This is a genomic window from Bythopirellula superficialaquae (genome assembly GCF_059632245.1).
Map to the genome: position 1 here is coordinate 691,535 of NZ_CP197426.1, position 922,746 is coordinate 1,614,280.

General features: G+C 54.7%; 737 protein-coding genes, 7 tRNA genes, 2 rRNA genes, 5 pseudogenes and 1 CRISPR repeat array (1 of these 752 running past the window's edge). Of the genes and pseudogenes, 367 read left to right on the plus strand and 384 right to left on the minus strand.

The window, feature by feature from the left end; translation table 11 throughout:
• Positions 1 to 529: 529 nt before the first annotated feature.
• Complete coding sequence (locus tag SH678x_RS02885; RefSeq protein WP_496920314.1) at positions 530 to 721, plus strand: integrase core domain-containing protein; 192 nt, start codon at positions 530 to 532, stop codon at positions 719 to 721.
• A 1,123-nt stretch (positions 722 to 1,844) separates the two neighbouring features.
• Here SH678x_RS02885 and SH678x_RS02890 read toward each other — a convergent pair.
• The 5 genes and pseudogenes from SH678x_RS02890 to cas4 all read right to left on the minus strand — a co-directional run.
• Complete coding sequence (locus SH678x_RS02890) at positions 1,845 to 2,681, minus strand: hypothetical protein (protein WP_496921379.1); 837 nt, start codon at positions 2,679 to 2,681, stop codon at positions 1,845 to 1,847.
• 397 nt (positions 2,682 to 3,078) lie between these two features.
• Positions 3,079 to 3,683: a CRISPR direct-repeat array (repeat unit 36 nt; unit sequence GTGTCGGCAAATCATTGATGTCGGAACTGATTCGAC).
• Positions 3,684 to 4,044: 361 nt separating this feature from the next.
• Positions 4,045 to 8,316, minus strand: coding sequence for a type V CRISPR-associated protein Cas12b (gene cas12b, locus SH678x_RS02895; protein ID WP_496921380.1), 4,272 nt, complete (start codon positions 8,314 to 8,316; stop codon positions 4,045 to 4,047).
• Between the two features lie 222 nt (positions 8,317 to 8,538).
• The gene (cas2, locus tag SH678x_RS02900) at positions 8,539 to 8,829 is read right to left on the minus strand and encodes a CRISPR-associated endonuclease Cas2 (RefSeq protein WP_496921381.1); all 291 of its coding nucleotides are present in this window, start codon (positions 8,827 to 8,829) and stop codon (positions 8,539 to 8,541) included.
• 40 nt (positions 8,830 to 8,869) lie between these two features.
• Positions 8,870 to 9,811: a CRISPR-associated endonuclease Cas1 gene (gene cas1, locus SH678x_RS02905; RefSeq protein ID WP_496921382.1), complete on the minus strand. Its 942-nt coding sequence runs from the start codon at positions 9,809 to 9,811 to the stop codon at positions 8,870 to 8,872.
• 134 nt (positions 9,812 to 9,945) lie between these two features.
• A pseudogene (gene cas4 / locus SH678x_RS02910) lies at positions 9,946 to 10,572 on the minus strand (CRISPR-associated protein Cas4); the annotation flags it as partial.
• A gap of 177 nt (positions 10,573 to 10,749) precedes the next feature.
• Between cas4 and SH678x_RS02915 the strand changes: the two are divergent.
• The 4 genes from SH678x_RS02915 to SH678x_RS02930 all read left to right on the plus strand — a co-directional run bounded on the left by SH678x_RS02915 (position 10,750) and on the right by SH678x_RS02930 (position 13,959).
• Positions 10,750 to 11,733, plus strand: a complete 984-nt coding sequence (locus SH678x_RS02915) for a DUF932 domain-containing protein (protein WP_496921383.1) — start codon at positions 10,750 to 10,752, stop codon at positions 11,731 to 11,733.
• An 80-nt stretch (positions 11,734 to 11,813) separates the two neighbouring features.
• Entirely contained in the window at positions 11,814 to 12,317 is a 504-nt protein-coding gene (locus tag SH678x_RS02920; RefSeq protein WP_496921384.1) for a hypothetical protein, read from the plus strand.
• A 32-nt stretch (positions 12,318 to 12,349) separates the two neighbouring features.
• A complete protein-coding gene (locus tag SH678x_RS02925) occupies positions 12,350 to 13,195 on the plus strand; it encodes a RecB family exonuclease (RefSeq protein WP_496921385.1) in 846 nt (281 codons plus the stop codon).
• A gap of 107 nt (positions 13,196 to 13,302) precedes the next feature.
• A complete protein-coding gene (locus SH678x_RS02930; protein WP_496921386.1) occupies positions 13,303 to 13,959 on the plus strand; it encodes a hypothetical protein in 657 nt (218 codons plus the stop codon).
• A 106-nt stretch (positions 13,960 to 14,065) separates the two neighbouring features.
• On the opposite strand, the gene SH678x_RS02935 is transcribed toward SH678x_RS02930, so the two are convergent.
• Positions 14,066 to 15,643 (minus strand): sodium:solute symporter family transporter, encoded by a 1,578-nt coding sequence (locus tag SH678x_RS02935; protein WP_496921387.1) that lies wholly within the window; start codon positions 15,641 to 15,643, stop codon positions 14,066 to 14,068.
• A gap of 179 nt (positions 15,644 to 15,822) precedes the next feature.
• Between SH678x_RS02935 and SH678x_RS02940 the strand changes: the two genes are divergently transcribed.
• The 5 genes from SH678x_RS02940 (at position 15,823) to SH678x_RS02960 (ending at position 19,953) form a co-directional block, all read left to right on the plus strand.
• Positions 15,823 to 16,065: a hypothetical protein gene (locus tag SH678x_RS02940; RefSeq protein WP_496921388.1), complete on the plus strand. Its 243-nt coding sequence runs from the start codon at positions 15,823 to 15,825 to the stop codon at positions 16,063 to 16,065.
• Between the two features lie 223 nt (positions 16,066 to 16,288).
• Entirely contained in the window at positions 16,289 to 17,254 is a 966-nt protein-coding gene (locus SH678x_RS02945; RefSeq protein ID WP_496921389.1) for a helix-turn-helix transcriptional regulator, read from the plus strand.
• Between the two features lie 300 nt (positions 17,255 to 17,554).
• A complete protein-coding gene (locus SH678x_RS02950) occupies positions 17,555 to 17,947 on the plus strand; it encodes a hypothetical protein (RefSeq protein ID WP_496921390.1) in 393 nt (130 codons plus the stop codon).
• A 96-nt stretch (positions 17,948 to 18,043) separates the two neighbouring features.
• A complete protein-coding gene (locus SH678x_RS02955) occupies positions 18,044 to 18,262 on the plus strand; it encodes a hypothetical protein (RefSeq protein ID WP_496921391.1) in 219 nt (72 codons plus the stop codon).
• A gap of 386 nt (positions 18,263 to 18,648) precedes the next feature.
• Positions 18,649 to 19,953, plus strand: a complete 1,305-nt coding sequence (locus SH678x_RS02960; RefSeq protein WP_496921392.1) for an MBL fold metallo-hydrolase — start codon at positions 18,649 to 18,651, stop codon at positions 19,951 to 19,953.
• A gap of 16 nt (positions 19,954 to 19,969) precedes the next feature.
• Here SH678x_RS02960 and SH678x_RS02965 read toward each other — a convergent pair whose 3' ends face one another.
• A complete protein-coding gene (locus SH678x_RS02965) occupies positions 19,970 to 20,770 on the minus strand; it encodes a hypothetical protein (RefSeq protein ID WP_496921393.1) in 801 nt (266 codons plus the stop codon).
• Between the two features lie 261 nt (positions 20,771 to 21,031).
• Here SH678x_RS02965 and SH678x_RS02970 point away from each other — a divergent pair, with 261 nt between their 5' ends.
• The gene (locus tag SH678x_RS02970; RefSeq protein WP_496921394.1) at positions 21,032 to 21,424 is read left to right on the plus strand and encodes a hypothetical protein; all 393 of its coding nucleotides are present in this window, start codon (positions 21,032 to 21,034) and stop codon (positions 21,422 to 21,424) included.
• Between the two features lie 319 nt (positions 21,425 to 21,743).
• Positions 21,744 to 22,157, plus strand: coding sequence for a helix-turn-helix domain-containing protein (locus tag SH678x_RS02975; RefSeq protein WP_496923053.1), 414 nt, complete (start codon positions 21,744 to 21,746; stop codon positions 22,155 to 22,157).
• 26 nt (positions 22,158 to 22,183) lie between these two features.
• Here SH678x_RS02975 and SH678x_RS02980 read toward each other — a convergent pair whose 3' ends face one another.
• Positions 22,184 to 23,230 (minus strand): tyrosine-type recombinase/integrase, encoded by a 1,047-nt coding sequence (locus SH678x_RS02980; protein WP_496921395.1) that lies wholly within the window; start codon positions 23,228 to 23,230, stop codon positions 22,184 to 22,186.
• A 188-nt stretch (positions 23,231 to 23,418) separates the two neighbouring features.
• A tRNA-Arg gene (locus SH678x_RS02985) sits at positions 23,419 to 23,492 on the minus strand.
• A 192-nt stretch (positions 23,493 to 23,684) separates the two neighbouring features.
• Between SH678x_RS02985 and SH678x_RS02990 the strand changes: the two genes are divergently transcribed.
• The gene (locus tag SH678x_RS02990) at positions 23,685 to 24,404 is read left to right on the plus strand and encodes a uracil-DNA glycosylase family protein (protein WP_496921396.1); all 720 of its coding nucleotides are present in this window, start codon (positions 23,685 to 23,687) and stop codon (positions 24,402 to 24,404) included.
• A gap of 54 nt (positions 24,405 to 24,458) precedes the next feature.
• On the opposite strand, the gene SH678x_RS02995 is transcribed toward SH678x_RS02990, so the two are convergent.
• Positions 24,459 to 24,803 carry a histidine triad nucleotide-binding protein gene (locus SH678x_RS02995; protein WP_496921397.1) on the minus strand — a complete coding sequence of 115 codons (345 nt, stop codon included), beginning with the start codon at positions 24,801 to 24,803 and terminating at the stop codon, positions 24,459 to 24,461.
• On the minus strand, positions 24,800 to 25,075 hold the full coding sequence (locus tag SH678x_RS03000; protein WP_496921398.1) for a Trm112 family protein: 276 nt from the start codon (positions 25,073 to 25,075) through the stop codon (positions 24,800 to 24,802). Before SH678x_RS03000 ends, SH678x_RS02995 begins: the two co-directional genes overlap by 4 nt.
• Positions 25,076 to 25,339: 264 nt before the next feature.
• On the opposite strand from SH678x_RS03000, the gene SH678x_RS03005 reads away from it, so the two are divergent.
• Complete coding sequence (locus tag SH678x_RS03005) at positions 25,340 to 26,185, plus strand: hypothetical protein (protein WP_496921399.1); 846 nt, start codon at positions 25,340 to 25,342, stop codon at positions 26,183 to 26,185.
• A gap of 148 nt (positions 26,186 to 26,333) precedes the next feature.
• Here SH678x_RS03005 and SH678x_RS03010 read toward each other — a convergent pair whose 3' ends face one another.
• On the minus strand, positions 26,334 to 26,630 hold the full coding sequence (locus tag SH678x_RS03010) for a hypothetical protein (RefSeq protein WP_496921400.1): 297 nt from the start codon (positions 26,628 to 26,630) through the stop codon (positions 26,334 to 26,336).
• Between the two features lie 345 nt (positions 26,631 to 26,975).
• On the opposite strand from SH678x_RS03010, the gene SH678x_RS03015 reads away from it, so the two are divergent.
• From SH678x_RS03015 to SH678x_RS03025, 3 genes are all read left to right on the plus strand, one after another.
• Positions 26,976 to 27,058: transfer RNA gene (locus SH678x_RS03015), tRNA-Ser, on the plus strand.
• Entirely contained in the window at positions 27,049 to 27,567 is a 519-nt protein-coding gene (gene rpiB, locus SH678x_RS03020) for a ribose 5-phosphate isomerase B (protein ID WP_496921401.1), read from the plus strand. The genes SH678x_RS03015 and rpiB overlap by 10 nt, the downstream gene beginning before the upstream one ends.
• A 6-nt stretch (positions 27,568 to 27,573) precedes the next feature.
• Complete coding sequence (locus tag SH678x_RS03025; RefSeq protein WP_496921402.1) at positions 27,574 to 28,188, plus strand: HAD family hydrolase; 615 nt, start codon at positions 27,574 to 27,576, stop codon at positions 28,186 to 28,188.
• Between the two features lie 61 nt (positions 28,189 to 28,249).
• Here the strand turns inward: SH678x_RS03025 and SH678x_RS03030 are convergent, their stop codons facing one another.
• The 3 genes from SH678x_RS03030 to SH678x_RS03040 form a co-directional block, all read right to left on the minus strand.
• Complete coding sequence (locus tag SH678x_RS03030) at positions 28,250 to 28,759, minus strand: methylated-DNA--[protein]-cysteine S-methyltransferase (protein ID WP_496921403.1); 510 nt, start codon at positions 28,757 to 28,759, stop codon at positions 28,250 to 28,252.
• Between the two features lie 18 nt (positions 28,760 to 28,777).
• Complete coding sequence (locus SH678x_RS03035; RefSeq protein WP_496921404.1) at positions 28,778 to 29,461, minus strand: 3-keto-disaccharide hydrolase; 684 nt, start codon at positions 29,459 to 29,461, stop codon at positions 28,778 to 28,780.
• Positions 29,462 to 29,538: 77 nt separating this feature from the next.
• A complete protein-coding gene (locus SH678x_RS03040) occupies positions 29,539 to 29,880 on the minus strand; it encodes a nuclear transport factor 2 family protein (protein WP_496921405.1) in 342 nt (113 codons plus the stop codon).
• 150 nt (positions 29,881 to 30,030) lie between these two features.
• On the opposite strand from SH678x_RS03040, the gene SH678x_RS03045 reads away from it, so the two are divergent.
• From SH678x_RS03045 to SH678x_RS03065, 5 genes are all read left to right on the plus strand, one after another.
• Entirely contained in the window at positions 30,031 to 30,384 is a 354-nt protein-coding gene (locus SH678x_RS03045) for a winged helix-turn-helix transcriptional regulator (protein WP_496921406.1), read from the plus strand.
• A gap of 118 nt (positions 30,385 to 30,502) precedes the next feature.
• Complete coding sequence (locus SH678x_RS03050) at positions 30,503 to 33,217, plus strand: PAS domain-containing protein (protein ID WP_496921407.1); 2,715 nt, start codon at positions 30,503 to 30,505, stop codon at positions 33,215 to 33,217.
• A gap of 126 nt (positions 33,218 to 33,343) precedes the next feature.
• Positions 33,344 to 34,243: a potassium channel family protein gene (locus SH678x_RS03055; protein WP_496921408.1), complete on the plus strand. Its 900-nt coding sequence runs from the start codon at positions 33,344 to 33,346 to the stop codon at positions 34,241 to 34,243.
• 505 nt (positions 34,244 to 34,748) lie between these two features.
• Complete coding sequence (locus SH678x_RS03060; protein WP_496921409.1) at positions 34,749 to 35,666, plus strand: cation diffusion facilitator family transporter; 918 nt, start codon at positions 34,749 to 34,751, stop codon at positions 35,664 to 35,666.
• Complete coding sequence (locus SH678x_RS03065; RefSeq protein ID WP_496921410.1) at positions 35,663 to 36,418, plus strand: LssY C-terminal domain-containing protein; 756 nt, start codon at positions 35,663 to 35,665, stop codon at positions 36,416 to 36,418. Before SH678x_RS03060 ends, SH678x_RS03065 begins: the two co-directional genes overlap by 4 nt.
• A gap of 10 nt (positions 36,419 to 36,428) precedes the next feature.
• On the opposite strand, the gene SH678x_RS03070 is transcribed toward SH678x_RS03065, so the two are convergent.
• Positions 36,429 to 36,896 (minus strand): hypothetical protein, encoded by a 468-nt coding sequence (locus tag SH678x_RS03070; protein WP_496921411.1) that lies wholly within the window; start codon positions 36,894 to 36,896, stop codon positions 36,429 to 36,431.
• A 195-nt stretch (positions 36,897 to 37,091) separates the two neighbouring features.
• Between SH678x_RS03070 and SH678x_RS03075 the strand changes: the two genes are divergently transcribed.
• Together SH678x_RS03075 and SH678x_RS03080 are read left to right on the plus strand one after the other, a co-directional pair.
• Complete coding sequence (locus SH678x_RS03075; protein WP_496921412.1) at positions 37,092 to 37,439, plus strand: phage holin family protein; 348 nt, start codon at positions 37,092 to 37,094, stop codon at positions 37,437 to 37,439.
• Positions 37,440 to 37,836: 397 nt separating this feature from the next.
• Positions 37,837 to 38,652 carry a hypothetical protein gene (locus tag SH678x_RS03080; protein ID WP_496921413.1) on the plus strand — a complete coding sequence of 272 codons (816 nt, stop codon included), beginning with the start codon at positions 37,837 to 37,839 and terminating at the stop codon, positions 38,650 to 38,652.
• Here the strand turns inward: SH678x_RS03080 and SH678x_RS03085 are convergent.
• From SH678x_RS03085 to SH678x_RS03095, 3 genes are all read right to left on the minus strand, one after another.
• Positions 38,649 to 40,250 (minus strand): hypothetical protein, encoded by a 1,602-nt coding sequence (locus SH678x_RS03085; protein ID WP_496921414.1) that lies wholly within the window; start codon positions 40,248 to 40,250, stop codon positions 38,649 to 38,651. The genes SH678x_RS03080 and SH678x_RS03085 overlap by 4 nt on opposite strands.
• A 79-nt stretch (positions 40,251 to 40,329) precedes the next feature.
• The gene (locus SH678x_RS03090; RefSeq protein ID WP_496921415.1) at positions 40,330 to 43,068 is read right to left on the minus strand and encodes a serine/threonine protein kinase; all 2,739 of its coding nucleotides are present in this window, start codon (positions 43,066 to 43,068) and stop codon (positions 40,330 to 40,332) included.
• Between the two features lies 1 nt (position 43,069).
• Positions 43,070 to 43,642 carry an ECF-type sigma factor gene (locus SH678x_RS03095; RefSeq protein WP_496921416.1) on the minus strand — a complete coding sequence of 191 codons (573 nt, stop codon included), beginning with the start codon at positions 43,640 to 43,642 and terminating at the stop codon, positions 43,070 to 43,072.
• A gap of 1,087 nt (positions 43,643 to 44,729) precedes the next feature.
• On the opposite strand from SH678x_RS03095, the gene SH678x_RS03100 reads away from it, so the two are divergent.
• Positions 44,730 to 47,048 carry an arylsulfatase gene (locus SH678x_RS03100; protein ID WP_496921417.1) on the plus strand — a complete coding sequence of 773 codons (2,319 nt, stop codon included), beginning with the start codon at positions 44,730 to 44,732 and terminating at the stop codon, positions 47,046 to 47,048.
• A 14-nt stretch (positions 47,049 to 47,062) separates the two neighbouring features.
• On the opposite strand, the gene glpQ is transcribed toward SH678x_RS03100, so the two are convergent.
• Complete coding sequence (gene glpQ, locus SH678x_RS03105; RefSeq protein ID WP_496921418.1) at positions 47,063 to 48,154, minus strand: glycerophosphodiester phosphodiesterase; 1,092 nt, start codon at positions 48,152 to 48,154, stop codon at positions 47,063 to 47,065.
• Positions 48,155 to 48,505: 351 nt separating this feature from the next.
• Between glpQ and SH678x_RS03110 the strand changes: the two genes are divergently transcribed.
• Positions 48,506 to 49,342 (plus strand): hypothetical protein, encoded by an 837-nt coding sequence (locus SH678x_RS03110; RefSeq protein ID WP_496921419.1) that lies wholly within the window; start codon positions 48,506 to 48,508, stop codon positions 49,340 to 49,342.
• Between the two features lie 43 nt (positions 49,343 to 49,385).
• Here the strand turns inward: SH678x_RS03110 and SH678x_RS03115 are convergent, their stop codons facing one another.
• The 4 genes from SH678x_RS03115 to SH678x_RS03130 all read right to left on the minus strand — a co-directional run bounded on the left by SH678x_RS03115 (position 49,386) and on the right by SH678x_RS03130 (position 53,959).
• The gene (locus SH678x_RS03115; protein WP_496921420.1) at positions 49,386 to 49,898 is read right to left on the minus strand and encodes a MarR family winged helix-turn-helix transcriptional regulator; all 513 of its coding nucleotides are present in this window, start codon (positions 49,896 to 49,898) and stop codon (positions 49,386 to 49,388) included.
• A gap of 175 nt (positions 49,899 to 50,073) precedes the next feature.
• On the minus strand, positions 50,074 to 51,000 hold the full coding sequence (locus SH678x_RS03120) for a DNA integrity scanning protein DisA nucleotide-binding domain protein (RefSeq protein ID WP_496921421.1): 927 nt from the start codon (positions 50,998 to 51,000) through the stop codon (positions 50,074 to 50,076).
• A 143-nt stretch (positions 51,001 to 51,143) separates the two neighbouring features.
• Positions 51,144 to 52,895 (minus strand): hypothetical protein, encoded by a 1,752-nt coding sequence (locus SH678x_RS03125; RefSeq protein ID WP_496921422.1) that lies wholly within the window; start codon positions 52,893 to 52,895, stop codon positions 51,144 to 51,146.
• 398 nt (positions 52,896 to 53,293) lie between these two features.
• Entirely contained in the window at positions 53,294 to 53,959 is a 666-nt protein-coding gene (locus tag SH678x_RS03130) for a HEAT repeat domain-containing protein (RefSeq protein WP_496921423.1), read from the minus strand.
• Between the two features lie 175 nt (positions 53,960 to 54,134).
• Here SH678x_RS03130 and SH678x_RS03135 point away from each other — a divergent pair, with 175 nt between their 5' ends.
• Together SH678x_RS03135 and SH678x_RS03140 are read left to right on the plus strand one after the other, a co-directional pair.
• Positions 54,135 to 56,648 carry a hypothetical protein gene (locus SH678x_RS03135; RefSeq protein WP_496921424.1) on the plus strand — a complete coding sequence of 838 codons (2,514 nt, stop codon included), beginning with the start codon at positions 54,135 to 54,137 and terminating at the stop codon, positions 56,646 to 56,648.
• The gene (locus SH678x_RS03140) at positions 56,645 to 57,571 is read left to right on the plus strand and encodes an ABC transporter ATP-binding protein (RefSeq protein WP_496921425.1); all 927 of its coding nucleotides are present in this window, start codon (positions 56,645 to 56,647) and stop codon (positions 57,569 to 57,571) included. Before SH678x_RS03135 ends, SH678x_RS03140 begins: the two co-directional genes overlap by 4 nt.
• Before the next feature lie 273 nt (positions 57,572 to 57,844).
• Here SH678x_RS03140 and SH678x_RS03145 read toward each other — a convergent pair whose 3' ends face one another.
• From SH678x_RS03145 to trpB, 3 genes are all read right to left on the minus strand, one after another.
• Positions 57,845 to 58,381 carry a hypothetical protein gene (locus tag SH678x_RS03145; RefSeq protein WP_496921426.1) on the minus strand — a complete coding sequence of 179 codons (537 nt, stop codon included), beginning with the start codon at positions 58,379 to 58,381 and terminating at the stop codon, positions 57,845 to 57,847.
• Positions 58,382 to 58,574: 193 nt separating this feature from the next.
• Positions 58,575 to 59,378 carry a tryptophan synthase subunit alpha gene (trpA, locus tag SH678x_RS03150; protein WP_496921427.1) on the minus strand — a complete coding sequence of 268 codons (804 nt, stop codon included), beginning with the start codon at positions 59,376 to 59,378 and terminating at the stop codon, positions 58,575 to 58,577.
• Between the two features lie 79 nt (positions 59,379 to 59,457).
• Complete coding sequence (trpB, locus tag SH678x_RS03155; protein ID WP_496921428.1) at positions 59,458 to 60,678, minus strand: tryptophan synthase subunit beta; 1,221 nt, start codon at positions 60,676 to 60,678, stop codon at positions 59,458 to 59,460.
• Positions 60,679 to 60,823: 145 nt separating this feature from the next.
• Between trpB and mutM the strand changes: the two genes are divergently transcribed.
• On the plus strand, positions 60,824 to 61,657 hold the full coding sequence (mutM, locus tag SH678x_RS03160; protein ID WP_496921429.1) for a bifunctional DNA-formamidopyrimidine glycosylase/DNA-(apurinic or apyrimidinic site) lyase: 834 nt from the start codon (positions 60,824 to 60,826) through the stop codon (positions 61,655 to 61,657).
• Between the two features lie 125 nt (positions 61,658 to 61,782).
• Here the strand turns inward: mutM and SH678x_RS03165 are convergent, their stop codons facing one another.
• From SH678x_RS03165 to SH678x_RS03185, 5 genes are all read right to left on the minus strand, one after another.
• Positions 61,783 to 64,821, minus strand: coding sequence for a carbohydrate-binding protein (locus tag SH678x_RS03165; protein ID WP_496921430.1), 3,039 nt, complete (start codon positions 64,819 to 64,821; stop codon positions 61,783 to 61,785).
• A 228-nt stretch (positions 64,822 to 65,049) separates the two neighbouring features.
• Complete coding sequence (locus SH678x_RS03170) at positions 65,050 to 65,592, minus strand: hypothetical protein (protein WP_496921431.1); 543 nt, start codon at positions 65,590 to 65,592, stop codon at positions 65,050 to 65,052.
• 106 nt (positions 65,593 to 65,698) lie between these two features.
• Positions 65,699 to 66,766: an Lpg1974 family pore-forming outer membrane protein gene (locus tag SH678x_RS03175; protein ID WP_496921432.1), complete on the minus strand. Its 1,068-nt coding sequence runs from the start codon at positions 66,764 to 66,766 to the stop codon at positions 65,699 to 65,701.
• A 263-nt stretch (positions 66,767 to 67,029) separates the two neighbouring features.
• Positions 67,030 to 68,025: a serine/threonine protein kinase gene (locus tag SH678x_RS03180; RefSeq protein WP_496921433.1), complete on the minus strand. Its 996-nt coding sequence runs from the start codon at positions 68,023 to 68,025 to the stop codon at positions 67,030 to 67,032.
• 151 nt (positions 68,026 to 68,176) lie between these two features.
• Positions 68,177 to 69,130, minus strand: a complete 954-nt coding sequence (locus SH678x_RS03185) for an HD-GYP domain-containing protein (protein WP_496921434.1) — start codon at positions 69,128 to 69,130, stop codon at positions 68,177 to 68,179.
• Between the two features lie 319 nt (positions 69,131 to 69,449).
• Between SH678x_RS03185 and SH678x_RS03190 the strand changes: the two genes are divergently transcribed.
• Both SH678x_RS03190 and SH678x_RS03195 read left to right on the plus strand, forming a co-directional pair.
• Complete coding sequence (locus SH678x_RS03190; protein WP_496921435.1) at positions 69,450 to 70,505, plus strand: DUF3500 domain-containing protein; 1,056 nt, start codon at positions 69,450 to 69,452, stop codon at positions 70,503 to 70,505.
• A 95-nt stretch (positions 70,506 to 70,600) separates the two neighbouring features.
• Positions 70,601 to 71,857, plus strand: coding sequence for a serine hydrolase domain-containing protein (locus SH678x_RS03195; RefSeq protein WP_496921436.1), 1,257 nt, complete (start codon positions 70,601 to 70,603; stop codon positions 71,855 to 71,857).
• On the opposite strand, the gene SH678x_RS03200 is transcribed toward SH678x_RS03195, so the two are convergent.
• From SH678x_RS03200 to SH678x_RS03215, 4 genes are all read right to left on the minus strand, one after another.
• On the minus strand, positions 71,820 to 74,450 hold the full coding sequence (locus tag SH678x_RS03200; protein ID WP_496921437.1) for a [protein-PII] uridylyltransferase family protein: 2,631 nt from the start codon (positions 74,448 to 74,450) through the stop codon (positions 71,820 to 71,822). The two genes, SH678x_RS03195 and SH678x_RS03200, sit on opposite strands and share 38 nt — an antisense overlap.
• An 81-nt stretch (positions 74,451 to 74,531) precedes the next feature.
• A complete protein-coding gene (locus tag SH678x_RS03205; protein ID WP_496921438.1) occupies positions 74,532 to 74,870 on the minus strand; it encodes a P-II family nitrogen regulator in 339 nt (112 codons plus the stop codon).
• Positions 74,871 to 74,948: 78 nt separating this feature from the next.
• The gene (locus SH678x_RS03210; RefSeq protein ID WP_496921439.1) at positions 74,949 to 76,352 is read right to left on the minus strand and encodes an ammonium transporter; all 1,404 of its coding nucleotides are present in this window, start codon (positions 76,350 to 76,352) and stop codon (positions 74,949 to 74,951) included.
• Between the two features lie 197 nt (positions 76,353 to 76,549).
• Positions 76,550 to 77,101 (minus strand): cob(I)yrinic acid a,c-diamide adenosyltransferase, encoded by a 552-nt coding sequence (locus SH678x_RS03215; protein WP_496921440.1) that lies wholly within the window; start codon positions 77,099 to 77,101, stop codon positions 76,550 to 76,552.
• Positions 77,102 to 77,406: 305 nt separating this feature from the next.
• Here SH678x_RS03215 and SH678x_RS03220 point away from each other — a divergent pair, with 305 nt between their 5' ends.
• Positions 77,407 to 79,215, plus strand: coding sequence for an efflux RND transporter periplasmic adaptor subunit (locus SH678x_RS03220; protein ID WP_496921441.1), 1,809 nt, complete (start codon positions 77,407 to 77,409; stop codon positions 79,213 to 79,215).
• An 87-nt stretch (positions 79,216 to 79,302) separates the two neighbouring features.
• Positions 79,303 to 80,646: a prenyltransferase/squalene oxidase repeat-containing protein gene (locus SH678x_RS03225; protein ID WP_496921442.1), complete on the plus strand. Its 1,344-nt coding sequence runs from the start codon at positions 79,303 to 79,305 to the stop codon at positions 80,644 to 80,646.
• Between the two features lie 16 nt (positions 80,647 to 80,662).
• Here SH678x_RS03225 and SH678x_RS03230 read toward each other — a convergent pair whose 3' ends face one another.
• The 4 genes from SH678x_RS03230 to SH678x_RS03245 all read right to left on the minus strand — a co-directional run bounded on the left by SH678x_RS03230 (position 80,663) and on the right by SH678x_RS03245 (position 85,050).
• Positions 80,663 to 81,943, minus strand: coding sequence for a tetratricopeptide repeat protein (locus tag SH678x_RS03230; RefSeq protein WP_496921443.1), 1,281 nt, complete (start codon positions 81,941 to 81,943; stop codon positions 80,663 to 80,665).
• A gap of 226 nt (positions 81,944 to 82,169) precedes the next feature.
• A complete protein-coding gene (locus tag SH678x_RS03235) occupies positions 82,170 to 83,585 on the minus strand; it encodes a class II fumarate hydratase (RefSeq protein ID WP_496921444.1) in 1,416 nt (471 codons plus the stop codon).
• Positions 83,586 to 83,646: 61 nt separating this feature from the next.
• Positions 83,647 to 84,024, minus strand: a complete 378-nt coding sequence (locus SH678x_RS03240) for a cupin domain-containing protein (protein ID WP_496921445.1) — start codon at positions 84,022 to 84,024, stop codon at positions 83,647 to 83,649.
• Between the two features lie 87 nt (positions 84,025 to 84,111).
• Positions 84,112 to 85,050, minus strand: coding sequence for a mechanosensitive ion channel family protein (locus SH678x_RS03245; protein ID WP_496921446.1), 939 nt, complete (start codon positions 85,048 to 85,050; stop codon positions 84,112 to 84,114).
• Between the two features lie 162 nt (positions 85,051 to 85,212).
• On the opposite strand from SH678x_RS03245, the gene scpB reads away from it, so the two are divergent.
• From scpB to SH678x_RS03270, 5 genes are all read left to right on the plus strand, one after another.
• A complete protein-coding gene (gene scpB / locus SH678x_RS03250; RefSeq protein ID WP_496921447.1) occupies positions 85,213 to 85,914 on the plus strand; it encodes an SMC-Scp complex subunit ScpB in 702 nt (233 codons plus the stop codon).
• A gap of 234 nt (positions 85,915 to 86,148) precedes the next feature.
• Positions 86,149 to 86,838 carry a ribulose-phosphate 3-epimerase gene (rpe, locus tag SH678x_RS03255; RefSeq protein ID WP_496921448.1) on the plus strand — a complete coding sequence of 230 codons (690 nt, stop codon included), beginning with the start codon at positions 86,149 to 86,151 and terminating at the stop codon, positions 86,836 to 86,838.
• Between the two features lie 40 nt (positions 86,839 to 86,878).
• Complete coding sequence (locus SH678x_RS03260; RefSeq protein WP_496921449.1) at positions 86,879 to 87,580, plus strand: histidine phosphatase family protein; 702 nt, start codon at positions 86,879 to 86,881, stop codon at positions 87,578 to 87,580.
• A gap of 185 nt (positions 87,581 to 87,765) precedes the next feature.
• Positions 87,766 to 88,596: an acetyl-CoA carboxylase, carboxyltransferase subunit beta gene (gene accD / locus SH678x_RS03265; protein ID WP_496923054.1), complete on the plus strand. Its 831-nt coding sequence runs from the start codon at positions 87,766 to 87,768 to the stop codon at positions 88,594 to 88,596.
• Positions 88,597 to 88,758: 162 nt separating this feature from the next.
• A complete protein-coding gene (locus tag SH678x_RS03270) occupies positions 88,759 to 90,435 on the plus strand; it encodes a DUF7453 family protein (protein ID WP_496921450.1) in 1,677 nt (558 codons plus the stop codon).
• Between the two features lie 142 nt (positions 90,436 to 90,577).
• Here the strand turns inward: SH678x_RS03270 and SH678x_RS03275 are convergent, their stop codons facing one another.
• Together SH678x_RS03275 and SH678x_RS03280 are read right to left on the minus strand one after the other, a co-directional pair.
• Positions 90,578 to 91,249, minus strand: coding sequence for a DOMON domain-containing protein (locus tag SH678x_RS03275; protein WP_496921451.1), 672 nt, complete (start codon positions 91,247 to 91,249; stop codon positions 90,578 to 90,580).
• A 41-nt stretch (positions 91,250 to 91,290) separates the two neighbouring features.
• Entirely contained in the window at positions 91,291 to 92,247 is a 957-nt protein-coding gene (locus tag SH678x_RS03280; protein ID WP_496921452.1) for a CAAX prenyl protease-related protein, read from the minus strand.
• A 420-nt stretch (positions 92,248 to 92,667) separates the two neighbouring features.
• Here SH678x_RS03280 and fusA point away from each other — a divergent pair, with 420 nt between their 5' ends.
• The 4 genes from fusA to SH678x_RS03300 all read left to right on the plus strand — a co-directional run bounded on the left by fusA (position 92,668) and on the right by SH678x_RS03300 (position 97,784).
• Positions 92,668 to 94,767 (plus strand): elongation factor G, encoded by a 2,100-nt coding sequence (gene fusA / locus SH678x_RS03285; protein ID WP_496921453.1) that lies wholly within the window; start codon positions 92,668 to 92,670, stop codon positions 94,765 to 94,767.
• A gap of 549 nt (positions 94,768 to 95,316) precedes the next feature.
• Positions 95,317 to 96,006, plus strand: a complete 690-nt coding sequence (locus SH678x_RS03290) for a hypothetical protein (protein WP_496921454.1) — start codon at positions 95,317 to 95,319, stop codon at positions 96,004 to 96,006.
• 323 nt (positions 96,007 to 96,329) lie between these two features.
• Positions 96,330 to 97,304 (plus strand): hypothetical protein, encoded by a 975-nt coding sequence (locus SH678x_RS03295; protein WP_496921455.1) that lies wholly within the window; start codon positions 96,330 to 96,332, stop codon positions 97,302 to 97,304.
• Positions 97,305 to 97,493: 189 nt separating this feature from the next.
• Positions 97,494 to 97,784 (plus strand): YrhK family protein, encoded by a 291-nt coding sequence (locus tag SH678x_RS03300; protein WP_496921456.1) that lies wholly within the window; start codon positions 97,494 to 97,496, stop codon positions 97,782 to 97,784.
• Here the strand turns inward: SH678x_RS03300 and SH678x_RS03305 are convergent.
• Both SH678x_RS03305 and SH678x_RS03310 read right to left on the minus strand, forming a co-directional pair.
• Entirely contained in the window at positions 97,765 to 98,445 is a 681-nt protein-coding gene (locus tag SH678x_RS03305) for a DUF421 domain-containing protein (protein ID WP_496921457.1), read from the minus strand. The two genes, SH678x_RS03300 and SH678x_RS03305, sit on opposite strands and share 20 nt — an antisense overlap.
• A gap of 84 nt (positions 98,446 to 98,529) precedes the next feature.
• Positions 98,530 to 99,423, minus strand: coding sequence for an SDR family oxidoreductase (locus SH678x_RS03310; protein ID WP_496921458.1), 894 nt, complete (start codon positions 99,421 to 99,423; stop codon positions 98,530 to 98,532).
• Positions 99,424 to 99,829: 406 nt separating this feature from the next.
• On the opposite strand from SH678x_RS03310, the gene SH678x_RS03315 reads away from it, so the two are divergent.
• A complete protein-coding gene (locus tag SH678x_RS03315) occupies positions 99,830 to 100,540 on the plus strand; it encodes a hypothetical protein (RefSeq protein ID WP_496921459.1) in 711 nt (236 codons plus the stop codon).
• 63 nt (positions 100,541 to 100,603) lie between these two features.
• Here SH678x_RS03315 and SH678x_RS03320 read toward each other — a convergent pair whose 3' ends face one another.
• The gene (locus SH678x_RS03320; RefSeq protein WP_496921460.1) at positions 100,604 to 101,413 is read right to left on the minus strand and encodes a sensor histidine kinase; all 810 of its coding nucleotides are present in this window, start codon (positions 101,411 to 101,413) and stop codon (positions 100,604 to 100,606) included.
• 205 nt (positions 101,414 to 101,618) lie between these two features.
• Between SH678x_RS03320 and SH678x_RS03325 the strand changes: the two genes are divergently transcribed.
• Positions 101,619 to 101,879, plus strand: a complete 261-nt coding sequence (locus SH678x_RS03325; RefSeq protein ID WP_496921461.1) for a hypothetical protein — start codon at positions 101,619 to 101,621, stop codon at positions 101,877 to 101,879.
• 16 nt (positions 101,880 to 101,895) lie between these two features.
• Positions 101,896 to 102,084, plus strand: coding sequence for a hypothetical protein (locus tag SH678x_RS03330; protein ID WP_496921462.1), 189 nt, complete (start codon positions 101,896 to 101,898; stop codon positions 102,082 to 102,084).
• A 19-nt stretch (positions 102,085 to 102,103) separates the two neighbouring features.
• Here SH678x_RS03330 and nadD read toward each other — a convergent pair whose 3' ends face one another.
• Positions 102,104 to 102,709: a nicotinate-nucleotide adenylyltransferase gene (gene nadD, locus SH678x_RS03335; protein ID WP_496921463.1), complete on the minus strand. Its 606-nt coding sequence runs from the start codon at positions 102,707 to 102,709 to the stop codon at positions 102,104 to 102,106.
• 116 nt (positions 102,710 to 102,825) lie between these two features.
• On the opposite strand from nadD, the gene priA reads away from it, so the two are divergent.
• From priA to SH678x_RS03370, 7 genes are all read left to right on the plus strand, one after another.
• Positions 102,826 to 105,126 (plus strand): replication restart helicase PriA, encoded by a 2,301-nt coding sequence (priA, locus tag SH678x_RS03340; protein WP_496921464.1) that lies wholly within the window; start codon positions 102,826 to 102,828, stop codon positions 105,124 to 105,126.
• A gap of 159 nt (positions 105,127 to 105,285) precedes the next feature.
• Positions 105,286 to 107,064: a sensor histidine kinase gene (locus SH678x_RS03345; protein ID WP_496921465.1), complete on the plus strand. Its 1,779-nt coding sequence runs from the start codon at positions 105,286 to 105,288 to the stop codon at positions 107,062 to 107,064.
• Between the two features lie 25 nt (positions 107,065 to 107,089).
• Positions 107,090 to 107,551 (plus strand): ribonuclease HI, encoded by a 462-nt coding sequence (gene rnhA / locus SH678x_RS03350; protein ID WP_496921466.1) that lies wholly within the window; start codon positions 107,090 to 107,092, stop codon positions 107,549 to 107,551.
• Between the two features lie 78 nt (positions 107,552 to 107,629).
• Positions 107,630 to 109,729: an ATP-dependent DNA helicase RecG gene (gene recG, locus SH678x_RS03355; protein WP_496921467.1), complete on the plus strand. Its 2,100-nt coding sequence runs from the start codon at positions 107,630 to 107,632 to the stop codon at positions 109,727 to 109,729.
• A 524-nt stretch (positions 109,730 to 110,253) separates the two neighbouring features.
• Entirely contained in the window at positions 110,254 to 110,928 is a 675-nt protein-coding gene (locus SH678x_RS03360) for a hypothetical protein (protein ID WP_496921468.1), read from the plus strand.
• Positions 110,929 to 111,047: 119 nt separating this feature from the next.
• Positions 111,048 to 112,127 (plus strand): winged helix DNA-binding domain-containing protein, encoded by a 1,080-nt coding sequence (locus tag SH678x_RS03365; RefSeq protein ID WP_496921469.1) that lies wholly within the window; start codon positions 111,048 to 111,050, stop codon positions 112,125 to 112,127.
• A 310-nt stretch (positions 112,128 to 112,437) separates the two neighbouring features.
• A complete protein-coding gene (locus tag SH678x_RS03370; protein ID WP_496921470.1) occupies positions 112,438 to 114,129 on the plus strand; it encodes a potassium channel family protein in 1,692 nt (563 codons plus the stop codon).
• 108 nt (positions 114,130 to 114,237) lie between these two features.
• Here the strand turns inward: SH678x_RS03370 and SH678x_RS03375 are convergent, their stop codons facing one another.
• From SH678x_RS03375 to SH678x_RS03385, 3 genes are all read right to left on the minus strand, one after another.
• On the minus strand, positions 114,238 to 116,715 hold the full coding sequence (locus SH678x_RS03375) for a vWA domain-containing protein (protein ID WP_496921471.1): 2,478 nt from the start codon (positions 116,713 to 116,715) through the stop codon (positions 114,238 to 114,240).
• Positions 116,716 to 116,749: 34 nt separating this feature from the next.
• The gene (locus tag SH678x_RS03380) at positions 116,750 to 117,283 is read right to left on the minus strand and encodes an RNA polymerase sigma factor (protein ID WP_496921472.1); all 534 of its coding nucleotides are present in this window, start codon (positions 117,281 to 117,283) and stop codon (positions 116,750 to 116,752) included.
• 141 nt (positions 117,284 to 117,424) lie between these two features.
• Positions 117,425 to 118,015 (minus strand): sigma-70 family RNA polymerase sigma factor, encoded by a 591-nt coding sequence (locus tag SH678x_RS03385; protein ID WP_496921473.1) that lies wholly within the window; start codon positions 118,013 to 118,015, stop codon positions 117,425 to 117,427.
• A gap of 157 nt (positions 118,016 to 118,172) precedes the next feature.
• Here SH678x_RS03385 and SH678x_RS03390 point away from each other — a divergent pair, with 157 nt between their 5' ends.
• Positions 118,173 to 120,518, plus strand: a complete 2,346-nt coding sequence (locus tag SH678x_RS03390; protein ID WP_496921474.1) for a serine/threonine-protein kinase — start codon at positions 118,173 to 118,175, stop codon at positions 120,516 to 120,518.
• 22 nt (positions 120,519 to 120,540) lie between these two features.
• On the opposite strand, the gene SH678x_RS03395 is transcribed toward SH678x_RS03390, so the two are convergent.
• Positions 120,541 to 121,542 carry a TIGR03032 family protein gene (locus tag SH678x_RS03395; protein WP_496921475.1) on the minus strand — a complete coding sequence of 334 codons (1,002 nt, stop codon included), beginning with the start codon at positions 121,540 to 121,542 and terminating at the stop codon, positions 120,541 to 120,543.
• 149 nt (positions 121,543 to 121,691) lie between these two features.
• Here SH678x_RS03395 and galE point away from each other — a divergent pair, with 149 nt between their 5' ends.
• Together galE and SH678x_RS03405 are read left to right on the plus strand one after the other, a co-directional pair.
• The gene (gene galE, locus SH678x_RS03400; protein WP_496921476.1) at positions 121,692 to 122,681 is read left to right on the plus strand and encodes a UDP-glucose 4-epimerase GalE; all 990 of its coding nucleotides are present in this window, start codon (positions 121,692 to 121,694) and stop codon (positions 122,679 to 122,681) included.
• A 28-nt stretch (positions 122,682 to 122,709) separates the two neighbouring features.
• Positions 122,710 to 123,063 carry a hypothetical protein gene (locus SH678x_RS03405; protein ID WP_496921477.1) on the plus strand — a complete coding sequence of 118 codons (354 nt, stop codon included), beginning with the start codon at positions 122,710 to 122,712 and terminating at the stop codon, positions 123,061 to 123,063.
• Positions 123,064 to 123,179: 116 nt separating this feature from the next.
• Here the strand turns inward: SH678x_RS03405 and SH678x_RS03410 are convergent, their stop codons facing one another.
• The 3 genes from SH678x_RS03410 to SH678x_RS03420 all read right to left on the minus strand — a co-directional run bounded on the left by SH678x_RS03410 (position 123,180) and on the right by SH678x_RS03420 (position 125,702).
• Positions 123,180 to 123,419 (minus strand): YlcI/YnfO family protein, encoded by a 240-nt coding sequence (locus SH678x_RS03410; protein WP_496921478.1) that lies wholly within the window; start codon positions 123,417 to 123,419, stop codon positions 123,180 to 123,182.
• A 178-nt stretch (positions 123,420 to 123,597) separates the two neighbouring features.
• Positions 123,598 to 124,134: a cation transporter gene (locus SH678x_RS03415; RefSeq protein ID WP_496921479.1), complete on the minus strand. Its 537-nt coding sequence runs from the start codon at positions 124,132 to 124,134 to the stop codon at positions 123,598 to 123,600.
• A 95-nt stretch (positions 124,135 to 124,229) separates the two neighbouring features.
• On the minus strand, positions 124,230 to 125,702 hold the full coding sequence (locus tag SH678x_RS03420; protein WP_496921480.1) for an MATE family efflux transporter: 1,473 nt from the start codon (positions 125,700 to 125,702) through the stop codon (positions 124,230 to 124,232).
• Positions 125,703 to 126,131: 429 nt separating this feature from the next.
• On the opposite strand from SH678x_RS03420, the gene SH678x_RS03425 reads away from it, so the two are divergent.
• Together SH678x_RS03425 and SH678x_RS03430 are read left to right on the plus strand one after the other, a co-directional pair.
• Positions 126,132 to 129,098: an FAD-binding and (Fe-S)-binding domain-containing protein gene (locus tag SH678x_RS03425; protein ID WP_496921481.1), complete on the plus strand. Its 2,967-nt coding sequence runs from the start codon at positions 126,132 to 126,134 to the stop codon at positions 129,096 to 129,098.
• A 25-nt stretch (positions 129,099 to 129,123) separates the two neighbouring features.
• Positions 129,124 to 130,119, plus strand: coding sequence for an aldo/keto reductase (locus tag SH678x_RS03430; protein WP_496921482.1), 996 nt, complete (start codon positions 129,124 to 129,126; stop codon positions 130,117 to 130,119).
• Positions 130,120 to 130,132: 13 nt separating this feature from the next.
• Here SH678x_RS03430 and SH678x_RS03435 read toward each other — a convergent pair whose 3' ends face one another.
• The 3 genes from SH678x_RS03435 to SH678x_RS03445 are packed head-to-tail and all read right to left on the minus strand — an operon-like array spanning position 130,133 to position 133,159.
• Positions 130,133 to 130,477 (minus strand): DMT family protein, encoded by a 345-nt coding sequence (locus SH678x_RS03435; RefSeq protein WP_496921483.1) that lies wholly within the window; start codon positions 130,475 to 130,477, stop codon positions 130,133 to 130,135.
• A gap of 4 nt (positions 130,478 to 130,481) precedes the next feature.
• A complete protein-coding gene (locus SH678x_RS03440) occupies positions 130,482 to 132,239 on the minus strand; it encodes an OPT family oligopeptide transporter (protein ID WP_496921484.1) in 1,758 nt (585 codons plus the stop codon).
• A 14-nt stretch (positions 132,240 to 132,253) separates the two neighbouring features.
• On the minus strand, positions 132,254 to 133,159 hold the full coding sequence (locus tag SH678x_RS03445; RefSeq protein WP_496921485.1) for a cation diffusion facilitator family transporter: 906 nt from the start codon (positions 133,157 to 133,159) through the stop codon (positions 132,254 to 132,256).
• A gap of 257 nt (positions 133,160 to 133,416) precedes the next feature.
• Between SH678x_RS03445 and SH678x_RS03450 the strand changes: the two genes are divergently transcribed.
• From SH678x_RS03450 to SH678x_RS03460, 3 genes are all read left to right on the plus strand, one after another.
• Positions 133,417 to 136,524 carry a DUF1553 domain-containing protein gene (locus SH678x_RS03450; RefSeq protein ID WP_496921486.1) on the plus strand — a complete coding sequence of 1,036 codons (3,108 nt, stop codon included), beginning with the start codon at positions 133,417 to 133,419 and terminating at the stop codon, positions 136,522 to 136,524.
• A complete protein-coding gene (locus tag SH678x_RS03455; protein WP_496921487.1) occupies positions 136,521 to 137,984 on the plus strand; it encodes a DUF1501 domain-containing protein in 1,464 nt (487 codons plus the stop codon). Before SH678x_RS03450 ends, SH678x_RS03455 begins: the two co-directional genes overlap by 4 nt.
• A 389-nt stretch (positions 137,985 to 138,373) precedes the next feature.
• Positions 138,374 to 142,783 (plus strand): G8 domain-containing protein, encoded by a 4,410-nt coding sequence (locus tag SH678x_RS03460; protein WP_496921488.1) that lies wholly within the window; start codon positions 138,374 to 138,376, stop codon positions 142,781 to 142,783.
• Between the two features lie 130 nt (positions 142,784 to 142,913).
• Here SH678x_RS03460 and SH678x_RS03465 read toward each other — a convergent pair whose 3' ends face one another.
• Positions 142,914 to 144,059, minus strand: coding sequence for a response regulator (locus SH678x_RS03465; protein WP_496921489.1), 1,146 nt, complete (start codon positions 144,057 to 144,059; stop codon positions 142,914 to 142,916).
• A gap of 890 nt (positions 144,060 to 144,949) precedes the next feature.
• Positions 144,950 to 145,699 (minus strand): glucose 1-dehydrogenase, encoded by a 750-nt coding sequence (locus tag SH678x_RS03470; protein ID WP_496921490.1) that lies wholly within the window; start codon positions 145,697 to 145,699, stop codon positions 144,950 to 144,952.
• A 149-nt stretch (positions 145,700 to 145,848) separates the two neighbouring features.
• Here SH678x_RS03470 and SH678x_RS03475 point away from each other — a divergent pair, with 149 nt between their 5' ends.
• Positions 145,849 to 146,439, plus strand: coding sequence for a TetR/AcrR family transcriptional regulator (locus tag SH678x_RS03475; protein ID WP_496921491.1), 591 nt, complete (start codon positions 145,849 to 145,851; stop codon positions 146,437 to 146,439).
• A 222-nt stretch (positions 146,440 to 146,661) separates the two neighbouring features.
• A complete protein-coding gene (locus SH678x_RS03480; RefSeq protein ID WP_496921492.1) occupies positions 146,662 to 146,868 on the plus strand; it encodes a hypothetical protein in 207 nt (68 codons plus the stop codon).
• Positions 146,869 to 147,000: 132 nt separating this feature from the next.
• Here the strand turns inward: SH678x_RS03480 and SH678x_RS03485 are convergent, their stop codons facing one another.
• From SH678x_RS03485 to SH678x_RS03495, 3 genes are all read right to left on the minus strand, one after another.
• Complete coding sequence (locus tag SH678x_RS03485) at positions 147,001 to 147,468, minus strand: universal stress protein (RefSeq protein WP_496921493.1); 468 nt, start codon at positions 147,466 to 147,468, stop codon at positions 147,001 to 147,003.
• A 159-nt stretch (positions 147,469 to 147,627) separates the two neighbouring features.
• Entirely contained in the window at positions 147,628 to 149,100 is a 1,473-nt protein-coding gene (locus SH678x_RS03490; RefSeq protein WP_496921494.1) for a vitamin K epoxide reductase family protein, read from the minus strand.
• A gap of 738 nt (positions 149,101 to 149,838) precedes the next feature.
• Positions 149,839 to 150,258 (minus strand): DUF7670 domain-containing protein, encoded by a 420-nt coding sequence (locus SH678x_RS03495; protein ID WP_496921495.1) that lies wholly within the window; start codon positions 150,256 to 150,258, stop codon positions 149,839 to 149,841.
• A 241-nt stretch (positions 150,259 to 150,499) separates the two neighbouring features.
• On the opposite strand from SH678x_RS03495, the gene SH678x_RS03500 reads away from it, so the two are divergent.
• From SH678x_RS03500 to SH678x_RS03515, 4 genes are all read left to right on the plus strand, one after another.
• Positions 150,500 to 150,973: a DUF2975 domain-containing protein gene (locus SH678x_RS03500; protein ID WP_496921496.1), complete on the plus strand. Its 474-nt coding sequence runs from the start codon at positions 150,500 to 150,502 to the stop codon at positions 150,971 to 150,973.
• 10 nt (positions 150,974 to 150,983) lie between these two features.
• On the plus strand, positions 150,984 to 151,184 hold the full coding sequence (locus tag SH678x_RS03505; RefSeq protein WP_496921497.1) for a helix-turn-helix domain-containing protein: 201 nt from the start codon (positions 150,984 to 150,986) through the stop codon (positions 151,182 to 151,184).
• Positions 151,185 to 151,488: 304 nt separating this feature from the next.
• Positions 151,489 to 153,105 (plus strand): hypothetical protein, encoded by a 1,617-nt coding sequence (locus SH678x_RS03510; RefSeq protein WP_496921498.1) that lies wholly within the window; start codon positions 151,489 to 151,491, stop codon positions 153,103 to 153,105.
• Positions 153,106 to 153,259: 154 nt separating this feature from the next.
• A complete protein-coding gene (locus tag SH678x_RS03515) occupies positions 153,260 to 154,054 on the plus strand; it encodes an SAM-dependent methyltransferase (protein WP_496921499.1) in 795 nt (264 codons plus the stop codon).
• Between the two features lie 121 nt (positions 154,055 to 154,175).
• On the opposite strand, the gene SH678x_RS03520 is transcribed toward SH678x_RS03515, so the two are convergent.
• From SH678x_RS03520 to SH678x_RS03550, 7 genes are all read right to left on the minus strand, one after another.
• The gene (locus SH678x_RS03520) at positions 154,176 to 155,225 is read right to left on the minus strand and encodes a GDSL-type esterase/lipase family protein (RefSeq protein WP_496921500.1); all 1,050 of its coding nucleotides are present in this window, start codon (positions 155,223 to 155,225) and stop codon (positions 154,176 to 154,178) included.
• Positions 155,226 to 155,273: 48 nt separating this feature from the next.
• On the minus strand, positions 155,274 to 155,465 hold the full coding sequence (locus tag SH678x_RS03525; protein ID WP_496921501.1) for a hypothetical protein: 192 nt from the start codon (positions 155,463 to 155,465) through the stop codon (positions 155,274 to 155,276).
• Positions 155,466 to 155,565: 100 nt separating this feature from the next.
• A complete protein-coding gene (locus SH678x_RS03530; protein ID WP_496921502.1) occupies positions 155,566 to 155,721 on the minus strand; it encodes a hypothetical protein in 156 nt (51 codons plus the stop codon).
• A gap of 175 nt (positions 155,722 to 155,896) precedes the next feature.
• The gene (gene rsgA, locus SH678x_RS03535; protein WP_496921503.1) at positions 155,897 to 156,880 is read right to left on the minus strand and encodes a ribosome small subunit-dependent GTPase A; all 984 of its coding nucleotides are present in this window, start codon (positions 156,878 to 156,880) and stop codon (positions 155,897 to 155,899) included.
• A 139-nt stretch (positions 156,881 to 157,019) separates the two neighbouring features.
• Positions 157,020 to 157,673, minus strand: a complete 654-nt coding sequence (locus SH678x_RS03540; RefSeq protein ID WP_496921504.1) for a pyridoxamine 5'-phosphate oxidase family protein — start codon at positions 157,671 to 157,673, stop codon at positions 157,020 to 157,022.
• An 18-nt stretch (positions 157,674 to 157,691) separates the two neighbouring features.
• Positions 157,692 to 158,672: an alpha/beta fold hydrolase gene (locus tag SH678x_RS03545; protein WP_496921505.1), complete on the minus strand. Its 981-nt coding sequence runs from the start codon at positions 158,670 to 158,672 to the stop codon at positions 157,692 to 157,694.
• A 197-nt stretch (positions 158,673 to 158,869) separates the two neighbouring features.
• Entirely contained in the window at positions 158,870 to 159,535 is a 666-nt protein-coding gene (locus SH678x_RS03550) for a DNA alkylation repair protein (RefSeq protein WP_496921506.1), read from the minus strand.
• Between the two features lie 111 nt (positions 159,536 to 159,646).
• Here SH678x_RS03550 and SH678x_RS03555 point away from each other — a divergent pair, with 111 nt between their 5' ends.
• The 3 genes from SH678x_RS03555 (at position 159,647) to SH678x_RS03565 (ending at position 163,962) form a co-directional block, all read left to right on the plus strand.
• Entirely contained in the window at positions 159,647 to 161,311 is a 1,665-nt protein-coding gene (locus SH678x_RS03555) for an alpha/beta hydrolase (RefSeq protein WP_496921507.1), read from the plus strand.
• A 64-nt stretch (positions 161,312 to 161,375) separates the two neighbouring features.
• A complete protein-coding gene (gene treZ, locus SH678x_RS03560) occupies positions 161,376 to 163,244 on the plus strand; it encodes a malto-oligosyltrehalose trehalohydrolase (RefSeq protein WP_496921508.1) in 1,869 nt (622 codons plus the stop codon).
• Between the two features lie 106 nt (positions 163,245 to 163,350).
• Positions 163,351 to 163,962 carry an HXXEE domain-containing protein gene (locus SH678x_RS03565; protein ID WP_496921509.1) on the plus strand — a complete coding sequence of 204 codons (612 nt, stop codon included), beginning with the start codon at positions 163,351 to 163,353 and terminating at the stop codon, positions 163,960 to 163,962.
• An 11-nt stretch (positions 163,963 to 163,973) separates the two neighbouring features.
• On the opposite strand, the gene SH678x_RS03570 is transcribed toward SH678x_RS03565, so the two are convergent.
• On the minus strand, positions 163,974 to 164,537 hold the full coding sequence (locus tag SH678x_RS03570) for a TetR/AcrR family transcriptional regulator (RefSeq protein WP_496921510.1): 564 nt from the start codon (positions 164,535 to 164,537) through the stop codon (positions 163,974 to 163,976).
• A gap of 168 nt (positions 164,538 to 164,705) precedes the next feature.
• Between SH678x_RS03570 and SH678x_RS03575 the strand changes: the two genes are divergently transcribed.
• The 7 genes from SH678x_RS03575 (at position 164,706) to SH678x_RS03605 (ending at position 174,999) form a co-directional block, all read left to right on the plus strand.
• A complete protein-coding gene (locus SH678x_RS03575; RefSeq protein WP_496921511.1) occupies positions 164,706 to 166,478 on the plus strand; it encodes an outer membrane protein assembly factor BamB family protein in 1,773 nt (590 codons plus the stop codon).
• 303 nt (positions 166,479 to 166,781) lie between these two features.
• Positions 166,782 to 166,874, plus strand: coding sequence for a potassium-transporting ATPase subunit F (locus SH678x_RS03580; RefSeq protein ID WP_496921512.1), 93 nt, complete (start codon positions 166,782 to 166,784; stop codon positions 166,872 to 166,874).
• The gene (kdpA, locus tag SH678x_RS03585; protein ID WP_496921513.1) at positions 166,871 to 168,637 is read left to right on the plus strand and encodes a potassium-transporting ATPase subunit KdpA; all 1,767 of its coding nucleotides are present in this window, start codon (positions 166,871 to 166,873) and stop codon (positions 168,635 to 168,637) included. Before SH678x_RS03580 ends, kdpA begins: the two co-directional genes overlap by 4 nt.
• 27 nt (positions 168,638 to 168,664) lie before the next feature.
• A complete protein-coding gene (gene kdpB / locus SH678x_RS03590) occupies positions 168,665 to 170,755 on the plus strand; it encodes a potassium-transporting ATPase subunit KdpB (RefSeq protein WP_496921514.1) in 2,091 nt (696 codons plus the stop codon).
• Positions 170,752 to 171,312 carry a potassium-transporting ATPase subunit KdpC gene (gene kdpC / locus SH678x_RS03595; protein WP_496921515.1) on the plus strand — a complete coding sequence of 187 codons (561 nt, stop codon included), beginning with the start codon at positions 170,752 to 170,754 and terminating at the stop codon, positions 171,310 to 171,312. The genes kdpB and kdpC overlap by 4 nt, the downstream gene beginning before the upstream one ends.
• 259 nt (positions 171,313 to 171,571) lie before the next feature.
• On the plus strand, positions 171,572 to 174,283 hold the full coding sequence (locus tag SH678x_RS03600; RefSeq protein ID WP_496921516.1) for a DUF4118 domain-containing protein: 2,712 nt from the start codon (positions 171,572 to 171,574) through the stop codon (positions 174,281 to 174,283).
• Positions 174,280 to 174,999, plus strand: a complete 720-nt coding sequence (locus tag SH678x_RS03605; RefSeq protein WP_496921517.1) for a response regulator — start codon at positions 174,280 to 174,282, stop codon at positions 174,997 to 174,999. Before SH678x_RS03600 ends, SH678x_RS03605 begins: the two co-directional genes overlap by 4 nt.
• Positions 175,000 to 175,020: 21 nt before the next feature.
• On the opposite strand, the gene SH678x_RS03610 is transcribed toward SH678x_RS03605, so the two are convergent.
• Both SH678x_RS03610 and SH678x_RS03615 read right to left on the minus strand, forming a co-directional pair.
• Complete coding sequence (locus SH678x_RS03610) at positions 175,021 to 177,780, minus strand: serine/threonine protein kinase (RefSeq protein ID WP_496921518.1); 2,760 nt, start codon at positions 177,778 to 177,780, stop codon at positions 175,021 to 175,023.
• Between the two features lie 32 nt (positions 177,781 to 177,812).
• Positions 177,813 to 178,943: an FHA domain-containing protein gene (locus SH678x_RS03615; protein WP_496921519.1), complete on the minus strand. Its 1,131-nt coding sequence runs from the start codon at positions 178,941 to 178,943 to the stop codon at positions 177,813 to 177,815.
• A 236-nt stretch (positions 178,944 to 179,179) separates the two neighbouring features.
• Between SH678x_RS03615 and SH678x_RS03620 the strand changes: the two genes are divergently transcribed.
• Positions 179,180 to 180,568, plus strand: coding sequence for a diguanylate cyclase domain-containing protein (locus SH678x_RS03620; protein WP_496921520.1), 1,389 nt, complete (start codon positions 179,180 to 179,182; stop codon positions 180,566 to 180,568).
• A 69-nt stretch (positions 180,569 to 180,637) separates the two neighbouring features.
• Here the strand turns inward: SH678x_RS03620 and SH678x_RS03625 are convergent, their stop codons facing one another.
• Together SH678x_RS03625 and SH678x_RS03630 are read right to left on the minus strand one after the other, a co-directional pair.
• Positions 180,638 to 181,990, minus strand: a complete 1,353-nt coding sequence (locus SH678x_RS03625) for a DUF8689 domain-containing protein (protein WP_496921521.1) — start codon at positions 181,988 to 181,990, stop codon at positions 180,638 to 180,640.
• Between the two features lie 30 nt (positions 181,991 to 182,020).
• Positions 182,021 to 182,338, minus strand: coding sequence for a hypothetical protein (locus SH678x_RS03630; protein ID WP_496921522.1), 318 nt, complete (start codon positions 182,336 to 182,338; stop codon positions 182,021 to 182,023).
• A gap of 147 nt (positions 182,339 to 182,485) precedes the next feature.
• Between SH678x_RS03630 and SH678x_RS03635 the strand changes: the two genes are divergently transcribed.
• From SH678x_RS03635 to SH678x_RS03650, 4 genes are all read left to right on the plus strand, one after another.
• Positions 182,486 to 184,045 (plus strand): class I adenylate-forming enzyme family protein, encoded by a 1,560-nt coding sequence (locus SH678x_RS03635; protein WP_496921523.1) that lies wholly within the window; start codon positions 182,486 to 182,488, stop codon positions 184,043 to 184,045.
• Positions 184,046 to 184,083: 38 nt separating this feature from the next.
• On the plus strand, positions 184,084 to 184,656 hold the full coding sequence (locus SH678x_RS03640; RefSeq protein ID WP_496921524.1) for a DUF4256 domain-containing protein: 573 nt from the start codon (positions 184,084 to 184,086) through the stop codon (positions 184,654 to 184,656).
• A 670-nt stretch (positions 184,657 to 185,326) separates the two neighbouring features.
• The gene (locus tag SH678x_RS03645) at positions 185,327 to 186,058 is read left to right on the plus strand and encodes a PEP-CTERM sorting domain-containing protein (protein WP_496921525.1); all 732 of its coding nucleotides are present in this window, start codon (positions 185,327 to 185,329) and stop codon (positions 186,056 to 186,058) included.
• Positions 186,059 to 186,399: 341 nt separating this feature from the next.
• A complete protein-coding gene (locus tag SH678x_RS03650) occupies positions 186,400 to 186,738 on the plus strand; it encodes a DUF4256 domain-containing protein (RefSeq protein ID WP_496921526.1) in 339 nt (112 codons plus the stop codon).
• Positions 186,739 to 186,926: 188 nt separating this feature from the next.
• Here SH678x_RS03650 and SH678x_RS03655 read toward each other — a convergent pair whose 3' ends face one another.
• Positions 186,927 to 187,157: a hypothetical protein gene (locus tag SH678x_RS03655; protein ID WP_496921527.1), complete on the minus strand. Its 231-nt coding sequence runs from the start codon at positions 187,155 to 187,157 to the stop codon at positions 186,927 to 186,929.
• Positions 187,158 to 187,409: 252 nt separating this feature from the next.
• Between SH678x_RS03655 and SH678x_RS03660 the strand changes: the two genes are divergently transcribed.
• The 3 genes from SH678x_RS03660 to SH678x_RS03670 all read left to right on the plus strand — a co-directional run bounded on the left by SH678x_RS03660 (position 187,410) and on the right by SH678x_RS03670 (position 191,986).
• Positions 187,410 to 189,440, plus strand: a complete 2,031-nt coding sequence (locus tag SH678x_RS03660) for an endo-1,4-beta-xylanase (protein ID WP_496921528.1) — start codon at positions 187,410 to 187,412, stop codon at positions 189,438 to 189,440.
• A gap of 74 nt (positions 189,441 to 189,514) precedes the next feature.
• Entirely contained in the window at positions 189,515 to 190,942 is a 1,428-nt protein-coding gene (locus SH678x_RS03665) for a DUF7453 family protein (RefSeq protein ID WP_496921529.1), read from the plus strand.
• Between the two features lie 24 nt (positions 190,943 to 190,966).
• The gene (locus tag SH678x_RS03670; protein WP_496921530.1) at positions 190,967 to 191,986 is read left to right on the plus strand and encodes a hypothetical protein; all 1,020 of its coding nucleotides are present in this window, start codon (positions 190,967 to 190,969) and stop codon (positions 191,984 to 191,986) included.
• Positions 191,987 to 192,122: 136 nt separating this feature from the next.
• Here the strand turns inward: SH678x_RS03670 and SH678x_RS03675 are convergent, their stop codons facing one another.
• The 5 genes from SH678x_RS03675 to SH678x_RS03695 form a co-directional block, all read right to left on the minus strand.
• Entirely contained in the window at positions 192,123 to 193,778 is a 1,656-nt protein-coding gene (locus SH678x_RS03675) for a LamG-like jellyroll fold domain-containing protein (RefSeq protein WP_496921531.1), read from the minus strand.
• Between the two features lie 15 nt (positions 193,779 to 193,793).
• Entirely contained in the window at positions 193,794 to 194,405 is a 612-nt protein-coding gene (locus tag SH678x_RS03680; RefSeq protein ID WP_496921532.1) for a sigma-70 family RNA polymerase sigma factor, read from the minus strand.
• An 86-nt stretch (positions 194,406 to 194,491) separates the two neighbouring features.
• Positions 194,492 to 196,309, minus strand: coding sequence for an alpha/beta hydrolase family protein (locus SH678x_RS03685; RefSeq protein ID WP_496921533.1), 1,818 nt, complete (start codon positions 196,307 to 196,309; stop codon positions 194,492 to 194,494).
• Positions 196,310 to 196,361: 52 nt separating this feature from the next.
• Complete coding sequence (locus SH678x_RS03690) at positions 196,362 to 197,759, minus strand: dicarboxylate/amino acid:cation symporter (protein ID WP_496921534.1); 1,398 nt, start codon at positions 197,757 to 197,759, stop codon at positions 196,362 to 196,364.
• A gap of 31 nt (positions 197,760 to 197,790) precedes the next feature.
• The gene (locus SH678x_RS03695) at positions 197,791 to 198,597 is read right to left on the minus strand and encodes a hypothetical protein (protein ID WP_496921535.1); all 807 of its coding nucleotides are present in this window, start codon (positions 198,595 to 198,597) and stop codon (positions 197,791 to 197,793) included.
• A 429-nt stretch (positions 198,598 to 199,026) separates the two neighbouring features.
• On the opposite strand from SH678x_RS03695, the gene SH678x_RS03700 reads away from it, so the two are divergent.
• The 6 genes from SH678x_RS03700 to SH678x_RS03725 all read left to right on the plus strand — a co-directional run bounded on the left by SH678x_RS03700 (position 199,027) and on the right by SH678x_RS03725 (position 207,020).
• On the plus strand, positions 199,027 to 200,208 hold the full coding sequence (locus SH678x_RS03700) for a DUF1559 family PulG-like putative transporter (RefSeq protein ID WP_496921536.1): 1,182 nt from the start codon (positions 199,027 to 199,029) through the stop codon (positions 200,206 to 200,208).
• A 286-nt stretch (positions 200,209 to 200,494) separates the two neighbouring features.
• Positions 200,495 to 201,457 (plus strand): hypothetical protein, encoded by a 963-nt coding sequence (locus SH678x_RS03705; RefSeq protein ID WP_496921537.1) that lies wholly within the window; start codon positions 200,495 to 200,497, stop codon positions 201,455 to 201,457.
• Between the two features lie 225 nt (positions 201,458 to 201,682).
• Positions 201,683 to 202,660, plus strand: a complete 978-nt coding sequence (locus tag SH678x_RS03710) for a hypothetical protein (protein ID WP_496921538.1) — start codon at positions 201,683 to 201,685, stop codon at positions 202,658 to 202,660.
• Between the two features lie 63 nt (positions 202,661 to 202,723).
• Positions 202,724 to 205,357: a PEP-CTERM sorting domain-containing protein gene (locus SH678x_RS03715; RefSeq protein ID WP_496921539.1), complete on the plus strand. Its 2,634-nt coding sequence runs from the start codon at positions 202,724 to 202,726 to the stop codon at positions 205,355 to 205,357.
• An 85-nt stretch (positions 205,358 to 205,442) separates the two neighbouring features.
• A complete protein-coding gene (locus tag SH678x_RS03720) occupies positions 205,443 to 206,531 on the plus strand; it encodes a DUF1559 family PulG-like putative transporter (RefSeq protein WP_496921540.1) in 1,089 nt (362 codons plus the stop codon).
• A 33-nt stretch (positions 206,532 to 206,564) separates the two neighbouring features.
• On the plus strand, positions 206,565 to 207,020 hold the full coding sequence (locus SH678x_RS03725; protein WP_496921541.1) for a hypothetical protein: 456 nt from the start codon (positions 206,565 to 206,567) through the stop codon (positions 207,018 to 207,020).
• Positions 207,021 to 207,162: 142 nt separating this feature from the next.
• Here SH678x_RS03725 and SH678x_RS03730 read toward each other — a convergent pair whose 3' ends face one another.
• Together SH678x_RS03730 and SH678x_RS03735 are read right to left on the minus strand one after the other, a co-directional pair.
• Positions 207,163 to 207,465, minus strand: a complete 303-nt coding sequence (locus SH678x_RS03730; RefSeq protein WP_496921542.1) for a hypothetical protein — start codon at positions 207,463 to 207,465, stop codon at positions 207,163 to 207,165.
• Between the two features lie 120 nt (positions 207,466 to 207,585).
• Positions 207,586 to 207,659 (minus strand) — tRNA-Pro (locus SH678x_RS03735).
• A 305-nt stretch (positions 207,660 to 207,964) separates the two neighbouring features.
• Here SH678x_RS03735 and SH678x_RS03740 point away from each other — a divergent pair.
• The 3 genes from SH678x_RS03740 (at position 207,965) to SH678x_RS03750 (ending at position 211,527) form a co-directional block, all read left to right on the plus strand.
• Entirely contained in the window at positions 207,965 to 209,824 is a 1,860-nt protein-coding gene (locus SH678x_RS03740; RefSeq protein ID WP_496921543.1) for a sigma 54-interacting transcriptional regulator, read from the plus strand.
• A gap of 18 nt (positions 209,825 to 209,842) precedes the next feature.
• Positions 209,843 to 211,129: a phenylacetate--CoA ligase family protein gene (locus SH678x_RS03745; protein WP_496921544.1), complete on the plus strand. Its 1,287-nt coding sequence runs from the start codon at positions 209,843 to 209,845 to the stop codon at positions 211,127 to 211,129.
• 83 nt (positions 211,130 to 211,212) lie between these two features.
• Entirely contained in the window at positions 211,213 to 211,527 is a 315-nt protein-coding gene (locus SH678x_RS03750) for a DUF971 domain-containing protein (RefSeq protein WP_496921545.1), read from the plus strand.
• A 43-nt stretch (positions 211,528 to 211,570) separates the two neighbouring features.
• Here the strand turns inward: SH678x_RS03750 and SH678x_RS03755 are convergent, their stop codons facing one another.
• The 7 genes from SH678x_RS03755 to SH678x_RS03785 all read right to left on the minus strand — a co-directional run bounded on the left by SH678x_RS03755 (position 211,571) and on the right by SH678x_RS03785 (position 223,276).
• Positions 211,571 to 213,349 (minus strand): DUF4340 domain-containing protein, encoded by a 1,779-nt coding sequence (locus tag SH678x_RS03755; RefSeq protein ID WP_496921546.1) that lies wholly within the window; start codon positions 213,347 to 213,349, stop codon positions 211,571 to 211,573.
• 89 nt (positions 213,350 to 213,438) lie between these two features.
• The gene (locus tag SH678x_RS03760; RefSeq protein ID WP_496921547.1) at positions 213,439 to 216,267 is read right to left on the minus strand and encodes a Gldg family protein; all 2,829 of its coding nucleotides are present in this window, start codon (positions 216,265 to 216,267) and stop codon (positions 213,439 to 213,441) included.
• Positions 216,268 to 216,331: 64 nt separating this feature from the next.
• Entirely contained in the window at positions 216,332 to 217,099 is a 768-nt protein-coding gene (locus tag SH678x_RS03765; protein WP_496921548.1) for an ABC transporter ATP-binding protein, read from the minus strand.
• Positions 217,100 to 217,433: 334 nt separating this feature from the next.
• Positions 217,434 to 219,047, minus strand: a complete 1,614-nt coding sequence (gene nadB, locus SH678x_RS03770) for an L-aspartate oxidase (RefSeq protein ID WP_496921549.1) — start codon at positions 219,045 to 219,047, stop codon at positions 217,434 to 217,436.
• Between the two features lie 7 nt (positions 219,048 to 219,054).
• Positions 219,055 to 219,444 (minus strand): type II toxin-antitoxin system VapC family toxin, encoded by a 390-nt coding sequence (locus SH678x_RS03775; RefSeq protein WP_496921550.1) that lies wholly within the window; start codon positions 219,442 to 219,444, stop codon positions 219,055 to 219,057.
• On the minus strand, positions 219,441 to 219,656 hold the full coding sequence (locus SH678x_RS03780) for a hypothetical protein (RefSeq protein WP_496921551.1): 216 nt from the start codon (positions 219,654 to 219,656) through the stop codon (positions 219,441 to 219,443). Before SH678x_RS03780 ends, SH678x_RS03775 begins: the two co-directional genes overlap by 4 nt.
• A gap of 74 nt (positions 219,657 to 219,730) precedes the next feature.
• Positions 219,731 to 223,276 (minus strand): putative sodium/potassium/calcium exchanger, encoded by a 3,546-nt coding sequence (locus tag SH678x_RS03785; protein WP_496921552.1) that lies wholly within the window; start codon positions 223,274 to 223,276, stop codon positions 219,731 to 219,733.
• 126 nt (positions 223,277 to 223,402) lie between these two features.
• On the opposite strand from SH678x_RS03785, the gene lpxK reads away from it, so the two are divergent.
• Genes lpxK through SH678x_RS03800 form a run of 3 tightly spaced genes read left to right on the plus strand, consistent with a single transcriptional unit; the run spans position 223,403 to position 225,110 of the window.
• On the plus strand, positions 223,403 to 224,467 hold the full coding sequence (lpxK, locus tag SH678x_RS03790; RefSeq protein WP_496921553.1) for a tetraacyldisaccharide 4'-kinase: 1,065 nt from the start codon (positions 223,403 to 223,405) through the stop codon (positions 224,465 to 224,467).
• A gap of 43 nt (positions 224,468 to 224,510) precedes the next feature.
• Positions 224,511 to 224,792, plus strand: a complete 282-nt coding sequence (locus SH678x_RS03795; RefSeq protein WP_496921554.1) for a type II toxin-antitoxin system RelE/ParE family toxin — start codon at positions 224,511 to 224,513, stop codon at positions 224,790 to 224,792.
• A gap of 9 nt (positions 224,793 to 224,801) precedes the next feature.
• A complete protein-coding gene (locus SH678x_RS03800) occupies positions 224,802 to 225,110 on the plus strand; it encodes a HigA family addiction module antitoxin (protein WP_496921555.1) in 309 nt (102 codons plus the stop codon).
• On the opposite strand, the gene SH678x_RS03805 is transcribed toward SH678x_RS03800, so the two are convergent.
• The 4 genes from SH678x_RS03805 to glgP form a co-directional block, all read right to left on the minus strand.
• Entirely contained in the window at positions 225,111 to 225,458 is a 348-nt protein-coding gene (locus SH678x_RS03805; RefSeq protein ID WP_496921556.1) for a hypothetical protein, read from the minus strand.
• Between the two features lie 144 nt (positions 225,459 to 225,602).
• Positions 225,603 to 226,259: an adenylyl-sulfate kinase gene (gene cysC, locus SH678x_RS03810; protein WP_496921557.1), complete on the minus strand. Its 657-nt coding sequence runs from the start codon at positions 226,257 to 226,259 to the stop codon at positions 225,603 to 225,605.
• Between the two features lie 22 nt (positions 226,260 to 226,281).
• Entirely contained in the window at positions 226,282 to 227,373 is a 1,092-nt protein-coding gene (locus SH678x_RS03815; RefSeq protein ID WP_496921558.1) for an acyl-CoA dehydrogenase family protein, read from the minus strand.
• 90 nt (positions 227,374 to 227,463) lie between these two features.
• Positions 227,464 to 229,671, minus strand: coding sequence for an alpha-glucan family phosphorylase (glgP, locus tag SH678x_RS03820; RefSeq protein ID WP_496921559.1), 2,208 nt, complete (start codon positions 229,669 to 229,671; stop codon positions 227,464 to 227,466).
• 597 nt (positions 229,672 to 230,268) lie between these two features.
• Here glgP and metF point away from each other — a divergent pair.
• From metF to SH678x_RS03840, 4 genes are all read left to right on the plus strand, one after another.
• Complete coding sequence (metF, locus tag SH678x_RS03825; RefSeq protein WP_496921560.1) at positions 230,269 to 231,144, plus strand: methylenetetrahydrofolate reductase [NAD(P)H]; 876 nt, start codon at positions 230,269 to 230,271, stop codon at positions 231,142 to 231,144.
• Positions 231,145 to 231,194: 50 nt separating this feature from the next.
• Positions 231,195 to 232,697: a serine/threonine-protein kinase gene (locus SH678x_RS03830; protein ID WP_496921561.1), complete on the plus strand. Its 1,503-nt coding sequence runs from the start codon at positions 231,195 to 231,197 to the stop codon at positions 232,695 to 232,697.
• Positions 232,698 to 232,869: 172 nt separating this feature from the next.
• Positions 232,870 to 233,058, plus strand: a complete 189-nt coding sequence (locus SH678x_RS03835) for a hypothetical protein (RefSeq protein ID WP_496921562.1) — start codon at positions 232,870 to 232,872, stop codon at positions 233,056 to 233,058.
• Positions 233,046 to 233,351, plus strand: coding sequence for a hypothetical protein (locus SH678x_RS03840; RefSeq protein WP_496921563.1), 306 nt, complete (start codon positions 233,046 to 233,048; stop codon positions 233,349 to 233,351). The genes SH678x_RS03835 and SH678x_RS03840 overlap by 13 nt, the downstream gene beginning before the upstream one ends.
• Before the next feature lie 7 nt (positions 233,352 to 233,358).
• Here the strand turns inward: SH678x_RS03840 and SH678x_RS03845 are convergent, their stop codons facing one another.
• On the minus strand, positions 233,359 to 234,093 hold the full coding sequence (locus SH678x_RS03845) for a hypothetical protein (protein ID WP_496921564.1): 735 nt from the start codon (positions 234,091 to 234,093) through the stop codon (positions 233,359 to 233,361).
• Positions 234,094 to 234,268: 175 nt separating this feature from the next.
• On the opposite strand from SH678x_RS03845, the gene SH678x_RS03850 reads away from it, so the two are divergent.
• The gene (locus SH678x_RS03850) at positions 234,269 to 235,510 is read left to right on the plus strand and encodes a glycosyltransferase (protein WP_496921565.1); all 1,242 of its coding nucleotides are present in this window, start codon (positions 234,269 to 234,271) and stop codon (positions 235,508 to 235,510) included.
• A 24-nt stretch (positions 235,511 to 235,534) separates the two neighbouring features.
• Here SH678x_RS03850 and SH678x_RS03855 read toward each other — a convergent pair whose 3' ends face one another.
• On the minus strand, positions 235,535 to 236,449 hold the full coding sequence (locus tag SH678x_RS03855; protein WP_496921566.1) for a tetratricopeptide repeat protein: 915 nt from the start codon (positions 236,447 to 236,449) through the stop codon (positions 235,535 to 235,537).
• 183 nt (positions 236,450 to 236,632) lie between these two features.
• Between SH678x_RS03855 and SH678x_RS03860 the strand changes: the two genes are divergently transcribed.
• The gene (locus SH678x_RS03860) at positions 236,633 to 237,130 is read left to right on the plus strand and encodes a hypothetical protein (protein WP_496921567.1); all 498 of its coding nucleotides are present in this window, start codon (positions 236,633 to 236,635) and stop codon (positions 237,128 to 237,130) included.
• Positions 237,131 to 237,260: 130 nt separating this feature from the next.
• Here SH678x_RS03860 and SH678x_RS03865 read toward each other — a convergent pair whose 3' ends face one another.
• From SH678x_RS03865 to SH678x_RS03910, 10 genes are all read right to left on the minus strand, one after another.
• Positions 237,261 to 237,539: a hypothetical protein gene (locus SH678x_RS03865; RefSeq protein ID WP_496921568.1), complete on the minus strand. Its 279-nt coding sequence runs from the start codon at positions 237,537 to 237,539 to the stop codon at positions 237,261 to 237,263.
• A gap of 143 nt (positions 237,540 to 237,682) precedes the next feature.
• On the minus strand, positions 237,683 to 238,363 hold the full coding sequence (locus tag SH678x_RS03870; RefSeq protein WP_496921569.1) for an FHA domain-containing protein: 681 nt from the start codon (positions 238,361 to 238,363) through the stop codon (positions 237,683 to 237,685).
• A 384-nt stretch (positions 238,364 to 238,747) separates the two neighbouring features.
• Complete coding sequence (locus tag SH678x_RS03875) at positions 238,748 to 239,476, minus strand: lipoyl protein ligase domain-containing protein (RefSeq protein ID WP_496921570.1); 729 nt, start codon at positions 239,474 to 239,476, stop codon at positions 238,748 to 238,750.
• 166 nt (positions 239,477 to 239,642) lie between these two features.
• Positions 239,643 to 241,103 carry an aminomethyl-transferring glycine dehydrogenase subunit GcvPB gene (gene gcvPB, locus SH678x_RS03880; protein ID WP_496921571.1) on the minus strand — a complete coding sequence of 487 codons (1,461 nt, stop codon included), beginning with the start codon at positions 241,101 to 241,103 and terminating at the stop codon, positions 239,643 to 239,645.
• Between the two features lie 76 nt (positions 241,104 to 241,179).
• Positions 241,180 to 242,559 (minus strand): aminomethyl-transferring glycine dehydrogenase subunit GcvPA, encoded by a 1,380-nt coding sequence (gcvPA, locus tag SH678x_RS03885; RefSeq protein ID WP_496921572.1) that lies wholly within the window; start codon positions 242,557 to 242,559, stop codon positions 241,180 to 241,182.
• Between the two features lie 106 nt (positions 242,560 to 242,665).
• A complete protein-coding gene (gcvH, locus tag SH678x_RS03890; protein WP_496921573.1) occupies positions 242,666 to 243,061 on the minus strand; it encodes a glycine cleavage system protein GcvH in 396 nt (131 codons plus the stop codon).
• A 60-nt stretch (positions 243,062 to 243,121) separates the two neighbouring features.
• Entirely contained in the window at positions 243,122 to 244,243 is a 1,122-nt protein-coding gene (gene gcvT, locus SH678x_RS03895; RefSeq protein WP_496921574.1) for a glycine cleavage system aminomethyltransferase GcvT, read from the minus strand.
• Positions 244,244 to 244,366: 123 nt separating this feature from the next.
• Positions 244,367 to 246,652 carry a ribonuclease R gene (gene rnr, locus SH678x_RS03900; protein WP_496921575.1) on the minus strand — a complete coding sequence of 762 codons (2,286 nt, stop codon included), beginning with the start codon at positions 246,650 to 246,652 and terminating at the stop codon, positions 244,367 to 244,369.
• Positions 246,653 to 246,836: 184 nt separating this feature from the next.
• Entirely contained in the window at positions 246,837 to 247,292 is a 456-nt protein-coding gene (locus SH678x_RS03905; RefSeq protein ID WP_496921576.1) for a nucleotidyltransferase, read from the minus strand.
• A 209-nt stretch (positions 247,293 to 247,501) separates the two neighbouring features.
• Positions 247,502 to 248,548 carry a 3'-5' exoribonuclease YhaM family protein gene (locus SH678x_RS03910; RefSeq protein WP_496921577.1) on the minus strand — a complete coding sequence of 349 codons (1,047 nt, stop codon included), beginning with the start codon at positions 248,546 to 248,548 and terminating at the stop codon, positions 247,502 to 247,504.
• Positions 248,549 to 248,686: 138 nt separating this feature from the next.
• Between SH678x_RS03910 and proS the strand changes: the two genes are divergently transcribed.
• The 4 genes from proS to SH678x_RS03930 all read left to right on the plus strand — a co-directional run bounded on the left by proS (position 248,687) and on the right by SH678x_RS03930 (position 253,773).
• On the plus strand, positions 248,687 to 250,186 hold the full coding sequence (gene proS, locus SH678x_RS03915; protein WP_496921578.1) for a proline--tRNA ligase: 1,500 nt from the start codon (positions 248,687 to 248,689) through the stop codon (positions 250,184 to 250,186).
• 51 nt (positions 250,187 to 250,237) lie between these two features.
• The gene (locus SH678x_RS03920; RefSeq protein ID WP_496921579.1) at positions 250,238 to 250,762 is read left to right on the plus strand and encodes a DUF4416 family protein; all 525 of its coding nucleotides are present in this window, start codon (positions 250,238 to 250,240) and stop codon (positions 250,760 to 250,762) included.
• 151 nt (positions 250,763 to 250,913) lie between these two features.
• Positions 250,914 to 252,080 carry a DUF1573 domain-containing protein gene (locus tag SH678x_RS03925; protein WP_496921580.1) on the plus strand — a complete coding sequence of 389 codons (1,167 nt, stop codon included), beginning with the start codon at positions 250,914 to 250,916 and terminating at the stop codon, positions 252,078 to 252,080.
• Between the two features lie 196 nt (positions 252,081 to 252,276).
• Positions 252,277 to 253,773, plus strand: a complete 1,497-nt coding sequence (locus SH678x_RS03930; RefSeq protein WP_496921581.1) for a multiheme c-type cytochrome — start codon at positions 252,277 to 252,279, stop codon at positions 253,771 to 253,773.
• Positions 253,774 to 253,802: 29 nt separating this feature from the next.
• Here SH678x_RS03930 and SH678x_RS03935 read toward each other — a convergent pair whose 3' ends face one another.
• The 11 genes from SH678x_RS03935 to SH678x_RS03985 all read right to left on the minus strand — a co-directional run bounded on the left by SH678x_RS03935 (position 253,803) and on the right by SH678x_RS03985 (position 273,002).
• The gene (locus SH678x_RS03935; RefSeq protein ID WP_496921582.1) at positions 253,803 to 254,552 is read right to left on the minus strand and encodes a YebC/PmpR family DNA-binding transcriptional regulator; all 750 of its coding nucleotides are present in this window, start codon (positions 254,550 to 254,552) and stop codon (positions 253,803 to 253,805) included.
• Positions 254,553 to 254,720: 168 nt separating this feature from the next.
• Positions 254,721 to 255,683, minus strand: coding sequence for a hypothetical protein (locus SH678x_RS03940; RefSeq protein ID WP_496921583.1), 963 nt, complete (start codon positions 255,681 to 255,683; stop codon positions 254,721 to 254,723).
• Positions 255,684 to 255,756: 73 nt separating this feature from the next.
• A complete protein-coding gene (rbfA, locus tag SH678x_RS03945) occupies positions 255,757 to 256,197 on the minus strand; it encodes a 30S ribosome-binding factor RbfA (RefSeq protein WP_496921584.1) in 441 nt (146 codons plus the stop codon).
• A gap of 8 nt (positions 256,198 to 256,205) precedes the next feature.
• Positions 256,206 to 258,989: a translation initiation factor IF-2 gene (gene infB, locus SH678x_RS03950; RefSeq protein ID WP_496921585.1), complete on the minus strand. Its 2,784-nt coding sequence runs from the start codon at positions 258,987 to 258,989 to the stop codon at positions 256,206 to 256,208.
• Between the two features lie 128 nt (positions 258,990 to 259,117).
• The gene (gene nusA, locus SH678x_RS03955) at positions 259,118 to 260,419 is read right to left on the minus strand and encodes a transcription termination factor NusA (RefSeq protein WP_496921586.1); all 1,302 of its coding nucleotides are present in this window, start codon (positions 260,417 to 260,419) and stop codon (positions 259,118 to 259,120) included.
• 340 nt (positions 260,420 to 260,759) lie between these two features.
• A complete protein-coding gene (locus SH678x_RS03960; protein ID WP_496921587.1) occupies positions 260,760 to 261,329 on the minus strand; it encodes a CARDB domain-containing protein in 570 nt (189 codons plus the stop codon).
• A 107-nt stretch (positions 261,330 to 261,436) separates the two neighbouring features.
• A complete protein-coding gene (locus SH678x_RS03965; protein ID WP_496921588.1) occupies positions 261,437 to 263,089 on the minus strand; it encodes a DUF7453 family protein in 1,653 nt (550 codons plus the stop codon).
• A gap of 199 nt (positions 263,090 to 263,288) precedes the next feature.
• Entirely contained in the window at positions 263,289 to 264,605 is a 1,317-nt protein-coding gene (locus SH678x_RS03970) for a beta-ketoacyl-[acyl-carrier-protein] synthase family protein (protein WP_496921589.1), read from the minus strand.
• A gap of 152 nt (positions 264,606 to 264,757) precedes the next feature.
• Positions 264,758 to 265,993: a hypothetical protein gene (locus SH678x_RS03975; protein ID WP_496921590.1), complete on the minus strand. Its 1,236-nt coding sequence runs from the start codon at positions 265,991 to 265,993 to the stop codon at positions 264,758 to 264,760.
• Positions 265,994 to 266,226: 233 nt separating this feature from the next.
• The gene (locus SH678x_RS03980) at positions 266,227 to 268,779 is read right to left on the minus strand and encodes a choice-of-anchor Q domain-containing protein (protein ID WP_496921591.1); all 2,553 of its coding nucleotides are present in this window, start codon (positions 268,777 to 268,779) and stop codon (positions 266,227 to 266,229) included.
• A 287-nt stretch (positions 268,780 to 269,066) separates the two neighbouring features.
• Positions 269,067 to 273,002: a choice-of-anchor Q domain-containing protein gene (locus tag SH678x_RS03985; RefSeq protein WP_496921592.1), complete on the minus strand. Its 3,936-nt coding sequence runs from the start codon at positions 273,000 to 273,002 to the stop codon at positions 269,067 to 269,069.
• A 765-nt stretch (positions 273,003 to 273,767) separates the two neighbouring features.
• On the opposite strand from SH678x_RS03985, the gene SH678x_RS03990 reads away from it, so the two are divergent.
• The gene (locus SH678x_RS03990; RefSeq protein ID WP_496921593.1) at positions 273,768 to 274,988 is read left to right on the plus strand and encodes a GNAT family N-acetyltransferase; all 1,221 of its coding nucleotides are present in this window, start codon (positions 273,768 to 273,770) and stop codon (positions 274,986 to 274,988) included.
• On the opposite strand, the gene fabF is transcribed toward SH678x_RS03990, so the two are convergent.
• The 8 genes from fabF to SH678x_RS04030 all read right to left on the minus strand — a co-directional run bounded on the left by fabF (position 274,977) and on the right by SH678x_RS04030 (position 283,705).
• Positions 274,977 to 276,218, minus strand: a complete 1,242-nt coding sequence (fabF, locus tag SH678x_RS03995) for a beta-ketoacyl-ACP synthase II (RefSeq protein ID WP_496921594.1) — start codon at positions 276,216 to 276,218, stop codon at positions 274,977 to 274,979. The two genes, SH678x_RS03990 and fabF, sit on opposite strands and share 12 nt — an antisense overlap.
• A 140-nt stretch (positions 276,219 to 276,358) precedes the next feature.
• The gene (locus SH678x_RS04000) at positions 276,359 to 276,592 is read right to left on the minus strand and encodes an acyl carrier protein (protein ID WP_496921595.1); all 234 of its coding nucleotides are present in this window, start codon (positions 276,590 to 276,592) and stop codon (positions 276,359 to 276,361) included.
• 288 nt (positions 276,593 to 276,880) lie between these two features.
• Positions 276,881 to 277,672: a 3-oxoacyl-[acyl-carrier-protein] reductase gene (gene fabG, locus SH678x_RS04005; protein ID WP_496921596.1), complete on the minus strand. Its 792-nt coding sequence runs from the start codon at positions 277,670 to 277,672 to the stop codon at positions 276,881 to 276,883.
• Positions 277,673 to 277,828: 156 nt separating this feature from the next.
• Positions 277,829 to 278,740, minus strand: a complete 912-nt coding sequence (gene fabD, locus SH678x_RS04010) for an ACP S-malonyltransferase (protein ID WP_496921597.1) — start codon at positions 278,738 to 278,740, stop codon at positions 277,829 to 277,831.
• 59 nt (positions 278,741 to 278,799) lie between these two features.
• Positions 278,800 to 278,979, minus strand: coding sequence for a 50S ribosomal protein L32 (gene rpmF / locus SH678x_RS04015; RefSeq protein ID WP_496921598.1), 180 nt, complete (start codon positions 278,977 to 278,979; stop codon positions 278,800 to 278,802).
• Between the two features lie 180 nt (positions 278,980 to 279,159).
• Complete coding sequence (locus tag SH678x_RS04020; RefSeq protein WP_496921599.1) at positions 279,160 to 282,351, minus strand: hypothetical protein; 3,192 nt, start codon at positions 282,349 to 282,351, stop codon at positions 279,160 to 279,162.
• Complete coding sequence (locus tag SH678x_RS04025; protein ID WP_496921600.1) at positions 282,348 to 283,313, minus strand: ABC transporter ATP-binding protein; 966 nt, start codon at positions 283,311 to 283,313, stop codon at positions 282,348 to 282,350. Before SH678x_RS04025 ends, SH678x_RS04020 begins: the two co-directional genes overlap by 4 nt.
• Positions 283,310 to 283,705, minus strand: a complete 396-nt coding sequence (locus SH678x_RS04030; protein ID WP_496921601.1) for a GntR family transcriptional regulator — start codon at positions 283,703 to 283,705, stop codon at positions 283,310 to 283,312. Before SH678x_RS04030 ends, SH678x_RS04025 begins: the two co-directional genes overlap by 4 nt.
• 396 nt (positions 283,706 to 284,101) lie before the next feature.
• Between SH678x_RS04030 and SH678x_RS04035 the strand changes: the two genes are divergently transcribed.
• Entirely contained in the window at positions 284,102 to 285,073 is a 972-nt protein-coding gene (locus tag SH678x_RS04035; RefSeq protein WP_496921602.1) for a DUF1559 family PulG-like putative transporter, read from the plus strand.
• A gap of 103 nt (positions 285,074 to 285,176) precedes the next feature.
• Here SH678x_RS04035 and ruvB read toward each other — a convergent pair whose 3' ends face one another.
• Entirely contained in the window at positions 285,177 to 286,259 is a 1,083-nt protein-coding gene (gene ruvB / locus SH678x_RS04040) for a Holliday junction branch migration DNA helicase RuvB (protein ID WP_496921603.1), read from the minus strand.
• Between the two features lie 153 nt (positions 286,260 to 286,412).
• Here ruvB and SH678x_RS04045 point away from each other — a divergent pair, with 153 nt between their 5' ends.
• Positions 286,413 to 287,522 carry a PrsW family glutamic-type intramembrane protease gene (locus SH678x_RS04045; protein WP_496921604.1) on the plus strand — a complete coding sequence of 370 codons (1,110 nt, stop codon included), beginning with the start codon at positions 286,413 to 286,415 and terminating at the stop codon, positions 287,520 to 287,522.
• 75 nt (positions 287,523 to 287,597) lie between these two features.
• On the opposite strand, the gene SH678x_RS04050 is transcribed toward SH678x_RS04045, so the two are convergent.
• A complete protein-coding gene (locus SH678x_RS04050; protein ID WP_496921605.1) occupies positions 287,598 to 288,368 on the minus strand; it encodes an alpha/beta hydrolase in 771 nt (256 codons plus the stop codon).
• Positions 288,369 to 288,636: 268 nt separating this feature from the next.
• On the opposite strand from SH678x_RS04050, the gene SH678x_RS04055 reads away from it, so the two are divergent.
• Entirely contained in the window at positions 288,637 to 289,209 is a 573-nt protein-coding gene (locus SH678x_RS04055) for a hypothetical protein (protein WP_496921606.1), read from the plus strand.
• Positions 289,210 to 289,360: 151 nt separating this feature from the next.
• Here the strand turns inward: SH678x_RS04055 and ruvA are convergent, their stop codons facing one another.
• The 6 genes from ruvA to metK all read right to left on the minus strand — a co-directional run bounded on the left by ruvA (position 289,361) and on the right by metK (position 295,102).
• Positions 289,361 to 289,984, minus strand: coding sequence for a Holliday junction branch migration protein RuvA (gene ruvA / locus SH678x_RS04060; protein WP_496921607.1), 624 nt, complete (start codon positions 289,982 to 289,984; stop codon positions 289,361 to 289,363).
• A gap of 79 nt (positions 289,985 to 290,063) precedes the next feature.
• Positions 290,064 to 290,561, minus strand: coding sequence for a crossover junction endodeoxyribonuclease RuvC (gene ruvC / locus SH678x_RS04065; protein ID WP_496921608.1), 498 nt, complete (start codon positions 290,559 to 290,561; stop codon positions 290,064 to 290,066).
• Between the two features lie 114 nt (positions 290,562 to 290,675).
• Positions 290,676 to 292,454, minus strand: coding sequence for a cysteine--tRNA ligase (cysS, locus tag SH678x_RS04070; RefSeq protein ID WP_496921609.1), 1,779 nt, complete (start codon positions 292,452 to 292,454; stop codon positions 290,676 to 290,678).
• A gap of 1 nt (position 292,455) precedes the next feature.
• Positions 292,456 to 292,944 (minus strand): 2-C-methyl-D-erythritol 2,4-cyclodiphosphate synthase, encoded by a 489-nt coding sequence (gene ispF / locus SH678x_RS04075; RefSeq protein ID WP_496921610.1) that lies wholly within the window; start codon positions 292,942 to 292,944, stop codon positions 292,456 to 292,458.
• Positions 292,945 to 293,043: 99 nt separating this feature from the next.
• Positions 293,044 to 293,796: a hypothetical protein gene (locus SH678x_RS04080; RefSeq protein WP_496921611.1), complete on the minus strand. Its 753-nt coding sequence runs from the start codon at positions 293,794 to 293,796 to the stop codon at positions 293,044 to 293,046.
• A 121-nt stretch (positions 293,797 to 293,917) separates the two neighbouring features.
• Complete coding sequence (metK, locus tag SH678x_RS04085) at positions 293,918 to 295,102, minus strand: methionine adenosyltransferase (RefSeq protein ID WP_496921612.1); 1,185 nt, start codon at positions 295,100 to 295,102, stop codon at positions 293,918 to 293,920.
• A 324-nt stretch (positions 295,103 to 295,426) separates the two neighbouring features.
• Between metK and SH678x_RS04090 the strand changes: the two genes are divergently transcribed.
• Complete coding sequence (locus tag SH678x_RS04090) at positions 295,427 to 296,833, plus strand: UTP--glucose-1-phosphate uridylyltransferase (RefSeq protein WP_496921613.1); 1,407 nt, start codon at positions 295,427 to 295,429, stop codon at positions 296,831 to 296,833.
• Positions 296,834 to 296,864: 31 nt separating this feature from the next.
• Positions 296,865 to 297,422: a class IV adenylate cyclase gene (gene cyaB, locus SH678x_RS04095; RefSeq protein ID WP_496921614.1), complete on the plus strand. Its 558-nt coding sequence runs from the start codon at positions 296,865 to 296,867 to the stop codon at positions 297,420 to 297,422.
• Positions 297,423 to 297,516: 94 nt separating this feature from the next.
• On the opposite strand, the gene SH678x_RS04100 is transcribed toward cyaB, so the two are convergent.
• Positions 297,517 to 298,188 carry a PEP-CTERM sorting domain-containing protein gene (locus SH678x_RS04100; RefSeq protein ID WP_496921615.1) on the minus strand — a complete coding sequence of 224 codons (672 nt, stop codon included), beginning with the start codon at positions 298,186 to 298,188 and terminating at the stop codon, positions 297,517 to 297,519.
• 518 nt (positions 298,189 to 298,706) lie between these two features.
• Here SH678x_RS04100 and lpxB point away from each other — a divergent pair.
• The 4 genes from lpxB to SH678x_RS04120 all read left to right on the plus strand — a co-directional run bounded on the left by lpxB (position 298,707) and on the right by SH678x_RS04120 (position 302,153).
• Positions 298,707 to 299,930: a lipid-A-disaccharide synthase gene (lpxB, locus tag SH678x_RS04105; RefSeq protein WP_496921616.1), complete on the plus strand. Its 1,224-nt coding sequence runs from the start codon at positions 298,707 to 298,709 to the stop codon at positions 299,928 to 299,930.
• A gap of 11 nt (positions 299,931 to 299,941) precedes the next feature.
• On the plus strand, positions 299,942 to 300,724 hold the full coding sequence (locus tag SH678x_RS04110; protein WP_496921617.1) for a site-2 protease family protein: 783 nt from the start codon (positions 299,942 to 299,944) through the stop codon (positions 300,722 to 300,724).
• Positions 300,725 to 300,877: 153 nt separating this feature from the next.
• Positions 300,878 to 301,609, plus strand: coding sequence for a CBS domain-containing protein (locus SH678x_RS04115; protein ID WP_496921618.1), 732 nt, complete (start codon positions 300,878 to 300,880; stop codon positions 301,607 to 301,609).
• 421 nt (positions 301,610 to 302,030) lie between these two features.
• Positions 302,031 to 302,153, plus strand: a complete 123-nt coding sequence (locus SH678x_RS04120; protein ID WP_496923108.1) for a hypothetical protein — start codon at positions 302,031 to 302,033, stop codon at positions 302,151 to 302,153.
• Between the two features lie 242 nt (positions 302,154 to 302,395).
• On the opposite strand, the gene SH678x_RS04125 is transcribed toward SH678x_RS04120, so the two are convergent.
• Positions 302,396 to 303,469, minus strand: a complete 1,074-nt coding sequence (locus SH678x_RS04125) for an Mrp/NBP35 family ATP-binding protein (protein WP_496921619.1) — start codon at positions 303,467 to 303,469, stop codon at positions 302,396 to 302,398.
• Between the two features lie 510 nt (positions 303,470 to 303,979).
• Here SH678x_RS04125 and SH678x_RS04130 point away from each other — a divergent pair.
• The 3 genes from SH678x_RS04130 to SH678x_RS04140 all read left to right on the plus strand — a co-directional run bounded on the left by SH678x_RS04130 (position 303,980) and on the right by SH678x_RS04140 (position 308,044).
• Positions 303,980 to 305,206, plus strand: coding sequence for a M20/M25/M40 family metallo-hydrolase (locus tag SH678x_RS04130; protein WP_496921620.1), 1,227 nt, complete (start codon positions 303,980 to 303,982; stop codon positions 305,204 to 305,206).
• Between the two features lie 169 nt (positions 305,207 to 305,375).
• Entirely contained in the window at positions 305,376 to 306,536 is a 1,161-nt protein-coding gene (locus SH678x_RS04135; protein ID WP_496921621.1) for a hypothetical protein, read from the plus strand.
• Positions 306,533 to 308,044, plus strand: a complete 1,512-nt coding sequence (locus tag SH678x_RS04140) for a M14 family zinc carboxypeptidase (RefSeq protein ID WP_496921622.1) — start codon at positions 306,533 to 306,535, stop codon at positions 308,042 to 308,044. Before SH678x_RS04135 ends, SH678x_RS04140 begins: the two co-directional genes overlap by 4 nt.
• 67 nt (positions 308,045 to 308,111) lie before the next feature.
• Here SH678x_RS04140 and SH678x_RS04145 read toward each other — a convergent pair whose 3' ends face one another.
• The 5 genes from SH678x_RS04145 to SH678x_RS04165 all read right to left on the minus strand — a co-directional run bounded on the left by SH678x_RS04145 (position 308,112) and on the right by SH678x_RS04165 (position 312,232).
• The gene (locus tag SH678x_RS04145; protein ID WP_496921623.1) at positions 308,112 to 308,441 is read right to left on the minus strand and encodes a calmodulin-binding protein; all 330 of its coding nucleotides are present in this window, start codon (positions 308,439 to 308,441) and stop codon (positions 308,112 to 308,114) included.
• Between the two features lie 183 nt (positions 308,442 to 308,624).
• Positions 308,625 to 309,407, minus strand: a complete 783-nt coding sequence (locus SH678x_RS04150) for an MBL fold metallo-hydrolase (RefSeq protein ID WP_496921624.1) — start codon at positions 309,405 to 309,407, stop codon at positions 308,625 to 308,627.
• 183 nt (positions 309,408 to 309,590) lie between these two features.
• Positions 309,591 to 310,502, minus strand: coding sequence for an NAD-dependent epimerase/dehydratase family protein (locus tag SH678x_RS04155; RefSeq protein ID WP_496921625.1), 912 nt, complete (start codon positions 310,500 to 310,502; stop codon positions 309,591 to 309,593).
• A gap of 32 nt (positions 310,503 to 310,534) precedes the next feature.
• Positions 310,535 to 310,987: a Holliday junction resolvase RuvX gene (gene ruvX / locus SH678x_RS04160; protein ID WP_496921626.1), complete on the minus strand. Its 453-nt coding sequence runs from the start codon at positions 310,985 to 310,987 to the stop codon at positions 310,535 to 310,537.
• Between the two features lie 162 nt (positions 310,988 to 311,149).
• Positions 311,150 to 312,232: a mannose-1-phosphate guanylyltransferase gene (locus SH678x_RS04165; protein WP_496921627.1), complete on the minus strand. Its 1,083-nt coding sequence runs from the start codon at positions 312,230 to 312,232 to the stop codon at positions 311,150 to 311,152.
• A 207-nt stretch (positions 312,233 to 312,439) separates the two neighbouring features.
• Here SH678x_RS04165 and SH678x_RS04170 point away from each other — a divergent pair, with 207 nt between their 5' ends.
• Positions 312,440 to 313,135, plus strand: a complete 696-nt coding sequence (locus SH678x_RS04170) for a hypothetical protein (protein ID WP_496921628.1) — start codon at positions 312,440 to 312,442, stop codon at positions 313,133 to 313,135.
• Positions 313,136 to 313,168: 33 nt separating this feature from the next.
• Here SH678x_RS04170 and SH678x_RS04175 read toward each other — a convergent pair whose 3' ends face one another.
• Positions 313,169 to 314,338, minus strand: a complete 1,170-nt coding sequence (locus SH678x_RS04175; RefSeq protein ID WP_496921629.1) for a thiamine phosphate synthase — start codon at positions 314,336 to 314,338, stop codon at positions 313,169 to 313,171.
• A 223-nt stretch (positions 314,339 to 314,561) separates the two neighbouring features.
• Here SH678x_RS04175 and SH678x_RS04180 point away from each other — a divergent pair, with 223 nt between their 5' ends.
• From SH678x_RS04180 to thpR, 3 genes are all read left to right on the plus strand, one after another.
• The gene (locus SH678x_RS04180; protein WP_496921630.1) at positions 314,562 to 315,260 is read left to right on the plus strand and encodes a tetratricopeptide repeat protein; all 699 of its coding nucleotides are present in this window, start codon (positions 314,562 to 314,564) and stop codon (positions 315,258 to 315,260) included.
• A gap of 60 nt (positions 315,261 to 315,320) precedes the next feature.
• Complete coding sequence (locus tag SH678x_RS04185) at positions 315,321 to 317,882, plus strand: ATP-dependent Clp protease ATP-binding subunit (protein WP_496921631.1); 2,562 nt, start codon at positions 315,321 to 315,323, stop codon at positions 317,880 to 317,882.
• Positions 317,883 to 318,013: 131 nt separating this feature from the next.
• Positions 318,014 to 318,583, plus strand: coding sequence for an RNA 2',3'-cyclic phosphodiesterase (gene thpR / locus SH678x_RS04190; RefSeq protein ID WP_496921632.1), 570 nt, complete (start codon positions 318,014 to 318,016; stop codon positions 318,581 to 318,583).
• Between the two features lie 37 nt (positions 318,584 to 318,620).
• Here thpR and SH678x_RS04195 read toward each other — a convergent pair whose 3' ends face one another.
• Complete coding sequence (locus tag SH678x_RS04195; protein WP_496921633.1) at positions 318,621 to 320,429, minus strand: hypothetical protein; 1,809 nt, start codon at positions 320,427 to 320,429, stop codon at positions 318,621 to 318,623.
• Between the two features lie 500 nt (positions 320,430 to 320,929).
• Here SH678x_RS04195 and recA point away from each other — a divergent pair, with 500 nt between their 5' ends.
• The gene (gene recA, locus SH678x_RS04200) at positions 320,930 to 322,048 is read left to right on the plus strand and encodes a recombinase RecA (protein ID WP_496921634.1); all 1,119 of its coding nucleotides are present in this window, start codon (positions 320,930 to 320,932) and stop codon (positions 322,046 to 322,048) included.
• A gap of 103 nt (positions 322,049 to 322,151) precedes the next feature.
• Here recA and SH678x_RS04205 read toward each other — a convergent pair whose 3' ends face one another.
• Complete coding sequence (locus tag SH678x_RS04205; protein ID WP_496921635.1) at positions 322,152 to 322,838, minus strand: metallophosphoesterase; 687 nt, start codon at positions 322,836 to 322,838, stop codon at positions 322,152 to 322,154.
• 274 nt (positions 322,839 to 323,112) lie between these two features.
• Between SH678x_RS04205 and thiC the strand changes: the two genes are divergently transcribed.
• Both thiC and SH678x_RS04215 read left to right on the plus strand, forming a co-directional pair.
• Positions 323,113 to 324,459 (plus strand): phosphomethylpyrimidine synthase ThiC, encoded by a 1,347-nt coding sequence (gene thiC, locus SH678x_RS04210; RefSeq protein WP_496923055.1) that lies wholly within the window; start codon positions 323,113 to 323,115, stop codon positions 324,457 to 324,459.
• A gap of 32 nt (positions 324,460 to 324,491) precedes the next feature.
• Complete coding sequence (locus SH678x_RS04215) at positions 324,492 to 324,905, plus strand: heavy-metal-associated domain-containing protein (protein WP_496921636.1); 414 nt, start codon at positions 324,492 to 324,494, stop codon at positions 324,903 to 324,905.
• A gap of 8 nt (positions 324,906 to 324,913) precedes the next feature.
• Here SH678x_RS04215 and SH678x_RS04220 read toward each other — a convergent pair whose 3' ends face one another.
• From SH678x_RS04220 to thrC, 4 genes are all read right to left on the minus strand, one after another.
• The gene (locus tag SH678x_RS04220) at positions 324,914 to 326,374 is read right to left on the minus strand and encodes an MFS transporter (protein WP_496921637.1); all 1,461 of its coding nucleotides are present in this window, start codon (positions 326,372 to 326,374) and stop codon (positions 324,914 to 324,916) included.
• 63 nt (positions 326,375 to 326,437) lie between these two features.
• Positions 326,438 to 326,815 carry a hypothetical protein gene (locus SH678x_RS04225; protein WP_496921638.1) on the minus strand — a complete coding sequence of 126 codons (378 nt, stop codon included), beginning with the start codon at positions 326,813 to 326,815 and terminating at the stop codon, positions 326,438 to 326,440.
• A 60-nt stretch (positions 326,816 to 326,875) separates the two neighbouring features.
• A complete protein-coding gene (gene dapB, locus SH678x_RS04230; protein ID WP_496921639.1) occupies positions 326,876 to 327,664 on the minus strand; it encodes a 4-hydroxy-tetrahydrodipicolinate reductase in 789 nt (262 codons plus the stop codon).
• A gap of 25 nt (positions 327,665 to 327,689) precedes the next feature.
• Positions 327,690 to 329,105: a threonine synthase gene (thrC, locus tag SH678x_RS04235; protein WP_496921640.1), complete on the minus strand. Its 1,416-nt coding sequence runs from the start codon at positions 329,103 to 329,105 to the stop codon at positions 327,690 to 327,692.
• Positions 329,106 to 329,611: 506 nt separating this feature from the next.
• Here thrC and SH678x_RS04240 point away from each other — a divergent pair.
• The 3 genes from SH678x_RS04240 to SH678x_RS04250 all read left to right on the plus strand — a co-directional run bounded on the left by SH678x_RS04240 (position 329,612) and on the right by SH678x_RS04250 (position 331,470).
• On the plus strand, positions 329,612 to 329,983 hold the full coding sequence (locus SH678x_RS04240) for a TraR/DksA family transcriptional regulator (RefSeq protein ID WP_496921641.1): 372 nt from the start codon (positions 329,612 to 329,614) through the stop codon (positions 329,981 to 329,983).
• A gap of 123 nt (positions 329,984 to 330,106) precedes the next feature.
• Positions 330,107 to 330,697, plus strand: coding sequence for a signal peptidase II (locus tag SH678x_RS04245; RefSeq protein WP_496921642.1), 591 nt, complete (start codon positions 330,107 to 330,109; stop codon positions 330,695 to 330,697).
• 353 nt (positions 330,698 to 331,050) lie between these two features.
• Positions 331,051 to 331,470, plus strand: coding sequence for an RrF2 family transcriptional regulator (locus SH678x_RS04250; protein WP_496921643.1), 420 nt, complete (start codon positions 331,051 to 331,053; stop codon positions 331,468 to 331,470).
• Here SH678x_RS04250 and SH678x_RS04255 read toward each other — a convergent pair whose 3' ends face one another.
• Genes SH678x_RS04255 through SH678x_RS04265 form a run of 3 tightly spaced genes read right to left on the minus strand, consistent with a single transcriptional unit; the run spans position 331,471 to position 336,106 of the window.
• Positions 331,471 to 332,544: a hypothetical protein gene (locus tag SH678x_RS04255; protein ID WP_496921644.1), complete on the minus strand. Its 1,074-nt coding sequence runs from the start codon at positions 332,542 to 332,544 to the stop codon at positions 331,471 to 331,473. It lies immediately after the preceding gene.
• Entirely contained in the window at positions 332,541 to 334,547 is a 2,007-nt protein-coding gene (locus SH678x_RS04260) for a hypothetical protein (protein WP_496921645.1), read from the minus strand. The genes SH678x_RS04255 and SH678x_RS04260 overlap by 4 nt, the downstream gene beginning before the upstream one ends.
• A complete protein-coding gene (locus SH678x_RS04265) occupies positions 334,544 to 336,106 on the minus strand; it encodes a MotA/TolQ/ExbB proton channel family protein (protein WP_496921646.1) in 1,563 nt (520 codons plus the stop codon). Before SH678x_RS04265 ends, SH678x_RS04260 begins: the two co-directional genes overlap by 4 nt.
• Before the next feature lie 521 nt (positions 336,107 to 336,627).
• Here SH678x_RS04265 and SH678x_RS04270 point away from each other — a divergent pair.
• Complete coding sequence (locus tag SH678x_RS04270; protein WP_496921647.1) at positions 336,628 to 338,676, plus strand: S46 family peptidase; 2,049 nt, start codon at positions 336,628 to 336,630, stop codon at positions 338,674 to 338,676.
• A gap of 9 nt (positions 338,677 to 338,685) precedes the next feature.
• Here SH678x_RS04270 and SH678x_RS04275 read toward each other — a convergent pair whose 3' ends face one another.
• The 3 genes from SH678x_RS04275 to SH678x_RS04285 form a co-directional block, all read right to left on the minus strand.
• Entirely contained in the window at positions 338,686 to 339,771 is a 1,086-nt protein-coding gene (locus tag SH678x_RS04275) for a hypothetical protein (RefSeq protein WP_496921648.1), read from the minus strand.
• Positions 339,772 to 339,943: 172 nt separating this feature from the next.
• The gene (locus SH678x_RS04280; protein ID WP_496921649.1) at positions 339,944 to 343,357 is read right to left on the minus strand and encodes an ABC transporter permease; all 3,414 of its coding nucleotides are present in this window, start codon (positions 343,355 to 343,357) and stop codon (positions 339,944 to 339,946) included.
• 38 nt (positions 343,358 to 343,395) lie between these two features.
• Complete coding sequence (locus SH678x_RS04285; RefSeq protein ID WP_496921650.1) at positions 343,396 to 344,607, minus strand: 1-acyl-sn-glycerol-3-phosphate acyltransferase; 1,212 nt, start codon at positions 344,605 to 344,607, stop codon at positions 343,396 to 343,398.
• Positions 344,608 to 344,789: 182 nt separating this feature from the next.
• Here SH678x_RS04285 and xerD point away from each other — a divergent pair, with 182 nt between their 5' ends.
• The gene (gene xerD / locus SH678x_RS04290; protein ID WP_496921651.1) at positions 344,790 to 345,728 is read left to right on the plus strand and encodes a site-specific tyrosine recombinase XerD; all 939 of its coding nucleotides are present in this window, start codon (positions 344,790 to 344,792) and stop codon (positions 345,726 to 345,728) included.
• 154 nt (positions 345,729 to 345,882) lie between these two features.
• Here the strand turns inward: xerD and SH678x_RS04295 are convergent, their stop codons facing one another.
• The 8 genes from SH678x_RS04295 to SH678x_RS04330 form a co-directional block, all read right to left on the minus strand.
• Positions 345,883 to 346,860: an alpha/beta fold hydrolase gene (locus SH678x_RS04295; RefSeq protein ID WP_496921652.1), complete on the minus strand. Its 978-nt coding sequence runs from the start codon at positions 346,858 to 346,860 to the stop codon at positions 345,883 to 345,885.
• Positions 346,861 to 346,995: 135 nt separating this feature from the next.
• On the minus strand, positions 346,996 to 348,792 hold the full coding sequence (locus SH678x_RS04300; RefSeq protein ID WP_496921653.1) for a DUF7453 family protein: 1,797 nt from the start codon (positions 348,790 to 348,792) through the stop codon (positions 346,996 to 346,998).
• A 108-nt stretch (positions 348,793 to 348,900) separates the two neighbouring features.
• Positions 348,901 to 350,370, minus strand: a complete 1,470-nt coding sequence (gene cls, locus SH678x_RS04305; protein WP_496921654.1) for a cardiolipin synthase — start codon at positions 350,368 to 350,370, stop codon at positions 348,901 to 348,903.
• 46 nt (positions 350,371 to 350,416) lie between these two features.
• The gene (locus SH678x_RS04310) at positions 350,417 to 351,145 is read right to left on the minus strand and encodes an endonuclease/exonuclease/phosphatase family protein (RefSeq protein WP_496921655.1); all 729 of its coding nucleotides are present in this window, start codon (positions 351,143 to 351,145) and stop codon (positions 350,417 to 350,419) included.
• Between the two features lies 1 nt (position 351,146).
• On the minus strand, positions 351,147 to 351,563 hold the full coding sequence (locus tag SH678x_RS04315) for a putative toxin-antitoxin system toxin component, PIN family (RefSeq protein WP_496921656.1): 417 nt from the start codon (positions 351,561 to 351,563) through the stop codon (positions 351,147 to 351,149).
• Positions 351,556 to 351,786 carry a hypothetical protein gene (locus tag SH678x_RS04320; protein ID WP_496921657.1) on the minus strand — a complete coding sequence of 77 codons (231 nt, stop codon included), beginning with the start codon at positions 351,784 to 351,786 and terminating at the stop codon, positions 351,556 to 351,558. Before SH678x_RS04320 ends, SH678x_RS04315 begins: the two co-directional genes overlap by 8 nt.
• A 77-nt stretch (positions 351,787 to 351,863) precedes the next feature.
• Positions 351,864 to 352,712, minus strand: coding sequence for an SDR family NAD(P)-dependent oxidoreductase (locus SH678x_RS04325; RefSeq protein ID WP_496921658.1), 849 nt, complete (start codon positions 352,710 to 352,712; stop codon positions 351,864 to 351,866).
• Between the two features lie 38 nt (positions 352,713 to 352,750).
• Positions 352,751 to 353,854, minus strand: a complete 1,104-nt coding sequence (locus tag SH678x_RS04330; RefSeq protein WP_496921659.1) for a phytanoyl-CoA dioxygenase family protein — start codon at positions 353,852 to 353,854, stop codon at positions 352,751 to 352,753.
• Between the two features lie 301 nt (positions 353,855 to 354,155).
• Here SH678x_RS04330 and SH678x_RS04335 point away from each other — a divergent pair, with 301 nt between their 5' ends.
• From SH678x_RS04335 to SH678x_RS04355, 5 genes are all read left to right on the plus strand, one after another.
• Positions 354,156 to 355,418: a vWA domain-containing protein gene (locus tag SH678x_RS04335; protein WP_496921660.1), complete on the plus strand. Its 1,263-nt coding sequence runs from the start codon at positions 354,156 to 354,158 to the stop codon at positions 355,416 to 355,418.
• 663 nt (positions 355,419 to 356,081) lie between these two features.
• Positions 356,082 to 356,927, plus strand: a complete 846-nt coding sequence (gene kdsA / locus SH678x_RS04340) for a 3-deoxy-8-phosphooctulonate synthase (RefSeq protein WP_496921661.1) — start codon at positions 356,082 to 356,084, stop codon at positions 356,925 to 356,927.
• Complete coding sequence (locus SH678x_RS04345) at positions 356,920 to 358,941, plus strand: tetratricopeptide repeat protein (protein WP_496921662.1); 2,022 nt, start codon at positions 356,920 to 356,922, stop codon at positions 358,939 to 358,941. Before kdsA ends, SH678x_RS04345 begins: the two co-directional genes overlap by 8 nt.
• Positions 358,942 to 358,952: 11 nt before the next feature.
• On the plus strand, positions 358,953 to 359,933 hold the full coding sequence (locus SH678x_RS04350) for a bile acid:sodium symporter family protein (RefSeq protein ID WP_496921663.1): 981 nt from the start codon (positions 358,953 to 358,955) through the stop codon (positions 359,931 to 359,933).
• Between the two features lie 248 nt (positions 359,934 to 360,181).
• Entirely contained in the window at positions 360,182 to 363,532 is a 3,351-nt protein-coding gene (locus tag SH678x_RS04355; protein ID WP_496921664.1) for a CotH kinase family protein, read from the plus strand.
• Between the two features lie 17 nt (positions 363,533 to 363,549).
• Here the strand turns inward: SH678x_RS04355 and SH678x_RS04360 are convergent, their stop codons facing one another.
• Complete coding sequence (locus SH678x_RS04360) at positions 363,550 to 364,335, minus strand: lysophospholipid acyltransferase family protein (RefSeq protein ID WP_496921665.1); 786 nt, start codon at positions 364,333 to 364,335, stop codon at positions 363,550 to 363,552.
• Positions 364,336 to 364,501: 166 nt separating this feature from the next.
• Positions 364,502 to 364,849 carry an SdpI family protein gene (locus SH678x_RS04365; protein ID WP_496921666.1) on the minus strand — a complete coding sequence of 116 codons (348 nt, stop codon included), beginning with the start codon at positions 364,847 to 364,849 and terminating at the stop codon, positions 364,502 to 364,504.
• A 160-nt stretch (positions 364,850 to 365,009) separates the two neighbouring features.
• Here SH678x_RS04365 and SH678x_RS04370 point away from each other — a divergent pair, with 160 nt between their 5' ends.
• Entirely contained in the window at positions 365,010 to 366,815 is a 1,806-nt protein-coding gene (locus SH678x_RS04370; RefSeq protein WP_496921667.1) for a DUF7453 family protein, read from the plus strand.
• Here SH678x_RS04370 and hemP read toward each other — a convergent pair.
• On the minus strand, positions 366,800 to 366,988 hold the full coding sequence (gene hemP / locus SH678x_RS04375) for a hemin uptake protein HemP (protein WP_496921668.1): 189 nt from the start codon (positions 366,986 to 366,988) through the stop codon (positions 366,800 to 366,802). The two genes, SH678x_RS04370 and hemP, sit on opposite strands and share 16 nt — an antisense overlap.
• A gap of 319 nt (positions 366,989 to 367,307) precedes the next feature.
• On the opposite strand from hemP, the gene rpmE reads away from it, so the two are divergent.
• From rpmE to SH678x_RS04410, 7 genes are all read left to right on the plus strand, one after another.
• The gene (gene rpmE, locus SH678x_RS04380) at positions 367,308 to 367,553 is read left to right on the plus strand and encodes a 50S ribosomal protein L31 (RefSeq protein ID WP_496921669.1); all 246 of its coding nucleotides are present in this window, start codon (positions 367,308 to 367,310) and stop codon (positions 367,551 to 367,553) included.
• A 78-nt stretch (positions 367,554 to 367,631) separates the two neighbouring features.
• The gene (prfA, locus tag SH678x_RS04385; protein WP_496921670.1) at positions 367,632 to 368,705 is read left to right on the plus strand and encodes a peptide chain release factor 1; all 1,074 of its coding nucleotides are present in this window, start codon (positions 367,632 to 367,634) and stop codon (positions 368,703 to 368,705) included.
• A gap of 132 nt (positions 368,706 to 368,837) precedes the next feature.
• Complete coding sequence (prmC, locus tag SH678x_RS04390; RefSeq protein ID WP_496921671.1) at positions 368,838 to 369,725, plus strand: peptide chain release factor N(5)-glutamine methyltransferase; 888 nt, start codon at positions 368,838 to 368,840, stop codon at positions 369,723 to 369,725.
• Between the two features lie 2 nt (positions 369,726 to 369,727).
• Positions 369,728 to 370,498 (plus strand): DUF4261 domain-containing protein, encoded by a 771-nt coding sequence (locus SH678x_RS04395; RefSeq protein WP_496921672.1) that lies wholly within the window; start codon positions 369,728 to 369,730, stop codon positions 370,496 to 370,498.
• A gap of 326 nt (positions 370,499 to 370,824) precedes the next feature.
• A complete protein-coding gene (locus SH678x_RS04400) occupies positions 370,825 to 371,223 on the plus strand; it encodes a BlaI/MecI/CopY family transcriptional regulator (protein ID WP_496921673.1) in 399 nt (132 codons plus the stop codon).
• Positions 371,220 to 374,486 (plus strand): M56 family metallopeptidase, encoded by a 3,267-nt coding sequence (locus SH678x_RS04405; protein WP_496921674.1) that lies wholly within the window; start codon positions 371,220 to 371,222, stop codon positions 374,484 to 374,486. Before SH678x_RS04400 ends, SH678x_RS04405 begins: the two co-directional genes overlap by 4 nt.
• Positions 374,487 to 375,003: 517 nt before the next feature.
• Positions 375,004 to 376,593, plus strand: coding sequence for an IS607 family transposase (locus tag SH678x_RS04410; protein WP_496921675.1), 1,590 nt, complete (start codon positions 375,004 to 375,006; stop codon positions 376,591 to 376,593).
• A gap of 22 nt (positions 376,594 to 376,615) precedes the next feature.
• Here SH678x_RS04410 and SH678x_RS04415 read toward each other — a convergent pair whose 3' ends face one another.
• The 6 genes from SH678x_RS04415 to SH678x_RS04440 form a co-directional block, all read right to left on the minus strand.
• Positions 376,616 to 377,659, minus strand: coding sequence for a 3'-5' exoribonuclease YhaM family protein (locus tag SH678x_RS04415; protein ID WP_496921676.1), 1,044 nt, complete (start codon positions 377,657 to 377,659; stop codon positions 376,616 to 376,618).
• Positions 377,660 to 377,734: 75 nt separating this feature from the next.
• The gene (locus tag SH678x_RS04420; protein ID WP_496921677.1) at positions 377,735 to 378,226 is read right to left on the minus strand and encodes an ExbD/TolR family protein; all 492 of its coding nucleotides are present in this window, start codon (positions 378,224 to 378,226) and stop codon (positions 377,735 to 377,737) included.
• 54 nt (positions 378,227 to 378,280) lie between these two features.
• Positions 378,281 to 378,745 carry an ExbD/TolR family protein gene (locus SH678x_RS04425; protein ID WP_496921678.1) on the minus strand — a complete coding sequence of 155 codons (465 nt, stop codon included), beginning with the start codon at positions 378,743 to 378,745 and terminating at the stop codon, positions 378,281 to 378,283.
• A 24-nt stretch (positions 378,746 to 378,769) separates the two neighbouring features.
• Positions 378,770 to 379,546 (minus strand): MotA/TolQ/ExbB proton channel family protein, encoded by a 777-nt coding sequence (locus tag SH678x_RS04430; RefSeq protein ID WP_496921679.1) that lies wholly within the window; start codon positions 379,544 to 379,546, stop codon positions 378,770 to 378,772.
• Positions 379,547 to 379,692: 146 nt separating this feature from the next.
• The gene (locus SH678x_RS04435; RefSeq protein WP_496921680.1) at positions 379,693 to 380,724 is read right to left on the minus strand and encodes a tetratricopeptide repeat protein; all 1,032 of its coding nucleotides are present in this window, start codon (positions 380,722 to 380,724) and stop codon (positions 379,693 to 379,695) included.
• Positions 380,721 to 383,879 carry a tetratricopeptide repeat protein gene (locus SH678x_RS04440; RefSeq protein WP_496921681.1) on the minus strand — a complete coding sequence of 1,053 codons (3,159 nt, stop codon included), beginning with the start codon at positions 383,877 to 383,879 and terminating at the stop codon, positions 380,721 to 380,723. The genes SH678x_RS04435 and SH678x_RS04440 overlap by 4 nt, the downstream gene beginning before the upstream one ends.
• A gap of 265 nt (positions 383,880 to 384,144) precedes the next feature.
• Here SH678x_RS04440 and SH678x_RS04445 point away from each other — a divergent pair, with 265 nt between their 5' ends.
• Genes SH678x_RS04445 through SH678x_RS04455 form a run of 3 tightly spaced genes read left to right on the plus strand, consistent with a single transcriptional unit; the run spans position 384,145 to position 387,557 of the window.
• Entirely contained in the window at positions 384,145 to 385,050 is a 906-nt protein-coding gene (locus SH678x_RS04445) for a hypothetical protein (RefSeq protein ID WP_496921682.1), read from the plus strand.
• Positions 385,047 to 386,402, plus strand: a complete 1,356-nt coding sequence (locus tag SH678x_RS04450; RefSeq protein WP_496921683.1) for a hypothetical protein — start codon at positions 385,047 to 385,049, stop codon at positions 386,400 to 386,402. The genes SH678x_RS04445 and SH678x_RS04450 overlap by 4 nt, the downstream gene beginning before the upstream one ends.
• A gap of 6 nt (positions 386,403 to 386,408) precedes the next feature.
• Complete coding sequence (locus tag SH678x_RS04455) at positions 386,409 to 387,557, plus strand: sulfotransferase family protein (protein WP_496921684.1); 1,149 nt, start codon at positions 386,409 to 386,411, stop codon at positions 387,555 to 387,557.
• Positions 387,558 to 388,541: 984 nt separating this feature from the next.
• Here the strand turns inward: SH678x_RS04455 and SH678x_RS04460 are convergent.
• The 29 genes and pseudogenes from SH678x_RS04460 to SH678x_RS04600 form a co-directional block, all read right to left on the minus strand.
• A pseudogene (locus tag SH678x_RS04460) lies at positions 388,542 to 389,180 on the minus strand (IS607 family transposase); the annotation flags it as partial.
• Between the two features lie 640 nt (positions 389,181 to 389,820).
• Complete coding sequence (locus SH678x_RS04465; RefSeq protein ID WP_496921685.1) at positions 389,821 to 390,906, minus strand: EscU/YscU/HrcU family type III secretion system export apparatus switch protein; 1,086 nt, start codon at positions 390,904 to 390,906, stop codon at positions 389,821 to 389,823.
• A gap of 17 nt (positions 390,907 to 390,923) precedes the next feature.
• Entirely contained in the window at positions 390,924 to 391,715 is a 792-nt protein-coding gene (gene fliR, locus SH678x_RS04470) for a flagellar biosynthetic protein FliR (RefSeq protein ID WP_496921686.1), read from the minus strand.
• A gap of 23 nt (positions 391,716 to 391,738) precedes the next feature.
• A complete protein-coding gene (fliQ, locus tag SH678x_RS04475; protein WP_496921687.1) occupies positions 391,739 to 392,005 on the minus strand; it encodes a flagellar biosynthesis protein FliQ in 267 nt (88 codons plus the stop codon).
• Positions 392,006 to 392,011: 6 nt separating this feature from the next.
• Complete coding sequence (gene fliP / locus SH678x_RS04480) at positions 392,012 to 392,866, minus strand: flagellar type III secretion system pore protein FliP (protein ID WP_496921688.1); 855 nt, start codon at positions 392,864 to 392,866, stop codon at positions 392,012 to 392,014.
• A 10-nt stretch (positions 392,867 to 392,876) separates the two neighbouring features.
• A complete protein-coding gene (locus SH678x_RS04485; RefSeq protein ID WP_496921689.1) occupies positions 392,877 to 393,674 on the minus strand; it encodes a flagellar biosynthetic protein FliO in 798 nt (265 codons plus the stop codon).
• 197 nt (positions 393,675 to 393,871) lie between these two features.
• A complete protein-coding gene (gene fliN, locus SH678x_RS04490; protein ID WP_496921690.1) occupies positions 393,872 to 394,453 on the minus strand; it encodes a flagellar motor switch protein FliN in 582 nt (193 codons plus the stop codon).
• Between the two features lie 97 nt (positions 394,454 to 394,550).
• On the minus strand, positions 394,551 to 395,162 hold the full coding sequence (locus tag SH678x_RS04495) for a hypothetical protein (protein WP_496921691.1): 612 nt from the start codon (positions 395,160 to 395,162) through the stop codon (positions 394,551 to 394,553).
• 87 nt (positions 395,163 to 395,249) lie between these two features.
• Entirely contained in the window at positions 395,250 to 395,879 is a 630-nt protein-coding gene (locus SH678x_RS04500) for an OmpA/MotB family protein (protein WP_496921692.1), read from the minus strand.
• Positions 395,880 to 395,895: 16 nt separating this feature from the next.
• On the minus strand, positions 395,896 to 396,705 hold the full coding sequence (locus SH678x_RS04505; protein WP_496921693.1) for a motility protein A: 810 nt from the start codon (positions 396,703 to 396,705) through the stop codon (positions 395,896 to 395,898).
• 42 nt (positions 396,706 to 396,747) lie between these two features.
• The gene (locus SH678x_RS04510; protein WP_496921694.1) at positions 396,748 to 399,141 is read right to left on the minus strand and encodes a flagellar hook-basal body complex protein; all 2,394 of its coding nucleotides are present in this window, start codon (positions 399,139 to 399,141) and stop codon (positions 396,748 to 396,750) included.
• A gap of 106 nt (positions 399,142 to 399,247) precedes the next feature.
• Positions 399,248 to 400,090 carry a flagellar hook assembly protein FlgD gene (locus SH678x_RS04515; protein WP_496921695.1) on the minus strand — a complete coding sequence of 281 codons (843 nt, stop codon included), beginning with the start codon at positions 400,088 to 400,090 and terminating at the stop codon, positions 399,248 to 399,250.
• Positions 400,091 to 400,129: 39 nt separating this feature from the next.
• Entirely contained in the window at positions 400,130 to 401,584 is a 1,455-nt protein-coding gene (locus tag SH678x_RS04520; RefSeq protein WP_496921696.1) for a flagellar hook-length control protein FliK, read from the minus strand.
• A gap of 19 nt (positions 401,585 to 401,603) precedes the next feature.
• Positions 401,604 to 402,305 (minus strand): hypothetical protein, encoded by a 702-nt coding sequence (locus SH678x_RS04525; RefSeq protein ID WP_496921697.1) that lies wholly within the window; start codon positions 402,303 to 402,305, stop codon positions 401,604 to 401,606.
• On the minus strand, positions 402,293 to 402,751 hold the full coding sequence (gene fliJ / locus SH678x_RS04530; RefSeq protein WP_496921698.1) for a flagellar export protein FliJ: 459 nt from the start codon (positions 402,749 to 402,751) through the stop codon (positions 402,293 to 402,295). Before fliJ ends, SH678x_RS04525 begins: the two co-directional genes overlap by 13 nt.
• Positions 402,752 to 402,763: 12 nt before the next feature.
• Complete coding sequence (locus SH678x_RS04535; protein WP_496921699.1) at positions 402,764 to 404,110, minus strand: FliI/YscN family ATPase; 1,347 nt, start codon at positions 404,108 to 404,110, stop codon at positions 402,764 to 402,766.
• 18 nt (positions 404,111 to 404,128) lie between these two features.
• Positions 404,129 to 404,794, minus strand: coding sequence for a FliH/SctL family protein (locus SH678x_RS04540; RefSeq protein ID WP_496921700.1), 666 nt, complete (start codon positions 404,792 to 404,794; stop codon positions 404,129 to 404,131).
• 5 nt (positions 404,795 to 404,799) lie between these two features.
• A complete protein-coding gene (locus SH678x_RS04545) occupies positions 404,800 to 405,858 on the minus strand; it encodes a FliG C-terminal domain-containing protein (RefSeq protein ID WP_496921701.1) in 1,059 nt (352 codons plus the stop codon).
• Positions 405,859 to 405,874: 16 nt separating this feature from the next.
• Complete coding sequence (locus SH678x_RS04550) at positions 405,875 to 407,551, minus strand: hypothetical protein (protein WP_496921702.1); 1,677 nt, start codon at positions 407,549 to 407,551, stop codon at positions 405,875 to 405,877.
• A gap of 60 nt (positions 407,552 to 407,611) precedes the next feature.
• Complete coding sequence (fliE, locus tag SH678x_RS04555) at positions 407,612 to 407,917, minus strand: flagellar hook-basal body complex protein FliE (protein ID WP_496921703.1); 306 nt, start codon at positions 407,915 to 407,917, stop codon at positions 407,612 to 407,614.
• Positions 407,918 to 408,010: 93 nt separating this feature from the next.
• Complete coding sequence (gene flgC, locus SH678x_RS04560; protein ID WP_496921704.1) at positions 408,011 to 408,421, minus strand: flagellar basal body rod protein FlgC; 411 nt, start codon at positions 408,419 to 408,421, stop codon at positions 408,011 to 408,013.
• A gap of 36 nt (positions 408,422 to 408,457) precedes the next feature.
• Complete coding sequence (flgB, locus tag SH678x_RS04565; protein ID WP_496921705.1) at positions 408,458 to 408,892, minus strand: flagellar basal body rod protein FlgB; 435 nt, start codon at positions 408,890 to 408,892, stop codon at positions 408,458 to 408,460.
• A 167-nt stretch (positions 408,893 to 409,059) separates the two neighbouring features.
• A complete protein-coding gene (locus tag SH678x_RS04570; RefSeq protein WP_496921706.1) occupies positions 409,060 to 410,529 on the minus strand; it encodes a sigma-54-dependent transcriptional regulator in 1,470 nt (489 codons plus the stop codon).
• A complete protein-coding gene (locus tag SH678x_RS04575; protein ID WP_496921707.1) occupies positions 410,529 to 411,440 on the minus strand; it encodes a sensor histidine kinase in 912 nt (303 codons plus the stop codon). The genes SH678x_RS04570 and SH678x_RS04575 overlap by 1 nt, the downstream gene beginning before the upstream one ends.
• 19 nt (positions 411,441 to 411,459) lie before the next feature.
• On the minus strand, positions 411,460 to 411,951 hold the full coding sequence (locus tag SH678x_RS04580) for a hypothetical protein (protein WP_496921708.1): 492 nt from the start codon (positions 411,949 to 411,951) through the stop codon (positions 411,460 to 411,462).
• Positions 411,945 to 413,132 carry a tetratricopeptide repeat protein gene (locus SH678x_RS04585; RefSeq protein ID WP_496923056.1) on the minus strand — a complete coding sequence of 396 codons (1,188 nt, stop codon included), beginning with the start codon at positions 413,130 to 413,132 and terminating at the stop codon, positions 411,945 to 411,947. The genes SH678x_RS04580 and SH678x_RS04585 overlap by 7 nt, the downstream gene beginning before the upstream one ends.
• A 1,391-nt stretch (positions 413,133 to 414,523) precedes the next feature.
• Positions 414,524 to 415,270, minus strand: coding sequence for an alpha/beta hydrolase (locus SH678x_RS04590; protein ID WP_496921709.1), 747 nt, complete (start codon positions 415,268 to 415,270; stop codon positions 414,524 to 414,526).
• Between the two features lie 383 nt (positions 415,271 to 415,653).
• Complete coding sequence (gene mdh / locus SH678x_RS04595) at positions 415,654 to 416,595, minus strand: malate dehydrogenase (RefSeq protein WP_496921710.1); 942 nt, start codon at positions 416,593 to 416,595, stop codon at positions 415,654 to 415,656.
• Between the two features lie 115 nt (positions 416,596 to 416,710).
• Positions 416,711 to 417,226, minus strand: a complete 516-nt coding sequence (locus SH678x_RS04600) for a thioredoxin domain-containing protein (RefSeq protein ID WP_496921711.1) — start codon at positions 417,224 to 417,226, stop codon at positions 416,711 to 416,713.
• Positions 417,227 to 417,418: 192 nt separating this feature from the next.
• On the opposite strand from SH678x_RS04600, the gene flhA reads away from it, so the two are divergent.
• The 7 genes from flhA to SH678x_RS04635 all read left to right on the plus strand — a co-directional run bounded on the left by flhA (position 417,419) and on the right by SH678x_RS04635 (position 425,371).
• The gene (flhA, locus tag SH678x_RS04605) at positions 417,419 to 419,500 is read left to right on the plus strand and encodes a flagellar biosynthesis protein FlhA (protein ID WP_496921712.1); all 2,082 of its coding nucleotides are present in this window, start codon (positions 417,419 to 417,421) and stop codon (positions 419,498 to 419,500) included.
• 11 nt (positions 419,501 to 419,511) lie between these two features.
• On the plus strand, positions 419,512 to 420,660 hold the full coding sequence (gene flhF, locus SH678x_RS04610) for a flagellar biosynthesis GTPase FlhF (RefSeq protein WP_496921713.1): 1,149 nt from the start codon (positions 419,512 to 419,514) through the stop codon (positions 420,658 to 420,660).
• Between the two features lie 39 nt (positions 420,661 to 420,699).
• Positions 420,700 to 421,566: a MinD/ParA family ATP-binding protein gene (locus tag SH678x_RS04615; protein WP_496921714.1), complete on the plus strand. Its 867-nt coding sequence runs from the start codon at positions 420,700 to 420,702 to the stop codon at positions 421,564 to 421,566.
• A 138-nt stretch (positions 421,567 to 421,704) separates the two neighbouring features.
• Positions 421,705 to 421,953, plus strand: a complete 249-nt coding sequence (locus SH678x_RS04620) for a hypothetical protein (RefSeq protein WP_496921715.1) — start codon at positions 421,705 to 421,707, stop codon at positions 421,951 to 421,953.
• 152 nt (positions 421,954 to 422,105) lie between these two features.
• Positions 422,106 to 422,861, plus strand: a complete 756-nt coding sequence (locus tag SH678x_RS04625; RefSeq protein ID WP_496923057.1) for a FliA/WhiG family RNA polymerase sigma factor — start codon at positions 422,106 to 422,108, stop codon at positions 422,859 to 422,861.
• 362 nt (positions 422,862 to 423,223) lie between these two features.
• Positions 423,224 to 424,492, plus strand: coding sequence for a M4 family metallopeptidase (locus SH678x_RS04630; RefSeq protein ID WP_496921716.1), 1,269 nt, complete (start codon positions 423,224 to 423,226; stop codon positions 424,490 to 424,492).
• Positions 424,493 to 425,050: 558 nt separating this feature from the next.
• Positions 425,051 to 425,371, plus strand: coding sequence for a polyhydroxyalkanoic acid system family protein (locus SH678x_RS04635; RefSeq protein WP_496921717.1), 321 nt, complete (start codon positions 425,051 to 425,053; stop codon positions 425,369 to 425,371).
• Positions 425,372 to 425,544: 173 nt separating this feature from the next.
• Here SH678x_RS04635 and SH678x_RS04640 read toward each other — a convergent pair whose 3' ends face one another.
• Positions 425,545 to 427,575 carry a GGDEF/EAL domain-containing response regulator gene (locus SH678x_RS04640; protein ID WP_496921718.1) on the minus strand — a complete coding sequence of 677 codons (2,031 nt, stop codon included), beginning with the start codon at positions 427,573 to 427,575 and terminating at the stop codon, positions 425,545 to 425,547.
• Positions 427,576 to 428,045: 470 nt separating this feature from the next.
• On the opposite strand from SH678x_RS04640, the gene SH678x_RS04645 reads away from it, so the two are divergent.
• Complete coding sequence (locus SH678x_RS04645; RefSeq protein WP_496921719.1) at positions 428,046 to 431,624, plus strand: PQQ-dependent sugar dehydrogenase; 3,579 nt, start codon at positions 428,046 to 428,048, stop codon at positions 431,622 to 431,624.
• Between the two features lie 76 nt (positions 431,625 to 431,700).
• On the opposite strand, the gene SH678x_RS04650 is transcribed toward SH678x_RS04645, so the two are convergent.
• On the minus strand, positions 431,701 to 432,528 hold the full coding sequence (locus SH678x_RS04650; protein ID WP_496921720.1) for an SDR family NAD(P)-dependent oxidoreductase: 828 nt from the start codon (positions 432,526 to 432,528) through the stop codon (positions 431,701 to 431,703).
• 200 nt (positions 432,529 to 432,728) lie between these two features.
• On the opposite strand from SH678x_RS04650, the gene pyk reads away from it, so the two are divergent.
• The 3 genes from pyk (at position 432,729) to SH678x_RS04665 (ending at position 435,391) form a co-directional block, all read left to right on the plus strand.
• A complete protein-coding gene (gene pyk, locus SH678x_RS04655) occupies positions 432,729 to 434,312 on the plus strand; it encodes a pyruvate kinase (protein ID WP_496921721.1) in 1,584 nt (527 codons plus the stop codon).
• Positions 434,313 to 434,623: 311 nt separating this feature from the next.
• On the plus strand, positions 434,624 to 434,992 hold the full coding sequence (locus tag SH678x_RS04660) for a hypothetical protein (protein ID WP_496921722.1): 369 nt from the start codon (positions 434,624 to 434,626) through the stop codon (positions 434,990 to 434,992).
• A 24-nt stretch (positions 434,993 to 435,016) separates the two neighbouring features.
• Positions 435,017 to 435,391, plus strand: coding sequence for a hypothetical protein (locus tag SH678x_RS04665; RefSeq protein ID WP_496921723.1), 375 nt, complete (start codon positions 435,017 to 435,019; stop codon positions 435,389 to 435,391).
• Here the strand turns inward: SH678x_RS04665 and SH678x_RS04670 are convergent, their stop codons facing one another.
• From SH678x_RS04670 to tilS, 11 genes are all read right to left on the minus strand, one after another.
• Positions 435,392 to 436,261 (minus strand): hypothetical protein, encoded by an 870-nt coding sequence (locus tag SH678x_RS04670; RefSeq protein ID WP_496921724.1) that lies wholly within the window; start codon positions 436,259 to 436,261, stop codon positions 435,392 to 435,394. It abuts the gene before it with no gap.
• A gap of 33 nt (positions 436,262 to 436,294) precedes the next feature.
• Positions 436,295 to 437,161, minus strand: a complete 867-nt coding sequence (locus tag SH678x_RS04675) for an NAD(+)/NADH kinase (protein ID WP_496921725.1) — start codon at positions 437,159 to 437,161, stop codon at positions 436,295 to 436,297.
• A 153-nt stretch (positions 437,162 to 437,314) separates the two neighbouring features.
• The gene (locus SH678x_RS04680; protein WP_496921726.1) at positions 437,315 to 437,767 is read right to left on the minus strand and encodes a transposase; all 453 of its coding nucleotides are present in this window, start codon (positions 437,765 to 437,767) and stop codon (positions 437,315 to 437,317) included.
• Between the two features lie 202 nt (positions 437,768 to 437,969).
• Entirely contained in the window at positions 437,970 to 439,868 is a 1,899-nt protein-coding gene (gene dxs / locus SH678x_RS04685) for a 1-deoxy-D-xylulose-5-phosphate synthase (protein WP_496921727.1), read from the minus strand.
• A complete protein-coding gene (locus SH678x_RS04690; RefSeq protein ID WP_496921728.1) occupies positions 439,865 to 440,749 on the minus strand; it encodes a polyprenyl synthetase family protein in 885 nt (294 codons plus the stop codon). The genes dxs and SH678x_RS04690 overlap by 4 nt, the downstream gene beginning before the upstream one ends.
• A gap of 9 nt (positions 440,750 to 440,758) precedes the next feature.
• The gene (xseB, locus tag SH678x_RS04695; RefSeq protein ID WP_496921729.1) at positions 440,759 to 441,130 is read right to left on the minus strand and encodes an exodeoxyribonuclease VII small subunit; all 372 of its coding nucleotides are present in this window, start codon (positions 441,128 to 441,130) and stop codon (positions 440,759 to 440,761) included.
• Between the two features lie 46 nt (positions 441,131 to 441,176).
• Entirely contained in the window at positions 441,177 to 442,412 is a 1,236-nt protein-coding gene (xseA, locus tag SH678x_RS04700) for an exodeoxyribonuclease VII large subunit (RefSeq protein ID WP_496921730.1), read from the minus strand.
• Positions 442,413 to 442,467: 55 nt separating this feature from the next.
• Complete coding sequence (locus tag SH678x_RS04705; RefSeq protein WP_496921731.1) at positions 442,468 to 443,232, minus strand: lysophospholipid acyltransferase family protein; 765 nt, start codon at positions 443,230 to 443,232, stop codon at positions 442,468 to 442,470.
• Between the two features lie 101 nt (positions 443,233 to 443,333).
• Positions 443,334 to 443,660: a hypothetical protein gene (locus tag SH678x_RS04710; protein ID WP_496921732.1), complete on the minus strand. Its 327-nt coding sequence runs from the start codon at positions 443,658 to 443,660 to the stop codon at positions 443,334 to 443,336.
• Positions 443,661 to 443,737: 77 nt separating this feature from the next.
• A complete protein-coding gene (locus SH678x_RS04715) occupies positions 443,738 to 447,004 on the minus strand; it encodes a hypothetical protein (protein ID WP_496921733.1) in 3,267 nt (1,088 codons plus the stop codon).
• 138 nt (positions 447,005 to 447,142) lie between these two features.
• Positions 447,143 to 448,150 (minus strand): tRNA lysidine(34) synthetase TilS, encoded by a 1,008-nt coding sequence (tilS, locus tag SH678x_RS04720; RefSeq protein WP_496921734.1) that lies wholly within the window; start codon positions 448,148 to 448,150, stop codon positions 447,143 to 447,145.
• Between the two features lie 927 nt (positions 448,151 to 449,077).
• On the opposite strand from tilS, the gene rny reads away from it, so the two are divergent.
• The 4 genes from rny to SH678x_RS04740 all read left to right on the plus strand — a co-directional run bounded on the left by rny (position 449,078) and on the right by SH678x_RS04740 (position 453,400).
• Positions 449,078 to 450,664: a ribonuclease Y gene (gene rny, locus SH678x_RS04725; protein ID WP_496921735.1), complete on the plus strand. Its 1,587-nt coding sequence runs from the start codon at positions 449,078 to 449,080 to the stop codon at positions 450,662 to 450,664.
• A 135-nt stretch (positions 450,665 to 450,799) separates the two neighbouring features.
• Complete coding sequence (locus SH678x_RS04730) at positions 450,800 to 451,585, plus strand: TIGR00282 family metallophosphoesterase (protein WP_496921736.1); 786 nt, start codon at positions 450,800 to 450,802, stop codon at positions 451,583 to 451,585.
• A 75-nt stretch (positions 451,586 to 451,660) separates the two neighbouring features.
• Positions 451,661 to 452,521: a transglutaminase-like domain-containing protein gene (locus SH678x_RS04735; RefSeq protein ID WP_496921737.1), complete on the plus strand. Its 861-nt coding sequence runs from the start codon at positions 451,661 to 451,663 to the stop codon at positions 452,519 to 452,521.
• Between the two features lie 12 nt (positions 452,522 to 452,533).
• Entirely contained in the window at positions 452,534 to 453,400 is an 867-nt protein-coding gene (locus SH678x_RS04740; RefSeq protein ID WP_496921738.1) for a transglutaminase family protein, read from the plus strand.
• Between the two features lie 48 nt (positions 453,401 to 453,448).
• Here the strand turns inward: SH678x_RS04740 and SH678x_RS04745 are convergent, their stop codons facing one another.
• From SH678x_RS04745 to purD, 4 genes are all read right to left on the minus strand, one after another.
• Entirely contained in the window at positions 453,449 to 454,078 is a 630-nt protein-coding gene (locus SH678x_RS04745) for a hypothetical protein (protein WP_496921739.1), read from the minus strand.
• Positions 454,079 to 454,310: 232 nt separating this feature from the next.
• On the minus strand, positions 454,311 to 454,535 hold the full coding sequence (locus SH678x_RS04750; RefSeq protein WP_496921740.1) for a hypothetical protein: 225 nt from the start codon (positions 454,533 to 454,535) through the stop codon (positions 454,311 to 454,313).
• A 130-nt stretch (positions 454,536 to 454,665) separates the two neighbouring features.
• Complete coding sequence (locus SH678x_RS04755) at positions 454,666 to 455,097, minus strand: hypothetical protein (RefSeq protein WP_496921741.1); 432 nt, start codon at positions 455,095 to 455,097, stop codon at positions 454,666 to 454,668.
• Positions 455,098 to 455,173: 76 nt separating this feature from the next.
• Positions 455,174 to 456,460: a phosphoribosylamine--glycine ligase gene (gene purD / locus SH678x_RS04760; protein ID WP_496921742.1), complete on the minus strand. Its 1,287-nt coding sequence runs from the start codon at positions 456,458 to 456,460 to the stop codon at positions 455,174 to 455,176.
• 1,358 nt (positions 456,461 to 457,818) lie between these two features.
• Between purD and SH678x_RS04765 the strand changes: the two genes are divergently transcribed.
• From SH678x_RS04765 to SH678x_RS04850, 18 genes are all read left to right on the plus strand, one after another.
• The gene (locus SH678x_RS04765; RefSeq protein ID WP_496921743.1) at positions 457,819 to 458,904 is read left to right on the plus strand and encodes a QcrA and Rieske domain-containing protein; all 1,086 of its coding nucleotides are present in this window, start codon (positions 457,819 to 457,821) and stop codon (positions 458,902 to 458,904) included.
• A 31-nt stretch (positions 458,905 to 458,935) separates the two neighbouring features.
• Positions 458,936 to 459,712 (plus strand): cytochrome b N-terminal domain-containing protein, encoded by a 777-nt coding sequence (locus tag SH678x_RS04770; protein ID WP_496921744.1) that lies wholly within the window; start codon positions 458,936 to 458,938, stop codon positions 459,710 to 459,712.
• A 114-nt stretch (positions 459,713 to 459,826) separates the two neighbouring features.
• The gene (locus SH678x_RS04775; protein WP_496921745.1) at positions 459,827 to 461,218 is read left to right on the plus strand and encodes a cytochrome b family protein; all 1,392 of its coding nucleotides are present in this window, start codon (positions 459,827 to 459,829) and stop codon (positions 461,216 to 461,218) included.
• Between the two features lie 93 nt (positions 461,219 to 461,311).
• Positions 461,312 to 465,958, plus strand: a complete 4,647-nt coding sequence (locus tag SH678x_RS04780; protein WP_496921746.1) for a PDZ domain-containing protein — start codon at positions 461,312 to 461,314, stop codon at positions 465,956 to 465,958.
• Positions 465,951 to 466,775, plus strand: a complete 825-nt coding sequence (locus SH678x_RS04785; protein WP_496921747.1) for a cupredoxin domain-containing protein — start codon at positions 465,951 to 465,953, stop codon at positions 466,773 to 466,775. Before SH678x_RS04780 ends, SH678x_RS04785 begins: the two co-directional genes overlap by 8 nt.
• A gap of 30 nt (positions 466,776 to 466,805) precedes the next feature.
• Positions 466,806 to 467,726: a cupredoxin domain-containing protein gene (locus tag SH678x_RS04790; protein WP_496921748.1), complete on the plus strand. Its 921-nt coding sequence runs from the start codon at positions 466,806 to 466,808 to the stop codon at positions 467,724 to 467,726.
• Between the two features lie 34 nt (positions 467,727 to 467,760).
• The gene (locus tag SH678x_RS04795) at positions 467,761 to 469,056 is read left to right on the plus strand and encodes a cytochrome c (RefSeq protein WP_496921749.1); all 1,296 of its coding nucleotides are present in this window, start codon (positions 467,761 to 467,763) and stop codon (positions 469,054 to 469,056) included.
• Between the two features lie 70 nt (positions 469,057 to 469,126).
• Complete coding sequence (gene coxB / locus SH678x_RS04800; protein ID WP_496921750.1) at positions 469,127 to 469,900, plus strand: cytochrome c oxidase subunit II; 774 nt, start codon at positions 469,127 to 469,129, stop codon at positions 469,898 to 469,900.
• Between the two features lie 74 nt (positions 469,901 to 469,974).
• Positions 469,975 to 471,768, plus strand: a complete 1,794-nt coding sequence (locus SH678x_RS04805; protein WP_496921751.1) for a cytochrome c oxidase subunit I — start codon at positions 469,975 to 469,977, stop codon at positions 471,766 to 471,768.
• A gap of 5 nt (positions 471,769 to 471,773) precedes the next feature.
• The gene (locus SH678x_RS04810; RefSeq protein WP_496921752.1) at positions 471,774 to 472,781 is read left to right on the plus strand and encodes a COX15/CtaA family protein; all 1,008 of its coding nucleotides are present in this window, start codon (positions 471,774 to 471,776) and stop codon (positions 472,779 to 472,781) included.
• Positions 472,778 to 473,686 (plus strand): heme o synthase, encoded by a 909-nt coding sequence (gene cyoE, locus SH678x_RS04815; RefSeq protein ID WP_496921753.1) that lies wholly within the window; start codon positions 472,778 to 472,780, stop codon positions 473,684 to 473,686. Before SH678x_RS04810 ends, cyoE begins: the two co-directional genes overlap by 4 nt.
• A gap of 126 nt (positions 473,687 to 473,812) precedes the next feature.
• On the plus strand, positions 473,813 to 474,835 hold the full coding sequence (locus SH678x_RS04820; RefSeq protein ID WP_496921754.1) for a cytochrome c oxidase subunit 3: 1,023 nt from the start codon (positions 473,813 to 473,815) through the stop codon (positions 474,833 to 474,835).
• Between the two features lie 37 nt (positions 474,836 to 474,872).
• Positions 474,873 to 475,340, plus strand: coding sequence for a cytochrome C oxidase subunit IV family protein (locus SH678x_RS04825; protein ID WP_496921755.1), 468 nt, complete (start codon positions 474,873 to 474,875; stop codon positions 475,338 to 475,340).
• 56 nt (positions 475,341 to 475,396) lie between these two features.
• Positions 475,397 to 476,341, plus strand: coding sequence for an ABC transporter ATP-binding protein (locus tag SH678x_RS04830; protein WP_496921756.1), 945 nt, complete (start codon positions 475,397 to 475,399; stop codon positions 476,339 to 476,341).
• Positions 476,331 to 477,119: an ABC transporter permease gene (locus SH678x_RS04835; RefSeq protein ID WP_496921757.1), complete on the plus strand. Its 789-nt coding sequence runs from the start codon at positions 476,331 to 476,333 to the stop codon at positions 477,117 to 477,119. The genes SH678x_RS04830 and SH678x_RS04835 overlap by 11 nt, the downstream gene beginning before the upstream one ends.
• Positions 477,116 to 477,754 (plus strand): SCO family protein, encoded by a 639-nt coding sequence (locus SH678x_RS04840; protein ID WP_496921758.1) that lies wholly within the window; start codon positions 477,116 to 477,118, stop codon positions 477,752 to 477,754. Before SH678x_RS04835 ends, SH678x_RS04840 begins: the two co-directional genes overlap by 4 nt.
• Position 477,755: 1 nt before the next feature.
• Positions 477,756 to 478,256 carry a DUF420 domain-containing protein gene (locus tag SH678x_RS04845; RefSeq protein WP_496921759.1) on the plus strand — a complete coding sequence of 167 codons (501 nt, stop codon included), beginning with the start codon at positions 477,756 to 477,758 and terminating at the stop codon, positions 478,254 to 478,256.
• A gap of 15 nt (positions 478,257 to 478,271) precedes the next feature.
• Positions 478,272 to 478,568, plus strand: coding sequence for a hypothetical protein (locus SH678x_RS04850; protein WP_496921760.1), 297 nt, complete (start codon positions 478,272 to 478,274; stop codon positions 478,566 to 478,568).
• Here the strand turns inward: SH678x_RS04850 and SH678x_RS04855 are convergent.
• On the minus strand, positions 478,532 to 478,969 hold the full coding sequence (locus tag SH678x_RS04855) for a DUF983 domain-containing protein (RefSeq protein ID WP_496921761.1): 438 nt from the start codon (positions 478,967 to 478,969) through the stop codon (positions 478,532 to 478,534). The two genes, SH678x_RS04850 and SH678x_RS04855, sit on opposite strands and share 37 nt — an antisense overlap.
• 100 nt (positions 478,970 to 479,069) lie before the next feature.
• Between SH678x_RS04855 and SH678x_RS04860 the strand changes: the two genes are divergently transcribed.
• Positions 479,070 to 479,237 carry a hypothetical protein gene (locus tag SH678x_RS04860; protein WP_496921762.1) on the plus strand — a complete coding sequence of 56 codons (168 nt, stop codon included), beginning with the start codon at positions 479,070 to 479,072 and terminating at the stop codon, positions 479,235 to 479,237.
• An 18-nt stretch (positions 479,238 to 479,255) separates the two neighbouring features.
• Here SH678x_RS04860 and SH678x_RS04865 read toward each other — a convergent pair whose 3' ends face one another.
• On the minus strand, positions 479,256 to 480,623 hold the full coding sequence (locus tag SH678x_RS04865) for an HD-GYP domain-containing protein (RefSeq protein WP_496921763.1): 1,368 nt from the start codon (positions 480,621 to 480,623) through the stop codon (positions 479,256 to 479,258).
• Positions 480,624 to 481,187: 564 nt separating this feature from the next.
• Here SH678x_RS04865 and SH678x_RS04870 point away from each other — a divergent pair.
• The 6 genes and pseudogenes from SH678x_RS04870 to SH678x_RS04895 form a co-directional block, all read left to right on the plus strand.
• Positions 481,188 to 482,414 (plus strand): annotated as a pseudogene (locus SH678x_RS04870) (preprotein translocase subunit SecA); the annotation flags it as partial.
• An 81-nt stretch (positions 482,415 to 482,495) separates the two neighbouring features.
• Positions 482,496 to 483,236, plus strand: a pseudogene (locus SH678x_RS04875) (preprotein translocase subunit SecA); the annotation flags it as partial.
• Entirely contained in the window at positions 483,237 to 484,868 is a 1,632-nt protein-coding gene (locus tag SH678x_RS04880) for an SEC-C metal-binding domain-containing protein (protein WP_496923058.1), read from the plus strand. It abuts the pseudogene before it with no gap.
• A 16-nt stretch (positions 484,869 to 484,884) separates the two neighbouring features.
• Positions 484,885 to 485,085, plus strand: coding sequence for a hypothetical protein (locus SH678x_RS04885; protein WP_496921764.1), 201 nt, complete (start codon positions 484,885 to 484,887; stop codon positions 485,083 to 485,085).
• Entirely contained in the window at positions 485,073 to 485,372 is a 300-nt protein-coding gene (locus SH678x_RS04890; RefSeq protein ID WP_496921765.1) for a type II toxin-antitoxin system RelE/ParE family toxin, read from the plus strand. The genes SH678x_RS04885 and SH678x_RS04890 overlap by 13 nt, the downstream gene beginning before the upstream one ends.
• 34 nt (positions 485,373 to 485,406) lie before the next feature.
• On the plus strand, positions 485,407 to 486,750 hold the full coding sequence (locus SH678x_RS04895; RefSeq protein WP_496921766.1) for a 3-deoxy-D-manno-octulosonic acid transferase: 1,344 nt from the start codon (positions 485,407 to 485,409) through the stop codon (positions 486,748 to 486,750).
• Positions 486,751 to 486,950: 200 nt separating this feature from the next.
• Here SH678x_RS04895 and SH678x_RS04900 read toward each other — a convergent pair whose 3' ends face one another.
• On the minus strand, positions 486,951 to 487,817 hold the full coding sequence (locus SH678x_RS04900; RefSeq protein ID WP_496921767.1) for a hypothetical protein: 867 nt from the start codon (positions 487,815 to 487,817) through the stop codon (positions 486,951 to 486,953).
• 179 nt (positions 487,818 to 487,996) lie between these two features.
• On the opposite strand from SH678x_RS04900, the gene SH678x_RS04905 reads away from it, so the two are divergent.
• The 5 genes from SH678x_RS04905 to SH678x_RS04925 all read left to right on the plus strand — a co-directional run bounded on the left by SH678x_RS04905 (position 487,997) and on the right by SH678x_RS04925 (position 493,611).
• Positions 487,997 to 489,019, plus strand: coding sequence for an ABC transporter ATP-binding protein (locus SH678x_RS04905; RefSeq protein WP_496921768.1), 1,023 nt, complete (start codon positions 487,997 to 487,999; stop codon positions 489,017 to 489,019).
• A gap of 53 nt (positions 489,020 to 489,072) precedes the next feature.
• On the plus strand, positions 489,073 to 489,888 hold the full coding sequence (locus tag SH678x_RS04910) for an ABC transporter permease (protein WP_496921769.1): 816 nt from the start codon (positions 489,073 to 489,075) through the stop codon (positions 489,886 to 489,888).
• 4 nt (positions 489,889 to 489,892) lie between these two features.
• On the plus strand, positions 489,893 to 490,714 hold the full coding sequence (locus tag SH678x_RS04915) for an ABC transporter permease (protein ID WP_496921770.1): 822 nt from the start codon (positions 489,893 to 489,895) through the stop codon (positions 490,712 to 490,714).
• Positions 490,715 to 490,722: 8 nt separating this feature from the next.
• Positions 490,723 to 491,385 carry an NAD-binding protein gene (locus tag SH678x_RS04920; protein ID WP_496921771.1) on the plus strand — a complete coding sequence of 221 codons (663 nt, stop codon included), beginning with the start codon at positions 490,723 to 490,725 and terminating at the stop codon, positions 491,383 to 491,385.
• A gap of 87 nt (positions 491,386 to 491,472) precedes the next feature.
• Positions 491,473 to 493,611: a prolyl oligopeptidase family serine peptidase gene (locus SH678x_RS04925; RefSeq protein ID WP_496921772.1), complete on the plus strand. Its 2,139-nt coding sequence runs from the start codon at positions 491,473 to 491,475 to the stop codon at positions 493,609 to 493,611.
• A gap of 224 nt (positions 493,612 to 493,835) precedes the next feature.
• Here the strand turns inward: SH678x_RS04925 and SH678x_RS04930 are convergent, their stop codons facing one another.
• From SH678x_RS04930 to SH678x_RS04940, 3 genes are all read right to left on the minus strand, one after another.
• Positions 493,836 to 495,203, minus strand: coding sequence for a purple acid phosphatase family protein (locus SH678x_RS04930; RefSeq protein ID WP_496921773.1), 1,368 nt, complete (start codon positions 495,201 to 495,203; stop codon positions 493,836 to 493,838).
• Between the two features lie 293 nt (positions 495,204 to 495,496).
• On the minus strand, positions 495,497 to 496,417 hold the full coding sequence (locus SH678x_RS04935; RefSeq protein ID WP_496921774.1) for a PEP-CTERM sorting domain-containing protein: 921 nt from the start codon (positions 496,415 to 496,417) through the stop codon (positions 495,497 to 495,499).
• A gap of 56 nt (positions 496,418 to 496,473) precedes the next feature.
• Complete coding sequence (locus SH678x_RS04940) at positions 496,474 to 497,853, minus strand: PEP-CTERM sorting domain-containing protein (protein WP_496921775.1); 1,380 nt, start codon at positions 497,851 to 497,853, stop codon at positions 496,474 to 496,476.
• Between the two features lie 230 nt (positions 497,854 to 498,083).
• On the opposite strand from SH678x_RS04940, the gene SH678x_RS04945 reads away from it, so the two are divergent.
• The 5 genes from SH678x_RS04945 to SH678x_RS04965 all read left to right on the plus strand — a co-directional run bounded on the left by SH678x_RS04945 (position 498,084) and on the right by SH678x_RS04965 (position 502,286).
• The gene (locus SH678x_RS04945) at positions 498,084 to 499,316 is read left to right on the plus strand and encodes a right-handed parallel beta-helix repeat-containing protein (RefSeq protein WP_496921776.1); all 1,233 of its coding nucleotides are present in this window, start codon (positions 498,084 to 498,086) and stop codon (positions 499,314 to 499,316) included.
• Positions 499,317 to 499,346: 30 nt separating this feature from the next.
• Positions 499,347 to 500,339: a DUF1559 family PulG-like putative transporter gene (locus tag SH678x_RS04950; RefSeq protein WP_496921777.1), complete on the plus strand. Its 993-nt coding sequence runs from the start codon at positions 499,347 to 499,349 to the stop codon at positions 500,337 to 500,339.
• Positions 500,340 to 500,350: 11 nt separating this feature from the next.
• Positions 500,351 to 500,761, plus strand: coding sequence for a hypothetical protein (locus tag SH678x_RS04955; RefSeq protein ID WP_496921778.1), 411 nt, complete (start codon positions 500,351 to 500,353; stop codon positions 500,759 to 500,761).
• A 133-nt stretch (positions 500,762 to 500,894) separates the two neighbouring features.
• Positions 500,895 to 501,791 carry a hypothetical protein gene (locus SH678x_RS04960; protein ID WP_496921779.1) on the plus strand — a complete coding sequence of 299 codons (897 nt, stop codon included), beginning with the start codon at positions 500,895 to 500,897 and terminating at the stop codon, positions 501,789 to 501,791.
• Between the two features lie 69 nt (positions 501,792 to 501,860).
• A complete protein-coding gene (locus tag SH678x_RS04965) occupies positions 501,861 to 502,286 on the plus strand; it encodes an OsmC family protein (protein WP_496921780.1) in 426 nt (141 codons plus the stop codon).
• Positions 502,287 to 502,436: 150 nt separating this feature from the next.
• Here the strand turns inward: SH678x_RS04965 and ispH are convergent, their stop codons facing one another.
• Complete coding sequence (gene ispH, locus SH678x_RS04970) at positions 502,437 to 503,372, minus strand: 4-hydroxy-3-methylbut-2-enyl diphosphate reductase (RefSeq protein WP_496921781.1); 936 nt, start codon at positions 503,370 to 503,372, stop codon at positions 502,437 to 502,439.
• Between the two features lie 359 nt (positions 503,373 to 503,731).
• Here ispH and SH678x_RS04975 point away from each other — a divergent pair, with 359 nt between their 5' ends.
• Positions 503,732 to 504,112, plus strand: coding sequence for a BlaI/MecI/CopY family transcriptional regulator (locus SH678x_RS04975; protein WP_496921782.1), 381 nt, complete (start codon positions 503,732 to 503,734; stop codon positions 504,110 to 504,112).
• Positions 504,109 to 506,238, plus strand: coding sequence for a M56 family metallopeptidase (locus tag SH678x_RS04980; protein ID WP_496921783.1), 2,130 nt, complete (start codon positions 504,109 to 504,111; stop codon positions 506,236 to 506,238). Before SH678x_RS04975 ends, SH678x_RS04980 begins: the two co-directional genes overlap by 4 nt.
• Positions 506,239 to 506,298: 60 nt before the next feature.
• On the opposite strand, the gene SH678x_RS04985 is transcribed toward SH678x_RS04980, so the two are convergent.
• Together SH678x_RS04985 and SH678x_RS04990 are read right to left on the minus strand one after the other, a co-directional pair.
• Positions 506,299 to 506,514: a hypothetical protein gene (locus SH678x_RS04985; protein WP_496921784.1), complete on the minus strand. Its 216-nt coding sequence runs from the start codon at positions 506,512 to 506,514 to the stop codon at positions 506,299 to 506,301.
• A gap of 223 nt (positions 506,515 to 506,737) precedes the next feature.
• Positions 506,738 to 507,808, minus strand: coding sequence for an EF-hand domain-containing protein (locus SH678x_RS04990; protein WP_496921785.1), 1,071 nt, complete (start codon positions 507,806 to 507,808; stop codon positions 506,738 to 506,740).
• Between the two features lie 653 nt (positions 507,809 to 508,461).
• Between SH678x_RS04990 and SH678x_RS04995 the strand changes: the two genes are divergently transcribed.
• Entirely contained in the window at positions 508,462 to 508,740 is a 279-nt protein-coding gene (locus SH678x_RS04995; RefSeq protein WP_496921786.1) for a flagellar biosynthesis anti-sigma factor FlgM, read from the plus strand.
• Positions 508,741 to 508,947: 207 nt separating this feature from the next.
• Entirely contained in the window at positions 508,948 to 509,451 is a 504-nt protein-coding gene (locus SH678x_RS05000; protein ID WP_496921787.1) for a Fur family transcriptional regulator, read from the plus strand.
• Here SH678x_RS05000 and purB read toward each other — a convergent pair.
• From purB to SH678x_RS05015, 3 genes are all read right to left on the minus strand, one after another.
• On the minus strand, positions 509,448 to 510,875 hold the full coding sequence (gene purB / locus SH678x_RS05005; protein WP_496921788.1) for an adenylosuccinate lyase: 1,428 nt from the start codon (positions 510,873 to 510,875) through the stop codon (positions 509,448 to 509,450). The genes SH678x_RS05000 and purB overlap by 4 nt on opposite strands.
• 126 nt (positions 510,876 to 511,001) lie before the next feature.
• Positions 511,002 to 512,399: an HD domain-containing protein gene (locus SH678x_RS05010; protein WP_496921789.1), complete on the minus strand. Its 1,398-nt coding sequence runs from the start codon at positions 512,397 to 512,399 to the stop codon at positions 511,002 to 511,004.
• A 62-nt stretch (positions 512,400 to 512,461) separates the two neighbouring features.
• Positions 512,462 to 512,692 (minus strand): hypothetical protein, encoded by a 231-nt coding sequence (locus tag SH678x_RS05015; protein WP_496921790.1) that lies wholly within the window; start codon positions 512,690 to 512,692, stop codon positions 512,462 to 512,464.
• Positions 512,693 to 512,957: 265 nt separating this feature from the next.
• On the opposite strand from SH678x_RS05015, the gene SH678x_RS05020 reads away from it, so the two are divergent.
• Positions 512,958 to 515,342 (plus strand): carboxylesterase family protein, encoded by a 2,385-nt coding sequence (locus tag SH678x_RS05020; RefSeq protein ID WP_496921791.1) that lies wholly within the window; start codon positions 512,958 to 512,960, stop codon positions 515,340 to 515,342.
• Positions 515,343 to 515,421: 79 nt separating this feature from the next.
• On the opposite strand, the gene SH678x_RS05025 is transcribed toward SH678x_RS05020, so the two are convergent.
• From SH678x_RS05025 to SH678x_RS05050, 6 genes are all read right to left on the minus strand, one after another.
• Positions 515,422 to 516,309: a DUF4394 domain-containing protein gene (locus SH678x_RS05025; protein ID WP_496921792.1), complete on the minus strand. Its 888-nt coding sequence runs from the start codon at positions 516,307 to 516,309 to the stop codon at positions 515,422 to 515,424.
• 59 nt (positions 516,310 to 516,368) lie between these two features.
• On the minus strand, positions 516,369 to 517,271 hold the full coding sequence (locus SH678x_RS05030; protein WP_496921793.1) for a PEP-CTERM sorting domain-containing protein: 903 nt from the start codon (positions 517,269 to 517,271) through the stop codon (positions 516,369 to 516,371).
• Between the two features lie 289 nt (positions 517,272 to 517,560).
• Complete coding sequence (locus SH678x_RS05035; RefSeq protein WP_496921794.1) at positions 517,561 to 519,426, minus strand: hypothetical protein; 1,866 nt, start codon at positions 519,424 to 519,426, stop codon at positions 517,561 to 517,563.
• 450 nt (positions 519,427 to 519,876) lie between these two features.
• A complete protein-coding gene (locus SH678x_RS05040) occupies positions 519,877 to 521,592 on the minus strand; it encodes a vWA domain-containing protein (protein ID WP_496921795.1) in 1,716 nt (571 codons plus the stop codon).
• 86 nt (positions 521,593 to 521,678) lie between these two features.
• Entirely contained in the window at positions 521,679 to 523,442 is a 1,764-nt protein-coding gene (locus tag SH678x_RS05045; RefSeq protein WP_496921796.1) for an ABC transporter permease, read from the minus strand.
• An 88-nt stretch (positions 523,443 to 523,530) separates the two neighbouring features.
• Complete coding sequence (locus tag SH678x_RS05050) at positions 523,531 to 524,490, minus strand: serine O-acetyltransferase (protein ID WP_496921797.1); 960 nt, start codon at positions 524,488 to 524,490, stop codon at positions 523,531 to 523,533.
• Between the two features lie 436 nt (positions 524,491 to 524,926).
• On the opposite strand from SH678x_RS05050, the gene SH678x_RS05055 reads away from it, so the two are divergent.
• Positions 524,927 to 525,304, plus strand: a complete 378-nt coding sequence (locus SH678x_RS05055) for a hypothetical protein (protein ID WP_496921798.1) — start codon at positions 524,927 to 524,929, stop codon at positions 525,302 to 525,304.
• Positions 525,305 to 526,405: 1,101 nt separating this feature from the next.
• Positions 526,406 to 530,740 (plus strand): choice-of-anchor Q domain-containing protein, encoded by a 4,335-nt coding sequence (locus SH678x_RS05060; RefSeq protein ID WP_496921799.1) that lies wholly within the window; start codon positions 526,406 to 526,408, stop codon positions 530,738 to 530,740.
• Positions 530,741 to 530,767: 27 nt separating this feature from the next.
• Here the strand turns inward: SH678x_RS05060 and SH678x_RS05065 are convergent, their stop codons facing one another.
• From SH678x_RS05065 to holA, 8 genes are all read right to left on the minus strand, one after another.
• Positions 530,768 to 531,040: a hypothetical protein gene (locus SH678x_RS05065; RefSeq protein WP_496921800.1), complete on the minus strand. Its 273-nt coding sequence runs from the start codon at positions 531,038 to 531,040 to the stop codon at positions 530,768 to 530,770.
• Between the two features lie 107 nt (positions 531,041 to 531,147).
• Positions 531,148 to 532,323: an ABC transporter permease gene (locus SH678x_RS05070; RefSeq protein ID WP_496921801.1), complete on the minus strand. Its 1,176-nt coding sequence runs from the start codon at positions 532,321 to 532,323 to the stop codon at positions 531,148 to 531,150.
• Positions 532,324 to 532,370: 47 nt separating this feature from the next.
• Positions 532,371 to 533,531, minus strand: a complete 1,161-nt coding sequence (locus SH678x_RS05075; protein ID WP_496921802.1) for an ABC transporter permease — start codon at positions 533,529 to 533,531, stop codon at positions 532,371 to 532,373.
• Entirely contained in the window at positions 533,528 to 534,247 is a 720-nt protein-coding gene (locus SH678x_RS05080; RefSeq protein WP_496921803.1) for an ABC transporter ATP-binding protein, read from the minus strand. Before SH678x_RS05080 ends, SH678x_RS05075 begins: the two co-directional genes overlap by 4 nt.
• Positions 534,248 to 534,405: 158 nt before the next feature.
• Positions 534,406 to 535,686 (minus strand): efflux RND transporter periplasmic adaptor subunit, encoded by a 1,281-nt coding sequence (locus SH678x_RS05085; protein ID WP_496921804.1) that lies wholly within the window; start codon positions 535,684 to 535,686, stop codon positions 534,406 to 534,408.
• A gap of 149 nt (positions 535,687 to 535,835) precedes the next feature.
• The gene (locus SH678x_RS05090) at positions 535,836 to 537,311 is read right to left on the minus strand and encodes a Gfo/Idh/MocA family protein (RefSeq protein WP_496921805.1); all 1,476 of its coding nucleotides are present in this window, start codon (positions 537,309 to 537,311) and stop codon (positions 535,836 to 535,838) included.
• 146 nt (positions 537,312 to 537,457) lie between these two features.
• Complete coding sequence (locus SH678x_RS05095) at positions 537,458 to 538,876, minus strand: hypothetical protein (protein WP_496921806.1); 1,419 nt, start codon at positions 538,874 to 538,876, stop codon at positions 537,458 to 537,460.
• Between the two features lie 106 nt (positions 538,877 to 538,982).
• On the minus strand, positions 538,983 to 540,080 hold the full coding sequence (gene holA / locus SH678x_RS05100) for a DNA polymerase III subunit delta (RefSeq protein WP_496921807.1): 1,098 nt from the start codon (positions 540,078 to 540,080) through the stop codon (positions 538,983 to 538,985).
• Positions 540,081 to 540,511: 431 nt separating this feature from the next.
• On the opposite strand from holA, the gene SH678x_RS05105 reads away from it, so the two are divergent.
• Positions 540,512 to 541,861, plus strand: coding sequence for a matrixin family metalloprotease (locus SH678x_RS05105; protein ID WP_496921808.1), 1,350 nt, complete (start codon positions 540,512 to 540,514; stop codon positions 541,859 to 541,861).
• Here the strand turns inward: SH678x_RS05105 and SH678x_RS05110 are convergent.
• The 3 genes from SH678x_RS05110 to SH678x_RS05120 form a co-directional block, all read right to left on the minus strand.
• The gene (locus SH678x_RS05110) at positions 541,854 to 542,216 is read right to left on the minus strand and encodes a hypothetical protein (protein WP_496921809.1); all 363 of its coding nucleotides are present in this window, start codon (positions 542,214 to 542,216) and stop codon (positions 541,854 to 541,856) included. The two genes, SH678x_RS05105 and SH678x_RS05110, sit on opposite strands and share 8 nt — an antisense overlap.
• Positions 542,213 to 542,392, minus strand: a complete 180-nt coding sequence (locus SH678x_RS05115; protein ID WP_496921810.1) for a hypothetical protein — start codon at positions 542,390 to 542,392, stop codon at positions 542,213 to 542,215. Before SH678x_RS05115 ends, SH678x_RS05110 begins: the two co-directional genes overlap by 4 nt.
• Positions 542,393 to 542,773: 381 nt before the next feature.
• Entirely contained in the window at positions 542,774 to 544,495 is a 1,722-nt protein-coding gene (locus SH678x_RS05120; protein ID WP_496921811.1) for a hypothetical protein, read from the minus strand.
• Positions 544,496 to 544,794: 299 nt separating this feature from the next.
• Between SH678x_RS05120 and SH678x_RS05125 the strand changes: the two genes are divergently transcribed.
• From SH678x_RS05125 to SH678x_RS05140, 4 genes are all read left to right on the plus strand, one after another.
• Positions 544,795 to 545,097: a hypothetical protein gene (locus SH678x_RS05125; RefSeq protein WP_496921812.1), complete on the plus strand. Its 303-nt coding sequence runs from the start codon at positions 544,795 to 544,797 to the stop codon at positions 545,095 to 545,097.
• Positions 545,098 to 545,507: 410 nt separating this feature from the next.
• Positions 545,508 to 546,785, plus strand: a complete 1,278-nt coding sequence (gene clpX / locus SH678x_RS05130; protein WP_496921813.1) for an ATP-dependent Clp protease ATP-binding subunit ClpX — start codon at positions 545,508 to 545,510, stop codon at positions 546,783 to 546,785.
• Positions 546,786 to 546,996: 211 nt separating this feature from the next.
• Entirely contained in the window at positions 546,997 to 547,212 is a 216-nt protein-coding gene (locus SH678x_RS05135; RefSeq protein WP_496921814.1) for an antitoxin family protein, read from the plus strand.
• Between the two features lie 2 nt (positions 547,213 to 547,214).
• Positions 547,215 to 547,577: a type II toxin-antitoxin system PemK/MazF family toxin gene (locus SH678x_RS05140; protein ID WP_496921815.1), complete on the plus strand. Its 363-nt coding sequence runs from the start codon at positions 547,215 to 547,217 to the stop codon at positions 547,575 to 547,577.
• A 14-nt stretch (positions 547,578 to 547,591) separates the two neighbouring features.
• On the opposite strand, the gene SH678x_RS05145 is transcribed toward SH678x_RS05140, so the two are convergent.
• Together SH678x_RS05145 and SH678x_RS05150 are read right to left on the minus strand one after the other, a co-directional pair.
• Complete coding sequence (locus SH678x_RS05145; protein WP_496921816.1) at positions 547,592 to 548,206, minus strand: hypothetical protein; 615 nt, start codon at positions 548,204 to 548,206, stop codon at positions 547,592 to 547,594.
• 113 nt (positions 548,207 to 548,319) lie between these two features.
• Positions 548,320 to 549,963 (minus strand): NAD-dependent malic enzyme, encoded by a 1,644-nt coding sequence (locus SH678x_RS05150; RefSeq protein WP_496921817.1) that lies wholly within the window; start codon positions 549,961 to 549,963, stop codon positions 548,320 to 548,322.
• Positions 549,964 to 550,244: 281 nt separating this feature from the next.
• On the opposite strand from SH678x_RS05150, the gene SH678x_RS05155 reads away from it, so the two are divergent.
• Complete coding sequence (locus tag SH678x_RS05155; RefSeq protein WP_496921818.1) at positions 550,245 to 551,540, plus strand: adenylate/guanylate cyclase domain-containing protein; 1,296 nt, start codon at positions 550,245 to 550,247, stop codon at positions 551,538 to 551,540.
• Positions 551,541 to 551,544: 4 nt separating this feature from the next.
• Here the strand turns inward: SH678x_RS05155 and SH678x_RS05160 are convergent, their stop codons facing one another.
• Positions 551,545 to 552,135: a DUF1559 family PulG-like putative transporter gene (locus tag SH678x_RS05160; protein WP_496921819.1), complete on the minus strand. Its 591-nt coding sequence runs from the start codon at positions 552,133 to 552,135 to the stop codon at positions 551,545 to 551,547.
• Positions 552,136 to 552,306: 171 nt separating this feature from the next.
• Between SH678x_RS05160 and SH678x_RS05165 the strand changes: the two genes are divergently transcribed.
• The 5 genes from SH678x_RS05165 (at position 552,307) to rrf (ending at position 559,568) form a co-directional block, all read left to right on the plus strand.
• Positions 552,307 to 553,404, plus strand: coding sequence for a hypothetical protein (locus tag SH678x_RS05165; RefSeq protein WP_496921820.1), 1,098 nt, complete (start codon positions 552,307 to 552,309; stop codon positions 553,402 to 553,404).
• A gap of 318 nt (positions 553,405 to 553,722) precedes the next feature.
• Positions 553,723 to 555,174: a diguanylate cyclase domain-containing protein gene (locus SH678x_RS05170; protein ID WP_496921821.1), complete on the plus strand. Its 1,452-nt coding sequence runs from the start codon at positions 553,723 to 553,725 to the stop codon at positions 555,172 to 555,174.
• Between the two features lie 94 nt (positions 555,175 to 555,268).
• Positions 555,269 to 555,679: a hypothetical protein gene (locus tag SH678x_RS05175; protein ID WP_496921822.1), complete on the plus strand. Its 411-nt coding sequence runs from the start codon at positions 555,269 to 555,271 to the stop codon at positions 555,677 to 555,679.
• Between the two features lie 663 nt (positions 555,680 to 556,342).
• Positions 556,343 to 559,265: ribosomal RNA gene (locus tag SH678x_RS05180) — 23S ribosomal RNA — on the plus strand.
• Between the two features lie 192 nt (positions 559,266 to 559,457).
• Positions 559,458 to 559,568, plus strand: a 5S ribosomal RNA gene (rrf, locus tag SH678x_RS05185).
• Between the two features lie 102 nt (positions 559,569 to 559,670).
• Here rrf and SH678x_RS05190 read toward each other — a convergent pair.
• A complete protein-coding gene (locus SH678x_RS05190; protein WP_496921823.1) occupies positions 559,671 to 560,861 on the minus strand; it encodes a hypothetical protein in 1,191 nt (396 codons plus the stop codon).
• A 208-nt stretch (positions 560,862 to 561,069) separates the two neighbouring features.
• On the opposite strand from SH678x_RS05190, the gene SH678x_RS05195 reads away from it, so the two are divergent.
• From SH678x_RS05195 to SH678x_RS05235, 9 genes are all read left to right on the plus strand, one after another.
• Positions 561,070 to 562,119, plus strand: coding sequence for a zinc-dependent alcohol dehydrogenase family protein (locus SH678x_RS05195; RefSeq protein WP_496921824.1), 1,050 nt, complete (start codon positions 561,070 to 561,072; stop codon positions 562,117 to 562,119).
• Positions 562,120 to 562,647: 528 nt separating this feature from the next.
• A protein-coding gene (locus SH678x_RS05200; RefSeq protein WP_496918735.1) for an IS3 family transposase occupies positions 562,648 to 563,831 on the plus strand; the annotation gives its coding sequence in 2 pieces (ribosomal slippage) (positions 562,648 to 562,915 and positions 562,915 to 563,831; 1,185 coding nt in all).
• Between the two features lie 34 nt (positions 563,832 to 563,865).
• Complete coding sequence (locus SH678x_RS05205; RefSeq protein WP_496921825.1) at positions 563,866 to 564,540, plus strand: hypothetical protein; 675 nt, start codon at positions 563,866 to 563,868, stop codon at positions 564,538 to 564,540.
• A gap of 189 nt (positions 564,541 to 564,729) precedes the next feature.
• The gene (locus tag SH678x_RS05210; protein ID WP_496921826.1) at positions 564,730 to 565,470 is read left to right on the plus strand and encodes a hypothetical protein; all 741 of its coding nucleotides are present in this window, start codon (positions 564,730 to 564,732) and stop codon (positions 565,468 to 565,470) included.
• A 166-nt stretch (positions 565,471 to 565,636) separates the two neighbouring features.
• Complete coding sequence (locus tag SH678x_RS05215) at positions 565,637 to 566,122, plus strand: SET domain-containing protein (protein WP_496921827.1); 486 nt, start codon at positions 565,637 to 565,639, stop codon at positions 566,120 to 566,122.
• Between the two features lie 93 nt (positions 566,123 to 566,215).
• Positions 566,216 to 567,028 carry a hypothetical protein gene (locus SH678x_RS05220; RefSeq protein ID WP_496921828.1) on the plus strand — a complete coding sequence of 271 codons (813 nt, stop codon included), beginning with the start codon at positions 566,216 to 566,218 and terminating at the stop codon, positions 567,026 to 567,028.
• A gap of 185 nt (positions 567,029 to 567,213) precedes the next feature.
• Positions 567,214 to 568,494, plus strand: coding sequence for an MgtC/SapB family protein (locus tag SH678x_RS05225; protein WP_496921829.1), 1,281 nt, complete (start codon positions 567,214 to 567,216; stop codon positions 568,492 to 568,494).
• Positions 568,495 to 568,610: 116 nt separating this feature from the next.
• A complete protein-coding gene (locus tag SH678x_RS05230; protein WP_496921830.1) occupies positions 568,611 to 568,886 on the plus strand; it encodes a hypothetical protein in 276 nt (91 codons plus the stop codon).
• Positions 568,887 to 569,175: 289 nt separating this feature from the next.
• Positions 569,176 to 569,787 (plus strand): ATP-dependent zinc protease family protein, encoded by a 612-nt coding sequence (locus SH678x_RS05235; protein ID WP_496921831.1) that lies wholly within the window; start codon positions 569,176 to 569,178, stop codon positions 569,785 to 569,787.
• A gap of 58 nt (positions 569,788 to 569,845) precedes the next feature.
• On the opposite strand, the gene SH678x_RS05240 is transcribed toward SH678x_RS05235, so the two are convergent.
• The gene (locus tag SH678x_RS05240; protein WP_496921832.1) at positions 569,846 to 570,025 is read right to left on the minus strand and encodes a hypothetical protein; all 180 of its coding nucleotides are present in this window, start codon (positions 570,023 to 570,025) and stop codon (positions 569,846 to 569,848) included.
• Positions 570,026 to 570,344: 319 nt separating this feature from the next.
• Here SH678x_RS05240 and SH678x_RS05245 point away from each other — a divergent pair, with 319 nt between their 5' ends.
• Entirely contained in the window at positions 570,345 to 572,396 is a 2,052-nt protein-coding gene (locus SH678x_RS05245) for a thioredoxin domain-containing protein (RefSeq protein WP_496921833.1), read from the plus strand.
• Here the strand turns inward: SH678x_RS05245 and SH678x_RS05250 are convergent, their stop codons facing one another.
• The 5 genes from SH678x_RS05250 to SH678x_RS05270 form a co-directional block, all read right to left on the minus strand.
• On the minus strand, positions 572,397 to 573,068 hold the full coding sequence (locus SH678x_RS05250) for a 3-keto-disaccharide hydrolase (RefSeq protein WP_496921834.1): 672 nt from the start codon (positions 573,066 to 573,068) through the stop codon (positions 572,397 to 572,399). It abuts the gene before it with no gap.
• A 65-nt stretch (positions 573,069 to 573,133) separates the two neighbouring features.
• Positions 573,134 to 576,298: an efflux RND transporter permease subunit gene (locus tag SH678x_RS05255; protein ID WP_496921835.1), complete on the minus strand. Its 3,165-nt coding sequence runs from the start codon at positions 576,296 to 576,298 to the stop codon at positions 573,134 to 573,136.
• 54 nt (positions 576,299 to 576,352) lie between these two features.
• Positions 576,353 to 577,822 carry an efflux RND transporter periplasmic adaptor subunit gene (locus SH678x_RS05260; RefSeq protein ID WP_496921836.1) on the minus strand — a complete coding sequence of 490 codons (1,470 nt, stop codon included), beginning with the start codon at positions 577,820 to 577,822 and terminating at the stop codon, positions 576,353 to 576,355.
• 94 nt (positions 577,823 to 577,916) lie between these two features.
• Complete coding sequence (locus SH678x_RS05265) at positions 577,917 to 578,300, minus strand: hypothetical protein (protein ID WP_496921837.1); 384 nt, start codon at positions 578,298 to 578,300, stop codon at positions 577,917 to 577,919.
• Between the two features lie 37 nt (positions 578,301 to 578,337).
• The gene (locus tag SH678x_RS05270) at positions 578,338 to 578,496 is read right to left on the minus strand and encodes a hypothetical protein (RefSeq protein ID WP_496921838.1); all 159 of its coding nucleotides are present in this window, start codon (positions 578,494 to 578,496) and stop codon (positions 578,338 to 578,340) included.
• A 256-nt stretch (positions 578,497 to 578,752) separates the two neighbouring features.
• Between SH678x_RS05270 and SH678x_RS05275 the strand changes: the two genes are divergently transcribed.
• The 5 genes from SH678x_RS05275 to SH678x_RS05295 all read left to right on the plus strand — a co-directional run bounded on the left by SH678x_RS05275 (position 578,753) and on the right by SH678x_RS05295 (position 583,556).
• Positions 578,753 to 579,265: an SRPBCC family protein gene (locus SH678x_RS05275; protein ID WP_496921839.1), complete on the plus strand. Its 513-nt coding sequence runs from the start codon at positions 578,753 to 578,755 to the stop codon at positions 579,263 to 579,265.
• A gap of 22 nt (positions 579,266 to 579,287) precedes the next feature.
• Positions 579,288 to 580,586: an NAD(P)/FAD-dependent oxidoreductase gene (locus SH678x_RS05280; protein ID WP_496921840.1), complete on the plus strand. Its 1,299-nt coding sequence runs from the start codon at positions 579,288 to 579,290 to the stop codon at positions 580,584 to 580,586.
• Positions 580,532 to 581,299, plus strand: coding sequence for a DUF1365 domain-containing protein (locus SH678x_RS05285; RefSeq protein ID WP_496921841.1), 768 nt, complete (start codon positions 580,532 to 580,534; stop codon positions 581,297 to 581,299). The genes SH678x_RS05280 and SH678x_RS05285 overlap by 55 nt, the downstream gene beginning before the upstream one ends.
• A gap of 98 nt (positions 581,300 to 581,397) precedes the next feature.
• Positions 581,398 to 582,516 carry a class I SAM-dependent methyltransferase gene (locus SH678x_RS05290; RefSeq protein ID WP_496921842.1) on the plus strand — a complete coding sequence of 373 codons (1,119 nt, stop codon included), beginning with the start codon at positions 581,398 to 581,400 and terminating at the stop codon, positions 582,514 to 582,516.
• Positions 582,517 to 582,518: 2 nt separating this feature from the next.
• Positions 582,519 to 583,556: an SAM-dependent methyltransferase gene (locus tag SH678x_RS05295; protein WP_496921843.1), complete on the plus strand. Its 1,038-nt coding sequence runs from the start codon at positions 582,519 to 582,521 to the stop codon at positions 583,554 to 583,556.
• A gap of 2 nt (positions 583,557 to 583,558) precedes the next feature.
• Here SH678x_RS05295 and SH678x_RS05300 read toward each other — a convergent pair whose 3' ends face one another.
• Both SH678x_RS05300 and SH678x_RS05305 read right to left on the minus strand, forming a co-directional pair.
• Positions 583,559 to 584,335 (minus strand): DUF1295 domain-containing protein, encoded by a 777-nt coding sequence (locus tag SH678x_RS05300; protein ID WP_496921844.1) that lies wholly within the window; start codon positions 584,333 to 584,335, stop codon positions 583,559 to 583,561.
• 3 nt (positions 584,336 to 584,338) lie between these two features.
• Positions 584,339 to 585,838: a cryptochrome/DNA photolyase family protein gene (locus SH678x_RS05305; protein WP_496921845.1), complete on the minus strand. Its 1,500-nt coding sequence runs from the start codon at positions 585,836 to 585,838 to the stop codon at positions 584,339 to 584,341.
• 275 nt (positions 585,839 to 586,113) lie between these two features.
• Here SH678x_RS05305 and SH678x_RS05310 point away from each other — a divergent pair, with 275 nt between their 5' ends.
• From SH678x_RS05310 to SH678x_RS05320, 3 genes are all read left to right on the plus strand, one after another.
• On the plus strand, positions 586,114 to 586,590 hold the full coding sequence (locus SH678x_RS05310; RefSeq protein ID WP_496921846.1) for a CBS domain-containing protein: 477 nt from the start codon (positions 586,114 to 586,116) through the stop codon (positions 586,588 to 586,590).
• Between the two features lie 23 nt (positions 586,591 to 586,613).
• Complete coding sequence (locus SH678x_RS05315; protein WP_496921847.1) at positions 586,614 to 586,829, plus strand: hypothetical protein; 216 nt, start codon at positions 586,614 to 586,616, stop codon at positions 586,827 to 586,829.
• Positions 586,830 to 586,897: 68 nt separating this feature from the next.
• Positions 586,898 to 587,644, plus strand: coding sequence for a hypothetical protein (locus SH678x_RS05320; RefSeq protein ID WP_496921848.1), 747 nt, complete (start codon positions 586,898 to 586,900; stop codon positions 587,642 to 587,644).
• Here the strand turns inward: SH678x_RS05320 and SH678x_RS05325 are convergent.
• The 3 genes from SH678x_RS05325 to SH678x_RS05335 all read right to left on the minus strand — a co-directional run bounded on the left by SH678x_RS05325 (position 587,641) and on the right by SH678x_RS05335 (position 589,893).
• On the minus strand, positions 587,641 to 588,294 hold the full coding sequence (locus SH678x_RS05325) for a bifunctional 4-hydroxy-2-oxoglutarate aldolase/2-dehydro-3-deoxy-phosphogluconate aldolase (protein ID WP_496921849.1): 654 nt from the start codon (positions 588,292 to 588,294) through the stop codon (positions 587,641 to 587,643). The genes SH678x_RS05320 and SH678x_RS05325 overlap by 4 nt on opposite strands.
• An 18-nt stretch (positions 588,295 to 588,312) precedes the next feature.
• Positions 588,313 to 589,716 (minus strand): glucuronate isomerase, encoded by a 1,404-nt coding sequence (gene uxaC, locus SH678x_RS05330; protein ID WP_496921850.1) that lies wholly within the window; start codon positions 589,714 to 589,716, stop codon positions 588,313 to 588,315.
• A gap of 105 nt (positions 589,717 to 589,821) precedes the next feature.
• A tRNA-Cys gene (locus SH678x_RS05335) sits at positions 589,822 to 589,893 on the minus strand.
• Between the two features lie 325 nt (positions 589,894 to 590,218).
• Here SH678x_RS05335 and SH678x_RS05340 point away from each other — a divergent pair.
• Positions 590,219 to 590,551, plus strand: a complete 333-nt coding sequence (locus SH678x_RS05340) for a hypothetical protein (RefSeq protein ID WP_496921851.1) — start codon at positions 590,219 to 590,221, stop codon at positions 590,549 to 590,551.
• Positions 590,552 to 590,568: 17 nt separating this feature from the next.
• Positions 590,569 to 590,904, plus strand: a complete 336-nt coding sequence (locus SH678x_RS05345) for a hypothetical protein (RefSeq protein WP_496921852.1) — start codon at positions 590,569 to 590,571, stop codon at positions 590,902 to 590,904.
• 154 nt (positions 590,905 to 591,058) lie between these two features.
• Here the strand turns inward: SH678x_RS05345 and SH678x_RS05350 are convergent, their stop codons facing one another.
• The 3 genes from SH678x_RS05350 to uvrB form a co-directional block, all read right to left on the minus strand.
• Complete coding sequence (locus SH678x_RS05350; RefSeq protein ID WP_496921853.1) at positions 591,059 to 591,457, minus strand: hypothetical protein; 399 nt, start codon at positions 591,455 to 591,457, stop codon at positions 591,059 to 591,061.
• Between the two features lie 157 nt (positions 591,458 to 591,614).
• Positions 591,615 to 592,451 carry a hypothetical protein gene (locus SH678x_RS05355; RefSeq protein ID WP_496921854.1) on the minus strand — a complete coding sequence of 279 codons (837 nt, stop codon included), beginning with the start codon at positions 592,449 to 592,451 and terminating at the stop codon, positions 591,615 to 591,617.
• A gap of 33 nt (positions 592,452 to 592,484) precedes the next feature.
• Complete coding sequence (gene uvrB, locus SH678x_RS05360; RefSeq protein WP_496921855.1) at positions 592,485 to 594,557, minus strand: excinuclease ABC subunit UvrB; 2,073 nt, start codon at positions 594,555 to 594,557, stop codon at positions 592,485 to 592,487.
• A 106-nt stretch (positions 594,558 to 594,663) separates the two neighbouring features.
• Here uvrB and SH678x_RS05365 point away from each other — a divergent pair, with 106 nt between their 5' ends.
• The 3 genes from SH678x_RS05365 to SH678x_RS05375 are packed head-to-tail and all read left to right on the plus strand — an operon-like array spanning position 594,664 to position 598,999.
• The gene (locus tag SH678x_RS05365; protein ID WP_496921856.1) at positions 594,664 to 595,374 is read left to right on the plus strand and encodes an RNA polymerase sigma factor; all 711 of its coding nucleotides are present in this window, start codon (positions 594,664 to 594,666) and stop codon (positions 595,372 to 595,374) included.
• Positions 595,361 to 597,577, plus strand: a complete 2,217-nt coding sequence (locus SH678x_RS05370; RefSeq protein WP_496921857.1) for a serine hydrolase — start codon at positions 595,361 to 595,363, stop codon at positions 597,575 to 597,577. The genes SH678x_RS05365 and SH678x_RS05370 overlap by 14 nt, the downstream gene beginning before the upstream one ends.
• Positions 597,578 to 597,616: 39 nt before the next feature.
• On the plus strand, positions 597,617 to 598,999 hold the full coding sequence (locus tag SH678x_RS05375) for a serine hydrolase (protein WP_496921858.1): 1,383 nt from the start codon (positions 597,617 to 597,619) through the stop codon (positions 598,997 to 598,999).
• A gap of 27 nt (positions 599,000 to 599,026) precedes the next feature.
• Here SH678x_RS05375 and SH678x_RS05380 read toward each other — a convergent pair whose 3' ends face one another.
• Entirely contained in the window at positions 599,027 to 599,434 is a 408-nt protein-coding gene (locus tag SH678x_RS05380; RefSeq protein WP_496921859.1) for a GNAT family N-acetyltransferase, read from the minus strand.
• Between the two features lie 5 nt (positions 599,435 to 599,439).
• Entirely contained in the window at positions 599,440 to 600,879 is a 1,440-nt protein-coding gene (locus tag SH678x_RS05385; protein WP_496921860.1) for a magnesium chelatase, read from the minus strand.
• A 213-nt stretch (positions 600,880 to 601,092) separates the two neighbouring features.
• Between SH678x_RS05385 and SH678x_RS05390 the strand changes: the two genes are divergently transcribed.
• Positions 601,093 to 603,732: a cation:proton antiporter domain-containing protein gene (locus tag SH678x_RS05390; protein ID WP_496921861.1), complete on the plus strand. Its 2,640-nt coding sequence runs from the start codon at positions 601,093 to 601,095 to the stop codon at positions 603,730 to 603,732.
• Between the two features lie 74 nt (positions 603,733 to 603,806).
• Here the strand turns inward: SH678x_RS05390 and ilvD are convergent, their stop codons facing one another.
• Positions 603,807 to 605,498 carry a dihydroxy-acid dehydratase gene (gene ilvD / locus SH678x_RS05395; protein WP_496921862.1) on the minus strand — a complete coding sequence of 564 codons (1,692 nt, stop codon included), beginning with the start codon at positions 605,496 to 605,498 and terminating at the stop codon, positions 603,807 to 603,809.
• A gap of 263 nt (positions 605,499 to 605,761) precedes the next feature.
• On the opposite strand from ilvD, the gene SH678x_RS05400 reads away from it, so the two are divergent.
• From SH678x_RS05400 to SH678x_RS05415, 4 genes are all read left to right on the plus strand, one after another.
• Positions 605,762 to 606,724 carry a class I SAM-dependent methyltransferase gene (locus tag SH678x_RS05400; RefSeq protein ID WP_496921863.1) on the plus strand — a complete coding sequence of 321 codons (963 nt, stop codon included), beginning with the start codon at positions 605,762 to 605,764 and terminating at the stop codon, positions 606,722 to 606,724.
• 493 nt (positions 606,725 to 607,217) lie between these two features.
• Positions 607,218 to 609,470 (plus strand): ATP-binding protein, encoded by a 2,253-nt coding sequence (locus SH678x_RS05405; RefSeq protein ID WP_496921864.1) that lies wholly within the window; start codon positions 607,218 to 607,220, stop codon positions 609,468 to 609,470.
• Positions 609,471 to 609,496: 26 nt separating this feature from the next.
• On the plus strand, positions 609,497 to 610,018 hold the full coding sequence (locus tag SH678x_RS05410) for a hypothetical protein (RefSeq protein ID WP_496921865.1): 522 nt from the start codon (positions 609,497 to 609,499) through the stop codon (positions 610,016 to 610,018).
• A gap of 164 nt (positions 610,019 to 610,182) precedes the next feature.
• Entirely contained in the window at positions 610,183 to 612,282 is a 2,100-nt protein-coding gene (locus tag SH678x_RS05415; protein WP_496921866.1) for an AMP-binding protein, read from the plus strand.
• A gap of 12 nt (positions 612,283 to 612,294) precedes the next feature.
• On the opposite strand, the gene SH678x_RS05420 is transcribed toward SH678x_RS05415, so the two are convergent.
• A complete protein-coding gene (locus SH678x_RS05420) occupies positions 612,295 to 614,457 on the minus strand; it encodes a TolC family protein (protein ID WP_496921867.1) in 2,163 nt (720 codons plus the stop codon).
• Positions 614,458 to 614,747: 290 nt separating this feature from the next.
• Between SH678x_RS05420 and SH678x_RS05425 the strand changes: the two genes are divergently transcribed.
• From SH678x_RS05425 to SH678x_RS05435, 3 genes are all read left to right on the plus strand, one after another.
• The gene (locus tag SH678x_RS05425; RefSeq protein ID WP_496921868.1) at positions 614,748 to 616,745 is read left to right on the plus strand and encodes an efflux RND transporter periplasmic adaptor subunit; all 1,998 of its coding nucleotides are present in this window, start codon (positions 614,748 to 614,750) and stop codon (positions 616,743 to 616,745) included.
• Positions 616,746 to 616,825: 80 nt separating this feature from the next.
• Positions 616,826 to 617,605 (plus strand): efflux RND transporter periplasmic adaptor subunit, encoded by a 780-nt coding sequence (locus SH678x_RS05430; RefSeq protein ID WP_496921869.1) that lies wholly within the window; start codon positions 616,826 to 616,828, stop codon positions 617,603 to 617,605.
• Between the two features lie 9 nt (positions 617,606 to 617,614).
• Positions 617,615 to 619,792: a hypothetical protein gene (locus SH678x_RS05435; RefSeq protein ID WP_496921870.1), complete on the plus strand. Its 2,178-nt coding sequence runs from the start codon at positions 617,615 to 617,617 to the stop codon at positions 619,790 to 619,792.
• A gap of 5 nt (positions 619,793 to 619,797) precedes the next feature.
• Here SH678x_RS05435 and SH678x_RS05440 read toward each other — a convergent pair whose 3' ends face one another.
• Positions 619,798 to 620,673 (minus strand): hypothetical protein, encoded by an 876-nt coding sequence (locus SH678x_RS05440; protein ID WP_496921871.1) that lies wholly within the window; start codon positions 620,671 to 620,673, stop codon positions 619,798 to 619,800.
• Positions 620,674 to 621,040: 367 nt separating this feature from the next.
• On the opposite strand from SH678x_RS05440, the gene SH678x_RS05445 reads away from it, so the two are divergent.
• The 5 genes from SH678x_RS05445 to SH678x_RS05465 all read left to right on the plus strand — a co-directional run bounded on the left by SH678x_RS05445 (position 621,041) and on the right by SH678x_RS05465 (position 635,836).
• Complete coding sequence (locus SH678x_RS05445; RefSeq protein ID WP_496921872.1) at positions 621,041 to 625,801, plus strand: hypothetical protein; 4,761 nt, start codon at positions 621,041 to 621,043, stop codon at positions 625,799 to 625,801.
• A gap of 148 nt (positions 625,802 to 625,949) precedes the next feature.
• Positions 625,950 to 630,785, plus strand: a complete 4,836-nt coding sequence (locus SH678x_RS05450; RefSeq protein WP_496921873.1) for a WD40 domain-containing protein — start codon at positions 625,950 to 625,952, stop codon at positions 630,783 to 630,785.
• 849 nt (positions 630,786 to 631,634) lie between these two features.
• Positions 631,635 to 633,257, plus strand: coding sequence for an arylsulfatase (locus SH678x_RS05455; RefSeq protein WP_496921874.1), 1,623 nt, complete (start codon positions 631,635 to 631,637; stop codon positions 633,255 to 633,257).
• Between the two features lie 19 nt (positions 633,258 to 633,276).
• Complete coding sequence (locus SH678x_RS05460; RefSeq protein ID WP_496921875.1) at positions 633,277 to 635,640, plus strand: arylsulfatase; 2,364 nt, start codon at positions 633,277 to 633,279, stop codon at positions 635,638 to 635,640.
• A 10-nt stretch (positions 635,641 to 635,650) separates the two neighbouring features.
• On the plus strand, positions 635,651 to 635,836 hold the full coding sequence (locus SH678x_RS05465) for a hypothetical protein (RefSeq protein ID WP_496921876.1): 186 nt from the start codon (positions 635,651 to 635,653) through the stop codon (positions 635,834 to 635,836).
• A 367-nt stretch (positions 635,837 to 636,203) separates the two neighbouring features.
• Here SH678x_RS05465 and SH678x_RS05470 read toward each other — a convergent pair whose 3' ends face one another.
• The 4 genes from SH678x_RS05470 to SH678x_RS05485 form a co-directional block, all read right to left on the minus strand.
• Positions 636,204 to 636,746, minus strand: a complete 543-nt coding sequence (locus tag SH678x_RS05470; RefSeq protein ID WP_496921877.1) for a hypothetical protein — start codon at positions 636,744 to 636,746, stop codon at positions 636,204 to 636,206.
• 269 nt (positions 636,747 to 637,015) lie between these two features.
• A complete protein-coding gene (locus tag SH678x_RS05475) occupies positions 637,016 to 638,635 on the minus strand; it encodes an N-acyl-D-amino-acid deacylase family protein (protein WP_496921878.1) in 1,620 nt (539 codons plus the stop codon).
• 84 nt (positions 638,636 to 638,719) lie between these two features.
• Positions 638,720 to 640,678 (minus strand): hypothetical protein, encoded by a 1,959-nt coding sequence (locus SH678x_RS05480; RefSeq protein WP_496921879.1) that lies wholly within the window; start codon positions 640,676 to 640,678, stop codon positions 638,720 to 638,722.
• Between the two features lie 64 nt (positions 640,679 to 640,742).
• Positions 640,743 to 643,193: a multiheme c-type cytochrome gene (locus SH678x_RS05485; RefSeq protein ID WP_496921880.1), complete on the minus strand. Its 2,451-nt coding sequence runs from the start codon at positions 643,191 to 643,193 to the stop codon at positions 640,743 to 640,745.
• A gap of 319 nt (positions 643,194 to 643,512) precedes the next feature.
• On the opposite strand from SH678x_RS05485, the gene SH678x_RS05490 reads away from it, so the two are divergent.
• From SH678x_RS05490 to SH678x_RS05510, 5 genes are all read left to right on the plus strand, one after another.
• Entirely contained in the window at positions 643,513 to 645,882 is a 2,370-nt protein-coding gene (locus SH678x_RS05490) for a PSD1 and planctomycete cytochrome C domain-containing protein (protein WP_496921881.1), read from the plus strand.
• A gap of 2 nt (positions 645,883 to 645,884) precedes the next feature.
• Positions 645,885 to 647,327, plus strand: coding sequence for a DUF1501 domain-containing protein (locus tag SH678x_RS05495; RefSeq protein WP_496921882.1), 1,443 nt, complete (start codon positions 645,885 to 645,887; stop codon positions 647,325 to 647,327).
• A gap of 9 nt (positions 647,328 to 647,336) precedes the next feature.
• Positions 647,337 to 648,485 carry a c-type cytochrome domain-containing protein gene (locus SH678x_RS05500; RefSeq protein WP_496921883.1) on the plus strand — a complete coding sequence of 383 codons (1,149 nt, stop codon included), beginning with the start codon at positions 647,337 to 647,339 and terminating at the stop codon, positions 648,483 to 648,485.
• A gap of 402 nt (positions 648,486 to 648,887) precedes the next feature.
• On the plus strand, positions 648,888 to 651,695 hold the full coding sequence (locus SH678x_RS05505; protein ID WP_496921884.1) for an efflux RND transporter permease subunit: 2,808 nt from the start codon (positions 648,888 to 648,890) through the stop codon (positions 651,693 to 651,695).
• 44 nt (positions 651,696 to 651,739) lie between these two features.
• The gene (locus SH678x_RS05510; RefSeq protein WP_496921885.1) at positions 651,740 to 653,776 is read left to right on the plus strand and encodes an APC family permease; all 2,037 of its coding nucleotides are present in this window, start codon (positions 651,740 to 651,742) and stop codon (positions 653,774 to 653,776) included.
• A 25-nt stretch (positions 653,777 to 653,801) separates the two neighbouring features.
• On the opposite strand, the gene SH678x_RS05515 is transcribed toward SH678x_RS05510, so the two are convergent.
• The gene (locus tag SH678x_RS05515) at positions 653,802 to 654,488 is read right to left on the minus strand and encodes an OmpA/MotB family protein (protein ID WP_496921886.1); all 687 of its coding nucleotides are present in this window, start codon (positions 654,486 to 654,488) and stop codon (positions 653,802 to 653,804) included.
• A 38-nt stretch (positions 654,489 to 654,526) separates the two neighbouring features.
• Positions 654,527 to 655,387: a flagellar motor stator protein MotA gene (gene motA / locus SH678x_RS05520; protein ID WP_496921887.1), complete on the minus strand. Its 861-nt coding sequence runs from the start codon at positions 655,385 to 655,387 to the stop codon at positions 654,527 to 654,529.
• An 844-nt stretch (positions 655,388 to 656,231) separates the two neighbouring features.
• On the opposite strand from motA, the gene SH678x_RS05525 reads away from it, so the two are divergent.
• From SH678x_RS05525 to SH678x_RS05560, 8 genes are all read left to right on the plus strand, one after another.
• On the plus strand, positions 656,232 to 656,489 hold the full coding sequence (locus SH678x_RS05525; RefSeq protein ID WP_496921888.1) for a type II toxin-antitoxin system HicA family toxin: 258 nt from the start codon (positions 656,232 to 656,234) through the stop codon (positions 656,487 to 656,489).
• The gene (locus SH678x_RS05530) at positions 656,486 to 656,704 is read left to right on the plus strand and encodes a type II toxin-antitoxin system HicB family antitoxin (protein WP_496921889.1); all 219 of its coding nucleotides are present in this window, start codon (positions 656,486 to 656,488) and stop codon (positions 656,702 to 656,704) included. The genes SH678x_RS05525 and SH678x_RS05530 overlap by 4 nt, the downstream gene beginning before the upstream one ends.
• 313 nt (positions 656,705 to 657,017) lie before the next feature.
• The gene (locus SH678x_RS05535) at positions 657,018 to 658,355 is read left to right on the plus strand and encodes an MFS transporter (RefSeq protein ID WP_496921890.1); all 1,338 of its coding nucleotides are present in this window, start codon (positions 657,018 to 657,020) and stop codon (positions 658,353 to 658,355) included.
• A gap of 125 nt (positions 658,356 to 658,480) precedes the next feature.
• Complete coding sequence (locus SH678x_RS05540; RefSeq protein ID WP_496921891.1) at positions 658,481 to 659,830, plus strand: MFS transporter; 1,350 nt, start codon at positions 658,481 to 658,483, stop codon at positions 659,828 to 659,830.
• Positions 659,831 to 659,915: 85 nt separating this feature from the next.
• The gene (locus SH678x_RS05545; protein ID WP_496921892.1) at positions 659,916 to 661,232 is read left to right on the plus strand and encodes an NAD(P)/FAD-dependent oxidoreductase; all 1,317 of its coding nucleotides are present in this window, start codon (positions 659,916 to 659,918) and stop codon (positions 661,230 to 661,232) included.
• 109 nt (positions 661,233 to 661,341) lie between these two features.
• Positions 661,342 to 662,802 (plus strand): sensor histidine kinase, encoded by a 1,461-nt coding sequence (locus SH678x_RS05550; protein WP_496921893.1) that lies wholly within the window; start codon positions 661,342 to 661,344, stop codon positions 662,800 to 662,802.
• The gene (locus SH678x_RS05555; protein WP_496921894.1) at positions 662,795 to 664,255 is read left to right on the plus strand and encodes a sigma-54-dependent transcriptional regulator; all 1,461 of its coding nucleotides are present in this window, start codon (positions 662,795 to 662,797) and stop codon (positions 664,253 to 664,255) included. The genes SH678x_RS05550 and SH678x_RS05555 overlap by 8 nt, the downstream gene beginning before the upstream one ends.
• Positions 664,256 to 664,427: 172 nt before the next feature.
• The gene (locus SH678x_RS05560) at positions 664,428 to 664,649 is read left to right on the plus strand and encodes a carbon storage regulator (protein ID WP_496921895.1); all 222 of its coding nucleotides are present in this window, start codon (positions 664,428 to 664,430) and stop codon (positions 664,647 to 664,649) included.
• On the opposite strand, the gene SH678x_RS05565 is transcribed toward SH678x_RS05560, so the two are convergent.
• From SH678x_RS05565 to hisD, 4 genes are all read right to left on the minus strand, one after another.
• Positions 664,646 to 665,935 (minus strand): hypothetical protein, encoded by a 1,290-nt coding sequence (locus SH678x_RS05565; RefSeq protein WP_496921896.1) that lies wholly within the window; start codon positions 665,933 to 665,935, stop codon positions 664,646 to 664,648. The two genes, SH678x_RS05560 and SH678x_RS05565, sit on opposite strands and share 4 nt — an antisense overlap.
• A 134-nt stretch (positions 665,936 to 666,069) precedes the next feature.
• The gene (locus tag SH678x_RS05570; protein ID WP_496921897.1) at positions 666,070 to 666,888 is read right to left on the minus strand and encodes a TerC family protein; all 819 of its coding nucleotides are present in this window, start codon (positions 666,886 to 666,888) and stop codon (positions 666,070 to 666,072) included.
• Positions 666,889 to 666,915: 27 nt separating this feature from the next.
• A complete protein-coding gene (hisC, locus tag SH678x_RS05575; protein WP_496921898.1) occupies positions 666,916 to 667,986 on the minus strand; it encodes a histidinol-phosphate transaminase in 1,071 nt (356 codons plus the stop codon).
• 133 nt (positions 667,987 to 668,119) lie between these two features.
• Complete coding sequence (hisD, locus tag SH678x_RS05580) at positions 668,120 to 669,490, minus strand: histidinol dehydrogenase (RefSeq protein ID WP_496921899.1); 1,371 nt, start codon at positions 669,488 to 669,490, stop codon at positions 668,120 to 668,122.
• Between the two features lie 127 nt (positions 669,491 to 669,617).
• On the opposite strand from hisD, the gene SH678x_RS05585 reads away from it, so the two are divergent.
• The 3 genes from SH678x_RS05585 to SH678x_RS05595 all read left to right on the plus strand — a co-directional run bounded on the left by SH678x_RS05585 (position 669,618) and on the right by SH678x_RS05595 (position 673,157).
• Positions 669,618 to 670,664, plus strand: a complete 1,047-nt coding sequence (locus SH678x_RS05585; RefSeq protein WP_496921900.1) for a threonine aldolase family protein — start codon at positions 669,618 to 669,620, stop codon at positions 670,662 to 670,664.
• Positions 670,665 to 670,734: 70 nt separating this feature from the next.
• Positions 670,735 to 671,454 carry a hypothetical protein gene (locus SH678x_RS05590; RefSeq protein WP_496921901.1) on the plus strand — a complete coding sequence of 240 codons (720 nt, stop codon included), beginning with the start codon at positions 670,735 to 670,737 and terminating at the stop codon, positions 671,452 to 671,454.
• Between the two features lie 428 nt (positions 671,455 to 671,882).
• A complete protein-coding gene (locus SH678x_RS05595) occupies positions 671,883 to 673,157 on the plus strand; it encodes an outer membrane beta-barrel protein (RefSeq protein ID WP_496921902.1) in 1,275 nt (424 codons plus the stop codon).
• 92 nt (positions 673,158 to 673,249) lie between these two features.
• Here the strand turns inward: SH678x_RS05595 and SH678x_RS05600 are convergent, their stop codons facing one another.
• On the minus strand, positions 673,250 to 673,954 hold the full coding sequence (locus SH678x_RS05600) for a J domain-containing protein (protein ID WP_496921903.1): 705 nt from the start codon (positions 673,952 to 673,954) through the stop codon (positions 673,250 to 673,252).
• Positions 673,955 to 674,077: 123 nt separating this feature from the next.
• Between SH678x_RS05600 and SH678x_RS05605 the strand changes: the two genes are divergently transcribed.
• From SH678x_RS05605 to SH678x_RS05645, 9 genes are all read left to right on the plus strand, one after another.
• Complete coding sequence (locus SH678x_RS05605; RefSeq protein WP_496921904.1) at positions 674,078 to 675,376, plus strand: hypothetical protein; 1,299 nt, start codon at positions 674,078 to 674,080, stop codon at positions 675,374 to 675,376.
• A gap of 177 nt (positions 675,377 to 675,553) precedes the next feature.
• Entirely contained in the window at positions 675,554 to 677,035 is a 1,482-nt protein-coding gene (gene guaB / locus SH678x_RS05610) for an IMP dehydrogenase (RefSeq protein WP_496921905.1), read from the plus strand.
• A gap of 100 nt (positions 677,036 to 677,135) precedes the next feature.
• Positions 677,136 to 678,305, plus strand: a complete 1,170-nt coding sequence (locus SH678x_RS05615) for a hypothetical protein (protein WP_496921906.1) — start codon at positions 677,136 to 677,138, stop codon at positions 678,303 to 678,305.
• 32 nt (positions 678,306 to 678,337) lie between these two features.
• Positions 678,338 to 679,006, plus strand: coding sequence for an NAD(P)H-hydrate epimerase (locus SH678x_RS05620; RefSeq protein WP_496921907.1), 669 nt, complete (start codon positions 678,338 to 678,340; stop codon positions 679,004 to 679,006).
• A complete protein-coding gene (locus SH678x_RS05625; RefSeq protein WP_496921908.1) occupies positions 679,003 to 679,374 on the plus strand; it encodes a YbaN family protein in 372 nt (123 codons plus the stop codon). The genes SH678x_RS05620 and SH678x_RS05625 overlap by 4 nt, the downstream gene beginning before the upstream one ends.
• Before the next feature lie 86 nt (positions 679,375 to 679,460).
• A complete protein-coding gene (locus SH678x_RS05630) occupies positions 679,461 to 680,054 on the plus strand; it encodes a hypothetical protein (protein ID WP_496921909.1) in 594 nt (197 codons plus the stop codon).
• A gap of 213 nt (positions 680,055 to 680,267) precedes the next feature.
• Positions 680,268 to 680,441, plus strand: a complete 174-nt coding sequence (locus SH678x_RS05635) for a hypothetical protein (RefSeq protein WP_496921910.1) — start codon at positions 680,268 to 680,270, stop codon at positions 680,439 to 680,441.
• 150 nt (positions 680,442 to 680,591) lie between these two features.
• A complete protein-coding gene (locus SH678x_RS05640) occupies positions 680,592 to 681,734 on the plus strand; it encodes an NAD-dependent epimerase/dehydratase family protein (RefSeq protein ID WP_496921911.1) in 1,143 nt (380 codons plus the stop codon).
• A 6-nt stretch (positions 681,735 to 681,740) separates the two neighbouring features.
• Entirely contained in the window at positions 681,741 to 683,072 is a 1,332-nt protein-coding gene (locus SH678x_RS05645; RefSeq protein ID WP_496921912.1) for a vitamin K epoxide reductase family protein, read from the plus strand.
• On the opposite strand, the gene SH678x_RS05650 is transcribed toward SH678x_RS05645, so the two are convergent.
• Both SH678x_RS05650 and SH678x_RS05655 read right to left on the minus strand, forming a co-directional pair.
• On the minus strand, positions 683,073 to 683,804 hold the full coding sequence (locus SH678x_RS05650; protein WP_496921913.1) for a hypothetical protein: 732 nt from the start codon (positions 683,802 to 683,804) through the stop codon (positions 683,073 to 683,075). It lies immediately after the preceding gene.
• Positions 683,805 to 683,849: 45 nt separating this feature from the next.
• On the minus strand, positions 683,850 to 684,608 hold the full coding sequence (locus SH678x_RS05655; RefSeq protein ID WP_496921914.1) for a hypothetical protein: 759 nt from the start codon (positions 684,606 to 684,608) through the stop codon (positions 683,850 to 683,852).
• 292 nt (positions 684,609 to 684,900) lie between these two features.
• Between SH678x_RS05655 and SH678x_RS05660 the strand changes: the two genes are divergently transcribed.
• A complete protein-coding gene (locus tag SH678x_RS05660) occupies positions 684,901 to 685,965 on the plus strand; it encodes a YheT family hydrolase (protein WP_496921915.1) in 1,065 nt (354 codons plus the stop codon).
• A 133-nt stretch (positions 685,966 to 686,098) separates the two neighbouring features.
• Here SH678x_RS05660 and SH678x_RS05665 read toward each other — a convergent pair whose 3' ends face one another.
• A complete protein-coding gene (locus SH678x_RS05665) occupies positions 686,099 to 686,551 on the minus strand; it encodes a hypothetical protein (RefSeq protein ID WP_496921916.1) in 453 nt (150 codons plus the stop codon).
• Between the two features lie 408 nt (positions 686,552 to 686,959).
• Here SH678x_RS05665 and SH678x_RS05670 point away from each other — a divergent pair, with 408 nt between their 5' ends.
• Together SH678x_RS05670 and SH678x_RS05675 are read left to right on the plus strand one after the other, a co-directional pair.
• Positions 686,960 to 688,066 carry an ATP dependent DNA ligase gene (locus SH678x_RS05670; protein WP_496921917.1) on the plus strand — a complete coding sequence of 369 codons (1,107 nt, stop codon included), beginning with the start codon at positions 686,960 to 686,962 and terminating at the stop codon, positions 688,064 to 688,066.
• 86 nt (positions 688,067 to 688,152) lie between these two features.
• Positions 688,153 to 689,526 (plus strand): SLC13 family permease, encoded by a 1,374-nt coding sequence (locus SH678x_RS05675; RefSeq protein ID WP_496921918.1) that lies wholly within the window; start codon positions 688,153 to 688,155, stop codon positions 689,524 to 689,526.
• A gap of 78 nt (positions 689,527 to 689,604) precedes the next feature.
• Here SH678x_RS05675 and SH678x_RS05680 read toward each other — a convergent pair whose 3' ends face one another.
• A complete protein-coding gene (locus SH678x_RS05680) occupies positions 689,605 to 690,489 on the minus strand; it encodes a ZIP family metal transporter (protein ID WP_496921919.1) in 885 nt (294 codons plus the stop codon).
• Between the two features lie 98 nt (positions 690,490 to 690,587).
• Here SH678x_RS05680 and dtd point away from each other — a divergent pair, with 98 nt between their 5' ends.
• Positions 690,588 to 691,037 carry a D-aminoacyl-tRNA deacylase gene (gene dtd, locus SH678x_RS05685; protein WP_496921920.1) on the plus strand — a complete coding sequence of 150 codons (450 nt, stop codon included), beginning with the start codon at positions 690,588 to 690,590 and terminating at the stop codon, positions 691,035 to 691,037.
• Positions 691,038 to 691,097: 60 nt separating this feature from the next.
• Here dtd and SH678x_RS05690 read toward each other — a convergent pair whose 3' ends face one another.
• Positions 691,098 to 691,994 carry a metal-dependent hydrolase gene (locus SH678x_RS05690; protein WP_496921921.1) on the minus strand — a complete coding sequence of 299 codons (897 nt, stop codon included), beginning with the start codon at positions 691,992 to 691,994 and terminating at the stop codon, positions 691,098 to 691,100.
• A gap of 215 nt (positions 691,995 to 692,209) precedes the next feature.
• Between SH678x_RS05690 and SH678x_RS05695 the strand changes: the two genes are divergently transcribed.
• Positions 692,210 to 692,884 (plus strand): CvpA family protein, encoded by a 675-nt coding sequence (locus tag SH678x_RS05695; protein ID WP_496921922.1) that lies wholly within the window; start codon positions 692,210 to 692,212, stop codon positions 692,882 to 692,884.
• Positions 692,885 to 693,152: 268 nt separating this feature from the next.
• Here SH678x_RS05695 and SH678x_RS05700 read toward each other — a convergent pair whose 3' ends face one another.
• The 4 genes from SH678x_RS05700 to SH678x_RS05715 form a co-directional block, all read right to left on the minus strand.
• The gene (locus tag SH678x_RS05700) at positions 693,153 to 694,124 is read right to left on the minus strand and encodes an acetyl-CoA carboxylase carboxyltransferase subunit alpha (protein ID WP_496921923.1); all 972 of its coding nucleotides are present in this window, start codon (positions 694,122 to 694,124) and stop codon (positions 693,153 to 693,155) included.
• A 173-nt stretch (positions 694,125 to 694,297) separates the two neighbouring features.
• A complete protein-coding gene (locus SH678x_RS05705; RefSeq protein ID WP_496921924.1) occupies positions 694,298 to 695,188 on the minus strand; it encodes a serine/threonine protein kinase in 891 nt (296 codons plus the stop codon).
• Positions 695,189 to 695,309: 121 nt separating this feature from the next.
• Positions 695,310 to 696,056, minus strand: a complete 747-nt coding sequence (truA, locus tag SH678x_RS05710) for a tRNA pseudouridine(38-40) synthase TruA (RefSeq protein ID WP_496921925.1) — start codon at positions 696,054 to 696,056, stop codon at positions 695,310 to 695,312.
• A gap of 212 nt (positions 696,057 to 696,268) precedes the next feature.
• Positions 696,269 to 697,282, minus strand: a complete 1,014-nt coding sequence (locus SH678x_RS05715; RefSeq protein ID WP_496921926.1) for an aspartate-semialdehyde dehydrogenase — start codon at positions 697,280 to 697,282, stop codon at positions 696,269 to 696,271.
• Positions 697,283 to 697,459: 177 nt separating this feature from the next.
• Here SH678x_RS05715 and SH678x_RS05720 point away from each other — a divergent pair, with 177 nt between their 5' ends.
• On the plus strand, positions 697,460 to 698,077 hold the full coding sequence (locus tag SH678x_RS05720; RefSeq protein ID WP_496921927.1) for a GNAT family N-acetyltransferase: 618 nt from the start codon (positions 697,460 to 697,462) through the stop codon (positions 698,075 to 698,077).
• Between the two features lie 12 nt (positions 698,078 to 698,089).
• Here the strand turns inward: SH678x_RS05720 and SH678x_RS05725 are convergent, their stop codons facing one another.
• Positions 698,090 to 699,043 (minus strand): pectinesterase family protein, encoded by a 954-nt coding sequence (locus tag SH678x_RS05725; protein ID WP_496921928.1) that lies wholly within the window; start codon positions 699,041 to 699,043, stop codon positions 698,090 to 698,092.
• 111 nt (positions 699,044 to 699,154) lie between these two features.
• Entirely contained in the window at positions 699,155 to 700,231 is a 1,077-nt protein-coding gene (locus SH678x_RS05730) for a class I SAM-dependent methyltransferase (RefSeq protein WP_496921929.1), read from the minus strand.
• Between the two features lie 156 nt (positions 700,232 to 700,387).
• Between SH678x_RS05730 and SH678x_RS05735 the strand changes: the two genes are divergently transcribed.
• Positions 700,388 to 701,644 carry a PQQ-dependent sugar dehydrogenase gene (locus tag SH678x_RS05735; protein WP_496921930.1) on the plus strand — a complete coding sequence of 419 codons (1,257 nt, stop codon included), beginning with the start codon at positions 700,388 to 700,390 and terminating at the stop codon, positions 701,642 to 701,644.
• A 187-nt stretch (positions 701,645 to 701,831) separates the two neighbouring features.
• Positions 701,832 to 702,014 carry a hypothetical protein gene (locus SH678x_RS05740; RefSeq protein WP_496921931.1) on the plus strand — a complete coding sequence of 61 codons (183 nt, stop codon included), beginning with the start codon at positions 701,832 to 701,834 and terminating at the stop codon, positions 702,012 to 702,014.
• Between the two features lie 17 nt (positions 702,015 to 702,031).
• Here the strand turns inward: SH678x_RS05740 and SH678x_RS05745 are convergent, their stop codons facing one another.
• The 4 genes from SH678x_RS05745 to SH678x_RS05760 form a co-directional block, all read right to left on the minus strand.
• Positions 702,032 to 702,889 carry an EcsC family protein gene (locus tag SH678x_RS05745; RefSeq protein WP_496921932.1) on the minus strand — a complete coding sequence of 286 codons (858 nt, stop codon included), beginning with the start codon at positions 702,887 to 702,889 and terminating at the stop codon, positions 702,032 to 702,034.
• A gap of 63 nt (positions 702,890 to 702,952) precedes the next feature.
• A complete protein-coding gene (locus tag SH678x_RS05750) occupies positions 702,953 to 703,135 on the minus strand; it encodes a hypothetical protein (RefSeq protein ID WP_496921933.1) in 183 nt (60 codons plus the stop codon).
• A gap of 189 nt (positions 703,136 to 703,324) precedes the next feature.
• Positions 703,325 to 705,565, minus strand: coding sequence for a catalase/peroxidase HPI (gene katG, locus SH678x_RS05755; RefSeq protein WP_496921934.1), 2,241 nt, complete (start codon positions 705,563 to 705,565; stop codon positions 703,325 to 703,327).
• A gap of 205 nt (positions 705,566 to 705,770) precedes the next feature.
• Positions 705,771 to 706,196, minus strand: a complete 426-nt coding sequence (locus SH678x_RS05760; RefSeq protein WP_496921935.1) for a Fur family transcriptional regulator — start codon at positions 706,194 to 706,196, stop codon at positions 705,771 to 705,773.
• A 236-nt stretch (positions 706,197 to 706,432) separates the two neighbouring features.
• On the opposite strand from SH678x_RS05760, the gene SH678x_RS05765 reads away from it, so the two are divergent.
• Positions 706,433 to 707,482, plus strand: a complete 1,050-nt coding sequence (locus SH678x_RS05765) for a phospholipase D-like domain-containing protein (protein ID WP_496921936.1) — start codon at positions 706,433 to 706,435, stop codon at positions 707,480 to 707,482.
• Positions 707,483 to 708,016: 534 nt separating this feature from the next.
• Here SH678x_RS05765 and SH678x_RS05770 read toward each other — a convergent pair.
• The gene (locus tag SH678x_RS05770; protein ID WP_496921937.1) at positions 708,017 to 709,222 is read right to left on the minus strand and encodes a 2,3-bisphosphoglycerate-independent phosphoglycerate mutase; all 1,206 of its coding nucleotides are present in this window, start codon (positions 709,220 to 709,222) and stop codon (positions 708,017 to 708,019) included.
• Between the two features lie 364 nt (positions 709,223 to 709,586).
• Between SH678x_RS05770 and SH678x_RS05775 the strand changes: the two genes are divergently transcribed.
• The 3 genes from SH678x_RS05775 to SH678x_RS05785 all read left to right on the plus strand — a co-directional run bounded on the left by SH678x_RS05775 (position 709,587) and on the right by SH678x_RS05785 (position 712,620).
• Positions 709,587 to 711,005: a phosphoglucose isomerase-related protein gene (locus tag SH678x_RS05775; RefSeq protein WP_496921938.1), complete on the plus strand. Its 1,419-nt coding sequence runs from the start codon at positions 709,587 to 709,589 to the stop codon at positions 711,003 to 711,005.
• A gap of 95 nt (positions 711,006 to 711,100) precedes the next feature.
• Positions 711,101 to 711,700, plus strand: coding sequence for a transposase (locus SH678x_RS05780; protein ID WP_496921939.1), 600 nt, complete (start codon positions 711,101 to 711,103; stop codon positions 711,698 to 711,700).
• Positions 711,701 to 711,702: 2 nt separating this feature from the next.
• Positions 711,703 to 712,620: a DUF6263 family protein gene (locus SH678x_RS05785; RefSeq protein ID WP_496921940.1), complete on the plus strand. Its 918-nt coding sequence runs from the start codon at positions 711,703 to 711,705 to the stop codon at positions 712,618 to 712,620.
• Positions 712,621 to 712,623: 3 nt separating this feature from the next.
• Here SH678x_RS05785 and SH678x_RS05790 read toward each other — a convergent pair whose 3' ends face one another.
• Complete coding sequence (locus SH678x_RS05790) at positions 712,624 to 712,959, minus strand: Rieske (2Fe-2S) protein (RefSeq protein WP_496921941.1); 336 nt, start codon at positions 712,957 to 712,959, stop codon at positions 712,624 to 712,626.
• 154 nt (positions 712,960 to 713,113) lie between these two features.
• Here SH678x_RS05790 and SH678x_RS05795 point away from each other — a divergent pair, with 154 nt between their 5' ends.
• The 4 genes from SH678x_RS05795 (at position 713,114) to SH678x_RS05810 (ending at position 716,813) form a co-directional block, all read left to right on the plus strand.
• Positions 713,114 to 713,434 (plus strand): MazG nucleotide pyrophosphohydrolase domain-containing protein, encoded by a 321-nt coding sequence (locus tag SH678x_RS05795; RefSeq protein WP_496921942.1) that lies wholly within the window; start codon positions 713,114 to 713,116, stop codon positions 713,432 to 713,434.
• Positions 713,410 to 715,659 (plus strand): DUF8726 domain-containing protein, encoded by a 2,250-nt coding sequence (locus SH678x_RS05800; RefSeq protein WP_496921943.1) that lies wholly within the window; start codon positions 713,410 to 713,412, stop codon positions 715,657 to 715,659. Before SH678x_RS05795 ends, SH678x_RS05800 begins: the two co-directional genes overlap by 25 nt.
• A 45-nt stretch (positions 715,660 to 715,704) precedes the next feature.
• Entirely contained in the window at positions 715,705 to 716,631 is a 927-nt protein-coding gene (locus tag SH678x_RS05805; RefSeq protein WP_496921944.1) for an ABC transporter ATP-binding protein, read from the plus strand.
• A gap of 109 nt (positions 716,632 to 716,740) precedes the next feature.
• A tRNA-Glu gene (locus tag SH678x_RS05810) sits at positions 716,741 to 716,813 on the plus strand.
• On the opposite strand, the gene SH678x_RS05815 is transcribed toward SH678x_RS05810, so the two are convergent.
• The 6 genes from SH678x_RS05815 to SH678x_RS05840 all read right to left on the minus strand — a co-directional run bounded on the left by SH678x_RS05815 (position 716,776) and on the right by SH678x_RS05840 (position 722,037).
• Positions 716,776 to 718,134, minus strand: coding sequence for a tyrosine-type recombinase/integrase (locus tag SH678x_RS05815; protein ID WP_496923059.1), 1,359 nt, complete (start codon positions 718,132 to 718,134; stop codon positions 716,776 to 716,778). The two genes, SH678x_RS05810 and SH678x_RS05815, sit on opposite strands and share 38 nt — an antisense overlap.
• A gap of 7 nt (positions 718,135 to 718,141) precedes the next feature.
• Positions 718,142 to 718,384 carry a helix-turn-helix domain-containing protein gene (locus tag SH678x_RS05820; protein ID WP_496921945.1) on the minus strand — a complete coding sequence of 81 codons (243 nt, stop codon included), beginning with the start codon at positions 718,382 to 718,384 and terminating at the stop codon, positions 718,142 to 718,144.
• 14 nt (positions 718,385 to 718,398) lie between these two features.
• Positions 718,399 to 718,761, minus strand: a complete 363-nt coding sequence (locus SH678x_RS05825; RefSeq protein ID WP_496921946.1) for a TubC N-terminal docking domain-related protein — start codon at positions 718,759 to 718,761, stop codon at positions 718,399 to 718,401.
• A complete protein-coding gene (locus SH678x_RS05830; RefSeq protein WP_496921947.1) occupies positions 718,758 to 721,130 on the minus strand; it encodes a YfjI family protein in 2,373 nt (790 codons plus the stop codon). The genes SH678x_RS05825 and SH678x_RS05830 overlap by 4 nt, the downstream gene beginning before the upstream one ends.
• The gene (locus tag SH678x_RS05835) at positions 721,117 to 721,338 is read right to left on the minus strand and encodes a helix-turn-helix domain-containing protein (RefSeq protein WP_496921948.1); all 222 of its coding nucleotides are present in this window, start codon (positions 721,336 to 721,338) and stop codon (positions 721,117 to 721,119) included. Before SH678x_RS05835 ends, SH678x_RS05830 begins: the two co-directional genes overlap by 14 nt.
• Before the next feature lie 192 nt (positions 721,339 to 721,530).
• Positions 721,531 to 722,037, minus strand: a complete 507-nt coding sequence (locus SH678x_RS05840) for a hypothetical protein (protein ID WP_496921949.1) — start codon at positions 722,035 to 722,037, stop codon at positions 721,531 to 721,533.
• 1,518 nt (positions 722,038 to 723,555) lie between these two features.
• Here SH678x_RS05840 and SH678x_RS05845 point away from each other — a divergent pair.
• The 26 genes and pseudogenes from SH678x_RS05845 (at position 723,556) to SH678x_RS05970 (ending at position 756,924) form a co-directional block, all read left to right on the plus strand.
• Positions 723,556 to 724,615 (plus strand): annotated as a pseudogene (locus SH678x_RS05845) (IS110 family RNA-guided transposase).
• Between the two features lie 1,012 nt (positions 724,616 to 725,627).
• Positions 725,628 to 726,392, plus strand: coding sequence for a PEP-CTERM sorting domain-containing protein (locus tag SH678x_RS05850; protein WP_496921950.1), 765 nt, complete (start codon positions 725,628 to 725,630; stop codon positions 726,390 to 726,392).
• Positions 726,393 to 726,577: 185 nt separating this feature from the next.
• Positions 726,578 to 727,570, plus strand: coding sequence for a hypothetical protein (locus tag SH678x_RS05855; protein ID WP_496921951.1), 993 nt, complete (start codon positions 726,578 to 726,580; stop codon positions 727,568 to 727,570).
• A gap of 125 nt (positions 727,571 to 727,695) precedes the next feature.
• Positions 727,696 to 729,600, plus strand: coding sequence for a hypothetical protein (locus tag SH678x_RS05860; protein ID WP_496921952.1), 1,905 nt, complete (start codon positions 727,696 to 727,698; stop codon positions 729,598 to 729,600).
• Positions 729,601 to 729,616: 16 nt separating this feature from the next.
• Positions 729,617 to 730,618, plus strand: coding sequence for a DUF1559 family PulG-like putative transporter (locus SH678x_RS05865; protein WP_496921953.1), 1,002 nt, complete (start codon positions 729,617 to 729,619; stop codon positions 730,616 to 730,618).
• Between the two features lie 124 nt (positions 730,619 to 730,742).
• Positions 730,743 to 731,780 carry a substrate-binding domain-containing protein gene (locus SH678x_RS05870; RefSeq protein WP_496921954.1) on the plus strand — a complete coding sequence of 346 codons (1,038 nt, stop codon included), beginning with the start codon at positions 730,743 to 730,745 and terminating at the stop codon, positions 731,778 to 731,780.
• 35 nt (positions 731,781 to 731,815) lie between these two features.
• Complete coding sequence (locus SH678x_RS05875) at positions 731,816 to 732,361, plus strand: sigma-70 family RNA polymerase sigma factor (protein WP_496921955.1); 546 nt, start codon at positions 731,816 to 731,818, stop codon at positions 732,359 to 732,361.
• Between the two features lie 162 nt (positions 732,362 to 732,523).
• The gene (locus SH678x_RS05880) at positions 732,524 to 734,866 is read left to right on the plus strand and encodes a FecR domain-containing protein (protein WP_496921956.1); all 2,343 of its coding nucleotides are present in this window, start codon (positions 732,524 to 732,526) and stop codon (positions 734,864 to 734,866) included.
• A gap of 43 nt (positions 734,867 to 734,909) precedes the next feature.
• Positions 734,910 to 736,808, plus strand: a complete 1,899-nt coding sequence (locus SH678x_RS05885; RefSeq protein ID WP_496921957.1) for a glycoside hydrolase family 30 beta sandwich domain-containing protein — start codon at positions 734,910 to 734,912, stop codon at positions 736,806 to 736,808.
• 227 nt (positions 736,809 to 737,035) lie between these two features.
• Positions 737,036 to 739,042, plus strand: a complete 2,007-nt coding sequence (locus SH678x_RS05890; RefSeq protein WP_496921958.1) for a carbohydrate-binding protein — start codon at positions 737,036 to 737,038, stop codon at positions 739,040 to 739,042.
• Positions 739,043 to 739,951: 909 nt separating this feature from the next.
• Positions 739,952 to 740,347, plus strand: a complete 396-nt coding sequence (locus tag SH678x_RS05895) for a hypothetical protein (RefSeq protein ID WP_496921959.1) — start codon at positions 739,952 to 739,954, stop codon at positions 740,345 to 740,347.
• 253 nt (positions 740,348 to 740,600) lie between these two features.
• Positions 740,601 to 742,013: a D-alanyl-D-alanine carboxypeptidase/D-alanyl-D-alanine endopeptidase gene (gene dacB, locus SH678x_RS05900; protein WP_496921960.1), complete on the plus strand. Its 1,413-nt coding sequence runs from the start codon at positions 740,601 to 740,603 to the stop codon at positions 742,011 to 742,013.
• 284 nt (positions 742,014 to 742,297) lie between these two features.
• Positions 742,298 to 742,693, plus strand: a complete 396-nt coding sequence (locus SH678x_RS05905) for an NADH-quinone oxidoreductase subunit A (RefSeq protein WP_496921961.1) — start codon at positions 742,298 to 742,300, stop codon at positions 742,691 to 742,693.
• Positions 742,684 to 743,274 carry an NADH-quinone oxidoreductase subunit B gene (locus tag SH678x_RS05910; protein WP_496921962.1) on the plus strand — a complete coding sequence of 197 codons (591 nt, stop codon included), beginning with the start codon at positions 742,684 to 742,686 and terminating at the stop codon, positions 743,272 to 743,274. The genes SH678x_RS05905 and SH678x_RS05910 overlap by 10 nt, the downstream gene beginning before the upstream one ends.
• An 81-nt stretch (positions 743,275 to 743,355) precedes the next feature.
• Positions 743,356 to 743,856, plus strand: coding sequence for an NADH-quinone oxidoreductase subunit C (locus SH678x_RS05915; protein ID WP_496921963.1), 501 nt, complete (start codon positions 743,356 to 743,358; stop codon positions 743,854 to 743,856).
• Positions 743,857 to 743,900: 44 nt separating this feature from the next.
• On the plus strand, positions 743,901 to 745,124 hold the full coding sequence (nuoD, locus tag SH678x_RS05920) for an NADH dehydrogenase (quinone) subunit D (protein WP_496921964.1): 1,224 nt from the start codon (positions 743,901 to 743,903) through the stop codon (positions 745,122 to 745,124).
• Entirely contained in the window at positions 745,121 to 745,642 is a 522-nt protein-coding gene (locus SH678x_RS05925; RefSeq protein ID WP_496921965.1) for an NADH-quinone oxidoreductase subunit NuoE family protein, read from the plus strand. The genes nuoD and SH678x_RS05925 overlap by 4 nt, the downstream gene beginning before the upstream one ends.
• Positions 745,635 to 746,969 carry an NADH-quinone oxidoreductase subunit NuoF gene (gene nuoF, locus SH678x_RS05930; RefSeq protein ID WP_496921966.1) on the plus strand — a complete coding sequence of 445 codons (1,335 nt, stop codon included), beginning with the start codon at positions 745,635 to 745,637 and terminating at the stop codon, positions 746,967 to 746,969. Before SH678x_RS05925 ends, nuoF begins: the two co-directional genes overlap by 8 nt.
• An 8-nt stretch (positions 746,970 to 746,977) precedes the next feature.
• Positions 746,978 to 748,672: an NADH-quinone oxidoreductase subunit G gene (locus SH678x_RS05935; RefSeq protein WP_496921967.1), complete on the plus strand. Its 1,695-nt coding sequence runs from the start codon at positions 746,978 to 746,980 to the stop codon at positions 748,670 to 748,672.
• Complete coding sequence (gene nuoH, locus SH678x_RS05940; protein WP_496921968.1) at positions 748,669 to 749,832, plus strand: NADH-quinone oxidoreductase subunit NuoH; 1,164 nt, start codon at positions 748,669 to 748,671, stop codon at positions 749,830 to 749,832. The genes SH678x_RS05935 and nuoH overlap by 4 nt, the downstream gene beginning before the upstream one ends.
• A gap of 13 nt (positions 749,833 to 749,845) precedes the next feature.
• Entirely contained in the window at positions 749,846 to 750,448 is a 603-nt protein-coding gene (locus SH678x_RS05945) for a NuoI/complex I 23 kDa subunit family protein (protein ID WP_496921969.1), read from the plus strand.
• Positions 750,449 to 750,502: 54 nt separating this feature from the next.
• Positions 750,503 to 751,237 carry an NADH-quinone oxidoreductase subunit J family protein gene (locus SH678x_RS05950; protein WP_496921970.1) on the plus strand — a complete coding sequence of 245 codons (735 nt, stop codon included), beginning with the start codon at positions 750,503 to 750,505 and terminating at the stop codon, positions 751,235 to 751,237.
• Complete coding sequence (gene nuoK / locus SH678x_RS05955; protein ID WP_496921971.1) at positions 751,234 to 751,698, plus strand: NADH-quinone oxidoreductase subunit NuoK; 465 nt, start codon at positions 751,234 to 751,236, stop codon at positions 751,696 to 751,698. The genes SH678x_RS05950 and nuoK overlap by 4 nt, the downstream gene beginning before the upstream one ends.
• The gene (gene nuoL, locus SH678x_RS05960; RefSeq protein WP_496921972.1) at positions 751,691 to 753,652 is read left to right on the plus strand and encodes an NADH-quinone oxidoreductase subunit L; all 1,962 of its coding nucleotides are present in this window, start codon (positions 751,691 to 751,693) and stop codon (positions 753,650 to 753,652) included. Before nuoK ends, nuoL begins: the two co-directional genes overlap by 8 nt.
• 72 nt (positions 753,653 to 753,724) lie before the next feature.
• Positions 753,725 to 755,404 (plus strand): complex I subunit 4 family protein, encoded by a 1,680-nt coding sequence (locus SH678x_RS05965; protein WP_496921973.1) that lies wholly within the window; start codon positions 753,725 to 753,727, stop codon positions 755,402 to 755,404.
• Positions 755,401 to 756,924: an NADH-quinone oxidoreductase subunit N gene (locus tag SH678x_RS05970; protein WP_496921974.1), complete on the plus strand. Its 1,524-nt coding sequence runs from the start codon at positions 755,401 to 755,403 to the stop codon at positions 756,922 to 756,924. Before SH678x_RS05965 ends, SH678x_RS05970 begins: the two co-directional genes overlap by 4 nt.
• Here the strand turns inward: SH678x_RS05970 and SH678x_RS05975 are convergent.
• The 3 genes from SH678x_RS05975 to SH678x_RS05985 are packed head-to-tail and all read right to left on the minus strand — an operon-like array spanning position 756,921 to position 759,718.
• The gene (locus SH678x_RS05975) at positions 756,921 to 757,739 is read right to left on the minus strand and encodes an ExeA family protein (protein WP_496921975.1); all 819 of its coding nucleotides are present in this window, start codon (positions 757,737 to 757,739) and stop codon (positions 756,921 to 756,923) included. The two genes, SH678x_RS05970 and SH678x_RS05975, sit on opposite strands and share 4 nt — an antisense overlap.
• Positions 757,740 to 757,751: 12 nt before the next feature.
• A complete protein-coding gene (locus SH678x_RS05980) occupies positions 757,752 to 758,786 on the minus strand; it encodes a cellulose synthase operon protein YhjQ/BcsQ (protein ID WP_496921976.1) in 1,035 nt (344 codons plus the stop codon).
• 17 nt (positions 758,787 to 758,803) lie between these two features.
• Complete coding sequence (locus SH678x_RS05985; protein WP_496921977.1) at positions 758,804 to 759,718, minus strand: hypothetical protein; 915 nt, start codon at positions 759,716 to 759,718, stop codon at positions 758,804 to 758,806.
• A 207-nt stretch (positions 759,719 to 759,925) separates the two neighbouring features.
• On the opposite strand from SH678x_RS05985, the gene SH678x_RS05990 reads away from it, so the two are divergent.
• Both SH678x_RS05990 and SH678x_RS05995 read left to right on the plus strand, forming a co-directional pair.
• Positions 759,926 to 760,957, plus strand: coding sequence for a galactitol-1-phosphate 5-dehydrogenase (locus SH678x_RS05990; protein ID WP_496921978.1), 1,032 nt, complete (start codon positions 759,926 to 759,928; stop codon positions 760,955 to 760,957).
• Positions 760,954 to 761,754, plus strand: coding sequence for an SDR family NAD(P)-dependent oxidoreductase (locus SH678x_RS05995; RefSeq protein WP_496921979.1), 801 nt, complete (start codon positions 760,954 to 760,956; stop codon positions 761,752 to 761,754). The genes SH678x_RS05990 and SH678x_RS05995 overlap by 4 nt, the downstream gene beginning before the upstream one ends.
• A gap of 4 nt (positions 761,755 to 761,758) precedes the next feature.
• Here SH678x_RS05995 and SH678x_RS06000 read toward each other — a convergent pair whose 3' ends face one another.
• From SH678x_RS06000 to SH678x_RS06020, 5 genes are all read right to left on the minus strand, one after another.
• Entirely contained in the window at positions 761,759 to 763,717 is a 1,959-nt protein-coding gene (locus SH678x_RS06000; protein WP_496921980.1) for a hypothetical protein, read from the minus strand.
• On the minus strand, positions 763,714 to 764,538 hold the full coding sequence (locus SH678x_RS06005) for a hypothetical protein (RefSeq protein ID WP_496921981.1): 825 nt from the start codon (positions 764,536 to 764,538) through the stop codon (positions 763,714 to 763,716). Before SH678x_RS06005 ends, SH678x_RS06000 begins: the two co-directional genes overlap by 4 nt.
• A 96-nt stretch (positions 764,539 to 764,634) precedes the next feature.
• Positions 764,635 to 766,368 (minus strand): cyclic nucleotide-binding domain-containing protein, encoded by a 1,734-nt coding sequence (locus tag SH678x_RS06010; protein ID WP_496921982.1) that lies wholly within the window; start codon positions 766,366 to 766,368, stop codon positions 764,635 to 764,637.
• Positions 766,369 to 766,376: 8 nt separating this feature from the next.
• Entirely contained in the window at positions 766,377 to 767,396 is a 1,020-nt protein-coding gene (locus tag SH678x_RS06015) for a cytochrome c family protein (protein WP_496921983.1), read from the minus strand.
• Between the two features lie 4 nt (positions 767,397 to 767,400).
• A complete protein-coding gene (locus tag SH678x_RS06020; RefSeq protein WP_496921984.1) occupies positions 767,401 to 768,648 on the minus strand; it encodes a 2Fe-2S iron-sulfur cluster-binding protein in 1,248 nt (415 codons plus the stop codon).
• Between the two features lie 162 nt (positions 768,649 to 768,810).
• Between SH678x_RS06020 and SH678x_RS06025 the strand changes: the two genes are divergently transcribed.
• Positions 768,811 to 770,337 (plus strand): adenylate/guanylate cyclase domain-containing protein, encoded by a 1,527-nt coding sequence (locus SH678x_RS06025; protein ID WP_496921985.1) that lies wholly within the window; start codon positions 768,811 to 768,813, stop codon positions 770,335 to 770,337.
• A 7-nt stretch (positions 770,338 to 770,344) separates the two neighbouring features.
• On the opposite strand, the gene SH678x_RS06030 is transcribed toward SH678x_RS06025, so the two are convergent.
• The 3 genes from SH678x_RS06030 to SH678x_RS06040 all read right to left on the minus strand — a co-directional run bounded on the left by SH678x_RS06030 (position 770,345) and on the right by SH678x_RS06040 (position 773,802).
• Positions 770,345 to 771,556, minus strand: coding sequence for a hypothetical protein (locus tag SH678x_RS06030; protein WP_496921986.1), 1,212 nt, complete (start codon positions 771,554 to 771,556; stop codon positions 770,345 to 770,347).
• A gap of 56 nt (positions 771,557 to 771,612) precedes the next feature.
• Complete coding sequence (gene aroC, locus SH678x_RS06035) at positions 771,613 to 772,752, minus strand: chorismate synthase (RefSeq protein WP_496921987.1); 1,140 nt, start codon at positions 772,750 to 772,752, stop codon at positions 771,613 to 771,615.
• A 156-nt stretch (positions 772,753 to 772,908) separates the two neighbouring features.
• Positions 772,909 to 773,802 (minus strand): phosphoribosylaminoimidazolesuccinocarboxamide synthase, encoded by an 894-nt coding sequence (locus tag SH678x_RS06040; protein ID WP_496921988.1) that lies wholly within the window; start codon positions 773,800 to 773,802, stop codon positions 772,909 to 772,911.
• A 247-nt stretch (positions 773,803 to 774,049) separates the two neighbouring features.
• On the opposite strand from SH678x_RS06040, the gene SH678x_RS06045 reads away from it, so the two are divergent.
• From SH678x_RS06045 to SH678x_RS06055, 3 genes are all read left to right on the plus strand, one after another.
• Positions 774,050 to 775,531, plus strand: coding sequence for an endo-1,4-beta-xylanase (locus SH678x_RS06045; protein WP_496921989.1), 1,482 nt, complete (start codon positions 774,050 to 774,052; stop codon positions 775,529 to 775,531).
• Between the two features lie 34 nt (positions 775,532 to 775,565).
• Complete coding sequence (locus SH678x_RS06050) at positions 775,566 to 776,279, plus strand: class I SAM-dependent methyltransferase (protein WP_496921990.1); 714 nt, start codon at positions 775,566 to 775,568, stop codon at positions 776,277 to 776,279.
• 580 nt (positions 776,280 to 776,859) lie between these two features.
• Positions 776,860 to 777,435 carry a DUF1559 family PulG-like putative transporter gene (locus SH678x_RS06055; protein WP_496921991.1) on the plus strand — a complete coding sequence of 192 codons (576 nt, stop codon included), beginning with the start codon at positions 776,860 to 776,862 and terminating at the stop codon, positions 777,433 to 777,435.
• A gap of 176 nt (positions 777,436 to 777,611) precedes the next feature.
• Here SH678x_RS06055 and SH678x_RS06060 read toward each other — a convergent pair whose 3' ends face one another.
• The 7 genes from SH678x_RS06060 to SH678x_RS06090 form a co-directional block, all read right to left on the minus strand.
• On the minus strand, positions 777,612 to 779,081 hold the full coding sequence (locus SH678x_RS06060; RefSeq protein ID WP_496921992.1) for a Gfo/Idh/MocA family protein: 1,470 nt from the start codon (positions 779,079 to 779,081) through the stop codon (positions 777,612 to 777,614).
• Between the two features lie 24 nt (positions 779,082 to 779,105).
• Positions 779,106 to 780,794, minus strand: a complete 1,689-nt coding sequence (locus tag SH678x_RS06065) for a family 10 glycosylhydrolase (protein ID WP_496921993.1) — start codon at positions 780,792 to 780,794, stop codon at positions 779,106 to 779,108.
• A gap of 27 nt (positions 780,795 to 780,821) precedes the next feature.
• Positions 780,822 to 782,528 (minus strand): FAD-dependent oxidoreductase, encoded by a 1,707-nt coding sequence (locus tag SH678x_RS06070; protein WP_496921994.1) that lies wholly within the window; start codon positions 782,526 to 782,528, stop codon positions 780,822 to 780,824.
• A gap of 44 nt (positions 782,529 to 782,572) precedes the next feature.
• The gene (locus tag SH678x_RS06075) at positions 782,573 to 784,327 is read right to left on the minus strand and encodes a sodium:solute symporter family transporter (protein ID WP_496921995.1); all 1,755 of its coding nucleotides are present in this window, start codon (positions 784,325 to 784,327) and stop codon (positions 782,573 to 782,575) included.
• A 123-nt stretch (positions 784,328 to 784,450) separates the two neighbouring features.
• Positions 784,451 to 785,509, minus strand: coding sequence for a Gfo/Idh/MocA family protein (locus tag SH678x_RS06080; protein WP_496921996.1), 1,059 nt, complete (start codon positions 785,507 to 785,509; stop codon positions 784,451 to 784,453).
• A 1-nt stretch (position 785,510) separates the two neighbouring features.
• A complete protein-coding gene (locus tag SH678x_RS06085) occupies positions 785,511 to 786,443 on the minus strand; it encodes a Gfo/Idh/MocA family oxidoreductase (protein ID WP_496921997.1) in 933 nt (310 codons plus the stop codon).
• Positions 786,444 to 786,451: 8 nt separating this feature from the next.
• A complete protein-coding gene (locus SH678x_RS06090; protein ID WP_496921998.1) occupies positions 786,452 to 787,540 on the minus strand; it encodes an anhydro-N-acetylmuramic acid kinase in 1,089 nt (362 codons plus the stop codon).
• 177 nt (positions 787,541 to 787,717) lie between these two features.
• Between SH678x_RS06090 and SH678x_RS06095 the strand changes: the two genes are divergently transcribed.
• From SH678x_RS06095 to SH678x_RS06120, 6 genes are all read left to right on the plus strand, one after another.
• Positions 787,718 to 788,890, plus strand: a complete 1,173-nt coding sequence (locus SH678x_RS06095; protein ID WP_496921999.1) for a XylR family transcriptional regulator — start codon at positions 787,718 to 787,720, stop codon at positions 788,888 to 788,890.
• A gap of 182 nt (positions 788,891 to 789,072) precedes the next feature.
• On the plus strand, positions 789,073 to 790,209 hold the full coding sequence (locus SH678x_RS06100; RefSeq protein ID WP_496922000.1) for a hypothetical protein: 1,137 nt from the start codon (positions 789,073 to 789,075) through the stop codon (positions 790,207 to 790,209).
• A 246-nt stretch (positions 790,210 to 790,455) separates the two neighbouring features.
• Positions 790,456 to 791,784, plus strand: coding sequence for a hypothetical protein (locus tag SH678x_RS06105; RefSeq protein ID WP_496922001.1), 1,329 nt, complete (start codon positions 790,456 to 790,458; stop codon positions 791,782 to 791,784).
• A gap of 145 nt (positions 791,785 to 791,929) precedes the next feature.
• Entirely contained in the window at positions 791,930 to 792,919 is a 990-nt protein-coding gene (locus SH678x_RS06110; RefSeq protein ID WP_496922002.1) for a DUF1559 family PulG-like putative transporter, read from the plus strand.
• 13 nt (positions 792,920 to 792,932) lie between these two features.
• Positions 792,933 to 793,382 carry a hypothetical protein gene (locus SH678x_RS06115; RefSeq protein ID WP_496922003.1) on the plus strand — a complete coding sequence of 150 codons (450 nt, stop codon included), beginning with the start codon at positions 792,933 to 792,935 and terminating at the stop codon, positions 793,380 to 793,382.
• 22 nt (positions 793,383 to 793,404) lie between these two features.
• Complete coding sequence (locus SH678x_RS06120) at positions 793,405 to 794,514, plus strand: glycoside hydrolase family 10-like protein (protein ID WP_496922004.1); 1,110 nt, start codon at positions 793,405 to 793,407, stop codon at positions 794,512 to 794,514.
• 95 nt (positions 794,515 to 794,609) lie between these two features.
• On the opposite strand, the gene SH678x_RS06125 is transcribed toward SH678x_RS06120, so the two are convergent.
• The gene (locus tag SH678x_RS06125) at positions 794,610 to 794,948 is read right to left on the minus strand and encodes an STAS domain-containing protein (RefSeq protein WP_496922005.1); all 339 of its coding nucleotides are present in this window, start codon (positions 794,946 to 794,948) and stop codon (positions 794,610 to 794,612) included.
• Between the two features lie 457 nt (positions 794,949 to 795,405).
• Between SH678x_RS06125 and msrA the strand changes: the two genes are divergently transcribed.
• Positions 795,406 to 796,572, plus strand: coding sequence for a peptide-methionine (S)-S-oxide reductase MsrA (gene msrA, locus SH678x_RS06130; RefSeq protein ID WP_496922006.1), 1,167 nt, complete (start codon positions 795,406 to 795,408; stop codon positions 796,570 to 796,572).
• Here msrA and SH678x_RS06135 read toward each other — a convergent pair whose 3' ends face one another.
• Positions 796,573 to 797,145 carry a TetR/AcrR family transcriptional regulator gene (locus SH678x_RS06135; protein WP_496922007.1) on the minus strand — a complete coding sequence of 191 codons (573 nt, stop codon included), beginning with the start codon at positions 797,143 to 797,145 and terminating at the stop codon, positions 796,573 to 796,575.
• 307 nt (positions 797,146 to 797,452) lie between these two features.
• Complete coding sequence (gene metH, locus SH678x_RS06140) at positions 797,453 to 801,151, minus strand: methionine synthase (protein ID WP_496922008.1); 3,699 nt, start codon at positions 801,149 to 801,151, stop codon at positions 797,453 to 797,455.
• 212 nt (positions 801,152 to 801,363) lie between these two features.
• On the opposite strand from metH, the gene SH678x_RS06145 reads away from it, so the two are divergent.
• The 3 genes from SH678x_RS06145 to SH678x_RS06155 all read left to right on the plus strand — a co-directional run bounded on the left by SH678x_RS06145 (position 801,364) and on the right by SH678x_RS06155 (position 805,788).
• Positions 801,364 to 802,590 carry an endonuclease/exonuclease/phosphatase family protein gene (locus tag SH678x_RS06145; RefSeq protein ID WP_496922009.1) on the plus strand — a complete coding sequence of 409 codons (1,227 nt, stop codon included), beginning with the start codon at positions 801,364 to 801,366 and terminating at the stop codon, positions 802,588 to 802,590.
• Between the two features lie 133 nt (positions 802,591 to 802,723).
• Positions 802,724 to 803,113 (plus strand): BlaI/MecI/CopY family transcriptional regulator, encoded by a 390-nt coding sequence (locus SH678x_RS06150; protein WP_496922010.1) that lies wholly within the window; start codon positions 802,724 to 802,726, stop codon positions 803,111 to 803,113.
• A 134-nt stretch (positions 803,114 to 803,247) separates the two neighbouring features.
• Complete coding sequence (locus tag SH678x_RS06155) at positions 803,248 to 805,788, plus strand: M56 family metallopeptidase (RefSeq protein WP_496922011.1); 2,541 nt, start codon at positions 803,248 to 803,250, stop codon at positions 805,786 to 805,788.
• A 91-nt stretch (positions 805,789 to 805,879) separates the two neighbouring features.
• On the opposite strand, the gene SH678x_RS06160 is transcribed toward SH678x_RS06155, so the two are convergent.
• The 5 genes from SH678x_RS06160 to SH678x_RS06180 form a co-directional block, all read right to left on the minus strand.
• Positions 805,880 to 806,473, minus strand: coding sequence for a hypothetical protein (locus SH678x_RS06160; RefSeq protein ID WP_496922012.1), 594 nt, complete (start codon positions 806,471 to 806,473; stop codon positions 805,880 to 805,882).
• A gap of 16 nt (positions 806,474 to 806,489) precedes the next feature.
• Positions 806,490 to 807,311 (minus strand): hypothetical protein, encoded by an 822-nt coding sequence (locus SH678x_RS06165; RefSeq protein WP_496922013.1) that lies wholly within the window; start codon positions 807,309 to 807,311, stop codon positions 806,490 to 806,492.
• A gap of 98 nt (positions 807,312 to 807,409) precedes the next feature.
• Positions 807,410 to 807,883, minus strand: a complete 474-nt coding sequence (locus tag SH678x_RS06170) for a hypothetical protein (protein WP_496922014.1) — start codon at positions 807,881 to 807,883, stop codon at positions 807,410 to 807,412.
• Positions 807,870 to 808,088: a hypothetical protein gene (locus SH678x_RS06175; RefSeq protein WP_496922015.1), complete on the minus strand. Its 219-nt coding sequence runs from the start codon at positions 808,086 to 808,088 to the stop codon at positions 807,870 to 807,872. The genes SH678x_RS06170 and SH678x_RS06175 overlap by 14 nt, the downstream gene beginning before the upstream one ends.
• A gap of 25 nt (positions 808,089 to 808,113) precedes the next feature.
• Positions 808,114 to 809,475, minus strand: a complete 1,362-nt coding sequence (locus tag SH678x_RS06180; RefSeq protein WP_496922016.1) for an outer membrane protein assembly factor BamB family protein — start codon at positions 809,473 to 809,475, stop codon at positions 808,114 to 808,116.
• 251 nt (positions 809,476 to 809,726) lie between these two features.
• On the opposite strand from SH678x_RS06180, the gene SH678x_RS06185 reads away from it, so the two are divergent.
• The 11 genes from SH678x_RS06185 to SH678x_RS06235 all read left to right on the plus strand — a co-directional run bounded on the left by SH678x_RS06185 (position 809,727) and on the right by SH678x_RS06235 (position 823,105).
• Positions 809,727 to 811,772: a sodium:solute symporter family transporter gene (locus SH678x_RS06185; protein WP_496922017.1), complete on the plus strand. Its 2,046-nt coding sequence runs from the start codon at positions 809,727 to 809,729 to the stop codon at positions 811,770 to 811,772.
• A gap of 180 nt (positions 811,773 to 811,952) precedes the next feature.
• Complete coding sequence (locus SH678x_RS06190) at positions 811,953 to 813,926, plus strand: hypothetical protein (protein WP_496922018.1); 1,974 nt, start codon at positions 811,953 to 811,955, stop codon at positions 813,924 to 813,926.
• Positions 813,927 to 814,085: 159 nt separating this feature from the next.
• On the plus strand, positions 814,086 to 815,774 hold the full coding sequence (locus SH678x_RS06195; RefSeq protein ID WP_496922019.1) for a polyprenyl synthetase family protein: 1,689 nt from the start codon (positions 814,086 to 814,088) through the stop codon (positions 815,772 to 815,774).
• Between the two features lie 107 nt (positions 815,775 to 815,881).
• A complete protein-coding gene (locus SH678x_RS06200) occupies positions 815,882 to 816,397 on the plus strand; it encodes a hypothetical protein (protein ID WP_496923060.1) in 516 nt (171 codons plus the stop codon).
• Between the two features lie 26 nt (positions 816,398 to 816,423).
• Positions 816,424 to 817,740 (plus strand): glycosyltransferase family 4 protein, encoded by a 1,317-nt coding sequence (locus tag SH678x_RS06205; RefSeq protein ID WP_496922020.1) that lies wholly within the window; start codon positions 816,424 to 816,426, stop codon positions 817,738 to 817,740.
• A gap of 74 nt (positions 817,741 to 817,814) precedes the next feature.
• Positions 817,815 to 819,818, plus strand: coding sequence for a PAS domain S-box protein (locus SH678x_RS06210; protein WP_496922021.1), 2,004 nt, complete (start codon positions 817,815 to 817,817; stop codon positions 819,816 to 819,818).
• 11 nt (positions 819,819 to 819,829) lie between these two features.
• Positions 819,830 to 820,468, plus strand: coding sequence for a response regulator transcription factor (locus SH678x_RS06215; RefSeq protein WP_496922022.1), 639 nt, complete (start codon positions 819,830 to 819,832; stop codon positions 820,466 to 820,468).
• 211 nt (positions 820,469 to 820,679) lie between these two features.
• Positions 820,680 to 821,456: a response regulator transcription factor gene (locus SH678x_RS06220; RefSeq protein ID WP_496922023.1), complete on the plus strand. Its 777-nt coding sequence runs from the start codon at positions 820,680 to 820,682 to the stop codon at positions 821,454 to 821,456.
• A gap of 159 nt (positions 821,457 to 821,615) precedes the next feature.
• The gene (gene rpsR / locus SH678x_RS06225; RefSeq protein ID WP_496922024.1) at positions 821,616 to 821,879 is read left to right on the plus strand and encodes a 30S ribosomal protein S18; all 264 of its coding nucleotides are present in this window, start codon (positions 821,616 to 821,618) and stop codon (positions 821,877 to 821,879) included.
• A gap of 89 nt (positions 821,880 to 821,968) precedes the next feature.
• Positions 821,969 to 822,388 (plus strand): acyl-CoA thioesterase, encoded by a 420-nt coding sequence (locus SH678x_RS06230; protein WP_496922025.1) that lies wholly within the window; start codon positions 821,969 to 821,971, stop codon positions 822,386 to 822,388.
• Positions 822,389 to 822,433: 45 nt separating this feature from the next.
• On the plus strand, positions 822,434 to 823,105 hold the full coding sequence (locus tag SH678x_RS06235) for an ABC transporter ATP-binding protein (RefSeq protein ID WP_496922026.1): 672 nt from the start codon (positions 822,434 to 822,436) through the stop codon (positions 823,103 to 823,105).
• Here SH678x_RS06235 and SH678x_RS06240 read toward each other — a convergent pair.
• A complete protein-coding gene (locus SH678x_RS06240; RefSeq protein ID WP_496922027.1) occupies positions 823,097 to 824,674 on the minus strand; it encodes a choice-of-anchor I family protein in 1,578 nt (525 codons plus the stop codon). The two genes, SH678x_RS06235 and SH678x_RS06240, sit on opposite strands and share 9 nt — an antisense overlap.
• A 350-nt stretch (positions 824,675 to 825,024) precedes the next feature.
• Between SH678x_RS06240 and SH678x_RS06245 the strand changes: the two genes are divergently transcribed.
• Together SH678x_RS06245 and SH678x_RS06250 are read left to right on the plus strand one after the other, a co-directional pair.
• Entirely contained in the window at positions 825,025 to 826,215 is a 1,191-nt protein-coding gene (locus SH678x_RS06245) for a PEP-CTERM sorting domain-containing protein (protein ID WP_496922028.1), read from the plus strand.
• 60 nt (positions 826,216 to 826,275) lie between these two features.
• Positions 826,276 to 827,355: a DUF1559 family PulG-like putative transporter gene (locus SH678x_RS06250; protein ID WP_496922029.1), complete on the plus strand. Its 1,080-nt coding sequence runs from the start codon at positions 826,276 to 826,278 to the stop codon at positions 827,353 to 827,355.
• 65 nt (positions 827,356 to 827,420) lie between these two features.
• Here SH678x_RS06250 and SH678x_RS06255 read toward each other — a convergent pair whose 3' ends face one another.
• Both SH678x_RS06255 and SH678x_RS06260 read right to left on the minus strand, forming a co-directional pair.
• Entirely contained in the window at positions 827,421 to 828,167 is a 747-nt protein-coding gene (locus tag SH678x_RS06255) for a hypothetical protein (protein WP_496922030.1), read from the minus strand.
• Between the two features lie 84 nt (positions 828,168 to 828,251).
• Positions 828,252 to 828,881, minus strand: coding sequence for a lamin tail domain-containing protein (locus tag SH678x_RS06260; RefSeq protein ID WP_496922031.1), 630 nt, complete (start codon positions 828,879 to 828,881; stop codon positions 828,252 to 828,254).
• A 520-nt stretch (positions 828,882 to 829,401) separates the two neighbouring features.
• Between SH678x_RS06260 and SH678x_RS06265 the strand changes: the two genes are divergently transcribed.
• Together SH678x_RS06265 and SH678x_RS06270 are read left to right on the plus strand one after the other, a co-directional pair.
• The gene (locus SH678x_RS06265) at positions 829,402 to 829,812 is read left to right on the plus strand and encodes a hypothetical protein (protein ID WP_496922032.1); all 411 of its coding nucleotides are present in this window, start codon (positions 829,402 to 829,404) and stop codon (positions 829,810 to 829,812) included.
• A gap of 29 nt (positions 829,813 to 829,841) precedes the next feature.
• Positions 829,842 to 830,300, plus strand: a complete 459-nt coding sequence (locus tag SH678x_RS06270; RefSeq protein ID WP_496922033.1) for a hypothetical protein — start codon at positions 829,842 to 829,844, stop codon at positions 830,298 to 830,300.
• 91 nt (positions 830,301 to 830,391) lie between these two features.
• Here SH678x_RS06270 and SH678x_RS06275 read toward each other — a convergent pair whose 3' ends face one another.
• The 4 genes from SH678x_RS06275 to SH678x_RS06290 all read right to left on the minus strand — a co-directional run bounded on the left by SH678x_RS06275 (position 830,392) and on the right by SH678x_RS06290 (position 834,160).
• Positions 830,392 to 831,213, minus strand: a complete 822-nt coding sequence (locus tag SH678x_RS06275) for a Rieske (2Fe-2S) protein (RefSeq protein ID WP_496922034.1) — start codon at positions 831,211 to 831,213, stop codon at positions 830,392 to 830,394.
• Positions 831,214 to 831,348: 135 nt separating this feature from the next.
• On the minus strand, positions 831,349 to 832,335 hold the full coding sequence (locus tag SH678x_RS06280; RefSeq protein WP_496922035.1) for an LLM class flavin-dependent oxidoreductase: 987 nt from the start codon (positions 832,333 to 832,335) through the stop codon (positions 831,349 to 831,351).
• A gap of 94 nt (positions 832,336 to 832,429) precedes the next feature.
• Positions 832,430 to 833,593 carry an NADH:flavin oxidoreductase/NADH oxidase gene (locus SH678x_RS06285; RefSeq protein ID WP_496922036.1) on the minus strand — a complete coding sequence of 388 codons (1,164 nt, stop codon included), beginning with the start codon at positions 833,591 to 833,593 and terminating at the stop codon, positions 832,430 to 832,432.
• Between the two features lie 39 nt (positions 833,594 to 833,632).
• Positions 833,633 to 834,160, minus strand: coding sequence for a GNAT family N-acetyltransferase (locus SH678x_RS06290; RefSeq protein ID WP_496922037.1), 528 nt, complete (start codon positions 834,158 to 834,160; stop codon positions 833,633 to 833,635).
• A gap of 134 nt (positions 834,161 to 834,294) precedes the next feature.
• Between SH678x_RS06290 and SH678x_RS06295 the strand changes: the two genes are divergently transcribed.
• Positions 834,295 to 835,593 (plus strand): amylo-alpha-1,6-glucosidase, encoded by a 1,299-nt coding sequence (locus SH678x_RS06295; protein ID WP_496922038.1) that lies wholly within the window; start codon positions 834,295 to 834,297, stop codon positions 835,591 to 835,593.
• Here the strand turns inward: SH678x_RS06295 and SH678x_RS06300 are convergent.
• The 3 genes from SH678x_RS06300 to SH678x_RS06310 form a co-directional block, all read right to left on the minus strand.
• Complete coding sequence (locus tag SH678x_RS06300) at positions 835,580 to 836,341, minus strand: HAD family hydrolase (protein ID WP_496922039.1); 762 nt, start codon at positions 836,339 to 836,341, stop codon at positions 835,580 to 835,582. The genes SH678x_RS06295 and SH678x_RS06300 overlap by 14 nt on opposite strands.
• Before the next feature lies 1 nt (position 836,342).
• On the minus strand, positions 836,343 to 837,668 hold the full coding sequence (locus tag SH678x_RS06305; RefSeq protein WP_496922040.1) for a glycosyltransferase: 1,326 nt from the start codon (positions 837,666 to 837,668) through the stop codon (positions 836,343 to 836,345).
• A gap of 138 nt (positions 837,669 to 837,806) precedes the next feature.
• Positions 837,807 to 838,613, minus strand: a complete 807-nt coding sequence (locus tag SH678x_RS06310) for a M90 family metallopeptidase (RefSeq protein ID WP_496922041.1) — start codon at positions 838,611 to 838,613, stop codon at positions 837,807 to 837,809.
• A 198-nt stretch (positions 838,614 to 838,811) separates the two neighbouring features.
• Between SH678x_RS06310 and SH678x_RS06315 the strand changes: the two genes are divergently transcribed.
• Complete coding sequence (locus SH678x_RS06315) at positions 838,812 to 839,174, plus strand: STAS domain-containing protein (RefSeq protein ID WP_496922042.1); 363 nt, start codon at positions 838,812 to 838,814, stop codon at positions 839,172 to 839,174.
• Between the two features lie 201 nt (positions 839,175 to 839,375).
• Positions 839,376 to 839,753 (plus strand): winged helix-turn-helix domain-containing protein, encoded by a 378-nt coding sequence (locus SH678x_RS06320; RefSeq protein ID WP_496922043.1) that lies wholly within the window; start codon positions 839,376 to 839,378, stop codon positions 839,751 to 839,753.
• A gap of 89 nt (positions 839,754 to 839,842) precedes the next feature.
• On the opposite strand, the gene SH678x_RS06325 is transcribed toward SH678x_RS06320, so the two are convergent.
• Entirely contained in the window at positions 839,843 to 840,502 is a 660-nt protein-coding gene (locus SH678x_RS06325; RefSeq protein WP_496922044.1) for a PEP-CTERM sorting domain-containing protein, read from the minus strand.
• 191 nt (positions 840,503 to 840,693) lie between these two features.
• Between SH678x_RS06325 and SH678x_RS06330 the strand changes: the two genes are divergently transcribed.
• A complete protein-coding gene (locus SH678x_RS06330) occupies positions 840,694 to 841,146 on the plus strand; it encodes a hypothetical protein (protein WP_496922045.1) in 453 nt (150 codons plus the stop codon).
• 264 nt (positions 841,147 to 841,410) lie between these two features.
• Here the strand turns inward: SH678x_RS06330 and SH678x_RS06335 are convergent, their stop codons facing one another.
• Positions 841,411 to 841,962, minus strand: coding sequence for a cysteine hydrolase family protein (locus SH678x_RS06335; protein ID WP_496922046.1), 552 nt, complete (start codon positions 841,960 to 841,962; stop codon positions 841,411 to 841,413).
• Positions 841,963 to 842,106: 144 nt separating this feature from the next.
• The gene (locus tag SH678x_RS06340; protein ID WP_496922047.1) at positions 842,107 to 842,907 is read right to left on the minus strand and encodes a hypothetical protein; all 801 of its coding nucleotides are present in this window, start codon (positions 842,905 to 842,907) and stop codon (positions 842,107 to 842,109) included.
• Between the two features lie 890 nt (positions 842,908 to 843,797).
• On the opposite strand from SH678x_RS06340, the gene SH678x_RS06345 reads away from it, so the two are divergent.
• On the plus strand, positions 843,798 to 845,207 hold the full coding sequence (locus SH678x_RS06345; RefSeq protein WP_496922048.1) for an IS607 family transposase: 1,410 nt from the start codon (positions 843,798 to 843,800) through the stop codon (positions 845,205 to 845,207).
• A 225-nt stretch (positions 845,208 to 845,432) separates the two neighbouring features.
• Here SH678x_RS06345 and SH678x_RS06350 read toward each other — a convergent pair whose 3' ends face one another.
• The 3 genes from SH678x_RS06350 to serC form a co-directional block, all read right to left on the minus strand.
• Complete coding sequence (locus SH678x_RS06350) at positions 845,433 to 845,651, minus strand: BON domain-containing protein (protein ID WP_496922049.1); 219 nt, start codon at positions 845,649 to 845,651, stop codon at positions 845,433 to 845,435.
• Positions 845,652 to 846,034: 383 nt separating this feature from the next.
• Positions 846,035 to 847,657 (minus strand): phosphoglycerate dehydrogenase, encoded by a 1,623-nt coding sequence (gene serA, locus SH678x_RS06355; RefSeq protein WP_496922050.1) that lies wholly within the window; start codon positions 847,655 to 847,657, stop codon positions 846,035 to 846,037.
• Positions 847,658 to 847,719: 62 nt separating this feature from the next.
• The gene (gene serC / locus SH678x_RS06360) at positions 847,720 to 848,817 is read right to left on the minus strand and encodes a 3-phosphoserine/phosphohydroxythreonine transaminase (protein WP_496922051.1); all 1,098 of its coding nucleotides are present in this window, start codon (positions 848,815 to 848,817) and stop codon (positions 847,720 to 847,722) included.
• A 265-nt stretch (positions 848,818 to 849,082) separates the two neighbouring features.
• On the opposite strand from serC, the gene SH678x_RS06365 reads away from it, so the two are divergent.
• Positions 849,083 to 850,900, plus strand: coding sequence for a chloride channel protein (locus SH678x_RS06365; RefSeq protein ID WP_496922052.1), 1,818 nt, complete (start codon positions 849,083 to 849,085; stop codon positions 850,898 to 850,900).
• A gap of 15 nt (positions 850,901 to 850,915) precedes the next feature.
• Here SH678x_RS06365 and SH678x_RS06370 read toward each other — a convergent pair whose 3' ends face one another.
• Positions 850,916 to 852,283, minus strand: a complete 1,368-nt coding sequence (locus tag SH678x_RS06370; RefSeq protein WP_496922053.1) for an Nramp family divalent metal transporter — start codon at positions 852,281 to 852,283, stop codon at positions 850,916 to 850,918.
• A gap of 206 nt (positions 852,284 to 852,489) precedes the next feature.
• Here SH678x_RS06370 and acnA point away from each other — a divergent pair, with 206 nt between their 5' ends.
• A complete protein-coding gene (gene acnA / locus SH678x_RS06375) occupies positions 852,490 to 855,321 on the plus strand; it encodes an aconitate hydratase AcnA (RefSeq protein WP_496922054.1) in 2,832 nt (943 codons plus the stop codon).
• 35 nt (positions 855,322 to 855,356) lie between these two features.
• Here acnA and SH678x_RS06380 read toward each other — a convergent pair whose 3' ends face one another.
• Positions 855,357 to 857,045, minus strand: a complete 1,689-nt coding sequence (locus tag SH678x_RS06380; RefSeq protein WP_496922055.1) for a SpoIIE family protein phosphatase — start codon at positions 857,043 to 857,045, stop codon at positions 855,357 to 855,359.
• Between the two features lie 919 nt (positions 857,046 to 857,964).
• Between SH678x_RS06380 and SH678x_RS06385 the strand changes: the two genes are divergently transcribed.
• Entirely contained in the window at positions 857,965 to 858,522 is a 558-nt protein-coding gene (locus SH678x_RS06385) for an REP-associated tyrosine transposase (protein WP_496922056.1), read from the plus strand.
• 48 nt (positions 858,523 to 858,570) lie between these two features.
• On the opposite strand, the gene SH678x_RS06390 is transcribed toward SH678x_RS06385, so the two are convergent.
• Positions 858,571 to 859,179 carry a sugar O-acetyltransferase gene (locus tag SH678x_RS06390; RefSeq protein WP_496922057.1) on the minus strand — a complete coding sequence of 203 codons (609 nt, stop codon included), beginning with the start codon at positions 859,177 to 859,179 and terminating at the stop codon, positions 858,571 to 858,573.
• Positions 859,180 to 859,408: 229 nt separating this feature from the next.
• On the opposite strand from SH678x_RS06390, the gene SH678x_RS06395 reads away from it, so the two are divergent.
• A tRNA-Gln gene (locus SH678x_RS06395) sits at positions 859,409 to 859,479 on the plus strand.
• Between the two features lie 191 nt (positions 859,480 to 859,670).
• On the opposite strand, the gene SH678x_RS06400 is transcribed toward SH678x_RS06395, so the two are convergent.
• The 4 genes from SH678x_RS06400 to SH678x_RS06415 all read right to left on the minus strand — a co-directional run bounded on the left by SH678x_RS06400 (position 859,671) and on the right by SH678x_RS06415 (position 865,062).
• On the minus strand, positions 859,671 to 860,204 hold the full coding sequence (locus SH678x_RS06400; protein WP_496922058.1) for a hypothetical protein: 534 nt from the start codon (positions 860,202 to 860,204) through the stop codon (positions 859,671 to 859,673).
• A gap of 10 nt (positions 860,205 to 860,214) precedes the next feature.
• Positions 860,215 to 861,741, minus strand: a complete 1,527-nt coding sequence (locus SH678x_RS06405) for an OprO/OprP family phosphate-selective porin (RefSeq protein ID WP_496922059.1) — start codon at positions 861,739 to 861,741, stop codon at positions 860,215 to 860,217.
• A gap of 217 nt (positions 861,742 to 861,958) precedes the next feature.
• The gene (locus tag SH678x_RS06410; RefSeq protein WP_496922060.1) at positions 861,959 to 863,398 is read right to left on the minus strand and encodes an aldehyde dehydrogenase family protein; all 1,440 of its coding nucleotides are present in this window, start codon (positions 863,396 to 863,398) and stop codon (positions 861,959 to 861,961) included.
• Between the two features lie 8 nt (positions 863,399 to 863,406).
• Positions 863,407 to 865,062 (minus strand): acetolactate synthase large subunit, encoded by a 1,656-nt coding sequence (locus tag SH678x_RS06415; protein ID WP_496922061.1) that lies wholly within the window; start codon positions 865,060 to 865,062, stop codon positions 863,407 to 863,409.
• Between the two features lie 211 nt (positions 865,063 to 865,273).
• Here SH678x_RS06415 and SH678x_RS06420 point away from each other — a divergent pair, with 211 nt between their 5' ends.
• Positions 865,274 to 866,404: an ABC transporter ATP-binding protein gene (locus tag SH678x_RS06420; protein ID WP_496922062.1), complete on the plus strand. Its 1,131-nt coding sequence runs from the start codon at positions 865,274 to 865,276 to the stop codon at positions 866,402 to 866,404.
• A 117-nt stretch (positions 866,405 to 866,521) separates the two neighbouring features.
• Here SH678x_RS06420 and SH678x_RS06425 read toward each other — a convergent pair whose 3' ends face one another.
• Positions 866,522 to 868,495 (minus strand): peptide MFS transporter, encoded by a 1,974-nt coding sequence (locus SH678x_RS06425; RefSeq protein ID WP_496922063.1) that lies wholly within the window; start codon positions 868,493 to 868,495, stop codon positions 866,522 to 866,524.
• Positions 868,496 to 868,856: 361 nt separating this feature from the next.
• On the opposite strand from SH678x_RS06425, the gene SH678x_RS06430 reads away from it, so the two are divergent.
• A complete protein-coding gene (locus SH678x_RS06430) occupies positions 868,857 to 870,482 on the plus strand; it encodes a DUF7453 family protein (protein ID WP_496922064.1) in 1,626 nt (541 codons plus the stop codon).
• Here the strand turns inward: SH678x_RS06430 and SH678x_RS06435 are convergent.
• Complete coding sequence (locus tag SH678x_RS06435; protein WP_496922065.1) at positions 870,479 to 871,342, minus strand: sulfurtransferase; 864 nt, start codon at positions 871,340 to 871,342, stop codon at positions 870,479 to 870,481. The genes SH678x_RS06430 and SH678x_RS06435 overlap by 4 nt on opposite strands.
• An 89-nt stretch (positions 871,343 to 871,431) precedes the next feature.
• On the opposite strand from SH678x_RS06435, the gene SH678x_RS06440 reads away from it, so the two are divergent.
• From SH678x_RS06440 to SH678x_RS06450, 3 genes are all read left to right on the plus strand, one after another.
• Positions 871,432 to 872,415, plus strand: a complete 984-nt coding sequence (locus tag SH678x_RS06440; RefSeq protein WP_496922066.1) for a Gfo/Idh/MocA family protein — start codon at positions 871,432 to 871,434, stop codon at positions 872,413 to 872,415.
• Between the two features lie 13 nt (positions 872,416 to 872,428).
• Positions 872,429 to 873,865, plus strand: a complete 1,437-nt coding sequence (locus tag SH678x_RS06445; protein ID WP_496922067.1) for an L-serine ammonia-lyase — start codon at positions 872,429 to 872,431, stop codon at positions 873,863 to 873,865.
• Positions 873,866 to 873,959: 94 nt separating this feature from the next.
• Positions 873,960 to 874,042: transfer RNA gene (locus SH678x_RS06450), tRNA-Leu, on the plus strand.
• A 650-nt stretch (positions 874,043 to 874,692) separates the two neighbouring features.
• On the opposite strand, the gene SH678x_RS06455 is transcribed toward SH678x_RS06450, so the two are convergent.
• Together SH678x_RS06455 and SH678x_RS06460 are read right to left on the minus strand one after the other, a co-directional pair.
• Positions 874,693 to 874,968 (minus strand): helix-turn-helix domain-containing protein, encoded by a 276-nt coding sequence (locus SH678x_RS06455; RefSeq protein WP_496922068.1) that lies wholly within the window; start codon positions 874,966 to 874,968, stop codon positions 874,693 to 874,695.
• A gap of 494 nt (positions 874,969 to 875,462) precedes the next feature.
• Positions 875,463 to 875,858, minus strand: coding sequence for an HTH domain-containing protein (locus SH678x_RS06460; RefSeq protein ID WP_496922069.1), 396 nt, complete (start codon positions 875,856 to 875,858; stop codon positions 875,463 to 875,465).
• Between the two features lie 252 nt (positions 875,859 to 876,110).
• On the opposite strand from SH678x_RS06460, the gene SH678x_RS06465 reads away from it, so the two are divergent.
• Positions 876,111 to 876,863, plus strand: coding sequence for a hypothetical protein (locus tag SH678x_RS06465; RefSeq protein WP_496922070.1), 753 nt, complete (start codon positions 876,111 to 876,113; stop codon positions 876,861 to 876,863).
• A gap of 5 nt (positions 876,864 to 876,868) precedes the next feature.
• On the opposite strand, the gene SH678x_RS06470 is transcribed toward SH678x_RS06465, so the two are convergent.
• The 22 genes from SH678x_RS06470 to SH678x_RS06575 all read right to left on the minus strand — a co-directional run bounded on the left by SH678x_RS06470 (position 876,869) and on the right by SH678x_RS06575 (position 905,167).
• Positions 876,869 to 878,176, minus strand: a complete 1,308-nt coding sequence (locus SH678x_RS06470; protein ID WP_496922071.1) for an MBL fold metallo-hydrolase — start codon at positions 878,174 to 878,176, stop codon at positions 876,869 to 876,871.
• A gap of 247 nt (positions 878,177 to 878,423) precedes the next feature.
• Positions 878,424 to 878,846 (minus strand): hypothetical protein, encoded by a 423-nt coding sequence (locus tag SH678x_RS06475; RefSeq protein ID WP_496922072.1) that lies wholly within the window; start codon positions 878,844 to 878,846, stop codon positions 878,424 to 878,426.
• 13 nt (positions 878,847 to 878,859) lie between these two features.
• Positions 878,860 to 879,243 carry a hypothetical protein gene (locus SH678x_RS06480; RefSeq protein WP_496922073.1) on the minus strand — a complete coding sequence of 128 codons (384 nt, stop codon included), beginning with the start codon at positions 879,241 to 879,243 and terminating at the stop codon, positions 878,860 to 878,862.
• A 177-nt stretch (positions 879,244 to 879,420) separates the two neighbouring features.
• Entirely contained in the window at positions 879,421 to 880,425 is a 1,005-nt protein-coding gene (locus SH678x_RS06485) for a helix-turn-helix transcriptional regulator (protein ID WP_496923061.1), read from the minus strand.
• A gap of 153 nt (positions 880,426 to 880,578) precedes the next feature.
• Entirely contained in the window at positions 880,579 to 880,818 is a 240-nt protein-coding gene (locus tag SH678x_RS06490) for a hypothetical protein (RefSeq protein ID WP_496922074.1), read from the minus strand.
• A 506-nt stretch (positions 880,819 to 881,324) separates the two neighbouring features.
• Positions 881,325 to 882,896 carry a DUF1961 family protein gene (locus SH678x_RS06495; RefSeq protein ID WP_496922075.1) on the minus strand — a complete coding sequence of 524 codons (1,572 nt, stop codon included), beginning with the start codon at positions 882,894 to 882,896 and terminating at the stop codon, positions 881,325 to 881,327.
• Between the two features lie 23 nt (positions 882,897 to 882,919).
• Entirely contained in the window at positions 882,920 to 885,196 is a 2,277-nt protein-coding gene (locus SH678x_RS06500) for a heparinase II/III family protein (protein ID WP_496922076.1), read from the minus strand.
• 42 nt (positions 885,197 to 885,238) lie between these two features.
• Complete coding sequence (locus SH678x_RS06505) at positions 885,239 to 886,228, minus strand: mannonate dehydratase (protein WP_496922077.1); 990 nt, start codon at positions 886,226 to 886,228, stop codon at positions 885,239 to 885,241.
• A gap of 146 nt (positions 886,229 to 886,374) precedes the next feature.
• Positions 886,375 to 887,130: an SDR family NAD(P)-dependent oxidoreductase gene (locus tag SH678x_RS06510; protein WP_496922078.1), complete on the minus strand. Its 756-nt coding sequence runs from the start codon at positions 887,128 to 887,130 to the stop codon at positions 886,375 to 886,377.
• Positions 887,131 to 887,362: 232 nt separating this feature from the next.
• A complete protein-coding gene (locus SH678x_RS06515) occupies positions 887,363 to 888,985 on the minus strand; it encodes a PEP-CTERM sorting domain-containing protein (protein ID WP_496922079.1) in 1,623 nt (540 codons plus the stop codon).
• Between the two features lie 553 nt (positions 888,986 to 889,538).
• The gene (locus tag SH678x_RS06520; protein ID WP_496922080.1) at positions 889,539 to 891,764 is read right to left on the minus strand and encodes an alpha/beta hydrolase; all 2,226 of its coding nucleotides are present in this window, start codon (positions 891,762 to 891,764) and stop codon (positions 889,539 to 889,541) included.
• Positions 891,765 to 891,834: 70 nt separating this feature from the next.
• Positions 891,835 to 892,287 carry a hypothetical protein gene (locus SH678x_RS06525; protein WP_496922081.1) on the minus strand — a complete coding sequence of 151 codons (453 nt, stop codon included), beginning with the start codon at positions 892,285 to 892,287 and terminating at the stop codon, positions 891,835 to 891,837.
• Between the two features lie 8 nt (positions 892,288 to 892,295).
• Positions 892,296 to 893,246, minus strand: a complete 951-nt coding sequence (locus tag SH678x_RS06530) for a DUF1559 family PulG-like putative transporter (RefSeq protein WP_496922082.1) — start codon at positions 893,244 to 893,246, stop codon at positions 892,296 to 892,298.
• Between the two features lie 322 nt (positions 893,247 to 893,568).
• A complete protein-coding gene (locus SH678x_RS06535) occupies positions 893,569 to 894,318 on the minus strand; it encodes a discoidin domain-containing protein (protein WP_496922083.1) in 750 nt (249 codons plus the stop codon).
• Positions 894,319 to 894,730: 412 nt separating this feature from the next.
• A complete protein-coding gene (locus SH678x_RS06540) occupies positions 894,731 to 895,561 on the minus strand; it encodes a sugar phosphate isomerase/epimerase family protein (RefSeq protein ID WP_496922084.1) in 831 nt (276 codons plus the stop codon).
• 19 nt (positions 895,562 to 895,580) lie between these two features.
• The gene (locus SH678x_RS06545; protein ID WP_496922085.1) at positions 895,581 to 896,687 is read right to left on the minus strand and encodes a Gfo/Idh/MocA family protein; all 1,107 of its coding nucleotides are present in this window, start codon (positions 896,685 to 896,687) and stop codon (positions 895,581 to 895,583) included.
• Between the two features lie 46 nt (positions 896,688 to 896,733).
• Positions 896,734 to 897,651: an amidohydrolase family protein gene (locus tag SH678x_RS06550; RefSeq protein ID WP_496922086.1), complete on the minus strand. Its 918-nt coding sequence runs from the start codon at positions 897,649 to 897,651 to the stop codon at positions 896,734 to 896,736.
• Positions 897,648 to 898,799: an extracellular solute-binding protein gene (locus tag SH678x_RS06555; protein WP_496922087.1), complete on the minus strand. Its 1,152-nt coding sequence runs from the start codon at positions 898,797 to 898,799 to the stop codon at positions 897,648 to 897,650. Before SH678x_RS06555 ends, SH678x_RS06550 begins: the two co-directional genes overlap by 4 nt.
• A 49-nt stretch (positions 898,800 to 898,848) precedes the next feature.
• Positions 898,849 to 899,604 carry an SDR family NAD(P)-dependent oxidoreductase gene (locus SH678x_RS06560; RefSeq protein ID WP_496922088.1) on the minus strand — a complete coding sequence of 252 codons (756 nt, stop codon included), beginning with the start codon at positions 899,602 to 899,604 and terminating at the stop codon, positions 898,849 to 898,851.
• A complete protein-coding gene (locus SH678x_RS06565; RefSeq protein ID WP_496922089.1) occupies positions 899,601 to 900,749 on the minus strand; it encodes a mandelate racemase/muconate lactonizing enzyme family protein in 1,149 nt (382 codons plus the stop codon). Before SH678x_RS06565 ends, SH678x_RS06560 begins: the two co-directional genes overlap by 4 nt.
• A gap of 39 nt (positions 900,750 to 900,788) precedes the next feature.
• A complete protein-coding gene (locus SH678x_RS06570; RefSeq protein ID WP_496922090.1) occupies positions 900,789 to 903,005 on the minus strand; it encodes a sodium:solute symporter family protein in 2,217 nt (738 codons plus the stop codon).
• Positions 903,006 to 903,052: 47 nt separating this feature from the next.
• Positions 903,053 to 905,167 (minus strand): right-handed parallel beta-helix repeat-containing protein, encoded by a 2,115-nt coding sequence (locus tag SH678x_RS06575; protein ID WP_496922091.1) that lies wholly within the window; start codon positions 905,165 to 905,167, stop codon positions 903,053 to 903,055.
• Between the two features lie 711 nt (positions 905,168 to 905,878).
• Between SH678x_RS06575 and SH678x_RS06580 the strand changes: the two genes are divergently transcribed.
• Positions 905,879 to 908,155, plus strand: coding sequence for a DUF5703 domain-containing protein (locus SH678x_RS06580; protein ID WP_496922092.1), 2,277 nt, complete (start codon positions 905,879 to 905,881; stop codon positions 908,153 to 908,155).
• 458 nt (positions 908,156 to 908,613) lie between these two features.
• On the opposite strand, the gene SH678x_RS06585 is transcribed toward SH678x_RS06580, so the two are convergent.
• From SH678x_RS06585 to SH678x_RS06625, 9 genes are all read right to left on the minus strand, one after another.
• Positions 908,614 to 909,813, minus strand: coding sequence for a C45 family autoproteolytic acyltransferase/hydrolase (locus SH678x_RS06585; protein ID WP_496922093.1), 1,200 nt, complete (start codon positions 909,811 to 909,813; stop codon positions 908,614 to 908,616).
• A 219-nt stretch (positions 909,814 to 910,032) separates the two neighbouring features.
• Entirely contained in the window at positions 910,033 to 910,731 is a 699-nt protein-coding gene (locus SH678x_RS06590; protein WP_496922094.1) for a phytanoyl-CoA dioxygenase family protein, read from the minus strand.
• An 89-nt stretch (positions 910,732 to 910,820) separates the two neighbouring features.
• Entirely contained in the window at positions 910,821 to 911,993 is a 1,173-nt protein-coding gene (locus SH678x_RS06595; RefSeq protein ID WP_496922095.1) for a DNA-binding transcriptional regulator, read from the minus strand.
• Between the two features lie 51 nt (positions 911,994 to 912,044).
• Positions 912,045 to 912,956 (minus strand): dihydrodipicolinate synthase family protein, encoded by a 912-nt coding sequence (locus SH678x_RS06600; protein ID WP_496922096.1) that lies wholly within the window; start codon positions 912,954 to 912,956, stop codon positions 912,045 to 912,047.
• Positions 912,957 to 913,011: 55 nt separating this feature from the next.
• Positions 913,012 to 914,109, minus strand: a complete 1,098-nt coding sequence (locus SH678x_RS06605; protein WP_496922097.1) for an enolase-like domain-containing protein — start codon at positions 914,107 to 914,109, stop codon at positions 913,012 to 913,014.
• Between the two features lie 370 nt (positions 914,110 to 914,479).
• On the minus strand, positions 914,480 to 915,493 hold the full coding sequence (locus tag SH678x_RS06610; RefSeq protein ID WP_496922098.1) for a uroporphyrinogen decarboxylase/cobalamine-independent methonine synthase family protein: 1,014 nt from the start codon (positions 915,491 to 915,493) through the stop codon (positions 914,480 to 914,482).
• 646 nt (positions 915,494 to 916,139) lie between these two features.
• On the minus strand, positions 916,140 to 916,865 hold the full coding sequence (locus SH678x_RS06615) for a phytanoyl-CoA dioxygenase family protein (protein ID WP_496922099.1): 726 nt from the start codon (positions 916,863 to 916,865) through the stop codon (positions 916,140 to 916,142).
• A gap of 94 nt (positions 916,866 to 916,959) precedes the next feature.
• Entirely contained in the window at positions 916,960 to 919,227 is a 2,268-nt protein-coding gene (locus tag SH678x_RS06620; protein ID WP_496922100.1) for a right-handed parallel beta-helix repeat-containing protein, read from the minus strand.
• A 41-nt stretch (positions 919,228 to 919,268) separates the two neighbouring features.
• Positions 919,269 to 920,393, minus strand: a complete 1,125-nt coding sequence (locus tag SH678x_RS06625) for a DUF4432 family protein (RefSeq protein ID WP_496922101.1) — start codon at positions 920,391 to 920,393, stop codon at positions 919,269 to 919,271.
• A gap of 782 nt (positions 920,394 to 921,175) precedes the next feature.
• On the opposite strand from SH678x_RS06625, the gene SH678x_RS06630 reads away from it, so the two are divergent.
• Together SH678x_RS06630 and SH678x_RS06635 are read left to right on the plus strand one after the other, a co-directional pair.
• On the plus strand, positions 921,176 to 921,865 hold the full coding sequence (locus tag SH678x_RS06630) for a sialate O-acetylesterase (protein WP_496922102.1): 690 nt from the start codon (positions 921,176 to 921,178) through the stop codon (positions 921,863 to 921,865).
• A 21-nt stretch (positions 921,866 to 921,886) separates the two neighbouring features.
• Positions 921,887 to 922,746 carry the start of a heparinase II/III domain-containing protein gene (locus SH678x_RS06635; RefSeq protein WP_496922103.1) on the plus strand. It continues 1,615 nt past the right edge of the window, so the window shows 860 of its 2,475 coding nt (coding positions 1-860); the start codon lies at positions 921,887 to 921,889; its stop codon lies off the right edge, out of view.

The following is a 922,746-nucleotide window of genomic DNA, read 5'->3' on the forward strand; positions in this document are numbered from 1 at the left end:
ATGGTTATCGTCTCTGAAGTGGACCCCAATTATTGGACCACGGGCGAGCGATTCTTAGAGAGAGGGGATCGTTCGCTTTGAGCGTTTGGGACGGTAGACGGCCCAAGGGGTTTGTCGGTCCAGCGCCTGATGGCGGCGCTCGTGGCCATAGTAGTCGAAGTACGTCCCAAGCCCTTTCTTACAATCGGTTCCGGTCACGTATTCGTTGCGCTGCTGCAGCACTGTTGCATTCGTAACATGGCTCTTGAAATTCCTGGATGTTCGCGTAGATGAGTTGGTTCTGGCATGTTGTGATTTAGCGATTCGATTAATTTGCAGTCAATAGGCTCATGATGCAAATGAGGGCGTGTCATTTGGCATGAAAGACAGCAAGTGAAGCTTCTGGCGTTACCGCCGCGAACTGCTCGCTCATAACAACGCTGTCAGGGCAAAAAGCCTTAGAAAATCGGTGAGCGCCAGAAAGTAGACCACCCTCGAAACCGGTTCGAAATGCCACGGCCAGTCGTGCCAACTCCCGCCGCGATAGCGATTGAGTGGAACCGCCAAGGCGATGGCCACGATCAGCAGTTGGGAGAATGGTTACATCGAGAGCTTTAACGGTAAGCTCCGCAACGAGCTGTTGGCCCGTGAACAGTTCGATACATTACTTGAAGCCAAGTTGCTCATCGAGCGTTGGCGGAATCATTATAACACCGTGAGGCCACACAGCAGCCTCGGCTAGCCCCCTCAAATACCGCACGGCTTTCCCTCATTGGCAGTACACGGCCTGCCGCGTGTGTTCTCAAAGTTTCGGCAACCCGAATTGTATCGCACGTTCGAGTTGGTGTTGAGCCAGTAGTTTATTGCAGGCTTTGGTTCTGCGGTTGTTGTTTCGCCTCGCGGTGTGAAGGCCGATACCCCGAAGCCGAGTTCATCACCGGCCTCAGCAGGAACGTCGTACGTACCCTGCGCAGAGGCATCTTGACAGGTTCGGATAAAGAGATTATCTTAATAAATAGCTTGCGGATTGTGTGGCATGCGTTGCCTATGGCACGAGAGGTGAACCGGTTAGGCCGCGAGCAGTAAAGCTAACTCGGTTCGTCTCCAAATTTGGTGCATCACTCCTCGTTGTGAGTGGTGCTACGTCCCCATTTTTGGAGGATTTATGATGCAATCTGACTGTTCTGAAACGATCGTACTTACCGGTCCCTGCCCGACTTTCTTTCGTACTTGTTGCTTTGAGGCCTCGCAAGGAAACGCGCACGGAATCCGCGTGGGATACGATCACCCGGGCTACCAATTGACGATTGGCATTGAAGGCGAGCAACCTTATGAGACTGAAGATGCAGAATGGGAATCGGCTATCGAATCTTTAATCTGCAAAATCCAGGAGGCTGACGATGATGCAGTTATCAAGTGGTTCGCGCGATGGCTGCCACGATGTATAGCACTCGTGCCCCGCAGACGCCGCACCATGTTCGTAAGGGGCGTCTACAAAGCTGCTGTTGCCAACGGCTGGATTATAGCCGACATCCAGCCCACGAGTACTAGCTATAACTCTTACGCTCCTCGTGGGCTGGCTCTATTTGAACTCACGGCTAACGCTTCTGTTTGGCGAATATGACGATCTCGTGAGGTGGTGTCAGCGACACCCGATAAGGCGCATTTCCAAACTCTTGTACATCTTTTTGAGAATGGCCAGAAGTTGCTTTCATCCTAGAAAGCAAGTGATTTTCGGTGCATTGGGGATTCGTTTTTATGTTCGTGGCAAGCTGAGCGAGGTGAAATTGTATTCTCGCGGCACACGCTACGGAAGCGGTTCCGGACTGCGTGCAAAGTCCTTGGTCAGGAAAGAGTGAAGACGCTCACCATTCATCATGGCCAGCATTGGAGAGCCTGTTCAAGATCTCCAACTTGGCGAAAAGTATGGCGAATAGATAGTGCGGTAAGAGGTCCGAGTATCTGCCGGAAATTTCCGCGACCTGAAAGCAATGGTTGATTTTCATGAAATGATTGTTGGCGAGGGCCGCCACGACATGCAAGAACGCATTGTTCAGTAGTACATGACGAAAGTATTTTGCCTCGACTTTAGCCAGCTCGACTTGCCGCTCAGCAGGTGTCAGTTCCTGATTCGAGAGAATGCGGTCGCGATAAGTGCCCGGCTGGAGCATGCTGATGGCGAATTCGGGGTCGTCGTCGACAGTCGCAGGCAAGACTAGGCAGAGAGCATTCCAGAACCACATGTCTCCAACATCCGCACGCTCGAACCATCGCCGCACGGCTCTCCGAGATTGCTCCACCCCTCCGACACTTTCAGGACGATACTCAACCGGCAGGTAACCAGACACTCCTTCCTCCCACCTGACGGAAGCGAAGATCGAGAGTCGCCAATGCAGGATGCCCTTCTCGATGACATAATCGCCACCAGCCTGTCCGCCCCTCATGAACGGACGTAAGTGGCTCAGTTCCGTGGCTAACGCTGTGTCGTCCGGATGACTTTTCAGGAGGCCACTCAAGTGAGCAGCCGCTTCCTGCCAGTCAGAGAGCGTATGACGAGGGCCGTGGTACTCAGGGTTGTCGCCCTGGAACTCACCAAAAGAGACGGGGTCACGCTTCGCCAAGGTGGGTAAGAGGCGTACCCTGAACTCCTCAAGCTCTGCCAAAACGGTGTTTGTCATCTCGTTCAAATGTGATCCCATCATGGTAACATACCGAAATATGACATCCAAAGAATAGAGCTTGAACAATAGTCTCAGCCAAGTCTTGAGGTTTCGCTGTGACCGTCAGAATGATGACGTTTCCACCCATTTTTTGGTTCGTCCGGGCGGCAAGAATTTCCAGAATCTTGCCGTTGGAACGAGGGACCGCAGCTTTTTTAAATCTGCGGCGGCTTGTCATCAACAATAACCAAGGCAAGGACTACAACCTGAAATTGTTCATCTCGATAATTCCAAGATTGGACCAGCAATAGGCAGAGGTCATTGGCAAACGGACGAAATTAATACGCTATGACACCCTTTACTGAGGTCCAGCCCACACTGCAGAATTACTGGCGGTCAATTATTTTGTTTAGCCGCAACGTAGTGTCATACAAATTTGCTCTCGGCAAATCATTGATGTCGGAACTGATTCGACTCCCGTGCGTGTGGTTGTAGGGCTGATCGATTAGCTGGTGTCGGCAAATCATTAATGTCGGAACTGATTCGACAACGTCGTCAAACAGCAAAGCGGCTCGGTTGTACGTGTCGGCAAATCATTGATGTCGGAACTGATTCGACATCGTCGGCCAGTTGCTCGCGGTTCCTGAGATCCGGGTGTCGGCAAATCATTGATGTCGGAACTGATTCGACAGGGGGATTTAAGGAAACGAACTGTGAGCGAAGGTGTCGGCAAATCATTGATGTCGGAACTGATTCGACTGCGGCCTTGCCCACAACCCTAGCTGTGCCAACTAGTGTCGGCAAATCATTGATGTCGGAACTGATTCGACGTCATCTTTTCGGATGTGATACGCTCCAGCGAACGGTGTCGGCAAATCATTGATGTCGGAACTGATTCGACTCGATGCTGACGAGAGAGTCTGGCTTGATCGTTCAGTGTCGGCAAATCATTGATGTCGGAACTGATTCGACGCTCCCTACACCCCGAACATCGACGAGGCTTTCGTCGTGTCGGCAAATCATTGATGTCGGAACTGATTCGACGGCCAGGGTCCTAAACTCCAATTGCGCAACATGTTGCGAAACATCCTGCGAGAGTGGCCTTCGCCAAGTTCAATTCGAATTGGTTGTGGCTTCCAATTCATGACATAACTCCATGGCAAGCCTATAGTTCGAGCGTGCCCGGCATCCCCCGACACCACCGGCGCACTCGCCGACATTTGCGAGCGCACCGGCTGATCAGCCGGCTCAGTCATTTGGGTTGTCAAAGACCAGTTGTTCGTCCGACAAAAATGATTAACCCTGCGGTAAAAAATGCCAATAAAGGCAGAGACACAGCCGCAGTTACGCTTGCCTATAGCAAGCACCTCTAATGTAAAAAACCGTGCGAATAAGTCAATAACTATTAAGAGGTTTTATTTAACTCGATACGTTGAGCGTCGGCCAATTTTTGTAATACCCGTTTCTCAACCCATTTCCAGTAAGCGGGAGTATGTAGCCAGAAAGATTTCTCTGCTAACGACTTACCGGTAAGATCGCGCCAAGCATTGATTCTATCGCCTTTTGTCCGTTTCTCATCTTCATATTCGATTTCATCTCCTTCTAATAATTTCAGCGGTAATTCAAACAACGGACACGAAGGAAAATCTTTCGGATCAGTTTTGCCATCTACATACTTCACCGGAATGTACCACCAAGCTCCCGGCCAATCGGGATCTAGAAGGGCCTTGAGACCAATATTTGCTGCCGCATTCAGGTCCGCTTGAATGACGCCGCTCGATTGCTGGTCAGACGATACGAATAAATCACCACCACCCTGTGTAATACGTACAATCGGATTGCATGAGTTGTTTTCATACTTTGTAAACAAGGCATCAATTATCAAATCTCTTGTATCTACACCCTTCTTTTTCACGCGCTCTCGCGCTTTCCTGAAATCATTACGGCTAAGAAGTTTCTGCACGTTTGCTTCTGTGCAGCGCACTCCTGGCAAACCCGTACGCGAGTCCTGACGCGACGTATAACGCGGATCGACCTCTATGAAATGCAGGCCGTGCAATTGACAACCTTCCATAACCAGCTTGCGGACGTTCCGAGCGCACCAATCGCGGAGACGTTTATTCTCGCTACGGAGTCGCGTTTGCTCCGGGCGATAGTTATCCAGATCTTCACCCACGATGACATGACAAGGGGGAAATACTTGGTGCTGGGGCCGTTTTCTGCCTCTTTCCCAATGTTTTTTGCTCTCACTGCCTACACCTAAAGCTGCTTCTACTAGGCGACTGGCAAGCTGTTTAATCCGGTTCTGTCGCAGATACTCCAGCGCATCAATAATTCGCTGCCCAAAGCGGTCACCATTCTCGGATCCTTTTTCCAGTCGATCGATTCCGGCTCGGGTGTTGTCGGGCTCTGGCCGAGAATAGAATGCCCGCTGTATCTGATAAAGCTTTGTGATCGTGGCAAGTCGCTCAATTCTAAGACCACCTACGTGACGAATTTCTCTTAGACGCTCCTTCCAAATCTTGAACTCTTTGGAATCACTGAGGGGCTTAATTCCAATGCGTGGCAGAACTAACCGCCTTAACCAACGCAAATGGCCCTCTTCGCCAAGCCAAGCAGCATCTTCATCCTGCCATATCTTGGTAAATTCAGTAGCTAATTTGCTGCGCAGCGATTTGTCTTTCGCAATTTGTGCTGCTACCAGCTCAAGCGTTTTTCCAAGCCGTTTGATGCGTGCTTTTCGTTCAAAGGGAGACTCGTCCTCCGGCAAAACTTCAATCGCATCGTTCTCAAGCAATGGCACGACATGCTTCTTCCACAATTCGTGTGTTTGTGAGTTTTGCCACTGCCCTCCGCTCAATTCGCGCCACATAACAAGGGCATCGACCAAGAACTGCTGATAGTTCTCAGCTCGCTTCTCTGGTGAATCATCATGTACGCCTGTGTTAGGCTCGAAAAAGTTATACGTTTTGCCACCCGCGAGGTGCTTAATGCCAGTCTGGAATGCGTTGGCGATGCGTGCGATATCCCCGTGGCGTCGTAATGCCCGTTTGAGTGTATCTGCGGACGTGGTCATTAGGTCATCAATTCGCTTATTCTCGACCAGATCTTGAGCATCGACGCGACCGAGTGCGGTGGCATGGTCGATAAACGCTTCAATTTCTTTTTGCGTAGCGAGTCGTGCAGAATGATCTTCGCCCTGAAGTTTGATCACGAATTGACGCTCAAGACATGCCCACATATCAGGACCAATACGACGATAGATAGTTTTCCACGACTTTCCGTCGTCTGATTCGTGTTGGGTATGCACGTATAAGTCTTTTGCAGAAATCCCACCAGCCACAATCTTTCGATCAGCGATCGTTTTTTTCAGTTGCTTTTCAGTGAGAGTTAGCCACACCGCACACGCTGCCGCGTATCGGTGACCTAAGTCAAAAGAAAGAATTCTTAAGCCCGGCATACGTGACAATAGTAGTCTGCCGCGGCCCTTTCGTCCTTCATTGGCTGGATGCTGAAAATAATATCCACTACGCCCTTTCACATATTTCCATCCGCTTTCTTGAAACTCTTTTGACTTGAGGAGTTCATCAAACAGCGGACCGGCGGGGAGCAGCTTTGCCGAATAGGAAAGTAGCCAGCGCAAACCTTGCAGGCGTTTAGCAGCCTTATGATCAAGCTTGCGACTGAAAACTTGGTATTGGGGCTCACTTTTCTTGCTATAAACAAGGTCGGCCAAGCGATCGAGTTCTCCACGGTTGGCTTGCAATCGACCGCTCCAATCGTTTTGCTCAAAGACTTCCGCAACGGTTACTGCCTCACCGTTGACACCCGCGACGGCTCGACCCAAACGATCTGCTCGACTCACAGAGGTTCCCTCTTTGTGGAGATCGGGCAGAGCCAGATTGCCGCTAAGCCGTTTGCTCCGCCATTGAAGCGGTATGGGCGTCACGGCCTCACTGCACCACAAACCGAGTGAAACCTGTTTGAGGTTCTTCTCCAAAATTTCCGCCAACTCAGCTTCAATTTTTTTCTTAGCTGCTTCAGTCTTGGCGGTTTTTAACTTTTCTATCAAGCTCTTACGTTTGCGTACCGTTTCGAGGGCCGAATAGCTGATCCCCCAACGTGAGTTGCCAAAATCCGTCCAAACCGGATTCCGCAGCGGGTCAGGATGACGATAAGCGGGAACTTTAAAGCGACGCTGATCGTACTGAGCAGTGCGCGCCTCCGCATATTTCTTAAGAACATCAGTGTGCGCTTTATTTTTCTCATTACGCCATACACATATGTAGTTTTCGGCGGCTAAAGTTTCGAAAAGTTGTGCATCACCAAATTTTTCAATCTCCCCCTGCATCTCCCGAACCGCTTGTATTCTATGCTCGGAGGTTTCGCATTTTTTAGTTCCCCACTTAGCGACAACTTTGTCCCAACCTTCGAGTGCTCGTTTGCGAATCAGATACTCCTCAGCTGCGCCACTCGCGGTGGAGCGATCTTCACAATATTTATCCAACAGACGGCAAACATCTTGCGGTATCAATGCAATCTGTTCCGCGGCTTCCTTGAACTTCGAGCGTTGCACCTCGGCTCGTTTGATCCAAGAATGTGCCGAAGAGAGTCGTCGCAAAGCATGGTCGAGCATCACAGCATATTCCCAAATATGATCCTTTGAAGTTCGGAAGGGCATGCCGATACGATCTTCGATCTGCTCACGCAACTTCGGCATCCAAACGGGTGCCTTGCCCGAGTTTTTAAGCTTTACCGATTGAGCGGCAATATCTTCTTGAATCTTGCCACATGTCGATTCCCAAAGCTTGGCATCGACCTCGTTGACCTCAACCATTTTCTCAAGTGCCACTGCACCTTTCGAGGAACGGCCTTTCCAACCAATGGCTTGCTTGAGTTGCTTCAATAATTTGTCAGGGTCAGACTCGTCAGACTCTTGTCCAAGTTCCTCCAATATCCTGCTAATTGATTTGATCCCTGATTTTCCAACGATGCTCCGTTTCGGAGAAGCACACAGCTTCTCCAAGGCATCGACAATCTTGCCAGCTTCGCTTTTCTTGCCCGATCCCCAGTTCCGACTCAACCAGTTGCCCGCTTTGATCACAAAGTCTTTGGCCTCGGATGATGCTGCACCATCAATATCGGGCATGGCGAAATAATCTTTTTCACCACCAATCAAATCCAGGAACGTGGTTGAGGCCCAATCGACAGTGAACTTGCTGCCAAGCTCTTGTTGAAGGTCTTTGAAACAAGCCGTCCGATCGACCCACACCGCATCGGGGCGAATGCGGGCCGATAGAGCTGGTTCACATGCTGCAAGCCATTCTTCCCGTTGAGTTGCTTTCTTTTCCTTAAGAATCTGGGCAAAATGTGCTTTGATTTTCTCGATTCGCTTTTTGGGATCATCGTCACCACGGGCAACGACGTGATCTTTAGGACACAACGACTCGGGGCTTTCAACCGATAGCCAGGAAAGGGCAAGCATGATTCGCCGTTCGGGATGCTCGCCGGCCAGCGAAGCGGGCAAGCTCCCTCGCAGACTCAACAACCAATCGCCCCAGGTCCAGACTCCACGATTGACTGTCAGGTGCGTGGTCCAAACATGAACGCGCCAATTAGCATCGGTGGCTTTGTCGAGTCGGACCGTGTACGCGCGAGTAGTAGGTTCAGGTGTCATAGTTCATTGCCCCGCTCGAAACTGACGAAGTTGATGAGAAAACCCAATCTACCAACTTCACATAGCAGATGCGAGAACCTCTCAGCCAACCTTCCCATAGCTGCAGAAATAATGAGGACACAAGAACCCAGTTTTCCGCTCGTACGGGAATGATGTTTTAAATTTCCGGACGATTATGTTGGTAGCCAGCCAACACTATGAGAATTATGCTAAGAACTAGCATTATATTACCACCATCCCCTCCAGCGGTTCGTCGAGGCTTTGCCCCAGTGTGACCGCGGCGGTGCGGGCTGTGCCTTCGTTTTGTCCCAGGTCAATCATCAACACTTGATCTTCCTTCAAATTCAAGACTTCTTCTAACTCCGTCTGAAGTCGCACGCGATCGATCGGTTTGAGCACACAGAAGAAAATCGAGAACTGCCACGATTCGCCAAAGCCTTTGCAGATTTTGTGGACGCGACGGAGTCGCTTAGGATGGCGAATGTCGTAGCAGACGAGGTAGCAGCGGCGCATGGTTGAAGAGAGGTGAGGGGACAGGGGTCGGGGATCAAGGCTAACGAGTGGTGAGGAATGACAAGTTAGGGATCTCGCCATTGATCCAGGCGGCGATCATTCGGGCATGCAAAATCAACATTCTGCGATAACTGAGTTTGTAACCGAACACAGGGTGCGTGATCTCTTCGCTCATGCGCCGGCCGTAGATTCCGAAAAAGGCTTTACGCCCGTCATCGGTGAGCAAGCATCCCGCTGCGGTTCGTCGAAAGTGACCTTCGCGCAATTCACCACGGTTAAACGCCGCGATGGTGAGAGAATCAGCAATCAGTGGACGGAACGGTTCCATAAGATCGAGCGCCAGGGCAGGGCGGCCGGGTCGTGATACATGAAACGCCCCGATGGACGGCTCCAAACGAGCCGTTCGCAACGCGGCGACACATTCATGGGTGAGCATAGAATAAGCGAGTGAAAGACAAGCATTGATAGGATCAGGAGGAGGGCGGCGTTGCCGGCCATTCTCGTCGAACTCACGGCCAGTGTCGCCCTTGAGCATGCCGGCAAAGTGAGCAAAGTAAAGTGCCGCAGCTTGGCCCTCGTGGCCGCGTAGTGAATCGATGGATGCCGCCTTCTCGGCAGCACTGGCTTGACCCGCCAATTGCGAAGCGAAAAGCGTGGGCAGGGAACTAAAGTTCCGCATGAGCAGTGTGCGCTGATTGCGAATCTTGGCCGTGACAAGTGCTCGGGTGAGTTCCGTACATTTCTCTGGCTGATCGGACACACGAACTTGATTGCGGCGGGTGTCGGCACTCACCGAATCGAGCGGGTCGATCATGGCCACCAGACGTCCCGCGGCAGAAAGTAGGGCGACCGGCACGCCACGATCCGCGAAGGTGTGCAACGCTTGTGTTGAAATCTGCACGGAACCCAACAATGAAAGACTCTCGACGCTGGCCAGTGGTATGTCTTTACCCTTCGAGCCGTTGGCTTCAGTGATTTGCATCGCTGATCCACACCGATACGCGTGCCGCTGGATTGCACCACAAGATGAATGCCATCGTCGCGGGGAGGCCAAAGCTTACGGGGCGAGAGATCGACTTGCTCACGTTCGACATTGATTTCGTCAGGGAGGCAGATCGATTGGAGCGAACAGCGTGGGCAACGGGGATCGTTGACCAAGGGCAGTGGACGAGTACCCGCCGCACAGTTTTTAGCATCTGACAAAACCGCTAACGCTTCAGCCCGCAATGCATCGTCGACCACCACATCCAACCGTTGCTTGCTAGAGGCATAATACAGGACGGCGTTGCGAACAACGTAACCCGCCTCTTCCAAAAGAATTGTTTGCAAGCCAACTTGCACTCGATCCGTCGGCCAGGGTTCATATTCAGCAGGGTGAGATTTACCGTTGCCGTTGGCCTCGGCATAGAGCGCATGAGGACGGCCCTTGCGATATTCGACGGGCACTGCTTCGCTGCCATTCTTTTCGGCAAGGTCAAGCGTGGCGGTCAAACCTAGCGATCGTGAAGTGAGCGTGAGGCTGCGAACGGTTTGAGGCTCGTCGTCATCAGAGTCATTTGAATTGCTGGGAGCATCAACACGACGATGTACACGCTGCCCTTCTTCCGTGTCGTCGCTTTTGAGATGAATTCCTTCGACCTCCATGTAGTAAAAGAGGCGAGGGCAGTAAGCATATTCCGCGATATTACGTGTAGGCCAAAGATATTCGTCCACAATGGCTTCCTCAAAGTAAGGAAAAGCCATCCTTGGTATCAAATCGAATCCCTAGCAAATAGGGTAAACAAGTTCATGGCTAATTGCCACAAAATTCTTGGACCCGCTCAAGATGCTGCTCAACATACCGCCAATGCCTCAAAAACGTGGTTCTTTTGGGTATATCTTAGTAATCAACAGTACTGGTTTCACACTTGAGAACTAAGTATGCCCCACGAACTTGCGACAACCAACGGCCGAACGGCCATGATGTATTTTGGTGACACACCCTGGCACGGTCTTGGCACCCAACTGAACGAACCAGCCACCGCCGCCGAAGCCATCGGCAAAGCCGGGCTCAATTTTGGCGTGACTTTGAAGCCGCTCCAAACTTTCGAGGGCATCAAAGTCCCTCAACGACAAGCCGTTGTGAGAACCGATACTAATGCTGTCTTGGGCGTGGTCGGCAATAGCTACCAGCCAGTTCAGAATCATCAATGCTTTGGATTTCTGGATGCCATCGTAGCCGACGGCGAACTGAGATACCACACGGCGGGAGCTCTGGGCCGAGGAGAAAGAATCTGGATGCTCGCCAAACTCCCCGGTGAAATCCGCATCAAAGACTCCGAAGATGTGACCGAGAAGTTTCTCTTGCTCCACAACAGTCACGACGGAACTTCTTCGCTCAGAGTTTTCTTCACACCGATTCGTGTGGTCTGTGCGAATACCTTAGCGATGGCGGAAACACGTAGCCGTGGTAGTGGTGTCTCCATCGCCCATAAAGGGAATTTGACCAGCAAGATCGCCGAAGCTCAGGAAATTCTCGGTTTCGCCAAACGGTTCTACGATGATGCCGAAGAGAAGATCAACCGACTAGCCAGCTTTTATCCCTCTCGACTACTGTTGGAAGACTATTTTTATAGTCTCTACCCAGATTCCGATGATGCCAATCGGCTACGAGCACGAAACATTCGTAGAGAATTATTTCGCCTGTTCGAGTACGGTCGTGGCCAAGAAATCTCTGAAACCAAACTCACCGCTTGGTCGGCCTTCAATGCGGTGACCGAGTTCGTCGACCATCACCGCCAAACTCGTGGTAAATCTTATTACGATCGGGCTAGTGCTCGCCTGAAATCGGCCTGGTTTGGCTCCGGGGCCAAGCTCAAGGGCGAGGCCTGGAAAAACGCCTTGGCGATGAGCTCTTTAAATTGACGCACACCAGCGTCATCGCCTGTTCCTACGAGTATTTGTAGGAGACATCCAACCTCCATCCATTCACGGAAAAAATTACCATGCTCAAAATCAATATCGGTCTCAGCCGCAAACTCTCCGAGAATTTCAATTCCCATGGCTTTAGCCTCAACTTGGAAGGAGAAGTCGGCGTCGACCTCAGGGATACCGACACCGTCATCGAACGCATCCAGGAATATTACGACCTGGCTGATGAAGCCCTGAATCGGCAGATCGAACGATATGAAAGCGAGACGGCCATCGCCACTCATGACGAAGACCCCATCCCCGCCAAAAAACCAGCGGCCGAGTTGCCAGCTCCACGTCGAGCCCCGGTCAACCGGTTGCCCGCGAATGGGAGTACGACCGGCGAACCGGCCACCAACAAGCAAATTCAGTTCTTGTTAAATCTCAGCAAGCGACAAGGTCTCTCCAAAGTCGAACTTGAAGGACGCATCGCCGAGCAATTCGGCCGTAAGTTGAATGTCTACGACCTCACCAAGAAGGAAGCAGGCCTGGTGCTCGACTCGCTCATGGCCGATGCCACGACCGGAACGCGGTCCTAGTTCGTCACTCAAGTCACCTGCAGGGAGGAACTATGGCTATCGATCGCTTCCACTGGAGTTTTTCGGCGATCAATCAGTATTTGCGGTGCCCGCTGCAATACTATTTTGAAAGAGTGTTGCGGCTGCCTCAACTGCGGGTATCAAGCGATCTGGTGCTGGGAAGTGCGATCCACGAAGCGTTGGCATTTTATCATCGCAAAGTTCAGCTGAAGGGGGCCACAAATCTCAGAGAACTTGAAAGCCTGTTGGAGGCAGCTTGGCGTACTCGGGAGGCACGCCAGGGGTTGCTCTTCAAGCGAGGTCAATCACGCGAATCGCAACTCGCCCTGGGCAAAGCACTATTGGCGACCTATCTGCGGCATCCCGCCCCGGAGAACATCGTCGCCGTGGAACGAACGTTTCTCGTGCCGCTCCAGAATCAACAGGGCGAGTATCTCGAAACTCCCTTGGTGGCGGTCATCGATTTGTTGACGGAAACTGAAGGAAGTCTCGTCGTCCACGAATTTAAGACCGCGAGTCGATCCTATTCTCAAGGCGAGGTCGACAGTTCGCTCCAAGCCACCTGCTACAGTCAGGCGATCAGCGAAGAGTTTGGCACTAGTCCCCAAGTCGAATATGCGATCCTCGTGAAAACGAAAATGCCGCGACTAAAGCAGATTTCGACGGTACGAACGGAGGCGGAACGAAGAAGATTAGGAGACTTGGTGGCGGTCGTCGAACAAGGTGTCACCCATAAAGTTTTCTATCCCATCGAGTCTCCGCTCAATTGCACGAACTGCTCTTATCGCAGTGAGTGTCGGCAGTGGCAGGCACCGAAGCCGGCTATGGAAAGTCCCATCCACCAACTCAATGGAAATGGTCGATGCTTACCGAACTAGGGGGGAAGGGGGGACGGGTTTGTCAGCCCGCCTTGGATGGGACCCTGCGATGTCCGCTCATTATTCGTCCCAACAGCGAAGATGCGATTACCGGGAATTTATTCGGCGTGTTGCAAGCGATTGCGCCGAGGTATTGGTTGCCTCAGCTTTTAAATGCCGGATTGGGAACCCAAAGATATCGGACACAGGTTTATCGCAATCTCCGGATCGAACTGTGGCAACGTCAGCCACAGATGCCGAAGCATCTCTTGCCCTGGACAGAAGGCTCGACGGAAGTCGATGTGGTGATCAAATGGGAGAATCCGCCGACAACAATCTTTCTGGAAATGAAATACCGCTCCGAACTCTCGGAGACCACGACTCACAATGTTGGTAGCAAAGGCTATCCGTCCGACCAATTGATTCGCAATATTCGAGTTGGTCTGTACCAATCTGGTTGGTATGACGAACACAAACTGTTTGAGATGTCGAAGCGGGATTTTGTGGTGCTGTTGGTGAGTCCGCAACCGCAGAAGGAAATCGTCGAAAAATATCGACACCCGCAACAATTAAAAGACTCTATTCCGCATGGTGAATTGCTCACCGAACTGCCCAGAAGACCGTTTGTGGGGCAGCTGAGTTATCAGCAGATCCTCGATGTTCTTCATGAGCAATCCCTAAGCATGAATTGGAATGAGAGGAAGTTGGTTGAGCAGCTAGAAAAATACTTGAAATTCAAGCTTATAAATCCTGTTATCACGAACCTCTCGTCATGCGATAGATAAACCTCCGTGTTCTGCTTCCCAATGTGGACGCGGGTGATGCGGGCAGGTCAGCCAGCCCCACGCTTCACACAAGGCTACCAGTTCAATGAATTCAGTGTGAATCGAATTAGGTTTCAACACGGTGACGCCCGGCAAGTAGCCGTGCGCAGGCGAGCCCAACCACAAACACGACCAGTGTGGCCACAACCGTGATCATGTTGGCATGGAGTGATAATCGCAGACCAGCAGGGAGTGCCAGCCAGTCGGGGAACGACAGCCCGGCGGTCACCAAGATTCCCGCCAACACCCCAATGGCCGCCGCCAACTGTGGCAAACCGTGCGCGATCAGGCTCAACAAGAACAAGCCCAAGAGTCCGCCCGAGAACGCGCCGGTCAGCACCCAGTAGGCATCGAGGATGCTTTTCACGCCGATCATGGCGAGCGCCACCCCCACGCCGGCGCAGCCCATCAGCCAAGTGCCGGCGTGCAACACAATCATGGCTTCGCGTTCGCCGCAGGCAGGTCGCAAGTGGCGTTTGTAAATGTCCAGATAAATGACCGTCGCCGAGCTATTGAGCGAAGTATCGATGCTGCTCATCGCGGCGGCGAAAATCGCCGCCACCAGCAACCCCGTCATGCCATCGGGAAGTTTACGTAAAATAAAGTGTGGTACCACGCGATCGCCGATTTCAGTTTGCTCCAGTTCAGTCACCACGGCGGCGAGACTGTCGGGGGTAATTTCCTGACCTTGGCTTACCAACCGCTCCGTGGCCATTTGCGTTTGCAAGTCGCTGAGCAGCGCGGGATGGGTTTGATAGTAGGCATACGAGGCCGTGCCGATAGCGAGAAACACGAGCGAAAGCGGCACATAAACAAGCGACCCCAGCCAGAGGCTACGCACGGCGTCGCGCGTGCTGCTGGCGGCTTGGTAACGTTGCACGTAACCTTGGTCGATGCCAAAATTCTTCGTGTTCTCGCACAGCCCATACAAGAGCGGTATCCACAGGGCGGTGCTGCCCAGCGCCAAATCGAACTCGGTGCCGCCTAGCGAAAACTTCTCTGCTTGGCTCGCCAGCGAGATCGCTTCGGCCGGACCGCCAGGCATGTCAAGCAACATAAAAAGTAGCATCAGGATGGCCCCGGCAATGAGCACGATGCACTGGACCACGTCTGTCCAAATAACAGCCTCAATGCCACCCAAGGCCGTGTACAGTGTCACGGCCACGCCCGATCCCACAATGATTTGCCATTGCGACCAACCCGTGAGAGTAACCATAACCAACGAGATGGCGGCATAGATGGCCCCCGTGCGGGCAAGCTGAGTGAGCAAGTAGCAGATCACGCCGTAGGTTCGCGCCCAAGATCCAAAACGATCTTCGAGACGTTGATAGGCCGAGCCACCTTGCTGATTGCGGTACATCGGCACGAAGTAACGGGCGGCGATCCCGGCGGCCAAGAGCAGAGTCAGCGAGAACCACAGATAGTCCCAATTGCTGGCGTACGCCCGCGCGGGAACCAGAATAAAGGTGTTGCTCGACAGGTACGTGCCAAGAATGGAGAGCCCAATGGCCCACGCCGGCAGCGTACCGCCGGCGGTCATGAAGTCGGTGGACGTGAGACTGGACCGCACAAACCAACAGCCAAGCCCCACAACCCCCACGAAGTAGGCCGCGATCACGACAAGATCAAGTGTGGCAAGTTGCATCGGCCCAATTCGGCTAACAGACAGGCGCTGTTTTGGGGATCAAACCGCCGAGAGCCATCAGAATTAACTGACGTTCTCCCCATTTCTTGGTCCATGCGGGCAGGTGAAGGGGGCAGGTCAGATTTAAGTTTTACTTGGGTAATTAGTGAGTACAAATTGACACCCACAAGGAGCCACGCATGCCCACCAAACAAACCAAGTCCAAAGCCGCCCCTGTTCACGAAGTCCGCATCGGCGGCATCAAAGCCGCGATCTGGGAAAATGAAACCTCAGTCGGCACTCGTCACAATGTCACCGTCACCCGCCTCTACAAGGACGCCGACGAATGGAAGCAGACCGAAAGTTTCGGACGAGATGATCTCTTAAATCTCGCCAAAGTCGTGGATCAGGCTCATTCCTGGATTTTTGAGCAAGCTGCCTGACCCACAGCTGTCAGTAGCGGTTGTCACACTCAGAGTGCCCTTAACGAACGGTCGTTGGGGGCATTTTTTAGTTCCGCTGAATCGAGCTTGAGAAATCCATTTGGCCAAGAAATCCAAGGCAACGAAGGCAACCAAGCGATCGATTCCACCCGGACGGTCAACACCCGTGCCGAGTCGACCCGACCGCGATCGTCGAGCGAGGCAACATGCTCGGATCGCCAGGGTGTTACAAATCTTGAGTCTCATTCAGTCACGCGGACGTTGGAATAGTCGAGCGATTGCCCAAGAACTTGAATGTTCCGAAAGAACCGTGTATCGAGATTTGGAAGTCTTGGAATTTGCCGGAGTGCCATGGTATTTCGACGATACCGATCAGTGTTATCGAGTCCGGCCTGATTTTCGGTTTCCAACCTTGAGTCTCACTGAGGAAGAAGCGGCCGGGCAAGCTGTCGCCACGACCCTCTCAACAGCTGCCGGACTCAGTTCCTCGCAAGGTGCGGCAGCCACCACACGCAAGCTTACATCCTCTGCTTCAGCCGCCGTCCAACAAACACTCACCGATGCGATGCGGCTCATCGAAATCTTTGACCTAAAACTTGTCGATCACAGCCGCCATCAAGAGATCATCAAGACGGCTCAAAACGCCCTGTTGCACGGGCGACAACTGATCGGCAACTATGAGAGTCCGTACGAAGAACGATCCCAACGGATTCAACTGCATCCCTATCGCTTGTGCCTCATCAAGAATGCGTGGTACCTGATCGGTCATCGCTCAGGTGAAACGGAACCGAGAACATTCCGCATCGCCCGCTTTCAAACGCTGCGGTACCTCGACGAACCAGCCCAGGTGCCGGTCGATTTCAATCTCCAAGAGTATTTGGGAAATGCTTGGGCCGTCTATCGAGGCGAGCAAACGTACGAAATCGAACTCAGGTTCAAGCCCGAGGCGGCCAAGATCGTCACGGAAACCCAGTGGCACCACACACAGCGGGTCACCAAACATCGTGATGGGAGCGTCACGCTGGAATTCACGGTCGATGGTCTCGCAGAAATCCTGAATTGGCTACTCACCTGGACGGGGCGAGTCCAAATCAAGCAGCCAGCCGAATTGAAAATCCTCTTCCGCGAAAAACTGCAAGCGGGTCTCAAAGATTGCGAAGAAATGGAATCAGGGAAAGCGAGAAACTAAAAACTGTCAATCGATTCAAGCTGATCAATCCTGCCAAGAAATGAAAGCCGAGCCAATCATGGAACTTCTCATCCCCTTTGTGATCTTCAACGCGTGCCTTGTTCTTATCCAACTGCTCCGACGTAACAAGTAGCCCCGCTGAGTTTCCCATAGGAGCTAATCCCAGCTCTTAGGGGCGTCGTTGGCCCGCCCTTTCTTCTGGCGACTGACCCGCCTCTGTCAAAGAGAGGGGTTAGACTTTCCCTCAGGGTATTGAAAGAGCCGCCAGCCAATTCAAATCAGGAGTCTTCCCCCAACGCCATGGAATCTGAACCAACAATCACCGAGCCATCCCAGGAAATTATTCCCACTGAGAACACTTCGGTAAAAGTGTTAGCCCCCGAAGATATTCAGGTCGGCGATGTCGTGGCCGTGCTCTACGCCTCACGCGAGGTTCGCCAGCTGGAGTGGAATTGGATCCCAAATGCTAAATCGATGAGAGTCTCGCATATCCCCTGTGACGGAGGCACACCACAGCGGGTGGAAGCCATTTGTCTCCCCTTCGTGTTGGTCAAACATCCGAATGGACATGTGCGATCACTGGATGTGCGGATTTGTCAGATTGCTCGACTGAGTCCCACGTATGCCGACATCGCCTGGAGGGCTCATAAACGTAGGTTCAGACAGCGACGACCAGACTCCGTTCCGGAGTAGTAAATCTCGTATTGCACCGCTTTCAAGCGCTGCAGCGCGTGCGATGAGGCAGCTCACCCAGCAATATTCCAACCACAATTCCCCCTGGATGTTTCCATGAACTCTAAGACGACTCAAGCGCCATTTACACTCGTTTGCTTGGAATGTGACTCCGGCCTAGACATCCGCAGCGAGGAACAAGCGAAGGCCGCAGGCTGGACTCAGATCGATTACGCGCCGAAGCTGCCAATGGCCAACTTCGTCGGACTCTGCGCGGACTGCCAAGAGAAATATAACAATTGGCCGACGAGCGAAGAAACGATTCGTAAGGAATGAAACACATCGAATTCGAAAGTCAATGGTTCTAACTCCGCTAGCAATGGTCCAACGCTTCAATCTCACCTGGAACCCGCATGAAAAGCAATGGTTTGTCGATATTGTCTTCTGAAACTTGCCTCAAGGGAATAAGTCTTCCTTTTTCGCGCGAGCACTGACCCACCTTTGGCAATTGTAGTTGTCACAATAGTAAAAGCCTCCGAGAGACGCAGGTCCCGCTAAGGGATGGCGAGTCGGTACTATCCCGTTGGCACAGGGCCGCGAGTCATCGCCAAGCTCTGCCGACCAACAATGAAAAGGGGTCACGGCCGACATGAAGCCTAGAACCAATCTCTGCTCTCGGAGGCATTTTTCATTCTGTCACTCAAACTAACACCAGAGTCTGCATGCAACTGACAATCCATCGTGGAACCCAAGAGATTGGGGGAACCTGCATTGAGATTTCCAGTGGCAATTCGCGGATCTTGCTCGATGTCGGCTTACCGCTCTGTGACGCTCAGCGGCAACTGCTCGACTCACGGCCTTTTCAATCTTTATCAACGGAAGAACTGATTAGTGCGGGGATCATGCCGACCGTTGAAGGATTAACCGGCGGCGAACGACTTCCCGATGCTATTCTCCTGTCGCATGCCCATCTTGATCATTGTGGTCTCCTCGACCGTACGAGTCCTCAGATTCCCGTTTATGCGACCTCTGGCACCCGCAAAATGATGAAGGCCGGCAGCGTTTTTGCAAGGCAAGTCGAACTTCCCCGTGAGCGATTTTGCAAGCTTATACCTGGACAGCCCACTCAAATTGGCAATTTTCAAGTGACCGCCTACTCGGTCGATCATTCAATCTTCGGAGCCGTGGCAATTCTGGTTGAGGCGGATGGGCAATCATTGCTGTACTCGGGAGACCTAAGACTTCATGGTCGCAAGACCGGCATGGCGAAGAAACTGATCCAGGCATTCAAGAAGAAAAAACTTGATGTCCTGCTCATGGAAGGGACTCATTTAGGAAGCGACAGTAGCCAGCAAACAACCGAATATGATCTTGAGGACGAGATAACTGACCACGTGCGAAATGCACCCAGCTTGGTACTGGCAAGTTTTTCGCCCCAGCATGTCGACCGTTTGGTTGCATTTATCCGTGCCGCCATGAAAACTGGTCGAACATTCGTGGTGGATGTCTACACGGCGTTCGTGTTGCATTTAATTGTCAGCGAAACTAAGGTCCCGATCCCCGGCGGTGAAGAAAATTGGCCGGTGTTTGTCCCAGCAATACTGTGGGCAAACGAATCCAAGCAAAGAATGATCAAGGGAAAGTTTCCGCAATTTCTCCGAGCCAGAATTGAAATCGACGAAATTCTCGCCAATCCCGCCAAATATGTGATGATTTTCCGACCATCGATGTTGGAGAGCGACTTCGGTGGTAAGTTGCCAACTGGAGTCGTGTGTTTGCATTCGCGATGGGAGGGTTACTTGGATAAACCCGATGCCATGGAAATGAAGCAAGCGATCGAAGTGGCCGAGGGCCAGTTGATGCAAGTTCACGTTTCGGGGCATATTAGGTCTGAAGATAGTCTGGAGTTAATCCGAAAACTCAATCCAGGAACGGTAACTCCTGTCCACACGTTTTCACCGGAGAAACTGGCAGAACATATTCCCAATGTGCGACTTATGAAAGATCGAGAGATTTTGCAACTCTGACCTGTGGCAGTAAAAATCAACTTGCCTGGGAATAACAGCATTCCGGAAAATTGATGCTTTCCGCTTCTAGTTCTTGAGGATTTCTAAAATCACCACTAATGCTGACAAATGAAACGGGATAGTGCAAATCGCGTAACGCATCGAGAAGTTTGCGAAAAGATTGACCGGTGCAAATCAACTGTTCTATTGAAAGGCCTCGTAGACAATTTTTCCAGAAGCACTCTGGAGCTGCTGCTACAAGATGAATATCATCAAGCTTCTCCTGAAATTTGATTGTCTTGCCACCTTGCTGAATAGAACTCAGTTCACTTTTAATGAGGGGCCAGTTTTTCCGCACGGCAATTGCGTAGGCAAGTGCTTCGAGAACCATCCGAAGTGGTGTCTCGGCGGAATCGCCACCCTTTAATTCTATGACGACTGGTGTCCCATCAACTCGACAACCTAGCAAGTCTATTGGACCCCAACCATCCTTGGCTTGCTTGCTGTAGGTGGGCACTTGGTAGGCACACAAACGATACCATCCAATCTCTAAGTCCAGTTCGCCGACTTGCTCGCTACGAATGTCCCACCTTGCGAGCATTGCTCGCTCCCACAATCGCTCTCGCGATTTTTCCGAGAACTCTCTGTGTGTCCGAGACTGAATGTAAGAGGTCCGGTGTGGTACTCGATTCGCAGTGGCATTGATTGCGTCCACAAGGCAACTGCCTTCGCATAGTTGTTCAGAGTATGCTCCCATTGATGTTTTCGCTGCTCTGAGAGCTTGTTGCATAAAGAAGTGAACGTCTTTGCAGCCTATGGTTGCAGGAATATCAGACATCGCGTTAGTGCCAGGCTTGATTAAGGGATCAAAGGTCGCCTAGAAGCGTAGACTGATGCGACGCCAATAGTAGGTCGCCCTTCAATTTGGCAATCGATAGAAAGACTTGAGCCGTTGAATACGGCCTACGCCATTGCGGACCGCCGCTCACGATTACCGCCGAGGCGTTGTCAGCTCTAGGTCCATATGCTGACCCACTGTTGGCGGAGCAAGGTGTTAGAGTTCTGCAATTAGAGAACTATCTGCCAGAACCTAACTGCCATGGCCAAGAAAAAACCTCAAGCTGAAAAGCCACGGACCGACGCCGAAAGGCGGGCGAGACAGTGTGAACGCATTAGTCGTGCCTTGCGAGTGCTGCAATGCATCGCGGGACCGGGTCGCTGGGATGTGCAGGCGTTGGCAGAAGAAATAGAGTGTTCACCCCGGACGGTGCAAAGGGTGCTGCAAGTGCTGGGTTCAGCGGGAGTTCCTTACAAATTCGATCCAGAGTCGAGGGCCTACCGTGTGCCAGCGAATTTCCGATTTCCCGGCTTAGGCGACCGCAGCGAGAACCCCGGTGACCGCAATGTTCTGCCTCACGTCAGCCGCATGGTTCGAGAAACCGAAAAATTCTTGAAGGCTCTCCAGGAATTCTCCAAGTTACTTGAAGAATAGCAGCTGATTGACGAACCGGGAAACTGGGTAATCTTCCGACAGCTGTTTTTTTACTTGACACCCATTTTCAATTGCGTACGATTTGATTAACGAGCAATGATTCGTTCCGCCGAGGCCAGCCATGTTGATTCTGGCCGGAAAATTCGAGAAGTAGAGCTACGGTAGCGGAACAGTAAATTTGCCGCCTGCTGGTAATGGCAGGAGCTCTGAGTGTTGAGGCCGGCTCTCATCCTCTTAGCACACCATCAATTTGATTAAGTTCAAATTTCTAGGGTGTGCTATTTCCATGTCCAGCAATAATAAGCCTCCGTCTATTTCTATGTCTCCACTTAATCAGATCTCGAAATCCAGCCAAACCGCGGCCTCAACTTCGGCGGTGCCGACGATTTCAGAGCTTCTTACAGTCAAGGAAGCTGCCCAGGAATTGAAGCTAAGTGACAGCTGGGTTCGCCATGCGTGTAGGGATGGCACCTTGGAAGGTGCAGAGCAGTTTGGAGGTCCCAACGGCCCTTACCGAATCCCGTTGGACGCGATCCATCGCTTCAGGGAAAAATCACGAATAATTCCTCGTTCGTCACGGTCCCCACAACAGAAGCCAAAGCAACTTCGAATGTCGCGGCACTTCGACTTGTCGCGATGTCTAAATGACGAGCCAAAAGAAGGTCCGATGGCCCGCAGGGAGGGCGAGCCAAAAAAAGGTCCGAAGCCCCCAAAGGAGGCCTCGGACCAATGATCCCTCGCCAACAACCAACGAGTCGCTCATGCACTTCGACGTGGTCCACGACGCCGGTTGATTTCATTGATCGATTTGGACAGATGCTCGCGTTGTTCACGCAGGTGACCGTAAACGCGACTCACCATCGTCGTGTCTGCATGTCCCATCAGCTCGGCCACCGTCGCGGTATTGTGTCCCTCAGAGAGAGCGTGGGCAGCAAATGCATGTCGCAGCGCGTACACATACACCCTCTCTGCTATCTGCAGCTCATTACGAAGTTGGTTCAGTCGTTTCTGCACTTTATTGCCATTCCATGGACGTCCCGCTGGATCCACAAACACGTATTCCGAACTCGATCGATGATGCTCCAGGAGCTCGATCAACTTGATCATGTGCTTGCACAGGTAGATTGTTCGCGGGCGAAGCGTAGTCCCCTGGGTTTTGTGCTCGCGGATAAAAAAGCTGTCGCGACGCACCTGCTCCCATTTGAGCTGGTAAAGTTCGCTTGGTCGGGCTCCCGTCCGCTTCAACGCATAAAGCAAACACCTCAGCTCCGAGCCGGCGGCCCGACGAACCTTGAGATAGGTCGAGTCCGACATGAATTCGGCCCGCGATTCAGGACGGCCCAACTTCATGGCAGCCAAGGGGTTTTTGGCCAGGATCTGCTGTTCGACTCCCCAGTTGAGGACTCGTTTGACGATACGCCGAGCGTTGTAGAGCGTCGTCTTGCCCCAGGTTTTCTTGGTACCAAGCCATTCCGTGATGTGAATGGTTTTGAGTTCGCTCAAGAGACGCCTGCCACAATAATCGACAAGACTCTGCAGATACCACTTATGACCCTTGTAGGTTCTCAACTTCAGATTTTGGTCGGCCCAATCGAGATAGGCTTCGCAGAGCGAAGCGACGTCGGCGTCCGGCGAATCCGGGGCTTGAACCGTCGCAAGCATGAGTTCGTGATGCTTCTGCCGAGCCACCTTCTTGTTCTTGGAGTTTTCCTCAGCCTTGAGGAGTTTGAATTGCTTACCAGCAAGTGTGCACATGTAGCAACCAGTGCTACGACGATACCAAGGACCTTCTGTTGTACGACCCATGAGAAAACGACCCTCCAACCAAATCCCAAAGTGATGAAAAAACCACACACGGGCGGGTTGATCGAAAGGTCGCTCGCAGCCTGCCGTTCGTTCGAGCGGACGGTAGGCCTTTTGATTCAGTGCATAATTCAGTGCACGTCCAAAAAAGTCAAGCAAACAAAACGACGTAAGTCGTTGTGCTGCTTAAGTATCCCCGAGTGGGTTCGAACCACTAACCTTCGGCTTCGGAGGCCGACGCGCTATCCAATTGCGCCACGGGGACATTCGTTCTAAATTGTAAGGAGGGCCTTGGAGAAAAGCTGCCGCGCCCTACAATCCTACGTTTTGGCAATCCTTCATTTCAGAGTTCGTCGCGCCCTGCGAGGTTCGCGGCGTTGCTTGGCCTAGCATTGTACCGCTCGACGGCTTGGCTCGCAATCAAAGGCTACACAAGGCGATAACTCATAAGAATCGAATGACAGCGATCAACAAAGCCATTTCCGCCGCGAAACGGTTGGCCAAAGAAGTCGACGCACTCCGCTTCATCCCACCGGTGACCCATGTTTATAATCCGCTCGATTATGCATGGCGGGCCCACAAGCAGTATCTGGAAATGATGAACCCCGCTGGGGCCGAAGTCGTTTTCTTGGGAATGAACCCGGGGCCGTGGGGGATGGCGCAAACGGGCGTGCCGTTCGGACATGTCCCCACGGTGCGTGATTGGCTTGGCATCGACGCCAAGATCGATCAGCCCGAGAACATGCATCCCAAGCGACCCATCGAAGGCTTAGCGTGTGCGCGGGCGGAAGTTTCGGGTGAGCGCTTGTGGGGATTGTTTCGTGAACGGTTCAAATCGCCGCAGAAGTTTTTCCAGCGCCACTTCGTCACCAATCATTGCCCACTCGTGTTCATGGAAGAAAGCGGCCGCAATCGCACCCCCGACAAATTGAAGCCCGCTGAACGCGCAGCGATTCAAGCCATTTGCGATCGGCACTTGGCGGCATTGATTAAGGCCGTGCAACCCAAGATAGCGGTGGGTGTCGGCGCGTATGCCGAGCAAGCATTTCAACGCGTCATTGATGATGAATCAATTCAAGTGACCCGCATCTTGCACCCGAGCCCCGCGAGCCCCGCCGCAAATAAGAATTGGGCGGGGACGGTTACCAAGCAACTTGTCGAAGCGGGCGTGTGGTAGTAGTCAGTTCGCCACGCTATGCCCGGATTGCTTTGCCCTCCGGCTAGAACATGTTCAACCCGGTGGCCAATCCAACTGCCGTCCACCCAGGATATGAAAGTGCAAGTGATCGACTGATTGTCCGCCGTCCTTGCCGCAGTTGACGACAACGCGATAGCCACCCTCGGCCACGCCCAGTTCGCGGGCGACTTTCGGAATTACCATCCACATATGGCCGAGCAACGCTTCGTCTTTTTCAGAGAGTTGTTCCAGCGAGGGAATCGGCTCTCGGGGAATCACCAGCACGTGCGTGGGGGCCTTGGGCGAAACGTCGCGAAAGGCTACACACTTGTCATCTTCATAGACGATGTCCGCAGGTATTTCGTGATCGGCGATTTTTTGAAAGATCGTTTTGCTCATACGGCACCGTTGGTCTCGCGAAAGCGCGTGATATCGATGGCCTCATCGGCGAGCATCACGGGAATGCCGCCGACGATCGGATACATCAGGTCGCCCGCCGCGCGGACCATGCCGCCATCGAGCGACTTCTTGAGTTGTTGACCGCCGACGGTCGTCAAACTCCCCGTCTTAATCTCACCATTGAGGCGGGTGATCAAGGCCGAGTCGGCGAGTTTCAATTCCGAGTGATCCTGCGGGCAGCGCAAGATTTGAAGAGTCAGGGGATCGATCAACGTTGTCTCTCGTTCGCAGGCAGCAGGTGTTTGATGGCAACAGTCCCTCCATTCTAAATTTTGGCAGAGCGCCCTGCTAGCAGGCAGGAAGCGTGTTTTCCGGGAGTTTTTTGCCACTGCTAGCGAAACAGCATTTCATCGCGCGATGTCGGCTGATGAAGGCCGCCCCTTGAGGCCGATAACTTTTGCAGGAATAGCTTTCCACAAACGAGACAGGGATCGTCTCGCCGCTGTTCCTCAGGAAGTGCTCACCAGGGATGTGACATGCTTGTTCGCCGACGATTCTACGTCGCTGCTCTTATGGCGGTTTGTTGCTGCGCGTCCGCGCACGCTCAACTCACGCCGGCTCAGCCCGTGACGCCGACTCCGGGTGGACCGCAAGTCACCGAAGAAATGATCAACGGCGTGAAGCATCAGGTCACGCGCCACGTTGTCAAAACTCAGATGCCAGTGACCGTGATGCAGGATCGCCAGCAAACGGTTCACACGCCCAAAGTCAGCACCGAGACGATCACGCACAAGCAAGTTTACAGCGTGCCGGTCACTCAATACGAAGTCGTACCGGTCTTGCAGAATCGCTGGAACCCGTTTGAAGAGCCATATTACACTTACGAAACACAGCTCGTCACGCGTTATCAAGAGCAAGTGGTCGACGTGCAAATACCGGTGAGTAAAACCGAATGGGTCACCGAAACCAAAACCGTGCAGGTTCCTGTCACGGAATATCGTATGGGCGAACGCGAGATCGTCACCCGAGTGGCTTTGACCGGTGGTGAAACAGGCAAGACGTTCGCATCGACGCAACCCACGACCGCGGCCCCGGCCAGCCTCCAGCCGCTCACGCAATCGAACAACGCTATTGCCAGCCAACAACCGGCCGCGAATTATCCTGTTCAAGCTACGCAACTGCCGAATTACCCGCCAACACAACCGAGCACCGGCTACGGCCAGCAGGCCTACACCATGCCTGCCGCTTCCGTGGCGACACGACCAGCGAATGATTGGTCCGGTGGGCAGCCCAGCTACGGTGGCCAAATGTTGCAAGCCGATCCACCCAAGCAAAGTTCCGGTTGGTCGAATCTGCCAAACAACGGTTCAGGATACCGTTAAAAAGTCGTGGTGGCTTCCAGCCGCCAAAGAGATCCGAGCAACGGCTGGAAGCCATCGTTACGAAAAAAGGAGCCAATCCCGGGGGGGCTTGGCTCCTTAATTTTTTGTGCGTTCGATTGCGAGACTCAGTGAGGATTTCCGGTGCGGGTCATTCGGCGGTCGATCGACGTCGTGAACGTCTGCCCGACGTAGTGGAACTCCATTCCTTGGTCAAAGTTTCAAAGACTTCAGGCGATTCGTAGCGAACCACTCCCTTGCTTTCCGGCATCGGGCCAATCAGTCCCCGAAAAACCGGCATACCCCGCAAACTCAAGTCCGTGCTGCAATCGTCGATGCCAATCTGGGTGTGCATTTTCAGCACGGCGTCTTCGTGGCTGTAGTCGCGGGTCCGCAGTTCACCATTCTTGCCGCGTGTGATAATGCGGAAAGTTTTTTCAACCGCCATAAGTTTTCTCAATCGAAAGCTGGAGGGAATCAGGATAGTGCTGTTATCGACTTGGCGTGCTAGCAGCTGCGTTTTTTTGTCACCCCCGTGCATTCCTGGCATAGGGGGCGAAACCCGCATAACTGGACCAGCAGGAGACACCCGCAGAGTCACCGAGTGATCTACCACGAAGACACAAAGGACACGAACGATAAATGACGAAAGAGAGGCTTCGAGCGCGAGTTTCTCTTAGTGCCCTTTGTGACATTGTGGTTCAAACCCCGAGATTTTCAGTACGAATTGGATTTGACCGATCATTGCCCGAACGGCCCAGAATCAGTAAATTAATATGTTCCGTATCACGCTGGAGGGTAAGCGAATTGGCCAGCGGCTTGACTCGAAATCAAGTGTCCAGTAATGGATTGTGGGTTCGAATCCCATGCCCTCCGCTATTTCTTCTTTTGCCCGGCCAGAGCGACCGGGCAGTCTCGATGCCCGTGGGATAGCCATGCGAGTCGTTTTGGGATCAGACCACGCGGCCTTTGCTCTTAAGAGGTTGCTCGTTCCCTTTGTTGCTGAGTTGGGCCACGAAGTCGAAGACGTCGGCACCTGCGACGAATCGCCGGTGGACTATCCCGACATTGCCGATGCACTATGCCAGGCCGTGCTCGATGGCCGGGCTGAACGGGGCATCCTGCTCTGCGGCAGCGGTGTTGGCGCGTCAGTCGCCGCGAACAAAATTCCCGGCATTCGCGCCGGCCTTTGTCACGACACCTATTCCGCCCATCAAGGTGTCGAGCACGACGATGCGAATGTGCTCGTGCTGGGCGCAAGAATCATCGGCAGCGAACTCGCGCGCGAACTCATTAAAGCTTTCCTGGCAGCGAGCTTCACCAACGAAGAACGTCATCGCCGGCGGCTTGGCAAAGTCTTGGCCATCGAATCTCGTCACAAGTGAGCTGCGATGACAAAAATCTCAACTCTCTTTTGGGACGTCGGCGGCGTGCTGCTAACCAATGGCTGGGATCACGAAATACGTAACCGTGCGGCCCAACAGTTCGACTTGAACTGGGATGAGTTTCGCGAACGCCACGATCTGATCTTTCACGCGTTTGAAACGGGTCGTGTGACGCTTGATAGTTATCTCGACTGCACGGTTTTTTATCGCGAGCGAGATTTCTTACGCGACGACTTCAAAGCTTTTATGTTTAACGGCTCCGAAGTTTTGCCGGGCGGTGCATTAGAGATCTTGCGCCAGCTCGCCCAAAGTGGCCGCTATTTGATGGCCGCGCTCAATAATGAAGCCCTGGAGTTGAATGTTTATCGCATCGAACAATTTCACCTGCGCGATTATTTCAGCTTCTTTGCCAGTTCCTGCGTCGTCGGTTTGCGAAAGCCCGAGGTGGCGATTTATCGACTCGCGTTGAACCTCAGTCAGCGCAGCCCCAGCGAATGCGTGTTTATCGATGATCGGGCGCTCAACGTCGAGCGCGCCGCGGAACTGGGGATCAACGCGATTCAATTCCAATCGCCCGAACAGTTGACCGCCGATCTCGCCGCCCTCGGTGTCACGATTTAAACCGGTTGGTCATGGTTTTCCGAGGCGTCCCGACCGGGAATCTATGGTGTTCCGCTCAAAATCAAACCAACACCGCGCAGCCCTCGTGCTCGAGCAGCCATTGTTTCCGCGCCAGCCCGCCGCCATAACCCGTGAGCGCACCGCCGGCGCCGATCACGCGATGACACGGAACAACAATCCCAATCGGATTCGCTCCATTGGCCGCACCAACGGCACGACTTGCTTGCGGACGGCCGATCTCAGCGGCGAGTTGTCCATAACTCTTCGTGGTCCCCGGCGGAATCGTGCGCAGTGCTTTCCAAACGGCACGTTGAAACGGCGTCCCACCCGTGGCAACGCGAATCGAATTAAGGGCTTGGAAATCGCCAGCAAAATAAGCGTCAAGCGACATAACGATGTCGGGCAGGGCGGAACCTTGCTGCAACTCATACTTTCCGTAGTGATTGCTGAGCAACTGATGCATCCGCGATTCATAGTCAGCGAAATCAAGCGCGCGGAGTGCGCCGTCGTTATCGGTGACCAGAAGAATTTCGCCTACCGGCGACTGATAAGCACCAAGTTTGAAATGCATGGCGATTCTTCTTTCTTACTATAACTCCGTCAACTCAATCTTGCTGAACTCGACTTCCGTCCCCTCAGCTTGGATCGCGATCTGACCTTTGCTCGCCGTGCAGTCGGTCCCATCGTTCACAAGTTCGTCGTTCATGAAGACTTTGATCGTGTCGCCTTGGCATTCGATGATCATGCTGTTCCATTCCCCAACGGGATTTTCGGCATCGTCGGTCAGATTTTTGATTCGCCGCAGCTTGTCGCCGTCGGTTCCCCAGTTTTCCTTAGGCCCGCGGCGTAGCTCCATGTTGTCGACGGTGATGTCCTCGCGAATGCACCAGAAGTCGCCGGCATCGCCCGAGGCCATTTGCACTTCGAGCGATTGCGGAAACATGTCGTACAGCGCGCGGGGTTTCGATGAATGCACCAGCACGCCACAATTCCCCGGCTTGTCGACAAAGCGGTAATCGATTTCCAAGCGATAGTTTTTGTACTCCTTGTCGGTGATCAGATGGCCCCCCGGCGTGCCGAGGCTCACCAGCATCCCATCCCGCACAATGAACGGGTTCTTGGCCTGCGGGTCCTTGTCCATCTCCGGAACATCAATATGCCAGCCCGTGAGATCCTTGCCATTGAACAAACTCATCGTGCCCGAGTCCTCGGCTACGGCGATATTCATTGGCAACAACAGCAACACGGCAACTTGCAAGTAACGGCGAGTCATGATGAAGTCCTTTCCGACAAGAATGGAAAATCAGAATGGACCTATCTTACCTTAGTAATATCCTGCTCGTCATTCCCCTATCCGAGTCGGCAAGTCAGCGACGCGATTTTGTCATTCGCGATACGAAACGTATGGACGATGATCACGGGATCAGGCAAGCCCGTGCGGTCGAAATCGCCATCGACCTTCGCCGTCAGCACGATTTCGCCCGCGTCAGCCGATTTGTCGAGCACTTCCAAACTCACATTCAAGGCAAAGATGTCGGTGGTACTCCACTGACTAATCGCGTCGAGGCCACGGATTTCTCGACCTGCATCACTGACCACCGCGTCGTCGGCAAAGAGTGCCAAAAATCCTTCAGGATCAGATTCGTTAACGGTTTGGACATAGCGATCCGCCAGGGAACTTGTCTGTAACATGTGTTTAGTTACCTTTCTGATGTTAGCCGGCATCGTCCCGATGCCGTGAAACGAGAATTGTTGCCTTGAATAACCACTTTCAAAAATAAGCACGTTGATTTACAAAATAAAGTAGGTTCTTAATGGAAACCGAGTGAGCCGAGAGAAAGCATGGCAAAACGCAGCAGTCGAAAAGCGAATCCCGTTGACAACTCCCACGAGCCCCTGGCCAAATTGCTGGCGACCTTGGGAAGTCCGTGGACATTGTTGTTGCTCCACCGCTTGCACATGGAAGGCCCCAAACGCTTTGGCGAACTCAGGCGTCGGTTGGGTAAGATATCCACGAAGACCCTCACCGATCGCTTGCGAATGCTTGAAGCTGAAGGATGGATTCATCGCCACTACGAACCGACAGTCCCGCCGCAGGTGACCTATTCACTTGCCAAGCGTGTCTTGGAGCTCGATCCCGTGATGATCGAACTCGATCGCATCGCCGAACGTTGGTATAGCGGAAAGAAAAAGTAGTTCACCGCAGGATTGATAGGGATTGGCCGTTGGACGAGCAATCCCTCACCTTTGAAGCATACGGCCAGACGACTACAATACGGCGTTCAGGTGGCTCTTCGCAATCGCGAGTTTTACGTTGGCTGACATTCCGAATAATTTTGGCATCCGCACGCTGCCTCCCTCATCGGTGAAGGGGTATGCCCTTACGGTCGCCATCATGGCGGCAACGACTCTGATCCGTTGGGCGCTCGATCCTTGGTTGGGAGCGAGTGCCCCGTTCACTTTGTTTATCCTCGCCGTTATCGGCGCGACGTGGTATGGCGGTGCTCGTGCGGGATTCTTAGCCACCGTCGTCGGCTTTCTTTTGGGCTGGTGGTTTTTCCTACCCATCCGCAATTCGTTTGAAATCACCGAAGTCAGCAGCCTCATCAGCTTGATTGCCTTCTTACTGATCGGATTCTCGATCGCCGGTGTCGGGGGCGCGATGTGGATCGCCGAGCAACGCGCGATCGATGCTGAACATTACTCAAATCAACAAGCCGAGAATTTCAAAACCTTGGCCAATGGCATGCCACAGATGGCGTTTATGGCGCATCCCGACGGCGATGTCTTTTGGTACAACCAACGCTGGTACGACTACAGCGGCACGACGCTCGAACAAATGCAAGGCTGGGGCTGGCAGTCGATTCACGATCCCCAAGAGTTGCCCAAAGTCATGGAACACTGGAAGAGTTCGATTCTCACGGGCAAACCGTTCGATATGGTATTTCCACTCAAAAGTAAGGATGGCATCTTCCGGCCGTTCCTCACGCGAATATTGCCACTAGTTGATAACAAAGGCAAGGTGACACGCTGGTTTGGCACGAGCACGGATATCAGCGAAGCGAAACGTGCCGAAGAAGTCGTTCGCGAAGCTCGCTCGCGATTGGAATCAACACTCGCGGCTGGCGAGATTGGCACGTGGGAATTCGACGTCGTCAACAATGTCGTTCGTAGCGACCGTAATCTCGCTCGCATGTATGGAGTTTCGGATGAAGAAGCTGCTGGTGGTCCGCTCGAAGCCTATTCGCGCGCGATTCATGCCGATGATCGTCAGCGATTGACTGAAGCGATTAGTGCCGCGTTAGAATCGGGCAACGACTTGCAACTGGAATACCGCCTGATCGATCCCGATGGGAATATGCGTTGGGTGATTGCTCGTGGTCGCGTGGAACGTGATTCAGAAGGCAAGGCCTTGCGACTTCCTGGCGTGGTGGTCGATATCACCGAGCAACGCGAAGCCGAGCAAGCCTTGCGTGCCAGCGAAGATCAACGTCGTTTGGCGTTGGAAGCAGGTGAATTAGGTGCATGGAATATCGATCCAGTGGCCAATGTCCTAACCACGGATGAGCGTTTTCGCGCGATCTTCGGGCTTCCGGATGTAAATATCTCGTACGAGCAAGCATTTGCAATTATTCATCCCGACGACCGCGATAGAATTCGCAGAGCCGTGGAAGCAAGCACTCAACCAGAAAATCCCGTTCCGTACGTTGCGGAGTACCGCGTCATTCATCCCGATGGAGCCATCCGCTGGGTTTTTGCCAAAGGCCGTGCTAATTTTGGGTCGGTGGCATCAGGACGCAAGCTCGTAAGTTTCGATGGTACGGTTGCTGATATTACGGAACGTCACCAACTCGAAGATAATTTGCGGCAGTTGGCTTCAGACCTGTCAGATGCCAACCGCCAGAAAGATGAATTCCTGGCCACGCTGGCCCACGAGTTGCGCAATCCGCTGGCGCCGATTCGTAACAGCCTGCAAATCTTGAAAGTTGCCGAAGGCGATCCCGCGACCACGGCCGAAGCCCGCGAGATCATGGAGCGGCAAGTCGTTCACATGGTCCGCCTTGTCGACGACTTACTGGATGTCAGCCGCATCACCCGCGGCAAAGTCGATTTGCGCTTGGAGCTTGTCGATCTCGCGACGGTCATTCAACAAGCCGTTGAAACGAGTCGACCCGCGATCGAAGCCGCGCGGCAGCAGCTTACGGTCAATGTTCCCGCCGAGCCGGTGTTCGTGAACGGCGACAATGTGCGGCTCGCGCAAGTGTTCAGCAACCTGATCAACAATGCGTGCAAGTACAGTCAGTCCGGCGGCAGCATCATTGTGACCGTTGCGCGGCAAGGAAACTCGGCGGAGATTTCCTGCAAGGATACGGGGGTCGGGATTTCTGCCGAGATGCTTCCCAAAGTCTTCGACATGTTCATTCAGGGCGACAGTTCGCTCGAACGTGCCACGGGAGGCTTGGGCATCGGTTTAACTCTGGTCAAACGCCTTGTCGAATTGCACAACGGCATGGTCCGAGCAACAAGTGCCGGGCCAGGGCAGGGGAGTGAATTCATCGTTAGCCTGCCCGTGGTTGAAGCCGTGACTGTCTCGCCCGCGAAAACACCAACCAACGGTGCCGACAAACAATCAGCAGCTCAGCGAATCTTGGTCGTTGACGACAACAAAGATTCCGCACTCACACTTGCGATGCTCCTCAAAAAGCTGGGGCACGAAATTCAAACCGCGCATGATGGCCTCGCCGCCTATGAAGCCGCCGAAACTTTTCAGCCCGCGGTGGTGCTGCTCGACATTGGGCTACCGCATCTCAACGGATATGAAGTCGCCCGTAAGATTCGCCAACATCCCTGGGGCGAGTCGATGATTCTCATCGCGCTCACAGGTTGGGGACAAGACGACGACCGCCAGAAATCCGCCTCGGCAGGTTTCAATGCCCATTTGGTAAAGCCCGTCGAATTCGCGACGCTCAAAAGTTTGCTCAGCGATTTGCTCGCCGCGCACACCGAAGAATCGGCTGCGAAGAATTGAGCGAACGGCCTTGCTATTTGACCGGCACCATCTCGACGTCTTCGCTCAACATGCTCTCGCTCTTTGGCCTGTTCCTGACGCCAGCCTTCTACGTGGTGCTGCGTGGCCTACGGGCGAAGAAGCATCATGACGCAATCCATGATCAAGTTTGAGAAAATATCGTCAAAAAAACATCTGGCGCCGGGGGAACTTGAAAGTCCTGCTTTCAACACACCCGGGGCAATTCCCGTTCATCACCAACTCTCCTTGCATCATCCGGCAATCTACGCCACCATTGTGGTTTTCATCACCACGATTTACCGGCAAGGATTGTCCCCTGTGAAAGCCAATCGCCATTTCTCCGTCGCCAACTTTTTGATTGCTCTGGTCTTACTGATCCTGCTGACTCCGTTTGTCGTGGAGTTGTCTTACGGCAAGGCGATCGAAGCCCTACTCTTGACCGGTGTGCTGCTGACGGCCGTCCCCGCGGTCGGCGCACGGCGGCGCTCGTTCGGCATGGCGATCGCGCTGGTGGTGCCAGCCCTCTTAGGAACATGGCTGCATCGCGGCCAGCCGGAAACTGTCACGCGCACGATGGCTCTCGTCCCCGCGATTGCGTTTGCCATTTTCGTGATCTATCACCTCTTTGCTTTCATCATGCGATCCCCGCGGGTCAATTCCGAAGTCCTCTGCGCCGCGGTGGCAACTTATCTTATGTTGGGTATCGTGTGGTCAATGGCCTACGAGCTTGTGTGGGAACTGTCGCCCGAGTCGTTCATCGTCACTCCGCTAGAAAAGGGGGGAGATAGGGCGATCAGCGAGTTCGAGGCGCTCTACTTCAGTTTCGGCACGCTCGCGCCGATCAACGACAACGACATCACGCCGAAGTCAAACTTAGCGCGCGTACTCGTGATGACCGAAGCAATTGCTGGCATGTTGTTTATGGGTATGTTGATCGCGCGGCTCGTAGGGATCTACTCAAGCGAAGAAGCCGCCGAAGAACGCCTCGCCGAAGCGAAGAACGACGCTGCGATGAGTGACGAATAGCGTCAACATCTTTTTTTGGCCACGTTAGCCGCGAGGCGCAGCGCGTCGCAGACGAGCGCGCAGCGTAAGTGGCCAAATTTCGAGAATGAAATCGCCGCGCGGATGTGATATGGTTTTATCTGGCGAGCCTCCCGCGTAAGCGGGGGGAATTTATCGCAGCGCGCGTTCCTTTCCCATTTCAACTTGTTCATTCCACAGGCCTGAGCAAGTTGCAAAAGTTGATCAAGATGACAAAGTTCAGAGGCCGGGGGACTGTAAGACTGTAGGCGATAGACAAACTCCTCAGGCCATCGTCCACAGTCCTCCCTCACCAGCTTTGCAACATTTAGAGACTCGCAAACCACGCAAACCTGGCCAACCTCGCAAACCTGAGTGCGAGAAGATATTTTGATCTCCAGTTAATTCCGCATTCCGAACTCAAATACACTATCTATAGTACAAGTATCCTTCCCAACCACGGCATAGTGACACGCTTCACAAACGTAATCCCAACCAGTAAGGAATCATGGAGAATCTCGCTCGCGGCATAAAGGCAGCTCAAACAGGGATGCTCGTGAATACCGTGCTCGTGCTGGTGAAGCTCATTTCCGGCATCGTGGGCCATTCCTATGCGCTGATTGCCGACGCGATCGAGTCGTCGACCGACATTTTTTCGTCGCTGATCGTCTGGGGCGGTTTGCGAGTGGCGGCGAGACCCGCTGATGATTCGCATCCCTACGGCCACGGCAAAGCGGAATCGCTCGCATCGGCGGCGGTGGCGATGATGCTGCTCGGAGCGGCGGTGAGTATCGTGGTCGTTGCCGCCCGCGAGATTATCACTCCCCACCATGCGCCGATGCCGTTTACGCTCGCCGTAGTGGCAGGCGTGGTTGTTGTGAAAGAGCTATTGTTTCGCACGGTTCTCAAGGTCGGCGACGACATAGGCAGCACGTCGGTGAAGACCGACGCCTGGCATCACCGCAGCGATGCGATCACTTCGGCGGCCGCGTTCATCGGCATTGGACTGGCGATTTGGGGCGGACCGGGATGGGAATCGGCGGACGATTGGGCAGCGATTGTGGCAGCGGTCGTGATCACGGCCAACGGTTTGCGATTTATGTCGATGGCGATCAATGAACTGATGGATCGTTCGCCCGATTTGCATGTTATGGAGAAAGTGATTGACGCGGCACATTCAGTCGCCGGAGTTTTGGCGACCGAAAAAGTTCGGGTCCGCAAATTTGGCGTCGATTATTTGATCGATTTGCATGTGCAGGCCGATCCCGAGTTATCCTTGCATGATGCGCACGTGCTGAGTGGCAAGGTGAAATCAGCAATTTTGGTTGCCTTGCCCGCGGCGAGCGAAGTACTGATTCACATGGAACCGTTTGAGCCGGCAAAAAATCATCAAGCAACACAAGCAGTGGTGGCAAGAGGTGAATGATGGACGACAAGCCAGAAGACAAAGAATTGACAATCGAACCGGAACACGAACGACGCCGTCATCGCCTTCGACGTTGGATCCTGGGCTCCATTGTGGTTTGGCTGGTGGCCGCGTATTTGCTCATTCCCATGGGTTGGGAGTATTACGCGTCGTTACATCCTTCGTTTGATGACAACCCGAGGATCACAGAGACCGGCGATAAGCACCCCGGTGATCCGCTCAACGTGGCGTTGATTGGCAGCGAGGAGCAGGTCAAGGAGATTATGAAAGCGGCTAAGTGGTATCCCGCCGCGGCTTTGGGATTGGAAAGCGACCTCCGCATTGGGGCCGATACGATCCTGTCGCGGCCCGATAAAGAAGCGCCTGTGAGCAGTCTCTATTTGTTTGGTCGCAAGGAAGATTTGGCTTTTGAGCAACCCGTGGGCGACAACCCGCGGCATCGGCATCACGTGCGTTTATGGAAAACGCCAGAGCCCAACGGCGATGGACGCACCAAATGGATCGGATCGGCCGTGTATGACGAGAAGGTCGGTTTCAGCCGCACGACGGGGCAGATCACGCATGTAACGTCGCCCAGCGTCGATAAAGAACGCGATTATTTATTTAAGTGTTTAGACGGCACAAAAATGTTGTCGGAAGAATATGTTGTCAAAGACTTTCACAAGAAAGATTCGGGATACAACGGCGGCGGCGATCCTTGGAAGACGGACGGTGCTTTGTACGTGGGTGTGATCGCCGAGACCGTTGAGTAAAAAGAAGTCCTTAGACGGCTTTCAATTTTTTGGCGGTGAGCACGCCGAGATAGAGAAACGCCAGCAGAACCAGGATTTGCGTGATGCCGAACGGGGGTTCGGATTGGGTTGGTGCCAATTCGTGCAGGGCCGGCAAGCGGAGGAAGAGTTGGGCCACCAGAACAAAGGCATTGAAATATAAGGCAGCCACGGCGGTGATCACGTAAACAAGTTGCCACTTGCCAGCAAGCTTTTTTACGTACAAAGCATAGACGGCAATCGCCAGGAGTAACAACGAAAGGATCGCAACGCCATGCGAGGGCAGGAACTTTTCAAAAGGAAAACCAAAGCCCGTGACATTCGTGGCGATGGTTGTTGCCAGAAAGAGCGCCGTCCAACCACGAAATAGCCTTCCCGTGAGCATCCCGCCAACAACGACAAAACCACTTGCCAGAGCGACAAGGCTAATAATGACATGCACAAGTGTGAAAGTGGCCACCGCAAGATTCTCCGCAGTCCGACGAATACTTAAGAGTGTGAACTTTGACGCTTGGTCAACAAGCAGTCAAGTTCAGCAGTGGATTTAACGGGCGGGATTGCAATAGCGGACAAGATAAGCTGAGATATCAAACACAGTACGACAAAGTTGCGTGCGATCTCCTGATCAATATCAATAAACAAGATTGGAACAGTCATGGAATTTCTATTAGCTTGGCTTGTGCTCGCGCTGGGCGTTTTCGCTGCCGCTAAGATGATCCCGGGTGTGTCTGTTCCCGACTTTTGGGATGCTGTTGTTGTCGCAGCTATTTTTGGGGTACTGAATTTCTTCCTCGGATGGCTGCTCTATGTTTTCTTGGGACTGGCAACGCTTGGAATTGGCTTTTTGCTGGGGTTCATAACTCGGCTGATCGTGAACGCGATATTGCTGAAATTCACCGACGCCCTGACCGACCGAATGACGATCAAGGGCTTCGGTAACGCTGTGCTGGCATCTCTTGTGATCAGTGTGGTGGGAATCCTAGCGGACTTATTAATCGATTAATGTTGCAATTTTTCCGGGTATTACGCCCCATTCAGGTGGGAAACGAAAAAAGTCGTTCAAAATGATTGACAGGGGGAAGGATGTGGCTTACGATAACCCGCATCAGGCCAAGTTTTACGGCCTTTATTCGCCCGAAGAGCGTGGTGAAAACGCGTTCTTAATGTGCTAATGCTTCAACTTGGTGCGGTTTCTGCCTTTTGCGAGGCGTAACTCTCTTTACCGCACTACCCCGATCGCGCGATGTGTTCGCTCGTCGTTCCATGCGCCATTTTTCGTTGCCAGATAGTTAGTCCATCTTTCGCAGCAACATTAGCTCGCGGCCAATCAGGCTCCCCGTACGCGCACACCCGCGCGCTGGGCCCAGGGAGTTCAAAGATTGTCGCCTCAGGGGATCATCATGAATGCCTACAAATCGACCATCCAACGTGCAGCGATAATTATATTGATCGCTACCTTAAGCAGTACTAGAGCAAACGCAATTGAAATCACCAAGGAGATCAAGTTTACGACGAGCTCGAATGAAGGTGATCTCGTTTCGATCCACGGATCGCTCAATACACTTGCGCAAGGCTTGAACACCGTGCCATTCGGGAGCACTACCACGATCGTACAAGGAGAATTGACGGCCAGAGTCACGTTCGATGTGGGGCAAGGACCAAACGATGTAGAAATCGTTGGCTTCAATATCCTGGAGAGTTCGTTCGTCCAGCAGAATCTCTCGCTTTCGTATCAGGTTGCCAACACAACCAGAACGGTGCAATTTCTGACCAACAATATTGGCTTCTCGGTGAATACGGCCTCGACGAACCAACAATTGCTGCAAACGGGTGGCGTCAGCTTGCCTGCCAACTCGTTTCAAATTCAACAATCAAACGGCACGGCCCAAATCGACATCACCAATCGTCCTTCGAAGCAACAGAACTTAATTCAGCAAAGCGTCTTGAGTTCTTACTTTGAAGTCGAACCCAACGTGAGCCAATTTGCCGCTGGGGTGACACCCATCAACCAAAATTTTGATGGCTTTGTTGTGGACATCAATCTTCCACTAACAAATCAACAATTGATTTACGCCGGAGTGGGACTGCCGGTGACCCTGGATTATTCGGGTAACCTAAGGCTAGTAGGTAGCTTTGCTATCCCCGAGCCATCATCTGTCGCTCTAGCAACTTGTGCAGTGATGACGTTCCTATTCAGACGCAGAAGAGCCACTTAGAAGAACCGGTTGAGAAACACGCGTGCTTCGCCGTCGAAAATTCGATCATCCGAGGTGAGCGGCACCGAATAACCCGTTGTTAACGAGTAGTTCTGGAAGCGGAAGTTCGCACCGAACACACCGTTTAACAGCGAGAGGTCCTGCCCGGGGTTCCCCAATTGGAATGGGCCGTTTCTGATGATGTCTGCGTCGTTGACCGTCGCGGTGTAATGGAATTCGCTGATTAACGAGATCGCTTGCAGATTGGCGTTACGTGAATAGTTTTGGTAGATGTATCTGCCGATGGCTGCACTGCCGGTGAGGTAGGTTTGGTCGTTCCAGTCGCCAATGTTTTCAAGCCCGCTGGCACCCATGTTGCCGATGACGGGATTACCGTTAGCATCGACGTCAACCGTAATAAACGATTGCACGAAGTAATTGCTGCGCTCTGGCGTATAGAGGAATGCAAGAAAAGGGATCAGATGCACCGAATCGTTCTCGATTTCCAGAATTTTATCGCCGTTGATTCCATAAAGCTCGTAGTTATCAGCCGTGGGCAACGCAACGGCCATACCAGCGGCCAGTGCGCAAGTATCATTCGATGTGAGCAGGAATTTGGAAATCAGGGCGAGATCGCCGAATTCCCCTTTATTGGCATCCGGGCCAGCGGCTAGGGATTGAGTCGTATTAAAAGTCACGGCCATTGGGACACGGACTTCCAGCGATGCCATGCCGCTCCAGAACGTCTTTTCCACGCCTGGCGTGAAACGATTGACATCTATGCCATTGGCCGTGAATGGCACATTGTGGAAATAGTTGTAATCGAAGAAGACACGATCGCGGGGCAATGTACTGTTATTGTCTTGAACTCTCACGCGACCAGCGACATCGCCGACGTTTGGTCCTGGAACATGTATCTCGGTAACCTGAAAAACTTGGTAAATCGGTGCATCAGTAATCGTGACAGGCCCATTGGGGTCGTCGTAAACGTTGACCTCCTCACCATTAAGAACGGCAGTGTAAAAAATGTTAGGATCGCCACTATCAAGCGTCAGACCCGTTTGTGGGTTTTGAATTTGACTAGGTGGAATCGAAGGCAGGAAGAATGTCCCCGGCGTAACGCCGCCAGGACCACCGATAAACACTGTGTTTCCTGTGCCCGGATCAACTGTAATTAGTGAAATGTTATCGTCTGCAAACGACGAGCCCGATTGAACCGTTTGGTGCACAGCCAACCCATTTGTGGAACCATTACCGGTGAAAAGTTCACCAACAATAGCCGTCTGGCCTGGATCCCCAAAGAAGTCGCCCATCATGTTGGGAGTATTGGCCAGTCGCAACTGAGATATTTGTACGTTGCGTTGGCCGCCGCCAGTTTGCCCGGCCAATCGAGTTGACGTCCGCGAAGTCTGAGCACTACCGCGAGATCTAGCTTGGAATTGAGCAGGAATGACCTCGTCAGTGAGATCAGAGTCCTGCCAGAGCTGCTGATCGCTGCTCAAATAAGCATCCGAGACGATGACAACGTCGTCCTCAGCCTTGGCGATGCCAATTTCTAACATTCCGTGAAGCACGAGCGCCAGCACGGCGGAACCAATCAAATATTTACGACAGACCATCCTAATTCCCCCCCGAGAATCCGAACAGAACACTGTCTTCTCTATCGGCTGGGTAAGCCGTAGGGGTCAATCAATTATTTCATGTTGAGTAAAATATGCCTATTCTCCGGAAAATAAGCCCTCTCCGAAAGAATGCGGTCGGGTCGGATTCGTTGCTGTTTTCGCGAATGGCTTTGATTTCCTCGTCAAGTTTTTCGATGGCAGCTTCAATGATAGCAGGATCGGCCGCGCCGGGTTTGGCTTCGCTAAGAAACGTCTTTGCTTGTTCAAGGCAACCAACAGCTTCTGGGAAGTAATCTCTACCAGCAATTAATGAGGCAATGCTTTGGGAATATCCAACTAATAAATCGATGGCATCACGATTTCGGGGGTCAACGATCAAGGCGTTGACCAAAGTCTTTTGAAAGTCGGCAACGTAGTCGAGCCCCAGATTGTCTTTCTGCACAAGATAGAGTTGTGCCAAGTTGTACTGAGCGTCTGCGACCCCCTTGCGATACTTATAAACACCAGGATTGCTCAGTAGCAACGGATTGAGAGTTATTCCCATCTTTTCGTAGAATTCGATGGCCGGTTCGTACTCCTCGACAAGGGCATGAAAATTTCCACATTGTTGGTAGCAAGTCGCAAGATCGTACTTGGTGTCCGTGGTTGTCGATTTGGGCGGGAGTTGCTCAAGAATTTCGGCGGCTTGGCGGCGAAGTTCCATAGCCTGTTTGGAATGACTCTCCCGCTCAGATGCTTCGAGGCTCAGTTGCGCGAGGGTGGATTGTAGTTCTGCCTGAGATATGTAGCCCTTCGCCAAATCAGGTAAGACTTTTGTTTTGACAGCTTCATCATCGAGCAGTTTTTTTCGAATCGCTTGCGATTCCTCGAGCAAGGCATCGGCGGCTGCGAAGGTGAATTGGTTTGACTTCGATTTCTGCTGTTCACTCTCGGCGTTGCCAAGTCCCATTTTTGCATTGGCTAGCAAACGGGCTGTTTCGGGATTGTCTGGTGCAAGCTCAAGGGCCTTCGTGCGCCAATCGTGGCATTCCTTTTCATGTTCCAAATACATCGCAAGACCTTCTTGGGATGTTGTGTTTGGGTTTTGGAGGTCGCGTTCATTCCATAACTTTTCACCCAGCTTGCCATACTCATGGTGAGTCAGGGCGACTGCCAAAGTTGCATCTGCATCGTTTGGATTGTCAACGGCGAGTTTTTCTTGCATGGCCAGAACTGTGTCAAACGATTTCTTCGCGTCGTCATATTGCCCCAACGATGCCTGCAACCGTCCTAGCGGAAAAGCCGCTCTCGCCAGAACGTCTTGGGAGACCTGCTGCGTGGAACTCAACTCTTCGTAATAGCGCTGGGCCGTGGTGAGTAACTTCTGACGAGCAAATTGAGTTCCTGGCATTTCGGCAAGATCGCTTTCGCTCATCGTGATCAACACTTCATCCAAAATATCTTCGATCAATCGGACGTTATCTTCAGCTCGAAGTTGAGCGGCTCGCGCTTGCACTGCAAAGCCAATCGAAACAACCGTGGCGATCACCAGTGTGGCAGCGATTGCTCCGAGGAGCGTGGCGATCAGCGGATTGCGCTGGCACCAACGCTGCAATCGTGTCCAGGGACCCACCGCACGGGCCAAAATCGGAAAGCCGTGCAAGAAACGCTGCAACTCATCCGCCAGTGCTCCGGCGGATTCATAGCGATCTTCAGGCCGCTTAGCCAGACACTTTTCGCAAATCGTCCACAAATCCAAAGGAACTTGCGACCCCCGATAGTAAAGTGTCTCTGGGGGTGCGCTTTCCACCTTCTTGAGCGTGTCGAGCAGGTTCTTGCCTTCGATGGGAGGCTTGCCACGGAGCAGTGCGTACAGCGTGCCACCTAGCGAATAGACGTCGGTTCGTGTGGAGATCAAATCCAGCTGACCTCGCGCCTGCTCGGGCGCCATGTAATTAGGCGTTCCCATCGTCTGGCCGGTTTGCGTGAAGCCGTTTTCGTTACCAATCAACTTGGCGAGCCCGAAGTCGGCCAGCAGCGGCTGACCTGATTTGTCTAGCATGATGTTGGCGGGCTTGATGTCGCGATGGATCACCGCGTGATCGTGGGCATACTGCACAGCCCGGCAGACTTCTTCCATCAGCCGCGCGGCTTCTTTGGGTTTTAATTGTGGCTTGCCCGCCCCCACATAACTTGCCAGATTTTCGCCTTCGATGTAGGCCATCGAGAAGTAATGATTGCCTCCGTGCTCACCCGCGTCGTAAACTGCCACGATACCCGGATGATTTAAGCGGCCTGCTGCGGAGGCTTCATCACGAAAGCGAGCAATGTCTTCGGGCGAGCTCAAACTTCCCGCAGCGATGACTTTGAGCGCCACCATGCGGCCGATGCTTTTTTGATAAGCCTTATAAACAACCCCCATGCCACCACGGCCGATTTGCTCGATCAGCTGGTAATCGCCGATGACGCCAATCGAGTTCTCCTCGGAAATCTCCGCTGCCTGACGCAGCGTGATATATTCGCTCTTGTCTTGCAGCGAATTGAGATCGACCGTGGGCATGTTCAAATTATCGACGGTCGCCTTCATATCGAGCGTCGGCAACATGTGGGCGATGGTTTCCGCCAAATCGGCTTCGGTCTTTTTGCCGATTTGGATGCTGGCCATGAAGTCGTCGTCATCAGCCTGCGAATGCTGAGCGAGCAGGTCGGCCACTTCATGATGCAACTGCGTCGATTCCGTCGAAAGCTGTTTGAGATACAGCTCGCGTTCCTTGACCGACAGCGATAGCGCCGCGTTGAACTTCTCTTTGACTTCGTCCCAACCGTGCTCTGCCATGTTAGCTCCGTGATAGCTCGCGGTAGAGCCAAGCCTTGGCTGCCGCGAACTCCTGCTTAACCGTGCTAGGCGACACGTTCAAGAGGTCCGCCGTTTCTTCCACCGAATACCCTCCAAAATAACGCATTTCAACAATTTCTGCTTGCCGGGGATCAATTTCTGTAAGTCGTTTTAGGGCTTCATGAACCGCCAACACGTCGGTCTTTTCGCTCCGTCCTGCCACGGTCTCAACCTGCACGTTCGAGCGCTTCCAATGCGGCCCACCCCGCTTTAGCGCCCGGCGACTGCGGGCCCGATCGATGAGTATCCGCCGCATGACCTTCGCCGCGAGAATATAGAAATGTTTGCGGTCGCTCAGATCGATATCGCTGTTGGATCCAACCAGCTGCAAGTAGGCGTCGTGAACCAGGACCGTGGCTTGCAACGAAATGCCATCCTGCTCATGGGATAACTTTTTCTCGGCCATCAGATGGAGCTTCTGATAGACCAGATTCAAAAGCTGCGGCGCAGCCTCGGCATCGCCCGCCTGCGCGCGGCGGAGAAGCAGGGTCACTTCCGAGGGGCTTTCACTCATCTCACGACTTTCAGGAATCCGACCGTATGTTAGCCTAAATTCCCCTCTTAGTTCCTTTTGGCCATCATAACTGGCGTATTCTGTGCTGGGCAGGCGGTTTCGCCTGATTTGCTTAAAATTTGCATGCGCGATGCATGTCTGTATGTAGTGGAGGGGGTTGAGTTCTGTACTACTCATAGCGTAATCGGCGCGCAAAACGGGCAGAAAATTTTGGGAAATCCTGGAATTATTTGTTCCTTGTGAGCCGCTAGCCCGATCAAAATCTTCTCACTCAGGTTTGCGAGGTTGGCCAGGTTTGCGTGGTTTGCGGGTCACTTAATGTTGCCAAGCAGTGTAGGGACTGGGAGCTTTGGGATGGGGGATGGGTATGATAGGACCGAAGACTTTTTTATCCCTAGCACTTGCCTCCAACCTCTAGCACCCCTCTTCGAACTTTGTCATCTTGATCAACTTTTGCAACTTGCTCAGGCCTGTGGAATGAGCAAGTTGGAATGGGAAAGCTATGTAGGCCGGAACAAGCGGTGCGCAGTTCCGGCATGAAGCGGAACACGCTCGACGGAGATGACGGTTTCATCGCCGGAACTCGCATTACTCGGTCCGGCCTATAAAGCGCCAAACATACCACATCCGCGCGGCCAAATCAGTAAGAAAGTTTGGGAGGGGTATGCTCGCGCTCGTCTGCGACGCGCTTTGCCTTGCGGCTAACAAGAGTCTTACGGTTAAAAATTTTGCACTGTTTTACAATAATTTTTGGCCGGTTGCGCAGGATTGAGAAAGCTTGAAATGCTTTACGGAATCGATGGCATTGGGCATCGCGCGGCAGTAGAATCGGTCGCAGTTCACCGTTCTCTTCTTAACTGTTTGCGGCGTCCTATTCCGCTCTGGAGTTTGTGTCATGGTCCGCTTGATCTCATTGAGGGTTTTCTCTAGCTGGTTTGGACGACCCTCTCTGGCAATGTATTTGTTACCTTTGTCGACGACATGCGATATGGGGACCCCGGCTGCTACAGGGGGGAACAAAAAGTATCGACTCAAGAATCAATATGTGTCTTTAGCTCGGCGGTGATTTATTTAACCGAGGATGAATATGAAACTTACTCTGTGTCTCGCCACTCTAATGTTCTCGCTTGTTGATCCGTGTTTTTCCCAAACGCGGCTTCCCCATCCCGATCCCAAATTTACAGGTCAAATCGGCGAGACGTACAAAGAATCGAAGCCCGACTATCCCCGGCCCGTGAGAGCTCCCGAGGGGGCTCCCAATGTGTTGATTATCTTGCTCGATGACGTGGGTTTTGGCATGTGCGGAACCTTTGGCGGGCCGGTGCCCACGCCCAATCTTGATAAGCTGGCGGCCAACGGTTTGAAGTACAACCGTTTTCACACGACGGCGCTTTGCTCGCCCTCACGAGCGGCATTGCTGACCGGGCGCAATCACCATAGTTGTGGGACCGGTGTGATCATCGAGATGGGTACCGGTTATCCAGGTTACACCGGCATCGTGCCGTTAAGCACCGCGCTCGTTTCTAAAACTCTCAATGACAATGGTTTCTCGACGGCGATGTTCGGTAAATGGCATAACACGCCGGAGATGGAAATCAGTCCCGCGGGACCGTTCGACCGTTGGCCGACCGGTTTAGGGTTTGAGTATTTCTATGGATTCAACCAAGGTGAAGCGGATCAATATCATCCGACGTTGTATCGCAACACGACTCCAGTCAGTGCACCGAAAACGTATGAAGAGGGGTATCACTTTACGGAGGATATGACCGACGAGACGATCGATTGGATTCAGAATGTGCGTGCCGCCGATCCCAATAAGCCGTGGTTTGTGTATTTCTCCACGGGTGCGGTGCATGCCCCCCATCAGGTGCCAGCCGAGTGGCGGGAGAAGTTCACTGGCCAGTTCGACCATGGGTGGGATCAGCAGCGTGAGCTCACTTTTGCTAAACAGAAGGAACTGGGAGTCATTCCCGCTGATGCCGAGCTCACCCCGCGGCCCCAGGAAATCCCGGCTTGGGAGGACCAGCCCGAGGATGCTAAGCAGGTGTATGAACGGCTCATGGAAAACTACGCCGGATATATGGCGCACACGGATTACCATGTCGGCCGATTGATTGAAAGTTTGGAGAAGTCCGGCGAACTCGACAACACGCTCATCTTCTACATCATCGGCGACAATGGCGCGAGTGCCGAAGGAGGTCTTGAAGGGACGTTTAGCGAGATAGCAAGCTTGATGGGCGTTCAGCTGGGTCTGCAGAGCAGCATTAAGCGAATTGACGAGATTGGTGGACCGGCCAGCGAGCCGCATGTGCCAGTGGGTTGGGCGTGGGCGATGTGCGCGCCGTTTCAATGGACGAAGCAAGTGGCCAGTCACTTGGGAGGAACGCGTAATCCCTTGGTGGTGCATTGGCCCAAGGGGATCAAGGCCCAAGGGGAAATTCGCGATCAGTTTCATCACGTCATCGACGTCGTGCCGACCATTCTCGAGGCTTGTAAGATCACCGTTCCCGATCAGGTTGATGGGATCGAGCAAAAGCCGATCGAGGGGGTGAGCATGCTTTACACTTTCGACGGCGCGGATGCCAAGGATAAGCGGACTGCGCAGTATTTTGAAATGATGACCAATCGGGCTATCTATCGGGATGGCTGGATCGCTTGCAGCCGTTTTGGCCTGCCATGGACAACCGCGGGCAAAGAAGGAGATTTTCTGGCTGCCCCGTGGGAACTTTACAATATCGAGGAAGACTTTGCCCAGGCGAATGACCTAGCCACGGAAGAGCCGGAGAAACTTAAGGAATTGCAGGAGCACTTTCTCGTGGAAGCCAAAAAGTATGATGTGCTGCCACTTGATCCACGCATGGCTGAGCGGATGGACCCACGGAATCGAATCAGTGGTCCACCACGAACATCTTGGACCTATTACGGCAACAAAGTGAGATTGCCGGAACCGGTTAGCCCGCTGATTTTTCCTTCCTCGAACACGATCACTGCCAACATCGATGTGCCCGAGGAGGGTGCTGAAGGGGTGGTTGCCTGCTGTGGTGGATACTCGTGTGGTTGGACGCTGTATATCAAAGATGGCAAACCTCATTTTCGCTACACGTTTTTCGACGTGGCAAATTCGCAAATCGACGGAACAGTCGAACTTCCTCAGGGCAAAGTCACGCTCAGAACGGAATATGAGGCGGTCGGGCCGATGGAGCAGGGGGGCATTTTGCGATTATTCGTCAACGATAAGCCAGCCGGCGAAGGCGAAATCAAGCGGGTTGGTTTTCGTAGTGGGGGACTTGAACCGTTTGAAGTGGGGCGCGATTCGATCACATCCATCGCCCCCGACTACAAAAACCAAGGGGACTTTGCTTTTACGGGAACGATCGAGGAAGTGAAATTCGAGATCAAGAAATAAGCACTGACCTCGAATTACTTCACCTGTGCCGGGAGATGCACGCGGACTTGATCGGGGAAGTCGGTGATCAAGCCGTCGGCGCCAGCGTTGGCGAAGGTTTCCACGAGCTCGCCAAAGCTGGCGAATTGGGGTGGGACGGTCTCGGTGCGGAATGTGTAGCAGTAGATCGTCAGGCCTGCGTCGTGAGCGAGATCGATGAAGTTTGTGACTTTTGATTCTTCTGGCAGACGAGTTCTCGAAAGTACCATTTCCAATGATGGGGCTGCACCGTCGGCATAGCTCGCCAGATTTTCTAGCGCCGCGCTGAGTTGTTCCTCGGTGGCATCGGCGGGGAGTTTGAGCGTTTGATCGTTCATCAATTGCACAAGTCGCAAGTCGGTGTGCAGTTCTTTACGGAGCCGCTCGACTTCGGACGCGTCGAAAGTTTGGATAATCGCGTTGTCCTCACGCGAGGTGTAACCATACTTGGCGAGCGTGTCGAGCACGATGCGGCTCATGTCGCCTCCTTGTTCGCGATGCCAGGTGGGGTTTTTGAGCTCGACGAGTAAGCCGACGTTACGGCCGGTGGAGCGATTCAATCCTTGAATCAATTCGATGTGCTCGGCGAGTGTGGCAATCTCGAAGGGAACTCCGCCGACGGGGAAACGGTCGGCATAAGCGAGCTTATCGGTGTGGCCATTGGTCCGTTCATGCGCGCTCAGCTGACGAAGTTCGGTGAGGGTGAAATCAGCAACATGGTAGTGGCCGTCATTACGCTTGCGGTTCGGAAAGACGTCAGCCACGTTGGCGACATAATCCAGAATGCGGTCATGAATGACGATTGGTTCGAGATCCTTGGAGAGAACGATGTCTTGTTCGATTAGGTCTGCGCCGAGGGCATGGGCGTAGGCGACGCTGGGAAGGGAATGTTCGGGGAGATAGCCACTAGCACCGCGATGGGCGATCACGATGGGGACAGCACTGCTGGGCAAGCCAGCAGTGGCACCCGAAGATGGGTCAGCAGTGGCACGCGTTGCGGCTGGTTCTTTGGCGTGCAGCGCTAGGTTGGGGATCTGAATGAAGAACAGCATAAGAAGTAGGGCGACGAGCGGGCGTGAATGTTTCACTGCTAGATTTGCCAGCAGAGGTCGGAGATCGGTGGAGTGGGACATGGCCTGATGAATTGTTCGCGGTGTCTAGGGAGAAAGAGAATAGCGGGTTCCTGCGTTTATGGTAAACGGTGAGGGGGGAGGGTGTGAGGGGCGGCACCTGGGGAAGCCCCCCGGTGTGCCGTTGGCGGGACCAACGGATCACCGGGGGCTAAATGCAGATGGAGTGGCGCGGGGGTGTGAATTTCGGCCTGAATTTGGAGGTGAGAGAATTTTTTGAGAATTTTCTGTCCGTTTCGCAGGCGGCTTTCGCTTCTATGGGTGAGTCGCCAATCAGTCTTTCTCACCCTCACACAGGAGACCCAAGCCATGCGAAGCAGCCTCCCCATGCTCGCCCCCGTCGTCGGTCGTATCATTTTTACAAGTTGCGTGGCCGCCGCGGCCGCGTTGAGCCTGGCCAGCTGCCTGCTGGCGGTGAAAGCGCACGCCGTGGAATACAGATTCTCAGAGTCTCCGGAATGGATCGATCGCGATCCACAGGCCTCTTTTGCACTGTCACCTCCTGAAGCACCCCACTTCCATTCGTCAACCTATCAGGAAGGCGTTTTGCGAGGGCTGGCCGTCTTAACTCGGGCCGAGGGAGACAGAAATTTGCTGGATGCTCAAGCGAATATCTTGTGGGAACAGGTCTACGCCATGCGTATTCGCAATTTCCTCTACAAAGGACAAGCCCATTTTGAGTGGAAGGAAATGATGTCGGAATCGCGCCATCGGGCACGCATCAACGATATTTTACGGACGGAAGAATTGCACCGAGCCAAGCAATTAGTGGAATCACGGCGCGAACTTGAAAAGGCGTTGGAATATCCCTTGAGCGAGTTTGACGTCGACTTCCGCACGGGCACGGTTTATTGGCCAGCCCTAGTAGCGGGACCACGCTATGTGAAGTATCGCGTGGAGCTTAACGACTTGATGGCCGACATCATGCAAAACGGTTCGTTCACGTCGCCTACGAGCCGCGAACGCTTGGTTGAGCTGTGCAATCAGTTCCGCCGTCAGTTGAAGGCTGATCTATACGCCGACATTGATCGCGATGCAGCTACGCTGCAAGCTCAGTACGACGCGGTGCAGCGATTGCTAAAAGGTTTGCGTTACACGCCGGTGGTGATGGCGCAAGCCTCGATCAATACTCTTTCGATGAATTGAGTGCGGTCCATTTTCGAGACGGAAAGAAGAGCTGGGCGCGAGGTCACGTCGGGACGACGTGATCTCGCGTTTTTTTGTGATCGGCCAATTGATCGGCGGTCGGCGAAGTGGATTCGTAAACTTGGGATTGAGTGAAGTTGGCGCGGACTTTGTAGAGCAATGTCTTGAGCGTCGCGATCTCTTCGTGGGTCATCCCTTCGATGGCCTGCATGCGGACGCGTGCAGCGCATTCGCCGATTTGCTCCCAAGCTTTCTCGGCGGCGGGCAGTGGGTGAATCATATTCTTGCGACGATCTTCGGCGCAGACTTTTCGCTCTAGCAGACCACTCGCCTCCATACGGTCGAGCGTGCCGACCAAACTGGGAGGTTCGATCATCATGCGGCTAGCGAGCTCGGCCTGCGAAAGTGGCCCCGCCAGAGCCAGCCAGCCTAAGATATCCATCTGCCGATGGGTAATGTTGTGGGGAGCGAGTTGATCTCGCAATTCCGACATAAAAGAGTGATAGGTGGTACACAGCCAGTGTCCTACCGTTTCTTCGTGTTCATATTTCAGCACGTCACTTAACTCCGATTGGTGGTATTTGTTAGCGCTTTAATAATTATTGCTTGCGGGTTAGGAATACGCTAGGGAAGTTGAACTATCTTCGAGAGATTTAACTGGAATAGAGCAAGCATGTGGACTATGCCGATTGGGATCGGTGAAATCCACTGGCTACATTCCGATCATAGCTTCAATCGCCCGAGCCGGGGGGATCGTACTCAAAATCTTTCCACTTCATGGCCCGGCGGAAGGGTTCGATGCGAAGCATGACCTCGCCGTTTTGGAAGAGCCGCACCGTGCCGTTGGACTCGCTCACGGTAATGGCGACCGCGCCGGTGGCGCGGCTGATCGCAGCGGCGGCCCAGTGGCGGGCTCCCAAGCCTTTGCTCAGAGTGATTTCGGCGGCGGGGGCCGAGATGTACTGGCAGGCTGACACGATGGTGCCGTCGGATGAGACAACGAACGCACCGTCGAGTTGGGCAATCTCCTTCACGGACTCGCGAACCTTGGAATCCTCCAGGCGGCGCTCTTCGACGCTGTAGCCGCGAACTGGGTCAAATCCCAGCGGATGGCAATGCTTGAGTACCTTGCGATGATCGCCCACGACGAACAACGTGCCAACCGGCTTACCCTCGCGGCCTTCGCGGCCAATATCAACGGCTAGGTCGACAGTCGTCTTGAGCGTGTCGAGCGGCACGCGAGTTTCGAGTTGACGGAGGTCATGGACCGTTAGCCGCCCCAGGTGCTCATCAAGATTGATGACGCTCACCGAATCGATCGTGTCGACCTCGAAGCCGCTATAGAGGGCAACAACACAGGCCCCAGGGGTGAGCAGGTCGTCGGCCACGCTTTCCAGGAGCGCCTGGGTCAATCGCTCATAGACGGGGCTGTCGGGGATGTTGAGCAGAACGGTGTCGAAATCGAAATCATCGGCACCTACCAAGTGTTCCTGGTGATCGCTGGCCAAGAGCACTTGTTGATCGCCGGTGATCTCGCGCAGCTTTTGCCAGTCGAGAGCGGATTCGAGCAAGAAGAGCAGGGCGTCGGCCTCTTCGTGTTTGGCGAGGCGGATGGCAATTTCACAAAATGCCTGGAGTTGTTCGGAGATTTTCGACAACGGTGCCATCCACAATTAGCAAGCTGTTACGCGAGTAATACCTTGCCCCACCCAAGTATGTGAGAGAAAACGCCGGCCAACAACGGCGAGACTCTGCAATTTAGAGCAAAAACAGAGGTTCTTCAATGGAAGAAACGGGGCGCTCAACGGATGCCTCGTGAGCCGGTAATGGTCGTGTCGCGGATTGCCATCGGCATATCGCCGGGAGCATCGTATTTGGAGAACATCAGGCGATCGTAGACCACCAGGGCGTGGATTGCATGGCCCAGAGGCCCGGCTTCCCAGTCGCGATAACGGTTCTGATACATCAGATTCGTCAAGAAATATACGGCTTTGGTGGTGCGTGGGTTGTTGAGCTCACGGTCGGTCGACGAATACAGCAACCATTCGAGCATGTGGCCCGTGGTCTTGAGCTTGCGATCAATATCAGGTTCGTCCTCACGGCCTTGGAACCAGTTGGTGCTGAAGCTGCCATCTGGATTCTGGGTGCGGAACGTATACTGCTGATGTTGAGCGACAAATCGTTTGGCTTGGGCGTATTCGCCGTTGACCGCCTCACCGCGGGCCTCACGAGTTTTGTAAGCCAAAGTCAGGCCCGACAGACGATGCGTGCCACCGCACGCGGCGCCACGAATGGGCTGTTTGATTTCCTCGGTGACCAGCTTGCGCATGTTCCATTGCATGCCCTGGTCGTTCATCCACTGAGTTTCGCTGTCGAGATAATGCATCAAGCCGATGAGCTTGAAGGTGAGCTCGGTACGTGGATAGCAGGTTTCCATCTCGGCCTTGATCAGATCCTTGATCTTGAACTCGTGACCATCGACGAGCATCGGGTACTCGCTGCTGACTTTCGCCTGGGCGAGAATCGCGAGCAATTGGCCACGATGACCTTGTAGCGCCGGACCGACTTTGACGTTGAGTTCGCCCTCATCATCGACGTGCATCAGCTTCATGCGGCGGCAGGACTGATTGAAGCAGAGCCAACCCACGGCTGAAACTGGTTTGCCTTGTGGTCCCCCTTGCAGCATGCGGCTGTGAACTTCATAAGAAAGCGCACAGTGCATCACTTCCCAGGGACTGCGGTCGCGGGTGTTCATCGGACGTTCATAGTAGTAACGCAAGACGCGACGGACATGCTCACGGAGCGCTTTTTGATTACGGGTGAGCGGCGGCAGCTTTTCTTGAACGGTTTCCAACGTGCTGTCGTCGGATTCTGCCTCGGGCGCAGGGTAGTTATTAAGCGGCGTGGCGTTGAGCTCTTCCTCGGTTTCATCACCGATTGGCATGCGCTCTTGATCGAGCACTTCGCCGATGCGGCGGCTCGTAGTAGTACGCTGCGGTTGGCGAGTAATCATGGGACGGCGAGCCACTTCGGGCACGGTCGCGCGATTTCGTGCTTCGTGTTCAGCCGGTTGATCGTCGATCACAGTTGGCGCACTGAGTTGTGGCCCGCGAGAGTCGCTTGGCTCGTTGAGCGGTGTGGGCGTAATATCGGCCGACGGGATCGCCCGAGGGCGACCACCCGAGGAACGTGGCGAAATCCATTTGCTGAACGGCGAAGAGGATATCTTGCCGGCAGAAGAAGTTTGTGTGGGCGTCGTCTGCGGCCGATCGGCGATTTGCACGGGCCGAGATTCTACGGGCGTCGGAGTGACGTTTTTGGCACTCTGTTGCCCTGGACGAGCATCCTTGATGAACCCTTTGACAGTCGACTGCCACATGAGATTCTGCTGTGGCACGTGCGAATCGAGCGTGGACGACGTATCGAACGGATCGCTCTCGATGGAAAAGTCTTGGGCCAGCAGCAACTGCGCATTGGCAGCCACAACCGCACCCAACAGAATCAGGCGCAAACTCTGGCGAATCCGCGCGTACTCTGGCAACCGACGTTGCATCGAGTCACTCCCCCCTGAACTACGAACCGACTGCCACGGATGTGGCACTCCCGACTTAACTGTGGTGCGAGAACCCGATAAGTGGGCAAGGACTTCCTCCGCTTGAAGTCGCGCTCACCCAAACGGTTCTCAGCACCCAAACAACGAACAGCGCGAAACTGTCCGCAGGAGTTGGTATCGGGTGAGGGGCGGTGAGAATTGACACCAAAAAAAGTGTTAATGTCCGCGGGTTTTACGGAAACGGAAGGTGGGAGATTTACGGGAGCAAAGCAAACGTGAAGAGTCTGCTAGCTGCTGGCGTGAGGTGAAGCGGAGTCGAAATTTCGACGCCAGTGCAAGTTGTTCCAGCACCGGAGGGCGAGGTGGGCAGTGGCACCCGTATTCAGGAATCAAAAAGCTTAGAATGGAGAATACTGGCGGACTTTGTCGGCGAGCGAAGCTTTGGGCTGAATGACGGCGTCGCCTTGCTCGGTGAACTGCTGCCAGGCTTTGACGTCGTTGCCCAGGTCTTGGCCGCTTAAGTTTTTGAGCGCTTCGACGCCGGCATATTGCAGGGCCGGATCGCGGTCTTTAACGGCGACGGATAACGCTTCGATAGCCTCGGGGGTGTTGATCTGCCCCAGGGCATCGGTCGCCGCAAGACGAAGGTCCAAATTATCGGACGCTTGCAAAACTTCGCGAAGCGCGGCAACCGACTCCGGCTCGGCACGTTCGCCCAGCTTGCGGCAGCAAGTCATCTGGACCTCGGGGTTGTCGTCTTTGAGGCCAGCGATCAGCACATCACGGGCGAGTGGAACCTGGTATTCGGCGATGGATTCCTGAATCGCGCGGCGGACCAAGGGATCGCGCTCCGTGCGAATCTGAGCGACCATTTCATCGACCGAGCGTTGCTGCTCCGTCGAGTCGGCATCCCGGGCCCGGGCGGCCCCTTCGCGAATCGCGGCGATGCGCATGGCGGGGGTGATGATCGAGGTACGTTCATTTTCCTGCCACGGCAGGCTGGTGCAGCCCGCCGAAGCGAGGAGGATCGTAAGGCAGATGAAGCGCGAAAATGCGGAAACCATGAGCGACATTGACGCTGGTGAGCACGGACATGATTAGCAAGGAGGGGTGAAATAACAAAAACTTCAGGGCCTCGCCATGCCAAAAGTCGCGATTGCTAGCGGGCTGTGTCGGCACGGGGCGTGGAGTAGAATGACAGCACGTTTTCCGGCTCGCGGTGAGAGGCGTTTCTCGACCATGCAGATTTTATCCCCACGACTTCGAAAGACGGTTTGGCAGTTAAGTTGGCGTTTGGGACTATTGGCATGGTTCCACTTGCTAGCAACAGGGCCGATGGCGATTGCCCAGGACTCTCCCGAGCAGGAAACCACGGAGGAAGCTGCCGCCGAGGGAGACGATGCCAAAGAGGACGACGAAAAAGAGGAAGAACGCCGCAAGCCGCCGCTGGAGATCGGGCCGTTGCGACCGCAGTTCGGCGAAGTCGTCGTCGATCCTGGTGTGCAAGATGGGCCAACCATCGCACTCAAGCCGGGGCATTGGACCGCGATGGTTCAAACGATGCAGGCGAACTACAACGACTTCGTGGGTAGGTTCTCCGCCGAGATTTTGGACGAAAATCAACGACAGGTGGCGCTCGAGCATTCGCGGTTTGGGTTACAAGTGACTCGTGGGGTCACGCTCGTGAATGGCAAAGAGCGCGACATCCAAGGAGAGTTGTTTCTGCCGCAGAGGACCGAAGGGACGCGATTGCTTGCAGAGTTGGTGGATCGCGATTCGGGGGCGGGAGTTTTTCTTTACCAGCCAAAGATTGCATGGATCCCCGCGTATCAATACAACATCGTCGTTGTGGCCAAGGAGCCCGCGAAGTATGCGTTTCTCAAGGTGACGAACTCCGTGCGAGCTCCGTGGGAAGAAGAGTTCACCGAAGGCTCGCAGGCATACTATCAAGTTTCGTTATTAAAGGCAGGGGCGACGATTCCTTTGCCGGAGAATCCGCTCACGTGGACAAGCGTGGCATTCCTGGTGTGGGACGAAGTCGATCCCACGCGGCTGTCAGTGGCGCAACAGGACGCGCTATTGGATTGGGTGCATTGGGGGGGGCGGCTGATTATCAATGGGCCTGATTCGCTGGCCTCGCTGCAAGGAAGTTTCCTTGATGAGTATCTGCCAGCGGATGACGGAGGTCCCCGGGAGTTTAAAACAGCGGACCTGGAACCGTTGTCGACACATTGGGGAGCACGAGAGAGTGGCGGAGCGATTGCGGCGCTCGCACCACGGCAACCGTTCTCGGGTATCGTGCTGAAGAAACGTGACGGCAGCCGGTCGCTCGCGGGCACGGACAATTTGTTTGTCACGCACGACGTGGGGCGCGGCGTGATTATGGTGTCCGCTTTTCAGTTGGCCGAGCGCGAGTTTATCAATTGGTCGGGGTTTGACAGCTTTTTGAATGGTGCTTTGTTCGGGCGGCCACGGCGGATTTTTTCGTCGGGGCCGTATGGTGCGCTGCAAGCGGATTGGGTCGATCACCATAATCGTCGGCTGGACGCGCACTTCACGACGCCGCTGCGGCTGTTTGCCCGCGATGCGCAAAGCGCTGCCAACACATCGCCGCCCAAAGAAGTTGAAGTCAATCAATTCGGTGGTTCCGTAGAGATTCCCCAGATGGTGGTTGATCGCCCGGGTGGGGTTGGCTCTTGGGATGAATTTTCACCGACGGCGGACATAGCGCGGGAACTCTTGCTGGTGGCGGCTGGTGTGCAAGTTCCTGGGGCAGGATTCATCATTGCCTGCTTGGCATTGTATTTGATGGTGCTTGTTCCCGTGAATTGGTTGATCTTTCACACCATCCAGCGGGTGGAATGGGCGTGGATTGCCGTGCCGTTTGTAGCGATGTTGGGAACTTGGGCCGTGGTCAAGCAAGCGCAACTCGACATCGGATTTGTTCGCGCGCAGACGGAAGTCGGCGTATTGGAACTGTTCGGTTCGCATGACCGCGGCGTGTTGTCGCGATTCACGGCGATGTATTCGTCGCTGTCCACGACGTATGAAATCGAGTTTCCCGATCAGGAAGCGGCATTGGTGCTGCCGTTTCCGGCGAACAAAAAAGATCCGACAGCCTGGGAGGCTTCGGTGGTGTTCGACGAGAGCAGTTCGCCGCGGCTGGAAGGGTTGACTGTGGCATCGTCGGCGACGCGCTTAGTACACGCCGAGCAGATTCAGCCGCTTGATGGGCCGCTGCGGTTGGGGAAGTCATCGCGTGGGCTAGCGCAGGTGGAGAATCGTTCTCAATTTAAAATTCGTGATGCAGTAGTGATCCGCCGGACCTTTGATCGCAATGGCAAGCCGCGTTACGAAGGTTGCTGGTTAGGTGAAATCAAAGCGGGACGCTCGGCCGTGTTGGGGATGCGGACCTTGATTTGGGATCCTAAGGGTTTGCCGTTTGCTAACGAACGTGTGACCGCGGCGGCGGGACGATTGATTCCAAGCATGAATGTTGATGCACTTGTGAAGCTGGCCTGCCAGTTTGAAGATAAGCACGATAGGTCGGCCACTCAAAGAATGGAAACGCGATTGGTTGGAGTGATCGACGAAGGTCTGCCAGGGATGGAAGTGGCTCCTGAAGCTTCGCAGCGCAAGGGGGCAACGGTAGTGATTGCCCATTTGGAATACGGTCCCTTGGCTGCATCGCGGCCCGACGTGAATAGCCCGGCCGATGTTGTTACGCAAACCGAGAACGACGAGTCGCCATGATCGAGATTACCAATTTTGGCAAGCACTATGGCGACTTTGTGGCCGTGGCGAATTTGAATTTGAAAATCCCTGCGGGCGAGATGTTTGGGTTCATTGGACCAAACGGCGCGGGGAAGAGCACGACGATTCGCTTTTTGGCGACGTTGTTGCAGGCCACCCACGGCGAGGGTACGGTCAACGGGCATAGCGTGACGCGCGACCCGATTGCCGTGAGGCGAAGCATTGGTTACATGCCCGACAATTTTGGCGTTTACGACGGCATGAAGGTGTGGGAGTTCTTGGATTTCTTTGCCGTGGCTTATCAAGTTCCCGCCGCGCGGCGTAAGGAAGTTCTATCCGACGTATTGGAACTATTGGATCTGACGCACAAACGAGATGATTACGTCAACGGCTTGTCGCGCGGCATGAAGCAGCGGTTGTGCCTGGCGAAAACGTTGGTGCATGATCCGCCGGTGTTGATTCTCGACGAACCTGCGAGTGGGCTTGATCCGCGTGCGCGGCTGGAAGTGAAGGCACTGTTGAAAGAGCTACGGAAGATGGGGAAGACAATTCTCATCTCGAGCCACATTCTCACGGAGCTGGCCGATTGCTGCACGAGCATCGGCATTATCGAGCGAGGGCAACTCTTGCTGCACGGACCGATCGATAAGGTTTACCGCCAGATCAATAAGAATCGGCACATTGAAGTTCGTTTCACGGGGAGTCCCGAGGCGGGGATCGGCTTGATTCAGAGCGATCCCAACGTGAAGCGGGTCGACGTTAACGCGCGGACTTGCGTGTTTGAGATGGTGGGCCAAGACGCAGACGTGCAGCGCTTGATGCGTCAGTTGGTCGCCGCGGATTGCGGGCTGATCTCCTTCGCCGAGCGCGAGCCGACGCTCGAGGACGTGTTTATGATGGTGACGAAGGGATTGGTGACGTGACGTTACACCGGGCAACCCACTTCGATATGTGCCAAATGGAAGCCTGCTTTTTGAATGGCGTGAGCCGCAGTTGTGATGGCATCTTCCAGAGAAGATGGCTCGCGTGAAAAACAAAAGAATGCGGTGCCGTCACGACTCACAATCGTGCCGTCATCACAGCCTGCAGCGTACAAAGCATCCCCTCGTCATCAGACAATTGTGAGACGCCGTTGGGTATTACGTTGAATTCGTAAGTTTTCACAGTGTTTGGCTTTCGTGCTTGGAAAGAACATTCTACCCCAGCAGAATCGGCTTGTCGCCTTCGCGTTGTTCCCATTCGCGGCGGACTTCGCCCAGGCCGTACACACATAACTCGAAGCAATCGCTCAAGCGTTCAAGTACGTCGTCAGGGGCGGAGCTTTCGTCGGTGGGGAGTCGGCTGGCCAAGAGATAGTTGCGTTTGCCTTGATCGCGATAGTTGATCAGGCTGTCTTTGGTTTGCTTGCGGCGGTTCTCGGCGGTCTCGGGATAAATTCCCAACCAGAACAGCGTGAAGTCGCCGATGTGGCGATGCACGCGGCGGCGGGCTGGGCCTTGGCGGCATTGGGCTTCTTCGAGCATGTCGACGACAGCCACGAGACGCTGGCCGGTGGGAGTTCGCATACCATAGATCGCATCGGTGCGAACGAAGTGCGTCAGCAGGGCGGTCAGATAGTCAACGAGAGGGGGATCGGCCACGCCGAGTTGTGTGGTGAATGTGTACTCGGTGATCCCGGCAAAAAAGCGGTGCAGCATTTCGCTGCGGCCAGGGCGGGGGGAACCGGCAGTCATAGGCGACCTCCATCGGTGGGGGAAGGGGTCGGTTGCGTCGCACGCCTGTCGGCTTGTACCAGCAGCACATAAAGCCGACCGATGAACCGTAACCCTTTTAATTTTAACTTGCCGATTTTGACAAGGTCAAATTTTTTAGAAGGTGGATTTCAGTCGGGGTCGTATCGGGGTCGGGACGACCTGGCTCGCTGGATTAGGAATCGAGTGCCGACAATAAGCTCTGGAGATAATCTCCGACTTCTTTGATAGTGGCGTCGCGGCCTTTGCTGTCGGCCTCGGCCACGCGGCGCACGATGGCGGAACCCACGATCAAGCCGTCGGCCACGGGGGCTAAGAGCCGCACGTGCTCGGGTTGGCTGATGCCGAAACCAATGCAAACGGGGAGCGGAGTTTGTGAGCGGAGCCAGGTCACGCGTTCGAGTAAATCAGGCGGAAGTTGGGTGCGTTCCCCGGTGATGCCAGCCACGGAGACGTAGTAAATGAAGCCGCTCGAAGTTTCGGCAATGCGCAGAGCACGTTCTTTCGGAGTGAGCGGTGTGACCAACTGAATGAGGCTCAGATCGCGGTCGGCGCAAATCTTGGCGAGTGCCGGCGATTCATCGACGGGCAGATCGGGGACAATCATGCCCGCAATGCCGCGCTCGACGAGATCGTCGGCGTATTTTTCTGCTCCGTGGCGATAGATAATCGCATAGCTGACCATTGTCACGAGTGGCGTGGACACTTGGGGGGACACTTTGCCGAGCATGTCGAGAATGCCCGCCAGTTTGACTTTCTTCTGAAGCGCGCGAGTGTACGAAGCTTGGATCACGGGCCCATCGGCTATGGGGTCGCTGTAAGGGATGCCGACTTCGCACATCGATGCGCCGCGCTTGGCGAGCTCTTGAATCACTTGGGCGGTGAAGTCGAGATCGGGATCGCCCGCCGTGATGAAGGGCATCAAGGCCTTACGGTTGGTTTGGCGAAGCTCGGCGAAGAGTTTGTCGATTGCGGACATAGTGTTTTACTTATTTAGCCGCGGGATTTATCCCGTGCTACGAGTAATACCCGCCACAAGTGGCGGGACTAAATAGAAATTAACCGAATTTGACGCCCTTGAGCCGTGCGAGTTCGGAGGCGTCTTTATCTCCGCGGCCTGAAAGGCAGACGACGATACGTTCTTTCTTGTCGCGTTCGGCGGCGAGTCGCATCGCTTCGGCGATGGCGTGCGATGATTCGAGCGCGGGGAGGATGCCTTCCAAACTCGCCAGGGCATCGAACGCCGCCATCGCGGCTTCGTCGGTGCAGCTGGTGTACTTCACTCGGCCGGAATCTTTCCAGTAGCTGTGCTCGGGACCGACACCGGGATAATCAAGTCCCGCCGACATGGAATGCACGTCGCACGTTTGACCGTCTTCGTCTTGCATCACGTAGCTGAAACTGCCGTGCAAAACGCCAGGGCTGCCGTAGGTCAGTGGCGAGGCATGATCTCCGGGTTTGTTGCTGCGACCCCCGGCTTCGACGCCAACCATTTCGACGTCTTTCAAATTCACAAACGGGTAGAACATGCCCGCGGCGTTGCTGCCGCCGCCGACGCAAGCGACCACGACGTTGGGAAGGTCAACAAACTGGGCGCGAGATTGTTCGATGGCTTCGCGGCCTATGACTGATTGGAAGTCGCGAACAATCTGGGGAAAAGGATGCGGACCGACGACCGAGCCGAGGATGTAATGCGTGGTTTCGACGCTTGCCATCCAGTCGCGCATCGCTTCGTTGATGGCATCGCGCAAGGTGCGAGAACCGCTACTCACGGGTCGCACTTCTGCACCGAGGAGCTTCATGCTGAAAACATTGGGAGACTGGCGGCGGATATCTTCTTCGCCCATGTAGACGACGCAATCGAGACCGAAATGGGCACAGGCGGTTGCCGTGGCGACGCCATGTTGGCCGGCCCCTGTTTCGGCGATCACTCGCTTTTTGCCCATCCGCAAGGTGAGCAGCGCTTGCCCCAGCGTGTTGTTGATCTTGTGGGCGCCGGTGTGATTGAGGTCTTCGCGCTTGAGCCAAATTTCGGCCCCGCCACATTTTTCGGTGAGGCGCTTCGCAAAATAGAGGGGCGAGGGGCGGCCCACATAGTTTTTCAACAGGTCGTCGAGTTCGGCCTGGAACGTAGGGTCCGTTTTCGCGGCTTCGTAGTCTTTGGTGAGCTGATCGAGAGCGAACACCAAAGTTTCGGGCACGTAGCGTCCGCCGAACGCTCCATAGCGACCAGCGGCATCGGGAACGTTCACAGTAGCTGGGGTGGGAGATGTTGCCATGTCGCAGTCCTGGGTAAACAGTCGATTCTCGATAGCCCGTTGATGAGGGTCAAGGGCAGGGAATCTGAAATATGAGATGCTCGATTGGTGAATTCAGCGAAATAAGAGATTTGCCTTTTCCCATTTCAGATTTACCATTGCTTCCATGCCTGAATTGCCTGAAGTGGAAACGATGCGGCGGGGGATTTTAGCCGCGGTGGGGAGTCAAATCGCCGCCGTGGAGAAAGTGCGCTGCCAGCGGTTGCCGATCACGATCCAGCCCGCGCCGGCTTTGTTTCGACGCCGTGTGGTGGGGTCGACGATTTCCACGATCGGCCGCGTGGGGAAGCGGGTGGTAATCTGGTTGGATGAAGAGCAAGCGATTGTCATTGAGCCACGCATGACGGGTTTGGTGCTGGTCGACGAGGCCCCGACCAAGGAACATTTGCGTTGGCGATTGGAATTACGGGGCGGTCCACTCGCGGAGATCTTTTATTGGGACCGCCGGGGGCTGGGAAGTGTTCGCTTGTTTTCAGCAAAAGAATTTGCAATTCAATTCGGGCCGGAAAAGTTAGGGCCGGATGCGCTGGAAATTTCTGGGGACTTATATCGAGCGCGGCTTGCCCATTCGCAGCGGGAGGTCAAGGTCGCCTTACTCGATCAACGGGCTGTGGCGGGGATTGGAAATTTGTACGCTGCCGAGATATTGCATTTGGCACGTATTCATCCGCGCAAGCGTTGTAGCGAAATCACGAAGCGTGAGTGGCAGCGAATTGCGGAGGCCACGCATGCGGTCCTGAACTTGGCGATTCAGTACGAAGGCTCAACGCTGAGCGATGGTACTTATCGCAACGCGCTCAATAAGCAGGGGGGCTATCAGAATGCCCACCGCGTGTACGACCGCGCAGGGCAAGCTTGCCCTCGTTGTCGACAGGGAACGATCGAAAGGATCGTGCAAGCGCAGCGTTCGACGTTTTTTTGTGGGACGTGCCAGAAGTGAAGGCTGTAACCCTCCTGTTCAAGAGAGTTATCAAATTCCGAATGGAATGGAAGTTGAACTTGGATTTGGCAAGATCTAAGAGATAGAGCGTGGTGTCATGTATGGCTGCAGCACACCATGCAATGTTAAGCTTTGCGATTTACGTTGCGCACACGACTTCCACTTGAGGCAATTGCAATAGAGACCAAGAGCCAACCACAGCTTGGTTCAGGAACGGGGAGATTAGTGGCGGCGGTAAGTTCGCCACTGGAATTGCTGTGCAGTGTGGCGATCTGCGTGCTGACGCCGCTGCCGAACTGCCTTTGCCATTCCAGGAAATCTCGGCCATCGGTATCTCCATCGTCATCTGTATCACCAAGGTCGTTAAGACTAAACGACTCATGCCAGATTTCTAGATCCGCGCCGTCGACATCGCCGTCATTGTCAAAGTCGGCCGTGTAAGGAGTCGAAAGTTGCAGAAGGATATACTCGCCAGGGTTGATATTGCCGTTGCCATCGAGAGAAGCGGGTACTTGCTGGCTGCTCACGAGCATTCCCCCATCTTGCGATTGATAAAGACCCACAGCAAGGTAAATCTGGTCGGGAGTCACACCGAATTCCTCAGCGAGATTGATTGTCCCTTCTAAGAATCCCAAACCGTTGCCGGAGGCCACTTCGTTCGAGCCCACGGCATCAAACCAACTGGCAAAATTGTTGTTGTTTTCGTCGGCTAAAAAAGCATCCCATCCTGCGATCTGGCCGCTTTTGGCCCAATTGGCGGGTTGCATCGTACCTGGCACATCAGCCAAATAAATGAAGACATCATTCCCTTCGCCGGCATCTTGAGTTGCTAGATAGAGAATGTCACCTTCCACAGCTGCATACAAACCACGGGTTCCATTGGAGGCGATGAGCTGGGCTTCGGCGTCAAGGAGTCCATCCATCTCAAATTCGGGAGGTGCCAGCGCACCTTCGACCGCGAATTGCCAATCCTGCCCGTTGTTATTATCCCAGATGTTCGAGCCGTTGTTGAATACCATATCGAGCACGTTGGCGGACATACTTACCGGGATGGTAGCATCCCATTTTTCGGAGTTGGCATTCCAGGTCATCGCTAAGTCTGGTGAAGGGACAGTTTCCCAGTCATTGAAGCCGTAATGCAAGTAAACCTGCGAAGCACTGGCCAAGGGCCCCCCGCTTGGATCATAGGATATGGTGACTGGTTGACCTGCTTGAGCCGGATTGGGGTTGATCGTAACGATGCTCGAAGGTGTGATTGTCGAGGAACCGACAAAAACGTGCTGAATATCGGTCCGTGCGGTATTGCCCAGAAGGTCGATCGCCTCGACATAGTAGTCCACCAACGAGTTCTCGATGCCGGTGACCATTCCTCCATAGCGTAAGGCTCGGTATGTAGGAGCGAGAATATTGGCTGGTGGTGCCAGGTCGCTGGAAGTCATCGGGATGCTCATCCAGGAGCCAACTTCGGATCCACCCGCGTAGGTTTCATTATGAAACGAGTCGAGCGGATTGAATCCGTCACTGTCGATGCGATATTTGAGTGTCACGCTGGACAACCCACTGACGTCGTAGGCAAAGGTCCAGACCTCAAACTCGCTTGGCTCGGGTGATGTACTCCACTCGAATCCCCCAGGATTATATGATTCGCGCTGAGGGAGAAAGACACTCGGAGCGGTTGTCTCGACGCCCGAAAAATTGTTCAAGACCTGATTGGCCTGGGCGACTGCCAGATTGCTGCCGCGTGTAACGTTGCTGTCCCAAATCTCGGTGCCGTCCCAATACCAGTGGTCCGAGGCTTCGGCCTGCAGCAGATAATGCCATGCCCGTTCGGTGGGGGTTCCCGTTCCGGTGTAGATTCCTTGCATGTTCGTCGCGGGGGCGATATCGTCCGCGGTGAACACTCGATTCTTGGCGGCGGTCAGCACGGCCCATGAATTACGATCGGGACTCCAACCGGAGGAGTTTGGGTCGCCGAGCCATTTTTTGAATTCGGGGTCACCATTGTCGGCTCCCGCCCATGAACCCGGCTCGATGTGGACAACGTCGTTCGGATCGACAGGGAAGCGGTCGAGATAATCCTGCACGGTGGTCACATCGTAGTTTGGCGTACTGGAAACCCAGTTCACCATGTTCTGGAAATTGCCATGATAGTAGCTCTCCGAGCCACCACCAAAGTTATCGCCGTCGTGATGCAGCAGGACGAACATCGGGTGATCGGGGTCGGTGTTAAACTGACGACACTGCTCCATCACGGCCTCATATTGCAGCGCGCCGTAGCCTCCTCGGCCGTCTTCGTTTCCCTCGTAGCGAGCACCTGGAACGGCCACAATTTTGCTGGCCAAACCCGTGTTGGGATCGACATACTGCACGTGGTGGGGTTGATACGAAAAGGGAGCACTGACACGGCTGGGGGCCCATAAATTATTCAGTTGTACCCAGGCCCCACCATTGGCCGCCGGGTCAGGATTGATCTGATCGGCGCGATTCGGAGCGTATAGGTTGGAGGCGTTGGTATGGGGATAGTTTTGCGTCGCCCGATCCAGGTGGATGCTGTCGACAATCGCCCATTCAAGCCCTTCGGCCAAAAGTGCTGGAATCATCCGGGTTGAGAAGGCGGTTTCCGCGGGAAAGATTCCTTTGGAGTAAGGCACATCCGTGCCGAAGGTTTGCTGTATGACATGCTTGTGCAATTTGATTTGCATCCGCATGTCGCGCTCGTCCAACAGCGGCATCAACGGATGATGTGCGCCGAAGCCCACGATATCGAGTCGTGGATTTCCCTCGGCCGTGGTCCAAGCCTGAGCTGTGTTGTACGAAGACTCCCAATTGTTCCACATTCCACCGTTTGTGCCCACCGATTCCAGGTTGTTAAGGTTCTGCACGAGGGAACCTGAAAAAGAAACCTGAGCCCCAAGGTGCGGTTGGCTGAGTCCCAGCTGAAGCGCGTCTTTCGGCCAACTGGTGTAAGGTCCAAAGCGTTGATTATGGATGTCGTAGAGATTGAATGAAAACCGTCCAGCCGCCTGGGTCTGGAGAATGGTTTCCCCAGGGTAGTAAATCGGCTGGTGCATGTGCCAGAGGAAACCGATGTTGATCGGTTCGACCGCGGAGAGTACCCCGCCCAAAGCAAACCAGACAGCTACCGCTGCAAGAGCGAGCCTCATCGCTCCTCCCCGATTATGAATGACTCAAGATAAGTGTGGCGAACTAATTTAAGAGGCGCCAAATCATGGAAATTGGTATCAGAAAGTTCGAGAAAATCAGATTTTGCGGCGATTTGTCGTGTTTTTCGGCCCCGGCTGGGTTATTGGCGCCCCGAATGCTGGTTGCTTGAGCCGTTGATTTGCAACGGCAATGAACGTCCTCGGCGGAAGCGATATGCAAGAGTCCAACTATCGCTTATCACGTTCTGCCAAGCGTGCTTCCGCTTCGACACTGCCCAGTTTGGCCGCGCGGCGGTAGAAGACCTTGGCGACTTCCAGTTGGCCTGTGGCTTCGGCATCGCGGGCGCGGCGTAAATAAACTTGGGCATCCACGCGATCTGGGGCTTGGTCGAGTGGTGCCACGGGTCGCCCTAACACGTCGAAGGTAGCGCCACGTCGGCGGGCCGCCTCGGCGAGCACGGCGCGATCGAGTTCTTCGTTGTCGATCACAGTTACACCCATTTGTAGGCCCACCGATTCGCGGGTGATGCCGTATGATGGTCCAACTCTATCGAACGGCGTGGCCACAATGCCGCCGTAGGTGACTCCGCCAAGTGGAATCGTGCCGTGGGTGGGGACGACGACCGTGGTTGAGACACCGAAGTAGTGGAACGTGGGAAGCTGGATGGTTTGCTGTTGGATCACCTGTCCGTGGGCGGCAAGTGGGAAAAGCACAACAACGGCCAGGGGTAACCAGCGTGGCATGATGTTCTGATAATTCGAGTCAACCATCGCGGCATCGGAACGATACCGGCTAAAATGTTGAATTGTAGGAATAAACAAACGGGCGGTCGAGAAAGTTCTCGCCGCCCGTGAATATTCGAAGTTGACTCTTAGTTTACCATTTGAAACCGGTTGCTAGCGACAGGCCCACGGCTTTGGCATCGCCCAACCCTGCCGAAGCGAAGGAGTTTGTTGTCAGGTCGCCGATCGTACCGCCAAAGCCAGCACCACCTGTGGGTGGTCCGTTGATGTCCCAATATTGGTACTCGAACGCAGCGCGGAAGAACGCCGAGGCGGGAAGATTGCGAAGGGCGAAATCAAATTGACCGCCGAGTTGGAGTTCATTGATAATCATAAAGCTCTCGGCATTGTTGCGTGTCACTGTTGCTGCACCCGAGAGTGGTGTGCTGGGATTACTAACGATCGTGCCGGCCGAGCGACCGAAGGAATCGGTATGGCCCCACAATTCGGACCAGCGGCCACCTAGGAAGACATGGAATGGTCCGTCACCGATTTGCCGACGGGCAACTAAACCGGTGACCACACCCGTGCCATCGAAATCGCAGCCGTTGGAGAGATTAAGATTGGCAAAGTTGCCCGTTGTGATGACGCCGAACGCATGAAACAGCGACTGGGCATCATAAGCAGCGTGACGGGCACCTACTGAGACGTCGATTTTGGTTTTGCCTGGATTGAAACTTCGAATGAGTTCGATATCAATCAAATCCATGTTGGTCGTGTCAGTTTCGGTGTAAGTACCAAAAGTTGGGAGTGGTGTTGTGCCTGGAGTGAGTGTGGGGAAGCGAGTCTCATTGTCGCTCAAATGAAAATAGCGGGTCGCGATGCCCCAGTTTTCATTAAGTTGACGGCCTAATACCACGCGTGGTGCATAGGCGAAATCGTCCAGACCTGTTCCAGTGTTAAAACTGATCTCCGTTCCTGGCGTGGTATTGTCGTTGAACGACGCGGTGATTCGACCCCCGGTTGTATTATCAACGTCGAGAAACAGTATTTCAGCACCCGCAAACCAGAACGAACTGTTGCAATCACTCGTGTGAGAATGAAACACAACCGGCTGAACTCCGGGATCGTCGGTGGCAACTGCCTGTTCGACGAAACTCGGCTCAATCAACGTGTCGGCGTGAGAAGGTGCAATAAAGAGAAGCGACAGTAGAACTGCCATACACCAAACCAATCCCTTGGTCTTCATGCGATGACTTTCTGAAATTTGAAAGAGCGATTCAAGATGCAGGCGCGCGATCGAAGCGCAAGTTGGAATCGCATTATGTGGGGCGAGAGCTCCAAGCTCTAAGTAAGCAATCGGAGGTTAATCTCGGCCATCACTAGCAAATGCAAACGAAACGCGTCAGATTGTCTTTGTAATAAAGATTGCGCAAACGGAATAATCTAACAATATGCGTATTAAATGCGAAAAAATGGCTTTGGTTAATGCTTGGTCAGTGACTGCAAGGCTCGGCTGCGGAAGTCGCGCAGGGCTTCGATCAATTCCTGCATGCTTTGGTATCGCATGGTCGGCTCTTTTTCCAGAGCGCGCATGGTGATGGCGGAGAGCAGTTTGGGGACTTGCCGTTTGGGATTGCGCTCGTGGGCAGGCACTGTGCTTTCTTTGAGAATCATCTCGAAGGTCTCGTTGATGTTCTCGCCGCGGTGGGGCTCCTTGAGCGTGAGAATTTCATACAACACGGCTCCTATGCCATAAACGTCGGTGCGGGCATCGATGTTGTCGCCGCCGCCGCGAATTTGCTCGGGGGACATGTAGAGCGGCGTACCGGGGCGCTGGCCGGGATCGGTAAGAATCTCGTGCTCGACTTCCTCCTTGAGCTCCGAGTCGTCGTTGGCCCAGACCTTGGCGACTCCCCAGTCAAGGAGGACAACCTGGCCGTACGATCCGATCAAAATGTTTTCGGGCTTCACGTCGCGATGGACCACGCCATGGACATGGGCATAGGACAGAGCGTTGGCCACCTGAATGATAGTTCCCAACATGCGTTCGAGATTGTAGGTGGCGAGTGCATCAGGATCGCCCAGACTTTGCTTATCGAGGATCTCTCGCAGGGTTTCGCCTTCGACCTTTTTCATGGTGAAGTAGAGCCGACCTTCGACGTCGTGGCCGAGTTCATAAACGGGAACGGTGGCGGGATGTTGGAGTTGAGCGGTGACGCGGGCCTCGCGGAGAAAGCGGGCTTTCATGTATTCGCTTTGTGCGAGATGCGGGTGTAAGGTCTTCATGACCACGGTGCGACCTAGATTGCTATCGCGGCAGGTCTGCAAAACGGCCGATCCCCCTTTGGCAAGCGGCTTGAAATCGGTATAGCGCAGGAAACTATTTGAATAGTACTGCGACAGCTCGCGGTCAGTATCTTTGGCGTCGATGTGCGGATAATTGTCGTCCGCTGTGAATTCGTGGTGGTCTTCGGACATGACGGGCCTGCGATTAAGGGGTCGAACTCTCGCCTTGGCTAAAGTGTAGCGCGAGAAGGCCGACATGACGAGGGCGCAAAGCAGATCGCTGCGCGATTCGCACGGATCAAGCATGCCAGTTTGCGAAAAATTACTGGACAGGAAGAGGAGCTTAGCTTTGTTGCATGGCCGAGACCCAGCAACGCACCATTTCAGGCTCGAAGTGCGTGTTGGCTTGGCGTTGCAAGTATTCCAAGCCTTCGCTGAGTTTGAGCGGCGTGCGATAAGGGCGGGCGCTGGTGATCGCGTCGAACACGTCGACAACCGCGAGAAGCCGGGCCCAAGGGTGAATTTCGTTGCCCACCATGCCGACGGGATAGCCCGTGCCGTTGAGCCACTCGTGATGTGAGTAAACCATCATGAGCTGGCCGTCATTTATATCGTCACGTTCGCAAAGATCTTCGTAGCCGCGTTGGGGATGGCTTTTTATAAGCTCCCATTCTTTGTCGGAGAGATCGCCCTTTTTGCAGAGTAACGAGGCGGGAATAAATCGCTTGCCGATATCGTGCAGCAGCGCGCCGGCGGTGATTTGCTCTTTGATCGCGGGGTCCGTAAATCCAAGCTTGTCGGCGAGAAGATTGGCGAAACCGGCCACGTTGGTCACGTGTGTGAATGTGTAAAAATCGTGCTGCACCATCGCGAACAATTTGCGCGGGACGATGGTGTTCCCTTCAAGGAGTTTGACGATCTGTTTGGCCATTCCTTGAGCCAGGCCTACCGCGCGATCGCATTTGATTATGTTGAAGGCAGCGTTCATTTCCACGGCGGCGGCCGATTGCAGGAATGAGAAACGCTCTTCGGGTGTGATCGATTCGTCTTCGATGGCGTCATGGAGCGACTCGGCAAGCGCATTGCCAAAGGCAATGAAATCGGCCGAGGAAACATACAAGGCACGGTGACCGCGATTTCTCAAGTCGACGATATCGTCGTCGGTGATCGGTATCGAGGAGCTGCGATAAAGCACGGGCGTGCTCTGGTCGTCGAGTTGGCAATAGAGATTTACCGCGACGGATCGTTGAATACGAAACAACGACAGGGGAATGCAAGTAAACTCTCCATGGCCCATTCTATGAGTATTTGACGGAGATCGAGATAATGTCGAAGCAGGGGGCATGATGAGTCCAGTGGGGCAATAAAACTATGGTCAATTTTAGATCAGTTTTTCGCTCCTGGATTATTACAATGTGGCAATTGCTAAGCCTGACGATTGTAACGGTCGACCCGGCGAAACGGCTTTGTTGTTGGAGCCAAGCGTACATGGGGCTTGCATGATTTGATGAATTGCGGAATTTCATCGAAATTTGCGAAGTTGTCGCCACTCTGGTCTAATCAAGGTTCAAGCGAATAATGAGCGCAGCTTTTCCATAGACAGAGGGAGGTTGGTGATGGATCCTTGGGGACCTTGTTGTGTACCGAGTGCCGACGGCGGAATGAATCGTCGCAAATTTCTGGGGCAGACGGGGGCAACGCTCTTAGCTACGGGTGTGGCTGTTGCCCAATCGCCGCTGTTGCTGCGTGCGGCCGAGCAAACCGTTGCGCCACCGAAATCGGCCGAATCTCTGGTGAAGTTGCTTTACGAGGCACTCACTCCTGGCCAGCGGGAGAAGGTTTGCTTTGCGTGGGATCACACTGATTCCGAGCGAGGACTCTTGCGGACTCGCGTTGCCAACAATTGGGACATTACCGATTACTACGTGAATGATGAGTTCTTCACGGGGGATCAACGCGCGCTGATTCGTGGGATCTTCGAGAATCTTTACAGCCCCGAATGGGTAGCGAAGATCGATCGCCAACTTGACGACGACTCAGGCGGCTTTGGCGAGCAAAACAGCATCGCCATCTTTGGTGAACCGGGAAGCGACAAGTTTGAGTTTGTGTTGACCGGTCGCCACATGACTGTGCGCTGCGATGGGAACACGACCGAGCACGTAGCGTTTGGCGGGCCGATTTTCTATGGCCATGCTGCGGAATCGTTTGACGAAGAAGCCGACCATCCCAACAACGTCTTCTGGCCGCAGGCCGTTGAGGCGAATAAGCTGTATCAAGCGTTAAGTGGCAAGCAGCAGCAACTGGCGTTGGTGAAGCGAGGCTTACCTCGCGAAGAGCGAGCGGGATTTCAGGGCGCCGGCGGCCGGTTTCAAGGAATTCCGCTGACCGAACTTTCCAGCGATCAACGCGAAAGGGTGCAGGAAGTTTTGCGGAAACTCGTCGAGCCGTATCGCCAAAACGACCGAGACGAAGTGATCGCTTGCCTCAATGCGCAGGGAGGACTCGATAAGTGTCACCTGGCCTTCTACGAGCAGGGCGACATCGGGCGCGACAAGGTATGGGACAATTGGCGGATCGAGGGGCCATCGTTTGTGTGGCACTTCCGCGGTTCGCCGCACGTGCACGTGTGGGTGAACGTGGCGGATGATCCGAGCGTAAAGTTGAATGCGTGAGGCAATATTCACGGCATCGGGACGATGCCGGCTAACGGGCGGAACTTTGGCTGATACATGGGGTTTTAATTTTGAAACCTGTGTCGAGGACTAATATGCCCCCTCGTTATGTCACCTGTTGCTTACTCGTGCTGGGCGTATGCTTGCCATCGCTTGAGGCTTACGATTTCACGGAGCTGACGGCACTTGCCGAGGGAGCACTCGTAGGTCAGAACGTCGGCCAAGCGGTGCCGGGGTTTGAGATCCGGCTACTGCAGAATGGTGAATTGCTTTATCACCAAGCGTTTGGTGCTTGGTCGATTGATCGCCCTGCCAATGTGGATAGCACTTCAAAGACGATCAGCGGAGCGCTGATGATGTCGCTTGCCGAAACCGGTGAGATGGGCTTTTCATTGGACAGCCGGCTAAGCGACTTTCTGCCTGAATACAATAAGCCGGGTTACAATGAGATCACGATTCGGCAGGCGTTTTCACATTCGTCGGGATTGCCGGGCGAAGATGTGTCGTCGCCGATTTTGCTCAGTTCCTTGATCACGCTGCGGCAAGCGGCGTTTTTGATCAGCGAACAACCGCTTCAGAATGGACCACCGGGATCGACCTTTGCGTATGCCGGATTGTCGATGCAGGCGGCAGGGGCGGCGGCCGAAGTGGCCACCGGCGAGCGCTACATCGATCTGTTTGCGGAGCGGATCACCGGTCCGCTCGGCATGACGAATACGAGTTTTGTCATCGCGAGTGACTCCAATCCACGCGTGGCGGGTGGCGTGGAATCGACCGCTACCGATTTCGCACGGTTTACAGACATGCTGCTCAACGATGGCGTGGACCGAGTCAGCGGCACGCAAGTTTTGTCGGCCGAATCGGTGGCCGAGATGTTCACGCGGCAAACCAGCGACGATCAGGTCATCGCGAATTCACCGGCTGGGAACAACCGCTATGGTATTGGCGTGTGGCTCGATCAATTGGAACAAGCGGGACCGACCGTGGATGCGCTCGCGGCGGGGGCTCGAGGTTTTCACAGTTGGATCGATGAAGATTATGGCTTGGTCTTCACGTTCGCCACGGAGCGGACCGTTTTTAGTAATGTGGAAGAACTTTCGTCGATGATGCACCTTGCCATTTTGCAAGAGGTGGGCTTGCCGGGGGATTTTGATTTCGACGGTGTGGTGACGGGGCGAGATTTTTTGGCGTGGCAGCGAAATCCAGACCTGGGAGATTTGGCGGAGTGGCAAGATGCTTATGGTGTAAGCACGCCCGCTGAAGCGGGCTCGCCGGTTCCGGAGCCTGGCACTTGGCAATTGATAGGCTTCTTGCTTACTGCCCTTCGGCGGCGTGGTACATTTCGTGCTTGATGTGGTTGAGATAACCCTCGTCGAAGATCTTCTGGCCATTCTCGCGGGCGAGCACATAGAACACGTCGACAACTTGATCGAGGTACGTGCCGATTTTGGCATGGCGAATCACGAGGCCGATGTCGTGCAGCTTACGGGCGAGCGCATACAGCAAGCCGGTGCGGTCGAAGGTGAAGACTTCGACAATCGTGTAGTTTTCGGAGAGATTGTTGTCGATGCGAACTTCGGTGCTTTGGGGGCTAAGTTTACGTGAGGCTTCGATTTTGTCTTGGCCCCAGACACGACGGAACTGCGGGGATTGCTCAGAATCGATCGAAGCCACCATTTTTTGTTCGAATTCTTTGAGCCGCTGTTTCGTGGGAGGTTTGGACGATTGGGAGTCGGTCGCGGTGTAGCGGACGAGCACCAGTTCGTCGGCCAGCACGTCGATGTCGGCGGAAAGGATCTGTAGGCCTTCGCTGCTCAGCACGCCAGCCATACTGGAAAAGACTCCTCGGCCAACGCCACGACTAATCCCACCCGAACATACGATCGTTTTGGTCGAAGCTTGATAATGGCACCATGCGGTGGCTTCGTTCTCCCGAAGCAATTTGAGCCGGGAAAAGATTTCGACAATTTCAGGTGCGTCGCGACTCGTGAGATGGCTCGTCGGGAGGGCTTCGAGTTGTTTGACGAACCATTCGTCGGCTCGTTGGGCGGGGCTGAGTTCCTTGAGCACGGCCGCGGATTTCGCCGTGAGTTTCGCACGGAAGTCGGTCGTGTCGTCGTCTTCCAGAAAACCGACGGTGCGCGAGTAGACTTCGGCCAGCACGTCGCGCTTCCAGGCCGTGAGAACGTCGGGACCTACCGCCGCGAGGTCGGCGCAAGTGACAACGAATAGCATCTTGAGGCGTTCGACGGTGCCCGCTTGGCGAGCGAATCCTTCCAGTAGGCGTGCGTCGGATGTGTCGCGGCGGAAGGTGAGATGCGACATCGCCAAATGCTTGTGAACCAGGAACACCAAATCGTCCGTGGAGCGTTCGTCGAGCTGAAAGAGTTTAGCCGTTTCTTCGGCGATGCGTTTGCCGACTTCGCTGTGATCTTCTTCGTAACCTTTGCCCAAATCGTGAAGTAGCAGTGCCAGATGGAGAACCCGTTTGTCGGCCACTTCGCGATAGGCGTTGCCCAGGCGGTCCTCGCGGGAAGCAAAGCTCGCGGCTTCACTCACGGCGCGCAAGGAATGTTCGTCGACCGTGTATTTGTGGTATTGATTGAATTGGAGCAAGCAGCGCACGTGCCGCATGCCGGGGACGATCTTTTCAAGATAACCCAGCTCGTGCAGTAAACCGAGGACACCGCCGACGATGTGGGGTGTGGCGAGTATGTTGTAGAAATGGCGGCGTACTTCGTCGGTCGCTTCCTCGGGAAAGTCGGGAGCGGCCAAAAGCAGGGCGGAATACGTCTGTTGATCGAGCGGCTTTTTTTCCTCGGCGGCCAGTTCCACTAGCCGCAGGATTTCAATCATATCTTGTTTGATTTTGGCCAAACCTGTGGTCGTGACGCCGACCGTGTTGATCGTGACGCGGAAGTCGGCACCGACACTGCGACTAAAAATCGGCTCAAGCACACGTGACACAGCACCGCCAGCCAGAAGGCTCGCCTCGCGGCGGCGAACCAACTGCCAAACATGATTGGTATGGCGGAAATAGTCGCGCATGAATTGCTCGACGGGAAGCAAACCGCTGCGGTGCTGAAGGCCGAGCCATTCAGCCACGCGGAGTTGTTCGGCGCGGTCGAGCAGATCGGCGCACGAACCGGCGTGGAAGTGCATCTCGTTGCGGAGCCGCAGCAGATATTCGGTCGCGGATTGCAGGCGATGGTGATCGAACTTGGAGATCGCCCCCAGGAGATGCAAACGGTCGGGGTCCGCGGCGCCGAATTCGGCAAAGCCGAGCCAACGCAGGAGATGAATATCCCGCAAACCGCCGCGCGAGCGTTTAACGTGAGGTTCAAGGAGGTAGACGCTTTCGCCGTATTGATTGCGTTCTTGGGTCCGCGCTTCAAGAAAGGTGCGGCAGAGCGATTTACTATTACGGCGGACCATTTTCTCGAAGCTCGTGCGAAAATCTTCGAATAGCGTTTGACTTCCTAGCAGCAACCGCGCGTCGATCAGTGACGTGCAGATCACGGCGTCGTCGCGAGCAAGTTGGATCGCTTCGTTGGGTTTGCGAATGCTGGAACCCAATTGCAAGCCGATGTCGAACACACCCTGAGTGAGAGGTCGCAGTATTTCGGCGACTTCTTCGCTCCGTAGGTTCTGATAAACAAACATGAGATCGACGTCGGAATACGGCGAGCATTGGCGACGGCCGTGGCTGCCTAAACAGACGACGGCGAGATTCGCCCGAAGTTTGTCGGCTTTGGCAGTGGGAGCAATGGCCAGCGATGCTTCGAAGAGACGCATGAGGATCGTGTCGAGCATCGAGCCAAGCTTGGCGGAGACTTGCGCACCGGCAAGTCCGCGATCGTGGCTGGCCTGAATCTCGGCGCGACGGGTCTGCAACTCGGTGCGGAGTTGTTGCAGCGTGTCGGTGATTTGCAGACTGGCGGGCATCCTGAGTTTTCGATTCCGAATGACAAAAAAACAGCCGCGGCTTTTTGGGCCGCGGCTGGGGAGCAAGCGTTGCCAATTCTATTATAGCGCACCATTGCCGGTTTCGCCGGTGCGGATGCGAATCGTTTCGACCAGATCGGAGACAAAGATCTTGCCGTCGCCGATTTGGCCCGTTTGCGAGGCTTTGATAATGGTGTCGATCACCGATTGGGACTTTTCCTCGGACACGGCAATTTCTATTTTGACCTTAGGGACAAAATCCACGGCATACTCCGTGCCGCGATAGGTTTCGGTATGTCCCTTCTGGCGGCCAAAGCCGCGGACCTCGGTGATGGTCATGCCCGCGATGCCGAGTTCGCTCAAGGCGTTCTTGACGTCTTCGAGTTTGAAGTGACGCACGATAGCTTCGATTTTCTTCATCACGTAACTCCGTGAGTTTTTAATTTAAGAGCAAGCCGGGCCCGCCCTTTAAGTTTACTGGTAAAAGTTCGCCTTGGCCTAGAAGAAAATGTAACCTTCTTCGCCATGGTCGGTAATATCGAGGCCGCGGGTTTCGCCCTCGGGGCTGATACGCAGGCCCATGGCGATGTCGATCACCTTAAGAATAATCAGCGTGGCGACAATGCTGAACACAATCGTAACGGCCACGGCGGCAATCTGGCCCACGAAAACCTTGCTGCCCCCTTCGATCAATCCCAAGGGATTTCCGCCGTCGATATTCCAGCAGGCCCGCGTAGCGAAGACGCCCGTGAGGATCGCCCCCAGCGTGCCACCCACGCCATGGACGCCGAAGGCGTCGAGCGAATCATCATAACCGAAGGCAGGCTTGAGCTTACCGCAGGCGAGGGCACAGACGATGCCTGCGACAAAACCCATGAGCAAGGCAGGCATGGGATTCACAAAACCTGCTGCGGGAGTAATGCAGACCAAACCGGCGACGGCACCCGACGCGGCACCCAACACGCTGGGCTTGCCGTTGTGGAACCATTCATAAATTGACCAACCCAGCACACCCGCTGCGGCAGAAAAATGGGTCACCACGAACGCGCTGCTGGCGAGATGATCGCTGAGGAGTTCACTACCGGCGTTGAAGCCGAACCACCCGACCCACAACATTCCCGCTCCGAGCACGGTGTAGGTAAGGTTGTGGGGTCGCATGTCTTCGCTGCCGAAGCCTTTGCGCTTGCCGATGACCAACGCGCACATGAGGGCTGAAATGCCTGAACTGATATGCACAACGGTTCCCCCGGCGAAGTCGAGCGCACCGCCGGCAATGGCATGGGGTGAATTGAACGCCAGGATGCCACCGTCCCATACCCAGTGGCAAAGCGGGCAGTAAACCAGCGTGCCCCACAAGATGCTGAACACGACCATCGCGCTGAATTTCATCCGCTCGGCAAACGCACCGCAAATGAGCGCGGGGGTAATAATGAAGAACATTCCCTGAAACACCATGTGGCAATACAGCGGGAGCGGCGTATCGAGATAAAACAGCTCGACGGGGGATTCGGTGTCGGCATCCCAGGTGCGTTGCACGTTGTTCATGAAGAGATACTCACCATTGCCGACGTAGGGCCCGTCGCCGCCGAAGGAGAGGCTGTAACCGTAAAGAGCCCAAATGACGGTCATCAGTCCCATCAGAAAGACGCACTGCATCATCACGCTGAGCACGTTTTTCTTGCGCACCAAACCGCCGTAGAACATGGCCAGGCCAGGGGCCGTCATGAAGAGCACTAAGGCACTGGAAGTGAGCATCCAAGCGGTGTTGCCAGCGACAGCTGCGGCTTGTGCCTTTTCGTCAACGGATTCCAGCGTGAGTTCCTGCGCCGACAAGGAACTGCCGAAAACGGATGCAAGAAGAAGGGGCAGGACAAAACATCCGCCGGGCCATACTCGGTGCATATCACCTCTCCAATTGAATAAGGAACTTGTTAGCCGAGCCACCCATGTTCGCCGCTGAACAGCAAGCAGCATTGTTACACGATGCGAGGCCAAGCCAGCCATCCGATTCTCAACGGACAGGGTTTGGCAGAATGGTAGGATATGAAGCCTATTGGTTGCAGTAAAGTAGGCAGCGTGGAGAATTAGGATTTGCGATGCTAAACCGTGGTTGTCTTTTGCCAGGGTACGTCGGCGTGGCCCAGTTCTTGATTCACTGCGCGGGCCATGACGAACAGCAGATCGCCTACGCGATTGAGATAGTGGATCACTATTTCTCGCACGGGAGACGTTTGCGCGAGAGCGACCACACGACGTTCCGCGCGGCGGCAAATGCAGCGGGCCAAATGCAACGCGGCAGCGGCGGGCGTGCCTCCGGGAAGAATGAACGTTTGCAGAGCGGGGAGCGGCGCTTCCAATTCATCAATCCAGCTTTCGACGCGGGCGACATCGGCTTCTTGCAAATAAGCTGTGCCATGTTCGACGGCTTGGGGAGTAGCCAACTCGGCTCCGATGTCGAACATGCGATTTTGCAGCAATGAGAGAATCGCATCGCAATTCACCGGTAATTCAACGGTACGGACGACGCCGAGCTGGGCGTTCAGTTCGTCGACCACGCCAAAGGCGTCGATTCGCAAGTCGCATTTGGAGACACGTCCCCCGCCGTAAAGACCTGTGGAGCCGTCATCGCCAGTGCGGGTGTAGATTTTCATGGGAGTGAGCCGTGGAGGATTGTGACGATTATGGATTTTATGCGGGTGATGATTGAATGTGTCTCTCCAAACATCGTGCCTTCACGCAACTGTCGGCCAGTGATTGGTGCAGGGAGAGGGGTGTTCCGTGTGATTTTCCTGCTGCAAGTAGGTTTTAGCGGGTGTGAGAGCTAGAATCTAGCGACCGTAAATTTTTCCCAACTTGCCGGAACGGGTGAATTCGTCCATTGTGAAATCATGAGCGATTCATGCCGCCTCAACTAATTTTGCGGAATAAGTCCGCGTCCCGCCGCAAGGAGCCCTCCATGTCTGTGTTGAATCGTTGCCCGCTAGTGTTGATGGGCGCGACACTTGTCTGTTTGGCCATGTTGCGGGCGCCGCTGGTGGCTCGGGATGTAAATTTGGTTTTGACGACCGCGGTAGCTGCTGCGGACAAGCCAGATCAGGAACCCGATCCGGCTGATGAGTCAGAGGATTCCGACAAAGAAGCCGACAAGAAGTCCGACGACTCGAAGAGCAAGGACGAAAAGAAGTCGGCCGACGCGCATGATGCCGACGACAAGGAGGCTGATGACGAAGACGCTGAGAAAAAAGACAAGAAACCGGCCAAAAAAGAAATTGGCGACAAGAAAGATAAAGAATCAAAATCAGAGAAAGCTGACGCTAAGGAGAAGGCCGAGTCGACCGAGAAGGATGAAGAGAAATCCGAGGCCGAGGAGAAGCCGAAGGCGAAACCCTTCACGGTGAAGAAGAAGCCGCTGAAGATCGAGCAAAAACTCGACGGAGTCTTTGTCGCGGAGAATATGGAAGAAGTCGCGTTGCGGCCGGATACGTGGGCCCGCTATGTGGTCAAGGAAGCGGTCGAGCATGGAACGGAAGTCAAGAAGGGTGACGTACTCGTGCGGTTCGACGATGAGCAAATTGAAGAAAAGCTTGCCGATGAAACAATCGATCAGCGACTGAGTGAATTGGCACTCATGCAGGCGGAGGAACAAGCTCCGCGAACCGACAAGCTATTAAAGCTCGCCTACGAAGCGGCGAAGCGGTCTCACGATCAGCTAGTTGAAGACCACAAATATTATGTGGATACGGACCGCCCATTTGCCGAGCGGATTGCCAAGTATCGCTACGAGTCGTCGAAGGAAGATCTCGCTTCGCAAGAAGAAGAACTCGAACAGCTCAAAAAGATGTACGAGGCCGACGAGATCACCGAAGAGACCGAAAAGATTGTTTTGCGTCGGCAAGAATTTGAAGTCTCGACTGCCAAGTTGATGTTGGAGCTTCAAGAAGCGAATCGCGATTACACACTCAATGTGTCGTTGCCGCGGAACGATTTGTTCTACACGACGGCTTTGAACGAGGCGAAACTCGCGCTGGAACAAGCCAAAGCGGCGATGGAACTGGGAACTACCCAAGGCAAGTATGATCTCGAAAAGAAGCGGGCTGCGCGATCCAAGAGCTTGCAAGCCAATGCGAAATTGCTCAAAGATCGTGATCTCATGGTGATTAAGGCTCCGACCGACGGCACGGTTTACTATGGCCGCTGCGTGAGCGGGCAGTGGGCGGAGATCGGCTCGATCATGGCGAAGCTTGTGCCGTATAGCATGATTCCGCCGAACACGGTGTTGATGACAATCGTCAAGCAAAGGCCGCTTTATGTTGTCACGAACATCGGCGAAAAAGACTTGCCGGAATTTAAGACTGGGATGAAGGCCACGACGACTCCCACGGCGGATACCGACGATGAACTGGCGGCCAAAGTGACCAAGCTGGCGGGAATTCCTGGGGGCGGCAAGAAGTTTGAAATGCGGCTCGATCTGGATAAGGAAGATTTGCCCGATTGGCTCGTGGCGGGGATGAGTTGCAGCGTGGAAGTGACGACCTACGACAAGAAAGATGCCCTGATGGTGCCAGCGGATTTGATCAATACCGATGAGGACGATGATAAGATCAAGTATGTGATGCTATTCAAGGGAGACGACCGTGAGCCGGTGCGCCGTGAGGTGAAAGTCGGCAAGACGAAGGATAAAGAGGTTGAAATTCTGTCTGGATTGAAGGTGGGAGATAAAATTGTCAAGGAAGACAAGAAGAAGGATGAAGAAGAGGAAGAGTAGGATTTGTAACCACGAATAGACACGAAATACACGAATAGTTCTGTTGCCGGAACTCGCGTTGCTCGTTCCGGCCTAGTCTGAGATTCAATGTCTAACTATCTTCAGAATTTGTCAGTGCGGTTTTTGTTTGCGCTGATGGTGTGGAGTTTCTGTGCGTCGCTTGGTCTGGCGAGTGAAGATGACGTGGCGAGCGTTGCCACCGATAAAAAGCCTGTCTATCCGTTGTCGGTGGAAGGGCCCAAGCCGCAGCCGACGAGGTCACCGAGTCGGGCTGAGATTAAACGGTCGATCCAGCGCGGCGTCGATTTTCTAATCGAAACGCAGCTCAAGTCGGGGGCTTGGGGGCGTTCGGAGAACGGGAAGTATTACAAGATTTGGGCTCCCGTGCCGGGGGCTCATCATGCCTATCGGATGGGCACAACGGCACTAGCGATTGAAGCCCTGGTGGCCGCGAGCCCTTTGTTTGATGGCAAAGAACACGAAAAGATCGAAGCGGCCATTGATCGCTCGCAGGATTGGTTGTTGGGTGAAGGGGGCGACCTGCGGCGGAGCGCCCCGGATATGTACGACGACTACTTTGGCCACGCGCTCTACAATGTGTGGGGGCATGCCTACGGCGTTCAGACGGCCGTCGCATTATATGATCGAGCTGAAGGCAATGCCGAGTTGCAAGCCCGGTTACGCAAGTTCATTGAATATCACATTCGCCGCTTGGAGCAGGATTCGTTCATTAATGGCGGCTGGGGATATTACGATGATCCCTTCACCGACAAGTATGGCAACGCGATTCAGCCGCGGCGGGCTAAGCAGGAGCGTCCTACGGGAAGTTCGATCAGTTTCACCACGGCGACCGTGTTGATCGCGCTCAAGAAAGCGGAAGGTTTGGGCTTTAAGATCCCCGAATCGCTCACAAAGCCGGCCGTTGATTCGATTTTGCGGCAGCGTTACCCCGATTTTGCTTACGCCTACGGCGAGTATTTGAAATACGCGCCGCGGATGGATATCAATCGCCCGGCGGGGAGTTTAGGCCGTTCGCAGGTTTGCAATCTGGCGCTACGGATGTATGGCGACAAAATAGTGACCGACGAAGTCATCGAAACATGGCTCGACCGGCTGATCGTGCGAAACGGTTGGCTCAGCATGAGCCGTAAACGCAACTATCCGGCGCAGTCGCCGCACTTCGCGGATTTTGGCGTGGCGGGTTATTTTTATTACTACGGCCACTATTACGCAGCGATGTGCATCGACGAACTTCCTGCGGACCAGCGACCGTTCTATCAGGATCACTTGGCCAAGATTCTGATGCCGCTGCAAGAAAAAGACGGCAGTTGGTGGGACTACATTTTGTACGATTATCACCAGCAGTACGGCACGGCGATGGCCGTGTCGGCGCTCGTGCGTTGTCTGCACGACGATTTGCCCGCGAAATAGTCGCGGCTAGCGATTGCTATTCGGCGTCGATCTCTTCATAGACCGCTTGTGAAATGTCGGCGACGGGTTGCGTGCGGAAGGGCTGGCCCTCTTCGTAGAGTTTCACACGGGCAACGTATTCAGCACGAACCGTGGATGGTGCCAATTCGATCGCTTCTTCGAGCGTGGCGATGGCTTCGTCGAATTCGCCGGCACTCGCCAAGGCCGCCGCGAGAGTGTCGAGGGCAACGTGGCGTTCGCCGTATTCACATTCCAAGGCTTGCTTGGCACCGAGAATGGCATTTTCCGGATCGCGGAATTGTTCGTCGGGGCACGTAGCCAACAGCCAAGCTCCATTTCGATAAGCATGACCAAAGCTTGGTTTGACTTCGATGGCCATCGCATAGCTGGCCAAGGCGTCGGCATACTGACCCATGTCGGAAAGCAGATCCCCACGGCTGCAGAGGATGCCTGGATTCTCGGGATCGAGCTTCGCGGCGGCGGTGAAGTGCTCGAGGGCTTCATCCCAGCGACCACCGGAGTGGCAAACACGCGCGAGACCCAAGCGAGCCGACGCGAGCTTGCCATCCAACTTGCAAGCGGATTGATAATCTTTTTCGGCGCTTTCCAGATCACCAGCTTGCACGAACAGGGTCGCTCGGTTGGTATAGGCCTTCGCAAATTTAGGGTTGGTCTTGATGACCGTGTTGAAGTCATCGAACGCTTCGGCGAATTTTCCCGACTCAGCAAACGAGACGCCCCGATTGTGGAGGGCGCGCCAGTTGTTGGGATCAAAATTCAGAGCTTCTTCAAAATCGGAGTCCGCGAGCTCCGAGTTACCGGCGTCGGCATAAACTTGCCCGCGACGGTTGAGCGACCACGAAATCAACGTAGTGGCAAACTGTTTGTTCTCGCCCTTGATGTTCAAACGAAGCGCGGCGATGCACTTGTCGATCACTTCGGTGAGTTCGGTTTCGGTTTTGGCCGTGGTGGATGCCGTGTGTGCTTCGATGAGCAGTTGACCCGCTTCGTCGAGCCGAGGAACCTCGGCGACGTGGCGGACAATATTCTTGGATGTCGTGTTCTTGGGTGCTGCGCTGCGCAGTGGAGCAGATTTGGATTGCGTCTGCTTTCTTGTTGGCGCGGATTGCTGGTCAATCACGACAAACGAGCCGCTGCCAGCATTCACGACGGGTGGAGCATCGTTGGTGTCCTCGACAAAGACGACCGAACCGGTGTCGGCGGCCTTGAGGCTTGACGAACACAGGAGTCCAATGCCAAGGAGATAGACGAGTCGGCGAGCAAACGAAACTTCCATGATCTTCGATCCGCAAGCGAGACTTTGCAGGATAAACAATACACGCGGCGGAGAGATTTCCCGCCTCGGTCGTTGTATCGTCCGCGCCGGCAAAGTTGCTGCAATCGAACAAGCTAAAACGATTGGAAAAGTTTTGCCAATTCCCCCAATGTGTGTGCTGGCAATACATGCGGTGCAAGCACCGGCGCACTGAGTTCGTTGAGCGCGGTGCAAGCACCGGCGCTAATTACGCGCTGGGGTGGGTCATCGACATGGGGTCGAGCGCTTTGTCGAGTTCTTCCGCGGGGAGAATCTTGCGGTCGAGGCACAACTGGCGAATGGTTGTGTTGAGCTTGAACGCATCTTTGGCCAACGTGGCGGATTGTTCGTAACCCACCAGCGGGGCAAGCGAAGTGACCATCATCAACGACTGGTCGATGAGCTCTTTGCAGCGTTCTTCGTTGACTTCCAATCCGGTGAGTAGCTTGTCGACGAACACATTCGAAGAATTCGCCAGCAGTTTGACCGACTCAAGAAACGCGTCGATCATCACCGGCATGGCGACGTTCAACTCAAACAGCGAGCCGATGCCGCCCAAGCCGGCGGTGGTTACGGTTGTGTCGTTACCGATCACGCGGCAGGCGACTTGGATGACCGATTCGCAGATCACCGGGTTGACCTTGCCGGGCATGATCGAGGAACCCGGCTGAGTGGCGGGGAGCGAAAGCTCGAAAATGCTGCAACGCGGACCGGAACCCAACAAGCGGATGTCGTTGGCGATTTTGGTGAGGGCCACGGCGATGGTTTTTAGTTCCCCGTGGGCTTCAACGAACGAATCCTTGGCGGCTTGGGCTTCGGGGTGATTGGCCGCTTCGTGGAATTCGTGGCCGAGCCGCTTGCTAAGCGAAGTGCAAACTTCACCGGCGAATTTGGGATGGGTGTTGATGCCTGTGCCGACGGCCGTGCCACCGATGGGCATGTTTTCGAGCAAGCGAGCGAGCGCACGCCCCGCGCGGATTTCGCTGTAGCGGGCTTGGGCCGCGTAACCGCCAAACACCTGACCCACGCGGATCGGCGTGGCATCCATCAGGTGCGTGCGACCGATTTTGACGATGTGATCCCAGGCTTTCGCTTTTTCTTCCAGCGCTTCGGCCAAGCGGCCAAGCGCAGGGAGCAGATCTCGCGTGAGGGCGGTCACTCCGGCGATGTGCATCGCGGCGGGGAATGTGTCGTTGGAGGATTGCCCCATGTTGACGTGATCGTTGGGGTGGACTGCGCCTTCTTTACCTTTGGCGCCGACGCCGAAGCCCAGCCGTTCGTTGGCTAGATTGGCGATCACTTCGTTGGCATTCATATTGGTCGACGTGCCTGAGCCCGTCTGATAGATGTCGACCGGGAAATGAACGTCGTACTTACCGGCCGCGACATCGTTCGAGGCAGCGACGATGACATCGCCGCGCTTCGCGTCGAGCTTGCTGAGATTCATGTTGGCTTCGGCACAGGCGGCTTTCAATTGGCCAAAGGCATGAATCATCGCAGCGGGAACGGGCTCGTGGGCAATCGGAAAATTGTCGACGGCTCGCGCGGTCGAGGCTCCGTAAAGGGCATCGGCGGGAACTTGCATCTCGCCCATCGTGTCGCGTTCGGTACGGTATTGGGTCATGATTGTGAGTTCTGTCAGTGTGGTTGGTTGTTATAAAGCCCGGTCGTCTCGCCCGGGTGAATCAGCAGGTGGGCCAATCGTTCACCATGACGGTGTCCTCATGTTCGTAGGCTGGAGCACAACAGCAGAGGAACCGCAATGTTTCGTCGCCGATGTTGGTGATTTGATGCCGTTTGCCAGGGGGGATCGCAATTGCATCGCCAGGTGCCACGCTGCGGATTTCATTTTCAATCTGCATCCGGCCGCGCCCTGCGAGCAAATAATAAATTTCCTCGCAGAGTGGATGATAGTGCGGTGCCGTGCTTCCTCCGACGGGCAGTCGCGCTTCGGCCAAACTTTGGTTCGTGATGCACGAATTGCGGTGAGCCAGCAACTCGCGAATCTCCGACCCGTCTTTGGTCGTAAACGCGGGGACTTCGGCCAAGTTAAAAATGTCCACGGAACCTATTCCTGCAACACGCGGCAAGTAATTAGCAGCGGTTTAGGCTACCGCCGATTGTGCAGTCCGACAAGCTACTGGTTGTCGCTAAGCGGCGAGCGGCTGTTTGTCCGTTTGGAAGAGGTGTACGTCCAGTTGCGGGAAAGGAATGCCGATGCCGGCTTGGTCGAGTTCGATTTTCACGGCACGGATGAGGGCCTGTTTGGCCGTGGAATTGTCTTTTTGAGTGGCCCAGACTCGGGCGGTCCAGTTGACGGCGGAATCGCCAAGCCCCACGAGTACCACATCGGGGGCCGGATCGCGGACCGCTTGGGTAACCATCGTGAGGGCTCGTTCCAACGCTCGCCGGGTGGCGTCGATGTCGGCGTCGTAGGCCACGCCCACGGGGACATCGACTCGCCGCAGGCGATGGTAGGTGACGTTTTCGATGACCGATCCATAGATCGAGCTGTTGGGAATAATGACCCGCCGACCATCAAAAGTATCGACCTCGGTAGTGAACAGGGCGATCTCCGCGACCGTGCCTTGGTAGTTGCCGCTGGTGATCGTGTCGCCCACTTTGTAGGGACGGAAGATGAGCAGCATCGCCCCGGCGGCGAAGTTGGAAAGCGTCCCCTGGAACGCGAGGCCGATGGCCAAGCCCGCGGCACCGATCAGGGCGGCGAAACTTGTGGTTTCGATGCCGAAGTAACTAAGACACGTCAGCGCCGTGAGAAATAAGATGCCCCAGCGAACGAGCCGTGCGAGAAACAGGGTGAGTGTTTCGTCGAATTTGATTCTCGTCAGCGCCTTCTGCACGATCGAGGATGTCCAACTGGAAAGCGTCCAAGCGAGGATCATCAGCACGACGACGAACATCGCCCGTAGGCCGTAGTATTCTCCTAGGTGCAACCAATGTTGTTGATCGAGTTGGCTAAAGTTGAGAGAACGGACTAAACGCAGTGTCTCGGCATGGAGCTTGGCATTCGCTTCAGCTTCGGGACTTATCGGGGGTACGACAGCTAGCGCAAGGAGATAGTTAGTCATAAAAAATGCTTATAGGCCAAATGATCTGGGAGATTGCGGTATCTATCCCGTGCTTGGCCGTTTGTCGAGATCAGCAAGTGTCCTCGGGGGGCATGGCTAGCAGCTAGCAATCGCTGGGGAGCGCTCTTGTAGCTGGCGGAACGCGCGACGTATGATCCGCGCGTGGCTCAATCATCAAATAATCAAGAAACGAATGAGGGTGGCGGGCGGTTTTCGCTGCATCGGCTCTCGGCGGCGTTCGCGCGTTTGACGGGAACCGTCGAAACGCCGGAACCAACTGCAGCGGAAGTCACACGGTCGCATGATGAAGTACAAACCACGACGCTTGCCAATGACCGCCAGATTCTGTCGCCGAGAATGATCATTGAAGGAATGCTGTTTGTGGGGCTGGCCGATGGTAAGCCGCTCACGAATCGATCCATGGCCGCGCATATACGTGATGTTTCGCCGCAGGAAGTCGATGCGCTGGTGACCGAGTTGAATGAAATCTATGAGCAGAATGGCTGCTGCTATCACATCGTCGGGGAAGGCGCCGGTTACCAGATGCATCTCCGGCCCGAACACGAAATCGTGCGGCAACGATTGAGTGGGCGCAGCAAGCAGGTGAAACTCACGCCGCAAGCGATCGAAGTGTTGTCGGTGGTGGCCTATCGGCAACCGGTAAGTGCTGAAGATGTGACTCGTGCACGAGGGTCGCGGAGCGATGCGCTGCTGAATCAATTGATTCGCCGGGGACTGTTGCAACTCGAAAGAGTAGGCGAGGCACCGAAACCGGTTTACCGCACGACGGATCGCTTCAATCAGTTGCTCAACATCAAGTCTCCGGCGGAATTGCCGAGAAGCGAAGACCTGGACGATAATTGAGCAGGTCGCAAGTGATTGTATAGCAACACTTAACGGCGTTGCCCGAGTCCACACCCTAGCGATTCCTCGTAAGACTGCTAGAATTTCGCCCCGTTGCGATCACGATGAAAAAATGAGGCCCTACCCATCCTCTCTAGCGTTACAGGCTAAGACTCGCGAATATCATTCCTTGCGAATTCCCGTCGAGCCGGTGGCTCGTCTTCCATGAGCACAGCTCTTTGCCAATCTTCCGTTATGTCCGAAGGTTCCAAGTTCTCCGAACTGCGTGCCGACTCGCCGGTTATATTGCCGTCGATGTTGCTCTGCGACTTTGGACATTTGGAACGAGAGATCCGCGCGGTGGAAGAAGCAGGTGCACAGGTTTTGCATCTCGACATCATGGATGGCCACTTCGTACCGAACATCACCTACGGTTTCACGATCGTGGAAGCGTGTCGCAAGCTCACGCCGTTGGCGTTGGACGTGCATTTGATGATTTCCAATCCAGAACGCTACGCTGTGCAATTCGTGGAAGCCGGAGCAACGCTCGTTTCGATTCATGCTGAGGCGACTGATAATCCGCGACCCATTTTGGAAGCGATTCGCGCCGCAGGGGGGGCAGCCGGTTTGGCATTTAATCCTCCCACACCGGTTTCGGCGGTGGAGCCCGTGCTTGATGCGTGCGACTATGTGCTCGCGATGACGGTGATGCCCGGCTACGGCGGGCAAAAGTTCACGGCGAGCGTGATGGATAAGGTACGCCAGTTGCGAGAGTTGCTTCACGACAAAGCAATGATCGAAGTCGACGGCGGAATCAATGATGACACAATAGCTATGGCGGCTGCCGCGGGAGCGGAGATGTTTGTCGTGGGATCGGGGATTTTCAAAACTCCCGACTACGCGGCAAGCATGACAACGCTCAGGCAGTTGGCCCAGCGAACTTGAGACCCTTAGAGGAGTCGCGATTGAAACGCACTTCGCATCTATGAACAACATTTTGTTAATTCGTACCGGTAAGACGGACTACGATTGCCAGCACCGCATCCAAGGCACGCTTGATTTGCCGTTGAGTGAAGAAGGCTGGCAGAAAGTCGCCACGCTTGCTGAAGAATTGCATCAGCACGAGGTCGAAGCGATATATTCCGCGCCCGATCAAGCCAGCCAGCAAACGGCCGAATTGGTCTCGGTAAGCCTGCAACAAAAAGTCAAAACCAACAAAGACCTGTATAACCTGGATCTCGGTTTGTGGCAGGGCATGCTGATCGAAGACGTGAAGCAGAAGCAGCCCAAGGTTTACAAGCAGTGGATCGAACATCCTGAGACGGTGTGCCCCCCCGAAGGGGAACCTGTCGCCGCAGCGCAGGAGCGCCTACAGGGTGCGATTGATAAGCTTTCCAAGAAGCACAAGTCGGGGACCGTGGCCTTGGTCCTGGCCGAGCCTTTGGCGAGTTTGCTGTGCAATCTTGTTCGTGAAGATGATTTGGGGAATCTGTGGACCACTTGCTGCAAGTCGCGGCCTGCGTGGGAATTGCTCACGCACGGCGTTGAGCAGACGGTCGTCCTCAATGGTTCGGCCGATGTGAACGGCGTGGCCCACACCAACGGACATGTCGAGACCAATGGGCACGCCGAGAGGGATGGCGAGGCCTATTTGGCTGCGGAGCTTGCCCCGCGTTTAGAAACCTGAGGCTTGGGCGTTTTTCGACCCCTTTCCACCGCAAGCGATGGCGAAATAACGCGGCATGGCTGGCATGTTTCTCCGCTGATATACTAGAGGTGGACGTTTTCTGAACTCTCCTGCTTATGATCACGATCCCCAACAAGCCCATGGCATCCAGCCAGACCGATATTACGAGCGAGCAAGCGAAACCGATGCGGGACGACGAAGCCAAACCCACCCGGGAAAAGCGCGGCGTGCCGAGCGGGCTTTGGCTCAGCTGCGAAGATTGCGGAGCGATGATCTTCCGCAAGGAATTCGAGCGGATCTTCAACGTCTGCCCCGAATGCGGCTTCCACATGTATTTGAGCGCTCGAGATCGCATCAAGAGCGTACTCGACGACGGTACGTTCGAGGAATGGGATGCGAATCTCTCGCCCACCGATCCGCTGGGCTTCGAGGACAAGAAAAAGTACAGCGAACGGATCGTCGCTGAGCAAGCTCGGACGGGCTTGAAGGATGCTGTGCTGACGGGCACGGGAATGATTCGCGCTCGACGCGTGGCGTTCGGCGTCACCGATTCCGCGTTCATCATGGGAAGCATGGGTTCTGTTGTCGGCGAGAAGCTCACCCGGCTGATCGAACGTGCGACCGAACAACGCTTGCCGCTGATCATCATAAGCGGTTCGGGCGGTGGTGCTCGGATGCACGAAGGCATCTTTTCGCTGATGCAGATGGCGAAGGTTTCGGCTGCACTGGCTCGCTACGACGAGGCGCAGGGTTTGTTTATCTCCGTGCTCACCAACCCGACGATGGGTGGCGTGGCCGCGAGTTTTGCGTCGCTAGGCGATATCATTTTTGCCGAGCCGAAGGCCTTGATCGGCTTTGCTGGCCCGCGGACAATCAAAGCGACGATCCGCATTGAGTTGCCTAAGGGATTTCAGACGAGCGAATTTCTGCTCGCCCACGGCTACATCGACCGCATCGTCGAGCGGGCCGACATGAAGAGCGAAATCGCCAAGATCATCGACTACTGCGGCAAGTAGGCGAGCAGCTTGATCGCCGTTTCTGCGGTTCGGAGTACTGCGGCTATTTGAGAACGACCGCGTGAAATAATCCACGCCATTCTTTTGTAAAAAATTGTGCTCGGCCTTCTACTAGAGTAATCTTACAGATTGACTCCTAAAGTTTCCTCAGGAACCTAGCACTTGAAAAAAACCTCATTTGCCATGTTCACGGCGCTAGCGGCGACGGTGCTGTTTAGCGCCGGGACGGCGACCGCCCAAATAATTCGCACGGTCGCACTCAGAGGTCAGGCGGCCCCCGGTACTCCGACCGGCGTGAACTACTACACTTTCAGCACCGCCGTGCTCAATGACGTTGGCCAAACGGCATTTGTAGCCACTCTCAGAGGTAGTGGTGTGACGGGTGAGAACGAAAAAGGCATCTGGTCGGAGGGAATGGGCAGTTTGGCCTTGATCGCCCGCGCGGGAAATCCGGCCCCAGGCACATTTAGCGGCGTGAAATATAGCGACTTCAACTTACCCGTGCTCAATGACCTCGGCCAGACTGCTTTTCGTGCCGAACTCAGCGGTGACGGCGTCACTAGCGCGAACAATAGCGGCATCTGGTCGGAGGGAATGGGCAGTTTGGCCTTGATTGCCCGCGAGGGAAACCCGGCCCCAGGCACATTTAGCGGCGTCAAGTACACCGGCTTTGACTCGCCAGTGTTCAACGACGCCGGCCAGACGGCGTTTCGTGCCTTTCTCACTGTCAGTAATGTCATGGACACGGATGGCGTTGGTATCTGGTCGGAGGGATCGGGCAGCCTAGTGCTTATAGCCCGAGGGGGAAATCCGGCACCAGGCACAGTCAGCGGGGCGAACTACAGCAGCTTTTTCGGGTTGCCTGTGCTAAATAACGCCGGTCAGACGGCGTTTGCCGCCAGGCTGGCAGGCAGCGGTGTTACGACTGCTAACGCCACAGGCATCTGGTCGGAGGGATCGGGCAGTCTGGCGTTGGTTACCCGCGCGGGCGTTCCTGCCCCCGGGACGCCTAACGGCGTGAACTACAGCGGCTTCTTCTACTCGCCGGTGCTCAATGGCGCTGGACAGACTGCATTTCGCGCCGACCTCACCGGCAGTGGCATCACGGCCTCAAATAGCTTAGGCATCTGGTCGGAGGGATCGGGCAGCTTGACAATGGTCGCCCGCGCAGGCAATCCTGCCCCTGGCACACCCAGCGGAGTGAACTTCAGTGGTTTCGGCTTGGGTATCTCAGATTTGCCTGTGCTAAATGAAGCCGGGCAGACCGCATTTCGCGGCTTCCTCATCGGCAGCGGCGTCACGACCGCCAACAACAATGGCATCTGGTCGGAGGGCTCAGGCAGCCTAGCGCTCGTTGCCCGTGAGGGCGATCCGGCTCCAGGCACGTCCGCCGGTGTGAACGACAGCTTCCTCACCTTCAGCGGGCCAGCGCTCAATGGTGCCGGCCAAACGGCGTTTGCTGCCGACCTGACCGGCAACGGCATCACGGATGCTAACGACCGTGGCATTTGGGCGACCGACGCCAACAACATGTTGCAGCTCATTGTCCTAGAGGGTGACTCGCTGGAAGTGGCACCCGGTGACGTTCGAATCGTGAGTTCTGTAAGTTTCATGAACAACACCGGTAACGGCGATGGCCGCCCCAGCGGCTTCAACGACCGAGGCCAGCTCGTTTTTTCCGCTATCTTCACCGACGGATCAAGTGGCGTTTTCGTCTCGAACCGCGTAGCCATTCCAGAACCGGGCGCGCTGACCCTGGCGATTTATTCTAGTATTTTCGCATTAACATCGCGGCTTCGGCCGCGATTATACTTGATCGTCGGTGCCCGCAATTCGTAGAACCGCGGTGTCATCGCGTGAATCGATGTAGCCAAGATTTTTTCTGCTGCGGCAAGTAGGCGAGCGGGGGACGTTAGTCCCCGGCATAGCGAAGCACAATCACAGCGCAACATTTGCGCGAGGCTTACGCCTCCCACTCTCCTTAGGGCACTAACAGAACCTCGGCCCAGCAGCTTGGGTCTTCTTCGTAGGGGAATCCCGTGCCCAGCGAAAAGGTTTGCAAGCCTTGTTCGCGGTCGAGCAGCGCATAGGTGAATCCCAGCTTGGGCGAACCTTCGGGATCGTAGCCGTAGAGCGACATCGCCGTGGCTAAGCAGGAAAGCTCGTAGCCGTTCTTGGTGACCTTGGCCTTTGCCTGCAATTCGCGTGGCCGTACGGGACGGGCATTTTCACGAGCCCGATTGATGAGTAACTGGTCGGCAACGGGCTCTTCAGCAGAATGCCCGCCACCTCGTGGCAAGTAGGCAAAGCGATGGCAGAACTGACTCGCACGGTGGATGTTGGTCGTTGCCCGGGTGTCGACCCAAATTTGCAGGCCGTCGCTGTCTTCAAGGCGCGAATCACGGCACCAGGGGAGCTGGGCCTTGCCTTCGACTTTGACCCACCAAGCCAAGCCTTGCGGGCTCCAGGCCATGCGGACATCGGCGATTTGTCGTTCGCTGTCGAGCTCGGCGAGCCGCGGAAGGCGGTACTTTTCGTCGAGTGTGATGCCTTGCGCGGTCCAGATGGGATCGCAACGGTGAACTTCGACCGCAAAGCGGAACAGGAACCGTGGCGGGACGAGTGAGCTGTCGGGGGTGGTGATTTCGGACATTATGTATCAGGCCCGGTCGGGACAACCGGGTTATATAGAATTTACATGAGTTGCCATTGGTTGAACGTTACGACGTACACGCCAAGTAAAAAGTTCGTCACGCCGTGGGCGACGACGCAGTCCCAAATGTTCTTGTTGCGGACCATCAACCAACTGACCAAACTGAACCAAACGAACGCGGCCAACAGTTCGCTGGGGTGCATCAGCATAGGTACCGCCGTGCCGGTGATCAGTGCCGCGCGGGTCGCGGTGCCGAAGGGAACTTGCCACCACTGTTCATGCACGACGAATCGCATCAGAAAGCCGCGGAGGAAAAATTCTTCGATGATCGGCACGACGAGCGCGAGTCCGATGAATCGAACCACTAGGAACGCCCAAGCCAGTCCCGGTTGGTCAGCTAGGTAAACAAAGGGATTGTAGGCACTGCGTTCGCCGGTTCCCAGCATCGCCATCAGGCCGATCGTGGGGGGATCAGGGTGATCGATCCCTGGCAACACGTTGCGAACGGCTCCGAGTGTGCGATCAATGGGGCCAATGATTTTCGGTTCGAGACGGATGTGGCAGAGGACAATCCACAGAACGACCCCCACGACGCCGACGACGATGCTCAGGAAGCTCACCCGCCAGGGGAATGTGCGGTACCCGGGCCAGACGGCGATCATTGTGAGAATTACGAGGGCGAGCTTGGCCGTGTAAATCCACGGATAATCTTGGTAGGAGAACTTGGGGAGGAGACCTGAGCTGGTGGATTCTAAGGCTTCGGCCCGTTCAAGCTGGGCACGAAGCTCGGTGATGTTCTCGGCATCGCTGGGTTTGAAATTCCGCGGCGGAGTGGGCTCAAAGCTTCCAAGCAGCATGAACGCGGCCATGGGCAAGATGAACGTGGCCCAAGGATAGCGCGAGAGCCAACCATCGGGCAGCTTGGCGGCAACGGGGCGTGGCTCGTTGGAGGCCGTGTCAGTGGCCATGCCAGCATTCGGCGAGGATGAATCGGTCATATTGCGTATCTAATGGCAGGAAAAGCACTTATTGGCCGCGGACGTATCGACTCGGACGACGTGGCGCACGAAATCTTCATACGCAAGTTTGCAAACGGCGCGTAAAATAGAAATCGCTATTTGCGGAAATTGGTCCGCTGCCTACGCTGGTGCGAATTGAATGTGGAATGTCCATTGATATTCAAGGCGGTTTTCCCGGAGGAAATCGCATTTGCACTAGCTATCAGCGGCCAGCGAAGGCACAATACCAGTTTACCCCGCCTTGCGACAGGGTGACAGGAAGTCACTCGTACGGTAATTCTGCATCGCCGGGAAAGCGATTCGCCTTCCGGCAATCCCCAGTTAGCTACCACCGCGTGTGCGATACACGACGGCGTCGATACATTTGTTGAGTGATGAAGGGTTTGTTGAGGTTGATATATGGATCTGCGTAAAGTTCGAAACATTGGTATTTCAGCGCACATTGACTCGGGTAAAACGACCTTGAGCGAGCGCATTTTGTACTACGCCGGGCGTATTCACAAAATTGAAGACGTTCGCGGTGGCGGTGATGGTGCGACCATGGACCACATGGAGCTCGAAAAAGAGCGTGGCATTACCATCACCAGCGCGGCCACGACAGTTCAATGGCAGGGCAACACGATCAATTTGATCGATACCCCGGGTCACGTCGACTTCACGGTCGAGGTGGAGCGCAGCTTGCGCGTCCTCGACGGTGCGGTGCTCGTGCTTTGTTCGGTCAGCGGCGTCCAGTCGCAATCGATGACGGTCGACCGTCAGATGAAGCGCTACAACGTGCCCCGCTTGGCCTACATCAACAAAATGGACCGCACGGGTGCTAATCCGATTTCGGTGGTGAAGCAAGTCCGCGAAAAGCTCGGCGCCGATGCCGTGGCGATGCAGCTTCCCATTGGTAAGGAAGATAACTTCAAGGGCGTGATCGACCTGTTGACTATGAAGGCGATCTACAACGATGGTTCCAATGGCGAAACCGTCCGCGAAGAAGAAATTCCCGCCGAGTTGCTCGAAGAAGCCAAAGCCGGTCGTCATCATCTGCTCGAATCGTTGTCGATGTACAGTGATGAGCTGATGGAGCTTTTGCTTTCCGAGGAAGAAGTCCCGATGCCGTTGATCCACAAGATCATCCGCAATGCGACGATCAACCAAGGTTTCACTCCCGTTTACATGGGCTCGGCCTTCAAGAACAAGGCGGTCCAGCCGCTGTTGGACGCAGTCAATCGCTACCTGCCTTCGCCGCTCGATCGCGAGTTCTATGCCCTTGATCCCAAGGAAGAGGGCAAGAAGGTGCCACTGACTAGCGATCCCAATGATCCGTTCGTGGGGATGGCATTCAAGATCGTCGACGACGAATATGGCCAGTTAACCTACACGCGTATTTATCAAGGCTCGATTTCCAAGGGTGAAGCTTACTTCAATCAGCGCACCGGCAAGAAAGAACGCTTTAGCCGCATCGTCAAGATGCACAGCGACAAGCGTGAAGAAATCGACAAAGCCGAGGCGGGCGATATCGTGGCCATTATGGGCCTCGATTGCGCGAGCGGTGATACCTATTGCTCGCAGCCTAGTTACTGCACGCTCGAAAGCATGTTCGTGGCCGCGCCGGTGATCAAGATGTCGATCAATCCGCTTTCACGCGACAATGCCGACAAGTTAGGCAAGGCCCTGCAGCGCTTCCGCAAGGAAGACCCCACGTTCCAGGTGGCCACCGACGAAGAGACGGGTGAGACCGTCATCGCCGGCATGGGCGAGTTGCATCTTGAGATTTACGTCGAACGTATCAAGCGTGAATACGGCGTCGAAGTCGAGGTGGGTGCTCCCAAGGTCAGCTACCGGGAGAGTGGCACCGCGCCCTACGCTTACGATCACAAACGCAAGAAGCAAACTGGCGGTTCTGGCCAGTACGGCCATATCAAGGGCGAAATGCGGCCGATGTCTGCCGAGGATCGCGAAGAAGCCGCTGGCAGCGAATTGCTATTTGTCGATAAAATCACTGGCGGCAAGATCCCCAAGAACTTTATCCCCGCGATCGAAAAGGGTTTCCGTCAAATGTTGACCAAGGGGCCGTTGGCCGGTTATCCGGTGGTGGGTCTCACGGTGGAAGTCAACGATGGTTCGTACCACGACGTCGACTCGTCGGATATGGCGTTCATGCTGACCGCCCAGGAGTGCTTCCGTGAAAACTTCCAACGTATGAAGCCAGTTTTGCTGGAGCCGATCATGCTCGTTGAAATCGAATGCCCTGAGGCCTTCCAAGGCCCGGTCGTCGGTCAGATTTCCAGCAAGCGTGGCATGGTGGTGTCGACCGACACGGCTAACAAGATTACGAAGATCATCGCCGAAGTGCCGCTGGCCGAGACGTTTGGTTATTCAACCGATCTGCGAAGCCAGACTCAGGGTCAGGGAACCTTCACGATGGAATTGAGCAAGTACGCACCGGTGCCGGGCAATATCCAAACCGATATTATCGCCGATCGGAAGCGTGAACTTCAGCCTGCGTAAGTAGTGCTTAAAAATGTACCAACGACAACGCCCAGGGATTGCCAATCCTTGGGCGTTTTTTTGCGCGCTTGCGGAGTGTTGTGTTGCCTACGGGCAACGTGTTCTGGTCGTGCGTTTGCGTGAATCAACCTGACGGTGGGGTTGGCGCGAAAGTGTCGTTCGTTGTTTGAGAAGACAGGGGAATGTCCGCAAACGAGAGCACAAATTTTTGCCTCTAAGGCGAATATCGAATTGTGTTGAGCTACGTTTAGCTATCTCGCCCGAAGAGAGCCCACGAGGGCCACCATCGGGCGAAAAACGAGTGCCAACGACGGATTGTGGCGGTTGTAACGGGCCTGGATTCCCGGGAAAAATTCGTGCCTTGTAGGGGAAAACCAACCGCCAGCGTGACCTAGATTTGAGTATCCAGTGGCGCTCGGAAAGCTGCCGCGGAAACCGACGAGTGAGACCCCCTCAACCACGCAGAGTTATGCGTGGAACACGCTCCTGGCAACTTTCCTTGCAACTTACCTACATCAATTGACTGCCTGACCAGCAAAGAGTTCGCCGATGGGCTTCCTAAAGAAATTTTTTCGTAACGTCTTCCACGAAGACCTTGTCGCACAAGGCACGAGCAGCTTCGAAACATTGCGCGAGGACGAGCTAGAAGCGCACATGAAGGTGAGCCGCTACGGTAGCTTTATTCTGACTGAAGCTGTGCGGCCTTCCTATGGTTTGGAAGTGGTTCCTTCCGCTGGCTTCCGCCACGACACCTACCGCGATGAGTCCTCGAAACAGGACGTACCAGTCGTGATGGCCGCGGCTTCGCGGGAACGGTTATTTGAAACATTTATGGAATTGTTAGATCCTCTGGGGCCGGTGGTCGACGTGGTGTTGGAGAGCAGTCACCATTATCCGACTTCCGGCAATCAGGATCTTTATCGAGAACATATCGATATGCCAATCCTGCAGAGCATTTTGTGGGAATATGAAGATATGCTGGTGAACGACGGTTGCACGGGGATCGCGGTGCTGAATCCCAGCACGCCTCAAGAAGTGCAATTCGACGAACACAAACTGTTGATCGTCTACGGCAAGAAGCTCACGCCATTTGAAAGCGCATTGATCGACGCCGGATTGAACTGCCGGGAAGAGATGCGGTTCATTACCGAGGCCGAACACGTGCATTCGACCAATGACGATTACATCGCCCAATTTGAAGAACTCAAAATGCGACTGGGGATTGATTCCGGCTATTAAGCCGTAAGAGATAACTAGCGCGTAGCCAATCCACTTTGGCCGCGGCTTTGCAACCGCCAGGCCGGTGATTCGCAAGAATCACCGGCCTGACTTTTTTGGTGACGATTTTTCAAAGCTTCTGTTCTCTGACGCCCATTTGGACCGGTCACTGACCGATGCGGTTAGGTAATGACCAAGTGACTCGTCATTGGCTAATTTTTTGCAGGCAGTTTCGCCGTGTCGACGCTATCTCGGACTGGTATGGAATGTGCAACCCCGCTTAATCAAGGTACGTAAAAAAATGTGCCAGCAACCAACTCACTTATTAAGAAACGAGTCTTGTCATGAGAATGTTAATCAACAGTGGGGTAATCGGGGTATTAACAGCATTCCTTGCTGCCCCTCTTTTCGCGCAGCCAGCCGAGGTACACACCAATGTTAAAAAGCGAGCTTCCACAGAACAGGGAAGTCAGGTTAAAGCTCGAGGGGAAAGCAGTATTTATCCCGATGATGAATCACCTTGGTTTAGTTCCGAAAATTTGCGGAATGAACTAAAACTCGATGATGATCAGATGGAACGACTTAATAGAGCCTATGGCGATACATGGCGACAATTGAGGGGTAACCAGAACAACAATGGTGGCGAACTCGATGCACAAGCGCGTAGTCAGCGCTTGAATGAATACCGCGATCGATTTGACAATGAATTCACTCGTAGCTCGCGTGATGTTTTTCGAAATCCTGAGCAGCAAGCTCGCTTCAATCAACTTCAATTGCAATACCAGGGGTATGGCGCTTTTCAGAACCCACGTCTGCAGCGAGAATTGAATCTTAACGACAACCAAAGTCGTCAATTGCAAGAACTTTATAACGACTGGAACTCTGAAATCAGTGGGTTGAGGGAAGGCTATGCTAGTAATCGCGATGATGCTACGAATCGATTTAATGAGTTGCGTTCACGCTCCAACGAGCGATTTCAAGGCATACTTAATGATCAACAACGTCAATCTTACAACGAGATGACTGGCCAACAATTTGATTTCGGTGCCGACAACTATTTGAACAATCAAGGGAATCAGGCCAATCAAGGATCTAATCAGAATCGTGAAGCCTCACCCGGCTTTAACACGGGACAATCTCCGGGATTTAATACTGGCCTCAACCCCACTGGTGAGACGACAGGAACTGGCGCAGGCACGCCAGCCGGTGCAGGGACAGGTACCGGCAGCACCGGAACTGGAGGCACAGGTACGGGAACAAGTGGCACTGGGGGAACAGGATCGGGAAGTGGAGCGGGTGGTAGTGGCTCGGGAAGTTAACGAGGTTTTTCGACGGAGACGACCGCACGAAGATCAGGTGCGTCAGGTTGTCGTGGTTTGTTGTAACCCTATGAAGGCTAAGGTTTTCGCATCTTCTCTAGTCCGAGGGGACGTCGGGATCATGAGATCTCCGGTCAATGACACGATATTCGCGGTCGTCTCCGCCGTTTTTCTATAGGGTCAACGGAAATGGTTGAGGCCGTCACCTCTGTCAGGAAAAGAGTTAATCCTGGCCGCGAAGAGCGGTCGGCTAGTCGACGCAGTAATGAAAAAACAAAACGATTTTTTGATCGCTATGAATGGTGGTTTGTTGTTTTAGGTTTATTAGGCAATGCGTTGTTCTTTGTAGGGAGTATCTGTTTTTTCTTCAAACATTTAGAAACATTTGCTATTAGCCTTTTCGTCGCTGGCTCATGTTTCATGCTTGTGAGCTCGACAGCAAGTTCATTATCTGAGTACTCTAACAATCAGCTAGAGTAGCCGGTTGCCACTGGTGATCGCCACAGCGAATGCATTGTTTTTCTTGCTGATTGGCGAGGCAACCGCATTTTTTACAACAAAGAATCGGTTCGTCAGTCGATTCGCACAGCCGTTTGCCGTCGGGAAGAACTGAAAGTCCTGGTAGGGTTTCAGTTCGTTTGATCGTGCTAAGTTTTCCTGAGGGTTCGAGATAGGCCACGGCCACTTGCCCGAGTTGATAGATGCCGTCGGCTCGCAGGCTCTCAAACAGCTCGTCGCGTGACAATGTTTCTTCGTGCAGTTTGTCGAGCAGTATGACGCCATTTTCCACAATGAGTGTGGGTTCGCTTTCAATGATTTTCTCAAGCGTTTTGTTGTTCTCGGTTAGCAAGGCGACGGCACGTTCAATTCCGAGCACGAGCCCAACAACCGCGAATGAATGCAATAAAGGTACGTCGTCAAAGATCATGCCGTCCCCTACCGCCGATCCGAGCGCAATAATGATAGCAAAGTCGAAAAAAGTGATGTCACCCATGGTACGTTTTCCGCTCCAGCGCAGAAAAATAAGCGTGACTGCATAGACAAGAAATACCCGTAGAGCGATTTCAAAAAAGTAGGTGACGGGATGCTCGCCGAGAAAGATGCGGTGGAGATCGAAGGAGTAATCTTGTTGATTATCCATAGCGTGGTCCTAGAAAGAGTGTTTTGAACAAGTGCTGAAGACCCTCCCATAGTACCTCTCTGGAGTACCAAGCAAGGGGGAGTATTAACCGTTGACGATTTCGCCGCCGTTTGGATGGAGCACTTGGCCGGTCATGTACTGCGAATCGAGGGATGCCAGGAATAAAAAGCAGGTGGCACATTCCCATGGTTCACCCGCCCGGCCCAATGGCGTGTCGCTGCCGAACTTGGCCACCTTTTCGCCAGGAAATGTTGCAGGGATGAGCGGAGTCCAAATCGGTCCTGGTGCAACTGCGTTCACGCGAATGCCTTCTTTGGCGAGCATTCCAGAGAGTGAGCGGGTGAAACTGACGATCGCACCTTTTGTGGCGGAATAGTCCAGTAGACCTGGACTACCACGATAAGCAGTGACCGATGTCGTGTTGATAATCGTTGAGCCTTGATGCTTCTTGAGATGCGGCAGGGCGGCTTTCGACAAAAACACCATTGAATAAATGTTCGTCCGAAATGTGGCATCGAGCTGCTTTTCGGTGATGTCCTCTAGCGATTTCTGAGGATGCTGTTCGGCGGCATTGTTCACAAGGATATCGAGTCGCCCAAATTTCTTTACCGTTTTCTCAACGGCTTGATTGCAAAACGCTTCGCGACCGATATCGCCTTTAATTAACAGGCCTTCCGAACCTTCCTCCTCCACTAGCCGCAGAGTTTCCTCGGCATCGGTTTGTTCTTCGAGATAAACGATGGCAACCTTTGCCCCTTCACGTGCAAATAGCACGGCCGTTGCGCGACCAATACCGCTATCCCCACCAGTGATCAGGGCAACTCGGTCAGCGAGTTTCTCACTGCCGCGTAGCTCCGGCACGATTGTCACCGGCTCGGGCCGCATCTTAGTTTGACGACCTGGCTGGCGCGATTGAGTTTGCGCAGGGCGTTGCTGCTTTTTGCTCGACTTGCCTTCTTGCTTGGAGCTGTTGGCCATCGGTTCCTCGGTGGTTAAAAGTCGCAGCCGCGATAAAACAACAAGATAAGAACGATAGGCAGTGGCAGGCCGATCAACCAAGCTAAAATGCCGTATTTGACTTTGCCTGCACGATTGGCGACGCGAGTGTTCATAATTTCCTCTCCTAAGAATGATGTGAAACTGACAAATCGCTCAATCGCAAGAAGTGTGCCGCTTTGGAAAAAGCCTTTATTTCCAGTGTTTTTAAAGTTGGGCTTGAAGGGGGAGCAAAGTCAACGAAAGGACTGGTCGTTTGGCGATCAGGTCGTTGAATTGCCTGGCAGTCTGCTAGCAATTGTGATCGCCCTTGCGGTGCTGGCATCGTTTGACGATTATTCGCCGCCCTCATGCGCTCACATCGATGCGTTGGGCTGAAGGTCTGTGAATGCGCCGTTACTTCATAATCCTGACAATGCTGATTGCCGCGGGTTGCCACTCGTTTCGTAACGAGCCGCCCGCGCTGCAATCGCCAACCGTGGCCGCAGGGGGAGCAACGTTTGTTGCGCCGGGAAGTGGAGGCAATCCTTTATTTCAAACGCCGCAAGGTGTGCAGCAAGCCGCCGCGACCGATCCCAATGTATCGCGGTCGATTGTCATTCCCGTGACGAACGAGGATTACACTTGGGAGTTGATTGTCGACACTGTGGATGACTATTTCGACGTCGATCAAGAACATCGCGTGCAAATGGTCGGCAATGTTGTGACGGAAGGTCGCATCGAAACATTTCCGCAGATTGGTGGAACTTTGCTCGAACCGCATCGCAGGGATTCGGTAGGCCGATACAACTTGGTGGAAAGTACGCTCCAAAGCGTGCGTCGTCGGGCCGAGATTCGCGTCGTGCCGCAACAAGGGGGTTGGCTCGTCGAAGCGATTGTTTACAAGGAGTTTGAAGACCTTGCGCGACCAGAAAATGCTACGGCTGGCGCGGCGTCATTTCGCTTTGATAGTTCGATCCCCAGCCGACTCGATGAAAGCGTGAGCCGCACCAAGCTCTCTAAGTTCTGGATTCCTATGGGTCGGGATTGCGAAATTGAAACACTCATGCTGCTCGATATTCAAGAACGGATTGCAAATCCGCCGCAGCCACATCATTAATGCGTGTTTAAGTTGTAGCCACAGGCAGTAGCCCGTGGCATGACCGCTGGCTGCCGCCTGCGACTATGATATCGGTAGAGCTGAGGGGACGCCAAGCTTTGGTAGTGGAAGCGTTGGCGCTACGACCGGCTGGCTTACCGGTAAGCGAATGATGAACGCCGTGCCGCGACCGAGGCTGCTTTCTACACGGATGCGGCCTTGATGGGCATCGATGATATCTTTGCAAGTGGCGAGTCCCACGCCCGTGCCTCCCTTGCCCGTTTCGTCGGGTCCATTCTTGGTGGAGTAATAGCGGTCGAAAATCTTCGGCAGACTTTCTTGGGGTATGCCCGAGCCAGTATCGCGTATCGTAAGTTCCACCATGTTAGAGGCAGCGTCGTGAGCCAATCGCAATATGAGTTCGCCGCCGTTAGGCATTGCCTGCCGGGCGTTGGTCATCATGTTGAGCAGGACTTGCTGGATTTGATTGCCAATCGCGCGAACCGGTGGGATTTCGGCAAACTCGCAGCGAACCTGCACGCGGTATTTTTGTAATTCGCGTTCCAGCAGGATCAGTGACTCGTTGATGAGTTGATCGAGATGCGTGGGGGCAAACTCTTCCTTGCGATTACGCGCCAAGCCGAGCACGCTGTTGGTGATTTTTTCGGCGCGCTGAGCGGCAGCGAGGATTTTGTCGAGGGCTTTGTCGCGAGTCGGTTCGTCTTTGTGACGCAGGCCGAGTTTGGCGTAGTTGAGGATTGTCATCAGCACGTTATTGAATTCGTGGGTGGTGGTGCCCACGAGTTCCCCCAGCGAGGCCATCCGCTGCGCTTGCAGGAGTTGTCGTTTGAGGTACTCGATTTCCTGTTGGGGATTCAGATTGCCGCCTTGCATGGGATCGTCTCGAGTTGCTGGCGTTGGGGAAACACTGTCTCAGGGCTTGTGTAGCTTGCCCTTTTTGACTGACTGGAACGCTTTAACTGCTTTTAATATCGGTACTTAGCTCAGTAGACGGTATCGACGAATTCCCCTGGGCGACTCAAACCGAAGCCGATACAATCCCGCCCCACAGCAGAAAACGAGTTGGAAAGGGAAACCGATGAACGCCGCCAAGTTGCTATCACTCGCTCTCGAAGCCGTACGATCGGCGGGTTACGAAGTTCGCGAAGACGTGCTCGACGGTGCCGGCGGTGGGCATTACTTGATTCATGGCAAGAAATGTTTACTGCTCGACATGACGCAATCGCATCGCGAGCAACTTAATGATGTGCTGGACGCCCTGCGCACGGAATCGCCGTCGGGCGAACTTCATCCGCTGCTAGCAGCGAGTTTGAATGACTCGGCATTGAGAGCAGCGTAGGTGCGGAGTCAATGCTATGTATCGCGTAAAAGTTCTTTTGATCGCCATAGCAATGCTGAGCTTGAGCGGTTGCACCGTTTACGAAGGTTTGTTTTCAGTTTTCGGCGATAGTTACAGTGGTGGCGGTACAACGAGAACAGAACGTGAAGCAGATTACGAAGCTCAAATTGAGAGTTGGAACAATGCGAGCATTGAAAATCGTTAAGCGAACGATCTAGTTTAGCTTATTGGTATAGATTCTTGTTGCGAATGTATTCCGCGACCTTGTTTGGAACAAATTCATCCCAGTTTCCGCCCGCTGTAATGAGTTGTCTGATTTCCGAGCTGCTGATTTCCATCGGTGGCATTTCAACTTGGTCGGCTCGAATTTCCGCGAGCCTTTTCTCAGAAACAATTGCTTCTAGTGGCGTAAAATTAGGTGACGGCTCTCCCGCACGATTGACGACGAGCGGGGTGGCTAGTTGACAGATCTTCTGAGGATTCTTCCAGTGTGGGAAGTCGACCAGTGAATCGGCCCCCATCAAAAGGAACAGTTGAGCCGACGGGTGCAACGCGGCGATGTTTGTCAGCGTATCGACCGTGTAGCTCGTGCCGCCGCGCTCGAGTTCAATCCGAGAAATTTCGAAGTTGGGATAATCGGCGAGGGCAAGTTCCAGCATGGCCAAACGCTCAACGGCGTTGGTTCGCGGACCATCTGGTTTGAAAGGCTGTTGCGCAGCCGGGATAAACCAGACGCGATCGAGCTGAGCCTGTTGCCGGCAGCTCTCCGCCAGAACGAGATGCCCCCGATGCACGGGATCGAAACTGCCACCGAAAATGCCGAGACGCATGGGGTTTTGCAGCGGAATGCGATGAAGGGGAAAGAGTTCTATAATAACAACCTTGAGCGCGATCTTATTCAGGATGTTCTCCTGCTGCAAGCAGCGGGGCTAAATATTGAGATTTCATGCCAAGTAAGCAAACCAGTTTATTCGACGATGAGCCCGCTGAGTGGGAAGTTGATGCGCGGCAACAACGGTTGGTGGCAACCGTCGTCTTGGGCGAAGGGGCCACGGGCGAATACGACTATTTGGTTCCCGAACTTCTGTGCGATAAGGATTCTCCTGACTGTTGTTTGCAGACCGGTCGCCGAGTGCGCGTGCCGTTTGGTCGGTCCAATCGCAAAGTAGTTGGCTACTGTGTCTCATTGGGCACGAAGACGGTTGATCCTGCGCGGCTGAAATCGGTCGCAGAGGTTGTCGACACGGCCACGCTGTTGTCGCCGGCAATGCTGCGTCTCACGCGGTGGATGGCCGACTACTATCTGTGCAGCTGGGGCGAGGTACTCGAAGCGGTGGTGCCTGCCGGTGTGCGGCAGCTTGCCGGGACGCGGAAAGTCATTCTGCTTTCTGTTCCCGAGGATGTACGCGATCAGTTGGGAAGTTTGAAGCTTAGTGCCAAGCAGGCTCAGGCTTTGGAATATCTAGTCAAGACTGAGCGTCCCCTGACGATGCGGCAACTCGCGGAAAAGGCGGATTGCACGGTTGCGCCGATCAAGCAGCTGCTTAAGAAAGGTTTGATCGAAGCCCGCGAGAAGCGAATCGATTCCGGCGAATCGGAACTGGAATTTGCGGAACGCGAAACACCGCTGACGCTCAATGAAGATCAGCAACAGGCGCTCGATAGAATTCATGCCGCCTTAGAAATACCTGAAGCTCACGGTATGGTGCTGCATGGCGTCACCGGCAGCGGCAAGACGGAAGTTTATTTGCAAGCGATTGATCGTGTCGTGAGCTTTGGTCGGCAAGCGATTGTGCTTGTGCCAGAAATTAGTTTAACGCCGCAAACGGTACGACGTTTTCGCGCTAGATTCGACGGCGTGGCAGTTTTGCACAGCCATCAAACACACGTCGAGCGTCATCGCGAGTGGCAACGGATCTCGCGGGGTGAAGTGCAAGTTGTGATTGGCGCACGGAGCGCCGTGTTTGCACCGACACCGCATTTGGGACTCATTGTCATCGACGAAGAGCATGAATCGTCGTTCAAGCAGGACAGCACACCGCGGTATCATGCCCGAGATGTGGCCTGGCAGCGGGCGCTCGCGGAGAAGATTCCGCTCGTGCTAGGCAGCGCGACACCGTCGTTGGAAGCTTGGCAGCGAACAGAACTGCGAGAATTCGAGCGGCTCGATTTGCCACGGCGGGTTTCCAATCGGCCTTTGCCCAACGTGGTGATCGTCGATTTGCGTGATTCCGCTCAGACGCGGCATAGTCGAGGGGCGATCAGCCGGCCGTTGCATCAAGCGATGGTGGCGGCCTTGCGCGATGAAGGGCAAGTGATTTTACTGTTAAACCGCCGTGGCTTCGCAACGCACATTCAATGCCCGGCGTGTGGATTCGTGGCCAAGTGCCCGCACTGCGAATTGCCGCTCACATTTCATCGCCAAGAACATGTGACGCGCTGCCATTATTGCGATTATCAAACCGAGCCCCCAGCGAGTTGCCCTGATTGCCATTCCGTGGCGATTCGCTTTGGTGGTGTTGGGACGCAGAAACTCGAAGCGGAAGTGAATGCGCGGTTTCCCGACTACGTGTGCGAACGGATGGACACCGACAGCATGAAAAGCCACGGCAGCCATCAGCGTGTGCTTGATGCTTTCCACGAAGGCAAGATCGATATCCTGCTGGGGACGCAGATGATCGCCAAAGGCTTGGACTTTCCCAACGTGACGCTGGTGGGGGTGATTAATGCCGACACGGCGTTGCACTTGCCAGACTTTCGCGCGGGGGAACGCACCTTTCAACTCGTTGCGCAAGTGGCAGGACGAACCGGCCGGGGTGAGAAGGGAGGTCGAGTTTTAGTGCAGACCTTGAGCCCCGATCACTTGGCAATCCGCGCGGCGGTACGGCACGACTACGAGATGTTCGCTGTGGAAGAGCTCGCGGTTCGCAAGCAACTGCATTACCCGCCGTATGGTTCGATGATTCGGCTGGTGGTTCGCGGCCCGGCGGAAGAAACCACGCGTGCCGTGGCGGAGCAGATTGGAATCGCGCTACGTGCCGCGGCGAGCGAGCAGCCAGGGGTGCGCGTGATGGGCCCCGCTGTGGCGGCAATCGCCAAGTTGCGCGATCAGTACCGATTTCAAATCCAATTGCAAGCAGAATCGATGCCACCACTGCACGAAGTGGTGCAGCAGGCCACATCGCGAATCAAGCTACCAGACAAGGTCTTTTTGGCGGTGGACGTCGATCCGTGGGATATGTTGTAGCGAAGAGGTGAGGGGTCGGAGGTCAGGGGTCACGGTGTTGCACTTGGACTGTCTGGCGCTGCTCCCTTAGAATGGAGACGTACCAACCGGGGTCGGGACGACCCGGCTCTTTGACTTCTGAATTCTGCCCCCCGACCTTTGACCCCTGACCTCTCCTGAATGAGTTATCGCGGCCTGACCACAGCGATTGGCGAAACGAGCCTCGAGCGTAAATGCCGGTGGCTGTTTGGGGCGTGTTTGTTGCCGCTGATTGCGGGGAGCTTCTGGTGGTATGGGCAACGGACCAATGAGATCGTGGAACTAACCGCCAGTCTCATGGGCGAATCGTTGGCGAATGCCAAGCTCGCAGAGTTGCACAAGACGGGCGAGGTTGACCCGGCCATCGAGCGAGCTTTGGCTGATACTCGGGAAACGATGCGCAAACTCAAGTATTCCGTGCAAATGTTGTTGCCGGACAACCCTCAACGAATTGGCCGGCCTGAGGATCAGTTCGAATGGGACTTAATGGATCAATGGAAGAAATTAGGGCAGCAACTCAAAACTGATGAAGACATTCAGGAGTTGCCACCACAATGGTATCAGAGGCTTGTTCAAGTCACCGATGGGCCAGCGGCATTGGTTGAAGGTGAAGAAGATAAGGCAGCAAATCCACAAAAAGAACAATGGATTTATCAATACTACACTCCGGTTTATGCCGAACAGCAGTGCATACTTTGCCACAGCACGCCGGGCGTCCCCGTTCATTGGCCCGATTTAAGAGTTGGAGATTTACTGGCCATTGAGCGCATTGAAACGGATGCCGAGGAAATCCGTGAATTGCAACAGAGTAGTATCGCTTGGATGATTGTCGCGGCCGTTGTGACTGTGTTCCTTTCCATGGTCGCATTATTTGTCATCGTGCGGTACATCATCGTCAAGCCGCTACGGCATTTGCGCGATGTGAGCAATGCGATCCGCAGCGGCGACGTCGAGCAGCGGGCCGTCATTCACACAGGAGATGAGTTCGAGGAACTCGGTGCCGCGTTTAACCGAATGTTGCGGCAGCTCTTGCGGCAGCAGGACGAGCTTAAGGAAGTGAACACCGAGCTGGATCATAAAGTTGACGAAATGGCCCAGGCAAACATGCGGCTGTTCGAGATGAACCAGATTAAGAGCGACTTCCTGGCCACGGTCAGCCACGAACTGCGCACGCCGCTCAACAGTATTATTGGCTTTAGCGACTTGCTGGCGACGCTCGAGAAGCTGGAAGACAAGGAACGCCGCTACGCGAGCAACATCCAGCGTTCCGGCCGGCAATTGCTGGAAATGATCAACGACATTTTGGACCTCGCGAAAATCGAAAGCGGCAAAATGGACATCCGGTTGAGCGATTTCAGCATCAGCTCGGTGGTGTCGGGTCAATGTGACATGGCCCGGCCGTTGAGCGAGAAGAAGAATATCGATCTGGACTGCGAAATCGAACCGGCTTTGCCCTTGATGCGGCAAGATCGCAGCAAGGTCGAGCAAATCATCAACAACCTGCTTTCCAATGCGATTAAATTCACACCCGATGGCGGCCGGATCACGGTGAAGGTGCTCCGCGATCGTCGCGGTGAGTTGCAACTGAGCGTTACCGATACGGGCGTGGGTATCAGCGAAGAAGATCGAGGGGTGATCTTCGAGAAATTCCGTCAGGGGTCGAACGTGCTTTCCAGTGGCACGGCGATGACCCGCGAGTATTCGGGCACCGGTTTGGGGTTGTCGATCGTGCGTGAGTTGTGTCGACTGTTGGGGGGCGAGATTACCGTCGAAAGCGAACTTGGCAAGGGCAGCGAGTTCACCGTGGCTTTGCCGTGGGAGTTGTCCGAAGTGCCGCGCAGCGTTTCGGAATTGGCCGAGGATTTGAAGCAACTCTCCAAACCGCGGCTCGACGGTCTGGCCGCACCCATTGGCAAGTAAACTCACGCTCGGCTTCGCAGATCGCATGGCAAATCATCCCCTGGTCCATTTGTTCACCGACGGTGCGTGCAGCGGCAATCCGGGTCCTGGGGGCTGGGCCTTCATCCTGCGTCATCCTGCCACCGGCAAGGAACTCGAGCGCTCCGGCGGGGAACGCGAAAGCACCAACAATCGCATGGAGTTGACGGCGGTCGTCGAAGGGCTGTCGGCGCTTAAGAAACCCACTTCCGTGGAGATTTTCACCGACAGCGTGTATGTCGGCAAAGGGATGATTGAATGGCTCCCCAAGTGGAAGGCCAACGGCTGGCGGCGTAAGGAAGGGACCAAGTTTGTCCCCGTCAAAAACGAAGACCTCTGGCGGCAACTCGATGAGCAGCTCGCCCGGCATGAGATCAAGTACACCCGCGTCGCGGGGCATAGCGGCCATGAGGAAAACGACCGCGTCGACCAACTGGCCGTCGCGGCGTATCAGAAGTACTTGCGGTAGTGTTGACGCAAATGTTTTATACGCGGCAGCGGGACGCTGCCGGCTAACTTGTTGGCGTTGGGCGGTTACAATGCGGGCATGGATTCTGATGCTAAACCCGACGACGCCAAACAGACGTTGATGACGCTCGTGGATCGCTTGCGCGGCGTGAATTCCGACCGGGCAGAGGCGCTGCGGCGGATGGGTTTGCGGACAGTGAGCGATCTGCTGTTCAACTTCCCCCGGGATTACCAAGACCTTTCCGACGAACGGACGATTGCCGATCTCGAGGAAGACCAACTGCTGAGCGTCCGCTGTAAAGTCGAAGAAATCGCCGTGGCGAGCCAAGGCTTTGGCAAAACCCGCACGGCCATTTTGGTCAGCGACGGCACTGGCCATCTGCGGGCGACTTGGTTCAATCAGCCTTTCATGCGGAGCAAGTTTCAGGAAGGTCAGCAGGTTCTGCTCACGGCGAAGCCAAAACTCCGCGGCATGATGTGGGAGATGTCGCACCCGCAAGTCACTTGGCTCGGCGAAGAGGAAAGCCCGCTCGCGGGACGGAAACTGCTCCCCGTGTATTCGCTTACGGAAGGATTGTCGCAATACTACATGCGGCGGATTATCGGCTCGGCGGTCGAAGAGTTTGCAGGCGTTCCCGAGGAAGTCTTTCCGCCGCAGCTTTTGAAACAGTACAACCTCATCACACTCCCCGACGCGATTCGTGGAATTCATCAACCCGCCGATGAGGCGGAACTCACTCGTGCGCAACGGCGGTTCGTGTTTCAGGAACTCTTCGTATTGCAACTGGCCCTGTCGGTGCGGCGGGCTCAACAGCGTTCGTTGCCCGCGCCGCCACTTCCCGCGACGACCAAAATCGACGCCCGCATTCGCCGGTTGCTGCCGTTCGATCTCACCGCGAGTCAGGAACGGGCCATCAGCGAAGTGTCGGCCGATATGGCGCTCGATCGGCCGATGAATCGCTTGTTGCAAGGCGATGTCGGCAGCGGCAAGACGCTTGTCGCGTTGTACGCGATGTTGGTCGCGATCGCGCACGGTCGGCAGGCCGTGCTGATGGCCCCCACGGAAATCCTGGCTCGGCAACATGCCGACACGCTCGCCGGTTTGCTCGAAGCGAGCCGCGTGAGGTTCGCGGTGCTTGCGGGGGGAACAACCAAGTCCGAGCGGGATCGCCTGCTGGCCGACATCGCCGCGGGGACGATCGACGTCGTCATCGGCACACACGCCGTGATTCAAGACGACGTGCGGTTCCAGAATCTCGGCCTCGTGGTGATCGACGAGCAACACAAGTTCGGCGTGCGGCAACGGGCGGCGTTGCGGCAAGGAGATCAATCGCCGCATTATCTGGTAATGACGGCGACGCCAATCCCGCGAACCGTCACGATGACACTCTTCGGCGACCTGGAAGTCTCGACGCTCGGCGAACTCCCCAGCGGGCGGCAGCCGATCAACACCTATCTCGTCGAATCTGAGAAGCAACCGAATTGGTGGCAGTTCGTCCGCGACCGCCTGAGTGAAGGCCGGCAGGCGTATGTCGTGGCCCCGCTCGTGGATGAATCGACCACGATCTCGGCACCCAGCGTTGCGGCCGCGTTCGAGCAACTCACTAACGGCGAGCTCGAAGCGTATCGCATGGCCCTCTTGCATGGCCGGATGTCGCCCGCGGAGAAGCAGGAAGTCATGGACCGCTTCCGCAGTGGCGAGACGCAAGTGCTGGTGAGCACGTCAGTGATCGAAGTTGGGGTCGACGTGCCGAACGCCTCGGTGATGACCGTCGCGGGGGCGGAACGCTTTGGCCTCGCGCAACTTCATCAACTCCGCGGTCGCGTGGGACGCGGCATGCATCCGGGCTTCTGCGGCGTGCTGGTGAGCGAAGAGCTCAGCGAGCAAGGCCGCGAACGTCTCATGGCGTTTGCCAACTCGACGGATGGTTTTGCGTTGGCGGAGCTTGATTTTCAAATGCGTGGTCCCGGCGATTTGTTTGGCACACAGCAACATGGTCTGCCACCGTTTCGCGTGGCTGACTTGCAGCGCGATCGCGAACTGTTGGAAGAAGCCCGCCGCGAGGCGCAGCTCCTGGTGGGCGAGGACCCCGATCTCAAACACCCACAGAACGCACGGCTGCGCAAACAAATGCTCGCCCGGTACGGGCAGGCGCTGGAGATCAGTGACGTGGGATAGGAATTCAGGATTTATGATTTCGGATCTATGATTTGACCAATTAGAAATCATACATCCTCCATCAAAAAGTATCTTTTTCTCATTTCAAGACTTCCAAGTTGTCCAACTCTTCCAACTTGTCGGGGTGTATTCGTGATTCAAAAAGTGAAGAAAATTTGAAACCACGAAAAACACGAACTACACGAAGAATTTATTTGTTGTCGGTCATTCTGAGAGAGCCTAGGTCCGCCGGAGGCGGAAAGAATCTAGTTTGCCTCGCTTTTAGGGTTTGAAGTCTGGTAATCCTATTCGTGCTATTCGTTTGATTCGTGGTTAATTAATCTGACACCAGGCGCTCACGCTGCTGGCTCGCCTGGTTTTTCGTGTCTTTCGTGGTTCACAATCAAATCTTGATCTGATAGTTCGGATATCTAAAAGCTAACGGCTGATAGCTTTACATGCATTATACCCGAAGGTGGTGGCCATTTTGAGAGGTGATTTTTGGCCGGGTGGCGACCAAGAGGAGTCGAATTAAAATACTGCTCATGGATAAATTGCAGCACGTCCGGGGAAAGACAGTAGGTAAGAGGCAATTTGGCTTGCGAGCATTGTTGATTCTTTTGACGACGCTGAGCCTTTGTCTTGGTGCGATTGGGTTGCTCATTCAGGAGTTTGAAGAGAGTAGTTTCCATTACGACCGCAGAAATCTTCTTATTTCAATTGTTGCCGGGTTAGCGTCGAATGTGATTGCATATGTTGTCGACATACAGCGAGGAGGTCGTCTACTATTGCGGCTGCGCGGAGAGATATCCTTAGTCAGTTGGGCCCTGCAGAAATTTCTATCAACAGGTCTATACGTCACTTGTTATCTGCTGGCCAAGACGTTTCTACGCGATCCAGGCTCGGCGGGGATAATAATAATCCTGATTACATTTTTCGCTGCCAATTGCGTGTCACATTTTATTTTTGCGACCGTCGAACTGAGGTCCGAAGGGACTGTGTGGTCAAGCGTCTGGGGCTGGGTCTTTCAGCGGTGGCAACAAAGCACTTTTAAAATCGACTTCTACGAAATGTCCGACAAAATTGTACTTAAGTCGAAATATACTCAAATTATCGTCGCGCTTGATCAGGAAGATTTCAATTTGTTCAAAGAAATACTGCTGGAGAAGCATGGGGCAGTTGTCGAGGAGTCAAGGAAACGACAGTCTCCAGCGAAATGAGTGATGAAAATTTAATTCGATAGTGCTTCGCTTTCACTCTACTGGTAAACCTGCAAAATGGGTCTACGTTCGCTGATCACAATTTGTTGGTTTGACATCTCCATCAGGCTTAGCCCCTCGTGACTAAAGACCAGATTCGCAAACTCTCGGTAGCCCGCTCTTTGATCGGTTTCTCGTCAATCACGAAAGCCATCGAGCATTTTGGATTTGTTCAGGCGGATCCGATTCGCGCGCCGGCGCGGGCACAGGATTTGTTTTTGCGGCTTCGCGTGAGGAACTACTTCGCGGGGGACTTGGAGAAGCAGTATCCCCGTTTGAAGATCGAAGAGGACCGTTTTGTGAACTATGGATTTATGTCCCGCGACTTGCAGCGACATTTCTATCCTCGGGAACACAAAGGCAAGTTGTTGATCGAACGTCAGGCACCGGGGCTAAGTGAACGCGTGTTGGAGTTTGTGAGAAGCCGGGGCGTGACCCATCCCAAAGAAGCGCAAGTCGAATTTGGGAAACAAACCGTTGGCAATTACTGGGGAGGTGGTTCGCAAGCCACGACCCGCGCCCTTGAGGGCTTGCATTATCGAGGTTTTTTAAGAGTCGCCAAACGCGACAACGGAATCAAGCTTTATGAGGCCGCCACTCATTTGGAAAGTGTGTCATCAGAGAACATCGACCCCGCTGAAGCCGTTTCGACGTTGCTGCACCAGATTCTGCATATCTACTCACCGATCCCCGAAAGTTCATTGGGCTATTTGATTTCGCTTTCTCGTTATGGCGCGCCGCATCTGGCGAGCGAGATTCGCAGCGCCTTCAAAGCACAAAAAGGACATATGCGGTCGACCGTCGTAGATGGGCTGCGCTATTATTGGTTGGACGAGAGATCGCGAAAAATCGAGGGAGAGCGTCAGGTTCGTTTTCTCTCGCCTTTTGATCCGGTGGTGTGGGACCGGAGGCGGTTCGAACATCTGCATGGTTGGAGCTATAAGTTTGAAGCCTATGTTTCACCGGCGAAACGCGCGATGGGTCACTACGCACTCCCGCTGTTGTGGGGCGACCGTGTGATCGGTTGGGGAAATATGAAGGTCGAGAATGGAAAGTTGGAATCGGACATTGGGTACGTTCTCAAGAAGCCTGCATCGCGCGAGTTTAGGGTGGCCTTGGAGGAGGAGTTGGGTCGGATGGAGATGTTTTTGAGGCTTTAGGTTGTGTGGGGGGCGCTAAGCCGCGAGCGGCATCGGGACGATGCCGGCTAACGTATGAATCACATTCTTTTATTCGTGTGATTCGTGGTTCACAGTCAGATCTTGATCTGACAATTCAGATTTCAAAAAGCTAATAGCTAACGGCTAATAGCTCTTCACGCATTCTACCCGAGGCAGGCGGCCATTTTGAGTGGTAATTTTGGCCGGGTGCGTAGGAAAGTAAGATGCTAGATTTAAGAAGTTGGATTCTGTTAAACATGGGTAGTTTCGAGCCATTCTCTCATCATCTGATCGGTATGCTGCTTAAGTCATGAAAATTCTTCCCACGATCGTCATCAGTCAATTTCAGCACTCCTCGGGGAGACGCAATCTCAAGGCTTTGGGAAAATTCCTCCTGTATCTTTCGGGATTGGTCACTTTGTTCAGCATTGTGTTTCATTACATCATGGCTTGGGAAGGCCACGAATACTCTTGGGTCACGGGGTTCTATTGGACTCTGACGGTGATGTCGACTTTGGGATTCGGCGACATCACGTTCAATTCGGATCTCGGCAGGCTGTTTTCGATCGTTGTGCTTTTGAGTGGCACGATCTTCATGCTGATATTGCTGCCGTTTACGTTTATCCAATTCTTCTACGCGCCCTGGATTGAATCGCAGAATGCCGCGCTCGCGCCGCGAAGTCTACCCAGCTCGACGACGGGGCACGTGATCCTAACGAACTACGGCCCCGTGGAAGGTGCCCTCGTGCGGCGTCTCAGGCAGTACGGCTATCCTTACGCGATTCTTGTGGACGAAGTGGCCGAGGCGCTGCGGCTGCGTGATCTCGATCTGGAAGTGATGGTCGGATACTTGGATGATCCCCAAACCTATGTCAACGCCCGGGCTGCCGACGCAGCGTTGGTTGCCGCAACTCACACCGACGTGGTGAACACAAACGTGGTGTTCACGGTGCGTGAGGTGGCTCCCGAAACGCCGATCATTGCCACCTGCACCGATGAGGGTTCGGTCGACAATCTCCAACTCGCCGGCTGCAATGCCGTGCTGCAACTCTCGGACTTGTTGGGCCAAGCCATGGCGCGCCGGGCCATTGGCCGCGATGCCAAGACGCACGTCATCGGCCGGTTCAACGAACTGCTCATTGCCGAGGCGAGCGCGGCGGGAACTCCGCTGGTGGGCCGTACGCTCCGCGACATTCAACTTCCCAGCCACGCGAACGTCAACGTGGTCGGCGTGTGGCAACGAGGGCAGTTTTTCACTTCGGGTCCCGATACGATCATCACCGAGACCACAATTTTGTTGCTAGCGGGGACCCGCGCCCAACTCGATGAATACGATTCGTTGTTCTGTATCTATCATTCCTCGGATGCGCCGGTATTAATTTTAGGAGGTGGCCGCGTCGGTCGCGCGATGGCTAAGGCGCTCACCGATCAGGGGGTCGAATATGTGATCGTCGAGAAGAATCCCGAGCGGGCACTCAATCAACCCCACTTCCTCGTTGGAGATGCGTCGGATGCCGAAATGCTCACCAAAGCGGGGTTGATGAAGACGGCGGTCGTGGCCGTCACCACGCACGACGACGACATGAACGTCTATCTGACGCTCTATTGCCGTCGGTTGCGACCCGATATTCAGATCATTAGCCGTTCGACCAAGGAACGAAATATCAGCACGCTGCATCGCGCGGGGGCCGACTTTGTGCTTTCCTACGCGTCGATGGGGGCCAACGCGATTTTCAACATGCTCAAGCGGACGAACATTTTGCTCCTGGCCGAAGGGCTCGACGTGTTCACGGTGGATATCCCTGCTGCCCTGGCTGGCCGCACGTTGGGCGAAACGGCGATTCGCAAAACCACGGATTGTAATGTGGTAGCGATCGATGGCCCCGCGGGCCTGACAATCAATCCCGATCCTGCCACCGTGCTCGATCCGGGCGCGAAGCTCATGATCATCGGCGATAGCCAGTCACAGGAAAAATTCCTTGACCGCTACGTGAGACACTAATAGCTTCAGATTGAAGGATTATTTGAACCACGAAAGACACGAACTACACGAAAAAGATTCTTTACTCGGCATCGGGACGATGCCGGCTAACGTATGAATCACATTCTTTTATTCGTGTGATTCGTGCCGATTCGTGGTTAATTCTTTCGCGATGCGTACCAAGTCCAAAAACTCACTGCGGTAGTTGTGGGGGTCGTTGCCGAGTGAGGCTTGGGCGATTTCTTGGACCGCGTCGAACGAGGTTTCTCCTTGATATTGCGAATGACGCAGGAGCATGCCGAAGCTGGCCACCAAGGCGGCGAATTGGAAATCGTCGGTGGCGTCGGCAAACGATTCGCCCGAATCGGTGATCGGGAATTCGAGCTTCGTGCTTTGGCTGGCCTCGGGGAGTTTGTAGCGAAGTTTTAATGTGAGGAGCTCGTCACTCGCCGCTTGCGGCTTAGCGCTCTTGGTGGTTTCGTCCGCTAAGCCGGGGAGCGGCTGTTGGTATTTCAGGGGATCAACACTTGGCGGTGTGACTTCTTGGCCCGCGGGGATGATTTCGTACAACGCGGTGACGGTGTGACCCGCGCCGATTTCGCCGGCGTCTTTTTTGTCGTCGTTGAAATCCTCGGTTTTGAGCAGCCGATTTTCGTAACCGATTAATCGATAGCCGGCGACTTGCGCGGGATTGAACTCGACCTGAATCTTCACGTCCTTGGCGATCGTCACGAGCGTGCCGGCCATTTCTTCGACGAGTACCTTGCGAGCTTCGGTCAGATTGTCGACGTAGTGGTAGTTACCGTTGCCTTTGCCGCTGATCCCTTCCATCATCGCGTCGTTGAGATTGCCGCGGCCAAAGCCGAGGACGGTGAGAAAGACGCCGGTCTTGGCTTTTTCGATGGCGAGCTGTTCGAGCTGGGCCGTGTCGGTGACGCCGACGTTGAAATCGCCGTCGGTGCAGAGGATGACGCGGTTAGTGCCCCCTGCGATGAAATTATCGAGGGCCACCTGGTAGGCGAGATTGATGCCCGCCCCTCCGGCGGTCGAGCCCCCGGCACGAAGCTGATCGAGCGCGGCGAGGATCGTTTCCTGCTCGTCGCCGCGAGTGCTGGGAAGGGCCATCCCTTCGCTCGAAGCGTAGACGACAATCGCCACGCGGTCGTTCTCGCCCAACTCGCGAGTGAGCATCTTCATCCCTTCGACCAACAGCGGCAACTTGTTGGGATCGTTCATCGAGCCCGAGACGTCGACGAGGAACACGAGATTCGATTGGGGCCGCTCGTCGCGAGCGATTTCTTTGCCTTTGATCGCGATGCGTGCCAGGCGATGGTCTTTGTTCCAGGGGCACTCCGCCACTTCCATGTGCGCAGCGAAGGGCCGGTTGTCGGTAGATTCTGTGTCGGTGGGGCCAGCGTAGTCGTAATCGAAGTAGTTGACGAGCTCCTCGATCCGCACGGCATCGGCGGGGGGGAGTCGGCCCGATTCAAGAAACTGGCGGACGTTGGCGTAGCTGGCGGTATCGACGTCGATAGAGAAGGTGCTCACCGCATCGGGGCCGTCGGCTTTGATGAAAGGATTCTCGTGAATGGGGGTGTACTGGTCACGGGAGGGAGGAGTGTTGCGCTCAAAACCGAGACTGAAAGAAAATGTTTCTGCTTCTGTCGGTGTAGTCTGAGTGATGGCGAAGTGATCGCCAGCTTGAATACCCGGTCTGGCATCGATACGAAAGCGTTGGCTGCGGCCTCGTAGTTCTTCGCCGCGATTCTGTCGGGCAAGTTCCACATCAACGTCAGAGTAGTAGTGTTGAGATTGCGTTTCAGAAGCAGAGCGGCGGAAAAGTTTCTCTCCTTGCTGATGGAGGACATCGGGTAAAGCGATAGGTGTGCCGGCTTGTGCATGGCCGACACCTTCCACAGCATAAGCGTCGTTGATGAGACCCTTGAGGCCCATGTTTGAGCTTGGGGCGAATGGCTGGGACTGACTTTCGCTTTGTTCGCCTGCACCCTCTTGGCCTTGTTCGCCAGCGATACCGGGTCGTTCGGATTGTTCTTCTGTGGGAATGCCGAGGCGTTCTTCTTCTTCTCCTTCCTCAATGATGATGTGCGGGGTGACGGTCATCATGAGTTCTTCACCAGTCTTGGGCGACTCTGCGTCGTTGATCAAGCCGCGGAGGCCGATGCCGGTATCGATGCCAGATTTTTCGCGACTTTGTTCTTTCGCGGTCGTGCTGAGGGCGGGTGGCTTGGCGGTTATGAGTTCTTCATTGCGCCGGGTTTGTTGAGATTGCTCAGTGATGGGTTTCTCAAGTTTTGCGACTTCACTAGAACGGCCACTTTGCCGAGCAACATGAACAGGAGGCAATAATAAACCAACTGTCGTTCCGATAACTGCTAGGGAAGCACACAGAATGGCAAGCGATTTCCATTCGCGCTGCTTTTTGTTGACTGCATTCGATTGGGCTAAAGTAAGGGTTGGCGACGGTAACGCATTCGCGGCCGCGAGGATGCGTTCGGAGAGATCGGGGGGTGTTTCGCCGCCCAACAGTTCGGCGAGGCCGCGGTCGAGGAGGGCGTCGGGGTGGTCGGTGGGGGGGTGGTTGTTCATGATTGAGGCCTTCACGGCATCGGGACGATGCCGGCTAACTTGTTTTTTTCTCGATGCAGTGGCGTAATACTTCGCGGGTGCGGCGGAGCATGGTTTTTATGCCGTCGGGTTTCATGTCGAGCTTGGCCGCGAGTTCTTCGCGGCTGAGGCGGTCGCGATAAAACCCGTCGATGGCTTGCCGCGCTCGCCCTTCGAGTTGCTGCAAACAATCGGCGAGCGCCGCGAGGAATCCGGCCGAGTTGTCGGCCATGAGACTTGCGCTCCAAACTTCTTCGGCGGCGGCGAGCTCCACGGTGCTGATCTCGCGGCCTTCGCGGCGACGGGCCATCAACAGTTGGTTCCTGGCAATCGTGCGCAAGTACGCGTTTGTTTGCCGGGGACCTTGCTCCGCAAATTCCGAACGGGCCAGGGCGAGGAAGGTTTCCTGCGTGAGGTCGTCGGCATCGCTGGCCGAAGCACCCAGGTAGCGCAAGTACCGCCAAACGTCGGCTTGATGCTGGCGAACCAGCTCGGCCAAATCCATGGCGTTGGGCTTCATCGTCGATGGCTCGCGAAGGAGTGCGGACATGCCAATCTAAGTGCCGCGGGCGGGAGAAAAGGGTTCAGGAAAATTAAGAAGTAACCACAAAGGCACGAAGGACACGAGGAATCACGAGATTTCTTTTCACAATCCTTTGTGCCCTTCGTGTCCTTTGTGGTGAAGATTGGTTTACTCCGCTAGCATTTCGTGTAGTCTTGCGAGCGCGCGGGAGATCATCACGCGGGTGGCGCCGTCGGTCTTGCCGATTTTTTTGGAGATTTCTTTCGACGAAAGCCCCACGAGATAGCGGAGGCGGAGAGCTTCGCGCTGATCTTCGGGGAGCGTGTCGAGCGCGGCGAGCATGCGGAGCTGGCGTTGATCGCGGGAGAAGGCGTCGCTGGGGCTGGTCATGCTGGCGGCGAGCAAGTTGGCCAATCCTGCCGCGGCGCTGCCGTCGGGGATGACGGCCTCGCGGCTGGCGTCACGCTTTTGGCTGGCAAAGTAGCGGCGGTGGGCGTCGATGATTTTCCGTTCGCAGATTTGGAACAACCAATTCAGCGGGTCCCAACTCGTCAGGTCGGTTTGGGGGAGCGTGCGGACCGCTTCCATACTGGCTTCTTGGAGGACATCCTCGGGCTCGAGCTTGCGCTGCAATTGCGTGCCGATGCGGCTGCGAATGAACGCCAGCAGAGCGCCTTCGTTGGTTTTCAAAAACTCAACAAGCGCGGCTTCGTCGCCCGTTCGCAGGCCAGCCAGGATTTTTGTATCATGGTCGTGCATGGGAATTCCAGAGATTTACCACAAAGACACAAAGCACACTAAGGGAACTCAAGTCATGAAAACTCGGCAAACTCTGATCCGTTTTATAATGCGAATCTAGTTATCCTCGACTTTATCTTTGTGTCCTTAGTGACTTTGTGGTAATTAGTTCTTCTATATGTCCAGCGATCATTCTAGCCAACTGAGCGACGCTTCCCAGGGAGAATCCTCCGCGGGCGAGGCGGCTCAACTCGAAGAGCGACGGTGGGATCGGATCGCCACGGCGATTGACGCGCTTTCGGGGGCTTGGGAATCGCATTTCGCGGGTTCGCGGACCGAGCCACGGCTTGGTGATTTTTTGCCCAAGGGGGATGCGGAGTTCGCCAAATTCGCGCTGCCCGAGCTGGTGAAAGTTGATTTAGAGTATCGCTGGCAGTATGGCCGTTCGCCGCGCAGGGTGGAAGAGTATGTGGCCGATCATCCGTCGCTGGGGCCGCTCTCGATGCTGCCCGTGGATTTGATTCACGAAGAGTTGCAGGTGCGAATGCAAGCGGGGGACCGCGTGACGGAGGAGGAGATTCGTCGGCGGTTTCCAAAACAGGCGACCGCGCTGTGCGAGATTGTCGGCGGGATGGCGGTGAGTGGTTCGCCGACTTGCACGTATTACGGTGCGTCGACGAAACGCAGCGGCGCGGCAGCTGAGGGAAGTAGCGGCAAGGCGAGCGTGCCGTCGAAGTTTGAAGAGATCGAGCTGAATTTTGAAGCCGGGCAAACGATCGATGATTTTCAACTTTTGAACGAGTTGGGACACGGGGCGTTCGCGCAGGTGTTTCTCGCGCGGCAGATTTCGATGGAGCGGTTGGTCGCGCTCAAGATTTCGCGACACACGGGGAGTGAACCGCAGACGCTTGCGCAGCTTGATCATTCGCACGTCGTGCGGGTGTTCGATCAACGGGTGAGCGGTGAGCCGCCGGCGCGACTGTTGTATATGGAAGTCGTGCCGGGGGGGACACTGTTCGACGTGGTGAAGCGCGTGCGGAGTACGCCGCAGAAGCAGCGGACGGGGCAGTTGCTCTTGGACGTGGTCGACGAACATTTGGGGGCCAGCGGTGCCGCGCGGCCCGAAGGTTCGACGCATCGTCATTGGCTCGCGGAAACGAAATGGCCGCTGGTGATTTGCCGGTTGGGGGCTCAACTGGCCGAAGGTTTGGCTTACGCGCATTCGCGCGGAGTTTTGCATCGGGATATCAAACCGGCGAACGTGTTGCTCTCGACCGAGGGCTTGCCGAAGCTGGCGGATTTCAATGTGAGCTACAACGGTGGCCGGGCGGATGAAGATCCGGCGGATACGTTTGGGGGTTCGCTGGCTTATATGTCGCCGGAGCAATTGCAGGCGTGTCATCCCGTGCTGGGGGGCTCGCCGCAATTGGTGCGCGATCAAAGCGACGTTTACTCCTTGGGGATCGTGTTGTGGGAGCTGTTATGCGGTTTGCGGCCGTTCGACGACGGGCCGAGCGAAGGGGGATCGCTCGCGCAGATTCAACGGATGATCGACCGGCGGCATTATGTGGATTTCAACGATTTGTGCCGAGCGCTGCCGAGCGATTGTCCGGAATCGTTGCGGCAGGTGCTGGTGAAATGTTTGGCGTCGCGACGGAGCGAGCGTTTTCAAACGGCGGCGGAGGTGGCGCAGGCCTTGCGGTTGTGCTTGAACCCTCAGACGTGGACGTTATTGCAAGAGCCACGAAGCTTGGTGACGCGGTTCATGTTGGCTTGGCCGATTGTGACGGTGGTCGTTGCTGGGCTGCTGCCCAATATTTTTGCTGGAATATTCAATCTAGAATACAACCGACACCGAATTGAGGAAGATTTTGCCACTCTCTGGCCGTGGTTCGAAGAAGTGCAATTATGGATCAATTGGATTGTCTATCCGCTTGGTGCCATTGTGGGCATCTGGGCTGTCAAGCGAGTTGCTAAACAACTCGATCGTGAGAAGCCAACACTCTCCGTGCAAGGTGGCCAACATGTGTTGTTTTTTGGCTGGTTTATCTCGCGGCTGACGCTCGTGTTGTGGAGTTTATCTGGGTTGCTTTTTCCCTTGCTGATGAATCTTCGCGAACCCATCGAGGGAATGGTAACTTTCTATTCGCATTTCTTTTTGTCGTTGGCGCTGTGTGGCATCGCGGCGGCGGTGTCGCCCTACTTCCTACTGACGGCGCTCGCCGTGCGCATTTACTTTCCCGCTCTGGTACGCAATGGGATTGTCGCAGGGCCGCGCTGGCACGACCTCAAAAAGCTGCGCAAGCTCAATCTGCTGCATCTGGCGCTATCGGCTGCAGTGCCGATGCTGGGCATGTTGCTGGTCACACTGTCGGACACGGCCGCCGATCATCGTTGGGCGTTGAAAGTTGTGAGCGGCGTAGGACTGGTGGGCTTTGCTGTCATGTTCGGGCTCTTTCGTTATGTCGACGAGAATCTCGATGCGCTGGAGAAGATTGCCGTGGAGACGCCGCGGGGGCTGTAGTCGCAGCGCGGATTTATGGCTCTCACGGCAGCGGGACGCTGCCGGCTAACTTGGGGGTTTTGATGTTGCGTAGGAATGTGACTTCGAAGACTTCGCTGCCGCCGGAAGTGAATTCTAACAGGCCTTCTTGTTTGCCGGTGGCGAGATTCACTAGGGCGACGCCGGCGATCAGATTTTCGTGGCGCTCCCGGACGGGCGGGGCGTCGAGAATATGTTTGGGGCGAATCTTGGATAGGCCCACGAGGGCGTGCTGGCCAACGAAATCGAGGCCGCGGGTGAAGCCAGGGAGCGAACAGAATTCCGCGCATTGACCGGTCGTCGGGTCGAACTTCGAGAGTGATCCGTGCCCCGAGTTGCAGAGCCACCACTGGCCGCGATAACGTCGGGGTGAGTGGGGCATGCACAAACCGCGGGCGACGATTTCGCGTTTGGGGATATCGATCAGCACGCCCGAGGTGAAACGGTCTTCTTTGCGCCAATCATTGCGCTCGTCGGTTTCACAAAAGGCGGTGGCGAGCGTCGGTTTGCCACTTGCGAGGCCGAGACCATTTAGGTGACAGCGATCTTGGGCGACGATCGTTGTGATAAAAGGTGGTAACCAGCAATGGACAAAACGTTTCGTTTCCGAGACGCGGGCTAGGGCATTGAAGCGAGTGTTGACGAAATAAAGTCCGCGACGGCCGAAGGCGAGATCGTGGGCGTTGACTTTGCCGGTTTGATAAGCGCGTTGCGGCGCGAAGGTGATGCCGTCGTCGGCGAGTTTGTAGGTGAGAATCTGCTCGCGAACGGCGATAGCCAATCGCTCGCCATTGACGGCCATGCCCATGGGTCGGGTGAGCTTGTGAGAGTGGAATTTGATCTGTCCGTTTTCGCAACCGACGAACACGAGCTTGCCCGAAGTGTAAGTCGTGATCGCGAGGCTGCCACCGCTGGCGCGGAGCCAGTTGGCCAGCTTGCCGTGAAAGCGGCAGCGGAGCGGCGGTTTACGAATTTTTTCAGTGGATTCATTAATCTGGTCACTCATGGTGTTGTTTATACAGCGCAAGACGTGATTAGCCACAGAGGGCCCAGAGCCCACAGAGCGTTTTTGAGATTGTTTGTCGACTCTGTGATCTCGGTGTTCTCTGTGGTAAAAATAGGTCTTAGACAATTCTCACGGAGTATCAGATCAGAATGAAAGTATTGCTATCAGGCGGGGCAGGGTATGTCGGTTCGCACGCGGCGAAGTTGCTGCTGGCGCGGGGGCACGACATTTGGATTTATGACAATCTCTCGGAAGGTCATCGAGCGGCAGTGCCGGCGGAGCGGCTCGTTGAGGGGGATCTGCACGATCAGGACAAACTGACGGCCACGCTCAAAGAGAAAAAGATTGAAGCGGTGATGCACTTTGCCGCGTCGTGCTATGTGGGTGTGTCGGTCACCAATCCGGCAGAATACTACCACAACAATGTTGTGGGGACGCTGTCGTTGTTGGAAGCAATGCGGCATGCCGACGTGAAGCGGATTGTGTTCTCCAGCACGTGTGCGACCTACGGCGTGCCCGACATCGTGCCGATCACTGAAGCGGAGAAGCAAGCGCCGATTAATCCGTATGGATTCACCAAGCTGGTGATTGAACGAGCGCTCGCGGATTACGCGCGTGCGTATGGTTGGGGTTACGCAGCGCTGCGGTACTTCAACGCTTCAGGTGCGGCGGCGGATGGCACGATCGGCGAAGATCATGATCCCGAAACGCATTTGATTCCGTTGGTGCTCGAAGTCGCCCTAGGTAAGCGCGAGAGCATTCGCGTTTACGGCGACGATTATCCTACGCCCGACGGAACGTGCATTCGCGATTACATTCACGTGGACGATTTGGCGACGGCCCATTTGGCGGCGCTGGAAAAGCTGCAAGCGGGGAGCGAGTTAAAGCTCAACCTGGGGACAGGCAACGGAGCGAGCGTGCTGGACGTGATCGAAGCTGGCCGGCGCGTGACGGGGCATGCGATTCCCGCGGAGATGGCACCACGGCGTGAAGGGGATCCGCCGGTGTTGGTGGCCGACGCGAGCTTGGCGAATGAAGTGCTAGGTTGGCAGCCGAAGTACCGCGAGATAGAGGGGATCGTGAAGAGCGCCTGGGGTTGGCATAAGGCGCATCCGGCGGGGTATGGGGATCGGGGTTAAATTGCCTGACAACATGCAGGAGAATTTGATGACACAGCAAACATTAGATGATTTTGCGACGAATAACTCCGCGAGTCTATATTCGACACTTGCGCTGACAAGTCTTTTGCCAATCGGCTTGAAGCTGACACAGGATTCATTGCGGGCACTATTTGCCGACTTCACAGTCGATATCTCGCAATTGACGATCCTGTTCTTGAATCGTTCTACGCCATTTGTGCTCTTGGTGCTACCGTTCGGCGTAATTGCAGCAAGACTGTTGATAAAGAACCTGAGAATTCGCAATTACTCTTACGTGATTCTTGCGACACTATCTATTATATCGATAGTCTTTGCAGGTTTAGCATTTGGCATACCCTTGGCGGATGAGGTGCAAGGGTGACAAGCGAAACACCGCGATATCGAAACAATTGGCGCAGTGCTTGAGTTGGCACAAGGCGGTAGAGTTAGCTAGCCGGACCGCCACGGTCCGGGAACCCGGAGGGCGTGGCCCTCCGGCTATTGGGCGGTCATTATGATTTTGAATCGTGAACGAAAATCTCGATCAAACTCTCTTAGTGAGACAATCCGACCGTTTTCTAGATCGTCGAACCCTTCCTTAATGGCGAGGTATTCTTGATCTTGAGAGTCTAAAGCATCCAAGGCATTGCGCAAGACATCGCTGACTGTCGCGCCCGTTTCGTTTTGGAGCCGTTGGTTGATACGCTCTTCAAGATCATTCGGCAGTTGAATTGTCATAGTTATTCACTCCTCTGTTCCAAGTGTAACACGAGGAATGGTTGGGTCAAAACAGAACCTAATCCCTTGGGCCCGGAGGGCGTGGCCCTCCGGCTATTGGCGGTTGTTGTGATGTAGGGCTGTTCGTAGGGGTTGTTGTAGCGCTTGTTGCAGGGGACTTACGTCCCCCGCTCGCCGCCTATTTTTTTGTTTTGAGCGTGGGGTAGAAGCCGGCGGCTTGGATGGCTTTGACGACTTCGTCGGGAGAGAAGTCGCCTTCGACGACGAACGACGTTTGCTTGTTCTTGATGGTGTTCGACTTCACACCGGTGATGGGTTCGATGGCGGCTTTGATGGCGTCGGTGCAGCCCATGCAGCAATTGTGGATGTGGGCGACTTCGAGTTTCTGTACGTTGCCTTCTTTGAAGGTGATCGGTTTGAATTCGACTTCATTGTTGTCGACCGTGCCGTAGAAGCCTGCGGCGGCGATCGCGTCGAGCGCTTCTTGCAATACCTTGGGATTGCTGGCGGTGATGAGTGCCGTGTGGTCTTCTTTGCTGGCCGTGCATTTGACGCCGGGGATTTTGGCGACGGATTTTTCGACGGCGGCCGTGCAGCCTTTGCAACAGAGGTGCATGTCAGAGATTGTTACCGTGAGCGCGGTCGGTTGCGCTTGCAGTGCTGAACCACAAACGACAATCAGAATGGCAAGAAATGTGCGCGTGAAAGTATGCATGGAAACCTCGTAGCGAGAGGAGGAGTGAGCGGACGAGACTTCCGGAGCATACACAATTCGCGGCGAAAGCGAAAAGTGAATTTTAGCCCTGGAAATCACGTTTCGCTGCAAGCAACTGGTTCGCCGACGACCGATTCTTCGTCGCAGGTGGCACCTTGGGAATGATGCACCTGCTCGATGACGCGCATGTGCCGCCACTTGCCGGTCATGAACCGCCAGAAGTAGGCGGCGGCCATCACGATGAGCCAGACCACGATCAACACCCAGCAGCCGTAGACATCGAAGTGGAAAACTTCGACCGCCAGATAGCTCATCACACCCAAGACCGTAGCCATGGTAAGACTCATATACATGATGAATCTGGTGTCGCCCGAACCCTTGAGTGCCGACACAAAAATAATTTGCGTCGCGTCAAAGAGATTGTAGGCGGCAACAAAGTACAGCAGCATGAGTGCCATGTGTTGCAGTTGGGCGAGATAATCGGGATCGAGTTTGTCGTCGACGAAGGCCTGCAGAAACAGATTCGGCCAGACGACATACAGCAGTGTGATAGAGGCCATGTAGGCAATGCCGATTTGATAGGTCGTCCATGTGGCGCGAGAGGCGAGGTCGTCGCGGTTTTCGCCTAATCGCTGGCCGACGAGAATGCTGGCGGCAATGCCGAGACCCCACACGGGCATAAACGAAACGGTATTAATGCTGAAGGCCATCGAAGTGGCTTGCGCTTCCATATCTCCGAGTCGGCCAACGAGTAGGACAAAGACCGTGAAGCCGGTGACGTCGAGCAACATCTGCAGACCGCCTGGCCCGCCGTAGTAAACAAGGCGGCGCAGTAAGGGGATGTCGAGCTTCCAAACATCGGTGCGAAAGGTTTGGCGATGGGTCGGTTGACGCAGGAGCCACCAATAGATGATCGGCTTGGTCCAGAAACCGATCACGGTGGCCCAACCGGCGCCGGCGATTCCCATTTTAGGGAAACCCCAATTGCCGAAGATGAGGGCATAGTCGAAAGCGAGATTGACGACCACTGAGAACACATCGATGATCATGACGACCCAGGTCATGCCGCGCCCGCTGTAGAAACAGGACTGCGACTGGGCGATCACCATTGGCGGACCGGCAAAGCACAAAATCTGAAAATAGAGAATTTCTTGCTCGGTGACAGCGGGACTATGACCGGCATGAGTAAACAAAAATGTCGCCAGAGGATAGGCCGCGAGTGCGAGCGGAATCGAAAGTAGGGCCAACCAGTTGCCTTGCGCGACGACGGGCCCGATGCGTTCGGGTTGTTCATCGCCGTGGTATTGCGAGACAAATGTCGCGACGTAGCTACAGATGCCGATGAAGACGCAGAAGACGTCGAACCAAACAATCGCCGCGGAGAAGGAGGCCGCTAGTGCCGTGGGGGAATACCAAGCGAGAAACATGCGGTCGACGTAGGTCATCACGGTCCACGACAGCGTGGAGATGACCAGCGGAAACGCGACCTGCAGGACTTCACGTCCACCGCTGGGTCGGTGCCACCAGGATGATTCGTTGCTGGCCAGTTGACTGCTTGCCGAGTCCATTCGTCACCTGATAAGTAGGCATGCGCATTAGCGGGATTGGGGATCGCAAATTGTAGACGATCAGCATGGGGAAAGACACCGAATAAGCCACTTCGGCTTGCGGTTTTCAGAAGACTTAACAAACTGAAGAAAGGTTCGCGCCACACTTCCAGGTAGGGGTCAGAAAAGTCGCGGATTTGAACCGCCAAGGACGCCAAGTGCGCCGAGGAAGATTTATTAACCACGAAACATCACGAAAAACACGAAAGGTATTATTTGTGAAATTTGTAGGATTCGTGGTTTGCAGATTTTTTTGGCGATCTTGGCGTCCTTGGCGGTTCAGTGTGATTTGCAATCTTCGCGATGTGCGTTGAGTGTTGAGCGGTCAAGCTTTAGGATGCGTAACAACTTCTAAGTTTCTCGGCCTAGATATCGTTTTGGGTATTCTGCATGAGTGTCGCCGTCGCTTCGAGTCGCCCCCAGATCACACCGCTGCCTGAAAAGGTGCGAGACTATTTAGCGGAACTGGGGAAACGCACCGGCGGTGATATCCGGACCGATAGCATCAATCGCGTGTTGTACAGCACGGATTCGAGCATCTATCAGGTGATGCCCTATGCGGTGGTGCTTCCCAAGAACGTGGAAGAGTTGCACGCAGGGGTGGAACTGGCCGCGAAGTATGGCGTGCCGATTTTGCCGCGCACCGGGGGAAGCAGCCTAGCGGGGCAGACGGTCGGTGAAGCGGTCATCTTTGATTTGAATCGGCATCTGAATGAGGTGCTGGAAGTCAACGTCGAAGAGCATTGGGTTCGCGTGCAGCCGGGCGTTGTGCTGGATCAGCTGAACATTCATTTGCGGCCGCTGGATTGGCAATTCGGCCCCGACCCCGCGAGCAGCAATCGCGCGGGGATGGGGGGAATCGTTGCGAACAATTCCACGGGGAGCCACTCGATTGTTTATGGTATGACGGCGGATCACGTGCTGGGAACGGATGTGTTCTTGGCAGACGGCAGCCGCGCAAGTTTTTCGGCGGTCGAGAAAGATGTACTGGCGGCGAAGTGCAAGTTATCGGGTTTTGAAGGGCAAGTCTATCGTGAGTTAGTAGGACTCATCACGAACGAGACGAATAAGAAAGTTATTCGCGAACACACGCCACGGCATTGGCGGCGATGCGGTGGTTACAACTTGGATCGCTTGGATCCGGCTGGAACGACTTATGCGTTTCCGCCCGATGCGCGATTCAATCTCGCGAAGTTGATGTGTGGCAGCGAAGGAACGCTCGGCGTGATGCACGAGTTGAAACTCAACTTGGTGCGCAAGCCGAAGTTGTCGACATTGGCGATCGTGCATTTCGAGAAGCTGTACACGGCGCTGAGTTCGGTCGCGACGATTTTGGAGGTTGGCCCCACGGCGGTGGAGTTGCTCGATCATTTGGGGATCACGCTGTGTCGTGATGTGCCGGGTTATGCGTATCGATTGCGGAATTTTATTGAGGGCTTTCCGAATTGCGTGTTGATCACGGAATTTACGGGGGATAGTGATTCCGAGTTGACGGCAAAGTTCAAAAGATTGCGCGATCACTTAAACGCGCAAGGCGTGCCGTTCAGCGCGATCACCGAGGCGAAGACTCCGCTGCAACAGGAAGATGTGTGGGTCGTGCGGAAGGCGGGCTTGGGCCTGTTGATGAGCATCAAGGGGGATCACAAGCCGATTCCTTTCATTGAAGATGCGGCCGTGCCAGTGGAGCATTTGGCGGATTATGTGACGAAGGTCGAAGAGTTCTGCAACGACATCGGTACGCAGGTCGCTTACTACGCGCATGCGAGCGCGGGTTGTTTGCACATCAAGCCGTTGATGAACACCAAAATGGCCGAGGACATCGCCAAGCTGCCGCGGATCGCGGAGTTCTCGGTGGAACTGCTGAATGGTTACGACGGTGTGTTGTCGAGCGAACATGGCGCGGGCCGAACACGAACGTGGCTCAACGAGCGATTCTTTGGGCCGGAGCTTTACGGCTTACATCGCCAAGTGAAGCGAATTTTCGATCCGCAGAACATTATGAATCCTGGGAACATCGTCGATGGCCCCGCGATGACGGACCATTTGCGGTATGACGATCAGTATGAAGTTGAACCTATTAAAGTACACATCGACTTCTCGGCGAATCAGGGTTTGGCCAGCGCGGTTGAAATGTGCAATGGCGCGGGGATTTGCCGGAAGCTAACCGTGGGAACGATGTGCCCCAGCTTTATGGTGACGCAGGAAGAGGAGCACAGCACGCGGGGGCGGGCGAATTTGCTGCGGGCAGCGATGTCGGGGATTTTGCCACCGGGATCGTTCACGAGTGAACGATTGTATGACGCGCTTGATTTGTGCATCGAGTGCAAAGCTTGCAAGAGCGAGTGCCCTTCGTCGGTCGATATGGCCAAGATCAAGTTTGAATTCTTGGCGCATTACTACGAGCAGAATGGCAAGCCGCTGCGGGCGCGGATGATGGTGGATATCGCGCGGGCAAGCCGTTGGTGTTCGGGGGCGCTTGCGCCGGTGGTGAATGCGATACTTTCGAATCGGTTGGTGAAAGTTGTTTTGGAGAAGACGGTCGGAATCAGCGTGCAGAGGCAGTTGCCGCAATTTGCGCGGGAGCCGTTTACGGTGTGGTTTGCTAAGCGGCCGAAGCCAACACAAACCGGTAAGCAGGTCGTGCTGTTTAACGACACGTTCAATACATATAACTATCCCGAGGTGAGCATTGCGGCGACGGAAGTGCTGGAAGCGGCGGGGTATGACGTCGTCTTGCCGGGGCATTATTGCTGTGGACGCCCCGCGATTTCCAAAGGCTTTGTCGATCAGGCACGGGCCTCGGCGCGGGATTGCGTGGAGAAGCTTTTTCCATTTGCAGAGCAGGGGATTCCGATCGTCGGGCTCGAGCCGAGTTGCTTGCTCACGTTACGCGATGAATTGTTCACATTGCTTCCTGAGGAAACGCGGGTAGCGAAGATTGCCGAGCATTCGTTCTTGTTTGAAGAATTTATCGCGAAGCTGGCCGACGAAGGGACGTTGAATCTCAACATTCAGCAAGCGCTGGGCAAAGTTTTGCTGCATGGGCATTGTCATCAGAAGGCACTCGTGGGGACGGGGCCTTCCAAGCGAACGTTAGCGGCGGTGGGGGGCGAGGTGCAGGAAGTGGATTCGGGCTGCTGCGGCATGGCGGGGTCGTTTGGCTACGAAGCGGAGCATTACGATGTGTCGCTGGCGATGGGAGAACGCCGGTTGTTGCCGGCGGTGCGGGCGGTCGGTGAAGAGACAACCATTGTGGCCGCGGGGGTGAGTTGCCGGCAGCAGATTAAACATGGCACGGGGCGACGGGCGCTGCATCCGGCAGAAGCTTTGCATAGATCCTTGTTTCCGGAGCGCTAAGCCGCGAGCGGCGGGGAGGATTGGAATGCAGTATCGTACTTTGGGGAAGACTGGTTGTCGTGTTTCGGAGATTGGGCTGGGTTGCTGGCAGTTGGGGGGCGACTTCGGTGCGATTTCTGATGAGCGTGCCGAAGAGATTCTCGATGAAGCAGCGCGGCAGGGGATTGACTTTTGGGATACGGCCGACGTTTATGGCGCGGGGTTGAGTGAAACGCGGATCGGTAAGTGGTGCCTCAAGAATTGCGATGCGACGGGGAAGGAACGACCCACGATCGTGACGAAAGTGGGGCGGAGCGGCGATCTTTATCCGAACAAGTATTCTGCGGACCGCGTGCGGGCGAGTTTGGTGGGTTCCTTGGAACGTATCGGTGGGAACTCGCTCGATCTGGTGCAGTTGCATTGCGTGCCGTTTGATTTGCTCAAGACGGGGGAAATCTTTGGTTGGCTCGAAGCGTTTAAAAGTGAAGGATTGATACGGCATTACGGAGCGAGTGTCGAAACCGTCGAAGAAGCTATGTATTGCTTGAAGCAGCCGGGTTTGGCGACGTTGCAAATCATTTTCAGTTTGCTGCGGCAGGATGCCGTCGAAGAGTTGTTGCCCGCGGCGCAAGCAGCCAATGTAGGGATCATCGTGCGGTTGCCGCTGGCGAGCGGATTGTTGGGCGGGAAGATGACGGTCGAGCGGCAGTTCGCGGCGGAAGATCATCGCAATCACAATCGTGATGGGCAGCGTTTCAATGTCGGTGAGACATTCTCGGGCCTGCCGTTTGAAAAGGGTGTTGCGCTCGTTGAAGAATTGAAAGCGATGGCACCGGCTGAGATGCCGTTGGGACACTTCGCGTTGCGCTGGATTTTGGATCATCCCGCGGTGAGCACGATCATCGCGGGGACGACACGGCCAGAGCAGGTGGCCGAGAATGCGGGGGCGAGCCAGACGGCGGCGCTTGATCTGACGTTGCGGGAGAAGTTGACCAAGTTTTATTGGGATAAGGTGCGGCCGCATGTGCGGGGGCCGGTGTGAATAGAGCGGGGCACTACTTTCTAAAGATGAAGAACACTGCGCCGCAGAGGCAGAGGCCGGCCCAGAGGAAGTCGAGTTTGATCGGCTGCTTCATGTACCAAATTGAAAATGGCACGAAGACGGCGAGCGTGATCACTTCTTGCATGATCTTCAGCTTGGGCAAATCGAGCATCGTGTAACCGATGCGGTTGGCGGGGACTTGAAGCAAGTATTCAAACAGCGCGACGCCCCAACTCAGAATCGCCGCGATATACCACGGCTTGTGATTGAGTTCCTTGAGATGCGCGTACCAGGCGAACGTCATGAAGACGTTGGACGCGATCAGCAGCAAGACGGTTTTGGTGATGACGGAGGTCATATTCTTATTGTGCTTGTAATTGATCCTGGGCAATGGTGAGTATCGCGTTGACAATTCCCATGAGGCCTTCACCGGCAATAAAACCAGACGCCACGGCAAAGCTAAGTTTCTCAGCGGATTTCGAATTGAAAAGTTGCCAAGCATACAAAATAAGAAGCCCATAGAACATACAGAGGGCATGCTCGGGGAGCGTGATAAAACCGATGCCGAAAGCCAATCCGCTGGGAACAAATGGTTTCACGCGGGGAAAACGGCGCAAGCAAGGAAGAGCGGCCCCGAAGAGGGCGGCGATGGCAGCAGCGGTGGTTGCGTGGCGAGGCAAAGAGTCCAGGCCATCGGCAAGTACTTCGGCCATGGCTTTCCAAGCAAAGGCCGCAGGTGCGGGAAGTTTTTCACTGCCAAGTCCCCAGGCATTGGTAAGAACTTGAAAAACCGGAACGACAAAGATCACCCCTGCCACAACTCCGCCGAGTTGAGCGATGAACAGTTTGCGCGGAGATGCTCCAAGCAAGTAGCCGGTCTTGAGGTCTTGCATCATGTCGGCAGCCTGACTGGCACCCCCGGCGGTGATGGCGGCAGCCATGAGATTGGTCGACATTTGCCCCGGCGCGATGCCGCCGTAGACCAATTGAGTCACTTTGCCGAGTCCACCGACGGGATTGACGTTCGTTTCGCCCACCGAGCGCACACCCACCGTTGCAAGGACCGCCGACATGGGAATCGCAATCGCGGTCAGATACCAAGGGATATTAAAAAAGTAGTCGGCAATCACCATGAGAATCGGCGAGGCAATCAGTATGCCGCCGATCCACCAACTGTTGGGAATGGCTTCGGGGTCTGCACTATCATCTTCGCCGAGGGTTGTAGGCGTTGTTAAAGTCTTGACAAAGGTTCGCCAGGAGAGTGCCAAGGCTGTTAACGATTCACTAACCAAGACGGCCACGCCGGTCCAGAGGATCCAGCCGCGCGGGCCATCGGCAAAACTCATGACCGCGCCCGGGGCCCAACCTTTGCTTTGAGCCAGCGGCCCGAGGATTCCCCAACCGGTGACGGCACCGGCAACGAGTGACCAGACTACGCGTGAGCTCATAATCATGCCAGCGCCGATGAGTGATGGGCCCAACGTGACTTTGAATCCCCACATGGCCGCCGTGGCCAGTGCGCCAATGCCAAACCATTCCGCCAGCGGGGGTGACATGATGTGCTCGTTAAAGTGGGATGCCAGCGTGAAGGCCCCGGCTGCGAGCGCTGATCCGAGCAGTACACGCGACTTGATCAAGGCATCGCCAGCATCAGACGCCATGGCAAGAATCGTTTCCGCCGTGGCAGTACCGTCGGGGAAGCGCAGTTTTTCGATCTCGACAAATTGGCGACGTAGCGGCACGGCGAAGAAAATTCCCAACAAGGTCACCACGGTCCCCCACAGCACGATCGAGATACCAGAAACGGGATATCCCAAGAGCATCATGGCGGGGATGGCTGCGAGAAGTCCCGCTGAACTTGACATGTATCCGGCCGTGGAGCCAGAGGCTTGCGCGATGTTGGTTTCGAGCACCCCGAGTCGATTGTTGAGTGCCGCAAAGATCGAATAACTCAAGACGGCAGAAATAATGGATGCACCAAATGCCCAACCAATTTTAAGTCCAACATAAATATTGGTGCAGGCGACGATGCTGCCCGTGAGTGAACCGACGATGACGGCCCGCCAAGTGAGTTGGGCTTCGTTGGGATCAGGAGTATAGAGAATTTCGCTGTCGTCCATGAGAGATACCAATCTTAGTGATGGTCGTGTTTGGATGCGAGGCTACAAGCAATTGTGGCGGGTTGTCGCATGATTTGGATTGTGGTGTGCTCGATGCCGAAGCGGTCGTGGAGTTCCTTTTGCAAAGTGCATAGGAGTTGATCGTCGTCTTCGATTGTGGGTTTGACTAAGTGAACGGTTAGCGCCGTTTCGGTGGTGCTCATGGCCCAGATGTGGAGGTCGTGGAGCTCGGTGATGCCGGGGACGGAAGCGAGATAGTTTTGAACTTCATGGGGATCGATGTTGGGGGGAACGGCGTGCATCGCGAGGTTGAGCGATTCTTTGAGCAGTCCCCAGGTGCTGATGAAGATGACGGCGGCGATCATGATGCTTGTGGCTGGATCGACCCAATGCCAGCCGGTAGCACGAATGACGATGCCGGCGATCACAACGCCGAGCGATACTCCCGCATCGGCAGCCATGTGCAAGAACGCGCCGCGAATGTTGACGTCGTGATGGCGACCACGCATGAAGAGCAGGGCGGTGAGCGTGTTGACGACCACGCCAATCGCGGCCACGACGATCATGCTGGCACCGGGAATTTCGCTTGGTTCAAACAGGCGACGGACCGCTTCCCAAACAATCGCGCCGATGGCCAGCAGCAGGAGGATGGCATTGAACACAGCGGCGAGGATTGTCGAACCGCGCCAACCATAGGTGCGGCCTGGGCTGGGGGCGATCCGCGCCAAGGCAAAGCCACCCCAGGCGAGCAGCAGACCGATGATGTCGCTGAGGTTGTGTCCAGCATCGGAGAGGAGGGCGAGAGAATTATCCCAGAATCCAAACCCGGCTTCGACGACCACATAGATCAGGTTTAATGTGATGCCGATGAGAAAGGCGCGGCCGTAGTTGGCGGGGGCGTGCGAGTGGTTATGGCTCATGACGGGTTCGGTGGGATTTTCAAGGGAGAATAATCATGGCCAAGCGGCGTTTCTGAATTTGCAAGCTGATCCGTCCTATTTCGCAAATCTGTTGCGAGATTCTTCCCTTAGCATGCAGGGGACGGCACTCCACGTTCGCGGAGCCTTGGAGTAGTATAAAAGTAATGCGGCATTTCGCCGATGCGAACTTTTTTGTCGGCGGGACTGATTCTAGGCCGCCCCTTTCCTCTCCGATCTACGTCTTCCCACGGGCTGTGATGAAGAATCGATTCTCTTCTGCGCTGTGGTTTTTCCTGCTGCTTAGCTGCGGTTTTGCGGGGATGCTACGAGCCGAGCTGCCTGAGCGGGTCGACTTCAATTTTCATATCAAGCCGATCTTGTCGGATCGCTGCTACACCTGCCACGGACCTGACCAAGAAGATCAGCAAGGTGGGTTTCGACTTGATCAGCAGGAAAGTGCGCTGGGTAAAGCGGATTCGGGGATGAATCCGATCGTGCCGGGTGATCCCGCGGCGAGCGAGATTTTGAATCGCCTAACCACCGACGACGAGAGCATGCGGATGCCGCCGGTGGATTCCAAGCTGTCGGTTTCGGACGAAGAGGTTGCGCTGATTCGTAAGTGGATTGAACAAGGGGCGGAGTGGAAACCGCATTGGTCGTTTTTGCCGTTGGTGGTTGGGGACGCTAAACCGCAAGCGGGGGGGATTGATCGATTTGTGGGGGCGAAGTTAGAGGAGGTGGGGTTGAAACCAGCGTTGCCGGGTTCGAAGGAACAGTTGATACGGCGGCTGACGTTTGATTTGACGGGGTTGCCGCCGACGCTTGAAGAGGTGGATGCGTACGTGGCGGATGATTCGCCGGATGCCTATGAAAAATTGGTTGATCGGTTGTTGGCGTCGCGCCGCTATGGGGAACGGATGGCGGTTGATTGGCTCGACGTGGCTCGCTACGCCGACACGCATGGCTATCAATCGGATAAGTACCGCGCGGTGTGGTCGTGGCGAGATTGGGTGGTGAAGGCGTTCAACGAGAACTTGCCGTTCGATCAATTCATCGTGTGGCAATTGGCGGGTGATCTGCTGCCCAACGCGACCGACGAGCAAATCTTGGCGACCGCGTTCAATCGCTTGCATCGGCAAACGAACGAAGGGGGAAGCATCGACGAAGAGTTCCGCGTGGAATATGTGGTGGATCGAGTCGACACTTTTGGCACGGCGTTTTTGGGACTCACCGTGCAATGCGCTCGTTGCCACGATCACAAATTCGATCCAATCAGCCAAAAAGATTATTACCAACTGTTCGCGTTCTTCGACAACATCGATGAAAGCGGATTGTATTCGCACTTCACGTCGGCCGTGCCATCGCCGACTTTGTTGCAAACGACGACGGAGCAGAAGGAACAGCTCAAAAAGCTCGACGAACAGATTGCTGTCGCGGAAAAGCGATTGGCAGCGATTACCAAAGAGCAGGGTGCTGAGTTTGGTGTGCTCACGGAAAATGCCGGATTGATCGGCAACTTCACGATGGAAGAGATCGTCGACAAGACAATCACGAATCAAGCAAACAAAGATCAGCCGGCAAAGACGGAAGGGGATGTGAAGATCGTTGCTGGTCAGAACGGCAATGGCTTACATCTGAGTGGCGAGAACAAGTTCTCGACCAAGGTTGGCGGCGATTTCACGCGCGACGATCCGTTCACGATCAGTTTGTGGATTAATGCGCCCGATAAGAAAGAGCGAGCCGTGGTGTGGCATCGTTCGCGGGCGTGGTCGGACGCGGGAAGCCGGGGCTACGAACTGCTGATTGAGAATGGCAAGCTCAATGCGGCTTTGATCCACTTCTGGCCGGGAAATGCGATCAGCGTGCGGACTAAGCATGAGTTGCCGCTGAATGATTGGCAGCAAGTGACGGTGACGTATGATGGTTCGAGCCGAGCGGACGGGCTCAAAATTTACCTCAATGGCGAGTTGCAACAGACCGAGGTTGTGCGCGACAAACTAACGAAGACGATCAACTATATCAAGCGAGCCCGCGCGAATAATGAAGGAGATTTGGACACGGCTGACGAATTTACGATTGGTCAGCGGTTTCGGGATCGTGGGTTTAAGGATGGGCTGGTGGATGAACTGAAGATTTTCGATCGTGAATTGAAGTCGGTGGAGGTGGGGCGGTTATTTGATGGGGAGGTTTTGGGGGAGGAGAGCGCTAAGCCGGCGAGCGGCTATGTACAAGCGGTTGAGAAACTTCGCAAGTTGCGGAAGCAGAGAAGCGATTTTCTAGATGAGATTCCTGAGATCATGGTGATGCAGGAGCTGCCCGAGAAGCGGCAGACGTATTTACTAGCACGTGGGGCGTATGATGCGCCGAGCACGCCGGTGAATCCTGAAACGCCGAGCGGACTGCCCAAACTGCGCGAGGACTTGCCGAAGAATCGGTTGGGATTGGCGGAATGGGTCGTTGATCCCGAGAATCCACTCACCGCGCGCGTGACGGTCAATCGGTTTTGGCAATCGCTTTTTGGACAAGGATTGGTGCCGACCGCGAATGACTTTGGCAGCCAGGGGCAATTGCCCACGCATCCGGAATTGCTCGATTTTCTAGCGATGTCATTTATTGACTCAGGCTGGGACGTCAAAGCACTCGTTAAGCAAATCGTGATGTCGGAGACTTATCAGCAGTCGTCGGATTGCGATTCGGAGTTGCGGGAAGAAGACCCGCAGAATTTGCTGCTCGCGCGTGGGCCGCGGTATCGATTGTCGGCGGAAATGATTCGTGACACGGCGCTCTATTTGAGTGGTTTGCTGGTTGAACAAATGGGTGGCCCGCCGATGAAGCCGTATGAACCACCCGGATTGTGGGAAGAAAAAGGTTCCGAATCCTATGTGCGTGACGAAGGCGCGGGGAGCCATCGCCGCAGCTTGTACACATTTTGGAAGCGAACTTCCCCGCCCCCCGCGATGGTGACGCTCGATGCCACGGATCGGGAAGTCTGCGTTGTGCAGCGACAAACAACGGCCACGCCGCTGCAGGCGTTGGTGCTGCTCAATGATCCGCAGTACGTCGAAGCAGCACGTGCCGCGGCGGAAAGTGTCTTGCTCGAACGAGAAAATTCGGTCTCTGAGCAGATTGGCAAGTTGTTCCGCCTGTTTATTGGCCGGACGCCTTTGGACAGCGAGTTACAATTGCTGGAAAAGCTTTACGCGGAGCAGTACGCAGGTTTCAAAACTGCGCCCGCGGCGGCACAGGAATTTTTGGCGGTGGGTGATCATCGGGCGGACGAATCGTTGGATCCGGCGAAGCTCGCGGCGATGACGGTCGTGGCCGAGGCGGTGATGAACCATTATGAAACGGTAACCAAACAATGAGTTGCTCGTACAACGACCATGTGGATGACCAGAGCGGGGACATGACGCGGCGGCATTTCTTTGCGCGCACGAGTGTCGGGCTCGGTTCGGCCGTGTTGGCGCACATGTTGGGGAGCAACTCAGCGGCTGCGTCGGTTGGTTCGCCATCTGGCGGTGTGCTGCCGAATTTGCATTTTCCCGCGAAGGCGAAGCGGGTGATTTATCTCTTCATGAGCGGCGGGCCGTCGCAGATGGAGATGTTCGATTACAAACCTCTGCTCAACGAAAGAAACGGCGAAGAGTTGCCCGACTCGGTACGTCAGGGGCAACGGCTAACGGGGATGTCGGGAAATCAGGCGACATTGCCGCTGGCGGGGTCGATTTTCAAATTCAATCAGCACGGCCAGAACGGCACGTGGGTCAGCGAACTGTTGCCGCACACGGCGAAAGTGGTCGACGACCTGTGCATCATTCGTTCGATGTACACCGAGGCAATTAACCATGATCCCGCGACGACCTTTTTCCAGACGGGTTCGCAGATCGCGGGGCGGCCTTCGATTGGGGCTTGGCTGAGCTACGGTCTCGGATCGTCGAACGACAATCTGCCAGCATTCTGTGTATTGGTGAGTCGTGGCGCGGGAGGGCAACCGCTGTATTCACGGTTGTGGGGGAGCGGGTTTCTGCCTTCGGTGCATCAGGGGGTTCAGTTTCGCGCCGGACAGGACCCGGTGTTGTATTTGAATAACCCGGCTGGAATATCTGCTGAAAGCCGACGCGGCATGCTCGACCGCTTGCGGGAGTTGCACCAGATCCAAGCCGAGAAGACGCTCGACCCGGCGATTTCAGCGCGAATCGCTCAATACGAAATGGCGTTTCGGATGCAGACTTCCGTGCCCGAAGTGACGGACATGTCGCAGGAGCCAGAGCACATTTTCGATTTGTATGGCCCTGATTCGCGCAAACCGGGGACGTTTGCCGCGAATTGTTTGCTCGCCCGAAAACTGGCGGAGCGCGACGTGCGCTTCATTCAGCTGTTTCACCGTGGGTGGGATCAGCACGACAATTTGCCGTCGGGGCTGACCGAGCAATGCCAAGCGACTGATCAGGCATGCGCGGCACTGATTACCGATTTGAAACAACGCGGACTGCTAGAAGACACCCTTGTCGTGTGGGGGGGTGAGTTCGGAAGAACCAGTTACAGCCAGGGAGAACTCACAGCCTCGAATTACGGCCGCGATCACCATCCCCGGTGTTTTACGATGTGGATGGCGGGTGCGGGTGTGAAGCCGGGCTTGGTTTACGGCGAGACCGATCCGTTTGGATACAACATTGTGAAGAATCGGGTCCACGTTCACGATTTGCAGGCAACGCTACTGCATTTGTTGGGGGTCGACCACGAGCGGCTCACCTACAAGTTCCAGGGCCGCCGCTATCGGCTGACAGATGTTCACGGACAGGTGGTGAGTCCAATCCTCATTTAGGGGGTGCAGACTTTGAACGCACTGAAAAACGCAAAGTTTTGCGGGCTGGGCGAGCCGGAGAATTTGTGGCAATTTTGATCACACGGTTTGAAGAGTTTCTTTGTCGGATGCCCGAAAAAAAGTGAAATCTGTGTTTCTTTTCCCAGTGACATTGCCTACTCTTCAGTTGCAGGGGCTTTTCGAAGGAAATACATTCGCATTTACCTTACGCCAGGGACCGCGTCCTCTTTAGGTAAATTGCTTTGATGGCGCCATGATGCCAGTCATGGTTAGCAACATGGATGTTTTGTTCGCGCAGTGATGTCGCGATAAACGTTGCACTAATATTCTCTTTCCTTGAGCAGGATGGCAGCGACGTCATCTTTGTCTCGCACTCCCTATTGAGACCTATGTCGATAGCAAGTCTTCTCGTTGGCCTAGCGGATATTTTCAACTCGAAGAAGAAATCTCTTAAAGCGAAACCCGTCACGCAATGCACACTGGGTGTGGAGTCGCTCGAAGATCGCCGATTGTTGGCGGTGAGTGCTGCGCAGTTTTATCTGAACGGCACAAAGCTGGTCATCACGGGAAGCAACGACGCCGACACGGTGACCGTGACTCAAGCGGCTAATGGTAATATCAATGCGCGGTTGGAATCGGGTGGCGAATCGATCGCGATTGATTATCTGGCGTCGCAAGTCACGCAGATCAGTTTTTCCGGCAAAGAAGGTAACGATACGTTCGTCAATTCCACGGATCTTCCTTCACGGGCTACAGGTGAAGGGGGAAACGACACCCTGATGGGTGGGACAAACATCGATGACTTCGATGGTGGTGATGGTGATGATCTGCTCATTGGTGGCGATGGGAACGACATTCTCAGAGGAGTAAACGGCCATGATGTGATTCAGGGCGGTGCCGGCAACGACACGATCACCGGTGGCGACGGCAACGACTTGCTCCAAGGGGGGGACGGAGATGACGTCCTCAGAGGTGCTACAGGGAATGATCAGTTGTTAGGAGAAAACGGCGCCGACCGTCTCTACGGTGACGAGGGAAATGACTCGCTTTCTGGTGGAGATGGGGATGACTCCCTCGAAGGTGGGGATCACGATGATAATTTGGCGGGAGGTTCAGGCAATGACACGCTTTCGGGACAAGCCGGCAACGACACGCTTTCTGGGGATGATGGCGACGATACATTAAGCGGCAACGACGGGAATGACATACTCCGCGGCGGTGGAGGCAACGATGTGCTAAGGGGTGGTTTAGGCAATGATTTTTTAAACGGACAACTTGGCGACGACCGACTCTTTGGTGATGAAGGTCACGATTCTCTGTCTGGCGAGGACGGCGTCGACGATGTTAACGGTGGTGAAGGCGACGACAAATTGATGGGCGGGTCGGGTAATGACTCGCTCAAGGGTGACAACGGCAATGACTCGATTTTTGGCGAAGCAGGTGACGATGTCTTACAAGGGGGTGACGGTCACGATCAGCTAAAGGGTGGTGATGGCAAGGATTCGTTGCGTGGCGGGCTGGGCAATGACTTTTTGAATGGTCAGCTTGGCGATGACAAGCTTTTTGGAGAAGCCGGAAACGATTCGCTTGTCGGCGACAATGGCAACGACGAAATCTATGGCGGCGATGGTGATGACAGGCTTACGGGTGGTACTGGCGATGATCTTATGTATGGCGAGCTCGGGAACGATTCGCTGTGGGGCGATGGCGACAATGATACGCTCGTAGGAGGCGATGGTTGGGACCGTCTCTATGGCGGCGACGGTGACGACAACTTGCGCGGAGGCAACGGCGATGATTTACTTCGCGGCGATGCGGGCATCGATCGACTGTACGGTGAGAATGATGCCGATCAATTGTTCGGCGGCACTGGTAACGATGAAATTTACGGTGGCGAGGGCCATGACTCTTTGCAAGGCGAGGCGGGAGACGATCAGCTCTTTGGCGAAGCGGGAAATGATTTTCTCGATGGGCAAGAGGGCACCGACCGACTGATGGGAGGCTTGGGAGATGACAAGCTGTTCGGCGGAGCGGGCGACGATCAACTCCGTGGCAATGAAGGCAGTGATTATCTTTGGGGCGGTGACGGCAATGATTCTTTGTACGGGCAAGCGGGCAATAATTATTTGTTCGGGGGTGCCGGTGATGATTACCTGCTTGGGGAGGCTGAGAACGACTTACTTTCGGGAGAAGCTGGTGCTGATACGCTCGAAGCGGGAGCGGGGAACGACATCCTTATTGGTGGCGACGGAATCGATTCTCTCAACGGCTCATTGGGCGAAGATTTGCTGATCGGTGGGCTGGTAGCTCACAATCTGCCGGCTCTGGAAACGCTCATGGCGGAATGGTCGAGCGGGGCCGACTATCACGAGCGGGTTCATCACATTGAAGATGAAATGTTTGGGGCATATCTGCAATCTGAGGAAACCGTCTTTGACGATTACGTGCCGGATTCGATCTTGGGTGGTGCAGAGCTGGATTGGTTCTTCGTCACGGGTGCGCTCAGTGTTTACGATCCAAATATGTTGGATCATGAGCACCAACAAGCTCATTCTGCAGGCGGCCATCATGACGTTCATATAATCGGTCACTTGCCGATGGTGGAAGGCTTTGATTTATTGGATTCGCTGGATAATTTGCGTGACAAAGGGGACGAAGAATCGCTGCACACCTTGATTCCTCACTCGGACGACGCGAGCAAGCGGAGAGAGCATCTTTCTCTGTTTGAACTGGTCCGCTATGACGAAGTGACTCACTACGCGGTCACGAGCGGGAATTGGGGAGACTCTGCCACCTGGAGTAACGGCGTGGTGCCTACGAACGGCTCGCGAGTCTTAATTCCGATTGGTGTTGAAGTCACGGTCGATCGTAGGCTTGATACCGAGATCTTCACCGTACGGGTCGACGGTACTCTTTCGTTTGCGACTAATGTGGTTACCCGGCTGAAGGCGGATACAGTCATTGTTTCTGATGTGGGTTCTTTCGTTATGGGTACCGAAGAGAATCCCATCGCCGACAATGTGACCGCACGCTTGGTAATCACCGACAATGGCGCGATTAATCGAACCTGGGATCCCTTTGGAATCAGCCGAGGTCTCATTACGCATGGAGCGGTCTCGATTCACGGCGCAGCCAAAACTTCAGCCCTGCCCATTAACACGAGTTTATTGGCTGGAACGTCATCGTTAGTTTTTTCCAGTATTCCCGTCGGCTGGAAAGTGGGCGACCAGATCGTGATACCTAGTACGACCGTCGATGGTGAAGATGAAGTCCGCACGATCCGCAGTCTTTTGGGGAATCGAGTCATTATTGATCCGCTCTCTCACGATCATTTGTTGATTTCGTTAGACCAAACGGTTCATGTCGCGAATGTGACTCGCAATGCCGTGATCGAATCTGATGGGAATGCGATCGCCCGTCGGGGGCATGTCATGTTCATGCATAATCCCGACGTGGAGATCGAGTACGCGAAATTTTTTAAGCTGGGTCGAACCGATAAGACGCAAGTGATCAACGATCCTGTCGTCGACGCGAATTGGAATTTAGTGTCGGGCACAGGCACTAATCCACGAGCACGCTATGCCGTGCATTTCCATCGCGCGGGAACGGCTGCCGATGGAACACCTGCTGTCGTGAATGGTAGCGTCGTGGAAGACAACGGCGGCTGGGGTTACGTCAATCACAGTAGCAATGTCAATTTTGTTAATAATGTTTCCTTCAACGTATTGGGAGCGGCCTTTGTCACGGAGGTGGGGGACGAGATTGGTTCCTTTGTTGGTAACGTTGCGATTCAAACCAAGGCTTCGGGAGATGATATTGAAGCACGGCTTGTGGCGCAAGACTTTGGCCATGGGGGCGACGCGTTTTGGTTCCAGGGTACGGGAATTCGTGTGATTAACAACGTGGCAGCCAATGCCGAGGGAAACGCGTTTATCTATTTTTCGCGCGGCTTGGTTTTTGGCGGACATGTACCGACATTCGATGCCGATAATCTTGCCGACCCCTCGCTCGCTAACGGAGCGGATTCGATCTTGGCCAATGATGTACCGATTCTGGAGTTTTCCGGCAACCTGGGTTACGCCTCGGGAGTGGGAGTTGCGATTTGGTACAACTTGAGAAACGCCACTCACAATGGAGTGAGCGTGATTGAAAATTCCTATTTCTGGAATAACAAAGAGGGCGCTGATGTTCCTTACGCGCGCAACATCGTTTTGCGGAACTTGACAATCCTGCACGATTTTGTGGAAATCGGAGTAATCGGCGTCAACTCCAACGCCGCCTCGAAGAATATCATTTATGACAATCTCTATGTGAGCGGTTATCACATTGGCATTGAAGCCGCCAAGCGAGGTTACTCGATCATCAACGGAGGCTCATTGGCAACACGCATCGGAGTTTCAGTGCGACCCGCGGCCGAGCCTGGCCGCACCGTCACAATACAAGGTGATTTTTCGATGCTGCCCCTGACAAGTGCAATTCTTGGTGCTTATGTGCAGCAAGACGTGAATGTTCGCTTTGAAGACGATGCTTTTAAGGTGGGTTGGGGCGTAGATCATTTGTTCTATGATTCCAAAGTATATTTGAACTACGGCATCTTCGGTAATCGGCAACTTTACTCACATATACAGGTCGGAAGCGCGATTCCATTCCCGGTGGCGGAACCTCAGATTCCGGCTGAATACGTCGGCAAAACAACAGCCCAATTGCAAAGCCAGTATGGTTTGACGATCTATGGTGAAATCGCGCCTGATGTTGTGTTTGCGATTCCGTCGCTGGGAGGCCTGTTAGGCTTGCTGTGATATGTAGCGTCCATGAATTAGCGCGTCACTTATCCAAGAGCAGGTCTGTAGCCAATCGCGTCACCGCGCCAATAACAAGAACGCTCGATTCGTCATCAACCAATCAATGCCTGATCTGCCGGTGAGGAAGTCATACCGAAACGGCCACGGCGCTTTGACTGATTTCGTCCAGACGAGCCAAGAGATTCGTCTGTTGTTTATCAACTAACGTTTCGTCAGGATTCTCCAAGGAAATTTCCCGCAGTTGTTCGTAGTTGGCTAAAAATAAGGTCAACAAATGGGGATCAAAATGCGTGGCCAAACCGCGTCGCATGATTTCGAGAACAAGTTCTTCAGACATCGCCGGTCGATAAACTCGATCGTGACTGATGGCATCATAAACGTCGACGATGGAAACGATGCGAGCCGCTTCAGAAATTTTTTCTCCTGCCAGGCGCTGAGGATAACCTGCACCGTCCCAACGCTCGTGGTGGGAATGAGCGATTTTTTCCGCCAGTTGGAGAACAGGCGAGCTTGAGTCAGCCAGCATCCGTGCACCGATAACCGTATGTTGTTTCATTTGCTCGAACTCAGCCTCGGTCAGCTTCCCACGCTTGAGGAGAATAGCATCGGAGATGCCAATTTTGCCCACGTCGTGCATGGGGGCCGCCATGCGGAGCTGCTCGGCTTCGGCTTCCGACCAGCCAGCGCACAGGGCCAAATATTCGCTCAACAGTCCCGTGCGGCGAATGTGCGCTCCGGTTTCTTCGTCGCGGCAGGATGAAGCGATTACCAGGCGATGAATCGTTTCTTCTTGTGCCTGCCGCAATTCGACCGTTTGTTCGCGAACACGTCGCTCGAGCATGAACAAGTGTTCGCGACGTTCTTTCACCAATTGTGCCCGTTCCCAGGCTTGCTGGACACGAAACAAATATTCTTGGCTTTGGATCGGCTTGAGCGAATAGTCGACAGCGCCCTTCGTCAACGCATCGATCGCACGTTGGGTATCGATCAAGGCCGTGAGCATAACTACTGAAACATCGGGGTAGCTCTTCGTTATTTCCTGAAGCAGCCAAATGCCGTTTTGGCCAGGCATATTGAGGTCGGTCGTCACGACCTGCACGGGGTGATTGCATAAAACTTCGAGGGCCTGGCTGGCATTGGCGGCCGCCAAGCAGTGCCAGCCGGCACCTTTGAGCCAGCGGACCAATAAATTACGCAGTGTTCCGTCATCGTCCACCACTAGGATAGTGCGATTCTCGGGTTCCATTTCCGACCAGTTCAATTTGCCAGACATAGTTCGTGATCCAACGCATCGCGAATAATGGTGAGTAACTTTTCAGGATCAAATGGTTTTTGGACGATTCGCAACGAGTCCTCGGCGGTGCAGGATAGTTTCTGTCCCGTTGCCCTTCATGTTATGTCTCTTACTCTCGATGCTCTGGAGGAATTTGCACAACTTGGACAGTAGCCCGAGTCTCTTCACGGCTTCAATAAAATCTTCGCACGCCATAGGTTTAGTGATAGACACGCTATTCGCGGACCCATCCAAGCAGGCGGGGCAGGGCGATGCCGAGTGAAACACCAGGCTGTCAGCGGGTTCATGGCCACGAATCCTGGCAGAATGCGTTTGAGCAAGTCAAAGTGAAGCGCCCATCCCAACAGAACCAATCCGTCAACAAAGATAGTTGTCAAACTGCTAAATAGGATGCAGCGTTCTGTCTTCGGAGATACTAAGTTCACGACGACCCTTTCACTGGTGAACGACGGCCATTGTCAGAGTCGTCTGCCCAAAGATGTTATATCCAAGTACGTCGAGAGAATCGGGGTATCTCTCCCGTCGGCAAGTTTGGAAAGTTTACTCCACTTGAAAGGCTACGTTGCTCCAAAGAGGAGTCAAAACCTCTAATGCGATGTTATGGAAAAAGGGTAACAGCCTTCAATTCAAGGACATAGTCTTCATAGCGAGATTGACGGATATGAAGCGCAAAGGTTGTCACGAAACGACCAGCCTAGTGGTAAATACCACACCTGAGGTTCGACAACGGTTAAAAAATACCGCCAGTAAGCAGCTAGAGAGGTGACCATCGGTCAACTCTATAGCATCATTCATCGAATTACTAGCTGCGATCTAGCAATCCTTTGTGATGCTAGATATGCGTAGGAATGGGATGATCTCGAACTGCTTTATCGCATGCCACCCGAGATGAAGAGCGTCTCGCCCGTGATCCACGCAGCATCGTCCGACGCCAAGAAGGCGACCGCGGGGGCAATGTCTTTGGGCTGACCGATGCGGCCCAGCGGTGTGGCGGCTTCGGTTTGTTTGCGCATGTCGCTGTCGTGGATGCCCGCGGTATGTGTGCCTTCTGTTTCCACCATGCCGGGATTAATGGAATTCACGCGAATCTTGCGCGAGCCCAGTTCGTGGGCCAGGCAGCGCGTGGCCGCGTCGACGGCTGCTTTGGTGCCGCAGTAGACCGAGGCATTGGGAAATGCTGCGGTGGCGGCTACCGAGCTGATGTTGATCACGGCCCCACCGTTAGCACCGAAATGTTTGGCGGCCTCTTGCGTGGTGAGCAACAAACCGAGCACGTTCAGGTTGAATTGCTTGTGAAAATGTTCCGCGGTGATTTCACCGAGCGGGGCGAATTCGTAAACGCCGGCGTTGTTGACCAGGATATCGACTTTACTGAATGCCTTTTTCGTTTCCTCAAAGAGCCGCTTGATGTCGGCCTGTTCCGAGACATTGGCCTGCACGGCGACGGCCTTGCCTCCTTTCTCTTTGATTTGCTCAACGACCCGGTCCGCGCCGGCTTTACTGGAGGAATAATTCACGACGACCGACGCGCCGGCCGCCGCGAGTTCTAACGCGATTTCCGCGCCGATTCCTTTGGAGGCTCCTGTGACGACCGCGACTTTACCATTTAAGTTGGGCATTGCAATTTCTCCTGGCTCTGTGCCAAATCGAGGGGGGTGACCGCCTTTTGTGTACCGTTCGGTATATTTTTAGCGGCCTGGACAAATCGGGTCAAGTGGCATATTGTATCAGTAGGTACAAAATTAATATTTCTGACGCGATTGTCATCATGGCTGCCGGTAGACCACGAAATTTCGATATGGATCAAGCTCTCGACCAGGCTCTGCGGGTCTTTTGGGAGAAGGGTTACGAGGGGGCTTCGCTTCCCGATCTCACCGAGGCGATGGGGATCAACCGGCCCAGCTTGTATGCCGCGTTTGGCAATAAAGAAGAGCTCTTTCGCAAGGCGCTCGATCGCTACGAAACGGGGCCCACGGCGTTTGTCGCACGGGCCCTCGAAGAACCGACCGCCCGCCAGGTGGCTGATCGGTTGCTGAAAGAGGGCATCAACATGGTCACTCACCCCGATCATCCAGGGGGATGTTTGGCGGTGCAGGGGGCCTTGGTCTGCGGCGACGACGCACAGCCAATTCGCGAAGAATTGGAGCGCCGCCGGAAAGCGGGGGAAGTCTTGATTCGCAAACGATTTCAACGCGCGAAGGCGGAAGGGGATTTACCTGCGGATGTGGAGCCCAACGACTTGGCCCGGTATGTGACGACGGTGATGCGCGGGCTGGCCGTCCAAGCCGCCGGGGGCGCCACGCGGAAAGAGCTGCTGCGCGTGGCGGAGCTCGCCATGCAAGCGTGGCCCTCGAAGTAGCGATTTGCGGGCAGAGGCAACAAAAATTTGTGATTGATAGCGGTACTGGCAGTGAAAAATCTTCGTCTTAAACGGTTGAAATTCATAGAGTTGCGATCATTTTTGCCCAACCCCTCCAATTTCTGTCGCGGCGAAGCGAAAAATTGATTACTTAAACCGAAATCCTGTGTCTGATAATTAATTAATGAACATAAACGTGAGAGAATGAGTTCGGAGGACATTATGAACGCCAAAAAGAATCGAATACCTATCCCCCCGCAGTTTCGCCACACCCGGCGCGAAGCTTGGCGGTTGCTCGCCCGGATCCGCCAGGATCAGCTGGACGCCGCGATCGCTGGCCACTTCGCCGAGTCGGCCTTCTACGCGACGGAAGCGCGTGTGTTGCGTGAGCAACTGGAAAATCAGGACGCGCTGTTCATCTCGGCCTGAAGAGCCGCTGAGGCGGATTGAAACTATCGAACAAACGAGAAGCGAGTGCTTGGCCTTGGGGCTGGGCGCTCGCTTTGTTGTTGGTAGGGGTGTTACTTAACGCGTCCTTATAGCAAGACAATCCGCGTTCGCTCACTTGCGCACGACCATTACGGGGCACTCGGCGATACGAATCACATGATCGGCCACGCTCCCTAAAAATGCCTTTCCGAGTGCACTACGGCCATGTGTGCCCATCACGATCAGGTCGACGTCGTGAGTTGATGCGTAAGCAGCGATTTCGCTCGATGGTCGGCCTTCGATAACTGCAGTCTCAAAATTCGAAGGCTTCTCTGGCAACTTAGCCACCTCTGCACCCAGCTTGTGTTGCGCTTCTTCGGTCAGAGAAGCCAAGGCACTCGTTCTGTCGCCAGCTTGGTCGGCCGCGAGGGCTAAGTGTTCGAGTGTGTCCAAACCAAGCAGGGTCTCAGAAACACTTTGGGTAAAGATCACATGCAGCAGGGTGAGCCGTGCGCCACTGAGCGCCGCAAGCTTGGCGCCCTCGCGGAGCGCTGACTCTGAGGTTTCACTAAAGTCCGTGGCTACCAAGATATGTTTCATGGACCCGATTCCAGACAAAGAATTCAACGAAAAGAGTTGCTAGTTAAGCGTAGTCCGTGGTTGTGGTGAGGTCAATCGTCAGCTGTGATCACAGTGATGTCAGAAATCTGTATGAAAAACTGGAGTAGAATTCGAACTTCGTGCTACCTTTTTGCCGTATTATTTTGACTCTTGGCGAATCAGTTCGATTAATCCATCGACAGATGTGTACTCGCCCACAACAGTCGTGCGGAGAAACATCAGCTTAGGGATCGTTCCTGCTCCTACTTTTTTGTAGATCTCGACATGGCTATCTACATATCGCTTAGGAATTCCTGATGCTAATTCGTTATCTAGTTTTGTTATGCCAACTAGTTTCGCTGCTCTTTCCTTTGCAACATCATAACTCGGAGCTTGAGGGCCTTCGAACAGCCAATCATGGTAGGGTGCGAAACAAGTTTTATCGACTCGCCAAACTGCCACAGCCAAGTTCGCCAAGTTGCATGATTCCTCTTTTTTGCCATCTATCTCTTGCATGATCGGAGTGCAAGCTGGAGTGATCGGTATAGGTAAACACACGACCGCCAATTCTTCGCCCAACTTCTTTTTGGCACTTGCGATAGCTTGGTGTGTTTTACGACAAGACAGACAGTGATAGTCGAATAGCTCAACGAAAACATACTTGGCATTGGTCGAGCCACTTAGGGGCCACTGATCGATATCTAAGGTGATGTGCCCTCCCTGAATTCCTATGAGTCGGCGGTCTGCCAGTTTCTGCTCACTGGCTTCGACTACTAGGAGGATTGGGGATAGAATTCTTGGCACAGCAACAATCCCATGCGTTAAGATATATGCAAATTGTGATTTAGAGGTTTCAAAAACCGAGGATTGATCATCATGCAACGGACCTTCAAGTAATTTGGCATCCGGCTCTGTATCGTTGAAATTCATTTCTATTGGTGGAGCAAACTCCAATTGCTCGGACTCAATCTCGGAGGGGGGAGTAAACCTCTCGATCCGGTGCGTTTCTGGCGTTCGAGTAAATATTTGACCGACGACCAGTGCGGAAAATCCAGTGACACTCAAGGCAGCAGTTGCTAACTTCGCCCGTTTCCTCAGCGGAGCGGCAATCAACATCGTAACGGCCGCGACCAGACCGCAGGTATGAGCGATCATGCAGTAGAGACAAATGGCTTTGAGCACGAGCAATTGAAGTATCACAAACCAGACTCCACTCAGCCCTGCCGCAAACGCCGTCGCAGTAACCACAAGCCAGCCAATATTTCGCTTGGATTGGCCAAACCAACTAGTCGACCCTACGACTAAACCAATTGCCATCGTCGAATAAAGGCCCAAAGCTAAAAGGCTCACTGGAACGCCAAGCCACAGAGCCCAACGGCTTTGAGCGACATGACCGCAGTCGACCCATCCACCGTTACTTCCGCACCCTGCTATTTCAGAAGAAGTTAAATGAGTCCACAGCAAATAGCCACTTGTACCAGTCGCCACGATGATACACAGGGTCAACACGAGCGTGACTGGCCAGCTCGGCAATGACTGCATCTCGCTAAAGAACAACCGGTTGACCGCGGAGACAACCGGAATGTTGTTTGCGTTATCGCGTTTCAAAATCGTTGAACATGCTGTAATCATAATTTTTAGGTGGAAAAGAATGCTTTCAAAGCCTTAAGCACATTCCTTTCATAAATTCCGCAAGTGTCAAACATCAGTCTTGTCGCTGCAGTTTGCTGCCACACCGAGAACGACGCCAGTCACGGCTATTGAAATGTCTGCTGCTAATTGGCAGTGACATCTCTTGCACTATATCGAGAAAGCCAACACGCCTACATAGCACTGATTTGAAGCAACTCATTAAAAGTTGCTTTCGCAGCAAATTGTTGTCTCATTATCAGGATCCTCTGCGGACTGTTAGGCGAAACTTCTGTCTGGTTTAGATTCTGTAATGTGTATACTTAGGTCAGTGATTTCGTGCGTTTCCGCACATGTATCGCTGGGCTAAGTTAACTGTTCATGGGTTTTCGAGATTCACAAATTCTCATAAGCAGAATAAGCAAGATCTGTGCCCGCAATCACACACCGAATCTGACACCGACATTCGTCGTAGCCTTGATATCGTTAATGTCGTGATTCTGTTTAATGAAATCTTGTGCCGGACTCTTTTTTGGCGGCACTCCTCCTGCCTGCAATCTTTATGCTGGTCATATGTGTTATTGCCTCATGGAGCCGCTGATTGCATGTTAGCGTCAGACCTCAGTGGACGATTTTCGTACTGCTAGGCTAATGCGATCGTTAACATGTCAGGTATGAGTTGCGAGTGCCAAGACAAATTGTTGCTTGATGCACGGGGGGGCGTGTCGAGGATTATAGGCGTCAAGCCATATCATGATGGCGGCTTTCGCTATGTCGAAGGTAGGAGTGCAATAGAAATAAAACGGCAGCAATTGGAATAAGGATTCCCGGAAACAGCAGCACCTTCCAATTCAGCGTTGCCCCAATCACAATGGCAGTTAGTGTGACAATTGCACCTATTCGCTCCCACTTGAAAGAAAGTCCCAAACCCAGAAGGGAGCCGACCATCGCTGAAATACCGGCATAGTCCTGCAAATTCAAATCACGCGACTGTGATCCGGCATCTCCAACTAGATGTGCGATGATCATGAAGCCCCAAAAACCAAGGATCAGAACGGCTAACATACGAGCAATCCAGAGGATTATCGCCGACGCGAATGCGGACATAGAAAATACTTTCATGATTTCAACTGAAACGATGTTTCCTGTAACTTGGACCAACTAATTCCATCTATGTTTCTATGAGATATGTTCAGCGATCCTGGAAGGCAATTCGTCCCTTCCTAGGCTTTCTTGGCGTAGGGTATTCGATACGATTTTTACGATATATTACGATAAAAATATATCGACAAACGATAAATTTAGCGTATAATGCATTGGCCAAGCCAACTTTTGGGAACTTGTCCCCTCAGGTCGTCCACGCGTGGTATCCGGTTCTTTGTACTTCTCAGAAGGTGCCGCCATGCAAAGAAGCTCAACGATATTTCTTCAAGCAGTGATCGTGCTCATCGGCCTCGGTGTGTTGGCCCTGATGCTTTTTGAGCCGCAGGTTGAAGGCCGAAACGCAAACGCGACGCAATTTGAGGTCTATTTCCAAGACCCCATGCTGGCGTATGCGTATATTGCGTCGATTCCTTTTTTCGTGACGCTCTATCAGGCATTCAAGTTGTTGCGATATGCCAGGCAGAACCAGATGTTCTCGCAAGAGGCCGTGAAGGCTTTGTGGATTATCAAATATTGTGCGCTTGCCCTGATCGGTTTCGTTGTGGTTGGCGAGATTTTCATTTTGCTCAGCGACAGCCATGAGCCGCCGGCTATTGTCATTGGCGTCTTAACGATCTTCGGTTCGATCGTGATCGCCACCGCGGCCGCGATGTTTGAACGGATTTTGCAAAATGCCGTGGATATCAAATCCGAGAACGACTTAACGGTCTAACGAGTGCGACATGGCAATCATTATTAACATCGACGTCATGTTGGCGAAGCGGAAGATGAGCGTCACGGAACTTGCCGAGAAAGTCGGCATCACGATGGCCAACATTTCCGTCTTGAAAAACGGCAAGGCGAAGGCGATTCGGCTCTCAACACTGGACGCAATTTGCAAAGCACTCGAATGCCAACCGGGGGATATTTTGGAATATCGATAGGATTTGCAGTAGCAAGTCCGCAGAAGAGGCACTCATTTGGCCAGATGATCAAAAGAGATAATGAGGGTGCGTCAATTTTATCGACGGTTCAATCGTTCACGAACTTTTTGAAATCCTGCCTATTCTTGGCGGTTGTCCTTAGTGGCGCATTAAGCATTTCTTTGCACATCTGCAAATATCTCCCGTCGCGTCTTTCAGGCATGGTTGCCTGCGATAATTAAGCTCTTACGCCTGTAACATGCCCGGCGTCTGTGCGCTTCTCCTTCTGTGAGCCATCAGAAACGTTTTGCACGGGAGCTAAGCCATGCTTCATCTTCTCCGAACCCTACGCCGTTCTTCTGGATCGAAGTCTTTAAGCTTCGAGACGCTTGAAACTCGGCAAATGATGTCGGCTACGTCGTTGACGGCCACAGCTTTTGGGGAATCCTCGAAAACTGGCTCAGACTACGTGTCTTCGGCGACAATTCCAGCGCTCAACAGTTTGCCTGGTGCACCGGCGACGATTTACCTCGACTTTAACGGACATTTCCAGAGCACGCCGGCAATCCAAGGATTTCAACCGAACTTGGCATCTAGCGAGTTTACGGTCGACAATCTCGCCACCAATCCCATGGCGCGAATCAACGTCATCAGCGAGATCTGGGCCCACGTGGCTGAAGATTACGCGCCGTTTAACATTAATGTGACGACCGTCGATCCACGGAACTTTGCACATTCCTCACACAATCTGCGAGTCGTCATTACGAGTGATTCAGCTCCCGAAGAAGATCTTGGTGGGCTTTCCATGAAAAACTCGTTTACCGATCGTAAATGGGAGAATGTTGTCTATGTATTTACCCGCCCGCAAGCCGATTCCACGACCGAGTTGCCTGGAGTGCGAAAGTCGAGTTTCATTGCCAAGGTCGCTTCCCACGAAGCAGGGCATGCTTTTGGTTTGGAGCATCAATCCTTGATTAATGGCAACACGCTCGTCGAGGAGTATCATCCGGGCGAGGCGAATAAGGGCCCCATTATGGGCAATCCTAGCACCGACAAACGAACGATTTGGTGGCGCGGCAAAGATGACCATGGCAACATGCAGGACGACATGGCGATTATCGCGAGCGCGACAAATGGATTTGGATATCGACCAGACGAGATCGGAACTTCGTTTGCCGAACCGCAGCAATTGACGACGATCGACCCGGAATTTGCCACTCTGGTGGCCAATGGTGTGATTAGCTCGACTAACGACACCGACTTCTATCGCTTCAATTGGGGAGGTGGCCAAGCGATTATTAATTTGGAAGTCGGCACGCACGGATTCTTTGGCACGGAGAATCTCGATGCGAAACTGGAACTTTATCGTGGCGGGACGACGTCGGCCCCTCTAATCAAGAGTGACGCGCCGACGTCCTCGAACGGTGCACAGATCCTTGTGCAAAACCTTGAAGCAGGAATTTACTATCTCAAAGTTGGTAGCCAAGGAAATTACGGCGACGTGGGACAGTACAGGCTTCAGCTGATCGACAATAATGGTCCACGTGTCGTGAGTGCTAAGATCGACCAGATCACGCCGAGCTCGATAAGCATGTTGGTAACATTCAACAAAGAGATCGATGCCGCTTCGTTTACGACGGCTGACATCAAGGCCACCGGCGTCAGTGTCCTGAGCATTATCCCAACGAACGACCCTTGGACGTTCCGCGTGCAACTTGTCCCCACGGGCAGTTCGGGTGTGTGGAGCTTTACCGTCGGTCCCAACATTAGTGATCGGTTCGGCAATCTGATGGATCAGAACGGCGATGGAGATCAGGGACAGGCCGACGACTTGTTCACTTTCAGAAATCAAACCGGAACAAGCCCAGGTGGGACACCCACCAAAGCAAAAAAGAGCCTTCTAAACTCGTCGATGGTTGATCTGGCATTCGATCGCTATTAGTCTCACTAGGCGACTCCGGCGGGCGTGTCTGATCAGAAACGGTTTAATATTTCAAGAAATTTTGAACTGAGCGTAACCTTCGCAGCCGTGTTTGTGTCCAACGTGCGATCTTTTACCCTCTAGGAGAATCACTTTGCCTATCGACTCTCGTCTGATGTCTGATCGTTTTCCGCGCGCCAGAGCTTACAATCCCGAGTGGGTGCTCAATAGCGTGAGCGGTGGAGCCAATTCGCTGTGGCTCACCGAGTGGCTGTGCGAAGGACTCGACCTGAAGCCCGGCATGCGGGTGCTTTATTTGGGGTGTGGGCGTGCACTGTCTTCGATTTTCCTGCACCGTGAGTTCGGCGTCGAAGTGTGGGCGACCGATTTATGGTTCAGTGCGTCTGAAAACATCCGGCGTATTCGAGACGCTGGGGCTCAGAATGGTGTGTTTCCGATTTCCGCGGATGCGCGGTCGTTGCCGTTTTCAGAAAATTTCTTCGATGCGGTCGTGTCCATCGACTCGTTCATGTTTTATGGCACCGACGACCTGTACATGAATTATTTGGCGCGGTTCGTCAAACCGGGCGGCCCCGTGGCAATAGCGATGGCTGGCTACACACACGAAATGAACGAGCCAATCCCCGAGCATCTGTCGGAATGGTGGACCAACGAAATGGCGCACTGCATGCACTCTGCCGACTGGTGGCGGAATCATTGGGAGCGAGGCGGTGCGGTGGAAGTTGCTGTAGCAGATACACTCGCCGATGGCTGGCGATACTGGCTGGATTGGCTCAAGCTGATCGCCCCTGAAAACGAGAGCGAGATTCGCACCTTGGAAGCGGATGCGGGTCGTTCGTTCGGTTACGTCCGCGCGATTAGCCATCGCCGCGAGGACGCAAAGTTGTTCGATCCGCTGCTGAAAATGCCCGAGGCATATACCAAGCATCCGCTACTGCGCTCGACTTGATCACCAGGAGAGGTCTCAGAACATTTGCCCACCCGTGTTGCTTAATCAATGGTGGAATGACGAATTGATAGGCCGACCCACGCCTTGGCCGCTCGAGGGCGCCGACCAGGGCGGTGCGTTTTTAGAGTTTCTGGACGGCTCTATGCCGTTTGGGATATACGCAACCTATCACTGCGAGCGACAGTAGCATCCAAGAAGACGGTTCCGGTATGGCTGTACTCACGGCCCCCTGAGGGGCGCTGCCGAGTTGTTGCTGCCAGGCGAGAAAGTCACGGCCATCGGTGTCGTTGTCGCCATCGAAATCACCACCGTCGTCCTGGCCAAATGATTCTTGCCAGCGGTTTAAGAAATCACCAATTGGATTGACCCCCGCGAGTTGCGCAAGCTCGGCCTCCGTTAGTCGTGCGAGCGGAGTGCTGAAAGGGAACGCTTCGTTGAGAACATCAATCGCAACATTGGCGAGTAAGCCTTGGCCCAATTTCGAGGGATGGATTGCCTCGGCAAACACGCAGAGCTCGCATCCATATTCGGGGCCTAACACCAACTCATTGCCGGCTATTTTGTATTGTTCTGGATTGGCAGCCACATCTTCAAAATAAGAGTAGACATCCACCAGATGCGCGCCATGTGAGTCGGCAAGCGCAGCCAGCCGATCGTTCCACTCCAGCGTGGCCTTAGTGACATTTTCCAGACGCGAATTAAAAATCGTCAACACGTCGCTCACTGGCACGGCCGCCATATCTGGCAAATTGAAAACAAGCACTTCGAGCCCCGCTCCGCGGAGAGTGCCCAAGATCGTATCGACATTACCTTCCAGAGTATCGAGGAAACGGAAGTTGCCACTCTTCACGCCAAAAGGGTTGGCCATGCTGAGGAAAAAATCGTTGCCGCCAATCCATAAGGTGGCCAAGTCTCCCGGGCCGAATTCCGCAGCGGCTTGCGTGTGCTGCCCTTGTCGAATCAATCCACCAGAGGTCGCACCAATGCGAGCCAGTTGGGTGAGGTCCGCATCGAGCCGATCGGCCAAGTGTTCCGAAACCAATGGGCTTCTCAGCCCTAACACATCGTCCAGCAAACTGTCTCCCACGGATACGACATTATTAAAATCAGCTGCTCCAGCAATGTTCACAAAAGTTAGGCACGCGATTGTTAACGTAGAATAAAATTTCACCGTCTTGCTCCTTCATGTCTATTGAGAAACCAACACCGGCGCCATGAGTTACTGTCCTTCACTATGGCCGCGTGAGGCAAAGCGAATATCGTCATGGCTGAATTGAGGGATCGACGCGCGTAAGTCATCCTTGTGCAACCACACAGCACGACGACAGCGCTCCGCTACACTCCAAGCTTCTTGAATCAATCGACAGCCATCGCGAATCTGCAATTGCGTGGGTTCATACTTCTCGGCCATAGGGGCGCTTTCCGGCTAGAACACTTGGTGATGGAAACCTGACAAGTACTGGCATCAGCGAATGCAGATGGCCGCAACTTAAATGCAACTTCGGTTCTGACTAAACCGAGTTGGCCCGTCTGAGTTCAGATGGCCGCACGACGGCTTTCTTAACACCGTCGAAAATTTCCAGGCAATTGTTGCCAGTAATACGTTGCACGACGAATACTTCGCCCGTCTTTACGAGGCGAACAAGCATTTTTGGGAGAAAATACATGGCGGGGCCCTCTCTGTGTCCGGATGTTCCGTGTATCCCTTAGGCAATTCTCGCGCCGTAACGAATTACCTCGCCAGCATGTAGATATTCGCCTCAACTAAAAAAGCCGGCTCCACGCTTCGTGGAACCGGCTCCAGGTCAATAAATAGAATCAGTATCGTTGCCACGATCCCGTTCAGTTCTCTTTACGATAACGGTGTTTGGTCTCGAGGACCGACTTAAAGAACCGGCCCATTTTCCGATCGCGCTCATGACGCTCTGCCAAAGTTCTTGAATTGTGCGCCTGTTCGGCGATGAGTTTCTGGAAGTTGGTAAATCGCCGTAGGTCGAGATCGCCCGCCTCAACGGCTGCTAGCACGGCACAGCCCGCATCGCCGTCGTGATTGCAATTGCTGAAACGGCAGAGTGCGGCAATTTGGACGACATCTTCAAAGACGTGCAGCAGACCGTCTTCGCAAGCTGGTAATTGCAGCTCGCGGATTCCAGGACTATCGACCAAGACGCCACCGCTGGGCAGCAGATGGAGAGACCGTGACGTTGTGGTGTGTCGACCCTTGCCGTCTTTATTGCGAATCTCACCTGTCGCTAGGTTGCCCGCCCCCAGGGAGTTGGCGAGAGTCGACTTTCCCACGCCGGATGAACCTAAGAGAGCCACAGTTTGTCCCGGACCGCACCAAGCAGTCAGCGCTTCTGCCTGAACAGACTCGCGTGCATCAAGAGTTTCAACTAACAGTCCGGCATGAATCTGCTCGACATGTCGCCGCAACGTGGCAGGGTCGCCACAAAGATCCCCCTTAGTCAAAATCACGACGGGAGTTGCCCCGGATTGAATTGTCAGTGCCAGATATCTTTCGATACGTGACAAGTTGAAATCCTCGTTGCACGAACTGACGATGAAGATCGTGTCGACGTTTGCTGCGAGAAGCTGAGGTTTTACTTCCTCGCCCGAGGCTTTGCGATACAGTAATGTCTGTCGCTCAAGCCGCTCGACGGCACGGTGGTCCTTGGCAGTGAGCACGAGCCAATCACCGACTGCGATTTCACCGACAGATTCGGCAAGCTGCGTCGGAACGCGAAATTCACCTGCCGCCCCCAGCATAAGAACTTGACTTCCATGGTGAGCCGATACACGTGCCACCACCCCAGACTCCAGCATCATGGAGGAGACTTGTTGCTCAAAGAATGGCTTCCATCCAATGTTGCGAAGCGGGAGGTTATCCAAAATATTCGGTCCCCGTTGGTGTGGATATAAGACACACCTGAGGTCCAAGATGTTCGCACTTAGGGACTGCTTTTTGTCATGAGGGACTCTCGTTGGCAGCGAGTTGGGATCTCAGGTGCTTCACTTCCGACTCCAAATCCGCAATCCGCTCTTCGAGTTGTTCGATCAGTGGCGCGATCTGCCGCTGCGAAAAACGCTGGTGAATATGCTGCGAGCAATTCACATCCCAGGCTTCGACGGTAAAGAGAATGACACGTTCCACTTTGCCCGGGTAGTCGGCATCGTGAAGCCGCTGTTCGAGTGTCGCATCCCCTTCGATCACTCGTGCCTTGCCCCAAAGTTTGACGCGCTGGCTGTTCGCATAATCCATCAAGAAGATAAATGCCTGCGGATTTTCCGTAAGATTACCGAGCGTGATGTACTGGCGATTGCCGCCAAAGTCCGCAAAGCCGAGCATGTGCTCGTCGATGACCTTCAGAAATCCTGGCGAGCCGCCGCGATACTGAATATAGGGTTGACCTTGAGCATTCGCGGTGCCCAGATAAAACATATCCAGACTCGAAAGGAATTGTTCGAGCTGGGGTGTGACTGTCGTCTGCCAGCTTCCGCCTTGCTCCATGCGGGCGTAACTTGCCCGCGAGCCCTTTTGACTCTGAATCGTTTTGACGGCTGGGGTAAAGGCGATGTCGCTCGAGAAAGTTTGATCGTCAGCAGGTGGGTGTGCAGACATGGTCGACGTCTTTCGTCGCTAGTGTGCGTCTGACGGAGTCGTCACATGCTTGCCAAGGAAATCTCGCATGTAAGAAGCAATCTCGTCGCCATTGGATTCCAAGGCAAAATGGCCGGCGTCAAGCAAGTGGAATTCCAGCGTTTTGAGATCGCGCTTGTACGGCTCGGCACCTTCGGCTGGAAAAATCTTGTCGTTTTTGCCCCACACGATCAGCATCGGAGGCTGATGATTGCGAAAATATTCTTGCCACTTTGGATAGAGCGGAGGGTTGCTGCCGTAGCTAAGGAACATATCGAGTTGAATTTCGTCGTTGCCCGGACGATCGAGCAGAAACTGGTCGTGGGTCGGGCCGTCGGGGCTGACAAGTTCGAGGTTCTTCACGCCTTCGGTGTATTGCCATTTGGTGGCGTCATAGGTGAGGAGATTGCGAAGGGCATCACGCTTTTCTTTGCTGTCAGGCTCACTCCAGTAGGCTTTAACCGGCTTCCAAAAGTCGTTGTCGATCCCTTCGTCGTAGGCGTTGCCGTTTTGTACAACGATGGCGGTGATCCGATCCGGATGCGCGGAAGCCAGGCGGTAGCCAATCGGCGCGCCGTAGTCCTGCACGTAAAGAGCATACTTTGTCAGCCCGATTTTGTCTGTGAACTCGTCCATCACTTGGGCCACGTTGTCGAAGGTGTACTCGAATTTGTCATGGGCAGGCATCGAGCTGTGGCCATAGCCGGGATAGTCTGGAGCAATCACGTGATACTTGTCCACCAGCGCGGGGATCAGATTGCGAAACATCTGCGAGCTCGTGGGAAAGCCATGCAGCAGTAAAATAGTTGGAGCATCTTTCGGACCGGCCTCACGATAGAAAATATCGAGGTCGCCGACTTTGGCGGTTTTATAAAGCACCTGGGGCGTTTGTTGCGCGAAGATATCGCTTGATGTGCGAAATCCGAACGCCGAAAGTACCAGTAAAGGAATCATGAGGCGTCGTAACGACAGCTTGAGCATTTGATATCTCCAGAGAGGGCGATGTCCAAGTATCGGGGGCAGGATGACTTGCGTGCGAACTTGAGAATTGTAACGGCTGTAATATCAAACCGCCACGATTGGTTTCTAAGTTGCTGAGAGAGCCACTGCTTCAGCCTTTTTGGTGCAGATAGAACTGGTGACAAAAAAGGAGTGCATCCAGCAATGCGCAAAACTCGTCAGCCCTGTCGCTTTACCATGGCGTCGACCCAGGTCGGCACATAAGGGGGAGTGCAACCTTTGGAGACCGGCCAGTCGCGATAGAGGCCGATTTTTTCGCCGATGGCGACTGCACGCTTGCGGAGCTTTGGGTTGTGAATGCCAATCGCGCCGAGCGTGTTGTTCATGGTCCACTGCACGTCGGGGGCTGCCTTGGGCATCTCTTTTTCGATGCGATCGAGGATCGCGGAAAGATCGAAGTCCTCAGTCCCTTTGTTGATGCGGCTAGCGGTGAGATTCCAGCCGGCGCGAGCGGCCCAGCGATCTTTCGCCTTCATCCATTTCTCGCGGAGCGAATCCTTTTCGGGATGTTGGGCGACAACATAGGTGTTGAGCCAATCGGCCACCTGCGCGCAAGTTGTGGAGCGAGTTAGCTTATCGATTTCGCTGGTGGTGAGCGAAGTCGGCTTGATGATGAGCGTCGCCAGGAGTTGCGCTTCGACGTTGCCGGTGTCCCAAAGTTGGAGCGCGAGCTCGTGATCGGTTTTGATCTTCTTGGCCACCGTGCGGAGGTCGCCCAGCTTCACGCCGAACTGATTGTCGGGTGCACCGGCCTTGATGTTGTGCTTCCGCCGTGCCTCGTTGCCGAGGGATTCCAGTTGTGCGAGGATTTCTTTGACGTTCATGCTGGCGATTATACTCACCAGTCGGAGTAAGCCAAATTTCGTGGCGAAGAAGAGCGGAAGTCAGTCTGCCACCGGAGTTGCGAGCCACGCTGCAAACGGCATAATGCCTGCATGTTGAGCATCATATTAAAATTGCGTGAATGGCTGGGGCGTGGTTGGACGTCGTTTTCCTTCGTCGGCTTGGCGGTGGCCACACTGTTTTTTGCGGCATCGCTGAGCCCATCGTTATTGCCGCGGCCGTTCGTGGTGCAGGGCATTTTGTCGGGGTTCGCACTGGCCGTCGGTTATGGGGTGGGGGTGTTCTTTGTATGGCTGTGGCTGTATTTGGAAATTCCCCAGCCCCAGGAAAAATTGCAATCGCTAAGTAAGCGAGTCACCACAACCGTGGTGGCCGTGGTCGTGGCGATCTTTTTGTGGCGGGCGACTATTTGGCAGAACTCGATCCGTGAGTTGATGGGGATGGAACCCGTCGCGACGGCCTATCCCTGGCGCGTGGCGTTGATCGCGCTGGTCACGGGTTTGGTGTTGATCGCAATTGCCCGCGCGATTGGCATGCTGTGGCGATTCGTTCATCACAAGATCACAGCCGTAGTGCCGCGGCGGATTTCGTATGTTGTGAGTACGCTCGTGGTGCTGGTGGGATTAGTGCTGATCGTGAACGACGTGTTCGCGCGGCTGCTTTTGAACGCGGCGGATGGCGTCTTCTTGCAATTGGATCAGGTCGTTGACGATGGCGTGCAGCAACCGACACGCTCCACGGCGTCCGGAAGTGAGGAATCTCTAATTGATTGGGACGACGTGGGTCGGCGGGGCAAGAATTTTATTGTCGGTGGCCCCACGCAAGAGAGCATTAGCGAGTTCTGGGGCGAGGAAGCCGAGCAGCCGTTGCGCGTTTATGCGGGAATGGGGGCTGAAGAATCCGTTGAAGAGCGTGCCAAGCTTGCGCTCGAAGAACTCAAGCGGGTGGGTGGCTTCGATCGTTCGGTTTTAATTGTTGCGACTCCTACTGGCACGGGTTGGCTCGATCCGGGGGGCGTCGACACGGTGGAGTATCTGCACAAAGGGGACACCGCGATTGTCACGATGCAGTATTCCTATTTACCGAGTTGGCTGACGATATTGGTCGACCCCACGCGCTCGCGGGAATCGGCGCGGGTGTTGTTCGACGAAATCTACTATTATTGGACGACGTTGCCCGAGGAGAGCCGCCCCAAGTTGTACGTACATGGATTAAGCTTGGGGGCACTCGGTTCGGCGGCGAGTGCCGATTTGTTCACCGTGTTTGAAGATCCGATCCAAGGAGGACTGTGGAGCGGCCCGCCTTTTCCGAGCGAGGTTTGGGTACGGACGACCCGCGATCGCAATCCTGATTCGCCGATTTGGCTTCCCACGTTTCGCGACGGATCGATGCTGCGTTTCACGGGCCGCGAATGTTCGCTCAACGAAGGAAATAAGCGTTGGGGGCCAATGCGGTTTGTTTACATTCAACACGCCAGCGACCCGATGACATTTTTTTCCGAAGACTTGCTGTACCGCCGGCCGCAATGGCTGATCCGCGAGCGCGGGCCGGATGTTTCGCCTTATTTGTCGTGGCTGCCGATCGTGACGTTCTTGCAAGTGGCGTTCGACCTGCCAATGGCCACAAGCGTGCCGCACGGCTATGGGCACAACTTCGCGGCGTCGAGTTATATCGATGGTTGGATCGCAGTGACCGCTCCCGAAAATTGGAGTGAGGAACAAACCAAGCGGCTTAAAGAGCTGTTTGCGGAGGAGTGAAGCTTGCGAATTGCTAGAATAGCGACAAGCAAAATTTCTTCATCACAAGCCTTCGATTTCCACTATGCAGCAAAACAGAAACCGCCCCGTTGGTGCCGAAGTTGTTGAAGGGGGCATCCACTTTCGCGTTTGGGCGCCGAAGCGTCGCGTACTTTCCGTTGTAGTATTTCATGACGAAGGGCATCGTACGAGTTTGCCGCTGGAGCGGGAGGCAGGGGGCTACTTTTCTGGCTTTCTGCAACACGGTACTCCGGGTCAGCGATATTCGTTTCGTGCCGATGACGATGACTACAACTATCCGGATCCCGCGTCCTGCTTTCAGCCTCAGGGTGTGCATGGTCCGTCGGAAGTCATCGACGGTTCGGGCTTTCAATGGAGCGATTCCGACTGGCAAGGCGTGACTTTGCCGGGGCAGGTCATTTATGAGTTGCACGTCGGAACTTGGACGCCCGAGGGAACATGGCAAGCAGCCCTGGAAAAGTTGCCGCATTTGGTGGAATTGGGTGTCACGCTGATTGAAGTGATGCCGGTGGCAGAATTCCATGGCGAGTTCGGTTGGGGCTACGACGGGGTTTGTTGGTATGCGCCGACGCATCTCTACGGCAGGCCTGATGATTTTCGCAAGTTCGTGGATCGAGCTCATCAGCTTGGCCTCGGGGTGCTCCTCGACGTGGTTTACAACCACTTGGGCCCCACGGGAAATTATACGGGCGCGTTCTCGCCGTATTATGTTTCCAGAAAGCACAGCACCGATTGGGGAGACGGTATCAACTTCGATGGCAAACATTCGCGTCCCGTGCGTGAGTTCGTGCTGAGCAACGTGAAGTATTGGATCGAAGAGTTTCATCTCGACGGCTTGCGGCTCGATGCGATTCAGGCGATTGTTGATGACTCGCCGAAGCATATCTTGGCTGAACTGGGTGAGGTCGCACGCGCGGCAGCGGGGCAGCGAAAGATTTTGATCTTTGCCGAGGATGAACATCAACGAAGTTGCGATGTGAGACCTATCGGTGAAGGGGGCTTTGGACTGGATGGCATGTGGAACGATGACTTTCATCATGCGTGCCGCGTTGCCGCGACGGGCCACGCAGAGTTTTACTACGCGGACTTCACGGGCTCGCCCCAGGAAATTCATTCCGCCACGCGGTATGGTTTTCTGTATCAAGGACAATGGAATCAGCGCCAAGGTCAGCATCGCGGCACGCCGTGCTGGGACATACCCGCTCCGCATTTTGTGAATGCTTTGCAGAATCACGATCAGGTGGCCAACTCAACGCACGGCCATCGAGGGCATCAACTCACATCGCCGGGACGTTGGCGGGCGCTCACCGCGCTGCAACTCTTAGCGCCGGGTACACCCCTGTTGTTCATGGGGCAGGAGTTCATGTCGTCGAAACCGTTTCTTTACTTTGCCGATCATGAGGTCGAGATCGCTGAACTTGTGCGGCAAGGTCGTTGGGCGTTCTTGCGAGGGTTCCCACGCAGTGCGGGGGCAGCCGTCGATTCAGCGCTCGTTGATCCGGTTTCGCGTGCTACCTTCGAAGCCTCGAAATTAGATTGGGAGGAATTGGAAACCAATCAACAGGCATGGCTGCTGCATAAAGATCTGCTCGCATTGCGGCGGAGCGATCCGATCTTTTCGCGGCAGGATGCCACGATGCTACACGGCGCGGTAATTGGTTCGGAAGCATTGCTGTTGAGATGGCTCGACCCGTCGGGAGATGATCGGTTGGTGATTCTCAACTTGGGCCGTGATCTGGAATGGCGGCCTGCTTCCCAGCCGTTATTGGCACTACCCAGCAACAGCGAATGGAAAATCCTTTGGTCGAGCGAATCGCCCAAATACGGTGGTACAGGGACCGCCCTCTTGGACATGAAACGGCTTGCGATTCCGGGGCATGCTTTAGTGGTATTGCGGCCAACACAAGCCTAACCGAATGTGCCGATTGTGCGGCCTAATTCTTCGAGCGACTTCAGCTTACTTTGGCCTACACTTTTCTATTAGTGTTACGCCCCCGTTGTCGAACAAGGGAACAATCATGTGCGAGCGAACAATGAATTGGTTGGTGGCTAAATGGCAATGGCCTTATGCTGCGCTGTTTACGTCGAGTTTTTTGGTCGTGCTCGCGCCGTTCGTGTTTTACTTCGCGGGAGTGGCATTGGGACTGATCTATTTGCAGCTGCCCATCTATATGCTGCACCAATATGAAGAGCATGCTGGGGATCGTTTCCGCTTGTGGGTCAATAACATGATCGGTGGCGGTCGTGAAGTGCTGACACCGATTGCGACGTTCTGGATCAATTCGCTGCTGGTGTGGGGACTCGATTTAATCGCACTGTATCTGGCTTGCTTTGTCGATCTGTCGCTGGGGATGATGGCGATGTACTTGCCGATGCTCAATGCGTTTGGCCATATCGTGCCGTCGATCGTCAAGAAGCAATACAACCCGGGGCTGATCACCAGCATCTGCTTGTTCTTGCCGGTGGGCATTTTCAGCACCGTGTTGGTGTCGCATGCCGCACAAGCTGACTTGCGAGATCACTTGTTCGCATTCGGTGTGGCACTGGCCGTGCATGCGACGATCATCGTGCATGTCCGTCGCCGGATCGCCCTGCTCAATGGTCCGCAAGGCCATGCCATGCCGGCGTAAGCTTGGCGTGTCTACGAGAGACTTGCAAGCACGATCTTGCGCATGTCGCTGATGAGCTTGCGAAGATCGGCGGAGTCTTTGGCTGTCATGCCGAAGCCCTTGGCTGAGGTCCGCATAATGCGGGCAATTTGCTGAGGAGAAAGCTTAATCGCCTTTTGCTTACGGACCAAGGGTTCAAGAATTTCCGCCACGAGGCTTTCAAAGTCGTCAGCCACTTTGCAGATGACATCCGCGGCGAATTCTTTGATGCTGTCGTAAAGGTCCGCGGCGTCGGGTGAAGCCCGGATCATTTCGTACGGCCGGACGCACCAGATCTCGAACGCCAACTCGAGCTGCTTATCGACCGTCTTCAATCGTCTGATTCCCTCGCGAATCTGGCGAAGATTCTCCGTTGATAAGCGTAACACGACCTCGATGAAGATTTGCTCTTTCGAGGGAAAGACCAAATAGAGAGCCGGTCTCGACATTTGCGCAGCCGCGGCCAGATCGGCCATGGTGACACGGCGAAACCCGTATCTCATGAAAACGTCGCCCGCCGCGGCAACGATTTGGTCGGCCTTGCTGTTCTGAGTCATTCTTCCAGTCTTGACAAAAGATGTACGAACGTCAATCGCCAGCACTGACGTGTCGGGAGGACGCTCTATTGACAGTATTCGTGAAAAGCGGATAATTGACAAAATGACGAAAAATGTCAAAAAGTAAATCTGGTTCTGCGACTCGTAACTCTATCCCCAGCGAAGAATATGGAACTCAATGAAGAAGGCCGATCCGAGCATGCGGGAGAATCAATCTCGCCGGGCAATTTCCAGGCATCGGCCCTGCGTTTATGGCCGGCGGTATTGATTGTCTTTATGATGTGGTTGGTGCTGCTCGTGCCCGGTTGGGTCGTGCCGCTGACGATGTTGCATTTTATTTCAATGCAACTCGCTCCCGTGTTGGGTGCCCTCGGGTTATTGATATGGTGGCTCTCATCGCGGGCGATGCCGTTTCGCAAGCGGCTGGCTGGACTGGCGTTGATCATCGGAGTATTCATTGCCGCCATGTTTCTCATGCATCCGTCTTTACGAATTGTGATGCTGACGCGGGGCTTGCCAGTGTCGCTCACGCTAATGGTGTTTGGGTTTTTTGTGAGTCGTACAGCCGGGTTGCCAAGACAGGCTTGGGTAGGGCTGTTTGCGTTTTTAATTTTGATAATTGGGTCGTTGTTTGTGCGCGTCGGGAGGATGGATGCCAATTTCGATTTCAATCTCGTCTCAAGGTGGAAACCAACCTCGGAAGAGCAACTCGTCGCACGCGATTCTAAGTCAGATCAGCAACCGGTCGTGGCTTTTGATTTGCCGAGTAACGCCGCCGACACGGATTGGGCTGAGTTTCGTGGTCGCAATCGGGATGGTATTTTGACGGGTGTTTCGTTCAGCACGGATTGGGAGACGAAACCTCCGACCGAGCGGTGGCGGCATCCGATTGGTCCGGGTTGGTCATCGTTCTGTGTCGTCGGGCCATTGTTTTTCACGCAAGAACAACGAGGTGATCTTGAGTTAGTTTCAGCCTACACCGTGGCGGATGGCAAACCCGTTTGGACCAATCAGACCAAGTCACGCTTTGAAGCGACCATGGGGGGTGTTGGACCTCGCGCGACGCCAACTTTCCACGACAAGCAATTGTATATCACAGGTGCTTCTGGATTGGTGCAGTGTCTGGATGCTGCCACGGGCAAGCCGGTTTGGCAGTTCGACTTGATCAAAGAATTGGGCGTGCCGCTTCCGATGTGGGGTTTCGCCAGCTCACCATTGGTTTTGGAAGAAACGGCCATCGTGTTCGCCGGTGGTGGGGAAGAAAATGCGCTGGTGGCATTAGATCGAAAGAGCGGCAAAGTGGTTTGGTCCGTCGGGTTTGGTAGTCACGGTTACAGCTCGCCACAGCTCTCCATAATTGACGGCGTTGCGCAAGTATTAATCAGCAGCAACCGAGGCGTTCAGTCGGTCGATCCTCAGACGGGGAAAGTGCTGTGGAAGCATGAGTGGGACATTGGCGAAATGGCGCGCATCACGCAGCCGACCGTGGTTGGCACGTCGGTCTACCTTGGGACCGGGTACGGTCGCGGCACGATGCGAATCGACGTCCACCATGAAGGTGATACCTGGACGACCCAGGAAGGATGGATCGAATCGATGAAGCCGTACTTCAATGATTGCGTTTATCATGAAGGATTTTTGTACGGTTTCGACGGACCGATTTTTTTGTGTCTCGATGCTGAGACTGGTGAGAGGGTTTGGAAGCATCGAGGTTATGGGCACGGTCAAGTGCTGCTCGTCAAAGATATGGAAACTCTGCTCGTTTTGACGGAAGAAGGAGAGCTTGTCTTACTGAAAGCGGACCCCAACGAAGCTGTAGAAATCTCAAAGGTTCCCTCGGTCGAAGGGATAACTTGGAACCATCCCGTGATCGCCGATGGAAAACTCTTTGTGCGCAACGCCGAAGAGATGGTCTGCTACGACCTAGACCTCGTTCAATAGGGACAACGAGGCGGCATGCAATCTGGTAAAGCAATTCTTTCTCACCTTCTGTGAGACATGCCTTCCCAGGATGACGTTTTTGGGCAGCAATCTTGATGAAATCTTGATATCTCTGCGTTCACTTTTGACGCACTCTTGAGGTCGATCCCGCGATACTAATAGTGGCGAGCGAATGGTTTGCTGGCCAACTCTCTGAGGAGTATTCGCTGTGAGTGATTTTTTAGCATTGTCGATCGCCGCGGGGTTTGCCGTCTGTTCGTGGCTGCTCATTGTTTTGTGTGAGCGGCTGATGGGAGGTAAGTCATGAACGGGGTGGAAATCGTAGCGCTCGTCTTGTCGCTGGGGGCGTTTGTTTATCTGGCAGCCGCGCTGCTCAAGCCGGAGTGGTTCGCATGAACGTAAATTCTTGGATTCAATTGTTGATCTACCTCGGTGTGCTCTTGGCGTTGGCCAAGCCACTGGGTACTTACATGGCTCGTGTTTACGAAGGTAAACCTGGTGGACTCGATCGCTGGTTGGGTTGGTGCGAGCGCGGCATCTACAAGATCGCCGGCATCGACCCAAAAGAGGAAATGACATGGAAGCACTACACCGTGGCCGTGTTGGTGTTTAATGCGATTGGCTTTGCAGTCGTTTATATGATACTGCGATTGCAAGGCATGTTGCCGTTCAATCCGCAAGAGCTCTCCGGCGCAACACCTGATCTCGCTTTCAATACCGCGGCCAGTTTTGCCACGAACACCAATTGGCAAAGCTACGGTGGCGAAACGACGTTGAGTTATGCTTCGCAAGCGTTGGCGCTCACGGTCCAGAACTTCGTGTCGGCCGCGACAGGCATGGCCGTGCTGGTGGCATTCATTCGTGGCTTAAGGCGCCGCACAACCAATTCCATCGGGAATTTCTGGTTTGATCTGGTTCGCTCGACCGCCTATGTCCTGCTGCCACTCTCGATTGTTGTTGCCGTTGCGCTGATGTCGCAAGGCGTGATTCAAAACTTCAAGCCTTACGTGGATGCGGCAACTCTTGAAGCCGGGACCGATGCCGACGGCAACGCGGTGACACAACAATTGGCGATGGGCCCTGCCGCTTCGCAGATTGCGATCAAGCAGCTGGGAACCAACGGTGGTGGGTTCTTCAATGTGAATTCCGCGCATCCGTTTGAGAATCCCACGCCGCTGGCCAATTTGATCGAGATGATCTCGATTTTGTTGATTCCCGCGGCGCTCTGCTTCACATTCGGCGAGATGGTCAAGGATCGTCGGCAAGGTTGGGCTTTGCTTGCGGTAATGCTCGCCATCTTTGTTCCTTTGGTGATTGGCGCGATTGCCTTCGAGCAAGCGGGCGTGCCGCAGTATGCCTCTTTTGGAGTTGATGATCAGGCGTCAGCTCTGCAAGCCGGTGGCAACATGGAAGGGAAAGAAGTTCGTTATGGAATTGTCAACTCAGCCTTGTGGGCGACGGCCACGACGGCGGCTTCCAATGGCAGCGTCAACTCGATGCACGATTCATTCACACCGCTCGGTGGATTGATTCCCATGTGGCTGATGCAGCTGGGAGAGGTCATTTTCGGTGGCGTTGGTAGCGGGCTGTATGGTTTGTTGGTCTTTGCCATCGTGGCCGTGTTTATCGCTGGCCTGATGGTGGGGCGCACGCCCGAGTATCTGGGCAAGAAGATCGAAGCCTTCGAGATGAAGATGGCTTCGCTCGTGATTCTCGTACCGCCGTTGATTGTGCTGATCGGCACGGCTTGGGCGGTATCGGGAGCGGGTTTGGAATATATGTCGGGCGAAGAAGTCAAAAGCAACTTGAACAATCCGGGTGCCCATGGTTTTTCGGAAGTGCTGTATGCGTTTTCATCGGCGGGGAATAACAACGGCAGCGCGTTTGCCGGTTTAACCGCCAATGAGCCGTTTTACAACACCGCACTGGGACTGGCGATGTTTGCCTCGAGATATTGGCTGATCATCCCCGTGCTGGCGATCGCGGGAGCATTGGCACGCAAGAAATACACGCCGCCGAGCGTGGGGACTTTGCCCACGCACCAACCACTGTTTGTGATCGTGCTTGTTTGTACGGTGCTGTTGGTTGGAGCTTTGACGTTTGTTCCCGCGTTGGCCTTGGGGCCGGTCGTCGAACAACTTCAGATGACCACACTATAAACAACTTCAGCGTCGAGGACGCTTTCCATGACAACGTCAAATCATAAAGCAAGACCTTTGTTCGATCCGGCGATTGTACGCCGGGCAATCATCGATTCGTTTCGCAAACTCCAGCCGCGGCATCAGCTCCGCAACCCGGTGATGTGCATCGTGTTTGTCGGAAGCATCCTGACGACGGGACTGGGAATTCACGCCCTGATGACTGGCGGACAGGAATCGCCCGCCTTTATCTTTGCCGTATCGGCCTGGCTGTGGTTCACCGTGTTGTTCGCCAACTTTGCCGAGGCGATGGCCGAAGGGCGCGGCAAGGCACAGGCTGATTCGCTCCGCGCAACTCGGCAGGACGTGCAGGCGAGGAAACTTGCGGAACCTCGTTTTGGCGCGCCGCATCAACCGACCACAGCTTCAAGCTTGAGAAAAGACGATGTGATACTTGTTGAAGCGGGAGAATTGATTCCCAGCGATGGCGAAGTCGTGGAAGGTGTGGCGAGTGTCGATGAAAGCGCGATCACGGGAGAAAGTGCGCCCGTGATTCGCGAAAGTGGCGGCGATCGTAGTAGCGTCACCGGTGGAACTCGCGTGCTTTCTGATTGGTTGGTGGTGCGCGTGACGGCCAACCCTGGCGAAACATTTCTGGATCGTATGATTTCGCTCGTCGAAGGGGCCAAACGTCAGAAGACCCCCAACGAGATTGCGCTCAATATTCTGCTTGCCGCGATGACGATTGTGTTTCTCGCCGTTTGCGCGACGTTGCTACCGTTTTCTAAATACAGTGTGCTAGCCGCGGGGCAGGGGACACCGATCACCGTGACGGTGCTGGTCGCGCTCTTGGTCTGCTTGATCCCCACGACCATCGGTGGATTGCTTTCCGCGATTGGCATCGCCGGGATGGACCGCATGATTCAGGCGAATGTGATTGCCATGTCGGGCCGTGCCGTGGAAGCGGCGGGGGACGTCGACGTGTTGCTGCTTGATAAGACGGGAACGATCACGCTCGGCAACCGTCAAGCCGTGGATTTAATTCCCGCGCCGGGAGTCACTCCCGCTGCACTGGCCCTGGCGGCGCAACTCGCTTCGCTGGCCGATGAAACTCCCGAAGGCCGCAGCATCGTGGTGCTCGCGAAAAACAAATACGGTTTGCGCGGGCAAGAGATGCATGAGCATCATGCGAAGTTCATACCCTTCACGGCGCAAACTCGCGTGAGCGGCATCGATCTCAACGGCCAGCAAATTCGCAAAGGGGCGACCGACAGCATCGAAAAATTTGTCCAAGAGTTTGGCGGCACGATTCCCGCTGAAGTGCGTGCTGCGGTCGAAACGGTAGCGAAGGCGGGTGGCACACCGTTGGTTGTTGCCGACAAGGGGCAAGCTCTCGGCGTTGTTTATCTCAAAGATATTGTGAAGGGAGGCATCAAAGAACGTTTCGCCGAACTTCGCCGGATGGGGATCAAAACCGTGATGATCACGGGCGACAATCCCCTCACTGCGACGGCCATCGCCGCCGAAGCGGGCGTGGATGATTTTCTGGCGGAAGCGACCCCCGAAGCCAAGCTCAAGATGATTCGTGAATATCAAGCGGGGGGACGGCTCGTGGCGATGACCGGGGACGGCACCAACGATTCACCCGCACTGGCTCAGGCCGACGTTGCCGTGGCGATGAATTCCGGCACACAAGCCGCGAAAGAAGCGGGCAACATGGTCGATTTGGATTCTAATCCGACGAAGCTGATCGAGATCGTCGAAATTGGCAAGCAATTGCTGATGACACGCGGCGCACTCACGACGTTTAGCTTGGCCAACGACGTGGCGAAGTACTTTGCGATTATCCCCGCGGCGTTTGCCACGACCTATCCCGTGCTGGATCGTTTGAACGTGATGAATCTTGCGACTCCTTCGAGCGCCATTCTTTCAGCGGTAATTTTTAATGCCGTGGTGATTATCGCGCTCGTGCCGTTGGCTTTACGGGGCGTTCCCTATCGGGCCGTGGGTGCAGCGCGGATGTTACGCGACAACTTACTCGTATATGGGCTGGGTGGTTTGATCGTGCCGTTCATCGGCATCAAAGCTATTGACATGGTGCTGGTCGCTTGCGGCTTGGCACAAGGAGAATCTGTATGAAAACCGTTCGTGAAGCGTTGGTTGTGTTTGTGGTGATGACAATTTTGACCGGCGTGGCCTATCCGCTGGCGATGACAATCATCGGGCAAACGGTGTTCTCGCACAAAGCGAACGGCAGTTTGATCGAGCGCGATGGCAAGATTGTCGGCTCGGAATTGATCGGGCAAGCATTTTCGAGTCCTCGCTACTTTTGGAGTCGACCTTCGGCGGCAAGTTACAACGGCGGGGCGTCGACTGGGAGCAATCTTGGCCCCACGAATCCCGCCCAATTAGAGGCGGTGAAACAGCGTGCGGCCGATCTGAAAGCAAACCATGGGGAAGGCGTCGAAGTGCCGATCGATCTGGTCACCGCTTCGGCGAGTGGACTGGATCCACACACTACTCCCGCGGCTGCGAAATACCAAATCGCCCGCGTGGCGCAGGCTCGCAATCTCGAAGAACAAAAAGTTCGTGAGCTGGTGGCGGCTCACACCCAGGGGCGAACCTTCGGAGTGTTGGGCGAACCTCGCGTGAATGTGTTGCAACTTAATTTGGCTTTGGACGCTTTGACAGACTGAAGTGGTCGTTGTTGGCAGCGTTGTTATTGAACCGGGTGTCGAACATGGTGACACAATTTCAAACCGTGAATAGTTGGAACAATGTTCCCAGGGAAAGTGAGCAAAAGGAATCGCGTGAACCAGGGCGAGTTTGGCTTAGGCTTAAGCTCTGGCTGCTGGAAAGGATCGATTTCCCCGGCAAATGGCCTCGGGAAGAATCAGAGGCGAGAACGTACAATAGAGAAAGCACCGGAAATTCTTCCACGCCATGCGACGATGAATGAACGACGATCGACCCAATCCTGATCAACTCTTGGCCCGCGTCGTCGACGAGGAAAGCCGCGCCCAACGTGGACGCCTGCGAATCTTCTTTGGCTATGCCGCCGGGGTCGGCAAGACCTATGCGATGCTCTCGGCGGCGCAGCGTGAGAAAGCGACGGGCGTGGATATTGTCGTCGGTTACGTCGAGCCTCATGGCCGGCCTGAGACCGAGGCATTGCTCGCGGGGTTGGAGATACTCCCTACGCGCAGCATGCTTTACAAAGGGACCTCGCTGCGTGAGTTTGATCTCGACGGTGCTTTGGCGCGCCGCCCGGAGTTGATTCTTGTCGATGAATTGGCCCACACGAATGTCGACGGCTCGCGGCATACCAAACGCTGGCAGGATGTCGAAGAACTACTCGACGCGGGCATCGATGTGTGGACGACGCTCAATGTTCAGCACATTGAAAGTCTCAACGACGTGATCGCGCAGATCACCGGCGTTGTGATTCGCGAAACACTGCCCGACGCTGTTATTGAGCGAGCCGATGAGATTGAACTGATCGACCTCACGCCCGAAGAGTTGGTTGACCGATTGCAGGCGGGGAAAATTTATATCCCCCAACAGGCCGCACGAGCGCTCCAGAATTTCTTTCTGCGCGGAAATCTCGTTGCCTTGCGAGAGTTGTCGTTGCGACAAGCGGCCAACCGTTTGCAACGCGACGTGGAAGAAGCCCGCCAGGAACGGGCCGTCTTGGCACCATGGCTCACGACCGAGCGATTGCTTGTTTGCGTGGGGCCAAGTCCGTCGAGCGCGCAGATTGTTCGCAGCACCAAACGGCTTGCCGTTTCACTGGGCGCGGAATGGCTGGCCGTGGCGGTCAATACTGGGAGCGAGGGAGCGGAGGCCCAACGCAATTGGGCACAAACGGGCAACAATCTTCGCCTGGCGGAAAAGCTGGGGGCTGAGACGCACATTTTGATCGGCCAATCGATTGCCGACACGCTCATTAAGTTTGCCCGGGAGCGGAATGTTTCCAAGATTGTCGTGGGGCAGACGGGCCTTTCGTGGTGGAAACAAAAACTCTACGGCACGATTATCGATGAGTTCCTGCAAACGGCGGGCAACATCGATATCTATGTCGTTTCAGCGACAGAGGTTGAGCCACCAGCGGTTACGAATCGGTTTAGCGAAACCACGATTTCATGGCGTGAATATTCGTTTGCCGCGTTTGTTGTGGCGTTGTGTGGAGTGCTGGGATGGATCGCACACACGTTTGGCTTGGCTGAAGCGAACATCGTGATGATTTTTCTGGCGGGCGTTGCTTATGTGGCCAATCGTTTGGGGCGTGGCCCAGCAATTGCCGCGGCGGTGGTCAGCGTGCTTGTGTTTGATTTTGGTTTTGTGCCACCTTATCTGACGTTTGCAGTGAGCGACACGGAGTACGTGATCACGTTTGCCGTGATGTTGGGAATTGGACTGTTGATCAGTGGTCTCGCGTCGCGACAACGGAAGCAGTTGAAGGCCTCTCAACAACAAGAACAGCGCACAGGGCAACTCTTTCGCATGACACGGCAACTCAGCGAACTTTCAGGCACGGAATTTTTGATCCGTACCGCGGGGAAGCAACTCCAAGAAATTTTCTCTGGTGAGATCGTGATTTTCAGCCGTGCTGCTACCGGAAGGTTATTTCTTAGATACGGTGAAGGCACTTCGATCGCGTCGACTCCGCTGAATCGTGACGTAGCCCAGTGGGTGGCTGATAATGGTAAAATCGCTGGTGCGCAAACTGATACATTGCCGAATGCCACGGCGTTGTTTGTGCCGCTCATTGGCTCAAGTGGCACGGTGGGGGCGATTGGTGTGCGACCGCGGGACGCGAATCGATTTCTCGATCCCGATCAAATCCGTTTGCTCGAAACGTGCGGCAGTTTGATTGCACTTTCAGTCGAGCGTGATGAATCCGTTTTGAAAGCTCACGGGGCGCAGCTGCAAATTGAAACCGAGAAGCTGCGCAACTCCTTGTTGAGCGCCGTGTCGCACGATTTGCGCACCCCCCTGGCCAGCATCGCAGGGGCGAGCAGCACGCTCGCCAGTGCCGGTGATTCGCTGCCACTGGAAACTCGCACCGATTTGTTGACCACCATCAGCGACGAGGCCGAACGACTTGTCCGGCTGGTGGAGAATTTGCTGCACATGACGCGGCTCTCCAGTGGCAAGGTGACCATAGATCGCCAGTGGTATCCGGTGGACGACATCATTGGCTCGGCACTGACGAGAATGGAACGGCAACTTGTGGGGCGGGAAATCAAAACGTCGCTCGATGACAACTTGCCGCTGATTCATGTCGATTCGATTTTGATTGAGCAACTGCTGTTAAACTTGATCGACAATGCGGCGAAGTATTCCCCTCCCGAGAGCATCATTGAAGTCTCGGCCCGTGAGGGCAAGAATGGCGTGGTGTTGGAGGTGGCTGATCGAGGACGTGGATTTGCCGAGGGTGATGAAGAAAAAGTGTTCGACCTATTCTATCGTGGTGGCAACGAAGTGCATGATCGCCGCGGGACGGGGATTGGCCTGGCGATCTGCCGCGCGATTGCCGAAGTTCACGGAGGAAAGATTGTCGCGATGAATCGGCCCGGTGGTGGGGCAGTCGTTCATGTGGAATTGCCCAACCAAGAAACCCCGCCGCAAGTTGTCGAGCGCGCACTGGAGTCGACATCTCTATGAGTACTTCCGGTCCGTTGATCGCAGTTATTGAGGATGAAACACCGATTCGGCGTTTCCTGCGTGCCTCGCTCACGGTCGAGGGATTTCAAGTGGCCGAAGCAACGACCTGTGCGGAAGGCTTGCGCGTGGTGACGCAGCAACTCCCGGCATTGGTGCTGTTGGATCTTGGCCTGCCCGATGGCGAGGGGCTCGACGTTGTCCGCCAAATCCGTGAGTGGTCGACGGTGCCGGTTATTGTGATTTCGGCGCGTGGGCAAGAAGATTCAAAAATCGCCGCGCTCGATGCGGGGGCGGACGACTATTTGACCAAGCCGTTCGGCGTGGGCGAGCTGCTTGCACGGATTCGTGTTGCTTTGCGTCACGCGGCCAAAATGTCGTCAAGTGATTCTGTCGAAACGGTTGTGGCCGTTGGAGATTTGAATATCGATCTCGAAGGGCACGTTGTTTTCAAAGCGGGAGAAGAGGTCAAGCTCACTAAAATTGAGTTCGATTTGTTGGCGGTGCTCGCGCGTAATTTGGGGAAGGTCGTGACGCATCGGCAATTGCTCAAGGAAGTCTGGGGCCCGCATGCCGTTCACGAGCCGCATTATGTTCGAGTCTTCATGGCTAACCTGCGCAAAAAATTAGAGACCAATCCCAGTCGCCCCGAGCTGCTCATCACCGAGCAGGGGGTGGGGTACCGGCTGCGCGATAATCCGGCGCGAAATGAAGGGTGAAGTCGAACCTTGCGGTCGAACCTACTCACAACGCAAATCTTGCCAGTGAATATCATCGCGGGCATGCAAGCGGCCCGCGGCTTCGACGATGTCTGGATAGATTTCCGCGAGTCTTGCACCAAGGTGTACGGGACGCAGGCCAGAGCCTTCGCGAATCAGATATGCGTCGACAACTCGATTCTGGCTGCTGGTAAGTGTCGGACAGGCTTGCTGCATGGCTTCGTGGAGCGACGAATTCGCCTCATCGCTGGGAGAGATCAGGAGCGAACGCCGACGATAACCGCAATTGAGGACGCTTTGTTGCGAAAGGATCAATGTGCTTTCGACCAACTCTGCGTTATTGGCGGCTGAACTGTGGTCGGAGAGATTGGCAACTTGCTCGTCAACCCATGTTGTGAGCTTGTTGGCTAACTCGATGGCTGAAACATCGTGGTACTGGAGCAGCGCCGAGAGTTCTGCGACGATACGATCAGTGACTACTTGGACTGGGGCCGAACTTGCAGGGGGTTGATTGTCGTCGGCTAAATCGATGGAGTCGACAAACTGTTGGAATACCTGAGCAATATTTTTGATTTTTGCCGCGCGGGCGGCATTGCACCGATTGATCTCATCCTCAGTTAAAGGATGCTCTGATTTTGGCAGGCGCAGTGGAATCTGTTCCATGATCGCTCGCGCAAAATTGGAATTTGCATGAACTCCGAACAGTTTTGCATCGTCGTCTTGGTTGACTGTACTTTGTTGCACCCAACATCCTGCGATGGCTTTTAAGAGGCGCTTTTGGTTAAGAGCAGCAAAGACCTTGGCCAACCGGCTGATATTTACACAGGTAAAGGTTTGCAATTCCTTCTGATCCGACTCGTTGCTATCGCCGCAGGCTCCGTCGGCTTTGAGGAGCAGATACTCAGTGATCGATTGCATCGTGAGTTCGTAGTTTTTGCGCTCACCGCGTGAGGGAAGCGTCACACAATCGATCTTATCGAAAGGCTTTTGCGACCGCTCAAATCGCGAAGCGGGACCCGGCGGGGGATTCTCGCCGCAGTTTCCTTGGAGCTGTGTGTGGTTAAGTTCGGTCAGAAGCGAAAACATATTGGCCGCCGCGAGAGAGTCCTGGCCGTCGCTGTGGTAGGTGCTGGCGAGCACGCCTTCGACGATAACCTCTTGCGAGAATTCTTGACAGATCGAGCGCACGGCTTGGGCGATATCAATCACCGTGCCAGCGCCGGTGCCGCCGCTCATACCAGCGAGCAAAACGACGCGAATGGGTTTGGGTCCGTCGGGCGATTGCGCGAAGTTGGTTGCGAGCCAGGATAATCGATTCTGCAAAGCCGCGAGGACCTCGCGGGCGTGATCGACAATGGCAATGCGTCCCAGCGGGCGAAAGCCACGCGTTTGCAGCGAACGTGGAATGTTGTAAAGCCAGCGACGGCTGACCCATTGCAAGAGGGCGCTGGAACCTTCGCGGTATTGATTAGGTCGCCGGAGGGGGATGTGGAGCTTTTCTTCACTGGCGAGACAGTCTTGTTCGTTGCCAGCGAACGTATTTCTCAACGTTTCTTGTTCGGTATCGATGGCCAGCCAAGCTAAGGCTTTTTCGTGCTTTGTGTCAGTCGACCGAGCTTGACTGCACAGTGATTTCAAGAGTTTGATACCCACTCCGCCGACGCCGACAAACAATGTCGGAACGGGTACAGTCGCTTCGAGCCGGTCAGTCGGGGTTTCTACGTCTTCGATGGTCGCATCAACAGCCGGGAACTCAAGGTCCGGTTTAGACGGACCTGGCTGTGCGTCTAAACCTTGGAGCGAATCGAGCGCGTTTTGTATCTCGCCAAGCACTTGGGTGGCCGCCGCGGCGACGGAGTCTTCAATATGTTGCGTGTCGCTAAGCAGCACCGACTTGGTATCTTCGTCGGCCAGTGGTTGATAAGCCGGTGCGGAACGACTGTTTGTTGGATTGCTACTGGCTGTGTTGGTCTGGCCAGCGAAACGCAGCGCTTTGACAAATTCGCGGCAACTTCCGAAGCGTGATGTTGGATTCTTTTCGAGCGCCTTTCTGACGATTACGCGATCGGCTTCGCTCAGTGGCCCGACATTCGGTTGAGCCAACGTGTGTTGCTTGGCAAGTTGCGCCGGCGTGCGGCCGGAGAAGGGAAGGGTGCCGGTCAGCATGTGCTGATAAACAATGGCAAGACTGTACTGATCGCTGCGTGATGACGGGTTGTTGTCGTAAATTTCTGGTGCCGAGTAGAGCGGCGTCATGCCGCCCATCATCGAATTGAGTGTTTTTGAGGCCAGTTCCTTGACCAAACCAAAGTCAGCCACCTTGATATGATCGCCAACGACCAACAGATTCTCAGGTTTGATATCGAGATGCTGAAGCGAATGCTGTTCGAGCAAGCAGTCAAGCGCTTCGGCGGCATCCCACAGATAAGCAATCAGTTGCTCGCGTGGAATGCCCGTTAGGCCGTCGGTGATGTAGGTTTGAAAACAATCGCTGAGGCTGCGATCGGCGAGCTCCGTGACGATCACCAAGCGATTGTTCACGATCTCGTAGCGTTCGATGGAAAGCAGGAACGGATGGCGGACGCTTTTGATGCGTTCGAGGGATTTGAGTTCCCGCTCGGCCATGCCATCTTCGCAATGCCCGAAAACTATTTTAACAGCTTTCTCAAAGCCGCCAGGTGCGGTTGCTTTCCAGACTTCACCGTAGCCGCCGGCACCCAGACGATCCACGACCGTGTAGCCTTCTGGGAGTGCGACGTGGTGAGTCGATGTCGTGGACATAGTAAATTCACAAATTGGCGAAATGCGATTGGCTAGACTGTCGCGGGAGTGGACAGGGGATTGATTTCGTCAGCGACGCCGCTGGCAGCACTCAGTTTCAAATTCACTCCGATGTCGTTGGCGGCTTGATAGTCTTCCTTGGGCAAGCGCGCCGGCATGACGACTTTGATATTGGCCGCTTCGCAATTGGCGATCACACTTTTCAGCTGCGTCATTCGCCGGGGATATGAAGCAATTCCGCGGCATAATGTGGGAGCGAGCACCAAATAATCTGGCGCCGCGGGGGCCATGTCGTTGACGCATGTGGGACCGCCGGAAAACCGATCGTAGGCCAATTCTGCGCCAAGTTCCTTGAGTTCAGCACAGAGTGCCAACGCTTCGCTTGATTGCACAGCCCAAGCCCAGGGCATGATGAGGCCGACCGACTGGCACCCGCTGAGGCTATCGAATGCCTGATCCAAGGCGAGAAAAAGTCGCTCGTCGAGCCCAGAGTGCAGTTCCACACGCAGTAAAATGACATCACACGATGACATTTGGTTGGAATGTTCCGCCGCTAATTGCCAAGCTAGTTGTTGGATGCGCGAGGCCGTCGAGCAGCCGTCAAAGGCATCCATGGAATGCAATCGCGAAGCTAGCGGTTCATCCACCGACACAATCGTTGCTTGTTCAAGATTGGATTCGCAATCGAGAATGCTGGTGCAATTCAAAGGAATCGCTTGCCACAAGAGCGCTTCGCTAAGCTCACGACGGGCTCTCACGTTGCCGCTAAAAGCCAGATTGGGATCAGTTTTGCGTCGATCAGTGAGCGGCTGCGTCACCATTCGCTCGATTTGACCCGGCACGTTGCTAATGAAAGTCAGTTCCGTGCCCGCCACGGAGATCGAGTCGCCATCTTCCAAGGGAGATTCGGTGACCGGCTGACCGTTGACTGAAGTTCCATTGGTGCTGTTCAAGTCACGGAGACAATAGCCGTTGGCAGTCTTGGTGATTTCCGCGTGCGCGCGCGAAATACTTTCGGATTTGATCTGAAGCTGTGCGGTTTCGCCCCGTCCGATGACGAACGGATATTCCTCAATGACGATCGTTCTCAGCGTCGGACTGTTGAGCGGATAGAACTCAAGCCGCGGCCGAGTGTCGTTCTCATTACGCAAGGTGATTGCCACGGGTACAAGCCTTCGTTCGTGATATTGAGTTAAACAAGTACCGCAAACCAAGAGCACAATCCGGCAAACCGGTCGCGTTCTCGGTCGCTTACCAGGGAAAAGATTGCAGACCACTTGAAGCGTAGCTTATCGATTCCCGGTGGCAGGGAGCCCGGCACACGAATCGGAAGAATAAATGCTAGAGTTGACTTCAGCAGCAAAGTTACCCACCACGTCCTCGCTTGCATGAGGTTGCCGTGTCTTCTCATCTTAAAGACTTTCCCATCACGATCGTTTCGACCGATACAACCGCGCTCCGTGAAATCTGTTGGACGTTGTCTTCGTTTGGCTATCAGGCGACGACTTCGTCTGATTGGAGCGATCATGCCGCTTGGCACCGAACGAACCATCCCTCGCTACTACTGCTTGATGCTCGCGACGAAACTGAAATTAGGAAACTGTTGTCTTCACCACGCTCGACCCCCTATTCCTATCGCGTGGCGTTTTACGATTCGCATTGCTTGGCGAATCCCGACAAGTTGATGGAACTTGGAGCCGACGACTTGATTCGGTATCCGATTAACATTGGCGAATTGACGTCGTGCTTGAGGCGGGGACGGCGCCGGTTGGAATTCGAACAGCGTTTTAGCATCACCACGACCTTCGATTTGCAGACGGGCATTGCCAACCGACAAGGTTTTCTGCGGCAACTGGAACGAAAGCTTCGCGACACACGAGGTAGCAACGAAGGTTGCGTGCTCGTTGTGGGGATCGATTTTCTTAACACAATTTGCTCGCAATACGGCCAGTGCACGGTCGAGGAAGCGAACACATTATTGGCTAAGTTGCTGCACGAAGAATTGGCGAGCGAGGACTCACGCGGCATCTTGCAAGAAGGAGTTTATGCGGCCTTGTTGCAAGGTCAATCAGCGGGTCAAGCAACAGTCTTCGCGGAGAATCTGGGACGGATTTTTAGCGAAAGTAGCTACACTTTAAGCAGCAAGGGATTGCGACTGACGCTCTCCAGTGTAGTCTTTGATTGGCCATGGGGCGAGAATGCGGCGGAAGCGATCAAGCGAGGACTTGTGGCGCTACGCAACATTCGCGGGTTTGGCGGCAATCAAATCCTCGAAGCGAGCGAAGTTGAGGAAGCCTACACGCATTGGCAGAAAAATTTGCCTACGCACAACAATGTCGATGCCCAACACATTATGGAAGCCTTGCCGTTGGTGCTGCCCATCAGTGCGGCGAATTCGACGCCGAACAGTTGGGGGATTCATGCGTTTTCATCGCAACGGCCTTTCCCTCCCTGTGTCCCCGTGATCGACGAATCTGGCAGTTTGTTGGGTGTCATTGAGGCCGAGACGTTTCGCGATTGCGGCAGCGACGCATTCGCAGCGATTGACGAGCATCTCGATCCGAACCCCGAAGTCATCGTGAGTGATGCCCGTCTGACCGCGATTGCAACGGCCATGCAAGCGGCGAACAAAGGTTATTTGCTGGTTGTTGAGAACAATAAGCCGGTGGGGTACATCACTACGGCAACACTCGCCGCGGCGATGAGCGAACCCATTGAACAAACTGACGACGAGGAATTTCTGCAAGGTGAGCTGGACATGAAGTCGCTTGTCGTGGCGTTGGCTTAGTGAGCTAAGAGTCGAGACAAGAGACAGAATGGTTGGCCCTCGACTCTTGCCTATCAACTTTCCGCTCAGCTATTCTTTACCGCTCATTGCCGTGAAGTAATTGCTCACCGCGTGATCGAGAATTTCGGTTGTCGCCACGCGGGGCAACTCATTGTATTCGCAGTAGTGAGTCACCTGGTCTAATAGGTCACGTGCATGGCAGCGGCGCATGGGACGATTGCGTTGCTCGTAATGGTGCGAAATCAAGTATTCCAAGGCGTCCCGTGAGCATTCGAGTTTCGCCTTCTTGGCAAACACGTCGAACAGTTTGACAAACTCTTGCCGGGAAGGGGCGCCGATTTCAATCTTAAACGGGATTCGCCGCAGGAAGGCATCGTCCGCCAGATCGCTGGGCTCCAGGTTTGTGGAGAAGATAATCAACTGTTCGAAAGGAACTTCAATCTTCTTGCCATTCGCCAGGGTCAAGAAGTCGATGCGATTCTCCAGCGGAATGATCCACCGATTCAAAAGTTCCGTGGGGTTGATCCGTTGCCGGCCAAAGTCGTCGATCAGCAAGCTGCCGCAATTGCTTTTGAGTTGCAACGACGCGCCGCTGACGTGGCTGACTGGATCGTGTTTGAGTTCTAGGCTGTCCATTGTCAATTCGCCACCGACAACCACCGTCGGGCGACGAATACGAATCCAACGGCGATCCTGGTTCGACGTGTTGATCAACTTGGTGATGGCTGTTTCCACCGTTTCGTGGCACGAAGCATCAAAGAATTTGATGATCTGACCGTCTTCGATGATCGCATGGGGAACCAAAATGTTTTGACCAAAGCAGCGTGTGATGCGTTGGGCAATCGTTGTCTTGCCGTTGCCGGGAGGGCCATAGACGAACATCCCCTTGCCCGCACTGATCGCTGGACCCAACTTCGCGAGCATTTCGGGTTCGACATTAATATCAGAGAACGCCTTTTCGAGGCGATCGCGCTTTGGTTTTTCGGAACGGATCGTTTGCGCTTGGACCGAGTCGATGTAATCTTCCAGCGGAACGGGGGCTGGTCCCGTGTAGGCACATTCTTGAGTTGCGATCCGAGCGCGTTCACGGCCGAGATCGGTAAGTTGATAAATATTGTCCCCGAGCATCCCTGAGCCGGAAAGCGCCAGATACTGCCGCTTTCGCAACTCCGTATAGATGTCTTCCAGAATTCCGACTCGTAGACAGATACGATCGGAAATCTGTTTGCCGGTGAGCGAGCCACCCGTATGCACGATCTTGATCACGAGGTCTTCGACGAATGTCGCGCTCAAGCCGGTTTCGGCGAGCGTGCTTGGTTCTTCCGGCAAGAAACTGTCGTCGAGTCCGAGGGCCGAAACCAACGCGGCGGGCGATTCGCTGGAGGTAGGACTGGTCCAAGTGCTGGCTGTCGCGGTTGACATAACGTGTGCCGATTCTTTTTAAATTTTTTGTTAGTTGGTGCCGCGGTGTTTGGCATGGGCCGTCAGTTTGCGACTGATCTGCCAGCCAAAGTTGGTTAATTCGAAATGCTTCGGTGTTGTGCCCGTGCGCAAGAGTTGCAGTTCAATGAGCGTGTGGACCGCATCGCAACAGCTTTGTGCATAGAGCGGATCGTGCGGGTCGTAGAGCTTATCTTTGCCTGCTCGTACTGCTGGCCCGTGGGTGTCCGATCGGTTGGCAATCTCCAGCTGGCCGTTGTTCCTGCCGGCCAGGTTGAGGACGTCCTGTTCTGCCGGTTTCAGCGATTCTGCGGTGACAATGGTATGCATAGACGATCCGCCGGAGCTGATGGGAAACTACGAAAAGCGTAGCTTATTCCGGGCGGGCAGGGGCTGTTAGAACCCCGTGCTTTTTGCTGCGCAGCCATAATTGTTATGCTAGTGCAATCAAAATGCTGACTGCGAGGATCATAAATCGTGACATTGCGCGGACCTCAACTTAAGCGACCTATCAATCTGGCCACGCTGCTCGAAGCGGGTTTGAATAACAATCCCGATGCAAGGGCACTGTTCTCGCTTGAACGAGAATGGTCGTGGTGGGAGCTTGATCAAGCGTCGACTCGGCTCGCTCGGCATTATCTAAAGATGGGGCTCACGCCGGGAGATCGGGTGGCGTCTTTATTGCCGAATCGTGGCGAGCTCGTGATTCACTATCTGGCTTGTTGCAAGGCGGGGCTCGTCGCGACGCCGCTCAATTATCGCTATCAAGCGCCCGAGATCGATCATGCTTTGGAAGTCAGCGGCGCGTTGCTGTTGGTGGCTCATGCCGAACGCGACGATGTGCTCGCCTCAAGTGAGCAAGTAATACGACTCCCGCTAGGTCGTGTTAGCTTTGGAACTGAAAGTAGCACTTATCCGCGTCTCGAAGATTTGACGGCAACGGACGGGCCTGCTGCTGATCTCGTCTCGCCCGAGCCAAATACTCCCGCATTCATCTTTTTCACATCGGGCAGCACGGGAAAACCTAAAGGAGTGACGCACACCCACGAAACATTCGGCTGGATGATCGCCAGTGCGATTGATGGTCTGGCGATTACGCCCGACGACATATTTCTGCCGGCTACGTCGGCATCGCACATCGCGGCAACTTCCTTTTTATTCGCCGGGCTGGGCGCGGGGGCCTGTGTGGCCGTCGCGCGCACCTTTGGTGGCGATGAGCTGCTGCCACTCTTACGCACCGTACGACCGACGCTCCTTTGTATGTTGCCTAGCCCGCTGTTTGGACTGGTGCGCGATCACGGCGCGGCGCGCGAAGATTTTCAATCGCTGCGGCGATGTATCTCCGGAGGCGATAAAATCTCGGCGGAGTTGGAGCGCGAGTTCATGGACGTCGCGGGATTCGCCATCGAAGAAGTCTACGGCATGACCGAAACGGGAACGTCGCTGATCAATCCCACGGCCGCCCACAATCGAATCGGTTCGATTGGCCAATTGGCGCCGGGTTTTGATGCCTCGATCCGCGGGGATAGTAATGCTGAGGTAACTCAAGGCGAATCGGGCCAACTTTGGATCCGTTCGCCGAGCAACATGATCGGTTATTGGAATCGCCCTGACGCGACCGAGGAAACGATTGTCGATGGTTGGCTCGACACGAGTGATTTGGTTGCGGCCGACGAACAGAGTTATTTTTGGTTTCGCGGACGGAAGAAGCAGATTATCATTCACGACGGTTCGAACATTTGCCCGCAAGAGGTCGAGGTATCGCTGTTGGAACACCCGGCAGTCGCCAGTGCGGGGGTGATCGGCATTCACGATTTGGTCCACGGCGAAAATGTTCGCGCTTATATCACTTGGCGACCCGAGGCCAAGCCGCCGGCCATCGCCGAGTTGATCGATTTTTCGCGTCGCCGGGTTGGTTATAAAGCGCCGGACGAGATTATCGTGCTCGACACGATGCCGATCAACGCGGTTGGGAAAGTCGATCGTGTGGCGTTGCGGGAGATGGCCGACGCCGGTGTAAATCGCCACTTGGCGTGATAAGAATATGGAACATAAGAGCAACAAGGAATTTTGATATGCCCAGCAGCAAATCAAAAAAGAGTTTAACGCCAGCCCAGTGCGATAAGCTGCTGAGCGTGTTGAAAACGCGTTTTGAAGAGAATATGAACCGTCACAAAGTTCTGAAGTGGGCGAACGTGGAAACCAAATTGTTGGCCAATCCCGACAATTTGTGGTCACTCCACGAAATGGAACGAACGGATGGGGAGCCCGACGTGGTTGGTTACGACAAGAAATCAGGCGGATTTATTTTCTTTGATTGTGCTGAGGAAAGCCCCAAAGGCCGCCGCAGCCTCTGTTTTGATCACGAAGCCTTGAATGCCAGAAAAGAACACAAGCCCAAAGACAGCGCTGTGGGGATGGCCACGGCCATGGGCATCGAACTGTTAACCGAAGAGCAGTACCGCGAACTGCAAAAACTCGGGGAGTTCGATCTGAAAACATCGAGTTGGGTGCAGACTCCCGAAGAGATCAGAAAACTTGATGGGGCGCTGTTTTGTGACCGGCGTTACGATCATGTGTTCACCTATCACAATGGTGCACAGTCGTACTATGCCGCACGAGGCTTTCGAGGGGCGCTAATGGTCTAGGTTTGACGCAGCAGCACTGCGATTAGAAGAGACAGCGGAGGGATATTCAAAATTGTGTCTTAGAACCGGAAAAGCCCGACATAGCTGCAAAAAGTAGGTAGGCACAATCTGCGTTCTGAGTCAGCTAGCGTGAGAAGAGGTTGTCTGTGCATGGTCCGAATTAAATATGTAACAAGGCTACTTTGCTCTGAAGAAAGTCGGGGTGACTGGCGTTCGTTTGAACCGTTCATCGCCGCGATTGTGAATGCTGCCTTGTCTGGAAATGACCGATGCGACTCAACGGTCCGAATTCTGAGGCTTTCTTTTAGATCATCTGCTGCACGGGCGCTGGGCTGCGGCAGCACAGGACTTCTTGGTGAGCTAGAAACGATGTCTAGCACTTTCATCTTGACGCCACCGCCCGGAGTAAGCCCAGCACGGCTCTCCAAATTCATCGGCCCGTCATGAATTCTGAGAATTCGTGCTCAAATCATGCCGAAGTTCAAACTCTGCAAATGCCTGAAAGCAGACCCATTTCAAGAAAAACATTATGTCAACTCGGCCAGAGGGTATGAAATACCTGCTTGTTAAGGCTTGACGCCTGCGAGGGGGGGGGTAGGCTGGAAGGGTTGGGGATTTTGAAGCCTTAGTAAAACTTTAACTCGTAACTGCAACAAGAAGGAGAAAGCTAATGAATCGATTTATGACACTCGTATGTGGGCTGGCGGTCGGCCTTGCTTTTGAATTGCCAGTCTGGGCGGTCACTATCACACCCGGTGCGTTTATCGGATCCGGCGGCGTGGGCACCGGCGAATCCCTGGCGGGCGACCGCTTCAGGTCGTTCGCGAACACAGGTGGTAACGAGAACTATCTTGGTGTCCCGAGCCTGGGAAGCTTACCACGTGCGGAGCGAGGGATCACTTGGACGACCAACACCCTCACTTCCTACGACTTCACTTTTCAATACGACCAAGCCAATGACAAGCTGGTTTCGACGATCGCCAGCGGTACACTAGAAAAGCTGAACTGGTCTGCGGATTTGATCACGAAAGGCAAGACCAAGGGGGCGGCCGACCTCAATGCGTTTCAAATTACCGTTAAACAGGGCGATGGTAACGGCTCGCTCGTGTACCTCACGGACATGGTACTTGATGGAACCGCATTGGGCAGCTTCTTAGGAGTAGATGGCCAGAACAAAGATTGGCTAGTGACGGGTTCGGATATGAACCTGACGGACGGCTTCACACTGACCGGAAAGCTCTGGTTGCAGGGGCCGTTTTCTAGCAGCCAGGAGAATTCAGTAGTCAATTTGACTGCTGGCTGGGATGATCGCGGTGTTCCGCCCGTCCCCGAACCTAGCAGCCTCGCGCTGTTAGGCCTCGGCGGCCTGCTCTGGGCGACTCGGCGTCGTCGTTCGGGCTGAGCGAGTAGTCAGATTGTCGACAAACAGTGATTTTTTTACGCGGGCAGTGGATAGGTTCTTCAATCCACTGCTCGCGTTTTCTCGTGCATTTGGACTTTGATCCATTCCGCCTCCCGTAGAACTTCTACTGCAGACACCGGAGAAGAGGATCCTGCCTTACATGCCAGTTTGCCTGAAGGCAGCGTTCAATCAATTAGCCCGTTTTGAGATTAAGTCGGGCTGACAAGATTTGAACTTGCGGCCTCTGCGTCCCGAAAATAACTAAGCCAAGCTCAAAAAACCAGCTTTTCCCGGTGATTTTTTTACATTAGCTGACTTTTGGTACCTTTGCAAGTCATCTCATGGAATTGCAAACTCATCCGAATAATAAAGGTCGCCGCAGCGTCTGTTTTGATCATGAAGCCTTAAACGCCAGAAAAGAACACAAGCCCAAAGACAGTGCAGTGGGCATGGCTACGGCCATGGGCATCGAACTTCTGACCGAAGAGCAGTACCGGGAGCTACAAAAACTCGGGGAGTTCGATCTGAAAACATCGAGTTGGGTGCAAACTCCTGCGGAGATCAGAAAACTTGATGGGGCGCTGTTTTGTGATCGCCGTTACGGCCATGTGTTCACATATCACAATGGTGCACAGTCGTACTACGCCGTGCGGGGATTTCGGGGGGCACTCAGGGTCTAGAATTGATGCCAGCAGCGCAGTGATCGAAAAAATCGATGAATTCTGGAGTGGATTGAGAGTGCTAGCGAGTTTTCAGCTCGCAATCGTGCAGCTCAATAGCGCTAATCAGGGCCATGGCGGCAGCACGAGTTATTTTAGAAACATATTGTGCTCTTTAGTGGCCTTACGAATTCCGGGGGCAATCTCCATCAGTTTTCCGGGAGTTGCCGCACAAGTTCAAGTTCGGTGGCTTCCATGTCGACCGCCTCTGTTGGCATATTTCCAACAACCTTTAGCCTCAGTTTTCGGATGAAGATTTGCTGGGTGAAGCGTTGCACACGCTGACCAGGAGATTGACAGGTGCTGTGGTGGATGAAGTTGCCACCGCGGATTTCGACGGCAATGGCGATCTCGATGGTCGGGGTTTTCTCGTGTGGCAACGGGGCGAATCACCAAACCCGTTTAGCTTAGGCGACCTTGAGCTATAGCAAGCAGACTATGGCACGGGTGCAATCTCCACCCTTCTATCTTCTCATGGTGGTCACTCCACACCGGCTAACGCCGTCCCTGAACTGGGTCTTCTTACACATTGTTTTGCCTAATTTTCCGATGGTTTTGACGCATCGTCGACCATAGGTAACAATGGACGCACTTTTCATGCAATTATCTTCAGTTCAAAACTAGGGTGAGCGATGCGATTTGACACCCGTCAGACGATTATCTTAGCGACTCATGTGTTGCTTGGTTTTTCACTCTACTCGACGACTCGAGCGGCTGAGCACACGATTGCCAATTTCAACAACTACTCGATGCATTGGACCTGGGGAGATTTTCTTTGGTCCAGCGGTGCTACTCAAACACGAATCTATGATCCCGTGGATTCTTCCGGAGGGGCTGGGCGAAGTGTGGGAGGTCTCAATCTCAGCAGTCTGGCCGATGCGCGGTGGGTAGCAGATTTCACCAAGAATCCGGGAAATGGGTCGAATAGTTTCTCGATCACACTGGCTGATTCAGCCGAACGCCGTGGCATTTGGACCTTCAACACCACGGGTGTCGCTGACGGCACACCGACGACGTTGGTTTCAACGACGACTCTGGCGAATCCAACGGGCGGTACTGATCAGGCGAATCTCGACTTGTCGAATATCTCGTTCTTTCAGATTGACGGGGAATGGGCGAATCCGAATCCGTTTGATTTTTCGTTTAATAATCTAAAACTCTCCGATGAAGTGGCTCCACCACCGCCGTACCATGGTTACGAATCCAATGCCCCTTGGCGTGGTGAGGCTGCCGCTCGCATCGAAGCCAACCGTAAGGCTAATTTCAGCATCCAAGTGACCGATGCCGCAGGTCGGCCATTGAGCGGGGCTACTGTCGACGTTGCGATGCAGCAGCATGAGTTCGGCTTCGGGTCGGCCGTGACGGCCAATCGGCTCAGGGACAATAACCCAGCGCATGCGACTTATAAGCAGAAAGTTCAACAGCTATTTAACATCGCCACGCTCGAGAACGACCTCAAGTGGCCGGCTTGGAATGGAGAGTGGGGAAGTCAGTTTACGCAGGCCGGCGCGGTCGCAGCTGTCGATTGGCTACTGGCTAATGAGATTCGTGTTCGTGGCCACAACGTCATTTGGCCCGGCTATAACAACCTTCCCATCGGCGTAAAGCAGATTTTGGATAATGTCCCTCTCAATTCCAGTGAGCAGGCAGCGCTCCGGTCCGCGATCAACAATCACATCGATGACATCGCTGGGAAGTTTGCAGGTAAACTTTCGGCCTGGGATGTGGTCAACGAACCTTGGGACAATCACGATGTCATGGACAATCTGCCCGAGGGCAACGCGGCCATGGTCGATTGGTTCGAGCGAGTGCGTGCGAAAGATCCCACGGCAGTTCTGTTTTTGAACGATTACAACATTCTCTCGACGGGAGGAGCCACTAATACCGCCAAGCAGCAGTTCTTTTACGACACGCTCAGCTATCTCCAAGAGAATGATGCGCCCATCGGTGGAATCGGCTTTCAAGGACACTTTAATGAGACGAACCTCACTGGTCCTGAGCAAGTATGGGAGATTCTTGATCGGTACGACGCGCTTGGTCTTGATATGCAGATCACGGAATTCGACTTTGGTACGCCCAATGAGCAATTGCAAGCCGATTACACACGAGATTTTCTCACCGCAGTGTTTGCGCATGAAGGGATTGATGACTTTATCATGTGGGGTTTTTGGGAGAACGCTCATTGGCGGCCCGACGCAGCGATGTACCGCAGCGACTGGTCGATAAAACCCAATGGAGAGGCATACCTTGATCTGGTCTTTGACGAATGGTGGACCGATGAAGTTCTTTCCAGCGATGACAATGGCCTCGCCGAGCTAAGCGGCTTTAAGGGAGAGTATGAAATCACGATATCTCTCAACGGAGAAACTGTTGTTCTACCGGTGACTCTCACCGATGGTGGTTTGCAACTTCAGGTAGCCCTTCCCATCCTTACCGGCGATTTTGATTCCGATGGGGACGTCGATGGGCGAGATTATCTCGCGTGGCAAAGGGGCGAATCACCTAATCCGCTTAGCGCCGGTGACCTCGCCAATTGGCAAGCGGAATATGGTGAAGGTCCGCTGACAGCGGCAAGTATTGCTGTGCCGGAACCTGCGGCCGCCGGAATCCTCACAAGTCTTTGCATTCTGACTGCCGTTTTTTTTCATAGGACGTGTTTATGAGTTGCCGCCCCGTTCTACACTCCTGGAAGTTGTTTTTTGTGACCATTGCCGTCATCTGGCCGTGTCAATCCGGTATGGCGCAAGTAACAATTAACGCGATCGTCACAACGGGTAACTCAGGACTGAATGAGAATCTGGCCCCGGGCGTGCCCGGCGGAAAGTTTAACAACGCGAACAATAATAATGCCCTTAACGGCTTCGGATCCGCAGGCGCGCTGAACAACTCCGGAGAGGTGACGTTTCTGGGCTCATTGACCGGTCTATCGGGGATCAACGGGTCGAATAACACTGGGATTTGGTCCAATTCAGCTGGGAACCTCCATTTGGTAGCGCGGGAGGGCGACATCATGCCAACTCTTGCGCCCCATATTTTCGGCGACTTCGAGAACAATCGTCCGCAACTCAACGATGCAGGGGCGACTGTGTTCGCAGGGTACAATTCATCTGGCAGTGTCTCCGGCGTCTTCAGACATTCGACAAGTGGCGGCCTGCAAGCCGTCATCACGACGACAGACAGCGTCCCGGGACGCTCCGGTGCCGCGTTCACTGGCTTTTACACGCCGGGTCTGAACAACTCTGGAGAGGTCGCGTTTCGTGCCACAACGTCGCAGGGCACGGGAATTTGGTCAAACGTCTCGGGCTCGTTTGAGAAAGTCGCCTTTGTCGGTGAAACAGCGCCGGGTGCCGGCGCGGCCGCCTATGCGTCGCTGGAAGTCATGGACCGCGTCACCTTCAACGACGCAGGGCACGTCCAGTATCGGGCTACATTGGTCGGCGACGGAGTGAATACAGCGAACGATGTGGGCCTCTGGTCAAACGCGGGCGGCTCAAGCCAACTGCTGGCGCGTGAAGGCGACGCTTTGCCGGCCGTCGGCGCAGGCGTTTCGCTCGAAGTCATTACCGCATCGGTCGCATTCAATGCGGCCGATCAGTCGGCAATGAGAGCCTCACTGACGGGCGTGGGTGTGACTACTGCCAACAACCTTGCCATTCTCAGCGACCGGGGCGGCTCCGGATGGGAAGTCGTCGCCAGAAAGGGTTCCGCCGCTCCGGTCGGCGCTTCCGGCGTGGCCTTCAGCAGCTTTGATAGCAACGCACTAGCCTTGAACGACAGCGGTCAGGTGCAATTCATTTCCACGCTCTCCGGCACTAACGTCACGACCAGCAATGACCGAGCCGTCTTTTCCGAGGGTCCCGGCGGCATGCAAATGGTAGCACGCGAGGGTCAAGTAGCCCCGGGAGCGAACGCCCTTTTCGGTCACAATCCCGAGCTGTCTGGAGCAGACAACACTTTCTCGACGATTCGCTTCAATAATGCTGGGCAGACCGCCTTTATCGGCCATCTTGGGGCCAACTTCACAGACAGGACGAATCAGGGCATTTGGGCCACCGACCCGTTTGGCACGCTTCAGCTCGTTGTGCGACGCAACAGCACAGTGCTCGATTTCCGCGGCAGCGGAACATTGCTGAGTCCGACTAGGAACTTCGACTCTCTCATTTAGGGTGAATTCAACGATCAAGGCCAGTTGACATTTTCAGCTCGCGCACAGAACGATACGGGAACGACGTCACTATTCATAGCCGATTTGGGCAGTGCCAACGTTGCCAGCGGCGAAGTGGTTGAGATTTCGAATGGCCGTCAGGTTATCGTTCCCGGCGGCGTCACGGTTGGCGATTCTCAGGGTTCATCGTCAGTCCTTCAGCTCGGCGGCGGGTCGACTGTCCAAGCGAATCAAACAGTTCAAGTTCTTCCCTCTGCCACGATTCAAGTCGATGCAACGTCGATGCTCACGGCGCCACAGATAGATGTGTCGGGATATCTGCAACTGAATGGCTCCATCATCGGCGATGTCTTCCTACAGGAAGGGGGAGCGATCAGCGGCACCGGCAGTGTCCAGGGCACCGTGTACGCTGCCGACGGCAGCATCATTATTATCGGCAATAGCCCTGGTGATTTGGTGGTCGACAATCTTGTGTTTGAAACCGGAACACACTCGTTCGAGTTCGAAATCAAAGATGCCGCCGGCGAAGGGGGTGTGGATTGGGACTTGCTTACTGTCGATGGTAATTTGGAATTCGGTGTGGGGGCGACGATCAATATTGATCTTACCTCCCTCGATGCCAACGACACGCCTGGAGTGATAGCCAACTTTGACAGTGAGGCAAGCTATTCCTGGATGCTCTCAAGTGCGGCCAGTATTACAGGGTTTACGAACGCGATCTTTGTTTTCGATGCCAGCGATTTCATGAATGCGATCACGGGGGCGTTTAGTGTCTCCCAGCAAGGAAATGAAATTAGGCTTCTGTACAGCCCATCCATGGGAGTTCCCGGGGATTTCGATTTCGATGGCGACGTCGACGGCCGCGATTTGCTCGCGTGGCAACGGGGCGAATCACCAAACCCGTTTAGCTCAGGCGATCTTGAGCTATGGCAAGCCGAATATGACACAGTACCGCTTGCAGCATCCGTTGCTATTCCGGAGCAATCGACGACTATCCTTCTGCTTTCACTTGCCGTGATGTCGACATGCAAGCGGCGTTCGTAATTACTTCCTGGGCCGTGGAGCCATATGTAGGCGCAAGATTAAATTTTAATTCACTAGATAGCCGCGGCATGTCGCCATGACTCACGACCTCCAAAATAGAAGAAAACTAAACACATTCAGCTATAAGCGAATTCCACTATTCTTCACCTGGGACGAGACCTGATAGAACGCGCGGCTCACCATCTATTTCCGCAATGCCATACTTCTCCATCAAATCACGAGAAATTTGAATACACGCCTCCGAAGACAGTTCCGAGTTAAAAAGCATTATTTCATAGATGTCTCCGACAAAATGATTATTTCGGCCATTTGCCTTGCCTATGAACTTAGTCGAGAAGATAGCCGGGCTGACAGTAGCGGGAGATTTCCCTACAAGTTCACCATTGACGTAAAGCGCGGAGCGATTTGAAGTGCTGCTGTAGGTATAGCCACAAACCATAGGCTGGACTTTTTTGGGAAGCGATGCCTCGAGGCGGCCACTGAACTTTTGATCTGGATCCAGCCCCGCGAAGCTAACTCCTCCGAGAAACTGATTGTCCCAAGACTGTTCAAGAAACAAAGTGGGGGGGCCATTGAAGTTAATCAACTGTCCACTACGGCGATTGGAAAAGTCTTGCGTTGGGCTGCGGAAAGTGCATAAGACGGTGACATCTTCTCCCGACGCAAAGGGGCTTGTAACAAGACAGCTTGAGCCGTTGAACCGAACTGCCGATCTACCAGCGATTACATTTGGGATCCATTGAGGTCGGCTGTTAACGTCAACTTGCCAAGCGTTGTCGGCAACGGTATTTTCGCCATGGCAAATATCCCCCCAACAACTGATCTGACTATTGGAGTCTACTTGAATCCGCTGCGACGCTTCCAGCCAGAGTGTGAGGCCACAATTTGCGGGGATGCTTACCTCTGGAGAAACGTTCTCCTGGACGACCTCGATGAGACTAGTCTGGTTAGTAAATGCTTTTGGTTGCGCGGCGAAATGCTGAGATTCAAGTTCTAATTGCGAGATACGCAAGGCCTGAGCAGCGTCCAGTTGCCACTGCTTGGACTTGCCTTGTCGACGACTTTGAACTACTACCTTTCCTTCAAAAACGTGTGTCTCGCAATCACCTTGACTGTTGACATAAGCGCCAAAACTTGTGCCAAGGTCTGTCACTTCCGCTAAGGGCATCTCAATAGAGAAACCGGTTGCTTGCTTAGGAACGTTGGCTGTGAGCTTGCCGTATTTCAAGTAACCTCGATTGTTGTCGAGGACTTCGAATCGCACTGGCCCTTCTAACACAACCATCGCACCTCTACCAAACTCGACTGACATCAGTCCCAACTCAAACTCGACGACACGACCTTCGTTTAAAATGCTTAGTTGAGGCTTACCCCATCGTGATTCTTCCCAGCTACAGTCGATTTGATCGGTGATCCGTGCCACAAAGTCGGGATCTATGCGGTTCGACTGCAGTAGCAGCCCACAGGCGATGGCAAGTGAAGCCGCGATCGCAAGGAATAGTGATTTGCGATGTCTAAAGAGAATTGAGTTTCGCAAAACTTGCGAGTTGGACTGCTCGCCGATGGAGAGAATCCGATGAAGCTGATGCTCCGAGACAGCTGAAGTCTGCAAAGGAACCCACATTTTTCGATGTAAGTGGAATTCGATTCCCGTAAGATCGACGTATTCTTGTATCGCTTGGGGGTCATGATTTAGGAGTTGTGAGAGCTCCTGCGCTTCAGCTTTCGTAAGCTCGGCATCACACAAGCGAGCTATCAAGGCATGGATTCGGGATTCATCTGCGCGATTCATGAAATTATCACTCGATTAAGTTTCGAGGCGTCTCCTAACACATCGCATTAAACGTGCTCGAATCTTTGCCAACAAGTCATGTATGCTGCTTTTTGGTCGATTGCACTCTTCAGCAATTTCAGCAATTGTTTTTTCATGGTGATACCGTAGTGTCAATACTCGCTTTTCCGTCTGTGCTAACTCTTGAATACAATACTTTAGGGCGGCTTCTCCAGCAGCAAAACGGTCAGTTTCAACAGCTTCTGCTAGTGCCGCCTCGGCAACTTGATTCAAAACATCTTCATTGAGGTATTGACCATTCTTCTTGTTTTGACGAAGCATGCGAAACACTTCCAGGCGAGCTATGCCGCAGGCCCATTTAACAAAATCCTTGTCACTCCGAAACTCTGGCCATTTTCTCCATAGAATTGTGCTCGTTTCCTGGAGGACATCTTCTGCTTCAGAATACTTGGGCACTAGGCATTGAATAAAGCGCATGATGCGATGTTGACTCTTCGAATAGATACGTACAAATTCTTCGGTTGAAGAACTATCCATCAAATTTTCCCTCCCCAACACATCGACTTGCCTTTCTTCTTCCGCAGTGTCTCGCGCGGAAATTGAAGAGTTTCCGAGAAATCTTTTCATTCGTCGGCGATTTCTGAATAATTCAAGGATAATGCAACGTTTGCAGTGGATTTAGGCGAGGGCCTCGGTACTGACTTGCCCACACATCAGAGCGGGATGTAGCACACAGTGTTGGAAAGCAAGATCGTTACGAAGATAAGACAAGTGACCATCGGTCCTAAGTAAATTCTACCCGTCATTCGGAAGAAATAGCGATTGAAATAGGGAAGCACGAACATGATCGGAGCGACGGCAAAAAGCAGATTGATGTATAGCCAGCCATCCGTCCAATAAACCGTGCCCGTCCAGGCAAGCACGGTATATTGGATGATCAGTATTAAGACCAAGCCCAGCGAATTCGCCAAACCGGCCAGTAACATGCTTTTCCATTCTGGCTGTGCCGCAAAGCGCATGGATCCATTCACACGTAGCGAATTAGCGAGGAAGAAAATAAAAAAGAACGGGAAGTACATCAGCAGCAAGACAAAAATAGGCGGCTGAAAAACGCGCGCCCCGAAAAACACGAAGCGATAGTCCACATGAAAGACATAGTAGACTGCGAACAGCAATAGAAAAAAGAAGCAGGAGATAGTGAGCGCGAGTAGTATCGTCCTTAGTAGTTCGCGTCCACAAGTTTTTACTCCCCACATTTCTGAACTGATTCCGTGACTTTTCCCATACAGCTTGTAGCTCAACCAAAACAAGAAAAAACCTATCATTCCGTTAAGTACCGCCCAAAGCATGACAGCGTTGTTCATACGCTGGGGAAAGAACCAGGTTTGTCCACGATTGGAAGCGGACACGAAAAGTCGCTGAGATAATTCAGACATCGGTATGTAAGAAAAGCATGCGACAAGAGCCGAAAAAATTAACACGCTCCAAAAAACCAGAGTGCCCTTACCTCGCGGTCGTGGCAAGGACTGAGGGACAGGATGTACGATTGGTTGAAAGTAGGGAAGACTTAGTAGCAAACTGGCTAGTGGAACTAAGCCTATAAAAGCTGCAATCGACGAGATTAAAGTAAAGACTTCTTTCCAGTGCCATATTTGATCTTCGCTGGAAATACCGCTGTTGAGGTCAAAGACTTTGTCAAAGTATTCTATCTGGTTAGCCGTAGCAACAAAGCTATAAGGTTGGAGTGGATGCAGAAGTTTCTCGTTGTGGACCACTCTCAAGGTTCGATCCGTCTTATCACCGTAGTATTTGCCTATCTCTAACTCGCTGATTGGATCTTCCATCACAACTCCAGAATTGACCAGTCGCAACGCTTCCGGCGCTCGACGCATATCGCCATTCCTCAACTCATTGCGGAATGCTCCTTCGTCGTAGAGAGCATAACTCATTCCCACATTCGAGCGAACATTCTTCAGAACACTGTCCGTTTGAGTGAGAACATAGCCGGAGACGTAAATAGAATTGAGTTTGCTCGGTCGCCCGGAAATGACTGACTCTTTGCCAAAATGGTTTGCACCTCGAATAGCGGCGTTTCCTCCCGCGGAATGTCCCGTCGCACCGAGGCGACTTTTATCGATATAGTTGAGATTTGGTGTGTTGTAGGCATAGTCGATGACAGCAAACATCCCGTAACCCTCGGTCGTGGCAGCGCGCTTGCTCTTTGAGGAACTCGAGTTTCCTTGGGCATATGGGTCGATGGCAATCACCACAATGCCCCGACGCGCCAGTTCAAGAGAGATGTTTGAAAGGCTTTCTTTCGAACGTTGAAAACCAGGGATGACAACTACAAGAGGTGCTGGGTGTTTCTTGGTTGCGATCTTTGGTTTGAAAAGGTCAGCCGATACCCACTGACCATTCTGAGTAGGTATTTTGATATCCAACACTTGGACGCGCCCGGCAGAAGTCTGTACTAAGGCAGCTAAAAAACTTGCGAGTACTACCACGACGATACAGAAAAGCAAGGCACGCATGCTGGACTGATTCTTAAGTTCAGCTTTAGTCATTATACGGAGACGCTCCTGTTCATTCACATGGGGAACTAACAACATCGGCTTCATACGAGGAAATCAGGCCGATATCACTACCGGGCATTCCATTCGCCCCCAATGGCTCAGTTGTCTCAGAAAGTTCGTCCATATGCGCATGCAGATTACGATTGAGCAATTCGACAGAAAGCTCCTTTTCCCAGCGGCTGATTACCACGGTGGCAACTCCATTGCCAATCAGGTTCGTGAGGGCGCGACATTCACTCATGAAACGATCAATGCCAACTAATAACGCCAGAGATTCGATTGGAATGGTAGGGACGGCCTGCATAGTTGCCGCTAGTGTCACAAAGCCTGCGCCTGTTACACCGCTGGCCCCTTTGGAAGTGATCATCGCTACGAACAATAGGCCAAATTGTTGCGAGAGGCTCAGTGGCGTATTGGTCGCTTGAGCCAGGAATACCGCGGCCATCGACATGTAGATGTTCGTGCCATCAAGATTAAAGCTGAAGCCTGTTGGAACCACTAACCCAACTGTGGACTTTGAACAACCTAGGCGTTGCATCTTTTCAATCAGACCTGGTAGCGCAACTTCCGAGGAGCTTGTACCAAGAACCAGCAGAAGCTCATCCTTGATATAAGCCAAAAAGCGAAAAATCGAAAAACCTGAGTAGGCGGCTATGGCACCGAGTACGACAATGACAAAAAGTGCCGCCGTGAGATAAAATCCTGCCATGAGGAACATGAGGCTGTTCAAGGCTCCCAATCCATAACTACCCACCGTAAATCCCATGGCACCGAAGGCACCGATGGGAGCGGCCTTCACTAGGATATGCATCACCGCAAAAAAGATTCGCGTGCCGTATTCGATCGCGTGAAGCACTGGTTGTCCATGTTCTCCCATGGAAGCGATGGCGAATGCAATAAGTATCGCCACAAGGAGCACCTGTAAGAGTTCGCCAGAGACGAATGCTTCCAGCATAGTATTAGGAATAATGTTGAGTAGGAATTCTTCAGTACGGAGTGCCTCCGTTCGTTGGACATAAACTTGAGCGCCTTCATCAGTCTTGGCGGCAACTTGGAATACTTCTCCCTGCGGAGTAAATCCCTCGCCAGGCTTAAGAACATTCACCACCACGAGACCAATAACTAGGGCCACTGTCGAGACAACCTCGAAGTAGATCAGAGTCTTTGCGCCAACACGCCCAAGTCTCTTAAGATCTCCCATCGAGGCAATCCCGTGGACGACTGTGCAAAAGATGATTGGAGCAATCATCATTTTCACAAGTTTGATAAATCCGTCACCAAGTGGTTTAACCGCTACGCCAACAGCGGGAAAAAAATATCCAACAAGAATGCCGAGAAAGACAGCGAGAAGCACTTGGACGTACAGGATTCTGTACCAAGAATTGCTTTGTCGTGGATCTGCCATCATTGAGACTCTGTCAAAAAACGAGAACGTTCAATCATTCGTCAACAAGGTATTTGACAGCATGCGATGCCATGTGCGCGTTGCTATGTCCGACGCCAGAAACAATTTCGATTTGCCATTTGAGAGGCAAATCTTGAGCGAAGGCTTCGCAGAGGCCAGCGTGGAAGAATCCCAGGCCACGGGCAAAGACATGAGGTCCTTGAATCTGTGCCTGCGGACCATTACTGAGTGGGTGAGTTCGCGGCTCGCGGTCGCGGTCTCCCAACAAGATTACCAAGCGCTGACCAAACCATTCTCTCAAAGCAGAGTCAGGTAAGGGCGCGCTCCGTAGGGCGTAAGGAAAATCTTGTACATAGGTGGGCATTGTCATGAAAGCTGGGTTTGCCGCAACGATTTTCACTGCTTTGGAATCGGGCTTGAACAATGGATACAAATGCGCGAAGCCCCCACCTGCCGAGTGACCGTAGAGACTGTAATTCTTACGATCGGATCCGTATCGAGATGTGAAGTCATCAAAGATCAGATCAACGGCTGAAAACAACCAAGACTTTTCGGGTTGGAACTCGCCATCTGAGTTGATAACCCCTCCTAAGTTGTATTCGTATTCAGAGGGAAATTCTTCTAGACTTGCTCCGACAACAAGAGTTATAAAACTATTCGCGGCTGCCAAATGATCCCATTCATCTCGATATTGCTCGGCGTTGCGTTTCGCTCCCGGCATGATAATCACAATCCCGGTATTCTTATTGGCTTGTGGTGGAATGCTGAAATACACCGTCAAAACTTTTCCTGACCAGGCTGAAAACTCGTACTGTCCTAACGGAGGCCAATCAGCAAGCACGTGTGTTCGTGACTGAGATAATACACACAGAATGCCTAGTACCAAACTGACGAGTGAGCGGCGTATGTGAGGCTTGTGATTCATCAGTGAACATCACTTTCCGACTGAAATAATTCGAGCTGGTTCAGCCTCGTACTTCCAACTTCTGTTACCTCAATCGCGATTGATTAGATTTACGCTCATTGACTATGACAACTTCTGACTCGGCGTATGTCAATCATCGAGTCGCGAAAAAGCTGAGTTTGTCTGACTCGATTGTCGAGGACTCGGAGTGAAGCTCTGGGAAGAGATTCCTGGAAATGTTTTATGACTTAGCGTGGTGAAGAAAAGCAGTTCTTCGAGAGCTTTTGTTCGGAAATATGTTGAGAACTGCGCGATCTTACTAATGGTGGATTGTTCAATACGTTAATGCTAATATGGCATAGATAGGTGACAGTCAAATTTTGGCTGATGTCACCAATACTTATCTGCTTCTCTTCGTCCGTGGGTCTGATGGCAATGTCAACAAGAGCTAGAAAAGCCTGTAATGCTTGTTGTTCGCGGCCTTCTCGCGATGGTCATGCTAAATCCAAGGTCGCTTTCAAACGTAACCCGGTATCGCTTGCGGCTTCCGCAGGATTTACGCTAATTGAGCTGCTTGTTGTGATCACAGTAATCGGAATGCTTCTCGCACTCTTACTGCCAGCAACTCAAGCTGCTCGCGATGCAGCTAGGCGTACGCAATGTGTGAACAATTTAAGGCAAGTTGGAATTGCCCTGTTGAACCACGAGTCGTCCAAAGGCATCCTGCCTAAAGGCGACTGGCGCCACCAAACGAAGTCGTCAGGTATTGATTCGCTGTCGACCTGGATTTCTCTAAGCCTGCCCTATCTTGAAGAATCTAACCTCTACAAGCAAATTGACTTCTCTCAGCCATTCTTTGAGCAATTTCCTATCGCAGATGGTGTCAAACCCCACCATATTAGCTTTGCCACCCTTTCTTGCCCCTCTTCGGGAGATGTGGGGCTGATTTTATGGAACAATACCCACTACGGGGCACGCGGTACCTATGCCGCGAATGCAGGTTGGGCAGGCCCCGACAGTGGCCTATGGATGAACGACATCAAATGGGAACAAACAGGCGCGGAAGAGCGAGGACATCCTGAAAATCCCTCTGGAGTTGTATTTTATAAATCTAATGGCAGACCCATTCGTTCAGCCCTTTCGGGATTTGGGCCTTTCATGATTAATCGAGGGATCACTTTGGAAGAAGTGACGGACGGCACCAGCCGTACCGTGGCCGTGGCTGAGATTCGTAATGTCGAGGGAGATGACATTCGAGGCGCTCTCCATTTTGGTGGGGGCGTGCTCTATTTGCATAGCGAAGTTCCTAATACTCCTATTCAAGATTTCATTAGGCTCTGCGTCAACACGATTGATGCACCTTGTGCCGCTACAGAAGCAACTTGGCGGGGCTATCACAAGCTTTCGGCGCGAAGTGCCCATCCTGGGGGGGTTAACATGCTGTGGCTGGACGGAAGTGTTCGCTTCGTTTCCGATCAGATCGATCGCGATACTTGGAAAGCCGTATCAACCTTCGCTGATGAAGAACTAGCAGGCAGCACATTCTGAAGGCAATCTAGTCATCGGCTTTCGAACTCTTTTCTGCTTTCGCGCTGTTCTCCGGAAACAGTTACTCGGCCCAAGAGATAGAAAAGCCAGTAGATCGCGTTTTTTCCTGCAAAAATACCAATTAATATTGGAACGTGAGTGGAAATTGCGCGATACCGCTTGACGGGATAATCCTCGGCTCAGCAAGCCGGGGCCAGAGTATTGGCTTTTCTTAGTTGCAACTACGTTGACTATTTTCTTTTCTGTTGGTTTTGGCGGTTCACGAGCCGCCGAAGGGAGAGTTCTAATGAGTTTGATTTCGAGCCGTATTTTGACAGGCGTATTTGGTCTCGTAGGAATCTGCCTAATTACATTTCATGCACACGCAAATCCCATTGCGCTCAGTTCCACTTGGTCAGTAAATGCTTATAACAACCCGACGCCGAATGGAGTTCACGTAACTCTCTCGGGAGAATCAGCCACGGGCTATACCTATTCTGGTACGGGTACGGGTGGGCTTCCTGGAACAACTGCACCAGATTCTCGGCGGCGTCCCAAGGTTTATCAGGACTTTGCAGCTTTCAACGCTGGCGGAGTAGGGAGCACGCTTTCGATGACCTACGATATAAAATGGGGCGGGACCACAAATCCATCCAACTCAAGTCAGAATTGGCGCTTCGGCTTTGTTGGTTCGACGGCGAACGGCGGTAAAGGTGTCACACTTGGTGCCAACTTTGATCTTGGTGATTTGGCTGGAACAGTAGCCTACGAGTTCTTCACGGATTCTTCGGTTACTTCTGGCGAGGGAGGAAGCGGCACTATGGATACTGCATTTACGGAGACATTAAATGGTCTGGGCGATGGCATCGCCCGCTTTGGCCAAAGCAACGCGGACCCATTCGCCGACAATGTGGCCTTCAATGACCGGACCGATACCCATCGTGTCACACTTACGCTGGAAAGAATTGTCAACGGCTACGATTTAAGTTTTTCTTGGCAAAACCTTATTAGCACCAACACAATTACTCATTCCACGTCAATTACCACGAGCGATCCTGACTCGAATGTAGCATTGGCAGCAGGCGTGACTAATTGGGATCGACTGGGATTTTTCATCAATGCGGATGTTATCTCTGGCTCCATTCCTTGGAACTACACTCTCTCAAATGTAGCTGTCGATGGAACGGCAATCCCAGAACCTAGCAGTGTTTGCTTAGCATTAATGACTTTAGCTAGCCTGATCGGGACAGGACGACTAAGAAGCAGTTAACTAGAATTTAGCAACAATAGCTATCAATTCATCGCGCGGCACCTCTCTCCGCGATGGAATTGCAGCGACTTACTCGAAATTTGAGTAATGACTTAGAGCGTAGAAGGAAGCTTGTTGATGCCGGCAATCCGCTCTTTATTCATCTCCTTGGTTCATGCGAGTATTTTGCTAGGTGTCTTTTTTTGTCGCTCTACACCTTTATTAGCTGCACACTTCAACATACTCATGATCGGAAACAGTTACACCCAAGGTAACGAGACAGCGCGCGCCACGGGACTCGACTTGCAAGGGCTCTTTGATGGCGATCCGGAGCATAGTGGAAGTGTGACCATGCGTGCCGATGGAAGTGCTTCCTTGCAGAACCATGTGGGAAACTCCGCCACGCTTGACTTACTTACGAATCCGGTCAATGAGTGGGACGTGATCATCCTGCAAGAGCGTAGCTCACGACCCGCGTTGGCCATGAAGTATGGGGGCAGTGAGTTAAGTGGACTCAATAACGGTGGACCCGTGCTGATCACCAACTATATCAAACCCTATCAGCCGCAAGCCTCGGTGGTGTTGTTCAATACTTGGGCCCGTGAACTGGATAACGAAGATTTGATCGATGATTTCAATAACAATCCCACAGAAATGCTGACTTATACTAACCAGGGCTATGATCGCATTCGCAAGAGTCTCCCGGCATGGGACCATTCCAATGTGACGACAATCGCTCGAGTTGGCGATGCTTGGGAAGGATGGTATCAAACCTACGGCTACGCCAGCTCAAATGGGTTGCATCTCGCAGATGGTACACACCAAAACGACCGTGGCGCCTATTTGGCGGCAGCAGTTCTGTTTGAAACTATAACCAACAAGTCGTCGATCGGAAATTCTTACCTAGGTGCCGTGACTGGATCGATTTCCGGCATCACTACAGTGCAACTTCTGCAAGAACAAGCATCGGCAATCACCGGAGTCACACCTGATTCAGCTGATTTTGATGCGGACGGAGATGTCGACGGACGAGATTTCCTGGGCTGGCAACGCATCCCCGGCATCGGCAACTTGTCTGCTTGGCAAACCGATTACGGCGTAAATCCTGTAAGTGCGGTCGCTGCGGTTCCAGAACCGTCAATGTTGGCCAGTTTGATCGCGGGAATACTCGTGCAGGTTTGCTTACGGTCGATAGGCCCCAAGTGCAAAAAAATACATTCGTAATAACTGAGTATAACTGACCCGTGTAATCAATGAGTTTATCAACAAGCAATCGGGAATAAATTGATGTTTAAACAATATCTCAAAAGAAGATTCATACTCATAGTCCTAGTCAGCGCACTAAGTGAGATCCCGTTTTCTCAAGTTGTCTATTCGGCTCAACAACCGTTGGCAATCGCCGTGGACGCCGACACGATGATTGCTTTCGATGCAAACAGTAACGCATTGCCCGCTCCGATCGGAACTGGTAACCCAATCAATGGCGCGTTCGGCAACGGCGTGGAACAAGCGACTGCTCATGGCGGTTTGGTTGACATGACGATTCGTGGGGGCGACCCTCTCAATCCCGCCAGCCTCAGCGCAAAGCCGCTCATTCGATTCAATCTCGGATCGACGGCCGGAGTTGCGATTGACCCAGGACTCCCTTATTTCCTTGAACTTGAAACGAGCGTGAACGCGAATTCCAACGACACGTTTCGCATTTACTCGATTAGCGATGCGACGACGAGGTCCTTCAACGAAGCAACATTCAAGTGGGACAATGCCCCCGCAGTTGCCACTGCTAGCCCTCTTGACTATGAGGCGGCTGGCTCGGAAGTTGGAGTCTTTTTTCGTCCGGACAGTATCGATACTGTCGGCACACGTATCCGACATCCATTAATGGGATCTCAGATCGGAACATTTACCAGCGGCCTGAATACTTATGCCACTTTTGGCCTGACAAGCACGGAAGGCAATCGTTGGCGAATCAAGAGTAAAGAAGCTGGTGCGGGCGATGAAGCAAAACTGTTCACCTACAACGTCATCGAGTCCGCAGCCAATGGGGCGCTGAGTTCCGCAGCCACATGGGGAGGAATCGCACCTACACCCGCGAATCTCTATCGCATCAATGGCGGTCGAACAGTCACCGTTGATGGAGTCGGTGCGTTTAGTGGCGAGGGGGTCGTGGTCAACAACGGTACATTGAACTTTACTGCTAACAACGTCAACGTGCCGTTGATTGTGATCAACTCTGGAGGGAGCTTTACGAACTCCACGGGCACGAGCCTCTCCATCGGCGACCCCAGCGTAACGGAGGAAAATGTTGAAATGGCAGGCGGTGGTCTCATTGTTAATCGAGACCTCACATATTCTGCCTTTGCTGGACGCGAAGACCTCAACATCAACGTGCCTTTTGTAAGTTCCCACAATTTTACTTTCAACGGCGTCGCCAGTTCCGACTTAACGATGCGCTTTCCAGCGACCCATCGAGGCACGATCAATTTTAATGGCTTAGGTGACAAAGTGGTTCTCACCAACGACTGGGGAATTGGCGGCACTCTAGTGATGAATTCCACGGGAGCAAATACTTTGTCGCTCAAAGGTGATGACTCCGAACAGGAATTTGATAAGGGTACCATTGTTTTCAATCAACCTGGCAAGATCGATCATAGCGCGGATGATGACGGTTTGGGTTCCTCACTTCAGGGTGAAGCAAACTTAGCAGTTAATGCCGCACTGACAATCGATTTGAGCAGGGAATTTCCCATCGCTGGCCCACAGACAAGCTCGCGACGTTTTGTCGTAACTAGAAATCTGACAGGGTCTGCTCCCATCACAGTTCTTGGCACCCCTGCAGATCCTGCCGGTCAAAACAACTCCTTTGGAATTGGGGTCGATACGGCCCGTTTCACGGATGTACGAGAGGTAGACTACACGGGAACGATTACGACTCAAGATTTCGCCATTGTGGAAGCCCATGCTGGCATGCCAAAAGCCAAAGTTGTCGTTAATCCTGCCGGACTCTTGACCACGGGCTTCGAGCCCCATGAACATTCCCCCCATCATGCGGAATCCACTGTAGAAATCGGTGAGATCGTATTGGCTGCAGAAACAAGCCTGGATGCAGGTGATGGAGGTAGGTTAGACGTTGGTTTTCGTGCAGGTAGCGGAGCTCGAGCTCCACAGAATTTGCGAGTCACCAAGAGCGGTGGTCGTAATGGTAACTTCACCATGGCTCAGGGAAGCTCACTAACGATGCAGATTAACGGCGCTCCTGATCATGTGATACCGCAAATCGGTGATGCTGGAAATTGCTCTACTGCTTACGACACCGGAATACCGTGTGCTTACGATGGACCCGTGTTTGATACCATCGAGGTCGAAGGGACTGCGATCTTGGATGGCGAACTCATTATACAACTCAATCCCGATGTCTCTTTCAACGAGTTTACAGTTGGCACAGCCCCGCCCGACCCGGATTATTTTCCCATCAATGTAGGAGATACATGGGACATTATTAAGGCCATCGGTTCTACCTTGCCTGCCGACTTCGACGGGATGAATGGCGTCAATGCCGCTGATTTGGCGATTTGGCAAAATGCCTATGGAGTTAACGACGCAGGCGATGCCGACGGTGATGGAGACTCAGACGGTAGAGATTTTCTAGTTTGGCAACAACAAGTTGGCATGGCTTCGACCATGGGCACAATTAGTGGAACGTTTGACAAAGTGACAATCGTCGATAATCTCTTCGATTTATCACCTACTCAATCTTTCCAAGTCCTCTACACGAGTCCTACTCTCATACAACTCAGGCTAATCGATACCCTTGCACTGACTGCGGTACCCGAACCGAATTCGATGGCGCTCCTTGGCTTGGCTTTCTCGGGAACACTCCTTCGAAGGAGATCCAGAAATGATAAGTCTCGTTGTGTGTGACGTCTTCGGCACCTATCGGCACCCTAATCAAGAAATATTCATCTCTCCTCGACTTCGGATGAGTCGAGAAAACAGGACTTTATTCATGCGGAACAAAATTACTAAGCCACGTGTCGCCTTTACACTTGTCGAGCTCTTAGTTGTGATTGCGATCATTGGGGTTCTGGTAGCGCTTTTGCTTCCAGCTATTCAAGCGGCGCGAGAGGCAGCGCGCCGTACTCAGTGCACAAACAATCTCAAGCAGTTGGGACTTTCCGTCCTAAACTATGAATCAAGCCGAAAGCAGCTTCCGGCGGGGCATCGCATGACCAAGATTGGTAACAACATTGATTCCTTGGGAAGCTGGGTGACTCAGGTTCTGCCATTTCTAGAAGAGGCGGCACTCTTTAGCCGTATCGACCAGGATCAATTGTTTTTTGACCAGACGATTGATCTTGGCAAAGGAGAGTTTGAGAAAACACATCATATCTTTTTGCCTTCCATGGAGTGTCCCTCTGATCCAGCAGGATCGGGTGTGACCCTTGGTCTTATCAACGACCACTACGGAGCCCGTGGCAACTACGTAGCAAACGCTGGATGGTCGGACCCTGGACCAGGTTTCGAGAACTGTGGGATTTGGATGAATGATCCTAATTGGGAACAAATTGGCCCCAATGGTGCGGGACACCCCAGTTGTCGGAATGGGGTGCAGTATCCAGCAAATGGTCGCCCCATCAAGTCTGCATTGGCAGGTTACGGACCATTCAGGGTAAATCGTGGATTGGAATTAAAGGAAGTCGTGGACGGTACAACAAATACGGTCGGTTTTAGCGAAGTACTCAAGATTGCCGGAGAGGACATGCGTGGTTGTTTGCATTGGGGCGGTGGTTCGTTGTATCTGCACTCTGAACCACCAAATAGCAACTACCAAGACCTCTCTCGTTTTTGTGCGGTGGATGCAAGTGATCCCTACGCACCCTGTGATGACTCAGCTCAAGGCTGGACTGGGGCACATAAGTTGGCCGCTAGAAGCGGACACTCAGGTGGGGTTAATATTGTGATGATCGATGGGAGCACTCACTTCGTCTCGGACGACGTTGACTCCCTCTCACATGGACAAGATAAGCCACTCGTTTGGCAGTCACTTTCAACATTTAGCGGAGAAGAATTAGTCAGCACCGCCGATGCGTTCTAAATTGTCTTACCACATTAGTGTTGAAGTTGAATTATGATGAACCCAACCAGTTTGTCGCTTGTCGATTCCCAAGTTTGTTTCAATCGTATCTCATTGAGGCTCATTTGCTTAATTTTAATTCCGGTTGGTGGTTGTAGCGACGTTAATCATGCGGTAAGTGGCAAGGTTCTCTACGATGATCAACCAGTCGCCGACGGCCGGATTGCATTACGACCAAAAGAAAAATCTACTAGTTCGAGAACTTTGCAAGCTGTGATTTCTGACGGAGTGTTCAGCTTTTCTGGTTCTCAAAAGGTAGCACCTGGTATCTACGATATTGTGATCACCGGCCGACGGAAGTCGGGTCAATCAATTCCGGCAGAAGAAGGTTCTGGGGAAATAATCGACCGATACGAACAATATTTGCCCGCAAGATATAATACCCATACCGAGTTGATCATTGAGGTTGATGGTGACAAGTCAGATCTAATCTTCGAATTAACCCCTTGACCAGCCTCAAAGAATTCTGTCATTCGACAAATGTTTGTGGACATTTGCTCAGTCCTATGATAGGAAATCCGACTTTAAATTTCTGTACGTCGAGTTTCCGAGTGAGTATGCGCAGCCAAGTATTCGCTATTTAATATAGTGCTTACACCGACGGCAGGTTATTATTGTCAGGTATTGACTCAACCAATTGGTCCTTTTGGTAGTGGCCCTTTGCGAACTTGAAATAGCATGCACACAGTTCGACAACGGTAAGTTCGTCTCTTGAACACTTAAGCAGATTGCGTCCTGCTGCAAGCCATTCGCCCAGCAGTCGATCGTATTCGAGCTTGCTGGCTTTCGTACCGTGCGGGCCGAGATAGAAGTCGCGACCATTAAGAGTGACGACGGCTTGGCCGCTCGCGCGATGCTTACGATACTTCGGCAGATGATTGTTCGACCAAGGCATGATGCGGTTCTCCTCGAAAATCCAAAAACGGTAGGTACCGTTTTTGAAGCTTGGGAAAAGCCGCACTGACGAACGCCGTCAGGTAACAGAAATGCTTATTTCGGCAGGGTTTAGAGTAAGTCGGGCTGACAAGATTTGAACTTGCGGCCTCTGCGTCCCGAACGCAGCGCTCTACCAGGCTGAGCTACAGCCCGCAGGAATGAACCTCGCGGGTTCCGACAATCTCGCAAGTGTATCAGAGAAAATTCGCCGTCACAAGAACATGGATTCTTACCACGAAGGCACAAAGGACTCCAAGGGGATTTCTAGCTCAGGATATCGTTGTAGGTGCAGTTGACGCATTTATTAGTCATTTCGCTCATTTTTTGCATCTATGCGTAGTGCCCTTCGTGACATTGTGGTTCTAAGAATAAGCGGCTGAGTCCCGTCATGCCTATTTTCCAAAATGCGTGCCGTTCGTTACGATACAGCGTAGCAATTTTCCGCTTCGTCCTTCGCTGTGCTTGCATTCTTGTACGCTTATCTCACCATCAAAACGGGCAATCGTGCGGGCACCAATTTTACCTTGGACCCCGCTCGCGATACGCTCCTGGGCCGCGGCACGGATTGCCATATCACCGTCCCCGATCCCATGTGCTCGCGGGTGCATGCGATCATCAGCTACGAAGACGACGGCTGGGTGGTCCGCGATCAGCAAAGCCGCAACGGCACACTCGTGAACGGTCAGAAGATCGATCAGCAGGCGACCTTGGGCGATGGGCATTCATTGCAAATCGGTTCGTATGCGTTTGACTTTCATCTGACGAATGAACCCGCCACCGCCGATACCGACGACGTGAGCCTCACGCAAACCATCGTGCAGGATATGCCGATCGCTGTGCAACAAACGAATCAAGAAGTATTGGCCGCGCTCCCCACCCCGGAGCAGGTCCAAGAGCTCGTGTTGCTCTATCAACTGAGCATTCACTTGCTGGGTTGCGACGATCCCGAGATGGTGATTCAAATCGCTCTCAGTTTGTTGCGGGAACGAACCAAGGCGGCGGTCGTGGGGTTCTTGTGGGTCGACGACGACGATCAGTTGAGGCCTAAGCATGTGATTCCCAAAGAAGCGGTCGATTCGGTGCGGCTGAGTAAATCGCTCACTGAGCTTGTGATGCGGCAAGGTCACGCGATTTGGGTCGCCAATCAATCTGCTGGAACATCGGCCAAAAGTAGTGTGACGTTTGCCGACGCCGTGTGTGCTCCACTGGTCCAAAAAGGCCCCGACGGCGAACGCCGCACGATTGGTGCGATTCATGTTTACCTGCGCGATGGGCGGTTTCGCCAATCCGATTTCGATTTTGTGATCGCGGTGGCAAATTTGGCGACGATTTCGCTCGTGCGGGCGCGCACCGCCGTGAGCATGAAGAATGACTATCAACGCCTCAAAAGCGCGTCGCCGGGTTACGACGAGTTGATCGGCGACAGCCGTCCGATGCTCGAACTCAAGAATAAAATCAAGCGAGTCAGCGCTGCGTCGGGCTGCGTGTTGATTCGTGGCGAAAGCGGGGCAGGCAAAGAATTGGTGGCCCGCGCGATTCACCGTTCCAGCCATCGCGCGGACCGTCCGATGATCTCGGTCAACTGCGCGGCAATTCCCCACGACTTGATGGAAAGCCAACTCTTCGGGCATAAGGCGGGTTCGTTCACCGGTGCCGACCGCGATCACATTGGCTATTTCCAGCAATGCGATTTGGGCACACTGTTCTTGGACGAAATTGGTGAACTTTCACTCGAAGGACAAGCCAAGCTGCTACGCATACTCGAAGGGCATCCGTTCTTGCCAGTCGGTTCTACGCAGGAAGTGCAAGTCGACGTGCGTGTGCTGGCCGCCACGAATCAAGACTTACAAACTTACGTCCGCGAGCGCAAATTTCGCGAAGATTTATATTATCGCCTCAGCGTGTTTGAACTGTTCATCCCGCCGCTGCGTGAGCGTGGTGAAGATATCGACTTGCTCGTGAACTTCTTCTTGGATCACTACCGCAAACAGCGCGGACGACCCCAGCTGGAACTCTCGGAGCCTGCCCGCGCACGGCTGTTGGAATATCGTTGGCCGGGCAATGTGCGACAATTGCGGAACGTGATCGACAGCGCGGTCGTGCTGGCCGAAGACGATGGGATTCGCCCGCGTGATTTGGGCCTTCGCGATGGTGGCAGCGAGGACCTCGACACGTTGGAAATCGACCGCTGGGAAAAGAAACTGATCGTGGAAGCGCTTAAGCGCAGCGACGGCAATGTGCCTGAAGCCGCGAAGCTGCTGAACATTGGCCGGGCCACGTTGTACCGCAAAATCGAGATCTACAACATTCAGCGTTGATCGCGCCCGTATGATTCCATGCATGATGACTTTGCCGAACGCCGTCGCCTTCAGAATCTTAGCCGCGCGGAACTCGCGGAATATCAACTGCAACGATTGAATACGTTGCTTGCCAAGATCCTGCCAGCTAACGATTTTTACGCCGCCAAGCTGGCAAATATCCCGCGCGAGTTCACGGCCCTTGAGCAACTCGCTGAGTTGCCACTCACTCATAAAGACGAACTGACGGCCGCAGTCGCATCGCCGCTGGCTGCTACCAATCTCACTTGGCCGTTGGAAAAGTATGTACGTTACCATCAAACTTCGGGGACGCACGGCCGGCCATTCCCTGTACTTGATACTGCCGAGGATTGGCAGTGGTGGATCAATTGCTGGCAATTTGTGCTTGATGCCGCGGGGGTGACCTCCGCGGATCGGGCGATGTTGGCCTTTTCGTTCGGACCGTTTATCGGATTTTGGAGCGCGCACGACGCACTTGTCGCACGCGGTGCGATGGTAATTCCCGGCGGTGGAACAAGCACGCTCGGTCGCTTGGACTTGTTGCAACGGACCGGGGCGACGGTGCTTCTGTGTACGCCGACCTATGCGCTGCATCTGGCCGAGGTGGCCGCGGAACACAAAATCGATCTCCCCGCGCACTGTGCAATCGAGAAAATCATCGTTGCTGGCGAGGCAGGGGGCTCAATCCCCGCCACGCGCGCTCGCATCGAATCGGCTTGGCAAGCGCAAGTGACCGATCATAGCGGAGCGAGCGAAGTGGGTGCCTGGGGCTTCGGCGATGCGGCGGCGAGTGGACTGCACGTTATCGAAAGTGAATTCATTGCCGAGTTTCTTTCGGTCGACACGGGAGAGCCAGCCCAAGAAGGGGAACTCGCACAGCTTGTGCTTACCTCGCTGGGGCGCTACGGCATGCCGGTGATTCGCTATCGCACGGGCGATTTGGTTCGCCCCGTTTGGTCGGCAACCGGCGAGAGCCGTTTCGTTTTGCTCAAAGGGGGAGTGCTGGGCCGTGCCGACGATATGCTCGTTGTGCGTGGGGTGAATATCTTTCCCAGTTCGATCGAACAGATCATGCATAGCTTTCCCGAGGTCGTGGAATATCGATTCACGGTCCGCAAACGTGGCGCGATGGACGAAATGCTCGTCGAAGTGGAAGATCATCTCCAGCAGCCAACCCGTATTGCCGAGGAACTGGAATTGCGGCTCGGCCTAAAAGTCGACGTGCAACTCGCACCACTCACATCGCTGCCACGCTACGAAGGAAAGGGCAAACGGTTTGTCGATCAACGACAAGTCGTAGAATAGCGGAAGATCATAAATCGAGACTCATATAATAGCCGCCACGCGCTAGCGTCCGGTTTCTGATGCCGAGCAGGAGAGGGATCACAGTGAATTTTCAACCAAGCCAACTAAGTCTCATCGCCCCCGATCGCTTACAGATCGTCTGGAGCGACAGTCAAACGCGACAATATTCCGTACGCGAACTGCGGAACAATTGCCCGTGCGCGACGTGTTTGGAGAAACGGAGCGCAGAACCCGAGCCGATGGCGCTCCCCATTTTGCGTGCCGAGGAAACACAGCCTTTGCGGATCACCAAAATGGAACCGCTGGGGCACTATGCGTACAGCATCGAGTTCAGCGACGGCCACGATACGGGGCTCTTCACGCTCGAATTGCTGCGCGAGTTGGGCACGGTTAGTTGAAACTGTAGCCGACCTCTTTGAGGTCGGAGTTTTTGGCGCCATTTCACTGAGCCGGCGGCTTCGCAAATGGCATATTCGGCATGCCGGGAATCCCCGTCGCGGCGGCTTCACCGGCGGGCTTCTCGCCCTTCTTGTGCAGGATTTTTTCCAGACCCAAGTGAACCTGCTGATACACGTCATTGGAAATGACGTAATACCAATCGCCAAAGCGTTCGTTCAGCTCGGCGACTTTCTCCTTGCCTGCCTTGATCTTGGCGTTGTATTCGTCCATGCGGCGTTGGTTTTCTTGTTCGATTTCCTTGCGCGCGGCGATGATGTCTTCGAGTTCCTTTTGCTTGGCTTGCTCTTCGGCATCATCAGGTTCCGCTTCTTCGCCTTCAGCGGCATCGGCTTCAGTCTCAGTCGATTCGGCTTCACCAGCAGTTGGCTCGCTGTTCTCAGTGGTTTCAGCTTCCGGCTTCTCCGCGTCCGCGGTTGCCTCGGCAGGTGCAGCTTCGTCGGTGGTTTCAGCACTCTCGGCCGGAGTTTCTTCACTCGCCTCGGCGGGTGTTTCTTCTGCAGGGGCGTCGGCTGGCAGTGCCGGCAACTCTTCCAGCTCTGGCTTTTCGATCATGTTTTCATTGAAACGGGCCATCACAAACATATAGCGATTGACGCTATCGTTGGATTTCTTATCGGCGGTTTCAGGTTGACCTTCCACTTCCTCCGACGGCTTGTCGGTGCCTTGGCTATCGACCTGCAAATTGCCAAACCGCAGCACGTATTCCACACCATCCTTGAGCGAGCAAATCACTTCGCCTTCCGACGACAGAATGTCTTCCTGCTTGGTTTCTTCATTCGTCATGGGAGCAAAACCGCGATTCATCAAGTCTTCGGCGGCTTCGGCGTCTTTGGCAAAGTCGGAGCCCGCCTTAAGGTCGGCGCTCAAACCGGCTGGCTTGCGCTCGACGTCGACAATCTTCAAATCATCTAGCCCGTCGCGCAGTGCGTTAAGAACTTCCTCGTTGAGTTCTTCGCCATCGGGGATTGGGAAATCGACATACTTCTTCGAGGCCTTGTCGAACTTTTTAAGCGATTTTGCGCTCCACTTGGCATCGACCTCGTCATAAGTGACAGCCATTTCGCCGCGGGGTTCCCAACGTGCTTGAATGCCGCCTGCTAACGGATTGAAAACCAGTTCAGCCGAATAGTCTTTGACATCGACCTGTTTGACGTCGAAGGGATTAATCGTGAGCAAATCCCCTTCGATCCAATCTTCAAACTTGGTCGTCAGAGCCTTGGGATCCATGTTCACGACGTAGACCACGTCTTTATCAGCGTCGCGGACATAGCGTTGCCCATCGGCATCTTTCACTTTCTTGCCGATGATCATGTCGGTCAGCACCGAATTGTCGATATCGTGCAGAGTGACCCGTGTGCCAACGCCTTGGGCTTGGGAGTTAAGCTTGCCCGTCGGATCAACCACGCCGAGTTTTTCATGCTCGGTGGGGCTCGTCGCGGCGATGCGCAGGATTTCGCGATCGATCAACGATGTCGCTGCCTCAGCCATTTGCTTGGTCGCGTCGGCAGGATAACCTTCTTTGGAAGGGATTCGCCAGAGACCGTTTTCTTCGGCGACTTCAAACTCGCGCGTCGATGCCGTGTCGGAGTCGAACTTGACGATCTTCATCCGCTTGGCATCACCCGCGTCGAAATCGTTCAGATGTTGCCCGATCAACTCGGTAGTATCAACGGTCTTGTCCGTCGGCACGACGAAAAAGGCGGCGATGAGCGCAAGGGCGCCGGCGGCCATGAAGGTCAAAGTTTTCGCCATTTCACTCATATTCGAAATCCCATCCCAATAGATTCGTAGAAACGAGTCACAGTTAAGCAAATCTCTGTGACCTCAGTGCACTCTGTGGAACGTAATTTTTAACGCAACCGTGTCTTGGCAATGCCTTCTTGTTCGGCCCCACGACGACGGAAGAATACGTACAACGCCAACAACAACGGCGGAATCGGCGGGATCAGAATCGCATAAAGCTTGTAGCGATCCTGCACGCCGCGGATTTCCTGGTCTGTGGCGTAGCTGATTTGTTTAACCCGGCGGTTGCGGTTGGCTTCAATCGACTCCATTTGTGCTTTCAAGCGTTCCGTCTCGCGCAGACGCACGACTTCTCGTTGCTGTTCGCGAGCCGTACGGCTCAAACCAGGAATCTTGTCGACTTCGGCCAGTTTTTCTTCAAACCGCTTTTGAGCTTGCTCGATTTCCGCCTGAATCTCGGCCACAAATTCTTTTTGTTGCTCTAAAGCATCGTCGCGATACTTTTTGGTCGCTTCGTCAATCTTGGCCAGCGTGCGATGCTCGCGGGTCCGTTTGCGAATGCCGATAAAGCGGTCATCGCCCGCCAACGAGTCGATGATATTCAAGATGAACGTCACATTCTGCGTGGCGGTGAGCAATTCCCCGTCGCCGCTTTGGCGAATCGAGAAGAAGTCAGGAATAATCCAGTCGATGTCGTTGACGATCACCGCGCTGATCCTGCGTTCCTTGATTTCGCTCGTATCGATGTCGTCCTCTTCGGCCTTGGGTTTGGCGGCGTCATCATCTTTTGCGTCAGCAGCCTTTTCCTCTGTGGCTGGTTTCGCTTCGTCGGTTGAATCCTTCTTTTCGTCCGCTTTCTCCTTGGGCGATGTCACGCCAGCCAACAAGAGATCGTCGTCGGTGACCGTGCCGTTCACTTGAGCCCCCAGAATATAGGAAGTCTTGGTGAGCTGACGGCTAAAGATTTCATTGTTGGGCCGTCCTCGTTGCAAAGCGGCCGTGTCGACCGTTCCAGAATTGCCGCTGCCCGTGACGATCAATTGATCGAAATCGAGCTTCGAGCCTTCGGCCTTCGTGACCGAACCGGGATAGATTAGCAGCAACTGATTGAGACCCGAAGTGATGGGGTTCTCGATGTTGAAGGGTTCCTTCGCGCCGTTGCCGGCATCGATGAACACCCATTGCGGATCGACATAGGGCGTAAGGTTCTTCTCGGGCAGATAATCCTGCCAAATAACTTGCGTGGGGTCGATCGTCACACCTAGCACACGCCACAGTTGATTGATATCACCCTTAGGAATCGTGCCCCCGCCGCCGAACATCCCCATCATTCCCATGTTGGGTTGCATACGTGGCTCGGCCGTTCCTGGCACGTCCTGCGGATAGAAGTAGGGGAAGGGATCTTCCAAAACCGCGATTGGTGTGCCTTCGCGCACCGCATCCACAAGGTGATCCATCTGCTCGGGCCCCAACATCGATGGCTGAATCGCTAGCAGGACGTCGTACTTACCTTTGAGCGGTTGAGTCAAATCGATGCCGCGATCGTCGACGTCGTATTGCTTCCGCAATTCGGTAATCAACGGCCACTCGCGCGTCCGATCAGCCGAGGGATTCAAGAAGGGAATGCCCGTGTCGATGATGCCCAGCTTGAGCATCTTATCCTGGGTGACGGTCGAAATCGAACGCACCAGTTCGTATTCAACAGGAATGCCTTTGTCGAAAAACGGAATCACAACTTTGCCGAGCCCCGAGGTAATCGCCGCCCCCAGAAAGATCGATTCCTGGGTGCGTTCCCGGCCGTTGGTCACGATCACGTCGCGGGGGGTGATGCCGTAGGTTTGCTCGGCATGCACCGCTTCGGGGCCGTAGTTCTCGACTACATGCTCAGTAACGCGAATCTTGTTGTTGCTCAAAGCTTGCAATTCAGCCAGCGTAGAGAGCAAGTTGATTTTGTAGGGGGCGTATTCGGTAGGGACCTGTGGGCTCACATACGTGTCGATGTAGATCGTCTTTGCATCGGGATCATCACGCAGCTTTTCGAGCAGCGTCAACGTATCGTCCGAAAGCGAACTCAATTGAGCGCTGCTGATATCGGCACGTACCGAATTGCGATTGTTCGCGATTTGCGTCACCCCAATCGCCACGGCCAGCAGGGCAATCGCGCGGACGATGTAGTGGCTCACTTGCGAGTTGCCCTCTTCCTGCGAACTCCAGTGCCGGCGGCCGATCAACACCATGCAAATATAAAGCATCACCACGGTAAGCATCACAAAGTAGGTGATGCCGCCGAGGCTGATGACGCCGCGCTCGAAGTCGCGGAAACGCTCGAGCGCGCTCCATTGCCGCACGGTTTGGGCAACTGCCGGATTCTTGATGAACCAATCGGCCACACCGAACATCGCGAGCGGCATGTTGAACAAAGTGCCCAGGATAAAACCAACCGTCAGATTGTGCGTCAAAAACGAAGCGACCATGCCAATGGCAATCATCGCTAGGCCGATGAACCAGTAGCCGATATAGGTGCTAATAAACAAGCCGCCGTCGGGGTCGCCCAGTCCCCACTTGAACACCAAAAAGATTGAGAATGCCGAGAACAGCAGCGACACCGTGAAGATTGCCACGCCAGCCAAATATTTACCGAGCACGACGTCCAAGTCGCTCGCCGGTGAGGTGAGCAGCAGTTCATCGGTCCCTTGCCGTCGTTCTTCCGCCCAAATGCTCATCGTGATCGCCGGAATGAACACCAGCATGATGAATGGCAGCCAACGGCTGAGTTGATCGAGATTGGCCAAGTTGCCCGAGAAAAACTCCGGCGGCCAGAACGTGGCCAGCGAGCTCAGGACGACGAAAACGCAAATAAACGCGTAGCCCGTGGGATTGGAAAAGTAGCTCACGAAATCGCGTTTGAAAATCGATTTAAGAACGTGCCATTGCATAACGGTCGGTTTCCTGTTCACTCACTTAAAAGCTGTTGGTTTGACAATTCATAAACGAGTGGTCTTATACGGCGCTCGTGAGAGCGTGGAATTTTTCGTCGAGGTTGCGCTCTTCGCGAGCCAAATCGTGCGGCGTGCCATCGAACACCAAACGGCCTTCGTTGATGAAGACCACGCGGTTGCACATCGCTTCGACTTCTTGCAGGATGTGCGTCGAAAGCAAAATCGTTTTGGTTTGGCCCAACTCGCGGATCATCTTGCGCACTTCTCGAATCTGATTGGGATCGAGGCCCGCGGTCGGTTCGTCGAGAATCAACACGTCGGGATCGTGCAGGATCGCTTGGGCCATGCCGACGCGCTGGCGATAGCCTTTCGACAACTTGTCGATCGGTTTGCCGATCACGGCTTCGAGCCGGCAGGTCTTGATCACCGTGTTAATCCGCTGCTCCAGCAAGCTGGGACTCATGCCGCGAATCTCGCCGAAGAACGTGAGCAAGCTCCGCGGCGTCATGTCGGGATAAAGCGGACCATTTTCCGGAAGATAACCCAAATGCTGGGCTCCCTTCAGTCGGTCGGTGGCCATGTTGTAGCCGGCAATCTTGGCAACTCCTTCCGAGGGTGCCAAATAGCCGGTGAGCAGCTTCATGGTCGTGCTTTTGCCCGCACCGTTGGGTCCGAGGAACGCGGCGACTTCACCCTTGTTGATTGCGAATGTCACGTCGCGCGAGGCGGCAAAGCTGCCGTAGAATTTTGATAGGCCCAGGGCCTCGATCATCGGCTCGGCCGCCAGGGCCGCACCGGAGGAAGCGGGCGTTGCTAATGTATCTGTCATCGAGATCTCACGATTCGTGGTGACGCTTACAGTGTTAGGAAAGCAAATCGTAACGCGTGTTGTCTAAGGAAGGCATCAGCCGGACGAATGTCCAGCGCCCAGGCTACAGGAATGAAACGTTCAGGTGGCTGGTCGAGCTAGGCCCGCCAACACCAAGTCTCATCAGGACAGGCACTTGCGGCACGAGCCGCGTTGGCCCGTAGGGAGTCCCGCCTCGCCGCAAGAAACGTAGAAGTTAACCCGTCAGCGGGCGATCTGTCCATACCGAACCCCTCTACCGACGCTACGGGCGGAGCAGACTGAGGGTTCGTTGACCTCAGAAAAAAGCGAGAAATCAGGCCTTTGTACTTGTGACGGCAAGATGCCGCCGCCAGGCCGCGCCGCCAGATTCCGGAAAATCGCTCCGCAAATGCACACCCCGCGATTCCTCGCGTGCGAGCGCCGATTGGATCATCACTCGGGCCACGGTGAGCATGTTTTGGAGTTCCCACCCCTCGGGCTCGGCGAACTGACGCGATAGGGCGTAGTGGCACCACTGATCGACTGTCTTGGCCGCCTCGGCCAGTTGCTTGCCGTCGCGAATCACTCCCACGGCCCGCCACATGAGGCTCTTGAGTGAGTTGCGAATGTCCAGCAGATCGAGCGGTTCACCGCTTGGTTCGAGACTCAGATTTTCCAGTGGAAGTGCTTGATAGGAATCGGGCATTTCGAGTGCTGCCGTTGACGCGGCATTGCCGGCGCGGGCTCCATAGACCAAACCTTCGAGCAAACTGTTGGACGCCAAGCGATTTGCGCCGTGCAGGCCGCTGCTGGTGACTTCGCCGGAAGCCAGCAACCCGGGAAGCGTCGTCTGGCCATTGCTGTCCACCGTCACGCCGCCGATCATGTAATGCGCACCGGGCCGCACAGGAATCCGATCGCGCGTGATGTCGAGTCCAAACTCTGCGCAGCTTTTGGCAATGCCGGGGAACCGCTTGAGGGCATGCGCCGGGTCGAGCGGACTCAAATCCAGATAAACACACGGGTGGTGTGTCTCGCTCATGCGGTCGGCAATGGACTGACTCACAATGTCGCGGGGAGCCAATTCCGCGCGGGGGTCATAGCTCGGCATGAAGCGCTCACCGTTGGCATCGACGAGGATGGCTCCTTCGCCACGGATCGCTTCAGTGATCAGCGTGCGACTACTGCCCGCGATGTACAGCACGGTCGGGTGGAATTGCATGAATTCCATGTCGCGTAGTTCCGCGCCCGCGCGATAAGCAATCGCATGACCGTCGCCGGTGGCCACGGGTGGGTTCGTGGTTTCACGATAAATCTGCCCCACGCCCCCCGTGCAAAGAATCGTTTGCTTAGCCCAGACAAACGTGCGGCCATGATCCTTATTCCAAACAAGCGCCCCACGGCAACGGCCTTCGTGTGTTAGCAAATCAATCGTGAACGTATCGGGCCAGATTTGCGCTTTAAGGACATCGCGCGCCCGGGTGATCATGGCTCGCATGATTTCCTTACCCGTGGCATCGCCCAAGGCATGCACGATGCGGTGATGGCTGTGCCCTCCTTCGCGGCCGAGCAACAGATCGCCATCTTCTTCGTGATCAAAAACGGTGCCCCATTCGATAAGTTGGCGAATGTGCCCGGGAGCTTCACGGACCACCATTTCGACGATCTCGCGATCGCACAGATCGGCACCAGCTGTGAGCGTGTCAGCAACGTGATCTTCGAAGCGATCCTCGGGCGCGAGTACGCCCGCAATGCCCCCCTGAGCATAGGTGCTGTTAGATTCGCTCAAACGATCTTTGGTGACGACCAACGTCGAGAGCCGCGAGTCGATGGCCATCGTGGCCCGCATCCCGGCAATCCCCCCACCGATCACGAGAACGTCGACAAAGTGATGCGGAATCCGCTTGGGATTGAAGGCGACAAGATAGCGAGGGATAAGCGGTGTCATAAATTAACTAAAGCGTGTTCACGCCCACATAGTTGAGAATTCTTGAATCCATCGTAGCGAGTGGACAATCAAATGTCCGCGCAGTGGCAACAATTAATTGATCCGCAGGGTCTTTGTGGAACTCGCCTGGGAGTTGCGTCGACTCAATGACAATTTGTGGCGTCAAATCTAAAAGGATTATGCCAGGATAACCGAGGGCACGTGCAAACCACTCTGCAAGAGGTATCGGCAACGTGAGGCGGCCGAGCGAGTGAAGTTTTGCCACTTCCCAAAGCGATATGGCCGACAATCCAAGTCCATTCGATTCGTTGGTTTGAATGAGTCGCTTTAATTCGCTATTCAATCGAGAATCATCATGTACCCACCAAACCCAGATATGAGTATCTAGGACAATCACGACATGGACTCCCAGTCAGTTTCGCACGTTGGCAAGAAAGGCTCAACATAGGTGACCGGAGTATTGCGGAGCGAATAGGCTGAGCCGTTGCTTGATTGGGGCAGTGTGGGAAAAACGATGACTTCGACGGATTCACCCACCGAAAAGGGGAGGGCATCGATATGCAGGCCACCATCGTTACTAATGGTCGTTTTGATATGATGAGTATTCATGGCAGCGCTATCTGAAATCGCCAATTGAGATCACAATACTACAATAGCTTAATCGAACTTAAAGACGCCGAGATTCATTTTTCCTGTTCTTCGGGGACCGTTGCCGTCCCCTTCATATACGCCCGTACCTGATCGGCATATTCTATGGGTGTGCGTCCCCGATAGGAGTCTTGCAGCTCACGGAGTTTTTCTTTGATCGCTTGAGACTTGAAGCCGGTCCGGCGATCGGGATTCAATCCCAAGCTGCGCAGGGCCTTATCGAGTTCCTGTTCTGTATCTTCGTTGGGATTAGCCTCGGCTTCGGCCTTGAGGTTTTTCCAGCGTTCGACAAACTCGCGCAATTCTTCTTCGGTCCAACCCAGCTTGTCGAGCAGGTCTTTATCGACCTCTTTCTTCTTGAGTTGATCATCCAAGCGATCCAGCACCAAATCGGTTTGCTTTTTAGCGTAATCGAGATTCGCCGCATCGCCTGGTTCCGTGTCGCTACTGGGCGGTGGAGCCATTTCGTTGCTGCCTGTGCCGCCGCCGCTGGGGATTCCTCCACCAGGGGCACCCGTTGCTTGGGAATTGTTTTGACCTTCTTGAGGGTTTGGATTCTGTGCAGGTTCACCTTCAGGGGGCTGCTCGCCATCTTGGCCGGGACCGCTTTGACTTTGCTCGCCCCCAGGTTGGTTGCCCCCTTGCTCGTTCGACTCCTTGCTTCCTTGGCCCGGTTTGTTTTCTTCGCTCGATTCGCCCGTGGGGCTATCTGCCTCGGACTGCTGACCAGGATTTGAAGATGTCTCACCAGCGCCCTGTTCGGAGGCTTGACCGCCCCCGTCATCTGCCGCGGTATTTTCACCGGCCGTGCCAGTTCCCTCAGCGTCGGCTTGTTGGCCAGCGCCTTCTTGTCCTCCGCCGGAGCGATCGCCACCATTCGCGCCCGACGAATCCGATTCCTTTTGACTATTGGATTGGCCGGGGGCTTCTTGATCGTTCATTTCTGCATCGGGTTTGCCTTCATCGCTTTTATCGCTGGGCTTACGCTCGCCATCGGTGTCCATCGAGCCTTCGTTCTCGCCAGGATTGTTTCCAGCGCCTTGCTCACCTTGCTCTGTCGACATTTTTCCGCCGGGAGCTTCTTGCTTCTCGCCTTCGTCACCTTGCTCGGCATCGCTGCGTTGCTGTTCACGCTGTTCGTTCGGTTGTCCTTCAGCGCCGGAGCCTTCCGACTTCTCGCCTTCTTGGTTGCCGTCGATTCCCTGATCTTGGTTTTGACCTTCCGTGCCGCCGCTTTGCTGTTGATCTTCGGGCGAACCCTGGCCATCTCCTTCACGAGATTGCGTTTCATTACCCGCGTCGTTCTGTTCCGATTGGTTTTGGTTTTCACTCGCTTGGGCCGGATCGGTCGAGCCGCTTTCCTCGGGCGATTCGCCGTCGGAGGATTGTCCCTGGCCTTGAGACTTTTGTTCTTGCTCAGCAAAGTGTTCGCTCATGCGCTCAAAGGCTTCACCATCACTATCACCTTCGGCAGAAACTTTCCCTTGTTCGCCACTTTGGCCTTGGGATTGATCCCCCCCTTGGCCGTTGGGATCACCTTGTTGCTCACCCCCTTGGTTTTCGCCGCCACCTTCTCCCTCGGAGGATTGCGCGTCACCTTGTTGCTGGCCTTCTTGTTGATCAGAGCCTTGATTGTCTCCGCCCGATGAAGACGAATTGCCACCGGCACCTTGCGATTCTTGCGAATCGGAATTTTCGCCTTCGTTCGATCCGCCTCCTTCTCCGGCTTGGCCTTCTTGTTCGCCCTGGGATTCTCCTTCACCCCCTTGTTGGCCGGCCTCACCTTCGCCTTCTTGTTGCTCGCCCCCTTCACCGGCCCCGCCCCCCGCTTGGCCTTCCCCTTGTTCGCCGCTTTCTCCTTCGCCACTCTCGCCCGCTTCGCCTTGCTCGCCGGCTTGGCCTTCGCCCTGTTGCTCGCCTTGTCCTTGTTGCCCGAAGTCGGGAGGACCCAGCACGCGGATCTTTAATTTGTCCGTCTTTGCGATATTGGGCTCGGGTTGTCGATTGTCGATCGCCGTCGCCCAATACTCCACGATATCGCCCGGCTTGAGATTGAATTCCTGCGGCGTCGCCGTCATGCGACCGACATACTTGCCCGAGTGTTCTTGCTTGAGCAGATCGCGGCTCATGACTTGTTGCCCCTCAACTTCGCCCAAAATGACGACGTTGGACAACATAAAGTCGGGATCGCGCGCTTCGACCTCCACCGTGAAAGGCATGTCGACCGGTACGTCGAGTTGCTCGACCAGTTGGCCTTCATCATTCGCGGGAGCCAGGATGCGAACTTCCGGGGCGTGATCGGGCGTGACGGCGATATTGTATTTCGGCGGCAGCGTGCTCGTACGACCTTTTGTCGTTTTGTATTGCAACGTGTAGCTGTCGTATTCCGGCGTGCGGCGATCTTCTTTTAGCGCAAGCGTGAACTGTGCGTTCGCCTTATCTCCTTTGGACGACATCGGCAGGTCATTACGCCCATCGGCATTGAAATCGACGTTGGCCGTGGCGATGTCTTGGTTAGCAAGCGCATAGACCGTCACCTTCGTCCCTTCGAGCGCGCTGACGTCGCCCGTTCCTTCCACTTCCCGTGGAGATAGGTCGGTGTAGGAGGGATACTGATAGCGGATTTTCTCAACCACCAATGTCGGTCGCGCAAAGACCGTGACCTTGTACTTTTGCGATTTGGCGTCACCCGCTTCGATCCAATATTCCAAGTCTTGTTGCACGCCACTGTTTTCGCCGGTCGAGAACCGATCGGGTATCAAGCCGCGAAATTGGGAACCCCCCTCTGAAGCACTGAGTAGCACATTGCGATCCACGGCCTGCTTGTCGAGCGTCGAGTAATAGACCCGAACCGCTTCATCATGGCGGAGCCCTTGCAGCTTGGCGGTGATTTCCAAATGCTCGCCGCGCGCGATTTCCGTGTTGCCCGGCGTGACTTCGAGAATCTCCACTCGGCTGGGGGCCGCGGTATTCGACCACGGCATCAAAACCCGTTCCATCGACGAAGTAAGATTCTTCGGCGAGAACACGCGATACAGTGCGCAAATCGCCACAACCGCGACCAGCACATAACCGAGCCGCAGCAAGGCCGTACGGTCGACGACCGTATCAAGCGAAACTTCCGACAGACGTTGAGCCGCTTGCTGTTCGATGGCTTGGTAAACTTTTTGTGAAAGCTGCTGCCGACGACTCCGCAGCAGCAAGAAATTGAGCAAACTGTTTTTGAGCGAGGGCGTACTCCGCTCGATGAGTTGCGCTGCGTAGGCTGGATTGATGGGCCGTGAAAACAACGGCCAAAAGGTTCGCCAACTGTACCACCCGATCCCGGCGAGCATCACACAAAACAGGATCAAGCGAGTCGGCCCGTTCCAGCCGCCGGGGACCACCCAATGCTCAAGCACCGACATAACGAGCAGATACAACATCACGCCAATCACGAGCGTGAGCATCCCCGAGCAGAAGTCGACGAATTTGAGTGTCCGGCGTGTTTGCCGGATTTGCTCGTCGACCAGCAACTCTTCAGCGCGTGGACCGGTGACGAATGGGGGAGGGGAGGGCGGTGGTTGAATGACGCTGGCCATGCCTCCATTATAGAAGTCCCGCCGCGTTGGTCAGGTCACCGGCAGAGTTTTTCAGGGAAGCTGGGGTAGTGAACCAGCCCAATTTTCCGGAAAATGCGGCCTAACTCAATTTTTAGAGAAGAATGCATGCTCTCTCCCACTGAATTTCGCGAGCTTGTGAGCGGTCGACGCACGGGTGCCAAGGCCATTGCCATGCGGACGGCCCTGCGCATCGCCGAAGTGCCGTACACGTTGGCGATGCGTTATCGCAACCGACGCTACGCTAGTGGCAAGGCGGAAACTCATAATGCGGGCGTGCCAGTAGTGAGCGTCGGGAATCTCACACTGGGGGGAACGGGCAAGACACCGTTTGTCGAGTGGATCGCTCGTCACTTACGTGCCGAGGACATTCGCGTGGCCATCGTCAGCCGTGGCTACGGTGCTGAGGCAGGGGGTTACAACGACGAGGCGCTGGAATTGGAACTCGCGCTGCCGGATGTTCCCCACGTGCAGAACCCCGACCGAGTGGCCGCGGCCCAAGTGGCGGTTGAAGAACTCGAAATGCAAATCATCTTGCTCGACGACGGCTTTCAGCATCGTCGGTTGCAACGCGACTTGGACATTGTGCTGCTCGACGCCACGGAACCGTTCGGGTTCGAGCACGTATTCCCCCGCGGAACGTTGCGCGAGCCGCTTACCGGCTTAGCGCGAGCTGACGCTGTGGTTCTCAGCCGAGCCGATATGCTCGCTCCCAGCGAACGGGAAAAGATCCGCCAGCGTGTGGCGAAACTTGCCCCTCAAGCCACTTGGTGCGAAGTGGAACATCGCGTGGCCGCGCTTTTGAATAGCGCAGGTCAACAGGTCGACACCAATATCTTATCCGGCAAGCGAGTCGCGGCATTTTGTGGAATTGGCAACCCCACCGGTTTTCGGCACACGGTCGGGACGTTAGGCTGCGAAGTCGTGGCCTGGCGCGAGTTTCCCGATCACCACAACTACACCCGCGACGACGTCACCTCCTTGAGCCAATGGAGCCAACAAGCCGACATCGTGGTTTGCACACGCAAGGATCTCGTCAAGCTGCGCGTGCCGACATTGGGAAGCATTCCGCTCTGGGCCGTGGGGATCGAGATCGGTTTTCTGAGCGGCGAAGAAGAGATCTGCGAGCAGTTAGCTAGCGTTTATAGAGAGTGTGTCTCCGGCGAATCTTAATGGTATTTGACAATGATAACGCCATGCGTTACTATTGATTGGTATGATCCAAAGCTTTCGCGACCGAGCTACTGAGAGCATTTTTCGTCGTGAGCGTGTCAAAGGCATTTCGCAGGAAGTACAACGCGCGGCTTTAAGAAAGCTCCTGATTATCAACGCTGCCGAATCATTAGATGATTTAAGAGTTCCGCCCGGTAATCGATTAGAAAAATTATTAGGGAATCGGAAGGGCCAATACAGTATTCGTGTTAACGATCAATGGCGTATTTGCTTTGCTTGGTCGTCAGGCGATGCGTATGAAGTTGAGATTGCTGATTATCACTAAAGGTCGATTATGGCTGTCAAGAAAATAACACCGATTCATCCAGGCGAGATTTTGCTGCTGGAATTTCTCGAGCCGCTTGGGATTAGTCAGTATCGTCTTTCCAAGGATATCAATGTTTCCCCGCGACGAATCAATGAGATTGTCAAAGGCATAAGAGCCATCACGGCGAACACCGCTTTGCGCTTGGCTCGCTATTTTGGTACCTCAGACCAGTTCTGGCTCAATTTGCAGACGCATTTTGAACTAGAAACTGAACGGGACCGACTTGGAGATTCATTGCAGCAGGAAGTTCATGTGCTTGCTGCTGATCAACAGTAATTACTTCGCCGGGATGACCACAATGTTGTTCACTAGTCGTTCGTCGACCAAGAGTTCCATTGCCACGTGCTGTGCGAGTTGCTTCGTATAGTACGATCCACACGAGCCAGCAAGAACCACGAACTTGTCGGTCGCTGACACGCGGAGTTGGCGTACCCGACCCGGCAACTGCGATTCGAGTTCCTCGCGCACGCGCTGGGCCGTTTCTTGCCCGATCAACTCCGACCGCAGATGTTCGTGTGAATTCTGGAGCGAAGAGATTCCCGCCGCGTAGCTGGCCTCGACTTCCAACAGGGTGAGTCGGTTCGCCAATTCGCTGGCTAGGCCGCGACGGACTAAAGCTTTCATCCTCGTCCCTCCGTGAAAAGTGTGTGGGCGAGTCCCTCCCACGCATGCGCAATCTAATCCTCCTGGCGTTGCGCGGTCAACATGAACAACGGCACGAGCGTGAAAGTTTGCCGCAATTGAGTGATTCAAATCACTAGCAGTACGCTAGCTGATCTTGCCGAGTTCAACCAAGCGGTCGATGACCTGCTGAGCAAGTTCGGGTGGTGCGAGCGTATTGGAATCAAGCACTAACTCAGGTTTTTCAGGGGCTTCGTAAGGAGAGCTAATACCGGTGAAGTTGGCAATTTCCCCCGCGCGAGCTTTCTTGTATAGCCCTTTGGGATCGCGAGCCTCGCAAGTTTCCAGCGAAGCATCGACAAATACTTCAATGAAATCTCCTGCGGGCAAACTGGCTCGCACCGAATCGCGATCGCCACGAAAGGGGCTCACGAACGCAGTGAGCGTAATGAGACCAGCGTTGGCGAGCAGCCCAGCCACGGCACCCACGCGGCGGATATTCTCTTCGCGGTCTTGTTGCGAAAAGCCCAAGCCAAACCGTTTACCGAATTCTTCGCCATATTGCTTTGCTAGCATGTCCGGCGTGGCATTCAGTCCGTGACGCACGTTATCACCATCGAGCAAATAACTGCGCACCTTGCGCTCCCACAGCAGCTTATCAACGACGTTGGCGATCGTGCTTTTGCCGCAGCCGCTCAGCCCGGTGAACCACACCACGCAGCCGCGGTGGCCATTGAGTGCTTCGCGATCCGCGCGGGAAACGCTTTGTTCGTGCCAAACAACAATCGGGTCTTCTGCCGCCATAAAAATTGATCCGCCGAGAAAATTAGTTCGCAATGCCTGCCAATTCACACAGATTGGCGGAAACAACCGGTTGAGGGCAACTCCAAACCAAAAAGAACAACGCCTCGCGGCACCAACGACCCACGGGATGGCCTTGCACGTAACCCGCCCCTTTGGCGGTCACGAGCGCGGCTTGAGTCGAACGGAGCACCAGGCTGTTGGCCCGTTGACGCAATGTTTCTGGTGAGCAACTTGGTTCACCCCGCACGACCGACATCAGCATGTTGTGTGTTTCTTGATAATCGTCTTCGAGTGCATCCAGTGGCTCAGTTAGCCCCGTGCGTTTGGTCGATTCCGTAGCCATGTAATCAAGCGCAGCCCGTGAAAGGCCCAACGCGAGCGTCGAAGTTTGATGGCCGCCCGTGCCAGCTCCCGAGCCAAGCGACATCACGTTCTCCACGGGCCCGGCAATCAACCAGCGATCTTCGACAAAAACTTGCTCGCAGCGTACTTCGCCCGTGTCGCTTGCCGAGACCCCAATCAATTGCGCGGGACGCGGCACTGAGACGCCCAGCAATTCTGTAGGTAGCGCGACCAAGACTTGTTCTGCCGTGGCCGCGCCGTTTTCCATCATCGTGGCTCCCGTCACCACATGTGCTGCATGCGGCGCTCCGGTCACCCAAGGGCTATAGCCGTCGAAGCTAAATCCGCCATCGACTCGTTCCGCTCGCAGCACGGGAGTCTTCACGTGTTGTCTGCTAGTGGTGAGATGCGAGATACCCACCGTGGCAAAACTCTTACCTGAAGCGAGATCGGGAAGCAAAAGTTCTTTGAGAGCTTCGTTGTCGCAAGTGGCGATCCGCCGGCAGGCCCCCGAGCGCTGCGTGATAATAAACGTCGTGGTGAGACATGCCCGGCTCAATTCCAAATAGCCGCGGACGATGTCTTCTTGATCCCAGCGCTGGCCACCCCACTCCGGTTCGAGAAACCACTCGAACACGCCGTACTCACCACACAGACGCAATTGCTCGGCGGGCCAATCCCCCGTGAGATCGGTGTCGCGCGCATGGGTGGCAAGCTGCTCGCACAGCTCGGCGAGGGCAGGGTGGTCAGGTGAGGTGATCTTAGCAGGCATGGGAAAGTGCGGCTGAAGGTTCTAACGCCCAGGGGTTGCAACCCCTGGGCTTTGAAATTCATTGTATCGCCGCAGCTAACGATCAGCCAACTACCGCATGTTCATGTCGGAGCTCAACCCACCCGCGGCCACCAAATAGGCGTGCTTCACGTAGTCCATCACCATGCGATGGGCGCTGAACCGCGCGGCCAGGGTCGCGATCGAGTTGGTCATCCGGTGAATCCATGCCTTGGGCAAGCCGTCGGTATCGCGGTCGTAGAAGAGCGGAATCACTTCTTCTTTGAGCACGCGCATCAAGTCTTCGGCATCGCGTTGATCGGCAATCGCTGTGTCGCGGTGCTGCATGCCGTGGCCGATGGCAAAGCCATTCATGCCATTGAATGCTTCCGCCCACCAGCCATCGAGAATCGAGCAATTCAAGCCGCCATTGAGCACGACCTTTTGGCCGCTGGTGCCCGAGGCTTCCAAAGGACGCCGAGGATTGTTCAACCACACGTCGACCCCTTGGGTCAGATGCCGACCGACGTTGATGTCGTAATCTTCCACAAAGACGATCTTGCCTGCGAAGCGCGGATCGAGCCGCAAGTTGGCAATTCCTTGAATCAACTTTTTACCCGGCTCGTCGGCGGGGTGGGCCTTGCCGGCGAACACGAATTGAATCGGATGATTTACGTCGTCGAGCAACTCCATGAAGAAATCTAGATTCTTCAAGAACAAGTCGGCACGCTTGTAAGTGGCAAATCGCCGCGCGAAGCCAATCGTCAGCGCGCTCGGATCAAGCACCATACGAGCCGCTTCGACGGACGCTTCATCTTCGTTGCGACGGCGGCATTGACGGCTCACACGACGACGGACGAATTCCAGCAAGCGACTCTTGAGCGCGTTGTGCGTTTCCCACAACTCGCCCGGGTCGATTGAGTAAACTTTCTGCCAGGTCTTGGCATCGCCCATCCGTTGTTGCCAATCGGAATCGAGGTACTTGTCGTAAAGCATCTGCATCGGATGTGCCAGCCAGCTCGGTACGTGTACGCCGTTGGTGATATGGCCGATGGGAATCTCTTCCTCGACCCGCCAGGGCCACAGGTGCGACCACATCCGCCGCGATACATAACCATGCAGCGAGCTCACGGCGTTGGCACGCCGGGATAGCTTCAGACCGATCACCGTCATGCAGAACAACTCGTTTTCGTTCTGCGGTTCAACGCGGCCGAGGCCCATCAGTTGTTCGTAGGAAATACCGATCTGTTGACGCAGTGGGCCCAAATGCTCTTCGACCAGTTTGCCTTCAAAGCGGTCGTGGCCGGCGGGTACCGGCGTGTGCGTGGTGAACACCGTGTGTTGAGCCACGTCGCGCAGGGCATCGTCGAACGACAGGCCGTCGTCGCTCATCCGCTCGCGAATAACTTCCAGTGGAGCAAACGCGCTGTGACCTTCATTCAGGTGATAGACGCCTGGGAAAATACTCAATGCCCGTAAAGCTTTGACGCCTCCCACCCCGAGGACCAATTCCTGGCGAATGCGAGTTCGCACGTCGCCACCATAGAGCCGGCTCGTCAGTTCGCGATCTTCTGGGCGATTGCCTTCGACGTCGCAGTCGAGCAAATACAACGGCACGCGGCCCACGCGCATCAACCACACCTTAGCGAGCAATTGACCGTCTAACGTGTCGATCGAGATGGTGATCGGCTTGCCGCTCTTATCACGGGCTGGCTCCATGGCAAGATTCTCAACTTTGGTGTCGAGATATTCTTCTTGCTGCCAACCTTCGGCATCGAGATGCTGCTTGAAATAGCCTTGGTCATAAAACAAACCAATAGCCACCAGGGGCACGCCCAATCCGCTTGCGCTTTTGATATGATCGCCGGAAAGCACGCCCAAACCGCCGGAGTATATCGGCACGGATTCGTGAATGCCGAACTCCGCCGAGAAGTAGGCGACCGGCATCGAACCCAACACGCCGGCCTCACGAGCACCCCACGTGCTTTGAGTATTTCCGAGATAATCCTTCATGCGGCGGTGCGCTTGATTAATGCGCGTGTAGAGCACCATTTCGCTCGCGCGTTGGGCCACTTGCTCGGGAGTCATCTCCGACAAAAGGGCCACCGGATTGTGATCCAATTGCCGCCAACGGACGGGATCCAAATCGCGGAACAACGCGACCACCTCGGGATGCCAGCTCCACCACAAGTTGCGCGACAGCGTCACCAACTTGTCGTAAAGAGCTTGAGGTGTGATTTCGGTCCAACTGTCGCGTGGGGGCTTGGCTACACTGCTGCCGGGGATCTCGGTTTGGCTCATAAGGGTCGCTTTCTCTAAGGGTCCCCAAAAAGTTGCCGCTAAAATCTTGGGATCGGACGTGCGAAAAATCCAATCGGCGTGACGCTTGCCTGCGCCCCGCGTAATCGTTCTGTTTGGCTTATCTTAGCAAATGCCCATCAAGCGTGAACAACCGGCAAAAAATGCCTGTTTCAAGTCTGCTGGATTATAACGGATCGGTGGGAGGGTTAGGCTCAAATTTCACCGCGGCAATCACTCACCGCAAGAGAAAGGCAAATTTCTGTGTGTTCAAGCGGAAGAAACTACGGTTGCTTGCAAGGTGGGAATGGCAAAGAATGCTTGTTTATCGGATGCCGCCGGTATGCCAATTAGCCTATATTATTCTCGCACGGATTGCCAGCAGGAAACGTTCGTTCCGGAGAACTGACAACACCCGGATGTTTGGCGAAGTCCCTGTGGAGCTGGGAGAAACAGTCAAGCTGTAAGTCCTGTGCGTGAGATTATTTGCGAGTAACCGACGGAAGGATTCCCGCAGAGGAAGTCTTTCATTGCGAATCACCGCCGCACAATTTACAGTAACAACCGCTCTATATTGCCACCGATTGGGAGATAACACTGTTGACGACGATTGCCCAGGCTTACGGTCCCGACAAGTTCGGCCTCTCCTTTGAATTGTTCCCCCCTAAGACCGAGGCGGGGGTGCTGGGGCTACAGGTTCATCTCGACCGCCTTGCTGCGTTCAAGCCGAGCTACATGACCTGCACATATGGGGCGGGGGGCTCGACCCAGAATCGCACGTTGGAAGTCATCTCTTCGGTGCGCAAGCAATACGATATCCCCGTGGCCACACATCTTACCTGTGTCGGCAGTACGGTCGATCAATTGCACTCCTATCTCGAACGCGCGCGGATCCTTGGTGTGAACAATGTCGTGGCTTTGCGTGGTGACCCCCCCAAAGGGGAAACCGCTTTTACGGCGGTTGAAGGTGGTTTTTCCTACGCGAACCAACTCGTGGAGTTTATTCGCCAAGAATTTTCCGACATGGGAATCGCCGTGGCGGGCTATCCCGAAACACACGTGGAAGCCCCCAGCCCAGAACAAGATCTCGCGAACCTGATGAACAAGGTCGACGCGGGAGCCGACGTTGTGATCACGCAATTGTTCTACGACAACGCCGACTTTTTCAGTTTCCGCGATCGCTGCGTCTCCTTGGGGATCAAAATTCCCATCGTTCCCGGTCTGCTTCCCGTGACCAACGGCGCGCAAATACAACGCATCACTTCGCTCTGCGGAGCGAAACTTCCGGCCAAGTTCCTGGCCGATCTGTCGAAACACGAAGATGGTTCGGAAGGACAGTTTGAAGTCGGCGTGGAATTCGCCATGAAGCAAACCGCCGAGCTCGTCGCCGCGGACGTGCCGGGTATCCATTATTATGTGCTCAATAAATCCGAAGCCACCGAGCGCGTGCTCAAAGGCGTCGGCATTCCTCGATAGATGAAGTTTAGAATTCAGAGCAACTTAACCGTGAGCGGCCAGAGAATGCGATGAGTGGAGTTGCCGTTCCCAGCGAGAATCTCACCGGACGCCAAGTCGGCGGCTATTTGGTTCTCCGGCGGCTTGGTTCGGGGGGGATGGCCGACGTTTATCTCTCCGAGCAGAAATCTTTGGGCCGGCAAGTCGCGCTCAAAGTGCTACATGCCCAACTCGCGCACGATCCCAGCTACATCGAGCGCTTCCACAATGAAGCCCGCGCCGCGGCTTCGCTCGTGCATCCCAACATCGTGCAGATATACGAAGTGGGGCACGCCGACGGAATCCATTTCATCGCGCAGGAATTTGTGGCCGGCAAAAGCCTCGACGAAATCCTCGCTCACAAAGGGGCCCTCGACCAGGGCGTGGTGCTCGACATCCTTCGGCAAGTCGCGTTAGCCCTGTGCAAAGCGGCGGAAGTCGGCATCGTTCACCGCGACATCAAGCCCGCCAACATCCTGTTCAGCACCACCGGCTCGGTGAAAGTAGCCGACTTCGGGCTCGCGCGGGTCCTTTCGGTCGACAACAAAACGCTCACGCAGGTGGGCGTCGCGATGGGGACACCGCTATATATGAGCCCCGAGCAAATCGAAGGCCGCCCCGTTGATGCCCGCAGCGATATCTATTCGCTCGGCGTGACCAGCTACCACCTGCTGGCCGGCGAACCGCCGCACACGGGCGAAACGGCCCTGGCGATTGCCGTGCAGCATCTCAACAAAGCGCCGCGTGCGCTCGACAGCGTGCGTGAAGGGTTGTCCGAGCGATTAGTCGACATCGTGCATCGCATGATGGCCAAGCAACCGACCGATCGCTACGCCTCTCCGTCGCAGTTGCTCACCGAACTGAAAGAACTAGCCGTTCAGGCCTCGCAATCCGGTTGGGCCGTGGGTCCTGAGGAATGGTCGCTCGTCGAATGGATTGCCACCAGCGATTCGCGCAGCGAAGCCAGCGCGGAACTCGGCATGCTCATGCGGGAAGAATCTCGCTTGCAATCCGTCGGTTGGAGTCGTCGTAAAACGATTGGGCTCTTGCTTGCGGCTATCGTGCTCGGCGGAATGTTGGGATTAGTCACCCAGCGGCAGCAATTTTTGCTCCGTGGTTCACGTACCGCGCCGATTCCTAAGCGCGAAACCGTCGGCGCGCAATTGTTCCATGCCAAGATGGTCGACAGCGAACCGGCGTGGCGAGCCGTGTGGGAAAATTTTCCCAACGAAGACCCATTCTACAAACAATTGGCCCAGCAAGGCTTGGTCCGGCACTTCTTGCTCGTCTCTCAGGAGCAAGCCGGCTACGACCGTGCCATACCAATTTTGCTACAACTCAAAGAGCAAGCGGGCGAAAACGATTCGCTCCAAGCGTTCACGCTCGCCGCGGAGTATCTCTGTCTCAAACAACTCGGCCACGAACGCGAAGCCGCGGAAGTCTATTCGCAACTCACCCCACCACTGCGCGACGAGCTGAACCGCAGCGAAAACCAGCTCTACGAATTGCTCGAATCCGCCGAAGCGAATCGCTAAGCGGCGGTGTCGCATAACCTCATCTGGTGGCCAAATCCAGCGAAAAATGGCCAAAATCCTCGCGCAAAAACCATGCATAAAATTAGTGTACAAATGTATATTTTTGGCCACCGATTTATGCTAGTTTTTTGTTCGTCCGCTAACACTCCTTTTCGTTCGAGGACGAACACCCATGCTCCACACTTTTTGCTTTGCCGAAGAGCCTGAACCTTGGTTGGAAGATCCCTGGGATGCCTTCCTGGCTGATGACGACGAACGCGATCCGCAGCCCGAGTACGGCGATTTCTGGCCCGAGAAAGATATCGATGGCCTATCACCCGCAACGTGGAAACCCCGGGAGGTGCCGCCATGTTGCCATTAGCCGTGGTCGACGAAATCCGGCAGTTGCTCGCGTTAGGAGAATTGTCGCAGAGACAGATCGCCGAGCAGCTTCAAGTAAGCCGCGGCACGGTGCATAACATTGCCTCGGGTAAGCGGGGGCACCATGGCCGCGAATTGCAAGAAGGATCAGCTAAATGCTTTTCGCATCCCCAGCGCTGTCCCGGTTGCGGAGCGATGGTCGCGATGCCGTGTGTGTTGTGCCGGGCGCGCGAGTTTCGGAACAATCGCCTTGTGCATCGCCGCATTAAACGAAGCTACAAGCGCGTGGCATAAAAAATCGCTACGGCCCACCGGTGGAATTAAAGATGGCCCAGAGACTCATGGCCACGTACATGAGCATCAATATCCACCAACCGAACACGAGAATGCCCGGCAGTTCGATGCCGATCACTTGAATTGCCAGTCCCAACACAGCGACGACACCCAGAATCAACGAAGCAGTGTTCGGACCAAACAAGGTGGCAATCGTCAACACAACCGCAGCCACGGCGAACGTGCCCATGATCTGCTTGAGCGAGAACGAAAAACTCAATGCCGGCTTTGTAGGAACCAACTCTTCTTCGTCGGGTTCCAAACCGGCCATCCGCTCAGTCACGACAGTTTCTTTTTTGCGAGATTGTTCCAGACGGGCTTCAATTTCCAGTCGCCGCCGTTCGCGTGCTAAACGCTCGCTGCGTTCTTTACGCAAGACGTACCACCAACCCGCCGCCAAGGTCATCAATCCGGCGATGAAAATGCCGTTGCAGCCACCCCCCAATTTGATGACCGACATGAATACGGCGACCAAAGCCGTCGCGACCAACAGATGCCAGGTCGTGAATCGAAAGCTCTTGAGGTCGTCGAGCCCAATTGCCTCGGCTTCGGTGGGAACGTCGAAGGTTTCCAGCCGCGCGGCTCGGGCTTCGGTTTCTTCCACTTGCCGCGTGGCACGCACCCGGGCATGCTCCAACACTTCCTCGTCGACGTCTTCGAGTTCCAACTCGTAGTCATCGTCTTCGTCGTCAGGATCGGCCATGGGGGTTATCTCGCGTTCCGGCGGGCAGGCTGCTTTTCCTTATTGTTGACTCCACGACGGCGAGCCGCAACGCTGATTTGCCCCCTTGTGAGCCGGTGTCCGCATTGCGACGATGCTTTAAACCATGCCGCTCGCGGCTTAGCGTTCTTGCTTAATCACGGGATTAAATACCAACATGAAGTTCCTCATCACCGCCCTCGGAAGTTACGGCGACGTCCATCCGATGGTCGGATTGGGCGCGACACTCCAAGCGCGGGGGCATCGCGCGGTGATCATTACCAACCCTCATTTCCAACAACTCGTGGAATCAATGGGGCTTGAATGCTTACCTCTGGGCACGGCCGAGGAATATCACACGCTGGCTCATCATCCCGATTTGTGGAATCCGACGCGCGGGCCGCGGCTCATTATGAGTTTGATGGCCCGCACACTTCGCAATTTGTATAACATCATCGAAGCGAACGTCGAACCAGGTAACACCGTGCTCGCCGCGCATTGCCTCGATTTCGCCAGCCGCATCTATCACGAGAAGCACGGCACGCCGATGGCGAGCATCCACTTCGCGCCGGTGGCCCTACGAAGTTTTCACGAGTCGCCGCAGATGTTTTTTATGCTGATGTATCCGTGGCTGCCGAAATGGTTTCGCCGATTGCAATTTTGGCTCGCCGATAAAGTCGTCGATTACTTATTGGCAGGTGAGATTAACTCGCTCCGCCGAGATTTGGATTTGCCACTCGTGAGTCGCGTGATGCACGAGTGGTATTTCTCCCCGCAAATGGTGCTCGGCTTATTTCCCGCGTGGTTCGGCCCGCCGCAACCCGATTGGCCTCCCAATACCCGCGTCACGGGCTTCCCGTTGTGGGATGAAGCGGTGGTCGAGCTTCCCGCGCCGGTCACGGAATTTTTGCAAGCTGGCACGCCGCCGATTGTGTTCGCCCCTGGCTCGGCGAACACCGACGCCGATTGGTTCTTCGCTGCTGCCGTCGAGTCGTGTGAGAATTTGAATCGGCGTGGGATATTGCTTTCACGCTATTCGACGCACATTCCCAAGCTGTTGCCACCGGGCGTTGTTCACTTTTCGTTCGTGCCATTCAGCCAACTCTTGCCCCACGCGGCGGCATTCGTGCATCACGGCGGCATCGGTTCCTGCGGACAAGGTTTAGCCGGCGGCGTGCCGCAGATCATCATGCCGATGGCCTACGACCAACTCGACAACGCTGCGCGATTACAGCGCCTGGGCGTAGCCGACGTATTGCCCCCCAAAAAGTTCACAGGGCCAAATCTCACCCGCGTACTCAACAAGTTGCTCTCAACTCCCAGCGTGGCAGAACGCGCTCAGCATTGGGCAACGGAAATGAAACAGCATGATGCACTCACCGAAACGTGCATCGAGCTCGAGCAGATCGCACCGAAATAGCCGCGATTCAACGAATCGCCGGTCTTAATACCTCACTGTCGATTTCGACTGCTGCACTGTGCGCGTGCCATCGGGCGGCGTCACCACCGGCGGAGCTCCCGACACCCCTTGGCTCGCCTGGAGCGAGGCCACGCGGGTTTCGATCGCCGGTTGAAAGCGATTGATCGCCAGCGAGCGTTGATAATTGGCGAGTGCTTGTTGCGTGTCGCCGGTTGATTCTCGCAGCCGGCCCAGAGCCGTTAAAGCGCGGCTGTTATGGGGATCAATCGTAATCGCCTGTTCCAAGCTGACGGCGGCTTGTTGTGTGTTGTTCGACTCTTCATACAACCGCGCCAGCTCGATCCGTGGTTCGGGACTCTGCGGATTGCGCGAGGCCCAGCCTTCGAGCAAGCGGTACGACGCATCCTGTCGACCCGTTTCGGCCAACAGCACCGCGAGCCCCCGATAACATTCCGTGCAGTTGGGATCGTAATCGAGACACTGGTTGTACAACTGCTCGGCTTGTTGCAAATCGGCGGGCCGATTGTAGAGCTTGCCGTTCTTATGCATTGCCGAAGCCAGGTTGTAGTAAGCACTCGCCGAGCTGGGGTTGCTCGCGATCGCTTTCTGGAACGTCTCGGCGGCTTGTTGATAGTTGCCGTTCTGATAGAGCCGCACACCCTCGGCATTGAGCGATTGCGACGTAAAGCCGTTACAACCAACTTGCACTCCGAGCGCGAACGCACAAAGCCCGGTGAACAGAACTTTGGTGGAAAAGGATGGGTGCATGGTGGCTGCCGCACGTCTTGCGCGTTCCTGGGGAACTTCGAGCGATAAGGTTTTGCCGGAAGAAACGGCTGCACGAATCGGCCGTTCTGGGCCGGAAAAATAGCAATCCTGGCCGTCGAACGCAACCCAAATGGCGGCTGGCGCGGCTGTGCGGCCACCCGAGCGAGCCATTCGCTGGCACAGCCAAAAACTCTCGCTAAACCGGACAATCCGCACCAACCGGAATCTTTACTGAAATCGGTTATTTTTCGTGGCCCATCCATTTTGCCCAGTCGCTATTCCGAAGATTGCTAGCATCTCACCACGAGATCGCCGTTTCCCACCTGCAATCTGTCCAACCAAGGAGCCCTCCCCATGGCGGTTAAGAAAGCCACAGCGACCACCACTTCCAGCAAGAAGAACAACGCCACCAAGACCGGTAAGCAAGTTCCTTCGCCCAAGGGACGTTTGGCCAAGACCGACAAGACCACCAGCGACGTTGCCACCGGCGACAAGGAAGTGACCATCGATCGTCGTCGCAACGCCCGTGAGGAGAGCACCAATCCCGCTGCTCCCCAACTTGAACGTCGCACCAAGGTTCAACGCCGTCGGCAGATTGATCCCACGACGTGCGAACGCGATTATTCCGATGAAGAAGTGGGTTTCATGAACGCCATGGACGAGTACAAGCGCACAAGCGGCCGGATGTTCCCTACGTGCAGCGAAGTCTTGGAAGTCATCCGCGGTCTGGGCTATGTGAAGCTCACCCCCGCCGAGCTCGCCACGATTCGCCCCGAAGTGACCGACAGCATGGTCGTAATGACCGAAGAGACGATCGACGAAGAAGCTGAATTCAGCTTCGATGAAGAATAAGAATACACAGCGTAAAGCTGATTAAGATATCCGCAATCGAATGAAGCGGGGTACGCAAGTGCCCCGCTTTGTTTTTGAAGATCGACACTTCCCTAGCCGCGACGCGACGCGTCGCAGGGTCTTGAAGTTTCTATTTCACCACGTCCGCGACGATATCGCGTAGCTCTTTGACTGAAACCTCGGCGAGATCCTTCCCCTTGCGGGCCAAGTGTTCGTTGATCTTGATGGCGGTCTCTTGCATCTGACCGTGTGTCTCCTGCGAGCCGCCAGCCAGTAAGAAGTTTGGTCCGCGCGTGATTCGCTTGTGGCCATCTTCGGCGTCGAACGCCAAGCCCAAAAGTCCCGCGCGGGGCTTCTCGGGCGCCTGTTGCTTATCGGGGAATTGTTCCGGTGGAATCCGTGAAGCCATGATCAATTCATCGGTGGGGTGAGTTGGCAGGAACGGGCCACTAAGCCGCTACAGATATTCTATCGGAGAGGCACGATCAAGGAAAACAGCGGATCCCCAGCCGGATCGCAATGCGATCCAGGAAGCCACAGAGATCAAGCGGCCTACCGCCGCCGATTCCACGAACGCAGCGCCTCAACCGCCGCTTCGCGGCTGTCCTTAGTGGCGGGCTGCTTAAGCTGCGGCGGAAGCTTACCAGGCTCTTTTTTGATTTTGGACTTATCAGCGGCACCGTCGTCTTCAATTTCGTCCTCGTGGACATCCACGGTGGCTGCCTCTTCGAGCTTCTTCACCGCTTCGCGCAGTTCGCTCGCCTTCGTGTCATCAAGCTTGATCGTTTGCGTATCGGAGAAGGAACCTCTCGGTTTATCGGTGTCGATGAGCCAACCAGAAATGTCTTCTACCCCAATGGGCCCACTGCTCTTGGCCGCGGTCCGTTCCACCGCTTCCGCGACGGTTTTCACTTCCGGCTTCTTTTCGTTGGCGAGCCCCGTGGAGATCGTCAGCATGAAGCCAAGCGAACCGATGACAATATCGTCGCCCGAATGGAGCTCGGTTACTCCGGTGATTTTCTCGCCGTTGACGACGGTGCCGTTGCGGCTGCCGAGATCTTCGATCGTCACTTTCGTGCCGTCGCGCCGGATTGCGCAATGCTTACGGCTAATCGATGTGCTCCCGGCGCAGAGGTGGCACTCGGGGCTGCGACCGATCAAGAATTCTTCTTTCTTGACGGCGATCTTGGCTCCAATTTTGGACCCTTTTGTGACTTTGAGAATTACATCCATGGCGCTGCCAGCCATTGTCAAAAAATAGCGCGGGTTCTGAGAAGGCAGCCTCAACTACGTTGATCCAGTAGGAATCAACCCAGTAAGGTCAGGGCCCAATACCATAAGGACATGTGGCACCCCGGCACGAATTCGCACCGCAACTACGGCGTGATTCGCGGACAAGGCGACATCCCCCCCGGGACCTCCTCATAACCGCAGAATATCACGAACTTGGGAACAAGCCTAATCTTCCTCGACTTGTTCCTTTGGAATTCTAGTAAGTGCAAGATGCTGTATAACCCCTCCGAAGAGGGGTGGTGGGCATCCGCTATCGCAACTCAGTCTCAGTGAGAAGCTTTAGGATGACCTACCGCTTTCATCGGCCTCGAAGCTGGACAGCGTTCACCGCTTTTCAGTCCAATGCCGATTTCCATACTTTTCATCGTGCAGAGTGACGGCCCACGCGCGACATTGACCGGAGAGGTTGCGCTCACCGAATTCAACGCCGATGGCTCGTGGAAGCTGCGTGATCAGTTCACTCGCTAGATAAGCTGTAACTAACCTAGTATCGCACACATCATTCAGACCTGCAAGTTCGGGGCCATGCTCCGAACGAGCAAGTAAGATGCTGCCATGCTGCAGAACGGCTCCGCGACTGCGGCGTTGGGCACTCCCTACGATTTTGTAATCGCCCGTCGCATTTGTCGGCTGAGCGATCAAATCTCCTGGGGAACGCCGTAAAAAGCACAGAAATGGCTCTGGCAGATTTTCACTAATCCCCGTTTTCTCGACCATGCGCAGGGTTGAAGCGGGACCGTTTTCTGGGAGCGAACTGCGCAATACCGCAACCAGCAACTCATGCACAGCGTTGTACAGACTTTGTGCATCGGTAGAGAGCGGATGCGTCGCTGGCAACGTCAAACTGTAAGTCAATTCGTGATCGTGCAGAATCGCCCCGCCGCCGCTTTGTCGCCTGACAACGGCCACATTCATGCTTGCAGGATGCTTCGCACGATCTGCGTATTTCTGGAAATAACCAAGCGATAGGGTCGGTTCATTCCACTCGTAGAAACGCAAGCTCGCGGTGCCGTCAGTCGCCGCTTCTTTTAAAAGCGCTTCATCAACCGCCATATTCCACGCGCCGCTTTGGGGCGGGTCAACAATGAGGCGGCACGGAAATGGAAACTTGGAATTGTTCAAAATTGGAATTAACCACAAAGCCACTAAGTACACAAAGAAAGACAGATAAGACTTTTCTTAGTGCCCTTTGTGTGTTAGTGGTGAAATCATTCTGAAACTACTGAGCAAGCGCCGCCCAAGTTAGTACGGGTTGGCGTGCCGCGCGAACTTCGTCGGGACGACTCACCGCCGTCGTGTGCGGCGCATCGTGCAGCAATTGAGCGTCCTCGCCCGTGATGCGGAATAGCACTTCCGCGAAGGCGTCGAGCGTTTCCTTGCTCTCCGATTCGGTCGGTTCGCACATCATCGCCTCGGGGACGGTCAGCGGAAAATAAACCGTCGGTGCGTGGAAGCCGTAATCCAACAACCGCTTGGCCACGTCCATCGCCGTGATCCCTTTTTCCTTTTTCAAGTTTGTGGCCGAGGCGACAAACTCGTGCATACAACGATTCCCCTGCGGCACGGGCACGATATGCTTCACGCGGCTTAGCAAGTAGTTGGCATTGAGCACGGCGTTTTCAGAGACGGAACGCAACCCATCGGGGCCGTGCGTGCGGATATAGCAGTAAGCCCGCACCAACACCCCTACGTTGCCAAAGAAGGAACGGACCTGGCCAATCGATTTGGGCATATCGAAGTCGAGCCAATAGCGATCGCCATCTTTGCGCACGATCGGTGCGGGCAGATAGGGGCCTAATTTCTTGGTCACACAAATCGGTCCCGCGCCAGGGCCACCGCCGCCGTGGGGACCGCTAAAAGTCTTGTGCGGATTGTAGTGCTGCATGTCGGCGCCGAAATCACCGGGGCGCGAGATCCCGAGGATCGCGTTCATGTTCGCGCCGTCGAGATAAATCAGCCCACCGACTTTGTGAACCGCGTCGGCAATCGCCTTCATATTCGGTTCGAACAAGCCGAGCGTGCTCGGATTGGTGATCATCATCACGGCCACTTCATCATCAAGCTTCGCCGCGAGATCCGCCATGTCCACAAAGCCGTCGGAAGTGGTCTTGACCGTAATTGACTGGTAGCCTGCCATCGCGGCACTCGCGGGATTCGTGCCATGGGCGTTGTCGGGAGCGAGCACTTTCGTGCGATGCTGATTCTGGTCGCGAAAATAGGCTGCAGCCACCAGAAGGGCCGTGTATTCGCCGTGGGCCCCTGCGGCCGGCTGTAGGCTGCACGCTTCCAGCCCCGAAATTTCTTGCAGATATTCTTGCATCTCGTACAGCAGCGCAAGCATTCCCTGCAAAGTTTCCTCGGGCTGATAAGGATGCAGATCGGCAATACCAGTCATCGCCGCGGCCCGTTCGTTCCGCTTGGGGTTGTACTTCATCGTGCAACTTCCCAGCGGATAGAAATGCGTATCGACCGACATGTTGAGCGTCGACAGATTCACAAAATGCCGTACAATTTGCGGCTCGGAAAGCTCTGGCAGCGCCGGTGGCTTGGATGCGAACGCTTCAGCGGGAAGCAAATCCGCAATCTCTTGCTCCGGCACATCGCACGCCGGCAATCGCGCCGCACGCCGGCCCGACTTCGAGAGTTCGCACAACAATTTTGTATCGCGGGTATTTCGCATAGTTAAAACTTTTTACCACGAAGGCACAAAGGACACAAAGAAGCGGGGCTTAGTGTTCTCGGTGTCTTTGTGGTGATTAATTCGTTGACATCGCCGTCGATGCTTGTTTTGTAGGAGCTTGAACCAATGTCTTCACCAATCCATCTATCTCCGCCTTCGTTCGCTTCTCGGTCACCGCCACCAGGAAGCAGTCCGCGAGTTCGGGATACCAACGGCCCAACGGCACGCCGGCCATGTAGCCGCGGTCCAAGGCGAACTTCAATAATTCATCGACGCGGTTATCGGCGTCACGGATCACAAACTCTTTGAACGTCGGTTCGTTGAACGCCAGCGAGAACCGTTCGTGCTGGCAGATTTGCTCAGCAGCATAGCGAGTTTTTTGCAAGCAAAGGTTGGCCGTCTCGCGCAGGCCTTGGGGGCCCATTTGCGCGAGATAGACCGTGGCCCGCAGCGCGAACAAACCTTGATTCGTGCAGACGTTGCTCGTGGCCTTCTCGCGGCGGATATGTTGCTCGCGAGTTTGCATCGTGAGGACGTAGCACGTGTTGCCCCGGCGGTCGACCGTCTGGCCGGCGATGCGGCCCGGCATGCGGCGCACTAGGCTCTTTTCACAAGCCAGGATTCCTAAGTAAGGCCCGCCATACGACATCGGCGTGCCAAGCGTGTGACCTTCGGCGACCGCGATGCTGGCACCATAATCTCCTGGGCGTTTTAGAATGCCAAGACTGATCGGATCAAACGCCGCGATCAACAACGCTCCGGCTTCTTTCACGATCTTGCTTACGGCGTCGGCATCTTCCACGCAGCCGAAGAAATTGGGCTGCTGCAACACCACCGCCGCGACGTTTTCGTCGATCGCTTCGGCCAAGATTTCGGGATCGATTACACCACCCGGAGTTTTGATTGTCACGACTTCCGTCCGCAGGTTCTCGAGATACGTGGCAATCGTCGCACGATATTCAGGATGCAGGCTTTCTGGAACGATAACCTTGCCGTGACGCCCAGTATGAGAGATCGCCATCAACACGGCTTCCGCCGCCGAACTGGCCCCGTCGTAAAGACTGGCGTTCGAGATGTCCATGCCCGTCAGTTCGGTAATGAGCGATTGATACTCGAACATCACCTGCAAGTTGCCCTGGCTCGCCTCGGCCTGGTAGGGCGTGTAGGACGTGTAGAACTCGCTACGCGAGCCGATCACATCGACCACGGCGGGCACGAAATGGTCGTAGCTGCCACCCCCCAGGAAGCAAACTTTGTTGGCAGGCGATGCATTCTTGCCCGCTAGCTCGCGCATGTGCTGATCGAGTTCCATTTCCGACAGGGCAGAGGGGATCTGGAGCGCGCCCTCGAATTTCAATTCCGCGGGAATCGTGTCGAAGAGCTCCTCGATCGAGCTCGCCCCAATCGCCGAGAGCATCGCTTGCTGATCTTCAGGCGTGTTATAAAGATATGGCATTTATGAAAATGACAGTCACATGTCATTCCGAAAGGAGTTCTACGACTTGAGGAATCTAGTTTCCTCGCGTATTAATATTCTATGCGGGTCGGTGGTACTAACGCTTTTAATTCTCTTCCTTGCACTGCTTCTCATACGCAGCGAAGTCGAGCAGCTTAGACAGTCCTGCTTCGTCACTGATCTTAATCTTAGCAATCCAGCCCGCGTTGTACGGATCGCGGCTGAGCGTTTCCAGCGAATCGGGCAACGAGGTGTTCACGGCCACCACTTCGCCATCCACGGGCGAGTAGATGTCGCTCACGGCCTTCACCGATTCCACTTCACAGAACGGCTGCTCAGCCTCAACCTGCTTGCCGACCTTGGGCAGGTCGATGAACACCAAGTCGGTGAGTGCCTCAACGGCAAAGGCTGAGATGCCTAGCGTGGCGACTTTCGCGCCGTCTTCCTCTGCGATCGAGACCCATTCATGGGTTTTCGCATACAGCAATTCTTCCGGTTTCACTTTTGAATTCTCCATCTACTCAATAAGCCACTTGCGGCTTAGCGTTTATAAATCGTTTATTTATCTTCCCCGCTCATAGAACGGCAGCGGCACCACAGTCGCCGGATGCTCCTGGCCACGCACGTCGACTGCCAAGTGAGTCCCCGCCGCCGCGGCGGGCGGCGCGACATACGCCATCGCAATCGGATGGTTAAACGTTGGCGAAAACGTGCCGCTCGTGACGTGACCCGCTTCTTGGTTGCCAAGCAAAATGGTGGCCCCTTCGCGAGCCACTCGCCGGCCTTCCATCTGGATGCCGACCCGCACGGGCTGCGTCGAGTTGCGTTGCAGACCCCGCAATGCTTCTGCCCCGATAAAGTCGCGCTCGCGCAAGTTGATTGCAAAATCAAGCCGCGCTTGGATCGGATTGATCTCTTCGCTCAGCTCATGTCCATACAGAGGCATGCCCGCTTCCAGTCGCAGTGTATCACGGGCACCCAACCCAACCGCGCGACCGCCAACAGGTTCGCTTGCGGCCATGACTTGTTCCCAGATTTCGACAACCTTATCGCTGGGGCAGATAATCTCGCAGCCGTCTTCCCCCGTGTAACCGGTGCGGCTGACGAACGATTCCACGCCGCAGACGTCAGTCACCTGACCGGTGTAATAGCGGAGCGAAGTCAACTCGCAACTGCACAGCGGATCGAGAACTTCAATCGCCCGCGGACCTTGCACAGCGATCATGCCGTAGGTGGTCGTGATGTCTTCGAGCGTTACATCGAAGCCCGATTTGTGTGCTTCCAACCAGTCGAGCATCTTCGGCCGATTGCTGGCGTTCACCACCAATCCGTAACCCGACGATTTGCCGCTGGCGAGCGTCACTTGATAACAGAGCACGTCATCGAGAATTCCCCCCGACTCGTTGCACACAAGGGAGTAGCGAATCTGATGCGGCCGCATGTCGAGTACTGCTCGGGTCATTAGCTTGTCGAGATACTTCGCCGCGTCGGGGCCGTCGATCAACACGCGGCCCATGTGCGAGATGTCGAACATCCCGACCGCAGTGCGAGTGGCTTGGTGCTCTTCGACGATGCCGGTGTATTGGACGGGCATCGACCAGCCACCGAATTCGACCATCCGCCCCCCATGCGCAGAGTGCCAATCAAACAGGGGAGTGTGAGCCAGTTGGTCGTTGTTACTCATGACAAATCCATTCAAACCGATGCACGCCGAGAAGCCGTATTCTAACGGTTTGCCCGCGCGGTGCCAGGGGCCAGAGATTTAGCCGCAGAGGATGCTTGGAGTTAACATCAGGCGAGAAAAATGCTACCGCTTCTTTCGCTTGCGGCCGACCTTGCCATCGGTTTTACGGTCCCCCTTGCGTGGCTTTTGCTGCCGCGCTTGGGGATTGAATTTACGCTTGGCTTGTCGTCCCCCCTCCGCGCCGCCGATCTTGTCCAGCAAGCGCAAATCGAGCTCGCGCCGTTCGACGTCGACCGCCGCCACCGCCACGCGTACGGGATCGCCCAGCCGATAAGTATTCCCCGAACGAAAACCGCTGATGACGTGTCCCGCTTTGTCGAATTTGTAGTAATCGTCGGTGAGCGAAGTAATGTGCACAAAGCCTTCCGCGGGAAGATGCGTACCCATGACGAACAAGCCGAAATTCTCAACTCCCGTGATGATGCCGTCCATCTGCATGCCGACTTTGTCTTGCAGATACAACAGCAGCTTCACCTTGTTGAGTTCGCGCTCGGCTTCGGTCGCGCGTTGTTCGCGTTCGCTGCAATGATCGCCCAGTGCCAAAAGCTCCATCAAATGTTGGTCGGGCGTTTTGCCTTGGCTAACTTGTTCGATCAGGCGGTGGATTGTGAGATCAGGGTAGCGACGAATGGGCGACGTAAAGTGGCAATAACATTTGCTCGCCAGGGCGTAGTGGCCCTCTTCTTCAGGGCTGTAGACGGCCCGCTGCATCGCTCGTAGCACCGCATAGTTCACGGCATGCTCGCGGGAATCTTCCTTCACATTGTTAAGCAAATCTTGCAAAGCAAAGCGATCTTCTAAACTATCAGTCTTAAAGCCCAGCTCGCTGACAAAGTCAGTGAGTGATTTCAATTTGCGCGGTTCGGGCGAACCATGCACGCGACGCAAGAAGAGCACGCCCTTGTCGGCGAGCATTTCGGCGACCGCTTCATTGGCCGCGAGCATGAACTCTTCGATGATTTGGTGGCTCTCGGTGTTGATCTCCAGATGCGCCCCCGCCACGTTGCCGTGCGTGTCGAGGTCGATTTCCAACTCTGGCATGTTGAGTTCCAACGAACCTCGCTTCATGCGGCGATCGCGCAAGATCATTGCCAGTTCGTGCATCCACGACAGCAAGCCGTGGACTTCCGGCGTGAGCTTCTTTTTCCACCCCGCGCGATCGGCCAGGAACTCGTCCACTTCTTCATAGGTGAACCGCCGACAGCTTTTGATCGCACTTTTGAACACGTCGGTGTGAATGCGTTGCCCTTCGGGACTGAATTCGATCCGCGCCGTGATCGCATACCGCACACGATCCGGCTGCAAGCTGGCCAAATTGTTCGAAATAATTTCCGGGATCATCGGAATCACGCGATCCGGCAAATACACGCTCGTCGCGCGTTCCTTGGCTTCTTGATCCAGCGGCGACTTCGTCCGCACGAAGTGCGACACGTCGGCGATATGCACCCCCAACAGCCAGTGGCCGTTGGGTTGTTGGACCAAGGAGATCGCGTCGTCAAAATCGCGGGCCGTCACGGGATCGATCGTGATCACCGTTTCGCCCGTAACGTCTTGGCGATTCTTAAGGTTCGTTTCATCAAACAACGCCGCCTGTTCGCGGGCGTCTTCGAGCGTGGCATCGCTAAACTCACCGGGAAGATTGAATTCGCGAATGATCGAAAGCGTATCAACCCCCGGCTCGCCGCGCTTGCCGAGGATTTCAATGATGACCCCTTCGCCGTCGCGCAAGTGCGAAGGAAAGCGGACCATCTCGACCACAACCTTGTCGTCGGGCTGAGCCCCCTTCGCACCGGGATCGCCAACGAAAACGGGGCTCGAAAAAATCTTGCCGTCGATCTGCACGACCCCCATGCCGGCCGTCACGGCATACGTGCCAACGAAACGGTTGGTCGCTCGCTCGACGATGTCGATGATGCGCCCTTCGCTTTTCCCCATCCGCCCGACGCGGCTACTCAAGAGAATCCGCACAATGTCGCCGTTGGCCGCATCACCCGTCGCATTGGCAGGGATAAAAATATCGGCATCGCGTCCCGACCCTGCTGGAGTTCCTTCGGGCCGCAAAAAACCAAACCCCGCATCAGCACGGCGGAATGTGCCGACGACGTGCTTGGCGGGCTTTGTTTCGTCGTCATTGGGGACTTCAGTGGCCTGGCCTTTCTCGGCCGTGTAAACAAGATGACTTGGCCCCCAGGAGAGCTTCCCCGCCTTGACCATCTTCTTCACGACGCGGCGAAACCGCGAAACATCATCCCCTTCGAGCCCCAGCTTCTTAGCCATGACCGCCGGCTTCACCGGCCGATATTTCGGGTCGTTCACGTAACGGAGAATGGCGGTTTCGTATTCTTGCATGAGTTACAGAGGTCAGAGGTCGGTGGCCAGAGGTCAAATAATAGCTGCGATACAACGCATCGCAGGGACATTTACAAAGCAAAACTCGTGCCCGGAACGACGAAATCCTATTCGTGCAATTCGTTTGATTCGTGGTTAATCACTTCTCCGGCTTAAACAGCTTCCGCCCGATCTGGCTATGGGATCACGTGTCAGGCAAGTTTTCTATGTCATTAAGGTCTTTATGTCGACCGCTGGCTAGTTTGTTGACCTTGAGATCCTGAAGACTCAACAAATTGAGTTCAATGCCATCAATCTCAACAGTCTTTCTGCGACTAAAACTTGTCGTAAAATCTAAGCCGGAAACTTGTAATAGCAAATCGATACACACAGGAGGCACTCCCATGCGATAGACTTTGCTTGGATCAAGGAATTTTTCCGCAGAAACACTTGCTGATGAAAAGCCAAATTTTAGAAAAACCTGGCACAACTTATGAGCGTTTTCGTGGCTCACACCTGCCCAAATATCAATGTCATTCGTGGTTCGCGGATACCCATAGTAGCCAACTGCGTAGCCGCCGACGAGGAGATACTCAACATGGTGGGAATTCAATAACTTCAAGAACTCTTTGAAGTCGGGTTCTAACTCGATCATGCCCATAGTTGATACGCCTCAGATATTCCATAGCTGCCAGACGCTCTTCTGGTGTTTTAGCAAACCAGTACTCTCGATCATCTCCCTGAGCTTCAAGAGTGCTGACTTGGAGTACAGACTTGTCCAAGGTAAAGTCGGCCATTGTTTGTTCTCGCAAGGCATTTTGAGGCACACGTTCAATTTTACCTCGCTTTTCAAGTCCAGTCTATTTTGATCTACACCTTCTCCGGCTTAAACAGCTTCCGCCCGATCTGGCTGAAATACTGCGTCCAATTGCTGTCCGCGTTGGGGCAATCGGCCATCAACTGCGAGAAGCTCGCTACCTTGGCATCGAGGTTATCAAGCATATGCAGCGCGATCGCTTCGAGCGTCATGGGCAATTTCGAGCTGCCATATTCGTATTCGCCATGGTGGCTGATGATCATGTGCTTGAGCTCGATCAGCAAACGTTCGGGAAACGGCTGGCCATCTTGTTGCACAATAGTGCGCACCTTGTCGTCGAGCATCGTCACGCCGATAACCATGTGGCCCAGCAGTTGGCCCTCGTCGGTGTAGGAGATGTCGCGTTCGTAGGCGAGTTCTTCGACCTTGGCCGAGTCGTGCAGAAACGCGCCCATGATCAGTTTGTCTTGCGAGAGTTGCGGATACTTTGGCGCGACGACCAGAATCAATTCCATCAAGCTCAGGACATGCTCAAGCAAGCCCCCTTTGTAGGCGTGATGGTTCTTCATTCCCGCGGGGGCCTGGCAGAACTTGGCCATGAAGGCTTCGTCTTTGAGATAACCTTTCACTAACCTCGCGAGTGGCGGCGATTGCACGCCGTTGAGAATTTCGATCAGCCGCTTGCGCATCTTGTCGATGTCGGCCGATTGCAGCGTGATGAAATCGCCTTCGTAAACTTCATCCGGCCGCGCGACGCGGATCCGGTTGGCGATCAACTGCATGTTGCCTTGAAAGAGCTGCGTTGCACCTTCGACGTGGACAAAGTCGCCATTCTCGAACGCCTTATAATCCGATTCGGTCGCATTCCATAACCGAGCATTCACCGCGCCGCTGCGGTCGGACAAATCGACCTGCAAATACAGATTTCCGTTGCGATTGGGCCGGAGCTGCTTCTCCGACGCGAGAAACACCTGGCTGATGGATTCATTGTGCCCAAGCTGGCTGACAAAACGACGTTCGACCGAAGGCATGATTGTCCGTGATAAGTGGTTGGTGGTAGTAGCCGCGCAGCAACGATTCGCGCCTCTCAAGCTTGCCATCCTACCAGATTCCAGAGGGGTTCGCTGGGGGGCCAAAACGGTGCGATTTTCGCGGGCCACCCATTACCGTAGAATGATGGCCCCTTAGAATGTGTCGCTTATTACTTACTCACCAACTCACATACTCGCTCCCACACCATGCCAGCCAAAACCGCCATTACGCCCACCCGCAGCGAAAACTATCCCGAATGGTATCAACAGGTCGTCAAAGCCGCCGACTTGGCCGAGAACTCCGACGTGCGGGGCTGCATGGTCATCAAGCCGTGGGGCTACGCGATTTGGGAAAACATCCAACGCCGGCTCGACGCGATGTTCAAAGCCACCGGCCACGAGAACGCCTACTTCCCGCTCTTCATTCCGATGAGCTTTTTGGAAAAGGAAGCCGAGCACGTCGAAGGCTTCGCCAAGGAGTGCGCGGTCGTCACGCATCATCGCCTCGAACCGGATGGCAAGGGGGGCTTGCAACCCGCCCCCAGTGCCAAGCTTGAAGAACCACTGATCGTGCGGCCCACCAGCGAAACGATCATCGGAGCGACATTCGCCCGCTGGGTGCAGTCGTATCGCGACTTGCCGATTCTCATCAACCAATGGGCCAACGTGGTTCGTTGGGAACTCCGCACGCGGATGTTCCTGCGGACGACCGAATTCCTTTGGCAAGAAGGTCACACTGTGCACGCCACGGCCGACGAGGCACAAGCCGAAACGCGGCAAATGCTCGACGTGTATGCCACGTTCGCCGAGGATGTGATGGCGATGCCAGTGATCAAAGGCGAGAAGACCGCTGGCGAGCGTTTCCCCGGCGCGGTGTCGACTTACAGCATCGAAGCCCTCATGCAAGATCGCAAAGCCCTGCAAGCCGGGACGAGCCACTTCCTCGGCCAGAATTTTGCCAAGGCCCAGGAGATCAAATTTCAGAGCGAGGCGGGCGAACTCGAATATGCTTGGACCACAAGCTGGGGCGTGTCGACCCGTTTAATCGGTGGGTTAATCATGACCCACTCCGACGACGATGGGTTGGTGTTGCCACCCAAGCTGGCACCGGCACAGGTCGTGATCCTGCCCTTGTATCGCAACGACGAAGAGCGCGCGGTTGTGTTGCCATATTGTGAAGCACTAAAAACCGAACTCACCGCTCAAAGTTACGACAACGAGCCGGTGCGCGTCCGCATCGACAACCGCGACTTACGCGGCGGCGACAAGAAATGGCAATGGATCAAAAAGGGCGTGCCCCTGATTGTCGAAGTCGGCCCGCGCGATATTGCCGATAACAAAGTCATGGTGAAACGCCGCGACATCGAAGGCAAAGGCGAGCCGATTGCGAGAGCCGAATTCGTTTCATCCGCGGCTCACCGCTTAGCGGAAATTCAAACCAACCTCTTCGACCGCGCAGCCAAGCTTCGTGCCGATGTGACAACCAAGATCGATTCGCTCCCCGAGTTCGAGGAATACTTCGCCGAAACCGCCCCCGGCGGGCTCGCCTATTGTCACTTTGTCGACGGCGAAGTTATGGAAGCGAAACTCAAGGAACTGAAAGTAACAGTCCGCTGCGTCCCCCTCGATGCCCCCGAAGAATCCGGCAAGTGCATCTTCACCGGCGCACCAAGCACCAAGCGCGGCGTATTCGCGAAGTCGTATTAGGACCCAATTATTTTCTTCTAGCCGGAGGCACACCTGCCTCCGGGTTTTCCCATGGGCTCCATCACCCCCCCTCATCCCGTGCTCCTTCTCATCGCCGTCAGCTCGCGTTATGACGCCGCGCTTCAGTGGGCCCAGGAAAAAATTTCCGCCGAGTTCGGCGCCCTTGGTGCCGTCAGCCCGTCCTTTGATTTCACTGAAACCGACTATTACACCGCCACGATGGGCACCGACTTGAAGAAGCAGTTCGTCATCCCCGCGCAGCCGATCGATCCCGGCCAACTCGCCACGATCAAGCGGCTCACCAATGATTGGGAAGTCGAATACGCTGCTGGTGCGAGTCATCCCGAACCGCGCCCGCTCAATCTTGATCCCGGGTATCTGACGCTCGCCAAGCTGGTGCTGGCCTCGACCAAAGACCACGCGCATCGGATCTATCTTGCCGAGGGCATCTACGCCGAAGTGACGCTCAGCTACCGCGCAAAGCTATGGCAGCCCTTCGATTGGACCTACCCCGATTACCGCCGCGCCGATTTTCAGGAATTCTTCACAAACAGCCGCAGCTTACTGAAACCATAAATTATTAAACACAAAGGACACTAAGGTCACAAAGCTACTGCTTCTAGAAATTCTTTGTGCCCTTTGTGGCTTCGTGGTCAATAATTGACGCCTTTGTTTTGATCGCGCTACAATAGAGTAATTCAACTTACACCGGATTCGCGGCATCTCCATGAAACCTTTTCTCAGCATCGTGCTCTTCTCCGCCATCGTGGGCGTCGGTTTAGGCTCGGCCTTGGGCTACATCGAAGCGCGACTCCCCGCGAAGATCGTCACCGAGACTGCGCCTGCCATACCGGCGACTGAGATGAAGCAGGGTCCTATTGCCGAGGTTCCAGAAACGACTTTCAATTTCGATCGCATCGAGCGTGGCACCTCGATGAAACACAAGTTTAAGATTCGCAACGCCGGCGATCTGCCGCTCAAGGTGGAAGTCCTCACGACCACCTGCAAATGCACCGTCGGAGATTTGCAGAAAAACGAGATAGATCCCGGCGAAGAGACCGACGTCGAACTTGAGTGGACCGCCAAGACCCCGCCGGGCCCGTTCCGTCACGGCGCGACGCTCAGTTCCAACGATCCCAATCAATCGCGCATTGAGTTGGTCGTGGAAGGCGACGTCGTGGAATCGAACACCCTCATGCCCCCCGACCTGTTGTTCAATACGGTCAAAACAAATAGCACTAAGGAAGCCGTGAGCTATCTCGTTTCCAACCTCGAAGATGAAGTGCAGGTGACGAAGTACGAATTCAGCGATCCCGCTGTCGCCAAGCAAATCCAATTGACCGTCACGCCGCTTGAAGCCAACGAACTCCCCAAATCAGCCCGCAGTGGAGTGAAGATTACCGCCGTTTACACGGCCAGCAAATCGATCGGCCCGTTTTTCACGTGGCTCACGCTCGAAACCAATCTCAAGAATGCGTCGAAGTTGACTTTGCCCGTGACCGGCAATGTGGTCGGGGATATTTCCATCTTCCATCCCGGTTGGTCTCCGCAGCAGGGAGTTTTGCGCGTTGGTCCTGTGTCGAGCAGGGAAGGCAAGAAGCTGCAAGTCAACGTCGCGATTCGAGGCGAGCATGCCCCTGAGACCAAGCTAGAAGTTGCTAGCGTCGACCCCGAGGAACTCAAAGTGTCGCTGGGAGAGCTCAAGAAAATGGGCGATCAACTCGTTCACTATCCGCTGACTATCGAGATTCCCGTCGGCACCAAACCAATGGTTCGCATGGCCCGCCCGGGCGAAGAGGCTGACTCGCCCCACGGCGACGGCGTGATCGTGTTGAAATCGACCCATCCCGATACGACCGAAGTTCGCCTGCTTGTACGGTTTTCCGTAGAATAAGCGGAGTTCTTTTCGAGCTTAATGCATCGTTAAGTTCCAGCAGTGACAGCAATTGCGCTGGCCGTTTGGGGGCCAAAAGGCTACGATTCGGCCTTAAACCGGAACATTCGACTCACAGTCAACTGAGTGACCAACCATGCGGTTCAAGGCGGAACAATCTCGATCGAGGCGGCTCTTTGGCGTCGCATTTCTCTCCATGTTTGCGCTTTCGGGCGTTTTGTGGTCGGCTGACACGGGTGGTTATAAGACGCCTGCGGAACGCGAAGCTGAAATTGCCGATGCCATTCAGAAGAACGGCGAGATCCTGGTCGATTGGCCCAAGCCGCAACTGACGCTTGTTTTCTCGGGCGACATGGATGGCTACATCGAACCCTGCGGCTGTGCGGGACTCGAAAATCAACTCGGCGGCCTGAAACGTCGGCACACGTTGCTCAAGAAACTGGAAGCCGACGGCTGGAATCCCGTGCCGCTCGACATGGGGGGACTCGTCAAACGCACCGGCCCGCAGCAAAACATCAAGTACGGCTACGCGCTCAAAGCGTTGATCGACTTGGGCTACGACGCTGCTACTTTGGGTGCCAAAGACTTACAGCTTTCCAGCGATCCGATTTTGTATGCCCTCGCAAATATTGATCAAAAAGACAATCCGCTCGTTTCGGCGAACATCGATTTCTATGGCATGACCAAGCCGTTCACAATTGTGGAGGCCGGCGGTAAGAAAGTCGGCGTCACCGCTGTGATGGGCGAGAAGTATCGCAAAGAACTCGCGGCCACTGGCGAATTCGATATCTCGGACCCCGTCGCGGCGGTCGAAAAAGTTTTGCCCGAGCTCGAAGGGACCGATCTCAAAGTCTTACTCGTACATGGCACGCCCGACGAGGCGGCCGCGCTCGCCAAGCAGTTTCCGAAATTCAATTTCGTGGGCACTACCGGCGGCGCCGAGACACCTCCCAATCGTGCAAAGGCGATTCCCGGCATCGAGCCCTACATCATTGAGACGGGCAGAAAAGGACAGTACGTCACGGTCATCGGCGTCTACGACAATCCCCAAGAACCGTTCAAGTATCAGCGCGTGCCGCTCGATCATCGGTTTGAGGATTCCCCCGAAATGCAGCAACTTCTGATCGATTATCAAAAGGAATTGGAAACGACCACACTCGCCGGTCTAGGACTCATGGGCGTGAAGCATCCCGACGATTCCTTTGCAGGGAGTCAGGTCTGCGGCGACTGCCACACTGAAGCGATGGCCGTGTTCGAGAATACGCCCCATGCCCATGCGACCGAAACGTTGGTGAAGCTTGATCCTCCACGGCAGTACGATCCCGAATGCCTCAGTTGCCACGTGACGGGCTGGAACCCACAGGAATACTTTCCCTATGTCTCGGGCTTCATGGGAATGAAGGAATCGCCGCTAATGGTGGGCAACGGCTGCGAAAACTGCCACGGCCCCGCCGCTTCGCACGTCGCCGCCGAGAGTGGGGATGAAGAAGTGACAGACGCCGAAAAAGAATCGCTACGGGCCGCCTTACGGCTCAAAATTCAACCCAACGAAGGCAACGTCAACGGCGCGACGCCGCCCCAAGTCACCGGCAAGGTCGTCGAGATGTGCATGCAATGCCACGATCTCGACAACAGCCCCGAGTTCGACTTCCAGAAATACTGGCCCCAGGTCGAACACCACGGTAAAGAATAGCGGACTGGTCGCTTAAGCGACCAGTGTAGCTAACCTTCCAACTCCGCCATCGCCTCGTCGGGGATATTGAAATTCGCCGAAACGGTTTGCACGTCGTCGTGCTCATCGAGGCCTTCCATCAGCTTCAGGACCGCGCGAGCCGTGTCGACGTCGAGGTCGACCGTGTCCTTGGGGATCCGCGTGATTTCGCGTGAGGTGGTGGCGATTCCCGCGGTGTCGAGAGCTTCGCAGACCGCGCCAAACACGTCGGGTTCGGCGATCACTTCGTAGCTATCGTCGTAGGTTTTTACGTCGTCGGCGCCGGCTTCGAGGGCGAGCTCCATGAGCTTTTCTTCATCAGACTGCGCTTTCTCGATGATGATCAAACCTTTACGATCGAACATCCAGGCCACGCAGCCAGTTGCACCTAATTTACCGCCAGCGTATTCGAAGATCTTGCGCACCTCGGGAGCAGTGCGGTTGCGATTGTCGGTGAGAATCTCGCACAGCACCGCCACGCCACCGGGCCCGTAACCCTCGTACAGAATCTCGTCGAGGTTGCCACCTTCCAATTCGCCGGTGCCTTTTTTGATGGCCCGTTCGATATTGTCCTTAGGCATGCTGATCGCTTTGGCGTCGTTGATCGCGTAGCGCAAGCGTAAGTTTGTGGCCGGGTCGCCGCCCCCCATTTTGGCAGCCAAGATGATGGCCTTGGAGAGCTTGCTCCAAACCTTGCCACGCTTTTTGTCGATTACTGATTTCTTTTGGGCGATGTTCGCCCAATGGGAATGGCCAGCCATAGCAGAATTTATTCAGGAGGTTGCGGGAGGTTTCAGATGGATGTCATCCCGAGGGGATTTGTACGACCCGAGGGATCTGGTTTGCAGTATCAACTCGCATCGAAACCGTGTGAGTTTGCCAGCCAGATTCCTCTGTCGCCTAGGCTCCTTCGGAATGACCAGGTAAGACTACTTCGGCTTCTTCTTCGCCAATTTCTTGGTCGGTGATTTCTTCGTGGCCGCGGGCGCCGCCTTGGCGGGGACTTTCTTCACGGCCTTTTTCACGGGAGCCGCTTTGGCTTCGGTTTTCTTTTTCACCGGTGCAGGAGCCGCAGCTTTCTTGGCATCGGCCTTTTTGGGTTCGGCTTTCACTTCGACCTTCTTGCCGTCGGTGGCTGCTGCTTTCTTTGCGTCCGTTTTCTTCGCGGCTTCAGGAGCCGGTGCGGGGGCTTCTTCCGCGGCCGGTTTCACATGACGCTTCGGCAAGCGATCTTTGCAGCCCGGATCGATCTCGAGCAAAATCTTGCGAATCGTCGGACCCAACGGGCTGCGATGCAGTTCGACGCCCAACTGGTGGAGCAGCGAACCGATCTCGGCACCCTTGGTTTTCGGCACGGCTCGTTCCAAGCCCGGCACGCCCCCTTTGGCGGCTTCGGCGTCTGTGACAACGCCCACCACCCGCATCGCTTCAAGCAACCCTTGGTTGATGGGAATCGAATGCCCCCCCAAACCGTGCTGCGTCACGTAGGCAATGCTGAACGGAGTCGTGCCGTGGAACTTTTCAAACTGCTTGATCGTTGCCCCAAGATTCTGTTTCTTAAGCGGCTCAAGATCAAACGTGTATTGAGTTTCAAACACGCTCTGCAACACACGTTTGACCCGCGTGGCGGCATCTTCGGAATCGTTGAGCGGCTTCATCACTTCGGCCAGCTCGCGAATCGACGACACTCGCACTTCATTCCAATCGAAGTAATCCGTCTGGAGCGCCGCGACCACCTTGTCGGCGTCTTCGTACAGCGAATTCTCCACGCAACTAGCAAAGATAAGATGTTCGAGCACGTTGCGCTCGCGCGGAGCTTCCACGGGCTTGTAATACTTCTTGGCGACCTTAATGACCTTGTTGATCAGAGCTGCGCGATTATTGCTTGCCATCGAATACGTTTCTCAATTGGAAATATCAAATAGAATCATGAATGAGCCGCTTGCCAGCCGAGCGGCGTACAACTTAGCGAGATTCCTCATCCTCGTCGTCAGTCCATTCCTCAGCCAGTTCATCGAACTCGGACGGTTCCAAATCGTCTTCCTTGTTCCCAGTGGTTTCATCCTCCGGCAAGATATCGTTGAGCATTTTGGCGATGGCGATCGATTTCTTAACCCCCATGTCCAGCTCGAAGCGAATCACCGGCGTGTAACGGGTGTCGATCCGCTTGGCGATCTTTTGCTGCAGGAACCCGGCCGAGCTTTGCAAGCCCTTTAAGCATAGCTTTTGGGTTGTGTCGCTCCCCATGATCGATACGTGGACCTTGGCAATCCGCATATCCGGTGAAACTTCGACAAACGTCACCGTCACACCCTGAATCCGCGGATCCCGCAGATCGGTGAGAATCGCCATGCTGACCACCTCGCGAATCGCTTCGGCGGCTTTGAGAACGCGTCTGGATGTCATGGTCGTCCTTAGGAATCAACAGACTCGTCGAAGGTCCGTCCCACTTCTTCCACTTTGTAAACTTCGAACAAATCCCCTTCGCGGATATCGTTGTAACCAGCCAGCTTGATGCCGCACTCGAGGCCTTCGCGAACTTCCTTGGCGTCGTCTTTCTCGCGCCGCAGCGTGTCGATGGCATAATCGCCGATGATCGTGCTGTCGCGAATAATTCGCGCCCGGGCGTTGCGAGCAATCGTTCCCGAAAGCACGCGACAACCAGCGATCGCGCCGATGCGGCTGATCTTGTACACCTGCTGCACCAAAGCGCGACCCAAATCGACTTCGCGCTCCTCGGGCTTGAGCATCCCTTCCAAGGCCGCTTTGATATCTTCGGCGATCTTGTAAATGATGTCGTAACGACGGATCTGCACGCCTCGCTGATCGGCCATCGAACGGGCTCGGTCGTCGGCAACGACATTAAAGCCCACGACGATCGCATCCGAAGCGTCGGCCAGCGTGATGTCGGCTTCGCTGATGCCACCGACCGCCGCTTGAAGCAGCCGCAACTTTACTTCAGGATGCTCGAGCTTGGTCAGCTCTTTTTTGATCGCTTCAATCGAGCCGCGGACGTCGGCCCGCAAAATTATATTGAGCGTTTGAATTTCGTTCTCATTGTCGAGACGATCGAACAAGGTTTCGAGCGTCACGTGCTGCGCGACGTCACCCAGTTCGATAGCCCGTTGCTCTTCGGCGCGAGCCGCCGCGATCGTGCGAGCGTCGGCGATGTCGTCGAGCACGTAGAAATGGTCGCCCGCCCCGGGGGCATCATCAAAGCCGGTGACGTTCACGGGAACGCTCGGGCCGGCTTCTTCATAACGCTTGTGGGGATCGAGCGTGTCGTACATTGCCTTGACGCGGCCAAATGTCTGACCGCACACCAGCACGTCGCCCACGCGGAGCGTGCCGTTTTGCACGATCAACTTGGCCACGATACCACGGCCCGTTTCCTGTTGAGCTTCCAAGCAGGTTCCCAGGGCAGGGCGGTTAGGATTGGCTTTGTATTCGTGCAGTTCCGCGACCGTCAGCAAGGTGTCGAGCAAATCGTCGATTCCCGCACCGGTCGTCGCACTCGTTTTGACAACTTCGACGTCGCCGCCCCATTCACTCGGCAGCAGACCGTTTGTGGAGAGACCCTGCATGGCGCGGTTAATGTCCACGCCGGGAAGATCGGTCTTATTCAGAGCAACGACAATCGGCACTTCCGCCGCGCGGATATGGCTGATCGCTTCTTCAGTCTGCGGCATTACGCCGTCGTCAGCGGCCACGACCAATACGGCAATGTCGGTGACGTTGGCACCACGGGCACGCATTTCGGTAAAGGCCTCGTGGCCCGGCGTATCGACGAACGAAATTTGTCGGCCCCCTTTATCAATCGTGTAAGCGCGAATATGCTGCGTAATACCGCCGCTTTCGCCGCTCACCACGTTGATGCCGATAATCCGATCCAGCAGCGAAGTCTTACCGTGGTCGACGTGACCCAGGAAGGTAATGACCGGAGGACGCGGTTGCAGGTCGGCCGGATCGTCTTCGCGATCACGAACTTCCGCGAGCAATTCATCTTCAACGCTGACCGCTTCCTTGAGCTCGATATCGACCCCCAACTCCGCGGCGATCAATTCGGTCATGTCGTTGTCGATCATGGCGTTAATCTTGGCCATGATCCCTTCTTGCATCAGGATGCGCAAGATTTGGCTCGCGGGCACGCCTGCTGCTTCCGAAAATTCACGGACCGTACAGGGAAGCTGTAGCGCCACTTTTTCCTTACGAGGGGCAGCCGTGCTGACGCCAGCGCGCCGTGGGCGTCGCAACAATTTGCGCGGACGGTATTCGTCGCTCGCACCCTCGCGCTCCTTTTGCGTTTGACGCTGACGGCTTAGTTGCCGTTGTTCGCGTCCTCCCAAAATCGGAGCATCGCCTTCACCGGCAGCTTTGCCCTTACCGCCCTTTTTGGCTTTATTCAGGGCCGTGGCGTCGTCGACGGCAGGAACGCCTAAGGCTTTTGCCCGTTTCTTGGCTTCGAGCGTTTCTTCATGACGACGCAGATGAGCCGCGAGAGGTTTGCCACTACTTTTGCCTGCTCGCAAAGCGTCGGCAGGCAATTTCAGATCAGGCTTTTGCGTGGGGACTTCGGGAGCCGCTGAAGGGGGCGGCGTATCGGCCATCGGAATGGGCGCTAGCTTGATCGTTGGCCGAACTCGCGGTGTGTTGCCGGCGGGGCGGCCTTCGCGATCGCCGCGATCTTTTTCCTTCGTTCCGTCGGGGCCAATCGTAGGAAGTTTTCCACCTCGGTGGGCACCGGGGCCAATGTAATCATCACGACGCATGACGCCCGAGAGCGGTCCGCGCGCGGCAGCTTCCCGCTTGGGAGGAGCCGCCGGAGCAGGGGTAGGAGGGGCTTCCGCGGCGGGAGGAGTTACTTGTTCTTGTTCCTCCTCAGGGCCTTCCTCTTCGGGACGCTTCTTGCGCAGACCCGCCAACGGAGAGGGCGGACGCGGTGCGGCGAGCACGGGCATCTTGCCTGTCTTCACCACCACGTCTTTAGGCCGCTCGACCGGGGGAGCGGCTTGTTTCGACTTGGGAGCCGCCTGGCCACCTGGGTTTTTGAAATGCTCGCGGAGCTTGACTTCTTCTTCGTCCGTCAGACTTGCAAGCGCGGAGCCTTTCCCGCGGATACCTAGCTTTGCGCAGATATCCACCAGCTCTTTGCTGTCTAACTTGAGTTCTTTCGCCAATGAGTAAATACGGGACGCCAAATCAAATTCTCCGTGAGAGCCGCAGCTACAAAACTTTGTTGATCTGTGGGGCTCTCTGTTAGTGTCTAAAAACCTAGGAAACCATAACGATCATCCTCCTCATAACACGACGGTTAACATTCAAGAAACTACTCAGGTCCGCCCCCTGAGTTTTCCGGGCCCGCGGAAGGTTCTTCCGGGGGAGCAACTTTTTCATAATCGGGGGGAACTTCTTCGGCTGCCGTTGCCGCCGCGATCCGATCCTCTTCACGTTTTGCCCGGCGAGCCGCAGCTGCCGCGGCTTCGGCTTCTTCAGCCCGTGCTTCCGCTTGCTCGACGATCAAGTTGACTTGATCTTCACTGAGGCCACCCATCTCCATCAGATCATCAGGCTCGATGATCGACAGGTCGTCGTAGCTCAGGAAGCCTTCTTCCACCAATTTTTCGGCCAATTCCTGGACCACGCCATCAATCGCACTGAAGCCTTGCACGGCTCGGTCGATCGATTCGGCCAACTCGTCCTGGGTCATGATTTCGATGTCCCAGCCCGACAGCTTGCTTGCAAGCCGCACGTTCTGACCTCGTCGGCCAATGGCCAACGACAATTGGTCCTCGCGAACCAACACAATGGCCCGGCCCAGCATGCGGCACAAAATCACTTGCTCGACTTCCGCCGGTTGCAGGGCGTTGGGGATCAGTACCTCGAGATTGTCGTCCCAGCGGACGATATCGATACGCTCACCACCCAATTCGTCGACGATGTTTTTGATTCGGTTGCCACGCACGCCCACGCAGGCACCGACGCAATCGACGCGCTGATCGCTGCTGCTCACGGCCACCTTGGAACGGTAACCCGGCTCGCGGGCAATCGCGCGAATTTCAATCACGCTATCAATGATTTCGGGGATTTCTTGCTCGAACAGGCGCTGAACCAACTGGGGACGAGCCCGGCTGAGGATCACCTTGATGCGACTACCGCTTTTGCGAACTTCAAACACCGTGGCCCGCACGCGTTCGTTGACGTGGTGCGTTTCACCGGGAATTTGCTCGCTGCGGGGCAAGATGGCTTCGACGTTGGGAAGCGTGACCGTTGCCGCGCCACCTTCGTAACGCTGCACGACACCGCTCACCATTTCGCCCACCAAATCGGTGTACTCGTCGTATAGGGCGTCGCGCTCCGCTTCGCGGATCTTTTGAATCATCACCTGCTTGGCGGTTTGGGCCCCGATGCGGCCCACGGTTTCTTCGGAGTCGAGCAACTCGCCGTTGCAGGTGGCCGTGATCGCACCGTTTCCACGGTCAATCGAGACGGTGATTTCCGACTCTTCGCCGTAATATTTTTTAGCTGCCGAGACGAGCGCGGCTTCGATGCCCTCGAACACAATTTCTTTGTCGATATTTTTATCGCGATGGATCGCGTCGACGATTCGTAGGACTTCGCTCGCATTCATCTTGTTTGTTCTCCGCGGCGTATTCGCCCGCCGCGCGGCAACCAGGTTGTTCGGATTGTGACAGGGTGTGTGCAACGTCTGGAAACGCCACAAGCGGCAGCCCATCAGAGTCTGTACTCCGAGCGGCTCCGCTCGCCAACATAAGCGTGCAGATCACGAAACCCCTTTTACGAACGGTACTTAGCAGTTCGTAATCCCGTAATGATACCCCACCCATTGCGGGTGTCAACCGGCTGAAAAGGGATGAAAGTCGGTCTAAACAGCTGTCAGGCGCAAAAAACAGCACCGCCCACTCATCCGAGTGACGGTGCCGCCAAGAGCTGATTTTTTGGGCAGGATTTCAGCCGCCCGTTTGCGACCAATTGTGCTCTTCGGCGAGGGTCGGCGGTTCGCTGGCGATGCTTTCCTTGGCGAGAGTGACATTCAAGTCGTTATTCTGCTCGTTCGTTTCGACCACCAAGTGGTCAGGGTCGACCAGGGCCTGGGCGTGAATATTCTCGACCGGAGCCGAGTTAATGCGAATCCGCACCGACTGATTCGGCTGCAGTGGCAACACGCGCACATTCTGGGCTTCCAGCTGATTGGACTGCGGCTCGCCCAGCGCCACTTCCAAACGGGTCTCGGGAGAAGCCGTTTGCCCGATGTTTTTGACCGTGAAGGTCAGCACGTTGCCCACGGTCGCGATTTCGGAAATCGTGAGATCGGGGCTAGCCGTGATGATGGGCTTTTGGTGGCTGGCAGCGACCACGGGATAGTAGTTGCTGCTCGATTTTCGCTGGTAAGCACCAGAATACACGCCGCCGCCACCCTTTTTGGCAGCCTTGCGATCCTTGCGGCGCCCCGCCTCGGCGGAACTCTCAACGGCCAGTAAGGTCACAATCGCCAGGCAAATGATCAGAGCGCGTTTCATTTCGATTTCTCCTGCACTTGGGTGGGTGAGCGAGAAAAAGTTTCGCTCGGTACAGGAAGCAGCGTGAAGCGAGCAGGGGTGTTACAAGAAATTTTTCGCCGCCGATTTTAGCCCCATCGCTTGCGGAGAGCGCTCAAGCCAACGATACACATCAAGACAAGCGTTGCAGACCCCGGTTCGGGTACGGCCAGCGAAACAGTAAAGATCCCGTGAGACGAGTCAGTAAATGATAACCGCAGTGCGAGCTGGTGATTGGCATTGAAAATTTGTGGGCGGCCGATGCCATAGTAGGGGCTATCCGCGGTAGTGATTGTCGAGATCGTGCGTAAATCACCAGGGGCAACTTCAAATGACTCCCCCTCGCGTAACACCAGTCGCAAATTTCCAGCCGCATCTTGAGCCCATATCCCTTGATCATTTCTTGAATTCACGCCATCACCCGTCAGCGAAGCCAGGAAAGCCACGTGACCCAAGGGGTTCAGAATCGGAGAAGGTCGCGAGATCAAAAATGTAGTTCCGGCGGAAGTCCCTGGTGCGGGATCGCCATGCAGGGCAATCAGCGAGATCTCACCCCCCATGTCCGCTGACCAAATACCATACTTCGATAATCCCGTGCCAACGGGCCGTGTGTTGGCGCTGAACACCACATTGCCAGCATCACTGAATTCGTAAAATAAAAAGTTATCGAAGAGGCTTTCACCATTTGTCCCGGGTGCGATGTTGTCCTCGCGGGCCACAAGTTTCAAGCTGCCCGAGGCATCAGACCAGAGCCCTTGATCGTTTTGGGTAGTCACTCCCGCCGCGGGGGAGGGTATGAGGTTCGTGCGAAAAGCTACTTTTCCCGAGTTATTAAAACGCAGGATGTTGCCGGAATTCGCGTTGAGATCAAACAGGGCCCCGGCAGGGGTGTCCGGAGCTTGGTCGCCTCGACGGGCCACAAGGCTCAATGTCCCTGAACCTTCGGACCATATCGTGAGGTTGGATGCCGGTGTCACGCTCGGGCCGTTGATCACGGTCATGAAGGCAATTTGGCCTGCATCGTTGAATCGCAGGGTACTGAACATCGGCGAACCGAAGTAAGTCGGGGTTGGTAAACCTGGCGCGATATCCCCTTTGCGAACCTTGAGCACCAAGCCACCAGCATTTTCCGCCCACACGCCCCGGTTATTCTCGCCATTCACCCCTCCAAGGCCACTTTGCAAAAGTCCTTGGAACGCCACCTGTCCGTGGGAATTCACGACTGGGTTTTCAAAGACACCCCACAAAGCGCCAGCCTGGACTCCAGTTGCAGAACCTCCTTCGCGCGCGACGAGTTCCAACCCAGCAGTCCGTTCGACCCACACGCCACTACCCTCTCTTTCCTGCAGACTATTGCGGACCATAAGCAGGCCCGTGCGGGAGAGGGTCGTGGGAAATTCCTGGGCATGGAAGGTTCCAAAGTTTGTCCCCACAGATGTACCAGGGGCTTGGCTTCCTTCGCGAGCACGGAGAGATAAACTCCCTGTTTTCTCCGACCAAATGCCGGTGTCGTTCGAGATCGTAGTAGCCCCGCCATGTGTCAAGTAGGCCGAAAACATGACACCCCCAGCGGCGTCAATCTGTGGATGGCTGAAATTGTTATAAATCGCTCCGTCGGTGCCAGGGGCCACTTGTCCCGTCAGCGCAATCGTGCGAAACGTCGGCGCGGGATAGGCCCACACGGTCAATGAGCCTAAAACACTAGCGAACAGTAGACAAAAAGTAGCGACGGCAAATCTCACGGCAGCAGATCTCCTTGCTGGACCACGAATAGAAACGAGAGATGAGAAGACTCAAAAACTAGCGCGGATTAGCACACGACCAGCATACGTGCCGGTCAATGATTGCTACGAGCAGTCTAATGATGTATAGGACGCAATCAATTCGCCCTGATGATAGACCAACCCTAGCCTTCGTGCAAGAAAATCATCGCCGATGCTGTTAAACACGCTTCACAACCACCGCCGTCGCTTGCGCCTGCGGTGTGATGCTCAGCTTCAAGAAGCTGCCGCCGGGCGAGGTGGCTTCTTTGGTCACATTGAGCGGGCAAGCCGGATCGGGCGTTTCAAAATTCAGCGTCTGAAACAGTTTGTCGTTCGTAAGCGAAAGCACGCTGGCCACGAGCTCCACAATGCCGCTGCCAGCACCCAAATTGCCGAAATAACTTTTGGCCGCAGCTACTGGCACCGTCGGCGCGGCATCGCCAAAGACTTCAGTAATCGCCGCGGCTTCTGCCGCATCGCCATCTTTGGTTCCCAGGCCATGGGCGTTAATATGCCCACATTCTGCCGGGGAGATCCCTGCTTCGGCGAGCGCGGTCTTCGCTACATTTGCAAAAGCTTTGGTGCGATTTCCCTGCAAGTGCGAATTCGTCACAACGCTGCTCCCCGAACCGACGAGCTCGGCGTAGATCGTGGCACCGCGCTTTTTGGCCGATTCATATTCTTCCAGAACAATCGCGCCAGCCCCTTCGCCGACGACCATGCCCGTCCGATTCGCATCAAACGGCCGCGAGGCTTGACTTGGTTCGCAGCCGGCGTTGGCCATTTGCTCAGTTTGTGTGGCGTGTACGGTCTTGAAGGAATGAATCCGCGTGCCGGTGGATCCCGCCACCATCAAATCGGCATGGCCACGTTCGATGGTTTGCATCGCTTCGCGCACCGCCATGATGCTCGAAATTTCACGCAACGTGAGTGAATTGTTGGGCCCGCGTAAATCGTTGAGAATCGCGATATGACTCGCCGGCATATTGGGCAGAAATTTGAGCATCCACAGCGGACTCATGTCCCCGAGGCCTGTTTGGCCCCAATCGGCATAAGAAAACTTACCGTCCTTCGCGCCACACTTGATCATGGCCGACGCAAAATCGTCGGGCGGGCTCAGCATGTAGTCGCTGCCATAGACAATGCCACATCGTTCGGGTGAGACTTCCTCGCTCGTGACCTTGGCATCGACCATCGCTTGCTGCGCCGAAGCCACGGCCATCATCGTTTCGCGGCACATCACTTTAAGCGCCTTCCGAATCGATTTCTTGAGGTCTTTATCGAGCTCGCCGAAGTCTTCAATCTCGCCAGTAAAGCTCGCGCATTCACCGCCGAAAGGAACCAAGTCGGGCAGGGGGGGAATGACGGTCAGCGGAGTTACGCCACTGCGGCCCGCGCTGAGAGCGTCCCACAGTGCAGACACGGAATTTCCCAGCGGACTAATCACGCCCAGGCCGGTGATCACGACGCGGCGTTTTGAAGCAGACGAATTCATCGAAGAACACACGGGTCAAAAGGCAGGAATTTAAGCACTTCAGCATATCCCTCTTGGCGTTGCACGGCTACCCACGCGAGACGGGTCGTCCCGACCCCGGTCGTCATCCGGCGTAGCCGGTTTGCAATGCCATCCGGGAATTCGCCAATTTCTTAATAGCGCCCGTGGTAGGTCTGATTCGGCCGCGACGCCGTTTGTGGGGCGGCCGCCGCGTCGACGGCCAGCGCCGAATTCGCGCCACGGCTTTCCACAAACAGCAAGGCATCCGCCCGCGGCGGCGATTTGAGCATCGGAATGTTATCGGTGATGATATTCGGCTTCGCGGGGCCCGGTTGAGCCACCACTCCCATGCTTAACAACAACACCTGATCAGTCGGCCAGCGGAATCGTTCGTGCAGTTGCACCATCGTCATCTGCGGCACCTGGCACTCGGTCCGTTGATTCTGTGCCACCGGGCTCGGCACGTCGATTTGCACAGGATAAAACTTTTCCACTTGCGTGAGTTTTAATTTCAGCACCGCATCCACGGTCTTCGTGTCGAGCGACAGCAACGGACTGAATTCCATGCTGAATCCTTCATCGAACTGGCCCATCTCGGGTTGGAACCCGGGCCAGGTTTGCTGCGTGCGAAAGACGCCCTTCGTGTAAGTGATCGGTCGCATCGTCGAGATCACCAGCGATGACCCGTTCTGCACCAACTGATGCGGCGCATTATGCTCGCGATAATCGCTGCGACGCTTCAACTCGGAAACCAAGAGCGCCGCGTCTTCCTTGGCCATGATCCAACCTTGCACCCCGGGAGATTGCACGGGTACCGATTGCATCAGCGGCAAAGCCTTGGTGCGCCAGTTGGGACTGTCGATGGTCACCACTCGCAGACCAAAACCCTGATTCCCAGCCACATTGTTGACGAACCGATCGACAATATCCGCCACGATGGCTTGCATGTCGGGAGTGTGATACACCCGTAATGTCTTCTTGTCGGCGCTCAATAAACCGACTGGCGTTGAATGCCACGCTTCGTAGCCAGTTTCGCGCAAGATCCAATCGACGATCGCCTGCTCGGGCGCCGTCGTGTTTTGCACCCGCATCGTGTAAGGCGTAATGTCATATTCGCGCCATACTTGGCCATGATCGCTGGGCAGCGCACCGCTCCCTTTGGTAACCTGCGCATGCGTGACCTGCGGCACGTTCGGAGTCGGCGTCACCGCCGAGCTACCTACTGGCGAGCCTCCTACCGGCGAGCCTCCCGCGTAAGCGGGGGGAGTTGCCCCACCCGGCGGCGATTGCCAACTACTCGCGCCGGCTGGGCCCACGTCAAAGCCTTGCGCGACGACAAACGAACAATTAATAAGTAGTATGGCAAACAGTGCGAGGCGAAGCGGCATCGGAGATTCCTCCGCGAGCGAATAGGAGTGTGGGTCAGCAGATCTGTAAAGCTGGGGGGCGAGAAGTATAGGAACCCACCCCGCGCGTCACAAGGTCCGCTTCCGCTAGCATTGCTGTCGGAGCAGTTTAGCCAAACGCTCGATAATTCGTTGAATTTTTGGTCTCAGAGGCGACCGAATAAGCACCTCGAATTTGCTGAGGGTGGAGCTCCGAAGAACTGACGGCGTGAATCTCAGTGAACCGCAAGTCGCGGACTCACTTTGCGCCTAACAACAAAATCGCCAAACTCGCGCACGCCGTGGCGCGTCACCGCGTTCAACTGCTCAATCGCAAGATCCACACTCTCAACAAACAATTCAATCGCCTCTGGCGAGCCCACTTCAGTGGGCGGTGAGTAAGAATTTCCAAACATCAATGACACAGGTGTTTCCTGATCGTCCTCGACACCCTCATCTTCAATAATCGCACTCAGCGCCGATAACGCCCCACCGTTATATTCTTCCTGCCAAGTTTCCAGGTCATCGCCACTAAACGGATCAGGCGATTCCCCACGCTGCCAGGTGAGAAAATCGCGGCCAGTCACCACACCGTCGCCGTTGAAGTCACCAGGCAACGCAGCCGCAGCCTGCACCTCAAACGCCCCCATATCGATTCGCCCACCCACAACGCGGTCATATCCTGTGCCACGTTGATCGTAGTCCGGCGGCGAACTAAACCCGGGATCACCCGCATCAATCGCCGGGCTGCTGGTCAGCAGGGCATGCGTCAACGTTGTTCCGCCATTGTCGGACAGGGGGCCGAGCAGTGGATCGACCGGTAATCCGCTCGTGCCGATCTGATTGCCCGTGCCTGGCGTGATCGTGGCCCCCGTGTCGACGCCGATCAAGCTGTAAGTTGGAGCAAACGATCCGGCCCCTTTGAGGTCATCGTCGTCGGTATTGCCTCGCGTGTTGCGGGCGACGATCGTGTTGTTCAGATTAACGGCGGCAGTCGAAGCAAAAATTCCACCGCCGTTGCCGAGCGAACCGCCACCATATCCAAGGTAGCCATAGCTCTCGGGGCCGTTGAGACCCGTGGTATTTCCTGTGATCGTGCTGTGCGAAAGTGTGAGAATTCCGGCGCCTGTGATAAAAATGCCGCCTCCATCGCCGCCATTGCCGGCATAGCTCCGTCTTCCATCGGCGCCCCCTCGCCCCGTCGTGTTGCCCGAGACCGTGCTGTTGGTAATTTGTTTGGGCGAGCTTCCGCTCAGCCATATCCCTCCGCCCGCACCCCCGTCCGCTTCACCACCACCGCCTCCTTGCCCCGTGGTATTACCAGAAACTGTCGAACCATGGATTGCCACGGCACCGAGCACGGCGATGCCACCCCCTTCGCCGCCAGGTGAGGCGCCATAACTGACACCCCTGCCATCGCCGGTCGAATTGCCAACAACCGAGCTTTCGTGCATGACCAAGTTTCCACCGGCGAAAATTCCACCGCCAGCGCCGCCCCGACCACCCGTGCCATAAGCAAAGGTGCCTCCTCCTTCACCTGAACGATTTCCACTAATCGTACTGGCGAGAATCGTCAGGGTCCCCGAGGAACGAATCCCACCACCCGCGCCACCGTGGCCTGACGTCGCTCCTAGGGTTCGGCCACCGTCACCCGCATTGTTGTCGGCGATTGTGGAATTGATGATCGTGGCAGCGCTTCCCAAAAAGAGCCCGCCACCGTCGCCTCCGTTGCCACCGTTCTCATACGGGCTCGCAGATGCACTATCACCAGCGCTGTTGCCGCTGATCGAGCTATTGCTGATCTCGATTACTCCGACCGCCCACATTCCGCCTCCGGATCCGCCTGCATAACGCATACTTGCCGTGCCGACTTGATTATCTTGGAGCAACACATCATCAAGCGACACGCTACCCTCGGCATAGATGCCTCCCCCATGGCCACTCTCGCCGCCGAAGGTTCCTCCGCCATCTCCGGAAGTATTGCCCGAAATCGTGGAATCAGTAATTGTTAGCGAGCTGCCATCAAACCAGATTGCTCCGCCATGCCCCCCTCGGCCGTTGAGTCCTCCTCCCTGACCTGCGGAATTGGTCGCCAGCAGACTACCTGAAATGGTGAGCGTCCCCAGAGCAGCGATGCCGCCTCCGTCACCGCCCCGGCTTGATGCGAAATAGATTGACTCCCCACTTTGCGAGGCAGCGTTGTTGGTAATCTGACTATCAACAACAGTTAATACTCCATCCGACCAAATGCCGCCCCCTGAATAACCAAACGCATCATTGCCATAAGGATCGTTACGAAAACCGCCCGTTCCATTGCCACTGACGACGCTTTGGCTGAGGGTCAAATTTTCAACATTCGAAATCGCTCCCCCATCGCCAGCGACGTCACCTCCCGTTAAAGTGAGACCGCTGATAGCCACGTTGAGAGCATTTTCAGCATCACCATCGTCGACCCTGAAGATGCGACTCCCATCGCCGTCGTTTGTTTCTGGTGTCGGATCGTTGCCGCTGGCGTCGATTGTTAATAGAGCAATACCGGGACCCGCGATCGTCACGTCATCGCTAATCACCAGTTCGCCGGCGGTCAGCGAAATGCTTCCCGACACTCCCGCGAACTCAATCTCATCCGTGCCAGCCAAGGTGTTCGCATCAAAGATCGCTTGCCGCAGACTCCCCGGCAATTGCCCCGCGGCTGTCACAGGAGCATCGAGCAGATTCGTGACCGTAAACGTCGCCAGCATTCGGCGATCTTCCAAGGACTCCACCTGCATCTGACGACGAAGTGACATAACGTGTTCCTTGCGCTAAGTCCATAAATTCAGAGGACGGCTGTCCAGCTGTTGCGGCCAAGAAAAGACATCTGTTCCAGATCGGTAGCGGCTAAAAAGAGTACCCGCGTTCCTGCCGGTTAGCCGCATCCTACCCCAACCAGGGGGTGATTTCAACAAAATTGTCTGGATTCTTTGATCCCAGGGTGTTCCACTGGTAGACGCAAAATGCTCGGGGCAGGATTTTGAAAATCTTTAGCAGATTTTCATAATTGCAAATGCACATGAAAGCGCAATGCATCGGCCTTTTAAGCTCGAGACTTATCCCATGCCATCGATTTCATCGGTCGGTGTGTGGTTCGGTGCCTAATAACCACCATCTCGCCAAACTCCCGCACGCCGCTCTGCGTTACATCGCTCAGCTCTTCAATCGCAAGATCCACGCTCTCCACAAACAATTCATTCGCCTCTGGCGAGCCCACTTCAGTGGGCGGTGAGTAAGAATTACCAAACATCAACGATACAGATGTTTCCTCATCGTCCTCATAAGTTCCGTATTTATCCTGAATACTCGCACTCAGCGCCACCAACGGAGCATTCATTCCTGACAAGGAACCGATCCCATACCCTGCTTGCCATTTTTCGAGCTCGCCCACCATGGGATATCGTTGCCATAGCAAGAAATCTCGACCGTTCACAATTCCATCGCCATTAAAATCACCATTTTGTGATGTCGACGCCTGAACTTCATAAGCTCCAATATCGATTTGTGCACCTGAGAGACGATTAAAGCCTGTGGTTCGTTGATCATACTCTGGAGGAGAAACAATATTGGGATCACCAGCGTCGATGGCTGGGCTGCCAGCCAGCAAGGCATGCGTTAGGGTCGGACCGCCGTTGTGACCAAGCTCCCCCAGCAGGGGATCAATATTGAGGATATTTCCCTGACCGGATGATAAGGCGCTCACATGAGCTGGTGCTAAGCCCGATGTATCCTCAACGAGGCTGTAGTTGGCGATGAACGACGTCGTGGCTGCGGCACTCGTGTCGATGTCGCTCGAATTTCCTAAGTTACCGATGTTGTCTGCAATGATTGAGTGACTGAGAGTGGTTGCGCCAGAAGATTTCCAAACTCCGCCTCCACCACCTATGCCATCGAGATCACTATCCGCCGTATTGTTAGCAATCGTGGAATGATTGAGAGTCATCGTTGCCGCAAAAATACCTCCGCCGGAGCGCAATGCACGATTGCCACTAATCGTCGCATTCGAGGTGGTCAGCGACGAAACGACATGAACACCGCCGCCATCTCGAGCAGAGTTTTCGGAAATCAACGATGAGTCGATGACGATCGTCGGAGCTGCCACTCCCCCTCCGTTGGTAGCAGCTGAATTCCCGCTGATGGTACTTCGTACAATTTCTACAGTTCCAGAACTAAGAAGTATGCCTCCTCCACTTCCGGTTGTGGCCGAATTATCCTGAATCGAACTCTCCATGATCTTTATCGTGCCAAACTGTGAGTCAATCGCTCCACCGCTCGTTGCCAAGTTGTTGCTCAGTTCACTTCCTTCGATCAAAAGCGTGTCGCCCCCCGAGATTGCGCCACCCCTAAATTGAGCGCCATTATTTGTCAAAACCGAGTCGAAAATAGTGAGACCACTCCACGCAAAGATGGCGCCTCCCATGTTGCTGTAATTATCCGTCAGCACACAATCACTCAGGGTCAACTTTCTTCCCGTGGCAATCGCTCCTCCTTCGCCCCATTTGTCTGCACCAGTAAGCGTCAATCCGGAAATGAAAAACTCCGTGACGATTGAATTCGGAGGTTGTAGGCTAAAAATACCGCTACCATCCCTATTGTTTAGCTGTGGTGTCGGATCGTTGCCGCTAGCATCGATTGTCAATGCCGACGCGCCCAATCCGACAACTCGCAAACCATTGGTCACGACGAGTTGACCATGAGTTAAAACGATAGTTTCATTCATGAGCGTCGCGGCAAATTCAATCGTGACGTCGAAGCCAAGCGAGGCATTGGTGATTTCGATGGCTTCACGAAGTGACCGATCGCCAGCGGAATGGTCTCCGTCGTTCTCATCGACTTTTGTGTCGACCACGATCGTGAGCGGCTGCCGCTCGAATGCGCCGATGTCGATGCGGTCATTAATCACACGGGAATATCCCGAGCCCCGCTGATCGAAGACTGGCACGCCATTCGCGCCAGCGACCGCCAGTGGGTCACCGGCATCAGCAGCAGGACTTCCCGCCAAAAGCGCATGAGTAAGAATTTGTCCCCCGTTATCCCGCAGCACATCAAGCCGGGAATTGCCGGTGAGCAGACTGAAAGTTGCGGTGATCGTGGCACTCACGTCGTAAACATTTCGGACGGCCGCGTCTGCCCTTCCCGATAAGTTGTCCGTGACGATCGTGTGATCAATCAAAAGGCCCGCCCCGACGTGATAGATGCCTCCACCCCCACCGACCGTGGAAGTCGTTCGATTGAAAGCAATCGTACTATGCTCGATGGATGTCGTTCCGCCCTGGGTCAAGGCTGAGATGCCGCCGCCGGTTGCACCAGAATAATTCGTCGAGATTGTCGAGTTAACGATATCGATGGTGCCACCTCCGTTGAGCAGCAACAAGCCTCCTGCATCGGAGAACGATCCCAAAGCTTCGTTTCGATAGACGCTGTTATTCACAAATTCTATGTCTCCGGCAGCGACCGCGAGAATACCACCGCCACCGCTACCTGCGGAATTCTCGTAGATGGAATTCTTATCGACGACCGCAGAAAAACTCTCGGCGTCGGTATTGATAACAAAGCCGCCACCTCCGGACGCCTGATTGTTGAACAGCGAGTTTTCTTGGAGTAGTAGCGACCCAGCGATATCGTGATGATCGGTAGTGACATAAATACCACCACCATCGGACACCGCTTGATTGGCGTCAAAAGTGTTGGAGGTAATCGCCAAGGAACCTGCACTTACCTCGACAAACATGCCTCCGCCCCTGGCACCACTTTGGTTATTAGAGAGCAGATTGTCTTCAATCAGGTTGTGACCACCATCTTGATTTGTGTAGATGCCACCCCCATCTAAGATCGCGCTGTTGTTGGTGAATTGGTTGTTTTGGACGATGCTGTTATCTGCATTGCTCGTTAGAAATAGGCCACCCCCAAGTCTGTTGGTGGTATTTTCGCTGATCGTATTTCCCGTGATCGTCGTTTTTGCGCGGGTGTTGATTCCTCCTCCATTATTTTCTGCATAATTTCGCGTGATGATGTTATTCTGCACGAGTGTTGTAGCTGTACTTGAACCAAGGCCAATGTTGAGGGCTCCACCGACGTCCGAGGCGTGGTTGTCGGAAAAGTAATTGTCCTCAAAGGCAGAAACTCCATAGACCGAAACTCCGCCGCCACGTCCGCCTGCAGTGTTTCCAGTGATCTGACTTCCGATGAGTGTGAAATAAGTGCCCGAAAAACCGCCTCCCGAAGCGGCGCAGGTATTGTCGGAGAATTCGCTGTCGAGAATATGGACAAGTTGTAGAGTTGTGCCGGTTGAAAACCACCCACCGCCACCACTGCCATCCTTGGCCAGATTGCCGTTCACGAGAACTCTCGTGATGTTCGCCGCGCCGGTGATATGTAGTCCACCTCCTGAACCAGAAGCCTCATTGTTGACGATATCTGTGTCATAGATCACCGTGAGACCATCTTGTGCGTTCGCCGAGTAGACGGCACCGCCTGAGCTTCGAGATGCATTGTCAGTCAACGTTGCATCAAACAATGTTAGCGACTCGCGACTGTAAATCGCCCCGCCGGCACTTTGTTCAAAAGCTCCACCAGCGTCTCCACCTGTAAGCATCAAACCACTTATCGCGACGGCCAAGAATTGCGAGTCGTTGCCGTCGTCAATTCGGAAGATACGACTGCCGTCGCCATTGTGGGTCGTGGGTGTGGGATCGTTGCCGCTGGCGTCGATCGTGAGCAACTCCGCGCCGGGGCCTTCAATCGTCAGCTCGCTTGTGACCCTGAACTCACCGGCGGTCAATGTCAGCGTGCCGTTGACCGCGAACTCAACCTCGTCCGCGCCAGCCAAGGCATTCGCATCAAAGAGTGCCTGCCGCAAGCTTCCCGGAAGTTGTCCCGCAGCTGTCACGGGCCCATCAAGAAGATTCGTGACCGTAAACGTCGCCAACATCCGGCGATCTTCCAGAGACTCGACCCGTAAACGGCGACTCCGTGTCATGCTGAGAATCCTAGGGAATCAGGTTTCGAACGGGAAAAAGAAGTCCGTTCATGATAGCGGCGAGACAACCCGGGTGCAAACAATTAGTGACCGCTCAGACTATTGGCCTTCTGATCGCCTGGCAGGAAATGTTTAGCTTCGATTAGGATAGATTAAGAAATACGTGGCGAAATTTTTCCCACGCTTTTGGCCGCGCGATATGGTATGAAGGGAGTGAAATCTCTCAGCGATCAGCCAGAGTAAATGCTGGATTCCCGCTTTCACGGGAATGACCGAACAGCCGCGAACACACTGTTGGGCAAGCCAACAGTGGCACCCCAAGCTGCGCGCTGAAACGTCGAGACCCGCTGAAGGTGGTAATAAAGACGAGTACACATCAACTTGATCAATCCCGGGTCGTGACTAAGTTGATGAAGTTGAACAAGATGACAAAGTTCGCAGAAAGGGGTCAGGGGCCAGTGTTGAGAAGTCGTTCGTTCCCTCATCCCAAGCTCCCAGTCCCCCCAAACAGCTTGGCAACAGTTAAGAGACCCGCAAACCACGCAAACCTGGCCAACCTTGCAAAGCAGAACGAGAGGGGCCAGGGGCTGGAAGTCAGAGATCAGAAATTTCACATTGCGAAAATCCAAAACCACCACATCAAGGAGCAGGCATTACAACAACCCCAAGACCTAGCCCCCAGACCCCAGCCCCTCATGTAACAACTCCCGCCGAATCACGCTTGGTAATTCAGCCCTGAATTTTCGCCCTTCAAAGGAGTTCGCCATGAGCCTCGCATCCGCCCTCTATTCCCCGTTTCTGCCCGTTGCCGCTCCCCGCTGTGCTTGGGCCGAGTTGAGCACCGCCGCCGCGCCGGTCAGCGTGCATGCCATTGCTTCCCGCCGCGATGTTGCAGAATTTATCGAACTTCCCAAACGCATTCACCAACGCGATACCAACTGGGTGGCCCCGCTCGACATGCAGGTTCGCGAGTTTCTCGATCCCAAGAAGCACCCGTTTTACAAGCACGGTGCCGCCCAAGCGTTTCTGGCTCGGCGTGACGGCCAGGTCGTTGGCCGCATCGTGGTCAGCGATGATCCCGCGTACAACAAAGTCCACGGCACGAATCTCGGATGCTTCGGCATGTTTGAAGTGATCGACGATGTCCGCACGGCGCGTGCGTTGTTAGATCGCGCGAGTGCCTGGCTCCGCGCACGTGGCCGCACACAGATCATGGGCCCGGTTGATTATTCCACCAACTATCCCTGCGGTTTGTTGGTCGATGGTTTCGATACACCTCCCGTGGTGATGATGAACCATCAGCCCGCCTATTACGAACGTCTGTTCAAGCGATACGGTTTGGAGAAAGCCAAGGATCTTTATGCTTGGTGGTTCAGCCGTGACAACAACATGGACGCCGCGTGGAGCGATCGCGTGACCCGATTGACCGAGCGCTATCAGGTGAAAGTTCGTCCGCTCGACATGAACGACTTCGACGCCGAGATCGCCCGTTGCAAACAGATTTATCATCAATCGTTGGAACAGAACTGGGGCTTCGTGAAGATGAGCGATGTCGAGTTCGATCATTTGGCGCGCGACCTCAAGCGACTCGCGGTTCCTGAATTGGTTCAATTCGCTGAAGTCGACGGCAAGCAGGTGGGCGTTTCGATCACGCTGCCGAATATCAATGAAGCGATTCAGCCGCTAGGTGGCCGTTTGATGAACGGCGGTTTGCCGATTGGACTTATTCGACTTGCTATGCGGTTGAAGAAGATTCGCACGGGCCGATTGGCGGTGCTGGGAGTTGTTCCCGGCTATCGCAAACGGGGTGTGGCCGAGTCGCTAATCTGGCAAACCCTGCGTACCAGTATCGATAAGTTCGATTACCAAGGTGCCGAATGCAGTTGGACGCTTGAAGACAACACGCTCGTGAACCGCATGATCGAACGCGTCGGCGGTAAGAAGTACAAGACCTATCGCATCTTTAGCAAGTCGTTAGTTTGCTAATCTGCCGATAATGATCGAAGCATTATGCCCGCCGAAGCCGAAGCTGTTGCTCATCGCGCGGCGGATGGGTCGTTCCTGCGGAGCGTTGGGCGTGTAATTGAGATCGCAATCGGGATCGGGTGTGTCGAGGTTGATCGTTGGTGGCGCGATCTGATCGCGAAGGGCCAGGGCACACATCACAAGTTCGATGCCGCCACTCGCTCCGAGCGAATGACCCAGTTGGCTCTTAGTGCTCGAGACATTCAGCTTGAACGCTTGGTCTTCAAACACGCGCTTGACGGCGATTGTTTCCGCCTTATCGCCAAGCGGCGTGCTCGTGCCGTGGGCGTTGATGTAGTCGATGTCGCTGGGATTGAGTTGGCCATCGATCAGCGCGTTGACCATGGCCCGGGCGGCGCCGGTCCCTTCGGCGTCGGGTTGGGTGATGTGACCCGCGTCGGCGCTGGCACCATAGCCGAGCACTTCGGCGTATATCCGTGCGCCACGTGCTTTGGCGAATTCCAGTTCTTCAAAAACCAGAATCCCGGCCCCTTCGGAAAGCACGAAGCCATCGCGGTCGATATCGAACGGCCGGCTGGCCTTCGTGGGACTGTCATTTCGCGTGGAGAGCGCCTTCATATTCGAGAAGCCAGCCAGGCTAATTGGCTGCATCGCGGATTCCGTCCCGCCGGTGAGCATCACGTCGGCTTCGCCGTAGCGAATTGCCTTGAACGCTTCACCCATCGCGTTGGTGGCACTCGCACAGGCTGTCGCGACGGCATAATTCGGACCGCGAATACCAAAGTGAATCGAAAGTTGACCGCTCGCCGCGTTGAGCATCATCTTGGGAACGGTAAAGGGCGAGACTTTGTCATGGCCTCTGGCGAGCAGTCGGTCATGCTGGGAAATAATTTCGCCCAAGCCCCCGATCCCCGAGCCAATGATGGCTCCCGATCGGAAGCGATCAGATTTCTCGAAGTCGATTCCCGCATCTTTGACCGCATCGATACCTGCGACCAATGCAAATTGCGTGAAGCGGTCGATCCGCTTTTCTTCCTTGGTATCGATGTAGCCTTCGACGGTCCAGTCATACACTTCGCCGCCGAAGCGCACTTTGTAGTCGCTCGCGTCGAAATGGCGGATCTCATGAATGCCGCTTTGACACTCAAGAATCTTCTGCCACAGCTCAGGGATCTGGCATGACAGCGGGGTGACGACCCCCATTCCGGTAATGACAACGCGGCGATTCATCTGGAAATTCTTCGACTATCAAGAGCAAAGAGGCAAGCAACAGCAAACCGCGGCGTGGTTGTCCACGTCGCGGATCTGTCGGGCTGAATCCCGCAAAGCATCTCGTGAATCGCTTTGCCGGGAATTGGCAAAGCAGAGACTTACTTATTCTGTTCGATGAAATCCACGGCCTGACCGACGGTTTGGATTTTTTCCGCGGCGTCGTCGGGAATGTTGATGTCGAATTCTTCTTCGAGTTCCATGACCAACTCGACCGTGTCGAGCGAGTCGGCACCCAAGTCGTTCACAAACGAGGTTTCCGGCGAGATCTTGTCTTTATCGACGCCCAATTGCTCCGCCACGATGTCAGTAACGCGTTCCAGTGTTGAGGCCACTTGGATGGTCTCCTTTAACCCAGTAAATGAAATATGACAATGAAGCCGTTGCTTGCGAGAAGGTCACCGCCCAAAACCCGCCAACGACTTCAACCCTGTGTACTGTTCAACAATCCCTAGTTATTCCAAGCGGAAAAACCTGCTCGCTGTCACAACATCTCAGTTGAGGCAAGCTTTGCAAGCGATTTAAAATAGATCGTTCCCGCGAAGGTGGTCAAGATATACAGTTTCTTCCGATTGGTGTCTAGGTCGCCTCGGCTACGCCGGTCGTCGGCAACCCGTGAACTGCTAAGCAGTTAGGCCGCCGTCGATCACCAAAGTTTGTCCCGTCACGTAGGCCCCCGAATCGCTGGATAGGTAAAGCACCGCGTCGGCGATTTCCTCAGGTTCTCCCTGACGTTGCAGCGGCACGGCTGCCTTGATCCGTTCCATCACCAGGTCCTCGCCGGCCGCTTTCATCAGGGCCGCTGTCATGTCGGTGGCGATAAACCCGGGGCAAATCGCGTTGACGGTGATCTGACGACGCTTGCTGGCCAGTTCGCGGGCCAGAGTTTGCGTAAAGCCGATGACGCCCGCCTTCGAGGCCGAGTAGTTGCACTGAGCCGGATTTCCCATGATGCCCGACGTGCTCGAAATGTTGATGATCCGCCCCGTTTTGGTTCGCATCATCGCCCCTGCTGCCGCCCGCGAGAACAGGAACACGCTGCGCAAATTGGTGGCAATGACGTCGTCCCATTCTTCGTCAGTCATGCGGGGGAGGAGCGTATCCCGCGTGATCCCGGCGTTGTTCACCAAAATATCAAGCCGCCCCCAGTCGGCGACAACCGTGTCGACCACGTTCGTGGCTGCGGCTGAATCGGCAACGTCGCAGGCAAATACTGCTGCAGTTCCGCCAGCGGCGGTGATCTCGGCGGCGGTTTCGGCGAGCTTGTCGGCGCTGCGCGCCACAAGAGCCACCTTGGCCCCCGCGCGGGCGAGCGTGACGGCGATCGACTTGCCAATGCCGCGCGAGGCACCGGTCACAACGGCCGTCTTGCCTGTGAGATCAACTTGAATTCTGCGTGATGGGGAATCTGCCATGGTCTTAATTGAATCCTCTTTGCTTGATTCTGATAGGCCGCGGATGAACACTGATTAAGCGGATTGACGCTGATAATATTTTTTTATCAGTTCATTTTGTTAATCATCTGCGCAAATCAGTTAAATCCGTGTTTATCTGTGTTCTATGTTTTGAACTCACGCCTCGACGCTTTCACAGGAAAATTTGCGATCGATGCGTTTCAATAATCCTTTGAGCACCTTGCCCGGTCCGATTTCGTAGCACTGCTCGATGCCAAAATCCTTGAGCAGCCACTGGAGCGAATCTTCCCACAGCACGGGTGCGACAACTTGTTTTTGTAGTAAGGCGCGAATCTCCGCCGGATCGTCGTGCGGACGGGCGTCGACGTTGGAAACCACGGGAATTCGCGGTTTTTTGATGTCGACTTCGGCCAGAGCCCCGGCCAAGCGTGCCACGGCCGACTGCATCAGCGGCGTGTGAAAGGCCCCCGCCACGGCGAGCGGAATCACCTTCATCGCCCCGGCGGCTTCGGCTAGCGGCGTGATTCGTTCGCACGCGGCCTTGCTCCCCGAGACGACAATATTTCCGGGGCACAGATAATTGGCGAGCTGCAATACGTCGTCGCCACGAGCTTCGTCCACGAGCTTTTGCAATGGGTCGCGTTCCATGCCTAATACGCTCACCATACCGCTGGGCGAAGCATTGGCGGCGTCTTGCATCGCTTGGCCACGGACCTGGACGACGCGTAGGCCGGAATCGAAATCGAGTGCGCCGGCGAAGACCAAGGCCGTGTATTCGCCGAGGCTCAGTCCGGCCGTGGCCGCACACGCTTCGACGACCGCGGGATTGTCTTGTTTCAATTGCTCGAGCGCCGCCAGACTGCACACGAACAACGCGGGCTGGCTGTAAACGGTCGAGTTGAGCTTTTCAGCGGGGCCGTTGGTGCAGAGTTCCAACAGGTCATAGCCCAGGATGTCGGCCGCACGGGCAAAGAGCTCTTGGGCGCGAGGCAACGACGCCGCGAGCGCGGCCCCCATGCCGACGGCTTGAGCCCCCTGACCAGGAAAGAGAAAGGCAGTTTTGGTCACGGCAGCCTGGCCTCACTAAGATGCAGTCCCCCTTCCGCCGGAAGGGGCTAGGGGAGGGTCTACTCCTCGGTTTCGACCATCGCGCGGCCTTGATAGTGGCCACAGTTGGGGCAGACAACGTGCGAGGGACTCGGCGTGCTGCACTTCGGGCAAGCCTGCAATTGGCGAGGCTTCAAAAAGTCGTGCGAACGACGCTTGCCGGAACGGGAGTTCGAATGTTTGCGTTTGGGGACAGCCATGGCTCGCGCCTTCCAACTTACTAATGTCTGTGAGCAATTGGGAAACGACCCAGAATACTGGCTTTTTGGGCTAAGTGTCAATGCCCGGTTTTGAGCGAAACACCGACAAAAAGCAGCGATTTGGTGCCCCTAGCCGGAGGGCCACGCCCTCCGGGATTCCCGGATCGCGTTGCGATCCGGCTAGGGGGCGTTTGTCGTCGGTTTGGTGCCTTGTGGGGCGTCGATTTTCGGGAGAGGGAAAACGAGGCGTTCGCGAGGTCTATTTAGCCAGCCGTACCCGAAGTGATACTCAGTGTTTTGGAACTCAAAAGAGGGCTCGTCAGTCTGTTTTTCTATCTCGATCCCGTCTGCGGAATCACCGTAGAAAACCATTCCAGCTTCTGCATGGCGACCAGATTCTGTTATCGAGAAGCCGGTTTGTTCGTACGGAGCGACGGTAACTAAATGCATGTTCCCGATACCGACACTCCAGAAGAATGGCGTATGAGCGGAGAGTTCAATTGGTCTTTGCAGGTCATACTTCAGTCCCTCTGGCTGATAAGAGAAGTAAGTTCCCGAATAAGGATCGACTGCTATTCCGTATGACAAATAATCAGGACTAAGCTCGACAAGATTTTCAGGATACTCTTCGTGATCGAGTTGGTAAGTAATCAGTGCAAGTTGCACCAAAAGCCCTCGTCGACTTGTTTCATCGGCAACCCAATTCTTGAGAAGGCTAGCAATTTCTCCACTGTGGCCAAACTGTTCAGCGGTCAGGAAGCTTGTAGCGCTCGTAGCGGCAGCATCGTTTGCCCAAGCACTTCGGCCCTCACCACCAGTGACGAGATCATTGTTGACAAAGATCATCCGATTTGGTGCGGCTTGGAGCAGATCGCGGACGCTGTTTACTCGTTGGGCAGCAGTGCCATAGCGAAAGCTTTTTGGTTGTATGAGGGTTTCGACGGCCACCGCATAATTAAGTGCTTGCAAAGTAAACCGGTCAAGCGCGACCAATGCTCGTTCTCGCTCCCCTGGTAAGGAGTTCAAAAAATAGTATTGAATGTTACCAAAGTTTTCAGCAACTGCTTGTCCCGAAAGAATTTTTTCCACAAAGTTGCGATAAAAGAGAATTCTATCGCTTGGCGTAGGCAGTTCGGCGAACCTCTGTTCAAGTTCAATGATGGACTCTTTGAGACGCTTGCTCGTTTGGTCACTATGTGTGGCCCATTTTAGAACTGCCTTGTAAAAATCATTTCTTCCTAATCGGTATATTCTGCTTTCATTTTCCCAGTACAGCTGTGGCATAAGTGGAACTATAGCTAGTAGGTGATGCCAAGCATCATCGAGCGACCCTTTTTTGGTGAGCCGCTGAGCATCTTCGGTCAGTAAATAAGCAAACTCTTGGACCGATTCTTCATCAATATGCGATGCATAGTCGTATGGCATGGCCGCACCAGGACGGTCAAGGATTTTGACGAGTTCAGGGATGGCAGTACGGTTCTTTTCATAAAAGTCTTGCTGCTGAGCGACTTGAAATCTCTCGATTGTTTTCACATCTTCGGGCGTCAATTTATCTCTATTTCTTGTGTAATAGAATTCAAAAGCACGGTCCGTGAGTAAGTAATCTTTGAACTTTTTGCCATCGATGACGACTTCGTCAATCGACAATGCAGGTTGTATGGAAACGAGCTCAATCTCTCGTTTTGTTTCTTGTTGATTCTTTTCTAACTCGGCAAATTTTTGGAACGCGGTTTCTAGTGGTTCGCGCCGAAAAGCATATGAACTAATCAAATACTTAATTTGCAAATTACGAATTATTGGAACCGCACTAAATAGTGCTACGAGGGGCAACACGATGACCATTGTCGGCACAATCCAGTGCTTCCATCGATTCTTCTGCAGGAGCCACTCAGGAACTCGCAGAAATGTCGCCGAGATTGCAGAGAGTCCAATGGGTAACACGAAAGCAAACGGATTCATCTCCCAAAGAAACATCAGCACCGACCATGCGGCTAAAACGACTGCAAACAAAACCGCCAGGAGGCCAGACAACAGCGATTGCTGAATGAGCATCGAGCAAAGCTGGCCGACGCCATAGGCCGAGACAAAGGCACACCAGAACGTTGCAATCCCACGGAGGGAAGTTCGCAGCAGAAAGCTCATCCTCCATGCTTGTACTTCCGGCGGGTCTATTGCGCTATAGTCCCGGCCCATCAGAGAAAACCAAGCCCAATCATGAAGAGAATTACTTTTCTCTTGGTTTATGATCTGATCGATTAACCATTGCCAGTAGGCGTAGTGAGCAATCATTCCTACGACCAACACAATCCCGAACCAAACAACATGCCGTGCCAGCCAAACGTAGCGTGGCTTCGCGGCGTGGGTCGCGAGAAACAGCCGGTGATCGCGCTGTTGATCGGCGCGGAAAGCGAGGGCACCCAACAGGGCCGGGGGAATCAACGCCACAAACGGCAGTGACTTGAGAAAGTCATGGGGTGAACTGATGTAGGCTGGCAGCATGAGGGATGTCATCAGCACTGCCGAGATCGCAATCGCGGCCAGCATCATTTTCCAGGATTCCCGCCACGTTTGCCATAAAAGCCGCGTGAACATCTTGGTTCTAGGCCACGCGGCGGTGTGAACACGAGCATGTGTGTTGCTTGCTGGTAGGTCGATGGTCATCGCACGACGCGAAACTCGTTCGTGCTTCCGACGGGGATAGAGCCATTGGCTGGCGAGGACAGAATCGAGGATCAATACGGCCAGGCAGATCAGCAGCCGACCCGGCACGGCGGCCCGATAGCCCTCCAGCGAAAAGGCATCATAAGCTTCAGTCGTGCCGAGGATCGCCAGCTGTGCGCCGAGTGAGGCACAAGCTATCGCGGCCACCGAGGCGAGCAAAGGTTGCTTCCACCAGAGTGAGAACAAAAGTCCCCAGGCGAGTCCTTCGAGTATACCCACGCCACCGAGTGCAAAGGCGAGCTCAGCGTGACGCGAATTCGACCACGTGTAGTCGGCGAGAAACCAACTTGTGAGCGAAAGCACACAGCCAAGTGCCACGGCTGTAGCAAAAGCCATGACCAGCTTGGTGGCGATGATGGGCGTTGCATTTCCGGGGAGCAGACGCAAATAGTCGCGCGTGCGCTCTTCCGTTTCGGCGCAGAACATCGTGATCGCTGCTCCGAAGGAATAGAGCGAGGCGGCAATCCAGGCGACGAGAAATCCTCCTTCCGGATAAGTCCGCATCGTGCCAGACGTGAGAATGTAGGGAAGGATTTGAAGAAATAAGCCAATCAGAAATGATGCCAGCCACAGCCCGCGCAGCATGCGGTATTCTTTCCAGGCAAACCGCGCGACGAGTGGCCGCGATGAGTTGATGCTGAGGGTGTTCATGAGTCACCTGTTATTCCCCGGCCAACTCCCAGGGATTGCAATCCCTGGGCGTTAGACAAGTCTTGTGCGGTACTTCTTTCGCTCTGCATATACGCCACGAAGATTTCTTCTAGGGACGGCGTCCGGGATTCCACGGCTAGCACATCGGCTTGCGCGGTTAGTGTGTTGAAATCAATGTCTTCATCACTACGCACGATAAGCTGCCATTGCTTGCCCTGTTGCCGACGGGCGATCACTTGGCCAGGAATCTCCGGTTCGCGCGTGCCGTTCATCGTGAACGTGAGCTCATGAATCTGGCACTTGAGCCGATCCAGCGACTCGACGACCAACAACTCACCTTCACGAACAATCGCCACGATGTCGGCCACCCGTTCGACTTCGCCGATTTGATGGCTGGAGAGAAACACCGTGCGTCCCGCGGCGGCGATATCGACCATGCTTTCCAAGAATTCGCGCCGCACGAGCGTGTCGAGCCCCGACGTGGGTTCATCGAGAATCAAAAGTTCGGGTTGAGGCGCAAGCGACAGGGAGAGCGAAACTTTGGCCCGCATCCCTTTCGACATTTGCGAGATCTTGCGATTGGTGGGCACGCGAAATTGTTCGAGCAGCTTGCGGTATTCGTGTTCGTAGGGTTCGGGATAAAAGCCAGCGGTGAACCAGCCGATTTCCGCGGCAGTCATCCATTCATACAGGGCAGGGCGTTCGGGGACGTAACCCACGCGGCGGCGGATTTCATCGCCCGCGCGTTGGCAATCGAGGCCCAGCATTTCGAGTTTGCCGGTGGTTGGTTCTTCCAGCCCCAGCAAGAGTTTGATTGTGGTCGTCTTGCCGGCGCCGTTTTCCCCCAGCAGTGCGAAGACCGTCCCCGAGGGAACGCTGAACGACACGTCGTTGAGCGCGACATGATTGCCGAAGCGCTTTGATACGCGCGTTACAACAATGGCAGGCTTTGGATCGCTCATGATTTTCCTCGCTGCCGCTTGGCGGCTTCCAATTCGGCGGTGAAAAGTTCTTGAAGCTCTTTGTCTTCGAGGCCGCTCAGATGGGCCTCGGTGAGCACGTCGTTGAGTCGTTGGCGAATCAACCGCTTGCGGTCGGCCTGGCAACCGCGCCGCGCGCCGCTTTCCACGGCGAGGCCCGTGCCACGTACCGCGGCGATGACCCCTTCGTCTTGCAATTGGCGATAAGCGCGGGCGACCGTGTTGGGATTGATTGCGAGCTCCTTGGCGAGCTCGCGCACGCTGGGAACAAGCTCGCCGGCAGTGAGTGTGCCATCGGCGACGGCAAATTTCACTTGCCGGACAATTTGATCGTAAACGGCCAGACCGTTATGCGCGTCGATGTGAAGAAACATAGGCGACACGATCAAGAAGAGACATGTGTACTGCTGTGATAGTACGGTAGGTGATGCTGGCGGCGATGTCAACACAAGGGCAGCAAAAAAATATGCGCAAGCTAGAGAAGATAAAAATCGTGCCAAACAATGCTTAGATGCTAGAAATCGCTAGCAAATGCGACGGTTTGCCGAAAGTTAGCTCGTTTGCGCGATTTCCAAGATTTCACAACGCGATGTTCGGTTTGACACGATTTTCAAACTCGGCCTACAATCGGGGCAACACTGTCGGGGATCGCATCGGATCGGTTCTCGTTCTCTCCCACCACCTAATCCTGCCTGTTTGCCGTCTGTGTGATTGCTTTCTTGTCGAGGCTGTTCGCGGGCAAACCATCATTAGCACAAAGGAGAAGCACTATGCGCGTCAAGACGACACGTGGCTTTACTCTGGTTGAACTTTTGGTCGTGATCGCGATTATCGGTCTGTTGGTCGCTTTGTTGTTGCCCGCGATTCAAGCGGCGCGCGAATCGGCCCGCCGAAATCAATGCACCAATAACCTCAAACAAATTGGCATCGCGCTCCAGTCACGTCACGATTCCAAGAAAGTTTTCCCGTCGGGCCGCACGGGCCGACCGTCCACGGGAAATTCAGGCGTGACACAATATGGCGTTTCCTGGGCATTTGAGTTATTGCCCTACGTCGAGCAAACGGCCCTTTATCAGGCACTGATCAAATCGTTGCCTTGCTCCGACCCACAAAACCAATTGGCCATGCGCTCGCCGGTGAGCACCTTCGTTTGCCCCAGCCGGCGCGAACCCGTGGCGGATCGCGACTTTGACAACAACGATCAACCCGCCGCGGAAGAAAATCGTGGCGTTGCCGCTGGCGGCGACTACAAGGGAAGCACCGGTTTGGACATTGACTTTGGCATCGACAATCTCAATGGCGAACCGGCCGGCGCGGTGGGCGGAGCGCTTTACACGTTCTCGCGTAACAGCATTCGCAACGTGACCGACGGCACGTCACAAACGATTGCCGTGGGTGAGAAATACATTCCCACCGAAGACGAAGTGATGCAGGCTCACCCCAACACAGACCCAGCGATGATGCACTACCGACAGGGTGACACCGCTTACTTTGCGGGGGATCACCGGTTTGCGATTCTTGCTGATACGAAGTGCGGCATGGCGCACGGCGAGATTCCTGCGGGAGCGACCTGTGGTGCTGCAAATCTCTGGGAACAATTTGGCAGCGAGCATCCGGGCCTGAGCAACTTCGTGTTTCTCGACGGCCACGTGCAGTTGATTCAGCAATCGGTGGATCCCATTGTGTTGCAGCGTGTGTCGACGATCTCGGATGATCAGATCATCGATATGAACAGCCTGTAAGCGGTTGCTGTAGCTGGCAACGGTTTTACACAACAAGAGCAACTAGCCCTCGGCGCAAGCCGAGGGTTTTTTTGTTGCCATCACCATCAGCTTGCACTGAAGGCTACTCTTCTTCAAACAATGGCAACGGTCCGTCATTGCGAAAGCGGGCCGATTCGTCTGGCGGTGTCGCGCCGAGATGGGTGTAGCCCGCGGCGGTGAGTTTGCGCCCGCGCGGCGTGCGGACGACGAGCTCCGCGCGTAAGAGAAACGGTTCGACTTCGTCGGTGAGCGTATCAGTAGCCGTGTTCATGGTGTGGGCGACGGCCTCGACGCCGACGGGCCCGCCGTGGAAGACTCGCAAGATTGTATCGAGATATTTGCGGTCTTGCGGATCGAGACCCAGGTGATCGACCCCGAGCATCTTGAGCGCGGTTTGCGAGACTTCCTTCGTGATCTCGCCATCGGCACGGCTTGTGGCGTAATCGCGGACCCAGCGGAGGCGATTGTTCGCCACGCGGGGCGTGCCACGGCTGCATGAGGCAATTTGTATCGCGGCATCTTCGGCGATGGGGATCCGCAGCTTGCCCGCGTTGCGGCGGACTATCTCGGTGAGCTCTTCCAGGCTGTAGAACTCCAAATGTTCGCGCACTTGGAACCGATCGCGAAGTGGTGCTGAAAGCAAACCGCTCCGCGTCGTGGCGCCGATGATCGTGAACGGTCGGAGCGACATATTCACCGTACGGGCCGACACCCCTTCGCCGAGCGTGATGTCGATGCGAAAGTCTTCCATCGCCGGGTACATGAACTCTTCAACCGCCTTGGGGAGGCGGTGAATTTCGTCGATGAACAGGATCGAACCTTCCTCGGCGTTGCTCAAGTAGGGAAGCAAATCCTTGGGGGCGGTTAGCGCGGCACCGCTAGCAATTTGCAGTGGCACATTGAGTGCGCGGGGGATGCACATGGCGAACGTCGTTTTGCCCAAGCCGGGAGGACCATCGAGCAAGATATGCCCCAATGGCTCGCCGCGAATCAGCGCGGCATCAACCGCGATCCGCAGCCGCTCATAAACTTCCCGCTGGCCGACCATATCCTCCATCCGCGTAGGACGGAGCGCGACGTCTTCTTCGCGCGTAGGCCGCTCGGTTTGGAAGGCCTCGACGGGGGGCACGGCATCGGCGGCAGATAGGATAGGTTCGCGAGGCATCGAGTCTCACCAGGAATCTGAACACTTGTACGCTAAGTGCCGATAATATATCAAATCGGCACGTGATGAGGAAACCGTGAATCTGGGGTTCGCTAAGCTGCCAGCGGCTGTTTGCCGCTTAGCGATCCCTGTTCAACCTGCAATAATCACCGCATGACTTGGTCCAATTATCTCCGCGTGAAGACTCGCGACCCCGCTTTTCTGTGGCGGATGGTGATCGCCATTATTGGAATTGGCATCGTGCTGGGGTGGCTCGCTGACCGCTGGGCGGTCGGGCCGCTCGATGTACTTTTGGGTGGGGACGACTCGGACTGGAAGCAGTTGGAAGCTCTGGCAGCCAACGGCCAGTGGTGGGAAGTGTGGTGGGGCGTGCCACGCGAAATCTTTAGCGATTTTACCTCTCCCGGCGCGGTCGCGTTGGCGGTGTTCGCTGGTTGCTGTTGGTTGATCTTTTTATGGCAAGCCCTGCGCGTGGAGCCTCCTTGGGATTGGCGGTTGGCATTCACGTTGTTCGCCGTCGCTTTAGGAGTGCTAAGTATTTGGCCCACCGGTTTCTTGATTCTGTATCAGGAACAAGGCTGGGGTCTGCGCGAAGAGATGGAACTCGTGCCCGGGCTGCGGTTTTTTATCTTGGGCGTGGGCTTACGCGAAGAGTTGGCCAAATTTATCTGCTTTCTGCCGTTGATGCCGCTACTGTTGCGCAAGCGTGACGAGATGCTCGCGCTAATCACCGCCGCGTGCGTCGGCTTGGGATTTGCCATCGAAGAGAACATCGGTTATCTCACGGGGAGCCGCGGCACCGACACCTTGGGGAGATTTCTCACGGCCAATCCTTTGCACATCGCGCTCACCGGACTGATCGGCTTGAACGCCTACCGTGCCTTCCGTGATCCCAAAAACTGGGGACCACAAGCCTTGGCCATGTTTGGCTTGATGGTGTTTGCTCACGGCCTGTACGACGCCGCGATTTCGCTGCCGGCACTGAGTGATATCTCGTTCGCGAGTTCGATTATTTTCGCGTTCGTGCTCTATCAGTTTTTTCACGAACTGCGTGGTTTACGACCCAAGGGGCATGACACGATCAGCCTGAGCGCGACATTTTTATGTGGTGTCTCGCTACTCGCCGCGGCGACGTTCATCTACATCAGTTCCATCGTGGGGGCCCAGACCGCGGCCGACACGTTGATGACCGACATCGTGAGCCTCGGCGTGATGGTTTACCTGTTCCTACGCGAGATGCCCGAGACGATGGTCAGCGTTTAAGAATTCTCATAGCCGCAGGCGGAAGCCCGCGGTTGAATGGGTGACAGCCACTGGCTTCCGCCTGCGGCTAGAACATCAAGATGCGATCTTCAATGGACGCAGCGCATCCAGAAATTCAACGAGCGCATCGTAACAAAATTCCGGCAGCGGACCACTGTGGTCGCCATCTTCGACGGTCAGAAATTTTTTGTGCTTGCTGGGGGCTGCGTCAAAGAGCTTTTTGCCCAACACATACGGCACGATCGAATCGTTGGTTCCGTGGGCTTGCAGCAACGGGCCGTGATAATTTTTGATCCGCTCGATGGAAGAAAAACGGTTCTTCATCACCAATCGCACAGGCAGCCACGGATAGTTGTGCGCTGCGGCGTCGGTCAGTTCCGAGAACGTGCGGTCGAGCACCAAACCACGGACCTCGAATTCCGCGGCCAGCGCGACCGCCACGGCGCCCCCCAATGAGCGACCGAGAAGCACGACGTCGCTGGGGTCGAGACCCGTTTTGTTGGCAAGCCAGTGGAGTGCTTCGCGTCCATCGGCAATCAGATTGACTTCATGTGGCTTGCCGGCACTGCGACCGTAACCACGGTAATCCCAAGCAAAGACGGTGATGCCTATCCGGTCGTGCAAAATCTTGAGTCGGTTGGCCAAGTGGGCCACATATTCGCCGTTGCCGTGGCAATACAAAACCACAGCTCGTGGATTGGGGTGTGGAACGTACCAGCCATGCAGCTTCGTGCCGTCGGCGGCATCGAAGTACACATCCTCAAACGCCAGGTCGGGGGCTTCCCAGTCACGCTCATTGAGCCTTGGCCTGGGAAAGACGAGCCATTGTTCAAGTAGGCTAAGCATGGCGACTTGCCCCAAGGAAAGGGATGCTAACTCGGGGAATAAGAAAAGCACGCGGCCAGTGGAGCCGCTCTTCCATTGTAATGGGCTGCCATCACAGGTCGACTGTTTTGCCCTGCCGGCCAGCCACGGCCCGAAAAATCATGGACTTTGGTAACAATTCAAGAGAGTTGGACGATTATGGCGGTGGAAATGCTTGGCGCTCGGCTTGCCGCAGAATTACAATGTGGTCGCAAGGCGGAACCATTCTTTTTGTAGTAAGGGCATTACCATGCGAGTTCTGTTGGGGGGATTGATCGGTGCGGCAGCCAGCGCGGCGGCTTGGTTTTTTCTGGAATACACTACCCAACACGAACTGAGTTGGCTGGCGATTGCCGTCGGACTCGTTACGGGGATGTGTGTCAACGCGGGGGCTCCCGCTGGGGCACCACAAAGCTATGGCCGCGCGGCCCTGGCCGTGGCACTCACGTTGCTGGCGATTGTGGGAGGACGCGGCGTTTACGCCAAGGTCATGCAGAACATGAGCCAGGTCACCACCGTCATGCCAGCCAATCCGACGGCTCCTCCGGGAGAAGTCGCCGTTCAAGAAGCCCAAGACGAAGTCGCCAACGGCGAAGCTGCGGATGATGCTGAAACTGCAGGGGACCAACAACGGCAAGCCACCGGCACGGTGTCGGGAGCTGGACGCATCCCTAAGCCCACGGTCAATAGTTACAAAGAAGCCGAGGTCGTGTGGATGGCCCTGGCGGCCCTCGCGGCATATCTCACTGGCAAGGGCAGTGGCAAGGCAGGGCCTGTCACAGCGGATGCCCCGACAGCCCCCGAAGGTTCGGCGCCCGCGTGACTGTGGCTGACCTCTGTGAGGTCGGAGATCCGGCTTGCAGTACCTTCACGTATTGAGAACGTGAAGTGATTGAAGCCAGATTCCTCGGGTCGCAGCAATAATTAATATTAATAAAGCTGGCCCTCGGAATAACGCGTTCGCAAGGGATCCGCTAAGCATTCCGCTGTTCGTAAACAGCGTGGAGTAACTCTTCGACGTCTTTGAATTTCTTCTTGCGCGAGAGGGCGTCGTCGAGCAATCTGCGCGCGTCGGATTCGCTATGACCGAGCGCGCGGAGCACCTCAAAGGCTTCGCTGACGACGTCGCGTTCCACGACGGCGGCATGCGGTGCGTCACGCGCGACAAGCAGCGCAAATTTGGGCACCTTGCGGCGCAGCTTGGCGATGATTCGTTCCGAGGTGGCGGCACCCACGCCGGGTAGGGTACTCAGTCCCTTCGTGTCTTGATTCTCGATCATCTCGGCCACGTCTTGCACGGGCCGGACCATCGCTCGCAGTGCTTTACGCACCCCCACGCCATCGACCTGACAAAAGAGCTCAAAGAACTCGCGTTCGATGCTGTTGAGAAATCCAATCAGCCGTGGCGTCATGCGGCCCTGCATCGGATTGCCTTCGAGATATTCAATCGTGTGCAGGCTGATTTCTTGGCCGATCTTGTCTTGCAAGTGCCGGCGGGCGAATTCGGGGATCAATACTTCGTATTCAAACGCCCCCACGGCCAAGGTGAGTGTTTCACCAGAGACGGCCAGCGGACGACCTGTAATTTTAGTAATCATGCAGGGATGATAGCCGCCGGGAGCACAAGACGAAAGCCACGTTAGCCGGCATCGTCCCGATGCCGTGTGGAGTAGTTACTTAATCCGCGTTCATCTGCGTGCCATGTCTCGCCGTACAAAAATGGCAAAACGCAATCGCCAAAGCATCGGCCACGTCAGGTGGCTCGGGGAGTGTGGCTAAATTCAACTCGCGTTGAATCGCCAATTGCATTTGCGACTTTGGCGCCCGGCCATTGCCGGTGAGCGTTTTTTTTACCTGTGTGGCGGCATAGTCGACCACTTCGATGCCCGCTTCACTCGCCGCGAGGCAGATCACACCCCGGGCGTGACCCATGAGAATCGCCGTCGTTGGTCGATCATAATGCGAATAAAGTTTCTCAAGCGCCAAAACGTCGGGCTTGAGGCTGGTCAGCACTTCGGTCAACCCGTCGTAGATTTCACGGATCCGCTCGGGCATCGAACCACGGGGGGTACTGCGGACCACACCCGCTTCAATCAGCCGCGGCTTACGGCCAGAAATTTCCAGCACACCGTAGCCGGTGGTGTTGAGTCCAGGATCGATCCCGAGAATACGCATAAGAATGAAAATAAAGAAATAGAACACGGATGAACACAGATTGAGCAGATCAACACAGATTCGCTCCGCGTATATCCGCCCAATCTGCGTTTGTCTGCGTTCTATGATTGATAACTATGCCTTGTTCCACTCGGTGCTGCCGGCGCGGTCTTCTAGCGTCACCCCCAACGCGGCCAGACGGTCGCGGATCGCATCGGAAGTCGCGAAATCCTTAGTCGTTCGAGCCGTTTGGCGCAACTCGATCAAGAGCTTCATGATGCCATCGAGTGTGTCAGCGCCGCCGCCGGACCATTCGGTGCCGCCGGCACGATCTTCGAGCGTGATCCCCAGCGGGCCAATACCGTCGCGGATCGCGTCCGCCGTGGCAAATTTTTTGCTCGCCCGCGCTTCGGTTCGCAAGTCGATCACTAGCTGCATGACTTGGTTCAACAACTCGTCCGATCCAGTGCTCGTTGAAGTGGGCTGGCCGAATAAACCTAGGATCGCCGAGAGCTCGCGTAGTACAGAGCAACCCTTCTCGAATGGTTCGATTTTTGCCGCACGACGAGACGGAAAATCAAGCTCAGCTCCGTCACAATAACGGTTGAGTGTTCGCACGAGTTCAAACAATTCTCCAATCGCGCCGCCTGTGTTGAAGTCGTCATCCATTGCAGTGATAAACTTTTTGCGGAGAATTACGACTTGATCAAGCAATTCACTAGCTCCCGGATCGAATTCACCTGCCTCTCGAGTCTTAGCAAACTCGAGATCGTAAAAACTCTTCTCTGAAATCCGCTCGTAGCGCTTGAAGAACCGATAAAATGTTTCGAGGCCTGTGCCGGCTTCTTCGATGGCGGGCTCGTTGAACAGGACCGTGCTGCGATAATGGGTCCGCAACAGGAAGAAGCGGAGCCGCTCACCTCCTTGGCGTTCGATCAGTTGCGCGAGGCCTCCCGCACCCTTGGAGCGGCTCATTTTGCCGGAGACTTGTTCAGCTTCACCGCCGGCACTGCCCACTGAAGCGGGCTCGCCGGACTCGCGTTCGGCGCGGCCCCCGACTTTGCCCGCGGCGTTTGAGGCGCGCAACAAACCATTGTGGGCCCAATAAGTGACCATCGGTTTCCCGTGGCAGCATTCGCTTTGGGCGATTTCGTTTTCGTGATGGGGGAACACAAGGTCCAGCCCGCCACCGTGAATGTCGAATGTTTCGCCCAGCAGTTTGAGGCTCATCGCAGAGCATTCAATATGCCAACCCGGTCGGCCTTTGCCCCACGGGCTCTCCCACGAGGGTTCGTCGGGCTTGGCTGTTTTCCACAAAGCGAAATCGGCGAGGCCCTTCTTGCGTGCCGCCGTGCCGCCCCCTTCGCCTTGCATTTCTTCGACGTTGCGGTTGCTTAGCTTGCCGTATTCGCGATCTTTGCCGACTTCAAAATACACGTCGCCTGCCGACTCGTAGGCGTAACCTTGCTCGACCAACGATTCAATCAGCGCGATGATCTCGTCCATACAATCGGTGGCGCGGGGAAAGTGATCGATCTGGTCGACGCCCAGGGCGTTGAGATTGAAGTTGTAATCAGCGATGTTCTCCTCGGCGACGTCGAGCATCGAAATGCCGCGTTCGTTGGCCTTCTTGATGAGCTTGTCGTCGACGTCGGTGATATTCACGACCCAAGTGACGTCGTAGCCGCAGTAGACCAAGTAGCGCTTGATACAATCGAAGATCACCGGCCCGACCATGTGCCCAATGTGGGCCTTGTCGTAAACTGTGGGGCCGCACAGATAGATGCCGACTTTGCCCGGCTCGACGGTTTTGAATTCCGTTTTGGTTTTGTTCAGCGTGCTGTAAATCTTCAGCGACGGATGGGGATTGGGAACGGTCGTCTTGTTCATCTTTGTTTGTGTCGCGGTGCTCATGTTACATTAGTTCCAACAGGGCCACGCAATGGGCCTGAATGAGAGTTTGTTCGCCGATGGGGCCAACCCCTTCGCCGGTTTTGGCTTTGATATTCACTTGTGACGTGGCCACCGACAGGACCGCCGCCAGTTGCGAGCGGATCGCTTCCTTATACGGTGCGAGCTTCGGTTGCTGGGCGGAAATCACACAGTCGAGGTTCACCAATTGGAAGCCCGCCTGCTGCACGCGGCCGTAAGCGATCCGCAGCATGTCTGCCGAATCACGGCCACGATTCTCCTCCGCGGTGTCGGGAAACAGCTCGCCGATGTCGGGTAGTCCCACCGCACCGAGCAAGGCGTCGGTCACCGCGTGTAGTAGCACGTCGGCATCGCTATGCCCCACCGCATGTCGGTCGTGGGGAATCTCCACGCCACCCAGCCGCAAGGGCCCACCCGGCGCAAGCCGATGGCTGTCTTCGCCTAAACCGATACGTTGGGGGCTCGTGGCCATTCTCCTTATCGCAAGCACCTTATCGCAAGCGCGCGTGATTATACGAGGATTGAGAAAAACGGACAACGCGAGTTGGCAGGCGTGGCAATTTGGGCAGTATTACGTTGCCTGCGACGAAGCCGTGAGATAAATAGTGACGCTCGTTTCTTCCCAAGCCGGGCTCGCGAGCCGCAGATCGATTCGTGCCCCGTGGGGGAATGCTTGCACGATTTTGCATTCGGAAACATTTTCGTCAGCCGCTTCGGTTGTGATCTCGGGCACGGTGGCGAGTGGTGGGCAGAAGCCGACATAGACCGTGGCGTGTCGCTGGCCCATTTGGAAGTCAGCCCGCAGAGTAGCGTGAATCGTTTCGTGACCGGCTCCATCGCGGGTCCGGGTGATCTGCTGGATTTGATCGTCAGCCAGCTGGGTCGGAATAGCTGTTTTTGCTGACGAGAAAGTTGTAAAGAATTTGCCCACAGACAAAAACTGATCGGCAGCGATCAGTGGCAACCACACCAGCCAATCTCGGGAGGTTGTACTCAAGCCGAGTGCGAGCAGTGGTAAGGTCAGCCAGGAACTCCCCATCATCCAACGATTGTAGATCCAATGATCGTAAGGAGTCGCCCCAAGCAAATTGTGCCGCCAGAGGATGCGTAGGCCCTCGACGATTGCGAACGCGACGAGCCCCGTCACGACGAGCATCAGAAATGGAAGTTCGACCGTAAAAGCGCCCATCATCCTGCGGACGACGAGAAACAGCGCGAGCCCAATGAGCGTGGCGAGGGCACCGACGACAAATCCTGCGATCGCGCGCGGCGAAAGCAATTCCTTCGATTCTTCCTGCCAGGTGATGGGTGGGCTGGTCGTCATGCCGCGACGATACCGTAGTTTGCCAGCCAGTGCCACAAGGATTCGTGACCAGGGCGCATAAAAAAACCGCGAAGTGCTGGGTCGGCACTTCGCGGTTCGATAACTTTAAGTCGCGATCAACTTACCGAGCAGCAGCGGTTTGCTTGGCGGCGGCGGCGAGCTTCGGAGCCAAATCGGTCTTCTCCCACGAGAATTCCGGTTCGCTACGGCCAAAGTGGCCACCCGCGGCGGTCTTTTGGTAAATCGGCCGACGCAGATCCAAGTGCTTGATGATTCCTGCGGGGGTCAGCGACACAAACTCCTTGAGCAGTTCGCAAATCCGCGAATCATCAATCGTGCCAGTTTCTTCGGTATCGACGTACACGCTCACTGGCTCGGAGACGCCAATCGCATAGGCCAACTGCACTTCGCAGCGCTCGGCCAAGCCGGCAGCGACGATATTCTTGGCCAAATAGCGGGCCATGTAAGCGGCACTGCGGTCGACCTTGGTGGGGTCCTTGCCGCTGAACGCGCCACCACCGTGACGACCCCAACCGCCGTAGGTGTCGACGATAATCTTGCGACCGGTCAAACCCGAGTCGCCGTGGGGGCCACCCACCACGAACCGACCCGTCGGGTTGATGTGGTAGATAATGTCATCGTCGACCAATTCTTGGGGAAGTTCAGGCTTGATGATCTTTTCGATGATGAACTTGTTGATCTCTTCGTTTGACACTTCAGGGCTGTGTTGAGTCGAAACCACAACCGTGTCGATTCGCACGGGCGTGTTGCCGTCGAACTCGACCGTGACTTGGCTCTTGCTGTCGGGACGGAGCCAATTAACTTCACCCTTTTGACGGGCCTCGGTGAGCCGGTTCAGAATGCGATGCGACAAAGCAATCGGCAGCGGCATCAATTCGGGGGTGTCGTTGCAGGCGTAACCAAACATCAGGCCTTGGTCACCGGCTCCAACGTCTTTGCCCTTCTCGGCGTTGTCATCGACGCCCATGGCAATGTCAGGCGATTGGCTGTGCAGACGGACCAGCACTTCGCAGGTCTTGTCGTTAAAGCCGATGTCATCATGGGTGTAGCCAACTTCGCGAATGACCCGGCGGGCAACTTTCTCGAAGTCGACCTTGGCCTTGCTCGTGATCTCACCAGCCAGCGCACAAAAGTCGGTTGTGACCAGCGTTTCGCAAGCGACCCGGCTCATTGGATCTTCTGCCAATAGGGCGTCCAAGATTCCATCGGAAATCTGATCGGCCAACTTGTCAGGGTGACCCATGCTGACCGCTTCGCTGGTGAACAAATACTTGCCTGATGACACGAGGTAACTCCTGAAGTAAAAGCCGAGCTTTGTATGGGAAGTAATAGGGCGCGCTCACGGGGCAGAACCCGAACTTTCCAGTATATTCTCGGGGAGGGCCCCTGAGCAACACCCTGCGCAAGCGTTTACCACCAGGGGTAGGCGCGCCTGCCGCAAGGCCTTGATAATCATTGTTTTCATGCCACTGCACTCCGGTACGTCGTCACCATGGCTCGCTGGCCCCGCCACGTTTGGACATCCCTTTTAACGTACGGAATTATCTTCCTCTTATTCCCGGCACTCTGCCTGTTGGCTTATGCCTGGGTTCAACAATGGATTTTCTGAATGCCACCCGTCGTTGTCAGTAAAGAATATCTGGTCGCTCGGCTATCACCCTTCGGCCAGGAACACCTCGTCGAGTTCTGGGACGAACTCAACGACGTCCAGCGTCAGCATTTGGCCGCTCAGATTGAGATGGTCGATCTCGAACTGATCGATTCCTTGTCGCGGGGCAAAGTCGATCAGCCCGATTGGGTCGAACTCTCGCGGCGTGCCGAACCGCCGCCAGCCGTGCGGTTGGGAGAAGCCTCGGAAGCCGAAATGCTGCAAGCCCTCGAATGCGGCCATGCCGCGCTGCAGGCTGGTAAGGTTGGGGTGCTCGTCGTGGCGGGAGGGCAGGGGAGCCGGCTCGGTTTCGATTTGCCGAAGAGCATGTATCCGATCGGGCCGATTTCCGGCGCGACTCTCATGCAGATTCACGTCGAGAAGGTGATTGCGAACGCCAAGCGATATGGCGCTTCGATTCCTCTCTATATTATGACGAGCCCCGCCACTCACGCCGACACGGTCAAGTTCTTGGCGGAGAACAGCAATTTCGGACTCGCCGACGAGGACATCGTCGTCTTTTGTCAGGGGACGATGCCCGCGATCTCCATCGAGGGTGGCAAGCTCCTGCTCGCCGAGAAGGGGGAGTTGTTTTTAAGTCCCGACGGTCACGGCGGTACGGTGGCGGCTTTGGGGGCGAGCGGCGCGCTCAACCAGATGCGTGCCCGCGGCATCGAGCAGTTGTTCTATTTCCAAGTCGACAACCCGCTCGTGCCGATTTGCGATCCGCAATTGATCGGGTATCACCTGCTCACCAAGTCGGAGCTGACGTCGATTGCCGTGCAGAAAAAGCATCCCCACGAAAAGTGGGGCAACTTTGCGATGATCGACGATCGAATGCATGTGATCGAGTACAGCGATATTCCCGACGATGTGGCGGAACGGCGCAACCTCGATGGCGGGCTGAAGTTTTGGGCTGGCAGTTTGGCGATTCATATTTTCGAGCGCGAATTGCTGGAACGAGCGATCAAGCTCAAAGACATGATGCCCTTCCACATCGCCAAGAAAAAAGTGCCCTACGTCAACACGGCGGGCGAGAAGATCAATCCTAGCGAACCGAACGCACTCAAGTTCGAACGATTCATATTTGACTTGTTGCCGCAAGCCGCGCGGCCGTTGGTGGTGGAATACCGCGAAGAAGAATGCCTGGCCCCGCTCAAGAATGCGTCGGGGGCAGCGGTCGACACGCCCGAATATGTTCGTGAAATGCTACTTAAGCAGTATCGCCGCTGGTTACTGGCGGCGGGGGCCGTCGTGCCCGAGGGGGTTGATGTCGAAATCAGCCCACTCTTCGCGCTCGATGCCGCGCAAGTGGCCGAACGCGTGGCGCCTGGCCAAAAGTTCGATAAATCACAATACCTTAAATAGCCGGCTCATCCTGAGCCGGAAAGTTCCAATCATGCCGCTCGAAATCGAACAAAAATACCGCGTTGCGAATCTCGCTCTCATCGAAGCGGCGCTCACCGAGCAGGGAGCAACACTCTCGGATGCGGTGACTCAAGTCGATTGCTACTACGCCCATCCGCAGCGCGACTTCGGCCAGACCGACGAAGCCTTTCGGATGCGTGCCGTCGGGCCGCAGAATTTTTTGACGTACAAAGGGCCCAAGCTCGACCAAACCACCAAGTCACGGGTCGAACATGAAGTGCGGCTGGCCGACGGTCCCGACGCCGTCGGAGCGATTGGCGAGATCTTGCGGGCATTAAGTTTCACGCCGGCATCGATCGTCCGCAAGAATCGGCGAACTTGCCAATTGAAACGCGCAGGTTTTGCCATCGAAGTGGCGCTCGACGACGTTCGCAAGGTGGGAACATTCGTCGAACTCGAAATCGGCGTCAAGGATGAAGCACAAGCCGACGCCGCGAAAGCAGCGATCGCCGTTCTCGCCAAGGAACTTGGCCTCAGCGAAGTCGAACGCCGGAGTTATCTGGAACTCGTGATCGCGAATCGGCAGTAATTTTTCATTTAGCCGCGGTGCTTGCACCGCGCTCCGGAAAAATAACCAAGAACGCTAATGACCACTAATCTTCGCTAATCTTTATTAGTGGGCATTAGCGAAGATTAGCGTTCTTGGATCTCCGAACTAATAACGAGCCGCAACCCATCAACAGCAGCGCAATGCTGTGTGGCTCAGGCACGGCGCGGTACAACCAGAAGGGACCGATGTCGCCAACGCCGAATATCGGGCCGTCTAGCCACAAGAAAGGTCCATCCGAGTACACTCCTCCACCAGTTTGTGCATATACAGGATGATTGATTTGTCCCGGTTGAGGAGGAGTAAAGTTGCTAAAGATATAGACATTGGTGTCATCAAATATTGGATTCTCGTCGACAAAACCTTTGGCAATCAGACCATTAGACCACCTCGTGTCACCAAGTAAGCCTCCTGTAGCCCAGACGGTAATTCCGAGTGTATCAATCAACTGCTCTGCATATGGGCCAGGTGTCCAATTCCATCCGACACCCGCCGACGCTGCCAGCGCGCTAACATCTCCTAACATCGCAAACTGAAACCCCGAGAGCCTGCCGCCTGGCTCCATTTGGGTTAGGACATCGGAGAGTTCGAGTCCACCAGTTTCTGGTAGGTCGAGCCACGCCCGTTTGTTGATTGTGTCGTAAGTCAGCAGACCATCGCCCGGCGCGGAGAGGTCCATCTCGATCACACCTGCGTGAACGGAAGAAATGGTAACGAAGCAGATGAGCAGAGCGACAAAACGGAGCATGGCAAAAAGTCTCTAGGTCGATGGGCAATTGCCGGGATCGTGGGCCAATTTTTTCAAACCGTCAACGGCAGGTTGTGGGCACACGAGTTTTTCATAATCTTATTCAGCGCGCATGGCGGTTCAAATCTACTAACCGGCCAAAGATCGTTGCTGAATTTGGCCGCGCGAGGTGCTATTGTGAATTGCCCGTAGCTAGGCAGCGCGCCTTGTCACGAATAGTTTTTGATTCACAGCCTCAACGATTACGACCAAAACTCGGTGTGTTTTGTCACGTGAGAAAATTGTTAACACCTTACGGTAAACGACTTGCAACATCGGCGTGTTCCAAAACCCAGGAGTTTCGTCACCAAAGTTGGGACCCCGGCAGAAGTGACAAAAGCCGTGGTGAAAAAAGTCGCACTGGCGCTAGCAGGAAATTGAACTTTTCCTCAATTACCCAATCTGCCATACTCCCGCCCCAAATTTGTATCGCGAAACATCGTCTTAGCCGGGCCGCAACGCCGGTCCGGGAGAACACTATGCGCATCTTTTTCTCAGTGGGCGAACCCAGCGGCGACCTGCATGGCTCGAATCTCATTCGCGCGCTCCGCGCGCGGCACCCCGAGTGGGAGTTCGTGGGCTATGGCGGGCCAAAGATGGCGGACACCGGTTGCCAACTCAATTTTGATCTCACACAGCTCGCCGTGATGTGGCTGGGGCAGGCGCTGGCCAACTACAACAAGTTTCGACGCTTGGTCAAGCAAGCGGATGAGTACTTTCAGAAGCATCGGCCCGACGCGGTCGTGCTGATCGACTATCCGGGCTTCAATTGGCACATCGCCAAGGCGGCGAAGGCCCAGGGGATCCCTGTGATTTACTATGGCACGCCACAGCTGTGGGCGTGGGCGAGTTGGCGGGTCAAAAAGATGCAGTGCTACGTCGACCACGTGCTCTGCAAGTTGCCATTTGAAGAGCAATGGTTTCGTGAGCGTGGCTGCCAAGCGACCTTCGTGGGCCATCCCTATTTCGACGAGCTCGAGGCTCAGCAGTTGGATCAAACCTTCATCAACCGGCTGCAAACCGATGATCGGCCATTGGTGACGATTCTGCCCGGCTCGCGAACGCAGGAAGTGAAGAGCAACCTGTTGCCCTTCTTGAAGACAGCCAAGCTGATCCGCGAGGCCGTACCAAATGTGCGGTTTGCGGTGGCTGGGTTCAAGGAAAGCCAGCGAGCCCTGGCTCAAGAGATCATCGACGACTCGGGAATTTATGCCGAGCTGTATATCGCCAAGACTCCGGAGCTCATTCATGCGGCCAAGTGCTGCCTGGCTTGTTCGGGTTCGGTTTCACTGGAACTGCTGTATCGCACGAAACCGACGGCGATTCTCTATCAGATTTCGCGGCTGGCTTTTACCGTGCAGAAGTGGCTCCGCACCGTGCGGTACATCACGCTCGTGAATTTGCTCACCGCCAAGGAACCGTTTGCCACCACCGAAGCAGGCCATTACGACCCTGCCGACCCACGCGACGAGCATGTGCTGATGCCCGAGTATCTCACGTGCGAAGATCGCTCGGCCGACTTGGCGCGGCATATTATTGATTGGTTGAAGTTTGAACCGGCGCTACAGAAGAACGTCCAAGGACTCACTGCGCTCAAAGCACGAGTGGGCCACGGGGGAGCTTCGGTCCGTGCCGCCGAGTATATTGAGAAGTTATTCGTGGAGCCCGCTGTTCGACCCGTCACGAAGCCGCAGGCGGCTTAAGGGAGACCTGCATGTTGTTGGTGGAACCACCACCGAGCCAAGGTGACCTTCACTTTCGGTTGTTTGACATTCCAATTCGCATTCACCCCTACTTTTGGTTGGTGACGCTGATCATGGGTTTGGGGGGGAGTGATACTCCACCGCAAGAAGTTTTGGTTTGGATTGCCGCGGTCGTGATCTCGATTGTCATTCACGAACTGGGCCACGCCCTCACGCAGCGTCACTTCGGAGGCCAACCACGTATCGTGCTTTACGGTATGGGGGGCTTGGCAATCTGCGAAGACTGTGACCGCAGCACGCGAGCACAGATTCTGATTTCACTCGCCGGACCATGCGCGGGGTTTGCGTTTGCGTTGGTGTTGATGGCGCTCATGCAAATCATGGGTCAGGGGCTCGCGATTATGATTGGCGATCGCGTGATCTACGAGTCAGGCGCCGTGCAAGGTGCGCGGGGGATTTCGCTGTTGGGAGTGGGCATTTATTGGCATGGAATGACCAATCAGTATGCCCAGAAGTTCGTATTTAACTTGTTATTTATCAACGTCTTATGGGGACTTGTGAATCTGCTCCCCATTTACCCGCTCGATGGGGGGAGGATCTCACGCGAAGTCTGTCAGATCGGCAATCCGCGCGGTGGAATTATCTTGTCGCTTCAGATTTCCATGTTTGCCGCCGCCGCGATGGCCATCTTCGGGCTCGTCGTGTGGCAATCGATCTTCACCGCGATTATGTTCGGTTATCTTGCTTATTCGAGTTATCAAACGCTGGAAGCGTATCGTCAAAACCTATGGTAAGAGTAATGATCACTCGAACGGTCAAAATTATGAAGAACGCTATACAACATCTAGCGTTATACGGCCTTGGATACGAGTGACAATCAACATGTATGGTCTCAGATTGAGACTTCATCAAAGCCAACGCAAGTTGTTTTGTTAGGCGCGAGCAACTTGTCGCGCTCGTTTCCCAGCGCGGTTGAAGCCGCTTATCGATCGAGCGCGAATCCTCTTTCGATTCATGTCGCGATGGGCTTTGGACGTTCGTATGGACGAGAATCGGGCTTCTTAGGAAAAAAATTTTCAGGAATTTCTTGCGCGCGAATTTGGGAAGCTTTGGATAACAATTCGGCTTCATCAACAATCGCGTTCGTGACCGATGTTGGCAACGATTTAGGCTATGAACAACCAGTCGATGAGATCATCGCGTGGGTGGAAACGTGCGTTGCGCGACTCCAGCAGCACGGCGCGGATGTCGTGCTCACTGACCTGCCACTCGGTGTCTTGACCGCGATGAGCGAAGCCAAATTTTATCTCTTGCGATCGGTTTTATTTCCGAATTGTCAGCTCAGTTGGCGAGAAATGCTGGACCGTGCCACGGGGCTCAGCCTACGGCTGAAGGAATTAGCTAAAACGCAAAAAATATCTATTTTTACTGTGCCAAATGCGTGGTATGGATTTGATCCCATTCATCCCCGTTCACGGTTTATGCGTGACTATTGGCTTGAGTTGTTCGCAATTTTGGCGTCCCACAATTCGATAACGTTCGGACGACGACTTTCTCTGCGCAGCTATTGGCGCTTGCGAACTTTGACCACTCCTGGGCTTGGTCGAAACGTACCCAAGGGGCAATTTTCATCAAGGCAATTTTTGCTTGCCGATGGGACGAGCATCGCTCTCTACTAATCGCCTGGTTGTGGGTCGTCGATAACATGCGCGCGAAGTAAAAAAGATGTCCTCTGAACCGCGTTTGACGAAAAATTTTCTTCCAGAATTCATTTTTTTATAAAAAATGTGTTGCACAAATTCGATGAATTCGTACAAATACGACCTATGAAGCATGACGCTAGCAACTTTTACATTGCATTGCCCTATTCATTTTCATTTTTCATTCTGGATTAAACGAGGGGCCTAAAGACAACGAAGTCGAACGGTGACAAAGAAGTCAACACTCAACGCAAGACATCGAAGTCGTAAATCAATGATCTGTCGTGACGCCCTGGAAGGGTGACATGTTTTTCTTTCGGGGTGACCGCTGTTCTGTGTTCAATTGAATTTGAATAGAACAAGTTACCATTGACCTTTTTTTGTTACGGAGGATTCTGTAATGGCTAAGAAAAAGAAAGCTGCTAAAAAAGCAGCTCCCAAGAAGGCAGCTAAGAAGAAGACTGCTAAGAAGAAGACCGCCAAGAAGAAGACGGCCAAGAAGAAGACCGCAAAGAAGAAGTAACTGGAGTACTTCGCTTTCACGAAAGCTCATCGCTCGCGGTGAGTTTTCGTGTGTTAGGTCGAGACGGACCGCTTTCCTTTTCCCAGGAGGCGGTCTTTTTTTGCGCGCTACGAGAATGAGCTGATAGCATAATTGCTAATCCAAAGGCCGCTTGAAGTTAGGAAAGGGCTGGTTGCGAAACGACCAGCAGTAGCCGACAACTTGTCCACGCGGGCATACGCCCTGCTTGGACAATCGAGGCATCACAGGATCGAAAGCGTCGGCAGCGGCGGATGGGCCGCCCTTTGCATTGCGATATTCTTCACGAGGCTGTAGCAAATGCGCTTGAAATGGGGCGCAGATTCTTGATCGACGAAGTTGTTTGTCGTCTCACCAGCATCGCCACGTTCGCGAATCGCAATTTGAATTGGCACTTCGCCTAAGAAGGGAACGCTCAACTCTTCCGCTTTCCGCCGCGCACCTCCCGTGCCGAAGATGTCGTAGCGTTTGCCGTTGTCAGGGCAGAGAAAGTAGCTCATGTTTTCAACGACGCCGAGGATCGGAATGTTCACTTTGTTGAACATGGCGATCGCTTTCACCGCATCAAGCAACGCCACGTCCTGCGGAGTACAGACGACGACAGCTCCCGTGAGTGGCATCAGCTGCGAGAGAGTCAGCGCGATATCGCCCGTGCCTGGAGGCATGTCGATGATCAGATAATCGAGATCTCCCCAATTCGTATCGCGCAAGAATTGCGTGAGTGCTCCGTGAAGCATCGGGCCACGCCACACAACGGCTTCTCCCGGCGGTACGAGAAAACCCATGCTCATGACGCGCATTCCGTCGACGACGATAGGTTGCAGTTGGCGTTCTATCGCTTGGGGACGTTCGTCCACACCCAGTAAATGCGGCACGCTGGGGCCATAAACATCGGCATCAAGTAGACCGACTTTGCATCCCGCCCGTTGCAAGCCACAAGCAATCGAAACCGCGACCGTGCTCTTGCCGACGCCCCCCTTGCCCGAGCCAACAGCGATGACGCTCTTGGCAGTGAGGCCCAACGTGCCGATAGGTTCTGCTGGCCGATCGAGTGGAACGATTTCCACGTGCACCGTGGGATTGCTGGGGAGCTTTGATCGCAATTGTTCGGCAAGCTGATCGCGGGTGTCCTGCCAGAGCAGCGCGGAATAGCTGGTGAGCGCGAGCGTGACCTTGATTTCGTTGCCGTCGATTGCCAGATCACGAATCTGATCGAGCTGCCATAGTTTGCGGCCTGTCTCGGGATCGGGGATAGTCTTGAGGATTTCTTCAACCTGTTGGCGATCGATGGCAGACATTGTGATTGAAACTCGAACAAAAGCGGGCAAAAATGAAGTAAGAAAGAACAACCTTCCTCTGGGCCTCCCACTCAACCATATCGACCTGAATCGGCTTGCCAAGGCGTGAAAGTACTAAGGCTGATTGGCGAGCCTGGAATCGCGCAAGGACGCGAGGCGCAACACAACCAATCCCCACTTCGCTTGGCCTCTAAGTGCAGGAGAAATTACCGCAAATGCGGCAGTAGGCCCATAAATGCGACAAAAGGAAAGCGGGGGAGCCTTGCAGGTTTTTGCCGTTGATATTGCGCAAATCGGAAGAAAAAATAAGCGCATAAAAAATCCCCCTGTGGGTGGGGCAGCAACCCACAGAGGGCGAACGACGTAGGAAGCCTACGTAAGCCCGATTCTAGCGTCCCCTTACCGTTTAATCAAACACTTTTGCAGAATCTTCTGAAAATTTCGAGAAACGGGGGTGGGATCGGCTACCATAGTGGCCAAGCTCAGAAGACTAGTCATAGATTTATGTCCATGAACGTTAAAGACTTACTGCAAAATCTGCTGGCGATTCCCAGCGTGAATCCGGTGTTTGGAGCCGAGGATCCGAGTTGGGTGGGCGAGCGGCTGCTGACCGATTTCCTGGAAAAATGGGTGAACGAGCGAGGATGGCAATGGCTGCGACAGGAAGTTCATCCCGGGCGTGAGAACCTTGTTGTCCTCATACCAGCTGCGTCCGGAACCTCTGACCTGCCTGTTACGCTATGGGAAGTTCATCAGGATACCGTGGGTGTGGCGGGGATGACCGTAGATCCCTGCGGCAGCACAGAGCGTGAGGGCCGTATTTATGGCCGTGGTGCTTGCGACGTGAAAGGGGGCATGGCTGCCATGCTGACGGCCCTAGCCACAGCTGAAGATCGCAATGGCACAATTCTACTCGCATTAACCGTCAATGAGGAGTGTGGCTTTACGGGCGCTAAGGCGTTGGCCCGACTCTGGGCGCGACCCAGTGACTCGGATGTGTTCCAGCGTGTGGAACAGGAGAAAGTCCGGGGCACATTCTCTCTGGAAGACCTGCGCAAATTACGCCCAGACCGCGCTGTCGTGGCTGAGCCTACGGAGTTCGCGGTTGTGGTCACGCACAAAGGGATCGTCCGTTGGAGGTGTCATTCACGGGGACGAGCTGCGCATTCGTCTCAGCCTCAGCAGGGCAAGAATGCCATTTACTCGATGACGGATGTGATCGCAGCGATTCGTGAATTTGATCGTGAAGTGTTGATGCATCGTGGAGCGGATTGCCTTTGCGGTCGCCCAACGGTCTCCGTGAATACAATCCACGGTGGTACGGGAGCTAATGTTGTGCCTGATCATGCGGTGATTGATATCGACCGGCGACTCATGCCCGGCGAAATTCCCAGCGATGCGCAACAGGAACTCGTCGAGTACATTTCCAAGCGTGTGAATGCTGAAGCGTGCGTCGAACACGAAGCTCCTTGGAACCAAAGTCGAGGCATGCTTGCTGGCGAGAATCAGTCATGGGCAAATGAAGTTTCTCAAGTATCAAGCTTTGCTGGCCGTAGAAGTGATATTGTTGGCGTTCCGTATGGGACCGATGCGTGGGTCTTTGCGGCAGTTGGAATTCCCACGGTGGTAATCGGTCCAGGGAGCATCGCTCAAGCCCACACCGAGGACGAGTGGATTTCTGTGGCAGAGCTCGAACGTGGGGTGGAAGTTTATCGCCGGTTGGCGACCAATCTTTGATGGTCTTACTCGTTCTCGCGCAGGGCATTCTTTCGCAAACGCAAATCCTTGTGAATTGGCGAAGTTTCGTTGTGATTCGCTCGCAAGTTTCCCTGGTCGCGATTAGGCTGCATGATTGGCGGGCTGATGGACTTTTGGAATTGAAAAAAGAGTTAAATTGCGACTTGCCATGAGCCGATTGTTTGCGTGTTCTTTACGATTATTGGCCGGTTTTTTGGCGGTAGGTTGGTTAGTAGCCTCGGCCCATGCGCAGACTCTCCTCTTCTCGGATGACATGTCGACTGGCACAGGGTGGAAGTATTCGCATTTCGGCGGCATAGCGAAACCAGGTGCGAACGATATCAGCGAAGCCGACTTCGGATTCAATTATGCCGCCTTGGGTATCCCCGAAGCTCCTCACAGCCAACCAGGGCAGCCGGTACGCCGCGGCTTAAGATTGGCGGATAACATCGTGGGTGAGTTTGCCGGCGATCAAGTCGCGGCCGTTTATGAGAGCCCTCTCTTTGTGGGCCAATACACGGTGCAGGTCGACGTCTGGTTGAATTGGGCACCCAACGCAACAGAAACCGGCACGACGGAACATGTTGGCGTTCTAGCTGGGTTTAACGTGGCGAATGCTCAGCGGACTTTCTCTCCCGGTCAGAATGGCGCAGGCGTGTTGTATTCGAGTGACGGTGGTGGAGGTTGCAGCAATACCGGCAGCGCCTGCGACTATATGCTTGTGAAGAACGGGTCCGAACTCGACCTCACAAGTGGGCAATATGCCCAAACTTCGTTTGGGCTCAGCAACCAAGCTGGATACGACAACACCGATTCAAATGCCAATCTCAACCTGCAAACGCTTTTTCCTTCGTTCAACATCGCGACGGCTACCAGCGGTTCGAACGCGACGGGAACGCAGCCAGCGGGGGCTTTGGGCTTCCAGTGGGTCACGGTCACATTGGAAGTCGATGCCGATGCCACCGGCAACGGAACGAACGGTCATTTAGGCACGGTGAAGGTAACGCTGGAAAGCCATCGCACAGGTAATTCGTTGGTGTTGGGGACAATTGACAACAGTATCGAGCAGAATCCTGCGGACGGCATCAATACGTACGAACGGCCTGTCAATCTCGAAGGTGGCATCGGATTGATGATGACCGATTTGTTTGCCTCAGGGCCGACGAATCCCAATTTTGCTTTCGGGTTGTTCGACAACGTCCGGGTCTACCAAGGATTACTCGGGGAAAGTTTGACGAGCAATTATCACGCCGTGCCGGAGCCTGCGTCGTTTGTGCTCCTGGCGAGCTTGGCGGTGGGGTTATGTGTTGGAAGAGGCCAACGATCATGATGAGATACCAAGCTTCTTTGATCATGTGCCTGCTAACCGCTAGTTGGTCCACAGCAAGTCATGCAGCGCTCAACATCTATAGCGATTTTGACCACGCTTCGTTAGCAAGTTGGAGCGGCAATCTCAGCAATATTCAACTGACGGGCCGCCAAAACTACCTTACGAGTACAGGTTGGCGATGGATGTATTTTGAAGCCGAAGGCGTTGCCGGGGCACAGCCTGTGTTTTCGGTCAATCAAGCATTTGCGGGCGGTAACTCCGCACTTATCAACCACAAGATGGTTTATTCTTACGACAACGAGAATTGGTCCTTCTTCGACAACAATCAACGCTCCGGCAATCTTTATACGTTCTCCAACAGCACACCGTTTGCCAGTAACAATGTGTTTGTGGCGTACGCCCAGCCCTATTCTTATGGTCGTTCGGTCGATCATACCGCTGAGGTGCTTTCATCGCCTTGGGCTGCACCGACGGCCTCCGCTGATGGAAATGGCATACTGGGCCAATCCTCAGTTGCGGTAGACGACATTGGCCGACTGGTTCCAGCACGCAACGTGTTCGGCTATCGAATCACGGACCCCGCGACGGATTCACCGATTGAGGCCAAGCGCAAAGTCATGCTTTCGAGCGGACTTCACGCGGGCGAGACGCTTGGCACTTATACCTACGAGGGGCTCATCAATTGGTTGATTTCCGATGATCCTCGTGCGGCGCGGCTTCGTCAGGATGCGGAATTCCTTTGCTATCCGGTTTTGAATCCGGGGGGACGATTCGCTGGATCGAGTCGAGCCACCGTGGACCACATAACCATCGATCCCAACGGTCGCTGGAATCCCAGCCTTTGGCAAGACTATCAGGAAGTTAAAGCGACCGGCGAGGCGATGCTAGCCGACGTTGTTGCCACACCGGGTGACTTGGATGTGTTCATTGATTTTCACTCGACAATTCCCTCATCGCCTGGTGATGACTTCGGTTTCATCGAATACGAGCAAGGCGATAACTTAGCTGACTTTTGGGTCGAACTGAAAAGCATTCAGCCAAACATCTTAGACACCGATTCCACGGGAAGTAGTTGGACGACCGCCAACTTTGCGGACTTGCTGTTAGGCGCCGAGGTTGATATCACGTTCGAAACACAGTTCGGCAAGAACCGCCCCATATCGTTCTACCATGACATGGGTGCTAACTTTGGCATCGCGTTCTACAACTCATGGATTCGCGTTGATAATCCTGCCGCAGCCGACTTCGACGAAGATGGCGACGTCGATGACGCGGACTTAGTCGCTTGGCAGAGCGGCTACGGCTTAGGCAGTGCCGCAGAACATTGGGACGGCGATGCGAATGGCGATGGCGACGTCGACGGTCGGGACTTTCTCACCTGGCAACGGCAGTACACGGGGAGTATTGATTCCCTCGCCGCGATCCATGCGGTGCCCGAGCCGACTGGGCTCATGCTTCTTGCAATCGGCTTAACGACACTAAGCCGCAAGCGGCGGCTTGCGGCTTAGCATGTAAGCTGTGGGTCTTGTGCGAATCGGCTGCTGCCAACTTACACTCTATCAACACGTCGCCCAATCAAAACACGTCGAGAATGAAGTGATGACCGCTGTGATAGAGACGGCGATTAGGGTAGTAGTTGTGCCACTTCTTGTTGTAGACCGGGATTCGCATTTCGGGCGGATAGCGGTAGTACAAGCTGTCGGCACTCCGGTAGTACTCGTTGCCGTAAAAGTTCTGTGGATAGTACACGTACGGATAGTGGTAGAAGCGTTCCCAATCTTGGGTCGTGTAAGTTTGGCCCCAAGAGCGGCCGTAAGCTTGTTGGGCCGAGGCTTGGTTGGAATCGGTGACGCAGCAGGCAAGAGCCCCGGCGCAGCAAATAGCGAATAGGATCCGGCGGACCATCGAATTCCCCCCTCGAAGGTATGCGGGTAGCGGGCGCGTCACGGCAAGCGGGCCGCGACGAAGTTGTGTTCACAGTTAGAATCGGTTGGCGGTGAAGAGTGGGTTGAGGGAATATCCGGCACAACCGGCAGAATTGGTACATGTGGACCGCTGCACGCGTTGCTAGCGAACATAGCTGGCCACTCAGCGTGGCGATTTGCCCGCCACCAATTCGCTTTCCCACTCATCCATCAGCGGCCAATCGAGCGCACACGTCCCAAAGTCGGCCATGTGCAGATAGCCGTCCAGGCGCTTGATCGTTTTGTCGATCAGGGCATTGTCTTTGCGGAAGGCGGGGCCGTGGCTGGGGAGCAGCCACTCGACGTCGCTATCACGAATGCGGGTTAAGGACTTGATGAAATCGGGGATGCTGCTGCCATGATGGGCGTCGATCGCTCCCACGCAGCCATCGCGGAACAGGTTGTCGCCGGAGAACAGCAGGTTCCCTAGTCGCAACGACAATTGACCATCGGTATGCCCGGGGGTGTGCCAGACTTCCAGCTGTTGGTTGCCGACCTGGATAATGTCGCCGTCGTTGACTTTGTGCTCCACCACAACGGCGGGCATCTCCATGTGGATATTTTGAGCGGAAATCTCGGCGAAGGTCGCCACCTTGTCTCCCACTTCCAGATGCGGGGCCGACAAAGGATGGGCCGTCACGGTTGTTTTGAGAATCTGCTTGGCCTTGGAAAGCCCTTGAATGTGGTCGACGTCGGCGTGCGAGGCGATCAGTGTTTTGCACTTGCTGAACGGAAAATCGAGTTCGCGAATCAGATCGATACAATCGTCGACCGCGTCTTCGTAGCCGATGTCGAAGAGCACCCACTCATTTTCATCGTAAATCAGGTAGACGCAGCAGCTTATGCGGCGGCGGGCCTGATGGTTAAGCTCGATGACGTTGGGGAACAGCGGGGTCCGTTCAAGCATGGTCGACAGCCAGATCAAGGAAATTCGCAGGGGCCAAGCGGGGTCTCTGCGCACAGAAACAAACCGAGCGATCACCGCTAATCGCCACTGGGATTCTAAAGGCCGCCCCACAGATTATGCAACCGCCCAAGAATTGCGGAATTAACCATCACTAAACGATAATCATTCTCAATAAACGAGTTTCTAAGTTGACTTCCCGAGAATTGCCGCCAGACCTGCCCGCGAGTTGGGATAGCGTAATTTGATGGGAATAGTGCTCAGCAATTTGCGATTAGAAATTCGCTTGTCGGCGAGGGCACGTTGAGCCGCCGGCGTGTTGGAATGAGGCGCGACAAAGTGTGGCTCGCTGACGCCGATCAACCGCGCGATCTCACGGTAATGGTCGCCACGCACAACAGGCTGGCCATCGCTCACACAAAAGATTTCCGGCCCGTTGGCAAGTGGATTCGCGGCCGCCCATTGATCGAGGGCCACGGCAATCGCTGCTGCATCGTCGACGTGAATCAGATTAAGCCAACCTTCGGTCGGCACGGCGAGCGATTCACCTGCACGGAGCTTGTCGAGATAGGGAACCCTTCCCGGCCCATAAATTCCCGCGAGTCGCAAGATGAGTGATCGCTTGCCAATCGGATGCGCGGCCAGGATTTTTTCCGCGGCGAGTGACGCTTTGCCGCCATCACGTTGGGGATTGGGAGGAGTTGTTTCGTCGACCCATTCGCCATTGGCCGGGCCATAGACGCCGGTGGTGCTGATATAGATCACACGCTGCACTGTACTCGGCAGCGCATCGAGAACATTCTGCAATCCTTGGGCATAGACGGTGTGGATGTCGGCTTCGCCGCTGCGATCGTAACCGACGGAATAAACCAGTGTGTCCAATGAGTTGCCCGTTAATGCCGATGCAACGGGCAACCACTTCAGAGTTTCGGGATCAATCACATCAGCACGAGCTGGAAACACGCCCGCGTCGAGAACTTCCAGTGGCAATTCTCCGCTTCGCGAAGTGGCGATCACATCGTCACCCGCAGCACGCCACAGTTTTGCGATGCGCGACCCCAGGTAGCCACAGCCGATGAGAATACGAGTCTGGTTCATTTTTCGGGAGCTGCGAATTCATAGTATCGCAGCTAATCAAGTCCTTCGAGAGAAATTTGCCCACGAGCGCCGGCTTCCAAATAGGCCGTTAGCATGATCTGCGCGGCGAGTTGATCGATTCGCGCCTTGCGGCGTTTCTTGGTGAAGTTGGCCTGGCTGAGAATCTGTTCCGCTTCCAGCGATGTATAGCGCTCGTCGAAGTATTCCACGGGGAGTTGCGTAAGCTCTGCGAGCCAATTGCCAAACTGTCGCGCCTCCTGCGATTTCTGGCTGTCGTGGCCGCTGGTGTGGACCGGTAAGCCCACGACGAACTTCAGAAGCCGTTCTTCTCTGGCGAGCGTACGAAAGTATTCGGCGTCGAGCGCGGGGCTACGGCGATTGTAGGTTTCGTAGGGCGAGGCAATCCCGACGTCGAGGTCGGCGGTAGCAATGCCGATCCGCACGGTGCCATAGTCGATCCCTGCGATGCGTCCAGAAAGTGCCATGAAATCAGTTTACAGGAGGAAGCAGAGGTAGCGGAGATTTTCTAAACGCAGAGGACGCAAAGGTGCAGAGTTTCGCAAATGTAAGAAGTAAATTATTTAGAAATTCTTACTTTTGCATTTTTCATTATTGCTCTGCTCCCTCTGCTTCCTCCTGTAAAACTCTTACAAGTATTCCGTCATGCCACGCATTTCGAGTTGCTTCACGATATTGCGGATCGACTCCTCATCGTTTTTATTGGCCACCAGCGTCGCATCGGGTGTGTGGACAATGAGCATGTCCTTCAGCCCAAGCGTCACGACCAAGTGGTCGTCGGTCGTGCGAATGATTGTGCCCTTGGTGTTCATGCCGAGGTGCTTGCCGACGATGGTGTTCTCATCCTTGTCGGTTCCCAACAGTCGTGCGAGCGACAGCCAACTCCCCAGGTCGTCCCAGTCGTAGGGGGCAACGATCACGGCCACGTCTTGAGCATGCTCCATGACGGCGTAATCGATGGAAATCCCTTCGATGGCCGAAAACTCTTCGTTGAAGACTTGCTGCTGCTTGTCGGTGCCCCAAGCGGCCACGATCTTTTTTAGGTGCTCAAGGATCAGCGGCTGCCGTTCGGCCAAAGCGTCGAGAATCGTTTTTGCCTTCCAGATAAAGATGCCGGAGTTCCAAAAGAAATCGCCCGAGCCGACATACTCGGCGGCAGTGGCGGCGTTGGGCTTTTCACGGAATCGCTTCACAACGTAAGTGGGAGCGGCGTCGCCCCGCATGTCGATGGCCGCGCCCCGTTGGATGTAGCCAAAAATTTCCGCCGCGTAGGTGGGTTGAATTCCGAACGTGACGATGCGGCCCGGCTTCTTTTCAACGAGCTCAATAGCCTGACGCACGGCGGCCTGAAAGCGATCGCCGGAGCGTATCACGTGATCCGCCGGCATGACGACCATCGTGGCATCGGGATCGTTGCGGCTCACCAGCAAGGCGGCCAGCCCAATGCACGGAGCCGTATCGCGCTTGCAGGGTTCGCCGACGATCTGCTCGGCGGGGAGTTCGGGGAGTTGCTGCTTGATGGGATCGACAAGTTGCCGATTGGTGACGATCATCGCCTGCTCGGGTGCAACTAAGCCGTCGAGGCGGTCGTAGGTTTGGCGGATCATCGTGGCCTTGCCTACGAGCGAAAGCAATTGCTTGGGACTCGCGGCACGGCTAGCGGGCCAAAAACGGGTGCCGGTACCACCGGCCATAATGATGGCGTGAAGCATGAGAATGAGTTCGGATTGCGGATTTCGGAGTGCGGAATGAATTATTTATGATACCCCATCAACAATCGCATTGGCGAGGGTCTTTAGGTATCAATCTATCTTGGAGAGAACGGAGGATTTTGATTACATTTTGAACGTGCTTAGCCAACAAAATGCCTTAGTCATAAGAGTCTCAAAATCATGCGGAAATGTCCTAACTGCGGTGAGATGATGGATGAAGTCTTCGAAGCGTGTTGGAAGTGCGGAACAGAGTTTGACCGCTACGAGTTTACTGAGAGCCCCCAGAGCTCACTAGCAGAACAATTCAGCAAAAGTGAGGCTGCAGATTGTGATGAGAGCTATTTTGAGCAGCAAGCCCGTGGAATGAGTCGGCTTGAAGTTGCCCAGCTAATATGTAAAGCAATCGCGCTAGCTCTTTTCGCATGGGCTGGGTATCTGACAGTCACCAGCACACTTTTGATCGTGAGTGACATGAGCCACTCAGTGGACAAGGAAGAAGCATTATTCAGGTCGATGGTACTTCTGATTCCTGGAGCTTCACTCATTGTTATCGGATTCGTGTATTGGGCACACTCTGCTTTTTTAGCAAACCATATGGTCTCCCGAGTAGCAGTTCCTGCCACTAGTTTTTCAGTGGGTATTCAGGATGTGATGATCGTGGCATTCAGCACTCTTGGCGTTCTGGTGCTGGTCGAAGCTGTTTTGGACCTAGTCAATGTAGTTCGATATGCGTATCTCGGCTATTTTCTTTCAGGGTCGGAAGGAATTTGGACCAACCATGGAACCTGGGCAGCTGTGGCTAGGGCCGCAATTGCAGCATGGTTAATTCTCGGTGCTCGTGGCATTGCTCGAGCAGTTCTTTGGTTAAGGGGCGAACCGAGTGGTATAATCGAAGCTGAATAATGGGGCTTTCAAACAAAATTGAGATATGAACGTCTATGATCGCGTCCGATCAACAAACGCTCTCGCTACTTCAACCGGCTCATCAGCTTTTGTAATCGCTCCACTCAACGCCACACGTTTGATCCCCGTGGCAAGCACTTCTGGGAGATTCTCGAGTGTGATCCCGCCAATCGCGAACGCGGGGAGTGAAATCTCTTCGGCAACTTGTTTTAACAACGCCGTGCCGGGAAACTCATCAAACGATTTTGTGGTCGACGGAAATGTTGGACCGACGCCAATGTAGTTGGCTCCGTCGAGAACGGCTTGGCTTGCTTGTTCGATGGTGTGCGTCGATACACCGATTATTTTTCGTGGCCCCAAAATTTCGCGAGCTGCCTTCACGGGCAGATCGTCTTGGCCCAGATGGACCCCATCGGCGTTCACTGCCGCGGCGATGTCGGGACGGTCGTTGATAATTAGTAGGCAACCCTCGGCTTCCGCCGTCGGGCTATGACAGAGATCGCGCAGCTTCAACGCGCGGGCCAACAAACCTCGATCATCGAGATTTTTATCCCGGAATTGGATCATTCCCACGCCGGCGGCGTTTAATTCCGGAATTTTTTCTAGTTCGAACGAGCCGTCGATGAGCACGCACAGTTTGGCTTGTTCGAGTGGAGTGCCGCTAAGCCGCGAGCGGCTGGTGATGGCTTTTTCGAGGGTGTAGAACCGATAACGCAAACTCTCGAACTTAGATGCAGCTTCTGGCGACGTGACTTTGCTGAATTCTTCCAGACTTCGCAACGATTGCTTCAGTCGCTCGCAGCTCGCTTCGCACACGGCTGTGGCATCGACTCGTTGATTCTCAGCCGAAGTGGAAATCGAAGTTCCAACATCGGCCTGCGTCTCACGCATGGCGTGGCGATCTACTCGGGGCAGGGTGGTCAGCGCGGCCGCTAAATCATGCCGTATCTCTTTTGTAAAGGTCGTGAGAAAAGCATCGTCGAGGGCGAATCGGCAGAAATCTTCGACCACGCGCAGGCCCTCCGCGGCCCGGTTGGCCGTGGCGTCGAGGATGCGAAGGATCTGATGTTCGGAATTCACTGGCAGCTCTCGCCGCTTGCGGCTTAGTGATGAAAAAGTAGCTAGCACCCCATTATGGCCGGATTCAACGGGGAACCCCAGGTGTCCGGTTGCCCGCAAACCGCCCTCGTCGGTGGCCGTCATTATCGTTATCTTCCCACCGGACGAATTGTCTGTCGGCGGAGTCTGCTGCGCACGTGGTAGGTTCGCCACAGTTGGTGGACACTCAAACCTATTTCCAGGCTGTAAAGCGGTCGCGGGCCTAGAGTTGCCTTGCTTCCGCACTGTCGCGGGCTAAACTTGCGAAGTCACTATTCTAGACACACGATTGTCTAAGATGTGACCGTGAGGCTCGGCGAGGTCATGCATGATGCCGACGCGAAAAATGCCGAAGATCGCCTACTTTTGGCCCGGACTTCCCCAGCTCTGGTTGCGGGGGTCTTGGGCAGGTTTGGTGATAGCTGTAGGATTTACCGCGTTGGTCAACGTGCTGATCCTCGCGACCTGCGTGTTTCACGAGTGGATACCTCATGAATATCTGCTCGGTGGATATGGTGTGGTCGCGGCGAGTTGGTTGGTCGGTTGGTGGCAATGTCATGTGCAAATGTCGCACGAAGTAGCCGCCACGGGAAACAGCGACGAATCGGCCAGCGAAACACCAAGCGTTGGCCTTGTGGCCGAACCCAGGGAACAATTGTATCGTGATGCTCAGCGAGTTTACTTGCAGGGCGATTGGGTAGCTGCGGAGCAATTGCTCCTGAAGCTACTGAAGTTGGATGACCGCGACGCGGAAGCCCGACTGATGCTTGCCACACTTTGGCGGCATCAAGGTCGGCATCGCGAGGCGATTCGCCAACTCGATAAGTTAAGCCGGTTGGAAGCAGCCGACCCTTGGCAAAACGAAATCGCGGTCGAGCGACGGGAAAACGCCGCCGTGTTGGAACAGAGTGAATTGGAACAAAAAACGACAAACACACACGAAGACGAGACTCAGACGATTAAAATCACCGACGCTCAGCCGTCGGCCACCGAGATCAATGAAACCAATCGGCGGCATGCTGCGTAAAGACGGCAAGTCGTTTTACGACGCACAGCCGAAAGGCGAATCAAGAAGGGGAGTATGGCCATGTACGAACGTTTCACCGACCGCGCTCGCAAAGTGATGCAGTTGGCCAATCAAGAGGCACAGCGGTTCAATCACGAATATATTGGTACCGAGCACGTTTTGCTCGGCCTGATCAAAGAAGGGAGCGGCGTTGCCGCCAACGTCCTGAAGAATCTGGACGTTGATCTTCGTAAAATCCGACTCGAAGTCGAAAAGCTTGTCCAAAGCGGACCCGATATGGTCACGATGGGTAAGCTCCCGCAGACGCCACGGGCTAAGAAAGTCATCGAATATTCGATGGAAGAAGCCCGTCACCTGAACCACAACTACGTGGGCACCGAGCACATTTTGCTGGGTCTGTTGCGTGAGCAAGAAGGCGTTGCTGCCCAAGTGCTCATGAATTTGGGCCTCAAGCTTGAAGAAGTTCGTGAAGAAGTTCTCAATCTTCTGGGCCATGGCCTGGAAGGCGAAGATTCCCCGCGCGGTGGCCGCGTTGGCGAAGCCGGTGGGGAAGAAGGGGAACGCGAAGGTCGCAAGAGTAGCAAGAGCAAGACTCCGGCCCTCGACAGTTTTGGCCGCGATCTCACGGAACTTGCCCGCCAAGGCAAGCTCGATCCGGTGATTGGCCGCGAGAAAGAAATCGAACGGGCGATCCAAGTGCTCTGCCGCCGCACGAAGAACAATCCCGTGTTGTTGGGTGAAGCCGGCGTTGGCAAGACGGCCATCGTCGAAGGTTTCGCCCAACGAGTGGTCGACGGCAACGTGCCTGAATTGTTGCTTGATCGTCGGATCGTGGTCTTGGACCTCGCGATGATGGTGGCTGGTACCAAGTACCGCGGCCAATTCGAAGAGCGTATTAAGGCCGTGATGAACGAAGTGCGTCGTGCGAAGAACACGATTTTGTTCATCGACGAATTGCACACCTTGGTGGGTGCCGGTGGTGCCGAAGGGGCCATCGACGCGTCCAACGTGCTCAAGCCTGCCTTGGCTCGTGGCGAAATCCAATGCATCGGGGCTACAACCCTTGATGAGTATCGCAAGTACATCGAAAAGGATTCGGCTCTCGCTCGCCGGTTCCAGGAAGTGCTTGTTGAACCTACGACCGCCGAGGACACCATAAAAATCCTCGAAGGCTTGCGGGACCGCTACGAAGAGCATCATCGAGTGCAAATCACCGACGACGCGATCAAGTCCGCCGTGGAACTTTCGGATCGCTACATCACGGGCCGCTGCTTGCCGGACAAGGCAATCGACGTGATCGACGAATCTGGCGCGCGGGTGCGGCTCAAGACGATGTCGAAGCCGCCCAATTTGAAGGAAATCGACGACGACGTCGAACAGCTCAACCGCGAGAAGGAAGAAGCCGTCGCGAATCAAGATTTCGAGAAGGCCGCTTCACTGCGCGATCAAGCCGACAAGCTCAAGAAAAAGAAGCAGACCATCACCAAGGAATGGCGTGAGAAATCGCGCGAGAATGGTGGCGTGGTCGACGAAGAAGTGATCGCCGAAGTGGTCTCCAAGATGACGGGCATTCCGCTCACCCGGATGACCACCGAAGACACGCTGCGCTTGATGAAGATGGAAGAAGAACTGCACGGTCGCGTGATCAGCCAGGACGAGGCCATCAAGGCCATCGCCAAGGCGGTGCGTCGCAGCCGCAGCGGTTTGCAAGATCCCAAGCGGCCTACCGGTTGCTTCGTGTTCGCGGGACCCACCGGCGTCGGTAAGACGTTGCTTGCCAAAGCCTTGGCCGAGTTCATGTTCGGTGATGAGGAAGCCCTCATCCAGATCGACATGAGCGAGTACATGGAAAAGCACAACGTGAGCCGCTTGATCGGTGCCCCTCCGGGCTACGTCGGCTACGAAGAAGGTGGTCAGCTCACCGAGCAGATTCGCCGTCGTCCGTATGCCGTGGTGCTCTTGGACGAAATCGAAAAGGCCCACCCTGAAGTCTTCAACATGCTGTTGCAGTTGATGGAAGAAGGACGCCTGACCGACAGTTTTGGCCGGAATGTCGACTTCCGCAACGTGATCTTGATCATGACCACCAACGCCGGTGCCGATGCGATCAAGAACGAAGCGGCCTTTGGTTTCCAAAAACCCGACGAAGATGCTTCGTACGACAGCATGAAGAAGCGGGTGGTCGAGGAAATCGAAAAGGTGTTCCGTCCCGAGTTTATCAACCGTGTGAACGACATCATTGTGTTCCGCCATTTGACGACGACCGACTTGAAGGACGTGGTCGAATTGGAACTCAGCAAGATTCGCGGCCGATTGAAAGAGCGTGGACTTGCCCTGGAACTCAGCGACGAGTCGAAGGAATTCCTCATCAAAAAGGGTTCCAACACCGATTACGGGGCTCGGCCTTTGCGGCGAGCGATCGAGTCGTTCATCGAAGATCCGTTGGCCGAGGAATTGCTCAAGGGCGAATTCAACGGCAAGCAGGTGATCCGTGTGAGCGTTAAGAAGGTGGCTGGCAAAAAGCAGCTGACCTTTGATGGCCGCATGGAAGGCGAACCGGAGCCCGAGCCAGTCGGCGCACTTGCCGATGGCGGTGACGACGACGAATCGACCGAAGGTTGAGTTTTGTAATGAGTTAACGACAATCGCCGTCGAGCACGCGCTCGGCGGCGATTTTTTTGTTTCATGGCGAGCGGCGGGCGTCAGCCCGCAGCAAAACAGAATCGGGAAGCTTACGCATCCCGCTCGCATCTATGGCTAAGACCCGCACTTTTATCGCCGTCGAAGCCGTGGATGGCGTGCATGCCCAAGCCCAGGCTGCGATTGAACGACTCCGCCCTTTGGCCAGCAACGTGAAGTGGGTCGAGCCAGAGAACCTTCACTGGACGCTTCAATTCTTGGGTGATCTCAAGGACGAGGAAATCGCCGAGGTTTGCCGCCGCGTGCAAAAGATCGTGGCTGATGTCGCCCCCTTTTCACTCACGGGCTCGGGAGTGGGTGCGTTTCCCAAGTTGGATCGTCCCAAAGTGCTATGGCTTGGTGTCTCTGAAGGGATGGATCAATTCGCAGCCCTACAAGCCAAAGTGGAAACCAATCTGGAAGGGATGGGCTTTCGCGGCGAGAATCGCCAATTCGTGCCGCATCTGACCCTGGGCCGCGTGGGCCCTGGCCAGGATAACGGTGCCTTGGTCGAAGGGGTGACGCAACTGAGCAACTTTGCCGGCGGGCAAATGTTTGTCGACGAGGTTGTTGTCTATGCCAGCGAGCCACAACGCTCCGGGCCCAAATACACGCCGCTGGCGCATCTAAAGTTGGGCGGATAAGCAGGCGTTGAGCAGCGCTATAGCATGCTTATTCAACTCATCCACGCCGGCGCATCGTTAGACCTACGCCCGCAAAGGCCAGCAGTAGCGATGCCGTCATGGGTTCGGGAACAGTCGAAACGGTGACCCCGCTTCCCGAAAGTTGATAAGTAAACGCTTGGCCGAGGGCGCCATTTGCAGCGCCTTGATCGGTTTGAATGGTCAACGTCGCACTGTAGGACCGGATTTCGGTCGGATGAAAGTGGATGGGGAGGTTGGCAAATTGCTGTTCATACAGAATTGCTGGAATGAGACTATCAACGCTGAACGCCGCGGCATCGGGGCCTCCGAGAGTCACGCTCAAGATGCCCAGGGACGTGAGCGATGAATCCATGCCCAGATCGGTGCTGGCGTTGTTGAGAATCAAGTGAAAAGCAGCACTGTAATTTACGCCTGTTGTGCCTAAATTGATTGTTGTGTTGGGATGAGTCCCCATATTCGTTGCGAATGTAGGTCCCACACCCCGTCCGACTGCCAGCACCGCATCTCCGCCATTGCTATGCACGGTTACGGTTTCGGTTGTTCGAGTGTTTGTGCTATACGTCATCGGGAGGAGTTGAACGACAGTTCCTCCTAGGCCACCACTGAATGCAAAAGTGGAACCCTCGGCTACTCCTGTAAAGCCCGCTCCAACATGGTCAAAGAGCCCGTAAAGAGCGCCTGAGAAATCGCCACCGCGTGCTAAGGAGGTGAAACCTGAAGTCGAGCCAGTCCCGAGGCGCACGTTCAAAGGGAGGGTGCTGGTGCTTACGTACGTTTGGTACTGTTCCACAGTGCCGTTGCTGCCCGGTTGAGCCGCGCCAATTGCTGATCCACCGTTGGCACTGACCCCGCTCGCCAGAGGGGCGGCATTTTGTTGAATCAGAACCCGGCCACCACCGCCTCCTCCCCCTGCGTTTGTGCCACCACCGCCGGAGGCATTACCACCGTCGCTGCCGTCGGCAGAAATGGTACCTGATAGTGCCTGAGTGACTTTTTGCCCCGCAACCCGAATAGACCCGCCGCTGCCTCCCCCGCCCCCGCCATAGCCATTTGCGGCGACACCCGCTGCTCCACCCTCCGACGTGACCGGAGCTAAAATTTTGACCTCGCCAAGAGCGCTGATTTCGAGAACGCCACCCCCACCGCCTCCGTCACCGTATGTATCGCCGTTACGGCCGGAGCCGCCGCCGCTGCCGCCATAGAGCAAGCTCCCAAGCGAATTGTTCGCAGGGTAGGAGACACCACCAAGACTGTCTGTGTCGTTATATCCGCCGCCCCGGCCACCATTGCCCCCGTAGGCACCCCCACCCGCGCCAGCGTAATTGCCAATGTTAGTCGGTTGGCCGGCACCAGGTCCGGCGCCAGCAGCTGCAGAACTTCCACCTGCGAAACCGCCAGCCACGCTCGGTGCGCCATAATTGCCACCATTCACGGAAAGGGCGCTGCGAATAACCACATCGTCACGCGACAAAAGCGCCAGTCCGCGGCTCCCTGTGACTGTCACCGCCACGCCAGGGCCGATGCTGATGTCGTCGAAACTAAAGATGGCAAGTTCGGGCACTCCGGTTGCAGGATTGGCTAAACCATTCTGGTTATCGATCGTCGCGGTAAAGGCGAGGATTCCATTGACTCGGATTTCTCCAGCGGTTGTATCAATCGTCACCGCATTACCAATGCCCACCTCAAAGCTGCCTTGCGAAGTGTAGGCAAGCGGGTTCAGTAGCGACGCCCGCAGCTGGTCTGAGCCGTACGCTGAAAAAAGCAAAATGACTAAGAGATGACAAACGATACTGCAACAAATCCGCCGAGGATGACGGTGCCACATAATTAATCTCCGAGTGAATTACCAAGAAAGGCGATGCAGGTGGGAAAATGATGTTCAAACGACCCGCAAAGCCCACGGGGCAATGCGCTTTAATTATCATAATTTCCGTGGATTTTCACGCAATCTGAACCGCAAAACGCCGTAACGTGGCTTTTTTGCATTTGAAAAGGTCTGTCTTAGAGGCCTTGTTTCTGGATTTCCTTGGGCAGATAAGAACAAACGTCTCGTCTCCGGAGGTCGGGAAATTCTCGCTTGTCCAAATAGGCAGTCCTGAGTTTCGTCGTAATATGCCTAAAAACCGGTGAAAAATCAACAAAAAAATCTTCTTGCAAACTTTACTGAACACCTATACCGTATTCGTGCGTACAGTATAAAAGTTGTGCCGTTCGCTGCGGCTTGCATCCCCGCCTTTTCTGTTGGATAAAGGGTCCGAACACATGGTAACAGCAGTTGCTAGCAAGAATTCCGTGCCGAGCCAAAACACATCGTCGAGAACCACCATGGCTAAAAAAGAAAAGGCGAAGCCTGTTAAGGCTTCCGCAAAACAGACTCCCGCCGAGAAGATGCTCTCTGGCAGTACCGAATTGCGAAATACGGTCGAAGCGATCGAAAAGCAATTCGGCGAAGGTTCCATCATGCCCCTAGGTGCCGACAAGATTTGTCGGATCGAAGGGATTTCCACGGGGAGCCTGTCCGTCGACATCGCCCTGGGGGGCCAGGGAATTCCCCGCGGACGCATCATCGAAGTCTACGGCCCAGAATCGAGCGGTAAAACGACACTTGCTCTGCATGTGATTGCCCAAGCTCAAAGAGCGGGTGGCATTGCAGCTTTTATCGATGCCGAGCATGCCCTCGACCCCACATGGGCTAAAAAGCTCGGCGTCGATCTCGAGACGCTCTTGGTAAGCCAACCTGGGCATGGTGAAGAGGCCATGCACATCACCGAGATGCTCATCAAGTCGAACGCGGTCGACGTGATTGTGGTCGACTCGGTCGCGGCATTGGTTCCTAAAAAGGAACTCGACGGGGAAATCGGCGATTCGCACGTCGGCTTGCAAGCTCGTTTGATGAGCCAGTCGATGCGGAAACTCACGGCCGTGATTGCCAAGGCCAAGACCTCGGTGATTTTTATCAATCAAATTCGCGAAAAAATCGGTGTCATGTTCGGCAGCCCCGAAACGACCCCCGGTGGTCGGGCCCTCAAGTTCTATGCTTCCTGCCGCATCGACGTCCGTCGGATCGGTCAGTTGAAGGATGGCGAAGAAGTCATCGGCCAACGCGTGCGTGCCAAGATCGTAAAGAACAAGGTCGCCCCACCATTCCGTGCTGCCGAATTCGATATGATGCATTCCGACGGCATCAGCTACGAGGGTGACATTCTCGATTTGGGTTTGGAAAAGAAAGTTCTTTCCCGCACCGGTGCTTGGTTTCGCTATGGCGAAATGCAACTCGGGCAAGGCAAAGAAAAGTCACGTGTTTTTCTTAAAGAGAATCCTCAGATCACCGAGGAGATCAAACAGAAGATTCTAGCCGTCGGTGGATTTGATGATTTGCTCTCCACCGCGGGCCGCGCCGCCAATCTCGATGAAGATGATACGCCCGCGGATTTTGAGGAATAGGAACGCACAAAACCGGGTGACAACGGTTGAGTAACACACCGAAGGTTGATGGTGTGACGACAGAGGAAACCCGGGGAGCAGTCTCCCCGGGTTTTTTGTGCTATCACCATCGTGGCGGAGGCAGTTTACCTTCACGAGACTCGCCACGAAGATTCGTTTGCCACACTTTGCCGGTTTCGGCTTCCAGCGCCGTGAGCCAACCGCCGCCGTGGGCGTAGGTGTCGATGCAGATTAAATGGCCCAGATTGAGAATCGCGCCTTGCTTATCGGAAGTGTGGCCCAACACGGCGGTCTTACCCGAGCAATGCATGCCGGGGCGAAAATTGCGGAGCGATTCCCAGCGCATCTCGTACCACGGCTGTTGGTCGAGCGGTTTGCGGGCGAGATAATTCCCATGGGCGTAAAAATGCGAGGGGGTTTCAAAATAGTCGCCCCATGATCGTAAGAATTCGATATGTTCTGGCGGCAGCCGCGACGCCGCCCAACCCTTGCCGTAGGAATCGAGCGTTTCGTCGCCACCATGGCTCAGCCAATCTTGCAGCGGCATTTTGTTGTCGACCGAGTCGAGTAACATTTCTTCGTGATTGCCCGAAATGCAAATCAGCTGGCATTCATCTTTGAGCTTGAGCAAGCGTTCAATCACGCCGCGGCTATCGGGCCCACGGTCGACCACGTCACCGAGAATGACGAGCGTATCCTCGGCTTGAAGCGCGAGCGCTGCCAGCAAGCGTTCAAAGGGTTCACGGCAACCGTGAATATCGCCGATGGCAATGGTGCGGGAAGTGGTCATGCCGATTCAATGCGGAGAGCGAAACGTGTTCCCGCGATTGTCGCTATCTGCCAGCGGAGGGCAACCGCATAAATCGTCGTGAATAAACTGTAATTATTCTCTCGAGTTGACGCGGCCTCGCTAGATTGACAAGCGCGGCCCGAGCGATAGGATGAACAGTTGCTAACAGCCCCAAGTTCATGGGCTGTTTGACTTTCCATTGCAAATGTTCGCCGGATCGTCGAGGCGATTTGGCGGCTCAGGGAGAGGAATTCCTCAAGAGATGTCAGAGCCGATCACCCAGTTGGAGCATGCCCGAGCCGGAACTATCACCCCTGAAATGGAGTTCGTCGCCCAGCGCGAAAAGCTCGAAGCGAATACGGTCCGCGAGGAAGTCGCCGTGGGCCGCATGGTGATCCCGGCTAATCGCATTCATTTGGAAGGCCGGCTCGAACCGATGTGCATCGGCATCGCCGCCACGTGCAAAGTGAACGCCAACATCGGCAACTCGGCCGTGACGAGCGACCAAGAAGGCGAACTCGAAAAGCTGCACACGGCCGTTCACTATGGTGCTGACACCGTGATGGATCTTTCCACGGGCAAGAACATCGACATGATTCGCAAGTCGATCATCGATGCTTCCCCTGTGCCGATCGGCACGGTGCCCATTTATCAAATGCTCGAGGAGTTGGGCGGCGACATCGAAGAGATGCGCCCGCAGCATTTTCTCGACATGGTCGAGCATCAGGCCAAGCAAGGGGTCGACTACATGACGATCCATTGCGGCGTGAAGCTTGAGCATTTGCACATGACCATGGGCCGCGTGACCGGCATCGTCAGCCGGGGTGGCTCGCTCATCGCTAAATGGATGATGTCGCATCGCAAGCAGAACCCACTTTATGAGGCGTTTGATGACCTATGCGACATCATGCGACAGTACGATGTCACGTGGAGCTTGGGCGACGGCTTGCGGCCTGGTTCGTTGGCCGATGCCAGCGACGACGCGCAATTCGCTGAACTCGACGTGCTCGGTGAACTCACGAAGCGTGGTTGGGAACGTGGCACACAGGTGATGGTCGAAGGTCCTGGGCATATTCCCATGGACGAAGTGAAAATGAATGTCGACCGGCAGATCGAAGTTTGCCAAGGCGCGCCATTCTACGTGCTAGGTCCGCTGGTGACCGACTTCGCTCCTGGTTACGACCACATCACGAGTTGCATTGGCGGTGCGCTTGCTGGTTGGGCTGGGGCCGCGATGTTGTGCTATGTGACCCCCAAAGAGCATTTGGGACTGCCCGAACGCGAAGATGTTAAGCAAGGTTTGATCGCGTACAAGATCGCCGCACACGCTGCTGATATCGCCCGCAAACGTCCTGGTGCTCGCGATCGAGACGATGCCCTGTCTCGCGCGCGTTTTGCTTTCGATTGGGACGAGCAATTCCGTTTGTCGCTCGACCCTGAAACGGCTCGGGCTTACCACGATCAAACGCTGCCTCAAGACACTTTCAAAAGCGCCCATTTCTGCAGCATGTGCGGGCCGAAATACTGCTCGATGAAGATCACCGAAGACATCCGGGCCATGGCTGCCGAGGGTAAGTTAGAATTACCGGTAGTGGCTGTGGGGGATTCGAGCCAAGGTTGATAATTATTCAAAAAGATAAGTAGGAAAATATAATGACTACTCGATTGGCTATCGTTTTGCTGATTGTAACTGTGGTTGGCTGTGCTGATAGCAACGTCGCAACCACCGATGCGACAAAGCCCGCAGCTACCGCCGTCGCCTTTAATGTCGCTGGCGCACCGACCGTCCAGTTTGAAGTCCCCGACATGATGTGCGAGGAGTCATGTGCCAAAGCGGTTCGCGAAACTTTGGCTGCTCAACCGGGAGCAAAGGAAGTCGTTGTCGATTTTCCCAAGAAGATCGCGACGGTAGCTATTGATGAAAAAGCCTTTAGCTCGGACGACGCCTTAGCAGCACTGCTGGACAAGCAATTTACTGAAGCGAAGCTCGTCGCTGCTCCCGAAAAGCCAGCGGCAGAACCCAAGGCACCGGCGTCACCGGATGCCCCCAAGCCGGCGGATGGTTGAGCGGCTCGCTATTGATCGCTCAGCATCTCATTTTTGGGATGATAAAACAGGGCGATCGGCAGCATAAGAACTGCGATAAACAAAAAGCAAATCGACCGCGGCCAGTCTTGCCATTCGATGATCTTTGTCAGGCCCCAGTAGATTGCCACAGCGAGCAAGATGCCAACCCAGTTGGCTTGGTTCATTACGGCGATCATCCGGCCTTTCTTGTCATCAGGTGGACGGGACTGCATAAATACCTGCAATGGCACGGCGAACAAGCCCGTGAATGCGCCCATGACGAGAAACATGGGCATGCTACCCCAAAAGCCCAACCATTGATCGCTCTCGCCCAAGCCAGGAAGTCGTGTCAGCTTTCCTGCTGCATCTTTAAGGTTTGCTATGTCACCGCTTGCTGGGATCGCAACGAGTGCCAATGTGACAAGCATGCCGATGCTCCCCACCCGTAGCAAGCGAAAATCGACACGTCCACGCGAAACGATGCCCCCGATCACGCAGCCGACCGCGATCCCGACGCCGATCATGGCACTCATATAACTCGTGTTGTCGTCACCAACTTGCAAGACGAGCTTTCCCAATGAGTTAACGGCGGGGGGAACAAGGCCCGCCAAGAGCCAAAACCCGCTCGAGACGACGAGCGCCATCATCAGTGGCCGATCAGCCCTGAGCAATTGGATCATGTCCTTGGGAACTGTGAGGGCTTCAGGTGTGAATTTTAGCTCGGGATTGGCAACAGGGACTCGTCTCACAAGGAGTGATGTCAGCGTGCCCACCACGGCGATGCCAATGCATGCGATGGAACCCATCCACAGTTGACCAGCAACCCTTTGTTGATCAGCGGCAACACGCTCAGCCTCAAGAAGTTCGTCTGCTACTGCGAGTTGTTCCGGGGATCGATGATCTGCCAGGAGAAGCCCTGCCACGGCGGTGCCGAATATAATTGCCAGAAACGTCGTCATGAGCATGAAACCATTGGCGCGCGGTAAGTCGCGATCGCGGAGCATTTCTGGTAGGATGCCGTACTTGGCAGGACCGAAAAAGGCACTCTGGGCAGCCATAAAGAAAAGCACCCCGTACATCGGCCACATGCTTTGGCTACTGCCATACATTGTGAAAGCAATGCCACCCAAACCCATCGCCACGATTTCGGCAACCTTGGCCCACACAACGATAGTTCGCTTGCTATGCTTGTCGGCAAGGTAGCCCGCATATCCCGTGAAGAGTAGAAACGGCACGGCAAACATAAACATGGGGAGCCACTGATTGTCGGCCGCTTCGCTCTTCAGCGCCTCATCCACGCCCGTGATCGACAACAACAAAACCAGTTGCTTGAACAGATTGTCGTTGAACGCCCCCAGAAATTGGGTGATCGTCATCCCCCAAAAGCTTTTGTCCGCATACAGTGTGGGTAGGGCGGACGTGTCGAGATGTTCGGTGACGGCTTCGGCTGTGGTTTCGGCGGAGGACATGCGAAGATTATGGAAGCCATTGCCGCCAGCAGCAATATGAATTGCCGCCGAAACACGGAGCGTTTAGCTAAATCCGGGCGAACGCTCTTTGATTTTGGCCAGCACTTCGGGCAGCGGATACGCGATGATTGGGACTTCGAGCGTGACGATTTCGTTAAGTCGTCGCCAGCCCCGGGTGAGCAATTCTTCCTGCTGCCGCACGAACTCGGGGTCGAGATTGCGCTTGTCGAACGGGCCGTCGCGAAAAATGGGTTCAAAATCATCGGCGACGATGTATTGCGCCAACTCAGGATTGCAGCGGATATGTCGCTCCGGCGTCGTGTGAAGGACCTCGGGATCGAGCATCCCCACGATATAGCGCAAATAAAGATCGCTGTCGGTGAGCGTAGCGACATCCTGGCCGCAAACGTCGCAGAGATATCCTTCGTCGCATTTGGCCATGATTGGTCCTTTTGTCAGTTGTTCGTGGTTAACTGCAACTGACAACTGGCTACGGGCAACTTACAAACCTAAGACATCGTTCATCCCGTAAAGCCCGGGTTTCTTGTCGACCACCCAATCGGCAGCGAGTAAGGCCCCTTGGGCGTAGCAATCGCGGTTGGAGGCCGCGACGGTCAGCTCAATCGTCTCGCCCAACATGCCAAACACGATCGTATGCTCGCCGGGATTGTCGCCCGTGCGGAGTGCGTGGTAACCGATCTCATTACGCGGCCGTTGCCCAGGCCGACCCGAACGGCCATGGATGTGCGAAGATTGACCCATCGCTTCGGCCACGATGCTGCCAAAACGCAAGGCCGTGCCGCTGGGAGCATCTTCTTTAAAACGGTGATGGCGTTCGATGATTTCGACGTCCACGCCCGAGGGCAACTTGGATAAAGACTTCGCCGCGACTTCGGTGAGCTTCATCAGTAAGTTCACCGAAGTGCTCATGCTCGGGGCCCAGACGATGGGAATCTTCGTCGCCGATTGGCGGATGAACTCATCCTGGTTGGCATCGAAGCCAGTCGTCGCAATCACCATCGGTTTCTTGAATTCCAAGCAATGAGTCACGGCAGCGATTGCGGCATCAGGGACCGAGAAATCAATGACCACATCGGCGTCGGATTCGCCAACCACAGACAGTGGAATACCAATTTGACCAACGCCAGCAAGCAGTCCGGCATCTTGGGCTAGGGCAGGGTGAGTGGCGGATTCCAGTGCGGCCACGATTTGGTAGCGACTATCCTTGCTGGCAACAGCGACGACGCGCTGCCCCATCCGTCCTGCCGCACCGTGAACTGCGATTTTCATGACGTGCCCTCCTTGAATCACAATATTAGCTATTCAATTGTATCGCGCGGACGATCTCATCCAGGTCGTTGGCCACGGCAACGGCACGGTTGGCGAACTCAGCTCGTTGGACACCACGGCTTCCCAGCACGCGATTGAATTCTTCTTGATCGGTGGTGTGATAAGCGACCGTGGCCGTCGGGTCTTTCAACTGATGGCCAGTAAGAATGCAAACGACACGATCCGAAGGAGCAATCACACCCTCGGCACGTAAAACCTTCGCGCCGGCAACACTCGCGGCGCTGGCTGGTTCGCAACCCAAACCACTCGCACCTACTTGTGCCTTGGCATCGAGCATTTGTTGGTCGGTGACTTCGCGGACAACGCCGTCGCAGAAGTCGAGTGCTCGCAGGCATTTTTGATAATTCACCGGGCGATTGATCTCAATCGCACTGGCGATCGTCGATGCGCGGCGATGATCGCGGTCGAGTTCGTGGTAGTAATTTTGCGCGGCTTCGGTGTCGATGTTTCCTTCATTCCACCGCTGGCCGCGAACTTCGAAGAGTTGATGCAGCGTATTGGCACCGGCGGCATTGATAATCGCCAGCCGAGGCACACGGTCGATCAATCCCAACTCGTGGAGTTCTATGAAGGCTTTTCCGAACGCCGAACTATTGCCGAGATTACCGCCGGGTACAACGATCCAGTCAGGAACTTCCCAATTCAGACTTTCGATCACGCGGTACATGATCGTTTTCTGGCCTTCCAGGCGGAAAGGATTCACGCTATTGACCAGATAGATCCCCATCTTCTGGCTGACTTGTTGCACGCGCATCATCGCGTCGTCAAAGTCCCCAGCAATTTGTAGCGTCAGCGCGCCATAATCGAGAGCCTGCGAAAGCTTGCCGTAAGAGATTTTGCCCGAGCCGATGAAGATGATGGCGTCCATCAGCTTACTCATGCCGCAATAGAGCGCAAGTGAAGCACTCGTGTTTCCAGTTGAAGCACACGCGGCCCATTTTGCTCCAATCGTATGGGCATGCGTGAATGCAGCCGTCATGCCATTGTCTTTGAAGCTGCCTGAAGGGTTCATCCCTTCGTATTGCAGCAGCAAATGACCGGGGTTCACGCCCACATATTGGGCAACACCGTTCGACGGTAATAGGGGCGTTTGGCCTTCGCCGATCGTGACGACTCTTTCGGGCGGTGCGAACGGCAGCAACTCGTGAAAACGCCAAACGCCGCTGCGGCTCAACGGCTCGTTTCGCTGTGACCACTTCTTTTCAAATTCCTTCAGCGACTTGGGGACGGGCAAGCGGTCCCACTCATAGGCCACATCTAACAGCCCGCCGCAGTCGTCGCACGATGTGCGTACTTCGCCCACGTCGTATGTCGCTCCGCAAGCGGGTGAAACACAACGCTGAAATGCCAAATCGGTGTTGATTTTGACCGAGGTCGCCACTTGTACTCCGCAATTCGACCCGCGCGCAACTCGAACGGCAGCACCGGAGGAGCCGTGCGGGAATTATGCCGCTGCGTTTGTCGCTTGAACGAAAAACCATCGGCCAAAGGCTCACCGATTTACGGTAAGCATAAAGAGCAAAACAACTTAGTGTCAGTTTAATGCGGGTTGTGTCTGGCTGCAACTCAGCACACTTCAGGCTACTAGGGACCTGTGAAAATCGCGCATTTATCTGCGCGAATTCACCCGAAAATCGAGCGATCAGATAAGCTCTTGATGCGTACTGAGGTATGTCACGCGGGAAGAGAATCCTGGCCGATCGAGGCAATCTAAATTGCTGTGAATAGGCTAATTGCAATTGTCGTAAGGTGTTGTTTTCACAGGGTTTATGGGATTGTGTTTCGCTGCCAAAGTGTTTGACGCCTTGTTTTGAACGTATTAGAATAACTGGTCTGGTCTCAATCGCAGAGTGCGTACTGGGAGAGGTTTACTTCGGAGAACGATAGATGAATTCCGCTGACTTGAAACAGTACAAAGAACGTTTGCTGTTGCTGCGTGCGCGGCTTCGCAACGACGTTACTTCCATGACCGATGCCGCTCTGCATAACGATGGCTCGGAAAGTTCGACAATGCCCATTCATATGGCCGAGCTGGGAAGCGACAATTTCGAGCAGGAATTTACGCTGAGTTTGCTGGCGACCGAAGAAGATACCCTCGGCATGATCGAACGTGCTCTCGAGCGGATCGAAAACGGTACCTATGGTACTTGCGAAGAGTGCGATGGCTCGATCCCCAAGGCCCGTCTCAACGCCTTGCCGCATACGCCCATGTGCGTGAAATGTGCTTCCACGCGTGACGCCCGCGAAATGGCGGGCTAAACCGGGAATTGGCGTCGTTGCGTTCTATCTCATCTGGCAGCGGAAGTCGTGTTGGCTCGTTCCGAGAAACGCGTTACAGTGCGCGTTATGGAACAAGCACATCAATTGGGCGGAACGCGCGCTATGAGAGCCCCCGCTGAAGCTCAAGCAATCGAAATTGGATCGCGTACGATTTCTGCACGCCGCGTGCTATGGTTTTGCTGTCTGGTCATTGCTGGGCTCGCGCTTGATCTCTGGACCAAGCATGCCGTCTTTACCAGTCCCAGTTTTTTTCACGGCGATGAGTGGTGGCTGTGGGAGAATCACATCGGGATTCAAAAAAGTCTCAACGAGGGAGCCTTATTTGGGATGGGGCAGGGCAAGGTTTGGATCTTCGCCTTCTTTTCGATTGTAGCCGCGATCGCAATTCCCACGTGGTTGTTCAAATTTCGCGCCGCCGAAGATTTCTGGCTCACCACCATTTTGGGTGTCATCATGGGGGGCGTTATTGGCAACTTCTATGACCGCGTCGGTTTGCCAGGCATGACGTGGGATCAGTTCAATCCCCATCGTGCGGGCGAAACTGTGCATGCGGTGCGCGACTGGATCTTGTTTCAAGTCAACGATCAATGGGTCTGGCCAAACTTCAATATCGCCGACTCATTGTTGGTCTTAGGAGCATTGGCATTGTTTGTGCGTTCGTTTTTTATAACCGAAGCATCACAACCGAAATAAGTTTGAGCACCAACTTTTGGGCACTTTGCAAGAGTTCGCATTCTTTGTGACATAAGTGAAATCGCTTTTGTCTCTTCTTTCATGGCTGCTGATAATCGTTCTCAAATTTGCATCGCAGTTGTTAGGTTAAGATTCTGTTAGAATTTAGCTTGACATGGCTCTTCCACACAGCGCACACTAACTGCCAGAACTCTTTTTCTCTGAAATACTGCAATTAATTTTTGGCTAGATCCGTAATCAATACTTTTTCGTGGCGAATTGACTAGCGCCGCGTGTATTGAAAGGTGGTGTCGACTGCTGAATATCGGCTGGGCAGAGCCGCACCTTTTCTCTTCATTCTGGGGGTCCATCTCATGCGATTATCGCGCGCGTCTGCATATGCATTGGGAGCGGTGTTACAGCTCTCACACGCTCCTGCGGGAATGCCGATTCCTTGTAGCCAATTGGCCAGACATGGCCAAATGCCTGAACGGTTTTTGTTACAAGTGCTCCGAAGTCTCGTCAATCACGGCATTCTTGTTTCCACCCGCGGCGTCGATGGAGGGTATGCCTTGGCGAGATCACTTGATGATATCTCGCTGCTGCAAATCTTAGAGGCCACCGACGGTCCACAAGTCCCCGTGATTCCGCCGCTAGATGCAATACCCGAGCAATCCCGCGAAAGCCTGGAGGCGGTCCTGCGCGATGTTACTGCAATGGCCTGCAGACGGATGTCCGACGTAAAACTTTCGAGCCTGCAAACCAGAAAGGCTGAACAGGAAGTCAGCGGCTGACTATTGCACGGCGGCCTTGCTGCCGTGAGGCGAGATGCCGATATTGATGCCCGGTGGAAGCGGTTTGACCGCCAGCGAGAAGCCCATCTCCCACAAACTACGTTTGAGCAAGCGAAATTCGCCAAAGCTATCCGTGTGGACCCACACCACAACGGCCGAGGAATTCCGGCGATTCGCGATTAGATGCTGATGCACAGAGCCACCCGTGCCCATCGCAAGTTCGATGTCCTGGCCAATCGATTCTGATGTGGGAAGTATCTCCGCGGCGAAATCGTAAGAATTGCGTTGCATTTCTCCCGCGCGGGGTCCATGAATAGAATTCAAGTCATCAATTTTGAAAACTTGGACTCGAATGCGATAACCATTAATTGGTCCAAAGGTTTCCGTTACGGCGTCACTCGATTGGAGTCGTCGTCCGATGTCACTGAAGTGAGCCTGCGCTTCCGCCATTAACTCGGTAAGCGGCACCACCGAGACCAAGCCATCTTTCAGTCTCAAGTGAATTGCGTCTTCGTCGATTTCCCGCGCGATCGGGGCGGGGCTATTTTCCAACTCTTCAACGACGTCAGGAGCCGACATCAGACTGACTTGCTGTTGTGTTAGTTCATCCAACTTGATTTCTGCTTCAGCAATCCGTTGTTGGACGTCGAACTCGTCTTGTTTGTCAGTATCGAGTGCTTTGCGTCGACGAGCGAGATCCTCTTCAATAAGACTCTTATGCATGGCTAATACCACGCGTTCCTGGTCATTGCCAGCCACTTCCTGCCGGATCCGCACCAGCCGAGTGGCGGCTTTCTCGACTTCCTCACGTGCAGCCAAGGCTTCCTTCCGCGCGGCTTCGAGGTCTTCTTCAAGATTTTCATCAACCGGCGGTGATGCAGGCTCCTCGATTTTAGCAACAGGAGCAACCGCCACAGGCTCGCTCAGGGGCTGAGCCTCTTGATTGGAATCGCGGGTGGCCTTCACACCAAAGAGCAGCGCCAGAATAAGGATCGCCCCCACGAAGTTGGCGACCACGTCCACAAACGATTTTTGTGACGACTCTTGTTGGATTTCCGGAAGATGCTTACTCATCGGGTCGTACCTCCCGATCGAGCAGAACCAGTTGCACCCGCGTTGGCGGTAGCTGGTAGTTGCACTTCCACACCGCTGCCCTTTAAGAGGTGCACAATTCGCGTAGCCGTCATCGAGGCATTCTCTTCGACGTGCAGTTCCAGCACGGGCTTCCAATACATGCCGCTACCGGCCATTCCCCATTCGTCGATACGCTCGTGGACCGCTTTCTTAAAGTTGTCGGAGATATCATTAATTGATTGATCGAGCGCGATTTCCTTGCCGGTAGCTTCGGGCCCACGTTTGGCAAAACCGGTGGGCATGATAATCATTTTGTTTTCTCGAACGACCACGGAAATCGGCCGGCTGATCGCAACAGCTTTTTGACGTGGCTCGTTAACAGCCCAATTTGCGCCCCGCGATTCGGCAATCGGTTGGCTCGGCGTGTTGGAGAAGTTCATGCTGGGAGTACCGCCAGAAGTTGCACCCTGACCAGCTCCGGCAGCGCCGCCGCTGCCCCCACTGCTGCCAGCCTTCCCAGCCGTTTGTTGGCTTCCGCCCCCGCCGCTGGCGGAGTCTTTGCCGTTGATTGGTTCGGAAGGAGCATTAGTCGTCGCTCCACTTGCTTGTGACCCGCCTGGGCCTTGGCCCGTACCAGTTTGTTGCGCGTAGCGTTGTCCTAAGGAATTTTGTTCTCCCGAAGCCTGCTCACCATTTTGTCCTTGAGCGCCTTCGCTGCCAGAAGTGGCTTTGCCAGTTCCATTGCCCGTTCCATCCCCTGCCATGGCGCCGATTTGAGATTCGCCTGGTTGCATCGAGCCGTCGCCGCTCATTTCCTCTCCAGGCTGTCCACCTGCTGCATAGCCATTGCCACCTGATCCCATGCCTTGGCCGTCTTTGCTACCGATACCGGCATAGGCTGAACCTTCGCGGCCATATTCGCCATTGCCTGAACCGTAGGCACCAGAACTCTGCCCAGTGCCGCTCCCTCCCATGCCGCTACCGCTCATTTTCATGCCAGGGAACCGGCTAGGAGCTGACTGCACCAAATGCACAAGCCGCTCACGGGAATTCATCACGGCATGATGTTGCGCGCGGGCCAATTGTGGATCAGGGGCTTCGGGGAAGCTGAGTTTCATATCCTCTTCCACGAATTCATAGCCATAGTCGGAATCCCAAGAACTGATAGCCATACGAGCAAGTGCGTACGCCTTGATCCCACTGGGGCGAACAATGAGCAACGGATACGGATCGGGAGGCTCCGGCGCACCCTCGGCAGCCGCCTTGTTGTTTAGATATTCGCGCGAAGCACGCAGGGCCGACGCCAATGGATTCCCTGGCCAATTCGGAGCAAGGAAATCCTCTTCCGTCAGCACCAGACCTTCGGGGTGCAGCACGACCCCCTTGCTGCTGCACTCGATGTAGATCGGTTTACGGTAGGTGCCGTTTTGTCCCTTGTAAGGAATAATCGCATACGAGCGTTTCCCTTGAGGAGCGTCCTCGCGCAAAACTTCCAATTGCTTGGTCGTGTCGATAACAAGTTGCTCGAGTCGGTCCGCTTCTTTTTTCGCTTGCTCTTGATCAATAGTTTGGTTGGCTTCGGTTTGTTTGAGCTGTTCGTCGGCGATGGCGAGCTTGGCCAATTCTTCCTGCAACCGGCGCAGGTGTTCTTCGGAGTGGCTCAACTTGGCACTCTCTTGCTCAAGCCGTTTGTTGGCCTCGTCCTTGAGCTCTTTGAGTTGCTGCTGATACGCGGCAATTTGCTCGAGCTCTTCCTTAAGCTGCTCTTGATCGTCGGCTTTTACTTGCACAGGCGTAGGGACAGGCACAGGCACCGGAACTGGTTGTTGTTCGACAGCGAGTAATTGCGAGGGATCAATCGCTGGCTGCGATGCGTGGTGGGCCGCTCTCTGGACGAGCACGACCAACAACACCAGCAAGGTCCCCATGGTGCATAGCATCACGGCAAGGAAGGGGATCAGGCTCGTCGCTTCGGAGTTCTCGCTTTTTTTGCGATTGCTCATGCTGCCTTAGTCTGGGGGCGTTGGGGTGACAACAATTCGATGGTTTCGCCCGAGACAAGCGTCTTGCCCAAGTGGGCTCCGAGCAATTGCAGGACGGCCGACAACTCGTCAATTGTTTGCTCGAAGTTTTGAGTCACGGCCAGCGACTGAAGATTGTCGTTGAGCGTTTCTTCGAGTTGTTTGATCTGGTTGGTCGCCTCGATCACTTTAAGCAGCGCGTCGCCCTGCCGCATCAATTGCTCCTGCTGAGCCAGCGACGCACTCGCGGAATCGACGAGTGCCGTTTGCATTTCGCGCAGCAGTTGCTCGCTCTTAGCGACAAGTTTTTCCTGGCGATTGGAAGCGACAATCATAGCCTCACCGACCGCGGCTTCGACGTCGGCCAAATGACGACGATTTTCTTGGGCCATCTCGGCTTCGGCTTTGGTCAACGCTTGGGCATGGAGTTCCAAGCCTTCGTTGAGAAACGTAGCGTGCCGAATGAGTGTGTCTTCCAGAGTTTTCGTGTGTTGCTCGACACCCGCGTTGAGGGACTTGGCATGTCGTGTCAGTCCTTCAAGCACGGCCCCCGACAGGGCTTCGTCAAGCGCCGTAGCTGCCGATGCAAACGATTCTTCGAGCGAACCGGCGGCACCGGCCATCACACGGTTGAGCGTCGAGGCGGTATGCTCAAACATTTCTGTCCAGCGCCGGCCCGTTTGATCGAGGGTCGACTTCAGGAGTTCGGCCTGTTTCTCAGTGCTGGTTTGCACGACGCTGAGCAATTGCTCCGACATCTTGCGAACCGAGGCCAGATGCGAATCGTTTTCGCTGCCGTATTGTTGGAACCGCCCTATGAGCAGTTCCTCGGCTTTGGCGTCGACGGCACTCAGTAAGCGGCCTTCAAGTCTTTCGGCGAAAAGCTTGGCAAACAACAGGATCGTCGTCAGGGCGATCGCTTGGATCGTTGAATCAAACGCCGCGCTCATGCTCGTAATGATTGCCGGAAGCGATTGCTCGTTCGCAGCATCCCAATTGGCAAGTGCCATCGTCACACCGACCGCGGTTCCTAAGAGGCCCAGGATCGGAATTGCAATCAATAGCGTGCGGACCAAGCCATAGCTTTGCGCCGCGCGGTTGACATCCGCTGATTGAAGAAATTGGAGATGAGTATCAAGCGTGTCGGCAGTGCGTTTCCGCTCGACGTATTTCAACGTGTTTGTCAGACGCTCGACGAGATAGCTGTTCTGGAGCGAAGGGGCGAGCGATTCCAGTTTCGCGAGCAAGCCTGGAACGTCGGCAACAGTTTGGCCGTTGATCCCAGCGTTGGGCAGACGCACGCTGTCGAGCGTGGCAAACTGTGCAAAGACGCCGAGCATCTTGATGCCCATCGCCGCCATGCCGACGAAGAACAGAGCAGTCGTCGTATAGTTAATCCAATGCGCCGCGAAATAGCGGTGCGTGATCGTGGTTTCGGCGCTTCCATTCACATAGAGCGCGTAGAACGCGAGGCACGCCAAACCGCCCCAGATGAACGACTGGCGTAACAACCATTCTGAAATGGAACTGATGCGAGACACGGCGAACTCCCTTTCGCTCGGGCAGCAACAAAACGTGCGGAGTATGTCGGCGCACGCCGATTCCGCATAACCTCAAAATCGGCGTAATCGTCAAAGTTTATGAACTCAATCGCGAAAATGAAGCCTTGCTAGCAAGCTATCAGCGTGTAACTGCCGGTTGGACTCTTGAATTGCGTTGGTATTCCTCGCGCGACCGCAAATCTTAGCGAGCCCCTAAACTTTACGAAAGCCGCAACCTCGGTTGGTCGATACTTGTGTACGTCAAATGGAACATACCTGGTCTCTTGAAGGCCGGAATCAATACAGCTTGTAACGACACACCCAGGGGGGCTAGCAGGCGCGGCGATTCAGTTCGTCGCGCCTGCGTTTGTTTTTAGGGCAGCCCCAAAGTGTGGCGTATTCTCGAGCTTTTTCTTCGGGTCCCAAAGTCTTGCCCGATCTGCTACCATTGCCTTCATTCGCGGACGGCAATTCTGGCCGTCTTTCATCTTGTGAAGCTAGCACCAGGGAGGGGAATCTCGATGCGTATCTTCCGCCGAGCGTTGGTCACCGTGAGTCTTGCCATGTCTGTTACTGCCACCCGCGGCGACGAGGGAATGTGGCTCTTCAACGATCTGCCCCATGAGTCGCTCAAGCAAAAATACGGCTTCGAAGTGAGCGAAGAATGGGCCGAGCACATCATGCACTCGAGCGTGCGGTTCAGCTCCGGCGGATCGGCTTCGTTTGTTTCCAGCGACGGGCTGGTGATCACCAACCACCACGTGGCCGCCGATACGCTGCACAAACTCTCAACGCCTGAAAACAATTATTATGACCACGGTTTCTTGGCCGAAGATCGCGAGAGCGAGCTCAAAGCCCCGGACTTGGAACTGAATCAGTTGGTTTCCATCGAGGACGTCACCGACAAAGTGAATGCGGCCGTGACCGCCGACATGGAGCCGACCGACGCCAACAAAGCGCGCCAAGCGGCGATGGCTCAGATCGAGCAAGCCTCGCTCGACAAAACGAGTTTGCGTAGCGATGTGATCACGCTCTTCGGCGGGGCCAAGTATCATCTTTATCGCTACAAAAAATACACCGACGTGCGGTTGGTTTGGGCCCCCGAAGCGACTGCGGCGTTCTTTGGCGGCGACATGGACAATTTCGAGTATCCGCGCTATTGTCTCGACGCCACGATCTTTCGTGTCTATGAGAACGGCAAACCGGCCAAGATCGAACATTTCTTGAAGTGGTCCGAGAATGGCCCGGCTGATAATGAGCTTGTTTTTGTTTCAGGCAATCCGGGCCGCACCGATCGCGGCTACACGACCGATGCGCTCAAATATTTGCGCGACTATAGCCTGCCGTATTACTTGAATTATCTCAGTCGTATGGAAGTGGCGTTGCAGCAATACTGCAATTCGAGCCCCGAACATCGCCGGCGTGGAAGCGACGATCTTTTCGCGGTGCAGAACAGTCGCAAAGCCGTTACGGGGATGCTCACCGGTTTGCAGAGCCCACACTTCATGGAAGTAAAAGTGGAACGCGAAACCGATTTACTCAACAAGATTGCCAAGTCGGATGAATTTCAGGAATATGCCAAGGCGTGGGAAGAAGTCGCCGAGGTGCAGAAGCAAAAAGCAGAAATGATCGACGGCGGCGTCGAATTTCGTTCGCCATACTATTTGATCGCCCAGCGTTTGGTGCTGATGGCGGGCGAAGATCAAAAGCCGAGCGAGGAACGCCTCAAAGAATTTCGTGATTCGGGGCGTGAATCACTTGAGCACGAATTGTTTTCTCCCGCACCAATCTACGATGATTTGGAAATCTCCAAATTCGCCACGCAATTGGCGCTGTTCGTTGAAGAGCGTGGCGGTGACGACCCGCTCGTGGTGATTGCACTGGCTGGCAAGAATCCACTCGATCGCGCGGCGGAACTCATCAGTGGTTCGCAGTTGAACAAAGTTGAGTACCGCAAGGAACTCGCCAAGGGTGGTCAAAAGGCGATTGAAGCCTCGAAGGACCCGCTGATTTTGTTTTTCCGCGATTTGGAGTCCGAGTATCGGCTCAAACGCGAAAAGCGAGAATCGCTCGAAGAAATCGAACGGCAAGCCTACGCCAAAATCGATGAAGCCCGCATCGCTGCGGATGGTGTCACCACTTATCCCGACGCGACGTTCACGCTGCGTTTGGCGTTTGGCGTGGTGAAGGGTTACGAAGAAGAAGGCCGAATTCTGCCTCCTTGGACAACGATGGGTGGGGCTTTCGAGCATGAAAAAGCCCATGAGAGCAAAGCACCTTGGATCCTGCCCAAGAGTTGGCACGAAGCGCGTGAACGGCTCGATCTGGAAACGCCGCTCAATTTTGTCAGCACGGTGGACATCATCGGCGGTAATTCCGGCAGCCCCGTCGTGAATCGCGCCGGAGAGTTTGTCGGCATCATCTTCGACAGCAACATCCAGGGCCTCACCGCCGACTACATGTACGACGACGTCGTTGCCCGAGCCCTGTCGGTACACAGCAGCGGCATCCGCGAAGCCTTAAAGGTGATCTACGGCGCGGAGGAATTGGTAAAGCAGTTGGGCAAGTAACTGGGACCGCTAGTTCGTGGTCTCAGGATACTCCGTCGGAATCGGTGCGGGCACGGGTTTCGGCGGAGGACTTCCCTTGGGTGCGAAGACCAATACCATCGCCGCACCGGCAATTACCAATAGAAGTCCCGCCACGAACAGGGCGTTCACTTGGCCCCACAGGCCGTTGGCTGTGATTGTGAAGAAGGTATTTACCACCGGCGCACCACCAAACACGAGTGGCATCACGTAGACTGGCTTCCCGCCAAAGTTGAAAGCCATGATAATCCCCAGCGCGCCGAGTGCGCCAGCTGCACCAGCAGCCAAACTCCAGAATGTGCCGCTGAAATTGTAAGTGCTCGCTTCACCCGCAGCGGCGAGCCACAAGTTTCCAACGATCACGGCAATCACAAAGTAGGCGAGCCCCACGCAAATCAAAGGGCGGAAACGGCTGTGATCCATGGCCGCCTGACCGATGTGTAGCACGGGTCCGTAAGCACCCCAGCAACAGATCACGAGCGCGATCGAACAGATTTGCAAAAGAAAATCACGGAACGCTCGGGATTCACGTTCGACCAAGGATTGCTCTGCCGCGGGCGCGGCGGTGGCAGCTTCCACCTGTGCGGGGGTAGCAGGCTTGGGGGGATTCGGCTTGGCGATCAATACGGTCGTTGCCCCGAGCAGCACGATGATCAAACCTGCCAGGAAGATCGAACCGATCTCACGCATTTTGCCGGTGAGAAAGATTGTCAGGAACGAATTCACGACCGGCGCTCCGCCGAATACTAGAGGCATCACGTAGATCGGTGTGCCACCAAAATAAAACGCGAGAATGATCCCCAGTGCCCCCAGTGCGCCAAGCGCGCCACCGGCCATGCTGAACAGAATTCCTTTCGCCGACCATTGCCCTGCTTCGCCGTAGATTTGCAGGAGCAGCGTCGGTACGGCCACGCCGATCACGAAGTAAGCGAGTCCCACGCAAATGAATGGCCGCAACGAGGCGTTGCCCCCCGTGGTCGACATCGCATGCTGGCCCCAATGCAGGACCGGCCCGTAGATGCCCCAACACAAGATCGTGACGGCGAACGAAGCGATCACTAACGCGAGATTTTTCATGATGAATTCTAAGCGTGAGGAGGGAAGCAAAAAAGGCAGGGGAACAGCCGTCACTGTAGTGAAATTGGGTAATCGGTGCTAGGCGAGTGACGATTCTGTAACGCGATCAATTCTGTAGCCGAGGTCTGTGATCTAGGAGGATATCCTGTGGCTGAGGTCTATGACCTCGGAATTATTCTCCGCGCAATGCCGCCGTGAGAGGGGCACGAATCGCCGCACGCACGGCCAACCAACCCGCGGCAATGCCAGCCAGTGCGACAACTGCTAACAACAAAGCAAGTGTAGCCCACGGAATGCCTGCTTGCTGGCCGATCCAATGGGGGAGTGTGGCCACAATCGCGGCCAAACATCCGCAGCCCAACCCCGCCGCCAGCAGTGAGAGATTTTCCCCCAGCACCATTCCCGAAAGTCGCTGGGGGGCGAATCCCGTGCTTCGCAGCAGTGCCAACTCGCCGCGACGTTCGATCACGCTGCGCAGTTGAGCGATGGCCAGCCCCACGGTTCCTAAGAGCAAACCCAGCGCGCCAAGCGATTGAAATGTCGAAAGATAGGTGTTCTGCACGGCCATGAATTCGGCCAGCCGTGCGGCCGCGCTGACGGCATCAAAGCCTTGATCGACAAGCCGCGATTCAAAAAGAGACGTCAATTCTTTGTCGTTGAGCTTCGCCGAGCCGTGACGAATCAAGAAAAGTTTTCGTCCTGCCGAGTCGGGGAAAAGCTTGAGGAAGTTGGCTTCGCTCATCAACACGTTCCCTTGCAGCACGCTACCCGCCAGCAAACCCACAACTTCTAATGTCACGGGTTTGTCCAAGGCATCGCGAATTGTGAATCGCGCACCAACACCCGAGAGATGCAAACTATAGGCCGCCGTGCTTTTATCGAGGACCACCGGCACGATATTGTTTTCCAGCTGTCGATCGAAAAGTTGCCACGGAGATTTATCGCTTAAGTCTGGTGTCGATGCCCAAGCAAACTCATTGCCAAGCTTATAGAAATCTTGAGGAACGCCAACGACCCGCGGTTGAGTCGTTTGATAGAGGTTCAAGCAACTGGCATCTTCCCCACCACGCACGCGGAAGGATGCGACCTCGGTGCCGGCGAGTTTCTTTTCATCCTGCGCAGAAAAGCCTAATTCCGAGCGACCCTCGGGTGTGTTGAGATCGAAATAAACGGGGAGATCGCTCGTTGCGATCAAGTCAAATCCGCCCGTGCCGCCGACGGTGGGGGCGAGTCGAAACGCACTCAGTGCCACAATCAGAAAACTGGCCACCGCCGCGAGCGCCACCGAAAGAATCGTGCGACTAGGATTGCGGCGCGCATTGCGCATCGACAGGCCGAACAAAGAGAGTGATGACGGTGCGGTAAAACTGGGTTGGCGTAGTTTCCCGCGCAGCCACATCAAAAGTGCCGTGAGAACGAGGGCACCACTGCCAAAAAATGCTCCTGCTTGGGCTTCATCACGTAAGCCGGCAAACAGCGCACCAATTCCCAATCCTATTGCAGCCAATATCAACACGGCAGGAACCCAGCCGCGTTTTGGCTTTTGGGAAAGTGGAGCGATGTCCCGTGGATCGGTGGTGTCACCCGCCAGAAGTTGTCTTGGCTCGAGCCGAGTGAGCTTTCGCAGCGACCAGGCAATCGTGACGAGCGAAACAAGCACACCCACCGCGAAACCAATCGCCAGACTCACGGGATTCACATGCAACTTCAAAAAGGGAGTGACGGTCGCGGCGACCCACCACGTATTCAGTCCGAAAATCATGACAGCGGCGTAAGCGATGCCCGCGACTGCGCCGACGATTGCGCCGAGGATTGCCACTACGGCGGATTCAGCGAGCCACACGCGGCGGAGTTTCTTGCTGCTCCAGCCAATCGCCGTGAGAATGCCGACTTCCCGCGCGCGGCTTTCCGCGCCCAACCGGAAGAGCAGGGCGATCAGCATTACAGCCGACGCCATCAAAAAGAAACTAAAGCCCAGGAACAACCCTTCAAAGGGGGTCGTCCCCCGCGCGGCGGCAAGGCCTTGCTCCTTCACAGGAATCCAGCGCATGCCGAGTGATTCGGGGTCGATGTTGTCTTCGAGTTTCTTGGCGACCGTTTCGGCCGTGATTTCTGTAGTGACAGGTAATCGCAAAGCGCTCGTCGTTCCCCACCGTGTTGACCACAACTTCTTGGCCAGAGCGAGCGATACGAACGCTTTGGGCGTTGTGCGATACTCATCCCAATAGTCTTCATCGGCTTGCGAGATTTTTTCGACCAGCTTGAAAGGCAACTCCCAATCGCTGATCGATCGTTCGTCGGTCACGCCGGGAAGCTCGGGCGTGAAATGCTCGTCGGCAACGGCTGTTGGTTGGCCCTCTGGGGATTTGAGCGGCGCGATGAGTTTCACGGTGAGCGGTTCGGTAGTGCGTTCGACAAGCTCGCCGTGTGTTGTTTCCGGTTCGTAGTATTTGAGCGTGACGAAATCGCCGACTTTCGCATTCAATCGCTCTGCGGCCCAGTCGTTGAGCGCGATCTCGTTATCGGCGAGCACAACAGGCTCACCAGCTTCATCGCGCAAGGGCCCAAGTTCGCTCGTGGAATCGATGCCCGTGACGGTCGAGTAGGGAATCTTTTTGTCGCCGAGGTTGATCGTGTTGGCCAGATAGGTGACGACTTCTTGTGGTTGGGAATGGCCAAATAGCTTTTCAAACACTTCGACAACATAAGGGGCAAGCACCAATCTCTCAGCCGAGAGTTGGACATAACGATTCGCTGGGGGCTCGCCAATCGAAACTTCCTCAACCATCAACCCAAAATCAGCCAGTTGCGGCTTCAATATTTTCGGTAGCCGCGACTCAACGAGTCGCTGGTCTTCTCCCCCCACGGCAATCACATTCGCCTTGCCACGAATATCCAACATCCGCTGTAGCGTGCTGAGCGGCACGAACACATTGCGGGGTTCGAGTTGCGAGGGTTGCAAGCTGAACCGAGATATGCCGCCGCCTAGTCGATCCATAATCCGCACGCGCCGTGATGTCGTGCTATTAGATTTTTCACCCAGCGTACTATCAGCGGGTATGTTGCTTGGCACCGATACTCGTAAGATCGCTTCTTCACCCAGATAAACGTCGAGTTCGTCCGCGATAGCCCAACTAATGGCCGCGTCGTCAGGGGACGTGAACTTCTGGGGAACGGCTCTCTCCAAATAATCGGTGGGGGCAGCTTCGTAATCATTCAACTGCCAGAATTCATCGGGCACACCAATGATCGAGAGTTGTGTGGCTTGCGATTTTCCATTTTCACCGTCGAGCGTAATGCTGCCGGGAAGAATCAGCATTGGCACAACAATCGCATTTGTTTGGGCAGGCAGGCTTTGTTGCAGTTTTGCTGCCAACCCCGCTCGGAAGGGTTGCTCGGCAACGAGCAGGGAATTTATTTTTCCGAGTCGCTCCAGCACAAGATCGCGCAGGCTGCCACGGACTGAATCTCCCACGAGCAACGCCCCGGTAATCACCGCCGTGGCGACGGCCACCCCCGCAGCGACGGCCAGATGCACGCGGCGATACTGCCGGAGACTCGCGATGATATAACTTAGCGGCGACATACGGTCATTATGACACGTTCAGCGCTTCGTCAGCTACCTCAGACCTTCGGCGATTCTTCCGATAGCTTTGTGAGCATATCGGTCAGCTGCGTGCGGATGCCGTTCATGATCGGGTCCCCACCGGCACTGCGGTCGCGATGGCTGGAGACGGGAATTGCTTTGCCAACTTGCACCACCACGTGCAGCGGGCCATGCACGCGCACTTTGTCGGTGAAATCCTCTTCAAACCGTTCGACCGTTTCGAGAATGTGCTCGGGAATGTTGCGTTCCGAGTTGCGGACATAATTCCGTGGGTAGTGCGACATTTGCTGCACGTAGTAACAAGCCGCGAGCTGTTTCCAACGGCGTTGGCGTTCCTCGGCAGAGATCGTGCGATTGATCAGACCAGGCAGCACCGCCGAGCGAATCGCCTTCACCCGAGCAACAACCCCTTCTTCCTTGTCTTTGATCTGCCATTCGGCTTCGAGCTTGGCGAGCACGTCTTCGATCAGCGAGTCAACACGTTGATAAAAATCTCCCATGCGTGCATGGCCGAAGTATTCGATTTCTTTGAGCGACAACAGTGCCTGGCCAATCTGTTGCAGCCGCCGCGTGAGCGAGCGATCCTGTTGAGGGAACCAGGAGAAGTGAGATTCGATTTCTTCCAGAACGGGTTCCACCGTTTGAGCAACATTGCCTTGGAAGAAATACCGAATTGCCACGGGATGGACGACCACGCCCGCTTTCATGCCGAGCTTCTCCCGACGCTTGGCCGCGGTGCGGGCGATAAACGACGTGCCGTCCATCATCGGCATGAGGACGTCGTTGTGTCGCGAGACGGCTCCTTCGGCAAAGATAACCAGTGGCCGCTTGCCTGCCACCAGGATATCGACCGCTGTGTCGATGGCTTTGCGGTCGATCCCTTCGCGGTAGACGCTAAACGCTCCCATGCGGCGCAGGACGAAACGTTTGAGCCAATCTTGCTTGAACAAATGCCACGAGGCCATGGCGTGCATGTCGCGCTTGATTACCCGTGAGAGATAGCCCAAAGTAAGCGGATCGGACATCCGGCAATGATTGGGGGCGATCAAAATGCCGTTACCCGCATCGACCGATTCTTGCAAATAGTGTGTGTCGCGGCATTCGACCGAATGCACGCCGAAGGCCTTGCGCAGATAGCGTTTCAGATATTGGTGCATCAACCACGGCCAGAAGTCACCGTAAACAGGCGGCACAAACTCGTACGGCTCATCAATGACGACATTCTGCATGGTCGGCGTAATCTACGGGCGGCGGGCGGATAATCACTCTAATCGTGAAAGTTTAGCACATGCATTCAAGATGGTTTAGGGCACGTTGGGGAATCGAACCGATACACAATGTGAGTCTGTTAAGTTTTGGCCGCTAAGCCGCAAGCGGTCGCTGGCGGCTTAGCAGCCAAATAAAATATCGCATGAAACCACAACGCAAAATCCTGAAACCACGACGTGAAGGGGCCAACCGCGAGGCTGCCCGCTGGCAGGAAGATTTTGCCAACTACCTGCGAACCGAATGCCACATGGCCGCCAACACGGTGGAGGCCTACCGCCGTGACCTCGCGCGGTTCTTCAAATGGCTCGACTCGCGGCGGATGCAAAGCTTGTCGGTCAGCGAGTTGGCCGGCTATCCGGCTTGGCTCACGGAACAATCGCTCGCGCCCAAAAGCGTCACTCGGCATGTGGCTTCGCTCAAGGTCTTCTATAAGTACCTGCAGCTCGAAGGTGCAATTGTCGACAATCAGGCGGCGCTGCTTGGTTCACAGAAGCTGTGGCAAAAGGTTCCGCACGTGCTATCGATTGCGCAAGTCGAAGCGTTGCTTGCCGCTCCGCGTGCGGCTGACGGGTTGTGGCTTCGGGATCGCGCGATTTTGGAACTTTTGTATGCGACAGGCTGCCGGGTATCGGAATTGTCGTCGCTCAGCATGCGCAACATTCATCTCACCGAACGCTACTGTCTTTGCCACGGCAAAGGGGACAAGCAGCGAGTCGTGCCTTTGGGCGGGCGAGCCATAGAAGCGGTGGAGCGCTATTTCAAAGCAGAACGACCGCAGCTCGTGGCACGGCGAAATCCAGGGAGCGACCGAGTGATTCTTTCGCCGCGTGGTGGACCGATGCGGCGCGAGCGGATTTGGGAACTTATTAAGAAATACGCAATCCGCGCCGGTGTGCCGAGCGAAATCAGCCCCCACTCACTGCGCCACAGTTTTGCCACGCACGTGCTGGCAGGTGGAGCGGACCTACGGCAAGTGCAAGAAATGCTCGGCCATGCAAGCATCGCGACGACACAAATCTATACGCACGTCGATCACACGCGGCTCAAGAAAGTGCATCAGCAGTTTCATCCGCGGGCTTAGGATTTGAGCCACGGATGGGCACGGATGAAACACGGAATATGATTATCAAATTGGAACACGAAGTAGGAATGCTAGTCAATTTTTGACGCAACAAAGTTGAATTCAAAAGATTTATTCTCTAATCTGTGTTTCATCCGTGCTTTTCCGTGGCTAATTATCCGTTCGGATTATGGAATCTTTCAAATATTTCCGGGGCGTGCCATTTCAGCATCGTCACGTGGCCAGCACGCGGGTCGAAGTGGTATTCACTCCCAGCGATTTGGCTGTGGAAGAATCGTCCGGTCGAGGGTGGGGCAATGCGATCACAGCCTCCTTGCCAGATTGATACTCCCACGCCTTGAATTTCGCATAGCTCAAAGCCCCAATGACAGGCCAGCAAGCGAACATCAGTGACTAAGCCATCGGCACCGCACATGGTCGCTTCATGGAGCACGGCAATCAGATCGTTGTAGTAGCGGGGACTACAGAGAATGAGTTGACGGTCGCAATTAGCCCAATTCTTGGTGACATGTTTGATCACTTTGTCGGGCTTGCGATCAAGTCGCTTAGCAATAAAGCTCATGCCCATCCGCGAGAGCCGAGGCCGCCGGGCCACGAGCGCGATGATTTTGTCTTCACTGCCGGCAGTCACTCCGGGTGCTCCTAACCAAGCGTGGCCCGACACAACCGCCACATGGGTGAGCCTATGGGGAATCATGCTCGCACAAGCCGTCGCGTAGGGTGTGCCCCCCGACATTCCAATCACGCCAAACGATGTTCCACCGTAACCTAGCGCATCGGCAACTATTTCCACTTCGTGTGGCCAATCGACTACGCGGCGTCCACTGTAGTATGTCGAGCGACCAATCCCTGGGCGATCGATAGCCACGAGATGCACACCAGCCAAGGCCGCTTCATCTTCGATCAATCCCCCCTCGAGGCCAGCGCCGGGGGTGCCGTGAAAGTAAAACACGAGCGGCCCCGTCGGATCGCCGAAGCGGTGGTAGGCAAGGCACCGACCGTTGGAAAGGCGTAATTGACCCCGTTCAGCGATGCCGTGGATGGAGCGCGACCGCGCGCTTGCCAGCGAGGGCAAGAGGACAGTGGAGAGCAGGGCTGCTCCTCGGCTGAGGGCTTCACGGCGGGAAATCATGGCCAGTCCTACAGGATAAATCGTCTGCTGTGGTATCGTCGGATGTTCTGGCCCAAGTGTAGGCGCAGAGCCAGAGGAGTGAAGGCACAAGCTGTGCCGAGCGTGCAGATTACGCGGATTCGGTGCGACAGATCGCTAACCGCGAGCCATTTGCCGGGCCTTGCGGCAATAGGAAAAGAAGCACGCAAGAGCGAGCAGGCAGCAGACATTTGGTTCGGGCACTGCCACTTGCAAAACGTGCGCTGGCGGACCGGTGAATTGCCTTTGCCAAGTGAGAAAGTCAACGCCATCGGAATCACCGTCGCCATCGGAATCGCCCAAATTGGAAACGCCAAAAGCATTTTGCCACATCGCGAGATCGGTCTCATCGACGTGGCCGTCTTCGTTAAAGTCCGCGCCTAGAAAAGTGGCAGTCGTTGAGGGCGAATAAAGAAATATGCCTGAGTCTCCGTCGGTGAACGTGGCTCGAAAGATCAGTTGATCAAGGGCGTTGAATCCCGTTCGCTGGCCATCGCTGCCGCTGGAGTTCCCTGTGAAGCTTAGCGAACTTATCGTCTTACCAGCCAGAAAGTCACCTTCACGCGCTATGAGCGATTTGTTTCCTTCGGCGTCGGCGAACCAAATTCCTTCGTCGTTCTCACTGGTGATACCGCCGACTTCATTGGTGAGTGTGGCACTCACGACGAGCGAACCTACTTCGTTCACAGCCATAGTCGTAAAATCAGCAAAGTGTGCTGCTGGTAGGCCGGGGACACCACCACTGCCAGTACGAAAGAGCAGGGCATTTTGCGATTCCCCCATTTTCCAAAGGCCTATTTGATTGGAGGTATTAACCCCACCCGTGCCGTTCTGGAGTGTTGCACGGAAAAACGTGTCGCCGGTATCACTTAAGAAAGGACTGCCAAATCCAGCAAATAAGGCATCTGGTGCTCCGGGAGCAGCACTCACTCCTGCGAGTGCGATCAACTCGCCTTGATTTTCAGTGTAGCGCCACAGCCCCTGAGTTTCACCAGACGTGATTGTGCCTCGAAAGGCAAGTTGATCTGCATTATTGATCGATGGCCGCGACAGCGCATGAAACGAAACGCTGGCAACTCCAGGGACATCTTGGCCGGTTCGAGCGATCAGTTCGCCGACACCTTGGTTGTACTTCCAAATACCCTGGCGATTGGTTGTATTAATACTGCCGCCCAGATTGAGTACACCCGAGAAGGCGATTTGATTGTTGTCGTTGATCACGGGTTCGGAGAAGATACTAAACGTTCCCATCCCCGTGTCGGGTGCAACCGTGGAACCTTCGCGACTGATGAGCGCTCCCGATGTTCCGTCATAAGACCATATTCCGCGGTCGTTGTTGAAGGTGATGCCACTGCTCCAAGTTAACTGCGTGAGAAATGCGGTGCGGCCATCTGCCGACAAGAGAGATTCTTCAGGCGGCAAAGAGCTAAAGGTGTTGGACGAGGCCATGCCCGGCACCCCCGTAGTACCGGTTCGAGCAAGCAGCGAACCACCGCTCGAATAACGCCACAATCCGTGGTTATTACTCGTTGTGATTGACCCATTTTGCGTCAATTCACCCCGCAGCAACACATGGCCTGCATCATCAATAGCAACGGAGAAAAAATTGCTGAATGTCGCGCCAGCTATGCCCGGTGCGTTGGCGCCTTCGCGTGATACAAGCGACCAACTGCCCTGAGTGATTTTGTAAGCGGCACTGTCATTAGCAGAGTTAACGATGCCTGGACCTGATTGAAGTGTCGCTGTTAGTACAGCACCGCCGTTGGCGTTCAGCGAAGGGAGTCCAAAGGAATTTAACTCTGCCTCAGAAATGCCAGGTGCAGTACTTCCCGACAGAGCAATCGTGCTGATCGCTCCAACCGCAGAAGCAGGGCAGAGCATCAGCGCAAACACGAGCGATGCAAGATAACGCATGGTGCCGACTCAAGGTGCGAATTAAAGCAAACTGCCTAGAGAGGCCCAGTGTAATCCCGGGATATAGTCGTGGCAAAGAAATTTTCAAAAAAATTCCCGGTCAAAAACCTACAACAACGGACTGAGCAGCCGGGCTGTGTTTTCAGCGATTCTTTCGCCCAGCGACCGCCGCCGCCAGGTTTCCAGGTCCATCAACTGCGACTGGTCGATGTAAGACTGTTGCAGTTGCCGCAATTCCGCGGTGAACTCGCGGTTGTATACGGCCAGCGAGATCTCAAAATTCAGCCGCAAGCTCCGCGGGTCGAGATTGACCGAACCAAATAGGCTGATCTCGCCGTCGATAGTGACGCTCTTCGTATGGAGCAGGCCACCATTAAAGTTAGCAATTCGCACGCCCGCGTTGAGTAACTCTCCTTTGGAAGCTTGACTGGCGTGGCGAACAAGTTTGGAATCGACTTTGGCGGGGACGACTAATACCACTTTCACCCCTCGCTGTGCTGCCGAGGCCAAGGCCATCAGCAGAGTTTCGTTGGGCACAAAGTAGGGCGTCGTTAGCACCAGCTCTTCACGCGCCGTATAGATGGCCATGATCAGAATTTGCTCGATCGCGCCGCGGATGTAGGCGGGGCCCGATGGCAAGACTTGGGCGGTTGCTTCGCCCACTTTGGGCTGTGGGTTGGCATCGCCCGATTGTTGGAGCTCAGTCAAGGCCGTATTGGATTCGATATACCAATCCGCGAGAAACGTGATCGCGAGTGGTTCCACTGCCGGGCCTTCCATGCGGACCATCGCGTCGACCCATTGGCCGACGCCGGCGTCTTTTTTGAAGTAACGCGGATCAACTAAATTCAAACTGCCCGTGTAAGCGATCTTGCCGTCGATCACCACGATCTTGCGGTGCAGGCGAATATCAAACCGCACGAACGGCAAACGTAGAATTCCTCCCGTGAGTGCATCTTGGATTTCAACGCCCGCATCACGAAGCTGTTGAGCGCAATCGCTGTGCAGAAATCGGTGACTTCCCATGGCATCGACCAGCACACGGCATTTCACGCCCCGGCTGGCGGCACGTTTTAGAGCTTCGACCACACGGTCGACTTCACCGCCCGCGTGCCAGATATAAAATTCAAAATGGCATGTGCTGCGAGCGGCATCGATATCTTTTTCCAGGCTATGAAACACGCGTTGCCAGTCGTCCAGCAATTTCATTTGATTGCCGGGGAGAGCGGGCATGCCAAAAGTTTGCTTGCCCAGGTGGGCCAACTGTTCGCTGCGCATGTTGAGCCTCAGCAAGTCTTCATCAAACCTCTCGTCGAGTTGTCGCAGCCAATCGCGAATTGGCGTGTAGAGATTTTCAAAGCGACGCGCGCGGCGTTGCCCAAGTCGCAGTTCACCGAGCAAGAGATAAGCCAATGGGCCAACGACAGGAAACACAAAAATGACTAACATCCATGCCAGCGTTTCGCCCACCGGCCGGCGTTGCATAAGCACGCGGAACGCGAGGATGACCTGGAGCGCGAAATGGGCGAGCACCAAGACGTAGGTCGTCACGTGAAAGTCTTTCAGAACGTCAAGCATGGCTCACAGGATAGCATAAATCGCACACCGATCCGTCACCAACTTCTCAATCATTCCAAACAAACTCGGCCACCAACGGCAAGTGATCCGACGCTTGATGGGCCACTGCCGTACGGCAGGCGAACGAGTGATGCACTTTCAGCGGTCCTCGAAAGTACACACGGTCCAAGGGGCGCATCGGTAGGATTGCCGGGAAGGTTCGCAGCATGCCCCCCGCCAAATGAAAACCGGCGGGCTCCAAAACTTTTCGCCCAAGGCTTCCCCAAACGTCGTTGAAGTCGCCTCCCATGACGATCGGAGTTTGGCGTTGGGCATCGGCCACGAGATGATGCTGCAAGAACTTACGGAGTTGGTAAACCCGTTCCGGCCCGGCGAGTCCCAAGTGCATGTTGGCCATGATGAGCGACTTGGTGTGGTCGCCTATGGGAATCTTGCAGCGAGCAAATAAGGCCTGACGGCGCTTCTTGAAGCGGATCGTCAAATCGTAGCTTTCGATCTCCGAAAGTGGAAAGCGGCTCAAGATGGCATTGCCATACCAGCCCTTCTTAAGCGTCACGTTGCGCTGGAAGGCGATGTGCGAAAGACCGAGCTCCGCGGCCAACAGTTCGGCCTGCATGTGATGCCGCGAGCGGGGAGCATCTTCATCGACTTCTTGCAAGAACGCGATATCAGGCTGGATATGTGCAAGCGTTTCAATAATCCGTTCGGGCATGTACCGACGATCCCGTCCGCCGATTCCCTTGTGGATGTTGTAAGTGACAAGTCGCAGGTGCATATCAATCCGCGAGACTATCGAGGAAGGCTTGGGGCGTGAGGATCGCAATTCCTCGAAACGGATCGTGAATCAGCAAATCTTTATCGCCGGTTATCATGTGGCTGGCTCGTCCATTCACGGCGAGTTCCAAGTATTTGTCATCGTCAGGATCACGGCAAGCGGAAATTTTTTCGCTGATATCTACTTGTTCGGCGGGCAAGATGAGTGCGGCAAGAAATTCAAGCCGTTCTGGTTCAGTAATATAATGCTTAAATTTTGGTCGGCCCAAAACTTCATTCAGCTCAGCCACCGAAGCCGAAGAGATCAAAATTGTCCCTCGGGCGATTGCTAAATCAAAACACTCCCGGGTGATTGAATCACGGAGCAAGGCCGCGCTGACCACGACATTCGTATCGATGACGATCCTTAAATCACTCATCCCCAAGTAACGTCTGCAAGATTTCTGGCGTTAGACCCCGCTCTTCAGCATTGCGCGAGACTTCGTCCATGATCTGTTGAAGTGGTCGAGGTGGATTGAGAGTCAATTCGCGTAGTCGCAGACTCAGCAGTAAATCGAGCTTACGGCGATCTTCGGTACCTGCGGCAGGTAAGACCAGCGCAGTTTCTGAGTCGACTTCAATCGAGATTGTTTCGGCGGGCATGATAGATGCCTCAAAGAACAAAACAGTAACCACAATGTACTGCTTAAGTATAGCCGAGAAACAGGCAATCGCCAAATTCACGCCGCCGCGCGGCGCTCTTCGGCGGTGGGAGGCGCTTCGATCTTTGCCACGAACCGTTTGCGGCTCAAATGCTGTGCGAAATCGATCAGCCCAGGCAAGAAGCGTTTTGCGATGTGGGCCAAGCGAGCATAAGGCTGCATCACAACCATCGCCTCGTCATTTTTAATGGCTTTAATCGCGCGCGTGGCCACTTTCTCACAAGTGCCTATCATCCATGAGGGAGGCCGCTTCGCAAACCAACGGTCGGTTCCCAGTGGTGCAGCATCAAACAGGTTCGTATCCGTGAAGCCGGGGCAGAGTGCCGTCACGCCCAAATTCGTGCGAGCGTATTCGGCGCGCAGCGCTTCGCTAAAACCGACAACGGCGAATTTACAAGCCGAATAGACCGACAACTTGGGTGCCCCTACGACTCCCAACAAACTCGAAATATTCAAAATATGAGCTTCGGGACGAGACACCAAAGTTGGCAACATTAATCGAGTTAACTGCAGGGGACCGTGAATGTTGACGGCCAGAAGCTGTTCGCAATGCTCGCCCGACATGAATTCGGTGTGGCCGTAGTAGGTGATCCCCGCGTTGTTCACTAGCAAATCAAAGTGGTCCCAAGTATCGAGGCCATAAGCAACGGCAGCTTCGAGTTCTGCCAATTGACTGATATCACAGGGGCGCGCGATCACCGCAACGCCACGCTGCTTGGCCGAGATCACTGTGTTGGTCAGCCCATGCGCATCGATATCGAGCAGGAACAGATTGGAGCCTTCTTCCGCCAAGCGTAGTGCCAGCGCGCGGCCGATTCCTGACGCGGCACCGGTGACCAAGGCATTCTTATTTCGTAGCGTCTGCATGGCGATCCCCCCGGAACTCAGTTGGCTTCAAAAACGAATTAAGCAGCCAACCGGCTTTGCTTGGTTTGCTCGCGCGGCGAAAGTCGAGCCGGCACCACCGTGCGGCTGAGCTTGTACTTGTCTTCGCCTCGCAGCACGACGACGCCCCAATTCTTGAGATAATATTTTCCGCCGTTGTAGACCGAGCGGTATTTCTCTTTGTTGGTGAGCACCGGCACATTCGTCGGAATAATCCGCATATTGAACGCCAAGCGATGACGGTCGGTCGTATTCGCGGGCGAACCGTGAATGCAACGCTCGGTGAATATGATGAACTGACCCGACTTCACGGGAACGGTCATCACCCGATTGGGATCGCGGTCGAATTCGAGCGAGAAGTTCGCGTTGTAGAATCCTTCTTCACCACCGAATTTGATCGTGTGCATCCTGTCGTGCGTGCCGCGAACGAATTGCATGCAGCCGTTCTCGGGAATCGCGTCGTCGACAGCGATCCAGACCGTGAGTTGGAACATTTCGTCGAGCTTCGGTGGGAAAATCGCCGGGTCAAGATAATCCTCGACCATGAACGTGCTCGCTTGATGGAATTGAATCGCGGGCGAGCCGGGGCCTTTGTAAAACATTTGAGTCCGCCACAGCAAGAGATCCGGGCCCAAAAGTTGAGCCGCCCGTTCCACGATGGCCGGATGGTTCATGTATTCAAACAGCCGCGGCATTTCCAAATGGCGATCACGGGGCGTAACAAAGCCATAGGTTTTGGAGTTCTCTTTTTCAACGGCCAGCATCTCCTTGCGGAAGTCAGCCATTTCTTCGCGCGAGAACGCATCGAACGGACCAATGAAACCGTTGTTATAAAACTGTTCGATTTCTTGCTTCGACATTTGATACGCCGGATCGGTTTTCACCCGAGGCTCGAACGATTCCGGCTTTTTGAAAACACAAGGTTCGTCGATGTACGCGCGGGTGACGCCGCTTTTGATCAGCATCCAGAACATCGAATAGTGCCAGTTCGTGACAATCGATCGGAATGCCCGCGGCAGAATCCGCCGAGGCAAATGCAAGGCCTTGTAAATCATCAAGCATGTCAAAGCAGGGACAATAATCGCACGTTGCCACAGCGGGCGGACTTTGGGATGCAGATTCATTTCGTTGTCCTGAACAGGCGTGAGAAGAGTTTGAATTCCCCGGCCTCGTTCGCGCGATGGCTGCGAAGCCGTACCGATCACGCGGACCTTGCCGGTCAGCGGACTGGAGACTTATCGGCCAGGAGTTCCCATCGGGTTCAGTGAATCAGGTGTTTTGTCGAGGGTTTGCTAGCGGATTGACGCGATTTTTTGCCTGAGAAAAAAATATTTCCATAGTGCTAGCACCCCGGTTAGAATCAAAACCCTCGACGTTCCCGGAAGAAGAGGCCTTCGTTCTGGTCGCCATCGAGAATCGTGGATCATGCCTACTTCTGCTTCATCCCGCCTCCGCCGCACGGAGAAGTTAGATTCTCCAGACTCGCAAACGGCGGTTGAGACGTTCACCTTTGAAGTCACGGCCGGGAAAAAGCTGGCGGCTGATCGTGCCGTGGCTAGCTCGGGATCGGTGGCTGTTTCCTGGAATGCGCACGCAGCTTCTGCGGCGCACAAAGTCGCCGCGCCGCTTGTGGGTGTCAGCCTGCGACGTTCGCCCAGTAAGTTGCTTCAGTTTGTGGCCAAATTCCGGCCCATACTCGGCAGTCTCTTCGTGAATGTCGGTTTGTTGGCGGGCATGAGTTTGATTTCGATTGCCGGGCTGCCGCAGTCGTTCGACTTCAGCCTTTCTTTTGATGCCGAACCGGCGGCTGCCGACGAAATGGTGTTCGATGAGATCGCCGTCGAGCCGCTCGAAAATCTGGACCACATGGAAAGCCAGCTCACCAGCGAAATCATGCAGACGTCAGCGATGATGGAAAGCGAGTTGAGTTCGGAAACAGTGCTCAGCGAATTATCGAGCGATGCGCTCTCCAGTGACATATCGGGGGATGTTTCGAAACTCTTAGCCAGTGGGAGCGGTATGTCAGATGTTTTGCCAACCGCCGAGCAATTGACCGCGAGTTTCTTCGGCACGAAGGTCGATGGTGAGCGGATCATGTATGTGCTCGATAACTCCGGTGGCATGCAAGGGGGCGAACTCGAATTGTTGATTGACGAACTTCTGGTCAGTGTGGAATCGCTCGATCCGAAGCAGAAGTTCTATGTCATCTTTTACAGCGACATGCTCTACCCGTTGTACTATCCGCATCCCGCCAAAGATTTTGTGCCCGCATCAGATCGCTCGAAGGTGCGCTTGCGCCGATGGCTCGACACGGTTGAGTTCTGCATGGGCAACACGGTCGATCAAGCCATCCAAGCCGCCGACCAGGCACGCCCCGACGTGGTATATTTACTGACCGATGGGCAACTCGACCAAACACGCGATCAACGCCGCCTCGCAGCCTTGTTGGATCGCCGCGGGCGAGATTATCCCATTCACACGTTCGGCTTTTTGGCCGGAGGGTGGGGCAGCAAGAAGGCCGAAGAGCAGCTTCGCCAAGTCGCCGAAGGGAACGAGGGGACGTTTCGCACGATCAAACTTACCGACGAAGCCGTTGCGCGAGCGAAGGAAAGGAACCGGCCCTATCATGACAAAGAGCCGGGAAGGGAATGGGGGCTGAACGTGAGTCGCAGCTGGGGGAAAAAGTGACCGCGCAAAAAAAGCGGGTCCCGGACGAGCCAAATACACATTGACTTAACGAATCGGTCAGGGGCAATTGCACCGACGCGTCACAGTTCGTCCGAGACCCCGCGGGCCAGCGAATTAATGTTCAGCGTGGAAGGACCCATGCCGAACGCTTCTTATAAGTTGCACTCTGCGTGCCATTGCCTTGGCCCGGGTATAAAGACGATCCCTAGCAGTCGACATAACCGCCGTATTTCAAAGTGGTTAGCATGAGACGGGCGACAAGTCTTCGTCATCAATAACCGCACCTTGCGTGCGGCCAACGACCCAGAATAACTCATTCAAAATGAACCAATCTCAGGCCGTTTGCGCGATCCTGCGTCAGGAAAATCGAGTTCGCACGGCAATTTCTAAATCGTCTCATAACGAGAGTGATTTTATCACAAGTCATTTATTAATAAGGGGTTATGAATCACGAAGAGCTGGCCTATTACATTGGCGCGAATTGTGAAAAGCTCAAAACGAGACGAACTGCGAAATCCAGCGAAATGACCACCAATTTGGGCGGTTTCCGCAGGATTTGGCCAAACAGGCACGCCGCGTAGTTCGTAAGCGGTAATGAGGTTATATTGCCCGAACTTCAATCCCCATTACTGCTTACAGGCCATCTCAGCTTAGGATCGCGCCGTGCCGAACTACCCCGCTTCCATCGGTCCCTACCAGTGCGGCAGCGACCAGCCGCTGCTCTGGATCGCCGGGCCGTGCGTGCTCGAGACGCGGGAAGCGGCCCTGGAGATCGCCGAGGAATTGCAGCGGATCGCCCGGCTGCTGAACATTCAGTTGATCTTCAAGGCGTCGTTCGACAAAGCCAACCGCACGAGCAGCGGTGCCTATCGCGGGCCGGGGCTCAACGATGGATTGGAAATTCTCGCCGAGATCAGCCGCACGACGGGCTTGCCGGTCACGACCGATATCCACGAGTCGTATCAGGCCGCCGCGGCGGGTGAAGTTTGCGAGTTACTTCAGATTCCGGCGTTTCTCGCGCGGCAGACTGATTTGTTGATTGCCGCCGCACGGACGGGCCGTGCCGTCAACGTCAAGAAGGCGCAATTCTTGGCCCCCAGCGACATGCAATATGTTGTGAATAAACTGAGTGATGCTGGGTGTCGCAACATTTTGCTGTGCGAACGCGGCACGTTTTTCGGTTACGGTCGTTTGGTGAACGACATGCGCGCGATTCCCCAGATGCAAGCCTTGGGCGTGCCTGTGGTTTTCGATGCGACCCACAGCGTCCAAGAACCGGGCGGGCTTGGTGGCGCAACCGGCGGCAACCGCGCGATGGTCGAGCCTTTGGCTCGCGCGGCGATGGTGCTTGGTGCTGAAGGTTTGTTTTGTGAAACTCATCCTGATCCGGATCGCTCGCCGAGTGACGGTCCGAATATGATTCCCCTTGGCCAGATGGAAGACATGATGCGGCGACTTGTCACCTTGCGTCAAACGGCCGCGAACTTGATTGAGATCCCTTGTGAATAAGCAGCGATATGTTTTGGTAGGCTTGGCTCTGTTGGCCTGCGGACTTCTGGCAAGTGTCAGTTGCAACAACAAGCATCAACCCGTCGCCAGGCGCGGTGGAGGGAGTTCGACGTCTGCGCGGCAGAATAGTGCCGCCGTGTTGGTCGAAGCGGTCGCCAAGACGCTCAACAGCTTGCCCTCGCAAGTGGTGCTCGATCTCGTCCCCGCCGAGCCGATTCTCGACGATTCCAAGAGCGCCAATCAGCAGCCGGTGCTCGCGACGGTGAATGTGAATCCCCAGGATCCCGAAGGGGGCTTCGATTATCTCTCCGTGCCGGCGGGGAACGCCAATTTTCGTGGCGTGGGAGTGCGAGCTGGTGACATCGTTCGCTACTTCATCAAGTATGACATGGAAAGCGAAGAGCATGGCGGCGGCGCGCAAGTCGGTTACATCGAACTCCCCGTGCGGCGGCTTGATACAAACAATCCGAACAACGCCCTCATTTTGGATGGTTCGCTGGGCGGGCCCGTCGAAGAGCCGCACCGCATCGAGATTTGGCGTTTCTCTGACCGTCGGATGAATGAAATCCGTTTGCGGCTTACAAACTACATCACCCGTCGTCGGCCCGACTTGGCGTGGGAACCCAGCCCCGATGAAACGGCGCTCATCCAGTTGGTGGATCGCGCGAATCAATGGTATCGCAATTTCCAAGATCAGAATCTGAAGTGGCAGCAAGCGAAACTCGTTGAAACATTGCCCAAAAAGTTGCGCGAGGCGGAGCAGATCGCACCGCTCATGACAGCGGAAGCACTACGCGAAGGGCAATTCAATCTGGCGGAAGTCCGTTCTTTGCAGGAAGCCATTTGGCATCGCGATCTCGCCGCCTGGACGAAGCACGACGCCTACGAAAAGCTCGACGTGGCGAAGAAGTACTTTGATTGGACAATTCGGAATATTCAGCTCGATGACCCCAACCAACCCGATATCGTCTATCAACCTTGGCAGGCACTCATGTATGGCCACGGCAGGGCGGAACTTCGTGCTTGGGTGTTTGCCGAGTTGTGTCGGCAACAGCAGATCGATGCCGTTATCTTGGCGGCTGGAGAGCAATGGCTCGTCGGCGTGCCGGTGGACGGCGAAATCTATTTGTTCGATACGAGCCTGGGGCTACCTATCCCCGGTGCAGAGCCTGGCCAAGTAGCGACGCTTTCCGAAGTGATCGCCGACCCCGAGTTGCTCCGCAAGCTCGATCTCGATGCCGAACATCCGTATCCACTTGCGGCGGAAGACCTGCAAAATGTGCGCGCTCAAGTCATCGCCACGCCGCGCCAGATGTCTCGCCGGGCCGCAGCGCTGCAAAGTGTGTTGCAGGGAGAGGATTTTGTCGTTCTCTCGGCTGACCCCGATCGTTTGGCGGAATCGCTCAAGTCGCAAAAAGGAATCACGGGCGTTGAGCTGTGGCCGTTTCCTTATGAATCCCGCATTGCTGAGGTCACGATGAAGCGACCACAGCGCGAACAAGCGGCGCAGCGTTTCTTGGTGTTTGCCAATGCACCACGTTTGTGGAAAGCTCGCGTGCTGTATTTCCAAGGGACCAAGCCCGTGCCGGTGTCTCAGCAAGATGATCCATTGGCTCAGCCGCGGCGTGGCCATCGCGAAGCGACGCAGCACTTGCAACACAGCGAAATCCGCTTGCCGGAAGACGTGATCAATCAACTCGATCCGCTCAAAAAATTGATCTATACGACGGCTAAGTCTGACGCGAGCTATTGGCTCGGTTTGTTGAGTTATGAACTCGGCAAATATGAGGTAGCCGAAGATTGGTTCCGTCGTCGTACGCTCGAATCCTTTCCCGACGGGCCGTGGACCACGGGGGCGACATACAACTTGGCACGCACGTTGCATCAACTGAATCGTACCGGTGAGGCCATCGATTTATTGGAGGCCGACAAATCGCCGCAGCAACAGGGCAATCGCATCTTGGCCCGCCAATGGCAGGAAGAACAGAAGCCTGCCGAACCCGCCGCGGAGTGATCGTTCCTTTCATGCGGCCCATTTTGCAACGCCATTGGTTCCTGGTTGTGTTGGGCATTGTTCTGGCCTTGGGAATGGCTTTTCCCAGTGCCAGCGGCCGTTTTGCCTTTGCGATTCCCAAAGATTGGATCATTGCACTGGTGCTGTTGGTGATGTCGCTACCACTCGCCTTTGATGCGATGTGGAATGCGCTTCGTCGCCCTGGGCCTTCGTTGCTGGCCACGTTGATTACTTTTTTGATCGTGCCGTTGCTGGCCTGGCCGGTGAGTTTAGCTTTTCAAGCCGATCTCGCAGCAGGGATCATCATCGCTTCGGCCGTACCTTGTTCGATGGCTTCCGTGACCGTGTGGACGCGGATGGCTGGAGGTAGCGAGGCGGTGAGCATGTTAGTGACCGTTATTACCAACATGGCGTGCTTTCTCGTGACGCCGGCGTGGGTTTGGCTGTTGATTGGGCATGAATCGGAAACAGAATCCTTCGCCGCGATGGCCCTGAACCTGCTGCAAGTGGTGGTCGTGCCGATTATCGTTGGCCAACTCTTGCGATTGATTCCAGCCGTGGCCGCCTTGGCTGATCGCCATAAAAAACGGCTCAGCATCATCGCCCAACTGGGCGTGCTAATGATTGTCTTCATGGGAGCCGTCCACGGCGGCACGCAGCTGCACAATCTCGAAAGCCAGCTCGGCGAAGTGGCTTTGCAAATCGTGCTGATGATGGTGTGCGTCGCGCTCTTGCACACGGCCGCATGGACCATTGGTCTAGTCAGTGCGGGGCGGATGAACATGGCGCGTGAAGACAAAATCGCCGTCGCTTTTGGCGGGAGTCAAAAGACGCTCATGGTCGGGCTCGCCATCGCGTTGGATATCGGCGGACTCGCGATTCTGCCGATGCTTGCTTATCACGTCGAGCAGTTGTTGATCGACACGGTGCTGGCTCAGCGGTTGCAAGCGAAATCAGCGGCCGATGACTTGGTGGCCGATCCCGTTGATTAGTGCCAGTTTCAGTGCTGCGAGAAGCTCAGACACGATCAGTGAGGCCCATTGCTTTGTGAAACTGTTTCCAGTTTCACTATGCCAGACGGGTTATAGGGTGGCGGATTTATTGTGGTGCATCGTAATTATGTGCATACTAATAGCTGTAGGGTGGCGCGAGGCACAGCTTATGTCGTTGCCGGTTAAACGCCCCCTCGATTTTCTTTTCAGCTAGGCGGCAAGAGTCCGCGACTGCTCAGGGACAGGCAATGCGAAGACGAAGTAATGTAACGCGCCGTGCGATGCGCGGTTTCGAGCTATTAGAGAATCGGATGATGTTGGCCGCTCAGCCGATCATTTCCGAGTTCATGGCCAGCAACAACGACACGCTCTCCGACGGTTTCGGCCAGGAGTCGGATTGGATTGAGCTCACGAATATTGGTGACGAGCCAATCGATTTGCAGGGTTACTATCTGAGCGACAGCGTCAACAACTATACGAAATGGTCGTTCCCCACGTCGACAATCCTGAACCCCGGCCAGTATCTCGTCGTGTTTGCCTCAGATGCTAACACGATCGATCCCCTTGGCTATCATCACACCAATTACAAGCTCTCCGCCGATGGCGAAGATGTTGTTCTCGCCGCGCCTAATGGCACGATTCTCAGTCAGTTTGGACCCAACGGCGACGATTACCCGCCCCAGCTCACCGACATTTCCTACGGCGTGAGCGACGTCGTGGTCAACGGTGACAGTGCCGCGACGTATCGCATTCCAACGAATGGAACTTTGGGCACGACGTGGACGACTATCAATTTCGATCCCACGGCAAACGGATTTTCGCCGGGTAAAGCCGCCGTTGGTTACGACACGAATACTTCGGGCGTGGATTATAACCCGCTGATCAACACCCAGTTGCCAGCGGGTACGACGTCGGTTTACGTTCGTACGGAGTTCGATCTTTCCAACGCGGCGGCGGTTACTGCGCTGAGCTTGAATCTGAAATTCGACGACGGCGTTGCAATCTACATCAATGGCAATCTCATCACCAGCAGCCTCGCGCCGGCGAGCCCCGTGTGGAACTCCGTTGCGACGGGCATTCGCGACGAGAATCTCGCGGCGGCTGGTGAAACATTCAATCTCAACTCCGCCTTGCCCTTCTTGCAAACTGGCAAGAATGTCTTGGCGATCCATGCGCTCAATTCGGGCAGTTCCAGTAGCGATCTGTTGATGCATCCCATACTGACCGCCCAGGCAAGTGCCGCGACGATCGGGTATCTGGCAGTTCCCACTCCCGGCCAGCCCAATAGTAGCATCATGCAACTTGGCCCGCGCATCAATGCATCGGTCTTCACCCCCACGCAACCCGTGGCGGGGCAGCCGATCACGGTCACCGCGGATATTGAATCGTCTCTCGCTCCTGTGAATGGATCGAGCGTAAGGATGTACTATCGCGTGATGTATGGCAGCGAAGTTCAAGTCACGATGTTCGACGATGGTGTTACCGCGGGCGATGCTGTTGCCGGGGATAACGTGTTTACAGCACAGATTCCCAGCAACGCTTTTTCAACGGGGCAGATGGTTCGCTGGTACGTGACCGCTGCCGATACATCAGGCATCGTGGGACGCGGACCGAGTTACCTCGATGCTTTGGATTCACCGCAGTACTATGGCACGGTGATCTCTGTCCCGAGCATCACGACCGACCTACCTGTGATCCACTGGTTCGTGCAAGATCCAAACGCTGCCGCGACGGATACCGGCACCCGGACTTCGCTGTATATCGACGGCGTGTTCTACGACAATGTGCAAGTCGATTTACACGGCCAGTCAACGACCCAGCCCCAGTTTTTGAAGAAGTCATTCAATTTCGACGCCAACAGCGGCTTGAAGTTTGAATTCGACGGACCTCTGGGCGAAGTGAGTGATTTCAATTTGCTCACGAACTTCACCGACAAAACTTACTACCGCAATACGATGGCTTACGAGTTGTACACTGCTGCTGGCGGTCCGGGTTTATTGGCCTACTCAACGGTCGTTTATCGCAACGGCGCTTACTACGGGATGTACGACCTTGTTGAAGAAGCGCAGTCAGAATACCTCGAGCGGGTTGGGCTCGACACGGATGGCGCGCTCTACAAAATGGGGAACGGGTTCAATTCCACGACTTTCGAAGTCGAAAAGAAGACCCGAAAAGACGAGGATCGCAGCGATCTGCAGGAATTGATAGACACGGCATCGATGTCGAGTCTTCAGGCAGATATCTGGATCAAGGACAATCTCAACCTGGCAGATTGGGTGAATTATTTTGCTGTTCAAACTTTGATTGCTAATCGTGATTACGGACAAAAGAATCAGTATCTCTATCGCGACACCAATAACACCGAGCTATGGTCCATCCTGCCTTGGGATATGGATTTAAGCTTTGGTCATCAATGGAATCCGAGTGAAAATTATTTTGATGACGATCTCATCTGGAACGACGGGGCCTTCGTCTACATGGGTGGCAACCATCTCATCGATCGACTGATCTCTCAGCCTCAATTTAGTCAAATGTATGCTCGTCGTTTAAGAACGCTGATGGATGAGTTCTACGGTCCTGCAGGGCAAAGTATCGCGAGTAGTGATATCGTACAGCGAATCAACAATTTGATGGCCGAGATCGGTGGCGACGCGTTGATTGATCGCAACACTTGGGGCACTGCGGCTGGCATGGCGTTTGAAACTCCCACTCAGGCTGTAGCACGCGTCCAAGCCGACTTTCTTGCCAAGCGAAAGATTCACCTCAATGCTTTGGCGGGAGTCCCCGCGTCTCAGGTAGCGCTACCTAACGTGACCTTTGGTACGGTGGACTACACACCGACAAGTGGCAACCAAAAGCAAGAATACATCGCCCTCTCAAACAACAGCAGCACGGCCGTCGATATCTCGGGGTGGACTGTTGCAGGCAGCGCGAATTACACCTTCAAAGGGGGTACAGTCATCCCCGCCAACTCGACCTATTATCTGGTCGCCGACGTGACGGAATTCAAAGCGCGCACGACAGGACCCCGGGGCGGGCAAAAACTGTTTATCCAAGGCAACTACGACGGCGAATTGAATAACAGCTACGGCGAGTTGACTCTGAAAAACAAAGCCGCTGCCACGGTCGCGACGATGAGTTATGGAACACCGCCGTCGCAAGGTGATTACGACAACGATGGCGACATCGATGGCCGCGACTTTTTGGCTTGGCAACGGTCATTTGGCTCAGCGGCCGTGCCCGCGGGAAGCGGCGCTGACGGCGACGGCAGCGGGACAATTGATGCTGGTGATTTGGAAATCTGGCAGGACAACTACGGTAGTTCTGGTTTGAGTGCGGCAATGACCAGCGACAGTCCGAGTACCCTCGGCGTGATTCTGTTGTCGAGCTTGCAGAGCGATTTTCGGGTATCTGGAGTCGATGAGCTTATCGAAAGCGAGCAGGCTATTGGATTAGTGTGGAGTGATGAGCCTTTTGCCGTACCGGTTTCTCAAGGTCAAACGGAGTGGGAGACTATCGCCGCAATCCTTGGTGTTGATTTCGAGACTTCGGATGAAGTAGAAGAGCAGACCCTCGATTTGGCTTTTGACTTGATCTAAGCCCTCAACATCGAAGCTCAAGACTCGTCCAATCTTTTCCTCGCTCGATTCACCAATTCCTGCACCTGGGCATGCGCCAGTTTGATGACTTCCGGCGTCGTCAAATCTCCGAATTCAATCGGCTCGCCGAATTCGACGGCTACGCTCATCGACTTGACCATCGTGAGCCGCTTGGCGTGGTCTATGAACGCCTCGTGAAAGAAATAGGCCGCTTCATCGCTGTAGGCGAGTCCAATCGGCACGAGTTGGGCATTGGCACGCCGGGCCGCGTTGAAGGCGCCGTTGCGAAATTCGCGGACCTCGTCGCCCCCATACGATGTTCCCTCGGGGAACATGGCGACTCCTTCGCCGTTTTCGATGGCATGGCCGACTTCTTTGAGCACGGCCGCTCCACTACGGCGTGATTCACGGTCGACGAAGAGCGTGCCGATGCTCCGCGCGCCACGGCCGATGATTGGCCAGCTCGCCAAATCATGCCGACTGATGCAGTGAGCTTCGACTAGCGAGAGGAGCAGGGGGATATCGAGCCCTGATCGATGATTGGAAATAAAGATGCGTCCTCGGCCTTTGCTATCGCGACCCGGTATGAGTTTGTCAGCATCATATAACTGGCCAGCCGGCAGAACGCGAATCCGAAAGATCCATAGATTGATTCGTGCCCAAAGTGGCACCCAACGATTGATCACTTTCGTGCGTTTTTGTTTTCCCGCCAACAAACAGTTGATGGCAAAGAAAGACCAACACACGAACGTGTTCACGAGCATTGCGAAGATGCGCCAATAAAAGCGGAAGGTGGCGGCCAAGGCAGGGGTATCTCGTGGGTTGGTGGTTAACTTTATCCGCCTCCCCAGTACTCGGGGGAGGGGTTAGGGGAGGGGGGGAGTCCATACGGTTGGGTAAGTTTCAAAATGAGCCTTACAAACCATCCCCTAGCCCCTTCCAGTGTAACGGGAGAGTGATCAGCAAAGCTTACTTTATGTTCCAGAGGGTGACGATGCTATGGATCAGCATTAACACCATCCCGACTGAAAACGTGATTAAATTGACCATCGCAGCAAAGGAGACGTTGTATCCTGCTCGTTGGGCCCAGGTGGCGACTCCCGCGGTGACCGCCCCCGTCACCACCATCCAGCCGCCGGTGACGCGGTTCACAGGATACCAGACTTTAGGGTCGCCCAAGGTGCGAGCAGTGCGAAAACCGTAGAACCGATTCGGCGGAATCTTGCGAAAATAAAGGGGTAAACCAAATAGCACCAACACCCCGCCCACCAGCATGTAAGTCAGCAAAACAAGCGATTCGGGAGCAATCGTCGGCATCTTCGATGGGCGTCCGGTGCGAGCGAAACAACCGGCTATGCAAATAATAAACCTATAACCGTGCCGCAAGATTAACTAAAATAAAGGCTCTCGGTAAGTCGCTAATTACTTAACTTGTCGTCTTGGTCTTCTTGCATCGCTGATTGCCGGAACTTCACCGATGAAACAGTGGCTACAAATTTTTCGCGTTTCGGTATGTCTCTGCGGAATACTTGGCTTCATCAGGCCTATCAATTCGGCGGAACTTCAGCGCATCGCGGGAGTGTCTGGCCCAGCACCCGGCATCCCTGGCCAACCCGGCGCCAAGCATTTTACCTTGCAGCCACCCGTGCTGAACAATCATGGCCAAGTGGCATTCCATTCATTTCTTGATCCCACCACACTCTCGGGTGGTAACTCAGAAACCGTTTGGGGTGGCTCGGCTACTCAGCCTCAGCTGATTGCTCGCGTAGGAAGTAGCGCACCGGGTACGACGCAGCAGTTTGAAAGCTTTGATCTTGATCCGCTGATCAACAACGCGGGGCAGCTGTTAATCAACGCGCGCGTCACCGGCAATTACGATCAATCCAATGGTTTGTGGCTGGGCACGCCTGGCAACCTTCAGCTTGTTGCCCGCACGAATGTGGCGGTGAGTGGGTCGCCCTACATGATCGATGATATCGATGCGTCAAGCGTAGCCTTGAGCGACAACGGCAAAGTTGCATTTACTGGATCCGCTTCAAACAATAAGAGCGCTCTGTGGTACGGATCGCCAGGGAATCTTGCCGTGGTTGCTATGGAAGAGAGCCCTGTTCCCACGGGAGCCGGTTTGCCCGCTGGCACCTATTTTCTTCCGTTCTTGCCTCCATCAGAATCCCCCGTTTTGAACTCTTCAGGCAAGCTGGCCTTTGCCGCGACGATCACGAATACTTCGGGCTCCGTTTACGGACGCACGATCTGGACGGGCACACCGGGAAACTTGCAGCTCTTGGTTCGCGAAAACATTTCCGCGCCGGGTGTCCCTGGTGAAGAGTTCTTTTTGATTAACACAGAGCCGGTAATTAATAACTCAGGCCAGATTGCCTTTGGCGCTCATCTGACAAATTTCAATGATTCGATCTGGCTCGGCACTCCGGGCAATTTACAGATGGTTCTTGAAGGAAATGACCCTGCACCCGTGGGGACTGCTGGCGTACGGTTTGCTGATTTTGGAACTTACGATCAACTTCGACTCAGCGATTCCGGGCACATTCTCTTCCGCGGCCAATTAGAAGGCACGGGCGTTAATTTCAACAATGATCATGGCCTATTTCGCGCGACCGTCGATGGTGTCGACATGGTCACACGGATGGGCCGGCAGGCACCAGGACTGCCCACCGGGGCCGTGTTTCAAAATTTCACGGACTACTCCATCAACGCAACCGGGCAGATCGCTTTCATGGGGACGGTCACCGGTGGCGGCGTTCCTTTGTCAGAATCGACCGGTATCTGGGCGCAAAACTCGGATGACGAATTGGAACTTGTGGTGAAGGTCGGCGATTGGGTTCACCCACTGACTGGCGATTTGATACCAGCCGCTCAAGCCACGAACACATCGTTACTGCAGAGCCAAGGCTACGATGAAGTGTTCCTGTTGGAGTTCCGCAGTGCGTTCACGCTGGAGTCGGAATTCGGCACGGCATGGAACTCCGAGCATCAACTGGCGTTCCAAATTTATTTTGCCAATCCCAGCAACGGCAGTTCACTCTTCTTAGCCGACCTCGGGAGCAGTGAGGGCGACTTCGACGGTGATGGTGACATCGACGGCCGTGACTTCTTGGCCTGGCAGCGAGTCGACAAAACACCGGCGGGTCTCGCAACCTGGAAAGCCAGCTACAACAACGGCAATCTCAATGCGCTCGCCACCGCGGTTCCCGAACCCACGGCATTGCTCCTAGCCGCTTGCGGCTTAGCGCTCCTGACCCAAGGCCGTCACTTCGTGAGATAAAGCTTACCCCGCGAGGTAACCCGCAGGCGGTAGATTTGTCTTTCGTGCTCGATCCACAATTCACGCCGTCCTTGGAGCACTTCTTGCGACGTCACCGTCAGCGGGCGCTCGCTTTCCGGTTGGTCGTCGGTATGTTCTTCGGGCAGGGACGTTGACGGTTGAGTCGACATCATAGTTTTTTCGGCTGGGATGAAGGTTTTTTGCCTAGCAGATTTTATCCACGCCTGGACAAAGCCGAGCGCCGAATCTTTCGGCACCAATGTCGCAATTTATGACAGCGACCCAAAGTGAGACTTCAGGCATAGTGTGAAGTCCCATAGTAAATGGACGGATAAATCGGCGATTGTCACGCGGTTTTTTCAAGGAAATTGCGCAAAAACGATGGGTCTTGTCCCTAAAGCCGCTCGGGAGTATATTTTGTAATTCCCATCAAGTTCTCTAAGTTCACAGGACATAGCCTAGCCAGGCCATCCAAGCCGGCGGGAGATCGACATGAAAGCAGACATTCATCCTCAATATTACGATACCAAAGTATCTTGCGGTTGCGGTAACACCTTTGTCACTGGCAGCATTCGCAAGGAATTGAAGGTCGATATCTGCAACGCTTGCCATCCCTTCTACACGGGCAAGCTGAAATTCGTCGACACGGCTGGCCGCATCGAGAAGTTCAAGAACAAGTTTGCCGCCGCGGGTTATGCGAGCTTGGGCAAAGGCAAAAAGGCCGCCGACAAGAAGTAGCTGGTCCAAGTGTGGATTGCGAGACGCCTGGTGCGTCGATTCCTCACCCTTGGCCCCTAACTTCTTAATCTGGTTAATATGCGAGACCTCCTCGAAGCAAAGCTCGCTCGGTTTACTGAGCTTGAGCAACAATTGATGAATCCCGAGGTCCAGGCCAGTGGCCCGCGCATGGCGGCCGTGGCGCGCGAACATGGCTCGCTGGCCAAATTGGTCAACAAGTATCGCCGCTTCAAAGAGCTCAACAGCGAAATCTCCGATGCTCGCGAGATGATCGCCGGCGACGATTACGAGATGCGCGAACTCGCCGAGGCCGAACTGCCGACACTGGTCGAAGAACGTGAAGCCCATTGGGATGAGTTATTGTTGCTCACGCTCGGTGGTGCCGACGCCAACCGCACCCGTTGCGTAATGGAAATTCGTGGCGGAACCGGCGGTGACGAAGCGGCTCTCTTTGCCCGCGATTTGTACGAAATGTACAAGTACCACGCCGAGACAAAGGGCTGGCGCGTGGAAATTATCGAAATGAGCGCGACCGAGCTGGGGGGATTCAAAGAAATCACCTTGGGTCTTGAGGGTGAGGGCGTCTATCGCGAACTGCAATACGAAAGCGGCGGCCACCGCGTGCAGCGCGTTCCCCAAACAGAAACACAAGGACGAATTCATACTTCCGCCGCAACGGTCGCCGTGATGCCCGAGCCCGAAGACGTGGAAATCGAAATCAAGCCCGACGATTATCGGCTCGACAAATTCTGCGCAAGCGGACCTGGCGGTCAGCATGTCAATAAAACAGAATCGGCCGTTCGTTTGACGCATCTCGAAACGGGGATCGTCGTCCAATGCCAGGACGAAAAGAGCCAGCACAAGAATTTGGCCAAGGCATTGCGCGTGCTCAAGTCGCGCGTCTACGAAGCCAAGCGCCAAATCGAAGACCAAAAGCGGGCCGACGAACGCCGCTCGCTGGTCGGTTCTGGTGACCGTAGTCAGCGGATTCGCACTTACAACTTTCCCGAGAATCGCGTGACCGACCATCGCATCGGCCTGACGTTGTATAAGTTAGATCAAATCTTGGCGGGAAACCTGCAACCCGTGACCGACGCGCTCGTGGATTACGAACGCCAACAGGTTCGCGATGCCTTTGGCACGGATGAGTAATTAACCAATACTTAGAACGCAGACGAACACGGATTAAACAGATTTTCACGGATTCGACCTATCTCTTTGTGAATCTGCGAAGATCCGCCAAATCCGCGTCTATCAGCGTTCTATCTTTAATAAAATGAGCTGATGGCCGACGAAAAACCCACCGCCGATGTTTGGACCGTGGGACGGCTGCTCAATTGGACGACCGATTTTCTGCGCGGCAAAGGGGCTGACAGCCCCCGTCTCGACGCGGAAGTGCTGCTCGCCCACGCACGCGGTTGCCAGCGGATCGAGCTCTATACCGCGTTTGAAGAAGAGTCACCCGAAGCGATCCGCACGTCCTTTCGCGAACTTGTTGGCATGCGGGCGAAGGGAACGCCGGTCGCCTATCTTGTTGGTCGCCGCGAGTTTTTCTCGCTGATGTTCGAAATCACGCCTGACGTGTTGATTCCACGACCCGAAACGGAATCGCTCGTTGTTCGGGCGATTGATTTGGCCAAATCTTGGCCGAGCCAAAGCATACGCATCGCTGATGTTGGCACCGGCAGCGGCATCATCGCCATTACGCTGGCCAAGCGGATTAAGAATGCTCAAGTGACCGCCGTGGATATTAGCCCCGCGGCAATCGAAGTCGCCCGGCGCAATGCCGAAAAGCATGGCGTGGTCGAGCGGGTTGAATTTATGGAAAGCGACTTGTTCGCTGCGGTTCCCAACGACGCTAAGTTTGATTTCGTGCTGAGTAATCCCCCTTATATTGCCAGCGCGGACATGCCGACGCTTCAGTCCGATGTTCGTGATTACGAGCCCCATCTGGCGCTTGATGGAGGTGTCAACGGCACGGAAGTGATCGAACGATTGATTCCACAAGCCGCGGAGCGATTGAACCCCAGCGGGTGGCTGCTGATGGAAGTGGGAGCCGACAATGCCCAGCGGGTAGAAGCACTCATCCAATCCAACGGCAGCTTTGAGATAGCGGAGACGGTTAAAGATATTGCCGGCTTGCCGCGTGTTGTGCAGGCAAAGAAAAAGTGACTATGAGCAATCCCTTACGTTGGTTGTCGTTGGCAATGCTTTCCGAGCCGGAATTGCCGGCGTTTGGCGATGTCGTGCGCTTCATTGGCCAGCTGTATCCCTACGCTCCTAAATTGGTCGAAGCAGGATCGACCGACAATCTTTTCACGTGCACAATCGGCGATTACACAGCCGCCGTCACACTCGTGCCACGGCCGGTCCCTTGGTCGCAGTTGGAAGGCCCCTGCGCCACGGCTTGGTATTGGCCCGATGCCACCGAAGCCCTCAAAGATCATCAAGCTCATCTGCTCGTCGCACTCGTCGATGAAGGCAGTAAGTCGATCGATAAGAGCATCGCGCTCACGCAGTTGGTGAGCGGGCTGGTCGGCACGGCGCCGGTGCAAGGCGTTTTCTGGGGACCGGGGCGGCTTGTGCATCCGCCGCAGGCGTTTCTTGATCAAGCCCAGCAGATGTCGCCGCGTGATCTGCCGTTATTCTTGTGGATTGATTTCCGCGTCGAGCGCGATCCCGACGGCAATGGTCGGCTCTACACGACCGGACTTGAAGCGTTGGGCAAATTGGAGATCGAAATTCGCGACTTCCCCGGCGAGCCGCAAATCATGCTGGAATACGCCTACAATGTGGCTCACTATCTGCTTGGCAAACAGAAGCAAATCAACGAGGGCGACACGGTGGGCCTAACCGACGAAGTCCAAGCGGTCGTCCATTTAGCCCGCTCGATGTTCGACCCCAGCATGGAAGTCGTGCGCCTCGAATTTCAGTCGACTGTCTAACTCCGAGCCGACCAAAGCTACGCGTCGTTGCCCGCGCTGACGGCTCGCCGTCGGCCATCTTTTAATTTTTTCAAAGTTTCTCTTGACGAGAGAGATCGCGTCTCGCTACGATCATCTAAAGAATTAAAACATTTGCCAGGAATTGAACACATCTTTTTACAGGTGAAAGCAGAGAAGAATTCTTAAACCGCTAATCTTCACTAATATGCGCTAATCATTAGCGATTATTAGCGCATATTAGCGGTTAAAAAACTCTGCTACCTCTGCGATCTCCTGTAAACAATTCCGTGATCGGCGTTTCCTACTGATTTTTTTTGGAGTTACTCATGCCACGACCTACGTCGGAGCAGCCCACGGAGCTGGAACTCGAGATCCTCAAGGTTCTGTGGCAGGAAGCACCGCTTCCCGTGCGGGAAGTTCGTGAGCGTTTAGAGCAGCAGGCCGAGCGGACCCTCACGCACAGCAGCGTGATCACGATGCTCAACATCATGGTCCGCAAAGGATTCTTGCGCCGCCAGAAAGAAGGAAAGGCTTTTTTGTTTGCCCCCAAGGTGGCGAAAGAAGATATCTCCGGCGGATTCGTTGGCGATCTCTTATCGCGCGTGTTCGATGGCTCGCCGCAGGCGTTGGTGCTCAATCTTTTGGAAACCACGGATCTCGATGGCGAAGAACTGGCCGAGTTGCGGCGTCTCATCAATCGCAAAGCCAAGGAGCAAAAGTCATGAATGCGTTCCTGGAACTAGGTTTTGATTCCCAGTTGTGCAACCGAATCTGTTTGATGCTGGCGCATTCCTTGTGGCAAGTCTCGCTATTGGCCGCTTGCGCCGTTCTGCTGGTTAGTCGCTTACGCCGAGACAAACCAGAACGCGGCTATGCTGTGTATGTCGGTGCGATGTTGCTCGCAATCGTGGCCTTGCCGATCACTTATTGGCAACTTGGATCAGATTCGTTGGTCGTCAACGAGACTCTTGCTGCCACGAACGAAACAAGTTGGCCCGCGCAATCCCACGAGGTGTTGCCACCGAGGGAGATTGCTAAACCACGTGCCGATTCAGAGCCTGTTTCATCAGCCGCAGCAATTGTCAGCCATCAGGCTGCAACATCGGTCGGTTTCGCTGCGATCGCTCCGTGGCTGCTGGGGGTTTATCTGTTGGGAGTCGTCGTCATGCTGCTCCGCGTGGGGCAGGGGGTTTGGAAAGCCCAGCGGTTGGCAAGTCTTGCTCAGCCGATCAGTAGTGGCCCACTTGTCGCGGCGCTCGAGCTGCTCGCCCGCTCGTGGTCGTTGCGTGTGCTACCGAGGCTTGCCGAGGCACAGCACATCATCGTGCCGCAAGTCGTGGGACTGCTACGGCCAACAATCTTGATTCCCACGTCGGCACTCACGGGGCTAACAGCCAGCGAACTCGAAATGATTCTTGCCCACGAGCTAGCCCACGTGCGCCGTCACGACATGTGGGTGAATCTTTTGCAGCGTCTGGCCGAGGCGGTGCTGTTTTTCAATCCCGCGCTCTGGTATCTCAGCCGGCAAATCAGCATCTACCGCGAGTACTGCTGCGACGAGCAAACGTGTCGCGGTGCGGATCAATCGTCGCCGAGCCGAGTGCAATACGCCCAGGCTTTGTTACGAATCGTGGAATTGAGTGGGCAAACCGATCAGCGGCCTGAACTTGCGGCGCTTGCCGCGTCGGGCGGCCGTCCGTCGGAATTACGCCGCCGCGTGGCCCGGCTCTTTGGCGAACCGTTGCGCGAGCCAATCCGCGTGTCGCGCTCAGGATTGTTGGCGCTCGTCATTGGCTTGGGATTGATGGCGGTCGCACCACTGAGTTGGCAGAACGCCGCCGAGCCTGTGAAAGACGAGAAACAGTCTGTGGCAGCAGGTGAGCAATCCGATAAGCCCATGGTCGAAGTTCTTGCGATTGGTACCCACAATGAAGAGCCGCAACGGTGGTGGAACGCGGAAGGCGAAATTTTGGAGTCAGTGCCGTTCACGTGGTCGAAAGGGAGCACTGTTGCCTCGCAGGATAAAGTGTGGCGGCGGATTGCGATTCGCGTCGATGTACCGTCGGAGGATGACACCGACATGACCTGGAACATTATTGGAGCACGAGCTTCCGCGGGAGGAAATCTTAATTTCGACAGTGAACACAAACCAGGGATCTATCGAACACGCTATTTCGGACTCGACGAAAACCAGAAAACAATCGGACTGCGAGTTGGGGTAGCAAGAGGAAATTGGAATACCGTGGCCGAAACCAACGGCAGTGGTTCAAGTGCCTCTGGCTTGATGGGCGGTAAGAGCATTGTGTTTTCATCGCCGATGGCCAGTGCCGAGGGAACCACGATCATCATCTCGCATAATTTTTTCGATGTGGCGTTCCGGATTGTCGCCATCGACAAACAGGGTAAGACTCACGACACGGCCGGTCGCGGAGGCTACAGTGCTGGCCAAATCTATCAGTCCCCCGCGACTTTTCGAGGGTTGAAACCTGACCAAATCGAACGTTTCGAATTTCAAACGCGCGACTACGAGTGGACGGAGATTGACGATTTGCCGGTGGAGCCGGGGCAGAAGATTGGCATAGAGAATCCTCACAAGCAACGTAAAATGCTGGTGAAAGTCGTCGATAGTGATGGCAAGCCACTTCAGGAGGTTAGTGTTCGTCGCAATTATGTTTTCAAGGCCGATGGCGTACAGAAGGTAAAAATCGAGAACGAGATTTACATTACTGACCACAAGGGCCAGGCCTTGGTTAGACTCCCCGGCAAGTCGGAGGGTTTGCGGCTTTGGGCGCGGAAGAAGGGGTATGTGCCGTTGTTCGCCGATTGGCACAAGGAATATCAGACCGATGGCGATCAAATTCCCGAGACGTTTGAGTTCCGGATGAACCCCGGAACAACAATCGGCGGAGTTGTGCACGATTCCGTCGGCATGCCGATCAAGGGGGTCAAAGTCGAAGTCGTTGATGCCGTTGCCAGCCAATTTTCGATTACGCCTGCTGAACCAGAAGCCGGTCGTCGCCCCGTTCGTGATCAGTGGATCGCGTACGGAAGCAACGCCGTGTTTACCGACGCGGAGGGCCGATGGGAAGTTGGCGAGCTACCGACTGATACGGAGCTGATTTTCGACAAGATGCGTTTACTAAACTCGCGACCAATACCGCCTGTGCTTTTGAAGTTCAGCCATCCTGATTACGAAGCAGTCGATGGGATCGATTTGCGTACAAATATCGTCAATCCTGAACTCGAGCACTTGAGAGCAGGACAAGTGGTAACAGCCATGAGGTGGATCGATCGCGAAGACACGTCGCGAGTGAATGCCGTGCATTGGAAAGATGGCGAGGCTTACGAAAACGGCCAGTTCGTTGGGCATGCTTTTCAGGGTCAGCACCCAGTCGTGGCGGTGTCGCGACTCTTTGCGAAAGCTAATTTTCGTGACGCTGTGCTCGACGATTTACGACTTGAAGGATTGGAAAGCTCGTTCAGTGAAACAGATTTTTCCCATGCTCGTATTTTGAATTCGCTCATGATCGGCACCGGTGCCTTCCAGCGCGTTAATTTCAGCGGCGCTACGCTTGATGGGGTTGATGCGAGGGGAGGGGATTCAGGATTTCAACTTGCCAATTTTGAGAAAGCCAATCTTAAGAACACGAACTTGCAAGGTGGCGTCTCAGCCTTTCAATTGGCGTCGTTTCGCGATGCGGTGTTAAGATCCTCTCGACTGAGTGGCGAGGGAGCATCGTTTCAAGAGGTGAATTTCGATAATGCGTCTCTCGCAAAGACGCTGATCGTTTGCCCTAAGGCGTCGACCGCGTTTCAGCAAGTCAGCCTGAATAACACGGAATTCATCGGTTGCCATTTGAATACGATCGACGCAAACTCGCTTGAATCTTGCGTGTTCGACAAATCCACACCACCTCGCTACGACGCGGCCACAAAGTTTCCCGAGGGTTTCGATCCCGCGGATCACGGTTGGCAGTTGATTGAGTGAGGCGAGCCGGCCAAATTTTGTTGCTGAAATGGCCGCGCGGATGTGGTAAGAAAGACCGTAGACAGTAGGACTGTGGACGATGGTTTTTTGTAGGCCGGAACAAGCCGTGCGCAGTTCCGGCACGAAGCGGGACAGAGCAATAGGTGCCGGTACTGCGCGGAGCTTGTTCACGGCCTACATCTGGATTCCGGCCTGCGCGGGAATGACAATCACCGCACTCAGCGTAGTCTCGAAGGCGAAGCTGCGCGCTAACATCAATCGACTAACCACACACGAAAAAAAATGAACACTGACAAATCGAAATAAACCCTGCCAAGTTGGAAGAGTTGGACAAGTTGGACGTCTTGAAATCAGTTTTTTCACATATCTTAATAGCTGTGGGCTGACTCGATGAGTAATCTTCGAGATTCTTAATTAGCTCATTCTCAATTGCTCAACTTAAAAAAGTCGCGACCTAATCAGTGATCAGACTGACTAGGCCGCTAATCACCAACAACTATTAAGGAGTTGTGGGACTATGGCTGATTCTACGTATGTATCGGGGCTAATGTCGATGAGTGAGGCTTGTAGGTTCGCGGGATGCCATCCCAATACACTGCGAAAGTACGCGAACAAGCCCGTCGACGATGAAAAATTCTTGCCAGCGTTTAGGGTATTAGGCGGTCAACGTCGCTTCCGCCGAGAAGACCTCATTGAATTCTTTAAGATTAAAAATACAGAAGGAAATTGTAGTGAGGGGGGGAGGATAGCTGGTTATGCGAGAGTATCTTCCACTGGACAAGCGACCTTAAAGGATGGGGAATCATCGCTCACAAGACAGATTCAAGAGATTGAAAATTATTGTCTTGAGCATTATGGCACTAAGCCCGTTCTGTACTCAGAAACTTCAAGTGCCCTTAACTTCAAGAGAAAGCAGCTAACGAAACTCATCAGAGATATACTGGCAGGGAAATTAGATGTGATCGTGGCCAGTTATCGCGATAGGCTTTTTAGACTCGGATTCCATCTCTTGGAGACAATCTGTGAAGTTAACAATGTAAGAATTGTCATCATTAACAAAACTGAGGCTGTCTCCAATGTTCAAGAATTCGTAGAAGAGACAGCTATGTTTATCCAGCTAATGGCCAATAGGATGATTGCCGCTCGTGGGGCCAAAGTTCTCAAGAAACATATCAGCGATCAAACTAAGGCCCGAATCCATGAACTCAGGAATGAAGGCTTATCTATTGCAGAAGTCTCTCGCGTGATATTCAGTGAAGGTCACAAGGCGACCAATTCTAAGGGCGAGACTGTGATTGGCCCCGATGTTATCAGAAAGACCCTGAATGAGAAGTTGCAACTGGCGACTAACGAAACCACCGTTGAGAGGTATTACCGCGATTGTATTGAAGTGGCCAATGAGGATTGTCGAATTGAGAAAAAACTGTTGTATGAGAACTACTGCGATTGGACAAAAGCTCGTGGCTCGCGGCCTACATCCATGCCAATTCTGACTAAGGTTCTCAAAAATTTACAAGTGAAAGAATCAAATGTTCATGTTGGGGCCAACGTAGCTCTAGCTTGGGCAGGGATCAAAATAAAAAACAACAACTTGCACGTTATCGTAAGTTCTAGGGGCAACTACAAGCCACAGAAGCGATCAATCGAGAAGCAAAATCACTTCATTGAATTCGCCCAACTCTTGATTAATGATGGGGCGGAACTCACAAGGGGGCAACTTAACGCCAGATACTTGGCTCACTGTGAGCAAAACAACATTAAACCGATCAAGCTAAGACTAATTCCAGATATTCTCGCCAACGAATTCCAGATCGTGGCCCAACTCACTGGAAAATCCCATCGTTATTGCTTCGGTTCCCAAATTGACAAGTTATCAACTTCTGAACAAACAAAGGAAAATGATGGGGCTGATTCAATCACAAATCGACCCCAATTACCTCCCAATTCTGATTCAAATACTGCCCAATTATCACTTGATTCGGTAGCGATTGATTCTGGTCGAGATTCTTCTGAAATTGCCCCTAAGACTTCTCTTCTTCCTGTGGTTAATGCCGCGAATGCGGCTAAATCTTCTCTTGGCAGCGATTGTAAGAAAATGGCTTGCTGAAACGAGACAACCGAAGAATTTCTCACTCGTCTTCCAAGCCGCCGCCGCGATAGATTTTCTGCCGCAGCGGATTGCGAGTCGTCGTGAATGGTCCTTCGGCGTCGTCTTCGATCGCGAGAACCATCATGTGCAGCTTCGCGTCAAGATCGTCGGCATGGTGAACGATGAAGGCCTCCAGCGTCATCGGCGGTTTGGGGGAACCCCATTCCGGCAGACGCTGATGCGTGACGATGATGTGTTCCAAACGAAGGAGTTTTTCAGGATCGAGAGGGTAGTGAAGCGCCGTTTCGCGAACGATGTCGCGGCCTTGCAGAATGTGACCGATCAAATTCCCGGAAGCCGTGTATTCAGCACCCGCGGGAGTGGTCGTCAATTCGCGGACCTTGCCGATGTCGTGCAGAATCCCGCCGGCGATGATGAGGCCCTTATCCAACGGCGGCTGCAAATCGCGGTACAGGTCGGTGTATTTTTCCGCGAAGTAAACGCACGATCTCGCCACGTTCAGCACGTGTTCCAAAAACCCACCCAAATGCGCGTGGTGGTGATACTTCGCCGCGGGCAAGGTCAGTAAAATACTTTGATATTGTTCCAGGATCGCTTGCACGAAGTTCGACAGTTCCTCGTCGTCGATCATGTCTCGCGTGATGGCAATCAACTCGTCGTACATTTCCTGCGGATCGAAACGCGATGCCGGCAGGCACATGGCCGGAGTAAATCCATCATTGGCGTCGGCATCAATGACACCGCGAATTTTACGAATCTCCAATTGCGGCCCGTAGTTGGTTTCGCGATAAAGGGCACGCAGCTTATAGAACTCGCCGACGGCCCATTGTTCCTTGCAAACGGTCGCCCAACTCGTGTCGCTCCAGATGGGAAAACTCACTTCGCGGGCCGCGTCACGGAACGTCACGCGGTAATAAGGCTTGCCGTCGCGCGTGGTCAGTTCTTCCTTAGCCGCCAGCAAAGCAAAGAAATCGGCTTCCTGGCCGTTGGTGAGTTCACCGAGCGGCACGATCGTGATCACGGCATCGCCGTTTTCGAACAAAGAAGATTGGGCTGTGCTCATGGGGGTGATTATACCTTCGGGGAAACAGTGAATGCGAGAGTCCGTGCCCGAAATTTTCGCCACGACACTAGGACCTCACTCGCCCTGTGTCGCCAGCGGCGAAAACCGCACCCGTTCCACGAGTTTATGCTGCTCACCGTTGTCGTCGACATAACCCGTAACAGCCGTGATCGCGTTCATGGCATAACGGTATTTCAAGTTGAAATCGGCGTCGATTTCGACTTCCTGATCCGAGGAACCAGGGCCCGCCGCGTCGCCGATCAGGCTGCGAATCTTAGATTGCAGTTGATAGAACGGGGCGTCACCCGCAATCGCCACGTCTCCCAATTGCACGCCAGCCAGTTGGCCGTTCTCGTCGGCTCGCAGCCGCACTTTCAAGAGCGGCGATTCGCTAGGAGTGCTGGCCGAGCTTTGCTGAGCCGACGGCATGCGGATGTTGAAATCCCCTTCAGGCAGCACGATCTTAAACGTGAAGACGAAGAACACCATCAACTGGAACACAATGTCGATCATCGGCGTCATCTGCACGAAGACTTCGTCATGGCGGCTGTGTCTGTTGAATTTCATAGCAACGATTCAATATGTGAAGCACAAGGAGCAAGAAGTTCCGGAAACGTCCTACTATCCGCCACCGATTGTGCGAATTTCACTTTGCTTTCCGCGCAAGGCAAATCGCTCGAAGGTGAGTTTCTGGCATGCCTGGATCACCTTCTGCACCATCCCAGTTTTGGCATCCTCGTCGGCACGGATAATGACGGTCACGTCGCCAATCTTCTTGTCAGTCAGCCGATTGATAATCTGTGTTTCTTTGAGAAGCTGAGATTGCAAGGCGTCGAACGTTGTAAGTTCTTCTCCTCCGTAGACAAAGTGATCGTCCTTCGTGAGATGAATCGTCAGTGGATAGTCGTAGGGAGCAACCGGTGGCTTGGCCAATTCGCTGGCCGGCAGTGTGACCCGCTGGTCTTGTTCAACGTCGTTAAAATTCAGCACGAACATGAAAAAGGAGATCAATTGGAACGCGCAGTCGATCATCGGGGTCATATCCCCTTCGACGATACCTTGCGGGCCTCTTCGCCTGATACGCATGGCGATTTTCTCCAAGACAAATGCTTAGGCCGACTTCTTGAAACGACTCATCATTTCTTCGCTCACGACGCCGATTTCCAACACATTCCGGGCAATTCTGTTTCGCAGTATGTTAAATGCCGCGATTGCCGGGATCGCCAACAGCAAGCCGACCAACGTTGTAAACAACGCGGTCGCAACCCCCTCGGCCAGCGACTGAGGATCAGGAGCACCGGTCGTGGTATTGGCGATGACTTTGAACGACATGATCATGCCGTCGACTGTTCCCAAAAGTCCCACCATCGGTGCAATCGACCCGATCAAGGCCAGATAGCTGAGCCGATGCTCGACCTTCATATTTTCTTCCTCACCGATATTTTGCATCGACTCGATGGCTGCATCATATCCGGCGGAAACCTTGGCCATGCCGGCTGCCAGCACGTGACCCAAAAACGATTCGTCAGTTTTTGCCAAATCGTAAGCTTGTTGATATTGCTTGGCATCGATCAGTTTGTCGAAATCCTCAATGAGCAGACTCGGCACCATATTCGAGCGCCGCGACGAGAGCGCATTCATGATGATCAAAGCAACCAGCGAAAAGGACATACCCAGAAACGCGATGCCATACATCCATCCCAGCGATTGGGCGGCCCATTGCAAGTAGCTAATCTGCTCGACTTCGGCCTCTGCTACCGGAGCCGCATCTTCTTCGACGACCACTGCAGCTTCCTCCTGAGCCCTAAGAGTCGATGGCCCTGAACAAACATGAAAGATCGCGACCAACAACAGCAAGAAGAGACGAACTGAACGCAACATTGGCATGATTAACTGCTCCGCAATCCGAAAAGGATGCTCAAAAATATCGCTAGAAACTTCAATGTACTCTGGGGACCGTGCCGGGCCAACTCGGAATGCAACCGCTATGTCAAACTTTGCGCCCCTACAATTCCCACAATCAACTCCTCTTATCATCTCGCCCAACGGCTTAGCGGATATTCGTCGCTTAACCGTTGCTGGGCATCCTGCGCTCGGGTCGGCTGACGCAGTGTTTTCCAGAGATCCGTCAGCCTAGCAAGAGCTTTGGCATGTTCTGCCGAGGAAACATTGAACAAGAGATCAACGTGCAAAAAAGCCTCTCGGGCGCCCCGTTTGTTACCCGCCGCCAGTAAACAATCCCCTAAGGCGTTATAACCCTGAGCCAATGCTTCAGTATCGTTGAGAGGAGTTTGTTGAATGACTTGCCTGATGACCGTGATTCCTTCGCCCACTTTGTCCGTGGCCGCCAGGCTCACGGCCCGGCCCAAGGTCGCTTCCTTTTTCATGCCGTCGGCCAAAGTGTTTGTTCCGGCGGCAAGGAGAGAGCCTTCGAACTGGGCTAGGGCCTCCGTGTGGTTTCCTTGTTCTTGCAGGAGCTGCGCAACCAACAAGGCCGACCGCGATTTGTAGTAAGGAGAGGGTGCTTTGGCCAAAGTTTCGTACTTCTTGCGAGCGAGATCCAGATCACCTGCGGCGCGGTACAGATCGCCATGCAACTCAATCGCCGCAGGAACATGGTAGCTCGTGCGTTGGCCACTCAGAAAAGCGCCGATCTCATTGATCGATTTCTTTAGATCGCCCTTACCCGCCAACGACAGATTGGCGTTACAAGCCGCAGTGTAAAAATCGAGATCTTGAATTACTTCAGGACGCGTGACTTTCGAACGATCAATTTTTTGAAGACGTTCCAGCGCCGTATCATAGCGCCCACGGCGATACTGTGTACGCACGCTATTAAGTTCTGGCGGTTCCTCGGCGTATTGAATCCTTTCGATCTCCTCAGCGGGAATTTTGCTGGTAACACCCCCTTTGGAAATCGTAACCCCTAGCGGTGTGACTGCCGTAATCTGCCCGGAATCGATGCCGCTCTCACGCTGCACGCGATCCGTCGATTGAGCGTGGAGTGCGATCGTTGAAAAGGAAACAATGACAACCGCGAGGCTAATTCTCGTGAAACTGTTCATTTCCCTGCCTCCTTCAACAAAACATTAACCTCTTTCAACAGTGCCTCAAACTTTGCTTGCCAATCGGCGCCACCTAAATCTGGGTAAAGCTGCTTCAGGGCATTAATATTCTGACGAACAGCTTCAAGTTGCTTGGTTCTGCTCTCCCCATCAGACAATTTCGCCGCTTGAAAACGTGTTTCGACGACATGATATCTAGCTGCGAAATAGAGTTCTTGAAATTTGTCTGCTGAGTCCTGATTCGGGGGCGTGTCACCTCGAGGATGCAAGGCTTGCCGTTTGGCGGCATCAGAAACGACGGCAATCTGCAGCCAGCCCCAAATCAAGTTCTTGCCGTTGGCTTGGGGGGTCATACCATGGATCGATTTCTCCAACGTCTTTGGATCTTTGGCGACGTTTCCCCAGGCCTGCAACGCTGCTGCGGTGTCCTGCTGCAATTCGAGCATGTTAGGTTTCTCTTGAAGAATCTTGGCATATTCTTCCACCGCCAACGCAAATTTGCCCCGAGCTTGCAATGTTTCACCGAGTTTTTTTCTTACCGCCAAGGAGGCCAATTCATTGGGCGCGAAACTTGGGTCTTTGCCGATCTCGGCTAGTATCTTGCGATAGGCGTCTTCCGCTTGACTGAGATAGCGGTCAGCATCTTTGCCGCTCAGTCCGCTGCCCAGTTGCAAACTGGTCTGAGCAAGCCAATTCTGCACGGCCCAGCTTTTCGAGTCGCCGCGTTGTGCCACTCGTTCGAGCAGGCTTGAAAATGCCGCGGCAACCCCTGCTGCTTTTGCTTTCTCTCCGGCAGCGGTGAGCTGCTTGATTTGATCTTGAAGCTGCAATCCTAAAGTCACATAAATTCCCGTAAGTTGCTTGCTAGCCTCTGGGGAATCCCCGGTGATCTTTTCCAATTGCTCCATCATGGCGATGGCATCATCAGTCCTTGGAGGGTCTACAGAGACATACGACCGCAGTGCCGCTTTGGTTGTTTCTAAAGCAAACGCCCGTCCTTTCTCGTCCTTGCCCCCCCGTTTGATCACACCCAAAGGACCAATCGAGGGATTCTCTAACACCTCAATGGCTTTGGCAGAGTCTCCACTGGCCAAGAGAAACTGGACGTAATACAGCACTGCTGCGGCTTGGGCGGTCGTGAGATCCGAGGATTTTGCAAACGCTTCATAACCCGCTGAGAGCAGCTTTCCTGCCCGATTCTTGAGACCTTCGATTTGCGCAGTTGTCTGATTGGGTGATTTGGCAGCTTTCTGGAGGTACTGACTCCATAATGAACCGCCCAAACTCAGCCCCGCCGCTCCTCGGGACTCTTCAGGCAATTCATTGAGTAGACGGTCAGCTTCATTGAATTCGTTCTTTTGAATCGCAAGGGAGATCAGCAATTCTGTGGCATTGGTCGCTGCTTCGGTATCGTTCCAGCGCTCGATAATCAGTTCGGCGATACTCCTAAGCTTCTCTGCATAAACATCGGCATCGGGCGCATTGGCTTGCTTTGCTTCCAAGTAAAGCCGTTCATACGCACCGAGCGCGACTCGGGCGGCCGTAGGTGCATATTGAGTCTCGGCATGTTCGTCGGTAATGAGCTGGCCTAATTCAGCAGCCTGCTGGCTCTTGCCGGTGTCCCAGTACAGCCAACATAAGTAATAACGTGCCGCCGCAGCATCATCTTGGGAGATCTTTTCATCGATAAACGGTAAGGCTTGTTGCAGGTAATCGATCGCTTGTTGTCGGCTTGCCGAGACTTGGTCTTCAATATCGGCCACGCCTTCGGGATTGTTGTCCTTTGCAAGATTAACAGCCAGCTGAGCTGAAGACATTCGCTCAATTGCCGCCTTACCAGCCGAAAACGCATCGGCGAAACCTGTCACCTCTACTTGGGTGGAATCGTCGTTCCCCGATAGAGCTAATGCGGTCCGTGCATCATCCTGAAATTCACTAGGATGCCGCGACACTTCGCGGAAGAGTTTTCGAGCATCAGTCCTCAGGCGACTGGCATCTTCGCCGCCGGGGTCCTTGCTCGCCTTGGCGGAGTAAGCCGTCGCCAATTGATATTCGACCGCCAACCATTCGGGCTGTTTCAGCTCATCGGAACTCGCCTGATTGAGCCATTCGCTACATTCCTCGATCGCCTTGTTATATTCCCCTTCGGCCAAATAGCATTCGGCACGATACCGATACGCACGAGCGACAAGTCTGCGAAAATCCGCCTGGCCGACGGGCTGATTGACGAGCTCGCCAAATGTCTTGAGGGCCTTATTCAACTCCCCAGCTGCTTGATAACATCGCCCTTCATAAAGCACTGCATAGAAACCGACCAGCTTGTTTTCATAGTCTTTACGCAGCTTTGCAAACGATGCCGCAGCAGTATCAAGTGCTAGTTCTCGTTCCGGAGCATCGATGGGATAAGCTCGCGAGATTTCAAACTTTAGATTCGCCGCCAGAAAACGTCCCTCGGCTTGTTTGGCTAGCAGGTCTTGTTTAAGTGCCGCGGCACCCTTGTCGGCCTGAAGTTCTGCTCCGCGGGGCAGCTGAGACAATTGGTCGTCGATACTCGTCAAGAGTTGATTCACCGCATCTGCCGCTTGCTGAATATTCTCACGAGCGCTAGCGCGAAGCGATTCTTGTTCTGCCGTCGCTTCCTTGGGTAGCCGATCGGCCTTGTTGAGCATGGCCAGCGCTTGCTCGGTGAGCATGTTACCCACTTGGCTCAAGGCGGAAATGTATTGGGGAGAGCTAGAATGCTCTTTGGCAAACTTTTGAAAACCTTCGGCTGCTTGTTGCAGTAAATTCTGGCGTTCATTTTCTCCCACCGCTTGACGAGCCATAGCCGCTCGCGTTACGGCCAGATGATAGTCGCGGTCAGCTAGAAATTCTTGTGTTGTGAGCGGATCATCTTCAGCCTGTTCGAGGTAATCGATGGCCACGTCATTCCAACCCCGCTCGCGCAACTTCTCCAGAAAACGCGTGGGAACGTCGGCGTCGGGGGCTTTTTTGTCTTGCCCCCAAGCAACAGAAGTGGTGACAACGATTACCCACACCACAAGATACGCACAGAGTTTCCACCCGACCTTGCTACGCTCGGCAAGCAAGGAACTCAAATACAGGACGGCGCATTCGTGCAACGAACCAGCGTGGGCCCGACTATCACGCGGCATGTCTGGTGGATCCGAGGGGAGTTCTTCTGTTCCGGCAGAATAAGTTATTTTACACAATGTTCAGGCCGGGAACAGCAGCCCCGGTGGCAAGGAAACGGGTAAACTATGCCGAATAGAACGATTATAAGGCTTGATTGCTCCCGGCCGAACTAGCCAACTACACTGAATATTGATCACGACAAGTTTGAAATTCGCTACTAAGGGAAAAGCACTTTTGCTGAGATTTGGCTCACCTATTGAACAACAACGACGAAGCCGTGGCCCCGTGCGCAAGCGTTGGCGGCTGTGGATGCTGTTCGCGGCTGCTTGTCTGGTTGTCTTCTTCATGCGTTTTCTTCAGGAGCCCCAAACCGTCGAAAAGATTGACTCGTTGTTTACACCCTCAACCCAAAAAGAACCAATAGTTCAATCCCCTCGCGGTTCAATTGTCGACTCTGAAGTGGCGATCTTAGCCCCCATATCTACCGAACCGATCCAGCCACAAACGGCCTCAGTGGCTAATTCCTCCAAGTCAACCGCTGTTGATTTGTCAGCGGTAAAGGACAATACCTATTTCCGTGTGGAAGAGAATGCCGCGTGGTTTGAGACTCTTAAACATCTTCAAACACTGCCCGCAAAAAATCTCAAGCAAGAATCCCTCGGTGAAATCACATACGCCCAATTCATCAAGCAACCAGACACCTACCGCGGCAAGATCGTTACTATTACTGGCACGGCCATGCGCGAGGAATCGATCAAAGCTCCAACCAATGACATGGGGATCGACGAATATCATCGTCTTGTCATTCGACCAACGGGCGGCGGAGTTTGGCCGCTAATTGTTTACAGTTTGGACCTCCCTGCAAAATTTCCGCGCGGCAACGAGATAAACGCCGACTTGCAAGTCGACGGTATCTTCTTCAAGAACTGGTCGTACGCTTGGCAAGATGGGTTAGGCCTCGCGCCGGTGATTTTGGCTAATAACGTTCAATGGCAACCTCAAACAGTTATCCCGATCAAACGGCAGAACGTGAACTGGCAAAATATCGTGGCCGCAATTGTTATCGGCGCTGCGATAGCGTCATTCGTCGGCTGGTTCGTTTGGCGGCAATCTCGGCGATCAGCTTCATCTCTCGGCAAGCAAAACATTGTCATTAAACTCCCTCCTGAAATCACCAAGGCCGAGCGATGAAATCCTTCTGCCTCCTTACTGCACTACTTTTTCTAGTCGTGGTCGCCAGCCATTGCTCAGCCCAAACAGGCTCAACAAAGGATGGCTTTCGCGGCCTGCTCGAAATCGTTGATATCGGTCCAGACGATCTCACCAACATCTCAGCCAACGATCCAACCGAAGCCAACTGGAAGACAATCTCGCAAATTGTCGCGCGACTCGAACAACATCGAAACGAGCTACCCAGCTGGATTCTGACAGATCAAGAATATGCTTCTGAAGCCCTTGGTGAACTGTTTGAAGTCTCCGGAACCGTTGAAACGATCGAACCTCTTCCTTTGCCCAGCAAACTCACCGAACAATCGGACATCAAAACTCTCTTTCGTTGTCGTTTGAAACTCTCTGACAATAACAGCATCAATCTGTTAACAACTCGCGTGCCCAAGCGCTGGAACCTTACCGAATCCCTTGCCGAACCGGTGTCGTTTCAAGGCGTACTGCTCCACAACGGTGAAGTGCCCCTTTTCTTGACGACCCATCTCGCTTGGTTTCCCACGAGCGGCCTGCCAGATGGCAAATTGCTGCTCGCTCGTTTTGGCATGGATGCATCGTTGTGGGACGATGTCGTGCAAGGGAGTTCGTTCGTCTCTCCCGAACAGGGCCGCGAGGCACAAGCGTTTTATACGTGTCTCGCGATATTGCAAAAAATTCCGGCCAGCGAACTCGCACGAGAAACGCTGGCCAGCATTGCCCGGCAAGTTGCCCTCAGCAAATCGCCAGACTCGAAACACAGTGTGGCGTTGACCAATGCTATCAATAAACAAGCCGACCTCGGCCTGTCGTCGGTCGCACCACTTTTTTTGGAGCCCCGACAAGTGGTGGGTGAATTGGTGCGTCTCGAAGGAACCGCTCGTCGTGCGGTACGGATATCCGTAAGCGACGAGGAACAACTTGCCGTAGGACAGCCAATCAGCGAGTACTACGAACTCGAAGTTTTTACGCCCGATTCGCAAAACTTGCCGGTGGTTTGCTGCGTGACCCAACTGCCAGCAGATTTTCCCACGGGCGACGCGATTCGCGCGGGAGTGCGGTTCGATGGCGTCTTTTTCAAGGGCTGGCGGTATCGTTCGCGGAAAGTCGTCGAAGGCCCAGGGGAGACAGAGACCCAGCAACAGCGTTATACTCCTATCATACTGGCGGCTTCGGTCACGTGGCTTAAACAACCCTCCGCGCAACCGAGTCTTTGGGGCTTGGTTGTTGGAGTCTGTCTTTTCGCGGCGATGATTTTTGGCCTCGCGAGAATGTTCGTTTCCCAGCGACGCGCTTCCCCAACACGTTTGCCCGATAAACTTCCCGACTTTCAAGATCAGTAAGTAGCGATGAGCGTGATCTCCGAACGACTGTCCGCTCCTCGCAACAAGCGAGTCGTCAAGAATCCCGTACCGTGGTACACGCCCCGCTTCTGGCATGGGATGTGTTTCTCGACGTGGATGAAAACACTCGCTCGCAATGATTTCAACGTCGGCTTGTGCAAGCTGCACACGGCGCTCAGCATCACAGGTATCTCGTTTATCAACAGTGCGCTGGCCACGCTCGATCAGCTGATTTACTCGCCGAAGATCGCAAAAGTCGAGCTCGCTCAACCCCCGTTGTTCATCCTTGGGCACTGGCGATCCGGAACAACGTTCCTGCACGAGCTTTTGATTCGCGACCCACGGCATACTTTCCCTGGCACCTACCAGTGCTTCGTCCCCCATCATTTTGTGCTTACAGAAAGTTGGCTTGCGCCCCTCACGAGCATCCTCATCCCCAAACGGCGTCCCATGGACAACATGGCCGCGGGTTGGAAGCGTCCTCAAGAAGACGAGTTTGCTTTGTGCAACCTGGGTGTTCCAACGCCCTATTTGTCGATGCTCTTTCCCAAGCGCGGCCCCGCCGATGAAGAGTATCTCGATCTGCACAACCTCACCGATGCCCAGCGCGAAGATTGGTGTGCTGCCTTGCATAACTTTTTCCGCCGCGTGACTTATCGCGATCCTCGCCGCATCGTGGTAAAGTCTCCACCGCACACGGCGCGAGTCCGCACGCTGCGGCAGCTTTATCCGCAAGCCAAGTTCGTGCATATCGTACGTGATCCTTATGAAGTGTTTATCTCGACCATTGGTTTGTGGAAATCGCTCAACGAAGTTCAGCGCGTTCAGGCTTTGGGTGATGAATTGTGGCTCGATGAATTTGTGCTGAGCACCTTCGAACGAATGTACGCGGCTTATATTACCGACCGCGAATTGCTCGCAGGCAATCAACTCATCGAATTGAAATACGAGGACCTGGTGAAAAACCCGTTGGAGTCGGTTCGTGCGGTTTACGAACAACTGGAGCTCGACGACTTTTCACAGATCGAACCGTCTCTGCAAAAACATCTGGCCGAAGTCAAAAACTATCGGCCCAATCAATACGATTTGCCCGAGGAAAAACGGCAGGTTATTCGCGAGCGCTGGGCCGACTACATCGCGCGGTATGGGTACTGACGAACGGATCGCCATCGATCGATGATCAAGACGTCCGCAAGCCATTTTCTTACAATCGCTGCCAAGAGAAGATTTAGCCGCATTCGCGGCATTAACCACAGGAAGAAGAGAAGTCTTAGGGGCAATTTCAGAAGAATCTCGACCAGAATCAATCGCTACCGAATCAAGTGATAATTGGGCAGTATTTGAATCAGAATTGGGAGGTAATTGGGGTCGATTTGTGATTGAATCAGCCCCATCATTTTCCTTTGTTTGTTCAGAAGTTGATAACTTGTCAATTTGGGAACCGAAGCAATAACGATGGGATTTTCCAGTGAGTTGGGCCACGATCTGGAATTCGTTGGCGAGAATATCTGGAATTAGTCTTAGCTTGATCGGTTTAATGTTGTTTTGCTCACAGTGAGCCAAGTATCTGGCGTTAAGTTGCCCCCTTGTGAGTTCCGCCCCATCATTAATCAAGAGTTGGGCGAATTCAATGAAGTGATTTTGCTTCTCGATTGATCGCTTCTGTGGCTTGTAGTTGCCCCTAGAACTTACGATAACGTGCAAGTTGTTGTTTTTTATTTTGATCCCTGCCCAAGCTAGAGCTACGTTGGCCCCAACATGAACATTTGATTCTTTCACTTGTAAATTTTTGAGAACCTTAGTCAGAATTGGCATGGATGTAGGCCGCGAGCCACGAGCTTTTGTCCAATCGCAGTAGTTCTCATACAACAGTTTTTTCTCAATTCGACAATCCTCATTGGCCACTTCAATACAATCGCGGTAATACCTCTCAACGGTGGTTTCGTTAGTCGCCAGTTGCAACTTCTCATTCAGGGTCTTTCTGATAACATCGGGGCCAATCACAGTCTCGCCCTTAGAATTGGTCGCCTTGTGACCTTCACTGAATATCACGCGAGAGACTTCTGCAATAGATAAGCCTTCATTCCTGAGTTCATGGATTCGGGCCTTAGTTTGATCGCTGATATGTTTCTTGAGAACTTTGGCCCCACGAGCGGCAATCATCCTATTGGCCATTAGCTGGATAAACATAGCTGTCTCTTCTACGAATTCTTGAACATTGGAGACAGCCTCAGTTTTGTTAATGATGACAATTCTTACATTGTTAACTTCACAGATTGTCTCCAAGAGATGGAATCCGAGTCTAAAAAGCCTATCGCGATAACTGGCCACGATCACATCTAATTTCCCTGCCAGTATATCTCTGATGAGTTTCGTTAGCTGCTTTCTCTTGAAGTTAAGGGCACTTGAAGTTTCTGAGTACAGAACGGGCTTAGTGCCATAATGCTCAAGACAATAATTTTCAATCTCTTGAATCTGTCTTGTGAGCGATGATTCCCCATCCTTTAAGGTCGCTTGTCCAGTGGAAGATACTCTCGCATAACCAGCTATCCTCCCCCCCTCACTACAATTTCCTTCTGTATTTTTAATCTTAAAGAATTCAATGAGGTCTTCTCGGCGGAAGCGACGTTGACCGCCTAATACCCTAAACGCTGGCAAGAATTTTTCATCGTCGACGGGCTTGTTCGCGTACTTTCGCAGTGTATTGGGATGGCATCCCGCGAACCTACAAGCCTCACTCATCGACATTAGCCCAGATACATACGTAGAATCAGCCATAGTCCCGCAACTCCTAAATAGTTGTTGGTGATTAGCGGCCTAGCTTTGTTGACGCATTGCTAGGTCGCGACTTTTTTAAGTTGAGCAATTGAGAATGAGCTAATTAAGAATCTCGAAGATTAATCATCGAGTCAGCCCACAGCTATTAAGATATGTGAAAAAACTGATTTCAAGACGTCCAACTTGTCCAACTCTTCCAACTTGTCCGGGTTTATTTCGATTTGTCATGAATCATTGTTTTTTAAATCCAGTGTGGTACGAGTCTCCGACTCGTAATCATTAATCTGGCTAACAGTATCTCTTCAGGTTTGCCAGCTTTGCGAGGTTTGCTTGGTTTGCGGCCTCTTAAATGTTGCAAAGCAAATTGGGAGGACTGTAGATGTAGGCCGTGAACAAGCTCCGCGCAGTTCCGGCACCTATTGCTCTGTGCCGCTTCGTACCGGAACTGCGCACAGCTTGTTTCGGCCTAAAAGGACCATCGTCCACAGTCCTACTGTCTACGGTCCTTCATACCACATCCGCGCGGCCAAATCGCCTGGCCAAATAAAAGTAGTTGCGAGTGGTGAGTCGTGAGTTGCGAGAAAAAGTCGTCAGGCGCGACTCGCAGAACTTCATGGCATCGGGACGATGCCGGCTAACCTTATGCGGCCTTGGGGAGCTTTGGCAGCTTGCGGCCTTGGAGTTGATAGACGTAGGCCAGCACTTCGGCGACGGCGGCGTAACTGGAATCGGGAATCGGGTGATTGACCTCGACCTCTTTATAAAGCAACTGCGCGAGCGGCTTGCGTTCGATCACTGGAATGTTGTTCTCGAGCGCTAAGCGGCGAATTCGCTGGGCGATCACTCCGGCCCCTTTGGCGACAACGACGGGGGCGCGCATCTCGTCGGGCTTGTACTGAATCGCCACGGCGAGCTCGGTCGGGTTTGTCACGATCACGTCGGCCTTGGGGACTTTGTCGCCGACGCGATTAAGGGCCATTTGCCGCTGCACGGCGCGACGACGGGCGATAATCTGCGGATCGCCTTGCATGTTTTTCATTTCATCAAGCACCTCGCGATGAGTCATTTTGAGGTCTTGCTCGTGTTTCCATTTCTGAAACGCGTAATCGAAGATCGCGAGCACGAACAAGGCAATGCCCACCCAATAGGCTGTCGACAGCAGAATATCAACCAGGAAGACGCCCAATTCGGCTGTATCGAAATCGTTGGAGTACAGCACTTGGGCGTAGCGTTGATAAACGACAACCGCCGCGACGACCGAAACGATGGTGATCTTGAACATGCCGAAGCCAAGTTTCACCGCGCCGGAGATTGAAAGGATCCGTTTGAGGCCGCTTAAAGGACTGAGGCGGCTGATGTCGGGCGACAGGCGATCGGGGACAAACATGAACCCAGTTTGGAAGATGCTTGACATAGCGCCAGCCAGCGCCAAGAGCCCGAGAATGGGAAGCAACACGGCCCCCCAAGTGCTCAATAAGAATTGTGACTCGCTAATCCAGTCGGTGCTATGAAGGGTGAGTTGATGCACGTCGCCGAGCTGATGGCGGAGGAAGCCACCAGCGAGGTCCACCGCGGCACCACCCCACGAGCGCAGCAACATCACCCCGATGATCAGCAGCGCCGCCGATCCGAGGTCCTGGCTGTGTACGACCTGGCCCTGCTTGCGCGCTTCGTCGCGGCGATGCTGGGTGGGGTCTTGTGTTTTTTCGCCCGACTCTTCGGCCATGTTCCGTTACTACCGAATTAAGGGGCGGGGGAAGCGGGTGTGAGCGCGGACTTCAAAACGTCGAGAGCTGTGCCCGTTTGTTGGGGGAAGGCCCAGGCGATCACACCGACGGACGTAAACAAACAGCCGAGAGATAGCAGCGAGTTGACGCCGAAGCCGACGGCGAGAATGTTGATCTGCGGGAGTGTGCGGCCAATGAGACCGAGCACCAGAGTGGCTAAGAGTAACGCGGTCATCGCGGGTGCCGCGGCGCGAAGGCCAAGCGCGAAGCTTTGTCCCATCAAGATGGTGAGGGCGTTCACATAGTCGGAACCAAGATTGGCTTCACCCGGCGGCAAGGTGTGAAAGGATTCGAGCAATGCATCCATCGTGAGGCGATGACCGTCGAGTAGCACAAACATGGTGAGCGTGAGAAAGAAAAAGAACTGCGAATAGACAGACACGCTTTCTTCGAGTTCCGGATCAAAGGCTTCGGCGATCGCCGTGCCCCCGAGTTGACTGATGATTTGGCCCGTGATTTGAATCCCGTTGAGAAGGATCGTGATTCCCACGCCGAAGAGCATGCCGATGAGAACTTCGCTCAGCAAATGCTTGGTAAAGACGGGCAGGTTGCCCATGTCGACCGTCGAATGCTTGGCCAGTAGCGGCGTGACTAACAGCGAAATCATCAGTGCAATCAATGCGCGGCCTTGGAGTGGCATCGAACGATTGCCGAAGATGGGGGCGGTCATGATGAGTGCCCCAACGCGGCCGAGCACCAGCGTGTAAGTGCCTAAGTGTACGAGCAGCAGCTTTTCGAGCAACGTCATGACAAATCAGGCGGGGGACGCCGCTACAGCGTGTTAGGGATGTTCGAAATCAGCCGTTCGGAATAACTCACAAGTTGCGACAGCACCCAGGGGAGCGAGAGTGCCAGCGCGACCGCCATGGCGATCAGTTTCGGCACGAACGCAACCGTTTGTTCTTGAATTTGCGTAAGCGCCTGCATCAAACCAATGATGAGGCCCACGACCATGCCCGCGACCAGGATCGGCGCGGCGATGAGCATGGCGATATAGAGCGCCTCGCGGCTGAGATCGATGGCTTGTTGTGGATCCATGATTGATTATCCCAGCACGAAAAAGCTATCGAGCAACATTTCCACGACCAACCGCCAGCCATCGACCAGCACGAACAACAGCAGCTTGAACGGCAACGAAATCAGCACGGGGGGCAACATCAGCATGCCCATGGAGATGGTCACGCAGGCCACCACGATGTCGAGAATCACAAACGGCAAATAAACTTGGAAGCCGATCAGAAACGCCGTTTTCAATTCACTGAGCATGTAAGCGGGCAGCAAGGCTTGCAGCGGGACGTTCTTTTCTTCGCCGGTGGCACCATAGTAAACGTAATCGGGATACTCGCCGGTCTCGGGATTGATTTCCTCGGGCATGTAGCGCAAGAACAAATAGACGTCGTCGTCGTTTTCGGTGCGAACAATCTGATCAGCCATGAACTTACGAATCGGCTCGGTGCCACGGTTCCAAGCTTCTTCCATGCCGATTTCTTTGTCAGTGTAAGGCTTGATCGCATCGTTGTAGACGGCCGTCCAAACGGGGCTCATCACCAGGAGCGTCATAAAGAGCGCAATGGATGTGATGACTTGGCTGGGAGGAAGCTGCTGCGTGCCGATAGCTTGCCGCATCAGGCCGAGGACGACCAAGATGCGGACAAAGCTGGTGGTCATCAGCAACAGGGCAGGGGCCAAACTCACCACGGTGAGCAGCAGCATAATCTGAATCGAAGAAGTCAGTCCTTCAGGACTGGTCCATTCTTGAGGACCTCCCAAATTGCCCGGCAGAAAATTAGGACCGGCCAGCGCCGAGGGACTCGCGGCTGTTTGCGCAAGCGCATGATCACTCACCGCCACAAAGGCAGTGATGAGTAGAAGCGAGCGAATTGCCGTGCGAAGATCCATGAATGTTAAACTATCCGCGTGCGGTCCGTGCGTAGGTTGCGGCTTCTTTGCCGAGGAAACCGCGCGTGGGTTCCTTGGCCATTTGTTGCAGCATGCGTTGGAATTCGACCGACGTACTTTGCTTGTTCCCCTTCATGCAGAGGGCGAGCAAGCGTTCGACTTCCGCCGGTTCGGTCACTTCGGTAATCGTGTCGGTCCGGTCGCCGGAAATGGAAATGAGGACGAGTTTGTTGCCGACTTGCAGCAGATGGGCGAATTGCTTGGGAGTGAGCGGAATGCGTCCCAGCATCGCCACGGCGTCACGTGGCAACGGAGACATGGGGTTCGGACCGCTGCGGCGCATCAGAGTCAAGCACAGCAGGAATAATCCTACGACAAGGACCAAGCCTGCTCCGGCGGTGCCAAGTGAACCAAACTGGGGAAGCTGAAAAGGGAGTTGGCTGGTGCGTGGCTTATCGCCAGGAACAGCGGGCAACAGATCGGCACGTGAAAGGGGCGCGAGACGGCGCACATCTTTGGGTGGTTCGGTTACCGTGGGTGTCGTCGTTGACGTTGGGATCACGGCTGGATCGTGGCGAATTATTGTTTCAGGCAGCGGGGCAGGGGGCGCTTGTTCAATACTGAGATTGGCTTCAGTCGCTGTAGGAATTGGTGTGGCCGTAGTTTGCGTTCCGGCCTCTTTGCGGTCGAAGGAAAACAGGATGTTGGGATCGGATTCTTGTTGCGCGCGGAGGGATGCTGTGCTCATCGTGAGCAACATCACAAGGACACAGAAAGCGATAAACATCCGCTGAAGGATCATGATCATTCGCAATTGACTGGAAGGCTGATGAAGCACTGCTGGGCAAGCCAGCAGTGGCACCCACAAGGTTAGCCGTAGTGCTTACCCACACAGCAAGGCAGCAATGCACCTATAAACGCAGTGGGGCTTATAGAAATCGCCGTAGAAATCGGCCAGATCAGTTGCGTGTTGCAGGCACTCGCTAGGCGGTGCTAGCAAGGCATTTAAGCGGCTTCGCCGACGATCAATTCGGCGACGCGAATGCAGAAGTTGTCGTTCAAGACCAAGACTTCGCCGCGGGCGATTAGCCGGCCGTTGACGAAAATATCAGCCGGATCACCGGCGAGCTTATCTAGAGGCACGACGGCCCCTTTGCGGAGTTGCAGCACGTCTTCCAAGTGCATGTGCGTACGCCCAAGCTCGACCGTCATATCGAGTTGCACGTCGCGCATAAGTTCGAGCGTGGCGGCATCAGAGTTGGCCGACGACCCGCGGAATTTCTCGAATTCAAAGGTTCGCATCCCGACTGGCAGAGGTTGCATCGCATCCTTGCCCGAATCAAGCGAAGCCAGTGCTTCCTCGGCTTTGTTGAGTAGCAACTCGATGTCGTCTTGGGAAACGCCTTCGTAGCCAGCAGCAGGCTTGGCGCTGACCGAGGGTTTCACAGGCGGAGCAGCGGCTGAAGCACCTGTTCCGAGCAGAGCTTCGATTTCCGACTGATCGACGGACTGGTTTGGCGCTGGATTCGCTTGGCGCAGCAGTTCTTCGATTTCGTTCTGATTGACTTTTTTTGAGTCGTCCGCCATGGGAATCCTTCCAAACGCGGTATGCTAGCACGCGTCCTGCGTGCATCATGCGAAATAAGCTTGGCGAACTGAGTCGCCTTTATCGGTATCGGCAGATTTACCGCTCGATAAACGAAAACTTGCTGAAGATTGCTTCGTTCAGCAGCGGCTTACCGAGAGTGCGATTGGTTTTCTCTAAAATTTGGCGTTTCAGCAAGCCCAAGTCCGGGTCGCTCAGATCGGCGACTTCGGCCGCTCGAACGGTCACGAGAATCTGTTCCCGCAGACGAACCTGGTTGGCTTCGTATAAGTGAGTGAATTCTGGCTCTTCTTTTGCTAGCACCGTGCCGTACAGTTCAAAGTCGATATTCAAACTTGTGCCGGTATCGGTATTGAACGTCACGACGTGATAGCTGCCGAGCTTAACTTCGCGCATATCGTGCGAGCCTGGAACGCCGTGGGCGTCGGCGTCGATTTCTGCATCCGCGGCCGCGACTGCGGCGTGTGCGTCCGCTTCTTCGGCTTCTTGGACGGCATCGGCAGCGACGAGCTTCTCGGCGATATCGGTGGTTTCCTTGGCCGAGGGCATGAGCATCGAAACGCCCACCAATTGCAGTAGCACCAACACCGAGACAACGGCCAAGGCCTTAATGAGGGTCATGAAGCCGGGCTTTTTGACGGCAGGTGCTTCCACTTCGGGCGCAGAATGGGCAGCAGTCGCAGCAGACATGTCTATTCCTTCGAGAAACCACGTTCACTGAATTACGCGCAATTGTAGGTCATGATTTTGCACGCTTTCTGACCGCCGGCAGAATCGTTACAACCGGTCCGAATCCTCCTCAAGCAAGCGAATTTCTACCCGGGAATTCTCGCGAAGTCGCAGCAGGTCTGCGCCGTTGTAGAGTGGTTCGCTCATCCCCGCATTGGCCAAGCGGATACGATTGGGATTGATGCCTTGCTCGATGAGGAACTTCATCGTGCTGTGACAGCGGCGGTCGGCAAGGTCCCAGACGTCGCGGATGCCGCTGTGGGGGTCAATAGGTATCTGAGTGGCATGACCACGGATTTCGATGCGAACTTCGGAAGCGTTGAGTTGCCGGGCGATTTGGTGCAGGGCTCGTTTGTTTGCTTCGGTGAGCTCGGTTGCTGATTGCTCAAACAAGATAATGCCACCGGGAAGCGTATCGTCTTGCTGAAGAGCGTCGGGGATGACGTCCCCTTGAGCCGGAACGACGAGATTTTTCTCCGCCTCGCCGTGAGCGGGGTTATGGCCGAACTGCTCTTGGAGCAAAGTGACAAGCGATTGAAACTGCTTGGGAGATTCAAAATTGCTCATCGACACAAGCATGATAAAGAACGCCAACAGCAACGACATCATGTCGGCGAACGTGACGAACCACTCGGGCACGGAGTGGGTTGGTTCTTCTTCAAATTGAAATGTGTGCATCAACTCACCCTCCGCATCAGGCGGCACGCCGCTTTTCGGTGGCGATTTCTTGCCGTATCGTGGGGCGGATTTCGCTCAGCGAACGATCAGGATCAAAAGACTTGAGCTTCTGCTCGATGACGCGGGGATGCTCGCCGGCTTGGATGTCCAGCACGCCGCGTACAATGAGCTCCATCGCCAAGAGTTCCTGACGGCTGGTGAATTTGAGTTTCTCGGCGATGGGCAGGAACACCACGTTGGCGGCGAGTGCGCCGTAGAGCGTGGTGAGCAAAGCTACAGCCATGCCCGAGCCGATTTTCGACGGATCGCGCATGTTGCCGAGCATCATCACGAGCCCCATCAATGTGCCGATCATGCCAAAGGCAGGCGAGAAACGGCCCATGCAATCGATCACACCCTTGCCGTCGCGATGGCGGTGCGCCACCGCGGAGAGTTCGGTTCGCAAAATATCTTCAGTCACTTCGGGCCGCGTGCCGTCGATAGCCAGTTGCACGCCTAACAGGAGGAAGGGGTGTCGAATCTTCGTAAGCTGCGTTTCCAACGAAAGCAAGCCTTGGCGTCGGGCCAACTCGGCTAGGCGAACAATTTCGTCTGACAACTGGGGCACGGATTCTAGTCGGTAGAACAGCGACTTGGCAGTGACTCGAAACACACTGGCGAAGTTTCGCAGGGGAAACGAAACCAGCGCTGCGGCCATCGCTCCCCCCAACACGATCAGAGCCGAGGGGAGATCGATGAACGCAGCGAACGAGCCGCCACCGAGCGCGATCGAGCTCACGATCAACGAAACGGCAACGGCGAGACCGAGCAACGTGGCGATATCCATAAAATTTTCAGCGATAAAGACTCTTAGCTAGCCCGATTCAAATTACCGCTGGAGCGCCATCAATTCGTCGAGCAATTCTTGCACGGCTGTGATGACTCGCGCGCCGCCGCGGTATTGCGTCGACGCTAGAATCAAATCGATCAAGTTCTGACCGATGTCGGTGTTGGACAACTCCACGGCACCAGCGGTGAGCGAACCGATACCGGCATCGCCGGGGATACCGTATTGGGGCTGCCCCGAGTTCACACCGATCGTATACATGTTGTTGCCAACTTGGAGCAAACCGGTGTTGTTGATGAACCGAGCCATCACGATCTGCCCCAATGTTTGGCCGATGCCGTTGCTGTAGACGCCACGGATTTCGCCCGTTTCGGTGATCGAGAAGTCGGTAAGCACACCGGGTGGGAAGCCGTCCTGTGTGGTGAAGTTGAGCCGACTTGTGCCCTGTTCCTTGCCGTTGGTTTGAGAGAAGTTGAGCTGGAAGTCGAGCGGCGATTCCGAGGCGGTGTCATTTCGTTCGATCACCACCGTAAGGTTACCGCTGTTGGCGAGATCAAACACGCCGTTGTCGTCATAGCTGATGAGACCCGTGCCGACAACCGTGCTGTCGCCTGTGAGGGGTTCGTTATCACCTGACGTGGCAAACCAGCGCCAGACGGTTGAGCTGTCGTTCTTTTGTTCGACGACCGTGGTGAGTTGCACGGTCAAAGGTACACCCAGACTGTCGTAGACCACGAATTCGGAAGTGCTACCTTCGCCAGCCGCTTGCTGGATTTGCTCGAAGCCCAAATTCTTGGTTTCGGGCCGACCCGTTGAGGTTGGCGTGAATTCCAGCGAGGCAGGCCCGATTTGAAGAGCGTTGGCGATACCCTTGTTGGCTTCGACGGTGATTTTACCATTGAGCACCACGACGGCAGGTGCGTCGGGTACGATCGTGTTAATACCGAGCGATTCTTGCAGGAATCGCATGTAGTCGAGAACGGTCGAGGTGGCGGTCACTTCGAAAGTTTTGGAAGGAATGGCTTTGCCACCTTTGGTGGCGTCAAACGATAACACGCCTGGGCCGGAGAAAACGTTCGTATAGTCCCCTCCGCTGCGTTGAACTACGTCGATCAGCAGCGTGTCGTTGGTGATCTTGGGGCCATCGAGATCAATGAGTTCTGCGGTTTCGATACTCGCGTCGGACGCAGAGTCCATATAGCTTAGTTGGCCTGCGGGAATCGTTGCAAGTCGACGGTATTCGCTGTTGTCGTCTGAAGTTGTGCGATACAGACGGATTTGAGTAAAGCCAGCGGTAATATCGTCGGCTGATGGTTGGGGGATATCGGTGATGCGAATTCTTTGGTTGGGTGAATTGATCGAGATGGGGCCTTGCAACGAATTTGGCCGAGTTTCGACACCATCGGACAAGCGATAGTATGTCACGTAATAGCTGTAGTCGCCAGGGTTTTCCAGTGACGAAGTGTCGAGGGCGTTGGCAGGGACTGTGAGCGCGCCGTCAAGCACGGTATCGGTATAAGTTGTATCCGTGGCGTTTAGCGGCGCGGCGTTGACGAGGTAGAAATCGGTGCCACCCGCTGTGGTGCGATAGATGTTGCGGCCAACATAGTCAACACCATCGGCAGTGGGGAGATTGCTGAGATCAATGTCGCCACCCGTCGAATTTACAGTAAACCCGGTTGAAGCCGCGGTTTCGTTTCCGAAGGAATCGATATAGGTAATGCGATAGGAATACGCGCCTGCGGGAATTGTTGCCGACCCGTCACCCGCACCCGCGGAAGTGGAGATATCGATGGGTGGCGTGGTTAAAAAGCTGCCCGTGGGGAAATTGGCCGGCTTTGGAAAGGCGTCGTTACTCAGCACGTCTGATTCGATGATGTTGGCAACACCGACCGCGGCACTCGGACTCAACGTTCCCGAAAAAGACGCCACGCTGGTGACCTTGTTGACCACGCTGCCGCCGATGGGAATCACGAGCGGTTCGAGATTCTCTGTAATGACGCCGTTGATGGCATTGTAGCCGAGCACGCGGTTGCCGTTGATGGTGATCACTTCATTGTCTTGGTTGGTCTTGAGCTGACCGTTGCGTGTATATAGGTCTTCGCCTTGCCCCCCCTCGACGATCAAGAAACCATCGCCTTGAATGGCCACGTCCAAAGGGTTCGAGCTGATCTCAATGGTTCCCTGGGTAAAGTCAGGAGTGATTTCAGACACCTTCACACCCAAGCCGATCTGGCGAGGATTGGTACCCCCGTTGCCCGCGCTGGGGGCAGCACCGATGCTGACCGTTTGCAAGAACTGGGTCGCGAAGTTGACGCCCGATTCCTTGAAGCCAACCGTTTGTGCGTTGGCAACGTTGTTGCCGGCGACGTCGATGATCGTTTCGGCGGCATTGAGGCCCGTCAAAGCCGTGCTTAGTGCGGATTGCAAACCCATGGTACAGTCCTCGCGTTCAAATTTGGGGTCGTTGGTTTATTGGTGATGTTGGGTCGATTGTTGGGAGCGCGCTCCGCGTTGCTTCGCGGCGCGTCGCGGTTAACGGTTAGGTTTCGGTGGTGTCGGGATCTGTGGTGGTGTCAGGGTTTATTGTGTCGGGGTCAGTTGTATCAGGATCGGTTGGTTCCGGTGCCGCGGCGGGGGGACGGATTTCGCCCACGTTGTTGAGGCTCACTTCGTAAGTGCGCCCCGCGTTGAGGACCATTCGCGGCGTGCGGTTGAGCACGGTTGCGGAAAGGTCCTCGTCGGAGGTGGTGTCGTGGAACGTGGCGGTTTTGCCACTGTTGATTGTGCCGACCAAGTGATACTGACCCTCGCCGCCGACCTTGGTGCGATAAATTTGCTTGGGCTTGGATGTTTCCGGCAGGTTGGCGAGCATGACGGACTTACCGTCAGCATCCACGGAAACGGGGGTCGTTGTTTCAATGCCCAAGAGCGTCCCATCGGAGGCTTCCCAGGTGATCATGTAGCGATAGTCGCCCTCAGCCAGCTCGCCTTCTTCGTCGGAGACACTCGCCCCTGCGTTTTCTTGGAGATGAAGCTTGGCGACGCCTTCTGAGATGCCAACTTTTCTAACCTTCCCGGTGACGCGTTGATTGTCGTCAGAAATGGCGTCGATCTCGGCACCGATCAAGTTGGTGGCACTCGCGATGTTCTGACCAAGCAGCACCGAGTCGAGCGTCTGCGTAAGGCTTTCGCTCGCGGCGATCTCGCGCATCTGGCCAATCTGAGCGAGCATCTGATCGTTTTCCATCGGATTGAGTGGATCTTGATTCTGGAGCTCAGTGATCATGAGCTTCAGGAAATCGTCGACGTTCATATCTCGGATCGCGCTACTGCCCGATTGGTTGCCGGTGAGCGAATTGGTGACGTTGTTGATTTGCGACATATTGGGAATCTCGGTTTGTGGTGAAACCTGTGTGTGTTGTCAAATTCTCACGTCGAGGCCGGCGTCGGTGGCATTACCCGAACTGCGTATCACACGAGCTGTGAGAATCTCGCTGTTGGTCGATTGTGTGCGAATGCGATTTTGCGCGACGCCACGCTGCGATTGTTGTTCTGTTTGTTGTTCGCGGGCATTCGCTTGGCCGTCGGGTTGCCCTCCTTCGCGGCGGATATCGACTTCGAACTTTTCGATGCGAATATCTTGCTCGGCGAGACGTTGACGCAGTGCTGGCAGATTGTCGAGCAGCACTCGGCGGGCGTCGGCCGTTTCGGCTTCAAGGTTGGCGGACAGCACGCCGTTGCGAACCGCGATCTCAATGCGGAGTGAACCCAACTCGGGGGGACTGAGCCGCAACTGCACGTGGCCCTCATTGTTTTGTGCCGAGCGAAACGCATTGGCGACACGCTGCACGAACCGCGCGCGATCGATTGTGGGGAGCGACGGATCGGAATCTTGCTTGGTGACCGGGGCGGAATTCGCTCCGTGCCAACTGGTTGTCGGTTGAGCCGTGATTTGGCCTGTGTTCGTTGGAGTGGTTGGAGTTGTCGCTTCGGGTGTTTTAGTGTTGCCTTCGGAGATCTTGCCATCGGACTGCGTGGCTGTTTCCGCGACATCTTCCGCAGGCAATTCTGGAAACTGCGTGTCGATTTCCAGAAACGAGGTCTCTTCGGAAGGTTCGTCTTCGGTCGCAGTCGCAGTAGCAGTTGCGGGCGGCAATTTCGAATTCGTGACTGCGACTTGTGCCGCTGCCGTTTGGGTTTCGTTGCCGGCTTGCGCAACGAACGGTTCAATAATTGGTGCAGCAGGTAATTCGGCCTGCGGTTCACCAGTCACTTGATCGGCAGTAGCCGTGGTTACTTCGGCCACGGCAACCATCGTTTCGGTGGTGAAAGTCGAGTTATTTGCGGCCGTGATGCCAGAGAAAATCGGTTCGGTGGTTGTCGCGGCAGATAATTCGTCAATCCACGGAGAAGCCGTCGTTGATTCGCCAGTCGGCAAGGGCTCGGTTTGTTCCGTTTGTGGCATCACCGTGATGGGCTCAGCTGTCAGTTCTTCCCCCGTGAATTCAATTGCGGTGATGATCTCCGTGGGAGGAGTAACAGTCACGCTTGCCACGGCGGACAGTAGCACTTCGTCGATGATGGTGGTATCGGTTTCTTCGTCGGTCGCAGTTTCAGATTCGATGAGCGTGGTATGAGCTTCTTCGTCGGGTGACGACGTGGTTCCTTGTTGGTCGCCGCTGGTGGTCGCTGTCTCCACGGGCTTAGGAGTCTGAGGGGTTGGGTCTTTGGCAAGTTTCTCAGGGGCTGTGTGGGACGAGGACGCTTGGCGAAGATAATTGTCAAACTCTTCGGCCGAATCGCGCGCAGCAGTCTGCGCGGCCGGCTTGGCAGGCGTAGTGCTTACTTTTAGCAAAGTGTCGATCGTGGAGCTCATGATAAACTTTCCGTATCGCTTACTGTGCATCGAGGGGCGTAGCGGCGGCCATCTTTTTCAATTGTTCTTCAACAAACGGTTTGATCGGATCGCCGTCGAGCATCTGTTCTTGAATCTCGTAAAGCATGTCGAGGTCTTCAGCCGAGTCGAACGTCTTGAGGATGTCGCTGCGTTTCTTGGCCGACATGCCGTTAAGCAGCAAAATCACTTGTTTGGTGCGGTTTTCCTTGATCATGGCGATCAACAAAGGCTTGGCTTGTTTCTTGGGCGTCAGGTTTTGCAACTGATTTCGCACAGCCAGCAGGCCATCGTTCTCAGCCTCTTTCTTGACTTTTTCCAGATAAACTTCGACCTCGCGGTGATAGCCTTGGTAGAGCTGATTCTGTGTATTGAGCTGTCGGAATTTGGCATCGAAGTTGGCCAACTGCTTGTCGAGGTCATCTCGCTTGGATTGCAAATGGAGGGTGGCCACTTGCAGGATTTCTTGGCTTTGCTCGTAGGAAGTTTCCTCGGGGGGAACTTCGGGCTCGGTGATCTCGTCGTTCTTCTGAGCAATCTTTTCGAGATCGACATCATGTAGCAGCGCGACCAAACGAAAAATCTTGTCGTCGTCGAGTTGCCCCGAGTGACGCAGATAACCGTAGCAGGAGAATGCTGTCACGACGGTTGCCGTGCAGAAGAATCCCACCAACGGAAACATGAGACGGATCAGGCCAGCCATAGTTCAGCCTCCTGCCCACGACGCGAGGCGACTTCATCGAGCACTTTGGTTTCGGCCCGCAATTGCTCGTGGCGATGTTCTTCGAGTTTGTGTTCGCGGAGTTTTTCCAAAACCTTCACTTGGCGATCGGCTTCGACCACGACCCCGCGGCGACGTTCGACTTCCGCGGCGAGCAAGCGGTTTTGTTCTTGCATCGTGGTATATTGGCCCGCCAACACCCCTTGATACCGCTGGGCTTCGAGCAACTGTTCGACGTTAAGTTGTTGTGAAGTCACACCCGCGCGGCGGAAGGCCTGAAGCTCTTGAATTTCGGCAGCCACCTGGGCCATCTGTTCTTCCAAGATTCGTTGAGCTTGCACCGCTTCGGCCAGCTTCGACCGCAACTCGTCGCGCTGGATTTCGCGGAGTTTCTGCAGGGTCGCTAGTCGGAAGTGGAATTTGGACATGATTTATTTTTGTTATGCCGATTGAGCTGTCGGGGCGGGGGCTTTCAAATTTGCCGCGCATTGTTGGGCGAGCTTTTGCACCGTGGCGTGAATCTCGGCGAGTGGTTGCTGGTGATCGACGGCTTGACGTAAGAGTGAATGAATGTCGTTTCGCATCGCCACGGCGACATCGAGTTCGCGGTTTGTGCCGCGACGATAGGCGCCGATGGCGAGCAAGTCTTCATTTTCGTGCAGCACGGCAAGCATTTTCCGCAGCATTTGCGCTGCGAGGCGATATTCGTGCGGCGTGACGTCGCTCATCAACCGGCTTATGCTCCGCAGCACGTCGATCGCCGGAAAATGGCCGCGTTCGGCCAGTCGGCGTGACAGCCAAACGTGCCCATCGAGCAAACCGCGCATTGTGTCGGCAACGGGTTCGTTTTCGTCGTCACCTTCCACGAGTACGGAATAAAAAGCTGTAATGCTGCCGTTGGGGGTGCGCCCGGCGCGTTCCACGAGTTGCGGCAGTAGGTTGAACACCGAGGGTGGAAAACCACGCGTGGTGGGGGGTTCGCCAGCGGAGAGACCAATTTCGCGCTGCGCGAGCGCGAAACGAGTGACCGAATCCATCACCAACAATACGTCTTTGCCGGCATCACGAAAATGCTCGGCGATCGTTGTCGCGGTGTACGCGGCTCGAATTCTCAGTAACGCGGGATCGTCGCTCGTGGCGACCACAATCACGCTGCGGGCGATTCCTTCGTGGCCGAGTTCGCGTTGGATGAATTCATTGACTTCGCGGCCACGCTCGCCGATGAGGGCAATCACCGAGACATCGGCATCAGTATAGCGGCCCATCATGCCCATCAGCACGCTTTTGCCGACGCCCGAACCCGCGAAGATTCCCAAGCGTTGGCCGCGACCACAAGTGAGCAAACCATCGATCGCACGAACGCCGGTCGCCAACGGTTCTTCGATGCGTGGCCGCTGAGTAGCAGGGATGGGTTGGACTTTTAAGGGACGTCGCGACGTGAGCAGCGGCTGAGGACGCCCGTCGATGCAGCGCCCGCGGGCATCGATCACGCGGCCCAGCAAGGCATCGCCAACGCTCAAGGTGCGCGAGCTACGGACGAGCGTCACGGGGCTGCCACGACGAACTCCTTCAAGACTGCTGTACGGCATGACCAGGGTGAGCTTGTCGCGAAAGCCCACGACCTCGGCTTCAATCAGTTCGCCCGACTGTTTGGTAATAGTCACGAGCGCACCTACGGGGGCTGGAAAATCCGCAACCGCGGCGGTTAAGCCGATGGTTTGCGCGACGCTGCCGGTGAGGCCAGCCAGCACGGCGGAATCCAGAAGTTCGGGGGCGAGTGAGTTCATGGCGACTTGTAAAGCGTGTTAGCTAAGTTCCTGAGCAATCCGTGCGAGTTGTGTTTCGAGTTGTTGATCGATGCTGCCGAACCGCGTGTCTAACCGACAGCCACCTTGCGAAATCTTCTCGTCGGCGACGATTCGGGCTGGTGAGATCGGTGAAAAAGTCAGGGCCAGTTGTTCCACTTGGCTGCGCAGCGTGGCCAGATCATTGGGGTGAAGCCGCAGTGTGATTTCTTCAGCACCACCGGCAAGCGTGAGTGCTTCGCGAATCCATTCGAGCGTGAGCTCGGGCTCTTGGGTGAGTTCGCGGCGAACGATGCGTTTGGCGATGCCACAGGCGATTTGCACGATGGCTGATTCCCAATGACGCTGCCAATCGGCACGCGAGTCAACGATCTGACCGACAGCCGCATTAAGCGCAGGGGTCAGCGAAATCATTTGCTTGGCGACTTTCTCATCGAGTATTTTCTCGATCGCGGCTTCGGCGGCTTTGCGGCCCGCTTGTTCGGCTTGCGAGCGAATCTTTTCAGCTTCCTGCTTAGCCTGCATGACAATCTTGGCGGCCTCGGTGCGAACTCGCGCGAGATAGTCGTCGGCTTGTCCCGAGAAATCGCTCAGGTCGTACGCCACTTGGCGCAGCGGCGTGCCCGTGGTGTGAGCTTGCGTCGAGGATTTGATGATCGTGGCCATGCAGTTCAGTTCTTGTGATAGGCAGCAGCTTGGCGGAGGACTTCTTGTTGGGCGGCGAGCAAATCGCTCAAGCGAATCGGACCGATGTCGCGAAGTTGTTGGCGGAAGACCTTGGCTTCGCGGCGCGGTAAACCGCGTAGTACGCGCTTCAATGTTTTCTCGCCGGTTCCCACGAGGGCGAGCGACACGACTTGTGATTCGCATTGCGACAGCGCGCCGAGCAAGGCTTCGTCGGAAAGTTTTTCTATGCGCGTTTGGCATTCGGCCGCGGTGAGTTGAGCGAACGGATCGAGTTGTTGTGTGGTTTGAGACGCTTTGGGAAGCGGTTCGTAGCGCATCGGAGGCCGCAAGGTTTCGCGTTGCGGCGTTGATTGGCGATACTCACTGGCGACTGTGGAAGTTGCTTTGGGCAACCTGCCGCTAATCACGGTCGAATGATTGGGTGATGCAGGAGTCGTGGTGCGGCTCATGATGCGTTCGACCATCTCGCGACCAGCGGCCATTCGTTCCTGGCGCCGACGATGATCGTGAATCCACTGTGTGACCTGTGCCTCGATCACGCGGACTGCGTGTTCGTCGGTCGTATCGAGTTCGCCCAATCGATCGAGAATGTCGGTTTGTTGTGCGGCAGGGAGTTTGTTCAGTAGTTCAGCGGCGCGACTGGGATCGAGTCGTGATAGCACGACGGCAATTGTCTGCGCACTTTCGCTTTTGAGCATCTCGACCAGAAACTCGGCGTCGCTTACTGACAGGCTTTCAAGCAAGTGAGCTGGCTGATGCATGACCGGGGAATAATCGTCGTGATCGATTCGCTCTTGCAGCGAGGCTTCTAATTCCACCCCAGCGGAAGGGGGTTCCACGGGTTGAGCCAAGCTTTGCCGGAACTCGGCAACAATTCGGCGCTGTTCTTCGGGATCAACGTCGGTGAGCTGATCAAGTTGCAGGCGGACACCGCGGGCCTGTTGCGGCGAGAGCGTGCTCAGGATCCGATCGCTCCACGCCTCGTCGAGGCTGGCAACCAGAATGGCGACTTTGCGTAGTGATTTGTCTTGAATAGTTTTCATATGGGAGCTTCAGGTCTTAGCTAGCGTTAGAAATCCAGGTGCGCAAAATGGCTGCGGCCGAATCGGGGTCTTCTTTGACGATGGCGGTCAGTTCGTCACGAAGGCTGGTTCCTTTTTTCAAACGAAGACGGGGCCGTTCTTCGTCTGCTTCCTGTTCCTCTTCGCTGGATTCGGATTTGTCATTCGTCGGGGAACCCGTGCCTCCAGCGATGGTCAGCGTAGGATTAGCCGCGGCGGCGAGCGGTTCCGGCGTGGGCAAACCTTTGACGAGCGAACGCAGCATCACAAGACCGACCAAGACCAAGCCACTCATCGTGAGCGTGTTGAAGTTTTGGCTCGTCCAGACGAGGGCATCGCTGGCGATTGATGGCTCTTCGATGGTTTCTGGAGTGAGTGTTTCAAAGAACGAAACCACGACGTCGCTCAAGTTGTATTGAGCGAGCTCCTTGGGTAGCAGCGGCACGACTGCGGCTTTGACGGAATCTTCCACGTCTTTCTTATAAACTTCGAGCGTGGTATTGATGTCGGCAGGCAAAGGTTGATTGGGATCCTCGCCCTTGCGACGTTGTTGCTCGCGATACATCGAGATCAAATAACTTGTGGGCACGGCTACCGCTGCACGGACATGTTCGGGAACAAGGCCGGCTTGAGTTGTCAGTTCGTCCTTGGTCGGAACAAAGTAGTTTTGTTCTGATTGCGTGTCCGATTCGGTGTTCTTGACGGTCACTTCGTTGACACCTTCCGCTCCGCGACCAGGGCCTTGTGCCACCAAGCCGGGGCGGCCCCCTTTGTTGAGGTGCTGGGTGTCGATGACCTTTTCTTGGTTCGATTCGCGCAAGGCGGTGGCTTCTCCTTCGGCGGCAATCGTGCGAGTTTCGGCCGTGAGCGTCGGACTCAACTCGGCGGTCACTTGCACCTGCACGCCGGGGATGTGCATCAGCAATTTTTCGATCTTGCCCTGCATTTGACGCTCGAAGGCCACCCTATGTTGAAAATAGGGCGTATCGAACGACTCGGGAGAGATTTCATCGCCGAAGGTGTTGCCGTCGCCCAAGTTGATGACTGTGACGTCGTCGATGTTGAGATTGGCAATCGCACCGGCCACAGCCTTGCGTATGAGTTTCGTGCGCTGCGGATCGAGAGATCGGCCCGGTGCGGGGCGAACACTTACGGTCGCGCTGGCTTGTGCAGCACGCGACAGGCCGCGAGCTTCGGTGACGTCGTAAATGACTTTGGCTTCTTCGATGCCGTCCATGGCGCGGATGATCATCGAAAGTTGTTGTTCGCGCGCGGCCTTCAAACGTTCGCGGCGTGTTTTGTCGTCGACGAACGGTCCCAGATCGAGCGCCTGCAAAATGATCGAATCGTGATTGGGGGGCAGCGCACCGGCGTCGGCCACTGCACCCAAATACTCAGCCATTTGGCTGCGAGGGACCAGGATACTATTGCCTCGGCGTTCCCAGCCATTAAGGCCAGCTTGGGCGATCGCGGCTTCCACGCGGTCGGCATCCGCAGGACGGAGCGACTCGCCATTAAAGAGATAAGCTTCGGGCCCCGCACCGTTTTGTTTGACAAGAAACCCAAGGCTCACGCCAATGACAGCCACGAGCAGCACGGAAGTAACCCGAGCAGCAGGGGTCATCGACAGGAACAGATCTCGGATCTGGGCGAAGGCTTGATTCAGGAAATCCATCCATGGACCTCAATTTGACTTGTACTAACTTCTGAGTTGGGGAGTGCAACCTGCTTATAGCTACACGCGAATTTCTCGCACCTCTTGGTAGACCTGCATCATCTTGTTTCTCATTTGCATCATCAGGCGGAAGGCGAGATCCGCTTTTTGGACGGCGGTGAGGACTTCCGCGGGATCGGCATCGCCGCCGGTCATCATGGTTTCGACGGCATGGTCGGCTTGATTCTGCATGTTGTTGACGTCGCGAATCGAATCGACCAGGAAGTCTTTGAACGATCCGGCGTCAATCGTGGTGGGTTTGTTCAGCGCGGCAGGCGAGGAGATCGACTGCTGGGCAAACGATTGGGCGGGGGTAATGGCACTCATGGCTCGGTAGTTGTCGGCGTTGGCCCCCCAACGTGCGATTACGTCAACTTACGAGACAACAACTCCTTTCTTTAATTGCGGATCAAAAGGCGTTTAGGCCAAAATTTGCAGGGTGCGGTTGCTGATGTCTTTAGAAACTTCAATCACGCCGACGTTGGCTTCGTAAGCGCGGGTGGCTCCGAGGGCGTCGACGAATTCGGTAGTCATGTCAATATTTGGATAGGCCACATAGCCTTCGGCGTCGGCGTCGGGATGGCCCGGTTCGTATTTCATATTGGGTAACACCGTGGAGTACTCAACGCGGTCGATCTTCACACCCTGGCCGCCGCCGGAGGTGGTGATTTCGTCGTCCGTTTGAAAAATCACAAACCGTGGGGTGTAAGGTTCCACTTGGCCGGACTCGTTGCGCGTCGTAGAGATATTGGCCAAGTTCGACGAAATCGCGTCGAGCCGTGTCCGCTGGGCAATCAAGCCGCTCGAACTGACATCGAAGACCGAATACATCGTTGGTTACTCCTTACACGCTATTAATTTGTCCGACTAAACACGCTCGGTCACGGCTGCACGGAGCAGACGAAACTGAGCGTTCATGATCGTTAACGCGACATTGTGCTGGGTTTGATTCTTGGTGATTTCAGTGACTTGTTTTTCCAAGCTGACGTTGTGCTCATCGTGAAATAAAATGTCGTCGGTCACTTTGCGAACCTTATCCCAAGGTTCTTTGGCAACGTCCATAGGCTCGGCACCGTAGTAGTCGCTGTTCGCATAGGACGGCAACTCGGCGGCGTGGCGATGGGCGGCGACGGCTTCCTGCAGTTGTGTTTGAAATTTTTCAACGGATAAATCCCGGGACTTGTAACCCGGCGTGTCGATATTGGCAATGTTGCCCGCCAACACACCGTGGCGTGCTTGCGTGAAGTTCACGACCTGCTCAAGCGCGGGCAGGGACGATGAATCAAACATGTTCGACAGCATGGTTACCTCGTGGGACTCTGGCCCAATAGCTTAGCTGGCACGCAAGCAAGTCACGTACCGACGAAGTTTATATCAACTCTTGTAATTCAAACGGTTCTGGAATTGTGTTGTTTTGTCCCAGTTTCAATGTATTGCGTGTTCTACTCGTGTTTTGTTTCTTGTGTAGTTTACGCCGACTGCCGCGGCCGCAGTTCGGCAATTCCTGCTGATGCCATCGGCAGATTCTGCCGACCTGCAAGTGTCTCGGCGAATTCCTTGGCATGAGGTGCATAACCATATGCACGGAGCTTGCCGCTCAAGGTGCGAATACCGATGCCCAAGGCTTCCGCCGTGCGAGCGCGGTGGCCTTGATAGTGTTCGAGCGTCGCGACAATCATTTGCCGCTCCATGTCTTCGAGCGTCGTGCCAACCGGCAAGGCAGCGGGGCGGCGGTAGTCGATGTTCTCGGGTTGCTCGAGCCAGGGCCGAAGTTCAACCGCAGTGATCGCACGACCGTCATTGAGCACACAAGCTCGCGTGACAATGTTTTCCAGTTCGCGGACGTTGCCGGGCCAATGATAGGCGGCGAACAATTCGCGAACGTCGTCGGTGAGTGTACAAATGTCGCGGCTCAGCCGTTTGGCGGCGCGTTCGAGGAAGAAATCCGTAAGCAAATGAACGTCTTCATCCCGCTCTCGTAGTGGCGGCAACATCAGCGGCACGACTGCCAGCCGATAGTACAAGTCCTGGCGGAAACGACCTGCGGCAACTTCCTTGGCAATGTCGCGGTTGGTGCTGGCCAGGACGCGGACATTCGCCGCGCGGGTTTTGCTACAACCAACACGTTCGAAGGTGCGTTCTTGCAAGACCCGCAAGAGTTTAGCTTGCAACCCAAGATCGATTTCCGTGATCTCATCGAGAAAGATCGTGCCCTGATCGGCCATCTCAAAACGACCGATGCGATCATCATCGGCACCGGTAAAAGCTCCGCGGCGATGACCAAAAAGTTCACTTTCCGTAAGTTGTTGTGATAGGGCAGGGCAGTTCAGGCTGACCAGCGGCCCCGTGGCACGCTTGCTTTGGTGATGAATGGCCTTGGCCACAAGTTCTTTGCCCGTGCCGCTTTCGCCGCAGATCAAAACTGTCTCGTCAGTCTTTGCTACCTGGGCCAATCGAATACGAAGTTCCTGCATGGCACGACTATTGCCGACGAGCCCGGGAATTTCGCCCATGGAAATTGAGGCTGCCGCATGTTGTTCATCAGGAACCAACAGTTGTCCGCGCTCAAGGGCACGATTGACGGTCGCTTCGAGTTGGGTCGCGTTAAAAGGTTTTTCTAAGTAGTCAAACGCGCCATAACGCATCGCTTCGACGGCAGAAGCAATTGTGGCGTGAGCGGTGACCATAATCACCTGTACGCGTAAGTTGCGGTGATGAATCTGGCGGATGAATTCGAGTCCATCCATACCAGGCATTTGCAGATCGGTGACGATGACTTGAAATTCGTTGCGAGTCAGTAGCCCCAAGGCTTCGCTGGCGCTCGATGCGCAGATGGCTTCATGGCCAGCCTGGCGGAGAACGTCGGCGACCGATTCGCGCGCTGCCGCGTGATCGTCAACGACCAACATCCGTCGGATATGTTTGGCTTGCTGTGCCATTACGCCGCGATCCTGTGCGTTTGAACTTGAGCTTGCTTGTAGGGAAGTTCGATGGTGAACGCCGCGCCCCCTTCAGGACAATTGCTGGCTGACACGCGGCCGCCGTGGGCCTCGGCAATACGATGGACGATGGCAAGGCCCAATCCCGTGCCGTTGCTCTTGGTGGTGAAGAACGGCTCAAAGACTTTACCCAAATGATTCTGGCTGAGGCCCTGACCGCTGTCGGCAACCTCGAGAACAAAGCCACGTGGTCCATCAAAAGCGGTGATCACGAGCTCGCCGCCTTTGGACATCGCGTCGAGCGCATTGAGGGCGAGATTCAGCACGGCACGGCGAAGCATTTCGCGGTCGGCATAAATCTGGGCCTTCGTGGAAACTTCCAAATCGACGTGAATCGATTGGGCTTTGAGTTGCGGTCCCAGGGCATCGCAAACTTCGCGAATCATATCCAGGGCTGGAAACGACTGCCAACGGGGCTCACGATGCGACGTGAAATTCAGGAGATCGTTCACGGTAACGTCCAGGGCGATGAACCCTGCCTCGATTTTGGTCAGGATGTCCATGCTGTCGACGTCGCTGGTGAGCCGGCGTTTGAGCAAGTCCATGTACAAAGTGACGGGAACCAAACTGTTGCGAACTTCATGGGCGACGTGCGAGGCCATCCGGCCTAGATCGGCCAGGCGATTTTGCAGCGCTAATTGTTTGTTTTTGACTTCCAGCTCATCGTTCAACCGACGGACTTCGCCTTGCAGCAACTCATGTGTTTCCTGCAACCGTACGGTGGCTTCATGCCATGCGGCGAGGACTGTTTCCAGACTGCAGCCCGCGGTCAATTCAAGTGGCTCGGCCACGGAATTTTCCTCCGCGGTGAAGAGTCGCAGGGTCGGCTGATTTTCTAAGCGGGCATTCATATTCGTGTCGAATCTTGGGTTAGACTTCGGATTGCAAATCGAGTGAAGTCGATTGCGTGTCCACGGAAGTGAGCATCATAGCTTTGGGGGATTGTCGTTGATGGGCTTGGTAGGCCCGGCGAGCGGTATTCGCCGATTGCACGGTCTGCAATTGGCTAGCCACGCGGTCGCGGCGTTCGATCATCTTTTGTTCGTTTTCGCGTTCGAGCCGCATGATTTCGTCGAGCAAGGTTTGGCACTCGGCGGCTTGGCGAGCGGAGCGTTCGCGATCGGTGGTACTAGCCCACACGCGGCTGTCGGGATCTTGAGCATGAAACGGCGTGAGTTGTTGTTCAGTGGTTTGTAGCACAGCAATCAATTGGTTCTTCACCGCCAATAATCTCAGCAGCGGACCCATCTCGCCGGTGCCGACGAGTTCGGTCTGCTTCAAGCCGAGCTTATGCAACTGCACGAGGCAAGCATGCCGTTGCGAAATGAGCGCAGCAAGTTTTTTGGTGGAGTGATCTACCATTTCGCCATTTCTTGAAGCAAAAGGGCCCACTGTTGTCGACTAAAATTCGTAGATTCTTGGAAGTTCGCGTCGGCAGGCAATCGTTCTAAGACGAGCTTCGCCTGGGCAATCGTTTGCCGAGCGTTCAAATCTTGGTTCAAGCGATGCCAACAGTTGGCGATGTGTACAAAACTTTCGAGGACGAACGGTTCGTGCTGATACAGGGTCGAAACATTGGCATAGGCCTTGCGAGCATCTTCGTAGCGGCGAAGCTGAAACAGGACGGTTCCCTGCATCATGTAGCAATTTCGCAGCAATGTTTTCGTCAGGGCGGACTCGACGTTGCGGCCATCGAGGGTGATGCTGCGCTGGACGTCGCTATAGGTTTGCAAAGCGGCTTCGAGATTTTGATCACGTAGCCGACGATTCTTTTGCCGTTCGTTTTCAGTTTTAGCTTCTTTGGCTTTTTGAGCAGGCTCTTCGGCAGCGCTGTGAAAAGCACGCGCGATTGTGTAGCGAGCGATCATGGCTTGGGGAGCATCGGGATAACGAGCGACGGCTTCTTCAAGCCTGTTGATCGCCTCGGTGTACTTGCATTCCTCATGGAGTTGATCGCCGAGCAAGAAGAGCGAATCGCGCCACTCGTGGCTTGCGGGGGTGAGTGTATCGCCCGTGAGATTCGTGATCAGCAATTCCTTGGCTTTTTCGTTCTGACCGGCCAGCAAGTAGGCTTTGACGCATTCAACTCGAGCCGCATAAACGTTGGAATCTCGAGGATGCATTTCAATGCATTCTTCCAGTGCTGCGATGGCCTCTTTGGTTTTGCCAAGGGCAAGTTTCGATTGACCATACCGCAATAGTGCCAAAGCTCGCCGTGTGAGAGCTTCATTATGCAGATAATCATCGAGCACCAAGGAGGTGTGCGTGTAGCTTTGACCGCGGAAGTAATTTTCAGCGGCGGCCCAAAGATCGTCGGTGTAAAAGCGAGATGAATATCGCAAATCGGCTAATGTTTGATACGCACGTCCTGCAGCTCGATAGTGATACCGAGCTTCGGTCCTAAAGGCTTCCATCGAGCGATAGCGTTCCGTGTCGTCTGCTTTGGCCATGCACGAATCGCCCCAGGTAACGTGGGTTCGCGCTTTAAGTTCGGTCACGGTAGTGGGACCAAACAACGCGGGTAGATGTTCGACAAGTCCCATCGCCTGTTCAAATTGGTGGCGATGCAGAAATAGGGCATGAGCTTCTAGGAATTTGGAACGCAACTGAGCAAGGCTCAAAAGGGGATTGATATAGGTGGTGGGATCGCCGATCGATTCCAAGACCGCGCGATAGCCAACCAAGGCTTTGTCGTTGTGGCCAGCCTGTTGGGCGAGTTTGGCTTTGGTAAACGTCGCGACAATGCTTTCAGGAGTGTCACCGTAACGATTGCCCACGGCTTCGTATTGTTCGATGGCCGAGAATGGATCGTTACGCAATTCGTAACATTCGCCGATCATGACCATGGCCTGTCGTGAGATTTCTCCCTTTTTCTTGTCGAGCCGTTCCGCTTCACGGAGCTTTTCTAAGGCGTTCTCAATCAATGCGACTTGTTGGTCGCCCGGTTCCTGAATGGCCTTGGCTGTGGCGAGAGTAATTTGTCCGGCGATAAGTGTTTTGCGTGCTCGCAACGCTTCGTCATCAGGAAGGGAGTTCAAAAGGTCTTGAGCTTCCGCCAAGCGACCAAGGCGCATGAAAATCGTGATACGAGCCAGTGTCGCCTGATCACGCAGTTCGGGAGTGAGCGAATTGGTGGAAAGTAAGATTTCATTATGCCGCAGCGCTTTTTCTAAATCAGGGTTAGGTAAGTTCAAGTACGCTTCGGTGAGTAACCGATGGACTTCGGCAGGGGGTTGTTCGTTGCCGACGAGTCCGTCATGCAAAATCGCAATACCCTGACGAGATTGATTTCCATAGATCAAGCTGCGACCCAAGAGAAACAACAATTCTTTTTCGCGTTCAGAGGGAACTCCCATCTCGCGAGCCTTTTGCAAATATCGCGCAGCGACGAGTTGTGTCGCGCGTTGCCGTTCCTGCGACCATTCCCCGTCGGCTTGATAGGCCTTAACGGCACCCAAAATAAACAGCGACGCACCGACGTCGGCTTCACCGGGTTGTTTATTCAAACGATTTACAAGCAAGCGAGCTTCTTCATACTTTTGCTCGTCGAGGGCTTGGAAAGCCATTTCCAGCGTGACTTCTTTGACGTCGAGCACGGCAACGTGGCCAACGTAGCTCCACATGCCGAATGTGCCCACCAAGGCGGCTAAGGCCAGCACACCCATCAGCACGTTGCGCAACTTCTTCGCACTGAAAAGCCGAGCGAGCTTTCCAGGAGCAGCATCTTGGCCGACGGGTTGTGTGGCTGGTTGATTGGACATCTGATTTTCGGTTTGTCACCAAGGAGTTTCTTGCGCACGGGCAGAACGATTCCTCGGCGCGGAGAAACGCGGGGTGCTTGTACCGAAATCGGTGCGCACGTGTCAACCGACAATTGCGGTGATAGCTAGCCCAAGAAGTGCTGGCTCAGCAAGACGATCCAACAGGCAAACCGTTAGCTGGCAACTGTGGTTGGGCAGAACGATTCCATCAACCAGACATTCATATCAGCGAACATCGTGTCGGTGAGGACATCCCCTTCGGGGTAAAGACGGAGCGAAAGTGAGAAACCCGCGGAGTGCAACAATCGCAGGTCGTCCATCACTTGGGTGTTGGTGTATTCCGTGTCTGTCGGAGAAACCGATAGCATCAGCGGAAGCCGCCGCGCGGCTTTGATGTGGCGGAAGGCATTGCCGCCACGAGGGACGCAACCGCCCAGTGAAATCGCTCCGTTAAATAATTCGGGATGTTCCATGCCCACGCGTAAAGCCATGGTGCCGCCATCGCCACGGCCGGCGACGAAAATTCGATCGGGATGAACATTGAATTGCGAGCGAGCAATATCCAGGCACTGGCGCACTTGCTGACAAGCGTCGGCGACCTCACCGGCCGTTTGCCGCCAAGTGAATATGCGGCGAGTTTTGCTGGTGCGCCGCGTACCACGCGGAGCAATGCCGACGAAATTGCGGACACTCACGAGCGGCATCATTTGTTGGAGTTCCAACTCGCTGCTCTCGCTGCCATGGAGCCAGATAATCAGCGGATACGAATAACCGGGCTCGTAGTGGATCGGCGTGAACAGTGAATGCGGCAGGGATTCGCTGGGACGAGCGGGAGCGAGTGAGGCACGACGTTTCTGAGACCAATTGGCAACGATTGTGGATGCGGATGAGGTCTGCGAAAGCGACGACGTGCGTAACATAGTGAAGCTGCAGGTGGGTGTTGTGGAGGATCGAAGACGAACGTTACATCACCGCTATCACTTCCATGACCAACACCCGTGCCGGATTCAATTTGCTGCCCGCGAGGGGCGAGACTGGCTAGCTTGTCTGGCACGCTATATCCATCGTGCAAGCACTTGCACGAATATCAGTCGTCGATGACGTAACGATGGGTTTTTAATCCAGGTTTCATCGTGTGTCAACGTCATGGCGGGAAAAGGCACAGGCGGCGAGTGCTAGCACTTCCGATTCCCTGCACGTTTACGCGAGTGTAGGCCTCCTTTCGCGCAAACGTGCCAACTCTTGCGATTACCCCAAACGGATGGGGACTTGTGGACAATTCGCTGGGCGCAACACAAACTTGTTACGCCATTTTATCCATCACGCCCACAAGTTCTTTCACGGCGTCGACGCTCTTTTGGAAGGCCACTTTTTCTTCAGCGGTCAGTTTGAGTTCTATAATTTTCTCGACACCATCGGAACCAAGAATCACGGGCACACCGACATAGTAACCACCTACGCCATATTCTTTGTCGCAGTACGCTGCGCAAGGAATCAAACGCTTCTTGTCGCGAACAACCGCTTCGACCATTTGCGTTGTGGAGGCAGCGGGGGCGTAATAAGCACTTCCTGTTTTGAGATAGCTGACGATCTCGGCGCCGCCGTTGCGAGTGCGCGTGACGATTTCTTCCAGCCGTTGGGGATCGATCAACTGTTGCACCGGAATACCACCGACGGAGGTGCAGCTTGGAATCGGCACCATTGTGTCGCCATGACCTCCCATCAATAGGGCGGAGATGTCCTCAACGCTCACCCCAAGTTCCATGGCAAGGAACGTGCGATAGCGGGCTGTATCTAGTACGCCGGCTTGACCCACCACGCGCTTGGTTGGGAAGCCCGTCACTTGCATTGCCTTTTGCACCATGGCATCGAGCGGATTGCTGACAACGATCACGACGGCGTTTTCGCTCGAACGGCGAACTTCGAGGCACACGCTTTCCATGATTTTGGCATTCGTGGCAAGCAAATCGTCGCGGCTCATGCCAGGCTTGCGGGGTATGCCAGCAGTGATGACGACAACATCGCTGCCCGCGGTATCTTCATAGTTCGTGGTGCCAATGATATTGGAATCAAACCCCATCACGGGGGATGCTTGCATCAAATCGAGCGCTTTGCCCTTAGGCATTTGCTCGGTTTGGGGAATGTCCAACAGAACAATGTCACCCAACTCTGCTGCCGCGCACCAATGGGCCGTGGTGGCACCGACATTTCCCGCTCCGATAATGGTGATCTTGGCACGCCGCATCAAACTGCTCCCTTATTATTCTGACTAAGAAACTAGCGTCAAAACCGTGAGTATCGCGCCAAAGGGCCGATGTGGCAAGTGGCCCCGGGCGGGCCGTGGATTACGACAATTGTCGCTATCTTAATTGCGAACCGCTGAGCCATGCCAAGCGGCTGAGCGCAGCCTGCATTCCGGCTGCCAGATTTTCGGCAGATTGCTGTCCGACAAGTTTTTGCAGCGATTGACCCTGCGGAGACACGAATTCCACCGTGGGAAAGCCACTGACGGCAAAATAGGCGCACACGTCGCGTTCTTGGTCGGCGTCAACCAAGACACAGACAAAATTCTGTCCTAGCGTACCCACGCGAGCATCGGAAAATGCAGTTTCGGCCATGCGGTGGCAAAACGTGCACCATTCAGCCGTGAAGAAGAACAAGCAGGGAATCCCACGGTCGGCGGCGATTTGGCAGCCCGTGCGGACATCGTTGACGAAATAGAGCTGCCCATGCTGTTCGATGAATTTGGAATCAACCGCCGTTAGGAATTCTGGTTGCGACTTGCGGCTCGCGTCGCCACACCCCATGCACACTCCGGCCATTAGCACTATTAATAAGGTGCGAACGCGGATTCTGCGCAGGGATTTCCAATTCATAAGCAGTGCCCAAGATGGCGAGAGGGAGGTGCAAGCGGGCTCTTGGTTGTTATCGCCCACGATGCTAGCGTGACTTCAGTGGAAGTATTCACGCGGAAATTGCGGTCTGGACAACGCAACCCGCAGTTCTTAACATCCCGCCCTCTCTTCTACCAATTCTTTTCAAAACCTATTCGATCGCGGAGTCCACGGATGGCTTCTGAGCTGTCTGGCGTTGCGGGCATTGTCCGTCGTAGCCAGGATCTCGTTCTGCCGATTGCCATAGTCACCAGCGTGCTGGTGATTTTGGTGCCGTTGCCGCCCGCGCTCTTGGACGTGCTGTTGGCGGGGAATATCACCATTGCGGTGATCGTTCTGCTCACCACGATCTATGTCAAGACGCCGCTTGAGTTCAGCATCTTTCCTTCGGTGCTGTTGGCAACAACACTCGCGAGGTTGGTGCTTAATGTCGCGACGACACGCTTGATTTTGACCCGAGCCGCGGTGGATGGCGAAAATGCCGCGGGAGGCGTAATCACGGCGTTTGCGAATTTCGTCGCCGGTGAAGGCAATCTCGTCGTTGGTCTGATCATCTTTATCATTATCATTGTGATCCAGTTCGTGGTAATCACCAAAGGTGCCACCCGCATCAGCGAAGTGGCTGCACGGTTTGCCTTGGACGGCATGCCGGGCAAGCAGATGGCGATCGACGCCGATTTGAATGCGGGCATCATCGACGAGCGCGAAGCTCAGCGGCGACGTGGCGAAATCACGCAGCAAGCCGACTTCTTCGGGGCCATGGACGGTGCCAGCAAGTTCGTCCGTGGTGACGCGATTGCAGGCATCATCATCACCGTGATCAACGTGCTGGGTGGTTTGATCATCGGTGTGGTTGAATACGACATGCCGGTGGCCGATGCCGCAGCGATGTTTACCCGGCTTTCGATTGGCGATGGCTTGGTGAGCCAAGTGCCTGCGTTCTTGATTTCGCTCGCCGCGGGTTTGCTTGTCACTCGTTCGAGCAAGAGCAGCAACCTGCCGCATGAATTCATGACTCAACTTTTCTCGCGGCCCCAAGCTTTGGCCGTGGCCGCGGGATTCTTGGCTGTTTTGATCACAACCGATCTGCCGCGAACGCCGCTGATCGTGATGTGTGCCGCGTGTTTGGGCATGGCCCGCATGCTTACTCAGTCTGAGGTCCGAAAACAAACGCAAGATGCCGCCGACGCGGAAGACAAGAAACCGAAAGCCGAAGAACGTATCGAAGATTTCTTGACGGTCGATCCCATGGAAGTGGAGGTCGGCGTGGGGCTGATACGCCTTGCCGATCCGAAACGTGGTGGCGACTTGCTCGAGCGCATCCAACGCGTGCGACAAAGCGTGGCGGCAGAGATCGGCATCATCATGCCGAAGGTGCGAATCCGCGACAACATGCGGCTTGATCCGAATGAGTATCGGATCAAAATCGCCGACATGCCCGTCGCGCAGGATCGGCTCGAACCAACTTACCTGCTGGCCATCGATTCCGGTATGACGACCGGCAAGATCGACGGCATCGTGACCAAGGATCCCGCGTTCGGGACGGAAGCTCGCTGGATTTTGCCGGGATTGCAAGATCAGGCCGAGTTGATGGGTTACACGGTTGTGGAACCAGGCGCGGTACTCGCAACACATCTCACCGAGGTTTGTCGTCGGCATGCCGACGAAATCCTCACACGCGACTCGGCCAAACACTTGGTCAACGAGCTCAAGCAAACTCAACCCGCGGTTGTTGATGAACTGATCCCCAGCACGATGTCGCTGGCAGAAGTACAGGGTGTATTGCAATTGTTGCTTCGCGAACAAGTGCCGATTCGGCAGCTCGCTACGATCTTGGAAACGCTCGGCGATTACGCACACCGCACGAAAGACCAAGTTTTGCTCACCGAATATGTCCGGCATCGGCTGGCGCGGCAGATTTGCACGCGCTATCGCAACGAAGAGGGTCAACTGCATGTGATCGCCCTCGATCCGGCGATGGAAGATCGCATTCGTGCGGGGTTTGAACACACCGAGCGTGGCATGTTCATTCGCATGTCGCCACAGGCGATTGAAGCCACCTGCCAGTCAATTGCCAAGGAACTGCCCAAGCTTACCAACTCGCACCACACGCCGATCGTGCTGGTCAGCCCGCAGATCCGCGCTGCCCTTAAACAAATCACCGAAAACCACTTGAGCCAACTCGTGGTGCTCAGCTTTAACGAAATCACTCGTGACACACAGATCATGACCGTGGGGCTTGCCTCAGATAACTGATAGAATTGACTATGAATATTCAAACTTTTCGTGCTAAATCGATGCAACAGGCGATCGACATGGTTCGCCGGGAATTGGGACCCGAGGCGACCGTGTTGCACACTCGTGAGTTGCATGCCAGCGTGCTGGGTCGTCTGTTTTTCGGCAAGGAATATGAAGTCGCCGCTTCTTGCGAGGCCAATATTCCTTCGCGATTGGCTCCGGCCGTCAGCTATGAGCCAACGCCCGCGATCGTCGAACTGGCCACGATTGAAACCGATTATCGCTCGCGCTATCGCGATGACTTTCGCCAACAAGTGGGCGCCGAACTCGACGAATTGCAATTCATGGCTGGTGACTTGAATTGTCGCGCGAGTGATTCTGCCGTGCAGCATCTGCCCGAGGCATTGTTTGAAGTCTACACCGACTTGATCGAGGCGGAACTCGAGGAACGCGTCGCGCAAGAGTTCATCGAGCATCTGCGGTCGGAAACCACGGTCGACCTGGCGGATAAGTTCGCGCTGCGTGCGGAACTGGCTCGGCTCGTGGAAAGTGAAATTCAAGTCTCTGGACCGCTTAAACCTTCGGCTGGTCAAGGCCGCGTGGTCGCGTTGGTCGGACCGACCGGCGTGGGCAAGACGACCACCATCGCCAAGCTCGCCGCGAATTACCGTCTGCGCGAAAACAAAACTGTGGGCTTGATCACGGTCGACACCTATCGTATCGCCGCCGTCGAACAACTGCGGACTTATGCCGAGATCATCGACCTCCCCATGGAAGTGGTGAGCACGCCGCGAGAAATGCGCGAAGCCATTGCCCGCATGAAGTCGCTCGACCTTGTGTTGATGGATACCGCCGGTCGCAGCCCACGCGATGAAGTGCGAATTCAAGAACTCAAGGCGATCTTGGCCGAAGCGAACCCCGCTGAAGTCCATCTGGTGCTCAGTGCCACGGGTGGCGCGAAGAGTCTCACGACGACCGCCAAACAGTTCGCGACGGTCGGCACCACGGCGATGATTGTCACCAAACTTGACGAAGCCATGGGCCTTGGCAATTTGCTCTCCGTTGTTCGCGGTTGTGGACTGCCGATCAGCTACATCACCGACGGCCAGAACGTGCCGGATGACATTCAAGTGGCTCAGCGACGCTCGCTTGCACAACAAATTCTCGGACTCAACTAATCTCTGACCTCCGACCTCCAAACTCTCACCTCCTTTCTTATGTTCGACCAAGCCGACAAATTGCGACAACTAGTCCGCGAAACGATCAAGGAACACACGGCTCTCGAGCCGGGCGTGCCGATGGTCGTCGTCAGCGGCGCGCAGACTGGCGTGGGCACGAGCACGGTCGCAATTCGCTTGGCCGAGGAGCTCACACAACTCGGTAAGCGAGTCGTGCTGGTCGACGGCAATCTGCTGCATCCGAAACTGGCGGGTATGCTGGAAACGGAAGCCGATGCGGGCATCGCGGAAGTATTGAGCGGCGCACGTTCGGCAAGTGAAGTTTTGGAAACGATCACCCCCGACTTGCACTTGCTGGCCGGCACGCATGCTGCCGACGAATCCCCTGAAATCAACATTCGCTCGCTCCGACGTTTGGTTGTTGAGTTACGTTCGCTCCATAGTCATGCCGACCTCATCGTGCTCGACGCCAGCTTTGGCATGTCGCCGTGGGTCGAACGGATGTGGACGGCCGCGCTGCAAATCTTGCTCGTGACGACGACCGACACAGCCGCCGTTCGCGATGCCTACACCGCCGTGAAGCTCGCTCCCTGGGGCGACGTCGACGGCAAATTGCGATTGGTGGTGAATCAATGCGATGATCCCGCCCTCGGCACGCGCGTCGGCGAAGGGTTCAGCTCAACCTGTCGGCAATTCCTCGGGATGAAGCGCGTCGGAGCCTCAGCCCAAGTCGCGTGTACAAGTGCCAGCGGTCATCGCCAATCGGTGCGGCTGCTAGCGGCCGACGTGCTGTCGCAAGTTTGTGTTTACTCTCATCGCTTGCCGCGTGAGTCGGAGCGTCACGCTCTCGAATCTCAAGCCGCAGCGCTCATGACGCGCGAAGGCTTGGAGCACTCGCGACTTTGAAAAATTCTTTTCCATTTTTCCAACAAAACTCAACTATAAACCTGATGATGTCGATAACTTTTGAAAGTCTGATGGCCTGCAATCAAGCGTTAAAATGGCGGGGTTGCAGAAAGTTTGAGGCCGTTGGGGACTTGTCACGTGGCTCGCACTTATGCAGGCATCTTAGCCTTGGTCGGAATGCTTTGCGTGCTATTCCGCGCTCTCAAGAACGGTGCAGGGTTCGACGGGACGATTCTTCAAGCGTTGGCCATGATGGGTTTATTAGCAGCCGTGGGTCTGATGGTCGGAGCGATTGCCGAGGCAACGATCGACGAATCGGTCCGCAAGCGGATGCAAGCCGAAATCGATGCCATGACGGGCGTCGACCAAACTCCCAAGTCAAACTAAACGCCGCGGATTGAGCAAGCTTATACACATCGAGAAGGGATTCTCGTATACAGGTTGCCGCTGAGTCGGCGACCTTAGGAAGCATCACGGAGGATTGCATGGTATCATCGACCGTCGAGATAGAAGAAGCCATCACCAAGCCACATGATGAGATGGCTGAAGTGTGGCAGCAATTCAAGAAAAACCCCAGCAGCCGCGACTTGCGCAACCGCCTTGTCGAACGCTATCTGCCGCTGGTGAAATATAACGGCGAACGCATCTGGTCGCGGCTTCCCGACGGCGTGGAACTCGATGACCTCATCTCAGCCGGCGTCTTTGGCCTGATGGACGCGATCAAGGCGTTTGACATGGGCCGCGGCGTGAAGTTCGAGACCTACTGCGTGCCACGTATTCGTGGTGCGATGCTCGACGAGTTGCGGAGCATGGACTGGGTGCCACGCCTGGTCCGCTCGAAGGCCAGCAAGCTCAACGAAGCCGTCAAGCAACTCGAAGCGTTCTTGGGCCGTTCGCCCACCGAGATCGAGCTGGCCGAGAAGATGGAAATCTCGGTGCAAGAGCTCGAAAAGATGATGAGCGACGCCAATGCCGTCGGCCTCATCAGCCTGAACAAGAAATGGTACGAGACCGACAGCTACAAAGACGTCCGCGAGATCGATATTCTCGAGGACAAAAAGGGCGAAGATCCCACGCGACGCATTCAGAAGTCAGACCTGATGAAGCTCGTGACCAAAGGTCTCAATCGCAACGAACGGCTGATCATCATTCTCTACTATTACGAAGAGATGACGATGAAAGAAATCGGCTCAACGCTCGACCTGAGCGAAAGCCGCGTCAGCCAGATGCACAGCGCGATCGTCCAACGGCTGCAAAGCCAACTGGGCCGCCGCCGTCCGGAATTCGGCACCTGATCATTGGGGCCTGAACAGAGAAGCTAAGCCGCGAGGTAACGTAAGTTGCCTCGCGGTTTTTTGTTGCGCCTTACTCGTCATTCTGATGGAGCCTAGGCGACTGAAGAATCTGGCATCTATCTCCTTGTGCAATCACGCGAATGCGATGAAACGGATTGCACATCAATAAACCCCTTCCGGCTGATAGAATTCCGAGAACTTATGCCACGCCAATGATGGTTCGATGCCGGAACTGCGCATCAGCCTCCGGCGGATTCCGGCCTATATGGGGGGGAAGGGGCATCTTAACGGTTTGGCGGCGTGGCTGGCAGCAGCTTGAAAAGTCTCTGGCTTCTATCAAATACCGTAGATATGATGGCGGCATGACTATTCTCAGGAATATCTGTCTGTTGCTTGTCCTATGCGAGGCGCTTGCACCGCAGGACACGTATGCATTCATTCGAAAAATCGGCGACTGTAGTAATCCAAATAACAATAATACCTGTTATGCGGACTATGGTCCGACGTCTTCGGATTATCCCGTGCAATATGCACCTTATGTTTTTGGCCGCACAGAAGGACAGCCTCCGCGCGGGCCAAGTCCCGTGCTAGGTCCGACTTATGGATCAACAGATGTTGACATCGCTTATGAGCTTACCGGTGAAATCCATGCTTACTATCTAGAAAGGTTTGGGCGGAATGGAGCTAACAGGCAGGGCGGACTCAGTGCCGGAGGGCAATATCCTGTTGATACTTATCGAGTGTTGGTGAATTACAATGGCACGAATCCATCGACTTGCCAACAAGGCTCTGCTTGGTTCGAGCCAGGTCGTGGTCCAGAGTTACGGTTTTGTTGTGGAAACGTGACTCCCGAAACCTTTGGGCACGAGATGTCCCATGGAATATGGCATTATGATGTGGGCGGAGCTTACTCTGGTGAGCACGGAGCATTAAACGAGGCCTTCGCAGAAATATTAGGCGTTGGTTTTGAGCGTCATATCACAGGAGAAACCGACTGGTTGACATTAGACAAGAATGGAACAGTTGTACTCAATCATGCCAGTCCAGGATCGGTGCAATTCAGCAGTGATGGTGTTTATTATTATTATCCAGACCGGTATCTAAGCCCGAACTACTGGACCGAATGGGTGGATAATTATGGCGTACATATTAATTCCCCTATAGTAAGTCATGCGGCGTATCTCGCTTCTGAAGGTGGGTCGTTCAATGGCTTCGAAATCACCGGCATCGGTTTCGACAAGGTTGAGCAGATCTGGTATCGGGCTGTGTCCGAGTACTTCACTGCCAACGAGAACTTCAACAATGCGTACACGCATTTGATTCAAGCAGCAAACGACCTCTATGGTCCGGACGATGTGTGGGAGCTTACAAAAGCGCTCCGCGCGGTTGAACTCAATATGTCGCGTTCGTTTGCTGGCGACTTCGATGGAGATGGCGACGTTGATGGCCGCGACTTTCTTGCTTGGCAGCGTGGTGTTGGTTCGCTGTACTCACAGGCCACCTTCGGAATTTGGCAAAGTAACTATCTGGGTAGTCCGTTGACTGCTCAAGTGAGCGTTCCCGAACCGAGTGCTGCGATTCTCCTGAGCGTGGGATTGCTTGGTGGGTTGATGCGCCGTCGTTCGTCATAGAGATTGCGGCCTCGGCGTTGTTGTGTCGGTAGACCATGCAAATTGCTCGGCCGCGGGGTTTCCCGATTTCGATTCCGGTGGTGGCGACCACACTCGCGGAGCTCGTGCGATCTGACCACCGGCTAATCGCTTTCATCGCTGCGGGATGATTTCCGAATCCAGAGGTTACCTACGTCGAACTCGATAGGTTGATTAACGCTTGCTAATTTATCCCGAAGGGATGGCAGCCATTAGCCAGGGATTGAGGAGCCTTGGCGACGACATCCCTGGATTTGGATGCCGGGATCTGGATTCCCGCGTGCGCGGGAATGACGGAGGATCCGACCTCGGAGAGGTCGGCCACAGGCGGCGGCTAGAAGCCACCGATACGAGTCGGAGACTTGTGCCACACTGGGAACCCGCTCCGCGTTGCTGATCACACGCTCCGCGTCGCTTCGCGACACGTCGCGGCTAACAGCTAACGACTCGGCACCCGCGACTCGTGACTCGTAGCTCGCAACTGCGTACTATTCTTGTCGTTCCAACTTCATCAACGTTCGCATGCAGAAAGAAAACGCCGTGTCGCGACCTGTCACTGTCAGTGTTCCCCATCAGCTCGGCCGCGAGGAAGCTCGGCGGCGGATTGCTGAGGGGTTTGGTCAGCTTCAGCAGCAGATGACCGGCGGCTTGAAGGGGATGGTCGCTTGCCAACAGCGGTGGGAAGGGGATCGGCTCCACTTCGAGGCGAGCTCGCTCGGGCAGAAAATGACCGGCCGGTTGGATGTGTCCGACGATGCCTTGCGGATCGAAGTGGACTTGCCGGCGATTTTGGCGGCGCTGGCTGAACGGATTGCGGGGAAGTTGAAGGAGACGAGTCGGCAGTTGTTGGAGAAGAAGTAAGTTGGGGGCTGGGGATTAGGGGATGGGGGCTTGGGGCTGGGGCCTGGATTCCCGACTGCGCGGGAATGATGGATGATCCGACCTCGGAGAGGTCAGCCACAGTCAGCGGCTGGAAGCCACCGATACGAAGACCCTCACCCGAGCCCTCTCCCAGAGTACTGGGCGAGGGGACTTTAAATTGACGCCGGGATGGAGGCGTTCATTTCGACTTGCACGAGGTGGCGGGTGCCTTTGCGCAGGAGGTCTTCGATGTCGCGTTTGGGGAGTGGCTTGGAGAAGAAGTAGCCTTGGCCGAGTTCGCAATCGAGCTCACGGAGTTGGCACAATTGCTCGTAGGTTTCGATCCCTTCGGCCACGAGCTTCACGCCGCCGTTTTTGGCGAGCATGACGATCGCTTGAACCGTCGTGGGGCTTTCGAGTTCTTTGTCCAAATTGCTGACGAAGCTGCGGTCGAGCTTGATTGTCGAGAACGGCAACGTGTGCAAAATGCTGAGCGAGGAATAGCCCGTGCCGAAGTCGTCGAGATAAAACTCGATGCCCCGTGCAGAGATGTCTTCGATGATTTCGCGGACCATCGCGAGGTCGGTCATCATGGCCGACTCGGTGATTTCAAGTTTGAGTGCCGACGGGTCGAAGTTGTGGTTGTGTAAGCACTCGTCGATCAGATTCACGATGCGACGATTGCGAAGTTGCCGCGGCGAAAGATTGATGCTGACGCTCAACTCGCGGGCTTCGGAGAGCGTGTTGCGCCAATGGCCAACTTGATCGAGGGCCTGGCGGAAGACGCTCTCGCCGATCGCGTCGATCATGCCGGTTTCTTCGGCCACCGAGATAAACGCATCGGGCGAAAGCAATCCTTGCACCGGATGTTGCCAACGAACGAGCGCTTCCAGGCTGACAATTTCGCCCGTGATGAGCGAAACGATCGGCTGGTAGTACACGATGAATTGATCTTCTTCGATCGCGCGGCGGAGATCACTTTCCAAGTTCATACGGTGGGTGACTTGCGTGCGCATGTTCAAGTCGAACATCGACACGCAGCATTTGCCGGAATCCTTGGCGTGGTACAAAGCCGTGTCGGCATCGCGGAGCATGTCGGTCGCGTCGTCGTATTCGCCGCTGCTGATCGCCACGCCGATGCTGATGCTGGGAAGCAATTCGTTTTGATCGATTTTGACAGTTTGGCAAACCACTTCGCGAATGCGGTCGGCAATCTGCATGACGTGCTCTTCGCCAACAATATTGTCCAAGAGCACAACAAACTCGTCGCCGCTCAAGCGCGAAACGACGTCATAGCCGCCGCGCATGTCGCGAGTGGTCGTGCGGAGGGCGTGGCGAAGCCGTTCGGCGATGTGCGTGAGCAATTGATCGCCCACGCGATGGCCGAGGCTGTCGTTGACGATTTTGAAATTATCGAGATCGCAATAGAGCAGGGCGAAGTGGTATTCCTGTTGGCGTTTGCTCCGTTCGATGCATTCGTTGATGCGGTCGGAGAGCAGCATGCGATTGGGCAGGCCGGTGAGCGCGTCGTGAAACGCGATGTGGCGGATACGTTCGTCGGCTTCGCGGCGGGCTTCCATTTCGCGCGAGAGATGCGTGTTGGCATCGGCCAGCGATTGGACTTGCTCCTTGAGCTTGCCGTTGGCAACTTCCAGCTTCTGGGCGTGTTCTTCGAGGCTTTGTTCGAGTTCCACGGTTCGCATCGCGACCCATTTGGAGAGATTCCATTTTTCGGTCAGCGAGCAAGCGAGCTGTTTTACCTCGACCACGTCGAACGGTTTTTTCAGAATCAAAAGCCAATCGTTGATCCCGAACTTGTCGAGGATGGTTTGCCACGAGTAGTCGGAGTAGGCCGTGCAGATAGCGACCTGCAGGAGCGGATCGAGCCGCTTCAATTCTTGAATCGTGTGAATGCCATCCCAGCCGGGAGGCATACGGACGTCGACGATAGCGAGCGCATAGGGATTGCCGGCTGCGTTGGCCGCGCAGACCATGTTGAAGCCATCTTCGCCTTGATAGGCGGATTCGATGTCGTACTTCACCGCGTGGGAACTGACGGGAATTGCATCGTCGAACAAGGCAGCCGAGAGCGAATCGAGTTCGGCATTCACGCGCGGGGGTTCCAAGATCGAACGAATGTCGGCGTGAATCGCCTCGTTGTCGTCGACGATCAGGATGCGGCGGTTTTTGAATTGTTTGGTCATAAATGCTGTCGCGGTGGGCCGCGCGGCGCATGTCATGGGCCGTGGAGTGATCGCTCGGGATCTCGTTTCACCGTAAGGTCTTTTCGTGCAGCGAAGTTGCCACGATCTGTCCAAACATAGTTGCGAGAATGGGCCTGCCGCGGCTGGTGGTGTACGAAAAGTACGTTGCAGCTAAGTATTTGCCCGTAGGCGGGAGGTGGTTGCACTTTTTAAAACGGGTGTGCGGATTGCAGCGGTTTTCCGCCCGTGGTTCGCGGCGGGCGTTGCGGAGGGCTCACCGAATTCAAAAACGTGCGTATTTCGCGCAAAAAACCGATTCAAACCGGCGCCGTTTCGTTCTATTGGCCAGGAGATTGGCTTAGAATGAAGGCCTCTTAAGGGAGCTTGTCTTTCCGCTTTTCGTGGTGAACCTAAATTCGTTGCCGCGAAGGCGAGACTTGTTGGCGAAACCGCTTTTTAGGAAACGCAGCATGAGTTGGGTGTCTCGATCCACGACCGTATGGCGCCACTGGGTGGCCGTGGGGGTCTTAGCAATCAGTGCTTGCCTCGGGCAACTGCCGAGCGTGCACGGCTATCTGATTATCGAAGAGCAATTCCTGACGGGCGGTAGTCCCGCGAGCGGTCAGTACAACACTTCGCAGGGACTCGCCGGGCAGAATCCGACCGTGGCGGGCTTTACGGGGGCTTGGTATTCGAGCAATGGCAGCTCGATGAACGTGAACGCTGGTTCGCTCGCTTATAGCAACGGCACATATCCGAGTTCGTCGGGGGGAAGCTTGTTCAGTCCCACGAACAATAACCGCGTGCATCGTCTGCTGGACAACGCGACCAATCCGTTTCAATCTTCTTATAACGGAACCGTCTATCTGTCGTACCTTTACCAAAACTCCGCATCGAGCAATACCAACTATATTGCCTTCGAGATGCACAACGGCGGGAATAGCGACGGCAACCGCACGTTTCACTTGGGCGTGGGGCAAACGGATTTTCTGGGTGGTTCGACGTTTGGGTTTCGCATCAATCAGAATTCTTCGTTGGCTTCGCCCTTAGGGGCGCGGAACACGGCGGTGAATCTGTTTGTGATTAAGTTCGATCTTTCGTCGGCCGCGGGTGGCGATGCGATTACCGTTTGGCAGAATCCGAGTTATTCGTCGCCGCTGGTCGATCCCACGGGGGGCGTGACGTTCGCGGGGTTTGATTTCTTTGCCGATCGATTGGGGGTGGGGCGGTTTACTTCGGATTCCAATTTCGATTTTTCGATTGACGAGCTGCGCGTCGGAACGCGGTTTGGCGACGTGGTGCTCGACAACTTTCTGGCCTGCGACATCAACGGCAACGGGGTGTGCAATTCGACCGACATGCGAATCTTGAGCACCAACTTGTTCAAGGCCGGGGAATATGACGACGGCGATCTCAATGGCGACGGCACAGTGGATTTCGCAGATTATCGGTTGTTGAAAGATGATCCAGCGCGGGTCGCAGGTTTTGATCCACCGCCGTCGGGTGGGTTGTTGGTGCCAGAACCAACATGTGTAGTGCTTATTTTGATGGGACTTCCGTTACTGTTGCGAAGACTACCGGCTCGCGCCGGCTATGTCGGAAAAAAGAGTTCTTTGGTTGTGGTGCTGCTTTTAGTGGGAGCCGCGCAGAGCGTTCATGCACAGTCGCATCCGACGGGACCGATCACGACGTTTTCTGGCGCGACGCTGCGGATGAAACGCTACGCCAGTATTCCCACTTCGCCGATTATCTCGATGACGACTCAACCCTTAAACACCGGCAATGAAGATCTATTCGTCACAACGCAGAACGGGAATATTTATTCGCTGCGCGACAACGGCGTGGGGGGCGTGAGTGTTTCGTCGTTTTTCAACTACAACACGGCGGTAAGCCAATTCGTTGCGAATCCGAATAACGGGTTTGTGCTTGATAACAGTAACTCCACGCACGGCGGATTGCGGAATATTTCGTTTCATCCCGAGTTCGCGCTTAATGGCAAGTTTTATACGTCGGCGTTGGTGGATTCGCCAAGCGGCGTCGCGGGGTTGAATTATTTGGGGACGACGCTCGCCAATCCCGCCGCGGAAAGTTTGGTCGCCGAATGGACCTATGACCGGCAAGCGAATCAGGTCAGCGGCTATCGGGAATTGTTTCGCGTGCAGATGCCGGTGTTCGATCATCCGGTCAAGCAGATGAGTTTTAATAATTTCGCCAAGCCGGGGGACGATGATTATGGATTGCTATACATCGCTCACGGCGACGGCAGCCAGTTTTCGACGACCGTGGGTGGCGGTGCGCCGGATAATGCGTTAGGGAAAGTTTTGCGCATCAATCCGCTGCAGGATGGCCCGAGCCGATATACGACGCCGGGGAATGTGCTGGCGGGGCAACCGGGTTATCTGCCGGAGATTTATACGCTGGGGCATCGCAATCCACATCACTTGTCGTTCGCACGCGATGAAACCGGCGGCACACATGTTATCGTGGCCGAGCCGGGGCGGGATAATATCGAAGAAGTGAACGTGCTTCAGAACGGCGGGAACTATGGCTGGTCGAGCCGTGAAGGGACTTGGGTTCAGCTTCCCGGTTCCGGCGGTTATGGCGTCGGCGTGGGGATTCAGCCACTTCCGGCGAATGAGTGGCAGCTGAACGACTTTATCTATCCCGCGGCCCAGTACGATCACGACACGTCGTTCGGCACCGGCTTCGCCGGAGTTTCCATCGCGGGTGGGTTCACGATTCAAAACAATTCCGATCCTCAGCTTCAGGATCAATACATTTTCCTCGACCACGCCAACGCCAATGGCCGTGTGTATCAGTCGGCACTCGATGAATTGCTCGGCGCGCACACGCAGCTGGCCGACGGCGAATTGCCGGCGGCTTTATCGCAGGCAGAGATCCAGCGATTGCATTTGACATTGGACGTGGATGGTGACGGCGACGTTGATCGCACGGCGGACGACATGAACACGCTGCTACAAGTTTCGCGGAACGACAGCCGGTTTGGGCGCGGATCCAACGGCGAGATGTTTATTTCCAGCAAGTCGACTGGACAAGTGTATTTGGTCACCAACAGCGTGCCCGACGTGGATCGGCTGACGTTGACGATCGATCGAGGCACGGGCGACATGACGATTTCCAATTCGTCGGGCGAAAACATCGCGATCAATTATTTGTCTGTGACTTCGCCGTCGGGTTCGATTGCCCCCTTGGAGCTTCAAGCGTTGGGTGCGGGCTGGAATCTGGGGGGTGGCAATACATCGCAATACGCCATTCAGAAGAATGCCTCGGGCTCGCTCAATTTCACAGGCGTGACGAACGCCGATTTGGGGGATGCCTACGACGCACAGCTGTTTGCCTTTGATACGCCCGCGGGGGAGGACGTCGCGTTTGTGTTTGAAACCGCTGACGGTGTCGAGGTGCTGGGCGACGTGGTGTACACGGGCGAGTCATCAGTTCGCGACACGATTGTGATGACGGTCAACTTAGCGACTGGCGAAGCGTTGGTTCGCAATGAAACGCCGTTCTCGCAAGAGGTGGAAGCTTACACGATCACATCGCCATTGGGGTCACTCAATTTTGTGGGTTGGAATTCGTTTGAGATGCAGGGGATCGACGATGGTGATTGGTTTGCCACTCCGCCGGAAGAAGAGATGAACCGCCTCACGGAAGTACAGGACCTCGGCACGACGACTTTTGATGAGAATACGAGCTATACCCTGGGCGAAATTTATGCGCTGGGTGGGCAGCGTGATCTGACGTTTGAATTTCTGCTTGCCGGGGAAAGCGAATTGCGCGAAGGTTTGGTCGTGTATCTGTTGCCGGGTGATTTCGACGGTGATTTGGATGTCGACGGCCGAGACTTTCTCGCCTGGCAGCGGGGTGGGTCGCCTAATCCGTTCAGTGCCGAGGATCTCTCCTCTTGGGAAGAGAACTATGGCATAGACGTTTTGCTACCGCTCGCTGTCTTGAATGTGCCAGAACCGGCGAGTTTGGTTTTGGTAGGAATGCTGGTCGGTTTTGTCACACAACGTCGTCGGAATTTTTAGGAACGCTAATTACCACTAATCAACGCTAATAAATTATTATTAGTGGAGGTTAGCGAAGATAAGTGTTCAGCGATTCTTACTTGCTTGTCATTTTCTTAAGCAGCCAATCGCCAAGCTTTGGTGACAACGCAGCGAGTGCCATCAAGAGGCGGGCTTTGCCAGGAACGATCAACTCGGGATCGCGCCGTTCGCACGCGGTGAGAATTTGTTCGGCGAGGCGATCGGGGTCGAGGCTGCTGATCTTGGCTCCGCCGCCTGGCTGAGAGGCTTCTGCGGGAAGGTTCTCGGGAGTTTGGTAACGCGGCGCGCCTTCCTGGCGTGTGATTGGGCCGGGGCAAACCAGGAGCACGTGCAGCCCCTGCGGTCCTAGTTCTAAACGCAACTGCTGCGAATAAGCGCTCACGGCGTATTTGGTGGCGGGGTAGCTGCCGTAGTAGCGAGTCGCGATTTTGCCGGCGAGCGAGCTGATGTTGACGAGATGCCCTTGGCGTTCGATCAATGTGGGTGCGAACGCACGGGTCATCCGCACCATGGTCAGAAAGTTGACATCCCAGAGGCGCTCGAAATCCTCGGGGCTTGTTTCCAGGATTGCCGAGCGGGTGGATTGGCCCACGCAGTTGCACAAGAAGTCGAGCCCGCCGAATTGGGTGCGAACAGTTTCGGCAATACGATCAACGTCATCTTGCACGGTGACATCGCCCGGCAGGGCGAACGCTTTGCCAACGGTAGCTTGCAGGAGATCGACAGCTTCGTTGAGCGGGCCCGCGCTTCTTGCATTCATCAAGACAGTCGCACCATGACTGACAAGCGCGCGTGAAATGGCAAGCCCCAAGCCGCCCGAGGCCCCCGTCACCAAGCCAATTTTATTTTCCCAATGATTCATATCGCTTGCGGCTGCGGCCACAATAAGTTCCGTCTGTACTATTTGTAATGCTAATGATGTCTGCAAAGTTTCGCTTGTCTAGCGGCAAAATGCGTCATGCGCTAGGACTTTCATAAAGAAACCTAGGCTTGGGGAGGTGTTCGCCACGAGATTGTCGCCAACGTGGTCACCGCGTGCGAGATGAAAACATATTCCCTTGGCGGCGACTTAGGGCCACAATAATGGCGACGATAACCAACCACGTGCCCACCGGCACGTCCCCCTCCCACCTGACGAATCTCACCGGCGGCCTAGACCAGATAGAGCATCTTATGGACGAGTACGATTTGCCGCTTGAACGAATTCAAACCGCCCGTACGAAGATCGTGGCGACGGTTGGGCCCTCGTGCCGCGAGCCGATTCAGTTGGCAGCTTTGGCGAAGTTGGGGGCGAAGGTCTTTCGATTGAATATGGCCCATGGTGGTCCCGAGGTGCAGCAGGAGCACGTTAACCGTATTCGCCAGGTGAGCGAAGACATCAACGAGCCGCTGGCGATCCTGGTCGACCTGGCGGGGCCGAAGTTCCGGTTGCGCGAACTCCCCAACGACCATATTTTCTGCCACCGAGACGAGACTTTCTTTTTCGTCAAAAGCGAGCCGACCGATCCCCATGAACTGGTCACCAGTTACGAACCGCTCATTGATGAACTGACGGTAGGCGATCAAGTGATGCTCGCCGACGGCACGGTCAGCATGGTCGTCGAAGAATTGATGCCGGATCGTGCGCGGTTGCGGGTTTTGCAACAGGGGATCATTCGCAGTCGGCAAGGTATCAATTTGCCGGGTGTTAGATTGAGTGCCCCCGCGATCAGCGTCGAGGATCATCAGCATGCAATTTGGGCTGCCAAGGCGGGGGCCGATTTTGTGAGCCTCAGTTTTGTGCGTTCGCCGGACGAGGTGCGTACGCTCAAGGATATTCTGCGTTCGAGCAGTTCGCAGGCACGCGTGATTGCCAAAATCGAAAAACGCGAAGCGCTTGAACGATTGGAAGAAATCGTCATGGAATCGGACGGCATCATGGTCGCGCGAGGCGACTTGGGTGTTGAGATCGACGTTGCCGAAATGCCGATCGCTCAGAAACGGATCATTCGCATGTGTCAGGAGTATCACAAGCCGGTGATCATCGCTACACAGATGCTCGATAGCATGCACGAATCGCAGCGGCCGACGCGGGCCGAAGTGACCGACGTGGCGAACGCGATTCTGGATGGAGCCGACGCTTGTATGCTTTCAGGGGAAACGGCGATTGGCAAGCACCCTCACAAAGTCGTCGAGATGATGAATCGCATCGCGCTGGCGACCGAGGCGAGCATGTTCGATCAACCACTGCGTGCTCCGAGCAAGAAAAAAGTTGATGGCCTGCATGAAGTGACCAGTGCAGTGGTGCGTGGCGCGGGAACGATGGCTCATACGCTCAAAGCCAAACTGGTGGTCGTGGCGAGCCATTCGGGTCGCACGGCGTTAGCGTTGTCGCAACTACGGAATTTTGTGCCGACCGTCGGTGTGAGCGGCAAAGAATCGACGCTTCGCCAAATGTGTCTTTATTGGGGCGTGACACCGCTGCGGAATGCACCGGCGGAGAACGTCGAACAGCTGATCAAGCAAATCGAAGACTGGACCTGCCGCGTGGGTTTGACAGTGAACGGCGACCGGATTGTCGTAGTGGGTGGGTCGCATTTGACCGCCCAGGCAGGCAAGATGGGCAGCGCCGCGCATGATGTGGTAATGGTCCACGAAGTGTCCTGCACACCACCGCCTGCCGCATGAAGCAGTTGTGGGTGGTCGGTTCTTGCTCGCAGCTTGTAGCAGAAATGCTCTTCTCCTCGGAAAGTAAGCGCGCTTACGAATAATCCGTCTTGTGTAGTTGGCGTGCATTTCCAAGTTACAAGGTCGTGTTTTCATAACACGTAACATCCTTCTGCGCAAAATCTAGAGTCAGGGCCTGAGCGAAAGCGGTTGCCAGAATTTGTAATGTAGGACCCCGCTGACAGGCTGAGAACTTCTTACTAAGCTATAATTCCTCCGTAAGAATCCCTCCTCTCCCTTGCATCGCACAAGCTCTCCTCCAGGTTATCGCGATGAGCGTTACCACGACAATTGGCCCGTCTGGCAAGTATCTCGTCTGCCGCGTGGATGAGCCGGTCACCGCTGAGGTGGTTTTTGAGATGATTCGTCAGCTGGATGAATTGGCCGATCAGACTGGGATCCGTCACCGTCTCATCGATCCGCGGGGTATGCCCAATATGATGTCCGTCGCAGCCAACTATGATTTGGCCTACAAAGACATGGAAGAAATGAATATCGACCGCTCGACGAAGATTGCCTCGATGCGGCTACCGACCGATACTTCGGAAGATTTTGCCTCGACCGCGATCAAGAACGCGGGCTTCAATCTCCAGACGTTTACTGATGAAGCCGAGGCGATTGCCTGGCTGGAAGAAGATTAATCCGACCTTGATATGAGTGGGCTCATGCCAATCGAGCTTTCGTTAGTCGACTCTGGAAAGTATCAGTATGTGCGAGTGAGTGGACTGATTACTCCCGAAATTTCTCACCAAATCGCTTTGAGTACCGAAGCATTTGCCGATGAAACTGGCGTGAAATCGGTTTTATTCGATTTGAGAGATTCAAGGAATGTTTCGTCGGTGGCGGAAAACTATGACTTGGCTTACAAGGAACTCGAAGAGTTGGGTATTAAGCGATCCACCAAGGCAGCACTTTTGTTGAGTCCCGACGATTGTTCTCACGATTTTGTAGTGATCGCGCTGCGTAACGCAGGTTACAACGCGCGAAAATTTATCGACGTAGTGAAAGCTGAAGAATGGTTGGAGGCGGATGCCGCTTGATTACGGCTTCTTTGCCAAGCGATCTTGGGGCTTGAGCAATCGTTCTTCGAGCCGTGAAACAAAGTGCATTAGGCTCGAATCTCCTGAGAAGCCGAGCACGCGGCGGTCGACATCCATCTGTTGCGAAGCGATACGGCCCTTGGCGATATCGAAGCGCACGGTGCCCTTAGCCATCCGTTCGGCGAGTTGTGATTCGACAAAGGCGCTCACGGGTGTCAGCACTTGATACTCCACGTTAATCGTGGCGATCCCGTTCTGCACGGTATCGAGCTTGCAGACTCGACGGGTACGAACTTGTTGCTTGGCACCGCTTTTGGTGTCGACGGACACGTCGAAACTTTCGCTCCATTCTTCACCCACCGCGACGGGATTCTCGGGCAGTCGCAGTGTGATCGGCATGTCGTCGGTGACTTCCGGCTGCGGATGCTTGACCTCGCGATTGACGATTTCGCCGCTGGGCTTGATGCGAATCACCGACAGCGGCACGCCCACGGCGCGGGCGGCTTGCTCGAATCCTGGTGGTGGTGTTTTGTCGCGTTCGCTGTCGAATTCGGTCACCGCCCGGTTGGGGACACGGTTGCTCATCTTCACGACCTCGACGAGGTGGACAAATTCCATTTCTCCGTTAGGCAAAACGTCGGTCACTTTCCAAGCTTTGATTGATTCGCTCGTGGTTTCGGCTTGCTGGCTGGTCCCCTCGATCGTGCTTTCGATGTCGGCCGAGTGCTTCACGCTGTAGCGTAAGACTTCTCCCATACGAAATTTGTAGGTGAGCTCGACTTTTTGTTCGGACGATTCCTCGGCAGCGCGCACCGTCTGCGAAATCAACAGAATCAAGCAACCAGCGAGTAGGGTCTTGAAGTGGGGCATCCTTGCACCTATGCGAAAAGTGGTGATAAATGTTTATTCGTCGAGCTTCAATCGACCACCCCAGCCAAGCTTCTCACGAAGCGTACGGTAGTAACCATAGCCGGCGATTTCGATCAGTTGGAACTGGGCATCGCTGCGCGTGATGCGAATTCGATCCGTGCTTTCGGGGTGGCACAAAATCTTGCCGTCGACCACCAATGCTGTTCCTTCCAGCGGGGCGGGGACACGCAATTCGTACACGCGCTCGGCGGAGTCGACCACGGGGCGGTTGGTGAGCGTGTGGGCGTTGATCGGCGAGATCACAAATGCCTGCAAGTCTTTGCGGAGGATGGGGCCTCCTGCCGACAAGTTGTGAGCCGTCGAACCCACGGGGCTGCTCACGATCAAACCGTCGCAACTATAAGTGGTTACCAATTCAGCGTCAACGTAAAGCTGGATCTCGAGAATCGCGAAAGGTGGGCCTGCTAGCACCGAAACTTCGTTGAGCCCCAACGCGCGTTCGAGGATTTTGCCATTCCGCTCGACTTCGCATTCAAACATGAGATGCGAAATCACGCGATATTCGCCCGCCGCCACGCGTGGTAGCACTTCGGGAAGTTGCTCGGGCTGCAAGTCGGCCAGGAACCCCAGCCGGCCAAGATTCACGCCGAGGATGGGAAGCTGCTCGTAACCCAACAGCAGGGCAGCTCGCAACATCGAGCCATCGCCCCCCAGGACTATGGCGAAGTCGATATTGTCGGTTTCGACGTCGTTGGCCGTGAAGTCGTCGATGAGGTCGACGACTTCAACGTGTTTTTCGACCAAAGGGCGGAGCTCAAGCGCGCGTTCACGAATCGAAGGGCGATTCGCATCGGCGAGCATGAGCACACGAGGGCGGACAGTTGGTTGAGCAGCGGCCATAGGCTTAGCATACCAGCCGGCGTGAAAAGCGGGGAGAGCAGGGGGGCGGAGAGGCGATGGAATTTGCCCTGTAAGGGCTCGATATGGTAGCCCAGGGCGCAGCCCTGGGTATTCAAGCAGAAAAGTCAAGTTCGCCCTGTAAGGGCAAGATAATTAATCCCAAACGTATCGCTCATCGAATTCGATTTTGTAAAGGGTCAACAATTTTCGGTACTCATCTTGAAACGATTCCTTAGAGTGATGAATTCTTTGATTGATGATGTATCGGCACAAATCCTCAAGCTGTGATTGTCGGACGGAGAAAGCACCGTACCCGTTTTGCCAGGCGAAGTTCTGGTACTTTGTGCCTTTTGTTTTGATCCACTTCGAGGTGCTTTGCTTGAGTTCTTGAACTAGGTCTGCAACGGTAATCGTGCGAGACAGGGAGCATGCAATACTAATGTGGTCGTCGGTGCCACCGACTTGATGGCTAAAGCATTTGTGTTCTCGACAGATTGTTGCAACGTAAGGAAACAATTCGTTTTCGATTACTGCGTCTATCCATGCATGTCTATGCTTTGTGCTAAAGACGATGTGTAAAAGACCATTGGATAGTGATTGTGGCATGTGGCGTAGCCATACGGCCGAGTATCTAGCCCCTTCAGGGCTACCTTGATGGTGCTTGGTTTTCCCGGGGCTGCGCCCTGGGCTATTGAAACATGCCCTTTCAGGGCATGGAACTAGACACTTGATGCCAGAGTGTGTGATAAAATCAAATCAGGAAGACTATACCACGTAATCGTCTTGACTTTTGTCCTCTGTAAATGATTTAAGTGTGCAGGACCTTATTCGCCGCCAATTCCCGGCAGGTCGCGACGATACTTTCCACGTCGAGGCCCAGGTCGGCCAAGAGTTCGTCGCGTTCGCCGTGTTCGACGTAGATGTCGGGAATGCCCAAGCGGCGCACGCGGCTGGCGTCGAGGTGTGCGTCGGCGGCGGCTTCCAAGACGGCACTGCCAAATCCACCGGCGAGCGTTGCTTCTTCGAGCGTGACGACAAAGCCGCATTCGCGGATCGCTTTGAGGATCAATTCCGTGTCGAGTGGCTTGAGAAAGCGGGCATTGATTACGCCCACATCAAGGCCATCAGCGCGCAATTGATCGGCTGCTTTGATGGCCCTGGCAAGAAGCGGGCCGTAAGCGATCAAACATCCATCGGCACCCCAGCGGAGAGTTTCGCTTTTGCCGAGTTCGATGGCGGTGGCTTCGCGGACAATTTCCGTGGCCGTCGCTTTGGGATAGCGAATCGCGCATGGCCCGTCGAACTGCACGGCGAAGTCGAGCATCTTGGGAAGTTCGGTCGCATCGCCCGGGCTCATCACGACCATATTCGGAAAGACCCGCAAATAGCCCAAATCGAACACGCCGTGGTGCGTGGGGCCGTCGGGGCCCGCCAAGCCGCCACGATCCATCATGAACGTCACGGGGAGATTCTGCAGGGCGACTTCTTGGAAGATGTGGTCGTAAGCCCGTTGGAGGAAAGTGCTATAGATATCGACAATCGGCCGCAGACCAACTTTGGCTTGTCCGGCTGCGAAGGCGACGGTGTGGGACTCACAGATTCCCGTGTCGAAAAATCGTTCGGGAAACGCATCGCGGACTTTTTCGAGCTTGTTGCCTTGGCACATAGCTGCGGTGAGGACCGTCGCGCGAGGGTTGTTACGAAGTTGATCTTCAATCGCTTCGGCCGCAACGTGAGTGTAAGAGCGCGAAGAACTTTTCTTGAGCGTGACTTGGCGTTCGCTGCGCTCCTCGAATTGTGGGGGTGCATGGTACAGCACGGGATCTTCGGCGGCGGGTTGAAAACCGTGGCCTTTTTCGGTTACGACGTGCAGCAGCACGGGGCCATCGATGCGGCTGACCATTTTGAGATACTTGCGTAGCAGACCGATGTTGTGGCCGTCAATCGGACCGACGTAGCGGAAGCCCAAATCCTCGAACATCATGCCGCCGCTCAAACCTGCCTTGGCGGCTTCTTTGAGTTGCACGAGGAACCGCTCGGTGGGATCACCCAGCAGCGGCACATGGCTTAAGATCTTGGCGACTTCATCCTTGAAGCCGGTGTACATCGGATTCATCCGCAGGCGGTCGAGATAATCGGCCACGCCGCCGACGCGGGGGCAAATCGACATGCGGTTGTCGTTGAGCACCACGAGCAGTTTGTCGCTCTGCCGACGGGCATTGTTCATGGCCTCGAAGACCACGCCCGAGGGAAACGCGCCGTCGCCGATGACCGCCACGGAATGCCGTTTTTCATCCTTACGCAGAAGATCATCACCGCTGGCTAGTCCTAGCGCCGTCGATACGCTGGAACCCGCGTGGCCGGTCATGAATAAATCGAAATCGCTCTCCGCGGGGTTGGGGTAACCCATCAGGCCCCCCTTGGTGCGGATCGATTGAAACTCGGGATAGCGGCCAGTGAGCAACTTGTGAGGATAAATCTGATGCCCCGTGTCCCAGATGAGTCGATCACGGCGGAAATCAAACGTTGTGTGCAGTGCGATGCACAATTCGACAACGCCCAAATTGGAAGCGAAATGCGCGCTGCGACAGGCAATCAAGTTGCAGAGCACTTCACGGATTTCGCTCGCCAAATGCTCGAGCTGCGGCAGCGACAGCTTTTGCATGTCGGCCGGTTCGGAAATCGTCGGAAGAATGGTTTGCGTCACGTATTTCGATGCCTCACAAATATCGCTAGCTCACGCAGAGCCGTCGCTTTATCGCCAAAAATTTCGAGTGCGGTGCAAGCTTGTTCAATCAGTTTCTCGGCCAGCTCGCGACTCGCCGCTTCGCCCAGGATCGCCGGATAGGTGTTCTTGCCTTTGGCCGAATCCTTGCCCAACCGTTTCCCCATGTGTCCCTCGTTGCCCGATACGTCGAGCAGATCGTCGACCACCTGGAAGGCTAGTCCCAGATTGTCGGCATAATCTTCGAGCGCCGCGAGTTGTTGATCGGTTGCATCGGCAATGATGGCCCCCAGCCGCAAGGAGACGCGGAACAGGGCTCCTGTTTTGCGGCGGTGGATCGCTTCCAGCTCGGCGAGTGTGCATTCTTGGAATTCGCTGGCGAGATCGGCAGATTGCCCACCGACCAATGCTTCTGATCCAACCGCACGGGCGAGCTCAGCGCAACAGCGGGCGGCAATTTCGGGGGGCTGAACTTGGGCGACCATTTCAAATGCCCGGGCTTGTAAAGCATCGCCGACCAAAATAGCCGTTGCTTCGTCGAATTGCTTGTGACAGGTGGGGCGGCCACGGCGGAGGTCGTCGTTGTCCATGGCGGGCAGGTCGTCATGAACCAGCGAATAGGCATGAATCATTTCGACGGCGAGCGCCGCGGGGATCGCTTGCTGAACAGTGCCGCCACATAGCTCGCAAGCCATCAGCACCAATTGAGGCCGTAAGCGTTTGCCCGGCGCGAGCAGGCTATATTCAATGGCATCGCGGAGACGGTCAGGACAATCCGACGAAAGCTGAACGCTATTCGCAAGAGCCGACTCGATCAGATCGCGAAACGACGATACGCCGGCTGGTGGGGTGGTGATACTCATCACTCTATTCTAAAAGAGCGAGGATTCATCGTCCACTTCACCCGCGGCGGGACGTTTACTAGAGCCCTTTTCGGCCGTACTGCGACGGCGGCTGCGGGCCTCGCCTTTGGCGGCCAGAGAGGTGTCATCGTCGTCATCCAGCGAGACGGTCTTGGCGTTTCCCGCGGCGTCGAGCCCGCTGACGAGTTCGATTTTGCGTTCCGCGTGGCGGAGCAGTTGATAACATTGCTTGAGATGCTGCACACCTTGCTCGTACTGTTCGAGCGAATCCTCGAGGCCCAGTTTGCCCCCTTCGAGCTTGACGACGATGGTTTCCAACTCTTTGAGCGCATCCTCAAAGCACAGTTCTGCATCGTCGTCATTCTGTTTTTTCTTGGCCACGTTGAAATCCTTCTCACATTTTTATCGCGAAGCCGCAAGCGGTGGGTTACTGGGGTTCTATCTCTTTAACTGTACTCACGACCGAACCTTCGGCCAGCCGCGTGCGAATCAGCTGCCCCGATTTGAGGTGCTTGGTCGTCGTTAATAATTTGCCACTGTCGGCATGTTGCGTCAGACTGTAGCCCCGTCCCAGAACCGCCAGGGGACTCAAGGAATCGAGCTTGCCGCTGACGGCGACTAACTTTTGTTGTTGCTCGCGAAGATTGACGCGGATGGTGTTGTGCAAGCGTGAACCCAGTTCATCCACCACGCGGCTTTGATAGTGGATGGCATCCATCGGACGTGCCAGGGCAGGGCGGTTGGCCAGCGCGTCGAGCCGTTGACGATAGTTGGCGACTTGCAGAAACAATGACCGCCGCATGCGATCGCTGTAAAGTTGCACGAGCGCGGAGACATCCGACGATGAAGGGACAACCCGCTCGGCAGCTTCGGTGGGGGTGAGCGCTCGCACGTCGGCCACTAAGTCGGCGAGCGTGACGTCGATTTCATGTCCCACGGCGGAAACCGTAGGCACGCGCGAAGCAGCAATCGCACGGACGACGGGCTCTTCGTTGAAGCACCACAGGTCTTCGAGACTTCCACCGCCGCGACCCACGACCAATACATCGAGCGTCGGTCGCATCTTATTGGCCAACTGAATGCCTGCGGCGATTTCTTGGGCCGCGCCGGTTCCTTGCACACGCGCGGGGAAGATATAAACTTCGACGCCACTCCAACGCCTTTTGATCACTTGCAGAAAATCATGAATCGCCGCGCCGGTCGGACTTGTGACGAATCCAATGCGCCGCGGAAACGTGGGGAGTGGCCGTTTGCGGTCGGCATCGAACAAGCCTTCAGCGGCGAATTTTTCGCGGAGTTTGCGCAAGGCCAGCTCAAGAGCGCCGATGCCGCGGGGTTCGATTTCCGACACGACCATTTGATAACTGCCGCGGGGCGGATAGACGTCGAGCGCGCCTCGGCAGACGACTTCCAGCCCATCGTGCAGATCGAATTTGAGTTTGCTCGCGGCGGTACGCCAAATGACGGCGCGAAGTTGGGCCGCATCGTCTTTGAGCGTGAAATAGCAGTGCCCCGACTGAGGCCGCGAGAAGTTCGAGATTTCACCCGCGATCCAAACGGACGAAAACTGCGTTTCGATCGCACCCTTGAGCTGTGCGGTGAATTGCGAAACGCTCAGCACGCGTTCGGTGATCGAAGCATCGTTGGCAAGGGTCTTGGGCATCGCCGCATTCTAGCGGCTCAAAGGTATGTGCGCAAGCCGTTAGAGAATGAGACCTTCACGCGCTGCGGCGGGTTTCTTCTGCGATGGCAATTTGGGGTTTGGAAATTTGTGCCGTGGTCTGACGAATGCGGGCCTTGCGTTTTTCGGCGCGGTCACCCTCACGCGTGCCCCCTTGCTCGGCCCAAAGTTCTGCCTCAAGCGTGAGATCGTTCATCACTTTTTCGACTCGCAAACGTTCGGCTTCCATGCCGTCGCGGGAAAGGTTGCTGGGCACATGAATCTTGGGGCCGATCACGCAGCGCACTCGCGAGAAGGGCAACGGCATCGCGAATTGATCCCAGCTCTTGGCCCGTTTGGGATAAGACATGCCAAAACCCATCGGCACGATCGGCATGCCTGTCTTGGTGGCGAGGAAGATGGCCCCTTGGGCCATTTGCCGGCGCGGTCCGCGTGGCCCGTCGGGTGTAATTGTGATGTGAGAATTCTTGCCGCGGCTTTGCATTTTCAACAAGGCGGCGGTGGCCCCTTTGTTGCTCGAACCACGAATACAGCCAAACCCCATGTGATGGGCCACGCGCGACAGAATTTCGGCATCGCGATGTTTGCTCAAGAGCATGACCAAATCGCAATGTCCACGCAGGTAAAGCGGGACCAAAATATACTCGTGCCAAAACAAGTAGATGCGTGGCTCGTCGGTCCCCAACCTTGGGTCGTTCGTGGGATCGTAGAAAAAAGCACGGTAATCGTGAGTGCTCATCCACGCACGGATCGCTTGTGCGGAGAGCAGGCCGAAGAGACCTGTTGAGAATTTATTGGCCATTTTGAATGCATCCTTGCTGTGAGCTGAGAGCGAATAGTCAAGAGTCGAGAGCCAGAGGTCTTCAGGCTCTTGTCTCTTAGCTCTCGACTCTCGACTTCTTTTTATCCTGTTAAATCGAGTGAGTTGCCACTTGCGCCTGTCGTGTCCTTGGCTTGGCGCGTCACCTGGTGTTCGTCGTTATTCGGTAGTTCGTTCTTCGGATCGTGCTGCTGCCAAACCATCCGACCATCGGCATCGCGTTCCGAGGCTTCTTGATCTTCGTCGGTGGTGCCAATTCCTTCGGCCATCTCGGCGCTCTGTGCGGTGGCGATACGCCGTTCGCGTATCACACCGTCGCGCTGGGTGCGTTCGGTTTCAGAACCCGCGGTTTGTGCGAGTGGCGCACCCGCGGCGCCCGCGAATATTCCGCCCATTGGTACCACGTTCATAGGATTGGCTCCTACATCGGTTTAAATCGTTACCTGCTCCTTACAATCATAGCTTGCAAAATCATGGTGGATGTGTGTTATCTCCCTACAACCGGCGTTGCCGGTGAAGTCCGTTCCGCCTGCCGCACGTTGGGGACGGTTGTTCCCGAGTCGAGTTCCGTTTGAATCTGTTGGATCAGATTGTTGATGCCCGGCAGGGGTTGGGTATGAATCTGGGGATTGCTGATCGTGCCCCCCACGTACATCTGCATGAACTGTTCGCCCGTGCGGTCGATGAAATTCTTGACCATCGGGAGCTTTGCGTTATTCTGTCCTAGGACGCCATGGAAGGCGAGATTCAATTGCTGATCGAAGTTGGTCGTGCCCGTACCATACAGACTGACGGCATCGCCGATGAAATCGAGCTGGCTTAGATTGACGTGCCGGCCATCGATTTGGAACTTCATGTCACAGCGGTTGAACGCCGTGGTATCGGACGTGCCGTTGCGCAACAATTTCAAGAGCCCGACCAGCACCGGCAATTCATAGATATTGGCGTCGGTGACTTTCACTTCGCCGTTGCCTTTGAGCGAATGCTGCGAGCGACCTTCGCCGTAGATGCTCAAGCTCGCACCGAGCTTGCCCGTGAAGGCTTGCTGGCTGTGAAAGCGCTCGACCATCAACCGCGCGAGATTCACGTCGCTCACCGTGGCATCGGTGCGGTACTTGGGAAGTTCCTCGAAGCTGACCCACGTATCGCCTGTTAGAGTGCCATCGTAGACACGGGCCGTCATGTGACGAAAAGGAAGGCCCTGTTTTTCACAGGCCCATTGGCCGAGCAAACATCTCGACGCATCGACCCACAGGGGGCCGCGTACCTCAGTGAATTGAGTGTCCTGAAAGGTGATAGTGTCGATATCCAGTTCGCCAAAGGTTTCGCAACGTGCGCCGTCGTTAAAGCCGATCAAACGGACCGAGCCGTGAATGTTGTGCAGATCGATCCCCGCTTGGATATCAGTCTGATGGCAATCGAGCTGGATGTCCCATTCCGATGTCACGGTCTGCATCGGGTCGGCGGGCTTGGAAAATTTGAGATTGCCGTGGTTGATGGCAAAGTTGTTGCCCGTCGGGCGGAGTTGGTCGACAATTCGCTGTAAACTTTGGGGGAGCGCTTCCAGCAAATCGCGCCGAGCGGCCAAGCGATCGGCAGTCAGGTTTTCAAATTGAACATACCAACTGCCATCGGGACGGAACTCGCCGCCGCCGTTGGCGTGGATTGTCGTGCGGCTGTGCGTGGCGCTGAGATTCGTCATCGTCACTTGGCCATCTTGATAGGTGAACGAGCCATCGACGATGTTCATTTGATAGGGGAAGAAGCGCGGTTCGACGCTGGTGGAATCGGGCCGCGGCGTCATCGCCACGCGAATCGATGGTTTGGGTAATCCCGTGGAATGAAAAATTTCGGCGACGAGATCGACGCGCCCGCGCGGTCGAATTTCGGTCCAAGCCTTCTGAACAGAAGCAGGAAGTGCGTGTTGAAGATCATCATCGAGCGGAATTTCTTTGCACACAAATTGCATTGACAGTTCGTTGCCGTTGTCGGTTGGGAGTAGTGAGCCCTCACAAGCAATATTTCGCGAACCGCCTGAAACCAAATCGCGGAATTGCCACCGATTGTCTTCCGAAAGAATAACTCCTCGGATGCCGCTCAAGGGATAAGGAAACTTTTCGTAATTGACGCGGCAGTTGACCAATTCCAATCGCATCGATGATAAGGGCTTCAACTGGCCAGGGAGCGTGCGGTCAATTCGCCAGCGGACGTTGAACCGACCTTCGGGGTGGAGCGAGCTCATGACCTGCCGAACTTTCTCGGGAAGGGCCGCGACCATGCGGTCTTCGATTTCAACATTGCTGCCGGTGATCTCTACCCAAAAGAACGCGCCCGGTTGAGGGTCAAAGACTTGCCCCGAGAATCGCAGAGGTTGTCCGCCGCCGTAACCGACGAGATCGATCGTGACGACCGCCGGTTCGTTTGCGGTCTTGGGAACGTAGCCTAGCGTGCCCGAACCGTTATTCACTCGATAAGGAAACTTGTCGGACTCGAATTCCAAATTGCGGCCGGTGAGCATGGCTTGTGGTCGCCACTCGTGCCCGTCGAACGTGACTTGGAGATCAGCATCGACCACGCCCGTTGGCTTGTACTTCATCCATTGTTCTTGGAGGGCAGGGGGCAGCGATTCGTAGACTTTCTGGTCGAGCGAAAAGTTCTCCGCCCGGGCAGACATGCTCATCGGGGCGTTCGCTTGCCAGCCACGGCGTTCCAGTTGCAACGCCAACCCGCTCGATCCGCAGTTGCAGCGCAGGCCTTCAATGAAAGTGGATTCGCCTTGGAGGCGAATTTCACAGGAGAGGTCTGTGAGAGCGCGTGGGAGCCGTGGATGTTTGAACCGTCCGTCCTCGAGGGCGAATTTCGCTTCCACTTGGGGGCGAGTCGTTGAATTGAGTTGATAGCTCGCCGAGAATTCGCCGTTGAGCGTGCCTTGGAGTTCAACTTGCGCGAGTTGCGGACCGCCGAAGGCTTGGGCCCAGGAAAACAACTCTTTGGTAAGTTTCAGTTTGGTGAACTTGCCGGTCCCAATTATTGATTGTTCGGCTAAGTTGCAAGTCGCGTTGAATTCGGCCTCTTCAAAGTGCGGCCCGCCGAGAGTGCCATGCACTTCGCAAATCGCAATGGCTGGGCGCGCTTGCATGGCTCCATCAGTTGGAGCATTGTGAGCTTTGGCTTGGATGGTCAGATTCACATCGTGCAGCGCAATCGGCACGGCTTGAGGATTCTTACGGTCGATCAGCGTGATGCGGGCATCTTCGATGAGGATTTGTGGCGGTGAATTGCCACATTGCGGTGGTGGCCAGAGCGAACCAAGATTGAAGCTGCCATCGGATTCGCGCGAAATCCAGACTTGAGGATGACGCACGATCACACGGCGAATCGCCGGTCGGCCTTTCATCAGTTGCGTGAGTTGCACGTCGCAATCGAGCATCATCTCGTCGACGACCAGCAGATTGCTTTGCAAGCGATTGGCGGATGTTTCGGATATCACCAGATCGTGAATCGCGATGCCGCGGTCTTCCACAAGCCGTGCCGCTCCGACGCTCACATTCAAATGTGGAAACTGCTTGGCCAGCGTTTGTTGAACTTGGCGGCAGATCTCATGATCCATGCGCGAGTAAAAATGAAACCCGACCGCCACCACGATCATCACCATGATGGCGATGCCGAGCTTAAAGAAGTACCAACAGGTGTTGATCAACCGGCAGAGGATGAGACGGGCCCTTGAATAACTGTCAGACGTGCGTGAGCGCACTCGGGCGAAAGCCTTCGTAGCTTTCCGTAGTTGCGCAGTTTGGGAGCGGAATAGTAGTTGGCCGTCAGAAAGGGGGTCAAGGCAATTTTGAGGCGGTGATAGCAGTGCTGGCCGCAGTGCATGCACGAGTTAGCTAGCCTATACGACCCGTCGGACAACAAGCAGGTCATCTCGAATTTCACCGCGCACATTGCCCGGCAGGTTGACGACTTGGCTCTTCGTGGAGGAAGTTGCTAGTTCTGCTAGCTGAGTCCACCAGACGTGGGTCATATCCTGCTCGGCCAAGCCGGCTTCGTGCCAAGCGAGTCGCAGGGCCTCAGCGATCAAGATCGCGGGCTGATCCGCAATTTCAGTGGTGCGGATAACAAACTCGCCGGGGAGAATTCGTTCGGCGCCAGAACTCAGAAGATGCCCAGCTTGTTTGGTGACGAATTCATGGAGCTCGCGGGCCTGATCGGCCAAGCGGAGAAATGTGTCATCCACTTGCGCGGCATATTCGCTCCGCAAAAGAGGGAGGAGCTCTTGGCGGATGCGATTTCGGGCGAACCTAAGGCTTGAATTGCTGCTGTCGGTGCGGAAATCTTGGTTGATCCCAGTGAGATAATCGATGATCTCAACACGAGTGCAATCGAGCAGCGGTCGCGCAAGTGAGAGCGCAGGGCTGAGCGGTCGACAACGTCTCATACCTGATAAGCCTCGCAGGCCGGCGCCGCGTAATAAACGGAACAAAACCGTTTCCACTTGATCATCGGCCGTGTGGGCCGTGAAAAGATAACGGGCGCCGCGTGCTTCCGCCGTCTCAGTGAGTAATGTGTATCGTACATCACGTGCAGCGGCTTCCAGGCCATCGCCCTCCGCTTCTGCTCGTGCGGCCACATTGCCATTAAGAACTTCCAGAGGAATTGCGAGCGATTCGCACAGACGCTGGCACCAGGCGGCATCACCATCGGATTCGCTACCGCGCAAGTGATGATTAACATGCAGCGCGAAGAGTTCGCCTTTGCCACCCGCGGCGTGCGTGAGCTCAATGGCAGCGCGGAGGAGTGCCACGCTGTCGGCACCGCCAGAAAGGGCGACAGCAACATGTACATCCTGCCAAGTTGAGGGGGGCAGACATTCGTCGAACTTTTTCAGGAGAGTTGCCACGGAAAACGGTTTCACTGAATTTATGAGGCGAGCAGCTTGCGTGGGTGTGGTCGGCAAACTCGTCGCCAGCTTACGCAAATTCTAAAGTCGGATCTGGTTGACTTGGTGTAAAGGGTTGGCTGGGTTGCAGTTAATTAAGATTTTGTTATCATATCGCTCCGACCATCGGGGGGCTGACATTTCGGACAAATTGCCTGGAATCTCACCACCGATGGCCCAATCGCACATGACTATAATATGCGTTTTGGACCGAGTGAGTTAGCAATGACCACCCGCCGAAGCATCGTGTGATTTGTGTCGTTTTTGAAGAGTGCTGTGAAGTACTCGATTGAAACTGGTTTTTTTGTTGTTCATTTGACATGCTCGAGTTCTGCCAGATTCTGCTGATCTGCCTGACCTTGGCCGGAGTAGGTTTGGGTGCCGTGTTGCTAACACGTGCATCGCTGACCCAGCTTGCCGGAGTGGGGAAGATCGCGCTCGAGGGTTGCGTGCGTTTGAACGCTTCTTGGCTCGACGAACTCGCCACGGCGTGGTCGTTAGTGTCCTGGAATTCGGTTCGACGTCCGCCCCCTTATGGAGAGGTTCTCTCTGGATCTGGAATAATACGAGCTGTCGGCGTTTCTTGGGGACCGGTTGTTGCAACCTCCCCGCCACTCGCTCCACGACGACTATAAAATTCGGCTATATCGAGACTTTGGTTTTGGCTGCATTCCTTTGCTGCCGCTCTTCGTGAACTTGTCATCACACGCGAAGTGTTTGTCGCGAGATTTCGCGGCGGACGCTCTTCTTCGGCTCAGCCTCATTGGCTCAGTGAATCATGGGGCTCAGTGAAACACAGCGACTCTGTGGAACATAGGGTTTCTGTGAAGCATAGGGCACTCTCTTGGTCTGGCGCAGGATTTCAATTTGAGGCAATTGAGGTTCGCCATGACAATCGTTTCTACATACTTTCCGCTGGCAGCGTTGCCCGACGGCATGCAATTGTTGGCATTGGCCGTCGCGGCCTTGATGGGCATGGGGCTCGTTAAGCTGCTCGACTATTTGCGCAAACGCGATGCCGACAAGGAAGCCGCTCAAATCATTGAGCGGGCAGAAATCGAAGCCAAGACTTTACGCAAAGAAGCGGCCATCGAAGCCAAGGAGATGGCGCTTAAAGAAAAAGATCGCCTGGAGCGCGAGAACACCGAGATGCGCAATTCTCTGCACGAGCGCGAACGCCATCTCGACAAGCAAGAAGACGCGCTCAATCAGCGTTCCGACCAAATGCTTAAGCAAGAAAAAATGGTCGAGAACAATCAGCGACGCTTGTCGGAGAAGATTGATGACGCTACCCGGCGGCAAAAAGAACTCGACGATTTGCTCACTCTCGAACGCCAAACCATGCATCAACTGAGCGGTTTGAGTCCGCAAGAAGCAGAAGAACGACTGCTCAAGCGGCTGGAACAAGAGCTTGTTCGTGAGCAGGGGGCTTTGATTATCAAGCATGAACGCCAAATGGCGGAGACCGTGGATAAAAAAGCCAAAGAGATGCTCATTACGTCAGTGCAGCGTTTTGCCGCGGCACACACGGCCGAGGCGACCACCAGCACGGTTGATATTCCCAACGACGAAATGAAAGGACGGATTATCGGCCGTGAAGGCCGTAACATTCGTTCGCTGGAGAAGGCCACAGGGGTGGACGTTATTATCGACGACACTCCGGGGGTGGTGATCGTGAGTGCGTTTGATCCCGTGCGGCGTGAGATCGCACGGATTTCGCTCAACAAACTGATCGCCGACGGGCGGATTCATCCAACGCGGATCGAAGAACTCGTGGCCGAAACCGAAAAAGAAATCGACGCCGAGATTCGCAAACATGGCGAAGAGGCGATGCAGGAAGCGCAGATTTTTGGTTTGCACCAGCGTGTTGTCGAATTGCTGGGCCGTTTGCGCTATCGCACGAGCTATAGCCAAAACGTGTTGCGGCATTCGATCGAAGTCGCGTTTATTGCCGGTATGCTCGCCGAAGAAATGGGCATGGATGGCGAGTTGGCTCGCCGAGCCGGTTTGCTCCACGACATCGGCAAAGCCGCCGATCACGACACCGAGGGTGGGCATCCCAAAATTGGTGCTGATTTGCTTAAACGGTACGGCGAGAATGCTGAAGTCGTTCATGCCGCGCTGGGGCATCACGACGATATTCGCCCCGACATGCCGTACACCGTGCTAGTCGCGGCGGCCGATGCGTGCAGTGCTTCGCGTCCCGGTGCTCGTCGCGAAACGCTCGACCGCTACATCAAGCGGATGCAAGAACTCGAATCAATCGCCACGAGCTTCCAGGGTGTGCGTCAGGCCTTTGCCATTCAAGCTGGCCGCGAAGTGCGGGTCATCGCGAGTGCCACGGATACGACGGACGAATCCTCGGCCAAGATTTGCCGCGATATTGCCAAGGCGTTTGAAGAGCAGTTGACCTACCCGGGCGAAATCAAAGTGACGTTGATACGTGAAACTCGCGTGACCGAGATCGCACATTGATTTAAACACAAAGGTACGAAGATCACCAAGGAAACCTTATTACAATGTTTTCTTGGAAGTGCCCGTCAATTTCAGTTATCTTTTACGAAATCTTGCCAGTTGGTGGCTTTGCGGTGAAATTTTGGGAACTCCTCCGTGCGACTCCTTTTCATCGGCGATATTGTGGGTAGCCCGGGCCGTGAGATTGTCACGCGTTCGGTGCCGACGCTAATTGTCGAACAACAACTCGATCTGGTGATTGCCAACGCGGAGAATGCCGCGGGAGGGTCGGGGCTGACGCCGCAAATCTATAAGCAGCTCACCAAGGCAGGGGTCGACGTGATCACGCTCGGCGATCACGTTTTCCGCCGCAAGGAAATCTTTGCGATACTTGATAGCGCCGACGATGTCGTTCGTCCGGCGAATCTCCCCGCTGAAGCGCATGGCCGTGAGTGGACGGTTGCCACGGCTCGTGATGGGACCCAGGTCGGCGTGTGCTGCTTTCTGGGGCAGCTTTTTATGAAGCCCATCGACAATCCCTGGCGGGCGGCGGACCGCGTGCTGGCTGCGATGCCAACGGAAGTGAAAGTCCGTTTTGTCGATTTTCACGTGGAAGCCACGAGTGAAGCCCAACTGATGGGGCGGTATCTCGATGGCCGCGTTTCAGCCGTGTTGGGAACCCACACGCATGTGGCAACCGCCGATGAATGCGTACTGCCCGGTGGTACGGCGTTTCAATGTGATGTGGGGATGACCGGACCCCACGACGGCATTCTCGGCCGGCGCACGGACCGGGTAATGGAAACTCTGCTGACGGCGAATCCCACGCAATTTGAAGTTTCAAACGGTGACGTGCGACTTAATGGCACGATAGTCGACATCGATCCTGGCACGGGGCTTGCTACTAAAATCGAGCGACTCTGCGTGCGGGATGCAGGCTAATTCCTGGTCACTGAACTGGCACCACGACCATATTGAACTTTTCCCGCTGAGACGACCGGACTATGTGAGATTGTTATGCGATTCAAAGTGAATTCCCAGCTTGAGTACGAGATCAGTCATCCTTCGACGTTGATCTTGAATATGCACGCGCAGCGAAGTCCTTCGCAGGCAATTCTTGAAGAGAAATTCACGATCGAGCCGCGCACGAAAGTGGAAGAGTTCACTACCGACGATCACTGCAACCGCTTCGTGCGGCTGGAAACGGGTCGGAAAAAGAAGTTGTCGATTACTTACGAAGCCACCGTCGATTGCGAGTATCAAGTCATCCCGCTGAGCAAAATCGATCAAACGCCGGTTGCGGAGATGGACCGCAAGGCGGTGCAGTTTTTGTTTCCGAGTCGGTACTGCCAATCCGATCGCTTGGGGCGGCTGGCTTGGGATCTGTTTGGCAAGATCGAGAATCCTTACGAAAAAGTGGTTGCGATCACCGATTGGATCCATGACAACGTCGATTATGAATTGGGAAGTACAACCTCGGTGACGTCGGCGTTCGACACCGTGACGCAGCGCGCAGGTGTCTGCCGCGATTTTGCCCATTTGGGAATCGCGCTCTGCCGGGCTCTGAACATTCCCGCGCGGTATTTCTCTGGCTATGCTTTTGAACTCGATCCGCCGGATTTTCATGCATGCTTCGAGGCGTACATCAGCGGGCACTGGTTTATCTTTGATGCCACGCGGTTAGCGCATTTGAACGGTTTGGTGCGCATCGGAAACGGTCGAGATGCCGCTGATGCCGCGGTTGCTAGCATCTTTGGTTTTGTTAAGTGCACCAGTATGGAAGTCAATTGCCTGTATGTCGGCGAAGGAAAATACATTCCCATCGACCGCAAACAAATTGGTCGCAAAGGTGTATCCTTAGAGCGGATCCAAGTTTGATTTGAGCACACCATGGCACGCCTGCGAATTCTGCATCGCACGGAATATCATTACACCCGACCCGTTGAACTGGGACGGCATCGACTGGTGGTGCGCCCCCGCGAGGGGCACGACTTGCGGGTTGAAAGCATGAGCCTCGAGATCGAGCCGGCTCACGAGCTCGTTTGGTCGCGGGATGTGTTTGGCAATTCGGTGGCGATCGTGGACTTTCCTGAACCGGCAACGCTGCTCAAAATTGTGAGTGAGGTCGTCGTGTTTCGGACGACGCCGTTCCCGCACCAGCGACCACACGAACCGTGGCAAGTTGCTTATCCGGTGACTTACGACCCGCTGGAAATTACGTTCACTTCGGCCTATCAAGCGGCCTCCTATCCCGACGACGTAGAAGTGATTCGCGAATGGTTGGGGAAAGTCATTGCCGACCCAAACATCGAGGATGCCGAAGGGGTGGTGACGATGCTGGGCAAAGCGGTGCATGACCAGATTCACTACCAACGCCGCAGCGAAAAGGGGGTGCAAAATCCTGCATTAACCCTGCAACTGGCCAGTGGATCTTGCCGGGATATGGCCACGTTAATGATGGATGCGGCCCGTGTGCTAGGAATCGCCGCGCGATTTGCGAGCGGCTATCTCGATTGCCCCGCGTCGGAAGCTGGTCGTGCATCAATGCACGCTTGGACAGAGTTTTATTTGCCGGCACTTGGCTGGCGCGGGTTCGATCCCACGATTGGCGAGCCGACTTCGCTCAAACACGTGGTCACGGGTGTGAGCAATCATCCCCGCGGCGTGATGCCGGTGTCGGGGATGTTTGTCGGTGCGTCGTCAGATTATCGCGAGATGATCGTGCAAGTCACAACAGAAAAACTGCCGAGCGAATAAGGACTTCGCTCGGCAGTCAAAGTGCTCTGTTTTTAAGTGGTCCACTGATTACGGATGGACATGGACGTGGATGTGAGGGCCGTATCCATAGCCAAGACCTGGGCCCACACCGCCGAACGGATCGTAGTAGCCACCGTAACCTTGACCCCAAACACTTTTGTCGGCCATATTCTGCTCGCTGCGTTGGTTAGCATTTTGAGCAGTTTCTTGGATCGATTGCTCTTCGGCTTCAGCCGCTTCGTTCTCATCGCGGTTGATGTTGGCGTAATCCTGCTGCGTCTGGCTGTTCATGGACGCTGCACTCTTCAAATGTGCCTGTCGAGCAAGATTGAAATCGGATTGCTGCTGACGAATCATGTCTTCTTCGTGATTGAACTTGAGCAGCCACAGCTTCATTTGAGCGGGTGATAAATTCTCGAGCTCGGTCATATATTGCTCTTTTTCTTCGGGCGTAATCTTGGCCGAGCGATCGCAGTATTCTTGCACCCAAGCACGGGCACGGAGCATGGTGGGGCTGTTCCAAATTTGTTCCCGCTCGGCTGCACTGGCAGGATCGGCCGTGCTGGTGATTTGAGGCAAACCCGTTGGTGCGGGAACGGTATTCTGGCCAATGGCCAGCGTCGCGACAGCCAACAGGACGAGCGTCACGCAAGCAAGATTAGATAGTAAGCGGTTCATGGTTTCATCTCCCTAGTGAAAGCAGGTCGGCTGCAGGTCTTTGACGCGGTTGTTTCCGCTTCAATAACATACCACGGAGTCTGGGAGACTTTAGAAGCTTTACCGATCAGGCTGTAGAACTTGTAACGATTATCTGGAGGTCTGTGCATTTTTGAACACAAAAACCCCCGGCCATAAAAATATAGCCGGGGGCTCGTTGATTACCTCTTGCTAGGGCCTAACGGCCTGTCGCTCAGTCGCGGTCGCAGGTGTCGCCGCAATCGCAATTTTCGCAACTGCAATCTTCGCAGTTACAATTCTCGCAATTGCCATCGGCGCAGTCGCACGATTCGCACGTGCAGTTTTCGCCACAGCAGCAGCTACCTTGGGCGGCGGTGTTCGCCGACACGGTGTTAAAACCCAGGACCGAGGCGCCGGCAACCAACGCGGTGGCCAGCAATTTGGAAGTAAAAGACATGATCAATCTCCTGCGAGTCTGCTCGCATCAGAAAGGAATTTCAGAAAGTAATTAATGAAAAAAACTGTAGCTGACTCGCCGCAGCGAGTCGGAGTTCAAGTCCAAGGTCACAGACCTTGACTACAGTTCATTAATTCAGCCACACGCGATAGAGCGCATGGAGCCGCAGGGCAGGGTGGCCGGAGGGACTTTCAAATCCCCGAGCCAAATAGGCGGTAGAGGCAACCGGTGGGATCGTCGGAGGCAACTCGGCAATCGTGGCCGGTGCGGACTGCTCTTGCTGTGTCGATTCCGATTGTTGCGGGGCAGGTGTCGTTGGTGCCGGGGCATCGGTGCAGCAGGGGCAGCCAACATTGCAGACTGGAGCTGCAACCGTGTTAACACCAGCATGCCGAGCACAACAAGGTTTTTCGCTGCAGCACGATTTAGAAGATGAAGTTCGTTCGCAACAATTGCCTTCTTCTTGGCACGCACACGGCTGCGTCGCCCACGCGGGGACAATCATTCCCACGGAAACGAGGGAGAGCAGCAAGGCTCGGAAGTAAGGTTTGGCGAAGTTCATTGATCGTCCGATTTGTAGTACCACGTATTTAATTCTACGCGGAAAGAACGGATCGTGTTCAGATCAGTTTTGGCCGTTAATCTAAAGCCTTGTCGGAAATGTCTTTGCGGCACCAGGCCCCGTCCCAACGAATGCATTTAACAGCGGTATACGCCTGCAATTTGGCGGCCGAGATACTACTTCCCAGAGCCGTGACGCCCAGCACGCGCCCGCCGGTGGTGACCACTTGACCATCGCGTAGCTGTGTGCCCGCATGGAAAACCTTGGCGTCGGGCACTTTTGCAGCGTCGGAAAGCCCACGGATGACATGGCCTTTGGTGTAGCTGCCGGGATAACCTTCGCTGGCCATCACGACGCAGACAGCCGGGCGTGGATCCCACTTCAGGGGTGCCACTTCCGCCAGCCGTCCGTCAGCGGTCGCTTCGAGCACGTCCACCAGATCGCTTTGCAAACGCATCATCAGCGGTTGGCACTCGGGATCGCCGAAGCGGACATTGTATTCGAGGACCTTGAGGCCTTGCTTGGTGATCATCAAGCCCGCGTAGAGAATGCCTTTGAACGGTCGCCTGATGCGCTTAAGCTGATGGATCGTGGGAATAAGTACCTTTTCTTCGACCGACCGCATCAGCTGGTCGGTGATCAGCGGTGTCGGACTGTACGCTCCCATGCCACCGGTATTCGGGCCTTTGTCACCATCGTGGGCTGGCTTGTGATCTTGCGCGGCGGGAAGCGTGATAATCGTTTGCCCGTCGGTGATCGCCAGGACGCTCGCTTCTTGGCCGACGAGCCGGTCTTCGATGACGAGTTGGCTGCCAGCCGCGCCAAATTCTTGAGTGCCGGTGATCCGTTCGACCGCTGCGAGGGCTTCCTCGCGATTGGCACAAACGATGACCCCTTTTCCCGCGGCGAGGCCGTCGGCCTTCACCACCATCGGTAGGTCTTCGCGATCCGCGAGAAAGGATCGCGCGCTCTCGGCATCGCGAAACGTGCGGAAGTCGGCCGTGGGAACGTCGGCGTTGCGGAGCAGGTTCTTGCAAAAGACTTTGCTCGCTTCGAGTTCGGCGGCTTGCTTGCTGGGGCCAAAGGTGCGAATCCCGGCCGCAACAAAGGTATCGGTGATCCCCGCCGCGAGGGGCGCTTCGGGGCCGATGACGGCCAGATCGATGGCGTTTGCCTTAGCGAACTTCAAAAGGGCCGGGATGTCGGTATCGGCGATTTCGACGTTCTTGATCGGCAACGAAGTCTCACTGGCCGTGCCGGCGTTGCCGGGGGCGACGAACACTTGCGCAACGCGCGAACTTTGGGCGATCTTCCACGCCAACGCGTGTTCCCGTCCGCCACCACCAACCACCAAAACTTTCATCGCTTGCCTCGTCGTTGCCGCCTGCATGGCCTCGTGTTTCGTACCGCGAGATTTTACCGGAAATCGGTGGCGGAGGTAATCGGCGGAAATTGGCCGCGCCAGGGCGGCCAGCTTTCAGGTTTGCGAGGTTGGCCAGGTTTGCTTGGTTTGCAAGGCTCGAGCGCGGCAAACCTGAATTTTCGCGCGTGCGCCGGGGTCCCAACTTTCGTGACGAAAGTCTTGGGTTTTGTCACGTGGTCATGTCGCAAGTGTTGAGAGTCCAAACTCTTGCGGCAAGCACTCGTGCCAAAACGAGTCGACTTTTGGTCGAAACGCACGGTCAGCGCGTTCCAAAAGTGAACTCAACGTTTTCGATTGTCAAAGAACATGCCTAACCAAGGGCGAACACCATTATCGCGATTGCGAACCGCTTCGCCACAACAATTCTTGGCCGGGGGTGAAGATATTAAACCACGGAGACACGGAGAGCACGGAGGGGGCAACCACGAATAAAGCGAATGGCACGAATCAACCCGGCGAGCCGTAAACGTTAGTGACCGGAGAAAAATGAAAAACCGCTGATGGACGCTGATCAACGCTGATAGGACATAGTCTTGAATGCCGAAGGCATGGCAGCCAATAGCCAGGGGTTGAAGCGAGATGAGTTTCACGAATCTCGCTGATACCCCTGGACATCTAAAAACCATGATCTATCGGCCGAGCAGAACGCTTAGTGGACCGAACGCACGTAGCCGAGGCCGAAACTAGTCACGGTCTGTTTCGTTCTCGTAAATGCGCCGTCGGCATTTAGCACCAACGCCGCGAACGACGGATAATTCTTGATCGCCTACCAGGGGTGTCGTCGCTCAGGCTCCTTGACCCCTGGCTAATAGCTTTCATCCCTTCGGGATAGGGGTGATTCGTGTTGAACACTTCTTGTGCTGCGCACACCGCCTCGAATCCGGTTGAGCTTTCACGTCGTCGGTCCGATTTGCGGATGTCGTGTCGGTGTTACCCGTTTCTCGACCGTCGAGTCCGACCTCACAGAGGTCAGCCACAGGTCCCGAGGCGTCTATTACAGCGGAGATTGCTGCCGCCTACTGGCAACCCACAGCCATTCTGTTAGAAAAGGCGGTTGACAATTTGATTGTCGGACCTTAGCCTTACAAAGAGACATTGTGAAATTTGTCACAATGTTTATTGTGTAAATCTATCCCCACTCTAAGTTGTTTCTGGCAAAGACTTTAGGTCTCAGTCTTTGCCGGCAGCTCTTGGACGCGGGGAAGTTGTTCTCCCGTCAGGCGCGGTGGCACTGGCGTACGGTTCGTAGAAATCAGCCCCGCCATCCCTGTGGATGAAACCTGGGATATTGAATTCCTATGGCTGACAAGAAAAAGATGTCGGTTGCCGACATGATTGCCGCGGCTCGCAAGACCGACGGTGGTGACGCGCCTGCTTCTGGCGAAGCAGCAGCGTCTACTTCTGGCGAAGCGGCCCCGGCTGAATCGACCCCTCCCGCAGCTGAGGCCGCGGCGCCTGTTCCCGCGGCCGCGCCCGCTGCTGATAAGCCCAAGCCCGCCGCCGCTGCACCCATGAAGTCGGCTTCTGGCGGTCGTATGAGCGTTGCCGAAATGATGGCGGCTGCTCGTGCGGGTGGTGGTGGAACGCCGGCTCCTGCTGCTGCGGCTCCTGTCGAGAAAAAGGCTGCTCCGGCCGCTAAGCCGGCTGCCAAACCAGCTGCCGCCGAAAAGGTTGAAGCGGCGGCTCCCGTGGAGCGCGACTCCGCGAGTATTCTGACTGCGGCCCGCAAGGGTGGTAAGGCTGGCCCGATGTCGAAGGCCGAAGCGGCCGCGAAGGAAAAGTCGGATCCGACGGCCAAGGAAAAGCCAAAGGTCTTTGTGCCCCCCATGCCGGAAAAGCCGGCTTATGCACTACCGAAGCCAGTGGTCAAGGAAAAGCCGACCAAGGCCGAGGTCGACGAATCGCGCCGTAACTTTTTGAACATCGGCTTTTGGTCGTTGGGAATCGTCGGCTTCTTGTGGACGATGGCCTCGCTCAAGTTTTTGTTCCCCAACGTCCGTCGCGAACCGCCGAGCAAATTTAAGGTGGGCTTCCCCGACGCGTTTCCGCCCGGCCAAGTGCAAACCAAGTTCATTCCGCAGTTCGGTGTGTGGGTCGCCAATGCTGAGTTCAATGGCGTGCAGCAAATTTACGCCCTCAAGGCCGTCTGTACCCATCTGGGTTGCACTCCGAACTGGTTGGAAGCGGAGCAAAAATTCAAATGCCCTTGCCACGGTAGTGGTTTTTATAAGGACGGCATCAATTTCGAAGGCCCCGCGCCGCGGCCGCTGGAACGCTATGCGATCCGCATCGCCGACGACGGTCAGATCGAAATCGACAAGAGTCGCACGTTCCAAGAAGAAATGGGACAGTGGGAAGATGCCTCGTCCTTCATTCCCGTTTAGTTTTTAGCAAAGCACCAAACCCTAAGCAGCCATGCCAAGTCTCGGCGATACCATACGCGAATCTCAGATCTGGAAGAGTATCTTTCGTCATCCGATGCCGGTTGATCGCCGGAATCGTATCGTCGTGATGCTGACGAACTTCTTCCTGCACTTACATCCTGTTTCGATCAAGAAGCAGGGGATCGCGCTGTCTTATACGTGGTGCATGGGTGGAGTGACGTTCTTCCTGTTTTTGGTGGAAACGGTCACCGGCGTGCTGTTGATGTTCTATTACCGCCCGACGGTGGAGTGGGCGTACACCGATATTCAGATGCTCCGTGACGTGCATTCGCTGGGCATCTTGCGCGAAGTTCATCGCTGGGGAGCCCACGCGATGGTGATCACGGTGTGGCTGCACATGTACCGTGTGTTTCTCACGGGAAGTTACAAGCCGCCGCGGGAATTCAACTGGGTGGTCGGCGTGTTTTTATTGCTGCTGACTCTGTTGTTGTCGTTCACCGGTTACTTGCTGCCGTGGGATCAATTGGCCGTCTGGGCGATCACGGTGGGTTCGAACATGGCCCGTGCGACTCCTTTCCTGGGGCATGAAGGTCCCGGTCAGCAGTTACTGACGCTCGGTGGAGTGGACATGATTACCAACGCCTCGGACGCGCGATTTGCGCTGCTGGGTGCGCGCGAAGTGGGTGAAGAAACGCTCAACCGATTTTATATTTTGCACTGCATTGCGATTCCGCTCGGAGTGGCGCTGTTATTGGCGATCCACTTTTGGCGGGTAAGAAAAGACGGCGGCATTAGCGGACCGTTGTAAGAGATGAGACGCCGGAGGTCGGAGGTCAGGCAGCGAAGCTTGATCTGACCTTTGGCCCCCGAACCCCGACCCCTATTTGCTATGCACGGACTGTCAGAAGCTCAATTTCAGAATATGGTGGCCTCATTCCTGGGGCCCTATTACATCGCGCTGGCGATTATGAATGGGCTGGCTGCGCTCTATCTGTGGCGGTCGAACCAGGTGAAGACTTGGGCGTCGTTCCCGCTGCCGGGTGGCAAGGCTCTGGCGATTACGAATGCCTTGATCTGGCTGGTGGTGGCGTTGGTCTTTGCCGTGCTGGCCGGTATCGCAGGTAGCGGAAACACTTCGTTGGTTTCGCTGCCCGAAGCGTTCCGTGATGTGATCAATCAAAGCACCGGACCGGTGATCTACAGCGTCGGCACGACGGTGGTGCTGGTGATTCTGTTCATCTTCCGGGCGTTCTTTGTGAAGCCGGTTGTGGCTTGGGCGATTTGGAATTTGATGTGGTTGTTCCTCGGCTTGTCGATGACCGATCCCGATTTTTACGACATCGTGGCCAAGCCCGATAATGTGCCGATCGTGATGTTGGTGTTCTTGTTGGCGTTCTTCACTTGGCTGGCGACTTTTCGCGCCGTGGAGAATGACAAGCGGATCCGCAACGGCGAGCCCGTTTTGGAAAAGCTGGACGACGAGAAAATCTTGGTGTGGCCCGATTTGGTTTACACCGAATTGATCTGCATGATCGCGTTGACGGCGTTCTTGATCTTTTGGGCGATCTTGCTGCCTGCTCCGCTCGAAGAAGCGGCTAGTAGCGTGAAGACGCCCAACCCCTCGAAGGCCCCTTGGTATTTCTTGGGTCTGCAAGAAATGCTCGTGTATTACGACCCCTGGATGGCGGGCGTGGTGCTGCCGAGCATGATCGTCGCCGGTTTGATGGCGATTCCTTATATCGACTTCAATAAGAAGGGGAACGGTTACTACACGATCGAAGAGCGGCCGTTCAGCTATATCGTTTTCCAGTTTGGCTTTTTGGAAATGTGGATCACGCTGATCGTGCTGGGCACGTTGTTGCGTGGTCCGAACTGGAACTTCTTCGGGCCTTACGAGCATTGGGATGCGCACAAGGTGGAAGCTCTTAACAACGTGAATCTGTCGGAATACTTCTGGCAAAGGATGTTGGGAATGAGTTTGCCGGGGGCGCTCAACTTTGCCGATTTCCCGTCCTACTTGCAGCCACCGACTTGGCTGGCCGATTTCCTGAATCCGTTCCTGCAGTTCTTCAGCTTGCTGTTTGGCCGTGAGTTGCCGGGCACGCTGTTGGTGCTGGGTTACTTTATCGCGCTGCCGCCGATCATGGCGCTCACGATCTTCCGTAAGTTTTATCAGCGGATGGGCTTCATTCGTTTCATGGTGATGGCAAATTTGTTGCTGTTCATGGCCTCGCTCCCCATCAAGATGGTGTTGCGCTGGGTGTTCAACTTGAAATACCTGATTTCCATCCCCGAGTTTTTCTTTAATTTTTAAGAAGAGACGCTAGACGCAAGTGACTAGGCGCTAGCGAAGACATAACACGAAAACAACTAGCGCCTAGCGCCCAACGACTTATAACTGCTAACTATGCCCGCAAGCGAACAAACCTGGCGCGATCAAAAAGTGATGCATATCGTCTTCGGTGCAACGGCACTGGTGATGGTGATTGCCACACTGTGGTTGTTGGCCAAGGACCACAATCGCGAATGGAAAAAGACCCAGTTGACCAATCGCCGCAAGGCGGCCTGGGTCGTTCAAGCGCGCCACGATTCGATGGCCGATCAGTTCTCGGGCAAGATGGATACCTACGACGCCGATATCCGTCGTGCTAGTAGCGAACCGGTCGATCCCTCGAAGATTGATGAGTTCAAAAAGCTCGTTGAAGTCGAGAGCGACCGTTTGAAAGAGACGGCTCCGAATTGGGCCAAGCTCGACGCCGCGGTGACGGACGTGAATGAAGCAGCCACGGTCGCCGCCGAAGTTCGAGAAAAAGTGCAGGCCGTGGGTGAGGATGAAAATCCCGTTACCGATGACGACCTGATTGCGGCTGAAGAAAAGACGGCCAAGGAGCGGGTCGATGTTTTCAATATCTTGGACGACTACATTTCCGAAGCCCGCCGTCGTGAAAAGCAAATTGCAGGTCAGCGGAAGTTCGTAGCCGCGGATCGCACCGCCACCTTAAGCCAGTTGGGCTTGATGGTGGGTGAAGGGGCGAGTGAGAAGCGCAAGGCCGAGGTCCAAGAAAAGATTACCGGCTTCTCGGAGAAGATCAGCGAGTTGACCGAATCTCTCGCGGCGGCGAATAACTACCGCACGAGCTTGGACAATATTCGCGGCGACATTGATGCAACCCGAGCGAATCTCGATAAAGATCGCAGCGTGATGCAGACCGAGCTCAAGCGTTTGGCTGATCAAGCCAGCGCCATGCAGCCCACGGGGGCGAGCCGCTTGGGGGAATGGATCACGCGGTGGCCGATTCTTAACGCGCTTTACTCGGGCAATGTGCGGATCGATCAGATCTGGCTGCCGGATTTGACAATCAACTATAACTTCTCGCAAGCCGCGCGGTTTGATCGTTGCAAAACGTGCCATCAAGACATTTCCACGACCGCGCCGGGAACGGCCACGGATCCCGCGTTCCCGTCGCTTCCCGAAGAGCAACGCAACTTGACGTTGAAGCTGGCCACGCCCGATGAGGCGCCGAAAGAGAGTGATCTTCCGCAAGAAGAGCAAGTTCGCCAGATCTACGGTTTGGTGATGTCGAATGACTCACTCGTGGGCACTGAAACGCAAGCGATCGTGCATTATGTGCTTCCTGGAACTCCGGCCGCCGCGGCAGGATTGGAATCGGGCGATATCATCCAAGCAATCGACGGCATCGACAGCTACGACAAAGAAACAGTTGAAAACTATTTGCTGACGTTAGCCCAATGGGGCACGCCGGTGGAATTGAGAGTGCGTCGTGGTTTGGATCATCCCTACACGTCGCATCCACGTCTCGATTTGTTCCTGACCGACTCCAGCCCGCACCCCGAGAAGGTGTTTGGCTGTACGGTTTGTCACGATGGCCAGGGGAGCGGTACTTCGTTCGCTTGGACTTCGCACACACCTGACAATGCCGACCAGCAAGCGGAGTGGATTCGTGACTTCGGTTGGTTTGACAACCATCATTGGATCTTCCCAATGAAGGCGGCTCGCTTCGCTGAGAGCAATTGCTTGAAGTGCCATTACACCAAGGGCGAGCTCGAACCAAGTGAGCGCTTCCCTGATCCTCCCGCGCCGAAGCTGGTGCAGGGTTGGACATTGGTTGAAGATTACGGCTGCTTCGGCTGTCACGAGATCAATGGCTTCGACGGACCGACGCGACGGATTGGGCCCGACATGCGGTTGGAACCCAACTACAGCGAAGTCGCGCTCCAAACTCTGCGTGACACAAGTCTCAACGATCAAGAGCGCCAGTTAGCACAAGAGTTGGTCCTCTCGCCGGACAATAAGAGTATTCGCGAGCAATTGTTCACCGCTTTGAAAGCCGACGCCAAACTGGCTTCGTCATCGGAAACTCGGGCTGAAGCTCGGTTGCTGGAGACAACCCACAAGCTGGCCGATGGCTTGAAGGACGTCGAAGTTCCTGGCACCTACCGCAAAGTGGGGCCGAGCTTGCGATTCTTGAAGTCCAAGGTGGAATACGACTGGCTGTACAGCTGGATTAAGCTGCCCAAGGACTTCCGCCCCTCGACGAAGATGCCGCAGTTCTTTGGCCTGTGGGAGCATTTGGAGTCTGACCCAGCGGAATTGGAAGTTAGCAAGAAATACGAGGCGGTTGAAATTCGCGCCTTATCGGAATTCTTGCTCGCCAACAGTTCGGACTTCCAGTATCTGACCCCGCCCGGTGACGTGACCGAAGAAGCCTCGGCGGAGCGTGGTAAGTGGTTGTTTGAATCACGTGGTTGTTTGGCTTGCCATACTCACGACGAGTTCCCTGGCATTGCTGCCAATCAAGGACCGGACCTGTCGCGCGTGAGTGCCAAGTTCAGCAACGAAAAGGGCGCTTTGTGGCTTTATAGCTGGATCAAGCAGCCGAACCGTTATCACGTGCGGACGAAGATGCCCGAGTTGTATCTCGATCCGATTGCGGAAAAGGATGCCAACAACCAGCCGACCGGCAAGGTGACCGATCCGGCCGCGGATATTTCTGCGTTCTTGTTGGATCAAGTTGTCGATTGGCAGCCGAAGGATATTCCGGCTCGCGGTTGGGAAGGCCAAGAGCGCGAAGCTTTGGCCGATCTTGCCGTGGAGTGGCTCACCAGCGATGCGATCCCCACGAAGCGGGCTCGTGAGTTTGTGACCAAGGGCATTCCCGATTCGCTTGAGCCGAAGCTCAAAGCTGACGAAAAGTTGTTGCTCAAGAAAAACTTTGCCAACCCTACTGAGCAATTACAGAACTTTGTGGCCCGGCGGACGATCAGCAAGTATGGCTGTTTCGGTTGCCACGATATTCCTGGGTTTGAAGATGCCAAACCGATTGGTACTGGCCTGGCCGATTGGGGTCGCAAGGATAGTTCGAAGCTGGCGTTTGAAAACATTCATTCGTTCCTCGCCGGTCCGGGTAATCCCAAGGGGCATAGCGCGGAGACTCATGCAGCGGCAGATACTCACGCTGAGGCACCAGTGAAATCAGGTGATCCTGCGGCGGATTCGGCTCATGCTTCGACGGACGGGCACGTTGAAGATGAGCATGCTGGTGGGCACGGTCATCTTGACCCTGCTGACTTCGTCAACGACGGCATTAGCTATTACCTGCAAGCATTGGTGAGCCATTCGCGTGATGGATTTATTTGGCAGAAACTACGTGCCCCGCGGAGCTACGACTACAAGACGACAAAGAATAAGACCTACAACGAACGTCTTCGCATGCCGAAGTTCCCGTTCAGCGAAGAAGAACGCGAAGCGGTCATCACGTTTGTGCTGGGCTTGGTGAGCGAACCGCCTGCGGACAAGTTTGTTTATCATCCGAACGAACGTCAGAAGGCGATCGTTGAAGGCAAGGCCGTGTTGGAAACCTTCAACTGCGCCGGCTGCCATACGATGCGGATGGAAATGTGGGACGTGGCCTTCCACGACGGTGATTTTGAATCGCCGGTGGACGTGGTCGACTTCCCGTTCCTGGAGCGCAAGTTCTCGGAACAGGAAGTTGCCGAATCGTTGGTTCTCGATCCGCGCGGTCGTTTGCACTCGCGGTTGGTGGGTCAGCCGGTGATGAACGAAGAAACGGGCGAGCCACTTAAGGTCGATATCGACGGCTTGCCTATTGAGCCGGACGACATGGAGTCCGATCCCTATTACCGATTTACTTTGTGGCGGGACACGTTGATCGACGGCGAAGCTTGGTTCATGGGGATTCAAGATCCCATGGTGCCGGGAAGCCGAACCGATTACGGCCCTGCGGAAGGCGCTGCGTTCCCGGCTTGGGGTGGCGATTTAGCTCGCTACTTATTCCCGAAGGTGATCGCCCACGCCAAGCAAGCGAATCCTCAAGTGAAGGGTGCCGAAGCTTGGGGTTGGTTGCCGCCGCCGTTGATGATGGAAGGTGAAAAGGTCCAGACGGGTTGGCTGCACGCCTTTTTGATGGACCCCATTGCGATCCGCCCGGCGGTCGTGATGAGAATGCCGAACTTCCATATGTCGAGCGACGAAGCGGCCAAGTTGGTCGATTACTTCGCTGCGGCGTCGAACGCACCTTTCCCCTACGAGTACAACAAGCAGCAACGGCAAAGCTATCTTGCTTCGCAAGAGAAAGAACGTCCCGAGCGGTTTGCCGAGGCGATGAACATCGTGGTCGACGGCAACTACTGCGTGAAGTGCCATGCGGTGGAAGACTTCCAGCCGCAAGGCGACCCAACGACGTTTGGCCCGAATTTGGCGAACGTGCATCCGCGCTTGCGGCCTGACTATGTACGCGATTGGGTTGCGAATCCCAAGCGGATTCTGCCTTACACGGGCATGCCGGTGAACATTCCTTATAATCCGGATGCACCCTATTTGGGTGGCGTCGCGCAGAAGCTGTTTGAAGGCACAAGCCTGGAGCAGCTCAGCGGATTGGTTGACTTGTTGATGAATTTCGATTTGTATGCGAAACGGAAAACCCAGGTATCGCCTTTGGTGGAAGCGGCCGCAGCGGCCAGCGCTCCAGCACAGGCAACTCCTCCTGAATCCGGCGAAACTGGCGGTGAATAGCTTTCGTGCGGATACGGGTAGAGTAATAGGAGAAATGATGATGAACACGATCACACGATTCATGTTAGTCGCGGCTGCCGTTTGCAGCCTTACGGGACAAGTCAGCGCAGCGGAATGGGGTTCCTTGAAAGGGAAGTTCGTGGTGGACGGCTCGGTGGGCGAGCCGGTGAAGATCAACGTCACGAAAGATCCAGAAACTTGCGGCAACCACAACCTGGTCGATGAGTCGGTCGTAGTCGGCGACGGCGGAGCATTGGAGAACGCAGTGGTGTTTCTTTACAGCCGCAAGCCTGTGGACGTGCATCCCGATTTTGCCGCCGGTGCGAAGGAGCCCGTGGTGCTTGATAACAAAGGCTGCCGCTTCGAGCCGCACGTGCTCGCCGTTCGGACAGGGCAGCCCGTGCAAATCGCCAACAGCGATCCGATCGGCCATAACACGAATGCGGCCTTTGCTGTGAACCCTGCCTTCAATCAAATGATCACGACCGGAACTCCGGTAAGTTTAACTCTAGCCAAAGCAGAGCCGATTCCCGCTCCCGTGGCCTGCAACATTCATCCTTGGATGAAGGGCTACGTTGTTGTGCGGGAAGATCCCTACGTTGGGATTTCCAACGACAAGGGAGAGTTCGAGATCAAAAACATTCCCGTCGGCACGCACGAGTTTGTCTTTTGGCACGAAGCGAAAGGCAATATGAAGAATATGGCCTTGAAGGCAGGTAAGACCGATCGTCGTGGGCGGAGTAAATTGAAAATTACTGCAGGCGAGACGCTCGACTTGGGCGAAATCAAAGTCCCCGCGGCGGCTGTTGGTAAATAAGCGACGAGCAAGCAAACAAGAACTAAGAACATGATTCTTTCATTCACACGCAACCGGCACATCAATTCACGGCAAAACAGTTTGTTGTTGCTGGTGGGGCTGATGGTGCTGGCTGGCTGCAACCGACGTGAAGAGCTCGGTCCTGTGGGTAATCTGGCTGCCGCCGAAAAAATTCGCGAGTCGTTTTCCACTGGTGAAGCTGGTGGCGGAGGGGCTGCGGTCGCGACGGGAACGGGTTGGGCCACGCTCAAGGGCAAGTTTGTTTTCGACGGCACACCGCCGGAGATGCAGCCCTACAACGTGAACAAGGATATGGCTGCCTGCACGATCGACGGTAAGGCACCGTTGCAGCAGACGCTGCTGGTGGATGATGCTACGAAAGGCATCGCCAACGTGGCTGTCTTTGTTCGCAGTGCTTCGCGTGTTCACGATTCGATGAAGGGTGGCGAAGGGGAAGCCGTCTTCGATCAAAAGGTGTGCGTGTTTCTCACGCACGTGTTTCCTTTGCGATTGGGGACGACGATGCTAATTAAGAACAGCGATCCCGTGGGCCATAACACGAACATTGAAGGTAAGAACAGTTTCAATCAAACGATCCCGGCGGACGCAACGATTCCCTTCAAGCCACAGAAGGAAGAGGCCGTGCCGGTTAGCGTGCGGTGCAGTATCCATCCGTGGATGCTCGCGTATTTCTTGCCACGCGAGAATGGCTACGTGGCCGTGACGGCTGAGGATGGCACGTTTGAAATTCCAAATTTGCCCGCGGGCGAAGATTTGGAATTCCAAGTTTGGCACGAAAGTGCAGTGGGGCCAGGCAAATCGCTTGTGTTGACCACTCCCGAAGCCAAAGAGTTGAAGTGGTCGAACAAGGGACGGTTCAAGATCAAATTGGCCGAGGATGAAGTGAAGGACGTGAATCTCACGGTGCCAGCGGCGGCGTTTGGCGGATAACGATTTTCAATCACGAAAGATGTAAGTACACCAAATGAATCGGGCCAGCTTCTGCAATTTGATGGGCTGCTTGTTGGTGACGGTGTTCGCCGTAGGGTGCGATACGCCGAGTGCGCCACAGTTCCATTTGAACATGGTGCAAATGGTGTCCGACGCCACGCCGACGCCGCCGGAATATCAACAGCAAATTGCCGACGTGCTTGAAGCGATGTTCGGCACGCCGGATAAGCCCTTTGTGATGCCCGAATCGGGCCTTGATGCTCGCAAACTGAAAATGGCAGCGGGACCTGCTTGGTCCGACGAAAAGGGTGCCAAGTTTGGCCTTTATCGTCAGCACTGCGTGCATTGCCACGGCATCAGCGGCGATGGCCGCGGTCCCACGGCGTTGTTCTTGAATCCTTATCCGCGTGACTATCGTCAAGGTGTGTTTAAGTTCAAGTCGACCTACACGGCCGCGCGGCCGACGATGGAAGACTTGCATCGCATCATGGTCAACGGCATTCCGGGAACGGCCATGCCGTCGTTCTCGCTGCTGCCTGAGGCCGAGATCGAGGCTTTGATCGAATACGTGAAGTATTTGGCGATTCGCGGGCAGATGGAAACGGCGCTCACGAATTATGCCTTCAATGATTTGGGCGAAGAAGACGTCATTGATGAAAAGACAGGTGAGCCGGTGCTTGATGAGGATGGTGAACCACAAACGCGGTTGATCGCACTGAATCCCGCCGAGGATGCCGATCAGCGGACAGCGGTCATGGATCTGCTCACCGAGATCGTCGACGATTGGAATGCCGCCAACGAGCAGATCATTGTTCCTGCCGAGGATATGATTCCCAAGGATGATCGTTCGCCGGAGGAAGTTGCCGCTTCGGTGGCCAAGGGACGCGAATTATTCTTTGGTGTGCGAGCCAACTGCGTGAAGTGCCACGGCCCCACGGCCTTGGGTGACGGTCAGCAGGACGATTTCGACAACTGGAACAAGGCCCACCATTTGTTCCTCGAATCGGTTGCCAAGGGGACGGACGAAGAGTTGGCCGATGAACGTGCCGAAGTGGCCGCGACATTGTTCCCCGTACGGAACGCGATTCCGCGTAACTTGCGGTTTGGAGTTTATCGCGGTGGTAATCGTCGGATCGATATTTTCTGGCGGATTTTTGCTGGCATCGCGGGAACGCCGATGCCGGGTAGCGGTCCCGCAAGTGCCGGGGCGCAAGGCACGCTGACCGAAGAAGAGATGTGGAACATCGTCGACTATGTGCTGTCGTTGCCGTATGAGATGCCGAGTCGTCCGCTGTATGCCTTGCCGGTGAATGTCGAGTCGGTGAAGTAGCTATTTTTTTACCACAGAGACGCGGCTCCGTGGCAATTACAAACAACTTTCCCATACGTGGAGAGCGGTCGTGAGACGGTTTTGGAGTTTCCTGTTTTTGTTGGTCCCGATTGGTGGGGTGGCAACGTTCGTCGCTGCGCCCTACTTCAATATCTGGCTGCCTCGCGATGTGTCGGAGCATGGCCGGACAATCGATAGCCTGTTCATGTTCATTCTGTACCTGACGGGCGCGGTGTTCATCGTGACCGAAATGGCGCTCTTTTGGTTTTCGTGGAAATACGATGCCCGATCGAATGACGAACCGGTGAAATTTTCTCACGGTAGCCATGCGTTGGAACTTGTGTGGACGATTTTGCCGGCGGTGACGTTGCTGTTTATTGCCATCTACCAAATGGAAGCGTGGGCGGCAGCCAAGATGGACGTGCCGAAGATCCCCATCACGGCGGAAGTCACGGGGCGACAATTCAACTGGGACTTCCGTTACCCGGGCCCCGATAATGAGCTGTATACCGAAGACGACATCATTCGCACCGACGGTAAATTCTACTTACCGGTGAATGAAGAGATTTTGCTCAACATCACGAGTGCCGACGTGCTGCACAGTTTCTTCCTGCCAAACTTGCGGATGAAGCAGGACGTTGTGCCCGGCATGTTGCAGCAGATGTGGTTCAAGGCCAAGAAGACGGGTGGGTTCGACATCGTGTGCGCCGAGCTGTGTGGTTGGGGACATTACAAGATGAAGGGGCGCGTTTATTTTCTGCCGCGCCCCGAATACGAAGCCAAGCTCGTCGAGATGGCCAACGAGCAAAAGACAATGCGGGTCCAAGTTCCCGAGACTGAATAACACCAACATTAAAGCACGAGTAACTTTGGGGTGCCCTGATCGGCACCTAGCTTGAACGAGCAATCGAGAATCCCATGAGTAGTGTTACTGTTCCCAGCGTTGCCGAGAAGGAACATGCCCACACGGGCAGTTTCTTGAAGACCTATGTCTTCTCGCTCGATCATAAGATCATCGGCCTGCAATTTTTGTTCAGCACGCTGTTGTGGTTCATCGTCGGCGGGTTGCTGGCACTGGGCATTCGTTGGCAGTTGGCTTATCCCTGGCGGCCGATGCCCATCCTCGGCAATTTGCTCGCGGCCAATGAAGGGGGCCAGATTGCTCCCGAAAATTACACGATGCTCGTCACCATGCACGCCACGGTGATGATTTTCTTTGTGATTATTCCGGTGCTGGCCGGTGCGTTTGGCAACTTCCTGATTCCGCTGATGATTGGTGCCGACGATATGGCGGTGCCGATTTTGAACATGCTGAGCTACTGGTTCATGTGGCCGGCGTTCTTCTTCATTGGTGCGAGCTTTTTCGTGGAAGGAGGTGCTGCCCAAGGCGGGTGGACCTCCTACCCGCCGTTATCGGTGATCGAAGCTGCGGCGCCGGGTAGCCTCACCGGGCAGACGCTCTGGTTGATGGGTGTGACCTTCGTCGGCATTTCGTCGATGATGGGCTCGATCAACTACATGACGACGATCATACAGATGCGTGCCCCCGGCATGACAATGTTCCGTCTGCCGATGACGATTTGGGGCATGTTCATCACCGCGATTTTGCAAGCTTTCGCGTTGCCGGTGCTGACCTCTGCAGGCTTCATGCAATTGAGCGACCGCATGTTGGGCACGGGCTTCTTTCTAGCTGAAGGAGCGTCGGCCAATAACTCGGCACTGGCCACCGGTGGCGGTCAGCCATTGTTGTGGCAGCATTTGTTCTGGTTCTATAGTCATCCGGCCGTGTACATCATGATCTTGCCGGCAATGGGCATGGTGTCGGACATCATCAGCACGTTCGCGCGGAAGCCGCTGTTTGGTTACAAACCGATGGTGTACTCGATTTCCGGCATCGCGGGCTTGGGCTTCATCGTGTGGGGCCACCACATGTTTGTGTCGGGCATGAATCCAATGCTGGGCATGACGTTCATGGTGTCGACGATGATGATCGCCCTTCCCAGTGCGATTAAGACCTTCAATTGGCTCGGCACGCTGTGGGGTGGAAAAATCCAATACACCACGCCGATGTTGTTTGCCATTTCGTTTGTGTCGATGTTTATCATCGGCGGCTTGAGCGGCATTTTCATGGCTGCCACGCCGGTCGATATTTTCATTCACGATACGTATTACATTGTGGCTCACTTCCATTACGTGCTGTTCTGCGGCACGGCGATGGCTGTGTTCGGCGGTATCTATTTTTGGTTCCCCAAGATGTTTGGCCGCATGATGAACGACTCGTGGGGCAAGGTCCACTTTGCCCTGACGTTTGTCTTGATGAACTGCGTGTTCTATCCGATGCATATCTTGGGTATGCAGGGTTTCCCCCGCCGGTTGGCTGATCCGTATCACTACGAAACGTTCCGCAATCTGCTGGGGCTGAACCAGTTCATTAGTTGGTGTGCGTTCATCATGGTGGGCGGGCAGATTATCTTTGTGATCAATTTCTTCGGCAGCATGTTCTTTGGACCTCGTGCGGGTCGCAATCCTTGGCATGCCAACGGTTTGGAATGGCAAGCCCCCAGCCCACCGGGCCACGGCAACTTCGATTTCCAACCGATCATTTACCGCGGACCCTACGAATATGGTTCACCGGAAGTGGAAGAAGATTACTATCCACAAACGCAACCACCGAAGCCTGGTGTCGAGTCTCAACCCGCACCGGCCCATTGACCTGCATGAACGCACCCTCGCCTAGCCTGAGTAATTCTCGCTGGCCCCATCGCTGGGCTTGGCTGTTGGCGTGCGCGACGTTTCCCTTGATCTGGGTTGGCGGATTGGTGACAACCACCGGCGCGGGAATGGCGTTTAAGGATTGGCTGACTTCAGACGGTCATTTTATGTTGTTCTACCCTTGGCTCGATTCCGAGGGGGACAAATTTGTCGAGCATGGCCATCGATTGCTTGGCGCAGCCGCGGGTTTTCTGGCGATTGCCTTGGTGGCCGTGTGTTGGCGATGTGAATCACGAAGTTGGGTGCGCAAGTACAGCTTGGTGATTCTCGCCGGCGTGATTTTGCAAGGACTGCTCGGTGGCATGCGAGTTGTCTTTGACGAGCGAACCTTAGCTCTGATTCACGGTTGCACGGGCCCCGCGTTCTTTGCCTTGTGCGTGGGCATGGTGGTCGTCACTTCCAAGTGGTGGCAGAACGCTGGACAGATTGAAGCAACCCCTGGCAACAAGAAATTTTTAAGGCTGGCCGTGCTGACCACGGTGTTGGCTTACGCTCAGTTGATCGTGGGAGCGCTCGTGCGGCACAGCCCGCATTTGACGAATCCCTCTGCAGCGGTGGTTTTTCAAGCGGCTGTGTATTTTCATTTGCTGTTGGCCCTGGCGATCACGGTCCATGTGGGAATGCTTGCCTGGCAGGCATTTCGTAACAGACTGGAACGCGGACGGAGTTTGACACTGGTTGCGTTGATTCTGGTTCAGGTGCTACTTGGGGTTTCGACCTGGATGGTGAAATATGGTTTGCCACGCTGGGCCGCTTCGCTGTTGGGTGATCCGCAGTTCGTGAACACGGCCGACAATGCTCATCAAGCGGGAATCGTCACGAGCCACGTGGCCGTGGGATCGTTGATCCTTGTGACGGCGCTGGCGATTGCCATACGGGCCGCGCGACAGCTTCGCGTGGGCTTGCCAAAATTATCGTCACCCGTCAATGCAACAATGGAGGTGGCGCTATGAGCAATCCTTCGATTCTTGTTGCCGAGCGTTCAGAAAACACATCGCTCGCGCGGTTGGCAGACTATCTGGAGTTGACCAAGCCGCGGATCGTGCTGTTGGAATTAATCGTGGCGAGCGCAGCGGCTTGCTTGGCCGCGCCGCACGCCCTCGACATGCGCGTGCTGCTGTTCGCCTTGGCAGGTACGGGGTTGGTCGCCGCCAGTGCGAGTATCGCGAATCAATGGCTCGAGCGCGTGAATGATGCTCGCATGCCGCGGACTGCCAATCGGCCACTTCCCGCGGGCCGAGTCACAAGCCATGAAGCCATCGTGCTGTCGGTGTTATGTTTGCTGGCCGGGATGGGCTTATTGTTGTGGCAAGTGAATATGCTCACCGCCGTGTTGGGCTTGGCGAGTTGGATTCTGTACGTGCCGATTTACACTCCGCTCAAAACTCGCAGCACGTTTAATACAACCGTGGGGGCAGTAGCGGGGGCGATTCCGATTCTCATGGGTTGGACCGCCACGGGAGCACCACTCAACTTGACGGCGTGGTCGTTGGTGGCCGTGTTGTTCTTATGGCAGTTTCCGCACTTCATGGCGATCGCGTGGTTGTATCGTCATGATTACGCCACCGCGGGCCACAAGATGCTTACTGTGGTTGATCCCACGGGGATGCGTGCGGGGGCGCAGGCCGTGATTGGTGCCGCGCTGTTGGTGCCGGTGAGCTTGATCCCCGCGATTGTGCCGACGGGAGGAAGCCCGCTGTTGTATTTGACTTGGACGTTCGCCCTGGGCGCTGTTCAAGCCGCCTTAGCGATTCGCTTTGCCATTTTTCGGGACACGCAATCCGCACGATTGTTGTTGCGAGCGTCGATATTATTTTTGCCGGCTTGGCTGGCGATGTTATTGGTGGTGACACTTTAGTAAGAACGGAATGGAACGCAGATAGACGCTGATTTGGCCGATTGTCGCAGATAAGAAAATGATTTTAATCAGCGACCCTCCGCCAAATCTGCGTTCATCCGTGTTCTATGAATTGAGTAGCTAATTATGAGCGACGATCATCACGGGCATGGCCCGACATTCGACTATCAACCGGCGTTGCCGATTTCCAACGGCAAGACGTTCATGTGGTTGTTTTTGTCGACCGAAATTATGTTTTTCGCCGGGCTGATCGGCACATATATCGTGCTGCGGTTCGGTGCGATTTCTTGGCCGTCGACGCACGACGTGCATCTGGCGGAAATTTGGGGCGCGATCAACACGTTCGTGCTGATTTGTTCCAGCGTGACCGTTGTGCTCGCGTTTGAAGCCGCCAAGAAAGATCAATCTTCGACCGCCAAGGGATGGATGCTGCTGACGCTGCTGTTGGGATGCGTGTTCTTGGGCATCAAGATGTTTGAGTACAACGCGAAGTTTTCGCATGGTATTTATCCCATGAAGCCGCACAGCCAGATTTTTGAAAAGCCAGACGTTTACTACGCGCAGGCCGTCCGCGTGCGATTGACGGCGATGAAGACCGAGATCGAGAACAAGAAAGAACGCACCGACATCGATAAAGAGCATCTGGCGATCATTGATGGCATTCTGCGACAAGTGGATGACGCCGAGGTGACGTTGCGAGATAACCCGGATTCGCCGGAAGGGCGGATCAAGATTGGGAAACTCGCCGACGCGATTTACCCGCGGGCCAGCGTTCACGAACATCATCCGGGCGGCCATGTGTCAACTAATACTGAGTCACCGTTCCGGCTGGTTGCCACGGAGAGCGATGGAACGGGCGATGCTTATGAGTTGGGCGAAGCGGACGATCATCCCGTGGGGCTCAACGATCAGCATTACTGGCTGAAGCTGCCGATCATGATTCCTGGTGGCAACATGTGGGCGAGCACTTACTTTTTGCTCACCGGCTTTCACGCGTTGCACGTTGTGGTTGGTTTGATTGCCTTTGGGTTGGCGCTGACGATGACGCTCAATCGGGCCTCTGCAGGGACGATCGAGAACATCGGCCTGTATTGGCACTTCGTCGACTTGGTTTGGATTTTCCTGTTCCCATTACTTTATTTGTTTTAAATCCCGGCCGGTTCACGGCTCAGTGGAGATTGAATATATGTCCCACAACGATCAACAAACCACGCACGCACATCATGGCGAGCACGAGCACGAGCACCACGGCGGCAATGGAATTTACATTGCGGTCTTTTTGGCGCTGTGCGTGCTGACTTCGTTTTCGTTCCTCACGTACTTCGATTTTTGGCGGAGCAACGTCCCCACCGAAGTGAGCCGGGCGTTCATGATGGCCGTCTCGTGTACGAAGGCGATGCTGGTGATCATGTTCTTTATGCATCTCAAGTGGGAAGCCAACTGGAAATGGGTGCTGACAGTGCCGGCGAGCATCATGTCGGCGCTGTTGATTTTCGCCCTGATTCCCGACGTAGGTTTGCGGATGCGTTTTGCCTCGTTCGATCGCTTGCGATTCACGGCGGAACGACCGGCTCAAACTCAGAAGATTGAAGACGACGTGGATCTTCCCCTGGAAATGCAAAAAGAAGGGTACGAGATCAAGCCCACGACGTGAGTTGAATTTCCTTTCACCATCAAGAGCGACCGGCAACTGCTCACAACTTTTAAACCATGCCAGCCGAAACCGCGATTGATGTCTCCGGAGTTTCGCACCGTTATGGATCGCGAACGGCGGTTGACGGCCTGTCACTTAGTGTGGCGAGCGGCGAAATCTTTGTCTTTTTAGGCCCCAACGGCAGCGGCAAGACAACCTTGTTTCGCGTGTTGTCGACGTTGATCCCCCTGCAAACGGGCGAGATCACGATGCTGGGCTACAACCTTCACACCGACGCCGCGGCGATACGCAGTCGATTGGGCGTTGTGTTTCAAGCGCCGAGCCTCGACAAGAAGCTGACCGTGGCGGAAAACCTGCACCATCAGGGGAAACTCTACGGGATGAATGGCGCGGCGTTGCGAAACCGTTCCGAAGAAATGCTCAACGCGCTGGGGATCGCCGACAGGGCAGGGGATCTCACCGAGACGCTCTCCGGCGGCATGCGACGGCGAGTGGAGCTTGCCAAGGGATTATTGCATCGTCCGCAATTGTTGCTGCTCGATGAACCGTCGACGGGCCTTGATCCGGGGGCGCGCTCGGACTTATGGAAGTATTTGCAGCAGATTCGCGCGACCGACGGCGTGACGATTGTGCTCACGACGCATTTGCTCGAAGAAGCTGATCGCGCGGATCGGATCGCAATCATGCACAACGGCAAGTTGGCTGCGCTCGATACGCCCACGGCGCTGCAAGCCTCGGTGGGGGGCGATTCGATTACAATTCGCACGGCACAGCCCGCGGAACTCGCGGCGGCGATCAAAAATAAATTTGGTTGTGAAGTCATCGTGTTGGAGAATCAAGTCCGCTTGGAGCAACCCGAGGGTCATCTGTGGATTGCTAAACTCGTTGAAGCATTTCCGAGCGAGATTCAATCGATCACACTCGGCAAGCCAACGCTTGAGGATGTGTTTATTGACCGCACAGGTCACAAATTCTGGTCGGAGGAAAGTGATGGCAACTGAACGCATCATCGCGGTTCCGGCTTTGCCCGTGATTATGACGCTCGCGCAGCGTGAGCTGGTGCGATTCTTTCGTCAGCGAAACCGCGTGATCGGTGCGCTCGTGCAGCCGGTCATGTTTTGGGGATTGTTCAGCTTGGGTCTTCGGAGCAACGATCTGGGGTTCGCGTTTTTCTTTCCCGGCACGATCACGATGATTTTGTTGTTCACGGCGATCTTTGCGACGATTTCGATCATTGAAGATCGCCGCGAGGGATTCATGCAATCGGTGTTGGTGTCTCCCGCGCCACGCTGGGCGATGGTGTTGGGGAAGATCGTCGGCGGGTCGGCCATCGCTATGCTGCAGGCCTTGTTATTTTTAGCGTTGGGGAGCGCGACGCTTGGTGCTCCGGGGTCGTTGGCCGAAGTTCTGCAAGCGATCGCGCTGATGGCGGTGATCGCCGTGGCGCTCACAGGTCTCGGCTTTTTTATTGCGTGGCGGATGGAATCGAGCCAAGGTTTCCACGCGATCATGAGCGTGTTTCTGTTCCCCATGTGGCTGCTGTCGGGGTCATTATTTCCCGATGATCCGACGAGCTGGATTACGTTTCTCTCGCGGTTTAACCCGCTCACTTACGGGGTTGCGGGTTTGCGACACTATTTGCACTTTGGCGATCGGAGTATGGTGGAAGTATTGCCGAGCCTGCCGGTCTGTTGGGCCGTGTCAGTGGCTTTTGCCGTGGTGACAGTTGCGCTGTCGTGGAAGATTGCCGGCACGCGGACGACGGGAGATCTGTTATGAACAACTCAACGTTGCCGTATTGGTTGTCGGTCATGGTGCTGTTTCTGGGTGCCTACGGCGGCTGGAAATGGTATCAAGTCAACGAGCGGGTGCGCGAATTTGAAGCAAGCAGGGAGGTGGGTGGACTCACATTCGATGGCCCGCCGCTGGAAGAGTTTGAACTCACCGAGCGAAGCGGCGAAACATTTTTCTCGGCCGACATGAAGGGCCGGGTCTGGGTGGCGAGCTTCTTCTTCGCCAGCTGCCCTGGCCAATGCCCACGGCTGAACGCCAACATTAAGCAGCTTCATGATTTGCCGGAACTCAAAGACGTGACGTGGGTGAGTATCACGGTCGACCCCGACAACGACACCGAGGAAGTGCTACAAGACTACGCTAACCGCTATCAAGCGGACCCCGAGCGATGGCTGTTTGTGCGGGGGCCGTTCGATTACATCAAACGGGTGGGCGAAGACATCATGAAGCTCGAAGTTACCTGGCGGGGGCATAAAGATTACGCCATCGTGATCGACCGCGAGGGCAAGGTTCGTGGGATGTTTGACGCCACGAGCATCAGCCAATCGAAGAAGTTGCGATTGCTGCTTTTGGATTGTTTGGCGGAAAAGGGCGCTAAGTCGCAAGCGGCTGGGAATTGAGATGGCGAACTTGATTTTTGCTTTTGATGCGCATCCGCTTGTTCATTTGAATGCTGGGCTCAATGCACTGGCGACTTGTTTGCTGGTCGCGGGCTACGTTTTGATCAAGCGTGGTGCCAACCGGGCCCATGGCTGGGTGATGCTGTCGGCATTTGTCGTGTCGTGCGTGTTTCTGGTGAGTTATCTGACCTATCACTGGTCGGCGGGGAGCGTGAAATTTACGCATCCTGGCGTTGTGAAATTGATTTATCTCGTGATTTTGCTCACCCATGTCGTGCTGGCGGCGGCGGTGCCGTTTCTGGCGATTGCTTCGATTAGCTACGCTCTGTGGGGGCATGGCTTTGGGGGTGCGGCGGAATTGCCCAGCGAGAAGCAAATGGCCTATCTCGCCCGCCACCGGCGGATTTCGCAATGGACTTTCCCGATTTGGCTGTATGTTTCCATTACGGGGGTGGTGGTTTACGTGATGCTCTATCACATCTGGCCCCCCACCACCGGTTGAGGGTAAAATAACAATATGAACTTACCTCGCACGAAAAAGCTGATTGCCCTGTTGCTGCTGGCCGGTTTTGTCATCGTGATGACGACTGGCGAAGCATGGGCTTGCCCCACGTGCAAAGATGGCATGTCGGGGAGCGATCCGGTTTCGTTGGCTCGCGCGACGGGCTACTTCTATAGCATCCTGTTCATGATGGCGATGCCCTTTGTGATTATCGGCACCTTTGGCGGAGCGGCGTACCTGTCGATCAAGCGTGCCCGCGAGCAACAGGCTCAAGCTCAAGACCGATCGTCGGCGAGCGTCACGCGCGGCTGAGCCATGTCGGCCAACTGGCGGCGTTCTTCTTCGTTCGGCCAGGGATCCCACCGCTCGTCGAAAGCAATCCACAGCGCGCGGCCATAGCGAAAAAACCAGATCGGAAACAGCAGGCTGTACGCCGTAAGAATCCACAGCAGTTGCCGGCTAGTGGACGTTTTTGTTAAGTAAAGTGAGAAATAGATCACAACGACCATCAGGGCGGTCACGCCGTAGTTGAAGTAGATCGACCCTAACAGATAGCCAGGGGCACGGTCAAACTTGCGGCCGCACTTGGGGCAGGGATCGTTCATGCTGATCCAATTGCGGAACAGCTTTCCTTCGCCGCAGGCGGGGCAGCGCAGTCGCAAGGCACGGCCGATGAGAGTTGCGTAACTTGGTTTTTCGAATGGGTCTGACATTGTTTCCGCCTTGATAATCACATCGTAAGCCATGCACTGTATTTATGCTATTGGCCTGTGGCTCCTTGCAGGAATTACTTCGGGTCGGTAGTTTCGGGTGATGCAACCACTGGCCCGATTCCTGCAGTTCATCGGCTTGACGATCCCGCCTCTGGCGATGATCGCGCAGCTGGGCAATCATATTAGTGCGGGGAAGATGTTGCAGTTTCTGCTCGTGGCGGTCGGCGTGTTCGTGCTGGGTTACACGCTGCAACGATTCAGCAAGTGACCTATTCCTAGAGCAGCTCTATTCCCAGAGCAGATCGGTCGTCGATGGGTCGGCAATTCGTTCTTCTTGCCGCGTGGGATGGGGCAGCGGCGCGGTGACTTTGAGTTCCGACTGCGAAAGATCAACAATCGACGAATGCCCCTTATCCATGCGCAGACGCCGGTCGGCACCGACGCGCTGCACGACCGGCTCGGTATACGGACCGTTGCCGCGGCGAATCACACGGGCCTCGGAACCATCGCTGAGTTGCACGTGGCTGCCAATCGGAAATAGGGCCACGACGTTGAGCAACGCCCGCACGGCATCGATGGAAATGCTTTTGGTTTTGACTTGGCTCAGTAAGTAAACCATCACATCGTAGGCAATAAACGCGGGGCGGCCCCAGGTTTCTTCGGTGAGAGAAACATACGCATCGGCAACGTGCAGAATCTTGGCATAGGGGTGAATCTGATTATCTTTCAAACATCGCGGATAGCCGGAGCCGTCGAGTTTTTCGTGAACTTGTGCCGCCGCGATGCGAACGCTGTCGGAGAGCTCGTGCATCTTTTCGAGCATCTCGAACGTGTAGAGCGGATGCTGTGCCATTTGTTCACGGGCATCATTCGTGAGCGTTGAACGTTGGGAATGAATTTTTTTCTCTAGGCGGTACATGCCCCAATCGTGGACGAGTCCGCATTGACCCACTTCGCGAACCAAGTGTTCATCCCAACCCATTTCAATGGCAATCGCCATGGCCAGCACCGAAGTGCGTACGGCGCGCTCGGTGATTTCAGGATTGGGAGAGACTTCGGCCGACGTGGCGATGGTATGGTCGGGGTCGTGGATCAACTCCGCGGTGGCGCCGTTGGCGACCACGCGGACTGCGCGGGTGTCTTGTGACAGCCCCGCGATTGCGTGGCGGATCATCGTATCCAACAGCTTCTTGGTCGTCGCGAATTGTTTGGTGAGGCGTTCGCGCTGTTGCGGATCATAGGGTTCGCTTGCCACGCGCCGCTGGCGATTCTTAAGCGGCGGATCCATGTTGCTGACGCTCAGCGAAACTCGCGAGCCCAAACGCGCAACCTGTTGGTTCAACTCCGCTACTGATTTGGTGGATGTCAAGGATGGTCTTGGCGAGACAGCGGAGGGCAGTGTGCTTTTGGGCTTTGAGGTCGCCGTAACATCAGATCGTTTAGGCTGAGGCGCAAGCATCCGTGCTGCGTCTTGCGGATGGAGATAAACCGCTTGGATGCCCCGGTCGATGAGCCGTTTCTTGATCGGGTCGGTAATTTCTGTTCCAGCGGCCAGGAGCAGTAAGTCGTTGGCATCCAGAATCGAATGGGAGAGCCGGCTGCCGCTGCGAAGCTCGTCGATGCTCAGTTCTACTGAACCAGGAGAGGGCGGCATGGTGGATCACTTATTCAAGGCGAGAACTCCGGGGCGATATCGTGCACCCGTAAGAGTTTATCGGAAGCTATCAGCCTAAAAACAGAGAGATAAGTGTTAGGTTTCGAACTTGCGACTAACCACTGGCACGATGTGATGGGCTATTTTGGCGGGCCGAAAATACAGCTTGCTGGTCGACTTTTGACTGTTTCTGGCCTTAGCTCAGGGTCTTGTGTTTTTGACCTAAGTAGCCAACATGTGCGTTGTTGACTCCCCACTGACAGTACTGAAGGATTTGTCATCCCCGGCCGGGCGGCTACTCGCCTTAACTTGTTCAGAGGATTGATATTACGTATACCGGGGCCCTGTCTATCTGCCTTGACCCGTTGGCAAAATCGCAATAAACTTTTTGCTGCGAAAATCTTACGTAAATTGCCGTAACGTACCTCAGGGTGGCGGCGGTCGTTGTGTGCCGATTTGGCTGTCGTGAACAGGTCAGCCGGGCCTATCGAGTTGCCGGTGGAGCCATCTTGGTGATCACCCGAGGTTATCTTTTGCCTGATTGAAGGGGTCGTGTAGTTAGCGATGGAAGTACTGGAAAGAATTTGGGAAGTCCTGAGCGGGTTCGGTAACGGCATTCTTAGCCGCTTCGAACGTGCGATCACGGCGCTGTTTGGCTCGGCCAATGCGCGCTATCTCAAGAAGGCCCACCCCAAGGTGGCGGCGATCACCGCCCTCGAACCAACTTACCAAGCCCTGACCGATGACGAACTGCGCGCGAAGACCGACGAGTTTCGCGAGCGTCTCGCAGCCGGCGAAACGCTGGATGACTTGCTGGTCGAAGCCTTTGCCGCCGCACGCGAGGCAGGGCGGCGTTTTTTGAGCATGCGTCATTACGACGTCCAGCTCATGGGCGGCATCATTCTGCACGGCGGTAACATCGCCGAAATGGTGACGGGTGAAGGCAAGACCTTAGTCGCCACGCTACCCGCTTACTTGAATGCCATTGAAGGTAAGGGCGTTCACGTTGTGACGGTCAACGATTATTTGGCCCGCCGCGACATGGAGTGGATGGCTCCGCTTTACAACGGCCTGGGTCTGACGGTCGACGCGATTTGGTCGGGCATGGATCCCAACGAACGCCAGCAAGCTTATGCGTGTGATATCACATACGGCACGAACAACGAGTTTGGCTTCGACTACTTGCGCGACAACATGAAGCAGGCCGCGCGCGGAGATGATCGCTATCCCAAGCATCAGCAACAAGCGCAGGGCCGGCTCAACTACGCGATCGTCGACGAAGTCGATAACATCCTGATCGACGAAGCGCGAACGCCGTTGATTATTTCCGGACCCGCGCGGGACGATGTCTCCAAGTATCTTAAGGCTGACAAAATCGCCCGACAGTTAAAGCCAGGGATTCATTTCGAAGTCAAGGAAAAAGAACATTCCGCGCATTTGACCGACGAAGGGGTGCGCGAAGCGGAACGGCTAGCTGGCGTGGAGAGCTTCTACACCGCTGGCAATATGCAGTGGCCTCACTTGATTGACAACTCGCTCAAGGCTCACAATCTCTACAAGCTTGACGTGAATTACGTCGTCCAACAGGGCCGCGTGATCATTGTCGACGAGTTCACGGGACGCTTGATGGAAGGCCGACAATGGAGCGATGGCTTGCATCAGGCGGTTGAAGCGAAGGAAGGCGTGCAGATCAAGGAAGAGAATCAAACGCTCGCCACGATCACGCTGCAAAACTTCTTTAAGCTGTACAAAAAGATTTCCGGCATGACGGGGACCGCCCTCACCGAAGCAGGGGAATTCTGGAAGATTTACCAGCTCGAAGTGATTGGCGTGCCCACCAACCGCTCGATGCAGCGGTTGGAATTTCCTGACATGATCTTGCGAACCGAGCGGGAAAAATACAACGTCATTGCCGACGAGATCGAACGGCTCAATCGCTACACGACGGTCGACACCAAGAATGGCTCGCGGTTCATCGGCAAGTTGGTCGCCGAGGACGAAAAATCGATCACGCTGGAATTGGTCGAAGAGCGAACCAAGGAAGTGATTCCTCGCGACAAGATCACAACCATTGAGCCGCCAGGACGCCCGATTCTGGTGGGCACCGTTTCCATCGAAAAGAGCGAACGGCTCTCAAGTTTGCTGAACAAGCGTGGCGTTGTTCATCAGGTGCTTAACGCCAAGCAACACAAACGCGAAGCAGAAATCGTGGCCCAGGCGGGCCGCTTGGGAGCGGTCACGATTGCCACGAACATGGCCGGTCGCGGTACCGACATTATTCTGGGCGGCAACGCCGACACGATGGCTTGGGCCGAGTTGCAAGATAAATACTCTTCACGGCTTGAAGTCCCTCACGACGAGTGGGAGCAACTGGTCACGAAGATTGAACGCCGTGAAAAGATGAAAGAGCAAGGCCAAGAAGTCAAAAAGATTGGCGGCTTGCACATCGTCGGCACCGAGCGTCACGAGTCGCGTCGTATCGATCTCCAGCTACGCGGTCGTTGCGGACGCCAAGGCGATCCGGGCAGCAGCCGGTTTTTCCTATCACTCGAAGACGATTTGATGCGGATCTTTGCCGGCGAGTGGGTGAAGAACATCCTTACGCGGCTTGGCATGCAAGAAGGCGAAGCGATTGAAAGCCGCATGGTGACCCGCCGTGTGGAAGGAGCCCAGCGCAAAGTTGAAGAACGCAACTTTGAGATTCGTAAGAATCTGCTTGAGTATGACGAAGTCATGGACGAGCAGCGCAAGCGGGTTTATGGCTATCGTCAGCGAATTCTAGACGGCGACAATTGCCGCGAGTTGATCATGGAGATGATCGGCGAGCAGTTGGAAGAACACCTGCAGGCATTCTTGGATTCGGATTACGGTACGGAATCCTATGCCGCCGCGGCCGGCAATTTGCTCAACGTGCAGCTCGATCCGCGCGATTATCGCAATTCGAATGCCGATGATGCCGAGCGTCGCGCTCGCGACGAAGCGTATCGATTGGCCGAGACGCAGATTCACGACGCCATCGAAGAGAACCTACCCGACGAAGAAGAATCGGAATGGAATTGGGAAGCGTTGGCCAAATGGTCCAATATCCGATGGGGCACGAACTACCGCGATCGCGACCTTAAGAAGGTGGGCCGCGATCAGTTGAATGAGTTCATGATTGCTCAGGCGACTCAGGCCATCAGCCAGATCGACTTGAGCGAACTCGCTCGCTTGCTTGAAAGCGATTTTGGCATACGAACAGCTTGTGCCTGGTTGCACGAGAAATTTGGCGTTGAACTTACGCCCGATGAGGTGGCGAACCTGACGCCTCAAGCGTTCATCGAACTGGCGCGTGATCGGGCGCAGCAATCTTATGATGAACGCGAGTCGGAGTATCCCGTGTTGGCGGGGATGTATCGTTTTGCTTCCCGCAATCAAGCCGGTCAAAAACAGGGCCTGCAACGCGAAGAGCTTGTCGAATGGGCTAAAAAGCGATTTGGCGTGGAGCTTTCTCTCGACGATTTAAAAACCAAGCAGCGGGAAGAAATTCATGCCCTGCTGGTCGAACATAGTCGTAAGCATAATGCGCGGGCGAACGAAGTTGCCGCGGAAGCTCAGAAACGAGTCGATGCGCTGTTTGCCGAGTCGGGCACGGCGGTGACGCTGGGTCATGCCACGGGCAATAACGGCAAGCTCGATGATTTGAGCACATGGTTACAAGCAGCTTGCGCTACGACGTTGACGAGCGAAGATTTGGCCAAGCTCGATTATAGCGCGGCCAAGCGACGAGTTTCTCAGGCGGTTGAAGATTACTATCATCCCGAGATGCGGCGGATGGAGCGGGCCGTGCTGTTGCAGATTCTCGATCAAGCGTGGAAAGAGCATCTGTTGAGCATGGATCACTTGCGCTCGAGCGTCGGGTTGCGAGGTTATGCCCAGATTGATCCCAAGGTCGAATACAAACGCGAAGGCATGCGGATGTTCGAGACCATGTGGAGCAGCGTGGCGAATTACGTGACGAACTTGATCTTCAAGATGGAACAGTTGGACGAGAATTTCGTCGGTAGCACGTGGGTGGAATCGGCGGCGATTCACGAGTCGGCCCCCACGACGTCGGACATCGCGCAACAGCAGGATGCGGCGATTCAAGGCACCGACACCAAGCAGAAGCTCGAGCCGATCCGCAACCGCGACGAAAAGGTGGGCCGTAACCAACCCTGCCCGTGCGGCAGCGGCAAGAAATATAAGAACTGTCACGGCAAGTAATGACAAGAGGGAAGCCATGAGTGCGATCGAACGCGAATCCGCGAAGCAAGAGATGATAGCCCTTTTGCAGCAACAACCTGAAGACAGCACTTACGATGAGCTATTGAAGGAATTGGCTTTTGCTAAGGTCATTAAACGAGGTTTGCAAGATGTTGCTGCTGGTCGTGTCGTTTCGAATGAAGCAGCGAAACAGCGGATTGAGTCATGGCAAAGATAGTTTGGACTGAAGAGTCACTGAATTGGCTGGAGTTAATCGCCGACTACATTTCGCAAGACAACCCTAGTGCAGCAGTTAGAACGCTTGAAGGTATTTATAGTAAAGTTCAATTGCTGAAGAAAAATCCAGAACTCGGTTTTCGTTACGAATCCATAGTCCACCGTGAAGTGAGAATCATTTTGTACGGTCACTATCGAATTGCTTACGATGTCACGGAAGAGAAGGATGTATGCATTCTGGGCGTGTTTCACGCTGCATTGGATGTAGAGCGTTATCTCAAGGACTAATTCAGAGACGAAGTGTTTGTGGGAAAGGATTCCCGTGTCACGACTATTTGCCTGGACGTTAAACGCCGTCTATTTGACGGTACTTCTGTTGGCCTCGCCTTGGCTGCTGTGGTCGGCTTGGCGGCAGGGGAAATATCGTGAAGGCTTCGCCGAGAAGGTGCTGGGACACGTGCCTTTGCGCACCGGTCACCGTCCTTGCGTCTGGCTGCACGCGGTGAGCGTCGGTGAAGTGAATTTGGTTGCCACGACTCTCAATCAGATCATCGGCTGCCGTCCTGATTGGGATGTGGTGATCTCCACAACGACCAAGGCGGGTTACGACCTTGGGAAAAAGAAATACGCCGACCACACGGTGTTCTATTGCCCGATCGATTTCAGTTGGGCGACCAAGCGCGCGATGCGGCAGGTGCGGCCCGATATGTTGGTGTTGGCTGAGTTGGAGCTGTGGCCGAACTTGATTGCCGCGGCGAAAGAGCAGGAGGCGCAAGTCGCGATCATCAATGGCCGGCTGAGCGACAAAAGTTTTCGCGGTTATTCACGCTTTCGACCGTTAGTGTCCCGCGTGTTGTCGCGGATCGATCTGATTGCCGCGCAGAATGAAGAAACGGCCGAGCGTTTTTGTAAGCTGGGAGCACGACCAGAACGGGTTTATGCCACGGGTTCGTTGAAATTCGACGGGGCCATGACCGATCGCGCTAATCCCCGCACGCAACAACTCCGCGAGTTAGCACGCTTTAAGTCGGACGATATTGTTTTTCTTGTCGGGAGTACGCAGTCGCCAGAAGAAGAAATTGGCGTGCGGATTTACGGGCAATTGGTGAAAGACTATCCGCATTTGAAATTAGTGATCGTGCCACGGCATCCCCAGCGATTTGAAGAAGTGGGCGAGTTGCTCACGCAATCGGGATTGCCTTGGACGCGACGTTCACAATTAGGCCAATCATGTCTAAGCACTGCTGGGCAAGCCAGCAGTGGCAACCCAGTACGCGGCTCGATTCTGCTTGTCGATACGATTGGCGAGCTGGGAGCTTGGTGGGGAACGGCGAGTATTGGCTTTGTCGGCGGGAGTTTCGGTGGTCGGGGCGGGCAGAACATGATCGAGCCGGCGGCTTACGGCGTGGCGACCTGTTTTGGTCCAAACACTTGGAATTTCCGCGACATTGTTGCCCAATTGCTGCGGGTCGATGGTGCTCATATCGTGAAGGATGAAGCAGAACTGGCGACGTTTGTGAGACGAGTACTGGCAGAGCCGGAGTGGGGAACGGCATTAGGCCAACGTGCACAACAATTGGTGCTCGATCAGCAGGGGGCCACCAAGCGGACTGTTGATTTGCTACTTCCGTTGATCAATGAAAAGCGACAATCACGAGCTGCTTAATTGACGTTCGTTACAGATTTTGAAACCACGAAAGACACGAATGACACGAAACAAAGAAGGAAAGATTATCCGCTCATGATCGCTAATCAAACGCTTATGAATTTATTAGCGGAAGTAAGCGTGGATGAGCGGTTTTAAATTCTGTCTTTATTCGTGCTATTCGTTTGATTCGTGGTTTAAAAAAGAATGCGAATGTCGAGCTAGGATTCTGTCGCGGCTTCGTCGAGCACGTGTTCGTGGTTCTGGATATGCTCGGGACAGTAGCAACATTGTCCGGCACATTTTGAGCAGTAGCGGAAAGCCATCTTGGGCGATGCTTCGCTGTTCGCTCCACAAACTCGGCAAGTGTGAACCGGCTTGCCCACCTTCTCGACCTTGGCCTGGAACGTGCGGCGGCGCTGGCCTTGCTTGATCTCACGCAGATGGTCACGGCCCAGAAACAGAAAGTAGTTCAAGAGCGAGGCAACGATGAAAATTTTGACCGAAATGTCGCCCCGTAAAAAGGCGTAGCCATAGCCAAGCCAAGCAATCAACGCGAGCCAGCGAATTTGCATCGGCAGAATAAACATGACGTTGATCGTAAAACTGGGGAACAGCCGGGCAAAAGCCAGAAACAGGGTGCCGTAAATAAAGCTGCTGATGTCGATCGTGCCACGCGAGAGTGACTTGACGGAAAATTGCGCGAGCATAACCGCACCATCTCCTCCCAGGCCCCGAACAATAAAGTGGGCCGCGATGACGGCCAGGAATCCAATCAAAAGAAAAAGGTTATAACGATAAGTGCCCCAAACGGTTTCGAGCGACGTCCCATAACGATACATGAGCAACCAAAAGAAGATGACGAATAAAGGGTCCGTGGCCGGCGGGAAAAAAATGAAGGAAACCAATCGCCAAACTTCACCCTGCAGAACCATTCCCGGCAACAGCATGATGCGCGACAAATCGAATTGCCCGACCTCGGGATTACCCAGATGGCTGAGCAAATAGAAAAAGGCCTGTCCGGCGATAATGATGGCGGTGGGGTTGGGAATGGCCCAACGTCGCAACAAGTTTTCCAAGCGTTTCATAGGGTTTTCAATTCGCCGCCGAACAAAAAGGCCAAGTTCGAGCGCGAAACTGCCGCGCTGCTGGCCCTGCATGACTACCCTTTCTGGGCGTGATGTTCAAGGGCTAATTGCTCGTGGCGCGCGGCTGCGGTTGCCCGGCTCTGTCCGCTCGTATTGAGCCTGCCTATAATCAGAGTTCTATGAACGCCGTCGAAATCCGCAACCTGCAAAAGTCCTACCGCGTCTATCAAAAACAAGAGGGCTTGCTCGCCTCGGTGCGTGGGTTGTTTCATCGCGAATATCGTGAAGTCGCTGCGGTGAAGGGGATTGATCTCGATGTGGCCCAGGGGGAATTCGTGGCGTTTCTGGGGCCCAACGGCGCGGGCAAGACGACCACACTCAAATTGCTCTCAGGTGTCATTACTCCCAACGGCGGCGAAGCTCGCGTGTTGGGGCACGTGCCTTGGCTCCGCGAGAACGAGTACCGGCGACGCTTCGCCTTGGTGATGGGCCAAAAAAATCAACTTTGGTGGGACCTGCCCGCGCAAGAGTCGTTTCTTTTGCATCAAAAGATTTATCGCATCCCGCCCGCTGAATTCGCGAGAACCCGCGACGAGTTGTGCGACTTGCTCGACGTCAGCCATCTGCTGGGGCGACCAGTGCGTGAATTGTCGTTGGGCGAGCGGATGAAGATGGAACTGACCGCCGCGCTGTTACACTCGCCCGACGTGTTGTTTCTGGATGAACCGACGATCGGGCTCGACGTCATTGCCCAGCACAACATTCAAAAGTTTCTGAAGTATTATCAGCAAGAACGTAAGATCACGATTCTGCTGACGAGCCACTACATGAAAGACGTCGCGGCGTTGTGCCGGCGTGTCGTGATCATCGCCCAGGGCCAGATTATTTACGATGGTTCGTTGGCGGGGATTGTCGACCGCTTCAGTGGTCACAAAGTGCTTTCGCTGCAATTTGCCAACGGTCGCATGCCGAGCGATTTGTCACGGTACGGTGAAGTACTAGAAATCGCAGAGCCCAAGGCACGGCTGAAAGTGAATCGGAGTGATATTTCCACCGTGTTAGCTTCGGTGCTGGCTGCTTACACGCTGGAAGATATTAGCGTGGAAGACCCACCGCTTGAGGAAGTGATTGCGGAGTTATTCACGACTTCAGGTGGGAAAAAAGCCTCTGAGCCCGAAGTGGTGGCTGCTCAGGTTAGTTAAACCGTTGGCTGCCGCCTGCGGCTAGGATGTAAATTTAAGAGAATTTGCGACGTATGCTGGCCCGTGCTGCAACCTGGTGGACGATTTTTAAGATCTGCGTCGAAGAACGCTTAGTCTATCGCGGTGATTTCGCGCTCGGCACGTTGATGCGCTTTTTGCCGATCGTGACCCAGATTTTTCTCTGGACGGCCGTGTTCGCGTCGGCGGGGACAGGCAGCATTCAAGGTTTTACTCGGGAAGACGTCGTGGCGTATTACCTGCTCACGATGTTGGCCCGAGCTTTTTCCAGCATGCCGGGATTGGCGTCAGGCATCGCGCGGCAAGTTCGAGAGGGGGAAATCAAGAAGTTTTTGATTCAACCGATCGATCTGATTAGCTACTTGCTGCTGTCGCGGATCGCCCACAAAGTGGTGTATTACTTGATCGCTACGGCGCCTTTCGCACTCGTCTTTTATTTATGCCGGGATTACTTCCTGGGCTGGCCACCGCTCGACATTTTTTTAGCGTTTGTGTATTCGCTGATGATGTCGTTTTTGTTGGGCTTCTTCATGGAAGCCACGATGGGGATGATTGCCTTCTGGTTTTTGGAAGTTTCCTCGCTGCTCTTTGTTCACATGCTGTTCGTGTTTTTCTTTTCGGGCCATATGTTCCCGCTTGAGTTTTTGCCCGAGCCTTGGAAAACGATCATCGATTACACACCGTTTCCTTATTTGGCTTATTTTCCCTCGGTCGTATTTCTGCAAAAGGTCGAAGGGGCTGCGCTCACCCGCGGCTTGATTCTGCTGACGGCTTGGACGGTGGGATTCATGGTGCTCTGCCGGTTGTCGATGAACGCTGGCTATCGCCGTTACAGCGGATATGGGGGCTGACACGATGTACCGCTCACCCTCGTATCTCGGTGTGTTTCTCACCTTTGCACGCAATAGCCTCGTGCGCGACATGACGTTTCGCGCGAATTTTATCATCGACACGATTTCGTCGATTTCGTGGATGATCATGAACTTGGGTTTCTATGCCCTGGTGTATCGCGAGACGAACTCGATTGCAGGCTGGGACAAGTACCAGTTCTTTGTGTTCATCAGCACGACGATGTTTGTGAACAGTCTGGTGCAGGCTTTCTTCATGCCCAATGCTGAGGAGCTGAGCGAGCAAGTCCGCACGGGGGGCTTGGATTTTGCGCTGTTGAAACCGATCGATACTCAGTTTTTGGTTTCGCTACGTAAGGTCGCGTGGTCGTCGTTCGGCAATTTTTTCGTCGCGCTGATCTTGTTGGCTTATTCTGTGCCGAGGATTCAAGGCTTGGAGCTGACCGCTTGGCAGTTTGTGCTCTATCCGCTCTATGTCGTGATGGGTGTCATGATTTTGTACAGCGTGATGATCGCTTTGGCGGCGACAAGCATCTGGTTGGGTAGGAATCAAACGTTGTATGATTTTTGGTTTTACATCACCAATTTTTCGCGCTACCCGATGGAAATTTACGATGGAACATGGGGTACGCCGCTGCGGCAAGTGTTTACGTTTATCGTGCCGATTCTGGTCGTGATCAACGTGCCTGCGCGATTGATGGCCAAACCGCTCACCCGCGAGAACCTTTGGATGGCGGGATTCGGATTGCTGGCCACCGTGGCGAGTGTGTTGGCCAGCCGTTGGATATTTAATCGCGCGCTTTTGAGCTATCGCAGCGCGAGCAGTTAGGCAAGGACATGGACGACGAGCAACCGCGGATCGCGATTTTGGGAGCTGGCCCTATTGGCTTGGAAGCCGCGCTTTATGCCCGCTATTTGGGATATCCCACTGAGCTTATTGAGCGTAGCGAACAACCCGCGGCAAGCGTTTTGGCTCACGATGCACAACTGGGCAGCTACCGCGAGCTTGTGTCGACGCTTGGCGTGGCGGCGATAAAAGCTCAGGATGAAGCTTGGCAGCCTTTGGCGGGTTCGACATTACTAACAGGCCGGGAATGGCACGATGCCTATCTCTTGCCACTGGCTCAGTCTGATTTGATCATCGATGTGCTGCTTCTTGGCACCGAAGTGGTTTCCGTCGATCGCCACGATGAAGACGACGACGTGTCGTTTCAGATTCATTGTCGTGATGCAGAAGGTAAAGAGATTGTCTTTTCGGCGGACATAGTAATCGATGTGGCAGGGAGTCCGAGTTCACGGGATTGGTTTGCGGCAACCGATGAAGAATCAGAACTGACATTCTTGAATCCTGATCCGGATTATTACATTCTCGGCAGCAAGAGCAGACCAGAAAAACCGTTTCGTTTTGCGGAGGGTTTAGAGCAGGTTCGCGAATTGTTTGCAATTCTTGGGGAGCGAGACGACCTCGACGTGTATGCCACGCTGCCGCCGCTGGAATGATTCCTCTAGCCAAACCGGCAGCTAGCCTGCTAACGTGTTAGCAATCTTATCCTACTCGAAATTGACAACCGCAACGGAGTTTTTGTCATGTTTCTCAATTGTCACCGTGCCCTACTCTTGCTGGGCATCGTTATTGGTCAGGTCCCTTGCCTAGGAAAAGATGCGATGAACTCCTATCCCGAAACGCGCCGCGTCGATCAGGTCGACAAGTTTCATGGCGTCGACGTGGCGGATCCCTATCGGTGGTTGGAAGAGGACGTGCGCAATTCCGCCGAGGTGGCCGAGTGGGTGAAGGCTCAGAATACAGTCGCCAGGGAATATCTTGATTCGATTCCGTTGCGTAAACAGATTCAAGAACGATTGACCAAGCTATGGAATTTCGAACGTTATTCTGTGCCGACTCACACGGCGGGCAAATACTTCTTTATGAAGAACAACGGTTTGCAGAACCAAGCCGTGTTGTATGTGGCCGATCGTTACGACGGTGCAGGTCGCGTGTTGATTGATCCCAACAAGTGGTCGGAGGACGGGACGATCGCCTTGGGCGAGATCAACGAGAGTGATGACGCAAAGTATCTCGCTTATTGCCGCAAGGAAGCAGGTTCCGATTGGTCGACCATTTATGTGATGGAAATCGAGTCGGGCAAGCAACTCGACGACAAGCTGGAATGGGTTCGCTGGGGGAATATCGTTTGGAACGCCGAAGGGACCGGCTTTTTCTACGCGCGGTATCCTGAACCCAAAGAGGGGGAGCAATTCCAGGCCCTCGCCACGAACCCTGCGATTCACTTTCACAAGTTGGGAACGACCCAGGCCGATGATGTGCTTGTATACAAACGGCCGGACGAGCCGACGTGGAGTTTTTGGCTTTCACGGAGCGACGACAACAAGTTTTTGGTGCTGAGCATTTCGCGGAGTACCGATCCTCAGAATCAAGTGCTGGTGCGGAACGTCGATGCACCGCTCGATGGGGAGTTTAAGACGCTGATCGGTGATTTTGAGAATGAGTTTGCCTTCTTAGGCAACGTGGGAGAGTCCTTGTACTTTCTTACGGATTTCGAGGCACCGACCAAGCGGATTGTCTCGATGGATGTGAATAAGCCGGGACGGGATGATCTTGCGGAAATCGTGGCGGCGGACAAAGCAACGCTCGACGGCGCTTGCCTGTTCAAGGAGAAGATCGTCGGCGTTTATCTTAAGGATGTTGTGACGCAGGTGAAGACTTTCACGCTCGAGGGGAAAGACGCCGCGGAAGTTGAACTTCCCGGCATCGGCACGGCCACGGGTTTTGGCGGTCGGCAGTTTGATACCGAAACATTCTTTTCGTTCACAAGTTATATTCGGCCGGCCAGCATTTTTCGTCTCGATCTTGCTGACAATGCGATTCACGTCATTCGCCAGCCGAAGGTGGATTTCAATCCCGATGACTACGAATCGCGGCAGGACTTTTTCACAAGTAAAGACGGCACGCGCGTGCCGATTATCGTTTCGCATCGCAAGGGCTTGAAACGCGACGGTCAGAATCCGACGTTGCTGTATGGCTATGGGGGGTTCAGTATTTCGTTGACGCCGAATTTCTCGGTGGGCTTTGCCACTTGGATGGAAATGGGAGGCGTTCTGGCTGTGCCCAACTTGCGCGGTGGCGGCGAGTACGGCGAAGAATGGCATCAGGCGGGTAAGAAAGTCAACAAGCAAAACGTGTTCGACGATTTTATTGGCGCGGCGGAATGGTTGATCGCCGAAAAATACACGTCGACGGATCGACTCGCCATCATGGGGGGAAGCAACGGCGGCCTGCTGGTTGGTGCGGCGATGACTCAACGGCCCGACTTATTCGGCGCGTGCCTGCCGGAAGTGGGCGTGCTCGATATGCTGCGCTATCAAAACTTCACGGCAGGGCATTTCTGGAGGGATGAGTACGGGACGGTTGACGACCCTGAAGAATTTAAGGCGTTGATCGCTTATTCACCGTATCACAACGTCAAAGAGGGGACGAAGTTTCCACCAACGATGGTTGTGACAGCTGACACCGATGACCGCGTGGTGCCGATGCACAGCTTTAAGTTTGGCGCGGCCTTGCAACACGCCCAAGCGGGCGATGCGCCGATTCTGTTACGGATCGAAACCCGCGCTGGCCACGGAGCGGGCACGCCCACCACCAAGCGAATCGAAGAAACCGCCGACCTGTGGGCGTTTCTGTGGAAGAACTTGGGAATGGGGGATTAGGGTCGAGTAATTTGTTGCCACATAGTTTTTGAATATAGTTGTACCACGACGGCATTTGAGCTGTTCAAGAACAACGTGTGTGCCGGGATGCATCGGACGAATTCAGTTCCTCGGTGGTCAATTGTAAGTTTTATACACGCGAGTTTACTTTCTGTGCTTTAATCGGCAAGTTAGTAAGGCCTTGGCAGTAGTTGGCTCTTGAAGGGCCGCTTTTCTTGATTGCTCTATTCGCTGCGTACCTCGGGTACGTCGTCGGGGATTTGCTCGATCAGCGTGTTCTTGCCCTTGGCGTCTTTCTCGATGGTGAAGCCGTCATAGAGCTCGCCACTTGCGAGCCGAGCCTCGTAACGGAGCTCGTCGCCGTCGACTTTGACCACCTGAAATAACTGACGACCGTAGGCAATGCGACGTACTTCCCAGGATTCTTGTATTTCGTACATTTTCGGTCCGCTTACGCTGACGACGTAGACCGTGTTGCTACTCTTGTTACGTACCCCTTCTGGAATGTTCCGAGGACCACCAAGGCCTGAACGAGCGTATGTGTGATCATGACCTTGGAGCACGAGGTCGACGCCGTTGTCTTCCAGTATTGCTTGCCAGGCTTTACGAATTTCAGGATTGTCGCGATCTTTGGCCGCCGAGAAGATGGGGTGATGGAACGTGACGAAGGTCCAAGTGGGCCGCGAGGCATCCTTAAGTACTTTTTGAAGCCATTCACGTTGTTCTTCGATCTTCTCGTTGGAATTGAGCGAGACGATTCGAGCATTGTTATAGTCGAACCAGTAGGCGGTCTCTTCCAACCCCGAGGGACCATTGAGCGGAAATGAAAACTGCGGTCGCCAATGAGGGGATAAACCGATCTCATCGCCATACTCGTGATTTCCTGGTGAAGCGACGACAGGAATCATACCATTGAGCCATCCGCCAGCTCGAAACCACTCACCCCATTCGGCATCGTATTGCATGTCTCCCACGAGATCTCCGGCATGTAACATAAATGACGCCCGAGGAGCATGCTGATTAGCCTCCCGAATGACGCGCGACCAGAGCGACAGAATCGAGTTTTGAGCGTCACCAAAGTAGACAAATGTAAATGGTTTGTCGTTTCCGCTCGCGGTCCGGAATTGAAACCATTCGCTGAAATGTTTTCCATCACCAACACGGTAGGCGTACATTGTGTCAGGCTTAAGTTCGGTCAGCCGCGCCGAATGAATCAAGCACTTGCCGAGGTCCGATTCAAAGCCGTTCGACTTTCCTTGAAGTTGCGTGAACTCGCGGGCCCCCTCCTTCATGTTGCCAACCATCTTGGCGGCGAGATTGTATTGAATTAGGGGTTGATCCACTGTCGTGTCGGTACGCCAAGTGACATCCATCGTCGTGGCCGTGTCGGCACTCCAAGTGAGCACGACCCGATCTGGCAGTGGGGTCGGCTTGTGTTCTTCCACTTTCGTGAATTTGCGTGGTTTATCGTGATCCTCTGACTCATGGGCCCAAGCCTCACTTGCATCCCATGCCACAAGCGACATAATCCCGAGTAGGCAAGCAAAAAACTTAATCAGCTTCACTTCAACTGTACCGAAAGTGTCTAGCATTGAGTCAATCCGAGAGAGCTTAAAATTACGAAGCGAGAAGAGGCCGGTTTCGATCAGGCTACCCCTCCCAATCAAAACCGGGCTGAATTTCCAGTCTATTATAACTTACACACGGGTTGCGTGGACGTCCCAGCAACAGCAACCCCGAGAACTGCAAGTGCGAGCATGTTCTTTGTTCAGGCACGCCCACGATCAAGTCTAACAAATCATCGATCCTTCAATGGGCATTGCCATTGAAAAGCCGTGGCGGAGTTTTCTTCCGCCACGGCATAGTTATTTAGGTCTACGAGTTGTTAGCTGGCACGACGGCGAGCTAAACCCAACAATCCACAGAGCATGCCCAAGATAAGGGAAGAAGGCTCTGGGATTTGCACGTTGCGGGCACCTGGCGTCGCCCACAAAAACGTGGACGCGGGATTCACGACAATCTCGGTGCCGTTCTCGAAGCCAGCATCGCTGTCGCCGGGCCCCGAACCGTCATTAGCGAAAAACGGACCGGGGTATCCGGCTGGTTCATCTTCACCGCTGCCGGAATCGAAGAACATCCACAATCCATCGCTAGGACGGCGTTGAAACACGTCCGCTCCGAACCACAGAAGGACATCGCTGCCGCCAAATTGCGAGGCGTATTGAAAACCAGCGTCGCCATCTTCGGCTTCGCTGATGCCATCGACAAAACTGCTCCACGCGGCATCCAACATGCCGTCGTCGTCGCTGTCGAGGTCGTCACCGACCGCGCCGGTAAAGCCTTGCACAAGCAAGAATGAATGAACATTGTTTTCGTAAATAAGATTCTCATCGTCATCCTCTTCCTCATATCCCAAAACTTGTGGGAAAGGATCACGGTTAACGACAGACGCAACATCCGGTCCTTGGACTCCGGCTGTCGCGGGATCAATATCGATGACTGTATTCGAACCTTGCCACAAGAAAATGCCGTTTGCGCCTGTGGAAAAGCTGCTCAAGTCAAATGCGTTGAGAACCTGGCCGGGATTATCCAGTTGACCCGATTCGAGAGGAAAATCTCCCTCAATTTCGAGGAACCAAAGATTACTGAGCGTAGTCGCTCCAGTGGTGCTGTAGATCTCGAAGAATTGGCGGTCTTCCTTGGGATCTTCGGGGCTGAAATAGATTTCATTAATTTGCAGGTCGGCAAACGCCGCCTGACTGCTGAACGCGAGGGTCAGGGCAAGCAAACCAAAAATACGCTTCATTAGTCATAGCTCCTAAGTAAAAGTTGATCGAAGCGAAGAAAATTCTCTTGATATTTCTAGGCCAACGGCTTCCGCCGACGGCTAGCACAACTCGCAAGTAATAGTGTCCCCCCCACAAGCAACAAACTTGAAGGTTCTGGGACTGACGAAAAGGCCGTCAACGCTCGGACGAAGCCGTACTTGTTTTGCCAGATCTGCAAATCCAGTTGATTGACGATGTCGTCGCCATTGAAGTCGCCCAGGGCCCAGCCGCTATCGGCACTGGCTCCACGTTGCCAAGCGAGAAAGTCGCGGCCATCGACATCACCATCGAGATCGGCGTCTCCAAAATCAGTGAAGAAAAGGTCTTCCGATCGCACACCGGTGTCGCCTTGAACGAGGGCGTTAATGTCGGTCAAGCTCGCGGCACCAAAATTCAAGGCCACGTCGAAGCGTACGCCGACGGTGCCCAAGTTGTCGTAGAGGAAGTCGATGTCCGCTGCGTCGACGTCGCCATCTTGGTCGACATCCCCGCGATATAAACCACCGACGCCAGTTGCGTTCTCGGCACCAGGGGTCGCGTAAAGAAAGTCGGAGCTGGCAGAAACATAAATCGTGCGGCCATCTTGGTAGCCGGCGTCATTCGAGCCGTAGAAACTCGAGCCATCGTTGGCAAAGAATGGCCCGACATAGCTCCCGTCTCCTTCGCCACTGCCCGAATCAAAGAAGGCCCACATGTTCTCGACGGAATCCCAACTATAAATGTCGGCGCCAAAACTGCCGTTAAAGTTGATGCCCCCGACGCTTTCTGCATACTGAAAACCAGGATCAACAGCTTCTTTCACACTGAGGGCATCATGAACCGCGGTCCAAGGAGTGATGTTGAATGTGCCGTTGCCTTTGAATGAATTGGCTTCATTATCCAGATCAAGTCCCAGGGTGCCCGTGAAGTTTTCGACGAGTAGGAAATTGGAAATATCGTTCTCATAGATTTTGCTGCCCCCCCCTTCATCCCCTTCGTAGCCGAGATCTACGCGGCCAGGAAAGAGATCGAGCGCTAGTACCGTGGTCGCGCCGGGACCTTGCACACCTGGAGCTTTAGAATTGTCGAGCACGATCGAGTTGGAATCGCGCCAGAGAAACAACCCGTTGGAGCCCGTCGAAAGGCCACTCAAATTGATGGCCGAAAGGATCGTGCCAGGATTGTCTTGTAAGCCGGGAACGTTGCCGGCATCGCCATCGATTTCCAATATCCACATGTTATCGAGGGATTCGACACCGCCCGTCGTGCTGCTCAATTCGATGAACTGGCGACCATCTTCAGGGTCTTCGGGGCTGTAATAGATTTCGTTGAAACGAATTGCCGCTTGCATTTGAGATGTGCTCAGCAAAAGCATGGCTAAGTAGAATTGCCCTAACCATCGCAGTTTAACTCTCCAGCCCAGGTCGAAGTTCACGAGGCTCTCCTTAGGGGGTGTATCGAATAGCACTTGTCAGTGAGGCCTCATTGTCCCGTAAGGTGTGAAGTTGCGATGAATCAATCGCGATGAATGTGTGAAAAGAATATGAAGGTATCGCCAGAGTTAAGAAGTTGTTTTTTGTTCTTTCATTTCTTAACGAGTTCTTAAAAGTCGTGGTTAGACTTAGCTGCCATCGATCACAACTTCTTGTTTCCATGAAAGCCAACATGAGAATAAGCTTTTCAAGCAAGGTCGCCGTTCGTTGGATGATGGCGATCGGTACGGTATTAATGGGTAGCCATGTCGTGGCTGCTGGTTTAGATGCGAACCAGAAATTTTTGAAGGTGCCCGAGGAATATCGCACGGTGCAAGCGGCCATCGACGCCGCGCAGGATGGCGACACCGTTCTTGTCTCGCCGGGCGTGTATCACGAAGCACTTACGATTCAAGGCAAGTCGATCACTCTGGCCTCCTGGTATCTGACGACTAAGGAAACTCGCTACATCAAGCAAACGGTTTTGGATGGCTCGATCATCCCAGATCCCGATCCTGAAGATGATGAAGATGATATCGACGCGGTGGTGGATGCCGTGATTTCCATGCCGGAAAGTCCGGAGACGGAATCGACAATCTTGGGGCTGACGATTCGTGATGGCGATGACGGCCTCGCTTGCAGCAGTCGGGCGCGTGTGCTGTTCAATCATTTTGTGAACAATACCGATGCAATCGACTATGAGAACGGTAGCGGTGAATGCCGGTTCAACACGTTCGTGGCCAACGATGATGATGGGGTTGATATCGACAATTCTTCAGCTGTTTTGGTGGCAAATAATGAGATGCGCGACAATGATGACGACGGCATCGAAATGCGTCTGCATTCCCATGACGGCGAGATGCTTAACACCGTGATTCGCGACAACATCATCACCGGCAACGGCGAAGACGGCATTCAGATTATCGATTATCCCGAAATGTCGAACCGCACGATCACGATTGAGCGCAATCTCATTGCCGAGAATGCCATGGCTGGCATCGGATTCATGAGCGATGCGGTCACGCTCGAAGACTATCGGGGGGCGCAAATCCCCGAGTCGATCACGATCATCAACAACACAATCTGCAGGAATCACTACGGCATGGTGGGCGGGGGCAATGCCCGGGTGCTCAATAATGTCTTTGTCGAAAACCTGCATGCTCCCTTAAAAAATGTGAACGGCCAAAGTTTGTTGACGCACAATTTGCTGTGGCAGAACGGAGGGGAGCCGGTGAATAGCAATCTGACGAGTGGTGTCCTGCTTCGTAAGGACCCGCAGCTGGATGACGATTTTCGGCCGCTGGAGAGCAGCTACTGTATCGATCGTGGGACAACGCAGCTTGATCTCGCATCAAACATCCGAGCCGTGCTTCCCGAGGCGTTTCATGGCCAAGCTCCCGATTTGGGTGCGTTTGAAATTCGCTGATTGAACTTCGAGAAGCAGAAGGAAGAGGCAATGAAGTCGAGAACTTTACATCGCGGTTTTACTCTCGTTGAACTGCTGGTCGTGATTGCGATCATTGGGATGCTGGTGGCGCTGCTCTTGCCCGCGGTGCAGGCTGCCCGCGAATCGGCACGCCGGACGCAATGCGTCAACAATCTCAAGCAAATGGGACTCGCGCTACAGAATTATCATGATGCTCAGCGGCATTTTCCCCTGTCTGTCTATGATGCTGAGAAAAACGGAATCAATCCTGTCACCGGCTATCCTGAAAATCAGGAGCAAGGCTATGGCTGGGGAGTAGCGTTGTTGCCGTATTTGGAACTGAAGCCGCTTTACGATCAACTGGATCCCAATTGGCGGCCGAGTCCTTTTTTGGCGGTGTTTTATGATACCGGTGCGATCATACCCATGGGAGCCGAAGTCCTTAGTGTGTTCCGCTGTCCTTCGTCGGCGATGCCGTCGCACGCACCCGCGGCGTTCCCGGCTTTAGAGCCACCCACTTATCAGAACATGAAAGATTACACCCTTCCCGAGCATATGGTGGGATACGCAACGAGCGACTACCGCGCTTGTTCCGGCATGGATGCACGAGGAATGTTTGCCACATTGCATGAACTCAAAAAACTCAAAGGTTCGCAATTTATTCGCATGAAGGACGTCACCGACGGATTGAGCAACACGATTGCCTTGGGTGAGTCGGCCTACGTGATCGGCAATGAGCCCAGCAAATGGCCGTTGTGGATCGGGGGCGTTGAGGATGACGAATCCGCTCACTTTGAAACAAAAGATCAAAACATCATTAATTGTGGCATAACTCCGAAATCGGTCGACAACTTCGGTTTCGCGAGTGACGATGCCTGTGCTTTCAGTTGGCATGATGGCGGTGCGTTCTTTTGTTTTGGTGATGCCTCAGTGCATTACATTGACGAAACAATTGACTTTCAGATGTATCGTAATCTAGGCGACATTGATGACGGCAATCTCATTTCGGGCGTGCAATTCTAAGATCGAAAGCTATGCAGCAATATTTCGCAGGGAGTTGTTTGCTGATCGTTCTCACGTGTCTGAGCATAGTTGGCTGTGGGCAGTCTCATCCGCCGGTCGCAAAAGTTATCGGCACGGTGACTTATCAAGGGAAGCCGGCCATTGGTGGTCGCGTGTTGTTTCTCCCTGATGGTGGGGGTAAGCAGGGACTGGGAACAATCCAGCCTGATGGCAGCTTTGTATTGGGAACGTTTAGTGCGGATGACGGAGCTTTAGTTGGCAAGCATCACGCCATGCTCGTTCGTGTTGCTTTTGATCCTAGCGGTAAAGATGAGCTAAGTTTCCGGCGAGCAGAACAACAATGGATCATTGTCGAATCAGACAAGGCCAACGAATTCGCGATTGAACTGGCTGGCCCAGAATGGCAAAAACTGTCTAATTAGCGAACCGCCGTGCGACACTTTTTGCACCTCGTGATCGAAATGCTTGACTTGGCTGTGCCAAGCTCGCACCATAGGGTGGATCAGTTCTCGTGTCCGAGCCTTCTGAAATTCTCTTTTTGGCAGGGTGTTGCTAATGAACTCGACCCAACTTCGGCATCTGCGCGCCGGGCTGGCGCTGGCGATCGCCGTGATTTTTTCACAGACATGCCATGCCGATCTATTTGCGTTGTTCACCACTGGTGATATCGCGCGGATCAATTCGACCACGGGTGCAATCATCGATACATACTCTGGTATCGGCACTAGCTCTAGCAACTCAGGTTTGACGTTCGACGGGCAAAGGCTTTATCTGAATCGAAAACTCAATTCCGTTTACGAGGAAATTTGGACCTTTGAGATCGCTACCGAAACGTGGTTGCCTACCGGTTTTTTGAGTCCAATCCCAATTGATTCCGCGGGACCGACTGGGGTGTCCGGAATGGGGTATGTGTTCGGACCGTTTGGCGAGGGTTCGCTGGTGACTGTCACGCGTCGGCAGCCGAATCATCCGAGCTACATCACGGAATTTATAATCCTGCCACCTTTTGACACTCCTTTGCCAGGCCTGCCCTCCGCGTTGCCACCGGATATTGATGCGCTGGGTGCCGACTATGATCGTGCCACCGGTGAATTTTGGATTAGCGCGGAACGCGTCGAGATGAGCACGCGGACACCTGTTTTGTTGCGTGCTCATCTGACGGGGAACATCGAGCAAGAGTTGCTGCCAAGTTTGGGGGGCGCCGCAATTTCGCGTGGATTGGCCTTCGACGATGGCGGGATGTTTGTCGGAGTTCGGCATCTGCCGACCTTAACCAACGAGATTCATAAAATTGATCGCAATACGGGAGCGGTTCTTGATTCGTTCGTCCTTTCTGGTGAGGGTTCGATTGTTGCCTTGGCCGGGGGAGTGGTCATCCCCGAACCAGCCACGGCTTTGTTATGCGCTATGACTATTCTATTAGGGGTGAATCGCCGCCAGGCCGTGCGTTGACAGGTCTCGTAGGAGGGAGACAATGGACGGTTTGAATTTGATCACACACCGTCATCAAGGAGAACAATCATGGCGATTCGTAGCGCGGAAGCAGTCTGGCAAGGCGACCTTAAGGGTGGCAAGGGGAACGTCAAGTTTGGCAACGGCGCCTTCGACGGCCAGTATTCTTTTACCTCACGCTTTGAAGAAGGCACCGGCACGAATCCCGAAGAGCTGATTGCCGCCGCTCACGCCAGTTGTTTTTCGATGGCTCTTTCCAACGGCCTCTCACAAGCCGGTCATCCGCCGACCGAAGTGAAGACCACGGCCAATGTGCATCTCGTGAAGGGCGAAGCCGGTTTCGGAATTCCCAAGATCGATCTCGTGACCGTGGCCAAGGTTCCGGGCATTGATGCAGCGGCCTTTCAAGAACAAGCCGAAAAGGCGAAGCAGAATTGCCCGATTTCGAAGCTGCTCGCCGCGGCGGAGATTACGCTCGATGCGAAGTTGGTTTAAGAAGACCAAGTAAGTAGCCACGGAATTTCACGGATAAAACACGGATGATGTAAGAATGATCATTCTGATCGCAGTCACAGTTGACGCTATCGAGAAGGCAATCATTTCTTAGTATCCGTGTTTCATCCGTGGCTACTTGGAGTGCACTATTTATCGAGTTTCCAGCACCCGCAGCTCTTTGGGCAGGGGGAACGATACGTCCTCGGTGCGGAGCGATCTTGATTCCACGCTTGCGCCGAATTTGTCGCTGAGAAAATCGAGTACGGCTTCGACCACTACTTCGGGGGCACTGGCACCCGCGGTGACTAGCACGGTTTGTGCTTCGGTGAACCAGGCAGGGTCGATGTCCTCGACGCCGTCAATTAAGTAGGCCGTCACGCCGCGCTCGCGGGAAAGTTCCGCCAAGCGTTGGCTGTTGGAACTATTCTGGCTGCCAAGCACGAGCGTGAGATCGACTTCGCCGGCGAGAACCGACACCGCTTCTTGCCGATTTTGCGTGGCGTAGCAAATGTCGTCCTTCGGCGGCGCGGCGATGTGAGGGAAACGCTCCTTCAATCGGCGGATGATGCGATTGGCATCGTCGACGCTCAGCGTCGTTTGCGTGAGATAGGCGACTTTCGTTTCGTCGGCGACGACCAGCTTTTCAACGTCGTCGGGAGTTTCGACGAGCAGGATCGCTTCGGGGGCTTCCCCCATCGTGCCGATCACTTCGTCGTGGCCGTCGTGGCCGATGAGCAAAATCGTGTAACCGAGATTGGCATACTTGATGGCCTCGAGATGGACCTTGGTCACAAGCGGGCAGGTCGCGTCGATCGCGCGCAAGTCGCGTTCCCGCGCCAAGCGGCGGATCTCGGGCGACACGCCATGAGCCGAGAAGAGCAGGGTGGCGCCCGGCGGGACGTCGGTCAATTCGTCAACGAACACGACTCCCTGTTCCTTGAAGCGGTTCACCACGTATTTGTTGTGCACGATTTCGTGGTAGACGTAAATCGGCGCGGGGAGCGACTGGATCGCCAAATCGAGGGCGTCGATCGCCATATTGACCCCCGCGCAGAAACCGCGAGGACTTGCCAGCAAAACCCGCATGAAAACAATCCGATGGTTCGATGTGAAAACGAGTGCGTACTCCCATCATAACCGCAGCAGCGCGGTATCGACAACTTGGCCTACCTAGTGAGCAGGAAAACTACCGGCTGAATATTTGAACCGCCAAGAACGCCATCAGACGCCAAGAAATAGTTTTTTAACCACGAATCTCCACGAATTTAACGATTCATGTAGTTCGTGAAATTCACACAGTTTCGTTGCTATCTCATCCTTGGCGCAATTGGCGACCTTGGCGGTTTGAATTCTAATGAGCTGGTCCGCGAACACGGGAAGATTCGTCTTGACATCGATTACATGTGTAATCTATCTTGCTGCCAACCTTACGGAGGACCTTCAAGATGTCTGATGCCATGGCGATTTCCGAGGCCGAGTGGCAAGTCATGAACGTCGTTTGGCGAGATCAACCTGTCGAAGCACAGCAAGTGATCGATCAGCTGGCGGAACCCAACGGCTGGTCGAGTGCGACGATCAAGACGATGCTCCATCGGCTCATCAAGAAGCAGGTGCTGGTCTTCGATCAAGAAGGCAAGCGATATCTGTACCGAGCCTGCGTGAAACGCTCGGATTGCGTGCGGCAAGCAAGCCGGTCGTTTTTGGATCGCGTGTTCGGAGGGTCCGCCGCGCCGGCCCTCATGCATCTTGTCAAAACGTCGAAGCTTACCAGCGAGGAAGTCGACCAACTTCGTCGCCTTCTCGATCACAAGGAAGTTAAATCATGAGCGAAATCTTCGTGGGGATTGCCAACGGATTTGCGATGACGCTGAGTGCGGCCTTGGCTAGTGTGCCATTGATTCTCGTGGTACTAGCGCTCGATTACACGGTTTGTCGTCGTGTTGCTGCTCGCTATCGAAGCTTGTTGTGGACTCTGGTCGCTGTTCGACTGTTGATGCCTGCAGCGCCCGAGAGTTCGCTGAGCTTACAGAATCTTTGGCAGATATTCGAGTTGCAGAGAGAGTCACAAAGCGTTGATAGAATTAACCCTGTCGAGTCAACGGAACTTATCGTACGACAAGCCGATGGGCCGATGACTATTGGGGAATGGATGGCCTACCCAGCTAATCAAGCTCCAACAAAAGCTGTCGATTGGGTTGATAGATTTCTGTTTGGTCTCGCGATCGTCTGGTTCGTTGGCTTGGCGATTGTCCTTTTGCGAGCCGTTGTTGCGTCGGCGAGGTTCGCTTGGCGGTTGCGCGGCATTGAGCCTGTCGTAGAAGGCGCAGAGGTTGATCAGTTGCTGCGAGTTTGCGATCAGGTCGGCGTCGGCAGACGCCCGCTGCTGAAATATGTCCCCGAGTTGTCTACACCCGCCTTGTTTGGCGTCTGGCGTCCGACGCTATGCCTGCCAGTTGAGACGAGCGCACAGCTCAGCCTGAGCCAACTTCGTTTGATCATGCTGCATGAAGTCATCCACTTGCGACGCCGCGATGGATTGATCTCCTGGTTGTTGACCTTTTTGCAAGCGGTGCATTGGTTTAATCCGATCGCTTGGCTGACGACAAAGCGAATTGCGACCTATCGCGAGTTGGCTTGTGACGATGCCGTGCGGCGATTCACGACACCCGCTGAGCGGCCCGCTTATACGGAACTGCTCCTGCGATTTGCGACGGGGCAAGCACCAATAAGCTTGGGCTTAGTGGGACTGTGGTTCGCTCAACCGGTGCATCAATTGACTGCCCGCATCGAGGCCTTTCACGGCGACCAGCTTTGCCAGCGAAAGCTTGCGCGATTGGCGATGAGTGGGCTCGTTGGTTTATTGGCGGTTGTCGGATTGACCGATGCGGCGAGTTGGGAGGCGAAAGACCAGTCGCTCGAGGAATCGATGGTGGGTGTTGAACCCGCCTTGCATCAATTTCAAATTCCTCCTTTAGAAGAGGAAGACAAAGGAGCGATCGAGGAACGAATCTACAACCTCGCGCCCGCCTTGGAGAAAATCGTCGCAGCGGACCCTGATCGCGATGCCCGGCTACATGTTCTCTCGTTTCTGAAATGGCCAATATTGCGAGTCCAATCCGTCGTTGAGCTGGATGGCGATTCCGACCGAATTCGTGTGGCGATGCCGCAGTGGAGCCATGACAACTTCACAAACATACTCGATGCCATAGAACTCGCCGGGCCGTGGCAAGTGTCCGTCGAATCGAGAGAGTTTCGTGCGTCGGATGTTGAAGCGCTCGGCGATATCAATTGGGAAGAAGCCGTCAAATTTGCCTTGCCGACCACCACAAAAACAACTCGCTGGCCTCAACGGTTTAAGGGGGGAGACGTACAAACTGAGTCAGGTATCTCAGCGGCCGTCGAGTCAGGTTCTTGGGAGTATGCTCCGTACATGGTGATTGTCATTGACCAGGACCAAAGGCGGCGCATCGTCGAGGGATCTCGGCGAGGGCCAAGAAATTCCTACCTAGCATCCCCTAAGATAACGTTGTTCAACGGACAGAGGGGGCAGGTGCGACTCGAATCCCAGCGTCCGTTTGTCTTGGGGGTTCAATATATCAAAGGCGAACTGGCGACCGCTGCTCAGCCCGTTATCGTGGTCCTTTCGGAAGGGGTTCAACTCGAAGTTCAGCCTTGGGTCGTGGATGCCAATTCAATCGAATTAAGTTGTCAGCTCACGATATCGCAGATTGATGGAGTGAGCGAGGTTAAGTTGCCGGGAAAAGACATTGTGGTGCAGAACCCACGCCAGTCGCGCAGAACGATTTCGACAAGTTGCCAATTGGCGCGAGGCCAAACGTTGTTGATCGCCCCACATGCCGTGGGGGAGCCTGACGCCGAGAGCGGGTTCACCTACTACGCGATCACACCGGATTGGTTTCCAGATACCGTTGCCGAACATGCAGCCAGGTGATGAGCGTGGAGTCGTGCATGCAGGGAACTTACGCAACCCCGCTCGCCGTGTTGTGCAGTTTCAGCGCGGGTTCTTGGGCGGTTGCTGCCAGCTGATTCGGTTGAACGGAATCCGGGCCTTTTCGGTCGCGCCGAATCGAGCTTCCATTTTCTTGATGGCCCGGTTCATTTGCAGACTGAATTCAAACAGGGCATGACCATCGACGGTCACTGGAGGCAGTTCGTGACCGGTGTCCGCTGGGGTGGGAGCCGGGAGAGGAGATTGTGAACTTGCCATTGTAAAAACTCCTGGGCAGGGTCGCCGCAAAACGGGGGATACTAAACTCTGTTCCGCCGATCCCTCGAAACAACCCATTAACTGGGGCGAACGATCCCGCTCGTGTTACTCAATCATACGCAGGACACGTTAAGAAAGTTCGCGGTTCAACGCAATTTTGGCCTACGTCTTTTGAAGCGTAGACACTTGCGCGTTTGTTACGTCGACCGCTGTGAGAAGAACCCTATTTTTTTCGGTTCTTTTTGGGGGCTTCGTCAGAAACAGGCAGAGAAGCCGGTTGAAGTCCTGCGGAATTCCGCAGCGTAGCGAGGATTTCCACAGCACGCGAAAGCTCAGTGGAATCGAGTTGACCATCGCCATTTTGATCGAGCCGTTTGAACCGCTGAGCCATTCTTGGGGGAGCTTCTTTGCGGCTGAGTCGGCCGTCGCTATTGCGGTCGGAACGTTTGAGTATTTCTTGGACACGTTGGTTGGTTTCCGCCAGCGGCGGACGGTTCGCTGCGAGCCCCGCGACTCGCTTGCTGAAAGACTTGAATTCTTGCTCGCTCAACTGCTTGTCTTGATTGCGGTCCGCTCGTTTAAGCAAATCGGCAAACCGTTCGGCAAACGGCTCGGGGACCTCGTCGGCCGTGACATTCCCATCGCCATTTGTGTCCAGTTCGCCGAACAACATCATGGCGTTGTCGGGGTTCTCCATCATGTTTCCCGGGCGAAGCGAGGTACGCAGGCGTTCGACGTAGGCCGCTTGTTTGTCGTTAAGCAGCGCTAGCTCGACTTCGGGATCGATCCCCTGCCCGCGGACGAATCGATTGGCGATGCCCAGATAGCGAATCGACTGCTGCTTAAGCTGGGGCACGGGCAGACGGTCGCGATTTTTGAGGTTGGCCACTTCGACAAATTGGTCGAACACGGGCTGCATCTCGGGAAGGACTTCGGCCGAGGTGATCGTCAGGTCGGCGTTTTCATCCATCCAAGCCAGCACCAAAAGCAAGGCGTCGGCCCCAGGCAGTTCGCTGGTGGCTTTTTCGGTGATCGGCTTTTCGGGGCGAGTTGAAGTAAGCCCAGCTTTCCATTCCTTGGCGGAAAGCTGGCCATCTTTGTTGGAATCGGCCTTGCGAATCAGCCGTTGGAACAGGGGAACATTCTCTTTGGATATCTCCGCCTTGGTGATTTGCAAATCTCGGTCGGCGTCGAGCCGTCTGAACAACTCGTCCTGATCATCAGCAGCCGCAGGAAGAGTTAGTAGAACAATGACGGTGAGGACCACAACATTCAATGGGCTGAGGATATTCATAGCGATGGTTTAGGTTGCGGGAGTGGTCATGCTTATTCTACCAAACCCCCGGCTGCCGCGGAGGTTCCGCCACACATGCCAGCATTGCTGGTTTTGGGCTAGAAACATGCCGTTGACGGAAAAAAAGCGTTTCTCTACGATCCGCAAACCCGTAAGTCTAGCCAGATCGCAGCCGCGTGGAGAACACGCGAACAGGCTGCCGCCCCGTCGCGTAACTAAGCCTGGGCGGCATGAACCGCACACACGGTTTGGCCCCTAGAATCCCCGTCGTGGACTTGATTGCTACGACAAGTTGGCGAAGTCGTAACCGGCATGCCTGCGGTTGCGAAAAGTCAACAATTGCGAGGTTTAGAACGCCTCGTGACGGATCACGATTGTCACACTTGTTACAGGAGGTTTTGCACGAGCGACCGGCCTCGGGAAGAATTTTTTGGAAGGCTGCTAGCAGACCGCCGATGATACCTTTGGAAATCGCAACTGCGATCTCGTCATCAGGTTTGCTTCGGCGATCTTCTCCCCAACCTGACTGCGATATCCGCTGACAGCATGTTCTTCCTTTATTAACCCGATTGGCTCGACTTTTCCCAGGCGATACACTAAACCTAGCGTCCGCCGCGAGTGCAAAACAAGGTGTTCAACACCGGAGTACGAAAATGCAAATCCAAAGCTCATCTCATGTTCATGGTGCTCATGCTCTGCAAGGCCCTTACGCGGCACGCAGCCAGGCGGCGCGTCCTCATTTTTCCGTAACGGGGATGGGCGATCAACTCGACATTTCGGCCGCCGCCCAAGCGGCCATAGAGCAAGCCGAAATGGGCGACATACGGGCCGATTTGGTGGCTCGCATCAAGAACGAAATTGCCGCTGGAACTTACGAAACCGCCGACAAGCTGGATGCAGCGCTCGAGCGATTGCTCGACGACGTGGCCTAGGACGTAAACTGCTGTGCCACGCGAGATTTCGCGGCATCTTGAGACTCAGCGCCGGTTCGCTTAGAATCAATAAGCACGGAGCGTAGTTGCTCACATGCTTGCCTGATAAGTTTTTCTGGCGAGTGGCGTGTCAGCAAGAGTCTCAATAACGGTTGCTTAGCGCGTGTTAATGAGACTGCCCTGACGATCAAGAAAGGCAGGCAGATCATGGCAAGCGGTTACTCCTTAGGTACGGTCGAAGTTTCGAGTTCGCCCCAGGATCGCTTTTCCGAATTCCTGCAAAGCAAAGGAAAGCGGATCACCCAGCAGCGTCGGATTCTGATCGATTACATCTTCGAGCGGCACGACCATTTCGATGCCGAAGAGTTGATCTACAATCTGGCCAGCCTCCCCGAGGGTGGCAAAGTGAGCCGCCCAACGGTCTATCGAACGCTGAATGAACTCGTCGATGCCGGCCTGCTGCGCCGCATGAATCTAAGCGGCCGCGCGGTCTACGAGCATGATTATGGCTATCCCCAGCACGATCATTTGCACTGCACGATGTGCGATCAGCTGATCGAGTTTCAAAGTAGCGAGCTCAAATCGCTGCGCGAGGCCGTGGCGGGCGAGTATTCCTTCCGGGTGACTGGCCATCGGCTGATCATCTCGGGCATTTGCAGCGATTGCAGCTCCAAAAGACATCGCCGCAGTTCGCCGCTGGATTTGATCTAGACTCGCAATTCCGCTGCCAGCGACTTTTGGTCGGCGTAACGTTCGCGAATCGGCGTGACCACTTCGGCTAAAAATTCATCGACCTGCTCCGGGCTGCGGCCAGTCAGTTTTGTGGGGTCGACGGCGGCGTTGAGATCCACTTCGGCAAACGCGGAATCCTGGCGTAAGCGATCGAGCAAATCGTTGGGTTTGCCAAGTTGTTTGACTTCGGCGGCGGCGGCTTGGCTGTGCTGGCGGATTCGTTCGTGCAGATCTTGGCGGTCTCCTCCCGCGGCGACGGCTGCCATAAGAATGTTTTCAGTCGCCATGAACGGCAGCTCTTCTCGCAAGTTGCGAGCAATCACCTCAGGATAGACGACCAAACCACTCGCGACATTCTGATACAGGATCAAAACCGCATCGACGGCCAGGAAGGCTTGGGGAATCACCAGGCGGCGGTTGGCGCTGTCGTCGAGAGTGCGTTCCATCCACTGCGTAGCCACCGTGGCGGCGGTGCTTGATTGCAGGCTCATCACGAACCGCGACAGGCCGCAGATACGCTCCGACCGCATGGGGTTGCGCTTGTAAGCCATCGCCGAGGAACCGATTTGGTCTTTCTCGAACGGTTCTTCAATTTCTTTTCGATGGGCCAGGATGCGAAGATCGGTTGCTGCCTTGTGCGCCGATTCGGCCACCCCGGCGAGCGAATCGACAATCTGAGCATCGACCTTGCGCGGATAGGTTTGTCCCGTCACGGCGTAAGTCATGGTGAAGCCCATCTTCTGGGCAACCAACTGTTCGAGCTTGCGAACTTTGTCGTGATCACCCTGGAAGATTTCGAGGAAGCTGGCTTGAGTTCCCGTCGTGCCTTTGGTGCTGCGGGCGGCGAGGGCGAACAGCCGATGCTCGAGCTCCGCCAAATCGAGCGCCAGATCGTAGGCCCACAAACAAGCGCGGCGACCGACGGTGGTGGGTTGGGCTGGTTGCAAGTGTGTGAAGCTAAGCGTCGGCAAATCGCGATACTTTTCGGCGAAGGTTCCCAAGGCATCGATCACGGCTGCTAACCGTGCGCAGACCATGTTGATCGCTTCGCGAAAGATCATCAGATCTGCATTATCGGTCACGAAGCAACTGGTGGCACCCCAATGGATGATCGGCCGTGCGGTGGGGCATTGATCGCCATAAGCATGAACGTGTGCCATCACGTCGTGACGGAGTTGCTGTTCATATTTGGCCGCGGCCTCGAAATCAATCGTGTCGACGTGCTTACGCAGTTCAGCAATTTGCGCTGCGGAAATCGGCAGACCCAATTCGGCTTCCGCTTCGGCCAGCATCACCCACAATTGCCGCCAAGTGCTGTGCTTATGTTGGGGGCTAAATAGCCGGCTCATCGCTGGCGAGGCATAGCGGGTAATCAGCGGATTGTCGTAGGTTTCGTGAGACATGCGCGAGAGGTCGGAGGTCTGAGTCCAGAGGTCAGTGAGTCCGCTATTCTAGTGGAATTTGTCATTCGTCGGTATGGCCTGCCCAGTTACCCTGGCCCTTGATCTCCGGCCTCTGACCTCTCTCATCTACATATTCGTGAGATCGTCGTCGCTGTTGCTGCCGAGCAGTTTATCGAGGGCCGTTGAAACTGCGGCGTAGTGGCTCTCAGCGGCTCCCTTGGGAAGGTAGACGCGGCAAACGAGCTGGCTCATCGGCAAATGCTTGTAGAGCTCGTCGTCGGTGAGCGGACGGATTTGATGCGATGCCGAGCGGAAGAGGAAATTCTGTCCCGCGGCGGCCGTTTTCGGATCCGGGCGATCGATGTAATTTGGCAGGTCGACTTTCAGAGGCATCTCGCGCAAATCGGCCGGCAATTCGGCACGGATCGCTTGTTCGGCGAGTACTTCACGTCCCTTGCGGAACAAATCGGTCGACTTGGGATCGAGCCGCGTTCGTTCATCTGCCAGCTCCCAATCCACTTGTCGATGCAACAGCCTTAGCCAGCGAATTCCCAAGGCCTGTTGCGCCGGATTATCGCTTTTGTGCCAGCGGGCAACGTCGACCAAGAGCGACCATTCCGTAAATAGCTGGTACTCCTGCATGTGATCAAGCGGATTGCCAGGGAACAGAAACTGTTTGCCCTCGCGGAACAAATCTTCGAGCGTTTTGTCGATCGCTCGCACGGTGCGATGGAAATAAACGGCACGGAACAACTCGCTGCGCGCTTGCCGAAAGCGAACGAGCGCGTTCACGCCGCGGGAATGAATCGTGAGCCCTTGCTCGCTAAAAAAAGTGTAGCGCAGTAGCCGCTCCAAATCGTAAACCCGTGAGCTGTAACCCGACATGTACGCATCGCGGAGGACAAAATCCATGTTGTCGACCGTGTAGAGACCACAGAACAAACTCCGCAGCATTACGAGCCAGCGTGGTTTGTCAGCTGTGTCATTGTCGGTGGGACGCGTGATGAGCCAGGCAATCTGTTCGGGATCGATTGCTTCGCCATCGCTTAGTTTACTGTTCGGGCAGGTGCGAACGTTCCGCAACAAGGGGCCGAGCTCGAAGCGAATGATATGCGAACCGAGCGTTTCGTGGGTTAAACCGTAATCGCAAAGAAAATGTGCATCGAAGAAATGACCAAAGGGGCCATGGCCAACATCATGGAGCAATGCCGCCAAACGGCAAAGGCATTCCACATAACCCCGACTGGGGACATCGGGGCAGACCTGCTGCAAACTTGGATAGAGCGAATCAATAACGCGGCTAGCCATGTGCATGGCGCCGACAACGTGCTGAAATCGCGTGTGTTCAGCCGAGGGATAGACCCACCAAGCGGTCTGAAGTTGGTGAATTTGGCGCAGCCGCTGCAGCCAAGGGTGATCGAGCAGCACACGCTCCGAGGTCTCGCCATCTTCGACGATGGACACAAATGGGATGTAGCCGTGGATCGGGTCGTGCAGCAAACTTTGGCGTGAAATGTCTGTCATGCGGGGTATTGTCGCGCACGCAGGGTAGGGGGGCAATGGGGCGAAATCCGAGCCGGAAAACGCTATTCTTCGCGGGAACGCTCCAAGGCTTCCAGAGCCAAAACGACCACCAGCCCGACCAGCGATACGAGCCACAACACTTGCGCCGCGGTGTTAATGAACTTGAAAGCACTGGCCCCACTGGAGTCGCCCATCGCGGCGAGTAGCCCTATGACCCAAGTGAGCACCACCGACAGCAGGGGAAACCCCAGCACGGCAAACAACAAGCATTTCAGGGCAGTCCGTAGGTTCACAGTGGGTTTAACTCAAAGGGTGTGGCTCGGGCAGCGCAATCGGCCCAATCGGCAAAGTCGGTGTTGATGCGTCATTTTCTGGCGTGGCCCAAGCGACTGTCAATACACGCCTTTGCGGGCTTTTCGCCGGTGCAGTCAATTCTGGGCTCGAATCGACAAATTGACTGTTCCCCGGGTCAAGCCACAATGAAAACTACAGGAGTTAGCTGAGTCTCGAAATCCTTGGCTTGCTATTGGCTTTAACGGCATGAGAACTGACCACGGCATGACATCGTTTTTCCGATTGCGAAATCTGCTGGCCACGGTTGGCGTGTGTGTGGCGCTGTGCGTGTCGTCGGCGTATGCTCAGAAAATCCAGATGAGGGACGGCCGTATTTTGCCGGGCCGGATTTTGTTGATGACGGGCGTAGCGGATGCCCCCGTGCCACCAGCTCCGGATAAGAATGAAGAAGCCAAGGCTACACCGATTCTGTTGGTCGACGACGAATTGCGGCGGGTCTTTGTGCCTCGGGCTAACGTGGCGGCCATCATCGACGCGGCTCCTGAAAATTTAGCGAATATCAAACTCTGGCAAAAAGCGGCCAAGTCGGGAAATGCCGTGGCGAGCGTGGGACCGAGTCTTGGAATCTCACGCTTCGACGAATTCGGACGGCGGATTTACGAGATGCAGACGAGCCGAGGTCCGCTGGCCATTGTGCAGGGAATCACTGAGCTAACTCCGCGGTATGCCAAGGTCGAAGGCTTGTTGGGTCGGCCGGATGCCGTTGTCTGGGACATGCGCATCGCCACGAGTTCGATCCCTAAAGAAACCTTGGCCATGATTCTCGATAAGGCGGTTTCGCACGACGATCCCCAGGATTGGCTGGAGGTTGTGCGGTTCTATTTGCAGGCCGAGCGATACGGAGAAGCCAGCCAAGAACTCGAAGCGATCATCAAAGCGTTTCCGGATAAAGAGGATTTGAAATCCGAAGCGAAACAAATTCGCCAGATGGGAGCGCGGCGAATTTTGAAGGAGATCCAACTTCGTCGAGAAGCGGGGCAACACGAATTAGTTGGACGCTTATTGGAAGGTTTCCCGGTAGATGATGTTCCCGGCGATGCGTTGCAGCAAGTTCGCGAGGCCTTGGCTAACTACCAGGCGGAAATGTCGGGAATGCAAATCGTACGCGATCAGTTATTGGCTCAATACGGCCAACTGGCCAGCGACGACACGCGCGCGTTAGTAAAATCGGTCGTCGATGAAATCGTCAAGGACCTCAATTACAACAACGTGGGGCGTTTGCTGTCGTTCACCAAATTGATTGACGATCCCAATTTGACGGCCGAAGATAAGATCGCGCTCGCCATTTCGGGTTGGATCCTTGGGCCCGGAGAAGCGATTCAAAGTTTCGGCGAGGCAGTGCCGCTGATTGCTGTTCGCAACGTCGTCCGCAAATACCTGACCGAGCCAGCCGCTCATGAACGAACCATTCTGTTGGATTCCATCCGCAGCGTCGAAGGTCTGACCGTGCCTCGGGTGGCGGCCATTCTTTCCCAACTCACTCCCCCCTGGTCCGTTCCCCGGAGGGCATCTCAAGGTTTTGGCGCTTACGAATTGATGGCGGCCGGTTATTCGGAGAGCGGGGATTTTCGTTATCTTGTGCAATTGCCACCGGAGTATGATCCCTATCGAAATTATCCCACGCTTGTGGTTCTGAACGGTGCATACAACTCGCCCGAGCAAGAACTCGAATATTGGACCGGCCCACAACCGCGCGATGAAGAGGGAAAGCCCACTGGGCCACGCCAGGGGCAGGCCATGCGGCATGGCTACATCACGATCTCGCTCGAGTGGCTCAAACCACGGCAATACAACTACGAGTTTTCCTTGCGCGAGCATGAAGCCGTGTTAACTGTGATGCGCGACGCCAGCCGACGGTTTAGCATCGATCCCGATCGCGTGTTTCTCTCGGGTCATGGCATCGGCGGTGATGCGGCTTGGGATTTCGCAATCGCGCATCCCGATCTGTGGGCCGGGGCGATTCCTTTTCTTGCCCAGCTCGACAAGGAAGAAAAATTCATTCAGCACTATTGGGAGAATGCGGCTTACGTGCCGTTTTATTTCGTCTCAGGCGAGTTAGACGGGCTGAAAATGAAGACCAACAGCCAACTTTTCGATCAATTCCTCAGTCGGCGTATCGACAAGAAACCATTTAATGCCACGGTCGTGGAATATCATGGCCGCGGCTATGAGCCCTACCACGACGAGATTCTGAACATCTTCGATTGGATGGGTCGTCAAAAGCGTGAATGGCCGAAGGATTTTCAGTGCAACACAATGCGCGATTGGGACAACTTCTTTTGGTGGGTCGAGGCCCAAGGCTTTCCGAATTCCATCACGCCGGGAAATTGGCCACGTGGTTCAGCACGGCCGACGATCCTTCAAGGGGAAGTGCTCAACGGCAACAAACTCTCCGCCCGTTCCGCCGCCGACGAAACCACGATCTGGCTTCGCCCCGAGTTAGTGGATTTCAGCAAGCCGATCCGCGTGGAACTCAATGGCAAGCGCTTAACCGGTGATACGACTCCCAGCTTGGATGTCATCTTGGAAGACGCACGCACCCGCGTCGACCGTCAACGGCCATTCTGGGCGAAGATCCAATCACCGTGATGAAATGAAGACAGCACAGCTTGGCGAGAGGCCAAACTGTACTGTCTTCTGGAGAACGTTTCAGATTTAAACGCATGAACTAGCGTCTGCGGCGCCAACAACAGACTGAACCGAGTGCCAACAGTGCTAGACTCGATGGTTCGGGGATCACATTGGCGACTGCAATATCGCGGAAACTGCCATTCACGCCTGTCACAGGGCCAAGCAACATGGCCGCACCAGTTGTTAAATTCACTTCATAGAGTGAGTTGACTGCAAGTCCGCCAGCAGCAAGATTGTTGCCGACCAGATAGGCATTGCCGGTTTCTCCCGAAATGTCGAATCCCGTGAAACCGCCGCTCGTGGTGAGATTGAATCCCAGCGGGCCGACGGTCTGTAATGTTCCGTTATTTGCCGGATTCTGAGTGGCGAGGACGTCGTTGCCAGCTTCAAGATCGTAGAGTGTCGTCGTTGTTGCGCCGGGAAAGCTGTTCGTGTAGGCACCATTCACAACGGCGGGGGCATCGCCGACGTTCGTGTCGCCGGCCATGAATGTCAGCGTACCATCGGTCATCACAACCGCGCCCGTATCGGGATTGACGCGAAGATTGTTGGGAGCGCCACCACTGCCTAAGAGACGAATACGATCGACCGTGGGATTGAAATCGATCGCCTTGTAAGCTCCCATCGGCACCGTCGAAAGTGTCGAGCCAACTTGGCTCCGATCACCTGTCATGGGATCAATAACGTAAAGATTGTTTTGATTGCTATAGCCATACACCTCGCCAGTCGCGGGGCGGACATCGATGCTTAAGAGAATTTCGCCAAGCAAACTAAATCCAGACAGACTTGTCGTGGAAGTTACTGCTCGCGTCTCGCTATCAAATGTGACAAGCTGTTGTAGGTTTGTTAGTCCGTAGATGGATTCTGCGGAACAGGGGGCAGCCGCGGCAATCAAGACTGCGGCGGAAAAGATGATCGATTTCATACAAGTTCCTTTAATCAAAGGTGAGGGCTATTGTGTCGTGATGGATTATTTAACAATCACTAGCGAATGTTGCGGCGCGATATAGTCAGGCTTCCGAGGCCGAGCAAAAGAGTGAGGAACGTGGCTGGTTCGGGCACAACTCCGGCATCCATCCGGCGAATCCCTTCCAAAGTGGCAAGAGGCACTACCTCGCCCCAAACCCGTAAGTTATCAAGCAACCCATCAAAGGGGTCGGCATCAACCGCCCCAAACAAGACACGCGCACCTAAGCTGAGAGCGGCGGTCTCGTTTAATGCTGGATCATTTCCTGAACCATTGGTGTTCGTTCCCGAACCGACCAGAGCGAGTGGAGTATTGACACCACCGGCATAGAAGAACACGTTCGGGCCTGGCTGCAATATCGTGCCGTCGTAGGTCACAGCAAAATTGACCCACTCTTGAGTGGCACCGAAACCAGCCGAGGTACTCGAACCATTATCCACGGCGAATACTAGATTTCCCGGAACGTTGGGATCGCCATGGACACTGACGCCGGCAACTCCGGAACGATTCGCATACAGCACCGCATTGGCGCCGATGGGCGCACTCGCGGCTGTTTTGAACCAGCCGCCAATTGTGAATTTCAGTAGGCCGTCGATCGCGTCGAAATCGGCAGCATGAGTGCCTCGACCACCGGAACTGTTCACGGTCCCGCCCATGCTGGTGGCGGCCGAGTTGTTGAAGGCGCGGTCTCCAAGTAGACCTGACACTCCACTGCCATCCCCTCCGATCACGCCAGGAGCAATGATGTTTAACGCGGGTGCCGACCCAGCAGCACTGCCATCAGCTACAGCCGTTACGGCCCCAGGTGAATCGTTAAAAGCGTAGCCTAAAATATGGTTTGCAAAACTTTGCGACGCCGAGCCGGCGATAACCAGGACTAGCAAGTTAGATAGATACCGCAAACGTAGTTGTTGAATCATGAGCTGTTTTATCCAGGTAGGAGAAAGTGGGTGGCAATTTTCTTGAACTTGCTAATTGCCGCAAAAAGGATGCAGAGATACTGCGTAGACAATCTAATTCAACGAAGGGTAACTCGCCGCCACAGTTCAATCGAGAAAGCAAGCTGTAGATAGCTACGCGAGTGGAAGTAAAGTTAGATGAGTGAAATCATCAAAGAAAAGAGGATTTATTAAAGCAAAAAACCACGTTGGACCCAATGAGTCCAACGTGGTCTATAAGTATTCATTTCAATCAAAAGCGGATTAGCTCTTAACGAACTGTCTTCTCGTCGCTCGATTCTGATTTGCTGGCCCGTGCTTGAGCGGTCTGCTTGCTCAGCGTCGCACCCACGACAAACCAACCGTCTTCGTCGCTTCGCACGACCGTGCCCGAGGGGCCAAAGTAACGGCGAACGACTTCGAACTCAGGCAGCTTCGTGCCGTCGATCTTTTGCTCACGCAAGACGGTTTCGTCGTCGGTTTCGGGTGCCAACATGCGATTCAGCACGCGACCCAGTAGCGTTTCCGATTCAGGCATCTTGCCTTGCTTGATCAATTCGTAAATCGGACGATAGGCTTCATCAGTGCGAACGAAGAATCGGGCTGAAATCGGACCGGACAGCAATTCTGTCATCGTGCTCTCGACTTCTTTGAAGTCGGTTGCCGTGGTCAGTTTGTCCTCCGCATTCTCGGCGGCGAGAATCTTCTTTAAGAAATCAGCATGTGAAGCAATGAACAAGTGATTGTCGGTCACACAGACGGCCGAGGAAGCAAGTGCATTACCACCCAAGGGTTGATCTTCGGAAACGGCTTCGGGATTTTCTTCCAGCAGATCGAGGTCTTGAATAGCGATATCGATTTCAGGAATATCATCCTGAGCTTCTTCAATCTCCCAGATGGTTTTGCCTTCGAATTCACCCTTCACGGAGTTAGGTTCGCTTTCCATGAGCTTGGCCACCGTGGCAGCCATAGCTTTTTCGTCCTTCACTTCCAAGACTATCATAAAGCGTTCGCATTTAGGGTTGATCGGTAACTCGTAGTCCGTCACGAAGGTGACACGCTCCCCAACGTGAGCGACTAAGTCGCGTTCCACGTTGATTTGCGGACCGTAAGGATCGCGTTCCAACCCTTCGACCATATTGGCGAAGGCGTCTTCATAGCCAGCGATTGCATCAAACAGCGTGCTCACGTGGTCGTAGGCATTCTGCAGATCGCAGCTCATCGTGCGAAACGAGGCCAATTGGCGGGGGATCCACTTGTTGGACGTGAGTTCAGTCTGGTTGGGGAACTTCATCATCCGCATCGCCAACTCGTACTTTTGCTCTTCGCCCGGGATGGGGGGAGCATAAACCGAAGTGCGGTGCAGTAACTCGTAATTACCGTCAACTGAGAGATTCACAAAACCACCCAGAGCTTGGATCGCGTCGAAGCCTTGCTCGGAGAGAATCTTGACATAGTCCTTCCCCTTTTTCTTGGCATCGGCCGGTTCCAAGGTTTGAACAGCACTGGCATAACCGAAGGGATTCACAAACCAACGCATGTCAGGCTTGAGATCGCCGGCTTCTTTTTGGCAACGCTCCATGGTCTGTTGATAGCCGACAACTTCCGAAAGGCTCCCTTCCTTATTTTGGAAGTGCTGGAACATTTCGTTGGCTAGCTGGGCGTTGTCGGTAGCCACCAAGATATTGTCTTTAATAAAATAGATCGTTTGGCGAGCAAAATCTCCTTCCTTTTGGGGAGGGATATCAAACGTCACGAACTCGGTTCCATCGTGATTGGCCGTGCTTTTCTTGCCGCTCATTTTTTCGATATCGGCATCGACCTTCTTCAAGAGCTTTTCGAGTTGACGTTGATGGCCGGTGGTGTCGACGGTCATCGCAATCGCGGCACGGCCATGTTTCACCGATGCCATGCCAACGCCAATTTCACCGCCCGCGATGTCTTGGAGGTCGGAATAGGTAATGCCAAGCTTTTCCTTCGCACCAGAAATCTTTTCTTCGAGTTGCTTCTTCATCTGATCGACGAATGGCCGCATCGCATCGTCTTGCACAAGTTGGCCCAATTGGGTTTGGTGCCAATGTTCGATCAAAAAATTAATATCACCAACCGAGGCAAAGCCTTGCGTTTCGGCGGACATGAGCTGATCGCTCGGCACCCCCCAAGCTTGCGCAGCCAACAGGGACGCCGCGATTGTGAAACATGCCGTGATACGAAGGGTGCGCGGAGCGAAACTCCGGAGTCTTTCAATTTGCACGATGAACCTGCCTGGTACGGGTCGTGGACGTGTAAGGAATAAGCCTGACCGGGAAAACGCGGTGGAATGTAGTGATTTATCGTCTGGGGGGCAAGGATTATCTTTATAAGCTAGCAAACGGCAGCAGAGCTTGCCTAATACGGCCAAAAAGCACGAATAATACAAAGCGAGACGTGTTAAAATAGGAAGGCTTTGCAGGAATTTGGTGTTGGAATGTCGCATGATTGATCCCTCGGCAGTCATTATGAGACCTGTTACAGCAACAAGCCTCAAGGTTTTGACAGTCGCTAGGGACAACGCAATTCGAGTGCCGAGCCACCTGCATTCAAATGATCAGGCAAGAATCTCGCGCCGTCGGCGCAGATAATCCCACACGACGAAGCGGTCGAGGTCGTTCCCGGCGGTGAAGAAAACACGGCCTTTGGTGGATTCGGCAAGGCGGTAGGCGAAGCGCACGTCTTCCTCGGTTTGTGACCAACTGGGAAGCAGGAAAAGATTAATTGTGATCCCTTCGCGATGGCAAAGTTGGCCTTCGCGCATCGTGGCCGCCTCGGTGCGAGGATCAGGCGGGTAGAGCAGATAGAGCATCTCGCCTTCAAAATGGGCCGTGGGGAGACCGTCGGTGATGAGGATGATTTGCCGATTGGGGGTGTCTTGCGTGGCCAATAGCCGCCGAGCCGTTGAGAGCGCGTGTTGGATATTGGTGAAATGCGGCGGAACTTGGTATTCGCTCACGTCGTCGCGGCTCATGTCGGCGCGCAAACGGACCACGGGATCAAACACCGTCACCGGCTTCGGCATCAGTTCAACAATGCGGCCCCGTTCCACGGGTTTGGCAAAGCTGTACATCTCGACGAACTGAACGTAGTCGCCCGGATATTCGCTGCGGATCAACCCTTCGAGTGCCAGGGCCATGCGCTTCACGTTGATATATTGGCCGTCGTAGCGCATCGAGCCACTCATATCCATCAACACGCAGGTTGCGCACTTGGGATTGTTGCGGGTGCGGTGGACTTGCATGTCGTCGGAATTAAAACGTATTGGATCGCCTGCAGTCCGACCTTCCGTTCCTTGACGAATCAACGCATTCACAAACGTGCCGGGAATGTCGAGGTGCGTGATCGAATCGCCGAACTCATAATCCTTGGTGGCTTGCAGTTCGACGGCCCCTTCGCCAAGCACAGGTCCTTGGTGCCTCCCCGAGCGGGAAGATTCCAATTCGCTGAACAATCGTTCCAGCAACTTCGCCTGAAAGATGCGATAGGCTTTGGGAGTGACACGGAATTGGCCTTGGTGTTGTTCGAGTCCCTGACGTTCGGCCGTTTCGCGCAAGAAATCTTGAATCTGTTGCTGCAAGGCACTGAGTTGATCGATATCGCCGGGTTCGGCAAACTCGGCGAGTGCTTCCATGTCGATGATGCCGATTTGAGCCGTTTCGCGTGCTTCCTCGAGTTGCTTGATGAGCTCGTCGATCCGCTCCAGTTCTTCCTTCACCTCAAGTGCCAGTGGAACGGTCATGGCTTCGCGGCCCGTGAACTCATAACGCGCGGCGAGCTCTTCGATTTCGTACTTGTTGCCGAGTGCTTCGATCAAGCCAACCAAGCCACGGGCAAAAGGAGAATTGTCGTCTCCCGCGGCGTACCAGAGTCTCTGCAGATCGCGAAGCTGCTCATTGTGAATCGCCGCGCGGAATTGGTCGCGATGCCGGCGGGGGGGATCGATACTTTGCGCCTGCTCGACGTAGGCACTATGGGCACGGCGGCGGACTTTGCGAGTTTCAAAGCGTTCGAGAATTTTACGTTTGCGTTCTTTAAGGATCGCCAGCAAGGCTTCGATACTTGGACCCAGTCCGGCGAATTGGCTGGGATCGATCCGCACCGCGCGGGCAAGTTCTTCTTCGGTCAACTCGCGGTGCTGGCCGTACATGAGCAGATGCTCAAAGGCCGAAGAAACCATGTCGGGGGGTGGTTGGGTGGGACTGGGAAACCGCTGGGGATCGTATTTCTGATAGGTATGGATGATCCCACCGAGCGTATCGCGATTGGCCATGTCTTCCCCCGCATGATGTTCGTCTTGAACCAATTCATCATACGCAGGTGGTGTCGAGAAAACCACCGAGACAAATAACGGTGTTTTTAAGCCGTTGCATTTGTCGTTGATTGCAACAAGGGCAAGCCATCCGGCTTGGTTTTCGTCCGGCCCGCGTGCTGATCAAACTCGGTCACAAGATGCCTGTAGATGGCATAAGTGGCGATAGCATAGCAGGTCATTCCGATGATGAAGGCAGCCATAAAAACAGGAGCTTCACGATTTATGGAATTGTCTGACATCAAAAACACGATGTTAGGATAGACCAGCAGGAAAGGTATGCAAATGGCGAGGATGAATGCCCACGATTCCCCGCCGCTTCCTCCGCCTGCCATGACCGTGCAGCAACAGAAGAGATAGCCACCCCCAACGAAGATCAAGGTCCCCAAGGTTTGGCCCATCGCGCGCAAGCTGGTCTGCGAGCGCAGCGAAAAGAGCAAACCAAGGCAAGTCGTGAAACAAGCCAGCAAGGCAAAGGTCAGGCATGTTCCCAGCATCGGCAGAATCGCTGATGAGTCGATAATGATACCCAAGATCCAACTGAGGGCCAAAAGGATCAGCATCCAGCGGGCACTATAGAGATTGCCACAGAGTTTGCCCACAATGATTTCCTGGGCGGTGAGCGGTGTCGACATCAACGTGATCCAGCTGTCGCGTTCGCGCTCTTGAGCGATTAGTCCCGCGCTGCGAGCTCCGAGAAGCAGCAACATGCCGCAGCCCAAATAGCCGGTGATTCCCAACAGAAATTGAAAATAGTTATTGCGTCGCCAGCTATCTTGAGCAGTGATCGATTCCACAAATGCCCACAGCATGCCTGCAAACACGCCGATCAGAATAAGTGCCATCGCGAAACACCCAATCTTGCCCATACGAGTTGACGACGTTTTGGAATACATCTCCTTCCAAATCATCGGATATTCACCGGGCGGGCGGCGGGTTGGTTCCGTGGGTCGCTTCGCGAGCTTCTCGGCAGTGCGTGTCGACTCGGAGAGATGAACGCGCCTGACAGCGAACACCGCCATGGCCAAGCTGGCAATGGCCACCAATAACTGATTGGCCACGGCTTTGAGTACCATCGACAGGTCGAGCCCAACACCAACTGCGGAGACGTTCCCCATCGCGTTCACCAGCACGCTCATGGGATTGAGCATCAGCAGCCAATCGTTGAGTGGCTGTCCTATCGTTTCCCAGAGCCAGGGGGGAATGATTCTCGCCGCATGGAGACCCATCAGAATCGGTGGCACCGAAAACATGGCCAGAAGCAAAGCATAGATTCTACCGACCGCATCCCGTGCTTTCGGCGACCAAACCGAGACGGCGATGCTCAGTCCCGTGAGCATGATCGCCGTGCCGACCGCTGATAAGAACGTTACCAGCAATGCCTCGGCGGGAATTCCTCCCATCAGGCGAAAGAGAAAAAGTATCGGCAGACCGACCAAGATAAATTGGCCGAGCAGGGTGAGGCGAGCCACGGTCTTGCCTAGTACGATCTCGGTGTTCGATAAGTCGGTGGCGAACAGATACTCAATTGTGCGGCGTTCGCGCTCGGTGGCGATCGTGCCGGCGGCCATCGCGGGACCGACCAGTAGAATCGAAAGCACTTGCAGCCAGCTAAAGCTTACGAAGAACCCCGCGGCCAGCATCGCCGAAGCACGAATCGACGGTTGGCCCGCTCGGAGATAATAAGCCGAGCTGTAGGTCGTCCACAGCACGAACAGAATCAGCAGGGCGTAGAGCACCCGCAACACAAAATAGCGCCGGCGTCGGGCCACGGAAACCAGTTCGACGCGAAATATGGGCCCAAGCAGCATGACACGGTCGCCGTGGTGATCTTCCTGTGAAGGAAATCATCGTAGCGAGACCGGCTGGAAATCACCAGCGCGAAATTGAGTAATCCGCTTAAATCTGATACTGCGTTTCGGGACGCAACTCGTCGACCACTTCGTTTCGCATTTTCAGCTTGGGTTTTTCCAGTAGCACGGTCGTGTGCGGTTCGACGCTGGAAGTCAGCCAGACGTTGGAACCAATCACCGAATCGTGGCCGATGACCGTCCGTCCGCCGAGGACCGTGGCGTTGGCGTAGATTACCACACGGTCTTCGATCGTCGGATGCCGCTTCTGACCACGAACCAACTGGCCATCGCTGTCGGTGGGAAAGCTAAGCGCACCGAGCGTCACGCCTTGATAGATCTTGACGTGCTCGCCGATCTCGCAGGTCTGTCCCAGCACGACGCCCGTGCCGTGGTCGATGAAGAAATACGCCCCAATCGTCGCGCCGGGGTGAATATCTATGCCCGTGCGGCTGTGAGCCCATTCGGTCATCATGCGTGGGATGAAAGGAATCTGCAATTCGTACAGCAAGTGCGCGAGCCGATAAATGGTGATTGCTTCCAAGCCGGGGTAGCAGAAGATCACTTCATCGACGTTCTTGCAGGCGGGGTCCCCCTCGAACGCGGCTTGCACGTCGGTGGCGAGCACTTTGCGTAGCTCGGGAAGTTGATCCAAGAACTGCAAGGTCTTCGCTTGGCCGAGGGCTTCGTAATCTTGTTCGCTGTCGCAATCGCTCGAAGCGCCGGCGTCGTGGCGGAGCGCGCGGCCAATCTGGGTCGTCAGCCGATCATGCAAACGGTCGATCAGATCGCCCACATAATAAGTGATGTTGCCGCGGTGCAGGCCGGTGCGGCGGCGGTAACCGGGGAACAGGATTTCCGTCAACTCGTGCATCGCCGCGACGACTTCGTCGTAGCTGGGCAGCGGGCAATGATCGAGGTGGTTGATCGTGCCCAGGCCTTCGTAGGTTTGCACAATCCGCTCGGTAATATCCGGCAGTTGGTCTTTCAGCCGAAAATCGGTGGCCATCGTATTCTCTCTTCGCGAGTCAAAAGCGATCGGTGGGATGTTGGTGAGACAGCGCCGGCCGTGGCGCACGGTCAGAAGAAAGTCCCGGCTTAAGCCGGGCCCATACAGCAGCAACAGATTTCGTAGCGAGATGTCATCAAAAAACTCCGTTCCCGCCCAAGCTGACACCGACCGGTCACCATGAGTTCAGTCGGCATCGGGGCCTTGGCGAGTTTAACCATTTTACCGGCGTGAGCCCTGCTGGTGCGAGAGCGATCTGACTTGCCAGCAGTCAAATCTTGCTCCCAACTGCCCCGGCAGAGGCATTTCGGCCAAGCGATTCAAGAAAATTCTCTCACCGGCCGAGCGATTCTCGCCTTGCCACGGCCCGTCGTGACATATTCTTAAAAGGGACACGTCTTGTGATTCGCACTTTGAGCGGAAAGGAGAATCACCTGTGACACAGCTGCTCGCGATGTTCGATCCGACCTTGGTTTTCCTCGTCCTCGTTCCGGCGGGCCTCTTTATTTCCGCCTGGGCTTTGCAAATGGCATGCGCCTTCGCGGCGGTCGAGCCCCCCGACTATTGGCAAAGCCTGCTCTGCATGTTCCTGGTTGTCGTGGCCAACGTGCTGCTGCGGTTTTGGGTGAATGTTTCGATTCTGGAACCCGGCCTGGGGAGCCAGGTCTTGGGACCAGTCGCCATGACCGCCGGCATCATCGCGATCATGGTCCGCACGGGCCCCTTCTCAGCCTTAATGGTGACGATCTGCGAAGGAGGAATCTGCGCGGTGTTGTTTATTGGCTTCTCGATGTTGATGTCGGTGGTGATGTGAGGAAGAGGCTGTTGGTTGGAGGCTGGAGGTTAGGAAATTCGGATTGCTGGTGCTGTCATTCTGAGAGAACCTAGCGACCGAAGAGTCTCGCCTCCAGGCATTCATGGTTTGAAGTCAGATTCTTCTCTCCGTGCCACTCCATTCAGAATGACAATTAGGTCCATCTTATGGATTCCTCTGACTAACAGCTAACAGCTAATCGCTAACAGCTTCTTCCTCCGAACTTTGTCAACTTGTTCAACTTGATCAATTTTATCATCGGATGAGATTGATCAAGTTGCGAATTCGAGTCGCGAGTCGTTAGGCGCTAGGCGTTAGTTTTCAATAAGAGCGTAGATCGGGTGCCACCGTTGGCTCGCCCCGTCATCCCCCTCCGTGTACTCGGGGAGGGGTTAGCGGAGGGTCTTCGTGTCTTGCTCTTCTTCTCTGGCTAAAAACTAACGGCTAACAGCTAATAGCTCTTCCCCTCTGCTTTGCCAGGTTTGCGAGGTTTGCTTGGTTTGCAGGCCTCCGGTTTTTGCAAAGCTGAATTCGGGACTGGGAGTTAGGGACTTGGGGTCGGTAAAGAACGAATTTCTAGAGAGTCGAAAAGCATTATATGGAATCGCGCGGCCAAATTCGACAAAGAACTTTGGCCACTGAGCCGCAAGGCGCTCGCCGTGGATTCTTAAAAGGTGAGGAGGATGACGGCCTCGGCCGTGGGGATTAAGAAAACCCGGATCGGGGATTATGCTGCGAAGATTCGCTCGCTCGTCTGTGACGCGCTCCGTCTGCGGCGAACAAGAATTTATAGTTTACGCATGCAAAAGCTACATGCATTGCCTACTTGAGCACATCCGCAATCGTGAAGATTGGGTAAGGAATTTAATCAAAGACTTTACCCCAAACGAGTTGCATGTACCGTTGGTACACCCCTGGTTTCAAGTCGTTCAGGCTATTTTGTTGCATTCACCCCGTGGCGGGGGTAAGATGCGGCCAGCCGGTAGGAACGCGAGTATTCTTTTTGGCCGCTACCGCTCCGGAACAGATGTCTTCTCTTGTCGGCCCCAACAGTTGAATTGTTGGCTTCAGAATTGTCAGACTTAGCGCAAGGAACACGTTATGTCACGCCGTCGTCGGATGCGGGTTGAGACGCTTGAAGATCGTCGGATGTTGGCCGTGAGTTTCACGGGCGAGTATTCGCAGGATTTCGATTCTCTCCCCACGAGTGGCACGAATCTCGCTTGGTCGAACGACAATACCCTGGAAGGTTGGTCTCTATTCCGCCGAAATTCGACGGCACTCACGACCTTTAGCACGGGAACTGGGTCAAGCAGCACAGGTTCGTTCTACAGCTTTGGCGTCGATGGGACTGGTTCGCTTACTGATCGAGCTCTTGGTGGTGTCGGTTCTAGTTCAGGCTATTTTGGCAGTGTGCCTGTGGATGGGGTGGCGGGCTGGATGGTGTTGTCGCTTGATAACGATTCCGGCGCAACCATTGATGATTTCTATTTGAAATATACTGGCGAACAATGGCGAGGAGCTAACACCGCTTCGCAAACAATGACCTTGGAATATGGAATTGGCACTTCGTTTAGCTCAGCAGCATCATGGACTCCATTGGGGGATTCTTTCAGCTTTACGTCTCCCGCGAACGTCGTTACGGGAGCCCTCGACGGTAATGCTGCGGCCAATCGCCGCGTGAATGATGGTTTACTGACTGATCTCGCCTGGGCCGCTGGCAGTACGTTATGGATTCGTTGGATCGAAATCAACGATGGCAGAACCGCCGATGGAATCCGCTTTGAAACGCCGGATCATGGACTGGCAATTGACGACCTATTTATTTCCAGCAACGTCAATTTGGTCGTCGATACGCTCGTAGATGAGAACGATGGCGATTATTCATCCGGTGATTTGTCGCTTCGCGAAGCCATCGCCTTGGCCTTGCCATTCTCGACCATTGAATTTGACCCAGCTCTTACGAGCGCCGGCTCGGCGACGATTGCGCTGACCCAAGGCGATCTCCTCGTCGACAAGGAGTTGTCAATTGTCGGTCCCGGTGCCGGGTTGCTCACCATTGATGCTGGGGATGGGGTCGACGGAATCTTCAATACGGGCGATGGCACGCGTATTTTCAGTATCAACGATGGTGACGGTAACAATCTGATCAACGTTACGTTGGGCGGTTTAACGCTAACTGGCGGTGACGAGGCTGTAGCCTCGCTCTATGGAGGCGGTGGTGCAATTAACAATCGCGAGAACCTCACCCTTGCGGACAGTGTGGTCACAGGCAATGCGTCGACGGGTGGAGGCGCCATTGCAAATTCAGCGTTTTTGAAGGTCATTGATAGTACACTCTCCAACAATACTGCCGAATTTGGCGGTGCGATTATCAACTTTTCCGACAGCTCGCAGTGCGAAATCTTGAGCAGCATCGTTTCCGGCAATACCGCCGCGTTGGACGGCGGAGCAATCGCCAATTACGGTAAGATTAACATCACAAATACCACGGTTACCGATAATGGAGCGGGTTACCGAGGTGGCGGTATTTGGTCTTTTCATGCAGATACCATCGTTGCCAGAAGTACTATTTCGGGAAATACAGCGGGAACGAGTGGAGGAGGACTGTATTTACTTAGGCAACTCAATTTTGAAGACAGCACGATTGTCGATATTACAGATAGCACGATTGCCGATAATACCGCCGAAGAGAAAGGTGGCGGGCTTTATATTTTTGGCGACTCGAACATCACGGGCAGCACGATCTCGGGAAACTCTGCCGGCACATTCGGCGGGGGGATGCTCAATTATTTCGGTCACACGGCAGACATGTCGAACTCTACGTTCTCAGGGAACACAGCCAATTTTGGTGGCGGTCTGTGTAACTGGGGATATGCCAACATAACCAGCAGCACTTTTACCGGTAACACAGCAACAACAAGTGGCGGCGGCATTTATCATTCGAGCTTCCAAGAATTAATGACGCTCAGCAACTCAATTGTTTCAGGCAACGCAGCCGTTAATGGAAATGAACTGTATCGCTATGTGGATGGCGGACTAATAAATAGTAATTACAATCTGTTTGGTCATAGTGGCGAGACAACGGCTCAGGCGTTTTCCGGTTTCACTCCCGGGGTAAACGATGTCCTGCTTACAAGTAATTCAACCAGTCCTACGCCGCTTTCAAGCATCCTCGACACGACGCTCGCTGATAACGGCGGCCCGGCTCTCACTCATGCTCTCGTGCCCGGTAGCCCCGCCATTGACGCGGGTGATCCCGAAGTTGGCCCCCCACTCTACTTCGATCAGCGCGGTGAGGGATTCAGTCGAGTCGTCCGTCGGGTTGATATGGGGGCCTATGAATTGCAGTCGACTGTCCCCGAGGTGTCGTCTTTGGTCGTCACGACGAAGTTTGACTTGGTCGATGAATTTGACCAAGTCACCTCATTACGCGAGGCGATTCTTTATGCGAATTCTCTGGCCGGGGCGGATGAGATCACGTTCGATGAGAACCTGTTTGGCTCTGAGCAAACAATCGCCATGCTGTTGGGCGAGTATGAGATCACCGAAGCTGTGGCGATCATCGGTCCTGGGCAAGAGTTACTCACAGTTGATGCCCAAGAATTGTCGCGGGTATTTAATATCACCGCGACCACTGGGGACTTTGAGATTGAAGGATTGACGATCACTAACGGCAAGACGACAGGAGATAATCCAACGCGATCGACGACCACATTCTCGGGTGGTGCCATCCGATCGCTAACGACAGGAAATTTGGAAATCAACAGTTCGACCATAACCGGTAGCAGCACCACTGGCGATTATGCGGGTGGCGGCGGGATTTTTGTATTGGGTTCTTTGACAGTGACCTCCAGTACAATTTCTAACAACTCCACCTTAGGAGTCTATGGAAGCGGCGGTGGTATTCATGCGAATGGCGCTCTGGTCATTACGCAAACGACAATCACCAGCAACACGACGGCAGCTTATGGCGGTGGCGGTGGCGGTATTTCGTCCCAAGGTGGTTTAACCATCGACCAATCAATCATTTCGAACAATCACACACAGGGATCCGATGCCGCTGGTGGAGGCATTCAAAACCTCAATCAACCGATGATCATTACTGACTCTGAGGTGTCTGGAAACTCTACGGGTGACGCGGAAATATTTGTAGGGGCCGGTGACGGAGGCGGCATTTATAGTTCCCATAATCTTACGATTATCAAGAGCAATATCAGTGGGAATCGTACCGGCGATGGAGTACCAGATAGTGAGCAAAGCTATCTCGGCTACGGTCCTGGCGATGGCGGCGGCGTGTTTAGTCGCGCAACGCTCACGGTCGTCGGCAGTATCATTAGTGGCAACATAGCCGGAAGTGGCAGGAAAGCGGAGATTGCCGGCAATCCCGATAGCGGTGAAGGCGGTCTTGGAGGTGGCATTTACAGCCGAGGTGCAGCCAATATTACCAACAGCACAATTAGCGGTAACCGTGCAGGAGATGCAGGTTGGTATGGTGATGGCGGCTCTGGGGGCGGAATTTTTAGTCGAGGGTCTCTCACCATCAGCCACAGTACGATTACCGGGAATGCCGCGGGAGAGACTTCTGCGGAAGACGATAATGATGGGAGCCCCGGGAGTGGTGGTGGTATTTGGAACGACAATGATGCGACGACGATTACCAACTCGATTATCGCTGGCAATATTGGCAGTATAAGCCCCGAGATTAGCCCTGGCTCAGGCACGTTAAGCGTGAATTACAGTCTGTTTGGCGATGTCAGTGGACTGCATCCAGACTATTTGAATACGATCAATTCCGGCACGGGAAACCTTTTGAATGCTGATCCACTGCTAGGTCCGCTGCAAGACAACGGCGGGCTGACTTTCACGCACGCTCTGCTCACCGGCAGTCCCGCGATTGATGCAGGTGATCCCGGGTTTACTTCGCCGCCGGATTACGATCAGCGGGGTGTTGGATATAACCGCGTTGCAAATGTTCGGATCGACATGGGGGCGTTTGAAGTGCAGGGTGCGGTTTCGTTGCCGGGCGACTACAACGGCGACGGCATTGTGACTGGCCGTGACTTTCTAGCGTGGCAGCGCGGGGATTCGCCTGATCCGTTTAGTAGTGATGACCTTGAGACTTGGCAGGACGAGTATGGTGGTGGGGCGTTGTCCGCGCTGAGTGCGATTATTGAGGATGAAGGTGTTGAGGACGATCAGGAATCGCCTATGTCATTGGTGTTTGGAGATTCTTACGTATCACCCGCTGCACCGCCCGCTGCTGATTTTTCTTCTACTGGGGGCTCGCCGGGCGGATTTGAACTCAGTGATTTGTTTGTTGAGAGCGTGGATCTCGCGCTTGAGGAATTGAGCGCGATCTCAACTTACGGCGTGCGGGAGTTTGGCGAACTCGTGGTGAGGCGCAGGCCGCTGCACCGCCCGGTGCTGAATTAATTCTGGCGAGGGCACACCACTGGCCGATTAGTTGCAGGGTTTGCAATCGTCGATGTGGCTGTCGTGCAGGGGGGCGGACCAGTTGAGGCCGGTCTTTTCGATCACGCGGTGTTCGAAGTCGCCGAGCAGGCCGCCCAGGATTTGCCAGCCATCGGGGCGGCGCAATTCCAGATCGCCTTGCAGATTCACGCGGACGATGCTGTGGGCATGTACGCCCGCGTCTTCGAGTTCGTGCAGCTTGAGTTCCTCGGGGAGCAGCACGGAAAAGAGTTGCTCGCCGGTCATTTCAATGAATTTCACGGGTCAGTACCGCCAAGTGGGGTGGAGTGTTGAAATTTGTGAATGAGAATTAGCATAACTGCGGAAGGTTCAAATTTGAAGAAGCGGGGCCGCTAAACCGCAAACAGTTAGACTTCGCGGAGGGCGTCGACGACTTTCATGCGGACGGCGCGGAGTGCTGGCAGAAATCCGCCGACGAGGCCCATGACGATCGCTAGGATCGCGCCTTGGGCGAGCACCCTTGGACCAAAATCAAACGAGAAGGCGACTTCGGTGAAGGTTCCGGCGTTCATCGTGCCGGTTTGAATGCCACCTAGGAAAAATGTGATCGCTAGCGCGCCCAAGCAACCCAGCGCTGCTCCAGCGAGGCACAGCACGAGCGATTCGAGCACGAACGCCGTCAAGATGCTGAATCGGCCAAAGCCCAGGGCGCGCAGGGTGCCGATTTCACGCGCCCGCGAGGCGATCGCACCGTACATTGTGTTCGCGACGGCGAACATTGCGCCGATCGTGAGGAAGAATGCGATCATGTAACCGACGACTTTGATCAGACTGCTTTGCTGGGCTTGCTCGGCATAATAATCGACTTCGGTGGTGGCCTTGAGGTCGATCTGCTCGTCGTTTTGGATGCGATTGACGAGACGCTCTTGATCGGCCTGGCTGGCAGCACGAAGTTGCAGGCTCGACATCGCACCCGTACGCTTGGCGAGTTGAGCCAGCACGGGTTGATCGGTCCAAACTTCGGACTCGACGGCCCCACCGCCGGCTTCAAAGATGCCGACGACTTCGAATTCACCCCCTTCGACCTTGAACTTGTCGCCGAGCCCCAGTCGTTGAAAACGCTGCGACATCGCGCGGCTGACGATGGCTTCGCGTACGCCCGGCGTGAAATCGCGGCCTTCAACGATTTCGAGTCCTTCGCGTAAGTTGCGCGACATCGGATCGACCCCGCGAACGGACACATTCACGGGTTGCGTCGAACCACGGCGCGGCAGATAGGCGAACACAACCAACTCGGAGGCCGCCAGGGGATTGCCGTCTTTGTCGGTGGCGATGCCGGGGAGGGCCGTGATTTCGCGCGCGGCTGATTCGGTAACGGCGCTGACGGCTTCGGACGTCGAGCCTTTGCGCAAGACGATCACGTCGAGCGGATCGGCGGCGATTTCGAGAGTCTTATCAAGCCCCGCCGAGAGTCCGAAAGCGAAGATGCTGGCCCAAACAACCATGCCGACGCCAAGGACGGTCATAAGCGAGCCGACTTTGCGGGCCATCAGGCTGCGGTAATTATATTTGATGGGGATCATTGTTTATGAGAGGTCGGAGTTCGGAGGTCAGGGGTCGGAGGCCGGCATTAGACGACTTTGCGCAAGCCTTCGATGACGGAGACGTGGGCGGCGCGCCAGGCGGGGATGAGACCGCTTAGAAGTCCCACCACGGCGGCGAGGGCTAAGCCCCATAATGCGGTTCGCCAAGGGATGTAGAACATTCCGAGGCCGGCGTCGATGCTGCTCAGGTCCACTGAGTAGAACAAAAGTTTTGCGCCGAGGGCTCCAAGAATTCCACCGAGGACGCCGATGGTGACCGACTCGGCGAGAAACATGCCGAGGATGGTTGATTGGTTGAAGCCGATGGCTTTCAAAAGCGCGATCTCGCGGGTCCGTTCGCGAACCGACATGGCCATCGTGTTGGCGGCGACGCACAACAGGGCCAGCACCACCGCGGTGGAAGTCATGCGGATGAAGCCGCGGACGTTGCCCATCATTTCCATGAATGAGGCGGCGAAATCTTTCTCGGTCATCGGCTTCACGGGGGCGTCGGAGCTTTCGAACGCGGCCGTGATGGCCTGCATCACTTCGGGCATCTTAGCGGCGGATTCGGCGCGAATCATCACAAGACCCGCGTTGCCCGAATTGGGATAATTGAGTTTTTTAAGGGATTCGTCGAAGTAATCGAAGTGGAACAAGACCCAGCCGCGGTCCATCGTCGGGGGGCCGTCGTAGATGCCGCGCACCGTGAGCTCAAGATTGGCGGGATAGATGTTGCCTTGCAGCGGGATCTTACTGCCGATCTTCCAACCCTTGTTGCGGGCAATGAGTGCGCCGACCACGCAGCCCGCCTTATCATTCTGCCAGGCTTCGAGCTGATCGGCGGGGATGGTGAGTTCGGGATAGACGTTGAAGAGTTCTTTGGCATCGGTCGCGAATTGAGGAAACTGAGTCGTTTCTTCGCGATAGTTGCCGCCAAACCATGACATGGGAATCGTGTGGATCACGCCCGGCACGCGGCTAATGCGATTCACATAGCTAATCGGCAAGTTGCCGGCGAGGCCTGCCTCGTGCAGCACGGCCACGCGGTTGGCCTGGCTATTGGCATCGGTCGATTCTTCCTGGGCGGTGATCAGCGAGTAGAGCGTCACGACCAGAAACAAGCTCACCGCGATCGATGCCGCCGTGAAGAGCGAGCGGATCTTGTTGCGAAAGACATTGCGAAAAATCATCGGCAAAAATTTCATCGTGCATGTTCCAATTCATCGATGTCGGCTTGGACGAAGGTGCCTTTTTCGAGATGTAGCAAACGCTTCGCCCGGCGGGCGGCTTTGGGATCGTGGGTGACCATGATGATCGTCGTGCCGAATTGCTCGTTGAGCGAATCCAACAGATCGAGCACTTCCTGAGCACTGGTCGCATCAAGGTTACCGGTCGGTTCGTCGGCTAGCAGTAATACAGGATCGTTGGCGAGCGCGCGAGCGATGGCGACCCGTTGTTCCTGACCGCCGGAAAGCTGGCGGGGGTAGTGGTCGGCGCGATCGGCGAGGCCCACGATGCGGAGCGACGTTTCCGCTTGTTTGCGACGTTCGGCACGAGACAGGGGCGTGAGCATCAACGGCAGTTCGACATTCTCTTGGGCGGTGAGGACCGGCATGAGATTGAACATCTGAAAGATGAAACCAAGGTTTTCGCTTCGCCAGCGCGAAAGGCCCGCTTCGGAAAGCTGGCCGAGATCTTGGTCGTTGACGATCACTTTGCCGGTGGTGGGGCGATCAAGTCCGGCGCAAAGATTGAGGAGCGTCGACTTGCCGGAACCCGAGGGGCCCATCACGGCGACGAAGTCCCCTTTGGGAATATGGAGCGTTGTGTTGGTAAGCACGGGAATCTCTTGCGAGCCGCGCGTGAAACCTTTGCTGACGTTCAACAGTTGGACGACGGCATCGGTGTGGTTGTCGGACATGAAATTTTCCTGTTACGTGAACTACTATTGTCATCCCGAGGGGAGTTCCGCGACCAGAGGGATCTGGTTTGGAGCACCGACAGCGATAGAAGACGTGTGCCAGTGGAAGCCAGATTCCTCAGTCGCCTAGGGTCTTTCGGAATGACATTTATTGTTTATTACTCGGGGACTTGGACTTGCTCGCCTTCTTCCAGGCCGGGCGGAGGCTCGACAATCACGCGCTCGCCGCCGGTGAGGCCGCTTTCGATGGCGACTAAACCTTCCTCGGATTTGCCAGCCGTTTTGATGGCTACTTTGCGAACGCGATCCTGGTCGAGCAGCCAGACGAACTGATCTTCGTCCGTTCCTTGAACCGCCGCCGCGGAGATGAAGACGCCTTTTTCTTGAGCCTGATTCGCTTCGGTGGCATCGGGGAGGAACAGAACCGTGGCACTCAATTCAGGAAATAATCGATCATCGGGATCGAGAATTTCAACTTTCACTTTCACGATGCCCCGCGTGCGATCTCCCATCGGTATAATCTCGCGGAGTTTGGCTTTGTAGCGATGATTGGGCACGGCGTCGACGATCACTTGGGCTGGCTGGCCTTTTCTGAGTTGGCTGAGGTAATCTTCTTTGACGTCGGTATCGACTTCGAGTTCATCGAGCTTGGCGAGTGTGATCACGGAACCACGGCCGGAGCTGGCGCCCATGCCACCGGGCATGATCGATTCCCCTTGCTCGGCATCTTTGGTGACGACCGTGCCATCGAACGGGGCGTAAACAAACATATTGCGAATCGCTTCCTCGGCTTCGATCACGCTGCTTCTGGCGGAGGATAGCGAGGCTTTCCGCGCTTTGACGGTGGCTTCAGCCACTTGGTGGGCCGTCTCGGCTTGTTCGGCGGCTTCGACGGTCCCCGCGCTGCGTTCCAAGAGTTGTTGTTGGCGCTTCAAGTTGCGTTCGCTTTGTTTCAAATTGAATTCGGCTTCCGAGACTTGAGCTTGGGCCAATTCGACGGCGACTTTCTTGGAAGCGAGCATGGCGTCGAGATCGGCGTGTTCGAGTTCCGCGAGGATATCGCCCGCTTGGACTTTGTCGCCTTCTTCCACGGGGATGTTCTGGATGCGACCGGGCACCTTGGCTCCCACGGCGGCTTGCCAACGCGATTCGAGGTAACCCGTGGCGGTGAGATGCGCGGAGACTTGCCCCTTGGTCATGATGCGAGCGGCTTCGACTTTGACCATCGGCAGCGGGAAGAGTCGATCACGCAGCGCCCAATAGGCGGTGCCACCGATGCCGCCGATTAGGACTAAGCCCAGCAACAACCACAGCGCGCGGCCTACGACTGTGGGCTTACGTATTTTAGAGCGGTCGATCTTGAGTGAGGAAAGCTCGCCGCGGAGGTCGAGTTTTTTTCCGCCGACGGGGGTGGCCGGTGGACTATCAACGGGGGGCATAAGGGTAGGTCCGCACGGGGGCGTTGCTCGTTAACCGAGCATGTTGCCCGGCTGGACAAAAGAACATCATACCAAGCGGAGTAGGGGGATGTCTTGTGCAAAAACTGGCGGGAGATTTGGTGGAAACTGTGAAGTTGGGGGATTAATGACTACGCGTTGCCGGATGCTCCTTCGCGTTCTATATCGGGGATGATGAACGGCGCGCGTTGTTTGCGGGTGCGCAGTTCGTTGGCGGCGTCGTTGCCGACGAACATTTCGCTTTGTGTGTCGAGTTCCAATTGGGCGCCGAGTGTGAGGAGTTCCGCACCATCAATGTCGACATCGTTGGCGCGCAAGTGGCTGGCCATGCGGTCAAAGGAATTGGCCAAAAGTTCGCGGCCCGCTACGACCTCGGCGATTTCGGCGGCATTTTTTTCTTGTCCCAATCGATGGGAAATGCTGCCCATAAAGCAGAGCGAGCTGGAAAGATGGCCTTCTTGAATCTCGGCGTTGAGCAAGGAACTATTCCGCGCGGCCACGGCGTTGAGCCAATTGGCATAATGGGGAAGCTCTTTGTTCTTCCACCCTTTGATCAGTTTGCCAGTGTTGTCGTAAGCACTCGCGTCCATGTAGCTGTTGCCGACGAGGATATAACCCTTTTCGCATTGGACGACGTTGCCGACCTGACTGCCGCGATATTTGTCCATCGAGGCTTCCCAACGCTTTTGGCCCGTTTTGGAATGGGGCAGACCGCGGGTTTCAAAAATCAACGGGGCGTCGGGGTAATCGAAATAAGCGATCTGCGTGTTGGGCGTGTTGCCGGCATCTTCGTAACCCAGGCGGCCACCGATGGAGAGCACTCGCGGCGCGAGTGTGTCGACACCGAGAAACCAACGAGCGACGTCCATTTGATGAATGCCTTGGTTGCCCATGTCGCCGTTGCCGGTGTTGAAATCCCAATGCCAATCGTAATGCAGGCTGGGGCGGTAGATGTCTTTCATCTCGGCGGGTCCGCACCACAAGTCATAGTTGATCGTGCTGGGGATTTCGAGCGCCGTGTCGAGCTTGCCGATGCTGGGGCGCGGCTTGTAGCACAACCCAACAACGTAGCGCAGGTTGCCGAGTTCGCCGCTACGGACAAATTCAACGGCGGACTTGATGCTGTCGCTGGACCGGGCTTGCGTGCCGCACTGAATGATGCGGTCGTACTTGCGCGCGGCGGCGACGACTTGCCGACTTTCCCAAATGGTTTGGGCAATCGGCTTTTCGCAATAAACATCTTTGCCCGCTTGAGCCGCGGCGACGGCGATCAGTGCGTGGGTATGATTGGGCGTGGCGATTGTGACCGCGTCGATGTCTTTGCGATCGAGCAACTTGCGATAATCGCCGATGCGTTCGACCTTGCGCTTGGTTTTCTCTTCAAACTTGTCGGCGCGTTGTTGGAGGATTTCTTCATCGACGTCGCAAATCGCCACGATGTTGTCGGCAAGGCCATACAAATGATTCTCACCACGGCCGCGGACACCGATCGTCGCCACGCGGATATCGGAAACGCCTGCAGCGAAAACTGATGTGCTGTTGAGCAGCGTGAAGGAAGCAGCCGTGGCGGCGGAGGTGGCGAGGAATTCGCGGCGCGAAAAGGGCATGATCGGAGCCTCGATGGGAGAAACGAGCGGAAGAGGAGAATTTATTCTACTCGGGGAAATCGCTAAGCTGCAAGCGGTTAGATGCGTAGTGGTGGCTTCCAGCCGCTGAATTTGTTTGGCGATGGCGGCTGGAAGCCACCACTACGTCATTCGACGATTTCGAAGGGAAGTGACGCTTGGCCGATCTTGTTGGACAGTTGATCGGTAATGATTAGGCGAATCTCGTATTCGCCGGGATAGATGCGCGTGGGGAGGGCCACGCCATACTGCATGTGGAAATCATGGCGTTGATTGCGGCAGACGTCTTCCACTTCGGGGAATTGCGCACCATCGACGCGGCGGCCTTGGGGATCGACCACTTCGTAGCTCGTGGCCAAAGCCGTGCGATAGCCATCTTTAGTCGATTCACTGCGGAAGCTATCGACTTCGGCGTAGAGATTCACCTGATCGCCCGGCTTGAACTTCGCGCCTTCGTGGGGCTCGTACAATCCATAGCCCTCGACCTTATCGACGAAGGCGAGATTGCGAACTTGCAGCGTGGCAAGTTCCGCCAGTTTGGCACGGGCTGCATCAAGATGAATCAATGCCCCCGCGGCCCGTTGCTTGGTATCGATTTGGCGAGAGTTGTCGAAGTAGGTCGATAATGCGAACAACTGCTTGGACCAATAGTCTTGTTCCGTCGGTGAAGCGCCGGGGATGGGGGCGAGTGAATCGGATTCACGGCCCGCCATGAGCAGCAACATTCGTAGCCGCATGTGTTCTTGCAATTCGTCAGTGCTGCCGGGATTGGCTTTCACTTCGTTTTGCATCGCCGTGATCGCGGCATCGAGTTGGGCTTGCCAATTGGTCGGTGTCGACACGCCGGAATCGGTGGCCACGACATGCGAGGCTTGCTGCACCGATTGTTGAGTTGTCGTTGCTTGTGGCTCGGAAACGTGATTGGCGAGCGTGGTGCCACGCACGGGAAGCGATTGTTCGGTGGGGATGTTCGCTTGATCGGAGATGACTTGTGTTGTTGGGGAGGACAGTGGCGCTTTGTCCGCTTCAACGATTGTTGCGGGAACCGGTGGTGCAGCAGGTGAGGTTGCTTTTTGAGTCACTGTCGCCTGGGGAAACGCCGGGAATTGACTGGCGGGCATTTGAGCGGCCAATTCCTTTTGCTCACGCGCAATGAGTTGCTCGCTATAGGCGAGTGCCGAGCAGAATTGCTTGGCCACCAACGGCCATTCGTCCTGGCGCGCGGCGCGGAGTTCGGTTCGCAGTTTATGTTCGGCGGTGGGACTGAGGGGTGTCGTGGAGCGAACTTCGGCAATCAAATTGTTGAGGGCAATCTCTTGGTCGGCGGTAAGTGGAACGGCCACAGGTGCGGGCTGTGGTGTGGGAGTGATTGCCGAAGCGGGGGTGACCGGTTGTTCGGTAACCAAGGGGGCTTTGGCCAGCGAGTCGGCTGCGGTGTGCGAAACGGACAATGGTTCGGTGCTGCTCGCCGACCAAGGGCCGGTGCAACCCAGCGCGCATGCGAACACGGCTGAAGGGATTAATCGCAACAGTTGATTTGATGACAATAAGCGCATCTTGTGACACGTAATTGCGAGAAGGACGGTTCGAGAATGGCCGCGGATAGTAGAAAACCCGCCGCCAGCAGGCAAGATGAATGAGAAACCGGCGGTGCTAGCGCGAAGCGGGCCGATTGGGGGCGGCTTCTTTGGAGAGTCGCACGATCAGCGTTTCGATAACACGGCGGGCACGGTCTTTGGTGGAATTGTGACCTTTGAGTTCCAGGTCGGCTGCTAGCAGCCAGTGATAGAGTTCTTTGGCGCGGGGCCGACCGATCTGTTTGAGCTGGTTTTCGGCCGTGCTCATTTTGAACACGGGCATGCCGCTTTCTTCGAGGGCGGCACGCAAAGAAATCGAGCGCCGTTGCTGTTCGGCTTGCTCGTAGCAACTGACCGCCGCGGCGAAGCGGCGCAACGTCGAAGCCATTTGCGGCAGCAGCGCGTGAGGTTCCTCGCCCGCGGCGAGCAGACGATCTAGTTGGTTGAGGGCTTCGGCGGCTTTGCCATCGGCCACGGCGTCGATCATGTCCCACGTTTTGCGGACCCGCCAACCGCCGACATGCTCGCGGACGAGATCGGCGTCGATGATTCCCTTCTTCTCGGTGAGCAACGCCAGGCGCGCGATCTCTTGAAACAGGATGCCCGGCTCGGGGGGAATTAAGTCGACGAGCAGGTCCACGGCGGGACGTTTCAATTCGACCTGATGCTCGCGCTTCGCCACATCGATTAACCAATCCTTGAGCAGCTTGGTGAACGCGGTGAGCTCGGCCCCTTTTTCGGGGACTTGGCAGGTGACCGTCAGGCCGCTCTTGGCGACCGCTTTGGCCAGTCGTGTGTTGCCGGGCCAACTGGCGACTTCGAGAATCAGCACCGCGCCGGTGGGGGGCTTTTCGACAATCGCTTCGAGTTGCTCGCGGTATTGTTTAACAAACGAATCGGCTTCTTCGATGATCACGACCCGGTCGTCGCCCCCGAAAAGGGAGCGCTCGCTCAGCGCGTCGAGCACGTCGCGGAGCTCGGCCGATTTGCCTTCGAGGATCTCGGCACCCAACTCCGCATCGTCCCCCAAGAGCGCGCGAACCAGGGCCAGGCGGACTTCGTGCTTCAGAAAGGCGTCGTCCCCCACTACGGCGGTCACGCCGCTGGGCTTAAATTCGCCCGGCGACATGAGCACTTTGAGGGCGGGCAGGGTGGTATCAGCGGCTCTGGCCATGCTGACGTTATATCTCTTGCGGGGGGAGAATGTTAGCAGTGACGGCACCGATTGGTGGGGGGGACCAAGTTATAGCGATTTTGCTTACCGAGTCTTGGCGGGGGATTCTGCCAAATACTTGTTGGGGTCGCGGTGGGCGACTATCCTAAAAGGTGCCCTGTGAAGAGGGAAGATTGGTCCTACCAACAGCGTTTTGGAACTTTGAGGCAAGTCTCGTGAACTGACAACGACCGCGTTTTAAGACCGGTCGCAATAACATCTACTCGTCCGTGGCGGCGCACCCTCTGTTGTCGCATGGTGTCAGGGAATGAGTGGCTGTAAGTTCTTCGCGCGGAATGATCCGACGCGTTGCCTTCTGAGTGGCGCACCGTTGAGCAGGACATGAATGCCTTGGCTAATCATGCTCCTTTGATTCTCTAACGGATGAACTAATGCCTTACGCCACAATCCGGGCTTTCTTTCTCACGCTCGCGCTCTTGGTCGCTGTCGGTCCGACAGCGGCATTTGCATGTGACCAATGCGGTATGCCTCAGACGGTCTCGTGCGTGCATCAGAATATTCTCGATTTCTTCCAGACGGGTGAAGGGGATGCCCCGGCAGCGTTTGTTGCAGGAAGCGGGTTCACGACGACGGCTTCTGGATCGCGACCCGCGGGTGAATCGGCAACGCTGACCTGGAGCCTTGTCGCCGATGGAACGGGGATGCCCACCGGGCAAGGAGAGCCTAATGCGCCGAGCAACCTGATTGCATTTCTCGACAACATTCATCACGGCGGGGCAGGGCCGGGTGGCAATGATTACACGCAGCGGGCGTGGTTCAACTTAATCAAGTCGGGACTCGATCGTTGGGATGCGATCTCGGGTTTGCGGATTCGTTATGAATCCAACGACGATGGCGCAAATTTGGGCACACTCACGGGGAGCTTAGGACGGCGCGGTGATATTCGCATTGGTGGTCATTATATCGACGGCAACGTGCGGCCTTCGGTGTTGGCCTACAACTATTTTCCCAACAATTCCGACATGGTGATCGATACGTCGGAGGTGACACTGCTGGGCAATGCAGGGGGGAACTATCTGCGGTTTCGTAACATGATCATGCACGAGGTGGGGCATGGTTTGGGATTGGACCACACGGCCTCGTCGGATAGCCGATTTCTGATGGAAGCCAACTTGGATACCAACATCGACGGGCCGCAGTTTGACGAATTGTTGGGTGTGCATCATTTGTACGGAGATCGTTTTGAAGAATTGGGCGGTAACGACACTGTCGGCAATGCCACGAACTTAGGGCTGCTACCTAAGCATCAATCTTTCAAGCTTGGTGAAGACGCGGTCGATCGCACGATTGCCCCCACAGACGTCGATTTTCTGAGCATCAACAAAAGTGCCGATGTCGATTATTTTAAATTTACGGTGGATAAGGAGGGGGTCCTCGATATCATGCTCACCCCCGTGGGACCCAGTTACATGGCGGGCTCACATGGCGGAACCCAAAGTTTGTTCAATGCCTCGGCACTGAATGATCTGACGTTGTTTCTTTACGACAGCACGGGCGTAAATCTGTTAGCCTCGTCCATTGTGGGTGGTCTGGGCGTGGCCGAGAGCATTCTTGATTTCAATGTTGCGGGTGCGGGGAATTACTTCGTGCGCATTGGCGGCACGATGAACGTGGCGCAGATGTATCAACTCGATATCGCGCTGATTCCCGAACCAGCGGGAGTGGTGTTGGTGCTGGTGGGGATGGCAGTTGTGGGCGTGCGGCGACGGGTGTTTAGTTAAGTTCTAAAGTCTTGGCTTTATAGTCAATTGCCAAGTATCGCCCTGCCAGCAACATCGTGCCCAGCAGTGGGAACTTTCCATCGTTAGCAATGGCCTGCGTGCGGCGAATCGTGCCAAACCAATCGAGATAGCAAGAGTAGGTTTCCAGTTCAACAGTGCTGCCATCGGCCAAAGTTGCTTCCGTAGTCGTCGCTTTGCGAAGTCGAAGTCGGATGATTTCTTGACGTGGTATCACCAACGTGCCGTTGAACGCAGTATCAATCCAAACGGTAAGCGACTCTTTGGCAGCACCTCGCTCGCCAGAAACAAAAATTGTCATCAAGGCACGTAAGGCATCGTCAACTTCTCCGATCACAGCGCGACCACTCCCAAATGCAAGGCAGTGGGCTGACCGATTTGGAGTGTAAATGTTAGTCGATCAGGAAATGCGTCGAGAGCTGCATTGACCGCGTCGTCGAAGTTGTCGCCTAAGAAATACTTTCCTGATTCTGGCTCGATAGTAATAAACTTACCGAGGTTGGTGCGTTCCATGTCAGAGCGAAGTTGCGAGTCATAAAGGGCTTTTGCTCGTTTTATGACAGATTGAGATATTGCTGAGATCATCGAGAATGGCCCTTCGCAATTAATGGAAATGAGTTGGTCGATTGCAGTCTATCTAGCAACGTAGCGCTTATTCCTAGGTCAACCACTCCATAACGAATAATAGTCGAATTATATTATTTTGTATGTATTAATCTACGCAAATTCAAGCTGCACGCTAACAAGTAATCATGACGATGGGCCTGTCGCACCGCAAAAGGAAATTGTGATGCATCCTGGCTCGCAGATTTCAGCCACAACGCCTGTTTGGAAAATTACCATTAAGGCCGGTCAAGAGTTTTCTGATCGCTGAAGAATTTCAACTTATAGAATTCAGTTTCCCACCGATGGCACACCAGTAATCGGTCGCACATTGCGCAACGTGCCTGTGGGTTGTGGCCGATCGAGGGCCAGCGGTTCGGGCGTTTGATACGTTGCCACGTTGCCGGCGGTGTCGCGGGCTTCGAGTCGTAGATAGAATCTGCCCGGGACGTGGCGTTCGATTCGCCAGACGTACGAGCCTGTGTTTTCCAATCCAGCTGCGACGGTCGACCAGGGCCCGTTGGGAAACGAGCTGTAGAACAATCCAATCGGACGGGCATCGAGATTGTCGTCGTCGGCTTGCCAACGAATTCTCAGGTGATCGGAGAGATTTCCTTCACCCGGTTCAGCGGCGAGAATTTTGGCGACTGGCGGTTGCAGGTCGACGTTCACTATAAGTTCAGGCTCTGCGCCGGAGTGGGGCGGGGGGGCACTCACGCCGTTGGCTCCTTCGACCAAAATGCGAAACCCAAACGTGCCGCCATTGGGAACGGTGACACGTACTGGCGTGCGATTGTCGGGATCGACGCCGTAACTTTGCCAGGTTTTGCCGTTGTCTTGGGTTCCCCAGAGTTCGATTTTCGCGACACCCCAGGGGCCGACTTCTTGCAGGTCGTATTCGACGTCAAACGTCCGAGCGTTCACCAGCAAGGGCTCACCCGGGTTGCGACCTTTCGCTTCCCAGCTTTCGTCGTCGATCGGGGGCAAGGCCTTTGGAGCTTCCGCGGCAGGTTGATTGGCGTCGATCAAACTCGGAGCGAAGGTTTCTAATACGGTCGAATTTTCCGAACCATCCACGGCAAACTTGGCCAAGGTGCGGCGGGCCGTGTGAGAGTCGCTGGCGTTGGAATACGGATTGTCGGCGGGTGGTAAATCGGCGAGTGACGTTGCCGTCGATTGGGCGCTACTATTTCGATTTTTTTCAAGCAATTGATTGCTTGCGGGCCAATCTTGCGCGGCTCGGGCCGATGGCGAACCTGTCGAAGCGATGTTGGGAAGCATTGCCGCGGGTGACGTTGATTGCACAGGCGATGATGACGCGGAAACCATCGTTGTCGCTTGCCCACGTTGGCCAGCGCCGTCGGCGATCGAGCCGCGTACTTCGATCTCGCCACTGTTTTCTGGCGGTGACCAACGCGCTGTCCCGGAGACGCGACCTGCTTGTGAAATCTCGGGCGGCCCGACGTGCACGTTCGTCCATAAGCCGCCAGCAACGCGAGCTTCGAGGATCAGCGAAGTCGTTTGGAGATTCGCATCCAAGGCATCGTAGCTGATCGCGATTTGATGATCGTTTTCACGCGAAGCGGACAGCGTGAGTTGCGGCTGGCTAGTGTCGATCACCAAGTTCAACTGAGGGATGACTTGCGCCCCGCCGAGCACTTGGCCTTTTGCATCGAGATGGCGGAGGGCAAACCAATAGCGGCCATCCTCAGGGGCGTGATAACTGAAACCTTGGACATTGGGCTGCGCAGATTGCAGCACGCTCCAGTCGTTGGCTCCCGTGCGCGAGAGCAGCAACTGGACCTGGGCAATCTCTTTGAACAGCGGATCTTGCTGGTTAACTTGATACGGAATGAACAACGTGGGCTGCTGCCAGTAAATGGCTTGCAGTTGTGGAGTGACTTGCGCGATCGCGGAATACGAACTCAACAGGCAAACGCTCAGACAGCTCAGGGCGCAGGCGATGCGCTTAAGCAGTGTTCGTAATTCGGATTGAGCTGTTGTCTTCTGCATATTCGATTAACAAAAGTCCTAGCCGGAGGGCCACGCCCTCCGGTCCTCGGGGCGGACACCACGAGTGCGCAGTGTCCCCCATCTCCTGGTATCGGAGCGACGCGCCGAGGGCTTGAAGTGGGGCCAGACGCGTGAAATTAGGCGAACTTTTCACGCTTTTCCGGGAAATCGGGTTGCGTAAACTCTCGGGCCGACACACATTTCTGGACTCAAGCTAGCGAGTCGCCCATAATAGAAGAGCCAGAGAAATTCGGAATAGCGGGCAACAGAGGCAACTGGCTTACGAAGGTGGCACTCGCGTGGGTGCCTTGATTGTTATGAACAGTGAAGAACTTCAATCACTCACTCAAGCAGCGTTGTTGTTTGCGGCCGTGTTTGTCTTGACCGCGATTGGCGTCGCGATCGTCCGTCGATTTCGCAGCACCAAAACGGACGAGGTGGCCGAGAGCAGCGAACTGATGACCCGCTTTCGCGATTTGTACGATGAAGGTGGTTTGAGCGACGAAGAATTCCGAACAATCAAGAGTAAGCTAGCAACAAAACTACGATCAGAACTGAAGGAAGTTTCGGCTTCGACGGGAACGAAATCGGCTGGAGGTTAGGAATGCTAGCAGGCCGTGTTGACAGCGCTCGGCGCGAAGCTGAGTGCTGAATGCCGCGTGCGAAAACTCTGCGGGCCGTGCGGGTTATTTCCCTCACAACGGCTCGCAGTAAGAGTTGCCGACAAAAGCGCTTGCTACGGTTGTTCGGTAAGAGTGCGTGCTAGTAAACCACCCCCCCACGGATGGCCGATGAACGAGTCACGTTGAAGCTGCGTATGATACCCCAGACTGACTTGCTCGGCTGAGCGGACACGGATGCCCCGCCAGGTATGATAAGGTAAGGTCCAGTTGCCAGCGTCATGTGACGTTGGACAATGGGCTGACTCCGCGAGCGACACCTTGATGAATCGCGCGAATCGCGTGGGCCGGTGATGCCCCATGCGGTGAGCACCCCTCGGAAGGAGACTTGCATGCCTGTGGGTAAAGACCTCGGCGGACGACGCGGAAGCACCTCTAAGAAGAATGCCTTCTGTTCGTTCTGTCGCAAAAGTTATCGTGACGTTGGACCCTTGGTCGAAGGACCGGGCGACGTCTATATCTGTGGCGAGTGTATCGAGCTCTGCCAATCGATTCTCGATCAAGAACGTAAGCGTCGTGGCTCGAGCAAGCAATTGTTCACCCGCGTCCCCAGCCCCCGCGAAATCGTCGCCGAGCTGGATGAATACGTCATTGGCCAAGAAGCCGCCAAGCGCGTGCTCGCCGTTGCGGTGCACAGCCACTACAAGCGGTTGATGGCGGCGGAAGAAGAATCCGATATCGAAATCGACAAATCCAACATTTTGCTCGTGGGCCCCACGGGTTGCGGCAAGACGTTGCTCGCCCGCACCTTGGCCCGCAAGCTCAACGTGCCGTTTGCCATCGGCGATGCGACCACTTTGACCGAAGCCGGTTATGTGGGCGAAGACGTTGAGAACCTGCTGCTGAAACTTCTGCATGCGGCCGACTTCGACGTGGAAGCCGCCCAACGCGGTGTTTTGTACATCGACGAAATCGACAAGATTGGCAAGACGAGCCAAAACGTGTCGATCACTCGTGACGTGTCGGGCGAAGGCGTGCAACAAGCTTTGCTCAAGATGCTCGAAGGGACCACCGCCAACGTGCCTCCGCAAGGTGGCCGGAAGCATCCCGAACAGCAGTACATTCAGATCGACACCACGAACATCCTGTTTATCGTCGGCGGTACGTTCGACGGCATCCAAGAAGTCATCCGCAAACGGATGGGTCGCCGCATGATGGGCTTCGGCCAGTCTGGCGATCACGCCCGCGAGATGGGCCTTGGCGAAACGCTCGCCAATGTCACGCCGGACGACTTGGTCGAATACGGCATGATTCCCGAGCTCGTGGGACGCTTGCCGGTGGTGACCGCCTTGCAACCGCTCGACGAATCGTCACTGGTTCGTGTGCTCACCGAACCGAAGAACGCCCTCACCAAACAGTATCAGCATCTGTTCTCGATGGAAGAAGCTGATCTGAAGTTCACCGAAAAGGCCTTGTCGGCGATAGCTCGCCGAGCGGCCGAACGGCAGACGGGTGCTCGTGGTTTGCGTTCGATCATCGAGAACGTGATGCTCGACATCATGTTCGAGTTGCCTGACCAACCGCGCGGCAGCCGGTACACGATTACCGACGACATTGTCGATGGCCGCGAGAAGTTGTTCAGCGAGCCACCCCAAACCAAGATCGCCTAGATGCGTTTCAAGAGTGCGTGTCGTTCAATCCCGCGGATCGGCTGTCGTCTTGGATGACGAAGTTTGCTGCGGGGGTAAAGCACGCACTAACGGTTAACGGGCCCGGGTTTAATTACCCGGGCCCGTTTTTTTGTTGGCACCACCGTAAGAGCAAGAAACTTATCTGGAGAAATCGATCATTACCGTGTAAAATGCGATCAGAGGTCAATCTATGAAAAAGATACGCGCCATTTTCCGAGACGGTAACCTTGAGCCGCTCGACCCCATCGATCTACCGGAGAATACTCACCTCACGGTAGCGTTGCTTGACAGCGACGACGTGTCGGCGGACGCGATTTTGGAACTGGCGCGCAATGAGGCAGCTTTTGACTTCCTTGCTGACCCGCGTGAAGACATCTACACAGCGTCCGATGGTGAGGCTGTGTAGAAATGGTTCAGCAACGGCAGCTTCGCCAAGGCGATATCGTGCTCGTGCCGTTTCCCTATGCTGACTTAACAGGAAGCAAAATGCGGCCGGCAGTCGTGGTTTCGGGGAATCCCCAATCTTTAGAACTGATCGTAGCGTTCATCACCAGCGTCTTGACCAACCGCTCGCCGCGCGGAGCGGAAGTCGAACTGCTGCAATCCGACCCGGAGTTCCCGGTTAGTGGACTCAAGGTCGATTCACTCATCCGGTTGGATAAATTGGTGACGCTCTCGAGCAACACCATTTCCCGGCGGCTGGGAACAGTTGGGCCTACGACTCAATCTAAGATTAATGCGATGCTGCGGCGGGCATTCGATCTGCGGTAACTTTGCACAATGTGTCAGAGTTTAACTCGCCGTGTCCTAAGTAGAGACATAGCAAGAATATTTACGACGCCCAATCCTAAGGCTGAAGGTTCGGGAATCGTTGCTACCAGAATCTCGGACTGAGGATAGATGATTTGTGAACAATTGGCATGCCATCCGTCAAGGAATCTTGGGTCGATTGCAGTGTAGGCTATAGCGGATGAATTAAATGTGTATTTACTATTGTTGGGTAGCTGCCAAATTTCGTAATCATTTCTCCAAATTATTTCGTACGTAACGTGTTGAATAGTTGCCTGTAATGATATGGCCTGAATACCGCTTGCCTTACTCGAAGGATCGATAGGAATGTGAATGCCGTCTGTAGTAGTAAATACTTCCTCTGTTATCAACATTCGAGCTTTGGGATTAGTAGGCGAGAAAGTAAAGGGATAGGCACCAGTTACATGCACTTCGTAGTCAAGGATGTTATTCATTGACAACTGGCCGATAGTTCCGTCAGTTTCTATAAACCCTTCAGTGATTGCATAGCCGTCATCTAAAGATACTGGCAGGACTTTGTATCGGATTGGTGCCGCTTGGGCTGATTGAATTGCAAGACTAAACGCCAATAAAGCGAATGCAATTGTCACAGATTTTAGTCGCCATTTTGTAAGTAGTTGGCATATCATAACTGAACCGATTCGAGTGGATTAAAATGGGTATCAAATAACATTCGCAACCAGCGGTCGCGGCTTTGTGGTGATCATGCCAGCTCGCTGTAGCTCGCGTTGTACACCAACCCCCGGATGAAGTCTTCCAGATCCTTTGGGCGAGTGATCCTTGCGAGATTCTGCTCGAACACCACTTCTGCCACGCGGGTGGCGATTTTGATTTCGACTTCCAGAATGTTCGCTTGCGGTGGGTAGAGTGTCCCTTGCGCGAGTTCCTCGGGCGTGACTTGGTCGGCCAGGGCGTGGGCGGCGGCGATGAACATTTCGTCGGTCACACGCTTGGGATTCGTGGCATAGATGGCCATCCCCACGGCTGGGAAGATGTAGAAATTGTTGGCTTGCCCCGGGACGAACGTTTTGCCGTCGAGCGTGACGGGGGGAAACTGGACGCCCGCAGCGTAGATCGCTTTGCCTTTTGACCACTTATACGCCGCCTCGGGGGTACACTCGGCATGCTCGGTGGGATTGGAAAGGGCCAAAATGACGGGGCGATCATTCAGCCGGGCCATCGCTTCGATCACTGGCTGTGTGAACGTGTTGCCGACCGTGCTGACGCCGATCAGCACCGTAGGTTGAACGGATTCGATCGCCGCGACCAAATCACGACACGGCGCGTGGGGATGCGCGTAGGGCTGCTGGAAATCGAACAGGTCTTTGCGGCTGGGTTCGAGCAATCCGTTGACGTCGAACATCGAAATTCTGGCCTGAGCCTCGGCGAGCGTGAGTCCTTCGGCAACGGCGGCGGAGGCGATGAGTCCCGCGAGGCCGATTGCCGCGGAACCGGCACCGAGAAACAGAATCCGCTGATCGCGAACTTTGCCCCCTTTGATTTTGAGCGCGGCGAGCAAACCGGCGAGCGTGACGCTGCCGGTCCCTTGGATGTCGTCGTTGTAGCAGGAGACTTTGTCGCGATAACGCGCGAGCAGATGGACGGCATCGCTGCCGGTCCAATCTTCAAAGTGGATGCAGCAGTGGGGAAAGACTTCTTGCACGGCGTCGACAAACTCGTCGACGAATTCGACTAGCTTTTCAGTCGTGGGGCGGGGCTGTTTGAGGCCGAGGTAGAGCGGGTCGTTGAGATAAGCTTGATTGTTCGTGCCGGCATCGAGGTACATCGGCAGCAGCCCTTGCGGGGGGACGCCGGCGCAGGCGGTGTAGAGTTGCAACTTACCAATGGGAATGCCCATGCCGTTGGCGCCCAGATCCCCCAGGCCCAAGATGCGACCACCGTCGGTCACGCAGATCACGCGGACGTCCTTCACCGGCCAATTCTGGAGCACTTCTTTGACGCGGCCTTTGTGCGTGATGGACAGGTACATTCCGCGCGTGCGGCGGTAGATGTGGCCGAACTTCAAACAGGCTTCGCCAATCGTGGGATCGTAGACGATGGGCAAAAAACGCTCAGGGTCGGACATCACGGTCCGATAAAAGAGTGTTTCATTGTGATCAAGCAGCCCAGCCAGATAGATATAGCGCTCCAGGTCCGTCGTCTTGTGGCCAAGCTGTTGTAGGACCCGTTTAAGCTGCAAGTCCTCGGATTCGGTCACTTCGGGAATTAGTCCGGTTAACCCTAAAGCCTCGCGCTCGGCTGCGCTGTAGGCCGTGGCTTTATTGAGCGTGGGATCGTGGAGGAGTTCGATGCCGCGTTTGCTGCTCTTGGAGGGATTGGTTGGCATGACGAAGTCCTTTTTCGTGCTTGGCAACAAATTGTCAGATGAGGTGATCAGAATTTAACCACACAGCCGAATCGTTTGAAATGCCAACCCTGAACTGACTGTGATGACCCCCCGTTTGTCATCCGGCCTGCTCAGATTTTTCCAAATTGGAATAATCGTGACCAAATCTGGCGGCATTGTTGAGTCTCCGGAAAAATCGCTAGAGTTTTCGTGTGTCGCATCTGCTATCATGGGGAAGATCGCCTGCTCGACAATTCGCCGCTCTTCCACTCAGGTACAGCATGCCGTTGCTTCCGCCTAGGTTTTCCGATTGGATCAAAGCGAAACTGGACAATTGTTTCGCGTTGCCTCCCAATATCGAGCGCTATGATCAGCGCAAATACTACTCGATGCTGATCGCCAACTTCATGGCGTTCGTGTTGCACTTTGCTTGGATATTCGTTTTCGCGTCGTTGGGTTTCACCCTGTTGAGCGGTATCAACATTGTCAGCACGCTCATCTTTCTGTTCTGCATCGTCTTCCTGCGCTCCACAGGCATGATCCTGTTAGCAGTGCTGATCGGCATGACCGAGGTGGTGGTTCACCAGGGAATCGCCATCTATTACCTGGGTTGGGACTATGGCTTTCAATACTTTCTACTCGTCATCGTGGCCTTTGCCTTCATGATGAATTTCCAGCCCATGTCGATTCCTATCGGTATGTTTTTGGTATCGCTCTTTTCATTCCTCGGATACTATTACCATGTTCAATATTGGCTCGTTCCCCACGTCGACCTAGGTGAGGTTACCCAGGAAGTCTTCCTGATGGCCAATGTCACCACGGCGTTCACTATTCTGGCCATCATGTCGTACGTCTACAGCGAGGCCGCACGCAAGGCCGAAGCAGCCCTCGACATCGAGAAACAAAAGTCGGAAAAGCTGCTGCTCAATATTTTGCCGGCACCGATTGCCCAGCGGCTCAAGGAAGACAATTGCATCATCGCCGATCATTTCGATTCGGCGACCGTCATGTTTTCTGATATCGTCGGCTTCACGGCGATGTCGGAGAAGGTTTCGCCGACCGAGTTGGTCAGTTATCTCAATCGCATGTTCTCGGCGTTTGACGATCTGGCGGCAAAGCACGATTTGGAAAAGATTAAGACCATCGGCGATGCCTACATGGTGGCGGGGGGATTCCCCGAGAAGCGAGCCTGTCATGCCAAGGATGTTTCGCGGATGGCACTCGAGATGCTCGAAGTTGTCGAAAAGTTCAACGAGGGGGCTGAGTATCCCGTGAGCATCCGGATCGGCATTCATACCGGGCCTGCGGTCGCTGGGGTGATCGGCATCAAGAAGTTCGCCTACGACGTATGGGGCGACACGGTGAATACGGCCAGCCGGATGGAATCGAGTGGCATGCCAGGGCGAATCCAACTTTCCGAGTACGCGGCATCACAGTTGGAAAATGACTTCGTGATCGAAGAGCGCGGGCTGGTCGAACTCAAAGGCAAGTGCCAGATGAAGACGTACTGGCTCATAGGCGAGCGTAAAAAGGTGCATAGCCCGGAGCTTGTGGCTCATCAGAGGACCATGGTTTAACCCGTTACTTGGGAAAGTAACCCATACTCGTATCGAATCGCCCGCCGATGTGAGGTCCTTCTTCATTGGCGAACATGCCTTGCTGGGCGAGGTGCGACATCTCGGGGCCGACGTACCAAGGTTCTTGCGGCATGCTTTCGTCGAGCAGTTTGCGGTCGCCGAGATTCCAACCGTATTCCAGCAGCGGTCTGCCGTTCTCATCGCGATCGACCGTGAGGACGTAATGGCAAAAGCCGATTTGCGGGAAGCGGCTGTCGAAGTCTTGCTGGAAGGGACAATTCATAAGCGGCGGGCGGGGCAAGTTGTCGCCGACTTTGAAGCCACCTTTCATGATGTCTGATAGCGGTCGTTGTTCGATCCAGGGGAGCAGGTCGACCGTCCAGCAGTGTGGAAGGGGAAAGCGCTCCTTGCTGCTGATAAACTGCGAGAGAGCCATTTGGAGCTGACGAACATTGTTTTCGCAGACAGTTTCGTCAGCACGCGCGCGGGCACGCTGCAGGGCTGGCAAGAGGAGACCCATCATGATTCCCATGATGAAGATCACGACCAAGAGTTCGATCAGCGATGCTGCTAGCCTGTGATTCGAAACACGCATGACTGGTCGCCTAATTTATCGGCAAAAACGAGCCGAAATCGCCGTTCCGTGGGATTCCGTACAGCAAGATGAACTTGCCGAGCACTTTTGTTCACCAAAAAATGCAGTCGCTGGCTAAAATAGAAATTCGGCCAGTCGGCCTTTCCTCGGAACAGCGAATTTAAGAGTGCCATGTCTTTTCGTGGGTCGATCCTCGTGTGCGCCTTTGTGTGGCTGTGGGCTCCTTGCGCGCATGCATTGACCGTTGACGTTCGGCTGATGTGCCAAGCGACCGGCGGGTGCGGACCGGGTGACTTTTTTATCGATCACCCCGAGGCGCTCACGGCTTTGCAGTTTGCGGTGAAGGCTTTTGAGCCATTTGGGGATTCGCTCTCAACAATTCCGGCAAGCCCCGCTTGGACAGCGAGCTTTAGCGATCCCGACACGGGCAACGGTACGACGTTGAGTAATCTGAGTATCCCGGCGAACGCCTTGGTGCTGTACGCTGGCGGTTACGACATGCCGGGAAGTCAGGTGGGTGAAGCCGGACCGGGTTTAGGGACGGTTTCGCTCAGCCGAGGGCAGGGGACCGTGATTGGGGCGGGCGCTTTCGATTTTGCCACGTGGGGTGGATCGATTGCGTTTGACACGCTCAACAATGGTTCGCCACGGAATTGGCACTTTGGGATCGACACACAGCCCGGACCAGGGCAAGTCGATTTTCTGACGATTGCCTTTCACGAACTCGCGCATGTGTTTGGGTTTGGCTCCGCGCCGTCTTTTGACAATCTGGTAACCGATCATCGCTTCGAAGGTGTGTCGGCGATTTCGCTTGCGGGCGCGGGGGTCGCCTTGACGACCGATAACAATCATTGGGCTTCAGGCACAATTAATCCTTTGATCCTGGGTGAACAAACTACGGCCATGACGGCATCGTTGTTTTTGGGACGAAGACAAGTTTTCACGCCGCTCGATTACGCGGCACTCAAAGATTTGGGTTGGCAAGTTCCGAGTAAACTTTTGGGTTTGCACGGCGACATGGACGGTGATGGTGACGTCGACGGTCGCGATTTTCTCGTCTGGCAGCGGGGCTTGGGCGATGCCGACGGCAATCTCATTACAAATGATTATGATCTTTGGTTGTGGCGGCAGAACAATGGGCGCCGCCTTGCCGCGAGCTTGTTGACGGCGAGTTTTCACGTACCCGAGCCGAGCGGGTTAGCCATTGGTTTTCTGGCTCTGTTATTTGGCAGCTTTATCGCTCTACGGCATCGGGACGATGCCGGCTAACGTGTTGATTAGCTTCTTTTTGCGCAGCGGAACCTCGTTTTTTTCGCAGTCGCTTGCGGTGTGATAACCCCCGCAATCGTTTCAACCCTTCCAATGTGGTCGGGGGTTTACCTTTAGTACAGTTACGCGCAATTGATCGGGGATTAACCACGGATATGGTTCGCAAGCACTCAATAATTGGTTTGACTCGAATCAAGACCAACCTATTTTAGTGCGGGGCAGGAACTGAAAATGTTCTAAAAGAAGCGAAAAGCAGCGACCCCGTCTGGTTCGCCACGAGCCAGCGCTGTCAAGTAGCCATTTGCCTGGAGTACTAAGATGTTGCTACCGTTGGGAGTTTCGCTCCAATATGTTTTGATGGACGCATCGCTAGCTTTAACCGCGTTTTGCGTTGGATTTGCCGGTGCTTACTGGTATCTCCGCCATTGTTGCGTGGTGGGAGCCAGCGCCAGTGATAGTTCCAATTCTGCCAAACACGAACAAAGTATCATCGACGCCGAGCGGGCCGATATGGCCGTGCAGCAGTTGAAAGACTTGGCTGCTCACGTGGCGTCGGATGTCGGTGCCCACAACCAGATCGTCACGGTTCTTTCTGACCGTTTGGAGGCGATTCGCCCTGAATCGATTAACGCCTCGTCGGAGGTGACCGCGGCACTTGCGGAGATTTTGCAGGCCAATCAAAAGCTGCAGGTACGTCTCGTCGACGCCGAAAAGAAAATTCAATCGCAAGCGGAAGAGCTGAGAACACAACAGACAGAAGCGCGGACCGATTCGCTCACGAAGCTGGCGAATCGCCGTGCATTCGACGACGCCTTGGACCGTGGTGTAAACCGCTTCCGCAAAGATGGTCGGCCCATGTGCTTGTTGCTGTTCGACGTCGATCACTTCAAGAAGTTTAACGACACCTATGGCCATCAAGCCGGTGACGAAGTGTTGCGACAAGTGGCTAATACTCTTAGCAAGAATGCCAAATCCACCGATCTGGCCTGTCGTTACGGTGGCGAGGAATTTGGCCTTGTGATGCCGAACACGACGATCACCCAAGCCCGGATCGCTGCCGAGCGAATCCGCGAAGCCATCCAGGCTACGCGGGTCAAATTCGATGGGAAATCCCTGAACGTGACCGCCAGTATGGGGGTCGCGGAGATCACCAAGAGCGACGATGCAGCACGCTTAGTTCGTCGTTCTGACGAAGCGATTTATTGTGCGAAAGATAACGGCCGCAACCGTGGCTATTGGCACGACGGCGACAGCAGCCTGCCGCTGGATAATCCTGGCCAACCCAAAATCGCGAATGAAAAGTTTGCCGCATACAAGCAGTTGCCTGATCAAATCGCCTTCGCGATGGAACTCCAGCGTCGCGTTTCAGAAAGCCAGCGCTACGCCCAGCCCCTGACAGTCATGTATCTCAAAGTGGTGGGCTTCAGTGCCTTGGAACGAGAATTCGGCGATGCCCTGAGCGACTTGCTTCTCGATAGCGTTAGCCAATTCGTCGGTGGTGCTTTGCGTGAGATGGATTTGCTCGGCCGAATGTTGCCGGGTGAATTCATAGTTATGCTCCCAGGAAGCCAAGAACGGGAAGCCACGGTCGTGGGCAATCGAATTCAATCAGCTCTTGCTGGCTGTTCGATTCCCTTGGGAACCACGAAGATCACGCTGCAAGTGAGCGTGGGCATCGCTGCCCTGGAACCCGCCGACAATGCCGAGACGTTCATCGAACGTGCCAAAGAAATGGTTGGTACGAGCCAGAAACTCGTGACGGTCGGTTAAGTTTTGGTACAAGATTTCAGCAAGCCGCGCCATCTTGTAACCGATTTCTGATCGGGGCAAGGCGGCGCGGCTTTTTACATGTTACGATAGAAGCGTGCCCACAACTTCTCCAGATTTTCGATTCAGCCTGGGTTCGCTCTTTGCGGCGATGACTCTCTTCGCTCTGTTGTGCGGCGTGGCCGTTTTTGTGCCCATCGAGATTAGCCATCTGCTCATCGGACTGTTCTGGTTAATTGCAATTAGCCTGCTTCTTTTGGGCATTATCATGGGAAGCGGTGATCGCCGCGCGTTTTGTGTTGGGGCATTCGTGGTGTCTGCTTCGGTATGGACCGATCTTGGCGGCCGCTTCATGTTGGGCGTACACTACTTTTACGACATCCTTTCGCTGGGCCAGGGCGTGCCGCTCGCCGCGATGCTGTGGCTCGATCTGGCCGTGCTAGCGGGAACTGCCGCTGCCGTTGGCTGGCTCTGTGCGCGAGCGCGGACGTTTTTCGAGGCCGAATAATCGGCAGCTTTTATCAAGGCTCTTCCCCTGGCGAGGCCAGCTGCGGGAAAATGATTTCTGGGCCCCCTTGCCAGCCGGCGTCGTATCACTAGAATTCTCGTTCCGCCGCTCAAGTGCGGTCGGAAACAGGACGACAAAAGGGGAAAATTTCGACAGAATACCCCTTTGACAGTCTCAAGGAACTTGCTACTATTTGAAGTTCCCCATGAGTGGGCGGGAGACAGTAAGGTGAGCCATCTTGCTGTCTCCTGTTCATTCAACAGCCAAGTTTCTTGGCGGTTGGTGAAAAGGGTTGGCCGATAGGGCCACGGTTGCTGAAGAGTTCCCTTAGCTGGGGAGCCTGGAGGCGGCCGAATGATCTTTGACAATTTGGTGAATTTGAATTGTAAGAGTGGCATCTGATTTTCGAATCAGGCCCGCTCGGTGGACTTGTTCCCTTTTGCAGGGAGAGCAGGGCGTCGAGCAGTAGGGGTCTGAATCGAATCTCCTTTGTCCTTAGATTACAAGATTTTTTTCGAGCGTTACTCCCAGACACGCAGCCACACGGAGACTGTATGTCCGTGAAAAGTGTGATCTGGAAATAAATGTAGTTCAAATCGCAATTTATCTTGAGTTTCAGATTTTAAAGGCAAATGTCTTTGGATGAGAGCTTTGGATAAATGTGGTCAAGCTATTAAGAGCGTATGGGGGATGTCTTGGCATCAGAAGGCGATGAAGGGCGTGGAAGTCTGCGAAAAGCCCGGGGGAGTTGACAAACAAATGTTGATCCCGGGATTCCCGAATTAGCGTGTAGTGAATTCATAGCTATACGTGGCAAACGTGGGGAACTGAAACATCTAAGTACCCACAGGAGTAGAAAGAAAAATCGATTTCGTCAGTAGCGGCGAGCGAACGCGAAACAGCCCAAACCGCGAGGGTTTCCCTCGCGGGGTTGTAGGGCCTCTCAAATGGGAGTAAGAAAATTGCCGGCTAGTAGAATCTTCTGGAAAGAAGAACCGTAGAGGGTGACAGTCCCGTACACGAAAGCTAGCGATCTCCCGAGGGGTACCTGAGTAAATCGGATCACGTGAAACTCCGATTGAATCCACGGGGACCATCCCGTAAGGCTAAATACTCTCTGATGACCGATAGTGAACTCAGTATGGCGACTGAAAGATGAGAAGAACCCCTTTTAGGGGAGGAATGTGAACCTGAAACCATACGCTTACAAGCGGTCGGAGGACTATGCCCCGCAAGGGGAATGTCTGACGGCGTGCCTTTTGCATAATGATCCGGCGAGTTACCGTTTGCGGCTTGGTTAAGGCCTTCCGGGCCGAAGCCTCAGGGAAACCAAGTCTGAATAGGGCGACAATTGGTCGCGGGCGGTAGACGCGAACCCAGTGTGAACTACCCATGAGCAGGTTGAAGAGCGGGTCAAACCGCTTGGAGGACCGAACCCACTTGGGTTGAAAACCGAGGGGATGACTTGTGGGGAGGAGTGAAAGTCTAATCAAACCTGGAGATAGCTCGTTCTCTCCGAAATAGCTTTAGGGCTAGCCTTGAGCCACTACGCAGTGGGGGTAGAGATACTGATTTGGTTTGGGGCCCTTCCAAGGGTACCCTGCTGAACCAAACTCCGAATACCATTGCGATTATCTCAGGAGTCAGTCCGCGAGGGATAAGCTTCGCGGTCGAGAGGGAAACAACCCAGACTATCTGCTAAGGTCCCGAAGTAATACTCAGTCACTAAGGAAGTTGAATTGCAGTGACAGCCAGGATGTTGGCTTAGAAGCAGCCACCATTTAAAAAGTGCGTAACAGCTTACTGGTCGAGCAATTCTGCGCCGATAATGAACGGGAGTAAGTATTACACCGAAGCAGTAGAATCACGCAAGTGATTGGTAGGAGAGCGCTGTAGATCAGATACAAGCGGTACCGTAAGGAGCCGTGTCGGGGTCTACAGGTGCTTATGCCGGAATGAGTAACGATAAGGCAGGTGAGAATCCTGCCCGCCGAAAGCCTAAGGTTTCCTGGGGAAGGTAATTCCGCCCAGGGTTAGCCGGTTCCTAAGTCGAGGCCGAAGGGCGTAGACGATGGACAGCAGGTCAATATTCCTGCGCTACTAATGTGGACCGATGGAGGGACGGCATCCGAAGAGTGAGCGGTACGAATAGAAACGTCCGTGGACCCTTGCAAGGTGGTGGGATTGGTAAATCCGCCCACATAATCCAAGCGGGGGGACCGAGTGCATTTATGTTCACGAAGTCATTGGAAGGATGTCCAAGAAAAGCTTCTCAGGGTTGAAGCATTAGTAACCGTACTAAAACTGACACAGGTAGGCGAGACGAGTAGTCTAAGGCGCTCGGGAGAACACTGGTTAAGGAACTCTGCAAAATGACCCCGTAAGTTCGCGATAAGGGGTGCCCTCGGTGGTGCAAGCTGCTGGGGGCCACAGTAAATCGATTTCAGCGACTGTTTATCAAAAACACAGGTCTCTGCTAACACGCAAGTGGATGTATAGAGACTGACGCCTGCCCGGTGTTGGTAGGTTAAGGTAGAGGGTTAGTCCGCTTCGGCGGATGAAGCTCACGACCGAAGCCCCAATAAACGGCGGCCGTAACTATGACGGTCCTAAGGTAGCGAAGTTCCTTGTCGGGTAAGTTCCGACGTGCATGAAAGGCGTAACGACTGAAATACTGTCTCAACCAGTGACCCGGTGAAATTGTAGTCGTGGTGAAGATGCCACGTCCCCGCAGCTAGACGGAAAGACCCCGTGAACCTTTACTGTAGGCTGATATTGGGCTCGTGTATATACTGTGTAGGATAGGTGGGAGACTTTGATCCTTGGCCGCCAGGTCAGGGGGAGTCATTGGTGAAATACCACCCTTTGTATGCATAAGTTCTAACGTTGATTCCCGTGAATCCGGGCAACGGACAGTGTCAGTTGGGCAGTTTGACTGGGGCGGTCTCCTCCCAAAGAGTAACGGAGGAGCCCAATTGGTACTCTCAGCCTGGTTGGCAATCAGGCATCGAGCGCAAAGGTAGAAGAGTGCTAAACTGCGAGACCCATAAGTCGAGCAGGTACGAAAGTAGGGCTTAGTGATCCGGTGGTCCCGCATGGAAGGGCCATCGCTCAACAGATAAAAGGTACTCCGGGGATAACAGGCTTATCGCTCCCGAGCGTCCATAGCGGCGGAGCGGTTTGGCACCTCGATGTCGGCTCATCACATCCTGGGGGTGGAGAAGCTCCCAAGGGTTTGGCTGTTCGCCAATGAAAGTGGTACGTGAGCTGGGTTCAGACCGTCGAGAGACAGGTCGGTCCCTATCTACTGTGGGCGTACGAAACTTGAGGAGGTTCTTCTTTAGTACGAGAGGATTTAGAAGGACGACCCTCTGGTGTTCCTGTTGTCGCGCTAGCGGCACGGCAGGGTAGCTAAGGTCGGAACGGATAAACGCTGAAAGCATATAAGCGTGAAGCCCGCTCCAAGATCAGGTTTCGTTGGCTAATAGCCGAGAGTCCCCTGAAAGACGATCAGGTTGATAGGTCGGATGTGTAAGTGCAGTAATGCATTCAGCTAACCGATACTAATGGACGAACGCTTGGCCGCATTTATTCAACGCTCTCAGAGAATCCATCTGAGGACAAAGGTAAATTGCGGACTTGGGTTACAAACGCGAAGCTTCAGGTTTTATATAAACTTGTGCTTCAAAAACTGGAATCTGCAATTCCGCAATTTCAACCGCTCTTACGATTCAACACCAAATTCAAGGGTGTGGTGCTTACCAGTGCCACATTCTTCTTTGGCGACCATACCGCCTGGTGGATACACCTGTTCCCATTCCGAACACAGTAGTTAAGCACCTCGGGCCGATGATAGTGAGTGTACTCGCGAAAGTAGGTATCGCCAATTTATAGACCCTCTGTCGGGACATCCCGGCAGAGGGTTTTTTTGTTTGGGTTGAGAAGTAAGGCCAACGTTAAGCAGCAGATTTAGCAGCGCACCGATTTGAAGTTATTGCGGTGGCACGAGGCCGAAATCACTCCAATTCAGCAGCCGGTTGTTGTCACTTCTAATTTCTGGAGGTGTGGAAAATGTTTTCCAGTCCATCGACCATAGTGCCTTTGCTAAGCCAAGTTGATTAAGACCTATTAGCTCGTCGCCAAATTCACGAACGAATAACTTTTGAAGCATGTTTTGCAAGCGTCTAACATCTTGGGGGGTGCCTTTGTGAATTTGTTGCAAGCAATTAGTCAACGAGCTACAGAGATAGTATTCTTTTGTGAATGCATTTGTCTCAGCATCTCCGTCTAACCTTTCGATAAGTTGCGGTAAAAAAATATAGTGCTCCAAGTAATCGACAATGGAAGGTACGGCGGCCTCGCCAATTCTCACGATTTCCTCCTGAATGTCAGACCTCGATTTCCGCCAGTTTTTCAAATCGCACACCGCTTGTGATTCATTCTCGAGAATCCAGTCTGAAATTACTCTCAACCAAAAATTAACTCGGTGTTGTATGTCCGTGGAGTTCATTTGTTCGACAAGCTCATCGTACAACTTGCCACCAGGAAAGAGCTGGTCGAATAACAACTTCGGAACAGTGTGAAGCATAAGCTCTTTTTCTTTCTCTTGATCTTCAAGGTAGCAACTCACGTAAGCCGTGAAGTCATGAGTGACGTCGAGTTGCTTTAAAGTACTTGAGAGTCCACGCACTGCATTGACAATAGCCAAAGTAGCTTCGTTCTCAAGGATTTTGATGTGGTCTCCCTGCGCGAAAAGCTCCTTAACCCACTCTGCCATATCTCCATTTTGATAAGCCTCGTCTTGGGATGCCCTGGCTTGTAGTGTTGAGTCCGACCGATATCTTTCGACATGCTGACTGTGCATTTGAAGTAATTGCGAAGTATGTTCTGAAAATTGGACAAAATCGAAGTAGCGAAACTCGTCTGTGTTATACTTGTCACCTCGAAAATCGAATTCGTACTCATTTGATGCCAAAAGGCCGCGATTCTCTTTTTTCGCTTTAAGAGAATGAAAGGCTTCCAGCGTATTCATATGTGCTGAAAGCGTAGCATAGACTGGATCGTACTGAATTACGAAAGAATAAATATCCTTCAATGCTTCTGCTGTTAATACTTCGTGAAGTCTTCTTTGGCAGTCGGTTATGATAACGTCTGTAAGTAATTGATAGTCACGTGTCTTCATGTTTTCGACCTATCTCACGAGACAGCAATCCTGCAAAGGATAATATTGACAAAAGTTTGAACGTCACAAAGTAGATATCGCCGATGCATAAAATTCAGACGATAGCACTGGCACGGTTCTTCTTTTCATTCCACTTTTCTTTAATCAGTATCTCGCAAACAATTGCGATTGACAACATTTCGATTCGAACAGTGACGCTAGTTTGTCCATGAAAACCCTCTACTACGAACAATTCGCCGGACCACTCAAACTCGGTCATTTGCCCGAGCCCGTTCCCGCGGACGATGGCGTCGTCATTGATGTCCGCGCGTGTGGCGTTTGTCGGAGTGATTGGCATGGTTGGCAGGGACATGATCCTGATATCAAGTCGCTGCCGCATGTGCCGGGACATGAATTCGCGGGCATCGTTGCCGAGGTGGGCAACTCGGTTCGGCATTGGCAAGTTGGCGATCGTGTGACGATTCCGTTTGTGGCCGGCTGTGGGCATTGTCCTGAATGTGAGTCCGGGAATCAACAGGTTTGCGACAATCAGTTTCAGCCGGGCTTCACCGCTTGGGGAGCCTTTGCCGAGCGCGTGGCAGTTCGCTATGCGGATGGCAATCTCGTGCGACTCCCCGAGGAACTCGATTTTGTCTCGGCCGCGAGTTTGGGTTGCCGGGTGAGCACGGCTTATCGAGCCGTCGTGTTGCAAGGCAAATTGCAGCCGGAGCAATGGGTGGCGGTGCATGGTTGTGGAGGGTTGGGCCTGTCAGCAGTGATGATCGCGGTCGCACTGGGTGCCCAAGTGATTGGCATCGATATTCACCCCAGTGCCCTCGAGTTAGCGAAATCCTTGGGGGCAACGGCCGTGATCGATGCGTCAAAAGTTGACGACGTTCCCCAAGCGATCTACGAGCTGACGGGACGGGGTGCCGATCTTTCGCTGGATACCCTGGGGAGCCGAATCACCTGTACGAATTCGATCCGATGTTTACGCAAGCGCGGCCGGCACGTGCAAGTGGGACTACTGGTGGGCGACGATGCCTCGCCGCGCGTGCCGTTGGAACTGGCATTGTCGCGTGAGCTGGAAATCGTCGGCAGCCACGGTTTGCAGGCGTCGTACTATCCGGAATTGTTTCGGCTGATCACAGTTGGAAAGCTCGACCCCGCGCGGCTGATTCGCCGCACGGTCTCACTGGCAGAAATTCCCACCGTGCTCGCCGAAATGAGCACTTTCACTGGCGTCGGTATGGCCATTGTTGATCGTTTCGACAAATGACGGTAGCCGATTCGTCGCGTTTGATCATCGATGTTTCCTCTCATTATCGAGGATCACGCATGCTACTAGTCATTAGTTGCCACAGCCCATTGAAGCAATGTGACAATATCATGGCCATTTGCAATCTCATCATTCATAGGCGTGATTCCATAATTTAAGCCTCTCTGCGTGGGTAAAACTTCCCATTTTGTAGCCGACTGCCATGTCAGTATGCCCTATGCGGCACACATCGTAATGCTTATCGTGGCCAAGACTTACGCTGATTTGACCTTCTTTGGTGCGAATCTGCATGAGATTGATGGCCTCTTCGACTCGAAAGTTTCGCAGATTTTACTCGTACTTTTTACGGGGATTGGTATCCTAATAGTCGGCAGTTTACGTTAATCGAAACGTCTGTATGGCAAAACTAGTCTGCCGCTTTTCAATTTCTCTTCAATGATTGTCGGAGGGTCTTGACCTGCCCCCTTCACCCGAGACCACACCTGAAGCGAGAATTTGGTGGTGGTTGTAAGCGAAGGAGGATCATCGATGGCACGAGGAAACAAGTTCACAGCGGAGCAGATCATCACGAAGCTGCGTGAGGCAGAGGTCCTATTGGCTCAGGGTCAGAAGGTCCCTGAACTTTGCCGGCGGTTAGGAATTTCCGATAAGACCTATTACCGTTGGAAGAAGGAGTACGGTGGTCTGCGGATGGACCAGGCGAAGCGTCTGAAGGATTTGGAGAAAGAGAACGCTCGTCTGAAGCGTCTGTTGGCGGACGCGGAGCTGGATAAAGCGATTCTGCGGGAGGCCGCCTCGGGAAACTTCTGAGCCCGGCGAAGCGGCGACGCGCGGTGGCGTATGTGCGTGATGCACTGGGCCGCCAGTGCGTGACCGAGCGTCGGGCATGTCGCGTGTTAGGGCAGGTTCGAAGTACGCAACGACGCTGTCGCTATGCGGCGAGCGACGAGCCGCGTCTTATGAAGCGGATTGTGGAGTTGGCCACCGAGTATGGGCGATACGGCTATCGCCGGGTGACGGCCTTATTGCGTGAGGAAGGATGGCGAGTGAACCACAAGCGGGTCGAGCGGCTGTGGCGTCAAGAGGGGCTGAAAGTCCCTCAGAAACAGCCCAAGCGGAAGCGTCTGTGGCTGGCTGATGGATCGTGCATCAGGCTTCGGCCGGCCTACCAGAATCACGTCTGGAGCTACGACTTCGTGGCGGATCGGACGAGCGATGGCCGAGCCATTCGGATGCTGACCCTGATCGACGAGCACACCCGTGAGTGCCTGGCGATCGACGTGGCGAGAAGCCTCAAGAGCGAGGACGTGCTGGAGCGACTGAGCGACCTGTTTGTGCGTCGTGGGGTGCCGGCCTACCTCCGCAGTGACAACGGTTCGGAGTTCACCGCGACGAAGGTTCGAGAGTGGCTCTCTCGCGTCGGCGTGAAGACGCTCTTTATCGAGCCAGGCAGTCCTTGGGAGAATGGTTACATCGAAAGCTTCAACGGCAAGCTGCGTGACGAACTGTTGAACCGCGAAGTCTTCGACACACTGTTGGAAGCGAAGGTGCTGATCGAGCGCTGGCGACACGTGTACAACACCGTGCGGCCACACAGCTCGCTCGGCTACCGCCCACCCGCACCCGAGGCGATCGAGCCTGCTTCGTTCGCTTCGGCTACGCCTCAGCGAACGAAGCAGGCTGGCGTTGGAACAGGTCCAACACTAACTTAAGAATTGGTTCCATTCTTGGGGGCAGGTCAGTCTAATGCAACGAGTCACTTCTTTGATAGCCATAGCGGCACTTCTTTTCTGCTCAGTCCAAGCATCAGCGCAAACAGCTGTTTTCGACTTCGAAGATGGAACCGATCAAGGTTTCGGCACAGGCTTTGGGAATGATGGTTCGGCCTCTTTTCCAATCGTCAATATTGGCGGCAGCTTACGCATGGAAGTAACAGACAACGCCTCGTTCCAGCAGGCGGGGCGCGAAACGAGCAATCCAGCCGATCCGTGGTATGTGGCGCTGCAGGCGGCTGCCGCCAACGAATCACTCGCTACGTTCAGCTACGATTGGTACATCGACACCTCGCTGGCTCCCGGCACCAACGGCACATTCCTGCAACTCGGCTCCTATATCAATTCGGGCAGTGGTTACTATGCTCAGAACTTTCCGGGTGCCGGAAAGGAAGTTGAACTGGATGGCACACAACTCGCCAGCGGTCAGGTTTTCTCCGGTACCGTCTCATTTACCTTCGCCTCAGTGGGATATGACATTCCGGCCGCGGACACCTTCTTCCGGCCTGGGGTCATCTCCAATGGGGATGGCACCGGAGTGAAGATTTACTACGACAACATCCGGATTTCTGTTGTTCCGGAGCCGGTTTCTCTGGCCCTGTTGGCTCTGTCAGTGCCAGCGTTGTTGGTCCGTCGACGTGGATCGTGAAACGATTCCTTTGAAGGATTCGTAAAATCATTCTTTGCCTCCTGTCGGGACACCCCGGCAGGAGGTTTTTTTGTTTAAGTCTGCAATGCCAGCACGATTCTTGATCTTCTCTGGCTTGAGCCAAATCGCTACGATTCCCCGCCGCGCGGTAACCTGATCTCTAACCCCCGACCCTCATCTCCTCCTACCATGGCCCTCAATCCGCTCGCTCCGATTACGGATTATCAGTCGACGTTGAACCGGCTTTTTTGGTTCACGACGGCGGCTGCGCTGGGGGCGGTGTGGCTGCTGCGGCACTATTTGCCAGCCGTTGAAGCGGCGTTGAGCCGGGTCGATTTTGAGTTGCAGACCGGAGCTGGGAAGTTGCTGCCAATGCCCGGCGGATATTTGATCCCCGCCGTGGCGGTGGGGTTGATGTCGCGGATCTTTCGCATTCACAGCCAGTTAGGTCATTGGCTGGGGATACGCGAGCGATTCGAGATCGACGTGATCCTCAAGGAACTCGCCGAGCGGGTGGGGGTCGACGTCGATTTGATCTCCGAAGAACAATGGGTGGAACAGCGTTACGATCTGATGCGGAACGGCTTCTATCATTTTGCCAACACACGTTCCCCGCAAATCGATGAGCATCTCATATTGCAAGCTCTCGATTTGTGGTCTTGGTTTTGGATCGTATTGGAAGCGGCATTCGTCTTTGTTGTAACAGGCTTGGTGCTCGTTGCCCTGCAAATTCACGAACCGGGCTTGATGACGTTTGGCGGCGCGCTGGTGCTGGCCGTGATCGGCCTGCCGGCGATACGTTTTCAATGCAAGATTTACGCGATCGCGCAAGTCCGCGCGATCTTGGCCGATCCCGTGCGCGAAGCCATGGTTCGCGAAGTCTTTGCTTCTCTGGGTGCCAAGACAGTTCCTCGCCGCCGCGCCGCCTGAACGATTCTTTATTTGTTCAACTTTGGTTGACGCGGCCTTCATGAAATTTTCATGCTTGGCTCATTCCCCAAGCGGCGGCGATTTTGTAAATTAACGTCAGCCAAGCAAGAGGCGGTTTGGCAGGGTTTATTTGGTAAGCGTCAGCAGGGAAGCGGGAAGAAACGTCGTGAGCGTAACGAAGCAGAGAAAAGACTCTTTATTTGTCGGCAAACTGGATTCAATCGGCGTGGCCAAATGTGCTGTGGGCCGCTGCGTGGTCGCCACCAAGACCGTTCGTGCCAAAGCGCCCGTGGGTCGCGTGACCGGCAAAGTCATACAGGATGCCGAGTATGGCTCGTCCTATTGCATGGACTTGAGCGACGGTACGACGCTCGAACCAGCCGCACCGTTTCGCTTTCTGAATCATGCCTGCGAGCCTAACTGCGAGTTGGTGCTCTGGAAAGTTCCCAAGACAGGGAAAAAGTATTCCCTGGAGATTTGGGTACATACACTTAGAAGAATCAACGAAGGTGAAGAGCTCACCATCGACTATGGTTGGACCGCAGACATGGCCATTCCGTGTCAGTGCGATTCTCCCAACTGCCGCGAATGGGTAGTCGCTGAGGAAGAACTGCATCTGATTAAGAAACGTCGCCGCAGGACGCCGAAATAGTTTCGTTGCGGCTAATTGCATTCTGCTCGCGCGGACTTCATAATTGCGACAGGTCGTCTTTTCATTTCACCGTCGACTTATGGGGAGCATGCCATGCGCCAGCGTAGCGGGGCCATCAATCCGGCTCAACTCGTAATCTTTGCGGGGATGGCGATTCTTTGCGTGGTCTTGCTCGCCAACGCCTACAAGTTTTTTGTGCCGTCGGCTTACACAATCGACAAGACCGACGTTGTTGAAGCGCTAGAAGTGATGAAGGGTGTATCGCCGCTGCGTAAGAATGGCGTGCCGCTCGCGCAAGCGGAGTCGCTACGTGGTGGCGGCAGCTCGCGGTTGGTCGTGACTCACCCCGCGTTGGATGGCGCCTTTGAACTTGCCACGGGGAAAGTGAGCCATGGTTTTGTCGCCGGCAAATTGCCGCTCGATAAGATGCTGCATTTGGCCGTTAATGCGAACGAGATCGTTGTTACATGCGATGGGCAACCCGTGCAGGCCGTGCTGCTTGTCCCGCGGACGGAAACTAATCCGCTACGGGTCGATGCCGTTTCGCCCGATCCCGAAGTCGACATTGTTTCCACGTTGTTTACGAATCAAACATTGCTGCCCGCTCCCGCGGGAAAGACAACTCCCGGCAAGTTCGTGAGCAACAACGGCATGTCGGTCGACACGGGCTTGGATATGGGAAAGACCGGGGCGGTGAGCTTGGGCGAAGCCTTGGAACTCGCGTTCACGATTGATCCGCTTTCGAACGCGTGGGTGGAAATGCCGCGAACCGTGCGGTTGCAGCATACCGCCGTCGGTTCCGAAGATCTTCACTTAGGGATTCTGATCCCACGCAATACGCCTGGGGCGGGTCCCTATAAAGTGACGATGTTCGGCGAAGAAGTGGCGTCGATTCCGCGGAAGTAGCAGATATTTAATACCCGACTACCATTCACAATTTACTTATGAGCAAAGGTAAATTTGCCTTATCAGGCCGCAAATATCGACTCGAAGGGGATTGCTCTGCGGCACGCCGATTGCCCGGTGATTAGACTAGAAGTGGTACAATTGAGTGACCTTGCTTGTAGTCAAATTGCGCAAGATTCGGCGATATGGATTCAAACGTATTTATCGAACTTGGCGTTGCTCTCGGCCTTGGTCTATTGGTCGGGATGCAGCGCGAATGGAAAGATTCCGGTGTCGCGGGAGTTCGTACATTTACGCTCATCACCCTGCTGGGTGGTCTGCTGAGCAATCTCGATGAAGGTGTAGCCCCTTGGGCCATCGCGGCGGGGATGCTCGCCGTTGCCGCATTGTTGATACTCGCCAATCTGGCCAAGCTCAAGGGCGGCGAAACACATTTGGGCCTGACGACCGAAGCCGCCGCGCTATTGATGTATGGCGTCGGTGCAGCGGCTGGCCAAGGGTTGATCGTGCCAGCCGTCGTTGTCGGTGGGGCCACCGCGGTGTTGTTGCACTGGAAGCAGCCGATCCATTCGTTCATCGATTCGATGGGCGAGAACGATCTCAAAGGGGTCGTGCAGCTTGCTCTGATTGGACTCGTTATTCTGCCGATCCTGCCCGACGAAACTTATGGTCCTTATGATGTCCTGAATCCTTTTCGCATCTGGCGGATGGTGGTGCTGATCGTCGGGATCAGCATGTGTGCGTACGTCGTTCAACGGATGATGGGCGAGCGAATTGGCGCGATTCTGGGTGGCCTGTTGGGCGGATTGATTTCCAGCACCGCGACAACCGTCAGTTATGCACGCCGCCCGGCCAGTCAAAATGATACGGCGTGGCTGGGGGCACTCGTCATCATGTTGGCGAGCACCGTCGTCAATGCGCGAGCTTTGTTTGAAATTGGCGTCGTGGCCCCCCAACTTTTATCCCATGTGTTGCCGCCTCTGGCGATTTTGGCTCTAGCGATGAGCGTCATTTGTGGAGCCTTGTACTACTTCGCGCGAGGTCAAACGATCGAGGAATCAACCAACGAAAACCCAGCCCAATTGAAAGCGGCGATCGCCTTTGGGCTGCTCTATGCCGCGATTCTTTTTATCGTGGCCATGGTCCGCGACCAATTCGGTGACCGCGCGCTGTACGCTGTTGCCGTCGTTTCAGGTCTCACCGACATGGATGCGATCACGCTTTCCACGGCCGAAATGTATCGCGAAGATCGCATCGATGGCTCGACAAGCTGGCGAATTATTTTGATCGCGATGCTCGCCAATTTGGTTTTCAAGGCGGGCGCTGTGGCGATGCTTGGTTCGCGCAAGCTCACGTGGTTGATCGCCCTTGTTTTCGGCATCACGTTGGCCGCTGGAATCGCACTTCTATTTTTCTGGCCGGATTGGACCATCGATGGCTTGGGCAATACGCAGCCTGAAAGCTAATCGCTCCATTCCGTCATAACCGGCACATGCGATTCAAACCGATAGCGATTGGTTCGTGTTAATCTGCTGCTACGAGCTATTCTTGAGAAGTCGAAAATCACTTTAGAAAGCTCCATATGTCGCACGCACAAGATTGGAAAGCACTTTTTACTGATTGGCCCGCGGGGATTCCCAGTCGTGGGATCGTGACCAACTCATTGAACGAGCAAATGCCGTTCAAAGGTTTTATGGTCAAAGGTGACATGCTGTTCCTCGAGCGGACTAACCCCGATGCGATGGGGGGCCGGTTCATTTTCTTGAACTTTGGCGGTATCGACTCGGTGAAGCTCATCGATCCCGTCAAGGAATCCGACATAGCGGCCGCGGGTTTCACAGGTAAATTCGCGAAGTAAGGTTCTAGCTGATTTAGGTCCGTCGGCGTCCTGCTGGCGGCAACACAAATCGTCCTCGTCGTCCGCAATAAACTGCTAGCAGTCGAGACTCTCAGTCCTGGATGCTGGCAATTGGTTCAGTCAGGCTGATCCTGCGATAAAAATGTGTGATTTCAGCCGGAAATTAGCACAATCGAGTGCTTTTTCTACTGAATCGGCATTGCCAAGGTCCGCCAAATTGTTTTGAATCTGGGCCACGCTTTGACTTAACTTTCCATCAGGGAAGCTAGCCAGGGAAGGACCCCTTGCCATGGAACGGCCACAAAGAATGTTTGTTGGAATACTGCCTAAATTTTTCCGTCTGCTTGGTCAGTCGGCTCTGATTGGTGCTTGCTTGTGTACAAGCCTGACTTTTGCCCAGCAACAAGTTGCCTCACTCACGCCGCGGACAACGGAAAAGCGAGTCATTGGCCCCACGACGATCGTGGAAGAAGCCAATAGCGAGCTCGCCTTCAAAGCCCGCGTCGATACGGGGGCGACCACTACGTCGCTGCACGTGGAAGAGTGGGCCATCGAAAATGAGTCGAAGGTCATGGCCGAGAACATCGGCAAGAAGATTCGTTTCCGCATGAAGAACCATCGCGGTGAATCGCAATGGATGGAAACACAGATCGAAGAGATCGCGCTCGTGAAAACGGCCGCTCACCAGGAAGAGCGCTATAAGGTCCTGCTGACGATCTGCTGGAAAGACATGAAGAAGCAGGTGATGGTCACTCTGAATGACCGTTCCCACATGGAATATCCGATGCTTTTGGGCCGGAATTTTCTCGAAGGGGATTTCGTCGTCGACGTAGATCTCTATAAGAAGCCAAAGCCCGAAGTCGCTCCGATTGAAGAAGCTTCCGCTGCCGGGGATAAATAAATCCCCGGCGCAAGCCGCTTAGTCGCACAACGTCATGTTGTGGCACGTTGGCCAGCGACTACATTCCCGAACGCGGGTGGCTATTGCTGCGTTGGCCCATGTAAGTCGTGGGACGCGAAGCTTTGTGACTCTTGCGAGTAAAGCCTCTGCGCTTTTTCCATTTTCTGCGGCCTTGAGCGCCGTCGTCGGGTGTACGGCTTTCATCCGATTCCAACTCGGACCATTTCGCGCGATCCATGACACAACTCCCCTCAGCAAGATCGATTGGATTAATCGCAACTCGCACGAGCGACGTAACACATCCTCGGTTACTGGGGCGCTATTGTGATGAAATCGTGAAAATCCGGCAAGGGAATTGTTAATAGCCATTCTTGTCCTGGGAATTCACCCCAGCAAAGTTTGTGTGAACTCCAGCCCAGATAGTCTCTTTCGGCTTGACATTGGAGAATTGGGGTAAAATTGGCGGTTCCGCGATGGGCTCTCAATTTGCTACTCTGATACTGGAATTCCAATGGCTACTGTAAGCCGACTCGCGATTTTTGTCCTGAAAGTTTTCCATGCCCAATCGACTTGCCGACGAAACTAGTCCCTATCTGCTTCAGCACCAGAATAACCCAGTGGACTGGTATCCCTGGGGCGCGGAAGCCTTGGAACGGTCCCGCAGCGAGGATTTGCCGATTTTCCTCTCGATTGGCTACTCGGCGTGCCACTGGTGCCACGTCATGGAGCACGAGAGCTTCGAGAGCGCGGCGATTGCCGAAGTTCTCAATAAGCACTTTGTCTGCATCAAGGTCGACCGCGAGGAACGGCCTGATCTCGATCAGATTTATATGAACGCCGTGCAGGTTTTGACGGGGCGGGGTGGCTGGCCGATGAGCGTGTTTCTCACGCCCGACTTAAAGCCATTTTATGGGGGCACTTATTGGCCGCCGGAGCCGCGGCACGGCATGCCTGGTTTCGATCAAGTGATTACCGCGGTGGCCAAGGCATGGACCGAAAATCGCGAAGGGGTTCTGGAAACTTCCGAGCGGCTTACCGAGGAACTTGCACAGGTTTCGCAACAAGGCAAAGCACCGGGCGAATTGTCAGCGGCCTTAGTTCGCAACGCGGTGAGCCATTTTCGACAAACCTACGATCGTACTTACGGTGGATTTGGCGGCGCACCAAAGTTCCCCGCACCGATGTCGTTGCGGCTGTTGATGCGTTATTGGCATCGGCATAAAGATCAGTTCGCGCTCGACATGGTGACCGGCACGCTCGATCGCATGGCGGCTGGGGGGATCTACGACCATCTGGGTGGCGGGTTTGCCCGCTATTCCGTCGATGCCCGGTGGCTTGTACCGCACTTCGAGAAGATGCTTTACGACAACGGGCTGCTGGCGATTGCGTATGTCGAAGCATTTCAAATCACCGCCAACCAAGAGTATGCCCGCGTGATTCGCGAGACGCTCGATTATGTGCTGCGTGACATGACCAACCCTGCCGGCGGATTTTACAGCACTGAAGATGCCGACAGCGAAGGGGTCGAAGGGAAGTTTTACGTTTGGACACCCGAGCAATTGGTTGAAGTGCTGGGCCAAGCCAAAGCGGAGACTTTTGCCAAAGTCTATGACGTCACCGAGCATGGCAACTTTGAAGAGGCGAACATTCTCAACTTGCCGAAGACAATTGCCCAACAAGCTCAGCAACTTGGTCGCGAGGAAGAGTCATTACGTCAGGAGTTAGCCGAGAGTCGCCAGAAATTGTTCAATGCACGCGAGCAGCGAATTCATCCTCATAAAGACGACAAAGTGATCACGGCTTGGAACGGGTTGATGATCGAAGCCCTGGCGGTGGCAGGAGTGGTGCTTGGAGAAAGTCGTTATCTCGATGCGGCGCGTCAGGCCGTGGTGTTCATTGACGAGAAATTGCGGCGAAAAGACGGACGCTTGATGCACACTTGGCGAAACGGTGCGGCAAAATACGATGGTTTCTTGGATGATTACTCCTATCTCGCTTGTGGCTTAATTACTCTGTACGAAGCAACCGGAGAAGCGAAATATTTGTCCCAGACGATTGCGGATATGGAAGTCGTCCTCGCGCGGTTTTCCGATGCAGGGCAGGGGGGCTTCTTCTACACAGCCGACGATCAGGAAGCCTTACTCGTCCGCAACAAGGAATTCGCTGACAATGCCGTACCCAGCGGCAATGCCATGGCGGCGCTTGCGCTCGTGAAGCTCGCGAAACTGACGGGCAAAGAGCGTTATTTGACCGCGGGAGAAAAAACGATGCAGGCCAGCGCTGAAATTATGCAGCGTTACCCCTCGGCAGCCGCCCAAATGCTGCAAGCGGTCGACTTTCTGTTGGGCCCAACCTATGAGTTGGTGTTTGCCAGCGACCAAGGGCCAGAAGCTCGTGATGTTCTCGCTGAGCTTCAGCAACAATTTCTGCCGAACAAAGTACTCGCGTTTGCGGGCGATTCCTTACCTGCACTCACAGGTTTGCTTGAAGGCAAACAAATCTCTCCGGATGAACCAACCCTCTACATTTGCGAAGGCTTTACCTGTCAGGCTCCCGCGTATGGTCGCGAGGAAATCCAAGAGCGTTTGGCCACCGCGATGCAGAGTTAATTAAAGTTCGCGGACACGCAAGTTCCGAAACTTGTAGACGGCATCTTTTTCGCCATGATGCTGGATACCAACCGGGCCGCGGGCGTCGAGGTCGTCGTGGAAGTCGCTGATCAGCACGTCGTTGACTTCAACTTTGAGCGAATCTCCCTGGCAGGTGATCCGATAGCGATTCCAATCGTCGCGGTTGAGGGCGCCGGCGATTTCGGGTTTTTTGAAAAATTCGTGCGATTCTTTCTCGTGCTTCAGAAACTTTTCATCTTTCGTACGGCCCGTGAGGCTTGGCCAGAGCCACTCGCGTCGGCCTTCATCGTAGATGCCACCTGACCAGCGCCGGTCGGAACCATCGACCTCTGCCTGATAACCGTAAACGCGGTTTGGCTCGACGTGACAGCGAAACATGAATCCCGAGTTCGCTGGGCCGGAGGGAAGTTTCACTTCGCCTTCGAGCACGAAATCGCCAAAGTCTTTCTCGCTGACAAGGAAAAATTTCTGATCGCCCATGAGATGAATCTCACGGTCGACAACGTCCGCCTTCCCCCATTCGAAAGGATTTTTCCAACCAGTCAGGTCTTCGCCATTGAACAGCTCAACCCATTCCTCCGCGGCCTGACATGGAAGTGCCACAAGTAGCAAAAGACACAGCAGGGATAATAAGACACTTCGTGGTTGCATATCCGCCTCGCGATGAATGTTGTGATTCCACCAAGATACCAAACGCAATGTCCATCGCAAGTTCGCTAGATTGTTTCCAGCGAATCCTCGGTGCTGGCCTTAATGATGCGTTCACCCGCAGGAATTCCGGTCGTCCAAAATAACGCTGGCCGCACGAAAAATTCGAGCAACGTGCTGGTGATAAGTCCACCAATGACTACCGTGGCGATCGGATAGAGAATTTCTTTACCCGGTTCGCCAGCGGCCATGGCGAGTGGAATCAAGCCGATGCCCGACGTGAGAGCCGTCATCAAAACGGGGGCCAAGCGTTCCTTCCCCGCGCGAATGATCATCTCCTTGGACCACGTTTCGCCTTCCTGCTGCACTAAGTGCACGTAGTGCGTGAGCAACAAGATGCCGTTGCGCGATGCGATGCCGCATAAGGAAATAAAGCCCACCATGGCCGCGACGGTGAGTGTTTGTCCCGTGAACACGAGCGCGGCGACTGCCCCCACCAATGCGGTTGGCAAAGCCGCCATAACTTGCCACGAGAAGTTCGCCGAGCCGAATAATGTGTACAGTGTGAGAAACATACCGATCAACGAAATGACGAACAACACACCAATGACGCGCTGGGCCGATTGTTGGCTTTCAAATTGACCACCGAACTCAATAAAGTAGCCTTCCGGCAACTGCGCGCGTAAGGGCCAAACTTTTTGGCGAATGTCATCGACAACGTCGACCACGCCACGGCCCGCCACGTTGCATTGAATCACAATCCGCCGTTGGCCCCCTTCGCGATTGATCGTATTGGGCCCTCCCGAACGGTAGACTTTGGCAATGGAATCCAATGGCACGCTCCCGCCGCTGGGAAGTTCGATCGCCAGTCGCCGCAAAGCATCGAGGTCTTCACGGACAGGCTCATCAAGCTTCACGACGAGATCGAATGTTCGCACGCCAGAGAGAATTTCCGAGACTACCTTGCCGTTCATGGCGGTTTCGATGAATTCGTTGACGGCATAGGGGGTCAGTCCCGATAGTGCGAGTTTATCGCGATCAAGTTCGATGCGAAGTTGCGGGATTTCGCTCTGCTGTTCGATCATGAGATCGCGAATGCCGGGGATATCGGAGATCAAATTCTGCATCCGCTGGGCAATCTCGCGCAGCGTGGTTAAGTCTTCGCCATAGATTTTGATGCCGATTTGGGCCTTGATGCCTGAGAGCATGTGCGAAATCAAATGGGCAATTGGTTGTTCGACGGAACTAATTATTCCGGGCACGCCGTCGAGCGCCCCGCGAATGTCTTCCAAAATGGCCTCCCGCGAACGATTTGACTCGGGATCGAGCGACAAGATTAGCTCCGAGACGTTGGCTCCCATGACGTGTTCGTCGAGTTCCGCGCGGCCGACCTTGCAGACGATACTCGTGACTTCTGGAATGTTTTGCAGCCGTTTAATGGCCGCATCGGAAGCAGTTTTCGAACTTCGCAGTGAAGCCCCTGGCGGGAGCAGCACGTTGACTTGGACGGATCCTTCGTTGAACGGAGGGAGAAAATCGCTTTCGAGTTTTGTTAACACGAAAACTGAGAAGAGTACGACTCCCGCCGTGAGGATCAGCACCAGTTTAGGAACAGCCAGTGAAAACCGAATAGCCGCGGCAGCAATGCTTTTGAGAACGCGGACCAACCAACCATCGACGTCGTGGGCCATCGACTTCATGCTTGGGAGGAGCCAATACGACAGCACCGGGGTAAGCGTCAAGGAGACCACGAGCGATGCCAGGATCGACACGACGTAAGCAATGCCCAGCGGTGTGAACAGTCGGCCTTCCATACCGCTCAAGGCAAATAATGGTAAGAACACAAGCACAATAAGAATCGTGCTGTAGACGATGGAATTGCGAACTTCAGAACTTGCTTCGTAGACCACCAAGAGCGCGGATTTTGGATTGCCGGCGACGCGATTTTCTTTGAGTCGCCGGTAGATATTCTCCACGTCGACGATGGAGTCGTCCACGAGTTCACCGATGGCGACCGCCAACCCCCCCAAAGTCATGGTGTTGATGCTTAGACCTAGCCAGCGGAAGATCAAACCCGTTACGACTATCGACAGTGGGATCGCCGTGAGCGTGATCATCGTGGTGCGAAAGTTCATCAAAAACAAGAACAGAATGATCACCACCAAAATACCACCGTCCCGCAAGGCCTCGATGACGTTTGCGACGGCCAAATCAATAAACTGCTTTTGTTGGTAAAAATCGGCGGAAATTTTTACGTCTTTGGGAAGCGAGTGACGCAGATCGCGTATCGCCTGCAAAATCTGGGTCGTGAGTTTGCGCGTGTCCGCTTCGGGTTGCTTGGCGATCGTGATGACCACGGCCGGCCCGCCATTGAACTTGCCGTCGGCTTCGCGCAAATATGCCGAGCTATCACCGCGCTTGGGCTGCGGGCCTTCGACAATCGTGGCGACTTCTCCTAAAAGCAGAGGGCGATCAGCTCGAGGTTTGACCACGAGTTTTTCGAGATCTTCGATGGAACTGATTCGCCCCAACGAACGAACCAGCAATTCCTGCGGACCTTGGTCGTCGAGATAACCTCCCGTGACGTTTGTATTGCTTTCGGTAAGGGCCTGTTCGATTTCGTGCAAGGTCACGCCGTTACGCACGAGCAATTGCGGATCGATCAGCACCTGAAACTGCTTGCGTCCACCTCCCATCGTGATCACCTGGGCTACGCCGGGAACGGTGAGCAGCCGTTGGCGAACGGTCCAGTCCGCGAGCGTGCGGAGTTCCAGTGGCGACGTCGCGCCGGTTTCACTCCACATGCCGAGAATCAACACCTGGCCCATGAGCGAAGAAATCGGTGCAAGCTGCGGTCTCACACCTTCCGGAAGTCGGTCGGCAACCAATGCCAGCTTTTCCGCTACTACTTGCCGGCCGATATAGATGTCGGTACCCCAATTGAATTCAACATAGACGATGCTTAATCCCGCGTCGGAACTACTGCGCACCGCCTGAACGCCGGTGGCTCCATTAAGCACTGACTCCAGGGGGATCGTGATGAGCGATTCCACCTCCTCAGGCGCCATGCCGGGGACTTCCGTGATCACCGTCACGCGCGGCCGGTCGAGATCCGGAAACACGTCGATTGGCAATTGTGTGAGTTGCCAACCGCCGTAACCCGTGATGAAAATCGAAAACGCCAAAACTAAGAGGCGATTGCGAAGCGAAAAGCGAATGATCGAGTAGAGCATGGCGAAGTTTTGAAGCGGGTGATTCGTGGCAGAATTCTACGGCGTCGTCATTCGTTAATGATTGTGTCCCGCGTGGGGATCGACCGCTCCTCCGCTCTTGTTTTTCATCGCCAAGTGCATTTGATAGGCACCTTCCACAACGCACTCTTCTCCCGGCTTCACGCGGTTGTCGGCTTCGATGACCGCGAAACGCTGATCTTGTTGAAGCACGCGCACCGGCGTGCGATCGTAGTGCTTGCCATGCACGAGAAAAATAAATGACTCGGCTCCGTCCTCGACAATGGCACCGACGGGAACGACCAACTGTTCGGTCCATTGCTCGGCGGGAACAAAGAGTTCACCACGCATACCAGGTCGGTATTTCCATTGAGAATAAAGTCGGCCATCCGGTTTTTCATGGGTGGCCATTAACTCGTTGGGCAACTCGACATAGAACTGCAACGCACGTGACTCGACGTCGACTTCGTTCGCGACGTAGACAATCGACAATTCCTGCGGTTTGTCGGCCGACTTGTTGCCGGCATCCAATTGGGCCGTCACGGGCCATTCTTTCGCGGCCGCATTTTCAATCGCCGCGGCGTCGCGCTGAAAGGCACGGCCTTCGATGTACAGTTTTGTGTAGTCGGTGAGAATCGCCATCGTGTCGCCAGCGGTGACATGCTTGCCGATGTTCACCTCGACTTTTTGAATGTTAAAGCAGCATCGCACGCCGTGCAGCGGATTTGGCAATGGGGCATCGGGGACATTGACCGTGATTTGTTGAACCAGTTTGCGTTCCTGGCTGATCGAATCGACCAGACCTTCGCTCAGGCCATGGAGCAGCAAGGCTTCGCGGAGTGCTTTCAAGGCAGCGTTCAATTTTTGCTGTTCGTATTGCCGTTCGAGGAGCGATTTGCCAGCGATGGCACCCGTGGCTGTGACGATTTCAAGCCGTTTGATTTCGCGCTCGACGACGTCGAGTTCTTCGAGCGTGACAAGATATTCCCGCTGCGTGGAAACCAGCTCTTCGTGCGTTAAACGCATCTCGAACAAAGGTTGCAGCGGGCCGATGCTCTCACCGGCCGAGTGAAAAACTTTGGTGACGATGCCCGTCAGCGGGGCACTCACTTCGACGCGGGAAATTCCTGGGCGCTCCACGACCACGGCCGGTACGGAGATCGTTCGTTGATACGGCTTGGTTTCCAGTGGGGCGATTTTCAGGCCGATGTTGCCCTGGGCTTCGGTGCTCAAATCGAGGTGGTCGTGTGGCTCCTCATGCTCGTGGTCATGGTCGTCCTCATGAGCCGCGTGCTCCTCTGCCGTTTCATTGGCATGGTCGTGTTCGTCCTCCTCATCATGGGAGTGTGCGGCATGTTCTTCTGCCGTTTCGCCAGCGTGGTCATCTTCGGCGATACTCTGCTGATAAGCGACAAGTGGGTCAACGGGCTCACCGGGAAAGAATTTTTTGTGCCATCCTACGGCGTACCCAAGACCCAGCACGGCGAACATGACAACGACAACCAAGAAAGCAACAACGCGGTTCATAACAAACTCACAGCGCAAGGAATAATGAGATTGCCGCGCGAAAATATCAGTCAAGAACGAGCGCGGCAGCAAAGCTAGCTGAGAGATGGGCGCGCTAAATCACCAACACGCATTGCCAGAGATGCAATGAAGGGCCCGCGGGATGGAGAACGTCGGTTTCCACAGCGCGGTTTACAACGGAGAGTTGATTCGAGTAGTGATCAACGACTGCAACCAATGCCGTCACTGTTGCCAAACAATCCAAGGCAACACAGGAGCTGTTCTCCTGAGAGACAAAGACGCAAGATTCTTCGTCGCAACTTTCAGGATCCGTCGATTGATCGGAATCCGAATCCGTTTCGGCAGGGTGGCCATGGCAAGCGTGATCATGGCAAACGGCGACGGCTTCCTGCCCAACATGCTCATGGTGCGCGCAACAACCTAGCCCGGCATGGGCGGCCATCACGGCGGTCAGCACAAGTGTCAGAACGAGCTTCATATTAATATTGTCGCCGCAAAACGGGGGGTGGTCAATTTCAATCCGTGGACGTGAGCAGGCCTTCCATCAAGGCATGACGGTCCAAACGATTTCCAGGGAATTGACGTATAGAAGCTGGGCCCGGCTGGCCTCCTTTGCCATCGTCACCTACTGTCGTGACCAGCAAAATCGCGGCGATTGGAGGGAGAAGCTTCATGAGACGACAATTCACCGGTTTGTCGCCAAGGTAAGCGAGTACCGGACGGGGAAAAGAGCTTGAAAAGCATGGGAACGGGACACTCAGGGCGTAGCGTTCCATGAATCTCTATCGGCACGAAAAAATCCTGAGATGATGGTGCTGGCATGTGTTAATCCGCTATCAGCCTTGCGGTATAGCGTTTGATCTCAAGAAATCCTTAAAAAATCGCTTCAAGGCCTGTGATTACCTGCTACCGGTCGTGGACGAATTACCCATGAATTTAAAAATCACACCCTCATCGGGTGGCTACCGACTGACCTGCGAAGTACGATTGCCAGCGCCGCGGGACCAAGTGTTTGAGTTCTTTTCCGACGCGACCCAGCTCGAGCGGCTGACGCCCAGCTGGCTGAAGTTTTCGGTGTTGACGCCTACGCCGATCAAGATGCAATTAGGAACGCTGATCGATTATAAGTTACGCGTTCATGGTATTCCTATGCGTTGGAAATCGCGTATCAGCGTGTGGGATCCGCCATATAAGTTTGCGGACGAGCAGCTTCACGGGCCTTACCGACATTGGCATCACGTGCACACGTTTGCAGACGATGGAGACGGCACGATCTGTCGGGATGAGGTGAATTACTCCTTTATCGGTGGGGCTTTGATTCACACACTGTTTGTCAAGCGTGATCTATTGAAGATTTTTGCTTTTCGCACACAGGTACTGCAACAGATATTCACCGTAGCCCCCAATCGCAACTCCTTGAACCACTTTGCTCATTCGCTTTAGAGCGTCGGCCAGGGAGTTATTGATGAAAATCGCTGTGATTGGAAGCGGAGTGAGCGGCCTTGTTGCTGCGCGCTTGTTGGCGACGCGTCATGATGTGCAACTCTTTGAAGCAGAAGAGACCGCGGGCGGTCATGCCAACACCGTCGATGTTGAAATTGATGGACGTCACTTCGCGGTCGACACCGGCTTTATGGTTTTCAATGATCGCACCTATCCACTTTTCACGCGGATGCTCGAGTTGCTGGAAATCGAAGCCCAACCCAGCGACATGAGCTTCAGCGTTTCCTGTGAACGAACGGGGCTGGAGTATCAGGGTAGTTCGCTCGGCGGCTTGTTTGCTCAGCGCAAGAATCTGCTGCGGCCAATGTTTTTCCGGATGCTGCTGGAGATCGTGCGATTCAATCGTTTGGCAAAGGCTTATCTAATCGCTCCCGGACAGCGGCTTACGCTGGGCGAGTTTTTAACGCGAATGCGTTTCTGTGCTGAACTGCGCGATCACTATTTGCTACCCATGACGGCCGCGATTTGGTCGTGTCCCGCCAAGCAGGTCCTCGATTTTCCTGCAAGGTTCCTATTTCAATTCATGGAGAATCATGGGCTCTTGCAACTCAAAAACAGGCCAAAGTGGCTGACGGTTCCAGGTGGTTCGCGTAAGTATGTCGAGGCGTTAACGTACGCTTTGGGAAACCGCGTGCATCTTGGATCTCCCGTGAAACAAGTTACTCGGCATCCCCATGGCGTGTTGCTTGAGTTTTTCGAGAAACCGTCTCGAATGTTTGACATGGTGGTTCTGGCGACTCATGCCGACAAGTCGCTGCGATTGCTGAGCGATGCCAACGACGCCGAACTTACTCTGCTTTCGGCTTTTCCCTATCAACCCAACGAAGCTATTCTACACACAGATGAAAGTTGGCTACCACAACGCAAGGCCGCTTGGGCGAGTTGGAATTACCGGGTTTCTGCTAACAATACGCAGGTTTGTGTGACGTACGATCTTACACGTTTGCAGCGAATTGAATCACCGCGTCGTCTGTTGGTAACGCTCAATCCCCCACGAGAAATCGATTCACGACACGTATTAAAACAGTTTTCGTATCAACATCCTGTATTTTCCGCCGACGCGATTGTCGCACAAACTCGGTGGAGCGAGATTAACGGACAGCGCCGCACTTATTTTTGCGGCGCTTATTGGCGGCACGGTTTTCACGAAGACGGCGTGGCCAGTGCACTGGCCGTCACCGAAAAGTTTGGCCTAGGGCTCGAAGCATGCACAGCGCCTTGTATCACGGCACGGTCGCTCACGCCCGCAGTCGCCCGATAAACCATACGTTCCGCTACCCGGTGACGATGGCTTATCTGGATCTCGCGGAGCTGCCGGAACTGCTGCGCAGTGTGAAACTGTTGGGAAGCCGCTGGCGTCCATTGGTGTTTCGTGAGGCCGACCATCACTTTAATGAGACAAGTTCGCTCGAAGCTGAAATTCGCGACACGGTGGAGCGAACCATGGGGATACGACCGGCCGGGCCAATTCGCCTGCTCACGATGTTGCGAACGTGGGGCCTCTATTTCAGTCCGCTGAACTTGTATTACTGCTTTGATGTCGATGGCGAGCGACTTACTTCCATCGTGGCCGAGGTTTCCAATACACCCTGGTTGGAGAAGCATCGCTACGTCCTGCGGGTTAAGCCCAATAATTCGTTGCAATTTGTCCACGCAAAAGATTTTCATGTCTCGCCCTTCATGCCCATGGAACTCGAATACGCCTGGGATTGCTCACTGCCGGGCGAATCACTTGGTGTGCAGATTTCCTTGCAGCAAGGTGGCGGAAAGTTCTTTACGGCCAGTATGGCGCTCGAACGTCAACCTTTGACGGATAAGACGTTGGCGTACTCGCTGGCGAAATATCCGGTCGCGACGGCACGAGTCGTGACCGCCATTTATTGGCAAGCCCTTAAACTTTGGTGGAAAGCATGTCCGTTTTATTCCCATCCGAAAAAACTGAGTGCCACCCACGGCGGCACTCCGCTGGTCTGAGTGATCATTCCGAGTACTCCTTGCAAGCTCCGTCGACCATCGAGCGATGGTGCCGTGCTGCGCTGTGGAAGCGATTGGGCCACCTACGGCATGGACAGATGGTTTTAATCGATAGTGGGCAGCCATTTTGCTTTGGCGATTTGGCCAGCAATTCCGTTCAACTTCGCGTGCACAACCCACATTTCTATCGCGATGTGGTTATAGGAGGTACTCTCGGAGCGGCTGATGCTTATATCCGTGGCGATTGGGATACGGATAACTTGGTAACTTTGTTGCAACTCATTGCTCGTAACACGTCCGTATTGAGCAGGTTTGATTTGGGCTTGGTACGGCTGACAAAATTCTTGGCGAAATGGCGTCACGCCTTTGCTTCAAATACCGTGGCCGGCAGCAAGCAAAACATTGCCGCTCACTATGACCTCAGTAACGATTTCTTTGCCACGTTTCTCGACCCCACGATGACTTACTCCTCGGGATTGTTCGAGGACTCACACACGACGTTGGCCGAGGCGACCCATGCCAAGTACGAGCGGTTATGCCAGTTGCTTGAACTCAAGCCTCACGATCATTTGCTGGAGATCGGCACGGGCTGGGGTGGGTTTGCTTGCTATGCAGCACGTGAATATGGCTGTCGCGTGACCACGACCACGATTTCGCAAGCCCAACACGATTATGCCCAACAGAAAATACTTGAACATGGTTTGCAGCATCGTGTTGAGCTACTGCAACGCGATTATCGCAATCTCACGGGAGAGTACGACAAGATCGTCTCAATCGAAATGATAGAGGCCGTGGGGCATGAGTTTCTCCCCACGTTTTTTGGCAAGTGCGATCAACTTTTGCGGCCAGGGGGGAAGTTCGCCCTGCAAGCAATTACAATTCCCGACCAGCGTTACGAGAAGTACCGTACATCGGTCGACTTTATACAGCGATATATCTTTCCGGGAGGCTGCTTGCCTTCACTGGGCGCGATGACCGAGGCGACTGGGCGAACTTCGCTGTTGCTCACGCGGCTAGATGACTTTGCTACTGACTACGCAAGAACTCTTGAGTTGTGGCGTGAAAACTTTCATCAGAATCTCGACGTGATTCGCCAGTTGGGGATGAGTGAACGGCTCATTCGTACCTGGCAATACTATTTTTGCTATTGCGAAGCTGGCTTTCGTGAGCAGTTGATTGGTCTCAAGCAAATGTTGTACGTCAAACCGGGAGTTTAGCGATGGCCGCCAATGTCTTAATTGATCTCGCCGAGAAAGAATGGCTGCCCGACAGAGCGATACGGATGGGCATACGTCGACTGCTCGCCAGCCGATTGCAGGGAATTGAGCAGCACGCGGAAAGTACGTCCCAATTCGCAGAACTCATGCGGCGAGGTCCGCTCCTCTTGGCGGAAACAGAAGCTAACGAACAGCACTATGAAGTCCCCACGGAGTTTTTCTGTCAGGTGCTCGGGCCGCGGATGAAATACAGTTGTGCATTATGGGAAACTGGTTGTGCCGATTTGGCAGCCGCCGAAGAAGCGATGCTCGAACTCACCTGTGAGCGCGCAGAGATTGCCGACGGCATGGAGATTTTGGAACTTGGTTGCGGGTGGGGGTCACTGGCCCTGTGGATGGCGGAGAAGTATCCCATGACCAAAATCGTGGCGGTTTCCAACTCGGCCACGCAGCGGCAGTTTATTGAGTTGCGAGCTCGCGAAGCGGAGTTCACCAATCTGGAAGTCATCACGGCCAACATTGCTGATTTCCAAACTTCACGACGATTCGATCGCATCGTTTCAGTCGAAATGTTTGAGCATGTCCGCAATCATGCCGAACTGCTGCGGCGAGTTGCTGGTTGGCTTGCGGACAACGGCAGACTGTTTGTCCATGTTTTTTGCCACCGCGAAACGCCTTATGCTTTCGAGGACCGGGGCTCTGGCGATTGGATGGCCCGCCACTTTTTCACGGGTGGAATCATGCCTTCGGCGGATCTGTTCCATGAGTATTGCGAGAATCTCCAAGTGACACGGCAATGGCCCGTGAATGGGCAGCATTACGCCCGCACGGCTGAGGCTTGGCTGGCGAATCTCGATTCGCATCGCGATGGGTTGTTGGAATTATTCGGCGGTGGTGTGGATCCCGGTCTGGCCGCCGTGCGCTTGCAGCGATGGCGGATGTTCTTCATGTCGTGCGCCGAGTTATTCGGCTATCATGGCGGCGAGGAATGGTTCGTATCGCACTATTTGTTCGAGCACGCAGCAATACCAGCAGTATAAGTTTAGTGCTTTGGTGGTCCCGGGAAGAAGGCGTTCGTTCGTTGGATATAGTCGCGATACTCAGGGCGACGTTCGACGATTGTGCTTTCAAGCAGAGTGACGCCGCTGACCTTCATCAAGAATAAACTCATCACCAGCGGGCTGAGAACGGTCCACCAGGCACCGCCGCTGGCCGAGATTAGAAAAATCCCCCACCAGACGCAGAAGTCGCCGAAATAATTAGGATGCCGAGTGTAACGCCATAATCCGGTATCGAGAACTCGACCTGCGTTTTTGGAATTCGCTTTGAAACGTGCCAGTTGCCAATCGCCGACGCTTTCAAAGACGATGCCGGTTAGGCAAAGCACAGCCCCCACGTAGTCGAGCAGCCTGAGTTGCTGCCCGAAGACGATCCCCATCTGCACGGGCCAGGAAATGAACCACAACAGCACGGCTTGCAGCAGAAACACCGTGAACAAGCTCACCAGCCAGAACTTAGCGCCATGTTTCTCGCGCATGGCTTGATAGCGGCGATCTTCGCCGTGCCCCCAGTTGCGCCAGAGCAAATATCCCGAAAGACGCACTCCCCACAAGGTTACGAGTACGATCAAGAGCCAACCGCGTGGTCCCGGTGGCGTTCTCATGAGAAACGTATGCCAGGCAACAAGCACGAACCCCATCCCCCAACACGGATCGACGATACTTGCGTCTCGAAGTGCTAAGCTGAACAGCCACAGCACAAGAAATAAGCCCGCGACGAGCGCAAGATTCCATAACAAAATTGTGGCAATCGTGGCCATGGATCAAAACAAGCTGGGTTGGTGTTTGTCGGAATACTTTTCGATGTACTCCGACACTTTGACTTTACGCGCCGTATTCTCGCTCGACATGTAGCGAATCTTGCCGAAGATCGACCGTTCAGGCCCCCAGGCACGGTCGTATCTTCCCAAAACCCAGAAGATGCCGGAATAGCTGTTCGGATTGCGGCCATCGACCGCGTATTTGTTATTGAGCTCGATCATTACGGCAAGCGCATCCTGTGGCGAAGGGGACCATTCCAGAATTTTCTTGCCCCACAGCATACGCAAATAATTGTGCATGCGGCCTTCGGTCACCAATTGTCGTTGCGCCGCATTCCACAGAGGATCGTGTGTGCGGCTTTCGGCGAATTCAGCGAGAGTGTATGTGAATTCGCGCGGATCGTCAGCATGTTCGGCCAGCGTCGTCTGTGCCCAGTCAGGAAGCGAGGAGTAACGAGCGTAATCCTGCCGGCGCGAGCACATGTTGTAGCCCACTTCGCGCCACGTGATCAACTCGTCTAAAAAAGATTCCGCCGCGCGATCAACGCCCCACCAGCCACTCGAACTTCCTGTCGGCTTAGCAGCCAACTTGTTGGGATTCCAGTTTTCATGCGCCATCGTCGCGGCGAAGATTTCGTGGGCAGAGAGATGCCCGAAGTGCAAATAAGGCGACAAACCGCTGGCGACTTCCTGCTGCGGCTGGTTTCGCGAATCCGCGTATTCGCTCAACCGTTGCTTCAAGAACAATTGCATTTGCTTGTGGGCCGCCTGTTCGCCACCGTCAAACAGGGCAGGGCCGACCGTGTGATCGATGGCGAGTGAACTCATATCCTGGGCCAACTTGCCAAGTAGCTCCGCATCAAGGGCAGGCCAACGTTTCACAATTTCCGGAGGTAATTGTTCGAGTTGAGGAAACTTAGCACTGGCCAGCGGATTTTCTTCTGGGAGTTCAGCCAAGTAAGGCGTCAAAGTTTTCTGTAAGAAGCGGCGAAAATCAAACGCCCGCAAAAAGGTGCGATCCGCGGCTCTCATCGGCAGCAACCCGTTGGAATCGATAATCTCAAACCGCACGGGGATATGCCGTTTAGCAGCCGTCACCATCTTCGGTAGGAAGAAGCAAGGGAAGTCATCGCTCACGACCACGCAAGCCCGCGCGGCCAGTGCCGCGAGCAGACCATTGCCGTCACCTGGCTTGCGTTCGAGATACGGATAATAAGTCGCCTTCGACTTTGAAAATGACTTGCTGTTGTCAATCATCCCTTGAATGACAAAGCGATGCAGCCGATCGCTAGCCCAAGGATAATCGCAACGTAACGCCTCAAGCACTACAAGTGGCTTCTTGAGTTCGGCCGCCCAATCGACGGCCCGTTGTAGTGAAAAGTTCCAATGTGCCCGGCGATTGGCAATCATCCAATACAGCACGAACTCGCCATCGGTCCGAACAGATTTTTCGTTGACAAGATTGATGCGAAGCGCGGGGACATCGCTTTGGATTCGAGACATGGATTGCAGGCTTAAGGAGCGACAAGGAATAGGTCCAGTTTTTGAAGTAAACCGCAATGTTCGGTGTTCGTTAACCGAACCCCGCCCTGTGCATTTTGATTCGGCCGGATGTGCGAGTCCGCACGTTTTCACACTGTGGAAAACTAGATTTTGCTGAAAATCCCGCCATTTTCGCTGCTTGAAGCTAGCGGACCATCTTTTGCGATTTCTAGCAAGCGTTAAGTCAGCATGCCCTCAGCAAGGCGTGTAACTGTTTCGTAAATGGGGAGAGAACCATGAGCACTGCAATGCAAAAACTCGCAAATTTGCGCGTCGAGCAGGTGATGGCTCGGGATGTCATCACCGTTCACGAAGACTGCTCGATGATTGAGGCTGCCAAGATGCTGCATAACTATGGCATCACGGGAGCACCAGTCGTCGATGACTACGGTCGTTGTGTAGGCGTGCTAAGTGCCAGCGATTTCGTGCAATCGAAATACGAAGTGGGCTGCAACTGCGTGACGCATGTGGTGACCAACATCGATTGTTCGGGATTGTTGCGCGCCGAGGAACTCGACAACGAATCGGTGCGAGCGCACATGTCGCCCCACGTGCAAACGATTCGCGAGCATCGGTCCATTGTCGACGCTGGAAACATCATGTGCCACGAACACATTCATCGCTTGATCGTGGTGGATCGTCAGGGGAAACCCATCGGAATTATTACGAGCTTGGACCTCGTTTCGGCGATGGTCAACGCTCCCCAAGAATGAACTCACGTTTGAAGGGTCTGTGTATGGCAACTGCTTCACGTTCTCCGCTTGATAGTCTGCGTAGCTGGCATTCCGTGGAAAGCCATCCCGTTTGGTTTCGCAGCTTTCAAACAAGCGAACAGGAAAATCTCGTCAAGGACGACCTGACTGCCAGCTTTAGCGTGGCTGGGGTTCTGGTCTCCGTCGTGGCGCTCGGTTTTCTGCTGATCGCCGGCAGTGTGCTGTGGATCGTCCTCTAACGGGTTGCACGGCACGTTCGCGTGGCGTTAAATAAGGTTCTTCTCGCACACCAATTCGAGGGAATCTTATGCGATGCCGTGCGCTGTTGCTCTGTTTGCTTATTGTGTTGTTCGCGAGTGTTGTGTCCGCCGAGGAGCTTCCACTTTTGGTGGAAGAATCCTTTGACGGGGATCTCGCGCGTTGGCAGACGTCAGATCCCCCGGGTGCGGAGCCGACGTGGACGATCCAGTCGATCAAGCTCAAAGACGTCGGAGAAACATTTGCCCGCGCGATGGGTGGTAGCAAGTACGAACCGCCCTATCGTAGTCCTTGGAACATTGCACTCTTGAAGGAACCTATCGTGGGGGACTTTGAGCTCTCCGTGCGCGTACAAAACACCAACTACGAAGCGGGCGATCACCGCGATTTGTGCATCTTCTGGGGCTATCAAGATCCCTCGCATTTCTATTACGTCCATCTCGGCGCGAAGCCCGATCCGCATTCCTGTCAGATATTTGTCGTCGATGGTGCCGACCGCAAGATGATCACCGACAAGCAGTCCACCGGCACGCCGTGGGGCCGTGAGTGGCATCAAGTCGAAGTCCGCCGCAATGTCGAGACTGGCAGTATGGAAGTTTACTTTGACGATCTAGAAACGCCGCTGATGACCGCCAACGACAAACGATTTACCTGGGGCAGGGTGGGGCTAGGCACATTCGATGACCACGGCAATTTTGACGAGTTCAAACTGCGCGGCACGAAGATCGATCCCATGCCCGCGGCGGCCAAGCTGCCCAACGAGTCGATGCCCAACAAGACGATCCCCAACGATTAGCTCACACGCGCCGTGTCGATGATCGTGCGGGCTTCGCGAGCATTCTGTTCGATGGCTTGCCAATCTTTGGCCGCGATCTTGTCGCGAGCAGCCAGCCACGAACCGCCCACGGCCGCGACCAAGGGTTCGGCCGTGTATTCCGCCAAGTTCTTGGGACCAACACCCCCCAGCGGAATGTATTTGACGCCCAAATGATTGTACGGCGGCGACATCGCTCGCAAGTAATTCAAACCACCAAGCGCTTCGGCGGGGAAGAATTTCAGTCGACGGCAACCGCAAGTGAGCGACATTTCCACGTCGGACGGCGTGGCGATACCCGGTGCAAAGGGCAACTCTGCCTTGATCGCCGCTTCAACGACCGCAGGATTGAGCCCCGGCGACACGCCGAACGCAGCCCCTTCAGCCACCACTTGCCGCACCTGCTCGGGCATCAGGATCGTGCCGATACCGACGATCATCTCCGGCACGGATTTGCGAATCTCCTTGAGCGCATCAATGGCCGCATCGGTACGAAGCGTGAGCTCCATCGCGTTGACGCCCCCGGCGAGTAGCGCTTCCGCAACAGGCACGGCGTCCGCGGCATGATCAATAATCAACACGGCGAGCACGCCGGTGGTTTCAAGCTGGTCAAAGATAGCAGGAACACTCACGCTTTGTACTCCAGAAAGTTAAACCGCCAAACCTAAATATTCCTTGGCGTTGTGGTAACAGATATTGCGAACCATTGGACCCAACAGTGAATCATCGTCGGGGATCGCACCGTTCTCGACGTCGGTTCCCAGCAAGTCGCATAAACATCTGCGGAAATACTCGTGCCGGGGATACGACAGAAACGATCGCGAATCGGTCAGCATGCCGATGAACCGTGCGAGCAGTCCTTGCGACGACAGGGCGTTCATCTGCCACTGCATCCCTTCCCATTGATCGAGGAACCACCAGCCGGAACCCATTTGGATTTTGCCGGCGATTTCGCCGTCTTGGAAATTGCCGATCATCGTGGCAATCACGTAATTATCCGCTGGGTTGAGATTGTACACAATTGTTTTCGGCAAGGCGTTTTCTTGTTCTAAACGATCGAGGAACTTCGCCAATGCCGTGGCCTGTGGCGAATCGCCGATTGAATCGCAACCGACGTCGCGGCCGAGTTGCTTCAGTAGTCGCGAATTCGCATTGCGTAGCGCACCCAAATGCAGTTGCATCGTCCAGTGCTTCTCGGAATTGAGCTGACCCACGTAAACCATTAAGTGCGTGGCAAACTGGCGTTGTTCCTCGGGTGACACCAAATGGCCCGCGCGAGCTTTGTCGAAGATCGCCGCCGCGGTTTTTTCGTCGCAGAAATCGGCGTAGCAATTGTTGATGCCGTGATCGGAAAGCCGGCAGCCCTGCTCGTGAAAGAAATCGTGCCGTTGCTTGAGCGCGGCGAGCAAGTCAGCAAATTTGCTAATTGCCATGTTGCTCACGGCGGCGAGCTTATCAACCCACGTGTTGAACTGCTCAGTCAGATCAATTTCCAACACCCGATCGGGACGGAACGTCGGATAGACCCCCGTGCCAAGATCACTGCCCGCGATCTGTCTGTGATATGCGAGATCGTCGGTCGGATCGTCGGTCGTGCAAACAGCGCGAACCTTGAACTTCTGAAAGATCCCCTTGGGGGTCAGTTCATCGGTGTTGAGCAGCGCGTTGGCTTGTTCCCAAATCCGCGGGGCGCTTTTTTCGTCGAGCAGTTCGTCGATGTCGAAATACCGTTTCAGTTCCAAGTGGGTCCAATGGTAGAGCGGATTGCGCAGTGTTTGGGGCACGGTGCGCGCCCAGGCCAGGAATTTTTCGTAAGGCGCGGCATCGCCGGTGCAGAATCGTTCAGAGACGCCGTTCGCCCGCATGGCCCGCCACTTGTAGTGATCGCCCCCCAGCCAGACCTTCGCAAGGTCGCCAAAGCGGCTGTTGGAGGCCATCTCCGCCGGGGGGAGGTGGGTGTGGTAATCGAGAATCGGTTCGTCCGCGGCAAACTCGTGGTAGAGCCGTTGGGCGGTTTTGGTGCGGAGCAAGAAGTCGTCGTGGATAAACGGCATGGCTAATTCTGGGCGGGCCGAGATAAGGACAAAAAAAACAAGATAAGTACAAAAAAAGAGCTGCTTGCATCACATAGGATAATGCAAGCAGCTCTCCTTAGCATGAGGCGCCGGTGAGAGTCGAACTCACGATGTCGGATTTGCAATCCGATGCCTTAGCCACTTGGCCACGGCGCCTAATTCGTGGTTCAGGACAGATTTCCTGAACGCTTCGCAACGTATTTTCGGACGGGTCAGCCACTAATCTTGAGCGGTTAATCCGAATTTGCTGCTGTTCGTGCAAAGTTAAGCAATCAAGGGGTTTCGGTCAAGTGCGGCTATTTTTTCGGTTGAGTAAGCCAGGTAATATGTGAGTACTTTGGCTGATACGGCGAGCCCGCTAAGCGGCGCCGATCTTTTGCAGTTGCCAGCACCTAGGACTCGATTCAATAGATACCGGTTCACAGGGATAGGCTGCCGCGGCACTGCTCGGTGAGCCCACTCAAGGCCGAAGGAGCTTACCTTGATCAAGAAAATCATCAGTTTGTTACTTGGACACACCCATTCCAACGTCGAGCCACTGATCCGCCAGATCGCCGAGCAAAGCTTGGCCGAAGTCTGTCAATTGGTGGATGGTCGCATGGTGGGGATGAGCCTCGCCGAAGCACGTGGCTACGTGCGGGCGCGAGCCACGCAAATCGTAATGCACGAAACGCGCCTTGCGATTGCCAAATCGACCAATGTCGAATTCGCATCGATGGCCGACATCGTGCGTCAGGCGACCGAGCGGTTGATTCCCCAAGTGATTCGCAAAATGCACGTTGGTGCTCACCAAGCCTCGCGCGTCGCGGCCTAGCGTAGCGCGTTCCTGCCATGGACACGACCGACTATCCCTCGTTGCCGAGTCTTGCGCGCATCCACGCGCGGTTGGCGCGCGATTGCCGCCGCGTCGAACAAATTGTCGATGGCCAGTTGGACGTCATCGAGCAACTCTTTCATGCCACGACCGCCGAAGATTGGGCCGGGGTTGCCAAAGCAACTCAGATTCTTGCCAATCTCGAGCCCGCCGAAGTCGGCGCCGAAGTCGTGAGCGAAGCTCGCAAGCTTTCCGAAGAGCTCACCCACGCACAGGCAGGGCTCAAACAGCCCAAGCATCTGGCGAATTTGTTAGCGGCATGCCGAGCGGCCAGAAGTCGAACACGGTCGTAGCCGCGACTTAACAAGTCGCACGGCTCTCAACCTTGCAGCAAGAAGTTACACGCGACAATAAATCGCGTGAGTCATTGCTTAATGAAATCGAAGCAACAGCCATAGCCGCGACTCGACGATTCGCCGGAAATAGGCAAAAGACAGCTAACGACGCTTACCAATACCACGACGCTGGATAGGTGTTGAGAATCGGTTGTTGATAGCCGGTGTACCAAGAGAAAGGCTGACCACCGGGACGGGTCCAGGCTGGTGAGTACATCGAAGTTGTGAACGGCATGGTGGCTGCCGTCGGACGGCCGGGCGTAAAGCCGTACCAGCGCAGCGAGGCCAAACGGTCCATCCGCTGCTGGGCCTTCAGCTCAGCTTTCTGCATGGCGATCGACTTTTCGCGTGGTTTCTCTTCGCTCGCGCCGTAATACCACTCGTTCTGATCCGCCTTGGCTTCGATTTCTGCCTTAGTCGGACGTTGAGCATTGGCTTGGCTGGCCACCCACACCTGGCAGAACGAAAACGCCAAAAAGATCGCCGAAAAATGCAAGGTTCGTGAAGACATAGAAGGATGCCCGCAAGCTTGGAGGGTGGTTACTCAGCAAAGTCAGTCATAACTTCCATTCGGCAAGGGCAGGGGGGGGCATTGAATCGGAGCACGCTCAACGCGGCTCAATGGGCATTTGGGTTGCCGAAAAAACAAATTAGTCAAACTTTACCGCTCACTGTTTCTTAGTGGTCGCCCGCTTGGCAAGATATTCCCTGAGCCAGTTGGTTTCCCCGCGGAGAAACAGCGGTCCGATCATGGTGCCGATCCCCAAAAGCACGATGCCGCCGTTGACCAGAAGCATCGCGATGCGGGACAAGGAACTTTCTGTGGTTTGGCCATCCGTGGTCATCACCACGAGAAACAAGAGCAGGAACAATCCCATGCCTCGCATACCGACCGCGACCTTCACTTGGCGTTCGGACTTCTCGCGCTTGTGCCAGGAAATTTCCCAAACCGTAAACAGCACTTGATAGGCAATCAGGCTGATTAAAGAAAATCGAACGCCACGGTCAGCAAGCAACGTGCCATCAAGCTTCTCACCTGCTTCGGTCAACATGACCAAAAGCAGCACGGTCCCAATTCCGCCCAGCAGCAGATCGACGAAGGCCCCCATCCACGGTTCGTATTTCGCGCGAAGATGAGACTTCGGCGCCGTCGTTTTCCCAGCGCGTAAAGCAGCGACAATCGTCCAGACATGCCAGTTGTCGTAGCTCGCCGCAGCCCATTGCTGGATCTGCTTTTCCAAGAACCATAATTTGGCAAAATCGCACAAGATTGCGACCCACGTACCAATCAGCAGAAACATCAGAAGTTGGCGCGCCGACCAGTCGAACCACAGCATCCCCACGAGCGGAACGCCGCCGAGAAAGAGAGAACGCAATCCATTGCCCAATTCATCGAATGCGTAAGTCTCTGCGCGGCGTTTCAGGGCCAACGGAGCATTGCGATGAAATCGCTCCACGTCAGCAGGAGTGATCGCGACCTCTTCGTTGTCGTACTGCTTGTGCATGGCAACGAGGATACTTGGAGCGGATGTCGTCGGCTAGACACCCCGCTTGGGCCTGGGAACTTTGTTCCCCATCTTGCCGGTGCCGCGGCGGCGTTTTCCTGATCCGCCGACTTTTTCCTTGATGGCATCGACCGGTTGGCCGATCGCATCTTGCATCTGCTCAATGCGGTCGCGAATCGCCGCGGCACGTTCGAATTCTAGATTCTCTGCAGCGCTGAGCATTTCAACTTCGAGTTCGGCGATATATTCCTCAGTGATGTATTTGGTCTCTTCTGTTTTGCCCACCGCGGCGTTGGCTTGGGCATGAGCAGCGGCGGTGGCTTCGATGCCGCGGTGAATCGCCTTGCGGACCGTTTCGGGAGTGATGCCGTGCTTCTCGTTGTACGCTTGTTGTAACTTGCGGCGGCGTGTGGTTTCGTCGATCGCTCGCTGCATGGAATCGGTTACTTTGTCGGCGTAGAGAATCACCTTCGCGTTGACGTTACGAGCCGCGCGGCCGATGGTTTGCATGAGCGATGTTTCGCTCCGCAAGAAGCCTTCTTTGTCGGCATCCAAGATCGCCACGAGCGAAACTTCCGGCAGGTCCAAACCTTCGCGTAATAAGTTGATGCCGACCAAAGCTTCAAAGCGACCTTGCCGTAAATCACGCAAGACTTCCACACGCTCGAAGGCATCCATCTCGCTGTGCAGCCATTTGCAGAGCACGCCATTGTCGGAGAAATAGCCCGACAAATCCTCAGCCAGACGCTTGGTCAGCGTGGTCACAAGAGTTCGCTCGCCATTGGCGGCTCGTTCTTTGATTTGTTCGAGCAAGTGGGGAATTTGCCCGCGCGCGGGGATCACTTCGATCACGGGATCCAACAAGCCCGTGGGTCGGACCACCTGCTCAACGACCTCACCGCCGGTGCGTTCGAGTTCGTAAGCAGCCGGAGTCGCCGAGACGTAGATCACTTGGTTGTAACGCTGTTTGAATTCGTCGAACTTGAGCGGCCGGTTGTCGAGCGCGCTCGGCAAACGGAAGCCGTGTTCTACGAGCGTCGTCTTCCGGCTGCGATCGCCAGCGTACATGGCGCCGATCTGCGACACCGTGGCATGCGACTCGTCGATGAACAGCAAGAAATCTTTGGGGAAAAAGTCGAACAGCGTGAAAGGCGGCTCGCCCGGCGCACGGCCACTCAACGGTTGGCTGTAGTTTTCAATCCCAGGGCAGTAGCCCACTTCCATCATCATTTCCACGTCGAAGCGTGTGCGCGCATTGAGACGCTGGGCTTCGAGCAACTTGCCTTGCTCGCGGAACAGCTCCAAGCGTTCGCGGAGTTCCTGGCGAATACTATCGACGGCATTGTGGATGCGATCTTCCGGCAACACGAAGTGCTTGGCCGGATAAATGTAGATTTCGTTCAAGTTGTCGATCGTCTCGCCAGACGTGGCATCAATGATCGATAGCTTCTCGATATCATCGCCCCAGAATTCGATCCGATAGGCGAACTCTTCATACGAGGGCCAGATCTCCACGCAATCGCCACGGACACGGAACTTGCCGCGCGCAGGATCGGTGTCGTTGCGCTCGTATTGAATGTTGATCAAGCGTTCGAGCACCTTGTCGCGATCCAAAGACTCGCCCACCCGCAAACCGACCATCATGTCTTTGTAATCTTGCGGCGAACCCAAGCCATAGATGCACGACACGCTGGCTATCACGATCACATCGCGGCGGCTGACCAAAGAACTCGTCGTCGCTAAACGCATGCGGTCGATTTCTTCATTGATCGAAGCATCTTTTTCGATATAGATATCGCGTTGAGGGATGTAGGCTTCCGGCTGGTAGTAGTCGTAGTAGCTAACAAAATAGCTCACCGCGTTGCGGGGGAAAAATTCCTTGAACTCGCTATACAATTGGGCGGCCAGTGTTTTGTTGTGCGAGAGAATCAGCGCAGGGCGCTGGAGCTGCTGAATCACGTTCGCCATCGTGAACGTCTTGCCGCTGCCGGTCACACCCATGAGCACTTGCTCGTTTTGGCCGTGCTTGAGGCCTTCGACGAGCTTTTTGATGGCAGCGGGCTGGTCCCCGGCGGGTTGGAACGGTGATTCTAGCTCAAATTGCATGGCAGGTCGGGTCGTTGTGATCCGCGGAGAGGCATCTTATCTGAAGCTACAATCGTAGCGCCCAACCCACCATTAGACCAGATTTGCCGTTCGCGGATGAGTCTTAATGGCGAGTTCTTCGGGAAAATTTTCTCGGCAGGCGGCGGTGGTCCAGTTGGCCATGCGGTCTGCGGTCAGCAATTGCCGATTCACCACGCACGGTTTTTGTACGATAGGTGGACTAATTTTTTGGATTCTTTGTAAGGCCACGCTCGTTCAAGTTACCAACACCTATGAAAGCAGGTTTGAGTTGCTTGAGGATGATCAACAATCGGTGTTTCTCTCGTGGCTGGATGAGCATGGCTCGTCGGTGTTGAAGGTCGCGCGCGCCTACACGCTCACCAGCGACGAGTGCCAGGATTTAGCGCAGGAAATATTGCTGCAAGCCTGGCGGTCGCTGCCCAACTTCGCGGGTCATTCCAGCCCGGCGACGTGGTTCTACCGCGTGGCCCTGCACACGGCGATGAACTGGCAACGCAAAGACAAGCCACGCCGAACTTTGCAGCAACCGTTGCTGGAAGTACAAACCGTGGTGACCGAGGGCTGTGACAGTACCGAGAACGTGCAACAACGTGAAATGGTCGAGCAGCTTTACGACGCCATTCATCAATTACCAAAAGGTGATGCGGCACTCGTGCTTTTGTATTTGGATGAATTGAGTTATCGAGAAATGGCCGAGGTGCTTGGCATTTCCGAAAGCAACGTGGGAGTGAAACTCAACCGCGCGAAGAAGACCCTCAGCGATTTGATGAACGGCGAGTCCCATGAACCGAGATAATGCGATGGAACCCGACAAATTTCAACAAGCTTGGCAGTCGCAAACGGCTCGCTCTCGCGTCACTGTTGATTCGAATTTGTTGCTCAATGAAGTGCTGCGTAACCAACAAACATTCCAAGGGACAATTTTAGGGCGCGATATCGGTGAGATTGTCGTAGGTTTGGGATTGATCCCGGTGTGGTTTTTTATGGGGGCGATGTTGTCGTTGCCATGGACGTGGTATCTCACTGTCCCCGCCTGCATTTGGGTGAGCGGGTTTATTGCGATCGACCGCATTCGCCATAAGCCAAGACAGTTTGGGCCTGGTGAGCCACTGATCCAAAGCGTGCGGGCTTCTTTAGCTGACGTGGAACATCAAATTTGGTTGCTGCGCAATGTCTTCTGGTGGTACTTGCTGCCGTTTGTGATTTCGCTCTTCACGTTCTTTATTCACGTAGCATGGCTCAGGTCGTCGAACATCTGGTCCGCGATTTTCCCTGGCCTGTTCGTGGCCGCTTTATACACGGGCATTTATTACCTCAATCAACGCGCCGTGCGGACGCAACTCATGCCACGCCGGCAAGAGTTGCTTGCCTTGCTCTCAAGTCTGCAAGATGAATCCAGCACCATGGATCAGGAACAACTCCACACCGAAGAAAGTCTGATCGACACCGTTGATGGGCAATCGTGGCGGCCACTGATTTCAAATTTTGTCTTGGCGGCGGGCGTAGTCATTATCGCCTCCATCGCAGCGTTTTTCGCTGGCAAAGCCATAGCGGGCTATCCGGAGGTTTCTCCTTTCGCGGCGGTGCGCTGGGAAGATTCTCAGCCCGAGGTCAAAGTCGATGGCGAGTGGTTCAAGCTCGTGTCGATTGATGATGTCTCGATCACGAAGATCATCGACTTTAGCAAAACGACCTACGACGACTTGTGGCAGAAACGGTTCGAGGAGGACCTCGTCGAACTGATGGCTGGCATGGGGCACGAGCCGTCGGAGAGTGTCCGATTGGTCGTGGTCCCCCTCTTTCCGAAAGACGCCAAGGAACAGATCCTCGAAGATGTTCCCCTAACCGAGGCCAATCGCCGCGCAATTAAGTACGAGGCCTTGAAAAAAGAATTCCGCGTCGAACCGCAGGTAACGTATGACGGGCCTGCCCAAAGCAACGGTCCCAAGGGGGATTGGCTGGCAGGCTTAGTCACCGAGCAGCGCAAGGAGAAAAATCTCGTCGGGCTCGCCGCGATGGTGATGATCGACGGGCAAGTCGAGGCCGTAGCGGTGCAAGGTGAACGCAAGCTCGACAGCAAGGTGTCGCTCGAAATCGATGACCGCTGGCATCTAGGAGGAATCGCCAAGAGCATCACCGCCACGATGATCGCTCGCTTGATCGAATCGGGCAAATTGAATTGGGATGATACCGTCGGCGAAATTTTTCTTGATGATTCCGTGCATGAGGATTGGCGACAGGTCACACTCAAGCAGTTGCTGACAGATACGGCCGGCGCGCCGCGCAGCTTCTCCATCGAGACTCGTCGCCAGCATCCTGCACTTGGTTCCGAATCCACAAAGGCTCGCCGTGAGGCCGTGCTGGAAGTGCTGTCTGACCAACCCGACTATCCGCCGGGAGAAAAAAATGTGTACTCGAATGTGGGCATGACCCTAGCCGCGGCTATGGCCGAGAAGGTCACCGGCGAGACTTGGGAAGACCTTGTGAAACGCGAAGTCTTTGAACCGCTCGACTTGAAGGGCTCGGGATTCGGCCCTCCCACAAGCTCCGACGAAAAACTCGAACAGCCCCGGGGTCACCGGAACGTCCGGCATTTGAAAGTCGCGACCAATGACAAGCGAGACAACACATTTATCATGAGCCCCGCGGGTGCCGTGCATATGACGCTTGGCGACCTTTGCGCGTATGCCATGGAGCACCTTCGTGGCGAGCTTGGTGAAGGAAAACTGCTTTCGGCGGATAATTATCAACGGCTGCACACGCCCGAGTTGGATCGACAAGCCAGTGGTTGGGTCAAGAAAGAACCCAGCACCGAAATTCCCTACACGGTTTATTGGCACAACGGCACGAACACGATGTGGTATGCCCTCGTGGCGTTCATCCCCGACAAGAACCTGGTGGTGGCCGTCACCTCTAACGACGGCGATTTCGAGTTGGCCGAAGTGGCCGCTTGGGAAATCGTCGAAGCCACCGTGAAATCATCCGGTGATAGCCAGTAGTAACAAACGATAGTCAGCACACACGCGAGGGCTTATCCCATGTCAAATTGCCTGCGAATTTTGAAAACAGCCTCATTCTTGGCCGTATGTCTAGAAGTGCTCATCCCTTTGCAGGGCAGGGCGATTGATTTCAAAGCCGAGGTCGATCCGCTCGCGCAGTCTTTGCTGAACGACGGGCTGGCCGTCGGTTTCGTGGTTGGGATTTACAAGGACGGCGAAACTCAGGTCCTGAGTTACGGAGAAACCGAGAAAGGAAGTGCCATCGCCCCCGACGGCGATACGATCTACGAAATCGGCTCGGTTAGCAAAGTCTTTACGGGTGTGTTGCTCGCCGACTTGGTGCAACGTGGGCAAGTGAAGCTTGATGATCCGCTGCAAAAGTATTTGCCCAAGGCCACAAGGTCATCACTGACCAATCGATCGGGTATCACCTTCGAACATCTGGCCACCCACACCTCAGGGTTGCCAGCCTTGCCGGATAATTTGTCGCCGGCCGATATCATGAATCCCTACGCCGACTACACGCACCGTCAGGCGTTTGAATTCTTGAAGAATTACAAGTTGACTCGTCTCCCCGGCGAGTACGAGTATTCGAACTACGGCATGGGCCTGTTAGGAATTCTTTTGTCGAGTCGCGAGAAAATGCCCTACGAACAACTCATGATCGAACAGATTGCCAAGCCATGCGATATGAATGACACCTGCATCAAGCTGACCGACAAACAACGCGAGCGGCTTGCTCCGCCCTATGACGCGACTTTGCAAAAATCGAAGAATTGGGATATTCCGACTCTCGCCGGTGGGGGAGCAATTCGCTCCACGGTCAACGACATGCTCAAGTTCATTGCAGCCAATCATGCCGAGGATGACCAACCCCTGACAAAAGCCCTGCGACTTTCGCACGAAAAGCGGCATGCGATGGAAGAGGGCGAAGCCATAGGCCTCGCTTGGCATATTGAATCCGACGGTATCACCCGTTGGCACAATGGCATGACGGGGGGCTATGCCTCGTGGGTGTCCGTGGTTCCGGGTCGTGACGCGGGCGTCGTTGTGCTCTGCAATACGGCCTGCGAAAAGATCACCGAGTTCGGTCAAAATATTACGCGGATCACCTTGGGAGAAACCATCGAACAGCCGGAAGCCCCAGCAGTTGTGAAAGTTTCGCCGCGCACGCTCAAGTCTTATGAAGGCGTGTATGCCATCACGCGTCAGTTTGCACTGACGGTCAAACTCGAAGGAGATCAACTCACGGTTCAAGGAACCGGGCAGCCACCGCTCCAAGTGTTTCCTGAATCGGAATCGAAATTCGCGTGCAAGGTGATTGACGCGCAAATCACCTTTGCCGGCGAAAAGGATGGCAAAGCGGCGATGCTGATCTTGCATCAAAATGGGGCTGATCAGGTCGCGAAACGTCAGGATTGAGTGCCTTGAATCCTACGGCCATCGCGGCTACTTCGTACCCAAAATCATCCAGCAGGAATCGTGTTTCTGCATGCCGATGTGGGGATAGTAATCCGCCGCAGCCGGGGCGGCGAGCAGGATCAAACGAGTCTTCAGACCGGCAGCTGCGTGGGTCCGGCGGACAAGTTCCTTGCCAATTCCCTTGCGCTGAAACTGTTCGTCGACCGCGAGATCAGAGAGATACGTGCAGTAAGCAAAGTCGGTGATGGCCCGAGAAATGCCGACCAACTTGCCGTCGCTGCGAGCCGTGATAATCACGTCAGCGTGACGCAGCATACCCTCGATCGCAGCACGATCATCCACAGGCCGACGCTCCGCAAGTGTCGAACGCACGAGCAGGTCGACGAACTCGTCGCAGGTGAGATTGGGTTCGAGGTTGTAGTTGATCGGGTTCATGCGGTTCACATCTCATACACAATCCGCCCGTGCGATTGGCTGCGGCTGATGCGGTCGGTGGCGTAGAGGCCCGCGAGGATGAACTCAACGCACGAAGCGCGCACGGCTTCGTTTTGGCTGGCGTTGACCTCGAAGGCTTTATCCCAGACTGGCGGAACCCGCTGCAGGAGTTTCGCATAGTGGGAGGACGGCAGCATATCGCCCACTTCGATCTTCACTCCTTCGGAGAATATTTGCGCAATTTCAGCAAGGCCGTGCTTGTCGACATATTCGTTGAACACAGTGGCGATCGCCTCGGCCAGCACCGCGTCCAGCACCTGCTTCTCGCTCATTTGATGGGTCCCCATCAAGTCGAGTTCCAACTTGCCGAGTGATGACGCATAGAGATGTCCGAGATCGCTGATACGCGGGACAGCTGGTGATTCGCCCAATACGGCCGCTCGTTGCCGGGCACTGGCCAGCATCGTGCGGAAGTTGGCAATCGACAACCGCGCGCTCACGCCGGATTGATGATCCACGAATTTCGATTTCCGCGCGGCTCGGCTGACCTCTTCCACCAGTTCCTTCATAAAATAAGGAACAACGACTCCATTTTCAGAATTTTCCGCCTTCCCTTTTCCACCTTCGCCCTTGTTCTCCGCCTCTTGTTCCAAGATTTGTACACCCAGCTCGCGTTCGAGCGGGTAATGCGTCTGAATCATTGAACCGATGCGATCCTTGAGTTGCGGGATGACTTTGCCGCTGCGGTTGTAAGTGGCGGGGTTCGCGCTAAACAGGATCAGCACGTCGATGTCGAACTTAATGGGATAGCCGCGGATTTGCACGTCGCGTTCTTCCAGAATGTTGAACAAGCCGACCTGCACGAGCTCATCCAGCTCGGGGAGTTCGTTCATCGCGAAGATGCCGCGGTGCATGCGTGGGATCAAACCAAAGTGCAGCGAGTCTTCGGCACTCATGCTGATGCCCGAGGCCAATTTGGCGGGATCGATTTCGCCGATGATGTCGGCAAATTTTGTCCCGGGGGAGAGCCGCTCGGCATAGCGATCTTCGCGGCTCCACCAACCGATGGGAACATCCTCGGCCGCGCGCTCCGCAATGATTTGCTTTCCTCGCCGCGTGATCGGCAGATAAGGATCGTCATGTACAGGAATCTCGGGATCGGCGATGAAGGGAATCGCGTCGTCCAAGAAACTAGCGACTAACCGCATCAGGCGACTTTTGGCTTGTCCCTTTTCGCCGAGGAACAGAATGTCGTGCTGCGCGAGAATCGCGATATTCAGTTCAGGAATGACAGTATCATCGTAGCCGATGATACCCGGGTACAGTTCTTCGCCTGCTTGCAAGCGACGCATGAAGTTGTCGTGGATCTCTTGTTTAACGGTTTTCGATTGCCAACCGCTGGTGCGGAGTTCAGCCAGAGTCGCGGGGCGCACGGTTGCAGTCATAATCATGTTCCAAGTTCAAAAGTGTATGGCTGGAAACTATTGTTCGATTATAGGACTCATCGATTGAAAGCCAACTCGCGATGAAGCTGAGACGGTTCTGATCGCTGTTTTGCAGAGCAGACATGGATCGGGGTGGAACCGACCGGCGATCTGGGTTAGGTTTGGGCGAGACACATTCATTCACACGTCGCGACCCCACCTAGCTCGATACATATGCACGAATATCCCCTGATTAGCACGCTAGCGATAGGCTTCACCGTGGCCTGGGTCCTGGGCCTGCTGACGCAGAGAATGCGCCTGTCGCCGATTGTGGGTTACCTGCTCGCTGGGGTGGTGATCGGTCCGCATTCGCCCGGGTTTGAGGCCGACATTAACTTGGCCCATCAACTGGCCGAGGTCGGCGTTATTCTGCTAATGTTCGGCGTTGGCTTGCATTTTCATCTCAAAGATTTGTTAGCGGTTAAGGGGATCGCTATTCCTGGTGCTATCGCACATTGTTTGATTTGTACGGTCGTCTCCGTGCCGATTTACACTTGGTTAGGCTTTTCAACGGACACGAGCCTTGTCCTAGGTTTCGCCTTATCGATTGCAAGTACTGTCGTACTTATGCGCGTACTGATGGATGCGGAAGAACTCAATTCGCATCAAGGCCACGCCGCTGTTGGATGGCTCTTGGTCGAGGACGTGCTTTCGGTCATTGTTCTGGTGTTGATTCCTGTGCTAGGTCAAACGGAAGGTGTGGAAGTCGCAACCGGTCCAGCAACGCATCCCGCGCTAGCAATTACTTGGGCACTCATGAAGCTCGTGGCAATGGTTGCCATTATGTTGATTGCAGGAGCAAAGATCGTACCCTGGGCGTTGGTAAAAGTGGCTCGCCTGCGCTCTCGCGAGCTATTCACCCTGACAATTCTCGTATTCTCGGTCGCGATTGCCGCAGGGACCTACGTGCTGTTTGGAACTTCCATGGCACTTGGCGCATTTCTGGCGGGTATGGTTGTCGCTCAATCTCCTGTCAGCCATCAGGCTGCCGCCGACGCCTTGCCCCTGCGCGATGCTTTTGCAGTACTGTTTTTTGTGTCAGTCGGGATGTTGTTCGATCCCGATATTCTAGTGAGTCAACCACTCATGATTCTCGCCACGATGGGGATCATCCTAGTCGTGAAATCAGTTTCGGCAGTCATCATCGTGGCCTTTTTAGGTCACTCAGTGCGAATGGGTTTGACCGTGGCCCTTGGGCTTGCGCAAATCGGTGAATTTTCATTTATTCTTTCTAACCTGGCGCAAGAATACGGGTTGATGCCGATCGAAGGGCATAGTTTGCTTGTTGGTGGGGCAATATTATCAATTACGATTAACCCAATTCTTTATCGTAGCTTACACCCCGTCGAAAATTGGCTCCGTCAACATCCGCGTTTGTGGCGCTTACTAAACGCCAGGGCTGAACGCCGCGTGCAAGGAGCGAATGACGTGTCGATGGCTCAAATTGCCGCCTACGGCGACGACGCCAAGCTTGCCATCGTGATTGGATATGGCCCCGTAGGCCGTGCCGTGGATCGACTTCTCCGCGATGCCGGAATGGATACCGTCGTCATTGATATGAACATGGACACCATCACCGAATTGCACACCCAGCGCCGTGTGGCCATTTTTGGCGATGCAGCGCGGGAAGCCATACTCGAACAGTCAGGCGTAAAAACCGCGACGCATCTTGTCTTAACTCTCCCAGCAGCCACGGGTCGCACGGCGATCGTCGCGTTGGCCCGAAATCTTAATCCCAAGGTGCGAATTCTTGTCCGTGCCCACTATTTGCGCGAACGCGAATACCTGGAACAAGCGGGGGCCACCGCCGCCGTGTTTGAAGAAGGGGAAGCCGCCGTCGCGCTTGCGCGGCTGGTGCTTGTCGACACCGGAGCCAGCAAGGAATCGGTCGAGCATGCGGTGCGCGATCTGCGAACGCAGCTCATTTTGGAAAACGTCAGCAACCTCCAAACCCAGACCGTGCGCACGATCATGGTCCCCTGGACACGTGTGCGTCGGCTTTCCAGTTCCGCGACCGTCGACGAAGTGCGCCGTCAAGTTGCTGAGCATCACTATTCTCGCTGGCCGATTGTCGATTCTCAGACCGCGCGGACAACCATGTATCTGTTGGCCAAAGATCTTGTCACCGAAGGAACCGAGAGCAGCGATTGGCTGCGACTGGCACGACCACTTTCCGCGGTGAGTGCCAACACCGACATCGAAACCGCGCTCGCTCATTTCCAGCGCGAGAATGCCTCGGTTTGCCTCGTGGAAGACAACGGCAGTCCCGTCGGGCTGGTGACGATTGAAGACATTCTGGAGCAAGTCGTCGGCCGTATCGAAGATGAATATCCGCGCGAGCCCAAAATATTTCTGCAGGAAGCACTACTGACAGGGGGTGTTGTTCTGAATTTACGCGGCAGCACGCCTCAACAAGTCATCAGTGAACTCGCCGCAAACATTCCCACAGGGCTGTTGCCGCTGGGGACGGACGTAACCTATCTGGCCCTGGAGCGTGAACGCGAACTCCCCACGTGCTTAGGATGCGGCGTGGCGATTCCCCACGCCCGCGTGCCGGGACTCACGCGACCGCTGGTCGTTTTTGGACGGTCGCAAGAAGGGGTGTTGTTCAATCCGGATTCGAGCGAAATCGTGCGTCTGGTATTTTTGCTCGTCACCCCCGACGATCAGCCCGACGTGCAAGTCGTGCTGCTGAGCCAACTAGCAAGCCTCGCCGGTAGCAGCGAGATCCGTGACCAGCTTGAGAAAGCGGACTCCGCTCCTGAGGTGATGGATATCTTTTCGGCAGGGAATCGGCAAGAAGTACAAAGTTAGCCGGCAGTGTTCCACTGCCGTGAAAACAGTGCAAATACCTTTACTCGGCATCGGGGCGATGCCGGCTAACGGCCTCACTCGTCCGTCACGCAACCTTCGCTCGCGCTTTTCACATTCTTAATATACTTGTAGAGCGTGCCACGGGTCGCTTTATACGCTGGGGCTTTCCAGGCAGCACGTCGGGACTTGAATTCCGCGTCGGAGATATCGACGTCGATCGTGTTCTTCTCCGCGTCGATGATGATTTTGTCGCCGGTTTTTACCAGCGCGATGGGACCGCCCATTTGCGCCTCGGGCGTAACGTGCCCCACGATGAATCCGTGAGAGCCGCCGCTGAAACGGCCATCGGTGAGCAAGGCCACGTCACTTCCCAAACCGGCACCCATGATCGCGCTGGTGGGGGTGAGCATCTCGGGCATGCCCGGCCCCCCTTGCGGGCCTTCGTAGCGAATAACTACCACGTCGCCTTTATTGATCTTCTCTTGTTCGAGCGCGTGCAGCATGTCTTCTTCGCTGTCGAACACCTTGGCCGGTCCGGTGAATTGCAAACCTTCCTTGCCGGTGATTTTGGCGACCGCGCCGTCAGGGCAAAAGTTGCCCCGCATGATGCGGATGTGACCCGTCTTTTTGATCGGATCGGAAAGCGGCTTCACGACCTCTTGCCCGGCTTTGAGTCCTGGCAAATCGGCCAAATTCTCGGCAATCGTTTTGCCCGTGACAGTCAGGCACGAGCCGTCGATCAAGCCTTCGGCGAGCAACATCTTCATGACTGCTGGCGTGCCCCCCACGGCGTGCAATTCTTCTTGCACGTATTTTCCGCTTGGCTTGAGATCGGCGAGCAAGGGGATACGATCACTCACTTTTTGGAAATCGTCGATCGTGAGTTCGACGTCGACACTGCGCGCCATGGCCAACAGATGCAGTACGGCATTGGTTGAACCCCCGACGGCCATCGTGAGCACCATCGCGTTTTCAAACGCCGCGCGGGTCATGATGTCGCGTGGTTTAATGTCGCGTTCCAGCAAAACGCGGATGGCTTTGCCCGCTTCCAAACATTCCTTGATCTTGTCGGGGTCTTCAGCAGGAATCGATGAACTGTAAGGTAGCGACATCCCCATCGCTTCAATGGCCGAGGCCATTGTGTTGGCGGTGTACATACCGCCGCAGGCCCCCGCGCCGGGACAACTCGAACGCACGATTTCCTTGCGTTCGTCTTCAGTGATTCGCCCCGCCAGGAATTCGCCGTAACATTGAAACGCGCTCACAACGTCACGCTTCTGGGAGTCGCCGCCGAAGTGCGTGAATCCTGGTTTGATTGTGCCGCCGTAGACCATCAGGCCGGGGCGGTTCAAACGACCCATCGCCATGATGCAGCCCGGCATGTTCTTGTCGCAACCGGGAATGGTGATACAGGCGTCGTACCACTGGGCCCCCATGACCGTTTCAATCGAGTCGGCAATCAGATCGCGCGATTGCAGCGAAAAGCTCATGCCGTCGGTCCCCATCGAAATGCCGTCCGACACGCCAATCGTGTTGAATCGCATGCCAACGAGTCCCGCCGCTTTCACGCCTTCTTTGACCTTAGCCGCCAGATCGAGCAGGTGCATGTTGCACGTATTACCTTCGTACCAAACGCTGGCGATGCCGACCTGCGCTTTTTGCATGTCGTCTTCGGTCATCCCCGTGCCGTAGAGCATCGCTTGCGAGGCTCCTTGGGACTTGGGTTGCGTGATGTGGCTGCTGATTTTATTGAGTGCTGCGGGCACGATTACGATCCTTAGTTTGCGGTTTGGTAGGCCTGGAGACGAGAAACGACCATTGTAACCCCATTCTGGCCACCGGCGCAAGCCCGTGGTTTCTGTGGGTTCGACCACAGGCTTGCGCCGGCGGCTAGGGGGATGGCGTCACGATTGGTATAAGCCTTCCAATGTGACCCCGCCCCCAAAGAACCGCACGTCGTGGCTGAGGTTCGCGCACTATTCTTACGATGGCGGATGACCACAGATATTGCCGGCGAGATTGCCCTCACATGCTTACACTTCCCCTGGAATCAAGCGACCCCCTGGTCGAGACGCCGTCGCCCGGTCTTCCGGAAGTGATGCTGGCCGATGGGCATTGGCTACCGCTCGCGGGACTCAGCCCCTTGGAACTCGCCGAGTTGCAGTGGAAGCAAGAGCAACGCTTTGCGCGCGCGATTGCCCAGTTGCCTAAGAACAGCCGCGAACGTGCTTTGGTCACGGGGCAGGCTTACGACACGATCTGCACGATCCTCGCCGCACAACGCACGGACGACGAGCCGTTGGTGATGGGGCTCGACAAACGCTACGTGAAGTTGGTGCTCGAACTGCTCGAGCGCCAGACGAATCAAGGCGTCGAGCGTCCCCACCTGTTCGAGATTGGTTACGGGAGCGGGATGCTGCTGAAAGAAGTTAGCAATCATGGGTTCTCGGTCGCGGGGGTAGAAATTTCCAGCACCATGCGCGAACATGCCGTCGCGCTGTTGGGAGAACGCTACGCCGATCAACTTCTGTTTGGCGATCTCCGGCAAGTGAAGCGCGACTCGTTGGATGAGCGTCCCACGTTGATCTATTGGAACGACGTGTTCGAGCATATTTGCCCCGATGAGATCGCCGATTATCTGTCGCACATTTACAGCTTGCTGCAACTGGGCGGCATGCTCGTCACGATCACGCCGAACTGGTTGTTGCGGCCTTCGGACATCACACGAACATTTTGTCCGCTGCGCACCGAAGCCCGCGGCCTGCACTTCAAAGAATACCGGCTGTCAGAGACGGTCAAGCTGCTTAAGGAAACCGGGTTCCGCTCGGTGGCCACGCCACTGTGTGTGAGCAGGCAGCGCATCTACCTATGCGGCAAGGGACTGCGGTTGGGCAAACAATGGTGCGAACCACTGATTGATAAGCTGCCCGTCAAATTCGCGCATCTCTTATGCCGCGGCTTAGGGCTGTCGTACACGATCGCGACGAAGTAAGTGATACGGGTAGCCCCGACACTTCGTCCGCAAAGTGCGTCGTCTCTAGGAAAAACTCAGTCGGACATCTGTCGAGGTGCGCAGCACAAGAGGTATTCAAGCATCGCCTAAAACTTCTTGCCACCCGCCATTTCAAACTCCGCTAGTGGCCAAGAATCGTTGTGGCGAAGCACTCCTTCACGTGTCACAATACGCCTGCGCGGCGTTATGTATTTGGCTGGCGCTGGGCGCTAAATCACGAATCAACGCGAAAATATTTTGACCAAAACCCCAGGACTTTTGTCACCTGTGATTTCTGTATTCATCGATTATTGCAGAGCAAACTCGTTGGCACCGTTCCAAAACTCATGGGTTTTGTCACCAGAAATCGAAATTCGCCTGATTCGTTCCAAAACTCCAAAAGCCATACCACGAGTCGAGCCAGATAGACCATTATTTCAAATCGGACTAGAATCGCGGAGCAATTTTCCGGCAGGACGTTGGGCGACTACTCATGGCTGATTACGAGAAACTCGGTTCCTTTTATCTCGGTCGACCGTTCGATCTGGCCACGGGTCAGCTTGCGCAGGAGAAGGTGCTGTATGATGCCAACGATCTGACGACCCACGCGGTGTGCGTCGGCATGACCGGCAGCGGCAAGACCGGCTTGTGCATGTCGCTCTTGGAAGAAGCCGCGCTCGATGGCATTCCCGTGATCGCCGTCGATCCCAAGGGGGACTTAGGTAATCTGCTGCTCGCGTTCCCGCAGCTCAAGCCCAGTGACTTTGAGCCGTGGGTCGATTCTTCGGTGGCCCAGCAGCAGGGCATCACGAAAGAGGAATTGGCGGAGCAGACAGCCGCCCTGTGGAAGAAGGGGCTTGCCGACTGGGATGAAGACCAATCGCGAGTACAAAGGTACGCCGACGTTGATAAGGTGATCTACACGCCCGGCAGCACGGCGGGGATGCCGCTCACGGTGTTGAAAGGATTTCATGCCCCGCCGCAGGCCGTCATCGATGACGGTGACACCTACAACGATTTGCTGCAATCGACGACGCAGTGCGTGCTAGCCTTGGTAGGGATCGATGCGGATCCGGTGCAAAGCCGCGAAGCGATTCTCATTTCCAACATCCTTGATCACGCCTGGCGTGCGGGGCGCAGCCTCGATCTGTCGGTGCTCATCCATGACATTCAAAAGCCACCGTTTACCAAGGTGGGGATCGTCGACCTCGAGAATTTTCTTCCCGCCAAAGACCGCATGGCATTAGGGATGAAGATTAACAATCTGTTGGCTTCCCCCTCGTTTGCGAATTGGTTGCAAGGGGAGTCGCTGGATATCGAGTCGCTGCTGTACACCGCCGATAAGAAACCACGATTGTCGATTCTGTCGATTGCTCATTTGAACGACAACGAGCGGATGTTCTTCGTGACGATTCTGCTCAACGAAATATTGAGCTGGATGCGCTCGCAATCCGGCACGGGGAGCCTGCGAGCGATCCTCTACATGGACGAGGTGTTTGGCTATTTCCCGCCGTCATCCAATCCGCCGAGCAAGCGGCCGATGCTCACATTGCTCAAGCAAGCCCGTGCGTATGGATTGGGAGTTGTGCTCGCCACGCAAAATCCGGTCGATCTGGATTACAAAGGGCTCTCGAACGCGGGGACATGGTTTTTGGGGCGGTTACAAACCGAGCGCGACAAACTTCGTGTGCTCGACGGCCTAGAAGGCGCATCGGCCCAAACAGGCTCCAAGTTCAATCGCAGCGAGATGGACGCGATGCTGTCCGGGCTGCGGAGCCGCGTATTTCTAGTGAACAATGTGCATGATGACCAGCCGCAGGTGATGCACACCCGCTGGGTGATGTCGTATCTGCGGGGGCCACTCACGCGCGATCAGATTCGCCTGCTGATGAAGGATCGCAAGCCAAACGCGGCCGAGTCTCAAGCTGCTGAGAACAAGCCAGCGGAACGACCGACCGTGAGTCACGATCAAGCCCGGCCGATGCTGTCGGGCAATATCTCGGAAAAGTTCTGGCCGCTGAGCCGTGTGCCCGGTTTCGATGAAACGGTTCAGTATCAACCGGCACTGGTTGCTGAAATCCAACTTGCGTCATCACCGCAGGCCAAGTTTCTGGTGCGTCGCGAGATGAACAGCGAGCTTCCATCATCGATTTGGGACGATGCCCAGATTCTCACGCCACCGAATGATTGGGATAACGAGCCTTACACCAACAGCGGATTCCTTTCGCTCGTGGGGCCACTGACCCAGGACAAAAACTACAAGATCTGGCAACGCGATCTGAGCGAGTGGTTTGAAAAGCAATATCGCACCCTACGCGACCTGACGACGAAGCGTGATAAGCTAGAAGATTCGGTCCGCAAAGTTCAACTCGAAGTCGATGAGAATCGGTGGTGGTGGCTGGGGAGTCTGTGGCGAGCGCTTGAGGTGATTTTTGTTCGTTTGCTGGGTGGCAGCACACGCAAGCAAATCGTGACGCAGACCTCGACCAAACAAATGACTCGCGGCAGACGAAGATACTCCGAAGCAAAGGCCGAATTGGCTGAGCTCATAGAGAAACTCGCAGACTGTCAGAAGGAATTCGACGGCTTCAGAGTTGCGCTGGGTACTCGGCTTTCAGCTGATCATGAAGTTCGAGATTCCCTGCTCACGGCAATTGAAAAGAATCAGGTCGAAGTCAGCCGCGTGAACCTCGCTTGGCTGCCACGGCAAGTCGACGCCCAAGGTCAAACACAAGCACTGTATTAGGTCATAATTTTTGTCAGGAGTGAGGCATGTCGGAACGTGAACGTTGGATCATCTACCCTTTGCTGTTGTTCGCCTTAGGCGCGGCGGTCCGGGACAAGCTCATCGACCGCGTGGAAGCCAAAGAGATTCGCTGCGAACGGCTGCAAATCATCGATCAGCAGGATCCTGATAAATCTCTCGCCGAGCTTGGTTTCAAACGAGCCATCAACGGCGACCCCACGCGATTGGCCGACCGTGTGGGAGCTCTCATTCTGAAGGATAGCGACGGGAACGAAATCTGTGATATTTCGCACGACGTCATCGTAGGTAGGGTTATCGCGAGGCAGTTAGCGGTGATCGATGAAATGCGGCGGCCGCTCGTGGTGGCCCTAACGGAACCACTTCCGGTGATGACGCCAGGGCAGGGGGACGGGGCCGTCTCCTACCAAGGGGTCATTTACTTAAACAACCAACGGCTGGGGATTCGATTGGCTCCCCCGACGAATCAGCCCGCGACCAATCCGCCTCCCGCGAATCCGGCAGAAGCGTCTCCCGAGGCAAATCCCTAAGGAATACGGAGTGTTATCCATCCGAATGAGCGAAATTCGATCACGGAGCTTGCCCGTTCGTTCCGATTTTTGGGAACGATACGTGCAATTGTGTTCCCCAAAGCACGCCAACCGGCTAATCTATGGCAGCCTGTTGCCTGCAGGTCCCGTGAAGAAGCTTTCCCGTGTCGTCGATTGTAATGGATAACGAGCTGATACAGACCGGCCCGCGATTCGCCAGCTTGGCCGACATGGTCGAGCAGCAGGCGGTAAGTTATCCCGATTGCACGGCTTTTGTCTTTGAAGACGACACGGGACAGACCGAATCGTGGAGCTACCAAGAATTATCTGCGCGTTCACGAACCTTGGGGGGGTGGCTTGCCTCGCGGGTGAAGCCGGGTGATCGGGTGCTGCTGGTCTACCCCCCCGGTTTGGAGTTCATCGCGGCATTCATGGGATGTGTCTACGCGGGTGCGCTCCCCGTGCCGGCGACCTATCCTAAGCCCAAACGGCCCATGCCTCGGTTGGACTCGATTGTGGCCGATTGCCATCCGAGCTTAGTGCTGACACAGACTAGCGTGTTGGGCGGTCTTTGCCTTGATCAACAATCCCCGGCGATCAGCGCGCTTGCTTGGGAAGCGACCGACAATATCGCAACGCAACAAGGCTGTGCGTTTCAACCTGTGGTTCGCAACGCCGACGAACTGGCCTTTTTGCAATACACGTCGGGCTCAACTTCCGAACCGCGCGGTGTGATGGTGAGCCACGGCAATATCATGCACAATCTCGAAGCGATTCGAGTTGGCTTTGGCATTCGTTCGGATGAGCATGCCCAAGGGGTGTTTTGGCTGCCGGCTTATCACGACATGGGATTGATCGGCGGAATTCTGACGCCGTTGTATGTCGGTGCGACCAGCACGTTAATCGCGCCGACGACATTTCTGCGTCGACCGCAGCGTTGGTTGGAATTGATCTCCGCGACGAAGGCGACGATCAGCGGCGCGCCGAATTTTGCTTATGAACTGGCAGAACGGAAGACAAGTCCCGCCGACCGAAAGGCTTTGGATTTGAGTTCCTGGCGACTGGCGTTCTGTGGCGCGGAACCGATCAATTCTGAAACGCTCACGGAATTCGCCGATGCCTTCGCCGACGCGGGGTTTAAGCCGAGCGCATTCTTCCCTTGCTATGGATTGGCTGAGTCGACGCTGCTGGTGACGGGCGGGCAATCCGCCGCGGGGCCGCGTGTGCTGCAAGTCGATCGCCAGGCGATGCGTGACAATCGAATCGTGCAGTTGGCCGAGAAAAATGGACGCACACAAGCCCTCGTGAGTTGCGGCCCAGAATGTCTGGGGGTCGAAGTAGAAATTGTTGATCCCAAGACCCATGCCAGTTGTGGCAAAAATGAAGTTGGCGAGATCTGGGTTCGTGGCGAATCGATTGCTCGTGGTTATTGGAATAAAGAAGCCATCAATGCTGAAGTCTTTCGTGCGAAGCTCGCCACGAATGGTTCGAGCCACGACGAAGAGTATCTCCGCACGGGCGATTTAGGATTCTGTCACGATGGTGAGTTGTTCGTGACGGGGCGTTTGAAGGACGTCGTGATTGTGCGGGGGCGCAATCATTACCCACATGATCTGGAACGGACGGCGCAAGCAGCCCATGAGGCGGTTGATCTCGGAGGCGCTTTTTCCATCAATATTGATGGCCGCGAAGAGTTGGTGCTCGCTCATCAATTGCGCCGTGAAAGCCGGCATGCCGATCACAATCAAGTGCTCCAAGCCATCCGCACGGCCGTCGTTGAAGAGCATGAAATCGACCCTTACGCGATTGTGCTCATTCGCCCGGCCAGCTTGTCGATGACTTCTAGCGGCAAGGTGCAGCGGCATCGCATCCGCGAGCAGTACCTCAATGGAGAGTTGGCAGTACTTGCGGAATGGGTCAATCAGCAAGCAGAAGGCGACCACTGGGAAGTCTCGCCAACCCCAGCCGTACCCCCGATGTTTCTTGATCGCATCGGTCAGATGTCACCAGAGCACTTGCAGGCGGAGATGCTGGGCTGGCTGTTGACGTGGTTGACAGCACGCGCGAATTTGATGCCGGGAGCGATGCAGCCACAAACTCCGTTCTCTCAGCTGGGAATTGACTCGCTCACGGCTGTCGAAATCAGCTTAGAGCTGGATCAACTGCTGGGTTTGCAGTCGCCACCAATGGTGATCTGGAGTTACCCTACACCTGAGCGACTGGCCGATTATTTAGTTGGAGAATTGCAAACGGCCCAGGCCTAAATTATTTCTGGGTTATTGGCGCGAAAGCAATTGCTCCGATTGATATTGCACCGGTTCGATAAGCTCTTCGGACGTGTCTTCGAAGAGAAGCGTCACTTCGGATTCTGTTTTGGGTGCAATTGGAACGGCAGTCACATTCGGCTTCCAGGGTGGTTGAACGGCCTCCGAAACGTCTGGAATCATTTCGGTTGTTTCTCCATCAGCGGGCTCAGGAACTCCTGGATGCTCCGGTGCGGTGGCTGGCTCATGGATGACTTTGTCCAGTCGTTGTTCGTAAGGCCCGTAAGCCACGAGTGGGGCCTGCGACGAGGCATAGTTTAACTCGCGAGGACGACCACGGCGGTTTTCCCGAATCGTGGCATCTGTGTAGGCCGCCGCCGGCCAACCCCCTTCGCTCAAATACACGCCGTCGTAATCAAGCAATGTGCCTTTAGCAAAATGCACGTTCTTAACCGCGATGGCGTATTCTGAAAGCGAGCGGAAGTAGCGGCTTTCGGAATCCGCCAAGCGACGTTGGGCATCAAGCAGCAAATCCAGCGGAGCCTTGTCAGCTTCGAAGGCTGCGCGGATAGCTTCGAGTTGATTCCGCGCCGCATCAAGGCGGTTGTAAGTGGTTTGCGAGACAACATAGGCACGTTCCATTTCGGCAACCGCGGCGGAGACGCCGTGCAGCACTTGATGTTCCTGTTCACGAAGCAAGGCACGCGAACGGCTAAGCAGCAGCTCGGCGTTACGCACCCCAGCGGCCCCCCGGCGGTAGCCAAGTGGTACGGTCAACTCCAAGCCAATCTGCCATTCTTGGAAACGGCCGCTGGCGAGATTCTTGTAGGCGTTGTCAAACTCGCCGCCAGCACTGTAATCCGGATTCAACAAGTCGTGACCAAAGCCGCGCCAACGGTAGCGACCCACCGTGTCGAACTGTGGCAACAAATGATTTTTGCTGGCGATCCATTCGAGTTCGTAGCGCCGCGTTTGGAATCGTTGGCGGCGTAACTCAGGACGTCGAATCACGGCTTCTCGAGTTGTAGCCGTCCAATCGAATTGCACGGGAGCGGTCAATGGTTCGTCGGAGGGGCGCAGCAGCCGGCCATCGCTAGGTGGTAAGCCCATCAACATGCGCAAACGCCGTTCCGCGACTTGCACGCCGCCGTTACCACGGAACGTACCACCTGGGCTACCGTTCTCGGTGCGCGTGCCATCCACCAGATAGCCGCTCAATGCGTTTTGCACTTCTTCCTGGAAACGGAAGAACTGTTCGCGAGCTTGGGCTTCTTTTTCGGCCTCGCCACCTCGGCGGCCCGATTCGTACAGGGCGTGAATCCGTCGCCAGGTTTCGAGCGAGGCATCCCGTGCTGCAATTTTCGCGTCGAGGTCACGATAGGCGAAATAGAGATCCCAGTAGGCATTTTCGATATTGCTAACTAAGTCGCGAACAGAAATCTCGAAGTCGGTGAGTTCGATGTCGGTGTTGGCACGAGCGATCAACACGCCGTTGTAGACGCCGGGCACATTCGTCGGACCGGCGATGCGGTTGTACTCCATGCCGTAACCTTGCAGCAACGGCTGACGAAATTCAGTTTCGATATTCGTATTCCAGGCACTCGGAAAGAGATTGCTAGGAGCATTGTTGCCGTCATAGTCGGTAAAGTGCCGGACGGCCAACTGTGTACCAGCCACGGAGGTCTTAGTAATTTGCGACTGCATCACAAAGGCGTCTTGATACAAGATGCGTGTGCCGCCGCCAAAGAATTCGTTGTTGAGTGCGCGATTGTTTTTCTCGCCGTAAGCACTGGACGAAAATTGAGCGTCAAATGCGCTCAAGGCGGCGTCGACACCGAATCGTGGATCCGTTTCGACGATAGCCGTGTCCCAATAAGTTTGCACGGTAGCCGGTGACCTTAGAACGGTGCCCCCCAGGTCGCGCAACACTTGAGATTGCGAGAGTGTCATTTGGACGACTGTCTCAAGATTCACGTCCCAGTATTCGGGCGGTTGCTCGTTGGTGACTGACAATGGGGCCAGTGGGGCCCAATCCTCGGAGGCGCTGCAAGGCGAGACCACGGGGTAGTCAACCTCGGTGGCAATCGTGTGGTAGCAGTCTTCGGGGATCGCCGCCTTGAAGGTTTTGTCGCCGCCCGAACGACAGCCGGGGAGCGCTACCATGAGGTAGAGCACTATCACAGCCCATCGTGTGCGAGAAGAGGATGCCATACCACCGAAGGCCTATTTCGAGGCCGCCGAGTCAGTCGCGGGTTACGGTCAGGGAGTCCACGCTCCCAAAGAAGCTAGGGTCTCTGCTTGGTTTTCGGCCTGCCAAAACCGGCATAACTATGATTTCCGTTACCAGCGGTAAAAGTTACGCAGCTTGCCAAGCCGTTATGCCAGCAATGCTAAGGTCAAGAATCTTGCTGGCAGCCAAACCCGGAAGCAGTCAATTCATACGGCGTGGATATACTGAAAAAGTGATGAGCACACTCGAACCAGATACATTCGCGGCAAGTTGGCAAGAAGTGGAGGAATTGATCACCAATCTCCATGAGTTGGCTTGCGCGCCGATTGAGCCAACTGAATTCTTCCGTCGGCTGCTGGATAGTTGCATCACGACGCTAGCAGCCGAGGGGGGGGCGGTTTGGCTGCCGGACTCACACGGCAAGTGGCAACCGATAGCGGCAGTCAATTTTGAATCGCTTGTACCGTCTGACGAGTCGAGTCGCGTTGCTCATCATTATCTGCTGCAGCAGGCAGCCGTGTTTGCACAACCGCGTGTGTTGTTACCGGGAGCAGATAACCCAACTCATACTGCGATTTTGATCGGAGCGGCTCGCGACAAACAGACGGTTCGCCCGCAAGTCATCCTTGAATTATTCCTGCGAACTGGCGGTAGCCCGGCCACTCAACGCGGTTGGGTGGAATTTTTGTCGGCGGTCATTCATGCCGTCGACCAATATCACCTGCATCATGAACTACGAACGCTGCGTAGCGAGCAATCAGATCACGATGCGGTGCTTACATTTTTGCGCCGATTGCATCGCGGCAAGAGCCTTACGGAAGTTGCCTATGAACTGGCCAATGAAGGAAGTCGCTTTTTAGGTGCGGATCGTTTGAGCGTTCTCGCGCGAGACGGCCAAACATGGGCAATGTTGGCAGCCAGCGGTACGGAACGTTTGGAACAACGCTCTGACGCCGTGAAAGATTTGCAAAATCTCGCCGCCGCGACGGACCACTGGGGTGAGCCCCTTGATTACTCAGAACGGATCGAACTCGCCGAGCTTCCAACTCCATTAGCCAGCGCACTCGAACAACATATCGATCATTCCCATGCTCGGCAGCTTGTGGCTGTGCCGCTTGAGTTTCAGCCTGATGAAGACAGCGATCACAAATCACAACACGCTGCTGTGGTCTTGATTGCTGAGGCGTTTGGTTCAGAGGGAACACTATCGCGACAGAAAGTTGTCGAGCTTGCCCATTTGTGTGAGCCGGCTCTACAGCAAGCCATGGAGTGGAATCGTTGGCCAGTTCGCACGGTGGCTGATTGGACCAACCGTTGGACGCGATTGTGGGAAAGTTGGGGATTGAGTCGGATGGCTGTGGCGGGTGGAGTGATCGCCGCCGTGGTTTTGGCTTTGATTTTTATCCCAACCGATTTCGAAATCGAAGCGCCAGCCACTTTGATGCCACGCACCGTTCAAGATGTTTTTGCCACGACCAATGGAACGGTCCGTGACATCAAGGTCCACCATGGCGACCAAGTCAAATTGGGGACTGTTCTGGCCGTCTTGGACGATCCAGAATTAGATTTAGAAACCGAGCGAGTCCGCGGCGAGTTGGCAACCGTACGCAAGCGATTGGAAGCTATCGCCGTCAGTCGAACGGATCGCCAAAGTCGCGAAGAATTAAAGCCTGACCGTTTACCGCTTTCCGCGGAAGCCAAACAGTTGGAACTTCGCGAAGCGAGTTTACTCACACAGATGGAAATCTTGACCAAGCGCCGCGAGGCACTGACCTTACGCAGTCCGATTGCAGGAACCGTTCTGACCCTCGATGTACAGAACCTTTTACAGACTCGCCCCGTGGAACGTGGGCAAGTGTTGTTTACGATTGCCGACACGAACTCGGGATGGAATTTGGACGCGGACGTTGCTCAAGATCGAATTGGTCATATCATCGCAGCGGAACGTCAAACGGAAGTGCCACTGACGGCACGTTTTCGCTTGGCTGGAGATTTGGATCACACCTTCCATGGCCAGGTGAACACCATTACCGAAACGGCGGTGCTTGATCCCACCAAGCTCACCGAGGAACTGCCCGACGTGCGTGTGGAAATTAAAGTCGATGAACAATCGTTACCGGCTGCCCGTCCGCAAATGGCGGCGATCGTTCGGATCAATTGTGGTCGCCGTTCGCTTGGTTACGTGTGGCTGCACGACGTTTGGGACACAATACATTCCTGGTTGGCATTTTGATGAAGCAATTGCTGCGAATTTATTGGGCTGTTTTGATTTGCATTTGCTCGGTAACAAATGCACTTTGTGCTGAACCCTTGGTGATTGATTCGGTAGTGTTGAGTCCCTTTCAGGCCGCGGAAGTTCCCGCGCAACAAGTGGGTATGTTGCGCGAGATTCTGGTAGATGAAGGGGCCGTCGTGGAAGTGGGGCAAGTATTAGCAAAGCTTGATACCCGCCAGGCGGAACTTGATGTCGCGAAAGCGGAGATCGAAGCGGCCCAAGCAGCCGCGAAGGCGGGCAATCTCACAAAAGTTAAGTACGCGGAGAAGTCACTGGAAGTCGCGGAAGCAGAACTGAAAAGATCACAAGAATCGATCGCTCAATTCGCCAAGAGCATTTCGCAGTCGCAGATCGATGTCGAGCGGCTGACGGTGGAAAAACTGAACTTAGAGAAAAAACAAGCGGAACATGAACTCGATTTGGATCGTTTTGCCTTGCGAATGAAGGAACAGGAGTTGGTCGCGGCGGAACTGAAGCTTGAGCAACATGGCGTGCAGGCGCCCTTCGCGGGAACCGTGGTGCTCGTACATGGCCGAATCGGCGAATGGCTGGAAATCGGCGCGCCGGTTTTGCGATTGGTTGCCGTCGAAAGTTTGCGTGCCGAAGGATTTCTTGCAGCAGAAGATGCTGTAGGAGATATGGTGGGACGTGATGTGGTCTTTCACAGCGAAACGGGAAAAATCGTCAAAGGCAAACTCCGTTTCGTCAGCCCCGAGATGGACGCCGTCACACGACAAGTCCGAGTCTGGGCGGAGTTGGAAAATCCGGATGGCGAGTTTCGCTCAGGCCAACAAGGTTCTTTGGAAATTGCGCGTTAGCAATCTGAGATGGCTGCCAACCTCGATTATTTGCTGTCGACCGTAGAACGCCCGCTGATGCTCCGTGCGCGGAGCGATATCCAGCAAGTGGCCTTTCCCGTGGCCGGGCAGCCAAGTTATGTGCTCAAAGACCCACTGACGCTGGAGCATTTTCAACTGACTCCTGCCGAGCACTTCTTGTTTGAACAGTTGGCGCAATCAACGACGTTGACTGCGTTGAAGCACAAATTCGAAGAGCGGTTTGCTCCCCGCACGATTACATTTGTTGCATTGCAAGAAGGAATCAACCAACTGTTTGAGCAAGGGCTGTTGGTGAGCCTAGCCGCTGGGCAAGGCAAAGAACTTTTAAGTCGCGCAGCCAAGAAGCGCAGCAGCGAGCGCTGGCAGAGTGTGTTGCGGGCGCTGTCGTTTCGGTTTGCGAGTTGGGATGCCACGGCGATTGTCGATCGCGTGTATTCCAAAATACGTTGGGTTTTTTCGCCACTGGCGTTGTGTGGTTCGCTGGTTCTAATTGTGTATGCGATTTGGTTGTTGATCGGAAATTTTGCCGAGGTCGTCGCCAAATTTCCGAGCATTCATGAGCTCTGGCAACCCCGTTACTTGGTTTTGTGGCTCGTGACGGTCGTCGGCGTAAAAGTTTTGCATGAATTCGGCCACGCGCTGACGTGCCGACATTTTGGCGGCCGTTGCCACGAAATGGGCGTCATGTTGCTCGTCTTCTTTCCTGCGCTGTATTGCGATGTGTCTGACGTTTGGCGGCTACCGAGCAAGTGGCAACGCATGGCCGTCACTGCTGGGGGAATGGCCGTGGAACTTTGCCTCGCGGCGCTGGCGTTCATTAGTTGGTGGTATACGTCGCCGGGGCTGTTAAACACGTGGTGTCTGGGTCTCGCAGTGATCTGTTCAATTAACACGCTGGCGGTGAATGCGAACCCGCTGCTGCGATTCGATGGTTATTATTTGCTTGCTGATTGGTTAGAGATTCCCAATTTAGGGGGACGAGCCCAAGGATTATGGTGTGATCGATTACGCCGCTGGCTGCTGAATGAGCCCAAATCTGCTGACCCTTTGTTGAGCCAAAAGCAGCAACAACGTCTCGCGATCTACTGTGTTGCATCGCGCATTTATTCATTGGTTGTGTTACTGGCCATTTACGCCATGTTGTTTGCGTTGGCACGACCCTACCATCTCGAAAACATTGTTTTGATGCTGGCGCTGCTGACGGCGATAGGTCTCGTGATGCCATTCGTGCAACAGGCTTGGCAAGTGCTTCGCAATCCGGCCAATCGTGCGCGGATCCAGCGGCCCAGACTCGCAATGTTATTGATCGCGTTGAGCATGTTCGGCAGTGCGATTTTGTTTTGGCCGGTGAAGCATAATGTGCGTGGCACAGCGGTGTTGATTCCGGCGGACGGCAAAGCGGTCTATGCAACCACCGGTGGGGAGTTGGTTTACGCTGTGCCCCCTGGAACCCGGGTACGGGCTGGTGACGTGATTGCCGAATTGTGCGACCCGCAACTTCAGCTTGCCGTCGCGAAGCATGGTGGTGAGTTTGAAGTGAAACAAGCTCATTTTAATCAAGTTAATACTTTGCGAGCTCTTGATAGCCGGATGTCATTGCAACTTCCCACGGCTCAAGCTGACCTCGCCGATGCGAAGGCACAACTGGCACAGTACGAGCACCGTGAAGATGAATTAATCTTGCGGTCACCGGTTGATGGCATTGTGATCGCTCCGCCAGCCATGGAATTGACGGAATCTGAAGATCGTCTCCCCACCTGGTCGGGTTCGCCGCTCGAAAGTAGAAATCTCGGAGGGTGGATCGAGCCTGGAACCGTACTCTGTACAGTTGGCGATTCGCGGCGACTTAACGCACTCGTTGCCATTGATGAGCGAGATGTGGGCGATATCCAATCGGGCGAGCCGGTCAAAATTCTCATCGATTCCGCACCGGTGCAAATTGTTACTGGCAAAGTGAAGCAGGTAGCTAGCCGAGCTCTGGAACCGAGTGACGATACACAAGCCAGTAATAAAGACCGCATGCACGTGGTCGAAGTAGAACTCGACCGATCACAAGTCAGCGCGATTGTCGGCTCAGCAGGAACTGCCAAGATCGAAGCCAGTCGCAGCACTTTGGCAAGTTTGGCTGTTAACTTTGTGAAGCGACGACTTAAGATGCCGTGGTGATTCGGCTAGGGCAGGATCGCAATCATACCGGCGATCACACCCACTTCCACCGCTGCTGCTGCAATGTCGAGCGGCAAATGATTCCAACGCCGTGGCACGCTGTTGCCGGGGCGGTAAAGTCCCAATGTATAGATGCAATCGTGTGGGCGGTCGACGATCATCTTGTACGGCAGTGCAGGGATGGTCAGGAAGAAGCGTCCCGCGGAAATGAAAGGTTGCAATGCACGGCAGGGGGTATAGCCATACCGTTCGGCATTGGTTTCTTCAAAGTAGAGGGGCGCGTGGCACAGGCAACTAGCTGCCCAATGAAAATCGTATTGTGACCAACCATATTCCAAGCGTTTGTCATTCACAGTGCCCATGTTGGTCGCACAAGCCATGGCCATGTTTTCGGGGAGCGACCCATCTGGCAGAGCAATATTGATGCTCAAGGAAGAGAGTGGCCGTGCCACGTAGCAGGGAACCGGTTGGACCGTGCCAGGAGCGATTCCTTCGCCGGCATAGATTTCTTCGTTGAGTTGGGGATCGCTTTCGTATTCGGCCTCGGGCAGGATTTCGGCATCCTTCACCTGCGGCGGTTCGACGGGCAGAACGACCTGAGTCTGTCGAACGGGATTGGCCACGATGGTCATTTTCGGCGTGGTCACGATCAAAATGTCGCGAGGAGTCCCCGTTTCGTTGGTGAGCCGTGGCTGCAGCCGGCTGGGGGGGCCAACGAAACGTGTGGGGGACTCTTCGACAGGGGCCGACGGTTTGGCAGTAGCGACCGACATTGCACCACAGGTCAGCGACAATAGAATTGCCACTAGTGATTTGACCAAGTGATGGCGGGTCGTTGCCAAGCGAACGGAGCAGCGCGGGTGGTGGGTTGCGGGGAACATGATTGCATCCCGTCGCGTCGGCCTTAGGGGTTCGCAAGCGACACCGTGTCGTTTGCCGAAGAAGTTTTCGACGCGGCACAATCGGTTTCTCAAGCAGAACCGGCTCGCACGTTACGACCGTTACTAGTCGGAAATCCGGCAAAGTTTACCCATTTTAGAACTGTCGGTCGGCAAATTCCGCTCGGCAAACGTCGAGGTGGGGCCGCTAAATATTTGACAAAATTGCTGCTTTCTCGGGATAATGAACACATCGTGCCGCCGGAACAGCGCCTGTAGGACGGCAGTCGCCAAACTTCCTAGCTTCCTTAAGCGATAGCATTGTTCGCTCCTGGGAAGCAGCCTCTTTTAGACAGATTGCCGAATCGCCATGGGATTGTTTGCGCTACTGGCTCGCGTTTTCCCTTCGTTCGCTCGCAAAGATGCTCCACAATTCGCGGCGGCCCCCTTGGCTCCGCGGCGGTTGGAACGCCGCCGAGTGTTCGACGGAGCGGCTGCTGGAGTTGTCATGGAGGCTCTTCCTACCCCAGAGCCCTATGTGCAAACTAGCGAGCCGTTAGTTGTCACGCAAGAGTCAACTCAGCAACCACTCGTGGCTGCCGCCGCGTCCTCTCTGCAGGCGACGATACGCTTGCGGAGCGCGGAGCTGTTCGAAGATCAATCCGTGTTGGCGACGATTGAGATCGTCGACAGCCCGCCGATGGCGCATCAAATTACGATCGACTGGGGGGATGGTTCTCTACAAGTTATCAATGTTGGTCCCTCGGTGCGGGAAGCACTGGCTGTTCATCGGTATCTTGACGACAACCCCACGGGCACGGCAAGCGACGTTTACACCGTGACGGCCACGGTCACGAATCCGCTGGGCGGCTCCGCGACCTCATCGGCCACGATCTTGGTGAAGAATGTCGCGCCCAAGATTGATAGTCTGACGATCACGCCCTCGATCAACGAAAGCGACAACGTCGTTCTCAGTGGAACCTATAGCGATCCCGGCACACTGGATACGCATTCGCTGGATATCGATTGGGATGGTGACGGCACTTACGACCAAACGGTCGCCGTTTCGGGGGGAGCGTTCTCCGTTTCGCAACAAGTGCTCGATGATAATCCGACGGGCACTGCCAGCGATGTTGTCAACGTGAATGTTCGCCTGCGGGATGACGACGGCGGTTCGGCGACTCGGTCCACCAGCTTTGTCGTCAACAATCTGAATCCCCAGATTCTTAGCGTGACCGTCACTTCTCCGATTACCGAAAATGGTTTTGCTACGTTGACGGGCACCTACAATGATACCGGCACACAAGATACGCACGAACTCGACATCGATTGGGATGGCGACGGTAATTTTGATGAAACCGTGACCGTTTCCGGCGGCAGTTTTTCCGTTAGCAAGCAATACCTCGACGATCCCGCGGGGTCGAACGACGATATCACGATCAATGTCCGTTTGCGGGATGATGACGGGGGTTCGGCCCTTGCGGCGACGACCGTGACTGTGGAGAACGCTGATCCAGTTGTTTTGCTCAACCCGCTGTTGGCGATTGATGAAAACGGCACGGCTGTTTTGTCGGGAACTTATAGTGATGCCGGGACCCAAGATACCCACGAGCTCGATATCGACTGGGACGGTGACAATATCTTTGACCAGACGGTCGTCGTCACGGGGGGAGCATTTACGGTCACACGTCAGTTTTTGGATGACAATCCCACCGGGACGCCGAGCGATACGTTCAACGTTAATGTGCGCTTGCGGGATGATGACGGCGGGATGGATGTGAAATCTACCGTTCTGACGGTGAAGAATGTTCCCCCAAGCATCGATAGCCTGACGATCACGCCATCGATTAGCGAGAACGATACGGTCACCCTGACTGGAACCTACAGCGACCAGGGCACTCTCGATACGCACGAGCTTGATATCGATTGGGACGGCGATGGCACCTACGACCAAACAGTTGCGGTGACCGGCGGTACATTTTCAGTGACGCGCCAAGTGCTTGACGATAATCCCACAGGGACGACTAGCGATGTTGTGAACGTAAATGTTCGGTTGCGAGACGACGATGGCGGCTCAGCTACGGAATCAACGAGCTATGTTGTCAACAATTTGAATCCTCAGATTCTTAGCGTGACCGTCACTTCGCCGATTACCGAAAACAGTTTTGCTACTTTGACAGGCACCTACAATGATACCGGCACACAAGATACTCACGAACTCGACATCGATTGGGACGGCGATGGCAATTACGACGAGATAGTGACTGTTTCCGGCGGCAGCTTTTCGGTTAGCAAGCAATACCTCGATGATCCCGCGGGGTCGAACGACGATATCACGATCAATGTCCGTTTGCGGGATGATGACGGCGGTTTGGCCCTTGCCGCAACGACGGTGACCGTGGAGAACGCTGATCCAGTTGTTGTGCTCAACCCGCTGTTGGCGATTGATGAAAACGGCACGGCCGTTTTATCTGGAACGTACAGCGATATCGGCACGCAAGATACGCACGAGCTCGATATTGACTGGGACGGCGACAACATTTTTGACCAGACGGTTGTCGTCACGGGGGGCGCCTTCACGGTGACTCGTCAGTTTTTGGACGACAATCCCACCGGGACATCCAGTGATACGTTCAATGTCAATGTTCGCTTGCGGGATGATGACGGCGGAGTAGCGACGGATTCCAAGCCGCTGACGGTTAACAATAGCAATCCCAGTGTCGTTCTGGTTCCTCCTGCGGCGATCGTAGAAAACCAATTTGCCACCTTGCAGGGAACGATTACCGATGTTGGCACGCTCGATACGTTTACGCTCACAATCAATTGGGGCGATCCTGCAAGTCCCAACAATGTGCAGACGTTTGATTTGGGAACCACGCCACTGTCCGAGGCCGCCGATGGCATCAATTGGGATCCGGTGACGCGGACGTTTTCGCTCACTCATCAATATTTGGATGATAACCCTTCGGGAACACCCGACGACCTATACACAATCAACGTGACAGCCACCGACGATGATTTGGGCGTCGGAACGGCTCAGACAACAGTGTTGGTGAAGAATGTTGGGTTCATTGTTGTTTTACAACCTGTAAGCCCCATTGATGAGAATGGTTTTGCTGAGCTTCAAGGAACCATCAACGATCCCGGCACGAGGGACACGTTTGAGCTGGAGATCAATTGGGGCGATCCCGCGAGTCCGGACAATATTCAGACCTTCAATTTAGGAGATACTCCACTCACCCAGGTCGCCGATGGCATTGACTGGGATCCCGTAACGCGAACTTTCACGGTGAGCCGGCAATACTTGGATGACAATCCGACGGCGACCGGTAGCGATACCTATGCGATCATCATCAAGCTGACCGGCGATGACTTGAGCACCGACACGGAAACGACTTCCGTTTTGGTGAGAAACATTGCTCCTCAGCTGACTTTTCAACCTGTGACGCCGATTGATGAGAATGGCACGGCCGTGTTGGAGGGGCACGTGAGCGACCCCGGTACGCTTGATACGTTTACGATTGTCATTGACTGGCAAGACCCGCTCAGCCCCAACAACAATCAATCGTTTACCTTGGGGAACACCGTTTTGACCGAAGCCGTGGATGGCATCAATTGGGATCCGACAACGCGGGTATTTTCGTTGTCGCACCAGTATCTCGACGATAATCCCACTGGCTCGGATGGCGATTCCTATCCCGTGACCGTGGCGATTACGGATGACGACACCGGTTCTGGTTTGGGGATTGCTCCCATCGAAGTCAGAAACGTTGACCCGGTTGTGTTGCTCGATCCCGTCGCACAGATCGACGAAGGGGGCGTGGCCACACTCACGGGGAGCTTTACCGACATGGGGCTCCTCGACACTCATGATGTCTACATCGATTGGGGCGATGGCACATCGACGGTACTCACAAACGTCGGCGCCAACGGCGCGGGCAGCTTTACGGCGACTCATACCTATGCCGACAACGATACCGATTCGGTGATCGATTCGCTCAAACCAAAAGACAATCTTTACACGATTACTGTGAAAGTTGTTGATGACGACCATGGATTTCACGCGCCAACTACGCTTGTGAAAGTCTTGAACGTCGTCCCTTCGCTCGATCCAGTAATTGCAACTGACGTCACTCCTCAAGGCTTCACGACGTTAACACTATCGTTTCAAGATCCGGGCGCTGATTCGTTTCAAATTATGGTCGATTGGGGCGATAAGCTCCATCTGCCGCCGCAAGATCGGTATGTCCTGGAGCGAGTGTATGCTGGACCAACGCCCAATACTTTTGTTTTAACTCATCAGTACGCGGGACCGCCCAATCCCTCCAATCCATCTGCGGATATTGTGATTTCGGTGGTGATCCATGACGATGACTTCAATGTAGCTGGTGTGGTCGACAACGGCCCGAGTAATGTGGAGAGCATCGCGATCTCTAATCCCGGTATTGGTGGCGAGCCCTTCCGCATTGACACAACACCACAAGTGCCGCAGCTGACATTTCCGCCGCGTATTGATCCCGAAGTTCCGCTCGACAATTCGACGACGAATCTCGCCACGCAGCAGAATATCGAATTGCGATCAGCGTCAGGGGAAACCCAAGCCACAGCTGATCGATATATTGAACTACGCGTGATTGATGCCGAGGGCAATGAAGGCCCTGGCTATCGTCTGAGGCCTGAAGTATTGCAGGATCTGCCCGGATTGTTCCGAAAACTGCCCGACAATCACTACGCTGTGTATGTCGTGAACATGGAAACAAACACGCGGCGGCTGGTGATCGAGGTTTACGTGCGGAACGGCAAGCTGATCGATCCGGGCGACGACTCCGAAGGAACTCGGGATCGGCCCCCCACCGACGAGCAAATGATCCAACCCCCCGCGGCCGAGCCAAGCGACTCCACGGATGCAGGTCCGCAAGCGGCGATTCCAAATTTTGAAACAGACGGATCTCGCCAATTGCCTGCCTGGCCGCGGAATGCTGCCCGCTGGTCGGCCATCGCGGTGGGACTGGCCGCGAGTGCCTCGTCGCAAACCTGGGTCAATCGAGTCGATCAGGCCATGGCCCAGGCGACGGCCCAGCAATGGCGAAAACTGCAGGGTCACAACCCTCCTAAGCCGAAAAACCAGTAATTTTCTGCAGGCGGTTTCTGGGCCAAATACAATCAAGGATGGTGTGGCGGTCCACATCGATTCTGGATTGTTTGATGTTTGCAGATATTCCCAGCGGCAGTGTGTCGCTTGCCGAGATCCTCTGCCATTTGTAGTTCTTTGAGTCGCGATGCGAACTTGCCCTGCCTGCCATACCGAAGCCGATATCAAAGCACTTGCTGCCGGACGTTGCAGCAAGTGTGGTGCGGCCTTGCATCGCGTGCCGCAGCGGAACTTGCAAGATCGTTCACAACGAGACGTAACACCGCAAGAAGCGGTCGATCTTGAAACGATTGGTAAGATCAAATCGATCGATATTGACGTTCTGGGCGAAAGTCTGACCGGTCAGACCAATATCAATCCCGACACGATTCAAACCATCGCAGGCCCTTCGTTGATCGGTGGTATGTCAGGTGAGTTTGTCGTTCAAGATGAGCCACCCCGTCAAAAGCCGAAGACCACGCCGCTGCGCGCGGAGCAGACCGTTGAGTTTGTGACCTCGGTGGAAGAGGCAATTCTTGCCGAGAGTATGGTCACGGCCCATTGGAAGGGCAACGTCGTTGGTGACGAATCCAGCCCCGGTAAGACGATTAAGCAAGGTCGCACGGTCAGCGATGCAATCGTTACGCGGTCCTCGCTGATTGTGAAGTCTCGGCAGTTTCGCGAGCCCAATCAGGTCAAGCCACCGGTGATCTCGCCAAACGATGCGCCCGACTACGAACTGCTCGACGTAATTGGTGAAGGTGGCATGGGCGTTGTCTATTCTGCCCGCCAGTCGGCGATCGCGCGGACCGTCGCGGTCAAGATGCTCAAGAAGCATGACGCACAGAGCCCCGAGCAGCGCGAGAAGTTCATCTCTGAAGCCGTCGTTACGGGCGAGCTCGATCATCCCAACATTGTGCCGATTTATGATCTCGGCACGAACGACACCGGTGCCCTGTTCTATTCGATGAAGAAGGTGAAGGGAACACCTTGGGACAATGTGCTGCTTAAGAAATCGCTTGATGAGAACCTAGGCATCCTGATGCGCGTGGCAGACGCTGTGGCGTTCGCCCATGCTAACGGGGTGATTCATCGCGATCTCAAACCCGAGAACATTATGCTCGGCGACTACGGCGAAGTCCTGGTGATGGACTGGGGACTCGCACGAATTAGCGAGTCATTTCCCAACGCCTCTTCGGTGAGTCAATCCGACGTCATGGGGGGCACGCCGGCCTATATGGCGCCGGAAATGGCGACGGGACCCATCGAGCTGATCAGTTCACGCAGCGACATCTATTTGCTGGGAGCAATTCTTTACGAAGTTATCACGGGTAAGCCACCGCATTCCGGTAAGACCGTGATGGCCTGTTTGTTGGCGGCGGCGAAAAACCAGATTCCGCCGGTCGAGCATTCCAACGAACTGTACGACATTGCTCTACGGGCGATGGCGACTAAGCCTGAGCTGCGCTATCAAACCGTCCATGAATTTCAGGATGCCCTGCGCGAATATCAGTCGCATTCCGAAAGCATTCTGCTGACCGAAAGTGCCGAGAAGAATCTGTCGACCGCGGAATCGTCGGGCGACTACGAACTGTTCTCGCGGGCCCTTTACGGCTTCGAAGAAGCGCTCGCGATGTGGGACAGCAACCAGCGTGCGCGGCGGTTGTTGACGACGGCACGATTGGCTTATGCCGGTGCCGCTCTGAAACGCGACGATTACGATCTGGGTGTCTCGCTACTCGATGCCAAAAACGAACAGCATCACGTTTTGCTCGATCAATTGCAGCGCGGGCAGCACGAACGGAATTCTCGTGTTCGCCGCTTGGCGATGCTCAAGAAAGTAGTCGCAGGGCTGTTGGTGGCGGTGGTAGGGATCGTGTCCGTGGCGTTGATCATGGTGCGAGCCCAACGCGATGAGGCCGTGGCGCAGCGTAATCGAGCGGAAGAGGCCGAGGACGTGGCGCAAGAAAACTATAAACAAGCGGAAGCGGCCCGCGAGGTCGCCGATACTCAACGCCGTCGTGCCGAAGACGAAGAGCAAAAAGCTCTTAAAGCCGAAGAGGCCGCGGTGGCGGCGAAAGAAGCCGAGGAATACGAAGCCTATGTCGCGCGGATTGGGTTAGCCAATGCCAAGGTGGTTGAGAATGCCTTTGATCGTGCAGGGGAATTGCTCGCCGAGTGCGACCCCGAACACAAGAATTGGGAGTGGGGAAGACTCTCATACTTGTGCAATCTGAGCGACCGAACCTGGCCCGTGGATGGTGCCGTCGAAGCCGTGGCCTTTGCACCGAATGGCGAAGTCTTCGCCAGCGGCGATCTGGCCAATCGCGCGCGGATTTTGAATCGTGAGACGGGTGAAGTCCTACATGACATCGACATCGGTGCCTACGTTCATGCGGTTGCGTTCGACCGCGAGGGCCAACGCTTGGCCGTGGGAGCCGGCGATGGTGTGATTCGTATTTACGATGTGAACAACGGCCAAGAATTGGCAACACTCAAGGGACACGGCGATGCCGTTTTGAGCGTGCAGTTTTCGGCCGGCGGAACGGAACTGCTTTCTGCCGGTTACGACAATACCGCACGGATTTGGGATTTAACGACGAATCAAGAGTTGCAAGAACTTAAACGCCACAACTGGTGGGTCTGGTCGGCGGACTATTCCCCTGATGGCGAGCGGATCGTCACGGCCAGTCAGGATGGAAAAGCGATTGTTTGGCAACGCGGTGATGATGGTAAGTACGAATATCTGACCGAGTTTGCTCAGCATCGTGGGCCCGTGTATGAAGCACGCTTCTCGGCTGATGGTTCGCAGATTGCCACGGCGGGTTACGACCGTCGGGTCTTGCTGTGGAATCCCGACAAAGTTCATCCCGTGGATATTGGCCGACGTTTGGATGGTGCCGCCGATTTGCCCGCCCCGTTTGTTGAGTTGGGTGTGCATACGGGTCCGGTGCGTTGCTTGTCGTTCGAACCCGATGGCAAGAAGCTAGCCTCGGGTGGCCAGGATAACGTGATACGAATTTGGGACTTAGTAACCAATACACAAGCAGGCGAACTCCGTGGCCATGCCAGCCATGTGCGCGATTGTTCCTATTCGAATGACGGTGCTTGGTTGCTCTCGGCAGGTCGTGATGAACAGATCAAACTTTGGCAACCCGCCAAATCCGCCGAGAAGGTCGTGTTTAGCGATGAAGCCAATCCCGACGCAGTACTGGCGGCTCACTTCTCTCACGATGGTAAGCAGATTGTCACGGCCAGCCGCGATCGCACGGCGAGTTTGTGGAATGTGGCGGATCATGATCTGCTGCGCCGGTTTTCCGAAGGACATGAGTTCCTGGCTTCAACCGCCACGTTCTTTGACGATGGTTCGCGACTGGCCACCGGTGCTGGCGACGGCACGGTAAGGATTTGGGACGTTGCCACCGGCACGCAGCTGTTCGATATCAAAGGGACGGGCTACACCGCGGCACTGGCCGTGTCGCCGGATGGACAGTTGCTCGCTTCGGGCAGCACGGGTAACGACGTTCAATTGTGGAATGCCAACAATGGCGAACGCGCGGCTATCTTGGTAGGACATGAAGCACCGATCACAGCGGCTCGTTTCTCATCGGATGGTCAGTGGCTGGCAACCGGTGATGATCAAGGTCGAATCGGCTTGTGGCAACGCGATCCGCAAAGCGGTGATTGGACTGCCGTGCATTGGCCTGAGGGACATAGTCGGATCATCACGAGTCTGGGGTTCGCAGATGACAACCGCGTACTGGTCTCGGCGAGTGGCGACAACACGTGTGGCCAATGGGACGTAGCGACCGGCCAGGAACTTCGCGACCGAATTCTCAAGCATCCCGATTGGGTCGCCGAGATGGACGTCTCGGACGATGGCACGCAAGTGATCACCAGTTGCGACGACGGCAAGATTCGTGTGTGGTCGCTCGCCGACGCGAAGCTACTGGCCACGATTGAACCTTCAGACAAGCAAGTTGTTTATACCTCGGTCGATCTTTCACCTGATGGACGCTTGGCATTGGCTACTTGCTCGGCGACGGGCGAAGTTTATTTGTGGGATGTGGCTGCGAATCGCAACGCCGAACCGGAAGGGGCTTGGCTCGACTTTGCGGGGCAGGGGGGATTGGTCTGGGCTGCGCGCTTTACGCCGCAAGGGGATCAAGTTCTGACCATCGGCGGCAATGATGCACGCTTGTGGGATACCAACACTCGTGAGCAAGTGGTTCGCTTCAGCCCGCACGGTGCGGTGGCCGACGTCGATCTCTCGCCCGATGGTCGTTTGCTTGTGACGGGCAGTTGGGATCAATCGGCCAAGCTGTGGGATGCTGCCACGGGTGCCGCCGTGCGAAAGCTTGATGGCGTTCACAAGGGCTACATCAACAGCGTTCAGTTTTCACCCGATGGTAAGCAGGTTCTCACCGCCAGCGACGATGGCACGGCGCGGCTATGGGACGCGGCGTCGGGGAAACCGACCGATCAAACCTTCAACGGTCACGAAGGCCGTGTGCGTCAGGCTCGCTTCAATGCCGATGGCTCGAAGGTTGTCACAAGTTCCAACGACAAAACGGCTCGTGTTTGGAATGCGGAAACCGGCGCGGAAGAGCTCGTCCTCCCAGGACACGATTGGGCCGTGCTCTCTGGCGAGTTCTCACGCGATGGCAAACGGATCATCACCGGTGGCGAAGACAACATCGCCATCATTTGGGACGCCACGACCGGTGAAATCTTATTGAAGCTCGCCGGCCATACCGATAGTGTCACCGCAGTGGCCCTTTCGCCTGATGGTACGCGGGCGCTTACCGGCAGCCAGGACAACACGGTCAAACTTTGGGATGCCCACACGGGGAAAGAAATCCTCACTCTCACCGGCCACAATGAGGAAGTCACGAGCGTGAGCTTCTCGCCCGATGGCCAGGACGTGCTTTCCAGCAGCCGCGATGGGCAGACGATTCTCTGGCCGTCGCGCGATTGGAAGTAGCTGGCAAGCTGACTTCGCGGACAACTCGACCACGACATGCCGTGTCGTGATTTAGCCGCTACACCACATCTTGTGGTTTCGTCAAAGCAAATGTGTGTTTTTTTAGTTTGCACCTCTCGGTTGGACACAGGGGTGTCTCGACGGGACCTGCGACTAGGTTTTATGTTGATCCGCGCCGAGCGCGCAGCAAGAAGCGGCCTAACGGCGATGAAACCGTCGGCGCGTAGGATTTCTGATTCAGCAAGACCTGATAAATGTTTCTCTAGCGTGGGCGCCCACGCTTTCGAAAAAACATTGCTCTTCGCACACTATCCCACGTGATCACCCAGGGATTCGTCTGTCGTTGACGTTTCGTTACGGACGGCGCCTCTCGAGATCGTTTCCCGACCTGCAGCAGGTGCAAGCCGAGATTCGTTTGACAAATCAAACGCGCCGGATAACGTACCCACGACTCCTGGGGTATTCCAGTAGAATTCTTCGCTTGGAACGAAAGTGAACATAACAGATTGCGCGGCCAAATTCGACAATAATCCGGGAGGAGATTTTCACGCAGAGTCGCGGAGGGCGCGGAAGATTTTTGGCCACGGCGGAGGTTTTTTAGCCACAGAGGTCACCGGAGGGAAGGCAACCACGAATCAGTTAGCCCCTAACCGAGGTAGAGGAGACGTAGGTCGTCGACGTCACTAGGCGCCATTTCAAACGCGATCGGCGAGAAGGTCGAGGTCGTCGTCCTGAATGATTGGCGTGCGGTGATCATCGACGTCACCAACCGAGGTACGAAGTTGCGTGTTTTGGCCATTTCAACTCTCCGGCCGTCGGACTAGAGTGTCGGGAGTCGGCGAAAGTGCTATGCTGCACGGCGCTTGTCTGCAATCACTCATTCCTGGGCTCGAAAGCGATTGGCCCAGAGTTCATCGCGAGTCACATACTATGAATCGTGTTTCGGGCGCTTTTTGTGCCGCCTTGGCGGCCCTGGTGATTGGATTCCCGCAGTTTACGTATGCGCAGCCGCGGCCCAACATCGTCGTGATCATGGCCGACGACGTGGGCTGGATGAACGTCTCGTCGTATGGGGGCGACATTATGGGCGTTGAGACGCCCAACATTGACCGTATCGGCCGCGAAGGTCTCCGCCTGACTTCTTTCTATGCACAGCCGAGTTGCACCGCGGGTCGCGCCGCGTTTCTCACCGGCCAACTTCCCGTTCGCACCGGCTTGACCACAGTCGGCACGCCCGGCTCACCTGCCGGTCTGCAAAAAGAGGACGTCACGCTCGCGGAAATCCTCAAGGCCAAGGGTTACTCGACCGCCCAATTCGGCAAGAACCACCTTGGGGATCTTGAGGAGCATCTGCCGCACCGACATGGGTTCGACGAGTACTTTGGAAACCTATATCACCTCAACGGTAATGAGGACTTAGAAGACCCCGACCGCCCGACGGACGCGGCGTTCCGCAAAAAGTTTGACCCGCGCGGGGTCATCTCCGGCACCGCCGAGGGCCCGACGAAGGATGAAGGTCCGCTGACGACGAAGCGGATGGAAACCTTCGATGACGAAATCGTCGCCAAGTCGCTCGATTTCCTGGACCGTAAGGCGAAAGACAAGCAGCCCTTCTTCCTCTGGCACTGCTCCGCGCGCCTCCATGTGTTCTTTCACTTTAAAGACGGCGTTCGCGGCAAGTCCCGGGCGGGTCGGGAGGACGTTTACGGCGACGCGCTCGCTGAGCATGACGGGCACGTCGGCCAGCTCTTGGCGAAGCTCGACGAAACGGGCCTCGCCAAGAATACGATCGTCGTTTACGTGACCGACAACGGCGCCTATCAGTACATGTGGCCCGAAGGCGGCACGAGCCCATTCCGCGGCGACAAGGGAACAACCTGGGAAGGTGGCGTGCGCGCCCCGTGCCTTGTCCGTTGGCCCGGTGCTCCCGGGGGGCGAGTTTCCAGCGAAATCGTCGACATGACGGACTTGCTGCCGACCTTGGCGGCTGCCGCTGGCGAACCCGATTCCGTGGCGAAGCTGAAACAAGGCGCAGACTACGGCGGCAAGCCCTACAAGGTACATCTGGACGGCTACGACCAGACCGCATTGTTCACGGGGGAGAGTGACAGGTCGGCTCGCAAGTTTGTCTTTTACTACGACGAGACCGTCCTGACAGCCATCCGGTACGACGCGTTCAAGGTCAGCTTCTCCATCAAAGAAGGAGGCCACTGGGATGATCCGCTGGTGGGTCTCGGCCGCCCGCTCATCACGAATCTGCGTATGGACCCCTTTGAGCGGCAAACTGGCGACGTGAATCGCCAGTATGCGGAGCATAAGACTTGGGTGCTAACCCCGATTGTGGGAATTGTCGAACAGCACCTGATGACCTTCCAAGAATTCCCCATCCGCCAACTCGGTCTCAGCGCACAGATGGGTAAGACCATCGAGGGTATCCAGTCCCAGATTCTCAAGATCAAATCGCAACATTAACTCAGTGAGCCTCACATTCATGAGTTCGAAAACTTCGATCGCTGTTGTCAGCCTTGCGCTCAGCGGATTGCTCGCGTCAGTAACACTCGCCCAGGAAATCCTACCGTTTCCGCCGACGCCGTCTGGCTCGACACCGGGGCTTACGATCCAGGATTCCACCTACAAGAAACGCGTCGAGCCTAAGCGACTTACCGAAGGTGCACCCAACATCCTGATCATCCTGATGGACGACGTAGGCCCGGGCACGCCCTCGACTTACGGCGGCGAAATCAATACGCCGACGCTCGACCGCGTGTCGAGCATGGGAATCTCGTTCAATCGTTTCCACTCAACGGCCATGTGCTCGCCCACGCGGGCAGCATTGCTCTGCGGGCGCAATCACACGCGGGTCGGCAACGGGCAGATTGCCGCGATCGCCAATGACTTTGACGGCTTCAGCGGCACCATTCCGAAGTCTTCGGCGACCGTTGCCGAAGTGCTCAAGAACTACGGCTACAACACGGGGGCCTGGGGGAAGTGGCATAACACTCCCGAAGAGCAGATCACAAACAAGGGACCATTCGATTACTGGCCTACGGGCTATGGGTTCGAGTATTTCTACGGCTTCCTCGCCGGCGAAGCCTCGCAGTATGAACCGACCCTGACACGCAACACCACGGCCGTAACCGAGCATCTTCCGAAAGACTATCACCTGTCCGACGACATCGCGACGGATGCCATCACTTGGTTGCGCGAGCAAAACGCGTACGCGCCGGACAAGCCCTTCTTTATGTATTGGGCGCCGGGCGCCTCGCACGGCCCGCACCAGGTCATGAAGGAATGGGCCGACAAGTATAAGGGTAAGTTCGACGACGGTTGGGACAAGTATCGCGAGCGCGTCTTCGCGAATGCCAAGGCCAAAGGCTGGATCCCGCAGAACGCCCAGCTCACGCCGCGCCCCGAATCGATGGCTTCGTGGGATTCAATTCCCGAGGATGAAAAGCCGTTCCAACGCCGACTGATGGAAGTCTTCGCCGGATTCACCGAGCACGCCGACTATAACGCTGGTCGGGTCATCGCCGAGATCGAGCGTCAGGGCAAGCTCGACAACACCCTCATCTTCTACATTTGGGGTGACAACGGATCCTCGGCGGAGGGCCTTTACGGCACGATCAGTGAGCAACTCGCACAGAACGGGATTCCGACCAAGATTTCGCAACATCTCGAAGCTCTGGAGGAACTCGGCGGGCTCGATGCCCTCGGCGGCCCTAAAACTGACAACATGTATCACGCGGCTTGGGCCTGGGCGGGCAGCACGCCTTACAAGTCCACCAAGCTTGTAGGCGCTCACTTTGGCGGCACCCGTCAGCCGATGGCCGTCTCGTGGCCGAAACGCATCAAGGCAGATCCGACGGCACGTCCGCAGTTTCATCACGTCATCGATATCGTGCCGACAATCTACGAATTGACGAAGATTACGCCGCCGCGAATCGTGAACGGGTTTGAGCAGGATTCCATCGACGGCGTCAGCATGGTGTATGCCTTTGACGACGCGAAGGCGCCAGGGACGCGGAAGACGCAATTCTTCGACATCATGGCCAGCCGAGGCATCTACCACGATGGTTGGTTCGCGAGTGCCCCCGGTCCCCGCGAACCGTGGGTAGGCGGCCTTCCGAAAGGCATCAAGGAATGGTCTCCGCTTACTGACCGTTGGGAACTCTACAACATTGACGAGGACTGGAGTCAGGCAAATGACCTAGCGGCGACCAATCCGCAGAAACTCGAAGAGTTGAAGCTGCTCTTCCTGCTCGAATCTACGAAGAACAAGAACCTGCCCATCGGCGGCGGCCTGTGGTCGACCGCCATGTTCCATCCCGAGGACGCGCCCGCTTCATCCCTCACGGAATGGACCTTCGATGGCCCCATGACTCGTATGCCGGAATCCGCTGCGCCCAAGCTGGGCAAAGTGGATAGTCTTGTGACGATGGATGTGGATGTACCCAAGAATGCGAACGGCGTACTCTATGCGCTCGCCGGGTTCTCCGGCGGCATCACTTGCTATGTGAAAGACGGCTTCCTTTGCTACGAGTTCAACTTGTTCGAGATCCAACGCACGAAGCTCAAGTCCAAGAACAAGCTTCCCGCTGGCAAGGTCAAAGTCGAAGTCGAATCCAAACTAGCTGAGAAGATCGGCGGGCCGATGGACGTCACGCTCAGGGTGAATGGCGCAGAAGTGGCGCGGGGTCGAGTGCCCGCGGCGATGTCGCTCCACTTCACCTCCAACGCAACTTTCGACATCGGCACCGATTTGGATTCGCCCGTCTCGCTCGATTACTTCGACCAAGCCCCGTTTGCCTTCAACGGTGCCATCGGCACGACGACGATCAAATATCTACAAAAATAAGATGCTACAAATGAAATCCATGCTTGCATTCGTTGGCGTGCTCTACGGGCTCGCCTCTGAAGTGTTTGCCGTCACTCACGATGACGGCGCAGTGTTTCCCTTCGCGAACTGCGTCGGAAGCATCAAGTCCGGCAATTTGCGGCCCCTCTTCGCGTCAGCGAGTGGACCACTCACTGCCATTACGGTCACCGCATAACTGCCGGCGGCATCGAAGACCTCAGAGGCTACTCGGTCGCTTCGCGCGTCGATCGACCGCCGATACGATCAAGTCGTCGTGTGGGTTGCAACGGACGCGATGGCGGTCTGCTCAAACCTGCCCGGATCTAGACTCTCCACGCGTCTTGGCCTCCGTCAAACGCGCGCAGGCTTCATCGTTCTCTGCAAGTTCGAGTATCCCCGTAACTGAATTCACGAGTATCGCCTTCTCGTCCAATGGAAAGGCATGCTTTCCAGCAGCCGCGACGGGCAGACAATTCTTTGGCTGTCGCGTGATTGGATGTGATTTAGAGATCGTTAAAAAACGACGGCCACACGCGACGTAGCGAGTGACCGTCGATTACAACTCACCGAGGCTTTGTCGATGGCGCGGTTTCATCGACATCCCCATAGTAGGCGTCGACGCGGTTCCAGGCATCTCGAACGGCCGGGCGGGCTCGGTCCCAATCAAGCGTCGAATTGCCGCGAGACGACTGCCATCTGTTACGGAGGTTTTCTTCGACAGCGTCCCAATTGTCCGTCTCCGCATTACCGCGCGCTTCCCAGCCATATTGATAGGCGGGGGCCACTTCGGCTTCATAATCGAGATCAGCACTATAGTAGTCTCGATTGCGATATTCATCCCGCCAGTAAGCGGCTTCGGTGGTCGGATCAATCTTCTCGGCAACTGCTTTGCCAGCGTATCCGCCCGCGACTCCGCCGATGATGGCACCAACTGCCGCGCCGATCGGTCCACCTGCTGCCCCAGCGGCCGCTCCGGCTGCTGCACCGCCAGCTGCTGCACCCAGGCCCGCACCGACGGGGTGAGAACCGGGTTCGCCTGTGATCGCGTCAGGGTTTGCATCACGATCTTTTAGCTTATCTACATTGCGTTGATCTTGCCGTGCCATGGCATTTGCTCCTTGAAAAGTGGAATTGAGTACCTCGGTCGCGAGAGATTCGCTTGACGAAAAGAGAAGGGCAAATCATGTGCCGATGAAAGCAGGCGAGTGTGTACTCGTTGGCGGAGGGTTCCAAACGACAACTGAGCCCAAACGCGCTAGCGTGGGGTTCTTCGATGATTGAACACGGTAACCATTCGAGACATTTTCAGAACCCGCGGCTAGCGCCTTGCGGCTAGCGCCTTGCGGCTCATGCTCGAAAGGATATTTAAAAAACGCTACTGAGGCTTACGCAGCGGTCGTCCGGCATCGGTGACGGCCAGTTGGCCATCGTCGATGGCGAGTTGGCCGTTGACGAATAGGTAATCAACACCCGTGGAAGTTTCAAACGGCGATTCAAACGTCGCGAGATCGCGGAAGGTTTGCGGATCGAGCACGACAACGTCGGCGTATTGACCAGGGCGTAAATAGCCGCGGTCCGTGATTCCCAGAATCTCAGCGGCGAGTCCCGTCGCGCTGCGAATCGCTTGTTCCAGGGGGATCACTTTTTCTTGAATCGCGTAGCGACCGATCTTGCGGGGGAACGTACCGAAGCTGCGGGGGTGGGGGCGCGTGCCGTCGTCGATCTTCACGCCACCGTCGGAAGCCGTGGCGACCCAGGGCAGGGTCATCACATAGCGCACGTCGGCTTCATCCATGCTGAAGCTCACGCCGGCTTCGTCGCCGGTGCGCAAGATATCGAGCGCGACGTCGAAGTCGGTGCGATTCTCTTCCTTGGCGATCTCTTCGATGAGCTTGCCGATCCACTGCGGATGCTGGGGGCAACGAGCGATCATAATCCGCCCGCGCTTGGCGAGCGATTCTTCGATGATGGGTCGCAGCCGAGCGACTTGCTCGGGGTCGTTCAGACGTTTGATGAGCGCTTCGTCGCCCCCTTCGCGTTCTTCATCGGGCAGCAACATTGCGGTGATTGACGTGCTGCTGGCATCGTAGGGGTATTGATCGGCGGTGACGCGCATCCCCTCGGCTTGTGCTTTTTCGATCAAGGCCGCCCCGGCTCGCACCTTGCCCCAGTTCGGTTTGTTACTGGCTTTGAAATGCGAGACGTGCACGGGCAGGTTGCCGCTGCGGCCGATGGCCAACGCTTCTTCGATCGATTCGAGCAGCGTATCTCCTTCGTTACGGATATGGCTCGCGTAAAAACCGCCGTGCTCGCCGACGACTTTGGCCATCGCGGCGATTTCGTCGGTCGTGGCATACGCACTGGGGACATATTGCAGACCGGTGGTCATGCCCCAGGCGCCGTCGAGCATTCCTTGTCGAGCGAGTTCAAGCATCTGCTCAAGTTCCTTGTCGGTCGGTGCGCGGCGGGTTTCGCCGATCACCTTGGCCCGGACGCTCCCTTGAGGAATCAGCTGCGCGACGTTGATCCCCGGCGGAGTCTTTTCCAGCTCGTCATAGTAATTCTTGATGTTGAGGGCTCCGCCGCCGCAATTGCCGGTGACAAGTGTCGTGCAGCCCTGCGTGAGATAACAAGCCGATGAGCGTGTTTCGGGAGCGAGAATTGGGCGCGTTGTGGCGGTTTCGCCCGACTCTTCCTTTTCGGTTTCGAGTTCAAAGTCGCTGTGGTTGTGGAGATCAATAAAGCCGGGGGCGACGATCAAGCCACTGCAATCAATCGTTTTGCCAACTTTGCCGGTCGTAAATTTTCCCACGGCGACGATCTTATCGCCGCGGATCCCGACGTCGCCGACCCTGGGGGCTTCGCCAGTGCCATCGTGAATGGTCCCCCCCACGAGCAAAACGTCAGCATCAATGGGCGCTTCGTCGCCCCACACAAAGCAAGCCGATGGTGAAAGCAGAAACAATAGAAACGCACAGATCAGTTTGAGATGCATGGCCAAGAATTGCCTCACGAGGAAAGGGCCAAGTGGTGGAGGGAACCACCATCTTAACGCCGCGGCGGTGAGGGGGCCATACGCTTAGAATTTGCGACGCAATTCAATACGCGCGCCGGTGATGTCGTTGGCGTCTTTGATGATGCCGTACATCGCGTCGGCGCGGAGGATGAGCGTGTGGCTCAAAGGCTTCTGATAGCGCACGCCAAAGCCATATTCGTCGCCGGGGGCGTTACGAAATTCAGGGCTTCCCATGGTCTGCAACGCAGCAGCCTCGACGATGATTTGTTGTTCGAAGTTATTTCCGAGCAAGTCGACACCCACCGCGGCGCCGTATGTGTTCTGGCCTGAATCATCGAGTGTGGGGTAGCCGGTGAGTAGATCGCTTTCGAAGTTGATGCCGGTGTTCTTGAGCGGCCCTTGCAAGCGCGCCACGGATTGGGGATGCCCAAAACCCGCGAACAGATTCACATAGGGAATCACGTTGTACGGATTGCGGGTGAGGAAACTGTTTTCCATCAAGAGCAACAAGCCATCGGCGGTCCGCTGGCTGCGCGGGCCGCCTTGCCCCGTGTTGGCGATCATTCGTACGGAGTTGGAAACCAGATTCAAATAGCGGCGGGTATAGCTCGCCCCGATGTTGTGGTAACTCCGGCCTTCGTTCTGGGTGTCGTCGAGATAAGCATAGCCGGCTTCGATGTAGCCCCCCTTGCTTTCGATGAAGGTGGTAAAGCCCACGACGTCGGCCGCGCAGGTGCTTCCCTCGAAGGCCAGATTGCTGGTGACTTCGTCGAAACCGACGAAGAGGGTTGTGTCGAAGTTCGACCAATCGAGCCACGGGTTATTGCGGGCGGGGATCGTCGCCGCGGCGCCGACGAACGCATCCTCGAACCAAATGCCGTTCTGAAACACAAGGGGAATCAAACCCACGGCAAACGGCAAATTGAACGACGCTTCCTGGTTGTTCAAGCCTCCCAGGATGTAACCGAGGTCGCCTTCAAAAAAGAGCGTGTCGGTTTGCAGATCCCAAGCGTCCCAGGCATCTTCAAATTTGACTGTACCTTGATCATAGATGAGTCCGGTGAAATCGTTGCCGTCGTCGAGCGGGCCCAGGAACATGTGGACCCGTTCGGTGGCAGTGAACGAATAATCAAGTTCGAGGTTTAGTCGGTTGCCCCAGACGGTTTGTTCGTTGCCGATGTTTTGGTTGAAAGCGACTGCCGAACGGAAGTCGCCGTAAACATAAAACTTTTTCATCACGAGATTCGTGAGCCCCAGTTCCGTGCCCGAACGGGGCAGGGGGCCGGTGTCGTAAAACGGCAGACCCCATTCGATGGCCGGTCGCTGCACGCGGTCGAGATGCTTGTTGCCATAGATGGCGAGTTCGCCGTTGGGGTCCCAACCGAAGTTGCCAAAGTAAGGGGGTGGCGTGAAGTCATCGCCGTGGAACTGCGTAGGTGCGCTGCACGGATCGTGAACGTGCTTGCCGACCTCAAGCGTTGCCCCCTTGAGTTCGGCGGGCGATGGCATGCATTCCCACGGGGGAGCATGGGCCGAGACAACCGCCGGAGGTATGGGTGCCGTCAAGCCATAGCGGGTTGGCCCGCGCATATAACCCGGGTCAGCCGGTGGGGGCACGAACAAAGGAGTTTGCTGGCAATCCGGGCCGCAATTCAACAGGGGCGGACCGACAATCGGCCGGGTCACGACGGGGTAACCCACGAATGGACTGAAGAGCAGCGGTGATTCCAACGGCGGATTGGTCCAACGCGGAAGAATCGACGAACGGTGACCGTAGATGTCACCCACGACGGGCGGCAAGGGGCGACATTCGGCTGAGGCTGTTTGTTGATCGGATGGAGGTTGGGCCGCTGAATTCTGCGGAGTATTCGTGACAGGCGGTAGAGGTTCGGGAGTGTCCGCTACCGGAGGCAGCATCGCGAGCGCAGCGATATTCGACGACTGTGATTCCGTCGCAATCGGGGAATAATAAAACTGAGCGTATGCCGCGTGAGCGTGAAGCGCAGCAACAGCGAGGAACATGCCCACAATGTGGCAAGCTCGTGCGAATGGCGAGTTGGTGCAGTTACTAGGCATAGCGAAACAGTTAGCGAATCACGAACTCAAACGACGATTGGTGGAAGTCGAGCGTCCACTCTTGCATGGTGCGCATCATCTCGGGGGTGGATTCGCAGAACCTCATGAAATACATGGGTTCGGTGCGCATCCGCATGCGGAAGCTGAGGCGGTATCTGCCAGGTTCCTGGAGCAAGTGAGCGGGAATCTTGTAGGGGGCACGGCGTGAACCGAGCGGCGCGAGCGAACGGCCTTCCATGCGGATGAACGGCGGATGATTCATGACCGAGATCGGCTGGGCCCCCGGCCGCAGGTAGGGCAACTGATCGAAGTCGATGTTCACGGGAAGAAAGAACTCGCGATCGGTTCCTTTTGCTCCCGTGATGAGGAACATGGTCTGCAAATTGAACAACTGCCAATCGAACGGCAAACGCTTGTTACGAACATCGACCGAGTGAATGTCGGCCAAGTCTCCCCAATTGTCCAAGTAGCCCGATTCCCACACGCGCTGTCCGTGCGGGTTGATCAGCACCACGTTGATCCAGAGTTGCGGTTGGGCTCCCAGTGAGCCCGAAGGCATGTTGTGGCCGTCGTTGGTGTTGGTCACGATGTAGTGCAATTTGAGATCTTGCCCGCGAGTGAGTGGGGTATCAAAAAATGGTCCATCCACATGCGAGCCATTTTCCATCACCATCTGACGGCTGAGCCGCTTGGCGTCGAGACGCTTTAAGTTGTCGTCGATGATTTCCCGCGCGTCGTAGCGGTCGTCGGCTTCTTCCCACACCGGCGGAAAGGCGACTTGAATTTGCCCGGCGTCGACGAGGTCTTCAAATTCTTCGGTACCCCAACCTGCGCGGAAATCAAACAATAACCAGTCCTGCACGGTCCAACGCAAGGCATCTTTGTTGTGTGGGAAGATGCCGGGATGCGCGATCGAATAGCCCGGGCCATAGAAAATATGGTTGGCATGTTTGCGATGGTTGTTCACCGACTTGTCGTTCACCAGCGCCGCGGGACCAACTTCGTAACCGCTCGCCACGCCGGGAATGCGACCCATGTGGCAATCTTGGCACGAGATCCCCTTCTTGCACGCCGGTGAGGCGCGGTATTGTTCCCACACGACTTCGAGCTTGATGCCCGGTTGAACGGCCACTTGATGGCACGACACACAGAATTCCGGTTTTGAAAGTTGATCGAAGTAGAAGCCCGCGACGTGCATATCTTGGCCGGGGCCTTGCTCGTCGGGCGAGGTTTTCACTTTGAATTCATTCTTGCGAGCGATCACCTCGGCAACGCCGCTGCCACCGATGGAACCGTAAACTGGAGCGAAGACGTCGCCGGGCTCGATGCGGCGTTCGCCGTTCACTTTGCCGTAGCGTTCATTCACACGATGGCACGCCACGCAGGTAACCCCTTCGCGCACCACTTGGGGGACATCCCAAATGGGCGCTGCGCGGGAGATGCCCAAGCTCGTCCCCACGGGTGAGTGACATCGATAGCAGAAATAACCGATCGTCCCTTGGGAGAGGTCATAGATCTTCTGTTCGAACTTGTGGAACATCGGCGAGACCGACGCATAGGCGTGGCTCGAGATGCTCCACTCATCGAAAATCTTTTCATGGCATTTGGCACAGTCGAACGCCGAGGGGTAAAGCGATTCGGCGACGAATTCGCAGTAGGTTTGTTTGTCTTTGGAACCGGCCGATGCTGTCTGTTGAGGCTTCACGCTATGCGGCGCGAGATTATTCGGCACCGGTGCCGGTGTGAAGGGGCTCACGGGTAGCGGAAGCGATTCTTGACCGGTCGAGGGCAGGGGCTTGGGTTCTTCTTGCGGAGTGGGCGTGATGGAATCGTCGGTTGCGACAGGTTGCTCGACATCGGGGAGTTGAATGGGTGCTTCGTCTTCGGTGGGGGGGAGCTTGATGGGTTGTTGGGGGGGAGCACTCTTTTCACTTTCAGATCCCGCTTCACCGCCCGCTTCGCTGCCAGCCTCACCGCCCGCTACTGGGTTTTCTTTTGTTGGGGGCTCGCCAGCGTCGTTCTTCCAGAGGAGGTCGGGAACGCCGTCGAGGAGGTCGTTGGGGTTGCTTGCTGACGTGGGTTGCGAAATCACGCTGGGTTGCGTGCTCGTGTTCATCGCCACACGGTTCGCAACTCTCACCGGTTGCGGATAGCGAACGCTGGGGACGTTCGCGCTGGCGGTGCGAACTTCGGGCGGCACAACTTCCCTACCAAGCGCTTGGGGGCCTTCGCTGGCCAACACCATCCAACCGGGGCAGCCGGCTTGCGCGAGCGCTTGCTCGATCTGCCCGAAGTTGTCGTTGGGCAGTTCGCCACTGACGAGTTGGACGTGCGAATCGTCACTCTGTTCGAGGGCCGGTGGTGTTTGCGCATGCCACCAGCCCACCAGCGCGCTCAGTCCCACGACCGCGGCGATCCCCATCCACGTTCTTTTCAATATGCTTTGAGTGTTTCGCCTCATGCAGGTTTGCCTTTTGATGTTCTTGGCCGTGATCTGCTCGGGCAGGTGATAAGTAGACGAGGCCGATTGCTAGCACCCTCTGCCGGGGCATTCGGCTGTTCAAGTTGATCGAACCGTTAGGAGCCGCAATTTGAGAACTTTCAGTACAACCGTTACAGCTTCACATGCGGCGAATAGCTGCCCGGCGACGACAATCCTAGGAAATGGGTGAAAGAATTGCAGAATTGCCGAGTTTTGCTGCGCATTTTCGGGAATTGGTCATGCTGGAATCGCAGGATAGAATGCAAGTTCTCGTCCTACACACTTTTCCGAGGTGCGCGTGGCTCGCAATTGTTGGCTATCACTGAAGTATTTGACGCTGATAGCAGTGTTCGTCGCTGGACATTGTGCTTGGGCCAACGAAATCGACTTCAACCGCGACATCCGGCCGATCCTGTCGGAGAATTGCTTTCGTTGCCACGGCCCCGACTCGGGGACGCGTGAAGCCGACTTGCGGCTCGATCAAGCAGAAGCAGCGCTGGCGGATCGTGGGGGTTATGCGGCGATCGTGCCGGGTGACCCGGAGTCGAGCGAATTTTGGAAGCGGATCATTTCGACCGACGACGTCGATCGCATGCCACCACCCGATGCAGATAAAGAACTCAAGCCCGAGCAAATCGAGTTGCTCACCCGTTGGATTAAGGAAGGCGCCAAATGGTCACCGGCTTGGTCCTACGTGCCGCCACGTCGGCATGATGTGCTACCCATCAAGAATGCGCAGGCGGCACGGAATTGGATCGACAATTTTGTGATTTCACGACTGGAGCAAGAAGGTCTTTCTCTCAATCAACCTGCCGATCCCGTGACGCTTGTGCGGCGGTTGTCGTTTGATCTGACCGGTTTGCCACCGTCGCAAGAAGTGGTGGATGCGTTCGTCGCGGATCCAAACGAGACCGCTTACGAAAAGTTGGTGGATCAACTTCTCGCATCGCCCCATTATGGCGAACGGATGGCGATGACGTGGCTCGATCTGGTGCGCTTTGCTGACACCGTGGGCTATCACGGCGATCAGTTGCACAACATTTGGCCGTACCGCGATTATGTGATTCATGCCTTCAATACAAACATGCCGTTCGATCAATTCACGCGCGAGCAGCTTGCGGGAGATTTGTTGCCAGACGCGACGGAAGATCAGTTGATCGCTTCAGGTTACAACCGACTGCTACAAACCTCGCACGAAGGGGGTGTGCAACAGAAAGAGTATCGGGCTATCTATCTTGCCGATCGGGTGCGGAATGTTTCGCAAGTCTGGATGGGGGCCACGGTTGGTTGCGCGCAATGCCACGACCACAAATACGATCCTTACACCGCTAAAGACTTCTATGCCTTAGGAGCGTTTTTCTCCGACATCGACGATGAGGCCCATTTGCGTCCCGATCGTGGTGGTTTGGACACCTCGCCAACGCTTCGTAAACCGGAACTTGAAGTCCTCAGCGTTTATCAACGCGAGCAGCTTGCCAAACTTGATCGGAAAATCTCTGTCCTCAAGATCGATGACCCTTCGCGAGATGCCTTGCAGAAGGAGCGTGATCAGTTGGCCTCGCAAAAATCCCCGACGATGATTTCGCACAGCGTCGAGCCGCGCACGGTGCGCGTGCAAGCTCGTGGCGATTGGCAGGATGAAAGTGGTGCAATTGTCGACCCGGCGATCCCGGAGTTTTTAGGCGAAGTCAACAAAAGTCAGCCAGCTCGTGCTTCACGATTAGATCTGGCCAATTGGTTCACCGATACCGAGCAAGGTGTCGGCGGATTAACAGCCCGGGTGATGGTCAATCGCTATTGGGCGATGCTGTTTGGCGAGGGTCTGGCTCGGGTGCTTGATGATTTAGGCGGGCAAGGTGAACCGCCGTCGCATCCGGAGTTGCTCGACAATTTGGCCGTTGAGTATGTTGAGAGTAATTGGGATACCAAACACATTTTGAAATTGATCGTGATGAGCGACGTCTATCGGCAAAGCTCGCTCACGTCGCCGGAGCTCAGTCAACGCGATCCGCTGAATGTGTTGCTCGCACGGCAAAACCGTTTTCGCTTGCCAGCGGAATCGGTGCGCGACACGCTCTTGGCGGTGAGTGGTTTGCTCGACGAAACGGTCGGCGGGCGAAGTGTGCGGCCGTATCAACCACCGAAGTATTTTCGTTATTTGAATTTCCCCAAGCGGGAATACGAGCAAGATGCTGGCAGCGAACAATGGCGGCGCGGCGTCTACATGCACTGGCAGCGGACGTTTTTGCATCCGATGCTCAAAGCGCTCGACGCCTCGACGCGCGAAGAATGCACGGCTCGTCGGCCGCGTTCGAACACAGCCTTGGCCGCCCTGACGTTGCTTAACGATCCCAACAGCATTGAAGCGGCACGCGGTTTGGCCGCGGAAGTGTTGGCCGCCGATTCTCAGACTACTGATGAGCAGCGAATTCAATTCGCGTTTCAAAAGGCCACCTCGCGGTCCCCGGATGAGACGGAGCGTGGCATCTTGCAAGAGTTGCTCAAAGCAAGTCGCGCGCATTTTGCAAGCCAGCCCACGGCCAGCGATGAATTGCTGGCCATTGGCATGTCGGACGCCGGCGCAGATTTGTCACGCCACGAGCTTGCCGCTTGGACAAGCGTCTCGCGTGCGATTTTGAATATGAGCGAAACGACCACGCGGAATTAACCATGAACCCTTCGCACTTTGCTGCCTACCAACATCAACTCAGCCGGCGGACGTTTTTGTCCCGTGCCGGTTTCGGTTTGGGTGCGACCGCGCTTTCAACGTTGTTGAACCACGATTCGTTGAGCCACGCATCAGCAAGTCCGCAACTGGCGATCCCGGGATTGCCACACATTCCCGCCAAGGTGAAGCGAGTCATATTTTTGTACATGTCGGGCGGCCCCTCGCATTTGGAAACCTTTGACTACAAGCCGAAGCTCGCTGCACTCGACGGCAAGCCGATGCCCGATTCGTTCACCGCTGGCCAGCCAATTGCGCAGCTACAAGGGCAGGTGCTCAAAGCGCAAGGTCCGCTCACCAAGTTTGGTCGCTACGGTCAAAACGGTCAGACGATTAGCGACTTCTTGCCGTTTCATCGCCAGATCGCCGACGACATTTGCATTATCAAGTCGATGGTCACCGAGCAGATTAATCATGATCCGGCCCACACATTTATGAACACGGGTACGGCGATCAGTGGCCGACCGTCGATGGGTTCGTGGATCAACTACGGATTGGGTTCCGACAATCAATCGCTCCCTGGCTTTGTCGTGATGACAAGCGAAGGGGGACGCGATCCGCAGCCGATCGCGCCGCGGATGTGGGGTTCCGGTTTTCTGCCAAGCCAATTCCAAGGCGTTCCGTTCAATTCCAGTGGCGAGCCGGTTTACTACATCAAAAGCCCCGCCGGTGTTTCCGACGATTTGCAGCAGCAAGTGGTCAACAGCGTGCGTGCGCTTGATTCCCACCATCACGAGCAAACGCAAGATCCCGAGTTGCTGGCGCGGCTCGCTGCGTATGAAACCGCATTTCGTATGCAAACCTCGGTGCCGGAACTTTTGGATTTAGCCGACGAACCAGAGCATATCCTCAAAATGTATGGGGCCGTGCCGGGGGACGGTTCGTTTGCCTCGAATTGCCTGCTCGCGCGGCGCTTAGCGGAGCGCGGTGTGCGGTTCATCCAACTCTATCACCGCGACTGGGATCACCATGGCGATCTGGTGAAGCACATGCACACGTGCTGCGGCTGCACAGATCAGGCCAGTTCCGCCTTGATTATGGATCTCAAACAGCGCGGCATGCTGGAAGAGACGCTTGTGGTGTGGGGCGGAGAATTTGGCCGCACGCCGATGTATCAGGGCAAAGGTGGCCCCGGGCGCGATCACCATATCAAAGGTTTTTCGATGTGGGTGGCGGGTGGCGGCATTCGCCCCGGAATTTCCTACGGCGGCACCGACGAACTTGGGTATCATGCCGTTGATAAGCCGGTGCACGTGCGAGATTTGCACGCTACGATGCTGCATCAGTTGGGAATCGATCACAAACGCTTCACATATAAATTCCAAGGACTCGACATGCGGCTCACGGGCGTGGAAGAAGCTCACGTGCTGCACGACATTCTGACTTGAGAACGTATCATGAAACAGTCTTACGCATTTCTAATTGCCTTGCTGGTTGCTGCTCCTGTCTGCGGAGTTGATTTCCAGAAAGAGATTCTCCCCATCTTCGAGGCGCACTGCGTCAAATGCCATAACGCCGACAAGGCGATGGGGAAGCTGAAGCTCGATTCCGCGGCTGGGATCGAAGAAAAGTGGGCGGCGGACGCGCATTTACTCACCAAAGGGGAACCCGATCAGAGCGAGCTCTATGAACGACTCGTTTTGCCGAAAGATGACAAGAAGCGAATGCCCAAGGGGGCCGATCCATTGGATCAAGCTTCTATTGATTTGATCGCCGCGTGGATCAAGGAGGGGGCGGCGTTCACGGCAGCTGTGGCACCTGCCGCTGATTCCCCTTCCGAACCAGCTGCCGAAAAAGCGGCACCCCCTGAGAAACCGGCTTTGGAGCCGTTGCCGCTTCCCGAGGTACCCGCCGCGCCCCAGGAGGCGATCGATCAATTGATCAAGTCGGGGGCCAAGGTGATGAATTTGTACTCTGGGAGCAATTTGCTCGAAGTGACGTTCGTCGTCGCGCCTCAACCGCCAACGGATGAAACGATGAAGCTGCTCGCGGGCGTAGCACCGCAGGTGATGATGCTCAATCTGAAAAATGCGCAAGCGACCGATGCCGGTTGGAGCGAGCTCGCCAAACTGACGAATCTCACGGCGATCAACGTTCAGAATTCGTCTTTCTCTGATGCCGCGGCTAATAATCTTGAGGGGTTGGAGCGTTTGGAGTCGCTCAATTTGTATGGCACGGGGGTGACCGATGCGGTGCTGGAACCGCTCAAATCTTTGCAGCGGCTGCAGAAGCTTTACTTATGGAAAACCCACGTCACATACGACGCCGCCGCTGCGCTAGGCAAAGAGAAGCCGGGTTTAGAATGGAACTTGGGATGGGACCATCCCGTGGTGGCGCGCAAGCGTTTGGAAGAGCAGAAGCAAGATTTCGCTGAACTGCTCAAGCAAACGGAAGCGGAAGCGAACCGTCTCAAAACTGACCTGCAGGTTGCTGAAGAAGCTCATAAGACGGCCGAAGAACGGCTCAAAGAAGTTGAAGATTCGCTCTCTAAACTCAGCGATGAGCCCGCTGCCGAGCAAGAAAAGTCCGCGACGAAGCCCGAATAAGTATGTTTGCGGAATGCCAATGCGGTAAACATCAAGTCTGTAAGTTGTTGTTGGTCAAGCAGTTAATCGACAATTGTGGCAATCGGCTGCTCATTGGCCATCTGGGGACGGACTAGGACCACCGGCATTTTCTGGCTATTTTGGAGAGCTTTCACCCAGCACCTTGCCAACTAGGTGAGGTTTGCGGGCTGTGGGGTCTGGATAACCGCCCCAAACGTAATTTGCTTTGTGCGGTTTATTCCGTCGATGGATACCCTACGCAAGCGGATTTAAGGATAAACGGCCAGCCTCGGCGGGGAGTTCTCTACACGTCTCCGACCCCAGCTTGGTAACTTGCGGACATGGTTTGTAGTTAACACTCGGCGCGATTCACGAAGAAAAACTCCGAAAGACAGGCTTTTGATGAAACGTTCGTTATTCATTCTCCTACTAACGATAGTCATCACGCCCTTCATTTTTTATGGTGCGTTGCGCGCCGTCATAGGCAATAAAAATAACGTCGCCGACTGGCTCCCTTCGAGCTACGAAGAAACCAAACAACTCGGTTGGTTCCGCGAACACTTTGTCGCTGACCAATTTGTCATTATCAGCTGGGATGGCTGTAATCTCGGCGACAAGGATCAGATCGAAAAGAAAGACGATCCACGAATCGCCAAACTTGAAGCGGCCTTACTGAACGTCACCCTCAAGAATCCTGACGGCAGCGAGATTCATTGCTTCAAGAACGTCACGACCGCTCGCGAAGTGCTCAACGAACTGACCGGTCCTCCCACGGAACTCAAATACAACGAAGCCCTCGAGCGGTTGAAAGGCTCGCTTGTCGGATCGAACGGGTCACAAACCTGCTTGATCGCGACGCTCGACGACCAGGCCACCGGTCGTCTGCGTGACGTGATTGGTCGACCCGTCACTCGTAAGCTTTATCTGAGAAAGCGCGTCACGACGCCCTTGTTCCAGGCGCTGGCCGAAGCAGGAATTACGGTCAGCGAAGTTCGCTTGGGTGGGCCGCCGGTCGACAATGTTTCGATCGACGAAGAAGGTGAGCGTACCCTGCTGAAGCTGGCCCTACTTTCCGGTGCGTTTGGCTTGGGGCTCACTTGGTGGTCGCTCCGCAGCTTGCGAATGACATTTGTTGTGTTTTTCTGCGGCATTCTGAGCGCCGTGATGTCGCTCTCTGCGGTATGGGTTTTTGGATCGTCGATGGATGCGATTCTGATGTCGATGCCGGCGATGGTTTACGTGCTCGCCGTGTCGGGGTCGATTCACTATATCAATTATTACCGCGAAGCCATTCACGATGGTGGTTTTGAGGGTGCCGTCTATCGAGCCCGTCGGCACGCTTTTGGTCCTGCTTTCTTGTGCTCGATTACAACCGGTATCGGCCTGGCCTCATTAGGCCTGAGCGACATCATTCCGATTGGCAAATTCGGTTACTTCTCGGCCTTGGCTGTCTTCACGATGCTGATCGTGTTGTTTATCGTACTGCCGGCGATCATGGTGGTCTGGCCTTGGCATCCACCCGAGTTGACCAAAGAGGGCAATTTCACCGAGGACAAGGATAAGAACAAGGTTTCACTCGTCAATCAAAAGGGCCTGTGGCGTGGCGTCGCTCGTGGTATCGAACGCCGTTGGGGCTGGGTGATGACAGGCTCCTTGGCGACGATTGTGATTCTCTGCATGGGTTTGCCGCGGGTTACAACGTCGATCGATCTTTTGAAACTATTTCAGGACGACGCGCAGCTATTGCAGGATTACCGCTGGTTCGAAGCGAATCTGGGCCGCCTGATTCCCATGGAATTAGTGTTGCGGTTCCCTCCCGAATCGCGTCAAGAAGAGTTGTCGCCGAGCGCTCGTCCCAGCCAAGTGGCTAAGACGCTCACCTTTGTCGAGCGGCTCGAGATGGTGGGACGTGTGCAGAATGCCATTCAGGATAAGCTTGGTGCCAAAGGCTCCGATCTTGTAGGCGCCACGATGTCGGCGATGACGTTTGCCCCCGATATGGGGAGCGATAGCAGCGGTTTCGTGAATAACACCGTTCGCTATGTGATCAGCAAAGAGATGGTCGAGCATCGCGCCCAGCTTGAGCGTTCCGGTTATTTGGCGATGGATAACAACAATAATGACGAATTGTGGCGAATCAGCGTGCGTGTGGCGGCATTTCACGATCTCGATCATGGCGCCCTGCAAGCACATTTGCGCGAGGCCATCGATCCCGTGTTGGCGACGCAACAGGCGAGCCTCGTTGCTCTGCGAACCATGGTTTCACAAAACGGCGAAATGCCCACCGGCAGCAATGTGCTGATCTGGACCGACGAAGCACAACGTCAACAGGCTATTGATTTGGCCACGATGTTGCAGCTTAAGCGGATCAAAGTGCAACGCTTGGAAAAGCCGTTCGAACGACTCAACGAGAAGCAAGTCCAGGTACTCAAGAAGTTTGACGGCGTCGTTCTCGCAGCCAATGTGGACACGGCCGATCAGATTCAATTGATTCGCGCGGGCGTAACCGTGTTGGGCCAATTGCGTCCCACTTACAAGGAAGGGGCCGACCATGCCACCGCGGGGAGTATCGTTTACACCGGCGTGGTTCCCATTGTTTACAAAGCTCAGCAAGCGCTGCTCGATAGTCTCGTGGAAAGCACAACTTGGTCCTTCCTGACAATCACGCCGTTGATGATGTTTGTCTGCAAAGGGATCGGAGCCGGGGCTGTGGCCATGTTGCCCAACGCCCTGCCAATCCTTGTGGTGTTTGGCGGCATGGGGTGGCTGGGAATCCCCGTCGATATCGGCTCGATGATGGCGGCGAGTATTGCGCTTGGAGTGGCTGTCGACGACACGATTCACTTTTTGTCATGGTTCCGAGAAGATCTCGAAAAATCTGGCAATCGCAGAGACGCAACCATCGCGGCGTATTCGCGCTGTGCCACACCGACGCTGCAAGCAGCCTTGGTCAATGGACTTGGTCTCTCGGTGTTTGCCGTGAGCAGCTTCACACCGACGGCCCGTTTCGGCTGGCTCATGCTGACGATTCTGATTGCGGGCGTGATCGCAGAACTGGTGATGTTGCCTTCGCTGCTCTTTAGCCCGTTAGGTAAGGCCTTCGAACTTCCCAAGGAAGAAAAGAAACGATGGGTTCCCAAACTTCATTTGGGAACGCGGAAAAAACAGCCCGCCAATTCGGCTTTGGTCGGACAGGCTGCGGAATCGTGATTCCGCCTGTAGTCTTCCCGCGACGGGCGTGGTAATGTACTGCGATGGCCGAAACAGGTTCTGACGAGAACGCGAGTGGTTCCCTATCCGACTCGCATATCACCGAGTCCCAGATGGGACTTGCGGCCTCGACGCACATCTCGGCGTATCGAAAGCTACCTGCTCCTCACACACCCGAGCATCAAACGTTCTGGCTGTGGGTGATGTGTCTGACGGGCGTCGACTATTTCAGCACGATGGGCTATCAGCCCTCGATTGCCTTTGAAGCCACGGGGCGGCTTGCACCGCTGGCCACCATACTGCTCGTCATAGTGACTCTTGGTTGTGCGCTGCCCGTTTATCGTTACGTGGCAGGGCAATCGCCGCACGGCCAGGGTTCGATCGCCATGCTCGAGCGGCTCGCCAGCGGTTGGTGGAGCAAGATCATTGTCTTGGTTTTGCTTGGCTTCGCAGCGACCGATTTTGTGATCACCAAAACACTTTCCGCCGCCGATGCCGCGGAACACATGATTCACAATCCCTACTGGCAGCAACTGCCGGGAATGTTTCAGAGCCAGATGGCTTTGACGCTGGGCTTGTTGGTCATGCTGGGCGGCATGTTCATGCGCGGCTTTCGCGAAGTGATTGGCATCGCGGTCGTGCTCGTCGGTTTTTACTTGGTCCTAAACGTGATCGTGATCGGCAGTGGCATCTTTTATCTGCTCGCTCATAGCGAATTGCTCACCGATTGGTGGACCCACGTGCAAGCCGGGGAGTGGGAGATCAAGCATGCCCCATTTGAAGGAGTCGGCTGGCTGCCGGTGCTGGCGACCTGTTTCATTTTGTTTCCCAAGCTGGCCCTGGGACTTTCCGGTTTTGAAACCGGCGTAGCGGTGATGCCGCTCATTAAGGGGCATGACGATGATGATCCGCATCATCCCATGGGACGTATTCATGGTGCCCGCCATCTGCTGCTCACGGCGGCACTGATTATGTCGACGATGCTCTTTTGCTCGTCATTTGTCGTCTGCACGTTGATTGCTCCCGAAGCTCTCAAAAAGGGCGGTGAAGCCGCGAATCGCGCGCTGGCGTATGTCGCGCATGGCGAATCTCAGTACTTGATCAACCCCATGTTCGGCGAAGTCTTTGGCGGTATCTATGACTTGAGCACGGTGTTGATCCTGTGGTTCGCCGGTGCGAGCGCGATGTCGGGGCTCTTGAATCTGTTGCCGCGATATTTGCCGCGCTACGGCATGGCTCCTAAGTGGGCGGAAGCGATTCGGCCCTTGGCGTTGCTGCTCACGGGCGTGAATCTGGTCGTTACGATCATTTTCAACGCCAGCGTCGAGGACCAAGGCGAAGCCTATGCCACGGGCGTGATGGTACTGATGTCGAGCGCGGCCGTGGCCGTGGTGATCGATAAATGGCAGAAATCGAAGTACGCTGGCCGTCCCCAAATTCCTTGGGGTTACATCGTCGCGATGGCGATCTTTTTGTACACGACGATTGCAATCGTCATCGAAAAGCCGGACGGCATTCGCATCGCAGGCGCATTTATCTTGGCCGTGGTCGTGGGCTCGGGTATTTCGCGCGTGATGCGCAGCACGGAACTGCGTTTCGATCGCTTCGAGTTTGCCGACAATGAATCGCGTCTCTTGTGGGACACGCTGAAATATCTGGACTTCCCCGTGCTTGTGCCTCATCGTCCCGGTCGTCACACGATCGAGCAGAAGGAGCACAGCATCCGCAAGGCGCATCGTTTGGGCGACGACACCCCGATCGTGTTTGTGGAAACCTTGCTCGGGGATCCCAGCGAATTCACGCAAAGCCCCATCATCGCCGTGGTGCGCGAAGGCGAGCGATTTATCATTCGTTTGACGAATTGTGTTTCGATTGCTCACACGATTGCCCTGGTCGCGCTCGAGCTGGCCAAATCGGGTAAGCCCCCCGAGATTCATTTTGGCTGGTCCGAGCGCAGTCCTCTCACCGCGAGTTTGGACTTCGTGCTGTTCGGCGAAGGTAACGTGCCGTGGATGGTTCGCGAATTGATCCGCCGTGCCGAGCCCGATGCCAAACGCCGTCCGCGAATTGTCGTCGGTTAATTAGCCCAGCTCTTAATTAACGCAGCTATCTCAGTTGGCTGGCCAATTGCTGCGTGTCGACGATCTCGGGCAGCACGTGGACGTCGACTCGGGAGTTGAACTCCAGTTCGCTCTTATCCAAACTTTCGGCAATCGGTTCGTTCCCCTCAGCCTGGCTAATGCGGAACAGGTCCGGATCCATTCCCAGGCCATCAAGGAACTCCATAACCGTTGTGCAACGGGCATAGCAAAGATCCCAATGATTCTTGTAAGGGCTGCCCGGTGGGAGTGGGCGACGCAGCGAATGCCCGCGGATTTCAATCCGATTCCGTCGGCCAAGCAAATTGCTTACCGAATGCTTCAAATGTTCGATCTGTTCGGGATCCAGTTCAGCGCTGCCATCCTTGAACAGCACGGTAATCTGTGGCGCATCGTTGAACTGCGCCGTGGCGAAACCGTTGCGCATCCGCCCCGGTTGCCCGCGACCTTCATTGCGCTTTTGGACGGTTGGTGAATAACGGCCGTCTCGTTTGGGTGGATCCTTCTCCGAACCATAGCCACGGCTCGGGGGATCATCCGTTTCAATGGCGAACGGATCGCGAAAATACTGCGCGACCTCCTGCTTCACGTCTTCATTCTGCGACGTGAGCCACATCACCATAAAGAAAGCCATCATCGCGGTCACGAAGTCCGCGTAGGCCACTTTCCATGCACCACCACCGGCACCGGCCATGGGTCAATCTCCAAAAAACTTAAAATACCTACGTGGCGTTAACTCACGTCAACTTGTTTGAATAACTCTTCCATATTTTCACGGGTGGGACGCATTTCCGTCCCGACGCTGCGACGTGCTTTTTCAATGGCCACCTTTGGAGGCAATTCGTTAGCGAAGGCGAGGATCATCGTCGTGATCGTCCGGAAGAACGCGAGTTCCATGTGCCCGAGGGCTTCCATCCGTCCGGCGAGCGGTCCGAAGAAACCGTAAGACAACAGAATCCCCAGGAACGTTCCCACGAGGGCCGCACCCACTTTGTGGCCGATTTCTTCCACGGGGCCATCGATGTGACCCATCGTGATCACGATACCGAGCACCGCCGCGACGATGCCGAAACCCGGCAAACCGTCGGCCGTTTTCATCAACGCCGTCGTGGGGGCATGGTGTTCTTCGGAAATCACAGCAAGTTCTGCGTCAAACAGTTCTGGCAGCAATTCCTTGCGAACCGTGCCTTCCACCAACAGCGAAAATCCACCCGCCACAAATTCACAGACGTGATGATTTTTTTGAATCAACGGATACTTGGCGAAGATCGTGCTCTCGTAAGGATTCGAGACATGCGACTCGATGGCGAGCAGGCCGTCTTTGCGGGAGGTCTTCATCAGGTCGTACATCAAGCTGAACAGCTCGTTGTACATCTTGCGATTGAAGGGCGAACCTTTAATGGCCTGCATGACCCCCTTAAAGAGGTCGACGAGGGTCTTTTTGCTGGACATCACAATCAGCGCGCCCAATGAGGCCCCGCCGATGGTGACGATTTCCGAGGGATGCCATAAGGCTCCCGCATGTCCGCCAGCCATGGAGAAGCCGCCGAGCACGCCCGCGATAACGATAATGAATCCAACGATGACGATCATGAATTAAGGTCCTTGTGGAGAATTCCTTACCAAATTCTCAGTTTTAGTATTGGTCACAGAACGCGACAAAAGCTAAGCGGTGGCCGACCGCAGCCAGTTTGCTCGTCGGCGAGCCACGTCTGTTCCGTTTGCCTAAAAGGTGCGGGTTGGAACGATTGTGCGGCCAGCGATTACTCGTCAATCGGCTCGCTTGCTTGCCTCGCATCTCACAACGAACCAGCCACGATAAACACGAAGTAGCACAAAAAGAGTTGTTGACGCTGTCTCCCCTTGAGCCCAAACGCGCTAGCGTGGGGTTCTTTGACGCCGCGACGAAACGTGAATTCCCAGAACCCGCGGCTAGCCGACCAACGCTGCGCGACGGTGCCCGCGGCTCATTTTGTGTAAGTACTCAGTGGGAGGGGCTAGGGGAAGGTTTACCCCGTCATTCCCGAGAAGTCGGGAATCCATTTTATGTAGGTCAGGCTCCGCCTGACATCAAGGCAATGATCGAAGAGTCAGGCGGAGCCTGACCTACCGCGCAGCGGTTCTCTCCTTCAGCCCAGCACTTGGTGGCTCCTGGCCACTACCCTGGGAAAACATCGCTCCAATAACGCCAACCCTGAAGGGGTTGCAGCAATGACCTTGCTTTGCGGCCTATAACATTTTGCGTTATGATCGTGGCTCTCCGATTAAAACTTACTAGCAGGGAATGCTATGCCGCTATTCTGGAACGAAATCCGCAGCAACGCCCTCGGAAGAAGCCAAAGAAATGAAACTGGTTTCATGCTACTCCAAAGCACTGCTGGGCAAGCCAGACAGTGGCGCCCGGCGACAAATGCACTGTGCGGGAAAGAGTTGAAGTATGAACCCAAGAAAAACTCTGCAGCAGATCCTCGCAGGATCGCGAAATATCCGTTTTGCCGACATGCGGCGATTGATCGAGGCCTTTGGCTTTTGCTTAGCTCGGATTAACGGCAGCCACCATATTTTCACGCATCCCGACATTCCTGAGCTTGTGAATTTGCAAGAAGTCCGAGGACAAGTCAAGCTTTATCAGGTCCGGCAGTTCCTCAAGCTAGTTGAAGAGTATAATCTAAGACTGGAGGACGACACGCCATGAAAGATTTCCATATCAACATCTTCTACAGTGATGACGACGAGGGATATATCGCCGATATCCCTGACCTCAAATCTTGTTCGGCCTTCGGCGCGACACCGGAAGAGGCCCTTCACGAAGTGGAACTCGCCAAGGCAGCTTGGCTCGAAGCAGCGCGCGAAGCTGGCAAACCGATCCCAACCCCCAAATATCGGCCCGTGATTTATGAAGTTGGTTAAGGTCTCACGAAGATTTTTCCAGAGTTGTCAGCACTTGCGTCATGTTGGCTAGAGCTGGTTTCAAAAACCGTGGGCTAGCGCCCTGCGGCTGATCAATCAGCCGAAACGCGCTAGCGTCCGGTTCTTCTTGGTAATTCTGAAATCGGCACTCGTCATCAGCGAAGATGTACGAGGCTAACAACCGCGGCTCAATCTGCGTTGTCACTCCACCTTGAAATCGGTATCTTGGGGGCAAATTGCTCGTCCCGCCTTCTTTGACCTTCCCCGCGCCAGGTGACCCACGGGTGGCTGGCTCCCATGTATCAGGTGGCCCATGGCTGAAAGCAAGCGTTTGACCCCCGTCCAATGGCTCGTCTGCGTGATCGCGGCGATTGGCTTTGCCTTTGATATCTACGAACTGCTGATGCTGCCGCTCATTGTGCGGCCGATGCTGCTGGAGCTGGTGAACGCCGCGCCGGGCACGCCGGAATTTGAAATGTGGGTGGGGCGGCTGTTTTTCATACCCGCGATTGCGGGCGGATTGTTTGGACTCTTGGGCGGTTATCTGACCGACGTGTTGGGGCGGCGGCGGGTGCTGACCTATAGCATTTTGCTCTATGCGTTTTCTGCCTTCGCGGCGGGGTTTGCCACTTCGATTGAAATGCTGTTGTTCTTGCGGTGTACCACGTTCATCGGCGTGTGTGTTGAGTTCGTAGCCGCGGTGGCCTGGCTCGCCGAGTTATTCCCCAACCCCAAGCAGCGTGAACAGGTACTTGGTTACACGCAGGCTTTTTCTTCGGTCGGCGGCATTCTGGTAACGGCCGCGAACTATTTGGCGGTCCAGTATGGATCGATGTTGCCGGCCATCCATGGAGGGCATGAAGCCTGGCGGTACACGTTGATTTCCGGAGTCTTGCCGGCGCTGCCCTTGATTATCATCCGCCCCTTCCTGCCGGAGTCCCCCGCTTGGGCAGCGAAGAAAGCGGCCGGCACACTACGACGACCGAGCATTCGCGAGTTGTTTGCACCTCAACTGCGCAGGACAACAATCGTGACGACGTTGATGTTTGCCTGCAGCTACGGTGCGGCCTTTGGAGCGTTGCAACACACGCCGCGGATGGTGGCGTACTTACCCCAAGTGAAAGAGATGACAGCCGGCAAACCGGTGCCCGAACAGAAACGGATCGAGCAAACGGTTGCTTCGAAAGTCAACGCGTACCAGGAATTCGGCGGTTTGCTCGGACGGTTTCTGCTCGCGTTCGCGGCGGTGCGAATCGTAAGTCGACGAGGGTTATTGCGGATTTTCCAAATTCCGGGCTTGTTCTTGATACCGCTGGTGTTTTATTTCCCCGCGCGCGAAAACTTAGATTTGCTGCAGTGGGGCATCTTTGCCTGTGGGTTGGTGACGGTCGCCCAGTTCAGCTTTTGGGGCAACTATCTGCCGCGTGTTTATCCGCTTCATTTGCGGGGAACCGGGGAAAGCTTTGCCGCCAATATCGGTGGCCGCATGATTGGCACTTCCGCAGCATTGCTGACGACGACGCTCGTTGCCTACATGCCGCAAAAATCTGTGGCCCTGGCTGCATGTCTGGTGGGAGGTGGCGTTTATTTGCTGGGAACGATTTTGTGTTTCTGGTTGCCCGAACCGGCGGCGGAGGATTTGCCGGAATAAAAACAGCGAGAAGAACATTGATTTCGCTTTCCAGCGGTTTTTTCTCGCGCGAATACTGAGTAAGGTAGTGGCATCGCACGCTGCGACTCATCGCATTTTCAGAATCGCTTATCAAAGGTTGACTCATGTCCGAGCGACGTTGGTACACCCATCTCACGCCGTATCATTGGTTCGTATTCATCATCGCCAGCGCGGCGTGGTTTTTTGATTGCTTGGATCAACGCTTGTTCTCGCTGGCGCGGGTTGATGCGCTGACCGATCTGACACGGGGTATTGAGGGGGCCGACGTCCAGGCCCTGGGCAAACAAGTGACGGCCTACTTCCTGATTGGTTGGGGCATCGGCGGTTTGATCTTTGGTGCGCTGGGCGATCGCTATGGCCGAGCCAAGATGCTCACCATTACGGTGCTGATTTATTCCTTCTGCACGGGGATGAGCTACTTCAGTCGCACGTATTTCGATTTCGCACTGGCACGCTTCCTAACCGGCCTCGGGGTAGGGGGGGTCTTCGGTTTGGCCGTGGCCTTGATCGCCGAAACGTTGAGCGATCAGGCCCGCTCGGGCGCCTTGGGTTGGCTGCAAATTCTGTCGACCGTGGGCAATCTTTCCGCGGGTCTCGTGCTGACAATTATCAGCAGCCTCGAAACGCAGGAAGTGATTGAAGCCGGGAGCGGTTGGCGGTGGATGTTTTTGGTGGGAGCGCTGCCTGCGCTGATGGTGGTGTTCACTATGAAGTATTTGCGCGAGCCCGAGCCTTGGCTCGCGGCGAAAGCAGAAGGCCGCTTGCCGCAAGGAAACATCTTTGCGCCGTATCGCGATCTGCTGCGCGATAGCCGCTGGCGCAAGAACCTGATCGTCGGCGCATTGATCTCATCGGCGGGTGTCATTGGATTGTGGGCGATTGCTGAATACGCGATCGATTTGCAAACAAAAGTCTTCCGCGAGCATTTTTTAAGCGAGAAGTTGCCCGAGGCGGAGATCCCTCAGGCCATCAACAGCGCCAAGGCGACGGCCTACACGCTGCAAATGATTGGTGCCGCGGTGGGAATGTGGTTTATGACAAAAGCCTGCATTGTCTTAGGCCGCAAGCCTGCGTTCGCCATCTGGTATACGGGCGCGTTCTTGGTCACTCTGTTTACTTATTGGGTCATGAGCTCACCCCTGCAAGCCTACATATTGATGCCGCTGATGTGGTTTTTTCAATTGGGGGTCTTCGCTGGGTTTGCGATCTATTTGCCCGAACTGTTTCCCAGCAGCATGCGGAGTACGGGGACCTCGTTTTGCTACAATCTTGGCCGCTTCGCTGCCGCGGGGGGGAGTTTCTTTTCCGCCAAATTAGCCACGGACCTCTACGCGAGTGATGTGCCAGGACTGCAGGAGCGATATGCGGCCATGACCATGTGTGCGATCTTTTTGATTGCTCTGTTCACGCTGCCGTTCGCCCCGGAAACGAAAGATCAACCGCTGCCGGAATAGCGATCTTGCTTTGTGGCGATTATGAATACCTGTTATGCTCGGGCCTGTTTGACAGGATCAATTTCTCGAGCCCAGCGGTTTATGCATGAGTGATCATTCAGTCGTTGCGGAATTGCCCCGCCGAGTTGTTATCATCGGTGGCGGATTCGGCGGGCTTCAGGTGGCCATGGGGCTGAAACGCGCACCCGTTCAAGTCACGCTCGTTGATCGCCGCAACTTTCATTTGTTTCAGCCACTGCTCTATCAAGTTGCGACCGGCGGCTTGTCCCCGGCGAATATCGCGGCCCCCTTGCGCGGCATCTTGTCTGGCCAGCGCAATTGCCAAGTGCTGATGGGCGAGGTCAAAAATATCGACCTCAACAAGCGGCGGGTTCTGGTCGAAGATCGCGAACTGAGTTACGACGTTCTCGTCGTCGCCGCCGGAGCGACGCATAGTTACTTTGGTCATTCTGAGTGGGAGAAGTTCGCTCCCGGTTTGAAGACGATCGAAGACGCTACGGAAATTCGGCGGCGGTTGATTTCAGCTTTTGAAGCAGCCGAACTGACCAATGACCATGAGGTGCGGCATCGGCTCTTAAATTTTGTTGTCGTTGGCGCGGGGCCCACGGGGGTGGAGCTTGCGGGGGCATTGGCAGAGATTGCCAGACATAGCCTCAAAAAAGATTTTCACGACATCAATCCCGCCGAAGCCAATGTCGTGTTGATCGAAGCCGGCGAGCGTGTCCTGGCGGCGTATCCACCAGAACTTTCTACGAAGGCGTTGGAGTCGCTTCACAAATTGGGGGTTTCGGTGCGATTGCGAACCGCCGTCGAGCAGGTTTCGCCGGAGGGCGTGACGTTAAAAACAGAGAGTGGCAGCGAATTCTTGGCGACCGACACGGTGTTATGGGCGGCGGGGGTGCAAGCTTCGCCCTTGGCGAAGATGTTGGCCGAAGGCTCGGGAGCGGAACTCGATCGCGCGGGACGGATCAAGGTGCAAGCCGATTTGTCGCTGCCTGGTCAGCCGGGAGTTTTTGTCTTGGGAGACATGGCCCACTGCGAGGGAGCCGATGGCAAGCCATTGCCCGGCGTGGCTGCGGTTGCCATTTCGCAAGGCAAGTTTGTGGCCAAGCTCATCAAAGCCCGCCTCGCGGGGAAGCAACCGCCGACATATCGCTACCGTGATCTGGGAAGCCTTGCCACGATCGGCCGAAGCGCCGCGGTCGCCGATATAGGCAATCTTCACTTTTCAGGCTTTCTGGCCTGGCTGATGTGGCTGTTTATTCACTTGATGAAAATCGTCAGCTTCCGCAATCGCGTGCTTGTCTTTTTCCAATGGGGTTGGAGCTACTTTACCTACGACCGCTCGGCATGGCTCATCACGGGAAACGCTCCGGAGACGGAACCCGAAAATCCTAGCTAACGGCTGTCCAAATCCTGCACACCGTTCGTTCAAAAATGCAGTAAAATGGCGGTATGGGCTTTGCTTACACAAACGCCACGGTCATTTTCGACGGGATTGGAACACACGCATGCGCTTTCCTTTGATCTGGCGGATTCTTGCGCCCACCTTAGCGGTGAGCATGTTGCTGCTGGGCGTCGGTTTGGCAGCGGCCATTTATGCGTATCGGTGGAATGATCGTGTTTCGTTGTTGCTCGACAATCGTGTCACGGCGGTGCTCTCCACTCAGGAACTCGTGTTGGCGATTCGCGATACACGTCATGCCTTAAGCCGTTACGATGTCACCAAGGATCGAGAGTACATCGATCTGGCCAAGACGGCGATCATGGAAGCGAACGAGTTATTGCCGCGGGTGTCGGCATTTTCGTCTGCGGAAGATGCTGACGATTTGATTCGCATGAGCAAAACAATCGCTCAGACTCAAGAAGGAATTGATCAACTCATCGATTCCAAAAATGTTAATTCCGATACCTTACGTCGATCGATAAGTGTGGGTGAATTGGCCACGGCTCAGGAGTTGTTGGATCGCCGCCAAGCAGCGGTTTCGGAAGAAAGCCGGCAGAACCGTTTGAACGCCGACCGCATTGGGATGAGCTTGGCCATTCTGGGATTATGCGGGGCAGGGGCAGGCTTGCTCGCAGGGTTCGGCATGGCCCGTGGTATTTCCCGCTCGATTGAACAACTCGGCGGATCGGTCCATTCGATGGCCGAGACGATCTTTCAAAACGGCGAGGCGCAGCTTCCGCCTCCGACGGGCATTCATGAGTTACTCGCCACGATTGGCGATATCCGCCAGAAAACCGTGGGCATCATGGACGAGCTCGAGCAATCACGTGAAAAGGCGACTCGTTCCGATCAACTGGCGGCGGTCGGTCAACTTGCGGCTGGGATCGCCCATGAACTTCGCAACCCACTCACGGCAGTCAAGTTGCTTGTCGATGGCGCAGTCGAACAAAACGTGCCGTTGCGTGGCGCGGAATTGCAGGTCTTGCAGGACGAAGTCGAGCATATGGAGCAGATGACGCAATCGTTTCTCGATTTTGCCCGCCCACCGAAACTTATCCGACAATCATTTGATTTGAAACAAGTTGTTGAACAATGTTTGGAACTTGTGAGGCGGCGGTGCGAGATGCTGGATATTGCCATCGATTTTCAGGTCGAGCCGATTTCCGTTGTGGGAGATTCGCAGCAGTTGCGGCAAGTGATTTTGAATCTCTTACTCAATGCCATTGATGCGCAGCCGGATGGCGGAAAAATTCAAGTCAATGTCGTTGAAGACTTTAATGAAGCAGCCTGCCATATCGAGATCGCCGATGAAGGGTCGGGAATAGCAGAAGAATATCAAAATCGCATCTTTGATCCGTTTGTCAGCACCAAGGAAACGGGAATGGGATTGGGGCTTGCTATTTCCAGACGTATTGTCCGTTCGCATGGTGGCGAGATTACGACCGCAAAACAACCCAACCGCGGAACGATTTTTCGGATTGATTTACCACTGAGTGAAGTACCTGAAGGAGCCGCGCGTGTCTGAATCCACTTTGTTGGTCATCGACGATGAAGCTGGGGTGCGTTTCAGCTTGAAGCGGACGTTGACAAGTCAGGACGTCAGCGTCGAAACGGCTGAAACCGGGCGTCTGGGACTCGAGGCACTCACCAAAAAGTTGCCCGACGTGGTGCTGCTCGATATTCGTCTTCCGGACATGTCGGGACTCGATGCATTAATAGCGATTCGCAAGATCGATCAGCGGCTTCCCGTAGTAATGATCACGGCCCACGGCACAACCGACACGGCTATCGAAGCCACCAAACGCGGAGCATTTGATTATTTGCTCAAACCGTTCGATTTGCCGACGTTGCGAACCGTTGTGCAGCGAGCGCTCGAATCGAGCCGCCTAACACGTCGGCCTGCCGTTGTGCCGAATGCTGACAATGCCGCGGTGGTGGGGGACCGGATAGTCGGTCGTAGCGCCGTAATGCAGGATGTTTTCAAAGCGATTGGCCGCGTGGCGGAATCTGACATCAACGTCCTGTTGTTGGGCGAAAGCGGCGTCGGCAAAGAGTTAGTGGCGCGGGCCATTTATCAACATAGCCGCCGCTCGGCGGAGCCGTTTCTGGCGATCAACTGCGCGGCGATTCCCGAAACATTATTGGAAAGCGAACTCTTCGGACACGAAAAAGGTTCGTTCACGGGGGCCGACCGCCAACGTATAGGCCGGTTCGAGCAAGCCTCGGGGGGCACAATTTTCCTCGATGAAATCGGGGACATGAGCCCCGCGATTCAAGCCAAGGTGTTGCGACTTTTGCAGGATCAACGCTTTGAGCGCGTGGGTGGCAGCGAAACCATTCAGGCGGATGTCCGCGTCATTGCCGCCACGAATCAAAATCTGCCCGAGCTGGTGGCAGCGGGTCGTTTTCGACAGGATTTGTTTTACCGGCTCAACACCTACACGATTTTAATACCGCCGCTGCGGTCAAGGCTCGATGACTTGCCGTTGCTAGTCGAGCATTTCGTCAAGGTTTATTGCCCCGTGGTGAGTAAGCAGGTCACCGTGTCAGCTCCGGAAACTTTGGAACAGCTCGCTAGTTACCCCTGGCCGGGAAATGTCCGCGAGTTGCAAGGGGTTATCAAGACCGCTCTGGTGAATTGCACCTCTGATGTGCTCACTCCCGATTGCCTGCCGGAAGCGATCTTGCATCCGCTCGAAGGGGGAACTGTCGGTGGGGTCAATGATGATGCCGTCTTGGACTTGATGAGTTATGTGAAGCGCATGATTGCCAACGGCGATCACCATCTCTATCGTAAGGTTCAATTTGCCGTGGATCGGGCCGTGTTCCGCGAAGTGCTCGATGCGGTGGGCGGGAATCAAGTGGAAGCTGCCCGTATGCTGGGCATTTCTCGCACGACACTGCGGGCGAAACTCCAGAACATGCATGACATATCGCGCGCCGAAACGGAATCAGTTTCTGAACAGCCTGGCCAGTAATTGGACACGTTTGGTTGGGGCAGAAATTCCAAGCCTCCCAAACCGTGTGTTTTCTCGGAAGAATCTGATCGCCGACAAAATTCTCTCCATCGGAACGCCACTTGCAAGCACTTTTCATGGCATGCTTGAGTGTTGGGCTGCTCGTTGACGAGAGTGCCGTTTGGGGAGTTTTATGATTGTCTTTCGACGGAAAAAGCACGATCAGATCGTGATCGGCGGCGACATAGTCATCACCGTGATGCATATTCGTGGTTCACGAGTCAGCTTGGGGATCCAGGCCCCGCAGGGCGTTAAGATTTTGCGCAATGAGCTCGCACCCCACGAAACAAACGTTTCGATGCCACTCGCTGAAGGCATTGAAGCCATCTCGTCGCCAATGCCCGCCGTGAATTAACGGCGGTATTCCAAGCCGAATTGCCAGCCGTGATAGAGCACGTCGCGGCTTTGGAAATCTTGGCTAAAGAACGTGTCGGCGGCTTGTCCGACGCCGTCTAGGAACATCACCTGATAGCCACCCTTGAGTGCTAGGCAGGGTGTTAGCTTAGCAGACGCCCACAAGCTGGCTTCGCCAAGGAACGCGATTTCAGTGAATGTTCGTTCGGTTCTGGTGCTTGTGACCGTGGTCGTTTCTGAAAATTCGTTGTCGGGCGCGGTCGCCAGATCGTCTCCCGTGATGACGGTTGTCACGTTGAATTCCGTGTCGCGACGTTTGATTTCATTGTGGTAAACGCCAGCATTGGCAAAGCCGCTCACGCTGAGCCAGTTGCTTACCTGCCAGCCATCGCGTAGCCCGCCCAACTGAAAGCCAATCAAATGATTGTCGAGCACAGTCGTCGTGCCGGTATCGACAAAGGCCGCAGGAGCTGCGGGGGGATCGGCGGGGACAGGAATCACTTTGTCGACGATCGTAAAATCATCGAGCTCCTCGTCGACCTGCATGTAACGAACGCCGGAAAAAAACTTCCACGCGTTCGGCACGCGGGGGAGGAAATTGAATTCGACCGAATTCCAGCGGCTCATCAAATCGATGCTGCGGGTGGAGTCGGCCACGGGGGAATCGGGAAACTCGAGTCCCGCGTCCCATTCGTTGATGCCTTCATAGCCGACTTGCATGCCCCAGCCGTGGCTATTGTAGGCCGTGGCGAATATACGTGCCCCTGGCGCGTAATCGTATTGATCGATCACCGATGGAGTGCCCCCAACGTCATTAATGATGGGTCCCAGATCGGCATCCTCGCGGAACATAATCAGGCCGGTTGCTTCAATGCCCCACCGGGGACCGACACACCAATTGTCGCAAGCACCAGGTCCTTCAAACCAAGGGAAGGTTTTGGCCGTGCAACTGCAGCGATCGCAGGGGCCGCAGTTGCAAGATCCTCCACAGCTCCCGCCACAGCCCTGGCAGCCACCCGTGACCACACCAGTGCCGTTTTGCACGGCCTGGTATTGCTCCCAAAGAACGGAGTTGGCAGTCGTATTCTCCGCCGCATCGACGACTGGCTCGGGCACGTATTTGCCTTGGCTCCCTTTTTCGTACGGAGCAAAGGGATCGGGCTGCGGCAACAGAGTCTGGGCATAGCCGGTTGTCGCGCCGCTCAGAGCGCACAACAAGAAAGCCAGCAGCGGGTAACGCAGGTGGATCACGGCGAAGCGGGGTGAAAGACACGTGGCGGTCGGCACGCATGCGACTGGGTCAGAGCGCACGCAGGCCGAATGGGGTCAACGTATCCGTAAAATCGGCTCCCGCTCTGGTGGGGCCCGACCAAACTTTCCACGACGCGCAGCGCTTACGCGGTTTACCTAAAATGTGCTAGCTAATGCGCTGCCGCCTCGGCCTTTTGACGTGCGGATGCCACCTTGAGATTGAGCATTTCCACTCCCAGCGAAAACGCCATGGGGGCGTAAATATAGCCACGCGGAATATGCGTGCTCAGGCCTTCGGCAATCAGCACCACGCCGATCAGAATAAGAAACGCCAGCGCCAACATTTTCACGCTGGGGTGCGCATTCACGAAATGCGAAACCGGGCCGCTGAAGGCGATCATCACGGCAATCGCGATCAAGACCGCAGTAATCATGATCGCCAGTGGTACCCAGTGGTGGGTGTAATCTTCTGGACGGACCATTCCCACGGCGGTTAGCACGGAGTCGATGGAGAAAACAAGGTCGATCAAGAGAATCTGCACCAACACCGCGGCAAAACTCGCCGGTGCTTTTGCTTTTGAACCGACGGGGTGCGGTTCCAATTCATGTCCGATTTCCCAAGTCGACTTGGCTAATAAGAAGGCTCCTCCCAAGAGCAAAACCAAGCTCTTGATGGTGATCCGCGTGGTGGTGGGTTGTGGTGCAGCCGTCTCACCGGCAGCCGCGACGTGTTCGTCACCCCAATAGAAGGGGAGTTCAAACAGCGTCGTTTTGTCGAGCGTGATGATCCACGAAATAGCAAACAAGAGCGCGATCCGCCCCGCCGCGGCGAGGAGCAAACCAATCATGCGGGCTTTGGGCTGCTGCTCGGCGGGAAGTTTGCCCGAAAGAATCGCCAAGAACACGACGTTGTCGATTCCCAGCACGATTTCCAAAACCGCAAGTGTGGCCAGCGAGAGCATCGAAGGGACGGTAAACAATTCTTCCATGAGAGTACCCTCGTGTTAGTCGATCGATTAAGAATTCACCAAAGGCTGTAAGATCGTCAAAAAAGCATCGATCTGCTCATCATTGCCCACCGTGATGCGTAATCCGTCACCCCAGTCAGGATAGTTCATGTAGCGGACCAACACGCCGGCTGTTTTAAGATCTTCGTAAAGCTGTCGGCTTGGCTTGGATTCGTGTTCGCACCACACAAAGTTGGCCTGCGAATCAACGCACTTAAAGCCTAGCTGCCGTAGCGAAGCGGTGAGGCGCGCGCGCGTGGCAAGGATCATTGTGCGTGTTTCGACGAACCAGGCTTGGTCTTCCATCGCCGCGGTCGCCCCGGCAATCGACAAGGCATCGCAGTTGTAAGAATCCTTCACTTTGATGAGTTCGCGAATGATTTGTGGTTGGGCGACGAGATAGCCGAACCGCAAGCCCGCGAGCGAGTACGATTTGCTCAAGGTCCGCGAGACCATGATTTTTTCGTTCTTGGCCACGAGCGCCATGCAGTTCGTGTCGGCGAAATCCACGTAAGCCTCATCCACCAGCAAAGGGCAGGGGAGAGCGTCGGCAAGTTTTTCCACATCAGCGGGCGATACCATCGTTCCCGAGGGACTGTTGGGATTGGCCAGAAAGGCAAGCTTCAAACCCTCGGTGGAAGCGGAGAAATCCGTGCCGAGTGACCAATCATTTTGGAAATTGACGACATCGACTTTGGCACCCTGAATCTCAGCGAGCGACTTATACAGCACATAGCTGGGATTCGGATAGCGCAGCACGTCGCCCGAATCAACAAGGGCTCGGGTGACAATCGTGAGGATATCGTCGCTGCCATTGCCGCAGAGAATCCACTCGGGCGTAATGTCGGGTAGATCGCCTTTCAAAAGGTCGCACATCTGCAACCGGAAGGCGGTCGCCATCGGATCGGGATAACGCTGCAAACCCGCCTGGCAGACCCGTCCAATCGCCGCCTTCACCTTGGGAGAACACATATAAGGGTTCTCGTTGGTGTTGAGCTTAATAAATTTGCTCACCCCTTGTGGCTGTTCTCCAGGGACATAGCCCTGCATCGCGACAATATTCGGTCGAAAATAATTCATTGATTTCTTTGAACACAGATGAACACGGATCAAAATGATTCACGCGGATAATTAATTTGATTTCACTCTTAATTTAAATCACTAACGAACATCTAATCTGCGATCATCCGTACAATCTGCGTTTATCCGCGTTCTATTCTTGCTCTTGTTCTTTTGGTAATCGCACGAGGACACTCTTGGCATGACCGGTGAGGCCTTCCTTCTCGGCCATCCGCAACACATCGGCCGCGATGGCTTCCATGCCGGCTTGATCGAATTGGATCACACTGTTCGATCGCAAGAAACTATTCGAACTCAACCCGCTGGCAAAACGCGCCGTGGCACCGGTGGGCAAGACATGTGATGGTCCGGCGGCGTAGTCGCCAAGCGCGACGGGAGTATAAGGACCAATAAAGATCGCTCCCGCGTGTCGGATTTCACTCGCCAGATCGTTGGCATCTTCGCAGGCGATATGCAAATGTTCGGTGGCCAATTTGTTGGCAAGCTCAACGGCTTCGGCCCGATCCTCAACCAGCACCAACGCGCCAAATTCGTTGAGAGATTGACGGGCGAGTTCGCCACGTTCGAGCACGGCCAGTTGCTTGGTGAGTTCCGCGGCCACGCCGTCGATCAAATCCGCGCTCCAGGAAAGTAAAATTCCTGAACCGGGTGCATGCTCAGCTTGGGCAATCAAATCGGCTGCAATGAACTCTGCAGGAATCGTATCGTCGGCGATGACGACGACCTCACTAGGGCCGGCAATCGAATCGATATCGACGCTGCCAAACACAAACTTCTTAGCGAGCGCCACAAACAGATTGCCTGGGCCGACGATCTTGTCGACCTTCTTGATCCCATCCACTCCATAGGCCAGCGCGGCGACGGCTTGTGCGCCACCCACGCGATAGACTTCGGTGATCCCGAGTTCATGACATGTGGCGAGCAAATCTTGGTTGTAAGCGCCAAAATCTGTTGGTGGTGCAACGATGGCGAGTTCTTTCACACCGGCCGCTTGAGCAGGGACAGCCGTCATCAAGACCGTTGAGGGATACGCCGCGGCTCCCCCCGGCACGCAGATCCCCACGCGATCCAATGGCACATAACGCTGCCGCAGATTGCCACCTGCTTCGAGTTCCGTCCAAGCATCGTGATGGAGAATCGCTTGCTGAAATTTCAGAATGTTATGGCGAATCCTGCGAATCGTTTCTAGAAAAGTCGGATCAGCTGCCTCATGGGCCAAAGCCAATTCTTCTGCTGAAACTCGTAGCGTGTCGGCCGTCAATTCTTTACCGTCGAACTTGTGGGTGTACTCCAGCACGGCCTCGAGTCCCGTCGCGCGGACTTCGCGGCAAATTCGTTCGACTGTTTGCTGCGGCGAGAGCGGCTCGCCGAAAACTTCGAGCGTCTTTTGCCGGCCTGCTTCGCTCACGACGTCGCCGTCGGCGGAGAGCTTTTTGCGCAGGGCCGTCAATTCCTCGGCGGCGCCGGCTTGGCTGGTGTCGATGCGGCGGATCGCGAGTTCCATGGTGGTTCGTCGGTGAAAGTTGAGTTTGCCCGTCCCGAGCTGGGTTTGCCCGCCAGAGAAGGACACGAGATAATCACCGGCGGCTCATTATTTTTGAAAAGGCTATTGTTTCTTGCGGAGCGAAAAAATGAAAGGTGTCTCGGCCCCTGCCGTCCGGATTGACCTACTGAGCGACACAATCACTCGGCCCACGCTGGAAATGCGTGCCGCGATGGCCGCCGCCGAGGTGGGGGACGACGTCTTTGGCGAAGATCCGACGACGGTCAAGCTTGAGGCCCGCATCGCACAGATGCTTGGCAAGGAAGCGGCGTTGTTCATGCCTTCGGGGACGATGAGCAACTTGATTGGCCTGTTGGTGCATGCCATCCCCGGCGAGGAATTTCTCTGCGAGGCCAACTGCCACATCCTTAATTATGAGCAAGCCGGCTACGCACAAGTCGGTGGTTTGGGGGTGAATCCCATTCAGGGGGAGAACGGGATTTTGCATCTCGATCAATTGCGCGATCAGATACGTGGTCCGAACGATCATTTGGCACGGACGCGGTTAATCTGTTTAGAGCAAACTCACAATCGCGCGGCCGGGCGGGTGTTGCCTTACGAGGGCGTGGTAGAAATTTGCGCTTGGGCGGCCGCGCATGATCTGGCGAGGCATTTGGATGGCGCGCGGTTGTTCAACGCCGTGGTGGCTTCTGGAATACCTGCCAAAGATTGGGCTCAGCATTTCGACACGGTGAGCGTATGCTTTAGCAAAGGTTTAGGCGCGCCGGTGGGTTCGGCGTTATGTGGCCCGACCGAAAAAATTAAACAGGCTCGCCGTCGTCGCAAGATGCTCGGTGGCGGCATGCGACAAATCGGCAGCCTCGCAGCGGCAGCGCTCTTTGCACTTGATCATCATATTGATCGCTTGGTCGAGGATCACGAGAAAGCGCAAATCTTGGCAGCGGGGATTCGCGAGAACCCAAAGTTGGCTTTGATCTCGGATCAGGTTGATACCAACATCGTGATTTTCACCGTGGCCGACGAGTTGGGCCCGGCAGCCGAATTTTGCGAGCAACTCCTGAAGATCGGCATTCGCATGAACGCCACGTCGCCGCAGAAAGTGCGGGCCGTCACGCATCTCGACGTTACGAAAGAGCAATGTGCCGAAGTGGCCGACGTGTTGCGAAAGTATTGACCTCAGTTAATATGGTGGTTTACGGCATACTTTCGATGGGACAGCCATTTGCACGTCAGGCGGCAACTTGATGGATAGCTACGAAGCAGACGAGTTAGGCCGATACACTTCGCTGAGCAGTCTGGCGGTGTGCGCATTTTTGCTGGGCTTGGCTTCCCTGGTAGCACTGTTGTCGCCACTGTTGGTCGTCGTGCCAATTGCCGGAATTATTGTGTCGCTCCTGGCCGTGCTACGGATCAACAACTCGGCGGGGGCGCTTTCGGGGACAAAACTTGTTTACATCGCGTTGGCTTTGAGCGTCGTTTGCGTGGTGGCCGGCCCTTTGCGGGTTAAAGTTCGCGATCGCTTTTATCAAAGCCAAGCCGATGCGAGCGCGCAAGAGTGGTTGCAGCTCTTGGCCAAAGCAGAAAATCAACAAGCTCTCAACGGCATTACGGGCAACGCCAAGATGTATCTGATGGGTCCCCCATCTCCTGGCGGGCAGCCGCAGACTTTTGATGAGCAAATGTATGTGGTCAAGCTGGGGGAAGATCCGTTAGCCGCCAAGCTTCAAGAAGAAGCCCAGCATGGTGAGTTGGAGTTTGCCGTGCGGGATTTCAAGTCCGATGCCGACGGGCCGAACCCCCGCGCGGAGGTGACTTACCAAACCGTTAAGCCCGACGATTCGCTCACGATGAAGCTTGTTTTGTTGCGTTCAATCAGCCCCAGTCGCGGGGGCGAATGGCTTGTCGATTCTTGGAGGCTGGAAAGCGAAACAGCCCACGACCACGCGCATCCTCATTCCCATTAAATGGTGCGGCCCGTTAAATAGTGCGGGGCTAAATCTCGGCCGAAAACTCGCAGTCCAATGCACGGTGTTAAACTTTGCCGATTGCGAAGTTCTTTTCGCGCACGGAAGCTTTTCCCACGCTGGCGTGATATCTGATAAGGCCAATCCCACTGTGGAATCTGCAGTGGACGGTCGTGCGATCCGTACAACCGGTAATCTTTCACAAAAACCACGTGTTACGAGCGGTGTTTTGAGAGAAATGCGTGGCCGTGGCTCGACTGGTGTTCTCGGCACAGTCGATACATGAGAGCGAGGCGGACGCATCTCCCGCGAATACGGTCCCCATGTCGACCGTCCATTGGGACCGGAGTTCGTCAAATAAACCTTGCCCAGTTGCGATCGTTGGTTGGAACCAATCCGGCAAAGGGCAGAACAGAAGGAGCTATAAGGTGAAGTTAAAAACTTGGACAGCAGGTATCGCTGCTCTTGTGCTGTCTGCGGCGCCGGTGTTCGCCGTGGAAGGCAACGTGCAGTGGTCGAATTCGTTCGTAACACCTGCCAGTTGCGATGAAGATTCTTGTGATCCCGGCTGCGAATGCGGCGATCCCTGTGACTGTGGTTGTGGCGTTGGTGCAGTTGGCTTGTTCAGCGGCATCGGCGGTGGTTGCCTCGAGAATTTCACCCTGGCCAGCGCACTTGGCTTGGAAGACTCTTGGCTGGAAATCGGCGGCTGGACTCAAATCGCTTACTATGACCGTCAGGAACCCCTCTCGGTGACTCGTGGCGACTTGGGATCGTTCGACGACGTTCCTCGTGAATTGCAAGTTGCTCAACAATGGTTCTATGCCGGTAAGACCGCTGATGGTTCGAACGGCTTGGACTGGGGTTTCCGTGGTGACTTTATCTACGGTACTCAAGCTCAAAAGACCCAAGCGTTTGGCAACCCCGGCAACGAATGGGATAACGGTTGGGACAATGGCGTGTACGGTTGGGCTATCCCCCAAGCGTACGGCGAAATTGCCGCTGGCGATTTCACCGCCAAAGTTGGTCACTTCTTTACCCCGCTGGGTTACGAAGTGATTCCCGCGACTGGCAACTTCTTCTTTAGCCATTCGTACACGATGTACAACAGCGAACCGTTTACTCATACGGGCGTGTTGACCACCTATACCGGCTTTGAAGGCTTGACCGTGTACAACGGCTGGACCGCAGGTTGGGATACCGGCTTTACAAACGCCAATGGTGGCAGCAACTACCTCGGCGGTTTCACGGCCGAGATGGCTGAATCCGTCTCCTTCACCTACTTGCTGACCTATGGCAACTTCGGTCTCAAGGATGGTGGTGGCGACGACAGCTACTCGCACAGCATCGTGATGAATGCCGGTTTGACCGACAAGTTGAGCTATATCTTCCAGACCGACTACCTGTCGACGGACGAAAATAACGATGCCGGCAATCCCCGCATCGACAACGTGGGTGTCAACCAGTACTTGATCTATCAATGGAACGACATCATCGGCTTAGGTACCCGTCTCGAATGGTGGAAAGGTGCGGGCCCATTCGCTCCGTACAATACCCATTCTTCGCGGTACGAAGTCACCGGTGGCGTGAACGTCAAGTTGCTTGGCAACCTGATGATTCGTCCTGAAGTTCGTAAGGACTGGTGCCCCGCTGAAGGAATTGACCGCGACATGATGGCATGTGATGCGATCCTGACCTACTAAGGTTCGAATCGCTTAAGGGAACATCCCCCTCGCCGGGGGCCGTCTTCGGACGGCCTCCGGTTTTTTTATGCGCTGAAGGGGGATTAAACAGGCTATTCCACGAGCGTGGGGATCTCTTCACTCCGTTGGAGTAGCTGCGAGGCGAGCTTCCGCCGGGCCCACCAACCGACGCCTGTGTCGTTGACTTCAAAGGACTCGAGAGCGGGCAGGGCCTCGACCAACTCCAACGCTGCCTTGGTGATTTGCGTCCCCGAAAGATCCAGGTGATGCAATTGCTGGAAAGCTGCCAGCTGCAGGGCACTCTCATCGGAAAGCGTGCAGCCGGGAAGTTCCAGACGGATCAGTTTTTCTAGCGCCGTCCGATTGGCAATCATCAGATCGATCATCGCCTCGGCCTGCTGCGAGTTTTCCAGGCGGATCGCCGTGATCGCGTCGGTGAGTTCGGCAAAGTCGCCAAACGAGCGCTGCAGCCAATCGATCATGCTCGTTTCGACGTTCGCACCCATCGCCGTGAGTTTCGCAATGACGTCGCGGGATTGCAGATAGCCATCCATCTGCCGAGCGATCCAGCCGCGTGAGTTCGCACGGAATTCCAAATAGGCTTGCGCTTGTTGAAACGCTTCATGGAGCGCCGCAAAGTCGTGGGCGTTTCCACCATGGTCGGGATGCAATTCCTTGGCCTTGGTGAAATAGGCCTGCTTGACGTCTTCCTCCGCATAAGGAGGAGCAACGCCCAGCACGACCATAAAATCGGGCCGGCCATCGGCATCACGGTGAATCGGGGGCGGGGTTGGCATGGGAGCATTCCTATTTGGTTATGGAATATTCTAGCAGGCTATCTCGAAGATTTAAGGGCAAGATTAGACCCTGCGCGACGAAAGATAGTTGGTAGACTCGAAACTTAACCTGAGGTAACGGGCATGTTTTTGACCAGCAAACGATTTTGGAAATGGATCGGTTATTTGGTACTTGCCCTAATTGCCTTGATAATGATTGCCTACGCCGGTGTTTCGGTATGGGCCAACCTCAGACTTGCACCGCGATTGGCTGAACTTCGCGCGTCGGGCGAGCCCACGAGTATCGCCGAACTGGCGCCTAAGACAGTCCCCGCCGCGGAAGATGGTGCCACATACTTAGCAAAGATTGCTCCTCAAGTCGAAGCCTTCGCCAAAGATGAAGCGTTTTTCTTCAAGACACCTGTGGGCCAAAGCTACGACATCAAGACTAACCACGGTTTGGAACTTTCTGCCGAAGAGATCACAGCGATTCGCTCGATTTTGGATAACTATCCCACGATTGAGCCGGCACTTCGACAAGCGATCGAGTGCAAAACCTATGCACCGCACTTGGACTACTCATTGGAATTCCAACCATTCCTCGAGAGCATGTTGGACAAAAATCAGACTTTACGAACTTGTACCCGAATGCTTCGATTGAAATTGGATGTCCTATTGGCGGAAGGGAATGTCGCTGAGGCCGTTAAAACGGGACTGCTCGTGATGCGGTTGTCTCGGCTACAGGAACAAGAACCTGCCCTGGTCAACGGCCTTAAAGCGATGGCGCTGCGTGGGATCGGTATCGACATGATCAATCGCGCGTTGCGCACCGGGCCGATTGAGGCCGATCTACGTCGCTCACTCGACCAGGAACTGGCGAGTTACGATGAACTCGATTGGTTCGTCCGCACGATGAAATCAGAGCGCGCTCTTAATCTGAGCGGTGCCGACGATTTGTTTCCCCACTTTCCTATTACTTGGCAAGGCACCTTGTTCAAGGCTGACACGATCGACTTCTATGAGAAATCGTTACCCCTCTTGGGAAAGCCCGCGTACCAGTCTTCCGAACAGCTGTCCGCTTTGCAGCAAGTATCCTATAGCACGCCGATGAGCATTTCGCTGATCGGTTTACTCTTTCCGGGATTGGACGCGGCACACATCGCCGCCAATCGCAACTTGGTCGATGTGCGTTGTTTGCGAGTTTTCAATGCGCTTCAGTCCTACAAGCAAGAGCAAGGAGAAGAAGCCACGTCTCTTCGAGATATTGATCTTCCCCAACCAGCCACGATTGATCCCTTTAGTGGCGAGCCACTCAAGATGAAATCGACCGATAATGGTTGGGGGGTTTATTCGGTGATGAGGAACGGCGTGGATGATGGGGGAGATTTTCACAAGCAATTGGACTGGGGCGTCGCGCCGATTGGCTATTCACTTGTTGATTAACCAGCGGGGAGCCTGCTAGAGTTCACCATGAATATTACAAATGGTTTCGATTATTCGTGTGATTCGTTCGATTCGTGGTTTCTCCGGGCGCTCACGCTTACGTCTCACCTGACCGGTTGCCAACTCGCCCCCTCTCGCCGATAATCCGGGATTCACCTTGAGCCCTGGAGTCTCGCCATGCAGGACAAGCTCCCTTCCACCACTGCTCTTACCTTTGACGACGTGTTGATCGAACCCCGCTACAGCGAAGTGGTTCCCTCGGAGGTCGACGTCACGACCCAGCTCACCGAGCGCATTGAATTGCGGATGCCAATTCTCAGTTCGCCCATGGATACGGTCACCGAGAGCAAGATGGCGATCTCGCTGGCCCAAGAAGGGGGCCTCGGCGTCATTCATAAGAACATGTCGATCGAGCGGCAGACCGAGGAAGTCGACAAGGTGAAACGCTCGGCCAACGGCATCATCGTCGATCCCGTGACGCTGCCCCCCAATGCTAGCATTGCCGTCGCGCGGCAGACGATGGACGAGTCGAACGTGTCGGGCATTCCGATCACCGAAAACGGCAAGCTCGTCGGAATTCTAACCCGCCGCGACCTGCGTTTTCTCGAAGATAATAGCTTGCCCATCTCTGAAGTGATGACCGGCGAACCCTTGGTGACAGCACAGGGGACCGTAACGCTTGGGGAAGCTGAGAAGATTTTGATGGCAAAAAAGGTCGAGAAGCTGCTGTTGGTTGACGAAAATAACAGACTGACGGGCCTGATTACGATCAAAGACATCGACATGATGCGGCGATTCCCTCAGGCCTGTAAAGATGCCCAGGGGCGCTTGCGAGTTGGTGCGGCGATTGGCGTGTTCGATTTTGAACGGGCCGAGAGCCTCATCGAAAAAGACGTCGATTTGCTCGTCGTCGACAGCGCCCACGGTCACTCGTCGAACGTCATCGAAACAGTCAAGCAACTCAAAGCCAAGTGGGATATCGACGTCGTTGCCGGAAACGTGGCGACGGCTGAAGGTTGCCGCGACCTGATCAGAGCGGGTGCCGATGCCGTGAAGGTGGGCATTGGGCCTGGTTCGATCTGCACGACGCGGGTGATTTCGGGGATCGGTGTTCCACAGATCACAGCCATTATTAATGTCGCGAGTGCGGCCGTTGGATCCAAAACTCGGATCATCGCCGACGGCGGCATACGCTTTTCAGGAGATATTACCAAAGCCCTGGCCGCGGGTGCCCACGTTGTGATGTTGGGTGGCTTGCTGGCGGGACTCGACGAAAGCCCAGGCGAGCGCGTGCTCTTTAAGGGCCGCACTTATAAGGCCTATCGCGGCATGGGATCGTTGGGGGCGATGGTCCACGGTTCGAGTGAAAGATACCGCCAGTCGCATACAAACGCTGGCAACGGCAAGTTGGTCCCCGAAGGAGTCGAGGGCCGCGTGCCGTATAAAGGTCCGCTGAGTCCTTACCTGTACCAATTGGTAGGTGGCTTGCGGGCAGGAATGGGTTATTGCGGAACAAAAACAATTGAGCAGCTGCGCACGCACGCCCGCTTCATTCAAGTGTCGCCGGCGAGTGTGCGGGAGAATCATCCCCATGACATTGCAATCACGCAGGAAGCGCCCAACTACACGGCCGAATTCTCGTCCGTGGAGGAGCATTAAATTTGCAGGCGCGTTGGCACTTGGTTTCTTAAGTGCTCAAGGGCCGCTCGTTTCTGCCGGTGGTTTGAATTGGGGGCGTTCCGCCGCAGCGGTTCCAAGTGTGGCAATCACCGCCGAAATCATGGAGCAAGAATTTGATGCTCCGGATGCTCCAATTGCTGAACAGCCTCAAGCTCAACCGGCCGATTTTGTCGCTTCGCAGGAAGTCGCCCAAGGATCGGCACGGATGGCTGCCGCTTGGGAAGACGACGATGCCTTGGCCGCGGAGTTGCAAGATGCACCCGCCGAAATTCCCGTCGAACAACCTGCTCCTCAAACCGGTGAAAGCCGGAGCGTATTGACCAATCGCAATAACTTGGATGCATCGCTCAATACGATCGATCCGTTTGAAGCCGATGACCGCACGGCACAAGTTCCCGAAGATTTGTTCGACGAACCCGAGGCCGAACCGATTCCGCAACTTGAGAATCGGATCGATGCCGTTCAAGACGCGGTCGAAGGCGAAATCAACCGTCGTCAACGTGAGCCCAAGGAATTGACCAGCGAGCCCCGCATCTACGAACCGGAAGACTCGTTCGACCTGGAAACCGTCGAGCCCGATGATGCAGAAGAAGTTGAAACGGAACAAACTCCGCTGGAATCGGAAGACGAGCCCAGCGATGAAGCCGAGGATCAGACCCAAATTAATGGCCAGAAGGGGCCGAGCGATCTGAATTTCCAATTGCAGACGCCACCTAGGCAAGATTCGGAAATGGTGCGTCCCTTTGGCAACAACGATTTTGTGGCCGAAGAAATTCGCGAAGCCCAGAAGAGCTGCGAAGAAGAATTAGCGGCCCTCAAGAGCGATCGCATCGACAGTGTCGATCTGAGCATTCACATCGATGGGGTTGCTGGGGAAGATTTTCCGTACGAATGCCAGTTGGGCAATGAGGAACTCCAACCCCGCGTTTGGCCCGAGATTACTTACACTTGGAAGGCCTCGGCGTTGTGCCACAAGCCGCTTTACTTCGAGCAAACCCAATTGGAACGCTACGGCCACACCTGGCCACGCTGCGTGCAGCCGATCATGTCGGGGGCTCACTTCTTCGGTTCGGTGGCGATCCTGCCTTACAAGATGGGGCTCGAAACACCGAACGAATGCATCTACTCCTTGGGTCATTATCGCCCCGGCAGTTGTGCGCCGTACTACATCGAAGCGATCCCGTTCACATGGCGAGCAGCGGCGTTCCAAACCGGTGCGGTGACGGGCCTGCATTTCGCCACGCCCTAATCGGAAGCGACAGGCTGCGATATAATCCTGGGATGAAAGCTCTTACGCGCGCTGAATCCCGTGACGTTGATCGCCGAGCGATTGAAGAACTGGGCATCCCTGGCATTGTGCTGATGGAAAATGCCGGCCGGGGCGTGGTTGACGTTCTCATGAATCGAGAACCGCGCCCACGCAACGTGCTCATTCTTTGCGGCAAGGGGAACAACGGCGGAGACGGCTTCGTGATCGCGCGGCATTTGGCGATTCACGATGTGGCCGTGCAAGTGGCGATTCTCACACGCGCCCAGGAATTCACGGGCGATGCCCGAACGAATTTTCAAATCATCGAGCGTTTAGGACTACGCATTGCCAATTTGTCTCAGGCAACCGAGCTCGTAGCGAGTCTCGATAAGTCGGCACAAGGATGTGATTGGCTCGTTGATGCAATGCTCGGAACGGGGGCAGTGGGTGAACCACGTGAACCGTATCGGACGGCCATTGAGTGGCTGAACGAGCAATCAATTCTTAAGCTCGCGGTTGATCTCCCTAGTGGGCTGGATTGCGACACGGGCGAGCCTTCAGCAACAACGGTGCGGGCGGATGTTACGTGTACCTTTCACGCCCCCAAAGTTGGCTTTACCGCGCGCGAAGCGCAGGAGTTCCTTGGCGATTTGAACGTGGTTTCGATTGGGCTCCCCATCGAAGGTTGGGGGGCGGCGTGACGGGGTTCAAGAAAGCCGTATTTATTCTGCTCGCCAGTTTGTTTTTGGTTCTCGGCATCATCGGCATATTCTTGCCGGGGTTGCCAACAACGCCGCTGCTGATTTTGAGCAGCTATTTCGCGGCACGCTCGTCGCCCCGGTTTCACAATTTCCTGCTGTCGTCGAAATTGGTGGGGCCTGTCTTGCGCGATTGGCAGGAGCATCGGGGCGTGCGGCAACGAGCCAAATGGCATGCCACGGTCTTGGTGGCCATCGCACTGGGGATCGTCGCCTATGTGTCGCCGCTGCCGTTTTATGGCCAAGCCTTGGTTTTTCTGCTGGGATTCATCGGCCTGTGCGTGATCTGGCGATTGCCCACAATTTCGTAGTCCCTAGCCGCAGGTAGGTGCCCCTGACATTTTCGTGGGCTGGAAACTAAAATGATGGTTTCCCGCACACCAAATTTGTCACGGCCATGACCCGCATTTTTCCCACCCTGGCTTCGCTCTCGATCGGCCTGTTCTTGGCATCGTTGGTGATCGGCCTCACGATTGGCGATCTCTATCACGACCCTACCGAAGCCACGCTCCGTTGGCGTGGGGTCCACATGCTCACGGGGACTGCCGCGGCGCTGGCCGTGGTCTTCGTGCATAGCATTGTGGTGACGTACTTTATCGGCACGAGCCGGTGGTGCAAGGAAGTGACCGAGACCTACAAACTTGATCCCGGGCCATTGCGGCGGAGCACCCAACTCAAACGGCGAACATTCCCCTGGTGCGTGATGGGCATGCTTACGGTTGTGGCCGTGGGTGCCTTGGGGGCCGCCTCGGACCCTGGCACGGGCCGGCCTAATACGGCCGATATGACGAACGTGCATTTAATCGCCGCGTTCGCAGGACTGGCTTTTGTGTGTTGGACCTATTTTCAGGCCTGGCAAAACATCGCCGAAAACCAACTCGTGATCCAGGAAATCGTGGGAATGGTCGCCCGAATTCGCCGGGAACGTGGTTTGGACGTTTCTCCCGAGCTGGAAGCCTTGGCGTCCCAAGAGCCAGTCGCCACGCCGTAACGGCGATTCATCTGGCCGTGGCCCTTGTGCGCGGGCCGCAGAGACCGTAGTTTTGGTGCAAACGGAACCCGATTTGCCGCCAAATCGGCTGATTTTCGCCCCCTTTGTGCTGAGATATCCTGACAGCCGAGTGGCGGGAATTATACTTAGAAGTTCGTAACGCCCTTGGCCTAAGTCGGCCTTTTGTTGTCCTCCAGAGAAGGTTTGCGCGAAATGTCCAAAGCCATGACGATTGCCGGCATGGTCGTCGCGGCCTTGGTGTTTGTTGTGTTCGTGCTTGACATCTTCGTCGGCAGCACCGGTTTCAACAAAATGCACATCGGGGCGATTATTGCGTCCCTCATCTTGGGTTACGTCAGTTTCTCGACGTTCCGCGAACAAAAGTAGATCCATTTCTGTGGCAGCGGCCTGTAGGGACCCACTCTGGCCATTCACCGTCCAAGTGGTGGTGCGTGATCATCGTAAATTCTTACCGGTATAGTCTTTGCATAGTTTGATGACCAAACGGTTCAAGCACACTTGCGCCAGGAGGTCACGATGCCCGTAGACAAATTCCGCCTGCCCCCAGAGGCTCACCCCAAATCTCGACCGAGCGAGAAGGTACTCATCACCGGCAGTAGCGGGCTGATTGGTTTCTCTGTCGTTGAGCGACTCGAACAATTGGGCTACGAAGTGATCGGCTTTGATCGCGAAGGACCTCCCCATCCGCCGGAATCCGCGGACTGCATCGAAGTGGATATCGGCTCGGATGCAAGCGTGCAACGCGGACTCAAAGCGCTCCGCGAACGGCATGGCAATCAATTGGCGTCGGTGATCCATCTGGCGGCGTACTACGATTTCTCTGGCGAACCAAGTCCGCTGTACGACGAGATTACTCTCCGTGGCACCGAGAGACTCTTGAACGGACTTCAGGATTTTGAAGTGGGCCAGTTTATGTTTTCCAGCACCATGCTAGTGCAGGAGCCCACGCGCCCCGGAGTGAAAATCACCGAGGACTCACCGATTGATGCGAATTGGGACTATCCCCGATCGAAGATCGAAACCGAAAAACTGATCCGCCACAAGCATGGCAACATTCCGTACGTACTTTTGCGCATCGCGGGCATCTACGATGAAATGTGCCATTCGATTCCCATCTCGAATCAAATTCAGCGAATCTTCGAACGACAAATCACCAGCCGCGTTTATCCCGGCGAGCTTTCTCACGGGCAAGCTTTCTTGCACCTCGAAGATTTGATCCACGCCTTGGTGCTGCTCGTGCAGAAGCGCACCGAGTTGCCGCATGAATTGACGTTGCTGTTGGCCGAGCAAGAGGCGATCAGCTACGACGAGTTGCAGCGATTGATCGGCTGGCTATTGCATCGCGAAGAATGGGAAACGCAGCAAATTCCCAAGGTGATGGCCAAGGCTGGGGCGTGGCTGCAAGACAACATGCCGCTTGTTGAGGAGCCGTTCATCAAACCGTGGATGATCGACCTCGCCGACGAACATTATGAAGTCGACACGGAACGTGCCCGGACGTTGATAGGATGGCGGGCCCAGCATTCCTTGCGCGAAACTCTGCCCGAGATGATCGCCGAATTAAAGGCCGATCCCCAAGGCTGGTACGAGGCGAACAAATTGGATCCGCCAAGTGATTTGGAGGAGAACGCACAACTCATCGGCAAAAGCGAGCGGTAACGAGTCATGGCAGCTACGGCCTACATAGCGCCACGAAACTTGGAACAGGCGGAAAGTCCGCCCGTGTGGCCGTTCGCGGTGAACATCATTTTGGGGGCCTGGCTGGCCAGCACGGCACTTACGATCGAGCCGCATCCGCCCGCTTTGATGGTGAGTGATTTGCTCTCCAGCGCGCTCATCATCGGCGGCAGTACGCTCGCTTGTTTTACTAGGTTTGCTTGGGTGCGTTGGTTTGTGGCGATCACCGGGTTATGGTTGATGTGCGCGCCGCTTGTGTTTTGGGCACCGACGGCCGTGTCATACGACATGAGCAATTTGATTGGGAGTTTAGTCGTCGCGTTTTCGGTGATCGTCCCAAGCATCGTCGCAGCGCGAGCCACACCCGGTCCCGATGTTCCGCCCGGATGGAATTACAACCCGTCCGCATGGCCACAACGCGTTGGGATTATCGCCTGCGCGTTTTTACAGTTTTTTATTGCCCGCTACATGGCCGCGTTTCAGTTGGGACATACGACCGAGATTTGGGATCCTGTGTTTGGCGAGGGAACGCGGAATGTCTTGGAGTCGGACGTTTCCAAGGCATTTCCCGTCTCCGATGCGGGACTGGGGGCAGTGACGTATCTGATCGAAGCCCTCACGGGTTTTCTGGGTGGTACGCGGCGTTGGCGAACGATGCCGTGGGCGGTCGTGCTGTTCGGCATCATGATCGTGCCCGTGGGGGTGGTGAGCATTGTTCTCGTGGTGTTACAGCCCGTGGCGGTCGGAGCTTGGTGCGCCTGGTGCCTGCTGACAGCGGGACTCACCGTGATCATGATCGGCCCGGCTATCGACGAAGTCGTGGCGACCGGCCAATTCCTGTTGCGATCCCGCAGCGAAGGACAATCGTTGTGGCAAGCTTTCTGGCAAGGGGGCACGATTCAAGTTCGCGCCAGCGATGAAGCCACGGGGAACGAAGAACCCTTATGGCGGCAGCTGGCCGGGGGCTTGGAACTGCTTTCGATTCCGTGGAACTTGGTGGTGTGTGCGAACCTGGGTGTGTGGCTGATGGTAGCACCCGTGGTGCTGGAAAACGTGGGAGCCTCGGCCAACAACAATCATTTCGTGGGGGCCCTTGTGGTGACGTTCGCCGTGATTGGCTTCAGCGAAGCCGGCAGGGGAGGGCGGCTCGTCAACTTAATCCTGGGAACCTGGCTGCTAGTGGCTTCCTTTATCTTAAACGGCGAGACGACTGCCTCGACGGTGAGCAATCTCGCTATTGGTGCCGCGGTAATTGCGCTCAGTTTCCGACGTGGAAGAATTTTAGAGCGATTCGGCGGTTGGGATCGCTGGGTTGTCTGATTATTTGAGCGCGGAAAAGAAGCGATCTTGAGGCACGATCTCGTAGTATTGCGTGGTGATCATTCCCTGATCGCGATACTTGCACCGCCAACTGACTTCCAAATCGAGCCCTTCTTCGTCAACCGAACATTCAGCGGCTCCGCCAGGTTCATTAGGGTCGTAGACTGCAATGCTGTCGTGGGGCATGAGTTGCAGTAAAACGGCATGACTAGTGTGGCTTGTCCGTCCATCAGGAAAGACACGCGTTCCAAAGCAGCAGAAGAAGCCAATCTTTTCCGGCCCTGCCTGGAGAAGTTTCACCAGATCTTCACGAGTTTTGACCGTTTGGTCTTCGGCAGCAAGCAACTTCTTGGTGCCTTCACGAGTCCGGCGGAGCTTGTTGAACTGATCCTTGTAAAGGTTCGCAACGCGTGTGCTCAGTTCTTCAAGCACAACGGGGTTTTCGATCGGCAGCGATTTACCATCAACAACGATTTGCGCCGGATATGCGACTCTCTTGCCGCTTGTAAAACTCTCGTAGATGTCGTGAGCCAGGTCTTCCACAGTGAAGTGTTTGTTTTCACTTCGTTCACCCTGGATCAAGGCCTCCGCGGTTCCAGCGATGCCGACGCAGCGTTTGTTGCTGTTCATGGGCATGTTTACGAGAAACGGCGAGAACACGGGCTCGGCGGCACGGCAAAGTGCAATACCACTGATGAGTGCCACAAAGAGAAAAACAGCGCGGAAGTGCATGGGGCGATTATAGCACTTCTTGAGAAATCGCTAAGCCACGAGTGCTTACGCCGCGCGGAGGATCGAATGTTGCGGACGGGCGACGCGGGTGGCGGTCAGTTCCGCGAGTAGCTCGCCGGCTGTTGTGATCGCGACTTCCTCGCGACTGGCGGCGTGTGAAACGTGCCGCAACAGTTTTTCGAGATTCTGCAAGCTACGCGACGACGTATGAGCCAGTCGCATCGCGTCGACGGAAACTATGGTCATCTTTTCCGTGGTGAGCAACTTCTGCAAATGGTGCAGTGCGCTCCCGGAAACCAAGCGTGCCAACCACGAGCGGTGGGGAATCGCCAGCGTCTCGTCAAGCTGCCAAAGGCCGCAGGGGAGTGGGGAGTATATGTTTTCTCCCCTGCGCTTTGACATGTTCGAGAGAATCCCGCGCAAGCCCTGTTCGGCCAGGAAGGCGGCGTGATTGCGCAACTGGGCTGGTTCGCCAGAAACCAATCCCACGGTCGTGTTCGTGTTGTTTTGAATGGCCGTGACTCGTTTGCGGAGCGAATCACGCAGCAGCGGCGAATTGGCCTGTTTCGCCGAAATTGCGAGCGCCAGTTCGTCATCGGACTGGAGCAGGCTCTTATTTTGGATCAAATGCAGGTCGCAGCAGCCGGCTACCGACCAGGTCGCGGGGATATGATGGCCCCGGAATAAATGCACGAGATGCTGAACGCGAGCGAAATGGGCGGCTCCCGACTGGCCATCATGCACGTGGGGTCCTTCCAGGTGAACGACAAACGCGACACGAGCGGGCGAGGCAGAAAGTTTCATCAGTTCATTTCCCTGGTTCCGATGGCCGTGCGCTGCTGGCACATTCTTAACTTCGGGTCAGACTCGCAAGAAACTCAACGCCAGAACCGGACTCCGGGGTTGAGGCAGTCTGGTAAACTTTGCGGAAAGGGCAAAATGCGGCGCTGCCAGCAGTCAAGTCGGTAGGCACAATGGTTTTGTGGTGACTTCGGAAGCTACTTTTTGATAGATTGTCAGTCCCACCAGTTCGTGCCATCGGCACAAATTACCAACAATTTTTCAGCAACCGCGCGAGCGGCTTTCCAATTCATCCATGACGAATCGTCCTGCCGAAGTCTGGAAATTTCGCCCGCATCCTTTGCTGGCCAATTCCCATCTGCAAACCCTGATGGGGATTTATTGGCCGAGGAAAGTGGCTCCCTACACGGCGAAGCAACGTAAAGTCTTGCTCGACGACGGCGACTTCATTGTGCTACACGAAGATTCGCCCGTTGATGCCGACGAGACGACTCCTAGCGTGCTTTTGGTTCACGGTCTGGCAGGAAGCTACCAAAGCACCTATATGACCCGCATGGCCGAGAAGCTTGTCGCGCAGGGTTATCGATCGTTTCGCGCTGACATGCGTGGCTGCGGGGCAGGGGAGGGGTTGGCCAAATCCCCAGTTCATTGTGGGCTCTACAGTGATATCGCTTCGGCGGTTCGCGAGATCGGCGAGCTTTATTCAGAATCGCCCGTGTCGTTGGTGGGTTTTTCGCTCGGGGGAACGATCGTTCTCAATATGCTTGCCGAGGCGGGCGAGATGCGGATCGGGAATCTTGAAAAATCACTTGTGGTCTGTCCCCCGATCGATTTATTTTCCTGCGAGCGCCACTTTCGCACGATGCTGGGAAGGCGTTACGACAAATTCTTCGTCAAACAGATTTGGAATCAGGTTGTGAATCGCTGGCAGACGTTTCCCGACATCAGTCCGCAAGAGATTCCCAAGCGCCCACGCAAGTTGCGCGACATCGATGAAATCGTGATTGCACCGAGCGGCGGTTTTACTTCGGCGGCTCACTATTACCGCGAGACGCAGCCAGGACCCAAACTCGCGGCCATTCGTCAGCCAGTGACGATTGTCTTCAGCAAGGACGATCCTGTCGTGCCGTGCGGTCCGCTGTTTGATTATCCGCACAGCGAGAGCGTCGAAACGATCCTCACTACCCACGGCGGGCACTTGGCCTTTCTTGGCGTGCGCAAATTCATGGGTGCCAACGGCATCGATCAGGATTTTCGCTGGCTGGATTGGCGTATTCTTGAGTGGCTCGCCCATCCGCATGAGCGGCAAAGCATGCAGGATCTTCCAGAAGACGCCCAGGAACTCAGACTTTCGCGATAGCGATTCTTGAAAGCACGTTCCAACCAGTCGCGCAAAAAAAGTCCCCGAAACCCTGCCCCGGGTCCGGGAACCATGTGAAAAGTCAGACTTTAGAGGCCTGACTTTTCTGTTTGCTCAATAAAATCCGAGGTCGTCAATCGGCGTGCGCGAGCGAACGAAGGGTTCCCAGCGTATTGGTCTGAGTGGAATTGGAGAGTGGCGCGTTGATTGTGAAATCACGAGCCTCTGGCAGTCGGGCCTTTTGTGATTCGCTATCAGGCTTGAACGATCCCTCGATAGAATTGGGATTGCCGGTTTCCGCTTGAAGGGACGCTGTTTTGATCACATCAATTTTGGCGGAAACGGTTTGATCAATTCCCAAAGGATTATTGATCGCTAGAGGATCGCTGTACGGCGACGGGATCAATCTCGACATCGGAGGCAACAACGCTGGCAATAAATTGGGATCAACGCTGTATTGTGGAGCAGGACGGGTGCCACGCGAAGTCTGCGTATCTACGGCGTGGAGGCTGCTGGTAAGGGTGAGGGTCGTAAGGAAGGTGAGGGTCAGGTGGGAAATGGGGTGGGAAAACTTTCTAATCGTCATGGAGCGGCTCCCGGTCTCGCAGTGAAACGAATGCTACCAACTCGCCGTCGAGTTAGCTTATCGCGTTGCCAATTGGCTGGTGCCTATTCGCAAAGCAAAGCCCCAAAATAGCAATTGGTGTGCCGCGAGAAATAATCTTGGTTTTCGTGCCGAATGTTGCACGAATTGCGGTGTCTACTTACGGTGCATTGTGCACCCCTTATGCACGCTTTGCTCAAGTCGCTGGCACGATACGGATTACTGCTATCAACCGCATAATTGCAAGTGAGATTCCCCTGCGCAATCGCTAGAAGTGTTTGCGGTGATTTGCTTACCAACCTATGTTTGCCCGGAAGGTTAACGCGAATCGTTCGCGCACGAATTAGTGATGTTAGTCCCTCATACGCACTCGGACCAAGGAACGCGCGCATGTCGATGTTGATCACTCCTAACGACGAAGATTCCGCCATTGATTTGTTGGAATCAAGGTCACATGGCGACGTTGTCCCGTGCTGCGAGAAATGTGGCGCCCCGATCAATGCACATGATACACTCGTCTGCCGCAAGTGTGGTTGGTATGGCAGCATCGGTTCCTTCGTCGAGATCGATCGGCAATGGGAAGGGGACGACGATTGCGAAGTCGAAGAATCTTCGATTTACAAGTTGCCCGCCTGGGCATGGACGATGATCGCTTGCGTGACGGTCGTGGTCGCCGAAAGCATCGCGGCACGACTACTTACAGCGCCAGAGAGTGCCGCGCGCACGACTTGGGCGGTCACGCAATTGATCACGGGCATCACATTGCTTGCCGTGTGCCAATTCACCGCGTTCGTGATGTACATGCGCGAAGTGAGCGAGGCGGGCCTCTTGGATTTTTTTCTCAAGCCGATCAAACCTTGGATCATGCGCGTGCATGAACTACCGCGCTATCAATGGCTTTGCCATCTCGCGGTGAGTTCCTATTTGGCATTCAATCTATCGTTCACGGTGATTGGTGGAATTCCCTACGACAGATTGTGGGATTGGGGATTTCAGAAGCCAGTCAAACAAAACCTGGTCGGAGCCATCGCTTCCCAAGCGCAAAGTATCGAAGGAGAAGAGAAACCGCTCGATGAGGCCATCAAGGATTTCGCGGGGACTCAAGATGTCGACGGTAAAAAAGGCAAGAAGTCGAAGAACGATTTGAATGCTCAACCTAAGGCACGACAAAATGAAGATTGTCTGATTGTCGGCTATCGTGCTAACGGCGAAGGCCTGGTTTACAATCTGTATCTCGCCGGCGCGAGCGTCGGCACACTGCAATACGTGGGGCAAGTCACACCGCAACTTTCGGTGAAAGACTTACGCGCCCTGAGCGAGCAACTCGCCGCTTATCCCGCGCACACGCCATTCGTAAAAATGCCCGACGACGGCGTTCATTGGGTGAAACCACGCTTCACCTGCCGCGTGAGCTACGCGAGCAAAAGCCAAAAGGGCCGCCTCGCCGATCTCAAATTTGAAAGCCTGTTAGGCGAAGTCGACGTGGCGGAAAAATAACGCGATGTGATTTCATTTTTGCATAGTCAGTGCCGAGGGCCAGTTGTTAAACTAGCCCTCGGCACTTTTCTTTTTGGGACGAGCGAATGAAATCTTTTGCATTGTGGGCGGGGCCAATCGGGGCCGTCCTGGTCGGTTGGTGGGTGGCAGGGCAGGGGCTTGGGAATGCCGCCGCCTGGACCGCGGGCATCACTTTTCTTACGGCGATGTGGTGGGTTTGTGAGCCGATTTCCATCGCTGCCGCGTCGTTGATTCCGATTGCCGTATTGCCCCTGGTGGGCGTGCTCACCGCCAAGGAAGTTGCGGCTGCCTATGGCAACGAAATGATTCTGCTGCTCACCGGCGGCTTTATGCTCTCCAAAGCGATGGAACGGAGCGGCACACACCGGCGGATCGCACTGGGGATGGTTAGCTTTTTGGGGGGCGACAATGGCCGCCGACTGGTGCTGGGGTTTCTCACGGCCTCTGCGGTGTTGAGCATGTGGATCTCGAATTCGGCGACGACGTTGATGCTGCTGCCGATCGTGCTTGCTGTGGTGGAAAAAGTTTCTGACACCAAATTGACCATCGCGCTGCTGCTCTCCATCGCTTACGGGGCGAGCATCGGCGGGATCGGTACGCCGGTCGGCACGCCGCCGAACTTGATCTTCATGGAGAACTACGAAACCGCCACGGGGCAAGAGATTGGCTTTTTGCAGTGGATGACTTGGACCGCGCCGATGCTGCTCGCCATGATTCCCTTCACTTGGTTGTGGCTCGCCCGTGGAGTGCGCGCGACGGAAAAGATCATCATGCCGGAAGTGGGCGAATGGCGGACTGAAGAAATTCGCACGATGACGGTCTTTGGCATCACGGCCATCTTGTGGATGACGCGCATCGAACCGTGGGGCGGTTGGAGCGGGCTCTTCGATCTGCCCGGTGCCAATGAAGCAAGCGTCGCGTTTCTGGCCGTCGTGGCGATGTTCCTCATTCCCAACGGTAAAGAAAAAGGCGAGCGGCTGTTGGATTGGCAAACGGCCTCGAACATTCCGTGGGGTGTACTGCTGCTGTTCAGTGCGGGGGTGGTGATCGCCGATGCGTTTATGAAGTCGGGCTTGAGCAAAGCGATCGGCGAAGGACTAGTGGCCTTTGATTCGCTGCCGATTCCCGTGTTGATTGCGCTCGTCTGTTTCATCACAACATTTGCGAGTGAACTCACAAGCAATACGGCGCTCGCCACACTCTTGATGCCGATCATGGCGGCGATGGCCGAGGCGGGGAATATCGACCACAAAGTGCTGATGGTCCCCGCGGCAATTGCTTCGAGCTACGCGTTCATGATGCCTGCCGGCACGGCCCCAAACATTATCGTGTTTGGGACGGATCGCATCAGCGTCCGGCAAATGGCGTACGAGGGATTTGTGCTCAACCTCATCGGGATTGTTATCGTGACGGTCGTTTGCACGTGGCTGTTTGCGTGATTGAGTCAAGAGCGAGGAGTCCAGAGCCGAGAGCCACACTGTATGGCACTCGACTCTGGACTCTCAGCTCTCGACTGGCTAACTCGTGGCTTCCGTGACTGCCGACGCCGGGGTAGGGGGGTGCTGATGGGTCACCCCTTCGAGTTGGCAGATGCCCCACGCGAGAGCAAGTCCCAACAAGAGTGCCAACGAAAGCTTGCCGCGATCGTGGTCGTGGAATTGCAACTCGGGTAACAGATCACTCAATGCAATGCACAAGAATGTTCCCGCTGCAAAGGCTAGTGCTTTGGCCAGTACGTCGCCGCCGCCACCCTCGGCCATGAAACCAAAGTGAAAGATCAGCACGCCCACGGGAATCGCGAGCGCGAATAAGCCGTTCACCACGTGTCGCGAGGTGAGCGACCAACCCCCGTGGGCCATCAGCGTGGCGATGGTCATCGAGTCGAACGGCTTGTGCAAGAGCACCACCAAAAACGTGCCGAAGCCAGCCAACCGCACTTCCGCGCTGCCATGGGCAACCCCGGCCGCCAGAGCTATGCCTTCGATCACACTATGCAAAGTCAGCCCCAGTGCCGCGCCACTCCAGGAAAGATCGTGGCCGTGATGGTGATCGTGACTGTGACCATGATCGTGCTGATGTTCGCAGGCGATCTCACCATCCTCGACGCCATGGTGGTGAAAACAAAAGAAGCGCTCGATAAAAAACATTAACATGAGTCCATACAGCACCCACATCACGACTTGCCAATGAGCTTGGTCGGGGGGGATCGATTGCTCGGCCTGCTGGAGTGCGTGGGGCAGCATGTGCAGGAGACCGATCCCCAGCATCACGCCCGCCACAAAGCTGACCGCGCATTCCATCCAGCGATGGCTCAGCCGAAACCAGACGGGGATCATCCCGCCGCCGATGGACGCCAGGAGAATCAAAAGACAATAATAGGTGAGCAAGACCGTGGAACTCATCGCCTAAGTATGGCAGCGTCATTGGGTTCACGCAAGTCACTTGTTTTTGCAATTCAATTTCAATAAGCGAGCCGGGTCGTCATCGACCCCGACACAATATGCGGGCCTGTATTCAGCGAGTTTCCCAAGCTCGGGTCGTCGTCGAAGGAGAAGTGACCGGTGAAATCGGCAGGGGACTGTTGGTGCTGCTGGGAGTGGCAGCGACCGACACCGAGGCAGAACTCAAATGGCTCGCTGATAAGATTGTGGGCTTACGAATCTTCGATGACGAAGCGGGGAAGATGAACCTATCGCTCGCCGATGTGGCTGGCGGTATGCTCGTGGTGAGTCAATTCACGCTGTACGGCGATTGCAAGAAAGGTCGGCGACCCAGCTTCATCGATGCCGCGCCCCCCGAAATGGCCGAGGCGATGTACGAGCGGTTCGTGGCGTATGTCGCTCAAGGGGGGACACCGACCGCAACCGGAAGATTTCGCACAACAATGGCCGTCGAATTGGTGAACGATGGGCCCGTGACGATCTGGATCGATACGGCGGAGAGGAGTTAGCTGGCATCGTCCCGATGCCGAGAGTCATGTCACACGGCATCGGGACGATGCCGGCTAACATTATTTCGTTTCGCCTTGCACGCGCCGCCACAATCTTCGAGCGGTATCGTAGATCGTGCGATCGACCTGCTGATGGGAGTAAGGATCGACGGGCAGGGGCTGATAGGTCATCCCTTGTGTTACGGTTTGTGGCGCGTAACCATTGGGAGAATAAACTTGACCCGGTGCGAAGCCAGTGATCGGCGAATTCGGATCTTGCTGTTGGTTCCAAATCCCTTGCCAACCGTTGGCGGCCATCTCCATCGGCGAGGGGCGGCCATATTGCTCCATGACCATTGGCTCGCTCAGGATCATCATGATGACGAGCGTGAGCTTGGAATAGGTCGAAAAGTTGGCCCAGCGGTTGTCGCCCCAAAGTTTGAGCGCCGTGCCGAACGATTTTTTCAACCGCCAGCGCCCGCCGGTCCATTCAATTGAATAGATTTCATCGAGCGTAAGATGAGACAACACGCCAAGGAACATCCCGGCCGCTTTGAAGTAGCGCAACTGCAAGTTGGCCGACGCCGAGAGCAGGAACACAATCCCCGTGAAAATCAGCGCAGCAGGAATGCTGTGAAACATACCGCGATGGACCGTGTACTTCGCCAGCATTCTGGCGATGACAAAGCGCACGAACAGATACATGCCACTGGCGGCAATCACAACGTGTTCGTGATTGAGGCCCATCTCTTGGAGTCGTCCCAGCATGAGCATGGGAATGATCGCGGCGGCAAAACACATCGATTCGCGAAACGGCACGCCGGAGTCGCTATCGATGTCGGGCATCATGCCACCGATGCCACACAAGCCCCCAGCGATGACACCCGATTCCCACGGCAGGCCCAGGTACATACCGACCGCGCCATAACCCACGCCGAGCGTCGTGCTGACAGTTATATGAGTCTTAAAGCCGGCCATGGAGTAAGGGTTCAGAAGTCAGAGGTCAGAGGACAGGGCGGGGAATGTAAGAAAAGCCTGGGTTACGAGCCAGACGATTTCGCCGCTTGCGGCTTAGCGGCGGAACCAAAGCTATCACTGCCAGCACCACCATGAACTGCCCTTCGCCCGGCCAATCGCGCTGGCTATACTTCGCCCCGAATATTCTTTCCCTTGGACCCTCTATCCATCCTCCCATGCAAACTTACGACGTCTTGATGTTGGTCGTCCTGGTCGCCGCCACGATCTTTGGAATGTGGAAGGGGATGGCGTGGCAGATTGCTTCGCTCGCGTCGTTGATTTTGAGCTATTTCGTGGCGCTCAAGTTTGCGGATCAAATTGCACCCTCTTTTGCCGGAATTGCCCCCCCGCCGCTCAACAAATTCGTGGCGATGCTGCTCATCTATATGGGTACGTCGTTTGTGATTTGGAGCTTGTTCCGCTTCGTGTCGGGAATCATCGACCGCGTGAAGCTCGAATACTTTGACCGCCAGATGGGCGCGATCTTCGGTTTTGCCAAAGGCATCCTGCTGTGCGTGGCGATCACGTTCTTCGCCGTGTCGCTGTTGCCCCAGGCGCAAAAAGAACAAATTCTGGCCTCCCAGACCGGCCATTACATCGTCGTGATGATCGACAAAACCGACGCGGTCGTTCCCCCCGAGATCCACGACGTCATCGGGCCATATTTGCAAAGAATCGAACAACAACTCGATCCCAACGGCCAGCGGACTAGCCAACAGCACGCCAACAACTGGCCGCAGGCGGCATTCCCGGAATGGCCGACCCTACCGGCGAGCGCCAACAATACGATCCCAGCCCAGCCCGCCGCGACGCCATTGCCAACGGCCACCTGGCCACCACGGCCTCAATAACGTGGCCGCTGCGGAAGCAACATGTTAGCCGGCATCGTCCCGATGCCGTTTAATCGCCACAGAGTAGGGGCCCAAGGCGAAATGGCGTATTTCGCGGGATTCTCGCACCCCGAAACGAACATAACAGTGATTATCGGACGTTCGTAACAGGCTCGAATTCGCGAGTGAGCCCCCTTCACTGGCTGCGTTAGCCGGCATCATCCCGATGCCGTGTTGGCCGATCCGCCGAGGCGATCACCATACCTAGCCGCGATGCCGCGTCGAAGAATTACACCGCCGCGGGTTCTAAGTACGGTCCCATGCGGCGGAACTTGTCGTAGCGTTCCACGAGCAGCTGGTCGGTCGGCTTGCGCAAAAGTTCGCGTAAGGTTTTGATCAGATAAACCTTCAGCCGGCCCGCCATTTGGTGGTGATCCCGATGGGCACCGCCGAGCGGTTCTTCGACGACGTCGTCGACAACGCCCATTTCGCTCAGATGTTTGGACGTGATTTTGAGCGCCGTAGCGGCCTGTTCGGCGTAGTTATGACTCTTCCAAAGAATGCCGGCACAGCCTTCAGGGCTGATCACCGAATAATAGGCATGCTGCAAGATAGCTACGCGATCGCCGATGCCGATCCCCAAGGCCCCGCCGGAACCTCCTTCGCCGATCACCACGCAGATAATTGGAGTCTGTAGCCGCGACATTTCCAGCATGCTTTGGGCGATCACCATGGCCTGGCCGCGTTCCTCGGCGCCGATTCCCGGATAAGCCCCCGGCGTGTCGATCATGGCTATGATTGGCAAGCGAAACTTGGCCGCGAGTTTCATCTTTTCCATCGCTTTGCGATAGCCTTCGGGATGAGCGCAACCGAAGTAGCACTCGTTGCGTTCCTTGAGCGTTTTGCCTTTTTCATGACCGACGACGAGCACCTTGTGTTCGTCCAACTTCGCAAAGCCGGTTCTCAAGGCTCGGTCATCACCAAAGAACTTGTCGCCGTGAAGTTCCACGAACTCGTCGAACACGAGATCCAAGTAATCGGTGAACTTAGGACGTTCTTTATGCCGAGCGACCTGCACCGTTTCCCAAGGATCGAGATTGTTGTAGATCGTCTTGGTCGTTTCGGTGAGCTGCCGGCGCAAACCGCGAATCCGCTCGACATGCTCGGGCGTTTTCTTTTCGTTAGCCTCGAGCGCGGAGATTTGTTCCTGCAACTCAAAGATCGGTTGCTCAAACGGAAGTCGAAAGTCGTATCCAGGCATAATCAGTCCAACTTTGAATTCTTGTTTCAGATTAACCGCTAATGGACGCTTATAGGCGCTAATAAGAAACGAATACAAATCCTATTAGCGAAGTTTAGCGTCGATAAGTGGTTTAAAACTCTGCGTTCCCCGCGCCTCTGCGTGGAAATCTTTGGGTACTCTATTATATCGAATCAGTTGTGTTCGTCGTCTTTGGTTTCCACCTTATCGACGGGCTTCTTCGGTTTGATGTGGAAACAACGCCCTGCTTTCAATTCGCGATAAAATTCCATCAGCGAATCCGGCCGGTTCTTGGGTTCTTTTTCCAACATGCGATGAATCAAATTGGCGAAGTCTGGCTGAATGTTCTTCTGCAACATGCCGATCGGCTGTGGCCGGCTCTTAAGATGCTTGTTCAACAAGTCGGCCGTACTCGTGCCGGTATAAGGCAGCTTGCCGCACATGAGTTCGTAAACCATGCAGCCGAAGCTATAAATGTCGGCGCGGGCATCGACTTCCTTGCCGCGGATTTGCTCGGGGGCCATGTAGCTATAAGTCCCCTGCACCGGCGCCTTGTTTCCTAGCAGCTTCGAAAAACCCGTTTTGATTTTGCGAGCCAACGTAAAGTCAATCAGTCGGACTTCGTTCGTCTCGCTTACTAGAAAATTGTCCGGCTTGATGTCGCGATGAGTCCACCCCTGCTTGTGCATGTACTCGATCGAGAGTGCGGCCTCGCCGAGGATGGCTTCCATCCGCCAATGCAGGCGCTCGACTCCTTCATGAATTTGCTGCTTCAGGTTCGGAGTCTTGAACAGCTCCATGATCAGATAGGTGCCGTCCTTGGCCGTGCCGAAGTCGAGCGTCTTGATAATCGACTTGTGTTCGAGCGATTTGCCGACGGTGTATTCGTGCTTGAGCTCGTTCGCCGCTTGGCGCGTGTGCTTATTACCGGCGGGCAGCCATTTCATGGCAAAAGCTTCGTTCTTGCCGATGGGGCGCACGGCCCAAATCTCGTACATCGCGCCAGCACGAATGAGATAATACAGCCGATAAGGGCCAACAAATTCTTTTCCGCCAGTTGCCATGAAATCCGCGTGGGGGCTCGGTGTTCCGTGTGACAGGGAGAGACTACTAGTTTAGTCCGGTCAGCACCGAGAGGAAACCCTGAACTGAGCCGCTCGCGGCTTAGCGGCGAGCGTGAATTGTCTAATAATAGACGTGCAACAAACACAACCCTTCAGGGGGCGCAGTCCGCCCCGCCACACGTCGATCGCGTGCGGCCATTACCTCGGCGAGCCACTTTTCATCGCGCCGCCCCGAACCCACATCGACCAGCGAGCCCGCGATGATTCGCACCATGTTGTAGAGAAATCCATCCCCTTCGACGTCGATTTCCACGCGGGAAGCTTGGTCGTTGCTGCCCCGACGAACTTCGATGGCCGTAATCGTCCGCACGGTGCTTTCGCGTTCGGAACCCGCGGCTTGAAAGCTCAAGAAATCGTGCGTCCCCACCAAGGCTTGTCCTGCCCGGTGCATCGCTTCGGCATCCAGTGGTTGCGGCACGTACCACACCAAGTTGCGATCAAATAGCGGCCGCGTGCGCTCGTTATGAATGCGATAGCGATAGCGCTTGCCTTTGGCGTCGTAAGTCGCATGAAAACCGGCCGCGACTTCCTCAATCGCCACGAGAATCACATCCTCGGGAAGTTTGGCGTTGATCGCGCGATAAAGCTGATCGGCCGTGAGATGCGTGTTCGAGTTGACGCCGACAACTTGCCCGAGGGCATGAACACCCGCGTCGGTGCGGCTCGTGGCCGAAACTTGCACGGCTTCGCCCGTGATTTGTTCCCACGCGGTTTGCACGGCCCCCTGCACCGTACGGCGATCGGGTTGAAACTGCCAACCGGAAAACTTCGTGCCGTCGTACGCGATGATGAGTTTGAACGTCGGCATAGAAAAAATTTACAGGAGGAAGCAGAGTGAGCAGAGAGAAGAATTGTCATTCCGAAGGGAGTTCTGCTACCCGAGGAATCTGGCTTCATTTATGACACGCCTGCCATATGTGAAGGTACTGCAGGCCAGATCCTTCGGTCGCCAAGGCTCTCTCAGGATGACTTAAAGCTCTGCTGCCTCTGCTTCCTCCTGTAAAAAACATTTTCAGTGAACTACACAGCCGCTTGCGAGCGAACTAGCAACTCGGCGATTTGCACGGCGTTGGTGGCGGCACCCTTGCGAAGGTTGTCGCTCACGCACCAGAAGGCCAAGCCGTTGGGGCTCGAGAGATCTTCGCGGATACGGCCGATGAACACAGCATCGTCGCCACTGCAATTGGCGGGCATGGGATAGACCCCCGCCGCCAAGTCGTCGACAACTTTGATGCCCGGCGTCGCGGCAAACAACTCGCGTGCCTCGGCCACGGTGATCTTCTTTTCAGTTTCGACCAGAATGCTTTCGCTGTGGCAATTCTCCACAGGCACGCGCACACACGTGGGGCAAACTTGAATCGAATCGTCGCCCAAGATCTTGCGGGTCTCGAAGACCATCTTCATTTCTTCGCTCGTGTAGCCTTCGTGCTTGAGCGAACCGATTTGCGGAATCAAATTGAAAGCAATCGGGTGGGCAAAGACCTGATACTTGTAATCTTCTTTTTCCAAAAATGCGCGGCTGCCGGCGATCAAGTCTTCCTGGCCTTGCACCCCTGCTCCGCTCGTGGCTTGATAGGTGCTCACGATGACTCGTTTGATCGTGCCGGCATCGTGCAGCGGCTTCATCGCCAAGACCATCTGCGTCGTCGAGCAGTTCGGGCTGGCGATAATGCCTCGATGGTTGAAAGCTGCTTCGGGATTGATCTCGGGGACAACCAGCGGCACGTTGGGGTCCATCCGCCAGTAACCACTTTCGTCGACGACCACGCAGTCGCGCTCCACGGCCCAAGGACAGAATTCCTTCGCGACCGGATCGGGGGTACTACCAATGGCGAGATCGATGTCGTCGAATGCTTCGGGCCGCAGCAACTCGACCTTGTGCTTTTCACCTTTGAACGTGATCGTCGTGCCTGCGGACCGCTCGGAGGCCAGAAATGTGATTTTCGAGTACGGAAAATTCCGTTCTTCCAACATTTGGCGAATCAGGCTTCCCACGGCGCCGGTGGCGCCGACAATGGCGATCGACTCAAACACGGTTGCTCTCCAGGTGAAATGTAGTGTCGGGCGGACAGTCCCCTGCCCTCCCGCGGATGATTGGTTCCCCTACAGACAACGGCGGTCACGGGGAAGTTCGTCATTATAGAATGCGTTGGATTCGGCCACAACGTAGCCTCTTGCGGGTTAGCGGCCTGAAATGGAGTAGATTTCGAGATGCCAACCGCCAGCCTACCTGTGATCGAGATCGCCCACCAAAGTGACGTGCCGCAGATTGCAAGGTTGCTTGCCGAAGCATTGCTGAACGATCCGTTGCAGCGTTGGTTGTTTCCTGAGGAGCATTCCCGACTTGCAAAGAGCGAGCGAGTCTTTCGGCGAATTTTGAGATCCAAAGTCCCTGACGGTTTGGTCCGCGTGATTCGCGATGAACATGGCGAACCGGTGAGCGTGGCCGTCTGGACGCCGCCCCACCCCCCTGCCCCGACCCGTTTCGCCCATTATGCCGAGTCCTTATTTATGCGTTGGACCTACGGCCGGCGGATTCATGAAGTCCGTAACGGGTTTACAGCCCTCGCGGCCCGTCATCCGCGTGAGCCTTATTGGTATCTGCTCGCCTTAGCGACCGCCCCCTCGCACCGCGGCAAGGGCCATGCCGCCCAGTTGCTCGACGAGCGAATCTGCCAGTGCCGCGCGACCAAGGAATTGATCGCGCTCGAAACGTCCCAGTCCCTGAATGTGTCGTATTATCAGAGGCTGGGCTTTGTTGTCGAGGATGAACTCCAACTCAACGATCAGTTTCCCGTGTGGTTGCTCTGTTATCGAGACAACAAATAAGAACGATGCTATTTATTGATTCGGATTCCAACCGTCGTGGCCACCGAGCACACGCTCCACGGTGAAGAGTGCCGCGGCTGCGGGCGTGAGTTGCTTGCCCCAACGGACTCGTTCGTTCTCTTTCGCGCCGTCTCCCTTGCTGCCAAACTCGCAATAGCGTGACGTGTATTCGCGCAGCGGTTGCCCCCAGTTCTCCCAACCCACGGGGCGCACGACGTTACTCATTTCAGTATTGACGAACGTCACCGCGCTAGAGTCCCGCCACGGCCGGCCAAGATAGGTGAGGACATCGGGTTCGCCCGTGATTTGGCAATCGCGAAAGACAAAACCAAATTGCTGCACGTCGGGAGTCGACGCCGCAGTGATGTAGCCATCTTTCAGACAATGAATCTGGCAGCGATCGAAGAAAGTGGTCGCACTGCCAAAGATAAAATCGACGTGCCCTTTGATCGTGCAGTCGGCAAAATACTGTCGGCCGCGATTCACCAGGATCGTATCTTGCCAACCCAGGAAGTGACAATTGCGAAACGTCGCGCGATCGCCGTCGACTCGCAATGCCAGCGCTTGCCCCACGGGTCCAGCGGAGTTTTCAAACGTCAGATTCTCGGCCTGAAAATCGTCGGCTTCGATGTGCGTCGATGGCGTACGAAACGTGCCGATCGGTTTGCCGTCGGCCCCCGGCAGATTGGCATGCAAGTGATATGTCAGAATCGTCGTGGCGGGGTCTTCGCCCAACAGCCGAAAAAATCGCTTTTCGCGCTGCAAGTGAATTTGCTCTTCATACTTGCCGGGCTTGATGCGAATGATTACCGGACTTTCAGGGCGTCCTTCGGGGACGCTCATCACCGCAGTCTGCACCGATTCAAAGTCGCCACTGCCATCCTTTGCCACGGTCAGCTCAATGGGCTTTGCGTGAATAGAAGTCGTGAGAATCAAGAGCAACAAAGCACTGAAGAATCGCAACACGAAACGACCTCCCGGAAGAAAAGTAAGAACCGCCAGACTGCGATTCTAACAAAGACTCCAGGGAGGTCGAAGTGTCACCCGATGCAATCAACTGTAATGATGACGCAAAGCTCAGCACTGACAAACGTAATAAAAGTTGAGAATATCATGCTCAAGTTCCTCGACGCGCACGTCGCGAAACTCGGCCTCGGCCAGCATTTCCAAGGCCTTCTCTTTACCCCACGCGGCACCCAGACCCATACCGCCAGATGCCAACGAGACGCTCATGCAGTGCATGCACGAAATCGTGTATACCATGGGTGCCATCGGATGATCCAGGTTTTGGTGGACATGACTCGACGCGGCGATGTCTTGCATCAGATAAACACCCCCTGGTCTTAACGCTTTGCGGATATTTTGCAGCACGATGTCGGGCCGCGCCTGATCGTGAATCGCATCGAACGTGAAGATCAGATCCAGCTCTTGGTTCAATTTCCACTGAGCGGCATCTTGCACGTGGAACTGCACGTTGCGTAAGCGCCGCTTCTCGGCGATGGCTCGTGCGCTGGAGATCGCTTCGACCGAAAAATCGAGCCCTGTGAATTGGCTGTTGGGAAAACGCTCGGCCATGTGCATCAATGCCAAGCCGCTGCCACAACCAACGTCGGCGACGTTGATGCCCTGTTCCAAGCGTTCTTCAATCCCTGGAATCAACGGCAGGATATGGTCATCGAGCCCCGACACGACCGTGAGTGCGCTTTCCGACGCCATCACTTCGTGAAAACGCTTGTACGAAGAATAAGGAACACCGCGGCCATGCGAAAATGCGGCGGTGACTTCATCCTCTACCGCGCCCAAAACAGCGATCCATTGAGCGACACTTGCGAAATTTTCCACTCCTGCCGCGCGCGTCAGATAAGCCGCGTGCTCTGCCGGGAGACGATATTTTTTGGTCGTGGGATCGTAGTGAATGATCCCGCCCGTGGTCAGCGCACCCAGCCATTCACGAACGTAACGCTCATTGAGCTTGGTTTGTTTGGCGATCTCTTCGCTGGTCGCCGGATTCATCGCGGCCATCTGATCGAAGAGCCCCGTCCGATGGCCAATTGAAGTCATCAGCATCAGCGTGGCTTCGTTGACGGCCGTGAGCATTCGCTCGGCGAACGCGCTGCCGTTGGTGGTGGGGGTTTCTAACGTCGTCGTACACATTCTTTCTGTTCCTTATCAAAAATGGATCTGCCGTCGGCAATTCATGAGGCGTTTTTTCTGCGGCAATCGGCTCATAGTCGATCTGAATATTAAGTGCTAAGATCGTGATTCTGTTACAAAATTCCTCTTTCCACGAAGAACACAGAGGCTCGCCCCATGGTTCGGCAGTTTTCGACGCTGATTGTCTCGCTGTTTTGGCTAGTTTTATTTGTAACTGTTTCTCCGGCCGATGTGGATACTAGCCCCCTGGCCACCGTCGAAGTCGTGCCAGCATTTCCTAATCTCGAGTGGCCCGATTGGATCACCGGCATCGACGAGGGCAAAATTCGCGATCCCCGCCCGATTATTGTGACGGGGGCTGGCGATGGCTCGGGCCGCATGTTCGCGGCCACGCAGTACGGCACGATCCACTTTTTCGACAACAAGCCCGACGCGAGCGAGATGCACACGTTTCTCGACATTCGCGATCGCGTGATGGAATTTAAGCCCCATGAAGCGGAAGAAGGCTTTCTGGGTTTGGCGTTTCATCCCAAGTTCAAAGAGAACGGCGAGTTCTTTGTTTATTACACCCCCAAGCCAACCCCCGAAAGACCTCACGCGATTCGGATCTCGCAGTTCCGGGTGAAAGAAGATAACCCCAACGAAGGTGATCCAGACAGCGAAGAAGTGCTGCTCGAAGTCAGCGAGCCCTATTGGAATCACAACGGCGGTACGGTCTTGTTTGGACCGGATGGATATTTGTACCTCGGCATCGGCGATGGCGGTGCGTGGAACGACCCACACATGAACGGCCAGAACTTGATGACGCTGTTGGGCAAGGTGGTTCGCATCGACATCGATCAAAAAGGGAAGCCCAATCAAGAGGGCAAGTCCGCCCCTTATGCGATTCCCGCAGACAATCCGTTTGCTAACGATGGTCGATTTGCTAAACCAGAAATTTTCGCCTACGGCATACGCAATCCGTGGCGTATTACTTTCGACCGCGAAACCGGCCAAGGTTGGATGGCCGACGTGGGTCAAGACACCTGGGAAGAAATTGATCTGCTTGTTAACGGCGGCAACTACGGTTGGAACCTTCGCGAAGGCAAACACAAGTTTGGAGCCGGCGGCGTCGGACAGACCGAGCGTTTGATCGAACCGATTTGGGAATATCACCACGACGTCGGCAAGTCGACCACCGGCGGCTATGTTTATCGCGGCAAGGAGATCCCTGAACTACAAGGAGCTTATCTCTACGCCGACTTCGTGACCGGCCAGGTGTGGGCTCTGTGGTATGACGAGGAATCAAAGCAAGTCATCGCCAACCGCACGATCCGCGACAAAGGCCCGGTGATTATCACCTTCGGCGAAGACGACAACGGCGAAGTCTATTTTGCGAGCGAACGCGAGATTTTTAAGTTCAAGAAAAAATAAGGTATTAAGTCGTGAGCCGGTGGGCTTGTGCCTACGGTTTTTGGCTAGATTACCACCGGCACAAGCCCGGCGGCTCGCGGTTTTCTTGAAGATAAAGAGGATTTTAACTTCGCTTCACATCGACTTTAGGTAGCCGTGTGATATTTCTTTCAGACATTCCTGCTATTAGCAGTTACTGGAGAAAGAGATGAACAGCATCGCCACGTTAGTCGTCCTGACAGCCTTTTGCACCGCCGGCATCTTGCTTTTGGCCTGCGTCGCCGCAGCCATGAATAATCGCGTTCACAGCGCGAAAAAGCCCAAGCCACTCAAGAGCCAGTTCAGAGTGCCCCGCGCACCAGAAGCCTTGGTGCCATGTTCCGATGGCTAACAGCTAATAGCTAAATCCTAACAGCTCTTATAAGCTTCCATCACCGTCACCGAACCATACTCCCGTTCCAGACGGCGAATCGTAAAGTGGGCCCGGGCGATATCTTGGTAGTGACCGATGAAGTAAGTGTTAATCAGCGCCCCGCCGACGGCCCCGATGACCGGAATCGCTTGAGCGGCCAGCTTCTCACTCACCACCAAGCCAAACCGCTTGCCGATCATGTGTATCAGTTGCACTACCGGCGGCGCGGCCCGATCGGCCAGACCGTGCTGGGCGACATACTTCGCCGCATCGCCGATTTGTTTTCCCATCGCGATCCGCACGGTCATATAACCAATGTCGGTGCCGTCATCTTTCGAGCCCGCTAAATCTTTGGCCGCTTCGGCGTAAGAGCCAGGATCCAGGGCCAAAACTTCCAAGCACGCGAGCCGCGATTCCAACTGGCTCAAGTCTTCGCCTTGGCTGCGAGCGATATCCGCCACGCTGCGCAGAATCAGCGTCGTGGAAAGCGGCAACTCGGCCGCGACCGAAAGCCCGCCAAACGCACCCCCTGCTGCCCCGCTCAGACCGGCCAGCACCTTGTGCGACATCAGCCGAGCCCTACTCAATCCATAACTCTGTCGTGAAATGTTATCGTGACTCCCCAACGTCGTGACGGCCAGCTCCAGTGCCTTCTCCAGCGATTTATCCACAGCGCTGTAGATAAGCTTCTCCGCCGCAGCCGGCAGCAACTTCAGCGAAGCCGTGATCGGTGCCCCCACCAGCTCAGCCAAGCGCTCGGCCAAGCCTTGGTGTTCCAGAATATCCTTCGCCTCGCGCAGTTCTTCCAGAGCGGCAGGCGTAAGTTTCGTCGCAAGCAGTTGGTTGTCAGTCATGCCAAGATTATACGACACACAAACCCAAAGGCGAGCGGCCGATGTTAATCGGCTGCATGACGACTAGTCGAGCCACTTTTTCAGCCGTTGTTTCGCATCTTCATGAGAGGTGACTTCCCCAGCGGCGATTTGCTTTTCGCCCGTCTCGATCTTGTCCATCAGATAGACTTTTTCCAGAAAGGAATCGAGATCGACGTCATCGGCGTAGGAGTCGAGCACCTGCAAGACTTTTTCTTTTTGCATCACAAATTCTCTTCTAACTTGGACATCTGCCGCCTCAATTATACACGCCAATCGAAAACCGCAGAGCCCTCTTCCCCATTCGTGCTATTCGTCCGATTCGTGGTTCCAAAATCCCCACAAAAACAAAGAGGCTAGGGAAACACGATCTCACATTCCCCTAGCCCCCAATCTCTAGCTCCCAGTCGCCACGTCTTACGCCAAATCAAACCGATCCAGATTCATCACCTTATTCCACGCGGCGACGAAATCTTTCACGAACTTCTCCTTCGCGTCGCTGCTGCCGTAGACTTCGGCGAGCGCCCGAAGTTGCGAGTTGGAACCAAACAGCAGATCGACCCGTGTGCCGGTCCATTTGGTTTCGCCTGACTTGCGGCATTTGCCTTCGAACTCATCAGCCTCGTGGCTCGTGGGTGACCATTCGATCCCCATGTTCAACAGGTTCACGAAGAAATCGTTGGTGAGCTTGCCAGGTTCCTTGGTGAACACACCGTGACAATCCTTGCCGGCGTTCGCGGCTAACACTCGCATGCCACCGACCAGCACCGTCATCTCTGGCGGAGTGAGCGTCAACAATTGCGCCTTGTCGATCAGCAACGCCTCGGCGGGAATCGTGTACTTGCCCTTGAGATAGTTGCGGAACCCATCAGCGATTGGCTCCATTACGTCGAACGATTCCACGTCGGTCTGCTCTTGCGAGGCGTCCATGCGGCCCGGGGTGAACGGAACCGTCACTGCGACTCCAGCGTCCTTCGCCGCTTTCTCGACCGCGGCACAACCACCCAGCACGATCAAGTCGGCGAGCGAAACCTTTTTGCTCCCCTTATTGAACTCGCTTTGAATCCCTTCCAAGGCTTTGAGGACCTTGGCGAGTTGCGCGGGTTGATTGACTTCCCAATCCTTCTGCGGGGTCAACCGAATCCGCGCGCCATTTGCACCACCGCGCTTGTCCGAACCTCGGAACGTCGAGGCCGAGGCCCAGGCCGTCAAAACCAATTCCGTCACCGACAACCCTGAGCCAAGAATCTTGCTCTTGAGCGCCACGATCTCTTTATCATCCACAAGCGGATGATCGACCGTGGGGATTGGATCTTGCCAAATCAATTCTTCCGACGGGACTTCGGGCCCGAGATACCGCGCGCGGGGTCCCATGTCGCGATGGGTCAGCTTGAACCATGCGCGGGAAAAGGCTTCGGCGAATTGGTCCGGGTTTTCCATGAACTGGCGCGAAATCTTTTCATAAGTTGGATCAAATCGCAGCGCCAAGTCGGTCGTCAACATCGTCGGCAAACGCTTCTTCGTTTTATCTTGAGCAAAGGGGATCGTCGCCTCGGCATTCTTGGCCACCCACTGATGCGCGCCGGCTGGGCTCTTGGTCAATTCCCATTCATGGCCGAACAGGTTTTCAAAGAAACCCATCCCCCACTTGGTCGGCGTCGAGGTCCACGTGACCTCCAAGCCGCTCGTGATCGTGTCGTCCCCCTTGCCCGTGCCGAAACGGTTCTTCCAGCCGAAGCCCTGTTCTTCCAAGCCAGCCGCTTCGGGTTCGGGACCCACATTGTCCGCGGGAGCAGCACCGTGAGTCTTGCCGAACGTGTGACCGCCGGCAATCAGCGCGACCGTTTCCTCGTCGTTCATCGCCATCCGCGCGAACGTCTCGCGGATATCAACCGCCGCCTTGAGCGGATCGGGATTGCCGTCGGGGCCTTCGGGGTTCACATAAATGAGACCCATCTGCACCGCGGCGAGCGGATTCTCCAACTTGCGGCTGTGGATGTTGCCGTCGGCGTTGTCTTCGGAAACCAGTACGGGGCCAACTTCCGCAACGCCCTCGCTGCCATCCTTATAACGAACGTCGCCGCCGAGCCAGGTTTTTTCCGCACCCCAATAAACGTCTTGATCCGGTTCCCACACGTCTTCGCGACCGCCGCCGTAGCCAAAAGTCTTAAAGCCCATCGTTTCGAGCGCGACGTTGCCGGTGAGAATCAACAGGTCGGCCCACGAAATCTTGCGGCCATACTTTTGCTTGATCGGCCAGAGCAACCGCCGGGCTTTGTCGAGGCTCACATTGTCGGGCCAACTGTTGAGCGGCGCGAAACGCTGCTGACCACGACCACCACCACCACGACCGTCGCCGGTGCGATACGTCCCCGCGCTGTGCCAGGCCATGCGAATGAACAGTGGGCCGTAGTGTCCAAAGTCGGCAGGCCACCAATCTTGCGATTCGGTCATCAACGCGGCGAGATCTTTTTTGAGCGCCGCGAAGTCGAGACTTTTGAACTCTTCTGCGTAGTTAAAATCCTCGCCCATGGGATCGGACTTCGACGAGTGCTGCCGCAGCAAGTCGATCCTCAGTTGATTGGGCCACCAATCACGATTCGTGGTGCCGCCCCCGGCCGTGTGCTTGAACGGGCATTGCGCTTCGTTTTCGGACATGAGAATTCTCCCTAATGATACTAGTTGGTCTGGCGTTTTTTTATTTAACCACGAATCAAACGAATAGCACGAAAAGGAAGAAGTTAACCGCTAATGTTCGCTAATAAAACGCTTATAAATTTATTAGCGAACATGAGCGTAGATTAGCGGTTTGATCTTTGTCTTTTTTGTGTATTTCGTGTGTTTCGTGGTTTCAAAATTGTATTTACTCTGTCGTTGCCGTCCGGCACTCCGGACAGGTTCCCCAATAGATCACCTCGGCCTCGTCGATCAGGTAACCCGAGTCCGCCACGGCGGTCAAGCAGGGTGTTTCTCCCACGGCACAATCGACGTCGACCGTCTTACCGCACGCGCGGCAAATCAAGTGGTGGTGATTGTCACCAACGCGATCCTCGTAACGAGCCGGCGACCCCGCGGGCTGAATCCGCCGGATGAGCCCCTTCTCGGCGAGCATCCCCAGGGCATCGTAGACCGCCTGCCGCGAAATCGAGCCGATCTCGCCGCGAACTTCCTCGGCCACATCGTCCGCCGTCGAGTGCGGTCGCAGAGCCACAGCCCGCAGCACGGCCAGCCGTTGCGCCGTGATTTGCAGGCCTTTTTGTCGCAGAAGTAGGGCTGGATCGGTGATCATGCCCCGAATTTACCGGAATTCTGGACTTTGTCAAGAATTGGATTAAGGCTGCCAGTTGCCCCGACTGTTACCAGCAGTACTTGTTGAGCCATAAACTCGGATTACTCTAACTACCACTTTACTAAAAGACATGTTGGGGCGGACGGCAATCTCACTTTAAGTGCAGCACCGCCATGCACCGTTATCCGTATTAGACATCTCGACAATGAGTTATTCGATGTTCTAAAGGACGTTCTATGACACGAGCGCTAGACCAATATTACTTCCGAACCATTGACGGTCGTTGGCGCAAGGAACTCCGCGCTGCCAAAGGGCGCGTGCTTGTCTTTTCTCCCTATATTACTTCGAGCACTGCAGAGAATGTTCTGAGTTGTACACATCCATTACAATGTGAGGTTCACACCGTGTTGTCTGCAGAAGCGTTCGCTGTTCGTGCTTCTTCAATTCAGACTTTAAAAAAATTCATACAAATGGGAATCGCAGTCTTCGAAGTCCCCGAACTTCATGCCAAAGTAATTATCGTTGAAGAATCATTTGCGAGTATTGGCAGTCAAAATCTTACAAATAAAGCTTGTCGCAATCGCGAAGCAACTTTCGCTATCAACGATCGTTCAGAAGTAGTGACAATAAAGAAGTTGGTTGAACCTTGGCTGAAAGCGAGGAGAGAAGTTACCAAGGAAATACTCAGTGAGTATGAAGCGATACTGCCAGAACTGCAGAAAATGTTTCGATCAGCACGAAACATGGCGGCTAAAAAAGATTCTGCTATCCGCCAGTCAGCCATCAGTCGCCATCGTCGTCGCAAGAAAATGGCCAGGGAATTGCGCCTCTTACTAGATGATTTACTAGGTAAAGAAGAAGTTTCAAGGGACGCCGCAACTCGCTTTATCCAAGGATCCGCTTGGTGGCATCATCCCAAAGGGCCCCGTCGGGCCCCTAAGCATTCATCTAGAATACTAGGCACCAACGGAGATTGGTATATTACTTTTGGGAGTAATAACTTTCTTGTTGGGCGCGCTATACAAAGATGCCGTTCCACAATTGAGTTTGCTATCGAAAACGCTTTTTCTGGAAACCTAATCACATATCAAGCGTTGTTAAACGAACTGAAGCAGAATGTAAGAGGAGCAGTATCTAACAAAAATGGCGACGAATATAGTGGATTCTATCCATTGAATGGGGGCGATATGATGTTCGGCACAACATCTATTGATGTAAATGATTTTATAAATCTATTCCTCAACAGATTGCCACTTTCTGAATTAGTAGCAGATTATAAGAGGTAGCGCTGCGTGACATTAGTGAAAGCAAGTGGCCTAATTTGGCATTCAATTGACGTCATTTTCCGGGTGCCACTGTTTGCTTGCCCATTGCTTGCCCAGCAGCGTCTTCATCGGCATTGATAAAAGCTCAGTACAACAATTATGCATCCCAGGGATGCCGTCGCTGTCGCTCCTCAATCCCTGGCTAATGGCTGGTATCCATGCGGGATAAATCGTAATCGATTTGATTCAGCCACGAAGTGGCGCTCCTAAGATAGCCCAGGGCACCCCCCTGGGTGGAATTGTCCCCTGATGATGGTTAGCCCTGTAAGGGCGGCTCTAACCACGGCGGTGATTAATAGCGCCCCTTCAGGGCTTCCGTTTAATGTTGCACCGCATTCCCAGGGCTGCGCCCTGGGCTATCTTATTGACGACCCTGCGGGCCTGAAGAGATTGCTTGTGGTCGATCCCAGACGGAAAGACAATTCTCTGCTCGTTCCAGAAAAACCCTCCCCTAGCCCCTCCCACTGAGTACAGCGGGAGGGGGATAAGAAGAGCTTACGCTCCAAACTTGTTCAGCCGACCGGCGTTCGCGAGTGCGAGCACCATCAGGTACTTCGCTTCGAACTGGCCGAGGCCGCCTTTGAGGCATTCCGCTTCGCCGAATTTCTCGCAACCGTCGGTGCGGCAGTTGGGTGCCACGAGCAGCGTCGGCACGGCATGCCAACTGTGGCTCGCGAGCATGCTCGGCGTGCTGTGGTCGCCCGTGCAGATGAACACGTCGGGCTTGAGAGCCATGATCCGCGGCACGCAGGCGTCGACTTCTTCGGTGCGTCTCACCTTCGCGTCGAAGTTGCCGTCCTCGCCGGTGCTGTCGGTGTATTTGAAATGAATGAAGAAGAAATCGTACTTCGCCCAATTCTCTTCGAGCACGGCCATCTGCTCGTCGAGCGTTTGGGCATCGCCGAGGATATCCATGCCCACGAGCCGCGCGAGGCCCTTGTACATCGGATACACGGCGATCGCACCGGCGCGCAAGCCGTAGACTTCATCGTAACTGGGCAGGCTGGGTTTGGAGGAGACACCACGGAGCGTGCAGCAATTGGCTTTGAGTTCCCCCGCCAAAAGTTCCTTGGCTTGTTTGATAAACTCAGCGGCGACTTGCGCGGTCTTTTCGCTGTCGAGATTCGTGGCCCGTGGTTCGAGCGGAGGTACGCCAATCATTTGCGGATCGGTATCGGCGAGATTACCGCCGAGACCCGGTCCACGGAACACGACCACGAAACGATGCTCCTTGACGGGTTCGACGAAGACTTCGACTCCCGCGATGGAAACCTGCCGAAGCCTGATGGCGAGCGGTGCGGATTCTTCGCTGGCGATGCGGCCCGCGCGGCGGTCGGAAATATTGCCATTGGCATCGATCGTGCAAAAGTTGGCGCGGATGGCAACGTCGCCTTCCTGCAACTTGAAACCAATGCCCGTGGCTTCGAGCGCGCCGCGGCCGATGAGATATTGCAACGGATCGTAACCAAACAAACCCAAATGGCCGGGACCGCTGCCGGGGCTGATGCCGGGCTTTACGGGGATGCTGCTGCCGAGAATTCCCTGTTTCGCCAAAGCATCGAGATTGGGAGTCTTGGCGGTTTCGAGTTCCGTGAGTCCGCCGGGATGTTGAGGCAAGCCGCCGAGTCCGTCGGCGACGAGCATCACGATTTTAGTGTTGTTTTTGATGTGCAGTTGGCGGGTCAGTTCGTGCATATCCATGGCGGTGAGTGGCAAGCAGTTGGAGGTTATGTTGAAAGACGAAAATCGACCCATACTATCGTCACGATCCAGGGCGATATGGCAAGGGCTGCAAGTTTTGTGAGACTCCTAAATCCAGACTTTGTAACCACTAAGACACAAAGAACACAAAGCAGACGAACTTTTATGAAAAGCCAATCCCAATATAAATGTACAATCTGCTTGTGATTCACAATGAAAAAGTCGCCTTAGTGTCCTTCGTGCCTTGGTGGTAAAAAAATTTGACTGCTATCTCCCTAGCCGGGGATATGACGATTTCAGTTAGTGCGGTTAGAATCGTCGGTTCCCGCCCTGCCCTGCTTGATTTCTTGGAAAGGACCCTGTGATGGCTGCTGTCACGATTACTTACGATCCCAGTGGTGTGTATCTTCCCGAACATGGATTGTCCCGCGATGCGTTGGGGAAGATTGCGCCGAAGCTGTTGGCGGCACGGGATGAAGTGCTCGCCGATGCCAAGCTGTGGGCCGACGGCGGTGCGGTTCCGATGGATAAGCAGCCACTCGATGCGGGCTTCCATCATATGCCCGATCGGTTGCTGGCCGAGTACGAAGCGAAAGGCCCCGAGAGCGAAGTGGGCCGCATCATCGCCACGGCCAACCGGGTGGCGGCGGTGATCGACCGCGCGGTCCTGTTGGGGATCGGAGGTTCGTACATGGGGGCGCGGGCGTTGCTCGAAGCCTGCTGCCATCCCTACTACAACGAACTATCGCGCGAAGCCCGGGGAAATCGTCCGCGGATTAGCTTTGAAGGGAACAACGTCGATAACGATGCCCTCAGTGGATTGTTCGACGTGCTGCCCGACGTGGTGTCGCCGGGCAATGTCGCGGAGCGTTGGGGGATCGTGGTCATCAGCAAAAGCGGCGGCACGTTGGAAACGGCGGCAGCGTTTCGGATCTTACTGAAAAGACTGGCGGACTCGTTGGGCAGCAATCGGGCACAACTCGCTGAGTTGGTCGTTCCTGTAACGGGTACGAATGGCAAGTTGTTTGACCTGGCAACCGCGATTGGCTGCCGCGAGATGTTCCCCGTTCCTGATGGCGTGGGAGGACGCTTCTCGGTGCTGTCGGCGGTCGGTTTGTTGCCAGCCGCGATCATGGGGCTCGATATTGTGAAACTCCTCGAAGGTGCCAAGGCGATGAACGAACAATTCGCCACCGCCGCCGTGGGCGAGAATGTCACGCTCGATTACATGGGCATCTGCCATTTGATGGAGGTGGAGCGCGGCTGCGATATTCGTTTGATGTCGACCTGGGGCAAGCGGCTTGAAGCGTTGGGCCTGTGGTACGACCAACTGCTTTCCGAAAGTCTCGGCAAGCACGAACGGGGCGCGATGCCGCTTACGGTCGTGAACACGCGCGATCTGCATTCCCGCGGTCAGCAACATCAGGAAGGCAAACGCGACAAACTGATCACCAACGTGATCGTTGAGAAATTGAAGACTAAGCCGGTCGCCATCGGCGAGAGCGAGCTTAACCAAGACGGCCTCAACGAACTGGCAGACAAGACGCTCCCCGAAATTCTCTCGGCGGCCACTCAAGGCACGAACCAAGCCTACCGCGAAGATAATCGGCCCACCACGGCGCTGCACTTGCCTGAGATCGACGAATTTGTGATGGGACAGGTGTTTCAGATGTTCATGCTGGCGACAGTCGTCGAAGGCCGCATGATCGGCATCAATCCCTACGGCCAGCCCGGCGTGGAAGCGTACAAGAAGAATATGAACGCAATCCTGCGGGGCAAATAGCGCGAAACCGCAAGCGATATGGTTGTCATTTGTGGAAGGTACCCAGCAATAAGCAAAGTTCATCGCTTGCGGTTTCGCGGCGAGGAAGCGAAATCATGGTTGCCGCGTATCATTTAATCTGGACGGCCTATGGTCATTGGCTTCCCAATGATCCGCGTGGTAGTACGTCGCAAGAGATACGATGTGCGCAAATTGCTCCGCTCGGAGAATTGCACTATGGAAGGAAACGAATTCAACCGGCAGGCAGCGTGATCCGAGAGTTTTACGATGCTGCTTGTGGCATTTTGAAGCACGAACTGCTGAGCTTAAACGAAAGCCAAGTTAAGCTCGTATCGCAAAGTTTCCACGAAGTCATAAAACGCCGCGAATACACATGTTATGCTTGCGCAGTCATGCCTGATCATGTGCATGTGTTGATTCGTAAGCATCGAGACAAAGCGGAGGAGATGATATCTCGCCTTCAAGGTGCAAGTCGTTTGGCAATCCGAAACGAATATACTTTGCACCCCGTGTGGGGTGGTCCAGGTTGGAAAGTATTCTTCAATACACAAGATGACATTCGACGTACAATCCGCTATGCAGAAACTAATCCCCTAAAATTACGTCGTCCCAGGCAACGCTGGCCATTCGTGAAAGAATATGATGGATGGTTGCCGGGGCAGGCGAAGATCGCGAAACCGCAAGCGGAGAAATAAGCGTGTATCAAGGTATTTCGTTATTTGTCGTAAGAGTATCGCTTGCGGTTTCGCTGTTGATGGCGATTTCAGCATCGGCACAGGCCGTGACGCTCGCTTGGAAATTTACGCCCGGCGAAGAACAGAATTATCGCGTTTTGCAATCGGCCAAGTTGTCGGCTGGTCCCGAGGACGACGTCAAGCAGTTCGCGGCCGTTGAGCAAGAGCTTGAATTGACTTGGAAAGTGCTGGAAGTGAACGACGACGGCAGCGCGCAAATTTCGCTGCAAGTCTCGGCGTTTTCCTTTCTGGCCGAAGGACCCGACGGACAGGAAGTTCGCTACGACAGCGATTCCACCGAGGAGCCGCAAGGATACGCGGCGATGCTGCTGCCCATCGGCAAGCGGCTGACTGCTTCGCCGGTCACGCTGACGCTGTCGCCGCGTGGTGCAGTCAGTGATGTCAAAATCATCGATGAGCTGAGCGAAGCCGTGAAGTCGGTGCCGGGAGGCAAGAAATTTGCGCAAGATGGCGGGCTCAAAAGTTTCGAAACACTCACACTCCTTGGCGCGCCGGTGTTGTTGCCCGAGGGCGACATTGCAACCGGTGCGCGCTGGTTGGAGAGTCGTGAAATCACGTTTCCGGTCTTGGGTCAGATCAAAGCCGAGTTTGCTTACGTTTTGCGAAATCCCATCAATCCCGCGCAAGTGACGATCGAGCAGATGATGTCGATCAACATCGCTGAAGCAGAAGGCGTTGAACGGTTGAAGCTGGTGGATCAAAGTTCAACCGGCACGATGGTGTTCGATGTGGAGAATGGTCGCCCCGAGAATTCCACGCTTACGTACGAAGCCAAGTTCGACCATCCCAACAGCGCGGAAGGCAGCATGAAGCTGGAGCATTCGATTGAGTTCCGTCGCGTGGCGGATGATTCGCAGTAAATCTCACTCGGCAGGTTTCTTGTTCCGATCGACAAGCTGGACTTGGATTTCATCACCCACGACTCGCGTGGGATAGGATGGAATCTTCAGCCGAGGATTGTCTCGCCAAGTGCCGTCGCAAACATCGAAGCACCAGGCATGCCACGGGCAAATGACCGATCCATCTTCCTGGAGTTGACCCGCTCCCAGCGAAGCTCCCATGTGCGGGCAGAGATCGTCGATGGCGTGATACTCGCCCCCGCGGTTGAAGACCGCGACCAATTGCTTGCCGATGGCAAAGGTCCCCCCCTGCCCTTCCGGAATAGCTCCCACTTTGGCAACGGTAACGAATTCGGACATGTCGGGGGAATCTCGAAGAAGTTTCTTGGGCGAAACATCCAGAATATCGTTGAAACTTATGCCGTCCTAGCCCGCAGTGAATATGTGTCTGGTTGAAAGCCGATTTGCTGACTATCTTAATGTTTTACGCCGCTTGACTCGATTCGACTCCATCATGTCCAATTCTACGCCCAACATCTCGTTTCGTGACTTTCAGCAACTCATTCGCGGAATGTATCACGAGAAAGACGTGGCGCGGGGCGTGGATGGCACGTTCATGTGGTTGATGGAAGAAGTCGGCGAATTGGCCGCAGCGTTGCGTGAAGGAACTCACGCCGAACAAGCTGCTGAGTTTGCGGATGTGCTGGCCTGGCTGACGACGATTGCCAACGTGGCGGAAATCGATCTCACCGCCGCAGTGGTCGAAAAGTATGGCTCCGGCTGCCCCGGCTGCGGCCTGTTGGTTTGCACATGCGACGACGCGGAGAAGCCGTGAATTTTTCTCTGCGTCATATTCTATTGCTGGGAGTTGTGCTGGCGTCGAGCGCGCTCAACGAAGCCCACGCGCAGGATGCGGCGATCACCGGCGTGCAAATCGGTTTCGCCGAAAATTACAAGCTTGGTTGCTGGACCCCCGTGGAAGTGGAACTGATGGGCGGGCCAAAACCAGTTGTCGGCATGGTGACCGTGACGGTTCCTGATGGCGATGGTGTGCCAACCACGGTGATGAGTCCTCAGAATCGTCCCGTGGCTCTCGAGCCGGGTAAGGAATCGACTGTCCGCCTGTTTGTCCGCGTTGGTCAAAACTACAGCGCGTTGACGGCTAAGTTTATCGATAGCGAAGGCGAAGTCGTCGTCGATCGCACATTTCGCGCAGCCGCGGCTGCCAGCGAAGGTGCTTTGCCGACGGGGCTTCCTGCCACGAACTTGCTCTATGTCGAGTTTGGTCCGCCGCTTGGTTTGGCCGATCTGACAGTTAGCGAAAATCAAGATGAGCTCGCGCAGACTCGCGTTGCCCGCGTTGATAGTGCCATCGATCTGCCGACGGAATGGTATGGTTATGAAGGGGTTGATATGGTCGTGCTGACGACCTCGCGGCCCGATTTGTATCGTCCTTTCACCCAGAACCCGGCGCGAGTCGAAGCCTTACGGCAATGGGTCGAACGGGGCGGCAAGCTGGTGATCTTCTGCGGTTCGCAGGCCGACGAGTTGCTTGTCGAGGGAGGCGCACTTGCCTCATTATTACCCGGCCAATTCACCGAGACCGTCGTTCTTGAACAATCGCAGCCGATAGAAGCCTTTAGTGGTGCGGAGGAATCGATCACTCCGACGCGGCGCGTTGATTTCCGCGTGCCGATGTTCAGCGAAATACGCGGTAAGGTGCTCGCGAGCGCCAAACGCGGTCAAACCGATGTGCCGCTAGTGATTCGTTCGTATCTCGGGTTTGGTGAGCTCACCTTTGTGGGTTTGGATTTTGATCGACCACCGCTGGTGGGTTGGCCCGGTCGCAAAAGCTTTTTGGCGAAAGCTCTTGATCTCGCGACCGAGTCGAATTCGCAACAGCCCAACGCTGGTGCAACGGTCGTAAACAGCGACGATCTGATAACCCAAGTTCGCACAACGCTCGACGACTCGTTTGTGGGTGTCGATCCCGTGCCGTTCGCGCTCGTGGCATTGCTAGTCATCGGATACATCTTGCTGATCGGCCCGGGCGATTATTTTTTGGTCAACAAGATTTTCAAGCGGCCCGAAATCACTTGGATCAGTTTTCCCATTATGGTCGTGGCGGTATCCGCCTTAGCCTATTGGTATGCGAATTGGCAGAAGGGTGATCAGCTGCGGGTCAACCAAGTGGAATTCGTCGACGTCGATACGACGACTGGTTTTACACGCGGCACGGTTTGGACGCATTTCTTCACACCGCGTGTGGATGAGTTTGATTTGTCGCTCGCACCTGCATTTCTTAAGAACCAAAAACTTGATGACAGCCAAGAAATTGTGGCGTGGCTTGGCCAACCAGGATACGCCTTAGGCGGAATGCAGAACACGAGCGCACAGACGGGCCTGTTTGATCGCGGTTACGCTTTTAATCCGGCGCTCGATGAAATGCTCGGCGTGCCCGTGCAATTGTGGTCGACCAAGACTATCACTTCGCGCTGGTCTTCCGAAGTTACCGGCCCCGTGGAAGCAACACTCAATCGGACCGACGAGCAGTTGCTGTTGGGACAAATCGTCAACTCCGCTGATCTTGCTCTCAATGATTGCGTTTTGCTTTACGGGCAGTGGGCCTGGAACTTGGGTTCGATTGCCGCGGGATCGGCGGTCAATATGGCCGACGCCAGCCAGCCACGTACCGTGCGGACTTTGCTCACCAATGCGACGGCCGGAGAAACCACCATTACTGACACAGCCGACGATGGCACGGTCCCGTTCCGGCTGGCGAACGCCGATATCACCCGGTTGGCCAAAACAATTATGTTTTTCGATGCGGTGAATGGTCAGCGATATGCGGGCATGTTAAGCCGTTATCAATCGTTTTTGGATATGAGTCATCTGCTCGAACAGCCGAATCTCGCGATCGTGCTGGCGAAAGTGCAAACTCCTGGCAGCCAATGGCAGGATGGAGATAAGCCGCTCAGCGGTGCGCAAGAACAGGAAAACAATCGGAATTGGACGTTTTATCGATTCGTCGTGCCTGTTGGCCCGCTCGTAGAACAATAAACTTAATGGTGTCGCAACACCCTGTTTCGTTCAGGATCAAATGCCGTGATTGAAGTCCATGACCTCACGAAGAAATATGGCGAATTGTTTGCCATCAACAAGATCGAACTGAAGCTCGACCGGGGCGACGTGTTTGGCTTTATCGGCCCCAACGGCGCGGGCAAGACCACAACCATGCGGATTCTGGCAACGCTATTGAATCCCACCTGGGGCGAGGCTTACGTCGGCGGCTATTCGATTTACACGAAGCCCAAGGAAATCCGCCGCATCATTGGCTACATGCCCGACTTCTTCGGTGTGTACGACAACATGCAAGTGATCGAATATTTGGAATTCTTCGCAGCCGCTTATCGGATTAAAGGTCCCGAACGCCGCAAGATTTGCAACGACGTGCTTGACCTTGTTGATCTGGGTTACAAACGCAATGAGTTAGTCACCAGTCTGTCGCGCGGTATGACGCAGCGACTGGGACTGGCTCGAGTGTTGCTGCACGATCCACAAGTTTTGTTGCTCGATGAGCCCGCGAGCGGTTTGGATCCCCGAGCCCGTATCGAGATTCGTGGTTTACTCAAAGAGCTACGCAGCATGGGTAAGACGATTATGGTCTCCAGCCACATCCTGCCAGAACTCGCCGACATTTGTAACAAGATCGGCATTATCGAACGTGGTGAGCTGATCGTGAACGCCGACGTCGACGACGTGATGAAGCAAGTTCGCCAACAGACGGTGCTTAAGATCGATGTCGCCACCAACCGCGAAGCCGCGGCCAAGGTCCTGGAAGAGCATCCGATGGTTGAATCGGTGGAAGTCGATAAACATGACTTGCGTGTGACGCTTGTTTCCGGCGATCACGACGTGAGCCAACTAGCGCGGTTGTTGCTCGACAATGGCCATTCCCTCACGAAGCTCACCGAAGAGGAAATCAACTTGGAAACCGCGTTCATGACGCTCACCAAGGGGATCACCTCCTAAGCCAATTTGGCGTTAGCCGGAGATTTCCGCCCCTTGTCTGGGGGGCAAAAATCTCGATACTTAAGAGTTCGAAGAGTTTCTTGGCCCATCGGCATTCGATCATTCGTTCGCCCCGTTCGTCTAGTGGCCCAGGACGCCGCCCTCTCACGGCGGTAACACGGGTTCGACTCCCGTACGGGGTATTTGCGCCAGTCGTGCGGCGCCGCAAGGCGTCGCACCACTTTGCATTTGCGCCCTGTTTTTCCCGCCATTTCTTATCTTTGTCGATACGATGCGACTTCTTGCGACCGGGTGCTGCGCCTCTTTTTGCGCCCTAGATTTCCCATTTTGTGCGCCGCATTTTGCGCCGCTTTTCTGTGAGGCTTGCTGTGAGCCACCTGGATGCCCCGTGGCCGCGGCCTTGTCGAAGTGGGCATCGGTCACTTGCAGGTAGTGCTTGGCAGCGATCACGGCCGAATTGCCGATCCATGAGCAGACCACGTGCAAGGGGAATTCCTCGGTGAGTTCGGTTTCCCGGCTCGCCCGGAGATTGTGAAACAGCCGCTCCCAGGGCTGAACCCCTGCCCTGCGGAGAATCCGCTGAAATTGCGTTCGCAGATTGAGGTTGTTGCCACGGTAACAATTGATAACGTAAGTCGTGCCGGGTTCTGCTTGCTCAAAAACTTCTTCCAGATATGGGCGGAGTTCAGTGAAAATTGGCACAGCCCGATAGGCCCCCCCGGGAAGGTGTTCTGTTTTGGGGCTCGGCAGATTGATACGACCGTTCTCCCAGTCGATGTCACCCCATCGCAAGGCTAAGTGCTCGCTAGGGCATCTCAGGCCACCATAGCGGCTGAGAGCCACGATCAACCGCCATTCAGCATCTGGGCAGGCCGCGATGACTTTGTCGGTGACTTCACGAGTAATGAAGTGCTCGCGAGAAGTGTTTACCTGGGCAGGCGCGTTCACCTCCGTAAACGGATTCTCGGTGATCAGCTTGCGACGGACCGCGACACGGAAAAACTGGCGAGCCCGTTTAATCTCCCGACCAACCGTTGCCAGAGCCAAGCCGTCTTGCAACATGTGGTCTCTCCATTGATCGGCATCACCGCAAGAAATCGAGTCCAGCTTGCGGTCATCGCCGAAGAAGGCCGTCAGCCGACGGATCGTCTGATCATAATTGCGACGAGTGTTCGGCTTGAGGTTCGGGCGGCTATCCCGGAGTGATTCGATAAAGGCCCTAAGTCCCGGCGAGATAATCTTGTCGCGGGGCGGGATCAATTTCACCTGAGCCAGCTTGTCTGCCAGATCATCGCCGATCCGGGCAACCCACTCGGAAAGGTCGTTATCCCAGCCGCAGCCAGATACCGAAGCCGCGATCAGGTGCTCTAATTTCGTCTTAATCGCTTCCGCGGTTCGCTGATTAACTTTGCCCAATCGAATTCGTTGTCGTGGCATGTCAGGATCAGGAAGTAAAAATTCAATCCTACGACGACCGTTCGGCTCTTTAACGATACTAGCCATTGTTGTATTACCCCTTCTTATCGGGCGTTCGGCCCATTTTAATTGTTAGTTGTAAATACTCGCCCAGTGCATTCAAAGCTTCCATCGAAAGTCCGCGCTGCCCTAGGTAGAATTTGCTGAGGGTCGATTCGCTGATGCCAGTTTCCTTAGCAATGCGATATCGCGTTAAGCCGGAATCATCGATGGCTTGTCTTAATTGGTCAGTAAGTTGCGGGGATCGTTTTTTAGCCATGACGGTATTATCACGCATACTATTCTTTACGTCTAGTATTCATTCCCGTACCAATGGTGAAAACCAATAAAGCGTTGGCAACTGGCACAGTCACGGCGAATAGATTGCCCGTCGTGAATCGATATGTCACTCCAGGTTGTCGAACCGCATCGGCAAACGGGTTTCGCCAGCTTCGCTGAGATGTCACTCAATGCCAAAGGTGAGGGCATGGTCGCTTCGTTCGCGAGCTGAAGTATTTCCAACAGTTCAGCTTTGTTTACTTTCAACCGGTCCAACAGGTCGGGCGTTAGAGCGTCTCGTGGCGCGTCGATGCTCAAACCGCCGTCGCCGGCCAGAGTTAGCCGGACGCCGTGGGTGTCGCATTCCGCCAGCAATTCGATGGGTACGTAGGTCATATCGTCACCCGAACGCGATTTGTCATTTCTGGTTGTTCCAAAGCGCTCCCATTATTCCCAAAACTGTCCGCTCCCAATCCGACGACCGAATTGTGGGAATTACAGGAACGCTTTTCTGGCTTCTTATTAATGAAGGTCGCCGGATTCACTTCATAGGCAGGCGACGAAGGTCGGCCGGGGCCATTGGTTTCCATCCGCTTTGGCCGGATGAGCCCGCGCCGCGTCAATTCAGCTAAGGCGGGGTCTATGTCATCGGCCTTGGGGAATCGCCGCTTACCGTGGTGTTGAGCTTCACTTTTGGTGAACTCTTTGCGCTCGTGGCGTTCGATCCACCTCAGTACATAGCGGGCATCGTCGTCCGTCTTATCTTCCTTGCCCAGCATCTTGCCTAGTACGGCATCGGCGTGCGGAATTAAATAGCGGGCGATGGCCACGGCTGCCTCGATAGTTCGACCGTCAATTAGTCCGGAAATGCCGTGCTCCACGCAATGCAAGACGGCCGCAAGCCTCAGAGTCGCGCCCGCTAGCTTTGCACCCCAATCTCGCATGATTTCCAATTGTCCGCCGTCATCTAACATGGCTTCAATTTCGACTTCCCAATCTCGCAACAGAGCGATCGCGTCTCTCTCCAGGTGCAACACGAAATCGCTTTTCTCTTCTGCCAGCGTTCTCACGATTTGGCGATAAGAGTTGCTTGTCGCCTCGGAAACTGGCGTTGGCGCGATCTCCCGCCTACCGATCCAGCTGAGGGGAGCAGCATACAGAAACCTTGCCAATAATCCTCGACCACGAAAGGCTGGAGTCTCTGCCAGTCCCTCAATAACCACCGGTTGTATCGCGTAAGCGCATGTGAGAGCCGGACGTTCTACACGAACACTCTTGCGCGATACCCGATCTGTAACGAGGTCATCGCCTGAATGACCCATCAGGTAAACGCTGAATTGGGGAATGCCGCCTTTGGAATACAATCCGGCCATTAAATCGAAAACCCCACCTTCGGGCGACATACTAGCTATGCGACAGCCCTGTTCGGCTAGCATCATGCCCAGCTTTTCGGCGGTGGCATCATCAACCAACAGCCTAGGTAATGCAGGCTCGGTTTGTTCGGCAAAATCGGCAGCAAGTTCGCCTGCTTCGTGTCTTGCTTCGGCGTCCCTTTTCTCGGCTGCCGTTTTTTCCAACTTCCGTAGTCGGGTTTCAACTTGCCTGCGTTCAGATTGTGCACGGGCCACTTCGGGTCGCGCAGTTTCGATCAACTCTGCTTCCAACTCGCGCAGTGGTTTCAAGGCGTCAGAGAAGACAGCCGACTTGCGGTTTCCCGGCTCTAACAGGACAGCTGTAAATAAGTTGGTCGGCTCTCGCCAACCAGGGCGTGCTTCTACCACCACACGCCGCGAGATTCCAGCAGAGCAAATCGCCAGCGCCAACAACGCGGCCAAGTCCGGGGGAGTTTGGGTGGCGTGCGATTCGGCTTCCACCCATTCTCGGAGTCTATCGGGCAAAACATGCGTTGGAAACTCAGGCAAGTCTAACACGTCAAGCGACAGGATTTCTGGCCAGGATTGCACTGTCGTGGGTGACCATAGAGGCGCGGCTTCGATCAAATGCTCCAATTCGTACCTTGTGCCACCGGTTGCAATCCAATCGCTTACATCACCCTTTGGGAGCAGACCGGGCAATTCGACGATTTTCACCGATTTGGCAATGTCTTGAAGTGAATGAGCAACTTGCTGCGCGTGGACCCGTCCCGTTTCATCATTGTCGGCCAGTACGACGACTTGGCGTCCGCGTAGAAACTCTGCATGCTCGGCCTTCCACTTCCCGGCGCCGCCTGCGTTGCACGTAGCGATCGCACCGATGCTCGCCAAGTTGTCAGCGTCCTTCTCGCCTTCGACGACAACCACGCTCCTTGTTGGCTCAGCCAACAGTTCCGTCAAGCGGTAAGGAACGATGCGAGCGCCTTTAACGCTCCAATCCCACCCCCCCTTGCCGTCGGCCCTCCGTTGTCGAAAGTTTTTCGGTTCGTAACGCACGACTTGGAACAGCAGCTCGCCGGCTTCGTCGCAATAATCGTATTGCGCAACGATGCGAGGCTTACCGGTGGTTATGTTGGCTTCTAGCTTTGGCTGCGTTGATGTGGGCAAATTGTTGCTGGTGGGCATTAGGTCCAGCAAACGCAGCCCAACCGCAGCGCAGATTGCCTCGACTGTACAACTAGCATGACAGTAGACAAGCGCCCGGCCATCATCGCCCTCTGAAACCGACAGGCTCGCCCGCCGGTCTTCGTGCGCTGGGCAGCGTGCTAACCAGCCCACGCCACTCTGCTTTGCGTCAGGCAGTTTCGACAGCAGCCTTTCAACGGGGGTCATGGTTACCCCCTCGACGCTGTGAGTCGATCCAGGTTTGAAGATCAGCCACTGAGTAACGTACCAGCCGTCCACAGCGGACGTAGGGCAATCCCGGATTTTCCTCAAAGGTCATCGCCCACAACTTTCGAGGTGAGACGGCAAGCATTTGTGCTGCCTCTTTGGCGGTTACCAAGAGAATACCTGATTTGGTGCCGATTGAAAAAAGCATAGTTTCGCTCCTTAAGAGCCCGTGCCGCGAAGTGCGGCTCGCAAGATTGTGAAACTAACGGACATTCCGACAGACCGAATTTGTCGGAACAATTTGTCGGAGAGATTTGCAGCGTGGAGTACTGAATTGCCGCAGAAAGCAGCTAGAAGTTTTTTCTTTCGAATTATTATCGAAGCTTTCGGAAGCAATTATTCAGAGACGATTTCTTCGTCGCTTTGCGACGCGATCCAATAGGGCATCAAGATCATTCAGGGACATATTTTTATCCTTGGCAAAATCTGCCTTGCTCGTGCCAGCGTCTCGAGCAGTTTTCCAGTCGACGGCCAGATTTTCTTCTCTTTTTCTCGTATGGATATCAGCCTTGGGGCGGCCACGTGTTCTCCGATGGGGTGTGGGCTTGCCACAGAAATGATCCAGCATCCCGTAGATCAATTGGACGACGTCCTCGCCAGTCTTTGGCGCATGTTGGCGCTCGATCCAATCTTTCAATTCGGAACACTCCTCTCCCAACGCACGTAGTTCCTGGTAAATCTGGTATGGAGCAGTCGGGTGATGAAGTCGAAAAGACTTTTCAGTTTTTTCGGTTGTTCCACCAGCAACTGGAAGGTGACAAATACCCGAACTTACTTTTGAATAGCGGAAATCGATAATTTCCATACAGCGCTTAAAAACTTCGCGCAGTGTCCCTTCCAGACTCATGATTTTGCCTTTCAATAATGCGGGTCGACTTGGGCCGGGTGGGGTGAAAGGCAAACTCCCCGCGCCGGCTCAAGTCGCTTGGACTTTCGGTTTGCAACCCGTTAGTCCGTCCCGAGCGGCTATCTTACCCAATTCAGCATCATTTTGTAGGTATCTCGTACTCACATACAGCTGGAGTGTCTCGCCTTCGGCGCGCTTCCTGGCAACTTCGATAAGTCAAACAATGGCATCTCCGGCAACCGAAATATTTCCCGCCTGGAGGTAGATAAAGCTTTCCCACGCGACGCTCACAAGCCGATTTGTCGGTGATCAATGGGCAGGTGAACCACCATCGCGAGCCACTGAATTGTGTGGGCGTGGATTCCAGACGTACTGGAATTCGTACATCGTCGCCCTCGCAGCTATAAGACAACGTAATAACAGGTGTAGATCCCCAGCTAACGAAGTATTTGACAGTTGAATGACCGCCCAGGGGGCTAGTCCAAGTCAGCCTGTTCTGAGAGCCGTGAAAGATTCTGCCACGAAAATCCCGAATCGCTAGAGCGAGGCAATCCTCGCAAGTGGTCTTCTTACCGAACCGATGCCAGTTCCCACTGCCCATACGCCCCCATTCCCCCGAGGCTTTTTTACCAAAATCATTTGGCTTTTCGGATTCCGTTATGAGATTGTAGCGACTGCTTGAACTAGCTGTACAGTTCCCTCAGCCAAGCAATTCACATGCTTTATCAGCATAGTGTTGCACTGCCTCGCAATTACTCCGGCCTGCTTCTCAAGTGGGCAAGAATTGCCTGACCACCGGGACTGTTTCCGCCCATGCTCAACCGCCAAAGCGACAAGGCTCTTGGTAGAGGGAGTCCGCGATTCGAGGTGGGCTTCAAACTGCTTTTCCAGCAGTCGAGCTATCGCTTGCCAGCGTGAAGATTGGATGCAGGTTATGCCCGCCGGAATATGTAAACCGGGGCAACATTTCAATTTCATCCGTGAACCCGGATTTCCCAGCTAGGTTCCCGCGTTTTGGCATGTGATTTGCGCCAGACCCTTGAAAAGCAAGGGGTATTCTGCCAATTCGTGCCAAGCTGACAGGGGGACCCGATGGGCGACGCGAAGAACGACCCTTCTGACACACCCTTTCTGAAGCAATAAATTGCGTTCCGCAAAACGTCTGCCTGGGCCTCTTGACACAGATCGGGCGGAAAACCTTCCCCGGTTACGTCATCAATCCAACCTTTTCGGCACTGGTCTGGTGAATCCGAATTGCAGTCGGGGCGTGCTACGCCCGTGCCGGCTTAGCGGCAAATGACGGATGCTCATCATGGCCTCGCATGAGAGGCTGCCTTGTCCTTAAAACGTATTAGAGCTGCAACCGTAGTTGCACGGCTCGGAGCGCAGGGCCATCCTAGCGAGATTTCGCCGACATCGTGTCGGCGAGCGGGGGCTCATTGCCGCCCCCTGCACCCAGCTAGCCTTTCTCTGTGTTCCATTTTGGCTATTGAACCTTCTAACGTGAGGAGGGCCATCATGAGATTTTACAATGGGCAGCACCGATTCTATTGTGGCGTGGATCTGCACACCAAGAGGATGTACTTGTGCATTCTCGATCAGGAAGGGAATAAGCGGTTACATCGCAACGTCCGGGCCAAACCACAAGAATTCTTGAAGGCTATCGATGGCTTTCGCGATGACCTGATCGTTGGCGCGGCGACCAACCTTCGGTCGGTGCCCGATGTTTACTTGGTACTGGCTAGCTGACCTCTGTCTGGAGGAGAAGATCAAGTTTATCCTCGGGCATGCCCTGTACATGAAGGCCATTCATGGAGGGAAGCAGAAGGACGACAAGCTCGACAGCGAGAAAATCGCACGGCTCATGCGGGGTGGCACATTCCCGCTGAGCTATGTCTACCCACCTGAGATGCGGGCCACTCGCGATCTGGTCCGACGCAGGATGTTTCTCGTGCGCCGCCGCAGTGAGCTGTTGGCTCACGTGCAGCTGACTAACCAGCAATACAATCACGATCCATTCGAGAAGATGCTGCAGTACGCCAGCAATCGCGACGTGCTCGATCGTTTTGAGCAGCCGAGTGTGCGACTCAGCGTGGAGGCCGACCTGAAAACGGTCGACCACTACGACCAGCTCCTGACGCGACTCGAGAAAGACCTCGTGCAACAGGCCACTCTCCACGATCCTCGGGTTTGCCGCCTGCTGCGAACGATCCCCGGCATCGGCAAGATTCTTTCCTTGGTGCTGCTGTACGAGATTCACACCATCGACCGCTTCCCCAGTGTCGGAGACTTCTTGTCGTATGCCAGGTTGGTCACTCCGAAGCAGACCAGCGATGGCAAGGTCACCGGACACGGTGGCGCCAAGATCGGCAATGTGCACTTGAAGTGGGCATTTTCGGAAGCCGTGCTCTGGATGCTCCGCAATAGCGAAGACGCCAAGGCATTTCTGAAACGCAAAGAGAAGAAGTATGGCAAGGCGCGGGCCATGTCGCTGCTCGCCCGCAAGATCGCCCGCGCCGTGTACCAGATGCTCAAGCGCAAGGAGCCCTTCGATGCGGTGAAGTTCTTCGCCAGCTAACGCGGGGCCGACGGTGGAGCCGCTAGGACGAACTCAGGTCACACAACGGGTGAGACGTTACTGTAGAGACAACTCGCACCGTCCCACTCAGAACCTGCTCGGTCGGATTGGACCACCGCCGGCGCCCGCACTACTTGCCTAATACCGATGCGAGACGATGAGGGATTCGATCAGGCGTGATTGCCCCTGGCCCGAGCCTAGCACGAACTAAGACTCCCACGCCAACCGTGGGATGAACTCCAAGTATGAATGGACGGCGCTCAGGGAAACGATGTGTTTCTACGGCGTGGCACGCTCGAGGACGGCCAGGTTGCCGTTTGTGCCACAGTCTCGGCTGACTTCATGGCGGCCGGGGCCGACCGTCGGATAGGGGTTTGAGTGCGTCACGCCGTCTGGCCTGACGTAACTGCCATTGAGAATCGCACGCGCAGTCCGAAAGCCGTTTCGATCCGAGTCACCTCGCCAACACCCGCCAGCGCCGGGCGTTGGCTCGCCTTCGTGGATCCCACTCCAACCATGATTCACCAAGGCGAGTCAAAAAAGCCAGCAAAAATTCGGGACGAGAAGCGTACGCTCTCCTGACACGCGAGGCCAAATAGGGGTTCGACGCCACGTTTCGCAGGCGATAGTTGCGCTTCTTGGAATAGACCGTCAAGGCCGACTACGCATTAAACTCATCTTCTTACATGCCGAGAGGCTTGGCCGTGCTTTTTTTGGGAGGACGAAATGATGATATGACTCGAAATATCGCCTGCGCGAGCAATTGCAACCTCCCGCCCCGAAAGCAATTACAACAAATCTCCAGTTTTTCCAGGAATTGTGTTCAGAAAGTGCATCGAAACCGTATTTGCTCATGAGGCGAATTTGCAGCCTGATGGTGTTTGGCGTGTCCTTGGCTATTGGACATGCCACTTGTCTTACTGGTCTTATTTTCGATCAGCTCACCGTGAGGCCTTTGCGGATTCTCGTTGTCTCACGTGATGGCCTGTTATTCTTTTGGGAGGTGGAGCTAATGAGCGTTTTGAATGTTTCGAAGATTCTAGGTGTCGTTTTGCTGGGGACTTTGCTAATCGATAAGCCACAGGCTCAAGCAGCGGCTATCTACTCGGACGCTAACGATGGATTCTTGGAAGTCAGAGACACGTTGCCTCCCACAAGCCCTTGGCCGACAGTTCATGGGGACACATTTGGACATTGGAATGCTAACGTCGGCGAATGGTTTGGACCCGGACTGACCACCATTGTGCTGCCGTTTGAGTTGCCGAACTTTGGTGCCGTAGCCAACCCTTTCCTTAGCGCAGACTTCGGCGTGAATCTCTTTGAAAGGGGAAATGCAACGATCACGGATATTGATTTGTACGGTGTTCGGGTTAACTCGAGCGCGGCAATTTTGCCCACAGACTGGTACAACGGTTCTACTCCTGATGGTACCGCGACATTGATCCAAGCAAGTTTTCTTACGCCATTGAGCACTGTTGGTGGTCCAGGCCCCAACAACAACACCGATGCGAGTGGTGATGCGGCTCTACGGAGTTACTTGAACACTGCGTATGCCGGCGGCGCGAACGCAGGAAATTATGTTTTTCTGCGGCTAAGCTATGGCTCGGATACATTTGCATCAGGCTGGGATGCTTACAAGATTACTGTACGAGAAGCTGGAGGTGGGGCGCCAGATTACCCGGTAATCACTTATACCGCAGTTCCGGAGCCCGCGTCGCTGGTTTCGTTTGGCTTTGGTTTAGCGATGGTTGGTGTTCGTCGACGTAGGAGACGTTGAAGGTCAGATAGTTTACGGAAAAAGTCGTAGTAAACCCGCGTTGCTGTTTGGCGTGACATGTGGGCAGCATGTCATGCCTTACAGTAACGATTTTTCAGCTATTGTAAAACGGACGAATGTCCTGGAGGGCCGACTTGTTGCGGCTCGGATTTTTTGCAGACCAACTTCTGAAAGGAAGAGATTCAATGAAGAGCATCTTTTCGCTTATTACGTTCTTACTAGGTGTAACATTAATGCAACTTACTAGTCAGCAAAATGCATTGGGACTAGAGATTTACTCGAATGCTAACGATGGATTCTTGGAAGTCAGAGACACGTTGCCTCCCACAAGCCCTTGGCCGCAAGTACATCCGGACACATTCGGAGATTTTGATGCCAACGTCGGCGAGTGGTTTGGCGCAGGTCTGACCACCATTGTGCTACCGTTTCAGTTGCCGGGCCTTGGCGCCGTGGCCAACCCATTTCTGACTGCCGACCTCGGTGTGATGGTCTATGAAAAGGGCAATGCAACCGTTACGGATATTGATCTGTACGGCGTGCGGGTTAACGCGAACCCCGCTATTTTGACCACCGACTGGTACAGCGGTTCTACTTTCGATCCAAGTGCCACGCTGATCCAGGGGAGTTTTCTAACACCCGCGAGTCCGTCCGGCTTTGTCGGCGCCCCCAACAACCACACCGACGCAACTGGTGACGTGAACCTTCGCAACTATTTAAATACGTCGTATGCCGGTGGCGCGAACGCAGGAAAATATGTTTTTCTGCGGCTGAGCTATGGCTCGGATACATTGGCATCAGGCTGGGACGCCTACAAGATTACGGTGCGAGAAGCTGGCCAACAAGGGGAATGGCCCGTGATCACGTTTACCACGGATGATTTACCGGGCGACGTAAATAATAACGGCATCATCGACCTCATCGATTTTGATATCATTCGCACCAACTGGCTTGAAACGAATGCCACTTTTGGCATGAATCTTTCCAGAACCGATGGTGACCTAGATCTGGATGGCGAAGTCGGCCTCTCTGACTTCCGCGAATGGAAGAATGTCTTCAACGGTACACCAGCTGAAGTGGCAGCCGCGTTTGCCTCACTCAGGGCTGTTCCTGAGCCAAGCAGCTTGGTACTGGCCTTGGTTTCAGGTTTGGGCCTCATGGTCCGTTTCCGTAAGCGATAGCAAACAAATCTCTTGCCGGTCTCAAAGAAAATCCGATCGTAGGTTTTGATATTTTCCAAATTCTTCTATTCCTTATCCATCGTCGTACCGACGGTACCGTATTTCTAATTGAGGTTAATGCAACCATGAAGGCAATTATAAACAGCATCACCGCTTTGGCCGTGGCATGGACGCTTGTATCATCGACTGATGCGTTCGCGCAGGACAATGGCTGGACAGGGGGTGTTGGCGGTAACTGGACCGATAGCACGTGGCAGTTTGGTGGTCCCCCCGATCCCATCTTCGACAACAGGGGAATCGTAGGATCGACCTCGGGCTCGAGTTCGCCGACGGCCGAAGTTAATGTCACCACGGATATCCGGGCTTCCAACCCCTCCCCTACATTGGTTTTGGGAGATGGTGCGGGCACCAGTGGTACTCTGAACATCACTTCCCCCAATGGGCGTTTTTCTGTAGTCATTGACGGAGGTGGGGGTGCTGGCTCAACCGGCCTCCTTAGCATTGGCGTCAACGGTGGAATCGGCTTACTCAATGTTTCTGGCTCCCTCGATGTTGAAGGCGAACTGGAGTCTCGAAACACAGCGGACGCTAGCAGTACAATTACACTCTCTGGCTCGGCAGTCGTGAACGCCGGTTCTGGGTTTCTCGATCGAAATTTCATCGTCGATGGCTCCAACGTGAGCGCCTCTTTCTCCAATAATCTGGTGTTGGGGTCCTCGGGTACACACACCTGGAAAATCCCGGCCACCGGCGCTTCATCTATTCTGGTTGGCGGAAATGCAGATATCGGGGGAATATTGAAAGTCGAGTTCCCCGATGGAACGCCCTCCGTTGGCAATTCCTGGAACCTTATCGATTCAGCAACCGTCGACAGCGGAGAATCGCCTGGTTCCAAGGGCTTTGGAACCATCGATCAGTCTGCGGTCAATGGACTCGTTGCGGGATCGACGTTTGCAGTCAAATCGGTTGTTGATGGTGGGAGCACCAACGGCACCTACACTCGGCTCACTCTCGAACAACATCCGGTGCTGGTCATTGACCGTAGTACCGGTGCGACCTACATCCAAAACTTTCACGGCAGTATCGCAACTGTAAACTTCGACGCTTATGTCATCGGCTCGTCGGGAGGATATTTAAATCCTGGCTCGTGGAGCAGCATTGCTCCAACGAATGCGTGGTTCGAAGCGGGAGCAAGCACAACAGCGATTTCCGAATTGAACCCAACGTCTTCCGAATCGATCGCAGCGTCGGGCTCGCTTTCGCTGGGGTCGCTTTTTGCAAATCCCTCTGTGTTTGGCGAGGCAAACGAAGATATTACCTTCCGCTTCGCCAAGCCGAACGAAAACTCCTTCACGGAAGGCACTGTAATCTACACTGGAGCTTCAAATCGAACGCTTACACTGAATGTTGACCCTAATACGGGTGAAGCTCAAATCGTCAATGGGACTCCCTTTACGGTGTCTATCGATTCATATGCCATCACTTCCAATTCAGGCTCCTTGGACCCTAATTGGAATAGCCTGGAAGACCAAGGGACCTCTGGAGGCAATTGGTTTGAGGCCAATGTCAGTACCGGACAACTTTCTGAGCTGCTCATCACAGGAGGTTTATTGCTTGCACCTAATTCAGCGACACCTCTTGGTTTTGCCTTTAATGAAGTCTCGGGCATAAAAGATCTGACATTCCAATTTGCACTCGTAGGCGATGAAGGCGGCGATTTCGATGCGGACGGTGACCGGGATGGTCGAGACTTCCTGAAATGGCAACGCGGCGAATCTCCTAGTCCGTTGAGCGCTACCGACCTTGCAGACTGGCAGGCCGGTTACGGAACGCCGACTTCGATTGGGTCGAACGATTACCTGACAGGCGATGTTTTCTATAGCCCTTTACTTAGCCTAAGTATTGGCGAGCTGGCAGCTATTCCCGAACCAAACACTGCAGGACTGGTTTTGATAGGTTTGGTGATGATCATCGGTACTAGGCTCGGATCCACCTCAAAATCATCCCATAGTCCTAACCTCCTGTTGTAGTAATAAGGATGGACCCATGAATCATCGCCGTGCGTTTACACTTGTCGAACTCTTGGTAGTTATTGCCATCATTGGAGTGCTTATTGCCCTGCTGCTACCGGCGATTCAAGCGGCTCGCGAGTCTGCACGCCGTAATCAATGCAAGAATAATCTTAGGCAACTGGCGCTTGCTAGTCTGAATCACGAAGGGACCCACAGGCACTTTCCTACGTCTGGTTGGGGCTGGCGGTGGCAGGGAGATTCTAATCGGGGTTATGGGATAGACCAACCTGGGGGATGGTCGTTCAATCTACTCGCCTATATCGAACAACCTGCGGTTCGAGATCTCGTTCGAGGAATCGATGCTTCTAACCGAACGGCGTTTGAAGCGGCTATGCTGCAGATAGTGCAGACGCCGATTACCATCTTTAACTGTCCATCGCGACGCCCTGCGGCCCTCTATCCATTGGCGAGAGAACAGTTTTTGGCGCTCAACCTCCGAAGTTGTCGCGTGCCAGATTGCCAAGTCGCAAGGACTGATTATGCCGGCAACGCTGGCAATGCGCGGACAGCAGGTGAGACTGGCCCCCTGGACTTGGGCAGCGTCGGAACATTCAATAATTGGATTACAGAAACTCAGAACGGTGTCACATTTCAACGCAGTATGGTTAAGATTTCTCAAATCACCGACGGGACTACAAAAACCGCATTGATTGGGGAGAAATACTTAAATCCTGATCGATACCATGACGGCTCCGACCCTGCGGACGACCAGAATATTTTCACTGGTCATGATAAAGACAATCTACGATATACCGGTCGGCGTAATTCACTCTCCGATCCTGCTGTGGCGTTCTTGCCTCTTTCCGATGCGAATGGTATCGACAAGTTCGATGACCCCACATTCGGCAGCAGCCATCCAGGAGCTATGAATATGGCTTTTTGTGATGCTTCTGTGCAATCGATCCAATATGATATCGAACCTAACGTTTTTTATTTTTACGGGGGTCGCGATGACGACGGTTCCTCATTCCCATGAATAAAGGTCTATTGATCTTACTTTTGTGCGATTTTATTACCTCAACTTGGGGGACCTCTGTCATTTACGCTGGGAGTTCACCCGCCACGTGCGAGAAACTATATCTGTAATGGAGAATGGGGGGATGACAACTATCAGACCCATCGTATGGATGGCGGTGATCGCTGCTTCCGTGGCAGTCGGATGGTATGTGAGAAATGCACCAACCGAGCTAGGTAAGGACAAGTCTACTACATCAGGGAGTTACTTATTCCTTGCTGGAGGATCAGATCCCTACTGGGATCTATGTATCGCTGGAGCAAAGGCTGCAGCAGATGAGTCAGGCGCAGACTTAGATATCCGGAAACCCCTTAACGAGGGGGAAGAAGGCCTAAGAGAGCAGCTAGAGCGACTCACTGCACTCGATTCTGAAGAATTTGACGGCCTCATCATTGGACCGATTGATTCCGATAGGCAAGCGACACCAATTAACCTAGCTGCAGAGAAGTTCCCAGTTGTCACAGTGGATTCTGACGCACCAAGTTCTCGTCGCATGTTTCACATCGGTTCGAGCAACCTGGAAGCGGGAATGATCGCCGCAGAGATGGTGAAGGCTGCATTGCCGGAAGGGGCCAAACTAGTTGTATTAATGGCCAGCGAAGCCAAGACCAACGCAATAGATCGCAAACTAGGTTTACAAGCTACGCTCTCCCAAACTTCAGAAGACGAAACTGAGGCATTTGGCGACAAGTATGAGATCGTCGGGTTTTATTTAGATCATGGCAACTTCGACGTTTGCCGTGCAAATGTCATCAAGGCCTGCGAAGAACATAACGAATTAGATGTGATTGTAGGCACGTTTGGCTATCATGGACCAATTATTCTAGAAACTCTCAGTGCAGTAAAACGAGCTAAAGAAATAAAGGTCATTGCTTTCGACGAAGACGAACGAACTCTAGCGGGTATCGATGAAATGCGAGTCTTCGCAACAATAGTGCAGGACCCTTTTATGTTCGGCGCTGAAGCCGTGCAAATGCTTGAGAAAGTACGGAGAGGTCACTTTCTCTCGCTTCCGGCTGCCAATGGTGCTGTAGGCGTCCATTGCAAAGCGATTACGAAATCAAACATCGATGAGTTTCGACAGCAGCTTAGCGAACGGCTAAGCCAAACAGTAGGCAACTGAGTTACAAGAGGAGAGTGCGGGAATAGTGAGCAGACATGGATGAATCCACCAACTCTGAGTTTACCGATCGAGAAAGAATAAGTCACTTCGTTGAGTTATATTCAGAACACTATCAGCGTATTCAATACTACGTTATGGCTCTCTTACCAAATTCCAATGACGCGGCGGACGTAATTCAAGGGACAAGTCTTGTGCTTTGGGAGAAGTTTGATTCCTTTGAATTAGGTTCCAACTTCTTTGCATGGGCGTGTAAGATTGCACGCCTACAGACATTGAAGTACTACGAACAAAATAAACGTTCGGTCAAGCTGTTTGAGACTGGTACGCTGGAGAAAATATCCGAGGATGCCATGGCTTCTGGTGCTCGTTCTGCAGCGATTCTGGAAGCCTTGGAGTCGTGTCTCTCCAGCCTCTCAGAGACTGATCGAAAACTTATTCATCGCCGTTACCAATCTAACGACCCCGTGAAAGAGATTGCCGCTGAAATTGGTGTGTCGGCCAACATGATATCCAAGACCGTAGGAAGAATTAGGCGCATACTGCTGACATGCATTGAACGAAAACTGGAGAAATACTCATAGATTCCTATCCAGCATACATATCTCAATTCCTTTAAAACATCAACAAAACTCTTTTTGTAACCCACTGGAATGGCTAAGAACCACGACAACGCAAACTCAGAGAGACTCGATCTGTCCACAGTTCGTGAGTTACACCTTCTCTGCAGTCGAGTGTACGACGAGGTGATTACTGACGAAGAGTTTGCACGTCTCGACCAGATGCTCAACGAGAACGATGCAGCTAGAAAGCTTTATCTTCGTTATATTGAATTACACAACTTACTCCTCATCAGTACCGGTAAGCGCCATCAAGTCGAAGCAGAATTGCTTCGAAGTCATATTGTAAAGGATACAGTTGCAGAAGAGTGTATTGATAGAGGCCGAATAAAATTATCGAGGATCCAATTAAGAAAGCCATGGTCACGACAGCGATCGCTTATGAACTGGGTTGTCGCGGCAACCGTAGTTATTACTGCCACTTTCAGTTACATCTGGTCACAACAGAAGTTGGATGACCAGTTTGCCAAAGCTAACAACAATAAACCATCGACAGAACCGAGCGTAGCGGCCCCAGTCGATATTCGAGATGCTCAGATAGCTCGGTTAAGCTATGTTTCTTCAGCAACATACTGGCTTAATGATCGCAAATCCCATTTGCTGGGGACTGTCGTTCGAAACGGAGACGTGCTTGCAATTGCCCAGGGAGAAATAGAACTGACCTACCGTACTGGAACGAAGTTACTACTGGTTGGCCCAGCTGAGTTTGTTGTGGAATCAGAAGGTGGCAAGCTTAATCGCGGTGGTCTTGTCGCTTCGGTTACGGAAGAAGGGCACGGATTCGCAATTGAGACTCCCAGCGGAAAAATTGTTGACCTCGGGACCGAGTTCGGAGTGGCTGTCGATGACTTTGGTGTCTCCGAGGTCAGTGTTTTTCAGGGCAAGGTCGAAGCATTTCCTCTAGGCAAACGAGGTCAGGGCAAGAAGTATGAATTGACCAAAGGAAAAGGCATACAATGGGATGAGTTTGATCTCATGCCTCTGGACGCCGATCTGCGTCGATTCGCTACGCTGGTTCTTAATCTTACCACAGACGGTCGTCCCGCTGTCGGAGATTTGTCACTCGTTGACCGATTTCAGAGAGCATCCCTCAATCCGCAAAAGTGGAAGACGCAAGGAAACGTGCAGCCCTCGACCACGGGCCTGAAATTGATTGGAGGCGGAGATCCAAGCGAGCGGCCTTACCTGATCTCAGCAAAACAGTTCGATCCTGCACAGGGCCCAATTACTGTCACGTGTGATTTACGCTTTGTCGATGTGGATCCTGCTGGATCTACTTCGTTTTCAATTTTAACGCGTAGTGCCAACGCACGTGGAATAGCGATTCACTCTTGGAGGGGCACACTTGCATCATGTGTGCGCTGTAGCTATGGATTCGATTCCGAAGCTGAACAAGGCATGCTGGATTCAGGTGTCAAGATGGAAAGCGATCGAGAGTTGGCAAGTATTTCTGGGAGTATTTTCCTACCACCTACGGTGGGGACTCCTTATCGTGTTGTTATGCGCGACGATGGCGTTAATGTTTCGTTCACTGTTTCCCTGCGTGACGATCCATCGATAAGCAAGACAGTTACGTTTCGCTCATTGTTCCGCGGTCAAGCGAATTATGTAGCACTGGAGGGTTCATGCTCAGGGACGACTCTGATCGAAAGAGTAGAAATCTCTCAAAGTTTTCCGACCACATCGCTTTTAAACTACTCCGACGTTTCTTCCTTGCTGCGTGATGGCAGTAGAAAGCGTCAGATGGAATTGGGGTTGTTAGCCTCCTTGGCGCCTAAAGATGCGGTACCAATCCTTCAGGATGATTTCGAATCGGGACAACTGAACGACACTCAATGGAACTACTTGGGTGACGTCTTGTTGCAGAGTGGTTCCGTACAACTGGGAATTCCCAACCCTGCAGGACACATCGACACATGGAAGGCCCGACCTTACTTATTGACTCGCAAGCGGTTGGATCCCAATGTAGGAGCCTTAACGATCTTGGGTCGATTCACTTTTGCTGATAATTTCCTTGCTGGATACGGCGCCTCTTTCTCAGTTATGACTCGCGCGGATAATCTCCGTGGAAATGGTCCAGGATGGGAGAATTCAATCCTTCAGCGAGGTGTTCGAGCGAATTTCTGGCCTGCAGCTTGGGACTCGGACCATATCCTCGAAATCCACGAAAAACCAACCCCGCAAACGATTACTTTGCTTACTACTCGAGGCTCAGAGGTCCAGCCACAGGTGCGATCGTACCTGTTTCGGGTGGTTGACGATGGCAAATCCGTTGCGCTGACGATTGTTGACCCCAATCAACCCGACAATTTGATGACTATCTCTACACCTGCAATGTCTGCAGTCAATGAAGGTTATGTTGGATTTGAAAGCTGTTGGGGTTCACCAGTCACTCTGGATGACGTGCGTATTTATCAACAAAACACTACTGAACAACCCACTCCGAATCCAGTACACGATGATGAGTAATATGCACAATCCTTGCCTGCAATTATGTTTCTCTGGTTCTAAAATGACTAAACGAATCTTCATCTTCAGAGCACTTTTTGCCATAGTAGCGATAAACAATTGTGTGAATTGTTTGGCTGAGAAGGCAGGCGATTACATCGGGCATAATTTTCTCATGCTTAGCGGGCATACGGCAGAGATATCCGGCCCGCCGCTGCAGTTGCGAGATGGATGCTTGAATTATTGGCAGGACGTAAACACTACAGCAAATTGGAAGGTGTCGGTTTCGGAACCTTGTTTACTGAAAGTCGAGGTCGAGGCAGCAGTTGCAGAGCCTTATGAAGGTAGTTCTTTTGAAATTCGGATTGGTAACCAGACATTATCTGGACAATTGACAGCAACCGGTGGCTGGGAAGAGTACAAGATGTTTTCGTTGGGAACACTCGAGGTAGAGCCAGGTGAACATGATGTGCAGCTGAAACCAATCAAAATACTCAAGAGCTCGTTTGGGAATGTCAGGGCTGTTCATCTAATTGGCGACCACATAGCCCACGTATCGGCCAACCCTACGCATGATTCCTCCGGCCCTATAAAAGTTTTTATCACGGCGCGGCATCGTGGCACTGAGCTCAGTGAGCAAAACCCCTTAAAGTATGTCGCTGAAACTTCCTCTGATACGACCACGATTGTCGTTAATCCGGACAGGCGTTTTCAAACTATCGAAGGTTTCGGAGGGGCTTTCACTGAGGCTGCTGGAATTGTCTATAGCAAGCTCAGTCCGACACGTCAGCTGGAGGTTCTCCGTGCTTATTTCGATGCCGAGAAAGGACACGGGTATCGACTTTGCCGGACTCATATCAATAGCTGTGATTTCTCGATTGGAAACTACGCTTACACCGAGGTCGCAGGGGATGTTGAACTCAAGCACTTTAGTATCGACCATGATCGGCAATACCTGATTCCTCTCATTCACGCGGCTCAGAAGGTGGCCGGTGACGATTCGATCAAACTGCTCGCTTCACCCTGGAGCCCACCCGCGTGGATGAAAACCAATGAGCAAATGACTGGGGGAGGAAAGCTCAAGCCCGAGTATCGCGACGCCTGGGCACGCTACTATTGCCGATACATTACGGAGTATGCTGAGGAAAACATCGACATCTGGGGATTGACCGTACAGAATGAGCCTGAAGCTACCCAGCGCTGGGAGTCATGTCTTTATACGGCAGAAGAAGAACGCGACTTTGTCCGCGACCATCTCGGTCCGGCTTTGCAACACAACGGATTGGAGCAAATCCGCCTGATAGTCTGGGACCATAACCGAGACCAGCTTTTCGATCGTGCAAAAACTGTGTTTGACGACCCAGAAGCATCTAAGTTTGTGTGGGGAGCGGGTTTCCATTGGTATGTCTCCGACGACTACCATCATGTCCAGATGGTCCAAGACTTCTACCCAGAAAAAAAAATCTTGTTTACTGAAGGGTGCCTGGAGGGCGGGCCTCACATTAGTGATTGGTCCGGTGGTGAGAAATATGCTAGGTCGATTATCAACGATTTAAATCACGGCTCAGTGGGCTGGATTGACTGGAATATACTACTAAATACCCAGGGCGGTCCCAATCATGTTGGAAATTACTGTAGCGCACCGATCCTTGCTGATGTAGAGAATGATCGGCTGATCTATAACAGTTCCTATTTCTATCTTGGTCATTTTGCCAGATTCATCCGCCCAGGAGCACAGCGTTTACTTTGTGGCAATACTGGCAAGGAAATTATTACTACGGCCTTCCTCAACGCTGATGGAACCATCGTGGTCGTGATACTTAATGAGCAAGATCATCCAATTCGATATGCACTCAAAATAAAAGGACTCCAAACCGAAGCCATTAGTTTTGAGCATTCGATCACCACATTGGTACTCGATCAGGCACTCCCCACTGCAAACTCAGGCACCGATAGACTTTGAATCGCTAGCTATGCTGCCTACTTTATCTCTATTCTGTTTGGCCATGCAAAGAGTAACCAACGGCCAGAAATTGATTTGATATGCCTTCTAGTACTAACTACTCAAATCCGCGCCTAAATTTAAAAGCAGCGACCGGCTTGATAGCCATTGCTTGCGCCCTATGCCTTAGTAACGACGCAAGTGCGGCCCGTGGTCGGCCGCACTTGGATACGAGTCTGGGGTATAACATGCTTCTCACAGACAGTAATACTCTGCTGCGTGGGGTGAGTTTGTCTTTTGACGGCGGAGACCCCTACGGGAGCTTGCTTGCGGTCATGCCTTCGCAAGCTTCGCTCAATGCTCTGGCTACCGATTACGGATTAAATACTGTACACCTTTACTTAGAAGGTGACTCCTCCACGAATCCAAACTCTGTCGGCCATAATCTGGTGCTCGCGGATACTATCGTTCAGCGAACCCGCGAGGCCAACCTCTACCTGATCATCACCATCGGCAACAACGGGGAAAACGGTACGATTCATAGCATGTCTGATTCCCTGAATTTCTGGAACTTCTATGGAGAGCGATATAAAGACGAGACGCATGTGATCTATGAGGCGCATAACGAACCGGTTGCATTCACCCCTAATCACTGGACGGACGCGGACTGGGACAATCAAGTGACTCTTTACAACTCTATTCGATCTGTTGCACCTAATACATTTACACTACTTGGTTCTTTCATGGGTTTTTCCGGTGACCCTCGCTACGGAGCCAGATACTTGAAGAACAACGGCGTCGATTGGAGCAACGCCGGTTTTGCTCATCATGGATATGAAAGCCTTGCAGGGATCGAAAACGCGATCTCCTTGTTACAATTAAACAGCTCGTTGCCGGCTACACTAGCCACGGAATTTTGGCCGGGAGATACTGTTGGGCAAGAGTACAACAGCATGTACGAAACTCACAACAACGGCTGGATGCAGTTTCAGTGGCTCGGCGCGGATGATGAGGATTTGCATGACTTCAAGTCCAAGATCAACGCTGCTGGTACCATCTGGACCCCAGACGATCCCACAGCCACTTGGCCTGCACGGGGCACCCTCGATATCCCCACCACCGGAACGATGGTTGGCATCTACAATCGAGGCAATCAAATGTTCCTTAGTGCAGACCCCACTAACGCGAATAATCTAAAGGCCGACCTCGAGAACTATACAGGAATACACAATGACGCGTTTACTATTGAAAAGATCGACGACCGTTTCGTGCGATTAAAGGCGGCCAACGGTTTGTACGTAAGTACGACAAATGCAGGAGATGCTTTGACCGCACAAACAGTAAGTGCTGGCAATGCAGAGAAATTCGAATGGCTGCGATTACCAAATGGCGACGTGGCATTGCGAGCCTATGGTGGCGACGGGCATCTGATTGAACGAGATGCCGCCACTGGATTATTTTATCCGAGAGCAGACAACGCGCATGAACAGGCTGCAAATTTTGTTATTGTTACTACTCCCGGCAGCACGCCTGCAGCATTGATCGGCAATCCCTTTTACGGCATGCCATTAGCCGTGCCGGGTGTTATTCAAGCGGAGGATTTCGATTTAAAGGGCGAGGGTGCAGGATACCATGATTCAGGCACTGGAAATATTGGTGGTAAGTATCGCACTCTTGACGATGTAGATATCGAAAGCACCACCGATTCGGGTGGAGGTTACAATGTCGGCTGGCTAGGAGCAGGCGAATGGCTGGAGTACACAATTGATGTACCTTCTGTTGGTGGTGAATATGTTTTGACGACCCGTATCGCGACCCCAAATTCGGGTGGAGCCTTCTTTGTGGAATTCGAAGGGATTAATGAAACCGGTACCCGGGCAGTCCCGAATACTGGCGGGTGGCAAAATTGGGCCGATGTTTCGACAACCATCACTCTCAACCCAGGCGTCCAGATTATGCGGTTTCTGAGAGCCGGAAATGCCGAGTTCAACTTGAATCATTTTACCCTGACCAAGGTTGGTGACTACGACTTCGACGGCGATGTCGACGGCCGAGACTTATTGGTATGGCAACGCAGTCCAAGCATAGGGCCACTTGCCAACTGGCAAGCAAATTACGGGACTTCGGCTATTTCGGAGATCAGCGAAGTTTCAGCAGCGACAGTCCCGGAGCCTCAGGCAATGATCTTGATGTTGGTCGCGACAAGTGGGATGATCGCGGGTCGCCCAAGCTACAAGCGACAGGTTGGCAAATGAATTACAATACGCTTAACTAGTGCACCGGTGCGAACCCCTAGATTTTGGCGATCTTTATTGCATTTCACGACGGCGCCTCAACCGCTCTTGCCCGGCGCCCTTGATCGTGTTGTTAGCTTAAGTTTCGACCTCGTCTACTAGAAGCGCCGCCTTGCCCAACTGTACAATGTGGGCGTGTCATTTGTCGTTTTGGTTAGGATCCGCGGGAACAGCCAAATTAGACCACCTAAAGTCAAAGCGAAAAGGGGTGGGATCGAATCCAATATTCCCTCTTGCTGCCTCAACCCTGACCGATGTTCTGTCATGATTCCTCTACTTAGCAGCGCTACGAACCATCACGAGAATACCATCCTTAAGTGCGTCCGGCAGCGTCGACCAACGCAGGATCAATTCTTCGAGTTCTGGCGTTAGATTCTCCAAAAGTGCGCCGCATTTTGCGCCACTTTGTTTTGTGATAATATCATTTACCGAGCATTTTTGAGGTAGTTCGACCCCCGTACGGGTACTTTCACCAGTCGTGCGGCGCCGCAAGGCGTCGCACGAGTCTGCACTTCAGTTTGGATCTCTCGGGATTTTTTTCTCAGGTGATACTTGTACCCTTCCGGATCAACGTTGTCCCATTTCTTTTTGGGAAGCCTTTGCAGGGAGCCCTGGGTTCAGCGATCGTTGCCGACTAACTCCCGATAGACGGAAGTTTTCGGTAAGTTGAATCCCCGCTAGCTCGGCGATCCGCGAGCGGTTGGCTAAAACGTTTGAAGTCGAGGTCGACGAAGTTCTGATCAAGTCGTATTATGGCAAGCATTGCTTGTCCTTCGAAGTCAGCGAGTTAAACGCTGAGCACGGAAAATTTTAACGATGATCTTGGGATCGTGAGTCTCAAATTATCAACCTTCAATAGGAGTAATTGAGATGCCAAAGAAATCGACAAAAAAGAAGTTGCAGCGTAAGAAGGACACAAGTTTTGGTTCGGTATACTTCGATCATTCGAACTTACCTGCCGCGGCCACTGCAAGTAAGGGCTTTGTACTCAACCTCAGTCTCGACGAGGGACTCAAACTCCAACTCTGTTTGCAGCAAGCCTTGGGAGAATTGAATCGTTTGGATCGTCGTTTACCCGCATCACGCCAGACGGGTGTCGCATTGACGATGTATCCCGAGCAAAATCGGATTACGGTAAACATGGGTTCACTCAAGGAGTCTGCTCTTCCTAACGCTCAGTTCCAAGTAAACAAGGCTAAGGAAGCTAAGAAAAACACAAAAGTGAAAAAGGCGAAGCGTAAGGAACGTGACACGGAACTCGACTAGTATCGTTAGGTCAGTTGAATCCGCGAGAACATACGCAAAGAGCTTGCCTTTCGACTTAATCGATCAATTGCGAGTACTACTGCTTGGATGCCCCGTATTTTTCTCCACGCAGACTTTGATATAATTGTGCTCTGAGGAGTGTTGAAGTTGTTCGACCCCTGTACGAATATATATCAGCTCGGTATCAATCTTTGCATTGAGCTGGGCTTTTTTTATGTCAATCTGGCTCTGCGGTTGGAGTGTTAGGACTCACATGATTCGTGTTGTTTTCAAAGCGGCTAACTTATTGGGGTTATCCGTATTAGCGACTGTGCTCTACGCCGATCCGGGCGATCAAACATCTCTGCGTGCACAGCTCGATAATGCTCTCGATGATCATTCCACGGCGCGGCGTACGACGGTCACGCTCAAGGTGATCGACGTCGAGAGTGGTGACGTTCTTTTTGATCGCGGTGGTGATCGGCTGCTAACACCGGCGTCGAATCTCAAGATTTACACATCAGCTTGCGCGCTCGACTTGTTTGGTCCTGAACACCAATTTGAAGCCACAATCAAAGCCCAAGGGGAATTGAAGGACGGAGTGCTCTATGGGGACCTTGTGATAGTAGGTGGTGGCGATTCGATGCTCTCGAGCAAGGACCTGGGCAAACTTGCCGATCGCGTTGTTAAGGAATGGGATCTTAAAGCAATTCACGGCAAGGTTATTGTGGATAACTCGCGTTATTCACCGCCCGTGAAGGGGCCCGGTTGGATGTGGGATGACGACCCTGACTATTACAATATGTCGGTCACCCCACTGATGGTCGATTTTAATGTCTTGGACCTGCGCGTCGCTCCTGGAAAAGATGGGGCTATCAAGGCGAATCTTGTTTTGCCGACCAGCAATCCCAAACTTGAAGTTGTGCCGGCTGATTCCTTGGGAAAGGGAGTTCTTGCCACGCGGAGGCCCTTTACCCACCCCATTGTGATTGCCGACAGCGCCAAATTGGAAAAGGCCGAGAAGGTGCGCATTACGATGCTTGATCCGGGCGCTTGGGTAGCCGGTGTGTTTAGCGAGATGCTCAGCAAGCGGGGCGTGGAGTTTTCAGACGAGATTGCGGTGACTTCGACCTCAAGCAATGAAGCCCATACAATCGTTCACAAAGGACAGTCGTTGGCAAAGACGCTCAAGCATTTCAACAACGTCAGCGAAAACGCCGTGGGGGAAGTGTTGCTCCACGAGATCGCAATCGCCAACGGAGTTAAGAAGCCCAACTGGCCGGATGGAGCGAAGCTGATCACGGATTGGCTCATCGAGAAAGCAGGACTGGAAAAAGATTCCTTCCGCCTGGTCGATGGCTCGGGTTTGTCGCGCTATAACCTTATCTCGGCAGATTCCTCGGTGAAGCTGTTGCGATTCATGCACTCCCATCCCTACGGAAAAGTTTTCTACGCAGCACTTCCCACGTACGAAGTCGAAATCAACGGCAAGAAAAAGCCGGTCGTCTCCGCCAAGTCGGGTGGCATGGGGTCAGTTTCCACGATTTCTGGTTACGTGAAGACAACGAAAGGCCAACTGTTGGCTTTCTCGCTACTTGCCAACGGCTACATTGGTTCAGCGGAGCCAGTGTTTGGGTTGCGGCAAGACGTTTGGGAAGTCCTGGCTAATTACGATGGCGGCAAATAATAGTTCTGCTTGATGCCTTGAAAAGTTGAAATGCAATAAGCTTTCTTTATCAGCGATAATCAGCGTTCATCAGCGGTTTAAAAAATGGCCCCGGGTGTGCTGAAAGCGGGACTTTCAGATCACCCGGGGCTAAATGTGGGTTGGGAGAGCGCTTTTTCCGGGTTTTGATTTCTGGGCTAGCGTTTTGGGCGACTTTGTGAATAATTTCACAATTAGCAGTGCCGGCTGCGGTGTGCCGGTGCGCCCTGACTCCCAGATTGGTGCGGCCCCACGCCGCGGCGACTATGGAACAACAGGTCCAGAATTTTTTCCCAATCTTCGTCTATCTGGCGGTGGTGGTTGGGTTTGCGCTCACAACGCTGATCCTCACTCACCTCCCATTTATCAAGCCGTGGAAGGATACCACCGTCAAATCGATGCCGTACGAATCGGGCATGGACCCGGTCGAAGACGCTCGGCAGCACTTTGATGTGAAGTTCTACACGATTGCGATTTTGTTCCTCGTGTTCGACGTAGAACTGTTGTTTCTCTATCCGTGGGCCGTGGCGGCATACGCCAAAACCGGCGGAATTCCCCTGGAAGCGCGAAATATTGTTTTCGGTTCGATGATTGCCTTCCTAGTCCTGGTAGCCATCGCTTACATTTACGAGTGGCGGCGAGGAGGGTTTCGATGGCGCTAGATCTGCCCGAAAACGTTGTCATTTCTCAGCTTAACGTGGTTTCGAACTGGGCTCGCTCCAACAGCTTGTGGCCCATGCCGTTTGCAACGGCCTGCTGTGGCATCGAATTGATGGCCACGGCCTCGTCACGCTACGACCTCGCCCGGTTTGGTGCTGAGGTGATGCGGTTCAGCCCCCGGCAGTGCGATCTGATGGTGGTCGCCGGCCGCGTGGTGATGAAAATGTTGCCCGTGCTCCAGCGGATTTGGCTGCAAATGCCCGAGCCGAAGTGGTGCATCTCGATGGGTGCCTGTGCCTGCTCAGGCGGTGTGTTCGATACTTACGCCGTCGTGCAGGGTGTCGACCGCTTTATTCCGGTCGATGTTTATGTCCCCGGCTGCCCACCACGCCCCGAGCAATTGATCCAAGGAATTATGGATCTGCAGGAAAAGATCAAAAAGGGTGGCACGATGTTGGGTACTGAGTTCGAAGCTCGGACTACGCCTGAAGGCCCTGCGAAGTACGATCCGGGCGAATTGCGTCGTGTGATGTTCCGCGAGCCTCCTGGCCCCGATGTGCGGCAGATGGCGGAGAAGAGATAAAGCTTTAAAAGCATTGACCGCCGGCTTGCGCCGGCGGCTATTTAGAACAAGATGGTTCGTTAGAAACGAAACTTTGATTGCATGTTAGCTGAGACGTTGGAAAAATTGCGTGGCGCGTTTGGGCCGGATTCGCTGCAGGTGAGCGAGTTCCGCAACAACACGCGCGTACACGTGCCGGCTGCGAAAGTGTTTGAGGTTCTCAAATACTTGAAAGAGCAGCTGGGATTCGACATGCTCTCGGACCTAACGGCCGTTGATTATTTGTACTACCCCGACGCGACGGATCGGTTCGGCGTGGTGTATATCTTGATCAACACAACGACCGGTGCGCGACTCGTCGTGAAGACGATGCTCAACGAGCCGAATTTGAAATTGCCGTCGGTGTACTCCTTGTGGATGGGTGCCGACTGGATGGAACGCGAAGTGTACGACATGTACGGGATTCGCTTTGAGAACCATCCGAATTTGCTGCGTATTTTGATGCCACAAGAGTTTGCCGCGTATCCACTGCGGAAAGATTATCCGCTGCGGGGTCGTGGCGAGCGTCACAATTTCCCCGTGATTACGCGGGCAGAGAGTTAAGTTTTTTTGTTTGCGAACCGGGCCGAGACGACCCGGCTATTTAAATGCCACTCGCCGAATACGAACCGATAACTGCGAACGACCCGAATCAGCGTGAATATCACTGGACGCTGAACTTCGGTCCGCAACACCCTGCAACGCACACGACGTTGCGGTTGTTGTTGACGCTGGACGGTGAGAAAGTCGTGAAGGCTGTGCCGGATATCGGTTACCTGCACAGTGGCTTTGAAAAGTTGGGCGAAGATCTCGACTTCAATCAGTATGTGACGATCGTCGACCGGATGAATTACATTTCGCCGGTGGCCAACGAAATTGCTTGGCATCACGCGGTAGAGACGCTGCTCGGCATCGAACTCACGCCACGAGGCAGATATGTCCGCACGATCATGGCCGAGTTGATGCGGATTCAAGATCATCTCTTGAACGTCGGGACCTGTGCCCTCGACTTGGGAGCATTCACCGCGTTTCTGTATTGCTTCACTCAGCGTGAAAAGATTTACGACATTTGCGAACTTGCTTCGGGGCAACGCTTCCATGCGAGCTATTCTCGGGTCGGCGGCTTCATGGCCGACGTGTCGCACGAATGGATTGAAAAGGTTCGCGACTTTACCAAAGGTTTCCAGCGGGCTTACAGCGATGTCTCGCGGTTGTTGAATAAGAATCGCATCTTCATCGAACGCACGAAGGGTGTCGGGGTCCTGAGCAAGGAACTCGCGATCAGCACAAGTTGCACGGGTCCAATGGCGCGGGCGAGCGGCGTGGTCCGCGATCTGCGCAAGGACGAGCCGTATCTTGCGTATCCTGATTTCGATTTCAAAGTGATCTGCGCCGAGGCGGGGGATTGTTATGCCCGCTATATGGTGCGGATGCTTGAAATGCAGGAAAGCATCAAGATCGTCGAGCAGGCTCTGGAGAATCTTCCCACGGGACCGATCAATGCCGAGATCGCGGGCAAGGTGACTTTGCCGGAGAAGATGGAAGTTTACGGCAGCATCGAAGGGTTGATTCACCACTTTGAAATCCAGATGCCTAATCGCGGCGTGCCCACACCGATCGACGAAGTCTACGCGGCGACCGAATCGCCCAACGGCGAGCTGGGCTTTTATATTGTGAGCGATGGCGACAATCGTGCGTATCGCGCTCGGACGCGTCCCCCGTCGTTTATTCACTTCGCCGTGTTTCCGTACATTATTCCGGGTCAAACCTTGAGCGACGTCGTTGCCGTGCTGGGAAGTCTCAACATCATTGCCGCGGAGTTGGATCGATGAGTTCACATTCCAACAATGCGAGTCCGGCCAACAACGTGATTTCGGACAGCTTGAGGCAAAAGATCGACGGCTACATGCCTCGCTATCCGAGCAAGCAGGCGGTCACCTTACCGGCGTTGCACATCATTCAAGATGAAATGCGTTGCGTGCCGCAGGGGGCGATTGAAGAAGTCGCCGACATGCTTGAACTGCATCCTTCGCAGGTGAACGACACGCTGAGTTTTTACGGCTTTTTCCGACACGAAACGACCCCGCTGGGCCAGCATCGGTTGTGGGTGTGTCGGAGTATCAGCTGTATGTTGCGGGGTGGTGAAGAATTGTTGGTGGAAATCAGCAATAAGCTCGGCATCAAACCGGGTGAAACAACCGCCGACGGTAAGGTAACGCTTGAGTTCGCCGAGTGCTTAGGCAAATGCGAAGGGGCACCCTGCGTGTTGATGGACGACGAGTGCCACGGCAATCAAACACTTGAGTCGGTGATGGCTCTTATTAATGAGACGGGAGGTTCCAATGGCTGATAGCGATTTGGCCCTCCTGAAACGAATCAACCAAGACGATAGCCAGGCGCTTTCGGGCTATTTGGCTGACGGTGGTTACGAGGGCTTCAAGAAAGCGCTTACCATGTCGCCCGACGAAGTGACCGAGTTCGTCAAGAAATCGGGCCTGCGTGGTCGTGGTGGTGCGGGCTTTCCGTGCGGTCTGAAATGGTCGTTCTTGCCGAAGGATCATCCGGGCCCCATTTATATGTGCGTGAACGCCGATGAGAGCGAGCCCGGCACATTCAATAATCGAATTCTGATGGAGAACGATCCCCATCAATTGCTTGAAGGGATCATGATCGGCTGCCGTGCGACTCGCGCGACGACGGCTTATATCTATCTGCGTTACGAATATGGCCGTAGCTTCCGCACGCTTGAAAAGGCGATTGGTGAATGTTGTGCCCAAGGCTTACTTGGCAAGAACATCAACGGCACGGATTTCTCGCTCGATATTTACGTGCATCGCGGTGCGGCGGCGTATATCTGCGGCGAAGAAACCGGTTTGATTGAAAGCCTAGAGGGCAAGCGGGCTTGGCCGCGGATTAAACCCCCCTTCCCTGCCGTCGAAGGTGCCTTTCGCAAGCCGACGGTTGTGAACAATGTCGAAACACTGTGCTGCGTGACGCATATCTTGCAACGTGGCATTGAATGGTTTCAATCGATCGGCATTCCGCCCGATCCGAACAATCCGCGTGATGCTGGTAGCTACGGACCGAAGTTGTATCAAGCCAGCGGCCACGTGAATAATCCCGGCTGCTGGGAATTGCCGTTGGGCGTTACCGCACGGCAGTTGGTGGAAGACTATGCCGGCGGCGTGTGGAAAGGCCGTGGTCTCAAAGCGATGGTCCCCGGCGGTTTGAGCACCGGTTTTATGACCAACGCGGAACTCGACACACCGCTCGATTTTGCTGGGCCGGGCAAAGTTGGTTGCCTGGGCTTGGGTACGGCAGCGGCGGTGATCATCGACGATCACACGAGCATGGTCGACGTGCTGTACAACAGCTGTCGGTTCTACGCTCACGAATCCTGCGGACAATGTACGCCCTGCCGCGAAGGAACTTCGTGGATGACGAAGATTTTGCACCGCATCCGCACGGGCCACGGCACGCTCCGCGATTTGGATTTGCTCAAGGAAGTTGCCGATTCGATGGGCATCATTCCGGGCACAACGATTTGCGGTTTGGCCGACGGGGCCGCGTGGCCGGTGAAGAACGCGATTCAAAAATATCGCGGCGAGTTTGAAGATTACATCCAAAACAAAAAAACAAGTGCGGACCCGATTCACGATCTGGTCGGAGCGCATTAAGAAGCACTATGGCAACAGTCAACGTTAACGGACAAGACGTAACGCTCGGCGACAACGAGCGTCTCAACGTCGTACAGGCGGCCCAAAAGGCGGGAGTTGAAATCCCGCACTACTGTTGGCATCCGTCGTTGTCGGTCGTGGCGAGTTGCCGGATGTGCTTGGTCGAAGTTGGCGAGAAGAAGCCCGACGGCACCGTGGCGATGATGCCGAAGCTTGTGCCCGGCTGCCAAACGCCCGCCAAAGACAACACGGTCGTTGTCACCAACAGCGAGAAGGTGAAACAGGCTCAAGCGGCAACGCTCGAGTATCTGTTGCTCAATCACCCGCTGGATTGCCCCACGTGCGATCAAGCGGGCGAATGTTTTCTCCAAGATTACAGCTATCGCTTTGGCCGGTCGCATACGCGGCTACAAGAACCGAAGACGATCAAGCAAGACAAAGATTACATCGGCGATCAAATCACTCTGTTCACCGATCGCTGCGTGATGTGCTCGCGGTGCGTGCGGTTCACGCGCGAGATCAGTGGCACTTCGGAACTGCAAATCATCAATCGCGGCACTCATGCCGAAATCGATATCTTTCCCGATAATCCTTGCAACAACAAACTTGCCGGCAACGTGGTCGACCTTTGTCCCGTCGGTGCCTTGTGCAGCAAAGATTTTCTGTACAAACAGCGGGTGTGGTGGCTTAAAACACGCGACAGCGTCTGCCCCGGTTGCAGCACCGGTTGCAGTATTTTCGTCGATGAGAATGAAGATCACGTTTACCGTTTGCGGCCCCGCGAGAATCATCTCGCGCAAGGCAACTTCATGTGCGACGAAGGCCGGTTTGGTTTCAAATACGTGCAAGCGGAAGAACGACTCACCGTGCCGGTGTTGAGGCAAGCTCCCACGGAGACCAACGGCCACGCTGGTCCGCGGTGGATGGAAGCCTTAAACCATGTTCGCGAATCGTTCAAACAAATCGCCAAGAAGAACGGCCAAGAGATCGCAGCGGTCTTCTCGCCTTGGATGACATGCGAAGAAGCCTACTTGTTGGCGTCGTGGCTGAAGAAACTCTCGCCGAAAGTACGCTTGACGCTGGGCCCCATTCCGCTGGTGGGCGAGGATGATCGCTATCCCAAGAATTGGCGTGGCGAACCGATGGAGCCAACACGCTTTACGATTCGTGCCGAGAAGTGTCCGAATCGTTTGGGCGTGGCGGCGGTGCTGGCTCAATTCCAGCCTTCGACCGACGACTACTCGACGGTCCGCGATGCAGCGAACAACGGTCAACTGCAAGCCGCTTACATCGTGGGTGGTGGTCCTCCCGGCTGGCTTAGCAGCGACGATGTCAAAGCATTCGCAAAAGTGCCGCTTTTGGTTGTGCAAGATATTTTGATTTCGGAACTCGCCGAGGCTGCTCAGGTCGTGCTGCCGGGCGCTGCCTTCACCGAGAAGGACGGCACGTATGTGAATCATGCAGGCCTTGCACAGATGATCTTCCGTTCGACGCATCCCGTCGCGGAAGGCTACAGCGACGCACGGATCTTTATGGAGCTTGCTCAACGCGAAGGGCTGTTCAACGCCAGAGTGTTGCGGCAAGAGATTGCACAGCACGTCAGTGCATTGCGACCGCTGTCAGTGGGTGATCTCGGGCCGAATGGCGTGATGCTCCCCGCCTTACAACCCATGCCCCAGCAACCGATGGGGGCAAGCGTATGATCGAAACGATGCTCCCCTGGTTGATCAACATCGCAATCGTCATGGGTACGATCCTGACGGCCTGCGCGTTTTTGATTTACGTCGAACGCAAGCTGTCGGCCTACATGCAAGATCGGATGGGTCCCAATCGCGTGGGGCCGTTTGGCTTGTTGCAATCACTCGCCGATGGGTTGAAGTTCATCCTGAAGGAAGACGTCATTCCCCGGCACAGCGACCGCTTTTTGTTCCTGCTCGCGCCGGTGCTCGCCGTGCTGACGACGATGCTGGCCTTTGCGGTCGTGCCGTTCGGACCCACGTCGGAGAATCCCGATGAATGGCAATTTGTGATCGCCCCGAATGTCGACATCGGCATCGTTTATATCTTTGCGGTGGGCAGCCTGGCAGTGTACAGCATCGTGCTGGGTGGTTGGGCTTCGAACAATAAATACAGCATGCTCGGCGCGCTGCGGGCGAGTGCCCAGGTGATTAGCTATGAGATTCCCTTGGGAACGTCGATCTTGGGCGTGGTGCTGCTCACGAGTTCGTTGAATTTGGAAGACATTATTCACTTCCAAGCGGATAACGGTTTTTGGTATTGGAACATCTTTACCCAACCGCTCGCGGCGCTGATTTTCCTGACCGCGGCCTTGGCGGAATCAAACCGTATGCCGTTCGATTTACCCGAGTGTGAACAGGAGCTCATCGGTGGTTATCACACGGAATATTCCGCGATGAAGTTCGCCATGTTCTTCCTGGGTGAATACACGCACGTGATTACGATCAGCTTTTTGTTCTCGGTCATGTTCCTGGGCGGTTGGCATTTTCCCTGGATTGCCGAACCAGGGGCTAATACGACGCTGGACTGGGCCCTCAAGATCGGCGTGCTCGTGGCCAAGGTGGCGATGATTATCGTGCTGATCATGATGATTCGCTGGACGATTCCTCGCTTTCGGTTCGACCAGTTGATGGGATTGGCGTGGAAGGCCCTCGTGCCGCTGACGTTTTTCAATCTCATGCTGGTCATGTTCACCAAACAATTTGATTGGCCGTTGTGGGTGGTGACGATCGGCTCGATTATTTTGTTCGTTGGTGCCGCGGGCTTGAATGGCATTTTGGCTCAACGCCATTTGCGCTCACTCAGCGTTAGTCCGTCATCATCCACCGCACTGGGTCCGGTGTAACGAGGTTCTCCCCATGCCTATCGATCAAAAAGACATAACTTGGGTCGAAGAACCGAGCATCGGCCTGTGGGAATCGATGTACCTACCGGCGATTGCGCAAGGCTTGGCGACCACGGTACGGCACATCTTTCAAAAGCCGGTCACGCAGCAGTATCCCGAACAGAGACCGCAGTTGCCGCTGAACTATCGCGGCGTGCATCGCTTGAATCGCGACGAGCAAGGCCGCGTGAAGTGCGTGGCGTGTATGTTGTGCGCGACGGCTTGCCCGGCCCACTGCATTGAGATCATTGGCGACGAAGCGCCCTGGGAAGATCGCGACAAGTACCCGATTAAGTTTGAGATCGACGAGCTGCGCTGCATTTACTGTGGCATGTGCGAAGAAGCCTGCCCCGTCGATGCAATTGAGCTGACCTCGATCTTCGACCTGACCGGCTCGACTCGGCAGGAAATGATTTTTGACAAGGACAAACTGCTGTCGGTTTATGACAACACGGTCAACGACGGCAAAGACCCCGCGCGGACCACCCGTGGCGTGTTGGGACCGGCGTCGGATAATTTGGTGCCGCCCGAACGTATGGCGTGGCCCATTGATCAACTGCCCGCGGCGGAACAATAAGAAATTGGTAACCGCTGGCTTCCGCTTGCGGCTATGACATAGGAAAGCATGTTTGTGATTTCACCGTTACTTGCACAACAAACCACAGCGATTAGTCCCTGGGAATTGGGAGTTCCAATTCTGCTGGGAGTGGTCGGCTATATGTTAGCTGCCGCTGCGCCGGAACGTCGGCGGAATATTCCGTCGCTGGTCTGCTTGTTGGGTGCGGTCGTGGCGGCTTGGTTTGCCTGGTGGCAACCCGGCGGCAACATGGTAGAAGATGCATTGTTCACCTGCTTCGCGGGCATCGTCGTGATGGCCGGTTGCGGTATGCAAGTCGAAACTCGACCCGTTTACGCGGCCCTGTGGTTTGCTTTGGTCATTCTCGCCACGTGCGGATTGTTCCTCATGCAAGGGGCGGCATTCGTCAGCGCGGCGACGATCATTGTTTACGCCGGAGCGATCATCGTGACCTTCCTGTTCGTGATTATGCTCGCGCGGCAAGGGGGCAAATCGATCTACGACATACGGCTGATGCAGCCGATGCTCGCCATGGCCTCCGGCGGAATGCTACTCGCCGTTTTGGTTTATGCGATTCAGCAACCCTTGCCTGAAAAGTCCGACGCGCCCCCGCCAAGCGCCGTGAATTTGAGTGCCCCCATGGAAGGTGATACGAGCACCTTGGCAACGCTGGGCCGTTCGTTGATGACCGACCATTTGTTCGCGGTGGAACTGGCGAGCGTGCTGCTGTTGGTGGCGATCTTTGGCACGATGGTGATTGCGTTGCAATCCCGGGAGCAAGCCCGATGACGCCACAACTTTACAATTCACTGCTGATCAGCGCCGTGCTGTTTGTGCTGGGAACTTTAGGTTTCCTCACACGGCGGAATTTGATCGTGATGTTCCTCTCCGCGGAGTTGATGCTCCAGGCCGTGGCGCTCAATTTGATCGCCTTTGGCCGGGCCTACAACAATTATCACGGGCAATCGTTCACGATATTTGTGCTGACCGTTGCGGCCTGCGAAGCGGGTATCGCGCTCGTGCTGTTCCTGGCGTTGTATCAGCGATTCAATTCGCTCGACGTGAGCGTCTGGCATGAACTGGGTGAAACGGATGTGATTGATCTCGAACCCGAACTGCTCGCCAATCAAAAATTGGCAGAGGCCGATGTCTTTCCCGTTTATCCTCCGTTGGCTCCCGCGGGTCACGAACCATCACTGTCCTCCGATGGCGTGCCGTCCTCAAGAAAGGAAGTCGTGAAGCGTGGCTGAGTGGATGCTCTGGCTGATTCCTGGCGCTCCGTTGGTGGCGGCAATTTTGCTCGCGATCTTCGGCAAGTCCGTGCTGCGCGAGGTGAGTCCCCTCCCCTGCATTATTGGCATCGGGATTTCCGCGGTGCTGTCGCTGCTGTTGATGTTCACCGGCAATGTCGGCGAGGAACCGATGCGTGTTGTCGGTTACGAATGGCTCTCGATTGGCGATCTGACGGTCGACGTGGTGCTACAAGTCGACGCTCTGAGCTCGATGATGCTCGTAATGGTTTGTTGTGTGGCTTTTCTCGTGGCGATTTATGCCTCGGGATACATGCACGGCGATCCGGGGCAACCACGCTTCTTTGCCGAAGTAAGTCTGTTCGTGTTTTCGATGTCGATGCTCGTGCTGAGCGGCAATTTGATTCTGCTTTACATCTTCTGGGAAGCGGTCGGCTTGTGTAGCTACTTGCTCATCGGTTTTTGGTTCGAAAAACCATCAGCTGCCGCGGCAGCGAAGAAGGCTTTCCTGGTGAACCGCATTGGCGACTTTGGCTTTGCCTTGGGCATCTTCCTGATGTGGATGTTGGTGGGCGAAGCGTTAAATTGGACTCCACCAGCGGGCCAGCAATTGCTCGACTACCCGACCGTGTTTCAGGCCGCTAGAAGCGTAGCGGCGCAACATCCGACTTTGCTCACCACGGCCTGCTTACTGTTGTTCTGCGGTGCTGTCGGCAAGTCGGCCCAATTCCCACTGCATGTCTGGCTTCCGGATGCAATGGAAGGTCCCACCCCCGTGAGCGCGTTGATCCACGCCGCCACGATGGTCACGGCGGGCGTCTATATGGTTTGCCGATTAACACCGGTGTTTGCGTTCGCCCCCGACGCCCAAGCCGTTGTCGGAACGATTGGCGGCATCACGGCGCTGCTCGCCGCATTGATTGCCGTGACGCAAAACGACCTCAAACGAATTTTGGCTTACTCGACAGTCAGCCAGTTGGGCCTGATGTTCATTGCCTTGGGTGCCGGTTGCGGGGGAGATGAGATTCTGCCCATCGCTGGCATCAGCGCAATGTTCCACTTGTTCACACACGCGTTCTTCAAGGCACTGTTGTTCTTAGGCGCGGGAAGCGTGATGCACTCGATGGGGAACATCATCGACATTCGCCAATTCAGCGGCTTGCGCAAAGTCATGCCGATTACGCATTGGACGTTCTTGATCGCATCGCTCGCCTTGGCCGGGATTTTTCCGTTCTCCGGTTTTTGGAGCAAAGACGAATTGATCGCCGTCATTGGGCATGCCGCCGAAGAAGGGCCTTATCCGCGCTTGTTCGGGTGGCTACAAATCACGGCGTTAGCGGCTTCGGCCCTCACGGCGTTCTACATCTTCCGGGCGTATTTTCTCACATTCTGGGGTCCGGAAAAGTTTCCCAAGGAAGCAGGCCATCATCCCCACGAGTCACCGCCTGTGATGGCCTATCCGTTGATCATTTTGTCGATTGGTGCAGCCTTTATTGGCGTCGCCGTTGGGCCGACACATTACTTCTTCCACTTTTTATCGCATGCCCCCGGCTTGCACACCGAAGCACCGCATATGAATCCCATCGTGATGCTCATGGGCACTTTGGTGGGCGTGGGTGGTGCCGGTGCGGCGTGGTGGGTGTACATGGCACGCCCAGGCATTGCCGCCGGTTGGGCCAAGCGATTTCCTGGCCTGTATAAGATGTCGCTCGGCAAGTTCTACATCGACGAAATTTACAACACGACCGCCGTCCAGCCGCTCGAAGGGATTGCCTCGGGTTCGGCCCAATTCGACAAATCAGTGGTGGATAGTTTGGTCGATTGGACCGCGGGACGCCCGGCGCGCGTCGGTCGTTGGTTCCGCAAATGGCAATCCGGGTTGATCCAGTCGTATGCCGCGATGATGTTCGTTGGTCTGATGTTGCTGGCGGTTTATTTCGTGTGGGCACAGTGACTCAAAACAAACCATGAGATTGGCTTAGTGCCCTTCGTGGCTTAGTGGTTATCAAGTCATTCAGGAAAGTTGATGAATTCGTTACTCGTAGCAATGATTTTCCTTCCTGCGTTGGGGGCAATTCTTGTCGCCCTCGTGGGATCGAGCCGTCCCGACGCGGTGCGAAAGCTCACGTTGCTGATAACGCTCGGAACGCTGGCGCTATCGGTGGTCGTGGCCGCGAAGTACGAAATCACTTCCCCCGAGGTTCTGGCCGACGAAATCATGTCGCCACAGATGGTGACCCGTGCGACCTGGTTTGAATTTGAACGAGCCGATGCGGACCCCGTGAAGATTGAAGCCTATCTCGGGATCGACGGCATTTCGATTATGCTGGTGCTGCTGACCGCCCTGCTGTGCGTTTCCGCCGTGCTGGTTTCGTGGACGGCGATCAACGTGCGCGTTGCCGAGTTCTTTGCCTGGCTGTTGATTCTCGAAACAGGCATGCTCGGCGTGTTCTGCGCGTTCGATCTGATTATGTTCTATGTCTTTTTCGAGTTCACGCTGATCCCACTCTTTTTTATCATCGGGATTTGGGGCGGCACGCAGCGTGAGTATGCCGCGGGGAAGTTTTTCATCTACACCCTCACCGGCAGCCTCATCAGTTTGCTCGGTTTGCTGGCCGTGGTGCTGACCGTCCATTCGGTGAATCCCGACGTGTTCACGTTTTCGATTCCCGAACTGGCTCAAGAAATTCACCGCCAACTTGCCACGGCTGATCCCGAACTTCTGGCGTTTTGGGAGTCTGCTCAGTTTTGGATGTTCCTGGCGTTGTTTGCGGGCTTTGCCATCAAAGTGCCGCTGTTCCCTTTTCACACTTGGTTGCCGCTAGCCCACGTGGAAGCTCCCACGGCGGGTTCGGTGTTGCTGGCTGGCGTGTTGCTGAAATTAGGTTCCTACGGATTTCTGCGTTTGGCCATGCCGTTGTTGCCATTGGGAGTTGCCGACATTGGCGTAACGCTCGTGGCAACTCTGTCGGTAATCGGCATTTTGTACGGTGCCTTCTGTGCTCTGAGCCAACGCGACATGAAGAAGCTTGTGGCCTACAGCAGCGTGAGCCATTTAGGATTTTGCATGTTGGGGTTATTTGCGTTAAATGCCGAGGGGATTGCCGGTGGCACACTGCAAATGATCAACCACGGCTTGTCGACGGGGGCTTTGTTCCTGTTGGTCGGCATGATTTACGAGCGGCTCCACACTCGTCAGCTCGATGACATGGGAGGCTTAGCCGCGCGGTTGCCGGTGTTCTCTGTTTGCTTGGTCTTCGCCTGTCTTTCGAGCATGGGGCTGCCCGGCCTCAATGGCTTCGTGGGCGAAACATTATCATTGATCGGCATGTTCCGTGTGCACCCTGGCTATGCGGTTGTCGCCACGTCAGGCATTATTTTGGGTGCGTGGTACTTGTTGAATCTTTTGCGTTACGCGCTGTTCGGCACGCCAAGCAAGAAGCTTGCTGCTCACACCGATCTTGCCGATTTGAATAGCCGCGAAATCTTCTCGTTGGCTCCCATTATGGCGTTGTGTGTGTTGATTGGCGTGTTTCCCCAGCCGTTCATCGACGTGATGAAACCGGAGGTGGATGCGATTGCCGCGATTTATGCCGACAAGCTGCCCGATCCACTCGCAGTTGAACACATGGATGCCAATGGTCAATTAGCCGCGGCGTTGCCGACCAATGCAGGCCCAACCAATGCAGGGGAGGATGCCCGGTGAACGATCTCGCTGATAATCTGTTGGGAATCGCGCGGCTGTTGCTGCCCGAGTTTATTTTGATCTTCGCGGCCGCGCTGATCGTGCTGTGGGCTTCGTTTTCCTCGGCAGTTTCGCCCGAGTCGAGGGCCAAGCACCGCACGAAGAGCGTGTGGGTTGGCGCGATTGCCTTGTTCGCGGCTGCCGCGGCCTACTTTATTTGGCCAGCGGAGGTGACGCTCGATCCCGCGCGATCTTCGTTCCTGACCGACACACTTTCTGAAACCTTGCGGCCCGCGGGGTTCATTGTCGGTTTGATCTTGTTGATTTTTACCGCCGAGCAACTTCACCCGCGCTATGCGGCTGAACAGATCGCTTGCCTGTTGTTAATCGTGGCTGGCACAAATTTGACCGCAACTTCTAACGATCTTATTGCGATGTTTGTCTCGTTGGAGCTGGTAAGCATTCCAACTTATATCTTGCTGTACTTGTCGCGAACCGACAGCGGCGGTCTGGAAGCGACGGCGAAGTATTTCCTGCTCAGCATTTTTTCGTCGGCGTTCGTGCTCTATGGCCTCAGCATCTTTTTGGGATGCTCGGGCTCGACAAACTTTGTCTGGCTGAAGCAATCGCTGGCTGAGCCCACGGGAATGGTGAGCGTAGGCTTGTTGCAAGTAGCCGTAGCGATGGTCGTGGCAGGGCTTGGTTTCCGCATCACGGCCGTGCCGTTCCACTTTTATGCTCCCGACGTGTTTCAGGGAACATCCACACCGATGGCGAGCTTGCTCGCAGTGCTGCCCAAGATCGTCGGTTTTGCGGCGTTACTGCGGTTGGTGTGGTCGATTTTGTTGACGCAGGATTTGAATCCCGCGTTTGCCGCTTTGACCGTTCCCGCCCCCAAGGCATTGGCGATTCTGGCCATCATCACGATGACGTTGGGCAATGTGCTTGCCCTGTTGCAAAACGACTTGCGGCGGTTGCTCGCTTATTCCAGCGTCGCCCACGCGGGCTATATGCTGGTAGGCCTCGCAGTGCTGCCCGGCATGAGTGCGGAGTTCAACGGAGCACAGGCCGTGTTGTTTTACCTACTGATCTACTCAACGATGACGCTCGGAGTCTTCGGCACTTTGCTACTGTTGAAAAAGAATGGCAAGCCGGTGGAAACGGTCAACGATCTCGACGGCATCGGCTCGACCTCGCCGTTGCTGGCTTTGGTGCTCGCCATCTTTTTATTCAGCCTGACGGGCCTGCCCCCCACCGGTGGGTTTTGGGGCAAGTTCAACTTGTTCCTGGCCGCTTGGTCGACGGGTGACTCCACAATGCGGCTACTCGCTTTTGGATTGGCCATCAACGCAGCGATCGCCGGTTGGTATTACCTTCGTCTCGTGCGGCGTGCCTATCTGCATCCTCAAGCAGACCCACCCACGCTCGAGGTGAACAAGTCGTTTGCCTTGACCGCGGCGGTGGGTCTATGTGCCGTGCTGATCTTGGGGTTGTTCTTCTTCCCCCATCCGCTGTGGCAATTGTTGGCGCAAGCGAGTTAAGCCGCCGCTGATAATGTCACCAATTCGTCATCGACCGCGCGAAGTTGTGGGGCGTCGATTTGAGTGTCACCCGCGGCGAAGCCGACCATCAACGCCAGATCGCACAGGCGATTGATTCGCCGGGGAATACCGCCCGAGAGATGATGGGCCATTTCCAGTGCTGTTGAAGTGAAGAGCGGTCGCGTGGCCCCCGCCATGACGAGTCGGTGCTCGATATAACCGGCGGTTTCTTCCGAGGAAAACGGCTTCAAATAGACCTTCATCTCGAGCCGTTCGTCGAGGTTGTTCGTTCGTTCCATCGCCGAAAGTGCGGAAACTTGGCCGATGAAGAGCAGCGTGAACAGCGGCTCTCCGGCGAAGCGCAGGTTCATCAATAAGCGCAAAGGTTCCAAAAGCCCGGCATCTTCGAGCAGATGAGCTTCGTCAACGGCTAGCACCGCGTATTTTCCGCGCTGTCGGTTCTCGATCAGCAAGCTTTCCAAGGCGCGCAGGCTTTCATCGGTTGATGTCTGCGAACCGAGCGTCGCGCCGAGTTCAAGTGCGATGGCAGTGAGCAATTCACGGGGTGACAACAAAGGAAAGATCAGATGGGCTTGCTTGCCGAGGCTATCCCCCAGCTGGTTTTCAAGCGAATGCCACAACAGCGTTTTGCCGATTCCCGCGGGACCGACCAGCAGCGCGGCTGGACGACGGCTTTCAATCGCGTAGCGCAGCTTATGCAGCGCGGCCTGATGAGCCGGACAAGGAAACAGAAATCGCGCATCGGCAGCCGGCTCGAACGGCTTGGTTTCCAACTGCCAGTAATTCTCGTACATGTTGGTCGCCGCCTAGTTCGCCCGATTGCCGATGATGCCGAGGCAGAGCGTTCCGAGTACTTTATTGAGTTGCTCGACGGCGTGAACCGTCGCCACGTCTTTGTGGTTGCTAGGAGCCACAACAATTGCCCCATCAAGCCGACAATGTTCGACGATGTTGTGCGTCACGTTCAACTGCGTTTTGTCATGTGGCGCGCCGAGATCGAACAGCACGAGATCGTAGTGATAACGTAGCATGCCGGCGATCACCGACGACTGAATATTAGCCACGCGGTCACTTTCCGCCATGGCGGGACCACCGAGTGGGATCAGCGTCAATTTGTCGGCCAGCGACAACACGGCACACTCCGCAAGCGGGATTTGCCCGGTGAGGACGTCTTCCCAACCGGCATCGAATTCCAAACCAAGCGATGCCGCAAGATTGCCGCGGACGAAATTCGCGTCGACAAGTGCGACGTTCTGGCCCGACTGAGCGGCGATTCGTGCAAGGCACATCGTGACGGTGCTGACGCCAACGCCAGTCGCTGTTCCGGCGAGTCCCACGAGCGATTTACCGTCTTGGGACCCGGCGAGTAAGTTCTCAACAACAGGAAGCAAGAGATTCTTAGAGGACCGGAGCAAATCGTCGGTGATGGCTGGCCAGCGGAATTCATCCACCTCGAACAAAGGCTTGAACGCTGCGGTGGGCGCGGGTTTCGGCGCGGCGAAGGACGAAAGAGGCCGCCGTTCACTCACGCGCGAAGGCAAATTCAGCATTTCAGGTTCTTCAACACCTTGCGAAGAGTAATGATTCTGTTGCTCGGGGGCGATCGCCGCATAAGAATCCTCAGCGGGCCTAACGAATGACTGTGGCCGCATAACGACCGTGGGTTCGGCATCTTCGTAGCGGAGCGTTCTAGGAGGGCTTTCCACGCATTGTGCAAACACTCGCAGCTGCGGTCCTGGGGCCGCTGCGCGCGGACCAACAGATTGCCGTGGCAACGGTGGTTGCACGACGGTCGGTTGATCCATGTAAGCGTTAATAAAGGCTTGGTCGATGTTACTCATAGGAGGAATCTCAGGTCTTAGCGATTGATGGGTTCGGTCGTCGCTGCGTCTGCTCGTTCCGCGACGGCGGGGAGCGATTGTAAATCGTCGGCCGGTTGGTGCAGGGCTTTGCCGTAATCGAGTGCGAGTGGAGTATTAGTCACCGGAAATAACAGTTGACCGAGCAGGGCGGGCTCATCTGTTGTTTCAATCGTAGGCTGCAATGTTGCGGCACTTGTCTGGGTGGGAAATTCGATCGGACTGTTCTCAATCGATGTTGAGGGGGGCATGTATTCGAATTCTTCGGGCATGCTGCTTGTTGGCGTAGCAATACTCTCCGCTAGGGGCACCGTAGTGAGCGAATCCGTGGGTGAGAGTGGTGGCTCGCTGAGCTCAACACGGAATCCCTCGCCGGGGAGCGCAAACTCATTGAGTTCGGCGGTTCCTTGGCGGTTTGTGAGCATCATCCAGAACAGCAACGCAGCCGAGGCAAACAAGGCCGCGGTGACAAACAATCCTGCCAAGGGTGCGATTCGCTCATGCGTCTGCGAGAAAAATGTTCCCCAGCCTGAGGATTGTTTGGCTGAACGTGTGTGAGAATGACCACGTGGCTCGCGATCCTTGCCGCGCGTTACACGTTTCCGCGGCAAGTCTTCCTCGTGGCGTTCATCGAGGGATTCCCATTCACGGTCGATGTGGGCACGATCGACGAACCGTTTTTGACGGCGCTTGCGAGGGAGTGGCTCTTCGGTTGGCAAATCAGCCAGTTCGGCAAACGCAGGATGAGACGATTTCAAAGTTCGCGTTGGCTGAGCGGGCGATTCAACGGCCTGGGTGCGCGGAGCGGCGGCGACTTCCGGTGCTGCACCCACGTGGGGCAATTCGGCGAGCATTTTCAACCGCGTGAATGCGGAATCGTCGGTTAGGAAATCGGTTCGTCGGGGAATAGCCACAGGAACGCCCTCATGCGACGGAAAAGTTTTGCCAGCGCGTGCTAGCACGATGGGTGGTCGCACACCACTGCCTTGTCCTAGTATCGGTGCGGAGACTAACGACCTTGAGGGTCGCATCAATCGCGAGAAGATTGGCACGTGCTAGCAGCATGAAACGGCTCTTTCTATACTGGCCAGCGACTCCCCCAGCGGAATAAGAATCTCGCCATGAAAGCACTGCTACTAACGCAACCGAGCCAGCTCACTTGCGCCGAGGTGCCTGTACCCGAGTGCGCGGACGATGGCGTGCTGGTACGTGTGGCCGCCTGTGGCATCTGTGGCAGCGACATCCACGGCTACGACGGTTCGACAGGGCGGCGGATTCCGCCGCTGATCATGGGACACGAAGCCGCTGGGGTGATTGAAACCATTGGCCGGAATGTCACCAAGTTTCGCGTGGGGGATCGTGTGACGTTCGATTCCACAATTTCCTGTGGGAAGTGTTCGTTTTGTACCCGCGGTGCGGTGAATCTTTGTGAGAATCGCCAAGTGCTGGGCGTCTCGTGTGGAGAATATCGTCGGCATGGGGCCTTTGCCGAGCTGGTCGCCTTGCCGGAACGAATTCTCTATCTCTTGCCCCAAGGACTTACTTTTGAGCACGCGGCTTTAGTGGAGGCCGTTTCGATAGCCGTGCATGCTGTTCGACGATCAGGATTGGTAAAGGGAGAAACGGCTGTGGTGGTCGGTACGGGAATGATCGGCCTGTTGGTTGTGCAAGTTCTCAAACACTACGGCGCTTCAAAAGTTGTTGCCGTCGATCAGAGTGAAAGCAAATTGAAACTCGCACGAGAATTGGGAGCCGATCAAACGGTTCTCGTGACTGGTGACGAAACATTGATGCAACTCTTGGAGATTCAAAATGGCCCAGGCTTTGACCATGCGTTTGAAGTCGTCGGGATCACGCCGACCGTGCAATTGGCCGTGAATGCGGTTCAGCGTGGTGGGACTGTTACGCTAGTAGGCAACCTTTCTCCAGAAGTTGCCCTGCCATTGCAAGCCGTGGTGACGCGCGAACTCACCCTCCGCGGCACATGTGCATCGAGTGGAGAGTATCCCGAGTGCTTGGAGTTGATTGCATCGGGAGCCGTGCAAGTGGCGCCGTTGATCTCCGCTGTGGTTCCGCTGGCCGAGGGGCCAAGTTGGTTTGCTCGATTGCATGCCGGCGAGCCTGGACTAATGAAAGTGATTCTTAAACCATGAGTGAAAATCCTTCCCAAAACTTGTTTGATCTCACGGGCAAGGTCGCCATTGTTACCGGGGCGAGTCGCGGCTTAGGACAATATTTTGCCCGTGCTTTGGCAGGAGCCGGGGCGGATGTCATCATCACGAGTCGTCATCTCAGTTCGCTTGAGTCCTTTCAAAACGAACTTGCCGCCACGGGGCGAAAGGTCGTACCGCTTGAACTCGACGTTACGGATTACGACAGCATCCAACGAATGGTTGCTGCGGCGCATGCCGAACTTGGCCAGATCGATATTTTGGTGAACAACGCCGGCTGCAACATTCGCAAGCCTGCACTGGATGTGAGCTGGGAGGATTGGAACACGATTCTCAACACGAACCTCCGTGGACCATTCTTCGTGGCGCAAGCCGCCGCGCGGCACATGATTTCGCGTGAGTATGGAAGAATCATCAACATCGGTTCGGTCACGTCGGTGAATGGCTATGCTGGACTCGGGCCTTATGGTGCGAGCCGTGGCGGTATCAAGCAGCTCACGATGAGCCTCGCCGACGATTGGGGGCCGCATGGCATCACGGTCAATTGCCTAGCACCGGGGTGGTTCAAGACGGTACAGAACCAAGTGCTCTATGAAAATCAAGAATGGGTTGATTACTTGGTCGATCGCATACCCCTCAAACGTCCGGGCCAAGTCCACGATTTAGATGGTGCGCTTTTATTCCTGGCCTCGGACGCGAGTTGCTACGTCACGGGTCAGACGTTGCTTGTCGATGGAGGAATTTCAACCGGCGCGGTGAGGGCTTTGCCGCGGAAATGAGAGGTCATTTCTTCAACGCATGATACTGGTGACATTGTGTGCAACTATCGCCCGCGGCGCCCGGTTGGTGACACGACGCGCAGTCTTGCTTGGTCATTGCATGAAAGCCTGCGGCAAAGTTGTTGGCCGTTTGATTTTGATATGTCTCCATCACGGCAGCTGATTCGCTGATCTTGTGACATGCCGTACAGTCGGCCAGTTGTGGTTGCATCGTGTGGGGGGCATGCGAAAACAAAGTGAAACGCACCCCGGGGCTTGGTGCTTGCTGGGCAAACCAATGCACTTCAAGTCCGCCATTCGCGTTGCGATCAACACTATGGCAACTGCCGCACATTCCTGGGGCAGTCGGCTTCATCATTTCCAGGAGCAGGCTTTCGGCAAGTTTGCTGTGCGGCCCGCGCGTGGCTTCGGCCAACAGATCGATCCAAGCTGTTAGCCAGGGATCGGCATGTCGTGAGGGTTGATAACGGAGCGCGAAGATTTGATCGTCGCGAATCCAACCGCCACCGTCGATCCGCTCTTTTTCGTTGGCAGTAGCATCTGGTGGCGTCGATTCTGCTGGCGCAAACCATTTCTCGCCCATGGCCGTCATGTCTTCGGCTGGAAGGTGGGCGAAAATCGCCGCGAGTTCTTGATCGGTGACTTCGCGACCCAAGATTTTTTCCAAACGTATGCTGATACCTTTGTGACCTTGTGCGGAAAGATCCGTGAGATACTTTTGCAGTGCTGAGATGACACCGGCGGCTGCGGCGAGATGCGTGGGATCGTCGGGATCAACATCAAAGAAATCGAAGTCTACGCCCAGAAGTTGAATCCCTTTCGCGGCAGTTGGATTTTCTAGCAACAAAAACTTAGTGATCGCGGGCAAGAGGCCGTCAAAGTCTCCGGTCGCCTGTTCGGGCCAGTTGCCAACATCATGTCCAGCGTCACCGAGAGTTTCCGCATCGATGATCGGCAGACTGACAAAGGGAATGCCGGCTTGCCAGCTTGTTTCGAGATCGCTGTCGTGGCATTTGGCACAGCTGACTTCATAGCCGAGCGTTTGTTGAAAGCCCTCAGCCGATTGACGGTGGCACATCTGGCAGGCGAATTCCTGTTTTTCCGCGGGGAAATGTTTGGCCTGATGGGCCGCGTGATCGAACGCGATGCGTGTGCGACGTTCATTGGGCCAGCGATCAAACTCAGGGTGATCGGTGGCAAAACTCTGGAATTGTTGAGCATGGCACGCTTGGCAAGCCGTGTTGCTCATAAACGTCAAGTTGTGATTTGCCCCCTGGTGCTCGCGATGGCAAGTGCTGCAGGCAAACTCGCCGCTGGGATCGACCTTTCGAGAGGTAAGTTCCACCTCATCTGTTGTGGTCAACAGTTTCTGATCGATGCCATGGGCCAGCAGGGCCGTGGCAGCGGGAAATTCTTTCTGGTGGCATTCTATGCAGAGTGAGCTTTGAGTCGGTTCGGCAAGTTGTGGTTCGAGAGGATGCGAAAGCCATTGGAATAGTGTTTGATTGCCTGCGGCATGGCAACTTGCACAGCGCTGTGTCTGATCGCCTCCACGCGTGACGAGTTGGGCATGATGGACCGAAAGCGGTCCCGGCGCCAGGAATTCGTTCCGCCAGTTGCTGCTCAGAATCATACACAACCCGCCAAGAGTTGCGAGCGCCAGGGCCCACACAAAGCGGCCTCGTTGCGATCGCAAGGAACGCTCGGGCGTACACGAATAGTGGACGCAACATTCTCCGTCGGGGGTCGGCCCTGCTTCGCAGATTCCACCACGCAAAGTCGAACGATTACAAATCCAGCGATCGCCCTCGCGCACGGGATGGCAGGCCACGGCATGCGAGCAATGCCCATGGGCCGTGGGCCCGAGCGGACAAGGGGGGCCATCATCGGTGAGCCCACACATCCACGCTTGATTGGGCCGGTCGTAGGTATCTTCCAGTTCCGGTTTGAGCGGTTCTCTCACGGCAAACCCCCATCGAAGAGGTGCGCGAGACAACCGTGCAAACAAGCAAGCATCAGAAGCGGATACGTGAGTCCGATGTGTGCGAACAACCAAATCTTGAGTCGCCACTGCATCGCAGCCTGAAAATCCAAATCATCGCGGCGGCGTATGAGAGCGAAGAGTTGCTCGCTCGCTTGTTGTTCGGGAACCGATAAATATCGTGTGACTTCCGTTAATTCGGCGAGCAAGCGTTTTCGCAATCTGCTCGAAGGCTTGAACCAATAGTACCAACCCCGTGGCTTTTCCAAATAGCCTTCCAGCCGCGAACTGTAGAAATTGCCGAGCGTATCGCTCCCCGTGGCTCGCACGGTTTCCAACACCACTTGCTGAGACTTTTTGCGAACCTGATTGCGTAGAGCAGGGATTCGTTCGTAAATGAATTCTTCACTCACGCGGGCAAGTTGCACCGGCACGGTGCGTGTCCAATACAAGCCGACCAGGCCGCTGATGAAGGTCGCAACATAAAGCGTGGCTAGAAATCCTTCGAGCCAACCTTCCGGCAACCGCCAGTTAATATGCGTGGCAAATACAACTGCGGTGGCGAGCCCAGTATAGATATGCGCTTGCAACCAACCCGCGGAAGTCGTCCACGAGACGATTGGCAATTTCTTGCGAATGTTGTAGGCCGCAAGAAATGCGAGCATGCCCAGCAGCAGATAGCCGGTCACAAAGGCGGGGTGACCCAGCCGCACGTGAGACCACCAAGCGTAAGTGACTACGCCCGCCATTGCGGCGATTGTCAGCGTGCTATTCCGCAGTCTCCGACTGGCGAACGACTTCATGGCACTCGTGGTGGTTCTCGAAAAGAAAGTGATCCTGCACCCAGACTACCGTGTTCGCCGAAGACTGCGAAGGGCGAGGCAAGATTCAGACCAGTATCAACGGTTGACCCAAGCGGAAAGTTCCCCCAGGTTACCTAAGTCCATGCGCACCAAGGCATCGTGGGGACAGGCACGCTGACACGCGGGCCCACCGACTTGATCGGCACACAGATCACACTTGGTCGCTTTGTGAATCGGTTGCTGAGTGGCTTGGTCCACAATGATCGCGCCGCTGGTGTCGCGCACCTCGACCATTTGAATATTGTTGTAGGGACAACTATTCGCGCACGTGCTGCAGCCGATACACGTGAGATCGTTGATCCGCACGACGCCGCTGGCGGTTTCCCGGCCAATCGCGCCCGTCGGACAGCCGATCATACACACGGGATCGATGCAATGCATACAGGCATGGGCAATCATGAACGGCCCGTGGCGCTGCCCTTCGCGAATGAAGCGTGGATTGTTGTCGTGCGTGGCGGCACAAGCGCGAACGCAATCATCACAGCGGGTACAACGGTTCAGATCGATGACCATCGCTTGGATGCCGTTCATCAAGCGACGTTCCACAAGAAACTCCAACAGCGGAGTATCGATCTTTGATGAATCTTCGACGCTGTCGTGAGGCAAATCTTGAATGCCGTAAGTGGCATACTTCGTGGCGACTTGGGCCAGCTCTTCTCGTGAAAAGTTGGGAAACACATACTGATCGAGAACGGCTTGCGGAATACGCAACAAGTCGACGTAACCAAGTGCGCGTAATGAATTGCTCATCATAACGGGCTGGCCATCGCGTGCGGTCTGAATGGCTTCGGCAAGACCGTAGACTTGCCCCTTGCCAAGATAAGCAATCGTGCGATGACCGTGGCCAAAGTGATGACTCAGCCGTGCGAAGCCTGACCGTACAAGCAAAATGCCATCGCAAGCAGAGCCCTCTTCGGCGATCAGCGGCTCCGCGATGATCGCTTCGGGGATCATTCGCTGGGCAGGGTCGAAATTGGCTTGCCAATCAAAATTGCCGTGCGTTTCAAATTTTGTGGCTGCGACGACAGCTTCCAAGACGTCTGTCGGTAGCTGGGCCAGCAATGGCGTTTCGCGCAAATGGACCCGCAAACTGTTTTCACGATAGAGTTCCTCGATGTGGCGACGGAGCGCAGGGGTGCGGCTCATCATATCGCGCAGGCCTTGCCAACGAATCTCTAACAGCCAAGCATCGCCACGAGCGACCACCGTGGCGGAGCGGGGTGTACGAGTCAACGCAGCAAGTTCGCCAAAAACTTCGCCCGGTTTTAAGGAGACGGTTCGTGATGAACCTAGAACTCTTGGTACATCCTGCAAGAACACTCGCGTTTGAGTGAGGTCATCCACTTCGCTGCTGTCGTCGGCAACAAGTTCGCGTTGCGAGCGAACTTGCTTCCGTACCTCGGGAAGGTCCGGACTGCGCCACATATTCACTAACGAACGGAGAAATCCACGCTTGTCGGTTTTTTGTCGTCCGAGGATCGCGGGATCGAGTCCGGAAAGTATGACTTCCACTTTGCCACGCAACACAAGAAACGCGCTGTTGCCGTAGTCGCCTTCACGGACGACGATCGATCCTTCGGGATAGTGATTGATACGAGTGTCGTTCTTGAGGAGATCACGCAGAGGCAGTGCCGAGGGAAACGCCTGGGGGTCCATATCGCAAAAGGGCGGCAAGTCCAGCAGTTGGTCGACGTCCTCATCGCGCATCGCTTCGCCAAACGGAACATCCCAGCGGCGTGGGCGCTCGATGACGACTTCTGAGGGGACCATGGCGGTTCCTACTGATTTTTGTATTGCTCGGGTTTAGGGAGCAGTGGGTCGAGCGCGGCGAGTTTGTTGCCATCGGCATCTTTGGCAAACTCAAACGCTGCTTTGCCGACCGCATCGGCGGCGGCATTAAGTTCTGATTGGTGATTGAGCTGCAAGGGAACGGCGAGCGCGGCTTGCAACGCCGTATCTATTTGCGGGTCGCTGACAACCTGGCTGATGTCGTAAAGACGCTGCTTCAATCGCGCGGCACGCTGAGCCGAGGCGATCCCAAATCGCGCCTTCACCGTGGCAGCCGCGGTGGCACGCAAACTTGCTTCCAAGTCGGCGAGCACCCCGACGACGTAAATCTTGCGAAGCTCGGCCGGACTGGCTGCTGCGTTCGACGTGCCGTTGGTTCGCAAGAAATTGTGCCGCACCAAACCTTGCGACCAGGAAACAAGTTCAAATTCATGACTTCCCGCGGCGTGGCCACCGACATTCACGAGTTGCTCGTTAGGCGTGGTGTGGCAGCTCAAACATTGCCTTGCGATCAGATAAAGATTCGTCGGGTTGTTCATTCCCGCTTTCACGCTCGCGGCTATCCGTTCTTGGCGATGGGCGGGCGTTTCTGATTCGCGCGTAATATTGGGACCGCCATAATCGTTGTGAAGCGCGATCCAATCTTTTGCCGCGCCGTGGCATGATTCGCATGACACGCCAGCGATCACCCGAACTCGCGAACCGATTTGCTGTTGGGTGTAGTGACAGGCCACGCAGGTTTCGTTGCGTTTCACGCTATTAAGGCCCAGCCGATCGGCGATCGCTTTGGCCTCGGGCATGCGGTGCAACGAATCAAACGTTTGGAAATGAGGAGTCATGTGCCACTGCAACATTTCTTTTTCATGGCATTTTGTGCAGGAGTCCGGCCCCAAGATTTTGGCGGGGTCGTTGAGAATCTCGCCAGCAATGTTGTCCGTTTCAGCGGCGAGCACATTCAGCGACGACAGACACAGGATCAGGTGGGTGGCTAGTTGAAGATATTTTCGCATCCTGTCACGCCTCCAGAACGATGTCCCCTTCAGGGACACCGATGCAAGTGAGGCATTCGTCCGCCGCCAACGGCACGCCAGGAGTTTTGGTATGGCTGACTTTTCCATGGATGACTTTCAAAGCACATTGCCCACAACTTCCCGCGCGGCAGCCAGAGTCGAGCACAATTCCTTCTTGTTCTGCAAAATCGAGCAGTGACGAAAACTCTCCTTTCCAAGTCAACTCGCTGTGTGATTTAGCAAAGCCAACCTGACAAGGCGTGGTGAGCTTGGTGGGCTTTTGCAGACCCTTGAGACTCGCCGGGCCAAAGGCTTCGAAATGGATGTGGGCTTCGGGGACGCCCCACTTCCATAAGGCTGGGACCAGCTGTTCCATCATGCTGGGGGGGCCACACACATAGAAATGAAAGTTGTTCGAGGGCAACACCTGCCTCAAGCGTATCATCGAGGCGTGCCCCAGATGATTGTAATCGTGACCAATCCGGTCGGTCGCTAACGGCTTAGAATAGCTGATATCGCAGCGAATGTTGGGCGATTTGGCGATCTCGGCGAGTTGGTCACGGCAAGGGTGCTCGCTGCTATTGCGAAAGCCAGCGAACAGATAGACGCTCCGTTGTTGGCGGTCATGGACAATCGAACTCGCCATGCTCAAGATCGGCGTAATGCCCACTCCCGCAGAGATGAGCACGACAGGTAGTTGATCCGTGGGGTTGAGAAAAAACGCTCCCTGCGGTGCTTGAACTTGTAAGGTGCTGCCCACTTTCACGAGCGTATGAAAATGGCCACTCCCCTGCCCTGCGGGCAGCGATTGATTCGGAGGTTCCGCGAGTTTCACCGTGATTCGGTAATAGTCTTCACGTGGGCGCTCGGAGAGCGAATAGCAACGCACGATCGGTTTACGCTGGGGATCAACTGGCAAGCTCATCGTGAGATACTGGCCCGGCTCAAAGCGTGGTAACGGCTTGCCATCGGCAGCGACGAGAAAATAGCTTTTGTAACCAATCGCTTCGTCGACAATCGCCGCCACGCGAAAAGGTCGTTCGCCGGCCCAAGACTTGAAGATGGGCTTGGCTGCGCGGGCTCCGTTAAGCGTCCCAGTCAATTGTTGATCGAACAGGCCGCGGCGTTCCGCATAGCGGTGGCGACGCTTGAATTGGCGACGGCGGTTAACAACGAGCGCGGCAAGCGTCTGTAATCCGCTCGCTCCCAACAGCGCGGCGCCGGACACCATTCCTATCAACGGCCAATCCACTTTGCATCCTTGCAAACAGTTCTGTAACTGCACGCTCGCGACCGAACGACAGGCCCGGCATTTTTTCAGAACTGACCCAGCGTGTCGATAACAGATAGCCACCACTGCTAGCGTGCGATTGTGCCGATTCTGCCGGGCATGTCGACACGGTTCGGGGCTAGCATGACCTATCTTCTAATAGCGGCCAATTTCCCACTCGAAGACTTTGCTTTCGTGATCATGCTCGACGTGTCCGAGATATCTACTCAACGGCAATTCGCAGTCTTAACGGACAACGCTCCGCTGGCTGACGCTATGCAGGCAATGGGCGTGAGTACCGTGTCAGGACCTTCGTCGCAAACGATCACGAAATGGCTTTCGGCGGTGGCACAACTGCATCGAGCATCCGCCAACTCGCAAGAATTTTTTAGCGATGCCGCGCGGTTCGCCGTCGAAACTGTCGGGCTCGATGCCGCGTGGGTGTTGAGTTACACGCCCACAAGTGGTTGGCAAACCGTTGGGCAGCGCGCCAATCAAGATTTGTCTCACGAGCTGGACTTTGCAGCACTTGGTGCTTTGCACGACAAGGCAACCACGCACTACCAACCGGCGACTGATGGCGATTGTGCCCACGATCATGCAGTGGTGTTGTCCCCGGTGTTGTCGTCGACGCGAGAAGTGATCGGAGCCGTCTATGGCGTGAGAAACACTCGTGGAGAGAATCGTCGCCGGGGGATTCGGCCACTTGAAGCACGTATGATGCAGATTCTGGCCGAATCGGTTGCCGTGGGGATTGCACGATTAGCTAACGAAACCGAAGCTGCACGGACCCGTGTGTTGCTCGAACAAGCTTTTTCGCCGACGGTTGTCGAACACATCCATCAGAATCCCGAATGTCTTGCGGGCCAGTTGCGTGAAGTCACGCTATTATTTGCTGATTTGCGCGGCTTTACTTCGTTGGCTGAAATGTTGCCGCCTGCGGATTGCTACCGCTTGTTGAGTGAAGTGATGGAAGTACTCACCGAGGTCGTGATAGCGCATCAGGGGATCGTGGTCGATTACTACGGCGATGGGATGCTGGCTTTTTGGAATGCTCCGCTCGACCAAGAAGACCACGCCGACTTGGCATGTGGTGCGGGGCTGGCGATGCTCGATCGCATTACCGCTTTGTCTTTGGAGTGGAAGGGGATTCTTAGCGAACCACTGGAACTGGGCATCGGTGTCCATACAGGCCCTGTGCTCGTAGGGAATGCTGGCACAAATAGCCGATTGAAATACGGCCCCCGCGGAAGCAACGTTAACATTGCCAGCCGAGTGCAGGCCGCGACCCGGGAACTGGAAACATCACTGCTGGTGACCGCCGCGACAAAGCGTCGTTTATCGCCTAAGTTTTTTACGTTGCGCACTTGCACCGCGAGGTTGCCAGGTTTGGAACAGCCGGTGGAGCTGTTTACTGTTTTCCCAACGTGTGAAGCGCGCGAAGTGAAATCACGCCTCGATCAATATGCTCATGCCCTGCGGCATTTCGAGCATGGAGATCTCATTATGGCCGAGGTGTTGCTCAAAGAACTTGTGGCGGCGGGACCAATCACGCCGGCACGTTTCTTGGCACAACAGGCAGCTATCCAACGTGGCAGCGAGTTTGGCCGACGTTCCTCGGATCGCCAGATGACCGATCATGGTCCCATCATCGAGATTCACGAGAAGTAATCGATCATCACCTTTTAACCGTATCGTCTTTCGACAAAGGCAAGCGATCGGCAAGTTCCACGGCTTCTGCGGTTGCGGGGAGCCATTCTCCCTGCAAAGGACAAAACAACCGTACGAAACGGCTCAGTGGCAGATTTGAATAGGCAGGTTGCATGACGAGAGCCTTGCCATCAGCAACAACGAGGCAATCTTTCTCAATGGGACAATTTCCCGATGCCGACAGACCAGCAGCATCTAAATGGAAATGGCAAGCGAATTGATCGAACTTGAGCGGCTCCTGGGAAGACAGAACCGATTCGTCGTTGACGACGCAAAAGAGTCCCTTTTTAAGTTCAGTGAGCATAGCGGGACTGACCGTTCCAGACGAAGTTTTGAGTGTCCCTTGTGCTAGTTCAATTCGTTCGTCGCGCCAATTTAAGTTTTCAAACTGCAACTCGGCTTGCGCTGAGAGTTTTAATGACGAATGTTCGCCGACCCATTTCTGAGCGTCGATGGGAGCGACGTGGCCGCGAAAGCTACCGACCACTTCATCGGCTTGGCCTTGCCATTGCACGACGCCGGTGAAGGCGCCCCCTTGCCAACGCCCCGCCCCGGGGACGAGATTTGCCACTAACCACGTCGGCAGCTTTGTTTGCTGGGCGTCGAGCGTAACTTTCCATGATCCATCGTTTCGTCGATCGATCAGCAGCTGCACAGGTTTGTTGGATTCACCGAGCATCCCTTGCAGTGCGAGCCGTCGTTCTCCGCTCGGCAAGATTTGACTTTGCACGACGGCCTCACGCAGTTGGCAACTGTTGCGCATGCCATCGTCGAGGAGCACTTGGTCGGCTTGCAGTGTCACGCCGGTGAACTGGTCTCCAGCAAGCCAGATATTCACGGCGGATGCTAAAGTTGTTATTTGAAGCGAATCGAACTGCAATTCATCCGTGGTAAGAATTTGCCCCGGACCGATATGCAATTGTTTGATTTTCAGCAGCGTGGCTGCCGTACTCAAATCGCTGAGCCGCAGATCGTTGAGTGTGCGTTCCAAGGGACGTGGTGCCGAGACTTGTGTCAGGTCTGCACGAACATGAAGTGTTTGCTCGAATGTTTGCTGCCAATCGCGTTCCTGCCAGGGACGGTGAAAATAAAGCACCCACACGAGCGTCGCCAGCGTCGGCAGAGCGCACAGCGCCACGAAGGCGATCCGGCAAACACGGCGTTGAATTCGTTCATGCACTGAGAACATCCTTGTTCCCGCCGCTTGGGGCTTAGCGTAGGAGCGGAATCGATACGCTACCGCTCGGCAGCCATTTTTAAGAAAAGTTCGTAGCGTGCCAGCATCTCGGGCAAGCTGTCGCCACCAAATTTATCGACCACCGCGGCGGCTACCTCAAACGCAACTACGTTTTCGACGATCACGCTGGCTGCGGAAATTGCACAGACGTCGCTCCGCTCGTAGCTAGCAGATTCCGCCTGCTTGGTGTCGAGATTGATCGATTCCAGCGGTTTGGCGAGCGTGCTAATCGGCTTTTTCGCCGCACGGATGATGATTGGCTGACCGTTGGTCATGCCAGCTTCCAACCCGCCAGCATTGTTCGTCGGCCGCGTGTAGCCCAGATTGGGAGACTCTTTTTGGGTTTCGTCGTAATGGATCGGATCGTGAACCTGCGAGCCGGGTCGGCGTGCGGCTTCGAAGCCCATGCCGATTTCCACCCCTTTGATTGCTTGCACTGCCATCACCGCTTGGGCCAACCGGCCGTCGAGCTTGCGATCCCATTGAGCGTGTGTTCCCAAACCAAAGGGCACCCCGTCGACGCGGACTTCGATGATGCCACCCAGCGTGTCACCATCTTTGCCGGCTTTATCGATCATTTGCTTGATCGCCGGATCGCGTTCCAAATTCAAACCGTAAAGCTCGCTTTGATCGCGAATCGCTTTGAGTTCGGCGAGCGTTCCTGCAACGGGCTCGATCTTTTCGCCACCCACTTCCGTCACGTAACCAAAGACCGTGATGTTGAACGCGGCCAAAAGTTGCTTCGCGAGCGCACCTGCCGCCACGCGAACCGTTGTTTCGCGTGCCGAAGCACGTTCCAAGATACCGCGGATGCTGCCCAGATATTTGATCGCCCCGGTGAGGTCGCCATGACCAGGCCGTGGCCGTGGCAGATCGTCCAAGCGTTCGAGCTTATAATCGCGGTTCACCACTTCCAAAGCGATTGGGCTGCCGAGCGTCATGCCATGCCAAACACCGGTCCGCACGTCAACTTTGTCGGTCTCGATGCGTTGCCGTCCCCCGCGGCCATAACCCCCTTGGCGACGTTTGAGTTCCACGTCGATGAGGTCGGTATCGACGGTCACCCCAGCGGGAAAACCATCCACCAACGCGATCAAAGTTTTGCCGTGGGATTCGCCAGCAGTCCAGTAACGCAGCATGAGTGAGAAAATGGGGTTAGGGGCAGGAGCTTAGGGAGGGCGAACCGCCTCGGCGGGAGAGTAAGGCCCCGCTAGCTCCGACGCAAGGTGAGCAAAACATCAATTCTACATTGGCCAAACCGGGTGGGATAGGCAAAGGCAATAGCCGTGAAACGCTTACTTCCACGCAAAATCTTGCCCAGTAATCCGTTCAAAGGCTTCGATGTATTTCTCGCGGGTTCGTTCTACCACATCCCCGGGCAGATCGGGCGGTGGGCTCTCCTTGTCCCAGCCACAGTCGGTGAGCCAATCGCGAACGTACTGCTTATCGAAAGATGGCTGAGCCTGCCCCGGTTTATATTTGTCGGCGGGCCAGAAACGCGAACTGTCGGGCGTGAGAACTTCGTCGATCAGAATGACTTCGCCATCAACCAAGCCAAACTCAAATTTCGTGTCGGCCACGATGATCCCCTGCTTATGCGCGTGGGCAGCACCGGCTTGATACACCTCGGTGCTGAGCGTGCGCAGCTGTTCGCCCAATTCGACCCCCACGATTTCGCACATCTGCGGAAACGAGATATTCTCATCGTGCTCGCCTTGCGGTGCTTTGGTCGCGGGGGAAAAAATCATCGACGGCAACCGCGCTGATTCTTGCAGACCCGTCGGCATTTCGATGCCGCAGATCTTGCCGTAGTCGACGTACTCTTGCCATGCCGAGCCAGATAAAAATCCCCGTACGACGCATTCGATGGGAACCACTTCCGTCTTGCGGACCAAGATGGTTCGCCCCGCGAGTTCCTCGAGGTTCACGCCCTGGGGAAGGTTCATTTTTTTGACGTCGGATTCGATCAGATGATTGGCAATCTTCAGATGCTCGAACCAGAAATTGCTCAGCTGCGTAAGCACGCGCCCTTTGTCGGGAATCCCCGTCGGCAGCACCCAGTCGAAGGCGCTGATGCGGTCGGTGCTGACCAGCAGCAACTGATCCCCCATGTCGTACACGTCGCGAACTTTGCCACGCGTTACGGGTAAGCCTGCGATATTCGTTTCCATCAGCGGAGTTTGCGACATGAGAGATCCGATCAAGTGTCGAGGGAGCGCGGGCAAACGCGCGGAACAAGGCTTCCTCAGTACTACAAGCTGGATGGCGACAAGCCGGGCTTGCTCTCAGAAATATAACGGGTTCCCGCTGTCCACGGGACCCCCTTGGACTTTTCGTCGCTGCCATCCCGTTGCGAGGCAATAATTGATAGACTAAAAGTTCCTCGCGCTCCTGTGCGAGTTTTCTATATTCGGGACATGCCACCAGGAACAACTCATGGGACAAATGCGATTTCGAGTGCATGACCAGAGTCGCATTCCCCAGGGTGGCTTGGATCGAATTTACGTGGCAGGGGCCGAGGAAATCCCTTGGTCCACCCGGGCCCGCTGGCAGGGTGCCGAACTTGTCGTCGAACGCACGGTCAACGACTCGGGGTGCGTCTTCGTCCCCTGGTTGGTTGACGGCCAAGGTCAAAGTTTTCTCGCCACGGCGACGCTCATGGAGCGGCAGCAGCCCTACGTGCTCGAAGTCGAACTTGCGCGCGGCCTGGTGCAGCGCATTCGCAATCGGCTGTTCATTTGGGAATGGTTGGGGATGACCACCCCCGACGATCTCAATCAGCAGTTGCAGCTGGCCACGCGGAATTTCGCGCGCGCCGCCACGATGCAGAACAATCTCGTCGACGCCGCCGAGCATGCCAACACGGCGATCGCGCAAGCCTTGCGGATGTCCGAGGAAATGGTGGGTGTCTATTCGCGGCAAGCCACGGCATCGCGGATGCAGCAAACCCCTGTGTCGACGTTGATGGGTGTGACGCTGGGTCCCAAACTTCCCAGCGTCGAAACACGCCGCAAGTTGGTCGAAGCCTGTAACATCATTCAAATTCCGATTGCCTGGCGCGCGATCGAACAACGCGAAGGCAAACGCAATTGGAAACATACCGACGAGCAACTCGCTTGGTGCCAGCAAGCGGGATTGAAAGTCTCCGCCGGGCCGTTGTTGCAGATGGATGATCGCGGCATTCCCGATTGGCTCGTCTTGTGGGACGGCGATTTCGATAATTTGATGAAGCTGTTTCTCGATCATGTGCGGTCGGTTGTGACACGTTACGCTGGCCGGGTCCATTTGTGGCAAGTCGCTTCGCGAGTCAACACCGGCAAAGTGTTGTCGCTCGAAGAAGAACAAAAGCTGCATTTGGTGGCCCATGCCCTCGATCTCGTGCGGCGGATCGATCCGCGCACCCCGACCGTGGTGTCGTTCGATCAACCTTGGGCCGAATATCTCGGTGGCAAGGGCGACGATCTTGCTCCGTCGCACTATGCCGACGCACTGGTGCGTGCCGATTTGGGCATCTCGGGGTTTGCCCTCGAAATTAATGCGGGTTTCGATCCCGGTGGCAGCGTTCATCGCCCCACGTTTGAATGGGGACGGCTGCTCGATCAATGGAGCATGTGGGGCTTGCCGTTGATGGCTTCCATTTCCACGGCGAGCGCCACGTCGCGCGATCCGGCCGCTCGCAAGAACATCGAAGTGAGCTTGCCCGCCGGCATTAACGATACCGATCAGGATCCGCAGCGGCATTGGGCCGGCTCGGTGTTGCCGATGCTGCTCGCCCGTTCGGCCGTGCAGGTCGTGTTGTGGAATCAGCTGACCGATGGCGAACCGCATGAATTTCCTCACGCCGGGTTGTTCGATGCCAAGAATCAACCCAAACCGACGCTGGATCTGATGCGCGATCTGCGCAAGTCGCTGTTGTAATTGGTTTCTCAATAGTCCTGCTTGTTCTTTCTGTATGGCTGCTCCTGATCTCAATCGTGTCAAGGAAGTTTTCGAGCAGTGGGCGATGTACGAAACCATCGTCAACAGCGATTACATGAACCACGCGGAGCTTGTGACCGCACTCGGCACGTGGGCGACCAAGTTTGGCAAGCCGCTGCGGATCGTTGATCTCGGTTGCAGCGATGCCTGGCTAGCGAGTCATGGGTTTCGTACCGCGAACGTCGAACACTATCTGGGCGTCGATCTGTCGGAATCCTCGATTGAACGTGCCCGCGGTAATCTGGCCATTTGGCCCGGCAAGGTCGATCTCGTTTGCGGCAATCTCGCCGACGTGCTTGCTCATCAGCCCGCCGCATCGGCCAATGTCGTGCTCGGCAGTTATTCGCTGCATCACTTCGCGACGAACGACAAACTGCAACTCATCGACGAAGTCCGACGGATCCTCGTCCCAGGCGGCGCGTTCATCTGGATCGACGCGGTGCGCAACGACGACGAAAGCCGCGGGGCTTACATCACCCGTTTGACGCAGGCGATGTCAGACGACTGGACTGCCCTTACCCCCGAGCAACGCGCACGTGGTGTCGAGCATGTCCGCACGTCGGACTTTCCCGAGACAAAATCGTGGCTGCTCAACAAGGTCGCGTCGGCCGGCTTTCAGGTGAGTGAGACGTTGCTGGAAAACGAATTCTTCGCCGGTTGGGTCTTTTTGAAGTCTAAGTCATTCTGAGGGAGCCTAGGCAACCGAAGAATCTAGCCTCCACATCCACACGGTTTGTCTCTGTGTTCGTGTGGAAACAAGTATTCTTTTCTGGGGCTAAGAGCTAAAGGCTAATCGCTAACAGCTTCTCTTCAGCTTGGCCAGGTTTGCGTGGTTTGCAACTCCCTGAGCACGCAAGCTCGATTTTTCGCGTCTGAGTTTTTGCGTCTGGGCCGGGGTCCCAACTTTCGCGCCGAAAGTCTTGGGTTTTGTCACATGGCCGAGTCGCAAGTGTTGATCGCTCAAGCCCTTGCGAAACTCGCACATGCCAAAACGAGTCGACTTTTGGTCGAAACGTACGGTGAGCGCGTTCTAAAAGGACAGTCTACGGTTTCGGTTTTCAAAGAGCATGCCTACTGAAGGGCGAGCACCATTATCGCGATGGCGAATCGCTTCGCCACAACAATTCTTGGCCGGGTACACGATTGTTGTTATGAAGGGTAGAACTGATACTTCGTCCTGAGAATGCGCTGAATACCGGAAGGCTTTGCAGGAATAGTATCGGTGCTACCCAGTTAAGTTTGTGCCACTTCGATTTGAAGATTTTTTCATGAAGTTTCGATTTTCACTACGATTCGTATTGTTAACAACCGCTCTTGTCGGCGTAGTGCTCGCATTGCTCGTCTCCGCCGCACGGAGTGGGAAAGAAAGTGCGAAACGAGTCACTTGCTCTGCAAACGGAAAATATCTCTATTTCGCAGTTCTGGGTTATCGCGATAAATATGGAAAATTTCCTCCGCAGGTTATTCCTGGACCAGGCGGCAAGCCGTGGCATAGTTGGCGAGTTCTGCTGCTGGAGTTCTTAGATCGGCCTTTGTTCCAGAAGTACTCATTTAACGAACCCTGGAATGGTCCTAATAATGGTAAGCTTTTATCCTCAATGCCTCGTTACTATCGTTGTCCCTTGGACAACCGACCCAATGCATTTCTAACGTCTTATGTAGCCATACCATCTGAGGAAGCTGTCAGGCAGGATGACTGGCCATGGAAGATCGTTGAGTCGAGGGAGAATATACTATGGATGGAGCCGATCGATGTCGCCGGATTGCCCCAAGGGTTTCAAAAGGATGTTAATCATGAACGACCAGTGCTAATTGACGAAGATGGCGTATCGTCAGAACCCTAACATTTGCTAATCAGTTTTGGCTGTTCAGTGATTCAGTAGAAAAGCTAATACTGATTTTCAATTTCAAAATTAAGTCGAGTTCAGGAACTGGCACTCAGAACTAACTGCATACAATCGTTGCCCAGCCGCGCTCCGCGTTGCTGCGCAACTCGTCGCGGCTAACATTTTGGATACTGTTAACTGCTTTTCGCTGGATCAACGCCGTTGACCCACTCACCTGCCAGCCGTTGATAGTCGGGGGTAAACAGTGTGCTGCCGGTGTCACCCGCTTTCCAACCGGGAATATGGTGCGGCTTGGCTTGCTCGGCGGACATTTTCTCCCAACCTTGAGCCCAACTGGGATTTCCGTCGGTCACGCGCATGTTTTCGCGATCGAAGTGAAAGACTTTGCCCTGCCGATAGCTTTCCGCGCCGAGTTTGACGATGACCATTGCCGCGGCACCCAGTTCAGGATCGCATTTGACCTGACTCGGATCGCCTGCGAGCGCTGCGTCGCAGAAGTTTTCCAAGTGGGCTAAATGATTGTCAGCGATACCACCCACTTCGATATGTTCGTTCACGATCTTGCTATTGTGAGTGACCTGCGGACGCTCGGCCACGAAATCGTAACCCGTGAAGGCATCTCCCACGCCGAAGTTAAATGAACCGTTGTGGCCGCGGATGACCTGGCTTAAGGGAGTTTCTTGGCAACACATGCTGGCTGAAATGAACCCTTGCACTCCCTCATAGAAATCAGCCACAACGGTCGCGCAATCGGGGACTTGCCGCGTATCGTACTCCAGAAAAATACCTCCGCCGCCTGTCACGCGTCCAGGAAAGCGTAAGCCCGTGGCGGCCAGCATCGAAGTCATGCGATGGACAAACAAGTCCGTGAACATCCCCGAACCAAACGGCCAATAGCAGCGCCACTGAGCATACTTGGCCCGATCGAATGGCATATCGGGAACAAGTCCTAACTCTGTTCCCAAGAACATAGCCCAATCGATGTTTTTGGGGTTCATGTCCTCGGTGAGGCCGTAGTAGCGCCACTGTCCCATGTCGGAGTTGCGAAAAATTTCTGTTTGGAACTGCACGACCTTCCCGAGTTGGCCGGCTTGAATACGCTGCAGCGCGTCACCCCATACGGGAAGTTGAGTCGATTGCACACCAACTTGCATCACAAGCCCGGATTTTTTCCAGGCATCAAGGACGGCCAGGGATTCGTCGACCGTGTGCGTCATTGGCTTTTCACAATAGACGTGCTTGCCAGCTGCCAAGGCATCGAGCGTTTGGCGAGCATGCCAATGATCAGGCGTGGCGATGCACACTGCATCAATAGATTCGTCGTTAAGGATGTCGCGATAATCTCCTACGGATTTGGGCGCGTGCTTGACCCCCGCGGTGACTTTTTTGACGGCCTCATCTCGGTAGCGATTGAACACGTCGCAAACCGCGGCGATTTCAATTTTCCCGGTTTCATTTTGGAGCTTGATTGCTGATGTCAAATGCTGATTATTGCGAACTCCCAAACCGATGAAACCGACTCGCAAACGTTCGTTGGCCGAGGGCGTGGCCATTGCCTTCAATGCCGGCATGGCCAGAGCAGCCGTGGCGCCCGAGACTTGCATGAAGGTGCGGCGAGAAACGGGGTTGTCCTGGGAATTCATGCGAAATCGCTCCACTGTGAAGAATCAAAGCCCATTAGTATCTGAAACAAGTCGAGTTCGCCGCGAAGCAAGCCAGACCATGAATTGTAATAGTATCAACTGTTGATGTGGTTCGGGAACAATCAAGGTATTAGCCGAGTTGCTTAGCGCGATCCAACCATAGTTCTGACGCCAGCGCAATAGATCAGCAGCGTCGACTTTGCCGTCGTAGTTAGCATCTCCGTCCGCTGGAGTGGCACCGACCGTCATACCGACATTCTGCTGCCACACTAGAAAATCGCGGCCGTCGACGTCGGCATCGCCGTCGAAGTCGCCCAAGAAGTAGCTGGCCGTACGGCGGTCAACAAGGAGCTCCACGGCAGTTGCGCCGGGAATGTTGAGTTGATGAGCACCTGCGGCAAGGTAAGCAACATTGAATTCCGTCCAGTAAGCACCGATCTTGGCGACAACACGATAGCGATCTTCCGCGGTCACCGTAAAGCTCCAGTTACTGGCCCCAGCACTCGAGCCGACAATTGGCGCGGGCCGATGATCAACTGCGAAATGGGGATTGGCGGCTTGGCCTTCGCCAGCGACGTCGTAAAAAGCGGTGAGCTGATTTTTATAGAGATCGCGCACGCCGCTAGAGAACCACAAACTATGTCCGGCGGCCCCTTCAGTACGGCTCCGCTCGATCATGGCTTGGAGATCGGCGTAAGGCGTGCTCGGATCGGGATTGATCCGCAAGCCAAACACGAGCTTGTCGAGGTCGTCAGGTTCGAACGGGGCAACCTGTGCATTAACAATACTATTGAAAGAAGATAAATTGCTGCGATACATCTGAATGGCAAATTCGTCAAACAGGCCATCCGAGTTCCATTCGGGCCAATTGGCGTTGTAATTTGTCGTGGAGAACGACGTAATCGACGGGCTGATCGATACCTTGAGATCTGGACGGGCCGTTTTAACGGCCGAGTAAAGCTGGTCGGCAAAGGCGGTGACCTTCTGCTGCCGCCACTGGCTGAATTGAGAATTCGTGGAAGATGTCGGCACGGGATTTCCCGTTTCCGACGTGTACAAATTCAAAGTCGTGGCATCGAAGCCAAAATTAATCGGCCACGCCATATGATCGTCGAACTGGATGCCGTCGAGATCATAACGATTTACGGCTTCCAGTGTCATGTCGATGACAAACTGACGTACTTCCGGGACAGCGACGTTCATAAATGCGAAGCCCCCATTCGTGCTGTCGGCATAATCCCCCGCCTGATTCTGCAACAGCCAACCTCGTGACTTCATGTAATTGGACAAGGGATTGTTGGGGTTACCTTGAGGCCCAATGTACTGAGACATCACGCCATACTCAAACCAACCGTAGTAGGCCATTCCTTTGCGGTGGGCATGAATGAGCGTTTCTTGTACGAGGTCCCTTGAAGTCCCAATGGTTGGATTGCGGTCGGTTGTGCCGATGATCGCTTTGAGGGTTTGAGAAGGAAAGTTCGTGTAGCCGTTTTTCCAAGTTTCGGTGTAAACAGTGTTCAAACCGATCTGGCGAAGATCGCTCATGACGGCTTCGGTGTTGGCCCCCGTGCGAATATGATCGACACCAGTCGTGGTCAGCCATGTGCCGCGGACCTCGGGCGTAGCCGCCCAACCATACGGTGCTACCAATATGAACGCTACGCCAGCGGCATACAGAAGAGCACACAAGAGATTGAATAGTAATCGATTCATATCAACGAAGCTATTAGAGCAGTCGCTTTAGTTCGCGCTGCTGATGGTCCAATCAATAGGTGTGAGTTTCTTGATTAACTCTTGTAATTCTTCGATAGATTCATAGGCCTGTTGAGCTGATTTGCTGTTCTGAGCCATGTAGGCCGCGGCAACTCCGGCGGCCGTGCCCGTCGACCATTCCGTGGGATGCAAGCGGGTAGCCGAGTTTGTGAGGAAACTTTGTGCCATTGTTTTGCCCGCAACGAGCAAATTATCAATGCGATAATGAGTGAGCGCTCGGAAGGGGATGTAGAACGGCAAAGTGTCGTGCGCCGAGCGGATATAGTCGGGGTATTGGCAACCGGCCAGGGGATGAATATCCGCGGGATAAGCTCCCAATGCCACGCGATCGGCGAACTTGGTGCCCGTCTGTTCTTCCGCAGGGCCAGATAAATCATTGAACTTCAATACAAAGCCATCCAACCCGATGGCTCGACGGGTATCACGAATATAAGGGAGCTTAGCCAACCCATGCTCAGTTCCTAGTTCATCTCCCGCGAGCGTGATTTGTGCTGGCTTGATGGACTCAGGGGCATGTTGACGAAACCATTCGTGCCAGCCATAAGCGCGTTGTTCCGCGCCAGCGAGGGTTTCGAGATTTATGCCCCCCTGCCAATTATGAGTTTCCGCAGCGGTATCCTCGCGCGATTTGAAGAGATAACCGAAGGGGTAATCATTGCCCCCGTGAGACAACTTGCTGGAATAGCCCCAATTCTGCAAGCAGAGATCGCCTGGGGCCGGATCCTGCTCGCCGCGAATTCGGCGATAGGTCCAAATTTGCTGCCAGGCATTTGGTTTGTCGATGTAATCGCCGAATCCTTGGTTGTCGGGATTGCCTGGGGCTACAGTTTGATCTTGTGGCTCGGTGTGAATCTCTTGGACGAAACAGTAGACCGTGGATTGCCCACAAAGTGCGTTACCGCCCTTCTCACCCTCTTCGTATTCGACGCCCTGCAGATAGTCCGCCCCGCTAAGCGCGAGGAGCTCACCCCATTCGGTCGCTTCAATAAAGATGATTGGTTTATCAGCGGAATTTTCAAACACCACAACGGTTTTGTCGAAGCGATCGGAAGTTGTAGGTGAATACCATTCCGCGAGGTCTTCCGAGGGCAGACGGTCGTAGCCACCTTTCACACCTGCCTTGAGCTTGCGTTGGATGCATTCGAGCGATTTGATGCGGGTGCCTGAGTCATTGAGGACAATTCGCTTCACAACCGTCTCGGGAAAGACAACAAGATTTTCACCCGCCGCTTTTTGGAGTGGCAACAGCTGAGTTCGCAGATATTCGACGGGGCGAAAACAAAAACGACTGACCCAACAGTTACCGCAATCGCTCATGCCGGTAAGCGTGGCCAGGAAATTCGGCGTGATATTCTTGGGATCCCGAGCCAACTTGGCCACGTTGAGCAGCGGCTGCTGAGTTTGCTTGTCCTTGATTGTGTGCCAAGCTTCATCGATGGCAGGCACGGCGCTCGCCGTGAGTTGGCCACCGACCCAATCCGTGGGTTCGATCAGTGCTGTTTTCGCGCCCGAATGAGCCGATGCCAGCGCCGCGGCAAACGCAGCGGTCGAACCTCCGGCGATCACGACATCGAATTCGTCATGAACTGTTGGCGTCGGAGTGTCAGCTAGGAGTGGGAAAGCGGGAATGACCACTAACCAACAAATGCCTAGTGTGATGGATATTCGCAGCATAGTCAGCAACTTTGGACGAGGAACGAAAACGGAGTAAAAGCAAACTATTGATTGATCGGTTGCGACGCTTCCATGCGTCCGATATGCCAGTTGAATAAGTGACGAAAAACAACGGCAATTATGACGGCAAGAATTCCCAATTGTGACGCTAGAAAATATCCGCCGACTGCCAGTTGCGAGAAGCACAAGATGGCCAGTGCAATCCAGACTGCTCCGACGACGGCGATCAGCATGCCCGGGAGCAACAGCGCCGGCGCTTCCACGTATTCATCAGGGTACTGGCGGCGACACTCTTCGCGAATTGGTTTCCAGAGTCCGAGCGGTCGCGCGCGACGATAAAACTCTACCAAGGTTGTTTGAGACTCTGGAGCGGACGCGAGCGCAGTGAGCCACCAGCACACCGTTGTTAAGCCTATCGAAATGACGGCCTGCAACATGGCCATGGCATCGGCATTGGCGGGGCTGATTTGCAGTTGGGCATCCCACCAACTCCACATTGGCAAGGCGAAACCGAGCCCCAAATAAACAAACGGTCCAGCAATCATGGCAGCCAGCCAGGAGGCGAAATTGATTCGCCACCACCACCATTGAGCCCAAAAGAAGGCACCAGAAGCGCCGAACATCCCCGAAATAATCGTGGCAATACGGAATAATGAGCCTGCACTCAACATTACGAACACGCCAGCAACCATAATTGCGACCATGATCAAGCGCCCTATCCAGACACACGTTTTGCTATGTGTGTCGAGCAACGGCGTGTGAGGCAGCAGCGGTCGCAATACGTCGTTAACAGCTGTTTGTGCACCATAGGTCATTAATCCGCTCACCGTGGACATTACGCTGGCGAGGAGCGCGGCCATGGCCAAGCCCAAAACTCCAACGGGAAGATTCTCGGCTAGCAGCATGCTGTAAGCTTTTTCACGCTCGCTGGGCGAAGCGTGATACATTTCTGGATGATCGACGAGAACGCTCAGGATGGGGAGAGTTACTAGTAGCAGCATCACAAACAAGGTGCAAGCGGCCCAGATCGGCACCTTAGCGGCTTCGCGGGAATTTGCGCAGGAGAACATTCTCTGTCCGTCGACATCGACACTTCCACCGCGGCCCACGGTCGGCACGATCATCCATGCCAAGACGAGTAAAGGACCAAGGACTTCATGGCCAGCCACGGGGAGTACCGACAATATTTCTGGATGCTCCGCAGGGTGGGCCGAGGTGATGGCTTCGGCGAGTCCTTGCGGTCCATCGTGTTTAACGAAAATGCTTAGCAACATGACGAGACTTGCCACCAAGATGACCACAGTTTGCATCACATCGGTAATCAGTACACCCGCGAAGCCTGAAACCCACACATAAATCACGAGTACCGGTAAGGTAATCAGTAACAACGTAAACTTGCTGTCGATCTCAAAGATTGGGCCGAAGATCATATAGGTGCCCAACAGACCGGCTCCGATCCAGGGAATGATGTTTACGGCGATTGTAAAGAGTGCCGTATAGACGCGCACGAGCTTCGAACCTTTGCCGCCAAAGCGGAGCGAATAAAATTCCGGGCCAGTGCTGATGTTTAAGCGCCGCCACCGAACGGCAAATAGCAACGACACGATTAGCCAAGCAAACGCGAACCGCGAAAGGTAATACCATGCGATGGGTAGGCCGATGACGACCATCAAACCACAATACAGCGGTGCGACATCGGCATTCATGGCAGTGACGGCGTAAGAAACACCGTTGAGCCACCCCGACACATTCCTCCCCGCCAGATAGAAATCCTCTTCTCCTCCCGCAGTCGTCTGCATGAATCGACTTGCGAAGATACCAATTCCGAAGCTAACAATCATGTAAATTACGATGATCAAAACATCAGCGTAATGAACAGCTGCAAGCGGCATGTTAAATGGAAGAGCAGTAATCACAGTTTTTTATACGAGCTCGACAATTTGACCGACGTGGCTAGATTCATAAATCGCTTCGACCAGCGATTGGACGGCGATGGCTTGCTGGGGAGTGGGACCCAAGGGTTCTCGCTGCTTAACGCTCTGCATGAAATCACGAAACTGCTTAAGAAAAAAGTCGTCATCCACCACGGGTAGGGCTGAGTCGGAGAGTTTGCCTTGTTCGACTTGGGCGAGATGCACCTCAGAGCCGAACAGTTCAAAGGCGAGTCCCCCTTGGTCACCCAGGACAGCCACCTGCGACACAGGCATCAATTTGCTTGGATAATTGCCGGCCCAAGCAACATGGAGTTCGAGTGTCGCGCCATTCGTGAACTTGACCAGCGCCTCGGCGGAATCTTCGACATCGCAAATGCCGTCGTAATTCGGCGGGCCTGACCACATGTTCTCGTAGTCATAGCCTTTCATCCGGCGACCAAAATTTTGGTAGGTTTGTCCCAAGACTTGCGTTGGCTGGGGAAAATCGAGCAAAAAGAGAGACAAGTCGATCAGGTGGACACCGACGTCAATCAGTGATCCACCACCGGAAAATTCTTTGTTAGTGAACCATTTTCCTAACCCAGGCACGCCGCGGCGCAAGAATAAGTTTGCCCGCGCGTGATAAATGTTGCCAAGCTTGCCTTGCTGAATCAACTCACTGGCGATTTGTCCGACACCCGTGTAACGATGAGCGTAACCAATTTGCAGAATGCGGTTATGCAACTCCGCTACGTGGGCAATCTCTTGGCATTGTACAACGTTCAGAGCCATCGGCTTTTCGAGAAACACATCTTTCCCCGCGGAGAGCGCGGCGATGGCAAGCGACTTATGGAGCCAATTGGGGACGCCGATGATGACACTCGTCGTTGTTGCGTCGTCCCACAATGCTTGCGGAGATTCTGAATAGCTCGCCGAATACTCATCTGCCAACGCGGGACCAAGGTTGGGGTCGATATCGATGACCCAACTAATGGTCGCTCCCGCCTTGACGGCCGCCTCGGCGTGCTTCTTGCCTATGGCTCCTGCGCCAATGATTCCAATCTTCATGTTATGCCTTCTCCAATGGCGCAATTCGTTGCGATGAAGTTCGCGTTGCGCTGTTCCAATGCGGACCCTTGATTGTCTGCTGTGTAGTTACGGAATTGAGTGAAATCAGCGTGTGTCGTGATGGGTTACTTTCCACAATGTCGAGAATCCGGCGGATCACAAGTGTTTCGCTGCGGTCGATCTGCGCGATTCCTGCATCAAAAAAGTCGAGAATGCTTGCTGCGGCTTTGACGAAAAGTTGATCGCCGGCCACGACGACGTGCTCTGCCCCGCTAGGAGTGAGCAAGGTTGCGGTGAATGGCAATTCGGCCTGAGTATTGAAATCGATCACGGCCGTCCGCTCGTCGGAAAAAAGCAGGAGGAACTGCGGGTGGATGTCTGAACCCGCGCACATCAGCGATTCTACCGCTGGGCCCATACAACTAATCGCTAGCTCGACCGGGTGAATGCCATATTCTTCAAATGTTGGTCCCGCTGCGGTGATAAACATCGAACGCAAGGACTCGGCCGACTTAGCCAACTCCTCTTGAATATTACTCGTTCGCAAGGCCGACGTACTTTGAATCGGGGTGTTGTGTGCAGCCGCCATGTCGAAAATTTGCTGGGCAACCGCGAAATTCGGTGCAAACGTTTTGTCGATAAAACTCGGCTTGCCGAACGGTAGAACCTGCTCGCACATTTCCAAGTGCAACTCGGGGTTAGCGGGTGCTAAGACCATAAAGTTGTCGACGACGTCGGCAAGTTCTTTCACGGTGTCAAAATAGGTCACCGCGTTCTTGTCGGCCCAGGGTCGACTGCTCGCGGAATCCCAGGCAGTTGCGCCCACGATCTCATAGCCGCGCTGAGCAAGCACACCGCGGACCGCGGCGAGATAAACTCGGGCGTGAAAGTTATCGAGTTGGTAGTCAACAAGACCGATGCGCTTGTTCGCCATATCAGTTCCTAATCCAGCGGGCGTGTAATGAATCCGCCGCAGTCCGCCAAACGGCAGTTAGTTGTTTCAGGGGTTGTGATGGGTAATCCGCGCACTTGCCGGACAGCCAGCCAGGCGCAGCACTCCGCAGACATCCAACGTGAATTCAGTCCGCGTTCGCTGACAGTTTTCACCATGGCAAAATGCTTTTTTAGCATGCGATGAATTAACGGATGATCGCTTCCCGAACCTGTCACCCATAGCAGCTCTGGGAGATCAGGTAGCTTTTTCGCCGCACGAGCAAAGGCTTCGACGGTGATCGCGCACAGAGTTGCGGCGCCATCAGCCACGTTCAAACTCGCGACGTCGATGTGATCGAACTCATGCAATCCCGCGGCCTTGGGGAGCGGCCGCTGAAAGAATGGAGCGGAAAGCGATTCCTCGACAACCGCCGTGTTGACGGTTCCTTCCAACGCCAGTCGCCCGTCGAGGTCGTGTTGTACGCCCCCCATCTCTTGGGCCCATTCATTGAGCAACCCCACACCGGGACCGGTCGTCCCCGCGATGATCTCGTTTTGCTTGCTCAACCAAGTTACGCTCGCCACGGAACCAATGTTAAGCATTAATGCCGGGCGTGGTTCCTCGGCCATGAGTGCCCAGTGGAACATCGCAATTAGCGGGTCACCTTCACCCCCTATCGCCATGTCGTGCCGGCGAAAATCACTCACGACCGGTAGCCGAATTCCTTCGGAAAGCTGCCAAGGGTTTCCGATTTGATAGGCTAGGCCTTCGCTGGGGAGATAGCGGATCATGTGGCCATTTAGACCCACCAATTGCGCAGATTCAACTTCAGAGGGATAGGTTTCCGACAAGACGCGAAAAGCATCGATGTGATGATTGGTTAATGACTTTTCTAACCGCAGGATTTCGGTGGTGGGTAGATCATTCTGGGTTGCTTCTAAAATCCGCCAGCGGAGTTGTTCCGCGTAATCGAGCGAGATCCCCCCCAGAGGTCTGATCACATCGCGTCCGTCCGTATCAATGACAGCTGCTTTCACTCCGTCGCCAGACGTTGAACTTATAAGCCCGATGGAGCGATAGAGAAAAGCGGACGACATCAAGCATTAACTCTTGCGAACCAGAAAAAGTAGGTGCGAAACCTCAGTTTATCACTCTGTTATTCGAGCCAACTAACAATTAGCGATATTTTTTCCACTGATTGCGCACGCACGTTATTATGGATTAGAGCAAGCTCGCAGCTGCGGAGATCCACTTCCTTCCTACCCACATCCGGCATGATTCAGATCGACAAGTCCCGAGTGCGTGAAATCGCCGTGCTGGTTGAAACCGACAGCACCTGGGGGCGCAGCATCGTGCAAGGGGTTGCCAACTATTCCGATAAGCATGGTCCCTGGCATTTGCTTGTCGCGCCTCGCGATTATAGTCAGCGTTGGTCACTCCCCGATCGTTGGCGAGGCGACGGGATCATCGCGCGTATCAGTTCGCCTTTGCAGGTGGACGAAATTTTGAATTCCCAGTTACCGGCGGTGAACGTCGACGACGTAATCATCGATCTGGCGGGAATCGGTCGGGTGCAGACAGATGAAGCAAAACGCGCACAGTTAGCCGTCGAACATTTTCGCGAACGTGGCTTCAGCAATTTTGCCTTCTACGCCCCACCCAGCACGGAGTATTCCAAGAGTCGTGAACTGGAATTCAACGCCGCACTGGTCAATCGGGGCTTTGATTGCCATGTGTATCGTCCCGGCTATCGTGTGAGTCGCCGCGTTGATCGCGATGAGCAACACAACCGCGTATTACGTTGGCTGAGTGGGCTTCCGAAACCGGTTGCCGTTTTGGCGATTGATGCTCGCCGGGCCCGTGACCTTGCGGAAGTCTGCAACATGGAAGGCGTTGCCGTGCCGGATGAAGTAGCAATTTTGGCGGGAGACACCGATGATTTGCTCTGCGAGCTTTGCACGCCTCGGCTTTCCAGTATCCTGGTCGCCGGCCAGAGAATCGGCTTTGAAGCGGCCAAATTGCTCGACGAGATGATCCGGGGAAACGTCAAGCACGTCGATCCAATCATCGTGCCTCCGCTCGGAGTTATTGGCAATCAGTCGACCGACGCGATGGCCATTGGCGATCCTTTGATCGTGAAGGCGATGCGTTTTATACAGAATTATGCTTTTCAAGGCATCGTGGTGGACGACATTCTCCGCGAAGTTCCTGTTTCGCGACGTTATCTAGAACTTCAGTTCAAGCGATATTTCGGCCGGTTGCCCGCCGAAGAAATCCGTCATATACGCCTTGAACGAGGTAAGCAACTCCTGACGCAAACCGATGATTCCGTGGAATCGATAGCGACCGTCTGCGGTTACGCCGGCGCCACTCAATTTGGAGTAGCCTTTCGCAAACGGTATGGACTAACACCGCTCGCGTTTCGCAAACAGCTCCATCAGAGCTAAAAAAGCGGCTTTCACTTTACCGCTATGGCTAAGAGACATCGGCTTCCTGTGCGCTTTTAGTGGAAAGAATTGCGCAGATTCATTTTGTCCTGACTGACAAACTGGCTAGCATACTAGAGTTGGATTTTTCGTAGCCATCGATAGCTTTTCTCCGTCCGTTCATCTGTGCCGAGGGGTGTCTAATGAAGAAATTAGTGTTTCCGTTACTCTGTTTGACCATCGCATTTCAGTGTTTTGGCTCGCTTCAAGCCGCCACACTAACCGCACTTTCAACGTTTGGTGGTGGTGACGGTTGGATCGCTCCGGGGGATCATCCTCGAGTTGCGAATGACAACAACCAGCGTGGACTGGCTTACAATCCTGTGTCAGGCAATGTTTTGCTGGTCAGCCGCACGGGTGGAACTTTTGTCCAGAAGTTTGATGGTGTCACCGGAGCCGATAACGGGACTCTCGATGTGACTGGCGTCTCCGGTGGTACTTTTGCTCTGAATGCTATTGGAGTGGCGGGTGACGGAGCTATCTATGCCGCCAATTTAACCACAAACTCCACGGGCGCGACCTCCCCTTACAAGATTTATCGCTGGGATGACGAAAGCGCGGTTCCCTCAGTTGCTTTTTCAGGAGGCACCGTTGCTGCTCGCTTAGGAGATACTCTCGATGTGATTGGCAGTGGCAGTAACACCCGGATCGTTGCTGGTCACAACACGGCCGGTTTCAATAACTTCTCGATTTTCACGACTGTTGATGGCGAAAACTACGCTGGCAATGCCGTGACGATCGCTGGCCCACCCAATCCACCTGCCCAGTCGTTTCACTTGGGTATTACTTTTACCGATAACGATACAGTTATCGGGCGTGGTAACAATAACATAACCACAGTAGTGGATATCAATCCTGGACTGCTAACGGCTGGTCAAGTTGCGACCAACGGCCTGGCACCCGGTTCGACCCTACGACCGATGGATTATGTTGTACTCGGAAACGGTATTCCTGTTTGGGCAGTTCAGCAGACAAATGGGAACAGTCTCACACCGGGAGCAAATTCTCGCTTGTTTGTCTATGATCTCTCCGATCCCAACAATCCTGTTGAGATAGCGCAAGGGAACAACACTCTACTCGCGCCTGCCAACGCCAATGGTAACGCCTCAGGGGCCGTGGCCATCGGTAAGACCACTTATCGTAAGGCCATTATTTACTCCCTGGATACCAATAACGGTATTCAGGCCTTCGAACTCACCACAGTGCCGGAGCCTACAAGCCTCGTGCTCTGCGGTATGGGAGTTTGCTTGATGGGTGCCTTACGTGGGCGCCGCAACTGAGTTTGAGGTAACTATAAATAACTGCCCGCAGCCAGCCTCGTTGGCTGCGGGCGGTTTTGAATGAGCGACATTTCGCAGTGAAAAGTTAATATACATTTCGGCCTACTTTTCTGGACGCTTTGATTGATTTCGGGCGAGTATGCTTCTTGCCGACAACACGATCCAAATAAACATTCTGACGGAGATATGGCGATGACAGCCCGTGGCTTTTCCAGTTGTGTGTTGGTCTTGATTTGTGTTTTTTCAATGACAGTCCCTACGCAGGGCGTCGATTTTACCGAAATTGCCCGCTTTAATATCAGTGCCACGGGGAATCCGACAGTCGCGCCAGGTGATCCCTTGCCCCCGCCGGATGAGAATTTTATTGGTGTGGCTGCGACAGCTATGGCCTGGAACGGCTCGAAGCTTTATGTCGCAGGCTACAACAACAGTGGTATTGCTCCCCCTTCGGTGAATGCGGTCACCAGCATTATCGAGATTACCAATGCGACGGCGACCGGACTGGTGACCCCCACCTACAGTTCGCTAATGAGCACTCAGGTGACGCCCGCGGGACGTGGCTATACAGGCCTGGACCTCAATTCCGATGGAACACGCCTTGCGGCTTCGTTTAGCGACGGGTTTAGCAACACATCGCCCGAAGGACCCGCCGTTGATGGATTACAGCTTTTTGACACGAGCGATAATTCCAAGCTTTGGTCGTATCAAGAACGGGGTGACAGCGGTGTAGCTTTTGATCCTGGTTTCCCGGGTGGAAATGCGGCCCAAGGGACTGGTGTCGCTTATGTGGAATCGTTTGGTAGTGGGCGACGTTCTTTACTCGATGCGGCCACCGGGACGGATATCTGGACTCCCGCCGATGGCATGATTTGGATTCCCACGGGGGGATCAGCTGGCAACACTCGCGATATCACGTTTGATCCCGAAACCGGTGACATGTACATCCGTTCGAATAATGATTTGTTCTTTGCCAAGCGAAGTGCCGATAACGCGACGAATCAATCTTTGAATGTCAAGATTGTTGATAATGCCGATGCCCCCTTCGTGAATTTTCAACATCTGGCGTTTCTCAACACAACGGATGATGGGGACTTGGTCATTTACAATAACCGTGCCGTGGGTGCCACTGGACAAGACTTCTTCACGGTGAATCAGCTTGTCACAACGACTGGCGTTTCTCAGTCGATGAATTTCACTTTCCTACCGAACGCCGATACCACGGCTTTCTTGCCTGCCACTTCAGCAGGTTGGTACGACTATGATTTCGATGCTGCCACACAAACGCTGGCGATCCTTGATACCTCAAGTGCTTTGATTCACATCTTTCAGGTTGGTGACCAGAGCTCTGTTCCAGGGGACTTTAACGGGGATGGAGTTGTCACTGGGCGTGATTTTCTGGCTTGGCAACGTGGCGAGTCCCCTGATCCGTTTAGTGCAACAGATTTAGCAGCTTGGCAAGGCGCCTATAATGGTGGGGCACTTGCGGCTATTGGAGCCGTGCCCGAGCCAGGTTCGCTCACGATATTGGCGGTCGCTCTTGGTTGTATGGCAGGGCTGAAACGAAACGGCCGCTGAATATTCGATTAACTCATGGGTGCCTGACAGGGGTAGCAGGCACCCATGAATCATTGTGCTGAAGATCGTGAAAATGGTTGAGGACGACGCGCCTTTATTACCGCCTTTGGCGATTTTTATTTAACATCGGAAGTGAGCCATTGCCATGTCGCTTGTTCGCCCAACTCTTAGTAGACAGGCTTTTACACTGGTAGAACTGCTGGTCGTGATTGCGATCATTGGTGTGTTAGTGGCTTTGTTGCTCCCGGCCGTTCAAGCCGCTCGCGAAGCTGCGCGGCGGGCCCAATGCAGTAATAATCTGCACCAGATGGGCTTGGGCGCGCAAAATTACATGTCGACGAAACGCGAATTACCAATGGGGTATGGACGCGTGTTGGAAGACACGATTGATACTCGTCGGAATTTTGTGAAGACCGGTTTGTTCTCCTCCATCCTTCCTTACATGGAACAACAAGCCGCTTACAATTTGCAGGATCGCGATTTCTACACGACGAGCACACCCTATTTCAACGACCCTGCTCGCGATCATTTGGTGGAAACCTACATCTGTCCCAGTTGGCCATATGATCGTGTTAATCAATCCGCGCCTCCCAATTTTGAGTATCGGCTGGGAGCCCTGGTGACTTATGCCGGCGTTGCCGGAGCATTGAAGTCTGGCCAGACGACTATCTCCTCCGGCGAAGGCGCGATCCCCGACAACGGCGCCTTCACGATGCAGAAGTCTGGGCCGGGTAAATTTGACCCGCCTATTGGCAAAGCTCGCGGCCTGGGTGAAATTACCGACGGACAAAGCAATACAATGTTGATTGGCGAATACGTACATGTTAACTGCCAGTTTCAGGAAGTCGTACCCGAAGACGTTCCCGGAAATGTCCGACCTTGGTATGTGGCTGGTTTTGGCGATGTCCCCTATGCGATGAAGGTCCTTGAAAATGCCCCCAATATCTGTGTACACAGGCAAAATACGCCGGTCCCCTTCAATTACTTGCCGCTGGGAAGTTATCATCCAGGGGTGATCCAGACGGCTCATATCGATGGCAGCGTGCATGTCCTGTCGGATGACATCGATTTAGTAACCTACAAAGCCCTCGCCACTTGTAATGGGGAAGAAGTTGTCGACACTTCCGGAATCTAGCGTGCCGATTGTCGTGAGCAACTCATGTGGCAAGGCTTTGCTCCTTCTATTGCTCCTTTTGCTGTTGCCAGGTTGCAAGGAAGGGCCAGAGACCGCGCCCGCGCGAGGCACAGTTTATTACAACGATCAGCCTTTACCGTACGGCTCGATCATGTTTCAGCCGGAGCGGGGACAACCGGCTACGGGACAGATTCAGTCCGACGGCACGTTCGAGATGGCCTCGTTTCGCCCCGGCGATGGAGCCACCGTCGGTCCCCAAAAGGTGCGCATCAATTGCTACTCTTCGCAAGCTCCTGGTGAGCAGGCCAAACCGGTGGCAGGTGAACGTTCGATTGGCCGGCTACTTATTCCTCAGCAATACACCTCTTTTGAAATGAGTGGACTGACCGCGGATGTGAAGTCCGGCGAAAACGAGCCGTTCGATTTTCGTCTTACGGGTCCACCTATTCAGTTTCCAAAATAGCGCTGAGCCCAAGATGAATCGAGTGCTCAGATATGCTGTGATTCTCTTCACTCAATTGCTGGGTCTCGACAGTCATTCTCTCGGCGCGGAACCGCCACCCGTGCGTGGCGTGTGGGTCGCAAATGTCGGCTCCGAGTCATTGCAAAGTCCCGCAAGCATACGCGAATTTGTCGAGCTTGCTGATCGCGTCGGCGTGAACACGCTGTATGTCGTTGTCTGGAATCGGGGGTACACGGTCTATCCCAGTGCGATCATGCAGCGCGAATTCAACATGCGTTGTGATCCCCGCTACGAAGGCTTCGACGTTTTGAAAGAGTTCGTTGTGGCCGGACATGCGAAACAGATGCGCGTAATTGCTTGGTTTGAATTTGGCTTTGCCGCTTCGTACGACGATCCCACGGGCGGGCCGATTTTACGCGCTCGCCCGACATGGGCCGCCCGGGATTGGGATGGTCAGATTGCCACGAAGAACAATTTCCAATGGATGAATGCGTTTCGCCCGGAAGTGCAGGATTTCGTTTTGAGTTTATTGAAGGAAATTTTGACAAACTATGAAGTTGACGGCGTCCAAGGAGACGATCGCCTGCCGGCCTGTCCGAGCCTGGCGGGCTACGACCCTTGGACGGTGGAGTTATATCGGGCACAACACGATGGGAAATCGCCTCCGCGCGATGCGCTAGATCCGGCCTGGATTGATTGGCGAGCTCAATTACTGAATCAATTCATGCAACGCATGCATCATGAACTCAAAGAAATTTCGCCGAGGTCAATTATCTCTGCGGCACCTAGCGTGTACCCCTGGTCCAAGCAAAACTATTTGCAAGATTGGCCGACTTGGGTGGCCCGAGGCTGGGTTGATGAAGTCTGTCCGCAGATCTATCGCGAAGACGTCGCCAGCTATCGGAAAGAACTTGAGAAGATTCTCGCCAAGCAAGTCAGCAACGCGAATCATCCGAAGATCTTTCCAGGATTGCTGGTCCAAACCGCCGACAGGATGCATAACAATCGAGCGCACGTACTCGGCATGATCGCAGCCAATCGGGCGGCAGGCATCAACGGCGAAGTTATCTTCTACGACGCCGCGATCCGGGAACATCCCGAATGGTTTGAAGCGGCTTGGCGGGAAAACTGATTCACCGCCAGCGATCAATAAGCTGCAACGCGAAACCAATACTCGCTCCGCGTTGCTTCGCGGCTCAAATGCGATACGATTTGGCGATTCGTCTCTTACACACGTGCGAGTTCTTGGCCGCGGACGGCTTCTTCGCGCGTCATGAAATGGGGCAGCGCCTGGTCCAGCCGGCAGATGTGCAGCGCGTCGACGCATTCGGGCGACAAGCCACAAAGCCGCAATGCTCCGCCGTGCTTGAGCACGCGCTTGTGCAGCATGACGAGCTGTCCCATCAGTTGGCTGGGCAGGAAGTCGACATACTCCATCTCCAAGACCAGCCGATAGACGAAGTGCTGATTCAGCAGTGCCCACATACGGTCGGCGATGTTGTCGTACGGTTCGTCGGTCGGATGCAACGCGACGATCAACCAATCGGGCCCTCGATCGATTTTCATGGGAATACCCACCTTTATGCCATGTCCGTGGCTACCAGGAAGAGCCGCCTACGGCAGCCACGACGCAGCGAGAAAAGAATTTGCCTAACATGCTCCTCCAAGCGCATCTTACGCCGACTCAGAGGCCAGCTACAAGAGTACTTGCGAAAACGACAGAAACAAACGATGGGAAAAACCCGACCCCTTCGAATTTTCGATTTCACAAGAACCAACTGACAGTGAGCGGCGTATTGCTAGCTGGGGAAATCTTGGATCGAACGGGGAAGGTGCGTCGCTGCTTGAATGCCCAGCTTGTGACTGCGATTTTTCGTCGACAGGTGATTTTGCAGCGAGAGTTCGTTAAAATCACGGCATGGCTCGCGAATTCTGTAACGGCACCCTAACCTCGGGCATCAATAATGATAAGTGCCGCATCCTTTAGAACACGGCCACGCGGCGGCCACATTGGAGGCTTGAGATGCAGATGAAGTATTTAGGCCAAAAGTTTCGCTTTCTGTTGGTCGCTGGGATAGCGTGCGGCGTGGTTGCCGCGCTGTTGCCCGCCATTCATGCCGAGCCACCCACTCGTACGGAGAAGAAAAAAATGAACGATTCCAAGCCTGCGAACCTCGAGCAAGCCACCTTCGGAGGCGGTTGTTTTTGGTGTACCGAAGCCTTCTTCAAAGAGTTGAAGGGTGTGCATAGCGTGGAGTCGGGCTACAGCGGCGGTGCTCGCAAGAATCCTACGTACCATCAAGTCGGCAGCGGCCGTACGGGTCACGCGGAAGTCATTCAGATTGAATACGATCCGAAGAAGATCACGTTCAAGGAGTTGCTCGAAGTCTTTTGGAAGACGCACGACCCCACGACGCTCAATCAACAGGGCAACGACGTGGGCACCCAATATCGGTCGGTCGTCTTCTATCACAACGACGAACAAAAAGAACTCGCTGAGAAGTATTTGCAAAAGCTCGACGAGTCGGGCGCTTACGGCGCTCCAGTCGTTACAGAGATCACAAAGTTCGAGGCGTTTTATCCGGCCGAGGACTACCACCAGGATTATTACGACTTGAATCCCGAAGTCCCTTACTGCCGGTTTGTGTTGCAGCCGAAGCTCGACAAGTTCCGGCAAGTGTTTGCCGACAAGTTGAAAACTGAAGAGGTCGAAGCGCCCATGCCCGCAGATACTGATTTCAGCAAAATCAATTGGAAGGAGAAGCTTACTCCTGAGCAATATCAGGTCACTTGCCAATTCGGCACGGAACGTCCGTTCGATAATGAGTATTGGAACAACAAAGCGCCCGGCATGTACAAGTGCGTGCGTTGCGGCATGCCTTTATTTACGTCGTCGACCAAGTTTGATTCCGGCACGGGTTGGCCCAGCTTTTACAAACCGACCGATAATGAGCATGTCAGCGAGGTCGAAGACCGCAGTCACGGCATGGGCCTGCGCACCGAGGTGCGTTGCTCGCGGTGCGATGCTCATTTAGGGCACGTGTTCGACGACGGTCCCAACCCAACGGGCTTGCGTTATTGCATCAACTCGGCGGCGCTGGATTTCAAGAAGGGTGATCCCGACAAGCTTGAAAAGCAGGCGAAAGAAAAGCTCGCCGATGAGTCGGAAGCGCCCGTCGAAACGCCGTAATCAGTTATCGCGTTCCCACAATGCAGCGGCGATCAATTCCTCGGCCATTTGCAAAGTTTCTTCGGCCTCGAGTTGGTCGCCGTATAGCTGCCGGGCGATGAGCGAACTATCGAGTAGCGCGCCCAGTCGCGCGGCGAAGCGGGCAGGCTCATTGATTTTGGCCTGCTTGGCCGTGTGCTCGATAATATCCAGCACACGACGCTTATTGTGAATGGCCGTCTTGCGGGCAGGGTCATGTGGATCGCCACTGGCCACACCCGCGGCGATCAACAGACACCCACGGAACGTTTTGTCGTACTGCAGATTGTCCCAAGCGCTAAAGATGCCCAGCAGCTGATCCTTAAACTCAGCATCTTCGGGCCGATTGGCAAGTGCATCGATTTGCTTCATGAGCTGCATGGCGAACACGTCGAGCACGGCGCAGACAAAGGCTTCTTTCGTTTCAAAATACTTGTAGAAGGTCGTCTTGGTCACGCCCGCGTGTGACAAAATGCGATCCAAGCCGACGGGATGAATCCCATGGCGATGGAAAAGCTCAAGGCCCGCATCGAGTAAACGCTCTTGTGAAGACATGACGTCCTTAATTGTTTGTGAGCCCCCCCATCTGGCAGGGAATAGAATAGTATGAACCATAATCTCTACAACGCGAGTGACCATTGACTGAAAGTCAACAGTCATAGCGACTTGTGCTCATTTATGTGACACCGCGCGACGACAAATTTCACGAAGAAAAGGAATGCGCACGCGCCTGCAGGGTGCGATTAAGCAAAGCTTGCCGTTTAGCAGCGCTAATTGCAGCGATTAGTCACGCGCAAGCGATCAGGCTGAGTATGCGCTGCAACTCTAATAGTCAGATTGAAGTGCGTTCAACCACATGCAGCTAACTTGGTTCATAACCCAAGTTGGGGGCCAGCCAACGCTCGATTTCAGCGATGGTCATCCCCTTGCGCCGCGCGTAATCGGCCACCTGCTCTGCCGAGATGCGATCGACGGCGAAGTAGCGCGCTTGCGGGTGAGCGAAGTAAAGCCCGCTCACGCTGGCCGCGGGATGCATCGCATAGTGCTCGGTGAGCGTAATGCCGGTGAGTTTCTCGGCATCGAGCAAATTGAACAAGGTGCGCTTCTCGGTGTGGTCCGGCTGCGCGGGATAGCCAGGTGCCGGACGAATGCCGCGATACTTTTCGTCGATCAAATCGATGTTCGATAAGTTTTCGTTCTGGCCAAAGCTCCAATCGCGGCGCGCTTGCTGGTGCAAGTACTCCGCAAAAGCTTCCGCCAAACGATCGGCGAGCGCTTTCACCATGATCGAGTTGAAGTCGTCGTGATCGGCTTGATATTTGGCGGCGAGTTCATCGCAACCAAGGCCCGTCGTGACGGCAAATGCTCCCAGATAATCTTGGCGTCCGCTGGAGAGTGGCGCTACAAAATCGGAGAGCGAATAATACGTGTCCTGGCCTTTGCGTTCCCACTGCTGACGCAAACCATGGAAGCGGCACAATTCCTTGGTGCGTGATTCGTCCGTGAAGAGGGCAATGTCTTCGCCGACGCTAGCCGCAGGCCAAAAACCATAGACGCCGCGCGCGGTGAGCGACTTCTCATTAATAATTTGATCGAGCAATTCCTGAGCTTCATCAAACAAACGCTTGGCTTCCGCGCCAACGTGTTCGTCTTCAAAAATGCGCGGGAACTTGCCTTTGAGCTCCCAGGTTTGAAAGAATGGCGACCAATCGATGTACTCGCGAAGCGTGGTGAGCGAAAAATCTTCGAGTACCTTCGTGCCCGTGAAGGCGGGCGTGGGGAGATCGATGGTCGACCAGTCGCAGGTGAAACGTTTGGCTTGAGCATCGGCGTAGGGCAGCAGCGCGACCGCTTGCCGTTGGTTGTAGGAAGTGACCAGCTGCTGTTGTAACTTGCGATTCTCGGTTTCAAACAACGGCTTATTGTCGGCGCTGATCAGTTTTTCGACCACGCCCACCGAGCGCGAAGCGTCAAGCACGTGCGCAACGCAATGTTCGTAGTTGGGAGCAATTCTCACCGCCGTGTGTTTAGCGCTAGTCGTGGCTCCGCCGATCAATAATGGTTTTTCAAATCCTGTACGGCGCATTTCTTTGGCGACGTGAACCATTTCATCAAGGCTTGGCGTGATCAAACCCGACAAGCCAATAATGTCGACGTTCTCCGCCTTGGCCGCTTCGAGAATCTTTTCACACGGCACCATCACGCCCAGGTCAACGACTTCAAAGTTGTTGCAGCCGAGCACCACGCCGACGATGTTCTTGCCAATGTCGTGAACGTCGCCCTTTACCGTGGCGAGCAAAATCTTCGCCCGTGCTTGGCCCACGGTTCCCGCGGCTTCTTTTTCGGCTTCCATATAGGGCATGAGATACGCCACTGCTTTTTTCATCACGCGTGCGCTTTTCACGACCTGCGGCAAGAACATTTTCCCCGCCCCGAACAGATCACCCACGACGCTCATGCCGTCCATCATCGGGCCTTCGATAATTTGCAGGCACGTATCATATTTTTGTCGGGCTTCTTCCGTATCTTCATCGATGTGTTTGACGATGCCTTTAAGGATCGCGTGTTTCAAACGTTCTTCGACAGGACCGGAACGCCATTCTTCGTCGGCCACGATGGCTTCGCCGGATTTACCCTTAACCGTCTCGGCATGCTCGACGAGCCGTTCCGTGGCATCGGGACGACGATTGAGGATCACGTCTTCGACCAACTCCTTGAGCTTCGGTTCGATATCTTCGTACACCGCCAGTTGTCCGGCGTTGACGATGCCCATGTCGAGACCCGCCTGCACGGCGTGGTATAAGAACACCGAGTGAATCGCCTCGCGGACAATGTCGTTGCCGCGGAAGGAGAACGACACATTCGACACGCCCCCCGAGACATGCACACCGGGGCAAGTTTCCTTGATGCGCCGTGTGGCGTTGATGAAATCGACGGCGTAGTTGTTGTGTTCTTCAATGCCGGTCGCGACGGTAAGGATATTCGGATCGAAGACAATATCTTCGGGCGGGAACTGAATTTTCTCGGTGAGCAGTTTATAAGCCCGTTGGCAAATGCGAACTTTGCTTTCTTCATCGGCGGCTTGTCCTTGTTCATCAAACGCCATCACTACGACGGCCGCGCCATAGCGACGACACAACTGTGCGCGGCGCAGGAACTCGGCTTCGCCATCTTTCATGCTGATCGAGTTGACGATGGGCTTGCCCTGAATCGCCTGCAAACCGGTTTCCAGCACCGTCCATTTGCTGCTATCAACCATCACGGGGACAGCGGCGATGTCGTTTTCGCCCGCGATGAGCCGCAGGTATTTCGTCATCACGGCTTCGCTATCGAGCAGGCCTTCATCCATGTTGATGTCGATGACGTTGGCCCCGCCTTCGATTTGCCCGCGGGCGATTTCGATGGCTTCTTCGTATTGCTCTTCCCTGACCAAGCGGGCAAACTTCTTCGAGCCCGTGACGTTGGTCCGCTCACCGATCATCAGGAAATTGGTTTCAGGCCGGAGCGCCATCGGCCGCGTGCCGCTTAAACGAAACAGCGGTTCGACGCGTGAAGGCTTGTGCGGGGCGACTTTGCGCAAGCGCTCGCTGATCGCCGCGATGTGATCGGGTGACGTGCCACAGCAACCACCGACGATGTTGAGCCAACCCTGATCGGCGAACTCGCCAATCAAGTTGGCCATAGCTGCGGGGCCAAGGTCGTACTGACCCATTTCGTTGGGCAGACCCGCGTTGGGGTGACAACTGATCCGCGCGGGGGAAATCTGTTGCAGGGTTTCCAAATGGGGCCGCATCAACTCGGGCCCGAGCGCGCAGTTCATGCCGACCGACAACACGGGAAAATGCGAGACGGCGGTCCAGAAGGCCTCGACATCTTGGCCGGAAACAAACGTCGCCCCCCCCTTGTCGAACGTGCCGGAGATCATCACCGGCACGCGATGCCCCGTCTCAGCAATATAGCGGTCGATAGCAAACAAGCAGGCTTTCAGATTTAGCGTGTCAATCACCGTTTCAGGCAGCAGAATATCGACACCTGCTTCGATCAGCGCGGCGACTTGAGCGTAATACGAGGATTCCATTTCCTGAAACGTTACGCCGCGATAGCTGGGGTCGTCGACTTTGGTGCTGATCGCCGTTTGTTTGGTTGTGGGGCCAATCGATCCCGCCACGAAGCGGGGCTTCGAGGGATCGCGTTCGGTGAACTCGTCGCAGGCCTTACGGGCGCAAGCCACGGCCGCGAAGTTGATTTCTTCGACCAGCGACAGTGGCAGGTTGAATTCTTCCATCCCCACGGGGCTGGCGCCGAAGGTATTGGTTTCGACAATGTCGGCCCCCGCGGCGAGATACCGGCGGTGAATCTCGGTGATGTCGGCAGCTCGGGTCAGACAGAGAATATCGGCGAAATTTTTGAGGTCACGATCGTGCCCGGCAAAGCGTTCGCTGCGGATGGCATTTTCATCCAGCCCCAGGGCTTGGATTTGGGTCCCCATGGCGCCATCAAGAATGAGGATGCGGTCTTCAAGGAGGTTTTCGAGCGTGGCAGTACTATCGCGGTGCGGCATGTCTGTGGATTATCGCAAATTAGGGGGGATTAATTCCGTGAATCGAACCCGTAAGTATCGCAAATGCGGTTTCCGGTTACAATGCAGTCGGGCCACCGCTTTGCTACCGCTTTATCTATAGGAACAGAATGGTGTTGATCAGATCAGGTTCACTGACGAACTTTATGTGCCGGGTTATGGTCGGATTGGCGTGCTTCTTGGGCAGCTTATCCTTGAACGCTCAGACCGGGACTTTTATTGACCGGCAGCTCTCCAGCGATCTGCGGATGATGAGCTACAACATCCTGTGGGATTCGATCTTTCCCGACAGGGATCCCGTGAAGGCAGCCAAATTCGATCGGGTGATGGATGCGATTGATCCCGACATCTTGAACCTGCAAGAAATTGGCGATCCGTTCACTTCGGGATGGACTCCCAAAAATGGCAATGATGTTCGCGACTTGCTCAATTCTGTTTCACCTCTCCCCGGCGGCGCTTCGTGGAATGTCTATAAGGGTAACAGCGGCGACAGTGTGCTAGCCAGCAAATACCCGATCACGATGACGCGGAACTTCACGAGTCCCTCGGGCGACTTGGGCATGGCCATTGGATTGGTCAATCTGCCGGACGATCAGTTCCCTTCCGATTTTTACGTAATGAACAATCACTATAAATGTTGCGGCGGCAATGGCAGTACAGAGGATCAACGACGCCAAAGACAATCGGATGCGAATGTTGCCTGGTTACGGGATGCGAGGAACCCTGGAGGCGTGATCAACCTTGCGCCGGGAACTCCTTTCGCCGTTGTGGGGGATCTCAATATCGTGGGTAGCCAAAACCCACTCAACACCCTGATTACCGGAAACATTGTCAATGAAGCCTCCTATGGAGTCGACTCGCCTCCTGATTGGGACGGAACTTCAATCACCGATGCTGCCCCGGTACACAATGGCACGGGGTCGACGAATTACACGTGGCGCTCGAGTGGCTCGACGAGCCGCCTTGATTACATCATCTATTCCGACAGCGCGCTCGACGCTGGCAACAAGTTCGTGCTCAACACTGTTAGTATGACTGGCGCGGACAGAACTGCCACGGGGTTGCAGCAATACGACACGGCCCAGGGCAATTCTTCAACTTACTTCGATCATTTGCCGGTGGTGGTCGATTTCCGCCTGTTTGATTTCGCCGAGGCTGATTTCAACTACAGCCGTGGTGTAGATGCCGCTGACCTTGCAATTTGGCAAACTGGTTATGGCACCGCCAGCGGGGCAACCCGTCTGATGGGTGATGCCAACGGCGACGGCGACGTCGATGGTCGCGATTTTCTTGTGTGGCAACGGCAGTCCTCAGCAACCGCACCGGATTTTGCCGCCGTGCCTGAGCCGACGGGTTTCGTGCTCCTTCTTTTGGCTGTGATTGTCGCGCCGCTAAGCCGCCAGCGGCCGCTCGCGGCTTAGCGACAAACCCAGTCGCTCACGCACGCTTCAGGCTCGCCTCTGTAAAAATCTTTCTTGACATCTACTGGTCAACCAGTAGAATCGTGGTCGCAACTACTGCTTGGCCAGTAGATCGACTGCTCTGGAGACTTTAATGTCCGAAACGCCCACGGAACGCGAACTTGAAGCGCTGAAGGTCCTTTGGGACCGCGGCGAGGGGACGGTGCGCGACGTGTGCGATGCGCTCAATGCTGATGGTGAAAAACTGGCTTACACCACCGTGCTGTCGTTGCTGCAGGTGATGGAACAAAAGGGCTTGGTCACGCATCGTAGCGTCGGCAAGGCCTATATCTATCTACCAGCCATCGAACGCGAACGAACTCTTCGCCAACTGGCCACAGGCTTTCTGGATCGTGTGTTCGATGGCGCGCTCGATGAGTACCTCGTGCATGCCCTCGGCAAACGAAAAATCAGCACGCAAGAGATCGATCAACTGGAACAACTCCTCGCGGAGCAGCGGCAGAAAAACAAGCCAAAAAAGTAGTGAGGCGTTTATTTTAGATTGGCCACGAGAAACACAAAAAGACACAAAAAATTTGAGGCGTATTTCATTTCTGTGTCTTTTCGTGCTTTTCGCGGCTAGGAAACTAGCTATGAATCCGACTGGGGAACCCAAACATGAACTCGCTCGATCTATCGCGGTGGTTGTGGGATTTCTATTTGCTCGCGTCGGGACTGCTCTTAGCGACCGGTGTGGCAAGTTTTTTGATCGCTCAACCCGTGCGGCGCATGGCAATGGCCTGGGGGACGGCTGGCGGTTTGGTGCTGTTGTTAATGCTGACCGCGGTGCCGAATTGGTCGCGTTACTCGCTCGTCTCCCCTGCCCCGCCGGAGCCTGTTGGGAACGTGGTGATTGAACCTGTCCTCAATACCGCGATCGAGCGCTCTCCTCAAAGTGTTGGGCCTCCTCAAACCGTTGCAGCTCCAGTTGATTCACAAATCAAAATTATTCCCGCAGCTCGGACCTTTACCATCAACTGGGGATTGCTCGCCAACTTGGTTTTGTCGACGGGATCGGTCTTTGTTGCTGTTTGGTTGATACTCGGTGCCTGGCAAGTGCGGAGGTTGCGGGCTCGGGCGCAAGCAGTTCCGCAGCATGTCGCCGATTTGCTCGCGGAATTCCCGTCCCAGCCATCGGTTCAGCTGGGAACGCACACCGACCTGCCCGTTCCCGTGGCCTTGGGTTTGCGCCGGCCGATGATCTTGTTGCCGCAGTCGCTCCTATCGCGGGCGAACCCCACGGAACTCCGGAGCGTGCTGGCTCACGAGCTGGCCCATGTCGAGAATCGCGATTTGTGGCTGCTCGCGCTATTGCGCCTGTTGATGATTCTGCTGTGGCCGCACCCACTGTTTTGGTTGATGCGTTCGCGCGTGCGGCACGACCAAGAAGTCCTAGCCGACATGGCCGCGGCCGAACTCACGACGCGGACCACCTATGCCGAGCAATTGGTGGCGCTCGCCCGCTCGGCTGTTGCCACGCGCGTGCCGCGGTTGGTGTCGTCGGTTGGGTTATGGGAAAAGCCCTCGCAATTGACGCAGCGAATCAAGCTGCTGCTCGATGACAAGTTTACAATCATGCAAAGCTGCTCGCGGAACTGGCGGTTGGGGACCGTGGCTGTGTTGGGAGGGCTGGCGATAGGGCTGTCGTTGGTGACGCTGACGCCGGCGGAAACAGATAAAGATTTGTCACAGGCTGCAGCGCGGTCCGCCGAGGTAAAGCCTCAGCAAGACACCAAGATATTCAAAGAACTTGCCAATTCACTACGACCTAACTTGATTGTCGGTCTTTGTCTTGATGAAAAAAGTCGTCCTTTAGAAGGCGTCTTGATTGATTTGTATGAATCACCAGTTGATTCCAATGAACAACAGTATGTTAAGACTTTATCCACTCTTTCGGACTCAGATGGGAGATTCAGTTTCGTTGACGTTGTTGATATTAATAAAGAGTTTCCTGATGGCTTGGGAAGTACGTACTTTCCCGTCGCCGATCAGAGAATGTTTGCAGTAGTAGGAAGTAAGGCAGGGCGAGTAACGAATGCAATCAATTCGACTGATGTTCAGATTGCTAAAAGAGGGATGATTTGCAGTTGGCGGATGCCGCCAGTTCAGTCTTTACACGGTCGAATCGTCGACGAAGAAGGCAAGCCCGTTGTTGGTGCAGAAGTACGTGTCTTTCTCTTTCCAAAAATTGTTGGAATCCCGGCACTGCAAGTAAACACGGCAGTAACAAATGAGGAAGGAAAATATACCCTTGGTAATTTGGGGAGGTACGACGAGGCTCAGGCTAAGGAACGGTATAAACATGAACATGGCGAAAAGTTTGGCAAGAAATTTCAGGCAGATCCACGTTTTGCTGATTTCCTTCCTTGGCAGCAATACATGTTTGTCACCCACCCTAAATTTGCCGATCATCGAGTGAAAATTGCAAAAATACCCGGCGAATTAGATGTCACGTTACGAACCGGTAAATTAGTGACGGGCCGCGTCTATCAGCAAGAAGAAGTAGGACCCAAAACCCCCGCGATTGGTGTAGAAGTAATCGTATCAGGTGCTACAAATCCCAATACCACGACATTGAAAACAAAGTCCGAAGGTATCTATCGGATTGAAACACTTAAGGATGGCAAATATCAAGTAAATTTCAAAGCTGAGGGTTGGTTCGCTCCTGGCGTTGAAATCGACGTTAATGATAAGAGTCTAATTCAACTCGACGACATAGTGATGACGCGTGGCGGTCGAGTTCGCATTCAACTCGTCGATGCAAACACAAACAAACCGCTCCGATTTGCGAACAGAGTAAAAGCTTTTGTTGTTCCTCATTTGCAGCCAGAAAGTGAGAAGAAGTTATTCACAAATAACGTAGTAGAGTTTTCTATAGCAGGCGTCGGTGAACAGCAAGTTCCAGCTGGCAAATATCATTTCCTTGTCAGCCTACTGGGAAGTGATGAGCAAACAAAGTATAGAGATTCACTCTTCGCTAATATTCGCCACATAGAGGATTTATCATCGCATCCTGCCTACCAAGTCGATGAAGGTAAAATTCTCGATATCACAATACCTATGGTTAAGTTCAGTGGTTCCAGTGAAATAGAAACTCCTGTTTCCCCGCAGCGTAACGCCGCCTACGAAGACGCGGTGTTTGATCGACCGCCGCAGTAAATGAAAAGTGACCTTATGCCATAGCCGCGATTCAACGAATCGCTCGGACCTGCGATTCGTTGAATCGCGGCTATTCGGAATACCTGCAAACTTACTCCGGCGTGCCGCGCTCCATCGTGATGAATACTTTCTCGAACGTTGGTTTGAGTGTCTGCCAATCGGCTTCGGGGCACGTGCAATAAATGGTCAGCCCCTTCTCGTGGCCGATGATCGTGCCGCGGTAGCCGTGGAGTGTGCCGCCGAAGGCTGTTTTGGAGGTGAACTCGGTGCTCCGAGCGGGGCCGAGTTGGCATTCGATCACGTTGGGACTCGGCGAAATTTCGGTGTACTCGGTAAATTTTTCTTGGGCTTCTTTGAGGCCCGACTCGTGAATTTGATGCACCGGTTCCAACTCTGGCGGCAACCCTTCGGGAGGCGTGCCACCCATCGCATCGCTCAAGAGCGAGCCCGTAGCACTCGCCTTGATTTCGATCAATGCGGGGCCCGAGGCAAACTTGGCCCAGACGGGTCCCCCCTTCCCTCCGCCCCCTTTGTTCTCCCAACCCTCGGGAGCTTGGCAGGCGAACGTGCCGTCCTTGATGTTGAACAGCACATACGCGGTGGGAATCTTTACCGCTTCCGAACAGCCCGCGATCAAAGCAACAATCGCGACGGCATAAGAGGAAAACATTTGATGACGACGCATAAAGAATCTCCCTGCGTTAAGAACTTTTCAGACTCATCCAACGCGCGGCCGTGCCGAGTAGCACTCCGTAGATCAATAAGCACAGCGTAATCAAGGGCCCCATCACCGCGGCAGTTAGATACGGTGGATCGCGCCACGCCGCATGAAATGCTGTGAGCAACATGCTGATGAGTCCAAACGTAATGGCATACACCGTGATCCACATCAACGGCCGCGTCAGCAATGTTTTTGTGACGGGCCACGAGAAGAGTGAGAATGGAGCGCCCGTTTCGAGGCTTGATAATTGCAGAAAGGGATAGAGCGCGACCGTGGCCCAACCGACGATTTGCCATCGCGATCCATCAAACGGGAGACTGACGAAATAGCCAATGCCAGCCGACGCGGCGAGGATGCCGACGGTCGAGGGCAGCATCCAAAACCAATCTTGCCACGTGCCGCGCAAGGCTTCTTCCGGTGTTGTTTCGCCGTGCGACGTGGATTCGATGAGCCCCAAGTAATAGGCCGAGGCATACGAGACGGTAATAAAAGTGAGAATCCCGGTCGGAATGAGGACAACGCGGCCGACCATCAGACTAAAGTTCACAAGCACGTAGCACCACAACAGCACGAGCGATGTGAAGGTGATCAGCGGCAAGAGCAAAAGAAAATGCAAGTAGGTCGCCGACGTGATCCGCGGCACGAGCGCACTGACGGTAACGTGCGGCGAAGCAGCATCGCGGCGTGGTGCCGTCGGGCGTTTTTCTTCTTTCACCGCCAGCTCGGCATGCGCTTTTTGCATGTAACGCTGGGCGAGCGCTTTACGCGGATCGATTTCGGTCGCGTCTTGAGAATCCGCCATCCCATTTCCCCCGGAGGTTGGCCAGCACCAACATTTATAACCGGGTGGAATGGCCCGAACTAGTAGATAGCTTAACTCTTTTTGGCATTTAAGAGCAGCTAATGACCATGTTTGCCAACCCAATAGTCACGGAACGAATTGAGTCGAGGGAGCGTTTCTTTATCTTTGGCTCGTCCGCTGGCGACTTTACTCGCGATAATGTCATCAATGTGGCAAACTGGAAAACCTGCGACGTCGATGCGACGATTCCAAGCCTCGGCAAAGTGTTCAATTCCGTCAGGGGCAAAAATCAGATCCAAATCAAACGGGCCATTCTTAAGTTGAACAAAATCTTTACCGCGAAGAACCTCCGCGGTCTGTCCGTCATTGAGTGAAAAGCCTAACTCAGTAAGTGCCTTGGCCAATTGCTGGCAATTCTCTGAAGTTTTCTCGACGAACAAATCGGCATCTTGAGTCGTGTCAGGATAGCCGAGAAGAATCGCGCCGCTTTTGCCGATGAAAAGATAACGCACGTCGTGCAACGCAAATACATCCCGAATCTCTTCGGCTTGGCGATATTCAAACGCGCCCATAACCTAGCCAATCGGGGAGGTTGTCTTCGCACCACTGACGATATTCCGCCATCGTATCAAACGAGCGATAGGAAGCGTCATCTAATACCGGCTTGTAAGTGCGAATAAAACTGTAGCGGAATCGCTGCTCTAATGGCCGCGAACTGGCAGCCTCGAACTCTGCTAACCACTCCGCTGGTATGTGTTTAAATGCTGAATCGACCATATTTGTATTCTAGCATCTGAGACGGCTACTTTTCGTCCACACAGTAGAGCTTTTTGCTCGAACGGATGAAGATTTCGCCGTCGCTGATGGCTGGGCTTGCCGAAAAGTCGGCTTCGTCGGTGCCAAAGCGGTTGACGGCGATTTGCTTGATTTCGTCACCCAGCTCGAACACGTAAATCAATCCCGCACGGGTCACGAAGTAGAGCTTGCCATCGGCCACGACCGGCGACGAATAGCTTTGGTTCATAAATCCGCCGCCGCGGCCACCACGTCCTCCGCCCTCCCCTTCAGCCGGCTTTTCTTCAGCCGCTTCTGGTTCTGGGGGCGCTTCCAAACGCTGCTTGAAAAGCTCTTCCCCACTGGTTGCATCAAGGCAAGTGACCACATCGCGACTAATCGAATAGATTTTGCCATCGTGGAGGACGGGAGTTCCAATGCCCCCTCGTGCGTTGCTCGTCCATAAAATGTTCTTATCAGTGACGTCGCCCGTGCCGCTCGCTTTGACTGCGGAGGTGCCGCCGTCACGTCCACCGACTAAGTAAGCGATGCCTTCGCCGGGGATCACGCTCGTGCTGCATGCATCGCCTTCGCCGACGGTCGCATACCATGCGAGCTTGCCGGTATCGGGTTTGAATCCCCAAATCTCGCCCGGCACGGCCATCACGATTTCTTGTTTGCCATCTTCGGAATTCACGAGGATCGGCGAGCCCCAGGTTCCTTCGAAGCCTTGGGCTTCTTGTTTCCAAACTTCTTTGCCCGTTTCCTTGTCGAGCGCAACCAGGGCATGGCTTTCGGCGTTCGCCGGAACGATCACGAGATTCTCATAAAGGATCGGGCTCGAAGCCGAACCCCAGTCGCGTGGATCAGACTCGGTGCCGACGCTTGTTTGCCAGAGCTTCTTGCCATCCATGTCAAACGCGACCACGCCCGTCTTGCCAAAGAAGGCGAACACCTTTTCGCCGTCGGAGACGGGGGTGTGCGAGCTGTAGCCATGCTCGGCGAACATGCCGCCGTAGTTGTCTTCGGGGAGATAAGGATCGACTTCTTTATCCCACAGGATTTTGCCGTCGGCACGATTCACACAAACGAGATGCCGCTTGAGTTGCGATTGATCGCCTGGTTCTTCGCGACTCAGACCGTAGCCACTCCAGCAGGTCACAAAGACTTTATCTCCTACGACGATTGGGCAGGACGAACCTGGCCCGGGGAGATCGATGCTCCACTTCAGGTTTTCCTTGTCGGACCATGTGGCCGGAGTGGGGGCATCGTCGGGAGAAACGCCCGAGCCGTTCGGCCCACGAAAGCGGGGCCAGTCAGCCGCATCAGCCTGCCAACAATTGAGCGCGAGGATAACTAAAGCCAGTGGACCGATAAACAGTTTCTGCATATCAGTGCGTCCTTCCGGGAAGTGGATAAATCATGCTGTGGAAAGAATTTCCAAGGCGAACACGAAATTTTACAAGATGGGTCAGTTGCTCGGGAAGCGGGGGGACCGAAAAACACTGCTAGAGGTCAAATCTGAAAATGTCCATCGCTGCTAGAGACTTGACGACGCAGTGCTGGTAATCTGTGAGTTTTCAGAGATTGGGATTGTACCCTTTCTCCTTGTCTGAGCTGTTCTGATCGAAGGTTTTCGCCATGGGTCTGATCGATATCTTGGTTTTCGTGGCATTTATCGCTGCCGTGCTTTTTGTGGGGATTTGGAAAAGTCGCACGAAGCACGAGCATCAAAACGCACAGGACTTTTTTCTTGCGGGTCGCGGACTGACTTGGTGGCTCATTGGTTTTTCGCTCATCGCGGCCAATATTTCGACGGAGCAATTCGTAGGAATGAGCGGCAACGCGGCAAGTCACGTGGGCCTTGCCATCGCGAGTTATGAATGGCTAGCTGCCGTGACGTTGTTTGTAGTGGCGTTTGGGTTTCTGCCCTATTTTCTCCGAGCCGGCATTTATACGATGCCCGAGTTTTTGGAGTACCGCTATAACTCGGCGGCGCGCTTTCTGATGGCCGCGGCTACCGTACTCATTTACCTCTTATTGCTGGGGGCTGTGACTTATTCGGGAGCCCTGACGGTAGCCACTCTTGGCAAACGTTTTGGAATGGATATCGCGCTTTGGCAGCCGTCGCTGTTTATTGCCTTGATCGCCATGATCTATGTTGTGTGTGGCGGTTTGAAAGCTTCGGTTTGGGCAGACCTTCTGCAGGGCTCTGCCTTGATTATTGGCGGAGCGATCATCATGTGGTTCGCGTTCAGTAAGCTGGGCACTGTCGAGGATGCCGCCACGGTGGTCGATGTTACGACCGGCGAAGTCGCCATCCAATCCCTTGATGCCAGCCGTGGTCCGTTTCAAAGGTTTATGGACCTGAACGCCAACCAGCTCAATATGTTCTTGCCGGCATCGGACCATGTGTTGCCGTGGACGGCCCTGCTTTTAGGAATGTGGATTCCAAACTTCTACTATTGGGGGCTCAATCAGTACATCACTCAGCGAACATTAGGTTCGTCGTCGCTCGCAGCGGGACAAAACGGCATTATCTTTGCCGCTTATCTGAAATTGCTCATTCCTTTTGTGGTCGTGATTCCAGGCATTATTGCTTTCAATCTCTTTCATAAGGACATGCAACTTGAGGCAAGCAGCGATGCCTCGGCAGCGATGGCTATGTATCTCAAGTCGAATCCAGAAACAGAATTCGTTGCCACGGGGGACGAACTCGACGACGCGACCATCGAAGCGCACGAAGGGCCTGATTACATTGTTGCCCTGTACGATTCCGTGGGCGATATCCGAGGTCTTAAGGCGGCCAATCCCTTTGTGCTGCCCATGACCAGGGAAACATTCGACAAAATTGCACCCGCAGAGTTTCAAGTCTTTAACTCACGAGAAGATCATGCTTGGAAGTTTTTGAATCCCAAACTTGCGATTGAAATTGATGCCTACAACAAAGCTGTTGCCGAACGCGCGGCCGCTGCTGAGGGAACCGTCGTCTCCCAATCGCTCATCGCTTACAAGTACGACACGGCCCTCGGTCAACTCTTGGGAATGCTTCCCCAAAACGTCGGCCTGTTCGGGTTTGTCATGGCTGCACTCCTGGGCGCAGTGATTAGCTCGCTCGCTGCCATGCTCAATGCGGCGAGTTCAATCTTCACCTTGGATTTGGTCAACAAATATTTGATGCCCAATGCTTCGCAGGGCACGATTGTTCGCTTGGGCCGTGTAAGCGTCTTGGCCTTTGGAGTCATTTCTTGTGTCCTCGCGCCGATGTTGGGTGATCCCAACATTTCCAACTCGATTTTTACGATTATTCAAGAATCGCAAGGGCTCATTTCGCCCGGCATCCTGGCCGTTTTTGTGGTTGGCTTGATTCTGCGTACATGTCCCAGATCAGCAGGGGTGATTGGTCTCCTGACAAGCATCATTTGTTACTCGGCACTGAAGGTCGCTATGCCTGAGATACAGTTTCTCAACCGCATGGCAATAGTCTTTGGCATTTGTGTCGGGGTCATGGTTTTGTTGACGCTTATTGCCCCGTTGCGTGAACCCGTGAAATTTGAAGCTCAGACCGACCTCAACCTCGAGTCATCGCGTGGAGCTTGGCGTGCCGGAATCGTTTGCATGATTCTGACCGCGTTGCTTTATGTGATTTTCAGCCCGATCGGGGTTGCCGGCTGGAATACTCCGTAACAGCTGGCAACTGGTTTGGCCCAGGCAAACAGGGGGTTCGGAAAGGGTGGAGCGAAATCGAACAGGTCCATTCTTCGCGGGTTTCACGCTGCTCGACAGCCCCGCAGAGCTTGCCTAAAATGGATATCTGCTCGGCCCGAGTGCCGGCAGCCCTGCCAACCCCGGAGCCAATCGGCTCGTATGTCAATTCAGGTCGATCTTGATCAGCTTTCCGCTGCTCATTCTATCGCGCGACGGCAATTGTTAGCCCAACGCCATTCGCAGCCCCACTGGACGTGCCAACTGGCCAGTTCGCCGTTGTGTACGGCTACGGCCATCAGTGCGCTCGTGTTGGCGGAGCGGCACGTCGACGATTCGCCTGCTGACGACTCGATGTTGGAAAACAGTTGGCTGTCGGGCGTACTGATTCGGAGCGAATTGACCGAATTGGTCTCCAAGGGTTTGCGGTGGTTGGCTGAGCACCAGAACCCTGATGGCGGCTGGGGCGATACCGACCGCAGTCGGTCGAACATCGCGGCCACGCTGTTGGTGCAAGCTGCGTTCAATCTGACGGGCGTGCCTGTGAAGTATTCCAACGTGCTGCAAAAGGCGCAGGACTACGTCGATAAACAGGGTGGCGTGGCTGGCTTAAAAAAGCGCTTCGCACATGACCGTCAATTTGCCGCGGCGATACTCACGAATTGCGCACTCGCGGGAATGGTGCCGTGGCGCAAAGTGCCGTCGCTCCCTTTTGAGTGGGCCTGCTTCCCGCGGAAGTGGCAACAACGGTTGGGCCTATCGTCGGCATCGTACACGCTGCCAATCTTGGTGGCCGTGGGACAAACGAAATTCCACTACATGCAGCACCGCAACATTTTTGTGCGCTGGCTGCGGCGTTGGGCGGTGAAGCCGAGCTTCGCGACGCTCAATACAGCACAAGCACCGGATGGCAGCTTCGCCGAAACGACTCCGCTCACCAGCTTCGTGCTGATGTGCCTAGCCAGCATCGGCCACAATGAACATCGCATCGTCCGCCGCGGAATTGAATTTCTGCTGGAAACCGTGCGGTCCGACGGCAGTTGGGCTCCTTGCACGAATTTTGAAGTTTCCGACACATCGCGTGCTGTGCGATCGCTGGGTTGGAATCTTAACGACGATTTCCAGCCGATGAGTTGGTCCGCGACTCCAGAGCCCTCGGAACAAGCCGATGCGGTGCTGACTTGGCTGCTGGCCGGGCAACACAAAGAACAACATCCCTTCACCGGTACAGCGCCGGGCGGTTGGGCTTGGTCGAAGTCGCCGGGGGCGATTCCCAATGCCAGCGACACGGCCAACGTCTTGATGAATCTGGCCGATTGGCATAACCACTGGCCACGCCACCGCACGAGTGAAGTCACGGGTGCCGCGACGAAGGCCGCGCGGTGGTTGTTGGATTTGCAAAACCGTGATGGAGGTTGGGCAATCTTCTGCACCGGTTGGACAGGCACTCCCGGTGATTCGAGTTGCTCGGACGTGACCTCGCTCACCATGCGTGCGCTCAACAACTGGGCCAAGTTTTTGCGTTCGACATCGCCCAGCCATCCGTTAATCGCCCGCATCGATACCGGTTTGAAGAGGGGATTGGAGTTTTTAGAGAAGGAACAACGCGAAGAAGGAAGCTGGTGGCCGCGGTGGTTTGGCAATGAACTGCATCCGCAGGAAGCGAATCCTGTGATTGGGACCGCCCAGGTTTTGAAAACCCTCAACGAAATGCAGGCCGGCAAAACCGACATGGCCCAGCGGGCGATCAACTGGCTCACTGGGGTGCAATATCCCGTCGGTGGCTGGGGGACTGTCGCTCAGCGCGTGACGAACGAATCGTGGTATGGCCGAAAGCGCGACACCGAGGTTGAAACCAACTGCAGTCTAGAGGAAACATCAGTGGCGGTGGATGCTTTGCTCCCCTTCGCCGATGGCAATCCCACGGTCAAAAGTAGCGTGGAACATGGCCTTGGTTGGCTGATCGAGGCCTCGGCTGACACCTCCCGTTTGGAGCCGGCCCTTGTCGGTTTCTATCTCACCAAATTATGGTATTATGACGAATTGCTTCCCCAGACCCTCGCGGTTCGCACGCTCGGCAATGCTTGCCGTATGTTGGGCGTTCCCGCCGCGGTGGCTGCCGCGACCCATCCGTAAAACGGGGTTGTCTCGGCCGGTTGTGGAAGCCAAGATGTTCGGCCTGCCGGTCCCATTTTCGGCAGAGCCATTCCCGATAGCTCGCCAGCGCAATTTTGTCTTGAGAGAGTGGCTGTCTTGGGAGAGGAGACAATCGTGGCGAGTACGCGGATGGAAACCATGAACCGGGAAAATTCAGCAGCATCAACCGGCGTTACTAGCCGTGTCCCCGGTTTACTCAAAGAGATTCCTACTGATCGTAGCATCAGGGATCTCATCCGCCGCGAATGTTGGTCCGCCGCCCAAGAGATTGACCGCCAGGAAGGACTTTCCAAGGAACTCTTGGAAACTCACTCGCGACAGATTCTCGGCAAGCTCGCGCTACCTGAAGGTTATGTCGGCTGGACGATGGTGGTGTTGTCGAGCGAATTCTGGCGCGATCAGGTTGCCGCCGTGCCGCACGAGCGTCGTCTCTTGTTGTTGCCGCCGGATTCGGAAACATCATTTGCTGAGCTGCGCGCACAAGCGAGTCAACTTGGCCTGACCATCGCGACCACCGAGTCGTCGACCGCGATCATGGAAATCTTGTTCAGCGGCACGATCGACGCGATCGTTGGCGTGGCCAGTTTAGACATTCTGGAAAAGGCGATCGACAAGATTTTGCTCGTGGGTATGCCCGCGCTCGCCGTACCTTTGCTCTCCACAAGCGATGAGCCACCGATGTTCGACGCCGACTGGATTCAGGACATGCTTCATGTCGGCCCTGCTCAACAGCCGAACACGTCGAATCGCTATCGGACATTACTTCAAACCGCGCGGAGCTTGTTTGAGCCCGTGGAACTTGCCCGCCTCTTGCCACGGCAACGCAGTGGTCCCAGCCTCGCCGAAGTGAACGGCGCGGGGGCTTCGGGCCTCGATCCACTCGCCGCGACGGAAACCATCGCGCACGATTTTCTCGCCTTGGGGGGAAAGTATGCCCGGCCGTTTATTACGCTGGCCGCCTACGATGCGTTGACCGAGTCCGACTCACTACCCGATGCAGTGCGCAGGGTCGCGCTTTCGATTGAAAGCTTTCACAAAGCTTCGCTCGTGCATGACGACATCGAAGACTCTGATGATTTTCGTTATGGACGGCCGTCGTTGCATCGTGCCCACGGTTTGCCAACGGCAATCAACATCGGCGACTATATGATTGGCTTGGGCTACAGTTTGGTTTCTCGAGAATCGGCAGCCTTGGGCTCAGAAGTGGTGGGCGATATTCTTGAAATTTTGTCCGATGCCCATTTGCGTTTGAGCGAAGGCCAAGGGGCCGAACTGCTCTGGCGGGACGCGCGTAACAAGCAGCTGACACCGCAAGAAGCTTTAGAGATTTATTCGCTCAAAACGTCGCCGGCATTTGAAGCCGCGCTGTTGAGTGGACTGCGCTGTGCTGGTTCGTTGGAGAATTTGCAGAAGCCCCTCCAGCAATTCTGCGAGCACCTGGGAATCGCCTTCCAGATACTTAATGATTTGAAAGATTGGCAAGGTGATCAGGACAACAAGCTCGGAGTGGGGTTCGATACTTTGGGGGGACGGCCGACCGTGCTCTGGGCCTTGGCCTTGGAAGGATTATCTCCTGAATTTCACGAGGAATTACTAAGCCTCGCGGAATCTCAAGCCGATGCCGAGAAAAAAATCCTCCGCGTGCGCGAACTCTATCAGTCGGCAGGCGTATTTGACAAAGCCGCCGACTTGGTGCGCGCTCACCAAGCGCAAGCAGAAGCCATCGCCGGGCAGATTGCTCCCGAAAGTTTGCAACGATTGTTGCACTACTTGTTGGAAATCGTGCTCGACCGAGCTTCCGCACTTCCGAGTGCGACGGCACAGTGACAACGTCGCATCGACGACAATTTCGCATCGACGTGGCGTTGATTTAGCTAACGGATTTATAGCCTTTCAATTCACGGTGCCCAGCGAGCGATATTCCTGTGAGCGACATGATTAAGGAACTGTGTAATATTTTCTATCCTACGTCGGCCGAGGTGGGCTTGTTCGAGGAAGTCGCCGTCGGTGATCTCCCCGATCAATACAAAGCCCTGCTGGCTCACGACGATCACATGACCGTCACGGTTGAAGCTTGGCATAATAGCTTGGTCGAAGTTCACGTGTTGCAAGAGAGTCGCCAAGGAGATCACTACGCCCGCCGGATCGTGCTTGCTCTGCAGCGTGACGGTATGCCCGTGCAATTTGGAATCATGCGAATCAATCTGGCCGACTTGCCGGAGATCGTCAAACTCGAAATTGAATCCCAAGCCTTGCCGCTGGGGCGGATCATGATTCGCCACCATTTGCTTCGCGAAGTCGAGTTGTTGGGGTTGTGGCGGGTGGCAGCGGGGCCTGAGTTGCGAAAACAATTGAAACTCGAACGGGGAGCGGTTTGCTTTGGCCGGACGGCACGGATTCTCGTCGACAAGGTCCCCGCGGTAGAATTGTTGGAAATCGTGACGCTTTAATTCCGACACCACTTGCCGACCCGCCCGTGAAAATTGCTTATCTAGCCGCCGGTGCCGCGGGCATGTATTGCGGCAGTTGTCTGCACGACAACACGCTTGCCGCGGAACTTTTGCGTCAGGGCGAAGATGTCATCCTGGTACCGATCTATACGCCGCTGCGAACCGACGAACAAAACGTCAGCCAGCCGCGGGTCTTTTTCGGTGGGATCAATGTTTATTTGCAGCAGAAGTGGGCCCTCTTCCGCCGCACGCCCCGCTGGTTCGACAAATGGCTCGATCATCCGGCGTTGTTGAATGCGGTGACCGGCCGGGCCAGCAGCGTCGACCCCGCCGAGTTGGGGGATCTCACCGTTTCCATGCTGCAAGGGGAACAGGGCAACCAACGCAAGGAATTAGAAAAGCTGGTCGATTGGCTACTCGACGAAGTGAAGCCAGACGTGGTGCATCTTTCCAACTCGATGATGCTGGGGCTGGCAAGGCTGATCGCCGAGCGCTGCGGGCCGCCCGTCGTCTGCTCACTGTCTGGCGAAGATATCTTTCTAGAAAAGTTGAAATCCCCCCACTACGAGCAAGCTCGCAGCTTGTTGCGTGAACGTGCATGTGATGTGCATGCTTTTGTGGCTCTTAACAATTATTTCGCCGATTTCATGAGCGAATATCTCGACGTAGCGCGCGATAAAGTTTTCGTGATCCCGCACGGCCTCAATCTCGAGGGCCACGGCGAACCGCAAACAAATGCTCATTCTGACGACACCCCTCGGCGGATTGGGTATCTAGCACGCATTTGTGAAGAAAAGGGATTGCATTTGTTGGTCGAAGCGGGGGAGTTGCTTGCCGGCCGATCTGATGTTCCTGAGTTCGAGATACACGTCGCCGGTTATTTAGGAGCCAGCGATCAACCGTACTTGCGGGAAATCGAGCGCCGCGTGTCCCACGGCAAGTTAGCAGGCAAATTTCACTATCACGGCGAACCCGACCGCCAGCAAAAGATCGAGTTTCTGCAATCGCTGAATTTATTTAGTACCCCCACGATTTATCGGGAAAGTAAGGGTTTGCCGGCCATGGAGGCCTTGGCCAATGGGATCCCCGTGGTATTGCCCGCACACGGTTCGTTTCCCGAAATCGTCGCGGGCACACAAGGGGGTGTTCTCTTTGAACCACACAATGCGGCTGACCTGGCCGCCAAGCTTGCCGACCTTCTCCAGAACGCAAGCTCCGCGCGTTTGCTCGGCCAGCAGGGTAAACTTGCGGTACACCTGCGCTATCACGCCTCGGCGATGGCTACCCAAACTTTGCATCTTTACCGCACCCTTCTGGGGACTTCCCGTGATGCTGGTAGCTGAAAGGCCGTCCCCAGTGTACAACACGCATAAGGGTTTTTTCTGGGTGAAAGCCACTTGTCGCAGGGAGTGCGCTCTTGTCGTTCGATTCTTCTCAACAGATTTCGCAGAATCATTCCCCCGCGACAGCGGGAGCTGATGCCGCGCGCACGTTGGCGTTGGAACTGCTGGCCGAGACCTGTCTCCACTTTCAAACCGACGCCGCGGGAACGATAACGTTCATGAGCCCGTCGTCGCAGAAGCTGCTCGGCTATGCCCCCGAGGAGATGATCGGCCGCAGTATCAAGGAGTATTGCGACGACGAAAACCCCGCCCGGGCGTCATTAACTGAGTTCATCAGCCAAACGCCTGATGCGGCCAATGTCACGCGGCGACTTTCCATCGCTCGGCGCGCGGATGGCGAGAGCGCGTATTTGGAGATCAACGAAAAGACACTCACCAATGGGTCGGGCGAGGTTGTGGGTCGCGCAGGGGTGGCCTACGATTTGACGCACTACATTAAGAGCGATCTGGCCATTCGTGAAAGCGAGCGAAAGTATCGCCGTTTGGTCGAAGAGTTGGGCGAAGATTACATCATCTTTACAAATCTTCCCACCGGTCAGTTGACCTACGTGAGCCCGTCGATTTATCGCGTTCTCGGGTATAAAGCGGAAGAGATTACGGGCAAAAATTGGCGAGAAGTGATCGGAGAGAATTTCGTGGGGCGGGATCGCGCCGAAGAAGTACGCGGCGAACTCGATCGGGGCATCCGCTTTCACAAATTCACGGTCGAACTTCCCGACGCCCTCGGCAATATTCACATCGTGGAAATTCAACAGCGCCCCATCTTTTCGTCTGACGGACGCTACGTCTCGATGGAAGGTATTGCCAAGGACATCACCGAGTTCACAAAAAATTCCCGTGAGCTGCAGCGACTGAAGGATGAACTCGAAGAGCGCGTCGTGCAGCGCACCGCCGAGCTGGTGGCCAGCAACGAACGACTCATAGAAAGCGAATCCCGCTATCGGAACGTCGTCGAAGATCAAACCGAGTTTATTTGCCGTTGGCTCCCCGGGGGGAAGTTTACGTTCGTCAACGAAGCCTACTGCCGCTACATGAAAAAGCCGTATGGCGAATTAATTGGCCAATCGTTTCTTCCTTTGATTTACGAAGAAGACCGCGCGCGCGTTCAGGCCGAGATCGAAAGTCTGTCTCCCGCGAATCCTGCGATCACGATCGATCATCGGGTCGTTCGGGCAGACGGTTCGATTGGCTGGAACCAATGGACTAACCGCGCGATCTTTGACGAACATGGCCGATCCAAAGGTTATCAATCGGTCGGCCGCGACGTGACCGAGCTCAAGGCCGTGGAAGAGTTGGTGCTTGAGCGTGAAGAACATCTTAAGCGTATGTCACGCGTCGCCATTATGGGGGAATTGATCGCCGGCATCGCCCACGAGATTCACCAACCTTTACATGCGGCACAGCTTTTCTCGGAAGCTGCCCGGCGAAATTTGGAGATGGGCACCGAACGCGGCGTTGCCACGGCGATCGACTGTACCCGTGAAATTTCCAACGCCGTCACCCGGACCGCGACGATCATTCGTCACTTGCGTTCGTTCACAACTAACAAGCCGACCAAAATCGACCCGCTCAACATCAACGAGGTGGTCCGCGAAGTGGCCGACGTGATGAGCTACGAAACCCGGCGCGCGGGGGTGAAGCTGACGTTTGAACTGGCGGAGAATCTGCCAACTTGGAACGGCGACCGGGTGCAAATCCAACAGATTCTCGTCCATCTGCTGGGGAATGCCTATGAAGCGATGCCCCAGGGAGAACGCTCCGATTGGCGGGTGGTGATCGTTACCCGGCGAGAAAGTGATTGCATCCTGGTTGAGGTCGTCGACAACGGAATTGGCACGGAAAAAGAGGACGTCGAGCGTTTATTCGATGCTTTTTACACAACCAAGCAAGAGGGGCTTGGTATGGGGCTGTCAATTTGCAAAACTATAGCGGAGTCGTTGAATGCAGAAGTCGAGGCTCGCAAGAACCCCGAGGGCGGAATGACCTTCACCTTGCGACTGCCTTTGGTCGTAAGGTAACTTAAAAAAATATGAGCACCCCCTCCGTCGGTGAAGAGGCCGTCGTCTATATCGTTGACGATGACGAGCAAATCCGCAAAGCCGTGATGGCCTTAGTTGAGGCCATGGGAGTCGGCTGCGAAAGCTTTCCTTCCGCGGAAGATTTCTTGACGGCCTACGACGGCCGTCGCCCCGCGTGTCTGGTCACCGACGTACGCATGTTGGGGATGAGTGGGCTCGAACTTCAAGAGCGCTTGGTCGAGCTAGGTCACTCGATGTCGGTGATCGTGTTGACGGCGTTCGCAACCACGCCGACGACCGTGCGCGCGATGCGCAACGGCGCGCTCACGCTCATGGAGAAACCTTGCAACGACGACGAGCTTTGGGACGCTGTGCGTCGCGGCTTGGCCACCGATCGCGAGAATTACGACCTCGAACAACAGCGCAGCACACTCAGGCAGCGCTTAGAAGAGCTGACCCCCAAGGAACGCGAAGTCCTCGATTTGATGATTGCCGGTGACGCCAACAAGGTGATTGCCCGCAAGCTCGATTGCAGCATTCGCACGGTGGAGAATCATCGTCAGAAAGTCTTCCAAAAAATGTCAGCCGATTCCTTGGCTGAGCTAGTACGCATGGCTGTCGCGATGGGCATTGTTCCCAATCTCGCGTAGCTTCTTAAAGCTGTCGCCCCAGGGCGCCACAGCATTAATTTATTTTTCTTCTGTTTTGCGAGCAATTATCTCACTTCCGCGGTGCACTCGTATCGCTTGAGAGAATTCGGCTGTGGAAGTCCGCAGGGCCTTATCGGCTAGTGCGGATACCTGAAAATTGCGTGATTGCCGAATAATTGAGGAATAAGGCGTGGTGCCGAGCGCTGACCCTATGAGTTACGCATGTGAACAGCGGCACTTCTATCTGGAATACGGGAATGGGCAATTACGCGCTATCGAGAAGAGGCCTGATACTGCCATGAGTGAGATGAATTCTAACAGCAGCTCGATCGTTTATGTCGTCGACGACGATCCCCAAGCTTGCCAAACCATTTCTGAATTGATTTATTCGTTTGGATTTCAGGTCAAGTCGTTCCAATCCCCCGAAGAGTTTTTGACCAGCGTCGACGAATCGCAATCCGGATGTGTAATTCTCGATTTGCGGATGCCCGGCATCGACGGTATGGAAGTCCACCGTCGACTATTGGATCGCGGGATTGGGCTGTCGGTGATCCTGCTGACCGCCTACGCCGAAACCCGCATCACTGTCAACACGCTCCGCAGCGGTGCAATCGCCGTGCTCGAAAAACCGTTCAAAGATGAAGAGTTGTGGAGTTTCGTTCAAGAAGGCGTCCAACGGAGCGAGGTCGAGCATTTCCGCCGCCGTCATCTCAATTCGCTCGAAAAGCGTCTCAAAAAACTTGCCCAGCAAGATCGCGAAGTGCTCAAGTTGATGATGGAAGGTGTAAAAAATCGCTCCATCGCCAAGCGGCTTGAGGTAAGCCTTCGCACGGTCGAAAACCGTCGCCGCCGGGTGTTTGAAGTCATGCAAGCAGAGTCCGTGGCCCAGCTTGCCCGAATGATCACCGAATACGAGCATGGCCTGATCCCCAAGCCGGAAGCCCAAGATCAATGGCTCCGCCTGCCGTTTGAACGCGTCGTCTGCTAGTACGGCCCGATGTTTCCTGCATTTTCGCCGACTTCAGACCCTTCGCAGCCCGCTTGCGAGGGTGCACGAAATTGCTAGAATACAAGGCTACGCTACGGGCTTGGGCCCGCGTCTATCCCTTCACTGTCTTGATCGCCGAGCGGCGGTCCAAAAGAATCTATGTATAACAACAAGCGCAAGAGCAACAGCAGTAGCAGCAATAAGAAGATTGCCAAAAAGGATCCTATTTGCATCGACGGCGTTCGCCCACGTCCGATGTTCGTCGATTACAAGGATTTGGATTTGCTCAGCAAGTTGACCAATCGTCATGGCCGGATTGTCAGCCGTCGTAAGACCGGTTGCCAAGCCACGAGCCAGCACGCCGTCTCGAAAGCGGTCAAGCGGGCCCGCTTCATGGCCCTCATGCCTTACGAAGGCAGCTGATCGACGACGGAACCTCATTTGGTTTCCGCGCATGACAAGCCGCGCTCGGTCCCCGCTGAAGGATGTCAACTCGTAAGGATCATCCCATCATGGCCGAGCCTTTCCGTACAACTCGACTCGTTGAGTTTCACGATACGGACATGGCCGGGATCATGCACTTCGCCTCATTCTTCCATTACATGGAATCGGCGGAGCATGAGCTGCTGCGATCTCTCGGCTTGAGCGTTCACACCACGGTCGATGGCGAGATGCTCAGCTTCCCACGGGTAGCAACTTCTTGCCAATTCCGATCGCCGGCGCGTTGCGAAGATATCCTTGAGATCGCCATCGTGGTTTCGCGGTTAGGATCCAAGAGCATCACCTACGATTTCGATTTCCAGATCGCAGAACGGCAAGTGGCAACAGGGCAGATCACGTGTGTTTGCTGCCGCGTCATCCCCGGGCAGCCCCTGGAATCCGTGTCGATTCCCGCCGACGTGGCCGCGAAGCTCAAGCCATTTGTCGCCTGATCGAGCGAGCTTGGCCCCATCGCTTTCGGCTGTCACAATGGTCGCATGACATCACTCGTTGCCGAACATCTGGCCAAATCGTATCCCACGACCGCGGATCAAGCCCTGCAAGTGCTGAGCGATGCCTCGCTGCGGTTATCGTCTGGCGAAAACGTCGCGATCCTCGGTCCGAGCGGATCTGGCAAGAGCACGCTACTAGCAATCCTCGGCACACTGGATCAGCCAACGTCAGGCAAGTTCACGATAGGTGACGTTGATCCATTTCAACTTGCCGAGCCGGAACTCGCTAGGTTTCGCAGTCGGCAAATCGGCTTTGTGTTTCAAGATCACCACCTGTTGCCGCAATGCACGGTTCTGGAAAACGTGTTGGTGCCGTTCCTGGCCGACGGCTCGGCTGGCAAAGCAGAGATCGATGCGGCGACGGCTTTGATTGGCCGCGTCGGATTGGCGGAACGAGTGCTGCATCGCCCTGCGCAACTTTCCGGCGGAGAACGTCAACGCGTGGCCATCGCGCGGGCCTTAGTGCGCAAACCAGCGTTGGTCCTGGCGGATGAACCGACCGGCAATCTGGATGGGCATACGGCCGAGGAAATCACGCGGTTGCTGTTGGAATTGCAAGCCGAACAGAATTCGATGCTCGTGGTCGTGACCCACAGCGAAACACTGGCCGCCCAAATGCAACGGCGGATGAAGATCGCCGACGGCGTGTTACTTTAGGCCGAGTTCGTAAGCCGTCAGGGTGCCACTTCCTTCGTTGGAGAGAATCAACAGCGGCTTGCCATCAGGCGCATTTTCACTGGAGATGTAAAGCAATCCTTCGGGGGCGAGGTCACGCTTGCCGCCGCTTTCGTGCGGGGCAATATATTGAACGAATGCCGGTGCCGCCGGATCAGAAATCTCGTAGACCAGCGCGCCGCCGGTTCGCTCGAGCCCCACGACGGTAAAGCGCCGCCGCCCGATTTCAAACACCACCAGATTCTCGGGTTCAGGCCCACGGATCGGGCTGCGGACATCAATGGGACTATCAAGTTGGCTGTCGACGTTGAACAAATCCGGCGCGACTTGGGCAATCGTTTGTTCGATATCACTGCCACTGTCGAACACGAGTTCGAGTCCCTCATCGGTTCGTCGCCAAATAGAAAATGACCGTCCGCCAAAGCCAACGAGTCGATCCAAATCGCCGTCGCCATCCGTGTCGCCCGCCCAGCGTGAAACCTCCCAGCGGCCCAGTTGATCGTTGCCGGTGAGCCGTCGTGCGGGATTGGCCGGGTCGAGTTTAATGCCTGCTTTCTCGAGTTCGCTGACCGGAGCCGCTTCGTGAAAGTCGTAATAGTCGCGCGGATCGCCTTCGTTCGCCGTCACGAGATAGCGATCTTCTCCTTGCTCAAATGTCGCAATCCCGTCGGGTTGGTACATGGTCCAAATCGGCCAATGCCGAATACGCACCCCGCCATCTTGATCGCTCACGTCGAGTCCGGTGGAACTGGTATATGAAACCAACTTGGCCTCCCCTACCCCGCCCAAAGAACGAAAACTCTTGAGCCCCAGCGGATGGATCGCCGTGATGTCCCTATCGCGGATATCTAGCTCCGCGATTGCATTATTTTCTTGCAACGTGATCCAGGCGGTTTTTGCATCGCTACTGATCGCGATGTATTCCGGCTCAACGTCTTGCGCCAGGCTGGCGTTGTTAGGGCCAAACAGATGGACTCCCGCGGCGCGCAGCTCTTCTTTCTCGGAATTGAATTTGTCGAACTTCGCCTCGCGGACTTCAGCGGTTTTCCAATTATCCTTTTTGGTAATCACTGAGATCGACGCTTCTGGATCGAACGAATAGTCTTCGGTCGGTTCCCCTTCGTTGGCGGCGAGCAATGTTTCGCCATCCGGTGTAAAGACGATCATATCGGGCAAGTAACCCGCTTGGTGGGTGGCAAGTTCTTTCAGGTCCTTAGCGTTGTAAAACGTCACCTGTCCTCGCTCGCGTTTGTCGTCCGCGGCCCAAGCAACGGCAATCACATCTCCCGTGCAGGCCACACTTGTGGCATGAAAGCCGGTGGGAATCGCAATCTCGCCCTGGCGCGTCCCGCTGGCCGCCGACACCACATCGACGCCGCCACCGACGGTGACGAACAACTTTCCGGTTGCTGCCGAATACGCGGCAATTTCGCACGCACCGCTGGGGGCAGAATAACGCCAAGCGAATTCAAAATTCTCATCGGCCTGGGTCGTTGCCGTGAAGACAAAGAAAACGGTCCCAAGAAAAATACGCGGCAAGTTGTCAAGCATGTTGTTTCAAAGATTTCGAGGACGCAAACCAAGGTTGCGGCAAGCAAAGGGGAGGGATTGGGTAAGAATTCACATACGTTCACCCACAATTGTTAGGAATCTGTTAGCAACTCGTGAAGCCAATATTAACGTTTGGTGAACTCTTCAAACGGCGGTTGTCTCTTAACATGCCGCCGGTAAGATCATGGCCAAATGCATTGGGCAGCATGCATTTTTCTCACGACTCACACCACTGACCAACCAACAAGGGACGAGAATCCATGCACTGTTGTGACCTATTTCGGCGGCTTTCACAACTCTTCGCTATCACCACAATATTGCTGTTATCTGCGGCAAGCGTTTCCGCGCAAATGTGGATCAACGAGATCTATCTCGATCCACCGAGCTCGCTTGATAGCACTCACGAATACATCGAGCTGCGGGGCACGTCGGGAGCTTCGCTCGCTGATCACTACTTGGTGATTCTTGAAAACGAAGTCAGCGCCACAGCTAATCCTGGGCAAATCGAAGCTTTTTTCGACTTGGGCAGCCTGAGTGATCCGTTTTTCGGATCGAACGGTTTCTTGACGTTACGCCAAGCGGGCAGTCCGTTCAACAATCTCAATCCGCTCTCCAATAACCAAATCAACACGGCCACGGGAGCCACTTGGGGTTCCGGCGCGCAAAGCTCGGTTGGTTTCAGCGACGAAAACAACGACGGCATCATTGAAAACAGCGGCGGCACGTTTCTGTTGATCAAGAATAATGGCGGCACGGCCTCCAAGCCTGCGATCACCACTCCCAATTTAATCGATCTTGATGCCAACGACGACAAGATTCTCGACGACAACATTTATACGCAAAACTGGACGATCCTCGATTCGATCGGCTTCAACGGGGAATCGAGCGATATCAACGGTTATTTATATGCCCCCTTGAATTTCAGCCCTGGGACGCCGACTGGTGGCGGAAATGTCGCTCCTGGTGCCACATTTGTCGACGTCGGTTTTGAAATTGAATACCTCGCACGTTGGGGCAACAGCACGGGCAATGAAGCCGGTGACTGGCACGTTTCGAATCTCACCAACGAACCCGGCACGTCGGGCGCAGGCTATGACGGCCCCGATGATTTCCGTCAATCCGCGACTCCCCACGGTATTAACACTGTGAATCAGTTTGTCGAATCGAACCAAGGTGTCCCTTATGCCACGATTATGACAGACACACTAGGTTCGGAGAATTTATTCATCGCTGATGGCGATTTCAATGCAGTCTACAACGGCGAGGAATACGTCTTCGATGGTAAAGTCAATGGTCGAGATTTCCTGCACTGGCAACGCAACGTAGGCTTTGGCCTGAATACCTTTGGTTTTCCACGGTTTGCCAATCGCCGTCACGGCGACGCCAACGGCGATCGCGTGGTCAACAGTGCTGACCTGGCGATCTGGCAAGCCGCTTATGGGGCGGGGGCTTTGTCAGGCTTTGCGGCCGTGCCAGAACCATCGACGCTGGCGTTGCTACTCGTGGGTGGATTGTTCTGTGTTCGCCGAGCCCGCGGTTAATCCGGCCCGATATAGCAATGGTTTAAATCATTTCCGTCTTACTGCTAGGAAGCAAAATCGATGCGTCAATTGAGCGCGAAGACACGCCACCCCGCGGCGTTCACGTTGGTCGAATTGTTGGTGGTGATTGCGATTATTGGGGTGCTCGTGGCTTTGTTGCTCCCGGCCATCCAAGCGGCGCGCGAAGCGGCCCGCCGTTCGCAGTGCATGAACAATCTCAAGCAAATCGGCTTGGGTATGCTCAACTACGAAAGCTCCAAAAAGACTTTCCCTCCGGGACAGTTCAAGCCTGCAGGGCTCTCGGTGAAACGGGCTCTCGCTTGGCCTGTGTGGCACCTTCCCTACATCGAGCAGCAGAATGTTTTCGACCGCATTGATATGAAGTTCAGCGTGACCGAGTCACCCAACAATCAGCCGGACTTTTCGGGGCCGACTAACGCCGTGATCGATACGTATTTGTGCCCGAGCGTGAGCCGTCGTCAACTTTATCGTGGCCAGGATGGTCGACTCACGGGATTGCCTGATCCAGGGTCGGCCGGAGATCACAATGGCAACGGACTTGGTTGCATCGACTACATGGGCATTCCCGGCCCCGATGAAGGAATCATCAATAAGACTTCGGGCATTGCGTATGACAAAGAAGAGGGCAACTTCCTGGCTTACAAGCCCGGCCGTGGAATTCTCATGCGGCTCGATGCCAATCCCACGCCTTGTCCCGGTGCTACGCCAACGTGTTCGGCACCCGTGGTGAAGATGAAGCACATCATCGACGGCACGACCTACACGATGATGGTGGCTGAATCGAGTGGTCGTGGTGCGGAAGAGCAAATCAACTGCAACGGCGAAAATACGCCGATGACCGACGAATTTTCTGGCGCTTGGGCAAGCGAAAAGAATGTGAGCCGCGTGAAGCTCGACCCCGATCCTGTGGTTGGTAAGCCATATTGTGAGCAATATATTTCCGCGATTAATCCTCCCGAGAAATTTCAATTCGCGTACGAAGAGTTTTTCTCCGATCATCCTGGCGGCTTGCAGACGCTGCGTTGCGACGGCTCGGTGCAGTATTTACGCGACGACACCGAACGGGACGTCTACATCGCCCTTTGCACCCGCGACGGCGGTGAGCTGGTCGTTGAATAAAAGGCTGCGTGAGAATCAACATAACGCCCAGGGATTGCAATCCCTGGGCGTTTCTTAGTTTGCTTCTATCGCTTTGTTCTTCCGGTTGTTAATCCTAGCAAACCGACCAGAATCACGAGCGTCCCAGGCTCAGGCACGAGCGTCACGCTCATGCCCTCAAACCGTGCCCCATTGGCGATATCGCCCGTGGGAATTCCTTGGCTATTCATGGGAACATAGCCAGGCAGCAGCGCGGCGTAATCGACCTGCCCGTAGGTGAGCGTAAACACTTGTCCTGGACGGAAAGGGATCCCCAAGCCCGAAATATCGTCCGTGGCGTCGTCCGCCATCACAAAATTAGGTACGCCCACATCCTCGGTATCGAAGCCCTGAAAGTTCAGGCGGAACTCGGCCTCGAAATCGAAAATCGTTCGCACCGCGCCGTTAGGGAGCGTCAGCATGAAATGCTCAAGCGTTTCGTCTTTCATGCCGTCGAAATAGAGTTTGTCCAAATATCCCGTGCGGTTGAACGAAAAGCTGAGCGATTCCCCCTGCCCCGCGGCCGTGCCACCCATCAGGTTGAGCCGATTGGGGAACGGATCGGTCACTCCGGGATTGGGGCGAGAATCAACACCAAGCCGCCCCGCGTCGGTGGCAAAGATTGCCAATCCTGGGCCCGCGCTGAATGAAACCGTGACTTCGGGATCCGCCACATTTCCACCGGCGAGGCCATTGAGCCCGCTGGAATAGGCGTTGCTGAACACAAACGTGCTGGCTTGTGCCGGTAAGCCACTTAGCACGCACAACATAAGACCGGCCAATATTCTCGACATAGTTCAATATCTCCTGGCAAGAAAAAACCTCGGCCATCAATCCCATGATGGCCGAGGCTCGAAATTAAACAGAGAGTCAGTTGACTAGCGGCGCACTAAGCCTAGGCCAGCCAACGAGCAAAGCATCAACGCCACGGTGGTGGGCTCGGGAACGGCGGTCGGATAGGAACCGGGGTTTCCGAACAAGCCATTGGCATTTTCGAAGCTGCCAAAGTCATCGCCGAGGGTCGACAATTGCCAGCCCAAAACATTATTTGCACCCAAGAGGGCATCGCTGCTGGGATTGCCGCTGGCGGCATCAGTGCGGATCGAACCAGCAATGTTCACATCGCCGTAGGTCAAGCGATCGACCAAGGCGTTGAAGTTATCGTAGATATTGATTTCGTCATTGCGCCCCAAGTTGGCGGCATTGCCACCGATCACTTTCACCGAGGCGGGCAATCCCCAGTCAGCACGAAATGTGCTGGCCAAGGCTTCGGCCAGAATCACGGATTCGCCTACCGCGACGCTGCCAAAGTCCGAGAGGCTGGTCGTACCGGGGGTACGGCTGTCGTCGTCAAAGCTCCAACCAGTGAAATCCACGGCGGAAGGACCAAAATTGGTCAATTCGATGAATTCCGAGCCATTGTACATCCACTCGGAAATACGGACTTGGCCCATGGCCTGACCGGCCAAACAGAGCAGCATGGCTGCTGCACAAAATAGCTTCTTCATTAGCTTTCGCTCCTATTGGTGTGAATCGAGAAACAAATTTCTACGCGACTGAGGGGAATGCAAGACCGAGCGCCGTTACCAAGCGGGAGGCTTGCTGGGTGCGCCGCGGTCCATCAATGTTGAGAGTCAATGATCTGCCCCGAAAAACGCAAACCGCACACGGCCTTGCGTCTCCCTCAGTCCAACTGCGAGCAGCTTAGGGGGTCGGAGTGAAGAAAAGGTGAAGAACACGTGTGACTTGAGCGAATAGTCAGAAACTTTTACAAACCCCGCAAAATGTCCTATCTTGTGTTAATGAATTATTAAGATTCCGCGACCGACGCCGTTAACTGGCCCTCGGCAGCCGATCCCGCGACCGTGCTCAAAACTTCGTGCCACGCTACCGGTCATACCGATTGCACCGCTTGGCGAAGTGTTGATTCGTGGCCAGCCAGCTTTTCACCGACTTGCAGCGTTATGTCTCACAGCCGCGCGGTTCGATGCTAGTAATACTTGATATCACCCCTCACGGATGACGGCGATGATACTCCGCACACTCTACGCTTGCTCGATGGCCTGCGTGGCTTTGTTTGCCCAAGAGGCTGTTGGGCAATCGCTGGGGCTTTATCATATCCCCAGCACGATGCCCCAATTCTGCGGGCTTGGCTACGGCCCAGGGCATCATGTCCCCATGATCTGCAACAAGGATTGCCATCCCCCGCGGATGCAGCGCCGCGTTCATGTCTGCGGCTGCTCGAACTGCCCCCTGCCAATGGAAAGTTTCAACGGCTGCGCGGGGCCCGGTTGCCACGCGCAACTTGACCAAATCCTCGGCACGGGCGAATATGGCCGTTCGCAGATCATGCCTGACGAGCCCCAGAATCTCACCGAAGAAAGCATTTTGCCGCTGCCAGAATCGGCCGAGCCTCCGCAACTCGAGATGTTGCCTTAGAAGCCAGCTCCCCATTAGTCAGCCGCGTTATGAAAATTTTTGTCGCAGTGCTCGTGGGGTTGGCAGTCGCGCTTGCCCTGGCACTCGCTTGGCGAGGTCGGCGACGCACGCGGCACCAAGCGCTTTATCAGCGTGCGATCGACGAATTTCCTCAGCAGGCTAAGGGTTTGAGCCAAGTTTTTCTGGCTGCAGCTAACGCCACTGGCAAGCCACGCGGATTGACTTGGAAAAGCTGCGAGCTGCAGGGCGAACCATTGTTCGCAACCGATCACACGACCGGCGAGATTTACGGTCTGTCGGGAGCAACGATTGGCTTCGCAGCCGTCCCCGGCGGGGACATGGAAGAAGTCGAAGCCGTCGGCGATATTCGCTACGTAACGGCAGTGTTCGTTTATCGCGAAAACAAATGGCAAAGCGACGGCCGCGCTATTTTTAATCTCGAACCGGCACAAGCACTGGAGCGACTGCAAACCAGTCAGTCATCCTGAGAGAGCCTAGGCGACCGAACGATCTAGTTTGCCTACGTATTGAAAGTCGAGACCCATTTCATACTGGCTCTTTTCTCTCAGCTCTTCGCTACTAACTCGCTTTCACCTTCTTCCGCGACTTCGCAACGCTAATCGTGGCCTTATCACCCACTTCCTCGACTTCATAACCCGAAATTGCTTTTTTCGCTGGTCCCGCTTGCACCGAACCGTCGTTCACGTCGAACTGCGAGCCGTGCCAAGGGCACATCACCGTGCCGCAGGCCATCATGCCCCCGGCGAGCGAACCCCCTTTGTGAGTACAAGCGTCGTCGAAGGCCGTGAGACCTTCTTCGGTGCGCGCAAACACAATTCGTTTGTCATCCGTATGAACGAGAATCATCTGGTCAACGGCTAATTCTTTGACGCCTTCCACCGTGGCGAGTCCGTCGCCATCGACTTCCACATGTTCCTCGCGCCATTTCCCCGATTCTGCGTAACGATGATCCACACCGATCTGATTGCGATAGACGAGCGTCCCACCCATCCAACCACCGACGGTCATCACGCCGATCGAAGCAAATTCCAACACCACGGCCAGTGGCACTGGCTCGAAGGTTTGCCAATCGCGAAACGCCCAACCTACAGCCATGATCGCTAGCGCCACAAGATTCACGATCATGTGATAAGTGGCGCGCGTTTTGGCCGAACTATTCGGCGGCACGACCGTCACATAGTCGATGAACCCCGGCACACTCGCGGCAATGCCCGTTACCACGGCGGCGATGCTCGAATACGCTCCCACGGTGAGTAAGGTGGGCCAATCCCCCATCAGCCCCGCCAAATCGGCGAGTGGCGCGGCCGTGGAAAACGCAATTGGGAACCCCACCATCATCGGATGAATGGGGTGCGTCATGAAATTGGCTTTGCTACGCATGGCAGGCTTTCTATCTCAAATTGATGGACCTGTCGTTGAGCGGCATCAAAGCAACGTGCCAGCCGGACAACCAGGAGACATTGTGCGACGTAGGCCGGCTTGTCCCTGAACCGGCCGAACTAGGATGAGTGCAAATCAGATGCCCGCGGCGAGGCTGGCGAGAAGTTCGTACGATCGCAACCTTGCGTTGTGGTCGTAGAAAGCCGACGCAACGATCAATTCGTCGACACCGGTGCGCGCGATGAATTGTTGCAGGCCGGATTGGACGGTCTCCGCGGAACCAACAAACGAGCAACTAAGCATCGATGACGCTTGCGCTTTTTCGGCAGGGGACCAATAAGAATCGATGTCGTCGATCGGCGGTTGGAGTTGCCCCGGCTTACCGCGGACGAGATTCACGAATTGTTGCTGCACCGACGTGAATAGCCGTGTGGCTTCAGCATCGGTGTCCGCTGCAAAAACATTCACGCCTGCCGCGACATAGGGCTCGGCCAATTGTGCCGACGGTTCAAACTCACGGCGATAAAGTTCAATGGCTTCCATCAACGCCGCGGGGGCAAAATGCGAAGCAAACGCATAAGGCAGGCCCAGCACCGCGGCGAGTTGAGCACCATACAAACTCGAACCCAAAATCCAGAGCGGCACTTTGAGTCCCGCCCCCGGCACGGCTTGCACTTTTTGCCCCGGCTCGGCAGGCTCAAAGTAGTGCTGAAGTTCCACCACGTCGTTGGGGAACCGATTGGCCGATTCGATGTTGCGCCGTAAAGCACGCACGGTCTCTTGATCGGTCCCTGGTGCGCGCCCCAGGCCCAGATCAATGCGCCCAGGATAAAGTGAAGCGAGCGTCCCGAACTGTTCCGCGATCACCAGCGGCGCGTGATTGGGAAGCATGACACCCCCTGCCCCGACGCGAATCGTTTTTGTGCCACCGGCGATGTAGCCAATTACGACCGACGTCGCCGCGCTAGCGATGCCGATCATGTTGTGATGCTCCGCCAACCAAAAACGATAGTATCCCCACCGCTCGGCATGCTGTGCGAGATCGAGCGAGCGCTTGAGCGCCTCCCCCGGCGTCGAACCCGCCGGCACAAACGCAAGATCTAGAATTGACAGTTGGGGCATTTTTAGTGACCACTAAGACACAAAGGGCACGAAGAAACGATCGAGGAAATTAGACAGAAACATTACCTTAGTGCTCTTTGTGCCTTGGTGGTAATTATTTACTCCGTCTGACCACAGCGTAGCCATACTGCGTTGGCCAACTCGGATCAGCATGCAGGGCTTGTTGGGCTTTGATTGCCCAATACGGCTCGCGCAACATCTCGCGGGCTAACAGCACCAAGTCCGCTGCCCCTGAAGTAATGATCTCATTCGCTTGGGCGGCATCGGTAATCAAACCGACCGCCCCGGTCATCATGCCGGCCTGCGCACGAATCGTGGCCGCCAATGGCACTTGATAATTCTTCTCGACCGGAATCTTCGCGTATGGCACGATCGCGCCGCTGGAGGTATCAATCAAATCGACGCCACATTGCTTGAGTTCTTTGGCCAGCGCGATCGATTGCTCGATGTCCCAACCCCCTTCGACCCAATCCGTGGCCGAGATTCGCACGAACAGCGGCATTTCTTTGGGCATCAATTCACGCATAGTCTTGGCGATCTCGATCACCAATCGCATGCGATTCTCCAAGCTGCCGCCGTATTGGTCGGTCCGCTGGTTCGTCAACGGCGAGAGAAATTCATGCAGCAAGTAACCATGCGCAGCGTGGATTTCCAAAATGTCAAAGCCCGCCTTAATCGCGCGCTCTGCCGCGGCACGAAACGAGGCAATCACTTCGCGAATGCCCGCTGCATCGAGTTCGCGCGGCGGCACGTCCTGTTCATAAAACGGAATCGGACTCGGCGCCACGGTTTCCCAAGCCCCTTCACCATCTTTCAGTTGTGCGCCACCTTTCCAAGGAACGTCGGTGCTCGCCTTACGTCCCGCGTGGGCCAGTTGAATTCCCGCGGCGGCCCCCATCCGCTTAAGAAAGCGCACGATCCGCGCGAGGGGCTCGATATGTTTCTCATCCCAAATGCCCATGTCGCCGGCCGTGATGCGGCCTTGCGCGGTGACTCCCGTGGCTTCGACAACCACCAAGCCCGCACCGCCCACCGCGCGGCTTCCCAGATGGACCAAGTGCCAATCATCGGCGAGGCCGTCCTCAGCGCAGTACTGGCACATGGGCGAGACCGCGATGCGATTGCGCAACGTCACGCCGCGAATCGTTAGTGGGCTTAAGAGATCGATATCGGTGTCAGTGCGGTCGTGATCGACGTGGGAGGCACCACCGGCGGAGGGGTGGGAGGGGCCGGCATCAACGCGTGAAGACTCGCTCATACCTTTTCTCCTAGTGAGGTGGGAAACGCATTATACGCTTTATGAGTCTCCCTGGTTCGCTAGATAAGCGTACAGCCAACGGTCCAGCAGCACACCATCTTTGATGACACTTTTTCGTAAAATCCCCTCGCGTTCAAAGCCCATCTTTTCCAGCACGCGGGCCGATGCGGGATTCCACGAAAAGACGTAGGACTCGATTCGCGAGAGGCCAAGGTCTTTGATCGCGTATTCGGTCACCCCTCGAACGGCCGACGAAATAATGCCGCGGCCCCAATACGGTTCACCGAGCCAATAGCCGAGTTCGGCGCTGTGACGGCGTTCCCCTTCACCCAACGTGAGGCCAATCACCCCCACGGCTTTGCCATCGACTTCAATCGCAAAGACGCTCGTGGGCGATTGTCGCAACGTGTTGTCGATATACTGCTGCGTATCGGCGAGCGTCAATGGATGGGGAAAGCGGTCGCGTAGATTTCGCCACACGTTATGATTGTTGCCATGCTGCGCAAGCGACTGCGCGTCCTCGGGCCGCAGCGGTCGTAAGCTAAAATTGTCGTATTGGCGCAGCATAATGCTTCCAGATGAATATTTGGTCCTGACATTCCATTGGAATCAGAGTTGCACACACTTGCAAGCAGGCCCAAGTCCCGGGGCCGATCTTGCGGGAAACCTGCAACGATTATAGCAATCACAAGGAGTTGATTTTGCCCGCACCGATCTTGTTTGACCCCGATGACTATGCCGACCTCAGTTTAGGCGATCAGGCCCTGTTGCAATTGGGCTATGCCCGCGCTAAGGAAGCACTTGAACGGAATATCACCCCGGTCGGTTTTTCAGCCTGCTCGCTCGACGACAATCAGGTCCACGGCACCGACGTGAATTATCGTTCGGTGTGGGCTCGCGATGGGGCCAAGACCGTCATCTGGACGCTTGACCTTGAGGACGAACGCATTCGCAAGTGTCAGGAGCAAACACTCCGCACGATACTTTCGCATCAAGCCCCCGCGGGACAATTGCCGGCGCATGTGTTGATCGACACCAACAAACCCGAGTACGGCGGCGTCGGCGGGATCACTTCGATCGATAGCGCGTTGTGGACGATCATCGCTGTGTATCACTTTTGCCGTCACGCGCAAGATTGGTCGTTGGCGGATGAATATGGTGAGGTGCTACAGAAAGCCGTGGATTGGCTCAGTGGGCTCGATGCCAATAATTGCGGACTATTGGAAATTCCTGAAGCAGGTGACTGGACCGATTTGTTCGCACGCAGTTATCACGTGCTCTACGACGAAGTCCTATGGCATCGCTGCTTGGAATGTTTCGCAGAGATTCAAGACCATTGGGGCAACGCCGAGCGCTCGGAAGGCTATCGCAAATGGTCAATTCATGTGAAGGAAATTATCCTGCGCCGGTTCTGGCCATCCACAGCCATCGACGACACCAAAGTCGGACCCAGCTTTGCCGACGTGCAATACGAATTGGGCGATGCGCAGTATCTTGTCGCGCAGATTTCGCCGTTCGGGTATAGTTGGCGTTGTGATGTGTATGGCAACTTGCTTGCGTATCTGACGAATCTGTCTGACAAAGATCGCGCCATGAAAACGTTTCGATATCTGTGGGGCGTGGGGGTCAACCTGCCAGGACCGACGCGCAATATGTATCCCACCGTGCATGCGGGCGACCCGGAATGGCGTGATTATTTTGCCGTCAACTTGCTGAATCTTCCTAATCATTATCACAACGGTGGCATCTGGCCCTTCATCGGCGGGCTGTGGGTTCGTTTCATTCACAAATTAGGACTCAAAGACGTGGCCCGCCGCGAGCTGGTGAATCTCGCCAATCTGTGCTCCCAAGGCGTGAGCTTCGAATGGGAGTTCAACGAATGGCATCACGCCGAGACAGGCCGCCCGATGGGCAAGGCGTATCAGGCCTGGAGCGCGGCCAGCTTCATCAAGGCTTGTCACGATTTGCACGTCGACCCCGAGAGGATTACGCACTTTTAGTCGACAGCTCAGCCAAGTCGTTGTCGCTCACAGTCATCCAGTACTGAACTCCCTCGAGCACGCCTGCCGCGAAGTCTGCCTGCGCGAGATAAATGTGGGGGGCGTCGAGCATCTTGAGTTCGTCGAGTGCGTTGCCAACGACAACACCGCGGAACCCTTGCACGAACATGGCCGAATCGTTGCCCGTATCGCCGCAAGCGATCACGCGATCAGCCGGGATATCCCATTGCTTGGCAAGATATGCCGTGGCGGTGCCTTTGTCGCAACCGTACGGCAAGAAATCGAGATCACGCTGCGAGCTGTAAACCATTTGAGTTTTCATGCCCGCGCTGTGAAGTTTAAGCTGCCAGGTGATCAGTTCTTCGCTCTTTGCCCGCTGTGCGTAATAACTCACCTTGTACGGCGAAAGAAACTGCTCGGGCTGCAGTTTTAACCGTGGTTCGTCGCCGAGCAATTCGTGGATGATCCGGGCATCCCAGTGAATGTCACGTTCGGGCCAACCGGGCAGTGGTTCGCCCGAATCAAATAGTTCGATTTGCGTCCCCACCCCGCCGATGATAGCGTCCGGTTTGGGGAGCGCCGATTTCACGATCGATTTGCGCACCGATTCTGGAAATCGCCCCGAATTATAGACGAGGCGCACATGCTCTCGCTGCGGCGCAAGCCATCGAGCGAACTCCTCCAAAGCCTTCTCATCGCCTAAGAGAGTGCCGTCGAGATCACTCACGATCATGAAATTCTCTGGCACGCTACTCTCCGACAAGGCTTTCCGATTCTAAGGGAGTACTCCAAGAGAAATCCAATCCCGAGCCGGGAATTGCATCGACCAAATTGAGCAACTGCTGCGCGATGCCGGTCCAAGTGAAATGAGCCCGCGCCTTCTGGCAGCCATACTTTGCCAAGCGGTCGTAGATCGCATTGTACTGCAACACAAACGACATCGCATGACCATACGCCGCGGGATCAAACGGATTGGCAAAGAGCGCTTCGCGTCCCCAAGTGACTTGCTCCCACAAGCCTCCTTCGGTCGTAACAATCGTCGGCGTACCGCATGCCATCGCTTCCACGGCTGTCATGCCAAACGGTTCGTAACGACTGCTCAGCGCGAACAAGCCCGCCGCGCGATAGTAGTCGGCCAATTGATCGTCTGGAATGTAATCCAGAAATTGCACCTGTTTAGCGATACCCAACTCATGGGCGAGCCCCTTTAACTCTGCGAGCATTTTCTCTTCTTGCGGAGTCAGGCTCGTTGAGCCAACGGCGAGCACCAGCTTGGCATCGGGAACGCGATTGCAAACCTCGCTCATCGCGCGAATTAAAAGATCGTAGCCTTTGTTCTGAGCGAGCCGACCCAGGGCCAAAACAATCCGCCCTTCGAGCCCGAGTTGCTGTTTGAGCGAACGCCGTGAAGCCTGAGAAACCGGGAAGAAACGTCGGTCGTCGTATCCCGGCGGGATCACTTTGACCTTATTCGTGGGGACATTGTATTCCCCATCCCTCGCGGTCAGGATATCGCGCTGGGCCGGCGTGGTGGCGATCAGCAAATCGCATTCGTCGTAGACGACCTTTTCTTCGCGAATCCGCCGCCGGAAATTGTATTTCTTTTCCAACTCGGCGGAATCGCCATCCATGTTGTCGCGTTTCCACGAGCCAATCGAATGCGGCGTATGAAAATGGGGAATACGAAAACGATTAGCCAGCGCTTGCCCAGCAAGCCCCGCATCCCAGTAGTGGCTGTTGATGAATGTGTATTCATCGGGGCTAGCCGCAACGAATTTACCCACCCGCTGAACCCATTCGGGAATGCTGTTGCAGAGCGTTTCCTTGGGGATAAATTCGTTACCTCCACAGGGAAATCGCAGCACGCGCACGCGCTCGTCAACTTCTTCTTCCAGTGGCTGATCTTCAAAGCGGCGCGTAAGAATGTCAACTTCATAGCCCAGTTGTGCTAGGCATCGCGACAACTCCAAAACATAGACGACTTGCCCACCGGTATCCGGTTTGCCGAGTTCTGGTTCCGCGGCCACATACCCATGCGTTGAGATCATCATGATCCGTTGCGTTGGTTGGCTCATTGCTTCCTCCCACGGTTAAGGGTGTGATTCTTAATCTGGTTGGTCGTGCAAAGAATATACCAAATTTCATCGGCAGTGTCGTTTCATTCCTCCGGGATAATCGAGAAAAACATCCACAAACTTTTTTTCTTTGATCACTCAGTGCGCAACTTGATGCGAAGTTAACCACTCCGCCGGATCTTGCCCAAATAGCCGCACGAGCACTGAATACAAATCACTATGCTCCTGTTTTAAGAGCTGCGGCTGCGTGAAAAAACATTCGCACGTGACGGCGAAAAATTCCGCGTGATTGGTCGCGCCATATTTATCAAGCAGCGTCCGTTCACCGTGGCGTGAGCGTTCCACAAGTTGATCGTATTCCTTGCTGGTGATGTGATACCACTGCCGCTCGAATTTCAAATCGGTCATCGGCGGCGCGCCGTTGGTCGATCCGTCGAGACTATCCATGTGATGCGCAAACTCGTGAATCACCACGCACCGCGTGGAGTTCGGGTCGCGACCTTCGTGAATCACCGTCTGCCAGGCGAGCACAATCGGCCCCCCCTGCCACGATTCCCCCAACCGGGTGTCGAATTGTTCCTCGGGCAAATTGAACCCGCCCATGATGAGATCGCTCGTCGATTCCGGCGTCGCCGAGTAAGCCCCCTTGTAAACAATGATCGTGCGCAGCCGATCGAAGTACCAAGGCTTCTCGAACCCCAGCGTCATTAGCGCCGCTTGCCCGGCGATGGTCACCCGCATTTCGTCGGTCACGATCAGCCGATTGCCGCCGACCCAATCTTTTTCGTGCAGCATGATGCAGACGAATTCGCGGACCTTGCGCTGCTTGTGCTCGTCGAGATGGCCATACTGCCAGACGTTGAGCCGCAACCAGGCATCCCACTCGGCGGGAATCGGTTGCGCTAAAAACTTCTTGCGGCGGCGGTTCGTTAACCAGTCAAACATGGCGTCATCTCAGGGGGATCGAAAACAAGACTTCCGATTATATCTGTCCAAGGGAAATGAATAACGCCAATCTCACGGGCTGCCACACCCTATCTTGGAGCCCTGCGTGGCTTCGTGGTTCACGATTTTACTTGCCAGCAAGCGAAACTCATGCCATGCTGGTGGCTAATCACTCACTTTTCCCCTGCGAACCGTGCCATGGCCATTCTAACCGCGAGCAAAGACGGCATCCTCACTATCCACATTCAGGACGATCGACTCGTTGATCCCGCGCAGCTCACCCGGCTGTTCGACGACATCAACGCCGCGCTGGGCAAGTCCGACGAAGACCGCGTGATCGTCGACTTTACGCCGGTCGGTTTCATGGCCTCCTCGGCGCTCGGCAAGCTCATCCAGCTCAACAAGAAGGCTACTGAGTTCAAGGCCAAGCTCAAGCTTTGCGGCATCAATCCCCAGATCTACGAGGTCTTCAAGATCACGAAGCTGCACAAGGTGTTCGACATCGAAAAAGACGAAGCCGCCGCGCGGAAATCGTTCAACAAATGGGGGATTTTTAAATAGATATTAGAAGCTGGAGGTCAGGGGCGAGCGCTGAGATGTTCGTTGCCCTAACCTTCTTATCGCCAGCCCCCAGCTGCTAGCCTCCAACCTCTTCTTAGCTAGTTGGCTTCGCTCCCCGTCTGAGCTACAATGTCGTCTCGGCTTGATGCCGCCCTGCCTGGCCCGACCTTGACTGCCTCGACCGAAGATTGGAGTCCTCCCATGGCCAAAAAGACCACTCCCAAGAAGACAGCCGCCTCGACGGCTGCTGAACCCAAAGCTACGACCAAAGCCCCCAAGCCCGCGGCTGCCGCGAAACCAGTCGCTGCTAAAAAGCCACCCGCCAAGTCGGAATCCAAAGCGGCGAGCAACGGAGATTCTTCGACCGCAGCCACAGCGCTCGGCACTCATCAGATTGGCGAAACCGCCGGCGCGGTCTGGTACTATCTGACCGAGAACAGCGAGGCATCGCTCGCCACGATCAAAAAAGATTTGAACCTCTCGGCCGATCTCCTACTCGCCGCGGTGGGCTGGCTCGCCCGCGAAGAAAAGCTCGAGTTCAACGTCTCCGGCAAAAGCGTGAAGCTGTCGCTCAAATAATAAAGCGTTTTGAAAAGCATTTAGCCCCGCGTGATTGCGAAGTCCTGCTTCGCAATCACGCGGGGCTATTTTTTTACCGCGCTATATTTTTACCGTCGCCGCCACAACATCCCCGCGCTCCCCAACGCAAGAAGCGCCAACGACGATGGCTCGGGCACGGCCCCGAAGGCGAAGATGCTGAAGTGATCGGTCGTGCCGCAGTAGTGACCGTCTTTGGTTCGCACACCACTCGACATCACTTCCCACACGGGCGGGCTGACGCTGGTGTTCAAAGTGCGAAACGCCAAGTCGCGATGCACGATTCCCTCTTTGTGCAAATGCGCGAGCTTGGGAACACTGAAGCTGATATCAACGCCGTTGGGGAAGATCGTGAGATATTGCCCCGTCGCCACGTCGAGGATATTCACTTCAAAAACTAAGCTGCCACCGGGAACTGGCGGGAGCTTCGTGGAGATCGAATCGCCAAATGCCACTCGCAGCTCCACGTCCTGAGCACTGGCAAATTGAAGGGGATTGAAAATCAGCAAATCCGTTTTTCCTTCGAACAGCGGATTCTGGCCCGAGTTGCCGTTTCCTTCATACAGCGGATTCTGGATACCCACCCGATCGTCTTTGTCGTCGCAATCTTCGTTGCCGCCCCCTTCACCGCAACCGCCGAGCAGAATCGCAAAGTTGGTAGCCCGAGCCGGAGCGTTGTGCATAACAAAAGAGCAGACACCCAACAGAATGACGAACTTAAGCGACTTCATTAGCGGCACTCCCAGATACCATGTTTCGATAATAGGCCGAATGGCAGGCCCATTATGAGCGCGGTTCCGCCGGTCGTAAAGGAAAATTTGCCGTTAGCCGGCAGCGTCCCGCTGCCGCGTGCCTTTGGCCCACTACTTGCACCAAGTAATCAATTCCAGTGGAACTCTGAGTCCCGAGGAGGGCCAAAATCGTGTCAAATCGAGTGCCGACATTGTCGGAATATGGCGATTTGGTCGGCACTGTGGAGATCGATGGTCACTTAAGCACACCCTTAGCCGAGTTGGCGGCGCTGACGCGCATGCCGACGCATTGCTGTCCAGTGGGAGTGGAGATCGAGCTCTTCGAGTCGTTTGACACCATCGTGCATTTCGCGGTGCTCGCTTACGACTCACGCATCATCGGCTGCGATCCCAACAGCATGACGGCCTATGTCGAGCAAACGGGCAGCCTGCCGATCCAGCGTTTTCCAGGCCTGATCAGAAACGCGTCGGCTCATCGCTTTTTCAAACATTTCTCGATCGTGGCCCTCGATCACCGTACGGTCCACATGGGCGACCGGCTCCGGGTGATCGACAATGACGACCAATATTCCCCACCTCACGATCCGCCAAGCAACGGCATAAGCAAAGCCAAGCCAATATAAAGGCACAGCGTGTATGTTCGGCTTCTATTCCAATCGACTCGGCTGTGCAGGCTCGCTGCTCATTTCGGTGATCGGCACGGTTGTGCTTCTGCTACTGATGAGATCGTGTAGTTAGGTGCGTTAACAGTGGGGTGGCATGCCCTCTGAGGCCAACAAACAAAAAACACTGGCGAAGTGGGCATGTTGGTTAAAGCTTCATCATGCCCACTTCGTGCCTCAGAGGGCATGCCACCCTGGGAATGACTTCTGGCTAACAGCCAATAGCTAACAGCTGATCCTCCCCAACCATTCCCGCTTATCAATTACATCGCTAATAAACATCTGCTGGGCGACCAGGATCGCCTCATGCAGTTGCTCCGCGGTGACCGAGCCCGCTTTGTTTTCGACGTCGAGCGTACCCGTGGCGTCGCGCAGGAATTCTACGTTGTACCCCCGATGAAAGGCCTGCCGGGCCGTCGTGTCGCAGCAGACCTGCGTCATGTAACCGGCGATCGAGACCGTGTCGATGCCCCGCTCTTTCAAAAACTCATCGAGCGGCGTGCCCGTAAACGAGCCCGGCAATTGCTTGTCGATCAAAATATCGCGCGGCCGCTGGGCGACTTCGTCGTGCAGTTGCCACAGGTCGCTCTCCTTACGAAAGACGGGCGACTCGGGATCGGGCTGATGATGCCGCACCACGACGGTAGGAATATTCGCCCCTTGCGCGGCATCCATCACTTCGAGGATCGCTTCCAAATGCCCCACCGGATGCCGAATCGGAAAGGCCCCGTCGAAGTATTCCCGTTGCACGTCGATGACGAGGAGAGCACGATTCATCTGACAAGCCTTTCTATAGCCGAGGTCCTTTTATCCCTCTCCCTCCGGGAGAGGCTAGGTGAGGGTTACTCTTCGTGTAGCCGAGGTCTGTGACCTCGGAGTGTGGCACGAGTCTCCGACTCGTATTTCCGCGAACCACCGTTCTTATTTCTGAACCAAAATGAAATTCAACCCTCGCAGCAGCGGACCACCCACCCTGACAAGGTCTGATTCCTCTTCATACATATTCTGCGATTTAAGGAAACGCTTCGCCTGATCAAGGTCCGCGACGCTGAGGATAAGGCTGCGGATGCCATCCGTCTCTGCACCGACAACTTGTAGCGCCGGGCCGTCACCCACAAGCCAAGCACCTTCAGAGGAAGATTCAATCGGTTTGAGCAGCATTTGCCACTGCCGCCTTGCGTTCTTCACGTCACGAGTGCCATAGACGATCTGTTTCGCCGCATGAATTGACAGCGGTCCACCGTTTCGCAAGCGAAGTTCTTCTGCCAAGCGCTGTCTCCGCGTGGTTATGCCATCGTCATACTCGCAAAGAAAAACCTGGGTCGCGTCACACGAAACGTCAGGCAATCCGACCGTAGTCCAACGCGTTTTTAACGAACCGTCGGACTGAAATTCTCGAAACGGGGCAGGCAAGCCGTGTAGGATCCCGTGGGCGTCCAGTTCGGGCAGACTCGTTCGCAGTGGCGAAGGCTCCAGCGCGAAGCCGGTCCAATGCCCCTCGCTGCTTTCGCCCGGTGTTGACTTACTAATGATCTCCAGGTTCACGTTGCCCAGCGAGACCCCTCCACAAGTGAAGCCTCCATAGTCCGTCATGGGCCATGCGACGGGCAACTGAAAAGTTTCCGACAACAATGCAAACAGCTCTTTGGCCGTCGGCGAGACGATCAGGATGTGATCGATCTGTTTAACGATGGGCTCAACGGAAACAGGAGATTGCGCCATGCACGATTCTGCAAGAAGATAAAAGGCACTCGGCAAGACAAAGAAGACAACGGCCAATCGGCAGGCAGTAACTGAGAAGTTCATCTCAGCATGGTAATGTCTTTCTGGTTGATTGACAAATCGCTGGATAAGCAATCTGTAGCAGAGGTCACAGACATCAGCCACAGGAATATGTTAGCCGCGAGGCGGAGCGCGTCGCAGACGAGCGGGTGCCAGAACGTGGTAGCATGGACCCCCGGTCCGTGTTTTGAAATCCCCACGGCCGAGGCGGCCATGCTACTCATCTTTTAAGAATCCGCGGCGAGCGCTGTGCGGCTCAGTGGCCAAAGTTCTTTGTCGAATTTGGCCGCGCGATTGCGTAGAATGCGTTTCGACTCGCGAGAAATTCGTTCGTCTCCAGCCCCAAGTCCCTAACACCCAGTCCCAAATTCAGCTTTGCAACAACCTGAGGCCTGCAAACCAAGCAAACCTCGCAAACCTGGCAAAGCAGAGGGAAGAGCTGTTAGCCGTTAGTCGTTAGCTTTTAGCCAGAGAGGAAGAGCAAGGCATGAAGACCCTCCCCTAGCCCCTCCCCGAGTACTGGGAGAGGGAGGTAAGACACTGTTGGGCGAGCCGACTGTGGCACCTGAATGTCTGCGCAGACTAGAAAACTAACGCCTCGCGCCGAGGGACTCGCGACTCGAATACGCAACTTGATCAATCTCATCCGATGATCAAGTTGATCAAGTTGAACAAGATGCCATCCTCATCTTCACATAAAATAACATCTACGTGAGCGATCTTCGGGGTTTTCAATAAGCCTCATTCTCAAATGCTCAACTTAAAAACACGGGACTGGAAGTGTTAGAGCACAACCAGCCCCGCTAACCACCAGTAAGGAGTTGCTTACTATGGCTGCTGCTCATTCTATGTCTGGGCTTCTATCAATGCGAGAAGCCGCTCGATTCACAAACACCCACCCCAACACGCTAAGGAAGTATTCCGATTTGGGACAGCTTCCCGCGTGGAGAGTTCTCGGTGGACAACGCCGATTTAAGAAAGAAGATTTAGCCGAATTCTTCGGCATTAATAATACAAGGGAAAATTGTAGTGATGGGGGGGAATCATCCAAAATTTTAGCCTATGCCAGAGTCTCTTCAGAATCTCAAGCCAAGGGCCTCAATAAAGGAGAAGAGAATTCACTTACTCGGCAAATTGCCCGTATCAAATCTTTCTGTGTTGAAAATTATGGGCGGGAGCCTGATGAGTTGCTGAGTGAGGTTGGCTCGGCGATGAACTATGACAAAAAGAAGCTAACCGAATTGGTTAAGGGCATCGCATCGGGCAAATACGACTCATCGGTTTTAGTGATTGAACACGCCGACAGGCTCCTGAGATTCGGTCTCTCGCTCATACGCCATATCTCCGAAGTTCACAACGTAAAAATTGTAATCATTGAAAAAGATGAGAATCAAACTGACACCCAGGAGTTAAGCCAAGACTTGCTTAGCATCATCGGCTTATTCCACAACAGAGCTATGGGGGCTAGATCGCGGAAAGTCTTAGAGAAGCATATCGACCCCAAAGCCGTTCAGAGGATACATCAGTTGAGACAGGGCGGGATGGCAATCAATCGAATCTCAGAGGTAATGCAAGCTGAAAATTATAGAACTACCAAAGGGGGATTCATCACTGTGGGGCTGGTTCGTAAATACCTCAGAGAGAGGCCCCAGTTAGATACGGGCGGGAATAACAGCGTTCAGCAATATTATTGCGATTGCATTGAAGCGACCACCGATGAATATCGAATCTCGAAACAAGTCGTTTATGATCATTACGTGAAGTGGTGCCGCAACAATGGCATTAAGCATGTCACGATGGCAATGGCTGGCCGAATTCTACATGCTCTGGGATTGAAGGAATGCGTGATCCACCCCGCCCCAAACAAAACTGTTCTGGCTTGGCAATCTATCAAGATTAAAAATGAAAAACTTGAAATCAGAGTCGTGCCAAAGGGGGCTTATCGCGTAAGACAAACCCAAGTGAAGAAAGACAACTTCTACCGCTTCTACGATGAGGTGTTAAAGGGGCGATGGGCGGGAAATCGTGGCGAACTCAATGAGTCTTATCGAATCTGGGCTGAGCTGAATGGCGTGAAGTCTCTCAACATAAGAAAAGTAACCTCAATCTTAGAATCGCTGGGATACACTCCCCTAATTAGGGGCAAGGGGCATCTATTCGACTTTAGAGAAGCCCCAAAAACTCCCCCTATATTAACTTCTTCATGCGTTATGAATTCTTGTGAATTGGAAGCTTGCTGACAAAGTTCGGAGGAAGAAGCTGTTAGCGATTAGCTGTTAGCTGTTAGTCAGAGGAATCCACGGAGAGAAGAAGCTGGCTTCAAACCTTGAACGTTTGGAGGCGAGATTCTTCGGTCGCCAAGGCTCTCTCAGAATGACGCTTTCACACAACGTGCGCACCAGGAAAGCGAAAGCACGCAAGAGACCAATAGCTAACAGCTAAAGGCTAAAAGCTAAGAGCTTTTTTCACTGCCAACTGACTTGCAGTTGGTTCTCGATGCGCTCGACACCGTCCACCCGGCGCAGCACTTCTTGAGCCATCTGCTTTTGGTGGAACGAACTGACCGTGCCTTCGAGACGCACCAAACCATCGGCGGCTTCAATGCGAAATTGTTTTGCCGAAAGATAAGGGCTGCTCGTTAAGGCACCCCGCACCTGTTCAAAGAAGGGACATGCTGTGGCCATAGCTGGCATGATTCCAATCCGGTAATCGAGGAAGAAGGAGGGAGTTTCCCAGAGAGGGCCATCGACTCGGTGACACATCATGGCCTGAAAAAATATCGGCCACGTTTTGGGTCCGTGTCGGCGAGGGGCTCGTCTCCCAGCTGGAAATCTCTGAAAACTCGGCCGGTCGTGCTGGCGGTGCCGTTTGGACGCGGCTAGCTAGCACCCAAGACACAAACAGCAGACGGCTGCCGTTTAAAATCGGCATTACATTGGGGCGGACTGTAGCCGAGCGTGGAGACCCACTCCAGGGCAATTTCCCGTGGGGCAGTGCAATTTCCCAAAGGGATTTACCCTCGAAATTACCGAGAAACGGTGGCCGGTTGGCGTGACAGCCCGCCTGGTTAGCTTTGTAGCCAAGCAGGCAGTTCGCCAGATTCGGGCAGATGGATCACCCGGGCGCTACTGATCGACGGGAGCTTTTTCATGGATTCCAAGGCCTCGGCCGAGGGAGCCGCGTCGAGGTTAAGGATGCCGATGGCGTCGCCACCCGCCTGATCGCGGCCCACCGCCATCTGGCCGATGTTCACGCCATGTTCGCCGAACAGCGTGCCAACCTTGCCAATGATGCCGGGGACGTCCTTGTGGGTGTACACCAGCAGGCAACCGTCGAGATAGGCTTCGAGGCGGTAGCCGTCGATCGCCACGAGCCGCGGCATCGACTGGCCAAACACCGTGCCGGCGACTTTGTGGTGGCTGGAATCGGTCTTGAGTTCGGCGGACATCGTCGAGCGGAAGGCCCCCATTTCGCTGTGGGATTCGACCGTCAGCTCGATCCCGCGGTCGCGGAGCATATACTCGGCGTTCACGAGGTTCACTTCCTCGTCGAGGGCGTTCTTGAGCAACCCGGCCGCAAACACGGCGGTCAGCACTTTGGTATCGCGGTCGGAGATCTCGCCCCGGTAATTGATTTTGCACTCACGGACGTTGCCTTCCTGCAACCCGGCGATCAACATGCCGAGGCGATAGGCGACGTCGACATAACCCTTGAGCGATTCGAGTGTTTTGGCATCGAGCGGCGCGACGTTCACCGAGTGGCGGATCGTGCCGTTGATAAGGTAATCGGTCAGCAGCTGAACGGCTTCCACCGCGACGGAGGTTTGAGCTTCCTCGGTGCTGGCCCCCAAGTGCGGCGTGCAGAGAACGCCCGGCTTGCCAAAGAGCGGACTGTCGGTGCAAGGTTCTTCGACGAACACGTCGAGCGCCACGCCGGCGATCTTGCCCGATTCCAAGCCTTTGAGGAGTGCTTCCTCGTTGTAGATGCCGCCGCGAGCGCAGTTCACCAACCGCACACCGGTTTTCATGACTTCGAGCTCCGGCAGGTCAACGAGATTGCGAGTTTCGTCGGTAAGCGGCGTGTGAACGGTCAGATAATCGACGCTCGGCAACATGGCCGCGACGGTTTCGACGAGTTCTATGCCGAGATCTTGGGCCCGTTCCTTGGACATGAAGGGGTCGTAGCCCATGACCTTCATTTCAAGCGCGAGAGCGCGTTGAGCCACAGCCAAACCGATGCGGCCCAAGCCGACGACGCCCAAAGTCTTGCCGGCGACTTGCGTGCCCATGTAGTTTTTGCGATCCCAACGGCCTTCGCACAAGCTTTGGTACGCAGGGGCGACGTTCCGCGACATGGCGAGCATCAAGGTGATGGTGTGCTCGGCCGTGCTCAGGGTGTTGCCCGCCGGCGTGTTCATCACGACAACACCGGCGCGCGTGGCAGCGGCTTTGTCGATGTTGTCGGTCCCCACCCCGGCACGCACGACGGCTTTCAAACGGCGTGAGCCTGCGAGCGATTCGGCGGTGATCTTTACGCCGCTGCGGCAGATCGCGCCATCGAATTCCTGCAGCGCCTTGCGGAGGTCATCACCTTTGAGCCCGGTGCGGACTTCATATTCAATACCCGGCGCGGCATTGAGCAAATCAAGGCCTTCTTGGGACAAATCGTCGAGAACAATAACTTTGTGCATTTGGGGGGAATCGTGTTGGAGAAAGTTGAAAGGCCTAGCCGCGATGCAACGCACCGCCGGTCTTAAGTCGCGTGCTTGTCGCGGAAGTCGATCATGAAATCTCGTAGGGCTTCCACGCCCGCGACCGGCATGGCGTTGTAAATCGAAGCGCGGCAACCACCCACCGAGCGGTGACCCGCTAGAGCGGTTAAGTCTTGAGCTTCCGACTTCGTGAGGAACTCTTTGGTGAGCTCTTCGCTTGGCAAACGGAAAGACACATTCATGAGCGACCGGCATTTGGGCTTCGCATGGCCATCGTAAAAGCCATTGCTGCCGTCGATGACATCGTACAGCATTTTGGCTTTCGACTTGTTGATGGCGTACATCTTGTCGAGCCCGCCGATGTCGTTGACAAGCCAGTCGGTCACCAACCGCACGACGTAAATCGCGAATGTCGGCGCTGTGTTCATCAGCGAACCTTCGTCGGCGTGCAACTTGAAATTCAAGTAGGCACCAAGTTCGTCGCTGGAGCGGGCTAGAAGGTCTTTACGAATGACAACAATCGAGACGCCGGCGGGGCCCAAATTCTTTTGGGCACAGGCGTAGATCATGCCATAGCGGTCGATGGGAATCGGCTTGTGCATGAAGTCGCTGGAAGCATCACACACCAGCGGGGCATTGCCGGTGTTGGGTTCCGTGGGGAACTGCACACCTTCGATGGTTTCGTTGCAGGTGTAATGAACGTACGCCGCGTTGGGATCGAGCTTCAGATCGGCATCGGCGGGCGTGTAAGTGTATTTGCTGTCGGCGCCGTCCCAGGCGACGTTGGTCTTGCCTTCTTTCTTGGCTTCCTTGAGAGCAGCCTTACCCCACGTGCCGGTAAGAATATAGTCGGCGCTTGGCTGATCCTTGGTCAGCAGGTTCATCGGGATCATCGAGAACAGCAGTCGGCCGCCCCCTTGCAGGAACAGCACCGAATAGTCGTCGCTGATGTTGAGCAGCTTGCGGATGTTCGCTTCCGCGGCTTCGATGATCTCCTTGAATGTTGGCGAGCGATGGCTGATTTCCAAAATCGAAGCCTTCGGTTCAGGCAGCACCATGATCTCGCGCTGAATCTGAGCCAGCACCGACTCTGGAAGCACGGCCGGTCCGGCCGAAAAATTGTAAGCCCTTTGGGTCATGTGATGAACGATCCTTTCTTGTTCCCTCGGTGATCCCCGTCGCCCAACAAAAGGAACTATTTTAGTGGCTTGTGGCGCGGTTGGCGATGGGGCAAGTTTTGCTGTGATTTGGGCGGATTCGCGCTCTCGCGCAGGCGGCTCTCGTCCGTTGCTCGCCAGCATTCAGGTTGTTCAGAGGTAGAAGTCGCATTAGACTGCACAGCAGCAAAGACCGAAGAGCGTTTTCAGAAGTTCACGTTGGAAATTCCGCCTGCAGAGGAGCAGAGTGCTCAAGAAAATTCTTGACAATTTTGCCGCGATCTTTGACATGGGATCCTCGGGAAGGCTGCTGATTTACAGCGCCCTGGTGGGAATCGTTGCGGGCCTAGGGGCCGCGGTCTTTTACGCCGGATTGATGACGGTTCAGACGCTCGTGCTGGGCGACATTGTTGGATACGTTCCGCCTCCGGCAGGAACAGAGGGGGTGCCGCGCCCCACTCAATTGCCCACCCAATGGTGGCTGACTCTGCTCGTGCCGACGATTGGCGGCCTTGCTTGCGGTGCTATTGTCTACACATTTGCCCCCGAAGCAGAAGGGCATGGCACGGATGCGTTGGTGAAGGCCTTCCATCGATTACGAGGCAAAATTCGTGCGCGGGTTCCCGTCGTCAAAACGATTGCCTCGATCATCACGATTGGCACCGGCGGTTCGGCGGGCCGTGAAGGGCCTATCGCGCAAATCGGTGCCGGCTTTGGATCGTTTCTCGCGGATCGCTTGAAACTTTCCGATCGCGACCGACGGTTGTTGATGCTTTCGGGAGCCGCGGGGGGGATCGGCGCGATCTTCCGCGCCCCGTTGGGTGGCGCATTATTTTTGAGCGAGGTTCTCTACGGCTCGACCGCGATGGAAACCGCGGCGGTGATTCCCAATTTTATCGCCTCGATCACTGCCTACATGGTGTTCACCCAGATCTTCGGAACGGGTTTGGCGATCAGCATCCCTCCCGGCCTAACATTTGGCGGAATGAGCGAAATCCCGTTTTACTTGGTCTTGGCACTTCTATGCTCGATCTTTGGATATCTTTATGTGATTGTTTTTTATGGCGTGCGTGATCGCATTTTTCGGCCCATGCCGATACCCATGATTATCAAGCCAGCCATTGGTGGTCTGATGCTCGGCGCGCTAGCCATTGCCTTACCGCAGGTCATGGCGGGTGGATATGGTTGGATTCAGATGGCCATAGATGGCAAAATGGCATTTGGCCTGATGTTGGTCCTTTGTCTGGGTAAGATTTTTGCCACGGCTTTTACGATCTCCTCGGGCGGCAGCGGCGGCGTTTTTGCCCCGTCACTCTATATTGGGGCCATGCTTGGGGGCGCGTTCGGCGTTGCGGCAGAGAAATTCTTCCCCGACATGATTTCCCACCCCGAAGCCTTTGCGCTTGTTGGTATGGGCGGATTGTTTTCGGGAATCGCCCGCGTGCCGCTGACGGCTATGTTGATGGTCTGTGAAATGACCGGAAGCTACAACCTGCTGATTCCTCTGATGCTTGTCTGCATGGTGAACATGGCGATTCTCTCGCCGCGTTGGACCTTGTATGAACAGCAAGTGTTTGGTTTGGTTGATAGCCCGGCCCATCAGGGCGATTTTGTCATCGACGTGCTGGAGCAAATGCATGTTCGCGACGTCATGGACTTAGCGAGAAAAGTCGATCTGATTCCTGAAGGCATGCCGTTGGTTGAAATCCTGCGGATGGCTTCGCTATCAAACAACAGCTACTACCCGGTCGTGGATGCTGACCAGAAGTTAAGCGGTATCTTTTCTTTGCGAGACTTGCGGGCCGTGCTCGCCGGTGATCGTACGGGGACACTGATCGTGGCGGCCGATATCGCGACGCCGCAGGTCATCACCGTAAAACCGGACGATGATTTGCACACAGCACTCCGCCGGTTCACACAAAAGAACGTCGACTATCTGCCGATTGTCGAAGCCGATTCGCCCCGAGACGTGGTTGGCATGCTCAGTCGGCATGACGTGATTTCTGCTTATCATCGACGGCTGTCGGAAATCCAACGCGACGATATCGGTCCGCTTGAAGATTAGCGGTTCCACAGCGGATCATGCCTCGACGGCAAAGGCTTGCCAAATCCCATAGCCTGCCAGAGCCAGAATTGAGATGGCGCTGATCCAAAAGGCGACTTTATAAAGTCGCGTTGGTTCAAGTTCGGGGAGAGATCGAAACAGGCGAAAATAGATCGCGGCAAAGACGACGATCAGCAGAATTGCCGCTGTGGCCAGCCCGCCAAGCATGACCATGAGGACAGGCTGTTTGATTCTCAGAAACACGATGGTCCACAGGGCTGGAAAGACGCAGGAAAGGATCTTGATCGAGAGGCTGCGCTGCCGGGGATCGTGAAAGTGTATCAAACCAATCTGGCCGAAGGTATCAGAATATATGCGAGTCCAAGCTGCCAGCGCGGAGAAGACTGTTGAAAACAGCACAAAAAAAGCACCGGCCAGAAAAACGTCCTTAGCCCACGGACCGAGCGATTCGGTGTACATGTTCGAGAGCGCGTTTATCATCTCATATCCATCGGGGACCTCACCCTGCTGGTGCAAGACGGCAGCCCCTAAAATATAGAAGGCAGCGGTTACCGTTGTGTAGGCGATCATCGAAGCGATCGCGTCGAAGGTCATCACGCGAGTCCAGCCGCGAGCCCGCTTTTGCCAGGCAAGGCTATTGGGTTGATAGGGTCCGACGCGCGCCGCGTATCCCTTCTCGAGCAGCCAATACGTGTACTGCATAATCTCATCGCCCCCGACGCCCGTCAGGCCAAAGGCCGCGAAGGCAAACAAGATCGAGTTGGCGGGAAGTTTGCCTGTTAAGCCTGAGGCTATTTGTTCCCAATGAATAGCGTATTGCGTCCACTGCAAGGCGAATACGCAAATCAACGTGAGAATTGTGAATGCCAACGTCATGGCCAGAGAGGATAGTTCGATCAGTTTATATTTTTCACTGAAGATCAATGCGGCAACACTCGCGGCGATGATCCAACACCACGCTGTCACAGAAATTGCAGGGAAGATTAGGTTGAGCAGAATGCCCAATCCGCCGATGATGCCGCCAACTTGCAGAATTTTGACGGGAAGCAGCGCCAGCCATATCCAGATCGTCCAGTGGGCGCGTCCGAATCGCCAACCGGGCAGCTTGTTCAACGCCGTCAGCGAAGTTTCGCCCGATTGAATCGTGTGGCGACCAAACTCCAATTGCAGTGCCACTTTGACAAAGCAACTTAAGAGGATAATCCAAAGCGTGATGAAACCAACTTTGGCCCCTAGCGCCGTCGTCGCGATCAATTCGCCCGAACCGACAATTGAAGCCGACAACACAAAGCCAGGCCCACAATACTTGAGCTGCTCCCAAAACCGCGTGGGCGGATCTTGGATTTGGCTGCGGTCAAGAAGATAAGGATCCCGCTGTGTCAAAGCATTAGTTCTTTGATAAGAAGCGATTGATGAGTCAGTTTTGCGAGTGTAAACGCTAAGCGATTCTGAAACAACATCCCCACGAAGGCATTGATTCGCTAGCAGACAAGCCCTTCGGGAAACGCTAAAATACCCGGCGAGCGCCGACTTGGCGGCGTTCCGCGGCTTGATCTTCCCCGCCCCTTTGTAGGAAAAATTGAGAGACAATGGCCACTGCACTTAAGACCGACCCATTCTCCGCTCGCGACACCTTTGAAACTGGCCATGGCCCCGCGGGTATTTACCGACTGTCAAAGCTGGAAAGCTTAGGGCTCACCAAAGTGGCCGCCCTCCCCTACTCAATCCGCGTGCTGTTGGAATCCTGCCTGCGGAATTGCGACGGGTATGTCGTCACCGAAAAAGACGTCGAAGAGCTTTGCAAGTGGACCGACACGTGCGGTGTGTTGGCACCCGGCGACAGCGGCGTGGAAGTCCCTTTCAAACCAGCTCGCGTCGTGCTGCAAGATTTCACCGGTGTTCCCTGTGTGGTCGATCTCGCGGCGATGCGTGCCGCTATGCAACGGTTGGGTGGCGATCCTAAGAAAATCAATCCGCTTGTGCCCGTGGATTTGGTGATCGACCACTCGGTGCAAGTCGATTACTTCGCTTCCGGTCAGGCCCTGGATCTGAACATCGAATTGGAATTTTCGCGCAATCGCGAACGCTATGAATTCCTTCGTTGGGGCCAAGACGCGTTCAACAATTTCCGCGTCGTGCCGCCCGGCACCGGCATCGTTCACCAAGTGAACTTAGAATATCTGGCCAAGTGCGTGTTCTTGCTCGACGATCACGCTGGCAAAGTTGCGATTCCCGATTCGCTCGTCGGCACTGACAGTCACACCACCATGATCGACGGCCTCGGTGTTGTGGGTTGGGGCGTCGGTGGTATTGAAGCCGAAGGTGTGATGCTCGGCCAGCCCATTTATATGTTGATGCCGGAAGTCGTCGGCATGAAGTTGACCGGCAAACTACCTGCGGGCGCCACGGCCACCGACTTGGTACTCACGGTTACCGAAGTTTTACGCAAGGAAAAGGTTGTCGGTAAGTTCGTTGAATTCTTCGGCGATGGCGTTTCGACGATGTCGCTTGCCGACAGGGCCACGATTGCCAACATGGCGCCGGAATACGGTGCCACTATGGGCTTCTTCCCGGTCGATGCCGAAACGCTCCGCTATCTGGAGCGCACTGGCCGCACGAAGGCGGAAGTCGAACTTGTTGAACGCTACACTAAGGAACAGGGTTTGTTCCGCACAGATAGCGCACCGATTCCCACTTTCACCAAGACTTTGGAACTTGACCTATCCTCGGTCGAGCCCTGCCTCGCTGGCCCCAAGCGACCGCAAGATCGCGTGGCGTTGAGCGCTATGAAAACGAGCTGGCAGCGTGATTTGGACGAAGTTTACGGCAAGCGACCTGCAACCAGCGCTTCGCAAGGACGCTGGGAAGGTGAGGGTGGCCAGCCGATTGAAGAAACCGCTACCGCCGCGGTCGAAGAAGCGGTTGCGTTGGCCGATCCAGGCTTCGATGGCGTGGAAGTCACATTAAACAACAAGAAATTTCCCATCGAACATGGCAGCGTGGTGATTTCAGCAATCACGAGTTGTACGAACACCTCGAATCCCTCGGTGATGATCGCCGCGGGGTTGTTGGCTAAGAAAGCCGTCGAGAAAGGCCTGACCGTCCCGCCGCACGTGAAGACGAGCTTGGCTCCCGGCTCGCGAGTCGTGACTGATTACTTTGAAAAGGCGGGCCTCGACAAATATCTCGACCAGATCGGCTTCAACACCGTTGGCTATGGCTGCACAACTTGCATCGGTAATAGCGGGCCTTTGCCCGATCCGATTGCTGCCGCGGTGAGCGACAACGATTTGGTGGTCGCTGGCGTGCTGTCGGGCAATCGCAATTTTGAAGGCCGCATCAATCCTCACGTGAAGGCGAACTATCTAGCCAGTCCGCCGCTAGTCGTAGCCTACGCACTAGCCGGCACGGTCGATATCGATTTCGAAACCGAATCGCTCGGGATGGGAAGCGACGGCAAGCTCGTGATGCTCGCCGACATTTGGCCGTCGCAACCCGAAGTGCAAAGCGTTGTCGAAAGCAGCGTCTTGCCCGAGATGTTCCAGGCTCAGTACGACAATGTTTGGCAGAAGAATCCGAAGTGGAATGCCATCGAAGTCACCGGCGGTGAGCTTTACGCATGGAACGAAGCCAGCACTTACATTCAAGAGCCGCCGTTTCTGGTTGATCTCAAGCCCGAAGTCGAACCGATCAAGCCGATCATGGGAGCCCGCTGTTTGGCGGCGCTAGGAGATTCGGTAACCACCGACCATATCTCGCCCGCAGGTTCGATTGCCACGAGCAGCCCAGCAGGGAAATTCCTGCAAGCGGCTGGCGTCGAGCCGCATGATTTCAACAGCTACGGTGCGCGGCGTGGTAACGACCGCGTGATGACCCGTGGCACGTTCGCTAATATCCGCATTCGCAATCAAATGGCTCCCGGCACCGAGGGGGGCGTGACGCGGCATTTGCCTGATGGCGAAGTCATGAGCATCTACGATGCGGCAATGAAGTATCGCGACGATAAGATTCCGCTGGTGGTGCTCGCCGGGAGTGAATACGGCACGGGGAGCAGCCGCGACTGGGCCGCCAAGGGTGCGTTTCTGTTGGGGATTCGCGCGGTGTTGGCCGTAAGCTTCGAGCGGATTCATCGCAGCAACCTGGTGATGATGGGCGTGCTGCCATTGGAAATGCCGCCGGGACAAACGTGGCAAACACTTGGTCTAACGGGCGAGGAGATTTTTGATTTCCCCGAGCTCAAAGACGATTTGCGACCACGGCAGGCGTTGATGGTGAAGGCGACTTCCCCCGACGGCAAGATCAAGGAGTTTCCCGCGACGGTCCGCATCGATACGCCGGTGGAACTCGACTACTATCGCAACGGCGGCATCTTGCACACGGTGTTGCGAAAGTTGATGAAGGATTCACAGCCGACAAAATAACTGGCTTCTTGAATCCCGATCCAATCGCTTCGTGTTTAGTCGCGCCCTAAACAAACGAGACACATGTCATCGCTTTGGGGAAAGTCGCCGGCGAATTCGCGGACGTCGGTCAGCAGGTGATTGCCGATCTCCATCGTTTTGACGTCTTTAACGCTGATGATCTTGGTCATCCGCTCGATGCCATACAGTTCGCGCTGCGAGTTCATTGCTTCGCTGAAGCCGTCGGTGAACAAGGTGACCAAATCACCCTGCGCAAGATCGTGCTGATACGAATCGAACTCGAAATCGTCGACCACACCTACGGGCAGGCCCGCTTGCTCGCCACCGATTTCGGTAACTTCACCCGCCGCATTTCGCAGCATCGGCGGCATGTGTCCTGCATTCACCAGCGTCAACTGATTCTTATTGCCATCGATCACGGCGATGACCATCGTGACAAAGCGGTCGTCCCAACCGTAGCCTGAGAAGATTTGGTTGATCTTCCCGAGCGCCTTCGCCGGATTTGGTTCGATGGTCAACCATTGCCGCACGTCGCTCGAAAGTTTGGCCATCAACAATGCGGCAGGAACGCCCTTGCCGGCCACGTCTCCGATCACCACGGCCACGCGGTTGTCTGGCAGGGTGACGTAATCGTAGTAGTCGCCCCCCACTTGGTAGGCCGATTCATAAAAGGCAAAGAAATGATACCCGGCGATCTCCGGCGGACGATTGGGCAGCAACGTCCGCTGCATTTGCTTGGCCACTTCCATGTCGCGTTGCAGGGCCACTTGCGAGAGTGCTTCTTGATGCAACCGCGCATTATCGAGCGCGATGGCCGCTTGATTGGCGATCCCCGCGAGCACTTGCAAGTCGAGATCCGTGAAACGGCTCATCTGGTTGTTCGTGTCGATTTGAATCACACCCAGCGACTCGCCGTTGCTGGCGATCATCGGCGCGCAAATCAGCGAGCGAATCTGAAAATCGGCAATGCTCTGCGCCATGCCAAAGCGTTCGTCGGTCGAGGCATCGGCCGAAAGAATCGCCCGCTTGTCTTGCATCGCTTTGTTGACGATCGTGCGACTCACGCGCATTTTTTCTTCGTCGCTGCTCTTACGGGCCTTTGTGGCGACTGGCACGAGCGGCGCATCGGGTCGGGGACGCATCACGACAAAGCCGCGATCCGCTTGTACGAAAATCTTGAACAAACTGTCGAGAATCTTTGGCAAGATTTCCTTGACCGACAGCGTGTTCCCCAGGTTGTTAGAAATCTCCACGAGCGCCTGCAGCTGCACTTCGGGCTTGGCCGACATCTGCCAGATCGATCCCGCGCCGCGGCTCACGTCGAACGTGGCCATGATCTGGCTCGTGGCGTCCATGTCTTCTTCGGCATCGGTGAGCAGCGGAGCCAACAGCGAGGCATGTTCGGGTTCTTCACCAGCCAGTTTCGGCGGGGCGGTTTCGTCGTAAAACTCAAAGAGGATGTCGCAGATCAGCATCCGGTCGCCGTTACGTAGCGGCCCGCGATCCTCGACCCGATGAGCGTTGATATAGGTGCCGTTGCGGCTGCCTAGGTCCTGAACAAAGTAGAGACCCTCTTCCTTGGTGAGGATCACATGCCGACGGCTGACCGCGGCGGCGTCGAGCACGAGGTCGCACTCGGGGCTGCGGCCCATGACCCAGCGTTCTCCTTCGAGCGGATAGACCTTGCCGATCTCCCCCCCTTGAACAATTGTGAGATGAGCCATCGATCACGAGCGGCCAACCGGCCTGCACCCTTATAAATTCTGGCGACGAATTTTCAGCACCAAGCGTCAAAACAAACGATTTTAAGGCTTACCGCGCGGCAGCGTCAACCAACGGCTGGCAGCCATCGGTTCAAGGCGTCCAACTTTTCCAACTCTTCCAACTTGTCGGGGTTTATTTCAATAGTTGCGAGTCGTTAGGCGTTAGTTTTTCGTAAGCAAAGCAGCTACGAGGAAATCGTCATTCTGAGAGAGCCTAGGCGACCGAAGAATCTAGCTTCCACAATTTCACGGTTTGAAGCCACATTCTTTTCTCCGTGCCACTCCGATCTGAATGGACATAATAAGTCTGTTTTCCACAACCCTGCCGTACACAGCAGTCCTTCAACTTTGTCATCTTTCTCAACTTCAGCAACTTAGTCACCGCTCGGAATTGACAAAGTTGCTGAAGAACAGGGAAAGCAGCATCCCTTCTGGCTAACAGCTAAAAGCTAACGGCTAACAGCTCTTCCCTCTGCTTTGCCAGCTTGGCCAGGTTTGCTTGGTTTGCAGGCCTCCGGTTGTTGCAAAGCTGAATGGAAGCGACTGTAGACCATGGACTGTGGTGTTTCTTAAAGTCCACTGTCTACAGTCCACCGTCCATCTACGTCCGACACGGCTTTCACTGCTCCCCATTATCGCGATTTGTGAGAGCGTCGCCACAAGTATTTTTGGCCATCACTCAAGTCATTCCCGGGTAGCCGGGAATCCAGATTCTCACGCAGAGGCTTTGGTCGAACCGTAGGCCGGAACAAGCCGTGCGCAGTTCCGGCAAAGCGCCATTCTTCGCGTGGTAAGCGTTCAATGCTTCATTGCCGGAACTCACGTTGCTCGGTCCGGCCTACATGTTTTCGGGCCGTGTTTCGCTAATTAGAATACTTACATGTCCGACTACCGACGTTATTTCGTTCCCGGCGGAATGTATTTCTTTACGGTTGTAACTTACGGCCGGCGCGAGATATTAACGACCACGCAAGGACGCCTGTTTCTTCGCAAAGCAATTGCTGACATAGCACAAGATCGAAAGTTTCAAATTTTCGCCACAGTCTTGCTGCCGGATCATTGGCACTTGATCATGCAATTGCCTTCGGGTGACCTCGACTATTCAATTCGTCTCAAGCGAATCAAGGAGACATTTACTCGTCTATGGCTTGATGCTGGATTGGCTGAAGCTTCGATTACCGATGCACAGCATTCCAAGGGCGAGCGTGGAATTTGGCAGCCAAGGTTTTGGGAACATACAATCGAAGACGAAGCCGACTTGGAACAATGTGTTGATTATATTCATTGGAATCCACGTAAGCACAATCTCGTCGAACGTGTCCGAGATTATCGCTGGTCATCATTTCATCGTTTTGTTCGGCAAGGGCAATACGATCTTAATTGGGGAGGAAGTGAGCCAAAGACGATAAACGGTAATGAGAATTGGGGGGAGCCGTAGGCCGGAACAAGCCGTGCGCAGTTCCGGCAATGCGCTACGTGTTCCGTTTCATAGCCGGAACTCGCGTTGCTCGGTCCGGCCTACGGTTCGCACAATTCTTGCCGGGTTACCGACGGCGATCACGTTGGCGGGCAAGTCGCGAATCACCACTGCACCGGCACCCACGACCGTATTGTCGCCGATTGTGACTCCGGGGCAGACGATCACGCCGCCGCCGAGCCAGACGTTGTTACCGATGACGATTGGCTTGCTCCCTTCCCATTTCGCCCGGCGTGTTTCGGGATCGAGCGGATGAGTCGCAGTCAGGAGTTGCACGTTGGGTCCAATCAGCACGTCGTCGCCAATCGTGATCTGGCCCACGTCGAGCGCGACGAGTCCCCAGTTGGCGAACACGCGATCCCCGAGCGACGTTTGGTAGCCATAGTCGCAGTGAAACGGTGGCCGAACCGTGCATTCAGCGCCGACATGGCCGAGTAGCTCACGCAAGATTTCGTCCCGTTCGGCATCCTGTTCTCCCAGAGTGGCATTGAACTTGGCCGACAGAATGGCCGCGCGGCGGCGCTCGCGATTAAGGACCGGATCGTCAGCCAGATAGTCTTCGCCGGCGAGCATGCGATCACGATGCGAGCGGGCAGCGAGTTGACTTGGATCGTCCATGAAGTTTCTTGCCAGTGATTTTGTTGCAAATAGCACGCCGTTGGACGTATTTTAGCGACTCGACCAAAGGACCGGCGACCAAAAAAAAGTCCGAGGGGCCGGCCAGCTTGGCTACCATAGCAGGCTAGAAGCCTACTCCACGAGGTTTTTCTCGGGCTTTGGCTTCGGCGGGGAATTCGTTAGAATTGAGGGTCTGTGAACGGTAGGCCAGAGCAAGCCGCACGCTCACTGGGGAATAGTGTAACGGTAGCACTCCGGACTCTGACTCCGTCAGTCTAGGTTCAAATCCTAGTTCCCCAGCTTTTGTTACAGGCGCTAGAAGTGAGTTGCTAGGCGCTGGTCAATGAATTGTCATCCCGAGGGAGGCTTGCCGACAGAGGGATCTGGATTCATGGCCAGTGCGTTCTCTTGTGCGTGTGACGATCGAGGCCAGATTCCTCAAGTCGTAGAACTCCCTTCGGAATGACAAAGCTGGCTAACCGACATACGCACTATTTGGCCAATGGCTCTTCGGCCGAAATGTCGTACTTCAGCCGCGCATCCGCTACTGGGATGGGTGGCAACTCGGTGTCGGGCGTGACCGACGCGCAAGTCGCGTTCGCTTCGCAATTCTCGCACAAGTCTTCGACGACCCATTTGTAGGACGGCACCTTTTTCGAAGTGATTTTCTTCATCAGCTTCGTGCGGGTGTAGATCGTGGGCCCGCGCTTGGGGATCCAGTCGAACCAGACGAATGGCTTGGGTTTGCTGTGGACGCCGTCGGCATTGGGGCTGCATTCTTCACAGACCATTTCGCAATGTTTGCAGCCGCGACAACTGGGGCCAGGAACACAGAAGTCTTCGCACTGATAACCCCAACAGATGACTTCCACTTTCTTGTCTTCACAAACTAAGCGGCAAATTTTCTCGCACGAACCAATGCAGCCACAATGAGAACAGAATCCTTCGCGCCCATAGACCAAGCTCGCTGCGCAGAGGAGCAGTGCCGTGGCTAGAACCAGATTGAGTCTGTTGTCGCGTCGCATGAAATCACCTTTAGAAACTGAAGTCCAGTCGCATACCCAGAATGTCGGACTCGGTGGCGCCGAAAACCGTTTCCGGCGTGGTCACCGGGCGAATCCAGTCGAACATCACGCGCATGCGGTCGCTCCAATACCAGTTGAAGCCGAGCGTCATATCGTTATAAGCACCCGCGTTGACTTCATTCAAATCTAGATACGACCAACGACCTTTGAGTTCCCAGGCACCGGGGCCACATCCGCCGGGGACCAGGAAGAAATTGGAATAGGGCATTGCCCGACCAAACTGGGCCCCGTGCTGGCCAAAGCGTTCGTAATTGCGATTCTCACCGGTGAGAAAGTAGCTGGCGTAGACGTAGGCACCATAGAACGTGGCATCACCGGCTTCGAGCGCCGAGTGGTCGATGTACATTTCGCTCTGCACGGATAATGGACCCCAGACGGTTGCTAGCTCGACGTTGCCTGTGGTGAAGTCGCTCCCTGGCATCTGTCCCGTGTCGATAAGAAAAGGTCCTTCATGAATTTGGGGCCGAGCACGAAAGCGGATCAAATCGTCCTGATCGTGCGTGTAAAGCACGCCACAACCTGTGTGCAGCAAGTAACGGCCGTTGGAGGGTTCGTCGTAGTAAGGGAGCCATGTGAATCGCGCACTGGTGCGCAGGCCTTGGTTGCTATCGATGCGTTCTTTGAGCGATTCGCTGATGCTGTCGAAGAACGCCCCGAACGTCCACGTGCGGTCGAGCGACTTACTCACGCCGTAGAATGCCGTGCCGACTTCACGATCGGCTGTGAAGATGCCTTGCGTGGGGATCGAGCGTTCGAGAAACACAGAAAACGTGTCGTTGGTGACTTGCTCCAAGCCAAACGGCACAAAAAAGTTGCCCCAACGAATGCGATTGAAGAACGGCACTTCGTTCATCGTGAGGTAGGCGTCTTTGATATCAACGACTGGTGTGGTGACGCCGTCACCATTTTCTGGCTCGAACTCAACCTGAATGCGGAAGTCGTAAACGCCGTAGCCCACGCCATCGGCCAAGAGTCGCAACCGGCGGAATTCAAAATAGTTTTTGGCGAGCGGGCTGGTGATCGCGGGATCTTTGTACGGCCACAGGATTTGATCCATCTGACACTGCCCGCCGAGCTTGACCGTCCATTTCTCAGAGGAAATGTCCATCCACTCCGGCTCGATGATCGTGCCGTCAGGTTCTTCCTGCTCGGCTGTGATTTCTTCTAAAGACTGGACGCGTTGCCGTAGTTCTGCGAAGTCATCATCCTTATCGTTTTCGTCGAAGAGCGGATCAGGATTGTTCGGCGCAGGAAGTTCCCCCGACGAACTGAAGACGCTCAATTCTTCGCGCAGGCGGGCGATCTCTTCGTCTTGTTGTTTGAGCCGTTCGTAGATATCCGCGATGTCGACGGGTGGCAATTGTTCTTGCGCACGCGCAGGCGAAACGAGGCACGCAGCAAGTGCGATCGCAAGCAATATGCGCGCACCAAGCACGGTGCCAGTTAACTGGCGATAAGTCCAAAGCCGGCGAATCACGCGAGAATTCCTTCGGAGCGCGAGAGCCTGCGTGGGTACGGTTGGCGGCTCGCAAGCGCGGGTGGTGCCTCCCTCGGGCAGGGTCGGCTGAGGTGCTGGGTCTAAGCACCCATGAGCTATTGTCGGCAGAAGAGTTGCCGTAATCTGAATAACTCGTACAAATAGGCGCGCTCACAGCAGGCATTGCTAGCATGGCTGGATGTCAATCAGCGAGAAATTACATTTCGCTAGCAGGCGTGCGAATCACCAACAGCCGTTCCTCGGACATATCTTTCATCGCGTAGCGGATGCCTTCGCGGCCCAAGCCGCTGTCTTTCACGCCGCCGTAAGGCATGTTGTCGACCCGCCAGGAAGGAACGTCGCCGATGATCACCCCACCGACTTCCAAGCGATCCCACGCCTTTTGCATCTTATAGATGTCGCGCGTGAAGATGCCGGTTTGCAAACCGAAGACGCTATCATTCACTTCCACAAGGGCTTTGTCGAAATCCTCGAACTTGCTCAACACGGCGACGGGGCCGAAGGCTTCGTTCGTGCAGAGTGTTTGATCTTTGGGAACGTATTCAAGCAGCGTGGCTTCGAGCATGGCCCCTTCGCGTTTGCCGCCACAGAGGAGCCTGCCCCCCGCCGCGACCGCGGAATCAATCCAATCTTTGAGCCGCTTGGCTTCTTTCTCGTCGATCATTGGGCCGATGAAGGTGTCTTCGTTCTTCGGATCGCCACTGATGAGCTTCTTGGTTTTCTCGACGAGGCGCTGCTTCAATTCTTCGTAGACCGAAGCGTGAGCCAAGATCCGTTGCACACCGATGCAGCTTTGCCCCGATTGATAGAAAGCACCGATGATCAAGCGATCCACGGCGTCGTTCAAATCGGCGTCGGCATCGATCACGCACGCCGCGTTGCCGCCGAGTTCGAGCACGACTTTTTTCTTGCCCGCGCGGGCTTTGAGATCCCAACCGACCTCGGGGGAACCGGTGAAGCTTAAGAGTTTTAAGCGGTCGTCGGTTGTGAACAAATCGGCCCCGTCGCGATGGCAGGGCAAAATCGAGAACGCCCCGGGCGGCAAATCGGTTTCGGCAAGTATTTCGCCGATGATGATCGCGCCAAGTGGCGTACGGCTGGCTGGTTTCAACACAAAAGGACAACCCACGGCGATGGCGGGGGCAATTTTGTGCGCCGCCAAGTTCAGCGGGAAGTTGAACGGCGAGATGAACGAACAGGGGCCGATGGGGACATGCTGAACCATGCCGCGATAGCCACGGGCGCGGGGCGAGATTTCCAGATTGAGAATTTCGCCGGTGATTCTAACGGATTCTTCAGCCGCCACGCGGAACGTGTCGATCAGCCGGCCCACTTCGCCACGGCTATCGCGGATCGGTTTGCCAGCTTCCAGACAGAGTAGCTCAGCCATTTCGGCACTGCGTTCTTGGAAGCGTTTCACGCAATGATTCAAAATGTTTTGCCGTTCATACGCCGGCAAGCGGCGCATCGGTTCGGTCGCTTCAACGGCAGCGGCGATTCCGCGGTCGATGGCTTTGGCATCCGCGATTGCCACGCGCGTGACAACTTTGCCCGTGTATTTGTCGGTGACTTCGAGATCGGCGTTGGGCTGCTCGGCTTTGTTCGCCAGATAATACGGATATTGTTCGAGTGGCATGCGGGGCCTCACACAAGTTGGCTGCGTTCTTGGATTTCGCGATTCAAAATGCGGTCGTTGTCGGAGTAATCAACCGGCACGTCAATCAGATGAACACCCGAGCGTTCGTGGCACTTGGCCATCAACGGGGCGAGCTGGTCGACCGATTCCACACGATGCCCGACGGCACCGTAGCTCTCGGCGTATTTCACAAAGTCGGGGTTGCCATAATCGAGCCCGTAATCGCCGAAGCCCATGTGGCTTTGTTTCCATTTGATCATGCCGTAGGCATTGTCCCGAAGGATCAAGATCACGAGTTGCATTTTCAAACGGATGGCGGTTTCGAGCTCTTGCGAATTCATCATAAACCCGCCGTCGCCGCAGATGGCCATAATTTTTTTGTCAGGATAAACCAGCCGCGCGGCCATGGCCGAGGGTAACCCGGCCCCCATCGAGGCCAGCGCGTTGTCCACCAAAACAGAGTTCGGGCAATGAGCTGGGTAGTTGCGGGCGAACCAGATTTTATAGATGCCGTTGTCGAGGGCGATGATGCTGTCGCTCGGCATGACTTTGCGAACGTCTTCGACCAGGCGTTGGGGAGTAATCGGAAAACGTGGATCGTTCGCCGATTCGTCTTGATACTTCTTCGCCGCGGCGCGGACTTTGTCGAAGTACGAGAAATCCCAGTGGGCGTCCTGTTCAACTTCCGATTCCAACAGCTTCTGCCAAATCTGCCAGATGCTGTTGCCGATGTCGCCCACGACTTCCACTTGGGGGAAGTAGACCGCGTCGACTTTGGCGGAAAAGAAGTTGACGTGAATCACGCGCACGCCACCCTGCTTCATAATAAAAGGTGGCTTTTCGATGACGTCGTGGCCCACGTTGATGATCAAGTCGGCGTGTTCGATGGCGCGGTGGACAAAGTCGCCCGACGAGATGGCCGCATTGCCCAAGAAGCGCGGATCGCGTTCGTCGACTACGCCCTTACCCATTTGCGTGGTCACAAAGGGAATGTTCGTTGTTTGAATCAACCGCCGGAGCATCTTGCTCGAGATGCGGCGATTCGCGGCAGCGCCGATCACCAGCAGTGGATGCTTGGCTTCGCGGATCAGACTTACGGCCGCGCGAATGGATTTTTCTTCCGCGACCGCCCGGCGGACACTGCTGGCCTGCACGGGTTCGCCGTCGACTTCCTCGCGGGCGATGTCTTCCGGCAATTCCAAATGACACGCACCGGGGCGTTCTTCTTCGGCCAGACGAAATGCTTCACGCACTCGGAATGGAATGTTTGCACCGCTGACGATTTGTAGCGTTTGCTTGGTGATGGGATCCATCATGTCGACCACGTCGACGATTTGAAACTGCCCCTGCTTGCTGCTCCTGACAGGTTTCTGACCCGTGATCATCAGCATCGGCATGCCGCCGAGCTGGGCATAGGCAGCCGAGGTGACGAGATTCGTCGCGCCGGGTCCGAGCGTCGCCAGGCACACGCCCGCCTTGCCGGTGAGCCGGCCATAGGTGGCAGCCATGAACCCCGCGGCTTGCTCGTGCCGGGTGAGAATCAGTTTGATTTTCGATCGCGAGAGCGAATCGAGCAGGTCGAGCGTTTCCTCTCCGGGAATGCCAAAGATGAATTCAACCTTTTCATTCTTTAAGGAGGCGACAAACAGATCAGAGGCTTTCATTACGAAACCTTCGGCACGGCCGGGAGGGTCCTATTCCGCAGGACATTGGTGGCTGCCGTTCATGGGTGGGGCTATCAGACTCGTATTGTAGGAAACTCGTTGGTTCTCTGAAACCGCCTAACGACATATTGACGGGCTGGATAGGCAGGTCAGACTATATTTCAGGGCGGAACAGCCCTGTCACTTTTCTTTTTTGATGGAAAGATAATCTATGGCCTCGGTCACTCTCGATGGTGTGGCGAAAATCTACGCGGGCGACATCTATGGCGTCCGCGATCTCGATCTGAATATTGCCGACGGCGAATTCCTGGTCCTCGTGGGGCCTTCTGGCTGTGGCAAGAGCACGACGCTGCGGATGATTGCTGGACTGGAAACGATCTCGCGCGGTACGCTGCGAATTGGCGATCGCGTGGTCAACGACGTGCATCCGCGCGACCGCGACATTGCCATGGTGTTTCAGAATTACGCCCTCTATCCCCATATGACGGTGCGCGAGAACATGGCGTTCGCGCTCAAGATGCGAAAGACCGCGCAGCATGAAATTGACGAGCGCGTGCAGTGGGCCGCGGGGTTATTGGGTTTGGAGCCCTACTTGAATCGCAAACCCAAAGCGCTTTCTGGCGGCCAGCGGCAGCGGGTGGCCCTGGGGCGCGCTATCGTTCGTAAGCCGGCCGTGTTTTTGTTCGACGAACCGCTGTCGAATCTCGATGCGAAGCTGCGGGTGGAAACCCGCGCCGAAATTAAGCGGCTGCATCGCCAGCTGGGGACGACGACGATTTACGTCACGCACGATCAAGAAGAAGCGATGACGTTGGGCGATCGCGTTTGCGTGATGTGCGACGGCCTCAAGCGGCAATGTGCCCCGCCCTTGGAAATCTATCGCAATCCGGCGGATCGCTTCGTCGCGGGATTTTTGGGGATGCCCCCCATGAATTTCCTGGATGGGGAACTCGAAACCAACGGCGGCCAGTTGTGGTTTGTGAGCCGCGAAGGGCAATTGCGGCTCGAGGGCACCGACGAAGCGTGGCTCGATGGTTCAAGTCGTCGGCCGATCGTCGCCGGGATTCGGCCCGAGAGTTTTCAAATCCTAGATGCCGCGGTGGAAGGGCAATCGATCCCTGCCACGGTTCAAGTCGTCGAGCCGCTGGGCAGCATGATGGATGTCTATCTTGTACTCTCTTCCGGCAAGAGAGTGGTCGCTCGCATTCCCGCGGGTAAACTTTCCGAAGGAAAAGCGATTCACGCCCGGGTGAATCCCGCGGAGGTTCATCTATTTGAAGCGCCGAGTGCGGAGGATCGGTATGGGCGGAGCCTGCGCGCGGCGGGGATGCAGTTGGTGTAGTCCAGTGGAAGGCAGAGAGAATTAACCACGAATTGAACAAATAGCACGAATGAATACTATTCGTCTAATTCGTATTATTCGTGGTTTGTCTTACGACTGGTGATTCAGCTGCCCCGCTTAATCTTCCTTAGTGTGCATCCATTTCTGGAGCAGTGGTGAGATTGCCAAGCAGATCACGCCGGACGCAATGGCTGTAATAGCGATCTTTTGGAATACCCCGCCATAGATGTCCACCGTTTCGATGGGTGGCGGAATTATCTTCTCTGCCCCCTCGGCGTGCGAGACGCCAGTGAACTGGGAGATGATCGCGGCGAGGTACTGCGAAAACGCCGTTGCCAAGAACCAGCCGCCCATCACCGTGCTCACCAAAATTTTCGGCGAGAGTTTGGTAACCATCGACAGGCCCACGGGAGAAATACAAAGTTCGCCGGTGGTTTGGAACATAATGCCCAAGAGCAGCCAAAACAGTGGGACGATTCCCCGGGCATCGCCGTTTTCGGCACCCAACCAAAATGCCACGAACCCGAGACCTAGCTGAATTAGACCCAGCGCAAACTTGATGGGAGTGGTTGGTTCCAGTCCGCGTGCCCCTAAGTAAGACCAGAGGGCGGTGAACAGCAAGCCGAACAGCAAAATATAAATCGCATTGACGGCTTGAAACGAACTTGTTGCGAGTTCGCTGTTTCTCGTGGCGATGCCCATCCCGATGTTGTCTTCGGCGACGAGCCAATCAATCGTAAAGTCGGGGTTACTTTCTTCACCCTCCTTGCTTTGATTCTGTTGCCTCAACTTGTCCAAGGACGACATCGTGAATAACTGGTTGCCGTTGGAGAATCCTAGTTGTTCTTGCGTCGGCTGTATTTGCATTGTTTTGCCCACGTCGTCGGAAGTGATCGTGTGGGATTCGGCAACACGGTCGACGTTGCGATCCGTAAAGTTATTGACGCTGCTACCCGCTTGCTCGAAGAAGGCCCAGAACAGCATCGAAAAGAATGTCAGAATCAGAACAACGAACATACGATGCCGCGCGATCGTGTCGAGGCGGAACGTCTCGATGATGAGATAGCCAAAGGCCAACAGACCGGTCACCGCCAAGAGAATTCCCGAGGGCTTGCTGATCTCGTTCAAAAAGATGCTTCCCACTTCTCCCACGACGCCGCCAGCCGAGGCAATTTTCTCCACGGCTTCTTCGGAAAGGATCCGCAACGGTTCGCCGTTGGCTCGCAAGATGGAAAAATCGGAGACAAACAGCGACAGTAAAGGGATACTGATTGCTACGCCTAACAAGATTGGCATAAGTTTCTTCGTTTTATCACCCGGCGGCCTGCCGACTTCATCGGGAATGCCTCCTAATCCCAAGGCCCGCACCGAAATGGTGCCGGCCGCCAGCATGCAGATGGCAACAAAGATATTGACAAGTTTAGCCGTGAGGTTGTCAGGCACGAAATAGAGGAGCGTTGCCGCCGTACCCAAGGCCCCTAGACCGATCAAGATTTGCGTGACCAAAGTTGGCATCACAAAAATTGCCAAGCCGATCATCATGCCAATCGTGGCCAAGCCAAAACCGTAGTGCCAGCCATAGGTTTCGCCGATGTAACCACAGATCAACGGGCTCAACGAGGCGCCCAAGTTGACGCCCATATAAAACAGTGTGAAGCCGCCGTCGCGTTTGCTGCTTACGGCTGGATAAAGCTGGCCCACCATAGTCGAAATGTTCGGCTTAAAGAAACCATTGCCGGCAATCAACAACGCCAGGGCTAAATAGAACATCGTGGTGTTTTCTTGGGTCATTACCAAATGCCCGGCTGACATCAAGAGACCACCTACGATGACGGCTACGCGCGGCCCTAGAAAACGATCGGCGAGCAGACCACCAAAAAACGGGGTCATATAGACAAGTGAGGTGTACGCGCCATAGACCGCGTAAGCCCGCTTATCATCGTATTGCAGGAAGCCCTTGAGCATGTACAAGAGCAACAGTGCACGCATGCCGTAGAACGAAAACCGTTCCCACATTTCGGCGAAGAACAGTACGAACAATCCGGTGGGATGACCAAGAAATGTGCGTTCTTCGGTGGTGACCGTGCTCATGCCTGACTCCTGAGGTCGAGAATTGCTACTGAATTTGCTGCCCAAGCAAGTTTTAGAGTGTATCGCAAAGTGCCCAAGCTGACAGCGGCAATCTGAAAGCCTTTGATGTTGAGATTGGCGTGCCTCAAGTTGCCTCTACAAAATTGTTGGTTGAGCGGGGTACTAAGACATAGCCCTCGCCAGGAACTGTGGGAGACTGGCCGCATTTTGACCGGCAAGAAAGTTTGCGGAAGAGTGCAGATGCGGTTATGATTAGTTGGAAGTACTTACTTCTCAGCTTTTCTCGGAGCTTGGAGACGGCGCGATGAGGCGGATAATACATATTTTATTGTGGGGCGTTATTCTCCTCTTATCCCTCCCGATGGCGGTTTCATCCGCTCAAACACGGCATCTGCGTGTGGTGGCCCTTCAGGACGATGTTGCTCCCGGGTATTCTCAGTCCGAACAGTTTACGAACTTTCTTCTGGCCTCGATTAATAACTCGGGCGACGTCGCGTTTGTTGCTAATTCGACGGCAGGACAAGCCGTTTGGAAAAGCAGCAATGGTGTTCTACAACCTGTTGCTATGAGCGGCGCCTCGGCACCGGGCACCAGTGGCGGCGTGCTTTTTAGCACGTTCTTCCATCCCCATATTAATCACTCAGGTGAGATTACATTTACAACCAACCTAGCAGGCCTTGATGTTGACGGACTTTCCCAGGTCGGAGTTTGGAAAACGACGGGAGGTTCGCTCACGAAGGTCGTGCGGCAGGGTGATCCGGCTCCAGGAAGTTTGCCGATTCCAGGTGGGCAGATTTGCTTTTCATGCTCGAACCCCTTTCCGTCTTTGGCCAATGGAGAACTCTTCTGCTCGGTCGATCCAATTGGGATTCCGCTCTTCAATGAGCGAGGAGACGTCGTTTTCAAATCGGAGTTATCTACGATTACGTCGGACACACCTTATCCCTACGAGCCTGAACCTTACCGAGATGGCGTTTGGAGGAATCGAAACGGAGTCATTTCGAAAGTCGTCGCCATTGGAGATGTGATGCCAGGTGGTGCCGGACCAATTACCTCGTTCTCAGAATCTCTTATCAACTTTGCGAAGGTGAACGATCACGGTGACGTAGCGTTTACGGCAAATACGGCAAGTCTCTTTGGCGGAGCCTATTTCTTGCGCGACGGTGCAGCGCCCGGAGCCTTCGAAACGATCGTCACTCCTAACACACCCGTCGATCACGTCGCACCTGGCACGATAATCCTCGGTGCGCGTCTCGAGGGTCTTAATAACAATCGTCAGATACTTTTTGAGAGTGGTCTCAGTGGCCCCACAGTAGATAACACCAATAACGCGTCACTTTGGATCAAGGACAATGCGGGGCTCCATCTCGTGGCCCGCGAAGGCGATATCGTTCCTGGAACGTCGTTCAGGCTGGGTCGGACAAGTTCGCCCAATTTTTCATTCATTTCAGCGGCCCTGGGAGGCAATGGAACCGCCGCGTTTGCCGGCCAAACGAACTCAGGCAATGGGATATTCACAGCTACTGAAAACGGTGAACTCAAACTGCATGCTTACGGTGGTATGCAGGCCCCTGGGCTGGCTGCAGGCGTGGTCTTCAATAATACCTTGGGTAATGGTGGTAATATTGCGGTGAACGAACATGGGCAGGTTGCATTCTATGCGAATGTCACCGGGCCAGGGATTCCTGGATCGGTCCGGAGCGTTTGGGTCACCGACCGTATTGGCGATTTGCATCTTGTCTTTCTTGACGGTCAACAGCTTGAATACCGTCCGGGCGAGTTTCGCAGCCTCGGCGTCGGCATTGCTGACGGAGTAAGATCTGGGAATCAAGACGGTGACGTCATCGCGCTGAACGATTTGGGCGAGGTCGTATTCACCACGGACTGGGGGGTCTTCGTGTCGACCGTGGGCACGATCCCAGAGCCGACGAGTTTTGTGCTACTCGTTTTCGGATTGATCTGTTATCCGCATCGGCGCGAAATTTAAGCCTTCGTGCAATACGGACATCGCTCCGGAACGACGTAATCCGGCGATTGCTGTTCTTCGGCGGTTAGCGGATGTTGACAGGCGAAGCAGATCGTCGTGGGGGTTTCTTGCAAGTTGGCGTCGAGCGCCACGCGCTTGTCGAACACAAAGCATTCCCCTTGATAGTGCTCTTGTCCGCAGACTTCAAAGTATTTCAGAATTCCGCCGTCGAGTTGATAGACCTCTTGAAAGCCGGCCTGCTGCATGAACGGACCGGCCTTCTCGCAGCGGATGCCGCCCGTGCAAAACATGACAATCGGATCAGCTTTCATCTGTTCGGGAAGCTGTTCGACGGCACCTGGAAAATGGCGGAAGTGATCGACGCCGATGGCGACGGCATTCTCAAATGTTCCGAGGCGAACTTCGTAGTCGTTGCGCACGTCGAGCAATGTGCAGGGCTTGCCCGCGTCGAGCCAGGACTTGAGCTCCTCAGGCGAAATCTTGGCTGCAGGGGCCGCAAGCGGATCGATGCCGTCCACTCCGAAGGCGATGATTTCCTTCTTGATTTTGACCAGCATTCGGCTGAAGGGCTGGTAATCGCTCCAACTTTCTTTGACGTCAAGAGTGCTGATTTCCACATCGGCTTGAAGCACATTGAGCAATTGCCTGACCGTCTCGGCCGCTCCCGCGACGAAGAGGTTGATTCCTTCTTCGCTCAAGAGGATCGTCCCCCGCAGGTCAAGATTGTTGGTGAGATCGCGCAGGCCGTCGCGGCGCTGCACAAGGTTCGTGAGCCGTGCGAATTTGTAGGCCGCGATGTTGAGAATCTGTAATCCCGTCGCCGGGGGCAAGGAATCGGTGGTTTGGCTGTTCATCAGCATTCAATTTTTCGTACTCAAATAGTAGAATCCTGCCTACCAAGATAAACCACGCGGCCCAAATTTTCACCACCTGTTTGATTGAGACAATTATGAAGCGCATCCGCTGGGGAATCCTGAGTACGGCCAAGATCGGCACGCAAAAAGTCATCCCCGCGATGCAGCTTGGCAAACTTTGCGAGATCGTGGCCATCAGTTCGCGGAACCAAGGGGCCGCAGAGCGGGTCGGCAAAGAACTTGGCATTCCCAAAGCCTATGGCAGCTACGAAGCGTTGCTGGCCGATCCCGAGATCGATGCCGTTTACAATCCGCTACCCAACAACCTGCATGTGCCGTGGTCGATTCGTGCGCTCGGAGCGGGGAAGCACGTGCTGTGCGAGAAACCGCTGGGGATGAACCTCGCCGAGTGCGAGGAACTTTTAGCGGCGGCGAATCGCCATCCGCAGCTCAAAGTGATGGAAGCTTTTATGTATCGCCATCATCCGCAGTGGCTCAAGGCGAAGGAGCTTGTCGTGGCGGGTGAGATCGGCGAACTGCGGAGCGTGCAGAGCTCGTTTTCTTATTACAACGACGATGCTAAGAATATCCGCAACAATGTCGAAGCCGGCGGTGGCGGTCTGATGGATATCGGTTGCTATTGTATTTCAGCGGCGCGATTTATCTTTGATCGCGAGCCTGAGCGCGTTTGTGGTTGGTTGCAGAATGATCCCGAGTTTGGTGTTGATCGACTGGCAGCGGGAGTGTTGGATTTTGGTGACGGCTCATCCACGTTCACCTGTTCGACCCAGCTTGTGCCTTATCAGCGCGTTCACATTTTCGGCACGAAGGGACGCGTGGAAATCGAAATTCCTTTTAATGCGCCTGTCGACAAGCCTTGCCGCATTTGGCACGAAAAACAGGGCGAGTTGCACGAACTGTCGTTCCCAGTTTGCGATCAGTATACCTTGCAGGGTGATGTTTTTTCGCGGGCGATCTTGGAGGATACCCCAGTGCCAACGCCGCTGGCCGATGGGGTTGCCAATATGCGTGTCATCGAAGCGATAAAAACGAGTGCCGCCACGGGGGCATGGGTATAGAATTCACTGTTCTATGCTTATCTTCAATCTTCGTGATGGCTGTTCTTCAAACTTCGTGATGAAAGCGCCGCACATGGCGATCAGCGTTCTCGATCTGTTTACTATTGGAATTGGGCCTTCGAGTTCCCATTGCGTGGGACCGATGCGCGCGGCATGCTCGTTCGCAAAATCATTGCAAGCGAACGAACTAATTGAGAAAACCGCACGAATCCAGGTGCAGTTGTATGGTTCACTGGCCTTGACCGGGGCGGGACACGGCACAGACAAGGCGATTCTGCTGGGCTTGGCGGGCGAGGCTCCCGAGACCGTCGATCCTGCGAAGATCACCGGTTTTGAAACAGAAGTTGCCGAGACGCGCCACTTAGTTGTCGCCAGGAAGCGGCTGCCATTTTCACCAGCGGATAATTTGGAATTTTGCCGGTCGGAACTTCTGCCACATCACAGCAATGGCATGCGATTTACGGCGTTCGATCATAATGGGGCCGTGGTACACAACGCGATTTACTATTCGGTCGGCGGGGGATTTGTCGTCGATGAAGCTGGTAACCCCATGCAGGGGAGCCAGCTTCATGCTCCCCTGCCCTACCCTTATCGGTCCGCGGCTGAATTGCTGGAACAGACCGAAAAGGAACGCTTGCCGATCAGCGCAATCGCCCTGCGCAATGAAGCGAGCTTTCGCGACGAAGCCGAAACGTTTGCTCGACTCGACCGCATCTGGCAAGTGATGCAGGAGTGCGTACTTGCCGGTTGTGAACGATCCGTCGACAGCCAACTCCCCGGCAACTTACACGTCCGCCGCCGCGCTCCGCAGCTTTATCAAAAGCTCATCACGAACCAAACAGCACATAGCGATTCGCTCACGCCGCTGGATTGGGTCGACGTGTTTGCGTTGGCCGTCAGCGAAGAAAATGCCTCGGGCGGGCGAGTTGTGACCGCCCCCACCAACGGCGCGGCGGGGATCATTCCGGCCGTGCTCCATTATTACGATCGCTTCGTCGAGAACGCCGATCAGCAAGGCATCCGAAATTTTTTGCTCACCGCGGGAGCGATTGGCATTCTTTACAAACAGAACGCTTCGATCTCCGGGGCCGAAGTGGGTTGCCAAGGTGAGGTAGGTGCCGCCTGTTCGATGGCGGCCGCGGGACTAACCGAAGTGTGGGGTGGCACGCCGTCACAAGTCGAGCAAGCCGCCGAGATTGCCATGGAGCACCACCTTGGTTTGACGTGCGATCCGGTTGGCGGGCTGGTTCAGATTCCTTGTATCGAACGCAACGCCATGGCCGCTTCGCATGCCATTCATGCTGCGCGACTGGCGCTCCGTGGCGACGGCAAACATTGCGTGTCGCTCGACCGCGTGATCGAAACAATGCGGCAAACGGGGGCCGACATGCACTCTAAATATAAGGAAACGTCGCAAGGTGGTTTGGCCGTGAATGCCGTGGAATGCTGAGCCTTTTAGCGGCTGGAGTGTCTGAGTTTCTGCCCAGTAATCAGGCGTTGACGGTTACCGGTTTCAACGTAAACTGGTGGTTTGCCAACGATATGCCGGAGTGGCGGAATGGCAGACGCGCTGGATTCAAAATCCAGTGCCCGCAAGGGCGTGAGGGTTCGACCCCCTCCTCCGGTACTCTATAAAACAAGGGCTTTTCTGAGTTTCACCGCCCAGTCCATTTTAAGCCGCATTACCCTTTTACCGCACTTTTACCGCAGCCATTTTCGAGGCACGAAATCGGTAAATCTTGGCCTAAAGAGGGGCCATTCTGGTTGGACATTTGTGCTGCCATGGACAGCCAGACAGATTGGGGCACAGAACTCTTCGCATTCCTACGAGTTCCCAGTTTGATTGCGGCACTTGGGAGCAACTTGCTTCGGAAAACTCATCCAGCCAAATAGCCCAGATTGCAGTGCCACTGGTTCAATGTTTCACTTTGCACTGAAGCGCAAATTCGCAGATTCCATTTTTCACCTCACGAGACAAGCGATCTACAAGAACTTCTCCAAGCGAACCGCGCGAGACCTGACACTTTCAGCACCCGAATTTGAAGGACTCAAGAAGATAAAGATCGTATGGGTCAGTTATGGGCGGAAGTGGGAGCCTAGCATCATGGCGAGCTGATCCGTGCTTGCGTGTGAGAAGTTTCTCAAGGAGATGGAGCAGGGACAACATCAATCCATGGACGCTTGGGCACTCCAGCAAGTCGATGCCCTCGACCCGAGGTTTCGGTGTCAAGCAGTTTGTAGTGATATTCCTGTCTCATACCTCGATAATATTCGCTGTCAGAGCGGAATCGATCGATTTGATAGTGGCTTCCCGCCCCGCTTCAATCGTTCAAATTCGTGGGCTGGAATACGCCATTGGCCTGTTGCCGGATCTTTTTCGCACTCGATGCGAGCTTGGTTGCACCAACGCTCTTGTACCGTATGGCGGGTGACATTCATCAATTCAGCGAGATCAGAAGTCGAGTACCAATCTTTTTGAACTGTCAATTCGTCAAGCCTTGATTCCATCGAATGCATGCGGTCAGCAATTGCAGAGATTTCGCTTTGAATCATCCCCAAGCATCGTAGTATATCGTGGTTCGCGGTCGTGAAATCACTAGCAATTTCCACAGTTCTGACCTCCAAAAATCCTTTGCAACGCGGCAGTAATAAATCGCTTAATTGGTTTGCCGCTTATCACTCGGCAATAGGTGACGTATCGCGTTGAGTAACCCATGGACGAAACAAGCCTGCCATCCTTATTCGGGCCAATAATCCCTATTGGAAAGCGGCAGATCCGACTTTTACTAAAGATACCCGGACTGAGGGCAATTGAAGCCTGCAACAATGCAGCTTATTCGCAGGATCTTTGCAGTAGCTGATTTCTCGAATGAAAAGAGCTTTGAGGCTCTAACAAATCATACTGAAAAAATGCGAACAGAGTTGTAGTCTTTCAAGTTTATTACTCATCTCTGCCCTTAGATCAGTTGCTAAAGTCAGAGTCGAACAACTTCTGACGAATGTTCGAGTGACACTGGTCAAGAGCAACAGGGCGTTATGAGACTGTTCTATTCTGCAAGTGCTTTGCAAAGCGCTCGTAGGGACTCAATAAAACGCTCACCGTCATGCAAGACCTTTGTGGCGATGGGGAGCATCTGCTTCGCCGAGAGCGCGCTCTTGCTATGCTGGTCTATCCCGGGAAAGCGAAACGTCGCGGGAACTCGATACGCTCGGGCTTCAGGGTCGAATTTATAAGGCACGCCAGCCATTGCCAAAGTCTGTAGGACTCGCTGCACAGTACGGGGTGAGCACTCGAGTTCGTCTGCCAGTGCCTGTACATCCCAGCGGCCCGGTCCAGCGATGCATTGCAGCACTCGCAACGCACGGCTAATGCGTTCACATTGCCTAGCGCGGCGCTCGGCATCAGTGCGAGGGTTTTCGGCGCGGGGCTTTTTCTTGGCCATGGCAGTTAGGTTCTGGCAGATAGTTTGCTAATGGCAGAACTCTAGCAGTTTGGTCCGCCAACCGTGGGTCAGTGCATTGACCTACTGCTGACAACGCTCCGATAAGCCCCCGGCCCGCCGTTTCGCCATGGCATCGACTTTAATCTTGCATCGCATCTATCCACACACCGCCAGATCCTGCTGCGACCCACAGTTGGCGTAGTAGTCAGCTAACCTCATGCAAGATTCATGACTTATCGCTAGGAACCTGACATGAGTGACTCTATATTCCGCAGTTGGATGGAAAAGCTTCTTTCGGCCCGACGTGAGTGCAATGATTGGCCGCAGCAGTTTCTGTGGCTCCTGGAAGACGCTTTTAAGCGCGAGCAAAGTATCTACCGCCCCTACAGTGGCGAGAGAATCCTCATAGATCGATCACAATTGCCAATCCCGGAGAGCCATGGCGAAAAGCGAGCCACCTATGGCTTGTTTCATACTTGCCATCAACCCACTCGCCGTGGACTACTTTCGATTAACGATGATCTCTATTGGTTGATCTCTTGCGAAGTCCCTAATCAGCTCAGTGTGAGTGGTCGTCGTGCCGACTTGCTAGGACTATCGCGGTCTGGGGGGCTCTGTGTTTTCGAATGCAAGATTGGAATGAATGGCTATTCCCCGATGGCTGCTATACTGGAAGGACTGGACTATCTAGCCTCCCTCACGTGCAAGTCCAACTATGCACGAATTCAGCAGGAGTTCAGCAGCCTGCTTCTCACGGGCTCTCCTCCCCGTGGCTTTGAAGGCGTGCAACCCGAGATCGATGCTCGCCATGAAGTGATCGTGCTTGCAGATTCTGATTACTACGAGTTTCACACTCGTCGTCCTTTGTCTCAACATTGGGGTATGCTCAACTCACTTCGCGATTGCGAATCCCTAATAAGAATAGGCCTAGCTGAAACCGGTATCAACGAAGACGGAATCTATTGTCTGAAAAAGATTCAGTGGTACGATTCTCACGCGAACTGACTGCCCTAAACGACATTGAACAATTCCCCATCATTGAGTTGCAAGACATTCTGGAATTGCTGGGCGAGTTGTTGTCGCTCGAATGTATGCACTGGCACGATCGCGTGAGGCTTAAGCAATTCGACCAAGTCAAATAGATCTTCTTGTCGAATATGCCCCGAAACGTGAGCTTGAATCATTTGCCCATAGGCAGCCCTAATCGCCTGCTGCAACTCCTGGGCATCAAGTTGCTCAAGATAGCCTTCCCACCGCGAGTGAAAACACAACACACCGTCAGGTAAGTTCCCATTGAAATCTGTATTAAGCATCGATGCCCTGAAGACCATCAAATACTTTTCGGGGTGAAGCCTAATTTCTTCGATCTCAATTTGCTTAGCCAAGAATTGCGGACATTTCTCGGTGAGCATCTTTCGTTTGGATTCATTCTCCCAAAACAGTTTGGGAAAAAAGACTCTCAGTTTTTCATCGACGCCTGGGATGGGAATTTTTGTTTCGCGTGATAGCAGGTGCATCACAAAGGCCGAGTAAACATCCGCCACAAATATTCGCTTTGTCTTGATCGCCGTGCGAATAAATGTAACGAGCCGATCAACGTGCTGTGGTGAAAAACTCGCCAGCACTAAGCTCGGTGTATTCTTAACGTGTTCGACGATTTGGTCCTCAAGTTCATACTCTGTGGTCTGTTCATTTGAAACGGATCCCAGATGAGTTCCTTCCATCAGCAGGACATCCAGTTTTTTGTCCTGCAAGGCTGCGATCAGTTTCTTCGCCATCCCGGTCTTGCGACCATGAAGCCGTAAGTCTCCGGAATACAACAAGGACTGGCCATCAGACTCAACCAAGATGGCGACCGCTCCATAGATGGAATGGTCGACCGAGTACGCGGTCACTCGAAAGTTGCCAATTTGAATCGGCTCTTCAGGAACGAGCTTGCGAAATCGTGCGCGTGGAATCTCCACTTGCCCAGCAAACAAACTCCCGGCGAGCATCATTTTGCTGGTGCCGGTCGTCGCGTAGACGGGGATTTGGGGATTCGTGCGGTCGAGCAATCCGCAATGATCCAAGTGAGCGTGAGAGAGAATGATGGCATTGGGGTGGCGATCGCCGGTAACGAGACCTTCGACAGTCGGGATAATGCCTGACTTCAGCAGTTCGTCGGTTGATTTTGACTTGAACAGTCTTGTGTCGAGAGGTTGTCGAACTTTGTCAAACAGCGGCAGGCCGACGTCGAGAATAATTCGCGAATCACCGGACCGAATCTCGATGCAGCTACCACCAATCTCCTGGGTACCACGATGGATGATAATTTGCATGGCACCTCGCCGAGGGAGTTTCAGCAGTAAAAATGCCTCCGAGAACTCATGCTTCAAGGCTGAACGTCGGCCGTGACCCTTTCTGAGGTTGGTCAACAGAGCTTGGCGATCACTCACGGCTATGAGCCAACGGATAGTACCGACTCGCCATCCCTTAGCGGGACCTGCGTTTCTCGGAGGCGGTTCTTATTGTGACAATCGCAAGTGTCACGGGTGGGTCATCGTAATTGGTCAAAGCTGGAATTCCTTACAATACGTTAGCGACAAACCACTTCTGCTCGATAGGATTCCAGGTGAGGTTGAAGCGAGCAATCGTGGTCAGCGGGGTGCCGGCTTCCGAAGCCCATTGGAGGACGATATTGAATTGATAGGCGGGCCACGTCTTCCAATCAGCCGGGAGCGGTTTTTCGACGGTCTGAGCAAATAAATCCGCTTGGACCGGCACGATGCTGGTCACGTCGTAGCCAATCGGTGGCTTCAGTCCCGCGTTGCTGAAGTCCGCTTGACTGGTGGCACTCTCCTGCCCTGCCATCCAGAGGGACATCTCCTGTTGCAAGTGGGCTTCGGCGGCTGCTTGTGAGCCTTCAGAGCTGAAGTAGTTGCAACCGGCCAGACCAACCATAATTATTGAACACACCATCAACTTGGCAGTACGTGCTGAGTGTTTCATAGAATTTTTTCCGTTAGAGTTTTCGGGACATGCGTTTGAAACGAGCCTTGTGAGCTTTCCAGGCGGTTTTTGCGTAAACCAGCTCCAACCGTGCGATTTGACTCACACGGACATCAATGGATTTCACGGAACTGGTGGGATCTTGCACGAGGACAAATGGCAAACAAATGGCCTGCACTTTTTGAGGGAGTCCACCGTCCCCAGGGATGTAAGTGACTCTGACGGTTTCGCCACTGGGAGTGGAATCCCATTTGGTCTTGGGAAACTCTCGTGAGGAGTACAGCACCGCAACGAAATCACCGACCGCGATGTCTTCGGGAGCGAGGGCCTTGGCCAGATTGCTCTGTGTGTTTCTAGGGAGTTGTTGACGGTCGCTGGTTGCTGGCAATTTGCTCAAGTTCTCATTTCCCGGGAGTACTGAATCTGCTGTGACATACGTTGTAACGGCTGGCACTGCCAGAGGTGGGACAGTCACTGGCCTAAACCCACAGTTCACCGTTTACGATCCAGCCAATCGGCTAGGATCACGCATAAATCAAACACCAGGATGGCGATGAGGATGTCCATGTGAAATCTAGTCTTCGTTATCTTCAATACCCTGACGAAGTGCCTTTAGGAACGCGGCCTTCAGTTCAGGCGGCTGTTGGACTTGAACCTTGCCGGTCCAGGTCAGTAGCCAATTGAGGATTTCCTCGAGACCGTCGACCGTGAAGGTGAGTGTCACACTTCCATCCCGATGTTTGCTAACTTTTTGGGTGTGGTGCCACTGCGTCTCGACGACAATCTTGGCCGCTGGGGGCTTGAAGAGCAGCTCGACCTCATAGGTGTTCGCGCCGCGATAGACGCTCCAGGCGTTGCCGAAGTAGTCCCGGAGATTGAAATCGGCTGGAATATTGGCAGGGTCGTCGAGGAATCGTAAGGTCTGGAAGCGGGCAACCCGGTAAGTCCGTGGTACTGATTCGCCCTGCTGATGTCCGATCACGTACCAAGCGTTCTTGATCAGACAGAGTCGATAGGGGTGTAACTGAATCCTCTGCGATCGCTTCTCGTAGGGACTCTGGTAGTTGCCGATGAGTTGTTTGCCATGCAGTAAGGCATATTGGGCGGCTTTGATCGCTTCGTGATGCTGGCTATGGTCGACGAGTTTTAAGTCAAAGACTTCAATCAGCCGGGCAGCATCATGAAGTGTCTGCTGGATCGCTGGTGGGGAATTGGACGACAGCTTTCGAGTTGTGGGCTGAGAACCTTGCGAGGCGTCAAGTCCCACGGCACGAGAGACGGCCGTCGCTACGGCTTGCCCCGCCGCTTCGTCGTCGGTGAGTCCCAAGGTCGGAAAGCGAAAGTCGGGTCGGACCCGATAGCATTGGTCATCATCATCGAAGTACCAGGGGACACCGGCAAACTCCAAGACTTCTAAGTCTCTGTAAACCGTTCGTTCGGAGATTTCGAGTTCTTGGGCAATAGCCCGACTATTCCAACGACCTCGTGATTGGATCAAGCTGAGTATTTGTAAAACTCGGGCGATACGAGAGTGCTGTCGAGCACGGCGGTCTCGATCAGGTCTGGTCGGGACGGGCATCGTTCGACCGGGTGGGATCGACGGCTTGGTTGACTTGGATTTCTTGGGCAACTTCGATTCTCGCCATAACTTGCACAGAATGAAAAAATGCCCCCAACGTTCCGTTCGTTGAGGGCACTCTTTAGTGTGACAATTGCTTCTGACAGCGGTGGGTCAGGCAGCTTGCTCGAAAATCCAGGAATGGGCTTGGTCGACGACCTTGGCGAGATTTAACAGGTCATCGCGACCGAAACTGTCGGTCTGTTTCCAATCATCGCCATCTTTGTAGAGGCGGCTGACGGTGACATTGTGACGGGTGCCGACTGAGGTTTCGTTTTCCCAGATCGCGGCTTTGATGCCACCGATGCGGACTTCGTGGACGGGGGCGGCTTTAGACTTGGGTTTGGTGGGCATGCGTGGCTCCTTGGGGGTGAAATTGCTTACCTAATCAGTACCCCGGTATACGAAGGATTACGCTTCCAAGGATTATTGATTGCTGAGCAAGAATCGTTTCAAAATTAGCATTGGAATGAACGAACGCTACGCGAGCAAGTTGACCTAGTTCGACTAATGCACCTCGGAATTTACCACTTGTTCACTAAAAGGCTGCTGCCAAAATCTCTATACCAGAACGGTTTAACGTTGCGCGCTGAAGATTGAAGGCAGCGAACGCGCAAGACATCACGTCATGAACTCGGTTTGCAGGTTCATCCAAAGCCCCTCGTGATGGCCTTCCTTTAGAACGTGAATCGTCTGCTCACCGAAAAGAATTCAATCTTTGCAGCCAGGAACGGCGGGACAGGAGAAGTTGCAAAGTTGGGCTTGCTCGCGGCTATGCACACTGCTTTGGAATTGATGGCAGACCTGTAATGTAGCCCAAACCTCTCGAGAAAAGGTGATGGCTTGACGCATACCGGCAGTTATTCATTCGAGTGGAATGAATCATCCAGCGAAAGCCCATTTCGAGTAAACACGCGTAAATTGCGAAATCGAATTCGCGTGTTTAACATGGCTCGAATTACCAGATGGCCACAATCTAGTATTGCGCCGCTACCTGTCGACGGAAGATCATGAGCGTCGATTACTAATTCATCATCAACAGTGCCTCGTAAGCTACCATCTTTCTGTATAAATCGCAGCTGGTGCCAAGTTCCGACTGCGAGCCGCTGCGACTGACAAGTGTAGTATAGGGGGCGTAGCCAAGGATTCTTTACTAGCACATGCGAAGCTACGTCATTCCGTGCATCGGTCAACTGCCGGTAGAATTCCCAGTGGTAGTTACGAACATTTTCCCAACACACGGTCGACATCGAACCGCTCACGCGCGGCGGATTGTCGACAAGTATGTCTTCACGCTGCATCCCTGCGGCGTGAAACATTAGCAGACTAAGGCCGTTTTCCTGAATCGCCATAAACTCTAGCTCGACGGCCAGATCACCTTCAAAGCTCTCGCGCGTCCAAAGATACACTTGACTTCTGTCGCGATTCGGCCACTCATCGCGTTCCTCAACCGACTGCAGCATATAACTCGGCAAGGGCCCGTTTGTGATCGGATCGGTCATGGAAGACTCGCTACCCCAAAGAGGTGATTCCTCAGCAGAGAATCGGGGCGGTGTGCTAAGTTCCAAACCTTCGGGCCCAATACTTACTGCTGATGAGCATCCCTGCACATAGAACGAGTCGAGATGCTCGGGGCGATCTAACGACAATTCTAACTGAGGTGTCCATTCTGGTGTAGGCGACCAGGGAAGCCGGGGAATTCCCCGCCCTGCATATGTTCGCTCCAAATCGCTTTGGATCTGGGGGTACCTAACAGTTGCGTCACGCTCATAAAATTCCTGCAGATTACGTTGATCCAATATTTGATCAAAAAACTGAAGTTCCGATAGGGCAAATACAGTATTCCCTGCATAAAGCGTGGAACCACAACTCTCTGATGTTAGCTGCTGAAAGCGATTTGAAACGGCCACACATATCGAGTTCACATAGAGCCGATATTTACTGGCCGGTTTGTTCCATGTCAGTGCTAGGTGGTACCAACTGCGGCGATTAACATGCCAATGTCCGGCTGCGACGAAGCCTTTATGGACGGGGGAATATGCCTCGGGATAGATATTTCCCCGGTAGAATTTAGCAAAAAATTGAGGGTACCAACCGGAATTCCATACTAGTGCAAATGAGGCTTCCCGCCATTCCCTCAACTCTTGGTGATCGGAAAAGAGCGTGTAGGACGAATAATTGGGATCGAATGAACGAATGTGCTCTTGGTGACAGACTGTATCAAGTTCTTCGAGTGCCAGCAGCCAAACCGTCATCGAACCGACGGGTTCGTTTAGCAAATGCTGAGGAATGGCAATGCGTGTATGAGTACTTCGCGGCAAGATTCCCCTCCGACCGTCGATTTCGATCTCTCGAACTCGACCACTGATTTCGACATCTCGGGTGAGATCTGGGAAGTCGAAATAACGGAGATCCGGCTGAGGCAATGACATAGATATACTCCGAGGCAAGCGGATTAAAGTCGATCTAGGAGAGTTTCAAACCTGAACTTGGAAACTGGCCTGCTAAGCAAAGTCAAATGAAATATCGGTTGCATCCGATAGTCGATCGATTCTTCACTATGTCGAATTTCATCACACCAATTTGCTCTAATATTGAAACGAATATCAGCTTGTACCAGTTGGATACAGTCGCCATCCACTCTAAAGGGGAATGGTGAGTGCAAATGGAAAGCGATGCGGCCCTGGCATATCAGCTCTCCCTCGTCAATTACTGAGACTTGGTCGCAGTTCATGGACCGGATAGTACGACGGCATTCGCACATGTGATGTCGCCAAACATGTGAAATGTCAATCGAAGCGTTCATAGCTTTATGATCGCCATGGCCGCTGGGTAGAACGGATTGTTCGCAGGTAGCTTGATCGGGATAGCTGTCGTCGGCCAATATCGGTGTTACGGTATTGTGCAAATAAGTGCGCTTAAGCGAGAAACAGGCTGGATGGTCATACCGGACAATCCCTCGATCAATCAATAACCGCTCACCATCTGCTTCAATGGTGAAAGCACCGCGATCAAGATGGGCATGACTAGGCGAGGCGCACGCTCCACTCAAATGAATTCGCAGCGACCTACTACCGCACTGGCGGAAACTAGTGAGCTGTCCAACAACTGCTAAATTCCTAAACTCTGGCACAATCGCGCGGGCCGGATGAGCTTCTAGCGGCCCCATAAGAAACGCGAATAGTCCACCTGCATCATAGTGATCAAAATATGTGAACGGTCGTTGATCCGGGAGTAAGGTGGCGGAGAGTACTTGAGAGTAAGCGCTCTCCGGAAACAGCGATGAAAGCAGGGCGATCGCATCAAATGCCATACGGTCGGTCGAGTTATCGCCGTCCATCAATAAGCGGCCTGGCTCAACCGCCGACATTGTCGCTAAGAAATCTTCAGCTCTGTCAATATGCTCTGGGAGCAGGCTATGAACATCAACATCGCGTGCGCGGGCATAGGCACCGAGCCCTTGTAAGCCGAAACTTAGAGTTAGGCAAAAATAGCCCATCCCCTCCTCTACGCCGCCGTCCGATTTAATATAGCTATTCAATGTGCGCTGAAGGTCTTGGCAGGCTCGATCGACATAATTACCCACATGCGGCCAACTTTGCTCTAGCAACAAGCCGGCCAATATACGACCGCGACAAAACCACACAGCTTGATTCATTCGATGCACTTCTTCACACCGCATCATGTCGCGTTCTATAACGGCCAAGCCCTTTTCCCACAAAGCCTGATGAACTAGTACGCGAGCTTGATTGGTCAGCGAAAAATCCAACCAATCGGCCAATAGCGCAACGCTCGTCGAGGCCATTTCCTCCATAAAGCACCGCTGGTTCCAGGTGCTGCCAACGGCGCGGCTTTCCGCGGACTGACACCAATGCACTGTGTGGACCATACACATTAAATAGCGCGCTGCGTGCCGAATCATGCTAGCATCGTCGTTCACAAGACCAACAATCGCTAGGGTCAAGGACTGCCAATAGTAGCTTTCGCGGCCCCGCTCTCTTTCTCGAACGTATCGCTCATCTAACCACGGTAAGTAGAGGCCGAGATCGTCCTCGGGGCAGCGTTTTAAATACTCGGCTGCCCTCTCTTCAAGCACAGCGAAGTGTTGCTTCCAAAAGGGGAGATTCTTTTTTCGACGTAACGTTTCTAAATCGCTGGCAGAGAATAACAGCCCACGATAAAACTGCCGGTTATCCCAATGACTTTCATCTGCGATTAAGCCTGACCAGTTGGTGTCAGTCCACTTTCGCGACTGCTGGGTTTGTGCAAGGAGTTTGACGTCCGCGAGGCCAAACCAATGCAACCGTACAACAGCCCCCTTACCGTCAGTGCTGGCACAATTCATCCTCACTTTAGTTACCTGGCCGGTAGGCACCAATCCGGTAAGTTCCTGACGGCTACTTCGGCCAGTAACGGAAGGCACTATGCATTGCCAACGGCCTTCAACGCAGGCCTCGAAATCGAGCTTGATGGCTTCTGCGAATGTCACACAGAACAAGAACTGAGTATAGGCAAGTCCCGTCAGATCTACGTCAAATTCAATCCGGCAAGCTGGCTGCCCGACAGATGAAGAGTCCCAAAAGATATGAGTGGCGTCCCACAGATGTTCATAACGGCAGTTGGTTGAATTTTGGACATGCAATTGGATCGGCAGCGTAGGTGATAGTATCGGATCGTGGAATGGCGCGAATATGACTTCGGAATTCGCTTCGTCGAGTGCATAGAGCCGCATGCAAAGTTGACCTCTTCGTTACTGACAGGGGAGTTCGTGCTTTCACGCTTGGCTCAGCGGTTCTAGCCTATCGACTGCATGCAATATTCCTCGCAAGTAGCCTACCGTGAACGCGCGTGATCGTTCCTGCCACCCGCCGTCACCTTCCATCGTGGGGACATGCCCTGGGATAATCATTCCATTGAATCCAACATCGCGTAACAGTTTAAGAACTTCGAACGTATCGTAATAGCCCGGCTCGTCGACGAACACTTCATGCATTGGCTTTGGAAGGGAGTTCGAAATGGTTTGAAAATGCGCGTAGAACAGTTTTCCTTTCGCGCTAAAATGCTTGATCACATCAAGAATATCTTCTCCCATCAAAGCCCAATTACCGAGACAGAATTCACAACCATGATTAGGACTGGGCACCGTATCAAAGGCCCGGTCGTATGCCGCTCGACTTCGCATTAGCCTTGGCATCCCACCAATCTCGGGAACCGGGGGATCGTTAGGATGAACCGCTAACTTGATGCCCTCTGCTTCGGCGACTGGCAACACTCTTTCCAGGAAGTAGAAGTAGTTCTCCCACATTTCTTCCTCGGAATAGACTCGATCTGCCACCAGTGGGGCCCTAGCAAAATCGGCGAGGTCGATTGCTAAGGCTTGCGCTCCGCCGCGCGTCGGATATGTAGTAGTGCTACGAAGCACATCCCCCGCCTCCCAGAGGTATCCCAAAATGGGGATGCCTGCCCGCGCTAAGTTGACAATCGTTTCTTGAATACACTCAATTTGTCGATCGCGCCCCGGCTTGCCGAGAAGAATCTTGTCGTAAAAAGTTCGGGGAAGATTTTCGATCGCGTTCAGACGTAGGCCTGCATCTTCCACGCGGTTGCGAATCTGCAAAATATCCTCAAATTTCCATTTTTCTTCGCCCGGTAACGGCAATTGCTGGTAGTCGGTATCGATTAATGAGATCCGATACATGTTCAGCAGAATGTCTTGTACGCCTAGCTGACGAATGAATCGTAGTCGCTCTGGTGTGGGATGCATGAATGAACCGAGGCCAATTCGAATGGGAAGCTTGTCGAAGTCAATAGATGGATGATTCATAGACAAATGTGGACCGTAGGGTGTCGGAAATGAAGTTAAGGAGACTATGAGCTGCTTGTCCGTGTCATTTGGTCACGATGAACGCGTTAGACGGCCTGTGCGAGCAAGCCGCCATCAACTACGAGTGTGGTACCCGTGATATACGAAGCGTCATCCGATGCCAAAAAAATAATTGCCTTGGCTACTTCCACCGGATCACCGAGCCGCTTGGCAGGAAGCCGCTGCGCAAAACTCTGCCGAGCAGCCTCTGGCACCTCGAGCCGATCCCAGAGTGAAGTAAGAATCGCGCCGGGCAGCACTGCATTGACGCGAATCGTAGGCGCGAAGTCGATGGCCATGACGCGCGTGAGCCCTAGCAGACCTGCTTTGGCAGAGTCGTAAGCGGTATGCCCTGGAAATCCGGCCAACGAATGTACTGATGCTGTATTGATAATGCAGCCGCCCCCGTGCCTCTGCATTTCTGGAATACCAAACTTACTTGTCAGGTAGGCAGCCTTAAGGCACACGGCGAGACTTCGATCCCAGTCGGCCTCAGCAAGTTCAGTAACTGAACCATTCATAAACCATATGGCATTGTTATCTATGATGTCGAGTCGTCCGTAAACGGAGACTGTTTTTTCGATGAGGTGTTGTACATCTGCAGAGCGAGATACGTCGGTCTCAACAAAGAGGGCACTGCCCCCTGCCCCCTCAATTTCAGCTACAACTGCTGGTCCTCCATCAATATCTATATCGGCAAGCACAACTTTTGCGCCTTCCCTAGCCATTAACAGCGCGGTAGCCGCGCCAATACCAGTAGCAGCTCCTGTGACAATAGCGACACGTTCTTGTAACTTACTCACAAGCCTCTTTCATGTGATTATCAAGTTCATTATTCGGTGTGTAAATTGATTGGCACCTGAACCATTCCGGTAAGGTAGCTTCACTTGGAGGACCGGTTGAAGCTTGGCTGCACGCGCGTAATAGATGGGGGTCATGTGATAATTCTTAAATAAGAACCTTGCCTTTATTTGAAAAGAAAGCATTTCCGCAGCTGAAGAACTCTGTGAAATCATCCATGAATCAGCCAGACAATTACTGAGATCGTCGTTTTCTATCGACAGCAACGCATGCGATTACTATTGATAACAACAGAGTTGTCGAGGGTTCTGGGACCGAGGTAACTGAGGCGTTGATGGAAGAGATACCGTAGTTGGTCTGCCATTCCATCAAAGCTGTCGGACTTAAAGGTGGAGAAGTTTGCCCACGCTGCCACATTAGGAAGTCACGGCCATCCACATCACCGTCGCCGTCGAAATCGCCTGGTAGTGCGCTCGTTGCGAGCAACACTATATCATTACCCACAACGCTTACTCCAGAAAAGAGCCCTGCTCCAGGGCCGGTCAGTGATAAGCTAGTACTTTGATTTGTGATGCCGCCTGTCGCCGAAAGAATAGAAACGTTGCCCGTAGGGGTAAATCCCGCTGCGGCGTCTACAAAAACGGATATATCACCTTGTAGAGTGGCGTTACCCATCACCTGAAACTTGTCGGTTGTCAATCCAGCAGTAGTGCTGTTTATGTCTAGGTCGAGAGTTGCATCGTCGAGGACTAAACTTGCGGCAATTGTAGATAATCCAGCGGTTCCCAATGACCCGGATGCCACGACAGATCCACCGCCTACCGTGTCGACCACGCTATGATTTAGTGATGTAGTGCCCGAAAGTGAAAGAGTATTTCCTGATAAGTCGATCTGATTATTGAATTCTAGAGAAGAATCTTGCCCAACGATAACATCCGTATCTTTGCCCAACGCAACTTTGATTTGAAATTGATGGCTACCTGCCACGCCATTGACGTCACCCGTGCCCAATACGTTGATGCTCGCGTTACCGGAGACCGTGTCCAGGTTAACGACACCATTCCCTGCGATTGCATAAGAGTTAGCATTATTAAAAGTAATCGAATTAACGGTAACTGGCACGTTGGCAAAAACGGTTGCCGGGCTTTCGATTTCACTTCCGAATACTGCTGAGTGTTCGTTAGTAGTTGGTGCGTCAGGAACATCCCAGCTGCCTGCAAAAGTCCAGCTTCCCGACCCACCAGCCCAAACTCGAGGCCCGGGGGGTGTGAGGTTGACCGTCGAATAGAAGCGGGCCTCAGACAACCCATAAAAGTCTTGTGCGTTACCATAATTGCCCACACCCTGGCCACCTTCAGCAGTAATACGAATCGAGCGAGCGCTGATACCCACGCCAGGTGTTCCAAGTGGAATATCGTTTGTGAATGCCATGTCGGGCAATCCAGTACCCTCGGCCAAGATAAAGTCATTGTAGAGGAGATTACCAAGGCCCGTCGCGTCGACCGTGGAATACGTGATGTCAACCTGACGCATTCCTCGAGAAGGAACTGTCTCTTGATTGTAATTCCAAATCAACAGTTGATCGATTCCCGTAAGAACCTCACCAAAATCAAATGTGATCCAGGCATCACTTGACGGATCAGTGTGGCCATTGGCTAGCGCAAAAAAATCGGTCAACCACATACCGAACCCAGTTGCCTGATTATCAGAAAGCGCGGTCTTCAATCCAGCGTTATTATCGCTCATGCCTTGGCCATTGATTGCGCCATTAGGACTCAGGCCCGGACCTATGCTACTACCAGCAGTAGCCGTTTGTACCGGCACAAAAAAATCGCCTGCCGATGCTGCGGCGAACATACCCATCCAAGTAGCAGACAAAACTGAAAGTCCGATTACCCAGTTTCGAAGGCAAAGACACATAGAAAACTCCTAAGGTCACGAGAAGAGAAAAGCAGAGTAGGAAAAGTATTTGGCGTTCTACGTTACTTGTAGTTGCAATTGCACAGTCTGAGATTCGGACACGACAGATAAACTATTGGTAGCGCCCTATTAGTTATCCTGTACGATCCAGTAGAGTTCGTACAATGGTAATTTGCGAATGACGCGTGCTAAATCGCGAACATAGACTCGCGCAAGAGTCCTCTTCATAATGGAGCCAACAGAACTGTCGATTCAAACTGATTTCATTCTAGCCTCTCGCTTAGAAATATCTAACGAAAGTTCTCGCAATTATTCACTCCCAAAATTTCAGCACCGAAATTGCTACCTGCCACTGATCCGGACTGTCGCTTCGCCAACGGCGAGAGTCCTTCTCAGCACAATAGGGCCCCAAGGCTGCAGTTACGCGCAGCTCTGGTATCTTGTGTAGACAACACGCGTTGGGTTTAACCACGCCATGACCTTGCAAAAACTAGTTCTGCTCGTTGCGAAGTAATTTCGCGATATCTTTATTGTTTCTTGTCGTGCAAATAGTTTCGGGGCGATTAGCAAGCGAGTCTGGCAGATGTAGCTGGTCGTCAATTTGATCAGCAGTCAATCGGGCGCCGCAGGCATCGACAACATCGCTCCAGCTTACTAGCCGATCTGCTACTGCAGCTAAGACCACCGGAAGATCAAACTCTTTAAGAATGCCATATGATAAGCCCATTTGGTTGTATGTTGGCAACTCATGCTTAAGGTAATCCTGGTAAGACACCAACGAACCTTTACCTAAAACGCCTTTAATCTCCGGTTGAATGGCCGTGGTAAAAAGGGCGATAGGGGCGGCCCTGCCAACGCCCATGATGTAAATTGGAACTTGGCTGTATTTTGATTTTTCTCGAAGAAAGGCTAGAGCCAATTGCGTATCTTCCAGTTGCAGATGTGGAACGGAACTATTAAGTGACCATAGCCCATAGGTGATGAGCCGACTAATATCACACCAAGGATACTTATCCCATGGACTAGCGCGCGGATACAGTTGTCCAAATCCTCGCAAGTCGACGGCAAGTACGGCAATATCTTGTTCCAAATAGGCGGCCATCTCTTCCGCCCCGAGTTGCTCTCGCCCTTCGTCATGAAGGTATAAAAGTAATTGCTTGGGACTATCCAATGGCTGAGCCCAGCAGGCGGGCAGTTGCAATTGCCTCTTGGGCGATTCGAGAATCATCTCCTCGACAGTGCCCCCTGCAACTTTTCGGACGGAAACAGAGTCAACCTTAAAATCTCCAGAATCTGTCACTGGCTGGAAAAAGTTCTTCACGCGATGACAAATGTCATCAGCTTGTCGCTTTTCAAAGTTGTTTGATCGAAAATCAAATTTTTGTTTGCGAAACCGTTCTCCACGCGTCTTAGCGATCGTGTTTAGGTTTGTGGAACTAGGCTTCTTTACAGCTAGAGTTTCTGTTGATAAGAGTTCAAGACGGTCGTCTGTGATCGTAAAGTGAACCTCATCGGCCTCCCGCACTCGGTCATTCCATTCAGGTAAATTGTCTTTACGAGGTGCACCTAGCCACTGAGCAAACCAGAAGAATGCTGCCTCACGCATGGCTGGCGTATAGGAATGTATTTCGCGCGTTCTGACAATTCGTAACCGATCTGTACTATCCGCAAGTGCATAGAATTTCTTGGCCTGGTTGACGCCTTCATCGAACCCACCCTGTGTGAATAAACTGTCTTGAAGAGCGGTGACAGGCGCAACCGCACGCGGAATGGCTACGGTCAAAACGTCTGCCCACTCCATGGGCCAAGTCATGCCGCCCGGCGCGAAGTATTCAGGGCAAGAGGTATATTCACTCGCGATCGCACGCTCAAAAGTTTCAAGGAAGCAGCAGGGGACAGCGGCGACCACGCGATTGTCCAGTGCGGCGATCATCGCCGTCGTTGCTCCGCCGCCGGAAGTTCCGGTGACTCCAATGCGTGCCGGATCAACTAGATCGCGGCGGGATATCAAGTAGTCGATGCCGCGAAATGCATTGGTGACAAATAGAGTGTTGCTCCATAACCCCGTCAGACCAACTTGAGCACCATTGATAAAATGGTCGTTGCCACCCAATAGTTCACCGCGATCCGGATAATCGATCACTAGCGCGACATATCCGCGTTCGGCGAATGCCCGACCCTGACGCTGGTTATAAGGAGCAGCCTTTCCATCCTGAGAATGATCAGCGATACAGAGAATTCCTGGAACGGGATACGTCACATCGTGCGGGACGTATAGGGTGGCGGTGACCCAATGGCCAGGAACCGACTCGTAACACAGCTTGGTGAGCGTGCAGTCGGGTAATATCATTTGTTTTCCAACCACTTCGCTACGCAGCGGCTGATTCGGGACCGGCATCTCTTCTTGCTCAAACAATGCTTGCAGTAGTCCATGTCGCACGTGTTCGCGGAAGGCCTGCAAGTCATCCAGTGTGCGGACGGACTGCCGCCTCAGTTGGGCGGTAGAAGCCTGTCGACGTGCCTCTTTTTGAACTGTCTCAATGAGCATCGTATCCCATGATGATCCTCCCAGAGGCTCTGCGATGGAAGGTTGTGGTGTCATGGCGGACGCGACACATAATGCAGCAACACGCAAGCACTTGTGGAATGCCTGTTGTGCAATGGGCTCAAGCGGCGCTCGATTCGTGGGGATCCCGATGGGTTTTCCAAAGGCCATAAATAGGATTCCTGAGATGGCCGTCGGCAGAAATCTGCTTTAGAGCGAAGGAAAAGCTATCTGCTCGCCGTTATTGCAGGTCAAAATTCTGCTCTTGGACGAGTTCAGAATCTGATAAAGTTACTGTTAGCGTTGAGCGTGCATTGTATTTAGCCGGGATAAACTCTTCAACTTCTTCATAGGTTTGACCCGCATCGGAGGTGGGAAGATTCATCAGGCCCACTGGCCGTGGAAGAGTTCGTCCTGTTTTTCTTTGGCCGATCACTTCCACTCGATATGAGCCGTCTCGCACCAAGTGGCCTTCGCTTGACACCGTATATCGACCCTCCTTTATCTCCGCACTTGCCGATTGACCGGCCGTTCCTTCTAGCGGTACAAAGACTATTGAACCCATTTCGACGGGTTGCCCTTGATATGTGATTCTGCCGTTGACAGATACAGACTGTGAGCTTCCCGAACATCCAGAGAAGAGCAACAGCAGGGGAACATGTATTCCTAGTACGGCAATTTGCCAATAATTCATAGAACTACCTAGTCTACTTGGAAAGTCTCACCACCATCGATGCTGGCGAAGGCCTGCCAAACAATGAGATCAACATCGTCTCTCTGGTACGTGACGGAGCCATCAGCCCTTGTCACATGCACTCCGCCAGGATGATTGCTTCGGGCTGAAAAATTAACAGTAGTCCAACATGGCGTCTTTGCATCGCACGGAGCTTTTGTGGGATCACATAGATTCGGCACCGCGTTCCACACATTGTCTGGTAGCGTAGTATTAGGTGTTCTTAGATGCGTGTAATGCCCTCCCCAATCATTCCACCATGTTCCACGTACGTCTGCAGTACCACTCGGCCCAGTGATTGTCTCTGAAAAAGCGGCTGTGTGAGACGTGCCATCGGTAACATGCTTAGTTCCACGATTGACGTCGATATTAAACAGCGCAACCCGGGTTGCAGGATTCCGATTGGGCATTTTATTGCAGCCATCAACAACTGCTAAGTTCACGCCTGGTTCCACCATTCTCCCATCGGGGCTATAGCAAGCAACGTAGTTTGAGCGAGAGTAACCCTCCTGAGAATAGGCAGTACTTATTCCATGTTCGTCTGAAGGGCACTGATATTCAGGAATGATTGTTGAGAAGAGCAATTGATTCTCGGCTTCCCGCCTAAAAGCAAAACCGACTTCCCAGTCCGCGGCGTTATCCAGCGCCGTCTGTTCCATGTAGGGAAGGATTGCAAATGACCAGAAAAGTCTAGCACTGCTTTGATCAGAATGGTCATACCACTTCATGCCCATCGGGAAAAAATTACGAGCACTGTGATAATTGTGCATCGCAAGCCCTAACTGCTTCATATTATTGATGCAATGCGTCCGGCGTGCAGCTTCGCGTGCAGCTTGAATAGCTGGCAACAGCAAAGCTACCAAAACGCCGATGATTGCAATGACCACTAGCAATTCTACTAAGGTAAAACCAGTGCTCATCGGCAGTCGCGTCTGTCGACTTGCCCGTGCCCGCTGAGTTCCAGCGAGTTGAGTTTCCATAGCATGTCTAGATAAGGATATAGCCATCGAATCTACCTCTTCAATCCTGCTGCGTGAGACCCAAAAGGCGCTCAGGGTCCACCACACTTATCCTAGGTAAATCATTGCAACACATTACTTTACGTTTAGACTAAGCCATCGTTCCAATCAAAAAAATACTGTTTGCAATCGCGCATGCCTGCGGGGCCGAACGTCATTGCTGCAGACCCCGCAGACATGAATACACAGTAATCCAGACTAGAATCGATGTGGAAAAGGATGACTAACGAAACCGACGCCGCGAAACACCCACCAATCCTAGCAAGGTACCCAGAGTCAACGTGGCGGTAGCCGGTTCCGGCACTGCGATAAATTTGATCTCTTCAAGGGCAAAATAGGCATCGCCGCCATGATTGGTCTGTATATTGAGAACAACATAACGGGCCTGGACTGCCCCGCCAAAACTTAGGCTATCGGTTGCCAAAAGCCCAAACTGAGGTGCATGGCCTGGGTCCAACGAAGGATTCACATAAGTAACTCCGTCATACATCAGATGCGGACGTATGCCGGGCGCTTTCGCGAGTTCGCCCGACCACACAGTTGTCCAATTAATGTTATCCGCAGACACGTCAATCGACATGCCTTTTACCGCTCGTGTGTTGCTGATTACATTCCAGTTCGTATTCCAAACATCAGCTCCATAGATAGGCAGAACTTCTCCGAAGTCTGCGGCTACCCACTCGCGCGCCATAGTGCCGCTGGGGGATTGCTTAAGATTAGGGTCATTCAGACTGTGCCAGTTGCCATGGAAATCATCGCGAAGCGAAAACCCTGCAGCACCTTGGGCGCTTCCAGTTTCATAAGACCAATCACTTCGCCCGATGGAGCTGAAAACGTTACGCCCCGGATAACCACCGAGATCGCTGGATTCCGATGTGCTCATTGCAGGAGTCCACTGCACATACGGGAATGCCGATGCAACGTTAGCAACAAAACTAACGATCACTATCGACGCCAAGACTTTCGCAAACATACCGACCCGACCTCGACGGAAAATCGAACGACAGGCGCAAACACCTGGAGCCAGGGACACCGCGGAAAATGCCAGAGTACATAGTGTTACAACATGTTTCATTAGACTAGTCCTCAAGAGTTGCCAGGAAAAGAAAAAAGGGAAGTGACAAGGTGTCGAGACACGTAAAGCTCTTCTGTGAAACCTTCCTATGCCCAAAACAGTTACTCACCGATGACAAGAATTGCCTATCTCTTTATTCTTTACTAAAGAAGAGACTCGACATATCCTCTTATTTTAAGTTCGCTCCTTGTTCGTTCAACGGACTTAATGCGAAGAGCAGATGCCAATTCGCGAACAGCCTGCTTGCTCCGGGCCTGCAGATAACTGGCAGTATCAATTTCACTCGTCAACTTCAGACGATCCTGTAAAATCAAATGCATCTTGAAGAGGCAATCACGCCGCCGTTCCGACTAACCAACTCTTCCATTTCCTGCCGAAATCTGGACAAAGATTCATCAGGGGTCTGACCATACTCCGAAGCAAACCACTCACCACCTAGATATCCATTGTATCCACTTGCGATCAAATACTGCATCGTTTCGTTCATCGGCATACCTCCTTGATCGAGTGGCAAGATGACGGCACGATGTAGCTCGTCATCATTCTCAGCATCGTGCATGTGTGTGTGTCGAATCAACCCGCGCAATGCCTCAAAGGTGGTCGCAAGCGGCTCATGCATTCGATAGGGGTGCATATTATCATAGTTAATCCCGACAGAAGGATGCTCGGACAAAACGACTGCTTTTGCCGCGTCTGTGCCACGATGTAGCGTGTCGTGGGTCTCTAGCCAGATCTCAATGCCAAGAGGCTGGCCAATTTCTGCCAGACTCCTCAAACGAGCACCCACTAGGGAAATAACATCGGGGAGCACCATTCCTACTGGTGGCTCGCCACAGAAAACACGTATGGCCCGCGCACCGATGGAACTTGCTAGTTGAATACGTTCGAGGGCATCGTCTGACGAATTCATCTCCGCAATTTTGATACTTGTGGCCAGGCAGGGAATTTCTAATTCGACTGCTGCAAACTGTTCTCGCACCCGGCTACGAAACTTACCTGAAGAAGAAATTTCGACTCCATGCGACTGACCAGCATCGCAGCGAAACTCAACCCCATGGTATCGATGGCGTTGTGCAGCTGCGATGATCTCATCGACACTCCACTCGGGACATGCAAATGTCAAGAAGCTGATTTTCATCATTGTCGCTTAGCTCAAGAGTTTAAACAGTGACCATCGGCTTTGCTGGCTTAAGTTGAATTCGAGAATGCTCATCAATTTCGACTGCACAGCCGCTCTCAGCCGAAGCGTATACAGCGTCAGTGATGGCTTGAATTACCAGCGCCTCGGACGGTCCCGTGAGCGGCCTCTGTTCGGAAAGGATGGATTCTACAAAGTTGGTGATTGGAGTTGCATGAATTAAGTCTTCTGCATCGTTGCCCTCCCACAATACTTCAGTACACAGTTCGCCATTCTTGTCAACCGAGTCGAACACGACACGATTGGCGTGGTTCGGCAGTAAGTTCAGGCTGAGCGCACCGCGACTGCCGATAATCTGCCATGTACTCGGCAACGATGACGAAGATGATTCTGCTCGCTCATAATGAATCACTGCTTGATTGTCGCAACAAATCATTGCCGCTACATGAGATTCGACATCACTAACTATTGGCGACTGCGAAGGTAGATGTTTGGGGGGCATCCAGGTCCGCGCCAGCACTAGGCTCGGTTTCAAGGTCCAATTGCAGATGCCAAGCAGAAAATCGAGATCATAGCTGCCCCAGTTAGCGAAAACTCCGCCCCCGTTGAATGATTTTTTCAGTCGCCACTGCGGAGTGTCAGCGCTGATCAGCGCCTTCGAAAACCCGACTGCTCGACAGTGCAACAGCCGGATCTCGCCAAGCTTTCCAGAGGCGATGAAATCGGTTGCGACTTTCGCCGAGACCATGCCACGATTTCGTGACGAACACGACGCGATTACACAGTCGCCTTGAACTGCCATCAGAGTCTTAATTTGACTGACGTTCATAGCCGCAGGTTTTTCAAGTAACACGTGCTTCTTGCGATTAAGAGCTGCCAGAGCCAGCTCAAAACGAAGAGCAGTAGGGACCGCCAGAACAACTGCCTCAACGTCTTCATCTTCAATCAAATCCATACCGTCGGAATACACGGTACGCACACCGAATTGATCGGCAGCTAACTGCGCTTGGTCGCCACGCAAATCAGCAACCGCGACGAGGTCAATGTCAGGTCTCGCCGAAGCGTACCGCAGATGATAGTTACCGATCGTTCCGCAACCGATCACCCCAAGCCGTATTTGAGATTTCATGTTCATTCCAAACCTACGCTTTTCCGTTTCTATTCCGATGATGTTTCTATAGACTTGTAATTAATGTCGCCGGAATATGCCTTACGCTATTTTCGTGTAAGTCATATAGTCGCCGAGCATTTTCTCCTAAGAGAAGCTGCTGCTCATCGTCGCTAAATGCGTCCGCAGCACGAATGAAATTCAAACTTTGCTGATAGGTGAAGTCGATCATTGTCCTAGGGAAATCCGAGCCCCAGATGAGTTTTTCAATTCCTACCTCTTGCCTAGCATGGAGAATGGCTTCAATCGCTCCTGGAAATGGATATCGTTCAAGCCTATAAAGCCAGATGATACCGCCCATTTCGAGATAGACGTTTGGATAACGCGCCAATGCCAACTGTTCAGGCCAACCACCTCTGGTGGGGAGGCCAAAATGCCCTAATGCCACTTTCAGTTGCGGACACGCAGCCAGCACGCGCTTAAGTTCTTGCGTCTGCTTAACGTCGCTACCAAGGTCGATCGCAGCGACGACACCTTCCGATTCCATCAATTCCCAGAGAGGCATCAAGCGGGGATCGTCAAGCAAAACCTTCGAAACCATGTGGGTAGCCGGAACTTTGATGCCACGAAAACCCTTCTGCAGCAAGTGTTGGACTTCGTTGTAAGTTTCGTCCGTATCCCAGAAATTAGGCAATGCATGCAAGAAAAATCGGTCGGGCCATGCCGCTGCCACTTGTAGTAAATACTCGTTTTGCTCTCCGTCCATATAGTCCTGAACGACTACGCCCACATCGACGCCTGCAGCATCAAACTCCGCGATGGCGTATTCCGCGAGCGCCCTACAATCGAGCATCCACGCGGGCATGCCGAGGTACTCTTTATCACCAATCAGGATCAGACCATTCCTTAATGGTCTTACGGGCGTCTCATTGGCGATCGACCCTGCAATTCGATCCCACAAGTGCATATGTCCGTCGACGATCATGGATCACCTCGTCGATTTTGGAAGGTCTGACGATGCAGCGAAACAAGCTGAGTTACGGTGGATTCACGGTCGGCGACGCCTCGCAGAAATTCATTGATAAGCTGCCCACCTTGATCCTGGAAATCAAGGTACTTGATGTTGCGAGGTCTCATCCATGCAGTGCTTAACGTACGTCGCGTCGACTTGAAGAACTGACGGCAAGCGTCATTCACGTGGCTGTCTTCCCAAGCCAACACATTTGCCGGCTGACCACCCGCCTCGAAATAGATGGTTCGCTGGCAGTCGGCCGAAGCAATCCAGAATGCATAGTCTTGAGCAACTTCGACATGCTTGCCATGTACTGAAACGGCGATTCCTGCGCCGCCCAACTGCGTACCCACGTGGCCCTGCGGACCAGGGCCCAGCGCATCGACGAACTGGAGCTCGTTTGCCCGAAAGCCGTGTCGGGAGTAGTTGGAGTACCCATAAAGCAGCGGACAATATGCAAATTCGCGATTGGATTCGCGGGCCAGCCAATCCAACACTTCAGGTGGATTGAGCTCTAGACATTCGCGCGGAACAAACTGACTAAGCTCTGACATCAATGAAAGAACTTCATGTGCGTCCGACGCAGAAAGCAGAGAGCTCTCAGTCGTCGGCAAGGGCTTACCCAGATTTGCCAGTAACGTATTGAACGTGGATACGGCATCGACAGGCTTCGCGGGCCACAAGACTCGGCCCTGCCTCGCTAAGTCCAGCATCGCGCTCCAAGTCTGAGGGGGCTCACTGAGCAGGTCTGGGCGATAAACAGCAACCTGGGTCGCTGCATCAATTGCCAGTGCCCATTGATGTATTCCGTCGAAGTAGGAAGCATGAGACGCTCCTACTGATTGGCTGGACAACTGTGCCAATTTGTCGTCGCGTCCGATCCCATCGAATGGAGCAACTCCGCCACAGGTAGCCAGTGCCTCAAGGTGCGGATGGTCTACCACCAGTAGGTCAAACTGGCAACACAAATCGGGAAGCGGTTGGTCGGCAAACGCCTGCAAAGACCGCTTTTCCCAAGAGATTGACACATGGGGATTTAGTTGCTGGTATCGGCGCCCGGTTCCAACCATCGGATCAAATCCGCGCGGTTGGTCCCAGGTAATGCCTCGAAGTTGAATCATGAGTTGTCGAACCCCCGCGGCTGCCAGCCGAGTATTTCCAACGACGGCATCATCGCTGTCCTCCATCAATTCGCAGCTCTTCCCCGTGAAAATATTTCGGCCCATTGAGGGCGAACCAGACCGCCTCGGCAACCTCGTCCGATGTGGCAAATCGTTGCTCGATGGGTATGGTGCTGCGAAAGCTTTCGAGGTGCTCGTTAGACCATTGACCTCGTGAAATGAATTCCTGCAATAGGGGAGTATCGGTGGCCCCTGGGCTCACCACATTTATGCGGACACCATCAAACCCAAACTCTTGTGCTGCGTGGCCTACAAAGCGACGCATGAATGCTTTCGAGCCGCCATAGAGACTGTAGCTTGCATCACAACGAGTATCGGCTGTCGAACCGACATACACGATGCTCCCGCCGTGTTGCTTGAGGTACGGATAACAAGCCTGAATCAGCAGAATAGGAGCCAGGATGTTTACCCTCCATGTACGATCCAAGTCTTCCGGAGAAAATTCTATCACGGGTTTAAGGATCTCCGCGGCCGCGTTACAAACGAGGCCAAACAGTCCCTTTTGCAGCAATTTCAAGCGTGGAACGACCTCCTTGATTCGATCCACATCCTGTAAGTCTAGTTGCTGCATTTCAATCGCTTCGGGCCCAAATCCCGCGCCCATTAAATTGTCGTAGGCGGCCTGCAAGCGTTCTGACTCGCGGCCAATAATGATTGCTCGGCAGCGTTGCTTCAAGACAAGCTCGGCCGTGGCGAAACCAATACCGCTGCTTCCTCCGGCGATGAGAACCGTTCTTTCATTCATTGCGCCGTCGCTCCTGTATTGACGAGGGCCTCGTCATCAGGTGAACAACTCAGGACGTCCAATAGGTCCAATTGAGGGTCCAAGCCCGTACCAGCAGTTTGTGGCGCAAACATCTGGCCCCGCTCCACACGCACTGGGTGTTGCGGAAGATCATTCCAGTTCAAGTTTGAAAACTCAATTCGCTCGACCCGCTCAAAGGCCGCCGCAGCGTGGACGCCTAGCTCAAAAAGCATATTGCCAACGATGATTGGCAGGTCGTATTCGTCAGCTAGTTCAGCAATACCAAGGGCGAAATCCAGATCACTATGAATCCGTAGTCGCTGCAGTCCACCAACATCCAGTACTGGTCGCAGTTGGTCGGGGTTCGTGGCGTAATCATGCCCCACTACATCGATAGGCAGATGCTGGCTAAGCCGCTGGTAACCTGCCACATCGTCGAGCGGTAACGGATCTTCCACGTAGGCAAGTTTAATCCCCGCCTTGACAATAGCTGCCACCCTGTCGATGGTTTGTTCTGCTGTCCACGCAGTATTGGCATCGATGGCCAGTTCCGTCCCCGTTGGCATTGACTCTTGAACTAGTCGAAGGCGGTCGATGTCGCGCTCGATGCTGGGATGCCCGACTTTCACTTTGATCGCAGATAGCCCCAATTCGGTCGCCCGTTTGCATAGCTTCTGGATCTGAGTATCGGCAAGATGGAACTCCAGATGACTCGCGTAGGCCTGTATTGAGTTGCGTTGTCCGGACCCGATCAGCTGATTGAGTGGTACGCCCGCTATTTTTGCACGGAGATCCCAAAGGGCACCGCGGGCAGCCGTCGCTAGAAGATTAGGACACTGAATTGTAAACCTCAGCGAGCCGCTCGCGTCGGCAGCGGGACGGCCACGAAGCAAATCCCATAGATTGTCCTCGAATTCATTACGCAGCTCAAGAATCGAGGGTATTTCCGCACGCCAAGGCAGTGGCCGGGAAAACTGGCCATTCGAGACTCTCACGCCGTAACCCCAGCCAGTAAGTCCTTCCGCAGTGTCGAGAGCTAATGCGATCACTTTGAATGCCTCGTACTGACACATCCAATCACCGATCACCCTTCCCGCGGGGAGTTCGATGCGCCAAAGACGGTAATGGTTGATCGTATGTAACATTAACTGTTATTGCCCAAACTCTGCTGTCGACATAAAAAATTAAGCGCCAATGTTGACGATTAGCCAAAGGAAGGCTAAACAAGCTAGCACTCCACAACTGGCGGCAAGGAAGCCGCTCACATCAACAAGATGCCATTTGCGAAACTCCCAGTTTGAATTGGGAAATAACTTGGACGAATCAAATCGATGAGGATCTCGCTTGGATATTTCTACCTCTCGTTGATCCTCGATAGGATCCAACTTCACAGGCGTCCGCATCTTGGCGTAGAACTGATCCAGACGAGATTCGCTGTCAGGCGCCGTTAGTAACGAGACCAAAAACAAAGTGCCAAAGGGGAAGATTAATCGAAAAAGAAGCATTAAGGTCTCATTAAATGAATAAGAGTTTTTGGCTAGGTTCATTCCCAGCCAGTCCATTAGCAGCAGTTCAACTTTTAGCATGCCGCGTCCAGTCACTTTGTTATTCAATAGCACGACGTCCTCTTCCCAAAAGATTGACTTTTTTGGTAGCAAGAACGTGCGAGTAAACTGTTCACCAACAATAAGTGGCTGTGGGCGAGCACCCTCGATAACAGTCGACATCCCATTATCGTATTCAGCAATCTCCGCCGCTCGCTCACGCACATCGGCTTCGGTAGCTGTGTAAGTTCGCTCGACAGGCGAGGGGTTCGTCGTCTGAACCAGGTATTCATGAGTGCGAATGCCTGGGATGAGTGCAACTCCTACTGGCAGCACTAATGTGAATAAGGTCGTTAGTACAATGGAAGCCCAAGCGCCGACTGCAGTTGCCCGCCTCCAAAGCATGCCCAGCCAAAAACTTGCCGCCAATGCACAATTGAAGACCCACACAAGTTTCATAAGGCTAAAAACATTGGCGTACTGAATCGCGATAAGCACAGCGCCGACAATATATGCGACGCTGGTTATTCGGCCGACAAGCAAGTAGTGACGATCGTGGCGATTTGGCACAAGCGGACGATACAAATTGTTCGTAATCAATCCCGAAGTGGTAATCATGAGGGCTGATAGTGTCGACATTAGAGCCGCAAACATGCATGCGATCATCAGTCCAACCAGCCCTAGCCCTAGAGGCCCCAATAAATCGCGAGTTGCATATCCCCAGATGTAGTCGGGGTTCTTGATGGACGTTCCATAGAGTACCACCGTCAACATCGCGATGAGTCCCCACACAATTGTTAGCACGCGCTTAATGAATATCCCTACAGTCATACCGACACGCGCGGACAATTCGTCCTTAGCGGAACCACTGACAACCATTTGGTTTGCTTGAATCCCGACGTTGAGCATCCCGAGTACGCCCATCACTGCAATCCAATGCCAGGAAAAATCGACGACATTGGGCGATCCCCAGATTTCAAAGAACCATTGAGGAAGCATTTTATGCATCACTTGAAAGGGGCCAAGGATACCTTCGCCACCGTGAATGTCGTTGATTTTGATCATCGCAAAGGGGATCAAAATTAACGACAGGACGATGATAAAAGCACTTTGGATTATGTCGGATACGAACGCCGCCTCGAGACCGCCCGCCACTGAATACAAGAGCACGAAGAACGCTACGCACACGATGACGGCTCGCTCGTCCAAAAAGGTAAATTCTTTGCGATCACCCTGCAGTCGCAATTCGTGTAAGCGTTGCCGCTGCGAATCACTCATCGAATTGACATCAGCTCGTTCCAGCTCTTCAAGTTCAAGAGCGGACTGATACTCAGCTCTTTCGACCACGGTCAGTTGAGACTCAGATTTCGCCGAAATTGCTGCCACAGTCTTACTCATCGCGGAGAGACCTAAGGCAGCGACAATCATGAAAAAGACTGTCTGAAAACCGGCATAAAACCCGCCCATCGCGCGCGAGCCATATCGCTCTACAAAGAAATCCGCTAACGTCATCATCCTCATTCGGCGATACCAGATTGATGTCATCCAGAACACAGGCATGAACACCAAACCGCCAGCCAATGTTGACCAAATACCTGAAGCCCCATTGGTTTGAACGAGCGTAGTCATGCCAACCGCACTTTCCGCGGATGTGGCTTGGCCAAAGGACGCGAACGTCTGAATCAACTTTCCGAACTTGCGTCCACCAAGGAAAAAGTCTTCCTGCCCATGAATCTTTAACATCGCCCGCCAACCGATCACCAGGAGGGCTACGAGATAGGCAACAATTACCAAGATATCAACTAATCCAATTGGATAGCTGGTCGTTGCGGCGAATATTGGATCTGAGTATTTCAAGAAACCTGTACCCCTTAAGGCATTTGTCTGAGCATATGCCAGGACGACTAACGGCTATCACTCGGCAGAACTTGTCGGTGGGAATCTCGATACAAACCAATTTTCTCTAGTGGAATTAACTCGAAGCCGGGAATCTTTTGGCGGATCATTCCTATATCCTTGAAATGGAAGTTCAGACCGGCCAAGTCCACGAATGGGTCGTTTTCAGCTTGATAGTTATCCGAAACATCAACGATGCCTTTCGATACTTTCTCGTCAAACTCGAGTCTGATTTCTTTCGTCTTATAGAAAAGATTTCGACGGATCGAGTTGCCTTCTGGAACGGCCAACTGATCCATATCACTGGGATATGAGACCAGATGCGGGAAAGTGGTGCTCCATGGCGGTGCCCTATGGTCAACTTTCTTCAGCAGTCGGTTCCAGGCGACTTCCAATACTGGCCGAAACGCAGGAATAAGTCCGGCCGAGGTAATCTCAACTGGGGAACCTCCCTCGACAAACACATTGTTCTCTACTTTCACATCGCGACCACCATTTACGTGGATAATGTTCCTCTCTCCTCCGCGATAAAACACATTGCCAAAAAACGTATCGCCTGATGCATTTGAATCGAGATAAACGCTAAACACACCAAGGATATTGCCTTGCGACACCGGCCCACCAATATCGTAAAAGATGTTGTGGCGAATCATGTTGCCACATGTACTCAAATCTCGATCCGTCTGAATGGCACCGGCATCATTTGTATCCAAGCACACGTCATGGATGATGTTGAATTCAATTTCATGCAGATTGCCTCGCCAATCCATCGCACCATGAGGCGCATCATGGATGAGATTGTTAGCAATCCGATTTCCCACACCGTCCACTGCAATTGCGAACTGGTATGTCTTGGCTAACCGTGAGTAGTGATGGATATGGTTATTGATTGCCTCATGGCCGGCCGACTGAAGTGAGCGCTGGTCTCCACCAATTAATTGAATGCCACCGCGCCCCACATCGTGGATGTCACAACTTATCACCCCGTGCTGTTTGCCGCCATTGATCTTTATCGCCCACCCCCCCAAGTTTCGAAAGTCGCATCCTTCGATTCTTACCTGCTTTCCACCTGCTACTTCGATAGCCGTACTTCGCCCAGCCTCAAACGTGAGCCCTTTAAAGAAAACGTGAGAGACATGCTTCAATGCGAATAAAGGTCCTTCTAACGAAGAGATCACAATCCGTTGATCTACTATCTCTTCCGGGGGAAGGAAATAGACGCGCCCAATATAGGGATCGAGATAATATTCGCCGGGTTGGTCAATCTCTTCGAGTAAGTTCAATGCAAAGTAACGATCTCCCTGGCCAAGCAGACCGCCCATTCCATAGGCATGTGGGGCCGAGAGGGAAATCTGACTTTTTTTGGTATCAATAAAAGAAATTGGCATGCAATCGTCAGCCCAGTCGAAAGTCCAATAGCCTTCTAACCACACCTCTCGTGCACTTGTCCATAGCGATGGCCGGTCGCCGCGGTATTGAAAGATTCCTGGGATATACGCGGGCCCTTCGGTAGTAGGACGTTCAATGTCTGGGCGTCGATATCGAGGAGAGGAGCTTGGTCGCACCACCTTCTCAATCTTTTCATACCCATCGTTTGGCCAGCGGGCGACTTTCATCGGCTGATCGCCAAAGAAAAGTTCTGATGCCGCTGGGACAGCAGGCACTCCTTGCCCTGATCGTTGTCGAGGTGCGATCGCCTCAAGTGGCATACCTGAAAGGACAAGGTCGGCCTCAACGACTTTATCGCGTACTGCCTCCTCAATAATTCGTTGCCGCACTTTCACATCACTTATAGACCGAAAAGAGCTCGCAGGAATCTCCCAGCCGCCAGTCAGTAAAACACGTTCATTTTCGAAAGATGTAAATATCAATGGAGCGTCCGCGCGACTATTCAATCGAGCATCGAGTTCAATTGTCGCTTGAATTGGATACGTCCCCTCCCTAAGAATGACACTCACTCCACCGGAGGGCCAAGAGTCTTTCTCAATCAGACTCTGAATCGCATGAAGAGCTCCCTGAACCGTCCTAAAGGGCTTGTCTACGCTCCCATCGCTAGCGTCGTCGCCGTCAACAGACACAAAGAGTTGCTTGGACTCCGCACCCCGAACATCCGCTTGGATCAAGCAAAGTAATCCGAGCCATCCCGCAACCGCGGCCAAGCTCAAAAAAGTCCGCCCGAGTAGTGCCATGATGATTACCTAAACTACTGCAGTCCGAATGCAGATTTCCGAAATGTAGTGGCTGCTTGTAACGACAAGTATTAAAGAAGAAAAAAGCCAAACTGTGGCGTTGTTCTCCTAAGCACTGCATGAACACAGTAGGGCTGTACGGCTGTGAGTAGTGAGACGCAAAACTCGTTTGCTAGGGAGCCTTATACTCAACAGGTGCGCCTAACTCAATCTGCTCGTCGCTACGCAACTAAGTCCACCGAGAACTTAGCACCCGCTGAAATATTCAAGCTCAAACGGTCACTTGATTCTTCAGACATAGTCCCGATATCGTATCAGCCTAAGGCAAAGGCGTGACTAGCATATTGCATTATGTGAACTGCACTAATCTCATTTTCCTTCGACCTGAGGTCCTGACAATGCATCATCTACGAACGGATGGCGCACTTTTGCGAACTGCGTTCTGATTTGCTGCCGTCATATCCACCCATCTACTATTATGCGTCTTAGTCTCAATTTCATGGCGAGCCCATTTCCCACACGCATTCCTCCACTCTGGAAGGTCGATGGCGAGCGATTGATATGGAGTTCTGTCATCTTGTCTATGTTTAGCACAATAGCGACGGCTTTTAGAGTAAATTTCCTTTCTCAGGTGAGGTCGTTTTTATGTTGAAAAAATCTTTGAGCGCGATTGTCATCCAATTACTTCTTTGCCGGACTGCGATTGGAGATGATTTTCAGTTGCGGGCACTTGAGATGCTTGAGGATTGCAATGTCAGATGGTTGAGCCCAAGCGAAAATGCTTGGGGATCGATGCCGCTTGGTAATGGCGATGTAGGAATCAATTTCTGGGTTCAGCCAAATGGTGAGTTTGTTTTCTACATCAGTAAGAATGATGCTTGGAGCGAAGGAGGGGCACTACTCAAGATTGGCCGAGTCCGAGTGCGATTCGATCCGAACCCAATCGCTACAGGTCAGCCATTCCAGCAGGAACTTAAACTGCGCCAGGGCGAAATCACAGTAGTTACTGGCAAGCCCGGCGAGAAGGTCTCGGCGAGACTGTGGATCGATGCCCATAGCCCGGTGATCATGTTTGAATCGAACTCCGAAAAATCGGTTCAAATGCAAGTACAAGCGGAGGTATGGCGTACGGAAAGGCGTGAATTAACTGATATTGAAACACACACAACCTTAGGTGGAACACCGATTATTGACGCTGACAAGGTGTTGGATACTGGTAAGCACGAATTGCTCTGGTGCCACAGGAATGAAGTCAGCTATTGGGACTATGATAAACACGCCACATTGCATCCCGACTTGAATTTACCCAAGCTGCAGGACCCTCTTCTCCGCCGCACCTTTGGTGGACTTCTCCAAGGGGAGAACTTGGAGAAGACGGATTTCATGACACTGACGTCTATGAAACCCTCGAAAAAGAATCGATTCTGCATCTGTGTGCATACTGATCAAACTGACACATTGGAGAAATGGGAAAGTGCTATCCAGAGCATCAGTGTCAACGTGAGTTCACAAGAATGGGCACAGCGGCGTGAAGCGCATCGCAATTGGTGGGAAAAATTCTGGTCACGGTCGTGGATATTTCTAGACGGCGATGAAGAGGCTGAGAGGGTGAGCCAGGGATACAATCTCCAGAGGTTCATGAACGCTTGTGCGGGCCGTGGCAAACAGCCCATCCTATTCAACGGCTCACTCTTTACGATGCCAGTACTTAAGGAATTCCCAGAGTATAAACTGTCTCCTGGTTTAGAGGCAGATTTCCGTCTTTGGGGACCGCTGTATTTTTGGCAAAACACGCGATTGATTTACTGGTCGATGCTCGCTTCAGGCGATTTCGATTTGATGAAGCCGCTGTTCGAAATGTATTTCAAAATGCTGCCTCTTGCCAAGGCCAGGACGCGTTTGCATTTCCAGCACAATGGGGCGCTTTTTCCTGAGTTTAATCCGTGGTACGGGCCGAATTTCTCTGAAAAACCAAAGAGCGAACTATCTCACAGCACGTTTTACTATCAGAGTGGACTGGAAGTTGTCACCATGATGCTTGCCTACGCAACGGCTACTTCTGATCGTGAATTTCTGCAATCAGTTGCAATACCTTTTGCAAACGAAGTATTGCTTGGGTACTGGGAGCACTTTCAGAAAGACGATAACGGAAAACTTTATATGTCACCGGCTCAATCGCTGGAAACCTACTGGAACGTAGTCAACCCAACTCCGGAAATAGCTGGACTAAACTGTGTCATTCAAGCATTATTGGCAGTGGATGAATCTTACGTTACGAATAAAGACAGATCCTTTTGGAAGCAGGTCCAGAAAGCTATTCCTGATATTCCAACACGAAGTATAGATGGGGTTGAGATAATCTCACCTGCAGAAGTTTTAAATGATGAAGAGCGACATAATTGGGAGAATCCGGAACTCTATGCAATTTTCCCATACCGACAGTTCGGTCTAGGGTATGATCGCCTAGAACTTGCTCGTCAAACCTACGAAAAGAGGATCGAAAAAAGAACGGGCGGTTGGTTTCCTCCTAGCGTTCTCGCCGCCCATCTCGGCCTCGTTGATGAAGCGGCAAAAATTGTACATACGAATTTCACTATCGAGAATGCGGTAGGAATAGGCCACTTCGATACGCCCGACGAATATCGATTTCCTGGGTTTCTTGGACCTAACTGCAATTGGGTGCCAGATCAAGATCAACCATCGCTCGCGATGATTGCTTTGCAGAGAATGATCCTGCAAGAGACGAGCGATAAAATTATTCTATTCGGTGCATGGCCCGAGCGCTGGAATGCATATTTCAGACTGCATTGTTCAAATCAAACGGTTGTCGCGGGTAAAATCAGAGAGGGTAGAATTAGTTTTGATCTCAACTCGCTAAGTGATTTCACTAATAAGACTGTGGAAATTGGATCTCGCGAATGAGTCGTGTCGTTGCGTTATCGACCGTGGTTATACGGCTAAAAAAGGCGTCCATCGGTGCTAGGTAGCATAGCCAGTATCTCGCATCGAATTGCCGTCATGGGGATGCACCTAGCTGAATCGGGCTCGTGGCCTGTAGCCACTTCACCAGATTGTTTCAACGATCGGGCTTTAGAACTTTCCAATTCGGTCTCCAGCGACTAGAGCTTGCTTCACTCTACTTCTAGTAGCCCCAGGTGCCGCGACACTAAGTCCCAGAAAAACACTGCTTCCCGCGATAAATTCTGCTCAGTGACGCCTAGTTTGCAAATCTCTGGAACTAGGGCGCCCCTACCGTTGTCAAAGAGCATGGATAATGACTCAAGGATATTGCATGCCCGACTCAACACGTGCAGGCCTACCTGAAGAGTGATAAGGAATTTCTGAAAACACACCTAGAAAAAAGTAATCATTTTGGCCAATTACTGACAGCAAGGTTCGATCAAAACCTTGGAATCTGGAACTTTTTCGAGCAAGCTTTTGAGACAGAACTTGTGATACTTTTGCTCAGCCGCAGGTGCGCCATCGGAAGCTGCATTTGCTACCCAGAGGCGTGTGGTGGAAGTTTCAAACAGAACATTGTGGAGGTTCGTATCCATTGCCACGGGGCGATTCATAAGACTCATTGCACCCTTGGCGTCGAGTTTCCCATGGTGGGCTTGTGTTTGACGAGCAAGCTCACGATAGCGATCGCCCTGTGAGAGGAGAACACAATCCTCGACGGACAAAGGTAATTTTTCATTCGTCTCTCCCGGCCAGACGAGTTCGAATCGATTCCATGACGCCTCCATGCCAACGGCACGGTTCGAATTGCCGTCGCTTATCACATAGTAATACTCACAGGTTCTGGGGTTATTCCGAAAGACGTCAATCGCACTTTCTAAGTTATCAGCGGTTTCCAAGACTTCGCGTACGAGGAGGGCCATTGGCATGCCGTCCCAATGCCCCAAGCCCTGCCCCCCCATCTCTCCAATCGAGACATGATGAGAGTTCATTCCTGTTACTGAACCGATAAATCCTGCATAGGAAATGTTCACAAAAGGTATGCCCCCTGTGGGCTCGGCCACTATCAGGACAGCATGTTCCTGCAACCGCCAGTCGGTGGCATAGTCGAGCACCCGTCCATGATACAATTTACCGTCGGTGGTCGCAGAATTCATCACTGCGAACCCGCTGCAATGCATCAACTCTGGGATAAAGTTTCCCACTTCAAGATCTTGGATATTCAACCCAGCGCCTTTAGCCAGTCCTGCGAGTTCTTGCTTATATTTTTCTGGAGTATGCTTTCGTTGAAATTCGACTATCCCTCGAATTGTTGAGTAGAGAGTGAATCGAAGAGGGCCCCATTCGTAGATGAGCTTGTCCTTCATGAGTTTCATCATGTGAGACATATTCTCCCGAACATGAACTTTCATCAAAGTGCCATGCTGATATCCCATCTCATAATGAGTACCCTTGAGATGCAAGACGAGGTAATCGTCCACCTCCTCCAACCAACCTTGATCGCAGCGCGCGATAGTCCTGGCATGCAATTCATCGGCGACGAATAAGAGCAAACTTATAGCCGCAACAGTAACCAAGCGGAGGTGACTTCGCTTGTTGAAAAACTTGTAGTGAGGCAATGTTCAACTCCAAAAAAAGATTCACTTCTCCGTAGCCAAACTGAAGTTGATCCAGAATCAGAGAATTCGCAGAACCCGACGCGTCCTAGTCGAATCCAAATTCAAATGAACTTGAAGTAGTTTACCTAGCTTTGGCTTTTCCACTGTCACATTCGTAGCATAATTTACCAAGTTAACTTAGGTGGTGAACTCGTTCAACTTTCGTTTTCTCAACACCAGCTACCACTCCTTGCCTTCCCTGAAATCCCAGCGTCCGGTGCGATAAATTGCCCGGTAAGTCATATCGTCCTTCGCAGAGGCGGGAAGCACGCGAGTGTTCAACTGAATGCGGGGCCGTTCCGACTGATTGATCGCTACTTTGTGGTAACACCGTGAGTGAAGGAGAGCGAGAGTGCCAGGAACGACCGTTAATGCGACTTCACCAGGAATCGATTCTTGATTGCCACCGGGGGGAATGTCGCCCATCCGATGTGAACCCGGCACAACGTACAGCGGCCCGCCCTGCTGAGTCACTTCCCGCCCGTAGATCAAACGATTGACGACAAACTGACCTGGCTCATCGGTAAACGAATCTTGATGCCAGCCTTGCCCATATCCTTTTTTTGTGATCCAAGAGCCGATTGATCCCATACGATAATCGGGGCCAATCACTGCTTCGGTGATTTCTTGCAAGCGAGGATGATTTGCCATTTTCTGCGCGATCGGGTCATCGTTGAGCGTAGCACCTAATGATCCGCATCCGTAACGTTCCAGGCGAAACGACTGGGGCACTTCTTTTTCCCTAAACTCTGCTTCCAGCCGATCAAAAAGCATCAGGAGATTCTTTAGCTCTGACTCCGAGAAGAACCCTGGCATTACCAAATAGCCATCCAATTCGAATTGCGTTCGCAGAGAGGTACCTTCGAGCGTTGTTACCATGTCATACTCCAATGATAATGAAAATGGCCCTGTCACTAGTGGCAAAGTTATCGGATCCCCTGTGGACAAGAAATTTAAAGTTTCAATCGCTAATGGGCTTTAGTTCGCTCACTAAGTTTTTTAACATACTCTCGTGGAGTGAGACCAGTAGCACGTTTAAACACTTTGTTCAACCTGCGGACATCATAGAAACCACATCGTTGCGCAATATCGCTCAGCTTGATTGGTGGCTTAGCGGCCAATAACTTCATGGCCGCATTCACACGGATCTCGGAAAGATACTCGTGGGGGGTACTATGGAGATGTACTTTAAACAACTTTTCAAGCCAACGGCGTGAGACGCTCATCTTGGCTGCGATTTGCTCGATACCGATGGCTTCTTGATACATTTCCTTGATCAGGTCCAGGGCTTTACGGAGTGTTTCTTCCTCGACAGCCAACGTGTCTGTGGATTCGCGGCAGACGACGTTCAGGGGAGGAACTTGCAGGACGGGACGCGGTGACGCGGGATCTGCCATCAGGCGATCGAGTAAAGCCGCCGCCTCCATTCCTACACGGATACCATCGTGTGCTACGCTGCTCAATGACGGACTAGCAAACAAACACGCGGTGGGGTCATTATTAATACCAATCACAGCTACATCGTTCGGTATCTGTAAACCAAGCTCTTTACATATCTCCATGATGAGGCGTGCTCGATAATCATGAACCGCTAAAATTCCCACAGGCAACTCAATGTTGCGAAGCCAGTTACGAACCTCTTCGTGTTCTAACTGGCCAATCTTGGTAAGGCCCTCATAATACACGGTATCTAAACATGTCGTGCACATTCCACCTGAACTTTCTACGGTCTCGATAAAGCCTCGGCAACGCTCATTCGAGTACCACACATCGCGCATTCCATAATAACCAAAGCTGCGAAACTTTCGCTCTAGTAAGTGTTCGGCGGCAATGCAGCCAATTCTATAGTTATCACTCGAGACGGTCGCCAATTCTGTTCCAAACTGTGACGCGGAAAGGTTCACGACCGGCATCTTGAGCGACTTGGCAATTTTGACCTCTTCCTTAGTACCAATGAATGCGATCACACCATCGCCGCGCCAGCGTTGAACACACTTCAGGCTCACTGCTGGACCATCTGGACTATAGGCGAATCTCCACTCGTTCCGCTCGCGCGCGTACTTGAGGATTCCCTGAGTCATTGGATCCAAGTGCGGATTGAACACGGGAAAAACCAGTGCCACTCGCTTGAATTTGTGCATAGGGATGAGCCTCAATCCATCTAAATCTACTATGAGATACTTACACTCGCCTCAATCGACAGCCATTCCCGTGAGACAGCGCTCAATTTCCTCTCGGATCCGTAATGATCCCACATCGCTTGGTGTCCCGACTGGCTGGCGTGTGTGACCGAGTTCAAATCCCCGAAGGCTTACTGCTTGGCGAAACCCCAGCGGAAAATCTGAGTCAGACAACATAGCGTCGAATAGTCCAATCACATTTAACTGTAGTTCCTTGGCTGTTGTGATTTGACCGCTCCTTGCTAAATCGTAGAGCCTCCGGGTGACTTCGGGAACCACTCCACTCGTTGCCAGTGTCGCACCGTCGACTCCCATAAGTAGCATGGGCAGTAGTATCGGCTCCCAGCCGACTAAAAACGAGAAATCAGGGCGCGAGTGTTTGAGCACTGCCATCAGCCGCAATAGGAATGCTGCATCACCGGATGAGTCCTTGATCCCCACAATCCGTTCGCACTCGGCCAGCCTTCGAACCGTATGAACGTCTATCGGACTGGCAAACATCGGAATATTGTAGAGCGTGACATCAATGGGAGAATTTCGTGCGATCTCATGAAAATATTCAAAAACAGCAGAGGGGCTCAGCCTATAGTAGATGGGCGAGACAATCGCAACGGCACGAGCGCCGTACTCGGCGTAGAGTTCGCATGCTCGCACGGTCTCTCGGACATTCGCTTCAGCGGCACCTGCTAAGACTGGCACACGTCCAGCCACCTGATGGCAAATAATTTGGACGATACGGCGACGTTCCTCCACAGTAAAGCGTGTAAACTCCCCCGTCGAACCGTTTGGGTAGAGTCCGTGGACACCTTGAAGGATCAGCCAATCGACGTATCGGCGGAGTTCAGCCTCATGAATCTCACCCTTGCTATCAAGAGGAACCACATTAGGCGTGAAAATTCCAGATATCTTATCTTGTTGTGACACGTGAATGATTCCTACACAACGAAAGTTAAATCAATTAAATCGGCCAAGCATTTGGTTAATTGCTCGAAACCAATTCGAAGTCCTCAGGAACAATTTTTATTAAACTGCCAAACGGAGCTCGATTGATCGAATTAACACACATTTGACCATTTAGAATCGCGACTCTTGGCCAGCTCTCGCCTGTGTCGTCGATCCTAGTTGTATAAAGATCCCCGTGGACCTGGCCAACCTGTTCTCGCACGGAAGCTGGAAATGGCTCCAGCCCAGCGACGTAGTGGTGTCCGTTGCGTTCCATGTGGGTAAACCCAAGCGACGCCCCGACTGCTAAATCCTGCATTAATGCAATCGGGCCAATATTCATTAAGTCTTCTCCTGTCATCAGCCGCCGCCGCGGTGGATGCTGGTAATTGTACCAACGTACCAAACAAGCATTGGCTATACCCTTGAAGACACCTTTGCAGTTTTTATGACTCGTGCCATCGTAGCCTAATCGTAACGCTTGCGCGAAACTTCCGATCTCTGAATCTGACTCATCGATAATGATTGGCGGTCGTCCAAGCCAGCCGGCAAGATTCTGGTCGATCTGAGAGGAAAGTGCGGATTGACGATGAATCGGCTGTTCAATTAATAATAGCCCTCGCTCAAGGAAACGGCGAATTAGGCGATCAGAGTTCAACTCTGCCCAGTACTCAAAAAACTCTTCGGGGCACTGAAAGAATTCGTTACCATCCAACGTGAACTGCCCGCTGGGGCAGTATTTCTCAAGGATATGTGATATTAAAATCAGTCTTTCGCGAGCGACTGCCACATCAATCGGAAGTTTAATCTTGAAATACTGTAATCCATAACTTCGGATGCATTCGTCCAAGGCGAGCGGCAAATCATCCTTCCTTTGAATTTCTTCGGCAATATCGGCAATCGTCAGCGGATCGCCCAATCCCACGGTGTGCCTCACCGCAATGCGAGAAACCGGTTCGGAGTCGAGCAAATCATGCGGCGACAATTTGCCAAACTCGGGATTAAACTCGGACAAACAAATCTCAAATAGGTTCGATTGCAGCGCGGCGTGAAATGTTGTTGCATACCTGCGACAACTCGCATCAATCACAGCCCGCTCAAGCAAGGATACTCCAAATGTCTTGAGCAGCGGCACCAAGGCCTGTATTGCAACGTCGCTGAGCTGCCGAGCGAGCAATTCACGCCACCAACTATAAACACTTGTCTGTTGGCCAATTTCGACTGCCAAGGCCGCAGCTCGTCGAATCACCAAAAGCATGGCGCCCAGTTCCTCGGCAAAAGATTCGTCAGGCTGTTTCGTAAACCACTTCGGCGGAAGAATATCTGCGGAATAGCCACATGAATATTGGCCATTGATTTCAGCCTCGATCAACACAATTAAATACGGTACTTCCGTAAGCGTGGCAATTCCATACTGAAAGGGAAAACGTGTACGGACGCGGACTTGACGCAACTCAACTTGCTTGACGGCGATGACCATATATCTGCGTCTCAAGAAACCGCATTCAGCGACCCAGGAATAAATCTCGGCCACGAACCAAGTTAACCATCTTACGGTCTGCAACACTGCGCTTATTCATCCAAAATCCGCAATCGGGGTGGACCCATTTGACGCGACCAGGGCCCAAAAGCTTGGTCGCATCGTCGATTCGCTTGGCCACTACTTCGGGAGTCTCAACAGTGTTGACTTTGACATCGATCACGCCAATACCAAGTCCAATCCGCTCGTCGAGTTCTGACTTAAAGTGCGGCAACTCGGCGTACCCGCAAAAAGCAAACTCCAGCAAGACATGGTCGCAATGCAAACGATTCATGAAACCGATCAATTGCTTCCAAGTACCTCGCTGGATTGACTGGCCACCATAGTTGCCAAAGCAGATATGTACGCCTTTTTTCGCAGCTTGGCTCGCGGCGTCCAGCACGATATTGATGGCATCGGCTGCCCATTCCCCTTCCTGCGGGCTACCAGTAATATTGGCTTCGTCAATTTGCAGCACGTCGGGGTTAATATCGGCAACCTGCTTGGCAAGCGTTTGCGCAATCGCGACCGCTACCTCGGAATGCGAACCGTAGTGCTTGTCAAACAAAGTCTTACTGAGCATGTGTGGACCAGTTAACGTAAACTTGAGTGGGGCCTTCGTCAGATCTCGAGCACGTAGATAGTCACGCGGTATATTCATTGTCCCTTCGCCAATATCGCCCACGATGACACCTGCTGGTTCACTACGAAAGCTCATGCCGGGGATCTTGTGAAACTCCTTTATTTCTGTTCGAGTGAGATGTTGTCTGACACCGGCCATCGGCCTTACGAAGTAGTCAATCATTCCATTAGTATCGGGGTGATTCACATCCCACCGGTACAGCTCTCCGTCTGCCACAACATCAATACCCGCCACTTCCTGAGTCTTAAACACAACTCGTGTAGCGTCGATTAATGCTTGTTGAGAAGGTAGTGCAACCAGCCATTCCGGCACCGGATATGACCCTACGACCGTAGCAAGAATTTCAGAAGTTGACATAAATATTACCTCTGGTCAAAGATTTTTTATCTTGGCATGCAGGCGTAGATAATTGCTGGGCAAGTATCAATTTCAGTAGAAACGTCTGGAAAATTACATCGTGGTGGAGAGATATCGCACCAGTTTGCACGAGCGGTGGGACTAAAACGTTAGCCGATCTCAGTGGCGTGGAAGTACTGTGCCCCGTCCCATACATGCGAATGAATTCGTGTGCAAACAATGCTTCATCGGTGTGCATATTAGCAATCATAAGTAGCTGGCAACGCGCCACGATGCTATTAACTTGGGGACCAGAGATTGCGTGATAAGTCTCGAAAATTCTCTGCATAGTCGCCACACCAGATCACCTTTATCCCGCTGTACCATGGTCCATCACATAGATCGGTTCTCGGCCTCGCAATTGAGACTGTAACAGTCGCATAGCACAACTGTCAGCAGAGTTCGCATAAAGTCTGCCTCTGTTCGCTTTAGTGATGGTACTCGTGCGATGTGGCGACCTTGATCCCGTGCCAGCAGCGTTGTGCGACGTCACGAAGAGACGGATCGGGAGTGGCTCTTAGATTACGCTCGACAAAGCGACTTAGGAAGTCAAGTTCCGACTCTAGAAGGAAAGTAGGGAAGCACATCTGAAAGCTGAATTGAGTGTTCAGCTTGTTCCCGCACACTCTAAATTCTTGGCAGCCCATCGCTCTGACAATTTCTGAACTTCGAGTAGTCGATCGGGGCGACGCCCGGTGGAAGCTTCACGTACTGATCGCTCGGCGTACTGGGCCGCATAGGCATAACGCGGTTCATCAGTGTTATTTGTAAAGGAGCAGTGCATCGTGTTACGGTCAAAAATACAGGCATCGCCAGCTTGAAGTGTCGGCAACGGCTGGCCGTTAGGCGGAGCGGCTGCCCGGCGGTGCCCATCGACGATCTCAGCCGGTTGTACGCCAAGCAAATGGCTGCGGGGTGCAACCCAGAGAATAGCCTTTTCGGGAGTAATGTTGCAAAGCGCAATAAAAACATTTAGCGCTCTTCCCAACAAATGCGTGTACTGGTTATCTTGGTGCCACTCGAGACCTTTGCCACCCTGGGCCGGAACAACCGCCAACATACCAAAGAATATCGCGGGCTTATTTTCAAACAGCTGTTCAACTGCTGTGACCACACGAGGCTCGACCAAACAGCGGTGCAGCATCGGCTCACGGTCAGGACTTGTGAAATCGAACATTTGCGGCGTCCAGGCACCTCCCGCCTCGACAGCAAATAAATCAGCTGATTCGCGAACCGATTGAACTACGTCGTTGGGCACAAGTTCTGGTACGACGACATACCCCTCGCGGTAATAGGACTCGATTTGATCTTCTCGCAAAACATTCTCAGACATAAATGCGTTCCTGCTGCAAAGATGGTTGTTGCGTGCTCGCAGACCTAAAAGCTCAAACTGTGAGCAACTATAACTTTCGGCACTTATTTGTTCTTCAATCGGAAACCGAAGCTTGCCTGCCGATTCGATCGAAGGGGATGGGTTTAAAATCATCAATAACCTTAAAGACGGTCGCGTCTTTGCGAAGTGAAAAGTCTCGCTTCTCTGCATTAACGAATCCTGGGTCACGTTCCGTAACAAAGTTGTCGCGCTGCTCTACCTCGGCATAGGGAGCGCGGAGCTTCAGTACGTCGGCACATCGATAGATCACGTTCTTCGCCATCAAATTGCCACGTGGCCGCTGGCCCACTCTGGTTTTACCGTCTTGCAGATATTCCATGTAATCTGCAAGTTCTGGATAGCGAATACTGTACGGGGGCTTGCGAATGTCAACTAACTGCAGAAGGCGACGTTCAAACAAACCTGTATGAGCGGGATCGAACATAGCGTTTGGTGGCTGATCCCCTGTAGAATCAACTGGCGATCCGGGCGGTACTCCAAAGAAATTCGCACGGTGCTCGTCAGTAATGGCGTACCAAATGGAATTGAGTTCGACCGCAGGCCCTAAGCTCTCAATGAAGATGTTGTTAATTATCTTGACATCGTGCCCGCTGTTGCTGTGTACAGTGCTGCGGCTAGCAGTTCGATAGAACACATTGCCAAATACTTCAACGCCACAGGCACCGTCGTCAAGATAAATGCCCATTACCATGCGATCTCGGCGGCCAATATTCTCAAAATAATTGTAGCGGATTACGTTGCCACGATCGCTCGGATCGCGACCTATGTACCACGCCGACGTATCGTCCGAGTCCATCGCAAGATCATGGAAATAGTTATACTCAAACAAGTGGTCGTTGCCGCGAACATAGATTCCCTGAAAGTCAGAATTGGAAACTTCACAGTGAGAAACTTCATTACCGCAACCATCTACGTTGATACCTGAGCACAGAAACTTGTTACGACGATTGTAATTGTAGATCAAGCTGTTGGAGACCTTCGATCGACCAGCGGTGAGCGATTGCTTGCTACCGCCACTCAAGTAAATCCCGCCCGCGCCGGTGTTGTAAACGACACAATTGATGATTTGGTGTTCAAGCCCGGCATTTCGATCCCAAGTGGGGCAATCGTACAAGTGCGACTGTAGACTGCCAACCTGTCGCGATACAGGTTGCCCGACGTAATCGTCGTGGGTGATGTGAGGAAATGTCTGTTTAGCGCCCACCCCCATCAAGATGCCGGTGGTCCCGACATTTCTCACCATGCAGTTTCGGATCGTATTGCGCTTGCCGCCTTCAATATAAACTCCTATGCCACGCCCTGCTTCGAAGGTTAACCCGTCGACTGTGACTTCTGACGCGTTCTCTAAACAAACGATGGGCTCTTCCAGCAAGGACACCAAAATCGTAGCCTTCTCCAGATCCTCTTGGGGCCACAGATACAGTATCCCAGTTTCACGATCAAGGTACCATTCGCCTGGCGCATCAAGTTCTTCAAGGACGTTATAGACAAAATATTTTCGATAGGAGGCGTCACCTGCCAGTCCGTACATATGCTCACCGGCAAGCTTTACTTGTCGTTGTTCGCTATCTATCAACTCAATTGGAATATTGTCGTCGGCATATCCATTGTTGAGAGTTCCTTGTATCCACACATCGTCGACGCTCGTCCAGCGTGCATGTCGCGGGTCAGTGTATTCAAAAGTCCCGCCCCGCTCACTGTAGTCCCCGATTCGGGGAACGGAGCCAGGGTCGATAATTCGGCGTAACTCAATGTCGCCTACATTCGGATATCTCGCAAGCTGCCAAGCCTCCTGATTGACAAACAGCTCTAATGGAGCGCATACAACTGGGAGCATATGGCCGTATCGCCGTAGCGCGCCGTAATCAGTAATCCCAAGCTCTCGTAAGTTAGCTTGCACGACGTTCTCCCGAGCAGGACTACCTTCAAGCCGTTGCAAGACAGCTTGATCGGTCACTCTCTGAAAACTCTCGGCTGCAATCTGGCGGCCGCCTCGGACGTTGACTTTCGCCTCAGGTCTTGCTTGGTAAGTAGTGTGACTGTCTTGGGCACTCAAGATAAAGGGCTCTTGCAATTCGTAGTCACCCTGCTCAATCCAAACCTGTACATTGCTGGATAGCGGGAGTTTGCTCTCTTGCCGCTGGCGACGGACTAAATCGCGGGCCTGATTTAAGCTTGCAACGGGTCTTGCTTCAGTGCCCGGATTTGTATCTTTGCCCTTCGGCGACACATAGATGTCCCCATTGACAGAGCTTTCGAGGCTGAGAGCCGCGATGAAAGCGATGACCACGTATTTTGACATTCCAGCAAGTCCTGCATTCTGATCGACTGAGTATAATTACTTCAACTTTCACCACCTGTGAGCAGTCCATCCAGCGACTGCATGCCTTGTAGCTCTTCTTGACCCTCCCGGACCCGTAGAGACAGATGATAAGTGCGGCTTTCACCCGGATAGAGAGTCAAGTGCGCTGCGGGATGATCATCGCGGGCTTTACCAAAAATTGAGCCGCTAAAAGGTTCAAACGCAGCCAAATAGCTGCCGCCCTCGCCAAAATATTGCCAATTGCCGACGCGTGGAAGTTCCGAAATGGGGTAGGCCAGCTCTAGTCCGATATTCTTTGCATTATTAATAATGCCCACATGGGCGAGCCCGTCCTGATCGGCAGGAGGTGTTGCGATGAACATGCCCCCTCTGGCATCATAATCACCAAACAATTCTTCTCGGCGGTAAGGAATGGTCTTGAGTTGGGCAAAGTCATCAGTCGACTTGGCTGATGCAAACTGAAAATAGCCTTCGCTGCGACCGCCGCAGATCAATTGGCAGCCACTATCAACCAGTGGATACCCGAGTGTCACGTGGTAGAGTAAGGCGTTCGAACAGGGTCGATTTCCTGTATTGATTACCTCATCAACGATATGAATCGCCGAATCACCTAGCCGACATGTAATCTGTCGACGAACCTCAATGTTTGGCTCGAACATTCGCGTGTCTCGAATCGTCATTGCAATTGACATTTCGAGAGTCTTGGTGCGTGAATCTGGGTTGATTACTGCTTCGACTGATGCTGGAGTGTTTGAGAATCGCCCGTGTAGCGGAACATGCGTGCCGTCTTCTACCCGAGGCTCACCTATGTATTCCGGACCACCCGTGGTCAACAAACCTCCGGGCCATCCACTGAGCCATTCGTATTCGCGATGATATGCATGATTGGGTGGCTTGTACCCATTCTGTGTAAGAAAAGCCAGGTTTATCCCCTTATAAGTCGCATCGACGATATCACCGCCTCGGTCGAGTGCTACGACAAAACTGAGACCGCCTCCCGTATTGACATGCGCTACCCGACAAGACTGCCCTCCGTTCGGATTGGGATAATCTATAGATCCTGTACGAATGCCACCGAGTTGTAAAATCGTCTCGCACTTGCTTGTATCGAAAGTCATAATCTTGGAGTGCTCGTTTCGATCCATGACTCCTTCCGCCTGCGAGATTCTTTAGACATGAGAAAAGAAGGCTGGAAAAATTGCGTATGCATCCCTCCAGTACCTTAGTTATTTTGGACGCTTCCATTTGTACGAATCAAGTTCCATATTCCGAACAACAGGAGAAACTTTGCGAACTTTGCTATGTCGGCGCTATGACGGCCGCTTATTCGCCGTGATCTTTATTACAATCTATAAGGATGTAGGGCCTTCCATGTGCAGACGGTTGTTCGAACAAATCGCCGTATGCAACCCCGCACCCACCTCCAGCAGCATTCCCTAGTGCGATATTTATCTGTTCGATGATGACTCAAAGCCAATACCCGCAATACCTTTCAATTTTGCTAACGAGTGTGTTGGCTGTGCATATCGGTCTGGGAAGTCCATCTTGGCAGCGACTCACGGCCCAAGAGATACATCTATTGAGCCCAACTCCGTATGCTGTGATCCAACGACAAGGATTTCGACCCGCGACTGCGCATGAACACAACCCGAACGGACCCGACCTGGGTTTTGCGAATGTCCGACTGCATTTTCGATGCGATTCACTACCGTCGGCACAACTTGCATGGGAGTATCGTGTGGAGTGCTTGCCGAACGCCTTCGGCAGATCGCAGGAATGGCGGCCTCTTGCTATTGATCGATTAGGTGCCGAGTGGGAGGCAACCGCACGAGTTGCGGCGGGAGGCTGGTATCGACTGGTAATCCGAGCTACTGCGAATGGCGAGGCGGTTGCAACTGGCACGGTCGAACCAATTGGCGTTGGAGAGGTGTTTGTTGTTGCTGGTCAGTCCTATGCAGCGGGCGAGAGCGATGCACACCTCAAAATTTCCGATCCGCAGGAAAGAATTGTCTGTTTCGATTGGCGTAATGAAACGTGGCAAGTTGCTAATGATCCTTTCCCGCACGTAGGCGACGGTGGCACGATTTGGCCGCCAGTTGGCGACCTACTATTGCCTATTCTGCGTGTGCCGGTCGGTTTTGTGAATGTAGCGGCCAGCGGAACTTCATCCCAGCAGTGGTTACCAGGGACCCCCTTGTTTGAGAGATTAGATGCGGCAGGAAAAAAGGTCGAACGATTTCGTTTTGTACTTTGGCAACAAGGCGAGTCAGATGTTCTGGAAAGAACCACTACAGACCAGTACGTCGAGAATCTCACTCAAATCAATAAAGTGCTGAATGAGCGTTGGAAAAACGACGCGACCTGGCTACTTGCCAAATCTACTCTTCATCCCACCGTTTATAGCGAACCTCAGCAAGAGGCGGCCATTCGATCTGCCATTGAATTGTTATGCAAAAGCCCTGGATTTCGTCCAGGGCCTGACACAGACATTTTGGGGGGCGAGAATCGGGGTGATGTCAATTCGCGTCGACATTTCACAGAGCTTGGGCAGAAACGAGCAGCTTCCATGTGGTTCGCTGCGATATGGAACGAACTGCAGTCTCATGAAGAATTCTAAAATTTTCAATCAAATAAGTTTGTGAATCTGATTTTGGCATGTTCGAGCGAAAACATGGTCGCCTACTCTAGTGCAAAAACAATCATTTCAGAATTGACGGCGATTGTTATCGCTTGGGCCAAGGAGAAGATCCCGCATACATTTTGTAAGTGCGTTATCTTCCTTGTGCTATACGTGCTTTTGTACGGAAGTTGGCCTTCTGCCGAATCCGCCGAAGTTAAGCAAGTTACACCCCCGACTCCAATAAATATGGCCGAGGCCATCATTGAGCCTTTTTTTGATCCTCAACTTTCAGGCATTTCGCAGTGGCAAGTTGAACCACGAAGATTGGAGGGTCTGAGAATTGAACAATTTTGGTGTTGGGTGAACTTTGAATGGGCTCGCAAACCGGTTAATGGTCCAGTGCTTCGGATGAGCCGAGGCTTGAATATTCAGTGCACAGGGTACAACAAGCTTTTGCTTTCCGCAGTTGTTCCAGAAGGTACTGTGGTGCGTATTTTCATCGAAACCGACAATGGTGAAATCCAGTTTGAATCGGGAATCGCGGAAGGCAAGAAAGAGGAATATGCAGTTGATTTAGCTCAGGCAGAGGAGATACGCGATATCACACTTGAGCTTGAGCCGACTCGGGAAGGTCTTGGAGTCGGTTGGCTGAATTGGATCGGATTGCAAAATTCTGAATTGCTAAGCCGACACATAGACCAATGGAACCGTTTCGATTCCCAGTGGACTGGCTATCTTCAAGAGGAGGAGTACCAACCAGTATTTTCACCCAAATATGGAATTGTGATCCGAAAATCAGAGCTTCCAGCACTTCGTAAAAAACACCAAGCTCTGCTCGCCGTCGAAGGCCAGTCCTTTTTGACAATAGCTGCAAAACG

Coding starts and splice junctions, on each gene's coding strand:
- SH678x_RS04485 (WP_496921689.1), bottom strand. CDS start 393,674: ATGATCATGATCCTTCAGCGGATGTTTATCGCTTTCTGTGTCCTTGTG.
- xerD (WP_496921651.1), top strand. CDS start 344,790: ATGAAACCACAACGCAAAATCCTGAAACCACGACGTGAAGGGGCCAAC.
- SH678x_RS03090 (WP_496921415.1), bottom strand. CDS start 43,068: ATGGCAGAGCACGGTTGGGACGAAGTCAAAGAGAAGTTCAACGCGGCG.
- SH678x_RS06085 (WP_496921997.1), bottom strand. CDS start 786,443: ATGGCGAACAAGCGCATCGGTCTTGTTGACTACCAACTCGATAACTTT.
- SH678x_RS05485 (WP_496921880.1), bottom strand. CDS start 643,193: ATGAGGCGAAACACTCAAAGCATATTGAAAAGAACGTGGATGGGGATC.
- SH678x_RS03060 (WP_496921409.1), top strand. CDS start 34,749: ATGGAGAATCTCGCTCGCGGCATAAAGGCAGCTCAAACAGGGATGCTC.
- SH678x_RS05535 (WP_496921890.1), top strand. CDS start 657,018: ATGGCTGAAAGCAAGCGTTTGACCCCCGTCCAATGGCTCGTCTGCGTG.
- SH678x_RS04660 (WP_496921722.1), top strand. CDS start 434,624: ATGAGCGTTACCACGACAATTGGCCCGTCTGGCAAGTATCTCGTCTGC.
- SH678x_RS04985 (WP_496921784.1), bottom strand. CDS start 506,514: ATGGCAAGTTCACAATCTCCTCTCCCGGCTCCCACCCCAGCGGACACC.
- SH678x_RS03705 (WP_496921537.1), top strand. CDS start 200,495: ATGAGTTTGATTTCGAGCCGTATTTTGACAGGCGTATTTGGTCTCGTA.
- SH678x_RS04185 (WP_496921631.1), top strand. CDS start 315,321: ATGTACGAACGTTTCACCGACCGCGCTCGCAAAGTGATGCAGTTGGCC.
- nuoF (WP_496921966.1), top strand. CDS start 745,635: ATGGCTGATAGCGATTTGGCCCTCCTGAAACGAATCAACCAAGACGAT.
- SH678x_RS03550 (WP_496921506.1), bottom strand. CDS start 159,535: ATGAACGTCAAAGAAATCCTCGCACAACTGGAATCCCTCGGCAACGAG.
- SH678x_RS05835 (WP_496921948.1), bottom strand. CDS start 721,338: ATGCTTTTTTCAATCGGCACCAAATCAGGTATTCTCTTGGTAACCGCC.
- SH678x_RS03690 (WP_496921534.1), bottom strand. CDS start 197,759: ATGATGGCAGATCCACGACAAAGCAATTCTTGGTACAGAATCCTGTAC.
- SH678x_RS05655 (WP_496921914.1), bottom strand. CDS start 684,608: ATGAAACTTTCTGCCTCGCCCGCTCGTGTCGCGTTTGTCGTTCACCTG.
- SH678x_RS06200 (WP_496923060.1), top strand. CDS start 815,882: ATGATTAAGGAACTGTGTAATATTTTCTATCCTACGTCGGCCGAGGTG.
- SH678x_RS04960 (WP_496921779.1), top strand. CDS start 500,895: ATGAACTCGACCCAACTTCGGCATCTGCGCGCCGGGCTGGCGCTGGCG.
- purD (WP_496921742.1), bottom strand. CDS start 456,460: ATGAAAGTTTTGGTGGTTGGTGGTGGCGGACGGGAACACGCGTTGGCG.
- SH678x_RS05800 (WP_496921943.1), top strand. CDS start 713,410: ATGCGACGACGCGGAGAAGCCGTGAATTTTTCTCTGCGTCATATTCTA.
- SH678x_RS05195 (WP_496921824.1), top strand. CDS start 561,070: ATGAAAACCCTCTACTACGAACAATTCGCCGGACCACTCAAACTCGGT.
- rpiB (WP_496921401.1), top strand. CDS start 27,049: ATGCCCTCCGCTATTTCTTCTTTTGCCCGGCCAGAGCGACCGGGCAGT.
- kdpA (WP_496921513.1), top strand. CDS start 166,871: ATGAACGTAAATTCTTGGATTCAATTGTTGATCTACCTCGGTGTGCTC.
- SH678x_RS06150 (WP_496922010.1), top strand. CDS start 802,724: ATGTCCGAAACGCCCACGGAACGCGAACTTGAAGCGCTGAAGGTCCTT.
- SH678x_RS05550 (WP_496921893.1), top strand. CDS start 661,342: ATGCGCTTTCCTTTGATCTGGCGGATTCTTGCGCCCACCTTAGCGGTG.
- SH678x_RS05155 (WP_496921818.1), top strand. CDS start 550,245: ATGCCGTTGCTTCCGCCTAGGTTTTCCGATTGGATCAAAGCGAAACTG.
- dacB (WP_496921960.1), top strand. CDS start 740,601: ATGATTCGTGTTGTTTTCAAAGCGGCTAACTTATTGGGGTTATCCGTA.
- SH678x_RS04825 (WP_496921755.1), top strand. CDS start 474,873: ATGTCCCACAACGATCAACAAACCACGCACGCACATCATGGCGAGCAC.
- dapB (WP_496921639.1), bottom strand. CDS start 327,664: ATGAAAATCGCAGTTCACGGTGCGGCAGGACGGATGGGGCAGCGCGTC.
- SH678x_RS04025 (WP_496921600.1), bottom strand. CDS start 283,313: ATGAGCGATCCAAAGCCTGCCATTGTTGTAACGCGCGTATCAAAGCGC.
- SH678x_RS06545 (WP_496922085.1), bottom strand. CDS start 896,687: ATGAAATCTCAAATACGGCTTGGGGTGATCGGTTGCGGAACGATCGGT.
- SH678x_RS03145 (WP_496921426.1), bottom strand. CDS start 58,381: ATGACTGCCGGTTCCCCCCGCCCTGGCCGCAGCGAAATGCTGCACCGC.
- SH678x_RS05115 (WP_496921810.1), bottom strand. CDS start 542,392: ATGGAACGCACCAACCTCGGTAAGTTTATTACTATCGAGCCAGAATCA.
- SH678x_RS04125 (WP_496921619.1), bottom strand. CDS start 303,469: ATGTCTGCCATCGATCGCCAACAGGTTGAAGAAATCCTCAAGACTATC.
- SH678x_RS05150 (WP_496921817.1), bottom strand. CDS start 549,963: ATGCCAACCAATCCCTCCAAGAGCAGCAAACGCGGCATCGAACTCCTC.
- SH678x_RS04435 (WP_496921680.1), bottom strand. CDS start 380,724: ATGAACAGTTTCACGAGAATTAGCCTCGCGGTTGTCATTGTTTCCTTT.
- SH678x_RS04855 (WP_496921761.1), bottom strand. CDS start 478,969: ATGTCAGACCCATTCGAAAAACCAAGTTACGCAACTCTCATCGGCCGT.
- SH678x_RS05585 (WP_496921900.1), top strand. CDS start 669,618: ATGAAAGGTGTCTCGGCCCCTGCCGTCCGGATTGACCTACTGAGCGAC.
- fliR (WP_496921686.1), bottom strand. CDS start 391,715: ATGACGTTGCTCGAAAAGCTGCTGCTCGTACACTTAGGCACTTACACG.
- SH678x_RS02995 (WP_496921397.1), bottom strand. CDS start 24,803: ATGAGCAAAACGATCTTTCAAAAAATCGCCGATCACGAAATACCTGCG.
- rpsR (WP_496922024.1), top strand. CDS start 821,616: ATGTATAACAACAAGCGCAAGAGCAACAGCAGTAGCAGCAATAAGAAG.
- cas2 (WP_496921381.1), bottom strand. CDS start 8,829: ATGCGCCGCTGCTACCTCGTCTGCTACGACATTCGCCATCCTAAGCGA.
- SH678x_RS03065 (WP_496921410.1), top strand. CDS start 35,663: ATGATGGACGACAAGCCAGAAGACAAAGAATTGACAATCGAACCGGAA.
- rny (WP_496921735.1), top strand. CDS start 449,078: ATGACAATCGTTTCTACATACTTTCCGCTGGCAGCGTTGCCCGACGGC.
- SH678x_RS06580 (WP_496922092.1), top strand. CDS start 905,879: ATGTTGAAAAAATCTTTGAGCGCGATTGTCATCCAATTACTTCTTTGC.
- flgB (WP_496921705.1), bottom strand. CDS start 408,892: ATGCTGTCGAACATGTTTGATTCATCGTCCCTGCCCGCGCTTGAGCAG.
- SH678x_RS03100 (WP_496921417.1), top strand. CDS start 44,730: ATGAAACTTACTCTGTGTCTCGCCACTCTAATGTTCTCGCTTGTTGAT.
- SH678x_RS06025 (WP_496921985.1), top strand. CDS start 768,811: ATGACCTATCTTCTAATAGCGGCCAATTTCCCACTCGAAGACTTTGCT.
- SH678x_RS06430 (WP_496922064.1), top strand. CDS start 868,857: ATGGCGGTTTCATCCGCTCAAACACGGCATCTGCGTGTGGTGGCCCTT.
- SH678x_RS04220 (WP_496921637.1), bottom strand. CDS start 326,374: ATGTCCTCCGCCGAAACCACAGCCGAAGCCGTCACCGAACATCTCGAC.
- SH678x_RS05285 (WP_496921841.1), top strand. CDS start 580,532: ATGCACAGCGCCTTGTATCACGGCACGGTCGCTCACGCCCGCAGTCGC.
- rpe (WP_496921448.1), top strand. CDS start 86,149: ATGTCCGAAGGTTCCAAGTTCTCCGAACTGCGTGCCGACTCGCCGGTT.
- SH678x_RS04180 (WP_496921630.1), top strand. CDS start 314,562: ATGATGCCGACGCGAAAAATGCCGAAGATCGCCTACTTTTGGCCCGGA.
- SH678x_RS05310 (WP_496921846.1), top strand. CDS start 586,114: ATGAGCACTGCAATGCAAAAACTCGCAAATTTGCGCGTCGAGCAGGTG.
- mutM (WP_496921429.1), top strand. CDS start 60,824: ATGCCTGAATTGCCTGAAGTGGAAACGATGCGGCGGGGGATTTTAGCC.
- SH678x_RS03610 (WP_496921518.1), bottom strand. CDS start 177,780: ATGTCCACGACATCGACTCACCACGTCGCACTCCCAGAAGGCTACACG.
- SH678x_RS03645 (WP_496921525.1), top strand. CDS start 185,327: ATGAATCGATTTATGACACTCGTATGTGGGCTGGCGGTCGGCCTTGCT.
- SH678x_RS05830 (WP_496921947.1), bottom strand. CDS start 721,130: ATGACCCCCGTTGAAAGGCTGCTGTCGAAACTGCCTGACGCAAAGCAG.
- SH678x_RS05050 (WP_496921797.1), bottom strand. CDS start 524,490: ATGGCCACCGATTTTCGGCTGAAAGACCAACTGCCGGATATTACCGAG.
- SH678x_RS03360 (WP_496921468.1), top strand. CDS start 110,254: ATGGATAAATTGCAGCACGTCCGGGGAAAGACAGTAGGTAAGAGGCAA.
- SH678x_RS06070 (WP_496921994.1), bottom strand. CDS start 782,528: ATGCTGCGAATATCCATCACACTAGGCATTTGTTGGTTAGTGGTCATT.
- SH678x_RS06465 (WP_496922070.1), top strand. CDS start 876,111: ATGAGTGACTCTATATTCCGCAGTTGGATGGAAAAGCTTCTTTCGGCC.
- SH678x_RS05010 (WP_496921789.1), bottom strand. CDS start 512,399: ATGACAGACATTTCACGCCAAAGTTTGCTGCACGACCCGATCCACGGC.
- SH678x_RS06230 (WP_496922025.1), top strand. CDS start 821,969: ATGGCCGAGCCTTTCCGTACAACTCGACTCGTTGAGTTTCACGATACG.
- SH678x_RS03385 (WP_496921473.1), bottom strand. CDS start 118,015: ATGCACGACCATGATACAAAAATCCTGGCTGGCCTGCGAACGGGCGAC.
- SH678x_RS05935 (WP_496921967.1), top strand. CDS start 746,978: ATGGCAACAGTCAACGTTAACGGACAAGACGTAACGCTCGGCGACAAC.
- SH678x_RS03940 (WP_496921583.1), bottom strand. CDS start 255,683: ATGGCAAGCAATAATCGCGCAGCTCTGATCAACAAGGTCATTAAGGTC.
- SH678x_RS05445 (WP_496921872.1), top strand. CDS start 621,041: ATGGGATTGTTTGCGCTACTGGCTCGCGTTTTCCCTTCGTTCGCTCGC.
- SH678x_RS05380 (WP_496921859.1), bottom strand. CDS start 599,434: ATGAACCCGATCAACTACAACCTCGAACCCAATCTCACCTGCGACGAG.
- SH678x_RS05260 (WP_496921836.1), bottom strand. CDS start 577,822: ATGAACCGCGTTGTTGCTTTCTTGGTTGTCGTTGTCATGTTCGCCGTG.
- SH678x_RS05875 (WP_496921955.1), top strand. CDS start 731,816: ATGGATGAATCCACCAACTCTGAGTTTACCGATCGAGAAAGAATAAGT.
- SH678x_RS02940 (WP_496921388.1), top strand. CDS start 15,823: ATGCCCACCAAACAAACCAAGTCCAAAGCCGCCCCTGTTCACGAAGTC.
- SH678x_RS04395 (WP_496921672.1), top strand. CDS start 369,728: ATGAGCAATCCCTTACGTTGGTTGTCGTTGGCAATGCTTTCCGAGCCG.
- SH678x_RS03450 (WP_496921486.1), top strand. CDS start 133,417: ATGAAGAATCGATTCTCTTCTGCGCTGTGGTTTTTCCTGCTGCTTAGC.
- SH678x_RS04745 (WP_496921739.1), bottom strand. CDS start 454,078: ATGAACCGCTTACTATCTAATCTTGCTTGCGTGACGCTCGTCCTGTTG.
- SH678x_RS06155 (WP_496922011.1), top strand. CDS start 803,248: ATGAACTCGCTCGATCTATCGCGGTGGTTGTGGGATTTCTATTTGCTC.
- SH678x_RS05740 (WP_496921931.1), top strand. CDS start 701,832: ATGAACAGCATCGCCACGTTAGTCGTCCTGACAGCCTTTTGCACCGCC.
- SH678x_RS04400 (WP_496921673.1), top strand. CDS start 370,825: ATGCCACGACCTACGTCGGAGCAGCCCACGGAGCTGGAACTCGAGATC.
- flhA (WP_496921712.1), top strand. CDS start 417,419: ATGGCTTCTGAGCTGTCTGGCGTTGCGGGCATTGTCCGTCGTAGCCAG.
- SH678x_RS05235 (WP_496921831.1), top strand. CDS start 569,176: ATGGAACGGCCACAAAGAATGTTTGTTGGAATACTGCCTAAATTTTTC.
- SH678x_RS04275 (WP_496921648.1), bottom strand. CDS start 339,771: ATGAAAAATCTCGCGTTAGTGATCGCTTCGTTCGCCGTCACGATCTTG.
- nusA (WP_496921586.1), bottom strand. CDS start 260,419: ATGAATGCGAGCGAAGTCCTACGAATCGTCGACGCGATCCATCGCGAT.
- SH678x_RS04370 (WP_496921667.1), top strand. CDS start 365,010: ATGAAACAGTGGCTACAAATTTTTCGCGTTTCGGTATGTCTCTGCGGA.
- SH678x_RS06050 (WP_496921990.1), top strand. CDS start 775,566: ATGGCTGCTCCTGATCTCAATCGTGTCAAGGAAGTTTTCGAGCAGTGG.
- SH678x_RS03865 (WP_496921568.1), bottom strand. CDS start 237,539: ATGGCTTCACGGATTCCACCGGAACAATTCCCCGATAAGCAACAGGCG.
- SH678x_RS03760 (WP_496921547.1), bottom strand. CDS start 216,267: ATGCAATGGCACGTTCTTAAATCGATTTTCAAACGCGATTTCGTGAGC.
- SH678x_RS05475 (WP_496921878.1), bottom strand. CDS start 638,635: ATGCATCTCAAACTGATCTGTGCGTTTCTATTGTTTCTGCTTTCACCA.
- rbfA (WP_496921584.1), bottom strand. CDS start 256,197: ATGACATCCAGACGCGTTCTCAAAGCCGCCGAAGCGATTCGCGAGGTG.
- nuoK (WP_496921971.1), top strand. CDS start 751,234: ATGACGCCACAACTTTACAATTCACTGCTGATCAGCGCCGTGCTGTTT.
- SH678x_RS05745 (WP_496921932.1), bottom strand. CDS start 702,889: ATGACTGACAACCAACTGCTTGCGACGAAACTTACGCCTGCCGCTCTG.
- SH678x_RS06040 (WP_496921988.1), bottom strand. CDS start 773,802: ATGTCGCAAACTCCGCTGATGGAAACGAATATCGCAGGCTTACCCGTA.
- SH678x_RS04495 (WP_496921691.1), bottom strand. CDS start 395,162: ATGTCTGCTGCGACTGCTGCCCATTCTGCGCCCGAAGTGGAAGCACCT.
- SH678x_RS03395 (WP_496921475.1), bottom strand. CDS start 121,542: ATGAGTGACCAGATTAATGAATCCACTGAAAAAATTCGTAAACCGCCG.
- SH678x_RS02920 (WP_496921384.1), top strand. CDS start 11,814: ATGCTCAAAATCAATATCGGTCTCAGCCGCAAACTCTCCGAGAATTTC.
- SH678x_RS04315 (WP_496921656.1), bottom strand. CDS start 351,563: ATGAGTGATTTAAGGATCGTCATCGATACGAATGTCGTGGTCAGCGCG.
- SH678x_RS05820 (WP_496921945.1), bottom strand. CDS start 718,384: ATGCGTGATAATACCGTCATGGCTAAAAAACGATCCCCGCAACTTACT.
- msrA (WP_496922006.1), top strand. CDS start 795,406: ATGCAGATGAAGTATTTAGGCCAAAAGTTTCGCTTTCTGTTGGTCGCT.
- SH678x_RS04335 (WP_496921660.1), top strand. CDS start 354,156: ATGCCTACTTCTGCTTCATCCCGCCTCCGCCGCACGGAGAAGTTAGAT.
- SH678x_RS06540 (WP_496922084.1), bottom strand. CDS start 895,561: ATGATGAAAATCAGCTTCTTGACATTTGCATGTCCCGAGTGGAGTGTC.
- SH678x_RS03040 (WP_496921405.1), bottom strand. CDS start 29,880: ATGTTACAGACAAGTTCCCTGGCGGATCGCTATGTCCAAACCGTTAAC.
- SH678x_RS05255 (WP_496921835.1), bottom strand. CDS start 576,298: ATGCTCTACTCGATCATTCGCTTTTCGCTTCGCAATCGCCTCTTAGTT.
- SH678x_RS04860 (WP_496921762.1), top strand. CDS start 479,070: ATGCAACCACTGGCCCGATTCCTGCAGTTCATCGGCTTGACGATCCCG.
- SH678x_RS03975 (WP_496921590.1), bottom strand. CDS start 265,993: ATGCCGCTTCGCCTCGCACTGTTTGCCATACTACTTATTAATTGTTCG.
- SH678x_RS03310 (WP_496921458.1), bottom strand. CDS start 99,423: ATGGCCAACAGCTCCAAGCAAGAAGGCAAGTCGAGCAAAAAGCAGCAA.
- SH678x_RS06055 (WP_496921991.1), top strand. CDS start 776,860: ATGAAGTTTCGATTTTCACTACGATTCGTATTGTTAACAACCGCTCTT.
- SH678x_RS05760 (WP_496921935.1), bottom strand. CDS start 706,196: ATGATCACCGATCCAGCCCTACTTCTGCGACAAAAAGGCCTGCAAATC.
- SH678x_RS06560 (WP_496922088.1), bottom strand. CDS start 899,604: ATGAATGAAAGAACGGTTCTCATCGCCGGAGGAAGCAGCGGTATTGGT.
- SH678x_RS03220 (WP_496921441.1), top strand. CDS start 77,407: ATGTCTGTGTTGAATCGTTGCCCGCTAGTGTTGATGGGCGCGACACTT.
- hisC (WP_496921898.1), bottom strand. CDS start 667,986: ATGAATTATTTTCGACCGAATATTGTCGCGATGCAGGGCTATGTCCCT.
- SH678x_RS03260 (WP_496921449.1), top strand. CDS start 86,879: ATGAACAACATTTTGTTAATTCGTACCGGTAAGACGGACTACGATTGC.
- SH678x_RS06625 (WP_496922101.1), bottom strand. CDS start 920,393: ATGGATCGAAACGAGCACTCCAAGATTATGACTTTCGATACAAGCAAG.
- SH678x_RS04155 (WP_496921625.1), bottom strand. CDS start 310,502: ATGAACCAGACTCGTATTCTCATCGGCTGTGGCTACCTGGGGTCGCGC.
- SH678x_RS04765 (WP_496921743.1), top strand. CDS start 457,819: ATGGCTGACAAGAAAAAGATGTCGGTTGCCGACATGATTGCCGCGGCT.
- SH678x_RS06350 (WP_496922049.1), bottom strand. CDS start 845,651: ATGGCCACAGCATGTCCCTTCTTTGAACAGGTGCGGGGTGCCTTAACG.
- pyk (WP_496921721.1), top strand. CDS start 432,729: ATGGCGACGATAACCAACCACGTGCCCACCGGCACGTCCCCCTCCCAC.
- SH678x_RS04585 (WP_496923056.1), bottom strand. CDS start 413,132: ATGGGACTTGTCGAACATCTACCCGCGTTGTTTGGTCCCACTACCGTG.
- SH678x_RS05690 (WP_496921921.1), bottom strand. CDS start 691,994: ATGGCCGGCTTTAAGACTCATATAACTGTCAGCACGACGCTCGGCGTG.
- SH678x_RS02915 (WP_496921383.1), top strand. CDS start 10,750: ATGCCCCACGAACTTGCGACAACCAACGGCCGAACGGCCATGATGTAT.
- SH678x_RS03980 (WP_496921591.1), bottom strand. CDS start 268,779: ATGTCACTTCGTCGTCAGATGCAGGTGGAGTCCTTGGAAGATCGCCGA.
- SH678x_RS03455 (WP_496921487.1), top strand. CDS start 136,521: ATGAGTTGCTCGTACAACGACCATGTGGATGACCAGAGCGGGGACATG.
- SH678x_RS03525 (WP_496921501.1), bottom strand. CDS start 155,465: ATGGCCGAGAAGTATGAACCCACGCAATTGCAGATTCGCGATGGCTGT.
- SH678x_RS05025 (WP_496921792.1), bottom strand. CDS start 516,309: ATGAAATCGATCATCTTTTCCGCCGCAGTCTTGATTGCCGCGGCTGCC.
- SH678x_RS06080 (WP_496921996.1), bottom strand. CDS start 785,509: ATGAAGATTGGAATCATTGGCGCAGGAGCCATAGGCAAGAAGCACGCC.
- SH678x_RS03930 (WP_496921581.1), top strand. CDS start 252,277: ATGTTTGCGCTTTCGGGCGTTTTGTGGTCGGCTGACACGGGTGGTTAT.
- SH678x_RS06180 (WP_496922016.1), bottom strand. CDS start 809,475: ATGCAGAAACTGTTTATCGGTCCACTGGCTTTAGTTATCCTCGCGCTC.
- SH678x_RS05775 (WP_496921938.1), top strand. CDS start 709,587: ATGGCTGCTGTCACGATTACTTACGATCCCAGTGGTGTGTATCTTCCC.
- SH678x_RS03435 (WP_496921483.1), bottom strand. CDS start 130,477: ATGACCTCCGTCATCACCAAAACCGTCTTGCTGCTGATCGCGTCCAAC.
- SH678x_RS03780 (WP_496921551.1), bottom strand. CDS start 219,656: ATGAATACTCATCATATCAAAACGACCATTAGTAACGATGGTGGCCTG.
- SH678x_RS05265 (WP_496921837.1), bottom strand. CDS start 578,300: ATGAAGCTCGTTCTGACACTTGTGCTGACCGCCGTGATGGCCGCCCAT.
- rsgA (WP_496921503.1), bottom strand. CDS start 156,880: ATGATGCTGGAGTCTGGGGTGGTGGCACGTGTATCGGCTCACCATGGA.
- SH678x_RS04130 (WP_496921620.1), top strand. CDS start 303,980: ATGAACGTTAAAGACTTACTGCAAAATCTGCTGGCGATTCCCAGCGTG.
- SH678x_RS03805 (WP_496921556.1), bottom strand. CDS start 225,458: ATGAAAGCTTTAGTCCGTCGCGGCCTAGCCAGCGAATTGGCGAACCGA.
- SH678x_RS03905 (WP_496921576.1), bottom strand. CDS start 247,292: ATGGGCATGATCGAGTTAGAACCCGACTTCAAAGAGTTCTTGAAGTTA.
- SH678x_RS05375 (WP_496921858.1), top strand. CDS start 597,617: ATGTCAAATTGCCTGCGAATTTTGAAAACAGCCTCATTCTTGGCCGTA.
- SH678x_RS06175 (WP_496922015.1), bottom strand. CDS start 808,088: ATGGTCGATTCAGCATTTAAACACATACCAGCGGAGTGGTTAGCAGAG.
- SH678x_RS03530 (WP_496921502.1), bottom strand. CDS start 155,721: ATGTATTTTCTCCCAAAAATGCTTGTTCGCCTCGTAAAGACGGGCGAA.
- SH678x_RS03405 (WP_496921477.1), top strand. CDS start 122,710: ATGACACAGCAAACATTAGATGATTTTGCGACGAATAACTCCGCGAGT.
- SH678x_RS06090 (WP_496921998.1), bottom strand. CDS start 787,540: ATGTCGTCCGCTTTTCTCTATCGCTCCATCGGGCTTATAAGTTCAACG.
- SH678x_RS06345 (WP_496922048.1), top strand. CDS start 843,798: ATGGCTGCTGCTCATTCTATGTCTGGGCTTCTATCAATGCGAGAAGCC.
- SH678x_RS05060 (WP_496921799.1), top strand. CDS start 526,406: ATGTCACGCCGTCGTCGGATGCGGGTTGAGACGCTTGAAGATCGTCGG.
- rnr (WP_496921575.1), bottom strand. CDS start 246,652: ATGCAAGAATACGAAACCGCCATTCTCCGTTACGTGAACGACCCGAAA.
- trpB (WP_496921428.1), bottom strand. CDS start 60,678: ATGGCAACATCTCCCACCCCAGCTACTGTGAACGTTCCCGATGCCGCT.
- SH678x_RS03370 (WP_496921470.1), top strand. CDS start 112,438: ATGAAAATTCTTCCCACGATCGTCATCAGTCAATTTCAGCACTCCTCG.
- SH678x_RS03320 (WP_496921460.1), bottom strand. CDS start 101,413: ATGCAAGGCGGCAATCTGAATCCCCAACAGGAAATCGAGTACCTCAAA.
- SH678x_RS04330 (WP_496921659.1), bottom strand. CDS start 353,854: ATGAATCTGCATCCCAAAGTCCGCCCGCTGTGGCAACGTGCGATTATT.
- SH678x_RS04320 (WP_496921657.1), bottom strand. CDS start 351,786: ATGCCCGCCGAAACAATCTCGATTGAAGTCGACTCAGAAACTGCGCTG.
- SH678x_RS03180 (WP_496921433.1), bottom strand. CDS start 68,025: ATGTCCGAAGACCACCACGAATTCACAGCGGACGACAATTATCCGCAC.
- SH678x_RS05850 (WP_496921950.1), top strand. CDS start 725,628: ATGAGCGTTTTGAATGTTTCGAAGATTCTAGGTGTCGTTTTGCTGGGG.
- SH678x_RS03830 (WP_496921561.1), top strand. CDS start 231,195: ATGAGTGGAGTTGCCGTTCCCAGCGAGAATCTCACCGGACGCCAAGTC.
- SH678x_RS03725 (WP_496921541.1), top strand. CDS start 206,565: ATGATGAACCCAACCAGTTTGTCGCTTGTCGATTCCCAAGTTTGTTTC.
- SH678x_RS04690 (WP_496921728.1), bottom strand. CDS start 440,749: ATGAGTATCACCACCCCACCAGCCGGCGTATCGTCGTTTCGCGATCTG.
- SH678x_RS06400 (WP_496922058.1), bottom strand. CDS start 860,204: ATGCGACGCGACAACAGACTCAATCTGGTTCTAGCCACGGCACTGCTC.
- fliP (WP_496921688.1), bottom strand. CDS start 392,866: ATGGATCTTCGCACGGCAATTCGCTCGCTTCTACTCATCACTGCCTTT.
- SH678x_RS06610 (WP_496922098.1), bottom strand. CDS start 915,493: ATGTCAACTTCTGAAATTCTTGCTACGGTCGTAGGGTCATATCCGGTG.
- SH678x_RS05500 (WP_496921883.1), top strand. CDS start 647,337: ATGAAACAGTCTTACGCATTTCTAATTGCCTTGCTGGTTGCTGCTCCT.
- SH678x_RS03640 (WP_496921524.1), top strand. CDS start 184,084: ATGCCCAGCAGCAAATCAAAAAAGAGTTTAACGCCAGCCCAGTGCGAT.
- cysC (WP_496921557.1), bottom strand. CDS start 226,259: ATGGCGGCAGAAGACCCGATTGTTGTTTGGCACGAACAAAGCGTTTCC.
- SH678x_RS03685 (WP_496921533.1), bottom strand. CDS start 196,309: ATGCGTGCCTTGCTTTTCTGTATCGTCGTGGTAGTACTCGCAAGTTTT.
- SH678x_RS03300 (WP_496921456.1), top strand. CDS start 97,494: ATGGTTGAGGCCGTCACCTCTGTCAGGAAAAGAGTTAATCCTGGCCGC.
- SH678x_RS04055 (WP_496921606.1), top strand. CDS start 288,637: ATGCGAGTTCTGTTGGGGGGATTGATCGGTGCGGCAGCCAGCGCGGCG.
- SH678x_RS04575 (WP_496921707.1), bottom strand. CDS start 411,440: ATGAATGCCCGCTTAGAAAATCAGCCGACCCTGCGACTCTTCACCGCG.
- SH678x_RS05040 (WP_496921795.1), bottom strand. CDS start 521,592: ATGGCCAATCGCGATACGCTCGGTGGGATCATCCATACCTATCAGAAA.
- SH678x_RS03580 (WP_496921512.1), top strand. CDS start 166,782: ATGAACGGGGTGGAAATCGTAGCGCTCGTCTTGTCGCTGGGGGCGTTT.
- SH678x_RS06135 (WP_496922007.1), bottom strand. CDS start 797,145: ATGTCTTCACAAGAGCGTTTACTCGATGCGGGCCTTGAGCTTTTCCAT.
- SH678x_RS03170 (WP_496921431.1), bottom strand. CDS start 65,592: ATGGTTGACTCGAATTATCAGAACATCATGCCACGCTGGTTACCCCTG.
- SH678x_RS02960 (WP_496921392.1), top strand. CDS start 18,649: ATGCAACTGACAATCCATCGTGGAACCCAAGAGATTGGGGGAACCTGC.
- SH678x_RS04020 (WP_496921599.1), bottom strand. CDS start 282,351: ATGAACACCCTCAGCATCAACTCATCGCGGCCACTCGTCGCGCGGTTT.
- SH678x_RS06340 (WP_496922047.1), bottom strand. CDS start 842,907: ATGGCGCAATCTCCTGTTTCCGTTGAGCCCATCGTTAAACAGATCGAT.
- ruvA (WP_496921607.1), bottom strand. CDS start 289,984: ATGATTACTAAAATTACAGGTCGTCCGCTGGCCGTCTCTGGTGAAACA.
- thpR (WP_496921632.1), top strand. CDS start 318,014: ATGGCTAAGACCCGCACTTTTATCGCCGTCGAAGCCGTGGATGGCGTG.
- SH678x_RS05660 (WP_496921915.1), top strand. CDS start 684,901: ATGACGAATCGTCCTGCCGAAGTCTGGAAATTTCGCCCGCATCCTTTG.
- SH678x_RS05815 (WP_496923059.1), bottom strand. CDS start 718,134: ATGGCTAGTATCGTTAAAGAGCCGAACGGTCGTCGTAGGATTGAATTT.
- SH678x_RS06380 (WP_496922055.1), bottom strand. CDS start 857,045: ATGGCTCATCTCACAATTGTTCAAGGGGGGGAGATCGGCAAGGTCTAT.
- SH678x_RS03650 (WP_496921526.1), top strand. CDS start 186,400: ATGGAATTGCAAACTCATCCGAATAATAAAGGTCGCCGCAGCGTCTGT.
- SH678x_RS04500 (WP_496921692.1), bottom strand. CDS start 395,879: ATGCACACATTTCAATTTGAAGAAGAACCAACCCACTCCGTGCCCGAG.
- SH678x_RS04905 (WP_496921768.1), top strand. CDS start 487,997: ATGAACGCCGTCGAAATCCGCAACCTGCAAAAGTCCTACCGCGTCTAT.
- SH678x_RS03555 (WP_496921507.1), top strand. CDS start 159,647: ATGTTGAGCATCATATTAAAATTGCGTGAATGGCTGGGGCGTGGTTGG.
- SH678x_RS05990 (WP_496921978.1), top strand. CDS start 759,926: ATGAAAGCACTGCTACTAACGCAACCGAGCCAGCTCACTTGCGCCGAG.
- guaB (WP_496921905.1), top strand. CDS start 675,554: ATGCAGGACAAGCTCCCTTCCACCACTGCTCTTACCTTTGACGACGTG.
- SH678x_RS06110 (WP_496922002.1), top strand. CDS start 791,930: ATGTCGCTTGTTCGCCCAACTCTTAGTAGACAGGCTTTTACACTGGTA.
- SH678x_RS05860 (WP_496921952.1), top strand. CDS start 727,696: ATGAAGGCAATTATAAACAGCATCACCGCTTTGGCCGTGGCATGGACG.
- SH678x_RS05620 (WP_496921907.1), top strand. CDS start 678,338: ATGAAAGCTCTTACGCGCGCTGAATCCCGTGACGTTGATCGCCGAGCG.
- SH678x_RS04990 (WP_496921785.1), bottom strand. CDS start 507,808: ATGAATATCCTCAGCCCATTGAATGTTGTGGTCCTCACCGTCATTGTT.
- SH678x_RS04410 (WP_496921675.1), top strand. CDS start 375,004: ATGGCTGATTCTACGTATGTATCGGGGCTAATGTCGATGAGTGAGGCT.
- SH678x_RS06250 (WP_496922029.1), top strand. CDS start 826,276: ATGCGTCAATTGAGCGCGAAGACACGCCACCCCGCGGCGTTCACGTTG.
- SH678x_RS05530 (WP_496921889.1), top strand. CDS start 656,486: ATGAAAGATTTCCATATCAACATCTTCTACAGTGATGACGACGAGGGA.
- SH678x_RS06505 (WP_496922077.1), bottom strand. CDS start 886,228: ATGCATCCCACACCAGAGCGACTACGATTCATTCGTCAGCTAGGCGTA.
- SH678x_RS03420 (WP_496921480.1), bottom strand. CDS start 125,702: ATGGACTCGGCAAGCAGTCAACTGGCCAGCAACGAATCATCCTGGTGG.
- SH678x_RS05590 (WP_496921901.1), top strand. CDS start 670,735: ATGGATAGCTACGAAGCAGACGAGTTAGGCCGATACACTTCGCTGAGC.
- SH678x_RS05645 (WP_496921912.1), top strand. CDS start 681,741: ATGGCAGCTACGGCCTACATAGCGCCACGAAACTTGGAACAGGCGGAA.
- SH678x_RS06615 (WP_496922099.1), bottom strand. CDS start 916,865: ATGTCTGAGAATGTTTTGCGAGAAGATCAAATCGAGTCCTATTACCGC.
- SH678x_RS02955 (WP_496921391.1), top strand. CDS start 18,044: ATGAACTCTAAGACGACTCAAGCGCCATTTACACTCGTTTGCTTGGAA.
- SH678x_RS03290 (WP_496921454.1), top strand. CDS start 95,317: ATGGGCTTCCTAAAGAAATTTTTTCGTAACGTCTTCCACGAAGACCTT.
- SH678x_RS05030 (WP_496921793.1), bottom strand. CDS start 517,271: ATGATTCAACAACTACGTTTGCGGTATCTATCTAACTTGCTAGTCCTG.
- hisD (WP_496921899.1), bottom strand. CDS start 669,490: ATGGAACTCGCGATCCGCCGCATCGACACCAGCCAAGCCGGCGCCGCC.
- SH678x_RS04240 (WP_496921641.1), top strand. CDS start 329,612: ATGAATTCCGCTGACTTGAAACAGTACAAAGAACGTTTGCTGTTGCTG.
- gcvPB (WP_496921571.1), bottom strand. CDS start 241,103: ATGCGAAATACCCGCGATACAAAATTGTTGTGCGAACTCTCGAAGTCG.
- SH678x_RS04120 (WP_496923108.1), top strand. CDS start 302,031: ATGGCTAAGAAAAAGAAAGCTGCTAAAAAAGCAGCTCCCAAGAAGGCA.
- SH678x_RS04525 (WP_496921697.1), bottom strand. CDS start 402,305: ATGGCTGGCCTGATCCGTCTCATGTTTCCGTTGGTGGGATTCTTCTGC.
- SH678x_RS06535 (WP_496922083.1), bottom strand. CDS start 894,318: ATGTTTGCGAAAGTCTTGGCGTCGATAGTGATCGTTAGTTTTGTTGCT.
- SH678x_RS04300 (WP_496921653.1), bottom strand. CDS start 348,792: ATGCGTTATCTTGCATCGCTCGTGTTTGCGCTGATGCTCTGCCCTGCT.
- SH678x_RS04755 (WP_496921741.1), bottom strand. CDS start 455,097: ATGAACTTCGCCAAACCTTACTTCCGAGCCTTGCTGCTCTCCCTCGTT.
- serA (WP_496922050.1), bottom strand. CDS start 847,657: ATGCACAAAGTTATTGTTCTCGACGATTTGTCCCAAGAAGGCCTTGAT.
- SH678x_RS04630 (WP_496921716.1), top strand. CDS start 423,224: ATGACTATTCTCAGGAATATCTGTCTGTTGCTTGTCCTATGCGAGGCG.
- SH678x_RS05915 (WP_496921963.1), top strand. CDS start 743,356: ATGTTAGCTGAGACGTTGGAAAAATTGCGTGGCGCGTTTGGGCCGGAT.
- SH678x_RS06590 (WP_496922094.1), bottom strand. CDS start 910,731: ATGGTAACAACGCTCGAAGGTACCTCTCTGCGAACGCAATTCGAATTG.
- SH678x_RS02990 (WP_496921396.1), top strand. CDS start 23,685: ATGACAGCGATCAACAAAGCCATTTCCGCCGCGAAACGGTTGGCCAAA.
- SH678x_RS03470 (WP_496921490.1), bottom strand. CDS start 145,699: ATGCCCAACTTAAATGGTAAAGTCGCGGTCGTCACAGGAGCCTCCAAA.
- SH678x_RS06105 (WP_496922001.1), top strand. CDS start 790,456: ATGACAGTCCCTACGCAGGGCGTCGATTTTACCGAAATTGCCCGCTTT.
- SH678x_RS05885 (WP_496921957.1), top strand. CDS start 734,910: ATGACTAAACGAATCTTCATCTTCAGAGCACTTTTTGCCATAGTAGCG.
- SH678x_RS05245 (WP_496921833.1), top strand. CDS start 570,345: ATGCCCAATCGACTTGCCGACGAAACTAGTCCCTATCTGCTTCAGCAC.
- SH678x_RS05495 (WP_496921882.1), top strand. CDS start 645,885: ATGAACCCTTCGCACTTTGCTGCCTACCAACATCAACTCAGCCGGCGG.
- SH678x_RS05680 (WP_496921919.1), bottom strand. CDS start 690,489: ATGAGTTCCACGGTCTTGCTCACCTATTATTGTCTTTTGATTCTCCTG.
- SH678x_RS04425 (WP_496921678.1), bottom strand. CDS start 378,745: ATGCGTATCAGGCGAAGAGGCCCGCAAGGTATCGTCGAAGGGGATATG.
- SH678x_RS05705 (WP_496921924.1), bottom strand. CDS start 695,188: ATGGCAACTGGCGGAAAAGAATTTGTTGGCCCTTATCGGCTGTATTAT.
- SH678x_RS04845 (WP_496921759.1), top strand. CDS start 477,756: ATGGCGAACTTGATTTTTGCTTTTGATGCGCATCCGCTTGTTCATTTG.
- SH678x_RS04780 (WP_496921746.1), top strand. CDS start 461,312: ATGCCCGCAAGCGAACAAACCTGGCGCGATCAAAAAGTGATGCATATC.
- SH678x_RS04520 (WP_496921696.1), bottom strand. CDS start 401,584: ATGAGCTCCACGATCGACACTTTGCTAAAAGTAAGCACTACGCCTGCC.
- fliQ (WP_496921687.1), bottom strand. CDS start 392,005: ATGGATCCACAACAAGCCATCGATCTCAGCCGCGAGGCGCTCTATATC.
- SH678x_RS03110 (WP_496921419.1), top strand. CDS start 48,506: ATGCGAAGCAGCCTCCCCATGCTCGCCCCCGTCGTCGGTCGTATCATT.
- SH678x_RS05870 (WP_496921954.1), top strand. CDS start 730,743: ATGACAACTATCAGACCCATCGTATGGATGGCGGTGATCGCTGCTTCC.
- SH678x_RS04140 (WP_496921622.1), top strand. CDS start 306,533: ATGATGAGATACCAAGCTTCTTTGATCATGTGCCTGCTAACCGCTAGT.
- SH678x_RS04035 (WP_496921602.1), top strand. CDS start 284,102: ATGCGCGTCAAGACGACACGTGGCTTTACTCTGGTTGAACTTTTGGTC.
- SH678x_RS04750 (WP_496921740.1), bottom strand. CDS start 454,535: ATGTCTTTTACTTCCAAATTGCTGGCCACCGCGTTGGTTGCCGGCGCC.
- hemP (WP_496921668.1), bottom strand. CDS start 366,988: ATGATGTCGACTCAACCGTCAACGTCCCTGCCCGAAGAACATACCGAC.
- SH678x_RS06215 (WP_496922022.1), top strand. CDS start 819,830: ATGAGCACCCCCTCCGTCGGTGAAGAGGCCGTCGTCTATATCGTTGAC.
- SH678x_RS05700 (WP_496921923.1), bottom strand. CDS start 694,124: ATGCCTGGATACGACTTTCGACTTCCGTTTGAGCAACCGATCTTTGAG.
- SH678x_RS04570 (WP_496921706.1), bottom strand. CDS start 410,529: ATGGCACAGCAAGCCAAACATATCCGACGGATGTTGGTCGTTGACGAT.
- SH678x_RS03465 (WP_496921489.1), bottom strand. CDS start 144,059: ATGTCTGGCAAATTGAACTGGTCGGAAATGGAACCCGAGAATCGCACT.
- recG (WP_496921467.1), top strand. CDS start 107,630: ATGGATTCTGATGCTAAACCCGACGACGCCAAACAGACGTTGATGACG.
- SH678x_RS03985 (WP_496921592.1), bottom strand. CDS start 273,002: ATGACACGGAGTCGCCGTTTACGGGTCGAGTCTCTGGAAGATCGCCGG.
- SH678x_RS04600 (WP_496921711.1), bottom strand. CDS start 417,226: ATGAATTGGAAATCCCTGCGCAGAATCCGCGTTCGCACCTTATTAATA.
- SH678x_RS03710 (WP_496921538.1), top strand. CDS start 201,683: ATGATCGGAAACAGTTACACCCAAGGTAACGAGACAGCGCGCGCCACG.
- SH678x_RS03375 (WP_496921471.1), bottom strand. CDS start 116,715: ATGAACAACCACCCCCCCACCGACCACCCCGACGCCCTCCTCGACCGC.
- SH678x_RS05455 (WP_496921874.1), top strand. CDS start 631,635: ATGCTGCACGGCGCTTGTCTGCAATCACTCATTCCTGGGCTCGAAAGC.
- SH678x_RS05795 (WP_496921942.1), top strand. CDS start 713,114: ATGTCCAATTCTACGCCCAACATCTCGTTTCGTGACTTTCAGCAACTC.
- SH678x_RS06455 (WP_496922068.1), bottom strand. CDS start 874,968: ATGATTCAAAGCGAAATCTCTGCAATTGCTGACCGCATGCATTCGATG.
- SH678x_RS04415 (WP_496921676.1), bottom strand. CDS start 377,659: ATGAGCACAGCCCAATCTTCTTTGTTCGAAAACGGCGATGCCGTGATC.
- SH678x_RS02980 (WP_496921395.1), bottom strand. CDS start 23,230: ATGGGTCGTACAACAGAAGGTCCTTGGTATCGTCGTAGCACTGGTTGC.
- SH678x_RS03720 (WP_496921540.1), top strand. CDS start 205,443: ATGCGGAACAAAATTACTAAGCCACGTGTCGCCTTTACACTTGTCGAG.
- proS (WP_496921578.1), top strand. CDS start 248,687: ATGCCAGCCAAAACCGCCATTACGCCCACCCGCAGCGAAAACTATCCC.
- SH678x_RS03990 (WP_496921593.1), top strand. CDS start 273,768: ATGAGCCTCGCATCCGCCCTCTATTCCCCGTTTCTGCCCGTTGCCGCT.
- SH678x_RS03140 (WP_496921425.1), top strand. CDS start 56,645: ATGATCGAGATTACCAATTTTGGCAAGCACTATGGCGACTTTGTGGCC.
- SH678x_RS03390 (WP_496921474.1), top strand. CDS start 118,173: ATGTCCAGCGATCATTCTAGCCAACTGAGCGACGCTTCCCAGGGAGAA.
- SH678x_RS02970 (WP_496921394.1), top strand. CDS start 21,032: ATGGCCAAGAAAAAACCTCAAGCTGAAAAGCCACGGACCGACGCCGAA.
- SH678x_RS06005 (WP_496921981.1), bottom strand. CDS start 764,538: ATGAAGTCGTTCGCCAGTCGGAGACTGCGGAATAGCACGCTGACAATC.
- SH678x_RS04535 (WP_496921699.1), bottom strand. CDS start 404,110: ATGAACTCACTCGCCCCCGAACTTCTGGATTCCGCCGTGCTGGCTGGC.
- aroC (WP_496921987.1), bottom strand. CDS start 772,752: ATGCTGCGTTACTGGACTGCTGGCGAATCCCACGGCAAAACTTTGATC.
- SH678x_RS03280 (WP_496921452.1), bottom strand. CDS start 92,247: ATGACCGATTCATCCTCGCCGAATGCTGGCATGGCCACTGACACGGCC.
- SH678x_RS05825 (WP_496921946.1), bottom strand. CDS start 718,761: ATGACCTACGTACCCATCGAATTGCTGGCGGAATGCGACACCCACGGC.
- SH678x_RS05135 (WP_496921814.1), top strand. CDS start 546,997: ATGAAAAAGATACGCGCCATTTTCCGAGACGGTAACCTTGAGCCGCTC.
- SH678x_RS04645 (WP_496921719.1), top strand. CDS start 428,046: ATGAGTTGGGTGTCTCGATCCACGACCGTATGGCGCCACTGGGTGGCC.
- SH678x_RS05075 (WP_496921802.1), bottom strand. CDS start 533,531: ATGAAATTTTTGCCGATGATTTTTCGCAATGTCTTTCGCAACAAGATC.
- lpxB (WP_496921616.1), top strand. CDS start 298,707: ATGCGCATCTTTTTCTCAGTGGGCGAACCCAGCGGCGACCTGCATGGC.
- cas12b (WP_496921380.1), bottom strand. CDS start 8,316: ATGACACCTGAACCTACTACTCGCGCGTACACGGTCCGACTCGACAAA.
- SH678x_RS06095 (WP_496921999.1), top strand. CDS start 787,718: ATGATTCAGATCGACAAGTCCCGAGTGCGTGAAATCGCCGTGCTGGTT.
- SH678x_RS03505 (WP_496921497.1), top strand. CDS start 150,984: ATGGCAATCATTATTAACATCGACGTCATGTTGGCGAAGCGGAAGATG.
- SH678x_RS03055 (WP_496921408.1), top strand. CDS start 33,344: ATGACGCAATCCATGATCAAGTTTGAGAAAATATCGTCAAAAAAACAT.
- flhF (WP_496921713.1), top strand. CDS start 419,512: ATGAATATTCAAACTTTTCGTGCTAAATCGATGCAACAGGCGATCGAC.
- SH678x_RS05640 (WP_496921911.1), top strand. CDS start 680,592: ATGCCCGTAGACAAATTCCGCCTGCCCCCAGAGGCTCACCCCAAATCT.
- SH678x_RS04795 (WP_496921749.1), top strand. CDS start 467,761: ATGAATCGGGCCAGCTTCTGCAATTTGATGGGCTGCTTGTTGGTGACG.
- SH678x_RS04670 (WP_496921724.1), bottom strand. CDS start 436,261: ATGCCCCACTTCAAGACCCTACTCGCTGGTTGCTTGATTCTGTTGATT.
- SH678x_RS06335 (WP_496922046.1), bottom strand. CDS start 841,962: ATGAATCGTGCTCTCCTCGTCATCGACGTGCAACGGGAATACTTCGAC.
- SH678x_RS04980 (WP_496921783.1), top strand. CDS start 504,109: ATGAGCGAAATCTTCGTGGGGATTGCCAACGGATTTGCGATGACGCTG.
- ispF (WP_496921610.1), bottom strand. CDS start 292,944: ATGGCCACGAGCCCCCAACGTATCGGTTTAGGCGAAGACAGCCATCGG.
- SH678x_RS06245 (WP_496922028.1), top strand. CDS start 825,025: ATGTGGATCAACGAGATCTATCTCGATCCACCGAGCTCGCTTGATAGC.
- SH678x_RS03570 (WP_496921510.1), bottom strand. CDS start 164,537: ATGACTCAGAACAGCAAGGCCGACCAAATCGTTGCCGCGGCGGGCGAC.
- SH678x_RS03460 (WP_496921488.1), top strand. CDS start 138,374: ATGTCGATAGCAAGTCTTCTCGTTGGCCTAGCGGATATTTTCAACTCG.
- SH678x_RS04925 (WP_496921772.1), top strand. CDS start 491,473: ATGTTTCTCAATTGTCACCGTGCCCTACTCTTGCTGGGCATCGTTATT.
- SH678x_RS03970 (WP_496921589.1), bottom strand. CDS start 264,605: ATGAATTCGTCTGCTTCAAAACGCCGCGTCGTGATCACCGGCCTGGGC.
- SH678x_RS04430 (WP_496921679.1), bottom strand. CDS start 379,546: ATGCCAATGTTGCGTTCAGTTCGTCTCTTCTTGCTGTTGTTGGTCGCG.
- SH678x_RS04515 (WP_496921695.1), bottom strand. CDS start 400,090: ATGTCGCAAATCAACAACGTCACCAATTCGCTCACCGGCAACCAATCG.
- SH678x_RS03010 (WP_496921400.1), bottom strand. CDS start 26,630: ATGGCGGTTGAAAAAACTTTCCGCATTATCACACGCGGCAAGAATGGT.
- SH678x_RS03575 (WP_496921511.1), top strand. CDS start 164,706: ATGGAACTCAATGAAGAAGGCCGATCCGAGCATGCGGGAGAATCAATC.
- SH678x_RS03510 (WP_496921498.1), top strand. CDS start 151,489: ATGCTTCATCTTCTCCGAACCCTACGCCGTTCTTCTGGATCGAAGTCT.
- fliJ (WP_496921698.1), bottom strand. CDS start 402,751: ATGTCCAAATTCCACTTCCGACTAGCGACCCTGCAGAAACTCCGCGAA.
- SH678x_RS06525 (WP_496922081.1), bottom strand. CDS start 892,287: ATGAATTATTGGCAAATTGCCGTACTAGGAATACATGTTCCCCTGCTG.
- SH678x_RS05390 (WP_496921861.1), top strand. CDS start 601,093: ATGCACGAATATCCCCTGATTAGCACGCTAGCGATAGGCTTCACCGTG.
- SH678x_RS04205 (WP_496921635.1), bottom strand. CDS start 322,838: ATGACCACTTCCCGCACCATTGCCATCGGCGATATTCACGGTTGCCGT.
- SH678x_RS05790 (WP_496921941.1), bottom strand. CDS start 712,959: ATGTCCGAATTCGTTACCGTTGCCAAAGTGGGAGCTATTCCGGAAGGG.
- katG (WP_496921934.1), bottom strand. CDS start 705,565: ATGTCCGAAAACGAAGCGCAATGCCCGTTCAAGCACACGGCCGGGGGC.
- SH678x_RS04740 (WP_496921738.1), top strand. CDS start 452,534: ATGGCACGCCTGCGAATTCTGCATCGCACGGAATATCATTACACCCGA.
- SH678x_RS05240 (WP_496921832.1), bottom strand. CDS start 570,025: ATGGATCGCGCGAAATGGTCCGAGTTGGAATCGGATGAAAGCCGTACA.
- SH678x_RS06100 (WP_496922000.1), top strand. CDS start 789,073: ATGAAGAAATTAGTGTTTCCGTTACTCTGTTTGACCATCGCATTTCAG.
- SH678x_RS04625 (WP_496923057.1), top strand. CDS start 422,106: ATGGCTGAAGTGTGGCAGCAATTCAAGAAAAACCCCAGCAGCCGCGAC.
- SH678x_RS05090 (WP_496921805.1), bottom strand. CDS start 537,311: ATGCCCTTTTCGCGCCGCGAATTCCTCGCCACCTCCGCCGCCACGGCT.
- SH678x_RS04810 (WP_496921752.1), top strand. CDS start 471,774: ATGAACGCACCCTCGCCTAGCCTGAGTAATTCTCGCTGGCCCCATCGC.
- SH678x_RS04955 (WP_496921778.1), top strand. CDS start 500,351: ATGCAGCAATATTTCGCAGGGAGTTGTTTGCTGATCGTTCTCACGTGT.
- SH678x_RS06420 (WP_496922062.1), top strand. CDS start 865,274: ATGGCCTCGGTCACTCTCGATGGTGTGGCGAAAATCTACGCGGGCGAC.
- SH678x_RS02935 (WP_496921387.1), bottom strand. CDS start 15,643: ATGCAACTTGCCACACTTGATCTTGTCGTGATCGCGGCCTACTTCGTG.
- purB (WP_496921788.1), bottom strand. CDS start 510,875: ATGTCTCACGAAACCTACGACAATCCGCTGATTACCCGCTATGCCTCG.
- SH678x_RS05250 (WP_496921834.1), bottom strand. CDS start 573,068: ATGCAACCACGAAGTGTCTTATTATCCCTGCTGTGTCTTTTGCTACTT.
- SH678x_RS05300 (WP_496921844.1), bottom strand. CDS start 584,335: ATGGCCACGATTGCCACAATTTTGTTATGGAATCTTGCGCTCGTCGCG.
- SH678x_RS06255 (WP_496922030.1), bottom strand. CDS start 828,167: ATGTCGAGAATATTGGCCGGTCTTATGTTGTGCGTGCTAAGTGGCTTA.
- SH678x_RS03480 (WP_496921492.1), top strand. CDS start 146,662: ATGAACGCCAAAAAGAATCGAATACCTATCCCCCCGCAGTTTCGCCAC.
- SH678x_RS03135 (WP_496921424.1), top strand. CDS start 54,135: ATGCAGATTTTATCCCCACGACTTCGAAAGACGGTTTGGCAGTTAAGT.
- SH678x_RS04215 (WP_496921636.1), top strand. CDS start 324,492: ATGACTACTCGATTGGCTATCGTTTTGCTGATTGTAACTGTGGTTGGC.
- SH678x_RS04710 (WP_496921732.1), bottom strand. CDS start 443,660: ATGAACGTGGTACCAATGGGCGGAATATTCGCGGGCGCCGCGGGTGCG.
- SH678x_RS05910 (WP_496921962.1), top strand. CDS start 742,684: ATGGCGCTAGATCTGCCCGAAAACGTTGTCATTTCTCAGCTTAACGTG.
- SH678x_RS04910 (WP_496921769.1), top strand. CDS start 489,073: ATGCTGGCCCGTGCTGCAACCTGGTGGACGATTTTTAAGATCTGCGTC.
- SH678x_RS06385 (WP_496922056.1), top strand. CDS start 857,965: ATGTCCGACTACCGACGTTATTTCGTTCCCGGCGGAATGTATTTCTTT.
- SH678x_RS05895 (WP_496921959.1), top strand. CDS start 739,952: ATGCCAAAGAAATCGACAAAAAAGAAGTTGCAGCGTAAGAAGGACACA.
- SH678x_RS05905 (WP_496921961.1), top strand. CDS start 742,298: ATGGAACAACAGGTCCAGAATTTTTTCCCAATCTTCGTCTATCTGGCG.
- SH678x_RS04080 (WP_496921611.1), bottom strand. CDS start 293,796: ATGACGACCAGCCCACCCATCACCTGGCAGGAAGAATCGAAGGAATTG.
- SH678x_RS05280 (WP_496921840.1), top strand. CDS start 579,288: ATGAAAATCGCTGTGATTGGAAGCGGAGTGAGCGGCCTTGTTGCTGCG.
- SH678x_RS04165 (WP_496921627.1), bottom strand. CDS start 312,232: ATGCTTCACGCCATCATTATGGCCGGTGGTACCGGCACCCGTTTTTGG.
- SH678x_RS06275 (WP_496922034.1), bottom strand. CDS start 831,213: ATGCGTAGCAAAGCCAATTTCATGACGCACCCCATTCATCCGATGATG.
- SH678x_RS05355 (WP_496921854.1), bottom strand. CDS start 592,451: ATGCACAAGCAGTACGACAACGAAGAGGTCGCGATCACTCCTGCTGAC.
- SH678x_RS04850 (WP_496921760.1), top strand. CDS start 478,272: ATGAACTTACCTCGCACGAAAAAGCTGATTGCCCTGTTGCTGCTGGCC.
- SH678x_RS03485 (WP_496921493.1), bottom strand. CDS start 147,468: ATGAAACATATCTTGGTAGCCACGGACTTTAGTGAAACCTCAGAGTCA.
- flgC (WP_496921704.1), bottom strand. CDS start 408,421: ATGTATTCGGTCTTCGATGTCAGTTCGAGCGGCTTGATTGCCCAGCGG.
- SH678x_RS05510 (WP_496921885.1), top strand. CDS start 651,740: ATGGCCGAAACAGGTTCTGACGAGAACGCGAGTGGTTCCCTATCCGAC.
- SH678x_RS03175 (WP_496921432.1), bottom strand. CDS start 66,766: ATGGCAGTTCTACTGTCGCTTCTCTTTATTGCACCTTCTCACGCCGAC.
- SH678x_RS04930 (WP_496921773.1), bottom strand. CDS start 495,203: ATGCTAGACACTTTCGGTACAGTTGAAGTGAAGCTGATTAAGTTTTTT.
- accD (WP_496923054.1), top strand. CDS start 87,766: ATGCGGGACGACGAAGCCAAACCCACCCGGGAAAAGCGCGGCGTGCCG.
- SH678x_RS05480 (WP_496921879.1), bottom strand. CDS start 640,678: ATGTTCCTCGCTGTTGCTGCGCTTCACGCTCACGCGGCATACGCTCAG.
- SH678x_RS05220 (WP_496921828.1), top strand. CDS start 566,216: ATGCGCCAGCGTAGCGGGGCCATCAATCCGGCTCAACTCGTAATCTTT.
- SH678x_RS06010 (WP_496921982.1), bottom strand. CDS start 766,368: ATGGTCCCCTCAGAAGTCGTCATCGAGCGCCCACGCCGCTGGGATGTT.
- cyaB (WP_496921614.1), top strand. CDS start 296,865: ATGCCGCTCGAAATCGAACAAAAATACCGCGTTGCGAATCTCGCTCTC.
- SH678x_RS04735 (WP_496921737.1), top strand. CDS start 451,661: ATGCGATTCAAAGTGAATTCCCAGCTTGAGTACGAGATCAGTCATCCT.
- SH678x_RS05925 (WP_496921965.1), top strand. CDS start 745,121: ATGAGTTCACATTCCAACAATGCGAGTCCGGCCAACAACGTGATTTCG.
- SH678x_RS05000 (WP_496921787.1), top strand. CDS start 508,948: ATGGCAAGCGGTTACTCCTTAGGTACGGTCGAAGTTTCGAGTTCGCCC.
- acnA (WP_496922054.1), top strand. CDS start 852,490: ATGGCCACTGCACTTAAGACCGACCCATTCTCCGCTCGCGACACCTTT.
- SH678x_RS05670 (WP_496921917.1), top strand. CDS start 686,960: ATGTCGATGTTGATCACTCCTAACGACGAAGATTCCGCCATTGATTTG.
- fliE (WP_496921703.1), bottom strand. CDS start 407,917: ATGAGTGCCATTACCCCCGCCCAATCGTTTGCCCAGCAGTCGATCTCC.
- treZ (WP_496921508.1), top strand. CDS start 161,376: ATGCAGCAAAACAGAAACCGCCCCGTTGGTGCCGAAGTTGTTGAAGGG.
- SH678x_RS02890 (WP_496921379.1), bottom strand. CDS start 2,681: ATGATGGGATCACATTTGAACGAGATGACAAACACCGTTTTGGCAGAG.
- SH678x_RS05855 (WP_496921951.1), top strand. CDS start 726,578: ATGAAGAGCATCTTTTCGCTTATTACGTTCTTACTAGGTGTAACATTA.
- SH678x_RS06240 (WP_496922027.1), bottom strand. CDS start 824,674: ATGCTTGACAACTTGCCGCGTATTTTTCTTGGGACCGTTTTCTTTGTC.
- SH678x_RS03475 (WP_496921491.1), top strand. CDS start 145,849: ATGGCTGCCGGTAGACCACGAAATTTCGATATGGATCAAGCTCTCGAC.
- SH678x_RS06555 (WP_496922087.1), bottom strand. CDS start 898,799: ATGATTCAACTTCGAGGCATTACCTGGGACCAACCGCGCGGATTTGAT.
- kdpB (WP_496921514.1), top strand. CDS start 168,665: ATGACAACGTCAAATCATAAAGCAAGACCTTTGTTCGATCCGGCGATT.
- ruvB (WP_496921603.1), bottom strand. CDS start 286,259: ATGCCTCGCGAACCTATCCTATCTGCCGCCGATGCCGTGCCCCCCGTC.
- SH678x_RS03515 (WP_496921499.1), top strand. CDS start 153,260: ATGTCTGATCGTTTTCCGCGCGCCAGAGCTTACAATCCCGAGTGGGTG.
- SH678x_RS05980 (WP_496921976.1), bottom strand. CDS start 758,786: ATGAGTAACATCGACCAAGCCTTTATTAACGCTTACATGGATCAACCG.
- SH678x_RS06315 (WP_496922042.1), top strand. CDS start 838,812: ATGGCCATTCTAACCGCGAGCAAAGACGGCATCCTCACTATCCACATT.
- SH678x_RS06445 (WP_496922067.1), top strand. CDS start 872,429: ATGCTTATCTTCAATCTTCGTGATGGCTGTTCTTCAAACTTCGTGATG.
- SH678x_RS06500 (WP_496922076.1), bottom strand. CDS start 885,196: ATGCGGCTCTATGCACTCGACGAAGCGAATTCCGAAGTCATATTCGCG.
- SH678x_RS05465 (WP_496921876.1), top strand. CDS start 635,651: ATGAAATCCATGCTTGCATTCGTTGGCGTGCTCTACGGGCTCGCCTCT.
- SH678x_RS02975 (WP_496923053.1), top strand. CDS start 21,744: ATGTCTCCACTTAATCAGATCTCGAAATCCAGCCAAACCGCGGCCTCA.
- SH678x_RS04885 (WP_496921764.1), top strand. CDS start 484,885: ATGAGTGCGATCGAACGCGAATCCGCGAAGCAAGAGATGATAGCCCTT.
- SH678x_RS05675 (WP_496921918.1), top strand. CDS start 688,153: ATGAAATCTTTTGCATTGTGGGCGGGGCCAATCGGGGCCGTCCTGGTC.
- SH678x_RS06440 (WP_496922066.1), top strand. CDS start 871,432: ATGAAGCGCATCCGCTGGGGAATCCTGAGTACGGCCAAGATCGGCACG.
- SH678x_RS04805 (WP_496921751.1), top strand. CDS start 469,975: ATGAGTAGTGTTACTGTTCCCAGCGTTGCCGAGAAGGAACATGCCCAC.
- SH678x_RS05370 (WP_496921857.1), top strand. CDS start 595,361: ATGAACCGAGATAATGCGATGGAACCCGACAAATTTCAACAAGCTTGG.
- SH678x_RS03630 (WP_496921522.1), bottom strand. CDS start 182,338: ATGCATACCATTGTCACCGCAGAATCGCTGAAACCGGCAGAACAGGAC.
- SH678x_RS03410 (WP_496921478.1), bottom strand. CDS start 123,419: ATGACAATTCAACTGCCGAATGATCTTGAAGAGCGTATCAACCAACGG.
- SH678x_RS03200 (WP_496921437.1), bottom strand. CDS start 74,450: ATGCCCGCCAGTCTGCAAATCACCGACACGCTGCAACAACTCCGCACC.
- SH678x_RS06270 (WP_496922033.1), top strand. CDS start 829,842: ATGAAAATTTTTGTCGCAGTGCTCGTGGGGTTGGCAGTCGCGCTTGCC.
- cls (WP_496921654.1), bottom strand. CDS start 350,370: ATGCTTGACGTTCTGAAAGACTTTCACGTGACGACCTACGTCTTGGTG.
- lpxK (WP_496921553.1), top strand. CDS start 223,403: ATGCTCTCTCCCACTGAATTTCGCGAGCTTGTGAGCGGTCGACGCACG.
- SH678x_RS05540 (WP_496921891.1), top strand. CDS start 658,481: ATGTCCGAGCGACGTTGGTACACCCATCTCACGCCGTATCATTGGTTC.
- SH678x_RS06390 (WP_496922057.1), bottom strand. CDS start 859,179: ATGGACGATCCAAGTCAACTCGCTGCCCGCTCGCATCGTGATCGCATG.
- SH678x_RS05400 (WP_496921863.1), top strand. CDS start 605,762: ATGCTTACACTTCCCCTGGAATCAAGCGACCCCCTGGTCGAGACGCCG.
- SH678x_RS03665 (WP_496921529.1), top strand. CDS start 189,515: ATGGCGCAAGTAACAATTAACGCGATCGTCACAACGGGTAACTCAGGA.
- SH678x_RS05105 (WP_496921808.1), top strand. CDS start 540,512: ATGCCTTACGCCACAATCCGGGCTTTCTTTCTCACGCTCGCGCTCTTG.
- SH678x_RS06170 (WP_496922014.1), bottom strand. CDS start 807,883: ATGGGCGCGTTTGAATATCGCCAAGCCGAAGAGATTCGGGATGTATTT.
- SH678x_RS06595 (WP_496922095.1), bottom strand. CDS start 911,993: ATGCACAAATTCAAGCGAGTGGCACTGGTTTTTCCCGTGTTCAATCCG.
- SH678x_RS04830 (WP_496921756.1), top strand. CDS start 475,397: ATGCCAGCCGAAACCGCGATTGATGTCTCCGGAGTTTCGCACCGTTAT.
- SH678x_RS05035 (WP_496921794.1), bottom strand. CDS start 519,426: ATGTCCGCCGAAACGCAAGGCTTTGCCTCGGTTGGTGATATTAATTTT.
- SH678x_RS06290 (WP_496922037.1), bottom strand. CDS start 834,160: ATGCTGCGCCAATACGACAATTTTAGCTTACGACCGCTGCGGCCCGAG.
- SH678x_RS04505 (WP_496921693.1), bottom strand. CDS start 396,705: ATGGATATCGCCACGTTGCTCGGTCTCGCCGTTGCCGTTTCGTTGATC.
- SH678x_RS03680 (WP_496921532.1), bottom strand. CDS start 194,405: ATGAAAAGATTTCTCGGAAACTCTTCAATTTCCGCGCGAGACACTGCG.
- SH678x_RS04285 (WP_496921650.1), bottom strand. CDS start 344,607: ATGCAGAATGTCGTCATTGATGAGCCGTACGAGTTTGTGCCGCCTGTT.
- SH678x_RS04835 (WP_496921757.1), top strand. CDS start 476,331: ATGGCAACTGAACGCATCATCGCGGTTCCGGCTTTGCCCGTGATTATG.
- SH678x_RS03165 (WP_496921430.1), bottom strand. CDS start 64,821: ATGAGGCTCGCTCTTGCAGCGGTAGCTGTCTGGTTTGCTTTGGGCGGG.
- SH678x_RS04250 (WP_496921643.1), top strand. CDS start 331,051: ATGCGATTATCGCGCGCGTCTGCATATGCATTGGGAGCGGTGTTACAG.
- SH678x_RS04540 (WP_496921700.1), bottom strand. CDS start 404,794: ATGGCCACGATCATCAAATCCTCGACGCAAGCTCACACCACGGGCACG.
- SH678x_RS03855 (WP_496921566.1), bottom strand. CDS start 236,449: ATGGCTCGCTCGGGTGGCCGCACAGCCGCGCCAGCCGCCATTTGGGTT.
- SH678x_RS03230 (WP_496921443.1), bottom strand. CDS start 81,943: ATGGAAGTTTCGTTTGCTCGCCGACTCGTCTATCTCCTTGGCATTGGA.
- SH678x_RS03215 (WP_496921440.1), bottom strand. CDS start 77,101: ATGAAAATCTACACCCGCACTGGCGATGACGGCTCCACAGGTCTTTAC.
- SH678x_RS05225 (WP_496921829.1), top strand. CDS start 567,214: ATGGATTCAAACGTATTTATCGAACTTGGCGTTGCTCTCGGCCTTGGT.
- uxaC (WP_496921850.1), bottom strand. CDS start 589,716: ATGCCGTTTATCCACGACGACTTCTTGCTCCGCACCAAAACCGCCCAA.
- SH678x_RS05965 (WP_496921973.1), top strand. CDS start 753,725: ATGAATTCGTTACTCGTAGCAATGATTTTCCTTCCTGCGTTGGGGGCA.
- metH (WP_496922008.1), bottom strand. CDS start 801,151: ATGCCGCACCGCGATAGTACTGCCACGCTCGAAAACCTCCTTGAAGAC.
- SH678x_RS03025 (WP_496921402.1), top strand. CDS start 27,574: ATGACAAAAATCTCAACTCTCTTTTGGGACGTCGGCGGCGTGCTGCTA.
- SH678x_RS04450 (WP_496921683.1), top strand. CDS start 385,047: ATGAAATCCTTCTGCCTCCTTACTGCACTACTTTTTCTAGTCGTGGTC.
- rpmE (WP_496921669.1), top strand. CDS start 367,308: ATGAAAGCAGACATTCATCCTCAATATTACGATACCAAAGTATCTTGC.
- SH678x_RS03445 (WP_496921485.1), bottom strand. CDS start 133,159: ATGAGCCATAACCACTCGCACGCCCCCGCCAACTACGGCCGCGCCTTT.
- SH678x_RS05160 (WP_496921819.1), bottom strand. CDS start 552,135: ATGCGTGTTTCGAATCACAGGCTAGCAGCATCGCTGATCGAACTCTTG.
- SH678x_RS04840 (WP_496921758.1), top strand. CDS start 477,116: ATGAACAACTCAACGTTGCCGTATTGGTTGTCGGTCATGGTGCTGTTT.
- SH678x_RS03845 (WP_496921564.1), bottom strand. CDS start 234,093: ATGGCCGATCCTGACGACGAAGACGATGACTACGAGTTGGAACTCGAA.
- SH678x_RS04975 (WP_496921782.1), top strand. CDS start 503,732: ATGTCTGATGCCATGGCGATTTCCGAGGCCGAGTGGCAAGTCATGAAC.
- SH678x_RS03190 (WP_496921435.1), top strand. CDS start 69,450: ATGGATCCTTGGGGACCTTGTTGTGTACCGAGTGCCGACGGCGGAATG.
- serC (WP_496922051.1), bottom strand. CDS start 848,817: ATGACCCAAAGGGCTTACAATTTTTCGGCCGGACCGGCCGTGCTTCCA.
- cas1 (WP_496921382.1), bottom strand. CDS start 9,811: ATGCAAATCACTGAAGCCAACGGCTCGAAGGGTAAAGACATACCACTG.
- ruvX (WP_496921626.1), bottom strand. CDS start 310,987: ATGGCACTTTCTGGACGCATCGCAGGGATCGACTATGGCACCGTGCGG.
- SH678x_RS04510 (WP_496921694.1), bottom strand. CDS start 399,141: ATGGGTTTGCAATCCGCACTAAGCACGGCTTTGACGGGCCTCAATGCC.
- SH678x_RS04935 (WP_496921774.1), bottom strand. CDS start 496,417: ATGAAGCGTATTTTTGGTTTGCTTGCCCTGACCCTCGCGTTCAGCAGT.
- SH678x_RS05170 (WP_496921821.1), top strand. CDS start 553,723: ATGTTGCTACCGTTGGGAGTTTCGCTCCAATATGTTTTGATGGACGCA.
- SH678x_RS03605 (WP_496921517.1), top strand. CDS start 174,280: ATGAGTACTTCCGGTCCGTTGATCGCAGTTATTGAGGATGAAACACCG.
- SH678x_RS04225 (WP_496921638.1), bottom strand. CDS start 326,815: ATGGCCAAATGCGACGAAGGATATCTCTGCGACGTTTGCGGCCAGGAT.
- SH678x_RS05525 (WP_496921888.1), top strand. CDS start 656,232: ATGAACCCAAGAAAAACTCTGCAGCAGATCCTCGCAGGATCGCGAAAT.
- SH678x_RS05435 (WP_496921870.1), top strand. CDS start 617,615: ATGGCTGCCAACCTCGATTATTTGCTGTCGACCGTAGAACGCCCGCTG.
- SH678x_RS06160 (WP_496922012.1), bottom strand. CDS start 806,473: ATGCGTCGTCATCAAATGTTTTCCTCTTATGCCGTCGCGATTGTTGCT.
- SH678x_RS05840 (WP_496921949.1), bottom strand. CDS start 722,037: ATGAGTCTGGAAGGGACACTGCGCGAAGTTTTTAAGCGCTGTATGGAA.
- SH678x_RS05560 (WP_496921895.1), top strand. CDS start 664,428: ATGATTGTCTTTCGACGGAAAAAGCACGATCAGATCGTGATCGGCGGC.
- SH678x_RS04680 (WP_496921726.1), bottom strand. CDS start 437,767: ATGCCACAATCACTATCCAATGGTCTTTTACACATCGTCTTTAGCACA.
- SH678x_RS04195 (WP_496921633.1), bottom strand. CDS start 320,429: ATGTGGCACCGTCATCCTCGGCGGATTTGTTGCAGTATCGTTTGTCAT.
- SH678x_RS04705 (WP_496921731.1), bottom strand. CDS start 443,232: ATGGCCAATAAATTCTCAACAGGTCTCTTCGGCCTGCTCTCCGCACAA.
- SH678x_RS03235 (WP_496921444.1), bottom strand. CDS start 83,585: ATGACCCAATACCGTACCGAACGCGACACGATGGGCGAGATGCAAGTT.
- SH678x_RS05975 (WP_496921975.1), bottom strand. CDS start 757,739: ATGTACGAGAATTACTGGCAGTTGGAAACCAAGCCGTTCGAGCCGGCT.
- SH678x_RS03625 (WP_496921521.1), bottom strand. CDS start 181,990: ATGTCAACCGCGACAGCCAGCACTTGGACCAGTCCTACCTCCAGCGAA.
- SH678x_RS03870 (WP_496921569.1), bottom strand. CDS start 238,363: ATGGATGTAATTCTCAAAGTCACAAAAGGGTCCAAAATTGGAGCCAAG.
- SH678x_RS04995 (WP_496921786.1), top strand. CDS start 508,462: ATGCAAATCCAAAGCTCATCTCATGTTCATGGTGCTCATGCTCTGCAA.
- recA (WP_496921634.1), top strand. CDS start 320,930: ATGGCTAAAAAAGAAAAGGCGAAGCCTGTTAAGGCTTCCGCAAAACAG.
- SH678x_RS03380 (WP_496921472.1), bottom strand. CDS start 117,283: ATGTCCGCACTCCTTCGCGAGCCATCGACGATGAAGCCCAACGCCATG.
- SH678x_RS06495 (WP_496922075.1), bottom strand. CDS start 882,896: ATGTCATTGCCTCAGCCGGATCTCCGTTATTTCGACTTCCCAGATCTC.
- SH678x_RS04790 (WP_496921748.1), top strand. CDS start 466,806: ATGATTCTTTCATTCACACGCAACCGGCACATCAATTCACGGCAAAAC.
- SH678x_RS04100 (WP_496921615.1), bottom strand. CDS start 298,188: ATGCTCCGTTTTGTCGCTCTGCTCATCTGCTTCGTTACCATTTCTTCC.
- SH678x_RS03500 (WP_496921496.1), top strand. CDS start 150,500: ATGCAAAGAAGCTCAACGATATTTCTTCAAGCAGTGATCGTGCTCATC.
- fliN (WP_496921690.1), bottom strand. CDS start 394,453: ATGGCGGACGACTCAAAAAAAGTCAATCAGAACGAAATCGAAGAACTG.
- glgP (WP_496921559.1), bottom strand. CDS start 229,671: ATGAGCCAAACCGAGATCCCCGGCAGCAGTGTAGCCAAGCCCCCACGC.
- gcvPA (WP_496921572.1), bottom strand. CDS start 242,559: ATGCCATATCTTTATAACACGCCTGAAGATCAGCAAGCGATGCTCTCG.
- SH678x_RS05695 (WP_496921922.1), top strand. CDS start 692,210: ATGCAAACTTACGACGTCTTGATGTTGGTCGTCCTGGTCGCCGCCACG.
- SH678x_RS06075 (WP_496921995.1), bottom strand. CDS start 784,327: ATGCAGACGACTGCGGGAGGAGAAGAGGATTTCTATCTGGCGGGGAGG.
- SH678x_RS03960 (WP_496921587.1), bottom strand. CDS start 261,329: ATGAAACGCGCTCTGATCATTTGCCTGGCGATTGTGACCTTACTGGCC.
- SH678x_RS06280 (WP_496922035.1), bottom strand. CDS start 832,335: ATGCCCCAACTGTCAATTCTAGATCTTGCGTTTGTGCCGGCGGGTTCG.
- SH678x_RS04465 (WP_496921685.1), bottom strand. CDS start 390,906: ATGGCCGAAGAGTCGGGCGAAAAAACACAAGACCCCACCCAGCATCGC.
- SH678x_RS04880 (WP_496923058.1), top strand. CDS start 483,237: ATGCAAGAAGGCGAAGCGATTGAAAGCCGCATGGTGACCCGCCGTGTG.
- SH678x_RS05995 (WP_496921979.1), top strand. CDS start 760,954: ATGAGTGAAAATCCTTCCCAAAACTTGTTTGATCTCACGGGCAAGGTC.
- SH678x_RS04255 (WP_496921644.1), bottom strand. CDS start 332,544: ATGAGTAAGCATCTTCCGGAAATCCAACAAGAGTCGTCACAAAAATCG.
- clpX (WP_496921813.1), top strand. CDS start 545,508: ATGCCTGTGGGTAAAGACCTCGGCGGACGACGCGGAAGCACCTCTAAG.
- SH678x_RS05545 (WP_496921892.1), top strand. CDS start 659,916: ATGAGTGATCATTCAGTCGTTGCGGAATTGCCCCGCCGAGTTGTTATC.
- SH678x_RS03545 (WP_496921505.1), bottom strand. CDS start 158,672: ATGCTCAAGCTGTCGTTACGACGCCTCATGATTCCTTTACTGGTACTT.
- SH678x_RS05470 (WP_496921877.1), bottom strand. CDS start 636,746: ATGGCACGGCAAGATCAACGCAATGTAGATAAGCTAAAAGATCGTGAT.
- SH678x_RS03800 (WP_496921555.1), top strand. CDS start 224,802: ATGGCTGTCAAGAAAATAACACCGATTCATCCAGGCGAGATTTTGCTG.
- SH678x_RS04545 (WP_496921701.1), bottom strand. CDS start 405,858: ATGAAAACTATTCAAGACAAATCACTACGCAAAGTCGCCATTCTGGTT.
- SH678x_RS06470 (WP_496922071.1), bottom strand. CDS start 878,176: ATGCAAATTATCATCCATCGTGGTACCCAGGAGATTGGTGGTAGCTGC.
- SH678x_RS05165 (WP_496921820.1), top strand. CDS start 552,307: ATGTCTTTTCGTGGGTCGATCCTCGTGTGCGCCTTTGTGTGGCTGTGG.
- SH678x_RS03005 (WP_496921399.1), top strand. CDS start 25,340: ATGCTTGTTCGCCGACGATTCTACGTCGCTGCTCTTATGGCGGTTTGT.
- SH678x_RS03095 (WP_496921416.1), bottom strand. CDS start 43,642: ATGAGTGAAAGCCCCTCGGAAGTGACCCTGCTTCTCCGCCGCGCGCAG.
- SH678x_RS03785 (WP_496921552.1), bottom strand. CDS start 223,276: ATGGCCAGCGTCATTCAACCACCGCCCTCCCCTCCCCCATTCGTCACC.
- prmC (WP_496921671.1), top strand. CDS start 368,838: ATGGCCGACGAAAAACCCACCGCCGATGTTTGGACCGTGGGACGGCTG.
- SH678x_RS04350 (WP_496921663.1), top strand. CDS start 358,953: ATGCGGCCCATTTTGCAACGCCATTGGTTCCTGGTTGTGTTGGGCATT.
- SH678x_RS03195 (WP_496921436.1), top strand. CDS start 70,601: ATGCCCCCTCGTTATGTCACCTGTTGCTTACTCGTGCTGGGCGTATGC.
- SH678x_RS04920 (WP_496921771.1), top strand. CDS start 490,723: ATGGACGACGAGCAACCGCGGATCGCGATTTTGGGAGCTGGCCCTATT.
- SH678x_RS05305 (WP_496921845.1), bottom strand. CDS start 585,838: ATGTCTCGAATCCAAAGCGATGTCCCCGCGCTTCGCATCAATCTTGTC.
- SH678x_RS02925 (WP_496921385.1), top strand. CDS start 12,350: ATGGCTATCGATCGCTTCCACTGGAGTTTTTCGGCGATCAATCAGTAT.
- SH678x_RS05720 (WP_496921927.1), top strand. CDS start 697,460: ATGCCAACCGCCAGCCTACCTGTGATCGAGATCGCCCACCAAAGTGAC.
- SH678x_RS05730 (WP_496921929.1), bottom strand. CDS start 700,231: ATGTGTACGACGACGTTAGAAACCCCCACCACCAACGGCAGCGCGTTC.
- SH678x_RS04145 (WP_496921623.1), bottom strand. CDS start 308,441: ATGGTCCGCCGGATCCTATTCGCTATTTGCTGCGCCGGGGCTCTTGCC.
- SH678x_RS02965 (WP_496921393.1), bottom strand. CDS start 20,770: ATGTCTGATATTCCTGCAACCATAGGCTGCAAAGACGTTCACTTCTTT.
- SH678x_RS03765 (WP_496921548.1), bottom strand. CDS start 217,099: ATGACAGATACATTAGCAACGCCCGCTTCCTCCGGTGCGGCCCTGGCG.
- SH678x_RS05570 (WP_496921897.1), bottom strand. CDS start 666,888: ATGGAAGAATTGTTTACCGTCCCTTCGATGCTCTCGCTGGCCACACTT.
- SH678x_RS04295 (WP_496921652.1), bottom strand. CDS start 346,860: ATGATTTCCCGCCGTGAAGCCCTCAGCCGAGGAGCAGCCCTGCTCTCC.
- SH678x_RS03490 (WP_496921494.1), bottom strand. CDS start 149,100: ATGATTACAGCATGTTCAACGATTTTGAAACGCGATAACGCAAACAAC.
- SH678x_RS06490 (WP_496922074.1), bottom strand. CDS start 880,818: ATGCCCACCAAACCCAAGTCTAAAGCCGCCCCCGTCCACGAAGTCCGC.
- SH678x_RS04590 (WP_496921709.1), bottom strand. CDS start 415,270: ATGTTACGCACGTCGTCGCTTTCGCAGACCTCATCCGCATCCACAATC.
- SH678x_RS03715 (WP_496921539.1), top strand. CDS start 202,724: ATGTTTAAACAATATCTCAAAAGAAGATTCATACTCATAGTCCTAGTC.
- SH678x_RS05045 (WP_496921796.1), bottom strand. CDS start 523,442: ATGCTGCTTGGGCCCATATTTCGCGTCGAACTGGTTTCCGTGGCCCGA.
- SH678x_RS05070 (WP_496921801.1), bottom strand. CDS start 532,323: ATGATCCCCATCAAATATAATTACCGCAGCCTGATGGCCCGCAAAGTC.
- cysS (WP_496921609.1), bottom strand. CDS start 292,454: ATGAGCACCGCGACACAAACAAAGATGAACAAGACGACCGTTCCCAAT.
- SH678x_RS03330 (WP_496921462.1), top strand. CDS start 101,896: ATGTATCGCGTAAAAGTTCTTTTGATCGCCATAGCAATGCTGAGCTTG.
- SH678x_RS04110 (WP_496921617.1), top strand. CDS start 299,942: ATGTTGTTGGTGGAACCACCACCGAGCCAAGGTGACCTTCACTTTCGG.
- SH678x_RS06460 (WP_496922069.1), bottom strand. CDS start 875,858: ATGGCCAAGAAAAAGCCCCGCGCCGAAAACCCTCGCACTGATGCCGAG.
- SH678x_RS03795 (WP_496921554.1), top strand. CDS start 224,511: ATGATCCAAAGCTTTCGCGACCGAGCTACTGAGAGCATTTTTCGTCGT.
- SH678x_RS04045 (WP_496921604.1), top strand. CDS start 286,413: ATGACTTGGTCCAATTATCTCCGCGTGAAGACTCGCGACCCCGCTTTT.
- SH678x_RS04945 (WP_496921776.1), top strand. CDS start 498,084: ATGAGAATAAGCTTTTCAAGCAAGGTCGCCGTTCGTTGGATGATGGCG.
- SH678x_RS06060 (WP_496921992.1), bottom strand. CDS start 779,081: ATGAATTCCCAGGACAACCCCGTTTCTCGCCGCACCTTCATGCAAGTC.
- SH678x_RS05365 (WP_496921856.1), top strand. CDS start 594,664: ATGGCGAGTTCTTCGGGAAAATTTTCTCGGCAGGCGGCGGTGGTCCAG.
- SH678x_RS06485 (WP_496923061.1), bottom strand. CDS start 880,425: ATGCCCGTCCCGACCAGACCTGATCGAGACCGCCGTGCTCGACAGCAC.
- SH678x_RS05630 (WP_496921909.1), top strand. CDS start 679,461: ATGACCCGCATTTTTCCCACCCTGGCTTCGCTCTCGATCGGCCTGTTC.
- SH678x_RS05190 (WP_496921823.1), bottom strand. CDS start 560,861: ATGAAGACACGTGACTATCAATTACTTACAGACGTTATCATAACCGAC.
- SH678x_RS05605 (WP_496921904.1), top strand. CDS start 674,078: ATGTTTTTGACCAGCAAACGATTTTGGAAATGGATCGGTTATTTGGTA.
- SH678x_RS05085 (WP_496921804.1), bottom strand. CDS start 535,686: ATGCCCCCCGTTGATAGTCCACCGGCCACCCCCGTCGGCGGAAAAAAA.
- SH678x_RS03185 (WP_496921434.1), bottom strand. CDS start 69,130: ATGGGCCATGGAGAGTTTACTTGCATTCCCCTGTCGTTGTTTCGTATT.
- SH678x_RS06220 (WP_496922023.1), top strand. CDS start 820,680: ATGAGTTACGCATGTGAACAGCGGCACTTCTATCTGGAATACGGGAAT.
- SH678x_RS05120 (WP_496921811.1), bottom strand. CDS start 544,495: ATGCAGAAGACAACAGCTCAATCCGAATTACGAACACTGCTTAAGCGC.
- SH678x_RS06195 (WP_496922019.1), top strand. CDS start 814,086: ATGAACCGGGAAAATTCAGCAGCATCAACCGGCGTTACTAGCCGTGTC.
- SH678x_RS05295 (WP_496921843.1), top strand. CDS start 582,519: ATGGCCGCCAATGTCTTAATTGATCTCGCCGAGAAAGAATGGCTGCCC.
- SH678x_RS05315 (WP_496921847.1), top strand. CDS start 586,614: ATGGCAACTGCTTCACGTTCTCCGCTTGATAGTCTGCGTAGCTGGCAT.
- SH678x_RS06515 (WP_496922079.1), bottom strand. CDS start 888,985: ATGTTCGCCGCAGCATCGGCAGGCGATTTTTTTGTGCCGGTACAAACG.
- nuoH (WP_496921968.1), top strand. CDS start 748,669: ATGATCGAAACGATGCTCCCCTGGTTGATCAACATCGCAATCGTCATG.
- SH678x_RS04950 (WP_496921777.1), top strand. CDS start 499,347: ATGAAGTCGAGAACTTTACATCGCGGTTTTACTCTCGTTGAACTGCTG.
- SH678x_RS06425 (WP_496922063.1), bottom strand. CDS start 868,495: ATGAGCACGGTCACCACCGAAGAACGCACATTTCTTGGTCATCCCACC.
- SH678x_RS06125 (WP_496922005.1), bottom strand. CDS start 794,948: ATGAAAATCGATCGAGGGCCCGATTGGTTGATCGTCGCGTTGCATCCG.
- SH678x_RS05405 (WP_496921864.1), top strand. CDS start 607,218: ATGGCTGATTACGAGAAACTCGGTTCCTTTTATCTCGGTCGACCGTTC.
- SH678x_RS03600 (WP_496921516.1), top strand. CDS start 171,572: ATGAACGACGATCGACCCAATCCTGATCAACTCTTGGCCCGCGTCGTC.
- SH678x_RS03210 (WP_496921439.1), bottom strand. CDS start 76,352: ATGCACCGAGTATGGCCCGGCGGATGTTTTGTCCTGCCCCTTCTTCTT.
- SH678x_RS03225 (WP_496921442.1), top strand. CDS start 79,303: ATGTCTAACTATCTTCAGAATTTGTCAGTGCGGTTTTTGTTTGCGCTG.
- SH678x_RS04775 (WP_496921745.1), top strand. CDS start 459,827: ATGGTGGCCTCATTCCTGGGGCCCTATTACATCGCGCTGGCGATTATG.
- rnhA (WP_496921466.1), top strand. CDS start 107,090: ATGGCAAATCATCCCCTGGTCCATTTGTTCACCGACGGTGCGTGCAGC.
- SH678x_RS05320 (WP_496921848.1), top strand. CDS start 586,898: ATGCGATGCCGTGCGCTGTTGCTCTGTTTGCTTATTGTGTTGTTCGCG.
- SH678x_RS03840 (WP_496921563.1), top strand. CDS start 233,046: ATGTTGCCATTAGCCGTGGTCGACGAAATCCGGCAGTTGCTCGCGTTA.
- SH678x_RS04965 (WP_496921780.1), top strand. CDS start 501,861: ATGGCGATTCGTAGCGCGGAAGCAGTCTGGCAAGGCGACCTTAAGGGT.
- SH678x_RS03205 (WP_496921438.1), bottom strand. CDS start 74,870: ATGAAGAAAATCGAAGCTATCGTGCGTCACTTCAAACTCGAAGACGTC.
- SH678x_RS05890 (WP_496921958.1), top strand. CDS start 737,036: ATGCTTCTCACAGACAGTAATACTCTGCTGCGTGGGGTGAGTTTGTCT.
- trpA (WP_496921427.1), bottom strand. CDS start 59,378: ATGTCCGCAATCGACAAACTCTTCGCCGAGCTTCGCCAAACCAACCGT.
- SH678x_RS03860 (WP_496921567.1), top strand. CDS start 236,633: ATGGCGGTTAAGAAAGCCACAGCGACCACCACTTCCAGCAAGAAGAAC.
- SH678x_RS05635 (WP_496921910.1), top strand. CDS start 680,268: ATGTCCAAAGCCATGACGATTGCCGGCATGGTCGTCGCGGCCTTGGTG.
- priA (WP_496921464.1), top strand. CDS start 102,826: ATGCCAAGTAAGCAAACCAGTTTATTCGACGATGAGCCCGCTGAGTGG.
- SH678x_RS05505 (WP_496921884.1), top strand. CDS start 648,888: ATGAAACGTTCGTTATTCATTCTCCTACTAACGATAGTCATCACGCCC.
- SH678x_RS05600 (WP_496921903.1), bottom strand. CDS start 673,954: ATGCCAACCCCGCCCCCGATTCACCGTGATGCCGATGGCCGGCCCGAT.
- SH678x_RS05230 (WP_496921830.1), top strand. CDS start 568,611: ATGTCGCACGCACAAGATTGGAAAGCACTTTTTACTGATTGGCCCGCG.
- SH678x_RS04890 (WP_496921765.1), top strand. CDS start 485,073: ATGGCAAAGATAGTTTGGACTGAAGAGTCACTGAATTGGCTGGAGTTA.
- SH678x_RS05410 (WP_496921865.1), top strand. CDS start 609,497: ATGTCGGAACGTGAACGTTGGATCATCTACCCTTTGCTGTTGTTCGCC.
- SH678x_RS06530 (WP_496922082.1), bottom strand. CDS start 893,246: ATGAGCACTGGTTTTACCTTAGTAGAATTGCTAGTGGTCATTGCAATC.
- SH678x_RS03315 (WP_496921459.1), top strand. CDS start 99,830: ATGCGCCGTTACTTCATAATCCTGACAATGCTGATTGCCGCGGGTTGC.
- SH678x_RS03295 (WP_496921455.1), top strand. CDS start 96,330: ATGAGAATGTTAATCAACAGTGGGGTAATCGGGGTATTAACAGCATTC.
- fusA (WP_496921453.1), top strand. CDS start 92,668: ATGGATCTGCGTAAAGTTCGAAACATTGGTATTTCAGCGCACATTGAC.
- prfA (WP_496921670.1), top strand. CDS start 367,632: ATGCGAGACCTCCTCGAAGCAAAGCTCGCTCGGTTTACTGAGCTTGAG.
- SH678x_RS05290 (WP_496921842.1), top strand. CDS start 581,398: ATGGTTTTAATCGATAGTGGGCAGCCATTTTGCTTTGGCGATTTGGCC.
- SH678x_RS04030 (WP_496921601.1), bottom strand. CDS start 283,705: ATGTTTCTTCACATCGACGCGCATAACGGTCTGGCCGTTTACGATCAA.
- SH678x_RS04865 (WP_496921763.1), bottom strand. CDS start 480,623: ATGCCGCCCTCTCCTGGTTCAGTAGAACTGAGCATCGACGAGCTTCGC.
- xseA (WP_496921730.1), bottom strand. CDS start 442,412: ATGCCCAAGACCCTTGCCAACGATGCTTCGATCACCGAACGCGTGCTG.
- SH678x_RS03440 (WP_496921484.1), bottom strand. CDS start 132,239: ATGGACGACAGCGAAATTCTCTATACTCCTGATCCCAACGAAGCCCAA.
- SH678x_RS06520 (WP_496922080.1), bottom strand. CDS start 891,764: ATGGCCTTTGGAAAACCCATCGGGATCCCCACGAATCGAGCGCCGCTT.
- SH678x_RS06235 (WP_496922026.1), top strand. CDS start 822,434: ATGACATCACTCGTTGCCGAACATCTGGCCAAATCGTATCCCACGACC.
- holA (WP_496921807.1), bottom strand. CDS start 540,080: ATGGCCAGAGCCGCTGATACCACCCTGCCCGCCCTCAAAGTGCTCATG.
- SH678x_RS06045 (WP_496921989.1), top strand. CDS start 774,050: ATGGGACAAATGCGATTTCGAGTGCATGACCAGAGTCGCATTCCCCAG.
- SH678x_RS04310 (WP_496921655.1), bottom strand. CDS start 351,145: ATGCACCTGCGACTTGTCACTTACAACATCCACAAGGGAATCGGCGGA.
- SH678x_RS05780 (WP_496921939.1), top strand. CDS start 711,101: ATGGTTGCCGCGTATCATTTAATCTGGACGGCCTATGGTCATTGGCTT.
- SH678x_RS04915 (WP_496921770.1), top strand. CDS start 489,893: ATGTACCGCTCACCCTCGTATCTCGGTGTGTTTCTCACCTTTGCACGC.
- SH678x_RS05345 (WP_496921852.1), top strand. CDS start 590,569: ATGGACACGACCGACTATCCCTCGTTGCCGAGTCTTGCGCGCATCCAC.
- SH678x_RS05770 (WP_496921937.1), bottom strand. CDS start 709,222: ATGGATATGCACGAACTGACCCGCCAACTGCACATCAAAAACAACACT.
- SH678x_RS03275 (WP_496921451.1), bottom strand. CDS start 91,249: ATGTCCGAAATCACCACCCCCGACAGCTCACTCGTCCCGCCACGGTTC.
- uvrB (WP_496921855.1), bottom strand. CDS start 594,557: ATGCAATTTGAGCTAGAATCACCGTTCCAACCCGCCGGGGACCAGCCC.
- SH678x_RS06185 (WP_496922017.1), top strand. CDS start 809,727: ATGGGTCTGATCGATATCTTGGTTTTCGTGGCATTTATCGCTGCCGTG.
- SH678x_RS04245 (WP_496921642.1), top strand. CDS start 330,107: ATGAGAGCCCCCGCTGAAGCTCAAGCAATCGAAATTGGATCGCGTACG.
- SH678x_RS05350 (WP_496921853.1), bottom strand. CDS start 591,457: ATGTCTTCACGAACCTTGCATTTTTCGGCGATCTTTTTGGCGTTTTCG.
- SH678x_RS03345 (WP_496921465.1), top strand. CDS start 105,286: ATGAGTTATCGCGGCCTGACCACAGCGATTGGCGAAACGAGCCTCGAG.
- SH678x_RS05765 (WP_496921936.1), top strand. CDS start 706,433: ATGACACGAGCGCTAGACCAATATTACTTCCGAACCATTGACGGTCGT.
- SH678x_RS03835 (WP_496921562.1), top strand. CDS start 232,870: ATGCTCCACACTTTTTGCTTTGCCGAAGAGCCTGAACCTTGGTTGGAA.
- truA (WP_496921925.1), bottom strand. CDS start 696,056: ATGCCGACGTTCAAACTCATCATCGCGTACGACGGCACGAAGTTTTCC.
- SH678x_RS03565 (WP_496921509.1), top strand. CDS start 163,351: ATGTGCGAGCGAACAATGAATTGGTTGGTGGCTAAATGGCAATGGCCT.
- nadD (WP_496921463.1), bottom strand. CDS start 102,709: ATGCGTCTCGGCATTTTCGGTGGCAGTTTCGATCCCGTGCATCGGGGG.
- SH678x_RS04440 (WP_496921681.1), bottom strand. CDS start 383,879: ATGCCGCGTGATAGTCGGGCCCACGCTGGTTCGTTGCACGAATGCGCC.
- SH678x_RS04090 (WP_496921613.1), top strand. CDS start 295,427: ATGCCACCCGTCGTTGTCAGTAAAGAATATCTGGTCGCTCGGCTATCA.
- SH678x_RS05210 (WP_496921826.1), top strand. CDS start 564,730: ATGGCCCTCAATCCGCTCGCTCCGATTACGGATTATCAGTCGACGTTG.
- SH678x_RS03875 (WP_496921570.1), bottom strand. CDS start 239,476: ATGGCGGTTGATGAAGCGCTTTTAAAAGAAGCGGCGACTGACGGCACC.
- SH678x_RS04355 (WP_496921664.1), top strand. CDS start 360,182: ATGCGAAGACGAAGTAATGTAACGCGCCGTGCGATGCGCGGTTTCGAG.
- SH678x_RS06285 (WP_496922036.1), bottom strand. CDS start 833,593: ATGAGCGAGTCTTCACGCGTTGATGCCGGCCCCTCCCACCCCTCCGCC.
- SH678x_RS05735 (WP_496921930.1), top strand. CDS start 700,388: ATGGTTCGGCAGTTTTCGACGCTGATTGTCTCGCTGTTTTGGCTAGTT.
- SH678x_RS04675 (WP_496921725.1), bottom strand. CDS start 437,161: ATGGCCGCTGCTCAACCAACTGTCCGCCCTCGTGTGCTCATGCTCGCC.
- SH678x_RS03085 (WP_496921414.1), bottom strand. CDS start 40,250: ATGGTCTGTCGTAAATATTTGATTGGTTCCGCCGTGCTGGCGCTCGTG.
- fabG (WP_496921596.1), bottom strand. CDS start 277,672: ATGGCAGATTCCCCATCACGCAGAATTCAAGTTGATCTCACAGGCAAG.
- cyoE (WP_496921753.1), top strand. CDS start 472,778: ATGAGCAATCCTTCGATTCTTGTTGCCGAGCGTTCAGAAAACACATCG.
- SH678x_RS04170 (WP_496921628.1), top strand. CDS start 312,440: ATGATGGATGAAGTCTTCGAAGCGTGTTGGAAGTGCGGAACAGAGTTT.
- SH678x_RS06190 (WP_496922018.1), top strand. CDS start 811,953: ATGTCAATTCAGGTCGATCTTGATCAGCTTTCCGCTGCTCATTCTATC.
- SH678x_RS05080 (WP_496921803.1), bottom strand. CDS start 534,247: ATGTCCGACAACCACACCGATGCCGTCGTCCAACTGTTGAACGTCAGC.
- SH678x_RS06550 (WP_496922086.1), bottom strand. CDS start 897,651: ATGATCGTCGACGGACATATGCACTTGTGGGATCGAATTGCAGGGTCG.
- SH678x_RS06265 (WP_496922032.1), top strand. CDS start 829,402: ATGATACTCCGCACACTCTACGCTTGCTCGATGGCCTGCGTGGCTTTG.
- SH678x_RS05275 (WP_496921839.1), top strand. CDS start 578,753: ATGAATTTAAAAATCACACCCTCATCGGGTGGCTACCGACTGACCTGC.
- SH678x_RS03850 (WP_496921565.1), top strand. CDS start 234,269: ATGAAGTTCCTCATCACCGCCCTCGGAAGTTACGGCGACGTCCATCCG.
- SH678x_RS06310 (WP_496922041.1), bottom strand. CDS start 838,613: ATGTTTGACTGGTTAACGAACCGCCGCCGCAAGAAGTTTTTAGCGCAA.
- SH678x_RS04135 (WP_496921621.1), top strand. CDS start 305,376: ATGAGCCGATTGTTTGCGTGTTCTTTACGATTATTGGCCGGTTTTTTG.
- SH678x_RS03920 (WP_496921579.1), top strand. CDS start 250,238: ATGGGCTCCATCACCCCCCCTCATCCCGTGCTCCTTCTCATCGCCGTC.
- SH678x_RS03125 (WP_496921422.1), bottom strand. CDS start 52,895: ATGCAACGTCGGTTGCCAGAGTACGCGCGGATTCGCCAGAGTTTGCGC.
- SH678x_RS04820 (WP_496921754.1), top strand. CDS start 473,813: ATGAGCGACGATCATCACGGGCATGGCCCGACATTCGACTATCAACCG.
- SH678x_RS03045 (WP_496921406.1), top strand. CDS start 30,031: ATGGCAAAACGCAGCAGTCGAAAAGCGAATCCCGTTGACAACTCCCAC.
- SH678x_RS06260 (WP_496922031.1), bottom strand. CDS start 828,881: ATGAAGAAGCTATTTTGTGCAGCAGCCATGCTGCTCTGTTTGGCCGGT.
- SH678x_RS03910 (WP_496921577.1), bottom strand. CDS start 248,548: ATGGCAAGCTTGAGAGGCGCGAATCGTTGCTGCGCGGCTACTACCACC.
- SH678x_RS03075 (WP_496921412.1), top strand. CDS start 37,092: ATGGAATTTCTATTAGCTTGGCTTGTGCTCGCGCTGGGCGTTTTCGCT.
- SH678x_RS02950 (WP_496921390.1), top strand. CDS start 17,555: ATGGAATCTGAACCAACAATCACCGAGCCATCCCAGGAAATTATTCCC.
- SH678x_RS04325 (WP_496921658.1), bottom strand. CDS start 352,712: ATGCAGACGCTACGAAATAAGAATGCCTTGGTCACCGGTGCCGCGTCA.
- SH678x_RS03425 (WP_496921481.1), top strand. CDS start 126,132: ATGAGTGTCGCCGTCGCTTCGAGTCGCCCCCAGATCACACCGCTGCCT.
- SH678x_RS03415 (WP_496921479.1), bottom strand. CDS start 124,134: ATGCATACTTTCACGCGCACATTTCTTGCCATTCTGATTGTCGTTTGT.
- SH678x_RS03430 (WP_496921482.1), top strand. CDS start 129,124: ATGCAGTATCGTACTTTGGGGAAGACTGGTTGTCGTGTTTCGGAGATT.
- ruvC (WP_496921608.1), bottom strand. CDS start 290,561: ATGCGTATTCTCGGGATCGATCCTGGACTCAACACCACCGGCTACGGT.
- SH678x_RS04550 (WP_496921702.1), bottom strand. CDS start 407,551: ATGGATTTCCTGAATCAAGCCTTCGCCCAGATCCGAGATCTGTTCCTG.
- SH678x_RS03035 (WP_496921404.1), bottom strand. CDS start 29,461: ATGACTCGCCGTTACTTGCAAGTTGCCGTGTTGCTGTTGTTGCCAATG.
- SH678x_RS04150 (WP_496921624.1), bottom strand. CDS start 309,407: ATGCTTGAACGGACCCCGCTGTTCCCCAACGTCATCGAGCTTAACCAT.
- SH678x_RS05865 (WP_496921953.1), top strand. CDS start 729,617: ATGAATCATCGCCGTGCGTTTACACTTGTCGAACTCTTGGTAGTTATT.
- rpmF (WP_496921598.1), bottom strand. CDS start 278,979: ATGGCTGTCCCCAAACGCAAACATTCGAACTCCCGTTCCGGCAAGCGT.
- nuoD (WP_496921964.1), top strand. CDS start 743,901: ATGCCACTCGCCGAATACGAACCGATAACTGCGAACGACCCGAATCAG.
- SH678x_RS05385 (WP_496921860.1), bottom strand. CDS start 600,879: ATGACTGCAACCGTGCGCCCCGCGACTCTGGCTGAACTCCGCACCAGC.
- SH678x_RS06305 (WP_496922040.1), bottom strand. CDS start 837,668: ATGAGCCAACCAACGCAACGGATCATGATGATCTCAACGCATGGGTAT.
- SH678x_RS06065 (WP_496921993.1), bottom strand. CDS start 780,794: ATGAATCGATTACTATTCAATCTCTTGTGTGCTCTTCTGTATGCCGCT.
- SH678x_RS05650 (WP_496921913.1), bottom strand. CDS start 683,804: ATGCACTTCCGCGCTGTTTTTCTCTTTGTGGCACTCATCAGTGGTATT.
- SH678x_RS03815 (WP_496921558.1), bottom strand. CDS start 227,373: ATGCCTGCTAAGATCACCTCACCTGACCACCCTGCCCTCGCCGAGCTG.
- SH678x_RS04280 (WP_496921649.1), bottom strand. CDS start 343,357: ATGTCGCCGCTAAGTTATATCATCGCGAGTCTCCGGCAGTATCGCCGC.
- SH678x_RS04665 (WP_496921723.1), top strand. CDS start 435,017: ATGCCAATCGAGCTTTCGTTAGTCGACTCTGGAAAGTATCAGTATGTG.
- SH678x_RS06165 (WP_496922013.1), bottom strand. CDS start 807,311: ATGGCGGATTCTCAAGACGCGACCGAAATCGATCCGCGTAAAGCGCTC.
- SH678x_RS03030 (WP_496921403.1), bottom strand. CDS start 28,759: ATGCATTTCAAACTTGGTGCTTATCAGTCGCCGGTAGGCGAAATTCTT.
- SH678x_RS03540 (WP_496921504.1), bottom strand. CDS start 157,673: ATGTCTGCACACCCACCTGCTGACGATCAAACTTTCTCGAGCGACATC.
- SH678x_RS05450 (WP_496921873.1), top strand. CDS start 625,950: ATGCGAACTTGCCCTGCCTGCCATACCGAAGCCGATATCAAAGCACTT.
- SH678x_RS06325 (WP_496922044.1), bottom strand. CDS start 840,502: ATGAAGTCGCTTAAGTTCGTCATTCTGTTGGGTGTCTGCTCTTTTGTT.
- SH678x_RS06435 (WP_496922065.1), bottom strand. CDS start 871,342: ATGCTGATGAACAGCCAAACCACCGATTCCTTGCCCCCGGCGACGGGA.
- SH678x_RS04640 (WP_496921718.1), bottom strand. CDS start 427,575: ATGACCAAACAATTCAAAAACCGCCGCATCCTGATCGTCGACGACAAC.
- SH678x_RS03925 (WP_496921580.1), top strand. CDS start 250,914: ATGAAACCTTTTCTCAGCATCGTGCTCTTCTCCGCCATCGTGGGCGTC.
- SH678x_RS06565 (WP_496922089.1), bottom strand. CDS start 900,749: ATGTTACATACGATCAACCATTACCGTCTTTGGCGCATCGAACTCCCC.
- SH678x_RS03675 (WP_496921531.1), bottom strand. CDS start 193,778: ATGAATCGCGCAGATGAATCCCGAATCCATGCCTTGATAGCTCGCTTG.
- SH678x_RS05205 (WP_496921825.1), top strand. CDS start 563,866: ATGCAACGAGTCACTTCTTTGATAGCCATAGCGGCACTTCTTTTCTGC.
- SH678x_RS04270 (WP_496921647.1), top strand. CDS start 336,628: ATGCGTATCTTCCGCCGAGCGTTGGTCACCGTGAGTCTTGCCATGTCT.
- SH678x_RS03080 (WP_496921413.1), top strand. CDS start 37,837: ATGAATGCCTACAAATCGACCATCCAACGTGCAGCGATAATTATATTG.
- SH678x_RS04260 (WP_496921645.1), bottom strand. CDS start 334,547: ATGAGCAATCGCAAAAAAAGCGAGAACTCCGAAGCGACGAGCCTGATC.
- SH678x_RS03325 (WP_496921461.1), top strand. CDS start 101,619: ATGAACGCCGCCAAGTTGCTATCACTCGCTCTCGAAGCCGTACGATCG.
- SH678x_RS05945 (WP_496921969.1), top strand. CDS start 749,846: ATGCCTATCGATCAAAAAGACATAACTTGGGTCGAAGAACCGAGCATC.
- SH678x_RS04405 (WP_496921674.1), top strand. CDS start 371,220: ATGAATGCGTTCCTGGAACTAGGTTTTGATTCCCAGTTGTGCAACCGA.
- SH678x_RS05665 (WP_496921916.1), bottom strand. CDS start 686,551: ATGACGATTAGAAAGTTTTCCCACCCCATTTCCCACCTGACCCTCACC.
- SH678x_RS06475 (WP_496922072.1), bottom strand. CDS start 878,846: ATGAAACACTCAGCACGTACTGCCAAGTTGATGGTGTGTTCAATAATT.
- SH678x_RS03660 (WP_496921528.1), top strand. CDS start 187,410: ATGCGATTTGACACCCGTCAGACGATTATCTTAGCGACTCATGTGTTG.
- motA (WP_496921887.1), bottom strand. CDS start 655,387: ATGATCGTCATCGTTGGATTCATTATCGTTATCGCGGGCGTGCTCGGC.
- SH678x_RS04900 (WP_496921767.1), bottom strand. CDS start 487,817: ATGAAACGCTTGGAAAACTTGTTGCGACGTTGGGCCATTCCCAACCCC.
- SH678x_RS06320 (WP_496922043.1), top strand. CDS start 839,376: ATGGCCAAAAAGACCACTCCCAAGAAGACAGCCGCCTCGACGGCTGCT.
- SH678x_RS05425 (WP_496921868.1), top strand. CDS start 614,748: ATGAGCACACTCGAACCAGATACATTCGCGGCAAGTTGGCAAGAAGTG.
- SH678x_RS06015 (WP_496921983.1), bottom strand. CDS start 767,396: ATGCGAAAATATCTTCAACTAGCCACCCACCTGATCCTGTGTCTGTCG.
- gcvT (WP_496921574.1), bottom strand. CDS start 244,243: ATGAGTAACAACGACCAACTGGCTCACACTCCCCTGTTTGATTGGCAC.
- ispH (WP_496921781.1), bottom strand. CDS start 503,372: ATGCGGGTTTTGCTGGCAAGTCCTCGCGGTTTCTGCGCGGGGGTCAAT.
- SH678x_RS03245 (WP_496921446.1), bottom strand. CDS start 85,050: ATGACTAACTATCTCCTTGCGCTAGCTGTCGTACCCCCGATAAGTCCC.
- SH678x_RS04050 (WP_496921605.1), bottom strand. CDS start 288,368: ATGCTTAGCCTACTTGAACAATGGCTCGTCTTTCCCAGGCCAAGGCTC.
- SH678x_RS03755 (WP_496921546.1), bottom strand. CDS start 213,349: ATGAGTGAAATGGCGAAAACTTTGACCTTCATGGCCGCCGGCGCCCTT.
- dtd (WP_496921920.1), top strand. CDS start 690,588: ATGCGGGCCTGTATTCAGCGAGTTTCCCAAGCTCGGGTCGTCGTCGAA.
- SH678x_RS05460 (WP_496921875.1), top strand. CDS start 633,277: ATGAGTTCGAAAACTTCGATCGCTGTTGTCAGCCTTGCGCTCAGCGGA.
- SH678x_RS04455 (WP_496921684.1), top strand. CDS start 386,409: ATGAGCGTGATCTCCGAACGACTGTCCGCTCCTCGCAACAAGCGAGTC.
- SH678x_RS06410 (WP_496922060.1), bottom strand. CDS start 863,398: ATGCCACTCGAACAATATCCGTATTATCTGGCGAACAAAGCCGAGCAG.
- SH678x_RS05270 (WP_496921838.1), bottom strand. CDS start 578,496: ATGAAGCTTCTCCCTCCAATCGCCGCGATTTTGCTGGTCACGACAGTA.
- kdpC (WP_496921515.1), top strand. CDS start 170,752: ATGAAAACCGTTCGTGAAGCGTTGGTTGTGTTTGTGGTGATGACAATT.
- SH678x_RS04615 (WP_496921714.1), top strand. CDS start 420,700: ATGTTCGACCAAGCCGACAAATTGCGACAACTAGTCCGCGAAACGATC.
- SH678x_RS03730 (WP_496921542.1), bottom strand. CDS start 207,465: ATGCCTTGGTCGAACAATCATCTGCCGAAGTATCGTAAGCATCGCGCG.
- SH678x_RS05140 (WP_496921815.1), top strand. CDS start 547,215: ATGGTTCAGCAACGGCAGCTTCGCCAAGGCGATATCGTGCTCGTGCCG.
- SH678x_RS04175 (WP_496921629.1), bottom strand. CDS start 314,338: ATGACGGCCACCGACGAGGGCGGTTTGCGGGCAACCGGACACCTGGGG.
- SH678x_RS04580 (WP_496921708.1), bottom strand. CDS start 411,951: ATGGTAGATCACTCCACCAAAAAACTTGCTGCGCTCATTTCGCAACGG.
- SH678x_RS04420 (WP_496921677.1), bottom strand. CDS start 378,226: ATGAAATTCAACAGACACAGCCGCCATGACGAAGTCTTCGTGCAGATG.
- SH678x_RS06415 (WP_496922061.1), bottom strand. CDS start 865,062: ATGAAAGCCTCTGATCTGTTTGTCGCCTCCTTAAAGAATGAAAAGGTT.
- SH678x_RS03130 (WP_496921423.1), bottom strand. CDS start 53,959: ATGGTTTCCGCATTTTCGCGCTTCATCTGCCTTACGATCCTCCTCGCT.
- mdh (WP_496921710.1), bottom strand. CDS start 416,595: ATGCGGCGTGCCAAGATCACCATTATCGGAGCGGGAAATGTCGGTGCC.
- SH678x_RS05440 (WP_496921871.1), bottom strand. CDS start 620,673: ATGTTCCCCGCAACCCACCACCCGCGCTGCTCCGTTCGCTTGGCAACG.
- SH678x_RS06620 (WP_496922100.1), bottom strand. CDS start 919,227: ATGTCAAAATACGTGGTCATCGCTTTCATCGCGGCTCTCAGCCTCGAA.
- SH678x_RS05020 (WP_496921791.1), top strand. CDS start 512,958: ATGACATCGTTTTTCCGATTGCGAAATCTGCTGGCCACGGTTGGCGTG.
- SH678x_RS03935 (WP_496921582.1), bottom strand. CDS start 254,552: ATGGCTGGCCATTCCCATTGGGCGAACATCGCCCAAAAGAAATCAGTA.
- nadB (WP_496921549.1), bottom strand. CDS start 219,047: ATGACACCGCTTATCCCTCGCTATCTTGTCGCCTTCAATCCCAAGCGG.
- SH678x_RS03745 (WP_496921544.1), top strand. CDS start 209,843: ATGCATGATGACTTTGCCGAACGCCGTCGCCTTCAGAATCTTAGCCGC.
- galE (WP_496921476.1), top strand. CDS start 121,692: ATGAAAGTATTGCTATCAGGCGGGGCAGGGTATGTCGGTTCGCACGCG.
- SH678x_RS03305 (WP_496921457.1), bottom strand. CDS start 98,445: ATGGATAATCAACAAGATTACTCCTTCGATCTCCACCGCATCTTTCTC.
- fabF (WP_496921594.1), bottom strand. CDS start 276,218: ATGAATCGCCGCGTTGTCATTACCGGAATGGGGGTCGTCACCCCGCTG.
- SH678x_RS05515 (WP_496921886.1), bottom strand. CDS start 654,488: ATGGCCGGTGCCGGTGGTGGTGCATGGAAAGTGGCCTACGCGGACTTC.
- SH678x_RS04365 (WP_496921666.1), bottom strand. CDS start 364,849: ATGCCGACGATTGCTCCCGAATCGCTTGTTTTGCTGACTTACATGCTG.
- SH678x_RS04770 (WP_496921744.1), top strand. CDS start 458,936: ATGCCAAGTCTCGGCGATACCATACGCGAATCTCAGATCTGGAAGAGT.